809 protein-coding genes, 6 tRNA genes, 3 rRNA genes, 2 pseudogenes and 2 riboswitches (2 of these 822 cut by a window edge) are annotated in these 922,746 nt (G+C 49.0%); of the genes and pseudogenes, 505 read left to right on the top strand and 315 right to left on the bottom strand.

Annotated features, from left to right (window positions below):
- Nucleotides 1-231, bottom strand: partial view of a response regulator gene (locus WJM45_RS00775; RefSeq protein WP_341327105.1) — the 5' portion only. It extends 429 nt beyond the left edge of the window; the window shows 231 of its 660 coding nt (coding positions 1-231); its start codon is at nt 229-231; the stop codon falls past the left edge of the window.
- A 740-nt stretch (nt 232-971) separates the two neighbouring features.
- Between WJM45_RS00775 and hemW the strand changes: the two genes are divergently transcribed.
- The 3 genes from hemW (at nt 972) to WJM45_RS00790 (ending at nt 4,889) form a co-directional block, all read left to right on the top strand.
- Nucleotides 972-2,102 carry a radical SAM family heme chaperone HemW gene (gene hemW, locus WJM45_RS00780; RefSeq protein WP_341327106.1) on the top strand — a complete coding sequence of 377 codons (1,131 nt, stop codon included), beginning with the start codon at nt 972-974 and terminating at the stop codon, nt 2,100-2,102.
- A gap of 60 nt (nt 2,103-2,162) precedes the next feature.
- Complete coding sequence (pyrE, locus tag WJM45_RS00785; RefSeq protein ID WP_341327107.1) at nt 2,163-2,804, top strand: orotate phosphoribosyltransferase; 642 nt, start codon at nt 2,163-2,165, stop codon at nt 2,802-2,804.
- Nucleotides 2,805-2,948: 144 nt separating this feature from the next.
- Nucleotides 2,949-4,889 carry a dynamin family protein gene (locus WJM45_RS00790; RefSeq protein ID WP_341327108.1) on the top strand — a complete coding sequence of 647 codons (1,941 nt, stop codon included), beginning with the start codon at nt 2,949-2,951 and terminating at the stop codon, nt 4,887-4,889.
- Between the two features lie 160 nt (nt 4,890-5,049).
- Here WJM45_RS00790 and trmB read toward each other — a convergent pair whose 3' ends face one another.
- From trmB to WJM45_RS00810, 4 genes are all read right to left on the bottom strand, one after another.
- Complete coding sequence (trmB, locus tag WJM45_RS00795) at nt 5,050-5,739, bottom strand: tRNA (guanosine(46)-N7)-methyltransferase TrmB (RefSeq protein ID WP_341327109.1); 690 nt, start codon at nt 5,737-5,739, stop codon at nt 5,050-5,052.
- Nucleotides 5,740-6,375: 636 nt separating this feature from the next.
- On the bottom strand, nt 6,376-7,353 hold the full coding sequence (gene thiS, locus WJM45_RS00800; RefSeq protein WP_341327110.1) for a sulfur carrier protein ThiS: 978 nt from the start codon (nt 7,351-7,353) through the stop codon (nt 6,376-6,378).
- Between the two features lie 14 nt (nt 7,354-7,367).
- A complete protein-coding gene (gene aroG, locus WJM45_RS00805) occupies nt 7,368-8,438 on the bottom strand; it encodes a 3-deoxy-7-phosphoheptulonate synthase AroG (protein ID WP_341327111.1) in 1,071 nt (356 codons plus the stop codon).
- Between the two features lie 153 nt (nt 8,439-8,591).
- The gene (locus tag WJM45_RS00810) at nt 8,592-10,412 is read right to left on the bottom strand and encodes an ABC transporter ATP-binding protein (RefSeq protein WP_341327112.1); all 1,821 of its coding nucleotides are present in this window, start codon (nt 10,410-10,412) and stop codon (nt 8,592-8,594) included.
- Nucleotides 10,413-10,724: 312 nt separating this feature from the next.
- Here WJM45_RS00810 and WJM45_RS00815 point away from each other — a divergent pair, with 312 nt between their 5' ends.
- From WJM45_RS00815 to WJM45_RS00825, 3 genes are all read left to right on the top strand, one after another.
- Nucleotides 10,725-11,036 (top strand): DUF3301 domain-containing protein, encoded by a 312-nt coding sequence (locus WJM45_RS00815; protein WP_341327113.1) that lies wholly within the window; start codon nt 10,725-10,727, stop codon nt 11,034-11,036.
- Nucleotides 11,037-11,119: 83 nt separating this feature from the next.
- Entirely contained in the window at nt 11,120-11,434 is a 315-nt protein-coding gene (locus WJM45_RS00820; RefSeq protein ID WP_341327114.1) for a YbjQ family protein, read from the top strand.
- Nucleotides 11,431-11,634: a DUF1289 domain-containing protein gene (locus WJM45_RS00825; protein ID WP_341327115.1), complete on the top strand. Its 204-nt coding sequence runs from the start codon at nt 11,431-11,433 to the stop codon at nt 11,632-11,634. The genes WJM45_RS00820 and WJM45_RS00825 overlap by 4 nt, the downstream gene beginning before the upstream one ends.
- Nucleotides 11,635-12,088: 454 nt before the next feature.
- Here the strand turns inward: WJM45_RS00825 and WJM45_RS00830 are convergent, their stop codons facing one another.
- Nucleotides 12,089-12,463, bottom strand: a complete 375-nt coding sequence (locus tag WJM45_RS00830) for a DUF6164 family protein (protein ID WP_341327116.1) — start codon at nt 12,461-12,463, stop codon at nt 12,089-12,091.
- 518 nt (nt 12,464-12,981) lie between these two features.
- On the opposite strand from WJM45_RS00830, the gene WJM45_RS00835 reads away from it, so the two are divergent.
- From WJM45_RS00835 to WJM45_RS00875, 9 genes are all read left to right on the top strand, one after another.
- On the top strand, nt 12,982-13,212 hold the full coding sequence (locus WJM45_RS00835) for a hypothetical protein (RefSeq protein ID WP_341327117.1): 231 nt from the start codon (nt 12,982-12,984) through the stop codon (nt 13,210-13,212).
- 736 nt (nt 13,213-13,948) lie between these two features.
- Nucleotides 13,949-14,119, top strand: coding sequence for a heavy metal translocating P-type ATPase metal-binding domain-containing protein (locus WJM45_RS00840; protein WP_341327118.1), 171 nt, complete (start codon nt 13,949-13,951; stop codon nt 14,117-14,119).
- A 43-nt stretch (nt 14,120-14,162) separates the two neighbouring features.
- Nucleotides 14,163-14,453, top strand: a complete 291-nt coding sequence (locus tag WJM45_RS00845) for a hypothetical protein (RefSeq protein ID WP_014146685.1) — start codon at nt 14,163-14,165, stop codon at nt 14,451-14,453.
- Between the two features lie 269 nt (nt 14,454-14,722).
- Entirely contained in the window at nt 14,723-15,331 is a 609-nt protein-coding gene (locus WJM45_RS00850) for a hypothetical protein (protein ID WP_341327119.1), read from the top strand.
- Nucleotides 15,332-15,589: 258 nt separating this feature from the next.
- Entirely contained in the window at nt 15,590-18,040 is a 2,451-nt protein-coding gene (locus WJM45_RS00855) for a heavy metal translocating P-type ATPase (protein WP_341327120.1), read from the top strand.
- Nucleotides 18,041-18,048: 8 nt separating this feature from the next.
- Nucleotides 18,049-18,876 carry a sulfite exporter TauE/SafE family protein gene (locus tag WJM45_RS00860; RefSeq protein ID WP_341327121.1) on the top strand — a complete coding sequence of 276 codons (828 nt, stop codon included), beginning with the start codon at nt 18,049-18,051 and terminating at the stop codon, nt 18,874-18,876.
- Nucleotides 18,877-19,145: 269 nt separating this feature from the next.
- Nucleotides 19,146-19,982, top strand: a complete 837-nt coding sequence (locus tag WJM45_RS00865; RefSeq protein ID WP_341327122.1) for a lysophospholipid acyltransferase family protein — start codon at nt 19,146-19,148, stop codon at nt 19,980-19,982.
- A gap of 69 nt (nt 19,983-20,051) precedes the next feature.
- A complete protein-coding gene (gene mepA, locus WJM45_RS00870) occupies nt 20,052-20,894 on the top strand; it encodes a penicillin-insensitive murein endopeptidase (RefSeq protein ID WP_341327123.1) in 843 nt (280 codons plus the stop codon).
- A 32-nt stretch (nt 20,895-20,926) separates the two neighbouring features.
- Nucleotides 20,927-21,583 carry a thiopurine S-methyltransferase gene (locus WJM45_RS00875; protein WP_341327124.1) on the top strand — a complete coding sequence of 219 codons (657 nt, stop codon included), beginning with the start codon at nt 20,927-20,929 and terminating at the stop codon, nt 21,581-21,583.
- A gap of 7 nt (nt 21,584-21,590) precedes the next feature.
- Here the strand turns inward: WJM45_RS00875 and WJM45_RS00880 are convergent, their stop codons facing one another.
- Nucleotides 21,591-21,767, bottom strand: coding sequence for a hypothetical protein (locus WJM45_RS00880; protein WP_341327125.1), 177 nt, complete (start codon nt 21,765-21,767; stop codon nt 21,591-21,593).
- A 628-nt stretch (nt 21,768-22,395) separates the two neighbouring features.
- Between WJM45_RS00880 and WJM45_RS00885 the strand changes: the two genes are divergently transcribed.
- The 5 genes from WJM45_RS00885 to WJM45_RS00905 are packed head-to-tail and all read left to right on the top strand — an operon-like array spanning nt 22,396 to nt 28,847.
- Entirely contained in the window at nt 22,396-23,532 is a 1,137-nt protein-coding gene (locus WJM45_RS00885; RefSeq protein WP_341327126.1) for a proton-conducting transporter membrane subunit, read from the top strand.
- Nucleotides 23,526-23,981 (top strand): hypothetical protein, encoded by a 456-nt coding sequence (locus WJM45_RS00890; RefSeq protein WP_341327127.1) that lies wholly within the window; start codon nt 23,526-23,528, stop codon nt 23,979-23,981. Before WJM45_RS00885 ends, WJM45_RS00890 begins: the two co-directional genes overlap by 7 nt.
- Nucleotides 23,982-23,996: 15 nt before the next feature.
- On the top strand, nt 23,997-26,579 hold the full coding sequence (locus WJM45_RS00895; protein WP_341327128.1) for a DUF2309 domain-containing protein: 2,583 nt from the start codon (nt 23,997-23,999) through the stop codon (nt 26,577-26,579).
- Nucleotides 26,572-27,525: a sulfate adenylyltransferase subunit CysD gene (gene cysD / locus WJM45_RS00900; protein ID WP_341327129.1), complete on the top strand. Its 954-nt coding sequence runs from the start codon at nt 26,572-26,574 to the stop codon at nt 27,523-27,525. Before WJM45_RS00895 ends, cysD begins: the two co-directional genes overlap by 8 nt.
- The gene (locus WJM45_RS00905; RefSeq protein WP_341327130.1) at nt 27,525-28,847 is read left to right on the top strand and encodes a GTP-binding protein; all 1,323 of its coding nucleotides are present in this window, start codon (nt 27,525-27,527) and stop codon (nt 28,845-28,847) included. The genes cysD and WJM45_RS00905 overlap by 1 nt, the downstream gene beginning before the upstream one ends.
- 364 nt (nt 28,848-29,211) lie before the next feature.
- On the opposite strand, the gene WJM45_RS00910 is transcribed toward WJM45_RS00905, so the two are convergent.
- On the bottom strand, nt 29,212-30,366 hold the full coding sequence (locus tag WJM45_RS00910; RefSeq protein WP_341327131.1) for a right-handed parallel beta-helix repeat-containing protein: 1,155 nt from the start codon (nt 30,364-30,366) through the stop codon (nt 29,212-29,214).
- 324 nt (nt 30,367-30,690) lie between these two features.
- On the opposite strand from WJM45_RS00910, the gene aqpZ reads away from it, so the two are divergent.
- Nucleotides 30,691-31,431, top strand: a complete 741-nt coding sequence (gene aqpZ / locus WJM45_RS00915) for an aquaporin Z (protein WP_341327132.1) — start codon at nt 30,691-30,693, stop codon at nt 31,429-31,431.
- A gap of 707 nt (nt 31,432-32,138) precedes the next feature.
- Nucleotides 32,139-32,375 carry a DUF1732 domain-containing protein gene (locus WJM45_RS00920; RefSeq protein WP_341327133.1) on the top strand — a complete coding sequence of 79 codons (237 nt, stop codon included), beginning with the start codon at nt 32,139-32,141 and terminating at the stop codon, nt 32,373-32,375.
- A gap of 82 nt (nt 32,376-32,457) precedes the next feature.
- Here the strand turns inward: WJM45_RS00920 and WJM45_RS00925 are convergent, their stop codons facing one another.
- A complete protein-coding gene (locus tag WJM45_RS00925) occupies nt 32,458-32,910 on the bottom strand; it encodes a hypothetical protein (protein WP_341327134.1) in 453 nt (150 codons plus the stop codon).
- Nucleotides 32,911-33,607: 697 nt separating this feature from the next.
- Here WJM45_RS00925 and WJM45_RS00930 point away from each other — a divergent pair.
- A complete protein-coding gene (locus WJM45_RS00930) occupies nt 33,608-35,272 on the top strand; it encodes a toll/interleukin-1 receptor domain-containing protein (RefSeq protein WP_341327135.1) in 1,665 nt (554 codons plus the stop codon).
- A 30-nt stretch (nt 35,273-35,302) separates the two neighbouring features.
- Here WJM45_RS00930 and WJM45_RS00935 read toward each other — a convergent pair whose 3' ends face one another.
- Complete coding sequence (locus WJM45_RS00935; RefSeq protein ID WP_341327136.1) at nt 35,303-35,734, bottom strand: transposase; 432 nt, start codon at nt 35,732-35,734, stop codon at nt 35,303-35,305.
- Between the two features lie 199 nt (nt 35,735-35,933).
- Between WJM45_RS00935 and WJM45_RS00940 the strand changes: the two genes are divergently transcribed.
- Complete coding sequence (locus tag WJM45_RS00940; RefSeq protein ID WP_341327137.1) at nt 35,934-38,462, top strand: DUF2339 domain-containing protein; 2,529 nt, start codon at nt 35,934-35,936, stop codon at nt 38,460-38,462.
- Nucleotides 38,459-39,826 carry a hypothetical protein gene (locus WJM45_RS00945; protein WP_341327138.1) on the top strand — a complete coding sequence of 456 codons (1,368 nt, stop codon included), beginning with the start codon at nt 38,459-38,461 and terminating at the stop codon, nt 39,824-39,826. Before WJM45_RS00940 ends, WJM45_RS00945 begins: the two co-directional genes overlap by 4 nt.
- A gap of 204 nt (nt 39,827-40,030) precedes the next feature.
- On the opposite strand, the gene WJM45_RS00950 is transcribed toward WJM45_RS00945, so the two are convergent.
- From WJM45_RS00950 to WJM45_RS00965, 4 genes are all read right to left on the bottom strand, one after another.
- On the bottom strand, nt 40,031-42,652 hold the full coding sequence (locus WJM45_RS00950; protein ID WP_341327139.1) for a glycosyltransferase: 2,622 nt from the start codon (nt 42,650-42,652) through the stop codon (nt 40,031-40,033).
- A 102-nt stretch (nt 42,653-42,754) separates the two neighbouring features.
- Nucleotides 42,755-42,830 (bottom strand) — tRNA-Thr (locus WJM45_RS00955).
- A gap of 968 nt (nt 42,831-43,798) precedes the next feature.
- Nucleotides 43,799-44,218: a hypothetical protein gene (locus tag WJM45_RS00960; protein ID WP_341327140.1), complete on the bottom strand. Its 420-nt coding sequence runs from the start codon at nt 44,216-44,218 to the stop codon at nt 43,799-43,801.
- A 1-nt stretch (nt 44,219) separates the two neighbouring features.
- On the bottom strand, nt 44,220-44,888 hold the full coding sequence (locus WJM45_RS00965; RefSeq protein ID WP_341327141.1) for a hypothetical protein: 669 nt from the start codon (nt 44,886-44,888) through the stop codon (nt 44,220-44,222).
- A 467-nt stretch (nt 44,889-45,355) separates the two neighbouring features.
- Between WJM45_RS00965 and WJM45_RS00970 the strand changes: the two genes are divergently transcribed.
- The 3 genes from WJM45_RS00970 (at nt 45,356) to WJM45_RS00980 (ending at nt 48,936) form a co-directional block, all read left to right on the top strand.
- The gene (locus tag WJM45_RS00970; RefSeq protein ID WP_341327142.1) at nt 45,356-47,335 is read left to right on the top strand and encodes a DUF1566 domain-containing protein; all 1,980 of its coding nucleotides are present in this window, start codon (nt 45,356-45,358) and stop codon (nt 47,333-47,335) included.
- A gap of 387 nt (nt 47,336-47,722) precedes the next feature.
- Nucleotides 47,723-48,280: a DUF1566 domain-containing protein gene (locus tag WJM45_RS00975; protein WP_341327143.1), complete on the top strand. Its 558-nt coding sequence runs from the start codon at nt 47,723-47,725 to the stop codon at nt 48,278-48,280.
- A gap of 512 nt (nt 48,281-48,792) precedes the next feature.
- Entirely contained in the window at nt 48,793-48,936 is a 144-nt protein-coding gene (locus WJM45_RS00980; RefSeq protein WP_341327144.1) for a hypothetical protein, read from the top strand.
- Nucleotides 48,937-48,987: 51 nt separating this feature from the next.
- Here the strand turns inward: WJM45_RS00980 and WJM45_RS00985 are convergent, their stop codons facing one another.
- From WJM45_RS00985 to WJM45_RS01010, 6 genes are all read right to left on the bottom strand, one after another.
- Nucleotides 48,988-49,296, bottom strand: coding sequence for a type II toxin-antitoxin system RelE/ParE family toxin (locus WJM45_RS00985; protein WP_341327145.1), 309 nt, complete (start codon nt 49,294-49,296; stop codon nt 48,988-48,990).
- A 4-nt stretch (nt 49,297-49,300) separates the two neighbouring features.
- Nucleotides 49,301-49,540 carry an antitoxin gene (locus WJM45_RS00990; protein WP_341327146.1) on the bottom strand — a complete coding sequence of 80 codons (240 nt, stop codon included), beginning with the start codon at nt 49,538-49,540 and terminating at the stop codon, nt 49,301-49,303.
- A gap of 136 nt (nt 49,541-49,676) precedes the next feature.
- Nucleotides 49,677-49,805: a helix-turn-helix domain-containing protein gene (locus tag WJM45_RS00995; protein WP_341327147.1), complete on the bottom strand. Its 129-nt coding sequence runs from the start codon at nt 49,803-49,805 to the stop codon at nt 49,677-49,679.
- A 276-nt stretch (nt 49,806-50,081) separates the two neighbouring features.
- On the bottom strand, nt 50,082-53,000 hold the full coding sequence (locus WJM45_RS01000) for a UvrD-helicase domain-containing protein (protein ID WP_341327148.1): 2,919 nt from the start codon (nt 52,998-53,000) through the stop codon (nt 50,082-50,084).
- A 30-nt stretch (nt 53,001-53,030) separates the two neighbouring features.
- On the bottom strand, nt 53,031-53,273 hold the full coding sequence (locus WJM45_RS01005) for a DUF6868 family protein (protein WP_341327149.1): 243 nt from the start codon (nt 53,271-53,273) through the stop codon (nt 53,031-53,033).
- A gap of 152 nt (nt 53,274-53,425) precedes the next feature.
- Nucleotides 53,426-53,938 (bottom strand): hypothetical protein, encoded by a 513-nt coding sequence (locus WJM45_RS01010; protein WP_341327150.1) that lies wholly within the window; start codon nt 53,936-53,938, stop codon nt 53,426-53,428.
- 740 nt (nt 53,939-54,678) lie between these two features.
- Here WJM45_RS01010 and WJM45_RS01015 point away from each other — a divergent pair.
- On the top strand, nt 54,679-55,485 hold the full coding sequence (locus WJM45_RS01015; protein WP_341327151.1) for an alpha/beta fold hydrolase: 807 nt from the start codon (nt 54,679-54,681) through the stop codon (nt 55,483-55,485).
- 176 nt (nt 55,486-55,661) lie between these two features.
- On the opposite strand, the gene WJM45_RS01020 is transcribed toward WJM45_RS01015, so the two are convergent.
- The gene (locus WJM45_RS01020) at nt 55,662-56,378 is read right to left on the bottom strand and encodes a retropepsin-like aspartic protease (protein WP_341327152.1); all 717 of its coding nucleotides are present in this window, start codon (nt 56,376-56,378) and stop codon (nt 55,662-55,664) included.
- A 218-nt stretch (nt 56,379-56,596) separates the two neighbouring features.
- Here WJM45_RS01020 and WJM45_RS01025 point away from each other — a divergent pair, with 218 nt between their 5' ends.
- The gene (locus WJM45_RS01025) at nt 56,597-58,765 is read left to right on the top strand and encodes a sodium-translocating pyrophosphatase (protein WP_341327153.1); all 2,169 of its coding nucleotides are present in this window, start codon (nt 56,597-56,599) and stop codon (nt 58,763-58,765) included.
- A gap of 866 nt (nt 58,766-59,631) precedes the next feature.
- Here WJM45_RS01025 and WJM45_RS01030 read toward each other — a convergent pair.
- The 5 genes from WJM45_RS01030 to WJM45_RS01050 all read right to left on the bottom strand — a co-directional run bounded on the left by WJM45_RS01030 (nt 59,632) and on the right by WJM45_RS01050 (nt 65,757).
- Entirely contained in the window at nt 59,632-59,844 is a 213-nt protein-coding gene (locus tag WJM45_RS01030) for a formate dehydrogenase subunit delta (protein ID WP_014146724.1), read from the bottom strand.
- A 161-nt stretch (nt 59,845-60,005) separates the two neighbouring features.
- The gene (gene fdhD, locus WJM45_RS01035) at nt 60,006-60,863 is read right to left on the bottom strand and encodes a formate dehydrogenase accessory sulfurtransferase FdhD (RefSeq protein ID WP_341327154.1); all 858 of its coding nucleotides are present in this window, start codon (nt 60,861-60,863) and stop codon (nt 60,006-60,008) included.
- Nucleotides 60,856-63,711, bottom strand: a complete 2,856-nt coding sequence (fdhF, locus tag WJM45_RS01040) for a formate dehydrogenase subunit alpha (protein WP_341327155.1) — start codon at nt 63,709-63,711, stop codon at nt 60,856-60,858. The genes fdhD and fdhF overlap by 8 nt, the downstream gene beginning before the upstream one ends.
- Nucleotides 63,712-63,730: 19 nt before the next feature.
- Nucleotides 63,731-65,284, bottom strand: coding sequence for an NADH-quinone oxidoreductase subunit NuoF (locus WJM45_RS01045; protein ID WP_341327156.1), 1,554 nt, complete (start codon nt 65,282-65,284; stop codon nt 63,731-63,733).
- Nucleotides 65,281-65,757: a formate dehydrogenase subunit gamma gene (locus tag WJM45_RS01050; protein ID WP_341327157.1), complete on the bottom strand. Its 477-nt coding sequence runs from the start codon at nt 65,755-65,757 to the stop codon at nt 65,281-65,283. Before WJM45_RS01050 ends, WJM45_RS01045 begins: the two co-directional genes overlap by 4 nt.
- Before the next feature lie 314 nt (nt 65,758-66,071).
- Between WJM45_RS01050 and WJM45_RS01055 the strand changes: the two genes are divergently transcribed.
- Nucleotides 66,072-66,491 (top strand): hypothetical protein, encoded by a 420-nt coding sequence (locus WJM45_RS01055; RefSeq protein ID WP_341327158.1) that lies wholly within the window; start codon nt 66,072-66,074, stop codon nt 66,489-66,491.
- Nucleotides 66,492-66,709: 218 nt separating this feature from the next.
- Here WJM45_RS01055 and WJM45_RS01060 read toward each other — a convergent pair whose 3' ends face one another.
- Nucleotides 66,710-67,726: an IS110 family transposase gene (locus WJM45_RS01060; protein WP_341326888.1), complete on the bottom strand. Its 1,017-nt coding sequence runs from the start codon at nt 67,724-67,726 to the stop codon at nt 66,710-66,712.
- 221 nt (nt 67,727-67,947) lie between these two features.
- Here WJM45_RS01060 and WJM45_RS01065 point away from each other — a divergent pair, with 221 nt between their 5' ends.
- From WJM45_RS01065 to WJM45_RS01075, 3 genes are all read left to right on the top strand, one after another.
- Nucleotides 67,948-68,121: a hypothetical protein gene (locus WJM45_RS01065; protein ID WP_341327159.1), complete on the top strand. Its 174-nt coding sequence runs from the start codon at nt 67,948-67,950 to the stop codon at nt 68,119-68,121.
- 237 nt (nt 68,122-68,358) lie between these two features.
- Nucleotides 68,359-70,257 carry an IS1634 family transposase gene (locus WJM45_RS01070; RefSeq protein WP_341325412.1) on the top strand — a complete coding sequence of 633 codons (1,899 nt, stop codon included), beginning with the start codon at nt 68,359-68,361 and terminating at the stop codon, nt 70,255-70,257.
- A gap of 172 nt (nt 70,258-70,429) precedes the next feature.
- Entirely contained in the window at nt 70,430-71,188 is a 759-nt protein-coding gene (locus WJM45_RS01075) for a hypothetical protein (RefSeq protein ID WP_341327160.1), read from the top strand.
- 317 nt (nt 71,189-71,505) lie between these two features.
- On the opposite strand, the gene WJM45_RS01080 is transcribed toward WJM45_RS01075, so the two are convergent.
- From WJM45_RS01080 to WJM45_RS01090, 3 genes are read right to left on the bottom strand one after another with little or no spacing between them, the layout of a single operon-like run.
- A complete protein-coding gene (locus WJM45_RS01080) occupies nt 71,506-73,281 on the bottom strand; it encodes a TolC family protein (protein ID WP_341327161.1) in 1,776 nt (591 codons plus the stop codon).
- A 26-nt stretch (nt 73,282-73,307) separates the two neighbouring features.
- The gene (locus WJM45_RS01085) at nt 73,308-74,639 is read right to left on the bottom strand and encodes an HlyD family efflux transporter periplasmic adaptor subunit (protein WP_341327162.1); all 1,332 of its coding nucleotides are present in this window, start codon (nt 74,637-74,639) and stop codon (nt 73,308-73,310) included.
- Between the two features lie 13 nt (nt 74,640-74,652).
- Nucleotides 74,653-76,722 (bottom strand): ATP-binding cassette domain-containing protein, encoded by a 2,070-nt coding sequence (locus WJM45_RS01090; protein ID WP_341327163.1) that lies wholly within the window; start codon nt 76,720-76,722, stop codon nt 74,653-74,655.
- A 393-nt stretch (nt 76,723-77,115) separates the two neighbouring features.
- Between WJM45_RS01090 and WJM45_RS01095 the strand changes: the two genes are divergently transcribed.
- From WJM45_RS01095 to WJM45_RS01110, 4 genes are all read left to right on the top strand, one after another.
- Complete coding sequence (locus tag WJM45_RS01095; protein ID WP_341327164.1) at nt 77,116-78,900, top strand: GspE/PulE family protein; 1,785 nt, start codon at nt 77,116-77,118, stop codon at nt 78,898-78,900.
- Between the two features lie 197 nt (nt 78,901-79,097).
- The gene (locus WJM45_RS01100) at nt 79,098-79,607 is read left to right on the top strand and encodes a hypothetical protein (RefSeq protein WP_341327165.1); all 510 of its coding nucleotides are present in this window, start codon (nt 79,098-79,100) and stop codon (nt 79,605-79,607) included.
- Between the two features lie 9 nt (nt 79,608-79,616).
- Entirely contained in the window at nt 79,617-80,834 is a 1,218-nt protein-coding gene (locus WJM45_RS01105; RefSeq protein ID WP_341328898.1) for a choice-of-anchor I family protein, read from the top strand.
- A gap of 297 nt (nt 80,835-81,131) precedes the next feature.
- Complete coding sequence (locus tag WJM45_RS01110; protein ID WP_341327166.1) at nt 81,132-81,749, top strand: inorganic pyrophosphatase; 618 nt, start codon at nt 81,132-81,134, stop codon at nt 81,747-81,749.
- Nucleotides 81,750-82,661: 912 nt separating this feature from the next.
- Here WJM45_RS01110 and WJM45_RS01115 read toward each other — a convergent pair.
- Nucleotides 82,662-83,330, bottom strand: a complete 669-nt coding sequence (locus tag WJM45_RS01115; RefSeq protein WP_341327167.1) for a TVP38/TMEM64 family protein — start codon at nt 83,328-83,330, stop codon at nt 82,662-82,664.
- Nucleotides 83,331-83,339: 9 nt separating this feature from the next.
- Nucleotides 83,340-83,852 (bottom strand): CDP-diacylglycerol--serine O-phosphatidyltransferase, encoded by a 513-nt coding sequence (pssA, locus tag WJM45_RS01120; protein ID WP_341327168.1) that lies wholly within the window; start codon nt 83,850-83,852, stop codon nt 83,340-83,342.
- Nucleotides 83,853-85,066: 1,214 nt separating this feature from the next.
- Here pssA and WJM45_RS01125 point away from each other — a divergent pair.
- The 3 genes from WJM45_RS01125 (at nt 85,067) to WJM45_RS01135 (ending at nt 87,420) form a co-directional block, all read left to right on the top strand.
- Nucleotides 85,067-85,486, top strand: coding sequence for a hypothetical protein (locus WJM45_RS01125; RefSeq protein ID WP_341327169.1), 420 nt, complete (start codon nt 85,067-85,069; stop codon nt 85,484-85,486).
- A gap of 115 nt (nt 85,487-85,601) precedes the next feature.
- A complete protein-coding gene (locus WJM45_RS01130; RefSeq protein ID WP_341327170.1) occupies nt 85,602-86,618 on the top strand; it encodes a M14 family zinc carboxypeptidase in 1,017 nt (338 codons plus the stop codon).
- Nucleotides 86,611-87,420: an alpha/beta hydrolase gene (locus WJM45_RS01135; RefSeq protein WP_341327171.1), complete on the top strand. Its 810-nt coding sequence runs from the start codon at nt 86,611-86,613 to the stop codon at nt 87,418-87,420. The genes WJM45_RS01130 and WJM45_RS01135 overlap by 8 nt, the downstream gene beginning before the upstream one ends.
- Before the next feature lie 410 nt (nt 87,421-87,830).
- On the opposite strand, the gene WJM45_RS01140 is transcribed toward WJM45_RS01135, so the two are convergent.
- Nucleotides 87,831-88,016: a putative motility protein gene (locus WJM45_RS01140; protein ID WP_341327172.1), complete on the bottom strand. Its 186-nt coding sequence runs from the start codon at nt 88,014-88,016 to the stop codon at nt 87,831-87,833.
- A gap of 246 nt (nt 88,017-88,262) precedes the next feature.
- Complete coding sequence (locus WJM45_RS01145; protein ID WP_341327173.1) at nt 88,263-88,649, bottom strand: hypothetical protein; 387 nt, start codon at nt 88,647-88,649, stop codon at nt 88,263-88,265.
- 849 nt (nt 88,650-89,498) lie between these two features.
- Between WJM45_RS01145 and WJM45_RS01150 the strand changes: the two genes are divergently transcribed.
- From WJM45_RS01150 to WJM45_RS01170, 5 genes are all read left to right on the top strand, one after another.
- Entirely contained in the window at nt 89,499-90,002 is a 504-nt protein-coding gene (locus WJM45_RS01150) for an NfeD family protein (RefSeq protein WP_341327174.1), read from the top strand.
- A gap of 9 nt (nt 90,003-90,011) precedes the next feature.
- Nucleotides 90,012-90,935 carry an SPFH domain-containing protein gene (locus WJM45_RS01155; protein WP_341327175.1) on the top strand — a complete coding sequence of 308 codons (924 nt, stop codon included), beginning with the start codon at nt 90,012-90,014 and terminating at the stop codon, nt 90,933-90,935.
- Nucleotides 90,932-91,879: an SPFH domain-containing protein gene (locus WJM45_RS01160; RefSeq protein ID WP_341327176.1), complete on the top strand. Its 948-nt coding sequence runs from the start codon at nt 90,932-90,934 to the stop codon at nt 91,877-91,879. Before WJM45_RS01155 ends, WJM45_RS01160 begins: the two co-directional genes overlap by 4 nt.
- A gap of 16 nt (nt 91,880-91,895) precedes the next feature.
- Nucleotides 91,896-93,659 (top strand): 5-bromo-4-chloroindolyl phosphate hydrolysis family protein, encoded by a 1,764-nt coding sequence (locus WJM45_RS01165; RefSeq protein ID WP_341327177.1) that lies wholly within the window; start codon nt 91,896-91,898, stop codon nt 93,657-93,659.
- 800 nt (nt 93,660-94,459) lie between these two features.
- Nucleotides 94,460-95,995 (top strand): hypothetical protein, encoded by a 1,536-nt coding sequence (locus WJM45_RS01170; protein WP_341327178.1) that lies wholly within the window; start codon nt 94,460-94,462, stop codon nt 95,993-95,995.
- A gap of 77 nt (nt 95,996-96,072) precedes the next feature.
- Here WJM45_RS01170 and WJM45_RS01175 read toward each other — a convergent pair whose 3' ends face one another.
- Nucleotides 96,073-96,258 (bottom strand): hypothetical protein, encoded by a 186-nt coding sequence (locus WJM45_RS01175; protein ID WP_341325490.1) that lies wholly within the window; start codon nt 96,256-96,258, stop codon nt 96,073-96,075.
- A gap of 185 nt (nt 96,259-96,443) precedes the next feature.
- Here WJM45_RS01175 and WJM45_RS01180 point away from each other — a divergent pair, with 185 nt between their 5' ends.
- Nucleotides 96,444-97,622 (top strand): hypothetical protein, encoded by a 1,179-nt coding sequence (locus tag WJM45_RS01180; protein WP_341327179.1) that lies wholly within the window; start codon nt 96,444-96,446, stop codon nt 97,620-97,622.
- 86 nt (nt 97,623-97,708) lie between these two features.
- Here the strand turns inward: WJM45_RS01180 and WJM45_RS01185 are convergent, their stop codons facing one another.
- Both WJM45_RS01185 and WJM45_RS01190 read right to left on the bottom strand, forming a co-directional pair.
- Complete coding sequence (locus WJM45_RS01185) at nt 97,709-97,897, bottom strand: hypothetical protein (protein WP_341327180.1); 189 nt, start codon at nt 97,895-97,897, stop codon at nt 97,709-97,711.
- Nucleotides 97,898-98,050: 153 nt separating this feature from the next.
- Nucleotides 98,051-98,950: a LysR substrate-binding domain-containing protein gene (locus tag WJM45_RS01190; RefSeq protein WP_341327181.1), complete on the bottom strand. Its 900-nt coding sequence runs from the start codon at nt 98,948-98,950 to the stop codon at nt 98,051-98,053.
- Between the two features lie 260 nt (nt 98,951-99,210).
- On the opposite strand from WJM45_RS01190, the gene WJM45_RS01195 reads away from it, so the two are divergent.
- Nucleotides 99,211-100,080: a hypothetical protein gene (locus tag WJM45_RS01195; RefSeq protein ID WP_341327182.1), complete on the top strand. Its 870-nt coding sequence runs from the start codon at nt 99,211-99,213 to the stop codon at nt 100,078-100,080.
- On the top strand, nt 100,080-100,778 hold the full coding sequence (locus WJM45_RS01200) for an alpha/beta hydrolase (RefSeq protein ID WP_341327183.1): 699 nt from the start codon (nt 100,080-100,082) through the stop codon (nt 100,776-100,778). Before WJM45_RS01195 ends, WJM45_RS01200 begins: the two co-directional genes overlap by 1 nt.
- Before the next feature lie 641 nt (nt 100,779-101,419).
- On the opposite strand, the gene WJM45_RS01205 is transcribed toward WJM45_RS01200, so the two are convergent.
- Entirely contained in the window at nt 101,420-101,884 is a 465-nt protein-coding gene (locus tag WJM45_RS01205; RefSeq protein ID WP_341327184.1) for a MarR family transcriptional regulator, read from the bottom strand.
- An 8-nt stretch (nt 101,885-101,892) separates the two neighbouring features.
- A complete protein-coding gene (locus tag WJM45_RS01210; RefSeq protein ID WP_341327185.1) occupies nt 101,893-102,153 on the bottom strand; it encodes a hypothetical protein in 261 nt (86 codons plus the stop codon).
- 192 nt (nt 102,154-102,345) lie between these two features.
- Here WJM45_RS01210 and WJM45_RS01215 point away from each other — a divergent pair, with 192 nt between their 5' ends.
- Complete coding sequence (locus tag WJM45_RS01215; RefSeq protein ID WP_341327186.1) at nt 102,346-102,723, top strand: hypothetical protein; 378 nt, start codon at nt 102,346-102,348, stop codon at nt 102,721-102,723.
- A gap of 472 nt (nt 102,724-103,195) precedes the next feature.
- Here the strand turns inward: WJM45_RS01215 and WJM45_RS01220 are convergent, their stop codons facing one another.
- From WJM45_RS01220 to WJM45_RS01265, 10 genes are all read right to left on the bottom strand, one after another.
- Nucleotides 103,196-104,242 (bottom strand): sulfate ABC transporter ATP-binding protein, encoded by a 1,047-nt coding sequence (locus WJM45_RS01220; RefSeq protein ID WP_341327187.1) that lies wholly within the window; start codon nt 104,240-104,242, stop codon nt 103,196-103,198.
- Nucleotides 104,243-104,410: 168 nt separating this feature from the next.
- The gene (gene cysW, locus WJM45_RS01225) at nt 104,411-105,277 is read right to left on the bottom strand and encodes a sulfate ABC transporter permease subunit CysW (RefSeq protein ID WP_341327188.1); all 867 of its coding nucleotides are present in this window, start codon (nt 105,275-105,277) and stop codon (nt 104,411-104,413) included.
- Between the two features lie 11 nt (nt 105,278-105,288).
- Nucleotides 105,289-106,116: a sulfate ABC transporter permease subunit CysT gene (gene cysT / locus WJM45_RS01230; RefSeq protein WP_341327189.1), complete on the bottom strand. Its 828-nt coding sequence runs from the start codon at nt 106,114-106,116 to the stop codon at nt 105,289-105,291.
- Between the two features lie 326 nt (nt 106,117-106,442).
- Nucleotides 106,443-107,447 carry a sulfate ABC transporter substrate-binding protein gene (locus WJM45_RS01235; RefSeq protein WP_341327190.1) on the bottom strand — a complete coding sequence of 335 codons (1,005 nt, stop codon included), beginning with the start codon at nt 107,445-107,447 and terminating at the stop codon, nt 106,443-106,445.
- 18 nt (nt 107,448-107,465) lie between these two features.
- Nucleotides 107,466-108,929: an alginate export family protein gene (locus tag WJM45_RS01240; protein ID WP_341327191.1), complete on the bottom strand. Its 1,464-nt coding sequence runs from the start codon at nt 108,927-108,929 to the stop codon at nt 107,466-107,468.
- A 93-nt stretch (nt 108,930-109,022) separates the two neighbouring features.
- Nucleotides 109,023-109,208: a YezD family protein gene (locus tag WJM45_RS01245; RefSeq protein ID WP_341327192.1), complete on the bottom strand. Its 186-nt coding sequence runs from the start codon at nt 109,206-109,208 to the stop codon at nt 109,023-109,025.
- Nucleotides 109,209-110,488: 1,280 nt separating this feature from the next.
- Nucleotides 110,489-111,565, bottom strand: a complete 1,077-nt coding sequence (locus WJM45_RS01250; RefSeq protein WP_341327193.1) for an acyl-CoA dehydrogenase family protein — start codon at nt 111,563-111,565, stop codon at nt 110,489-110,491.
- Nucleotides 111,566-113,014, bottom strand: a complete 1,449-nt coding sequence (locus tag WJM45_RS01255; protein ID WP_341327194.1) for an amino acid adenylation domain-containing protein — start codon at nt 113,012-113,014, stop codon at nt 111,566-111,568. It abuts the gene before it with no gap.
- Nucleotides 113,015-113,217: 203 nt separating this feature from the next.
- Complete coding sequence (locus WJM45_RS01260) at nt 113,218-114,549, bottom strand: hypothetical protein (RefSeq protein ID WP_341327195.1); 1,332 nt, start codon at nt 114,547-114,549, stop codon at nt 113,218-113,220.
- Nucleotides 114,546-114,785 carry an acyl carrier protein gene (locus WJM45_RS01265; protein ID WP_341327196.1) on the bottom strand — a complete coding sequence of 80 codons (240 nt, stop codon included), beginning with the start codon at nt 114,783-114,785 and terminating at the stop codon, nt 114,546-114,548. Before WJM45_RS01265 ends, WJM45_RS01260 begins: the two co-directional genes overlap by 4 nt.
- Before the next feature lie 630 nt (nt 114,786-115,415).
- Between WJM45_RS01265 and WJM45_RS01270 the strand changes: the two genes are divergently transcribed.
- The 9 genes from WJM45_RS01270 (at nt 115,416) to WJM45_RS01310 (ending at nt 122,753) form a co-directional block, all read left to right on the top strand.
- Complete coding sequence (locus WJM45_RS01270; RefSeq protein WP_341327197.1) at nt 115,416-116,651, top strand: NAD(P)/FAD-dependent oxidoreductase; 1,236 nt, start codon at nt 115,416-115,418, stop codon at nt 116,649-116,651.
- 4 nt (nt 116,652-116,655) lie between these two features.
- Complete coding sequence (locus tag WJM45_RS01275; RefSeq protein ID WP_341327198.1) at nt 116,656-117,837, top strand: beta-ketoacyl-ACP synthase; 1,182 nt, start codon at nt 116,656-116,658, stop codon at nt 117,835-117,837.
- Nucleotides 117,834-118,274 (top strand): hotdog family protein, encoded by a 441-nt coding sequence (locus WJM45_RS01280; RefSeq protein WP_341327199.1) that lies wholly within the window; start codon nt 117,834-117,836, stop codon nt 118,272-118,274. Before WJM45_RS01275 ends, WJM45_RS01280 begins: the two co-directional genes overlap by 4 nt.
- Nucleotides 118,275-118,456: 182 nt before the next feature.
- On the top strand, nt 118,457-119,182 hold the full coding sequence (gene fabG, locus WJM45_RS01285) for a 3-oxoacyl-ACP reductase FabG (RefSeq protein WP_341327200.1): 726 nt from the start codon (nt 118,457-118,459) through the stop codon (nt 119,180-119,182).
- Nucleotides 119,176-120,402 carry a beta-ketoacyl-ACP synthase gene (locus WJM45_RS01290; protein ID WP_341327201.1) on the top strand — a complete coding sequence of 409 codons (1,227 nt, stop codon included), beginning with the start codon at nt 119,176-119,178 and terminating at the stop codon, nt 120,400-120,402. The genes fabG and WJM45_RS01290 overlap by 7 nt, the downstream gene beginning before the upstream one ends.
- 10 nt (nt 120,403-120,412) lie before the next feature.
- On the top strand, nt 120,413-121,354 hold the full coding sequence (locus tag WJM45_RS01295) for a 1-phosphofructokinase family hexose kinase (protein WP_341327202.1): 942 nt from the start codon (nt 120,413-120,415) through the stop codon (nt 121,352-121,354).
- 90 nt (nt 121,355-121,444) lie between these two features.
- The gene (locus WJM45_RS01300) at nt 121,445-121,894 is read left to right on the top strand and encodes an antitoxin Xre/MbcA/ParS toxin-binding domain-containing protein (protein ID WP_341327203.1); all 450 of its coding nucleotides are present in this window, start codon (nt 121,445-121,447) and stop codon (nt 121,892-121,894) included.
- Nucleotides 121,891-122,364: an RES family NAD+ phosphorylase gene (locus WJM45_RS01305; protein WP_341327204.1), complete on the top strand. Its 474-nt coding sequence runs from the start codon at nt 121,891-121,893 to the stop codon at nt 122,362-122,364. Before WJM45_RS01300 ends, WJM45_RS01305 begins: the two co-directional genes overlap by 4 nt.
- A gap of 122 nt (nt 122,365-122,486) precedes the next feature.
- Nucleotides 122,487-122,753 carry a hypothetical protein gene (locus WJM45_RS01310; RefSeq protein WP_341327205.1) on the top strand — a complete coding sequence of 89 codons (267 nt, stop codon included), beginning with the start codon at nt 122,487-122,489 and terminating at the stop codon, nt 122,751-122,753.
- 255 nt (nt 122,754-123,008) lie between these two features.
- Here the strand turns inward: WJM45_RS01310 and WJM45_RS01315 are convergent, their stop codons facing one another.
- From WJM45_RS01315 to WJM45_RS01330, 4 genes are all read right to left on the bottom strand, one after another.
- Entirely contained in the window at nt 123,009-124,283 is a 1,275-nt protein-coding gene (locus tag WJM45_RS01315) for a diguanylate cyclase (protein WP_341327206.1), read from the bottom strand.
- A 91-nt stretch (nt 124,284-124,374) separates the two neighbouring features.
- Complete coding sequence (locus WJM45_RS01320; protein ID WP_341327207.1) at nt 124,375-125,115, bottom strand: DUF72 domain-containing protein; 741 nt, start codon at nt 125,113-125,115, stop codon at nt 124,375-124,377.
- A 1-nt stretch (nt 125,116) separates the two neighbouring features.
- Nucleotides 125,117-126,547 carry an RtcB family protein gene (locus WJM45_RS01325; RefSeq protein WP_341327208.1) on the bottom strand — a complete coding sequence of 477 codons (1,431 nt, stop codon included), beginning with the start codon at nt 126,545-126,547 and terminating at the stop codon, nt 125,117-125,119.
- 43 nt (nt 126,548-126,590) lie between these two features.
- Nucleotides 126,591-127,025: an archease gene (locus tag WJM45_RS01330; RefSeq protein WP_341327209.1), complete on the bottom strand. Its 435-nt coding sequence runs from the start codon at nt 127,023-127,025 to the stop codon at nt 126,591-126,593.
- Nucleotides 127,026-127,372: 347 nt separating this feature from the next.
- Between WJM45_RS01330 and WJM45_RS01335 the strand changes: the two genes are divergently transcribed.
- The 10 genes from WJM45_RS01335 to WJM45_RS01380 all read left to right on the top strand — a co-directional run bounded on the left by WJM45_RS01335 (nt 127,373) and on the right by WJM45_RS01380 (nt 136,161).
- Entirely contained in the window at nt 127,373-128,590 is a 1,218-nt protein-coding gene (locus WJM45_RS01335) for an FAD/NAD(P)-binding oxidoreductase (RefSeq protein WP_341327210.1), read from the top strand.
- 9 nt (nt 128,591-128,599) lie between these two features.
- The gene (gene cydP / locus WJM45_RS01340) at nt 128,600-128,782 is read left to right on the top strand and encodes a cytochrome oxidase putative small subunit CydP (protein ID WP_341327211.1); all 183 of its coding nucleotides are present in this window, start codon (nt 128,600-128,602) and stop codon (nt 128,780-128,782) included.
- Between the two features lie 3 nt (nt 128,783-128,785).
- Nucleotides 128,786-130,360, top strand: coding sequence for a cytochrome ubiquinol oxidase subunit I (locus tag WJM45_RS01345; RefSeq protein WP_341327212.1), 1,575 nt, complete (start codon nt 128,786-128,788; stop codon nt 130,358-130,360).
- Nucleotides 130,361-130,370: 10 nt separating this feature from the next.
- On the top strand, nt 130,371-131,510 hold the full coding sequence (gene cydB / locus WJM45_RS01350; RefSeq protein WP_341327213.1) for a cytochrome d ubiquinol oxidase subunit II: 1,140 nt from the start codon (nt 130,371-130,373) through the stop codon (nt 131,508-131,510).
- 318 nt (nt 131,511-131,828) lie between these two features.
- The gene (cydX, locus tag WJM45_RS01355; protein WP_014146785.1) at nt 131,829-131,972 is read left to right on the top strand and encodes a cytochrome bd-I oxidase subunit CydX; all 144 of its coding nucleotides are present in this window, start codon (nt 131,829-131,831) and stop codon (nt 131,970-131,972) included.
- Nucleotides 131,973-132,473: 501 nt separating this feature from the next.
- Nucleotides 132,474-132,758 (top strand): type II toxin-antitoxin system prevent-host-death family antitoxin, encoded by a 285-nt coding sequence (locus WJM45_RS01360; protein WP_341328899.1) that lies wholly within the window; start codon nt 132,474-132,476, stop codon nt 132,756-132,758.
- Between the two features lie 222 nt (nt 132,759-132,980).
- Nucleotides 132,981-133,163 carry a type II toxin-antitoxin system RelE/ParE family toxin gene (locus WJM45_RS01365; protein ID WP_341327214.1) on the top strand — a complete coding sequence of 61 codons (183 nt, stop codon included), beginning with the start codon at nt 132,981-132,983 and terminating at the stop codon, nt 133,161-133,163.
- 143 nt (nt 133,164-133,306) lie between these two features.
- Entirely contained in the window at nt 133,307-133,714 is a 408-nt protein-coding gene (locus WJM45_RS01370; RefSeq protein ID WP_341327215.1) for a very short patch repair endonuclease, read from the top strand.
- Nucleotides 133,715-133,744: 30 nt separating this feature from the next.
- Nucleotides 133,745-135,157 (top strand): ATP-binding protein, encoded by a 1,413-nt coding sequence (locus WJM45_RS01375; RefSeq protein ID WP_341327216.1) that lies wholly within the window; start codon nt 133,745-133,747, stop codon nt 135,155-135,157.
- Complete coding sequence (locus tag WJM45_RS01380; protein ID WP_341327217.1) at nt 135,154-136,161, top strand: O-methyltransferase; 1,008 nt, start codon at nt 135,154-135,156, stop codon at nt 136,159-136,161. Before WJM45_RS01375 ends, WJM45_RS01380 begins: the two co-directional genes overlap by 4 nt.
- Nucleotides 136,162-136,163: 2 nt before the next feature.
- On the opposite strand, the gene WJM45_RS01385 is transcribed toward WJM45_RS01380, so the two are convergent.
- From WJM45_RS01385 to WJM45_RS01395, 3 genes are all read right to left on the bottom strand, one after another.
- A complete protein-coding gene (locus WJM45_RS01385) occupies nt 136,164-137,288 on the bottom strand; it encodes a DNA cytosine methyltransferase (protein WP_341327218.1) in 1,125 nt (374 codons plus the stop codon).
- A gap of 217 nt (nt 137,289-137,505) precedes the next feature.
- Nucleotides 137,506-137,787 (bottom strand): hypothetical protein, encoded by a 282-nt coding sequence (locus tag WJM45_RS01390; protein WP_341327219.1) that lies wholly within the window; start codon nt 137,785-137,787, stop codon nt 137,506-137,508.
- Between the two features lie 375 nt (nt 137,788-138,162).
- Nucleotides 138,163-139,068: an ISNCY family transposase gene (locus WJM45_RS01395; RefSeq protein ID WP_341327220.1), complete on the bottom strand. Its 906-nt coding sequence runs from the start codon at nt 139,066-139,068 to the stop codon at nt 138,163-138,165.
- 656 nt (nt 139,069-139,724) lie between these two features.
- Here WJM45_RS01395 and WJM45_RS01400 point away from each other — a divergent pair.
- The 4 genes from WJM45_RS01400 to WJM45_RS01415 all read left to right on the top strand — a co-directional run bounded on the left by WJM45_RS01400 (nt 139,725) and on the right by WJM45_RS01415 (nt 143,507).
- Nucleotides 139,725-141,035, top strand: a complete 1,311-nt coding sequence (locus tag WJM45_RS01400; protein ID WP_341327221.1) for an ATP-binding protein — start codon at nt 139,725-139,727, stop codon at nt 141,033-141,035.
- Entirely contained in the window at nt 141,019-141,672 is a 654-nt protein-coding gene (locus WJM45_RS01405) for an RloB family protein (RefSeq protein WP_341327222.1), read from the top strand. The genes WJM45_RS01400 and WJM45_RS01405 overlap by 17 nt, the downstream gene beginning before the upstream one ends.
- Nucleotides 141,673-142,074: 402 nt before the next feature.
- Complete coding sequence (locus WJM45_RS01410) at nt 142,075-142,914, top strand: hypothetical protein (protein WP_341327223.1); 840 nt, start codon at nt 142,075-142,077, stop codon at nt 142,912-142,914.
- Entirely contained in the window at nt 142,911-143,507 is a 597-nt protein-coding gene (locus WJM45_RS01415; RefSeq protein ID WP_341327224.1) for a transposase, read from the top strand. Before WJM45_RS01410 ends, WJM45_RS01415 begins: the two co-directional genes overlap by 4 nt.
- A 280-nt stretch (nt 143,508-143,787) precedes the next feature.
- Here WJM45_RS01415 and WJM45_RS01420 read toward each other — a convergent pair whose 3' ends face one another.
- Both WJM45_RS01420 and WJM45_RS01425 read right to left on the bottom strand, forming a co-directional pair.
- Nucleotides 143,788-143,919 (bottom strand): RNA repair domain-containing protein, encoded by a 132-nt coding sequence (locus WJM45_RS01420; protein ID WP_341328900.1) that lies wholly within the window; start codon nt 143,917-143,919, stop codon nt 143,788-143,790.
- 1 nt (nt 143,920) lies between these two features.
- Entirely contained in the window at nt 143,921-144,046 is a 126-nt protein-coding gene (locus WJM45_RS01425; protein ID WP_341327225.1) for an RNA repair domain-containing protein, read from the bottom strand.
- A 75-nt stretch (nt 144,047-144,121) separates the two neighbouring features.
- Between WJM45_RS01425 and WJM45_RS01430 the strand changes: the two genes are divergently transcribed.
- The 3 genes from WJM45_RS01430 to WJM45_RS01440 all read left to right on the top strand — a co-directional run bounded on the left by WJM45_RS01430 (nt 144,122) and on the right by WJM45_RS01440 (nt 149,794).
- A complete protein-coding gene (locus WJM45_RS01430) occupies nt 144,122-144,763 on the top strand; it encodes a SagB/ThcOx family dehydrogenase (protein WP_341327226.1) in 642 nt (213 codons plus the stop codon).
- A gap of 318 nt (nt 144,764-145,081) precedes the next feature.
- Nucleotides 145,082-148,240 carry an HD domain-containing phosphohydrolase gene (locus WJM45_RS01435; RefSeq protein WP_341327227.1) on the top strand — a complete coding sequence of 1,053 codons (3,159 nt, stop codon included), beginning with the start codon at nt 145,082-145,084 and terminating at the stop codon, nt 148,238-148,240.
- A gap of 90 nt (nt 148,241-148,330) precedes the next feature.
- On the top strand, nt 148,331-149,794 hold the full coding sequence (locus WJM45_RS01440; protein WP_341327228.1) for a helicase HerA-like domain-containing protein: 1,464 nt from the start codon (nt 148,331-148,333) through the stop codon (nt 149,792-149,794).
- A gap of 679 nt (nt 149,795-150,473) precedes the next feature.
- Here WJM45_RS01440 and WJM45_RS01445 read toward each other — a convergent pair.
- From WJM45_RS01445 to WJM45_RS01465, 5 genes are all read right to left on the bottom strand, one after another.
- Entirely contained in the window at nt 150,474-151,208 is a 735-nt protein-coding gene (locus tag WJM45_RS01445) for a rubredoxin-like domain-containing protein (RefSeq protein ID WP_341327229.1), read from the bottom strand.
- 39 nt (nt 151,209-151,247) lie between these two features.
- On the bottom strand, nt 151,248-151,682 hold the full coding sequence (locus tag WJM45_RS01450; RefSeq protein ID WP_341327230.1) for a heme-binding protein: 435 nt from the start codon (nt 151,680-151,682) through the stop codon (nt 151,248-151,250).
- A 40-nt stretch (nt 151,683-151,722) separates the two neighbouring features.
- Complete coding sequence (fumC, locus tag WJM45_RS01455) at nt 151,723-153,126, bottom strand: class II fumarate hydratase (protein WP_341327231.1); 1,404 nt, start codon at nt 153,124-153,126, stop codon at nt 151,723-151,725.
- Nucleotides 153,127-153,162: 36 nt separating this feature from the next.
- Nucleotides 153,163-153,606, bottom strand: coding sequence for a ferritin-like domain-containing protein (locus tag WJM45_RS01460; RefSeq protein ID WP_341327232.1), 444 nt, complete (start codon nt 153,604-153,606; stop codon nt 153,163-153,165).
- A gap of 212 nt (nt 153,607-153,818) precedes the next feature.
- Complete coding sequence (locus tag WJM45_RS01465) at nt 153,819-154,712, bottom strand: DNA/RNA non-specific endonuclease (protein WP_341327233.1); 894 nt, start codon at nt 154,710-154,712, stop codon at nt 153,819-153,821.
- A 536-nt stretch (nt 154,713-155,248) separates the two neighbouring features.
- Between WJM45_RS01465 and WJM45_RS01470 the strand changes: the two genes are divergently transcribed.
- Nucleotides 155,249-156,898: an alpha/beta-hydrolase family protein gene (locus WJM45_RS01470; protein ID WP_341327234.1), complete on the top strand. Its 1,650-nt coding sequence runs from the start codon at nt 155,249-155,251 to the stop codon at nt 156,896-156,898.
- 378 nt (nt 156,899-157,276) lie between these two features.
- Here the strand turns inward: WJM45_RS01470 and WJM45_RS01475 are convergent, their stop codons facing one another.
- Together WJM45_RS01475 and WJM45_RS01480 are read right to left on the bottom strand one after the other, a co-directional pair.
- Nucleotides 157,277-158,119: a 2-oxoacid:ferredoxin oxidoreductase subunit beta gene (locus tag WJM45_RS01475; protein ID WP_341327235.1), complete on the bottom strand. Its 843-nt coding sequence runs from the start codon at nt 158,117-158,119 to the stop codon at nt 157,277-157,279.
- Nucleotides 158,116-159,861 (bottom strand): 2-oxoacid:acceptor oxidoreductase subunit alpha, encoded by a 1,746-nt coding sequence (locus WJM45_RS01480; protein WP_341327236.1) that lies wholly within the window; start codon nt 159,859-159,861, stop codon nt 158,116-158,118. The genes WJM45_RS01475 and WJM45_RS01480 overlap by 4 nt, the downstream gene beginning before the upstream one ends.
- A gap of 42 nt (nt 159,862-159,903) precedes the next feature.
- On the opposite strand from WJM45_RS01480, the gene WJM45_RS01485 reads away from it, so the two are divergent.
- Nucleotides 159,904-160,437 (top strand): hypothetical protein, encoded by a 534-nt coding sequence (locus WJM45_RS01485; protein WP_341327237.1) that lies wholly within the window; start codon nt 159,904-159,906, stop codon nt 160,435-160,437.
- 225 nt (nt 160,438-160,662) lie between these two features.
- Nucleotides 160,663-161,766, top strand: a complete 1,104-nt coding sequence (locus WJM45_RS01490) for an IPT/TIG domain-containing protein (protein ID WP_341327238.1) — start codon at nt 160,663-160,665, stop codon at nt 161,764-161,766.
- Between the two features lie 471 nt (nt 161,767-162,237).
- Here WJM45_RS01490 and WJM45_RS01495 read toward each other — a convergent pair whose 3' ends face one another.
- Nucleotides 162,238-162,528 carry a hypothetical protein gene (locus tag WJM45_RS01495; RefSeq protein WP_341327239.1) on the bottom strand — a complete coding sequence of 97 codons (291 nt, stop codon included), beginning with the start codon at nt 162,526-162,528 and terminating at the stop codon, nt 162,238-162,240.
- Between the two features lie 211 nt (nt 162,529-162,739).
- On the bottom strand, nt 162,740-163,192 hold the full coding sequence (locus WJM45_RS01500) for a YaiI/YqxD family protein (RefSeq protein WP_341327240.1): 453 nt from the start codon (nt 163,190-163,192) through the stop codon (nt 162,740-162,742).
- A gap of 293 nt (nt 163,193-163,485) precedes the next feature.
- Here WJM45_RS01500 and WJM45_RS01505 point away from each other — a divergent pair, with 293 nt between their 5' ends.
- Both WJM45_RS01505 and WJM45_RS01510 read left to right on the top strand, forming a co-directional pair.
- The gene (locus tag WJM45_RS01505; protein ID WP_341327241.1) at nt 163,486-163,719 is read left to right on the top strand and encodes an AbrB/MazE/SpoVT family DNA-binding domain-containing protein; all 234 of its coding nucleotides are present in this window, start codon (nt 163,486-163,488) and stop codon (nt 163,717-163,719) included.
- A 20-nt stretch (nt 163,720-163,739) separates the two neighbouring features.
- Nucleotides 163,740-164,057 carry a type II toxin-antitoxin system PemK/MazF family toxin gene (locus tag WJM45_RS01510; protein ID WP_341327242.1) on the top strand — a complete coding sequence of 106 codons (318 nt, stop codon included), beginning with the start codon at nt 163,740-163,742 and terminating at the stop codon, nt 164,055-164,057.
- Nucleotides 164,058-164,310: 253 nt separating this feature from the next.
- On the opposite strand, the gene WJM45_RS01515 is transcribed toward WJM45_RS01510, so the two are convergent.
- Together WJM45_RS01515 and WJM45_RS01520 are read right to left on the bottom strand one after the other, a co-directional pair.
- Nucleotides 164,311-164,607: a type II toxin-antitoxin system RelE/ParE family toxin gene (locus WJM45_RS01515; protein ID WP_341327243.1), complete on the bottom strand. Its 297-nt coding sequence runs from the start codon at nt 164,605-164,607 to the stop codon at nt 164,311-164,313.
- Nucleotides 164,604-164,807 (bottom strand): addiction module protein, encoded by a 204-nt coding sequence (locus tag WJM45_RS01520; protein ID WP_341327244.1) that lies wholly within the window; start codon nt 164,805-164,807, stop codon nt 164,604-164,606. Before WJM45_RS01520 ends, WJM45_RS01515 begins: the two co-directional genes overlap by 4 nt.
- A gap of 390 nt (nt 164,808-165,197) precedes the next feature.
- Here WJM45_RS01520 and WJM45_RS01525 point away from each other — a divergent pair, with 390 nt between their 5' ends.
- The gene (locus WJM45_RS01525; RefSeq protein ID WP_341327245.1) at nt 165,198-165,515 is read left to right on the top strand and encodes a transcriptional regulator; all 318 of its coding nucleotides are present in this window, start codon (nt 165,198-165,200) and stop codon (nt 165,513-165,515) included.
- A 419-nt stretch (nt 165,516-165,934) separates the two neighbouring features.
- Here the strand turns inward: WJM45_RS01525 and WJM45_RS01530 are convergent, their stop codons facing one another.
- From WJM45_RS01530 to WJM45_RS01545, 4 genes are all read right to left on the bottom strand, one after another.
- The gene (locus tag WJM45_RS01530) at nt 165,935-166,441 is read right to left on the bottom strand and encodes a hypothetical protein (protein ID WP_341327246.1); all 507 of its coding nucleotides are present in this window, start codon (nt 166,439-166,441) and stop codon (nt 165,935-165,937) included.
- A 398-nt stretch (nt 166,442-166,839) separates the two neighbouring features.
- Nucleotides 166,840-167,067 carry a type II toxin-antitoxin system MqsA family antitoxin gene (locus tag WJM45_RS01535; RefSeq protein ID WP_341327247.1) on the bottom strand — a complete coding sequence of 76 codons (228 nt, stop codon included), beginning with the start codon at nt 167,065-167,067 and terminating at the stop codon, nt 166,840-166,842.
- Nucleotides 167,064-167,336 carry a DUF4258 domain-containing protein gene (locus tag WJM45_RS01540; protein ID WP_341327248.1) on the bottom strand — a complete coding sequence of 91 codons (273 nt, stop codon included), beginning with the start codon at nt 167,334-167,336 and terminating at the stop codon, nt 167,064-167,066. The genes WJM45_RS01535 and WJM45_RS01540 overlap by 4 nt, the downstream gene beginning before the upstream one ends.
- Before the next feature lie 448 nt (nt 167,337-167,784).
- Entirely contained in the window at nt 167,785-168,207 is a 423-nt protein-coding gene (locus tag WJM45_RS01545; protein WP_341327249.1) for an addiction module protein, read from the bottom strand.
- A 521-nt stretch (nt 168,208-168,728) separates the two neighbouring features.
- Here WJM45_RS01545 and ltrA (WJM45_RS01550) point away from each other — a divergent pair.
- The 3 genes from ltrA (WJM45_RS01550) to WJM45_RS01560 all read left to right on the top strand — a co-directional run bounded on the left by ltrA (WJM45_RS01550) (nt 168,729) and on the right by WJM45_RS01560 (nt 171,122).
- On the top strand, nt 168,729-170,066 hold the full coding sequence (ltrA, locus tag WJM45_RS01550) for a group II intron reverse transcriptase/maturase (protein ID WP_341325821.1): 1,338 nt from the start codon (nt 168,729-168,731) through the stop codon (nt 170,064-170,066).
- 491 nt (nt 170,067-170,557) lie between these two features.
- Nucleotides 170,558-170,800, top strand: coding sequence for a hypothetical protein (locus WJM45_RS01555; protein WP_341327250.1), 243 nt, complete (start codon nt 170,558-170,560; stop codon nt 170,798-170,800).
- The gene (locus WJM45_RS01560) at nt 170,757-171,122 is read left to right on the top strand and encodes a DUF2335 domain-containing protein (RefSeq protein ID WP_341327251.1); all 366 of its coding nucleotides are present in this window, start codon (nt 170,757-170,759) and stop codon (nt 171,120-171,122) included. Before WJM45_RS01555 ends, WJM45_RS01560 begins: the two co-directional genes overlap by 44 nt.
- 479 nt (nt 171,123-171,601) lie before the next feature.
- Here the strand turns inward: WJM45_RS01560 and WJM45_RS01565 are convergent, their stop codons facing one another.
- Together WJM45_RS01565 and WJM45_RS01570 are read right to left on the bottom strand one after the other, a co-directional pair.
- Complete coding sequence (locus WJM45_RS01565) at nt 171,602-173,500, bottom strand: IS1634 family transposase (protein WP_341325412.1); 1,899 nt, start codon at nt 173,498-173,500, stop codon at nt 171,602-171,604.
- A 161-nt stretch (nt 173,501-173,661) separates the two neighbouring features.
- Nucleotides 173,662-174,264 (bottom strand): transposase, encoded by a 603-nt coding sequence (locus WJM45_RS01570; RefSeq protein ID WP_341327252.1) that lies wholly within the window; start codon nt 174,262-174,264, stop codon nt 173,662-173,664.
- A gap of 266 nt (nt 174,265-174,530) precedes the next feature.
- Here WJM45_RS01570 and WJM45_RS01575 point away from each other — a divergent pair, with 266 nt between their 5' ends.
- The 3 genes from WJM45_RS01575 (at nt 174,531) to WJM45_RS01585 (ending at nt 176,190) form a co-directional block, all read left to right on the top strand.
- On the top strand, nt 174,531-174,989 hold the full coding sequence (locus WJM45_RS01575; RefSeq protein ID WP_341327253.1) for a hypothetical protein: 459 nt from the start codon (nt 174,531-174,533) through the stop codon (nt 174,987-174,989).
- Between the two features lie 244 nt (nt 174,990-175,233).
- On the top strand, nt 175,234-175,407 hold the full coding sequence (locus WJM45_RS01580) for a hypothetical protein (RefSeq protein WP_341327254.1): 174 nt from the start codon (nt 175,234-175,236) through the stop codon (nt 175,405-175,407).
- Between the two features lie 9 nt (nt 175,408-175,416).
- Entirely contained in the window at nt 175,417-176,190 is a 774-nt protein-coding gene (locus WJM45_RS01585; RefSeq protein WP_341327255.1) for a hypothetical protein, read from the top strand.
- A 108-nt stretch (nt 176,191-176,298) separates the two neighbouring features.
- Here WJM45_RS01585 and WJM45_RS01590 read toward each other — a convergent pair whose 3' ends face one another.
- The 4 genes from WJM45_RS01590 to WJM45_RS01605 all read right to left on the bottom strand — a co-directional run bounded on the left by WJM45_RS01590 (nt 176,299) and on the right by WJM45_RS01605 (nt 181,607).
- Nucleotides 176,299-176,919, bottom strand: coding sequence for a hypothetical protein (locus WJM45_RS01590; RefSeq protein ID WP_341327256.1), 621 nt, complete (start codon nt 176,917-176,919; stop codon nt 176,299-176,301).
- 233 nt (nt 176,920-177,152) lie between these two features.
- Complete coding sequence (locus WJM45_RS01595; protein WP_341327257.1) at nt 177,153-177,836, bottom strand: NrdJb; 684 nt, start codon at nt 177,834-177,836, stop codon at nt 177,153-177,155.
- A 155-nt stretch (nt 177,837-177,991) separates the two neighbouring features.
- Nucleotides 177,992-178,243 carry a DUF2442 domain-containing protein gene (locus WJM45_RS01600; RefSeq protein ID WP_341327258.1) on the bottom strand — a complete coding sequence of 84 codons (252 nt, stop codon included), beginning with the start codon at nt 178,241-178,243 and terminating at the stop codon, nt 177,992-177,994.
- Nucleotides 178,244-178,334: 91 nt separating this feature from the next.
- Nucleotides 178,335-181,607: an LAGLIDADG family homing endonuclease gene (locus WJM45_RS01605; RefSeq protein ID WP_341327259.1), complete on the bottom strand. Its 3,273-nt coding sequence runs from the start codon at nt 181,605-181,607 to the stop codon at nt 178,335-178,337.
- Between the two features lie 445 nt (nt 181,608-182,052).
- Here WJM45_RS01605 and WJM45_RS01610 point away from each other — a divergent pair, with 445 nt between their 5' ends.
- Nucleotides 182,053-186,282 carry a DEAD/DEAH box helicase gene (locus WJM45_RS01610; RefSeq protein ID WP_341327260.1) on the top strand — a complete coding sequence of 1,410 codons (4,230 nt, stop codon included), beginning with the start codon at nt 182,053-182,055 and terminating at the stop codon, nt 186,280-186,282.
- A 269-nt stretch (nt 186,283-186,551) separates the two neighbouring features.
- Here WJM45_RS01610 and WJM45_RS01615 read toward each other — a convergent pair whose 3' ends face one another.
- Together WJM45_RS01615 and WJM45_RS01620 are read right to left on the bottom strand one after the other, a co-directional pair.
- Entirely contained in the window at nt 186,552-187,940 is a 1,389-nt protein-coding gene (locus tag WJM45_RS01615; protein WP_341327261.1) for an NUDIX hydrolase, read from the bottom strand.
- Entirely contained in the window at nt 187,894-188,187 is a 294-nt protein-coding gene (locus WJM45_RS01620) for a hypothetical protein (RefSeq protein ID WP_341327262.1), read from the bottom strand. The genes WJM45_RS01615 and WJM45_RS01620 overlap by 47 nt, the downstream gene beginning before the upstream one ends.
- 67 nt (nt 188,188-188,254) lie before the next feature.
- On the opposite strand from WJM45_RS01620, the gene WJM45_RS01625 reads away from it, so the two are divergent.
- The gene (locus WJM45_RS01625) at nt 188,255-189,430 is read left to right on the top strand and encodes a transposase (RefSeq protein WP_341325239.1); all 1,176 of its coding nucleotides are present in this window, start codon (nt 188,255-188,257) and stop codon (nt 189,428-189,430) included.
- A gap of 273 nt (nt 189,431-189,703) precedes the next feature.
- Here the strand turns inward: WJM45_RS01625 and WJM45_RS01630 are convergent, their stop codons facing one another.
- The 4 genes from WJM45_RS01630 to WJM45_RS01645 all read right to left on the bottom strand — a co-directional run bounded on the left by WJM45_RS01630 (nt 189,704) and on the right by WJM45_RS01645 (nt 192,212).
- Nucleotides 189,704-190,009, bottom strand: a complete 306-nt coding sequence (locus WJM45_RS01630) for a type II toxin-antitoxin system VapC family toxin (RefSeq protein WP_341327263.1) — start codon at nt 190,007-190,009, stop codon at nt 189,704-189,706.
- On the bottom strand, nt 190,006-190,230 hold the full coding sequence (locus WJM45_RS01635) for a hypothetical protein (RefSeq protein ID WP_341327264.1): 225 nt from the start codon (nt 190,228-190,230) through the stop codon (nt 190,006-190,008). Before WJM45_RS01635 ends, WJM45_RS01630 begins: the two co-directional genes overlap by 4 nt.
- Nucleotides 190,231-190,504: 274 nt before the next feature.
- Nucleotides 190,505-191,071, bottom strand: coding sequence for a hypothetical protein (locus tag WJM45_RS01640; RefSeq protein ID WP_341327265.1), 567 nt, complete (start codon nt 191,069-191,071; stop codon nt 190,505-190,507).
- 460 nt (nt 191,072-191,531) lie between these two features.
- Nucleotides 191,532-192,212 carry a zinc-ribbon domain-containing protein gene (locus WJM45_RS01645; RefSeq protein WP_341328901.1) on the bottom strand — a complete coding sequence of 227 codons (681 nt, stop codon included), beginning with the start codon at nt 192,210-192,212 and terminating at the stop codon, nt 191,532-191,534.
- 468 nt (nt 192,213-192,680) lie between these two features.
- Here WJM45_RS01645 and WJM45_RS01650 point away from each other — a divergent pair, with 468 nt between their 5' ends.
- Nucleotides 192,681-193,049, top strand: a complete 369-nt coding sequence (locus WJM45_RS01650; RefSeq protein WP_341327266.1) for a hypothetical protein — start codon at nt 192,681-192,683, stop codon at nt 193,047-193,049.
- A 482-nt stretch (nt 193,050-193,531) separates the two neighbouring features.
- Here WJM45_RS01650 and WJM45_RS01655 read toward each other — a convergent pair whose 3' ends face one another.
- The 3 genes from WJM45_RS01655 to WJM45_RS01665 form a co-directional block, all read right to left on the bottom strand.
- Nucleotides 193,532-195,043: a YifB family Mg chelatase-like AAA ATPase gene (locus tag WJM45_RS01655; protein WP_341327267.1), complete on the bottom strand. Its 1,512-nt coding sequence runs from the start codon at nt 195,041-195,043 to the stop codon at nt 193,532-193,534.
- 237 nt (nt 195,044-195,280) lie between these two features.
- Nucleotides 195,281-195,553, bottom strand: coding sequence for an accessory factor UbiK family protein (locus WJM45_RS01660; RefSeq protein ID WP_341327268.1), 273 nt, complete (start codon nt 195,551-195,553; stop codon nt 195,281-195,283).
- Between the two features lie 562 nt (nt 195,554-196,115).
- The gene (locus WJM45_RS01665) at nt 196,116-196,691 is read right to left on the bottom strand and encodes a helix-turn-helix domain-containing protein (protein ID WP_341327269.1); all 576 of its coding nucleotides are present in this window, start codon (nt 196,689-196,691) and stop codon (nt 196,116-196,118) included.
- A 428-nt stretch (nt 196,692-197,119) separates the two neighbouring features.
- Between WJM45_RS01665 and WJM45_RS01670 the strand changes: the two genes are divergently transcribed.
- The 3 genes from WJM45_RS01670 (at nt 197,120) to WJM45_RS01680 (ending at nt 202,839) form a co-directional block, all read left to right on the top strand.
- Nucleotides 197,120-197,545: an RNA-binding protein gene (locus tag WJM45_RS01670; RefSeq protein ID WP_341327270.1), complete on the top strand. Its 426-nt coding sequence runs from the start codon at nt 197,120-197,122 to the stop codon at nt 197,543-197,545.
- A gap of 320 nt (nt 197,546-197,865) precedes the next feature.
- On the top strand, nt 197,866-200,565 hold the full coding sequence (gene acnA / locus WJM45_RS01675; protein ID WP_341327271.1) for an aconitate hydratase AcnA: 2,700 nt from the start codon (nt 197,866-197,868) through the stop codon (nt 200,563-200,565).
- A gap of 195 nt (nt 200,566-200,760) precedes the next feature.
- On the top strand, nt 200,761-202,839 hold the full coding sequence (locus tag WJM45_RS01680) for a heavy metal translocating P-type ATPase (protein ID WP_341327272.1): 2,079 nt from the start codon (nt 200,761-200,763) through the stop codon (nt 202,837-202,839).
- A gap of 403 nt (nt 202,840-203,242) precedes the next feature.
- Here WJM45_RS01680 and WJM45_RS01685 read toward each other — a convergent pair whose 3' ends face one another.
- Nucleotides 203,243-203,365, bottom strand: a complete 123-nt coding sequence (locus tag WJM45_RS01685; RefSeq protein ID WP_341327273.1) for a hypothetical protein — start codon at nt 203,363-203,365, stop codon at nt 203,243-203,245.
- Between the two features lie 414 nt (nt 203,366-203,779).
- Between WJM45_RS01685 and WJM45_RS01690 the strand changes: the two genes are divergently transcribed.
- The gene (locus WJM45_RS01690; RefSeq protein ID WP_341327274.1) at nt 203,780-204,070 is read left to right on the top strand and encodes a hypothetical protein; all 291 of its coding nucleotides are present in this window, start codon (nt 203,780-203,782) and stop codon (nt 204,068-204,070) included.
- A 442-nt stretch (nt 204,071-204,512) separates the two neighbouring features.
- Here WJM45_RS01690 and WJM45_RS01695 read toward each other — a convergent pair whose 3' ends face one another.
- The 7 genes from WJM45_RS01695 to WJM45_RS01725 form a co-directional block, all read right to left on the bottom strand.
- On the bottom strand, nt 204,513-204,974 hold the full coding sequence (locus WJM45_RS01695; protein WP_341327275.1) for a CreA family protein: 462 nt from the start codon (nt 204,972-204,974) through the stop codon (nt 204,513-204,515).
- A gap of 124 nt (nt 204,975-205,098) precedes the next feature.
- Complete coding sequence (locus tag WJM45_RS01700; protein ID WP_341327276.1) at nt 205,099-205,494, bottom strand: hypothetical protein; 396 nt, start codon at nt 205,492-205,494, stop codon at nt 205,099-205,101.
- Between the two features lie 322 nt (nt 205,495-205,816).
- The gene (locus WJM45_RS01705; protein WP_341327277.1) at nt 205,817-206,776 is read right to left on the bottom strand and encodes a GNAT family N-acetyltransferase; all 960 of its coding nucleotides are present in this window, start codon (nt 206,774-206,776) and stop codon (nt 205,817-205,819) included.
- Nucleotides 206,777-207,208: 432 nt separating this feature from the next.
- Entirely contained in the window at nt 207,209-207,592 is a 384-nt protein-coding gene (locus tag WJM45_RS01710) for a hypothetical protein (RefSeq protein WP_341327278.1), read from the bottom strand.
- A gap of 147 nt (nt 207,593-207,739) precedes the next feature.
- Nucleotides 207,740-209,701, bottom strand: a complete 1,962-nt coding sequence (locus WJM45_RS01715; RefSeq protein ID WP_341327279.1) for a DUF3488 and transglutaminase-like domain-containing protein — start codon at nt 209,699-209,701, stop codon at nt 207,740-207,742.
- A 3-nt stretch (nt 209,702-209,704) separates the two neighbouring features.
- Entirely contained in the window at nt 209,705-210,649 is a 945-nt protein-coding gene (locus WJM45_RS01720; protein WP_341327280.1) for a DUF58 domain-containing protein, read from the bottom strand.
- Nucleotides 210,646-211,551, bottom strand: a complete 906-nt coding sequence (locus tag WJM45_RS01725; protein ID WP_341327281.1) for a MoxR family ATPase — start codon at nt 211,549-211,551, stop codon at nt 210,646-210,648. The genes WJM45_RS01720 and WJM45_RS01725 overlap by 4 nt, the downstream gene beginning before the upstream one ends.
- Before the next feature lie 197 nt (nt 211,552-211,748).
- Between WJM45_RS01725 and WJM45_RS01730 the strand changes: the two genes are divergently transcribed.
- Nucleotides 211,749-212,090: a TraR/DksA family transcriptional regulator gene (locus WJM45_RS01730; protein WP_341327282.1), complete on the top strand. Its 342-nt coding sequence runs from the start codon at nt 211,749-211,751 to the stop codon at nt 212,088-212,090.
- On the opposite strand, the gene WJM45_RS01735 is transcribed toward WJM45_RS01730, so the two are convergent.
- Nucleotides 212,060-212,281, bottom strand: a complete 222-nt coding sequence (locus WJM45_RS01735) for a hypothetical protein (protein ID WP_341327283.1) — start codon at nt 212,279-212,281, stop codon at nt 212,060-212,062. The two genes, WJM45_RS01730 and WJM45_RS01735, sit on opposite strands and share 31 nt — an antisense overlap.
- A 76-nt stretch (nt 212,282-212,357) precedes the next feature.
- On the opposite strand from WJM45_RS01735, the gene mnmG reads away from it, so the two are divergent.
- The 15 genes from mnmG to glmS all read left to right on the top strand — a co-directional run bounded on the left by mnmG (nt 212,358) and on the right by glmS (nt 227,320).
- Nucleotides 212,358-214,226 carry a tRNA uridine-5-carboxymethylaminomethyl(34) synthesis enzyme MnmG gene (gene mnmG, locus WJM45_RS01740; RefSeq protein WP_341327284.1) on the top strand — a complete coding sequence of 623 codons (1,869 nt, stop codon included), beginning with the start codon at nt 212,358-212,360 and terminating at the stop codon, nt 214,224-214,226.
- Nucleotides 214,226-214,855, top strand: a complete 630-nt coding sequence (gene rsmG / locus WJM45_RS01745; protein ID WP_341327285.1) for a 16S rRNA (guanine(527)-N(7))-methyltransferase RsmG — start codon at nt 214,226-214,228, stop codon at nt 214,853-214,855. Before mnmG ends, rsmG begins: the two co-directional genes overlap by 1 nt.
- Before the next feature lie 4 nt (nt 214,856-214,859).
- Nucleotides 214,860-215,627, top strand: a complete 768-nt coding sequence (locus WJM45_RS01750) for a ParA family protein (RefSeq protein ID WP_341327286.1) — start codon at nt 214,860-214,862, stop codon at nt 215,625-215,627.
- A gap of 7 nt (nt 215,628-215,634) precedes the next feature.
- Nucleotides 215,635-216,507: a ParB/RepB/Spo0J family partition protein gene (locus WJM45_RS01755; RefSeq protein WP_341327287.1), complete on the top strand. Its 873-nt coding sequence runs from the start codon at nt 215,635-215,637 to the stop codon at nt 216,505-216,507.
- Nucleotides 216,508-216,669: 162 nt separating this feature from the next.
- The gene (locus WJM45_RS01760; protein ID WP_341327288.1) at nt 216,670-217,029 is read left to right on the top strand and encodes an ATP synthase subunit I; all 360 of its coding nucleotides are present in this window, start codon (nt 216,670-216,672) and stop codon (nt 217,027-217,029) included.
- Nucleotides 217,030-217,053: 24 nt separating this feature from the next.
- Nucleotides 217,054-217,830, top strand: a complete 777-nt coding sequence (gene atpB / locus WJM45_RS01765; protein WP_014146838.1) for a F0F1 ATP synthase subunit A — start codon at nt 217,054-217,056, stop codon at nt 217,828-217,830.
- A 229-nt stretch (nt 217,831-218,059) separates the two neighbouring features.
- Complete coding sequence (gene atpE, locus WJM45_RS01770; protein ID WP_198482344.1) at nt 218,060-218,329, top strand: F0F1 ATP synthase subunit C; 270 nt, start codon at nt 218,060-218,062, stop codon at nt 218,327-218,329.
- Nucleotides 218,330-218,371: 42 nt separating this feature from the next.
- A complete protein-coding gene (locus WJM45_RS01775; RefSeq protein ID WP_341327289.1) occupies nt 218,372-218,845 on the top strand; it encodes a F0F1 ATP synthase subunit B in 474 nt (157 codons plus the stop codon).
- Between the two features lie 5 nt (nt 218,846-218,850).
- Entirely contained in the window at nt 218,851-219,384 is a 534-nt protein-coding gene (locus tag WJM45_RS01780) for a F0F1 ATP synthase subunit delta (RefSeq protein ID WP_341327290.1), read from the top strand.
- Between the two features lie 16 nt (nt 219,385-219,400).
- Nucleotides 219,401-220,942, top strand: coding sequence for a F0F1 ATP synthase subunit alpha (gene atpA / locus WJM45_RS01785; protein WP_341327291.1), 1,542 nt, complete (start codon nt 219,401-219,403; stop codon nt 220,940-220,942).
- A 12-nt stretch (nt 220,943-220,954) separates the two neighbouring features.
- Nucleotides 220,955-221,821, top strand: coding sequence for a F0F1 ATP synthase subunit gamma (gene atpG / locus WJM45_RS01790; protein WP_341327292.1), 867 nt, complete (start codon nt 220,955-220,957; stop codon nt 221,819-221,821).
- Between the two features lie 45 nt (nt 221,822-221,866).
- Nucleotides 221,867-223,249 (top strand): F0F1 ATP synthase subunit beta, encoded by a 1,383-nt coding sequence (gene atpD, locus WJM45_RS01795; protein ID WP_341327293.1) that lies wholly within the window; start codon nt 221,867-221,869, stop codon nt 223,247-223,249.
- Nucleotides 223,250-223,270: 21 nt separating this feature from the next.
- The gene (locus WJM45_RS01800) at nt 223,271-223,693 is read left to right on the top strand and encodes a F0F1 ATP synthase subunit epsilon (protein ID WP_341327294.1); all 423 of its coding nucleotides are present in this window, start codon (nt 223,271-223,273) and stop codon (nt 223,691-223,693) included.
- Between the two features lie 425 nt (nt 223,694-224,118).
- Entirely contained in the window at nt 224,119-225,489 is a 1,371-nt protein-coding gene (gene glmU, locus WJM45_RS01805) for a bifunctional UDP-N-acetylglucosamine diphosphorylase/glucosamine-1-phosphate N-acetyltransferase GlmU (protein WP_341327295.1), read from the top strand.
- Nucleotide 225,490: 1 nt separating this feature from the next.
- Nucleotides 225,491-227,320: a glutamine--fructose-6-phosphate transaminase (isomerizing) gene (glmS, locus tag WJM45_RS01810; protein ID WP_341327296.1), complete on the top strand. Its 1,830-nt coding sequence runs from the start codon at nt 225,491-225,493 to the stop codon at nt 227,318-227,320.
- 123 nt (nt 227,321-227,443) lie between these two features.
- Here the strand turns inward: glmS and amrS are convergent, their stop codons facing one another.
- The gene (amrS, locus tag WJM45_RS01815) at nt 227,444-228,529 is read right to left on the bottom strand and encodes an AmmeMemoRadiSam system radical SAM enzyme (RefSeq protein ID WP_341327297.1); all 1,086 of its coding nucleotides are present in this window, start codon (nt 228,527-228,529) and stop codon (nt 227,444-227,446) included.
- A 102-nt stretch (nt 228,530-228,631) separates the two neighbouring features.
- Here amrS and amrB point away from each other — a divergent pair, with 102 nt between their 5' ends.
- The 4 genes from amrB to WJM45_RS01835 all read left to right on the top strand — a co-directional run bounded on the left by amrB (nt 228,632) and on the right by WJM45_RS01835 (nt 231,601).
- Nucleotides 228,632-229,411, top strand: coding sequence for an AmmeMemoRadiSam system protein B (gene amrB, locus WJM45_RS01820; protein ID WP_341327298.1), 780 nt, complete (start codon nt 228,632-228,634; stop codon nt 229,409-229,411).
- Complete coding sequence (gene amrA, locus WJM45_RS01825) at nt 229,398-229,955, top strand: AmmeMemoRadiSam system protein A (RefSeq protein WP_341327299.1); 558 nt, start codon at nt 229,398-229,400, stop codon at nt 229,953-229,955. Before amrB ends, amrA begins: the two co-directional genes overlap by 14 nt.
- Before the next feature lie 22 nt (nt 229,956-229,977).
- Nucleotides 229,978-230,421, top strand: coding sequence for a SoxR reducing system RseC family protein (locus WJM45_RS01830; RefSeq protein WP_341327300.1), 444 nt, complete (start codon nt 229,978-229,980; stop codon nt 230,419-230,421).
- Between the two features lie 271 nt (nt 230,422-230,692).
- On the top strand, nt 230,693-231,601 hold the full coding sequence (locus WJM45_RS01835) for a hypothetical protein (RefSeq protein ID WP_341327301.1): 909 nt from the start codon (nt 230,693-230,695) through the stop codon (nt 231,599-231,601).
- Nucleotides 231,602-231,729: 128 nt separating this feature from the next.
- Here WJM45_RS01835 and WJM45_RS01840 read toward each other — a convergent pair whose 3' ends face one another.
- On the bottom strand, nt 231,730-232,077 hold the full coding sequence (locus WJM45_RS01840) for a hypothetical protein (RefSeq protein ID WP_341327302.1): 348 nt from the start codon (nt 232,075-232,077) through the stop codon (nt 231,730-231,732).
- Between the two features lie 401 nt (nt 232,078-232,478).
- On the opposite strand from WJM45_RS01840, the gene umuD reads away from it, so the two are divergent.
- The 3 genes from umuD (at nt 232,479) to WJM45_RS01855 (ending at nt 235,098) form a co-directional block, all read left to right on the top strand.
- Nucleotides 232,479-232,889, top strand: a complete 411-nt coding sequence (gene umuD / locus WJM45_RS01845) for a translesion error-prone DNA polymerase V autoproteolytic subunit (protein ID WP_341328902.1) — start codon at nt 232,479-232,481, stop codon at nt 232,887-232,889.
- Nucleotides 232,889-234,169 (top strand): Y-family DNA polymerase, encoded by a 1,281-nt coding sequence (locus WJM45_RS01850; protein ID WP_341327303.1) that lies wholly within the window; start codon nt 232,889-232,891, stop codon nt 234,167-234,169. The genes umuD and WJM45_RS01850 overlap by 1 nt, the downstream gene beginning before the upstream one ends.
- Before the next feature lie 365 nt (nt 234,170-234,534).
- On the top strand, nt 234,535-235,098 hold the full coding sequence (locus tag WJM45_RS01855; RefSeq protein ID WP_341327304.1) for a DUF2780 domain-containing protein: 564 nt from the start codon (nt 234,535-234,537) through the stop codon (nt 235,096-235,098).
- A 654-nt stretch (nt 235,099-235,752) separates the two neighbouring features.
- Here WJM45_RS01855 and WJM45_RS01860 read toward each other — a convergent pair.
- Together WJM45_RS01860 and WJM45_RS01865 are read right to left on the bottom strand one after the other, a co-directional pair.
- Nucleotides 235,753-235,962, bottom strand: a complete 210-nt coding sequence (locus WJM45_RS01860) for a (2Fe-2S)-binding protein (protein ID WP_341327305.1) — start codon at nt 235,960-235,962, stop codon at nt 235,753-235,755.
- A 66-nt stretch (nt 235,963-236,028) separates the two neighbouring features.
- Complete coding sequence (locus WJM45_RS01865; protein ID WP_341327306.1) at nt 236,029-237,417, bottom strand: sodium:solute symporter family protein; 1,389 nt, start codon at nt 237,415-237,417, stop codon at nt 236,029-236,031.
- A 491-nt stretch (nt 237,418-237,908) separates the two neighbouring features.
- Here WJM45_RS01865 and WJM45_RS01870 point away from each other — a divergent pair, with 491 nt between their 5' ends.
- The 5 genes from WJM45_RS01870 (at nt 237,909) to WJM45_RS01890 (ending at nt 242,054) form a co-directional block, all read left to right on the top strand.
- Nucleotides 237,909-238,442 carry a copper resistance protein NlpE gene (locus tag WJM45_RS01870; protein WP_341327307.1) on the top strand — a complete coding sequence of 178 codons (534 nt, stop codon included), beginning with the start codon at nt 237,909-237,911 and terminating at the stop codon, nt 238,440-238,442.
- 403 nt (nt 238,443-238,845) lie between these two features.
- Entirely contained in the window at nt 238,846-239,532 is a 687-nt protein-coding gene (locus WJM45_RS01875; protein ID WP_341327308.1) for a protein-L-isoaspartate(D-aspartate) O-methyltransferase, read from the top strand.
- Between the two features lie 3 nt (nt 239,533-239,535).
- Nucleotides 239,536-240,135, top strand: a complete 600-nt coding sequence (locus WJM45_RS01880) for an isochorismatase family protein (protein WP_341327309.1) — start codon at nt 239,536-239,538, stop codon at nt 240,133-240,135.
- Nucleotides 240,132-241,469, top strand: a complete 1,338-nt coding sequence (locus WJM45_RS01885; protein WP_341327310.1) for a nicotinate phosphoribosyltransferase — start codon at nt 240,132-240,134, stop codon at nt 241,467-241,469. Before WJM45_RS01880 ends, WJM45_RS01885 begins: the two co-directional genes overlap by 4 nt.
- Before the next feature lie 15 nt (nt 241,470-241,484).
- Nucleotides 241,485-242,054, top strand: coding sequence for a DUF2452 domain-containing protein (locus WJM45_RS01890; protein ID WP_341327311.1), 570 nt, complete (start codon nt 241,485-241,487; stop codon nt 242,052-242,054).
- Here the strand turns inward: WJM45_RS01890 and WJM45_RS01895 are convergent.
- Together WJM45_RS01895 and WJM45_RS01900 are read right to left on the bottom strand one after the other, a co-directional pair.
- Nucleotides 242,051-242,215, bottom strand: a complete 165-nt coding sequence (locus tag WJM45_RS01895) for a hypothetical protein (protein ID WP_341327312.1) — start codon at nt 242,213-242,215, stop codon at nt 242,051-242,053. The genes WJM45_RS01890 and WJM45_RS01895 overlap by 4 nt on opposite strands.
- Nucleotides 242,216-242,241: 26 nt before the next feature.
- Nucleotides 242,242-242,955, bottom strand: a complete 714-nt coding sequence (locus tag WJM45_RS01900; RefSeq protein ID WP_341327313.1) for a hypothetical protein — start codon at nt 242,953-242,955, stop codon at nt 242,242-242,244.
- A 763-nt stretch (nt 242,956-243,718) separates the two neighbouring features.
- Here WJM45_RS01900 and WJM45_RS01905 point away from each other — a divergent pair.
- A complete protein-coding gene (locus tag WJM45_RS01905) occupies nt 243,719-247,960 on the top strand; it encodes a DEAD/DEAH box helicase (protein WP_341327314.1) in 4,242 nt (1,413 codons plus the stop codon).
- 97 nt (nt 247,961-248,057) lie between these two features.
- Nucleotides 248,058-248,636: a DNA endonuclease SmrA gene (gene smrA / locus WJM45_RS01910; protein WP_341327315.1), complete on the top strand. Its 579-nt coding sequence runs from the start codon at nt 248,058-248,060 to the stop codon at nt 248,634-248,636.
- Between the two features lie 550 nt (nt 248,637-249,186).
- Here the strand turns inward: smrA and WJM45_RS01915 are convergent.
- The 3 genes from WJM45_RS01915 to WJM45_RS01925 all read right to left on the bottom strand — a co-directional run bounded on the left by WJM45_RS01915 (nt 249,187) and on the right by WJM45_RS01925 (nt 252,268).
- Nucleotides 249,187-250,977, bottom strand: coding sequence for an AAA family ATPase (locus WJM45_RS01915; protein ID WP_341327316.1), 1,791 nt, complete (start codon nt 250,975-250,977; stop codon nt 249,187-249,189).
- Between the two features lie 699 nt (nt 250,978-251,676).
- Complete coding sequence (locus WJM45_RS01920) at nt 251,677-252,084, bottom strand: type II toxin-antitoxin system PemK/MazF family toxin (RefSeq protein WP_341327317.1); 408 nt, start codon at nt 252,082-252,084, stop codon at nt 251,677-251,679.
- A complete protein-coding gene (locus WJM45_RS01925; RefSeq protein WP_341327318.1) occupies nt 252,068-252,268 on the bottom strand; it encodes a DUF2281 domain-containing protein in 201 nt (66 codons plus the stop codon). Before WJM45_RS01925 ends, WJM45_RS01920 begins: the two co-directional genes overlap by 17 nt.
- 1,265 nt (nt 252,269-253,533) lie before the next feature.
- Between WJM45_RS01925 and WJM45_RS01930 the strand changes: the two genes are divergently transcribed.
- The 3 genes from WJM45_RS01930 to WJM45_RS01940 all read left to right on the top strand — a co-directional run bounded on the left by WJM45_RS01930 (nt 253,534) and on the right by WJM45_RS01940 (nt 255,509).
- On the top strand, nt 253,534-253,728 hold the full coding sequence (locus tag WJM45_RS01930) for a hypothetical protein (RefSeq protein WP_341327319.1): 195 nt from the start codon (nt 253,534-253,536) through the stop codon (nt 253,726-253,728).
- Between the two features lie 544 nt (nt 253,729-254,272).
- Nucleotides 254,273-255,202: a GIY-YIG nuclease family protein gene (locus tag WJM45_RS01935; protein ID WP_341327320.1), complete on the top strand. Its 930-nt coding sequence runs from the start codon at nt 254,273-254,275 to the stop codon at nt 255,200-255,202.
- Entirely contained in the window at nt 255,192-255,509 is a 318-nt protein-coding gene (locus tag WJM45_RS01940; RefSeq protein ID WP_341327321.1) for a hypothetical protein, read from the top strand. The genes WJM45_RS01935 and WJM45_RS01940 overlap by 11 nt, the downstream gene beginning before the upstream one ends.
- A gap of 50 nt (nt 255,510-255,559) precedes the next feature.
- Here WJM45_RS01940 and WJM45_RS01945 read toward each other — a convergent pair whose 3' ends face one another.
- Both WJM45_RS01945 and WJM45_RS01950 read right to left on the bottom strand, forming a co-directional pair.
- Nucleotides 255,560-256,036 (bottom strand): hypothetical protein, encoded by a 477-nt coding sequence (locus WJM45_RS01945; protein WP_341327322.1) that lies wholly within the window; start codon nt 256,034-256,036, stop codon nt 255,560-255,562.
- 412 nt (nt 256,037-256,448) lie between these two features.
- Nucleotides 256,449-257,813 carry a DEAD/DEAH box helicase gene (locus WJM45_RS01950; protein WP_341327323.1) on the bottom strand — a complete coding sequence of 455 codons (1,365 nt, stop codon included), beginning with the start codon at nt 257,811-257,813 and terminating at the stop codon, nt 256,449-256,451.
- A 653-nt stretch (nt 257,814-258,466) separates the two neighbouring features.
- Between WJM45_RS01950 and gmk the strand changes: the two genes are divergently transcribed.
- On the top strand, nt 258,467-259,093 hold the full coding sequence (gene gmk / locus WJM45_RS01955; protein ID WP_341327324.1) for a guanylate kinase: 627 nt from the start codon (nt 258,467-258,469) through the stop codon (nt 259,091-259,093).
- 40 nt (nt 259,094-259,133) lie between these two features.
- On the opposite strand, the gene WJM45_RS01960 is transcribed toward gmk, so the two are convergent.
- The gene (locus tag WJM45_RS01960) at nt 259,134-259,526 is read right to left on the bottom strand and encodes an RNA-binding protein (RefSeq protein WP_341327325.1); all 393 of its coding nucleotides are present in this window, start codon (nt 259,524-259,526) and stop codon (nt 259,134-259,136) included.
- 331 nt (nt 259,527-259,857) lie between these two features.
- On the opposite strand from WJM45_RS01960, the gene WJM45_RS01965 reads away from it, so the two are divergent.
- On the top strand, nt 259,858-261,024 hold the full coding sequence (locus tag WJM45_RS01965) for an aminoglycoside phosphotransferase family protein (protein WP_341327326.1): 1,167 nt from the start codon (nt 259,858-259,860) through the stop codon (nt 261,022-261,024).
- 478 nt (nt 261,025-261,502) lie between these two features.
- A complete protein-coding gene (locus WJM45_RS01970; RefSeq protein ID WP_341327327.1) occupies nt 261,503-263,104 on the top strand; it encodes an NAD(P)/FAD-dependent oxidoreductase in 1,602 nt (533 codons plus the stop codon).
- A gap of 287 nt (nt 263,105-263,391) precedes the next feature.
- On the opposite strand, the gene WJM45_RS01975 is transcribed toward WJM45_RS01970, so the two are convergent.
- Entirely contained in the window at nt 263,392-264,018 is a 627-nt protein-coding gene (locus WJM45_RS01975) for a protein-methionine-sulfoxide reductase heme-binding subunit MsrQ (protein ID WP_341327328.1), read from the bottom strand.
- Between the two features lie 142 nt (nt 264,019-264,160).
- The gene (locus tag WJM45_RS01980; protein ID WP_341327329.1) at nt 264,161-265,336 is read right to left on the bottom strand and encodes an FAD-dependent oxidoreductase; all 1,176 of its coding nucleotides are present in this window, start codon (nt 265,334-265,336) and stop codon (nt 264,161-264,163) included.
- Nucleotides 265,337-265,596: 260 nt separating this feature from the next.
- On the opposite strand from WJM45_RS01980, the gene WJM45_RS01985 reads away from it, so the two are divergent.
- From WJM45_RS01985 to WJM45_RS02015, 7 genes are all read left to right on the top strand, one after another.
- The gene (locus WJM45_RS01985; protein WP_341327330.1) at nt 265,597-266,958 is read left to right on the top strand and encodes a deoxyribodipyrimidine photo-lyase; all 1,362 of its coding nucleotides are present in this window, start codon (nt 265,597-265,599) and stop codon (nt 266,956-266,958) included.
- Nucleotides 266,959-267,393: 435 nt separating this feature from the next.
- Nucleotides 267,394-267,915, top strand: coding sequence for a lipocalin family protein (locus WJM45_RS01990; protein WP_341327331.1), 522 nt, complete (start codon nt 267,394-267,396; stop codon nt 267,913-267,915).
- Nucleotides 267,912-268,376 carry an SRPBCC family protein gene (locus WJM45_RS01995; RefSeq protein ID WP_341327332.1) on the top strand — a complete coding sequence of 155 codons (465 nt, stop codon included), beginning with the start codon at nt 267,912-267,914 and terminating at the stop codon, nt 268,374-268,376. The genes WJM45_RS01990 and WJM45_RS01995 overlap by 4 nt, the downstream gene beginning before the upstream one ends.
- Before the next feature lie 16 nt (nt 268,377-268,392).
- Nucleotides 268,393-268,809, top strand: coding sequence for a DUF1499 domain-containing protein (locus WJM45_RS02000; RefSeq protein ID WP_341327333.1), 417 nt, complete (start codon nt 268,393-268,395; stop codon nt 268,807-268,809).
- A 31-nt stretch (nt 268,810-268,840) separates the two neighbouring features.
- Nucleotides 268,841-269,797: a DUF523 and DUF1722 domain-containing protein gene (locus tag WJM45_RS02005; protein WP_341327334.1), complete on the top strand. Its 957-nt coding sequence runs from the start codon at nt 268,841-268,843 to the stop codon at nt 269,795-269,797.
- 190 nt (nt 269,798-269,987) lie between these two features.
- A complete protein-coding gene (locus WJM45_RS02010) occupies nt 269,988-270,890 on the top strand; it encodes a DMT family transporter (protein WP_341327335.1) in 903 nt (300 codons plus the stop codon).
- Between the two features lie 48 nt (nt 270,891-270,938).
- The gene (locus tag WJM45_RS02015) at nt 270,939-271,442 is read left to right on the top strand and encodes a hypothetical protein (protein WP_341327336.1); all 504 of its coding nucleotides are present in this window, start codon (nt 270,939-270,941) and stop codon (nt 271,440-271,442) included.
- Between the two features lie 444 nt (nt 271,443-271,886).
- Here WJM45_RS02015 and WJM45_RS02020 read toward each other — a convergent pair whose 3' ends face one another.
- Together WJM45_RS02020 and WJM45_RS02025 are read right to left on the bottom strand one after the other, a co-directional pair.
- Complete coding sequence (locus WJM45_RS02020) at nt 271,887-272,150, bottom strand: helix-hairpin-helix domain-containing protein (protein ID WP_341327337.1); 264 nt, start codon at nt 272,148-272,150, stop codon at nt 271,887-271,889.
- Nucleotides 272,151-272,496: 346 nt separating this feature from the next.
- Nucleotides 272,497-273,819 (bottom strand): UDP-glucose/GDP-mannose dehydrogenase family protein, encoded by a 1,323-nt coding sequence (locus WJM45_RS02025; protein WP_341327338.1) that lies wholly within the window; start codon nt 273,817-273,819, stop codon nt 272,497-272,499.
- A 124-nt stretch (nt 273,820-273,943) separates the two neighbouring features.
- Here WJM45_RS02025 and WJM45_RS02030 point away from each other — a divergent pair, with 124 nt between their 5' ends.
- The 4 genes from WJM45_RS02030 to WJM45_RS02045 all read left to right on the top strand — a co-directional run bounded on the left by WJM45_RS02030 (nt 273,944) and on the right by WJM45_RS02045 (nt 281,298).
- The gene (locus WJM45_RS02030; protein ID WP_341327339.1) at nt 273,944-276,064 is read left to right on the top strand and encodes a bifunctional (p)ppGpp synthetase/guanosine-3',5'-bis(diphosphate) 3'-pyrophosphohydrolase; all 2,121 of its coding nucleotides are present in this window, start codon (nt 273,944-273,946) and stop codon (nt 276,062-276,064) included.
- A gap of 257 nt (nt 276,065-276,321) precedes the next feature.
- Nucleotides 276,322-279,045 carry a DNA polymerase I gene (gene polA / locus WJM45_RS02035; RefSeq protein WP_341328903.1) on the top strand — a complete coding sequence of 908 codons (2,724 nt, stop codon included), beginning with the start codon at nt 276,322-276,324 and terminating at the stop codon, nt 279,043-279,045.
- 351 nt (nt 279,046-279,396) lie between these two features.
- Nucleotides 279,397-280,245 carry an HDOD domain-containing protein gene (locus WJM45_RS02040; RefSeq protein ID WP_341327340.1) on the top strand — a complete coding sequence of 283 codons (849 nt, stop codon included), beginning with the start codon at nt 279,397-279,399 and terminating at the stop codon, nt 280,243-280,245.
- Between the two features lie 171 nt (nt 280,246-280,416).
- Nucleotides 280,417-281,298, top strand: coding sequence for an MBL fold metallo-hydrolase (locus WJM45_RS02045; protein WP_341327341.1), 882 nt, complete (start codon nt 280,417-280,419; stop codon nt 281,296-281,298).
- A 750-nt stretch (nt 281,299-282,048) separates the two neighbouring features.
- On the opposite strand, the gene yihA is transcribed toward WJM45_RS02045, so the two are convergent.
- Complete coding sequence (gene yihA, locus WJM45_RS02050; RefSeq protein WP_341327342.1) at nt 282,049-282,654, bottom strand: ribosome biogenesis GTP-binding protein YihA/YsxC; 606 nt, start codon at nt 282,652-282,654, stop codon at nt 282,049-282,051.
- Between the two features lie 410 nt (nt 282,655-283,064).
- Here yihA and WJM45_RS02055 point away from each other — a divergent pair, with 410 nt between their 5' ends.
- From WJM45_RS02055 to thpR, 5 genes are all read left to right on the top strand, one after another.
- Nucleotides 283,065-283,745 (top strand): c-type cytochrome, encoded by a 681-nt coding sequence (locus WJM45_RS02055; protein WP_341327343.1) that lies wholly within the window; start codon nt 283,065-283,067, stop codon nt 283,743-283,745.
- 849 nt (nt 283,746-284,594) lie between these two features.
- A complete protein-coding gene (locus WJM45_RS02060) occupies nt 284,595-285,215 on the top strand; it encodes a thiol:disulfide interchange protein DsbA/DsbL (RefSeq protein ID WP_341327344.1) in 621 nt (206 codons plus the stop codon).
- A 44-nt stretch (nt 285,216-285,259) separates the two neighbouring features.
- Nucleotides 285,260-286,795: a GGDEF domain-containing protein gene (locus tag WJM45_RS02065; protein ID WP_341327345.1), complete on the top strand. Its 1,536-nt coding sequence runs from the start codon at nt 285,260-285,262 to the stop codon at nt 286,793-286,795.
- 606 nt (nt 286,796-287,401) lie between these two features.
- Complete coding sequence (locus tag WJM45_RS02070; RefSeq protein WP_341327346.1) at nt 287,402-287,920, top strand: hypothetical protein; 519 nt, start codon at nt 287,402-287,404, stop codon at nt 287,918-287,920.
- An 11-nt stretch (nt 287,921-287,931) separates the two neighbouring features.
- On the top strand, nt 287,932-288,447 hold the full coding sequence (gene thpR / locus WJM45_RS02075) for an RNA 2',3'-cyclic phosphodiesterase (RefSeq protein WP_341327347.1): 516 nt from the start codon (nt 287,932-287,934) through the stop codon (nt 288,445-288,447).
- 48 nt (nt 288,448-288,495) lie between these two features.
- On the opposite strand, the gene xseA is transcribed toward thpR, so the two are convergent.
- Together xseA and WJM45_RS02085 are read right to left on the bottom strand one after the other, a co-directional pair.
- Nucleotides 288,496-289,845 carry an exodeoxyribonuclease VII large subunit gene (gene xseA, locus WJM45_RS02080; protein ID WP_341327348.1) on the bottom strand — a complete coding sequence of 450 codons (1,350 nt, stop codon included), beginning with the start codon at nt 289,843-289,845 and terminating at the stop codon, nt 288,496-288,498.
- 6 nt (nt 289,846-289,851) lie between these two features.
- Entirely contained in the window at nt 289,852-290,565 is a 714-nt protein-coding gene (locus WJM45_RS02085; RefSeq protein ID WP_341327349.1) for a flagellar brake protein, read from the bottom strand.
- A gap of 240 nt (nt 290,566-290,805) precedes the next feature.
- On the opposite strand from WJM45_RS02085, the gene WJM45_RS02090 reads away from it, so the two are divergent.
- The 3 genes from WJM45_RS02090 to WJM45_RS02100 are packed head-to-tail and all read left to right on the top strand — an operon-like array spanning nt 290,806 to nt 291,746.
- On the top strand, nt 290,806-291,126 hold the full coding sequence (locus WJM45_RS02090; protein WP_341327350.1) for a multidrug efflux SMR transporter: 321 nt from the start codon (nt 290,806-290,808) through the stop codon (nt 291,124-291,126).
- 6 nt (nt 291,127-291,132) lie between these two features.
- Entirely contained in the window at nt 291,133-291,423 is a 291-nt protein-coding gene (locus tag WJM45_RS02095) for a DsrH/TusB family sulfur relay protein (RefSeq protein WP_341327351.1), read from the top strand.
- A complete protein-coding gene (locus WJM45_RS02100) occupies nt 291,414-291,746 on the top strand; it encodes a TusE/DsrC/DsvC family sulfur relay protein (RefSeq protein ID WP_341327352.1) in 333 nt (110 codons plus the stop codon). Before WJM45_RS02095 ends, WJM45_RS02100 begins: the two co-directional genes overlap by 10 nt.
- A 16-nt stretch (nt 291,747-291,762) precedes the next feature.
- Here the strand turns inward: WJM45_RS02100 and WJM45_RS02105 are convergent, their stop codons facing one another.
- Together WJM45_RS02105 and WJM45_RS02110 are read right to left on the bottom strand one after the other, a co-directional pair.
- A complete protein-coding gene (locus WJM45_RS02105; RefSeq protein ID WP_341327353.1) occupies nt 291,763-292,155 on the bottom strand; it encodes a S4 domain-containing protein in 393 nt (130 codons plus the stop codon).
- Nucleotides 292,156-292,515, bottom strand: a complete 360-nt coding sequence (locus tag WJM45_RS02110; RefSeq protein WP_341327354.1) for a rhodanese-like domain-containing protein — start codon at nt 292,513-292,515, stop codon at nt 292,156-292,158. It abuts the gene before it with no gap.
- Nucleotides 292,516-292,668: 153 nt separating this feature from the next.
- Here WJM45_RS02110 and WJM45_RS02115 point away from each other — a divergent pair, with 153 nt between their 5' ends.
- Entirely contained in the window at nt 292,669-293,052 is a 384-nt protein-coding gene (locus tag WJM45_RS02115) for a DUF6394 family protein (RefSeq protein ID WP_341327355.1), read from the top strand.
- Nucleotides 293,053-293,078: 26 nt separating this feature from the next.
- On the top strand, nt 293,079-294,815 hold the full coding sequence (locus WJM45_RS02120) for an NAD-binding protein (protein WP_341327356.1): 1,737 nt from the start codon (nt 293,079-293,081) through the stop codon (nt 294,813-294,815).
- A gap of 254 nt (nt 294,816-295,069) precedes the next feature.
- On the opposite strand, the gene ispH is transcribed toward WJM45_RS02120, so the two are convergent.
- Both ispH and rraA read right to left on the bottom strand, forming a co-directional pair.
- Complete coding sequence (gene ispH / locus WJM45_RS02125; protein ID WP_341327357.1) at nt 295,070-296,014, bottom strand: 4-hydroxy-3-methylbut-2-enyl diphosphate reductase; 945 nt, start codon at nt 296,012-296,014, stop codon at nt 295,070-295,072.
- A gap of 366 nt (nt 296,015-296,380) precedes the next feature.
- A complete protein-coding gene (gene rraA, locus WJM45_RS02130) occupies nt 296,381-296,872 on the bottom strand; it encodes a ribonuclease E activity regulator RraA (RefSeq protein WP_341327358.1) in 492 nt (163 codons plus the stop codon).
- A 234-nt stretch (nt 296,873-297,106) separates the two neighbouring features.
- Here rraA and WJM45_RS02135 point away from each other — a divergent pair, with 234 nt between their 5' ends.
- Nucleotides 297,107-299,131, top strand: a complete 2,025-nt coding sequence (locus WJM45_RS02135; protein WP_341327359.1) for a cache domain-containing protein — start codon at nt 297,107-297,109, stop codon at nt 299,129-299,131.
- A gap of 307 nt (nt 299,132-299,438) precedes the next feature.
- On the opposite strand, the gene yegQ is transcribed toward WJM45_RS02135, so the two are convergent.
- Nucleotides 299,439-300,779 (bottom strand): tRNA 5-hydroxyuridine modification protein YegQ, encoded by a 1,341-nt coding sequence (gene yegQ / locus WJM45_RS02140; protein WP_341327360.1) that lies wholly within the window; start codon nt 300,777-300,779, stop codon nt 299,439-299,441.
- Nucleotides 300,780-301,816: 1,037 nt separating this feature from the next.
- A complete protein-coding gene (gene dtd, locus WJM45_RS02145) occupies nt 301,817-302,263 on the bottom strand; it encodes a D-aminoacyl-tRNA deacylase (RefSeq protein WP_341327361.1) in 447 nt (148 codons plus the stop codon).
- 507 nt (nt 302,264-302,770) lie between these two features.
- On the opposite strand from dtd, the gene WJM45_RS02150 reads away from it, so the two are divergent.
- Nucleotides 302,771-303,592, top strand: coding sequence for a thermonuclease family protein (locus tag WJM45_RS02150; RefSeq protein ID WP_341327362.1), 822 nt, complete (start codon nt 302,771-302,773; stop codon nt 303,590-303,592).
- A gap of 106 nt (nt 303,593-303,698) precedes the next feature.
- On the opposite strand, the gene WJM45_RS02155 is transcribed toward WJM45_RS02150, so the two are convergent.
- The 11 genes from WJM45_RS02155 to WJM45_RS02205 form a co-directional block, all read right to left on the bottom strand.
- Nucleotides 303,699-304,466, bottom strand: a complete 768-nt coding sequence (locus WJM45_RS02155) for a putative DNA-binding domain-containing protein (RefSeq protein ID WP_341327363.1) — start codon at nt 304,464-304,466, stop codon at nt 303,699-303,701.
- Nucleotides 304,447-305,298 carry a DUF692 domain-containing protein gene (locus tag WJM45_RS02160; RefSeq protein ID WP_341327364.1) on the bottom strand — a complete coding sequence of 284 codons (852 nt, stop codon included), beginning with the start codon at nt 305,296-305,298 and terminating at the stop codon, nt 304,447-304,449. The genes WJM45_RS02155 and WJM45_RS02160 overlap by 20 nt, the downstream gene beginning before the upstream one ends.
- Nucleotides 305,299-305,412: 114 nt before the next feature.
- Complete coding sequence (locus WJM45_RS02165) at nt 305,413-305,742, bottom strand: hypothetical protein (protein ID WP_014146925.1); 330 nt, start codon at nt 305,740-305,742, stop codon at nt 305,413-305,415.
- A gap of 972 nt (nt 305,743-306,714) precedes the next feature.
- Complete coding sequence (gene nth, locus WJM45_RS02170; RefSeq protein ID WP_341327365.1) at nt 306,715-307,347, bottom strand: endonuclease III; 633 nt, start codon at nt 307,345-307,347, stop codon at nt 306,715-306,717.
- Nucleotides 307,344-308,033: an electron transport complex subunit E gene (locus tag WJM45_RS02175; RefSeq protein ID WP_341327366.1), complete on the bottom strand. Its 690-nt coding sequence runs from the start codon at nt 308,031-308,033 to the stop codon at nt 307,344-307,346. The genes nth and WJM45_RS02175 overlap by 4 nt, the downstream gene beginning before the upstream one ends.
- Nucleotides 308,033-308,677 carry an electron transport complex subunit RsxG gene (rsxG, locus tag WJM45_RS02180; protein ID WP_341327367.1) on the bottom strand — a complete coding sequence of 215 codons (645 nt, stop codon included), beginning with the start codon at nt 308,675-308,677 and terminating at the stop codon, nt 308,033-308,035. Before rsxG ends, WJM45_RS02175 begins: the two co-directional genes overlap by 1 nt.
- Nucleotides 308,674-309,705: an electron transport complex subunit RsxD gene (gene rsxD / locus WJM45_RS02185; RefSeq protein ID WP_341327368.1), complete on the bottom strand. Its 1,032-nt coding sequence runs from the start codon at nt 309,703-309,705 to the stop codon at nt 308,674-308,676. The genes rsxG and rsxD overlap by 4 nt, the downstream gene beginning before the upstream one ends.
- Entirely contained in the window at nt 309,706-311,190 is a 1,485-nt protein-coding gene (gene rsxC / locus WJM45_RS02190) for an electron transport complex subunit RsxC (RefSeq protein WP_341327369.1), read from the bottom strand.
- A complete protein-coding gene (gene rsxB, locus WJM45_RS02195; RefSeq protein ID WP_341327370.1) occupies nt 311,183-311,716 on the bottom strand; it encodes an electron transport complex subunit RsxB in 534 nt (177 codons plus the stop codon). The genes rsxC and rsxB overlap by 8 nt, the downstream gene beginning before the upstream one ends.
- A gap of 181 nt (nt 311,717-311,897) precedes the next feature.
- Nucleotides 311,898-312,479: an electron transport complex subunit RsxA gene (rsxA, locus tag WJM45_RS02200; RefSeq protein ID WP_014146933.1), complete on the bottom strand. Its 582-nt coding sequence runs from the start codon at nt 312,477-312,479 to the stop codon at nt 311,898-311,900.
- Nucleotides 312,480-312,744: 265 nt separating this feature from the next.
- Nucleotides 312,745-314,958: a carbonic anhydrase family protein gene (locus WJM45_RS02205; RefSeq protein WP_341327371.1), complete on the bottom strand. Its 2,214-nt coding sequence runs from the start codon at nt 314,956-314,958 to the stop codon at nt 312,745-312,747.
- Nucleotides 314,959-315,344: 386 nt separating this feature from the next.
- Here WJM45_RS02205 and gmd point away from each other — a divergent pair, with 386 nt between their 5' ends.
- From gmd to trmL, 5 genes are all read left to right on the top strand, one after another.
- A complete protein-coding gene (gene gmd, locus WJM45_RS02210) occupies nt 315,345-316,466 on the top strand; it encodes a GDP-mannose 4,6-dehydratase (protein ID WP_341327372.1) in 1,122 nt (373 codons plus the stop codon).
- A gap of 2 nt (nt 316,467-316,468) precedes the next feature.
- Nucleotides 316,469-317,446: a GDP-L-fucose synthase gene (locus WJM45_RS02215; protein WP_341327373.1), complete on the top strand. Its 978-nt coding sequence runs from the start codon at nt 316,469-316,471 to the stop codon at nt 317,444-317,446.
- Between the two features lie 171 nt (nt 317,447-317,617).
- A complete protein-coding gene (secA, locus tag WJM45_RS02220; protein ID WP_341327374.1) occupies nt 317,618-320,335 on the top strand; it encodes a preprotein translocase subunit SecA in 2,718 nt (905 codons plus the stop codon).
- Between the two features lie 259 nt (nt 320,336-320,594).
- Nucleotides 320,595-323,099: a glycogen/starch/alpha-glucan phosphorylase gene (locus WJM45_RS02225; protein WP_341328904.1), complete on the top strand. Its 2,505-nt coding sequence runs from the start codon at nt 320,595-320,597 to the stop codon at nt 323,097-323,099.
- A 567-nt stretch (nt 323,100-323,666) separates the two neighbouring features.
- Complete coding sequence (gene trmL, locus WJM45_RS02230) at nt 323,667-324,137, top strand: tRNA (uridine(34)/cytosine(34)/5-carboxymethylaminomethyluridine(34)-2'-O)-methyltransferase TrmL (protein WP_341327375.1); 471 nt, start codon at nt 323,667-323,669, stop codon at nt 324,135-324,137.
- A 360-nt stretch (nt 324,138-324,497) separates the two neighbouring features.
- Here the strand turns inward: trmL and WJM45_RS02235 are convergent, their stop codons facing one another.
- The 4 genes from WJM45_RS02235 to WJM45_RS02250 form a co-directional block, all read right to left on the bottom strand.
- Entirely contained in the window at nt 324,498-325,496 is a 999-nt protein-coding gene (locus WJM45_RS02235; RefSeq protein ID WP_341327376.1) for an NAD(P)H-dependent glycerol-3-phosphate dehydrogenase, read from the bottom strand.
- Nucleotides 325,497-325,502: 6 nt separating this feature from the next.
- Nucleotides 325,503-325,973, bottom strand: a complete 471-nt coding sequence (gene secB / locus WJM45_RS02240; RefSeq protein ID WP_341327377.1) for a protein-export chaperone SecB — start codon at nt 325,971-325,973, stop codon at nt 325,503-325,505.
- A 65-nt stretch (nt 325,974-326,038) separates the two neighbouring features.
- The gene (locus tag WJM45_RS02245) at nt 326,039-326,479 is read right to left on the bottom strand and encodes a rhodanese-like domain-containing protein (protein WP_341327378.1); all 441 of its coding nucleotides are present in this window, start codon (nt 326,477-326,479) and stop codon (nt 326,039-326,041) included.
- A gap of 51 nt (nt 326,480-326,530) precedes the next feature.
- Nucleotides 326,531-326,845, bottom strand: a complete 315-nt coding sequence (locus WJM45_RS02250) for a metalloregulator ArsR/SmtB family transcription factor (RefSeq protein WP_014146945.1) — start codon at nt 326,843-326,845, stop codon at nt 326,531-326,533.
- A 423-nt stretch (nt 326,846-327,268) separates the two neighbouring features.
- On the opposite strand from WJM45_RS02250, the gene WJM45_RS02255 reads away from it, so the two are divergent.
- The 7 genes from WJM45_RS02255 to WJM45_RS02285 all read left to right on the top strand — a co-directional run bounded on the left by WJM45_RS02255 (nt 327,269) and on the right by WJM45_RS02285 (nt 337,180).
- Nucleotides 327,269-328,462, top strand: a complete 1,194-nt coding sequence (locus tag WJM45_RS02255) for a peptidoglycan DD-metalloendopeptidase family protein (RefSeq protein ID WP_341327379.1) — start codon at nt 327,269-327,271, stop codon at nt 328,460-328,462.
- 46 nt (nt 328,463-328,508) lie between these two features.
- The gene (locus tag WJM45_RS02260; protein WP_341327380.1) at nt 328,509-329,825 is read left to right on the top strand and encodes a S41 family peptidase; all 1,317 of its coding nucleotides are present in this window, start codon (nt 328,509-328,511) and stop codon (nt 329,823-329,825) included.
- Between the two features lie 15 nt (nt 329,826-329,840).
- Entirely contained in the window at nt 329,841-330,779 is a 939-nt protein-coding gene (locus tag WJM45_RS02265) for a divergent polysaccharide deacetylase family protein (RefSeq protein WP_341327381.1), read from the top strand.
- Nucleotides 330,780-330,995: 216 nt separating this feature from the next.
- A complete protein-coding gene (locus WJM45_RS02270) occupies nt 330,996-334,442 on the top strand; it encodes a response regulator (protein WP_341327382.1) in 3,447 nt (1,148 codons plus the stop codon).
- Between the two features lie 59 nt (nt 334,443-334,501).
- Nucleotides 334,502-335,446: a diguanylate cyclase gene (locus tag WJM45_RS02275; protein ID WP_341327383.1), complete on the top strand. Its 945-nt coding sequence runs from the start codon at nt 334,502-334,504 to the stop codon at nt 335,444-335,446.
- Nucleotides 335,447-335,566: 120 nt separating this feature from the next.
- Nucleotides 335,567-336,616 carry a glyceraldehyde 3-phosphate dehydrogenase NAD-binding domain-containing protein gene (locus WJM45_RS02280; protein WP_341327384.1) on the top strand — a complete coding sequence of 350 codons (1,050 nt, stop codon included), beginning with the start codon at nt 335,567-335,569 and terminating at the stop codon, nt 336,614-336,616.
- Nucleotides 336,617-336,913: 297 nt separating this feature from the next.
- Complete coding sequence (locus WJM45_RS02285; protein WP_341327385.1) at nt 336,914-337,180, top strand: hypothetical protein; 267 nt, start codon at nt 336,914-336,916, stop codon at nt 337,178-337,180.
- An 87-nt stretch (nt 337,181-337,267) separates the two neighbouring features.
- On the opposite strand, the gene WJM45_RS02290 is transcribed toward WJM45_RS02285, so the two are convergent.
- Entirely contained in the window at nt 337,268-338,122 is an 855-nt protein-coding gene (locus tag WJM45_RS02290; RefSeq protein ID WP_341327386.1) for a dihydrofolate reductase family protein, read from the bottom strand.
- A gap of 205 nt (nt 338,123-338,327) precedes the next feature.
- On the opposite strand from WJM45_RS02290, the gene WJM45_RS02295 reads away from it, so the two are divergent.
- The 3 genes from WJM45_RS02295 to WJM45_RS02305 all read left to right on the top strand — a co-directional run bounded on the left by WJM45_RS02295 (nt 338,328) and on the right by WJM45_RS02305 (nt 342,305).
- Entirely contained in the window at nt 338,328-338,669 is a 342-nt protein-coding gene (locus WJM45_RS02295) for a DUF2956 domain-containing protein (protein WP_341327387.1), read from the top strand.
- Between the two features lie 819 nt (nt 338,670-339,488).
- Entirely contained in the window at nt 339,489-340,448 is a 960-nt protein-coding gene (locus tag WJM45_RS02300) for a multicopper oxidase domain-containing protein (protein WP_341327388.1), read from the top strand.
- A 36-nt stretch (nt 340,449-340,484) separates the two neighbouring features.
- The gene (locus WJM45_RS02305) at nt 340,485-342,305 is read left to right on the top strand and encodes a hypothetical protein (protein WP_341327389.1); all 1,821 of its coding nucleotides are present in this window, start codon (nt 340,485-340,487) and stop codon (nt 342,303-342,305) included.
- A gap of 455 nt (nt 342,306-342,760) precedes the next feature.
- On the opposite strand, the gene WJM45_RS02310 is transcribed toward WJM45_RS02305, so the two are convergent.
- The 4 genes from WJM45_RS02310 to WJM45_RS02325 all read right to left on the bottom strand — a co-directional run bounded on the left by WJM45_RS02310 (nt 342,761) and on the right by WJM45_RS02325 (nt 351,082).
- Entirely contained in the window at nt 342,761-345,064 is a 2,304-nt protein-coding gene (locus WJM45_RS02310; protein ID WP_341327390.1) for an acyl-CoA dehydrogenase, read from the bottom strand.
- 227 nt (nt 345,065-345,291) lie between these two features.
- Nucleotides 345,292-347,607 (bottom strand): 3-hydroxyacyl-CoA dehydrogenase NAD-binding domain-containing protein, encoded by a 2,316-nt coding sequence (locus WJM45_RS02315; RefSeq protein ID WP_341327391.1) that lies wholly within the window; start codon nt 347,605-347,607, stop codon nt 345,292-345,294.
- A complete protein-coding gene (locus WJM45_RS02320) occupies nt 347,604-348,746 on the bottom strand; it encodes a thiolase family protein (protein ID WP_341327392.1) in 1,143 nt (380 codons plus the stop codon). Before WJM45_RS02320 ends, WJM45_RS02315 begins: the two co-directional genes overlap by 4 nt.
- Nucleotides 348,743-351,082: an alpha/beta fold hydrolase gene (locus tag WJM45_RS02325; RefSeq protein WP_341327393.1), complete on the bottom strand. Its 2,340-nt coding sequence runs from the start codon at nt 351,080-351,082 to the stop codon at nt 348,743-348,745. Before WJM45_RS02325 ends, WJM45_RS02320 begins: the two co-directional genes overlap by 4 nt.
- A 462-nt stretch (nt 351,083-351,544) precedes the next feature.
- Here WJM45_RS02325 and WJM45_RS02330 point away from each other — a divergent pair, with 462 nt between their 5' ends.
- Nucleotides 351,545-352,036 carry a hypothetical protein gene (locus tag WJM45_RS02330; protein WP_341327394.1) on the top strand — a complete coding sequence of 164 codons (492 nt, stop codon included), beginning with the start codon at nt 351,545-351,547 and terminating at the stop codon, nt 352,034-352,036.
- A gap of 545 nt (nt 352,037-352,581) precedes the next feature.
- Here WJM45_RS02330 and WJM45_RS02335 read toward each other — a convergent pair.
- Nucleotides 352,582-353,745, bottom strand: a complete 1,164-nt coding sequence (locus tag WJM45_RS02335) for a PilT/PilU family type 4a pilus ATPase (protein ID WP_341327395.1) — start codon at nt 353,743-353,745, stop codon at nt 352,582-352,584.
- Between the two features lie 185 nt (nt 353,746-353,930).
- Here WJM45_RS02335 and WJM45_RS02340 point away from each other — a divergent pair, with 185 nt between their 5' ends.
- The 10 genes from WJM45_RS02340 (at nt 353,931) to WJM45_RS02385 (ending at nt 363,868) form a co-directional block, all read left to right on the top strand.
- Nucleotides 353,931-354,974, top strand: coding sequence for a tRNA (5-methylaminomethyl-2-thiouridylate)-methyltransferase (locus tag WJM45_RS02340; protein WP_341327396.1), 1,044 nt, complete (start codon nt 353,931-353,933; stop codon nt 354,972-354,974).
- On the top strand, nt 354,971-355,198 hold the full coding sequence (locus WJM45_RS02345) for a sulfurtransferase TusA family protein (RefSeq protein WP_341327397.1): 228 nt from the start codon (nt 354,971-354,973) through the stop codon (nt 355,196-355,198). Before WJM45_RS02340 ends, WJM45_RS02345 begins: the two co-directional genes overlap by 4 nt.
- Nucleotides 355,198-356,340, top strand: a complete 1,143-nt coding sequence (locus WJM45_RS02350) for a cation diffusion facilitator family transporter (protein WP_341327398.1) — start codon at nt 355,198-355,200, stop codon at nt 356,338-356,340. Before WJM45_RS02345 ends, WJM45_RS02350 begins: the two co-directional genes overlap by 1 nt.
- A 10-nt stretch (nt 356,341-356,350) precedes the next feature.
- The gene (argJ, locus tag WJM45_RS02355) at nt 356,351-357,565 is read left to right on the top strand and encodes a bifunctional glutamate N-acetyltransferase/amino-acid acetyltransferase ArgJ (protein ID WP_341327399.1); all 1,215 of its coding nucleotides are present in this window, start codon (nt 356,351-356,353) and stop codon (nt 357,563-357,565) included.
- 357 nt (nt 357,566-357,922) lie between these two features.
- Nucleotides 357,923-358,861 (top strand): Nudix family hydrolase, encoded by a 939-nt coding sequence (locus WJM45_RS02360; RefSeq protein ID WP_341327400.1) that lies wholly within the window; start codon nt 357,923-357,925, stop codon nt 358,859-358,861.
- A gap of 353 nt (nt 358,862-359,214) precedes the next feature.
- Nucleotides 359,215-360,402 (top strand): thioredoxin, encoded by a 1,188-nt coding sequence (locus tag WJM45_RS02365; protein ID WP_341327401.1) that lies wholly within the window; start codon nt 359,215-359,217, stop codon nt 360,400-360,402.
- A gap of 569 nt (nt 360,403-360,971) precedes the next feature.
- Nucleotides 360,972-361,394 (top strand): hypothetical protein, encoded by a 423-nt coding sequence (locus WJM45_RS02370; protein ID WP_341327402.1) that lies wholly within the window; start codon nt 360,972-360,974, stop codon nt 361,392-361,394.
- A 299-nt stretch (nt 361,395-361,693) separates the two neighbouring features.
- Nucleotides 361,694-361,975 (top strand): type II toxin-antitoxin system ParD family antitoxin, encoded by a 282-nt coding sequence (locus WJM45_RS02375; RefSeq protein ID WP_341327403.1) that lies wholly within the window; start codon nt 361,694-361,696, stop codon nt 361,973-361,975.
- Nucleotides 361,975-362,301, top strand: a complete 327-nt coding sequence (locus WJM45_RS02380; RefSeq protein WP_341327404.1) for a type II toxin-antitoxin system RelE/ParE family toxin — start codon at nt 361,975-361,977, stop codon at nt 362,299-362,301. The genes WJM45_RS02375 and WJM45_RS02380 overlap by 1 nt, the downstream gene beginning before the upstream one ends.
- Nucleotides 362,302-362,860: 559 nt before the next feature.
- Entirely contained in the window at nt 362,861-363,868 is a 1,008-nt protein-coding gene (locus WJM45_RS02385; protein ID WP_341327405.1) for a hypothetical protein, read from the top strand.
- On the opposite strand, the gene WJM45_RS02390 is transcribed toward WJM45_RS02385, so the two are convergent.
- The gene (locus WJM45_RS02390; RefSeq protein ID WP_341327406.1) at nt 363,865-364,152 is read right to left on the bottom strand and encodes a hypothetical protein; all 288 of its coding nucleotides are present in this window, start codon (nt 364,150-364,152) and stop codon (nt 363,865-363,867) included. The genes WJM45_RS02385 and WJM45_RS02390 overlap by 4 nt on opposite strands.
- Before the next feature lie 988 nt (nt 364,153-365,140).
- Here WJM45_RS02390 and WJM45_RS02395 point away from each other — a divergent pair.
- The 16 genes from WJM45_RS02395 (at nt 365,141) to WJM45_RS02470 (ending at nt 389,787) form a co-directional block, all read left to right on the top strand.
- Nucleotides 365,141-365,536 carry a hypothetical protein gene (locus tag WJM45_RS02395; protein WP_341327407.1) on the top strand — a complete coding sequence of 132 codons (396 nt, stop codon included), beginning with the start codon at nt 365,141-365,143 and terminating at the stop codon, nt 365,534-365,536.
- A gap of 197 nt (nt 365,537-365,733) precedes the next feature.
- On the top strand, nt 365,734-366,312 hold the full coding sequence (locus WJM45_RS02400; RefSeq protein WP_341327408.1) for a DUF2939 domain-containing protein: 579 nt from the start codon (nt 365,734-365,736) through the stop codon (nt 366,310-366,312).
- A gap of 273 nt (nt 366,313-366,585) precedes the next feature.
- Nucleotides 366,586-367,983 carry a hypothetical protein gene (locus WJM45_RS02405; protein WP_341327409.1) on the top strand — a complete coding sequence of 466 codons (1,398 nt, stop codon included), beginning with the start codon at nt 366,586-366,588 and terminating at the stop codon, nt 367,981-367,983.
- Entirely contained in the window at nt 367,980-368,633 is a 654-nt protein-coding gene (locus WJM45_RS02410) for a hypothetical protein (RefSeq protein WP_341327410.1), read from the top strand. The genes WJM45_RS02405 and WJM45_RS02410 overlap by 4 nt, the downstream gene beginning before the upstream one ends.
- Before the next feature lie 221 nt (nt 368,634-368,854).
- Nucleotides 368,855-370,663, top strand: a complete 1,809-nt coding sequence (locus WJM45_RS02415) for an ATPase, T2SS/T4P/T4SS family (RefSeq protein WP_341327411.1) — start codon at nt 368,855-368,857, stop codon at nt 370,661-370,663.
- 204 nt (nt 370,664-370,867) lie between these two features.
- Nucleotides 370,868-372,085, top strand: coding sequence for a type II secretion system F family protein (locus WJM45_RS02420; RefSeq protein ID WP_341327412.1), 1,218 nt, complete (start codon nt 370,868-370,870; stop codon nt 372,083-372,085).
- Entirely contained in the window at nt 372,082-372,537 is a 456-nt protein-coding gene (locus WJM45_RS02425) for a hypothetical protein (RefSeq protein ID WP_341327413.1), read from the top strand. Before WJM45_RS02420 ends, WJM45_RS02425 begins: the two co-directional genes overlap by 4 nt.
- Nucleotides 372,538-372,850: 313 nt before the next feature.
- The gene (locus WJM45_RS02430) at nt 372,851-375,208 is read left to right on the top strand and encodes a DUF3438 family protein (protein ID WP_341327414.1); all 2,358 of its coding nucleotides are present in this window, start codon (nt 372,851-372,853) and stop codon (nt 375,206-375,208) included.
- 250 nt (nt 375,209-375,458) lie between these two features.
- On the top strand, nt 375,459-376,463 hold the full coding sequence (locus WJM45_RS02435; RefSeq protein ID WP_341327415.1) for a hypothetical protein: 1,005 nt from the start codon (nt 375,459-375,461) through the stop codon (nt 376,461-376,463).
- Between the two features lie 1,883 nt (nt 376,464-378,346).
- On the top strand, nt 378,347-381,025 hold the full coding sequence (locus WJM45_RS02440) for a S8 family serine peptidase (protein ID WP_341327416.1): 2,679 nt from the start codon (nt 378,347-378,349) through the stop codon (nt 381,023-381,025).
- On the top strand, nt 381,016-382,500 hold the full coding sequence (locus tag WJM45_RS02445) for a type II secretion system protein (RefSeq protein ID WP_341327417.1): 1,485 nt from the start codon (nt 381,016-381,018) through the stop codon (nt 382,498-382,500). The genes WJM45_RS02440 and WJM45_RS02445 overlap by 10 nt, the downstream gene beginning before the upstream one ends.
- Before the next feature lie 944 nt (nt 382,501-383,444).
- Nucleotides 383,445-383,975, top strand: coding sequence for a transposase (locus WJM45_RS02450; protein ID WP_014146989.1), 531 nt, complete (start codon nt 383,445-383,447; stop codon nt 383,973-383,975).
- A gap of 445 nt (nt 383,976-384,420) precedes the next feature.
- A complete protein-coding gene (locus WJM45_RS02455) occupies nt 384,421-385,101 on the top strand; it encodes a hypothetical protein (protein WP_341327418.1) in 681 nt (226 codons plus the stop codon).
- A 57-nt stretch (nt 385,102-385,158) separates the two neighbouring features.
- The gene (locus tag WJM45_RS02460; protein WP_341327419.1) at nt 385,159-386,064 is read left to right on the top strand and encodes a MoxR family ATPase; all 906 of its coding nucleotides are present in this window, start codon (nt 385,159-385,161) and stop codon (nt 386,062-386,064) included.
- Nucleotides 386,065-386,866: 802 nt separating this feature from the next.
- On the top strand, nt 386,867-387,841 hold the full coding sequence (locus WJM45_RS02465; RefSeq protein ID WP_341327420.1) for a DUF58 domain-containing protein: 975 nt from the start codon (nt 386,867-386,869) through the stop codon (nt 387,839-387,841).
- The gene (locus WJM45_RS02470) at nt 387,838-389,787 is read left to right on the top strand and encodes a DUF3488 and transglutaminase-like domain-containing protein (RefSeq protein WP_341327421.1); all 1,950 of its coding nucleotides are present in this window, start codon (nt 387,838-387,840) and stop codon (nt 389,785-389,787) included. The genes WJM45_RS02465 and WJM45_RS02470 overlap by 4 nt, the downstream gene beginning before the upstream one ends.
- A gap of 441 nt (nt 389,788-390,228) precedes the next feature.
- Here the strand turns inward: WJM45_RS02470 and WJM45_RS02475 are convergent, their stop codons facing one another.
- Together WJM45_RS02475 and WJM45_RS02480 are read right to left on the bottom strand one after the other, a co-directional pair.
- Nucleotides 390,229-392,328, bottom strand: coding sequence for a glycosyl hydrolase family 57 (locus tag WJM45_RS02475; protein ID WP_341327422.1), 2,100 nt, complete (start codon nt 392,326-392,328; stop codon nt 390,229-390,231).
- 132 nt (nt 392,329-392,460) lie between these two features.
- On the bottom strand, nt 392,461-392,862 hold the full coding sequence (locus WJM45_RS02480) for a hypothetical protein (RefSeq protein WP_341327423.1): 402 nt from the start codon (nt 392,860-392,862) through the stop codon (nt 392,461-392,463).
- A gap of 935 nt (nt 392,863-393,797) precedes the next feature.
- Here WJM45_RS02480 and WJM45_RS02485 point away from each other — a divergent pair.
- The 21 genes from WJM45_RS02485 to WJM45_RS02585 all read left to right on the top strand — a co-directional run bounded on the left by WJM45_RS02485 (nt 393,798) and on the right by WJM45_RS02585 (nt 417,507).
- On the top strand, nt 393,798-394,661 hold the full coding sequence (locus WJM45_RS02485; RefSeq protein ID WP_341327424.1) for an aldo/keto reductase: 864 nt from the start codon (nt 393,798-393,800) through the stop codon (nt 394,659-394,661).
- A gap of 158 nt (nt 394,662-394,819) precedes the next feature.
- On the top strand, nt 394,820-395,167 hold the full coding sequence (locus WJM45_RS02490; protein WP_341327425.1) for a phenylpyruvate tautomerase MIF-related protein: 348 nt from the start codon (nt 394,820-394,822) through the stop codon (nt 395,165-395,167).
- 358 nt (nt 395,168-395,525) lie between these two features.
- A complete protein-coding gene (locus tag WJM45_RS02495) occupies nt 395,526-395,873 on the top strand; it encodes a P-II family nitrogen regulator (protein ID WP_341327426.1) in 348 nt (115 codons plus the stop codon).
- A 58-nt stretch (nt 395,874-395,931) separates the two neighbouring features.
- Complete coding sequence (locus tag WJM45_RS02500) at nt 395,932-397,908, top strand: cation:proton antiporter (protein ID WP_341327427.1); 1,977 nt, start codon at nt 395,932-395,934, stop codon at nt 397,906-397,908.
- Nucleotides 397,909-398,036: 128 nt separating this feature from the next.
- A complete protein-coding gene (gene tgt, locus WJM45_RS02505) occupies nt 398,037-399,152 on the top strand; it encodes a tRNA guanosine(34) transglycosylase Tgt (RefSeq protein WP_341327428.1) in 1,116 nt (371 codons plus the stop codon).
- A gap of 42 nt (nt 399,153-399,194) precedes the next feature.
- Entirely contained in the window at nt 399,195-399,542 is a 348-nt protein-coding gene (gene yajC, locus WJM45_RS02510; protein WP_017841974.1) for a preprotein translocase subunit YajC, read from the top strand.
- A gap of 27 nt (nt 399,543-399,569) precedes the next feature.
- A complete protein-coding gene (gene secD, locus WJM45_RS02515) occupies nt 399,570-401,417 on the top strand; it encodes a protein translocase subunit SecD (protein ID WP_341327429.1) in 1,848 nt (615 codons plus the stop codon).
- Between the two features lie 28 nt (nt 401,418-401,445).
- Nucleotides 401,446-402,372: a protein translocase subunit SecF gene (secF, locus tag WJM45_RS02520; RefSeq protein ID WP_341327430.1), complete on the top strand. Its 927-nt coding sequence runs from the start codon at nt 401,446-401,448 to the stop codon at nt 402,370-402,372.
- A gap of 278 nt (nt 402,373-402,650) precedes the next feature.
- Complete coding sequence (gene ndk, locus WJM45_RS02525; RefSeq protein ID WP_014147006.1) at nt 402,651-403,082, top strand: nucleoside-diphosphate kinase; 432 nt, start codon at nt 402,651-402,653, stop codon at nt 403,080-403,082.
- Entirely contained in the window at nt 403,057-404,169 is a 1,113-nt protein-coding gene (gene rlmN / locus WJM45_RS02530) for a 23S rRNA (adenine(2503)-C(2))-methyltransferase RlmN (RefSeq protein ID WP_341327431.1), read from the top strand. Before ndk ends, rlmN begins: the two co-directional genes overlap by 26 nt.
- Entirely contained in the window at nt 404,159-404,941 is a 783-nt protein-coding gene (gene pilW, locus WJM45_RS02535) for a type IV pilus biogenesis/stability protein PilW (RefSeq protein ID WP_341327432.1), read from the top strand. The genes rlmN and pilW overlap by 11 nt, the downstream gene beginning before the upstream one ends.
- Nucleotides 404,931-406,202 carry a histidine--tRNA ligase gene (gene hisS, locus WJM45_RS02540; protein WP_341327433.1) on the top strand — a complete coding sequence of 424 codons (1,272 nt, stop codon included), beginning with the start codon at nt 404,931-404,933 and terminating at the stop codon, nt 406,200-406,202. The genes pilW and hisS overlap by 11 nt, the downstream gene beginning before the upstream one ends.
- Before the next feature lie 439 nt (nt 406,203-406,641).
- Nucleotides 406,642-407,277: a tetratricopeptide repeat protein gene (locus WJM45_RS02545; RefSeq protein ID WP_341327434.1), complete on the top strand. Its 636-nt coding sequence runs from the start codon at nt 406,642-406,644 to the stop codon at nt 407,275-407,277.
- Between the two features lie 3 nt (nt 407,278-407,280).
- Nucleotides 407,281-408,462 (top strand): outer membrane protein assembly factor BamB, encoded by a 1,182-nt coding sequence (bamB, locus tag WJM45_RS02550; RefSeq protein ID WP_341327435.1) that lies wholly within the window; start codon nt 407,281-407,283, stop codon nt 408,460-408,462.
- Nucleotides 408,463-408,464: 2 nt separating this feature from the next.
- Nucleotides 408,465-409,853, top strand: coding sequence for a ribosome biogenesis GTPase Der (der, locus tag WJM45_RS02555; RefSeq protein WP_341327436.1), 1,389 nt, complete (start codon nt 408,465-408,467; stop codon nt 409,851-409,853).
- A 379-nt stretch (nt 409,854-410,232) separates the two neighbouring features.
- Nucleotides 410,233-411,822 (top strand): protoglobin domain-containing protein, encoded by a 1,590-nt coding sequence (locus WJM45_RS02560; protein ID WP_341327437.1) that lies wholly within the window; start codon nt 410,233-410,235, stop codon nt 411,820-411,822.
- Nucleotides 411,822-412,274, top strand: a complete 453-nt coding sequence (locus WJM45_RS02565; protein WP_341327438.1) for a response regulator — start codon at nt 411,822-411,824, stop codon at nt 412,272-412,274. Before WJM45_RS02560 ends, WJM45_RS02565 begins: the two co-directional genes overlap by 1 nt.
- Before the next feature lie 5 nt (nt 412,275-412,279).
- Entirely contained in the window at nt 412,280-414,007 is a 1,728-nt protein-coding gene (locus WJM45_RS02570) for an EAL domain-containing protein (protein WP_341327439.1), read from the top strand.
- Nucleotides 414,008-414,024: 17 nt separating this feature from the next.
- Nucleotides 414,025-416,094 (top strand): EAL domain-containing protein, encoded by a 2,070-nt coding sequence (locus WJM45_RS02575; RefSeq protein ID WP_341327440.1) that lies wholly within the window; start codon nt 414,025-414,027, stop codon nt 416,092-416,094.
- A 33-nt stretch (nt 416,095-416,127) separates the two neighbouring features.
- On the top strand, nt 416,128-416,559 hold the full coding sequence (locus WJM45_RS02580) for a secondary thiamine-phosphate synthase enzyme YjbQ (protein ID WP_341327441.1): 432 nt from the start codon (nt 416,128-416,130) through the stop codon (nt 416,557-416,559).
- Between the two features lie 492 nt (nt 416,560-417,051).
- Nucleotides 417,052-417,507, top strand: a complete 456-nt coding sequence (locus tag WJM45_RS02585; protein WP_341327442.1) for a DUF411 domain-containing protein — start codon at nt 417,052-417,054, stop codon at nt 417,505-417,507.
- Nucleotides 417,508-417,893: 386 nt separating this feature from the next.
- Here WJM45_RS02585 and WJM45_RS02590 read toward each other — a convergent pair whose 3' ends face one another.
- Nucleotides 417,894-418,331, bottom strand: coding sequence for a hypothetical protein (locus WJM45_RS02590; RefSeq protein WP_341327443.1), 438 nt, complete (start codon nt 418,329-418,331; stop codon nt 417,894-417,896).
- A gap of 766 nt (nt 418,332-419,097) precedes the next feature.
- Here WJM45_RS02590 and amoC point away from each other — a divergent pair.
- The 3 genes from amoC to amoB all read left to right on the top strand — a co-directional run bounded on the left by amoC (nt 419,098) and on the right by amoB (nt 422,046).
- Nucleotides 419,098-419,850 carry a bacterial ammonia monooxygenase, subunit AmoC gene (gene amoC / locus WJM45_RS02595; protein ID WP_341327444.1) on the top strand — a complete coding sequence of 251 codons (753 nt, stop codon included), beginning with the start codon at nt 419,098-419,100 and terminating at the stop codon, nt 419,848-419,850.
- A gap of 114 nt (nt 419,851-419,964) precedes the next feature.
- Nucleotides 419,965-420,708, top strand: coding sequence for a bacterial ammonia monooxygenase, subunit AmoA (amoA, locus tag WJM45_RS02600; protein ID WP_341327445.1), 744 nt, complete (start codon nt 419,965-419,967; stop codon nt 420,706-420,708).
- A gap of 93 nt (nt 420,709-420,801) precedes the next feature.
- Nucleotides 420,802-422,046 (top strand): bacterial ammonia monooxygenase, subunit AmoB, encoded by a 1,245-nt coding sequence (amoB, locus tag WJM45_RS02605; protein WP_341327446.1) that lies wholly within the window; start codon nt 420,802-420,804, stop codon nt 422,044-422,046.
- A 964-nt stretch (nt 422,047-423,010) separates the two neighbouring features.
- Here the strand turns inward: amoB and WJM45_RS02610 are convergent.
- The 3 genes from WJM45_RS02610 to WJM45_RS02620 form a co-directional block, all read right to left on the bottom strand.
- Nucleotides 423,011-423,265, bottom strand: coding sequence for a hypothetical protein (locus tag WJM45_RS02610; RefSeq protein ID WP_341327447.1), 255 nt, complete (start codon nt 423,263-423,265; stop codon nt 423,011-423,013).
- A 963-nt stretch (nt 423,266-424,228) separates the two neighbouring features.
- Complete coding sequence (locus tag WJM45_RS02615) at nt 424,229-426,178, bottom strand: DCC1-like thiol-disulfide oxidoreductase family protein (RefSeq protein ID WP_341327448.1); 1,950 nt, start codon at nt 426,176-426,178, stop codon at nt 424,229-424,231.
- A 145-nt stretch (nt 426,179-426,323) separates the two neighbouring features.
- Entirely contained in the window at nt 426,324-426,455 is a 132-nt protein-coding gene (locus tag WJM45_RS02620; RefSeq protein ID WP_017841996.1) for a hypothetical protein, read from the bottom strand.
- A 211-nt stretch (nt 426,456-426,666) separates the two neighbouring features.
- On the opposite strand from WJM45_RS02620, the gene WJM45_RS02625 reads away from it, so the two are divergent.
- On the top strand, nt 426,667-427,056 hold the full coding sequence (locus tag WJM45_RS02625; protein ID WP_341327449.1) for a hypothetical protein: 390 nt from the start codon (nt 426,667-426,669) through the stop codon (nt 427,054-427,056).
- Nucleotides 427,057-427,079: 23 nt separating this feature from the next.
- The gene (locus WJM45_RS02630; protein ID WP_341327450.1) at nt 427,080-427,505 is read left to right on the top strand and encodes a hypothetical protein; all 426 of its coding nucleotides are present in this window, start codon (nt 427,080-427,082) and stop codon (nt 427,503-427,505) included.
- Between the two features lie 53 nt (nt 427,506-427,558).
- Here the strand turns inward: WJM45_RS02630 and WJM45_RS02635 are convergent, their stop codons facing one another.
- Complete coding sequence (locus WJM45_RS02635) at nt 427,559-427,747, bottom strand: DUF2970 domain-containing protein (protein WP_341327451.1); 189 nt, start codon at nt 427,745-427,747, stop codon at nt 427,559-427,561.
- A 105-nt stretch (nt 427,748-427,852) separates the two neighbouring features.
- On the opposite strand from WJM45_RS02635, the gene metH reads away from it, so the two are divergent.
- From metH to WJM45_RS02655, 4 genes are all read left to right on the top strand, one after another.
- Nucleotides 427,853-431,524, top strand: a complete 3,672-nt coding sequence (metH, locus tag WJM45_RS02640; protein ID WP_341327452.1) for a methionine synthase — start codon at nt 427,853-427,855, stop codon at nt 431,522-431,524.
- Nucleotides 431,525-431,537: 13 nt separating this feature from the next.
- Nucleotides 431,538-432,032 carry a TIGR00645 family protein gene (locus WJM45_RS02645; protein WP_341328905.1) on the top strand — a complete coding sequence of 165 codons (495 nt, stop codon included), beginning with the start codon at nt 431,538-431,540 and terminating at the stop codon, nt 432,030-432,032.
- Between the two features lie 168 nt (nt 432,033-432,200).
- The gene (locus WJM45_RS02650) at nt 432,201-432,467 is read left to right on the top strand and encodes a glutaredoxin family protein (RefSeq protein WP_341327453.1); all 267 of its coding nucleotides are present in this window, start codon (nt 432,201-432,203) and stop codon (nt 432,465-432,467) included.
- A 663-nt stretch (nt 432,468-433,130) separates the two neighbouring features.
- Nucleotides 433,131-435,029, top strand: coding sequence for an IS1634 family transposase (locus WJM45_RS02655; protein ID WP_341325412.1), 1,899 nt, complete (start codon nt 433,131-433,133; stop codon nt 435,027-435,029).
- 303 nt (nt 435,030-435,332) lie between these two features.
- On the opposite strand, the gene WJM45_RS02660 is transcribed toward WJM45_RS02655, so the two are convergent.
- From WJM45_RS02660 to WJM45_RS02670, 3 genes are all read right to left on the bottom strand, one after another.
- Complete coding sequence (locus tag WJM45_RS02660; protein WP_341327454.1) at nt 435,333-435,731, bottom strand: cupin domain-containing protein; 399 nt, start codon at nt 435,729-435,731, stop codon at nt 435,333-435,335.
- Nucleotides 435,732-435,918: 187 nt separating this feature from the next.
- Nucleotides 435,919-436,458: a DUF2058 domain-containing protein gene (locus tag WJM45_RS02665; RefSeq protein WP_341327455.1), complete on the bottom strand. Its 540-nt coding sequence runs from the start codon at nt 436,456-436,458 to the stop codon at nt 435,919-435,921.
- 23 nt (nt 436,459-436,481) lie between these two features.
- Nucleotides 436,482-437,453: a calcium/sodium antiporter gene (locus WJM45_RS02670; RefSeq protein ID WP_341327456.1), complete on the bottom strand. Its 972-nt coding sequence runs from the start codon at nt 437,451-437,453 to the stop codon at nt 436,482-436,484.
- A gap of 162 nt (nt 437,454-437,615) precedes the next feature.
- Between WJM45_RS02670 and ald the strand changes: the two genes are divergently transcribed.
- Nucleotides 437,616-438,722, top strand: a complete 1,107-nt coding sequence (gene ald / locus WJM45_RS02675) for an alanine dehydrogenase (RefSeq protein WP_341327457.1) — start codon at nt 437,616-437,618, stop codon at nt 438,720-438,722.
- Between the two features lie 322 nt (nt 438,723-439,044).
- Here the strand turns inward: ald and WJM45_RS02680 are convergent, their stop codons facing one another.
- The 3 genes from WJM45_RS02680 to WJM45_RS02690 all read right to left on the bottom strand — a co-directional run bounded on the left by WJM45_RS02680 (nt 439,045) and on the right by WJM45_RS02690 (nt 442,216).
- Nucleotides 439,045-439,305, bottom strand: a complete 261-nt coding sequence (locus tag WJM45_RS02680; RefSeq protein ID WP_341327458.1) for a hypothetical protein — start codon at nt 439,303-439,305, stop codon at nt 439,045-439,047.
- A 270-nt stretch (nt 439,306-439,575) separates the two neighbouring features.
- Nucleotides 439,576-440,943 (bottom strand): hypothetical protein, encoded by a 1,368-nt coding sequence (locus WJM45_RS02685; RefSeq protein WP_341327459.1) that lies wholly within the window; start codon nt 440,941-440,943, stop codon nt 439,576-439,578.
- Nucleotides 440,930-442,216 carry a hypothetical protein gene (locus tag WJM45_RS02690; RefSeq protein WP_341327460.1) on the bottom strand — a complete coding sequence of 429 codons (1,287 nt, stop codon included), beginning with the start codon at nt 442,214-442,216 and terminating at the stop codon, nt 440,930-440,932. The genes WJM45_RS02685 and WJM45_RS02690 overlap by 14 nt, the downstream gene beginning before the upstream one ends.
- A gap of 333 nt (nt 442,217-442,549) precedes the next feature.
- Between WJM45_RS02690 and WJM45_RS02695 the strand changes: the two genes are divergently transcribed.
- The gene (locus WJM45_RS02695) at nt 442,550-443,461 is read left to right on the top strand and encodes an NAD(P)-binding domain-containing protein (RefSeq protein ID WP_341327461.1); all 912 of its coding nucleotides are present in this window, start codon (nt 442,550-442,552) and stop codon (nt 443,459-443,461) included.
- A 260-nt stretch (nt 443,462-443,721) separates the two neighbouring features.
- Here the strand turns inward: WJM45_RS02695 and WJM45_RS02700 are convergent, their stop codons facing one another.
- From WJM45_RS02700 to WJM45_RS02720, 5 genes are all read right to left on the bottom strand, one after another.
- The gene (locus WJM45_RS02700) at nt 443,722-445,203 is read right to left on the bottom strand and encodes a polysaccharide biosynthesis C-terminal domain-containing protein (RefSeq protein ID WP_341327462.1); all 1,482 of its coding nucleotides are present in this window, start codon (nt 445,201-445,203) and stop codon (nt 443,722-443,724) included.
- 326 nt (nt 445,204-445,529) lie between these two features.
- On the bottom strand, nt 445,530-445,772 hold the full coding sequence (locus WJM45_RS02705) for a hypothetical protein (protein ID WP_341327463.1): 243 nt from the start codon (nt 445,770-445,772) through the stop codon (nt 445,530-445,532).
- A gap of 224 nt (nt 445,773-445,996) precedes the next feature.
- Nucleotides 445,997-446,737 (bottom strand): ATP-binding cassette domain-containing protein, encoded by a 741-nt coding sequence (locus tag WJM45_RS02710; protein WP_341327464.1) that lies wholly within the window; start codon nt 446,735-446,737, stop codon nt 445,997-445,999.
- The gene (locus WJM45_RS02715) at nt 446,734-447,495 is read right to left on the bottom strand and encodes an ABC transporter permease (protein WP_341327465.1); all 762 of its coding nucleotides are present in this window, start codon (nt 447,493-447,495) and stop codon (nt 446,734-446,736) included. The genes WJM45_RS02710 and WJM45_RS02715 overlap by 4 nt, the downstream gene beginning before the upstream one ends.
- A 111-nt stretch (nt 447,496-447,606) precedes the next feature.
- Nucleotides 447,607-448,581: an ABC transporter substrate-binding protein gene (locus WJM45_RS02720; protein WP_341327466.1), complete on the bottom strand. Its 975-nt coding sequence runs from the start codon at nt 448,579-448,581 to the stop codon at nt 447,607-447,609.
- A gap of 425 nt (nt 448,582-449,006) precedes the next feature.
- Between WJM45_RS02720 and moaA the strand changes: the two genes are divergently transcribed.
- Nucleotides 449,007-450,014 carry a GTP 3',8-cyclase MoaA gene (gene moaA, locus WJM45_RS02725; RefSeq protein WP_341327467.1) on the top strand — a complete coding sequence of 336 codons (1,008 nt, stop codon included), beginning with the start codon at nt 449,007-449,009 and terminating at the stop codon, nt 450,012-450,014.
- Between the two features lie 239 nt (nt 450,015-450,253).
- Complete coding sequence (locus tag WJM45_RS02730; RefSeq protein ID WP_341327468.1) at nt 450,254-451,531, top strand: DEAD/DEAH box helicase; 1,278 nt, start codon at nt 450,254-450,256, stop codon at nt 451,529-451,531.
- Nucleotides 451,532-451,550: 19 nt separating this feature from the next.
- Here the strand turns inward: WJM45_RS02730 and WJM45_RS02735 are convergent, their stop codons facing one another.
- Nucleotides 451,551-452,678 carry a sodium ion-translocating decarboxylase subunit beta gene (locus WJM45_RS02735; protein WP_341327469.1) on the bottom strand — a complete coding sequence of 376 codons (1,128 nt, stop codon included), beginning with the start codon at nt 452,676-452,678 and terminating at the stop codon, nt 451,551-451,553.
- A 650-nt stretch (nt 452,679-453,328) separates the two neighbouring features.
- On the bottom strand, nt 453,329-455,113 hold the full coding sequence (oadA, locus tag WJM45_RS02740; protein WP_341327470.1) for a sodium-extruding oxaloacetate decarboxylase subunit alpha: 1,785 nt from the start codon (nt 455,111-455,113) through the stop codon (nt 453,329-453,331).
- A 723-nt stretch (nt 455,114-455,836) separates the two neighbouring features.
- Between oadA and WJM45_RS02745 the strand changes: the two genes are divergently transcribed.
- The 7 genes from WJM45_RS02745 to erpA all read left to right on the top strand — a co-directional run bounded on the left by WJM45_RS02745 (nt 455,837) and on the right by erpA (nt 469,142).
- Nucleotides 455,837-457,039, top strand: a complete 1,203-nt coding sequence (locus WJM45_RS02745; RefSeq protein ID WP_341327471.1) for a porin — start codon at nt 455,837-455,839, stop codon at nt 457,037-457,039.
- A gap of 244 nt (nt 457,040-457,283) precedes the next feature.
- The gene (locus WJM45_RS02750) at nt 457,284-459,572 is read left to right on the top strand and encodes a TonB-dependent receptor (RefSeq protein ID WP_341327472.1); all 2,289 of its coding nucleotides are present in this window, start codon (nt 457,284-457,286) and stop codon (nt 459,570-459,572) included.
- 916 nt (nt 459,573-460,488) lie between these two features.
- Nucleotides 460,489-462,219 carry an oxygenase MpaB family protein gene (locus WJM45_RS02755; protein ID WP_341327473.1) on the top strand — a complete coding sequence of 577 codons (1,731 nt, stop codon included), beginning with the start codon at nt 460,489-460,491 and terminating at the stop codon, nt 462,217-462,219.
- A 764-nt stretch (nt 462,220-462,983) separates the two neighbouring features.
- Nucleotides 462,984-464,216: an LLM class flavin-dependent oxidoreductase gene (locus WJM45_RS02760; protein WP_341327474.1), complete on the top strand. Its 1,233-nt coding sequence runs from the start codon at nt 462,984-462,986 to the stop codon at nt 464,214-464,216.
- 303 nt (nt 464,217-464,519) lie between these two features.
- Nucleotides 464,520-467,138 (top strand): TonB-dependent receptor, encoded by a 2,619-nt coding sequence (locus WJM45_RS02765; protein ID WP_341327475.1) that lies wholly within the window; start codon nt 464,520-464,522, stop codon nt 467,136-467,138.
- Nucleotides 467,139-467,711: 573 nt separating this feature from the next.
- On the top strand, nt 467,712-468,743 hold the full coding sequence (argC, locus tag WJM45_RS02770) for an N-acetyl-gamma-glutamyl-phosphate reductase (RefSeq protein WP_341327476.1): 1,032 nt from the start codon (nt 467,712-467,714) through the stop codon (nt 468,741-468,743).
- A gap of 66 nt (nt 468,744-468,809) precedes the next feature.
- Complete coding sequence (erpA, locus tag WJM45_RS02775; protein WP_341327477.1) at nt 468,810-469,142, top strand: iron-sulfur cluster insertion protein ErpA; 333 nt, start codon at nt 468,810-468,812, stop codon at nt 469,140-469,142.
- Here erpA and WJM45_RS02780 read toward each other — a convergent pair.
- Both WJM45_RS02780 and WJM45_RS02785 read right to left on the bottom strand, forming a co-directional pair.
- On the bottom strand, nt 469,125-470,258 hold the full coding sequence (locus WJM45_RS02780; protein WP_341327478.1) for an anhydro-N-acetylmuramic acid kinase: 1,134 nt from the start codon (nt 470,256-470,258) through the stop codon (nt 469,125-469,127). The two genes, erpA and WJM45_RS02780, sit on opposite strands and share 18 nt — an antisense overlap.
- An 18-nt stretch (nt 470,259-470,276) precedes the next feature.
- Nucleotides 470,277-471,584: a peptidoglycan DD-metalloendopeptidase family protein gene (locus WJM45_RS02785; RefSeq protein ID WP_341327479.1), complete on the bottom strand. Its 1,308-nt coding sequence runs from the start codon at nt 471,582-471,584 to the stop codon at nt 470,277-470,279.
- A 147-nt stretch (nt 471,585-471,731) separates the two neighbouring features.
- On the opposite strand from WJM45_RS02785, the gene tyrS reads away from it, so the two are divergent.
- The 26 genes from tyrS to WJM45_RS02915 all read left to right on the top strand — a co-directional run bounded on the left by tyrS (nt 471,732) and on the right by WJM45_RS02915 (nt 493,988).
- Nucleotides 471,732-472,925 (top strand): tyrosine--tRNA ligase, encoded by a 1,194-nt coding sequence (tyrS, locus tag WJM45_RS02790; RefSeq protein WP_341327480.1) that lies wholly within the window; start codon nt 471,732-471,734, stop codon nt 472,923-472,925.
- A gap of 378 nt (nt 472,926-473,303) precedes the next feature.
- A 16S ribosomal RNA gene (locus WJM45_RS02795) occupies nt 473,304-474,838 on the top strand.
- A 67-nt stretch (nt 474,839-474,905) separates the two neighbouring features.
- Nucleotides 474,906-474,982: transfer RNA gene (locus WJM45_RS02800), tRNA-Ile, on the top strand.
- 71 nt (nt 474,983-475,053) lie between these two features.
- Nucleotides 475,054-475,129: transfer RNA gene (locus WJM45_RS02805), tRNA-Ala, on the top strand.
- Between the two features lie 361 nt (nt 475,130-475,490).
- A 23S ribosomal RNA gene (locus WJM45_RS02810) occupies nt 475,491-478,937 on the top strand.
- Nucleotides 478,938-479,225: 288 nt separating this feature from the next.
- Nucleotides 479,226-479,341 (top strand): 5S ribosomal RNA (rrf, locus tag WJM45_RS02815).
- The 16S, 23S and 5S rRNA genes sit together here with 2 tRNA genes alongside, the layout of an rRNA operon.
- Before the next feature lie 446 nt (nt 479,342-479,787).
- Entirely contained in the window at nt 479,788-480,996 is a 1,209-nt protein-coding gene (locus WJM45_RS02820) for an integrase arm-type DNA-binding domain-containing protein (protein ID WP_341327481.1), read from the top strand.
- Nucleotides 480,997-481,324: 328 nt separating this feature from the next.
- Nucleotides 481,325-481,876: a helix-turn-helix transcriptional regulator gene (locus WJM45_RS02825; protein ID WP_341327482.1), complete on the top strand. Its 552-nt coding sequence runs from the start codon at nt 481,325-481,327 to the stop codon at nt 481,874-481,876.
- A 255-nt stretch (nt 481,877-482,131) separates the two neighbouring features.
- Nucleotides 482,132-482,350: an AlpA family phage regulatory protein gene (locus WJM45_RS02830; RefSeq protein ID WP_341327483.1), complete on the top strand. Its 219-nt coding sequence runs from the start codon at nt 482,132-482,134 to the stop codon at nt 482,348-482,350.
- Between the two features lie 121 nt (nt 482,351-482,471).
- Complete coding sequence (locus WJM45_RS02835; RefSeq protein WP_341327484.1) at nt 482,472-482,816, top strand: hypothetical protein; 345 nt, start codon at nt 482,472-482,474, stop codon at nt 482,814-482,816.
- A gap of 5 nt (nt 482,817-482,821) precedes the next feature.
- A complete protein-coding gene (locus WJM45_RS02840) occupies nt 482,822-484,297 on the top strand; it encodes a DUF3987 domain-containing protein (RefSeq protein WP_341327485.1) in 1,476 nt (491 codons plus the stop codon).
- Nucleotides 484,298-484,306: 9 nt separating this feature from the next.
- Nucleotides 484,307-485,626, top strand: coding sequence for a DEAD/DEAH box helicase (locus tag WJM45_RS02845; RefSeq protein ID WP_341327486.1), 1,320 nt, complete (start codon nt 484,307-484,309; stop codon nt 485,624-485,626).
- A 74-nt stretch (nt 485,627-485,700) separates the two neighbouring features.
- Complete coding sequence (locus WJM45_RS02850) at nt 485,701-485,868, top strand: hypothetical protein (protein WP_341327487.1); 168 nt, start codon at nt 485,701-485,703, stop codon at nt 485,866-485,868.
- A gap of 18 nt (nt 485,869-485,886) precedes the next feature.
- Nucleotides 485,887-486,435 (top strand): hypothetical protein, encoded by a 549-nt coding sequence (locus WJM45_RS02855; protein ID WP_341327488.1) that lies wholly within the window; start codon nt 485,887-485,889, stop codon nt 486,433-486,435.
- A 111-nt stretch (nt 486,436-486,546) separates the two neighbouring features.
- A complete protein-coding gene (locus WJM45_RS02860; RefSeq protein WP_341327489.1) occupies nt 486,547-487,056 on the top strand; it encodes a hypothetical protein in 510 nt (169 codons plus the stop codon).
- An 81-nt stretch (nt 487,057-487,137) separates the two neighbouring features.
- On the top strand, nt 487,138-487,893 hold the full coding sequence (locus WJM45_RS02865) for a hypothetical protein (RefSeq protein ID WP_341327490.1): 756 nt from the start codon (nt 487,138-487,140) through the stop codon (nt 487,891-487,893).
- Between the two features lie 5 nt (nt 487,894-487,898).
- Nucleotides 487,899-489,875: a glycoside hydrolase family 19 protein gene (locus tag WJM45_RS02870; protein WP_341327491.1), complete on the top strand. Its 1,977-nt coding sequence runs from the start codon at nt 487,899-487,901 to the stop codon at nt 489,873-489,875.
- Nucleotides 489,876-489,923: 48 nt separating this feature from the next.
- Nucleotides 489,924-490,463, top strand: coding sequence for a hypothetical protein (locus WJM45_RS02875; RefSeq protein WP_341325928.1), 540 nt, complete (start codon nt 489,924-489,926; stop codon nt 490,461-490,463).
- Nucleotides 490,464-490,874: 411 nt separating this feature from the next.
- Entirely contained in the window at nt 490,875-491,081 is a 207-nt protein-coding gene (locus tag WJM45_RS02880; protein WP_341325929.1) for an AlpA family phage regulatory protein, read from the top strand.
- A complete protein-coding gene (locus tag WJM45_RS02885; RefSeq protein ID WP_341325930.1) occupies nt 491,078-491,761 on the top strand; it encodes a Rha family transcriptional regulator in 684 nt (227 codons plus the stop codon). Before WJM45_RS02880 ends, WJM45_RS02885 begins: the two co-directional genes overlap by 4 nt.
- 47 nt (nt 491,762-491,808) lie before the next feature.
- Nucleotides 491,809-492,057 carry a hypothetical protein gene (locus WJM45_RS02890; protein WP_341325931.1) on the top strand — a complete coding sequence of 83 codons (249 nt, stop codon included), beginning with the start codon at nt 491,809-491,811 and terminating at the stop codon, nt 492,055-492,057.
- 358 nt (nt 492,058-492,415) lie between these two features.
- A complete protein-coding gene (locus WJM45_RS02895) occupies nt 492,416-492,619 on the top strand; it encodes a hypothetical protein (protein WP_341325932.1) in 204 nt (67 codons plus the stop codon).
- Nucleotides 492,616-492,981 (top strand): hypothetical protein, encoded by a 366-nt coding sequence (locus WJM45_RS02900; protein WP_341325933.1) that lies wholly within the window; start codon nt 492,616-492,618, stop codon nt 492,979-492,981. The genes WJM45_RS02895 and WJM45_RS02900 overlap by 4 nt, the downstream gene beginning before the upstream one ends.
- A gap of 4 nt (nt 492,982-492,985) precedes the next feature.
- Complete coding sequence (locus tag WJM45_RS02905) at nt 492,986-493,291, top strand: hypothetical protein (protein ID WP_341325934.1); 306 nt, start codon at nt 492,986-492,988, stop codon at nt 493,289-493,291.
- Entirely contained in the window at nt 493,288-493,860 is a 573-nt protein-coding gene (locus WJM45_RS02910) for a helix-turn-helix domain-containing protein (protein WP_341327492.1), read from the top strand. The genes WJM45_RS02905 and WJM45_RS02910 overlap by 4 nt, the downstream gene beginning before the upstream one ends.
- Entirely contained in the window at nt 493,857-493,988 is a 132-nt protein-coding gene (locus WJM45_RS02915) for a hypothetical protein (RefSeq protein WP_341327493.1), read from the top strand. Before WJM45_RS02910 ends, WJM45_RS02915 begins: the two co-directional genes overlap by 4 nt.
- Nucleotides 493,989-494,754: 766 nt before the next feature.
- Here the strand turns inward: WJM45_RS02915 and WJM45_RS02920 are convergent.
- The 4 genes from WJM45_RS02920 to WJM45_RS02935 form a co-directional block, all read right to left on the bottom strand.
- Nucleotides 494,755-494,842, bottom strand: a tRNA-Ser gene (locus WJM45_RS02920).
- 75 nt (nt 494,843-494,917) lie between these two features.
- Nucleotides 494,918-496,810, bottom strand: coding sequence for an ATP-binding cassette domain-containing protein (locus WJM45_RS02925; protein ID WP_341327494.1), 1,893 nt, complete (start codon nt 496,808-496,810; stop codon nt 494,918-494,920).
- A gap of 4 nt (nt 496,811-496,814) precedes the next feature.
- Nucleotides 496,815-498,041, bottom strand: coding sequence for a molybdopterin-binding protein (locus WJM45_RS02930; RefSeq protein ID WP_341327495.1), 1,227 nt, complete (start codon nt 498,039-498,041; stop codon nt 496,815-496,817).
- A gap of 8 nt (nt 498,042-498,049) precedes the next feature.
- Nucleotides 498,050-498,973 (bottom strand): AEC family transporter, encoded by a 924-nt coding sequence (locus WJM45_RS02935; protein WP_341327496.1) that lies wholly within the window; start codon nt 498,971-498,973, stop codon nt 498,050-498,052.
- Between the two features lie 152 nt (nt 498,974-499,125).
- Between WJM45_RS02935 and pyrF the strand changes: the two genes are divergently transcribed.
- The 3 genes from pyrF to WJM45_RS02950 all read left to right on the top strand — a co-directional run bounded on the left by pyrF (nt 499,126) and on the right by WJM45_RS02950 (nt 501,870).
- Nucleotides 499,126-499,851 (top strand): orotidine-5'-phosphate decarboxylase, encoded by a 726-nt coding sequence (pyrF, locus tag WJM45_RS02940; RefSeq protein ID WP_341327497.1) that lies wholly within the window; start codon nt 499,126-499,128, stop codon nt 499,849-499,851.
- Between the two features lie 310 nt (nt 499,852-500,161).
- The gene (locus tag WJM45_RS02945; protein ID WP_341327498.1) at nt 500,162-500,878 is read left to right on the top strand and encodes a sulfite exporter TauE/SafE family protein; all 717 of its coding nucleotides are present in this window, start codon (nt 500,162-500,164) and stop codon (nt 500,876-500,878) included.
- A gap of 17 nt (nt 500,879-500,895) precedes the next feature.
- Nucleotides 500,896-501,870 carry a sigma-54 dependent transcriptional regulator gene (locus WJM45_RS02950; protein ID WP_341327499.1) on the top strand — a complete coding sequence of 325 codons (975 nt, stop codon included), beginning with the start codon at nt 500,896-500,898 and terminating at the stop codon, nt 501,868-501,870.
- A gap of 262 nt (nt 501,871-502,132) precedes the next feature.
- Here WJM45_RS02950 and WJM45_RS02955 read toward each other — a convergent pair whose 3' ends face one another.
- The 12 genes from WJM45_RS02955 to rpoE all read right to left on the bottom strand — a co-directional run bounded on the left by WJM45_RS02955 (nt 502,133) and on the right by rpoE (nt 512,692).
- Nucleotides 502,133-502,870, bottom strand: a complete 738-nt coding sequence (locus tag WJM45_RS02955) for a protein phosphatase 2C domain-containing protein (RefSeq protein WP_341327500.1) — start codon at nt 502,868-502,870, stop codon at nt 502,133-502,135.
- Nucleotides 502,871-502,873: 3 nt separating this feature from the next.
- Nucleotides 502,874-503,629 carry a pyridoxine 5'-phosphate synthase gene (pdxJ, locus tag WJM45_RS02960; protein ID WP_341327501.1) on the bottom strand — a complete coding sequence of 252 codons (756 nt, stop codon included), beginning with the start codon at nt 503,627-503,629 and terminating at the stop codon, nt 502,874-502,876.
- Nucleotides 503,626-504,336 carry a DNA repair protein RecO gene (recO, locus tag WJM45_RS02965; RefSeq protein WP_341327502.1) on the bottom strand — a complete coding sequence of 237 codons (711 nt, stop codon included), beginning with the start codon at nt 504,334-504,336 and terminating at the stop codon, nt 503,626-503,628. The genes pdxJ and recO overlap by 4 nt, the downstream gene beginning before the upstream one ends.
- The gene (era, locus tag WJM45_RS02970) at nt 504,329-505,210 is read right to left on the bottom strand and encodes a GTPase Era (RefSeq protein WP_341327503.1); all 882 of its coding nucleotides are present in this window, start codon (nt 505,208-505,210) and stop codon (nt 504,329-504,331) included. The genes recO and era overlap by 8 nt, the downstream gene beginning before the upstream one ends.
- Complete coding sequence (gene rnc, locus WJM45_RS02975) at nt 505,207-505,890, bottom strand: ribonuclease III (protein WP_341327504.1); 684 nt, start codon at nt 505,888-505,890, stop codon at nt 505,207-505,209. Before rnc ends, era begins: the two co-directional genes overlap by 4 nt.
- Nucleotides 505,887-506,264, bottom strand: coding sequence for a DUF4845 domain-containing protein (locus WJM45_RS02980; RefSeq protein ID WP_341327505.1), 378 nt, complete (start codon nt 506,262-506,264; stop codon nt 505,887-505,889). Before WJM45_RS02980 ends, rnc begins: the two co-directional genes overlap by 4 nt.
- 31 nt (nt 506,265-506,295) lie before the next feature.
- Nucleotides 506,296-507,072 (bottom strand): signal peptidase I, encoded by a 777-nt coding sequence (gene lepB / locus WJM45_RS02985; RefSeq protein WP_341327506.1) that lies wholly within the window; start codon nt 507,070-507,072, stop codon nt 506,296-506,298.
- A gap of 49 nt (nt 507,073-507,121) precedes the next feature.
- Nucleotides 507,122-508,921, bottom strand: a complete 1,800-nt coding sequence (lepA, locus tag WJM45_RS02990; protein WP_341327507.1) for a translation elongation factor 4 — start codon at nt 508,919-508,921, stop codon at nt 507,122-507,124.
- 2 nt (nt 508,922-508,923) lie between these two features.
- Nucleotides 508,924-510,321: a DegQ family serine endoprotease gene (locus WJM45_RS02995; protein ID WP_341327508.1), complete on the bottom strand. Its 1,398-nt coding sequence runs from the start codon at nt 510,319-510,321 to the stop codon at nt 508,924-508,926.
- A gap of 246 nt (nt 510,322-510,567) precedes the next feature.
- Nucleotides 510,568-511,530 (bottom strand): MucB/RseB C-terminal domain-containing protein, encoded by a 963-nt coding sequence (locus WJM45_RS03000; RefSeq protein ID WP_341327509.1) that lies wholly within the window; start codon nt 511,528-511,530, stop codon nt 510,568-510,570.
- A gap of 4 nt (nt 511,531-511,534) precedes the next feature.
- A complete protein-coding gene (locus tag WJM45_RS03005; RefSeq protein ID WP_341327510.1) occupies nt 511,535-512,089 on the bottom strand; it encodes a sigma-E factor negative regulatory protein in 555 nt (184 codons plus the stop codon).
- A 12-nt stretch (nt 512,090-512,101) separates the two neighbouring features.
- On the bottom strand, nt 512,102-512,692 hold the full coding sequence (gene rpoE / locus WJM45_RS03010; RefSeq protein ID WP_341327511.1) for an RNA polymerase sigma factor RpoE: 591 nt from the start codon (nt 512,690-512,692) through the stop codon (nt 512,102-512,104).
- Between the two features lie 188 nt (nt 512,693-512,880).
- On the opposite strand from rpoE, the gene nadB reads away from it, so the two are divergent.
- Entirely contained in the window at nt 512,881-514,482 is a 1,602-nt protein-coding gene (nadB, locus tag WJM45_RS03015) for an L-aspartate oxidase (protein WP_341327512.1), read from the top strand.
- 17 nt (nt 514,483-514,499) lie between these two features.
- On the opposite strand, the gene WJM45_RS03020 is transcribed toward nadB, so the two are convergent.
- On the bottom strand, nt 514,500-514,865 hold the full coding sequence (locus tag WJM45_RS03020) for a hypothetical protein (RefSeq protein WP_341327513.1): 366 nt from the start codon (nt 514,863-514,865) through the stop codon (nt 514,500-514,502).
- Nucleotides 514,866-515,382: 517 nt separating this feature from the next.
- On the opposite strand from WJM45_RS03020, the gene WJM45_RS03025 reads away from it, so the two are divergent.
- From WJM45_RS03025 to dmeF, 5 genes are all read left to right on the top strand, one after another.
- Nucleotides 515,383-516,774 carry a hypothetical protein gene (locus tag WJM45_RS03025; protein WP_341327514.1) on the top strand — a complete coding sequence of 464 codons (1,392 nt, stop codon included), beginning with the start codon at nt 515,383-515,385 and terminating at the stop codon, nt 516,772-516,774.
- Nucleotides 516,775-516,802: 28 nt separating this feature from the next.
- A complete protein-coding gene (locus WJM45_RS03030) occupies nt 516,803-517,297 on the top strand; it encodes a hypothetical protein (RefSeq protein WP_341327515.1) in 495 nt (164 codons plus the stop codon).
- A gap of 683 nt (nt 517,298-517,980) precedes the next feature.
- Nucleotides 517,981-518,394, top strand: a complete 414-nt coding sequence (locus tag WJM45_RS03035) for an exosortase system-associated protein, TIGR04073 family (protein WP_341327516.1) — start codon at nt 517,981-517,983, stop codon at nt 518,392-518,394.
- Between the two features lie 75 nt (nt 518,395-518,469).
- A complete protein-coding gene (locus WJM45_RS03040) occupies nt 518,470-519,165 on the top strand; it encodes an OmpA family protein (protein ID WP_341327517.1) in 696 nt (231 codons plus the stop codon).
- Nucleotides 519,166-519,574: 409 nt separating this feature from the next.
- Nucleotides 519,575-520,495, top strand: coding sequence for a CDF family Co(II)/Ni(II) efflux transporter DmeF (dmeF, locus tag WJM45_RS03045; RefSeq protein ID WP_341327518.1), 921 nt, complete (start codon nt 519,575-519,577; stop codon nt 520,493-520,495).
- Between the two features lie 488 nt (nt 520,496-520,983).
- Here the strand turns inward: dmeF and WJM45_RS03050 are convergent, their stop codons facing one another.
- Entirely contained in the window at nt 520,984-522,078 is a 1,095-nt protein-coding gene (locus tag WJM45_RS03050) for an FAD-dependent oxidoreductase (protein ID WP_341327519.1), read from the bottom strand.
- Nucleotides 522,079-522,828: 750 nt separating this feature from the next.
- On the opposite strand from WJM45_RS03050, the gene WJM45_RS03055 reads away from it, so the two are divergent.
- The 4 genes from WJM45_RS03055 to WJM45_RS03070 all read left to right on the top strand — a co-directional run bounded on the left by WJM45_RS03055 (nt 522,829) and on the right by WJM45_RS03070 (nt 526,315).
- Nucleotides 522,829-523,704 (top strand): porin family protein, encoded by an 876-nt coding sequence (locus WJM45_RS03055; protein ID WP_341327520.1) that lies wholly within the window; start codon nt 522,829-522,831, stop codon nt 523,702-523,704.
- A 775-nt stretch (nt 523,705-524,479) separates the two neighbouring features.
- On the top strand, nt 524,480-524,710 hold the full coding sequence (locus WJM45_RS03060) for a DUF2442 domain-containing protein (protein ID WP_341327521.1): 231 nt from the start codon (nt 524,480-524,482) through the stop codon (nt 524,708-524,710).
- Between the two features lie 68 nt (nt 524,711-524,778).
- The gene (gene pip / locus WJM45_RS03065) at nt 524,779-525,735 is read left to right on the top strand and encodes a prolyl aminopeptidase (RefSeq protein WP_341327522.1); all 957 of its coding nucleotides are present in this window, start codon (nt 524,779-524,781) and stop codon (nt 525,733-525,735) included.
- A 4-nt stretch (nt 525,736-525,739) separates the two neighbouring features.
- Nucleotides 525,740-526,315 carry a UbiX family flavin prenyltransferase gene (locus tag WJM45_RS03070; RefSeq protein ID WP_341327523.1) on the top strand — a complete coding sequence of 192 codons (576 nt, stop codon included), beginning with the start codon at nt 525,740-525,742 and terminating at the stop codon, nt 526,313-526,315.
- Between the two features lie 117 nt (nt 526,316-526,432).
- On the opposite strand, the gene pqqE is transcribed toward WJM45_RS03070, so the two are convergent.
- The 7 genes from pqqE to pqqA form a co-directional block, all read right to left on the bottom strand.
- Nucleotides 526,433-527,560, bottom strand: a complete 1,128-nt coding sequence (pqqE, locus tag WJM45_RS03075; RefSeq protein WP_341327524.1) for a pyrroloquinoline quinone biosynthesis protein PqqE — start codon at nt 527,558-527,560, stop codon at nt 526,433-526,435.
- Nucleotides 527,538-527,810 carry a pyrroloquinoline quinone biosynthesis peptide chaperone PqqD gene (gene pqqD, locus WJM45_RS03080; protein ID WP_341327525.1) on the bottom strand — a complete coding sequence of 91 codons (273 nt, stop codon included), beginning with the start codon at nt 527,808-527,810 and terminating at the stop codon, nt 527,538-527,540. Before pqqD ends, pqqE begins: the two co-directional genes overlap by 23 nt.
- An 84-nt stretch (nt 527,811-527,894) precedes the next feature.
- Complete coding sequence (locus WJM45_RS03085) at nt 527,895-528,455, bottom strand: Uma2 family endonuclease (protein ID WP_341327526.1); 561 nt, start codon at nt 528,453-528,455, stop codon at nt 527,895-527,897.
- Between the two features lie 9 nt (nt 528,456-528,464).
- Nucleotides 528,465-528,935, bottom strand: coding sequence for a Uma2 family endonuclease (locus WJM45_RS03090; RefSeq protein ID WP_341327527.1), 471 nt, complete (start codon nt 528,933-528,935; stop codon nt 528,465-528,467).
- 13 nt (nt 528,936-528,948) lie between these two features.
- Nucleotides 528,949-529,680, bottom strand: coding sequence for a pyrroloquinoline-quinone synthase PqqC (gene pqqC, locus WJM45_RS03095; protein WP_341327528.1), 732 nt, complete (start codon nt 529,678-529,680; stop codon nt 528,949-528,951).
- 20 nt (nt 529,681-529,700) lie between these two features.
- Nucleotides 529,701-530,615, bottom strand: a complete 915-nt coding sequence (pqqB, locus tag WJM45_RS03100) for a pyrroloquinoline quinone biosynthesis protein PqqB (protein WP_341327529.1) — start codon at nt 530,613-530,615, stop codon at nt 529,701-529,703.
- A 409-nt stretch (nt 530,616-531,024) separates the two neighbouring features.
- Nucleotides 531,025-531,099 carry a pyrroloquinoline quinone precursor peptide PqqA gene (pqqA, locus tag WJM45_RS03105; protein ID WP_006892363.1) on the bottom strand — a complete coding sequence of 25 codons (75 nt, stop codon included), beginning with the start codon at nt 531,097-531,099 and terminating at the stop codon, nt 531,025-531,027.
- A 245-nt stretch (nt 531,100-531,344) separates the two neighbouring features.
- On the opposite strand from pqqA, the gene WJM45_RS03110 reads away from it, so the two are divergent.
- The 3 genes from WJM45_RS03110 to WJM45_RS03120 all read left to right on the top strand — a co-directional run bounded on the left by WJM45_RS03110 (nt 531,345) and on the right by WJM45_RS03120 (nt 533,743).
- Nucleotides 531,345-531,554: a hypothetical protein gene (locus WJM45_RS03110; protein ID WP_341327530.1), complete on the top strand. Its 210-nt coding sequence runs from the start codon at nt 531,345-531,347 to the stop codon at nt 531,552-531,554.
- A 214-nt stretch (nt 531,555-531,768) separates the two neighbouring features.
- Entirely contained in the window at nt 531,769-532,332 is a 564-nt protein-coding gene (locus tag WJM45_RS03115; protein WP_341327531.1) for a cytochrome b, read from the top strand.
- A 397-nt stretch (nt 532,333-532,729) separates the two neighbouring features.
- Nucleotides 532,730-533,743: a quinone-dependent dihydroorotate dehydrogenase gene (locus WJM45_RS03120; RefSeq protein ID WP_341327532.1), complete on the top strand. Its 1,014-nt coding sequence runs from the start codon at nt 532,730-532,732 to the stop codon at nt 533,741-533,743.
- Between the two features lie 136 nt (nt 533,744-533,879).
- Here the strand turns inward: WJM45_RS03120 and WJM45_RS03125 are convergent, their stop codons facing one another.
- Entirely contained in the window at nt 533,880-535,259 is a 1,380-nt protein-coding gene (locus WJM45_RS03125) for a DUF6880 family protein (RefSeq protein WP_341327533.1), read from the bottom strand.
- A gap of 348 nt (nt 535,260-535,607) precedes the next feature.
- On the opposite strand from WJM45_RS03125, the gene WJM45_RS03130 reads away from it, so the two are divergent.
- Nucleotides 535,608-535,763: a hypothetical protein gene (locus WJM45_RS03130; protein ID WP_341327534.1), complete on the top strand. Its 156-nt coding sequence runs from the start codon at nt 535,608-535,610 to the stop codon at nt 535,761-535,763.
- Between the two features lie 901 nt (nt 535,764-536,664).
- Here WJM45_RS03130 and WJM45_RS03135 read toward each other — a convergent pair.
- The 3 genes from WJM45_RS03135 to WJM45_RS03145 form a co-directional block, all read right to left on the bottom strand.
- Complete coding sequence (locus WJM45_RS03135) at nt 536,665-537,072, bottom strand: HIRAN domain-containing protein (protein WP_341327535.1); 408 nt, start codon at nt 537,070-537,072, stop codon at nt 536,665-536,667.
- Nucleotides 537,073-537,081: 9 nt separating this feature from the next.
- Complete coding sequence (locus tag WJM45_RS03140; protein WP_341327536.1) at nt 537,082-538,161, bottom strand: hypothetical protein; 1,080 nt, start codon at nt 538,159-538,161, stop codon at nt 537,082-537,084.
- A 210-nt stretch (nt 538,162-538,371) separates the two neighbouring features.
- Nucleotides 538,372-539,346, bottom strand: a complete 975-nt coding sequence (locus WJM45_RS03145) for a WYL domain-containing protein (RefSeq protein WP_341327537.1) — start codon at nt 539,344-539,346, stop codon at nt 538,372-538,374.
- A gap of 421 nt (nt 539,347-539,767) precedes the next feature.
- On the opposite strand from WJM45_RS03145, the gene WJM45_RS03150 reads away from it, so the two are divergent.
- The gene (locus WJM45_RS03150) at nt 539,768-544,936 is read left to right on the top strand and encodes a RecQ family ATP-dependent DNA helicase (protein WP_341327538.1); all 5,169 of its coding nucleotides are present in this window, start codon (nt 539,768-539,770) and stop codon (nt 544,934-544,936) included.
- 770 nt (nt 544,937-545,706) lie between these two features.
- On the opposite strand, the gene WJM45_RS03155 is transcribed toward WJM45_RS03150, so the two are convergent.
- On the bottom strand, nt 545,707-546,264 hold the full coding sequence (locus tag WJM45_RS03155) for a Uma2 family endonuclease (RefSeq protein WP_341327539.1): 558 nt from the start codon (nt 546,262-546,264) through the stop codon (nt 545,707-545,709).
- A gap of 656 nt (nt 546,265-546,920) precedes the next feature.
- Between WJM45_RS03155 and WJM45_RS03160 the strand changes: the two genes are divergently transcribed.
- The 7 genes from WJM45_RS03160 to WJM45_RS03190 all read left to right on the top strand — a co-directional run bounded on the left by WJM45_RS03160 (nt 546,921) and on the right by WJM45_RS03190 (nt 553,371).
- On the top strand, nt 546,921-547,754 hold the full coding sequence (locus WJM45_RS03160; protein ID WP_341327540.1) for a hypothetical protein: 834 nt from the start codon (nt 546,921-546,923) through the stop codon (nt 547,752-547,754).
- Between the two features lie 99 nt (nt 547,755-547,853).
- Nucleotides 547,854-548,183: a hypothetical protein gene (locus WJM45_RS03165; protein ID WP_341327541.1), complete on the top strand. Its 330-nt coding sequence runs from the start codon at nt 547,854-547,856 to the stop codon at nt 548,181-548,183.
- Nucleotides 548,184-548,369: 186 nt separating this feature from the next.
- Nucleotides 548,370-548,762 (top strand): DUF2442 domain-containing protein, encoded by a 393-nt coding sequence (locus WJM45_RS03170; RefSeq protein ID WP_341327542.1) that lies wholly within the window; start codon nt 548,370-548,372, stop codon nt 548,760-548,762.
- A 135-nt stretch (nt 548,763-548,897) separates the two neighbouring features.
- Nucleotides 548,898-549,173, top strand: a complete 276-nt coding sequence (locus WJM45_RS03175; RefSeq protein WP_341327543.1) for a hypothetical protein — start codon at nt 548,898-548,900, stop codon at nt 549,171-549,173.
- Between the two features lie 349 nt (nt 549,174-549,522).
- Nucleotides 549,523-551,115, top strand: coding sequence for an ABC-F family ATPase (locus tag WJM45_RS03180; RefSeq protein ID WP_341327544.1), 1,593 nt, complete (start codon nt 549,523-549,525; stop codon nt 551,113-551,115).
- Between the two features lie 354 nt (nt 551,116-551,469).
- Nucleotides 551,470-551,724 (top strand): membrane protein insertion efficiency factor YidD, encoded by a 255-nt coding sequence (yidD, locus tag WJM45_RS03185; RefSeq protein WP_341327545.1) that lies wholly within the window; start codon nt 551,470-551,472, stop codon nt 551,722-551,724.
- Nucleotides 551,725-552,090: 366 nt separating this feature from the next.
- A complete protein-coding gene (locus WJM45_RS03190) occupies nt 552,091-553,371 on the top strand; it encodes a DUF3754 domain-containing protein (RefSeq protein WP_341327546.1) in 1,281 nt (426 codons plus the stop codon).
- Between the two features lie 202 nt (nt 553,372-553,573).
- Here WJM45_RS03190 and WJM45_RS03195 read toward each other — a convergent pair whose 3' ends face one another.
- The gene (locus WJM45_RS03195) at nt 553,574-553,963 is read right to left on the bottom strand and encodes a hypothetical protein (protein WP_341327547.1); all 390 of its coding nucleotides are present in this window, start codon (nt 553,961-553,963) and stop codon (nt 553,574-553,576) included.
- Nucleotides 553,964-554,344: 381 nt separating this feature from the next.
- On the opposite strand from WJM45_RS03195, the gene WJM45_RS03200 reads away from it, so the two are divergent.
- The 6 genes from WJM45_RS03200 (at nt 554,345) to fetB (ending at nt 561,974) form a co-directional block, all read left to right on the top strand.
- Nucleotides 554,345-556,477: an HAD-IIB family hydrolase gene (locus tag WJM45_RS03200; RefSeq protein ID WP_341328906.1), complete on the top strand. Its 2,133-nt coding sequence runs from the start codon at nt 554,345-554,347 to the stop codon at nt 556,475-556,477.
- A gap of 18 nt (nt 556,478-556,495) precedes the next feature.
- Nucleotides 556,496-557,344 (top strand): HAD-IIB family hydrolase, encoded by an 849-nt coding sequence (locus WJM45_RS03205; RefSeq protein WP_341327548.1) that lies wholly within the window; start codon nt 556,496-556,498, stop codon nt 557,342-557,344.
- A complete protein-coding gene (locus WJM45_RS03210; RefSeq protein ID WP_341327549.1) occupies nt 557,337-558,245 on the top strand; it encodes a PfkB family carbohydrate kinase in 909 nt (302 codons plus the stop codon). The genes WJM45_RS03205 and WJM45_RS03210 overlap by 8 nt, the downstream gene beginning before the upstream one ends.
- A gap of 233 nt (nt 558,246-558,478) precedes the next feature.
- Nucleotides 558,479-560,434, top strand: coding sequence for an amylosucrase (locus tag WJM45_RS03215; protein ID WP_341327550.1), 1,956 nt, complete (start codon nt 558,479-558,481; stop codon nt 560,432-560,434).
- 99 nt (nt 560,435-560,533) lie between these two features.
- On the top strand, nt 560,534-561,196 hold the full coding sequence (locus WJM45_RS03220; RefSeq protein WP_341327551.1) for an ATP-binding cassette domain-containing protein: 663 nt from the start codon (nt 560,534-560,536) through the stop codon (nt 561,194-561,196).
- On the top strand, nt 561,183-561,974 hold the full coding sequence (fetB, locus tag WJM45_RS03225; RefSeq protein ID WP_341327552.1) for an iron export ABC transporter permease subunit FetB: 792 nt from the start codon (nt 561,183-561,185) through the stop codon (nt 561,972-561,974). The genes WJM45_RS03220 and fetB overlap by 14 nt, the downstream gene beginning before the upstream one ends.
- 770 nt (nt 561,975-562,744) lie before the next feature.
- Here the strand turns inward: fetB and WJM45_RS03230 are convergent.
- Nucleotides 562,745-563,188 carry a YtoQ family protein gene (locus WJM45_RS03230; protein ID WP_341327553.1) on the bottom strand — a complete coding sequence of 148 codons (444 nt, stop codon included), beginning with the start codon at nt 563,186-563,188 and terminating at the stop codon, nt 562,745-562,747.
- Between the two features lie 309 nt (nt 563,189-563,497).
- Here WJM45_RS03230 and WJM45_RS03235 point away from each other — a divergent pair, with 309 nt between their 5' ends.
- On the top strand, nt 563,498-563,827 hold the full coding sequence (locus WJM45_RS03235; protein ID WP_341327554.1) for a DUF1820 family protein: 330 nt from the start codon (nt 563,498-563,500) through the stop codon (nt 563,825-563,827).
- A gap of 942 nt (nt 563,828-564,769) precedes the next feature.
- Here the strand turns inward: WJM45_RS03235 and WJM45_RS03240 are convergent.
- From WJM45_RS03240 to WJM45_RS03300, 13 genes are all read right to left on the bottom strand, one after another.
- The gene (locus WJM45_RS03240; protein ID WP_341327555.1) at nt 564,770-565,147 is read right to left on the bottom strand and encodes a ClpXP protease specificity-enhancing factor; all 378 of its coding nucleotides are present in this window, start codon (nt 565,145-565,147) and stop codon (nt 564,770-564,772) included.
- Nucleotides 565,144-565,749 carry a glutathione S-transferase N-terminal domain-containing protein gene (locus tag WJM45_RS03245; RefSeq protein WP_341327556.1) on the bottom strand — a complete coding sequence of 202 codons (606 nt, stop codon included), beginning with the start codon at nt 565,747-565,749 and terminating at the stop codon, nt 565,144-565,146. Before WJM45_RS03245 ends, WJM45_RS03240 begins: the two co-directional genes overlap by 4 nt.
- A gap of 395 nt (nt 565,750-566,144) precedes the next feature.
- Nucleotides 566,145-566,867, bottom strand: coding sequence for a cytochrome c1 (locus tag WJM45_RS03250; protein ID WP_341327557.1), 723 nt, complete (start codon nt 566,865-566,867; stop codon nt 566,145-566,147).
- Between the two features lie 5 nt (nt 566,868-566,872).
- A complete protein-coding gene (locus WJM45_RS03255; protein WP_341327558.1) occupies nt 566,873-568,261 on the bottom strand; it encodes a cytochrome bc complex cytochrome b subunit in 1,389 nt (462 codons plus the stop codon).
- Complete coding sequence (petA, locus tag WJM45_RS03260) at nt 568,258-568,857, bottom strand: ubiquinol-cytochrome c reductase iron-sulfur subunit (RefSeq protein ID WP_014147135.1); 600 nt, start codon at nt 568,855-568,857, stop codon at nt 568,258-568,260. Before petA ends, WJM45_RS03255 begins: the two co-directional genes overlap by 4 nt.
- Before the next feature lie 727 nt (nt 568,858-569,584).
- Complete coding sequence (gene hisC, locus WJM45_RS03265; protein ID WP_341327559.1) at nt 569,585-570,679, bottom strand: histidinol-phosphate transaminase; 1,095 nt, start codon at nt 570,677-570,679, stop codon at nt 569,585-569,587.
- Nucleotides 570,680-571,215: 536 nt separating this feature from the next.
- Nucleotides 571,216-572,523: a histidinol dehydrogenase gene (hisD, locus tag WJM45_RS03270; protein WP_341327560.1), complete on the bottom strand. Its 1,308-nt coding sequence runs from the start codon at nt 572,521-572,523 to the stop codon at nt 571,216-571,218.
- Between the two features lie 4 nt (nt 572,524-572,527).
- Nucleotides 572,528-573,154 carry an ATP phosphoribosyltransferase gene (gene hisG, locus WJM45_RS03275; protein ID WP_014147138.1) on the bottom strand — a complete coding sequence of 209 codons (627 nt, stop codon included), beginning with the start codon at nt 573,152-573,154 and terminating at the stop codon, nt 572,528-572,530.
- A gap of 9 nt (nt 573,155-573,163) precedes the next feature.
- A complete protein-coding gene (gene murA / locus WJM45_RS03280) occupies nt 573,164-574,429 on the bottom strand; it encodes a UDP-N-acetylglucosamine 1-carboxyvinyltransferase (RefSeq protein WP_341327561.1) in 1,266 nt (421 codons plus the stop codon).
- 33 nt (nt 574,430-574,462) lie between these two features.
- Nucleotides 574,463-574,777 (bottom strand): STAS domain-containing protein, encoded by a 315-nt coding sequence (locus WJM45_RS03285; RefSeq protein WP_341327562.1) that lies wholly within the window; start codon nt 574,775-574,777, stop codon nt 574,463-574,465.
- Between the two features lie 4 nt (nt 574,778-574,781).
- Nucleotides 574,782-575,243: an outer membrane lipid asymmetry maintenance protein MlaD gene (gene mlaD, locus WJM45_RS03290; protein ID WP_341327563.1), complete on the bottom strand. Its 462-nt coding sequence runs from the start codon at nt 575,241-575,243 to the stop codon at nt 574,782-574,784.
- Nucleotide 575,244: 1 nt separating this feature from the next.
- Nucleotides 575,245-576,027 (bottom strand): lipid asymmetry maintenance ABC transporter permease subunit MlaE, encoded by a 783-nt coding sequence (gene mlaE / locus WJM45_RS03295; protein ID WP_341327564.1) that lies wholly within the window; start codon nt 576,025-576,027, stop codon nt 575,245-575,247.
- 1 nt (nt 576,028) lies between these two features.
- Nucleotides 576,029-576,970, bottom strand: coding sequence for an ATP-binding cassette domain-containing protein (locus tag WJM45_RS03300; protein WP_341327565.1), 942 nt, complete (start codon nt 576,968-576,970; stop codon nt 576,029-576,031).
- A 775-nt stretch (nt 576,971-577,745) separates the two neighbouring features.
- Here WJM45_RS03300 and WJM45_RS03305 point away from each other — a divergent pair.
- The 9 genes from WJM45_RS03305 to rapZ all read left to right on the top strand — a co-directional run bounded on the left by WJM45_RS03305 (nt 577,746) and on the right by rapZ (nt 584,959).
- Nucleotides 577,746-578,711 (top strand): calcium/sodium antiporter, encoded by a 966-nt coding sequence (locus tag WJM45_RS03305; protein ID WP_341327566.1) that lies wholly within the window; start codon nt 577,746-577,748, stop codon nt 578,709-578,711.
- A gap of 10 nt (nt 578,712-578,721) precedes the next feature.
- Complete coding sequence (locus WJM45_RS03310) at nt 578,722-579,699, top strand: KpsF/GutQ family sugar-phosphate isomerase (RefSeq protein ID WP_341327567.1); 978 nt, start codon at nt 578,722-578,724, stop codon at nt 579,697-579,699.
- 16 nt (nt 579,700-579,715) lie between these two features.
- Complete coding sequence (gene kdsC / locus WJM45_RS03315; RefSeq protein ID WP_341327568.1) at nt 579,716-580,240, top strand: 3-deoxy-manno-octulosonate-8-phosphatase KdsC; 525 nt, start codon at nt 579,716-579,718, stop codon at nt 580,238-580,240.
- A gap of 3 nt (nt 580,241-580,243) precedes the next feature.
- A complete protein-coding gene (lptC, locus tag WJM45_RS03320; RefSeq protein ID WP_341327569.1) occupies nt 580,244-580,813 on the top strand; it encodes an LPS export ABC transporter periplasmic protein LptC in 570 nt (189 codons plus the stop codon).
- Nucleotides 580,800-581,312 (top strand): lipopolysaccharide transport periplasmic protein LptA, encoded by a 513-nt coding sequence (lptA, locus tag WJM45_RS03325; protein WP_341327570.1) that lies wholly within the window; start codon nt 580,800-580,802, stop codon nt 581,310-581,312. The genes lptC and lptA overlap by 14 nt, the downstream gene beginning before the upstream one ends.
- Nucleotides 581,313-581,319: 7 nt before the next feature.
- Nucleotides 581,320-582,045 (top strand): LPS export ABC transporter ATP-binding protein, encoded by a 726-nt coding sequence (gene lptB, locus WJM45_RS03330; RefSeq protein ID WP_341327571.1) that lies wholly within the window; start codon nt 581,320-581,322, stop codon nt 582,043-582,045.
- 185 nt (nt 582,046-582,230) lie between these two features.
- Nucleotides 582,231-583,676 (top strand): RNA polymerase factor sigma-54, encoded by a 1,446-nt coding sequence (locus tag WJM45_RS03335; RefSeq protein ID WP_341327572.1) that lies wholly within the window; start codon nt 582,231-582,233, stop codon nt 583,674-583,676.
- A 40-nt stretch (nt 583,677-583,716) separates the two neighbouring features.
- Nucleotides 583,717-584,007: a ribosome-associated translation inhibitor RaiA gene (gene raiA, locus WJM45_RS03340; RefSeq protein ID WP_017840886.1), complete on the top strand. Its 291-nt coding sequence runs from the start codon at nt 583,717-583,719 to the stop codon at nt 584,005-584,007.
- 94 nt (nt 584,008-584,101) lie between these two features.
- On the top strand, nt 584,102-584,959 hold the full coding sequence (rapZ, locus tag WJM45_RS03345) for an RNase adapter RapZ (RefSeq protein WP_341327573.1): 858 nt from the start codon (nt 584,102-584,104) through the stop codon (nt 584,957-584,959).
- Between the two features lie 828 nt (nt 584,960-585,787).
- Here rapZ and WJM45_RS03350 read toward each other — a convergent pair.
- From WJM45_RS03350 to WJM45_RS03370, 5 genes are all read right to left on the bottom strand, one after another.
- The gene (locus WJM45_RS03350; protein ID WP_014147153.1) at nt 585,788-585,991 is read right to left on the bottom strand and encodes a winged helix-turn-helix domain-containing protein; all 204 of its coding nucleotides are present in this window, start codon (nt 585,989-585,991) and stop codon (nt 585,788-585,790) included.
- Between the two features lie 19 nt (nt 585,992-586,010).
- Nucleotides 586,011-586,277, bottom strand: coding sequence for a cell division topological specificity factor MinE (minE, locus tag WJM45_RS03355; RefSeq protein WP_125217102.1), 267 nt, complete (start codon nt 586,275-586,277; stop codon nt 586,011-586,013).
- The gene (gene minD / locus WJM45_RS03360; protein ID WP_341327574.1) at nt 586,277-587,089 is read right to left on the bottom strand and encodes a septum site-determining protein MinD; all 813 of its coding nucleotides are present in this window, start codon (nt 587,087-587,089) and stop codon (nt 586,277-586,279) included. Before minD ends, minE begins: the two co-directional genes overlap by 1 nt.
- Nucleotides 587,090-587,116: 27 nt before the next feature.
- Nucleotides 587,117-587,854 carry a septum site-determining protein MinC gene (minC, locus tag WJM45_RS03365; RefSeq protein ID WP_341327575.1) on the bottom strand — a complete coding sequence of 246 codons (738 nt, stop codon included), beginning with the start codon at nt 587,852-587,854 and terminating at the stop codon, nt 587,117-587,119.
- A 621-nt stretch (nt 587,855-588,475) separates the two neighbouring features.
- A complete protein-coding gene (locus WJM45_RS03370; RefSeq protein WP_341327576.1) occupies nt 588,476-590,053 on the bottom strand; it encodes an inorganic phosphate transporter in 1,578 nt (525 codons plus the stop codon).
- Nucleotides 590,054-590,247: 194 nt separating this feature from the next.
- Nucleotides 590,248-590,347, top strand: a riboswitch (TPP riboswitch).
- A gap of 49 nt (nt 590,348-590,396) precedes the next feature.
- Between WJM45_RS03370 and thiC the strand changes: the two genes are divergently transcribed.
- From thiC to WJM45_RS03400, 6 genes are all read left to right on the top strand, one after another.
- Complete coding sequence (gene thiC, locus WJM45_RS03375) at nt 590,397-592,244, top strand: phosphomethylpyrimidine synthase ThiC (RefSeq protein WP_341328907.1); 1,848 nt, start codon at nt 590,397-590,399, stop codon at nt 592,242-592,244.
- A 681-nt stretch (nt 592,245-592,925) separates the two neighbouring features.
- The gene (locus tag WJM45_RS03380; protein ID WP_341327577.1) at nt 592,926-593,240 is read left to right on the top strand and encodes a hypothetical protein; all 315 of its coding nucleotides are present in this window, start codon (nt 592,926-592,928) and stop codon (nt 593,238-593,240) included.
- A gap of 351 nt (nt 593,241-593,591) precedes the next feature.
- Entirely contained in the window at nt 593,592-594,089 is a 498-nt protein-coding gene (locus WJM45_RS03385; RefSeq protein ID WP_341327578.1) for a pilin, read from the top strand.
- 203 nt (nt 594,090-594,292) lie between these two features.
- Nucleotides 594,293-596,161, top strand: a complete 1,869-nt coding sequence (locus WJM45_RS03390; RefSeq protein ID WP_341327579.1) for a hypothetical protein — start codon at nt 594,293-594,295, stop codon at nt 596,159-596,161.
- Between the two features lie 357 nt (nt 596,162-596,518).
- Nucleotides 596,519-596,893, top strand: coding sequence for a type II toxin-antitoxin system RelE/ParE family toxin (locus WJM45_RS03395; protein WP_341327580.1), 375 nt, complete (start codon nt 596,519-596,521; stop codon nt 596,891-596,893).
- Nucleotides 596,886-597,203: a DNA-binding transcriptional regulator gene (locus tag WJM45_RS03400; protein WP_017840684.1), complete on the top strand. Its 318-nt coding sequence runs from the start codon at nt 596,886-596,888 to the stop codon at nt 597,201-597,203. Before WJM45_RS03395 ends, WJM45_RS03400 begins: the two co-directional genes overlap by 8 nt.
- A 593-nt stretch (nt 597,204-597,796) precedes the next feature.
- Here the strand turns inward: WJM45_RS03400 and WJM45_RS03405 are convergent.
- Together WJM45_RS03405 and WJM45_RS03410 are read right to left on the bottom strand one after the other, a co-directional pair.
- The gene (locus WJM45_RS03405) at nt 597,797-598,078 is read right to left on the bottom strand and encodes an addiction module antidote protein (RefSeq protein WP_017840683.1); all 282 of its coding nucleotides are present in this window, start codon (nt 598,076-598,078) and stop codon (nt 597,797-597,799) included.
- A 9-nt stretch (nt 598,079-598,087) separates the two neighbouring features.
- Nucleotides 598,088-598,381 carry a type II toxin-antitoxin system RelE/ParE family toxin gene (locus tag WJM45_RS03410; protein WP_341327581.1) on the bottom strand — a complete coding sequence of 98 codons (294 nt, stop codon included), beginning with the start codon at nt 598,379-598,381 and terminating at the stop codon, nt 598,088-598,090.
- A 337-nt stretch (nt 598,382-598,718) separates the two neighbouring features.
- Between WJM45_RS03410 and WJM45_RS03415 the strand changes: the two genes are divergently transcribed.
- From WJM45_RS03415 to WJM45_RS03570, 32 genes and pseudogenes are all read left to right on the top strand, one after another.
- Entirely contained in the window at nt 598,719-599,273 is a 555-nt protein-coding gene (locus WJM45_RS03415) for a Uma2 family endonuclease (protein ID WP_341327582.1), read from the top strand.
- Between the two features lie 428 nt (nt 599,274-599,701).
- Entirely contained in the window at nt 599,702-600,607 is a 906-nt protein-coding gene (locus WJM45_RS03420) for a glycosyltransferase family 2 protein (protein WP_341327583.1), read from the top strand.
- A 411-nt stretch (nt 600,608-601,018) separates the two neighbouring features.
- On the top strand, nt 601,019-602,221 hold the full coding sequence (locus tag WJM45_RS03425) for a glycosyltransferase (protein WP_341327584.1): 1,203 nt from the start codon (nt 601,019-601,021) through the stop codon (nt 602,219-602,221).
- Nucleotides 602,222-602,230: 9 nt separating this feature from the next.
- Complete coding sequence (locus tag WJM45_RS03430) at nt 602,231-602,497, top strand: class I SAM-dependent methyltransferase (protein ID WP_341327585.1); 267 nt, start codon at nt 602,231-602,233, stop codon at nt 602,495-602,497.
- On the top strand, nt 602,464-602,934 hold the full coding sequence (locus WJM45_RS03435; RefSeq protein ID WP_341327586.1) for a methyltransferase domain-containing protein: 471 nt from the start codon (nt 602,464-602,466) through the stop codon (nt 602,932-602,934). Before WJM45_RS03430 ends, WJM45_RS03435 begins: the two co-directional genes overlap by 34 nt.
- Nucleotides 602,935-603,037: 103 nt before the next feature.
- Nucleotides 603,038-603,886: an ABC transporter permease gene (locus WJM45_RS03440; RefSeq protein ID WP_341327587.1), complete on the top strand. Its 849-nt coding sequence runs from the start codon at nt 603,038-603,040 to the stop codon at nt 603,884-603,886.
- Between the two features lie 263 nt (nt 603,887-604,149).
- A complete protein-coding gene (locus WJM45_RS03445; RefSeq protein WP_341327588.1) occupies nt 604,150-604,620 on the top strand; it encodes a hypothetical protein in 471 nt (156 codons plus the stop codon).
- Entirely contained in the window at nt 604,610-604,834 is a 225-nt protein-coding gene (locus WJM45_RS03450; RefSeq protein WP_341327589.1) for a hypothetical protein, read from the top strand. Before WJM45_RS03445 ends, WJM45_RS03450 begins: the two co-directional genes overlap by 11 nt.
- 172 nt (nt 604,835-605,006) lie before the next feature.
- Entirely contained in the window at nt 605,007-605,195 is a 189-nt protein-coding gene (locus WJM45_RS03455) for a hypothetical protein (RefSeq protein WP_341327590.1), read from the top strand.
- A complete protein-coding gene (locus WJM45_RS03460) occupies nt 605,179-605,436 on the top strand; it encodes a type II toxin-antitoxin system RelE/ParE family toxin (RefSeq protein WP_341327591.1) in 258 nt (85 codons plus the stop codon). The genes WJM45_RS03455 and WJM45_RS03460 overlap by 17 nt, the downstream gene beginning before the upstream one ends.
- 911 nt (nt 605,437-606,347) lie before the next feature.
- Nucleotides 606,348-606,479 carry a hypothetical protein gene (locus WJM45_RS03465; protein ID WP_341327592.1) on the top strand — a complete coding sequence of 44 codons (132 nt, stop codon included), beginning with the start codon at nt 606,348-606,350 and terminating at the stop codon, nt 606,477-606,479.
- A gap of 263 nt (nt 606,480-606,742) precedes the next feature.
- Nucleotides 606,743-607,072, top strand: a complete 330-nt coding sequence (locus WJM45_RS03470) for an ABC transporter permease (RefSeq protein WP_341327593.1) — start codon at nt 606,743-606,745, stop codon at nt 607,070-607,072.
- Nucleotides 607,073-607,155: 83 nt separating this feature from the next.
- On the top strand, nt 607,156-608,103 hold the full coding sequence (locus WJM45_RS03475; protein WP_341327594.1) for a cytosolic protein: 948 nt from the start codon (nt 607,156-607,158) through the stop codon (nt 608,101-608,103).
- A 220-nt stretch (nt 608,104-608,323) separates the two neighbouring features.
- Nucleotides 608,324-608,704, top strand: a complete 381-nt coding sequence (locus WJM45_RS03480; RefSeq protein ID WP_341327595.1) for a hypothetical protein — start codon at nt 608,324-608,326, stop codon at nt 608,702-608,704.
- Nucleotides 608,705-609,595: 891 nt separating this feature from the next.
- A pseudogene (locus WJM45_RS03485) lies at nt 609,596-609,748 on the top strand (ATP-binding cassette domain-containing protein); the annotation flags it as partial.
- An 84-nt stretch (nt 609,749-609,832) separates the two neighbouring features.
- Nucleotides 609,833-610,081: a UPF0175 family protein gene (locus WJM45_RS03490; protein WP_341327596.1), complete on the top strand. Its 249-nt coding sequence runs from the start codon at nt 609,833-609,835 to the stop codon at nt 610,079-610,081.
- Nucleotides 610,074-610,583, top strand: a complete 510-nt coding sequence (locus WJM45_RS03495; RefSeq protein WP_341327597.1) for a DUF3368 domain-containing protein — start codon at nt 610,074-610,076, stop codon at nt 610,581-610,583. Before WJM45_RS03490 ends, WJM45_RS03495 begins: the two co-directional genes overlap by 8 nt.
- Nucleotides 610,584-610,589: 6 nt before the next feature.
- Nucleotides 610,590-611,861 (top strand): ABC transporter ATP-binding protein, encoded by a 1,272-nt coding sequence (locus WJM45_RS03500; protein ID WP_341327598.1) that lies wholly within the window; start codon nt 610,590-610,592, stop codon nt 611,859-611,861.
- Between the two features lie 6 nt (nt 611,862-611,867).
- The gene (locus tag WJM45_RS03505) at nt 611,868-613,046 is read left to right on the top strand and encodes a DegT/DnrJ/EryC1/StrS family aminotransferase (RefSeq protein WP_341327599.1); all 1,179 of its coding nucleotides are present in this window, start codon (nt 611,868-611,870) and stop codon (nt 613,044-613,046) included.
- Entirely contained in the window at nt 613,046-613,735 is a 690-nt protein-coding gene (locus WJM45_RS03510; RefSeq protein ID WP_341327600.1) for a WbqC family protein, read from the top strand. The genes WJM45_RS03505 and WJM45_RS03510 overlap by 1 nt, the downstream gene beginning before the upstream one ends.
- Nucleotides 613,728-614,708 carry a sulfotransferase gene (locus WJM45_RS03515; RefSeq protein ID WP_341327601.1) on the top strand — a complete coding sequence of 327 codons (981 nt, stop codon included), beginning with the start codon at nt 613,728-613,730 and terminating at the stop codon, nt 614,706-614,708. Before WJM45_RS03510 ends, WJM45_RS03515 begins: the two co-directional genes overlap by 8 nt.
- A gap of 146 nt (nt 614,709-614,854) precedes the next feature.
- Complete coding sequence (locus WJM45_RS03520) at nt 614,855-615,808, top strand: glycosyltransferase (RefSeq protein ID WP_341327602.1); 954 nt, start codon at nt 614,855-614,857, stop codon at nt 615,806-615,808.
- A 40-nt stretch (nt 615,809-615,848) separates the two neighbouring features.
- Entirely contained in the window at nt 615,849-616,655 is an 807-nt protein-coding gene (locus WJM45_RS03525; protein ID WP_341327603.1) for a methyltransferase domain-containing protein, read from the top strand.
- Nucleotides 616,652-617,899, top strand: coding sequence for a glycosyltransferase family 4 protein (locus WJM45_RS03530; protein WP_341327604.1), 1,248 nt, complete (start codon nt 616,652-616,654; stop codon nt 617,897-617,899). Before WJM45_RS03525 ends, WJM45_RS03530 begins: the two co-directional genes overlap by 4 nt.
- 32 nt (nt 617,900-617,931) lie before the next feature.
- Nucleotides 617,932-618,897 (top strand): glycosyltransferase family 2 protein, encoded by a 966-nt coding sequence (locus tag WJM45_RS03535; protein ID WP_341327605.1) that lies wholly within the window; start codon nt 617,932-617,934, stop codon nt 618,895-618,897.
- A 103-nt stretch (nt 618,898-619,000) separates the two neighbouring features.
- Nucleotides 619,001-619,642 (top strand): FkbM family methyltransferase, encoded by a 642-nt coding sequence (locus WJM45_RS03540; RefSeq protein ID WP_341327606.1) that lies wholly within the window; start codon nt 619,001-619,003, stop codon nt 619,640-619,642.
- 118 nt (nt 619,643-619,760) lie between these two features.
- Nucleotides 619,761-620,708 (top strand): glycosyltransferase family 2 protein, encoded by a 948-nt coding sequence (locus WJM45_RS03545; RefSeq protein WP_341327607.1) that lies wholly within the window; start codon nt 619,761-619,763, stop codon nt 620,706-620,708.
- 47 nt (nt 620,709-620,755) lie between these two features.
- The gene (locus tag WJM45_RS03550; protein WP_341327608.1) at nt 620,756-622,006 is read left to right on the top strand and encodes a CDP-glycerol glycerophosphotransferase family protein; all 1,251 of its coding nucleotides are present in this window, start codon (nt 620,756-620,758) and stop codon (nt 622,004-622,006) included.
- Nucleotides 622,003-622,398 carry an adenylyltransferase/cytidyltransferase family protein gene (locus tag WJM45_RS03555; protein WP_341327609.1) on the top strand — a complete coding sequence of 132 codons (396 nt, stop codon included), beginning with the start codon at nt 622,003-622,005 and terminating at the stop codon, nt 622,396-622,398. The genes WJM45_RS03550 and WJM45_RS03555 overlap by 4 nt, the downstream gene beginning before the upstream one ends.
- Before the next feature lie 11 nt (nt 622,399-622,409).
- Nucleotides 622,410-623,693 carry a CDP-glycerol glycerophosphotransferase family protein gene (locus WJM45_RS03560; protein ID WP_341327610.1) on the top strand — a complete coding sequence of 428 codons (1,284 nt, stop codon included), beginning with the start codon at nt 622,410-622,412 and terminating at the stop codon, nt 623,691-623,693.
- 194 nt (nt 623,694-623,887) lie between these two features.
- Entirely contained in the window at nt 623,888-624,886 is a 999-nt protein-coding gene (locus tag WJM45_RS03565) for an Rpn family recombination-promoting nuclease/putative transposase (RefSeq protein WP_341327611.1), read from the top strand.
- A 1,195-nt stretch (nt 624,887-626,081) separates the two neighbouring features.
- Nucleotides 626,082-626,984: a hypothetical protein gene (locus WJM45_RS03570; protein WP_341327612.1), complete on the top strand. Its 903-nt coding sequence runs from the start codon at nt 626,082-626,084 to the stop codon at nt 626,982-626,984.
- A 328-nt stretch (nt 626,985-627,312) separates the two neighbouring features.
- Here the strand turns inward: WJM45_RS03570 and WJM45_RS03575 are convergent, their stop codons facing one another.
- On the bottom strand, nt 627,313-627,552 hold the full coding sequence (locus WJM45_RS03575) for a hypothetical protein (RefSeq protein WP_341327613.1): 240 nt from the start codon (nt 627,550-627,552) through the stop codon (nt 627,313-627,315).
- 177 nt (nt 627,553-627,729) lie between these two features.
- Here WJM45_RS03575 and WJM45_RS03580 point away from each other — a divergent pair, with 177 nt between their 5' ends.
- On the top strand, nt 627,730-628,752 hold the full coding sequence (locus tag WJM45_RS03580) for an Rpn family recombination-promoting nuclease/putative transposase (protein WP_341327614.1): 1,023 nt from the start codon (nt 627,730-627,732) through the stop codon (nt 628,750-628,752).
- Between the two features lie 1,004 nt (nt 628,753-629,756).
- Here the strand turns inward: WJM45_RS03580 and WJM45_RS03585 are convergent.
- Together WJM45_RS03585 and WJM45_RS03590 are read right to left on the bottom strand one after the other, a co-directional pair.
- A complete protein-coding gene (locus tag WJM45_RS03585; RefSeq protein ID WP_341327615.1) occupies nt 629,757-630,779 on the bottom strand; it encodes a glycosyltransferase family 4 protein in 1,023 nt (340 codons plus the stop codon).
- Nucleotides 630,780-630,847: 68 nt separating this feature from the next.
- The gene (locus WJM45_RS03590; protein WP_341327616.1) at nt 630,848-631,024 is read right to left on the bottom strand and encodes a hypothetical protein; all 177 of its coding nucleotides are present in this window, start codon (nt 631,022-631,024) and stop codon (nt 630,848-630,850) included.
- A 328-nt stretch (nt 631,025-631,352) separates the two neighbouring features.
- Here WJM45_RS03590 and WJM45_RS03595 point away from each other — a divergent pair, with 328 nt between their 5' ends.
- Nucleotides 631,353-631,691: a hypothetical protein gene (locus tag WJM45_RS03595; RefSeq protein ID WP_341327617.1), complete on the top strand. Its 339-nt coding sequence runs from the start codon at nt 631,353-631,355 to the stop codon at nt 631,689-631,691.
- Between the two features lie 453 nt (nt 631,692-632,144).
- On the opposite strand, the gene WJM45_RS03600 is transcribed toward WJM45_RS03595, so the two are convergent.
- From WJM45_RS03600 to WJM45_RS03610, 3 genes are all read right to left on the bottom strand, one after another.
- Nucleotides 632,145-633,209: a hypothetical protein gene (locus WJM45_RS03600; protein WP_341327618.1), complete on the bottom strand. Its 1,065-nt coding sequence runs from the start codon at nt 633,207-633,209 to the stop codon at nt 632,145-632,147.
- A 34-nt stretch (nt 633,210-633,243) separates the two neighbouring features.
- A complete protein-coding gene (locus WJM45_RS03605) occupies nt 633,244-634,047 on the bottom strand; it encodes a methyltransferase domain-containing protein (protein ID WP_341327619.1) in 804 nt (267 codons plus the stop codon).
- An 890-nt stretch (nt 634,048-634,937) separates the two neighbouring features.
- On the bottom strand, nt 634,938-635,858 hold the full coding sequence (locus tag WJM45_RS03610) for a LysR family transcriptional regulator (protein ID WP_341327620.1): 921 nt from the start codon (nt 635,856-635,858) through the stop codon (nt 634,938-634,940).
- Nucleotides 635,859-636,017: 159 nt separating this feature from the next.
- Between WJM45_RS03610 and WJM45_RS03615 the strand changes: the two genes are divergently transcribed.
- A complete protein-coding gene (locus WJM45_RS03615) occupies nt 636,018-637,616 on the top strand; it encodes a SulP family inorganic anion transporter (RefSeq protein ID WP_341327621.1) in 1,599 nt (532 codons plus the stop codon).
- Nucleotides 637,617-637,919: 303 nt separating this feature from the next.
- Here the strand turns inward: WJM45_RS03615 and WJM45_RS03620 are convergent, their stop codons facing one another.
- Both WJM45_RS03620 and WJM45_RS03625 read right to left on the bottom strand, forming a co-directional pair.
- Complete coding sequence (locus tag WJM45_RS03620; protein WP_341327622.1) at nt 637,920-638,702, bottom strand: methyltransferase domain-containing protein; 783 nt, start codon at nt 638,700-638,702, stop codon at nt 637,920-637,922.
- Complete coding sequence (locus tag WJM45_RS03625; protein WP_341327623.1) at nt 638,692-639,384, bottom strand: CDP-alcohol phosphatidyltransferase family protein; 693 nt, start codon at nt 639,382-639,384, stop codon at nt 638,692-638,694. Before WJM45_RS03625 ends, WJM45_RS03620 begins: the two co-directional genes overlap by 11 nt.
- 27 nt (nt 639,385-639,411) lie before the next feature.
- Between WJM45_RS03625 and WJM45_RS03630 the strand changes: the two genes are divergently transcribed.
- Together WJM45_RS03630 and WJM45_RS03635 are read left to right on the top strand one after the other, a co-directional pair.
- Nucleotides 639,412-640,440, top strand: a complete 1,029-nt coding sequence (locus tag WJM45_RS03630) for a glycosyltransferase family 4 protein (protein ID WP_341327624.1) — start codon at nt 639,412-639,414, stop codon at nt 640,438-640,440.
- A 411-nt stretch (nt 640,441-640,851) separates the two neighbouring features.
- A complete protein-coding gene (locus tag WJM45_RS03635; protein ID WP_341327625.1) occupies nt 640,852-641,742 on the top strand; it encodes a lysylphosphatidylglycerol synthase transmembrane domain-containing protein in 891 nt (296 codons plus the stop codon).
- A gap of 573 nt (nt 641,743-642,315) precedes the next feature.
- Here WJM45_RS03635 and WJM45_RS03640 read toward each other — a convergent pair.
- Nucleotides 642,316-642,858: a MarR family transcriptional regulator gene (locus WJM45_RS03640; RefSeq protein ID WP_341327626.1), complete on the bottom strand. Its 543-nt coding sequence runs from the start codon at nt 642,856-642,858 to the stop codon at nt 642,316-642,318.
- A gap of 316 nt (nt 642,859-643,174) precedes the next feature.
- Here WJM45_RS03640 and ectA point away from each other — a divergent pair, with 316 nt between their 5' ends.
- From ectA to WJM45_RS03690, 10 genes are all read left to right on the top strand, one after another.
- Entirely contained in the window at nt 643,175-643,693 is a 519-nt protein-coding gene (ectA, locus tag WJM45_RS03645; protein WP_341327627.1) for a diaminobutyrate acetyltransferase, read from the top strand.
- A gap of 41 nt (nt 643,694-643,734) precedes the next feature.
- Nucleotides 643,735-645,066, top strand: coding sequence for a diaminobutyrate--2-oxoglutarate transaminase (gene ectB, locus WJM45_RS03650; RefSeq protein WP_341327628.1), 1,332 nt, complete (start codon nt 643,735-643,737; stop codon nt 645,064-645,066).
- Nucleotides 645,067-645,116: 50 nt separating this feature from the next.
- Nucleotides 645,117-645,521, top strand: a complete 405-nt coding sequence (locus tag WJM45_RS03655; RefSeq protein ID WP_341327629.1) for an ectoine synthase — start codon at nt 645,117-645,119, stop codon at nt 645,519-645,521.
- A gap of 58 nt (nt 645,522-645,579) precedes the next feature.
- The gene (locus WJM45_RS03660) at nt 645,580-647,022 is read left to right on the top strand and encodes an aspartate kinase (protein ID WP_341327630.1); all 1,443 of its coding nucleotides are present in this window, start codon (nt 645,580-645,582) and stop codon (nt 647,020-647,022) included.
- 275 nt (nt 647,023-647,297) lie between these two features.
- On the top strand, nt 647,298-648,257 hold the full coding sequence (gene thpD / locus WJM45_RS03665; protein WP_341327631.1) for an ectoine hydroxylase: 960 nt from the start codon (nt 647,298-647,300) through the stop codon (nt 648,255-648,257).
- Nucleotides 648,250-649,134, top strand: a complete 885-nt coding sequence (locus tag WJM45_RS03670; protein ID WP_341327632.1) for a tetratricopeptide repeat protein — start codon at nt 648,250-648,252, stop codon at nt 649,132-649,134. Before thpD ends, WJM45_RS03670 begins: the two co-directional genes overlap by 8 nt.
- 323 nt (nt 649,135-649,457) lie before the next feature.
- Nucleotides 649,458-650,882, top strand: coding sequence for a sodium/proline symporter (locus WJM45_RS03675; protein ID WP_341327633.1), 1,425 nt, complete (start codon nt 649,458-649,460; stop codon nt 650,880-650,882).
- Between the two features lie 404 nt (nt 650,883-651,286).
- Nucleotides 651,287-652,534: a hypothetical protein gene (locus WJM45_RS03680; protein ID WP_341327634.1), complete on the top strand. Its 1,248-nt coding sequence runs from the start codon at nt 651,287-651,289 to the stop codon at nt 652,532-652,534.
- Between the two features lie 344 nt (nt 652,535-652,878).
- On the top strand, nt 652,879-653,541 hold the full coding sequence (locus WJM45_RS03685; protein WP_341327635.1) for a Fe2+-dependent dioxygenase: 663 nt from the start codon (nt 652,879-652,881) through the stop codon (nt 653,539-653,541).
- A gap of 457 nt (nt 653,542-653,998) precedes the next feature.
- On the top strand, nt 653,999-655,495 hold the full coding sequence (locus tag WJM45_RS03690; RefSeq protein ID WP_341327636.1) for a hypothetical protein: 1,497 nt from the start codon (nt 653,999-654,001) through the stop codon (nt 655,493-655,495).
- A 733-nt stretch (nt 655,496-656,228) separates the two neighbouring features.
- Here the strand turns inward: WJM45_RS03690 and WJM45_RS03695 are convergent.
- Nucleotides 656,229-658,601, bottom strand: coding sequence for a penicillin-binding protein 1A (locus WJM45_RS03695; protein ID WP_341327637.1), 2,373 nt, complete (start codon nt 658,599-658,601; stop codon nt 656,229-656,231).
- A gap of 869 nt (nt 658,602-659,470) precedes the next feature.
- On the opposite strand from WJM45_RS03695, the gene WJM45_RS03700 reads away from it, so the two are divergent.
- The 10 genes from WJM45_RS03700 (at nt 659,471) to tpx (ending at nt 670,952) form a co-directional block, all read left to right on the top strand.
- Nucleotides 659,471-660,532 carry a pilus assembly protein PilM gene (locus WJM45_RS03700; protein WP_341327638.1) on the top strand — a complete coding sequence of 354 codons (1,062 nt, stop codon included), beginning with the start codon at nt 659,471-659,473 and terminating at the stop codon, nt 660,530-660,532.
- Nucleotides 660,532-661,095: a PilN domain-containing protein gene (locus tag WJM45_RS03705; protein ID WP_341327639.1), complete on the top strand. Its 564-nt coding sequence runs from the start codon at nt 660,532-660,534 to the stop codon at nt 661,093-661,095. Before WJM45_RS03700 ends, WJM45_RS03705 begins: the two co-directional genes overlap by 1 nt.
- On the top strand, nt 661,095-661,730 hold the full coding sequence (gene pilO, locus WJM45_RS03710) for a type 4a pilus biogenesis protein PilO (RefSeq protein ID WP_341327640.1): 636 nt from the start codon (nt 661,095-661,097) through the stop codon (nt 661,728-661,730). Before WJM45_RS03705 ends, pilO begins: the two co-directional genes overlap by 1 nt.
- Nucleotides 661,727-662,323 (top strand): pilus assembly protein PilP, encoded by a 597-nt coding sequence (locus WJM45_RS03715; RefSeq protein ID WP_341327641.1) that lies wholly within the window; start codon nt 661,727-661,729, stop codon nt 662,321-662,323. Before pilO ends, WJM45_RS03715 begins: the two co-directional genes overlap by 4 nt.
- A 40-nt stretch (nt 662,324-662,363) precedes the next feature.
- On the top strand, nt 662,364-664,643 hold the full coding sequence (gene pilQ, locus WJM45_RS03720; protein WP_341327642.1) for a type IV pilus secretin PilQ: 2,280 nt from the start codon (nt 662,364-662,366) through the stop codon (nt 664,641-664,643).
- A gap of 77 nt (nt 664,644-664,720) precedes the next feature.
- Nucleotides 664,721-665,239 carry a shikimate kinase AroK gene (aroK, locus tag WJM45_RS03725; RefSeq protein ID WP_341327643.1) on the top strand — a complete coding sequence of 173 codons (519 nt, stop codon included), beginning with the start codon at nt 664,721-664,723 and terminating at the stop codon, nt 665,237-665,239.
- A 324-nt stretch (nt 665,240-665,563) separates the two neighbouring features.
- On the top strand, nt 665,564-666,640 hold the full coding sequence (gene aroB, locus WJM45_RS03730; RefSeq protein ID WP_341327644.1) for a 3-dehydroquinate synthase: 1,077 nt from the start codon (nt 665,564-665,566) through the stop codon (nt 666,638-666,640).
- Between the two features lie 180 nt (nt 666,641-666,820).
- Nucleotides 666,821-668,299, top strand: a complete 1,479-nt coding sequence (locus WJM45_RS03735; protein ID WP_341327645.1) for an SPOR domain-containing protein — start codon at nt 666,821-666,823, stop codon at nt 668,297-668,299.
- Nucleotides 668,300-668,952: 653 nt separating this feature from the next.
- A complete protein-coding gene (hemE, locus tag WJM45_RS03740) occupies nt 668,953-670,020 on the top strand; it encodes a uroporphyrinogen decarboxylase (RefSeq protein ID WP_341327646.1) in 1,068 nt (355 codons plus the stop codon).
- A 425-nt stretch (nt 670,021-670,445) separates the two neighbouring features.
- Nucleotides 670,446-670,952: a thiol peroxidase gene (tpx, locus tag WJM45_RS03745; RefSeq protein WP_341327647.1), complete on the top strand. Its 507-nt coding sequence runs from the start codon at nt 670,446-670,448 to the stop codon at nt 670,950-670,952.
- A gap of 228 nt (nt 670,953-671,180) precedes the next feature.
- Here tpx and WJM45_RS03750 read toward each other — a convergent pair whose 3' ends face one another.
- A complete protein-coding gene (locus tag WJM45_RS03750; RefSeq protein WP_341327648.1) occupies nt 671,181-671,954 on the bottom strand; it encodes a hypothetical protein in 774 nt (257 codons plus the stop codon).
- Between the two features lie 401 nt (nt 671,955-672,355).
- Between WJM45_RS03750 and WJM45_RS03755 the strand changes: the two genes are divergently transcribed.
- Nucleotides 672,356-672,664, top strand: coding sequence for a DUF2288 domain-containing protein (locus tag WJM45_RS03755; protein WP_341327649.1), 309 nt, complete (start codon nt 672,356-672,358; stop codon nt 672,662-672,664).
- Between the two features lie 485 nt (nt 672,665-673,149).
- Here the strand turns inward: WJM45_RS03755 and WJM45_RS03760 are convergent, their stop codons facing one another.
- Both WJM45_RS03760 and WJM45_RS03765 read right to left on the bottom strand, forming a co-directional pair.
- Nucleotides 673,150-674,028, bottom strand: a complete 879-nt coding sequence (locus WJM45_RS03760) for a hypothetical protein (RefSeq protein WP_341327650.1) — start codon at nt 674,026-674,028, stop codon at nt 673,150-673,152.
- Nucleotides 674,029-674,163: 135 nt separating this feature from the next.
- Nucleotides 674,164-679,230 (bottom strand): diguanylate cyclase, encoded by a 5,067-nt coding sequence (locus WJM45_RS03765; RefSeq protein WP_341327651.1) that lies wholly within the window; start codon nt 679,228-679,230, stop codon nt 674,164-674,166.
- A gap of 345 nt (nt 679,231-679,575) precedes the next feature.
- Between WJM45_RS03765 and WJM45_RS03770 the strand changes: the two genes are divergently transcribed.
- Together WJM45_RS03770 and glk are read left to right on the top strand one after the other, a co-directional pair.
- Nucleotides 679,576-682,812, top strand: coding sequence for a glycoside hydrolase family 15 protein (locus WJM45_RS03770; protein ID WP_341327652.1), 3,237 nt, complete (start codon nt 679,576-679,578; stop codon nt 682,810-682,812).
- The gene (gene glk, locus WJM45_RS03775; RefSeq protein WP_341327653.1) at nt 682,809-683,792 is read left to right on the top strand and encodes a glucokinase; all 984 of its coding nucleotides are present in this window, start codon (nt 682,809-682,811) and stop codon (nt 683,790-683,792) included. Before WJM45_RS03770 ends, glk begins: the two co-directional genes overlap by 4 nt.
- A gap of 359 nt (nt 683,793-684,151) precedes the next feature.
- Here the strand turns inward: glk and WJM45_RS03780 are convergent, their stop codons facing one another.
- A complete protein-coding gene (locus WJM45_RS03780) occupies nt 684,152-684,634 on the bottom strand; it encodes a cytochrome P460 family protein (protein ID WP_341327654.1) in 483 nt (160 codons plus the stop codon).
- 514 nt (nt 684,635-685,148) lie between these two features.
- Here WJM45_RS03780 and WJM45_RS03785 point away from each other — a divergent pair.
- Nucleotides 685,149-685,421: a late competence development ComFB family protein gene (locus tag WJM45_RS03785; RefSeq protein WP_341327655.1), complete on the top strand. Its 273-nt coding sequence runs from the start codon at nt 685,149-685,151 to the stop codon at nt 685,419-685,421.
- A gap of 255 nt (nt 685,422-685,676) precedes the next feature.
- On the opposite strand, the gene WJM45_RS03790 is transcribed toward WJM45_RS03785, so the two are convergent.
- Nucleotides 685,677-685,886, bottom strand: a complete 210-nt coding sequence (locus WJM45_RS03790; protein WP_017840831.1) for a cold-shock protein — start codon at nt 685,884-685,886, stop codon at nt 685,677-685,679.
- 743 nt (nt 685,887-686,629) lie between these two features.
- Between WJM45_RS03790 and WJM45_RS03795 the strand changes: the two genes are divergently transcribed.
- The 39 genes from WJM45_RS03795 to fliT all read left to right on the top strand — a co-directional run bounded on the left by WJM45_RS03795 (nt 686,630) and on the right by fliT (nt 730,162).
- Complete coding sequence (locus tag WJM45_RS03795) at nt 686,630-687,109, top strand: DciA family protein (protein WP_341327656.1); 480 nt, start codon at nt 686,630-686,632, stop codon at nt 687,107-687,109.
- 961 nt (nt 687,110-688,070) lie between these two features.
- A complete protein-coding gene (gene glyQ, locus WJM45_RS03800) occupies nt 688,071-688,991 on the top strand; it encodes a glycine--tRNA ligase subunit alpha (protein ID WP_341327657.1) in 921 nt (306 codons plus the stop codon).
- Entirely contained in the window at nt 688,988-691,057 is a 2,070-nt protein-coding gene (gene glyS, locus WJM45_RS03805; protein WP_341327658.1) for a glycine--tRNA ligase subunit beta, read from the top strand. The genes glyQ and glyS overlap by 4 nt, the downstream gene beginning before the upstream one ends.
- A 90-nt stretch (nt 691,058-691,147) precedes the next feature.
- A complete protein-coding gene (locus WJM45_RS03810) occupies nt 691,148-691,936 on the top strand; it encodes a lysophospholipid acyltransferase family protein (RefSeq protein WP_341327659.1) in 789 nt (262 codons plus the stop codon).
- The gene (locus tag WJM45_RS03815) at nt 691,933-692,340 is read left to right on the top strand and encodes a hypothetical protein (protein ID WP_341327660.1); all 408 of its coding nucleotides are present in this window, start codon (nt 691,933-691,935) and stop codon (nt 692,338-692,340) included. Before WJM45_RS03810 ends, WJM45_RS03815 begins: the two co-directional genes overlap by 4 nt.
- An 822-nt stretch (nt 692,341-693,162) precedes the next feature.
- Nucleotides 693,163-694,737, top strand: a complete 1,575-nt coding sequence (gene lnt / locus WJM45_RS03820; protein ID WP_341327661.1) for an apolipoprotein N-acyltransferase — start codon at nt 693,163-693,165, stop codon at nt 694,735-694,737.
- Nucleotides 694,738-694,957: 220 nt separating this feature from the next.
- On the top strand, nt 694,958-696,268 hold the full coding sequence (locus tag WJM45_RS03825) for a chloride channel protein (RefSeq protein ID WP_341327662.1): 1,311 nt from the start codon (nt 694,958-694,960) through the stop codon (nt 696,266-696,268).
- A 122-nt stretch (nt 696,269-696,390) separates the two neighbouring features.
- On the top strand, nt 696,391-696,681 hold the full coding sequence (locus tag WJM45_RS03830) for a hypothetical protein (RefSeq protein ID WP_341327663.1): 291 nt from the start codon (nt 696,391-696,393) through the stop codon (nt 696,679-696,681).
- Between the two features lie 566 nt (nt 696,682-697,247).
- Entirely contained in the window at nt 697,248-698,591 is a 1,344-nt protein-coding gene (gene ribA, locus WJM45_RS03835; protein WP_341327664.1) for a GTP cyclohydrolase II, read from the top strand.
- Nucleotides 698,578-699,618 (top strand): zinc-binding alcohol dehydrogenase, encoded by a 1,041-nt coding sequence (locus tag WJM45_RS03840; protein ID WP_341327665.1) that lies wholly within the window; start codon nt 698,578-698,580, stop codon nt 699,616-699,618. The genes ribA and WJM45_RS03840 overlap by 14 nt, the downstream gene beginning before the upstream one ends.
- Nucleotides 699,619-699,625: 7 nt before the next feature.
- Nucleotides 699,626-699,994: a 6-carboxytetrahydropterin synthase gene (locus WJM45_RS03845; protein ID WP_341327666.1), complete on the top strand. Its 369-nt coding sequence runs from the start codon at nt 699,626-699,628 to the stop codon at nt 699,992-699,994.
- Nucleotides 699,995-699,997: 3 nt separating this feature from the next.
- Nucleotides 699,998-700,897 carry a class I SAM-dependent methyltransferase gene (locus tag WJM45_RS03850; RefSeq protein ID WP_341327667.1) on the top strand — a complete coding sequence of 300 codons (900 nt, stop codon included), beginning with the start codon at nt 699,998-700,000 and terminating at the stop codon, nt 700,895-700,897.
- A gap of 576 nt (nt 700,898-701,473) precedes the next feature.
- Nucleotides 701,474-701,764, top strand: a complete 291-nt coding sequence (groES, locus tag WJM45_RS03855; RefSeq protein ID WP_341327668.1) for a co-chaperone GroES — start codon at nt 701,474-701,476, stop codon at nt 701,762-701,764.
- 38 nt (nt 701,765-701,802) lie between these two features.
- Nucleotides 701,803-703,425: a chaperonin GroEL gene (gene groL, locus WJM45_RS03860; RefSeq protein WP_341327669.1), complete on the top strand. Its 1,623-nt coding sequence runs from the start codon at nt 701,803-701,805 to the stop codon at nt 703,423-703,425.
- 686 nt (nt 703,426-704,111) lie between these two features.
- Nucleotides 704,112-704,714 carry a Uma2 family endonuclease gene (locus WJM45_RS03865; protein ID WP_341327670.1) on the top strand — a complete coding sequence of 201 codons (603 nt, stop codon included), beginning with the start codon at nt 704,112-704,114 and terminating at the stop codon, nt 704,712-704,714.
- 250 nt (nt 704,715-704,964) lie between these two features.
- On the top strand, nt 704,965-708,012 hold the full coding sequence (locus tag WJM45_RS03870; protein ID WP_341327671.1) for a DEAD/DEAH box helicase: 3,048 nt from the start codon (nt 704,965-704,967) through the stop codon (nt 708,010-708,012).
- 25 nt (nt 708,013-708,037) lie between these two features.
- Nucleotides 708,038-708,622 carry a Uma2 family endonuclease gene (locus tag WJM45_RS03875; protein WP_341327672.1) on the top strand — a complete coding sequence of 195 codons (585 nt, stop codon included), beginning with the start codon at nt 708,038-708,040 and terminating at the stop codon, nt 708,620-708,622.
- 219 nt (nt 708,623-708,841) lie between these two features.
- On the top strand, nt 708,842-709,438 hold the full coding sequence (locus tag WJM45_RS03880) for a Uma2 family endonuclease (protein WP_341327673.1): 597 nt from the start codon (nt 708,842-708,844) through the stop codon (nt 709,436-709,438).
- Between the two features lie 111 nt (nt 709,439-709,549).
- Nucleotides 709,550-709,780, top strand: coding sequence for a type II toxin-antitoxin system VapB family antitoxin (vapB, locus tag WJM45_RS03885; protein WP_341327674.1), 231 nt, complete (start codon nt 709,550-709,552; stop codon nt 709,778-709,780).
- Nucleotides 709,725-710,189 carry a tRNA(fMet)-specific endonuclease VapC gene (gene vapC, locus WJM45_RS03890; RefSeq protein ID WP_341327675.1) on the top strand — a complete coding sequence of 155 codons (465 nt, stop codon included), beginning with the start codon at nt 709,725-709,727 and terminating at the stop codon, nt 710,187-710,189. Before vapB ends, vapC begins: the two co-directional genes overlap by 56 nt.
- Nucleotides 710,189-711,595: an MBL fold metallo-hydrolase gene (locus WJM45_RS03895; RefSeq protein ID WP_341327676.1), complete on the top strand. Its 1,407-nt coding sequence runs from the start codon at nt 710,189-710,191 to the stop codon at nt 711,593-711,595. Before vapC ends, WJM45_RS03895 begins: the two co-directional genes overlap by 1 nt.
- Before the next feature lie 143 nt (nt 711,596-711,738).
- Nucleotides 711,739-713,343: an ATP-binding protein gene (locus WJM45_RS03900; RefSeq protein ID WP_341327677.1), complete on the top strand. Its 1,605-nt coding sequence runs from the start codon at nt 711,739-711,741 to the stop codon at nt 713,341-713,343.
- A gap of 423 nt (nt 713,344-713,766) precedes the next feature.
- A complete protein-coding gene (gene pseB, locus WJM45_RS03905; protein ID WP_341327678.1) occupies nt 713,767-714,756 on the top strand; it encodes a UDP-N-acetylglucosamine 4,6-dehydratase (inverting) in 990 nt (329 codons plus the stop codon).
- A gap of 11 nt (nt 714,757-714,767) precedes the next feature.
- Nucleotides 714,768-715,925, top strand: coding sequence for a UDP-4-amino-4,6-dideoxy-N-acetyl-beta-L-altrosamine transaminase (gene pseC, locus WJM45_RS03910; RefSeq protein ID WP_341327679.1), 1,158 nt, complete (start codon nt 714,768-714,770; stop codon nt 715,923-715,925).
- A gap of 207 nt (nt 715,926-716,132) precedes the next feature.
- On the top strand, nt 716,133-716,837 hold the full coding sequence (gene pseF / locus WJM45_RS03915; RefSeq protein ID WP_341327680.1) for a pseudaminic acid cytidylyltransferase: 705 nt from the start codon (nt 716,133-716,135) through the stop codon (nt 716,835-716,837).
- A gap of 41 nt (nt 716,838-716,878) precedes the next feature.
- Nucleotides 716,879-718,120, top strand: coding sequence for a class I SAM-dependent methyltransferase (locus WJM45_RS03920; RefSeq protein ID WP_341327681.1), 1,242 nt, complete (start codon nt 716,879-716,881; stop codon nt 718,118-718,120).
- A 113-nt stretch (nt 718,121-718,233) separates the two neighbouring features.
- Entirely contained in the window at nt 718,234-718,914 is a 681-nt protein-coding gene (locus WJM45_RS03925; RefSeq protein ID WP_341327682.1) for a class I SAM-dependent methyltransferase, read from the top strand.
- 17 nt (nt 718,915-718,931) lie between these two features.
- On the top strand, nt 718,932-719,774 hold the full coding sequence (locus tag WJM45_RS03930) for a transketolase (protein WP_341327683.1): 843 nt from the start codon (nt 718,932-718,934) through the stop codon (nt 719,772-719,774).
- Nucleotides 719,775-719,782: 8 nt separating this feature from the next.
- Nucleotides 719,783-720,751, top strand: coding sequence for a transketolase C-terminal domain-containing protein (locus tag WJM45_RS03935; RefSeq protein ID WP_341327684.1), 969 nt, complete (start codon nt 719,783-719,785; stop codon nt 720,749-720,751).
- Nucleotides 720,748-721,494, top strand: a complete 747-nt coding sequence (locus WJM45_RS03940; RefSeq protein WP_341327685.1) for a 3-oxoacyl-ACP reductase family protein — start codon at nt 720,748-720,750, stop codon at nt 721,492-721,494. Before WJM45_RS03935 ends, WJM45_RS03940 begins: the two co-directional genes overlap by 4 nt.
- Entirely contained in the window at nt 721,487-722,713 is a 1,227-nt protein-coding gene (locus WJM45_RS03945; protein WP_341327686.1) for an ATP-grasp domain-containing protein, read from the top strand. Before WJM45_RS03940 ends, WJM45_RS03945 begins: the two co-directional genes overlap by 8 nt.
- The gene (locus tag WJM45_RS03950) at nt 722,706-723,557 is read left to right on the top strand and encodes an N-acetylneuraminate synthase family protein (protein WP_341327687.1); all 852 of its coding nucleotides are present in this window, start codon (nt 722,706-722,708) and stop codon (nt 723,555-723,557) included. The genes WJM45_RS03945 and WJM45_RS03950 overlap by 8 nt, the downstream gene beginning before the upstream one ends.
- A gap of 13 nt (nt 723,558-723,570) precedes the next feature.
- Nucleotides 723,571-724,557: a hypothetical protein gene (locus WJM45_RS03955; RefSeq protein ID WP_341327688.1), complete on the top strand. Its 987-nt coding sequence runs from the start codon at nt 723,571-723,573 to the stop codon at nt 724,555-724,557.
- Nucleotides 724,557-726,515, top strand: coding sequence for a hypothetical protein (locus WJM45_RS03960; RefSeq protein WP_341327689.1), 1,959 nt, complete (start codon nt 724,557-724,559; stop codon nt 726,513-726,515). Before WJM45_RS03955 ends, WJM45_RS03960 begins: the two co-directional genes overlap by 1 nt.
- 114 nt (nt 726,516-726,629) lie before the next feature.
- Entirely contained in the window at nt 726,630-727,511 is an 882-nt protein-coding gene (locus WJM45_RS03965; RefSeq protein WP_341327690.1) for a flagellin, read from the top strand.
- Between the two features lie 63 nt (nt 727,512-727,574).
- Nucleotides 727,575-728,015, top strand: coding sequence for a flagellar protein FlaG (locus tag WJM45_RS03970; protein ID WP_341327691.1), 441 nt, complete (start codon nt 727,575-727,577; stop codon nt 728,013-728,015).
- A gap of 25 nt (nt 728,016-728,040) precedes the next feature.
- Nucleotides 728,041-729,393, top strand: a complete 1,353-nt coding sequence (gene fliD / locus WJM45_RS03975; protein WP_341327692.1) for a flagellar filament capping protein FliD — start codon at nt 728,041-728,043, stop codon at nt 729,391-729,393.
- A gap of 19 nt (nt 729,394-729,412) precedes the next feature.
- Complete coding sequence (gene fliS / locus WJM45_RS03980; RefSeq protein ID WP_341327693.1) at nt 729,413-729,829, top strand: flagellar export chaperone FliS; 417 nt, start codon at nt 729,413-729,415, stop codon at nt 729,827-729,829.
- 3 nt (nt 729,830-729,832) lie between these two features.
- Nucleotides 729,833-730,162 (top strand): flagellar protein FliT, encoded by a 330-nt coding sequence (gene fliT / locus WJM45_RS03985; RefSeq protein WP_341327694.1) that lies wholly within the window; start codon nt 729,833-729,835, stop codon nt 730,160-730,162.
- 294 nt (nt 730,163-730,456) lie between these two features.
- Here the strand turns inward: fliT and WJM45_RS03990 are convergent, their stop codons facing one another.
- From WJM45_RS03990 to ccsA, 3 genes are all read right to left on the bottom strand, one after another.
- Nucleotides 730,457-732,958: a 6-hydroxymethylpterin diphosphokinase MptE-like protein gene (locus WJM45_RS03990; protein WP_341327695.1), complete on the bottom strand. Its 2,502-nt coding sequence runs from the start codon at nt 732,956-732,958 to the stop codon at nt 730,457-730,459.
- Nucleotides 732,959-733,320: 362 nt separating this feature from the next.
- A complete protein-coding gene (locus WJM45_RS03995; protein ID WP_341327696.1) occupies nt 733,321-734,205 on the bottom strand; it encodes a flagellin in 885 nt (294 codons plus the stop codon).
- Nucleotides 734,206-734,389: 184 nt separating this feature from the next.
- Nucleotides 734,390-735,187, bottom strand: coding sequence for a cytochrome c biogenesis protein CcsA (gene ccsA, locus WJM45_RS04000; protein ID WP_341327697.1), 798 nt, complete (start codon nt 735,185-735,187; stop codon nt 734,390-734,392).
- 132 nt (nt 735,188-735,319) lie between these two features.
- On the opposite strand from ccsA, the gene ffh reads away from it, so the two are divergent.
- The 8 genes from ffh to lpxA all read left to right on the top strand — a co-directional run bounded on the left by ffh (nt 735,320) and on the right by lpxA (nt 741,240).
- Nucleotides 735,320-736,675 (top strand): signal recognition particle protein, encoded by a 1,356-nt coding sequence (gene ffh / locus WJM45_RS04005; protein WP_341327698.1) that lies wholly within the window; start codon nt 735,320-735,322, stop codon nt 736,673-736,675.
- 77 nt (nt 736,676-736,752) lie between these two features.
- On the top strand, nt 736,753-737,004 hold the full coding sequence (gene rpsP, locus WJM45_RS04010) for a 30S ribosomal protein S16 (protein WP_014147255.1): 252 nt from the start codon (nt 736,753-736,755) through the stop codon (nt 737,002-737,004).
- A gap of 3 nt (nt 737,005-737,007) precedes the next feature.
- A complete protein-coding gene (gene rimM, locus WJM45_RS04015) occupies nt 737,008-737,514 on the top strand; it encodes a ribosome maturation factor RimM (protein WP_341327699.1) in 507 nt (168 codons plus the stop codon).
- Between the two features lie 10 nt (nt 737,515-737,524).
- Complete coding sequence (trmD, locus tag WJM45_RS04020; RefSeq protein WP_341327700.1) at nt 737,525-738,265, top strand: tRNA (guanosine(37)-N1)-methyltransferase TrmD; 741 nt, start codon at nt 737,525-737,527, stop codon at nt 738,263-738,265.
- 13 nt (nt 738,266-738,278) lie between these two features.
- Nucleotides 738,279-738,623, top strand: coding sequence for a 50S ribosomal protein L19 (gene rplS, locus WJM45_RS04025; RefSeq protein ID WP_014147258.1), 345 nt, complete (start codon nt 738,279-738,281; stop codon nt 738,621-738,623).
- 446 nt (nt 738,624-739,069) lie between these two features.
- Nucleotides 739,070-739,579 (top strand): methylated-DNA--[protein]-cysteine S-methyltransferase, encoded by a 510-nt coding sequence (locus tag WJM45_RS04030; protein ID WP_341327701.1) that lies wholly within the window; start codon nt 739,070-739,072, stop codon nt 739,577-739,579.
- A complete protein-coding gene (gene xerD, locus WJM45_RS04035) occupies nt 739,576-740,460 on the top strand; it encodes a site-specific tyrosine recombinase XerD (protein ID WP_341327702.1) in 885 nt (294 codons plus the stop codon). Before WJM45_RS04030 ends, xerD begins: the two co-directional genes overlap by 4 nt.
- A gap of 6 nt (nt 740,461-740,466) precedes the next feature.
- Nucleotides 740,467-741,240: an acyl-ACP--UDP-N-acetylglucosamine O-acyltransferase gene (gene lpxA, locus WJM45_RS04040; protein WP_341327703.1), complete on the top strand. Its 774-nt coding sequence runs from the start codon at nt 740,467-740,469 to the stop codon at nt 741,238-741,240.
- Nucleotides 741,241-741,521: 281 nt separating this feature from the next.
- On the opposite strand, the gene WJM45_RS04045 is transcribed toward lpxA, so the two are convergent.
- Entirely contained in the window at nt 741,522-741,851 is a 330-nt protein-coding gene (locus WJM45_RS04045; protein ID WP_341327704.1) for a DUF2845 domain-containing protein, read from the bottom strand.
- A gap of 211 nt (nt 741,852-742,062) precedes the next feature.
- Here WJM45_RS04045 and WJM45_RS04050 point away from each other — a divergent pair, with 211 nt between their 5' ends.
- Nucleotides 742,063-742,191 (top strand): hypothetical protein, encoded by a 129-nt coding sequence (locus WJM45_RS04050; protein WP_341327705.1) that lies wholly within the window; start codon nt 742,063-742,065, stop codon nt 742,189-742,191.
- Between the two features lie 858 nt (nt 742,192-743,049).
- On the opposite strand, the gene WJM45_RS04055 is transcribed toward WJM45_RS04050, so the two are convergent.
- The 5 genes from WJM45_RS04055 to WJM45_RS04075 all read right to left on the bottom strand — a co-directional run bounded on the left by WJM45_RS04055 (nt 743,050) and on the right by WJM45_RS04075 (nt 750,428).
- Entirely contained in the window at nt 743,050-744,396 is a 1,347-nt protein-coding gene (locus tag WJM45_RS04055) for an FAD-dependent monooxygenase (protein ID WP_341327706.1), read from the bottom strand.
- Between the two features lie 41 nt (nt 744,397-744,437).
- Nucleotides 744,438-746,672 (bottom strand): terpene cyclase/mutase family protein, encoded by a 2,235-nt coding sequence (locus tag WJM45_RS04060; RefSeq protein WP_341327707.1) that lies wholly within the window; start codon nt 746,670-746,672, stop codon nt 744,438-744,440.
- Between the two features lie 399 nt (nt 746,673-747,071).
- Nucleotides 747,072-747,674 carry a nuclear transport factor 2 family protein gene (locus WJM45_RS04065; protein ID WP_341327708.1) on the bottom strand — a complete coding sequence of 201 codons (603 nt, stop codon included), beginning with the start codon at nt 747,672-747,674 and terminating at the stop codon, nt 747,072-747,074.
- A 9-nt stretch (nt 747,675-747,683) separates the two neighbouring features.
- Nucleotides 747,684-749,315, bottom strand: coding sequence for a cytochrome P450 (locus tag WJM45_RS04070; RefSeq protein WP_341327709.1), 1,632 nt, complete (start codon nt 749,313-749,315; stop codon nt 747,684-747,686).
- 102 nt (nt 749,316-749,417) lie between these two features.
- A complete protein-coding gene (locus tag WJM45_RS04075; protein ID WP_341327710.1) occupies nt 749,418-750,428 on the bottom strand; it encodes an ornithine cyclodeaminase in 1,011 nt (336 codons plus the stop codon).
- A gap of 764 nt (nt 750,429-751,192) precedes the next feature.
- On the opposite strand from WJM45_RS04075, the gene WJM45_RS04080 reads away from it, so the two are divergent.
- Nucleotides 751,193-751,888, top strand: a complete 696-nt coding sequence (locus tag WJM45_RS04080; protein WP_341327711.1) for an SDR family oxidoreductase — start codon at nt 751,193-751,195, stop codon at nt 751,886-751,888.
- A gap of 487 nt (nt 751,889-752,375) precedes the next feature.
- Here the strand turns inward: WJM45_RS04080 and WJM45_RS04085 are convergent, their stop codons facing one another.
- From WJM45_RS04085 to arsC, 4 genes are read right to left on the bottom strand one after another with little or no spacing between them, the layout of a single operon-like run.
- Complete coding sequence (locus WJM45_RS04085; protein WP_341327712.1) at nt 752,376-753,323, bottom strand: 2-dehydropantoate 2-reductase; 948 nt, start codon at nt 753,321-753,323, stop codon at nt 752,376-752,378.
- A complete protein-coding gene (gene hda / locus WJM45_RS04090) occupies nt 753,310-754,014 on the bottom strand; it encodes a DnaA regulatory inactivator Hda (protein WP_341327713.1) in 705 nt (234 codons plus the stop codon). The genes WJM45_RS04085 and hda overlap by 14 nt, the downstream gene beginning before the upstream one ends.
- A gap of 3 nt (nt 754,015-754,017) precedes the next feature.
- Nucleotides 754,018-754,365: a DUF2069 domain-containing protein gene (locus tag WJM45_RS04095; protein WP_341327714.1), complete on the bottom strand. Its 348-nt coding sequence runs from the start codon at nt 754,363-754,365 to the stop codon at nt 754,018-754,020.
- Nucleotides 754,366-754,411: 46 nt separating this feature from the next.
- The gene (gene arsC, locus WJM45_RS04100) at nt 754,412-754,759 is read right to left on the bottom strand and encodes an arsenate reductase (glutaredoxin) (protein WP_341327715.1); all 348 of its coding nucleotides are present in this window, start codon (nt 754,757-754,759) and stop codon (nt 754,412-754,414) included.
- A gap of 181 nt (nt 754,760-754,940) precedes the next feature.
- On the opposite strand from arsC, the gene ubiA reads away from it, so the two are divergent.
- The 3 genes from ubiA to WJM45_RS04115 all read left to right on the top strand — a co-directional run bounded on the left by ubiA (nt 754,941) and on the right by WJM45_RS04115 (nt 757,119).
- Nucleotides 754,941-755,840, top strand: coding sequence for a 4-hydroxybenzoate octaprenyltransferase (gene ubiA / locus WJM45_RS04105; protein ID WP_341327716.1), 900 nt, complete (start codon nt 754,941-754,943; stop codon nt 755,838-755,840).
- 15 nt (nt 755,841-755,855) lie between these two features.
- Complete coding sequence (locus WJM45_RS04110) at nt 755,856-756,671, top strand: YdcF family protein (RefSeq protein WP_341327717.1); 816 nt, start codon at nt 755,856-755,858, stop codon at nt 756,669-756,671.
- 372 nt (nt 756,672-757,043) lie between these two features.
- Nucleotides 757,044-757,119, top strand: a tRNA-Thr gene (locus WJM45_RS04115).
- 384 nt (nt 757,120-757,503) lie between these two features.
- On the opposite strand, the gene WJM45_RS04120 is transcribed toward WJM45_RS04115, so the two are convergent.
- Nucleotides 757,504-758,067 carry a hypothetical protein gene (locus WJM45_RS04120; protein WP_341327718.1) on the bottom strand — a complete coding sequence of 188 codons (564 nt, stop codon included), beginning with the start codon at nt 758,065-758,067 and terminating at the stop codon, nt 757,504-757,506.
- Nucleotides 758,068-758,192: 125 nt separating this feature from the next.
- Between WJM45_RS04120 and WJM45_RS04125 the strand changes: the two genes are divergently transcribed.
- Nucleotides 758,193-758,615: a PEP-CTERM sorting domain-containing protein gene (locus WJM45_RS04125; protein WP_341327719.1), complete on the top strand. Its 423-nt coding sequence runs from the start codon at nt 758,193-758,195 to the stop codon at nt 758,613-758,615.
- 221 nt (nt 758,616-758,836) lie between these two features.
- On the opposite strand, the gene WJM45_RS04130 is transcribed toward WJM45_RS04125, so the two are convergent.
- Nucleotides 758,837-759,139 carry an XRE family transcriptional regulator gene (locus WJM45_RS04130; protein ID WP_341327720.1) on the bottom strand — a complete coding sequence of 101 codons (303 nt, stop codon included), beginning with the start codon at nt 759,137-759,139 and terminating at the stop codon, nt 758,837-758,839.
- Nucleotides 759,136-759,414 carry a type II toxin-antitoxin system RelE/ParE family toxin gene (locus WJM45_RS04135; RefSeq protein ID WP_341327721.1) on the bottom strand — a complete coding sequence of 93 codons (279 nt, stop codon included), beginning with the start codon at nt 759,412-759,414 and terminating at the stop codon, nt 759,136-759,138. The genes WJM45_RS04130 and WJM45_RS04135 overlap by 4 nt, the downstream gene beginning before the upstream one ends.
- A gap of 192 nt (nt 759,415-759,606) precedes the next feature.
- On the opposite strand from WJM45_RS04135, the gene WJM45_RS04140 reads away from it, so the two are divergent.
- Nucleotides 759,607-759,924 (top strand): transposase, encoded by a 318-nt coding sequence (locus tag WJM45_RS04140; RefSeq protein ID WP_341327722.1) that lies wholly within the window; start codon nt 759,607-759,609, stop codon nt 759,922-759,924.
- On the opposite strand, the gene WJM45_RS04145 is transcribed toward WJM45_RS04140, so the two are convergent.
- The 4 genes from WJM45_RS04145 to WJM45_RS04160 form a co-directional block, all read right to left on the bottom strand.
- Nucleotides 759,903-761,297 carry a DEAD/DEAH box helicase family protein gene (locus WJM45_RS04145; RefSeq protein WP_341327723.1) on the bottom strand — a complete coding sequence of 465 codons (1,395 nt, stop codon included), beginning with the start codon at nt 761,295-761,297 and terminating at the stop codon, nt 759,903-759,905. The two genes, WJM45_RS04140 and WJM45_RS04145, sit on opposite strands and share 22 nt — an antisense overlap.
- Nucleotides 761,298-761,534: 237 nt before the next feature.
- Nucleotides 761,535-762,317, bottom strand: coding sequence for a hypothetical protein (locus WJM45_RS04150; RefSeq protein WP_341327724.1), 783 nt, complete (start codon nt 762,315-762,317; stop codon nt 761,535-761,537).
- A 165-nt stretch (nt 762,318-762,482) separates the two neighbouring features.
- Entirely contained in the window at nt 762,483-762,764 is a 282-nt protein-coding gene (locus WJM45_RS04155) for a hypothetical protein (RefSeq protein ID WP_341327725.1), read from the bottom strand.
- A 197-nt stretch (nt 762,765-762,961) separates the two neighbouring features.
- Nucleotides 762,962-763,204 (bottom strand): hypothetical protein, encoded by a 243-nt coding sequence (locus WJM45_RS04160; protein ID WP_341327726.1) that lies wholly within the window; start codon nt 763,202-763,204, stop codon nt 762,962-762,964.
- 248 nt (nt 763,205-763,452) lie between these two features.
- Here WJM45_RS04160 and WJM45_RS04165 point away from each other — a divergent pair, with 248 nt between their 5' ends.
- Both WJM45_RS04165 and WJM45_RS04170 read left to right on the top strand, forming a co-directional pair.
- On the top strand, nt 763,453-763,737 hold the full coding sequence (locus WJM45_RS04165; protein WP_341327727.1) for a type II toxin-antitoxin system Phd/YefM family antitoxin: 285 nt from the start codon (nt 763,453-763,455) through the stop codon (nt 763,735-763,737).
- The gene (locus WJM45_RS04170; RefSeq protein WP_341327728.1) at nt 763,725-764,147 is read left to right on the top strand and encodes a type II toxin-antitoxin system VapC family toxin; all 423 of its coding nucleotides are present in this window, start codon (nt 763,725-763,727) and stop codon (nt 764,145-764,147) included. The genes WJM45_RS04165 and WJM45_RS04170 overlap by 13 nt, the downstream gene beginning before the upstream one ends.
- A gap of 701 nt (nt 764,148-764,848) precedes the next feature.
- On the opposite strand, the gene WJM45_RS04175 is transcribed toward WJM45_RS04170, so the two are convergent.
- Entirely contained in the window at nt 764,849-765,178 is a 330-nt protein-coding gene (locus WJM45_RS04175; protein ID WP_341327729.1) for a hypothetical protein, read from the bottom strand.
- Between the two features lie 426 nt (nt 765,179-765,604).
- Between WJM45_RS04175 and WJM45_RS04180 the strand changes: the two genes are divergently transcribed.
- The 4 genes from WJM45_RS04180 (at nt 765,605) to WJM45_RS04195 (ending at nt 768,935) form a co-directional block, all read left to right on the top strand.
- Complete coding sequence (locus tag WJM45_RS04180; RefSeq protein WP_341327730.1) at nt 765,605-766,606, top strand: replication initiator protein A; 1,002 nt, start codon at nt 765,605-765,607, stop codon at nt 766,604-766,606.
- Between the two features lie 145 nt (nt 766,607-766,751).
- Nucleotides 766,752-767,177, top strand: a complete 426-nt coding sequence (locus tag WJM45_RS04185; protein WP_341327731.1) for a hypothetical protein — start codon at nt 766,752-766,754, stop codon at nt 767,175-767,177.
- A 976-nt stretch (nt 767,178-768,153) separates the two neighbouring features.
- Nucleotides 768,154-768,582 carry a hypothetical protein gene (locus tag WJM45_RS04190; protein WP_341327732.1) on the top strand — a complete coding sequence of 143 codons (429 nt, stop codon included), beginning with the start codon at nt 768,154-768,156 and terminating at the stop codon, nt 768,580-768,582.
- Between the two features lie 116 nt (nt 768,583-768,698).
- Nucleotides 768,699-768,935, top strand: a complete 237-nt coding sequence (locus WJM45_RS04195; protein WP_341327733.1) for a hypothetical protein — start codon at nt 768,699-768,701, stop codon at nt 768,933-768,935.
- A 332-nt stretch (nt 768,936-769,267) separates the two neighbouring features.
- Here the strand turns inward: WJM45_RS04195 and WJM45_RS04200 are convergent, their stop codons facing one another.
- Entirely contained in the window at nt 769,268-769,618 is a 351-nt protein-coding gene (locus WJM45_RS04200; protein ID WP_341327734.1) for a hypothetical protein, read from the bottom strand.
- A 100-nt stretch (nt 769,619-769,718) separates the two neighbouring features.
- Nucleotides 769,719-769,797: riboswitch (cyclic di-GMP riboswitch) on the top strand.
- A gap of 265 nt (nt 769,798-770,062) precedes the next feature.
- Between WJM45_RS04200 and WJM45_RS04205 the strand changes: the two genes are divergently transcribed.
- Nucleotides 770,063-770,629: a PEP-CTERM sorting domain-containing protein gene (locus tag WJM45_RS04205; protein ID WP_341327735.1), complete on the top strand. Its 567-nt coding sequence runs from the start codon at nt 770,063-770,065 to the stop codon at nt 770,627-770,629.
- 419 nt (nt 770,630-771,048) lie between these two features.
- Here the strand turns inward: WJM45_RS04205 and WJM45_RS04210 are convergent, their stop codons facing one another.
- From WJM45_RS04210 to WJM45_RS04225, 4 genes are all read right to left on the bottom strand, one after another.
- A complete protein-coding gene (locus WJM45_RS04210; protein WP_341327736.1) occupies nt 771,049-771,555 on the bottom strand; it encodes a hypothetical protein in 507 nt (168 codons plus the stop codon).
- A complete protein-coding gene (locus WJM45_RS04215) occupies nt 771,552-771,800 on the bottom strand; it encodes a hypothetical protein (protein WP_341327737.1) in 249 nt (82 codons plus the stop codon). Before WJM45_RS04215 ends, WJM45_RS04210 begins: the two co-directional genes overlap by 4 nt.
- Nucleotides 771,801-772,054: 254 nt before the next feature.
- On the bottom strand, nt 772,055-773,638 hold the full coding sequence (locus WJM45_RS04220) for an IS66 family transposase (RefSeq protein WP_341327738.1): 1,584 nt from the start codon (nt 773,636-773,638) through the stop codon (nt 772,055-772,057).
- 209 nt (nt 773,639-773,847) lie between these two features.
- On the bottom strand, nt 773,848-774,075 hold the full coding sequence (locus WJM45_RS04225; RefSeq protein WP_341327739.1) for a hypothetical protein: 228 nt from the start codon (nt 774,073-774,075) through the stop codon (nt 773,848-773,850).
- Nucleotides 774,076-774,148: 73 nt separating this feature from the next.
- Between WJM45_RS04225 and WJM45_RS04230 the strand changes: the two genes are divergently transcribed.
- The 10 genes from WJM45_RS04230 to WJM45_RS04275 all read left to right on the top strand — a co-directional run bounded on the left by WJM45_RS04230 (nt 774,149) and on the right by WJM45_RS04275 (nt 779,697).
- On the top strand, nt 774,149-774,802 hold the full coding sequence (locus WJM45_RS04230; RefSeq protein WP_341327740.1) for a hypothetical protein: 654 nt from the start codon (nt 774,149-774,151) through the stop codon (nt 774,800-774,802).
- Nucleotides 774,795-775,766, top strand: coding sequence for an ATP-binding protein (locus tag WJM45_RS04235; RefSeq protein WP_341327741.1), 972 nt, complete (start codon nt 774,795-774,797; stop codon nt 775,764-775,766). The genes WJM45_RS04230 and WJM45_RS04235 overlap by 8 nt, the downstream gene beginning before the upstream one ends.
- The gene (locus WJM45_RS04240; RefSeq protein WP_341327742.1) at nt 775,760-775,984 is read left to right on the top strand and encodes a DUF6290 family protein; all 225 of its coding nucleotides are present in this window, start codon (nt 775,760-775,762) and stop codon (nt 775,982-775,984) included. The genes WJM45_RS04235 and WJM45_RS04240 overlap by 7 nt, the downstream gene beginning before the upstream one ends.
- The gene (locus WJM45_RS04245; RefSeq protein WP_341327743.1) at nt 775,968-776,243 is read left to right on the top strand and encodes a type II toxin-antitoxin system RelE/ParE family toxin; all 276 of its coding nucleotides are present in this window, start codon (nt 775,968-775,970) and stop codon (nt 776,241-776,243) included. The genes WJM45_RS04240 and WJM45_RS04245 overlap by 17 nt, the downstream gene beginning before the upstream one ends.
- 113 nt (nt 776,244-776,356) lie before the next feature.
- Nucleotides 776,357-777,373, top strand: coding sequence for a metal-dependent hydrolase (locus WJM45_RS04250; protein WP_341327744.1), 1,017 nt, complete (start codon nt 776,357-776,359; stop codon nt 777,371-777,373).
- Between the two features lie 62 nt (nt 777,374-777,435).
- A complete protein-coding gene (locus WJM45_RS04255; protein WP_341327745.1) occupies nt 777,436-777,762 on the top strand; it encodes a hypothetical protein in 327 nt (108 codons plus the stop codon).
- Between the two features lie 116 nt (nt 777,763-777,878).
- Entirely contained in the window at nt 777,879-778,298 is a 420-nt protein-coding gene (locus tag WJM45_RS04260) for a lysozyme inhibitor LprI family protein (RefSeq protein ID WP_341327746.1), read from the top strand.
- A 102-nt stretch (nt 778,299-778,400) separates the two neighbouring features.
- Nucleotides 778,401-778,676, top strand: coding sequence for a hypothetical protein (locus WJM45_RS04265; RefSeq protein ID WP_341327747.1), 276 nt, complete (start codon nt 778,401-778,403; stop codon nt 778,674-778,676).
- Nucleotides 778,677-778,989: 313 nt separating this feature from the next.
- Nucleotides 778,990-779,331 (top strand): hypothetical protein, encoded by a 342-nt coding sequence (locus WJM45_RS04270; protein ID WP_341327748.1) that lies wholly within the window; start codon nt 778,990-778,992, stop codon nt 779,329-779,331.
- A gap of 222 nt (nt 779,332-779,553) precedes the next feature.
- A complete protein-coding gene (locus WJM45_RS04275; protein ID WP_341327749.1) occupies nt 779,554-779,697 on the top strand; it encodes a hypothetical protein in 144 nt (47 codons plus the stop codon).
- A gap of 82 nt (nt 779,698-779,779) precedes the next feature.
- On the opposite strand, the gene WJM45_RS04280 is transcribed toward WJM45_RS04275, so the two are convergent.
- The 3 genes from WJM45_RS04280 to WJM45_RS04290 all read right to left on the bottom strand — a co-directional run bounded on the left by WJM45_RS04280 (nt 779,780) and on the right by WJM45_RS04290 (nt 781,059).
- Nucleotides 779,780-780,079: a type II toxin-antitoxin system RelE/ParE family toxin gene (locus tag WJM45_RS04280; protein WP_341327750.1), complete on the bottom strand. Its 300-nt coding sequence runs from the start codon at nt 780,077-780,079 to the stop codon at nt 779,780-779,782.
- Nucleotides 780,052-780,336 carry a ribbon-helix-helix protein, CopG family gene (locus WJM45_RS04285; RefSeq protein WP_341327751.1) on the bottom strand — a complete coding sequence of 95 codons (285 nt, stop codon included), beginning with the start codon at nt 780,334-780,336 and terminating at the stop codon, nt 780,052-780,054. The genes WJM45_RS04280 and WJM45_RS04285 overlap by 28 nt, the downstream gene beginning before the upstream one ends.
- A 162-nt stretch (nt 780,337-780,498) precedes the next feature.
- Nucleotides 780,499-781,059, bottom strand: coding sequence for a recombinase family protein (locus WJM45_RS04290; RefSeq protein WP_341327752.1), 561 nt, complete (start codon nt 781,057-781,059; stop codon nt 780,499-780,501).
- Nucleotides 781,060-781,428: 369 nt separating this feature from the next.
- Between WJM45_RS04290 and WJM45_RS04295 the strand changes: the two genes are divergently transcribed.
- The 9 genes from WJM45_RS04295 to WJM45_RS04335 all read left to right on the top strand — a co-directional run bounded on the left by WJM45_RS04295 (nt 781,429) and on the right by WJM45_RS04335 (nt 789,586).
- Complete coding sequence (locus WJM45_RS04295; protein WP_341327753.1) at nt 781,429-782,772, top strand: IS66 family transposase; 1,344 nt, start codon at nt 781,429-781,431, stop codon at nt 782,770-782,772.
- Between the two features lie 126 nt (nt 782,773-782,898).
- On the top strand, nt 782,899-783,150 hold the full coding sequence (locus tag WJM45_RS04300) for a UPF0175 family protein (protein WP_341327754.1): 252 nt from the start codon (nt 782,899-782,901) through the stop codon (nt 783,148-783,150).
- Nucleotides 783,147-783,644 carry a DUF3368 domain-containing protein gene (locus WJM45_RS04305; protein ID WP_341327755.1) on the top strand — a complete coding sequence of 166 codons (498 nt, stop codon included), beginning with the start codon at nt 783,147-783,149 and terminating at the stop codon, nt 783,642-783,644. The genes WJM45_RS04300 and WJM45_RS04305 overlap by 4 nt, the downstream gene beginning before the upstream one ends.
- 169 nt (nt 783,645-783,813) lie before the next feature.
- Nucleotides 783,814-785,064 carry an ISL3 family transposase gene (locus WJM45_RS04310; RefSeq protein ID WP_341327756.1) on the top strand — a complete coding sequence of 417 codons (1,251 nt, stop codon included), beginning with the start codon at nt 783,814-783,816 and terminating at the stop codon, nt 785,062-785,064.
- Nucleotides 785,065-785,120: 56 nt separating this feature from the next.
- The gene (locus WJM45_RS04315) at nt 785,121-785,351 is read left to right on the top strand and encodes a hypothetical protein (protein WP_341327757.1); all 231 of its coding nucleotides are present in this window, start codon (nt 785,121-785,123) and stop codon (nt 785,349-785,351) included.
- On the top strand, nt 785,332-785,664 hold the full coding sequence (locus WJM45_RS04320) for a hypothetical protein (RefSeq protein ID WP_341327758.1): 333 nt from the start codon (nt 785,332-785,334) through the stop codon (nt 785,662-785,664). Before WJM45_RS04315 ends, WJM45_RS04320 begins: the two co-directional genes overlap by 20 nt.
- A gap of 194 nt (nt 785,665-785,858) precedes the next feature.
- On the top strand, nt 785,859-787,661 hold the full coding sequence (gene rmuC / locus WJM45_RS04325) for a DNA recombination protein RmuC (protein WP_341327759.1): 1,803 nt from the start codon (nt 785,859-785,861) through the stop codon (nt 787,659-787,661).
- 304 nt (nt 787,662-787,965) lie between these two features.
- Complete coding sequence (locus tag WJM45_RS04330; protein WP_341327760.1) at nt 787,966-788,856, top strand: hypothetical protein; 891 nt, start codon at nt 787,966-787,968, stop codon at nt 788,854-788,856.
- 76 nt (nt 788,857-788,932) lie between these two features.
- Entirely contained in the window at nt 788,933-789,586 is a 654-nt protein-coding gene (locus WJM45_RS04335) for a metallophosphatase domain-containing protein (RefSeq protein ID WP_341327761.1), read from the top strand.
- A 236-nt stretch (nt 789,587-789,822) separates the two neighbouring features.
- On the opposite strand, the gene WJM45_RS04340 is transcribed toward WJM45_RS04335, so the two are convergent.
- The 6 genes from WJM45_RS04340 to WJM45_RS04365 all read right to left on the bottom strand — a co-directional run bounded on the left by WJM45_RS04340 (nt 789,823) and on the right by WJM45_RS04365 (nt 793,042).
- Entirely contained in the window at nt 789,823-790,047 is a 225-nt protein-coding gene (locus WJM45_RS04340) for a hypothetical protein (RefSeq protein ID WP_341327762.1), read from the bottom strand.
- Between the two features lie 13 nt (nt 790,048-790,060).
- A complete protein-coding gene (locus WJM45_RS04345) occupies nt 790,061-790,690 on the bottom strand; it encodes a HipA domain-containing protein (protein WP_341327763.1) in 630 nt (209 codons plus the stop codon).
- A 25-nt stretch (nt 790,691-790,715) separates the two neighbouring features.
- A complete protein-coding gene (locus tag WJM45_RS04350; RefSeq protein ID WP_341327764.1) occupies nt 790,716-791,144 on the bottom strand; it encodes a HipA N-terminal domain-containing protein in 429 nt (142 codons plus the stop codon).
- A gap of 34 nt (nt 791,145-791,178) precedes the next feature.
- Nucleotides 791,179-791,517 (bottom strand): helix-turn-helix transcriptional regulator, encoded by a 339-nt coding sequence (locus WJM45_RS04355; protein ID WP_341327765.1) that lies wholly within the window; start codon nt 791,515-791,517, stop codon nt 791,179-791,181.
- A gap of 325 nt (nt 791,518-791,842) precedes the next feature.
- Entirely contained in the window at nt 791,843-792,292 is a 450-nt protein-coding gene (locus tag WJM45_RS04360) for an inorganic diphosphatase (protein ID WP_341327766.1), read from the bottom strand.
- 57 nt (nt 792,293-792,349) lie between these two features.
- The gene (locus WJM45_RS04365) at nt 792,350-793,042 is read right to left on the bottom strand and encodes an SDR family oxidoreductase (protein ID WP_341327767.1); all 693 of its coding nucleotides are present in this window, start codon (nt 793,040-793,042) and stop codon (nt 792,350-792,352) included.
- 656 nt (nt 793,043-793,698) lie between these two features.
- Between WJM45_RS04365 and WJM45_RS04370 the strand changes: the two genes are divergently transcribed.
- The gene (locus WJM45_RS04370) at nt 793,699-794,250 is read left to right on the top strand and encodes a YkgJ family cysteine cluster protein (protein WP_341327768.1); all 552 of its coding nucleotides are present in this window, start codon (nt 793,699-793,701) and stop codon (nt 794,248-794,250) included.
- A gap of 968 nt (nt 794,251-795,218) precedes the next feature.
- Here the strand turns inward: WJM45_RS04370 and WJM45_RS04375 are convergent.
- Complete coding sequence (locus WJM45_RS04375) at nt 795,219-796,472, bottom strand: glutamate-5-semialdehyde dehydrogenase (protein WP_341327769.1); 1,254 nt, start codon at nt 796,470-796,472, stop codon at nt 795,219-795,221.
- A gap of 215 nt (nt 796,473-796,687) precedes the next feature.
- Complete coding sequence (locus WJM45_RS04380; RefSeq protein WP_341327770.1) at nt 796,688-796,987, bottom strand: DUF5710 domain-containing protein; 300 nt, start codon at nt 796,985-796,987, stop codon at nt 796,688-796,690.
- Between the two features lie 890 nt (nt 796,988-797,877).
- Here WJM45_RS04380 and WJM45_RS04385 point away from each other — a divergent pair.
- The 4 genes from WJM45_RS04385 (at nt 797,878) to WJM45_RS04400 (ending at nt 803,001) form a co-directional block, all read left to right on the top strand.
- The gene (locus tag WJM45_RS04385) at nt 797,878-799,908 is read left to right on the top strand and encodes an HDOD domain-containing protein (RefSeq protein WP_341327771.1); all 2,031 of its coding nucleotides are present in this window, start codon (nt 797,878-797,880) and stop codon (nt 799,906-799,908) included.
- Nucleotides 799,909-799,976: 68 nt separating this feature from the next.
- Complete coding sequence (locus tag WJM45_RS04390) at nt 799,977-800,747, top strand: ceramidase domain-containing protein (protein ID WP_341327772.1); 771 nt, start codon at nt 799,977-799,979, stop codon at nt 800,745-800,747.
- Between the two features lie 273 nt (nt 800,748-801,020).
- The gene (gene mltB / locus WJM45_RS04395; RefSeq protein WP_341327773.1) at nt 801,021-802,154 is read left to right on the top strand and encodes a lytic murein transglycosylase B; all 1,134 of its coding nucleotides are present in this window, start codon (nt 801,021-801,023) and stop codon (nt 802,152-802,154) included.
- Nucleotides 802,155-802,176: 22 nt separating this feature from the next.
- Entirely contained in the window at nt 802,177-803,001 is an 825-nt protein-coding gene (locus tag WJM45_RS04400; RefSeq protein WP_341327774.1) for a DUF3530 family protein, read from the top strand.
- A gap of 1,346 nt (nt 803,002-804,347) precedes the next feature.
- On the opposite strand, the gene WJM45_RS04405 is transcribed toward WJM45_RS04400, so the two are convergent.
- Nucleotides 804,348-805,460: a hypothetical protein gene (locus WJM45_RS04405; RefSeq protein ID WP_341327775.1), complete on the bottom strand. Its 1,113-nt coding sequence runs from the start codon at nt 805,458-805,460 to the stop codon at nt 804,348-804,350.
- Nucleotides 805,461-805,781: 321 nt separating this feature from the next.
- A complete protein-coding gene (locus WJM45_RS04410; RefSeq protein ID WP_341327776.1) occupies nt 805,782-806,531 on the bottom strand; it encodes a hypothetical protein in 750 nt (249 codons plus the stop codon).
- 1,678 nt (nt 806,532-808,209) lie between these two features.
- On the opposite strand from WJM45_RS04410, the gene WJM45_RS04415 reads away from it, so the two are divergent.
- From WJM45_RS04415 to WJM45_RS04430, 4 genes are all read left to right on the top strand, one after another.
- Nucleotides 808,210-808,713, top strand: a complete 504-nt coding sequence (locus tag WJM45_RS04415; RefSeq protein WP_341327777.1) for a TlpA disulfide reductase family protein — start codon at nt 808,210-808,212, stop codon at nt 808,711-808,713.
- A gap of 136 nt (nt 808,714-808,849) precedes the next feature.
- On the top strand, nt 808,850-809,074 hold the full coding sequence (locus WJM45_RS04420) for a DUF4266 domain-containing protein (RefSeq protein ID WP_083877869.1): 225 nt from the start codon (nt 808,850-808,852) through the stop codon (nt 809,072-809,074).
- A complete protein-coding gene (locus WJM45_RS04425) occupies nt 809,061-811,748 on the top strand; it encodes a DUF3570 domain-containing protein (protein WP_341327778.1) in 2,688 nt (895 codons plus the stop codon). The genes WJM45_RS04420 and WJM45_RS04425 overlap by 14 nt, the downstream gene beginning before the upstream one ends.
- 98 nt (nt 811,749-811,846) lie before the next feature.
- Nucleotides 811,847-812,770 (top strand): FAD:protein FMN transferase, encoded by a 924-nt coding sequence (locus tag WJM45_RS04430; protein WP_341327779.1) that lies wholly within the window; start codon nt 811,847-811,849, stop codon nt 812,768-812,770.
- Nucleotides 812,771-813,489: 719 nt separating this feature from the next.
- Here WJM45_RS04430 and mltF read toward each other — a convergent pair.
- From mltF to WJM45_RS04450, 4 genes are read right to left on the bottom strand one after another with little or no spacing between them, the layout of a single operon-like run.
- Nucleotides 813,490-814,854, bottom strand: coding sequence for a membrane-bound lytic murein transglycosylase MltF (gene mltF / locus WJM45_RS04435; RefSeq protein ID WP_341327780.1), 1,365 nt, complete (start codon nt 814,852-814,854; stop codon nt 813,490-813,492).
- A gap of 19 nt (nt 814,855-814,873) precedes the next feature.
- Nucleotides 814,874-818,617, bottom strand: a complete 3,744-nt coding sequence (locus tag WJM45_RS04440) for a translocation/assembly module TamB domain-containing protein (RefSeq protein WP_341327781.1) — start codon at nt 818,615-818,617, stop codon at nt 814,874-814,876.
- Entirely contained in the window at nt 818,614-820,431 is a 1,818-nt protein-coding gene (locus WJM45_RS04445) for an autotransporter assembly complex family protein (protein ID WP_341327782.1), read from the bottom strand. The genes WJM45_RS04440 and WJM45_RS04445 overlap by 4 nt, the downstream gene beginning before the upstream one ends.
- A gap of 44 nt (nt 820,432-820,475) precedes the next feature.
- Nucleotides 820,476-820,877 carry a hypothetical protein gene (locus tag WJM45_RS04450; RefSeq protein WP_341327783.1) on the bottom strand — a complete coding sequence of 134 codons (402 nt, stop codon included), beginning with the start codon at nt 820,875-820,877 and terminating at the stop codon, nt 820,476-820,478.
- Between the two features lie 353 nt (nt 820,878-821,230).
- Here WJM45_RS04450 and WJM45_RS04455 point away from each other — a divergent pair, with 353 nt between their 5' ends.
- The 6 genes from WJM45_RS04455 (at nt 821,231) to folE2 (ending at nt 828,660) form a co-directional block, all read left to right on the top strand.
- Entirely contained in the window at nt 821,231-823,252 is a 2,022-nt protein-coding gene (locus tag WJM45_RS04455; protein WP_341327784.1) for a TonB-dependent receptor, read from the top strand.
- Nucleotides 823,253-823,587: 335 nt separating this feature from the next.
- Nucleotides 823,588-824,193, top strand: a complete 606-nt coding sequence (locus WJM45_RS04460) for a serine protease (RefSeq protein ID WP_341327785.1) — start codon at nt 823,588-823,590, stop codon at nt 824,191-824,193.
- A gap of 574 nt (nt 824,194-824,767) precedes the next feature.
- A complete protein-coding gene (zigA, locus tag WJM45_RS04465; RefSeq protein ID WP_341327786.1) occupies nt 824,768-826,009 on the top strand; it encodes a zinc metallochaperone GTPase ZigA in 1,242 nt (413 codons plus the stop codon).
- 12 nt (nt 826,010-826,021) lie between these two features.
- The gene (locus tag WJM45_RS04470; protein ID WP_341327787.1) at nt 826,022-826,705 is read left to right on the top strand and encodes a DUF1826 domain-containing protein; all 684 of its coding nucleotides are present in this window, start codon (nt 826,022-826,024) and stop codon (nt 826,703-826,705) included.
- A 123-nt stretch (nt 826,706-826,828) separates the two neighbouring features.
- Nucleotides 826,829-827,791 (top strand): GTP-binding protein, encoded by a 963-nt coding sequence (locus WJM45_RS04475; RefSeq protein WP_341327788.1) that lies wholly within the window; start codon nt 826,829-826,831, stop codon nt 827,789-827,791.
- A gap of 56 nt (nt 827,792-827,847) precedes the next feature.
- The gene (gene folE2, locus WJM45_RS04480) at nt 827,848-828,660 is read left to right on the top strand and encodes a GTP cyclohydrolase FolE2 (protein WP_341327789.1); all 813 of its coding nucleotides are present in this window, start codon (nt 827,848-827,850) and stop codon (nt 828,658-828,660) included.
- Between the two features lie 695 nt (nt 828,661-829,355).
- Here the strand turns inward: folE2 and WJM45_RS04485 are convergent.
- The 5 genes from WJM45_RS04485 to WJM45_RS04505 form a co-directional block, all read right to left on the bottom strand.
- The gene (locus tag WJM45_RS04485) at nt 829,356-830,045 is read right to left on the bottom strand and encodes a hypothetical protein (protein WP_341327790.1); all 690 of its coding nucleotides are present in this window, start codon (nt 830,043-830,045) and stop codon (nt 829,356-829,358) included.
- Nucleotides 830,046-830,283: 238 nt separating this feature from the next.
- Nucleotides 830,284-831,003, bottom strand: coding sequence for an arginyltransferase (locus tag WJM45_RS04490; RefSeq protein WP_341327791.1), 720 nt, complete (start codon nt 831,001-831,003; stop codon nt 830,284-830,286).
- Complete coding sequence (gene aat, locus WJM45_RS04495) at nt 830,991-831,683, bottom strand: leucyl/phenylalanyl-tRNA--protein transferase (protein WP_341327792.1); 693 nt, start codon at nt 831,681-831,683, stop codon at nt 830,991-830,993. The genes WJM45_RS04490 and aat overlap by 13 nt, the downstream gene beginning before the upstream one ends.
- Nucleotides 831,684-831,985: 302 nt before the next feature.
- A complete protein-coding gene (trxB, locus tag WJM45_RS04500; protein ID WP_341327793.1) occupies nt 831,986-832,939 on the bottom strand; it encodes a thioredoxin-disulfide reductase in 954 nt (317 codons plus the stop codon).
- 540 nt (nt 832,940-833,479) lie between these two features.
- Nucleotides 833,480-834,127 (bottom strand): DUF2959 domain-containing protein, encoded by a 648-nt coding sequence (locus tag WJM45_RS04505; RefSeq protein ID WP_341327794.1) that lies wholly within the window; start codon nt 834,125-834,127, stop codon nt 833,480-833,482.
- Nucleotides 834,128-834,281: 154 nt separating this feature from the next.
- On the opposite strand from WJM45_RS04505, the gene WJM45_RS04510 reads away from it, so the two are divergent.
- From WJM45_RS04510 to tusC, 4 genes are all read left to right on the top strand, one after another.
- A complete protein-coding gene (locus WJM45_RS04510; RefSeq protein ID WP_341327795.1) occupies nt 834,282-835,862 on the top strand; it encodes a peptide chain release factor 3 in 1,581 nt (526 codons plus the stop codon).
- 431 nt (nt 835,863-836,293) lie between these two features.
- Nucleotides 836,294-837,037 (top strand): hypothetical protein, encoded by a 744-nt coding sequence (locus WJM45_RS04515; RefSeq protein ID WP_341327796.1) that lies wholly within the window; start codon nt 836,294-836,296, stop codon nt 837,035-837,037.
- 697 nt (nt 837,038-837,734) lie between these two features.
- The gene (gene tusD / locus WJM45_RS04520) at nt 837,735-838,124 is read left to right on the top strand and encodes a sulfurtransferase complex subunit TusD (protein WP_341327797.1); all 390 of its coding nucleotides are present in this window, start codon (nt 837,735-837,737) and stop codon (nt 838,122-838,124) included.
- Nucleotides 838,125-838,127: 3 nt separating this feature from the next.
- On the top strand, nt 838,128-838,487 hold the full coding sequence (gene tusC / locus WJM45_RS04525) for a sulfurtransferase complex subunit TusC (RefSeq protein WP_341327798.1): 360 nt from the start codon (nt 838,128-838,130) through the stop codon (nt 838,485-838,487).
- Between the two features lie 139 nt (nt 838,488-838,626).
- On the opposite strand, the gene ettA is transcribed toward tusC, so the two are convergent.
- Both ettA and WJM45_RS04535 read right to left on the bottom strand, forming a co-directional pair.
- Entirely contained in the window at nt 838,627-840,291 is a 1,665-nt protein-coding gene (gene ettA / locus WJM45_RS04530) for an energy-dependent translational throttle protein EttA (protein WP_341327799.1), read from the bottom strand.
- A 219-nt stretch (nt 840,292-840,510) separates the two neighbouring features.
- Complete coding sequence (locus WJM45_RS04535; RefSeq protein ID WP_341327800.1) at nt 840,511-840,984, bottom strand: SRPBCC family protein; 474 nt, start codon at nt 840,982-840,984, stop codon at nt 840,511-840,513.
- 137 nt (nt 840,985-841,121) lie between these two features.
- Between WJM45_RS04535 and WJM45_RS04540 the strand changes: the two genes are divergently transcribed.
- The 5 genes from WJM45_RS04540 to fae all read left to right on the top strand — a co-directional run bounded on the left by WJM45_RS04540 (nt 841,122) and on the right by fae (nt 846,384).
- Nucleotides 841,122-842,441 carry a sensor histidine kinase gene (locus tag WJM45_RS04540; RefSeq protein ID WP_341327801.1) on the top strand — a complete coding sequence of 440 codons (1,320 nt, stop codon included), beginning with the start codon at nt 841,122-841,124 and terminating at the stop codon, nt 842,439-842,441.
- Entirely contained in the window at nt 842,438-843,082 is a 645-nt protein-coding gene (locus tag WJM45_RS04545) for a response regulator transcription factor (RefSeq protein ID WP_341327802.1), read from the top strand. Before WJM45_RS04540 ends, WJM45_RS04545 begins: the two co-directional genes overlap by 4 nt.
- Before the next feature lie 503 nt (nt 843,083-843,585).
- Nucleotides 843,586-844,260, top strand: a complete 675-nt coding sequence (locus WJM45_RS04550; protein WP_341327803.1) for a transaldolase family protein — start codon at nt 843,586-843,588, stop codon at nt 844,258-844,260.
- 417 nt (nt 844,261-844,677) lie between these two features.
- Nucleotides 844,678-845,562 carry a fructosamine kinase family protein gene (locus tag WJM45_RS04555; RefSeq protein ID WP_341327804.1) on the top strand — a complete coding sequence of 295 codons (885 nt, stop codon included), beginning with the start codon at nt 844,678-844,680 and terminating at the stop codon, nt 845,560-845,562.
- Between the two features lie 312 nt (nt 845,563-845,874).
- Nucleotides 845,875-846,384 (top strand): formaldehyde-activating enzyme, encoded by a 510-nt coding sequence (gene fae, locus WJM45_RS04560; protein ID WP_341327805.1) that lies wholly within the window; start codon nt 845,875-845,877, stop codon nt 846,382-846,384.
- A gap of 170 nt (nt 846,385-846,554) precedes the next feature.
- Here the strand turns inward: fae and WJM45_RS04565 are convergent, their stop codons facing one another.
- Nucleotides 846,555-847,109 (bottom strand): hypothetical protein, encoded by a 555-nt coding sequence (locus WJM45_RS04565; RefSeq protein ID WP_341327806.1) that lies wholly within the window; start codon nt 847,107-847,109, stop codon nt 846,555-846,557.
- Nucleotides 847,093-847,719, bottom strand: a complete 627-nt coding sequence (locus WJM45_RS04570) for a hypothetical protein (RefSeq protein ID WP_341327807.1) — start codon at nt 847,717-847,719, stop codon at nt 847,093-847,095. Before WJM45_RS04570 ends, WJM45_RS04565 begins: the two co-directional genes overlap by 17 nt.
- A 109-nt stretch (nt 847,720-847,828) precedes the next feature.
- Between WJM45_RS04570 and WJM45_RS04575 the strand changes: the two genes are divergently transcribed.
- Nucleotides 847,829-847,960, top strand: coding sequence for a hypothetical protein (locus tag WJM45_RS04575; RefSeq protein ID WP_341327808.1), 132 nt, complete (start codon nt 847,829-847,831; stop codon nt 847,958-847,960).
- Between the two features lie 144 nt (nt 847,961-848,104).
- On the opposite strand, the gene WJM45_RS04580 is transcribed toward WJM45_RS04575, so the two are convergent.
- From WJM45_RS04580 to glnK, 5 genes are all read right to left on the bottom strand, one after another.
- A complete protein-coding gene (locus WJM45_RS04580; RefSeq protein WP_341327809.1) occupies nt 848,105-851,605 on the bottom strand; it encodes a DUF748 domain-containing protein in 3,501 nt (1,166 codons plus the stop codon).
- A 615-nt stretch (nt 851,606-852,220) separates the two neighbouring features.
- Nucleotides 852,221-853,513: an ammonium transporter gene (locus tag WJM45_RS04585; RefSeq protein ID WP_341327810.1), complete on the bottom strand. Its 1,293-nt coding sequence runs from the start codon at nt 853,511-853,513 to the stop codon at nt 852,221-852,223.
- Nucleotides 853,514-853,800: 287 nt separating this feature from the next.
- Entirely contained in the window at nt 853,801-854,139 is a 339-nt protein-coding gene (locus tag WJM45_RS04590; RefSeq protein ID WP_014147352.1) for a P-II family nitrogen regulator, read from the bottom strand.
- Between the two features lie 177 nt (nt 854,140-854,316).
- Nucleotides 854,317-855,573 (bottom strand): ammonium transporter, encoded by a 1,257-nt coding sequence (locus tag WJM45_RS04595; protein ID WP_341327811.1) that lies wholly within the window; start codon nt 855,571-855,573, stop codon nt 854,317-854,319.
- A 23-nt stretch (nt 855,574-855,596) separates the two neighbouring features.
- Nucleotides 855,597-855,935, bottom strand: a complete 339-nt coding sequence (gene glnK, locus WJM45_RS04600; protein WP_341327812.1) for a P-II family nitrogen regulator — start codon at nt 855,933-855,935, stop codon at nt 855,597-855,599.
- A gap of 527 nt (nt 855,936-856,462) precedes the next feature.
- On the opposite strand from glnK, the gene glnA reads away from it, so the two are divergent.
- The 3 genes from glnA to ntrC all read left to right on the top strand — a co-directional run bounded on the left by glnA (nt 856,463) and on the right by ntrC (nt 861,036).
- Nucleotides 856,463-857,872, top strand: a complete 1,410-nt coding sequence (gene glnA / locus WJM45_RS04605) for a glutamate--ammonia ligase (protein ID WP_341327813.1) — start codon at nt 856,463-856,465, stop codon at nt 857,870-857,872.
- A gap of 712 nt (nt 857,873-858,584) precedes the next feature.
- Entirely contained in the window at nt 858,585-859,634 is a 1,050-nt protein-coding gene (glnL, locus tag WJM45_RS04610) for a nitrogen regulation protein NR(II) (protein ID WP_341327814.1), read from the top strand.
- Nucleotides 859,627-861,036 (top strand): nitrogen regulation protein NR(I), encoded by a 1,410-nt coding sequence (gene ntrC / locus WJM45_RS04615; protein WP_341327815.1) that lies wholly within the window; start codon nt 859,627-859,629, stop codon nt 861,034-861,036. The genes glnL and ntrC overlap by 8 nt, the downstream gene beginning before the upstream one ends.
- Before the next feature lie 277 nt (nt 861,037-861,313).
- Here ntrC and WJM45_RS04620 read toward each other — a convergent pair whose 3' ends face one another.
- The 8 genes from WJM45_RS04620 to WJM45_RS04655 form a co-directional block, all read right to left on the bottom strand.
- Complete coding sequence (locus WJM45_RS04620; protein WP_341327816.1) at nt 861,314-863,218, bottom strand: transketolase C-terminal domain-containing protein; 1,905 nt, start codon at nt 863,216-863,218, stop codon at nt 861,314-861,316.
- Nucleotides 863,219-863,509: 291 nt separating this feature from the next.
- On the bottom strand, nt 863,510-866,578 hold the full coding sequence (locus WJM45_RS04625) for an efflux RND transporter permease subunit (protein ID WP_341327817.1): 3,069 nt from the start codon (nt 866,576-866,578) through the stop codon (nt 863,510-863,512).
- Nucleotides 866,575-867,669 (bottom strand): efflux RND transporter periplasmic adaptor subunit, encoded by a 1,095-nt coding sequence (locus tag WJM45_RS04630; RefSeq protein WP_341327818.1) that lies wholly within the window; start codon nt 867,667-867,669, stop codon nt 866,575-866,577. Before WJM45_RS04630 ends, WJM45_RS04625 begins: the two co-directional genes overlap by 4 nt.
- Before the next feature lie 600 nt (nt 867,670-868,269).
- On the bottom strand, nt 868,270-868,920 hold the full coding sequence (locus WJM45_RS04635) for a hypothetical protein (RefSeq protein WP_341327819.1): 651 nt from the start codon (nt 868,918-868,920) through the stop codon (nt 868,270-868,272).
- Between the two features lie 373 nt (nt 868,921-869,293).
- Complete coding sequence (locus WJM45_RS04640) at nt 869,294-871,402, bottom strand: EAL domain-containing protein (RefSeq protein ID WP_341327820.1); 2,109 nt, start codon at nt 871,400-871,402, stop codon at nt 869,294-869,296.
- A gap of 2 nt (nt 871,403-871,404) precedes the next feature.
- A complete protein-coding gene (locus WJM45_RS04645) occupies nt 871,405-871,869 on the bottom strand; it encodes a response regulator (RefSeq protein ID WP_341327821.1) in 465 nt (154 codons plus the stop codon).
- 15 nt (nt 871,870-871,884) lie between these two features.
- Nucleotides 871,885-874,089 carry a PAS domain S-box protein gene (locus WJM45_RS04650; RefSeq protein WP_341327822.1) on the bottom strand — a complete coding sequence of 735 codons (2,205 nt, stop codon included), beginning with the start codon at nt 874,087-874,089 and terminating at the stop codon, nt 871,885-871,887.
- Nucleotides 874,086-877,244 carry a GAF domain-containing protein gene (locus tag WJM45_RS04655; protein ID WP_341327823.1) on the bottom strand — a complete coding sequence of 1,053 codons (3,159 nt, stop codon included), beginning with the start codon at nt 877,242-877,244 and terminating at the stop codon, nt 874,086-874,088. The genes WJM45_RS04650 and WJM45_RS04655 overlap by 4 nt, the downstream gene beginning before the upstream one ends.
- 615 nt (nt 877,245-877,859) lie before the next feature.
- On the opposite strand from WJM45_RS04655, the gene WJM45_RS04660 reads away from it, so the two are divergent.
- Entirely contained in the window at nt 877,860-878,906 is a 1,047-nt protein-coding gene (locus tag WJM45_RS04660; protein WP_341327824.1) for a sterol desaturase family protein, read from the top strand.
- A 330-nt stretch (nt 878,907-879,236) separates the two neighbouring features.
- On the opposite strand, the gene WJM45_RS04665 is transcribed toward WJM45_RS04660, so the two are convergent.
- Entirely contained in the window at nt 879,237-880,058 is an 822-nt protein-coding gene (locus tag WJM45_RS04665; protein ID WP_341327825.1) for a hypothetical protein, read from the bottom strand.
- 532 nt (nt 880,059-880,590) lie between these two features.
- Here WJM45_RS04665 and WJM45_RS04670 point away from each other — a divergent pair.
- The 11 genes from WJM45_RS04670 (at nt 880,591) to WJM45_RS04720 (ending at nt 893,408) form a co-directional block, all read left to right on the top strand.
- On the top strand, nt 880,591-883,926 hold the full coding sequence (locus WJM45_RS04670) for an EAL domain-containing protein (RefSeq protein ID WP_341327826.1): 3,336 nt from the start codon (nt 880,591-880,593) through the stop codon (nt 883,924-883,926).
- A 22-nt stretch (nt 883,927-883,948) separates the two neighbouring features.
- Nucleotides 883,949-884,929 carry an NAD(P)H-quinone oxidoreductase gene (locus WJM45_RS04675; RefSeq protein ID WP_341327827.1) on the top strand — a complete coding sequence of 327 codons (981 nt, stop codon included), beginning with the start codon at nt 883,949-883,951 and terminating at the stop codon, nt 884,927-884,929.
- Between the two features lie 6 nt (nt 884,930-884,935).
- Complete coding sequence (locus WJM45_RS04680; RefSeq protein ID WP_341327828.1) at nt 884,936-885,787, top strand: sulfurtransferase; 852 nt, start codon at nt 884,936-884,938, stop codon at nt 885,785-885,787.
- Nucleotides 885,788-885,941: 154 nt separating this feature from the next.
- Nucleotides 885,942-886,130 carry a hypothetical protein gene (locus WJM45_RS04685; RefSeq protein ID WP_341327829.1) on the top strand — a complete coding sequence of 63 codons (189 nt, stop codon included), beginning with the start codon at nt 885,942-885,944 and terminating at the stop codon, nt 886,128-886,130.
- A 154-nt stretch (nt 886,131-886,284) separates the two neighbouring features.
- Nucleotides 886,285-887,904, top strand: a complete 1,620-nt coding sequence (locus WJM45_RS04690; RefSeq protein WP_341327830.1) for an NAD+ synthase — start codon at nt 886,285-886,287, stop codon at nt 887,902-887,904.
- A gap of 18 nt (nt 887,905-887,922) precedes the next feature.
- Nucleotides 887,923-888,456, top strand: a complete 534-nt coding sequence (locus tag WJM45_RS04695) for a CsiV family protein (protein ID WP_341327831.1) — start codon at nt 887,923-887,925, stop codon at nt 888,454-888,456.
- A gap of 409 nt (nt 888,457-888,865) precedes the next feature.
- Nucleotides 888,866-890,221, top strand: a complete 1,356-nt coding sequence (gene miaB / locus WJM45_RS04700) for a tRNA (N6-isopentenyl adenosine(37)-C2)-methylthiotransferase MiaB (protein WP_341327832.1) — start codon at nt 888,866-888,868, stop codon at nt 890,219-890,221.
- Nucleotides 890,222-890,228: 7 nt separating this feature from the next.
- Nucleotides 890,229-891,206, top strand: coding sequence for a PhoH family protein (locus WJM45_RS04705; RefSeq protein ID WP_341328908.1), 978 nt, complete (start codon nt 890,229-890,231; stop codon nt 891,204-891,206).
- Complete coding sequence (ybeY, locus tag WJM45_RS04710) at nt 891,206-891,667, top strand: rRNA maturation RNase YbeY (protein WP_341327833.1); 462 nt, start codon at nt 891,206-891,208, stop codon at nt 891,665-891,667. The genes WJM45_RS04705 and ybeY overlap by 1 nt, the downstream gene beginning before the upstream one ends.
- Nucleotides 891,664-892,521, top strand: coding sequence for a transporter associated domain-containing protein (locus tag WJM45_RS04715; protein ID WP_341327834.1), 858 nt, complete (start codon nt 891,664-891,666; stop codon nt 892,519-892,521). The genes ybeY and WJM45_RS04715 overlap by 4 nt, the downstream gene beginning before the upstream one ends.
- A gap of 209 nt (nt 892,522-892,730) precedes the next feature.
- Nucleotides 892,731-893,408 (top strand): hypothetical protein, encoded by a 678-nt coding sequence (locus WJM45_RS04720; RefSeq protein ID WP_341327835.1) that lies wholly within the window; start codon nt 892,731-892,733, stop codon nt 893,406-893,408.
- 55 nt (nt 893,409-893,463) lie between these two features.
- On the opposite strand, the pseudogene WJM45_RS04725 reads toward WJM45_RS04720, so the two are convergent.
- From WJM45_RS04725 to istA, 5 genes and pseudogenes are all read right to left on the bottom strand, one after another.
- Nucleotides 893,464-893,631: pseudogene (locus tag WJM45_RS04725) on the bottom strand (transposase); the annotation flags it as partial.
- Nucleotides 893,632-893,637: 6 nt separating this feature from the next.
- A complete protein-coding gene (locus WJM45_RS04730) occupies nt 893,638-893,784 on the bottom strand; it encodes a hypothetical protein (RefSeq protein ID WP_341327836.1) in 147 nt (48 codons plus the stop codon).
- A 705-nt stretch (nt 893,785-894,489) separates the two neighbouring features.
- Nucleotides 894,490-895,506 carry an IS110 family transposase gene (locus WJM45_RS04735; RefSeq protein WP_341327837.1) on the bottom strand — a complete coding sequence of 339 codons (1,017 nt, stop codon included), beginning with the start codon at nt 895,504-895,506 and terminating at the stop codon, nt 894,490-894,492.
- 473 nt (nt 895,507-895,979) lie between these two features.
- On the bottom strand, nt 895,980-896,735 hold the full coding sequence (gene istB / locus WJM45_RS04740) for an IS21-like element helper ATPase IstB (RefSeq protein WP_341327838.1): 756 nt from the start codon (nt 896,733-896,735) through the stop codon (nt 895,980-895,982).
- An 81-nt stretch (nt 896,736-896,816) separates the two neighbouring features.
- Nucleotides 896,817-898,361 carry an IS21 family transposase gene (gene istA, locus WJM45_RS04745; RefSeq protein ID WP_341327839.1) on the bottom strand — a complete coding sequence of 515 codons (1,545 nt, stop codon included), beginning with the start codon at nt 898,359-898,361 and terminating at the stop codon, nt 896,817-896,819.
- A 549-nt stretch (nt 898,362-898,910) separates the two neighbouring features.
- On the opposite strand from istA, the gene WJM45_RS04750 reads away from it, so the two are divergent.
- From WJM45_RS04750 to WJM45_RS04770, 5 genes are all read left to right on the top strand, one after another.
- Nucleotides 898,911-899,621, top strand: coding sequence for a reverse transcriptase domain-containing protein (locus tag WJM45_RS04750; protein WP_341327840.1), 711 nt, complete (start codon nt 898,911-898,913; stop codon nt 899,619-899,621).
- Nucleotides 899,591-900,184 carry a reverse transcriptase domain-containing protein gene (locus tag WJM45_RS04755; protein WP_341327841.1) on the top strand — a complete coding sequence of 198 codons (594 nt, stop codon included), beginning with the start codon at nt 899,591-899,593 and terminating at the stop codon, nt 900,182-900,184. The genes WJM45_RS04750 and WJM45_RS04755 overlap by 31 nt, the downstream gene beginning before the upstream one ends.
- 664 nt (nt 900,185-900,848) lie before the next feature.
- Nucleotides 900,849-902,186: a group II intron reverse transcriptase/maturase gene (ltrA, locus tag WJM45_RS04760; protein WP_341325821.1), complete on the top strand. Its 1,338-nt coding sequence runs from the start codon at nt 900,849-900,851 to the stop codon at nt 902,184-902,186.
- Between the two features lie 276 nt (nt 902,187-902,462).
- A complete protein-coding gene (locus WJM45_RS04765) occupies nt 902,463-902,696 on the top strand; it encodes a hypothetical protein (protein WP_014147379.1) in 234 nt (77 codons plus the stop codon).
- Nucleotides 902,683-902,946 carry a type II toxin-antitoxin system RelE/ParE family toxin gene (locus tag WJM45_RS04770; protein WP_014147380.1) on the top strand — a complete coding sequence of 88 codons (264 nt, stop codon included), beginning with the start codon at nt 902,683-902,685 and terminating at the stop codon, nt 902,944-902,946. The genes WJM45_RS04765 and WJM45_RS04770 overlap by 14 nt, the downstream gene beginning before the upstream one ends.
- Before the next feature lie 298 nt (nt 902,947-903,244).
- Here the strand turns inward: WJM45_RS04770 and WJM45_RS04775 are convergent, their stop codons facing one another.
- Complete coding sequence (locus WJM45_RS04775; RefSeq protein ID WP_341327842.1) at nt 903,245-903,661, bottom strand: MliC family protein; 417 nt, start codon at nt 903,659-903,661, stop codon at nt 903,245-903,247.
- Between the two features lie 209 nt (nt 903,662-903,870).
- Here WJM45_RS04775 and WJM45_RS04780 point away from each other — a divergent pair, with 209 nt between their 5' ends.
- Nucleotides 903,871-904,668, top strand: coding sequence for an META domain-containing protein (locus WJM45_RS04780; RefSeq protein ID WP_341327843.1), 798 nt, complete (start codon nt 903,871-903,873; stop codon nt 904,666-904,668).
- Nucleotides 904,669-904,722: 54 nt separating this feature from the next.
- Here the strand turns inward: WJM45_RS04780 and WJM45_RS04785 are convergent, their stop codons facing one another.
- The 3 genes from WJM45_RS04785 to WJM45_RS04795 form a co-directional block, all read right to left on the bottom strand.
- A complete protein-coding gene (locus WJM45_RS04785; protein WP_341327844.1) occupies nt 904,723-904,986 on the bottom strand; it encodes a type II toxin-antitoxin system RelE/ParE family toxin in 264 nt (87 codons plus the stop codon).
- Complete coding sequence (locus WJM45_RS04790) at nt 904,976-905,170, bottom strand: hypothetical protein (protein WP_341327845.1); 195 nt, start codon at nt 905,168-905,170, stop codon at nt 904,976-904,978. Before WJM45_RS04790 ends, WJM45_RS04785 begins: the two co-directional genes overlap by 11 nt.
- Nucleotides 905,171-905,619: 449 nt before the next feature.
- The gene (locus WJM45_RS04795) at nt 905,620-906,801 is read right to left on the bottom strand and encodes a pyridoxal phosphate-dependent aminotransferase (RefSeq protein WP_341327846.1); all 1,182 of its coding nucleotides are present in this window, start codon (nt 906,799-906,801) and stop codon (nt 905,620-905,622) included.
- A gap of 84 nt (nt 906,802-906,885) precedes the next feature.
- Between WJM45_RS04795 and uvrB the strand changes: the two genes are divergently transcribed.
- Entirely contained in the window at nt 906,886-908,895 is a 2,010-nt protein-coding gene (gene uvrB / locus WJM45_RS04800) for an excinuclease ABC subunit UvrB (protein ID WP_341327847.1), read from the top strand.
- Nucleotides 908,896-909,122: 227 nt separating this feature from the next.
- A complete protein-coding gene (locus tag WJM45_RS04805) occupies nt 909,123-909,965 on the top strand; it encodes a transglutaminase family protein (RefSeq protein ID WP_341327848.1) in 843 nt (280 codons plus the stop codon).
- A gap of 46 nt (nt 909,966-910,011) precedes the next feature.
- Here the strand turns inward: WJM45_RS04805 and WJM45_RS04810 are convergent, their stop codons facing one another.
- The 7 genes from WJM45_RS04810 to WJM45_RS04840 form a co-directional block, all read right to left on the bottom strand.
- A complete protein-coding gene (locus WJM45_RS04810) occupies nt 910,012-910,395 on the bottom strand; it encodes a hypothetical protein (protein ID WP_341327849.1) in 384 nt (127 codons plus the stop codon).
- A gap of 372 nt (nt 910,396-910,767) precedes the next feature.
- Entirely contained in the window at nt 910,768-912,402 is a 1,635-nt protein-coding gene (locus WJM45_RS04815) for a bifunctional diguanylate cyclase/phosphodiesterase (RefSeq protein WP_341327850.1), read from the bottom strand.
- A 585-nt stretch (nt 912,403-912,987) separates the two neighbouring features.
- The gene (locus WJM45_RS04820; protein WP_341327851.1) at nt 912,988-914,184 is read right to left on the bottom strand and encodes an HlyD family secretion protein; all 1,197 of its coding nucleotides are present in this window, start codon (nt 914,182-914,184) and stop codon (nt 912,988-912,990) included.
- 24 nt (nt 914,185-914,208) lie between these two features.
- The gene (locus WJM45_RS04825) at nt 914,209-915,867 is read right to left on the bottom strand and encodes an efflux transporter outer membrane subunit (protein ID WP_341327852.1); all 1,659 of its coding nucleotides are present in this window, start codon (nt 915,865-915,867) and stop codon (nt 914,209-914,211) included.
- Nucleotides 915,864-917,465, bottom strand: a complete 1,602-nt coding sequence (locus WJM45_RS04830) for a DHA2 family efflux MFS transporter permease subunit (RefSeq protein WP_341327853.1) — start codon at nt 917,463-917,465, stop codon at nt 915,864-915,866. Before WJM45_RS04830 ends, WJM45_RS04825 begins: the two co-directional genes overlap by 4 nt.
- Nucleotides 917,466-917,647: 182 nt before the next feature.
- Complete coding sequence (locus WJM45_RS04835; RefSeq protein WP_341327854.1) at nt 917,648-918,091, bottom strand: hypothetical protein; 444 nt, start codon at nt 918,089-918,091, stop codon at nt 917,648-917,650.
- A 26-nt stretch (nt 918,092-918,117) separates the two neighbouring features.
- The gene (locus WJM45_RS04840) at nt 918,118-918,540 is read right to left on the bottom strand and encodes a hypothetical protein (RefSeq protein WP_341327855.1); all 423 of its coding nucleotides are present in this window, start codon (nt 918,538-918,540) and stop codon (nt 918,118-918,120) included.
- Between the two features lie 159 nt (nt 918,541-918,699).
- Here WJM45_RS04840 and WJM45_RS04845 point away from each other — a divergent pair, with 159 nt between their 5' ends.
- From WJM45_RS04845 to rplT, 6 genes are all read left to right on the top strand, one after another.
- The gene (locus WJM45_RS04845) at nt 918,700-919,569 is read left to right on the top strand and encodes a LysR family transcriptional regulator (protein ID WP_341327856.1); all 870 of its coding nucleotides are present in this window, start codon (nt 918,700-918,702) and stop codon (nt 919,567-919,569) included.
- Between the two features lie 155 nt (nt 919,570-919,724).
- A tRNA-Val gene (locus tag WJM45_RS04850) sits at nt 919,725-919,801 on the top strand.
- A 63-nt stretch (nt 919,802-919,864) separates the two neighbouring features.
- Complete coding sequence (thrS, locus tag WJM45_RS04855) at nt 919,865-921,772, top strand: threonine--tRNA ligase (protein WP_341327857.1); 1,908 nt, start codon at nt 919,865-919,867, stop codon at nt 921,770-921,772.
- Nucleotides 921,773-921,794: 22 nt separating this feature from the next.
- On the top strand, nt 921,795-922,319 hold the full coding sequence (gene infC, locus WJM45_RS04860; protein WP_083877670.1) for a translation initiation factor IF-3: 525 nt from the start codon (nt 921,795-921,797) through the stop codon (nt 922,317-922,319).
- A 148-nt stretch (nt 922,320-922,467) separates the two neighbouring features.
- On the top strand, nt 922,468-922,662 hold the full coding sequence (gene rpmI / locus WJM45_RS04865; protein WP_083877669.1) for a 50S ribosomal protein L35: 195 nt from the start codon (nt 922,468-922,470) through the stop codon (nt 922,660-922,662).
- Nucleotides 922,663-922,680: 18 nt separating this feature from the next.
- Nucleotides 922,681-922,746: the 5' end (the start) of a 50S ribosomal protein L20 gene (rplT, locus tag WJM45_RS04870; RefSeq protein WP_341327858.1), read on the top strand. Its footprint extends 297 nt past the window's final position; only the first 66 of its 363 coding nucleotides appear in the window; its start codon is at nt 922,681-922,683; the stop codon falls past the right edge of the window.

The following is a 922,746-nucleotide window of genomic DNA, read 5'->3' on the forward strand; positions in this document are numbered from 1 at the left end:
GATCAAGACCGGAGTTTCATCTTTTCGTTTTCTGATCTCGGAAAGCAGGTTTAAGCCGTCCATACCCGGCAGATTAAGATCCATTACAATTAGTTCATAACTGTTGGATTTCAGTGCTTCATCAGCCTGCGCGCCGTTCCTAAGCCAATCGACGGCATAGCCTTCCATCGTTAGGCCGGCTTGTATGCCGTCGCCCAGGATTTCATCGTCTTCGACCAATAATAGGCGCATAGTGTTACCAATAATAATGCGTTGATGTTCAATTAATATTTTTAAAGTAATTATTCACATCCCCCTTTCGTTCATACGCAGAGGGTGGAAACGATAATTGCCGGGGGACTGAATAGTTTACGTTTCAAATACCCGAAAAAACAATTTGTTGCTAGAGCCCGTTTATAAAATTTCTATGTGCTCTGTTGCCCAAAACCTATCGACGCATAGGCCTTTCAGACGACCCCATGTAAGCATTCCCTTTTTTCGTGAGAGTATGGCTCTCTCATGTCTGGCATAAGTATCTACACAAGTTTTATATCATAAATACAATGAGTTACAAGCTGGCCTAGCATCCTCTCCTGTTGAAGAGGGTTGCTGTGGTGAGAGTAAAAACAATCACTTATATTCCCCTCATCCCAACCTTCTCCCGCAAAGAAAAAGGTGCAAGCACTTGTGTAGATACCTATGCATGTCTGGCGGGAAGTACGCTGAACTATGGAAGTTTTATTGGATAATTGAATTCGATGTAGTATTCGTCAACGTTCCAAGCGTTTACCGTATCGCATAACATACTCTTTAAACTTAGCCGCATCAATTCCGAAAGCAGCTTCAGTTAACGGCCGTTTATTGCTTAATTATCGTTGCTGAAACTGGGAATGTTAAACAAGACATGCTTGTCGCCAGGAAAAGGTAAAGCGAGCGTTTACAATAGTTTCGGTGTTAAAATATCTCATCTTCCATATTGTGCAAAAAAAATCTTGCCGCCGATAAGTTTATATATCCACATACCTTGGTGCATCAAAAAATGCCCCTATTGCGATTTCAATTCTCATGCGGTCAAGGCTGAGTTACCCGAAAAACGCTATATCGATGCCTTGTTGCAAGATTTGAGTCTCGATTTGACGCGTTTTATTGTTCGACAGCCCATTGAGACGATATTCATTGGCGGCGGAACGCCCAGTTTGTTTTCGCCCGAAGCGATCGATCGATTGCTTTGCGGTATTAGACGTCAAACGCGATTAGCCGAAAATGCCGAAATAACGCTCGAAGCCAATCCTGGTACCTTTGAAAGTGGTAAATTCGCTGAATTTCGAGCTATCGGGATTAATCGATTATCAATCGGGGTGCAAAGTTTTAATGATGCACAATTAAAAAAATTGGGACGGGTTCATTCGGCGGCGGAGGCGATTCAATCGGCGGAAATTGCGCAACGCGTCGGCTTTTCCAATTTTAATCTAGACTTAATGTTCGGTTTGCCGGAAATTTCCGGATATAGCAGTTTGTCCGATATTCGTACCGCTATAAATATCAATCCGACTCATATCTCCTTTTATCAGTTGACGTTGGAGCCGAATACTTATTTTCATAAGTTTCCGCCGCAACTGCCGGGAGAGGAAAGTATCTTTGCCGGGCAAATGCAATGCCAATCAATGTTAGAAAGCGCGGGCTATTGGCAGTATGAAATTTCCGCTTACAGTAAGCCGGGCGCTCAGTGCCGACATAACCGCAATTATTGGCAATTCGGCGATTATCTAGGGATCGGCGCGGGTGCGCACGGTAAAATGAGTTTGGCGTTGCCTTTCGAGGTTTATCGTAGCGTTAAACCTAAGAGCCCCGAGTTATATATGCAAACCCTTGGCGAGGAAAAGCCAGTTTTGTGCGAAGCCGATAATCTTCCTATTGAATTCGCGATGAATCATTTCCGACTTAAGGAGGGTTTTACCGAAGTACGCTATCGCGCCGCTACAGGATTGAGTCTCGACAGCCTGCAGCCGGGGCTTGAGCAATGTATCGCACAAGGCTTGGTCGATTTTACGGATGGTCATTACCGTTGTTCCGATCACGGTTGGAATTTTCTCGATACCATCCTTGAAAAATTCATTCGCTGAATGATCATCCTTTAGGATAATTTATAACGTATCTTTCAAACTATTACATAAAGAAACGCAATGCTTGATTACCAAAAAGATTTTATTCAGTATGCCCTGGACTGCGGCGTGCTCAAATTCGGTGAATTTCAATTAAAATCGGGGCGTATGAGTCCTTATTTTTTCAATACCGGATTGTTCGATACCGGTGCGAAATTGGGCAAATTAGGCGAGTTTTACGCGCGGGCCTTGCTGGAGTCCAAGCTAAATATCGATATGTTGTTCGGCCCGGCATATAAAGGTATTCCGCTGGTTAGCGCGACTTCGATTGCTTATGCTCGACTAACCGGAAGAGATATGCCGTTTGCATTCAATCGCAAGGAAGCCAAGGATCACGGCGAGGGCGGAGTGATCGTCGGTACGCCTTTGTCCGGGAATGTTCTGATTTTGGATGACGTCATTACGGCCGGGACGTCGGTGCGCGAGTCGGTCGCCATTATTAACGGAGAGGGAGCTTCTCCAGCGGGTGTGCTCATCGCGTTGGATCGGCAGGAAAAAGGCCCGGATGGGCAATCCGCTACCCAGGAAGTCAGGCAAACGTATAATATGCCGGTCCAAAGTATCGTATCACTCGAACAGATTATTGAATATTTGAAGACTGTTCAGGATCTAGGCTATCCAGTTGATACAATTATCGAATACCGAAAACAATACGGTGTTTAAAAATAATCGTGCGTGACTAACAGATTCAACGATATGGTCTACACTTACCCGCATTACATCGTTATACTTCGTTCGCTTCGGTCGTGTGAAAGACTCAAGCGACCTTATTATCTTGCAGACTAATGACCGAAAAAAAGGCCAGCCATGAGGAACCCGGAATTTAAAGAACAGCTGCATGAATACTCGCAGTGGCGCAGTCAGTTGATGCAAGCAATTGAAATGTATCAAGAATGGCGTATTCGTTACGGGATGAACGATGTTCATAGCACCGGGACAATTTTGAATATCCTTAATGGCTTGGAATCGGACCGCGTAACGCTGGCTTTTGTCGCGGAGTTTTCGCGCGGCAAAACGGAGTTGATCAATGCTTTATTTTTTGCCGAAACCGGTGTCCGCTTGTTGCCTTCAACACCTGGCCGGACAACGATGTCGCCAACCGAAGTATTTTATGACGAAGAGGGGGGCAGTTATATTCGTCTGCTGAATATAGAAAGTCGCTTAGAAGATCTTTCGCTGGCCGAATATAAAAACAATCCCGCTCGTTGGACACAAATCGATCTAAATTTCGATTCTCCGACGCAAATGCAAGAAGCATTTAGAGAGTTGATAGCCACCAAGACCGTGCCAAGGGATGTAGCGGATAAACTGGGGTTATGGAACGAGCGTGAAGCTGCCGAGCAAGGGGTTGTTAATCCTGAAACCGTTGAAATTCCATGCTGGCGCCATGCATTAATCAGTTTTCCGCATCCGTTATTGAAGGAAGGGCTTTGTATTCTCGACACGCCGGGCTTAAATGCATTAGGTACCGAACCTGAGCTGACGTTGAATATGCTTCCAAGCGCTCAGGCAATCATATTCGTCTTAGCTGCCGATACCGGAGTGACTAAAAGCGACTTGGAAATGTGGCGTAATCATGTCTGTAGTGCTAGGGGCGGGAGAAAGCATGGGCTGGCTGTCGTCATGAACAAAATCGATTCGATGTGGGACGATCTAGCCGGTGAGACGGGTTATGACGCAGCCATAGAATCGCAAATTAGTACATCGGCCGGAATTTTAAATATCGACGAATCATCAATCTTTCCGGTATCGGCTAAGCAGGCGCTGCTGGCTAAGGTAAAATCCGATAATGTGCTGCTCGAAAAAAGTCGGTTATATTCCTTGGAAAAATATTTGTCCGAAGACATCCTAAAGCAACGGCGGCAAATATTACTCAATACGATTAAAAAAGATATCGGTTTTTTGGTGGGCGAATCGTCTAATCTTACCGACGGTAAGCTGGCCAATGCGGCCAAGCAATTAGAGGAGTTCAAGAAGCTGGACTTTGAAAATCATGAAATGACCGAAAAGCTGATGGCCGAAACCCGCGACAGGCAACAGCATTACATGGTCAATGTCGAAAATTTTCAAGCCAGCCGTAAGGTTTTTAGTGTACAGGCAAAAATCCTGATTGACTCGTTTGCCAAGGAAAAAGTCGACGAGATCATCCGGCAGACTCGGGAAGATATGACCAAGAGTTTAACGACATACGGCATGAAGCAACAAATCCGTAAGTTGTTCGACGATTTACGGGACTTATTGCAGGATGCAGTCGATACGACTAATGAAACGCGCCGTTTGGTTAAAGCAATTCATAAAAAGTTTCAGGACGAATACGGTTTCAAGGAAATCGAACCGCAGCTTTTCTCGATTAAGCAATACCAGTTCGAATTAGAACAGATCTTCGAAGAAGGCGAAGCATTCCGGACCAGCGCAAAAACCACATTGACCGAACAAAGCATTGTAATTAACAAGCTTTATAGTACGTTAATCAGTAAAGCGCGAAACATTATGAAACATGCCCAAAAAGATGCCGCCGCTTGGAGTAACAGTGTGTTGACACCATTGATGCACCAAATCAAGGATCATAAAAAACAGATTGAAGGGCGTTTGCAAATGCTGAGAAAGATTAATGAATCCAAAGGCAGCGTTGCCGAAAATATAGCGATTCTGGAACAAGAGCTAGAGCCGTTAAAAAGACAGCGAAGCGAATTGGCAACGATCATCAAGGCGATGCAATTGGATATGTCTGGTGATAGTGAGCAGTAAACAGTGAGAAGTAAATAGTGAACAGTGAACAGGGCGCATCGGTTGTGAACTCTGTTGTATGATTTTTCGGGTACGCCTACAAAATACTCGAAGCGTTCTCTTCTTGGTGTTGTCGAATAAGGGAGTTGCCTTTCGCGCCTATTTTTCTTTACCCTGGTCCCTAGATTTTTCTAAAAATCAAATCCCAAACGCCGTGGCCGAGGCGTAGGCCACGGTTTTCGAATTTAGTTAGGGGCCGATAGGAGGGGCGCTCGCTATATCCTCCGCCTACATCGGTATTTTTAAGATCCGACGCATTCGATAATACCGCCAGCATATGCTTAGCATAGTTTTCCCAGTCCGTTGCGCAATGAAAATAACCTCCCCGTGTCAACTTTGCCGTGACCAAATCGACGAATGCCGGTTTGACGATACGCCGTTTATGGTGACGCTTTTTCGGCCAAGGGTCGGGAAAAAACAAATGAACGCCCGCTAGGCTTTGATCGGGGATGCATCGTGCCAGAATCTCGACTGCATCATGGCAAAAAATTCGCACATTGCGCAGTTCGCGCGCTTCCAGTTGCATAATCAAATGGCCGACGCCCGGTCTATGCACCTCAATGCCGATGTAATCGCAATCGGGGGTCGCCTCGGCCATGTCTGCTAGGCTATCGCCGTTTCCGAAACCGATTTCGACGATAATCGGCGCTTCGCGTCCGAAAATTTCGCTGAAACGGCATTCGATACCGGGCTCCAGGCCGTACTTATTCCAGAAATCGGCGAGGGCTTGCTGCTGGCCTACGGTGATGCGGCCTTGACGCCGCGAAAAGCTTCGGATTTTGCCTGCGTTGGATAAATCAGGGGAATTCATGCTGACGGAGTGCGGTGTTTGTATTGCAATATTAATGAATACGGCTGAATCGGTTGGGTTAGCGAAGCGTAACCCAATAGTTCAGTGCGAATGCATGTGCTTAGAGTTGAAAAAACAGCCAAGCGAATCCTATTTGGCAGTTTAATCATGAAGCACATGAAGTATTTCAAGAGATTACCTAAAGTTCATGAAAGTCTGGTAATCGCCCCAGTAAATGAAAGTGCTAGGCGTTAGGGAGGGTGCGGTCACTCGCCCGACAGGACGCCGTGAACCCAGCACCTAAATTATCCAAGATAGTTAACCATAGCCAATGGGCTATGGAATTTAGGTGCTGGGTGAATACGTCCATGTAGGCTCGACGGCGGCTTTCCCTGCCGCCGACGCCTGTCGGTCGAGCAACCGCACCCTCTCCGGAACCGGCATTTTCTCTGCCGAGCTTCTTATATCGAAAAATTAGATAAAGAGCCAAAATCTACGAACTTCCACAGTAATATTTCCGCTAATCTTTTGGGTGAACGAAAGCAAGCTCAGCTTTAACATTTTTCGGTATTTGGGTCATGGGTGTTTGATTTGTTAAGGCTGGGCAAGTTATTGAATTAACTTCTTATACTTCATGGTGAAGGTTTTTTTCTAGGTTTAAAGAAACAAACCGTCGATCGGCGACGAAGCCGAAGCGAAACGTTTTCTTGGCATGCGTCCGGCTAAAAATGCCAGGCGACCGGCTTCGATCGCTTTTCTCATCGCTTCAGCCATCATGATCGGATGTTGGGCAGCGGCGATTGCGGTATTCATTAGCACGCCATCGCAGCCGAGCTCCATCGCGATAGCGGCATCGGAAGCCGTGCCGACGCCGGCGTCGACCAGAATCGGTACGTTGGCGTTCTCGACGATGGTCAAAATGTTGTACGGATTACGAATGCCCAATCCCGAGCCGATCGGTGCAGCCAATGGCATCACAGCTACACAGCCGATATCTTCCAGTCTTTTCGCGGCAATCGGGTCATCATTGGTATAAACCATCACATCGAAACCGTCCTTGACCAACAATTCCGCCGCGACATACGTTTCGGCGACATCGGGGAATAAGGTTTTTTGGTCGGCCAAGACTTCCAGTTTGACCAGCTTATGACCGCCTAATAACTCCCTGGCCAAACGGCAGGTCCGCACGGCATCGTCGGCGGTGAAGCAACCGGCGGTATTCGGCAGGATTGTGTACTTATCAGGCGAAATAACATCGAGCAGGTTGGGTTCGCCCGGGTTTTGGCCGATATTGGTCCGTCGGATCGCGACCGTGACGATTTCCGCACCACTGGCTTCGATAGCCAGGCGGGTTTCCTCCAAATCTTTATACTTGCCGGTACCGACCAATAAGCGCGAATGAAAGCGAGTGCCGGCTACGGTGAAGGTATCGTCCTGGCCGCCGCCGATGGCATGAACGATTTCCAGACGGTCATTGTCCTGTAGCGTTTGCTGTTCGTAGCGGTCGAACGGCAGGATTTCTTTATTCAACTCAACCGCGATGCGCTTGCCGCTTAGCCCCATATCGGCCACAATCCGTGCGACCGTTGTCGCTTCCGGATATTCGCGGGGTTCGCCATTTAGCAATATATTCACGTTTACGCTCCGTATCAATTTTCAGTCTTTCTGCGCGCAACTACTGCCGCAGCGAGATCTTTCAACAACTGTGCCGAGTCTTCCCAGCCCAAGCAGGCATCGGTAATACTTTGCCCAAAAGTCAATGGTTTGCCGGGGATTACGTCCTGGCGTCCGGCCTTTAAATGGCTTTCGATCATGACGCCGATGATGCGTTTGTCGCCGCCGGCAATTTGACCACCGACATCCTCGCCGACGATCAACTGGCGTTGATATTGTTTCAAGCTATTCGCATGGCTGAAGTCAATCATAATGCGAGGTCGTAGCCCTGAATTTTCCAGTCCTTCCGCGACTTTTTCAACATTGACCGCATCGTAGTTGGGTTGGCCGTTGCCGCCGCGCAAAATAATGTGAGCATCTTCATTGCCGCGCGTCGAAAAAATCGCCGAACGGCCTTCCTTCGTTAATGAGAGAAAGTGATGGGGGCTCATTGCCGCGCCGATTGCATCGATCGCGATTTTGATCGAACCATCGGTCGCGTTTTTGAAACCGACCGCGCAGGATAGACCGGAAGCCAATTCCCGATGCACCTGACTCTCGGTGGTTCTTGCGCCGATGGCCCCCCACGAAATCAAGTCGGAAACATACTGAGGTGTGATCAAATCGAGATATTCGGTTGCGGCCGGCATACCCAGCGTGTTCAAGTCCAACAATAAGCGTCGGGCAATACGCAGGCCTTTGTTGATATCGAAGCTGGAATCCAGATCGGGGTCGTTAATCAAACCTTTCCAACCGACCGTAGTTCTAGGCTTTTCGAAATATACGCGCATCACGATCAGTAGATCTTGGTTCAATTCGTCTTTGATCGCCTTGAGCTTTTTTCCATACTCGATCGCCGCTTCCGGATTATGAATCGAACACGGGCCGATCACGACTAACAAGCGGTCGTCATCTCCGGTTAATATGTCATGAATTTCGGCGCGCGTTTGCAGCACCGTAGTCGCCGCGAGTTCATTCATCGGCAGTTCTTCGTGTACCGCAACAGGCGCAATGACTTCTTTCGTTTCACTGATTCTTAAGTCATCGGTGTTATATTTGCTTAACATAATAGTTATCCAGCTTGAAAGTGCGCGGAGAGTTAAAAGCCGCTCATTTTAACTTTTTTCGCGACCGCTTTGTTAGTTTTTGCTTAACTATAGTTTGTAAAGCGATCAATCACGAACGAAGCGCAAGCTTAATTGACGAACGACAAAGTCGATTTATACTATTCCGCTAACCGCTTCTTCCGGCAAAAAACCACCTGCCTGCATTGACCAAAGCCGATGATAAAATCCTTTTCGACCCAGTAATTCATTATGGCTGCCGTCCTCGACGATGCGACCGTTATCAAAGACCAAAATGCGGTCGAGATGGGCAATCGTCGATAAACGATGCGCAACGGCGATGACGGTCTTACGACCCATGGCTCGGTCGAGATTTTCTTGAATGGTTTTTTCGGTGACCGAATCTAAACTGGATGTGGCTTCGTCAAGAATTAGAATCGGCGCATCCTTCAGCATGACGCGAGCGATGGCGATACGTTGACGCTGTCCACCGGACAACTTGACGCCGCGTTCTCCCACCAGAGCATCGTAACCTTCTTTCATATCGTTGATAAACTCGTCGGCATGTGCGAGATCGGCGGCGCCAATTATTTCCGCATCCGCCGCCTCCAGTTTGCCGTAACCGATATTTTCTTTGAGGCTGCGATGGAACAAACTCGGATCCTGAGGAATCACGCTGACTTGTTCATGCAAGGAATCTTGAGTTACACCGGCAATGTCGACACCATCGATCAGGATCGCTCCGTCTTGAGGTTCGTAATTGCGTAGCATTAGCGCGACAAAGGTCGATTTTCCGGATCCTGAAAAACCAACTAAACCAACTCGTTGCCCCGGTTCAATGATGACGTTCAAGTTTTCAAAAACCGGCTGTGAGGGATCGTAACCGAAGCGAACATGACGGAACTCGATTCTGCCATGTGTCACGGTTAGAGGTGTAGCTTCAGGTTTGTCGATAATTTCGTGAGGACGAACGATAGTCTCGACACCGTTGGCAACATTGCCGACATATTCGAAAAACTCTAAAAATCGCCGGGTTAGATTACGGGCATCGCTGATAATCAATAACGCCAAGGCAATGCTCATTGTAAAATCGCCAACACTGATTATGCCGCTTTCCCAAAGCGTGAGCGCATAGTAGACCGTGCCGATCTTGAGTGCGGCGGCGGCAATGAATTGAAACCAACGGACTCGTTCCATATACCAAAATGTGCGGCGTCCGGCACGAACTTCGGTTTCCAAATATTCGTTCAAATAACGGCGCTCGTAATTGAGCCTGGCAAACAACTTGGCGTTAAGCATATTGCTGACCGCATCGACGATTTTGCCGTTGACATGGCTGCGAGTCGCTGCGTAACTTTTTGCATATTGCTGACAACGAGTGGCAAGCCAATAAGAAATGACAATATACGATAATACCCAGCTTGCAACGTATTGCCCTAGTCCTTGATTAACCTCAAGCAATAAAAAAATCGAAACGATAAAGGTTACCGTAATTGGCCAAAATTCGCATAAAACCGACCACGTCGTATGATTGACGCTGATCGCGGTTTCGCTAATGCGATGCGCCAGTGCTCCGGCAAAGTGATGACCGAAGTAACTAACCGAGTGATACTGCAAATAAGCAAAAAGTTTTTGTGTTGTTCTTTGCCGCAAACGAGGTCCGATAATAATCAGCAATGCACCGCTGGTTCGACTGAAGATAATTTCGGCCAAAGCCAAGCCTATCAGCAATAGCAATGGTTGTTGCAGTGTTTTCAGTACCGGGCCGGTTTGTTCGGTCAATGAAGCGACGCCATCCATAATGGCCTTGACTGCATAAGGCACCAGAATATTGCATGCCGCCTGTCCTGTCTCGAGAATTAACATTAACATCAATAAAACCGGGAAACTGCTAATACAGTACAGGATAAATTTGATCGTGCCGGTAGGGAGGTCCGGGGCTTCTCGTGCGCGTTGGAAAGAAGAAGGCTTAGGCATGAGTACTGTTATCTACTTTGCTCGTCATCTCTTTGCTTCCTAGGTTGATATCGAAATTTGTGTGATGGGTATAATTTGCATTAATCGGTAAGAAAATGCCGATCTAATAATTGTCAATGAAACTTCAATATTAGCCGGTAAATCAAGGAGCATTTCAAGATCGATTCGAAGTGCTTCCGCAAGCAAATTTGGCCGCGCGAAGTATACCTTGTTTGCTAAGCCAATAAAATTCGGATAGATTGCACCGATTGTTGGGTCGTATTACAGGTATCAATCGATCTTTACACTAATACTCAAATTTAGGGTCGACCAATGCAAGTTGAAGTGCTTCTGATTTTTTTATTGATTGTAGCGCTTTTCTGTTGGTCGGATGCTTTGTCTATTAGAGAATATGCTTATTTGGCCGTAAGAAAACACTGTGCGGATATGGGTGTGCAAATGTTGGACGATTGTGTCGCATTGAGCCGAATGACGTTTAAAAGAGATGAGTTCGGTAGGTTAAGGCTGATGCGTTCTTTCGAATTCGAATTCTCGGCATCGGGCGATGATCGTTATATCGGGGTGATAACGATGACCGGTCGGCGAATTGAATCGATTCAGATGCCGCCTTACCGGATGATATAAAATTTACGGCGGCGTGCTAATCGAGTTTTATGCCCGTTTGTAAGCGGCGGGCCTAGACTTTTATTTAAAAAGGAAAATTAACAATGATTTTTACAACAACACCTGATGTGCCGGGACGAGAGATTACTGAAAACTTGGGCGTGGTAGTGGGTAATATTGTGCAATCCAAGCATGTAGGGCGCGATTTCATGGCGGCTTTAAAAGGATTGGTTGGCGGTGAAATTAAAGGCTATACAGAAATGTTGGCCGATGCCAGGGATCTTGCCATTGAAAGAATGGTGACCGAAGCGCAGCGTCGCGGCGCCGATGCTGTAGTTAATATTCGGTTTACGACCAGTGCGATCATGGCCAATGCGTCCGAAATCATGGCTTACGGAACTGCGGTAAAACTCAAATGATTGAGCGTCAACGCATCGATTCTCCTTGCGTCGGAAATTGCTGTCTCGATGAAGCCGATGTTTGCCTAGGTTGCTACCGTACGCTCGAAGAAATCAAATCTTGGGGGGAGGTAGATGATGAAGCGCGTATCAATATTCTTAACAATGTTTCGCAAAGGGCCAAGCAAAAAGTGTATTCCGATCGTGTAAATTGTTGTTGAATTAGGCGCGGAAATAGGCGTCGAGTAAAAAAGTAGTCGTTTTTGCTAAGCCTGTTCGCGGTTTTGACTGTTGATGATTGAGCGATGGCTTATGCGCAAAGCCATGGAATGCGTTTAATGGAAGGATGCCGGGCAGAATCAAGTCGAAGAATTTATATTTGAACCTTATTAAAACTGTGTTATTTAACACAGTTTTAATAAGGTATCTTGCCATAGCCGCCGCCAGGGATCTGCGAAATCTAGAGAAGGTATGACAAAGCTTAGCTATTCACATTCATGATCGAGGCGAATGCCCAAATGACCGCTTAACCCAGCTTTAACAAGTGTAGTGCCTACCGCCTATGCTATTGAAATATAATAATTAAAAATCATGCCAAATTTAACTTTGTAGTGCCATAAAATTAATTATTGCATATTATTCAATAGCCTATTGACGCGTAATGTTAAGGCTGGGTTAAGGCACTGTAAAGCCGAATTCGAAAATCAGCTTTACAGATGCATAAAGTACCAATGCGATAGCGGCAAGATAAACCAGCAAACGTATAGAGTTATGCTTTAGATTGCCTAAAAGTGTTGGCGCTTTGCCTTCTTTTTTAAGTTGTTCGTACAATGCTCGTTGGGTCAGCGCACGCTGCTTTTGATATTGATGCAGCAGGATTTGTGCCTGTTGGAGTTGGGTTTGATCACTAAGCCATAAAGCCGGCATCGAAATTCCCCAGTTACCCGCCGACGTTTCATAAAAGTCGATCGAATGTTCGCTTAGAAGTTCGCGTACTTCCTCGGCCTCGTCTTCTGGTACCCCTCTGAGTGAAAATAGTAAATGCGGCATAGTTTATGGAAAAAATAATGGGTTTATTTGTATTGTATGCGATAACGGTGCGCTCTTTCATTGCTATGATTCTAAGTTTATATAATTCAATGGCTTAGTTAATAGGCACTACAATTTTTTGGGCTCTGCATACGTTAAAAAATGCAAGCCCCCATCAATACCGGAAACACTTAAAAATTCAAAGTGAATTGTAGGCTTCGCTGAGCGTACCTGATGTTGGCGCAGAGTGCTTCTATATCCGCAATACAAAGCTTGGCTTGCCTCGATCGACACATCCCATACCTTTTATTCTTGAACGTTTTTTAATCAAAAGGGAGTAGGGCGGAAATGAAACAGTCTGTTTCTAAAAATAGGCCAAATGACACAATAAAACAGTGTTATTTAACCTATTTTTTTATTGCTTCCTCTATGATTGTTTTCTTTGTTCTGTAAAATCATGCAGTTATAAGTTGGCATTTATTATGCTTAGATTCATAGTACTGAGTTAATTGCCTAATTGTCTACAGAGGTGAATAAAAATGAGTCAAGATTTAACGCGTGTGGAAACTGAAGTCAATGTTGATAACAATGGCGCTCTGTTAGTGGGTGCGGGTTTAGCTGTAGCATCCATGATAGTGTTGCCGGCTTTGGCAATGCGGTTAGGCTTGGGGGCAAGCTTAACCGGTGCATTAAGAATCGCGTTAATGAAAGCATCAAATCGTGCCGCGAGCGGCGCTTATCGATCATCGACAAAAACGGCCGCTTCGTAATTATTCCCTTTGCTAGTCAAACTTCGGCGCCGGAGCTTTTTTTAACGGGCTTCCGGCGCCGAAGTTTGTTTTATGATTGTAACTATTCAGCCCCCGGCAATTATCGATCCCACGCTCTGCACTCGCCGTTATACACAAGTACCGGTAAAGGTGCTGAACAGAGTTTATCGAATACCTGGGTACGGTACTGTTTGAAAAATCAGTGGATATTGAAAGTCAATGGCTTTCCCTCACCTAGCGTTAGGTGAGGGACGACGAAGGCGTCGCTCCCACAAAGGGCGGATGCTCTGTGGGAGCGATCCCCAGATCGCGATTTCGAAACCTAGTGTGTTAAGCGACAATCAATGGTATCGAGGCCTCATTAGCTAAGATTGTAAAACAGTAATTTTTTTCTGGTTCCCACGGTCCTCCGTGGGAACCCATACCTTGTCAGCCGAGGCAAGATCGGTATGCGTTCCCACGCTGGAGCGGTGGGAACGAGGAAAACGGTAATTTTTGACTTATGTATAACGATGAGCGCTCTGCGTGTGAACGATAGGGGGTATTAATAATTGCTTATGATTAGTTCCCTGCCTTTTTCGGGCCGTTCTATACTTTTCTTATCAAGCAACAACCTTTGTTAAATTAAATTGTTATTAGTTCTCATGAACTTGCTTTAGCCCTTACAGTAAGCGCTTGTTGTGTAAAATTTATTTTGCTAATATCGGCCGATAGGAAATGAAATCAAGAATTCAGAATGAACGATACCAAAAAAGCTTGTGATTTATGTGGTTTAACGGTGGAGACGCCGGGGTTCACGTTGAAAACCAATGAAGGTGATAAAGATTTTTGTTGTGAAGGGTGCAAAGGAATCTATCAAATGCTGCACGAGGATCAAATTCTACCTGAACCCGAAAAGTCCGAGTAAGCCAACTTCTATCATCAATTTAAATAATTAAGGAAAAGATTAAATGAAACATGTGCACGGCAAAACCGCACAACAGGGGATGAATTCCATGTCTAAAGAAATTGTTAAAGGTTCGATGGCCTCCGCCACGGTTCAAGGCGGAAGCAAATTGCTCGGTAAAGCAGCCAAGCATCCGTTATTGGTTTTTGGCTTAGGTGTAGCCGCCGGTTACGTGATCTATAAATACCGTAAGGAAATTATTTCGGGAACCACGAAAGTGGTCGATGCCGGAAAAGATTTTGTTTTGCAACAAAAAGAAAATTTAGAAGATATCGTTGCAGAAACAAAAGAATAATAGCGTATATATACCTTTCGCACTTCAAATTTCGGCAGTGCCCGAGGAGGCGCCGAATTTTTATCTACGATGGGTATACTTCGGCCATATTTTGTTATGGCAAGATTATTTTATTCGACGCTGATAAAGATATAAGCGATAGTGACTGCATTAATCGATAAAAGGGTCGAATAGATCCGCGAATTTGTTTATGCGGAGTATTTAACGGGTGTTCTGTACTGATTTGTCGGAACGCCCGTTTTTGTTTCTACTAAGGCAATGTTTGAATTATGGCTATCCAAAGAAGTTTTGTGATGCGTTATCGGGAGAACGGGCACGTCAGGTTTCAAATCCCCTCGGCAGCCTGCGATTCCGCAGCGGCTAAAGCGTTGACCGAAAAATTGCTTGAACTCGAAGGAGTTTATCGGGTCGTGCTATATCGGCGGCAACAAAAATTATCGATACGTTTTCAAGAAACGATTTGCGAGTTCGAATCACTGGTCAAGCAGTTGTATAAAATCCTGGACGAAATTGAGAAAGCGAGGCTTTTTAATCCGAAGCCAATAGCCAAACCGAGGCTCTGGAAAGAACGGGCTAATCGTAATAAAGCCAAGTCGGAACCCCTCAATTGGTTTAAACAAAAATACACCGATGCCAAAGATACGGTACATGCCGCTCAAGTCGTCGGAAAAATCGGCTTGAAAAAACCCAAAGCTTTTTTAAACGATCCTGAAAAAGCCGTCATCGACTTTTTGAACGATATTTTAGTGCTGTTTCTGATCAAGTTGCATTGGCAGCACATTACCCAGCAATGGATCGTGAAGCCATTCAAATATCGTTATGAATGGATGGCGATCTTCTATATGTTTTATTTATTGATACGGTCACGTAAAAAATAAATTCGTAATTATTCAGTATAAGTCATGTATGAGAAGGTGTCAGGCATTGATTTATAAGGCTGTCTGCAACAGGACGTTGCAGTCAGAGCTTACAGGGATGTATTCACGCGTCCTTAGAAATCAATGCCTGACACCAACCTACCGCATGAGCTGAATAGTTACATAAATTCTTTATTTCTATGCCGCCTTGTGCGACATATTTTTCAAATCGCAGCGTTTGTTGTTATTCACTGGCTTGATATTACTGTCTAAATCGATATGGATTCCCAAAGCGTGACTTTTAAAAACTTTCGGCTTGTTCATCAATTATCCCGGCGCATTCGGATCGAATCTCCAATACTAAAAAAAGACCAAGAGCGGGGTTACATTTTTGAAATCCTGCTAAAAAAGCGACCGGAAATTAAAGCGGTACGTTCAGTTTTTTCGCTGGGTTCGGTTGTGATTGAATTCGACCCGGCCAGTCTACCGAAAAAGAATTTACTGATTTTGATCGATGCGGTCCTGGGCAACATCGCCCATAAACAAAGCATCGACCATCAAGCAAGAAAGAAAGACTTTGACGGTCCCCTGCAAGAAGTCGATCTTGCCGTCGAAGGCATGACTTGCGCGTCGTGCGCTTTGCTAATCGAAATGGTTCTGAAACGCGATCCGGCGATCAAGCAAGCCAGCGTCAATTTCGGTACCGAAACTTTAACCGTCCATGGGCAGCTCGATAAGGATGAAGTCGGTGTAAGAGTGGCGTCGCTTGGTTACAAAACCTATGCGATGGATACCTTGTCGCAACGCAAAATTCTGATTGAAAAAGAACAGCAACGTATTTTGACGGCACGAAGCCGTTTCGTTTGGTCGGGAATATTGAGTCTGCCCGTTGTTGCGGTCGGCATGAGCATGCCGTCGTCGCGCTGGCTGCATTGGCTGCAATTCGGTTTGACGACACCGGTCGTATTTTGGTCCGGCCGGCAGTTTTTCAGCAAGGCTTTTCGTTTGGCGAAACACCGAGCGGCCAACATGGATTCATTGATAGCATTGGGCGTCGGTTCCGCCTACGGTTATAGTTTGCCGGCGTTGTTTCGAAACAGAGGTCACATTTATTTCGAAGCGGCCGCCGCGATCATTACCTTTGTCTTGTTGGGGCGCTATCTCGAAGAAAATGCGAAGGGCAAGGCCGGAGAGGCGATCCGAAAATTAGTCGATTTGCAGCCGCAAACCGCGACGTTGTTGCGCGACGGCGAAGAAGTCACGATCGATGTCGACGATATCGCAATCGACGATATTTTATTGGTGCGTCCAGGTGAAAAAATACCGACCGACGGCCAAGTGATTCATGGCGTTTCGACGGTCGACGAAGCGATGGTGACAGGCGAAAGTTTACCGGTCGTCAAGGAAGTCGGTCAAAAAGTGATAGGAGGCTGCGTCAACGGCAGCGGCGTATTGAAGATACGTGCGACTGCGGTCGGCATGGACACCGTGCTGGCCGGTATCGTACACATGGTCGATCAGGCTCAGGCAGCCAAATTGCCGATTCAGAAACAGGTCGATAGAATCTCGGCGGTGTTCGTGCCCTCGGTCATGGTTTTTTCAGGCTTGACGATGGGCGGGTGGTTGCTGGTTGGTGCGCCGTTCGCGCATGCCTTCGGTAATGCGATTACCGTGTTATTGATCGCTTGCCCTTGTGCATTAGGCTTGGCGACTCCGGCGGCAATCATGGTGGGTACCGGCCGCGCGGCGCGCGAAGGTGTTTATATCCGCAACGGCGAAAGTCTGGAACTGGCGGCCAAGCTCGATGCGATCGTGTTCGATAAGACCGGCACGATTACCGAAGGTAAACCGAAAGTCAGCGAGTGGCTCAATATTTCCGGAATAGACGATGTGGAAGTCTTGTTGTTGGCTGCGTCGGCAGAAAACAATTCGGAGCATTTCCTCGGTAAAGCGATCGTAGACTATGCCAAAGAGCATTCGATGGTCCTACAGGAATGCAGTCATTTCAAGAGCGAAACCGGACGCGGGATTTTAGCCGAAGTTGGGGGAAAAAATTTATTATTGGGCAATAGAGGGTGGTTGATTGACCAAGGTGTTTCGGTTGACGCCTTATCGAAAGAAGCCGGCGAATATGCCGGGCAGGGTAAGACGCCCGTGTTTATGGCGATAAACGGCAAGGAGTCGGCTGTTTTCGGTATTGCCGATAAGCCGCGGCCACAAGCGGGTAAAGCGATCGCAAGATTGAATAAAATGGGTGTGCATACGCTGATGGTGACCGGTGATACCGAAAAAACGGCTAATTATATTGCCGCGAAAGTCGGTATCGAAACGGTTATCGCGAACGCGAAGCCCGAGGATAAATTGGCGATTATTCACGAATTCCAACAACAAGGTCGTCATGTCGGCATGATCGGCGACGGTATCAATGATGCCCCGGCACTGGCGGCGGCCGATGTCGGTTTTGCGATAGGCAGCGGCACCGATATCGCGATCGAATCGGCCGATATGACGCTAGTCAGCGGCGATATTACCAAAGTGACCGATGCAATCGAGCTCAGTACCGATACGATTCGTATCATCAAGGAAAATTTGTTTTGGGCGTTCGGTTATAACACGGTCGCGATTCCGGTCGCGGCCTTGGGTAAGCTTAATCCGATGATCGCCTCGGCGGCGATGGCGCTGAGTTCGGTGTCCGTGATCGTCAATTCGTTGCGCTTGGGTAAAAAATAGGATTTCAAATGGATCATTCGACAATGGATCACGGCATGCATCATATTGCTGCAGCCGGCGGTTTCGACTACAGTCTGGCTTTTATGGCCGGATTGTTGGGCAGCGGACATTGTTTGGGAATGTGCGGCGCATTGGTTTCCGGTTACTTCATGAAATCAGGACCGTCCAGAAGCTATCTCCCATATTTCGCCTATCAACTCGCGCGCATTTTCGTTTATACGATGGTCGGCTTCGCCGCCGCCTCGCTCGGAGTCGTTTTGGTTTCGAGCGGTCTGTTCGGCAAGCTGCAAAGTCTGCTGCAAATGGTGATCGGCGCAGTCGTGATCCTTTTGGCTTTGGGTATTCTCGGTTGGATACCGTTTCAAGGCTCGATTCGATTGATTCCGATGAATGTGTTACGCAAGGGCTATGCATCTGCGAGCACCAAAGGTCCGGTCATCGGCGCGCTGATTGCCGGTTTTTTGAACGGTTTGATGCCGTGCCCGTTGACGTTCGCAATGGCTGTCAAGGCTACCTCCGCGACAACCATTGCCGAGGGCGGATTGTTGATGCTGACTTTCGGTGCCGGAACGCTGCCGATGATGCTGTTCATCAGTGTCGCGTTCGGTAAGATGAGCGCGCATTTCAGAGGCTTGATGTTGAAAACGGCGGCCTTGATCATGATCGTAATGGGTTCGAATACGATCTATATGGGACTGTCTTTCTATGTCGAGGAGCATCATCATCACCGCGATTTCCTGCATGATTTGAAAGATAGAATTGATGAATTGATTGTATTTTTAACCGAATTCGTCGACTATCTCGGCACCATGGTTAATAATGTGCCGGGAACGTAAATATACCCATTACTAGTCGCATTTCGGCGCCTGGGTGAATGTAAGTATTTAGTCTCTCTTTGAAAAAGAGGGGTTAGGGCAGACTATTTTAATAAATCCCCTCAATCCGTATTTTTCAAGTTTTGGCGCGATATCTTAAACATCGTCTCCGATGATTTAAATTATGCCTTGTTTCGAAATACGTCTCAACCGAGCCGGCTCTTAGAAGCAACCTAAACCGCGGGCGCTTCGGCACCGAATTTTCGGACATAAAAATAACCCGTTTGATAATGATTCAAAGCGTCAGCCGAACATTAAACCGAATAACGAAAAGCCATCAGCCTCAGATAAAGCGGCTGAATTATTATTGGCGTTTGTTTGGTACCGGGTTCAGTTTTTTTACCTTCGGCGCCGGCGGATTTTTATTATGGGTTTTGGTTTTTCCGGTGTTGTCGATCATTCCAGGAACTCACGAGAGTAAGATCCGCCGGGGCCAACAAGTCGTTCATTACAGTTTTTACGCGTTCATCGGCCTGATGCATCGAATCGGCGTGATGACCTACGAGATCGAAGGGCTGGAAAAACTCAATAGGCCCGGGCAATTGATCGTCGCCAATCATCCGACATTGGTCGACATCGTCTTTCTAATCAGCCGAATCAGCCAAGCCAGTTGCATCGTCAAGGCCAGTCTTTGGCGCAATCCGTTCATGCGAGGGCCGATCCTCAATGCCGGCTATATCAGCAACGGCGACCCTGAAATCATGATAGACGAATGCGTGCAAAGGCTGCAGTCGGGCGGCACAATGATCATCTTTCCGGAAGGCACCCGCTCGGTGCCCGGCAAGCCTTACCGGTTTCAACGCGGCGCGGCTAGCATCGCAATACAAGCGCATGCGATCGTAACGCCTGTGACGATGTCCTGTTATCCCAGTACGCTGACCAAGGCCGAAAAGTGGTATCAAATACCCCGCCGGCGCTTTCATCTTGCAATGCACGTCGGCGAGGATATCCCGATGCAAGAATTCAACTCGCTGCAGCCACGGTCGATTGCAGTGCGTCGCTTCAACAGTTATTTGCAGGATTATTTCACGCGTCAACGAGTGCTCTACGAGAAACATGGAAAATGATGATTGATGTTGCGGTCATGAAATGATCCCTTTCGCATTTTTCGCCAATCGCTATTCCAATCGATATCCATGAAAAAATTACTGATCATCATCCTTCTATTAACAATTGCGACGCTTGCCGCAGCAAATCCTCCATTACAGAAATGGGCCAAAGTAACAGAACCTGCGCCGGCCCGCGATATTGCGCAAAGCATTGGCAACTATACGGCCGGGTGTATTCGTGGAGCGGTATCGTTGCCGTTCAGAGGCGAGGGTTATCAAGTGATGCGTTTGTCGCGCAAACGCTATTACGGCCATCCCGATTTGATTCAATTCATCGAAAACATGGGTCGTGAAGCGATGGCGCAAGGCTGGGGAACTCTGTTGATCGGTGATTTGGGACAGCCTCGCGGCGGCCCGACTTTGACCGGACACCGCAGCCATCAAACCGGTCTCGATGTCGATATCTGGTATTTAATATCGCATAAGGCTACCTTGCGATCATTGACGATGGAAGAACGGGAAAAATGGAGCGCTCCGTCAGTGGTAAGGACTGCCATCGACCGCATCGATGATTCCCAGTGGACGCAGCGCCATGATCGTATACTCGAAACGGCGGCGCGCATGCCTGAAGTCGAACGGATATTCGTCAATGCCGCGATTAAACGTCATCTGTGCGAAGATTCGGCCGAACGCGATTGGCTCGGAAAGATTCGCCCGTGGTGGGGGCATCACGATCATTTTCATGTGCGCTTGAAATGCCCGCAAAACAATCTCGATTGCCGAAGCCAAGAGCCTATCCCTGAAGGCGACGGCTGCGATGCATCGCTCGATTGGTGGTTTACCGCCGAAGCGAAAACGCCCGCAGCACCGACCGCCCCGGCCAAAGCGCCGGAGTTGCCCGCGTTATGCGAAGCTGTGTTGAATGATTGAAACCAATGAACGGCTAAATAGAACGAGAAACTATGCATCAAGAATTCTGGCTGGAACGCTGGCAACAAAATCAGATCGGTTTTCATAGTGAAAGCATCAATCCGCATTTAGAACAATATTGGCCGGCATTGCATATCGAAGCGGGATGCCGGGTCTTCGTGCCGTTGTGCGGAAAGAGTAACGATATGCTGTGGTTGCTCGCGCAAAACTATCGAGTTATCGGCGTCGAATTGAGTCCCTTGGCGGTCAACGCGTTTTTCACCGAGAACAAGGTACCGGCAACCGCAGGGCGTAAAGACAAATTCGAAGTGTGGGAAAACGATGATCTATGCATTTATTGCGGCGATTTTTTTCACCTGATAGAGGACGATTTAACGGGGATTGATGCCGTTTATGATCGGGCCTCGCTCGTTGCGCTGCCGCCGGAGATGCGCGCGGATTATGCGGCGCATATGAAGCGCTTCCTTAAAACCGGAACGAAAATATTATTGGTGGCATTCGATTATCCGCAGCAAGAAATGGATGGGCCGCCGTTCAGCGTGCAATGCCAAGAAGTAGAAATACTATATCGAGATTGGTGTCGGATCGATTTGCTGCACACCGAGGATATATTGTCTAAAGAGCCTCGTTTTCGGGAAAGAGGCTTAAGTCGTTTGCAAGAACAGGTCTATATCTTGACGGTTTTATAATCCATCGTCAAATGCGTTCTTTCAAAGCGTATGCCTCCCCATTCAAACTTGCCACAGCCGCGTCGGAAAATTCGATATTCTCGACAACGACATTATTACCTTTGATGACCCAAATGGCTTTGCCTTCGGCGGATTTTCCAAAAGCCTGAAGATGCGCCCGCCCGCCGGAGCCGCGTAATGTCAAACGATGCTGCCGCCAAACCGTGACATCGCCCGAATAGATACCGGCATCGATGTTTACTGTATCGCCGTTCTTGGCGATTCTTCGTTGGTTTTGAAAATTGTATTCGCATAAATGAAAGCGATATGGGCTTGAAATGGCTATGTTCGCGGTAACAATTGGCGCCGCCTCGACATGGACTACATCGGGGCCTCGCGGTCGTGGATTCCTCGTTCCTAGGTTCTGGATCCTGGCAATTGCTGTCGGGATGGCGATACTGATTTTTTATCCATTAGCGCACACAAGTAATCGAAAAAACAATCGCTTGTGATCTATTTAAAGTAAGTATTCTCCCAACTCAAATTTAGGATTGCAAAACACTCGTTCGCTCAAGTCCGATTGTGAATATGCATATTTTTAGCGGCACTAGTCAGAGTGTCTTCGTTAGCGATCATCCAAAAATAATAATGCAGAAATCATATATATAAAAGAACGTTTATTTTAATTATATATATTTGATGAAACTGTTATGGGTTGCTAGTATGCCTGCAATTCAATCATTGGGGGTGCTCATGATGCGTTGTATCAGATTTCAAAGTGGTTTATATCCGATCGAAAACTTCCTTTAGATTGCCTACGGAGATTTCTTTAAATGATGACCTTGCTGACTTTTCTTGTAATCGCTGGACCTTTATTGCTGTTTTTACTCGGACTGGCGCCATCAGGGTGGGCCGAACGTAATCCTTTGAAGTTCGTTCGATTAGCCGAGTCGGTCGCTATAGTGGGTTTAGTTTCTGCAGTACTAGCAACATGGGGTTACTCTGAACACGGACTGATCGAACAAGGGTTTGCCGGAATCGATATTTACTTCGATGCACTCTCGGCGACGATGTTGATATTGGTTTCCTTCGTGAGCGTCATCGTCATTCGATATTCGCGTAATTATTTGGCTGGCGATCCCGGACAGGGACGCTTCATGAAGTGGTTGGCGCTGACGATCGGTGCCGTACTAACGCTGATCGTGTCGGGTAACTTGGTGTTATTCACGCTGGCCTGGATGGCGACCAGCCTCAAACTCCATCAATTGCTCACTTTTTACTCAGACCGTCCGACAGCACTGATCGTCGCGCGCAAGAAATTCGTGATCAGTAGGATCGGCGATCTGTGTCTGATTCTGGCGATGGCGTTAATCTATCAGCGCTTCGGCAGCCTTCGTTTCGGAGAAATTTTCGCGGCGGCCGATATCGTATCGACAACTTCTCAGTCTGTCGATGCCGGCAGCGAGTTATCGTGGATCGGCATCTTACTCGTGTTGGGGGCCTTGTTGAAATCCGCACAATTCCCATTCCACAGCTGGCTGCCTGAAGTCATGGAGACGCCGACGCCGGTATCGGCATTGATGCACGCAGGCATCATCAACGCCGGCGGTTTTCTGATCGTCCGCATGAGCCATGTAATGATACTCGCGCCGTCCGCCTTAGATCTACTTGCAGTCTTCGGAGCAATAACAGCCTTGTTTGGCTCTCTGTGTATGCTGACGCAAACCAGTGTCAAAAAGTCGTTGGCCTTCTCGACAGTCGGACAAATGGGCTTCATGATGCTGCAATGCGGTCTGGGAGCCTTCTCATCGGCGATACTGCATATCGTCGCGCATTCCTTATACAAAGCGCATGCCTTCCTTTCCAGCGGCAGCATCGTCGATATCGCAAAGGCGTCGTGGGTTCCCTCGTGCGCAAAAAACGCGATTCATGGCACTTGTTTAGCGGTTTCGTACTCGCACTGGTGTTGACATTTTCAGTGTCCACGTTGTTCGGCTTCACTTTTTCGAATCACCCGGGTGTCTTGATTCTGGGCGCCATTCTGCAGATCGCATTGACTTATCTACTCTGGAACGCGATCGAAATTCATATCGGCAAGCGCCTGTTCATACGCGTCGGCATCATTGCCGGACTCGTATCGGTCGTTTACTTCGCTCTGCAAGCCGCGTTCATCGGGTTATTGCAAAATGCACTGCCGACTGCAGAGCTGGCGAGCGGGCCTTTCGACATCGGGCTGTTATTGTTCATATTGATGTCGTTCATGTCGGTGTTATGGCTGCAAGTACGCTTCTCCAGCGGCGATATTGGTTCAGGTTGGCAATCGGCTTACGTTCATTTTTATAACGGCCTTTATATCAGTAGTTTCGCGAACTTGTTGATTCGCCGCTATTGGCCAGCCAAGTCCCCTCGTCATTCTTGATCGGAGCATGCTGTGATGAAAAATATAAACGTGTTATCCCAAAGTGCCGATTTCGCCCTGAACGAATCCTTTAACGGGAAACAAGCGGCCGTTCGTCCGCAAATTCTATCGGCGGCGGCAACCGCGTGCTCTTATGTGCCGCCCCTCTGGCCTTTGAAGCAATTCGTTGCGGTCAATCCATTCCTCGGCTTGTTGCCGCAACATTTTTCTCAGGCCAATGCCTTCATGAGCCGGGCGGCGCACAAGGATTTACTGATGCCGGCGGATTTTTACGTGAATCAACTCGCCGCCGGGCGTATCGCCGATGCCGATCTGGCTAAAGCGTTGGCCCTATTCGACAAGAACGGTGAATTCGGGTCGGTCGATGACGTCAAGGCCCGCTTATGTTCGATGCCGAACGAGGCGCACGCCGGCAAGCATGCCATACATACGGTTGCCGATTTGATCGATTCGGAACTGGGGACCGACTGGACTGCATTCGTCATCGATGAAATTTCGAAATGGTGTGCGGCCTATTTCGACGAGGGTCAATCGTCCTGGCGCATGCCTTGGTCTTCGCTGCCGTTATTCGAAGCTTGGAAGCAAGCCGCGAGCATTGATCGCAATGCGGAAATTCACGGCATCAAAGGATTTCGCGACTTCGTTCGCACGTTGCCGGACGAGCCATTGCAGGCAATTGATTTCGTATTGCGGAGTATTCACGTTTCCGAAGCGAACCTGACGGATTTTTTTCACCGGCAATTGCTGACGGTCGGCGGCTGGAGCGCCTATATTCAATACCGAGTTCGGGAATCCGGCATGCAAGGTCATGACGACGATACGCTGCTGCATTTGCTTGCGATCAGACTGGTTTGGGACCGGGCTCTCCAAATGAACTACTACGAAAAATTACCGGCCTTGGATAATGTCATCGAGATCGAGCCGACCGAACCGGGCGTTTCGGAAAAATTGAGACTGCTGATGCAACAAGCTTATGAAATCGGTATTCAACGAAAGCTTGTCGACAAATTAACGTCGCCCGACAAGCTTAAAGCGCAACCTCTCCCTAAAGCCATTAAGAACAAAGCGGTTCAAGCCGTTTTCTGTATCGATGTCCGCTCCGAGGTTTACCGCAGAGCTCTGGAGACCGCATCGCCAAGAATCGAAACCTTCGGCTTTGCAGGCTTTTTCGGCTTCCCAATCGAATATATACGCTTAGGCCATCAACACGGTGCCGCGCATTGCCCGGTCTTGTTAACGCCGAAATACCGCATCCGCGAAAGCCTTATCAATGCGACGGTCGAAGAGTTAAGCGATGCTCTTAATAAGCGTTGGTCCATTAAACGCTTCAATAAAATATGGAAATCGTTCAAGACATCGGCCGTATCATGCTATTCCTATGTCGAAATCGCAGGCTTGGCATTCGGCGTCAAACTGCTGACCGACAGTTTCGGTCTGACCCGGACCGTCACGAAGCCGGGCACCGAAGGCTTGAACGCAACTTCGGTGCTCCGTCTCGGCCCTCAAATCACTCGCCAACGCGGACGCCTGGTAGCGACCGGCAAAGTCGTCGAAACCGGTCTACGTTTGACCGATAAGGTCGAATTAGCCAAAAACGCCTTGCGCGGCATGGGTTTGACTTCGGATTTCGCTCGACTGGTTTTGCTGTGCGGACATGGCAGTACGACAGTCAACAATCCCTATGCCGCAGGCCTCGATTGCGGAGCATGCGGCGGTCATAGCGGCGAAGCGAATGCCCGTGTTGCAGCGGCGATACTCAATGATGTATCGGTCAGAGCGGGCTTGGCAAGCCAAGGCATCGACATTCCGCCCGATACTTGGTTTCTGGCAGGGCTTCATGACACGACGACCGACGAACTGCGTCTGTTCGATCTCGATTATCTGCCTTCCGGATACGAAAAAGACATTGCCTGCCTTCAAGAATGGTTGTCCGACGCATCCGAATTGGCGAGAACCGAACGTTCCGTTCTACTGGGCATTGGCGAGACTCATTCCCAAAAGATCGAAAAGCATATTACGGCGCGCAGCCGGGATTGGTCGCAGGTGCGTCCGGAATGGGGCCTGGCCGGTAATGCGGCCTTCATCGCCGCACCCAGGGAAAGAACCCGTCAGGTAAAGCTTAACGGAAGAGTCTTTTTGCATAATTACGATTTCAAACAAGACTCGGATGGTTCTATTTTAGAATTGATCATGACGGCGCCTTTGGTCGTCGCGAGCTGGATCAACCTGCAGTATTACGCATCGACGGTCGATAACCGTCTGTTCGGCAGCGGCAACAAGGTCCTTCATAACGTGGTCGGCACGATCGGCGTACTCGAAGGTAACGGCGGCGATCTACGGGCCGGCTTGCCCTGGCAATCGCTGCATGACGGCTGCAAATTCGTGCACGAACCGGTCCGCTTGAGTGTCTTCATCGAAGCGCCCAGATCGGCAATAGATTCGGTCATAGTCAAACACGAAACCGTCAGACAATTGACCGATAATCAATGGCTTCATTTGTTCAGTATCGAAAACGACGGTGACTGTTACTTCAGATACCTGGGGCAAAACCGTTGGGAACAGGAAAACGAAAGCAGCGAAGAGGTTTGTCATGTTTAAATCGAATCGATATGAAAGAGCAGACGCAGGATGCGTACAAACGACTTCGGATGCACAGCGCCATTTGGACTGGCTCGAATCGGAAGCGATGTTCATTTTGCGGGAGGTCGCGGCCGAATTCAAAAACCCCGTCTTGCTTTTCTCCGGCGGCAAGGATTCGGCGGTACTGTTGCATCTGGCTTACAAAGCTTTTCATCCCGAAAAGATCGGATTCGTATTGCTGCACATCGATACCGGCCATAATTACGGCGAAGTCATCGAATACCGCGACCGCATCGCAGAGCACTACGCCTGTTCGCTGCACGTCCGCAGCGTCGAGGATTCGATCCGGCGCGGTACCGTGCGTTTGCGTGATCCCCTCGAATCGCGTAACGCCCATCAATCGGTGACGCTGCTCGAAGCGATCGAAGAACTGGCGTTCGACGTTTGTTTGGGCGGAGCGAGACGCGACGAGGAAAAAGCCAGGGCCAAAGAGCGCATCTTCAGTCTGCGCGACGAATTCGGTCAATGGGACCCGAAAAATCAACGCCCGGAACTTTGGATGTTGTTCAATACGCGGATTCGCCCCGGCGAGCACATGAGAGTCTTTCCCCTTTCGAATTGGACCGAGCTCGATATCTGGCAATATATCGAGCGTGAAGGCGTCGAATTACCGCCGCTCTATTTCGCTCACGACCGCACCGTGGTCCGGCGCGGCGAGATCTTGGCTCCGGTGACCGAAATCACACCGGCGAAACCGGGTGAGACAACCGAAACGGTACGCTGCCGGTTCAGAACCGTCGGAGACATTTCATGCACCGCGCCGGTCGAATCGACAGCGGTCACGATAGACGAAATCATCGCCGAAATCCGATCGTGCCGAATCACCGAACGCGGCGCGACGCGGCTCGACGATCGGGCCTCGGAGGCTGCGATGGAACAACGTAAAAAAGAAGGGTATTTCTGATGAACGCGCCACTGACTCAAAACCCGACTGCATCGGCAAGCGGCAACACCGCGAAAAACTCACTACGTTTCATTACCGCGGGCAGCGTCGACGACGGCAAGAGCTCGCTGATCGGACGGCTGCTTTACGACACGCAAAGCATTCATAGCGACCAAATAACAGCGATACAACAAACATCCGCTAAGCGCGGTTTGAGCGAACTGGATTTATCGTTGCTGACCGACGGTCTGCAAGCCGAACGCGAACAAGGCATCACGATCGATATCGCTTACCGTTATTTCAACACCGAACAGCGTAAATTCATCATCGGCGATGCGCCTGGACACGAGCAATATACGCGGAACATGGTCACGGCGGCATCGACGGCGGACCTAGCGATATTGTTGGTCGACGCGCGTAAAGGCGTCGTGACGCAAACGCGTCGTCACACATATCTGGCTCATCTGTTGGGCGTCAACGAGATCGTGCTGGCCGTCAATAAAATGGATCTGGTCGACTGGCGTCAAGGCGTCTATGAGGCGATTCGGGACGATTATCTGGCATTCGCCGCCTCCCTTGGCATCGAGCAAATTTGCACACTGCCGATCTGCGCATTGAAAGGCGACAACATCGTGCAGGCTAGCCGATCGATGAATTGGTACGATGGGCCGACATTGATCGACTATTTGAATCGTGTTTCCGCACACCGCGATAGGTCAGAAAATCCGTTGCGTTTTCCGGTGCAGCGGGTCGCACGAGTGAAGCTCGGAAACGGTTCATCAATAGAAAACGATGACTTCAACACAGAGTTTCGCGGTTATCAAGGCACATTGGCATCAGGAATGCTGGTAGTTGGCGATGAAGTACTAGCATTGCCGTCCGGACTCGCGGCAAAAATAAAATCGGTTAAGCTGGCCAACCAATCTCTACCGCACGCGACTCCCGATCTCTCTATTGTCGTTGAATTAGATAGAGAGATCGATATATCGCGAGGAGACATGCTGGTCGCTAAGAACGATCTGCCGGAGACGGTGCGTGAAATTCATGCCGATATTTGCTGGCTTTCCGAAGAACCGCTGAACACTCGGCGCAAATATCTTATCAAGCATACGACGCGCACGGTCCGTTGTCTGTTTTCAGGCTTGCAATATCGAGTGGATGTGAATACGTTGCAAAAACATCTAAAACCGAGCGACATCGTGATGAATGATATCGTCAGAGTCGAACTGAAGCTACAACAACCGCTGTTTGTCGATCATTATGCGGAAAACCGCGTTACCGGCAGTTTCATTATCATCGACGAAGCCACTCATGCTACTGTCGCGGCAGGCGTGATCGCCTAAAGGGACGAGAGTATTTTGGAAGTATTCCGTTCAGTTTTAATTAGCTCATCAATAGTGCTAGTAATCCTGTAGGTAGTTCTATTGTCTCTAGTTGATTATGTTTAGTAATTTTGACGCGAGTGTCTTGCTTTAGTGACCAGCCATCTTTAAGTCGGTTCTTTTAGGAGTTTTATTAGACGATTTGGCCTATACCGCAGGTAGCGACGGTTTTCGCGATCTTCGTGTTAAGGATCGAAACGGCGCCGGGTTGAATTATTAATTAAACCTGAATCCTTTTTGCACCGAGGATATATTGTCTAAAGAGCCTCGTTTTCGGGAAAGAGGCTTAAGTCGTTTGCAAGAACAGGTCTATGTCTTGACGGTTCTATAATCCACCGTCAAATGCAAAAGCGCCGATATCGATCGGGTCTCGTTTCCGCCGCGCTTCTCGATTCAGCGGATGGCGATATTGAAATTCCGGATGAAGCGAAACGCCGCTAGAACTCATGCCCGGAGCGGTGCCTCTTCTTATCGCCGGAGAGCCGGGCAAAAGACGATAATCGAAAGCGTCACGATCGACAAAACCGCCATCCTTAATCGTCAGGTTGTGGCGTTGCCGCCCGGAGCCTTGCAACGGAATAACGTTATCGACCAGTAAATTATTGATCGAGACCACTTCGACGTTTGCGTGATTATGAATGAACACGCCGCGGCTGCGATCGTTGACGAAAGTGTTGTTCACCGCATAGAGATTTTGATCTGAATTGCCCCGGCTGTATTCTCCGGCATAGGCAATGGCCGTCCAATTATCAGAGCGGGGGCTTTGCCGCAGCACATTGCCGATAATGAAAGCATCGCCGCCGTTCGGTAGGTCGATCAAATAACTCGACGCGCCGTGCTCGTCGGAAATGCGGTTGTAAAGCAGATAATTTTCCCGCGCCCGCGATTTAACGTTATGACCGGTTACGGCATCATGGATGTAACAATTACGCAGCGTAAAGCGTCGAATAGCGCCGATATAAATGTTGTGCCCCAACTTGCCGTGACGACGAAAATCGACCGTATTGTCATTGAACTCGGAACCTTCGATCAAAATATCGCTAAGCGGATTCGAGCCGGTCAAAATCCCCATTTGGTTATCATGAAAATGCGCATTGCGAACCGTCAAATGCGTTCCTTCAAAGCGTATGCCTGCCCCATTCAAACTCGCCACAGCCGCGCCGGAAAATTCGATATTCTCGACAACGACATTATTACCTTTGATGACCCAAATGGCTTTGCCTTCGGCGGATTTTCCAAAAGCCTGAAGATGCGCCCGCCCGCCGGAGCTGCGTAATGTCAAACGATGCTGCCGCCAAACCGTGACATCGCCCGAATAGATGCCGGCATCGATGTTTACGGTATCTCCGTTCTTGGCGATTCTTGCCGCATCGCTGGGTTGCTTCAAGATTCGCTCGGGGCCGACCGACAACGTGGCGCTCACGCTTTTGGCTGGGCAACTGAGCAGTAAGGCAGAGATGGCCGGAATAAATATTTTCATAATGTTTTCAATTTGGTAAATGACGGCGCGTCCGTCCGCTGTGATTGAAGTTTAATCCAAGAACTTAAAGAACGTAGTAAACCCACGAACGTGCGAAATCGATCTGTCGATTTATCCGAAGAAGAGTTGAGCATAGGAGCATCATCAATGATATTACTCGGGTATGTTTCAATACAATTTGCTACCTCTCTAACATAAACTTTGCTATATTTCTTCTAACCAGTTCACAGAGGAGAGCATTCCGCGCCCAGTATCTTACATGTAGCATTTGGACTTATAACAATACCAACAATAAGCTTTTAAGCAGTCCGGGGAGATTTAATCATGACACTATCAAAAAAATTAGGCGCCGAATTTATCGGTACATTTTGGCTGGTTCTCGGCGGTTGCGGGAGCGCCGTACTTGCCGCGGCTTTTCCCGAAGTAGGCATCGGTCTTACCGGCGTTTCCTTTGCTTTCGGTTTAACAGTATTGACCATGGCCTATGCCATCGGTCATATTTCAGGCTGTCACCTAAATCCCGCCGTTTCGATCGGCCTGTGGTCCGGCGGACGCTTCTCGGCTGGCGAACTCGGGCCTTATATAGCCGCGCAAGTGTTAGGCGGCATTACCGGAGCGGTCGTGCTTTATATTATCGCGACAGGTAAAGCGGGATTCGATGTAAGCGGCGGATTTGCATCGAACGGGTATGGAGAGCATTCGCCCGGAGGTTATAGTTTGACGTCTGCATTGACTACAGAAGTAGTCATGACTTTCATGTTTTTGATCATCATTCTCGGTGCAACCGATAAACGGGCGCCGGCTGGTTTTGCTCCGATAGCCATCGGGCTGGGTCTCACGCTCATCCATCTAATCAGCATTCCGGTTACGAATACCTCGGTTAATCCGGCTCGTAGTACCGCAGTCGCTATTTTCGTAGGCGACTGGGCGGTCGCACAACTCTGGTTGTTCTGGATTGCTCCTATCGTTGGCGCCAGTCTTGCGGGATTGTTCTACCGCTGGCTCGGGAGCGAAAAAACCGCCGATTCTGAAGATAAGTCGTGGGTTGAATTGCCGGAAGTTTGAATCAATACATAAAACAAAAAGGTTCCGTAAAGGACATGGAGTGCCAAGGATGGCAGAGTTTCTATCACATGTCGATGCCGGCAACGCTGTTCCCTCCTTCTAACAGGCGATCTATTGTCAGTCATCAAGGCGACATTTCCGCCGTTTCGTAAATACTCGAAGTGAGCGAAAAAAGAGCGAAGAAGGTCATGTGCGTGATCAGTCGCACCGTGATTGCCCCGCTTATCGACACCTCAATTTAAAAATGCCGTGCGGGAATTGGCGAGTGAGGTCGTGGTGTTTACCGCAGCTGATCCGGAGATCGCACGCAACGTATTTCGAGAGCTTTTGATGGAAATCGCGCGGGTTCAGTATTACCATCCGAAGAAGCCCAGAAAATGCTATCCTCGTGTATTCCGTAAACCCATCAATAAATGGCAGCAGGGTAAATCAAAACGGATCGCTGATGCTTAAGTCAACAGCAAGGGCGTAGGGCCTCCGCCGTGAGATAGAAACAGGGCTTTGGGTTTTTGTTTGATCATTTCTCCAGAATGAATGGGCATTAAATTATCTCAATACGGCAGTTGGTTTAGTGCATGGAGAGGTAAGGCGGCTCATCCTAACATTTCGACTGTATCAAAAGTGCATTGAAACCTTCGGGGCGGTTTGATTGATCTCCCCCGAATCAGCTGTCGAAGATGATCTGGTTCGCCTTGAAGCATGCATCAATGAAGTATTGCGAATTCTCAACGGTTGACCGGCGTAAGGATTTTTTTATGAAGGAAATAAACCGAGAATCCAACACGTTCGGCTCGCAGTCGGCCGACGAGGAACTGACCGCCACTTCGATCGCGCCCAAAGTACTGATGGAGCAAATGCACGAGCGAGTGCAGAATTATGAAAACTGTTTTTGCCGCACATTTGGATATTCGTACCAATATTTTTTACTCTGGCTTGGGCAATAGTTAAGTGCTTTTAATGCGATATTTTTTCCGTAAGGCGCCCATTCCCGCGAGGCTGAAGCCTAATAATGTTAGCGTTGCCGGCTCATGCACGTCGGTAAAGGTTACCTGCAATGATTGAAGATCCACCGAATATTCGATCCAATAGATAATTTGGACCTGATGTGTAGTCGCCTGTTTCAATACGCCCCGTCATTAAGGTTATTTGAGAAATATCAAAAAAAGCGGGCAGTAGCGTATTTGATAAAAAATCCAATGGCTCAGAGCCGTCTTTGATAGACAGCCAGTGATAAGCCTTGCTGTCTTCGTATGGAAAAGACAAGCCACGCCTAATCTCAAATAAGATTTCATCTACATTTGAGCCGCCGGATTCAGGTCGATCATTCCGAACTTTGATAAAATCAGGCTGTTCATCTCCGGATATCCAAGCCCAGGCGCCAATCTGCGCGGTCAACAAATCAGTGCTGGGGACTTCATAAAGAGTTTCGTAAGGGGGAAAAGCGTCATAGCTCCATACTGCTTGGTTAGGAATATGCACAAAATAACTTCTACAATTAGCAGGCTTTGCGGAGGTTCGGTGACTCGCTTGACAAGACACCGTGAACCCAGCACCTAAATTATTCGAGATAGTTATCATAGCCAAAGGGCTATGGAATTTAGGTGCTGGGTGAATACGTCCGTGTAGGCTTGACGGCGGCTATCCCTGCCTCCGACACCTGCCAATCGAGCCACCGAACCCCCTCAACAGTTGTCTAAATTGTTTCATGCTCGTTCATTAGTATCGCAACGAAATGTTCCCGTAACGCTATTGCCTACATCCAGGTTAAATTCTTCGGTGCGGCTGCTCCACGATGGATTGTAATATACGCCAGTCGCAGTGCAGGTATAAGTCGCTGAAATAATTGCGCGTTTGACTGGCCATTCGGTTGCTAAGGATGCTAAGTCGGGGGAGACGTTCGAGCAGGCGCTGCAGTGGAAGCCGCGTTTGGCTAAGATTAAACGGAAGTTGAAGCAATTGGACTTATATATTATAAATTGTGCAATAAAATAAAATATTTTTTATAGCTAATGAAAATTAGCATTTCATGTCCTCCGGGGTCGGGGTTTGTTCAACATCCGATTGGATGAGCCTCGGCGGCTTTCTTAATTGAAAGCCAAATTTAGGCGGGTTGGTTAGGCCAACTCGCCTTCTTCGCTTTAGCGAGTTTGTTTCCTTACCGAGAGGTAATAATAAAATGTTTATTACGTTGCAGTTGCCTTTCGTTGATTTAAGAAGATTTCTTCAATACCCTCCAGAATTTGTACCTGTTAGATTTCTTGATCAGGAACCGTCTAGAGATGATTTCGAGAAGATAGCAAAGGAAAATTACGTTCGTTGCTTTGGTTCTTTTCAATTGAGAGGTTTTTTTCCAAAATTCAAGCAAGCTAGCAACACAGAATGCGAAAACGAAAAAATATTACCTCCAGACGAAGAGCAATGGGGTTCGCTTTTGAATTTATGGCAGGATGAATATCTTTATGCATCCACCCGCAAAGGTTTACGCTTTGATAGACTTGAAAAACAAGAGCTTCTTGGTGGGAAGTTGCGTTATCCGCGGGCGAAAATAAGGGCTTTACGTTTTTCCCCATTTAAACCATCGCATAGTTTATGGTCTCCATGCATGCGCATTGAAATAGGGATTTTATACTCCGTACCTAGTTCAATAACTGGAGATGAATTGGTTGATGCCCTTAGTGAGTTTGTGAAGTTGAAAGTCAAGGTGCCTACTTATAAAAGGGATGGTGCCGGTCGCAATGCTAAAATTGAAGGTCCAATATTTCAAAATAAGCCGCTGGTTGAGCAACAGGAAGCATTAGCAAGGCTAATAGTTAATGGAACTACTGCACAACATGTGTTGAGAGTCCATGAAAAGATGGTAAGTTCAGGAAGCCCATTGCTTACAGTACATTATTTTCCTGACGAACTTTCAAGCTTGCCTAAAAGCTTTAATTCTTTGCCCAAACGCTTAACGAGAAATGTGGGTATTGGGTATCACTCACTCAAGGAGCCTCGAATTGGTGCTTGGTTGTTTGAGCTTCCGTATGATGGTATGAAGAAAAAAACGGCATCAAAAAAAAGGGAGATTATTCGGAATAATACTATTGCAATTATGCGATATTGGTCTGAATTGCAAGCGGTTATTGCATTGCGAAGTTCCGTTTTAAAAGGTGATTTTAGCTTTAGCTTAAAAGAAAATGATCAGTTAAACAATTACGTCAATAAGGCAACAAAGTTTCTTCTATCGAAGGATTGGCACGGAGGACAATTAGATATTATCCGTAATATTATGAGAGCACACCAATTAGCTCTTCCAGAGGACAAACAAGCTGATATAAACGATTCTCTTAGACATTTCAAAAGACAAATAGCTATAAAGCTTGAAAATATTTCAGCAGCTAGCCCTCCAAAAGTATTTGTCTGCTACAGCCATGTTGATAGCCAGTTTTTGAGTGTTATACAAAGCGCATTTTCTCCATTTTTGAAAGAGGAGATGGTATCTTATTTCGATGATACTTATATAAGTCCTAGTGATGAATGGGAGGCAAGAATAAGATATGCCATCAAGAACGCCTCGGTTGTTGTGCTGATGGTGAGTGAGCATTTTTTTAGTTCTGATTATATTCAGATAATCGAAATGTCCAATATTATTGATCTTCATAAAAGGCAAAAGCTTAAAATTATTCCTGTTTTGGTTAAAGGGGCTGTGCCAGAGAAGGGATACCTTAGTAATATTCAGTTTGTAAATCCAAAACATCCGCTATTTACAGCCTCTCAAGAAGATATTCAAGAAATAATGAAATCTCTCGTAAAAGAAGTGTTCTACGACTCAAATAGGGATAAGTTCAATAATATAGAATAAAATTGGCTCTTCCGTATTTCTTCCCAATATCTAGTGTTCCGGAAAGGAGGTCCGGCGCCCCTGAACATCCAGCCAAATATGCTGGAACAATCGGCCCAGGTTATAGATACCGTAGCAGCGACGCTTTATCACTTTGATCTTATTGTTCAGCCCTTCAACAAAGCCGCTGGTTTCACGCCGGATGAAATAGTTGGTGATGTGATCACGCCAGTTGCTCAAGGTAGTCACAAAGGGCGAGAAACAATCCAGTCCCAATTCCGTAATCCTGTCCAGCCACTGCGTTAACGCCTGTTCGGCCTGTGCTTGGGTCAGGTCCTTTTCAAAAATACCGGTCAGGACTTCCCGTTGTACATAGACTTCTTTCAGTATCGGCGCCTGCCGGAATAACGATAATAAAACGACTTGCTGTTCTTCACCCAGGTTGTTCCAAGGCTTTCGAAAAGCCCACATGGCGCCTTTCAATTGGGAGGAAAAGGGGTCGAAAAAAGGGGAAAAAAGGGGTCAGGTTGAATTATTAATTTATCTTAACCCCATTTACTATTTTTACTGATCCCTTTTAAACCTTCAGGATGTTAACATCATTCTTGTTTGATCCAATGTCGTTAACGGCTATGCTTTAGCGATTAACCCATTTTAATGTCGGTTTATCGGGAGCTTTAGCGTGGACGATTTTTTTGGATTTATCGTACTGGTTTTGATACTGGTGCCGGGAGCTATGCTGCTCATGCTTGTGGTGCTGATGACGCGGCAAAATCGTTACCGGGATGAAATCGGCCGGTCGCTCGATCAATTGGCGGATAAGCTGGACGAGCAGGGCGTTAGGCTCGATAAATTGCTGCAGCGTTTTGCCGAGCCGGTCGGGCGAGTACCGCAAGCCGATCGTATCGAGCCGGAGGTGGCAGCAGTGCCGGCCCCCGAGTCTTTCGGTTCGAGGCTTACCGAAACCGTTCAGGCAACAGATGAACCGGAGGCGGTAATAATCTCCGAGCCGGCTCCGGAAACGGCTTCAATAGATCCTTGGCGGGGTAGCGTTCGGCAAGCTACAGAACCCAGCCGCTTCGAACTGGCCGCGAAGCAAATCCTCCGGGAAATCTGGAATTGGATCATCGTCGGCGAAGGGAATCGGCCGCAGGGCGTGTCGGTCGAGTATGCGGTTGCCAGTAATTGGTTGTTGCGCATCGGCATTATCATTTTGGTAACCGGCATCGGCTTTTTTCTTAAATATTCTATCGATAACGAATTGCTCGGCGAACATGCGCGAGTCGGTCTGGCGGTTTTGGCCGGTGTTGGGATGATCGTTGGGGGCGTGCGTCTGGCCTTCGGTAAGTATCATTTGTTCAGCCAAGGTCTACTCGGCGGTGGAATCGCAGTACTGTATTTCAGCGTGTTCGCCGCGTTCAGTTTTTACCGGTTAGTGGAGATGTATCCGGCATTCGCGTTGATGATCTTGGTGACCTCGTGTGCCGCGACGTTGGCGATTCGCTTGAACTCTGTGCTGGTAGCGATTTTCGCGATCGTCGGCGGTTATTGTACGCCGATTCTGCTGTCTACCGGCGAGGTCAATTTTGTCGGATTGTTTAGTTACATGCTGTTGCTGGGTATCGGTCTGCTTGCGATCAACGGCTATAAGCAGTGGCATTTACTGAACTTTTTGTGCTTTTTCTTCAATTATTTGATGTTCTTCAGTGCATTGAATCAATACGAGACGGCTTATTTTCCGCAAGTCATGCCGTTTCTGATCGCATTTTTCGTTTTGTTTTCGACGATGGTCTTTTTGTTCTGCCTGGTCCGCCGGGTCAAGTCGACGCTATTGGATGTGTTGGCCTTGATCGTCAATGTCGCGATTTTTTTTCTGACCGCGCGTTATCTCATTCTCGATGCCTACGGCAATCTCGAAGTGGCCTGGGTTACGATTGCGCTGGCGGCTTTTTATATCGGCCATGTCTATTACTGCCTGGCGCGCGATGTGCGAGATCGGGAGTTGATGCTCGGTTTTATAGGACTTGCGGCGTTTTTTGTCACGATTACCTTGCCGCTGCTGCTCTCCGATCAATGGATTACCGTCAGTTGGTCGGTGCAGGCCCTGATTATGCTGTGGATGGCGGGCAAGATGCGTACCGCGTTTTTGCGGCAGGTCGCATTTTTGCTGTATTTCATCGTGTTGGGACGCTTTTGTTTCATCGACTTGCCCGGTCAATACGGCGCGCCTATCGGGCGTGAGCAAGTCTTCGGCGATTTCTTGCGCGGCTTGCTGGAGCGGTTAATCAGCTTCGGTATTCCGATCGGCTCGCTGGCTTTGGCCTTCAAGCTGATTGAAAAACCGGCACCGGCACCGGCACCGGCATCGGCGCTGACTTGCCGCGAAGAAAATGATGTGCCGCTGTGGTTAAAGGATAACCGGTCGATGCAAGCCTTCGTGATAATGGCTGTCGCTCTGCTTTTTATCGTGCTGCAATTGGAGTTATACCGCAGTTTCGGCTATTTATATCCGCCGCTGCAATTGCCGGTGCTGACGCTGGTGTGGTTGGCCTTGGGTTTGCTGTTGCTGCTGAGGTATTTATCCGAATCCGGCGCCTGGTTGCTGAATGGCTTGAAGCTATGCTTGGCCGCGGTTTTGGCTAAACTGCTGCTGTTCGATTTGCCGTCGTGGGGATTGGCTCTGGATTATGTCGCCACCGACGACAAGGTATGGACTATGCGTTACGGCGGGGCTTATTCGTTTCAATCGGCGTTGATGCGGTTGTTGGATTTTGCCGCGATCATCGGTTTTTTCGCGTTTGCATTCCGGCGGCTGTCGGCGAACGGAGAAACCGGGGATATTCGGCGATGGTCGGTCGGTGCGGCGCTGGTGCTGTTGTTCGTGTTTCTGAGTCTGGAAATCAATTCGGCGCTGCATCAATACATTCCCGGTTTGCGATCCGGGGGCGTGTCGATTCTCTGGTCGCTGTTTGCACTGACGCTGGTCATTACCGGTATCAAGCGTCGTATTTCGGTGTTCCGGCTGATTGGCTTGGCTTTGTTCGCGCTGGTGGCTTGGAAAGTCTTTTTTATCGATCTGGCCCGGCTGGAGCAGATTTACCGAATCATTGCCTTTATCGTATTGGGCCTGCTGGCCTTGAGCGGCGCGTTTGCCTATATGCGCTATCAGCAAGCTTTCACCGCTAATACTTCGGACGAGAAAACGACATGATCGCAAAAATTTTGTTATTCGCTGGACTATTGAGCGCCACGGCATGGGCATCCGATCTCACGGATTACCGGTTCAGCCGTTCGGTTATTTGGCAGGATGGCGACCAACAAAGCCTGCTCGGCGTGACTTTGGACGAATCGATCTATAACGCAGCCGGCGACGATTATCGAGACCTTCGCATCAAGGATCGAAACGGCGTCGAAATACCTTATTTAGTGCAAAAAATCGCCGGCAGTAAGACAGTCGTCAGTCGGCATGCCATCGACAGTGCAATCGAGTCCTTCAACAAAATCGGCGAAGAGGGTATTATCGTTACGGCTAAATTGGACAAGGGCGCAGTCAACGCCGACGGTTTGACGATCGTGACCCAGCAGCGGGATTTCGAATACGCGCTACAAATTCACGGCTCCGCCGACGGCCTCGAGTGGCACCTGTTGGTCGAGAATGCGCCGATCTACGATTATTCGCGTTATATCGCGGTCGATCAGCGGGACGTCGAATTACCGGCCAATCAGTATCGGCATTTTAAAATTACCGTGGACAAGGCGGCTCAAACTCATCTTGCCAATCTGACGGAACTGACTCGATTGCTGGAAGACGGCGAAGAGCTGCAACGATCTGAACGGCGCGGTCTGCATTATGAAGCGTTGCGTATCGAGCGCATCGATTTTTGGCATAAACAGACCGAAACCGTACCGGAAGACGCAAAATCGTTCGATTATGCGGTCGAGGATTTTACGGTCCGACAAGACGACGAGCTTAAAGCGACAGTGATCGACATCCAAACGCGGCGCCAACCGTTGACCGGTTTTGCGGTTAAAACCGGTACGCTCAATTTCAGCCGTAGCGCGGAAGTGCAAATTTCTCTGCAACACGGCATCGAATGCCGCTGGCAAACGATCGGCAGCGCCATACTGGAAGCGTTGAATTTTCAGGATATCAGCCACGAGCAAAGCCAAATCGGTTTTTCCGAACAGCGTCGGGCGAATTACCGCATCGTGATTCATAATCAAGACAGTCCGCCACTGGGTATTACCGGTGTCAACGGTGTTGGCAACGGTTATCGTTTGCTATTACTTAGCGAGCCCGGTAACCGCTATCGACTCTACTATGGGAATGACAAGGCCGAATCGGCCCGTTATGATACCGCGCCGATTCGGGAGTTGTTGCGCCGAGGTTACCCGGGCATCGCCGCCGAACTGGACGCGGAAGTCGCCTCCGAAGCGATTGATCTGCCGCCGGATATGAGCGAGTTATTGAACAGCCGATGGTTTCTAGTCGGAGCGATAGGCATCATGTTGGCGGTACTAGCCTGGAGCTTGTACCGTGTTGGTAAACGGGTCGGCGAGTTGCCGAAATCATAAGCGCGCTTCCGCTGCCTCTTTCAATCCGTGCCGGAATTTAGAGTTAGCGGAGAGCGTTACTTTGAAAGTTCGTAGATTTGGACTCTTTATCTAGTTTTTCAATATGCTACAAAATGCCGGCACCCTCCGACACTCCTCTCACTTTCATTTGCCGGGGCGATGGCCAGACCATAATGATCGTTAGGTTGAAACTTCGTAGAATCTTTACAACAACTCCTTATCTTGCGGGCTCTCGATGGCTTGTGTTTCCGATCCGGGATAATAATTGGGTGCGATACTGAATAACAAGGTCATAAGTGTCGCTATATAGGGCACCGTTTGCACCGAGAGTACGGCAACCCAGAGCCGTCCGCTCAAATTGTCGAAGTGATCGATTGATGACATCGCATAAATCGCTAAACCGAGTAATGATAGCAATAAGAGCTCTTGCCAGATCGTCGCGAGACCCGCGATGAAAGGGCCTTGTTTTTCGAGTTTCGGCGTGCGCATGAACGGTTTGCCGGAGGTGAATAAGCCCTGAAGCGTGCCTTTAGCGACGGTATGCGTCAGGGATAAGCCGGACAATGCGGCTCCGAGCGATTGTAGAGTTGAACAGTTAACGCGTGCCTTGTACAACCATAACGTACGGAAAATTTTAAAGCAGAATAAGCCGATGGTCGGCAACAGCAATGCATTGACCGGTAATTCGCTTCGTAGTGGGTCGGCGACCAGCAATGTCGTCATGATCAAGCTGGCAATCGTCAAAAGCATCGCCAACGCATCGGAAAACCAAGGCAACCAACCGGCGATGAAATAATAGCGTTGCGCGGTGGTCAGTGTGGATTGTTTGCCGGGCAAAAATTGCCGCCAATGATGTTTGATGATTTGCATCGCTCCGTACACCCAGCGGAATCGCTGTGTCATGTAACCCGAAAACGTATCCGGCATGAGCCCCTGCCCGAACGAGTCCTTGCAATAGACCGAATCGTACCCGGCTTCGTAAAGGCGTAAGCCTAATTCGCTGTCCTCGCAAATGCACCATTCTCCCCAGCGGCCTACTTGGAGCAACGCGGATTTGCGGATCATCGTCATGGTGCCGTGCTGAATGATCGCGTTGTACTCGTTACGTTGTACCATGCCGATATTGAAAAAACCGGCATATTCCCAATAACACATCGATTTGAATGTACTGAGACCGTGATCACGATAATCTTGTGGCGACTGCACGAAACCGACTTTGTCGTCCGCGAAATAAGGCACCATCGATTTCAACCAATTGGGCGAAATGATGTAATCGCTATCGATCACGGCGACAATCTCGGCATCGGGTGCGGTGTGTTCCAGTCCGAAGTTGATCGCGCCTGCCTTGAAGCCGGGCCAGTTTTCCAGGTGGAAAAATCTGAATACATCGCCAAGCCGTTCGCAATCTTTTTGTACCGGTTCCCAAACGGCCGGGTCTTTGGTGTTGTTGTCGAGCACCAATACCTCAAGATTCGGATAATCGACGCGTGCCAATGCCTCAAGCGTTTCACGTACCATTTCCGGCGGTTCGTTATGAATCGGCAGGTGCACCGACACTTTAGGAAATGTGAAGCCGGCCGGCGTTTGTAGCGGTTTAAACGTGCGCTTTCCTTTGCGGTGCCACAAGACCTCGGCGATTTCCATACTTTCGGTCAGTAGTATGACGACGGCCATTGCTTGCATTAGCAACAGCAGTGTCCAGAATACCAACGAGATGCCGGTTTGGTATTGTTGGGCCGCTACTGCCGCGGACCATAGAATGACCGAGGCGGCCAAATTTGCGACGATGCCGAAGAAAATCTTGCCGGGCAACTTCAATCTTCGGTGGCGGCTGAATAGAAACAAAGCCATCAAAAAGATGCTTAAAACAGCGGCGCCGGTCGCCCAGGCTTGCCAATCCGGCATCGGCGTGACATCGCCTTTCATCGGAAATTTTAATTCTCGATCGGCGTTGAATATTCCCCAATAGGCCCCGGCCGAGCCTTCAAGTTCCACTTTCCAGGGTTGGTCGAAGGCTTCAATGATGTAGTAGGTGATTTTTTGCTCGGTCGCGCGGTTGAGAAATTGTCTTAAAAACTGGGCTTGATTCGCCAGCGATGCGGTGGCGTTTTTAAAAGGTTGTCCGTCGGAAGGCCAGCCGACTTCGGTTATGATAATAGGTTTATTCGGAAATGCTTCGCGCATCGCATTGAAGCGGTAGAACACGTAATCGACAGCTGCATCGATCGACAAGCCTTCCCAGTACGGCAATATATGCAGAGCGATGAAATCGACTTCTTCGGCCAGTTCGGGATGCGCCAACCACATGTCCCACGTTTCCGATGTGCTGACCGGACGCCAAGTGCGTGCTTTCACTTCGCGGATATAAGCGATCAATTGATCGGGTGCGATATCTTTACGCAACAACACCTCATTACCGACCAATAAGCGTACGATTGTCGGCGAATTTTGGTTGCTGAGCTCGATCAAGCTTTCAATTTCGCGCCGGTTTTTGTCGAGATCGGCGTCGATCCATGCGCCCATTGTTACGTTCAGGTCGTATTTTTCCGCCAGTTCGGGAACGAATTCCAACCCTTCCAGAGCGCTATAGGTTCTTACCGCATGAACTTTGCCGGCAAACAGCTTTAGGTCGTCCTCGATTTGATCTTGGGTAGGAGGGCTGCTGTTCCCGGGGTCGAAATCCCTCCGCATCGAGCTGTAAGTTATCCCTTTCATGACTTTATCCCAAGATTGCATCTTGAGTGGATAATTCAGATAGTTCCAGATGCTTAAATTGACCCAAACCAATAAAGGTAAAATCAATAAAGTGAGGATTTTAGTTTTCATTCAGTGATAAGCTCCGGGACAAGCAAGAATTGGAAAGTATTGGATGGATACATCGGAATAAAAAAAGGGCCCGGTCAAAGACGACCAAACCCTTTTTTTAATTGGAGCCAATGGCGGGATTCGAACCCGCGACCTACTGATTACGAATCAGTTGCTCTACCAACTGAGCTACATCGGCGATTTCGCGGCGGATTTTAATCAATTTCATGATCTTCTGGCAAGGAACTGAATTTATTTAAAAAATATTCGGTTACATCGACTGAGCATTTGCTTGGAATGCAAACAGATCTTTGAACCTAAAAAGAGCAGTTGAAAGCTTCAAACTACCGTTCGCCCTGAGCCCTGTCGAAGGGTGAACGGTAGTTTGAGGCTTCACCAATCAGACCGTTCATGCTTCGACTTGGCTCAGCACGAACGGTCTACAACACTTATCAACTGCTCTTTTTAGGTTGAAACTAACGGATAAAATTTTCGGCATTGTCGCAGTCATCGAATGCAGATAAGACCTTATCGAGAACCCATTGTTCAGATTTGAAATGCTTCTATCTGATCGAAAAGACGTCTAATAAGGGCCTCGACAGACATACTTCGCACCTAGGCTGCCGAAATTAACCGATTTTCAGGTCAGAAAAAATGACATATACCGAGGTGTGCATCGCGCACCTTTCCACTGTGCCGAATCGACGAGATAAAAAAGGGGTCAGGATGAAGTTATAATTCAACCTGACCCCTTTTTTACCTTTTTTACGCTAATAGCTTTACGCCGTGTCGCGATGCCTTGTATTTTGCCTCCTCCAACGCTATTCGCGCAGACTCCGGCAAAACACCCGGAGCTACGGCTATCGGGGTCTAAAAATCTTCACTTCGCTAACGCTCCGTTTCCACGATTTTCAGCGTTGGCTTAAGGTATTATTTTGGCTTATTGACCACGACAAGCTAATGGGTGATCCCAGGGCAAACGCATTAAAATAAATGCCATATCAATATGTTATGACTATTCAACCTAAGCTTGCAGAATATTTTATTTGTTAGTTTTTTATTTTGTGGAAATAAAGGCTGCCGCTATGAAAATACTACGCATCATAACCATTTATTTTATATGTAGTTTTAATGCGTTTACCCTGGTGATCCTGATATCCCTTTTGATTACTTGCCAAACATGCTTGAGATTATTTTGTTGATTACCACGCCCTCATTTTCTCTTGCCAGGGATGTTTGATAAGAGCTACCGGTCCCCAGCAAGACATTTGTTTCAGGATCACGAAGGTCGATACGCATGTGAATGAGGTAATTTGACATATCCCACTGCCACCTGTCATCGTAGGTAATCAAAATATCAGCGTTAACTGGTCGTTCGCTTTTGTAGCCTGACGAAACGTCATATCCTTTATCCTTCAACTCTGAGGCGATGATTTTCTCTAATTGACGTCTATCTTTACCATGATTTTCTACATAATATTTTAGAGAAAGATTGTTATATTCCGATGCGATAGGATCAACTTTTAAAGCTGTTGAACAAGATGCAATGGATAGTAATGCAAAGGCTATAAAAATAAAACGGAACACGTCATTCTCCTTGAAAATAGTCACTGACACTTTGTGAACTCAAAATTTCATTCGCGGCTTGTTGCAATGCCATCTCACAGGCGGTTTTAAAATTCCAGTTTGTGGCGCTCGTCTGGTAACCGTAAAATTTGCCGTCACCTAACTTTTGGTTATAGTCAATGACACAATGAATCCTCGCTGTGGGCTGTAAAGAAACTCTGCCTACCTGAACTTCAATCACCAAGTCAGAATCAGTAACAACCGAATAGCCTTTATCTTTTAATGCCGACTCTATTTTATCAGCAAGTACTTTTGTAAATTCGTCTTCATTAACAATAATACTGGCACCATGCAAAGGCTGCTCTCTTTTTTTTGTGCCGATGAGATGGGCTTTAACTGCAATGGGTTTAGAAATTTTAATATATGGAGCTACAACCTCATCCATATCAAAATCACTGGGTTCTAGATACGTTGTGCAAGATGTGCAGAAAACCATGATGCACAATATAGTGATTGGTAGTGTTAAATTTTTCATCTTTGTTGTTAATACTAAAGTTTTGGAAAAAAGGATCATCAAGCGCGCCAAGATTTTTCGCGAAAGCTGAAATGGGGTCCGTCCGATTTCAGCAGCGAAAAATGACTTGGCGATTATTGCCTTCGGCGGCCCCGATTCGCCCTGCGTCCGTGCCACTACGCCACATCATCGTATACTCGATGCGGCTCCGTAGCACTCCCACAAATGGCTTTACGCCGTGTCGCGATGCCTTGTATTTTGCCTCCGCCTACGCTATTCGCGCAGACTCCGGCAAAACACCCGGCGCTACGGCTATCGGGGACTAAAAATCTTCACTTCGCTAACGCTCCGTTTCCACGATTTTCAGCGACGGAAAAAGGAGGTGTTGCATTTCTCATTTTGCTATTTTTAGCGTGCAGATCTTTGGAGTATAGCTCACACCAAAATAATGATCGAATATACATTGCTAGGTCGCGAATCAAAAAAAGGTCGATCACCGGATTAGTCTATTGATTGCCAACTCGACAATTGAATTCCGATGGGATACTCTAGGTTCGCCCCTGATTACAGCGCAAGCTATAAAGCCCCGCTTTCAATGCTCGTTGATAGGCTTTAAATACAACGTCATGTGTAAGGAATTATTGATGACTGCATTAGAAAAATCACAACAACAGGCCGGAAACCGAGGCAGCGACTCCTATTTTAGATACAGCCCCCAGTCACAGTTATTGATTAACTTATTGCTTGCCTTTATCACACTGGCACTGCCATTTACTGTTGAAGCCGCCAGGCCCAAGGTTAGAATCGACAAGATTGCACCAGTTGATGAAGGCACGGTTGTCACTTTGAATGGTAGCAATACCTTTGATGTTGATGGTAAAGAATTGACATATATGTGGCGACAAGTTCAAGGCCCGGATGTCGTCATCAATAATCCCAATGCTCCTATCGCCACATTTACTGCGCCGACTATTGAAAAAACCAACAGTCGTACCAAACCGGTTAGTTTACGCTTTGAATTGGAAGCCGATAATGGAAATGACAAACAAGCAACTGCGAGTAGACGCGTACCAGTCAGGGTTCTACCGGTCAATAATCCGCCTATCGCGAATGCCGGACCAAACCGGTCGGTAACTTGGGAAGCGGCTTCATCAGGAATTGATCTCGATGCCTCCGCCAGTACCGATGACGGGCAAATCATTCAATACCGCTGGAAGCTCCTGACTAGAAATAACCAATTGCCGAGAGGCGCAAAAGTCAGCTTGTCAAACCCCAGGGCCGAGCGTGCTGCATTTATATTTACCAGTCCCGAGCAAAATACTCCGGTAACATTGGATTTTGAACTGTTCGTTAGGGATAACGATAGATCCGTAGATAGCGCTACAGTTTCCATAACTGTAACCGAAAACATCACTCCACCTATCGCTAATGCAGGAAGCGATAAAATCGTGATAGCGGGATCACCAGTGACCCTGAGCGGCGAGGCAAGTACAGGTAATCGTAACAGCTATACCTGGGAACAAATTTCTGGACCGCCCGTTACAATATCTAGTCCAAATAGTGCAACAACCGGATTTACCACGCCGACGGTTACCGAAACAACCGTTTTGGTATTCAAACTGATCACGGCAAATAGTGGAGGCTCTTCGGAAGACACAGTAAGCGTCACAGTGAATCCAGTGCCTATAATAACTGAAATTACACCTATCAGCGGTACCTTCGGTGAAACAGTGGAAATTAGCGTGACAGGAGTTCATTTGCCGTTAACCATGGTGCTGGGCATTGATGGTCAAAATCAACCGTGTAGTATAGTCCAGCGCTCGTCGACACAGGCTGAGTTCGATTGTTGGCTAGATACAGTTGGAATATGGGATTTACTGATTCAAAGCAACTCAACCATAAATGGCGGCGTACCGATTATAACCGGCGTTACTCATTTTACGGTTAACAATATCAAACAACTCAACGACACCGGAATCACCAGGTGTTCGAATGCGAATTCCCCCACCAATCTTATCTGTCCCGTCACTGGATTTCCTGGGCAGGATGCCGAGTTCGGTCGCGATGCACAGGCCATGGCCGGGACGCTACAAAAAATCGGTGGCGGTGACGCCGGATTCGACTTTACCAAGCTGGATAATGACGGCAGGCCGTTGCCTGCCAGTGCAACAGAGTGGGATTGCGTTAAGGACAACGTTACTGGTTTGATCTGGGAGGTGAAAACCAAGAGTGGCTTGCGAAGCATGTATAACACTTACACTTGGTACGACGGTTTTTTTGGTTATCAAGGATCGAATAATAGCTGTATAGGATCGAGTTGCAATACTTATAGCTATGTGCAGGTTGTCAATGAACAAGGTTTATGCGGGGCTAACGATTGGCGCATGCCGGATGTGAATGAGTTGTTATGGTTTGCGAATAATGGTAGGGGCTTTCCTTCAGTCGATACTAGCTATTTCCCGAATACGCCGTCCAATGCGTATTTTTGGTCTTCGTCGCAGCATCCTTACCCGCCTAATGTTATTGATTGGGCGATGTACGTTCATTTTGTATATGGGGGGCTAGATGGAGCGACAACGAAGAATAATACAATGCATGTTCGTTTGGTGCGTGGTGTAAAGTGATTTTTAGTATTGCATAACATACCAGTATGGCATCAATAGCAAAGACGAATTACATAACATCGCGCAAAATTGTATCTGTTGATCAAAAGCAAACACCACTAAGATAGCTTGGGTTTATACCCATAAGCGCTACCTTAGTTCCCGCGTTATGATGTATTGCCCTATAACACATATCGGACAATCAAAGATACATGGATGTGGCGCTAAGTAATCCTATCCCTTGTAATTGGATTTCGATAACCCTTACCGAAGCTGCGTGTTTTTCTTAAATTGGCGTTACCCATCTATGAGAAGCTGGTATTGGAATATGTTTATTTTTTTAAGCAGTTATAATCTTAGCTGTTCTCGTAGCCCCAATCATCGATTAATTAACGCGAGGAATACTCCATGTCAATCAGTCCCTACTATCTAATATTTGATAAAACGATCATAGGTTTCCGGTTAATAGCCCTCATGTTCCTCATGTTAGGCTTGAGCACTCATGCGCTGGCGAATTGCAACGACGCGCGTAATCCCAGAACCACACCAAATCAAATGTTTATCATTCATGACGATGGTACAGTAACTCATAACGCAACCACTTTAATGTGGATGCGTTGTCTGCTGGGCCAAGTCTGGGACGGCAATGCTTGTAGCGGTTCTGCACAAATCTATATTTGGCAGGACGCACTCCAAGCGGCGAATGGTTATTCGTTTGCCGGTTATAACGACTGGCGGCTGCCAAATAAAAACGAATTAATCAGTATCGTCGAGCGGGCTTGTATCGGACCAGCTATCAATAGCACTGTGTTTCCGTATACATCAAATTTGTCTACTGTTTGGTCTTCATCCCAGCCGCCCGACCTTTCTAGCTACGCTTTTATCGTGGAATTTGATTCTGGTCATACTAAAATACCCTTTAAGACTAGCTACAGCCACGTTCGTTTGGTTCGCGGAGGATTGTGATTTTTGTTTTAGCGGGCTTCAATTGGCGGAAAAGTATAAAGACATTCAAATATCAGTAACTATACGAACATCGAAAAATGCTTTGTTTGCTATTAGTATCTTACGGCATGAACAAAGCCTTTAACCAAAACACCGGTGATGCTGCCTGGGTGGAGCGTTGTAAATTTCATATCTAACAAACACTCTCTTTCAAAAAGATTTATGAAAACAAAAATCCTAATATATCTCTGCTTATTGGGGGCATTTAAACAAACGACACCATAGTCCCATAGGTTTTTTCAACGCCACAGCTGGCATAGCTTTGAACCGATTTAGAGCTTCCCAATTTTAGTCTAATTCCCAGTCCGGATTTCAATATCGGTGGCACCAATATCATTCTTAAATAACTGGGGTCAGGTACGAGTTAAATGATACTGAATTGACCTGTGTTTAATTTGTACCTGACCCCAGTTATTCCGCAGTTACCGGGCACGGGCACATTAACAACAAACCTTTAAACGTGGAGAGCCGCTATGCAAAGCAAAATTCACATCCAGGATCAGGTCAGAAACCAGGTAGCCGAGATTATGGACGATCGCCGGTCGGATTGCGTGATTGCTTGGGGTATGAAGGTGTTGGTGGTATCGGCGATTATGCTGGTGGGGGTGGTTTGGTGAGTTTTATGCTGGAGCCGAGTGGGGCACAAACAGGCCTCTTCAGAAAGACGCTCAGTTAAGCCGATTTGCGATTCGGCTTAACAGATCCATTCTTTCATGCAAGACCGCGATAATCCGGGGCGGTTTGCTTTCCGGATGAACATAAAAAATGTAGTGATGCTCACAGCGGCTTACTTGAATTTGCGGAAAGCGCTCTGAGAGGGGACGGGAATGGACGGCTCTTTCAGCGATTGCGCAGAATTTCTTTTGCAACGCATTTTTATAGCGAAGGGCTTGCTTTTCGCCATGCCGCTCCACGGTATAACGAATAATGTCGCGGATATCGGATTCCGCCTGTAAGGTAAGCTCGTAAATCGGCATTCCTTTATCGTGTTTCCTGTAAAACTTCTTCGTAAATTTGATCGATCGTTTTATTCGAGAATACCCCGTTTTCTGCTTCCGCGAGACGAGGTTGCAAGAATGCCTCTAGTTGACGCAGCGCTTCGTTATCTTCATCCGGCAATACCCGTTCCAAGACATAATCCTTGATGCTCTGGCCATGCAAAGCGGCGACGGCTTTTAATCGTTGGTGTTGTTCGGGGGTGACTTCAATGGACAAACGCATGACCGTATCCTCAAAGTGATGGCTTCAAAGAAAACATCCTATCATCGAAAACAACATGAGTACAAATGTACATTTGTTGTTTTTTTCCCTCTCAAAAACGACCGTTTTTTGGGAGATCAGGAAAGGACCTGTATATTCAGGCCTTTTTATTGGCCGCTAAAATTCCATAAACACTGGCCTCACCAATGTTAAGCTGCCGGGCAATCTGCGTTTTGGTTACGCCATTGGCCGCGAGTTCAACGACTTCCCGCTGCTTCTCCAACATGATTTCCCGTTCGAACTGAGCGACACCGCCAAGACATCGCCTTCTCGGGTAAACTCCAAGGCAGCTTCTAGCTGAGCCCGAACGGGAACCGAGGAGACTTGCTCCTGAAAGATTTTTTGGCACTGTGCCGCTTCAAGCCCGGCAATTTGTTCAGTCGTCGACGTTCTGGCGTAACCGAATCGCGGTGTCGGTTCGCGAACCTACTTCGGACTTCAATAGACTGAAGCTTATATGTAATCGGGTAGGCTTTTAAGCGGGTTTTTCTCCCCTTTTTTTCTAAGAAGCGAGTAGTTTGGCGCCCGCCAGGTCGATAAATGGCTCGGTATGGTTACAGGAAAATTCAGCGTTCTTGCGGAAATGCGAGCAGCCCCAAAATTGTCCGTATGGGCCTTTACGCAAGCTGAGCTTGCCGCCGCACTTAGGACAAATCGGCTCGACATGATCGCAGCGCTGGTTTTCGCAGATCCGAAACCGGCCTTCTTGGCGTAAACCGCCGCCGCATTCGGGGCAGGCCGGTTCGGTATGCGTGCATAGCGGATATTGGTTGCATCCGAAAAAGCTGCCATGCCGGCTATCTTTCGGCACTAGGTAACCGGTTTCGCATGCGCGGCAGGGAATATCGGCCACTTTCTCTTGAAAACCCTCGCCGGTAAATTCGTCAATGCGAATTTCATAGCGTTGATCAATCAGTTCGCGGATAAAATCGGACGCCTTATCGGCATTGCTGACCAGATAGACATGATGCCGGGCGCGGGTCAGCGCGACATAAAACAAACGTCTTTCCTCGGCATGATCGAATGCTTCGGCTTTCGGCAGTAAGAGCTCCACTAACGGATGGGTCTTTTTTTCCGACGGAAAACCGTTTTTGCCTTTTTCCAACCCAAGTACGATCACATAATCGGCTTCCTTGCCTTTCGATGCGTGTACCGTCATGAATTGAATGGCAAGTTTGGGATACTGCCTCTTAAAGCTCGACAAATCCGGTTTTCTAAAATTGAACCGGGCTAAGATCAACACACTGGCATGCGCCGCGGTCTTGGCATTAATTGCCGATAATGCCGCATTCAGGCCGACCGGATCGAGCCGGGCTCGGATGAGCGAGACGGCCGCTTGTTCGATGACGGCATGGCTTTCGATTCGCTTGGCGATTTGCGTTGGGTTTTGCATGACAAAACGGGACGCCACCGCACCGATTTGATTATTGAAACGAAAGGTTTGATCCAGAATGCTCAAGGCCGTATCGCCGAAATGTTCCTCGAATTCCTGGGTGATCGTGACATCGCTGCCGGTAAAACGGTAAATCGATTGCCAGTCGTCGCCGACGCAAAACAGGCTGTGGTTCTGGTTATGAGTTAGCAAAGCCTTGATCAGTCGGGCGCGGCTGGCCGATATGTCTTGGAATTCATCGACCAGAATATGCGTGTACGGCGACCGGAAGCGTCCGGCTTCGACATAGTCGATCGCACGACCGATCATATCTTCGAAGTCAATCGTATCGGTGTCGCGCAAATACTGTTGATAGGCTTCGTAAATAGGCTCAAACAAAAAAGCCGCCGCGTGCATGCGTTCATGATCTTCATGTTGCTTAGTCAGCGCGACCAGGCTTTTGATATTCAAATAGGCGGCTTTAAACAGCGCCAGCATCTGAGCCAACAATTGACCCAGTTGCGAAATATGGCCGAATTGATGCAATTGCTGAAGCAGTTCATTGTTGGGCAGCGGGTCGAAAACCACACCCGCTTGTTTCAGTTGCAGTTCCAGCGATTGCGTCAAAATACCTTGTTGCTTCTGATAGCTGTAGGTTTCGATCAGGGTGGTCCGATGTTTTCGATGCAAGGCCCGTTTCCATGCCATTGCCTCTAAATAGCTTTGCCGGTCGATAAACGGCGGCGTTTGCTGATGTTCGTTGATGGCGAAATGTTCGATATAAATACCGTAATCGGGCAAGTAAAAATTGGGCTGATAAACGCGATAATCCGGTCCCGAGGTGTTGATCCGATAATTCGCCTCATAGCGGTAAACAATGCGCTGCCGATAGAGAAAGTTGGCGATTTCGCATTCTTCGTAGCTTTTGACCAATTCGCCCTGTATCGTGCGGATGTCGTTTTCGAGAATGTAACGGTTATATTCGCCGAGACTTCTGAACTTGAAGGCGCTTCGATAGGGATGGCTGAAGTGCAAGAAATAAGTCACCAATCGAGACTTGTACTGATCGTCTTGCAGTAATCGTTGGATTTGTTCGTCGACAAACCGGGTGCGAAGATGCTCGTCCTCGGCCATTTTGTCGATGGTCGGCGCAACGCCTTCAACCTGGGCGATGATATGTTTGCCGAGGCTGTGAAAGGTTTTTACGGTCAGCGTATCGATGCGAAGTTTGGCTTGTATTCGCTGTTCCATTTCCTCGGCCGCTTTGCGGGCAAAGGCCAACATCAGGATTTGTTCCGGCTTTGCTAGTCCTGCGTTGATTAAATATCCGGCACGCCCGATCATTGTACTGGTTTTGCCGGTGCCTGCGCCGGCCAATATTAGATTGTGCTGTTCGTCGATCACGCAGGCGCGGCGCTGATTGGCTGTTAACGGATTGCTCTCCACTCCGTCAAAAAAGGGTTTGAAGGTCTCGATTTGGCGTTCGACATAGGTTTCATTCAAACGCTCGACCGCATCATATCCATGGTTTAACAAAGGCCGTATGAATTGCAAGGCTTGTGCCGCATCAGGCGGCAAAAAACGTTGTATATTTTTACGCTGAATGCCTTTGACCAAGTCTCGATGCGTCTTCAGCCATTGCCGGACGGCAATTCGACGCACATAGCGATCTCCGGAAAACCATGAGCGCGCCTGTTGATAAGCGTTTTCTATTTCCGGAACCAGGCGTTGATAAAAATCGTGGAGATATTGGCGGTTGGCTTGCTGCAATTCGGTTTGCAAGCTTTTCGATCGTTTTTTAGCGATGCCGCCCATGCGCACGGTCTCGCTGTTCTCCAGATGAAATGCCAGTACATCCCAGAAGTAGCCTGTTTCCAAGACGATGCCGCTGCCGATCGCCAGATGAGCAATTCGGATATGTGTTTCGTCTTTATGCAAGATTATGCCATCTTCGGCTAAAGACAACTGGTCATGATTGGCATGCGAGGCGAATACTGAGGCCAAGCGGCCGATTCGGTAAAGGAATGATGTTTTCAACGAAGTATTCAAGGACAATCCTTTGCCTGTGCCTTCGTGCTCTTATGCGACGATATGCAAGGCAATATAAGGCACGAGATTAAACAGAATGATGCCGATTTTGTAAAGCGCCATGCCTGCGTAATGTATGGCGTCGAATTGTTCGACCGACAAGCGAAACCAACGCCCGTGCAATCGATACATCCATTCGTGAGCGGAGATAAAGAGCAGTCCCCACAAAAGCAGCACGCTGAAGTTGATTACTGAGCACCATAAAAGGATGTCTCGTATCAGTTCAATGTTCATGGGCGAGTCTCCTGTGATGGTTAAGGGGAAATAATAACAACTCGATAACTCTTTTTGCCGACATTCTTGCCAATCACCAAGCTATTTTTAGACTTTTTCGAACTCAGTAATAATCGAATAAAGCATGAGCGTGCCCGAATCTTGAGATGAAATTAAAGTTCCATAACGAGCATCGGAATACCGTAACTGGCAATAAAGTAGGAAATCGCTGAAATAACGCTTGGCGTTGCAGTGTACAGAAAGACTTGCCGGAAAATATAACTGATAACTGAAATATACCAAATGACTAAAAATACGCCGATCCCTATTGATATTTCTTCTTGATATTCAACATGTTTCATTACCATAACAACATCCAGCACTTCAGCGGCAATCGCCAAGGTGATGATAAAGTTTTCGCAGACAAAGATGGCAGTGAATACTTGTTTAAAATATTGCCATTTCTTCATCGTCAGCAAAAAAACAGTAATAAATGAAAAAGCCATTATGGTCCTCATCAATACTTCCAAAGTACCGCTGACAGGATCGGAAATAAGCCCCTCGACGATCATGCCGGAAACAAGATAGAACCCCAAATTCTTCGCTACAAACGATGGTCCGGGAATTAAATTTATAGGATTATTTCGGAACAAACAAAGCCAAAGATAATTGAGTAATAAGTTCATCGAGAGTTTATTGAGGTTAAAAAAAATAGGGCAGGCCAACTAAAAATAACCGATTTTTTTGTTTTTGACTTTCTGCTTTTGCTATTTGGTTAATTAAAGAAAGATCAAAAAGGCTCATTTTCCCACGGATTACAGTAAATGTAAGTATTCAATCCTCCTCTTTTTCATAGAGGGGAATGAATGCTTAGGATTTGGGCATAAATAACGCCCCTATTTTTGGAGGGTTCGGTAACTCGATTGGCAGGTGTCGGCGGCAGGGCAGATTTTTGCTCCTGCAAAATCTGCATTCACGCCATCCATGGCGTTTGCAGATTTTTGCTCCTCGGCAACTGCTGAGTTACAGGGATGTAATGAATGCAGAAAATGCAGGAGCATTTTTCTGCCCTGCATCGCCAAAGCGCCTATTGTTGGTGCTCTAATACACGCCATCCATGGCGTAATGCAAAATCTGCATTCATGCCATCTTTGGAAATTAGGCACAGCCTTCAAGTCAAGGATGTATTCACCCAGTACCTAAATAAGCCATGGTAGTGAATCATTGCCAATGACCTATAGAATTTAGGTGTTGTGTTCATGGCGTCTTGCCAGGCGAGTTGCCGAACCCCGACAAAGGTCATCACTCCAGGAAGTTATTTTTCGCGAAACCCTTACTTCCTTTCAGAAAACCGAAAATGTGGCCGCGCGAAGGATGTGATAAGTTATGAGCGCCAAAGGGTATTTTTTAACGATGCGACTTGAGTATGGTCATTAAACGAATGCTTTCGATATTGTTACCTTATTTGTTGTTTCTTCTAGCTTTATTTATATGGCAACGAAACCTGATTTATTTTCCCGGGAAGCAGACATTAGCAAGGCAGCAAGAGCTGGCTGAACGTCTAAATCTGGAACTTTGGCCGGCAAAGGAAAGTTATCTTGGCTTGATGTCAAAATCGACCATGAGAAGCAGTAAAGGAACGGTTATCGTTTTTCACGGTAATGCGGGAAGCGCGATCAATCGAGTTTATTACTTCAATGCATTGGAAAGGTTGGGGTACCGGGTTATTGTTGCGGAATATCCGGGTTACGGCGCAAGATCGGATTCACCATCGGAATCGGTATTGATCAGTGACGGCATTGCCATCGCAACAAAAGCGAGGGAAGATTTCGGCGAGCCAATTTTTCTTTGGGGCGAGTCGCTGGGCAGCGGTGTTGTCGGGGGAATCGTGCATTCCAGACAAGTCCCGATTAAAGGCATTGTACTGATGACGCCTTTCGATAGCATGGCTAACGTTGCGCAACACCATTATTGGTTGTTTCTGGCTAAATGGCTGATTCGCGACCGCTTCGATAATCTCAAGTTCTTGAATGACTATAGCGGCAATACGGCCATGGTGATTGCTGAAGACGACCAAATCATTCCGAATCGCTATAGCTTGAATTTATATGACTCGCTTCAATGTCATAAAAGGCTGTGGTTGTTTAAAAATGCAGATCACAACAGCTTGCCGCTGGCTTCGGAACTGCCATGGTGGCAGGAAGTGATGCACTTTATCGACGAACAAAATTAATCCTAAATTCGGCAGTACAACCATGAAGTACATGAAGTTCATAAAGTATTTCAGGAGATTACCTAAACATTCTCGCTAACCTTTTGGGTGAACGAAAGATCTATACAAACTCATAAGAAGTTATTGAATTAACTTCCTATTCTTCATGATCTTCATGGTGAAATGCTTTTTCTAGGTTAATAGGGTTTTAAAATGATTTGATTGCTCGCATCGTCGAACGTCATTTGGAAGCGTCCTAAAAAGCTCATACCCAGCAAGCCGCTCGATTGTAATTTATCGTCTGCAATGAAACTCACATCTACGTTATCGGCTTGAGCTTTGCCGATAACGACCGATTTAAGCTTGCCTTGCATAATTTCGACTCTGCCGTTCGCAGTTTCGCTGTATCCGGGTTGTAAGTTTCTGTCGGTAAAACCTAATGCGGATTGAAGCGAGGCGGGTAACACTAGAGTGGTTGCGCCGGTATCGATCAGCATATTGGCTTTCAGTTTAGTGCCGTAAGGTCCTGATAATTCGGCCTTTACCAAATGATGCGAACCGCTACGGGTGGTTTTTATGGCATAACTGGCGTCGGTCTTAGGCTTTTCAACAACTGCGGGAGGCGGCGTGTTGTCATAGCGCTTGATGCTGGTGATAATGACTTTTTCTATATCTCCTTGCTTGTTGGATAATTGAACAAAGTTATAATCACTTAGCAATCGTTTTAATTGTTGATCCGGTGTGCCGCTAAGACGAAGGGGAGGACCGTCTTGGACTAAGTGTAAATTCTTGATTGATATGCCCTGCGCATGAATGAGATGTTCGAGTTGGGTTTTAAGGCTATCGGCTTGTGCGATGCCGATCGTTAACATCAACGCTAACAGGGTGGCAATGATCGAGTTTTTTCCGGACATAGAGTGCCGCCAGTAAGGTGCTTAAAAAAGTTTGAGCCTAAAAGCCGCGTCCGGGTTTCACAAATAACCAATTTTAATAAGACAAGTGTTGACAGGCGCGGCAAAACAACGTTGGATTGTAAGGGTTCGTCTCAAAAAAATCATTAAGTCGCTTTTTATGCCCTATCAAAAAGCGTCGATGTCATAAACCATTAATAACTAAAATAAGGCAAACATCGATGAATACAGGACAGTTAATTACTTATTTCACCCCGGTTTTCGGGTTATTAGCGCTATTTTTTATTATTAAACGTTCGGCATGGGTTAATAAACAGGATGCCGGTAATGAACGAATGACACGGATCGCAGGCTTCATCGAAGATGGCGCCATGGCCTTTCTCAAGGCGGAATACCGGGTTTTATCTATTTTTGTCGTTCTAGTCGCTATTTTGTTGGGCTGGATGGGCTCTTTGTCTGACGATTCATCTTGGATGATTGCATTGTCATTCATATTAGGCGCGTTTTGTTCCGGATTTGCCGGTTTTTTAGGCATGCGTATTGCCACCAAAGCTAATGTCAGAACGACGCACGCGGCCAGAACGAATATCGGTAGCGCATTGCGGGTGGCCTTTGCCGGCGGTTCGGTGATGGGCATGTGCGTTGTCGGCCTCGGCGTGTTGGGGCTCAGTTTGTTGCTAATCGTGTTTTCTTCGTTGGGATGGGAAATGGGCCGCATTGTCACGGTGATTACCGGCTTTTCGTTCGGTGCGTCTTCGATTGCTTTGTTTGCCAGGGTCGGCGGTGGCATATACACCAAAGCGGCCGATGTCGGCGCGGACTTGGTCGGAAAGGTCGAGGCCGGCATTCCCGAGGATCATCCGCTGAATCCTGCGACGATCGCCGATAATGTCGGCGATAATGTCGGCGATGTTGCCGGAATGGGTGCCGATCTTTTCGAATCCTATGTCGGCTCGATTATCGGCACCATGGTGCTGGGCGCGGTATTGATCGGAACAGCCGGATTCGAGGCAGATAACGAATTCGGCGGATTAAATGCCGTTTTGTTGCCTTTGGTGCTAGCTGCTGTGGGTATCGTGACATCGATCATCGGGACATGGTTCGTGCGCATCAAAGAGGGCGGCAATCCGCAAAAAGCATTGAATCGCGGCGAACTGGTCTCGGCAGTATTCATGCTTTTGGCAACCTATGGCATCACTCAATGGATGTTGCCGGAATCCTGGCAAACCGGCTCGGGTGTTTTCACGTCGATGGGCGTGTTCATCGCGATTATTATCGGCTTGGCCTCAGGGTTGGCGATAGGCGCGATTACCGAATTTTATACCGGAACCGGAACTCGTCCGGTAAAAGGCATCGTCGAGCAATCGCTGACCGGGTCCGCAACCAATATTATTGCCGGGGTCGGAGTCGGCATGCAGTCGACCGCAGTGCCGATTATTATTATTGCCGCCGCTATTATAGGTGCTTATGAATTCGCCGGTTTATATGGCATCGCAATCGCGGCGGTGGGGATGTTGTCCAATACCGGTATTCAATTGGCAGTCGATGCTTATGGGCCCATCTCCGATAATGCCGGCGGTATCGCCGAAATGGCGGCCTTACCGAAAGACGTGCGGGAACGGACCGATAAGCTTGACGCCGTCGGTAATACCACCGCTGCAATCGGGAAGGGGTTTGCGATCGGTTCGGCCGCACTGACCGCGCTCGCATTGTTTGCCGCCTTCATGACCACAGCCAACATTTCCAGTATCGATATTTCCAAGCCGTATGTGATGGGCGGTTTATTTTTGGGCGGCATGCTGCCGTTTCTATTTTCATCGCTGGCGATGGCGGCTGTCGGAAGGGCTGCAATGGATATGATTCAAGAAGTGAGGCGACAATTTGCTTCTATCCCCGAGTTGAAGGCGGCGCTCGAAGTCATGCGTCACAACGAAGGGAAGGAATTGGATCAATGGAGCGAGGCCGATCAACTGGTTTTCAATAATGCGGACGGCAAAGCGGAATACAGTCAATGCGTCGCAATTTCAACACGGGCTTCACTCCGGGAAATGGTGTTTCCCGGGGTGCTGGCCGTCGTTTCTCCTGTTGCGGTCGGTTTTGGCGGTGGCGCTGAAATGTTAGGCGGTTTACTGGCCGGCGTTACGGTAAGCGGGGTGTTGATGGCGATTTTTCAATCCAATGCCGGCGGTGCTTGGGACAATGCCAAGAAAATGATCGAAGCCGGTGTGGAAATTCAAGGGCGTACCCATCATAAAGGTTCGGAGGCTCATAAAGCGGCGGTAGTCGGCGACACGGTCGGCGACCCGTTCAAAGATACTTCGGGGCCTTCGCTGAATATCCTGTTGAAATTAATGTCCGTGGTGGCATTGGTGATTGCGTCGATGTTGTGATGGGCCTAAGACGATTTCGGGCAAAAAATACAGGTCTACATGTTTTGTTGATGTCATAAAGACCGTTCGAGCCTCAATAGATTATGCTGTTACCCAAGCTTCAGCTCTCGCCGTTATACACAAGTATCGGTAAACTTCCTAAACAGAGGTCATCGTATACCTGGAAACGGTGCTGTTTGATAAATCTTGGGGTATTGAACATCAGTGGCTTCGAAATCGCGACGAAGGCGTCGCTCCCACATGGGGCCGGATGCTCTGTGGGAGCGATCCCCAGATCATCCCTCACCTAACGCTAGGTGAGGGAAAGTCGGGAACGTTGGGTGACAAAAAATGGTATCGAGGCCTCATTGGCTAAGATTGCAAAACGGTAATTTTTGACTGATGTATAACGATGAGAGCTCTAGCTTGGGTAATCTGTTCAGGAAGCTCTAGCTTCCCGATAATCAAGGAAGATAGAAGGAGTAAGTCGGGGTTGATTTAGAATGTGCGGAGGTTGTGTCGGTCTCAGGATGCTGGAGCTTCCGGAGGGGCTTTCCCAAGCTGGTGCCTTGGGAAATAGCGTGAAAATATTCCGTTCTAAGTATCTTGTTGATACCGTAAACGACCGTTCAGCTTACAACAGATCTTAGGCGAACGGTCTTTTATACCTATCGGAGATCAAAATTCGGCACCGGGGTGCCTGTCAAAGGACGCCGTGACCCCAGCACCTAAATTCCATAGGTCTTTGGCAATGATTCAAAATCATGGCTTATTTAGGTGCTGGGTGAATACGTCCATGTAGGCTTTGCCTGGCAACCCGGTGCCTTCTTAGGCACTGCCGAAATTTAAAGTGCGAAAGGTATACCAGGCTCAAGTGCCTTTTAGAGTTAGACTTCTAATTTCAGAACGGCCTGCTTGACCGGCTCGGCCAGACCGTTCCCGTCTTTGCGGCAATAATCGATGATTTCGCGGCGCATCCGGGGTTCCCAAGCGCGTAGTAGATGATTTTTGATGCTCTCGACGGCGGCTTCCTTATCAGGGTCCGCATTGAAGAATTCGCCGATCGCGTTGGCCATTTTGATGAGTTTTTCTATCTGCATTATTGTTTGCCTCTGTACGCGACAAAAATTTCTTGAAGGGTAAGTATTTGATTGATAAGATTTATAGACTAGCAGTTACAACGGAGGTATAGCGAAAACCTTTAGCTTTTGCACTCCTTGCCTACGCCCGATTTTTTCGTGAAACCAATTAAAGAGTCATTTCAAGCCAAATCGGTTTCTCGGTGGATTAGCCGATGCGAATGACTGTAGACGACATGTCTGTCTTCCCGGGCGAAGCCTATCAGAGTTAGTCCCGTTTCCTCGGCTAATCGTATCGCAAGTCCGGTCGGTGCGGAAATCGCGGCCAACAAGCCAATGCCGGCCACGGCGGTTTTTTGGACCATTTCGAAACTGGCTCGGCTCGTGACGATCACAAAACCGTCGGCAGGATTTCGGGCCGTCCTTAACAATGCCCCGATCAATTTATCGAGCGCATTATGCCGGCCGACATCCTCGCGAATGGTTTGAATGCCCTGAAACGGCAAGACCCATGCCGCAGCATGGACCGCGCCAGTCAAACGGTTCAATTTTTGATGTTGCTTGATATCGTTCAATGCTGACAACAGCTCGGTTGCTTTCACCTTGAGTTCAGCAGTAACCGGTGCTGGATGGCGCACGGCTTGCTGTAGCGTACTCGAACCGCACAGCCCGCAACCGGTCCGCCCGGTAAGATTGCGGCCTTTGTCCGCCAAGCAAACGAAGCGCTCCTCGGGAATCTTGACACGCACTTCGATGCCGTCCTTGCGGTTGTAAACGCGCGTAGACAGGATCTCGGCTGGATGATTGACAATTCCCTCGGTGATGCTGAAGCCCAGCGCGAAATCCTCGAGATCCGTCGGCGTCGCGAGCATCACGACATGCGGTACGCCGTTATAGACTAAAGATACCGGCACCTCCTCGGCGATGTAATCTTGTTGAATGGTCGGATGCCCGTCTTTCCAGCGTTCCACCGGGCTTTGCCGATAACTCGGCCAGCCCAGCTCCCACGCGGTCGACTCGGAATCCGCCAAATCAAGCATGATGTGTGCCTTGCTCCAACAGTTCCAATTGCTGCTTCGAGAAGTCGCTGTACTGTTTTTGCCACTCCGAAGGCTGCGTGACTTTCGATACTTGCACTGCGGTGACTTTGTATTCCGGACAGTTGGTCGCCCAGTCGGAATTGTCGGTCGTGATCACGTTCGCGCCAGATTCCGGGAAATGGAATGTCGTATAGACGACGCCCGGCTGTACGCGTTCGCTGATCAATGCCCGCAATACCGTCTCGCCGGAACGGCTCTTGATGCCGACCCAATCGCCGTCGACGATGCCGCGATCCTCAGCGTCATGCGGATGAATTTCAAGCCTGTCCTCGGTATGCCACGCGACATTGTCGGTCCTCCGCGTCTGCGCACCGACATTGTACTGCGAAAGGATGCGACCGGTGGTCAGGATCAATGGGAACATCCGCGTCGTGCGTTCCTCGGTCGCTACATATTCGGTCAGCATGAACAGACCTTTGCCGTTCGGGCGCATGAACTCATGTGCATGCATCGTGGGAGTACCCACAGGATTTTCTTCGTTACACGGCCATTGGATACTGCCAAGTTGATCGATTTTTTCGTAGCTGACGCCGGCGAATGTCGGCGTCAGGCGCGCGATTTCGTCCATGATCTCGGACGGATGGCGGTAATTCATCGAATAGCCCATCGCATTCGCGAGCAATTGTGTGACTTCCCAGTCTTCGTATCCGGCCAATGGCTTCATGACCTTGCGTACCGGCGAGATACGGCGTTCGGCGTTCGTGAACGTGCCGTTTTTCTCGAGAAACGACGAGCCCGGCAGGAATACATGCGCGAACTTGGCCGTTTCGTTCAGGAACAGATCCTGCACGATCACGCATTCCATCGATCTCAAGGCATGATGCACATGCTGAATGTCGGGATCCGATTGCGCGATGTCTTCACCTTCGACGTAGAGCCCCATGAAAGTGCCGTCGGATGCGGCGTCGAACATGTTCGGAATGCGCAGGCCAGGTTCGGATTCGAGAATCACGTTCCAGTCTTTCTCGAACAGCTGGCGCGTTTCGTTATCGGAGACATGGCGGTAGCCCGGAAATTCGTGCGGGAACGATCCCATGTCGCACGAACCTTGCACGTTGTTTTGACCACGCAACGGATTGACGCCGACACCTTCGCGTCCGAGATTGCCGGTCGCCATCGCCAGATTCGCGATGCCGATCACGGTCGTCGAGCCTTGACTGTGCTCGGTCACTCCCAATCCGTAGTAGATCGCGCCATTGCCTGCGGAGGCATAGAGACGCGCCGCGGAGCGGATATCGGCGGCCGGGACTCCTGTGATCGTTTCGGTTTGCTCGGGCGCATGACGCGGATCGGCGATGAACGTTTTCCATTTTGCGAACGCGTTGATATCGCAGCGCTCTTCAATGAAGGCTTCGTCGAGCAGGTTTTCGGTCACGACGACATGACCGAGCGCATTGATCAGCGCGACGTTAGTACCCGGGCGCAGCTTCAAATGGTAATCGGCTTTGACATGCGGCGAGTTCTTGACTAGATCGATTTCGCGGGGATCGACGACTATCAATTTCGCGCCTTGACGCAGCCTTTTTTTCATCAACGAGCCGAAAACCGGATGACCGTCGGTCGGATTCGCGCCGATGACCATGATCACGTCGGACTTCATGACCGAATCGAAGTTCTGCGTGCCGGACGATTCGCCGAAGGTCTGCTTGAGTCCGTAACCGGTCGGCGAATGACAGACGCGCGCGCAGGTATCGACATTGTTGTTGCCGAAGCCCGCGCGAACCAGTTTTTGCACCAGATAAGTCTCTTCGTTCGTGCAGCGTGACGACGTGATGCCGCCAATCGAGCCTTTGCCGTATTTGGCTTGAATGCGTTTCAACTCGGAAGCGGCATAGTTAATCGCCTCTTCCCAGCTGACTTTTTGCCACGGGTCGCTGATGCTTTTGCGGATCATTGGCGTCGTGATGCGATCCTTGTGTGTCGCGTAACCGAACGCGAAACGACCTTTTACGCAGGAATGACCGTGATTGGCCTTGCCGTCCTTGTGAGGAACCATGCGAATCAATTGATCGCCTTTCATTTCGGCGCGGAACGAACAGCCGACGCCGCAATACGCGCAGGTCGTCACGGTGGCATGTTCGGGCGTGCCATGGTCGATGACTGATTTTTCCATCAAGGTCGCAGTCGGGCAGGCTTGCACGCAAGCGCCGCACGAAACGCACTCGGAATCCATGAATGCCTCGTTTTGACCGGGAGAGACTTTGGAATCGAAGCCGCGTCCGTCGATCGTCAAGGCGAAAGTGCCTTGCGTTTCTTCGCAGGCTCTGACGCAACGCGAGCATACGATGCACTTGGACGGATCGAAACTGAAGTAAGGATTGCTTTCATCCTTGACCGCTTGCAAGTGGTTTTTGCCTTGCGGATTGTAGCGTACTTCACGCAAGCCGACCGCGCCGGCCATATCCTGCAGTTCGCAGTCGCCGTTCGCCGAACAGGTCAAGCAATCAAGCGGATGGTCGGAAATATAGAGCTCCATGACGCCTCGGCGTACGTCGGCCAGACGCGGGTTCTGCGTAACGACCTTCATGCCTTCGGCGACCGGAGTCGTGCAGGAGGCCGGCATGCCGCGCGCGCCCTCGATCTGCACGACACATAAACGGCAAGAACCGAACGGTTCGATGCTGTCGGTCGCGCACAATTTAGGAATGTCGATGCCGATGCCGGCCGCAGCGCGCATTACCGACGTGCCGGCCGGTGCGGTCACCTGAAATCCGTCGATTTCCAGTGTGACCAGTGTATCTGCCTCCTTGGCGGGGGTTCCAAAGTCTTTTTCTTTATTCAGGGACATATCAGTACCTCCGGTGGGGTCAAGCCGCGCTGGCCTGTTCGGTTATCCCGAAGTCTTCGGGAAAATGATTCAATGCGCTCAGCACGGGATAGGGCGTCATGCCGCCGAGCGCGCACAACGAACCGTTCAACAGGGTGTCGCACAGGTCGCGTAATAATGGTATGTTTTTATGAAGATCGCGGCCCGCGATGATGTCTTTGATGACTTCTTCGCCGCGCGTCGAGCCGATCCGGCACGGCGTGCATTTGCCGCAGGATTCGATCGCGCAAAACTCCATGCTGTAACGCGCCATTTCGGCCATGTCGACGGTGTCGTCGAAAACGACGATGCCGCCGTGGCCGACGACTGCCCAAATCGCCGCAAAGGCTTCATAATCGAGCGGCGTATCGAATTGCGATTCGGGCAGATACGCGCCCAGTGGGCCTCCGACTTGCACCGCCTTGATCGGACGTCCCGATGCCGAACCGCCGCCGTAATCATAGAGCAGTTCGCGCAGGGTCAAGCCGAACGCGAGTTCGACGAGGCCCGGATATTTAATGTTGCCGGCCAATTGAATCGGCAGCGTGCCGCGGGAACGGCCCATGCCGAAATCGCGGTAATAGTCGCCGCCCTTGTCGAGAATAATCGGCACCGAGGCCAGTGAAATCACGTTGTTGACGACAGTCGGTTGGCCGAACAAGCCGCTGATCGCCGGCAGCGGCGGCTTGAAGCGGACCAGTCCTCGCTTGCCTTCGAGACTTTCCATCAATGAAGTTTCTTCGCCGCAAACATAGGCACCGGCGCCCAGGCGAACTTCGAGATCGAATTTTTTACCGCTGCCTTGAATGTTGTCGCCGAGATAGCCGGCCGCATAGGCTTTTTCAATCGCGGTATTCAAAGCCTTGTGCGCATGCGGATATTCGACGCGCAGATAGATGTAACCTTGTGTCGCGCCGACCGCGATTCCGGCGATCGTCATGCCTTCGATCAATACGAAAGGGTCGTCTTCCATGACCATGCGGTCGGAAAATGTGCCCGAGTCGCCTTCGTCGGCATTGCAGATGATGTATTTTTGCTCGCTCGGCGTGTTGAGTACGGTGTTCCATTTGATGCCGGTCGGAAACGCGGCGCCGCCACGACCGCGCAGTCCCGAGTCAGTCACCTGTTTGACGATGTCGGCGCCGCTCATCGCCAGCGCGTTTTTCAGGCCGCGATAACCATCATGCGCGAGATAGTCGTCGAGACTTACCGGGTCGGTGATGCCGATGCGGGCGAAAGTCAGTCGTTGCTGTTTTTTGAAATAAGGAATTTCGTCGATCGGGCCGACTTTTAGCGTATGCGCGCCTCCATTCAAGAAATCGGCATCGAACAGACCGGGGATGTCTTTTAATTGCACCGGCCCATAACCGATGCGGCCTTCGGAGCTCTCTACCTCGACTAACGGCTCCAGCCAGAACATGCCTCGAGATCCATTTCGAACCAGCTTGATGTCCAGCCCGCGTTGCCGCGCTTCCTTCTCGATCGCCGCGGCAATTCGGCCTGCGCCTAATGCCAGCGCGCCGGAATCGTTTGGAACATATACGATCACTGTCATGAGAGGGTCTCCATTTCGTTGATGATGCTGTCGAACGATTCGTTCGATACGCGTCCGTATACTTCAGTACCAATCTGCATACCCGGCGAGCATGAGCACAATCCCAAGCAATATGCCGGCTCCAGCGAAAATCTGCCATCCGCCGTCGTTTCATGATAGTCGATGCCTAGTTTGTCCTTGACATGCTCTTCGAGTTTCTTAGAACCCATCGCCTGACAGGATTCGGCTCGACACAAATGAATCGTCTGTTTGCCCGGCGGCGTTTCGCGGAAATAATGGTAAAAACTGATCACGCCATGAACTTCGGCGCGGGATAGACGCAATTCGGAAGCGATGATGGGAATACTGTCTGCGGGGATATACCCCAAAGCGTTTTGAATATCGTGCAAAATTGGCAGCAGCGCGCCGGGCTTATCTTTAAGTGCGCTGGTGATTTCCTTGACGATGCTGAACATGGAAACGGTCTCGGTCATGGGGCCTCACTTTCCGGTTCGAAAGCCGTTGAGTGGCGCTTCGAAATTGAAGTTGGTAGGTTTCAGAGAATATCATGTAATTTTTATTTATCAAAAAACACATAAAAAAACATATTTATGCATAAATTGTATACTTTGTAATTATAAGCCTAATATCATTATCGTAAAAATCACATTTTTTTGACCTTAAATCAGATTTTCTGATGCAGCTCGGTCCAGTCCTACCAGCCCATACCCTCATTGCGGAACATCGTTAAGCGCGCTATATTGCTGAGCCCTTTAGTTTTCCAGCAAGGCTCTTCCCTTTGTCCGACATGATGACCATGCACTCGCGTGACCGGTCCGATAATGAAGAATGCGACGAATTACAATACCGTCCGCAGCACAAGCTGGCATTCGAGACCGATTATCTGTTCGGTTACGGGTTTTCCGATTATTTTAACGTGATGCATGTCGCCGACGAATATTTCTATTCGCGCAATTTACCGCTGCAAAAAGCGAGGCTTGAGGCATACACTTTATTGAATATGAAATTGAATTACAGTTTTTTTAATGATCAAGCCGCTATCTATACTCATATATGGACTCCTCGTTTATTGCAAGCCAAGTTTTCAAAAAATGATGTCAAAACAGAGATCAAGATTGCTGCCATATATCCGGTCTCTCAACAGAGGCTTTATTGCCTCAGGACTCCTGATGAATCTATCCGCGCGCTTATTCCTCAACCATCGTAACGGTTTCTTAAGAACCTATGGGTATAACGGGTTGTAAAAGCACCGGTCTGACCTGTTGTTGTCATCACTGATTATCTACTTGCCTCCGCAATCTTGTGTACTCGGTTAAATCAATCTCACTCATCAGGGTTATCCACGCTTTGTCCACGGGCTCCGAGCTCTCTTCTCTAGCTGGGAGCCGGTGGGCAAAGGGTGGATAACCCGGCCCAATGCCCGCGTTAGGCAGGCGCCCCTTGATAAGCTTCGTTTTTCATGGTCATCGCCCACAGTATCCGGGCGTTTTTGTTGGCTAGGGCAACCGCAGCCTTGTTAAAGCCGCGCCGCTCGACCAGCGCCTGCAGCCACCGGCTGAGTTGGTCGGTTTTGCCAGCGCAGTTTCTGACCACCGCTCGGGCACCATGAATTAAGTTGGTTCGGATATAACGATTACCCCGCTTACTGATCCCCAGATAGCGGGGTTTATCGCCGCTGCTATGCTGCCCGGGAACCAGGCCCAGACTCGCTGCATAATCTCGGCTACTGGCATAGCCTTTGCCGTCCCCGATATCAGATGCCACAATCGTGGCGGTGATCGGACCCACCCCGGGAACATCCAGCATACGTCGGCTTAATGCATCGGCTTGACTGAGCCGGCCAAGCCGTTTGTCCTGCTCCTTAATCGCCTTATCCAATTCTCTTAACCGTTCGGCTTGCTCAGCAATCAGCTCTCGACACAGCGCCGTCAGTCCGTTCTCGGCATCTTCTAAAATATCAGGCCATTGTTTTCTGACTTGATCGACCCCTTTGTGAATGGCAATGCCGCGCTCCAGCAAGGCTCCACGAATCTGATTCACTACAGCAGTTCGTCGTTTGACCAGATCCTGGCGTAGATTATGAAGCAGTTGCATATCTTGCTGTACTTCGGTTTTGATCGACACCACCCGCTTATTGGGCCGGCCGACCGCATCAAAAATCGCTTGGGCATCGTTAAAATCATTCTTGTTGCCGACCACGAAGCTCTTGACAAACTTCGCGTTCAATAACATCACTTCATGGCCCAGTTTAGTTAATTCTCTAGCCCAATAATGGCTACTGCCGCACGCCTCGATACCAATCGTGCTGACCGGATAATTGGCGAAGAAGGTCAAGACTTGCGCCCGTTTGAGTTTTTTCTTGATGACTTTATTATCCGCATTCAACGTATACAGATGAAAAATGTTCTTTGCGATATCTAAACCAATTACGCTAGTATTCATCTCGGACTCCTCTTGTTTTGTTTTTTACTAAGGTGCTATTTGACACCAACAGAGTGAGAGGAGTCCATATCATCATCGTAGATGAAAATTCGGCCTCGGGGTGCCCGTTAAAGGACGCCGTAAACCCAGCACCTAAATTCCATAGCCTATTGGCCATGATTGATTACATAGATAATTTAGGTGCTGGGTAAATACGTCCATGTAGGCTCTATGCCAGCTCCATGCTGGCAAAGTCTTTATCGAGCACCCCGAGGCCTCCTCCGGCACTGCCGAAATTTGAAGTACGAAAGGTATATGTCGGTGCCGACAACATTCTCGATGCGGACTATCAGGAAACCTATGCGTTACCGCAAGCCGGGCGCTTCGTCTATACCGGCGCGCGGTTGAGTTTTTAAACTTATTCATCGGCAAGCTACCCGTTAACAACTATTATGCAAACTGATAATCGTCCAAAATCTAGCCCACCTTTAACATTTTCTAGTAAATATCTATCATTCGCAAAAATTATTAATTTTTTAACTAATTGATATCATTGGGCTATAAAAATCGACTTCCTCGAAAATGGCTAATGTAGTGCCATAAAATGCCTTAGGCATCTTGCGCCGCCTCGCGGTTTGCGCTAAGTTGACGGCATGTTTATTCGACGCACTCAAACCCGCTGCAGAGCCACCGGCGAACCTCATGAGACTTATCGACTGGTTCATTCCGAACGCATCGGTCAAAAAGTTAAACAGGTCACACTGCTGAATCTAGGCCGGCATTTTTCGATCCAGCCCACTTTTTGGCCGGCCTTATGTCGCCGTGTCCTGGAGTTGTTATCGTTGCAAACGAGTTTATTCGATCCGGACTTACCTCAGACGGTGGCCTTGGCCGCGGAACATATCGCCGCGCGCTTGTTGGCGGAAAGCGCGCCATTGCTCGTGAGGCTTTCGTTGATCCCGACCCCAGCCATGAGTGTCGTCAATGAAGCCGCACAGGCGGCTTCGGAATCGGTCTCGTCGGAGCCACCGGAGTCCCGGACTCCCGCTGAAATATATACCATTGATGCGAACTCGCTGGAATTAGCGAGGCCCCGTTCGATCGGTGTCGAGCAGGTCGGTTTGGCGGCGATGGACTTGGTCAATTTTACCTCGCTGCTGATGGGACTGGGTCTCTCCGGGCCGATACGGGCGGCGGTCGTGGGTTCGATCATCGGGCGCATGGCAGCGCCGGCTTCTGAGGCCGCCACGCACCGTTGGCTAGGTCAGCGCAGCGGTTTGGGCGAGCTGTTGGACGTCGATTTCGAACGCATGAAGCCGATCACGTTGTATCGGGCTTCAGACGCTTTGATGAAGCACCGGGACGTCATCGAACGCACGCTGTTCAACCGGGTGCACGATCTGTTCGGTTTCGAGACCACGGTTACCTTATACGACTTGACCAATACCTACTTCGAAGGCACGGCGGCCGCCAATCCGAAAGCGCAACGGGGCCGCTCCAAAGAAAAGCGCCGCGACTGTCCACTGGTCACGCTGGGCTTGGTGCTCGATGGCAGCGGCTTCGTCCGCCGTTCCCAGACCTTCGACGGCAATGCCTCGGAAGGCAAGACCTTGGCCGAGATGCTCAAAGACCTCGGTGCACCACCCGGCGCCTTGGTGGTCATGGACGCAGGCATCGCCACGGAAGCCAATCTCACCTGGCTGCGCGAACACGGTTACCGCTATCTGGTCGTCAGCCGCGAACGCGCTCGGCAATTCGAAGCCGACACCGCGATCCCGATCGAAACCGCCGCCGGCTCCGCCGTCCACATCCAGCGCATCGACGACAGCGAACACCAAGAAGTGCGCTTGTATTGCTACTCCGAACAGCGCGAACAAAAAGAGCGCGGCATCAATCAACACCTGTGCGAGCGCTTCGAAGCCGGATTACAAAAAATCGCCGACGGCCTCCACAAGCCTCGCGCCGAAAAGCGCCTCGACAAACTGCAACAGCGCATCGGTCGGCTCCAAGAAAAATACCACGGTATCGGCCAGCATTACACGATCGAACTGACCCCGGATGAGACCGGCGAAAAAGTCATCGGCCTGACCTGGTCGAAACAGCCCAAAGCCGGCAGCCGCCTGAGCCATCCCGGCGTCTATTGCCTCCGCAGTAACGAAACGCAATGGGATGCTGAAAAACTGTGGCGCACCTATATCATGCTCACCGACCTGGAAGCGGTGTTTCGTAGCCTTAAATCCGAACTCGGGCTTCGTCCGGTCTACCATCACAAAGAAGTCCGCGTCGACGGCCATTTGTTCATCACCGTCCTGGCCTATCAGTTCGTGCAAATCATCCGCCGGCAACTGAAAGAACACGGCATTCACGACCGCTGGTCCACACTGCGCGACATCTTGTCCGTTCAGCAGCGCGTCACCGCCTCCTTCCGGCGCGCCGACGGCGGTATTCTGCACATCCGCAAAAGCACACAACCGGAAGCGGAATTAGCACGGATTTACCACACATTGGGCCTTGACCCGCTTCCTGGAGGTGTACAAAAAACTCTACTATAGATCGAATTACGCTTAAAAAACGCCTATGTAGTGCCTTACGGTCATTTATGATCCAATAAAATATTGATTCATAAAGAGTTTTAAAGTTAGGTGTCAAACATGGGCTAGGAAAATACTGTTCATCGGCTTGGTCTCTACGCTAGCGGGGATTGGCTTAGCCGTCTTTTTTTCGATGGATCGGAAAGCTGTCGACCCGGAATACGAAGCCGCGACCGAAACGAGTCGCCGCTTTTCGAAGCCGACTCCTTCCTCCGCATTGCAAGAATTATACGGTAGCGAATTCTCCGGCGAATCGATTAAAACCGAATCCGGGGAATTGGCCGGTTTTTGGTTCGAGCAAGGTTTTTCGATCGGCGATCGCGATTATCATGTGATATTCGGCAAGGCTCAGAAAATAGACCTGGTAACGGGAGCTCCGTTGGATAGTCATGTGCAGGGCGTTAAGGTCGGTGCGGCGACTTACCGGTTGGATTCGGACGGCTGGCGCGCAATCGGCATGCAAACCGGAATCGGCGAAATCGGTTCCTGGGGCGAAGCGCCCGATATTAAGCAGGCGGAAATTTTGGCTTTATCGCCCAAGCGGATCGCGTTCATGCTCGACTTCGGCTACGGCATGGGCGGCTATTTCGATGACGGTAAGGTGCTGTTCGGCTTCGACGGCGCGACCTGGGTAGATTTAGGTTTTGTGCAGACCGGAGGCAATAATGCGGGTGCATGCGACGATGAGCCGCTGCCTTCCGGGATTACGATTCCTTGTTGGTCTTATACCGGCGTTATTTCGGTATTAAGCGACATTTATCACGGCTATCCGGATTTATTAGTCGCGCGAACCGGCACCCAAAGCGGCGATGAGCAACATCCGATTAAACCGGCCGAAGACGCCGTATATCGCTTCGACGGCGATAAGTATGCGGATACGGGCAGTGACTGATCCGAGATTGGCCGGGCAATTTTCATAAACACGCATTATTTCGTATGCGTTTAACCTAGAAAAAGCATTCCACCATGAAGATCATGAAGAAGAATAAGAGGTTAATTCAATAACTTGCCCTGCCTTAACAAATGAAGCACCACCCATGACCTGAAGACCGAAAAATGTTAAAGCTGGGCTTGTCATTCGTTTTTGTACAACTTTTGCTCACCCGAAAGATTAGTTGGAATGCTGGGATGTTTAGGTAATCTCTTGAAATACTTCATTAACTTCATGTGCTTCATGGTTGAACTGCCGAATTTGGGTTTCAAGCTCCGTCATTTCGAAATCAATCCCGCCAGATCGACTTTGCTGTAACCGAGCAGGGTGCCGGTTGCATAAGCTAGATCAATCAGGCCGACTTGGTAATCGGCGATTGCCCTGACTTCCTTCATTTGTGCATCGGCGAGTTTGGTGAGCATTTCCAATACTTCGGTCATCGTCCGCAAGCCTTCTTCAAATTGCTTGAGTTCCGCGTCGTAGTTGGCCCCGGCCAGTACGACGTTTTGCCGGGCCGCGATGATACGTTGCCAATTTTGTGAAACAGTGTCCAGGGCATCATAAATTTCCCTGCGTACGGTCAGTTCTTTTAAATCGCGCGTCGTCAGACGTTGCAGCCTTTGTTGCACGGCACGCGACAGGCGAGATTTGCGTAGCTCGTTGGTCAATGGAATTTCCAGTCTCAAGCCGACCGACCAATCGTCGTAGCGTCCGGCAAACGTATCGCCGTAGGCGCCGCCGAAATCGTCGTAATCGCGGCCTTGCGTGCCGTAGCTGTAGTCCAGCATGAACATCGGTAGCGTTTGATTTTCCAAATAGTCGATCTTGGTCGCGTCGGCAGCGAGTTTTAATTCCAATTCCAATAGTTCCAAGCGGCCATCCAATGCTTTTCGGGCCAGCGCTTCGCGGTCGAAATCGAAACTGACCAGCATCGGAGAGGTTTCGGGAATCATAATCGTGGATGTATCGATGCCGTAACGCTTGTCGTTGAGAAACTGCAATAATTGGCGTTGGCTTAGTTTGAGACGGGTATTTGCAATGATCAAAGACTCCATGCGTTCGGCTACGCCGATCTCGGCCCGATTGATTTCGATCGCGGCGGTGAGTCCTTCTTCGACGCGGCGTTTGACCATCGCTAGATTTTGCTGTGCGATTTCGTATTGTTGACGGCGGATGTCCAATTCGCCCCAGGCGGCGTAAAGCGCCCAATAGGCCTTGTCGACCGTGGCCAATACGCGGATCGATTGCAGCCGGGTTTTGAGGTCGACGATTTGTTGTTCGTAGCGTGCGATTCGAATGCCGGCCACATTGGTCGAAATACCGGCATCGCGCAGTAGCGGCTGGCTCATCGAAAAACGCAGAGCGCTTCGGTATTGGTCGGAGGCCACGAAGCGGCTTTTGCTTTTGTTTTCGAGCGGGGTACTGAGTGTTACTGTTCCGCCGGTTCGTAGCGGAATCATGATGCCGGCCTCGATATCCCATTGTTCGGCGCTTTGCGGCATGTAACCTAGCTTGGCGATTTCGTCATTCAACGGCGAGTTTTTGTCGACAGCCTTGAAGTTTACGACATCGCCGTCGAGAAAAGGCGTGTCTTTATTCGAATACTTGGCGCGTGCAAAGATCAGATCGTCAAACCGGGCCTCTTCTTCGCTGACGACCGTGGCGGCGATACTCGGGTCGATCAGAGCGATTTTCAAGTCGAGATTGTTGGTCAGCGCCATAGCCCGCGCATTTGCAATCGTCAGCGCATGGCTTTCTTCCGCGGCTTCGGTTGTATCTTTTTCCTCGAGCGCAACGGGGGGGGCGGTCAAATCCAGCTTTTTCGGGTCGGCTCTGAATTCGGCAATCGCGGTGTCGAGTGTTTTCGGCTCGGCTCTTGATAGATCCGGCAGCGTCAAATCTTCTTCACGTTGCATACGCTCTTCAACTTTTTGCGCCAGCTCCGGTTTCGGCCCGGTATCGAAATAGAAAGAACAACCCGACAATAAAGCGAATGCACCGGAAACCGTCAAGTTTCGGTGAAGGCGTGCAACCGGGAAATGAGTTTTCAACATAAATCGTCTGTTCTCGTTAAATCGCGCTATTTATCGGATTTTCTGTGTGTTTGAATACGATCCAGATCGCGATATGGATGTTCCGGCGTCAACATCGGCGGGAAGCCGTTCAACTGCCGCCATATTTCGAAGCCGATACTGACTTGTTCCAGCAGAATCCAAGCCTTGACAGCGCCGCCTTGGCGTAAAAAACGTTCGGAAGGCCACAAGTGATCGCTTTCGTCGGGTACGATCATTACGCGGAATTTACCTTGGCCATTGTCGCTCGCATCGACGAAGGCGACGGTGCCGCCGAACGTACCGACCGCGACTTCAGGCCAACCGACGAATTGAATCGCGGGCCAGCCTTCAAACATCAATCGAGCATGGTGTCCTGGTAAAATCAGAGGCGCATCGTTGCCGGAAACCCAAACTTCGACCGCGCGCGAGTCGATATCCGGTACCAGAATCAATAGCGGATCGCCTTGTTTGACGATTTGGCCTTGCGGATTTAACAATAAGCGCAAGACGGTGCCGCTTCGAGGTGCGGTAATGCGTTGCGACTTTTGTCGGGCAATGCTGACATCGTTACTGACGAGGCTGTTACGGATATCCTCGATCTCGCCGAGTATTTTGTTCTTCGATGCGGTTGTCGAATCGATCTTGGCTTGTGCATCGGCGCGAATTTGATTGATATCGGCCTCCGCGGCATTTTGTTCGGCCTTTGCCGATTGCAGCGAGGCTTTCGCACTGTTTAGCGAGCGAATTCCGACGATTGCGTCGCGTTCGGCAACTTCGAAATCGCGCCGCGAAACCAGTCCGTCGCCCAACAGGCGTGAAAATCGTTTTTGCTGCAGTTGCGCCGTTTCGTATGACGCCTGTGCCGAAACCAAAGCTTCGGAAGCCGCGGCAACCTTTTGCCGAGCCATGTCCAATTTGTATTGCGCGGCGGTGACTTTCATGTCGCGCACGGTCAACAGGCTGTCGATTTGGACTTCGTAAGCGGCGAGCTCCCGCTGTTTAGCATCCAATTTGGCGATATTGGCTTCACGCTGCCGTTTCAAGCGTTCCGGCAATAACGGGTCGATATCGCTGACTTCGACCAACAAATCGCCTTCATTCACCTTCGATCCTTCCTTGACATGCCATTGCAAGATTCGCCCTGAGACCGTTGAATCGACTGTTTGTTGTCTTTCCAACGGAGCGAATGCCGAGACATATCCGGTACCGTTGACATTTTGTTGCCAGGGCAGAAAAAGTGCGAATATCGGTATCAGAATGAACAGCCAGGCGAATATCGTCACGACCTGTCCTACAAAGCGGGGGGTCTGTGAAGCGCTTAATACCGATAATAATGGATGATGATCTTGTGTCTGCATGAGGCCAATGAATCTATAAATCGATGGTTCGTTGACAAAGTTGTGCAATTGTTTTCGACCCGGTCAACACCAACAAAGTCCATGGCGCATCGTCCGCGAATAATACATCGCGGGCTGTGCTGTCGGCGAAATGTTTCCAGTCGTCGAGCAGTTCATCGAGAATCAATACACGCGGATTTCCGATGATCGAGCGGGCTAGCAACAATTTTTGTGCCTGGCTGGACGATAGCGGAGAACCGGCCGAGTTGAGCACGGTATAAAGACCTTCCGGCAATTGTTTTTGCTCGGGAAAGATTTCTAAACGATTCACTATATCTCGAACTTGGTGCACACTGATGTCGGGTCTGCCTAGGCGAACATTTTCGATGATGGTGTCCTCGATGATTTCAACGCGCCCGGCCACCGCGACCGATTGCCGGAGGCTTTCCAAGCGAATTTCGCGCATATCGATATGATTGATTTCGACATGGCCGTGACTGGGTAAGCGTAGTCCTGTCAACAATTCGGCGAGCGATGATTTGCCCGTTCCTGGGCCTCCGAATAGCGCAACTTTTTCGCCGGGCATGATTTCGAAGGTCATGTTTTTAAACGCGGTATAGCGATTATGATAGGTCAACGTCAAATCATAGACGCCGACATGCGCCGGTTCCGAAAGTTTTAATACGTCTCCGGTTTCCCGTTCGACCGTCAGGTCGAGTAAATGTCCCAGTTTGTCGACTCCCGCCATTAAATCGTAATAACTTTCCAATTTCTTTTTTAATTGAGCAAACGAAGCGAGTACGCCGGAAACGATCAATTCGGCCGCGACCAACTGCCCGAGGCTGAGCTGTCCTTCCATGACTAATAGCCCTCCAACGGCCAATAATGTCGTACTGGCCACGGCATATAGGGCGTAAAGGCTGTATTGTTGATTCAAAAGAATACGGTAATGGCTTTTACGTGTATTTAAGTATTCATAAGCCAATTCATCGGTGCGTTCCCTCGCTAGTTCGGGGCCGCCCGAAAACTTAAAAGTTTGGCCGTTACGCGCTAAAGTTTCCAGCCAGGCGACCACTGCGTATTTGGCATAGGATTCCTCTATCGAGGTATCAACGCCTTTGCGGCCCTGTACAAAGATAACGAAAGCAATCCATAACACCACAAGCAAACCGAACAGTAACAGCAACGGATGATAGGCAGCCAATACCAGTAAGCCGATGATGCCCTGCAGGGCAATGGCGAAGCCGTCCAACAGCAAAAAGGCTCCGGCTTTTTGTACCGTGAGGATATCGAAAAAACGGTTAACCAATTCCTGACCGTTTTTATCGTCGTATTTCGACCAATCAACATTCGGTAGCCGATTGCCAAGATCGGCAGCCATGCGGACAAACACGCGACGTTGAATCAACTCGACCAAATAAGACTGTACTATAGAAATCGCGCCGTAAAATACCAAAAAGATAAACAATAGCGTCGACAGTACCGTCAACGGCTGCATCATGCCGCCCAAGGCCACCGTGTTGACGAGCGACTGTACCGCGGCAGGTGTTGCAAGGCTCAACAATCCGGAAGCGATGGCCAGCACAATGACATGCCACAGGTCTTTTTTCTCGACTTTGATCATTTCAAACAGCCGTTGCAAAGGCGGCATGTGTTCGTGGCCATGTTCATCATGGGACGAAGCATCCATCGACGCCTTTAATTCCACCAAATGCCATTCGAGTAAACGGTCGCAGGGACAATTGAGCAACTCCATGAGTTCGTTGAGTTTGAATACTCGCGCCGTAACTATGTGACCATCGATCAATGTGGCTTTGATCCGGCCTCGGCTAAAGCCGGCTAACACCAGCCAGCGCCCGTCATCAAGGGGTTTGAGTAGTTGCGTTAAATGCCCGGAGGCGATCGCGGCTTGATCGATCGTCAGCATCAGCTCATGGCTAATCAATCCAAGCTTGTTGGCTGTTAAATGAAAGTTATCCGAAACGGCGCTGGACGGAACTTCATGTTGATGCAGGCCTTTATCATGTGCCGAACTGCCCATTTCCGACAGCAGGTAATCAAACAATGTCCTGAGTACGGTTTGACTGAATGCTTTTTGCGTCATTGCGAAGAGAGTTGAATGAGTGAGCTGAAAATGGAAAGTGTAACGCTAAAACTTCAATAGCCTAATAAAATCTGCTTACAAAATGCTTACTTGATTGATCCGGTTAAGATCCGGGTATGAATTGCATGCGCCATTTTAAAGATTCCGGCTGGTCCCCTTAATAAAAGTGAAGCCGAATTTTTACAAGTAAAAAATGGATTAACCCGAGTATTAAAATGCCAATTATTTTTTGTTAAAAATCGACAGTTATACCTTTCGTACTTTGAATTTTGGCATTGCTTAAGGAGGGACCGAACTCCCCGGTGCCGAATTTTTTGATCAATAGAAGTATATGGACCGGACTCTTAAATTTTAGCTAAGCTGTATTGGTATGTTGTTTAATAAATAATGCTTATGCGGGTAGAATTCAATACGGAAGACAAAAAACTAGATATCGACCGGGTTATCGATTGGCTCGATCGAGACGGTATGCTGTCGGCCAAGGATCTTGAAAAATGCAGGCAATACGCCAATGCCTCGATCAACAAGCTCAAACATCCGCTGAAAATACTGACCGAATGCGAAATCGGCGATAAGACCCGGCTCGGCAAATTATTGACTCAGGAAGAACTAACCCAATGGCTGGCCGACAAATTAGGGATGACTTATTACTATTTCGACCCCTTGCGAATCGATGTGCCGAGCGTTACCGCTATCTTTAGTAAGGCTTACGCCACTCATTACAACATACTTCCGATCAAAGTCAGCGATGACGAAGTCGTGATTGCAACGGCCGAACCCGGTATCGGTTCTTGGCAAATAGATCTTGCCAAGATGCATAGCGGCAATATTAGCTTGGTATTCGCTAACCCGGATGAAATCAAGCGTTATACCGAAGAGTTTTATAATTTTTCGCGCTCGCTCAAAGGCGCCGGGGTCCAAGCCAATGGCGATGGCCGTGCCGGAGGCCAAAATTTCGAGCAATTAGTCGAGCTCAGCAAGCAATCCGATTTCGATGTCAATAACCAGCATATCGTCAATTTGGTCAATTGGCTGTTCCAATACGCCTTCGACCAACGCGCCAGCGATATCCACATCGAACCGCGCCGTCTCCAAGGCAACGTCCGTTTTCGCATCGACGGCATTTTGCATCACGTTTATCAGTTGCCGATGCCGATTTTGAATGCGGTTTTGAGTCGACTCAAGATTTTGGGGCGAATGAATATTGCCGAAAAGCGACTTCCTCAAGACGGTAGAGTCAAAACCCAAAATGTCAACGGTAAGGAAATTGAACTCAGATTATCGACGATGCCGACTGCGTTCGGCGAAAAGCTGGTGATGCGTATTTTCGATCCTGAAGTTTTGTTGCGCGATTACCGGCAGTTGGGTTTCAACAAGCAGGAGTTGGCGATTTGGAATCGGATGACCTCGCAAACTCACGGCATTATTTTGGTCACAGGGCCGACGGGTTCCGGAAAGACGACCACGTTGTATTCAACTCTAAAGCGGCTCGCGACGCCGGAAATCAATTTGTGCACAGTCGAAGACCCGATCGAGCAAATCGAGCCGTTATTCAATCAGATGCAAGTTCAACACAATATAGGACTCGATTTTGCGAGCGGCATACGTACGTTGATGCGACAAGACCCGGATATCATCATGGTCGGCGAGATTCGCGATCTGGAAACCGCCGAAATGGCCGTGCAGGCCGCATTGACCGGGCATTTGGTCATTTCGACGTTGCACACGAATAATGCGCCGGCTGCGGTCATTCGTTTGCTTAATTTGGGTGTGCCGGGCTATCTGATTCAACAGACCGTATTGGGTATCATGGCGCAGCGATTAATTCGGGTGTTATGTCGACATTGCAAAGCCGCCTCGCCGGTCGATAGCCGGCAATGGCAAAACCTAGTCGCACCGTTCAAAGTCGCAGTCCCTAAGCAAGTCTATCAGGCCTTAGGTTGTAAGGAATGCCACAATACCGGCTATGCCGGGCGCATCGGAATTTATGAGATTTTCGAAAACAGCCCCGGTATCCAGCCGCTCATTACCGAAGGTTGCGATTTAACCGCATTGCAACATCAAGCGATTAAGGAAGGCATGAAGCCGCTTCGGCTTAGCGGTGCGGAAAAAGTCGCGTCGGGGTTGACGACAATAGAAGAAGTGTTGCGTGTGGCGCCGGAGAGAATCGACTTTTAAACCCAGGTCGAAGGCGGTTGCATAAAACTCATATCGGAAGACGATTAGAAAAAGCGGCTCTTGCTCATTTTAGTCGTTCTACGCAAATTTCAAAGTCATGAAAATGTAATCTTGCTTATTTAGGATTGAAAAGGTCTGGCATCGACTTATTTAACCTTATGCGTATTTCCTTTCAACCCGCCAGGCTAGGAGTAATCGTGAATAAAACCATCCTTGCAAGTAGTTTGATCGGATTGGGTTTTGTCCTCAATGGACAAGCTGAAGCCGCTAAACCGTTTAAACTTGAGTTAAGTCCTATCGGTACTTACGCAACGGGAACTTTTGACAAGTCCTCTGCTGAGATCGTCGCACACGATCCGGAATCGCAACGTCTGTTTGTCGTCAATGCCGAAAGCGGTCAGATCGATGTATTGGATATTAAAGATCCGTCTAAACCGACCTTACTATTTAATATCAATTTATCCGGTTACGGCGCTGTAGTAAATAGTGTTGCCGTTCATAAAGGTTTGGTTGCAGCAGCCGTTGAAGCGGCAGTCAAGACCGATCCGGGCAAGGCCGTTTTCCTCGATATCGAAGGTAATGTTTTGGCTAGTGTGCAAATCGGCGCTTTGCCTGATGCTATAACCTTTACCCCGGACGGCAAGCGTGTATTGGTCGCCAACGAAGGCGAACCGAACGACGATTATACGATCGATCCGGAAGGTTAGGTCAGCATCATCGACTTACCCAAGCAAATCGCTAAATTGACGCAAAGCCATGTTCGTACGGCAGGCTTCGAAAGTTTCAAAGAGAGCGATCTCGATGCCTCCGTTCGAATTTTCGGCCCGGATGTCAATCCTGGCGACGGCAAACGTGTCGCAAGAAACATGGAGCCCGAATGGATAACCGTTTCCAACGATTCGAAAACCGCATGGGTGTCGTTACAAGAAAACAACGCGATCGGCACTTTAGACATCAAAGCAGGCAAGATCACTGCAGTCAATGGCTTGGGATTCAAAGATCACATGCTGTCCGGTAACGAGCTCGACGTCAGCGATCGGGATGGCAAAATCAATATCACGAATTGGCCTATCTGGGGCATCTACATGCCGGACACAATCGCCAATTACGAATATCGTGGAAAATCGTTCATCGTAACGGCCAACGAAGGCGATGCTCGTGAGTGGGAGGGCAATCCGGGTTATGTCGAAGCCTCCCGGTTTCGCGCTTTGTCGGGTGAGATTCCCGTGTGTGAAGACTCGCCGCGTTTTCTGGATTTCTTTGCCAACAATGAAATGGGTGTCACCACTTTCTCTCAATTGCGCGACAATACTAATCTTGGCCGTCTGAATGTGACGACTGCAAACGGTTTAAGTGCGGATGGTTCGTGTTACGAAGACATTTATGCATTCGGTGCCCGCTCGTTTTCGATCTATGCCGCAGACAGCATGAAACAAGCCTATGACAGCGGTTCGGATTTTGAACGCATCACCGCTAAAGGTTACCCCGAAAATTTCAATTCCAATCACCGCGAAAACAGTTTCGAGACTCGCAGCGACGATAAAGGGCCAGAGCCTGAAGGTGTCGTAGTCGCTAAATTGTGGGGTAGCACTTATGCATTTATCGGCTTGGAGCGTATTGGCGGCGTGATGGTTTACGATATCAGCAATCCTTATCGCCCGACGTTCGTGCAATACATCAATAACCGCGATTTTGGCTTCGAGCCAGGAACACCTGACGCCGGTGACCTGGGGGCGGAAGGCTTAATCGTAATTGAAGCATCGAAAAGCCCGATTCCGGGCGTGCCGTTATTGGTCGTCGCAAATGAAGTCAGCGGCACGACCACGGTTTTCCGCATTGATCGGGGGCAGTTGACCGGCTCGAAGGCGCTTAAAGGATTCCAAAAATGGGAGCGTCTGACTGGTCCAAAGGCAATAAAAAGATTCCGTAAATAGTTAAGTTGCCTTCAGTTTAAATATGTTGCAAAAATAACCAAACGATTCCATATACTGTAAATCCATGCTGCCTCTCTTTTGTCTTCCGGCAGGGAGGCAGCTTGCCGATTTGGGCCGAGGCGATTAGCCTAAATATTTTTTATAGTGTTATCGAAATAAACCATTTAAGAAAATTTATAAACAATTCCTCGACGTACTCGACAAGTTCTATTAGATTGGTACATTAATAGCCGTTGAGCATACAAAGCTCTCCCGCAGCGTAACCTTTTCGTTTTTAACTTCAGAACAAATTAGTAAATGAATACCAAGCATAGAGCTCACCCCTGGCACGGCATACACCCGGGCGACGAAGCCCCGAATATCGTTACCGCTTTTATCGAAATCGTCCCGTCGGACACCGTCAAATACGAGATCGATAAGGTAAGCGGCTTTCTTAAAATCGATAGGCCGCAAAAATTTTCCAATATGATTCCCACGCTTTACGGATTCATACCGCAAACCTTTTGCGCGGAAAAGGTGGCCGAATTCGCCGAACAGAAATCGGGTAGATCGGTAACCGGAGGCGACGGGGATCCGTTGGATATTTGTGTGTTGAGTGAGCGCAACGTGTCGCATGGCGACATTCTTTTACAAGCGATACCCATCGGAGGGTTTCGTATGTTAGACGGCGGCGAAGCCGATGATAAAATTATTGCCGTCATGAAAGGAGACACGTTTTACCGGCAATGGAATGACGTGTCCGATTGTCCGATATCCTATATTGACCGCTTGAAACATTATTTTCTGACCTATAAACATCTCCCTAACGAAGCCAGTATTTGCGAAATCACACATGTTTATGGTCGAGAGGAAGCTCACGAAGTGATCAGAAGATCCTTAGCGGATTATCAAAACCATTTCGCTTGCGATTCATAAATTTCCTGATTAGCATGTTTCTTCAGCTAAAGTCCAAAGATCAGCATATCCCTAGCAGGACGGGGTTCGTAAGCCATGCGCGTCAATCTAAAAACGGCCAACCCGCATCACGCTCTTTCCCAAGCTTCAGCTTGGGAAAGACACCCCGGAAGATCTAGCTTCCTGAGACCGGCGCAACATTCGCTCGTTCATAATCAGTCCCTAGTCGCTCGTTCATTCTTTCTTGATTGTCGGGAGGCTAGAGCTTTCTAAACGTAATTATTCACACCCCCTATCGTTCCCACGCTCCGGCGTGGGAATGAAGACCGAGACGCTCTGGCGTCTCGTACCGCTGGAGCGGTACTCAGGCATTCCCACGCAGAGCGTGGGAACGATAATTGCCGGGGGACTGAATAGTTACTTCTAAACAGGCTACCCAAGCTGGAAGCTTGGTTAACAGCATATTGTAGTTTTTGCGACTCCGACTGGCCCCTGCGCGGATACTTGGCTTCGGTAAGCGGAAACATCTTGCTAATCAGGTACATTTTTGCTACCTAATTTGGGCATCGGGGTGCCCCGTTCCTTATTAGCGACTCGTAGAATCTTTGATGAGCCTGCTTTAATTTGGCCAAGGGACCAAAGGTTTCTTACATCGAACCGAGTATCTAAATTTTGGCAAATCGGGAGTTTGAGTGTTTGAATAGGGGCGTCTCCAATTCTGATTATCTATTGAGAAGTACGTTAATCTAAGACGGTAAACGCATCGAGCTCGACGCAAAGCTTTTGTTTCCGGGAGATTCATGGTCCGCCACGCCCGCACTTTCATTTGCCGGGGCGATGATCATACCTTCATGATCGTTAGAATGACCTCACTAATATCATCGCACCAAGGACGATGGGCTTCATTGCATTCATCTTACTCGTTTTTGATTTTTAAGAGCTTTTGTAACTGTATTTCTTAATGATGACCGGGCACAGCGAGATCAATGCCACTACGGCCAATGACAGGATGATGTCGAATCGGAATATTTCCTGTAGTGAAGTGATCTGTTCGAGCATGTTGCCGCCATTCGCATAAATGAATGAAGCCGGCGTAATGCCGGCTAGCGTGCTCGTTGCATATTTCCTGAAGGAAATTCGGGACAGGCCGGCTAAAATATTGATCAGAAAATAGGGCACGACCATGACTAACCGTAACGATAAGAAATAATAGAACCCGTTCGTCTCGATTTCGTTCTCGATCGTCTTTAATCTATCGTAATAACGTTTTTCGAATGGATCCCTGAATGTGTAACGGCTAACACCGAAACCGACTAGGCAGGCCAATAGGGTGGCGCCGATGTTGTAAAGCGTCCCCCAATAGAATCCGAAAAAGTAGCCGCCCAACACTTTCAGCGGGGCGGCCAGCGGAATCGGCGAGTTGATGAAAAGCGAGCAGGCGACAAAAAATAACAGAACCGACAAGCCATAATGTTCTTCGATGAAATCGCGCAGGTTGGCTTCATTGGCCTTGACATTGTCGATCGTCACGATATCGGCCATGTAAAAAGACATCACGATGATCAAGCTTATAATGGCCAGCCATAACTTAACGTTTTTCATAGGCGAGCCTCAAAAGATTCGCGATACTTTTAGTGTCGAAATCATCAGCAAGCCTTGTACGACAATAATGAACGGCCATACATTCAGGCTTTCCGGAAAATTGCTGTAGATCAAAAAAAGAACCGGAAACAGTACGCCATTGACCGTAATCGGTACGCCTTCGAAACTTTGCGCTTCCGAAACGTTGTATCGGGCCAGCCTGAACATGCCGCAGGTGATGAAAAACAACAATAAAATCGATACCCAGGGCGCCGGTTTTTGCAAGGCGTAAAAGAGAAACATCGGCGCGACGCCGAACGATATTAAATCGGACATTGAATCGATTTGTTTGCCGAACGAATTCTTCTGATGCATCAAGCCGGCAACTTTACCGTCCAATATGTCGAAAATCACCGCGATGAATAATAAAGTTGCACTGAGCACGAAATTGCCTTCGATTGACATGATGATCGAAACAATGCCGCAGGACAGATTCGCTACCGTGAAAACGTCCGCTAGTTTCAGATATTTGATTAGATACATGATCACCCCGCTGAAATGAACCTCGATACGTGATCGTAAAAAGATATTGTGACAGGATGATGAAGCGATAAACCTAAAAAGAGCAGTTGAGAGCCTCAAAATAACGTTCGCCCTAAGCCATTCGGCTGCGCTCAGGAGAGCCGTGTCGAAGGGGGAACGTTAGTTTGAGGCTTCACCAAGCCGGTGTAAGTGTTGTAGACCCTTCATACTTCGACTTGGCTCAGCACGAACGGTCTACAACACTTGCCAACTACTCTTTTTAGGATAAATGTTTGCTCATCGCCGTTCCATCCTAGTTAAATCGAGAACATTCATCGATTTGTCATAACAGTCAGTCGGATTTATTTCCTATTACTGAAGCAGGTTTTGCGGTGCCGGGTAACGGCACGGCATTTATCTTTATGCTTTTGCTCGTCGGGCGGTCTTTTGAATGGAAAATGAAATGACGCCTTGGTTCTCATAAGCTGATGCGTTAGTAATTATTCAGCATAAGTCATATATAAGAAGGTGTCGGGCATTGATTTATAAGGCTGTCTGCAACAGGACGTTGCAGTCAGAGCTTACAGGGACGTATTTACGCGTCCTTAGAAATCAATACCCGACGCCAAACCGACCAAATGCGCTGAATAGTTACATGCGTTATTAAGGGTTAATTTAGGTTGCGAGTTTTTATTGGCCCATGCGCCATGCGCGGATAATAGGCTAACTAAAACTAGCATAAGTTGGGTTTGAGGTTTTATTCGGAACATTAAAATCCTCCAAATGAAGAATGAATCGATTAGAGAGAACAGCAATTAGGATTTATCGGTCGAAAACTTGCCCGTATGCATTATTTGGAAAACTTATATAGACGGAGTAACGCCAGGACTAGCATTAAACGGTTTTGATTTAAGGGCGGCGGATATGCCGAATAGATTGAATGGACGATGTGCCCTGAAATCGAGCCGAAAAACTGTTAGAGAATCGACGAAATTTCGATTAATAGCTGTTATCGCCGAAACCGCAACGGTTTTAATGTTCATGATACTTTCCTCGAGAATGCATGTAAGGCGTCCGAAATGCTATAGGGCTCATATGACAAAATCATGAATCAATGGTCATGAAATGCACGTTGCTATGTATAAGGAGGGGGCTTTATTAGATGGGTAAAAATAAAACATGAAAAACAGTATAAACGGTTTATACTGTTAATAAACCTGTCTTAAGGAGGCATCATGAATACAACCAAGCCAAAATCAAAAAATTCGACAATAGAATTAATTGAAACCGAAACCGCACTTCCGGCTAAAAAGGTCTCCGCAAAAAAAGCGCCTAAAAAACAGCCTACGGCTAAAATAGCGGAGCCGGAAATTAACGTTAAAAAAGCTGAAAGCGAAGCTCAAAGGCCGCTTAAAAAGAAAAAAGCCGCCAAGTCCAAAGTAATCCGTGACAGTTTTTCGTTTCCTGAAGAGGATTATCAGAAAATTTCGGCTTTGAAGAAAACCTGCCTATCGGCCGGTGTTCATGTCAAAAAAAGTGAAATTCTTCGCGCCGGACTACATTTACTAACGAAATTGGACATTGAAAGTCTTAAACAGGCTTTGGAGCAAATCGAAAAAGTTAAAACGGGGCGGCCAAGCGCTGCTGAATCTTAGCCGATAAAGTTAGTAAATTATTGAGTATAGAGGAAGTAATGGGTTTTAACTCAATTGTCTTTTTATCATGCTAGTGTGTTGGGATGCTGGGTAAAGAACTATACCGTTGGCTGTCATGACCGGAGTTAAATTCCCTGAACTCGACCAATTAGAACGCATTATCGATCAACTCGGTACACGGGCCCAAACAGAGGTGATTGCGCGGATTAAATGTCGGGAGCTTGAGTTTCCGATACATTGCATCAGCATCGGATCGGCAGGACCCGATGCGCCCGTTCTGGGGTTTTTCGGCGGTGTCCATGGGCTCGAAAAAATCGGTTCCGAGGTGATCTTGTCTTACCTTCAAACCATCACCCAATTGCTGGATTGGGATCGTGAGTTGCTGACCCGCCTCGAGCAATTGCGATTGGTATTCGTTCCCATCGTAAATCCGGTCGGAGTTTATCTCGGTACTCGTTGTAATGGCAACGGCGTCGATTTAATGCGCAACTCACCCACCGAGGGCTCGGGCAAACGCCGATTATATAGCGGGCATCGAATCTCGGCCCGACTGCCTTGGTATCGAGGTAATAAAGTGACAATGGAGCTGGAAGCGCAAGCTTTGTGCGATGTCGTCGAGCGGCATCTTTTTAACGCACCCTTATCGATGGCGCTTGATTTGCACTCGGGGTTCGGTGTTCGGGATCGCTTGTGGTTTCCGTATGCATCAAAAAAAACGCCTTTTACTTTTATTGCAGAAACCGTGTCCTTGAAGGAACGCTATGACCGTTGTTATCCGCATCATATTTACACGATTGAGCCGACTTGCAAGGAATACGTGATTAATGGCGATTTGTGGGATTACTTATTCGATGAGTTCATTGAAAGGTTTGGTACCGAGCGGCTATTTCTTCCGTTTACGTTGGAGATGGGGTCATGGATTTGGTTGCGCAAAAACCCGATGCACCTCTTTCTAAAACACGGCTTATTTCATCCGATCTTACCGCATCGCCGGGAGAGAGTTCTAAGGCGGCATTTCATGTTGTTCGACTTTTTACAACGAAGTTTATTATATCCGGAACATTGGGCAAAGCTTAATCAGCAACAAAAACAACATAATAAAAATAAAGCATTAGGTCTTTGGTATGGATGAGGCGCTAGGAAAACATTGGATTCTGCTTAGGGGCTTGGCTAGGGAGTCCGCGCATTGGGGTGATTTCGTGCCGCTATTGCAAGATGCATTTCCGGCATCCCGTATCAGCTTGATCGATTTGCCGGGCACAGGTTGCTATTATCGAAAGGCCAGTCCGTGTTCGATACGAGCGATAGTAGAAAGTGTTCGTGGTGACGCACTCGCGAAAGGCTTGCTGGAAAAGCCTGTCTCCGTTCTGGGACTTTCGCTCGGCGCGATGGTTGCCTGGGAATGGTTGAGCCGTCATCCTGAAGACATTGTCGGCGAGGTTTTGATGAATACCAGCTTTGCCGATCTAAGTCCCTTTTATATGCGCTTGCGTCGGCAAAGTTATCGTGATTTTGCCGAATTGGCGATGACGCGCGATATTTTTCGGCGAGAATCCCGCATTGTTCGTTTAGTTAGTAATCGAAAAGATCTTTATGAAGCGATCATCGATGAATGGGCGCGGATACAAAAAGCGCGACCGATTTCCATTAGAAATGCTTTACGTCAAATTGTCGCGGCAGCCACTTATAAGCCGAGCAACAGCAATCCTCAGTGTCCGATTTTGTTATTGAACGGGCAGGGCGATCGTCTGGTATCGCCCGCATGCTCTGAGGCTATTCATAAAAAATGGCGTATTGAATTGCGTTCCCATCCCTGGGCCGGTCACGATTTGACTCTAGACGACGGCGGGTGGGTGGCGACGCAAATACAGGATTGGGTGTCTCAAAGAACGTCGTGCATCGACAGAGATACCGAGCAACTATACCCCTCGTAGATCAAAATTCGGCACCGGAGTGTTCGTCAAAGGATGCCATGAACCCAGCACCTAAATTCCATAGGTCATTGGCTATGGTTAACTATCTTGGATAATTCATCCAGCACCTAAATAAACCATGATGTTGAATCATTGCCAAAGACCTATGGAATTTAGGTGCTGGGTGAATTCGTCCATGGCTCTATGCCAGCTCCTTGCTGGCAAAGCCTTCGCCGCACACCCCGGTGCCTCCTCAGGCGCTGCCGAAATTTGAAGTACGAAAGGTATAGTTCAATAACTTGCTATGAGCATGTATAGAGCATTCATTCACCCAAGAGGTTAGCGAGAACGCTTAGGTAATATCTTGAAATTCTTCAGGAACTTCATGTGCTTTATGGTTAAACTGCCAAATTTAGGATTATGAGCAATGACTAGGCATAGACATCGATGCCGCCCTTGGCTGCGGACGTCGATTCGATCAACTTTACTACGGCTTCGCCTTCCGCTTCTTGTTGATCTTGAATTTTATTGAGTACAGCAACATTGGCGTCAAGCGCGGTTTGCTGCACGGACATTCGGGTGGCTAAGGTGGCTAAACCCGAGACGGAATCTACCATGATATGATCCTCTTTTTAGTTAATGGTAAATAGGGTATCGGCAAGAGCGCTCGATAGTTGAGAGGGGGGCGGTTTTACGAGAACATGAATGATGTTTACGGTTCTCATGTATTTCTTAAAAACCGGAATAGTGGTAGCGCCGCATTTTCTATCGCAAGGAGCGTTAAAAGAGGCTCCTATAAAGCGGCGCTGAAAAGGGAGAACGTTGGATTGTTATCCGATATAACGATACTGCTCAGTTAAAAGCTATTTTTTCTGGAAATAATAAATGTCGCCGTATTTCCCTTTGAGCGTCATGCTTTTTTCATCTTTTTCGATTAGGGAAAAAGTATCGAAGCGATCGGAGCGGCCCAATAGGGCAATTTTCAGTTTGCCGTCCTCGATTACGTATTTTACCGGCAATTGGTCATAATGTGAGCCTTCTCGAGGGATATTCGTAATAGTGACTTTTCCGTCATTAAAAGCCCAAGTATCTTCACGTTGTAGCTTTTCTTTGGCATCGATTGACTTTTTAGTGTATTCCAATTTCCACTTGCCTTGAACGTCTTGAATCGATTCGAAAGCGGCTTCAGCCCACGCATGGCCTGTAATTGCCATTAAACTTAATAAAGCTGCAAATTTTATAATTCTCATAGTTTTACCCTTGTGTTATATAAGCGACTTCATTGTACGCGTGCTGAAGTAAAGTATCTCGAAATTTTTTTACAAGTTCGTTGTTTTCGATTGAGTGCGCTATATAGCTTTCGCAGTTCAAATTTGGGCATTAAGGAACGTGCATGAAATAACTTCGACAAAGGCTAAAAGGGGGTTCGGTGGCTCGATTGACAGGCGTCGGCGGCAGGGCAGATTTTTGCTCCTGCAAAATCTGCATTCACGCCATCCATGGCGTTTGCAGATTTTTGCTCCTCGGCAATTGCTGAGTTACAGGGATGTAATGAATGCAGAAAATGCAGGAGAATTTTTCTGCCCTGCATCGCCTAAAGCGCCTACTGTTGGTGCCCTAATACACGCCATCCATGGCGTAATGCAAAATCTGCATTTATGCCATCCTTGGCATTCAGATGCAGCCGTCGAGCCTACATGGATGTATTCACCCAGCACCTAAATAAGCCATCATTTTGAATCATTGCCAAAGACCTATGGAATTTAGGTGCTGGGTTCACGGCGTCCTGTCAAGCGAGTCGCCGAACCTCCACAGTGCCTAAAACTTGTAGAAGTAAATTTGTGCATATTCCTAACATATTGAGGCGGCGGAGCACGCCATCCCCTGCTATCAGAAAGCAACAGCCTTATAGACCTGTCTGGCGAGTAATCGAACCCGCTACAAAACTCATAGTTCCAAGAAGTTATTATTCACGAAATCTTTTTACGCTACTATTTTTAATAAATTTAACTACAATCAATTCCATGTGTTTCCTTCTTTTTCAATAAGAAGGTGCGAAGTATAGATATCGATACAAAACGACATATTTTGGGCTATCCATGCAGGACTATGAAATTGTAAATATCTGGCTGATCGGCGGCATTATTCTCATGCTGCTGGAAGTTTTGTTGCCCGGCGGCATAGTATTTTTTCTAGGGCTCGGCGCCGTGCTGGTTTCCGCTTTGCTTTACGCCGGTTTGATAGAAGGTTGGTTACAAGCTTTCACAGTTTGGTTTATCGGGTCCCTAGCCTTGGTCTTCGGATTGCGTGGGGTCGCCCAAAAATTCATTCCTGCACAAGTCGAACAGGGCAAGACCGATGAAGATTTGGACGCCTACGATGCACTGGCTAAAGTCTGCGAACCAATACCTGCAGGCGGCGAGGGGCGCATTGCGTTTCGCGGAAGCACTTGGAAAGCAAGAAACTATCGTAATGACCAAAATTTGGACGTTGGGGCCGAGGTGCGCATTATTTTTCGCGAAAACCTGGTGTGGGTGGTTGATGCCGTCGAAACCAATAAAAACACGAACGAAACCGACTCGAATAATAACTCAATAAAATAGGAGTACGTTATGCTTACTACCCTTACGATATTCGTCATATTGGCCGGTATCATTTTTTGGAAGCTGTTGATTATCGTTCCTATGCGTCAATCTTGCGTCTTGGAGCGATTAGGCAATTTTCGATGCGTTCTGGAACCCGGTTATCATGTTGTCGTACCCTTTTTAGATAAGGTGGCTTATCGCCATGAGATTCGCGAGCAAGTGCTCGATATTCCGGCGCAAAGCTGCATCACCCGAGATAATATACAGGTTGCGGTCGACGGTATCGTTTATCTGAAAGTCATGGATGCCAAACGGGCCAGTTACGGAATCGGAGATTATCAGATGGCCAGCGTTAATTTGGCGCAAACGACGATGCGTTCCGAAATCGGTAAGCTGACGCTCGGCGATACCTTTTATGAGCGCGATAAATTGAATGAAGCGATTGTACGAGAAATTGACAAAGCTTCGGACCCTTGGGGAATCAAGGTCATGCGATATGAAATCAAAAATATATCGCCTTCTGCGCAAGTGGTGCACACCCTGGAAAAGCAAATGGAGGCCGAACGCGAAAAGCGTGCGGAAATTACCTTGGCCATGGCGGAAAAAGAGTCGAAAATTCTAATATCGGAAGGCTACCGTCAGGAGGCGATCAATATTTCCGAAGGTCAGAAACAAAAGCGCATCAATGAGGCCTTAGGGCGCGCGAGTGAAATTGGGATATTAGCCGAAGCTTCCGCCGAGGGCTTGCAAAAAGTCGCCGCGGCTATTAAGAAGCCGGGCGGCGATATGGCGGTAAAAATGCGTTTGGTCGAGGATTTTATCGGTCGAACAGGCGAGGTCATGAAAGGGGCCAATGTATCGGTGTTGCCTACCGATCTTGCTCACATCAAAGGTCTGCTGTCGGCGCTTAATCAAAACCTGCCTGTCGCTCAAACGGGAGCTAAAAAATGAATAACGAAGTCAGTCCAATCGATTTGTTTAATTTTGCCGTATGGGGCATCATTTTTCTTGTCATCATTACACAGTTATTTCGCTCCATACGCATCGTTTCCACGCGCACAGCTCTGATTGTAGAGCGTTTAGGCAAGTATAAGGCTACATTAGGCCCCGGTTTTCATGTGCTGATCCCGTTTATCGATGTCGTGACTGCGATACAGGATTTACGCGAAGAAACCATCGACGTGCCGCCGCAAGAATGTTTTTCTAAGGACGAGGTGCAGGTCGAAGTCGACGGCGTTATTTATATGTCGGTTTCCGACCCTATCAAAGCGACTTACGGCGTGACTGATTATCGATTTGCCGCGATGCAGTTGGCGCAGACCACGACCCGTTCTGTGATCGGTACGTTGGAGTTGGACAAAACTTTCGAAGAGCGTGACATGATCAGTCAAGCGGTGGTGGATACGCTCAATGCCGCGGGTGAAACCTGGGGCGTGCATGTGCATCGTTACGAAATCAAGAATATCAAGCCGCCGAGCACGGTTCAGAGCGCGATGGAAAAACAAGTGACCGCCGAGCGGGAAAAGCGCGCCATTCTGGCCAGAGCCGAAGGCGACAAGCAAAGCCGAATCAACACATCCGAAGGTACGATGCGCGAACTGATCAATTTGTCGGAAGGCGAACGCCAACGCTTGGTCAATGAGGCCGAAGGTAGGGCGTCCGAAATTTTGGCCTTGGCGACCGCGACGGCCGAATCCATCGAGAAAATCGGTAATGCAGTCGTCCAGCCGGGCGGCGAGGAAGCTATCAAACTCAACTTATCGGAAAAGTTTATCGATAATATCGCGCATTTGGCCGATGCCGAGACTTCGGTGATCTTTCCTGCCGATTTGACTAATTTGAACCAACTGTTGGAAGCGCTCGATTTACATATTGAACGTCAGGCAAGTGTATGATGGGTTGACTTCTTAGATGAACTTATTTCGTCTACTTCCCTCAATCAAGTCGTTGCGAATGTTCGTCGGCGCTTGCCTGTTGTTATCGCTGTTTGTCGGTATAGGCGGCTTGGCACATGGAAAAAAACCGAATGATTTAGCGGCTCCCGTATACCTGGTAAACATAGATGCCGTAATTAATCCGGGCACGTCCGCCCTGCTTGAGCATGCAGTCGAAACAGCGGAAGCCCATTCCGCAGCTGCGTTGATCCTACAAATCAATACCCCGGGCGGCTTACTGAGTAGCACGCGAGACATGGTTCGCGCAATTTCGGAGTCGAAGGTGCCGGTTATCGGTTACGTGGGTCCTGCCGGCGCAAGCGCGACATCGGCCGGTGCGTTTATTTTGCTGTCTACGCATCTTGCGGTGATGAATTCCGGTACGAATGTCGGTGCCGCATCGCCGGTTGCGGGCGATGGCGGCGAGATACAAGGTACCATGGCAAAGAAAATCATGAGCGATACCCGGGCTTTCATGCGAGGTATCGCCAAGCATCACAATCGCAATGCGGATATTGCCGAACGTTTTGTTTCCCAAGCCGAAAGCCTATCCGCCGAAGAAGCCTTGGAAGCCAATGTGGTCGATCTGGTGGTGCCGGGATTTTCTGATCTGATAAAAGCCGTTGACGGACGTGAAATTCAATTTCAGGGCCAATTGCTTATACTGACGCTCTCGGATAAAGGCATTCGCCAGATTTCCCCGAGGTTTATCGATCATATTTTGAGTTTAGTCGCGCATCCGCAGATCGCGCACATGCTAATTTCTGTGGGCCTACTTGCGATTTTTATCGAAATGCTCGCTCCGGGCCTAACCCTTCCCGGTATCCTCGGCACGATCGCGCTGGTTTTGGGCTTGGTCGGCATGCAAGCTTTACCCGTTAATCTTGGTTTTCTAGTGCTTTTATTGTTCGGCATCGCGTTGATGATCGCCGAATATTTCGTTGCCGGCTTCGGCGTACTGGGTATCGGCGGAGCGATCGCCTTCGTGCTGGGTAGTTTGAATCTATTCGACGGCCCCATCCCGGTCGATCAGAGCAATACGATACTGTCGGTGAGTATTGCAGTGAGTGCCGCAATGCTGCTCGCAACTTTGCTTATCACCGGCAGCTTTATTTTCGGTTCGCGCAAAAAGGGCTTGAAAGGCAAAATCGGGGAAGCAATGGTCGATTTCGATAGCAACGGTTATGTGTTGATCGATCAACAACGATTCTCTGCCGATACGCTCGAACCGCTTCGTCACGGCGATCGGATCGAGGTTGTTAAAATTGATCGGAACGACCGCTTACTGGTTAAAAAAGCACGGCAAAATTTGCCCGGCACGATAGACGAATCCAGCGATGAAACCAAGCAGACGGTCGCCGAGTCCCGTAGCATGATTCGGCGAATCGAACAGGCCGGCAATCGAATTCATAATCACGAATTCAAAAGTCGGATAGAGCGTATCTGTAGGGTTGCCGACAGTATTTTGAGCGAAATCGAAGCCGACCCGCGAGATATTCGCAAAGCTCGAAAATTTCTTAATGTTTATCTAGATGGAGCGATGCAAGTCACCGAAGGCTATGCCAAAACGCACAGTCATAGCCAATCCGGTCAATTGACACAGAATTTTCGTAATGTACTCGAAACGATTGAAGCAACATTTCTGGAACAGCAACAAAAATTGTTTGAAGATGACCTATTCGATCTTGATGTCAAAATAGAAGTATTAACCGCGCAACTTAAACGGGAAGGTATTCGTTGATGCCGGAGCCTATCGTTTCCACACTCCAGCGCTCATCGTTATATACCTTTCGCACTTTAAATTTCGGCAGTGCCCGAGGAGGCGTCGGGGTGTGCAATCCCTCACCTAACGCTAGGTGATTCGCGTAGCGTACCCTACAAATTATGTATAACTATGAGCGCTCCAGCGTGGGAAGGATAATTGCCGGGGGACTGAATAGTTACAATTTCGACAGCATTCGTTACCCACTGGTTTTCTCTCTAGCAGAGTCCGTAAAAAGGTTCCTGATTAGCAAGATGCTTCAGCTTACCGAAGCCAAGTGTCCGAGCAGGAGCTAGTCGTAGTCGCAAAACTAAAATATGCTGTTACCCAAGCTCCAGCTTGGGAATGAGCGTGATGTGGGGTGGCCGTTTTTAGCTTGCGCGCATGGCTTGCGAACCCCGTCCTGCTAAGGATATGCTGATCTTTGGGCTTTAGCTGAAGAAACTTGCTAATTAGGAAAAGGTTTTCATCATTACTTCCTCTCTTCGCCATCCAAGAAAAGCATCTTGGTCCTCTTCATCCCAAGCTTGATGGGATAATTGAACGACAACAGGTTTCGGTTTATTCTGAAACCAGTAAGAGACCTTGTCGCTCTATGTCAAGTATAATAATTCCACTGGATACCGCAACGGACGCTCGGCTGGTTATACCTATCGTACTTCAAATTACGACATTAACGTATGGACCTGCCATAGAGCCGACACGGATATCATTGTCTTTTGACTATGATGACAACCCTAATTCGAACCTTAAAAAAAGCACGTAGGAGCAGGCGCACGATGACTGTTGAACTTATGATTAACTTTGCGGTGCAGTTTCTTGGAACCTTGGCAGTACTATTCCTGGCCTATCGTTCCTTTCAAAAACGTCGGATTCAATTAGGCGCAGAACCGACGCTTCCGCAATATTTTATCCGCAGAAGCACCTATTGGTTAGGGGTTGCGTCTTACTGCGCGTTCATGGCGGCGTTATATTTATTACTAACTTTGCAGTGGTTGCCCTTGGAACCGTTGATAACGCTTATCGTTAAAAACCTTCGTTCTCGGGAATTGTTGGATCTTCTGAACGGCTTGGACGGAACCAAGATCGTACCGTTGATTACCGCCGGGCTATTTTTATTTTTTATCGCTTGGGAAAGTAAAATTAACCCCTTGCTAATTTTGAGAGACAACATACATGATGCTTTTGCCATCCCAACTAAAGCGGTAGAGGTCTATAACGCTCTGATTGCCTCAAGATTATCGGCGGTTGACGAGAAACTGAAAGAGCAAATTGCCAATCGATTGTTAGTGTCAAGCATCGACCCCGGCGACTTCGACATGTCCAGTGCCACGGTCGAATATAAGTGGGCTCATAATTGTTTGCTTTTTGATCGGATACAATATTATGCGAATCAGTCGTCTTTTCGTCGATTGTTCAACGAACCGTCTCTGAAATGGGGGGAAATTTGTATTTCCTATAATGCCATGTCGGAAAAAGTGGCGGTTTGGAAGGAAGCGGAGCCGCATTACACCAAGACGGTCAAGTTAATCAAGGAACTGGATCAACTCACCGGTTTGTTGTGCCGCATGCTCGCCTCCTTGATCGTGTTCGGTAGCGCCAGCGAGAACGATATTTGGGCAACCGTGAAACAACTCGGCGGGAATGTTCACGAAGCTCGCTTGAAACACACCTATAAGTATATTTTGATTTTCATGGCGGCCTCCGCTATCGGAGTCATATTGGGTCGAGAAATTTCGGTTTCGTTACACAATGCTTTCCTGTTTCCGGATAAGCCTCTGGCCCACTTTAGCTATACGACGCTTCGTTGGATGGCTTATGTTATGCCGATGTATGTTCTTCCGTTAGCGCTGGTTTTTGTTTCACGTACGCTTGCATTCAGGCGCCAGCGGGAGCAATACGATCGCTATTACGGATTTTACATGACGATGATGATCATGGGGTTTATTGTCAGTACCACGGTATCGACACTCGTACTCGAGTTAACTTTCTATCGCCGAGAATATTTCAACTTTTTGGAAAGCTTTTTAGATCATATGCGTTGGGGAATCCTGCCTGCGCTGATATGCGGTTTTGTGGCCTATCGAATGGACACGCCAGTGACTGAATCGGAAACGCTAGGTAATTGCCTGGTAAACGCGACGTTGCGATTTCTTGGGTGGGGGGCTGTCGCCGTTATTATCATGCTTTATGCGACCGACGACTTAATCATACAAGAGTCGAATCTGCGGTTTACTTTAGTCGGTACGGCTTTCTTCGTGGTTGGTCTGTTAGGAGCCTCTGCCCGTTTTAAAACAGCGCGAGCTGACGATTAGGCGGCTTGCGAGAGTGAAATACGAGGCTGCACAAGATTTTTGTTCAAGTGCTAGGTTCTCTGCGCATTGGCGCCAACTTAAGTAACGTTCATGAAGGCCCGGCAATCGTCAGGCAAATGAAAGTGCAAACTGTGGTGGATGCGGTCACTCGCCCGATAGGACGCCGTGAATACGTCCATGTAGGCTCGGCGGCGGCTATCCCTGCCGCCGACGCCTGTCGGTCGAGCAACCGCACCCTCCTCGGAACCGGTGTTGTTTTTCATAAAGCGGCAAATGCACCATAGAATGAGCGCTAAGTTGGCGCTTATGGGTTCTCTGCGCCCTCACATGCGCTAGGCGAGGGGTAAACACCTCGGCGCCTCCATACGCTAATGCCGGAATTTGAAGAGCGATAGGTACAGGGCATGATTTACAACAGAGTACGTTCCACAGAATAAGGAATAAAACGATGACCGAGACTGTGATCAAAAAGTCGATCTATCAAAGAGAAGAGCCGGAGGGCTTTCTAGAGACGCTCGGCGTTCGGTATTATCGGTTTTTGGCTAAAAAAGCAGGCACGTCCGAATTGCATAATGTCAGTATCGATGACTTACAGCCCGATGCAACGCTGCAGGCATTGTCGACTAATATCACGGCTTTCGCGGCTGTGATCGCCTTTGCCATAGGCGCTCTGACCACATTCGTGACTATCTGGATAGAATGGACATTTCAAGCGTCAATGACAACGGCAGCCTATTATTTGCTGTATGGTTCGGTGTTGATCGTGATGTTGACGGTCGAAATGACAGTGCTGTTTTGGTTAGGGCTTAAAATTGTCTACAGCCTTGCCTGCTTAACCGGGCATAACCAAGCTACCAAAGACTTTTGTCTGCCGGGCGATGATGCCGTGCCCAATATTTTAGCGCGCGCGGCACTGGAAGTCCCTGATCCGATCATTCGTTATTTAGGTATCGATCCGCTAAAGCATTTATCCAAATCCAAATTATTTCTGGTCACGATTTTATATAAAGCCAAAGTCATTCTCAGCAGTCTGGGGGTGAAATTTTTACTGATCCGCTTTTTTGGTAAAGGCGACATACGTGTGACCTTTAGCTGGGTCGCTATTCCGATAACCGGTCTATGGGATGCCTTTACATTGTATAAAGTGGCAAGAGAGGCAAGATTGCGTTTATTCGGCAACAAACTGGCCGAACACATTGCGATGAATGTCATCACCGATGACGTTATCGCGCAATTAAGCCCTAAAGCGCGCGAAGGCTCGGTCAGGGCGGTAGCCGTCATGATGGTATTGGCGCAACATTACCATCCGAATATGTTGGTATTACTGCATAGGCTCTGTTCCACCTTCGAAATCGATGAGACAAAAGAATACGATAACTGGGAAGATTTTTTAGCACTCTTGGATGAAGTCGCCGAACACGAGCGCTATTTTTTGCTTGATTTGCTGTGTGTGTCCGCCGCTTTCGACGGACATTTATCGCGATTGGAGCGATACCATTTGCCGGAGGCATTTAAAGAATTGACCGAAGAATACATGCAGCGTGCGGAAAAATTAAAAAATATGTTGCTCAACGGGCAGTTACATGCAGCTAAAGACTTATGCGAACTGGATTTTAATGCGGGATAATGCCGATTTTGAACTCGTCCCTAACGTTCATGAATGCTAGGCAATCGCCCCGGCAAATGAAATTTCTCTGGTAGCGGAGAGTGCGGTCACTCGCCCGACAGGATGCCGTGAACCCGGCACCTAAATTCCATAACCAACAGATTATGGAATTTAGGTGCCGGGTGAATACGTCCGTGTAGGCTGGCTCGACGGCGGCTGTCCTTGCCGCCGACGCCTGCCGGTCGAGCAACCGCACCCTCTTCGGAACCGGCATTTCCGTTGCTAAGCTTTTGCATATCGAAAAATTAGATAAGGAATGCAAAACTGCGAACTTTCACAGTAACGTTTCGTTGTCCCGAAATATTTCAACTTTACTCGGCAACCGATTTAAAGGTTTAGAACGGGGGGCAAAACCTATCTTGTTTCCTCTTTGTGTCAAATTACATGTCTCAGGCGCTCATTTCTTGGGCAGCATCCAATAGTTCTTCAATAAAATGCCGGCTGTAGGCGGGTAAATAATTCTGCCGCAAGTAGGCGATTTTGGTCATCGAGCTGGGTATGAGTCCGGGCAAATTACGGGCAACTAAATCTGAATCGACAATCGGATCATAGGCCATACCGGCGATCAAGCCGACACCCAATCCCAAACGCACGTAAGTTTTGATGATATCGGTATCGGCTGCCGCCAGCACCACATCTATTGGTAACTCCCTGTCGTTAAAAGCCTTCTCGATATTGGAACGGCCGGTAAAGCCGAGCGAGTAGGTGAGAATCGGAAACGAAGCCAAGCGTTCCAATGTCAAGTCCCCGCTAGCCAGCGGATGTTCCTTCGGGATGACAACGGCATGGTGCCATTCGTAACAGGGGTTGATGATCAAAGTTTCATCTTCGGCGACCTTTTCGGTGCAAATGGCCAGATCGGCTTGGTCCTTATGCAGAAAATCGATCAGGAGGTCGGGCGAGGATTGCACGATATAAACCTTGACGCCGGGATATTTGGCCCGAAAGCGCTGTATCGGCTTCGGCAAAAAATATTTTGCCTGAGTATGCGTCGTCGCGACATGGAGGATTCCGCTGTCGCCATTGCGGTATTCCGAGGCGAGCGATTTGATATTTTTTTTGGCTTGTTGAATGGTCAATGCCTGAGCCAATACTTTTTGTCCCAGCTCGGTCAGACCGGTCAGTTTTTTGCCGTTTCTTGTCAATAAAGGCGAGCCCAGTTCCTCTTCGAATAAATGTAATTGTCGGCTCACCGCCGATTGCACGATATGCATGCTATCGGCTGCCTTCGAGAGGTTGAAACCATTTTCATGCAGGGTGCGAAGTAATTCAATCTGGCTGAGATTCATGAGGTGATGGCCTGAAACGTTTTTAATATCTAATTTTTAGAATTATAAATCGAATTATATCGTTTTAATAATCAATGAAATCCCGCTATTCTGAGCCCAACAAATGGTCAGAGCCGTTTCGTTAGCGTGATTGAATGGATTTCTAGACTGCACCCCTCCTTAAATCATAGGGATATTTATCAGGCGGAAAAACATCTCCGCCTGTTTTTTTTCGCTACCTGAACACAGAGCAAAGCCCAAGCACAACAAGGAGCAGGATAATGCCATTACAACAACTTGTCGAACACTTCAATGACCGTCTGGAATGGGAGCATCATTCCAATTTCCGCCCCTTCTTTTTAAAAGAAGGAGTCGTGCATGGTTTATTCGGTCCCATTCATATCACTACTGAACTGGCGCCCCTGCGCGAAACGCTTAAACCGTTGACGATAGCAGGCTATATTGCCAAGCTTAATGTCAGCACTTCCGAAATTCCGCATCTGCAAAGCCATGAATTGGATTTGATTATATCGCTGCCTGCACGGCAATCAATTTGTCCCGATTCCATAGTCGATTTTGATCGTTTAGCTCGTACCGTTCATATGCTCAATTTTTTGCCGATTTCCCATGAGCCGTTTTTTTTGCAACTAGAGGTCGATCCTAGGCATATTCTCGGCGTCAAGAAAGATCATGGAGCGTATTTTCAAGAAGTTATCGGGAAATGCGGTTTGGAGCCCAATAACATCGTAATTACTTTGAGTGTAGGCAGCGTCTATGCCAATTATTACGAAGCCTTGCTGAAGGGGCTTGAAAACTACCGGCAGCGAGGTTATCGAGTGGCCCTTAAAATTGATTACAACGGTTTGAGTGGTTCGGCTTTAGAGCTGATTACGGCCTTATCGCCAGATAATGTCGCTCTGTCGGCCAAGGATTTTGGCAGGATTCAAGACAATCAATTACCGAACAAACTGCATCGCTTGCACAAACTGACGGATTCGGTCGGTGGGCAAACAGCGTTGCTTGATATCGAGGATGCCAATATCAAGGCTTTGGCTCGTACGATTGGATTCAATTGGGTGCAAGGCACTTATTACGAACAGTCGGTTGCTTCGATCGAAGACACCGCTTTACATCTGTCGAGGGCTGTCTAATGAAAACGAAAATAATCACCGTACCGGGTTTTCACGGCAGTGATGTCAAACATTGGCAAACCTGGCTGGAGCGGCAGCTGCCGGGCAGCGAGCGCGTATCCGGCATCGACTGGGAGCGTCCGCAAATTTTGACTTGGGCCAGAGCTATCGAAAAGCATATCGATGCAAAGCCTGAGCGAGTCATTCTGGTCGCACACAGTTTCGGCTGTCTGGCTAGCGCTTTGGTGGCATCAAGGTATCCTGAAAAAGTGGCTGGCCTGATTTTAGTTGCGCCGGCGTCGCCGCAGCGATTCTCTTTAACGGGACCAATAGGCGTAAATTTCGGATCGGAAAACGATATTTCAAGTTATCTGCCGAAGCAACGGCTCCAAACCTTGGGGTTACTAGTCGCGAGCACAAACGATCCCTGGATGGAATTAGGCCAATCCGAAGAGTTCGGTCGCCAATGGGGTATGTCGCTTTATAACGCGGGCAATGCAGGTCACATCAACAGTGAAGCCGGGTACGGTGAATGGCCATTGATAAAACAATGGGTCACGACAATACAGGATGCGGTTGCCTCCTTCCAAGGTGATGAGCCCCAATTCGCCAAGGGCATAAAACAGAGGGCAGCTGCGCCACAAAATGCACCATGGCAGAGTTTATACCCATCGCAGATCAAAATTCGGCACCGGGGTGCCCGTCAAAGGACGCCGTGAACCCAGCACCTAAATTATCCAAGATAATTAACCATAGCCAATGGGCTATGGAATTTAGGTGCAGGGTGAATACGTCCCTGTAGGCTCTATGCCAGCATTCATGCTGGCAAAGCCTTTGCCGAGCACCCCGGTGCCTCCTTAGGCACTGCCGAATTTTGAAGTACGAAAGGTATATACTCTGCCGTAACGAGTTGAGTACTCTCATCTGAGCGAAAAAACGTCTAATAATCAGAATGTGCGGGAGGGTGAGTGTCACGGTTGCCAAACTCATCAAAACTGCGTCATTGGGCATTAAGTTACTGCTGTCACGTTTAGGATTGAATAAATCCGTTTTAAATCGCTTTAAATTTTTTTTCCGCTTGCAAACCGGCTTGCCAGGCGGCTTTTTAATCGCTCAGAGCCTCTTTCACGTTGGGTAGATTTCTTCAATCACTTTTTTCACATAGAGCGGAATGTTCAGGTTGCAATTGTTTTCTTGAAGCTCTTCGAGCTTAGCGGAGTTGACGACACTAACACATCTTAAAAAGCTGAATACCAGTCATAAATTTGCTTGACGTGCATGGACTCCAGGATGTTTTGAGCTCTGCCGATTCGGATTTGATTCGATGCGTCGATAAACAGGATTTTGTGCTTAAAGCGATTTATTCGTCCGTTTCTTCATTTTCGTCATTTCGTTTCGCCGTGACGGATTGACACAAACGCACTAAATTAGCCTCGAGCGCCGCGATCTCTTCCTGTTCGTAATTTTCGAACAAACGGTTGATGTAGTGCAGATGTTCCGGAAAAGACTGTTCATAGACGGCTTTTCCCGCTTCGGTCAAGCTGATGATCTGGCTTCGGCCATCTTTCGTCGATGCGCTGCGCTGAACGAGCCCCTTATCTTCTAGCCTGCTGACGACGCCGGTTAGCGTTCCTTTCGTGATCAAGGTTTCATCGCCCAGTTTTTTGGGCGTCATGCCGGAGGTGCCGCCTAAGGTGATGATGATGTCGTATTGCGGCAAGGTCAGGTTAAATTTCTGGACATGATTCGCCGCATAAGACAAAAAGGCTTGGTGCGTTCTCAATAACTCGCGTAACACGGTCGGAAATGTTGATGTGATTGTCATGGTATCTGTTAAAAAGTTCTAATAAGAACGAAATGATAGAGCCAATCGGCAGTCTCGACAAGCTTTCTCGATGCAGGGCGATATGGCCGTAACAACACCTGACATTCGGAAACACGACCCGACTCGATGCCGAGTTCGGGCAATTGCTTTCTTTTTCGGCAAGTCTTGCCGTACCGGCGAGCAGAGGCCGCATAGCACAAAACACCCGGCTTGGTTTTGTTAGATGCATTGTAAGCGATTGTTTCGTAGAGAATTCTAATGCTAATCACTCAAGCCAAATATATGTATTCGATAAGACTATGCGGATTATTTAGTTCTGATTAGAACATAAATGGTTCTAATCAGAACTACTTGTGTTAGACTTTTACCAACCTTAGCGATCAACTCCAATCTTTTCATATCCATGAAAGTGTTCATCGTTAGGTAGCATTATTTTATTCATTGACTATGAGGTTTAACCCATGAATACATTCACTAAAGTCCTGTTCTCATTTCTGATAGGCGCACTCTCGACAAGCGCCTTTGCCGTGACCAATCCTTCCTATGCCGACGTCAAAACGGCAATTGAAAACACGCTGGCCAAGGTTGAGGAAACCAAAAGCGCGCTCGACAACGGCGCTGACAAGGCTATTTTGATCGATATGATTACCGATGCCCGTCAGTTACAAAAGGATATTGCCAACAATGTGCTGGACGTGAAACGCAATCGAGCCAGCAACGTGTTGAAGAATGCGCGCACGGCATTGAAAAAAAATGATCTGGAATCGGCCAGAGTGTCTTTAATCGATGCCGTAAACCGGTATAAAGAAATTCAACAACTTTACGCATCGACCCACTAAGCCTGACAGAGTCTAAGCGCTAGCTCGGCCGCAAACAGTAACCTCCTCCTTTTTAGGGGGAGGTTTTAAGGCGAGTTCGCACAATCCCAAATTCGGCCATTTGACTATGAACCTAAACCCGGCAGTTAGTTCGTTAAAATAACGAAATACAACAAAGTAATCAGTGGCTTGCATTAGGCTCTCAGCTCTCTCGGTAACTATTCGATCCACGGTAAATCAGTTCGCCCCCAAAATCAAGGAGAGCATTGTCGTATTGAATTTTCAGTTGCCGGTTCGGATGCGGCATCGATCTTCGCCACACACCTCGTACCTTCAGCAAGCTTGAACAATTCGCAGTCTTCAGGTAGACCATATAATGGTAGTAGACGCATTTTTTCCGCCACCTTGGTGATGATGTAACCGGTTTCCTGTGAAAACTGTAAAATCTAAAGCTGATTCAAGTTCATGTTGTTGATATTGGCAATGAGTTCAATCAGTTAAACCAATGCGCATGCTTGATGTGCAGCGATACCCGGTCGCCTTTTTGCAAAGCCAGTTCGCGAAATTGTTCGTTCGGCATTTCCGCAAAGATCGTCGATGCCTTGCCGTTTACTCCGTCCTTGCTCAATTCCAGCCGAATGATAGCTCCTAGGTGTTGCCAATCTTTTAGATAAACGGGGGCATTGGCGGGATCTTGCGGTTTTTCGACTTGGATGTTGTGCGGACGCACATGAGCGATGATACCTTTATTAGGATCATCGATACTGATTCCGGCGCCGGCGAGCCAAGCGCTGTCGTCCTTTTCCAGCTGAAAAACATTGGTATGGCCGATGAAACGCGACACGAAATCGTTGTTCGGACTGTCGTAAATTTCGTTGGGTGAGCCTTTTTGTTCGATCTTGCCGTGATTGAGCACGACGATCTGGCTGGCGACTTCCATGGCTTCTTCTTGGTCGTGTGTTACGAAAATGCTGGTGACATTCAGCTCATGATGCAAATGCCGCAGCCACAACCGTAAATCCTTCCGAACGCAGGCGTCGAGCGCGCCGAACGGTTCATCCAGCAACAACACAGATGGTTCGACCGCCAACGCGCGGGCCAATGCGATGCGTTGGCGTTGGCCGCCGGACAGTTGATCGGGGAAACGATCGGCCAGCCAGTCCAATTGCACCAAATTGAGCAGTGCATGCACTTTTTCCTGAATCTTGGCTTCGCTGGGACGTTCCTTTCTGGATTTGACTCTGAGGCCGAAGGCGATATTGTCGAATACCGTCATGTGTCGGAATAGCGCGTAATGTTGAAAAACAAAGCCGATTTGCCGGTTTTTGACCGGCTGATCGGTAACATCGCTGCCGTTTAATAACACCTGACCTCGATCCGCCTGTTCCAGTCCGGCGATGATGCGCAGTAAGGTGGTCTTGCCGCAGCCGGACGGTCCCAGTAAGGCGACCAGTTCGCCTTCGGGGATTTCCAGATTGATGTTATCCAGGGCGGCGAAATTGCCGAAGCGTTTGCTGATATTGTTTAAAGTAATGCTCATCGTGGTGCTCTCGTTCAAATTTGTTTTATTGATGCTTGGGTGGACAGCATGAAATCCAACACGTAGCCCGTATGCAGCGTAGCGGAATACGGGAATAACGTGGCGTCGAACTTCCCGGGTTGCGCTGCGCTCCATCCGGGCTACGCTGTTCAACCCACCCGCTTTGTTTTACATCGTCTTCCTATCCTGTTTTTGCCGCCATTCCAAATAGGTTTTCACGACCAGCGTGACCACCGCCAAACCGGCCAATAGCGAGGCGCTGGCGAACGAGCCGACGAAGTCGTATTCGTTGTAGGTGATTTCGACATGCAACGGTAGGGTATTGGTCAGCCCTCGAATATGGCCGGAAACCACCGACACCGCGCCGAACTCGCCCATCGCCCGGGCATTACAGAGTAGTACGCCGTACAGCAGCCCCCATTTGATATTGGGAAGGGTAACTTTAAAAAAAGTTTGCCAACCGCTGGCGCCCAGCGATAAAGCGGCTTCTTCCTCTTCATGCCCCATTTCCTGCATCAATGGGATCAACTCGCGGGCGACGAACGGAAAGGTCACGAACAAAGTCGCCAGAATGATGCCGGGCACCGCGAAGATGACCTTGATATCGTATTCGGACAGCCATGGGCCCAGCCAGCCTTGAGCGCCGAACACCAGTACATAAATCAAACCGGCGATGACCGGCGACACCGAAAACGGCAGGTCGATCAGCGTGATCAATAAATTTTTACCGCGAAAGTCGAAACGTGCGATGGCCCAGGCCGCGGAAATTCCGAAAAAAGTCGTTAGCGGCACCGTCACTGCAGCGGTCAACAGCGTCAGCCGTATCGCCGCCAGAGTATCGGGGTGCGTCAGGCTGTCGCTATATGCCGTCCAGCCTTTGCCGAAGGCTTCGATCAATACGGTCGCCAGCGGCAGGATCAAAAACAGCCCGATAATCGCCAAGGTTGTCCCTATCAGCCCAAAGCGAACCCAGTTAGAATCGTTTAACGCGATCGGTTTAGGTTGGTATGCATGAGTTGCAGTCACTGTATTCATTTGAGCATCTCTCAAAGTTGGCCGCTACGGCGGCGAACCCACCATTGCAGCACGTTGACCAGTAATAACAATAAAAACGAAATGATCAGCATCGTCAGTCCGATCGCGGTCGCGCCGGCATAATCGTATTGCTCCAGCTTCGTGATGATCAGCAGCGGTACGATTTCTGACACATAGGGCATGTTGCCGGCGATGAAAATGACCGAACCGTACTCGCCGACGCCGCGCGCGAAGGCCAACGCGAAACCGGTCAGTGTTGCCGGCAGGATGTTGGGCAGTATGATTCGGATAAACGTTTGTAGACGATTGGCGCCGAGGCTCGCGGCCGCCTCCTCCATCGCCGTGTCGAATTCCTGCAATACCGGCTCGACGGTGCGCACGACAAACGGCAGGCCGATAAAAATCAGCGCAAACACTATACCAAGGGGCTTATAGGCGATTTGCACGCCCAGCGTGTCCATGACGATACGACCGATCCAGCCATTGGGCTCGTAGATTGCCGCCAACACGATGCCGGCAACGGCGGTTGGTAGCGCGAACGGTAGATCGATCAGCGCGTCGAATAGTTTTTTGCCGGGAAACGGATAGCGTACCAGCGTCCAAGCTATGACGAAGCCGAACAGTGCGGCGATACCGGCCGCGATCAACGCTGAAACAAAACTGACCCGGAACGAAGCCTGAACCCGGGGGTTGGTCAGTATGTCCCAGTATTGATCCAGGCTGAGTTGCATGCTTTTGAACACCAGCGCGCTTAACGGAATCAGCACGATCAACGCTAGATAAAATAGCGTAAACCCGAGTGTGGGACGAAAACCCGGCATAATATGACTTTGTGGCATTTCGGTAGCCTTTGTTAGATTGCAAAAAACAGCGGTTTGATATCTCTCATCCGTTTTTTATGACGATAAAGCGGTCGTTTGCTGATTCCCACGGTCCTCCGTGGGAATCCATACCTTGGCGGCCGAGGCAAGATCGGTACGCATTCCCACGCTGGAGCGTGGGAACGAGGAGAAACCATTTCCGCAAGCCCTATCATCGTTCACATGCTCCGAGTCCCAGCGGTCGCTTTCTGGTTCCCACGGTCCTCCGTGGGAACCCATAACTTGCCTGCCGAGGCAAGATTGGTATGCATTTCCACGCTGGCGCGTGGGAACGATATGGGATATTACGGCGCATAAATCTGATCGAAGGTGCCGCCGTCATCGAAGTGCTCGGCCTGCGCCTTGTGCCAACCGCCGAAGACCTCATCCACGGAAAGCCGTTTCACTTGCGGAAAGCGCTCCAAATCTTTCGAATCGGCATGTTCCGGTTGAAACGGACGGTAATAATATTGGGCCGCCAATTTCTGCCCGACCGGCGAATAAAGGTATTCCAGATAAGCCTTAGCCAGATCGACGGTGCCGTGTTTTTCAGCAACTTTATCGAGCACCGTAACCGGCGTTTCAGCCAAAATACTGATCGGCGGCACGACGATTTCGAATTGATCCGGACCGAGTTGATCGATCGACAAAAACGCTTCGTTTTCCCAGGCTAGCAGCACATCGCCGATGCCGCGTTGCACGAAGGTGGTGGTCGAGCCGCGTGCTCCGGAATCCAGCACCGGCACGTTTTTATACAGCTTTTTGACGAAATCTTTGGCAGCCTCCGGGCTGCCGTATTTTTTCTCGGCGAAGGCCCAAGCGGCCAGATAGTTGTAACGGGCGCCGCCGGAGGTTTTCGGGTTCGGCGTAATCACGGCAACGCCATCCTTGATCAAATCATCCCAGTTTTTGATGCCTTTTGGATTGCCTTTGCGCACCAGAAATACGATCGTTGAGGTATAGGGCGCACTGTTGTTCGGCAAACGCTTTTGCCAGTCTTTATCGAGTTTCCCGGAAATTTTGGCAATTTGGTCGATGTCGTAAGACAAAGCCAGCGTCAACACATCGCCTTCCAGTCCGTCGATGACCGCACGCGCCTGTTTGCCGGCGCCGCCGTGCGACTGCTGTATCGTGACGGTTTCGCCGGTTTTGGCTTTCCAATCGGCGATGAATTCTTTATTGAACGCCTGATACAGCTCCCTGGTCGGGTCGTAGGAAATATTCAAAAGTGATCGGTCAGCCTGGGCCGCGCTACCGACCAAAAGACTGAATGCCAATAATCCTGTTTTTAAAGCTGTTTTTTTATTCATTGTTATTTACCTTGCCTGTTATTGAAAAATATCCAATGCATTGAAACTCAGTTCGACATAGACGAAATCCGAGTCATCCGAACTATTGCCATTGGCCGCTTCTTGTCGGTTACGTGTGAAGTCTCCGAAGGTGAAATGGGTGTAACCGACATTGGCTGCCAAATAAGGCGTCAAGTTATAGCGTGCTCGGATGTCAAGCCCGTGTCCTAAAAAATCACCGCTGTTGCCGGTTTGGTCTCGGTTATTGGCGCCGCCTAGTAGGTTTCTGAATCGGTCGGTGTCGCTGTCCAGCCAAAAGGCGCTATAGCCCCCATCGATTTTCAAACCCTTGATCGGTTCGAATTCGATTTTAACTTTCGGAGCAATCAGGTTTTCCGGCACCATGTAATCATCGGACGACCAAGGACGGGCAAATCCGAAGAAGCGTTCGAAACGGTTATTCTTGTTGTCGTTAGGGTCTTTGTCGCCACTGACATGACCGTAAAATGCGCTAATCCGAGGTTTCCATGGATGCTGCTTGAAGGTATAACCGAGTTCGGCGGTGACCATATAGGCGTCGTGTTGTTGTCCGTCGTCACGACCGAATTGATACATGCCGCTCAAGTCGTAATTGACCCCCGTATCGCCCACCCAACCGTACAGGCGAAGTCCCGTTCCGTGAATGTCTCGTTTACGGTTGCCATTACTTGGGTCAGCGTCTTGTCTGAGCGCCATGTAATAGGGCTCGATCGTGACAATGTCGGACCACTGGCGCCAGTGGCCGATCGCCGCCGAAAACCACTGATCCTGGTTCGGCTTGTCGAAATCTGTCATCAGTCGGGTCAACGGCTGCAAAGCCAGTAAATCGAGCGCCCAATCATTGGCGTCTTGTCCTAGGCTGGCGCGAAAGCCTTGAAAGTTGTTGGTGGTGTTGCGCCAGCGATTCAGACCGATCAAACGGCGGTCTAGAAATTCGAAGGCCATGCGCCCCGCACGAATGAAGGCAGGCCGGGCATTGCCGCGATCGTCGTAACCTAGCGCGTCCTTGAAATGCAATTCCGCATAACCTTGAATCAGTTCGAATTCGTTGATGTCGCGGTTATCGCGGTCAAACTGGCTGTTATAGCGGCGCGCATCCTCGAATTCGACAACGGCGCGCAACGGGTCGAGAATATTCTTGATGCCGAGATAGGCGCGGGTTCGCAACAGAAGAGGCTCGTCTAAGCCGCCGCTGGTCGGACGCCGCAAATCGTCGTCGCGGCGCTCGTAACGCATCCGGTAGTCCAGGCCGGCATCTAGCCAAGTGATATCCTCCGTGCTTTTTATACCGGTCTTGCTTAAATTCCGAACATAGGACGGCGGATCGGTTTCTCGCTTGGTGCCGTAACTGCCAGGTTCTATGTAATAACTGGAAGGCTCATCCTCCGATTTAGCGACTGCCTGCTGAGCCGGGTGGATCAAGAAACCGCCGGCAACTATTGCCAGGGCAGTTTTTCTAAGCATGGTCATTTTCGTTTTCCCTAAAGACAGTTACTTCCGGTGATCCGGTCTGGCAACCGCTAAATTTATATATCTATCGCCGATGGTTCGGTGGATTTAATGTTTGTTCTGTACGGCCTTGACTCGAAATTTCTCATGCCGGTCGATTTGCACGATGCGTCCGTCGTGTATCACAATCTCAATCGAGCCGAAACGAATCGCCTGCAAAATCGATACTATGTGTGAGGCGATTTCCTGGTGGTTATCTAGGTTAGATAAATCAACATCTAATGGGTTGTTCATACAATTTCCGTTCTTCACTTAAACTTTGTGTTTATGTTGTGAATTGGTGTTGTGCGAATGTTAGCGAAATAGCAGAAACTAATGAAACGATATAATTAGATTTAAATATCTAATTATTAGATATTCGAATATAGGAGAGCCGCTATTATTCGGCAAGTTGATACAAGGCTAACGAAGGAGGAGAGGGTATTGGATAAGAGTCATCGAGGAATAGATTTCAAAATTCTAGCGTCTGAGCGATTGCTTCTTCCGCGAAGGCTAATAGTCAAACAAGGGGGAAAACAATGATGACAATTTGAGCAGGCAAACTTTCGTGTTATATGACAACGCTATTCCTGATTATACGCATCGTAGATGGAAATTCGGCCTCGGGGTGCCCGTTAAAGGACGCCGTAAACCCAGCACCTAAATCCAGCACCTAAATTCCATAGCCTATTGGTCATGATTGATTACATGGATAATTTAGGTGCTGGGTAAATACGTCCATGTAGGCTCTATGCCAGCTCCATGCTGGCAAAGCCTTTATCGAGCACCCCGAGGCCTCCTCCTGCACTGCCGAAATTTGAAGTGCGAAAGGCATAGCAAGTTTCTTCAGTTAAAGCCCAAAGATCAGCATATCCCTAGCAGGACGTGGTTCGTAAGCCATGCGCGTCAAGCTAAAAACGGCCAACCCAAATCACGCTCTTTCCCAAGCTCCAGCTTGGGAAAAACAGCTCGGAAGCCCCCTTCGACAAGGCTCTCCTGAGCGCAGCCGAAGGGCTCAGGGCAAGAGCTTCCTGTACAGGTTACCCAAGCTGGAGCTCTCATAGTTATACATAAGTCAAAAATTACCGTTTTCCTCGTTCCCATCGCTCCAGCGTGGGAATGCATACCGATCTTGCCTCGGCTGACAAGGTATGGGTTCCCACGGAGGACCGAGGGAACCAGAAAAAAATTACCCTTTTGCAAGCTTAGCCAATGAGACCTCAATACCATTTATTGTCACTTGACACACTCGGCTATCCCTCACCTAGCGCTAGGCGATCCGCGTAGGGTACGCTGTGCGTACCATGGTAACCCCGCAATGTTCATGTACCAACCGAACCGCCAGGGCACGGTTTTGGTACGCGTAGCGTACCAATTTATGTATAACGGCGAAAGCTGGAGCTTAGGTAACAGCATATTTTAGTTTTAGCGACACACTGCTACCGGACAAAAGAATGCGATTTAAAGCCGAAAATGTGGACGTGTGAAGAAAATTGCACCTCTATGCTCCTCGGAGAATATGCGGAATGACTGTTTTATCGATAGCCGTCGCCCGTACCCAATAAAGCCGCGATGATGTTTTTCTGGATTTCGGACGAGCCGGAGAATAGCCGGCTGGCGAGGGCGTCCTGGATTAGTTCGAGTTGTTGACTGCCATCGACCAAGCCGCTAGCGCCAAAAATATGTGCCGCATCCAGGCTCGATTGCAGAAAAGCTTCGGCGGCGAATAATTTGGTCTGTGCGCTGGCCAGCGTGATGCGTTGCTTTCGATCTTTCAGGCGCGCGCACTCATTGACCCAAAGCCGAATCGTATCCAGACGGGTTTTCATATCGGCGATTTTATGACTAATCGCCTGATTTTTGCCAAGATGCGCGTCGTTGACTCTGCGTTCACGGCTGAACCGAATCACGCTTTCCAATTGCCGCTCCATCACGCCGTAGATGCCGGCGAAAATAAAGGCCCGCTCCAATTCCAACGCTTGCTGAATCATCATGTTGCCGGCGCCGGTCTTGCCTAGTTGCCGATCGAGAGGAATCCGGCAATCGTTAAGAAGCACATCGCCCATCGTAGCGTTTTTGCAGCCGGAGACTCGCGGCGTATCGAGAAAACCGGCGCCGGGGTCGTCGGCGTGCACGATGAAGGCGGACAATTGGGTGCCGATACGGGCATAGACGACCAGCAAATCGGCGATCGGCGTATTGGTAATATAGCGTTTATGCCCGTTTAGTATAAATTCGGCGCCGGTTTGTTCTGCGGTCATTGTCAACGCATTAAGATCGGAGCCGGCTTGCGGTTCGGTGATCGCATGGCCGCCGATGCGTTGGCCTTCAATCAGGGGGCTTAAATAAGTAGCCTGCTGTTCGGCATTGCCGTAGTTCAGCAGCGGGAAAACGGCCCCCCACAAGTGGGCGTTGATCGATAATAGCAAGCCGGGATCTTGACTGGCTTTGCCGAGTTGTTCATGGGCCTGCGCTAGGTCGGAAAAATAGTCACCGTGACCGCCGTTGCTTTGCGGCACCGCATGTTTCAATAGGCCTAAGTCGGCACAATAACGAAAACGTAATCGTGCAGCTTGGCTTCCGCCGGCGGCGGGCAGGTTATCGAAATCCATTCAGTGTCGCTCCAGTTGGCGTTGTAAGGTTTGATAATCGGTCTTGCCGTTGTCGAGCAGAGGCAATGCATCCATCACGCTGAACCGGCACGGTTGCATGTAAGCGGGCAGCGTTTGCTTGATAGTCTTGACAATACCGTTCAATTGGCCGCCGGGATGCAGCACCAGCGCGGCGGCAGGGCGTTGTCCGCTAGCGCTGTCCGAAATACCGACCACCGCGCAGTGAGCGACTTCCGGGCATTGCATGAGCAGCGCTTCGATTTCGGCCGGCTCTACCCGGTAACCGGAACATTTAAGCATGCGGTCGAGGCGGCCGTGGTAGCAGTATTCGCCTCGCTCGTTCAACGAGACTTTATCGCCGGTCCGGTAATAGCTGTTATCCGATAGCGCATTGGTTAATCGGCCTTGCTGCCAGTAACCGGACAGATTGTTCGCGCTTTTTACCAGCAATTCGCAGGATTCCGCGTCGATTTTCAATTCCGAAGCGCAAGCGGGATGGCCGATCGGTATTGCTTGATCGACGTCGAGACGAGCCCGGTCGACCGGCCAATAACAACAGACATTGGTTTCGGTCGGGCCGTAGAGATTGTAAAAATCGGTATCGGGCAGCAATTCGCAGAGTTTTTTCAATTGAGGCGTCGGAAACACTTCGCCGGCGAACAGTAGCGTTTTAAGATTCGGCAGAGGCTGTTCGGCCAAGCCGCCCTTTAGCGCGATGAAGCCGAGCAAAGACGGCACCGTGTAAAATACGGTGATGCGCTGTTCACGTAGCCAAGCCGTCAGGCGACTGGGCGACAAGGTCAGAACGGCAGGGACGAAATTGACGCAGGCGCCGGCGCTCAGACTGCTGAATAGGTCGAACACGGATAAGTCGAAATGAAACGGCGCCAACGATGCAATACGATCGTCGGCGTTGAGCTTGAACGTGCGCGCCGCCCAATCGGCGAAATTATGCAGCGCGCGATGACTCAACGCGACACCTTTCGGCGATCCGGTCGATCCTGATGTATATAGAATCGCAACCAAGGTTTCGGGATCGATTGCCGACTGCGGCTTTATAGGCGGCGTGGCGATATCGGGCAGTCGGTCGATATCGAGCCAAAGCGCCGGCGTGTCGAGCCATTCGGGAGGGTTTCCACTGCCGATTATGCAGTGGACGACAGCGTCGTCGATGATGAAGCGCAAGCGTCGAGCCGGATTTTTGATGTCCAGCGGGATGTAGCACGCGCCGCAACGCAGGACCGACAGAATCGCTATGACCGCATCGATACCTCGGTCCAAGGCTAGCGCGACGCGAGCGCCGGGCTCGATCCGTGCGGCCAAATGGGCGGCAAGACGTTCAGAGCTCAGCATGGCTTCGCGGTAACTCAGTCGACGTTCGCCTTCAATCAACGCAGGGCGATCCGGTGCGTTTCGGCATTGTAGGTCGAATGATGTCAGTAAGGGCATGATCGAGAATTAAGGAACGAGCATGAAATAACGTCGACAACTTTGGAAGGGGGTTCGGTGGCTCGATTGACAGGTGTCGGCGGCAGGGAAAGCCGCCGTCAAGCCTACATAGACGTATTCACGGCGCCCTGTCAAGCGAGTCACCGAACCGCCGCAAAGCCTACTACTTGTAGAAGTTATTTTGTGCATATTCCTAAAACGATTCAATCCGTCTCTCCCAGCAGTTCCGTCAACATCAATCGATGCAATTCATCGATGGTTTCGGCATCGGCTATCGGTTCGATATAGTTATAGCTCAAGGTCAAACGATTGCGGAAAATACAGTTCAGAAAAGCCAGCGACGGCGGTGACGTGACTTGGCAGGCATGGAGCACGTCGGTGATTTCGGCGCCGGGGAAACTGTCCGCCGGAAGATCCAGACGGCCGATATCGGAAAACCAGAATGAACTACGCTCCTGGCCGGAACCGTAAGAAAGGCGCAAGACCTTGCCGTATTCGGCCAGCGACAGCCAACTGCCGGCCCACATCAACGGCAGAAAGGCATAGTCTTCTTGTTGACGAATCACCTGGGTGTTTTGTTGTTTCAGATGTTCGAACAGTTTTTGCCGGTCCTTGACGACTTTCCGAGGCGCCTGTGCGAATAGTGCGCTGAGATGATTGCCGCAGACCGGCGATAAGGCGCGCTGTTTGCGCAAATTGAAGGCATAAGGCACGCAATAAGCCTCGCCCGGACTGTCGGGACGCCATTTTTCGAGGGCGCGCATCAGACAGCCGATGTAATAAAGGCTAGTGCCGGTCAAGCCGACCTGTTGCCTGGCCAGCTTGACGATCCGTTCGGTTTGTTCCTCGCTGAGCCTGCGAACCGCGAATTCGAGGCGTTGCGGCGACTGTTCGTGGCGTAGCGGCTGAACGCTGCTGAGTCTATCCAGTCTATCGATATAGCGTTTGCCTTTCAGCAGGAGCGAAATTTTTTGCCACCAGCGGTATTTTCGTAATTGTTCGAATACCAGCGGACCGGTTTCGAGCTGGCCGAAGCGTTGGCGTTGGTCGGCATCGGCGGTGCATAGATATTTGATGATCAGATCCGCGCCGCGCGCGTCGCAAAAAGGATGCAGCCAACGCATCAGAAAAACGTTTTCGGACGGGCCGGTCAACAGATGAAATTCGAGCGGTGCGATACTCTCTCGAGGTAGCTTTTCGTTCATGATACGGTCGAGCATAGCGTGCCGGAATTGCGCCTCATCCGCGTCGGTCGGGCAGTGATGCTGAAAAAACAGCTCGGGCGGATCGGAACGCTTGCACCAATAGAAACGCTTGCCGATTTGCCTTAGGTTGGCACGGGCTACCGGAAAACGTCGGCCGAATTCGTCGATCCGTTGTCGCAATGCGTCGATGTCCGGAATATTGGCGAGTTCCAGTCCGTAACACGCCAAACTGCCGGCCAAACCGTCGCGGCGGATTTCTTCATCCATCGCCAACGTGAAACTGTCGGCCGGATTCAGCCTTTCCAAAATGGCGGACTTCTCGATGCTCATGCGTTTTTATGCCTTAAGATCCAGCGTTCCAATGCATTAAAAGATTGCACATTGTCCGGTTCGATTTCGGTATCGGGCAAGGTTACGCCGTATTCGTTTTCAATGTACATAATCAAGCGCATGATGCCCATGCTGTCCAGGCCCGCTTCGAGTAAATCGTCGTCGTCGCCGAATTGATTCGGCTCGGCGACGAAAACGAGCTCTTGAAAGATAAAGTCGCGCAGTTTCTTTTTCATGACTCAGGTAAGGTATAATTTGTCGTTTAAATGATAGCCGATTAGGGCAGGCATAGTCACGGAAAAGGGCGATACCCTTTGGGATTAGGTAATGAACATCACGCGGGACGAGTTATTTAACTATACGCATCAAGCCAGGGATGTCGCTAAAATTAACTTCCTCATTCGCTTCGAGTTTCGTGTAGAGGAAAATTCATTGAATTCAGGACTTAGGATTTCGAAATAAACAGTGGAAGTTGAGCGTCGGTGGCTTTCCCTCACCTAGCGTTAGGTGAGGGACGACGGAGGCGTCGCTCCCACGGTGGGTGATTGATGCACCGTGGGAGCGATCCCCAGATCGCGATTTCGAGGCCGAAAATGTCAAGCTACAATAAATGGCATCGAGGCCGCATTGACCAAGCAGCGTAGCCCGGATTGCGCTGCGCTCCATCCGGGAAGCTCGGAGCCACGCCATTCCCATATTTCGCTACGCTGCATACGGCTACATGCTTTAATAGCAACTTAGGAAATAGGGGGTGCGAGTCGCCCGTTTTTAGCTTGACGCGTATGAACTACAACCTTCATCCTGTTTAGAAATAAATATATATAAACATCCATATAGGTTTCCAATGGTAATACAGGCGGGTTCGCATGAGGGCTGAAAAAGGCAATATCGTTATTATCGGAGCGGGCCCTGCGGGCAGCATCGCCGCCGCATTGCTCAATAACAAAGGCTATCGGACCGTTATCTTGGAGCGGGATGCTTTTCCGCGCTTCAGCATCGGCGAAAGTCTGCTTCCGCAATGCATGGAATTCATCGAACAGGCCGGCATGCTCGATGCCGTGCGCAATGCCGGCTTTCAATTGAAGGACGGCGCGGCGTTTTTATACCAAGACAAGCACTGCGAATTCTGGTTTGCCGACAAGTTCACATCCGGCTTCGATTCGACCTATCAAGTTCAACGCGACCGTTTCGATGCGCTGCTAGCCGCCGAGGCTCAACGTATGGGCGTGGACATACGCTGGCGTCAGGAAGTCGTCGAGGCCGACTTCAGCGGCGGGCAACCGTTGTTGACGGTCAAGGATAGGAGCAGCGATGAGCGCTACCAAATGACTGCCGATTTCGTGCTCGATGCCAGCGGTTTCGGACGAGTGTTGCCGCGGTTACTGGATTTGGAAAAGCCGTCCGGGTTTCCGGTGCGGCAGGCCGTGTTTACGCATATCGAAGACAGGATCGACGATCCGCGCTACGATCGCAACAAAATTCGCATCATCGTTCATCCCGAATTAACCGATGTCTGGTATTGGCTGATTCCGTTCAGCAACGGGCGCTGTAGTCTCGGCGTGGTCGGCGAAGCGAAGCTAGTGAATGTTTCTGACCGCCAGCCGCAAACCGTACTGCGCCGATTCATCGATGAAGAGCCGGGCTTGTCGGCGCTGTTGCATCATGCGGTGTTCGATACGCCGGTCAATAGCATCGGCGGTTACAGCGCCAACGTCAAACGTCTGCATGGCAAAGGCTACGCGCTATTGGGTAATGCCGGCGAGTTTCTCGATCCGGTCTTTTCCTCGGGCGTCACGATCGCGATGAAATCGGCAAGTCTTGCCGCCGAAGTATTGGACCGGCAGCTCTGCGGCATCGCGGTCGATTGGCAAAAGGAGTTTGCCGAACCCTTGCAAAAAGGTGTCGACACCTTCCGCACCTTCGTCAGCTCATGGTATGACGGCGGCTTGCAGGATGTGGTGCTTTATCAACAGCAACAACCCAATATCAAAGCAATGATTTGTTCGATTCTGGCCGGTTATGTTTGGGATGAAAACAATCCGTATGTCAAAAACTCAGGCCCCCGGTTGAAGACCCTGGTCGAATTGTGCCGCGAGCCTTGAGAAAATGACCCTATATCTCAATGATCTCGGTATCCTATCTGCGGCCGGTAGCAATGGTTCCGAAATGTTGTCGAGATTGCTGGCGGGAGACCGTTCCGGCTTGACCAAGACCGATGAATACTCGCCGGGTAAGCCGCTTTATGTCGGCGAGATTCGTGCCGAACTGCCCGAAATCGAAAAACGATACAGCGTTTACGATTGCAAAAACAATCGCTTGTTACTCGCGGCCTTGAGCCAAATTCAGGCGGGCGTCGAGCGCATCAAACGGAAATACCGCGCGGATCGAATCGGCGTGGTGATCGGCACCAGCACTTCCGGCGTCAGAAATACCGAGCTGGCGATTGCCGCGGTGGCCGGCGGTCTCGAAAAACCGTCCGGATTTCATTACAAGCAACAGCAATTGGCCGGCGGAGCCGATTTTTTGGCGCACCGGCTCGATTTGAAAGGACCGGCCTATTCGGTATCGACGGCCTGCTCTTCCAGCGGCCGGGCTTTCGCTTCGGCTCGAAGATTGATCGAGTTGGATATTTGCGATGCCGTCATCGTCGGCGGCGCGGATAGTCTGTGCCGCTTCACCGTGAACGGTTTCGCGGCCTTGGAGTCGGTATCGGCGGGCTTGTGCAAGCCTTTCGGCAAGCACCGGGACGGCATCAATTTATCGGAAGCCGCAGCCTTGTTCGTCTTGAGCCGGGATGAAGGCCCCGTCAGGCTCGCAGGAATCGGTGCCAGCAGCGACGCCTATCATTTTTCCGCGCCCGACCCCGGCGGCGAGGCCGTGGTTAAGGCGATGCAAACGGCATTGATTGAGGCTGGGATGAGGCCTAAGCAAATAGATTATATTAATCTACATGGAACGGCCACGCCGTTGAACGATGCAATGGAAAGCGCGGCGGTTGCCGAAGTCTTCGGCCGTTCGGTCGCGGCCAGTTCGACCAAAGGCATGACCGGGCACGCCTTGGGCGCGGCCGGCGCACTCGAGCTGGGTCTGTGTTGGTTGCTGCTGAATAGCGATGATGAAGAAGTCTCGTTGCCGCCGAACGTCAACGGCGATGCGTTGGACGACTCGTTGCCGTCCTTGAATTTAGTGCAGGCGGGGCAAGTTTTAGGCCGGCGTATCGAACATTGCCAGAGCAATTCTTTCGCTTTCGGCGGCAATAATATTTCGATTGTCGTGTCGCGTGTATGATCGCTTATTCGATAGAGCAATTATTGCCGCATGCCGGCAAGATGATGTTGTTGGATTGTGTGCTGAGCTACGACGACGAGTCGATGAGTGCGCAAGTAACCGTGCGCGGCGACGGTCTGTTCGGCGACAACACCGGCGTTCCGGCTTGGTTGGGTATCGAATACATGGCGCAAACGGTGGCGGCGCATGGCGGCTTGATGTGCCGCTTGGCGGGCAAACCGCTCAATCCCGGGTTTTTGTTGGGCACGCGGCGTTATTATTGCAATGTGAGCCGGCTTGCCGCCGGGGCAGTGCTGACCGTGACGGTCAAGCGCCTCATACAGGATCAAGGCTTGGGCGTTTTCGATTGCCGCGTGGACGACGACGGCGTGGAAATTTCGGCTAAACTGAGCGTTTATCAACCCGATACGGCAATCAATCGGGTCATCACGAACTAAGTAATTGTTTCAAAATAATTACCCGGTTTTATCGGCCAGTATCAGGTAACGCTTCCAGAAGACGCCGTGAATATATCCCTATAGGCTTGGGCGCGGCGTCCATGCCGCGCACACTTCTTCCGGCGCTACCTGATACTAGCCAAATCGGGAAATAAATTTTGGACACTTACTAAAGAAGCAGCATGAATGAAACAGTATTAGTGACGGGCTCCAGCCGGGGCATCGGCAAGGCGATCGCGTTGTATCTGGCGCGCAAGGGTTACGATCTGGTCGTGCATTGCCGCAGTCGCCGAAGCGAGGCCGAGCAAGTCGTTCGGGAAATCGAGGCAATCGGCCGCGCGGCGCGTATTTTGCAATTCGATCTGGCGGACCGCAAGCAATGCAGTGCGGCTATCGAGCAAGATATCGACGAACACGGCGCTTATTACGGCGTGGTCTGCAATGCCGGCGTGAACGCTGACAACGCTTTTCCTGCCCTGACCGGCGAGGAATGGGACAGTGTCGTGCATACCAATCTGGACGGTTTTTATAATGTCTTGAATCCTGCGATCATGCCGATGATTCGGCGGCGCAAACCGGGCCGTATCGTCACGCTGTCGTCGGTTTCGGGGCTGATCGGCAATCGCGGCCAGGTCAATTACAGCGCCGCGAAGGCCGGTATCATCGGCGCGACCAAGGCGTTGGCGCTTGAACTGGCCAAGCGCAATATCACGGTCAATTGTGTCGCGCCGGGCTTGATCGATACCGAGATGCTCGACGAATTGCCGCTCGATGAAATCAAGAAAATGATTCCGATGCGCCGGGTCGGCTCGGCCGATGAAGTCGCGGCCACGGTCGGGTTTTTATTGTCCGAGGAAGCTGCGTATATCACTCGGCAGGTGATTTCGGTCAACGGAGGGCTATGCTGATGAAACGCGTCGTGGTAACGGGCATGGCGGCGATCACGCCGATCGGCAACGATTGGACGACGGTAGCCGATAATCTGAAAGCGCAAAAGACCGGCATTCGTCGGATGGACGACTGGGATAAATACAACGGCTTGAACACCCGTCTCGGCGGCCCGGTCGATTTCGCGCGGCCCGCGCATTATTCGCGCAAACAAGTGCGGGGCATGGGCCGGGTCGCGATGCTGGCGGCCTATGCCACCGAATTGGCCTTGCAGGATGCCGGATTATTGGATGACCCGGTTTTGAAAAGCGGTCGCACCGGCGTTTCTTACGGCAGTTCGTCCGGCAGTTTCGACGGCTTGATCGACTTTACCAAGATGCTGCTGAATTTCGACAAGGGTGGCTTGAATGCGACATCTTATATCCGCATGATGGGACATACTTGCCCGGTCAATATTAGTCTGCATTTCGGCGTCAACGGTCGCATCATTCCGACCTCGAGCGCCTGCACATCGAGCAGTCAGGGTATCGGTTATGCCTACGAAGCGATTAAATACGGACAGCAAACCGTGATGATTGCCGGTGGCAGCGACGAATTGTCCGCCTCGCAAGCGGCGGTATTCGATACCTTGTTCGCGACCAGTCTGCGCAACGACGAACCGGATAAATCGCCGCGCCCGTTCGACCGCGACCGCGACGGGCTAGTCATCGGCGAAGGCGGCGGCACCTTCATTCTGGAAGAACGCGAGCATGCCTTGAGTCGGGGGGCGACGATTCATGCCGAGATCGTCGGTTTCGGCACCAACTGCGACGGTTTGCATGTCACTCAACCGGACAGCGCCAGCATGCAAGTCGCGATGCAATTGGCACTGCAAGACTCGGGTCTGGATCCTGCGGCAATCGGTTATGTCAGCGCGCACGGCACCGCGACCGAGTTGGGCGACATCGCCGAAAGTCATGCCACGACGGCCGTATTGGGCAACAAGATTCCGATCAGCTCGATGAAAAGTTATACCGGCCATACGCTCGGCGCTTGCGGTTCGATCGAAGCCTGGACGGCGGTCCGGATGATGAAAGAAGGCTGGTTCCATCCAACCGCAAATTTGGACGCTATAGACCCTAAATGCGCGGAGCTCGATTATATTCAAGGGGCTGTGCGCAGGCTCGAATGCGACTATGTGATGAGCAACAATTTTGCGTTCGGAGGCATTAATACCTCATTGATTTTTAAACGGGTTTGAGTGGTCGGCCATGACGAAAATCATGACCGTGACCGCCAATACGGCGATCGATCTCTTGCTCGAAGTCGAAAGTTTTGCGCTTGGCGAAACGCTGTCGGCCGAACGCGCCGAGGAATTCGCCTGCGGCAAAGGCATCAATGTCGCAAAGGCTATCGAGTCGCTGGGGCATGCCGTTTTATGTTTGGGTTTTGCGGGAGCGCGCTCGATCGATACATTTCATGCCTTGCAAACCGAGTGGTTTAAAACCGATTTGACCGAGGTTTTCGGCAAGACGCGCATCAACATTACCTTGCATGATTCGGCGAGCGGCCGGGAAACCCATATCCGAACCGCAGGGTTTCGCGTGACGCAAGACGATTGCCGCCGCTTGTGCGAAACCGTCGAGTCTCATGCCGAGCCCGGCGCTATCGTGATTATTTCCGGCAGTTTGCCGCCTGGTGCGCCGGATGAAGTCTATCGAAATCTCATCGAAGTCTGCCGCGAACGAGGGATGACGACCTTTTTGGATGCCAGCGGCCCCGGCTTGAGTCGCGGCATCGAAGCCAAGCCCGATGCGATCAAGCCGAATCAACAAGAACTCGAAGCCTTGCTCGGCAAGTCCTTGCCGGACGAACGCAGTATCGCCGAGGCTGCGAGGGAACTGGTCGGTCAAGGCATTCAACGGGTTTATGTTTCGCGAGGCGAGCACGGCTGCATAGCCGCCTACGAGAACATGACGATATCGGCTTATTTTAATACAGCACCGGAACAAATCGTCAGTCGCGTCGGCTGCGGCGATGCGCTGGTGGCCGGTTTGGCGGTCGCGGCGTGGCGCGGGTTGGATGCGGAGGCCGCGTTGAAACTGGGCGTGGCTTGCGGTACGGCCAATTTATTCTCTAAGGAGCCGGGACGGTTCGATAGCGGTTTGTTAGTAGACATCGGCGGCCATGTGACATTAGAGCCGATTCATTGAAGAATAGGGTCGATTTGAATAGGACTTGTTTGACGGTTGGAAGACAGGTTGATATATTCCGAGATAATCAATTGATAGTGAGGAGTCGCGATGACGGCTATTTTGAAGGCATACAATCCGGAAATTCAAGACGAATTCGATTTTTGGCGCAGGATCGGGATGCCGGCGCGGGGCGCTAAGCTTCATGATGCCTTGCATAAAGGCCTGTCGTTTAGCGTGTACGGCAAACTCGCCGATCTTACCGGTCTCGAGAAGAAAGAACTCGCTAAATACGCGCTGATTGCACCCGCGACGCTGCAACGGCGCGCAAAGGCCGGGCGTTTCAACCAGCAAGAGAGTGACCGTCTTTATCGATTGGCCGAACTGCTCAAGGCGACCGTCGATTTATTCGAAGGCGATCTGGATGCGGCGCGCGAGTGGCTTAATAAACCTGCGCTCGGTTTGGGCGGGCGGCGGCCGATCGACATGTTGGCCACGACCGCCGAAACCGAGGCGGTTTTGGATTTGATCGGCAGACTCGAGCAGGGCGTATTCGTTTGAGCGGCGTAAAATCTTATCGAATCGTCAAACAAAAATGGGCGGATAGCGCTTTCGACGGCGAAGGCGCGAAACGTTACGGCGGGCGCTGGAACAGCCGAGGCAAGCCTTGCGTCTATCTGGCCGGCTCCGAATCGCTCGCGATACTGGAAATACTGGTTCATCTCGACAAACAGCAATTTTTGACGCATTACGCATTGTTCGAACTGCACTTACCGAAACAAGATGTCGTCTATCTCGATGCCGAAAAATTGCCGGCCTGTTGGCGCGACGAACCGGCGCCGCCGGAAACCGCCGCAATCGGCGACGCCTGGTTGTTCGAAGGCTCCGAATTGGCCTTGGCGGCGCCGAGCGTCATCGTACCCCGTGAATGGAATTTCATCGTCAATCCCAAACACCCGGCTTTCGCAGGTGTCGTTAAACGAGCGCGCCGCCTCGATTTCGAACCCGACAAGCGTCTTTTTTCGTCCTGATTCTTCAAAAAGCGCTCATTCGGACAGCGAGTAGCCCGGATGGAGCTCGCGGAATCCGGGGAGAAAGCGGCTCGAGTTATTCCGAAATCCACTACGTTTCATTCAGGCTGCTCGCTACTCCCTTGTATGAGTTTGTCTATAAAAACGAACTGGTAATAAACGAGACGGTCGTACATCCTTTCGTCGAGGACGGCGATTATTGGGCCGATGATATGACTCTCGGAGAAATGCCGATACACGAAGGCATGACCTTTGTTTTTCATTACGACTTCGGTGACGATTGGCGGTTTCAGTGTCAGGTCGAATCGATTGTCAAGGAAGAAGGAAAATATAAGGAACCGAAAGTCATCGAGAAAAAGGGTAGAGCGCCGAAGCAGTATTACTATTAAAAAATTTGGCTTAATCAGCCAGTTACTCCAGCCAAAGCTTTATACCCGTCAAGATGTAAATATTTAGTCCCTCTCTTTGAAAAAGAGGGGCTATGGGAGATTTTTTAAATAATTCTCCCTCAATCCCTCTTTTTCAAAGGTGAGGAACAGTTTTACGCATGAATTGCGGTAAGTTGCTAACGGGGTGAAAATACTTACGTCGAGATACGAGTTTAAGCGCCATGTAAGGCTAATTATTTTTTCCTGCAATAGAGCCTAGATCCCGCCAGTCGTTGCCTTTTGTGCATCGTCGATCTGTTTCTGATCGAATTGTTCAACGCGATTTCTGCCGTTTTGTTTAGCTAGATATAACGCCTTGTCGGCAAAATCGAGCAAACGGGCAGCGCTTAGCGAATCTTTTGGAATGACCGTGGCAACTCCCAGACTCAATGTCACATAATGAGACACGGGCGAATTCGGGTGCCTTAATCGTCTTTTTTCGACGGCGTCTCTCAGCTTCTCGGCCAACGATTGGCTTTGCTCTGCATTACAAGCCGTAACCACGCAAAACTCTTCACCGCCGTACCGGCAAACGAAATCGTCCGAGCGCTTGGAAAATAGTTTAAGTACTTTGGCTAATTCGATCAGACATTGGTCGCCGGCAGGATGGCCCTCGGCATCGTTGTAATTCTTGAAATAATCGATATCGAGCATGATTATCGATAAGGGATATTGATGACGCAATGCACGTTGCCATTCTTTTTGCACATACTGATCGTAATAACGCCGGTTCGGCAAGCGGGTCAACGAATCGATGTAAGCCAGGTGTAATTTGGATTTTGCTCGAATTAGCTGTTTTTTGGTGAGTCGCTCGGTGTAGTGAAAAACGATTAACAACATAACGCCGAGTGATGCGATTACGGCATGCAGCAAATAGATATGGCTTAACTGGTTTTCGACATAAGGGATAATCTTGGTCTTGGGGATGCTGACGCTAATGCCGCCCCGGATGTCGCCGATTTGATAATTTTGATGGCAACGCAGACAGTCTTCAGTAATTTTCAGGGGTTCCATGTAGCGGTAAAACGGCTCGTCATGCAAGGTTGCGATATCCATAAAAACGGAGTCGCCTTCTTCAAATGCCAATAGCGCATTTGTTTCCCAGTCGTCCGCTTTATTTTCCGGGCGTTTCGGATGAAGGCTGGTTATATGGAATTGAATCCTGGATTTGTCGTGTTCCAGTTCAGCCAATTGACGCGTCATATAAGCCGGGTTGATCAAAGTTAGCCGACGTCCGTCGAGAGTAACGATATCGCGTCCGGGAATATCCAAGTAAGGATTGGGAAGGGTATTTTCGGTAATCGCTACATAGACGCCGCCGTGTTGGGCATTCCAATGCCGCATCGTGACGATATGTTGAAAAAACAGCTTGCCTTGCGAGAAAGCGATTTTTTTGGCGGTATCTTGAGCGTTATAGACTTGAAGCAATAATGAAATGCTGTTGAGTCCTAGCCACAACAACACAAAAAAAATAAAAAACCTCGTTTTCATGCAAAACCAACATCAACAACTATGACGGAATATGATAACCGAGCGAACAGTTTTCGGTTAAAAAAATAGAGCGAGGAGTTATTGAGTTGATTTAAATCCAGGAGCGATGCTGCAATAGAGCTTGCAGAGTCAATGCATTGAACGGCGCGGCGCACTCCGCATCATTGTTGAAATAAACGTGTACGGTTCGGTCTTGTTGCAAATATTCGGCAGTCGTTTTCGCCCATTGCGTCAATTCGTCATGACTATAGCTGGAGACATAGGTTTCGGGGTGGCCGTGTAAACGGATGTAAACGTGATTGCCGACCGCATGTTTCCATAGCGGCCAGGAAGCCGAATCGGAGAGGCAAGAAGCGATATGGGAAGCGGATAAAATCTCAGAGGTTTCGTCGTCGAACCAGGATTCGTGTCTGAATTCAATGACATGATCGACTTCCGGCCATTGTTTCAATGCCTCGATGAAATCGTTCAATCGGTCGAGGTCCTTATTTAACGACTGAGGCAATTGCCAAAGTATGGCCGACAGTTTTTCGGCCAGCGGCAAGGCATGCTGTTTCTCGAGCAAGACAGAATCCTTGGGATCCCTGAGTTTTTTGTTATGCGTCAGATAACGATTTGCTTTCAGTGCGAATCTGAACGAATCCGGTGTTTCGGCATGCCATTTTTCGAATGTCGACGCTTTTTGCAGTCGATAGAAGGTGCCGTTGATTTCGACGGCGTTGAATCGTTCGGCATAAAACCTGAGCCAAGCTTTTTGTTTTGTCTTTTGATAAAAACAGTCGCGCCAATGCCGGTAACTCCAACCGCTGGTGCCGATATAAAGCTTGGCCACGTTAGCCCTTGATGCAAATGACAGGCTCGAGGCGCGCGATTTTTTTTGCAAGACCCGCCTTGTCGGCGGCGTTGACGACCGCACTGACGTCTTTGTAAGCGGCCGGCGCCTCTTCCGCGATGCCTCGTAATGATGGGCTGCGAATCAGAATGCCTTGTTCGGCCAATTGATCGACCAACGCCCGTCCGTGCCACTGTTTAGTGGCCTGGCGGCGGCTCATTGCCCGTCCCGCGCCGTGGCAGGCCGAACTGAACGAGCGTTGCTCGGCCTGTTTCGTGCCGCACAGGATGTAGGAGCTGGTTCCCATCGAACCGCCTATCAAGACCGGTTGGCCGGCATGCCTGTATTCGGTCGGCAAATCGGCATGGCCGGGGCCGAAGGCTCGAGTCGCGCCTTTGCGATGGACGAAGACTGTCTGTGCCACACCTCCGACGATATGGCGTTCCTGCTTGCAGGTGTTGTGCGAGACGTCGTAGAGCAGGTCGATTGAAATGCCCGGAAAAATTTCGTTCATCGCTTGGCGTGTCAAATGCGTGATGATTTGGCGGTTCGCGAGTGCGCAGTTGATGCCGGCGCGCATCGCACCGAGATAGCGCTTGCCCAGCGGCGAATTCAGCGGCGCGCAGGCCAATTCTCGGTCGGGTAGGGTGATATGGTATTGAGACGCCGCAAGCGCCATGTCCTTCAAAAACTCGGTACCGATCTGATGGCCTAGACCCCGCGAACCGCAATGTATGCTGATCACGATCGCATCGATCTCGAGCCGGTAGGCTTTAGCGACTTCTCGATCGAAAATTTCGGCGACGCGCTGCACTTCGAGATAATGATTGCCGGAGCCGAGCGTGCCCATTTCGTCTTTTTGCCGTTCACGGGCGCGCGGCGAGACATCGTTCGGTTCGGCGCCGTCGACGCGGCCGCGTTCCTCGATGAATTCAAGATCGCGCGCTTCGCCGAAACCTTGTTTGACGGCCCATTGCGCGCCGCCGGACAGCATCGCGCGCATTTCGTCGTGATTCAAATGAATGCGTCCGCGGCTGCCGACCCCGGCCGGCACGGTGCGGTAGAGTGCGTCGGCTAGGTCTTTTTTGACGCCTTGCAAGTCGTTCATCGTCAGGCCGGTATGCAGCGTGCGTACGCCGCAGGAAATATCGAAACCGACTCCGCCGGCTGAAATCACGCCGCCTTGGTCCGCGTCGAACGCCGCGACGCCGCCGATCGGAAAACCGTAGCCCCAATGCGCGTCGGGCATCGCATAGGCCGCTTCGACGATACCGGGCAGCGTCGCGACATTGGTGATCTGTTCATAGACCTTTTGATCCATCGCTTCCAGCAATCCGGAGTCGGCATAAATAATCGCCGGTACCCGCATCGGGCCCTTCGCAGGAATCTCCCAGCACGTTTCATCGCGTTGAATGAATTGTTTGATGTCCATCGGTTTTACCTTGTATGCAGAATGTGGTGGCGTATTGTCGAATTCATACATCCACCACGCATTGAGCTAGCCAAATCCCGTCTTCGGTTTGGCGTACGGCAAGTTCGGTCAAGGTCGCGCCCTTGATTTCGACGGCGGGTTGGTGTCTTGCGGGATCGGTTGGTTCGCCGGAAGCCGTCGCGATTAGAGTGTTGCCATTGATCACGACCTGAAAACGCTTGAACAATAAGCCTTTGACAGCCATCAGATAAATCAATTCATTGATCCAATCCAGAAATAAAAACTCGATATCGTCCGCTTGACAGGATGTTTCAATCGATTGATGCTCTTGAATCGAGTCCAGGTCGCAGATAACCGATGTCATCGCCAGTGCGGCTTGCTCGAAAGCTTCTTCGAGCGTTGGCGCAATGCCGCGAATGCCGATATCGGCCTTGTGTTCGAAGTGTTCCCAATGGGGAATCTGAGCGATATCGGTCACGAGAAGTCTCCCGGCTGAGGATTATTTTGTTAACAATGTCGCAAAGTTATGGACATTGCGTCAAGATAGTATTCAAATTAAGTTGCCCGAATACATTTATATGCTTGTCTCGATGCAAAAATGAAGTGTTTTTTTGGGAGGGGGTGAGAAGGATTCAAAATATATTAGACATCTCTAATATACGGACCTATAATCCGAATCAAACAGGACCGAGAAATCGGGATGATGAACGGTCCGTCGGCTAATCATGCATGCTTATCAAAGGCTTGCGATATTTTGCTCGCTGCAGTCATGTCTTGTCGGGAAAGACGCGGACATCTTGCGATTTTTACAGCAGATGAGGGCTTATGAGCACAACAACGCAACATCACCGTATTGTCGTCGCCGGCGGCGGCCCCGGCGGATTGTCGATCGCGGCGCGGCTGGCGGCGCTTGGCCTTGAGGTCGCATTGATCGAACCGTCTTCGCGGCACGTTTATCAACCCTTCTGGACCTTAGCCGGGGCCGGTATCGTCGATCACGAATTATCCATTCGGCCTATGGCGGACATGATTCCATCCGGGGTCAAATGGTTGAAGACCTCTGTCACGGGGTTTCAACCGGAACTTAATCAATTACAAACCGAAGACGGGCAGACGATCGGCTACGATACTCTGGTCGTGGCGCTGGGCTTGCAGATCGATTGGCACAAGATTTCGGGACTGCCCGAGCGTTTGGGTCAACAGGGAATCTGCAGCATCTACGATTTTTCAGGCTCCGAGCAGACTTGGGAATTAATTCGAAATTTCAAGGGCGGACATGCTGTATTTACGTTTCCTCCGCCGCCGATCAAATGCGCCGGCGCGCCGCAAAAGATCCTGTATCTGGCCGAGGAATATTTCCGCAAGGCCAGTGTTCGTGATAAAACCCGAGTCAGTTATTTTTGCGCGACACCGACGATCTTCAGCGTCAAGAAATACGCCGATGCGTTGATTCGTCAATGCGTCGAGCCGCGTGATATCGCAGCGCATTTCAATATGCGCCTGAAATCGGTCGATGCCGAAAATCGCCAGGCACTGTTCGAAAATAGCGAAAACGGCGAGGAACAGCGGGTAGATTACGATTTGTTGCATGTCGTGCCGCCGATGAGCGCACCCGATGTGATCAAGAACAGCGCGTTGGCGAATGCCGAGGGCTGGGTCGACGTCGACAAGGCTTCGTTGCGGCACAAGCGATTCGATAATGTGTTCGCGATCGGCGATTGCGCGGGTCTGCCGACCTCGAAAACCGCCGCGGCGATTCGCGCGCAATCGCCGGTGCTGGCCGCGAACTTGCTGGCCGCCGTCAATGGACAAACGCCGACGGCGACTTACGACGGCTACACGGCTTGTCCGTTGGTGACCGGATACGGCAAGGCAATTCTGGCCGAATTCGATTATGAATTACGACCTCAGGAAACCTTTCCGTTCGATCAAAGCAAGGAAAGCCTACTGTTGTATTTGTTGAAACGCTTCGTTTTGCCGCAGTTATATTGGCGTGCTCTGATCAAGGGACGCAAGTGGCCCTGGTCGAAAGTCGGCACTTAGGAGGTCCTTATGAAAGTCTCGTTGACGCGTCAATTAGCTGGCGTGCTTGCCGTTAAATTTTTACTGCTGTGGGGACTGTGGTTCGCGTTTTTTCGCTCCGAACCGAGGCCGCCGGACCGCTCCGATTTGGCGGCTCGTCTCTATGGCGAGCGCCCATCGTCCGATTTTTCTAGTTCCGTAGGGGAGAAATGAACCATGTTTACCGGTGAAGAGGTTGTCAATCTGTCGCGGCTGCAATTCGGATTGACGGCCATGTATCATTTTTTATTCGTGCCGCTGACGTTGGGCTTGAGCTTCATCATCGCGATCATGGAATCGGTCTATGTGATGACGCACAAGGAAGTCTACAAGGACATGGCGAAATTCTGGGGCAAGTTGTTCGGCATCAATTTCGCGATGGGTGTGACGACTGGACTGACGCTGGAGTTCCAGTTCGGCACCAATTGGGCCTATTATTCGCACTATGTCGGCGACATCTTCGGGGCGATTCTGGCCAGCGAAGGCCTGATGGCGTTTTTTCTCGAATCGACACTGGTCGGCCTGTTCTTCTTCGGCTGGAATCGGTTAACGAAAGTGCAGCATTTGTCCGTGACCTGGCTGATGGCGTTCGGCACCAATCTGTCGGCACTGTGGATCTTGATCGCGAACGGCTGGATGCAATATCCGGTCGGCGCCGAATTCAATTACGAAACCCTGCGCATGGAGCTGACCAGTTTCGCCGACGTGTTCTTCAACCCGGTCGCTCAGGTCAAATTCGTACATACCGTCGCGGCAGGCTATGTGACCGGCTCTATGTTCGTACTCGGCATCAGCGCTTGGTACATGCGCAAACGACAGGATCTGGGCTTCGCGCGGCGCTCGTTCGCGGTCGCGACCTCGTTCGGTTTGGCATCGATTTTGTCGGTGATCGTGCTCGGCGATGAAAGCGGCTACAGCGCCGGCGAGACGCAAAAAGTCAAGCTGGCCGCGATCGAGTCGGAATGGGAAACGCACGAAGCCCCGGCCGGATTCACCGTGATCGGTTTTCCGGATCAGGAAGCGGAAACCACGCATTTCGCGGTCAAAATTCCTTACGTGCTCGGATTGATCGCGACACGTTCGGTCGACGAAGAAGTCAAAGGCTTGACCGAGCTGCGCACCGAAAACATCGACAAGATTCGCAACGGCATGATCGCCTATCGCGAATTGGAAAAAATACGCGGCGGCGATACCAGTCCGGAAACGCGTGCATTGTTTGAAGAGCACAAAAACAATCTCGGTCATGCCTTATTGCTGAAGCGCTATATCGACGATGTTAGTCAGGCCGACGAGGCGATGATTCAACAGGCCGCCAAAGACAGCCTTCCGAAAGTAGCGCCACTGTTTTGGACATTTCGTGTGATGGTCGCCTGCGGCTTTTTGATGTTGTTCATTTTTGCCGCATCCTTTTATTACTGCGCGACGAGACGCGCCGGACAGCAGCAGTGGTTGTTGCGCCTTGCGACTTGGAGCATTCCCTTGCCATGGATCGCCTCGGAAATGGGTTGGTTTGTCGCCGAGAACGGCCGTCAGCCGTGGACGATCAGCGGCGTGTTGCCGACCTTTTTGAGCGTCTCCGAAATCAGCCCAAGCGACGTGTACCTGAGTCTGATCGGGTTCGCGGTGTTCTATACTGCGTTGCTGGTCGTCGAGCTATTTTTGATGTTTAAATTCATTCGCTTAGGACCGAGCAGTCTGCATACCGGCAAATATTATTTCGAATCGGCCGAAACGCCGGCAACCGCACACTGAGGAGATAAGCATGTTCGATTATGAAACATTACGCGTGATTTGGTGGTTGTTCATGGGGGTGCTGATCTCGGGATTCATCCTCAGCAGCGGCTTCGACCTGGGCATAGGCATTCTGCTGCCGTTTTTCGGACGCGACGACATGCAGCGCCGCGTGCTGCTCAATTCGATCGGTCCGACCTGGGAGGGCAATCAAGTTTGGCTGGTGACGCTGGGCGGTGCGATGTTCGCGGTGTGGCCGTTGATCTACGCGACGCTGTTCTCGGGGCTGTATCTGGCAATGATTCTGGTGTTGTTCACGCTGTTTCTGAGACCGCCGGCATTCGATTATCGCGGCAAGTTGGAGTCGCCAAAATGGCGATCGACCTGGGATTGGGTGTTGTTCACCGGCAGCGCGGTGCCGACACTCTTGCTCGGCGTGCTGGTCGGCAATCTGATACGCGGCGTGCCGTTTCATCTGAATCATGAATTGCGTTCTTTTTACGACGGCAGTTTTTTCGATCTGCTCAATCCGTTCTCGCTGCTGTGCGGCGTGATGGCGGTATTGCTGCTGATGCTGCACGGCGCGATTTATCTGCAATGGCGCACCGAGGGCGAGCTGTATTTCCGCGCCCGGGCGTTCGTATCCAAATTCGGCTTGATCATCATGGGCTTGCTGACGCTGTTGGCCGTTTGGGTCTTGCTGGGCATGGACGTGTACCGCCTGCCGAATGACGCGCTCTTCAACGCCGCTTCGAACCCGCTCGCGAAAACGGTCGAAAAACAAAGCGGCGGTTGGCTCGCGCATTTCTTCCTTCATCCGTGGATGCTGTTCGCGCCGATTACCGCCTATGCAGGCTTGTGGGCAGCCTATTTGCTTGCGCGCGAGCATACCTGCAAGGCAGCGTTTATCGCGAGTTGTTTCGGCTTGCTCGGCGTATTGTTCACGGTCGGTTTCGGCCTGTTTCCGTTCCTGCTGATTTCGAGCACCGATCCCGGCAGCAGTCTGACTATCTGGGACGGCAGCGCGAGTCATTTGACGCTCAGCATCACGTTCTGGATTACCGTCGTGTTTTTGCCGATCGTGCTCATGTACACGCGCTGGGCTTACAAGGTGATGTGGGGGCCGGTGACTGAGAAAATGATCAACGAAGACAAGCATGGGTGGTATTAAAAAGGTGAAAGATGAAAGATGAAAGATGAAAGCTTAGTTGGGTACGCTGCGCGTACCATGGCAACCCCATCTATGTTACGTGTAAGTAGGTGCGCTTAGATGCCTACAACTGACAAACTCCCTCAGGCTCAGAGTTATGGGAAGCCCGAGGATCGATAAAATGATCTACGAAGATAAGCGCGATGGGTATTGAAAGATACAAGGTGCAAGATGCAAGATGAAAGCCTTGTAGGGTATGTATTGCGTATCTTTTGCGGGGCGCAATCGGATGTGACAGACAAGCGGTGCTTGCTTTAAAACCGAATCGAGGAATTTATTATGTGGTATTTCAGTTGGATATTGGGCGTTGGCTTTGCCTGCGCGTTCGGCATCATCAACGCAATGTGGCTTGAGGCCGAATGCGATTTCGATCACTGCGATATGGATAAAGCGATGCCGGGCGAAAAGTGTGACGAGAGTTAGGCGTAGGTCGGGGAACAGGCAATAGCTGTAATCCGACTTTTTTTCGGAGATGTTATAGGGCTACGCTATCGCGACGCTTATGTGGAGTCGATTCGCGGAACGGCAGTCGCGGTACTGCTACGAAACCCGTCCATGGGTTTCGCCCTTTGGGCTAGCTGTCGCTGTTCAAAATCGCTCCCGGCGATTTTGTTTTTGATTGTCCAAAGAAAAGTATCCAAAAGGCCAATCCGCCGGGAGCGAATTGGGACGCCAAAGGCGCGAGTCGGCAAACACCTGGAGGCTGCTGTATCTTGCTCACAGGCGATTTTGCAGAGGTTTTTCGGCATAATCGCCAGCTCAACCCCGTCTTAACGCGCACCCTAGGGTTGCTATGAGTTAAATCAAATTGACTGAATATACTAAGAAATCAGGGAACATATTGATATAGTATTTATTTTAGTGCGTTTACCCTGACCGGAATAGTTTTGCATAAGCAGAGGTGATAGTTTAGTATCAATCCCCATAAAAACAGTACTTGTCGCAACTCTCAAACATCAGGCAACCCGGATTATTGCCGAGCGTCATCAATTCAAGGAGCCTGTATTGATTACCGAACATAGTCATCCGTCGGCTAATCTCATCGATGTCGACGATTATCAGCTTATGCAATCCAGGATAGCTATTCTTAAAGAGATAGCGCGGTGCGAAAAAACGGTTTTCGAAAATAGAACTTTCATTCACGCGGTAGCGGTTGAAAAAATGAGCAATGGTTCGAATAATATGGCTCTACCGTACTTGCCGTGGTAATAGCGTATCGATACCGAATTAGAAAAGAAAATATTATTTAAGCAATTGATAAGCAATGTAATTCTTTCATTAAGAATTTGCTTGGTCGCTAATTTGTCGAACTACCACGGGAAATCCGGAAGAGCCAATAATATGGACAGAGCCAGCTCTTTTCGACCTAGACGAAATTACCGAATACATAGCGCTTGATAAAATCGAAGCTGCTCGTCGTTTTAGTCAAAAATGTATGAGATTAAACAGTTTCCGGAATTTGGTCGCAAGCCGCCGGAATTGAATAACTTGACCTATCGGGAAATTATCGTAAACCCTTGCCAAATTTTTTATCGGCTGGATCAAAGCTATGCTGTTTATATCCTCTATGTTATACGAGGCGAACGCCAACTTCGTAAATATTTGATGGAATAACGAACGGAAAAATCTAAGTAACATCCACCGTATATACGATGGCTTTCTATGTGTTCTGATGTCTGTGGCGGACCTTAAGTTTTCATACAACTTTTTAAAGTTTCCGTCATCACTACGCATTTTCATACACAACGGCAGAATAGTTGGTCGATAAAGTCAGCAAAGAAAAACGCAGCGAAATCATGAGCAAGGTCCGAGGAAAGGATACCTCACCGGAACTTGTCGTAAGGAAACTCGTTTTTTCGTTAGGTTATCGGTACCGGCTGCACGCGAAGAATCTTCCCGGAAAGCCGGACTTGGTGTTTCCTGGTAGAAAGAAGGCAATTTTTGTTCACGGATGCTTTTGGCATTACCACGATTGCAAAAAAGGGAAACCCCCGAAATCTAACGAAGCCTATTGGCTTCCGAAATTGGAAAAGAATCGGAAAAGAGATCAGGAAAATGCGGCGCTGCTTGAAAATCTAGGTTGGGAAGTAATGGTGATTTGGCAATGCCAATTAAAAAACCTACTAGACTTGGAAACCGCTATAAAGAGTTTTTTAGATTCGTGAAATCGAATTGTTTGGGCAAAGGAAACCGTCATGACGACTGAAAAAGTTAACGCTCATCCTACTAAGCGTTTTTTCGTATCTATGCTAACGCGCGACATCGAACTCAAAGACGCAATACTCGATTTGCTCGATAATTGCGTTGACGGAATCGAACGGCAATTGCACGGAACCGATAATAACGAAAAACCATATAAAGGCTTCTGGGCGAAAATAACGGCCACGAAAGACAAATTCGAAATTTGGGATAATTGCGGGGGTATTCCGACCGAAATCGCTATAAATAACGCCTTCAGAATGGGTCGAGACGACCCCGATAGAGATTCGGGGATACACACCGTCGGCATGTACGGTATCGGAATGAAACGCGCACTTTTTAAGATGGGTAAACAGAGCTGCGTTACATCCAAACCAAAAGGTGAAAACAAAGAGTTTTTCGTAGAAATTTCTTCCGATTGGCTCGAAATGGATAATTGGGAGCTCGAGCTTCACTACCCCGAAACCGAGGTTTTAACCGAACACGGTACCCGCATTACTATCGAACAATTGCACGATAATATAGCTTTTCAGTTCGACGAAGACAGTTCATCGTTTCTAGACGACCTATCGAAAGATATTTCTCAATTTTACGCTTTAATTATCGACAAAGGCTTTAAAGTAACTCTTAACGGACCGGCCATTGAGGGCGCTCCGTTGACGTTGTTAACGGCTATAACGGATGTCGCAGCCCCGATAAAACCGTATCTATTCAAAGCTAATATCGAGGATGTTGAAGTTCGACTCGCGGTCGGCTTTCGGCGCAAACTTGCCAGCGAAAAAGAGCTGGACGAAGAGGCTCGTCAACCTAGAACCAGCGACGAAGCCGGATGGACGGTCATATGCAACGACCGAGTCGTTTTGTATTGCGACAAAAGTCAAGTGACAGGCTGGGGGCGAGCCACCGTTCCGAGATACCATACGCAATTTATTTCCATCTCTGGCGTCTTGGAGTTTCGCAGCAACAAGCTATTGAATTTGCCGTTGAATACGACCAAAAGAGGGCTTGATACATCTTCTTCGGTTTATTTAACCGTTTTCGACTATATGACCGAAGGTTTAAAAATCTTCACCGACTTTACGAACAAGTGGAAAGGACGAGAAGAAGAAACGAATGATGCATTTGCTAATACGACTTCGAAGAAACCGAGAGAAATTTTAGAGCTTATGGATAATTCCGAATTCTCTAGCGTCAGAAAAATAGATAGCGCCCTAAGATACGCTCCTAAATTACCGCAACCGGAGGACAAGAATCCGTTGAGGCGCATCGTTTTTACTCGCAGAGCGGACGATATAACTACGCTTGCGATCGAATTATTCGAAGACCCGAAAACAAAACCGTCCGAAGTCGGTCAGAGATGCTTCGATCTCGCTTTACAGCGTCTGAAGGAAGAGGAAGTCGATAAATGAGCGGGCGACACGTTCCTTATTATCTGAGACCCAATAAGCATGTAGATCGCCAAATTTTTATAGAAATTCTTTCGTATATAAACCGTTGGATCGACTTATCGAAATATTTGTATATTTCCATGGGCGGAAAATTTTTGGAAGACCATAAGGCGATTCATTCCGCTTTAAGTATAAAAAAGTTAATGTCGATCGAATGCGATCAAACGACGTTCGAACGCCAAAGGTTCAATCGGCCGTTGTCGTTAATCGATTGCCGTAAAATGGACAGCGGCGAACTGATACAGAAAATAGACGACATTTTAGAGGAAAAAGAAGCTCGGAACTATATCGTATGGTTGGATTACGCTTCCGCAAAAAATCGCCAAGGGCAGATCCAAGAAGTCGAGACCGTTGCTAGTAAAATGTCTGCTAACGACGTACTCAAAGTTACGTTGAATGCAAGCATAAAAACGCTAGGCAATAAAGAAGACTTCGATTCGACAGACGATTTTCAAACGCACGCTTTGAAGAAGGCCAAGAATAAACTCGGTCGTTATTTTCCAGGCCATACGCCGCAAACAAGTGAAATGACCGACGAAGGGTTTGCGAGAATTATCTCTCAAGCGGCAAAAACCGCGATTCTTAACGGGCTGAGAGGAAGCCGAGATTTAACATTTCAACCGTTGGGTCAATTCCGATACAACGACGGCTTCCACTCCATGTTTACGTTAACCGGCATAATTCTCAAACGAATCGAGGAGTCCGAATTTATAGAGAAATCAGGAATCGAAGATTTCGAATTAACTGCAAAGGATTGGCATGTCGTTTCGGAAATCGCTTTACCCGATCTTTCTTTAAGGGAAAGAATGGCCATCGACGTAGATATATATTCCTCTCTACCTGACGAAATTCATAAACGGTTGCCGTTTAAATTCGACGAAGACGATGAACGTTCTCTCGATATTCTTAAACGTTATATCAAGCACTATAAACGTTATCCGAACTTCGTCCGGGCCGTTCTATAGCATTAAACTATATTTTTTATTATCGCCGAAAGCAAATGCTCGGCAGCGATCGGGCTGACACTGTTACCGATTTGTCTGAAGCTGTGCCACTTGGTCCGGTGAAAAACGAACCAATCGGGAAAACCTTGCAGTCGTGCGGCTTCCCTGGGAGTAATGACTCTCGGGCGAGCGAAATGAATCGGTCTGACAGCTTGAAAGCTGCCTTTGTCTTTTCCGGTGCCCGCCCTTAAGGTCGGACAAAATCCTTTCGGGTTCAATTTGACGGCTTTCGAAACGGAGTCGCGCTCGCCGTAATTCAACGACTCGAATCGTTCTATAACATGAGGCAAATGCCTTGTGCCCATACAGCCGGAGACCTCTTTATTTCCTAAATATCGCTCTATCGACGATATATCGCCGATTTTATTCGGAATCGCATCGCTAATTCTGGTGTGGAAAAAACCACTTCTTCCGGAAAGGGATACTGGCTGCCAACCGCTTTCCACGTCGATCCAGTCGGGATCAATATCCAAAACGAGACCTTTCAACGCTTCCGCAACGCAAATAGGTTCGATGTCTTTGCGGGGCCTAAAATCGGTTCGTTCCGGCATTCGCGAGCAATTTTTACGGTAGCCTATAAAGAAAATGCGAGTTCGAACAGTCGGCGCCCCGTAATCGCTTGCTTTAACGTTAATCGGCTCCAGAAGCTCGTAATCTCGGGAAACTAATTCGAACGCTTCCTCGCGGATTCTATCGTAACCATTATCTAATATTCCGGGTACGTTTTCGGCTACGAAAAAAACGGGTTGGGTTTCTTCGACCAATCTGAAGAAATGTTTGAATAAATCGTTTCTCGAATCTCCGGTATCCCTCTTACCTATACGACTGAAACCTTGGCAAGGCGGCCCTCCGATCAATCCGTCCAGTCCGCCTCGGGAAATATTCGCCGCTTTTAGCAAATCGGCTCCGGTTAATTCGCTAACGTCGCGTACGATATGAGCGCAGGAGGGAAAGTTTTTGATATGAGTTTCGACGGCTTCCGGATCGTTTTCTACGGCTGCAGCAATATCGAAACCGGCTCTGGCTGCGCCTAAACTTAGGCCGCCGGCGCCGGCGAAAACATCGATTATTTTCGGTTGGTTGGACATGGATCAGCGCTTAATAGACAAATACGAATTTATCATTTTATATCCGACTTAATATTTAGGAATAACCGCGTCTTTATAAAAAATAGAGCAGAAAATTATTTTAAGTATACCATGCCGAATTTTAAAAGAGCTTAATGCAAGTGCTGCTCAGCAATTCCCAATTTAAAACCTTACGTTTTCCTAGGTATTTGATTTTCACCATAGAGCATGAACCGCATCAGATGCTGCAATTATCAAAAGGCATAAATTGAAGCAAGGTTCGGAATTGTTCGAAGAATGTCCGCCTGGAAGGCGCGTCATTGCGGACGGCACGGTAAGCCTCGTCCAGCCATTCAAGAGCGGTATGGGTGAGAAAAGCCAATAAGTTAAGGGTGGCCAAGAAGTTGGACAACTGCTGCTTGCCGTGGGCAAAGTTATGCTCGAAATGATAGCCATGGTTCTTGAGGACATTGTTGTTTTCGTTCTCTATTTTCCAACGGGCGCGGCCCGCGGCGACCATCTCGATTACATTGTGTTCGTCGAGAGTGTGTTACGTTGCCCAGGCATTACGGTAGACCGCTTCTTGTTTGGCATTGAGGGTCGTCACTTCGCACCAACGCTGAAAATCTTGGAAACGGAGCGTTAGCGAAGTGAAGATTTTTAGTCCCCGATAGCCGTAGCGCCGGGTGTTTTGCCGGAGTCTGCGCGAATAGCGCAGGCGGAGGCAAAATACAAGGCATCGCGACACGGCGTAAAGCCATTTGTGGGAGTGCTACGGAGCCGCATCGAGTTTACGATGATGTGGCGTAGTGGCACGGACGCAGGGCGAATCGGGGCCGCCGAAGGCAATAATCGCCAAGTCATTTTTCGCTGCTGAAATCGGACGGACCCCATTTCAGCTTTCGCGAAAAATCTTGGCGCGCTTGTTGACCATTAACGCATCGTCGCTGTTGCGGAGTGGGACTTGGTTGAAATACCGATAGCGTTCGGTCATTCGTTGTTTACCGTTCCAACGGCTTTTCTCGAGCGTTTGAATCTCACCGGTTCGGGTAAAATCGTCGAGCCATTCGAACAATAGCACATGGGAATCAGGCTTGCAGACGAACAGAAAATCCATGTGCTGCGCACGCACGGCCTCACAAAACGGGTGGTGACAATATAAATCGTCACCCAGCACAGTGATGCCGCGCGGCGCGTAATGAGCCCCCCACTTCGTCAGCCAACGCTTGGCCGCCGCCAGTTCGCAATCCTGTTTGTCCACGCCGTCTTGGACGCGAACAAATTCCGGCGGCAAAGGTACTACCTGACTTTGTCCGGGAGCAACAATGACCGGTGTCACCCGCGTGTGACGGTATAAGATCTGACCGTTTTTCAGCGTTTGTTGGGTACAGCATGGACAGGAAATTTTTTCCGAACTGAAGGAATCGGTGCCGTCCAGCGCCACCAATAGGGTAACGCCAACACTCACGAACGGCTTCAGGCAACCTTGTGTGTACAATCTGCCTCCTACTTCGGCCAACACCGGATAGAGTGTTCCCGGTGCAATGGGATCCAGCAAGTTGCCGATTTGGCTGGTCGAAGGAATTTGATGAACACCAAAAATCGATTGTGCGTTATTTCGATTGTGGAATTTGTCCATCCGTCGCTGATAATCCAGAAAAGACGGGCTTTGCGTGAAGAACACCGACAAGGCGCTCAGAACGGCATCTTCTATCCTGTATTTCCGATTGTTGCCGGGTTTACGGGAGTCCGGTAAGTCTTCGAAGGTGCGACGTATCAAGTCAATTATTTCCAAGTCCATTTGTATCTACCAATGGTTTTATTAATGTTGCGATTGATTAGTTTTAAGTGCCCCTTATTTTATCAGGGTTTTAAATTGGGAATTGCTGAGTGCTGCTAAGGGTTCTAACGCTAGGAGGGTTTTGAAAATCTGTTCGCAATGTTTTGCGCTGGTTAGCTTAAATTTGCAACTAAAGTTTTAGAGTTCGTGAGTCGTAAATTATTGATTCTATTAGACGGTAGGGAGAAAACAAATGGTGGCTAAATGTTTGATTATTTAATGAGTTGACAAATTCAAGCTATCAATAATTACAAAGAGTCTTATAATATGCTTATAGATCAATTATCTATGAATCAATTTTTTGACGGAATCAAATTCCGAAACGTTAGTTTGTAAAGTTCGTGTCGGGATTACAAGACTCGGGGGGCGCTTAAGAAATATTCCCAAGACAAATTGCCGTTTTCACAGTAATGGCAACGATTAACGAAAAAATTGACCGTAAAGATCAAACTGCACACTGACCGTAATGCTCCAGTTCGGATAGTCGGGCCGATATTGTCAATGATATGGAATTGATCAACTATCAGCTTGATTCGTTATTATAATTGACGATAATCAAGTAGAATGCTGCTTTTTAATAAGTTTTAAACAAAAATTAGTATTTAAATTTATAAATTATGATTGTCGACTTTACCGTTAGTAATTTTCGTTCGATAAAAGACGAGCAAACATTGAGCCTGCACGCGGAAACGCCAGGCAGTCATTTGTTGGATAATATCGGCTATCCGGCAAAGGATAAAATCAGCGCGTTAAAGTCAGCGGGCATATACGGCGCGAATGCTTCGGGGAAATCGAATCTACTGCTTGCGTTTCATGCGTTGCAATACATCATCATCGGTTCCGGAGATTTGAAAGAAGGGGAAACCATTCCTTGTTACGATCCGTATTTGTTGTCTGAAGAGACTAAATCGTCACCAACCCGTTTTGAAATCGAGTTTTTTGTTCCCGAATCAGGTGCCATTCCCGGCAAGGCTCTGCGTTACCGATATTGCGTGGCATTTTCCGCAGACAGAATATTCGAAGAAAGCCTGGTTTTTTACCCCTCCGCACAACAGGCTTCGGTGTTCGATCGAGGTTCGGAAGACACTTGGCAAACGATCATTTTTGGCAGTTTATACAAGGGCGGCAAAAAACGGCTGCCGTTTTTTGCAAACAACGCCTACTTATCCAAAGCTGGGGATAGTGCGGATGCGCCTAAGATGATTCGTAATGTTTACAATTATTTTAGGAACTTGCTGCATCAGGGCGTCAACGAACGCATGGTAAAACTGAATTGGTTTGAGCAAACCGAGCTGGTCGGTAAGGTAAGCGCTCTTTTATCATTAGTCGATACGGGTATTTCCAATGTTCGATTTCAGGAAATTACGGATAAAGATGAAATCAAGCTGCCTGAAAGCATTCCGGAAAACATCAAAACGCGTCTATTCAAGGATATAAAAAATAAACCTTTTTTTACACACTTGTCGGACGCCGGTAGTAGCGAATTATTTGATGAAGAAAGAGAGTCCTCCGGTACTCAAAAGTTTTTTCATTTAGCGCCCATTATCATTGAAACTTTGTGTGGAGGCGGCGTATTAATCATGGACGAGCTAGATAACAGCATGCATCCGTTTATGGCCGAGCTGATCATTAAGCTTTTCAACGAACCGCGCATCAATAAAGCGAATGCCCAGCTTATTTTTTCGACCCATAATATCAATCTGATGTCGCCGGATCTGTTAAGGCGGGATCAAATCTGGTTTACGGAAAAGCGTCAAGGCGCAACGGTATTTTATTCGCTGGATGATTTTGACAAAAAGAAAGTCAAACCGCAAAGTCCTTTTTACCAGTGGTATGCCGAAGGCCGTTTCGGCGGAATTCCTGCGATCAATTATCAAGGCATTATTGCCCTATTTAATTCCGGTGATGCCAATGCCGAAAAAGAATAATAGACCGAAGCAAGATGTAAAACCGATTTTGCATATTTTTTGCGAAGGCGAAAAAACGGAACCCAACTACATTAACGGTTATCTCGATAAGTTTTTTCCTACCAATCGGCGCTTGAAAGTCATAAAGATTGAGTCTACTAGAAAGAATACGCCGAAACAATTAGTCGACGAGGCTGCCGGCGCACAAATGCAATCTCCAGAATGGGATGCTTTTTGGGTCGTATATGATCGTGAATCGGAACTGAAATATTCCGAGCGGCTTCATGCCGAAGCCTATAACAAAGCTAAGAAAAACGGCATTTCGGTCGCTCTTACCAATGTCTGTTTTGAAGTCTGGTTGCTATTGCATTTTCAGAAAACCTGCGCGCCCTATAGCGATTACGATAATTTGAAGAAGAACAGCGCATTGCGCAACGAATGCCAAAAAAGAGGGATATCCGATTATGACAAAGGCGATCAATCCGTTTTTCGTGTGCTCAAGGAAGACGAAATAAAAGCGGCGAGAGGAAGAGCAGAAATAATGAATAGGCAAACGATGCAAAGCTCCGAATCTTCAAGGGCCCAACCTTATCAATGGAATCCGTATACTGATGTTTATAAGCTGCTTGATGCTATCGATGAGATTGCTCAAATCTAGTAGTCCAATGCGTAACGAAAGTTGGCGGGAAGTCTTAACGCTGCCTGCCTTCAGGGCGTAGACAGTTATTCCTGTTGCCGTTCAACCGATTTTGATATTTTTTCGGCTACGATTTTGACAGTAAGCCTACGTTTTATTTTTTTCGTACATATTCGGCTAACTCCTATAATATTTATATAAATTAATATATTGAAAAGATTCGAAGTAAATGGTGTTAATAAATTTTTGTATGATTTCAATAGCTTGCGCCATGTCAAGGAGGGGTTGACCGCAATGCCACTAAGTTAATATGGCATTTAAATTGCCTATTCAAAATAGCAGAAAAATTAAACGCTTAAAACAATAGCGTTGCTATTTGGTAAGATTGAGTTGACATCAACATCCCTTAAAAATAGGAAAAGAGTGTGCGCAACTCATCCCACAACCCAAGAACAACTCGAACGCTTTAAAAAGCAATTTTTACAACTCGATGCCCAAGGCATTGAATATTTATTGCCGACCGAACCTCTCCAGCGACTCCTAAGAGACGCTGAAGAGGCAGTTCCGCACACGCTCCGGCAGCGAATTTGGACGCCGCTCGTGACTTTGCTGGCGTTCATCCGGCAAGCTTTGAATCATGGCAGTTGCAGCGACGCAGTCAAATCGGTGCAAGCCGAACAAATCGACCGTGGCCAAGCGCGCTGTTCGGGCAATACTTCCGCGTATTGCCAAGCCCGGCAAAAACTCCCGGAAAGTTTACCACGAGAACTCATCCACTATACCGGGGAACGATTGGAAGCGGCGAGTCGAACGCACTGGTCCTGGCGAGGCCATCCCGTTAAACTGGTCGACGGTAGCACACTAACCTTGGCGGATACCCGCGCCAACCAAGCGACTTACCCACAAGAATCCAATCAACAGGCCGGTTTGGGCTTCCCGATTCTGCGTTTTGAAATCGTGGCCTCGCTTAATCACGGCGGCCTGTTGGGCGCGGAAGTCGCGCCGTACTGCGGCAAAGGAACGGGCGAAACCGCCTTGTTCAGACGGTTGGTGGCAACCACTGTGCAAGCCCATGATGTCTGCCTACTGGACCGATATTACGAAAACTATTGGACGATAGCTCAAGTACTTGAACGCCGTGCGATCTATTATGCCCGGTACGAGGCAATCGCAAAATCGATTGGTCGCAAGGCGTGTGCTTGCGCGGTGATTCCACTGATCGTCTATTTGATCTCAGGAGGACGAAGCGCCCGGAATGGATGACGCCGGAAGCGCATGCGGCCTTGCCGAAGCGTATCACCGTGCGGTTCTTTCGTCTCTATGGCAGAACCTACATGACCACATTGTTGGATGCCAGGCGCTATCGCAAAAACGCGCTACGGAAATTTTATCGGCACCGCTGGCAAATTGAAATCGATCTGCTTTTTATCAAAAAGGTCATGCAGATGGAGCCATTGCACTGCAAAACACCGGCAATGGCGCGAAAAGAGCTAACCGTATGCCTGCTGGCTTACAACCTGATTCGCTTGCTCATGCTGCAAGCCGGCATACGTCATCACGTTTGGCCGTGCCGAATCAGTTTTACGGAAGCCCTGGGAAGCCACAAAGAATTCGCTTCGAGGCTCGCTCAAGCGACCGGTGAAGCCCTGTTGAATTGGACTAACAACGTCTTGGGGATCGTGGCATCCAAAACTATCGGCGAACGTGAAGCGAGAATTGAGCCGAGAGCGGTGAAACGGCGACCGACAAACCCGTTTCCTTATTTATCCGCGCCGCGCGCTCAGAACAAAGAACAGCTATTAGCAAAACGTAAGGCAGACCAAATTAAGGGCGATCTAATGTTGAAGCAATTTTAATGCCGGGTTAACTTAGTGGCATTAGGGGTTGACCGAATGTTTACCTTTTTTCTTATGCTCACATGCTAGAAAAATGCATTACACCATGAAGATCTTGAAGAATAAAAAGCTAATTCAATAGGTTGCCGTGCATTCGCAAGACAATATTGCTCTTCGGAAAGAATGCTCAAAATAAATGGATAACCTCTTGAAATATTTTATGAGTTTCATGTGCTTCATGGTTAACCTGCCTCATTAAGGCACATCGGATCCAAGACGTTGTGGCGTTTGATTAATGTCGTTAATGCTCGCGATGCCAAATCAAATCGCCGTTGCGGAAGATCGCCTTGACGCGGTGATAGGGCACCGAATGCAATTCGCCGTCTTGGTCGATTAACTCGAAGGTAAAATGATCGCCCTTCGGGAAACGGATTTCATTGAACGCTACAACGAACGATCAGTCTATTCTCGACCCGGTCGTAATAGCCGATCTTGAATTCGTCGCCTGCCCAATGCTCGTCCCATCGGATGCGGTTCAGTATGTCTTGTACCGGTTGCATGGGTCTAAATCCGCACTGAAAACTTGCCGAAATGCTACACTAAATTGGATCTAGACGACTACTGAGGTGCAAGCCGTGAACTCGATAGGATTGATCCCGATGGTGCTTTTCTCGCAAGCGATCGCTTTTGACGAAACGATACATCTGCCGCAAGCGAAAGTTGTCGGTTCGATGTCGCTGGAACAAAGCATCGCCGCACGACGCTCAATACGGGCGTTTGCGGCAAAAACTTTATCGATCGAGCAGATCGGGCAATTGCTTTGGGCGGCGCAAGGCATTACCGATACAAAGGGCGGCCTGCGTGCGGCGCCTTCGGCCGGTGCATTGTATCCGCTAGAAACCTATGTCGTACTGCCGTCCGGAATTTATCGCTATGACCCTCGGCATCACGAACTCAAGCGCATCGTTGAAGGCGATCGTCGCCTTGAGCTGCAAAAAGCCTCGCTAGACCAAGATGCAGTCGGTTCGGCGCCGGCCGTTTTTGTCTTTACCGCTGTTTTCGAAAGAACCGCCGTTAAATATCGAGAGCGCGCGAATCTTTATGTCCCGATCGAAGTCGGGCATGCGGCACAGAATCTATTGCTGCAAGCAACTACTCAAGGGCTAGCCGGCGTGCCGGTCGGCGCATTCAACGAACGCCGCGTGGCCGAAGTCGTTCGATTGGCTAAAAATGAACGCCCGTTGTATCTGTTGCCGGTGGGTTATCCGGTTCAATAAAGCAGGCGTAAAAGCGGGATTTCGGCGGCGGATATATTTTTTCATGATTGCTCCAAGACAAACTGGCATGTTCCGGACGGATATCTTTTCGATGTGGGGGTCACCGAAGGGACTCATGAACCTAAAGAAATCATTGGAGCGCTTGGAATCCGTTCTTGCCGAGCCCTTCAGATGCGCTCAGGAGAGCCTTGTCGAAACATGAGCCGATTCCAAGCGTCGGCCATTGGATGGGCATTCTAATTCCTGCCCATCCTTCGACAAGGTCGAGGGCGAACGGGATTTAGAATGCTTGGCTGATTTTTTAGGATGAAGGGAACAATGACAATATCGCAGAAGAACAAGCAAATTAAGCTTTCCATCAAGATCACTGTTGTCAGCCTGTTTTTATTGATTACGTCGCTGACTGTGATTGTCGCCATTAGTTTGCAATTTTATTTTACGAGCTCATTGGCGGTCGAATCGACTCTGATTACCTATCGCCAATCCGCTGCGAGTACCAGTGACTATTTGACGGCCATGGATCGAAGCGCGGTTGATGCCACGCGCATTCTGGCCGGTAATCCCGATATTTTGAGCGAAGGCCGAGTGACGGAGCGAACACGCGACATCTTTGCCGAAGTGCTCGATGAAAACCCTTTGTTCTATGCCGCTTATATCGGTTTTGGCGATGGCGACTTTTACGAGCTGATCAATCTGAATACGAGCGAAGCCGTGCGCATGCAATTACGGGCATTGCCGCAGGACAGGTGGGTCGTTATCACGGTCTTGGGCAAAGGCGATCGGCGAATTCGGGCATTTCACTATTACGACGAACAATTTAATCTCCGAACCAGCCGAACAGAGCGGAGCGACTATTTAGCCAGCAAGCGACCGTGGTATATACAAGCCAAATTGGGCAAAGTCCATAAAACCGCTCCCTATCAATTTCAACATCTTCAAGCGCCAGGCCAGACTTATTCGATGCGGATTGCCGGTCAGGATGCGGTTCTGGCGGTCGATATTGCGTTGTCTGCTATGTCCGATAAGCTCAATGAACAAATGTTGAGCAAAGATAGCCGCATTTATCTCTATCAAGGCAGTGGCGAAATCATTGCTTCTAGTGAAAGTCGAATGCCGCCGACTGTGATGCCGAAAGTCGAGCCCCTCGTACTTAACGATGAACAGCGGCAATTGGTAGAGAAAAATCCCATATTGACGGTATCGAACGAGCTCGATTGGCCGCCGTTCGATTTTGTCATCGCCGGCGAACCATTCGGCTATGCTATCGACGTATTATCGATGATCGAGCAAATGACCGGCTTGCAGTTCGACTATGTCAACGGTTATAGCTGGCCTCAGCTGGTCGCGATGTATCGTACCGGTCAGATCGATATTTTGCAGCCGGTGGTCGGTACCGAACAAAACGCCGCTTTAGGTATATTGAGCAAGGCCTTTGCCGAGCCATCGGATGGTATTCTGATGCGCAAGGATCAAACGCCTGTTACATCAATCCGACAATTGCAGGGAAAACGGGTTGCAATACCGGCCGGTTGGTCCATCATCGCCCCTTTCAAGCAAATGTTTCCGGGCATCGACATTGTCGAAGTCGATGGCGTTCGGGGGTTATTCGATGCGGTGCGGCGAGGCGAGGTCGATGCCGGCCTCGATACTGCCGCTATTCTGCATTATACGGCACGGCAGTTTTTCTTCGATGATGTCGCGATCTATGAGGAGTTGGATTGGGGGGAATCAAACATTCCCAACAGCCTGCACTTTGTAGTGCGGCCGCAACTAAAAGAAGTTATCGAGTTGATTAACTTGGCTCTGGATAATTTAGGCGAACAGCAGCAAAGTTGGTTAAATGCGCGCTGGCTGGTTGATGCGGAGAGGGGCATTGCTCAGGATGCTATGGTTCCATACCAAGAGCTCGTCAGTTTGGCTTCGAAGTCGACCGACCTCAATCAACTGCACAAAATGGAGCTCGATGGCGAGCCTCACTTTGTCTATGTGCAGGCCATTGGCGAAAACCATCGGGCGGCCGATTTTTTTGCCGTGATCACGCCGGCATCTGCCGTGCTAGCCCCTGCAGTTGCTCAAGTCAATGCCGTGTTATTGATTACCGGCGGCTGCCTTTTGTTCTTGTTGCCGCTTGCATTTTGGCTGGCCTCGTTGATTGTTAAGCCGATCAAGCATCTCGCTCTGGAAAACGAAAAGATTAAACGGCGCCGATACGGCGAACTCGATCCGATGGAAAGCCATATTATCGAAATCGATGAGCTATCGGGTTCGATGATGACTATGGCGCATTCGATACGGCAGCATGCCAAAGAACGGGAAGAATTGATGGAATCGTTCATCCAGTTGATCGCCCAAGCCATCGATGACAAGTCGGCCTATACGGCGGGGCACTGTGCGAGGGTTCCGGAGCTGGCAATCTTGTTGGCGCAAAAAGCCGAAGAGAGTCGTCGACCGCCATTCGATACATTCGGTTTCGGTAACGAAGATGCCTGGCGCGAATTCCGTATCGGAGCTTGGCTGCACGACTGCGGCAAGATTACGACGCCTGAGCACATCATCGATAAAAGCACCAAGCTTGAGACGATTTATAACCGCATTCACGAAATCCGAATGCGCTTCGAAGTGTTGTGGCGCGATGCCGAAATCGACTATTGGAAGCAGTACTTGACCGCGCCGAGTGATGAGGAACGAAATCGTCATGAATTAGAGCAACGCCAACGACAATTACAAGAGGATTTTGCCTTCGTTGCCAACTGCAATTTGGGCGGTGAAAGCATGAGCGAGGCCGATATCGATAGGCTGAATCAATTGGCTCGCATCACTTGGCGGCGGCATTTCGACGACCGATTAGGTTTATCTCCGATCGAACTTGCACGCTATCCCGAGGAGCAAACACCGCTGCCGGCCACGGAGCCACTGTTGGCGGATAAGTCTTGGCATATCATCAAGCGCCTGCGCAACAACATTCATGATGAGCGCTTGGGCATCAAAATGGCGATACCGGAACATCTTTACAATCTGGGCGAATTGCACAATCTTACGGTGACACGGGGAACCTTGACCGAAGAAGATCGCTTTAAGATTAACGAGCACATGATCAGCACGATCAAAATGCTCGATAAATTGCCGTTGCCCGAAGATCTGCTCCAGGTGCCGCGCTATGCTTCCACCCATCATGAAACGCTGGACGGGCGAGGTTATCCCCGCCGATTGACCGCCAAAGACCTTTCGATTCCGGAACGCATCATGGTGTTGGCCGACATTTTCGAAGCATTGACAGCGGCCGATCGACCGTATAAAGATGCAAAGCCGATCAGCGCCGCGCTCGATATACTACATCGAATGGTGCAAGAACAGCATGTGGACCGTGATGTTTTCGAGCTTTTCTTGCGTAGCGGCGCCTATTTGGAGTACGCAAAACGTTACCTGCGCACTGATCAGATCGATGCAGTGGATATTCGGCGCTATCTCGGCCAATGAGCGAGTTGACATTCCGGCCATTGCCCGCTTATGGCTGATTCAGCGCGTGTGGTAGCATGACCGCAACTTGAGTCGGTTAAGGAGTTTACAATGAAAACAGTGTTGATCGGAGGAACGGCCAACGGCCAGCTCTTGATGGATGCCGCGATGGCGAATCGTCACGGCGTCATTTCCGGGGCAACTGGGACGGGCAAGACCGTAACCCTGCAAGTTTTGGCGGAAGGCTTTTCGAGATTGGGCGTTCCGGTATTCTTGGCCGATATCAAAGGAGACTTGTCGGGAATCGCGACGGCAGGGCAATCGCACGAAAAAATTTCCGAACGCGTGACGGGAATCGGTATCGCCGACTTCCAATTTCGTGGAAATCCTTCGGTCTTTTGGGATTTGTTCGGCCGAAACGGGCATCCGGTGCGCACGACGATGTCCGATTTAGGCCCTTTGCTGCTCAGTAATCTGTTGGAATTGAACGACACGCAAACCGGCGTGATTTATAGCGGCTTTAAAATCGCCGACGACGAAGGGTTGTTATTGCTGGACCTTAAAGATTTGCGCGCGATGTTGAATTGGATGGGCGAAAACTCAGCGGCACTGTCCAAACAATACGGGAACATCACATCGGCAAGCATCGGTGCGATACAGCGACGGCTGTTGGTGCTCGAGGAACAAGGCGCAGAACATTTCTTTGCCGAACCTGCGGTCGAGCTCGATGATTTTCGCAGGACCGATTTTTCCGGCAACGGTGTGATTAGCATTCTCGACGCGACCGAGTTGACGACGAAATCGCCGCGTCTTTACGCGACCTTTCTGCTGTGGATGCTGTCGGAACTGTTCGAAACCCTGCCCGAAGTCGGCGACAGTGATCGCCCGAAACTGGTTTTGTTTTTCGACGAGGCGCATTTGTTGTTCAATCAGGCGCCGAAGGCCTTGCTCGACAAGATCGAGCAGATCGTCCGGTTGATCCGTTCGAAAGGCGTCGGCGTCTATTTCATTAGTCAAAGTCCCTTGGATGTTCCTGCGCCGATACTCGGTCAGATGGGGCTGAAAATCCAGCATGCGCTACGAGCATTTACGCCGGCCGATCGCAAGGTACTGAAAAGTGTCGCGCAAACGTTCAGAGCCAATCCTGGCTTCGATACCGAAACCGTGTTGCAAGAGCTGAAGACCGGCGAAGCGCTGGTTTCGGTGCTGAACAAGGACGGCAGCCCGACCCCGGTCGAGCGTACGTTGATCCGGCCGCCCGAGTCGAAAATAGGACCGCTGTCTCAGGAGCAGCGCGATGAATTGATCGGCCGTTCCCCTTTCAAGGGACGCTATGATCAGATGGTCGACCGCGAATCGGCCTACGAAATGCTGAAGCACAAAGCCGAACAGCAGGCATTTCAGGCGCAGGCCGCGCGCGATCTCAAGGCGTCGACAACGAGACGGACCGGCACATCGAATCGGCAAAGCGTCGGCGAAGCGTTGATCAAGAGCACCGCGAGAACCATCGGCTCGCAGCTCGGCCGCCAGATCGTGCGCGGCATCATGGGCTCGTTGCTCGGTGGGAAGCGCTGAACGCGGACGCACAAGGCGTCGCTCTCACAAGGGAACTGGATGCTCCTTGGGAGCGCGATACCCAGATCCCGATTTCGAAGCCACTGATGTGCAATATTCGCAGATTTATCAAACAGTACCGTTTCCAGGTATACGACGACCTCTGTTTAGCAAGTTTGCCGATATTTGTGGATAACGATGAGCGCAGAGCGTAGGAACGAAGATTCATGGCGGTCCTCGATGGACACATCCCATACCTTTTATTCTTAGACGGTTTTTCGATCAAAAGGGAGTAGAATCTGCGAACTTTCACAGTAACGTCCATGAAGGTCTAGCCATCGCCCCGGCAAATGAAAGTTCTCTGGTGGGGAGGGTACGGTCACTCGCCCGACAGGACGCCGTGAATACATCCATGTAGGCTCGACGGCGGATTTCCCTGCCGCCGACGCCTGTCGGTCGAGCAACCGCACCCTCTCCGGAACCGGCATTTGCTCTGTCGAGCGCCGTATATCGAAAAATTAGATAAAGGGTCTATATCTACGAACTTTCACAGTAATTACGGATTAGTCCATCTCGTCGATCGCTATTTTTAATTTCACGGCATGTATCGGCCGCATTCTTCGTCTGCATCGTGTACCTTTATCAAAAATTACCGGCAACAGATTCGCGCTCTTTCGGGATTCTTTATCAATACTCTCATTTACGAACTGTTAGCAAGCTTTTCGAATCGAGGTAACCATTCGGCAAATTTCATCACAGAGTTATAGCCGCAGACCGTTTCTAACTTTCTGGTTTCGACGACTTCAAAAATGCGGCGCGCGCGCAGTAGAGTTTCCTGCTCGGGCCCGAACGGATTGAAACGCATCCCCGCATCGGTCAAAAAGACATAGTCGCAGATGAACAGTACGTCACGGTAAATATAAAAAGTGAATCCGGGCGTGTGTCCGCCGGTATGGAAGGCTTCGATGCCGTAGGCGATAGAGTCGCCGGTAAAGCGCAGATCGACATCGAACGAGGCCGCCAACGGATGCCGCGCGTCCAAGTCGTGCATGCGCACTTCGGCATTCCAGAGCTTTCGGTATTGATTCGACGCGCCCATGAAATGATGATGCGTGAACAAGATGGCTTGCACCGGCGCCAAGTCCCGATTGAAAGCCGACGGCGAATCGATCCAAATCGCGCCTTGCTCGGTTTCGATTCGATAGGCCGCATGTTCCAGGCCCAATTTCGGCACCGAAAGCATTTGGTCGACGCAGTCGTTGACCGGTCGTGAGGTCACTCGATAAGTTTTTTCGGCCTCGTCCCACGGCAGAAAATGATCATGCCGGGCTCCGCAAAACGGACATACATCAGGCATTTCGCCGATCATGTTGTAACCGCATTCGAGGCAAACCCACTGCGGCGTGTCGTCAAAGAGTTTTGGTTCGTTAGGCATGGAATGCTCTGCTGTAATTTTTTTTACGATCGATGGGTTTCAGGTTCGCCAAGGATGCGACGGTAAATCGGCGAGGCCGATCACATCGACGCCGGCTTTGGCAACCTGATGATCGTTCTCCACCGAACTGCCGCTGACGCCGATCGCGCCGATCAATACACCATCCTCATCGACAATCGGGACGCCGCCGGGAAAGGTGATCAAACCGTCGTTGGAGTGTTCGATTCCGAATAGCGGCCCGCCCGGTTGCGATAGCTGGCCGATTTGTCCGGTGTTCATGCCGAAGAAGCAGGCGGTCTTGGCTTTCTTGATGGCAATGTCGATGCTGCCGACCCAGGCGCCGTTCATTCGGGTGAACGCTTTCAGGTCAGCTCCTGAGTCGACCACGGCGATACACATTTGCGTGCCGATTTTGTTGGCCTCTGCGATGGCAGCGGCAATCGCTTTCTCTGCTTGTTCATGGCTTACGTGCATGGTTTTTCTCCCGCTTGTTATCGTTATTAAACCGGATGGCTCATTTCGGCATGATCATCCGCTCCGGCCGGACGATGGCGTCGAATTGTTCGGCACTCACCAGGCCGCCGGCAATGGCCTCTTCGCGAAGCGTCGTGCCGTTTTGTAAAGCCGTTTTGGCAATTTGGGCGGCCTTATCGTAGCCGATCAGCGGAACCAGTGCGGTGACCAGCATCAGCGATTGTTCCATCAGTTCGGCTATCCGTTTGCTATTCGGGTTGATGCCCGCCACGCAATGTTCGGTAAAACTATGCGTGGCATCGCCGAGGAGGCGTATCGATTGCAGCACGTTATATATGATCACCGGCTTGAAGGTATTGAGCTCTAGCTGGCCTTGCGCGCCGGCCAAGGTTACTGTGGTGTGATTGCCGATGACCTGGGCGCAAGCCATCGTCAATGCCTCGCACTGGGTCGGATTGATTTTGCCAGGCATGATCGACGAGCCGGGCTCGTTAGCCGGCAAAATCAGTTCACCAAGTCCGGAGCGCGGACCGGAACTCAGTAGGCGAATATCGTTAGCAATTTTATTGAGGCTGACCGCGCTGCAATTCAATACGCCGGATAGTTCTACCAGTGCGTCGTGCGCGGCCATCGCTTCGAACTTGTTGGCGGCGGATGTGAATGGATACCCGGTGAATTTAGCAACTTCTTCGGCAAAGCGTTCGGCAAAACCGGGACTCGAGTTCAAGCCCGTGCCGACTGCGGTCCCGCCTTGCGCGAGAGGATATAGGCGTTTGAGACTGTCCTGTAGCCGTTCGATGCTGAGTTGTACCTGTGCCGCGTAACCGGAAAACTCCTGGCCCAATGACAGCGGTGTCGCATCCTGAAGATGCGTGCGTCCAATCTTGATGATATCGCCCCATTCTTCGGATTTCTCATACAGCGTTTGCTGTAAGCCTTGCAATGACGGGATCAGTAAGCAATGGATTTGCTCGACCGCGGCGATATGCATCGCGCTGGGAAACACATCGTTTGAAGACTGGCTGAGGTTGCAGTGATCATTGGGATGCGCCGGCGATTTCGAACCGAGCGCGCCGCCCAGGCGTTCGTTGACCCGATTGGCGATCACTTCATTGGCATTCATATTGGACTGCGTGCCGGATCCGGTTTGCCAGATCACGAGCGGAAAGTGTTCATCCAACGCCCCGTCGATGACTTCCTGCGCCGCATCGACTATCGCTTGGCCGAGTCTTTCATCAAGCTTGCCTTGGGCGATATTGCTTAAGGCCGCACAACGTTTGACGATCCCGAGCGCACGGATGAGCGGGCGGGGCAGGCGTTCGTCGCCGATCGCGAAATATTGCAACGAACGCTGCGTTTGCGCGCCCCAGTATTTATCGGCGGGGACTTCAACGGAACCCAATGCGTCGCTTTCAACACGCCCGGGTAAACTTCCGGTTGCCATACTTACTATGCAAATAAACTAAGAGTAAGGAGTGGACTATTCGGCTGGTTTATTGAGCATTTTTCGCACCTCACCCAAATGGATCTCTTCCTGGGCGATCATTCGGCGCGCATATTCTTCAAGCAGCACACTACGGCCGTCGACCAACTCCAATAAGCGATGGTATTCGGTCAATGCCGATGCTTCATGATCCAACGATTCCCGGAGAATGGCTCCGATATCGTGACGGTGAGTTTCCAGTAACGGACCGATTCCCAAAGAGGGATGGCCGCCTAAATGGGTAATCATTTCGCCGGCTTCGTTGGCATGGAGTAAGGATTCATTCGCTTGACCGCGCATCCAAGAAACGATGGGGATTCGGTTGTAGCCGACAACCATCAAGGCATAATGCGTATAACGAACCACGCCCGCCAGTTCCGCTTCCAGAATGTTATTCAGCACTTTGATCACGGCGTCGTTATCGATTTCTGTGTTTGTCATGAGTGTCTCCTGAAGTCAGAATGGGGAGAGTCTGACTATAGCGCTTTTTTTATCGTTGAGATAGTAAACTTTAAACTTAGAAAAAGTGTTTCACCATGAAGATCATGATGGATAAGGAGTAAATTCAAAAACTTGTTAAGCGCTTGTATAGAGCTTCCGTCCATTTCGGTGCCGAATTTTGATCTACGATGATGATATTGACGACCAAATCCTTAATAGCGTGACGGTAAACGAGCGACCGAATTTAATTTCCAGGGCTTTGGATTGATGGCTGCTTCTAACTTATCTTCCAATGGGTCGTCCAACTCATGAAAAAAGTTCAAGCCGGTAAGTTCTTCGATAGTGTCCACGGAGACGATAAAGTCTGTCAGAGGCTCATTGCCTTTCACCGTTTGCGGGACCAGGAACGCCAACATTTTGATTTTGGAGCCGGTTTCCGCTGCGTAAATTTTATAAAAAGCCTCCGGTACTTCCACTTTCCAGCTGCTCTTCAATCGATTCAGAGGATTCGAAAATACGGGGCCGGTTATTACCCAGACGCGTCGATGCAATTTGGTAAAGTAGTCGACTTCAACGGCTTCCAATCGCTGCCAAACTTTTTGATTTAGATTGGGTCTTTGAGGGGTAATGTTGGTCATTAAAAACGTATCCAATTGCGCTTGTTTGCCATAGAGCCTGCTGATGGCATAGTTAGGCGCCATGTGGCCTCGGTCGAAACCGCTGCGGGTATAGTCTTGATGGCTGATTCGCGTCAGGCTGCGCCAATCGGTGCTGAATGTTTGCGGTCTCTTATGGGACGGCGTATTGTCCTTAATCGCGGTGACTTGATAGATTACCCAAAGTGGATTGCCACGAATGTCCGAATATCCGACCATGAATCCATCATTGCGAAATAATCTCGACCAAGTCAGCGGTTGGTACCACACTTGGCTTTGCGGAACGCCTTCAAATGCCATGTCGGGCCTAGCCAACAAGACTTCATAGCTGTAGCCGCCAATCAGGGGGAGTAGGGTCAGTACGCTAATGCGAGGATATTTTTTACCGATTCTAAAAAACGTGATGAATGTAAAGAGTAAAAAGTGCTTTTTCTTGCGTCTTCTTGCCATGTCGATTAGCTAACCATGTTCAAAAATGCCGCATCAAATAGGGTGCTGCGGATTTTTATTAAGTGATTATTGTAACCGCATGATTATACAGTAACGTTCATGAAGAGCTGTCCATCGCCCCGGCAAATGAAAGTGCGAGGGATGGCTGGGTACGGTCACTCGCCCGACTGGACGCCGTGAACCCGGCACCTAAATTATGCTCGATAGTTACCATAGCCAAAGGGCTATGGAATTTTATCATCGTTCCCATGCTCCGCGTGGGAATGCATCCCGTGACGCTCTGCGTCCCCAGGGATCGATAAAAGAATCTAAAGCAAACGAATGGACTCCCAAAGTCTTTCAATCTGCCTACCCTCCACAGTCGACGCGAAGCGTCTAAAGCAGCGTTCCAACACAGAGCATGGGAACGATAAGCTTGCGCGCTCCTAAAGTTGAAACCAAGATTGAATTGAAGGCCGAGGTGCATGTTTTATAATCGAATCCCGATCATGACGAATTTTTCGAAATGACAATTTTTTCCGTCTCAAGATTTTACTATGCGCAAGATTGACGAATTGATTACGAAATTGAACTTCGGCTTTTCCATACCGGGCTTATTGCTGGCGACGCTTTTTTTCGCATTTTCGCTTACACCAAGTCTAGTGCCTCGTCCTTTTTCGTTTCAAGGGGTGATTTCCGGCTTGTCTTTTACGGCGGGATACGCGCTTGGCGTTTTCGGTCGATGGTTTTGGGATTATGTCGAATTGCCGTTGCCTGGTCGCGAAGCAACCAGGATTTTTAGGCTCGTCGCGTCGGGCGTCTGTTCGATCGTCGCAATCGCCTTTCTTTGGCAGGCTTCGCAATGGCAAGACGATTTGCGGTCTATGATGGGTATGGAGCCGGAAGGTGCAATGCCATCGTATGGCATTGCCTTGATGACTTTGCTCGTTTTTGGCGTATTAATACAGTTTGCTCGATTGTTTCGGCGTACGTTTCAATTTTTGTCTCTAAAGCTGGCGCGATACATATCCGATCATGTCGCGCATGCGATAAGCATATTGGCCGCGGGGATATTGTTTTGGTCGGTTATCGATGGCGTGGTTGTTTCTTTGTTCTTACGCGCGACGAACAATTCTTATCAACAATTAGATGCGCTGATTCAGGATGATTTGGAGCGTCCCGACGATCCGATGAAGACCGGTAGCGAAGCTTCCTTGATTGCTTGGTCGGACTTGGGAAGGCAAGGTCGTATATTTATGTCGTCAGGCCCTACAGAGAAGGCGTTGAACGATTTTTTCGGTGAGCCGGTGCTTGAGCCCGTGCGCATCTATATCGGGCTGAATGCGGCGGATACGCCGGAAGAAAGAGCCGAATTGGCTTTGCAAGAGCTAAAACGCGTCAAGGCCTTCGACCGTTCGGTTTTGTTGTTGGTGACGCCCACGGGTACCGGTTGGATAGACCCGGCGGCACTGGATACCGTCGAATATTTACATCGAGGCGACATCGCGACGGTTGCCGCGCAATATTCGTATTTGCCTAGCGCCTTGTCCTTGATAACCGAGGGGGAATACGGTGCGGAAATGGCTAGGGCCTTGTTCGAAAAGGTTTATGTTTATTGGACGAACTTGCCTCGCGACCATCGACCGAAATTGTATTTACACGGGCTGAGCTTGGGCGCCCTAAATTCCGATCGTTCTTTCGATGTGTACGACATCATTCAAGACCCATTCAACGGAGCATTATGGAGCGGCCCGCCATTTCGTAGCGAAACCTGGCGCAAAGTGACGCAAGAAAGGAAACCCGACTCTCCGGTATGGCTACCTCGTTTTCGCGATGGCGCCGTGGTTAGATTCATGAATCAATATACGGGGTTGAATGACGATAATACGCCGTGGGGGACTTTTAGAATCGCTTATCTGCAATATGCCAGCGACCCGATAACGTTTTTCGATAGCCATGCGTTTTTTCGGGAGCCGGAATGGATGCAAGCTCCCAGAGGGCCGGACGTCTCGCCGCATCTAAGATGGTATCCGGTTGTCACGATGCTGCAATTGGCGGCCGACATGGCTGTCGGGTCTACGCCGCCGGGGTTCGGTCATATATTTGCCGCTAAACATTACATCGATGCGTGGCTGGCCTTGACCGAGCCTAAAGGTTGGAGCGAAGAGCAATTGAGCCGTTTACGGGCTTTGTTCGAAGGACGATAAGGCTTCGAATAATTTTACAAATGTGAAGGACTGTCGATTCGTTCGAGGCCGAAGCAGGCTTAGGCTAAACCGAAACGTTGGGGACGGGTTAAATAAAGCTATGTATGCGGTAATAGTTGAAAATAACCACCACTACCGGAAACACTTATAAATCCAAAGTGAATTGTAGGGTGCGCTGCGCGTACCTAACGTCGGCATAAGGCAACACATGAAGGCACCTTAAAGTCAGGTGGTGTCGCTATGGTACGCGCAGCATACCCTACAGCCTTCAAGTTTCGAGATGGGTGTCGTATTAATTTCAACTATTAACGAGATCATAGCCAATAGAAAGCTAACACTTTGATTGATGATAAATCGGTAAATAACAGGTGATTTTCATCACTCTACTTCGAAGCTAGCCGCGATCGCTTCAAGGCTTTGAGGCACGGAGTTATCGGGCTGAAAGCAGGGCCGTGGAGCACGATAAAGAATCCCGGTGCCGATGCCGTCATCGTCAAGTAATTTAAGATAGGCCTCGCGCTTGTCGGCGGTCGGCGTAAAAGCCTCGTGTACCTGTTTCTTCCAGTTAAGCTGTTCCGGACGGAAAGTAACGCACGGACTCAATATTTGCACAAAAGCGAAACCGGGAAATTCGATGGCCTCGCGGATGATCTGCGCGAGTTCGTTGGGGGCATTAGAGAAGGCCCGCGCGATGAATGGCGCTCCGGCAGCCAGCGCCATTTCCAGCGGCTGAAAGGGCGGTTGATGTGTGCCTTGCGGGGCCAGTTTCGAACCTGTCCAGTCACTCTCAGTGGTCGGCGAAGCCTGTCCCTTCGTCATGCCGTAAACCGCGTTGTCCATCACCAGATAGCTGAAATTGGCGTTGCGCCGGCAAGCATGGATGAAGTGGTTGCCGCCGATCGAGAAACCATCCCCGTCGCCGCCTACGGCGATGACCGTGAGCTCCGGCCGGCTGATGGCTAGCCCTGCGGCCACAGGCAATGCACGACCATGCACGCCGTGGAAACCATAGGCCCGGGTATAGGCCGGAAGCCGAGATGAGCAACCGATACCTGAGATCAAGGCAACCTGCTCAGTGGGAATTTCCAATGCAGCGAGCGACTTCGTGAGCGCGTTGAGCACGCCGAAATCGCCGCAGCCTGCGCACCACACGGGCTTGTAGCTCGACTTGTAGTCCTTGTGCGCGAGGGCACGGGGCTTGACATGATGTTCTTTGCTCACTTGACCTGCTCCATCTCTAGTACGCGAAGCGCAGCTGCGATCCGGCCCGGCCGCAAGGGCAGGGGGCCGGGCTCGGCAAGGCTGCGAGTGTGCGGCGGCAGCTCGCAGACGGCCCGCAGATAGCGAAAAAACTGCGCTCCGTGGCTTTGTTCGACCACCAACAGGCGATCTATTCCTTCCAAAACTCTAGCGATCCTTACAGGATCAAGCGGGGCGATCAGCCTTAGCGACACGAGCCGTACCGCCGATCCATCGGCACAAACCCTCGCAACGGCCTCGCGAGCCGCTTGGGTGGTGGAACCCCAGGTCAGCAACCCAAGAGAGCCGTCGCCCTCGATGTCGGCCCAGTCATCACCATAATCGAATTGCTCGAGCTTGCGGCGGCGCTTGTCCAACTGTAGGCGATGGTCGGCGGGCATGGCCGAGGGGCGCGCCGACGGTTTGTGGCTCAAACCCGTAGCTGTGTATTCGCTGCCCGGCGTGCCGGGAATGCCCATCATCGAGACACCGTCGCTGGAATCCCCGAAACGCTGGAAATCCGCGATGTCTGCCGGCGCTCTGCGCCGCTCGGCGTGCCACTCGCGATCCTTTGGCGGATTAATGGCAGTGCGTGACTGCCCCAGAAACTGGTCGCTCAACACCACAGCCGGGCATTGCAGCGCCTCGGCCAGGAATACGGCCCACTGGGTGGTCGTCACGCAGTCGCTAATACCGTTGGGCGCCAACACCAGCCGTGGCGCATCGCCGTGCGCGCCATAAACGGCAATGGCGAGATCGGCCTGCTCGGACTTGGTGGGAATGCCAGTAGACGGTCCGCCACGCATAACGTCAACCACGACCAGTGGCGTCTCGGTCGCCACCGCAAGCCCCAGCGCTTCGACCATCAGAGATAACCCCGGACCCGAGGTGGCTGTCATGGCCGGCACCCCGCCAAACGAGGCACCTATGCACATATTGATCGAGGCGAGTTCGTCTTCGGCCTGTACCAGGCAGCCGCCTACCTCGGGGAGCCGTCTAGCCAACCATTCCTGAATCTCAGTGGAAGGCGTGATCGGATAGGCGGCACAGAACCGCACCCCGCCGCGCAGCGCACCCATGCCGACGGCTTCGTTACCGGTCAACAGCCAACGCGGTTGAGGTTGGGGCGGTGCGAGCCTGCAGGCACATTGGAGCGATTCGGTCTCGGAAATACTCGCCAGCAGGCCAGTCTGTATAACATTGAGCAACAGGCTCCCTTTTCCGGTTAGCCGGCGTTTAATAGTATTCTTCATGCACTCGAAGTCGAGACCGACAAGCGCCCCGACGATGCCCACGGCAATGATATTGGCGCGTAAGCCGGAATGTTCGCGCGCAAGTTCGCTAAGCCTTACCGCGTAGTGTCGAGCACCTGAATCTGTCACCCAGACGGGCGGCTCGCCTTCGGCAGAGTCAGCAATAACCACACTATCGGCATCCAGCGCCAGCTCGTCGGAAAAGTACTCGGCCTTGCCCCAGTCCAGCGCGACTAAGAGATCAATGCGATCATCCGGGCAGCCGACAGGCGTCACGCCCAACCGAAGCACCGCTGCGGCTTCGCCTCCACGGATCTGTGGACCGGTGGAACGGGTCATCAAGCCGAAATAACCAGCCTCGGCAGCAGCATCCAGCAGGATCTGCCCGGCGGTCATTACGCCGGCCCCGCCGCTGCCGATCAGAGCCAACGAGAAACTGTCATCGGGCGGTTTTTCTTTCGCCTCGTTCATCGCCGACCGGTTCCTTCAGGCTTATTCATTTTTATAATGTTCATGATTCATTCTCTGCTCGGCACGGGATTACATGCCCCGCACTTTTACCTGTTTACTTGCAAGGACCGGCGGCGTTGTGTGGAATTACTCATAAGAAATCCAATTCTTCGCCTAATCGCGCATTCCGACCCGATTATGATCTGGGGAGATAATGCCGTCAAGCGGGAGAAGATGGCTAGAAAAAGGTATTGGATTGAATTACAAAATAAACCCGGCGTCGTTTATTTCTCATTTTCAAAAAAGGCTATGAATCTAGACCCTATAGCCCCTAACGTGCTGGACAAATGGTTTGAAGAAACGGTAAGAAGTCATTGCAGTGGGCGGATTTATCTATGCCGCTATGCGGACGACTTTGTTTGTGCGTTTCAAGATGCGGAGCGCTTTTATCGAGCGCTGATCCAGAGACTCGCGCGTTTTGGTTTGGAGATAGCGGAAGACAAGACCCGGAAAATGGTGTTTAGTCACTTTAAAGCCAAGAGCAAGACGAAATTCGAGTTTCTGGAGCTCAAGTTTTTCTGGGGTGTTAACTACTGAGGAAAACCCGTCCTAAAGCGGCGCACATCGCGGGCGAAACCGATGTAAATCTGTATAATTGGCAGGTTTGGTTTAGGTTCGGTGGCTCGATTACCGAGCGCCTTCGGCAGGAGACGTCGCCGTCAAGCCGACATGAGTGTATTAGCTGTGTTGCCGAGTCGTTTGGTAATGCTCTAAATCAAGTCAATAGATTAACTCTACAATACTTAATATTAGGATGATTTCATGAAAATGTATGAATTTACACAAATATCCGAACCGAACGGGTTCGTCGACGGCATGTTGTCGAGCAATGATAGAAAATACCGGGGCGTGTTGTTCAAGGCATTCGGCGTGGTCTTGATGAGCATCATGCTTTCGCTGTTTGCACGGGAAGCAGGGGCGGAGATCACCGACATCGACCCGTCGATAGCCGTTCATGGTGCGGAAATTGTCATCGAGGGCAACGGATTCGGCAGCAAAAAGCCGAAAGTAACGCTGATAGAGTCCAATCCCGCAGGTAAGCGGGCGAAAAAGGTGGCGCTACGTGTCATCGATAATGATGATACAACGATCACCGCTTCGCTGAAGAACGGAATGGCCGGTGACTATACGCTCGAGGTGAAACCCGCCCGCGGCGCGGTCATGACGGCGGCGCAAGGTTTTACCATTGCCGCTCCGGAAAATATCACGCTATCCGATGAACAAGGCGAAATAGGGGACGAAATTGAAGTATACGGCGATTTCTTCGGAGATCGCCGCCCTCAAGTTTTCATCGGAGGAAAAAAGGTCAAGGTAGTTGACTTCGGAGAGGACTTTGCCGCGGTCCTGGTTCCGAAAATCGCCAACGGCCTACATGAGGTAAGCGTGCGTAACCGAGCGGGGGATGGCGTTTCATCGGTCTTTTTCGAAGTCGTCAACAGCTCGGTCAAGCCGAAAAAACAGCATCAGCTAAAAGTGAAGTTCGACGGAAAAAATTATGCGGTCGGCGGCAAGACGCTCACTGCGGTTTATAGTCCGGTCACCAAGCAAATCACGATCATGGCGCTCAAAGCGTCCGGCATGTCCGTGCGTAATTTGACATTGACGGGCCAAGTGGATCTTGACACGCTTCCCGCCGCGATCGGACCTGGGTTTGGGCCGGGCGACATCATTTATCAATTGCCCGGCGTGGCTGGAAATAGCCAATATCAGTCGGCAAATAATTCCGATGAATGGCGTGTCCTTTTCAATCACTATGAAAATGGATATCTTTACGGTTCTTTCAGCGGCATGCTTCGTAATTCACAGAATAATAACGATACAGTGCGGATGTCGTCAGGTACTTTTGCCGTCAAGGTAATACAATAACGGTTTAGGCGATTGACAAGAATAATCATACCTAAATATATCTTTCGCACTTCAAATTTCGGCAGTGGCAGAGGAGGCGCCTGGGTGAATGCAGATTTTGCATTACGCCATGGATGGCGTGTATTAGGGCACCAACAGTAGGCGCTTTAGGCGATGCAGGGCAGAAAAATGCTCTTGCATTTTCTGCATTCATTACATCCATGTAACTTACGCAATTGCAGAGGAGCAAAAATCTGCCCTGCCGCCGGCACCTGTCAATCGAGCAACCGCTCCCTCTTTTAAAACATTGGCGTTATATTGAAAAAAGAAAGTTATTCAGAGTTGTATCCTTGGGTTTCATGTTGGCTTTCAGTTCAAAAGTATCAACTATACCTTTCGCACTTGAAACTTCGGCATTGCCTAAGGAGGCGCCGGGGTGTGCGGCAAAGGCTTTGCCAGCATGGAGCTGGCATAGAGCCTACATGGACGTATTTACCCAGCACCTAAATTCCATAGCCCTTTAGCTATGTTTAATATTATAGCTAATTTAGGTGCTGGGTTTACGGCGTCCTTTGACGGACACCCCGGCGCCGAATTTTGATCTGCGATGGGTATATTAACGCGAACATAGCCTTTTGTAAGGGGCTCGTTTTTCACATAGGCAAAAGCTTCATATAACACATCAATGCGTTCCGTTAGCAATGGGTTACCATGACGTTCGGCCAAGTTAACGGTGAAAAAGCAAGTCGCTCCAGGATAGTAAAAACGGCGGTATTCGGTCATGGTTTAGCCTTTACCGGTTCTCGAGCGATGCGGTTCCTATAGTCACTGCGTCCTACGGACTGATGTCTATAATCGGAGGAATGAAGGCCACCTACGATCCTTGTACTTTCGACGTAGTTGGTTAAGGAGTGCCTTTGGAATAGACAATCATCGGACAAATGCGGCGTGCATTCGGTCGGAACACCCTGCAACACCTACTCCATAATCGCATCTATGAAGATCCCTGCTTTGCTAAAAAACGATCCAATTGATTGGCAAAGTTTTGAACATCGCGGGAACTCAATGCCGCCGGCCCACCGGTATCTATGCCGCTGGCACGCAAACCATCCATGAAATCGCGCATCGCTAAGCGCTCGCCGATATTTTGCCCGCTATAGGATTCGCCGCGGGTATCGATGACATAGCCGCCTTTGGCGATGGCCTCCGCCGCCAGCGGAATATCGCCGGTGACGATCAAATCGCCCGCCGCCATGCGCTGGACGATCTCGTTATCCGCCACATCGAAACCGCCACTGACCCGCAACATGCGGATATACCGAGAAGGTGGTACCGGCAACGTTTGGTTGGCCACCAGCGTCGTCGTTATTTGGCAGCGCTCCGCCGCCCGAAACAAAATATCTTTGATCGCCTTAGGACAGGCGTCGGCATCGACCCAGATTTGCATGCTTATGGTGTGTTTTATTGAGGTGTCGCTTCAAAACTCTTCGCTTTGGAAAAAAGGAGCAGGTTGAATTATAAAATAAACCCGGCTCTTTTATTTCCTATTTCCAAGAAAGCTATGAATCTAGGTCCCGTTGCCCTTTTTCTGTCGTTGTTTTCAGCCGGCGCGCCAAAGGCTCGCCGCTGGAAGCTTGCCGTTAGCTGCTCAAAAACCATCATTCTCTCAAGTTTATGGAAAATTCGACGTAATTACATTATAGTTACGCTAAATTCGGTAAATTATGGGAGTGCAGTCAAATGACTCAGCTAATACGAATAGGGAATTCTCAAGGCATAAGAATACCTAAGCCTTTGATTGAACAAGCTAATTTGGAAGGGAAAGAGCTTAAGTTACAATTGGTCAAGGGTGGTCTCCTCATAACTCCGGAGAATGGAGTTAGAGAAGGATGGAAAGAAGCTATAGAACAAACAATTTTGGCTCAGGGGCAAGAGTCGCTAGATAATGAATGGTTGGATTTACCTCTCGACTAAGATGATGAGTTGGACTGGTAATGATAAAGCGATTTGAAGTTTGGTTCGTTGACCACAATCCCACAAAAGGAAGAGAGATCAATAAAACACGCCCTTGCGTTGTAATTTCCCCCAATGAAATGTCAGCTTTGTCTACAGTGCTTATGGCTCCAATGACGACTAAGGGTTTTGAGTTTCCTTGTCGTGTTCCATGTAAGTTCAAAGGAAAAAGTGGTCTGATCCTACTGGATCAAATTAGGGCAGTTGATAAATCAAGGCTTGTTAAAAAGCTTGGGGTAGTGAGTCCAAAGACACAAAAAGAACTGTGTTCGTGCTTACAAGAAATGTTCGAGTATTAAATTTCTCTTGCCACCAAGATCTAGCTAGAAGCAATAGGGTCAAAGCAATAAGATCACCCATTGCCTTTAATTTATTTGTATCTGACCCCGATTATTACTGACTCTTTGACGGCTTAATTGTTAATGGCAGTGAAACGCTCCGGGGCAAAATGCCAAGCCGTGCTTGACGGCGGGCATTCCGAAGCTTGAGCTGGAGAACGAGATAGAAGCCAAAGGGTATCAAATGTAAGGCTTGAAACCGCTTAACCGTTAGTTATGCGCGGTTTTTCCAAGACGTAGGATCTTTCTTCGCATGAAGCACAGCCGTGACAATGATATTTTGATTTTGAACTAAATAAAATACACGGAAAGGAAACCGAGTTATTGAAGTGCGCCTTAGTTCTTTGTATATTTTGCGGTAAATGAGCGGATTTTTTTGAAGTTTATCTAAGGCTTCTTCTACGCAAAGTAAAAAATCATGGCCAAGGCCTACCCTTTTCTCTTCGAAAAATTCGAATTGCTCCTCGATATCAAACTCTGCTTCTTTCCGAAGTGTGAGTTTGTATTTCATTTCTTAGATAGTATTCGAGCTTTAACATTAGACCACGAAGACCCTACGTCCTGATCAATTTCGAACGATGCGAGTCGCAAATCTAGTTCCGCTTTCTGTGCTTCTGTGAGCTCTATTTCCGAATCTTCAGCAACAATGCTGTCCCATAGGGCTTCGGCAAGAATAATACGTTCAGAAACAGTAAGAGATTGAATCTCCATAACATTTAACTCGTGTTGGACAGGCAAAAAAGATTTTAACACAACTCTAGGGCAGAACAAGATGGGTAGAGAAGAGAGTAGACAGCCATCACCGAACATCGGCTGGTCTGTTGCCGCTTCTCTCGTATGACGGTGTCTCACTAGCCCGGGAGAAGGAACCTAGGGCAGAAAAGAGGGCCGGTTGAATTATAAAATAAACCTGGGCTTTTTATTTCCCATTTCCCCAAAAAGCTATGAATCTAGACCTGACCCTATCGCCTTCAAGACGGCGAGCGACTTGTGATCCTGCTGGCTGGCGGCACAAAGAAACGGCAGCAACGCGACATTGAGGATGCTCAAACTAGATGGAACGATTACAAGCGGCGAAAAAAAACGTCAGAGAGGTGACAAATGACTTTAACACGCAGTTTTAAAGATACCGTCAAAGCGCGTATCGAGCGGGACACAGAGTTTCGCGATGCTTTGCTACGCGAAGGAATTGAATGTCTTTTATCCGGGGATGTGGACACAGGCAAGGCCGTTTTACGTGACTATATCAACGCAACGATTGGCTTTGAACGACTTGGCGAAGTTACAAATACCCCACCCAAAAGCTTGATGCGCATGTTTAGCCGGAAAGGCAATCCACAAGCTAGAAATCTCTTTGCTGTTATCTCTCAGCTTCAAACCCAAAGTGGCGTTCACCTTGAAGTCAGAGCCGTGCACTAGAGCGCGGTAACTTCCGTCCGCGATTGGTAAAAACCTATGGCGACATACGGCTTGGCCGTTTGACGCCCTACCAATTGCAATTTACGGCCTTCACAAACAAAAAAAATCAGCCAACGTACCTTTTTGTTTCGCTGGTTTCATTTCCGTTGCCCATTCAGTCGGCCAAACTAATTTGAGCAGGTCTAGATTGGTAGTATTGTTTGCTAATCATCTAGGTAGAACAGTCAGTTAGCCGATTGCCCCTCACAAATTTCGGTGAAAGGAATAACCGCGCCGGGCTTTTCAAAACTCCTCGCTTTGGAAAAAAGGACCTAGCTGAAATATAAAATAAAACCGGCCCCTTTACTTCCCATTTCCCAAAAAAGCTATGATTCTAGACCTGACCCTACTGCCCTACCTCTTTTTTCCGAAAGCGTCATTCATCGTTGCAACAAACGAGCACCGGAACCGACTCTTTGCCCTACATATTGATGAATGACCGTCATATATTCTCTTCCTGTCTTCGTTCTTCGTTTCGCAACAAACCGGATAACCCCTAAAACTTTTACAATTTCTTGGGTTGCGACATCTTTCAAGTCTTGTCTTATTGCTTCGTCGACGTAGTTAAATCCATTCACAATTATCTGATTATCCTCATCTATTTTTTGGTCTTGAAAATGGTATTTATCAATAAGTAACTCAATGATTTTAATTGCATTGCCGTCGCTCAATCGGCCTCCATTTTCTATGTCATATGCGCATAAAGCACCTTCTATTGAATTTCCGTAAGACTCAAGCCCCATATTGCGGTCCATATCGGAAACAGAATAAGAAGGAGCTTCATTGTAATTCCGCTTTGGTTTTTGATAGAACACACACTCTGAACATGCCGCTTCTGTTCTGGTATTTCCACAGCACAGGCTACAAATCAAGTCTCCTGTAATCAAGCATTTCCGCTTCCCTTTTCTAGTATTACATATTGGACACTTTGCCATCTTATCTCCTGGTTAATTTTTTGCTCTTCAATTAAATTTCTGGATGCCACTCTCTTTATACCCAAAAATTCAAAAAAAGGGGTCGGGCTAAATTATTAATTAAACCCGACCCCTTTTTCGCTTATTCTCTGCACTGCGCGTCCCATTCCTTAACCTGCCTACTTACGGGGACCGGCGCCGTTGCGTGGTATTACACATAAGAAATCCAATGCGCCTAATCGCGCATTCCGACTGGATTATGATCTGGGGAGATAATGCCGTCAAGCAGGAGAAGAAGGCTTGAAAAAAGGGTCAGGTTTAATTATTAATTTAACCTGACCCCTTTTTTATGTTGGCATCAGCAGGCAGACTCAGGCCGCTCTATATTGCCGTACATCAATCTCCACTCCGGCACGAATAGCTTGCTCAGCTTGTTCGAGAATCGATCGGGTGATGTCGTCATCAATATATTCTTCACCGCAATTATTACAAATCTGTGCAGGTACATTTTTGAAAACCAAGGTTGTTGAACCTCTCTCCAGTGTGGTGCTCGTTGTACCGTTTAGGGTCTCACCATATTTACAAATTGGGCATTTCATGGTCGTTTCTTTTTAAAGTCGTTATTCCAAAGCATTGGATCAGGCTTATATACTGTAATGATCACCATTTCATCATCTTCGGTTTTTGCAGTTAAAACATGAATAGGTTTATGGTCAATCCATCCCAATAACAAATAACTTGGGTAAGGCTTATCCTCGGGGTAGTGAGCGATAATATCATTCTGAATCAACACAGAGCGGATGTCTTGGTCTGTTATGCCTCGTTCAAACATTCGAATGACCGCATGTTTTCTATAAATTAATTTCATTTTGAAAAAACAGACTGTTTCAGCTTATCTAAGTCACTCGATGCGCAGAGCCCGCGTAGCTCCGATTAGCGAACGCGTAATCAGCGGAATGATGGCTACATTCGTGCGATTACGCTATGCTAATCGCACCTACGGCCCTCGAAACCCCATTGCCCGTTTGTTATGTGCGGTTTTTCCAAGACGTAGGATCTTTCTTCGCATGAAGCACAGCCCTGACAATGATATTTTGAACTCAATAGAATACACGGAGAGGAAACCGAGTTATTGAAGTGCGCCTTAGTTCTTTGTAAATTTTGCGGTAAATGAGCGGATTCTTTTGAAGTTTATCTAAGGCTTCTTCTACGCAAAGTAAAAAATCATGGTCAAGGCCTATCCCTTTTCTCTTCGAAAAATTCGAATGGCTCCTCGATATCAAACTCTGCTTCTTTCCGAAGTGTGAGTTTGTATTTCATTTCTTAGATAGTATTCGAGCTTTAACATTAGACCACAAAGCCCCTACGTTCTGATCAATTTCGAACGATGCGAGTCGCCAATCTAGTTCCGCTTTCTGTGCTTCGGTGAGCTCTATTTCCGAATCTTCAGCAACAATGCTGTCCCATAGGGCTTCGGCAAGAATAATACGTTCAGAAACAGTAAGAGATTGAATCTCCATAACATTTACCTCGTGTTGGACAGGCAAAAAAAATTTTAACACAACTCTAGGGCAGAACAAGATGGGTAGAGTAGAGAGCAGACAGCCATCACGGAACATCGGCTTGTCTGTTGCCGCTTCTCTCACCTGACGGTGTTTCACTAGCCCGCACGCAACGCGCAACGGGGTCAGGTCACGCAACGGGGTCAGGTCTTGAATTTTGCAAATACGTCCTTGCATAAGCGAGACTTAACGCAAATTACAAGACCTGACCGTTCGCAGTAACAGCAGTAAATCTAGCGGGTTAAAGTCCCGTCCAAGGAATTGTCCGTACGCCTTGGTAGTATGAGGAAGCGGCATCGTGGTAACACGGTGTCGTAAGTTTCCAAACAGCAAGAGAGCAGGCCGTAACGCAAGTGAACCTACACGTAGCCTCGTAAACGAATTGGAGGAGCCGACCCTGTGGTCAGAAGGGGAAGGCCGTTGGATGGATACTGAAATAACGGAAGTGGTATCCGTCGACTTCCGGGGTAGCAGGGTCGGCATGTTCTTGAAGATTCATTGCCCAGTGCTGGAGACCCGTTGCGGCGGTGGGGAGGCCATCGACTATTGCGTATAAGGAAACGAAGGCGCAATAGGCCGTAACGGGAGTCGGAGGGGTTCATAGTACCGATGGAAGTCTAGGGACAACATAACCCAGACCGAGGGAAGGGACCCTGCTTTGTTCATGTAACCGAAGAGTGGAGGAAAAGGGGATTGCCATGTTGCTAATAACCCCTGATGAAATCAGGACACTACAGAGGAAGCTCTATACCAAGGCCAAGCAAGAACCGGCCTATCGCTTCTATGCGCTCTATGACAAGGTGTGGCGGGCAGACATCCTCATGTTTGCTTACCGCCTTGTCCGTGCTAACAAAGGAAGTCCCGGCGTTGACGGAGTGAACTTCGAGGACATAGAGCAGAAGATAGGGATAGACCAGTTTTTGTCGGAATTAGCTCAAGACCTGAAAGACAAGACTTATCACCCAAGTCCGGTACGGCGCGTCATGATTCCCAAAGCGGACGGCAGTCAGCGCCCGCTGGGCATTCCGACGATCCGCGACCGGGTAGCCCAGATGGCGGTAAAACTCGTCATTGAACCGATATTTGAAGCGGATTTCTGCCCGAACTCCTACGGATTTCGGCCAAAGAAATCGGCCCACGACGCGGTTGATGAAATAGCGGAAGCGCTACATCAGGGCTATACCCAAGTGATTGATGCCGATCTGTCGAAATACTTCGATAGCATCCCTCACGCCAAACTGCTGGCCGTTATTGCCGAGCGCATTGTTGATGGTGCGATATTGCACGTCATCAAGCTATGGCTCAAAGCACCGGTCATCGAAGAGGATAAGGACGGCACCAAGAAGCATATGGGCGGCGGCAAAGCAAACAGCAAGGGCACGCCGCAAGGTGGAGTCATTTCACCGTTGCTATCGAACTGCTACCTGCATTTACTTGACCGGATATGGGAGAAACATCAGCTACGATGGAAGTTAAAGGCGCGCATCGTCCGTTATGCGGATGATTTTGTCGTGCTGTGTGCAGGTGCAGTTGATGCACCATTGGCCGCGGTACGGCATGTGCTGGATCGTCTTGATCTTGAGTTGAATGATACCAAAACCCGCATAGTTGATGCCAGAGAGGAAAGTTTTAACTTCTTGGGTTTTTCAATCAGGGTGAGCAAGGGATTGAAGTCGGGCAAAAGTTATCCGCATGTCTGCCCGGCACCGAAATCGCTTGCGAAAATCAAAGACCGTATAACGCAATTGACCGCACGGGAGCGTACGCCGATACCGTTGGAAGATATTATAGGAAGCATGAACGCCAGCCTTCGCGGCTGGTCGGGTTACTTTCACTATCGCAATTCCAATGGCGTACTGGAAAAGGTGAAGACGCATGCTGAAGAACGTCTGCGAAAGCACCTCATGAAGCGGCACAAGGTCAAAGACCGTGGGATCGGCCTCGGTCGTTTCCCAAGCCAGCAGTTATATGCGAGATACGGGTTATACAAGGTTCCGACAAAGGCGGGCTGGAAAACAGCGCATGCCGTGGTGTGAAGAACATCGGAAAGCCGTGTGCGTTAATAGCGCATGCACGGTTTGATGAGGGAGGACAGGAGAAACTAACTATGATAAAGCTAATGAGGCACCGCCAGACGAAAGGGGCGGAAACAGATAGGCCATGTCTACGGAAAGTGAAATCCTGTTCTCTACTCTACCTATTTATTCTGCGTCGGCTGAAAGGAAGTTGGGAGAATTTATATGGAGAATGGCAAGCGGTAATGTCAAATGTAAGGACTGAGCCTAAGATTTACGGGTGTGGGCACCTCTATTTTCCAAAAAAAGCTATGGATCTAGAACCTGTTGCATGGCTGTGGCCGCATTTACTCGGAATCTATTCAAGTGATAGAATGCGAATCAAAAGCAACCTCGAAAACCTAGAACCTAGTGTTTTCGAGGTTTTTTGTTGCACTCATTTTTTGAAACGAGTATCTATAATGATAATAAGAGCTGTATAAGCAGCCGATTTAATAACCGGCGGAGACATAATGATGAAGCAGCAAGAAGAGTATGCCACAAAAAAAGATGCGTCAGTATTCTGGAAAGCATTTTTTGAAGTCCTATCCGGCACGTCGCTCTATGCCTCTCAAGGACATATAAATTTAGAGCAACGGGGGGACGCTATGAATAAAATGTCTGATCTTGAAAGACTGCGCGGAGATTGGCAAAAAATAGGAGCGGATTTCCGTGTCTCGATCAACAAAGCAAAACAAACAACAGAACGATTCTAATCAAATTGTGTCGGCGCAATGGCAAGGCCCGTTGCCGCCGCCGTCTACCCTTAGGGAATTCGACGACATTATCCAAAATGGCGCCGAACGGATCATGAGAATGGCGGAGATAGAACAACAGCATCGGCATGATTCTGAGAAAAAATTGATAGAAAATGATGTCAGGTCAATTAGGCGAGGTCAGTATTTAGGCTGGTTGGTCGCCGCATTATCGATTACCGGCGCGGTGGTCACCGCCTATTGGGGCGCACATTGGGCTGTTTCTTGTGCGCTGGTCGGCGTTCCTATTTTGGGTACCGTGAAAGCCATTATTGGGAAATAACGGAAAAATTCGCGCTGCTCAACACTGAGCAACAACGGGGTAAAAGCACTAGAAAGCAGCACTAGAAAGCAGGGTCAGCTCTTAGAAAGCAGGGTCAGCTCTAACATTCCAACATCATTCCCTGTGATTCTTTTCAAATTGCCGCACAGCACGACTTACAGTCATATAGTGAACACCGAAATGGTCGCCAATCTCTGACATGCTATAGGCACCAGACAAATAGGCTCGGGCCATCGCTTCATTTCGGTTCCGATAGCGTTGTTGATAATCATTCAGCGGCATCGCGACAGATCGCCGGTGGGCTTTTGAAACTTCCCGGAGTTCTTCAGGCTTATTTTCCAGTCGGTGCCCCTCGACGAACGCATCATCACCTAGCCCATGTTTGACACCTAACTTTAAAACTCTTTATGAATCAATATTTTATTGGATCATAAATGACCGTAAGGCACTACATAGGCGTTTTTTAAGCGTAATTCGATCTATAGTAGAGTTTTTTGTACACCTCCAGGAAGCGGGTCAAGGCCCAATGTGTGGTAAATCCGTGCTAATTCCGCTTCCGGTTGTGTGCTTTTGCGGATGTGCAGAATACCGCCGTCGGCGCGCCGGAAGGAGGCGGTGACGCGCTGCTGAACGGACAAGATGTCGCGCAGTGTGGACCAGCGGTCGTGAATGCCGTGTTCTTTCAGTTGCCGGCGGATGATTTGCACGAACTGATAGGCCAGGACGGTGATGAACAAATGGCCGTCGACGCGGACTTCTTTGTGATGGTAGACCGGACGAAGCCCGAGTTCGGATTTAAGGCTACGAAACACCGCTTCCAGGTCGGTGAGCATGATATAGGTGCGCCACAGTTTTTCAGCATCCCATTGCGTTTCGTTACTGCGGAGGCAATAGACGCCGGGATGGCTCAGGCGGCTGCCGGCTTTGGGCTGTTTCGACCAGGTCAGGCCGATGACTTTTTCGCCGGTCTCATCCGGGGTCAGTTCGATCGTGTAATGCTGGCCGATACCGTGGTATTTTTCTTGGAGCCGACCGATGCGCTGTTGCAGTTTGTCGAGGCGCTTTTCGGCGCGAGGCTTGTGGAGGCCGTCGGCGATTTTTTGTAATCCGGCTTCGAAGCGCTCGCACAGGTGTTGATTGATGCCGCGCTCTTTTTGTTCGCGCTGTTCGGAGTAGCAATACAAGCGCACTTCTTGGTGTTCGCTGTCGTCGATGCGCTGGATGTGGACGGCGGAGCCGGCGGCGGTTTCGATCGGGATCGCGGTGTCGGCTTCGAATTGCCGAGCGCGTTCGCGGCTGACGACCAGATAGCGGTAACCGTGTTCGCGCAGCCAGGTGAGATTGGCTTCCGTGGCGATGCCTGCGTCCATGACCACCAAGGCGCCGGGTGGTGCACCGAGGTCTTTGAGCATCTCGGCCAAGGTCTTGCCTTCCGAGGCATTGCCGTCGAAGGTCTGGGAACGGCGGACGAAGCCGCTGCCATCGAGCACCAAGCCCAGCGTGACCAGTGGACAGTCGCGGCGCTTTTCTTTGGAGCGGCCCCGTTGCGCTTTCGGATTGGCGGCCGCCGTGCCTTCGAAGTAGGTATTGGTCAAGTCGTATAAGGTAACCGTGGTCTCGAAACCGAACAGATCGTGCACCCGGTTGAACAGCGTGCGTTCGATGACGTCCCGGTGCTTCATCAAAGCGTCTGAAGCCCGATACAACGTGATCGGCTTCATGCGTTCGAAATCGACGTCCAACAGCTCGCCCAAACCGCTGCGCTGACCTAGCCAACGGTGCGTGGCGGCCTCAGAAGCCGGCGCTGCCATGCGCCCGATGATCGAACCCACGACCGCCGCCCGTATCGGCCCGGAGAGACCCAGTCCCATCAGCAGCGAGGTAAAATTGACCAAGTCCATCGCCGCCAAACCGACCTGCTCGACACCGATCGAACGGGGCCTCGCTAATTCCAGCGAGTTCGCATCAATGGTATATATTTCAGCGGGAGTCCGGGACTCCGGTGGCTCCGACGAGACCGATTCCGAAGCCGCCTGTGCGGCTTCATTGACGACACTCATGGCTGGGGTCGGGATCAACGAAAGCCTCACGAGCAATGGCGCGCTTTCCGCCAACAAGCGCGCGGCGATATGTTCCGCGGCCAAGGCCACCGTCTGAGGTAAGTCCGGATCGAATAAACTCGTTTGCAACGATAACAACTCCAGGACACGGCGACATAAGGCCGGCCAAAAAGTGGGCTGGATCGAAAAATGCCGGCCTAGATTCAGCAGTGTGACCTGTTTAACTTTTTGACCGATGCGTTCGGAATGAACCAGTCGATAAGTCTCATGAGGTTCGCCGGTGGCTCTGCAGCGGGTTTGAGTGCGTCGAATAAACATGCCGTCAACTTAGCGCAAACCGCGAGGCGGCGCAAGATGCCTAAGGCATTTTATGGCACTACATTAGCCATTTTCGAGGAAGTCGATTTTTATAGCCCAATGATATCAATTAGTTAAAAAATTAATAATTTTTGCGAATGATAGATATTTACTAGAAAATGTTAAAGGTGGGCTAGCAATAATTGATGGCGGGTCTGAGCCAGCGGGCTTGGCAGCCCTTTGCCATCCGACACAAATCGACGGCAGGACTCAATCGCGCTTTTCCGGTCACTACCGAATTGGCTGAGCAGCCAGTCCACATCCAGCCACTTGGGCACCGTCGCCTCTCCGATCATGGACCGGTAGCTGCTCCAAGGCCAATCCTCCGGATTCCCGACCATGCCGGCGCGTAGCGGATTCAACACAATATATCTTATCAGTTCCAGCAAATAGCTTTCCTTCTGGACCAGGATCGCCTTGTAACGGCCTTGATAAAGATGCCCCACCATGCCATGGCGGCGATTAAAGCGTTGCGTATAGACACCATTCAAATGCCGCATCCCTTTCGAAAGATTCCCGTCGACCGTTTCCATCAGTAGATGATAATGATTGCTCATCTGGCAATACGCATGCACGACCCAATTGAAACGACCGCAAACATCGTCCATGACTTCCAGCCATGCTTCTCTATCCTCGTCATCCAGATAGATGTCCTCGCGCCTATCTCCTCTTGAAGTCACATGGTAGAGAGCACCCGCAAATTCCAATCTTAAAGGTCTAGTCATGAGTCAAGTATAGCGCAGAACGCAAAATGTTGGAATGTGAGAACTGACCCTGTTATTCTCTACCGCGCTGGGAGTGCCTGTCCTACTCGAAACCCCGTTGCCCAGTTTTAGTGTTGAGGCTCATTCTTGACAATAAGATAAAATAACAGGTATGTTGAGCGTGTCAAAACGCCATACGGTTTCAAATGTAACGGCATCAATCAGATCAAACAGGCGCTTAGATACTCATTATCTGACCCGTTAAGTATAACGAAAGGAGCAGCACCATGGAAATTTTCACAATCTGGATATTCTCAATGATTATTGGGGTGCTCATCGGCAACGCGAAGGGACGTGCTATCTCAGGCTTTGTATGGAGTTTCCTCTTTGGGCCTTTGGGCGTCCTCGTGGTGTTGTGTCTATCAAATCTCAAAAAGCAGAAGGAGCTGCTAGAGCAGAAGCAAGTCCTTGCGGGACAAATGAAGCTTCAGCAAGCGCAGCTCGAAGCCCAGCTCCAGCATTTACAGCAATTGAAGCAGTCGAACCCGGGAGAAAATCTCCTTAACAAAACTTACCGTATTGCTAAGAACGGCAAGGAAATGGGAGAGATGTCCGTATCCAAGTTAAAGTTGCTTTTGAAGTCCGGGCACCTCACCACAGAGGACTATTTTTTCGATACGCAAGTAAATGACTGGTTGCAGCTTGAGTGTATGGAGGAGCTGCATTTAGAAAAGAGACAGGTCTAGTACTTAGTCATTTTTGTATTGTCGGGTAGAGTTTTTTCAATTTTACCCGAGCATCTTCATTGGTAAATCGCCACTCCATAGGCTGAGCAATAGCATTCCTTTTTTTTGCCACGCTACTCTAATCGGATCTATGGCCCTAACACGACTACTTGTTTTCGTGATCAGCAAAACTTATATTTGATATTTTTTGATAAATATTAGAAACTTTTGGTCAAACCGATGCGCAAGACTAAGGAGTTAAACGATGGAAAAACAAGATAAGAAAAAAAAAGAACATTTCTTGCCACGAATCTACATTCGCGGCGCGGGTGTTCTTCATGTTAATTCTACCGAGCTCATCAAAACCGATTCGGTTAAACAACAAATCGACGCCCTGAGAGAGTTGAAAAAAAAGGGGCTAATTGAAGAAGTCGCTTAACGGCCTATAATGAAGCAATTGTCCCTTTTGATCTTGCCTTTAGTCGGCGGGTACGCTTTTTCCAGTATATGGATCGGCTCGTTATATCACTCGGCAAGAGAAAGCGGTGATAGACTTTATTTTCGAGCTTTATTTTACGCTTTATGGCTTCTCTCAATATCCTACTTATTGCATTTCACGATCTATGTACGTTGTGATGAATACGGTTACCAACTTTTGCTGCTATCGAAGATTATTAACCCGGAGATATCGACGATTGCACCATTCGGCAAAGAATCACAATTTGTCGTTTATATCTATTCATTAGTCTTAGGTCCCTTGCTCGCGTTGTTGCTGAATATTCCAAAATGGCTACCGTCAAACCGGTTTGCTTGCATTTATGATTTCACGGTTAAAAAAACATTGTTGCATGCAATAAAAACCAATGACTTCGAACAATTCATTTTCAACTGCTTCTATCAAAATAAACCCGCTCTTTTCACATTAGCCTCCAATAAATTGTATTTGGGTTTGTTGATAGATGCGCCAAATCCGGTTCAAGACAGACGGTATATAAAATTTTTACCGATTCTGAGCGGTTTTAGAGAGAAGGACACGCAACAAATCAAATTTACAACCGATTACCAATTTATTTTCGAAAATAATTTTAATGTTGAAGACTTTGAAATTGTAATACCGCTGGAGCAAATCGTATCGGCACATCAATTCGATTTGACTATTTACAACGAAAGATTCATACCCAGTAGCGGCTTGAAAGCCTCGTCTCGTTTTAATTTAATGTAACGCTTGCAGCCTACCAAGAATGTTCGATTTGCTTTGACCACGGTCGAAAACATTTAGGACGGAGTTGCTAACTCTGTGACAAGGTGCAGCGCCTTGTTATAGAAACCCTCACTTCTTCTCAGATGAGCTGTTCACAGGCGCAGGAGTTTGTGGTTTAGGTTGCGGCGAAGCAGGTCTCATGCTAGTAATGCCGTCCACACTTAACTTTTCTTGTTGCTGGGGACGCAAATTATTAATTTCATTTAAGGACTTATTACCCGTTCCTGATATGCCTTGGTACTTGTTATCAGTCATGACTATTTCCTTTTCGATATATTTATTGATGGCGGTTGAAACGCCTATTACGGAAGTAAAAATCACTCCGGCCATAAATGACCATGCTGCCGTGTGATCTAATATCTTTAAGAGCTGGTCTTTTTCCTCTTTTTCATTTACTACATCCTCTAGATGCTTTGCATTTCTACGGAAAACCCATAGCACAGAGAAAAGGCATAAAACAAAGCACGCCAGGGCAAGAACATGTAGGATAAGGCTCTCGATTGAGCTTACCCCTATGGTCGATATTAGTGTAATGAGAAGGCCAATTGCAGCAGTACTAAGGGTTAGAAGACTCTTATCATGCTCAAATCTGGTGTTAATCCAAGCATTAAGATTTGCTGCATAGAACTCCACTTCTTTTTGCTCTTGGCTCATAATTACTATTTGTCCAGACCTGACGCTTAATTTCATAAATAAGTAATTTAAAAATCAATCATAACACCATGATTATAAAATGCTTTTATTTTTTCACTGATTAACGCAATTAAGCACTAGATAACTCGCATCATCAACATGGGAATAAGGGTCGAGTTACTTTTATGGATAATGGAAGCCGATAATAAATGTAAGGCCGTAAGGCGGAACGCGCCAGCGGTTCCGCCGAAAGCCGAAAGCTAACCGACACCGGCGACCCACCAGCCTACTTAACCACACTTCGACTCCCCACAATTCAAACAAGTCATGCAGCCGTCCATCAACACCATCGCCTTGGTGCTGCATTTGGTGCAGAGTACGGCTTGTTCCGGGAAGGCGTCGCCGTTGTTTGCCGCGCCGTGATGGGCTTCGAATTCGCGGCGTTTTTCGGCGAGAAATTGCTTTTGGTGATCGCTCATTTCTTCGGGCTGGATCATGCCAATGTGTTTCAGGTGCGATTCGATCGCGTGGCCGATTTCGGCGACCAGCGAGGGCATGAATACGCCGCCTTTTTTGAAATAGCCGCCGCGCGGGTCGAATACCGCTTTCAGCTCTTCGACCAGGAAGCAGGCGTCGCCGCCTTTGCGGAATACCGCCGAGATAACGCGCGTCAGCGCCAGCACCCATTGGAAATGCTCCATGTTTTTCGAGTTGATGAAGACTTCGTAAGGCCGGCGTTCTTCGTGCTCGGAACCTTGGTTTAGGATGATGTCGTTGACCGTGATGTACAGCGCGTGTTCGGACTGCGGCGTTTTGATCTTGTAGGTCGAGCCGACCAGAACCTCCGGCCGTTCGATGTTTTCGTGCATCGATTCCGGGGACGGTTTTTCCGCTTCCGGTTGTGCCGTTTCGGCTCTTTCTTTGGTCAGCACTTTGTAGCTGACGATTTTTTTGTTGATTTTGTGCAAGGTCATATTGATTACCTTAAAAAGTTTGGGATTCCCCGGTTTGGCGAATCGTCGATGTTTAGTACTGTCATGTTTTGGAACACGCCCGACCGATTTAGACGGCTTGAGTGTGGGTGTGACGCTTTTGTCGCGACGTAGGCGTCGCTCCCACAGATCGCACATTAACTACGTGCGTTTTCCAGTTTTACGGAGTCCAGGTACAGCGTATCCGGGCAAATATCTTGTTCGTGAGGCCACACGACCGTGCCGTGTTCGATCGCCGCACGCTTGAAATAGTGTTTATCGCGCAGTTCCTTGAAAACGCCGAAGTCCAATAGCGGCTTGCAGTCGTATACGCCTTGGCTGCCGTCGGTAAATTGCAGTATCAACGAATAATCGTCGGCAACCTGAACTGTTTTGACGCGTGGGTTCATAGTACTGCCTCCGAATTAATTTCGTAGGTTGAGTTTACTCTGAAGGACATAAGAGTAAACTCAACCCAGCCTATGATTACTCTTCCGAAAATCAAAACTTTCCGTAATATCCTTCCTTCAGCGCATCGAACAAATTCGCAGCGGAATGGATTTCGCCGTCGTACTCGACTTCTTCGTTGCCTTTCAATTCGATGACATGGCCGTCTTCGAGCGTGAACTGGTAGGTTGTGTTTTCCAAGTCCTTTTCCTTGACCAGCACGCCCTGGAACACTTCCGGATTAAAGCGGAATGTCGTGCAGCCTTTTAAACCTTGGTCGTAGGCGTATTCATAGATCGACTTGAAGTCTTCGTACGGATAGTCGGTCGGCACGTTCGCGGTTTTCGAGATCGACGAGTCGATCCATTTTTGCGCGGCGGCCTGGATATCGACATGTTGTATCGGCGTGACATCGTCGGCGGCGATGAAATAATCCGGCAATTGCGCGTTCGGGTCGTTGCTATACGGCATCGCGTCCGGGTTGACCAGATGGCGGTAAGCCAAGAGTTCGAACGAGAACACGTCGACTTTTTCCTTGGACTTTTTTCCTTCGCGGATGACGTTGCGCGAATAATGGTGCGCGAAGCTCGGCTCGATACCGTTGCTGGCGTTGTTCGCGAGCGACAGCGAGATCGTGCCGGTTGGCGCGATCGAGCTATGATGCGTGAAGCGGCAACCGGTCTTGGCCAGATCTTCGACCAGTTCGGGTTCTTCTTGCGCCAGTTGCTGCATGTAGCGGCTGTATTTCGCGTGCAACACTTTGCCTGGCACTTTGTCGCCGATTTTATAGCCGTCTTGCTGCATTTCCGGGCGTTTGTACAGCATTTCGCCGGTGACCGTGAACACTTGTTCCATTATCGGTGCCGGACCTTTTTCTTTCGCGAGTTCCAGTCCGACCTTCCAGCCTTCAATAGCCAGCGCTTTGGTGACTTCTTCGGTAAAGGCCAAAGACTCTTCCTCGCCGTATTTCAGGCCTAGCATCGTCAGTGTCGAGCCTAATCCCAGGTAACCCATGCCGTGGCGGCGCTTGCCGAAGATTTCGTCGCGTTGTTGCTGTAGCGGCAAGCCGTTGATTTCGACGACGTTGTCGAGCATGCGGGTGAAAATGCGCACGGTCTTGCGGAAACCTTCCCAATCGAATCCGGCTTCTTTGCTGAACGGTTTTTCGACGAAGCGGGTCAGGTTGATCGAACCGAGCAGACAACTGCCGTAGGGTGGTAATGGTTGTTCGCCGCAATTCCCTGTTACGATCCCGTTGAAGATCAGATTGTTTTTGTCCGGCTGCGTCGTATCGAACACGGCTTCGCGGCCTTCATACTCGATCGATTTAACGGCAGTGAGGAATTTGTCGGCATTGCAGGTCGTTCTTTGTTCGCGCCATTCTGTAAACTTGCGATTCTTGTCGTCGGTGAGGAATCCAATTTCCTCCATGAAGCGATCACGCGATTCCGAACCGATCAGCAATTCGTAATCAGCTTGACAATCATACAAGCGCTTCCCGCCTTTGCCGTCCGGTAATAGCCGTTGCCCTGCTTCACGCCGCTTCAGGATTCTGCAAAAGATCCCAAAGTTCGCAAGCAGCATCTGGACGTCTTTTAGCAGGCTAGGTTGGCTCGAGGCGAGTCGAATCGTGCAATAGGCGTTTTTGTCGTCACGTTGGACGGTGCCGTCTGCTTGGAACAGGCCGCGTAGATAGCCTTTCACGCACTCTTCGTTGCCACGCCAAACGACTTCCGGCACGCGTAGCTTGGTATCGCGTGAAAAGCCATAATGTGCAAGCACCCGCGCCAGCAGCACCGAACGAATCATGACCAAATTGCGTTCCGGAACGGCTACCGGACTCACGCGGTAAGCTCGCGGACGTTCGGCGACTTCGGCGATCAGGGTATTGATGTAGTTAGCCACGCGATCGGCATAGTCGCGATCCAAGCCCCACAGGTTGATCACGGCCGTTTCCTGACCTTCGCCGCGATTCGTAAAATGTCCGTCTCCGGCAATCAAGCCCAAGAGCATGCCAAGCTTTTCATCGCCTTCCTGACCGAATTGCCCTTTTCCGGACTGGATCAGCAGCTCATCGCCCACCTGAAGATCCTTGAGCTTGATTTTGCCTCGTTGAGTGTAGAAGTCGTGCCATTCGGTCGCCTTGATCTCGTAGCCGCTCTCAGTAACGACGCGGTAAACGTCTGCCGAAGCCGAGGTCATAAAGGCCGGTACGGCGGAACGAACCTCGACGCCAAGCTCGCTCTTTCCAAGCGCGCGTCGATCCACACTGACCTCCAACGGCAAGCCGCGTCGGTACAATTCGCCTATTGTGACCAGCCCGTATTGGGTCGCGAGCCGAGTATCGGCGGTCACGCATGGGTTGGTCGCGCGAATGTTTTCGCAGAACCAGTTGTTGTTCATTTCGTTGACTTTGTCGATTAGGATGAAGCCCGGTTCGGCGTAGTCGTAGGTCGACGACATGATGATGTCCCACAGGCGGCGGGCCGGCATGGTTTTCGTGATGCGGCAGGCGACCAGGCCGTCTTCGTTGACGACATAGCCTTTTTTATTCGGCAGATCGCGCCAGACGATTTTGCTCGCGTCGGTCAAGTCGAGTTGGTCGGCCTTGGCTTCGCGCTCGGTGACCGGGAACGACAACGGCCATTGCGCATCGTTTTTGACTGCTTCGACGAATTCGCGGGTGATCAGCAACGACAGATTGAACTGACGCAGGCGGCCGTCTTCGCGTTTGGCGCGGATGAAATCGACGACGTCCGGGTGCGCGACGTCGAAGGTTGCCATTTGCGCGCCGCGGCGACCGCCGGCGGAAGAAACCGTAAAACACATTTTGTCGTAGATGTCCATGAACGACAGCGGTCCGGACGTGTAGGCGCCGGCGCCGGACACATAGGCGTTTTTCGGGCGCAGTGTCGAAAATTCATAGCCGATGCCGCAGCCCGCCTTGAGCGTAAGTCCCGCCTCATGTACTTTCCCTAGAATATCGTCCATAGAGTCTTCGATGATGCCCGAGACGGTGCAGTTGATCGTCGAAGTTGCCGGTTTGTGTTCCAGCGCACCGGCATTCGATGTGATGCGACCGGCCGGAATCGCGCCTTTACGCAATGCCCATAGAAATTCTTTGTGCCAATGCTCCTGCAAAGACTTGTTGGTCTCGACTTCAGCCAAGGCTTTCGCGACTCGTTTGTAGGTGTCGTCGATCGTGCCGTCGACGGCTTTGCCGTCTTTCGTTTTCAGGCGGTATTTGCTGTCCCAGATGTCCAGCGAGGCGCTTTGCAGCGGAATATCGGTCGCGTGTTGCGTAACGACTTGGAGTTTTGCAGTCATTCTTTGATTCCCTTGTCTGGTTGAACGTATTTGGCTTTATCGTATCCGGGAAAAGACCCGGAGCATTGATGTTTCGTGCGCTTGAGCGAGAAAATCCGCAAATGAAGCGAATCCCTCATCTTGTGTTAATGGCGATATTTTAAATCAATATATTGTGTTTTTTGCGATTTTTTTCCGCTGTCAAATCATCATTTGACCGGTAGTTTTTACAGTTCAATGAGTTAGCTTTGAGAAAATTTTTTCTGGGGAGTCGGGCATTGCCGAATGGCCGAAATGGTACAAAATCGTGCCAATCGAATGCATCTGGAAGCTAAAAATTCGTGCGCAGCATCTTGAGCCAGAGCATCACAGCGGTCCTTGACCGGCAAACTGCGCACATCAGAAGTCGATCGATTTTTCGGTGCAAGAAGACGTATAATTTCCAATTTTTCAACGATTTCCGGACATGCTCACTTTGCTTCACAAACAACGCGCCGAATTGCTCGCGAAATATCAAGATCTATCCGCCACTTCGCGGGCGGTTCTACAGTTAATGGCTGTTGCTTATAACTACGAGATGGCAACTCCCATCAGTCAATATCTGAAGGTTTTAAAGATTAACGACGATCGAGGCAGACAATTCACGCCGGCTTCGATCAAACCGATCTTGCAAGCGTTACAAAAAGCAGGCTTGTTGGAACAGCCATCCGGAAAAGCGGAATACCGCAGCAACCGACTGTTGGCCGAACCGGTCGTTCGGCAACTGGTCGATACAGGCGAATTCGAACGTTATGCGGCGCTATTCGAGCAAACGTCGCCGATCGCCAAAAAGACTTTTTATGGCACCGCTGCCGAATGCCTGCGCGATGCGCGCATTTCATTTCATCGCGGCGATTACAAACAAGTCAACGTCACACTCAACACCGGCCGGCGTTATTCTTATCAATCCAGATATCCGGACGATGCCGATGCCTATCTTTCTTGGGTGCTGAATCCCTTCGACGAAGACTGGTTCGAACGCCGGCATCCCGCATTGGTCAAGGAATTGATCGGCCATCTTGGGATGCATCAAGTGGTATTTTTGTACCAAGATCCACAAATATCCGATTATCTGGCGCGCTGGTTGGCACTCTATCCCAGTGCTTCGCCATTGGCTGCACGATCTTATGGCGAGTTGCTGCTGTTGCGCGGCGACTGGGACGCGCTGGCGAAATATATCGAAGCGACTGAAGATCCGGAATTACTGGCGCTTGGCGCGGCATTAACATTTTTGCACGGCGATTTCGCTGGCTCCACAGCGCAATTCGAGTCGGCGCTAAAGGCGTTTAGAAAGCTGACCGGCAAACGTAACCTCTATTTTTACGGCATGGCTGGACTCTTTTATCCGTTGGCCTTGCTGAAAACCGGCGAAGCGCATGACAAAAAGCTGACGGCCTTGTTGACCCAAATCCTCAAGCAAAATAGCTTTTGGTATTACGGCTATCGCTATTTGGAGGCCTTGCAGGGGTTTTTGAAAGGCGACCTGACGCAGCGCGATAATGCGGTTTTTTACAATTCGTTTGTCATGACGGAGGGATACAGTAAGGCAGGGGAACCGCAAACGGTCAACGTTTATCCGCATTTTCTCAAATTTTTCCGATTTCTGGTTCGCTCATGGATGAGCGATGCGCCGTTGAGCGGCCAGCGCGATTTGACGATAGCGACCTTCCAAGACCTATGCCGGCAATTGCACTCTAACGGCCTTCAATGGCTCGCCGCCGAATTGGCAAAGCTATTGCAAGCTGTCGACTCGAAGCAGTCCGATTCCTTGGACACAGGCTTTTTGGAAGGCCGTCCGGTGACCTTGCACGGCTTGTTCGCAAGGCGTCCCGATTGGGAATTTGCCCTGGATGCCTTGCTCGGCCTCGGTAAGTCCGAAGTACAGACCGGTGCTCCCGTCCAAATCGAAAAGCCGACCCGCATGATCTGGCTGGTCGACTTTGACGAAAAGCATGGTGTTCTGACTGTCGAACCGCGCGAACAAAAACAACAAGCCAAAGGCGGTTGGACCAAGGGCCGTGCCGTTGCGTTGAAAAAATTGTACGCCGAGCGCGATACCTTCGACTGCCTGAGCGAGCAGGATTTGAAGATATGCGCGACGATTCGTCAAATTACCGAATACGGTTGGCACGGCGCCTATTTTGAATTCAGGGACAACATGCCGTTGGCTTTGGTTGGCCATCCGCTGCTGTTTTGGGCATCATCTCCCGAGGTACGCGTCGACGTTGCCAAAGGCGAACCGGAATTGCGCGTCAGTACCGTCAAAGGCGGCAAAATCAAAATCACGCTGGAACCGTCGCCGGCATCCACGCAAAAAAACCTGGTCACGAAGGAGACGCCGACACGTTTGAAAGTCATCGAATTCACGCCGGAACATCATAAAATCTCTACGGTACTCGGCGCACAGGGACTGGAAGTGCCGCTGTCGGCGCAAGAGCGCGTATTGCAAACGCTGAGCGGCATTTCAGGTTTACTGACCGTGCACTCGGACATCGGCGGGAGCTCCAGCACGGCCGAACAGGTCGAGGCGGATTCGACGCCGCGCATGCACCTATTGCCGCATGGCGATGGACTCAAAACGGCCTTATTGATTCGCCCGTTCGCGACCGGCGGCGCTTATTATCAGCCCGGCCACGGCGGTGCCAGTGTTTTTACCGAAATCGACGGCAAGCCGCTGCAAGCGCGGCGCGATCTCAAGCTCGAAAAAACGCGTTGCAAGGAAGTCTTGGCGGCTTGTCCGGCGCTGGCCGAAACCGAGCGCGACGACGCCGGCGAATGGCTGCTCGAAGAGCCGGAACACTGTCTCGAACTGCTGTTACAATTGCAATCGCTCCCGGCCGGCCAAGTGCTGCTGGAATGGCCGGAAGGCGTCAAATTCCGTGTATTGGGGCAAAGCAGCGGCAGCGGTTTCCGCATGCAGATCAAACGCGATAACGACTGGTTCGCGTTGCAGGGCGAATTGCAGATCGACAACGATACGGTACTCGAAATGCGCCAATTGCTGGACTTGCTGGATAATCGCCAGGGCCGGTTTTTGCAATTGCAGGACGGCCAATTCATCGCGTTGACCGAAACCTTCCGTAAACGACTGGAGGACTTGAAAGCCTATGTCGATTTGACCGGCAAAAAAGTCCGCATCAACCCTTTGGCCGCATTGACGCTCGAAGACTGGCAGGACGAAGCCGGTTTCAAGGCCGACCAGCATTGGCAAGAGCATATGCGGCGACTGAAGGCGGCGCGCGAATTTCAACCGGTCGTGCCGTCTACGTTTCAGGCGGAACTGCGTGATTACCAAATGGACGGCTATAACTGGCTGGCGCGCTTGGCGCAATGGGGCGTCGGCGCCTGTCTGGCCGACGATATGGGTCTCGGCAAAACCATACAGGCGTTGGCGCTATTGGTCGACAAAGCGCCGAACGGCCCGAGCTTGATCATCGCACCCACTTCGGTCTGCATGAACTGGGAAAGCGAAGCGCTGCGTTTCGCGCCAACGCTCAATCCTATTTTATTCGGTAGCGGAGACCGTCAGCGCCAGCTCGGCAATTTGCAGCCTTTCGACTTATTGATCTGCAGTTACGGTTTGTTGCAGCAGGAGCAAGCCGCCGAACTGCTGGCGAACATTCCGTTTCAAGTCGTGATACTCGACGAGGCGCAGGCGATCAAAAACATCGCGACGCGGCGCTCGCAAGGCGCAATGAATTTGCAGGCCGAATTCAGGATAATCATGACCGGCACGCCGCTGGAAAATCATCTCGGCGAATTGTGGAATCTGTTCCGCTTTATCAATCCGGGGCTGCTCGGTTCTCTGGAGCAATTCAATAAGCGTTTCGCCGGGCCGATCGAGCGCGACCGCAGTCAAGAAGCCCGTCAGCAGTTAAAGAAATTAATTCAACCGTTCATTTTGCGCCGCACTAAAACCCAAGTTCTACAGGAGCTTCCGCCAAAGACCGAAATCCCAGTCTACGTCGAAATGAGCGGTGAGGAAATGGCGTTTTATGAGGCCTTGCGCCGCGAAAGCCTCGAAGTTTTGAACAGCACCGACAATCAGGCCGGCGCCAAGCATTTGCAAATACTCGCAGCGATCACCAAATTGCGCCGCAGTTGTTGCAACACGCGCCTCGCCAATGCGGATATCGCACTGCCCAGTAGCAAATTGGCGGCATTCGGCGAAATCGTCGACGAATTGCTCGACAACAAACACAAAGCCTTGGTGTTCAGCCAATTCGTCGACCATTTGCAATTGATCAAGGACTATATCGAACAGCGAGGCATCGGCTATCAATATCTGGACGGCAGTACGCAAGCCAAAGAGCGAAAAAAACGCGTCGATGCGTTTCAGCGCGGCGAGGGCGAATTGTTTCTGATCAGCCTGAAGGCCGGCGGCGTCGGTTTAAATCTGACCGCGGCCGATTATGTGATTCACATGGACCCCTGGTGGAACCCGGCGGTCGAGGATCAAGCCTCGGACCGCGCGCACCGCATGGGCCAACAGCGGCCGGTGACCATTTACCGGATGATCGCGAAGAACACGATCGAAGAAAAAATCGTCGCGCTGCACAGCCACAAGCGCGACTTGGCCGACAGTCTATTGGAAGGCGCGGACATCAGCGGCAAGATGTCGGCCGACGCGTTGCTGGATTTGATGCGCGGAGAATGAATCGAAACCTAAGGAACGAGCATGAAATAACTTCGACAACTGTTAGAAAGGGGGTTCGGTGGCTCGATTGACAGGTGTCGGTGGCAGGGCAGATTTTTGCTCCTGCAAAATCTGCATTCATGCCATCCATGGCAATCAGATTCCGCCGTCAAGCCTACATGGACGTATTCACAGCGTCCTGTCAAGCGAGTTACCGAACCGCCTCAAAGCCTACAACTTGTATAAGTTATTTTGTGCATATTCCTAAAGTGGTGTTTGCAGATCGGGGATCAGCCAAGATAACGCTCCGCAAACTTCACGATGCCCGCGTCTCGGCGAACCAAATTTCTTAAGCCTAGCGCTTGGAATCTCGGGTCTTTGTGTAGGCCTTTTTTGTACGCGTCCTCGGTTTTTATTGCAAGGTCATTGTCGACAGAGAATTGGTTTTCAGTGAGCGATTTTAATCTATGGGCCAATTCCAGAGAAATCTTGAACGATTCGGATTTTTCGCCGACGTGACCGAACGCGGTATCGAACGATTGTCTTCGGATCGTGACCGGTATTTTGCTCGAAACGCCATTCAAATCGCCGGGTGCCACCACGAACGAAAACAACTCATCGGCAAAAAAGACCGATAACGGTGTCATCGATAATCGAAACAACTTTTCCTTATGCTTCTCGATGAGCCAATCGCTGCCGTTCGATAATGCAGTCAGCTCGATCAGTTCGGCTCGCATCGGCGATGCTTCGGCGATTTCGACCCAGCCATGGGGATGTAAAACCAAGTCTTCCGCTAATTTCGTAAAGTCGAAACCGCGCAAATGCGCGGCCAAGCCCAGAAACAGCGCCAATTGCCGGGCGCTCAGCGTCAAAGCCAACGGCTTTTCCTTGCCCAATAGACCCGCCGCTACCGGTTTGCCGGGATCGATCGGCAACGTGATGCCGAATTTTTCTTTGTTCAATACATATCCGGGAGCGAAACTGTCCGGCAATTCCGACAGGTCGGCCGACAGCGCCGCATGATCGCCTGCATAATCCGCGTACAGCGCTTTGATATACGGAATTTTGCCGTCCACTGCCTCGCCGTCCGCGATATCGGCAATCGAAAACCAAACCAGCCGCGCATCGCTGTCGACTTTGCGCCGCAAAAACAGGTAACCGTCCAGCGTCAATTCGACATAAAAAATAGCCAAATAATATTCGGTCAAGGCGTGATTCGGCGCTGCGCCCTGCACCTGCCGAAAAGGTTTCAGGGTGCGCCAGGGTTTGAAGGTGTAATGCGTTTCAAATTGCAAACCGGCCTCTTCGCGTAACTCGCGTTTCAGGGTTTCCGGTAAGGCTTTTTTTATGATCGGCGAATTCGGCGATTGTAAGGTTTTCAGCAACTCGGTTTTGTTTGTGATGCCGTGAACATCGTTTTGATTGGCACGTCCGCCGATTAGACCGTAATCGCCGGCGGATTTGTCGAAGCGTTTTTGCGTGTCCTCGCGCTGATAAAACAAAATAGCGCCGTCGATCTTGATGAGGCTCCAGGCGACATAACAATAACGAATCGGTTGCGCTTGTCGACGCGCATGGTGTTGGTGGCGGGCCTGCTCGATAGCCCGCAATACCTCGCGCTGCCGATCTTTTTTATCGTCGGCAATGCCTTGGGTATTCCAAAAGTTGTCGGCAAACAAAACGGGAATCGGTATCGCTCATCGCGGTCAAGATCGACATCGCCAGCAATTGCGCCGGAAACGACACAAAGCACCATTCGCCGCGTTGCAAGTTATCCGTTTTCAAGGTCGCCAAGGTATCGAGCAGCGTTTCGCATAGATTGACCGTATTCTCGGCAACCGCCGGGTCTATTTGCCGCTCTCGGCACAACGCGCCGATCAAGTCGCTGCGTTTGAAGATGTCATGATCGCCCTGATTGACTGACAAAACTCAAAAGTCGAAAAGATTAGGAGATAATATCGATATTTGACCGGTTCTAGCAAGGAAGCGAAACATGCAACAGAGCACGCCTTTATACGATAGCATCTTGAAATTATTGCACCATGCGCCATGGCGCGATAGACGACACCTGTATACCGTGGCTTGGATGGTGTTGGGTTTATTATCCAGTGGTTGGATCAGTCTAAGTAAGTGGTCGCCTTATGTCGTGAGTCGTGCGGAGCTGGCGCAAAGCGTCGAGAGACGCTTCAAGCGTTGGCTGACGAATGGGCGTATCGATGTGTTGCGGTTGTATGCGGCGTTATTGCGGGAGGCTCTGAAGGACGTAACGGAAGAGCCGTTGCTGGTCGCTTTAGATACTTCGATGCTCTGGGACACGTTCTGCGTGATCCAGTTGGCGCTGGTTTATCGTGGGAGGTCGATTCCATTAGTTTGGAAAGTGATGAAACATCCCAGTGCGAGCGTGGCGTTCAAAGACTACCGAGGCGTATTGGGGTTTGCGGCGCGACTGTTTCCGGAACGAGAGATCATTTTGCTGGCGGATCGTGGCTTTTTACATGGCGAATTGCTGAATTGGATTCGCAAGACGGCCGGCTGGCACGCGCGTATTCGCTGCAAGCGTTCCGTCGGGTTTTACCAAAAAACGGGCAGCGGCTACCGCAAGTTGGCCTTACGTTTGCTAGCCGGGGAAGTTTGTTATTACCACCATGTCGGGGTGACCGGTGCGCATATCCCTGCGCACTTGGCGGTCGGCTGGGAAAAAGGGGCGAAAGAACCATGGATCATCGTCAGCGACCAACCCACCAATGGCGATACGCTCTATGAATATGGGCGGCGCTTCAACATCGAAGAGGGCTTTTTGGATCACAAATCCAACGGTTTTCAGTGGGAGTCTTCGCAATTGCGCGAAACCGAGGCGCTTCAAAGGCTCTGTTTCATCATGGCGGTCGCCACCTTGGTGTTGGTTTGCCAAGGGGGTGCGGTCGTTGCCTCAGGCAAGCGGCGGCGTGTCGATCCGCATTGGTTTCGCGGTTATAGCTATGCCCGTATCGGCTGGGATTGGATACGGCGTGCTTGCGCTCGCGGTGATGCCATTATTGACAGTCTAGTTCTGCACGCTTTGCACGACCCCGAGCCCGCTCGGGCGAGTAAACGGCAACCCGATCGATCCCGCTGGATGGATGATTTGCCCTGCCGCATTTTTCTTTTTACTATGCAATTAAGGAGTTAAGAGTTTTGTCAGTCAATCAGCATGATCGCCTTCTTCTTCGGCGAAGCGGGGAAGATGAGCAAAGAGCGCCTGAATGAGTTGTGCCGGCATGTGATTACAGTTGATCGTTGTAAAGTCTCATTATGCAAAAAGCCATGTAAGAACAATAAGTAGTTCGTAAATATTCATACGGATCACTGTTTATTGTTGATTACCAAGCAGTAGCAACAGGATAGGCGCTTATCATTTCATCCGGTGTCAGTAGGGTCAAATCGTGCTCTAACGCCTGACAAATCAGCATTCTATCAAAAGGATCAGGGTAATGATTCGGCAAACGACTTGAATGAAAACCGCTTTTTCATCAAGCGCTAAGAATTCAATGAAATGCTTACCGCACTGTTGTTTAATAAAACGATCTGCGGAAACCGGTAAAGGCAGTTTTCCGAGTTGATGTTTGACGATCATTTCCCATACGGAAACACTGCTGAAATAGACTGGATTATTTGTATCTTGAAACAGCATTTTGGCTTTTTCGCTGAGTTCCGGCGCATCTGTTGTCACCCATAAAAAAGCGCAGGTATCCAACAAAATCTTCATCATTTACCCTCAAAATCATCCAGCATGTCATCGGGTAAAGGATCAAAAAAACTTGTCGGAATTTCAACCAAGCCTTTTGCTAAACCTATTGGGCGTTGCCGGACGGTTTCCGCCTGCTTCTCTTGGGCTAGGCCTAATCTGAAAAAATGAACCAAGTCATACACCTCAGCCAATTTTTCATCGGGAAGTTGTTTAATTTCTTCAATTAATTGTTCTTGTAACATCGGCATCTCCACTGGCGCGATATAAACTCTAGGAAGAGGTTGAGCCCTAGGGGTTTCACGGCTGTTCGTCTTGTGGGAAATTTCGAGGTAATTATTCACACCCCTCTATCGTTCCCACGCTCCAGCGTGGGAACGAATACTGAGACGCTCTAGCGTCTCGTACCGCTGGAGCGGTACTCAGGCATTCCCACGCAGAGCATGGGAACGATAAATCATCGTCGATTACCTATGGCTGAGCTATTGTGTCGGGTCCGGCTGCGAATTGTTTGCCGATTCAGCGTTCGAGAAATTCGATTTTGACCGGCATGTTCAGTTCTTTACCGATTTCTTCCAAAACGGTTCTTGCAGACACCTTGTTGACATGCGTTGTGACATACCAGCCGTTGCAACGGCGTTGTTTTTGATAGCCGTTGGCCGGCGCTTTAGCTATCAACGGCACCGATGTGACCACCTTATTCAGCTTCGCCACCCGTTCCAGACCGATGATTCTCAATGTTTTGAGAAAAGTTTCGGCAATGGTGTCTTCCTCGATGACCTTGCCGGCTACCGTAACTCTTAAACGGCCACCGGGCTTGCGGGTACGATATCGGTCTTTTTTGTGAAAACCTGATTTTCCTTCCGGTTTTGCATTATAGTTCGCTGCGAAATGATTCAAGGTGGCTTTGATTTCCGCCTCCAGTGTTTGCATTTTGCGGCAGGAATCATTAATCGAAGCCACCAAGGAAAAGTCGCCTATCAGGCATGCTTCGGCGCCAGCCATTTTTAGATCGTCCGTAGCGTGGTTCAATACGGCAAACAATTCGGTAAATTTTACCGTTACGGCTTCTGGTAGTTTGTTCATTTCGTCGACTCCGGTTTATTTGGTCTAAACAGCGGGCTATGTATCGCTACCGCGGTATTCTGTTTTCACAACTTGATGCGTAGTATCAGACAAAATGGGCGGGATGTAATGGGAGAACTGTGGGAGTTTTTGGAGGAGCGGGTAAAACCAAACGCGTTCAGCTGAATTGGGAACAGCTAAAGCTTCGGCCGAATGCGGCATCACGAAAATGCCTTCCCTATTTCGGACTTTTCTTCGGGCAAAAAAAAGCGGACTCGATGTCCGCTTAAAAAACCCTAGAAACCCTTTAGGAGGTAAGAATGTATACGCAATACATTTAAGAGTTGCGGCGATTCTAAAGGGATTTCCAAACGCTGAAAATGTGGCGAATTGCCGCGCGGCAGGTTGTCGCAGGTAAATCCGCCCATCTTTGCGGCATGTCGACTGAACAACGTCTTACAACATAGCCGACCCAACGCGCTCATGAATGGTCAGGTTCTTTTTGTTCCGTTGGCTCGATAGGGTGTCCGCAGTTATGGCAGAATTTTTGATCTTGCTGTAATTCTTCGCCGCAAGCCGAACATTTGAATTCCTTGTGCTTCGGGTGACCGCAATGACAGCAAAATTTGGCGCTTCGCGAGGACAATTGCCCGCATTCAGGGCACGCGCTGGTGCGCAGACTCGGCAGCGCCGGCAGGGTTTCTTTCACTTCTTCCATCGAGTCGATCAAATAGGGCGCATTCTGAAAGGCAACCCATACCAGCCAAATACCAATCAGTACGATCAATAGAATCGCGATGCCGAAATAGAACGACTTGCCCGATGCGCCGACGAAAAGCCCCAAGACTTGCCAAATGACGCCTTGTCCGACAATGACGATGACCAACAGAGCCGCCGGCACGCTGATCGCCTTGACAAAAAATAGCGCGCCGCCGGTTTTCGGGAGCGCCGCGATCGCATTCACGGCGAAAAGATAAAACAAAATCAGCGCAGTCATTTGCGTGACGAACAACACCAAATCCGTCGCCGCCAAACGGCCGGCAATGACTAAACGGGACATGACCGGTAGCAGGCTCATTAAATAACCGACTAGCAACACGATCAGAATCGTAATCAGATATTGCGCGGCGCGGTAACCGCCGCTGCTTTTGAATGAGGGCATGATTTCCACGGTAAACCTCCCGATCGGTTGAAAACTTAAAGTATTAACCTATAAAAAGCAATTTGTCCACGACAACACACGAAAATCAGGAAAATATTCAATTAGTTATACTCTTCAATTTTGCTCAGCTAAGGGATGGTTCAAAGGAGTTATTTAACCGTATCGATTACTTTCGTGTATTTCGTAATTTTAGTGGACTAACTGCCGAATTTAGGATAAACGGAAATTAACCCACCTGCGCCCGCTTTTCCCGAATTATACTCAACGTAGATGAAAATTCGGCCTCGGGGTGCCCGTCAAAGGACGCCGTGAATACGTCCATGTAGGCTCTATGCCAGCTCCATGCTGGCAAAGCCTTTACCGAGCACCCCGAGGCCTCCTCCGGCACTGCCGAAATTTGAAGTGCGAAAGGTATAACTTAAGAATGTTATATTATTGTTCTCGTATGACTAATCTAGGAGATTTCCTATGAATTTTTTAATTCACTCTTTTTTTCCTATTGCTTTTGCTTCTGCCATTGCCCTTTCGGGTTGCGCTAGCGAACCGACCATTGCCGACTTGATGCGGGAGCATGCCGAAACCACGAAATCTGAAGCCGAATTAAAAACCCGTTTGTCCAGCGAATGGGAAAGAGGATCCAAATTGCTGTCTTCAGGCGAAAACAAAGTATCTGAAGGTAATGAATTGATCGAAGATGCCCAAAAAGACCTGAAAAAAGGGCAAGACATGGTAAGCGAAGGGCAAAAGGAAATCGATGAAGGCCGTTCGCTGATGCGCATGAGCGAACAGCTATTTCGTGAAAAATTCCCTACGCTAAGACTTGAAACGGGCAAGTAATTTTATTCACACATAATCAAGTAGGTGCGCATCGCGCACCTTTTTATGGCTTCAAGTCCGGATCGCTATAGACCGCTTCCGGCGTGTCTAAGCAGCGTAGCCCGGATGGAGCGTAGCGCAATCCGGGACCTTCGAAGCTACGTCATTCCCGTATTCCGCTACTCTGCATACGGGCTACGTATTTTACTCCCTTTTGACCGAAAAAGCGTATAAGAACGAGAAGGTGTGGGGTATGCCTAGCGAGGATGTCGGCGGCAGGGAGCCGCCGTCAAGCCCCCATGGACGGGTTCACGGCGCTCCTCGATAGGCATACCCCATACCCAACAAAGTTGAACGATTCTTCAGTAAGAAGGGAGTAATAGCCAAGTAGGGTGCGCCCCTACATTTGGAGCCGCAAACGGAATCCGAGTGATCAGCCGTATTAAACAGGCTTTTGAAACAAAACAACTTTCCATTCATTAACCTTTTCGAGTAATAAGGCTTCAGTCGGCTTTCCTATCCAATCTGCGGTAGCCGATCGCCTCGCTCAAATGAGAAATTTCTATCGTTTCGGAACCGGCCAAATCGGCTATGGTTCTTGCGACTTTGAGAATACGGTGATAGGCGCGGTGCGATAATCCGAACTTATCCATGGCTTGTTCGAGCAGCTCATGGCCTTGATCGGATAACCGGCAATGCTGTTTGACTTCGCGTGCGCTGAGCGCCGCATTGGTTTTTCCTTGACGCGACATCGCGATATTTCGCGCCGTGACAACCCGTGCTCTAATTTGCACACTGCTTTCTTCACCTTCCTTCGAGCCTTTTCGCAGCACCTCTCGAGACACTCTCGGCACCTCCAAATGCATATCGATGCGATCGAGCAACGGCCCTGAAATACGGGCGCGGTATCGTGCGACTTGTTCTACCGAACAATGACAACGTCCGGACGGATCACCGAGATAACCGCATGGGCATGGATTCATCGCAGCGACCAATTGAAATCGCGCCGGAAATTCTGCTTGCCGGGCAGCACGCGAAATACTGATATGACCGGTTTCGAGCGGTTCACGTAATACTTCCAGCACCCTACGGTCGAATTCGGGCAATTCGTCCAAAAACAAAGTGCCGTTATGAGCTAGAGATATTTCCCCCGGTTTCGGATTACCGCCGCCACCGACCAACGCCGCAGCCGATGCGGTATGATGCGGCGCACGAAACGGCGGCTTCAACCAATTAGCAACATCGAGCCCTTTGTCGCTAATCGATGCAATCGCGGCGGTTTCCTGAGCCTGCTGTTCGGTCAGCGGCGGTAGAATCGTCGGCAAGCGCGCGGCCAGCATCGATTTACCGGTACCGGGCGGTCCGAGCATGATTAAATTATGCGCGCCGGATGCGGCGATTTCGAATGCGCGCTTGACATGAAATTGCCCATGCACATCGGAAAAATCGACCGATTCCGTTTCCGCCGTTAACACATGGGCTTCATTTTCGATGACGATCGATTTCTGTCCGTTTAGGTGGGCGCATACTTCAAGTAAATGATTGGCCGGCAATAGGCCAATATCTTTAACCAAGGCTGCTTCGGCGCAATTATCTTTAGGCAGAATTAATTGTTTTTGGCTATTCCGTGTTTGTATCGCTATCGGTAAAACTCCGCTGACCGGACGCAATTCGCCGCCAAGCGACAGTTCGCCGACACATTCGACTTCGGCTAGGCGGGCTGCCGGAATTTGCCCTGATGCCGCAAGAATACCTAATGCGATTGCCAGATCGAAACGCCCGCCTTCCTTCGGTAAATCGGCCGGAGCTAGATTGATCGTGACGCGCTGCATCGGAAATTCGAAATATGAATTGATTATCGCACCGCGCACACGGTCTCGGCTTTCCTTGACCGCCGTTTCGGGTAAACCGACGATATTGAGCGCGGGTAGTCCGCTCGTAACATGGACTTCCACAGTCACCAAGGGCGCATCGATTCCGGAACGGCCGCGGCTATAGGCTACGGCTAATGTCATAAATAATTTGAGGAAAATAAAGCCGAATTTTTAGCGAAAAACCGACTTGAAAGAGTAGCGATTAATCCTAAATTCGGTTGTTCAACCATGAAGCGCATGAAGCATTTCAAGAGATTACCTAAACATTGCAGCTAACCTCTCGGGTGAGCGAAAAATTGTACACAAACGAATAACAAGTTATTGAATTAGCTTCTTATTCTTCATGATCTTCATGGTGAAATGCTGTTTCTAGGTTAATTATCCATTAGCTTGATCGGATGGGTTTTGATCAAGTTGCTTTTCCAACGCGGCAACGCGAATCTCCAGGTCTTCGAGTTTCGTTCGTGTTTTCGTTAACACGGCTTTTTGTACTTCAAACTCTTCGCGGGTGACCAGGTCCAGTTTGCCGAGAGTGCCTTGTAAAACCGCATGGAAGTTTTTTTCCAGGTCTTCTTTCAAATGGGACAAGCCGGGCGGCATGGCATTCGCCAGGCGGTTAGCGATATCGTCGATGGCTTTGGGGTCGAACATAGTAATACCTCATAAATAAGTGATGACTACTCAGCAAGAGCAATATCATTGATTTGAACACAAATTAAGCAGGATGCAAATTCTTTTGCCGATACTATCGTAAAGAAATGCTAATAAATAACTTATCCCAATGGCAGTCTGAATTCATTATTATGAATAACTAGTATGCTATGCATACCTTTATGCCAATAATTATCACCCTACACGGATAGAATCATTTCGGCTTGTAGTTAAAGTTGCCAGGGCATAAGCATCAGCTAAAAACGGCCAACCCACATCCACTCTTTCTCAAGTTGCTATCAACCATGTAGTCCTTATGCAGCGGAGCGCAATACCGGAATGGCGTGGCTCCAAGCTTCTCAAGCAAAGAGTGGCTGTAAAAATATCGGTGATTACACCATAAAAAATTTATTAACCATCAAAAACATCAATGCGATAAATAAAAAGACTATAAAATCAACAATCTAGTCTTCATGTGACTTCATGCTCTTCATGGTTATTTAGCAATATTGAATACTTTCATAGTCTCCTAGAGCTTAGGAAACAGGGAGCTCTTACTCATTCACCTATCATTACCTTCAAACAGAACATGCTCACGGCAAATCTTCAAGGCTTCCTGCTGATTCAGCGGCTGTTGCATTAAATCGCAGTGATAATGTTGATCAAGCTCTGAAAAATAATAGCATGTGTAACAGACGCCAAAACTTTTTAAATTGTTGCTTTTTTGCAATGCTAAAAGCGTCGACAGCAATGCCTGGTTTAGCGCATTAAATTGTTCCTTAGGAATCGCTTGCTCGGCAGCAGGATAAATGTCATAAGATTGCATTTCCTTTAAAACAGACTCACCGGCTGCTGAAAGACGCAAATGCAAGATACGCCGGTCTTGATCGTTCGGTTTTTTTTCGATATAGCCTTTTCGCTCGAGCACTTGTAACGATTGCGAAACCGTGCCTTTGGTCAGGCCGAAATATTCGGCGACAGAGGCGGGCGTGTCGCTCATGTTATTGCATTGAGCTAAATAATCAATAATTTGTCCCTGTATCGGTTGCAAACCCAGCGAGGTGTATTTTTTTCGTTCTTCCGAACGCACCAGCGTGCTGATTCTGTCGATCAATTTAAACGTGTTTAATTCCTGCATGGTTAGTATTTGGTAAGTTGCCGCGAGAGCGATTTTGTGTGTTTACGTTATTATATACTTCGCGCGGTTACATTTGCTGGTAAGCGGGCGCGCTCTTTTGTCCGATAGCTGTTTTCGAGCCTTGCTACCGAACAAATTAGTGCTGCCATAAAAGCCGCAAACATGACTGAGTGAATTATACCCCTTACAAAGGGGGGGCCGACATACGCTTTACGATGAGGGAAGTAGGGACGGGTTGAAACCAGCTTCTTTGATGTTTTACTCACCTAGCGAGATGTCATTCACATAGCTGAACAATAAGCCTTCCTCGCTCCGTCATTTGAATTATCATGCTCGATAAAGAAACGAAATCACCGGTATGAGATATGCGTGGAGTTCAGAATCCAAAACGACTCATTACTGGGCAAAATACTCTTGGAGAACAGGCTATGCGCCTCATATTAGTCAGAATACCTGCCGATACGAATAAGCAGGATATCAAGCGATTTTTTGAACCTCTACTTAAACGAAGGTTTTTTTTCAAAAAAAAGAGCATCGAAAATATTGAAATATTGAAACTGCATGATTCCAGCACTAATTCCTGCGAATATCACGCACTAGTGACTATAGAGCCCGATTCGTTTGCTAAACGGGCAATATTGAAATTGAATCGAAAACCGATCAACGGTAAGCATATTGCTGTCAGGGAATATCACAATCGCTATTGGCATAACGATCTACGGCAACAAAATAACACTTTAAATCCTAATATGCCCAATAGACGCATTATGGATAGGCGGCGCAAAAATTTACGCGTATTAGAGAGCGATGATATTCGTATTACCGGACATAAAAATTTTCACCGTACTTTTTAATGTAAAAAAATTTCGGCATAAGCCATGTCCCCTTAGAAATCAATGTCTGACACTATACCTTTCGCACTTCAAATTTCGGCAATGTCCGAGGAGGCGTAGGCCGGCTGTTAAAGGGGCCGTGAACACGTCCATTCTGACATAGGCTTTGCTGGATCCCCTCCGGTGCTTCCTTATGCATCGCCGAAATGTGAAATGCGAAATGCATAAATGGCTATGGTTTAAATTGGAGAATCGCTACTAAAACGATAAAGCGGTGTCATATCCGACAGAAGTATGGTATACAAAAATGAAATTCCCGACTCCGAAGGAGGGTATCCGCCATGAATTCAAATGATCTTTTCGGTGCACGGCAATTATTGAATCCTGACCGTGCAAGCCCGTTGTCCTACTATCGTCTTGCGAGTTTAGAGTCTGCCGGCGCCGCCGATCTTGATCGCTTGCCTCATACGATTAAAATCCTGCTCGAAAGCCTGTTGCGCAACTGCGACGGTTATTCGATCACCGAAGACCATGTACTCGGCCTCGCCGGTTGGCAGGCGCAAGGTTCCAGGCGGGAAATTCCCTACAAACCGGCTAGGGTCATCCTCCAGGACTTTACCGGCGTGCCGGCGCTTGTCGATCTGGCCGCGATGCGCGATGCGATGAGCGAATTGGGCGGCGATCCGAAAAAAATCAATCCGTTCATCCCTTGCGATCTGGTGATCGACCATTCGGTACAGGTGGATTATTTCGGCAAAGCCAATGCCTTGCCGATGAATGAAGCGGTCGAGTTTCAACGTAATCAAGAACGCTATGAATTCCTGAAATGGGGACAATCGGCCTTTCAGAATCTACGCGTGGTGCCGCCGTCCACCGGTATCGTTCATCAAGTCAATCTCGAATATCTCGCTCGAGTCGTCTTTCACAACAAAAGCAACAAATTGTGTTATCCCGACAGTTGCGTCGGCACCGATTCGCATACGCCGATGGTGAACGGTCTGGGCGTGCTGGCCTGGGGCGTCGGCGGCATCGAGGCCGAGGCGGTCATTCTAGATCAGCCCATTTACATGCTCGAACCGGATGTGGTCGGCATTAAGTTGACCGGTAAATTACCACCGGGCGTGACCGCGACCGATCTGGTGCTGCGCATCACCGAGTTGTGCCGGCAGTTCGGCGTCGTCGGTCAATTTGTCGAGTTTTACGGTTCCGGTTTGTCCCAACTTAGTATTCCGGACCGTGCGACCATCAGTAACATGGCCCCGGAGCAAGGTTCGACGGTGAGTTTTTTTCCGGTCGATGAGGCGGCTTTGAGTTATATGCGCCTCACCGGGCGCAGCTCCGAACAAATCGAGCTCACCGAACGCTATGCCAAGCTACAAGGGCTGTTTCGCACCGACGATGCGCCGGAGCCCGAATTTACCCGCACGCTGGAAGTCGATCTCGGCGAAATCGAACCGGCACTGGCCGGCCCCAAGCGTCCTCAGGACCGAATTCCGCTGAGCCAAGTCGGGCCGACTTACCGGCAGACGCTGACTGCCCCGGTCGGCATTCGCGGCATGGGCCTTGCCGAAAGCGATCTCGATCGCTGCGGCGTGGTTTCGAGCCAAGGTGCCTGCGAAACGATCACGCACGGCGCCGTCGTGATCGCCGCGATCACGTCCTGTACGAACACCAGTAATCCCTCTGTGATGCTCGGCGCCGGCCTGGTCGCCAAGAAAGCCGTCGAGAAAGGGCTGAAAGTCAAAAATTATGTCAAGACCTCGCTGGCGCCCGGCTCATTGGTTGTGACCGAGTATTTGAAGCAATCCGGGCTGCTGCCCTATCTGGAAGCACTGGGCTTTTATCTGGTCGGCTACGGCTGCACGACCTGCATCGGCAATTCCGGCCCGCTCGATGAAGCGGTGGAAGAGGCCATCTTAGACAATGACTTGGTCGTGTCTGCGGTGTTGTCCGGCAACCGGAATTTCGAAGGCCGCGTGCATCCGCTCACCAAAACCAATTATCTCGCCTCGCCGCCTCTGGTGGTTGCCTATGCGCTGGCGGGATCGATCGCTGTCGATATGACAAATGACGCCATCGGTCAAGGTAACGACGGCAAACCGGTGTTCCTGAAAGATATTTGGCCGACGACCGAGGAAATCGATGAAGTCGTCCGAAAATTTGTGACACCGGAAATGTTCCGTGAGCGTTATGCCGACGTTTTTACCGGCACTCAGGCTTGGCAGGCGATCGAGGTCGCAGGTTCCGAGCGTTATCAATGGAACGAACGGTCGACTTATATCAGAAAACCGCCGTTTTTCGAAGGGCTGGGCGGCGGGCGGGAAACCATCGACCGTCTCGCCGACATGCGGGTGTTGGCGCTGTTCGGCGATTCGGTCACGACCGATCACATTTCGCCGGCCGGTCAAATCGCGCCCGATTCGCCGGCGGCATTATATCTGCTCGAAAAGGGCGTCGAGCGCAAGGACTGGAACAGTTACGGTTCGCGTCGCGGCAACGATCAGGTGATGTGCAGAGGCACATTTGCCAATGTGCGTATCCATAATCTGTTGGTTCCGGGTTCCGAAGGCAATGTCACGATTCATCATCCCAGCGGCGAACGAATGACCTTTTTCGATGCCGCGATGAAGTACAAAGAAGCCGGTATGCCGCTCTGTATCCTGGCGGGCAAGGAATACGGTTCCGGATCGTCCCGCGATTGGGCGGCGAAAGGGCCGTTCATGCAGGGTGTCAAGGTCGTCATTGCGGAAAGTTACGAAAGAATCCATCGCAGCAATTTGATCGGCATGGGGATTTTGCCGTTGCAGTTTATGTCCGGCGAATCGGCGCAAAACCTCGGCCTGAAGGGCGACGAAATCGTTACGGTGGAGATTGCCGACGACACTGTTCCTCAACAAATCATCGACGTGACCGCAAGCGCTCCGAATGGGAGCGTTAAGTCCTTCAAGGCCGTCAGCCGCATCGATACGCCGATCGAAATTCAATATTACCGGGACGGCGGCATCTTGCGCACGGTTCTGAAGAAGCTGAGGGCTGGTTAACGAAAAGAAAAAAAAGAACTCGCGAAGGGCGTAGGACCGCGGAGAAAAGATGCGAAATCGGTATTTTGCTATTCAAGCCGTTTGAGCCGAACACTTCGCTCCCGGTGCATTTGAACATAGACACTTTGCGCCCTAGCGCCTTCGCGCGAGAACGAAATCCATCCATTAAGCAATAACGGAGGAGGGGTCGCAATCATGAAACATCCGCACGAGCATAGTAAACATCAGGCGCCTCATGCAGGGGCTTCGAAATCCGATAAAACCGACGGCCATTCGCATACGGCCCACAAAAACCATGCCGGACACGACAAGCACGCAGGCCATAGCGTGGAGATGTTTCGGGATAAATTCTGGCTGACCTTGGTGTTGGCGGTCCCGACGCTGATTTGGAGCGAGGGATTGCAACGTTGGCTGTCATATTCGGCGCCGGCTTTTCCTGGGTCGGGGTATGTCTCGGCCGTTTTCGGCACATTGGTTTATTTTTACGGCGGTTGGGTTTTTTTGCAAGGCGGTTGGCGCGAATTGCAAAGCCGCCTGCCGGGCATGATGATTTTGATTTCGCTGGCGATCAGTGTCGCTTTTCTGTACAGCTTGGCCGTCACATTCGGTTTCAAGGGGCATGCGCTGTGGTGGGAATTGGCAAGTCTGGTGGCGATCATGCTGCTGGGGCATTGGATAGAGATGCGTTCGATCTTCCAGGCCCAAGGCGCTCTAAAGGAATTGGCGAAATTGCTGCCGGATACGGCGCTAAGGCTGGTCGAAGGAGATAAAATCGAAGAGGTCACGGTCGACCGCTTGCAGGAGGGCGATTTGTTGTTGATTCGCCCGGGCGCGGCGGTTCCGGCCGACGGCATCGTCAAGCGTGGCAAGAGTTCGGTCAATGAGGCATTGATTACCGGCGAATCGAAGCCGGTGCCGAAAGACGAGGGCGATGAAGTGATTGCCGGCACGGTCAACGGCGAAGGCTCCTTGCGCATCGAAGTCACCGGCACCGGAGACAAGACTGCTTTGGCCGGCATCATGCGCTTGGTCGATCAGGCTCAGACTTCGCGCTCCCGGGCTCAGGCCTTGGCGGACCGCGCGGCGTTTTATCTGACGCTGGTAGCGATCGTTTCGGGCGCGTTGACGTTCATTGCCTGGTCGCTGGCCGGCGCGACGATGGATTTCACCGTGACGCGGGTCGTGACGGTTTTGGTCATTGCCTGTCCTCATGCCTTAGGGTTGGCCGTGCCGCTCGTGATCGCGATTTCGACGACATTGGGTGCGCGCGGCGGATTGTTGGTGCGCGATCGCCGTGGCTTGGAGGAGGCGCGTAATCTGGATGTCGTGGTATTCGACAAGACCGGGACGCTGACCTTGGGCGAGCACCGCGTCGTGGAGACGATAACGGGCGAAGGCATCGAGCCCAATGAAGCGCTACGACTCGCGGCGGCAGTCGAACACGATTCTGAGCATCCGATTGCGAGAGCCCTGCTCAAGAGCGCCGAAGAAGTCGAAATTGAATGGCCTTCGGCTCAGGAATTCCAGGCAATCCCCGGCCGAGGCGTGGCGGCCGTCGTCGAAGGGCGCAAACTCCAGGTGGGCGGGCCGGCCTTGCTAAATACGCTCGACAGCGAAATACCGCAAGCCCTGGCGGACGCCGCCGACCGCTTCGGCGAATCCGGCCGGGCGGCGATTTATCTCGTCGAAGGGGATAGGGTCTTGGCGGTTTTTGCGATCGCCGATGCGATTCGTTCCGTTTCCGGTGAGGCGGTGCGCCTGTTGCATGATACCGGCATCGAAGTCGCGATGCTGACCGGAGATTCGCAAGCGGTTGCCGATGCCGTGGCCAAGGAATTGAACATCGACACGGTGTTCGCTCAAGTGTTGCCCGAAGACAAGGTAAAGCGCATCGAAGAACTGCAGGCTCAAGGTAAGTGCGTCGCGATGGTCGGAGACGGCGTCAATGATGCGCCGGCTTTGTTGACCGCCGATGTCGGTATTGCGGTCGGTGCAGGCACCGACGTCGCGGTCGAGGCCGGCGATGTGGTCTTGGTGCGTTCGGACCCGCGCGACGTGTCGAGGATCGTCAATCTGAGTAAGGCGACCTATCGGAAGATGGTACAGAATTTATGGTGGGCCGCGGGCTACAACATCGTCGCGATTCCACTCGCGGCGGGCGTGCTGGCATGGGCCGGAATCCTACTCGCGCCGGCGGTCGGCGCGGTGCTGATGTCGGCCAGCACGGTGATCGTGGCGCTGAATGCCCAATTGTTGCGCCGGGCGGAATTATAAGCAAAGGCGCGATGGTTTTAAAAACTATTCTTTGGGAATAATAAATAATAACCGGGAGCTCAATAATGAATAAATCAACCTCTTTTACAAGACTGATAATCTGTATTGTTTTTTTATTGGTATTGATTGTTTTACACATAATACCGTTGCCGATATTAGAAACTCTGATGCTGTATATTATGGTTTTCCGTCCCCGTTGGTTTAAAGATTTAATCGATAGTATCTATAATGAATAGTCTCGGAAGAGGCTGTGTCTTAACAGCTAGGACTTCGTGATAAATAACGTCCTGGAGCTATGCGCTTTGCTGTGGGTTCGGTAACTCGCTTGATAGGCCCAGCACCTAATAAACTATCCAAGAAAATTATCCATTGTGGATTTTAGGTGTAGGGTGAATACGTCCGCTTAACGGCTGTGACTGATTGCCAAGGATGGCATGAATGCAGATTTTGCAGGAGTTAAAATCTGTCCTGCCGCTGCACTTGTCAATTTAGCAACCGAATCTGCCTGCCCTAAGGATTCGGTCATAAATAACTTTCCTATTTTTAATGTACGGTAAGCAGGTTTGGTAACTCGTTTGACAGGTGTAGGCGGCAGGGAAAGCCGCCGTCAAGCCTACAAGGACGTATTCGCGGCGCCCTGACAAGCGAGTTACCGAACCCGCTACAGAACTCATAGCTCCAGGAAGTTATTTTTCACGAAATCCTAAATCAAAAATAGGGAAGTTATTTATGACCAAATTATAAGAAAGTTTGAGCAATTCGGAAGCGGATGAGCTGCGTATTCAACCAACGATGCCCGTTCGATTCGCTAGCCGGTGAATAAATCACACAAACGGCGTGACTCGATCACCGCTTTTTTATCTGCAAATCGGGATACTGTACCCAAGTTCAACGAAACGCTTGAACGAACCATACCAACAAAAACCAAGGGGAAACCATCATGAAAACAGTATCTTTCGCAGCAGTCGTTTTAATGTCAATCGTCGCCGGCACAGCCATGGCCGAAGGCTCCAGAATCGAAAAATCCACATTGATCAACGCGTCCAAAAATACGTTGACCAATACTCAGGCGATCGGTCGCAACAGCGCCGCCAGCACCGGCTCGATCAGCGTCGTCGGCTCGAAAGTCGAGAAATCGACGCTGATCAACGCATCGAAAAACACATTGACCAACACGCAAGCGATCGGCAGGGATTCTGTGGCGACAACCGGTTCGATCGACATCCGCTAAAAAACGCATAAAAGCACAAGGACGTGCGCTATCGGGACAGGGATAGTAGGGCTTGGAGATCGACGCGGAAAAAGGGGGGGGGCGGGTTTGATTAATCGAAAGAACTATTAACCTAGAAAAAGCATTTCACCATGAAGATCATGAAGAATAGGAAGTTATTTCAATAGCTTATTACGCGTTTGTATAGAACTTTCGCTCACCAAAAAGGTTAGCGAGAAGGATTTGGTAAGTTCTTGGAATCCTTCATGAACTTCATGTGCTTCATGGTTAAACTGCCGAATTCAGGATTAAACACGCCCCCTTTTTTATCTTTTTGCATTTGTCTGGCGGGCAAAGCCGTCTCGTCGTTGCCGGAAGCTTCGTGGTTTTGCTTGCTAATCGTTTTGGGCGTTCTTTGCCGGTCCGGTTGCGAGGGGTCATTCCGATTTGCCGAGTACCGGTATTACTCCCGCCAAGGCATGATCGGCACGGTGGACAGGCTGTTGGCCGGCGCACCGTCGATCAATTTTCGGCTGACGGCGACATACACAAGGGTATTTCGCTTACGATCGAACAACCGCGTAACGCGTGTTTCCTTGAACAAAACCGAGGTATTTTCACTGAATGCGGTTTCCTGGTCCGGCAACTTCCCTTTTATGACGATCGGTCCAACCTGCCGGCAGGCAATCGAGAATTGGGACGGATCTTCGGCCAAGCCAAAAGCGCCGGCCACGCCTCCGGTCTTCGCTTGACTAATGTGGCAGCTGACACCCTGGACTTTGGGGTCATCGAATGCCTGCACGCAGACCTTGTGGTTAGCTCCGATCAGCTTCCAAGCGGTGGTGACGCAGCCGACTTCTTCGGCGGCGACGTTGAGGGTGGATAAAGCGGCAGACAGCACGGCCAGTAATAACGGGAATTTCATAAGATTCTGAACAAATGAGTGAAAAATTTAGATTCTACAGGAGAAGCTTAGCAAAGGAGTCGGGTGAGATTGAAAAAAAAGGTTGAGTTTATTTTATAATTAAACCTGACCCCTTTTTTGGGTTTTATTGCATTCGACCCTGGCCCAGATGCTCACGAAAACTTTCTCTTGCCTCACCCAAGAAAATTTCTAACATTTTTTCTGCTTCTCTTTTTATTTTAATACCATTTGATTTTGCTTCGAGAGTCAGCACGTCAGCCGCCATATGATTAGGTAAAATTATTTCTTTTGGGTATTGTTTTTTATGATCATATCCAATCTTTAATAACTTCTTTGCTTCCTGATGGGACAGTTCTAGCGTATTTGATTTAACGAACCCCATCCCAAGAATGAAGCAACTTGCTGCATCCATTAACGCAATTATATTAAAATCACCATCACGATCCGTGATTATTGGAGCTTCATTTAACTGAAATGCGATCCACGTTTCATTTACATGAAACTGATTTGGATGAAGCATGTATGCGTTCTCCTTTTCAAACCTAACTATTGATTATCAGGCAAATCTGCCTGATAAGTTGATATTACCGGTCATTTTAGGCGCTTTTGCCTCGATAACTGGCTATGGGGGTGCGAATTTAGGCAAATTTGCCTATCTATTTAACAGCCGCTGACTTTAGGTGGTACTGTTTCCGATGTCAAGTTCATGTAAGTGTTACCAGGCCCCGGCCAAGCCTTTTAAAGAATTAAAGCGTATGCAAACCGAACCCCGGCTTCTGTCGGGGAACACGCGCTGTTCAAGATAGATGAAAAAAACCGGAACCTTAGTTGCGGATTTATATTCATATTCCGAGCGCCCGAAATTCGGTGCAGGGGCGGCAGCGTTGCCAGATGCGGTCGAACTCTTCGTAGAGTTGTTTTTTTCGGGCGGGATGATTGGGGCTCCATTCGCCTTGGTAACGTTCTGCACTTAGACGAAATAAGTAACCGTCTCGGTCGTTGATTAGAAAAGCCGATGAGTATTGCTGGTCTTCCCGTTCGACCGGTGTTCGGAATTGAAACGACGAAGGCAGTCTTTGCGACAAGTCGATTAACGCATGGGGTTTGCCGCGCGCGGCAAACGTGTCTTGCACGATGATTTGCACGCTACCGTCGCGACTGTTGATCGCGAATTGTCTGAACGCTTCGACGATGTCGTTGTGTCCGTATAAACCATGCTCCAGGTCGTGGGTATAAATGCAGATTTGGCGCCGCGCTTCGGCGATGAGTCGAGCGGCCGAATCGAGGTGGGCTTCCAGGTTGTCGAGTTTTTCTGCCGGTACCGATGTCTCGCGCGGCTTCGCGGACGGCCGTCTTCTTTCGGCGAGCGGCGTAAGCGTCATGCTCATGTGCTGAAATTCGTTGCCTGCTACGTTAAATGCTTCTCCTTCACAGATAAATCCGAATTTTTCAAAGAACCCGCTAGCGCACGCTGGTGTTTCGAGGGTTAGTTGGTTGAGTCCTTGCTTTTGTGCTCTTTCGATGAGCACTCTTAATAGCGATTGGCCAACGCCTTGGTTACGCCACTGATTTAATACGGCGATTCGGCCGATTTGGCCTTTCGGCGTCAGTCGACCTGTGCCGACCGGGTCATGACGATTGTCGCGGGCAATAACGTGATAACTATGCAGGTCTTTGTCGTCTTGTTCGAGATCGGCGGGAATGTGTTGTTCGATGATGAAAACCGAGTCGCGCACGGCGCGAAGATCCTTGAAATCGGCTTTATAATCGGCGGGTTCGATGCGGTAGTCGGACAGTTTCATAAATCACCGGAGCGTGTTAGGTCATTTAATTGTGGAGTCATTTACAGCAGATGATCTGCTTGAACAGTCTATGCTGCCAAAATCGATAGCGTTGAGCTATCGTTTTTTTATGGCTATGTTCGCGTTAATAGTTGATACCCATTTGAACTCAAAGTCAGCAGAAACCAAAGGATATAGCTCTAAATAACTTGCTTTTTTCAATCTTGAGCGAATTGTTGAAAGGAGGGTTCGGTTGCTCGATTGACAGGTGTCGGCGGCAGGGCAGATTTTTGCTCCTGCAAAATCCGCATTCACCCAGCACCTAAATAAGCCATGCATTTGATCATTGCCAAAGACCTATGGAATTTAGGTGCTGGGTTCACGCCATCCATGGCGATTAGTCGCCGCCGGAATAACGGATTTACGTTAACGTAATGACAGTGGGGTATACGATCATTGCTTTTTTTCAAAGGCCTTGATCGCATCTTGCATTGAATCAAACTGAGGAATTTCGTCCTCTGGAGCAACCTGTTTTTTCGGCTTGGTTTTTTTGGGTTTGACTTCCGATGGGTTCGGCGTTTCGGGCTCTTGGCTCGTTCCTACCATCTTGAATCGTTCAAGCCTTTCTTGCTCCGCACGAATCTTGCGGTTGCCTTCTCCGTACATGGTCAGAACAACCATGATCATGACGGTGGTAATGCCAACTACCAAAAACCGAGTCGGTTCGTTCATAAAAAACAGCGGCCATTTCGGTTTGATCATACCGGCGATAAAAAAAACGAGCGTAAAAATTCCTAAATTAAAGGAATAAAATATCAACATGTCTAGCGTGTCCATCGTGTACTCTTCCCGCTTAACTAACTATTTAATAAAAATGCATTAATATCATCTTCGTGATTTATTGCAATACCGGCGATGCATTTTAATCGTTTCAAAGCTTTATGGAAATTGTCATGTCGGTGACATGACAATTTTATTTTCCGGTTATCTTCGGCGAATCTTAAGCCGGTCTACTCGTTCGCTTAGCTTGCTCAAGTCTTCTTGCGACGATTCTTTTTGATAGCGTAATTTGATGAACAAGCCGGTGATGTCGTCTATCGCCTCGGCTTGATCCGGATACGCTTTCTTGCTCCGTTTAGCAAAATCGAGAGGTCCTTCGCCAGCGTTTCTTTTTAGGCCGGCCTTGCCTAGCCGGGCGCAGAACCGGCGATAGCAGCGCAATACTTTGTCGGCGGTTTTTTCTTTGCGCGATAACAATAGCCAGCTGAGTATCGCGGTGAATAAGGCGCCAAGTCCGACTAGCCAATAGAGCATTTGTTTTAACGATTCTATACCGAGCGAGGCTAAAAATTGGGTCTGATTGGCGGAATGATAATTGATGACCCAGCGCTGCCAGTTGTAATCGACGCTGCTCCATAATTGCCGGGCTTGTTTAAGCCAGTCGAGCTGTCGTGCCAAATCGCTGTCGGCGGAGAAAAAGCTGATGTTTCGGCTGGCAATTTGTTGTTCGATATTGACGTTTTGTTCGATTCTTTCCGGCGCTACCGCGGCAGTAGGGTCGACGCGCACCCAGCCCCGGTTTTCCAGCCAGACTTCGGTCCAGGCATGAGCGTCGGCTTGTCTTATTTCCAGAAAATTGCCGACAGGATTCAAGATCCCGCCGTGATAGCCCGTGACGACGCGTGCAGGAATGTTCGCAACACGCATCAGGTAGGTGAAGGCGGCCGCATAATGGCTGCAAAACCCGCTTCGAGTTTCGAATAAAAACGTTTCGATCGGATTGTCTTCCATTAAGGGCGGTGTCAGCGTGTAACTGAAATTTTCTCGGTTGAAATGTTGTAGAACACGGTCGACGAATTGTTCGGGCCGCGTATCGAAGCCGCCGAGTCGTTTGATTAGCGAGGTGATTTTTTGGGAAGCCGGTCCCGGTAACTGTGTATTGGTGCGTAACTTATGGGCTTCTAGCGTTCCGGTGCGGTAGCTGGGATAAGATGTGATGAGGTATTCGGCGCGCTTGTCGGGGTTGCCGCTTCGCGTCAGCAAATATTCCGAATTCATGCGCAGTTGCGGCGGGTAGTCGCCGGCCATTTCCAGCGCGAAGACCCAATTGTTATTTTGAGGTTCGAGTAATAGCGTATAGCGATAAGCCGGTTCGCTGAAGTCCGGTTCGGCGGCGGCCTTATAGGTGTAGCGTTTTGCTGTGGTCCAGCGTTTGCCGTCGGTGACGGAAAACACCGGGCCGCGCCAATAGCGCAGTCTATTCGGCGGTATCGGGCCTTGAAAGCGGACGCGGAATACCAGTTCGTCCGAAAAGCCGAGGTCGCTGATCGAGCCGGGTTCCATGCTGTCGCTGAGCCCTGTTTTGGCTCGGCTTTTGTCTTCGAACAGCATCCAGCGCGGCGCTTCGACTCTCGGAAAAAAAACGAACAGCACGATCGCGAGAGGCAGGGCTTGAGCCAGGATGACGGCCGCTGTTTTCAGCGCGTTTAAGGTATTTTGCCGGCGGCTGTTGATGGCGACCAGCGTGCCTAGTAGTACGCAGCAAACGAACAAGATATAGCCCGCCATGGCGATGCTCTGCTCATACAAAAATTGCGAAGCGGCGACGATGAAAGCCAGAAAGATAATCAAATACAAATCGCGTTCTTGCCTGATTTCGAGTAGCTTTAATGCCAGTGCGGTCATGAACAGTCGGGTTCCGGCATCGCGGCCGAAGAGTCCTTGATGCTGCGAATAAAGCAGGGCGAGGCCGCCCACGGTCAATAAAAACAGTAAGAATTTGCCGGGTAAAAATCTCGTCTGCCAAATGCCGATGAAGCGCCAGGCCAGCAGCAATGCGAAGAACCCGAAAGTCGAAGCCGGGATGTGGTAGATATGCGGTAGCGCAATCAATCCGACCGAAATCAGTAGAAACAATAAGATATTTTTTTCGATATCGACGGGCATAATCTAAAACAGGGCGAGAGCTTCCAGGCATTGAGTCAGGTGAGCGGGACCGAGGCCGAGGCCGATTTTTTGGCCGGGCAGTTTAAGGCCGTAACGAAGCCCGGCTTTTTCCGCGTCGAGAACCCAGCGGCACAGTCGGCTCAAGCGTTCCTCGTTGCCGTAACCGGTGCAGGCTTCGTAATGGAGCCACAATTCATCGCCTTGCTCGCCGCTGTATTGCTTGCTAAAAAGCCCCTGGCCTTTGGCATAAGCTTTCCAGTGGATGCGTTTGATCGAATCGCCGCGTTGATATTCTTGAAGGCCGTAAAAGTCGTCGGTGCCTTTTTCGGTTTTACCTTGATCCGACGAGTCGCCGCCGGTTTCGGGGAAGGGAATTTCCTGCGGCCAGGGTTTCGGGTAGACCAGTACCGATAGGTTAAACCGCAACGGCGACCAGGCGCGGAACAAGCCGAGCGGATAGCCGCTCGATAGGGTGATCGTGCCGCAGGGCTGATAGCCGCGGCGTTGTGTCGGAGCATAAAGTCTAGCGGTTTTTTTCTCGTAGGGTTCAAGGGTCAATTGAGTTTTGTCATGCAAATCGATTTCGAGACTGAAGCGAGGAGCTGGGGTCGGGTTGTCGATATGAATTTCGAATACGGCGCGTTCTCCGGCGAATACCGGCTTGCATTGTCCTTTTTGAATGATCAGGCCGGCTAAGGCTTTGTAACTATGTAGGATGCCGATAAAAAATACGCTTGCTAGCAAGAAAGTCAGAAAATAGGCGAGGTTGTTGGTATAGACGAACGCGATCAGCAGCAACAGTAGGATCAATACGACAAAGCTCAGGCCACGCTTGGACGGCAAAATAAAGATTCGGCGTTGGTTTAGCCGGATGGCTTCGTCGGACGGTTTTTCGCCGGCAAAAAAACGGCTTAACCGAAAACGGTCCTTGATCGACAAGGTACTCAAAGCACGTTCACTCGTTCGAGTATCGGCGCGACGACCGCGCCGGAATCCTGACTGGTGGAACGCAGGCGATGGCCTGCGACAGCGGGGAGCACCGCTTGTACATCTTCGGGTAATACTGCATCGCGACTGTCCATGAACGCCCAGGCCTTGGCCGCGTTGAGCAGGGATAAGCCCGCGCGCGGCGACAGACCGCAAGGGTAATCGGGGAATTCGCGGGTAAAAGTGATGATGTTCTGCAAATAATCCAGCAATGCGCTTGAAACGTGCACGGTGTTGACGAGTTGTTGGATGTTTTTGAGCTGTTCGGGCGGTAATTCGGTTTGAAGGTTTTCAATTAAATGAAAACGCGACTGTCCGCTCAATAATTCCCGCTCCGCGTTGCGGTTCGGATAACCCAGCTCAATGCGCATCAAAAAACGGTCCAGTTGCGATTCGGGCAAAGGAAATGTGCCGATTTGATGAGCGGGGTTTTGCGTTGCGATCACGAAAAACGGCGAGGGCAAGTGATAGGTTTTGCCTTCGACCGTAACTTGTTGTTCCTCCATCGCTTCCAATAAGGCGCTTTGTGCTTTGGGCGTCGAGCGGTTGATTTCATCGGCCAGAATCATTTGATTGAAGATCGGCCCCGGATGAAATTTGAAACTGCGTTCTTCCGGGTCGAATATCGATGCGCCGATAATATCGGCCGGCAGGATATCGCTGGTAAATTGAATGCGTTGATAATTCAAGCCCAGCAATTTAGCCAGAGTATGCGCAAGCGTGGTTTTGCCGACGCCGGGTATGTCTTCGATCAATAGATGGCCTCGAGCCAAAAGGCAACATAGGGCTAAACGGATTTGATGTTGTTTTCCGAGAATGATTCGATTGGCGGATTCCAGCAAAGGAGCGATTGGGTTTTGCATGAGGAGATGATTTTTGTGCGAAGTGGATTATTAATTTTATCGGCGTTCCTCGATAGACATGCCCTGCTCCCTAAGATCGGCGAAACTGCTCAAGCTGGGAATTGTTGATAAGATAAAGTCTCATGAGAATGAATGCCGAAGTTAATGGTACTATGCTATCTACAACTATAGTTTAAAATTAATGTCAGGGTAGAGCTGTGAGTGAATACGAGGAAGTCCGCGAAAATTTGATCGAAATGCTCGAGGAGCTTGACGAGCGCCTGAGCAAAATTACCGAGGACGTCAAACATGCCGATGAGCCGTTATCGCAAGATTTCGGCGAACAGGCCGTGCAAACCGAGAATGACGAAGTATTGGATTATATAGGCAATACGACCCGGGCGGAGATGGTTAAAGTCAGGCATGCCATTGATCGGATAGACGATGGCGAATACGGTTTTTGCGAAAATTGCGGAGCGAAAATTAACAAGGAGCGGCTGAAGGTTTTACCTTTTGCCAATTTGTGCATTCAGTGCGCGGAAAAAGCGGAAAAGGAATAGGCTATTTCGATCGAGAAGCCTTTACCGATAACGTCCATGGACATCATCGGTAAAGGCTCCCTGCCGGGGTGTTTAGCTTTGCGGCGATATTGGGTTCTGTCGCGGAATATTTGGGCTTTGTTAAACTGATGTGCGTGCTTGGCAACCAAGTTGTTTTGCGCGTTGGGTGCCGGTTTTTTAGGCTTTTTCATAAATAAACTCCTGAATAATTTTGGACAACGCCTCTTTACTATTTAAAATAGCGCTTTATTTGAGCATTAAAAGCCTGTGAAATTCAAAAAAAATTTTGATGTCATCGTGATCGGCGGCGGTCACGCCGGAACCGAGGCAGCATTGGCGGCCGCCCGAAGCGGCGCGCAAACCTTGTTACTCACCCAAAATATCGATACCTTGGGGCAGATGAGCTGCAATCCGGCGATCGGCGGTATCGGTAAAGGGCATCTCGTCAAGGAAATCGACGCGCTCGGCGGCGTCATGGCCGAGGCGATCGATCATGCCGGCATTCAGTTTCGTATTTTAAACGCCAGCAAAGGTCCCGCGGTCAGAGCGACTCGCGCGCAAGCCGATCGTAGTCTTTATAAGCAATACGTGCGTAGCGCATTGGAAAATCAAGCGAATTTGGCCTTGTTTCAGCAAACGGTTGCCGATTTGATCGTCGAAGGCGGTCGGGTTGCCGGCGTTAAAACCCAAATGGGGCTCGAATTTCGAGCGCGCGCCGTTGTCTTGACCGCCGGGACGTTTTTAGCCGGACGTATTCATATCGGACTAGAAAATTATACCGGCGGGCGTGCCGGCGACCCTGCCTCTGTCGAGTTGGCCGAGCGTTTGCGTGAGTTGCCGTTCCGAGTGGACCGATTGAAAACCGGCACGCCGCCGCGCATCGACGGTCGCACGATCGATTACAGTCGATTGGAAAAGCAATTCGGCGACGATCCGGTTCCTGTTTTTTCGTTTTTGGGCAAGCGCGAGCAGCACCCGCGGCAAATTCCTTGCTTCATTACGCGAACCAATAGCCGGACGCATGACATCATTCGGTCCGGTCTGGACCGTTCGCCGATGTACACCGGTGTGATCGAAGGCATCGGGCCGCGCTATTGTCCTTCTATCGAAGATAAGATCGTGCGTTTCGCCGATCGCGATTCGCATCAGATTTTCATCGAGCCGGAAGGCTTGAATACGAACGAAATTTATCCGAACGGTATTTCAACCAGCTTGCCGTTCGATGTGCAATACGAATTCGTAAGATCGATGCTCGGTTTCGAAAATGCCGAAATCATTCGCCCGGGCTATGCGATCGAATACGACTTTTTCGATCCGCGCGATCTTAAGTCGTCATTGGAAACCAAGCATATGCCGGGTTTGTTTTTTGCCGGGCAAATCAACGGCACGACCGGTTATGAAGAAGCAGCCGCACAAGGCTTGATTGCAGGGCTCAATGCCGCGCGCTCGATTCGCGGTCAGGAAAGTTGGTGTCCGGCTCGCGACGAGGCATACATCGGCGTGATGATCGATGATTTGATCACGCGCGGCACGCAAGAGCCTTATCGTATGTTTACGAGCCGTGCCGAATACCGGCTGCTGCTGCGCGAAGATAACGCCGATCTACGCTTGACCGAAACCGGCCGCGAGTTGGGCTTGGTCGGCGATGAGCGTTGGCGCAAGTTCGAACATAAGCGCGAACAAATCGGTGCTTTGCAAGCGGAACTGTCGAAAAAATGGCTTCGGGCCGAAACGGAAGACGCCAAACAAGCCGAAGCGTTTTGGGGCAAGCCGTTGCAGCGCGAAGTCAACTTGATGGATTTGCTGCGCCGTCCCGAAGTGGATATCGAGCGGCTGTTGAGCTTTATCGAGCGGGATGAAATTCCGGGGCAGGTGTCCGAGCAAGTCGCGATACAGGCTAAATATTCGGGGTACATCGACAGGCAGCAGACTGAAATCGACAAGACCAAGCGTTACGATCATTTACGTTTGCCGGAAACGATCGATTACCGGAACGTCTCGGGGCTTTCAAACGAAGTCTGTGAAAAACTCAGAAAACAACAGCCGGAAACGCTGGGACAGGCTTCGCGAATTCCCGGCGTGACGCCGGCGGCGATATCCTTGTTGCTGGTCCATTTAAAGAAGAAAAGCGCCTGATGGATACTTGCCGGAAACGACTCCAGGCCGGTCTCGATGAATTAAACTTAACGCTTGGCGATGAACAAATCGACCGCTTGTTGAGTTTCATTGGGCTGATCGAAAAATGGAATAAAGCCTTCAATCTAACCTCGATCCGTGACCCAGAAGCGATGGTAAGTCTGCATCTGCTCGATAGTCTTGCGGTTTTACCTTATGTTACCGGGCAAACGGTCATCGATATCGGGACCGGCGCCGGATTGCCGGGCATTCCTTTGGCCGTTTGCCGGCCGGACAAAACTTTCACGTTATTGGATAGCAATAGCAAAAAAACCCGTTTCGTGCAGCAGGCCGTTTTAGAGTTGAAATTGGCTAATGTTCAGGTTTGTCATAACCGAGTTGAAGCCTTTAAGTCTGAGCATTTGTTCGATACGGTCATTATGCGAGCGTTTACTAATTTACCGGACATGTTGAAAATGACCGGGCATTTGATCGCGCCGGGCGGCGTGTTGTTGGCGATGAAAGGCCAGTATCCCGAGCAGGAGTTGCAGCAAATCGGGTGTGACGCGACAGTGATACCGATACGGGTTCCGGGAATAGAAGCGCAGCGATGCCTGATTCAAATTAACAAGCCTACGCAGCGGGAGTGAACAAGTGGGAAAGGTGATAGCAGTTACCAATCAAAAAGGCGGGGTCGGTAAAACGACGACCAGTGTTAATCTGTCCGCGGCTTTGGCGGGCGCGAAACGAAAAGTGTTGTTGGTGGATCTCGATCCGCAAGGTAATGCGGCGATGGGTTGCGGCGTCGATAAAGACTCGGTGCAATATTCCAGTTACGATTTGTTATTAGAAGATGTGCCGGCGGCCGAGACTGTTGTAAAGCAAGAGTCGTGCGGGTTTTCGATCATTCCGGCCAATTCCGACTTGACGGCAGCCGAAGTCAATATGCTTCAGATCGATCGCAAGGAGCGGCGTTTGGCCGAAGCCTTGCAGCCGATTAAGGATCAGTACGACTATATACTGATCGATTGCCCTCCTACATTGAATATGTTGACATTAAATGCCATGGTCGCAGCCGATAGCGTATTGATACCGATGCAGTGCGAATATTATGCGCTGGAAGGTTTGTCGGCGCTGATGTCGACATTGAGAAACATTCAAGGTTCGGTGAACCCCGGGTTGCAACTCGAAGGTATTTTAAGAACGATGTTCGATAATAGAAGCCGTTTGACCAAAGACGTATCCGATCAGCTGGCTGAATATTTCGGCGATAAAGTTTTTCGCACCACGATTCCGCGTAATATTCGCTTGGCCGAGGCGCCGAGTCATGGTTTGCCGGTGATTCAATACGATAAGTCGTCGCGCGGTGCCTTGGCTTATATCGCGTTAGCGGGCGAAATGATTAGAAAAGAGAAGAAATAAGGCAATTATGGCGGTACAAAAACGAGGTTTGGGTCGGGGATTGGATGCTTTATTGGGCGATGCGCCACCTGCGACAGAGAAAAAAAACGAACTGCAAAAACTGCCGATCGAATGGTTGCAGCGTGGAAAGTTTCAACCGAGAAAGGATATCGATCCGGAAAGAATCAAGGAGCTAGCCGATTCGATCAAGGCACAAGGTATCATTCAACCGATTGTGTTGCGTAAAATCGGCGATGAACGATATGAAATCGTTGCCGGAGAAAGGCGTTGGCGCGCTGCGCAACTTGCCGGGTTGCAAGAAGTGCCGGTTGTTGTGCGCGATATCGACGATAAGGGGGCGATGGCGATCGCGTTGATCGAAAATATTCAACGCGAAGACTTGAATCCACTGGAAGAGGCCGACGCATTGAGAAGGCTTCTTGAAGAGTTTGGGTTGACGCATCAACAAATCGCCGATGCGATCGGTAAATCCCGCGCGACGGTGACCAACTTATTACGATTGATGGAGTTACAGCCGGAAGTCAAGCAGTTGCTGGTCGATAAGCAAATCGAGATGGGGCATGCCCGGGCTTTGTTGCCGTTGGGTCGCGATCTGCAAATTCAGGCCGCGCAGAAAATCGCTAAGCAAAGTCTTTCGGTCAGGGCGGTGGAAAAACTGATCAGAGATTTGCAGACCGAGCCGCTGAAAAACGAACCGGCGGAGGTCGATCGCGATACCCTTCGATTGCAGGAGGATTTAACGTCGAAACTCGGCGCGAAAGTCTCGATCAATCATAAACAAAACGGTTCCGGCAAACTGGTGGTGGCTTATTCGAGTTTGGAGCAATTGGACGGCATCATCGAGCAGCTCAGTTATTCGGAAAATAGAATTACCGATTGATTTTGTTTGTCCGGGATAGGGTGAAACCGGAAAATCAGGCTGAACGATTGGCTGATTTTTAAATGAATCGTTGCAAAGTAGGAAATGCTCTGTTCCTTATTCTTCCTTGATTAAATGAAGCCTCATCGCTATAATCCACAAGTTGTTGTATCCGGAGTCGGTGTGACGGACGAAAAGATTTCTACAGTCGGAAAAATCTTGATTTTACAAGCGTTCGTTATTATCGCGATATCTTCCGGATTTGCAGTTTTTTCGGGGCTGCAGAGTGCTAAATCGCCGTTTCTAGGCGCGTTAGTCGCATTTATACCGAATCTATACTTTGCTTTGCGCATCCTTAGGGCGAGCGGGCAAGGCGCCAAAAAAATCGTGAATTCGTTTTATGCCGGCGAATCGGGAAAGCTTATATTGACAGCTGTGCTGTTTTTTTTGATTTTTCAAATTCCGAATATCAATATTTTAACGCTGCTATCGGGGTATATAGCAGTATTGTCCGTATTTTGGTTTGCGCTAATTATGCGCTGACGATTTCAATTCGAGAGAGGAAAGATGGCTACTGAAGCCCATGCAGCCGAAGGGGCAACCGGATATATCGTTCATCATTTGACACCATTGAGTGTTGGTGAGGGTTTCTGGACTTTGCATTTGGATACTCTGTTTTTTTCCGCCGTGTTGGGTGGATTGTTCATTTGGTTTTTTAAAATGGCGGCCGAAAGAGCCACTTCCGATGTCCCAGGATTGGTGCAAAATTTTGCCGAAATGATGATAGAGTTCGTCGATTCACAGGTTAAAGACAGCTTTCACGGAAAAAGCGAATTGATCGCGCCATTGGCGTTGACGATTTTCTGCTGGGTCTTCCTGTTTAATTTCATGGATTTGTTCCCGGTCGACTTGTTACCGATGATCGGCTCCATGATGGGTATCGAATATCTCAGAGTCGTGCCTAGTACCGATTTGAATGCGACCTTCGCCATGTCGATTTCGGTATTCTTCCTGATTATTTTTTACAGCATTAAGGTCAAAGGCCCTTGGGGATTCGCCAAGGAATTGATGTTCCAGCCGTTCGGTCCTTGGTTGTTGCCGTTCAATCTTTTGCTTAAATTGGTCGAGGAATTGGCCAAACCGATCTCATTGGCGCTTCGTTTATTCGGTAATCTATATGCCGGCGAACTAATATTTATTCTGATTGCGCTGTTGCCGTGGGCAATACAGCCGGCGCTGAGTTTTCCGTGGGCGATTTTTCATATTCTGATTATTACGCTGCAAGCTTTCATATTCATGGTTTTGACGATCGTCTACCTGAGTATGGCTCACGAAGATCACTAACTATTTTTGTATCTATTCAGCATAAGTTATATATGAGAAGGTGTCAGGCATTGATTTATAAGGCTGTCTGCAACAGGACGTTGCAGTCAGAGCTTACAGGGATGTATTCACGCGTCCTTAGAAATCAATGCCTGACACCAACCTGCCGCATGCGCTGAATAATCACCTATTTTTTTACTTTAATTTTAATCATACGTTTGGAGGTATCATGGAAAATTTAGCGTCTTTAATTGCTGATGTTCAAGGCATGACAGCGATCGCTGTCGGACTGGTTTTGGGAATGGGTGCGCTTGGAACCGCTATCGGTTTCGGTTTGTTGGGCGGTAAATTTTTGGAAGGCGCGGCGCGTCAACCGGAAATGGTGCCTATGTTGCAGGTCAAAATGTTCATTGTTGCAGGCTTGTTGGACGCGGTAACCATGATCGGCGTTGGTTTGGCATTATTCTTCACATTTGCGAATCCGTTTTTATCCGCTGTTCAAGCCGCTGCCGGTAATTAATAGATCCGGTTTTTTAACTAACAGCAACAAGAGGAACGCATCGTGAGTATCAATGCTACTCTGATTGGTCAAATGATTACATTCGCGCTTCTGGTATGGTTTACCATGAAGTTCGTTTGGCCCCCACTTTATCAATCCCTGGAAGAGCGGAAGAAGAGAATAGCCGACGGATTGGCGGCGGCCGAAAAAGGCCAGGAAGAAATGGAATTGGCCGAGAAAAGGGCCATCAATGTCCTCAAAGAAGCCAAAGAGCAGTCTTCGGATATTGTCAATCTGGCGCAAAAACGGGCCAATGAAATTGTCGAGGAGTCGAAAGACGCCGCTAAGAAAGAAGGCGAACGCTTACTTGTCGCCGCTCAAGCACAGATCGATCAAGAATTGCAGCAAGTCAAAGAAAGTTTGCGCAAGGAAGTCTCTTCCTTGGCGCTGAATGCGGCAGAACAAATTTTAAGCGCGGAAATCGATCAAGCCAAACACCAAGAAATCTTGAATAAAGTTTCCAATCAAATAGGTTAAGCACCATGAGCGAACTGGCAACATTGGCGCGGCCTTATGCGGAGGCGGCTTTCAAACGAGCGAAGGAAATCGGCGCGACAGCACAGTGGTCCGATAATTTGGCGTTTTTGTCCGCGGTCTTGAGCGACTCTAATATTGCGATGGCAGCCGATAATCCGAAAATCGCTAAAGAAAGTTTTTTAAACTTGATGTTGGACATCTGCGGCGAACATCTTGATCAAGAAGGCAAAAACTTTTTAAAACTGCTCATCCATAATAATCGGCTGAAATTGGCCGCGCAAATTGCGAAGATTTACGAGCAATTTAGAGCGGACGATGAAGGATACTCCGAAGTTCAGGTCATATCCGCTTATCCTTTGACGGAAGACGAGCAAGGCAACTTAGTGTCCAGATTGGAGCGTTGGCTGAATAAGCAAGTTCGTTTGGATATCTGGAACGACCGGTCGCTGATCGGTGGCGTACTAATCCGTGCCGGAGACAAGGTGATCGACGGAACCGTCAAAGGCCAGCTTCTTCACATGCAGAAAGCTCTACAGTGAGTGAGAGAAAAAGAACATGCAATTAAACCCATCAGAAATCAGTGATCTTATCAAGCAAAAGATCGAAAATTTCGACCTGAGCGTCGAAAGCCATACCGAAGGCACCGTAGTCAGTGTAACCGACGGTATCGTCAGAGTGCATGGACTTTCCGAAGCCATGCAGGGCGAGATGTTGGAGTTTCCTGGAAATACCTATGGCATGGCGCTTAACTTAGAGCGCGATTCGGTCGGGGCTGTGGTTCTGGGTTCTTACGAACACATTACCGAAGGCGACACCGTCAAATGTACCGGTAGAATTTTAGAAGTTCCGGTCGGCGAAGCGTTGCTGGGACGCGTTGTCGACGCATTGGGCAATCCGATCGACGGCAAAGGCGCGATTAACACAAGCGAAACTTCTCCGATCGAAAAAATCGCTCCGGGCGTTATCGCACGCCAATCGGTCGATCAGCCGGTGCAAATCGGCCTGAAATCGATCGACTCGATGATTCCGGTCGGTCGCGGCCAACGCGAATTGATCATCGGCGACCGCCAAACCGGTAAAACCGCCATTGCCGTCGATGCGATCATCAATCAAAAAGGCACTGGCATCAAATGTATTTATGTCGCGATCGGCCAAAAGCGTTCTTCGATCGCTAACGTCGTACGCAAGCTCGAAGAGCACGGCGCGATGGAGCATACCATTGTCGTAGCGGCTTCCGCATCCGAATCCGCAGCTCTGCAGTTCATCGCGCCGTATACCGGTTGCTCGATGGGCGAATATTTTAGAGACCGCGGCGAAGACGCATTAATTATTTACGACGATTTGACCAAACAAGCTTGGGCCTATCGCCAAGTATCGTTATTACTTCGTAGACCGCCGGGTCGTGAAGCTTATCCGGGCGACGTTTTCTATTTGCATTCCCGTTTGCTCGAAAGAGCGGCAAGAATCAATGCCGACGAAGTCGAAAAATTGACCAATGGCCAAGTGAAAGGCAAAACCGGTTCGTTGACAGCACTTCCAATCATCGAAACGCAAGCAGGCGACGTATCGGCTTTCGTTCCGACCAACGTAATTTCGATTACCGACGGACAGATCTTCCTCGAAACCGACCTGTTCAATGCCGGTATTCGTCCTGCGGTTAACGCGGGTCTGTCGGTATCGCGGGTAGGCGGCGCGGCGCAAACCAAAATTATCAAGAAATTGGGTGGCGGTATTCGTTTGGACTTGGCTCAGTATCGTGAATTGGCGGCTTTCGCTCAGTTCGCGTCCGATCTTGACGAAAGCACGCGTAAGCAAATCGAACGCGGTCAACGCGTGACCGAGTTGATGAAACAAAATCAATATTCGCCGATGTCGGTCGCGCAAATGGCGGTGTCGTTGTTCGCTGCGAACGAAGGCTATCTGGATTCGGTCGATGTCAATAAAGTACGCGATTTCGAAGACGCTCTGCAACTATACATGAAATCCGAAAAGTCGGATTTGATGGATCAGATCAATGCAACCGGCGACTTCTCCGATGACATCAAAGAAGGCATTAAATCCGCCATCGAAACGTTCATTAACACGCATAGCTGGTAAAAGGGTCGTCAAATGGCTGTCGGTAAAGAAATACGCACTAAGATCGGAAGTATCAAGAATACTCAAAAGATCACGCGCGCGATGGAAATGGTCGCCGCGAGTAAAATGCGTAAAACGCAAAACAGAATGCAGGCAACGCGGCCTTACTCGAAAAAAATGGGTCAGATCATCAAGCATCTGGCTCATGCCAATGCCGAGTACAAACACCCTTATTTGATTCCGCGAGAAGTCAAAAGGGTTGGTGTGATCGTCGTCAGTTCGGATCGCGGTTTATGCGGCGGTTTGAATTCTAATCTATTCCGTAAAACCCTAGTGCAGTTACGCCAATGGGAAAAAGACGGCATCGATGTCGATATTTGCACCATCGGAACCAAGGCGGCCGGGTTTTTCGGTAACTTACAAAAAATCAATTTGGTTGGGCAAGTCGGCAAGCTTGGCGACACGCCGCATCTAAACGATATCATCGGTATCATAAAAATCATGCTCGACGCTTATGAGGAAGGTCGAGTCGATGAGTTATATGTGATCAGTAATGAGTTTGTTAACACGATGACGCAACGACCGAATGTCGAAAAACTACTGCCGGTCATTGCCGATGAGATCGAGGACGAATTGAAAGGGCATTGGGATTATATTTACGAACCCGATGCGAAGGAAGTTCTGGATAATCTGCTGATTCGCTATATCGAATCGATCGTGTATCAGGGGCTGGTCGAGAACAATGCTTGCGAACAGGCTGCCCGGATGGTTGCGATGAAAAGCGCTTCGGATAATGCCGGCAAGCTTATCGGCGAACTGCAACTGGTTTACAACAAAGCCCGACAAGCCGCGATTACGCAGGAAATTTCCGAAATCGTTGCCGGCGCCGCTGCTGTGTAATGCACAGACGAATTAACAGATTTAAGTATTGAAGAGGACGACAAAATGAGTTTGGGTAAAATCGTTCAGATTATCGGGGCGGTCGTGGATGTCGAATTTCCACGCGAAAGCCTTCCGAAAGTCTATGATGCACTAAATGTTGAAGACAAGAATCTTGTTTTGGAAGTGCAGCAGCAATTAGGCGACGGCGTGGTCAGATCTATTGCAATGGGTTCGACCGACGGATTGAGCAGAGGATTGCAAGTGAGTAATTCCGGTGCGCCTATTGCGGTACCGGTCGGTCAAAAAACGCTGGGCCGTATCATGAATGTACTTGGCGAGCCGATCGACGAGAAAGGCGCTATCGGCGAAGACGAAAGATGGGCGATTCACCGCGAAGCGCCGTCTTACGATGAGCAAGCCGCCAGTAATGAATTGCTCGAAACCGGCATCAAGGTTATCGACTTGGTTTGTCCATTCGCGAAAGGCGGTAAAGTCGGTTTGTTCGGCGGTGCCGGCGTCGGCAAGACCGTCAACATGATGGAATTGATTCGTAACATCGCGATCGAACACAGCGGTTTCTCGGTTTTCGCCGGCGTTGGCGAGCGTACCCGTGAAGGTAACGACTTCTATCACGAGATGACCGACTCGAAAGTTATCGACAAGGTATCGTTAGTTTACGGTCAGATGAACGAGCCGCCAGGCAATAGACTGCGTGTGGCTTTGACCGGGTTGACGATGGCCGAGTTTTTCCGTGAAGAAGGCCGTGACGTATTGTTCTTCGTAGATAACATATACCGTTACACATTGGCGGGTACCGAGGTATCGGCATTGTTGGGCCGTATGCCGTCGGCGGTAGGCTATCAGCCTAACTTGGCGGAAGAAATGGGCGTATTGCAAGAACGTATCACCTCGACCAAAACCGGATCCATTACGTCGATCCAGGCCGTTTATGTTCCTGCCGACGACTTGACCGACCCGTCACCGGCTACGACATTTGCGCATTTGGACGCGACCGTGGTATTGTCCCGTCAAATCGCCGAGCTGGGTATTTATCCGGCGATCGATCCGCTTGACTCGACCAGTCGCCAGTTGGATCCTTTGGTTATCGGCCATGAGCATTACAATGTCGCTCGTGCGGTGCAAGGGACTTTGCAACGGTACAAAGAGTTACGAGACATCATCGCGATTTTAGGCATGGATGAATTGTCGGAAGAAGACAAGTTGATCGTTTCGAGAGCGCGCAAGATTCAAAGGTTCTTGTCGCAACCGTTCTTCGTAGCAGAGGTTTTCACCGGTTCTCCGGGAAAATATGTTTCATTAAAAGACACCATCGCCGGCTTCAAAGGTATTATCGATGGCGAGTACGATCATGTTCCGGAGCAAGCATTCTACATGGTCGGCACGATCGACGAGGCTTTGGAAAAAGCCAAGGGCATGAAAAAGTAACCGGACGATGGGAACCGAGAGATGACAATGACCGTACATGTAGACATCGTCAGCGCGGAGCAAGAAATTTATTCCGGCTTGGCCGAAATGGTTTTCGCGCCCGCAGAGCTAGGCGAAGTCGGTATCTCGCCGCGTCATGCGCCGATGATTACCAAACTCAAACCCGGTGAAGTCAGGGTCAAGGTCAGCGACAGCGAAAGCTATCCATTCTTTGTTTCTGGCGGAATTTTGGAAGTCCAGCCGCATTTGGTGACGATATTGGCCGATAGCGCAATTCGAGCGAAAGACATCGATGAAGCCGCAGCACTGGAGGCCAAAACCAGAGCCGAGGAAGCATTATCCGATAAAACCAGCAAGATCGATTATGCGACCGCTCAGGCGCAGTTGATGGAAGCGGTCATGCAATTGAGAACCTTAGACAGACTCAGAAAGCGCGGCGGATAACGCCGTGGCCTAAGCCATAAAAAAGCCCGATAACGATAAAGCGTTGTCGGGCTTTTTTTGTTTATACCCGGATAAAAGTTGGCATGAAATTTAATGCTTAGGGTTCGGTCATAAATAACTTCCCTATTTTTAATGCATGGTAAGCTGGTTCGGTAACTCGATTGACAGGTGTCGGCGGCAGGGAAAGCCGCCGTCAAGCCTACAAGGACGTATTCACCCAGCACCTAAATTCCATAGCTCATTGGCTATGGTTAACTATCTTGGATAATTTAGGTGCTGGGTTCACGGCGCCCTGACAAGCGAGTTGCCGAACCCTCTACAAAACTCATAGCTCCAGGAAGTTATTTTTCACAAAATCCTTATTATTTTTATATCTTATGCCATAGGTACTATATTTGTTAAAGCTGGGTAACGGAAATGAAAATATGACATTAACGACTATAATTTTAGCAGCAGGCAAAGGGACGCGCATGCGTTCCGAAATGCCGAAGATTTTACATCAAGTGGCCGGAAGACCTTTACTGGAGCATGTCTACGATACCAGTAAACAATTGGCCGATAATCGGGTAAATATCGTTTACGGACACGGCGCGGAACAAGTGCGAAATCGATTAAGCCACCTCGATGCTCAGTGGATAGAGCAAGTTCAGCAATTAGGCACGGGGCATGCCGTGCAGCAAGCCATCGATTATGTCGATGATGACGATACCGTGCTGATTTTATACGGGGATGTGCCTTTATTGAAGTTGTCGACTATCGAAACGTTGATTGCCAACGCAGGTAGCAACGCCTTGGCATTATTAACGGTGGTGTTATCCAATCCTACGGGGTACGGTCGCATCGTCCGTGACGAAGACAATAGAGTTTTGAAAATCGTCGAAGAAAAAGACGCATCTCCCGAAGAAAAAGCGATACAAGAAGGCAATACCGGTATCATGGCATTGAACGGCGAACAATTGAAAAAATGGTTAAGCCGTTTGCAGAATAATAATGCGCAAAACGAGTATTATCTAACCGACATCATCGAAATGGCTGTCAATGACGGAATAGACATCGTAACTTCCCAGGCCGAGACCGAGGACGAGGTGTTGGGTGTTAACAATCGTATGCAGTTGGCGCATCTGGAGCGTGTTTATCAAATGGAGCAGGCGAATAGCTTAATGGAACGCGGAGTTACATTGAGAGATCCCGCGCGTTTCGATATCAGGGGACGCATCGAGCATTTGGGTACCGATATCGAAATCGATGTCAATGTCATTCTCGAAGGCAGCATTAACATAGGCAGCAATGTAACGATCGGTGCAAATTCGCTTATAAAAAACTCGATCATTCACGATAATGTCGAAATATTGCCGAATTGTGTGATCGAAAATGCCGAAGTCGGTAAAGCCAGCCGCATCGGGCCTTTTGCTCGGCTAAGACCCGACGCCAAATTAGCCGATAATGTTCATGTCGGCAATTTCGTCGAAATCAAAAAGTCCACAGTCGCGGTCGGTAGTAAAATCAACCATTTGAGTTATATCGGCGATAGCGTCATCGGTAGCGGCGTCAATGTAGGTGCCGGCACGATTACTTGTAACTACGACGGTGTCAATAAGTTCAAGACCGTGATCGAAGATGGAGCCTTTATTGGCTCGAATTCGCAATTGGTTGCGCCGGTTATAATCGGTAAGAATGCGACGATAGGCGCTGGATCGACGATTACGAAAGACGCCCCCCCTGAAAAATTGACATTGGCGCGGGCCAAACAATCCACTATCCCAACCTGGCAAAGGCCGGTAAAAAAGGAGAAATAGTATGTGCGGAATCGTGGGCGCAATTGCGCAACGTAATGTAGTGCCGATATTGATCGAAGGCCTCAAGCGCCTTGAATATCGCGGTTACGATTCGGCCGGATTGGCCATTGTCGAAGATGGTCGGTTGTATCGCAAGCGCGAGGTCGGCAAGGTTAGAGGCTTAGAAGTCTTGATTGCTCAGGATGCGATACAAGGTAATATCGGTATCGCTCATACGCGGTGGGCGACGCATGGCAAACCGAGTACCGCGAATGCTCATCCGCATATATGCCGCGACAAGGTTGCAGTCGTGCATAACGGCATCATCGAAAATCATGAGCAATTGAGGAATAACCAAAAAGCAGTCGGTTATGAATTTACCTCCGAAACCGATACCGAAGTGATCGTCAACGAAATATATGGCGCACTGGAAAACACTGATAATCTGCTCGGCGCGGTCAAGGAATCGATCAAAAAGCTCGAAGGCGCTTATGCGTTAGGCGTCGTTGCAAAGGATCACCCGAATACCTTGATCGCCTGTAGAAAAGGTAGCCCGCTCGTGATTGGAGTCGGCATCGGCGAATATTTTATCGCCTCCGATGTCGCCGCATTGCTGCCGGTCACGCAACGCTTTATGTTTCTCGAAGACGGCGATGTTGCCGAAATTACGATAGATAAAGTCGTTATTTACGACAAGGACGGCAGCCTAGTCGAGCGGCCGATCAAAGAAAGCCAACTCAAGGCCGATTCGGTCGAAAAAGGCCTCTATCGCCATTACATGCTCAAGGAAATCTATGAGCAACCTTGGGCTATTTCCGAGACGCTCGAAGGGCGTTTTATCGATAATCGTCTTCAGGAAAACGCCTTCGGCCATAATGCCAGCGAGGTTTTCGATCAGATTGAGTCGATACAAATACTCGCTTGCGGGACCAGCTACCATGCCGGATTGGTTGCCCGCTATTGGTTCGAGAAATTAGCCAAGGTGCCTTGTAATATCGAGGTGGCCAGCGAATATCGCTACCGTAAACCGATCGTCCCCCGCGGAACCTTAGTCGTGACCATTTCGCAATCCGGCGAAACCGCCGATACTTTGGCCGCATTGCAAGAGGCCAAAAAGCTCGGTGCAAAATATTCCCTCGCGATCTGTAATGTTCCGGAAAGTTCGCTCGTCAGAGAATCCGACTTAGTGATGATGACTCGTGCAGGCCCGGAAATCGGCGTCGCATCGACGAAAGCCTTCACGACGCAATTGGCGACCTTGTTGCTTTTAGTCATCGCGATAGGGAGGCGCTTCGGACTGACGAAAGAGTTGGAAAACAAAATATCTTCGGAGCTTTTCAGTCTGCCCGGAAAAATAGAAGCGGTTCTGCAATTGGACGACAAAATCAAACAATTGTCCGAGCAGTTCGCCGAAAAACAGCATGCATTATTTTTGGGTCGCGGGACGCATTACCCGATCGCGATGGAAGGGGCATTGAAGCTTAAGGAGATTTCCTATATTCACGCCGAGGCTTATCCAGCGGGCGAATTGAAACACGGACCATTGGCCCTGATCGACGCGGAAATGCCGGTCATCACTGTCGCGCCGAACAATAGCCTGCTTGAAAAACTCAAATCGAACATACAGGAAGTCAGCGCCCGAGGCGGTCAATTGATCGTGTTTATGGACGAAACATTGGCGGCCGAAAACGATGTCAACGTTCAAATTATTAAAATGCCGCCGGTTGAAAACGAAATATCGCCGATTATCTATACCATTCCGTTGCAATTGCTGTCCTATCATGTCGCGGTCCTAAAAGGGACCGATGTCGATCAGCCGAGAAATCTGGCTAAGTCGGTAACGGTCGAATAAATATACCTTTCGCATTTTCAAATTTCGGCATTGCCAGAGGAGGCGCCTGGGTGTCCGATAAAGGCTTTGCCACCCCGGAGCTCCTCACGCGCCACCCAAAATTTGAAGTGCAAAAGGTATAAGTTAATTGATAATTACCGCTCTTCGCTGCGCGCCCCAGTTCCCCGGTTTTTCATTGAAAACGCCGGCGCAACGCGTTCCGCAAAATCTGCAGCAACCTTTTTCGTCGAGATTCCAGTCGGATAATTGATACCAATCGCGACCGATCAAGAGTTTTCCACAGTGATGACAGTAAGTGCTGTCCGCTTCTTTTCGATGCACATTACCGACATAGGCGTAGCGGACGCCGTTTTTGATGGCGATGTCTCGCGCGAGCAGTAGAGAAGAAACCGGCGTATGCGGCTTATCCATCATTTTCCAATCGGGATGAAACGCCGTGAAATGCATCGGCACATCGGGACCTAAGTTTTCGACGACCCATTGAGTCATCGCTTCGAATTCGTTTTCCGAATCGTTTTCGCCGGGAATGACCAGAGTCGTTAATTCAAACCAGACCGAGGTTTCGTGCTTCAAATAAAGCAGGGTATCGAGCACCGCATCCAAATGACTGCCGGTAATTTTATGATAAAAGTTTTCGGTAAACGCCTTGAGATCGACATTGGCGGCATCCATATATCGATAAAACTCGGCTCTAGGCTCAGGACACACATAACCGGCCGTCACCGCGACCGATTTGATCCCGAGTTCTCGACAAGCGATTGCAGTATCGATGGCATATTCATGAAAAATAACCGGGTCGTTGTATGTGTAAGCGACGCTATCGCAGCCGTTTTCCCGCGCCGCTCTGGCAATCGCTTCAGGCGATGCCAAGCTCATTAGCGCATCCATCTCGCGCGATTTACTAATATCCCAATTTTGACAGAATTTACATGCTAGATTGCAACCGGCCGTGCCGAAGGATAGAATTGGCGTGCCGGGTAAAAAATGATTCAACGGTTTCTTTTCGATCGGATCGATCGCAAAGCCGCTAGACCGACCGTAACTGGTCATGACAACTTGACCGTTTTGGTTTTGCCTGACGAAACACAATCCTCGCTGACCCTCATGCAATTTGCAAAATCTAGGACATAGATCGCATTGTACGCGCCCATCCTCTAAGGCATGCCAATAGTGTGTCGTAACGGTGTCTGGGGTAATCAAATTAGGCATTAGCGTTCTCCCGGAACCAATAAATGTTTTAACGGGTCAGTGGATTGTAAGCTTTCCGTTATAAAATCCTCTTCGTCCCACTTCTTATACAGGATATTGTCTATGAACAGAAGACCCGCAGTCGCAGGCTTGTTTTATCCTGACGATCCGACTGAGTTGCGAACAATTGTGGATCATTACTTAAATGATGCTGAAACCGAGGCGAAAGTTCCGAAGGCGATTATCGCCCCCCACGCCGGTTACATTTATTCAGGGCCGGTTGCTGCCAGCGCCTATGCGAGACTAAAACAAGCCCGCGATAACATCACCCGCGTCGTGCTGATCGGGCCTTCGCACCGAGTGGCTTTTCGCGGTTTGGCCGTCACTCGCACCGACTACTACACAACGCCATTGGGCAACGTGCTTATCGACCGGACTGCGGTCGAAGCATTGATGAAGCTACCGTTTGTCGAATATATCGAACAAGCGCATACTCACGAGCACAGCCTGGAGGTGCATTTGCCTTTCTTGCAGGAAACATTGGCCGATTTCAAATTAGTCCCGATTGTCGCCGGAGATGCTTCGGCCGATCAAGTCAGCCGTGCTCTCGATTTGGTTTGGGGCGGTCCCGAAACCTTGATCGTCATAAGCTCCGACCTGAGCCATTATCACGATTATTCGACTGCGAAAAAACTCGATCAACAAACCAGCGCCTTGATCGAGCAAATGCAATACGAGAAGCTATCGCCCGAGGACGCTTGCGGCAAAGTGCCGGTATCCGGATTATTGAAATTGTTGCGGCAAAAATCGATGCGTATTAAAAACGTCGATCTCAGAAATTCCGGCGATACCGCGGGCGATAAAGACCGAGTCGTGGGGTATGGCGCTTATGTCGTTGACTGAACAAGACCGCAGGCGCCTTCTGGATTTAGCCAAGTCATCCATTGCTCACGGTTTAAAAACCGGTAAAGCGCTCAAGATCGATCTAAGCGATTATCCGCCCGAATTGACTGTGCCGCGCGCAACATTCGTGACCTTACAAAAACAAGGGCAACTGCGCGGCTGCATCGGCATGCTCGAAGCGGCTAGGCCCATGGCCGAGGATGTCGCCGAGAATGCTTTCTCCGCAGCATTCAAGGATTACCGGTTCCCACCGCTTAAAGCCGACGAGCTCGATGAATTGGACATTCATATTTCGATACTGAGTCCCTCCGAACCAATTGCATTGACTTCGGAGCAAGACCTCATCGATCAATTGCGCCCTGGTATCGACGGCTTGATTTTGGAAGAAGGCTTCAAACGAGGCACGTTTTTACCTTCGGTATGGGAATCCTTGCCCGATCCTCGGCAGTTCTTACAGCATCTCAAACAAAAAGCCGGGCTTCCCCCGCATTATTGGTCGGATAGCATTAAGATTTCGCGGTATACTGCCGAAATTATCGATTGATCCAAAGTGGCGAGGAACCATCATGATCGAAGAAAATGCAATCGTGGCAAAAATCGAGCATAACCAGGTGTGGGTTGAAAGCAAGCCGAAGCAGGGCTGCGGCGGTTGTCTGCAAAAAAGCTCCTGCTCCACTTCGGTGCTCGATAAGTTTATCAAGAAGCGCTCGATCGCCGTCGATTGCGACATCGAGATAAAAGCCGGCGACGAAGTCGTTATCGGAATCAGCGAAGGGATTTTAATCAAGGCCTCATTATTGCTGTATATGCTGCCGTTGCTTGTGATGGTTCTGTGCGGCGCGGTCGCGGAAGCATTTCTGCCGTCCGGATACGAATATGCCGACCTGGCGATTGCCGGCGCCGCGATTTCGGCATTATTACTGTCCCTTTGGGCAATTTCCAAACTGCAGCAATCTTTTTTCTATACCTTTTTTTCAAGACCTGTCGTCATTAGAAGAGCAGCGGACTGACCTTCGCACCGTTTTAGTACCGTTGCGAACCTGCTTACAGTCCCATTTGCTATGAAATTTCACGATCTAAAAAAAGCGAGGTTGCTCGAAAGAGCCGCAGGAACCGCGTCGCCCACCTTTTTCAGGCTTGGTAACGCCGAAAGTCTTATAGAATGGCGCGAGGCGCGTATTTTGCATGCGTTCAAGCCCCGACATGGACCGCTATTTGCGTCTATTATGTCGATTCCTCCCTTTTTACGAATTCGATTTTTATTTTCCATGGAAACACGCTATGCATCCTTTTAAATCTCATCTCAAAGAGCTCGACCTTCCGATCAAAGTCTTGTTTACCGGCTATTTAGGCACTGTTGCTGTCGGTTATTTGTTTGCGTTGATACAGATTCTATTCACGCACGGCATGGCCGACGGCAAGTTCGGGCTATCGATCGACGACATCGTCTACAGTTATTACGGCAACCGCTCGGGCACCCTACTGGAAACCAAGCTAAACGGCTCGATGAAACCCTATGCGACCGAGCAAGAGCGCTTCACACTGATTCAATGGACTCGAGACGGTGCTGAACAATCGGAATACGCATCCAGCGGCTCTAAAAATATCATCGAAACCAAATGCGTGATGTGTCACAACGCCGATGCGTCGGGAATCCCTAATTACAACGACTTTTCTCAACTAAAAGCCGTGACCGAACAAGACGAAGGCGCTACCTTCGCCTCGTTGATTCGCATATCGCATATTCATTTGTTCGGTATTGCTTTTATTTTTATGTTCGTCGGTCTGATTTTTAGTTTTTCCGAAACCGCCTCGGTCATGATTAAAAGCACCGCAATCGGTATGCCTTATGTATTCTTGATAGCGGACATCATGTCGTGGTGGCTCACTAAGCTGCATCCGATGTTTGCCTGGCTCGTGATTATCGCCGGCATGGGCATGGCCGTATCGTTCGCATTCATGTGGTTTACATCGATCGCAGAGATGTGGGCGTATCGCTACGTCTTTGTCGACGGCTTGGCGGTTCACTATCATAACATCAGAAAAGCCTCGGCCAAGAAGCTGTCGCTCGATGAACAGGCTTCGATGAGCGCCGTGATTTTTAACGCGGCAAAGCAAACCGTCTGTTTTTTCATCGAAAATGGCGTAAAGCCTCTCATCTCGTTCATCAAAAGCAAAATCAATAAATAACCGGACTACATTATTAGGGCAAAAAATGTCTGATTTCCGGGGGTTACGGAATGTCGGCAACAATGAGTTGCCGACATTCCCAGCAACTTAGGATTTCGTGATAAATAAAGTCTTAGAACCATGCGCCATTAGCGCCGACCTCGACCACTCCTAATGCTGCGGCGACCGCCTAGCGAACCTTGCCGGCCCTTCCCTGAAAAACCGCCCCGACTACGCAGATAACTTCTCCCATCATAACCGCTACGCCAACCGAAATTGCCGTAAAATTTACGCCCCTGATAGCCATAGGGCCTATAGTAAGGCGGGTATCTGTAACGATAAGGCCGATAATAAGGCCAGTAACTATAGCCAAACCCGTAAGAGGGGCCATATCCATAGTAAGCCACGGAGCGGCCATAAGGCGAAGTATAAACGGCGCAGCCTTGCAACAGCAGCGTCAACATGAAAACAGCTAGCGGGCGTATCAATCGTTTCATAAAACCTTTCCTCGCAGCAATTAACCCTCTTCGGTCTTTTTGGCTTGGATTGGCGGCAGTATCAATAATTCAATATATAACCATTAAAATTCGGCACTGCCGAAATTTGAAGTGCTAAAGGGATAAAAGCCTTCAAATTATAAAATATTAGCGCATTGCTTTTTGCCAATTGAATACTGTACACTTTTCATTTATTGACCGAAGATCCTCCGATGCCAGACGACTCTCCTTCCAAACGCGGCGGCTTTCGAGCCGGCGCCGGGCGAAAGAAAGGCTCTTCCGCCTATGGCGAAACGACCCGCGCGATTCGCGTACCCGAAAGCCTGATTCCCGAGGTAACAACCATGTTGGCAATACGCAAACGCCAATTTGAAACCGTTAAGTCCTGTTCCGCCGATGTTTTGGTTCCGGCCCCGCGCCTCAACGCCGTCAAAATTCCTTTATTCATCGGCAAAGTCGCGGCCGGCTTTCCGTCGCCTGCCGACGACTACATCGAAAAAACGCTCGACCTGAACGACTTGCTCATCAAGAAACCGGCCGCGACCTTCTTCGTGCGCGCCGAGGGCGAATCGATGCTCGGTGCCGGCATTCATCCGAACGACATTCTGATCGTTGACCGTTCGCTGAAACCGGTGCCCGGTAAAATCGTGATTTGCGCATTGAACGGCGAACTAACCGTCAAACGACTGAAAAAACTCGGCGGCGAAATCGTGCTTGCCGCAGAAAATCCGGTCTACCCCGATATCCATATCCGCGAAAATAGCGAATTGGTCATCTGGGGCGTCGTCACCAATGTCATCCATGCCGTCTAATGTCTTCACAAACCCGCATCGCCCTAGTCGATTGCAATAATTTCTATGTGAGCTGCGAGCGAGTATTTCGGCCCGACCTTTGGCAAAAACCGGTCGCGGTATTGAGTAATAACGACGGCTGCATCGTCGCACGCAGCGAGGAAGTCAAGGCCCTCGGAATCAAGATGGGAACACCCGTCTATCAGGTCGAAAATTTGATCAAACGCCACCGGATACAGCTGTTCTCGTCTAATTATGCACTCTATGCCGATATGTCGGCGCGCGTGATGCAATTGCTGGAAAGTTTTTCGCCACACACCGAAGTCTATTCGATCGACGAGGCTTTTCTGGATCTAACCGGCGCGTGCGACCGGGACCCTATCGCTTATGCCCGGACGATCAAGGAAACGATCTTGCGCGATGCCGGGATTCCTGTCTGTGTCGGCATCGGACCAACCAAAACTCTGGCGAAACTGGCCAATTTCGCAGCCAAAAAATGGCCAGGGACCGGCGGCGTACTCGACCTTTCCTGTCCTGTACGCAGAGAAAAGCTGATGCGTATCGTGCCTGTCGACGAAGTCTGGGGAATTGGTATCAAAACCGCACAATGCCTTAAACGGCTCGGCATTCATATGGCGTATGATTTGGCCGCGCAAAACCCCGACCGCATCCAGGCACGATTCAATATTGTCATCGCCCGGACGGTGCTCGAGCTCAATGGCATCGGCTGTTTGGCGTTGGAGGAAATCGCGCCGGACAAGCAACAAATAGTCTGCTCGCGAAGTTTCAGACAAAAAGTCACGCAATTCGACGAATTAGCCGGCGCGCTGGCGGAGTTTTGCAGCCGCGCAGCCGAAAAGCTGAGGCAACAAAACTCGGCTGCCGGAGCACTAACCGTTTTTCTCCGAACCAACCCGCATAATTCCCAAGAACCGCAATATCGCGCAGCCGTCACGCTAACCTTGGACTTTGCAACTCAAGATACGCGCGTCTTAATCGGCACAGCCAAAAAATTGCTGGGGGAAATCTTCAGGCCCGGTTACCGTTATCAAAAATGCGGCGTGCAATTGGACCGTATTCAATCCGTAAGACATCCCGCTCAATTGGATCTATTTACTGCCGCTGAATCCAACAGTGCCAGACAGCTAATGACAGCGGTCGACACGATTAATCGGCGTTTTCCGAAAGCCATCGCCATTGCTTCGACAGGCATCCGCAAAGACTGGAAGTTTCATGTTGAATACTTATCGAGGCACTATACGACCGACTGGAATCAACTAGCTATCGTGCAATGCCGGTAGCAGTCCGTATGATCCTAAAAATCAATGTAATCATTTAGCATAAGTCATGCATGAGAAGGTGTCAGGTGTTGATTTATAAGGCTATCTGCAACAGAATGTTGCAGTCAGAGCTTACAGGGATGTATTCACCCAGTACCTAAATTAGGCAAGATTGTTACCATAGCTAAAAGGCTATGGAATTTAGGTGCTGGGTTCACGGCGGTCCTCGATAGACACATCCCAAGCCTTTTTATTCTTAGACGGTTTTTCAATTAAAAGGGAGTATTGTAAGATTTGCAATCCGGTCGCTATGAAAGAGACCGAGCATTTGTTGAGACATTGGTAGACTATCTCGAACGTCTCGACGCTATCTTTGAGAGGACACTATGATTAAAAAAGATTACAAATATATTTTGCCTTTATTCATTTCAATTTTGACCGCCGGTTGCGCAGGTACTCCGGAGAGTGGGCAGAGTGTCATTGGTAAGGTCGACAACGGTCTGGCGACGATTGGTCAGGCAACACAAACGGGAAGGAAAACGATCGAGGCCGGAACAGCGGCAGCAAGTAGTGTGCCCGCAACACAAACTGCTTTGACTAATGCACTAGTCGGTCAATTGGGCGTTACTCAGCAGCAAGCACTGGGCGGAGCCGGAGCGATATTTCAAGCCGCCAAAACGAATATGACGCAACAAGCATTCGCAGGCTTGTCGCAATCCGTTCCGGGTATGTCGGAAATGCTGGCTGCAGCACCGCAGACTGGCGGTGCTGCAATGCTGGGAGGCGCCGGTGGAACTATCGGTACCATGCAGTCGCTTTATTCGTCGTTTAGGCAACTGAATTTATCGCCGGGAATGGTTAATCAGTTTATTCCCGTGGTTGTCGACTACGTCAGCAGCACCAGCGGGCAAGCGACATCGAATCTGCTTCGTTCGGCTTTGGTGCCTTAGGCGGATAAACCTACTCCCTTTATACTCAAAAAATGGTTAACTTTATGAAGGTATGGGGTGTGGCTAGCGAGGATGTCGGCAGCAGGGAGCTGCCGCCAAGCCCCCATGGATGGGTTTACGGCGTTCCTCGATAGACACATCCCATACCTTTTTTCTTAGACGGTTTTTCAATCAAAAGGGAGTAAAAAAATTAGTTGGCTTGGCAGGGTGGGTTATTTAAGGCTATGTTCGCGTTAGCAGTTGAAAATACCCACCACTACCGGAAACACTTATAAATCCAAAGTGGATTGTAGGGTACGCCGCGCGTACCTAACGTCGACACAAGGCAGCACATGAGGATACCTTAAACTCAGGTGGTGCCGCTATGGTGCGCGCAGCGTACCCTACAGCCTTCAAGTTTCGAGATGGGGGTCGTATTCATTTCAACTATTAACGCGATCATAGCCTTATTTAACTCGTCCCCAAAATTTTGCTATACCTTAACCCAGCCTTAACATTGCGCGTCAATAGGTTATTGAATAATATGCAATAATTAATTTTATGGCACTACACTTGTTAAGGCTGGGTTAAGTTTTCGGTTTGCTTTGGCCGCGCTCGAAATGTTTAGGACTCGGTTACAAACTCGGTCCAGCCAATGCCTCTGAAAAGAGGATCTCAAACGAGCGGTTCTTTCAAGCTAGCGATGTTTAACAAAGCCATAAGCGTTGGTTCACAAGAACCGCAACCCGAGCAAGCGCCAGTAATTCTTGACAGTTTTTCAGGGTCCGTAATGCCCTCATCGATGAGTCGGCGAATTTGCCGGTCGGTTGTGCCGCTGCAGACGCAGAGTACGTCATTTTTTTTGTCGGGTCTTACTTGATTCATGAATGTTGAGTCGCGTTTATCAATTTGGGTTTGGTCTATGATTTCCGAATCGAGACGATATCGAAATCATAAATGGGTAATTTTATGAAGTTTCGGTTCTAAAATCGCAATCGCCGAATAAACCGCAATTGCGCCGCAGAGTGCGATTAGATAGGGTGTTTGCATATCGAATGCATAGTTTCCGGCATTCCACAGGACGGTTCCGGCTAAAAGCGACCCGGCAGCGCTGTAAGCTCCGCCGAAGCGCGTGAATAAGCCGAATACGACTACGGTCACGATTCCAGCGCTGCCGAATGCCGAGGCTTGCTCGACCAGGCTGTGAACGCGGTCGGTTTGCAAGGCAAGCCAGTAAGCGGCCATGCCGCCGAATAATACGGTTAGTCTTGCAATACGAACTTTGCGGTTTTCGTCGATCGTACCCAGCAACGGCACGATTAGATTATGCGACAGAAGCGCCGAGGCAGCCATAAGTGCGCTGTCGACGGTCGATAAGATCGCCGAAATCAGCGCACCGGCAAAAACAATATATAAAAACGCTGGTAAATAATGTTGCGCCAATTGCGGCAAGATTTGTTCGGGGTGTTCCAGGCCCGGTAACAAGCGATAACCGAGTAAACCGATCAAGACCGGAATCAAGCCGACCGAAAGATACAGCAGACCGCCGGCCAAACAAGCTTGACGCGCGATTTGCGGCGAACGGCAGGCCAGTACCCGAGATATCAGTTCTTGTGCGATCACCGATCCGCCGATTGGAATCATCCATCGTTCCAGAATATCCAACCAGTTTTCGTTCTCGGCGGTTTTGAATAAAGCCAACCGCTCCGTTTCGATTGAAGCAATCGAAGGCTGCCAGCCTCCTCCGGCGGTCAACGCAATCGCCAATAAAATCGAAAGGCCTATGATCAGAGCGACACCTTGCACCGCATCGGTGATGACATCGGCCATCAAACCGCCATACATCGTATAGACAATCACGACCAGCGCCGCGCAGGCGACCGTTAGCTCGACTTCGAAGCCGGACGTAGCCGATAATACCTGTCCGAATGCCCGAATTTGAGCGGCGGCCCACATGACCGTGCCGGGCACCATCATCAATACCGCAAGCTTTTCAACCCGTGGCGAATAGCGTTGCCTGAACAAATCGGCCAACGTGGTCAATTGCCGGCGCCACAATGGAATCGAAAAGACCAGGCCCATCAAAATCAAGCAGAGCGAATAACCGAAAGGATCGAGTGTCGCGCCGGACAGGCCTTCCTCGTAAACAGCTCCAGCCGCGCCGATGCAGGTTTCGGCGCCGAACCAAGTAGCGAACACGCTCAAGGTCGCGAGACCCAAGCCGAGACTGCGTCCGGCCAATAAATAATCGTCTTCCGTTTTGATTTTTTTCGAAACGAAAACACCGATCAAAAGCTGTGCCGATATATAAACCAGAATACCGGTTAAGACTGTGTTCATGGGCGCAAAGAGGCGACGGTAATGCCGAAATAGACCAAGTGAAAATTTTCGAAATATTATACCGTAAGCGTAGTATGGATCCGGTAACTACATTCGCAAAAAATATTAGTTTTAAACTAGCTGATATTATCTAACTATAAAAAGCGACTTTTTCGCAAATGGCTAATATATACCTTTCGCAATGCAAATTTCGGTACCCCGAGGCCGAATTTTCATCTACGATGTGTATAATCCCCTGGCCCTCTTGCGCCGCCTCATAGTTTGTTCTAAGTTGACGGCATGTTTATTTGACGCACTCAAGCCCGTTGCAATGCTACCGCCGATTCTCATGTGATTTGTCGCCTGATTCATTCCGAACGCATCGGCCACAAAGCTAATAGCACAAGGAAGTTATTTTTTACGAAATCCCAAGTACCCGGCTTAAAATTAAAACCGATTGTCCCAATTGATCCTTGTTTTTCTAAGCACAACTCTTTTTTTGGAAATTTGCCATGCGAACAGTAAAAAAACAATTAAAACCCCGTCGCTTCGTTCTGCTAATCGGATGCCTTATTACCGCGATGCCGGTAGTCGCGGCGACAGACTTTGAAGCTCGAGAAAACCTTGCAAAAGCCCGGGTAAAACATTTGCAAAAGGATAACGATCATGCGCTCCACGAAAGCCAAGTCGATGAAAGTCAAATCTTTCGCGGAGTATTTTACGGCTATCTGCCGTGCAATGATTGCAATGGCATCAAGGTCACGTTGTCTCTAAAACAAAAAAATAATTATTTGATGGTAACTCAGCCGGCTAGGGAGTCCTCAAGGGAGTATTATGAAAAAGGGAAATATAGCTGGAATGAGGATAGTCAAACCGTTGAATTAACGCCACGTAAAGGTGCGGGAAGCATACGGCGGTATTTTATAGAAAATGATGGAACGTTAATTCAATTAGATGATGATGGCACAAGGTTGGACAAAAAGTCGGATCGTTATGTTTTGCGAAGAAGTGATAAAGTAAAGTCTCGAGAAGTGCATATACATTAACCTAAATTCGGCAGTTAAACCATGAAGCACATGAAGTTCATGAAGGATTTCAAGAAATTACCTAAATCTTCTCGCTAACCTTTTTGGTGAGCGAAAGCTCGATTCATACGCGTAATAAGTTATTGAATTAACTTCCTATTCTTCATGATCTTCATGGTGAAATGCTTTTTCTAGGATTAACCTAGATTCGGCAGTTTGACCATGAAGCTCATGTAGTCTTTCATCGGCTTACTCTAAAATTTTGAATAACCTTATTAGTGGAGCAAAAATGTTGTGCATAGTCTAATAAGCTATTGAATTGAATTCTTATTCTTCATGATGAAATGATTTTTCTAGGAATAAGGAACGTGCAAAACACTTTTTTACTACTCAAAATTAGGGCGAAATAATTGGAGCGCGTGTTTTGAAAGAAAACATTCAGCAGATGCTCGATGATATTGAAGCCGAAGTTCGCTTGACGCGGCATTATATCGGTAAGAATGCCTTGGATGAGCGGGTTATCGGTGCGATGCGCGAAGTCCCGAGGCATTTGTTCGTGCCCGAGGAGTCTCGGCATTACGCCTATGCCAACGGTCCGGTACCGATCGGTTTGGGGCAGACGATATCGCAGCCGTATATTGTCGCGCTGATGACCGATTTATTGGCTCCCAAGCCGGATGACACGATATTGGAAATCGGTACGGGCTCCGGCTATCAAGCGGCGATTTTATCCCGGCTGGTCAAACAGGTCTATACGGTTGAAATCGTCGAAACCCTGGCCGATAAAGCGAGGGAAAGGCTTGTAGACTACGATTATCACAATATAGAAGTCCGTAACGGCGACGGATATCTCGGGTGGCCGGAACACGCCCCCTATGACGGCATCGTCGTTACCGCAGCCGCGCCGCATATTCCTCAGCCTTTGATCGATCAATTACGGAATGGCTCGCGCTTGGTGATTCCCGTCGGTCTTCCCTTTTGCTATCAGGAATTGCTGGTTATAGAGAAAGACTCGCAAGGCAACCTCGATTCGCGCCCGGTATTGGGGGTCAGTTTTGTACCCTTTACCGGTAAACATATGGAATCGGCTCATCATCAGTCGAGTCCGTGAGCGATGAGTCCAGTCGATTTTTTTCCAATACGACTCATGCAAGGCGATGCGTTGCTAGTGGTCGACATTCAGAACGATTTTTTGCCGGGCGGAGCATTGGCGGTTGCCGGCTGCGATAAAATCGTTCCGGTCGTCAATGCTTATATCGAGCGATTCATGAGCAGTCACTTGCCGATTTTTGCGACACGCGACTGGCATCCTCTTCAGCATCCTTCATTCGCCGATCAAGGCGGTCCTTGGCCGGTTCATTGCGTTGCCGATTCGAAAGGCGCAGAGTTTGCTCCTGGTTTAGTACTCCCGGAGACTGTCCCTATCGTGTCCAAAGGCGATACGATCGAGGCGGAAGGCTATTCGGCCTTTGAAAATCCGGAGCTCGAGCGCCGACTTAATAAAGCATCGATACAGCGTTTGTTTGTGTGTGGCATCGCGACCGATTATTGCGTCTTGCGGACGGTTCGCGATGCACTTAAACTCGGCTATAGGGTGCTTTTGTTACAAGATGCGCTAGCGGCCGCGAATGTTCATCCACAAGACGGTGTAGAGGCCGAACGAATGATGGCGGACGAAGGCGCTCGTCTTATTACATTGGACGAATTAGCATGATTGCTCGCGATGCTTTATTAACCGACCTTTATCAATTGACGATGCTGCAAGGCTATTATCGGCATGCGATGACAGAGACTGCAGTATTCGAGTTTTTTGTGCGTAAGTTACCGGAAAGTCGAAATTTTCTGGTTGCGGCGGGGTTGGAGCAAGTCCTCGATTTTCTCGAAAATCTGCGGTTTAGCCAAGCCGAAATCGATTGGCTTAGCACTACCGGATATTTTAAGACGGATTTTCTGGATTACCTGGCCGAGATGACATTTACCGGGAGTGTCGACGCGATGCTGGAAGGCACCGTGTTTTTTCCGAATGAACCGATTCTGAGAGTTATAGCGCCATTTCCTGAAGCACAATTGGTAGAGAGCCGAGTAATCAACTTGTTGCATTTTCAAACGCTGATTGCGTCGAAGGCCGCGCGTTCGGTTTTGATGGCTGGAGATAAGCTATTAGTCGATTTCGGTTTTCGGCGTGCGCATGGCGCCGAGGCCGGCGTTTTGGCGGCAAGAGCGAGTTATTTGGCCGGTTTTAGCGGGACGGCAACGGTTTGCGCCGGTCGGCAGTTCGGCATACCCCTTTACGGTACGATGGCGCATTCGTTCGTGCAGGCACACGACGATGAAAGCGATGCCTTTCTACGCTTTGCCGAAGCAAACCCCGATAATGTCGTATTATTGATCGACACCTACGATACCGAGGCCGGCGCTAAAAAAGTCGTGGCTCTCGCATCCAAATTACAAGCGGCCGGCATAAGGATCAAAGGCGTGCGCTTAGATAGCGGCGATCTTGCCGAGCATGCGCATAACGTCAGAAAAATACTCGATGAAGGCGGTTTGCGAAATGTCACGATTTTTGCGAGCGGCGGCATCGACGAATATCAACTCGAAGCCTTTCGTTCGCGGCAAGCACCGATCGACGGATACGGCATCGGCACGTATCTGGATACCTCGGCGGATGCCCCTTACCTGGATTGTGCGTATAAATTGCAGGAATATGCCGGCATGCCGAGACGCAAGCGCTCTGAAGGCAAGGCGACTTGGCCGGGACGAAAACAAGTGTATCGCCGCTTCGATCTTGACGGAATCATGATCGGCGATACAATCGCTGTAGAGGATGAAATTTGCGACGGTAAGCCGTTATTGCAGCCAGTGATGAAAGACGGTCGTCAGATTGCAGGAATGCAGCGGTCGCTTGAGCATATTCGCATCGAAACGCAAGATCAACTGCATACGCTGCCCGGCAACTTGAAATTATTGACGCGCGAAGAAAATTATCCGATCGTTATTTCAGGTGCCCTGAAGCATCTTGCGCAGCGTGTCGACGAAGGTTATTCATAAGGGTTGTTTTTAACAATGAGCTCGCATGGTCAATCGCCTAATCCGCAAGGCAAAGGATTGCGTCCTGTGCTTGATGCTTTATATACCGTTACCAGAGGCCTCAATGTCCCGGCCAAGCCTTTAAACCGGATTGCCGATGAGCTATTTACCTCGTTATTCGTGTTGAGTAGCGCCATCAAATTCAAACCGGTGCTCGGTCAATGTTATTGGCTTTATCGTAAGCCTGACGGCTACCGCTTGTCATTGATCGCGCCGGAGCAATGGCCGGAGGCGCAATCAGGCCTATATGTTGGGCAATGCGAATTACAGGATGACCTAACTTGGTCGCTGGAGTTGTCGGAGCGGTGTCTCGGTAATTCGGTGTTGATGGTCGAAATAGCAAGGCAACGTGAAGATTTCGATCGACAATTGCAAGTAGTTGACTGCATCGAGGAGGCCTTGCCCACTTATAGCGAAACCTTGCCCTTTTATGCTCGGGTATTAGCTTCGGGGTTGGCCTGTTCGCTCGGGCAATCGATGTATAAACGTGGTATCAAAGGCTTAAGTTACAGTCAAATACAACGGTGCGAGATAGTAAATCTTTAGTTACTAAAAGGTGTTTCGAGCAGAGGGTGATATTGAATCGATTTCAACAGTTCATTGACTATTTTCGTTGTTTGGAGAGTATTGGAAGGCGGAGAGATTAAAGCCAAGGCCGCGTTAGCTTTTTTTTCGCGGCCTCGGCAAGCAATGGAGTCGAGTTTCATAAGCGATAACCGTTAGGCCGGTTCAATTAACAACGGAAATTAGCACTTAACCTGTCATAGGTTAAGGACGGCAATAAGGCGCTGTCTATTACATCGATTATCTCTTCGCAGCCGATGACTTCATTGTCGTTTTCGAGGATATGATGGGCTAGTCGGTTGATGGCATGCCAATGGCTAGGGTCTTCGACAAAACGGAATGCGGCCAAAAAAAGCTCGTTTAATTTTTTGCTACGTTTATCTTGAGTTGCTATTAAAGCTTCCAAATATTCGTCAACTTTTTCGAGATCGGAAGTGCCGCCATAATATCTCAGAGCTTCGACATTGACTAGGCGAGGATTGAATATTTCATTATCACGTTCCGCGACATATTTTGCTTCAGCCAGTGGGCCGGCCAACAGATTTATGATGTCGGCTTCATAAGCTAGCTGATAGGCGTGGCTTTCGTGATCGGAAAAATAGCCGCTACTTTCGATTACCGACAGGGGCAGGCTGTGTATCAGATTTCCGCCCTCGACGGTAGCAACCCAATTGGAATATGGTTGCTTTTTTAGACGGTCGGCTTCGGGTGTCGAGGCGCACAATCCGCCGAATGTTATTTGGAAGTAAACAGGCGGTAGATTCTTTTGTCGGTTGCACAAGTAAATTGCCGCTGCATGACCGGCTTCATGAAATGCGGTTTGTTGGACAAGTTGTCGGTGTTTTAATGGTATCGGTTCGTCTATTTGGTAGTTTCGTTTCATGGTAATCCCCGAGTAGAAAGAATGTGATAACGCTATCGCATCATTGAGGAGTTTCTTGAATAAGCTGAGGCGTTAAGGAGCGTATTTCAAGAGCCGGAGTCATTGTATTAGTACTAAGGTACTAATTGAATGTGTCATATTGCCGCGCGACAATATGTCGCAGTTTTTGGCAAGGCTTTTGCTGAGTTACATTGGTTTGTCTAGCGTTTAGTATAATCATCGATTTTCGATGTGCAATATTTTATGGTGTTAAGTTATCTACAGGCATTGTAAATAAAGGAAGTTGACTTAGCGAAGGTTTACAACAGCGTTGTTCTAGATCATTTATTAACTAGAATCGATTGGGTGAAGGGGTGTGGCATTTCACGCAAAATGCGGCAAATGCCCTAGTTATTTAACTAGGTGGACTGCTTTTGCAGCACCCCATGCTTTCACAAAATTAGCCATTTTTTGAATAAAAAGGGAATAAGATTAACGTAAAAACTTTCCAAGGGCCTATATATCAAGTGTTTATATCTATCGATGCGGTCAATTCAATTGCAGCAATTCCCAGTTTGAGAAATTTCACTGTGTTCAGGGCGCGAGGCATGCCTGTCGAGGAGCGCCGTAAACCCATCTATGGGGGCTTGGCGGCGGCTCCATGCCGCCGACATCCTCACCAAGCGCACTCCGCACACTTTTTTATTCTCAAGTTGGGAATTGCTGATTCAATTGAGCAGCTTTACATTCCGGGTCTATTTTTGCTAAGCCCTAGTCGATATCAGTGACCGACTCTTTGTCTGCCTTTCATCCGGTCGTGGCCGACTGGTTTATCGAGCGTTTCGGACAGCCGTCGGAAGCCCAAGTTCGTGCTTGGCCGGCGATTCAAAGCGGGGCGTCTACATTAATCGCCGCGCCGACAGGCTCCGGTAAAACCTTGGCCGCTTTTTTGGCCGTGATCGATCAATTGGTTAAGCAGGGTATCGAAGCGCCATTGCCCGATGAAACGCGAATTTTATATATATCGCCGCTCAAGGCCTTATCGAACGACATTCATAAAAATCTGGAAGAACCGTTGACCGGTATCGGCATGGCGCTGCTCGAAGCGGCTTTGCCTGATATCGTGATCCGTGCCCAGGTCCGCACCGGCGATACGCCGCAAGCCGAACGCGCGGCAATGAAACGTTTCCCGCCTCATATCCTGGTCACGACTCCGGAATCGTTATATTTGTTGCTGACTTCGGAATCTGGCCGCGAGATTTTGAAATCGGTGCGTAGCGTCATTGTCGACGAGATACATGCCTTGGCCGGCAACAAACGCGGCGCACATCTCATGCTGTCACTGGAAAGGTTGACGCAGTTGACCGAAACAGAACCGGTCCGCATCGGTTTATCGGCAACGCAAAAACCGCTCGACGGCATCGCCCGTTATTTAATCGGCAACCGGGCCGAGGCTTGTATGATTATCGATACCGGCCATGTTCGTCGCCGCGATCTCCAAATCGAAGTAACCGGCTCGCCGCTCGAAGCGGTCATGGCCGGCGAAGTGTGGACCGAAATCTACGACCGTCTCGAACAATTGATCGCCGAACACAGCACCACGCTGATTTTCGTCAACACGCGGCGCCAAGCGGAACGCGTAGCAGCCGCGCTAGCCGAACGGATCGGCGAAGAAACCGTCACCTCGCATCACGGCAGTCTCGCGAAAGAGCATCGCCTGAATGCCGAACAACGTCTCAAACAAGGCCGGTTGAAAGCACTGGTCGCAACCGCCTCGCTTGAACTCGGTATCGATATCGGCGATGTCGACCTGGTTTGCCAGTTGGGCTCGCCGCATTCGATATCGGCGTTTTTGCAACGGGTCGGCCGTTCCGGTCACCGTTTGGGGGCTACGCCGAAAGGCCGATTGTTTCCGTTGTCGCGGGACGATTTGCTCGAATGCAGTGCGTTACTTTATGCGGTCGGACAGGATTTACTCGATACAATACTTATCCCTAAGCATCCCTTGGATGTGCTGGCCCAACAAATTGTCGCCGAAGTCGCTTGCCGCGAATGGCGCGAAGCCGAACTGTATCAGACTTTTTGCAGGGCCTGGCCGTACCGGGAATTGACCGAAACGGAATTCAAAGCCGTCGTCAAAATGCTCGCCGACGGATTTCATACGCGGCGCGGTCGGCGGGGCGCCTATCTGCACAGGGATGCCGTACATGGCATGCTACGGCCCCGCAAAGGCGCGCGTTTGACCGCGTTGCTGAACGGCGGGGCGATACCGGATCTGTTCGATTACGACGTTATATTGCAGCCGGAAGGCCTTTTCGTCGGAACGCTCAACGAAGACTTTGCGTTCGAAAGCCTCCCAGGCGATATTTTTCAACTCGGCAATAATTCCTACCGATTGCTCAAGGTCGAGCAAGGTAAGGTCCATGTCGAGGACGCACACGGCCAGCCTCCGAATATTCCGTTTTGGTTCGGCGAAGCGCCGGGCCGCAGTAACGAATTATCCGAAGCGGTCTCAAGATTATCCGCAATGATCGACAGCCTGCTTGAACAAGGCGAGGGCGCGGCCTATCGTTATCTGATCGATTTAGCCTTGCCGCATGTCGCCGCCGAGCAGTTATCACAATATTTAGCTGCAGCTAAGGCTGCCTTGACGGTGTTACCGACTCTCGAAACGATCGTGTTCGAACGCTTCTTCGACGAAACGCAAGACATGCATTTCGTGATTCATTCGCCTTACGGCTCCAGGATCAACCGGGCTTGGGGACTAGCTCTTCGCAAACGCTTCTGCCGCAAATTCAATTTCGAATTACAGGCCGCCGCGAGCGAAGACAATATCGTCCTATCGCTCGGGCCGACGCACAGCTTTCCGCTTGCGGAACCAGCCGGCTATTTGAAAGCTTCGACCGTAAAAGACGTATTGATTCAGGCCTTGTTGGCCGCGCCGATGTTTCCGACCCGTTGGCGCTGGGTGACCAATACCGCACTCGCGGTGCCGCGTAATCGGGCCGGCAAAAGAGTTCCTGCGCAATTTCAACGTAACAATGCCGAGGATTTGATCGCGGTGATTTTTCCCGATCAACTGGCCTGTTTCGAAAATATCGCCGGAGACCGCGAAATTCCGGATCACCCCCTCGTCAATCAAGCCTTGTGGGATTGTCTGCACGAATTGATGGACATCGACGGGCTCGAAGCGCTGTTGGACGGCATAGAAAGCGGGCGGATCAAGATTGTAGCGAGGGATTTGAGCGCGCCGTCGCCGATGGCGCAGGAAATTCTGAATGCCCGGCCTTATGCGTTTTTGGACGATGCGCCGGCTGAAGAACGCAGGACCTTGGCGATTCAGCAGCGCCGGTTCGCAAGCCCCGAAGAAGCCGCCGAAATCGGCAGGCTCGATCCGGTCGCGATCGAGCGCGTCCGGCTTGAAGCCTGGCCCGAAGCAAGCACCGCCGACGAATTACACGATGCAATGATCGTGCTCAGTTTTATCGGCGCCGGAGAATGCTCTACGGCTCAGCAGCCTTTGTTTGAACAACTATGTCAAGCCCGCCGTGCGACAGAGTTGGTGCTGCCGCAAGGAAGTCGAATTCGTGTTGCGGCCGAACGTTTGTCTGAATTTCAGTTGATGTTTCCAGGGATAGCGGCGCGACCGCCGATTCAAGCCATGGATGCCGATCCGGAGTTATCGGCGGAAATCGCGCTGCAAAACATCATGCGTAGTCGTCTGGAAGGCTTGGGGCCGGTCACTGTGGATAATTTGGCTGCTTCGCTGGAGTTGTCCACGTCACAAATCGAACAGGCGCTTGCCGCATTGGAACAGCAAGGTTTTGCGATACAAGGCCGGTTTAGTCACGACACCGCGCAGTCCGAATGGTGTGAGCGAGGTCTATTGGCTCGGATTCACCGTTACACGCTCAAACAATTACGCAATGAGATACAGCCGGTCGCGCAAGCCGACTTCATGCGTTTTTTATTTCATTGGCACGGTCTGGACGAACCGCGAGAAGGCGAAGCCGCCTTGGAAAAGGTCTTGCTGCAATTGGAAGGCTGCAATTTGCCCGCCGCGGCATGGGAAGGCGATGTACTGACGAAACGCTTGAAGCCCTACTTTGCATCGCAATTGGATATTTGCTGCAGCACCGGGCGTTTCGTTTGGCTGCGACTGAAATTTAAAAGCGCCGCCAAAACGCCGAGGCCGGCCGGTAAAAGCACATCGATCGCGCTGCTCCCGAGAGCTCATCTTTCCTTTTGGCGCGTCTATGCGCCCTTGCCGGATCATGGCGCGATCGAGCTATCGAGCGGCGCGCAAAAAGTCCACGCGGTTTTGAAAAATTGGGGCGCCAGTTTTTTTCAGGAAATCAGCGATGAAACCGGTTTGTTGAATGCGCAATTATTTGAGGCGCTTGGCGAATTGGTCGCCGCTGGATTGATTACCGCAGACAGCTTTCAAGGCCTTCGAACCTTGATTCAAAGTAGCGCGATTCGGCAGCGCCGCAGCCGACGTTATTCCGCCCACGATACCTCGGCGACAGCCGGCAGGTGGTCTTTATTGCGGCCGGTGCAAGCCGGCGCGGATGCTTACGAGCCGGTCGAGCATATTGCGCGCGTTTTATTGAACCGCTACGGCGTGGTCTTCCGCAAATTACTCGATAACGAAGAAGGCATTCCTTCTTGGCGCGATTTGCTCTATGTCTATCGTCGTCTAGAAGCGCGCGGCGAAGTGCGCGGCGGCCGCTTCGTGCAGGGGTTGGCCGGCGAGCACTTCGCTTTGCCGCAAGCGGTCTCGATGCTCCGAGATAGCCGCAAACAAGTGAAAGCCGGCGAATTGATAGCGATTAGTACCGTCGATCCGCTCAATCTGACTGGCATTATCGGAAGCGGCGACAGGGTCGGTCCGCAGACGGCCAATCGTTTGCTTTACCGAGACGGCGTATTGCTGGCGTCGTCGAAAAAAAACGACGTGGTTTTTGTCGAGACGGTTGAACCGGAGCAAGAATGGCAGTATAAAACAGCCTTACTGCGAAAATAAAAGATAGAACGAAAACTCAGAGTAAGTGTCTCTTTGGCTTCAGGCCCTTTTTTGCCTGTGCCCAGTCGATATTTATCTAACCGTTCAGGAGGTTGCGATGTCCGAGCAAGAAATCGATCTCTTTTTTCAGGAAATGGCCGATGTGGTTCCTCTGAAAGCACCCGTCAAAACCATTGTGAAAACCGCTCAGTCGGCAACGCCCGGTCAGCAATACCGCAGGCAACAAGCGCAATTTTCGAAAGAAGACATCAACGGCCCCCTGTCGCTGGTGCTCAGAAAGCCGCTGCCTGCCGATGCGTGGATTACCTACAAGCGCGATGGCATACAAGACGGCGTCTATAAAAATCTTAGACTCGGCAAATATCCGCTGGAAGCGACCTTGAATCTGTTCCGCAAAACGCCTTCCGAAGCCCGGGACGAATTACTGCAATTCGTGCACGAATGCCAAGACTGCAATATCCGTAGCGTATTGCTCGTTTTCGGACGCGGACGAAACACCGATGCCACATTGAAAAGCTATTTGGCGCAATGGTTGCCGGAAATGGAGCAAGTACAAGCCGGCCATACCGCATTGAAACAACACGGCGGCGTCGCAGCCGTCTATGTGCTGTTGCGCAAGAGCGAACAGCGTCGAATCGAAAACCGCGAGCGCCACGCCGCGCGTTTAGGCAGGTAGTTTCGCAAGTTCAGCCATGAAGCAGCGTAGCCCGGATGGAGCTTAGCGCAATCCGGGAAGGTCGAAGCCACGCATACACGTATTCCGCTACGCTGCATACGTGCTAAGCCGTTATCTAAAATTCGGTAGTCAGTCAACGAAAACACCAAAGTAATCATACGGTTACATAAATATCTTGAATCGTAAGTATTCAGGCCCCGTTGGCAAATTACCGCAATCCAGGCGTATTGTTGGCCTCCCCCTTTGAAAAAGGGGGATTGAGGGGGATTTATTTAAAAAATCTCCCCTAGCCCCTCGGCAACTGCTCCTGCGTCGCCTAAAGCGCCTACTGTTGGTGCCCTACTTCCTGCATCCGTGCAGTCGTCTTTTTCAAAGAGGGGGACTGTATACTTACCTTGAATCACTCATTGGGTGAGCAACTTGGAAGCTATAACCAATAGAAAATGTTCGTGATTTTCGTGGACAAAATACTTTTTATAGGTTTATAAATAACGGCGAACGCTAAAACGGTGGAACCAGATACAAACAGGGTGTCACTGTCGTCTGTCAATTAATTATTGCTGATTTGCGTCGCCGCCACTTTGCGCCACAGCAAGCGCTCAAAGCCGATCGCTACTACGGCGAAACCGTGCAATTGTGCTTCAGGATAGCGTTGCTGCAGGTCGTGCATATATTCCCGTGCCTGGGATTCGGCTTCGGCCAAGCGGTCCGAGACCTTTGACAGGCCGGCGAGTAGTTCAGTAGTCGATGCGCGAACTTGTTCGGCGGTCAGTCCCGTTTCGGCGAGTTTTACGTATTTGAATTCCAAGACCAGGTCCAAGGCCTGAAACCTGCGCATGTCGGGCCGGACGATCAGGCTCAAGTCGGCATAACGCCGCCGAGTCTCGGTTTCCGAGACCATCATGTATAGATGGTCGTTGTAGAGCAAGGTCATGAATGCGACCTTGATCGTCAGTTCGTTACTCCAACGGTAATCGCGGTTGGATAGTATCGTGAAATAGCGCTGTTCGATGAAATCGCAGAGGAGCTGTAAGTCGCCGGCGGAGATGAAACGCTCGACGGCACGATCGATGTCTTCACGCGCATCGAAATCGGGCCGTAATAGGCATTCGCGCAAGCGTTCGATATAAAGCTTACGGGCAACCAAATTGGGGATAGTCAATAATTGTTTACCCAGGCCGCTTATATCGGACGAAAGAGTCAGCATCCCGAAATAGTACAACAGCGAGAGCATGAAGGTTTGATCCTTGACGCCGTGGATCATGTCCTCGACGCCGAAGCGCTCGGATAACTGTTCGACCGCCAACGGCTCGTCTCCGCCCAGGGCCTTGACGATGATATCCTCGCCGTGCGGCAATCCGGCGAGGTATTGTAGCTTGTTGCGGTCCATCGCCAGGTTTTCGTCCAGCAGGTTGTTCGGAAAGCGTCTTTGCCGCTGTAAATGCCGGCAAAAATACAGAGTTAGTGTCGGATTGTAGATACCGGATTCGGCATGTTCGCTAAAGCGGTACCCGTTATAAAAGGTGCGCAGCGTACTCATTGCGTCCTCGAATTCTGCTTCGCAAGCTGATTGCGGCAAGCACTGTACGACCAAACCCTCTACTTCCGGCTCGGTAAAGCCGCACAAATCGTTGAACTCCGGATCGAAATATATATTGATTGCCACATTATAGCCGCTGGTCATATCGCTCATCACAACCGGCGAGACGCCGGTGATAAAGACCCGTTCGAGCCCCAAACCGCCGGCCGCCGACTTGATGTTTTTGAAAACCGTTTTCAACAAACCTTCGCCTTGCAGTAAAGCGCCGTAATGGCTGTTGTTCCTCATCATGACTTCATTGGCGAAGTTGTCGTATTCGTCGATCAAAAGATAAAGAGGCCGTTGCGTTTTATTAACGGCTTGCAGCAGTCGTCCGAATGAATATAAAGCATCGTCCTCGTTCAATTTAACGTCGAGCTGATAGCGTTCGGCACAGTCGGCGATCGCCAAATTGAGATGTCCGTGAATCGCCGACTGGATAGCGTCGAGATCGCCATAGGCGGCAATCCGCGAAAAATCCCATTTCAAAATGAAAAACCGGTTCCGCAATGGCGTCGGATTACGTCCCACCGCCAAATCGCCGAACAGCTCGCCGAATGAATCGGCCTTGTTGACGTCGTAATAATTTTCCAGCATCGACAGCAACAAGCTTTTACCGAAGCGGCGCGGGCGCAAAAACACCAATTGATGCCCGGCCGCCTCGAGTTGCCCGATGCGGTCGGTACGGTCCTGATAGAAAAAGCCTTCGCGCCTGAGTCGTTGAAAGTCGGCAAGGCCGTAAGGTATTTTGAGCGGAGTCATGAGAATCAACCGGTTAACTTTAAACACGGTCATCATAAGGGTGTACGGGGAAAAACCGCAACATGGAAAACGCACAGATACGATAAGGTGAAATTTCTTCGGCGGAAGCTAGCAAAAAAAGCGGGAAATTTGGAGATAAAACTGGATAGGCTATAGATGTAGGGCGGGTTATTTAACAGTCCTCGGATGTTTGAAAGCACCACACAACAGCGTCGAAAAGTTCGGGACGGGATTGCAAATCCCGTCCCGCCTAGAGCATAAGTATCTACACAAGTTTTTATATCATAAATACAATGAGTTACAATCTGTCTTAGCACCCTCGCCTGTTGGAGAGGGTTGCGGTGGTGAGAGTAAAAACAACCACTTATATTCCCCTCATCCCAGCCTTCTCCCGCAAGGAAAAAGGGGCAAGTACTTGTGTAGATACCTATGCACCTAGAGCGGGAAAGGTCGTCATAGTATTCAATTTTCCCAGTCGGCTTAGATACGCCCATTTTGTAGCTTGTAAGGATTTGGCCACGGATCAAGCGTCAGCATTGCCGACCGCCGGAAACAAACTTGTTCCGCAAGGTTGATGTCGGCTTGTTATACTCCTATCCGGCCGACAAAGCTCATAGCTCCCGGAAGTTATTTTTGTGAAATCCTTAGAGGTTTTTTCCTACGTTTAACAAAAGAAAACGCTCATGATTCTCCAAAATATCAATACATTTTCACTAGTGAATATGTCGATTGAGGAGATTCAATTTTATAAATGGGCGTGTCATCCGAGGCGTACAAAGATGCGCAATTCAAGTTTGAACATACCGCTTGCAGGATTCGTTTGGAAGCCGTATCCGAAAGTTTGCCGATACGTTGAATGATCAACGATTGATTCAATGTCACTATTTTATCGGGACGTACATAGCTCGTTTTAGGCAAAGAGCCGAGAACGAAATCCTCGTTGTGCAATGTGATTGCATTGGCATGGCCGGGTTGTGACGTTATTTGAACAGCTAAAAAGTCGGCCTGTGTGTTGGCAGCGGTGAGAATTAAGACAGGACGCTTTTTGTGCGATGAAAGATCGGTAAACGGAAAGGGCAGTAAAACGATTTCAGACGGACGGAACATCGTTCCACACCTCGTCTTCTTCGTTGTCCCAATCGGCGAGTGAGCGCGTCTGAGCGCTCATCAAGTTTTGCCATTCAGCTTGAGCTTCGCGTTGGCGCAAGAACAACGCGAAGTCCAAAATTTCCTGCACGAGGGGTTCCGGCATGGGTTTGATGGTTTGAAAAACTTGTTCGGCAAGGTCCATATTGGCACACACCCGTAATTTAATCGTTAGTTGCCGGGATTTTAGCAAATCGAACTAAACCTAGCCAATATGCCGGTTCGTTTCAATCATACTTGTACTTAGCGGGGCGGGTTATTCAATCCGCTCTAAAAGTTTTAGAGAAGTTTGAGACATGGTCGAAAAATTTATGACGAGGTTATAAATCCCGTCACGCTCAAGTAAACCCAACAGTTGCAACACCGTCCTGCGCAGATAATTTTCCTTTTCTTCCCTGTGATTATAAAAATGGCGCCGGACTGGTCAACGTTATGGCGTTAGACCGAGCATCGGCAATTTGGAAAACGTATTGCAATAATAAAAGGGTGGGTTGAAAAAAACTAAACCCGCCGAACGTCTTGGTTAAGCTGGACAATGGTCAAAACGTTCAGGACGGGGTTACAAACCCCGTCCCGCTGAGGGTAAGCTTCGGCTCTTGCCCAAGCTCTGCTTCCCGAAGCAGGCAAGCAGAGTTTGCGAGTAAACGGACTTTTTGAAGTCAAATCCCCTGCGGGACGGGTTATTTAACCCGTTCCTAACGTTTTGACTTGCTTCGGCCGCGTTTGAAAGGTTTCGGAAGGTGTTATAAACCCCCGTCCTGCCAAGGCGAGTAGTTTCTTTTTAGGTTTAAATGTGTGCTTTCCCTGATCTTTCCGAGGTCTGCCCCTCATCCTTCCTTGGTGTGATCTATGCGATAGTGAGCCGCGCAATGAAATAGGCGGAAAAGAGAAGGGTAAATGACAAATGTAAGGATTGGCCACGATCGTCATGATTAGGCGGAATAATTGACTAAACGGGTCTATTGAATTAAGTTGGCGACTAGGTGCCGGTACTGAGGCAAATTCAAAAATATCAATCTTCCAAGCAGGTATTTCTCCACCATGAGCATAACCGAACTTCATAAATTGCCCGCCATTGAGAAACTGAAGATATACCCATCGCAGATAAAAATTCGGCACCAGGGTGTCCGTCAAAGGACGCCGTTAATACATCCCTGTAGGCTCTATGCCAGCTCCATGCTGGCAAAGCCTTTGCCGCACACCCTGGCGCCTCCTCAGGCACTGCCGAAATTTGAAGTGCGAAAGGTATAATTGAAGAACTTCGGAGCGATTTGGTAAATGACGAAGCTAGTCTTCCAAAGCTGTCTTGGCATGAAATCGAACTCAAAGAAACCGAAAAAAAGTTTCAATCTGATAGAATCGAAATACTGGATTGGCGACAAGCAAGAAAGAATTACGATCCCAATTTAAATGAAAATCCGAATTCTTCGTTCCGCTGTCGAAGACCTTGCGGCGGCTAGTGAGTTTTATGATCGCCAAGAAGCGGGTGTAGGAGACGACTTCTTCGATAGTCTTTTTGCCGAAATAGATTCTTTGACGATATACGGTGGAATTCATTCAGTGCATTTAGGGTTTCATCGATTGTTGGCAACGCGTTTTCCATAGGCTGTTTACTACAAAATTATCGATGACAACGCCATCGTTTTTCGAGTTCTTGATTGCAGACGCGATCCCAAAAAGCTTCATAAAGCCTTTGAAGGCATCGATAAACAATAATCAGAATAATTGATTTATTGGTTTCTTGTTGTTTTGAATTTGTACAAAACGAGTTTTAGTCCGGGGCGATTTTGAATGGCATATCTGCGAGGAAAGCAGTGAGATAATGCAAGGGCGAACGTTTCGGGTCTAGATTAGTAGCATTGTTTGCAAATTATCAAGGTAAAACAGTAGTTACCAGACTGCCCTTGCAAAAAAACTATTAATATAGACCCTATTGTCTCTGAGCAGCGGTGCATGGACTGCGTTGCTCATTTATCTTGCCTTTTTCATCCCTGTGGGCAAAGCAAGCGTATAAACTCGACGCATAACCCGGCAGTCCACACGGACGCTGCGAGATAAAGCCGCGCAGCGCCGGTAACTTCTGCGATAGCTTTCTCGGAGAGAATGGATGTATTCCACGAAATATGGAAAGACAATTAAATTATTTCTGATGGATGCAGATCCTGATGGAAGGATGGTTTGCGAGCTATCGAATTGGAACGGCAAAGCTTATCGAATACCACGAGGAAAGGTTAAAGATTGCTCCGACAGGCAAGATTTAAAAGGGACTTCTGTTTATCTCTTATTTGGTCGTGCTGAATCCTCAACTTCAAAGCCGAAAGCATATATTGGCGAAGCTGAAAACGCCTATTCTCGTCTCGTTCAGCATGTGTCTGAAAAGGAATTTTGGAATGAGTCCGTTGTATTCATAAGCAAAGATGAAAACCTCAATAAGGCTCACATCAAGTATCTGGAATCCCGCCTCTATGAAATTGCCACTTCCGCAGGAAGGTACGATATTCAAAACGGGAATACTCCGACGCGAAGTTCCATTTCTGAGTCAGATCAGGCGGAAATGGAAGAATTTATTGAATATATAAAAATCCTAATTAACACAATGGGGTTTAAAGTCTTTGAGCCTCTGATTAAAGCTGATTCGAATACCCAGGAGCCAGATGAGTTTTTCTTCGTAAAAGGTGCCAGAGGCGCAGATGGTCGCGGAAAAAGGACATCGGATGGATTTGTTGTATTTTCTGGTACCAAAGTAGCTGTTGATACCGTTCCCTCATTCCCAAAGGGCTTCAATGCTCTTAGGGATGAGTTAATTGATAATGAAATTATTGTCAAAGAAGGTGCGGATCTGGTTTTAGTATCTGATTACCTTTTTAGTAGTCCATCGGCGGCAGCCGCCGTAATCATGGGACGGAGTGCAAATGGGTTAATTGAGTGGAAGAACTCCAAGGGCAAGGAATTGAAATCTGTTGAAGAGACAGAAATATCAAAAGCTAACAAGTCAATGCAGCCGACCGCTGACGCGTCGGCTGATTGCGGCGTTGGACACTTACTTGAATCGAACTCAAGGAGAATTTATGACACGTAGTGAAAGAGCAATGCAGGTCATCGCAGCGGCAAATAATCGCCAAACATTAACGTATGGCCATCTCGCTGAGCATCTTGAGTTTGAAGGCGCGGGCGTTTTCGCACAGATTTTGGGTTGCATCATGAATTACTGCGCCGAAAAGGACTTGCCGCCACTAACGTGCTTAGTCGTCAATCAAACTACTGGCCTGCCAAGCCAGGGGTTAACCACTATCGCAAATCTTCCCAGAGATAGAGAGGCGGTATACAACCACAATTGGTTTGCAATGCATCCAGTTCAAATATCTGAATTTGAACCATATGCCTAACGAGGCGTTGCAGTGTAGGTCCCCACTGAACTTGGCTTTATGCTTTTCATTTATGGATTGAAACCTTTTTCCTTGACTCTAACCCAGGCGCCGGATTCCAGATGCAGCAGAAAGAGCTTGCCGATGTAATAGACGAGCAGGCCGGAAACGGCAGGGCGAAGTAACAGCGAGCCGGTCGATACGGAAATGGGGGTGTAGCCTCTGACGTATTTGATTAGGTAATGGCTAATCCAGTCGTAATGGGCGCCGCCAAGTATCGCCGTGACGGTGATTTTGATTTGATGATCGGAAAATGACAGGCCGTAGATTTTGCAGAGGTCGTCCATTAGTTTTGCCAGTAAGCCGCCGACTGCAATTTGGCCGGCTAGGGGGCCGGGAATAAAGCCGATGCCGCTTGCGATCAAGGTATATTTATTGAGTACCCGTTGCGCCTTTGCTTTTTTTGCCGAGCGGTTTTTTCGGCGGGGGAGTTGGTTAGGTTTGTAGAGTGGAATTTTTTCGTTATCGGGAGTATCTGTTACAGCCATTGTTTGTTCCTTTTGGGCCCGTTTTTCAGAGGCTCTTAAGTAGTAAAGAGTCTTTTGAGGTCCTTTTTAACAGTTAACGTTAATGTTCTGCAACTTTGTAGTTCAACGGAATCGGGTTTGCCTGGCAAAAATATGATGGAGTGTTGGAATCTGAATTGTCAGCACCGATTTTCGGTGAATTGTGGGAACGCCTCTATGATACGCGGAGTATACATGTTCGCAGTCAGAGTCGGCACTCCCATTTTTGGTCTCCCTTTTTAAACGGCACAGATTGACTTTTCGTTCAGCGGATTAATCGAGCTGGGTTGAGCGGAGTCGAAGCCAATCGCCTTGTTCGCTTCGACTCCGCTCAGCGAACAAGGCTCAAACCGTCCCGGCTTAAGTGGGTAGCCCCATTTTTTAACGAATGGTGTTAAGCACTGAGACGTCGTTGCCCTGAGCGTCCTTGTTGCGGGCGGCCTGAGCCGGAATTTGCTCCGTTACCGCGGCGTGGTTTACTACGAGCAGGCTTCGCTGCTTGGCGCTCGCTCGGATTGCCGTTATTGCGTTGACCGTTATTTCGGGCATCATTCCCGGAGCGAGGCGAACGCTGCTGGCGTTGCTTAAAGACCGGTTCGGGTTTGATGGTGGGGTCAGGTTGGAAGCCTTCGATTTCGATTTTGTTAATGTCGCGTTTGATCAATCGTTCGATGTCACGCAAGAAGTTGTGTTCGTCGACGCAAACCAGCGATATGGCTTCTCCGGCATTGCCGGCTCGACCGGTACGGCCGATCCGGTGGACATAATCTTCCGGTATATTGGGAAGTTCGTAATTGACGACATGCGGTAATTGGTCGATATCCAACCCGCGCGCAGCGATGTCGGTTGCAACCAAGGCGCGTATCGCTCCGCTTTTAAAGTCGGCCAATGCTTTTGTCCTTGCGGCTTGACTCTTATTTCCGTGAATCGCGGCCGAGCCGATTCCGTCGCGTTCGAGTTTTTCGGCGAGTTTGTTGGCGCCGTGTTTGGTGCGCGTGAAAACCAACACCTGTCGCCAGTCCTGGCTGCCGATTAAATGCGACAAGAGTTCTTGTTTGCGATTACGGTCGACCGGATGAACCGTTTGAGCCACGGTTTCTACGGTCGTATTACGACGCGCGACTTCGATTTGCTCCGGTTTATGCAACAACCCGTTAGCAAGTTGACGGATTTCATCGGAGAACGTTGCCGAAAAGAGTAGGTTTTGTCGGCCGTCGTGACCGTTTGGCGGCAGCAACGCAAGAATTTTACGGATGTCGCGAATAAAGCCCATGTCGAGCATGCGGTCGGCTTCGTCGAGCACCAGTATTTCCAGTTGCGATAAGTCAACGGTTTTTTGTGCGATGTGATCGAGCAGACGGCCCGGAGTCGCGATCAGGATATCCGCGCCACGCCGTAATTGCGCGATTTGCGGGTTGATGCTGAGGCCTCCGAAGATTACCGCAGATTTTAACGGTAAATATTTTCCGTAAGTCTCGACGCTTTCGCCGACTTGAGCGGCGAGTTCGCGCGTAGGCGTTAGGATCAGTGCTCTTACCGCACGTCGATTACTTTTGGATTTTTGGGTGTGCAGCAGGTGCAACAAAGGTAATGTGAAACCCGCGGTTTTGCCGGTACCGGTTTGTGCGCCGGCCAGAACGTCACGCCCATTGAGAATTGCGGGTATCGCTTGACGTTGAACAGGTGTTGGCGTGCTGTAGCCTTGTTCTGAGACAGCACGGACTAATTCGGCCGCTAGGCCGAGTTCGGAAAATAACATATTGGAAAATGCTCCTGGAATGGCCTACCCGGGAATGCCCTGGGTCAGTCTAGGCGGGATTCGCATAAAGTGAAGAAAATCGAAGTGTACCGGGGAGGTGACCGCGAGGTGCGGCGCAGACTGAAGTGCGCCGGAATTAGCGGCATTGTATCAGACCTGCTGTTATTAAGCCGTTTTTTTTAGGGTTATCTTTTGCTTGGGCGCTTTTTGTGTGGTGTTGGTTGAAATTATTGAGTGTACGGTTTATCAGAAACTCTACTTATCGTAGATGAAAATTCGGCCATTCTCGTTTCGACGCTCTACGTTCATCGTTATGCATAAATGGTAGGGTACGCTACGCGTACCTAAGGTCCGAAACCCTAGCCAGGTCAAACTACAAGGGTTTGGATTAATATTGGCGGGGTCGCCATGGTACGCACAGCGTACCCTACAGAATTCCCGTGATTGCGGGATGTTGTCATCGCGCTAAACGGCCAACAGCGTATTTCAAAGAGATGTGTATAACGGCAAGCGCTGGAGCATGGAAAAGATAGGGGTCTGAGCAATTACTCGGCAGGAGTTGCCATGAGTTTTTTCCTAAGTTTCCCTAGAAAGAATGAACAACATATAATGCTCAGCTGAATGCATCACTTTTATTTTATACACTTTGAGTCATGACAACCGGCAATCTCTATATCATTTCCGCACCTTCAGGGGCTGGTAAAACCAGTTTGGTTAAACAGTTAACGGCGGAACTCGACAAGCTGACCGTTTCGATATCCCATACGACGAGGCAGCAACGTCCCGGCGAAACCGACGGGCAGGATTATTTTTTTGTTTCGGTCGACGAGTTTAAGACAATGCTTTCCGAGCAGGCATTTCTTGAACACGCACAGGTGTTCGATAACTATTATGGAACCGCTCGGCGGACCGTTGAGGACAGCCTTAATCAAGGGGTCGATGTGATACTCGAAATCGATTGGCAAGGGGCGCAACAAATTAAAAAAATGCTGCCGGATTGTATTGCTATTTTTATCTTGCCGCCTTCGGTTAGCGTATTGGAGCAGCGCTTGCGTAATCGAGGGCAGGATAGCGAGGAAACAATTGCTCGGCGCATGCGCGATGCGGTGACGGAAATGAGCCATTACGGCGAATACGATTACTTGATTGTCAATGATGTGTTTGAACGCGCACTGAATTCGTTAATAAGTATCGTCGTTTCACATCGTTTCCACATCGATAAACAACGGGAAGCATTGCAGAGTCTGTTACAGGAGCTATTGAGCCGGGACCAAAAATGATAGCTCTCGGCTCAATTGCCGCAAATCTTTCGAAAGTTGGTTACGGTTCAAATGGCATTTCTGCGACTTCCAGTGTTTTGCGGCGCCTATCGCCTTTTCTTCGGTCTGCAAATGTAATATCGGAATGGTTTTTTCTGAGCCGAGGATCGTTTTGCCAACAGCGGTGAAAATATTCACGCACGATAATCATTTTTCCGTTAATTGGTTGTTTGTTGAGCTTTTTTATCACTCTTGCTCCGGCCGAGTCGGGTTCGATTCTGACTAGCCCGTGAAATTCATGGGTGTTACGAGTGCTGTCTGTTATTTGTAATATTTTTATTGTGTTAATGTAGCCTTTCTTGGTAAACAATCCTCCGTTCAGTGCCGGCTCGATGAATGATTTGATTTCAAATTTGTTGGTGTCAGACGGAATTCTTCTCATAAAAATGATCATGTCAGTACCACATGTTGCTTGTTATTTTGAAACGATCCAGTGATTTATCTAGTAGCGTAAGGATTTGAAATAGTTAAGTAAGTTATATTCTCGGCTACTAAGTTTAGCGATTTTAGGGGGCTCGCTGAGCGCTCTTTGTTTCCGGCTTAGGGCGTTAGCTTTAAACCGCAAATTAACACCATTACTATTCACCTGCAACTGTGTTATGTGGCTACGAAAGCAGAAAAAATATCTATCAACCAAGATTGGATATAATCCTTTTTGGTTCGATTTCTTTTATTTTGTTCCACTCAGAGCGTCTAATATTTATCCTTTTTCAGTGTAAAGTCACATGCATGAGATAGCGTCTCGGTTTACGCAATCGGTTATCACCCAAATCAGCGATTTGGGTAACGGTCTAATCAACGATACTTTTTTAATCGATACGGTATCCGGGCGTTTTGTTTTGCAACGGATCAATAGTCGGGTTTTTGCCGAACCTAAGTTGATTATGACCAACTTGACCGAACTGAATACCTATATAACGCAACAAGCTGAATCCGACCTTAAGCTGCGTATTCCTGCTATCGTCAAAACAATTTCCGGTCAATCTTATTATCAAGATGCGCGGGGTGAGATCTGGCGAGCGCTGCAATATCTCGAAAATACGATGAGCTTCGAAACGGTCGAAGACATTAAGCAAGCCGAGCAAGCAGGATTTGCGTTAGGTTATTTTCATCGTTTAGCCGGTGGATTGAGTGTTGATCGTTTGCACGATACCTTGCCCGGATTTCATATCGCGCCGGCTTATTTACGGCAATATCAACAAGTTCGTCAGAAGGCGGCAATTCAAGATTCATCAGAGGTTCGGTATTGCGCTGATTATATCGAGAGACGACAAGCGTTACCGGAAGTGTTGGAAGAGGCAAAAAAAAGAGGAGTATTGGCCGAGCGCGTGATTCATGGCGATCCTAAATTGAATAATTTTTTGTTTGACCGCGATACGCATCGGGTTATCAGTCTGATCGATTTAGATACCGTCAAGCCCGGTCTGGTCCATTACGACATAGGCGATTGCATCCGTTCGTTATGCCATATCGAAAGTTCCGACGATTTCGATACGGCGATTTGCGAAGCGGTGTTAACGCATTACTTGACCGAAACGCGAGCGTTTTTTACCGAGCACGACTATTTCTATCTTTATCCGGCGATACGGCTGATTCCATTTGAATTAGGTTTGCGGTTTTTTACCGACTATTTGTCTGGCAATGTTTATTTTAAAGTTTCCGAACCGGAACAAAATCTAAGGCGGGCTGTAGCTCAATTCCGATTTTGCGAGAGTATTGAGCGGCGGAAGACGGCGATTGAAAAAATCATAAAAAAACTGGCTCCGACCCTGAGGTATCATAAGCGCCAACTTAGCGCTCATTCTATGGTGCATTTGCCGCTTTATGAAAAACAACACCGGTTCCGAGGAGGGTGCGGTTGCTCGACCGACAGGCGTCGGCGGCAGGGATAGCCGCCGCCGAGCCTACATGGACGTATTCACGGCGTCCTATCGGGCGAGTGACCGCATCCACCACAGTTTGCACTTTCATTTGCCTGGCGATTGCCGGGCCTTCATGAACGTTACTTAAGTTGGCGCCAATGCCCTGAGGTATCCCCACGAAATAGCCAAATAAAACAATTTTTTGGCTGTAAACTGGTTGATAGATATATAAATTTTTTTTTATCGTTCCTAAGTTCTGCGTGGGAATGCATCCCGGGACGCTCTGCGTCCCCAGAGGTCGATAATGCCGACAAGAGCTACGCTACACTCACTATGGTTTCTCAATCCAATTGTCCGCCGCAGTCGACGCAGAGCGTCTAAAGCGGCATTCCCACGCAGAGCATGGGAACGAGCGTTTTGAGGGGAGCTCCGACCGCTTCGAAATTTCAAGTGCGAAAATGATATTTATGAAATAATCCGCGGCTTTAAATCATCTTGCCTAAGTAGCATGCTGCGACTGACCGAACTAAAATTGCCGCTCGATCATCAACCGGACCAACTGAAAACCGCGATTATCGAAAAATTAGCCATTAAACCTTCCGAGCTACTGAAATTTACGATATTTAAACGCAGTTATGATGCCCGCAAGCGCGGCGCGATCATGCTGATTTATTCGGTGGATGTCGAAACCACGAAAGAAGCGGAAATTATGCAGCGTTTAGCCAAGGATCCGCAGGTTCGTCCGACGCCGGATATGGCTTATCGCTTTGTTGCGAAGGCGCCCGATGGTCTGACCAAACAGCCGGTTGTTATCGGTACCGGGCCTTGCGGCTTGTTTGCCGGTTTGGTTTTGGCGCAAATGGGATTTCGGCCGATTATTCTGGAGCGAGGTAAGGCGGTGCGTGAGCGGACTGTCGATACTTTCGGGTTGTGGCGTAAGCGAGACTTTAATCCGGAGTCGAATGTGCAGTTCGGCGAAGGCGGTGCCGGTACCTTTTCGGACGGCAAACTCTATAGCCAAATCAAGGATCCGGGCTATCGCGGTCGTAAAGTTTTGACCGAGTTCGTCAAAGCCGGTGCGCCGCCTGAAATACTCTATGTCAATAAACCGCATATCGGTACGTTTAGGCTGGTTTCAATGGTTGAATCGATGCGCGCCGAGATTGAAGCCTTGGGCGGTCAAATTCGTTTTCAAAGCCGGGTCGAGGATGTCGAAATTGACAATGGTCAGGTCAAGGGCGTAGTGCTTGCCGGAGGTGAGCGTATCGATACCGAGCATGTCGTGTTGGCGGTTGGTCACAGTGCGCGGGATACTTTTGGCATGCTGTATCGACGGGGTGTCTATATCGAGGCCAAGCCGTTTTCTATCGGTTTTCGGATCGAACATCCTCAATCGATGATCGATCAATGCCGTTTCGGGTCGCAGGCCGGACATCCGTTATTGGGTGCGGCCGATTACAAATTAGTGCATCATTGCCGTAACGGTCGCGCAGTGTATAGTTTTTGCATGTGCCCGGGCGGTACGGTGGTCGCGGCAACCTCGGAGCCTGGTCATGTCGTGACCAACGGTATGAGCCAATATTCGCGCAACGAACGAAACGCCAATAGCGCGATCGTCGTCGATGTCGCTCCGGCCGATTTTCCCGGCACCCCTTTGGCCGGGATTGAGTTTCAACGCCGATGGGAGCGAAAAGCTTTTGAATTAGGCGGCGGTAATTACGATGCGCCGGGGCAATTGGTCGGCGATTTTTTGGCGGGCCGGCCTTCCACCCGTTTAGGTTCGGTATTGCCGTCCTATACGCCGGGGGTGCATTTATGCGATTTGGCATCGGCGTTGCCGGATTTTGCGATCGAGGCGATCAAAGAAGCGTTACCGGCATTCGACAAACAAATCAAAGGTTTTGCAATGCATGATGCGGTATTGACCGGCGTCGAAACAAGAACGTCTTCGCCGATCCGTATCAAACGGGATGAGAGCTTGCAAAGCCTGAATACTCAGGGTTTATTTCCTGCCGGAGAAGGGGCCGGTTATGCCGGCGGCATTCTGTCTGCGGCCGTCGATGGTATCAAGGTGGCGGAAGCGGTCGCTTTGGCAATCGTTAATCCTTAGGAATATGCACAAAATAACTTATGCAAGTAGTAGGCTTTGCGGCGGTTCGGTGACTCGCTTGACAGGACGCCATGAACCCAGCACCTAAATTATCCAAGTTAATTAACCATAGCCAATGGGCTATGGAGTTTAGGTGCTGGGTGAATACGTCCATCTAGGCTTGACGGCGGCTATCAGATTGCCAGGGATGGCATGAATGCAGATTTTGCAGGAGCAAAAATCTGCCCTGCCGCCGACACCTGTCAATCGAGCCACCAAACCCCCTTCCGACAGTTGTCTAAGTTATTTCATGTTCGTTCCTTAACGGCTTCAGTTTTGCTGGCGGTAGTTTTTTTGTTGTTCCTGACAACGCCTCGGATGACAAGCAATGCTAATAAAATGAAACCGTAAAACAAAGGTCGTGTCAGGTCGGCTTTTACGGTCAAGGCGAAATGCAAAATAGCGAGTAAGCCGATCACATAGACTGCGCTGTGCAGTTTTTTCCAGTTTTTCCCGAGTTTTCTCATCATGTTATTGGTTGATGTAACGGCCAACGGGACGAGCAGGAGATAAGCCAATAAACCCACCATTACAATGGGACTGTTGTAGAGGTCTTCAATAATTAGAGCGAAGCTGAAAGAATGTTCGAAGCCGATGTATATGAGAAAATGCACCGAGCAATAGAAAAAAGTGAACAAAGCGACAATGCGTCTGTATTTTTGCAGGCCGGGTTGTTTAAATAGCATTTTAGCCGGCGTAAATGCCAGCGTAATCAGCAGAAACCTTAACGACCAGATGCCGCTTTCTTGCGCCAGCGCTTCGACCGGGTTAGGACCCAGTGAGTCGGTCAATGCGTTCCATAGCATCAGCAGCAAAGGAAGCAGAGCAATTACAAAAATGATGCATTTTCTTTCGAAGGTCGATAACTTAGTCATCCGACCGCCGATTTCGGATATCCGTGATTATTCATGGGGCAATCACCGGTTGGTTTTTGTTTTATTTTGAAGCCTATCTTAATCGTGGCTTAATAATTAACTTACCACTTTAACGAGATAAGACAACAGTTATCCCGTTCATTTAACCGATATAGCTATCCACGCCGGAAAGCAAAAGGTCGTATTGTATTTCAGTCGTTTCCTTGATCAAGTAGGCCGGCACGCCTTTAACGATGTTGTTGGGGTTACCGACCCAACCGACCGCATCTGAAGGGCCAAGGCTCAATACATAGCCGATATCGCGGTGCATGTAAGGTAAACAAAAACGCGTCAACCCGGCTTCCAACAGAATGTTTTTGGCTGCGGCGCGGCCTTTACGCAGAGCCGATTGAGCCGTCATCGAGTTCGACCCCATCATGTCGTAATGCGAACAATCGCCGGCGGTAAAAATCCGTGTCAGTGTTTCCTTGCCTAAGCGGATTTGTCCTGAACTATTGGCATGCCATAGCGTCTGCGGTTTTTTTCCGGTGAGCAGCAAGGTTAGCTGCGAATCCGAAATATCACGATGTTCGCCCTGTTTATGCACCAGGCACGCCATTTGTTCGGCGCTACTTTCAAAACGCCACTCCGGCATGAACGCAATACGCTTTTCGATCATACGTTGTTCGACATAATCGCCGAATGCATGCGGAAATCGGCCCAGCAATTTTGCATGCGCATCGTACACATTCAGCCGAAAATCGGCATGCATCGCTTTTAAGACATGGTCTATTTCAAAAGCGAACTGTATGCCGGTTGGGCCGCCTCCAATAAGATTGATCGTTTTTTCCGGTCCGCCATTGCTAACAAAGCGTTCAAGAATTTCGGCCCCTGAATTCAGTGTCAATGCGGTCAGATCATAAAAATTAGGCCGGCGAAGCGGCGTACCGGAAGAGGCTCCGGTAGTTATCAGCATAAAATCGAAGGGCAGCATTTCCGTGTCGGTCTTAATAGCCCGTTGATCTTGCCAGTCTTTTAGCCGGTTTTCATCGATATCGAGGGCGTATTGCCGATGGTCGAATTGAAAACGTTCGGCCAATGTCTTATAGGAAATGCGAATGCTTTCTAGAGGCCTATGTATGGTTTCGTGTAGTCTCGTGATGATCAAGTGCCAAGGCTTCGGGTCGATCAACGTGATGCGTGCATCGGGAGTCGCTTTTCTCAGCGTTATCAAGGCCGACAAACCCGCATAGCCACCGCCGACGATGACGACATGTAACGGGTGGCCGCCTTGGGTTTCGGAGCTGTCAATGGTGTCGTGCGTGGCAGTCGTATTCATGGTTTTGCTGGCTTAGGAAGTCCGGGTTGCTGAGTCACTGCTATTAACCCCGTCATTCCGCCATGGATTGGCGGAATCTAGTGCCATGGATGGCAAGCTTTTGAGGCACATTAGAGCCTGAATTCAAGCATTACTTGCTTCGGTGACGGCTTAACTTAACGGTAGCAGTAGGTTACTGAGTTCGAAGTATATATTATCGCCCGAGACTGGCGTTCGAAAAATTTAAGGATAGACTGGCGAGCAGAAAATAATATTGCCAAATGATGACTTGCTATAACAAATCACTTTATGTCGTTCGCCGCGATATGCGTATCGATGACAACACGGCTCTCAATGAGGCATTGCGCTTGTCGGAACAAGTGCAGGCTTGTTTTATCTTCGATCCGTCTCAGATTGATGAGCATCCTTATCAAAGTAGGCCGGCGCTGCAATTCATGCTACAAAGTCTGGACGATTTACGGGAGCAATTTCGAGAGCGCGGCGCATGTTTGACTATTGTGCGCGGCGAACCCGAGAAAATAGTAAAAAATTGGGTGCTTGCTTGCGGTATCGAGGCCGTATTTGTCAACCGTGACTACACGCCGTTCAGTCGGCATCGCGATTATCGTTTGCAGCAAGTTTGTATCGAGCTCGACATCGCATGGCATTCATGCGCGGATGTGCTATTGAACGAGCCGGAACAGTCCCTCAAAAGCGATGGCTCGGCTTATAAAGTATTTACCGCTTTTTACAATAATGCGCGAAGGATTCCTGTCGGCTTGCCGCAAACCTTGGCGGAGGGCAGTTTTTGCGCGCCGCCGGAATGCCCGTTGTACGACTACGAGCCGCTCAAAACGAATGACGGTCCGAACGTGCGGGGCGGGCGTCGACAGGCGTTGGCAATATTCGATGCCCTGGAAAACATTAAAGAGTATCAAAACCGGCGGGATTACCCGGCTTTGGCCTCGACCAGCATGTTATCGGCGCATTTGAAATTCGGCACCGTTTCGATACGCGAAGCTTTCTATGCCGTACAATGCGTGTTGGGTGACGATCATCCCTTGCTGCGTCAATTTTACTGGCGCGATTTTTTTATGCATATCGCTTACCATTTTCCCGAGGTATTCGGGCATGCGTTCGTGCGCAAATACGACGCATTGCCGTGGCGAAATGATCACGCACAGTTTTATGCCTGGGCCGAAGGAAGAACCGGTTTTCCGATCGTCGATGCCGGGATGCGCGAATTGAATCGAACCGGTTATATGCATAACCGTGTGCGGATGATTACCGCGTCTTTTTTAGTCAAGGATTTGCATATTAGCTGGCGCTGGGGCGAGCGTTATTTCGCGCGGCACTTGGTCGATTACGATCCCTGCGTGAATAACGGCAACTGGCAGTGGGCCGCGTCGACCGGTTGCGATGCCCAGCCTTATTTCAGAATTTTCAATCCTTGGTTGCAGCAGCAGAAGTTCGATGCGGATTGTGAGTATATTTACCGGTGGATACCCGAATTACGCCCGTTCGCACCGAGTATAATTCACCGTTGGGATAAAAAGTTTGCGGCCTGCGACTATCCGAAACCGATCGTCGATCACCGGCTAGAGAGCGAAAAGGCCAAGGCGATGTTTCGCGGGATTGAATGAAACGGCAAATTGGCGTTACTGTGAAAGTTCGTAGATTCGGACTCTTTATCTAATTTTTTGATAAACGTAGCTCGGCAGAGCAAATGCGGGCTCCGACGAGGGTGCGGTTGCTCGACCGACAGGCGTCGGCGGCAGGGAGCCGCCGTCGAGCCTACATGGACGTATTCACGGCGTCCTGTCGGGCGAGTGACCGCACCCAGCCGCCCCTCGCACTTTCATTTGCCGGAGCGATTGCTGGGCCTTCATGAACGTTACTGTAAAGATAAGCCTATAAAAAGCATTTTTTCACGAAAATAAAAATTAAGGAAATAGTCAATAAGTCGTAAGGTACGCATCATGTACCTTTTTTAGGCTCTATAACTCGGTAAGGCTTGTGAAACGGTACGCGATGTCCTACACACTATTCAAATTTCAATGTTTGAACACAGGAAAACCATGAAACGTATCATATTAATCGGATTGTTATTTTTAACGGGATGCGTCGATTTGCCGGAAGGTATTACGCCGGTCGGCAATTTCGAAGTCGAGCGCTATCTAGGAAAATGGTATGAGATAGCTCGACTCGATCACCGGTTTGAAAGAGGTTTGACCCATATTTCCGCCGAATACAGTTTGAGAGAAGATGGCGGTCTTAAGGTAATCAACAAGGGTTACAATACCGAATACCAGGAATGGGATAGCGCCGAAGGCAAGGCTTATTTCGTTGGCCGGCCCGATATCGGTCGTCTGAAAGTTTCTTTTTTCGGGCCGTTTTACGGCGGTTACAACATCATTGCATTGGATAAGGAAAACTATAGTTATGCGATGATTACGGGTCCCGATCGCGATTATTTATGGATTTTATCGCGGACGCCGACGCTAGCCCCTGAGATTGTCGAGCGATTGGTTGCTCAAGCGAAGGCGTTGGGTTTTGCGGTCGATCAGTTGATTTATACCGAACAAACACAAACACCGTGAAGCTATATCGCCTTTATCGACGTCAGTCATTGAGGCTTTCTTTGTCGGAAGCGTGGGACTTTTTTTCGTCGCCCCATCATCTGAATGACATTACGCCGGATTTTTTCAACGTGAGGATTACGTCCGACGTTCCGGATCGAATCTATGCCGGCTTATTGATCGCTTATCGCATGAAGGCGGTATTCGGCTTTCCGATGACATGGCTTTCGGAAATTAGCCATTGCGATGAACCGAATTATTTTATTTATCAACAGCGAATCGGGCCTTTCAAATTTTGGAGCCATGAAGTGCGTCTGACAGAACAAGGCCAAGACGTTGTTTTAGAAGATATCATGTTTTACGCGATGCCTTTGGGTTGGCTAGGCGTTATACTCAATCAATTATTGATTGCCGACAGGCTCGACCGGATTTTTGCGGTCCGGCGTGACTATATCAAGGCAAAATGGGGGAGTGATGATTAAACGGGAGATATTGATAATGCTATGTTTTGCGTGGTTCATTAAAAATGCTCAGGCGGAAAGCGCGCCTGGCTTGGTTGACGGTCACTTGAAAAATTGCCCGGGTTCGCCTAACTGTGTGAACAGTGAACAGGACGATATTGAACCGATAGCCTTCGGCGACCTTTCGGCGGACGAGGCCTGGCAAAAGTTGCAGCAGGCAATTAGCGGCGAAGGAGGCGAGTTGAAAAGTGTTTCCGGCGACTATCTCTGGGCGATTTTCAAAACGCCGATGCTGCGTTTTACTGATGACGTTGAAGCCAGACTCGATTCCGGTAACCGGCAAATTCATTTGCGTTCCGCATCGCGTGTCGGTTATTCCGACTTTGGAACCAATCGTAGGCGTCTGGAATCTATTAAAAACCGTTATCAGCGGTTGTCGAAAGCAGCAGATTGATAGCGCTTGGATATGGCACCATGGAGTGACTATGATGAACGAACACGCACATAAAATCAGGGTTGGCATCAGCAGTTGCCTGCTTGGTGAGGAGGTCCGTTTTGACGGCGGTCATAAAAGCAATGCCTATATTCGTAAAACCTTGAGCTATTATTTCGAGTTTGTGCCTTTTTGTCCGGAAGTCGAAAGCGGCATGGGCATTCCTCGCCCGACAATTCAGCTCAGATATACCGATGCAGGTGTTCGCTGCGTCGGCGTCAAGGATCATAGTATCGATGTGACCGATCAATTGCTTAGCTGCTCCGAACAACAGCGGCACTGGCTGGATGGGTTGTGTGGTTATATCCTGAAGAAGGATTCGCCGAGTTGCGGAATGGCGCGAGTCAAAATATATCGAGAGGATCATGCGGATCGAGTCGGTACGGGCATATTCGCGCAATTCGTCAAAGACAATTTTCCGCTGTTGCCGATGGAAGAAGAGGGGCGTTTAGGCGACCCGAGGTTGCGCGAGAATTTTATTCAACGGGTCTATGTGATGTATCGCTGGAAATTGTTGTGCGCTGAGCCGATAACACCGAGCCGGCTAACGGTTTTTCACAGCCAACATAAACTGATTGCGATGAGCCACGATCAGAACGAGGCGAGGGACCTCGGGCGCTTAGCCGCCAGTGCCGTTAAAGGCAACGCCCAGGAAATTGCAGGGCAATACGGTACTGCCTTAATGCGCTGTCTTAAAAAAACGGCAAGCCGGGGTAATCATGTCAATGTGTTGCAGCATATTCAAGGTTATTTGAAAAAATCGCTCGATGCGGACGACAAAGCCGAATTGACCGAAACGATAGAGCGCTATCGCTTGGGACTGTTGCCGTTAATTGTGCCTATCACGCTGCTTCGTCATCATTTTCGCAGGCAACCGGACCCTTTTATCGAGCAATCGTATTATATGTCGCCTTACCCTGAAGAATTGACGATAATGAATGAGATTTAGGATTGGGCTCTAAATTATTTTTCTTTTTCCTCGTTCCCACAGTGGACCTTGGGAACGAGGAAAAAAGTGAAAGATGAAAGATGAAAGATGTGTTCTGTGGGAGTGGTCCCTAGATTCCTTTCTCGGTAAATCTCATAGCTTCAAGGTGTTATTTGTCACTAAATTGCAAGTTTAGCCCGTGTTCTTTTAGATGCGCATTTTTCTGGCTTTTTGCTCAATCATCGTACTGTGGTCGACAACGCCGTTGGCGATAAAATGGAGCGGCGAAGGTCCGGGGTTTTTATTCGGCGTTGCCGCGCGTATGGTCATTGGACTAGCTTGTTTGTTGCCTTTTGTCTTATTTGCCCGGCGCAAATTTCCTGTCGATCGAAAGGCATGGTTGACTTATTTTGCGGTGGCGTTGCAAATTTACGGAGCGATGCTTTCGGTTTACTGGGCCGCGCAGTTTATTCCGTCCGGTTGGATCTCAGTCATTTTCGGGTTGACGCCGATGTTGACTGCGTTCATGTCGGCATTATGGCTCAATGAACGCAGTCTCGGCTTATTGCAATTAATTTCTTATGGCTTGGGGCTTGCCGGCTTATTCGTGATGTTCGGCACTGCTATGGGTATTAGCCGGGATGCAGCAATTGGTATTGGCGGCGTGACGCTTGCGTCATTTTTGCAATCGGCCAGCTCGGTTTTAGTCAAACGCATCGGGGCGGCCTTGCCGTCGGTAACGCAAGTGACCGGCGGTTTATTAGTAGCTGTGCCGTTGTATTTGATTACCTGGTACCGAGGCGACGGCGTTTGGCCCGATATCATTCCGGCGCAGAGCCTTTTATCGATTGTGTATTTGGGAGCCGTTGCCACGACGATTGGATTTGCTCTGTATTATTATGTGCTGATCCATGTTCCCGCGACAAAGGTTGCCTTGATCACCTTAGTGACGCCGGTTATGTCGTTATTGATCGGCAATGCGGTCAACCGCGAACCACTTAATGAAAAGGTTCTAATTGGCGCCGGCTTAATCATGGGCGCCTTGCTGCTGCATCAATACAGCAGTTTATTCAGGCGTAAAGAAAAAAACAAAACAGCGATCAGAAGGACTTGATGAAGGCTATGTTTGCTTTAACAGTTGAAAGCACGAAATACAACGGTAATGCCGATTTTTGATCCACATACTTTTAATCACAGCGATCGTTCCGGAGGGCTAATGCTGGACTTCTTAAAACCGAAAAACGTTAAAATTGCCGAGTCAGTCGCACGACTGTTCCATCCGATTCTTCACGATATAAGGTCTAGTAATGACGGGGCTTTGCCGGTATCGGTATTGCAGGATGATTATTTGATCGGCTATTTAGCAGGGTCGGTAGCTGTGGCCGCGAGTTTTGCGGGCATAACGAATCCCAAGATCAACGGGCTTACCAACCTACACTTTTTTGAACGCTTGTTTCCGAAGCATGGCATGACTATTTGTCGGCAGCACCCGGAAAAAATGTCTTCTTCCGAAAAATATTTATCAGCCTACCAAGAAGGAGTTGAAAGTTTTAATAAAGTAATTGGTAGTTTAGAAGAAAAGGGGTTAAAAAACATAACTGCTAATGAAGTGAATTTAGGATCATTAAGCGAGCATATAGCCCATGTTTACCCTCTAAGAAGCTAGAAAACCAAAATATATATAGCCGGCGGAAGTCTGGGGCTGTTATGAATCAATCCAGAAAAAGCTGTTTACCGTTTACCATGAAGCTCATGAAAAATTATTCTTTAATTCGATAGCTTGTTGTGGGTTTGTGTCGGTTATATAGAGCGATCGTGCCGCAAAATATTCCGAGTGTGGAGCGAGTCGGCGCCTAATTTTGATTAGCGAACACTATAAACCTGAATTCGGCAGTTTAACCATGAAGCACATGAAGTTCATGAAGGATTCCAAGAACTTACCAAATCCTTCTCGCTAACCTTTTTGGTGGGCGAAAGTTCTATACAAACGCGTAATAAGCTATTGAATTAACTTCCTATTCTTTATGATCTTCATGGTGAAATGCTTTTTCTAGGATAAAACAACCGGTTGGTTTAATTGCCAACCGGTTGTTTCGGTTAACGAAGTGGATTATTTTTTAGCGGGATCGCTAAGTAAGATATCGGCCATATTGCTTTCAACTGTTTTTTCTCCGATTCCGGAAACATTGGCCAATTCTTCGACGGATTTAAAGTCACCGTTTTCGGTTCTGTATTGCACGATCGCTTCGGCTTTTTTCAAGCCAATGCCTTTCAATGCTTCGGAAATCGTTTGAGCATCGGCATTGTTGATGTTAACCGGTGTCGCAAACGCGTTAAACGAAAGTAGTGCTAATAATGCTAAGATTTTGTTCATATTTTTCTCTCTTATTAAGTTTAACTTAAAGTGGGATAAAACAATTGAACAGTCTAAGTTTATAGCCAACCACGATCGCCTTAGTCTATTCGCTAGCAATAGTAGTCATTCGTGCTAATAATTCAAGCATATTTAGCGAAAAACAGGAAAAAACCGATGATCCTAGAAAAAGCATTTCACCATGAAGATCATGAAGAATAAGAAGTTAACTCAATAACTTGTCATTCGTTTATGAACAACTTTCGCTCACCTGAAAGGTTAGCTGCAATGTTTAGGTAATCTATTGAAATACTTCATGAACTTCATGTGCTTCATGGTTGAGCTGCCGAATTTAGGATGATGTCTCTTAACGTCCGATCGCGTAATAAGCCAAACCGCTTTGTTTGACAAATGCAGGCTCGAACATATTTCGGCCATCGAAAATAACTTTGTCTCGCAAGGCTTGACTCAAATGATCGAAATCCGGACTGCGGAATTGCTTCCATTCGGTTACGATCGCTAACGCATCGGCATCTTCCAATGCTTCGTTTTGGTCTTCGGCATAAATTAAGCCATTTTTATTGCCGTAAATGCGCTTGGCTTCTTCCAAAGCTTCAGGGTCGTAAGCTCGAACGGTAGCGCCGGCATCGATCAAGGCTTCCAGTAGCACTCGGCTTGGCGCTTCGCGCATGTCGTCGGTATTGGGTTTGAACGACAGTCCCCAGATTGCGAAAACCTTACCTTTCAAGTTGCCGTTGTAATGATGCCGGATTTTTTCGAATAAACGTTTTTTTTGCCGGTCGTTGACATTTTCGACGGCATTTAATAACTCGGCTTGATATCCGACTTGCTTTGCGGTCCGTTCCAATGCTTTGACATCCTTAGGAAAGCATGAGCCTCCGTAGCCGCAGCCCGGATAGATAAAGCTGTAACCGATGCGACTGTCCGAACCGATGCCTTGACGAACATGTTCGATATCGGCGCCCAGTTTTTCGGCCAAGTTAGCCAGTTCGTTCATGAAGCTGATTTTGGTTGCCAGCATTGCGTTTGCGGCATATTTAGTCAATTCGGCAGATCGAATATCCATCGTGATAACCCGTTCGCGACTGCGGTTGAACGGAGCGTAGAGTGCTTTGAGTAATTCGGCGGTTCTTGGATTGTCGGTTCCGACAATGATACGGTCCGGCTTCATGAAATCGTCGAGCGCGGCGCCTTCCTTCAAAAATTCGGGATTCGACACAACGTCGAATTCCAAATCATTCTTGCCTCGTTCTTGAAGTATGTGGGTCATGGCTTCTTTGACTTTGTCGGCAGTGCCGACGGGTACCGTGGATTTATCGATTACGACTCGATAACCTTCCATGTGTTGGGCAATGCTTTTAGCGACCGCAAGAACATATTGCAAATCGGCTGAGCCGTCTTCGTCAGGCGGCGTTCCGACCGCGATGAATTGAAATAAACCATGACCGACCGCTTCTTTGACATCGGCGGTAAACCGCAAACGGCCGGCTTCCTGATTTTCTTTAACCATGGCTTCCAGTCCAGGCTCATAGATAGGGATGATGCCTTGCTTGAGTTTTTCGATCTTGGTTTCGTCGATATCCATGCAGATCACATCATTACCCACTTCCGCTAAGCAAGTTCCTGTCACCAGTCCGACATAACCGCTTCCAAATACAGTGATTTTCATAATCTTTGAGTTACCCTTACAATATAAAAACAGAATATCCGAGTTTCGAGCGAATGAGCCTCAACATTAACGCGCGATAGCCTATCATGATTGCCAACTTTCTCGAATCCTTTACAATCGCCTAATGAAAAAACAACTTCCGTCAATCGAGCAATTATTTTCAGGGTTTTCCGCCGAAGATGCCGCTCAAATTGAAAAGGCCTTGGCTATTGTCGACGAGGCTGACAGTAATTCGCTTAATATTAGACCAAAAGGGATTGCGGTCGCGATGATTTTGGGTAGTGTTTATAGCGATTTGTCCAGCATACTGGCTGCGTTATTAAGCGATTCGCGATTAGCCGGTCGTTTAGCCGCGGTCGAAATTAAGCAACAATTCGGCGAAACGGTTGCGGGTTTAGTCAAGGATGTCAATTGGCTCAATAATTTACGGGTCTACAGCCCGGAATTGACACACGAGCCCAATCAAAATGAAACGCTCAGACGAATGCTATTGGCGATGACGCACGATGTGCGCTCGGTGCTGATCAAGCTGGCCTATCGTATTGAGCGTCTGCGGGGGATATCGGCGGAAGAACCGGGTGTCCGGCGGTTTATCGCGCAAGAGACCCTGGATGTCTATGCGCCGTTGGCGAACCGGCTCGGGGTGAGTCAATTTAAATGGGAGCTTGAGGATCTAGCGTTTCGCTATCTCGAGCCGGATAATTATAAGCGCATTGCCGAATCGCTTGCCGATAAGCGCATTCATCGTGAAGATTGTATTCAAATATTCATAGAAGACCTCCGTCGAATTCTTAAGGAAGAAGGTCTTACGGCAAAAGTTTATGGAAGGCCCAAGCATATTTACAGCATTTGGAACAAAATGCGCCGCAAGCAGTTAGCTATCGACGATCTTTACGATCTGCTTGCGGTGCGCGTGATCGTCGATAGCTTGACGGCTTGTTATAGCGTATTGGGTTTGGCGCATAGCCATTGGAAATACATTCCTAAAGAATTCGATGATTACATCGCCAACCCCAAGGAAAATGGTTATCAATCCTTGCATACCGTGATCGTCGACCGAAAAGGTAATCGTATCGAAATCCAGATTCGTACCCGTTCGATGCATGAATTTGCTGAATTAGGGGTTGCCGCGCATTGGCGTTACAAGGAAGGCAGTAAGCACGATGCCGCAACCGAAAAGAATATCGCTTCGTTGCGTCAATTGCTGGAATATAAGGATAGCGGCGAAAATTTAATCGAAAATTTTCGAACCGAGCTTTTTTCTGACCGGGTCTTTGTGTTGACGCCGGCCGGAAAATTGATCGATCTAATTAAAGGTTCCACGCCTCTCGATTTTGCTTATGCGATACATACCGAAATCGGTCACGGTTGTCGCGGCGCGAAAGTCAACGGACGTATCAAGCCCTTAACTTATAAGCTCAAGTCGGGCGATCAGGTTGAGATCATTACGGTTAAAAACGGCGAGCCGAATCATAACTGGCTCGATCCGAACTTGGGTTATTTAAAAACGCCGCGCGCGGCCTCGAAGGTCAGAAGTTGGTTTAGACAACAGCAGCAAGCCGAAAATGTTGTTTTCGGCAAACAAATTCTGGATAAGGAAAGTAAACGATTAGGCTTGAAGGCGGTTGAGCTGGATGAATTGCTCAGCTATTTCAAATTTAACGATGCAGAGCTTTTTTATGAAGCGATAGGTCGCGGCGATATCACCAATCGGCAGTTGGTAGCCGCGCTGAAAATTCCCGAATTCGCAGAGCCCGCCTATCCTTCCTCCAGAGGAAGCGAGAGCAAGCCGACGGCAAAATCGGTTATCACCGTTGCCGGTATCGATAATGTGGTAACCAGTTTGGCGCAATGCTGTTGTCCGGTCAAAGGCGACGATATCATCGGTTTCATCTCGCATAAGCGTGGTATCACAATCCACCGGCGCGACTGCGAAAATATTTTGACTCTCAGTCCAGAACAACAGCCGCAATTGATCGATGCCGAATGGAGTTCGGAGCAGCCATCGCGCCATAATGTGCCGATTATTATTCATGCCTTCAATGCGCAAAATCTGCTCAGCGACGTGACTCGGATCATGATGTATGCTAAGGCACATATTATCGATGCCTCATTAAAAACGCATCCGGATTTATCGGCGATACTGACGATGACGATCAATATCGAAAGCACCGCCCAGTTGAGTTCGGTGCTCGGCAGAATCAGTCAATTACCGAATATATTGGAAGTTAAGCGTAAAACATAATTTGTAATTATTCAGCATAAGTCATGTTTGAGAAGGTGTCAGGCATTGATTTATAAGGCTGTCTGCAACAGGACGTTGCAGTCAGAGCTTACAGGGATGTATTCACCCAGCACCTAAATACCATAATCCATTTGCTATGATAAACAATTTTGGATTATTTAGGTGCTGGGTTCACGCGTCCTTAGAAATCAATGCCTGACACCAGCCTACCGCATGCGCTGAATAGTTACCTTAATTTAAATCACAAACACATCGGCATGATCCAAAATAAACAAAAATATTTGGTATTAATCGACGGCTCGTCTTTTTTATTTCGCGCCTACCATGCGGTTCCGCCTTTGACCAGTCCGGATGGTGCGCCGACCAATGCGATTTACGGGGTGGCCAATATGCTGCGTAAATTGATGGTCGATCATCCGACCGATTATATCGGCGTTATTTTCGATGCGCCGGGAAAGACCTTTAGACATGATTTATACGATCAATACAAGGCGCACCGACCGCCGATGCCGGACGATTTGCGCGTACAAATCGAACCCTTGCACCGCTTGATTCGTGCGATGGGCCTGCCCTTGATCATGCTGCCCGATGTCGAGGCGGACGATGTTATCGGCGCATTTGCGAAGCAAGCCGAGCGAGACGGATTTCAGGTTGTTATTTCAACCGGCGACAAGGATATGGCTCAATTGGTTACCGAGCATATCACGCTCGAAAACACGATGTCCGGCAGCCGCACCGATCGCCAAGGCGTGATCGAGAAGTTCGGCGTGACACCTGAACAAATCATCGATTATTTGGCCTTGATGGGGGACACGGTCGACAATATTCCCGGCGTGCCGAAGGTCGGGCCGAAAACGGCGGCTAAATGGCTAAACGAATATCAAACGCTGGAAAGATTGATCGAATGCGCCGATCAAATCAAAGGCAAGATCGGCGAGAATCTACGAAATGCGCTCGATCAACTGCCGTTGTCGAAGCAATTGACCACGATTGATTGCGATGTTCCGTTGCCATGCTCGGCGGAGGAATTGAAAATGAATACGGTCGATCAAGGCGAACTCGAGTCGATGCTTGTCGAATTGGGTTTTACGTCTTGGTTGAAAATACTGGAACAGTCCGGCGAAGCCGGCTCCGGCCGGGACGCGAAAGCTGTTGAAAGTCCGCAAGCGATTGAGGCGCGTTATGAAACGATCTTGACCGAACTCGATTTTGCACGGTGGTATGAGCAGCTCGACAAGGCCGAGTTGTTTGCGTTCGATACCGAAACGAGCAGTCTGGATTACAGCCGCGCCGAAATTGTCGGAATATCGTTTGCGGTCGAAGCCGGGCATGCCGCCTATCTGCCGGTCGCGCACGATTATCCGGATGCGCCGGAGCAACTCGATAGAACCGCCGTATTGGAAAAAATGCGTTCCTTGCTGGAAAATCCGAATAAAGCCAAACTGGGACAGAATCTTAAATACGACGCCAACGTGCTGGCTAATCACGGTATAGAACTGCGAGGTATTGCTCACGATACGATGCTCGAATCCTATGTGTTAAACAGTACCGCGACCAAGCACAATATGGATGATTTGGCGAAGAAGTATCTTAACTATACGACGATACATTACGAAGATGTTGCGGGGAAGGGCGCGAAACAGATTCCGTTTCAGGAAGTCGCTATCGAACAGGCGACGCCTTATGCCGCCGAAGATGCCGACATCACCTTGCGTTTACATGAAGTTCTGAGTGAAAAACTCGACCAAAATCCGCCGTTGGTGCAATTGTATCGAGAAATCGAAATTCCTCTGGTCGAGGTGTTGTCGCGTATCGAGAGAAACGGGGTATTGCTCGATACCGAAATGCTGGCGCGGCAGAGCCAGGAGTTGGCCGCCCAGATTGCCTCGATCGAGCAGCATGCGCACGACCTGGCCGGACAGGCATTCAATTTGGGCTCGCCGAAGCAAATTCAAAGCATTATTTACGATAAGCTGAATTTGCCGGTACTGAAAAAAACTCCGACCGGTCAGCCGTCGACCGACGAATCGGTGCTGCAGGAATTGGCCGCCGATTATCCGTTGCCTCGTTTGATTCTCGAGCATCGCACAACCAGCAAGTTGAAATCGACTTATACCGATAAATTGCCGCAACAGGTCAATCCGAAAACCGGGCGCGTGCATACCTCCTATCATCAAGCGGTCGCGGCGACCGGTCGTTTGTCTTCGTCCGATCCCAATCTCCAGAATATTCCGATTCGCACTCCCGAAGGCAGGCGAATACGGCAGGCTTTCATCGCGTCGCCGGGCTATGTGTTGGTTGCGGCCGATTATTCACAGATCGAGCTGCGCATCATGGCGCATTTGTCCGGCGATGCCGGTCTGTTGGCAGCTTTCAAACAAGGGCAGGATATTCATAGCGCGACCGCGGCCGAGGTCTTCGGGGTCGAGCCTGAGCAAGTTACCGCCGATTTGCGGCGTTCGGCCAAGGCGATCAATTTCGGCTTGATTTACGGCATGTCTTCGTTTGGCTTGGCGCAGCAACTAGGCTTGACGAGAGGGCAGGCGCAATCTTATATCGATATGTATTTCGCGCGGTACCCCGGTGTCAAGGCGTTCATGGATAACATCCGGGTGTTGGCGAAAGAACAGGGGTATGTCGAAACTTTATTCGGCCGTAGGCTTTATTTGCCGGAAATCAATTCGCGCAATCCCGCGCGCCGTCAATACGCCGAACGGACCGCAATCAATGCGCCGATGCAAGGTACAGCCGCCGATATCATAAAACGCGCGATGATCGCTTGCGATCGCTGGCTACAAACAGACTCGCCCGATGCCAGAATGATCATGCAGGTGCATGACGAACTGGTTTTCGAAATCGCCGAGTCGGCCGTTTCCGAGTGCGTCGAAAGATTGAGGGGTTTGATGAGTTCGGCGGCAACGCTCGATGTGCCGTTGATCGTCGATATCGGTACCGGTTTGAATTGGGATGAGGCGCATTAGTCATTTTTTAGATGTATTACGTTTTTATAAGGATTGAACTTTTCCAATATTATTAAATCGTAATGTTATACGTCAGTTATGACGTTGGGTCAGTCCATTCCCCTCCCCCCTCTTTAATGGACTGATTCTTTTCCTCAAGCCCCATTGAATGAATTCTTATCTTTGGGGCTCTCTTTCCGATAGCGTTTCTCTGCTATGCTTAGAATATCGTAACTATATACCCTTTGCTGGTCAGGTTTCGGCGTTTCGTGGCCTTGTGATAAGACTTCGGTAGTCTATGCCGGAATGAACGGCCTTAAAAAGTTGTGTCGGTACTCACATCATGACATTTATCTAAAGAGAGCATTCCCAATGGTTGCCGCTGTCGACAACAAGTTATTCATGTTTGTGGAGAGTATGCCTGCTTTTCCGAAAAGCGTGCAAAGCATTTTAAAGTTAGCCGATGACAATCAATCTTCCGCCAAGGATTTTGTACAAATTATCGAATGCGATCCGGTAATGACGGTCAAGATTTTAAAAATCATTAATTCCCCTTATTACGGTTTACCTCATAAAATCAGTTCGATAACACGCGCTGTCGTTCACCTGGGAATCAATACAGTCAAGAACATGGCGTTAGCCATTGCGGCAATTGGTGTTCTTAAGCCCGATAAAAAAACGGGCTTAAATGCGAATAGTTTTTTAATGCATTCCTTGACGACCGCATTGATTATAAAGTTACTCGCCGAGCGACAAGCCTTATCGCCAAATGAATGCAGCGATTATTTCGTTACCGGTTTATTGCATGACTTTGGTAAGTTGGTCTTTGCACAGTGTTTGCCCGAATCCTTTAGTAAGGCGTTGATCGAAAGCCGTAAGCGGAATGTTTCTTTACATTTGATGGAGCGACAGTATTTAGGTATCGATCACGCTCGTTTGGGTAAGTTGCTAATTGATAAGTGGTGCTTTTCTGAAAAAATCGGTGCTGCGATCGAGCATCATCACGATGAGGACGGCGCCGACGTCTTGCGCGATAGTGTTGCCGCCGCTAATCAAATCAGTAAAGTTTTGTGCTTTGGTGACGGGGGTAATCCGGTAATCGATATGTTTTCGGAAGCGCAGTTCTCGTTGTTCGGTTTGTCTTTGGAGGAGTTGATCGTTTCGCTGGGTGATTTGAGCTCGATTAAAACAGAGGCTTTAATGATGATTAGTTGCAAATGATCGTTCAATTGGAAATTTGGTTCGGGAGTGTGAGTATTTTGCAGGAGCGAAAATTCGCATTCATGCCATCTTTGGCAATCAGACTCCGCATTTGACGCCCCCCTGCCTCCTAAGCACTGCCGAAATTTGAAGTGCGAAACGTATATTTACAACGTTGAATCGAGGGATTGCATGCAATTGAAATTCAGAGGTGTCCGTGGCTCCATTCCGACACCGGGGCCTAATACTGTCAAATATGGCGGGAATACTACCTGCATAGAAATTAGTACCGATAGCGGGGAGTTAATAATTCTCGATGCGGGTACCGGCATTTATTCGTTATCGCAACAACTGGATAAAGACAAGCCGGTCGATGCGCATATTTTCATTACCCACACGCACTGGGATCATATTCAGGGGTTGCCCTTTTTTGCGCCCGCTTTTATGCCGGGCAATCGTATCACGATATACGGCGGGTTGGACCCAGTGACTCAGCAAGGCATACAAAGGGCGCTGGCTGTTCAATTACAATACAGTTTTTTTCCGATTCGGGAGGCCGAGTTAAAAGCAACTGTTCGTTATGTGACTTTGATGCCAGGCAAAAGCGTTATGGTGGGCGACGCCCGAATTACACCGTTATTGCTGAATCATCCTGTTCTAAATTTCGGGTATCGCATCGAGTGCGACGGCCGGTCTGTTTTTTTTACCGGGGATTACGAACCGTTGTTTAATATTTACCGGCCCGATGATCAGGAATACGAGCCTTTTCAAACCATGGTCGATGAAAGATTCATCGAAGTGTGCGCCTTTCTACATGGTGTCGATGCATTGATTGTCGATGCGTCCTATACCGAGGAAGAGTATGTGTTTAAGAAGGGATGGGGGCATGGAACCTATCAATCAGGGCTAAACTTGGCGGTCCGTTCCGATGTCAAGCGCTTGTTTTTTACCCATCACGAACCCAATCGCACCGATATGGATTTGGATAAAATCTATCGTCAATTGCTCGAACAGAACCAAAAATTAGGTATAGAGTTAAACATGGCGCGCGAAGGTGTCGAATATGTTATCTGAAGTCGATGTCGTTAGAATTTTTTAGAAAAAGTATACCTATAGCAGATCAAAATTCGGCGCAGGTGTGCCCGTCAAAGGACCCGGCACCTAAATTACTCCCTTTTGACCGAAAAAGCGTATAAGAACGAGAAGGTGTGGGGTATGCCTAGCGAGGATGTCGGTGGCAGGGAGCCGCCGTCAAGCCCCCATGGACGGGTTCACGGCGCTCCTCGATAGGCTACCCCATACCCAACAAAGTTGAACGATTCTTCAGTAAGAAGGGAGTAGTAAGACTATTAACCATGACCGATGGAATTTAGGGGCCACTGCCATTAAGTTAAGCCATCACAGAATTAAGTAATGCTTGTATCCAGGATCTACTTTGCCTCCAAAGCTTGCCATCCATGGCACTGGATTCCGCCAGTCCATGGCGGAATGACGGGCTTCCCTTAACTTAATGGTAGTGAATTTAGGGGCTGGGTGAATATGTCCATGCTTAATGCCATCATCCATGCTGGCGAAGCCTGTCAAACGTGTTGCCGAACCTTCAATATAGCTCGTTCTAGGACGTTATTTATACTCATCGGAGATCAAAATTCGGCGCCGAGGTGCCCGTCAAAGGACGCCGTGAATACGTCCCTGTAGGCTCTATGCCAGCTCCATGCTGGCAAAGCCTTTGCCGAGCACCCCGGCGCCTCCTTAGGTACTGCCGAAATTTGAAGTGCGAAAGGTATATCGCGAAATCCTAAGAGCATCGAAATTATTTCGAGTTTATGACGATTCAAAGTTCAGCCATTGATCGAGTAAGTGATGGGTTTCGTCGACGCCTTGCCTTTTTAAGGCCGAAAATAATTGAACAGTAACGGGGACTTGAGCGCCTGAAATTTCTTTTTGCACGGCTAGTAAGGTGCTTTTTGCCGCGCCGAATTTCAATTTATCGGCTTTAGTTAGCAGGATATGTAACGGCAGCCGGGTTTGTTTGCACCAGTCTACCATTTGGCGGTCGAATTCGGTCAGTGGATGGCGAATATCCATTACCAACACAATGCCGCATAGCGTTTTACGATTATTTAGATAGGTTTCGATCATGCGGTGCCATTGTTTTTTGATTTCCAATGGCACTTTGGCATAACCATAGCCCGGTAAATCGACAAAGCGCGTGGTTTCCGTTATCGAGAAAAAATTCAATAATTGAGTTCTTCCTGGGGTTTTACTGATACGCGCCAACGATTTTTGACCGGTCAGCGTATTGATTGCGCTGGATTTACCCGCGTTGGAGCGGCCCGCAAATGCGACCTCGAGTCCTATATCCTCGGGGGCGTCTTTAACGTGAGGGGCGCTATTTATGAATTTTGCTTGATGATACACTGGATTCATCGTTATCTCGCTTAGCTGGGGTATTTAGAGTAAAATTTCCGGATAGATCCGATAGGCCTGTGCCGCTTGAGGGGGGGGTCGGCCTTTGAGGTTCGCAAATCGTCGCGGTCCAATGAAAAACCGCTAGGGTCGGCTTTTATGATTTATACTTCGAGCGGACATGTTTTTGGCTTTTGTGACGAAGCTATTTTGTTTGACAATAATGCTATTGGCTCTCTTTTTCGTCCCTCAATTGGCTATGTTTAATGATAGGTAATGAGGCTGTGAGTCATTTGCAAGCGTCCCGGTGCCGAATTTTGATTTAACCATGGGTTTAACTGTATTTTTGCAATGCTGCTATCGGACAAAAGAGCCGGTTAGATAATTAAAATGAAATCGCTAGAATTATACTATTCCGGAAGGGGAATCTAATGAAAAATAAACTATTGGCACTTTCAATTGCTCTGTTGTTCATGAGTCAGCCGGTCATTCTACATGCAGAAGGCAATAGTAAGGCAGGAAAAGAAAAAGCGACCGCCTGCGCGGGTTGTCACGGCGAAAACGGCAATAGTGCCGTAACCAATTTTCCGAAGTTAGCTCAACAGCATGCCTCATATCTGATCAAGACGCTAAATGCCTTCAAAAGCGGAGAACGAAACAATCCGATGATGAGTCCGATCGCGATGGGCTTGAGCGATAAAGATATGGCCGATATTGCCGCCTATTATGCCGAGCAAAAGATTTCTACGAATAGTCTGCCGGTCTTGCAAAAAGACGAAGATGACGACGAAGATGACAGCGAGGATTCTGCAGGTGCAAGTGAAGACATCAAAGAGCTATTGGCCTTAGGTAGCGATCTCTACCGGAATGGGGTGTTGGCGAGCGAGGTGTCTGCTTGCATCGCTTGTCACGGTCCTTTTGGAGAAGGGAACAGGCCGGCGGCATTTCCTGCGCTTAAGTCGCAGCATGCCGATTATTTGATCAAGACGCTCATCGATTTCAAAAGCGGAGAGCGGAGTAATAACCCCGAAAATATGATGCATATGATTGCCAAAAAAATGACTGAACGCGAAATCAAAGCAGTGTCTTATCATATTTCGGTCATGAAGTAAGCAATGCCCCACTGCTTTTATAAGGCGACTTAGACCGCTGATTTATACCCATCGTAGATCAAAATTCGGCGCCTGGGTGTCCGCTAAAGGACGCCGTGAATACGTCCATGTAGGCTCTATGCCAGCTCCATGCTGGCAAAGCCTTTATCGGACACCCAGGCACCTCCTCAGGCACTGCCGAAATTTGAAGTGCGAAAGGTATAATCCTCCGATTAAGCGCATTTCTTACGATCCGTGTGCTTGTGTAACGACCGAACGGCAATTCCGTTCGGTCGTTTATTTAGGATTTGGTTATAAATAACCTCCCTATTTTTAATGCAAGGTAAGCAGGTTTGGTAGCTCGATTGGCAGGTGTCGGCGACAGGGCAGATTTTTGCTCCTCGGCAATTGCTGAGTTACAAGGATGTAATGAATGTAGAAAATGCAGGAGCATTTTTCTGCCCGCATTGCCCTAATACATGCCATCCATGGCAATCAGATTCCGACGTCAAGCCTACATGGACGTATTCACCCAGCACCTAAATTCCATAGCTCGTTGGCTATGGTTAACTTCCTTTGATAATTTAGGTGCTGGGCCTGTCAAGCGAGTTAACGAACCTGCTACAAAACTCATAGCTCCAGGTAGTTATTTTTCACGAAATCCTTAGCGGATCGGTAAAATTAAATTTCCCGGTATGTCATTATTGCCCGGCTTTAATATTTTATAACCGGAAGATGTTAAAGCTGGGCAAAGGTTTGAATGGTAATTCGATAGTTTGGTGGGCGATTATCGGTTTTTTGTCACGTTATTTGCCTTTTTTGGCGTCAATATGTTTTTATCGAGCCTGCATTTTAAGGAGAACTTGAATCATGTTAAATAATAAAATTGTTGTTAGTGCTTTTTTTGTGTTATTAGGTTTAGCCGGTCTGGTAAATGCAAAATCTCCGGGTTACGAAGTCTTGTCTACGCCGCAACCGACTCAAAACCCCGATAAGGTCGAAGTGATCGAGTTCTTTTGGTACGGCTGCCCGCATTGCTATCATTTGGAACCTTATTTGAACAAATGGCTAAAAACTAAGCCCGATAATGTTGATTTTATCCGGCAGCCGGCTATCTTTAGTAGTTTATGGGAAAAACACGCCAAGGCGTATTTCACGGCGGAAGCGCTAGGTGTCGTCGATAAGGTGCATGCCGATTTTTTCGATGCGATTCAGAACAAAAAACAAAAAATGGAAAGCGAAGAACAGCTGCTTAAGTTCTTTAGCGAGCATGGCGTTACTGAGGTCGATTTCCGCAATGCCTATAACTCCTTTCCTGTTGATTACAAAGTGCGCCAAGCTAAAACCATGGCGGCTCGTTATGGCGTCAATGGCGTTCCCGCTTTGATTATCAACGGTAAATACCGTACAAGCGGGTCGCTGGCCAAGACTCAGCAAAACATGATTGAAGTCATGAATCGTCTAATAGAAAAGGAAAGTTCCAGTCAATAATATTAACCGCCCGATGGCTATGGGTTAAATCAGAGGTTTGTTCGATGGTTGCTTGGTCTAGGAAAGATTTCGATAGCGAATGGAAAGGTAAGTATTTTAAGTTGCTGCACGAGCAGGAAACTGCCGACAAGCAAACGCAAGAAAACGAAGTACTGTTATGTAAAACAATAGCCCGGCTGACTTTAGCGGCGAAAGGGTTGAATCATCAACTCGACCCTTTTTTGATGCGGATTCATAAAACAGTTAAATCCGGGTTGAAGAGCGCGCAATTAAAAATAGAACTCGAAGGCTTGACCAAGTTTTCATTCAATATCGGTGATTCCGAGATGAGTGCTTTCAATGCCGTGCTTTTGTTCGATTATTTGCTCAAATTGTATACCGATGACAAGACCGTCAAGGTTTTAAAGGTATTGCAGCAAAAATTCGAAAACGGCGAATTTAAAACCAACGATGAGTTGTTTTTGGCCTTGGTCAATGCAACTGAGCCTCAATCTATAGAGTCTTCCGCTGCTCTATCGGGTCACGCCGATAAAATCAAAACCGAGATACTCAGTCAACAGCTTTTATTATTATTGGAAGATATTGAGATTCCGTTCGAGTTCGAGGAGTCGACCGAGCGGTTAAAATCGCGATTGCAAAATCAGTCTTCGGCTTCTTCGTTCAAACAATTATTGAACGATTACGTTTCGCTGTTAGTTAAAATTAAAAATCATATTCAATCCGAACAAAAAGATATTAAGGATTTTTTGTCTGAGTTGACCGAGCAATTAACCGAGTTAGGTTTGCAAGCGATCGGTGCGAATGACGCGAATCGACAAACGCAGATCAACCGTAACGAACTCGATCGCTTTGTTTCGACGCAAATGCAGGAATTACAAGACAGCTCTGCTAAAGCAACAACATTGGAGCCGCTTAAGCAGTTGATCGGTACCCGTATTGCTCTAATCAATAAGGAGATTTTGCACCATCGGGAAAATGAGGAAAGAGCAAGGCAAAAAACCGAGCGACAGCTGAATGAATTGACCGATAAAATTAAACGCATGGAAAGCGAATCGAGCGATTTGAAATTAAAATTATCGATAGCCCTTGATAGGGCATTACGCGATCCTTTGACAGGGCTCGGTAATCGGATGGCTTACGATAATCGTCTCGAGCTCGAGATAACTCGTTGGAATAGGCATAAAAGCCCATTGACGCTGATCATCTGGGATATCGATCATTTTAAAAATATTAACGATACATTGGGTCATAAAGCCGGCGACAAGACATTGAAAATCATTGCTAAATTATTGAGTGAAAATTGTCGGCACTTGGATTTTTTGTCACGCTTCGGGGGGGAGGAGTTTACAATGTTGCTCCCTGAAACCGATCAGGAATCAGCATTGACACTGGCCAATAAGTTACGAAAAATTATCGAAAAAACACGTTTCAACTCAGGTAACGGGTTTCTTACTATCACCTTGTCCTGCGGCATTAGCCAATTCCGAGAAGGCGACACGGCCGAATCGATTTTCGATCGGGCTGACAAGGCGCTTTATCAAGCCAAGCAAATGGGCAGAAATCGTTGCATGGCCGGATGACTCTGGGGCATAAGCGCGAATCGTAGAATGCGCTTCGTGCACCTTTTACTACCTTTATACTCATGCGGGGCGGGTTATTTAACCCATCCCCAACGTTCCGGTTTAGCCTAAGGATTTCGTGAAAAATAACTTCCTGGAGCTATGAGTTTTGTAGCGGGTTCGGTAACTCGCTTGGCAGAGGCTCAGCACCTAAATTCCATAGGTCTTTGGCAATTATTCAAAATCATGGCTTATTTAGGAGCTGGTTGAATACGTACATGTAGGTCCCTCACCTAGCGTTAGATGAGGACCGAACACCCCGGTGCCTCCTTAGGCAATGCCGAAATTTCAAGTGCGAAAGGTATAAAACATGTAGCCTGTATGCAGCGTAGCGGAATACGGGAATGGCGTAGCTCCGAGCTTCCCGGGTTGCGCTACGCTCCATCCGGGCTACGCAGTTTAGAATTGCCGAAAGAGGTCGGTAGCGATTTGGCAGCGGGGTGCTTCGCTTAGCTTGATGCGGATGGATAGCAAACTCCGTCACGCCGAACAATTCGGTCTGCAGCAATATTTATTAAGTCACTTAATTATCGTATAGCCGTCAATTTATTTCGAGGTTGCTTGCTCATGTTCATCAATACTTTAGCGTTGATTATCGCGCAAGGCAGCCTGATCGGGCTTGTCGAGCTGTGTATCGTAGCTGTTTGTCTCTATGCGGTATTGTATATTAGCGCGCCGTTTCCGGAGCAGGACGCGATGGAAACCGCGCTTTCGACAGACGGGCCTTACCAGTATTTGTTGGCAGGGTGGTTAGGCGAATTTCAATTGTGGCGGATTTTTTGGCCTTTTTTTGTGGTCCTGAATGGCGCTTTATATGGTGCGGATTATTGGGTTTGGACCGGGGGCATCAGTGTTTCGAGTTGGTGGAATATTCATTTTATTCTTGCGGCGCCTGTGCTTTGGTGGGCTGTCGGTATATGGCGAAGTTCACCAAAAAGCAGTTCTCGCCTGTTGATCGCCATGTCCAGATTAGCTGTATTCGGTGTTTTATCTGAATTCGTTATGAGGCTTTATATCTATTTTAAATTGCCCAGACAGTTTTTCAATTGCGAAGAATTGATGTTGGATTACTTTAGTTGTTTTTAGGCTGAATAATCGTGAAAAGATTGTTTTTTGCGTTGTGGCCGGATGATGCAATCCGAAGGCAATGCGAAGAGTTGGTGCATCGTTTATTAAAGCCTGGAGATAGGCCGGTTAACCCGGGTAACCTGCATGTAACATTGGTATTTTTAGGGGCTGTTGGCGATGTACTCGAGTCGGCGATGGTTCGGGCCGCCGACGAAATGAAAAAGCTTGAGCCGGTCACGATCCATTTCGATGAGCTTAGTTTTTGGCGAAAGCCGGGCATAATATGCTTAACCAGCAGTAATCCGGATGATAAGGCGATGATTTTGGTCGAGCATTTGTCTGCAATGGTTTCATCGCTCGATCATCCTATTGATGAGCGAGCTTATCGACCGCATGTGACACTGATAAGAAAAGCCAAGCAATCGGTTCAAACGGAATTCGAACCGATTATTTGGCATTCCAATACTTTTTGTTTGGTTGAATCCTGTGCCGCGCCTGGGGGCGTTGATTATCGGGTTATTCGGCAGTGGCCGTTGCTTGGCTAATAAAGTGTCGATGATTCGTTTGCGGATTGATTTTGGTGCGGAGTTTTTTTAATCCTCGGTAATCGTTTCCACGCGACTGGTAAATCGTCCATTGGCTAAACGAGTCAATACAACAGCGTTTTTTTCGATTTGCCGGGTCGAGCGAATTACTGCGCCCGTTTCCGCATCGGTGACGAGGGCATAGCCTCGATTCAGCGTTGCCAAAGGACTGACCGCATGAAGCGTTTGGCCGGCTTGGTTGAGCCGCTGATGTAAGTGTTCGAGTTTGCGTTGCCAGGCGTTATTGAGACGCTGCTGAAGATAATGTTGTTGTAGGGCAAGGCTGTTGATTATGCGCGCAGGCGATTGGTTATGTAGCTTTGCCGATTGAGTGTCTATATTCGAGTGACATTGCAGCAGTTTACGCCGAGTCGCACGGGTGAGCCTTAATTCCAGTTCGTCAAGGCGTTGGGCGTTAGCGGCTAGTTTTTGGCCGGGGTGTTGTTGTTTTAGCCGCTTATCGAGCCAGGCTAAAGTTTGTGTTTTTTGCGTAAGTTGTCTGCCGAGATGTTGCGAAAGTTTGGTTTCCAGCGCAATAAAACGGCTTTGCCATTCTCGCTGATCGGGAACCGCATGCTCGGCGGCGGCGGAAGGTGTTGCGGCGCGAAGATCGGCAACAAAATCGGCGATCGTCACGTCAATCTCATGGCCGACGCCGGCGATAACCGGGATAGCGCTTGCCGAGATTGCGCGCGCGACGATTTCTTCGTTGAAGGCTTGCAAATCTTCCAGAGAGCCGCCGCCGCGGCCGAGGATCAATACGTCGCATTGGTCGAGCGTGTTGGCCAGATTCAATGCCCGGACAATATCGTGTTTGGCGTTATCTCCTTGCACCGAAACCGGATACAAAACGACCGGAATAGCCGGAAAGCGCCGTTTTAGCACGGTCAGAATGTCTCTGATTGCAGCGCCGCTAGGAGAGGTAATGATGCCGATGCGATGAGGCAGTGTCGGTAGAGGCTTTTTGCGCAAGGCGTCGAACAGTCCTTCCTTCGATAATTGATGCTTAAGCGCTTCAAAGGCCATGCGCAGTGCGCCGTCCCCGGTTTCCTCGAGGTTTTCGACGACTAGCTGATAATCGCCGCGAGGCTCGTATAAGGTGACTTGTGCGGTTGCAATCACTTGCAGTCCGTTCGCCGGTTTAAACTTGAGGCGGCGCAGTTGGGTCTTGAACATCGCGCAACGGATTTGCGCGGCACTATCTTTCAAGGAAAAATAAATATGGCCGGAGGAAGGTGTGCTTAAATTGGAGATTTCGCCTTCTACCCGCACCGAGAAAAAATGCTCGTTGAGCACTCGTTTGCTTTCCCGGTTGAGCTGTGAAACCGTATAGATTCTATTGTCGGGTGTTAAGGGCATGTCCGTTTAGGTTTTTTGTTTAAGTTCTCGTTCGATCTGCTGCATATAGCGTTGTATACAGGACTCGAAGGCGGGTGATATTAAGGTGAGTCGGCAGCCTATTTTCATGGTTTTGTCCGGCTTATTCGGGTTTAATGGTATGCGGTAGAGCACTATAAACTCGATCTCGCCTTCTCCAAGGCCGTCCAAGACCAGTCGGCAATTTTTAAAGATTTTACCGGGCGTTAATATTTGGTTAAGCGGCTCTGAATCGTTTAACAAGGAAAAGCCGGGGATGCTAATATCGTAGAGGCGAAGTGGAATGACTTGGTCTTTAACGCTTAGTTTTAGATGGCTGGTTTTCGAAATCGGCGATTTAATTCGATAAAATTGACGGCGTTGCAGCCACAGCATGCTTTCAGGTATTGGCATGGCAAAGACGTCATCGCCTTGGTAGTGGGTTTTGGCGATGTCTTTGCCCTCGAATTTAATTTTGATGCCCGACAATACGGTGCGGAAGACTGCATTTGATGTATCCGGTAATTGTCTGTTTTGGTATTCCTTCGGGCTGAGGTCGAACAGAAGGCTATGTGTGTCCGTATCGATGGCAATTAATGTGGTGATGAAGGATTCGTTATTGCCGATGTTTAGATTGATTAGGGTCTTCTCGTTAATCAGCAGAGCCAGATGATTGATGATCTGACGTTGGTCGCGTACGATGTGATCCGATTGCTTGTTCATAATGGGTGCAAATAATTTATAAAAGTACAGCCTTTAGGCGAAGTGCGGATCTGCGCCGATGGGCTGGTTGAGTCGCTACAAGCATCGAGGGTCTGAGATGGCGGTTTTTTGTCGGAGCAGAAACCCGCAAAACATTCTGAGTATTAATGTGGTAGGCTGAAAATCGATGTGCAGTCGGTCTATCAAACGATTTGATATTGTAGAATATTTAATTAATAAGTCTATGAAGGATTGAAGCGCGTGGCTTGGTTTTTGTTGTTATGTGCCGGTTTGGCGGAAATTGTATTTGCATTGAGCTTAAAGTATAACCAAGGTTTTACACGTCTTTGGCCAAGTTTAATGACAATCGTTTTTGGTGCGGCTAGTTTTTATTTGCTGATGCTGTCAATTAGAACGTTGCCGCTCGGTACTGCATACGCGGTATGGACCGGCATGGGAGCGGTCGGGGTTGCCGTTATCGGTATCGTGCTTTTTAAGGAGTCCGCCGAAGTTTCGCGGTTGTTTTCCATTATCTTGGTCGTTGTCGGATTAGTAGGTCTGAAGTTAACACATATCGAATAATTCAGTATGTTGCATTTGATTTTTCAGTCATCCGAAGTGGATGTTGTTTTGGAGCGTATTGAAGCCGGCGATGCGGTGGTTTTTATAGGTCCATCAATACTTCGTCTAATCGAGAGAGGGAGTATGACGAAGGTTTTAAAGCAATCGGCTAAGAGTTGTTATTTGTGTGCATTGTCCGATGATTTGGCCTTATTCGGTGTTGACCGGGGCGATTTGGTTGACGGAATCAGGGCTATCGAATACGCCGAGTGGGTCGAATTAGCCGTTACGCATAAGCAGTCTTTGTCATGGTGCTGAGTGTCGAAGGAGAGCTTCCCGCTCTGACGGAGCAAGGGTTTTTGGTCGATATGAATGACTGGGACGAGGCGGTGGCGCGCGATCTTGCTAAGGCCGATTCGATTACATTAACCGATGCTCATTGGGAAATCATTTTTTTTATTAGAGACTATTATCTTCAATTTAAACATTTGCCAAACGCCAGGGTTTTTACTAAGGCAGTAGCTAAGCATTTAGGTTCGGAAAAGGGCAATAGCCGTTATTTGCAACGATTGTTTCCGGAGGGGCCGTTGAGGTCTGCTTGTAAACTGGCCGGGTTGCCGAAGCCTCCGACTTGTTTGTGATTGAGGCGCCCAGGGGTCAGCCTCGTTTGAAGCGGTGAATCAACCGACGGTCTTTTTTGTTCGGTTTGGAGGGTCTTTCGAAATGCTCGAAATTAGCCTGTTCTTCGCGTTGGCGAATAATTAATTGTTGCCGTTTTTCTCGGCTTTCCGCGGTTTCTTCGTAAAGTTGAGTCGCTTCGGAAGCGGGTCGGCGTTGGCTGTTTAGGCCCGTGACGGTAATATCCCAGCTATATTGATCCTTATGGATGGACAGCTTGGCGCCAATGCCAATTTCCTTACCCGGTTTGGTTCTTTGATTGTTCAGGTGAACCTTTCCGCCGGATACCGCATCGGCAGCGAGCTTGCGCGTTTTGAAGAAGCGCGCAGCCCATAGCCATTTATCCAATCTTAACGATTCAACAGCGGGCATTTACTCGTCGGTTGCGTCGCTTTTTTGCCAAGCTTGATATCCGCCCTCTAGGCTGACGGCTTTACTATAACCCATTTTATTAAGCACTTCGGTAGCTAGTGCCGAGCGTCCGCCGGTCTGGCAATAAACTAAAATATCGGCATCTTGTTGATTTTCGAAATCCGGGTGGCTAGCAATTTTAAATTCCAAAACACCTCTCGAAATGTTGATGGCTCCGGGAAGAGAACCGGCAACAAATTCACCGGGGGCTCGGACGTCTAGAACTAAATATTTGGAAAAATCTGATTTTGCCGACGCAACATCCACTTCTTTGATGTTTTTCTTAGCGGCGGCAACAAGGTCCATTGCGGTTAATGCCATTGTAATTCTCCGGTTTGTAATTCAAAGCTTACAATTTTAACAATAAATATCAGTCAGCGTTGTGATTTTTTATCGATTGTTAATATCTTTCTAATTCTAATACAGATTAGGATAACATTCACAGTTTGATTTATATTCCGGAGCATTATTTAGATGAATTTTGAGAAAGTCGTTTTCGGTTTTTTTATCGTGTTGTCATTAACCTTGAATTTCGGATTCTTTCTAGGGGAGATGGATAATCCCGAGCATCACAATGTGTTTGAGTTGTTTGCGATTATCGTCGTTAATTTTATTGCGACTGGTTTGAAATTAGGCGATCGTTCGCAAATTGGTGCTGTGTTATTGGCGACTAGCTTGGTTGCCGACCTACACTTGGTGGCGGCAGCCACATATTGGACTGTTGTTATTCATGTGACCGAAACCGGATTGACGTCCGATGTAATGGTAAGCATTATCTCGCTGAGCGGCGGGGCCTTGCTGGCTAATTTTATATCCGTCATTATTTTGGTATCCGATACGCTGATGTCTCGGTTGTAATGAATGATTTAATAAAGGGGTAGGACATGGCGGAAAGTACCGATTTAAGCCGAGTCAGTTTTATTGTCATGCGCGAAATGCGCAGGCCCGTGATGGCTTTGATTACGGTTTATGCGGTGTCAATTTTGGGAATGGTCTTTATTCCCGGTCATGAAGTCGACGGTAAGCCCCAATACTTAAGTGTCTTTCACGCGTTTTATTTTATGACCTATACCGCGACGACGACCGGTTTTGGAGAAATTCCTTTTGAATTTAACGATGCTCAAAGGCTCTGGGCGATGGTTTGTCTGTATGTGAGCGTGATTACCTGGTTTTATGCGATAGGAAGTATCGTAAGACTTTTCCAAAACCCTTTCTTTGTGCGTGCGGTCGAGGAGCGAAAGTTTTCTCGGCAGGTGCTTAGAATTTCCGAGCCTTATTTTATTATCTGCGGTTTCGGCGACACCGGTAGCGTATTGGCTCGCGGTTTAAGCGATTATGGTGTGCCGGCAGTCTTCATCGATGGAGATGAGGATCGGATTAGGGCGTTGACGTTGAGGGATTACCGGGTGCCGATGCCGGGTTTATGCGCAGATGCAAGCGTGCCTAAGCATTTACTCGAAGCAGGCATCAGAAGACGCAATTGCCAAGCGATTGTTGCAATAACCAATAACGAAGAGATTAATCTAAAAATTTCTGCATTGGCGCGATTGTTGAATCCGAGTATCAGAATTATTACGTTATCAAAGGTCGATGTTTTCGAAGAAACGCTCGCGAATTTGGGAGGTGAGGTTCATATCGTCGATCCGTTCAAAATGTTCGCGAAGGTGTTGGTGACGACGATGACGCATCCTAGCTTTTATCCGTTGAATAACTGGCTAGTTAGGGCGCCGCGGGTTCGCCTCAGCGATGCTATTAAGCCGCCGTTCGGAAAATGGATTGTCTGCGGCTACGGACGGATGGGGCATGAAATCAATCATGCCTTGGTCAAGCAAGGTATGAAGACAGTAGTTATCGATCCGCATGATTGTAGTGAAGAAGAGGGGATCGATAGTTACATCGTGGGGCGGACCACGGCTAAAACCTTGGCGCAGGCCGGAATAGAAAATGCCGTAGGAATTTTGGCGGGAACCGATGATGACGGACATAATCTGGGAATATTGCTAAATGCGCGTAAACTGAATGGCGACTTATTTACCTTGGTTCGGCAAAATCGCCATGAAAATCGAATTGCTTTCGAGGCGTCGCAAATCGATATGATTATGCAGCCGACGTTGGTGACCGCGCGGCGTGTTTTATTTTTGCTGGTCGCTCCACTATTGAAGCCTTTTTTTCAGCATTTGTTGAAAGACGAACCGGGTAGAAAGGAGGATATGGCGAAGGTGATTCAGCAGCTCGAGCAAAAAATCGGGCGTAGGCAGCCGCATTTAATCACAGTGGATATTGAGAAAGACCGCTGTAGCGCAGTTGCTGCATGCTTGGAGGAAGGGGAGCAGGTGCTGTTGGGGGATATTTTAAAACATCCCGATAATTTTAATCGAAAACTTGATTTGATTGCCTTTGTCGTTAAGTCCGGAGAGGTGATAAGCGTGCTTCCCCCCGACGACTATCGAATTAAAGTCGGCGATCAAATTTTGTTTTGCGGTACCGGGGCGTCGCGGCGCTTGCTGAATGCAACGCTTAATAATGAATATAATTTATTTTATGTGCGCAACGGTGTGCATTTGCCTAAAGGTTATTTCATGCGTTGGTATGCTCAACGGCAGAACCGGCCGGTTGCATGAATAGATAAGATGAAAGATGAAAGATGAAAGGTGAAAGGTGAAAGGTGAAAGGTGAAAGGTGAAAGGTGAAAGGTGAAAGGTGAAAGGTGAAAGGTGAAAGGTGAAAGGTGAAAGGTGAAAGGTGAAAGGTGAAAGGTGAAAGGTGAAAGGTGAAAGGTGAAAGGTGAAAGGTGAATGGGCGGATTATGGGAGGGGTTAGTGCTTGATTCGCGTTTTCGGGCGTCCTTGCCCGGTTTTTTCTGAAAAGCCAAAGGTTATGCGGTTTTTTTTAGGCCTCTGGGCAGGGAAAAGACGACTTTTTCTTCAATGCCTTTGTTTTCGGTAATCGATTGACCGCCCCAGGCTTTCAGTTGGCTGATGACCTCTTGTACCAGGACTTCCGGTGCCGACGCTCCGGCAGTAACGCCTACGGCATCGATGCCTTCGAACCACTCTCGGTTCATGTCGTTAGCGGTGTCGATTAAATAAGCCGGTTTGCCAAGTTGTTCGGCGATTTCCCGTAAGCGATTGGAGTTGGAGCTATTGGGAGAGCCGACCACCAGAATCAAGTCGGTTTTGTTGGCAAGATCATAAACGGCATCCTGCCGGTTTTGCGTGGCATAACATATATCGTCCTTTTTCTGTTCCTGAATTGAGGAGAAACGTGCTCGGAGAGCGTCGACCATCACTTTGGTGTCGGTCATGGACAGCGTCGTTTGCGTCACGTAGGCTAGATTATCAGGATTATTGACCTTTAGCTTGGCGACATCTTCCGGTGTTTCGACTAAATAAATTCCGCCGTTATCGGTACATTTTTCATACTGACCCATTGTGCCTTCGACCTCCGGGTGGCCGGCGTGACCTATCAGTATGACCTCTCTGTCTTGTTTGGCGTGCTTGGCAACTTGCAAATGGACTTTGGTGACTAGTGGGCAAGTTGCGTCGAAAACGGTTAAATTGCGCTCCTCGGCTTCTTCTTGGACTTTTTTCGAAACGCCGTGCGCGCTGAAAATTAAATAAGAGCCGACAGGGACGTCGCTCACATCTTCGATGAAAATCGCGCCTTTATCTTTAAGGCCGTCGACGACGGTTCTGTTATGGACGACTTCGTGGCGGACATATATCGGGGCGCCGAAAGCTTCGAGAGCTTGATCAACGATTTCAATGGCCCTATCCACTCCGGCGCAAAATCCACGGGGGTTGGCGAGTATTATATGCATATCTTGACTAAACTAGTAGGTTAAGGTGAGGTTATTTTAACCCAGCTTTAATATTTGCCAATCATAAAATATTGAATAATGAATAAAAGCAAATAGTATGGCGCTACATTGTCGCCTGAGCTTTTTGAAAGTAATTATTCACACCCCTATCGTTCCCACGCTCCGGCGTGGGAATGAAGACCGAGACGCTCTAGCGTCTCGTACCGCTGGAGCGGTCCTCAGGCGTTCCCACGCAGGGTGTGGAAACGATAATTGCCGGGGGGACTGAATAGTTACTTTTGAAAAGCTGCGTAAAAGTGGGCATGATGTTTTAATTTGTTCAATTCAATAGATTAGGCGGTATGCGCTACCTTTAGTAAAGCTGTGTTACTTCAACTCTAACTTTGCCTCTGAGACGATAATTCCATCGCTATCGGCATATAAAAAATAATCTTTTCTAAATTGTACGCCTGCGAAAGTCACAATGCTATCCTGTTCTCCGTGGCCTTTTGTCGCGCTTTTAAGCGGATGTGCGTGGAGCGCGCGAATCCCGATCGGAATCGTATCGATTGCGGCCGCATTGCGAATGCAGCCATAGACCACGATTCCTTGCCAGCCGTTATCGTGGGCCAATTGAGCAAGCTCCCGGTCGATCAGGGCGCAGCGGTGCGAGCCTCCGCCGTCGACGACTAAGACGCGTCTCGATACTTTTGTCGATAAGGTTGATTTGACTAATGCATTGTCTTCAAAAGTTTTAATCGTCGTAATTTGCCCGCAAAAAGCCGGCGTTGCTCCGAATATTCTGAAAGTGGGGTCGGCGATTTGAAAGCCGTTAATTCCGGAGTATTCGTCACATAGATCGGCAGTGGTAAACGTCATTGGCATTACCGTGATTAAGGCTGTTGGAAACATATCATAACAGAATTGCGGTAAAAATAGTTTGGTATGGATGTATTTGATGAGTCGAAATAGTGCGCTATTGTGCAATAGTGGTGCATTGCTTAAGAATAGAAAGAGGCGGGTATTTTATTTCTGCTTTAAAATATTTTTTTGGCATGATTAGTGTTTGAATTTAGGAATGGAGATACAAATGACGGATAAATTAAACAATTTATGAACACGATAATTGAAACAAATAAAACTAAGTTGCTGGCTGTCATGCCGGCCGTAAAGAGTTACGAGGCTCGTCTTGCCTCGCTAAACGATTGGTGGGGGAAAATTGCGTTGATCGGTAAGATCAATAGCCATAATGTGGCGTCGACCATTCTTGACGACATGAATTTGACGAAAAGTAAATTCGGCGAGTTGCAACAGAAGCTGACATATAATTTGCTAGTCGAGAATTTGAGAAAATTGGTGCTCGATAATTCATCGAAGGCGCAAGTCGCGATCGATTTACTGATTCGTAATTTGTTTGAAAGGACTGCGGATGTGGGTTTTTTAGCCACAGACGACGATATTCGCTCTTTTCTTATTTCCGGAAACTCAGATCGGGAAGGAGTTGATTTTATCGAAAATCGACTGCGCGAATATGTAAAGAAGTATAGCGTATATGACGAGATCATTATTTTCGATACCGAGGGGCGGGTTAAAGCGCATTTGAACAACGAGAACCCGATCAGTCATTCAGCGGACCCCCTCATTGCCGAAACTCTAAAATCGAATGCGGAATATACCGAAACGTTTCGATATTCGGAATTACAGTCGAATAAACGGCATTCGCTGATTTATTCCTGCAAAATAACCGAAAGTAACCAGCAAGGATCGAAAGCAATAGGCGTTTTATGTTTATGTTTTCGGTTCGACGATGAAATGGCTGGCATTTTCGGCGATCTACTAGCACCGGATGACGATGGCGCGTTGATGATATTGGGTGCCGACGGAAAAGTAATCGCCAGTAGCGATGAGCAATTAATGCCGCTACAAGCGGCTTTTGCGAATGCTAATCCGGTCAATATCGCATCGTATAAGCTGCGCGAATATATTGTTAACACTCGACAAACCAAAGGATATCAAGGTTTTTTAGGATTGGGTTGGACCGGGCGCATGATGACTCCGTTGGAAACGGCTTTTAAACGTAATGAAGCAGTCGATAGAGGAAGCGCTAACACCGATATTATCGATCAAGCCAGTACCTTCCCTCAAGAGTTGAAAGATATTCGCAAAGCCTCCTCCGATATCAATGCCGACCTCGGCTTGTTGGTGCTTAACGGTCAGATTGCATCGGCCCGGAAAAATGCGGCCGAATTTATGCCGGTTTTGGAGGCCATCAAACAAATCGGTTCCGATATTGCGAATATATTCGCCGATTCGGTCAATAGCCTTCAGGAAGTCACGGTCATGTCTTCGCATTTGAACAATGCAGGGTTTTTGGCGTCGTTGGCGGTCGATATTATGGATCGTAATTTATACGAACGAGCTAACGATTGCCGGTGGTGGGCGTTGACATCGACTTTTAGACACTGTTTGGCTCAGCCGGAAATCTCGCCAAAGGATGAGCAGCGGATGACGGACATATTGCAATACATCAACGCTTTGTACACGGTTTATACCAATCTTTATCTTTACGATAAAAACGGCCGTATCTTGGCGGTGTCGAACTCTTACGAGCGCTCGTTATTGGGTATGCAAGTCGACGAGCGAAGCGGGGCGGTAGCTGCGTTGAGGAATAGCGATTCACAGAACTACAGCGTTTCGCCTTTCATCCGGACGCCATTTTACGGTAACCGTCACACCTATATTTATAATGCCTCGATCACGCATTTGGCAAGTCCGGATCAAGTGCTCGGCGGGATCGGCATCGTTTTTGACAGTGAGCCGCAGTTTTCGAGTATGCTCGATGAAGTTTTACCTCGCGACGAAGCGGGAAAATTGCTCGAGGGTTGTTTTGCGTTTTTTACCGACCGCAATAAGATGATCATTGCTTCGGCTAATCACGCATCGCTCGGTGCCGGAGATTCGTTGGCGATAGACGACCGTTTTTTTGCGATGCGGACCGGACAAAAAGGTTCCGAAGTTATTCAGTACAATGGTGTCCAATATGTTTTAGGAATGGCGGTGTCGAAAGGCTACCGCGAATACAAAACCGACGACGGTTATAGCAACGATGTATTCGCATTTGTGTTCATTCCATTTTAGAAGCTTATGGTTGCGTTATATCTTTCGCACTTCAAATTTCGGCAGTGCCAGAGGAGGCGCCTGGGTGTCCGGTCGATTTTCGCTCCTGCAAAATCGACATTCACGCCATCCATGGCGTTCATAAAGGCTTTGCCAGCATGGAGCTGGCATAGAGCCTACATGGACGTATTCACCCAGCACCTAAATTATCCAATATAGTTAACCATAGCCAATGAACTATGGAATTTAGGTGCTGGGTTCACGGCGTCCTTTAGCGGACCCCAGGCGCCGAATTTTGAGCTACGACGGGTATATTTATGACCAAGTCCTAAAAATAACGCGCCAACAATCCGTGTTGCGGATTTATTTCCGGCAGCGGTATTTTTACCTCGTAGCCGCCGCCTAAGGCTTCTTGCATAGGATTTCCGTGCAGGTCTTCCATATGTTCGATGATAATGTCGCGGTTGCCTTCGGGCAAAATCAATTCAATTTTATCGCCGACCGAAAACTTGTTTTTAACATCGATTTCGGCCATGCCGGTCGCCGAATCGAAGTGTCTAATTTCACCGCAGAATTGTTGCTGATGGCTTTTTGAATAACCGGTAATGTAGTTTTGATGCTCATGCGTGTGGTGGCGTTGATAAAAGCCGTCCGTATAACCTCGATTGGCAAGGTTTTCCAAGACGCCGAGCAATTGTGGATTAAACGGACGTTCGGCCAGTGCGTCGTCGATTGCTTGGCGATAGGTTTGCGCGGTTCGTGCCACGTAATAATGCGATTTGGTTCGACCTTCTATTTTAAGGCTGTCGACGCCGATTTCGACCAGGCGTTGAATATGTTCGATCGCGCGCAGGTCTTTCGAATTCATGATGTAGGTGCCGTTTTCATCTTCCATGACCGGCAGCAATTCGCCTTTACGCCCTTCTTCCTCTAAAAAATAAACCTTATCAGCCAAGGGGTGGCGCTCGGCGCCGCCGCAGCTGGCATTACTGATTTCGGACATCGACAAGGCGCCGCCGTCCAAGACATAATCGCCTTCGGCATTTTCATGGGCGGGCAGTGTGTCGTATTTCCAGCGGCAGGAATTGGTGCAAGTGCCTTGGTTAGGGTCGCGGTGGTTAAAATATCCGGATAGCAAGCAGCGGCCCGAATAGGCAATGCAGAGGGCGCCATGCACGAAGACTTCCAGTTCCATGTCCGGGCATTCCTGACGGATTTCGGCAATTTCATCGAGCGATAATTCCCGGGACAGAATAATGCGTTTTACCCCGATGGTTTGCCAAAATTTGACTGTGGCATAGTTGACGGTATTGGCTTGCACGGAGAGATGCACCGGCATTTCCGGCCAATTTTCCCGAACCATCATGATCAAGCCGGGGTCCGCCATGATCAATGCGTCCGGTTTCATCGCGATGATCGGGGCGATATCGGCCAGGAAAGTTTTGATTTTGCTATTATGCGGAATGACATTGGTCGCCAGAAAAAATTTTTTTCCGAGCCGGTGCGCTTCGTCGATGCCTTTGGCTAAGTTGTCGGCAAGAAAGTCGTTATTGCGCACGCGCAGGCTATATCGCGGTTGGCCGGCATAAACAGCGTCCGCGCCGTAAGCGAAAGCGTAACGCATGTTTTTAAGGGTTCCGGCAGGAGAAAGTAATTCAACGGATTTCATTATTAAGTTAGAGTCATATAATCAGTGATTGTAAAGGATTCGGTGCGGAGCGAATTTGAGGAACGGCGCCGTCGAATCATGATTCATAATTGACGATATTTTATCACTTAAGTTCTATCCGTCCGCAAATCGTTGTACTCCCTTTATACTCAAAAATTAGTTAACTTTATGAAGGTATGGGGTGTGGCTAGCGAGGATGTCGGCAGCAGGGAACGCTGCCGTCAAGCCCCCATGGATGGGTTTACGGCGGTCCTCGATAGACACATCCCATACCTTTTATTCTAAGACGATTTTTCAATCAAAAGGGAGTAATTTACTCGTTATGCCTTTCGCACTTCAAATTTCGGCAGTGTCTTAGCCGCCGCCGGGGGCTCGGCTAAGGCTCTATGCCAGCTCCATGCGGCCCCTCACCTAGCGCTAGGTGAGGGGCCTGCCAATCGAGCTACCGAACACTCCCTAAAATAGGGAAGTTGTTTACGATCAAATCCTAAGCACAGACATCCCCACTGCTAAATCGCTACCAATCGCTTTCGGCGAGCCTAAACAGCGTAGCCCGGATGGGAGCGTAGCGCAATCCGGGGAAGCTCGGAGCCACGCCATTCCCGTATTCCGCTTCGCTGCATACGGGCTACGTGCTTTAATAGCAACTTTGGAAAGAGCAGACGTGGTCTGGTGTGGCCGTTTTTAGCTCGATGCGTATGCCTGTCGAAGGGGGGGGGATGGTTAATTCGCCCATGGTTCGACAGGGCTCTCCTGAGCGCAGCCGAAGGGCTCACCACGAACGGATTAACCTTAACCTGTCCCGCGTTAACCCAGCCTTAACATTGCGCGTCAATAGGTTATTGAATAATATGCAATAATTAATTTTATGGCACTACAAAGTTAAATTTGGCATGATTTTTAATTATTATATTTCAATAGCATAGGCGGTAGGCACTACACTTGTTAAAGCTGGGTTAAGTGAGTAGCCGAGAAAGATCGTGCTGAACGGCAAGATGAAGACGGCGATTAGAAATTGCGTTTAGGTGAGCAAATATTCAGCGATGGGAAACTCTTAAACTAAAGGTTACCGGCCCGTCATTAACCAGCGAGACTTGCATGTCGGCGCCGAATTGACCGAACTGAACCAGTGCATGCAAGTCGACGGCTTTTTTTTGCAAATAATTGAAGAGCGCTTGTCCATGCTCGGGGGAAGCACCTCGGCTGAAACTGGGCCGATTGCCGCTGTCGGTGTCCGCTGCGAGCGTAAATTGCGGCACCAATAACAAGCCGCCATTAATGCTGCGCAGACTGAGATTCATCTTGCCCTCGGCGTCGGCGAAAATGCGGTAGTTAAGGATTCGCTCCAGCAAACGGTCCGCTTCCTTTTCCGTGTCGTTTTTTTCGACCGCGACCAGAGCCAGTATGCCGCGTTCGATCAGGCCGATGTCTTGTTGATCGACAGACACTTTTGCGCGGGTCACGCGTTGAATTACGGATATCATGGGCGTTTCTGTAGAATAGCGTTTTGGGGCACGGAATTATAGCGCTCCGGCTCGATAACGGCTATTCGATAAACTTAAATTCGGCAGTTAAACCATGAAGCACATGAAGTTCATGAAGGATTTCAAGAAATTACCTAAATCTTCTCGCTAACCTTTTTGGTGAGCGAAAGCTTGATTCATACGCGTAATATGCCTTCCGCACTTCAAATTTCGGCAGTGCCTGAGGAGGCACCAGGGTGTGCGGCCCCTCACCTAACGCTAGGTGAGGGGCCAGCATGGAGCTGGCATAGAGCCTACAGGGATGTATTCACCCAGCACCTAAATTATCCAATATAGTTAACCATAGTCAATGAACTATGGAATTTAGGTGCTGGGTTCACGGCGTCCTTTGGCGGACACCCTGGTGCCGAATTTTGATCTGCGATGGGTATAAGTTATTGAATTAACTTCCTATTCTTCATGGTCTTCATGTGAAATTCTTTTTCTAGGATAAACATTTTCAAATCCATGCTTCACGCCTTACTTAAATCACTCGTTTTAATGCTGGCTATCTCGACCGCCTGCGCCGATGAAATTTATCGTTGGCAAGATGAAAGCGGCAAATTATATTTTTCGGACAAGCGACGAGAAGGCGCCGAGCGTCTTACGATAACCCCCGGCTATTCTTATCAACGCATTCAGTATGTTTATGACGGCGACACGGTAAAGCTGGCAGACGGCAGAAAAATCCGCTTACTAGGCATCAACGCGCCTGAGGTCGAAGGGCGAAATAAAAACGCGGAGGCTGGAGGTGAAGAAGCTAAACGTTGGTTAACTAACGCACTAAAAGGCAAACGCGTGCGTTTGGTTTTCGATAGCGAACAAAAGGACAAATACGGGCGGACGCTCGCACATTTATTTACCGAGGACGGTCTGCATCTCAATTTAGAGCAGGTTAGATTAGGCTTGGCTGCGCTCAGTATTTTTCCGCCGAATTTGCTTTATAGCGGGGAATTGATTCGTGCTCAGGATGAAGCCGAAAAAAACTCTAGAGGTATCTGGAGACTGCCTGAATATCGAATCAAGCCGGCTTCAAGTCTTCAAGCGGGTAATCATAGAGGCTGGCAGCGAATTTCCGGGCGCGTTAAACAAATTAGAACGACGCGTAAATATGTGTATTTGTCGCTTAGCGAGCGCGTCGATTTTCGCATTGAGCGCGCCAATCTCGACCTCTTTCCAAGCCTTCAAGGATATGTCGGCAAAGAAGTCGAAATTCGCGGTTGGCTCAATCGGTCCAAGAAACATTTTTCGATGCTGATCCGTCATCCTAGTTCGGTTAAGATACTCTGAGGATTTCGTGATAAATAAAGCTATGTTCGCCTTAATAGTTGAAGTTAAACTACACCAATTTTGAAGCTTGAAGGGGCGCTGTGCGTGCACGACCCACTTTGAAGTTTTAAGCGCTATAAATAATCGATTTATCCGCTAATTCGCGTAAGCTTTTTAAGCCTTGGTCGATAACCAGCTGCGTATCGCTTGCCTGGAGTTCGCCGGCGAGCTGCGTTAAGCAAGATTCGGCAGTGATTCCCGGAGTATTCTGCACGATCTCCAAAAGACGATAGGTCGATGGCGTTATTTGCATGAACTTCACGCTATCGTCCGGCGCCCGGTAAACGATCAAAAAACTGGGTTGCTCGGGCGCTTCATACGGAATAAAGTCTGTCGAAATTTGATGAACCGGAAAACGATAGGCTAAAAGCCAAGCCAGCGGCGACAAAAATAACGGCAAAGACCTTAAATTTATCTCAGACGCAATGGTTGCGGGCGCTTCTTCTTTTGCGATTGCCAACGCCATTTCCACCCATTCGTAATGCGCGAGTTCGAGCATGAAGGGCAAGTCGTCCGGACACTGGCGTTCGTTTTGCAAATAATCCAAGAATTCTTCGGGGATTTCGGAAAAATAGGGTGTGCTGCTGCGGTGTTCCGAATAAAAGTCCCGCGCGAGCGCAAGCCAGTTTTCCTGCGAGAGCAGCGATTTCAATACCGGAAAATTGCTCGATAAAAAGCTTTCGACATTATTAAAAAACAACTCGCGGTACATCGACATGCGTTCCGGGGCCACATCGTCCGGAGCCGGGTTTCGGTCGGGATTTCTGATGAAAGCGGCAAATTCTTGCTGTTTGGCTTTGAAATCGATTTTGGTTTTATGCTGTTCTACGCTCATGTTGCTTTTCCCAAGCCTGTTGAATGGCGGCGATCGTTTCGGTTTCCTTGATTAATTCCGGTAGTGGCGGAATGTTGAAGTCCCGCTCCAGCAAGGTTGGGAATATGCCGTAGAGTTCGTAAGCCTTGCCAAGTAGTTTCCAAACCGGGTCGATGACCGGAGCGCCGTGCGTGTCGACTAAAAAGTCCTCGGCTTCGACATAATGGCCGGCAATATGTGCATAGGCGATTCGCTGTGCAGGAATCGCTTTTAAAAATGTTTCGGCATCGTAGCCATGATTGATGCTGTTGACATAGATATTGTTGAGATCGAGCAAGATGTCGCAATCGGTTTCGTTGACCACGGCGTTGAAAAAATCGATTTCATCCATTTCACGGCCCGGCGCCGCATAATAGGAAACATTTTCGATCGCGATTTTTTGTTCGAGAATGTCCTGAACGCGGCGAATGCGCGCAGCGGTATGAGTAATCGCTTCTTCGGTAAAAGGGATCGGCATCAGATCGTACAGGTGGCCGTCTTTGCTGCAATAGCTAAGGTGCTCGCTATACAGTTTTATGCCGTGTTCGGCCATGAATGATTTGACGGCCTTGATAAAGGTTTCGTCAAGCGGGTCGGTGCTACCGATCGATAAGGAGAGTCCGTGACAAACGAAGTCGAAACGCTCGGTCATATTGCGCAGTTGCCGGCCGAATTTGCCGCCGATCGTTATCCAGTTTTCGGGAGCGATTTCGTAAAAATCGACTGATGCGGGCGGCGTGTCGACGATGTTATTTAGAAAAGTTCGGCGTAAACCGAGGCCTACGCCACGGACTAGATGTTGAGTCGTGTTCATCGGAACACCTGCTGTTTTTTGCTGGATAGAGGGTGATTGGATCACCCTCTATTAGGACGCAATTGCTTTGTTTGAAGTAAAGCAAAATTTTAATGAAAGCCGTTTCGCTTCATTTTATTTAGTTTTATCGGCATCGCCTTCCGGTTTTGTCATTCCGCCGCATTTGCCTTCTCCGCAAGTCATTTCCTTACTTGACTTGTCGGCAGCCGGCTTTTCGTCTTTTTTGCCGGCGCATTTGCCTTCTTCCATTTTCGGCGTGCTGGTCATGCCGCCGCATTTGCCTTCGCCGCAGGTCATTTCGGCCTCGGCGACTTGCATGTAACCGGAAGAGAGTTCGGTCATACCGAATGGATTAGCCTCGGCGTGCGCAGTAGATAAAGCGAGAGTAGAAACCATAGCGGTGCCCATTGCGGCAGCGAATGGCGATTTGTTCATCTTTTTCATAATAAATCCCAGTGTGTTTTGGTTGTGAAAAAAATCAGATTGATTAACACCTTGTAAGGTTAGCAAAAAAATCTGAATCGTTTATGAATTGCGTTAAGGATTTCGTGATAAATAACGTCCTGCAACTATGAGCTTTGTTGAGTGTTCGGTAACTCGCTTGGCAGGGCGCCGTGAATACGTCCATGTAGGCTTGACGGCGGCTTTCCCTGCCGCCGACACCTGCCAATCGAGTTACCGAACCCTCCAAAAATAGGGAAGTTATTTGCGATCAAATCCTAAGTACAGTATTGCAACATTGCTGCGACAGCGCAGCAACAAGATCAGTTCCTCTTTTTACAATGTTTTGGCGAGGCATGCAAACAGCGGAAATGTTTATTAATAAGGATACAACGGCTTTTTGCAGGGTCAATAGTTAGCAGTTAGCAGTTAGCAGTTAGCAGTGTTTTACTTTTGTGACTTATTCCCTTCTTACTGAAGAATCGTTCAACTTTGTTGGGTATGGGGTATGCCTATCGAGGAGCGCCGTGAACCCGTCCATGGGGGCTTGACGGCGGCTCCCAGCCGCCGACATCCTCGCTAGGCATACCCCACACCTTCTCGTTCTTATACGCTTTTTCAGTCAAAAGGGAGTAATTGAACCCAATAATTTCATTAAACACTTTCACGCTCTTTCCCAAGCTCCAGCTTGGGAAAAACACCCCGGAAGCTCCAGCTTCCTGAGACCGACACAACCTCCGCTCACTCTCAATCAACCCCGCGACTCGCTCGTTCAATTTTTCTTGATTGTCGGGAAGCTAGAGCTTCCTGAACAGGTTACCCAAGCTGGAGCTTGGGTAACAGCATATTTTAGTTTTTGCGACTACGACTGGCCCCTGCTTGGACACTTGGTTTCGGCAAGCTGAAGCATCTTGCTAATCAGGTAATCTATTGAATTAACTTCTGATTCTTCATGATCTTCATGGTGAAATAGATTTAAACAGTCTTCTCCTTGAATTCGCAGAGCTCGACGATGATACAGTCCGGGCATTTCGGTTTTCTTGCCGTGCAAGTATATCGGCCGTGAAGGATCAGCAGATGATGCGCATCTTTTTTGTGGGCTTTCGGGACGTATTTGTCCAGTTTTCGTTCGACTTCGAGCACGTTTTTTCCTGGGGCGATACGTGTTCTGTTCGCGACTCGGAAGATATGGGTGTCGACTGCAATCGTCGGGTGGCCGAACGCGGTGTTCAAAATGACGTTTGCCGTTTTACGGCCGACGCCGGGTAACGCTTCGAGCTCGTCGCGGGTTTGCGGAATCTGTCCATTGTGTTTTTCGAGCACTTGCCGACACAGTTGAATGATGTTTGCAGCCTTGCTGTTGAACAGCCCGATAGTCTTGATATGTTCCTTTAAACCGGCTTCGCCTAGGTTCAAAATCGATTCGGGCGTATTGGCGATGGGGAATAATTGTGCCGTGGCTTTGTTGACGCCCTTGTCGGTGGCTTGGGCCGACAATACGACAGCGATAAGCAGTTCGAAAGGCGACGAGTATGTTAGTTCGGTAGTCGGTTCCGGTGTCGCTGCCGCCAGTTTGTCGAAAATTGCCTGACGTTTGGTTTGGTTCACTGTTCCTGGGCGGCTTGAATCGGGATCTGAATATGTGCCGGTTTACGCTGTTCGACCTTGGCGTCGATAATATTTTTTAATGCGATCAACAAGCCGAGGCCGATAAACGCGCCGGGCGGTAAAATTGCCAGCAACATACCGGAATAATCGGTTATCACATCGATTTGCCAGGTTTTAGCCGCTTCGCCGAACATCAATTCGGCCTTCGCGAATAAAGTTCCCGAACCGATGATTTCACGCAAACTGCCAAGCGTTACTAGGGCAAAGGTAAAGCCGAGGCCCATCGATAGGCCGTCTAATAAAGCCTTGTCGGCACGTTGCTTTGAAGCATACGCTTCGGCCCGGCCGATGATAGAGCAGTTGGTGACGATCAACGGAATGAAAATGCCGAGGATTTTATAAAGTCCGAAGAACCACGCGTTCATCGCGAGTTCGATCATCGTGACCACGCTGGCAATGACCAGTACGAAAACCGGTAAACGGATTTCGTCGGGAACGAAGTTACGTATCAGTGAGACGATCGTGTTCGACATGACCAATGTCATCGTCGTCGCAAGGCCTAGTCCGAGACCGTTAATGACCGTGTTGCTTACGGCAAGCAGCGGGCACAGTCCGAGTAATGCGACGAAGGCTTGATTATTGAGCCATAAGCCGTCTTTGACGATTTTACTGTATTCGGAGAACATTAATTTCCTCCTTCGGGAGTCGATTTTGTCGTTGAAAAAATCCGGGCCTGGTTATGCTTGAAATAAAGCAATGCGTTTTTAACGGCCCCTACAACCGCTCGCGGCGTGATCGTTGCGCCGGTCAATTGGTCGAAGTGGCCGCCATCGCGCTTAACGTCCCATTGCGATTGGTGAGGCTCGTCGAGCGATTTACCATCGAATGATGAAATCCAGTCGCTACGCTCGATTTCAATGCGGTCGCCAAGGCCTGGTGTTTCGCGATGCGAAAGGGTCCGGACGCCGCTAATAGTGCCATCGGTTTTTACGGCTACCAACAGGCTGATATTGCCGCTATAACCGTTAGGTGTTATCACCGTCATGACCGCGGCGACCGGCTTGCCTTGTTGTCGGGCGCGATAAATGACTGTCGGTTTTGTGGAGCCCTGGTTGAGGTCGGTCACTTCGAGCGTATCGTTGACGATGTCGTTGTCGTAAAGCGACTCGGGGATCACGGCTTTTAAATTGGTCAGTAAGGCCTGCCGTTCATTTTCCTGTATTTTGGCTTCGGTTTTATGAAAAGTGAGTGAGGTTAAGCCCAGGCCCAGCAACGAAAATCCGCCCAATATCGCGGCTGCCGATAAAGTTTTTTTAATAATAGCGTTCATGCTTTTTGACCGAAGACGCGAGGCCGCGTGAAATAATCGATTGCCGGCGCCGTTAAATTACCCAATAAAACCGCGAAAGCCATTGCATCCGGGTAGCCGCCCCAAACACGAATTACATAAACCAACGAACCGATAAGTAGTCCATAAATAAGCCGGCCATTAACCGATGTGGCTGCGGTCACAGGATCGGTTGCGATGAAAAATGCGCCCAGCATCGTCGCGCCGGCGACTAAGTGAAAACTTGGCGCGGCAAACTGATTGTTGTCGATCGCATAACAGATACTCGCGAATAGACCGAGTCCAAGCAGCAATCCGACCGGAATTTGCCAGCCGATGATTTTACGCCACATGAGCCAGAGCCCGCCAAGCAAATAGCCTCCGGCCACCCATTCCCAACCTTTTCCTGCTAAAAGTCCGAAAACGGAATCGGTTTTTATTTCCGGTACCGATCTGCCTAGCCCCAATTGAGTCCTGACGCTATCTAGCGGTGTGGCCATCGTGACTGCATCGAATTCGATGTTTGCCGGTAGTTGCTCGAGAAAAATCAATTTAAGCCAGTCGACTTCGTTCAATGCGGCCGAGCCGAGTTCGATTGGCGCGAGCCAAGCGGTCATTTGCATTGGAAACGAGACCAATAGTAAGACATAGCCAGCCATCGCAGGATTGAACGGGTTGTAACCCAAGCCGCCGTATAAATGTTTGGCGATTACGATCGCGAACAAGACACCTACGACGGTAATCCACCATGGCGCAATAACCGGCAGCGAAATGGCTAGTAGCACCGCGGTCACGATGGCGCTCAAGTCTTTGAGCGTCGAGCCGATCGGTCTGCCGCGTAAGCCCAGAATCGATGCTTCGGCAAGCAGTGCAACGGCAACTGCTAGGGCAATGTTGATTAAGACGCCGATGCCGAAAAACCAAGTCATCGCGGCAATGCCGGGAATCAAGGCCAACAAGACTTGCAGCATGACCCGGTCAACACTGTTGACAGGTTGAAGGTGCGGCGACATGACGGTTGAGAATTTCATTTATTCCGCTCCTTCGGTGGCGGTTTCAGCGGCTTTTAATTTGGCTAGGGCTTCTTTTTTGCGGCGAGAGCGTTCGGCTCTCTCGGCCTGTTCACGAGCCTTGCGTTCAAGAAGGAAGTCGTGCCGGCGTTTCGCGATGGCTGCTTTTTCAGCCTCTTTGGCCTTGGCGATGGTCTTACTTTTCGCGGCTCGGTAATATTGCACCAATGGGATCTGGCTTGGACAAACAACCTCGCAACAGCCGCATTCGATACAATCGAATAGGCTAAATTCTTTGCATTTCTCCAAATTGCCGGCTCGGCTATGCCAGTAAAGCTGTTGCGGCAGCAAGTCTACCGGGCAGGCTTTCGCGCAATCGCCGCAGCGAATACAAGGCCGGGTCTCTTTACTTGTAGCGACTTCGGATCCGGCGGCGGCTAGAATGCAGTTGGTGGCCTTGACGATTGGTATGTCGTCCTCGGGCAACGCGAAACCCATCATGGGGCCGCCCATGATCAAACGCTCCACAGAGTCTTGATAGCCGCCGCATTGGTTGATCAGATCGCTAATCGGCGTGCCGATGCGCGCGCGCATGTTTTGTTGTTGTTTTACGCCTTGGCCGGTGACGGTCACGACTCGCTCGGTTAACGGTAGGCCGCGGCAAATGGCGTTATACACGGCCGCGGCCGTGCCGACGTTTTGACAAATTACGCCCACATCGGCCGGAATGCCGCCTGACGGCGTTTCTTTGCCGGTAACGACGCGGATTAATTGTTTTTCCCCTCCGGTCGGATACAGGGCAGGGATTTTCACTACGGTCAGTCGGCGATCCCTCGATTGTTCGATGGCGGCCGATAATGCCTGAAACGCTTCGGTCATATGATCTTCGACGGCGATAATACCATCGCCGACTTGCAGCGCATGCATCAAAATCAGCGCGCCTTGAACGATAGCATCCGGTTCGGCTTGCATCAGGACATTGTCGCAGGTGATATAGGGTTCGCATTCGGCGCCGTTCAATATCAGCGTGTCGATATGGCGTTGCGGTCCCGGGTTCAGCTTGATCGAGGTAGGGAACGCCGCGCCGCCGAGACCGACAATGCCTGCTTGGCGGATTTTGGCGCGCAACGTAGCAGCGGGCTCTAAGCGGTAATCTTCAACGGGTTCCGGCGGCAATGCTTCATCGCGTCCGTCGGTGTCGATGATGATGCACGGATCCGATAAGCCGGAGGGGTGGGGTATGATGCGATCTTCAATTGATTTAACAGTACCCGAGCTTGCTGCATGAAGCGGGGTTGCCAGGAAATGATCGGAATCTGCGATGATTTGGCCGCGCAGCACAGTATCGCCAGGAGCGACGGTCGCTTTGAGTTGTACGCCGGGCCTTTGTTGCAAAGGATAGATCAGTTGTTTCGGCAGCTCAGCATTAACGATCGGCCGGTGTGCCGAAAGGTTTTTATGGGCGGGCAGGCGCAAGCCGCCATGAAAGCGCCAAGTTTTAAGCATATTTCTTTACCGGTTCCGGCCATTGCCAGTTGTTTAGGTCTTCGGGTATCGGCTCCATAACGATGCAATCGACCGGGCAAGGGTCGACGCAAAGCTCGCAGCCTGTGCATTCGTCGGCTATCACGGTATGCATCATCTTCGCGGAGCCAAGTATCGCATCGACCGGGCAAGCTTGAATGCATTTGGTGCAGCCGATGCACAGGTCCTCGATGATGACCGCGACGCTTTTGGGTTTTTCTTCGCCGAATTCGGCGTTGAGCGGTTTTGCTTCGACGCCCAGTAAGTCGGCCAGCGCTTCGACGCCGTCTTGTCCTCCCGGCGGGCATTGGTTAATATCGGCATCGCCGGCAGCGATCGCTTCGGCATAAGGACGGCAGCCGGGAAAGCTGCATTGCCCGCATTGCGTTTGCGGAAGAATCGCTTCGATTTTATCGACAATCGGATCGCCTTCGACCCTAAAATAGATGGCCGAAAATCCGAGTATTACGCCAAATACGGCAAATGTGATGCAAATGATTAGTATCATCGGATTTATCTGGTCGAATTAGAATAATTGGTATTTGAGTAACAATCCACGTTCATCGTTCCATCGCTTTGCACTGATGGCATGAGGTTTATTGCATTTTACATTCGCCCTGCGTGTGTCGAGGGTAAATGTAAAATTAGAATGGGTTTGCGTGAGCGATTACGTGAAATTGATTGGCTGTCTAGCCTTTAACTAAGCCGCTGAATCCCATGAAGGCCATGGACATTAATCCGGCCGTTACTAGCGCTATCGAGTTGCCTTTGAACGGCAGGGGGACGTCGGCAACGTCGATTCTTTCGCGTAGCGTCGAAAAAAGGGTCAATACCAGCGAAAAACCGACCGCGGCGCCGAAACCGTATAAAGCCGATTCCAAGAAGCCGTGTTGGGTTTGTACGTTCAGCAGGGCAACGCCTAGAACCGCGCAATTAGTGGTAATCAGCGGCAAAAAAATTCCCAATACCTGGTAAAGGAGCGGACTGGTTTTGTGAACGACCATTTCGGTAAATTGCACGACAAAGGCAATCACGACGATAAAGGTGATCGTACGTAAATATTCCAGTTCTAGTGGAATCAACAGATAACGATTCGCCAAATAACTGCAAACGGCGGATAAGGTCAGTACAAAAGTCGTCGCGAACCCCATTCCCAAGGCCGTTTCCAGTTTTCGGGAGACGCCCATAAAAGGGCATAATCCTAAAAATCTTACCAGTACAAAATTATTGACCAGTATCGTGCTTATCAGAATGATTAGATATTCTTTCATCGGCTGAACTAAATCCGGATAGGCCGGAAAAGGGTAATTGGAAATGTTGCATTTTCAAGACAACGTATTTCAAGCGATAATAACCAACTATAACACTAAAGAATTATTCTGCAAACCAAGGCCTGTTGATCTATAACGAACAAGACCGTGCATTATAGCGATATTCGCCAAAAAACAAAAACTCGGCGGATTTGTTGCGGTTGATTTAATAAGCTAGGGTTGTTGCTATGGTTTTGTTGTTCGGCTGCGACAATGTAGACGTATACTATTCAAAAAAACTCACTATACCGTTTTCAATATTATACATGGCGCCGATTATTCCGATTTCGCCGCTATTTGCCATCGCATTCAGAAGAGGGCTCTGCTGTCTGATTTGTTTTACCATGATTTCGACGTTGCGTTCGGCAATTTGTTCAACGAGAGAGTCGTCAGGTTTGCTGATTCGAGCTAGCCGGCCGTTTTTAACCGAGTCGACCGCAGGGCGAATCTTATCGAGCAAGCCGGTTAGGTGATCGAGTTTGGTGTCTGCGCAGGCGCCTTTGATTGCGCCGCAGTGGCTATGGCCGAGCACGACAATCAGCTTGGAACCAGCTAATTTACACGCAAATTCCATGCTGCCTAATATATCGTTATTAATAACATTGCCGGCAATGCGAACGCTGAATATGTCGCCTAAACCTTGGTCGAAAATTAATTCGGCCGAGGTGCGCGAATCGATGCAGCTAAGAATAATCGCAAACGGAAACTGGCCTTCGACGGTTTCATTAATTTGTTCCAACAGGTTACGGTTGGCTTTAAGATTGTAGACGAATCGTTGGTTGCCTGCTTTTAAGATTTCTAAAACATCTGCCGGCGTCAGCGACTGTTGCGATTCTTTGTCGAGCGGATGAACTCTTTGCACCGGCTCGAGAACGCCGTAACCCCTCAGGTTTTCGATAACTAAATGAATATTTTTGCGTTCGGCTTCGGTTTTAAAGTTTTGTATGATTTCATAGACGTCGAAGTCGATGTATTTGGAGCCGGTTGCATCGATAACGACCTCGGAATTTTCGGGAAGTTGGTCAAGTAATTGCAGGATATTGGCTTTATTAAGAAAAGAAACGTGTTCCGATAAAGTAATGAAGTTTTTATTGGCTTTTTGTTCCTGATGCAGATAAAAACCGACTTTTAAATTTTCCAGCAAAATAAAAAACAGTGCGATGCTCATGCCGATCGCAATGCCGGTTAGCATGTCGGTAAAAATAAGCCCAAGCACAGTCGCGGCAAAGGGGGTGAAGTGATATATCCCCGTTCGGTACATCGTTATGAAGCGACGCAAGTCCGCCATCTGGTAACCGATGACTAACAAAACCGCCGCAAGACTAGCCAGCGGAATGGTATTCAAGAGGCCGGGAATCGATATTACCGCTGTTAGTAATAATATGCCATGAATGAAAGCCGAGGCCTTGGTTCTGCCGCCCGATAGGATATTGGCAGAGCTGCGTACGATGACTTGGGCGATCGGGATGCCGCCTAACAAGCCGGAACAAATGTTGCCGATGCCCTGTGCTTTCAGTTCCCTATCATTTGGCGTCACTCTTTTATACGGGTCTAGCTTATCGACGGCTTTGACGCACAATAGAGTTTCAAGACTGGCAACCATGGCTAGGGTGAACCCGGTCGTGTAAACCGATGGGTTGGTGATTTGCGAAAAATCCGGCAGCGTTAGGTAAGCAATCAGTTCGAAGGCTCGATCGACCTCGGGCAATGAAACCAAATGATTGCCGCTCAAAGCCAACTCGGGAAACCATCCGAGGAATAGTTGATTAAACGCTACGCCGGTTAATATGGCCGCCAATGCGCCGTGAATCCATTGCGTAAAACGGTATCGTTTAATGAATGGCGACTCCCAAAGCAGTAGAATAGCCAGCGAGGCCAACGAAATAATGACCGCGCTGGGAGAAATAAAATCGAGCATATGGATCAATTCGGATGTCGTTGTGAATTGGTCGCTTTGTGTAAAGAAGATATCGCCTTCGTAATCTACGTCGTAGCCGAATGCATGCGGTATCTGTTTCAGAAAAATGATAATGCCGATTCCGGTCAACATGCCGGATATGACCGCGGATGGGAAATAATAGCCGACGATGCCGGCTCCGATTCGTCCCATGATCACCTGAATGAAACCTGCGATAACGACGCTTAGCAGAAAGGCTTCAAAGCCAAGACTTTGTATCGCTCCATGGGCGATAATCGCAATACCGGCAGCGGGCCCGCTTATACCCAGAGATGATCCGCTTAAACCGGAAACGACCAGTCCGCCGATGATTCCGGCAATCAGTCCTGAAAACAGCGGTGCGCCGGATGCCAGTGCGATGCCTAGCGATAACGGCACGGCGACCAAAAAAACCACGACGCCGGCGGGAAAATCGCGCCTAAGGCTGGCGGTAAAGCCGAAAATGTGCTTGCGTTCGCTCATCAAAGGCTGATTTTTTAACATGATTTTATCCGGTTAACGCTGGGTTTCTTAAATTAAGGTGCTGAACTATTATAGTCCGCCTAGAAGAATATAACGCACACAACGGGTTTATTACAGCAATTCCCGCTTGACGAGGATGCCGGCGGCATACCTAAGATTCTTTCTTGAGCAATCTTTTGAATATACCTATCGCACATGAAATTTCGGCATTCGACTCCCTCGCCCACAGTGGGAGAGGGCTGGGGTGAGGGTTTTAAAAAACCGAAATTTGATGTGCGAACACTATATTTAGGTGCTTCGATAAGCCTGTGCCGAAATTTGACCGGCAAAGGGTTTGTCTTGGTGTCACAAAATTTATTTCGCAACATTAATATGATTTGCGAATGAGTAACTAAAATGAGCATTTTATGACAAAAAAAGCATTAATTACCGGCATCACCGGGCAGGACGGATCTTATTTGGCCGAGTTTTTACTCGAGAAAGGCTATGAAGTTCACGGCATCAAACGCCGCGCCTCTCTATTCAATACACAACGGGTCGATCATATATACCAAGACCCGCATGTCGAAAATCAAAAGTTCGTATTGCATTACGGCGATTTGACCGATTCTTCCAATCTGACCCGCATTTTGCAAGAAGTACAGCCGGATGAAGTGTATAACCTAGGCGCGCAGTCTCATGTCGCGGTAAGTTTCGAATCGCCGGAGTACACGGCCGATGTTGATGCGATGGGGACGCTTCGTTTATTGGAAGCGATTCGTTTGTTGGGCTTAGAGCAAAAAACCCGCTTTTATCAGGCATCCACTTCGGAATTATACGGCTTGGTACAAGAAACTCCGCAGAAAGAGACTACGCCGTTTTATCCGCGCTCGCCTTATGCGGCGGCCAAGCTTTATGCCTATTGGATTACCGTGAATTACCGAGAAGCCTACGGCATGTATGCCTGCAACGGCATTTTGTTCAATCACGAATCGCCGCGCCGGGGTGAAACCTTCGTGACCCGGAAGATTACCCGAGGCTTGGCCAATATTGCGCAAGGCGTCGAACAGTGTCTTTTCATGGGGAATATGAATGCGCTTCGTGACTGGGGGCACGCCAAGGACTACGTGCGCATGCAGTGGATGATGCTGCAGCAGGACGAACCCGACGACTTCGTCATCGCGGCCGGCGTGCAATTCAGCGTTCGCGAGTTTATCGAATGGTCTGCGTCCGAGCTGGGGATAACGCTCCGTTTCGAAGGCAGCGGGGTTGACGAGGTCGGCGTGGTCGAAGCGATTGACGGCGATTCGGCGCCGGCATTGTCGGCAGGCGATGTCATCGTTCGCGTCGATCCGCGTTATTTTCGTCCGGCAGAGGTCGAAACGCTATTGGGCGATCCCACCAAGGCCAAGGAAAAACTCGGTTGGGTGCCGGAAATTACGGTGCGCGAGATGTGCGCCGAAATGGTGCGCGAAGACCTTAAAGCCGCCAAACGCCATGCCTTATTGAAGTCTCACGGGCTTGATTTACCAGTTTCGGTGGAGAGCTAATAATGAGCCGCGATCTCAATCACACTATTTTCGTGGCCGGTCATCGAGGCATGGTCGGTTCCGCGATCGTTCGCCGCTTACAAAGTTTAGGTTACCGGTCTATTTTAACGGCAGGGCGGGACGAGCTTGATCTATTGGATCAGGCAGCGGTACAGGCCTACTTTTCGGCGCACCGGATCGATCAGGTTTATTTGGCGGCGGCCAAGGTCGGCGGCATTCATGCCAATAACACCTTGCCGGCCGAATTTATCTACCAAAACTTGATGATCGAGGCGAATATCATCCATGCGGCCCATCTTAGAGGCGTTCAACGTTTGTTGTTTTTGGGCTCGTCTTGCATCTACCCAAAACTTGCCGAGCAGCCGATGCAAGAGCAGGCGTTGTTGACGGGGCTGCTCGAGCCGACCAACGAACCGTATGCGATCGCCAAAATTGCCGGGATCAAATTATGCGAGAGCTATAACCGTCAATATGGGCGCGATTACCGCAGCGTGATGCCGACCAATCTCTATGGGCCGAACGATAACTTTCATCCCGAAAACAGCCATGTGATACCGGCCTTGATTCGGCGCTTTCATGAAGCGGTTCAAGCCGGCGATGACGAAGTCGTGATTTGGGGCAGCGGGACGCCAATGCGTGAATTTTTGCATGTCGACGACATGGCCGCCGCCAGCGTGCATGTGATGGAGCTGGATACCGGTATTTACCAAGCGAATACGCAGCCGATGTTGTCACACATCAATGTCGGAACCGGGGTGGATTGTACGATTCGGGAGCTGGCCGAAACGCTCGCGAAGGTGGCCGGGTTCAAAGGCAAGTTGAGCTTCGATGCGACCAAGCCGGACGGGACGCCCCGTAAGCTGATGGATGTATCGCGGCTCAGATCGTTGGGCTGGGAATATCGTATCGGTTTAGAGGAAGGTTTAACCGATGCTTACCGATGGTTTGTCGATCATATCGGGCAGGCTAGGATACAGTGATGAATGCCTCTTCTTGATCGTTAAGGTTTAACAATCCAGCCTTTGATATACGGCAATATCTGAAGTCGATGCGTAGAAGCTATAAGAGCTTTTAACTGTAACTAATGGGGTAGAAGGTATATAATCCGAAACTTTTAAATAGTTATTACTCAATTCTCACCGGAAAAAAGCATGGTTGGTAAGCTGGTTAAATTTATTGTAGGTAGTCGCAATGACCGACTGGTCAAAAAGAAAAGGAAGCTGGTCAAAAAAATTAATGCGCTCGCTTCCGATTATGAAAAATTATCCGATGGCGAATTAAAAGCCAAGACTCAAGAGTTCCGTGATCGTCTCAAGCGGGGCGAAAAGTTGGATGATTTGATCCCGGAAGCCTTTGCAACGGTAAGGGAAGCCTCCGCTCGGGTATTCGGCATGCGTCATTACGATGTGCAGCTTATCGGGGGTATGGTTCTTAATGACGGCAAGATTGCCGAAATGAAGACCGGCGAGGGAAAAACCTTGATGGCGACCTTGGCGGCTTATCTTAATGCTTTGCCGGGGCGCGGAGTGCATGTTGTCACGGTCAACGATTATCTGGCGGCTCGCGACGCGCAATGGATGGGGCGCGTATACGAGTTTTTAGGTTTGACGACCGGCGTTATCGTTAGTCGCATGGATAGCGCGGAGAGACGGACCGCTTACGCCGCCGATATCACCTACGGTACCAACAACGAGTTCGGCTTCGACTATTTGCGCGACAACATGGCTTTCAGCTTGGCGCAAAAAGTTCAAAGGGATTTAGCATTTGCGATCGTCGACGAGGTGGATTCGATTTTAATCGACGAGGCGCGCACGCCATTGATTATTTCCGGACCGACCGAGGAAAGCACTGATATTTATATCAAAGCCAACGAGATCGTGCCCTTTTTGACCAAACAAGAAAAAGAAGATGGTCCGGGCGATTTCTTTGTCGACGAGAAAACCCGGCAGATTTATTTGACCGAGGAAGGTCATGAGCGCGTCGAACAATTGATGACCGAACATGGCTTGATGGTCGATGGCGGTAGTCTTTACGATGCGTCTAATATTCGGCTGATGCATTACCTCAATGCGTCGTTGCGCGCCCATCATTTATTTCAAAAAGACGTCGATTATATTGTCGCGAACAATGAAGTCATGATCGTCGATGAATTTACCGGGCGCATTATGCAGGGGCGGCGTTGGTCTGAAGGTCTGCATCAGGCCATCGAAGCCAAAGAACGCGTGACGATACAAAATGAAAATCAAACGCTGGCCTCGATTACATTCCAAAATTATTTCCGCCTCTATGAAAAGCTGTCCGGGATGACCGGAACAGCCGATACCGAAGCTTTTGAATTGAACAAGATTTACGGTCTTGAAGTAGTCGTCATTCCGACCCATCGCCCGATGATTCGTAAAGACATGGGCGATTTGGTTTATTTGACGGCTCGTGAAAAATACCAGGCCATTGCTCAAGACATCAAAAGTTGCGTCGAACGCGGCCAGCCGGTTTTGGTCGGAACGACATCGATCGAAAACTCCGAGATCATTTCCGCATTACTTACCAAGGAAAATATTAAGCACGAAGTATTGAATGCCAAACAGCATGAACGCGAAGCGCATATTATCGAACAGGCCGGTATGCCGGGCGCGGTAACGATTGCAACCAATATGGCCGGGCGAGGTACCGACATCGTGTTGGGCGGTAATCTTGATGCGGAATTGGCGGCGCTGGGCGAGGAGGCCTCAGAAGAAGATCGGGAAAAAGTTCGCGGAGCATGGCTCGATCGTCATCAACAAGTCATTGCCAGCGGCGGCTTGCATGTAATCGGTTCCGAGCGTCACGAATCGCGGCGTATCGACAATCAGCTACGGGGGCGCTCGGGGCGGCAAGGCGACCCGGGCTCTACAAGATTCTACTTATCGCTCGAAGATCCGTTAATGCGTATTTTTGCCTCCGACCGCGTTGCAGGCTTGATGCAAAAATTGGGCATGGGTGATGGCGAGGCGATCGAGCACCCTTGGGTCACTCGTTCGATTGAAAACGCTCAACGAAAAGTCGAAAGCCGGAATTTCGACATACGTAAACAAATCTTGGCTTACGATGATGTCGCTAACGATCAGCGCAAAGTGATCTATGCGCAACGCAACGAGCTTATGGCTGCGGAAGATATTTCCGATATCATGAGCGAAATCCGCAAGGATGTGGTTAATAATGTCATTACGCAATACATTCCGCCAAAAACAATGGAAGAGCAGTGGGATACCAAAGGTCTGGAAGATCATCTTTTGCAAGAATTTAATGCCGATATACCGGTCAGGCAAATGCTGGAGGATGACAAAAGACTTAATGAAGCCTCGTTGCGTGAGCGGATTGTCGAGTTGGTCGAGCAAAACTATAAGGAAAAAGAACTCAAGATTGAACCTAAAGTATTGCGGCATTTCGAGAAATCGGTGATGTTGCAAGTCTTGGACAATAGTTGGAAGGAACATTTGGCGGCGATGGATCATTTGCGTCAGGGCATTCATTTTAGAGGTTATGCGCAAAAAGATCCGAAGCAAGAATATAAGCGTGAAGCTTTCGAAATGTTTACCAGTTTGCTGGATCACATCAAGTACGAAGTGATTGGTATCCTTGCGAAGGTTCAAGTGACTCAGGAAGAGGATGTTCAGGCGATAGATGAAATGAGACAAGCGCCCAAGGAAATGCATTACGAGCATGCCGAGGCGGAGCCGATAGCGGCCCCGGTCGAGGATGCGCCGCCGATGGAGCCGGAAAAACCTGTCGATCAGCCGTTTGTTAGAAATGAGCGTAAGGTAGGCCGTAACGACCCTTGTCCATGCGGGTCGGGAAAAAAATATAAGCAATGCCATGGGCGTATCAGTTAGATGCTCCCTTCGAGTGTTTCTAGTTGGTGAGCGGCAAGTCAATGCATAGTCGTGCATTTGTGAACTGGTGCTACTGAGGTGTCTTCGGCTTGCCGTCCATGGCATTTGATACCCGTTTGTCTGAATATTGTATTCAAGTAATACTGAACGCCTGTTTCTCAAGCGGATTAAGGCTTAATTTAATCGCCTTAAATCACTTGTTTAATGAAAATAAACCGATATGATTGATATGTACGAACAATCCGAAGAGCCATCAAAAATGCCTAGCACTATTTTCAAAAAAAGTAAGCCGGACCCAACGATAACCAAACTCCCAAGTTTGTCGTTGGATAAGGATCATTTGATTACCGATTTCAAGCGTTATTACGCTTATCGCTTAGGGCGCGACGAAAACTGTCGGTCTCCGTATTATGCATACGAAGCCTTGTCTTTAGTCATCAGCGACAGGCTCATCGAACGTTGGAAAAATACTTACAACGCTTATAGGGATACCGATTGCAGAAAAGCTTATTACCTGTCGATGGAATTTTTGATGGGGCGAACCTTGAGCAATGCGATGCTCAATCTAGGCGTGACTGACGAAGCCACTCGCGCGATGTATGATCTCGGATTGGAAATTGAGGAATTGGTCGATAGCGAACCGGATGCGGGGCTCGGCAATGGCGGTTTGGGGCGATTGGCGGCATGTTTTATCGATAGTTGCGCCACTTTGCAACTTCCGGTCATCGGTTATGGGTTGCGCTACGAATACGGCATGTTTAGTCAAGTCGTGCAGAACGGCGAGCAAGTGGAAAGGCCCGACCATTGGTTGAGAAACGGCAATGTTTGGGAAATTGAAAGGCCGGAGTACGCGCATCGGATCAAATTCGGAGGGCGTACCGAATCGCATAGCGATGAAAACGGCAACAAAAGGGTTTGTTGGGTCGATACGCAAGATATTCTCGCGGTTCCCTACGATACACCGATTCCCGGGTATAACAACGGTACCGTCAATACGTTGAGGTTATGGAAATCGACCGCGACCGAGGAATTCAATCTGCAAGAATTCAATGCCGGTGATTATGCCGAGTCGGTAGCCGCTAAGAATACCGCGGAAAATATCACGATGGTGCTCTATCCGAACGATGCCAATGAGAACGGTAAAGCATTGCGCTTGAAGCAGCAATATTTGTTGGCTTCAGCCAGTTTGCAGGATGTTATCGCTAACTGGGTTGGGCGTCATGGCAACAACTTTACCGAATTTGCCGAGAAAAACTGTTTTCAATTGAACGATACGCATCCTAGTATAGCGGTGGCTGAATTGATGCGCTTATTGATCGATATTCATGGGTTGTCTTGGAATGAGGCATGGAGCATTACGACTAACACCATGGCATATACCAACCATACCTTGTTGCCGGAAGCGTTGGAGCGCTGGTCAGTGAGTTTGTTTGAGCAGCTTTTGCCGAGATTGTTGGAAATTATTTACGACATCAATGCGAAGTTCATGGCCGAAGTCTCGACGCATTGGCCGGGCGATCTCGATAGAATGCGGCGCATGTCGATCATCGAGGAGGGCGCGGAGAAGCAAGTGCGCATGGCTTATTTGGCCATTGTCGGCAGTTATTCGGTTAACGGTGTCGCCGAATTGCATTCGAAATTGTTACAAGAAGGGCTATTCAAGGATTTTTACGAATTATGGCCGTCAAAGTTTAATAACAAGACGAATGGCGTGACTCCGCGCCGTTGGTTGGCCGGTTGTAATCCTGCTTTGGCGGAATTGATCACGGAAACCATAGGCGATGCTTGGATAACCGATTTGTCGGAGTTGCAAAAACTGAAGCCTTATGCCGAGGATGCCGCGTTTCGTGACAAGTGGCTGGCTATTCAACGCCAAAATAAGCAACGCTTAATCGACTATAAGAAGAGCGAGCTCGGCCTCGAGTTGTCTGCCGATGCCCTGTTCGATGTGCAGGTCAAGCGGATTCATGAATATAAACGGCAGTTGCTCAATGTTTTGCATGTCATACATTTGTACGACAAAATCAAGCGCGGCGATACGCAAGATTGGGTTAATCGTTGCGTTTTAATCGGAGGTAAAGCGGCGCCCGGTTATGTGATGGCTAAAAAAATCATTAAATTCATCAATAATGTTTCCGACGTCATTAATTTCGACCCGGAGGTCGGTGATAAATTAAAATTGGTTTTTTTGCCGAATTATCGGGTTTCCGCGATGGAGATCATTTGTACCGGAGCCGATTTGTCCGAACAAATTTCGACGGCCGGCAAGGAGGCTTCCGGAACCGGCAATATGAAGTTCATGATGAACGGAGCGATTACGATCGGTACGTTGGACGGTGCAAATATTGAAATTCTCGAAGAGGTCGGTGAGGATAATTTCTTTTTATTCGGCTTAACAGAGGATCAAGTCGAGGAAATGAAAGGGCATTACGATCCTAACGCAATTATTGAGCAGGATAATGACCTAAAAAGGGTCGTGAATCTGATAGAGTGCGGTCATTTCAGTCTGATGGAGCCCGGTATATTCGACGATCTTGTTAATTCGATTAAAAGTCCTTACGATCCTTGGATGACCGTTGCCGATTTTCGCAGTTATGTCGATGCGCAAAATCGCGCCGAGAAAGCCTTCCTAGATACTGATCGATGGATCAAAATGAGTATTCTCAATTGTGCTTCGAGCGGAAAGTTTTCGACCGATCGAACCATTAGCGATTATAACCGGGATATTTGGAAGTTAACGCCCGTTCGGATAGATGAGTTATGATTCTGTTCTTGGCCTAATAACCATTGAAACTTGTTTAGGCGTGGGATTCGCTTGTCGAGGAGTGATTATTCACACCCACCTATCGTTCCCACGCAGAGCACTCATCGTTATAAATAAGTCATGAATTACCCTTTTGCAATCTTAGCCAATGAGGCCTCGATACCATTTATTGTCGCTTAACACTCTCGGCCTCGATATCGCGATCAGGGGATCGCTCCCACAAAGGGTTACAAGCGCTGTGGGAGCGACGCCTACGTCGCGACTATCGAAGCCGCTAACGCTCAAACACCAATAGCTTTTTCGGATGACCTAGCGCTCGGTCGCTACGTTTTGTGCAATTAGGTATATTTATACTTGTGTATAACGGCGAGCGTAGAGCATGGGTACGAGAATTAAATTAACCATGATGTTGAACCATTGCCAATGACCTATCGAATTTATCCAGCACCTAAATAAACAAAAATATTAAACATTGCTAATGGGCTATGGAATTTAGGTGCTGGATTTAGGTGCCGGCTAAAGAGAAGTTGGCTTAATTGCCGTTTTTGTTGCAAGGAAGTGTCGTTAATGTTTGATATCGTGCTCTATGAGCCTGAGATACCGGCGAATTCCGGTAATATTATTAGGTTGTGCGCCAATACCGGTGCGAGTTTGCATTTAATCGAGCCGTTGGGCTTTGAGATGGATGACAAAAAACTGCGCAGGGCCGGCTTGGACTATCATGAATGGGCAAACGTTTGCGTTTACGGTTCGTTGGCCGATTTTGTCGAGCAACAAAAACCGCCAAGGTTGTTTGCATTATCAACCAAGGGGCAAAAAATCTATAGTGAGGTGGGCTTTGAGCCGAATGATGCGTTTTTGTTCGGACCGGAATCGCGCGGTCTGCCCGCCTCGGTTTTGACATCGATGGAACGGGACAAATTACTGTATTTACCGATGCAGCCCGATAGTCGCAGTTTAAATTTATCCAATACCGTATCGATTGTATTGTATGAAGCCTGGCGGCAACAGTCGTTTGTCGGAGCGTTAATCAAATAAGCTGGTTAGCATTGCGCAGGTGAGACTAAGTCCCAAGCGCCGGCGTAGATCGAAGGATGGGGTTTGAGGTCATACGCATCAAGCTAAAAACGGCCAACCCGCATCACGCTCTTTCCCAAGCTCCAGCTTGGGAAAGACGCACCGGAAGCTCCAGCTTCCTGAAACCGACACAACCTCCGCACATTCTCAATCAACCCCGACTCGCCCGCTTGTTCAATCTTTCTTGATTGTCGGGAAGCTAGAGCTTCCTGAATAGGTTACCCAAGCTGGAGCTTGGGTAACAGCATAAAATCTTTTCACCATTCACCATTCACCATTACAAAATCATAGACCGTAGACAGTGAATTTATAAAAATTTAGCTAGCTTTCGGCTTTTAATTCGCGGTCCAATAGGTTTTGCACGGCTGTCAACGGCGACAAGCTCTCATAGAGCACCTTGTAAGTTTGTTCGGTAATCGGCATGTCGATGCCGTGCGTTTGTGCCAGTAAATAAGTTTCTTTTGCAGCCGATACGCCTTCGATCTCTTGGTCGATTTCTTCTCGGGCTGCGGCGCGATCTTTGTTCTGTCCGAGTGCAAGGCCGAAACGCCGGTTTCTTGATTGGTTGTCGGTACAAGTTAAAATCAAGTCGCCGAGTCCGGCAAGGCCCATGAACGTTTCTTGTCGGCCGCCGAGTTCTAAGCCGAGCCTGATTATTTCATGGAGTCCCCGTGTAATGAGCGCGGCGCGTGTGTTGGCGCCGAAATTCAGACCGTCTGCAATGCCCGAGGCGATAGCCAAAACGTTTTTAACCGCGCCGCCGGTTTGTACGCCGATCATGTCGGTGCTGGTATAAGTGCGAAATCGTGCGCTGTGGAAAATTCGGGTCAATTGTTCGGCAAAGCAGGCATGATTCGATGCGATTGTAATTGCCGTTGGTAAATCGGCCGCGACTTCTCGGGCAAAAGTGGGACCGGATAAAACAGCGGCCGGAGTCTCTTTGGTAAATATGCGTTCGACCGAGTAATGTAACAAATAGCCGTCGTTTGGTGCGAACCCTTTGGTGGCCCAGGCGATTTGCACCTGTTGGCCGGTAAATCGTCGTAGTTTGATCAGCGTATCTTTGAAAGCGCGACTAGGAACGGCAATCAGGATTAGGTCGCTGAATGCGGCGGCTTCTGCAAGATCCGAGCTGGTTTCAAGGGTGCAGGGAAAAACAAAGCCGGGCAAGTAACGCTGATTGGTTCTATTCTGTTGCAGTGTTCGAATGTGGGTTGGATCGTGTCCCCACAACAGCGTACGATAGCCGTTTCTGGCTGCTTGTATCGCTAAAGCAGTGCCCCATGATCCGGCGCCGAGTACGCTGATAGTTGAGGTCATGAGTCTTTAGTTGACCTTATTTGAGCCGGGTGCTTGTTGTTTGGCTTGTTGTATGTGCTGAGCATAGAGCGCATCGAAGTTGACCGGGGCCAGCAGCAGTTGTGGAAAACCGCCTTTGGCAACCAGGTCCGAAACGGCTTCTCGCGCATAAGGGAATAATATATTGGGGCAGAAGCTGCCGACCATCGGTCCCATTTCTTCTTCGCTAAATCCCTTCAAGGCATAAATGCCGGCTTGGCAGACTTCAACCAAATAGGCGGTTGATTCGCCGCATTTGACCGTGACGGTTACGGTCAGGGAGACTTCATACATGTCGTTTTCCAAGGTTTGCACATTAGTACCGAGATTGAAATCGACTTTCGGTTCCCATTTTTCGGTAAAAATCTTCGGCGAATTCGGTGTTTCGAACGAAATGTCCTTGGTATAAATTTTTTGAATCGAGAAATGTTTTTCCGCGGGCTTGTTTTCTTCGGCCATGGGTATTAAGTCCTGTTTTTATGAATAGAAAAATTTTAACTTTATGTCGTAAAAAGCTGGGGAAATCAGTTTTTGTTTTTACTGGCGATTTTAATAGGGAGTTTGTTTTCTTCCCAAGATTGCATGCCGCCGATGATGTTGTAAACATCTGAGAAGCCGGCTTTGGTTAAAGTTTTACAGGCCGGTACGGAGCGCGTTCCCGTTTGACAGACCACGATGACCGGGTGGTCTTTGTGTTGAGCGAGTTCGTCAAGTTGGCTTTCCAGTTTACCGAGCGGCACGTTGACGGCGTTTTCGATTGCGCCCTTGATGAATTCAGGCGGTTCGCGAACATCGATAATGATCGCGTCGCTGGCATTCATTTTAACGACTGCCAATAAAGGGGAGAGTGCTTTGAATTTATTGAACAAGCTCTCAAATAAATCTTGAATCAGCAAGAAGGTGACGACTGCTAGTGCCAGCGACAATATATAATGGTTTAAGATGAACTCTATTAAACGATCCATGGAGTGATTGGTAAGGTAATTAGAAATTAAGGTGAAGGAAAAACAGTTGGTTTAGCAAGTGGTGCAAAAAACGTCACGCATCATTTTTATGAGTTTAAGCATGCGTTCGTCGTCGATGTAATAAAAAACCCGGTTGGCTTCTTTTTTAGAGCCTAAAATGCCTTTTTCTCTTAGAATAGACAGATGCTGAGAGATGTTGCTTTGGCTGGTTCCGACTTGCTCGACTATGTCCTGAACGTTAATCGATTCGCTGCCTAGCACGCAGAGTATTTTTAAACGAAGGGGGTGGGACATAGCTTTCAAGCATCGAGCAGCCCGGTCAATTTCCGCGTCGTTATTGATTAGATGATCTTCGTCATGATCCATGGAGTATCGATTCTTAAAAACCAAGCAGTGTGGGCTCAGGGGTGTCGAGAATTAGACTTCGGTCGGTTGCCGTAAAAACTGCAAATATGACCGCGAAGTATATTTATACACAACATTTGCTAACGTGTATTACTATAATTATAGTGGTAGACCGGACCTGACTATTAAAAATGAATTTTAAATAGCCAGTAAATCTAACAAAATGAGCGGCGCTTTTCAATCATTTTGACTGATTACGACAAACACGCCATTAGAATTGGGCGTGAACCTATGCCCTTGGCACTTCCAATTTCGGCAGCGCCTTAGGAGGGACCGAGTACCCCGGCGCCGAATTTGATCTACGATGGGTATAACGAGTATTGGTATGTAGCAGCCGTTTGAAATGATGGGCATATCCTCATTTGCAGAGGCTTGAAGGGCTTTATGAATAAAATTTTCGTCGGCTTCGCTTGGTTGGCGCTGAGTGGTTTATCTGTTCAGGTTACAGCGGAAGAAAAAAATCAGGACTTGGTTAAAATTCAAGCCGAAATCAATGCCGTCAATCGGAATATAAAGCGGATTGAAAAAGAGCAGGGTGCGTTATTGACGCAGTTGGCTGAAATTGAAAAATATTATGGCAAGACCGTCGCAACCTTAAAACAATTGCAAGGGCAAATCGATAGCAAGCAACGAAAGATTCAGGATTTGCGCAACAAAACTCGATTATTGCAACTTGAAATAGCTGAACAGAATGAAGGGCTAAGTCATCAAGTTAAGGCCGCTTACGCGATGGGCCGCAAGGAAAAATTGAAGCTGATGCTAAACCAAGAAGACCCGGCTCTATCCAGCCGTATTATGGTTTATTACGACTATCTAAATAAAGCGAGGCTGGAGAAGTTGGCCGGAATCAGCCAAACGGTCATAGAACTCACCGAGCTGGAGCGGGAAAACTTCAAGGAAAGTGAATTACTCGAGCAGACTTTACAGTTAAAAAAAACCGAGCAAGAGGCCTTGGACCGAAGTCGGTTGCAAAGAAAGGAATTACTGGCCCGTCTGGAAAAAGATTATTCCTCCAGCAAGCTTCGATTGAGTCAATTGCGGGAAGGCGAGGCTCGATTGCAAAAATTGGTAAATGGCTTACAGCAAGCGGCGATTAAACAACCGTTTGAACCGGAGCCGGGAAAACCGGTCATAAAGCAGCAAGAACCAGTCGATTGGCCTGTTAAGCCTTTTGCATCCTCGCAAGGAGACTTGCCTTGGCCTGTTAATGGTCAATTAGTGAAAAAATTCGGTAGCCCTAGGTTGGGAAGTCGTTGGGATGGTGTTTTGATCGGTGCGGGCGAAGGTACGGAAATAAGAGCGGTTTCCGCAGGTAAGGTAGTATTCGCCGATTGGCTAAGAGGTTATGGTTTGTTGACGATCATCGATCACGGTAATGGTTATATGACGCTCTATGCGTTCAATCAAAGCCTTTATAAAACGGTCGGCGACCGAGTCGCTCCAGGCGATGTGATTGCTTCGGTCGGTAAAAGCGGTGGTAGAAGTAAGGCGGGTCTGTATTTTGGAATACGCAAGAATGGCAAGCCCGTCGATCCGGTTCGGTGGTGCCGAAAAACAGACCAGGATCGCACAGGATAAATGTATTATTTAAATCGGAAATCAGAAGTTTGGAGTTTTTAGGGCTATGCAGAAAAAAAGTTTATGGGGTTTGGTTCTGGGAATGTTCCTGGGCATTTTTATCAGCGTTGGCGGTAATGTCCTGGCTGAACGAGGTAGTCGATCATCGGAGACCGAGGTGTTGCCTTTCGAGGACCTTCGCACCTTTACCGAAATCTTTGGGCGTATAAAACGCGATTATGTCGAGTCGGTAACCGACAAACAGCTGCTCGAACATGCAATTCGCGGCATGTTGATTGGACTCGATCCGCATTCGGATTATCTGACCGGCGATCAATACAAAGAGCTTCAAGAAGGTACAACGGGCCAATTTGGTGGATTGGGCATTGAAGTCACGATGGAAAACGGTTTCGTCAAAGTCGTGTCGCCAATCGACGATACCCCCGCGCAACGGGCTGGCGTGAAAGCAGGCGATTTGGTCGTCCGCTTGGACGATCAACCGGTTAAAGGAATGTCGCTGGGCGATGCGGTCAAGCTGATGCGCGGCGATCCCGGTAGCGCCATCGTTCTGACCATTATGCGGGAGGGCGAAGAAGCGCCTTTGAAAATTGAAATTACCCGGGATATTATCAAGGTCAAAAGCGTTAGAAGTCGACTTCTCGAAAAAGATTATGGTTATTTGAGAATCAGCAGCTTTCAATCTAAAACCGGTGAGGGTTTGCGTAAGGCCATGGCGGAGTTGGAAAAAGAAAACGATGGTCAGCTAAAGGGATTAGTATTGGATTTACGCAACAACCCGGGTGGTGTCTTGAATGCCGCGGTTGACGTTAGCGATGCTTTTCTCGATAAAGGCTTGATTGTTTATACCGAAGGACGAATTGAAAATTCCGAAATGCGTTTCAATGCCTCTCCGGACGATGTGCTCAATGGCGCGCCTATCGTCGTGTTGATCAATGCAGGATCTGCTTCGGCATCTGAAATCGTAGCCGGCGCATTGCAGGATCATCGCCGGGCAGTGATCATGGGCGAGAAATCGTTTGGCAAAGGTTCGGTACAAACTGTTCTGCCGACCAGTGGCGGCGCGGCGGTTAAGCTGACCACGGCGCGTTATTTCACGCCTTCGGGTCGTTCTATTCAAGCTGAAGGCATCGAGCCGGATATTCAATTGGATCGTTATAAGTTGGAATCGGTCGACGGACCTGACTTTAAGCCGGTCAAGGAAGCCGATTTGTCGCGCCATTTAACTAATGGCAACAAATCCAAAAAGAAGCAGGAAAAAAAGGATACAGAGCAAGATCAAGAGAAAAGCAAATTGGAAATTACCGATTATCCGCTTCATGAAGCCTTGATGTTGCTGAAAGGGATCGCAATTTTGCGGAATTAACGTTTCGATCGGCGCATGAAACCCCGGCATTTCATTGGTTTATTAATCTTTGGGATGTCGGGGTTTTTTATTGTCTGGCATCCGGTCGCAGCAGAGTTAAATGAACGTTCGCGCATCGCCATCATAATCGACGACATGGGTAATAGTCTCGGAATCGGTGCTGCCGCAATTGGATTGCCGGGTAATCTCACATATTCGTTTTTGCCGTTTGCTTTGCATTCCAGGCGGTTGGCGTTACTTGCATCGCGTCACGGTAAGGAAATTATGTTACATGCGCCGATGCAGGCGCTAAGCGACAAGCCTATGGGGTCGGGCGGGCTAACCGTCTCGTTGGATCGCAATGAGGTTGTGCGCCGATTTTCTGCGCAATTGGCGGCTGTTCCGGGTATTTCGGGTGTCAATAATCACATGGGCAGCGCCCTGACGCGTGATCCGATAATGATGGGCTGGCTAATGGAGGTCTTAGCGAGGAAGCCCGATGCTTTGTATTTTATCGACAGTGTGACGACCGATCATTCGGTAGCCAAAAAGGTTGCGGATGCGCATCGAGTCCCTGCTTTGAGTCGGGATGTTTTTTTGGATCATGAGGATTCGAAAATTAGGATCCGCGAACAATTCGAGTTGCTTGTTTCGATCGCAAAACGGCGTGGTTATGCCGTGGCGATTGGGCATCCGAGAGTGAATACGTTAAAGGTTTTACGGGAAAAATTGTCGGATTTGGATCGAATCGGAGTCGAATTAGTACCGGTTTCGGCACTATTAGCTCAATACCCCAGTCCTCGGGTATTTCCGGTTAAACAGCGCAAATTGCCTGTTCAAATAGCCGAGCAAAAAGCGATGGAACCCTTGAAAACAAGGCAACATAAGCCGATACGGATTAGAGCAATACCTTTAAAGCCAAGCGTTCAAACAGCAAATGACAAAATACAGGTCCGGGAATTTGATCTATTCTAATAGTCAAGGATTACGATATACCCGCCGTAGATCAAAATTCGGCGCCTGGGTGATACGACCATGGCTCTATGCCAGCTCCATGCTGGTTCCCCACCTAGCGTTAGCTGAGGGATCGGACACCCGGGCGCCTCCTCAGGCACTGCCGAAATTTGAAGTGCGAGAGGTATAACAATAAAGCGCGACTTTTCTTTTTATTCAGCGGAGTGATGGTTGTAAATGTCTTTCCAAAAACCGGTTTGGAGTCAGCTGCCTAAATTGGCCGCTAAATTAGCCGCCTTTGACCAAGCGCCCGTCGCTAATTTATGGGTCGACGCATCAGGTGCTATCGGCTATGCCAATGAACGTTTTTTACAGACTTTCGGTTACGGTGATGACGAATTAAACGGTATATCATTGGATCGTTTAATTCCGTCGCTCGATGTCGATCAATGGCGGGAAGAGTGGTGGCCGCTTATCGGGAAGGATCGCTATCTTCCGGTTTTTCCTTTGTCTTGGCGACACAGCAGAGGGATTCGCATGGAATATACCGCGTCGGTGTCCCAAGTCGAGGTTTCCGGTTTGAGTTTTGCGGCATTTCATTTATGGCCCAAATCCTTACAGCAAAGCAATAGCGCTAAATTAGCTCAAAGCGATGTGTTAAGTGTTTTGCAATGTTTGGGTGAAAGTGTTTGCTTGCTGGATGATTTGGGTGTGATTCGTTTTGCTAATCCGGCGTTATGTAAGTTGGTCGGCGGTTCTGAAGCGGATCTGATTGATGTTCCTCTTCTTGAAATCGTATCGCCGGCAAAGTCGCATTTAACCAGGGTTTGGGATGTGTTACGGAAAAAAAAGTCCGAAACCGAATGCGAATTTGAAAATCTAGTCGGAAATTCGCTGCATGTGCGTATGACATCGGTACCCTTGCAAGCGAATGAGCAAGGTTTAGCTAGTTATTTGGTCAGTTTTGTCGACATTACCGAACAAATTAAAGTAGCTCGTCAGTTGGAGGCTCAAAATGCCAGCTACGAGCGCTTGGCATCCAATGTACCCGGGTTCATTTATAAATTTCGGATGACGCCGGAGGGCGTTTTTTCGTTTCCTTATGCAAGCCGAGGTTGTAAAGAAATATTCGGCGTCGAGCCGGCCGCTGTCGCAAATGACGCCACTCCTATTGTACATACGATACATCCGGACGATCTGCCCGGATTTCAAAGTAGCGTTTTGGATTCCGCGATTCATTTATCCCCTTGGAATTTCGAAGCACGCCAGATGACGGCTAACGGCGAATGGAAATGGTTTCATGCCGCTTCCAGACCGCATTTACAGGATAACGGAGATATTATCTGGGAAGGCTTGGTCATGGATGTGACTGCCCGCAAGCGATCCGAGGAAGAATTGGCCAAGGCAAAACTAGCTGCAGAAGTTTCTGCAAAAGCGAAGGCCGAATTTTTGGCGAATATGAGCCATGAAATCCGGACGCCGCTCAATGCGATCATCGGTCTGAATCGCCTGGTGCTTAAGTCGGAACTGAATGAAGTGCAACGGGATTATTTGCACAAAGTTCAGCTATCTTCGGAAAATCTGCTCGGCATTATCAATAATATTTTGGACTTTTCCAAAATCGAATCGGGTAAGCTCGATGTCGAGCATGTCGAATTCAATTTGGATGCGGTATTGGAAAATATCGGCTCGATGCTAGAGCCGGTCGCGGCTGAGAAACATTTGGATTTATTAATCGATCGCGGCCTGGGCGTGCCATTATGCATGATCGGCGATTCGTTGCGCTTGATTCAAGTGCTGACCAATTTGTGCAGCAATGCCATAAAGTTTACCGAACAAGGCGAAGTCGTCATTTCGGTCAAAACCGAAGGAGACGATCAATTGCGCTTTAGCGTCAAGGATACCGGAATCGGCTTATCCGAAAAGCAAAAAAGCCGGATTTTCGATTCGTTCACACAAGCCGATAGTTCGACAACACGCCATTTCGGCGGAACCGGTTTAGGTCTGACGATCAGTAAACACTTGGTCGAAATGATGGGGGGAGAGCTCGGTGTCGACAGCGCCGAAGGCGCCGGAAGCGAGTTTTATTTTACACTGCCGCTGAATGTCGTTCCCGATAGTAAGCCCGTTGATCATATTCCGGCCGAATTGGAAGGTTGGCATGTATTGTTGATTTGCGAAAATGAAACAGCCTGCGGGATATTCGAAACGATGCTGCGCGATCTGCGTTTTAATGTGACCCTGTGTTCTCTCGGAAAAATGAAATTACAGGACATATTGCGGGAACATCAAGATTCCGAGCAGTCCGCGCTGGAATTGGTTTTGCTGGATTGGAAAATGAGTGACGCCGATAAGGCGGATATTCTTAAAGCTTTGGAAACGAGTGCGTTCGGAAAAAAGACACCGATCATCATCAATGTTTCGTCGCTCGAAGCCGAGAGTATCAAGAAGGTATCGGGACAATTCCCCAATATTACGCTGATGAATAAACCGAGCACGCCGTCTTGTCTGATGGATGCGATCTTAAATGCTTGCGGAAAGGAAGCATTGATTGAAAACCTTAAAAACCGCCATGAGACGGCAAACGCACTATTTTACGAAACAGCGGTACGAGGGATTCGAGTATTGATTGTCGAGGACAACGAAATCAATCAGGAGGTTGTGCGCAAAACGTTGGAAAGTGCCGGTGTTGTCGTTGATATTGTCAACAATGGATTGGAAGCGGTAAACCGACTTCGGCAAACTGCCGACGAGCCGAGTTATAATGCCGTGCTGATGGATTTGCAGATGCCGGAGATGGACGGTTATGAAGCGACGACGATTCTCCGCAAGGATTCGCGTTTCGATAAATTGCCCATTATAGCGATGACGGCGCATACCATCGAATCGGACCGGCAACAATGTTTGGCGACCGGTATGCAAGATCATATCGGTAAGCCGATCGATCCTGAACAGTTATTTTCGAAACTGGCCCGATGGACAGTATTGAGCGGGGATCACGAGTCCCCCGTATTGCCTGAAAACCAGGCCCCGACAATGAAGTCGAGTCAATGCTTGCCTGGGCTGGCATCTCTTGAGACCGTTAATGTCCAATCGGCCTTGCGTTTATTGCAGGACGACGAGTCTCTATTAATCAAACTCTTGCTTAAATTCGCAGACGAACAAGGTAGCGCAGCGGATTCGATCGCGGGCATGTTAGCCGAAGAAAAACCGGAAAATGCAGCCGATAAAGCGCATCTTATTAAAGGCGTTGCCGGCAATCTCCATATTTTGAAGGTCTTCGAGACCGCGGCTCAATTAGAATCCGAGCTGCGGCAGTCGGACGCGTCAATGGTTGCTGAAGCACTCTCTAATTTTGCTTACGAAATGAATCGATTTGTCGAGGAAATGGACGGTTGGCGACAGCTAAGCGATACTCCAGGTCTCGTAGAAGAGTCGCGGAATTGTTCGGAAATGACAACCGGGGGCGTCAATGAAACCGTGGCATTGTGCGAGCGTTTGATCGATTTTCTGGAAGCGAATAATTGGCAGGCCGAAGATTGTCTGGAGGAGCTGGAACGCCGGATGAGCGGCGGATATGCTCAAGAATTGGCAATAATAAAAAATTATTTAATGGATCTTGATTTTGCCGTAGCTGCCGATTGCGTTAAAGAATTGAGGGACCGTTTACGCACGTCGGTTTGAATTTAACGCTAATGACGCATTCACAATCCTGAGCAGCCCAATTCTAAAAAGGTAAAACCATGACCGAGCCCGACGCCATGCAAACGATATTGATCATCGACGATGCCAAGGAAAATATTGTCGTACTTTCAAGGCTATTGAAATCGCAGGCCAATATTATTTTTGCGTTAAGCGGCGAAGAAGGTTTGAAAATAGCAGGCACGAGTTTGCCCGATTTGATTTTGCTGGATATTTCGATGCCAGGGCTCAACGGTTTCGAAGTGTTGGAGCATTTAAGGCAATCTCAAGCCACAGCTGACATTCCGGTTATTTTTATTACCGGTATTCCCGATGCCGAAACCGAGGAAAAAGGTTTGAATCTCGGTGCTGTCGATTACATTACCAAGCCCTTTTCCTCGGCCGTAGTCAAGGCAAGGGTTAGGCATCAATTAAAATTGCAACGATTGACGACGGCATTGAAAGAAGCCAATACCCGCCTGACACAACTAGCGATGAGCGATCCATTAACCGGCGCGTATAATCGGCGTTATTTTCTGGACGCGCTCAAGAAAGAGCTCGAACGCGTGCAAAGATATCGGCATCCCAGTATTTTGATGGTATTCGATATCGATCGATTCAAAAGCATTAACGATAACTATGGGCACGACATCGGCGATAAAGTAATCATAGAAATGGTCAAAGTCAGTACGACGATACTTCGAAAAAACGATACTTTCAGCCGTTTCGGCGGGGAGGAGTTTACGATTTTGTTGCCGGAAACGCCATTGGCCGAAGCCTCGCAAATCGCGAACCGCTTATGCATGCAAATTGCCCGGACAACAATCGAATCCGGCAATCAAGCTCTTTCGTTTACGGTCAGTTGCGGCGTGACTCAATTGCGCTATGACGATCAGTCTCCGGATTCGATAATAAAAAGAGCCGATGTCGCCCTCTATCAAGCCAAACAAAGCGGTCGCAACCAAGTGGTCATTGCCGATGATACAGAGCCTTCGGTATCGAATTGATCGTCTAATGTAATGAAAGAATGGATATGGCTAATTGGAGCGCTGCCTAACGCCTTTTGGGCTATATGTTTATAATCCCAGACCGGTAGACATCATCATAATAATAACAAAGGGGGTAAGATGAGTTTACGAGTTGGTATTGTCGGTCTCGGTCGTATAGGTCGAGGCATGCTGCGTGCAAATTACGCCGAACTGGCCTCCGGGCGTTTCGATATCCAAGTCATGTGCGACGTGATGTCGGTGGATCAGGTTGCTTACCTATTATCGCACGATAGTACTTACGGCAATCCTCCCTTTAGTTTAGACTGCGACGGTAATAACTTGATCGTCTCCGGTAAGACGATACATTACCAACGAGTCGATAGACGCCGTGCTTCGCCGGATGAAGACAGCTTCGGCCATCTGCGTAAGTACGAGCTCGATGTATTGTTCGATGCGACCGGTACCGCCACAATTGAAGATTTGCGATCGATCATCAAACATAAAGTCGCCAAAAAAGTCGTTTGTACCACTAATATACCCGGTTGCGATTTGAGCATGGTATACGGCGTCAACGACAATCAATACGACCCGGAGCGTCATCATGTCATTTCGGCGAGTACTTGTACCGGCAATGCGTTAGTGCCGTTGTTTTCGATTCTGGAAAAACATATAGGCATCGATTACGCGAGAATCATCACCATTCATCCCGCCCTATCCGATCAGCGCGTACTCGACGGTTATCATGCGACTTCTCATCTCGGCAGGTCCAGTGCGGTGTCGATTTTGCCGACCAAGACCAATGTCGCTCATTCGGCTGCGTTGGTGTTGCCTTCTCTTCAGGGTAAGCTCGATTCGCTTTCCTACCGAATTCCCACCGCAATCGTTTCGGTTATCGATCTGACCGCCAATTTATCGAGAGATACGTCGCGCGAAGAGTGCATGGAGTTGTTCGAACATCATGCACGGACCGATATGAAGGGGATAATTCATTGTGACTACGGAGCCTGGGGTCATGAAAAAGCCAGTATCGATTATCTAGGGCTACCGTATTCGGCTGTCGTGGTAATGAACCATTTGACGCTTAGTAGCGGCCGGCACTTGGGGCTTTCGTTGATGCACGATAATGAATTGGCCTATTGTTCGCGCGTGATTGACGTATTAGGCGTGTTGAACCGTGGCGGTCTTTGATATACCCCATCGCAGATCAAAATTCGGCGCCAGGGTGTCCGTCAAAGGACGCCGTGAATACATCCCTGTAGGCTATGCCAGCTCCATGCTGGCCCCTCACCTAGCGTTAGGTGAGGGGCCGAGCACCCTGGCGCCTCCTCAGGCACTGCCGAAATTTGAAGTGCGAAAGGTATAGATCACGACCGAAGAAAGCCATGACTTGAAGCGATAAGATTGGATTGATCTTAAGAGTCGGGGTATAGTCCAATCTTGATCGACTGATGTAATTGATTAACCGAGTAATTTAAAGAGGTTATTATGGGTTTACTACAAGAGTTAAATAAATTTGCCGAGGGTTTGGAGCAATTAAGGGACGAGGTCAAAATTCAACTCCATTTGGCAAGCTTGGAATCCAAGCAGGAATGGGAGCGGGCCGAAAAGCAAAGAGATCATTTTTTAGCCGAGCTGAACAAAATTAGCAAGGAAACCAGCGGGAGTAAGGAAGGATTGATCGAAAAAGCGGAAATAATCGGCGAAGAATTGAAATCTACTTACCAGCGTATTAAAGATAGATTATCCGAGTGATCAATCATAGCCAATGAGCTCTTGAGTTGAGACGCCGGATCGTTGCTTGGCGCGCACTCCGGCGACGGAATTCGGCTAGCAACAAATTTACTTTCCTGAGACATAAGAATAGGGCAGACTGAATTGGGCAAAAAACTGACCTGCGCCGGCGGGAGAGTCCAATTCCAGGAATAGCGATTCGAGTTTTAGATTTCCTACTTGTCCTAATGCGGAACCGGTCAGTAAGGTACGAAAATCATTGCCACCCATCAATTGATGGGTGAGCGTCAGATACAGTCGCGATAATTGTTTGTCCCGAACTACGGTATCAAGCATTTTCGGGCCGGCTATCAAATAAATGCTTTTGAGCCCAAGGCTTGCCAATATATTGAGTAAAGGTGCGCCTTCGACCATCCTGTCAGTGCCGGCAGATAAAACCGGAAATCCTTGTGCTTGCCAAAAGCGAATTCGTTCCGGCGACGCATTCTTTCCGGTGGCGATATAGACCGTTTGTTTTGTTTCCAGCAAACTGCTATGGATGGGGAAGTTCAAGCTGGCGCTAGCAATAACGATTGCAGGCTGCTCGGGTAAACCGTTGATGCGCCGCCATTCGAGCAAATCTTTGTCCGTGACCTGCAAAATATTGCCTAATCGTTTTTCGCCCAATGCGCGCATGTAGCCCCCATGTGTTATCAGGCAGTCGGCTTGTGCATGCAACTCCATGAATAAACTGAAATCGGAAGCCGTCGTTAAATGCTTGGGTATAAAAGAAAGGCCTTTATCAATGTCCTCTAGTGCGATACGCCCGTCTAAGCTGGAAAGAAAGTTAGCATAGACGAAAGGCAACCCCGGACTTCCTAATTCATGGACTCTATGCGTCATATACAAGCCATTAATAGGCTCTTCCAGGGATGGGGCGGGATAAAGACGTAAGAGTTTTTTTGTGGAGTCGGTTCGAGTCATGATTTACCGTAAGGCTTAATAGCAATTAAGGATTTGGTCATATACTTTTCTCACGTCAAATTTCGGCGCTTCAAGATCTTCTCCCTCCGGGAGAGGGTTGGGATGAGGGGGTAAAAAAACGAAATTTGATGCGCGAACACTATAACTTATTATTCCTCATGACCTTCATGGTGAAATGCTTTTTCTAAGATAAAAAATACAGAACATGGCCAAAAACATTAAGCAAAAGCCGTCTCCGGAAACTCAAGCGGAGGCGCTGAAAATCGCCAAGTCAACGCAACGTCCCGCTCAAACCAAAGAACAAACGAAGTTGATTGCGCAAGGAATCGAAAAAGGCATCGATCTTTACAAGAAGCAGCAAAAGCAAAAGGCGAGAGAGTTGAATCGGAAGCTCAAGAAAGTTTCCGGTCAACAATCGGATTCTGCCGAGTCTGAAAATCAGACTATTGTTGAGCGGGTCGTTTACCGGCAACACTGGTTGCCTTGGTTATTATTGGTTCTGAGCTGGTTGGGGTGGGGATTTTATTTTTTTATTTTCCAACAGTAGGCGAGCACTCTTGCCAAATTGTTAATGCCTGTTTTTCAAGCTGCCACGGTCCTCCGCTTGTCATAATACGCAAATCCCACGCCTATTATTCTAAATTCGACAAGCACTCCACGCAAATCACGAAATACACGAAAGTAACCCTGCGGTTACATACTCCCATCTGATCGTAAAAGCGTCTCATTGTCGCCGAACACGAGTTACCGACCCCTCACAAAGCTCATAGCTACAGGGCTTTATTTATACCCTTCGCACTTCAAATTTCGGCAGTGCCTTAGAAGGCACCGGGGTGCTCGGCCCCTCACCTAACGCTAGGTGAGGGGCCAGCATGGAGCTGGCATAGAGCCTACAGGGATGTATTCACGGCGTCCTTTGACGGGCACCCCGGTGCCGAATTTTGATCTCCGATAGGTATATTACGAAATCCTTAGAAACAAGCACTGCCAAAAAGTTTGTCGCCTTACTGCTGCGTATGCGAAACGCATAAAAGTATCGAATCGATAGATAACTTTAACAATATATATATTGTTAAAGTTATATTATTGTGCCATAGTGACCCTGCCTTGCGACTTTCATAAATCGAATATCCGGTTAATAGCCACTTTTTCACTCGATTGCCGGATGCTTCGGTTAATGGAAATCGCAGGCTTCGATATCGGGGATTTCGGAAAGCGAACGTTTGCTTTCCGATTGTGATATCGACCAAGGTGCCGAAGACTGAAAATTAATAAGCGCTAATGCTTAGGCTAAGCGGCTTGTTTCTTATTTATTATGCAAAACAACAAGTCTTCGGTAACGTTTTAACTCAATGAGGCAATCGATATGTATAAAACACTAGCAGTCTCTATGTTTGCCGGGTTGATGGCATTTTCCATGCTGGCTGGAGCCGAGACAGGGTCTGTTCATTCGATCACACTGAAAGCGGTGGCTCTGGACTCCGGTCAATTAGCCTATCAAATGGTCAAGCACAAGATTAAAAGCCCTTCCGGTAAAGTCGAAGACATCACGCAAAGGTACAGCCCGGAGGCATCGATACCGGGGCCGGCTATCGTCATGACCGAAGGCGATAAAGCAGAAGTCACCTTGGAGCACGGCATCAAAGGTTCCAACGATCCGGTCAGTATTCATGTTCATGGCGTACATTACAAAATCGACAGTGACGGAACCATGAAAATACTAAATCACGTCAACGACCAAGCCGCTTTTCCCGGTAAACCTTACACCTATAAATGGACTGCTGCAGTCGGCACGGCGGGTACTTGGCCTTATCACGATCATACTTTCGGCAATCCTAAGTTAGGCGCCGAGGATAAAGGTTTATACGGAACGCTGATTATCAATCCGAAAAGCGGCAAGGTGCCGGCTTTGATCGACGGCAAAGTCCAAAACGTGGCTATAAAGGACATTAAGCGGGATTTTATTTTATGGATGCATGAAACCACGTTCTGGGGCATGGAAGTCAATAATATCGCGAACCGTCAAGTACCGCTTTGGACTAACCCCACGCTAGGCGCGCGTGAGAACGAACTGGTTCGTTTCCACGTCATCGGTATCGGCACCGCGTTTCATACTTTTCATTTACATGCTCATCGCTGGATTCAACCGGGCACGACACATATCGTCGATACCTTCAATATCGGACCGATTCAACGAGAGTCGTTCGTAGTCAAAGCCGGCGAAGGCGTCGGGCCGGGTATGTGGCATTACCACTGTCATGTGTTGCAACACATGCAAAGCGGCATGATGGGCGGATTCAAAGTCTTCGAATCGGCCAAAAATTAATCCTAAAACAAATATAAAAATTGGAAGGTGAATATCATGAAGAGCTACAAGAAAACTTATTTAGCAACAATGATTGCCGGAATTATGTTGAGCTGGAATGCACAGGCGGCTAAAGCCGACTTGGATGACGCTATCCTAAGTACGCCGGGGTTGATGCCTTCGGCAACCTTGGAAATGACCGACGAGCCCGGTTTGTGGTTTAAAGATCCGGTCGACGGTGATGCCTTGGTGGTGTTAAAACCGGGGCAAGCGGTACAAATAAAAATGGGCGACACCCGAACCGAACACACCATAACCAGCTTGCTTTGGCCGGCGGGTGCGAAGGATTTTCCGATCGACCAAGACCAACCGTCTAACGTGAGTATTACTGAAGCTTTGGACACACCAGGGCTTTATGTCTTTACCTGTAAAGTTCATCCGTATATGTTCGGTGCCGTCGTGGTCGACGATCCGGCAACCGAAGGTCTCGATATCGGTTCCGAACTGGCTTTGGTGACCGGCATAAAAGTCCCGGCCGATAGCGATATCGCCAAGCGTTTACTGCGTACCTTTTTCGTGGTTACCACGCCGGACTTATGGCGCGATTATCGGGAGCCGGAATGGAAAGTGAGTCTTCCGGATATTCCATTGAATATCAAAGGCCAAACCATCAGTCTCAGCGCATTGAGTTTGTCCATGCCGAATAAGTTGTTCAATCCCAAAACGCCCGGTGTCGGCGAGGTTTGGGTGAATACCCAATTCGAAATGATCGAAGGAAAAACCAAACCCGGTTCGGCAACCCGTATCGACGCGGCTAACTGGAAATTAGTCAACAAAGTCAAGGGCGTCGAGCAAGATCTAAATCACCCGCATAATATGTGGTCCGATAAGCGCTATCAATATATTTATCAGACGCAATGGTTCGATAAAAGACTGATGACCTTCGAGCGCGAAAGCGGCAAAGTGACCAGTAACGTCGAAGTCGGTGAATCCCCATCGCATGTCTTGACGCGTCCCGGCGATGATAATCTTTATGTTGCGATCAACAATAGCGAGCATGTCGTTAAAATGAAAGGCGGCAGCCGTCCTGCGGCAATCAAAAGTATCAACACCGGAAAAAATAGCGGACCTCACGGGCATTTCATTACCGATGACGGTAAATACATGGTAACCCCGAATGCCTTGGCAAGTAGCGTGTCGGTCGTCGATCTCGACACCGAAAAAAACACCATGATTCCGACCGGAGGCGTCATTCCGATAGCTGTGTGGGGAAAGCCTGACGGTCAACGCGCCTATGCCGCCAATCTGTTGGGCACGCCGCCGCTGTTAAGCAGTTTGACGGTTATCGATATTCCGGGCAAGAAGAAATTGTCCGACATCGATCTCGCCGCCGATTACGACCCGATTTCCGGAAAAATCAGCGGCGAGGCATACGGCTTATTGCCGATACAAACGCCGGTGAGCCCGGACGGTAAGTATGTGGTGACCGCGAATACCTTGAGTATGAGCATCACGATTGTCGATACCGCAACGAATAAAGTCGTTAAAAGCTTGCCTTGCGAGGCGGGTTGTCATGGCGTTCATTTCGGCATGAAAAAAGGCGGCGGTTACTATGCTTATGTCGCCAGCAAATTCGCGAACAACCTGATAGTTGTGGATATGGACAAGCTCGAATTGGCCGGTAGTATTTTGTTGGCCGATGCTAAAGATAGCAGCATAACAGCCCATAACGGCATGGGCGGGCAGGGCGTGCTGCCGTTGCCGTTGGTTGAACACGGCTATTTGGCGCAAACCCTGAAAATAAGCGGAAAAAAAGAGTTGAGTCCGCAAGTGGAGGGCTGGTTAAAGCAATTAACCAAGGAACAAAAAGGGATTTGATATGCTCATTGCAGATTAAAATTCGGCACCGGTGTGTCGTCAAAGGTCGCCGTGAATCTCGATTTTGCATAACGCCATGGATGGCATGAAGTTACCTGATTAGCAAGTTTCTTCAGCTAAAGCCCAAAGATCAGCATATCCTTAGCAGGGCGGGGGTCGCAAGCCATGCGCGTCAAGCTAAAAACGGCCAACCCACATCACGCTCTTTCCCAAGCTCCAGCTTGGGAAAGACACACCGGAAGCTCCAGCTTCCTGAGACCGACACAACCTCCGCGCATTCTCAATCACCCCCGACTCGCTCGCTCTTTCTTGATTATCGGGAAGCTAGAGCTTCCTGAACAGGTTACCCAAGCTGGAGCTTGGGTAACAGCATATTTTAGTTTTTGCGACTACGACTAACCCCAGCTCGGACACTTGGCTTCGGCAAGCTGAAGCATCTTGCTAATCAGGTGAAGTTAAGTACCGCCGGTCAATTGTTCCGGCGCGAAATCGTCGACCGCGATCGCTTTCATTTTGGCTTGCTCGGCTTTTTCGAGCAATGCGAATTCGTCCTTGTCGATCAATTCCGAAGCCAATGTCTGCTCTAGTACGGATGAAGGCATTCCTTTGGGTAACGCCCCTTGTTTTTGCGCGGCGCGGATTTTTGCCTCGGCCGGTGTGGCTTCGAGTACTGCCTTGAAGGCCGTCTCGATGCGGCCGGTAGGATCGTCTGCATCGGTATTGATATAAATGCCGTCGGTCAAACGCTCGCGCGCCGGGTTGTCGGTCAATAGCAATTTTGCGAGAGGACCGGTCAAACTATCGCTCGGTGGCGCGCAGGGTTTGCCGAGCGGAAACAACAAAGCACGCAGCAAGCCGGGCGAAAGTTTTGACGGCAACAGTCGAAGTGCCTCCAATAACGATTGTTGGGCGCGATACAGGCTGTCTTGGCAGGCCCAATGCAACAGCGGCAGGTCGTCCGAGGGCGCGTCTTGATTCTCGAAATGTTTGAGTGCGCAGGAACACAAGTACAAGTGGCTCAGTACGTCGGCCAACCGGCCGGAAATGCGTTCCTTACGTTTGAGTCGGCCGCCCAGCGTCAGCAGCGCGACATCGGCTGCCAGCGCAAAGCCTGTGCTAAGCCGTGTCAATTGCCGGTAATAACGCTTCGTTTCGCGGTCGCCGGGCGCGGAGATCATCCGCGAGCCGCCAAAGCCGAACCAGAGTCCTCTTATCGCATTGTTCAGAAAAAAACGGAGATGTCGCCATAATATCGAGTCGAATTCGCGCAAGGCTTTGGCCGCATCTGTTTGGTTCAGTGCCTGCATTTCTTGTTGTACGAAAGGGTGGCAGCGGACCGAACCTTGGCCGAAAATCATCATCGTGCGGGTCAGAATGTTCGCGCCTTCGACCGTGATACCGACCGGGACGACTTGATACAAACGGCCGATTGCGTTGGAAGGCCCCAGACAAATGCCCGAACCGCCTTGAATATCCATGCCGTCGTTGACGATCCGCCGCATGCCTTCGGTGAGTTGATATTTCAAAATCGCCGATATTACCGCCGGTTTCTCGCCGGCATCGAGCGCCGCGCAGGTAACTTGCCGCGCGGCGTCCATTAAATAGGTGTTGCCGGCCATGCGCGCCAGCACCTCTTCGATGCCTTCGAACGCGCCGATCGGCAGATTGAACTGGTGCCTGATCCGCGCATAGGCGCCGGTATTACGGCAGATGACTTTGGCCGCACCGACGCTCAGCGCCGGCAGCGAAATCGCGCGGCCGGTGGCGAGACTCTGCATCAACATTTTCCAACCTTGACCGGCCTGTGCCGCGCCGCCGATGATCCAATCGAGCGGAATGAAGACGTCCTTGCCCCAGTTAGGGCCGTTCTGGAAGGCCGAATCGAGCGGAAAATGGCGGCGGCCGATCGAAACGCCCGGCGTATCGGTCGGAATCAGCGCGACGGTAATGCCGATGTCTTCTGTTTCGCCCAACAGTCGGTCGGGATCGTAAAGCTTGAATGCCAGTCCGAGCACCGTGGCGACCGGGCCTAGCGTAATATAACGCTTCTCCCAATTGAGCCGTATGCCCAAAACTCGTTCATTCCCTTCGAACGCGCCATAACAGACGATGCCGGTATCGGGCATTGCGCCGGCATCGCTGCCGGCCAGCGGGCCGGTTAGCGCGAATGCCGGTATTTCGAGGCCGTCGGCCAAACGCGGTAGATAATGATTCTTTTGCTGTTCGGTGCCGTAGGCCAGCAATAATTTGGCCGGCCCCAATGAATTCGGGACCATGACCGTGACCGCGGCGGTCGTGCTGCGGCTGGCGAGTTTCATGACGATTTGCGAATGCGCGAAATCGGAAAACGCCAGTCCGCCGTAACGCTTCGGTATGATGATGCCGCAAAATTTATGTTGTTTGATATAGTCCCAGACTTCCGTCGGTAAGTCGCGGCGCTTGAAGGTGATGTCCCAGTCGTCGAGCATCGCGCACAGGGTTTCCACCGGTCCGTCGATAAAGGCGCGCTCCTCGTCGCTGAGGCGCGCCGCGGGCAGCGCCGCGAGTTTGGTCCAGTCCGGACGGCCCGTGAACAGCTCGGCGTCCCACCAAGTATTGCCTGCTTCGAGCGCCTCGCGTTCGGTTTGCGACATCGGCGGCAGGTTACGGCGCATGACCTTGAACAGCGGTCGGGTCAGCAAACTGCGGCGGATAGGAGTAAAGACAACGATCCCGGCTAGGATAAGCCCGCTCGATACCTCGATAATGAATTCAGTCATGGCTTAATTCCTGTTACTGAGAAAGTTTGTAGATTCGGACTCCTTATCTAATTTTTCGATAGATAATTCGAGCGCGTAGCCCGTATGAAGCGTAAGCGGAATACGGGGATTGTGTGGCCTCGAACGCCCCGGATTGCGCTTGCGCTACATCCGGGCTACGTGATTAAACTTTCATTTGCCGGGGCGAGGCCGGGCCTTCATGAACGATACGTTGCACGATTGCCCCGTCAGTTTCTCAACGGCTTGCCGGTTTTCAGCATGTGTTCGAGCCTTGCTACAGTGCCGGGTTGTTTGACCAGGTGCAAAAAGGCTTGCCGCTCCAGATTCAACATGTCTTGTTCGCTGATCGGATCGAGACTGTCGGTGTCGCCGCCGCTCAATACGAAAGCCAGTTGGCCGGCGATTTCCCGGTCGTAAGCGGTCGCCTTGCCCGAGAGCGATAAGTTGCGCACGGCAATCTCAAGCGCCGCGCGGGACGAGGCGCCCGGTAAATAATAAACATAAGGTTCCGGCGGCCGATAATCGACGGTCATCGTCAGGACGCGCGCCTTTGCGTCGGCCAGCAGACGGTCTTTGTTCATCGTGATGCCGTCGTGTTCGGATAAATAGAGTAATTCCTTTGCCAACAAGGCCGATTTGGACATCTTGGCGAGCGCGATGCTCTCGAAGGCTTGCGAAATCGCCGGCATCGGTCCGCCCGGGCGGTTAGGCAAACTAAGCCATCGGCGCAATAACTCCTTACAGCCGCCCCAGCCCGGCACCAAACCGACTCCGGTTTCGACGAGGCCGGTATACAGTTCGGCATGGGCTTGCACCGCATCGCAATGCAGCAGAATTTCGCAACCGCCGCCCAGCGCTAAACCGGATGGTGCGCCGACGACCGGGAAAGGCGCGTATTTCAAGGCCTGATAAGTTTGTTGTCCGAGTTCGACGATTTGGGCAACGGCATCCCAATCTTGCCGCATCAATGCCGGGGCCAGCAGAGTTAGATTGGCCCCGGCCGAAAAATGCTCGGCTTCGTTATGAATGACCATGCCTTCGAAATTGTCACGGACGACGCCGATACTTTGCTGGATCAGGCTCAGGCTGTCCGGGTCCAAGGTATTCATTTTGCTATGGAATTCTAAGCAAACGATGCCGTCGCCGATGTCCCACAGACTGGCCGATGCATTTTCGAGCAAAGGACCGGTGCGCCGTTTGATATCGCCGAGCGACAACATGCCTTCGGGACGGTGGATCGGCCGATAGCGGCGGTCTTCGTCCTTACATTCCAGGACGCCTTGCTTGTCGGTGCGATACAGGCTTTGCCGGTCCGCGAACAGATAGGGAATAGCTTGGTGTTTCTCTTGAAGCCGCTCGACGAACCAATCGGTGCCGAGACGATCGAGTAGTTCGAACGGGCCGTAACGCCAGTTGTAGCCGAGGCGCATCGCGGTATCGATCGCAAGCGGATCGTCGGCGATTTCCGGAATCAAGCTAGCCGCATAGCTTAGCGTGTCCGACCAGACTCGCCAGGCATAGCGATTGAGCGCTTCGCCGCCGGATAAAAATTTTTTTAAATCTTCGGGTCTGTGACTGACGCCGTCGATGCGGTATTTTTCACTGACACGATAGTCGCCGGTTTGGAGATCGACCGCTTCCTTGATTTTGGCGTCGGCATCGGGCTTGAGACGATAAAAGCCGCCGAGGCCCTTACGTCCTGTGTAGCCTTTCTCGATCATGCGGCGCAGCAACGGCGGCACGGCGCCTATTGCCCGCAAGCGGTCCTGGGCCGGCAGGCTTTGCTTGAAGCCGCTCAAAACATGCGGCATCAAGTCCAGGCCGACCAGGTCCAGCAAGCCGAACACGCCGGTTTTCGGAATGCCGAACAGCGCCATCGCGGCATCGCATTGTTCGACGGTCAAGTTATTCGCGATCGCTTCGAGTAATGCCGTTTGTATCCAAAAAGTGCCGATCCTATTCGCGATGAAGCCCGGCGTATCCTTGCAAGTGACGCAGCCTTTACCGAGGCGCAGGTCTGCGAACGTGGCGACCGCATCGAACAAATCGGGTGCGATGTCGGGCGGCGCGACCAGTTCGAGTAGGCGCATGTAGCGCGGCGGGTTGAAAAAGTGCGTGATCATGAAGCGCCGCTTAAAGCTTTCGGATTGTTGCAAGGTCAGCACCTGCAACGACAGTGTCGAGGTGTTCGACGATATCAGCGCATCGGATCGGCAAACCGCTTCCAGCTGTCGATAAAGGTTACGTTTGATGTCCGGATCTTCGAGCACGGCTTCGACGATCCAATCGGCCTCGGCCAGACAGGCTAAATCGTCCTCGACATTACCGGGCGAGATCAGCCGAACGTTGTTCGGGTGCATTAGCGGCGAGGGTTCGGCGGCAAGCATTTTGGCGATCGCTTGCTCGGCAATTTGATTACGGTTCGTTGCGTTATCCGGGACGATGTCCAATAAGGAGACCGGAATGCCGGCATTGGCGATATGCGCGGCGATGCCGGCGCCCATCACGCCGGCGCCGACGACCGCGGCTTTTTCGATATTCATGATGCGGCCTCCAGAATGGTTGCAATGCCTTGGCCGCCGCCGATGCACTGTGTGGCCAGCGCATAACGCTTACGCTCGCGGTGCAGTAGGCTGGCCGCCTTGCCGGTGATGCGCGCGCCGGTCGCGCCGAGAGGATGGCCTAGCGCGATCGCGCCGCCGTCGAGATTGAGTTTTTCGGTAGGAATAGGCAATTCCTGTAATACGGCCAGGGCTTGCGCTGCGAAGGCTTCGTTCAATTCGACCAGGTCGATGTCTTCCAGCCTTAAACCTGCTCTTTGTAAGGCTTTGTGCGTTGCCGAGACCGGGCCGATACCCATGATTTCGGGCTGGCAGGCGGATACCGCGAACGATTTGATGCGGGCCAATTTCGGCAGTTCGTGCGCATCGGCATAGACCTCGCTGCATACCAATACCGCCGCGGCGCCGTCGGTCAGCGGCGACGACGTCGCGGCCGTGACGCTGCCGTTTTGCAGAAATGCCGGTTTGAGCTCGGCTAGGCCTTCCGCAGTCGAATCGGGGCGCGGACAGCCGTCTTGATCGATGCGATCGCCTCGGTGCGTTAGAATCGGCACGATCTCATCGGCAAAGTCGCCGTTTAGTCGTGCGTGCTGCGTTTTGCGTTGGCTGGCCAACGCGAAATTTTCTTGGTCCCGGCGGGCTATGGAATAGCGGCGCGCCAGGTTTTCGGCTGTCTCGCCCATGCTCATGTAGGCTTCCGGGTGATCTTTATACAGCTCCGGATGCGGCAAGGTATTGAATCCGCCCATCGGCACGCGGCTCATCGATTCGACGCCGGCGCAAACGAATACCTCGCCGGCGTTCATTTGAATCGCGCCGGCCGCGATATGAATCGCTTGCATCGACGAGCCGCAGAAACGGTTGACGGTCATGCCCGCGATCGATATCGGTAGTTCCGCCAGCTGCACGACGAGGCGCGCGATATTGAGGCCTTGCTCGCCTTCCGGAAAGGCGCAGCCGAGAATCAAGTCTTCGATAGCGTTCGGGTCGACGCCGCACTTGTCGATCAGCGCCTTGACCACTTGCGCGGCCAGGTCGTCGGGTCTGACGTGGGCTAACTCGCCTTTGCCCGCCGGCGTGAACGGCGATCTGGCATATCCTGCGATGACTACATTATTCATGATGCTGCCTCCTCTTCGGTAATGGCTTGCGGCATGGGGTGTTCGGTGTCTTCTGTTTGTTGCAGCGAGCTTAAAAAATCGTCGATCATAGACCAAGTCTCGCCGATGTTTTCCATCAGAATGCCGTGCCGTTCGGCATCGATCGAATGTAAATATTTTCTTGTCGCGCCTAATCTAGCGAATACGGTTTCGGCGCTTTCCGGCGCGACGATCGGGTCTCGGTTGGCATAAAGTAGTAACGTCGGCGTTTCGATACCTGGCAGTAATTCGTCAAGATGCTGAATCAGTCGGCGTAATTCGAACAATGCCCGGATCGGCGTATTACAGTAATTGATGTCGGGATGTTCCGGCGTGTTGTCGATGAACGGTTTAACGCCCTCGAAAGAAGACAGCCAGCGTACCAGGCTGTTGGTGTTGTGCAGTAAAGACACCAGCATGAATGACGGATTCATGAATTTGACCGGCACCGAAACTGCAACAACACCTGCGACTTCCGGACGGTTTTCCGCTGCAAGCTTGAGCGCCAAGGCGCCGCCTGTTGAAAATCCGATCAAGACGATTTTTCCGCAATGCGCTTTGAGAATCGTGAAGCCTTTGCGCACGCTGTCGAACCATTGCTCATAGCTCAAATCTCTCAAGGCGTTGGGCGAAGTGCCGTGGCCCTTCAAGCGAACCCCAAGCACCGTGAAGCCTTGGTTCGTCAGCTTACGGCCGTAATCGCGCAGTTCCGCGGGACTGGCCAATAGGCCGTGTATCAAAAGAATGCCTGTGCCGTTGGTTCGGGCCGGTTTCATCAAGAATGGAGACGGGTCGGCTATGGCGCTTTCGTGTTGTTTGATCGCGCCGTTTTGCAGCGTGCTGTAAGTCTGCTGTTCGTAGGCCAGAGCTATCAGTTCGTCGTCGAAATGCCAAGCCGCCAGTTGTTCGGGATCGATCTTTGAGTAAGCTCGGTCGGCTGCCGAAAGCGTATCGCGCACGATGCTGAGCGGCGCCGCTTCGTTATGGTAGACCGCGATCGGATTTTCCAGACGAATTTGGTCGAAGTCGTGATCCTCGCACAATTTCGGCAAGAAATGGTAGCATTCGTCTTGTTCGGCAATCAGTCGCGCCTCCTTGGCGACGCAGATGAAGTGATCGAAGCGGTCGTTCATGCAATGGATAAGATCGCTGTAATCGTCCGGATTCAACAGGCTTCTATGTAAATGAATGTCGGGATTCTTTTGCAAATTTTTTATCGCGATATACAACACGGTATAAAATCGGCATTTTTCGATATGCTTGAGTCCTGCGCCGATTTTGCTCATGATCAGTGTCGAGGCCAGATGGCTGAGGTTTATCGTCACGTTGGCATAGATCGCTTTCATGTATTGATTGCGCGAACAGCTTGCATTTTTGACGAATAGATAGCCGAGCAGTCGTTCTTTCCAATTTCTCGGCGCGCTTGTTAAATTAAACGCATCGTCCGGCTCGCGTATGTCCGGCGCCGTCTTGTCCATGACCCAATGCGTGCGCCAATCCCAGACGCAACAAGGATTGACCGGCTCTCCCATGCGGATGTCCATGTCGGTATCCTTGAGCAAGATATTGCCTTCGATCAAGAGCTCTTCTGTTTGCCGAAGACTCATCGTGTCCGAAAACAATTCGACGCTTTTAAACAATAAATTTTCGGAGTTGCGAATCGGATAAAATGTGATGTTGGCAGGGACGATCAAGGTCGGTTTTAGCGAGGTCGCCATCAATTGGTCCAAACTGTCGAGTTCGAGCAAGGATTGCCAATGTAGCAAGCGCTCTTTGTCTTTCGTTTTGAAGGCATGGCGAATCGCCGATTTCAACGCTTCTACCCCTTGGCCTAACACGGCAGGCCCCGTATGATGCTTACGCCGAAGTCCGGTCATGCGCGAATAAATACTGTATTCGCCTTTTTTGTCGATGACTCGCCGGTCCTTGACCATGCCGCCTTCGGGGAAAATAATGACTTTACGCCCGCGCAGGATTTGGCAGGCCAAGATAGCGAACAAACGGGGGTGATCGTGCGGAAATACGCCGACATGCTTCAAATAATTCGATAGCACATTGTCTTCCTTGAAGAATTCGCCCGACGCGATCGAGCAGCTGTAAGCGCCGGTTTGTTCGAAAAATAGAAATTGAGGAATGAAGGTTTCGAAGCGGGAAAAATGGTTGAACAGAAAAATATCGCCTTGCAATACTTGGTTGTCGGCGAACAGCTCGAATTTGACGCTCAATAAGTTTTTGACCGCTCTGAACAACTTGACCGAGCGAATATAGAGCGCGGTATCGATGTCGTACCAGTTTTCGGGATAATCGACAGACTTCATGGTGCTATGACTCCCTGGCGTCTTTCGAGGGGCGCCGTTTGAGGTCTCGCATAAAACCGACCGAATCGAGCGAGTCGAATAATAGCGGATATTATTCAAAGACTTTTTACTTTTGCATCGGTTCCCTAAGATTGAACGTATACTTTTCGCACTTCACATATCGGCAGTGCCTTAGGAGGCGCCGGGGTGCTCGGCAAAGGCTTTTGCCAGCGCCTATGCCGGCAAAGTATTTACTCCCTTCTTACTGAAGAATCGTTCAACTTTGTTGGGTATGGGGTATGCCTATCGAGGAGCGCCGTGAACCCGTCCATGGGGGCTTGACGGCGGCTCCCTGCCGCCGACATCCTCGCTAGGCATACCCCACACCTTCTCGTTCTTATACGCTTTTTCGGTCAAAAGGGAGTAGCAAAATATGCACAAAATAACTTCTATCATTTGTAGTTGTTCTTTATGAACCGGAGCATGCAAGAAAAAATCGAGCTCGAACATGAGGCGGCCAAGCTGTTCATGCGGCTTTACGAACAAAAAACGGGCATTCCGATGCGGCATATTTGGCATAACGAGCCGAAAAAACCGGATGTATCTTGTTACCTAGGCGATCGGCGCTTGGATTTGGAAATTGCGCATTTGTACGGTAGTGAAGAAGAAGCCCAACTGATTTTGGGGCGCAAAGTCAATATCCGGACGCTAGAGGCGCTGCATCGCTTGATTACCGTTCCGGTCGGCGATCGTTTGTTGAATGCGTTGAATGCGATTTTGGTCAGCAAGGCCGAAAAGTCCTATCACAGCGACCGGGTTTGGCTGGTTTTGCGTAACGCCAATCCGCTTTGGAGCCGTGAAGAACTGGAAGATAATTTGCACCGGGTAACGCTACCCGAGTCTCATTCGTTCGAGCAGATTTGGGTCGTCGGAGACATGGAAGGAAAGTCCGGTATTTTGCGGTTGTTTCCTTGAGCTATCCTGGTTCTCACGCTCCTTTCGTCGCGACGCATAAACTGTAGGGTACGCTGCGCGTACTTTCATGCCGTTAAGCACCGAATCCCGCCCTGGATCACACCATTGAGGCTTGAATTAACATTTGTGGGATGCCATGGTACGCGCAGCGTACCCTACTGGCTGATACCCTCGGGGGCCCGGATGCCCTGTGGGAGCGATCCCCTGATCGTCCCTCACCTAGCGTTAGGTGAGGGAAGGTCGAAAGTGTTAAGTAATAATAAATGGTATCGAGGCCGCAAAAACTAAAATATGCTGTTACCCAAGCTCCAGCTTGGGTAACTTGTTTTTTTTCTGGTTCCCACGGTCCTCCGTGGGAACCCATACCTTGTCAGCCGAGGCAAGATCGGTATGCATTCCCACGCTGGAGCGGTGGGAACGAGGAAAACGGTAGTTTTTGACTTAAGTATAACGATGAGAGCTGGAGCTTGGGAAAGAGCGAGGCCTTGGTCATGATCGAAACGTCCGGGACGGGTTGAATAACTCGGCCCGCGCGGAAAAAAGGTTTAGCTTTGTCCTTCTTCCTCCTGATCCTTTTCAATCGCCTCAAGCGAGAATCTTGAAGTCAGTCCGCCAGGCGATTTAGCGACCGCTTCGGTCGCCGAACCCTTGCCTTCGCTGAGGTTGATTTTTAATTTCAGATTGTTCGGCGAATCGGAATTTTGCAAAGCTTCTTCGAGCGAAATTTTGCCTTCCTTGAAAAGTTTGAGCAAATGGCTATCGAAGGTTTGCATGCCGATGTTTTCGGATTTTTCCATCGCTTCCTTGATCGCATGAATTTCGCCTTTATGAATCAAGTCTTTGACCAATTGTGTTCCCAGCAAAATTTCGATCGCCGCGACCCGTTTGCCGTCCACGGTAGGAACCAGTCTTTGCGAAACAAAGGCTTTCAAATTCAGCGATAGATCCAGCAATAATTGGTTACGCCGCTCTTCCGGGAAAAAATTGATGATGCGGTCCAAAGCCTGATTGGCGTTGTTGGCATGCAGCGTCGATAAACAAAGATGTCCGGTTTCGGCGAAGGCGAGCGCGTGTTCCATCGTTTCTTGAGAGCGGATTTCGCCGATCAGAATCACGTCGGGAGCTTGGCGAAGCGTGTTTTTCAGCGCGTCTTCGTAGCTGAGCGTATCGACGCCGACTTCGCGTTGATTGACCAGGCAGCGTTTGTGCGGATGTATGTATTCGATCGGGTCTTCTATCGTGATGATGTGCCCCGACGAGTTACTGTTGCGGTGATCGATCAGTGCGGCCAGGGAGGTCGACTTGCCGGAGCCGGTACCCCCGACGAACAGAATCAAACCGCGCTTTTCCATGATGACTTTTTTCAACACTTCAGGCAGGCCCAATTGATCGGCATTCGGAATATCGACCTTGATGTTGCGGATGACCAAGGCCAAGTTGTTGCGCTGTTTGAAAATATTGACGCGGAAGCGGCCGATGCCGGGTTCGGTGATCGCCAGATTCATTTCCGGGACGTGTTCGAAGTCTTTTTGCTGATCGGCATCCATTAAACTGTAGGCGATAGCCTTGATGCGTTCGCCGGTCAGTTTTTCGCTTTCGAGCGGTTTCAGCGCGCCTTGAAATTTGGCCGCGGCCGGCGCGCCGACCGTCAGGTAAAGATCGGAGCCGTCTTTGCTGACTAGAATTTTTAGATAATCTTTAAAATCCATAATGAATCCATTAGTTTACATGTAGGATGGGTAGAGCGGGGCGAAACCCATCGGGGAGCCGCGGTACCAAAAATTTGATGGCTAGTCATTCTAGGTGATAATCACCGAAGTTGAACCCAGTTTAGTCAAGAAATGCGTATAATGACGCAATTTTTAAACAAGCAATTTAAAACGATAACAGCGTTATGTCCGAACAAAGAAAAGCGGCGGCATTGATTTCCGGAGGATTGGATTCGATGTTGGCCGCTAAAGCGATCATCGAACAAGGGGTGCATGTCGAAGGCATCAATTTTTTCACCGGCTTCTGCGTGGAAGGACACACGCATGCGATTCGCGAACGCGACCGCGCCAAACCCAAGCGCAATAATTCGCTGTGGGTGGCCGAACAACTCGGTATCAAATTGCATATCGTCGATGTCATCGAAGAATACAAGGATGTGCTGATCAATCCGAAGCACGGTTACGGCAGCAATATGAACCCGTGTCTGGATTGCAAGATTTTCATGGTCAACAAGGCCAAGCAATGGATACAAGAGAACGGTTTCGATTTCATTATCACCGGCGAGGTCATCGGTCAACGGCCGATGTCGCAGCGCAAACAAACGATGCCGATCATCGCGCGCGAATCCGGCGCCGACGATTTGCTGCTTAGGCCCTTATGCGCCAGAAATCTTCCGGAGACTCTGCCGGAGCGCGAAGGCTGGGTCGACCGCGCCAAATTGTTCGGCTTTAGCGGACGATCCAGAAAACCGCAAATGGAATTAGCGCAGCAGTTCGGCTTCGTCGATTATGCGCAGCCGGCCGGCGGCTGTTGTTTTTTGACCGACGAGAGTTATTCGGCGAAATTAGTCGATTTATGGCAAAACCGGGGTACGAAAGACTACGAACTCGACGATGTGATGTTGCTGAAAGTCGGGCGGCATATCCGTCCCAAGTCCAATTTCAAAGTCATCGTCGCGCGCGAGGAAGGCGAGAGCCGTTTTCTGGAAGGCTATAAAAAAGAATTTACCAGCTTGATCAGCAGCAGTCATAGCGGACCGTTGGCTTTGATCGACGGCGAACCGACCGATGAGGACTTAGCCTTGGCCGGACGCATCATTGCACGTTACGGACAAGGGCGCGATGCCGAGCAGGTCGATATTTTGGTTAGAAGTCAAAAAGGTCTGGAACAAACGATTCAGGTGGCCCCGTTCGCGCCGGAGCAAATTGCCGAGGAGTGGTTCGTATGAGCCGGGAAACCCTGAATGCGCGGCGTCTGCTTTGCCCGTTACCGGTGATACGAACGCAAGACAGGGTCAAACGCATGGCGGCGGGAGCACAATTGGAAGTCATTTGCACCGATCCCGGCGTAATGCAGGACATCCCCGCCTGGTGCCGCATCAATGGACACGCGGTCCTTGAAACCAAAACTGAGGACGGCGAATATATTATTGTTCTCGAAGTAGGCGAATAATGATCGAAGCGCACCAGTCAGTCGAATCCGATCGTCTAAAAGCGAAGGTCAGTGTCGTTGCCGCATGGACCAACCTGGCCTTGTCGGTCCTGAAAATCGGCTTCGGAATTCTGGGTCAATCGGCGGCCTTGATCGCGGACGGTGTACACTCCTTATCCGATCTAGCCAGCGATTTACTGGTCATTGCCGCGATCAAACTGGGTGCGCGCGAGGCCGACTTCGATCACCCCTACGGGCATCGGCGTTACGAAACGATCGCGACGGTTGCGCTGGGCGTCGGGTTAATTATCGTGGCCGGCGGCATCGCCTATGATGCGCTGGAAAGAGTTCGCCAGCCCGAGCGCTTATTGATTCCGGAATTCGAGGCGATGGCGATAGCCGCCTTATCGGTATTGACTAACGAATGGCTCTATCAATACACCAAGCGCATTGCCAAGCAAACCCGGTCCAAATTATTACTGGCCAATGCCTGGCATCATCGTAGCGATGCGATATCTTCGATCGTCGTGATCATCGGCGTGGCCGGCGTTTGGGTCGGTTATGAATATGCCGATGCGGTTGCTGCCGCGATCGTCGCATTGATGGTCGCTAAAATCGGTTTAAGTCTGGTGATTCAAAGCGTCAAGGAGTTGGTCGATACCTCATTGCCCGAGTCCTTGATCCGCGAGATACGCAGAGTGATCAAAACGACTCCCGGCGTGCGCGGCATTCATCTGCTCAGAACCCGGCAAATGGGCGAAGATGCCTATATCGACGCGCATATCGTCGTCGATGCCAGAATCAGCGTTTCCGAAGGACATATGATCGGCGATGCGGTCCGGCAAAATCTGAAAGCCGAATTCGACGACGTGGTCGACGTATTGGTCCATGTCGATCCGGAAGACGACGAATTCATCGACGAGCCGGTCGATGTGTTGCGGGCGGATGTGCAGGGTTACTTGCGTAACTATCTGGCCGAATTATTCGAAGATATCGAAGATTTCAAGATTCATTATCTGGAAGGGACGATCGAAATCGAAGTGATTTTGCCGCATCTGATGGGGAGTCAGCCGGAACGGATGGAAAAAGTTAAGCAACAATGCGCGCTGATGGAAGGTGCGTTTCCCAACATTAGCAAAATAAGCGTTTTATTGAAAATTTAAAGGAGTCTATATGGCGGTGGGGCAGGTGACGTTTCCGGTAATGCACCGGGTAGCCGGGATCGAATTGGGCACGACGTGCGCGGGCATCAAGCAAACGCAACGCGACGATCTGTTGCTCGTACAAATGCGCGAAGGATCGACTTGCGCGGCGGTGTTTACACAGAATGCGTTTTGCGCGGCTCCGGTAGTTGTCGCGAAGGAACATTTACAACAGGCCCCGCGTTGGCTGCTGATTAATTCCGGTAACGCCAATGCCGGTACCGGCAAGCGTGGGTTTGACGACGCCATGTTAACCTGCGCGGACGTGGCAGGACTTGCCGGCGCGGATGCCCGGCAAGTCCTGCCGTTTTCGACCGGCGTGATCGGCGAACCGTTGGCCGTCGATAAAATCAAGGCGGTTTTACCGAAAGCCTTTGCCAATCTGGCCGAGGATCATTGGGAGCAGGCCGCGCGCGCGATCATGACCACCGACACTTTTCCGAAAGGAGCGTCGATTGTCCTCGAAATCGACGGCGAGACGATCACGTTGACCGGCATATCCAAAGGCGCGGGCATGATTCAGCCGAACATGGCGACGATGCTGTCTTTCATCGCGACCGACGCCAAAATCGAGCGTGAATTGTTGCAAGCGTGTTTGGCGCGCGCCGCCGAATTATCGTTCAACCGCATTACCGTCGACGGCGATACCTCGACCAACGACGCCTGCGTCTTAATGGCCAGCGGCTGTTCGAAAGTGCCCGAATTGACCGAAGGCAGCCCGGCCTACCAAGCCTTTGCCGATGCCGTGTTGAAGATTTGCAAGCAACTTAGCGAAGCGATCGTTCGGGACGGCGAAGGCGCGACCAAGTTGATGCGGATCGTCATAGATCAAGCCTTGGATGATGATGAAGCGGTGCGCGTCGCCAAGACCATAGCCCATTCGCCTTTGGTCAAGACCGCGTTTTTTGCCAGCGATCCGAATTGGGGTCGTATTCTGGCGGCGGTCGGCAGGGCCGGCGTCGACAACATGGACCTGGAGCGAGTCGATATACATCTGGGTGACGTGTGCATCGTGCGCGGCGGCGGCCGCGCCGAAGACTATACCGAAGCGGCCGGCCAGCGCGTTATGAACGAACCGGAAATCACCGTAACCGTAACGCTCGGGCGCGGCAGCGCCTCGCAAGAAGTCTTGACCTGCGATTTTTCCTACGACTATGTGCGGATCAATGCGGAGTATAGGACTTAGGAGGGAAGAGGAAAGAGGAAAGGGGAAAGGGGAAAGGGGAAAGGGGAAAGGGGAAAGAGGTAAGAGGTAAGAGGTAAGAGGTAAGAGGTAAGAGGTAAGCACGGTGCTCTGTGGGAGCGATCCCCAGATCGTCCCTCACCTAACGCTAGGTGAGGGAAAGCCGGGAGCGTTGGGCGACAAAAAATGGTATCGAGGCCTCATTTTCCTCGTTCCCACCGCTCCAGCGTGGGAATGCATACCGATCTTGCCTCGGCTGACAAGGTATGGGTTCCCACGGAGGACCGTGGGAACCAGAAAAACAATACGGAGCCATTCGAATAGTCCCCATAGCGTGGAAACCATTTGAAACAACAACTTATGAAATCGGTTTTAGAAGTCGCCGTCGGCGCGGTTGTCGACCGGAACGGCAAAGTACTGATCGCCAAGCGCCCCGACGATAAACATCAAGGCGGCCTATGGGAATTTCCGGGCGGTAAAATCGAGCCGGGCGAAACGCAGCGACAAGCATTGGACCGCGAGCTCCATGAAGAACTGGCCATCGACGTTAAAACCGCAACGCCGCTGATCACGATTCATCACGACTACCCGGACCTCAGCGTTAAGCTCAAAGTTTGGCGGGTCGACCGGTTCGAAGGCGCTCCGCATGGCCGAGAAGGACAAGCGGTCGAGTGGGTCGCACCGACCTATCTTCAAAACTATTCGTTTCCGGCGGCGAATCGTCCGATCGTCACCGCGCTCCGCCTGCCGCCGTTTTATGCCATCCTGGACGACAGCGCCCCCTCGGCGTTATTCTCTAACTTACAAACCATTCTCGCCAACGGCATCACACTGATTCAATTGCGCTTGAAAAAAGTAACGGCCGGCGAAGCGGCGGAATTTATTGCGCGCATCCTTCCTTTATGCCGCCGTCATGGCGCATCGGTTCTGCTCAACTCGGCCGTATCCGGAATCGAGGCGAGTGCCGTCGACGGCATGCATTTAACCGGCAGAGACTTAATGGCGTTACGCGAACGGCCGGACAGCCAAGGCTGGCTGGCCGCCTCTTGCCATAATGAAGCGGAACTGCGCCATGCCGAAACCGTCGGCGTCGATTTTGCCGTCTTGGCGCCGGTATTGCCGACCGCCACGCATCCGGGAGCCCGAATACTCGGTTGGCAAGGCTTTACAGCGCTCGCCGAAACCGCGAATATTCCGGTTTACGGCTTGGGAGGCTTGGCTACGGGCGATCTGGCGCGAATCCGTGAAGCCGGCGGCCAAGGCGTGGCCGGTATCCGAGCGTTTATCGAAACAGAATAAATGCGATCCCACGGTCCAGCAAGCCGTAGGATGGGTAGCAGCGAAGCGGAAACCCATCATCCTGAATTCGGCAGTTTAACCATGAAGCACATGAAGTTCATGAAGGATTCCAAGAACTTACCAAATCCTTCTCGCTAACCTTTTTGGTGAGCGAAAGTTCTATACAAACGCGTAATAAGCTATTGAATTAACTTCCTATTCTTCATGATCTTCATGGTGAAATGCTTTTTCTAGGATCATGACATTCAAAGGCAAAACCAATGCGATTCGACCCCCCACGATTTTTCCTAATAATTTTCTTGCTGACGCTCCTAAGCCAAACGGTTACGGCAAAGACCGACCCTGAGCTCGTCATGGACGTGTTTTGGGGAAAAAACTGTCCTCATTGCCTGGATCAAAAACCCTTTCTGAGCGAATTGGAAGAACGTTACCCGCAATTGCAAATTCGGCAGCATGAAGTATGGCGCAACCGCTTCAACCGGGAGCTCTTTCAATTGACCGCGCGCGAACATGGCGTAGACGCCGACAGCGTGCCCGCCGTATTTGTCGGCGGGAAAGCCTTTTTCGGCGATGCGCCGTTTATCCGAAAACAAATCGAAGATGCGGTTAGGTCCTTCCTAAACCGAAAGCAGCAGCCGGACGACAGGCCAGCGGAAACCTTGACGCCGGAGTCTCAAATCGACCGAGGATCGCCGGCGAACGCCGCAACCACGATCGACGTTCCCTGGCTCGGCACCATAGATCTGGTCCGGCAACCGCTGATATTCAGCACCCTCTTGATTGCCTTTGTCGACGGCTTTAACCCATGCTCGCTATGGGTATTGACGCTACTGTTAGGCATGGTGATACATTCAGGCTCCAGAAAACGAATATTGCTGGTCGGCCTGGTGTTCTTGTTCACGACGGCAACCCTCTACGGCGCCTTTGTCGCCGGCGTCTTTAAAGTGCTGAGCTATGTCGCCTATCTAATCTGGGTACAATGGCTGGTGGCCTTGTTCGCGCTGCTATTCGGTTTGGTCAATGTCAAAGATTATTTTTGGTTTAAAAAAGGCATTTCGTTCACGATATCGGACAAGCATAAACCGGGTATCTATCAATCGATAAGAGGCTTGTTGAATCCGGAAAGAAAAGGACTTGCGCTCGCGGGCGCTACCTTCGTCATGGCATCGGGCATCGCATTGGTCGAATTGCCTTGTACGGCAGGTTTTCCGGTGATATGGAGTCAATTGGTCAGATCGCAGCAAGTCGGCACGATAGAATTTTTAGGCTTATTGCTGATTTATCTATTGATCTATCTTTCGATCGAAATCGCCATTTTTTTGGCGGCCTTGATAACGCTGAAAAGACAGAATTTCGAAGAAAAGCACGGTCAAACGCTCAAACTTATCGGCGGCATGATCATGATCGCGCTGGGGATCGTCATGATCGTCGCCCCGGATATGATGAACGATCTCACCGGAACCTTAATCGTATTCTCGGCCGCCGTGTTCGCGGCGGCAGTGATCATGCTCGTCCATAAAATGCGAACCGATACGGAATAAGCCGTATAGCGCGGTAGGATGGGTAGCGGCGCAGCGGAAACCCATCATGGGGACCCGCAAATGTTAGGGAAAGGTTGTCATCGTTCCCGTTCTCACTCTCTAGCTAGACGCAGCCCGCACCGCTCCCCGGCTGTGCTCCCACGCTAGAGCGCTCATAGCTACACATAAGTCAAAAATTACCCTTTTGCAACCGTAACCAATGAGACCTCGATACCATTTATTATTACTTAACACTTTCGACCTTCCCTCACCTAACGCTAGGTGAGGGACGATCAGGGGATCGCTCCCACAGAGCGTCCGCCGCTCTCTGTGGGAGCGACGCCTTCGTCGCGACTATCGAAGCCAGTAACGCTCAAACACCAATAGCCTTTCCGGACAACACAACAATTTAGCGCTCGGTCGCTACTTTTTGCACAATTAGATATATTTACTTATGTATACCCATCGCACTTCAAATTTCGGTATTGACGCATGGAGGCGCCGAAATTTGACCAGCAAAGGTTACATAAAGACGAACGCTAGAGCGTGGGAGCCATTGCAAAAGATGCGTCTAAAACAAGATTGTCGTAATGAATACAATGAAGCCATCACTTAAATGCAAACTCATTGCCGCATCGCTGATGGGGTTCATTGCCTTGACTGCCATCACGCCGTTGTGCGGCTTTCTATTTCAATGCGGCTGTGACTGGCCGTGGCTGGGTTTGGATGCCGGGTGTAATTATCACGATTTGCATGCCAAGCATAAATGCCCGTGGTGCGCTTCGCTGGCGACGGGCGTTTTGTCGATGGTCACGGCAACGTTGCTGTCGGTGTTGACCGTAATGATCGCGCCTGTTCCGGGCTTCTTGCGGTTTGTTAATGAATGGGTTTTAAGGATTTCCTTCGGATCGGCAATTTTTGCGGGGACCGCTTTGGTAATGGCCGCAATCGCCGCAGTCCGGCAAGACTACCCTTTAGGCGTGGGAAGATTATTGATAAACGCTACGATCTAATCCTTATCGCGCCCACGCTTCAGCGTGGGAGCCATTTGAAACTTTGATGAAGAATAACAGAAAATGTAACTATTCAGCATAAGTTATGTATGGGAAGGTGTCAGGCATTGATTTATAAGGCTGTCTGCAACAGGACGTTGCAGTCAGAGCTTACAGGGATGTATTCACGCGTCCTTAGAAATCAATGCCTGGCACCAACCTACCGCATGCATTGAATAATTACCAGAAAATAATCGAGCCGATTGTCATTGATCTATTAAATTGGCAGAATATGCCAACACTAATCATCGGAGCTTACTATGCCTACGCGCAATGTTGTTCTTACCGATCCACAAATGCAATTTGTGGAGCAATTGGTCCAATCGGGCCGTTATCAGAATGCCAGCGAAGTGCTGCGAGAAGGATTGCGCTTGATGCAGCAGCGAGAACAAGAGCAAACTGTCCGCTTGCAAGCGTTGCGTGAGGCTGTCGCTGTGGGTATCGACGATATCCAGGCGGGCCAGTATACGACGCTGGAATCGGCCGAGGCCATTCGCATGCATATGGCTGGGTTGGTCAAAAACGCTACGTCACCGCGCTGATGACCTGCTGGACGGTCCGTCTTGCTCGGCAAGCCGAACAAGACATTGCGGATATTTTAACCTGGACAGCCGAGCGATTCGGCCCGCAACAGGCCGAGGTCTATAGGGAAACCCTGACTCAAGCATTGGCAGCCCTCATCGATGGACCCGGTGTTATGGGCGCCAAATGCCGTGATGACATTCAGCAAGGGGTTTTTGTTCTTCCCGTTGCGAGGCACGGGCGGCGCGGCCGCCACATCCTTGACTTTCGGCAAAGCGAAGCAGGCTTTGTCGATGTTCTTCGCGTGCTTCACGACAGCATGGACATGGCTCGTCACATCGAATGATAAATCGCTAAGCCTGTAGGATGGGTAGCAGCGCAGCGGAAACCCATCATGGTCGCCCGCAAACGGCAAAAAAACATTACGCGCCCTGATTGATAAACCCCGTTTGGCCGCGAAAATCAACAGGTCATTTCACACAGTTTAGGCCGTAGGATGGGTAGCAGCGCAGCGGAAACCCATCATGAGCACCCGCAAACGGCAGGAAAACATCACGCGTCCGGATTGATAAGCCCCGTTTGGCCGCGAAAATCAATAGGTCATTTCACACAGTTTAGGTGTGGGATATCACGCAGTTTCAGACTTCATTTTTTCCGTCCGAAAAAAACAACGAAAAAACAATTGGATATAATTTGGCACGCCGTTTGCTTTATAGAAAGGGACTGACAAGTTGAGTTCCGATGAGGGAGACATGCAGCCTACGACGGGCGAATAGATGGAATTTCGGAACATGGGGGAAGGGCTTCCCCCCCGCTGCCGTTACGCTCTGCTACAGCCAAGGGCAGCGACTTCGTTAGCGTAACTTAAAACACTAACTAACGAAAAAATGGGGAGAAACCCAACAATGAAAGATTATAAAGTAAAACACATTGCAAGACAGGCCGGTTTGACCTTGATCGAATTGACCGTCGTGCTGTTGATCCTGATCGGCCTGGCCGGTTTGATGCTGCCTTATGTCGGCGGCTTCGTCGATAAAACCCATGACAGCGCCAACTCGGACAGCTTGGTGGAAGTGAGCAAGGCGATTCAGCGTTATGACGTGCAGTTCATGGGGCAGCCGAGTAATTATGATGCATTGGTGGATAGTACCGGTGCCCTATATAACCATATGATGGGGACTGCTTATCTTACAACGGTTCAGGTTCAACCCCAGGCTTTATATAGTGTAGGTATTAGGAGCTTATTGCCTATGAACCAAGACGCTGTTGATAAAACTTTTGATGCTGTTGATACTACTGTTGCTCCCATTTCAATAGCTAACACTATGATGCCAGCAGTTACTTTGGCGGCTCTTAATGTCGATGCAGGCTGCACAGGCATGGGCTGTATAACAAGTGATGCTGATCTAGCTAAAATCTTGGGTCGCCCAGCGGGAACGATTAATACAACAACGAATGATTATTTAGCATTCGGTGTTGGTCAAGGTTCCGGTATGGTCGGTAAAACCATCTCCGAAGCGCCTGTTCATTTTGCTAAAACCGGCGCGATGAGCGCGGCCAACAAATACAACCGTATTTTGGCGATTTATCAAGTGCCAAAGGCCAATACTTGTATCGCTGCCAATGGACAAGGTTTTGATACATACTGGGATCCTGATACAGCAAATGCCGGAGCAGGTGCTACCAGTGTAAATATTGCCAACGAGGGTGATTGTACAACTGCGGCTTCTGTTGCTGATGCTGAGTTCTATGATAGCGTTGGTGGAGCCGGTACCGGTGTGACTATAGGCGCAACAACATGGTCTGGTAACATGCAAGGCAAAGCCAAATTCCTGACCACCGTCATGCCGATGATGAAACTGGAAGGCTTGGGCGGCGCATTGTCTAACCACTATCAAAACGTGGATGGCTAATCTTTAACCTTGTAGGATGGGTAGTAGCGAAGCGGAAACCCATCATGGGATAACGCAAGCGATGGATTTCGGCTAACGCCGCTACCCGCTACCCGCCACGGACGGCTTTTTCTTAAACCGCCGGAGCGCACGACAGTCATGTCGCCCGCGCTCCGGATTCGATACTCCCCGATAGCAATGCGTTTTTTTCGCGAGAGCGCATCGCTATCGGTCGGAAACAAAATCCATGCGATGCCGAGCGGTAACGATGGGTTTCGGCTATCGCCTCTACCCATCCTACGCAAGAGCCGCCATCCGAAAAGGACTGCGCTGTAGGATGGATAGCAGCGAAGCGGAAACCCATCATGAACACCCCGCAAACGGCAGGAAAACATTGCGGGCGGGTTTATAAAACCCGCCCGGCGGGCTCCGCGGTGTGGGGACGCTGGAGCGTCCCCGGCAGTGCTCCCACGCTGGAGCGTGGGAGCCATTTGAAGTTTCGCCAAGACTTTAGTTGTTGTTTGGTGTTGATGTTGAGGTTGCATCTCTCTTGGGGTGGCAACACCCCTTTTTTTGAATTTATCGTTCCCACGCTCCGGTCATCGTTCCCACGCTCCAGCGTGGGAATGCAGCCCACACCGCTCCGCGGTGCGAGGACGCCGGAGCGTCCTCGGCTGGGCTCCCACGCCGGAGCGTGGGAGCCATTCGAAACCCCTTTGCCGGCGGGGTAAAAAACGATGGGTTTCGGCTATCGCCTCTACCCATCCTAAGCAAGCCCCCCGTTGTAGGATGGGTAGCAGCGAAGCGGAAACCCATCATGGGCGCCCGCAAACGGCAGGAAAACATTGCGGGCGGGTTTATAAAACCCGCCCGGCGGGCTCCGCGGTGTGGGGACGCTGGAGCGTCCCCGGCAGTGCTCCCACGCTCCGGTCATCGTTCCCACGCTCCAGCGTGGGAATGCAGCCCACACCGCTCCGCGGTGCGAGGACGCCGGAGCGTCCTCGGCTGGGCTCCCACGCCGGAGCGTGGGAGCCATTCGAAACCCCTTTGCCGGCGGGGTAAAAAACGATGGGTTTCGGCTTCCGCCTCTACCCATCCTACGCAAGCCCCCCGTTGTAGGATGGGTAGCAGCGTAGCGGAAACCCATCATGGGCGCCCGCAAACGGCAGGGAAACGTTTCATCGTTCTCACGCTTCGGCGTGGGAACGAGATGTGGGAAAAGTTATCCTCATTCCTTCGCGCAGGCTTCGGAATGGGGTTTTTATTTACATATACACTGAGATTTGAAATTTTATGAAAAAGAGCACTTTACTTTTTACCGCACTGCCTTTGTTGCTTGCCGCGAACGTGGCCAACGCCATGCAGCCGCATGCGCCTATCGTCATCAACCCGTTCGGAAACCAAGGCAACGGCGGCTGCAATATCGCCTCGGAAGCGGGCGATAGCGTATATCACGGCCCTGCCAGCGTTAAAGTCACCATCAACAAAAACTTCGCGATCGCTTCTTGTACCGTCACTCCGGATACCGACGGCGACGTGCAACCGGCTTTCGTCGAACGCGACGACGTGCCTTGCCGGATTAAATACGATCATCCAGGGCCTTTCTTTTACAACGGCTTCGGCGGCTTCACCGCCACGCCTAGCGGCAATGTCATTGCCCGTTGCAAGGCCGAATTAACCTCGGAGTAGCGTAGTAGCGTAGGTCGGGTTAGCGCAAGCGTAACCCGACATTTTGTCCATCGACATGTCTGGTTACGGCTCCGCCTAACCCGACCTACCCGGCTACGCAAGCCCCCCGTTGTAGGATGGGTAGGCGCGTAGCGGAAACCCATCATGGAGACCCCCAAACGTCAGGGAAACGTAACTTATAGAGAGAATAGATTTACATGGCGCTACCTTTTCGTTTTTTATCGTTGCTGTTACTCGCGGCATGTACGGCTTTCGCATTGGGCCCTTGGTGGACGATGCGTTCGATTGCCCAGGCCGCGGACGAGCGGGACGAGGCGCAATGGCATGCGCTGGTGAGAGCCGATCATTTGCAAACCTATGCCGGTAAGTTGCTCGAAGCCATGCTGGATTTGCGCATGTACGCCGATATGAAAAACGACACGCGCGAAGCATTGCGCGACAATTCGGACGGCAAGCGGCTGGTCGAAAGCACCGCGCGGCTGTTGGCCGGGCCGCAAGGTTTCAGGCATTTGCTGTGCGGCGAGTTGACCGACGACCCGAACGGCGAAGCGCAGGGCCAAGCCGGCTGTTGGGCGTTGGACGGTTCGGTTCGGTGGGAGTCGCCGATCAAGGCGCGGGTCAGCTTTACCAATCCCGGAACGCTTTGGCAATCCGAGTTGGTTTTGCTGCGCATCGGTTTGTTTCAATGGCAAGCGATCGCGGTCGATTTGCCGGCCGATGCCATTTTGGATCGCTTTTCCCGTTCGGTCGGTTTGGAGCCGAAACCTATGGTTTAGGATCGAGTATGAAACAACGTCGACAACTTTGGAAGGGGGTTCGGTGGCTCGATTGACAGGTGTCGGCGGCAGGGAGCCGCCGTCAAGCCTACATGGACGTATTCACGGCGTCCTGTCAAGCGAGTCACCGAACCGCCGCAAAGCCTACTACTTGTAGAAGTTATTTTGTGCATATTCCTTAGTGAGAAGTCGGGCTCGGCTTCCGCGTTGAAGCCCTATGAGAAGCCCGGTATTTTCGCCTGTTTTTCGGTAGTCGGATAATTATTACTCTAAATGAAACTGCCTCAATTTTTTTCACGTCCATCCCATACGCTGCTGTATATCACCGAAGTCAAAACGTTCCGTATCGATACCGACCGCAAGGGCGAGATCGTAGGCGTTTTGAGCGTGTTCGACATTGACTGCGACAAGGCCGGAAAGCTGCCGGCCGCGCTTGAACAGATTATTTCCCAATCGTCTCCGCTGGGCCGCAAGGTCTGGGTGTTCTATGTTCGTTTGAATACGCACGCGTTGAGTTTGCCTTCGGCGCAGGTTGAAGGCATCGAGGGCGACATGCTGGAGCAGGCCTTGCAATTCGAATACGAGGCGATGACCGGCAGGTCGATCGGCAAAAACCGTCTGGCGTATTGCTTTCTCGGCAGCGATGAAGACATGAGTCATTATTGGTTGAATTTGATCGCCGAGGAAACTTTGGCCGACACCGCGGCCGTTTTGAAAAAAGCCGGTTGCGCGTTGGCCGGTTTGTCTCATCCGGGCGGCTTGCCGGTGCTGCTGTCCGAAGACGGCAAGTCGAGTTGGTGGCGTATCGAGTGTTGGTCGACGACGGTTTTCGCGCTGGCGAAAACGCCGGACCGGGGGATGACCTTGCAAATCATGATCAAGGAGCAACATCCGCAGTGGCATGAAGAGCTCGATCAATGGCTGCTGGAAACCGGCGCGGTCGATAAGACCGAAGTGTTGTTGAACAATCAGATCGAGTTCATTCCCGAGTCCGATGCGAAATTTCATTTTACCGATGAGGCCGCTTTGACGCAGTGGCTGGCGCTTTGGGCGAAGCATCTGATCAAGCAGGATGCGGCCGGCGTGCCGCTGTTGAATCCTAAGGTGCCGATCAATCGGGAGTTGTTTTATATGGTCGGCAGCGGCGTTTCGGCGGCGTTGCTGTGCGTGGGTCACAGCGCCTGGCTGTTGTATCAAACGCAGGATTACGAATACAAGACCGAAGCGTTGACGCAGGCGGAACAAGATCTGAAAGTTTATCGCGAGTCGGTTTATAAAAATCAGCAGGAAATCGGCAAGCTCGAAAAGAAGATAAAGACCTTGCAGGGCAATGTCGATTTGGTTCCGAAGGCGTTGAGCGCGTTTAAGGCGCGTCCGGCCGCGCTATTGAAGCATTTGGCCGTGGCCAGTCCCGATGATGTGTTGATCGAGAGCGTTGAGGTTGTCAATGGCGGTTTGCGGGTGTCGGGCGTCGCGCTCGAGGCCGATTTACCGAACCGGCTGAGCAATCGCTTGGAGCCGGTTTTGTCGACGCTCGGTTGGCGTGTCAATGCGCCGTCCAAGAAGGATATGGCCTTGCTTGAAGGGGGCGGTCCCTGGGAGTTTTCCGTGATGATCGACGATAACGGGTTGAGCGGTTTTATCGAGAATGCGGAGCAGACGCCGATATGACGCCCGAGCAAAAGCGCGAGCGTTTGCTGAAACGGATTTTGCCGGGTATGGCGATTACTGTGATTTATTTTGTGTTCGTTAGCGGTCTGTTATCCGAAAAGATGCAAAAGGCCGAAGAGACTTATCTGGGGCTGTATCGGCAAGGGATTTCGCCGGCGGCGCTGCCGGGCGTGATGAATCAGGTCGATCAAACGCGGCAGCAAATCGATACGCTGCAACGGCAACAGTCCGATCTGGGCAAGAGAATGTTGGAGATTGCCGGTTTTTTGAGCGGCGAGTCGTCGATCAACGAGGCGACGGCGCTGCTTTCCGAGATCATGATGCGGCATAACATTTGGGTGATCGAGGAAAAGCGCGAAAGTTTTCCGGCGGAGCAATTGAGCGTGTCGTTGCGGGAGGTGTTGCAATGGGTCGAGCCGGAGGGCGGTTCGGATAGTTCCGGAGCCGGTAAAGGTCAGGGCAAATCGGCGCGGACGATTCAGGTCGGCCGGTTGTCGTTGCGCGGCGCTTATTTGGATATGTACCGGGCGATGGCTGAGTTGGCCGCGAGCGGTTTTAAGGGGGTGCCGGTGCAATTGACGATGCAGACGCCGGAAGACGGCGCGCTCAGGCAGGGCGAGTTGGAGTGGGAGTTGATTTTGTGGATGTAGTTATCGTTCCCACGCTCCGGCGTGGGAACGCAGCCCGGGACGCTCCAGCGTTCCGGTAGTGCAGTAGGATGGGTAGGAGCGCAGCGGAAACCCATCAAGGTGAGCGGCAAGCGGTAGGGGAAAGGTTGCGGTCGGGTTTATAAAACCCGACCGGCGGGAAGGAGCGTGTGAAGCATAGTTTTAGCAGAAGACGGCACAATAAATTCTAATAAGTTGAAGATATGACGCAATTACCGGGGTTTTCGTTGAAGAATTGGCAAAATCAGGCGCAACAAAGCCATGAGGAATTACGTGCTCAGGCGCGGCAGCCGGTTCAGGATGGCGAGGCGATTTTATTTACCGACGATGTTCTGTCGCTGACTACGGCTGTCGAGGATATCTCTTCGGGCGGGGCCGGTTTGGTGGTGCACGACGAGGTTTGCGCAATCCGGGAAAACGTGACCTTGACCTTGACGATACAGTCGGGGCATCAGCGCATGACGCGTCAGGCGGTCGTGCGGTGGGTCAAGGTGTCGGGTCCGGAAACGCGTTTAGGTATCCAATATATCGATCATGTTTGTTTGTCGCCGGATTCGCATCGGTTGGACATTGAAAGCGTGCGCATCGATCCGTCTTGCGCGCTGCGGATTCCTGCGTCGATCGCGGTGCGCCGGAAGTTGCTGCCGTTTTTGGCGATGGACGGGGTCGTGCATGTCGCGACGGGGAGCCTGATCAATGCCGGCTTGACCAATGCGGTGGAGCGGCTGGTCAAGTCGCCGGTTCGTTTGTGGGATGTCGACAAGCCCGCATTGGATAAGGTCATTCATGAGGTTTACGGTAATGCGTTGACGGTCAAGGCGTTGCCTGCGGCGGGCGCGCCAAGCAACGATGCGGTCGACTTGGGCGATAAGTTGCTGTATGCGGCCTATATTCGCCAAGCTTCGGATATTCATATCGATCCGGGTTTCAACGGGGCGCGCATCCGGTTTCGCGTCGATGGCCAATTGGAAAATTACGATGTGATCAAACACGGTGTCTATACCGAGTTGGCCAGCCGTCTGAAAGTCATGGCGAATTTGGATATCGCCGAAAAACGTTTGCCGCAAGACGGACGATTTTCGCATCAATTCGTCAGCGGCGGGCGGCGCGTCGACATTCGCGTCGCGACGCTGCCGACCAAATACGGCGAGCGTATCACGATGCGGCTGTTGGCCTTGCAAACCGGCGCGTTGACGTTGGACCGGCTGGGTTTTATCGGCGAGCATCAGCGCATTATCGAAAGTTTTCTGCGCCGGACTCAAGGCATGATGATTTTGACCGGGCCGACCGGTAGCGGCAAAACGACGACGCTGTACGCGGCGATTCGGATGCTGCTCGAAAGCCGCGATTTAAACGTTATTACGATAGAAGACCCGATCGAATACGAAATCGAGGGCGTCGCGCAGTGCGAGGTCGATCCGACGTCGAACAAGGTCGATTTCGCGAAGGCCTTGCGCAGTATTTTGCGGCATGATCCCGACGTCGTGATGCTCGGCGAGATTCGCGATCAGGAGACCGCAAATATCGCGATCAAGGCCGCGTTGACCGGGCATATGGTGCTGGGAACCTTGCATACCAATTCGGCGGCGGCGACCGTGACGCGCTTGATCGATATGGGCGTGGAGCCTTATTTGGTCGCGGCGGCGTTGCGTTTGGCGGTGGCCCAGCGTTTGTTGCGGCGTTTGTGCAAGCATTGCCGTATTCCGCGTCCGTTGACGGAACAAGAGGCATTGATTTTAGGGCGCGCGACTTTGACCGGCGCACGAATTTACGATCCGACCGGTTGCGTGTATTGCGGCAATCGGGGTTATGCCGGGCGTATCGGATTGTATGAATTGTTGGAGCTGCGTGCGGATTGGGCGCGCGATGTCGCGCAAGGTCGCGGCGAGGCGCAATTGGTCGAAAACATGCGCGAAGCCGGCATGCACGGTTTGATTGACGATGCGATCGACAAGATGATAACCGGGGAGACGTCGTTTCATGAGGTGTTGCAAGTGGTTTCTTCATGGTAGTGCGCGGCGACATTCCAGCAATTCCCAGTTTGAGCAGTTTCGCCGATTTTAGGGTGTGGGGTATGCCTGTCGAGGAACGCCGTAAACCCATCCATGGGGGCTTGGCGGCAGCTCCCTGCTGCCGACATCCTCGCCAAGCATACCCCACACCCTTTTTGATCCCCAAATTGGGAACTGCTGGCGACATTCATCGGTGATTGCATAATGGCGTTATTTACTTATACCGCCCGCGACCGTGGCGGGCAGCAAGTCGCCGACAGTATCGAGTCGCCGAACCGGGAGCGCGCGATTGCGGCTTTGCGCAAGCAAGGTTTGTTGGTGCTGGGTATCGACGAGCAGAAACCCAAAGGCGAAGGCGGGCAATTTAGTCTGAATCCGCTGGATTATCGGTCGATGCATAACGGCGATATCGAGCATAATTTTCATCAAATCGCGGTGATGTTGCGTAGCGGTATCAGTTTATTGGAAGCACTGGAGTTGACGCTGGTGCATGCGAGGTACGGCACCCGCAAGACTTGGCGCAAGCTGCGCGACCGGATACAAGAAGGCAGTTCGTTTACCGAGGCGTTGACGGAACATTCGATTTTTAGCCAGTTTACGATTCAGTTAGTGCGCGTCGGCGAGCAAACCGGTCATTTGGGGACGGTGCTGGATCAGGCGGCGCATGAGGTAAAAGCGAGCCGCAAGTTGAAAAAGCAGATTATTTCGGCATTGAAATACCCGCTTTTTACGTTGTTGTTTGCGATCGGTTTGGTCGTATTTATGTTGACCAGTCTCGTGCCGGAGATCAAAAAATTGCTGCAGATAACCGGCAAGCCGATGCCGCCGATTACGCAGGCGCTGATCGATGTGTCCGATTGGTTTTTGGCGAACGGTGTGTTTATCGCCATCGGTTTGGTATTGGCGGCGGCCTGTTTTATCGTGTTTTATAGTTGGCCGACGAGCCGTTGGTGGATAGACCGTTACGCGTTGCGGGTGCCGGTGTTCGGCTATGTTTTTCGTTTGTCCGGCACGGTGATGTTTTCGCGGGCGATGGGCTTATTGCTGCGTAGCGGCGTGGTGATCGTCGAAGCTTTGGAAACGATGGAAAAGCTGCATGTCAATCAATATATGGCTAGCTGCGTTGGTCATGCGCGAGACAGTATTTTGCACGGCGTCGCGCTGGGCGATGCGCTATCGCCGCGATCGGGTTATATGCCGTTGATGTTGCAAATGGTGCGTGTCGGCGAAAGCTCGGGCACATTGGATCAGCTCTTGCAAGAAATGGCCGATTATCACGATGAGCTGTTGCAAAGGGCCATCGCGACTTTGACCGGGATGATCGCTCCGGCGATGACGGTGATTGTCGGCGGCGTCGTGGGCTTTGTCTATGCGGCTTTTTTAGTGGCGATGTTTTCGGCCGCCGGGGGCAGTCCGTCATGAGGTTTTATTTATGGGGGGCTGTATTGTTGTCGATGTCTGGCGTGGCTGTTGCTGTCGATGATGTGGCCGTACCAATGGAGGATATGTCGCGTAAGGCATTGACGCGGGGCAATATTGCCGAAGCGACCGAGGTGCTGCGCGACCCGACGCAAATGAGCGGTAATTTTCGTCAAGCGGTGAAAAACATGGCGCCGGCTCAAGCCCCCTCATCAAGCGCCGGAGCCGCCCGGCAAAATTTTCCGACGATAGAATTGGTCGCCAAGGCGATGCGCACCGAAAAGGCGGGCAAGGTTGTGTTGCGTGTCGGCAATAGCTTGCTGCATATGCGGCTGGATAATAGCGTATCGATCATGCACAACGGCGCGTTGTTGACCTTGCGCGTCGATGAAATAACGGCCGAGCATGTTCACGTTCATCTGGTTGAATTCAATCAGTCGTTGATTTTGCAGTGATGCTTGGTGTTTAAAAGTATGCGAAGTAACGCTCATGAAGATATGGCCATCGCCCCGGCAAATGAAAGTGTGCGGCGTGGGGAAGGGTGCGGTCACTCGCCCGACAGGACGCCGTGAATACGTCCCTGTAGGCTCGACGGCGGCTTTCCCTGCCGCCGACGCCTGCCGGTCGAGCAACCGCACCCTCCTCGGAACCGGCATTTCTGTCGTTCCCACGCTCCAGCGTGGGAACGATAAAGTTCATCTGGTTGAATTCAATCAGTCTTTGATTTTGCAGTGATGCCCGGTGTTTAGGTTTTTTTCGGATTTAAAAATGCTCAGGATTTTTCGTTTTTGCGTGTTATTGGCCGGTTTGTGGGCCGGGCTTTGCTTTCCTACTTCGGCGCATGCGCTAAGGAGTCCGGAGCAGAAAATCGCGCAATTGGATTTTCGCGATATCGCCGTCGGCGATGCGCTGAAAGTCCTGTCGGATCAATCCGGCTTGAATATCATCGCCTCGCAGGAAGCGGCGCAGATTCACATCACGATGTATTTGCAAGACATTACGCCGATGGAGGTGATCGACGCGATCTCCAAAACCTACAATTTGTGGTATCAGCACGACGGCAGCGCCAATATCATTCGTATTTACACGATCAAGGAATACCGGATGGAGCAGGTGGAGTTTAAAAGGGAAGAAACCGAAATCTTTACGATGAAGAATGCTAAGAACGCGCTGGACTTGGCCGAAACGATACAGAATTTGTTCATGGAGCGGGTGCGCTTGAGCTACGGGCGTAACCAAAACGAACTGATGATGGATTTGAGTCAGCGTTTTCAACGCTTCAATATGTTGGATAGCCAGACGACGCTGGGCTCCGGCGGGTCGCGCGGCGGCGGTGGTGGCGGTGGCGGCGGTATGGGTGGCGGCATGGGAGGAATGGGCGGCGGCATGGGCGGCAGTATGGGAGGTATGGGCGGCAGTATGGGCGGTATGGGCGGTATGGGCAGCCAACAAAACATGCGCGCCAATCGTCAAGTCGAAATGGACGAGCAAATGCGCCTCCAGACCGAGTTGATGCGCAAATATGCGGACGACCCGCAAGCCTTTCTGGCGGGCGATGCCGAACGCGGTCGTACGCTGCTGAGAGAAAGCGTGCAAATGCAGGCGCCGATCTATGTCGGCGTCATCAAGCACCAGAACCGCGTTTTGGTTCGCACGCGCGATTTCGATGCGATGCAGGAAATACGGCAATTGTACAAAACACTGGATACCGAGAGTTCCATGCTGTTGATGGAAGTCAAGATCCTGTCTCTGGATTTGTCGGACGGTTACGACTCTTTGTTCGATTTCAAGATTCGTCAGGGCGATGCCAATATTTCGACCTTGAATGCGACCAGCGCGCTCAATAGCGCCATCAATACCGCGGCCGCCGTGTTCGATCCGAGTTTGCTGGCGACCGTGATCAGCGAGAAGTTCGAGATGCGTTTGCAGTTATTGGAAAATGAAGGCCGCGTGACCGAGTTGGCGACGCCGATGTTGATGACCACCAATCAGGAGGTTAGCCGGGTGTTCGTCGGCGAGGAACGCCCTATCGTCAGCGGTTATTCGGCTTCCAGCACCTCGAATAATGTTACCGCGCCCGGTTCGTCGACGGTGGTTCAGCCGATTCTGGTGCCGGAAACCGATACCCGCGCGATCGGTACGACTTTATTGTTGACGCCTAATATCAATGCGGACCGGACCGTGACCATTCAATTGTTGGTCGAGCAATCGGCGATCGCCAATGGTCAAGCGACGATTCCTGTACAGGTTGCCGATGCTTTGGTCGAGGCGCGTATCGATTTGGTCCAGGAACGGACTTTCAGCGGCACGGTTGTCGCCAATGACGGTTCGTCCATCGCGGTCGGCGGCTTGATCGAGGAAGGCGCGCGCAGCCGGGAAAACAAGGTGCCTATCTTGGGCGATTTGCCCCTATTGGGTTTTTTCTTTCGCGAAGAGGCGCAGGCGCGCGAGCGGCGCGAATTGGTCATCGTCATCAAGCCGCATATCATCGGCACGCCGGCCGAAGCGCAAGACGTGAGCCGAGCCATGGCCGAGAAAAACAGCGTGCATCCGAGCGCGCCGGAGGCCGGTAATTTGAATGTCTACAGCAATCCGGACAGCACTCATAAAGGCTATGTGCTCGAACAGCCCTATAAGCAATACAGGAAACAAGACGCGACCGATAAGTATCGGGGACGCGGGGATTCCAGAGAGTTTCCCGGAAGATCCGGCGCTTCGCGCTCGGAATCGACTTCGGCGCAGCAAACTTATATGGACTTGACGCGCTATGCGGCCGAATCGATTCGGGTATCGCCGGAACAGCGCCAACCCCATGCCAAAATTCAACCGGCCGCGTTGCAACAGCAAGCGCCGCTGGCATTGTTGCCGAACGAGTCGATTCGGATATTGCCGTTTGAAAGTTGGCGGCAAGGCGGGGTTTATGTCACGGCGCTGGAAGTACGCAATGCATCGCCGCAACCGGTCGCGATCGATCAAAGGCAGCTCAAGGGGCGCTGGCTGGCGGCGACTTTGGAAGGCGATCATCTTGCCGCGCAAGGAGACTTCGGCGATTCGACCTATTTGTATCTGATCTCCGCCGAGCCGTTCGACGATATCATCGCCCATTTGCCGGGAAGCGGAGGTTAGGAATATGCACAAAATAACTTCGCGAAACAGTAAGCTTTGTGGAGGTTCGGTAACTCGCTTGACAGGCCGCCGTGAATACATCCTTGTAGGCTTGACGGCGTCTGTCCCTGCCGCCGACACCTGTCAAGCGAGCCACCGAACCCCCTTCTTGCATTTGAAGAAGTTATTTAATGCTCGCTCTTTAATCGTAACAGGACCGGACGACATTCGACGGAGCCTTTCGGAAAAGCGGTGTCGGTTTCTTGCGCTAATGGGATTGGTTTCCGTTTCGGCTTGGGGGCAAGTGCCCGAGCTTAACATGCATGTCTTCGAGACGCCGCCCGCGCCGATTCCGGTAACGAATATAACGGCCGGACTCGATCAAGATGAAATGACGTCCTTTCAAATGGTCATTTTCGATCCGGAGGCCGAAGCCGAAACCTTGGACGAATATCCCCGGCATCGGCAACGGCGGCAGGTGGTCGACGATTTTAGCGTTCTGGTCGCCGGCGATATCGGTTATCAGCGAGAAAGCCTGGCGTGGAGCGTCGCTTCGGCGGATGGTGCGGTCGACCCGATTACGCGTGTCGAATGGCAAGACCTCGATACCTGGAAACTAAAAGGCCGCATGGATATCGTTTCGCCGAGCGGCATTACGCTGCGCGGCGATGCCGGTTACGCCTGGGTTTTGAACGGCAGCGGGCAGGAAGCCGGCTTCGACGGCGCACCGAATTCCCAGAATGCCGGTGACGGCTACAGTTGGGACGTCTCGGTCGGACTAGGCTACCGCCTACAGGTCGGCGACACCGAATCGGTCGCCATCGCCGCGACGCCTTTGGCGGGTTATGCCTGGCGGCGGCAACGTTATGTAATGCAAGGCGCGGAAGAAAACCGTTATGCCGCGAGTTGGCAAGGGCCTTGGGTCGGTCTGGATACGGCTTTGACCTGGCTCGACTATCACCAGTTGTTTGTTTCCGCGCAGTATCATTGGGCCGATTACGAGGCGTCCGGCGACTGGCGGCAGTTGGCCGATGTGCGTCATCCCGATAGTTTCGAGCATGAAGCCGATGCGACCGGTTATCTGGGGTCGTTGGGTTACCGTTATATGCGTCCCGAGGGCTGGGGCTTGAGTCTGAGTTTCGATTATCAAAAATGGCAGGGCGATCCAGGGCGGGAGCGGTTTAATTTTGCCAACGGCGAGGTCGTGGAGTCGCGATTCAAAGATCTGTCGCGCGAGTCGGTCGGCGTCAATTTAGGCATCAATTTACAATTTTGAACGCGTCTGCTGGGAGCGATCCGGTTCCTTGTGGGAGCGACGCCTTCGTCGCGATTTCGAAGTCGGGAACGTTAAGTAACAGTCAAGGGCATCGAAGCCACATTGGCTAAGATGGCAAGACTTCGCGCGGGGCGAATGTTACAAACCCGCCCGCGCGAAGTCTATCCCTAGCGCTTGCGTAGGATGGGTAGAGGCGGAAGCCGAACCCCATCGTTTCACTTAAATTTTTAATGGTTCCCACGCTCTGCGTGGGAACCCAGGCGGGGACGCTCCAGCGTCCCCGAACCGCAGAGCGGTTCGGGCTGCATTCCCACGCCGGAGCGTGGGAACGATGGAATGCTGGGAGCGATCCGGCTCCTTGTGGGAGCGACGCCTTCGTCGCGATTTCGAAGTCGGGAACGTTAAGTAACAGTCAAGGGCATCGAAGTCACATTGGCTAAGATGGCAAGACTCCGCGCGGGGCGAATGTTACAAACTCGCCCGCGCGAAGTATATCCCTAGCGCTTGCGTAGGATGGGTAGAGGCGGAAGCCGAAACCCATCGTTTCACTTAAATGTTTAATGGTTCCCACGCTCCGCGTGGGAACCCAGGCGGGGACGCTCCAGCGTCCCCGAACCGCAGAGCGGTTCGGGCTGCATTCCCACGCCGGAGCGTGGGAACGATGGAATGCTGGGAGCGATCCGGCACCCTGTGGGAGCGACGCCTTCGTCGCGATTTCGAAGTCGGGAACGTTAAGTAACAGTCAAGGGCATCGAAGTCACATTGGCTAAGATGGCAAGAACCCCGCGGGGCGAATGTTACAAACCCGCCCGCGCGAAGTATATCCCTAGCGCTTGCGTAGGATGGGTAGAGGCGGAAGCCGAACCCCATCGTTTCACTTAAATTTTTAATGGTTCCCACACTCTGCGTGGGAACCCAGGCGGGGACGCTCCAGCGTCCCCGAACCGCAGAGCGGTTCGGGCTGCATTCCCACGCCGGAGCGTGGGAACGATGGAATGCTGGGAGCGATCCGGCTCCTTGTGGGAGCGACGCCTTCGTCGCGATTTCGAAGTCGGGAACGTTAAGTAACAGTCAAGGGCATCGAAGTCACATTGGCTAAGATGGCAAGACTCCGCGCGGGGCGAATGTTACAAACTCGCCCGCGCGAAGTATATCCCTAGCGCTTGCGTAGGATGGGTAGAGGCGGAAGCCGAAACCCATCGTTTCACTTAAATGTTTAATGGTTCCCACGCTCTGCGTGGGAACCCAGGCGGGGACGCTCCAGCGTCCCCGAACCGCAGAGCGGTTCGGGCTGCATTCCCACGCCGGAGCGTGGGAACGATGGAATGCTGGGAGCGATCCGGCTCCTTGTGGGAGCGACGCCTTCGTCGCGATTTCGAAGTCGGGAACGTTAAGTAACAGTCAAGGGCATCGAAGTCACATTGGCTAAGATGGCAAGACTCCGCGCGGGGCGAATGTTACAAACTCGCCCGCGCGAAGTATATCCCTAGCGCTTGCGTAGGATGGGTAGAGGCGGAAGCCGAAACCCATCGTTTCACTTAAATGTTTAATGGTTCCCACGCTCCGCGTGGGAACCCAGGCGGGGACGCTCCAGCGTCCCCGAACCGCAGAGCGGTTCGGGCTGCATTCCCACGCCGGAGCGTGGGAACGATGGAATGCTGGGAGCGATCCGGCACCCTGTGGGAGCGACGCCTTCGTCGCGATTTCGAAGTCGGGAACGTTAAGTAACAGTCAAGGGCATCGAAGTCACATTGGCTAAGATGGCAAGAACCCCGCGGGGCGAATGTTACAAACCCGCCCGCGCGAAGTATATCCCTAGCGCTTGCGTAGGATGGGTAGAGGCGGAAGCCGAAACCCATCGTTTCACTTAAATTTGAATGCTTATGATGAATCGATACCGTTTAGTGTTTCTATTGATGGTCTGCTGCGGCATGTCGGCACAGGCCGCGGACATACGTTTGAGCAGTCATCTGCAACGCTTGCAAGCCGAATTTCGTCAGCACAGCGCCGCCGGCAAACCCGTTCATAGCTTCGTTTCCACCGATCCCACGCTGTCGGTGATCGATCATCGCTATGTCGTGCTCGATATTTCGGCAGCCGATTCGGCACAGGCCGAAACGCTGCTCGAACACTTGCAAGCACTCGGCATGACGCACGCGGTACGCTATAAACACCTCGTTTCCGGCGCGTTTCCGATCGAAAGCTTGCATGAGCTCGAAGGATTGTCCGGCGTCAATTGGGTGCAAGCATCGAGCGCGGCGCGCCATGCGCTGGGTCCGCCCGGCGGCTTGGCCTACAACGCGGCCGATGCGGCGATGTTTACCGATGTCGTGCGCAAACGCTATAACGTCGACGGCAGCGGCGTGACGATCGGCGTCTTGTCCGACAGCTACAACTGTTTGGACGGCGCGGCGGACGACGTGCTCAGCGGCGATCTGCCGGACGATGTCGTCGTGTTGCAGGACTATCCGTTTTGCGAAGAGGGCTTGAGCGACGAAGGCCGGGCGATGATGCAATTGGTTTACGACATCGCTCCGGGGGCGAAGCAGATGTTTTATACCGCATGGATGGGCGCGGCCGGCTTTGCCCAAGGCATTCAGCGTTTGGCCGATGCCGGCGCCGATATCATCGTCGACGACATCGCCTACCTGACCATGCCGATGTTCCAAGACGGCCCGATCGCGCAATCGGTCGACGAAGTCAAGGCGCGCGGCGTCGCTTATTTTTCTTCGGCGGGGAACATGGCTAGGCTGTCTTACGAAAACGATTTCGTGTCGGGCCGCGAGCCTTTGTCGTCCGATACTGCGCACGATTTCGGCAAGGCGGCGGGGCAGGCTTCCGATTTTTATCAGAAAATCACAATACCTCAAAACACGGGCGTGCGCATCGTGTTGCAATGGGACGACCCGGCTGAAATTGCCGGCGGAGCAGGCGCGAAAACCGATCTGGATTTGTTTTTATTGGATCACAGCAAACGGCGCATCCTATCCAGCAGCCAGGACAGCAATATCGGACACAATCCGGTCGAGATTCTTGGCATCGGGCATTCGATGGAAACGACCGAGTTTTATTTATATATCAGCCATCGGGCCGGACCCGCGCCTAAGCATGTCAAATATGTGCTGTTCGGCCCGCCCGCGCCTTGGCCGGATGCGAAAGAAGACGAATTGGTACAGCTTAGCGTGCAATTTAACAACGGCGCTCCGACTTTGGTCATGCCCGATGGGCAGGTGATGCAGCGCGGCAAGGCCGTTGTCGTTTTGGAACGTGAAATTGTCGAAATCAATACGCAAGAGAGACCTTTATTTCTAGGCAGCGACGGCAATGTTCTAATCGAATACAAAGACGAGTTTCATCGCATCGGTACGCCCTATTTGCCTATTTGGTTCATTCCAGAAGGCTTCAAGGCCGCTTTGATCGGCGGCGAACTGATTCTTTACCGCGATATCGAAGATGTCGTGCCCTTGACTATCGACCACTACCCCACCCACAGCGGCACCGTTTACGGTCATGCCAACGCGGCCGGCGCGATGGCGGTCGGCGCGATTCCCTACGAGGAAACGCCGTGGTTCGGCACGCCGATTACAGACAGCAAGATCCAGTATTTTTCATCGGCGGGCGGCACGCCGATTTATTTCAATCGGGACGGGATCAGGCACAGTCAGGCAGAACAGCGCCTTAAACCCGATATCGTCGCGCCCGATAATAGCGACACGACATTTTTCGGCAATGACAACGACGGCAGCGGCTTTCCCAATTTTACCGGCACCTCGGCGGCCGCTCCGAACGCCGCCGCCTTGGCCGGCTTATTGAAGCAGGCGTTTCCGTTTTTAAGCCCCGATCAAGTTCATCTGGCGATGCGTAAAGGCAGCCAGCCGCTGCACGATCCCGCAGGCAATGTTTCACAACCGGCCCCGGCCAATCCGGACTGTGAATTCGCGGACGACTTCAATTGGGGGACCGGTTGCGGTCTGATAAAGGCGGACCGGATTTTTAGCGAAGCCGGTCATGCGGCCGATTCCGTGTATTTAACCCTAAAGGCAATCGAGCCTCTCGTCATTGCCGGCCGCGAATTCGACTATCGCTTCGAAGTGCACAATTTCAGCGGACAAACCTTGACCAATTTACAGGTTAGCGCCAAGCGTTTGCCGAAATTCCTCCGCTATCGCTACGTCGACGGCTGCCCGAACTTCAACAGAAAGAAAGTCGAATGCAAATTCCCCGACTTGCCTTCCGGCGGCACGGCGGCTTTTAGCATCGGCGTGATGCCGAGGAACAATCCGACACGGCGTTTACTGCTCGAAGCGGAAGTATCGACCGACGCGCCGGTCGATTTAAGCGGCGCGCAAGCCGTGCTGGATATCGAACTACTGGCGGTGCCCGGCGATATCAACGGCGACGGCTGCGTGGACAAAGCCGATTGGCGCCGCCTGTTCAGCGCCTATCGACGAGGCGATCATAAACCGGCCTACGACTTGGACGGCGACGGCCTGGTCGGACAAAGCGATTTGCAGATATTGAAAACGCTCTACTCCAGACCGGGAGGTAGACGATGCCGTTGATAGCAACCGACAGAATCGGGCAAACGCCCGCGCCGAAACGCCGCCAGCACGGACTCACCCTAGTCGAACTGACCGTAACGCTACTGATACTAACCGTGCTGGCCACCATCGCCATACGCTCGACCAACGACCTGGCTTTTCAAGCGCGTTACGAACAAACCAAAGAACGCCTGGAGACGATTAGGCACGCGATCCTCGGCAATCCGAGGTTGATTATTAACGGCCAGCAGGCGATTAGCGGGTTTGTGGCGGATATGGGGCGGTTGCCGGATCGGATGCGTGAATTATTTCAATCAGGAATATGCCAAGATTCAGGAGGCGCACTATTACCGGCGATTAAAAGACCGGTTGACTGTGTAAACCCGGATGTGTGGGTGTATTTAAATGTCCCGTGCTCTGACAATTCGTCCAATACAAAAGCATCTTGCGAAGCAGTTCCGGCGGATTGGTTGGGGAAGGATGTAGATAATTCGACAGGCTTAAGTTTTGGCTGGAATGGGCCGTATTTGAATATATCCGGCAATCCGGATGATCCGGACGCGTTTACCGATGGTTGGGGGAAAACCGGTAATGACGGTAACTATGGGTGGAGTTTTAATGCCAACGGATTTCAACTAGAGATACAAAGTGCCGGTAAAAACCATCAATTCGATTCAAACGATACTGAATACGATGCTGATTATCCTGAAAATCAACCGGTGATAAGAGGGGGGGATTGGTTGTTTGATATTTCTTCAGGGATTAGCGTTAATTTCAAAAAAACTGAAGGGGGTGGTTCGGTACCCCCGGTTTCGCGTTGCACTGATCCAGAGATACTAACAAAGGGAACATGCACATTACCAGACACCTGGATCGGTGGCTGTAACAAAGCCGATTATTACAATAAGGATGGATGTGAGGCGAATTCGGGGAATTGGAGCTTATGTTCCGATGATACATTACTCACGAAATCGGACTGCGAAACAGCAAATAAAGAATGGTACGGCGAAGGTTTTGGCTGTTCGGATCATGCGAAAATGTGGAAAAGCTTGTGTATAAGTCCATCGATTTGGCGAAGTTGTACTGATGATGGAACGATTACCACGGAGAGCGCATGCTTGGCTTTAAATGAAATATGGTACGGCGATGATATCTTTAACGCCCCTTCGTTTACTAAGAAAATATGTATGAAAATTTTCTATGTAAAAACGGCTGGAGGAATTGGAACGCTTGTGAGCGATGAGGATATTAACACACTAAGTTTTGATCCAAAAACAATTACCGCTGATGGTACTCTGCAAACAATCAAATTTAGTAATTTCCGTGATTCTGAGAGTACTATTCAAGTAACTGAAATTCCAATTGGGAGTCTTCCTGTTGGTGTCTACGAGCACGACGGTACCGACTGTACAAATACTCATTATCCAGCCGACCGAGAAAACCCGAGTCAAGTGGAATTTAGGGCTCGCACTACTTTGCCGGTAATCAATTGGTAGCGCAGCCCTGTAGGATGGGTAGCAGCGAAGCGGAAACCCATCACGGGTACCCGCAATCGGCAAAAAAACATTACGTCCGGATTGATAACACCTGTCCGGCGGAAGAACCGGCGGCGAGGGGAAAAACGATGGGTTTCGGCTTCCGCCTCTACCCATCCTACGCAAGAGCGGCCTTGTAGGATGGGTAGCAGCGAAGCGGAAACCCATCACGGGTACCCGCAAACGGCAAAAAAACATTGCGACCGGATTGATAACACCCGTTCGGCGGAAGAACCGGCGGCGAGGCGAAAAACGATGGGTTTCGGCTTCCGCCTCTACCCATCCTACGCAAGAGCCACCTTGTAGGATGGGTAGCAGCGAAGCGGAAACCCATCATGGGTTCCCACAAACGGCAAAAAAACATTACGTCCGGATTGATAACACCCGTCCGGCAGGAAAACCGGCGGCAAGGTGAAAAACGATGGGTTTCGGCTTTCGCCTCTACCCATCCTACGCAAGAGCGACCCTGTAGGATGGGTAGCAGCGAAGCGGAAACCCATCACGGGTTCCCGCAAGCGGCAAAAAAACATTGCGACCGGATTGATAACACCCGTCCGGCAGGAAAACCGGCGGCGGCGAAAAACGATGGGTTTCGGCTTCCGCCTCTACCCATCCTACGCAAGAGCGGCCTTGTAGGATGGGTAGCAGCGAAGCGGAAACCCATCATGGGTACCCGCAATCGGCAAAAAAACATTGCGACCGGATTGATAACACCCGTCCGGCGGAAGAACCTGCGGCGAGGCGAAAAACGATGGGTTTCGGCTTCCGCCTCTACCCATCCTATGCAAGAGCGGCCTTGTAGGATGGGTAGAAGCGAAGCGGAAACCCATCATGGGTACCCGCAAACGGTAGGCAAGCCGTCCGGTGGCGGTGTCTCGTTCGATCGATGAGTGTTGGAGATGAATATGGCTAATTATCGGCGTTATCGGGTTAAAGGCGGAACGTATTTTTTTACGGTGGCTATATACAATCGGCGACAGGCGTTATTGGTCGATTATATCGATGCGCTACGGGACGCTTTTGCAGAAGTCAAACGTGCGCATCCGTTCCATATCGATGCCATTGTGATCTTGCCGGAGCATATGCATTGTATTTGGACCTTGCCGGAGGGCGACGATGCTTTTTCGATGCGTTGGCGGCAAATCAAGTCTGCGTTTACCGAGCAGTTGCCGGATGTCGAGCCGCGTTCGGCAAGTCGAAAACGGAAGGGTGAACGGGGTATTTGGCATCGGCGATTTTGGGATCATGTCATTCGGGACGATAACGATTTTGCTCGGCATGTGGATTACATTCATTTTAATCCGGTTAAGCATGGTTGGGTCAAGCAAGTAGCGGATTGGCCTTATTCGACATTTTTTCGTTATGTCGAACGAGGGGTTTATCCCTTGTCTTGGGGGAGCGATTACAGCGATGACCTAGAGGTGGCGGGAGAGTGACGGTAGAAACGATGGGTTTCGGCTTCTGCCTCTACCCATCCTGCAGCGCTTCGAAATCGCGACGAAGGCGTCGCTCCCACAGAGGGCTGCGGACGCTCTGTGGGAGCGATCCCCTGATCGCGATCTCGAGGCCGAGAGTGTTAAGTAGCAATAAATGGCATCGAGATCTCATTGGCTAAGATAGCAAGATGGTAATAAACAACTTATGTATAACGATGAGCGCAGAGCGTGGGAACCATTAAAACGTTTCGGACGGGTTTATGATCTCTATCCGGCAAGATATCCGTCGGCGAGGCGAAAAACGATGGGTTTCGGCTTCCGCCTCTACCCATCCTTCGCAAGAACGACCTTGTAGGATGGGTAGCAGCGAAGCGGAAACCCATCATGGGCTTCCGCAAACGGCAGGAGACCCGTTCGGTAGCATATATTTTGAGGATTTGAGCGAATGAAACGATGTTCTGGTTTTTTGCAACGCGGTTTGACGTTGTTGGAGTTGAGTGTTGTCTTGCTGGTGTTGATTGCGCTGGCCGGGTTGATGGTGCCTTATGTCGTCGGTACCGGGCAAATGGCGATGTGCCAGGCGACCGATGCGACCATGCATGCAGTCAAGGAGGCGATCATGGGCGGTTCGGCGGGACCGGGTTTTTATGCCGATACGCTGGGTTATTATCCGAAGAATTCTAGGAATAGCGATTTGACGGATATTAATTTGACTTATTTATTTAAACCTGGCGAGTTTGAATCATATAACCCTAAAACTGCCGTTGGTTGGCGCGGGCCTTATTTGCAAACCGGCGGAGTCGCGCCTGCAAGTCTTGATGCTAGTTTTACCGATACGAGCGAAGGTAAAGTTCATCAGGTTCTCACCGGAGGTCAGGAGCAGGTTTTAGACGCCTGGGGTAAGCCAATCGTTTTGCAAATTCCTATCGATACCAACGATTCAAACAAACCCAATTTCGATTACGCACGTCTGGTTTCAGCTGGCCGTAATGGTTCGTTGGACACAGCTATCGCTTATAACGGTTCGTCCGTTTATCATCCCGATGCCTCCGACCGCAACGACGACCGTGTGCTTTATCTACGCATGCCCGATCCCGATCATAATGAACCTTGCGATAGCTATTAACACAATTGCCAGCCGGTATGAACCTGGCATTATTTTAGATTGAGAAGGATTGACAGTATGGAACATGACTTAGAAGCGTTAATTAACCAAGCGAACCGAATTATTCTGGGTAAGGATCGGCAAATTCGATTGGCGGTGTGTTGTTTGCTGGCCAAAGGGCATTTGTTGATCGAGGATTTACCCGGCGTGGGGAAGACGACTTTGTCGCATGCGCTGGCTAAATTATTCGGTATGGATTATCAGCGTTTGCAATTTACCAGCGATCTGTTGCCGGCGGATATTATCGGTTCGTCGGTGTTTATGGCGAATGAGCATGCGTTTAAGTTTCATCCCGGCCCGATTTTCAGGCAAATGATCTTGGCCGATGAAATCAATCGGGCTTCGCCGAAGGCGCAAAGCGCTTTGCTCGAGGCGATGGAGGAGCGGCAAGTTACGGTAGACGGGGAAACGTATGCTTTGCCCGAGTTGTTTTTTGTGATCGCCACGCAAAACCCGAATCATCATGTGGGTACGTTTTCTTTGCCCGAGTCGCAATTGGACCGGTTTTTGATGCGGATCGAGTTGGGTTATCCGGATCATCGCGCCGAGTTGTCGTTGTTGTCCGGCGAGGCGCGCTATCGCTTGCTTGAGGATTTGCCGGTGATGATGCCGGCAGAGCGTTTGTTGCAGTTGCAGGATCAAGTGGCGCGCGTGTATGCCTCGCCGGCTTTGTTGAATTATGTGTTGGCGGTCGTGACGTTTACTCGGCAGTCCGATCAGTATCATTGCGGTTTATCGCCTCGGGCCGGTTTGGCTTTGCTGAACGCGGCCAAGGCTTGGGCGTTGTTGGCCAATCGCGACGCGGTGTTGCCCGAAGATGTGCAAGCGGTATTGCCGGCGGTTGCGGGGCACCGGATTCGTTCCGGGCTGGGGAATTCCGAGTCTATCGTAGCGCCGATTTTACAAAACGTGCCGGCGGTTTGAATGTGGTCTTTCCCTGCCGCCGACGCCTGTCGGTCGAGCAACCGCACCCTCTTCGGAACCGGTATCTGAGCAGGACGGGGTTTAAACCCCGTCCTAAACGTTTCGCCCGTGGCCGAAGCAAACCGAAAGTAACTATTCAGTCCCCGGAAATTATCGTTCCCACGCTCTGCGTGGGAATGCCTGAGTACCGCTCCAGCGGTACGAGACGCTAGAGCGTCTCGGTCTTCATTCCCACGCCGGAGCGTGGGAACGATAGGGGCTGTGAATAATTACAACCGAAATGTTTGGAGCAAATCGAAACGTTCGGGGCGGGTTGAATAACCCGCCCCGCGCTCATCGTTATACATAAATTGTAGGGTACGCTGCGCGTACCAAAGCCGTGCCCTGACGGTTCGGCTGGCACATGAACATCGAGGGGTTAGGATTTCGTGATAAATAACGTCCTGGAACTATGAGCCTTGTTGAGGGTTCGGTCACTCGCTTGGCAGGACGCCGTGAATACGTCCGTGTAGGCTTGACGGCGGTGACTGATTGCCATGGATGGCATGAATGCAGATTTTGCAGGAGCAAAAATCTGCCCTGCCGCCGACACCTGCCAATCGAGCAACCGAACCCTCCTAAAATAGGGAAGTTATTTATGGCCAAATCCTTACCAGGGTACGCACAGCGTACCCTACGCGGATCAACGAGCGTTAGGTGTGGGATATCCAAGGGTGTTAAGTGACAATAAATGGTATCGAGGTCTCATTGGTTAAGATTGCGAAAGGTATATTTTGAAACGAATTACGGCTAGAGGTGTGGGATGAACGCAGATCTAGCGTCATTGAAACAAGGTTTCGGGTTCGGGCGTTTTTTCAGGCGGGGCGAGTCTGTCAGCGGTCCGTTGGAGTTGACGCGGCGGCGGGTTTTTATTTTGCCGACGCAGCGCGGGCTGAGCTTGGTTTATACCATTGTGTTATTGTTGTTGATTGCATTGATTTATAACAATAATTTGGTGTACGGCTTGGCGTTTTTTTTGGCTAGTCTGTTTTTCGTGACGATTTTGCATACCTATCGGGCGCTGGCCGGGTTGGTGGTAAAAATCGGTTATGCGGCTCCGGTTTTTGCCGGCGAATCGGCGGGACTATTATTGACGGTGAGTAATCCGACGGACACTCGTCGCCATGCTTTGTCTGCGCATCTGGAAAGCGAGTCGGTCTTCGATTTGGAGGCTCGGCAAAGTAAAACGCTTACCTTGTATATGCGCACTCAACAACGCGGTTGGCATTCGATTGGCGCGATAACGCTGGCCAGTCATTATCCGTTGGGGCTTTTTCGGGCCTGGTCGCCGCTGCGCTTTAGCGATCGGATTTTGGTTTATCCGAAGCCGGCTCGGGATGTCGTACCTTTTCCGGACGCGAGCGGGTCTGACGCGGCCGGGCAGAGCGTTAGCGACCGCGGGGGGCAAGACGATTTTATCGGCACTCGCGAATATCAGGCCGGGGATTTGTTGCGCCAGATTCATTGGAAGGCTTATGCCAAGGGTCAAGGTTTGTTGTCTAAACAATATGCCGGCGAGTCGGTCGGCACCGAGTTGTGGCTGGATTATGGGCAGGCTTTCGGGGAGCGAACCGAAGATCGTTTGAGCCGTTTATGCCGCTGGGTTTTGGATGCCGATACGGCCGGTTTGCGTTATGGCTTGCGTTTGCCGGGTTGCCGTATTCCTCCGGATAACGGTGCTTCGCATCGAGCCCGCTGTTTGAAGGCCTTGGCTCTTTTTGAGGGCGAGCGATCATGAATGCCGGTATCTTACGAGGCTTGTTATTTGCGGTCGCTTTGATCGTGCTGCCGCACGTCGGTCATATTCCGCCGCTTTTATCCGTATTTTTTGGGGTGTTGTGGATTTGGCGTTTTTGCGGTATTCGTTATCCGAATTGTCTGCCTAGGGGCATGGCCGCTTCGGTGTTGATGCTGGTCGGTATCGGTTTGCTGGTCGCTCATCATCGAGGCGAATGGGGGATCGATAGCGGTACGGCCTTGTTTGTGACGGCCTTGGGCTTGAAGTTGTTGGAGTTGAATAAGCCGCGCGATGTTTATTTGATCGCTTATTTGGGCTTTATCGTCATTGCCGCTCAGTTTTTGTATTGGCAAAACATCGTTGCCGCCGTTTATGGTTTGTCGGTCAGTGTGTTGTTGTTGGCATGTTTGGTTGCCGTGAATCAGCATGGCCGTCTGTTTCGCGCCGATGTATTCCGCAGGATTTCGTATTTGTTTTTGCAGGCCCTGCCGATGACGGCAATTTTATTCATGGTGTTCCCTCGGGTGCAGGCGCCTGCCTGGGCATTTTTGAATGACGATAAGCATCGGGCGCAGTCGGGGCTCGGCGATATTTTGGAGCCGGGCGCTTTCGATCAATTGGCTTTGTCGCCCAAACTGGCGTTTCGGGTCAAGTTTGACGGGGCGATGCCGCCTAAGGATCAATTGTATTGGCGCGGCCCGGTGTTTAGTTTTACCGACGGCGTTCGGTGGCGCAAGTCTAATAATGCTCATGCCAAGTATTATCAAGAACCCTTGCAGGTATCCGGTCAATCGTATGCCTATCGCTTGTTGCTGGAGCCGCAAGCTCACTCATGGGTGTATGGGCTGGAGATGCCCGTCGAGTTCGATGATTCGTTGCGGCGCGATGCCAATTATCAGTTGCTTAGTCGGGTTCGGAGCGGGGAGGCCGCCGAATTTAAGCTGGTGTCTTATTCGCACTACAACACCGGCCGCATTACGCGCTCGGAGTATGCGGAGAACCGGCAGTTACCCGGCGAGCCTTCCGCTGAAGTCGAGTCTTTGGTCCGGCAGCTACACGGTTTTGACGAGGCGCCCGAGCGGTATTTGAATAATGTGTTGGCGTGGTTTCGGCGGCAGGGTTTTCAATACAGTCTGACACCGCCTTTGATGCCGGATCGTCCGATTGAAACATTTTTGTTCGAGGCCAAAACGGGTTTTTGCAATCACTATGCGACGGCGTTTGTTTATTTATTGAGGGTCGCCGATATTCCGGCCCGTGTGGTTACGGGTTATCAGGGCGGCGAGTTCAATAAAATCGGCCGGTTTTTAGAAGTCCGGCAATCGGATGCGCATGCCTGGGCTGAGGTTTGGCTGGACGGCAAGGGTTGGGTTCGGGTCGATCCTACGAGTGCCGTTATGCCGGTTCAGACCGCGCAAGATTCGCTTAGGGATGAGCGTCCGGAGTTCGGAGAGGCGGGTGCGGCGCCAACTGACCGGGAAATTCGTGATTCCTGGTCCGATTTGAAGCCGGTCGAGCAGTTTTGGAATAGTTTGGAATATTACTGGCAGCGCTGGATCGTCAGTTATGGCAGCGGGACGCGTAGCGATCTGTTGAATCGCCTTCATCTGAAGCATTGGCAAGAGGTGTTGTTCGGCTTGCTGGCCGTATGGCTTGCGGTGATGTTGATTTTGGCGGGTATGTTGTTGAGGCCTTGGGGCAAGCGTGACGATCCGGTGGTGAAATTGTATCGGAAATTTTGCCGGAAAATGACCCGGCTGGGCGTGGAGAGAGCAAGCGGCGAAGGACCGATCGATTTTGCGCAAAGAGCAAAGGTGCATTGTCCGGAATTGGCGCGCGATATCGATGAGATTACCGAGATATTCGTTAGATTGAAGTATCAACGTGCGGATTCGGACGGCGATTTTAGACGCTTGAGAAGGAAGGTTTCGGGGTTGCGATGTTGAATTCGGAAGGGCCGATGGGTTTCGGCTTCCGCCTCTACCCATCCTACGCAAGAGCGACCCTGTAGGATGGGTAGCAGCGAAGCGGAAACCCGTCATCCTAAATTCGGCAGTTCAACCATGAAGCACATGAAGTTCATGAAGTATTTCAATAGATTACCTAAACATTGCAGCTAACCTTTCGGGTGAGCGAAAGTTGTTCATAAACGAATGACAAGTTATTGAGTTAACTTCTTATTCTTCATGATCTTCATGGTGAAATGCTTTTTCTAGGATCATGGGGACTAGGGCGCCCGCAAATGGCAGGAAAAGATTGCGGACGGGTTGATAAAACCCGTCCGGCGGAAGATAACCGTCGGTGGGGAGAAACGATGGGTTTCGGCTTCCGCCTCTACCCATCCTACGCAAGAGCGACCCTGTAGGATGGGGGTATTGCTACCGACTTCAGGCCAAATAAATCCTCTCCAATGCGCTGCGCGAGACATTGCCGTGTGAGTCTTCGGCTTCAATGTAGTAGCGCACATTGCCCGCTCCGACCGGTAAGGACGCGGTGCAATAATCGGCCGATACCGAGGCGCCGGTGTGGCTTGGATATGGGCCGTGATTGTTGAGATCCAGGCGTTTCTCGCCGGAAGCTGTGCGCAGTACGAGTGTCGTGCGCTTCAGGCCGGATAGATCGTGGATGAAGGTATGCAGCGTGGCTTCTCTCGGCGCGGCTTTAAGGCAACCCTGTCCCCAGCAATCGCCGCCCGGGTTTTCCGGCGTTACCCAGGGGGCGAAAATGGTCGGGCCGGTGCGGTCGCCGACTTGTTTAACGGCGCTGCCGAGTAATTGCCAGCCTTTATTGGCGGCTTCGGTAACTTGTTTATCCCAGACGTCCTGACCGGTCCAATACCAGTAACAGCTGGTTTCGGCCGTGAGCATCAAGCGCGAGGCTTCTTGCAGCGCTGCATGTTCCGGCGCGCTGTCTTCGATCGTATGCACGAGGTTTTGTAGCGCCGTGAGCGCGGCCCACGAGTTGAGGTCGGGCGAATAGGATTGGTCGTAGCGGCTGAACCATTTCATGAATTGCGGGTCGCCGTTGTCGGCGCCGCTCCAGGAGCCGGGTTCGATATGCACGGCCTGAGCCGGGTCGGGCGGGAAACGCCGCAGATAATCCTCGCTGGTGGTCAGTTCGAAGCGCGGGTCTTCTTGCAGCCAGCGCACCAGTTCGCCGGTGTTGTGGTGATAATAGCTGTCCGCGCCGCCGCCGTGGTTGTCGCCGTCGGAATGCAGCAGAAAAAAAGGCGGATGTTTCGGATCGAAACTGCCGGTTTCGACGATTCTGTCGTAAACTTGACCGAGTACGTCGGGATATTGCAAGGCGCCGAAGCCGCCCCGGGCGTCTTCATTACCGATATAGCGCTCGGCCGGAATGCCGATGATTTTATGAATATTGCCGTCCGGGTCTTCGTAGGCGATATATTCGGGCCGCATCAGGCTCGGGGAAATCTTGGAGCCGGCCCAGATATTGTGCAGTTGAAGCCAATCGTCCACCGGCGGGTTGACTTGTTCAGCGGGGTTGGGCGGCAGCATGCCTTCGTTGATGCCGGCGTAGGGGTAATCGCGGCAGGCGCGGTAACGGTGAATGGAATCGTAGATGACCGCTTCGATGCCGGCTTCCTTCAGTGCCGGAATCATGCGCACATGGAAGGCGGTCTCCGGTGGGAACAAGACTTTGGAGGCTTCGACGCCGAAGTGGGCGCGTATGGCGTCTTGATGCCACTGAATGTGGCGCACGATGTTGCGCGCCGGAATCAGCGCCATCAGCGGATGAAAGTAGCCGAACGCGGAAAAAGCCATGCGGGGATTGCCGAGTGCGGTTTTGGCGCCGGCGATGCCGCGCAACTCGTTTTTCCAGTCCGAGAAACGACCGCCGCACAAGCCTTGTGCCTCGCAACGATCGAGTTGTTCGATCAGCGAACCGCTCCAACTGGTCGACAGTCCGGCATGCGGCAAGTTTCCTTCGTCATATTGGCGCACCGCGGCCGGTAGGAAGCCGGTGTAATTGCCGACACGAGAGCCGAAGATCTCGTCTTTTTCACCATCCCAATAATCGGGATCGGCCGCGCGGTAATAGGGCTGGTGCATGTGTTTGTGAATACCGAAGTATACCTTGATGCCGTCGGCAATCTCTATTTTCCGTGCGGCGCGAGGAGGAGCGTCGAGCCGAAGGTCGCGATAGACTTTGATCCAGTCGTCTCCGCCGGCCCGGCTCAAGTCGGCCTGGCGGCAGCCTTCGATCTGTATATTGATGTGGTTTGCGGCAAATAAACCGGCCGGTATCTTTGCGGTATAAATGTAGTCGCCTTTGTCGTCGGCCCGGCTGCCGATCGCATCATCCTTTATGATTTTTTGTCGGCCTTCGCCATGCAATATCACTTGCGGAAACGGGATTATGCCGTCGGCGCGAAAGCTGACCTCGAATGATGGGTTTTTTCCCGAGGCATCGCAAGCAAGCGATTCGGGGCAATTGATATCCGATAGTTTGGAAAAAATACTCATCTTTATGTCCTATGATTTCAACGACTGAGAATGACAAAAGTGTAAGTCTTCCCTCTCAATCTGTCGACTTTCGGGTGCTTTAGGACTCGGTCATAAATAATTTCCGTAATTTTCGTGAACAGAATGCTTTGGCTAATCGTCGTCTTCTAGTAATTCGACACCGATTCTGCTTCGATGTACGCAGTCGGCGTAGACGTCATCGGAGTTCGACATGCCGCGTGCTTCTAAATAACATTGATGCGAAACCGTCAAATAGTCTTCCAAGTCCACTTTAGGGGTTTTGTGCCCGGCAAAACGCATGCAGTTGGTAAAGGCGCCGGCATCGTAGATCACTGGGATTTCGACCACGGTCATACTCCCCCCGGTCGGTACTTTTATGCGCTCCTTGTGCATCGAGATTTTGAAGCAGTTCGAGGCATCGGTGAAATAACCGCGATGATCTTCTCCGGGTTCGGTTTGGGTGAATGTACCCGAACAACTTTGCAAAATAAGTATCGATATCGACAAGGCGGTTTTTTTAAAACTGAGCATCATTATTAATTAGGGCAAAAGGGGCGACAGGCTATTATCGAGCCGAAATGTGACAATTAAATGAATCGGCAATTTAGGATTTCGTGAAAAATAACTTTCCTGGTGCTATGAGTTTTGTAGCGGGTTCGGTAACTCGCTCGACAGGACGCCGTGAACCCAGCACCTAAATCCAGCACCTAAATTCCATAGCCGATTGGCTTTGTTTAATATCATGACTAATTTAGGTGCTGGATGAATTCCATGAGTCTTTGGCAATGATTCAAAATCATGGCTTATTTAGGTGCTGGGTGAATACTTCCGTGTAGGCTTGACGGCGGCTTTCCCTGCCGCCGACACCTGTCAATCGAGCAACCGAACCTGCTTACCTTGCATTAAAAATAGGGAAGTTATTTATGACCGAATCCTTAGTTGGATCGAAACGATTTATGATTGACCATTCGAAGAGTTTTGTTGAGTTCTTGATTATCAAGGTAATCATTTATTTAATAAATGAGAGCTCATTTCCGCGATAGGTAATATAGTGAGTATTCAGTCCCACAGCCATTATCGTTCACATGCTCTGCGCTCGGCGTTATACATAAGTCATTTATTATCCTTTTGCAATTTTTTAGCCAATGAGTCCTCGATACCATTTATTGCTGCTTAGCACTCTCGGCTCCGAAATCGCGATCTGGGGATCGCTCCCACATAGCGTCCGCCACTCTCTCTGTGGGAGCGACGCCTTCGTCGCGACTATCGAAGCCGTTAACGCTCAAACTCCAATAGCCTTTTCGACAACACAGCAATTTAGAACTCGGTCGCTACTTTTTGCACAATAGGTATATTTATACTTGTGTATAACGACGAGTGCTCTGCGTGGGGACGATAGGTGGTGTGAATAATTACGTAATAAATGGTCTGTTGTTAAACGGTTTTTAAAATTTAACGGGGGAGGGGGTATGAGTGAAGATGTTCGAATGGGTCCGGTACGTTTGATTCAAGGCATTGAAGTCCCGAGTTTCTTTTATGGGACGGCCTGGAAGGAAGAGCGGACCGAGGCATTGGTTTTGGCAGCGATCGAAGCCGGCTTCCGGGCCGTCGATACCGCGAATCAGCGGCGGCATTATTACGAAGAGGGCGTCGGACATGCGCTAAGCAAGGTGCTGGGGGAGGGCCGACTTAAACGCGGCGAGCTGTTTCTGCAAAGCAAGTTTACCTTTGCGGCGAGTCAAGATCATCGGCTTCCTTACGATCCCGGTGCGGATTACGCCACGCAGGTTGATCAGTCGTTCAACAGTTCGCTGCAGCACCTCGGTGCCGACTATCTGGATTCCTATATTTTGCATGGACCTTCGTTAGGCCAAGGTTTGGCCGAAGCGGATCGAGAAGTATGGCGAGCGATGGAACGACTCTGCAAAGCCGGTTCGGTTCGATTGATCGGCGTTTCGAATATCGGCGAGGATCAATTAAGGCTCTTGATCGAATTTGCCGAGATAAAGCCGGCATTCGTGCAAAACCGATGTTTTGCGCGGACGCAATGGGATGCCGGCGTTCGCGGGTTGTGTGCTGAGCATGGCATCGTTTACCAGGGGTTTTCGTTGTTGACGGCTAACGCTTCCGAATTGAACCGCCCTGTCATGGATCAGGTTGTAAAGCGCCATGGCTGCACCAAGGCGCAGGCCGTGTTCCGTTTCGCGTTGCAGCTCGGTATGATTCCGTTGACCGGCACGAGCGATCCGGAGCACATGAAACAAGACTTATCGGTATATGACTTCGCGTTCGATGCAGATGAAATAGCTATGATTGAAAATGTTGCGGCTTGAATCGATGATTTTCTCGTTTCATCGCTCCAGCGTGGGAACGCATACCGATCTTATCACGGCAACCAAGGTATGGATTCCCACGGAGGACCGTGGGAACCAGAAAAAATGCTGCTTAATGGATGGTTCGAGCCGATAGTTAATGTTAGGAGGAATTTGTTATGCCTTATTTAAAACTCAACACCAATACGCCTATTGACGATGAAAAATCATCGCCATTATTGGCTGAAATGTCACTGCTTATGGCCAAAGAGACCGGTAAGCCGGAGCGCTATGTCATGGTCGAGCTGGCTTCCGGCAAGCCGATGTTGTTCGGCGGCAGCGATAAGCCGTTGGCTTATCTCGAATGTAAGAGTATCGGCTTGAGCGTCGCTCAGGCGCGTTCGTTGTCGGCGTCGTTGAGCCGCTTGTTGGAAAAGGAGTTGTCGATACCGCCCTATCGCGTCTATATCGAATTCAGTAATTGCCCGGCCGAATTATGGGGATGGAACGGATCGACATTCGGATGAGCGAGTGATAGGAACGCCCTGCGTTCAGCCTTCGAAAATTGTGATCACCTAACTTACATGAAGATGCTATCATTACCCCGGCAAATGGAAGCGCGTGGCGTTAGTGGAGGGCGAGGCCACTCGCCCGACAGGGCGCCGTGAACCCAGCACCTAAGTTCCATAGGTCTTTGGCAATGATCCAAAATCATGGCTTATTTAGGTGCTGGGTGAATACGTCCATGTAGGCTTGACGGCGGCTGTCGATCGAGCAACCGCACCCTCTCCGGAACCGGTATTTTCTCTGCCGAGCTTCTTATATCGAAAAATTAGATAATGAGTCCAAATCTACGAACTTTCACACTAAGGAAAAGGAGGTTTTATGTTATTTAAATTGATTATGGTCTTTGTCGATGAGGACAAGGTTGAAGACGTTATGGACGCGTCGAGAAACGCCGGTGCGACCGGTGCGACGATCATCAGTAAGGCTCGCGGGCAAGGTCTCGAAAAAGTCGTCGGTATTTTGGGTTTCGAAATTTTGAGCCCGCGCGCGGTCGTGCTGATACTGGCCGAGGGGAGGCGGGCCGAATGTATTTTGGAGGCGGTTACCGAAGCCGGCAATCTCGATGAAAGTCTCGGCACCGGCATCGCCATTCAGCTCGATGTCGACAAGGCCTTGGGTCTCAGCGAGCATATCAAGGAGCTGGAAAAAAAGAAGCCGTTCGCATGAGCGACGGCGTTTACTTTGAGATATTTAACATTTTATTCGAAAAAGAGCGTATTCACCGATGATAGAACAAGCCTTTGTGCAGATATTATTGATGCTTGGCACGTCCGTGGCGACCGTCATCCTGTTTCAGAAACTGCACATTCCTTCAAGTCTCGGCTATCTGATGGTCGGCGTGCTGTTCGGCGCGCATACGCCGGGGCCGGTCATCGACGTTCAACAGATTCGGGAAGTCGCCGAATTCGGTATCGTGTTTTTGCTGTTCACGATCGGCCTGAGTTTTTCGTTGCCGCAGATCCATGCCTTGCGCGGTCAAGTGTTGAGTCTCGGCACCGGGCAAGTCGTTTTGACGACAGCGTTGATCGGCACGGGCTGTTGGCTGCTCGGTTTGCCGCCGGCGACTTCGTTCGTAATCGGCGCGGTGTTTGCGCAATCGTCGACGACGATCATCAGCAAACAACTCGCCGAGCAAGGCGAGGAAAATAGTCGGCACGGTCGATTGGGTGTCGCGATGTCGGTGTTTCAAGACGTGACCGCCGTGCCTTTGATTGTTGTCATTCCGGTGCTCGGCGTGCTCGATGGCGATGCCGGCGTGTTGTTCGAATCGCTTGGCTGGGCAATGGCCAAGGCTATTGTCGCGTTTTTGCTGGTTTTCATACTGGGCAGATGGTTGCTTCGCCCATTGTTTCATGGCGTCGCGGCCAGGCGCTCCACCGAGCTGTTCACGCTGACGGTGCTGTTCGTATCGCTGTTGGCTGCGTGGACGACCAGCCAGCTGGGTTTGTCGATGGCGTTCGGTGCGTTTCTGGTCGGCATGATGCTCGGTGAGACCGAGTTCCGCCATCAGGTTGAATCGACGATCAGGCCGTTTCGCGATGTCTTGATCGGTTTGTTCTTCGTAAGCATCGGCATGCTGTTCGATCCTGCCGCGATTCCTCAGAATTGGCAATGGGCGTCGTTAGGCGCCGTCGCGATGCTGGTGTCGAAAACGCTGTTGGTGACGTTGATCGTGCGTTGGTCGGGGCTCGACGGTCTGACCGCATGGCGTACCGGGTTCTTGCTCGCGGTCGGCGGAGAGTTCGGTTTTGCGTTGCTCGCGATCGCGCTCGATGTGAATGCCATTGCCAATGAATATTCACAGATCGTCTTTACTTCGGTGTTGTTTTCGATGATCGCGGCGCCTTTTTTGATTCGATACAACCATGTTCTGGCCGGCTTGTTGGTGCGAAGGTCGATAAGGCGTCAAAATGATCCCGAAACTTTTCCAGTCAGTTCAGAGGCGACGCAACATTTGCACGATCATGCGATCATTTGCGGCTACGGTCGCATCGGACAGAGTGTCGGTCATTTTCTGGAAGAAGAAAAAATACCTTATGTCGCGGTCGATCTCGATTCGACGCGTATCAAAGAGGCTCATGTCGCCGGTGAGCCGGTCTATTACGGCGACTCGTCGGAGCGGGACATTCTGGAGGCCTTGGGCGTCGATAGCGCCAAATTACTCGTGATCAGTTACGACGATGTGTTGTTGGCGAAAAAGATTCTGCATCATGTTCGTACGTTGCGTCCGGATTTGCCTGTCATGGTGCGAACGCGTGACGAGGCTCATGTTGATGAATTGCGGCAGGCCGGCGCGACCGAAGTTGTGCCGGAGGTGCTCGAAGCCGGGTTGATGATCGCGTCTCATGCCTTGTTATTGCTGAATGTGCCGTTTAATCGTGTCGTGCGCCGCATGCAACAGCAGCGGGCCGGCCGCTACCGGCTGCTGCGCGAATTGTATCGCGGCGAGGATGTGTCTTTGGATACTCCGGATGCTCTGACAGCAGACGGTTTACGGTCTATTTTAATCGTAGCGGGGAGCAATGGGGTCGGTAAAAAACTGTCCGAGTTCGTTTTCGACGACGTGACGATTTCGTCGCTGGTCCGGCAAGGCAACAGAGAGGAGAACCCGCTTGATGTGGTCATCGCCGAGGGCGATGTCGTCGTGCTGTTCGGAGCGCCCGGCAACTTGGATAGCGCAGAGCGGCTGTTGCTCGGTTGATGAAGTAAGCGGTGGTGGCCGAACGTTCAGCCGTGGCTAATATCTGACAGAAAATTGGACACTCCGATATAATAGCGCGCTTTTAGGCTGAATCTGCCGGAACTTCGCTCGGCTTTCTCATTTTTGATATGCAATTCGATTTACTCAATACGGACGGCCTTGCGCGGCGCGGCCGCCTGACTTTCGCGCGCGGCATCGTCGAGACGCCGGTTTTCATGCCGGTCGGCACTTACGGTTCGGTCAAGGCGATGACGCCGGAAGAATTGGACGATGTCGGCGCGCAAATCATTCTCGGCAATACCTTTCATTTGATGTTGAGGCCGGGAATCGAGGTCATGAACGCGCACGGCGATTTGCACGATTTCATGCATTGGGAAAAGCCGATTTTGACCGATTCCGGCGGCTTTCAGGTGTTCAGTCTCGGCGCATTGCGCAAGATCACCGAGCAGGGCGTGACCTTCAAATCGCCGATCAACGGCAGCTCGATTTTCATGGGGCCGGAAGAATCAATGGCGGTGCAACGGCATCTAGGTTCCGATATCGTGATGATTTTCGATGAATGCACGCCTTATCCGGCATCGGTCGACCAGGCCGCCGATTCGATGCGCCTGTCTTTGCGCTGGGCCGAGCGCAGCAAGCAGGCGCATGGCGAGAATCCTTCGGCCTTGTTCGGTATCGTGCAGGGCGGTATGTATGAACACTTAAGGCGAGAATCGTTGGCCGGCTTGGTCGATATCGGTTTCGACGGTTATGCGATCGGCGGTTTGTCGGTCGGCGAGCCGAAAGAGGAAATGCTGGCGATGCTCGATGCCGTACAGCCGATGATGCCGTCCGATAAGCCGCGATATTTAATGGGGGTCGGTACGCCCGAAGATTTGGTCGAGGCGGTCCGGCGTGGCGTCGATATGTTCGATTGCGTAATGCCGACCCGTAATGCCCGAAACGGCCATTTGTTTACGCGTAGCGGTGTCATTAAAATCCGCAACAGTCGTTATCAATTCGATACCGGGCCGCTCGATGAAAATTGCGGCTGTTATACCTGTCGGCATTATTCGCGTTCTTACCTGAGGCATTTGGATAAGTGCGGCGAAATGCTCGGTTCGCGGCTCAATACGATTCATAATCTTTATTATTATTTGCAATTGATGCAGGAGCTTCGGCAGGCGATCGAAACTCGGAGGTTGGATGATTATGTCAAGCAGTTTTATCAACAACGAGGTAAAAACGTTCCCGATGTGGTATAATGGCGGCCTTTTGTATAACAACTACTATAAAAGAGGATAACAATGAGTTTCTTAATTTCCGATGCCATGGCGCAAGCCGCGCCGGCGGCTCAACAACCCGGTTTTGAAGGGTTGCTGTTTCCGCTGGGAATTCTGGTGTTTTTCTATTTTTTGTTTCTGCGGCCGCAATCTAAGCGCAGCAAGGAACACAAGCAGATGATCGACTCGTTGACTAAAGGCGTCGAAGTCGTGACGAATGGCGGCATTTTGGGTAAGGTCGCGGATTTAGACGATAACTTTGTCAAGCTTGAAATCAGCGAGAATGTATTCATTCAGGTTCAACGCCATGCCATCGGCAGTTTAATGCCGAAAGGCACCTATAAAGCGATCGCCAAAAAACCGAAAGTTTGATAGCGGGTTAAAAGTCGGAATAATAAAATGCAAAATCGTTTCCCACTCTGGAAAAATCTATTAATCCTGATCGTTTTTTTGATTGGGCTTATTTATGCCTTGCCTAATCTTTTCGGCGACGATCCGTCGGTTCAGGTGTCCTTCTCGAATGTCAGTACGGTCGAGACCGCCCAGGTTCAGCAGATAGAAGAATTGGTCAAGCAAGCCGGAATGACCATTAAAGAAGTTGAAACCGGTAGCGGAAATATCTTGGTTCGTTTCAACGATACCAACGATCAATTGAAAGCGGCGGATTTACTGAGGGATAAACTGGGAAACGATGCTACGGTCGCGCTTAACTTGGCGCCGGCAACACCCGGCTGGTTGCGCGCGTTCGGCGCAAGTCCGATGTATTTGGGTCTCGATTTGCGGGGCGGCGTGCATTTTATGCTTGAAGTCGATATGGATGCCGCGGTCAAGCAAGCCGAGGAGCGTTATAACGATGACGTTCGTTCGGCCTTGCGCGATGCTAAAATCCGTTACCAATCGGTGTCGCAAGAGACCGGCTATATCCGTGTTAAGCTTAGAGACGAGGAAGATACCAATGCCGCAGTTTCGGTATTGGACAAGGATTTTTCGACGCTGAATATCGAACGGCCGAATGTCGAGAACGAGCTTTGGCTCCGAATTACTGATGCCGAGCAAAAAGAAGTCAAAAAATTCGCACTGGCGCAAAATATCACGACCTTGCGTAACCGGGTCAATGAACTCGGGGTCGCCGAGCCGGTCATCCAACAGCAAGGCAACAACCGTATCGTCGTGCAATTGCCCGGTATTCAGGACACGACCCGCGCCAAGGATATTCTAGGCACGACGGCGACATTGGAATATCGCTTGGTCGACGTCGAACATGACGTGCAAAAAGCATTGAAAGGGCGGCCTCCGGTCGGCAGCCATATCTATTACGAGAAAAACGGTAATCCGATTCTATTGGATAGACGCATCATCGTGACCGGCGATCAGATCGTCGACGCTTCGTCCGGTTTGGATCAAAACAGCTCGCCTTCGGTATTCGTGACCTTGAACGGTATCGGCGCGAAGAAAATGGGTAAGGTGACCAGCGAGAATATCGGCCGGCCGATGGCGGTCGTGTTCGTCGAATATAAAGTCAAAACGCGTGAAGTTAACGGCGAAAAAGTTCGGACCAAGGAAAAGGTTGAAAAAGTGATCAGCGTCGCGACGATTCGCGATGCGTTTAGTAAACGTTTCCAAACCACCGGTCTCGATAGTACGACCGAAGCCCGTAATTTGGCTTTATTGCTTAGAGCAGGCGCCTTGGCCGCTCCGGTCGATATTGTCGAAGAGCGCACTGTCGGTCCGAGCCTCGGTCAAGATAATATCGACCAAGGCATGAGATCGGTCATGGTCGGTTTTGTTCTGGTGTTGTTATTCATGGCGGCTTATTACCGCGTGTTCGGTCTGGTCGCGAATCTGGCGCTAGGCTTCAATCTGGTCGTTATCATTGCAATCTTGTCGATGTTGCAGGCGACGCTGACCATGCCGGGCATTGCCGGGATCGTGCTGACCATCGGTATGGCGGTCGATGCGAATGTATTGATTTTCGAGCGCATTCGCGAAGAAATCAAAAACGGCAACACGCCGCAATCGAGTATCTTTGCCGGTTATGAAAAAGCCTTCGGGACGATTTTCGACGCTAATATCACGACGCTTTTGGTGGCCTTGGTCTTATTCGGATTCGGCACGGGGCCGGTCAAAGGCTTCGCCGTGACATTATCGATCGGTATTTTGTCGTCGATGTTCACGGCGATTTTAGGTACCCGAATGGTGATTAACTGGATTTACGGCAGTCGCCGTGTCGAGAAATTGTCGATTTAGGCGCGTTTCGGATTTAAGAAGACTGATTATGAATAATAAAACGATAGATTTTTTGGGAAAGCGTCAGTGGATCTATATTATTTCCGCGTTGCTGCTGCTGGTTTCGATCGGGTCGCTGGCGATTCAAGGTTTAAAGATGGGTATCGACTTTACCGGCGGTACGCTAGTAGAGGTCGCTTATCAAGATGCGGCCGATTTGACGGTGATGCGCGCGGCGCTTGCCGATGAAGGGTTTGGAGACGCAATGGTGCAGCATTTCGGTAGCGCCAGGGATGTCTTGATTCGCTTGAAGCCCGATGAGACTGTGTCTAGTGCCGAGCTCAGCGCGCGGGTCGTTGCTGCGATCAATAAAAAAACGGCGGAACCGGCCGAATTGCGCCGTGTCGAATTCGTCGGGCCGCAAGTCGGCGATGAATTGGCGGAAGACGGCGGTTTGGCGATGCTGTATTCGATGTTCGGGGTGTTGATTTATATCGCGTGGCGTTTCGAATATAAATTTGCGTTGGGCTCGGTTGCGGCCTTGATTCACGATGTCATTATAACGCTTGGCTTTTTTTCGCTGTTCGGGCTTGAATTCGACTTGACGGTATTGGCTGCCGTTTTAGCGGTCATCGGTTATTCGCTAAACGATACGATCGTCGTATTCGATCGAATTCGCGACAATTTTAGGATTTTAAGGCAAGTCGGTTCCGAGGAGGTTATGAATACTTCCTTGAATGAAACCTTGAGCCGTACTCTGATGACCTCGTTCACGACGATTTTAGTGTTGATCGCATTGGCTGTGCTCGGCGGCGAAATTATTCATAATTTTTCAGTGGCTTTGTTGGTCGGTATTTTGATAGGGACTTATTCTTCTATCTATGTTGCGAGTCCAATCGTGCTGGCGTTAGGAATTACGCAAAAAGATTTGATGGTGCCGGTCAAGGAAGGTACCGATGTGGATGATTTGCCTTAGCATTGTTAGCAGTTAACAGTGAATAGTGAATAGGTCCGGGTTTGTCTCGTTCCCAAGCTCCCGCTTGGGAACGCCTACCTTCAAGCTCTGCTTGACGAAGCTCGTAGGATGCGACCTGTTTCTGGTTCCCACGGTCCTCCGTGGGAACCCATACCTTGTCAGCCGAGGCAAGATCGGTATGCATTCACACGCTGGAGCGTGGGAACGATAGAATGATTATCAATCGGATGTAATTCGTTAGTTTAATTTTTTTTAATACAATTTGGAGTTATTTAAGAATGGCAATAGAACGTACTTTTTCAATCATTAAGCCTGATGCGGTCGCGAAAAACGTCATCGGTGAAATTTACAGCCGCTTTGAAAAAAACGGTTTGCAAATCATTGCAGCGAAAATGCTGCACATGACCCGCGAGCAGGCTGAAGGTTTTTATGCCGTTCATAAAGAACGTCCTTTCTTCAAGGATTTGGTCGATTTTATGATTACGGGTCCTGTCATGATGCAGGTTTTGGAAGGCGAAGATGCGATTGCAAAAAACCGCGATTTAATGGGCGCGACCAATCCTAAAGAAGCGGCGCCCGGAACGATTCGTGCCGATTTCGCCGACAGCATCGACGCCAATGCCGTACACGGTTCCGATGCGCCTGAAACCGCTCAGCAAGAAATCGCTTTCTTTTTTACAGAAAATGAACTTTGCCCTCGCACCCGCTAAGCTGAATAGAATCAATTTGCTCGATTTCGATAGAAAGGGCCTAGAAGCCTTTTTTGTCGAGATCGGCGAAAAGCCTTTTCGCGCGACACAGTTGCTCAAATGGGTTTACCAGGAAGGCGTCGAGGATTTTTCGCAAATGAGCAATCTGAGTAAGGCCTTGCGCACGCAATTGGCCGAACAATGCTCGCTCGATACGCCCGAAATCGTGCTCGAACAAATCGCGTCGGACGGCACGCGTAAATGGGTGTTGGAGACTTCTTGCGGAAATCGTATCGAAACGGTTTTTATTCCCGAAGAGGGGCGGGGTACTTTGTGCGTATCGTCGCAAATCGGCTGCGCATTGGCGTGCACCTTTTGTTCGACTGCCCAGCAAGGGTTTAATAGAAACCTGACGACGGGCGAGATTATCGGTCAGTTGTTCGCTGCGCAAAAGCGCTTGGGTTCGGCGCAAAAAATCACCAACGTCGTGATGATGGGCATGGGCGAGCCCTTGCTTAATTTCGACAATGTCGTGGCGGCAATGAATCTGATGATGGATGATTTTGCCTATGGTCTGTCGAAGCGACGCGTCACGATCAGCACTTCCGGGATAGTACCGGCGATGTATCGCTTGACCGAAGTGTGCGACGTCAGCCTTGCTGTTTCCTTGCATGCCGTGACCGACGAACTGCGCGACGAGTTGGTGCCGATCAATAAAAAATATCCGTTGAAAGAATTGCTGGCCGCCTGCCGGGATAATGTCAAGCGGTCTCCGCGTCGAAGAATTACTTTCGAATATGTCATGCTGGAGGGCGTCAACGATTCGGTGCAAGATGCCAAGGCGATGGTCAAACTACTGAAAACCGTACCGTCGAAAATTAATTTAATCCCGTTCAACCCTTTTCCGAATTCACCCTATCGTTGTTCGAGCAGCGCAACCATCGATCGATTTCGCGCCGTTTTGCATGATGCCGGCATGGTCACGACGATTCGAAAAACACGAGGCGACGATATCGATGCCGCTTGCGGTCAATTGGTCGGAAAGGTCCAGGATAAAAGTCGCCGGCATTTAAAGCTTAAAGTAACGGACTCGCAACGTGCCGCATAAGATAGCTGTATTTTGTCGCTCTGTTTCGCTAGCAAGTTTGCTGGTTCTGCTATCGGCTTGTTCTCTCTTCGGTAGTTCCGGTAGCAGCAATGTGGAAGCGGCCGACACCCAGCTTCAATTAGGTGTCCGTTACATGGGCATGAATAAGCTTGCGATTGCCAAGGAGCATTTGGAAAGATCCGTCGATCTCAATTCGAAAAACGTCGAGGCACGAAATGCGCTGGCTTACTTGTACGAAAAACTCAATGATTTCGAGGCGGCAGAGGATAGCTACGAAAAAGCATTGGGATTGAATTCCGAGGACTTCAGCGTGTTGAACAATTACGGCCGCTTTCTTTGCGAACGTGGCGAGTATCAGGAGGGCATGGAGCTCTTGGAGCAGGCCGTTGCAAATCCATTGAACAACAGGCAGTGGTTGGCGGCTACAAATGCCGGTCGTTGCGCATTGATGCAGGATAATTCCGCCATCGCCGAGGCTTACTTGCGGCAGGCTTTGCAAGTTCAGCCGTCTTATGCGCCGGCGTTGCTGGCAATGCAGAAGTTGAGCTATCAAAAAGGTGATTATTGGGCTGCAAAAGGTTTTTACGAGCGCTATGTCAGCGTTTCTAAGCAAACGGCCGAATCGCTTTGGTATGCTTATCAAACCGAGCGGGCGCTCGGTAACCAAAACGCCGCCGAACAATACAAAAAACAATTGTTGGAATCATTTCCGTTAGCGGAAGAGACCAAACGGATTTATTCCGCTCAAGACAAACTGAAACATGGCAAATAACATTCAGGCTATCCGCGGAATGCATGACATTCTGCCGGATCAATCGCCGCTTTGGCAATATGCCGAGTATATCATTGGAGAAGTGCTTGGCGCCTACGGATACAGTGAAATCAGGTTGCCGATCGTCGAGAAAACCGAACTTTTCAAGCGCTCGATTGGCGAAGTCACCGATATCGTAGAAAAAGAAATGTACACCTTCGACGATCGCAACGGCGATTCTTTGACGTTGCGCCCGGAAGGAACTGCGGGTTGTTTGAGGGCTTCGCTCGAGCATGGCCTGTTACACAATCAGGTTCACCGGTTATGGTATTACGGACCGATGTTTCGGCACGAACGTCCGCAGAAAGGCCGTTACCGTCAGTTTTACCAATTGGGCGTCGAAGCTTACGGTATGTCGGGGCCCGATATCGATGTCGAATTAATTCTACTGAGCCATCGTTTTTGGCAGCGCTTAGGGATTGCCGATAAAGTCGAGTTGCAGCTCAATACGCTCGGTACCATCGAAGAAAGGCTGGTTTACCGCGAGAAGTTGGTCGATTATTTCAGCGAGCATCTTGAATTGCTCGACGAAGATAGTCGTCGGCGTTTACACACGAATCCGCTACGGATTCTTGACAGTAAGAATGAAGGGATGCGCGAGTTGATCGCTAATGCGCCTGAACTAAGCGACTTTTTGGGCAGCGATAGTCAAGCGCATTTCAAGTCGTTAACCGAGACTTTGAAGGTATTGGGTATCGAGTTTGTATTAAATACGCGTTTGGTAAGAGGTCTCGATTATTACAGTAAAACCGTTTTTGAATGGGTAACCGCCGAATTAGGTGCGCAAGGCACGATCTGCGCCGGCGGGCGTTATGACGGTTTGATCGAGCAACTGGGCGGAAAAGCCAATCATGCGGTCGGTTTCGCGATGGGCATGGAGCGTATTTTGGCTTTGATGGAAACTTTGCCGAATTTGCCGATCAAGCCGGTAGTCGACGTTTATATGATTCGAGTCGGCGAACAAGCAGAGCGAATTAGTATGGAATGGGCCGAGACTATTCGCAATGAGTTGCCCGGATTAAGACTGCAGCTTAATTGCGGCGGCGGCAGTTTTAAAAGTCAATTCAAGAAAGCCGATAAAAGCGGCGCCGAATATGCTTTGATCGTTGGTGACGATGAAGCGATACGAGGCGAAGTGGGTATTAAAGCGCTGCGTCAGAATCAGGATCAGCAAAATCTGCTGCTGCAGCAAGCTTTGGAATTTTTAAAAAGTCGTTTTTGAGTTGTTGGCAAGGCAAGGCAGGAATTGAAGTCCGAGAACACAAAGTTTACGTATCGGGTCTGTTGTCTCGCTCCCAAGCTCCAGCTCTCGCCGTTATACACAAGTATCGGTAAACTTGCTAAACAGAGAGCATCGTATTCCTGGAAACGGTGCTATTTGATAAATCTGCGGATATTGAACATCAGTGGCTTTCCCTCACCTAGCGTTAGGTGAGGGACGACGAAGGCGTCGCTCCCCCCCACAAGGGAGCGGATGCTCTGTGGGAGCGATCCCCTGATCGCGATCTCGAGGTCGAAAGTGTTAAGTAACAATAAATGGTATCGAAGACTCATTAGCTAAGATTGCAAAACGGTAATTTTTGACTTATGTATAACGATGAGAGATCCAGCTTGGGAGCGAGTGATCACTAAATTTTTAGCAAAAGCACGATAGAGTATTTATGGCAATTTACGAAACAGAAGAAGAACAAGTCGAAGCCCTTAAGCGTTGGTGGAAAGAAAATGGGCGCTCTACGATTACCGGCGTGATTGTCGGTATTGTGATTATCGTCGGCTGGAATATTTGGCAGGATTATAAGCAAAACCAGGCTTTACAAGCATCGGCTTTGTATGCGCAATTATTGAATGCGCAAAACGAAGGTAATTTGGAGTCCGCCCAAAAAATCGCCGAACGGATACAGGACCAATTCGGTGGTACTGCTTACAGCGATTACGCCAATCTATTCGATGCGAAAATCAAGGTGCAGCAGGGTGATTTAGCAGCCGCGAAACAAAGTCTCGAGGCAGTTGCAAAAAGCGGCGGCGACGAAATTGCTCAAGTTGCAAGGCTCGGCTTGATTCGTATTTTGCTGGCAAAAGGCGAGTATGAACAAGGCTTGCAAATGATTGCCGAAGCAAAATACAGTGACGGTTTTTCCGGTGCGTATGACGAATTGAAAGGCGACTTGTATGTTGCGCTCGATCGCTTGGGAGAAGCGCGCACGGCTTATCAAGCCGCATTGCGTAGCGGACATAAATCGCCGTTGTTGCAATTTAAGCTGGATGACATTACCGAAGCTGAAATCATTGTTAAGTAATTAATGAGACTGTTACTTGTTGCTCTGTTTGGTTTTAGCGTAGCGGGGTGTACTGCCCTGGAATCGTTAAGCGGGATTACCGATTATTTTTTAGGCGGTGAGGACAACACCGACCCGCCGAGCGAACTGACCCAGTATGAACCTGAAATTGAATTAGAGTATCTCTGGAAAGAGTCGGTCGGTTCGGGAGCCGGCGAGAAGTTTTTAAAGTTGATTCCGGCTGTTCATGACGGAAAAATTATTGCCGCCGATACTAAAGGACTGGCATTGGCATTGGATTTGAAAACCGGCGAAGAGATTTGGGAAGCCGATACCGAGGCTAAGTTTGCCGGTGGCCCAGGCGTTTCCGATTCGACCGTCGTGCTTGGTACCAGCGATGGCAATGTTGTGGCGCTGAACATGGTTAATGGTTCAGAGCGCTGGAGCGTTCCTGTGTCGAGCGAAGTGATTTCGGTTCCGGTTGTGTCGCAAGGCGTTATTGTCGTCAGAACTACGGACGGCAGAGTAATGGCTTTGAATGAAGCCGATGGCGCCACGCTTTGGGAATACGAGCTGAGCGTCCCGGCATTGAGTATCCGCGGCACCGGTGCGCCAATCGTGCTCAATGAAAATGTCATCTGCGGTTTTGCAAACGGAAAATTATTGTCGTTGAGGCTAAGCGACGGTAAGCATATCTGGGAAACCAGTATTGCAATTCCGGGCGGGCGAACCGAAATTGAAAGGCTGGTCGATTTAGTTGTCGACCCGGTCGCAACCGATGGCGTGATTTTTATTGCCAGTTATCGCGGTGGAACGAGCGGGGTGCTGGAGCAAAATGGCGATGTTATTTGGCGTAATGCCGATGTTTCGTCTTATACCGGTATGAGTCATGATTGGCGTTATCTTTATATAAGCGACGTCAGCAGCGATGTATGGCAACTCGATCAACGTAACGGTGCTTCATTATGGAAGCAAAGCGATCTACATCAACGAAAGTTAACGGCGCCGGTAGCCTACGATAATTATGTCGTGGTCGGCGATTTCGAAGGGTATCTGCATTGGTTGTCTAAAAGCGACGGCAGGCAGATGGGGCGCATTCGGATTACCGATGCGGCGATCGACGCGCAGCCGGTCGTCGTTGACGACGTGCTGTATGTCTATGCAAAAAACGGCGTTCTTGCCGCATTAAAGGCACGGCTATTATAAATATGTTACCTGTGATTGCCCTAGTAGGGCGCCCTAATGTCGGTAAATCGACATTATTCAATTATTTAACACGAAGCCGCGAGGCTTTAGTCGCCGATTACCCCGGGTTGACCCGCGACCGGCAATACGGTCGAGTCAACCGCGGTCAGCGCGATTGCCTGGTCGTCGATACCGGCGGGATTGCCGATGACGCGGACGGTATCGATAGCTTTGCCAAAAAACAAGTGCAAGTCGCGCTCGATGAGGCCGATGTGGTTTTTTTTATCGTCGATGCGCGCGAAGGGCTCAACGCCTCCGATCAAAGCATTGCCGAAAATCTTAGAAAACTCGATAAGCCGGTCGTCTTAGTCGTCAATAAAATCGACGGTGTCGACGCGAATGCGGCTGTCGCCGATTTTTATGCGCTGGCGCTTGGCGAGCCTTATAAGATCGCCGCGACACACGGACGCGGCGTATTCGAGTTATTGGCGCATGTCGATGAATTGTTGCCTATGGCCGAGACGGATGAAGCCGAGATCGATGCCGGAATCGGCATTGCAATCGTCGGGCGGCCAAATGTCGGTAAGTCGACGCTGGTCAATAGGTTATTGGGAGAAGAACGGGTCGTCGTTTTCGATGAGCCGGGTACGACTCGCGATAGCATTTATATTCCGTTTGAACGTAACGGTCAAAAATTTACCTTGATCGATACGGCCGGGATGCGTCGACGGTCCAAGATTGCGCTGACCGTTGAAAAGTTCAGTGTTATTAAATCATTGCAAGCGATCGAAAAAGCCAATGTGGTCATTTATTTGATCGATGCCGCCGAAGGCGTGACCGATCAGGATGCGCATTTGTTGGGGCTAGTCTTGGAAGCCGGGCGGGCATTGATTATCGGCTTGAATAAATGGGACGGCTTGGGCGTCGATCAAAAGGACCTGATCAAACGGCAACTGGACATTAAACTGTCTTTCGTCGATTTTGCGCAAAAGCATCCGATTTCCGCTTTGCACGGAAGTGGAGTCGGTAAATTGTTCGATGTCGTGCATGAGTTATACGATGCGGCGATGATCGACATGTCGACGCCGGTGCTGACCAACTTTTTGAAGGATGCGGTGACTACACACCAACCGCCGCTGGTTCATGGAAGACGCATTAAATTGAAATATGCGCATCAAGGCGGCAGAAACCCGCCGGTCGTGGTGATACACGGTACGCAAACCGATGCCTTGCCGGGATCGTATAAACGGTTTTTGATGAATTATTTCCGCGACCGTTTGGGGCTCAAAGGGACGCCGATTCGTCTCGAATTCAAATCGCCGGTCAATCCGTTCGCCGGAATCAAAAATAAATTGACCGATCGTCAAGTCAAGAAAAAGCAAAGATTGGTCAGGCATGCGAAAAAAAAATAGCTCCGCGTCATGGTTTTGCCAAAAACCTATGTTCAAGGACGCCGTGTACCCAGACCTAAAGTATCCAAGATATACTCATCGTAGATGAAAATTCGGCCTCGGGGTGCCCGTCAAAGGACGCCGTGAACCCAGCACCTAAATCCAGCACCTAAATTCCATAGCCGATTGGCTATGTTTAATATCATGACTAATTTAGGTGCTGCGTGAATACGTCCATGTTGGCTCTATGCCAGCTCCATGCTGGCAACGCTTTTGCCGAATAGTTCGACGCTTCCATGTGCTAATGCCCAAAAATATCAATCATTGCTGGTTTTTTTGTCGTAAAAAATGTACAAAGTGGCATTTCAAATAACCATGAGAATGTTGCTTTAATTTATTTATGGACGATTTACATTCAGTAAGAGCGATAAGCGATCAGGAGCTTTCCGATCGTCTAGCGCTTATCCAATTATCGACTCGCGATATCGAGTTGCTAAAAAACTTGCATGCCCGGTTGAAAGACGTTCGCATGGACTTTCTCGATGACTTTTACGTGCAAATGCTACAGTTTGACGAAACGAGCAAGCTTTTATCGGATCCCGAACAAGTCGAACGCCTAAAAACAAAACAAGCTGCCTACTTCGAACGTTTAATCGAAGGTCGGTACGATCACGATTATGTCAAGGATAGGGTGCAAATCGGCGCAACGCATCATCGTATCGGTTTGAAGCCGCAATGGTATATTGGCGCTTATCATTTTTACTTGGCTTGGCTTTTCGAGCAAATGCAGAGCACTCCTCTTAACGAAAACAAGCAGTGTTTTGAAGCTTTGTTGGCCGTTATCAAAGTTATTTTGTTCGATATTGAATTGGCGATCGATGCGTATTTTCAAGCCGATCACGATATGCTCAGGCTCATGGCTCAAGTGTTCGAAAGCAATGTCGAGGGGGTATTGATCAGCGATACCCGAGGGCGAATTTTGCATGCCAATCGTAAAGTTTCGTCGATAGCAGGTTATTCTCATGAGGAATTATTGCTTTTGCCGGTGACAAGCTTATTGGCGCCGCAAGAGCGGGACGTGTTTGTCGACTACTGGCGGGGCATTAAAGTCGGGTCGCCCTGGCAAGGCGAAACGTATTTGCAAAAACATGACGGAAAATCGTTTCCAGCCTGGGTTAATGTCAGCGCTGTGATGGATGATAATAATCAAGTGACTCATTTTGTCATCGAATTTTCCGATATTAGCGCCTATCGCGAAGCACAAGAAGCATTGCAGCAACGTACCGAGGAGTTGGCAAGATCCAATAAAGAATTGGAGCAGTTTGCCTATGTCGCATCGCATGACTTACAAGAACCGCTGCGCATGGTGGCCAGTTTCACGCAATTATTGGCGCGCCGATATGCAGGTAAGCTGGATGCCGATGCCGACGAGTTTATTCATTATGCGGTCGATGGCGCGACACGAATGCAAACCTTGATCAACGATTTGTTGGCATATTCCAGGGTCGGAACGCGAGTGAAACCGTTCGAGGCGGTGAGTCTCGAAGTCGTGTTGCAAAAAGCCTTGGATAATTTACGGCTTGTTGTCGAGGAAAGCGGCGCGGAAATCTTTCGGCCAACCCTGCCTACCATCATGGGCGATACTGTCCAATTGACTCAATTGTTTCAAAATTTGATCGCCAATGCGATTAAATTCCGTGGCGAAGCGTCACCGAAAATACATATTTCGGCATCATGCTCAGACGATTTTTGGCGAGTCGAATTAAATGATAACGGAATCGGAATAGCGCCTGAATTTTTTGAACGTATTTTTGTGATTTTTCAACGTTTGCATACGAAGGAAGACTATCCCGGAACCGGAATCGGCCTTGCGATCTGCAAAAAGATCGTCGAGCGCCACGGAGGAACGATTAGCGTCGAATCGGAGCCCGGTCAGGGCGCTACTTTTATTGTGATATTACCTAAAATCAAAAGCGAGGAAGTGAACTGATGAGTTTGGAAGAGATTGGCCGTGCCGCGGAGTTTTTGCTGGTAGAGGATAATCCGGGCGATGTGCGCTTGACCAGAGAGGCTTTAACCGAGAGTAAAGTCAAAAACAATTTGAACGTGGTTGGCGATGGGGAGGAAGCAATGGCCTTTTTGAAACGGCAGGGAAAATATGCCGAAGCCCCGCGGCCCGATGTTATTCTGCTCGATCTCAATCTCCCCAAAAAAAACGGCCGCGAAGTCTTGGAAGAAATTAAAGCCGACCCGAGTCTAAAGCGAATTCCGGTTGTCATTATTACTTCCTCCGAAGCCGAGCAGGACGTTTTGAGAACTTATGATCTGCATGTCAATTGTTATGTCAACAAGCCGGTGGATCTGGAGCAATTTATCAAGGTGGTGCAATCCATCGAAACGTTTTGGTTGACTATCGTCAAGTTGCCTTCTGAAATAGCGTAACAATCATGAACCAGGTTGCCGCTAAAGTATTGCTGATCGAGGATAATCCGGGCGATGTTAAATTAGTTCAGGTATTGCTGGAGTCGAGTGATGAGCATCAGCAGCCTTTTGAATTGATTAAAGTCGGGCAGCTAAGCGATGCTTTTCCTCTTTTGGCGAAAGGCGGCATCATGGCAATATTGCTCGACTTAGGGTTGCCCGACGGTAATGGGATCGATACGCTAATTCGAGTGCATGCTGCCGCCCCTATGATTCCGATAGTCGTGCTCAGCGCCGAGGAAGATGAAATGCTGGCGATACGCTCGGTACAATTGGGGGCACAGGACTTTTTGGTCAAACAAGGTATTTCGGGCATGCTGCTCAGGCGGGCGATCTGCTATGCGATCGAGCGAAAGCGCTTGATGGAACAATTGCAGTATTTGGCTCATTACGATGTATTGACCGGGCTTGCGAATCGAAAGTTGTTTTACGATAAGTTGAAACATGATGTGATCGGGGCAAGGCGTTCGAAAAAATCGCTGGCATTGATCTTTCTTGATCTGAACGACTTTAAAAAAATCAATGATTCTTTGGGGCATCATGCCGGCGACGAATTACTCAAAAATGTTGCGAAACGTTTATCCGGTAGTGTAAGGGCCAGCGACTGCGTGGCCAGAATGGGCGGCGATGAGTTTACGATTATCCTCAATGGTTTGAATAACGCAGAGGAAGCCGCTTTGATCGCCGATAAGATTTTAAAGGCTTTGGTCGAGCCGTTTAAGTTTGAGGGTTCCGTGATGACCGTTCGCGCTAGCCTGGGAATCGCAACTTATCCCGATGATAGCGATGAATTGGAAAAGCTAATCGGGGCGGCCGATTCGGCAATGTACAAAGCCAAAGTGTCGGGCAGCGAAAAAATCAGCCGGTATTGTTTTTATTCGGCGGCAATGACTGCAAAGGTTCAGCATGAGATAAAAAAGGTTCGGCAACTTAAACATGCCTTCGAAAACGGTGAGTTCGAGTTGTATTATCAGCCGGAAGTCGACGTTCATAGCGGAAAGATCATTGGCATGGAGGCTTTGTTACGCTGGCGCCATCCTGATCGCGGAGTTTTGACGCCGTCCTCGTTTATGCAGGATTTAGAAGATACCGGCCTGATCGTTCCCGTCGGCGAATGGGTCATACGGAAAGCCTGCGAACAATGCAAAGTTTGGCAAGACCAAAATTTCCCGCCATTGACGGTGTCGATTAATATTTCGGCAAAACAATTTCGCCATAACGGTTTTGTCGATGGTGTATTGGGCGCTATCGATCAGCTACGTGTGAATCCGTCTTTAATTGAATTGGATTTTAACGAAGAGACGCTATGGGAAGAAGAGGCGCGCTCCGTTATCGTGCTGGACCGATTAAGCCGAGTCGGTGTGAAACTGTCGTTGGATCATTTCGGTAGCGGATCGATTTCTTTTAAAACGTTGACTCGCTTTCCGATTCATGCCATCAAAATTGATTATACGCTGATTGCTCAGGCGTCAACCGATTCGGCTGAGACGGCGATAGCCAAGGCCGCTATCGAAATTGCTCACATATTCAGCATCAAAGGCTTGGCGGGAGGTATTGAAACCCAGGCGCAACTCGAGTGGGCACGCCGAATTGCTTGCGATGAGGTGCAAGGATATCTCTATAGCAAGCCTCTTCCGGTTGACGAGGCAACAGCATTAATTGCTAGGCATGATTCTTTGAGTCCGCAAGACTAAAATAGCGATCCGTTGAAATGAAAATATTATTAATTGAGGATCATAAGCCGGATGCGATATTGTTGCGTGAATTGTTGAGCGAAAATAGCGCCGATCAAATTCATTTATTTCATTTGGAGCGACTAGGCGATGCGCTTGAGGCTCTGAAAAGTAGAGAGTTCGATATTGCATTGCTCGACTTGTCGTTGCCGGATGCTTTTGGGCAGGAAACCTTTCGACGTTTGAATCGAGTTGCACCGAGTTTGCCGATCATTGTCTTGACCGGGATCGACGATCAAGAGCTGGCAATGGATCTGGCGCAGGCAGGGGCTCAAGATTATCTAGTCAAGAGCGAATTGAGCGGCGGGCTTTTGCATCGTTCGATGCATTATGCGATAGAACGTAAACGGGCCGAATTAAAACTTCGTTTGGCGGCCACGGTATTCGAAAGCACGCTCGAAGGTATCATGATTACAGATGCCAAAACTAATATCATCAGCGTCAACGAAGCATTTTGCGAAATCACTGGCTATGGCAGCGAGGAAATTATCGGTTGCACGCCTGCGATGTTCGAGTCGGAACGTCATAGTAAGGCTTTTTTTCGGCAATTATGGGATATTCTTAATAAAACCGGTCAATGGCGCGGAGAAATATGGAATCGCCGTAAAAGCGGAGAGGTGTTTCCGGCCTGGGTTAATATCAGCGCAGTACCTAATATAGCGGACGATAGATTCGGACATTATGTCGCGGTATTTACTGAAATTACCGAACTTAAACTATCCGAAGAAAGATTGAATTATCTAGCGCATCACGATCCGTTAACCGGACTGCCTAATCGGCTGTTGTTTCAAGACAGATTGGAGCAAGGCGTTCTGCAAGCGCAGCGTAGAAAAAGCATGATTGCCGTCATGTTTCTGGACTTGGATCGGTTTAAATTAATCAACGATACGCTCGGTCATCCGATTGGCGACGAGCTTTTAGTCGCGGTTGCCGAGCGCCTGCGTCGATGCGCGCGCGAAACCGATACGATTGCCCGTTTGGGCGGCGATGAGTTTGCGGTTATTTTGTCGAGCATGACGCGCGAAGAAGATGTCGAGCATGTGGCGCAAAAGATTATTCAAGCCTTGTCTTCGGTGTTTTGCGTGGGCGGGCATGAGGTCTTTGTCACCACGAGTATCGGAATTACGTTTTATCCGGGGCTCAATAACGATCGAAGTAAACTTCTGGAGCAGGCCGATGTCGCGATGTATCATGCGAAAAAGCACGGCCGCAATAACTATCAATATTATACGGCGGATATGAATGCCGCAGCATATGAGCGGTTGATGCTCGAAACGAATTTACGAAGAGCGTTGGAAAGGGAGGAGTTCAGGCTGTATTATCAACCGCAGATTGATGTCCAAACCGGCGTCGTGACCGGTGTCGAGGCGTTGATTCGTTGGCAAAGTCCGGAGCTTGGTTTGGTTTCTCCAGGAAAATTCATTCCTTTGCTGGAAGAGACAGGTTTGATCGTTCCGGTTGGCGAATGGGTTATAGAAACCGCTTGCCGCCAAATGAAAGAATGGATTGATGCCGGATATCCGGCCATGACGATGGCGGTTAATTTATCCGCAAGACAGTTTCATCAAGTCGATTTAGTGGAAAAAATCGCGCAAATTTTACAAGAGCTTAGTTTACCGCCTGAGTTGTTAGAGTTGGAATTGACTGAAAGCATGGTCATGGAGAGCGTCGATTCGGCAATTGAAATTCTACATAGGTTAAAGCGAATGGGCGTCAAGGTGGCAATCGACGATTTCGGCACGGGGGTTTCATCTCTGGGGTATTTAAAACATTTTCCGATCGATACCCTGAAAATCAGTCATGATTTCGTATTGAATCTGCCTCGCGATTCGGTGGATGCCTCAATCGCTTCGGCAGTTATTAATCTAGCGCGCAACATGCAGTTGAGTAGTGTCGCCGAAGGCGTGGAAAATTCCGAGCAAATGGACTTTTTGAGCGCCCATGATTGCGAGCGTTTACAAGGGTATTTATTCAGTCGACCGGTTCCGGCGGAAAATATAGCTGAGTTGCTGGAAACATGGCAGTCTATGCCGAAAAAATCGCGCTAAGTTGAAAATTAATGCCGAGGGAGTAAACAAGTCATGTGGATCCAAAAGCAAATAAAAATTAGTTCAAAAAAACGCGGCTTTCATTTAATCACCCCTGAAATCTGTCAAGGCTTACCCGAGATAGGTGCGATCAAGTGCGGGTTATTACATCTATTTATCCAGCATACCTCGGCGTCTTTGGGTATTAATGAAAATGCCGATCCCGATGTCAGAATAGATATGGAGGCTTATTTTTCCAAAACGGTCCCGGAAAATGAACCATATTATCAACATACGCTCGAAGGAAGCGATGATATGCCGGCGCATATAAAAAACATTATGATCGGCTGTCAGTTGACAATACCGGTGGGTTCGGGGCGGTTGTTGTTAGGAACATGGCAAGGTGTTTATCTATGTGAGCATCGGGAAAATGCCGGTACGAGAAATATCATTGCGACGATGACGGGCGAGCCGCTGCATCGCTAGCAGTAACGATGCTTTTTGTTATACCTATCGCACATGAAATTTCGGCATTCGCCTCCCTCGCCAACTGTGGGAGAGGGCTGGGGTGAGGGTTTTAAAAAACCGAAATTTGATGTGCGAAAACTATAGTCAAATTACGACACCCATCGGTCGAGCAACCGTCCCCTACTCGGAGCCGGCATCGTGCTTTCACAGTAACGCCCCGATCCACCAGCCTCTCGAGCGGAAAAGAGTTGGATGAGGTTTTTACTATATACTCAGCGTAGATGAAAATTCGGCCTCGGGGTGCCCGTCAAAGGACGCCGTAAACCCAGCGCCTAATGTCCATAGGTCTTTGGCAATGATTCAAAATCATGGCTTATTTAGGTGCTGGGTAAATACGTCCATGTAGGCGCTATGCCAGCTCCATGCGCCCCGAGGCTCACTCCGGCGCTGCCGAAATTTGAAGTGCGAAAGGTATAAAATGATTTCATGTCGATTTCATAGGAGTAATGAATGAAAAAAATATTAGCAATAATGATGATGCTATCTTTTGGTTTTGCCGGGCGCTTAGCCCTGGCCGAGATTGGACAGGTTAAGGATGTTGTGGTTTATCGAAGCCCCTCTTGTGGATGTTGTGGAAAATGGGTTAAGCATCTCAAGGATAATAACTTTAATGTGATTGATAATGTTGTTCACGATGTTGACTCGGTTAAACGCAAATATGGGGTTCCCGGCGAGTTGGCTTCCTGCCATACGGCGATATTGGGCGATTATGTGATCGAAGGTCATGTGCCTGTCGAGGATATCGAAAAGCTCTTGGGTTTAAGTGTCGATGTTTCAGGTATTGCCGTTCCGGGGATGCCTGTCGGGACGCCTGGTATGGAAATGGGCGATCGCAAAGACGCCTATAAAGTCATTGCTTTCGATAAAGAAAATCGCAAGCAGGTCTTTAGTGTGCATGAAGACTAAGATTATCTACTGAGATAACCAAGTCTCGGCGTCGGGAGGCTAAATACCGCCTTCAAAGAAAGTTATGATTTTAGGCGCGAGGCTGAATACTTTGTGAATTGCCCCCGGTGTTGTTTTGCCAATGTCGAAATTTAACGTACGAAAGGCATGACTTAACCCAGCTTTAACAAGTGTAGTGTCTACCTCCTATGCTATTGAAATATAATAATTAAAAATCATGCCAAATTTAACTTTGTAGTGCCATAAAATTAATTATTGCATATTATTCAATAACCTATTGACGCGCAATGTTAAGGCTGGGTTAAAAATCTCCGCAAAAAAAAATGCCCTCTATTTAGAGGGCATTTTTTTTTGCGGAGATTGGGGTCGAGGATGCGCTAATCGGTTTATAACTCGTCAATTCCGGATAATCCGTCAATCGACCAATTATCGGTATTCAAAATTCCTGATAGATCATCGCCTTTTTCGTATTTAATCCGGCAAGCATATCTTCGAGTGATGCTTGCCGTTTCGGGGCCTGCTATTTCAACCTCTGCGTTAATGACGTATTGGTGATTGCCGATACCCCATGCGTTAAGCGGCTGTGCAGAAAAGAAAACCGAATACTTATTATCAAGCTCTTCTTTGATATAGTTGTTACAGAATGTAAATGCCAGATCGGTCATTTCATTGGAAATGCTTTCTAGATCGCCGATATCTTCTGAGTCAACAAGAAAAAGATCGGAGCTGGCTACTTGATGCGCAAGTGGCATGATGGCTTCGCGCTGAAATAATATCAGTCCGATGAAGCCAATGAGAAAAAACAAGAATTTAAAGTTTTTCATTGTTGATTTTTATAGTTTGGGATTGTGAACGCAAACAAGATTCTAACAGAATTTCGGGTGCAGGAAACTCAATTTGTTAAATTGAAAAGTATTGAAATTTTAGGTTGTTAGCATAAAAGAACAGGTGTTGTTGTTAAGACATGGGTAAGTTAGACGGTTGATGCAAATCCATCGCAGAGCAAAATTCGGTGCGATCACTTAAATTATATTCATCGTAGATGAAAATTCGGCCTCGGGGTGCCCGTCAAAGGACGCCGTGAACCCAGCACCTAAATTGTCCAAGACAATTGACCTTAGCCAATGAGCTATGGAATTTAGGTGCTGGGTGAATACGTCCATGTAGGCTCTATGCCAGCTCCATGCTGGCAAGGCCTTTGCGAGCGCCATGGATGGCGTGAATGTCGATTTTGCAGGAGCAAAAATCGACCTAGCACCCCGAGGCCTCCTCCTGCTCTGCCGAAATTTGAAGTGCGAAAGATATATCGGCATCATATGTTGGTAATGGAACCAAAAAAATCGAAAACAGACTTTGGGTGATGGATGATAAATAAAAGCTTAAGGGCCGTGAAGGTAGTAAAAAAAAAGGGCCGCTAGCAATTGCTTAAACAATAGCGTACTAGATTGGTCATAAATTTTGTTGACAAGCCTTTTCGAAATGATAAACTGAGCAGCACCAAATTGGACTGGTAGAGCTTGAATAAAGCGTTAAAGGGATGTTCTAAAGCAACCGCCCTTCGGGGTTTTATAAATTTTTTAGGAGGTAGAAATGGCTGCTACAACTGAGTCAGTTAAAGCTGATGCTGCAGAAGCACCACTTTTGAACAAAAAAAATATGATTGCCGGTGCATCTCTGTACTGTGTTTTCTATGCTTGGGTTCGTTGGTATGAAGGCGTTTATGGTTGGTCCGCCGGCCTGGATTCGTTCGCGCCTGAATTCGAAACTTACTGGATGAACTTCCTGTACATCGAAATGGTGTTGGAAGTATTGACAGCTTCTGTATTGTGGGGTTACCTTTGGAAAACTCGCGATCGTAAAGTGATGTCAATCACTCCGCGTGAAGAGTTGAGAAGACATTTTACTCACTGGACATGGTTGATGATGTACGGTATCGCGATCTACTTCGGTGCTAGCTACTTCACAGAACAAGACGGTACATGGCATCAAACGATCGTTCGTGATACTGACTTCACTCCAAGTCACATCATCGAGTTCTACTTGAGCTACCCAATCTACATCATCACTGGTGGTGCTTCTTTCTTGTATGCTAAAACAAGACTTCCAACTTACCAACAAGGTTTGTCTCTGCAATACCTGGTTGTTGTTGTAGGTCCGTTCATGATCCTGCCTAACGTTGGTTTGAACGAGTGGGGTCATACTTTCTGGTTTATGGAAGAATTGTTTGTTGCTCCTCTGCACTATGGCTTCGTCTTCTTCGGATGGTCTGCCTTGGGTGTATTGGGTGTAATCAACATCGAGCTGGGCGCATTGTCCAAGCTGCTGAAAAAAGACCTGGCTTAATCGCTTAAGTCTTGAAAAAAACTATCTCCTGGTCGCTTCTTCTTTACCGAAGAAGCGATTCAGAAAATAGTAAAAAATAAATAATAATTTTTAAATCCTTTAGGAGGTAAGCTAATGAGCGCATCTCAATCAGCTGTTCGTTCACGCGCAGAAGCTGTCAAAGTTTCTCGTGCGATCGACTACATGATTCTCTTTACGGCGTTTTTTGTTGTTCTCGGTGGTTATCATATCCACTATATGTTGACCGGCGGTGACTGGGATTTCTGGACTGATTGGAAAGATAGACGTCTATGGGTAACTGTGGCGCCAATCGTTTCAATTACTTTCCCTGCCGCTGTTCAAGCTGTACTTTGGTGGCGCTATCGCATCGCTTGGGGTGCAACTTTGTGTGTCTTGGGTCTGTTGCTCGGTGAGTGGATCAACAGATACTTCAACTTCTGGGGATGGACATACTTCCCGGTTAACTTCGTTTTCCCATCTAACCTGATGCCAGGTGCTATCGTATTAGACGTCATCCTGATGCTTTCCAACAGCATGACTCTGACTGCGGTTGTTGGTGGTTTAGCTTGGGGCTTGTTGTTCTATCCAGGTAACTGGCCAATCATTGCTCCATTACATGTTCCTGTTGAATACAACGGCATGATGATGACTCTGGCTGACCTGCAAGGTTACCACTATGTTAGAACCGGTACTCCTGAGTACATTCGTATGGTTGAAAAAGGTACACTGAGAACATTCGGTAAAGACGTTGCTCCAGTATCAGCGTTCTTCTCTGGTTTCGTAAGTATCTTGATTTACTTCTTGTGGCACTTCTTCGGAAGCTGGTTCGGAAGTGAAAAATTTGTACAAGGTTCTTGATACAAACTTAATAATCAAAAAACCGCGGTATATTCATTTTGGATTTACCGGATGCTTATAAAACTATTAATTCTCTGTAATAGAGGAGGATATATGAAAATAATAAAAGACAAAGTTGCTAAATTGTCCTTTGTCGCACTGCTGGTATCAGTAACAGCAGCGATGTTTTACACTCCGACAGCATCTGCTCATGGTGAGAAATCACAGGCGGCATTCATGCGTATGCGGACTATTCACTGGTTCGACTTGAACTGGTCTAAAGACCAAGTTTCTGTCAATGATACTATGTCAATTTCTGGTAAATTCCACGTTTTCGCGGGATGGCCGGAAACTGTCGATAAACCAGAAGTTGCTTTCTTGAACATCGGTATTCCTGGTCCTGTATTTATTCGTGCAGGTTCTTGGATCGGTGGTCAGTTGGTTCCACGTTCGGTAACGTTGGAATTGGGCGAAACTTATGAATTTAAAGTTTTGTTGAAAGCGCGTCGTCCAGGTGACTGGCACGTTCACACTATGATGAACGTTGAAGGCGGTGGTCCAATCATTGGTCCTGGTAAATGGGTAACTATTACTGGTAGCATGGGTGATTTCAGAAATCCAATCACTACATTGACTGGTGAAACCATTGACCTGGAAACATATGCACTGGACGGTGTCTATGGATGGCACTTGTTCTGGTACGCTTTGGGTGTGGCTTGGATGTTATACTGGTGTCGCAAGCCTGTATTCATTCCACGCAGAATAGCTGTTGACGCTGGTAAAGCCGATTCTTTGATCACTCCAACTGATAAAAAAGTTGGTATGGCTTTCGCTGCCGGTACTATGGCTATCGTTGCTATCTCAATGGGTCAAGCCAACGAGAAATATCCTGTTACGACTCCATTGCAAGCAGGTTTGATGCGCGGTATTAAATCTTTGGAACTTCCACAACCTACAGTTTCTGTAAAAGTTGTTGATGCTTCTTACCGTGTTCCAGGTCGTGCAATGCAAATGACTTTGGAAATCACTAACAACGGTGATTCTGCAGTTCGTTTGGCTGAGTTCAACACAGCTTCTGTTCGTTTCTTGGATGCTGATGTATATGAAGACGACACTAACTATCCAGATGATTTGTTAGCTGAAGAAGGTTTGTCTGTTAGCGATAACAGCCCACTTGCTCCAGGCGAAACAAGAACTGTTGACGTTACTGCTTCTGACGCAGCATGGGAAGTTTACCGTTTAGCTGACTTGATCTACGATCCAGACAGCCGTTTCGCGGGTCTGTTGTTCTTCATCGACGAAGACGGCAACCGTCAAATGACAATGGTAGATGCTCCATTGATCCCAACATTCATCTAATGAATAGCTTGGTCTAGTTATATAGACTAAGTAGGGTTAAGAGCCTCCGTGTTGAAAAACGCGGGGGCTTTTTTATGCCTGTTGTTATCGTATTGGGTGGCTGTTTTTAGGTTTGATCATGAATGCAGGAAGTGGGGCTCTAGCAGTTGGCGGTTTAGGCGGCAATGAGTCTGATACTGGGGAACAAAAATTCTCCTGTATTTGCTGTATTCTGACGCTTTTATCACTCAGGGATGTCGATGGGTGGCTAGCGGGGTAAATAAGTCCATGTAGGATCTATGCCGGCTGAGGGGCCGAGTACCCATACGCATCAAGCTAAAAACGCCCCCGATCTTTCTTGTTTGCTATTGAAGCGCGTAGCCCGGATGGAGCGTAGCGAAATACGGGAATGGCGTGGCTCCGAACTTCCCGGATTGCGCTACGCTCCATCCGGGCTACGCTGTTCAGGATCGCCGGAAGAGGTCCGTTGCGATTTAGTTGCGAGGATCTTTGCTTAGCTTGATGCGTATGGGCCGAACACCCCGAGGCCTCCTCCGGCACTGCCGAAAGTTGAAGTGCGAAAGGTATAAATTGACTAAGCCTTCTAAGAAAAGAGAGTAACTATTTGCGAGTATAAGCCTAAAACGAAAGGTTGAGCGCCTCAAGTTGCGGTTCGTCCTGGGGTGGTCGAAAGGACTGAGGTTTAACCAAGCTTATGAAAGTGTTGTGATCCCTTCATGCTTAGGCTTTTTAGCGTGGCACAAACGGTCTGCAACGCATGCCGGGGGGGGGGCTCTTTTTAGGGTTAACCTAGGAGTGTGCATGAGACGGTTATGCAGTCGACAGGTTTTTTGGGTATGTTTTCATCGTTATACCCGTCTTAGATCAAAATTCGGCGTCTGGGTGCCCGCCAACGGACGCCGTGAAGGCTCTATGCCAGCTCCATGCCAGCGTTAGGGGAGGGGGTGAGCACATTGGCGCCAACTTAAGTAACGTTCATGAAGGCCCGGCAATCGCCAGGCAAATGAAAGTGCAAACTGTGGTGGATGCGGTCACTCGCCCGATAGGACGCCGTGAACCCAGCACCTAAATCATCCAAGATAGTTAACCATAGCCAATGGACTATGGAATTTAGGTGCTGGGTGAATACGTCCATGTAGGCTCGGCGGCGGCTATCCCTGCCGCCGACGCCTGTCGGTCGAGCAACCGCACCCTCCTCGGAACCGGTGTTGTTTTTCATAAAGCGGCAAATGCGCCATAGAATGAGCGTTAAGTTGGCGCTTATGGGGGTGAGCACTCATAAGCCTCCTCTGGCCCTGTCGAAGTTTGAAGTGAGAAAGGTATATATTGCGGTAGGCTTTGTGCGAATAGTTATAAAGTCGTGTGTTTTTATGCGGTGTGAATACGAACAAAAGTCGTAGTGTTAGTTGTCTGTCTTATGTGGCACTATAGGATCTATTGTCACAAGCAGAGGTTAAGAAATAGCTGTGTGGGGAATGCAAAAAGAAGAGCGGAAAATATAAGCTAGAAAAAGAAGTTTGATGATTAATCGAGGAGGCTGGAAAAAAATAAATTTTCAGCGAAAAAAGGAACTGATTGATGGGGAATAACGCGCAGGTAATAAAAGAGGTGGATTGGGTTGTTAATATGAACCCGGCTTATTAGAAATTAAGCCGGGTTCATAAATTCAAAACTTACAACCTAATAGTTGTATTTTCAACTTTTTGTTTGGAGCTATCGGGATCGTCCAGGCAGCCTGTTAAGCCAACAATCATTAATGCCATAGCTAAAAGTGATAAAACTTTTTTCATACTATCCTCCAAAAGAATTTATTTTTATATTAATAAAATTACAGTACTAAATGCTTAGCACGGTATTTTTATATCATGGCAAAAAATTCTATGCAACATTTAAATTAAAATGAGCGTAGAAGTTATAAATGAAATGGAGTCGAAGATTGTTAAAAAAATAGACTAGTATGTTATTAAGTGGTTGTTATAAAAAAATAAAAAATTGCTAATTGTGCCGATTGTTGATTAAGCAATGGGTACGGCTATGGAATTTAGGTGCTGGGTGAATACGTCCATGTAGATCCCTCCGCCTAGCGTTGGGTGAGGGATCGAGCAATCTAACTCATCCTTGGGTGCTGCCTAAATTTGAAGTTCGAAAGGTATGGTTCAATCGTAAGGGCAAGGGCTTGTCGTTATTCGGGTGTTGAGGTGGGCCAATAACTTGATTGAGTAGAGATATTATCCAGCAATGTTTGGTTTAAATTGCTATGAAATTGCTGCTGTTTCCACTGGACTGCGCCTAGGTTTGACCATTCTCCGCTGAGGTTTTTATTGAGCAAATCATAAACCCAGTAGGACGGCGCTGAATTTTTCTTAATCTTGATCGTGAACAGGGCGTTATCAAGGTCTAGATGGAGTCTATGTGCCCAGTATGCAGTAATTTTCATGATCAGTTTGTTAAGTCTAGTGGCGTCAATATTCGGTGTGACAGCGATATTGGCCCACATTGAGTGAACGCGTCCCCAGTGAGGGGCTAATATCCGTCCTTCTTGGTTGATGAACGGCAGCCAGGCTTCATCTCCGTTATCGTTGGTGTAGGTGATTGCGAGTAACGTGTCGTACCCCTCAAAATGGTCGTGCAAATAAAGAGCATGGGGTGTTATGCCGATGAATGAGTGGGATAGTAATAAAATGGAATTGCTGGCTTGAGTCATTGCAAGCATTAAGGGGTTGCTGCGTGTGTCGACATTAAGCCGGTATAGTAGTCCGTAGTGAATGGAGCTATTGATTTGTAGTATGCAAATGATTAAGAAGGCTTTGGTCAGTGTTTTTAAGTTTCTTCGTGACTGAGGGTTATTGGTCCCAAAAAAACGGCCATAAAAGCTGTTTAATTTGAATTGGGTTGTGTTTGGAATCGTGCAGTCTTGATTGCATGTTATGCGCTGTCTGTTATCGGCTATGTTGCGATAAATAGCTTTGGCTAGATGATGAATGCCGGGGGTGCGGAGTAGCCAGCCAATTAAAAATGGATAGCGCATTTTCATTAGAATCTGGATGTAGGTGTTGATGCCGTTATAAACCTTACCGTTTTCGTCGACCGAATAAAGATCGGTCAGCAAGGTATCCAATGGCAGGGTAGATAGTGCGGGTTGTTTATTCGAATAAGTTTGAGCGTCCTTAAATTCAATGCATTTAAAAATATCGAAATGATTGACCGTTAATGCAGTGCGATTGCATAAAGGGCAGTCTTTGTCGTAGTAGACCAGTAATAAAGGCTGAGCGGGTCTAAGGGCTTTGGCTAAGCGGCGCCACCATGAAAAAGGAACCAGTAAGCTGTAAAAAATGAGCATGCCAAGGCCAAACGGATAAATATTTAGAGAAATCGTTATGCCAAGGTGTAAGCCAATGCCAATGAATAAGTAGAAGGGGCGTAAGTAGCGGTTTGAGAAAAAGAATATAAAGCTAAATTGGAACACAATAATGATATAGCCAATCGTCTTTTGTAATATTTCCTGATTAAGGAGCCAGGACATATTGATCGCGGATACATAATATGGCTGTGTGGAGGGAAGCCAGGCTCCTAGGCCGTTTCGCCAGTGTTCGGCAAATAATTTATGAATCGCCGAGTCGAAATAAAGAAAGCCTAGGCAGATAAAGACGGGAAGCTGGTAGCTCAGGCATGAAACAGTAGGTTTCGGGTGTTGAGAGTAATGGCGAAAGGGTGTGCTGAGTTTTAGTCTTAATTGGTCGAGCGCAAAGGCTTTGTCGGTCGGCATGAAGAGCAAAAAAAATCCTGATCCAGTCATGAATGCATCAAATCCGCCGTCAAAGTCTCGCTGCATGGGGGTGAACTGTACAAAGATAATCCAAAAAAGGTAGCTTACAATTAATGCGTTTTGGCATTGGTAGCCAACGATTATGAATAAAGCAGAAACCGCCCAGAGACAAAGAAAAAAAGGAATGAGCGGGAACTCAACGTCAATGTAAGGAATTGGGTCGAAAATTAGATGATGGAAATATAATAAGAAGCAGATTTCTTGAAATAATACGATGCCGTAGAGCAGTCGAAATAAGCCGATGCCGGTAGCTGGTGCGGGTTTGTTGTGCAGTTGGTGAAGCTTGTTGAAAATAAAATGATACATTTACTAGAGCATTATGCTGAATAAATGTATAAATTATAAGGTATTTAGCTTGGAGGTGGGTAGAAAAAACAAAGGCCGCCTCTAATACTTATCAGGATTAGCAGGGGCGGCCTTGTGATCTTTTTAAAACTAACGGGGCGTTAGTTTATTTGTCTTCGTCGTTAGGCTCAGCAAAAACCCATTTTACTAAGAAGTAGCCGGCTGCGATAACGACAATCGCACCGATCATGCCAGCTGGTTCTTTTAACATTTCAGTCAAATCTAAGATCGCACCCATGAGTGTCCTACCTGTGTTTTTATATTTTAGAAAATGCTATAGACATAGCAAATGAGCCATCAATGATACTTTAGACACAGCTAATGTCAAGTTTAATGTTGAAATTTTAAAGCGATGCGCAATTAAGTTAGGGGGAATGTAAAACTAGAGTAGCAGTAGGTGTGTGTTATAATCCGAAGGACCTATAAAATCAAAGTAAAAAGGTGGGAAGATGAATATAAAAAAGAGCATACATGCAATATGGCCCGCTGTTTTATTGGCTTTTGCAGCGAATGCGGAAGTCTTATTAAAAGATCAGTCTGAAATTCTGGGGAAATGGAATCTCTATGCGGAAGCCGCCAAATTGGAGGGGGAGAAAAAAGATCTGAGTATCGAATGGGACTTTAAAAGTGACGGGGTATTGAACACAAAGTCGATTGATAACTATGGGCGGACCAAGACATTTGAAGTGGCATTAAAATATTCTGTCGAAGACGGCATGATTAGAAAGCAATCGACTCCCGGACGTGAAAAATACGAATCCTGCAAAGTTATTGAAAAATCGGATTCGGATATGATTTTGAAATGTACCTATCTCTTTTTCTTTTTGACTAAAAAATAATAACTAAAACAGGAGGGTGTGTAATGATTGGTGGTATTGTTATGATTCTGGTGGCCGTTTGGGTCTACCAGTCGGCTTCGCGAGCTAAAGTAGAAAAAATTCTTTTTTGGGTGGTTTTATGCTCTGTCGTTTTTTTAGCGGTTCAATTTACGGCGGTTTATTTCAATGTGTATTTACTCGAGACATTTAAAGACGGTGGCTTCGAAGGCGGCTATGAGCGGGATTTGGCTTCCATCGGCGACCGAAAAACTAAAGGTGGAATATTTCAAGGGTTTACCGGAACCCTGTTGTCCATTGTGTTTGAATTGATGCCGCCGCTTCTGGGTGTCTTAGCCGTTGCCTTTATTAGAACTAAGTTTATGCTCAAAGAGGCATTGACAGTTTCTAATTTATTTAGCGGAATGAAAGAGTTATTCGTCTCGATTAAGAATAGTTTCAAACCGGAATAATATCTCGTTTTACCAGGCAAAAAGCCCAAGTCCTGCTTGGGCTTTTTTGTTGATCAGCCAGTAATTTTTGCAACAAGCGATACCAAAAGAGCGACAAAAAGAACAGTAAAAATAATGCCGACAATGATGTAAGTGGACAAGTTGCCGTGTTCGAAATCCCTTTGCCTATTTTTGTTGCTTTGTATGCCGACTGCGGCGGCGAAAACGCTTTTAATTACATTGAGTATCGTCGGTTTCGACATAATCATCTCCCTAAAAATCCGTTAAGCATAATGCGGCTCGACAGCTTGTCAAGCCAAGCTTTATCCGGGTGTTATGCCCTTATTTAACTTCTAGCATGTAAGTACATGAATAAATTAGAAAACTTTAAAAAAAGACTGTCCCAAAGTATCCTGTTTTTAGATGGCGCTATGGGCACGATGATTCAAAGCTACAAATTGGAAGAAAAAGATTATCGGGGCAAGCGTTTTTCGGATTGGACTGTCGATCTAAAAGGTAACAATGATCTGCTGTCTTTGACTCAGCCGGATATTATTAAAGCGATTCATTGCGCTTATCTTGAGGTCGGCTGCGATATTATCGAGACGAATACCTTTAACGCGACGCAAATTGCGATGGCCGATTATCAAATGGAATCATTGGCCTATGAAATTAATTTGGAATCGGCGCGGATAGCTAGACAAGTTGCTGATGAATATAGTCAAAAAACACCTGAAAAGCCGCGCTTTGTTGCCGGTATTTTAGGACCGACAAACCGGACGGCATCGATGTCGCCCGATGTCAACGACCCCGGTTTTCGTAACATCGATTTCGATACCTTGGTCGATGCTTATACCGAAGCGATACGCGGCTTAATCGACGGCGGTGTCGATATTCTTTTGATCGAAACGGTATTCGATACGCTCAATGCCAAGGCGGCTATTTTCGCGGTCGATCAATATTTCGAGGCGATCGGTTATAAGTTGCCGGTCATGATTTCCGGCACGATTACCGATGCTTCGGGCAGAACGCTGTCGGGCCAAACCGTCGCGGCGTTTTGGAACTCGCTCAGTCATATCGAGCCGATTTCGTTCGGCTTCAACTGTGCCTTGGGTGCCAAAGAGCTTAGACAACATATCGAGGAATTATCATCGATCGCCGACACGCATGTGTCGGCTCATCCGAATGCCGGTTTGCCGAACGAGTTCGGCGAATATGATGAATCTCCGGAAGACATGGCCTTGGAGTTAGCCGATTGGGCCGCGAACGGTTATTTGAACATCATCGGTGGCTGCTGCGGCACGTCGCCCGAGCATATCAAGGCGATCGTCGAGGCGGTCAAGCAATACCCGCCGAGAGTCGTTCCCGTCATTGAACGACAATGCCGCCTGGCCGGTCTTGAGCCGATGAATATCGGGCCGGACTCGTTGTTCGTCAATGTCGGCGAACGGACCAACGTGACCGGCTCGGCGAAATTTAAGCGCTTGATCGTCGAAGGCGATTTTGAAACCGCATTGGAAATTGCCAAGGATCAGGTCGAAAACGGCGCGCAAATCATCGACATCAACATGGACGAAGGCATGTTGGAGTCGAAAGAAGCAATGGTGCGTTTTCTAAGCCTGATCGCTGCCGAACCGGATATCGCCAAGGTGCCGGTCATGCTCGATTCGTCGAAGTGGGACATTCTCGAAGCCGGCTTGAAATGCATTCAAGGCAAGGGCGTCGTTAATTCGATCTCGTTGAAGGAAGGCGAAGAAGCCTTCATACAGCATGCCAAGTTGATACGGCGCTACGGCGCGGCCGCGATCGTGATGGCGTTCGACGAACAGGGCCAGGCCGATACGCGCGATCGAAAAATCGAAATTTGCAGCCGCGCCTATCGCATTTTGACCGAGCAATTGAATTTTCCGGCCGAGGATATTATTTTCGACCCGAACATCTTCGCGATCGCAACCGGTATCGACGAGCACAATAACTACGGCATGGATTTCATCGAAGCAACCCGCGAGATTAAGCGGACCTTGCCGCATGCCCTGGTATCGGGCGGCGTGTCGAACGTGTCCTTTTCGTTCCGGGGCAACAACCCGGTCCGGGAGGCAATACATGCGGTATTTTTATTTCATGCGATCAAGGCCGGCATGGACATGGGTATCGTCAATGCCGGGCAATTGGCGATCTATGAAGACATTCCGCTGGAATTGCGCGATGCGGTTGAGGATGTCGTGCTCAATCGCAACGATCACGCGACCGAACGTTTGCTGGAGTTGGCCGAAAAATATCGCGGCGATGGCAGCACGGCAGCCAAACCTGAAGAGCTGGAATGGCGAAGTTGGCCGGTTACTAAAAGGCTCGAGCATGCCCTGGTTAAAGGTATCGCCGATTTCATCGACGAAGATACCGAGCAGGCCCGGCAAGAAGCCGAAAAACCGTTGCATGTGATCGAAGGCGCGTTGATGGACGGTATGAACGTAGTCGGTGATTTGTTCGGGGCCGGCAAAATGTTCTTGCCGCAAGTCGTTAAGTCGGCGCGGGTCATGAAAAAAGCGGTCGCGTATTTGATGCCGTTCATGGAAGCCGAGCAAAACGGAGAAATGCAGAGCAACGGCAAAATATTGATGGCCACCGTCAAGGGCGACGTGCATGACATCGGCAAAAACATCGTCGGCGTGGTGCTGCAATGCAATAACTTTCAAGTCATCGACTTGGGTGTGATGGTGCCGGCCGAAAAAATCTTGCAGACCGCGCGCGATGAAAACGTCGATATCATCGGGCTGAGCGGATTGATCACGCCATCCCTCGATGAAATGGTGCACATGGCCAAGGAAATGGAGCGTCAAGGCTTCGATATTCCGTTGATGATCGGCGGCGCAACGACTTCAAGAGCCCATACTGCGGTCAAGATCGAGCCTAACTATCACGGTCCGGTTGTTTACGTCGCCGATGCCTCCAGAAGCGTCGGTGTGGCCAGTCATTTGGTCAGCGACGACTCCAAGGAAGCATTTACCCAAAAAATCAAGGAAGAATACAAGGAAGTTCGGGAAAGGCATCAGGGGCGTAAAGCCAAGACCAAGCAGCATAGCATTGAGCAGGCGAGGCGTAATAAATTCAATTGGACCGATTACGAGCCGGTCAAGCCCACCTTTTTAGGTACTAAAGTCATTGATCGCTTTCCTCTCGATACGTTGGTTTGGTATATCGATTGGACGCCGTTCTTCCATACCTGGGAATTGGCCGGTAAATATCCCGATATTTTCGAAGACCGAGTCATCGGCGAAGAAGCTAGAAAACTGTTCGACGACGCGCAAGTGATGTTAAAAAAAATCATCAACGAAGAGTGGCTTCAGGCTCGTGCCGTTATCGGGTTCTACCCGGCCAACAGCGACGGCGACGATATCATTTTATATAAAGACGATTCTCGCCTTGAAAAGCGAGAAATTTTGCATCATTTGCGTCAGCAAAGTGTCAAGGCGCCGGGGCGGCCGAATTATTGTTTGTCCGATTTCATCGCGCCTATCGACAGCGGCAAGACAGATTATCTAGGTGGTTTTGCGGTAACGACCGGCATTGGCATCGAAGCTAAGCTCGAAGAATTCGAAAAAGACCATGACGATTACAGCTCGATCATGCTCAAGGCCTTGGCGGACCGATTGGCCGAAGCCTTTGCCGAGTATATGCATGAAGCGGTCAGGAAGGATTTTTGGGGTTATGCAAAAGACGAACAATGGCGTAACGAGGAGCTGATAGCCGAGTCTTATCAAGGCATAAGGCCGGCTCCGGGGTACCCGGCTTGCCCGGATCATACCGAAAAGAGCAAATTGTTCGAGTTGCTCAATGTGACTGCGACGACCGGAATAGAGTTGACCGAGAGTTACGCGATGTATCCGGCCTCGGCGGTCAGCGGCTGGTATTTTTCGCATCCTGAAGCCCAGTATTTCAATGTCGGCAAGATCGATCACGATCAACTCGAAGACTATGCGCGCCGAAAAGGCATCGCGAAGGAAGTGGCTGAGCGGTGGTTGTCCGCGCATTTGCATCACTGAGGATCTTTTTATGATTGAACGCGCGATCGAGCGCATCATGTATGCGAGCCGTTGGATTTTGGCACCGGTGTATCTAGGAATGAGCGTTGCCTTGTTGGCGATATCGGTAAAATTTTTTCAGGAGATCATTCATTTTGTTCCTCATATCCTTGAGATCGATGAAGCGAACTTGACCTTGAAGTTATTGACCTTGATCGACCTAACGCTGGTCGGTAGTTTGATTATTATCGTGATGTTCAGCGGCTATGAAAATTTCGTTTCGCAAATGGATATCGGTTTGTCGACCGAAAAACTGGGCTGGCTCGGAACACATGATTACGGTTCTCTAAAAATAAAACTGGCATCGTCGATCGTCGCGATCTCGTCGATTCATTTATTGAAGGTCTTCATGAACATACAGGCGACCGACAACGACAAGATTTTATGGTATGTCGTTGTGCATTTAACTCTGGTGATTTCTGCGCTGTTGATGGGTTTTCTCGATAAAATAAGCAAGCATCATGACTAAGGAATATGTGCAAAATATCGTCTATAAGTAGTAGGTTTTGCGGCGGTTCAGTGACTCGCTTGACAGGGCGCCGTGAATACGTACATGTAGGCTTGACGGCGGCTCCCTGCCGCCGACACCTGTCAATCGAGTCACTGAACCCCCTTCAACAATTGTCGAAGTTATTTCATGCTCGTTCCTAAGTTGATGCTGTTCGGCACGCAAGGCTGCCATTTGTGCGAGCAAGCGGAGGAAATGCTGGCTAGTTATCTGACTGATAATAACGATATCGAGATCGAGATCGAGTCGATCGACATTGCCGAATATGAGAAATGGCAGGAACGTTACGCGATACGCATTCCGGTGTTGTTGCATGAGGCGTCCGGTATTGAGCTTTGTTGGCCGTTTGATCAACTCGATGTGGAGAAGCTTGTCGCAATGATTAGCGGAAAGTAGATGATGGTAAGCGGTAAGCGGTAAGCCGTGTATTGCTTGATCCCATACGCGGGGCGGGTATTTATACTCATCGTATATCAAAATTCGGCGCCGGAGTGTCCGTCAAAGGACGCCGTGAATACGTCCCTGTAGGCTCTATGCCAGCTCCATGCTGGTCCCTCACCTAGCGTTAGGTGAGGGATCGAACACCCCGGCGCCTCCTCTGGCATTGCCGAAATTTGAAGTGCGGAAGGTATAACCCGCCCCGAACGTTTTGGTTTGCTTTGACAATGATTGAAACGTTTAGGACGGGGTTACAAACCATACGCATCAAGCTAAAAACGGCCACACCAGACCACGTCTGCTCTTTCCAAAGTTGCTATTAAAGCACGTAGCCCGTATGCAGCGAAGCGGAATACGGGAATGGCGTGGCTCCGAGCTTCCCGGATTGCGCTACGCTCCATCCGGGCTACGCTGGTTAGACTCGCCGAAAGCGATTGGTAGCGATTTAGCCCACCTTTAACATTTTCTAGTAAATATCTATCATTCGCAAAAATTATTAATTTTTTAACTAATTGATATCATTGGGCTATAAAAATCGACTTCCTCGAAAATGGCTAATGTAGTGCCATAAAATGCCTTAGGCATCTTGCGCCGCCTCGCGGTTTGCGCTAAGTTGACGGCATGTTTATTCGACGCACTCAAACCCGCTGCAGAGCCACCGGCGAACCTCATGAGACTTATCGACTGGTTCATTCCGAACGCATCGGTCAAAAAGTTAAACAGGTCACACTGCTGAATCTAGGCCGGCATTTTTCGATCCAGCCCACTTTTTGGCCGGCCTTATGTCGCCGTGTCCTGGAGTTGTTATCGTTGCAAACGAGTTTATTCGATCCGGACTTACCTCAGACGGTGGCCTTGGCCGCGGAACATATCGCCGCGCGCTTGTTGGCGGAAAGCGCGCCATTGCTCGTGAGGCTTTCGTTGATCCCGACCCCAGCCATGAGTGTCGTCAATGAAGCCGCACAGGCGGCTTCGGAATCGGTCTCGTCGGAGCCACCGGAGTCCCGGACTCCCGCTGAAATATATACCATTGATGCGAACTCGCTGGAATTAGCGAGGCCCCGTTCGATCGGTGTCGAGCAGGTCGGTTTGGCGGCGATGGACTTGGTCAATTTTACCTCGCTGCTGATGGGACTGGGTCTCTCCGGGCCGATACGGGCGGCGGTCGTGGGTTCGATCATCGGGCGCATGGCAGCGCCGGCTTCTGAGGCCGCCACGCACCGTTGGCTAGGTCAGCGCAGCGGTTTGGGCGAGCTGTTGGACGTCGATTTCGAACGCATGAAGCCGATCACGTTGTATCGGGCTTCAGACGCTTTGATGAAGCACCGGGACGTCATCGAACGCACGCTGTTCAACCGGGTGCACGATCTGTTCGGTTTCGAGACCACGGTTACCTTATACGACTTGACCAATACCTACTTCGAAGGCACGGCGGCCGCCAATCCGAAAGCGCAACGGGGCCGCTCCAAAGAAAAGCGCCGCGACTGTCCACTGGTCACGCTGGGCTTGGTGCTCGATGGCAGCGGCTTCGTCCGCCGTTCCCAGACCTTCGACGGCAATGCCTCGGAAGGCAAGACCTTGGCCGAGATGCTCAAAGACCTCGGTGCACCACCCGGCGCCTTGGTGGTCATGGACGCAGGCATCGCCACGGAAGCCAATCTCACCTGGCTGCGCGAACACGGTTACCGCTATCTGGTCGTCAGCCGCGAACGCGCTCGGCAATTCGAAGCCGACACCGCGATCCCGATCGAAACCGCCGCCGGCTCCGCCGTCCACATCCAGCGCATCGACGACAGCGAACACCAAGAAGTGCGCTTGTATTGCTACTCCGAACAGCGCGAACAAAAAGAGCGCGGCATCAATCAACACCTGTGCGAGCGCTTCGAAGCCGGATTACAAAAAATCGCCGACGGCCTCCACAAGCCTCGCGCCGAAAAGCGCCTCGACAAACTGCAACAGCGCATCGGTCGGCTCCAAGAAAAATACCACGGTATCGGCCAGCATTACACGATCGAACTGACCCCGGATGAGACCGGCGAAAAAGTCATCGGCCTGACCTGGTCGAAACAGCCCAAAGCCGGCAGCCGCCTGAGCCATCCCGGCGTCTATTGCCTCCGCAGTAACGAAACGCAATGGGATGCTGAAAAACTGTGGCGCACCTATATCATGCTCACCGACCTGGAAGCGGTGTTTCGTAGCCTTAAATCCGAACTCGGGCTTCGTCCGGTCTACCATCACAAAGAAGTCCGCGTCGACGGCCATTTGTTCATCACCGTCCTGGCCTATCAGTTCGTGCAAATCATCCGCCGGCAACTGAAAGAACACGGCATTCACGACCGCTGGTCCACACTGCGCGACATCTTGTCCGTTCAGCAGCGCGTCACCGCCTCCTTCCGGCGCGCCGACGGCGGTATTCTGCACATCCGCAAAAGCACACAACCGGAAGCGGAATTAGCACGGATTTACCACACATTGGGCCTTGACCCGCTTCCTGGAGGTGTACAAAAAACTCTACTATAGATCGAATTACGCTTAAAAAACGCCTATGTAGTGCCTTACGGTCATTTATGATCCAATAAAATATTGATTCATAAAGAGTTTTAAAGTTAGGTGTCAAACATGGGTTAGCAGCGGGGATGTCTGTGCTTAGGGTTTGGTCGTAAACAACTTCCCTATTTTTAGGGAGGGGTCGGTAGCTCGATTGGCAGGTGTCGGCGGCAGGGAAAGCCGCCGTCAAGCCAAGTAAAGACTTCATGTGCTTCATGGTTAAACTGCTGAATTTAAGATGATGGCTGTTTTCGACGGCCAAACCAAGAGTGCCGGTTATTTTTTCTCGGGTTGTTTCGGTTGCGCGAGTTCGAAAATGATCAATTCGGCGGAGCTTTTGCCGACATTTTCGACCGACATGACATCTCCGGACTCCCAGAAAACGTCACCGGCTGAATAAACTCCCGTTTTATCGCCTTCAATGACCTTTAACTTGCCTTTGACGACATAGCGAGGGCCAGGGCCGTCGTGGGTATGGTCCGGTGTTTTGAATCCTGCCGGAATGGTGACTTTGATTGTCTTGGCATTGACGGTATTCGACGGTAATTCGATCTGTTGTTCTAATAATAGCTTTCTATCGAATTTGCCTTGAGTTTGCGCGGTCGCCGTTGAAATGCCCAGCGTTAGCATGGCTAAAGGTAACCCTGCGTATTTTAAATAACAATTATTATTCATTTTCCTTTCTCCCGTATAAATTTATTGTGAGATTGTTTGATTGTTAGTTGGTGATTTTGTTGCATTTACCCAGCTTTAATATTTATGGGTATAAGGTATTGAAAAATTAATTATTATATTCAATGTCATAGTCCATAGTTAGCGCATTTTTTAAGGCTGGGTCAAATCTTGCTATTTCAATAAGAAATTACCAAATCAAATCGTCCGGTATTTGATAATCGGCATAGGGGTCGTCAGCTTCGGGTTGTTTAGGGGGTTCGTTGATTAAAACGATCACGCCTGGTAAGCGTTGTTCGATTTTTTGGGCAATTTCGAGCGGTACGATTTGGTATTGTTTTTCGCAAATGACGATTGCCGCACGGCCATTGACGATTTGATTTCGTACGAACTCCGAAACATATACCGATTTAACTTTGCCGTTATCGTTAAAATTGTATCTTACGCCGTCATTGCTTTGCGCAAACTTATGTTGTTCGACCAATTGTTTGATCTGCGCGGCTAGCTGTTTACGTTCCGTTTCCTCTTTTTTTAGTTGATTAAGCAGGCGGTCTTTCTCTTGTTGTTCCGTTTTCGCTTTTTGTATCTCAAGTCGAGTTTGCTCCGCAGCTGCATGGGCATTCTTTTTGGGTTGTTTGCGTTTTTCGGCTCGGATTTGTTTAGCCTTGGTGTCGCTGGCAAGGCCCGACTTAAGCAGTTGTTCCTGTAGGCTTAATTTTTTTTGACTCATGGTTTTTCGTGACGGCAATAAGTTTAAATAGTAGTGACCGAAAAGATCAGATAACAGGTATAAGCGATGTAGGCCGATAATAATAATCCGCCTTCGATACGGTTGATTCGCCCTCCGCCATTGTAGGAATAACCCAGGACGAAAAGAGAAGCCGTTAACGCAGCCATGACCGGCCAATCTCTGATCAAAATATCTTCAGGGATCGTCATGGGGTGTATGGCTCCCGCGATCCCGACGACCGCAGTCGTATTAAACAGATTGGACCCGATAATATTCCCCAAGGCAATATCGTGCTCACCCTTCTTGGCGGCGATGACCGATGATGCTAGTTCCGGCAGGGATGTGCCGATTGCAACGATGGTTAGGCCAATAATCAAGTCGCTGACGCCTAGGCTTTGCGCAATCGTGACCGCGCCTGAGACCAACATCTGTGAGCTGACGACCAATAATACCAAGCCTACGGCAACCCAAAATAAAGCACGTCCAAGTGTCATCGCGTGGGCTTGCAATTCGGATTCCATTTCTTTTTCGAAACTATCGGAGTCTTTATGCATGCCTTGGATGATGGTCCAGGCCATAATCATGCCAAACACCGCTAATAAAAGCCAGGCATCCAATTGAGTGAATTCGTTGTCATAAATTTGCCAAGCGGCGAATAGCGTGACAGCGCTAAGAATGGGGAGTTCTTTTCGAAGCACTTGTGAGTGAACGGCAATCGGGCTGATAATCGCGGTAATGCCGAGTATTAATGCGATATTGGTGATGTTTGAACCGTAGCCGTTGCCTAATGCAATATTCGGATTGCCATGCCATGCCGATATGGCGGACACAGCCATTTCCGGGGCGGAGGTGCCGAAGCCGACGATGACCATGCCAATCAATAGCGGCGACATGCCTGCAAAATTCGCAACAGCGGCCGCGCCTTCGACAAAGCGATCGGCGCTCCAAACTAACAATGCTAAACCGACAATGATTAGAACAACGGATAACGCCATGGAGACTCCAAAAAAGAAATACAGAATTTTATGATTCCGTATAGGGAAGGGTAAAGGAAATCGATTACAATCGAGCTTTGTAAGAGCCATTGTAGTACCGGTTTTATAACCGAATTATATTCCAATTCGGATGATAGCTTGCCACTAAATCAAGGAGGCGCAATGAGAATAGGTATTCCGAAAGAAATAAAGGATCAAGAAGGAAGGGTGGGCCTGACTCCCTCTGCCGCCGGAATATTGGTCGAGCGAGGCCACGAAGTGTTAGTTGAAATCGGTGCCGGATTAGATTCGGGGTTTACAGATAATCATTACAAGCAGCTTGGTGTTAATTTGGTTTCAGCATCGGAGGCTTGGCAGGCGGACCTAGTGGTTAAGGTCAAGGAGCCGTTGCCTGCCGAGTATCAGTATTTGAAGCAACAAACGGTTTTTACCTTTTTGCATTTGGCCGGCGTCGATCCGGCTTTGACCGACATTTTGCTCACAAATGGTACCACCGCGATTGCCTACGAACTGGTTGAAGATGAGCAAGGCCGGTTGCCGATTCTAGTGCCGATGAGTGCGATAGCCGGCAATGTCGCGGTCTTGATGGGTGCGTATTATCTGGCTAAGTTCAATGGCGGCAAAGGCGTTCAATTAGGCCGCATTGGCAAGAACAGGCATGGTAATGTGTTGGTCGTAGGCGACGGCGTGGTTGGCATGCATGCCGCTCGCGTGGCATCGGCAATGGGAGCCGAGGTTTATGTCGCCGGTATCGACAAATCGCACATGGATTGGTTGAGAAGAAACGAGTTGCCGGAAGTCAATTTCGTATTATCGACGCCGGAAAATATAAGCCGCATTGTTACCGAGGCAGACCTCATTATTGGGGCCGTGTTGTGCAGGGGAGACAAAGCGCCTAAAGTCATCACCGAACAAATGATAGCGACGATGATGCCCGGCTCGGTCGTTGTCGACGTCAGTATCGACCAAGGCGGTTGCATCGAAACTTCGCGGCCGACATCGCATACCGAGCCCGTTTACAGGACGCATGGCGTGATTCATTATTGCGTTAGCAATATGCCCGGCGCCTACCCTCGAACCTCGACACTGGCGCTCAATGAAGCGACTTTGCCTTTTGTTCTAAAGCTGGCCGAAGCAGATAAAGAAGGGCTTGAGCATCTTGACAGTGGATTAAAGAAAGCAGTCATGACTTATCACGGACAGTTGACCAATCATGCTGCAGCTGCAGCGCTTGACAAATTAAAGCATTATCGGGCTTTGGTTGATTAGCGTGGGAAAAATCAGCAATTCCCAGTTTGAGCAGTTTCGCCGATTTTAGGGTGTGGGGTATGCCTGTCGAGGAACGCCGTAAACCCATCCATGGGGGCTTGTCGGCAGCAGGGCAGATTTTGCATTACGTCAAGGATGGCGTGTAGTAGGGCAATGCAGGAGCAATTGCCGAGGAGCAAAAATCTGCCCTGCTGCCGACATCCTCGCCAAGCATACCCCTCACCCTTTTTGATCTCCAAATTGGGAATTGCTGGGGAAAAATAGTTCGGATTTCGATAGTTGGTTTTTTTGATAGTCCTTTAACGAGAAGTTTTTCCAGAGGTTAACGCTGCTGCCGCCAACGGTAATACACTTTCCCGTCATCGCATTGCCAACTCAAGCGTTGACTCCCGCTGTCGTTGATAAACGGTTGGCAATCGTGGTCGATTTTAAATTGTTCCCATTCGCCGTCGTCGATATTGGAACTGATGTAAGCACCGATCAACTTAAAAATGACAATACCGAATAACAGAACAATGATGGTTGTTGCAAGGTTATGTCGTAATAACAATATTATTTTTGCGGCTTTATGGAATAAGTACATGGCAGCCTTCCTGTTCGGTTATTGAATATGATTATCCTAAGAAGAGCAGTTGGCATGTGTTGTAGACCGTTCGTGCTGAGCCAAGTCGAAGCATGAACGGTCTACAACACTTTCACCGGCTTGGTGAAGCCTCAAACTACCCTCACCCTTCGACAAGGCTCTCTTGAGCGCAGACGAAGGGCTCAGAGCGAACGGGTAGTTTGAGTCTCTTAGCTGCTCTTTTTAGGATTATTGTTTGTTCATCGATGCCTATTTGAGTTTTGTGTTGCTTTATTCGGGCTCCGAATTCAACGGCAGTTCCCGAGGAGCTTGGTCGGTGGATTGCTTGGCTTTTCTCGCGGCCTGTATCATTTCGTTGCGCCGTTTCTCGAGTACCAGTAGCTCGATATCCCTGCGTAAATATTCGGAAGTTTCCTGAGTGGCTTCATAGCGTTTTTTCTGCTCTTCGATCTGCATCGCCAGTTCCATTTCCTTCAGGCGGCTTTCGTGTTGCAGCCTTTTCGCATGCAACTTTTCCTGCAATTTCTGAGCTTCTGATTGTTTTTGCGCAGCTAAAGCCCGTTCCGCTTCGGATTCGATTTGTTTTAAGCGCTGTTCCTGTTTGAGCTTTTCTTGTTGCATGCGTTCTTTCGCGGCATTCCATTGAGCTTGTTGTTCTTCGAACAGTTTGAGTTCGGCTGCGAGCTCTTTTTCTTTCAGTAACTGTTGATGCCTCAACTTTTCTTCTTGCAGTCGTTGCTCGTTTTCAAGTTGTTTAGCCAGTTGTTGGCGTTGCAATTCTCGTTGCGTTTCCTGCTCAAGCTCTTGCAGACGGGTTTGATGCCGGACGCGCTCTATGTACAGGCGTTCTTCCAGGTTGAATTGCTCGGTTATTTGTCGCTCTTGCTCCTTTAGTAAGCGCAAATTGGATTCTGCCTCAAGTGCTTGTTCTTTGATTTTTAATTCCGTTTCCCGGTTTCTTTTTTCGATAAGCAGGCGTTCTTGTTCTTCTTGTTGGCGCAGGTTTTCCCTATTTTGACGTTCCTTGAATTCGAAGTTTTTCTTTTGGATTTTTAAATAAATATCTTCTCGAGCAAAACCATTGTTCAGGTTTTGCGATTGCGCAACATCGGCAAAAGACGGTTGTATCGAGCATAACGCACGACACTGGATATGTTGAGTGATTAGTGTTTCGTTGATTTGCGATTGAATTCGCTTTTCGATCGGCGCTAAACCGGATTCTATCCATTCGCCATTGTCGAGTTTTTTAATTTCCTGGTCGATGACATCGCGAACCAGGCTTTCATAAGCTTTTTTGATATGTCGGTTGATCTCGGGCAAGGTCTCAAGATGTGCCATCGCATAGTGAATCGAGGCTTGAAAATGAATCGTCAGATTGATTTCGAGTGAGCAAAAACCGCCGTAGAGTTCGGCGCGACAGATCATCAGCCAGTCTTCGATCGGTAGATGATAAATACGATGGTAAAAACGCGGAGTAAATGTTGTGGGACGTGGAAAGGCCTTCCGATAAGGACCTAGTTTTGCGACGACTAAACGTCGGCTGCCGTCGAAGCCCGGGTCCCAAGTTTCGTCTTGGTCGTTCGCTTCGCTGGCGATATCGGCTAGCCAGAGGTCCAGAGGCGATTTAGTGCTGTTCATGGGTAGCGGGTTCGGTATTCATCGTTACAGGTTCTGCGCGTCCGGATTGCTCCTTGATTTTTTGTAGTTTATCGCCAAGCTTTTCGGCAATTAACGGATAAAGCGTCGGCGCGAATTCCACGGTACGGTCGTCGACTTTACGCAAAAAGCCCCGGCTAAGCAACAGGCCGACCGCAAACATTCTCGGCCAGTCTATATAGCGTTTGGCTTTTTCGATTTCGGTTTTTTCGATAATCATTTCCAGGGCATCGTTTTCGTTGATGCGAAATTGCGTGAATTGTCTAAGGCACTCGAAAACCAACTCTTCCTCTTGTTCAGTTAGTGGACCGGGAGCGGTGAATTCCAGGCGGTAGGAGAGCAGTACGGTAAAAAAATCGACCATGCCCGCGCACACTAAAGCAAAGGTCGAAAAGCCCGTCCACATTGCAAATGACGGTTTGATGCCTTGGATATATTGCGAGTAAGGCATCAATACCGGTGCCGCGGGTAAATGGGTGTTGAATTTGGCGACTTGCCGATTGAATTGCAATTGAACGGTCTGCAAGCCGCTCGATATCTGTTGATATATTTCTCGAATAGCTTCGGAATCTTGGTCAAGTTGATTTAAATTGGCTTGGAGTGCGCCGATTTGGACATCGAGTAACGCAAGCTGTTCTTCAAGCCCCGCCAATTCGGATTTTTTGTTTTGAAAAAGCTCGTTATAGTGCCGCCAGATTCGGCCTTCACCGACTTGGTTTCTTAATGAGGGAGGGATTTCAGGATGCGTGCCGAAATAAGCTTGAGTGACTTGTTGGTTCAATTCCTCGACTTCTAGCCGCTCTTTCGCCAACAATTCTCCTTTAATGGCGATAATTTTGCGTAAATAATCCTCGACTTTATTGCGGACTTCGTTGAGGCGTTGGATATGAATCGTATCTTGTTCGGAGATTTCATAAAACTTGAAATAAGAAAATGACACCGATGCCCCCAATGCGATCAACAGCGAGGCAAGCACGCTAAAATAACGCAATCGATTGGCGCGCCAATGAATTCCGGCGATCTCAAATGAGCAAATCACGATGATCGATTGAATCGCGACCGTGATGATTAGCGCGATCCAGGGTGTGATGAAATGCGACATGCCGTAATATGTCGTAAACCCGGAAGCCAAACTGAGCGCGAGAACGATGGGAATGGTCCATATTCGCATCAGACTTACGAATAGGGTTTGTATGATGTTGATGAGACGTCCTAGGCCGCCGCTTTTCATTTTTATAATTATTCGGTTGTCCATCGTCTGACTTTATGTTGTTATTCGAGCAAGCGTTATTGCGGAAATTTAGTAGGATTAAAAAAATTCTGCTAATAGTATCACATTGAATTTAAATAGTTTCTATTGAAAATATACTTCGCGCGGTCATGTTTGCGGCTTTTATGGCAATGCTATTTTGTTCGAGAGCAAGGCGCGAAAACAGGCGCATAGCAAGCTATGTAACTGTTTTCGCAACGCCGCTCTCGGACAAAAGAGCGCGTCAGCTTACCGAAAATGTGGCCGCGCGAAGTATAATCAATCGGTTGTCTTTATCCCGGCTGTTGCGAGAGCGTTTTAACATAGCGAGTATCAATCATGAAAATAGCCATAATCGGAGCCGGCCATGTCGGTTCTTCTTTAGCCTATGCTTTGGTGTTGAAGGGCTTGGGTAGTCATTTGTTGCTGGTTAACCGGGATGCGACCAAAGCGTTGGGCAATGCCTTGGATTTACAGCATACCCTGGCTTTTTGCGAACGGCCGATGCAAATAGAGGGCGGCCCGCTTGAAGAGGCGGTAGGCTGCGATATCGTCGCGATCACCGCTTCGGCGCCGATGACAAAAGGCATGATTTCTCGTATGGAATTGGGCAAAGCCAATGTCGAGTTGTTCAAGTCGTTGATTCCAATGCTGGCCGAAAATAATCCTGAAGCTGTTTTTATTATCATCACGAACCCGGTCGATGTGATGACTTGTTGGGCTACGCGGATTTCGGAGTTGCCCCCTTCAAAAATCGTCGGCATAGGCACGCTGGTCGATTCGGCACGTTTCAGGACCCTATTATCCAAGGCCGAACAGATTCATCCCGACGATTTAAGAGCCTATATTCTCGGCGAGCACGGACCGAATCAGTTTCCGGTATTCAGCCATGCTTCGGCCGGCGGCGAACCGATAACCGATAGTCCGAGGCATAGAGAGATTTTTGAAGAGGTCAACAAGGCTGGCTTCGAGGTCTATCGATTGAAAGGCTATACCAATTTCGCGATTGCTTCAGCCGCTTGTGAAGTCATCAGAACCATCGTTCACGATGAACACCGAACGATGCCGCTCAGTACTTGCTTCGATGATTGGCAGGGCATCAAAGACAATTGCTTCAGCATTCCGGTCGTGCTAGGTCGTTCCGGTATTATCCGATATTTACAGCCCGACTTGAACGAAATAGAACACGATGCGTTGAAGAATACGGCCAGAACGGTCCGAGCCAATATCGATAGTTTATTGTTTGGGTAGGTGAAAGATGAAAGGTGAAAGGTGAAAGGTGAAAGGTGAAAGGTGAAAGATGAAAGAGGAAAGGGGAAAGGGGAAAGGGGAAAGGGGAAAGAGGAAGGGAGTCTTGTGGGAGCGATCCCCAGATCACGATTTCGAAGCCGGTAAGCTTGGGTGAATAAGAAATGGTATCGAAGTCACATGGGTCAAGGTTCCTCGTTACCGCCGCTCCAGCGTGGGAATGCATGCCAAAGCTGAAAGATGAAGGGGGAAAGGTGGCTGAATCAAATATCGTGTTCGTGGCGCAGTAGCGGTCGAATATCGAACCACGTCGCGGTAACTAGATAAGCCGTAAGGATTGCCGAAGCGCTGAGCCAGGTGTTGATAAGATAGACTTCTGTCGCGAAATGATGCGCAGCATATAATGTCAAGCCGAAGGCGATATAGCCGGTGATCTTGCCTAGCTTATAGGGTACCGGATAGTAGCGGCGCCCCAGTAGCCAGGAGATGACGACCATGAATAGATAGCACGCCAGCGTCGCCCAGGCAGAACCGTGATAGCCCCAAATCGGGATCCACCAAATATTCAGCCAGGCTGTTAACCCTGCGCCCGCCAAAGATACCCAAGCGCCCATGCCGGTGCGGTCGGTCAATTTGTACCAGATCGACAGATTGACATAGATGCCGAGCAGTAGATTTGCGATCAATAAGACCGGCACAATATCGAGGCCTTCACGGAAATCCGAGCCGATAAAATATTGAAAGAAATCGATGAATAACGTCACGACTAGAAAAATAAACACGCCGAAGATTACAAAATAATTCATGATCAATGCATAAGACTTTTGTGCATCCTCACGTCCGGCTATGCTAAAGAAAAACGGTTCGCCAGCATAGCGGAAAGCTTGCACGAACAGGCTCATCAGAATCGATAATTTATAACAGGCGCCATAGATACCGAGCATTTGCAGATTGGTATCCAAATCATAAGGCAGCATATATTTCAATATTGCCCGGTCGAGCATTTCGTTAACCATGCCGGCGAACCCGATAATGACCATCGGCAATGAATAGATCAACATCGGTTTGAGTATAGTCGGGCTTAGCTGCAGGCGTATGCCGCGCAGTTGCGGAATCAGTAACAGGAATTTAAAACAACTGGCCAGCAGGTTGGCTAGGAAAATATATCCGACACCGATTGCCGGGTCGTAAATAAAACGAATCGCCGAATCCGGCCAGGCCGCAGCGATTTTAGGACAAGCAACCAGAAAAAACAGATTGAGGCCGATGGTCAAGAAAATCTCGGTTAATTTGATGCCGGCAAAACGCCATGCCCGGTTTTCCGCGCGTAACCGCGCGAACGGCAGCGCCGTTATCGCGTCCAGAACTAGAATCGATGCAAACCAAAGAATATATTCAGGATGTTCGGCGTAATGTAGATGCTCCGCCAAAGTTTCGTTGAAAAATACGATGAACCCCAGAAAAGTCAGATTGACCAAAACTAGAAAGCTTTGCGCGCCGGCATAGACCGTCTCGTTCGAAAAATTCTGTTTATTGCGAAATCGGAAATAGCCGGTTTCAAGGCCGCCGATCAACAGTACTGCGAAGAAACCGGCATAGGCATAAAATTCCGAGACCACGCCGTATTCGCCGGTACTGAACGTATAGGTGTATAGCGGGACCAGAAGATAATTAAGAAAACGGCCGATGATGCTGCTAAGGCCGTATATTGCGGTCTGTGAAACGAGTTGACGTAATGGATTCAAGGTCGGCGATTCGGGTTGTGACGAGCGGCCTAATATTATGGCCTAAAATTTTTCAGTTAGCAGTTAGCAGTTAGAAGGGTAGTATACCAATCGCACATCAAATTTCGGCACTTCAATACCTCCTCCCTCCGGGAGAAGGCTAGGATGAGGGGGATAAAAAAACCGAAATTTGATGTGCGAACACTATATAGTAGGTGGGCAAAAATGCGGCGCAATAGCGGTTGCCAATTGCGCCATGGCTTGTTTATCGAATTTGGAAAGCGGACGTTTATTTCAGCATATTTCCAGATACGAAGCTTTTGATATCGGCGGTAGGATCGACCGAATCAAGGATAGATTACCTTGGGTTGGAAATAGGCGGCCGGATATTTGGGATCGAATTCGACTTTTGCTGCTGGCTTCGGCGCTGCAGGTTTTGTATCCGACTTTTCGGCTAACTCTTTATCGATATAAACAACTTTCGGTTGAAAATTACTGGCCGGATATTGATCGTCGCTGGCGGCTGAAGTCGTCATTGACGCGAAAGTGAATCCGAATGCGGCCAAGCCTAATAGGATTGTTTTGATCATTATTGTATGGTCCTCCAGGTGGTGGAATATTAGTCCGCCATTATCTTGGATAGCGGGGCATAAAGGGCTACAAGTATCGGGTATTTTTCCCGGTCCTGCAACCGTGCAGCAATTCCCAGTTTGAGCATTCTCACTGGATTAGGGTGTGGGGTATCCCTGTTTGATCCCCAAATTGGGAATTGCTGGCAACCGGAGAGGACGTTTAAAACGACTGCCGGTTAAGCTCATAACAGCGCTCTGATTTCAGGATGATCCTTAAGCAATTTTTGTCTGAACGCCTCAATAGCCGTCTCGTCGTCGCGTATGTCTCTCGGAATGTCCACGCGGATTTCGCTGAGCGACTGCATCGGCGGCGGCGATAGAAATATCAGTCGGTCGGCTAACGCGATCGCTTCGCGCAAATCGTGCGTGACGAACAAGACCGTATGCGGGCGCTGTTGCCAGAGTCCTATCAACAATTCCCTGACCTGACGCGCGGTTGGTGCATCAAGCGATACGAAAGGCTCGTCCATCAATAGCACGTCGGGGTCGACCGCAAAGGCCCTGATAATCGAGACGCGCCGGCTCATGCCTAAAGAGAGTCGCTCAGGGTAGACATGCTGGGCCTGCGTCAATTGCATCGTTTCGAGTAATGCGTCGACCGTTTTCGGATCGTAATCGCTGGACAAGGTCAGCGTGATATTTTCTCTTACCGTTCGCCAGGGCAGCAGACGAGGGTTTTGGAACACGTAACCGATTTTCGGCGCTTTATGCTGTTGCTCCACGCTAATTTCGCCGCTGTAATCCCGATCGAGTCCGGCGATGATGTTTAGCAGCGTAGTTTTGCCGCAGCCGGACGGCCCGACCAGACAAATGAATTCGTTACTCGGCAAGGATAGTTTTAAATCTGCAATCGCTCGGTGTAGACCGGCTTGTCCGGCTGCGGGATAACTTTTGTTGATAATGTCGACAGTAATTGCGGTCATCGGCGCCACCTTCCGGCTTTTCGGTCGAGCGGTTTCAGAATGAGCAGCTCGATCATTTGAATCACTGCAACGAACGCGATTGTATAGGCCAAAATCCCTGCGACGTCGAATAATTGAAAAAACAGGTGAAGTTGGTAGCCCATGCCGTTACTGCGGCCGAGCAGTTCGACGACGAGGATGATTTTCCAGATTAGTGCCAGACCGGAACGCGTCGCGCCCATTACAAACGGATGCAGCTGCGGCCAGATGACATGACGCAACGTCTTGAGCTTGCTGAAACGATAGCAGCGGGCCATTTCCAGTAAATCCTTGTCAAGCGCTCGAGTGCCCTCGCGAATCGTGACGACGACATTCGGTAATTTGTTGATCACGACCGCAAGAATCGCGGCCGACTCGACCAGTCCGAACCAAACGTAGCAGAGAATGATCGTCACCAATGCCGGAATATTCAAAAAAATTACCAGCCAGTTGTCGAAGAAAACATCCAGTTTTTGGTTTCTGCCCAGTAAGATGCCTATTGCGCAACCGAGCAACATAGCGACCATAAAACTCGATATTAGTCTGAGCAGTGTCATGCCCAGATGATATGGCAGTTGGCCGGATAAGGTTTCTTGCCAGAATACCTCGGCCACCGTTGCCGGCGTCGGTAGGCTATTGTCGCTGAGATAAAGAGCAAGGCCCTGCCATAGTCCTATAAAGAGCAGAATCGACAACAGATTGAGTGTTCTGGAATGGCTTAAGAATTTAGTTATGGTCATGTTTGGATTGAGTACAGCAGCATTTCGTTGATTATGCTGCTATTGACGAAAGAGCTTCCTTTTATTAGTTCGAGTTTTTTGGTATTCCTTCAACTCATTGACATCCTGGTATTATTCTTGGTCGGCGACCCAAAAGGTGCCCGGCTGCAGGTTGTCTTCTTTTCCGGTCAGTTTGTTGCGGCTCACCGTTTTCAAAATACGGTAGATGCGGTTAGCCGCATTTTTTTCATGGCTCCCCCATCGTTTTACGGTGCCTTCGCAGTAACGCTTACGTAGTACGCTTTGAGTGTGCGTATCATCGGTTTGCGTTAACGGTAAGATTTTTTGCCAGGCTTTATCCGATTCGCATAGCAATGCGCGGGCTTGTCGGGTGGCTTGCAAAAAACCGGTCAGTGCTTGTTTATGTCGCTCGGCCCAGCTTTGTTTGAAGACATAGCCAAGAGTCGGAACCTCCTCTTCTATACCTAGTGTTTTGATCAACGCTTGACCATTGATAATTTGGCGATATCCTTGGGCTTCAAGTTTGGCGGCAAAATGCCAATATGTCATGACGGCATCAAGGCGGTTGCTGAGCATTTGCTGATTGAGTAAAGGTGGAGCGCCGTAGACCTTTTCGATAGATGAAGCGATTTCGCTATTGCCTTGTTTTTGGAAAACGGCTTGCATCAGCAACCCGTTTTTGTCGAGTTCTCCGCCGGCGATGCCTAAGCGCTTATCTTTAAGGTCGTTTAGCGTTTTGATGGGGCTGTTTTCGGTAACGACGAGCCCGCCCGAGACATTTGAGTAAGGATAAAATGAATAATCGGCGCCCATCGAGCGCAATTTCGATACCCATATCCAGTCGGAGACGATGATATCGACCGCGCCTGATTGAAGTGCGATTTTGCCGGCTTCAGGGTTGGCCAGTGGATGAATGGCCAATTTAAATTTGCCGGATTCGTCGAGTTTAGCGCTTTGTAAGGTTTGGACTTCCCAAGCTGCCGTGCCGAACTCCAAAATGCCCAGGCGGATGGTAACGGGTTCTGTGGCGAAGCTGTTAAGCGAAAACAACAAGCCAAGCCATAAAAAGTGTAATTGTTTTTTCATTGGAGTCATCCTTTCTATTCGATAGTCAATAACCGAAACATTTTAACTCGTTTTGGTTCTGAAATGGGGCGGCTATGCTTCGCGCGGTTATGTTTGCGCTCTGCATGGCTCTGTTGTTCGACGCTTATAGGGAAGTAAGGAATATGCACAAAATAACTTCTACAAGTAGTAGGCTTTGCGGAGGTTCGGTGACTCGCTTGACAGGACGCCGTGAATACGTCCATGTAGGCTTGACGACGGCTATCCCTGCCGCCGACACCTGTCAATCGAGCCACCGAATCCCCTTCCAACAGTTGTCTAGGTTATTTCATGCTCGTTCCTAAGCGGTAGACTGCGTCTGGAACCGGCAGTCGAGAGCAAAGCACTAAAACAGACTGTGAGCCGTATTGTGATAATATTGCCACATTAGTCAATCGATATTACTTATGAGTTCATTATCCAACACGACGCAATTGATCGACCGCTTCGGCAGAATTGTCGATTATGTAAGAATTTCAATTACCGACCGCTGCGATTTTCGGTGTCAATATTGTATGGCCGAAGACATGGTGTTTTTGCCGCGTGCGCAAATTTTAACGCTCGAAGAAATCTATACGATAGCCCGGGCATTTACTGAATTGGGCGTCAAAAAAATCCGTGTGACCGGGGGCGAGCCGTTGGTGCGCAAAGGCGCATTGCAATTACTCGAAAATCTGGGTCGTTTGTCGGGACTGAATGAGCTGGTACTGACCACCAACGGTTCTCAATTGGCGGCGATGGCGCAAGCGATTAAATCGGTCGGCGTAAAGAGGCTCAATATCAGTTTGGATACGCTCGATGCAAAAAAATTTAAGGCTATTACCCGAACCGGCGACTTGCATCAGGTGTTGCGAGGTATCGAGGCGGCGAGAATAGCGCGGTTCAATCGCATCAAAATCAATGCGGTCGTTTTGAAAAATCGTAATCATGAAGAAACGACCGATTTGGTTCAGTTTGCGATCGACCGTGACTTGGATATCAGTTTCATCGAAGAAATGCCGCTCGGCGTCATCGGCAGTCACGATCGCGCCGAAGCTTATTATTCCAGCGATGACATTAAAGCCGATTTGGAACGGCATTTTAATTTGATTGCGAGTACCGAAAAAACCGGCGGACCTTCGAAATATTTCCAGGTTGCAGGAACTTCGACCAAGGTCGGGTTTATCTCGCCGCATAGCCACAATTTTTGTAGCACCTGCAACCGTGTTCGATTGACCGTTGAGGGTCGATTGCTTTTGTGTCTCGGCAACGAGCACTCGGTCGATCTAAAAAAAGTCATTCGAGCGAATCCGGGGAACCTCGATGCGCTTAAAAATGCGATCGTCGAGGCGATGAAAATCAAACCGGAAAAGCATGAATTCAATCTCAACGAGCAACCGGTTATTTTCAGGCATATGAATGTGACGGGGGGGTGAAAGGTGAAAGATGAAAGGTGAAAGGTGGGGGCTTATGTTCTCGCTCAATGTATCTTTAGCGACCAACAATGAGCGTCGTATCGTTTAGTTAGATTTTGGAGTAAAACGAAGGTAATCCATCAAGAGCAATAATTAAGCCTTATAGATAACAAGCATTTTCTTTATCCCATCAGTCGGAATCTTGTATTTCGCATTCTATTTTTATCAACCCGCAACTATATTCTCCCCATCTGAAAATTATGACATTCGAATCTCTTGGGCTTATTGCCCAACTCCAAACAGCCGTTGCGGAACAAGGTTATGAAACGCCTACACCGATACAGCAAAAAGCCATTCCGCTTATTCTTGACGGACGCGATGTCATGGCAGGCGCGCAAACCGGAACCGGAAAAACGGCCGGTTTCGCGTTACCGATCCTGCAGCGGTTGAGCGAGACGATTAACAAAAAACCTCGGCCTGTTCGTGCATTGGTATTAGTGCCGACTCGCGAACTGGCAGTACAAGTGCATCAAAGTTTCAAAGATTACGGCAAGCATGTCGCGTTGTTTAGCGAGGTGGTTTTCGGCGGCGTGAGCATGAACGGTCAAGCTCAACAATTGAGGCGCGGTTGCGATATTATTGTCGCGACTCCGGGGCGATTGTTAGATCATGCTCGTCAAGGCAATGTCGATTTGGGGCGAGTCGAAATATTGGTTCTTGATGAAGCCGACCGAATGTTGGATATGGGGTTCAAGCGTGAGGTCGATGCAATACTGGCATTGCTGCCTAATCAGCGCCAAAATTTGTTATTTTCGGCGACGTTTTCTAATGAGATAAAAGCTCTGGCAGGGCGGTTACTGCATGATCCGGTCGCAATTGAAGCACCGCGGCAAACGATCGATGCCGATACCGTCGAACAACGTATTTATCCGATTAAGCGCGAATACAAGCGGGAATTATTATCTTACCTGATCGGCAGCGGTAATTGGCGACAAGTCTTGGTGTTTGTTAGAACCCGGCATGGAGCAGACCGTTTGGCCGAACAATTAATCAAGGATGGTATTCGGACTGGGGTATTGCACGGTGATAAATCTCAAGGCGCGAGGATGCGTGCTTTGGCGGGATTCAAAGCCGGGAAGATAGCGGTTTTAGTCGCGACCGATATTGCCGCGCGTGGTCTCGATATCGATCAATTGCCGCACGTAGTTAATTTCGATTTGCCATCCGTGGCCGAGGATTATGTGCATCGTATTGGCAGAACCGGTCGCGCAGGATGGGTCGGCGAGGCTATTTCGCTGGTTTGTCCGGAGGAAGCGCCGATGCTCTTGGCGATTGAGAAATTATTAAAACGGTCGATACCGCGCGTTGCCGATACCGGTTACGAAGCCGTTTCATTAGAGGTTCGGTCGGGGGCGGAAAAAAAGGCTAAAAAACGCACTACGCGTAGCGTGCCGCCGGTTAAGAAAAGAGTACATAGAGCGGCTTCCGTTACTAAAAAACGAGGAAACCGGCAAGGCAAGCGCCTGGGGGCGACTTGAATCTACATCATGCCCATTTCTAATCAACCAAGCTCAACAAAATCCCGGCCGCGACGGCGGAGCCGATCACCCCGGCAACGTTCGGTCCCATTGCATGCATCAGTAGGAAGTTATGAGGGTTGCTTTCAAGACCTAGCTTATTGGCTACCCTGGCCGCCATTGGGACTGCCGAAACACCGGCCGCGCCTATGAGCGGGTTGACCGGTGTTTTGCTGAATTTATTCATGATTTTTGCCATGATGACTCCGGCGGCGGTGCCGATGCAAAAAGCGATCGCGCCCAAGCCTAAAATACCGAGTGTTTCGAATTTCAGAAATGCTTCGGCGCTCAACTTAGAGCCGACCGAAAGGCCTAAGAAAATCGTGACGATGTTGATTAATTCGTTTTGCGCGGTCTTGCTCAGACGGTCGACCGCCCCGCAAGTATTCATTAGGTTGCCTAAACAAAACATGCCTACCAAGGGGGCGGCGGAAGGCAAAAGCAAGGCGGTTAACAGCAATAGCAGTAGTGGGAACAAGATTTTTTCGGATTTGCTGACGGCTCTGAGCTGCTCCATTTCTATCATGCGCTCTTTTTCCGTAGTCAATGCACGCATGATCGGCGGCTGAATGAGCGGCACCAGCGCCATATAGGAATAAGCGGCAACTGCGATCGCTCCGAGCAAGTCGGGGGCTAGTTTCGAAGCAACATAGATAGCCGTAGGCCCGTCGGCGCCGCCGATAATGGCAATCGCTGCGGCATCCTTAAGCGAAAACTCGAGGCCGGGAACCATGTTTAAGGCCAATGCGCCTAATAATGTTGAAAAAATACCGAATTGAGCCGCAGCGCCTAATAATAAGGTCTTCGGGTTGGCCAGCATCGGTCCGAAGTCGGTCATCGCGCCGACCCCCATGAATATTAATAATGGAAATATACCGGTTTTAATACCGAAATATAAATAGTATAAGAGACCGCCTTCTTCGGCCATGTCTGCAATCGGTATGTTGCTGAGTATTGCGCCGAAACCGATCGGTAGAAGTAATAGAGGCTCAAAGCCTTTCTTGATGGCCAAAAACAGAAGTAAAAAACCTACCATCATCATAAAAGCCTGGCCGGTTTCGATGTTGTAGATCCCGGTGCTTTGCCAGAGCAAGTTTAATTTTTCCATAAATGATCTCGATTAAAGTTGATTTTTATTCTGAATAATTGTTGAGTGCATCGCGCATTAGCAGTAATTATTTTTCATACTCCATCGTTCCCACCGCTCCAGCGTGGGAATGCATACCGATCTTGCCTCGGCTGACAAAATGTGGGTTCCCTCGGAGGACCGTGGGAACCAGAAAAAAATTACTGTTTTGCAATCTTAGTCAATGAGGCCTCGATGCCATTTTTTGTCGCCTAACGTTCCCGACTTTCACTCACCTAACGCTAGGTGAGGGAAAGCCACTGATGTTCAATATCCGCAGATTTATCAAACAGCACCGTTTCCAGTTATACGATGACCTCTGTTTAGCAAGTTTACCGATACTTGTGTATAACGGCGAGCGCAGAGCGTGGGAACGATAATTGTCGGGGGGACTGAATAGTTACCATTACCAGAGACAAAGCCTGGAATTAGGAAACGCTAATGGACTGAATTCATTAACCTGAGGCTTTTTATTATAAATTGAAGAGTGCTTCTATTTATCCTCATCCGGCGCGTCTTGATCCTTATTTATTTAAAGTAGGTGTTGGATTTAGGGAAAGTGCCGGCGCGATGTTAAGGCTAGGACCGTTCATGCTTTGGTAGTGCTAAGCACGAACGGTGTTTTATCTCACTTACAAGGTAATCAGTGCGTCGCCGACCGTTACCGAAGAGCCTTCCTTTATATGGACGATAGATACCGTGCCGCTGGTTTTTGAGCGAACTTCGGTTTCCATTTTCATCGCCTCCATGATCACGACCACGTCGCCGGCTTTTACCGGGCTGCCTATTCCGACATTGATCTTCAAGATATTACCCGCCATTGGCGCTTGAACGACCGCGCCTCCGGAACTGATTGGCTGAGCAGTTTCCGATGGCGCCGTTGCCGACTTAATGTCGAATGTTGTTCCGCCCGGCGCAACCGAGACATTAAAGATTTTGCCGTCAACGTTGACGCTGTAGGTTTCGGCTTGACCGGCGGTTTTTTGCGGTGCGGTCGGAACAGGGACTGCGGGTTCGTTCGAAGGCGGGGCCTCGAAGGCTTCGGTCTGGCCGCGATGGCTAATGAATTTCCAGCCGATTTGGGCGAATAAGCCATAAATCAGTACGTCTTCCTCGAGACTGTCGGCTAATGTTACGCCTTCTTCCTTGGCTTTGGCGCGGACTTCCTCGATTAATTTGTCCATTTCGGGTTCCAGCAAATCGGCTGGACGGCAGGTGATCGGTTTGGCGCCGTTAAGCACCTTGGCTTGAAGTTCGGCATTGACCGGAGCCGGCGTGGCGCCGTATTCGCCTTTCAATACACCGGCGGATTCCTTGGTGACGGTTTTATAGCGTTCGCCGGTCAATACATTGATGACCGCTTGTGTGCCTACGATTTGCGATGTTGGCGTCACAAGCGGAATGAAGCCTAGGTCTTCTCGGACTCGCGGTATTTCTTCCAGCACCTCATCGAAGCGGTCGGCGGCATTTTGCTCCTTCAATTGGCTTTCCATGTTGGTCAGCATTCCGCCGGGTACTTGGCTGGTCAGAATGCGGCTGTCGACGCCTTTTAAATTGCCTTCGAAACGCGCGTATTTTTTACGGATGTCGCGGAAGTAGGCGGCAATGTCTTCCAGTTTTTTGATGTTGAGCCCGGTATCTCGTGGTTGGCCGGCAAATGCGGCAACCATGGTTTCGGTGGGGCTGTGTCCGTAAGTCATGCTAAGCGAGGATATTGCTGTATCGATATTGTCAATACCGGCTTCGGCGGCTTTGATCAGTGTTCCGACGCTCAGTCCGGTTGTGGCGTGGCAATGTAAATGCACCGGAATCGATAAGCTTTGTTTGAGGCGGTCGACTAACTCATAAGCGGCATAGGGTGTTAATAAGCCGGCCATATCCTTGATGCAAAGCGAATGCGCGCCCATGTCTTCAATCTGCTTGCCTTGATTAACCCACATGTCGAGCGTATGTACGGGGCTGACTGTGTACGAGATCGTGCCTTGGGCATGTTTGTCCGTTGCCAGAACCGCTTTTACCGCGCGTTCGATATTGCGCATATCGTTCATTGCGTCAAAAATTCGAAACACATCGATGCCGTTGACTGCACAGCGCTCGACGAATTTATCGACGACATCGTCGGCGTAATGCCGATAACCGAGTATGTTTTGGCCGCGAAACAACATTTGTTGCGGGGTGTTGGGCATTGCCGCTTTCAATTGACGAAGGCGTTCCCATGGATCCTCGCCTAGATAACGGATGCAGGCGTCAAAAGTGGCGCCGCCCCAGGTTTCCAATGACCAATAGCCGACTTTATCAAGTTTTTCACAGATCGGCAGCATGTCTTCGATGCGAAGCCGTGTCGCCAGAATCGACTGGTGCGCGTCGCGTAATACGACTTCCGTGATTCCTAAAGGTTTGGTATTGGCTGCTGTCATAGCTTGGGTTCTCCGTGGACCTTATGGGAGGTCAAATCATTAAAAGTTGATGCGGCTTTAAGCTTTTAACCAGGGCGTTTAATTAGCTCCGGTTACGATTAAAAGGGCGCTTGGCTACGAGTATGGCTAGTATCCGGAATCCTAGGGCATATGCAAATGGGCTCAAATTAAAGTCGTTTAACTTGCCATTATATTGAAAAAACAAGGTAACATCATCTTGAATTGCTTTACGAGAAATAAGCGGGCCTTGGTTATGAGAATATTCGAGGCTTCGGTGTTGCGGTTTTATGTCGTTTTCGCATTGGTTTTATAGCATAGGTTTATTTCATTATTATAGGGTTGAGACATGGTTGTGATGCTTGAGAGAAGTATCTCAAAGGTGCAAGGTCTTATCGCGCAATCATTGGCGCACCTAAATTGTGCTTTTGTTGATTAATGCGCCCTATAAAAGGGCGGTTGCATTCATGCCGCTAGAGGTTTTATTTTATTATGCGTTGTTTGTTAAGTGTATTTTAATATTGGCATATTGTCTGCTTTATAAAAAACGGGTTGTATCTTTAATGCTACATTTTGCGTAAAACGCAACAAAGGCTACGCTTAAAATCATGGCGAATCATTGAGGTCAGAAGCTTTAGTTAACAAACAAGATTAATCTAAGGTAGTCGAATTACTGATTCACAAGAATATTTTCCGATAGCTACTCTACTTAAATAGGCGACACTTATGTACATAAATAAAAAGCAACATGGTTGGCGATTGACTCTTGTAAGCGCGATACTGATGTCTTCGGCAGTGCAGGCTGATGATGAAGGTCTAATTGAGAGTTTAACGGGTTCCGATATCAATAAAACCGCGCCGATGCGCGATCTCGGAATCGAGTTTGGCGGTTGGGTTTCCGCCGGTATAGCCGGCAACCCGGATGATCCGCGAGACAAAACGAATGGGCCGGTAACATTCAATAACCGTTCGAACGAATTCCATATGCATCAATTATATGGCTATATAGAAAAAGCGGTCGATACCGAGAGCAATAAGTGGGATTTGGGTTTTCGTGCCGATGTTGTTTATGGTGTGGATGCGGGTTTTACTACGCAAGGTAACTTCGACGATAATCTCGTCGTCGACTCTTCATCGCGATTCTATAAGCTGGCATTTCCGCAAGTCTATGCCGAATTGTTCGCGCCGATCGGAAACGGTTTGACGACTAAAGTCGGTCATTTTTATACCATTATCGGCAATGAAGTGGTTACCGCACCGGATAATTTTTTCTTTTCACATGCTTATACTATGCAGTATGGCGAACCGTTTACGCATACCGGTGTATTAATGTCCTATCCTTTGACAAGTAACATCGAGTTGACGGGTGGTGTGGTTTCAGGTTGGGACTCGTTCTTTCAACAGCCGGCTAATTTTCTCGGTGGCGTGAGTTATACGACCGATGACGAAAAAACCTCGTTGGCAGTCTCTTTCATTACAGGTGATACTATCGTGGCCGATAGGGGCGATACCGTAGACGGTTCTAAAATCGAGCGTCACCGATCGATGTATAGTGTTGTTTTATCACATGATTTTCTCGATAATTTGCACTATACCTTGCAGCACGATTTTGGTGTGCAAGACAATGTTTATCAATTGGGTGGCGATTCCAAATGGTATGGCCTCAACCAATATTTAACTTATGATGTTAACGATGAATTGGCTACCGGTCTTCGTTTTGAATGGTTCCGCGATCAAGACGGTACTCAAGTTACCGGGGATGCCAACCATTTCTTCGCGATTACGGCCGGTGTAAATTATTCTCCGCTATCCTGGCTGATGTTAAGACCTGAAATCAGATACGATTGGGTAACCGGTGCGAACGCTTACGATGCTGGTGCTTCGGATGATCAGGTTCTTATTTCTGCCGACGCAATCATACGTTTCTAATTACACACAAATTTGAAGTTGAAGATTACGGCGCCTTTAAGGCGCCGTTTTTGTTTGGAGAGGGCTGTATTAAATTGTAATTTTCAGGAGATTTAAAAAAGGGAGCAGCCTTTAAATCTCTATACGAATGATATTGATTATTAATAACGCTTGCTGTATTGTATGCGTTTACTTTTTTTGATCCACAAAAAACCATTCCGGTTTGCGTCCGGTTGTAAAACAATCAATATCATTTGGGGGAGTTATGTTTCATTCGAAACGGGTGATCGGGCCGCTATCGCTGGCCTGTCTTTTAGTCGGTGTATCGACGGCGGCACAGGCTGTCGACAAAGATGCGCCGCCGACCATACTCGATACGGTCAAGATCATCGGCGACCCGAGTAAGGCTCGGGATATGCCAGCTTCGGCGCAATATCTCGATACCGGCGATATTCGCGATCAGACGTATAGCGATATCAACCGTATTTTGCGTAAAGTACCCGGAGTCAATATTCGCGAGGAAGATGGTTTCGGTCTGTTTCCGAATATCAGTTTCCGCGGCGTCGATACGACGCGTAGCGCCAAGATTACTGTAATGGAAGACGGCGTTTTGACAGCTCCTGCGCCTTATTCGTCTCCTGCCGCTTATTTTAATCCTGCCGGCGGCCGTATGAGCGGCGTCGAGGTCATGAAAGGCGGTAGTCAGGTCAAATACGGTCCGCATATCACCGGCGGCGTGTTGAACTATTTGTCGACGCCGATTCCGGAGGACGGCAAGGCATATCTGAAGACCATTTACGGCAGTTACGATGAAGTCCGTTCTCATGGTTATGTTGGTAAGACGCACGACACCGAATTCGGCCGCTTCGGTTATCTGGTCGAAGGTTTTTACCGGCGTTCCGACGGTTTCAAAACGATCGATTCGACCGCAGGTTATGAAGGCAGCGACAGAACTGGTTTTTCACAGGTCGAGCCGATGGTGCGCTTAATGTGGGAGCCGAATACCGAAATGTACCAAAGACTCGAGGTCAAATTCGGCTATTCGAACATGGATGCCGATGAGACTTATCTCGGATTGAGTGATGCCGATTTTAGACGCGATCCCTACCGCCGTTATGCCGCGTCTCGTTTCGACAATATCGAAACCGAGCATTTCAGAGGCTTCGCACGTTATTTCATTTCGCCGACCGAAGATCTGGATATCGTTACGACGGCTTATTACAGCGAGTTCGCTAGGAATTGGAGCAAGCTACAGGATATTCGCGGCGGGACGCCGGGGAATATGGGCTTGGCTTCCGCGTTGGCGGGTGCGAACGGCGGCCTGGGTTTGGAGTGTCTGAAGGGCCGTCTGGACTGTGGGTTGCGGGTCAGAGACAATAACCGTGAATATTATCTGGGCGGTGTCGAGTCGGTCGCGAACTACCGTTTCGATTTAGGCGCTACGCATCACGAACTGAGTGGCGGTTTCCGCTATCATGAGGACGGCGAAAAACGTTTCCAACATCAGATTACCTATAACCAGGACGTAAACGGTGCGATAACCGGCAATAACTTTGGTGCGCCTGACACATTGCCGGGAGGGCAGGATAACAGAAGGCAAGATACGCGTGCCTATGCATTTTTCCTTAAGGACCGGATCGAATTCGGTAATTGGGGGTTCACACCGGGTATTCGTTACGAACATCTGAATCAGGTAAATAAAGACTATGATCGGCCAGTCAGAGATGGTGTTAATCAAAACGGCTCAAGCTCGTTGGATATGTATGCCGGCGGTGCAAGCTTGGATTACAAATTTAATGAGGATCTAATGGTCTTCGGCAGCGTGCATAAGGGCTTTTCTCCGCCGGGAGCTAAGGATGCTGTCGTCGATGGCATGACCGAGGAATCCAGTAATGCTTATGAGTTGGGTGCGCGTTATTCTCGTGGCGCATTTTCAGCCGAAGTCATCGGATTCTATACGCAATTTGAAAATTTGTTGGTTATCGATAGCATCGGTGGCACAGGTAGCGATAATAACCAGAATTTCGGCGAAGTCGATTCGCGCGGTGTTGAGGTGGCTCTGAATTTCGATGCGGGCCAGGCTTTCGGCTGGGGTTTCCGTAATCCTTACTTCGTTTCCTTTACCTACACCGATACCGTCCAATTAAGCGATGCAGCTTCAGAAGATGCAGAGTCGATCTTCAGTTTTGGTAAAAAAGGCAATCGAGTGCCATATATCCCCGAGTATGCGGTTAGTTTCGGCAGCGGTATTCATTTCGAAAACTGGGGGGTCGACGTGACCGGCAACTATGTCGGTGAAACTTATACCAGCGCGAGCAATACCTCTCTGCAAATAGACGGCAACGGCAATCCCGATTCGCGTTTCGGTAAAACAGACGACTATGTCATCGTCGATGTTTCGGCCTATTACCAGGTGACAAAAGGTATCAAATTACTCGGCGGCGTACAAAATGCCAATGATGAAGAATATATTGTATCGAGACAGCCTTATGGCCCTCGTCCCGGAATGCCGATTTTCGCCTACGGCGGCTTCGAGCTAGACTTCGATATTTAACCTAGAAAAAGCATTTCACCATGAAGATCATGAAGAATAGGAAGTTAACTCAATAACTTGTCATTCGTTTATGAACAACTTTCGGTCACCCGAAAGGTTAGCTGCAATGTTTAGGTAATCTATTGAAATACTTCATGAGCTTCATGAACTTCATGTGCTTCATGGTTGAACTGCCGAATGTAGGATAAATGGTATCGAGGCCGCAAAAACTAAAATATGCGGTTACCCAAGCTCCAGCTTGGGTAACCTGTTCAGGAAGCTCTAGCTTCCCGAAAATCAAGAAAGATTGAACGAGCGAGTCGGGGTTGATTGAGAGTCTGCGGAGGTTGTGTCGGTCTCAGGAAGCTCTTGCCCTGAGCATGTCGAAGGGGGAGCTTCCGGGGTGTCTTTACCAAGCTGGAGCTTGGGAAAGATCGACATTGGTGGGATGCCATGGTACGCGCAGCGTACCCTACTGGCTGGTCGTCCCTCACCTAGCGTTAGGTTAGGTGAGGGAAGGTCGAGACGGTTGGATAACAATAAACCTAGAAAAAGCATTTCACCATGAAGATCATGAAGAATAGAAAGTTAATTCAATAACTTATTACGCGTATGAATCAAGCTTTCGCTCACCAAAAAGGTTAGCGAGAAGATTTAGGTAATTTCTTGAAATCCTTCATGAACTTCATGTGCTTCATGGTTTAACTGCCGAATTTAAGTTTATTTCTTCATCGCGCTATCGTTTCATTAAAAAGCCTTTCGCCAAATCCCCTATGGGTTAAGTCCAGTTCTCGCTAGGTACATTCCATACCTTTTTTCGTAGACGGTTTTTCGATCAAAAAGAAGTAAGCTGCGAGAATATATTCAAACGGGTAATTTCTGTCCTATTATTAACAAAAACAATAAATTCGATATTTACGGGGGGGAAATGATGCTTATGCAGAAATGGCAGTCGATCGATTTGAATGCCTATCGTCAAATCGGCGATCCGGAGATTGATCGTTTGGTCGCCGAAGTGTTGCAGGACCAGCAGGGCGAACCGTCCGGTCGGTTCAATTATAACGCGCTGTTGTTGCTTGCCGACAAATTGATAGAGGCGCCGGAATTGGCGGTTATCAATGATTCGAGGTTGAGCCGCCAGTTGAAATCGATGCCGGAACTATTGATCGAGTACTATGATCCGATGGAGGCGCCTGATTGGGTCGACGCGGCTAAACTGGCTCTGGGCACCAAACTATGGCAGGAAAATACGTTAATCACGCTTATTACATTGTATGCCGCCAGTTTGCCGGCGTGTTATTTGATGAAAAACGGTATCCCCGCGCTCTATCAAACCGAAAAGTTGCGCGAGAAAAAATACATATTTCAACGCATCTATGAAACGGGGTTGATGCTGGCCGCGACGATGGATCAGGGCGGTATCAAAATTGTCGAGGATGCCGAATTCGAGGACGACCGATTGCTCCTTGAGGTATTACAAAAACTGGATAAAGAAGGACGGTGGCAGCGACAGGGGCGCGGCTGTTGTCGGATGGCCGGAAATCCGGATATTCAGCTCGATCCCGCTTTAATTCGGGCGGAAATCGAAACATTACGAGGTAAACCTAAGCGTTATTTATGGGGTAAAGGCTATATTGCCGCTAAAAAAGTCCGGTTTTTACATGCATCGATGCGTTTCATGCTGACTCAGCCAGGAAACTGCCGTCCTTGGGGCAATAAAGAGAATCCCCAGTCGCTGGCTGAAACCATGAGCCACAGAAAGTCGCCATGGGACACCGAGCGTTTCGGCGTTCCGGTCAATCAAGAGGATTTAGCCTACACCTTGCTGACTTTCGGATTGGTCATCCCGAGGGGGCTTGAAACCTGGGGGTTGCCGCTTAGCCTTGAGCAAAAAGAGGCCTTTCTGCATTTATGGCGTTTGATCGGCTATATCATGGGCGTCGATCAGACGTTATTGACCGATAATTGGGATGAGGCGCTGGCTCTTTACGAGGCGATACAGCAGAGGCAAGCAGGGCCCTCCGATGAGGGAGTCGTTCTGACTGAAGCGCTGATGGGGTTTCTTGGCGATTACATGCCTCATCTACCGGGATTAGCCCACCGGCTCTCGGCAGCGATGATCATTAATCAACTAGGGATGGAGCATGCATCCTTCATTTTAGATGAAACGCTAATTAAGGAAACCCGTAAGTTTTGGCGGTGGCCGATATATAAAGTCGCTGCAAAATCTTTTCGCGGCTATTTGATCATGCGCGAGAAGGTATTCAAACGATTCAAACATCTCGGCGGTTTGACCGCTAACCGTATTCATGAGGCTAGCGAGTTATTGATCGACAGTTGGCGGGACGGTTATAGTCGAAAGCCGTTTTTCGTGCCGGCCGATGCTTCGACATGGGTTCGCGCTTCGGGAATCGATGAAGACTTTTTAAGTTTATTACGGCAATGGAGACGTAAATTATTCGCGAATATCGGTATTGGTTTAATGTTCTTGATCATTGCAGTGTTTGGACTGACGGCTGCGGTGCCGATTGGTTTGATTTCAGGATGGACGGCGTTTAAAGCGACCTTGATCGGTGCGTTATCGTCATGGAGTATTTCGCTAGCCTGGATGCAGTTCAGACTGCCGGTCGTATTCAAGATGAGGCCCGGCAGAGAGGATTGTTTTTAAGATTTAATCATAATGAATTCCCTAATTTAATGAAGGGTTCGGTTGCTCGATTGACAGAAATCCGTGAATACGTCTCTGCGGGCTCTTTATGCCTGCATCTAGGCTGGCAAAGCTTTTATTTTGACCTTTCCCTGCGCCTCCCTAGGTACTCTCGAAACGCGATATGTGAAAATTATCTTTGGTAATCAAAATATGGCATTTGGCACAAAATTGGGGCATATAACATGTGGCTAAAGCGGCGATATTAGATGGCATAAAGCCAAAACGCGCTGTTATTGCTAAGGAATATACACAAAATAACCTCTGTAAGCATTAAGCTTTGTAGCGATTCGATGACGCGCTTGACAGGACGCCGCTAACCCAGCACCTGTCAATCGAGTCATCGCCCCCCCTTCCAACATTTGTCGGCGTTATACCTTTCGCATTTCAAATTTCGGCAGTGCCGGAGGAGGCCTCGGGGTGCCCGGTAAAGGCTTTGCCAGCATGGAGCTGGCATAGAGCCTACATGGACGTATTTACGGCGTCCTTTGACGGGCACCCCGAGGCCGAATTTTCATCTGCGATGAGTATATTTCATGCTGACTCCTAACTTCCTTGAAGATGTCATCAACTGGTAAAAAAATACTGGCATTATCCTTGCTTTCTCTACTGGATGGTAACTATTGTCGTCGATTGCTATCGGTGATTTGCGAAGAACCGGTTTAAATTCTAATGAAAGGGTTAGGGGAAGTGATAAAGATGAGGCTTGGGCATTCATGAGGCAAATGAAACTGGGCGTTTTTTTACCGACGAGCAATAGTCATTTGTCGAATAGGCGGCGACAACAGGGGCGAGGTGTCTCCGGTTGGGATCTTTCCGATTGTCAGCGTGTTGCGATAAAGGCCGAGCAGGCTAAATTTGATGCAGTCTTTATGAGTTCCGATGCGTCATTGTTCTGTCATTCTCAAGATGATGAATCGGTAAAGTTATTGATTGCGTTGACGCGTGTTACCGATCGGATCGGTTTAGTGGCGCCGGCATGCTGCGACTACTCCGATCCTTATGGTCTGGCAGGTTCTTTTTCCGCCCTAGCTCATATCAGTCGAGGGCGGGCCGGTTGGAATCCCGGAACGGAAAATAATAATGATCGAAATATTCTTACGGAGCGAACTCGCGATTATATCGACTTAGTAACTTCTTTGTGGGCAATGTGGGAAGTTGAAGATGGGAGTAATGATCTACCTGGGATCGTCGATAAAAGCAACAAGTCGGATGCGGCTGACATGGAACGAACCGCTTATGATCACCCGGTACTGGTTCAAAATATCTTATCCGATAGGGATATTGAATTGGCGGCGAGGAGTGCTGAAGTGGTTTTGGTTCGACAGAAGAATGAACAACAGGCAAGGCTGTTTTATTCCGAGCTAAAAGAAAAAGCGTTCAATTTCGGTAAGTGTCCTTCTCAGCTAAAAATTATGTCGTGCGTGGTACCTGTTGTTGCAGAGACAACCGAGGCGGCTCATGAAAAATATCATTTACTCAAGAAATCGCTAAACGCTGTGAAAAGATTAGAGTTGTTTAATTTTGATTTCGACAATGAAAGTACTACAGAGTCTAGTCTGCAACAAGCATTACCGGAATGGTTCGATCATAACTGTTTCAAGAATGCCTCGATAGAATCGATAAGCGGGCTGATGGACGTCGAGTCTGTGTCATTGCTAAGGCTTAATGACAGCGGACATCGAGCCGTTATCGGCACACCAAAGCAAGTTGCCGATCAGCTGGAGGAGTGGTTTATAGGCGAAGCCGCTGACGGGTTTGCTATCATGCCGCCATATTTCCCCGGAGGATTTGACGATTTTGTAGATCTAGTCGTTCCGGAATTGAAATTTAGAAACTTATTCCGTGCCGAATATGAGGGAGTGACGCTACGCGATCATTTAGGTTTGATGCGACCGGTCAATGAGTTAGCAAAACGAATGATTCAATTTTCGTTATCTTACTCCTTTTCATACTGAAAAAATCGTTAGGCTTTGTCGATGGTGCCGTATTTATCAGTCGAGGACCGTCGATCGCCTGTTGCCGAAATTTGACTAGCAAGGGATAAACCTAGAAAAAGCATTTCACCATGAAGATCATGAAGAATAGGAAGTTAATTCAATAGCTTATTACGCGTTTGTATAGAACTTTCGCTCACCAAAAAGGTTAGCGAGAAGGATTTGGTAAGTTCTTGGAATCCTTCTGAACTTCATGTGCTTCATGGTTAAACTGCCGAATTCAGGATAAAGCTTTCGAAAAGGGTTTAATAACCGAGGTATAGAATGAATTATTTTTCTAAAAAGTCCGTTTGGGCCATGTGGTCGTTATGTTGGTCGTTGATATTATTTCCGCTGTGTGCCCAAGCGCATACCGAGGACATCGACAGCAGCGGTTGGCTTAGTGGTTTCAGTCATCCGCTCGAGGGTTGGGATCATCTATTGACGATGCTGGCTGTCGGCATTTGGGCTGCGCAGCTCAAAAGACACTCTGTATGGCAATTGCCGTTGGCCTTTGTCGGTGTGATGTGTCTTGGCGGTCTAATCGGCGTTGCTGGGCTGCCGGTTTGGGGTGTCGAGCCGATGATTCTTTTGTCGGTTGGGGTGTTCGGGGTGTTGGCCTTGCGCAGAATTCGAGTGTCGGCGCTTGCGAGCCTTTCGGTCGTGATGTTTTTTGCTTTTTTTCACGGCTACGCTCACGGACAGGAAATGCCTGCTTCTGCCGGTTTGTTGTCGTTTGCTTTGGGATTCGTAACCGCGACACTATTATTGCACGGTACCGGCATCATAATGGTGCGCTTGGCAGTTTTGGCGTTCGCCACAGTGTTCGGAACTTCGGTTCATGCACAGACGGTTGAGGATGATGGCGATAGCGGTTCGGATATCGAATCCGAAACGATGCGTTTGGAGTTACTTCCCAAGATGGTTGTGACCGAGCGAGGTGATTCTTTGGTCGGCATCGCCGACAGCGCATCGCAAGGCAACGTAGGGCAAGAGCAGCTGCAGTTCAGGCCTATCATTCGGCCCGGCGAGATACTCGAAACGGTGCCCGGCCTGATCGCATCGCAGCATAGCGGCGAAGGAAAATCGAATCAGTTTTTTTTAAGAGGCTTCAATCTCGATCACGGCACCGATTTTTTAACTAAGATTGACGACGTGCCGGTGAATTTAGTTTCGCACGCACACGGTCAGGGATGGACCGATACCAACTTTCTGATTCCCGAATTGATAGCAACGATCCATTATCAAAAAGGCAATTACTACGCCGAAAACGGTGACTTTTCCAGTGCCGGCGCCGCTGATATACGATATGCCAATACCTTGCCCGGACATATCGCTCGATTTACCGGCGGTAATTTCGATTATTACCGGGGGCTGTCGGCCGGTTCGCACAGGCTCGGTGACGGCAATTTGCTTTATGGCGGCGAAATCGTTCATAACGGGGGACCCTGGACGGTTAGCAACGATTATTTGAAATTCAACGGCGTGCTTCGCTACAGCGAGGATTACGAAAGCTCGGGCTGGAGTGTAACCGCGATGGCCTATAAAGCCGACTGGAACGCGACCGACCAAATCCCCCTGCGCGCGGTCGACTCCGGAACGATCGGGCGTTTCGGCACGCTCGATCCGACCGACGGTGGGAGCAGTCGGCGTTACAGCATCACCGGCGAATGGCATCGTCAAGACGACGTGTCGGCATCCAAGCTGACGGTCTACGGGATTTATCATGAACTCGACCTGTACTCGAACTTTACCTATTTTCTTGAAGATCCGGACCGTGGCGATCAATTCGCTCAGCCTGATCGGCGCTGGACATCCGGTCTGAACGCAAGCCACACCTTTTTTCATAAAATCGGGTCGTTCGACTCCGACAGCACCATCGGTTTGCAGGTGCGGAACGACTCGATCCGTAACGGTTTGCTGTTGACCGAGGCGCGGCAGAGTTGGGATACCGTTCGTAGCGACGATGTGCGCGTGACCAACGTCAGCCCGTATTTCGAAAATAAGACCCGTTGGACGTCCTGGCTTAGAACTCAAGTGGGCGTTCGGTTCGACGGCTTTCAATTCGACGTTTCCGACAGTAACCGGTCCGAAAACAACGGTACGCGCACCGACGGCATTGTTAGTCCGAAAGCCGGTATCGTATTCGGGCCGTGGGCCGATACCGAGTTTTACCTGAACGGCGGTCTCGGTTTTCATAGTAACGATGCGCGCGGAGTCAATCAGCGCGTCGATCCTGTGAGCGGCGATACCACCGACGAAGACGGTAATCCGGTGAGCCGCGCGGTGCCCTTGGTTCGTACTTACGGGGCCGAAGGCGGGCTGCGCACGACCTGGTTTAAAGGATTGCAAAGCACGCTGTCGGTTTGGTGGCTCGATATCGATTCCGAATTGTTATTCGTCGGCGATGCGGGAACGACTGAAGCCAGCCGTCCTAGTCGTCGTTTCGGCGTCGAATGGGCGAATTATTATTCGCCGACCGATTGGCTGACCTTCGATGCCGATTTCAGTTTTTCGAAAGCGCGTTTTCGAGGTAACGATCCGGCCGGCGATCGTATTCCCGGTGCGATTGAAAGCGTGATCGCAACCGGTGCGACGGTTCATGATATTTATGGCGGTTTCTTCGGGGGGCCAAGGTTGCGTTATTTCGGGCCGAGACCGTTGATTGAAGACAACAGTGTTCGTTCGGATTCGACGATTTTGTTATCGGCGATGCTTGGGTATCGTTTCGACAAGACTTGGACCTTGCAGGCCGAAGTATTCAATATCCTAAACCGCAAAGACAGCGCAATCGACTATTACTATGAGTCGCAATTGCGAGGTGAGGCTGATCCTGTCGAGGACATTCACTTTCATCCCGTCGAGCCGGTCAGTTTCAGAATGAGCGTAACCGCGAATTTTTGACTCGGATTTTAACGCGCTAAATAAGGCTTTCGTGAAAAATAACTTCCTGGAGCCATGAGGTCTTGTAGCGGGTTCGGTAACTCGCTTGACAGGACGCCCCGAGGCCGAATTTTCATCTGCGATGAGTATAGACGAGCACAGTCACATAGAATTTGATCGTAAATAACGTCCCCATTTTATGGAGAGTTCGGTTGCTCGATTGGCAATTGTTGAGGAGCAAAATCCTCCCACGTTGCCGACATCCTCACGACGCACGCTCCACACCCTTGTTGATTTCCGAATTGGGCATTACTGCAATCGTAAATCATGGCGAAATGGCCAGTTCATTGATACCCTTTCTTCATGAAAAATAAATTCGGCTGAACCGAAGTAGATATCCTGTAAAATGTCAGGCATTAACAAGGCGATTTCGTTATTAGATGTACTCTTTCCGGTCAATTTTCGGCGCCGAGTGAATCTGCCTAACGCCCTGGCACTTCCATACGGCAATGCCTAAATGTGAAGCGTGAAAGGTATATATGATGAAATCGGCACAATGATTTAATTTTCAGACCAATCGGATGAGGTAAGTTGATGGTACGTGTAGGTATTGTAGGAGGCACCGGTTATACGGGTGTGGAGTTGCTTCGGCTCTTGGCCTTACATAAGAAAGTCGATGTCTCGGTCGTGACATCGAGAAATGATGCGGGTAAAAGAGTCGATGAAGTGTATCCGAGCTTGCGCGGCTTTATCGATACGGTTTTTACTGCTCCGGAAGTTGATAGCTTATCTGATTGCGATGCGGTATTTTTTGCGACGCCGAACGGCACAGCCATGTTGATGGCTGAACAATTGGTGGCGCGAGGTATCAAAGTCATTGATCTATCTGCCGATTTTCGCCTGAAAGATCCGAAACAATGGGAAAAATGGTACGGCATGGAGCATGCCTGCCCTGATTTGATCGAACAAGCCGTTTACGGTTTGCCGGAGTTTAACCGCGAAGCGATCAAAAATGCTAATTTGATCGCTTGCCCCGGTTGTTATCCGACTGCAGTGCAATTAGGTTTTTTGCCGTTGATTGAGAAAGGCTTGGTAGAGGTTGATCGTTTGGTTGCCGATGTGAAGTCCGGGGTTAGCGGCGCCGGGCGAAAAGCGCAATTAACGACCTTGATGGGAGAGACGGGCGAGAGTTTTAAAGCTTATGCGGCAAGTGGCCATCGTCATTTACCCGAGGTGATCCAAGGTTTGGAGGTGATCGCTAAAAGATCTGTAGACTTGACCTTTGTTCCTCATCTAATACCGATGATACGAGGTATTCATGCCACCTTGTATGCGCCCTTGCTAGAAGGAGGAGAAGCCGTTCAAGCACTTTATGAACAACGCTATATTAACGAGCCGTTTGTCGATGTGTTGCCTTATGGATCGCACCCGGATACTCGTAATGTTCGGGGCGGTAACCTTTGTCAAATTGCCGTTCATCAGCCCCAAGGGGGGAGAATGTTGGTGGTATTGTCGGTGATTGATAACCTGGTTAAAGGAGCCTCCGGTCAAGCGTTGCAAAACATGAATTTAATGTTCGGTTTTGATGAGTCTGAAGGGCTAAAAATGCCAGCGCTTTATCCTTGAATCTTGACTAAAAAACTAGGTATTGTCATACTTTGATAACTTTTTAATTTCGATAGTAGAAACTTTATGGCTGAACCAATTATATTTACCGATAGCGCCGCTGCGAAAGTTGGCGATTTAATTGCCGAAGAAGGCAACGATAACCTCAAGTTGAGAGTTTATGTGTCGGGTGGAGGCTGTTCGGGCTTTCAGTACGGCTTTACGTTCGACGAGGAGGTAAACGAAGATGATACGCAAGTCGAAAACGGCGGCGTGACGGTTTTGATTGATTCGATGAGTATTCAATACTTAACGGGTGCCGAAATCGATTACAAGGAAGATCTTTCCGGCGCGCAGTTTGTGATACGCAACCCTAACGCAACGACGACCTGCGGTTGCGGATCATCGTTTTCCGCTTAATGCGGCGTGCCCGGGATAGATTCCGCCCAGAATTACCGGCTGTTTTGCGCCGGTAACCGACATAAGGTTGCCGGGCAGGCTATTCATGGTCTGTCTGGCTAACCAAGCAAAAGCGATTGCCTCCACATGATCGGGATGTAAATGGTATTCTTCGGTCGAGAATACGGCACAATTTAAATTCTCCTGAATTTTTTCCAATAAATAGCTATTGCGCGCGCCGCCGCCGCAAACGAATACCTTGTCGGTACTAGGAGCATAATCGCGGATCGCGTCGCAAATGGTTTCTGCTGTTAATAGGCATAAGCATGCCTGGACATCCTCCGGTTTTTGTTCCGAGAACTCGCGAAGGTGTTTAGTTAGCCAACCCAGTGAAAAATATTCTTTTCCGGTGCTTTTAGGTGCGGCGCTCTTAAAATACGTGTCGGCTTTTAGTATCGATAGCAGATGCTTATTGACTTGACCTGTTCTGGCCCAGTCTCCGTTATGGTCGAAATGACTTCCTCGATGTTTTTTTATCCATGTATCCATTAATGTATTGCCGGGTCCGGTATCGAAACCTATGACTGGTTTCGACGAATCTTTGGGCAAAATCGTTATATTGGCAATGCCGCCGATATTGGCGATCACACGGTTTTCATCTGGACAGTAGAATAAAGCTTGATGGAAAGCCGGAACGAGTGGCGCGCCTTGTCCTCCGGTGGCTATATCACGACGGCGAAAATCGGCTACGGTAGTAATCCCTGTGAGTTGTGCGATGATGTTGGGATCGCCGATTTGTAAACAAAAAGGGTTGGGTAGCTCTGGCGCATGGAAAAGGGTGTGACCGTGACTGCCGATTGCAGTAATATCCGAAGCAGAAAAGCCCGCTTTAGCGATTAGGCTCTGTGCGCTTTGTGCGAATAAATTGCCCAGTTGTGTATCAAGTTTGCCGATATTTTTTAGTAGAACAGGGTGGCCGGAAGAAGTAATTTCAGTCAGTTCGGTTCTGATCCGGTCAGGAAAAGGATGGTATTCGAAGGCGATGAACTCAGGATGGCCGCTACTAAAATCGACAAGACCAGCATCGATACCGTCGATGCTGGTCCCGGACATTAAGCCAATATAGAGTTCGGTCATTGACGTTATGATGCCCTGTTACTTCTGGGCAAGTAAGCTGTCTCTTGCTTGGTCCAGTTGTGCGATAAGGGGCTTCGTATCGGCTTTGAATTTCCCTTGTAGAGAAGGGGGGATTGGCATCGAATTTGGCAAAGCAACCGATAAGGGATCTCGATGCATACCGTTTACTCTGAATTCGTAGTGCAAATGAGGACCGCTAGCCAAGCCGGATTGACCGACATAGCCGATAATATCACCTTGCTTGACGGTGCTGCCTTGCTTGAAGCGATTATTGAATGCCGAGAGGTGAGCATAGAGAGTGCTGTAACGTTTGTCGTCATGTTGAACAATGATGACGCGCCCGTAGCCGTTTTGTCTGCCTAAAAATTGAACTTTCCCATCGCCGGTCACTTTAACCGGAGTTCCGGTCTTAGCTGCATAATCAACTCCTTTGTGGGCGCGGATTCTATTTAAGATGGGGTGTTTGCGCTTTAAATTAAAAGGCGAGCTGATACGGATGAAGTCGACCGGCGTTCTTATAAAGGCTTTACGTAAGCCTTCGCCATTAGGTCGGTAATAATGCGCGGATCCGGAATTGTCTTGAAAACGGACGGCGCGATAAACCTTGCCATGATTATTGAATTCGGCGGCAAGAATATTGCCGGAACCGACTTCTTCGCCTTCCGCAATATGTTTTTCATAAACGACCGAAAAGGTATCGTTTTCTTTGATATCTAATGCAAAGTCGATATCGAAAGCAAAGATGTCGGCGAGTTGCAGTATCAATTTGTCGCTCAGTCCTGCGCGCTTTCCATCGTAAAACAAAGAGTTGTGAATGGTGCCGACGGTGCTGACAGTTGTTGTTTCGATGGTTTTACTCGAAATCTCGACATTGAATGTGTCGTTTTCGCGTACCGCTTTGACGGTTTCAATTGGGCTTTTCTGGTACGAAATTTCGGTTAGTTCACCGCTCTGTGTCGTTTTGACTTGAAGTGTCTTGCCGGACGAAATCATTGCAAACTCACGGCCCGCTTCGTTGGCATGAATAATCTGATGAAGATCGGATTTATTTAGGTGAAGCTTGGAAAAGATCGTCGAAAGATTTTCACCTCTCTCGATAATATGTTCGATTGACCTGAAATCGGATGGTTCGCCGAGATCGTCGAATTTAAACGCGAGCTGATCGTTAAAGGGATTATTCGTTCCGATTAAAAAAGCATTATTGGTAAAGGCGTTGATGTCGGCAGATCTGACTTTGCTTTCAGGAGTGATAAGTGCATAACTAGCGCTTGCAACAACGGCGGAGCTGAGTCCTAAAAACAGGGATTTATAAATTCTATTTTTCACGGGTTTTTATGCGATAGTGGAATTGTTCAGTAAACTGGGTTTAGAAGTAATATTAACTGTGATTATAGCTGATATACTGAGAATCTTTTGCCACGTCAGTGCAACAGTATAACAGTTAGATTAATGTTTTCTTAAAAGGAGGCTAAATTGCAAGATCAATTGAAGTATCTTTCCAGAGGAACCGAGGAAATTCTGGTTGAATCTGAATTGAAGAAAAAACTGGAGGAAGGGCGTCCGCTCAGAATCAAGGCTGGTTTTGATCCGACCGCTCCCGATTTGCATCTTGGGCATACCGTGCTGATCAACAAGTTAAGACAGTTTCAAGACTGCGGGCATGAAGTCTTGTTCTTGATTGGCGATTTTACAGGCATGATCGGGGATCCGACCGGAAAGAACGTGACTCGCAAACCGCTGACGCGTGATGAGGTCATTGAAAATGCCAAGACTTACGAGGAGCAAGTTTTCAAGATACTCGATCCGGCCAAGACTTTGGTTTTGTTCAATTCGAGTTGGATGAATGCGATGACCCCGGCTGAATTGATTCAATTGGCCGCAAAGCATACCGTGGCAAGAATGCTCGAAAGAGATGATTTCAGTAAGCGCTATAAAGGCGGGCAGCCGATCGCGATACATGAATTTTTATATCCATTGATACAGGGATATGACTCGGTTGCGATGAAGGCCGATGTCGAATTGGGCGGTACCGATCAAAAATTCAATCTGCTGGTCGGAAGGCAGTTGCAGGAAATATATGGGCAAAAACCTCAGGTCGTCATGACTATGCCGATCTTGGAGGGGTTGGATGGTGTCCAAAAAATGTCTAAATCACTCAATAACTATATAGGTGTCGCGGATGCGCCGGATGATATGTTCGGAAAGATCATGTCAATTTCCGATGAATTGATGTGGCGCTATTTCGAGTTATTGAGCTTCAGGCCGATTGATGAAATCAATCGTTGGCGGGAGCAATGTCGGGAAGGCGCGAATCCGAGAGATTATAAAGTCAGCTTGGCCCAAGAAATCATTGAAAGATTTCATAGTTCATCGGCTGCGCAAAAGGCCTTGGAAAATTTCGAAGCTAGATTTCAAAAAGGACAGATGCCGGAAGAAATGGACGAATTGACTCTTGCTTCGGTCGAACAAGAATATCCGATTGCCAATCTATTAAAGGACGCAGGCTTGACTGGGAGTACATCGGAGTCTTTGCGTATGATTAAGCAGGGTGCAGTTAAGATAGATGGTGAAAAGGTGTCGGATAACAAATTGCATCTCGCAAAAGGGTCTGAGCATGTTTATCAGGTAGGTAAAAGGAAGTTTGCGAGAGTCAAAATCTCTAGTTAAATAAATGATTTAAAGTAGATTAAAGGCGGGGGTGATATCTTTGTTTGTAAAAGATGAAAATAAATTCTTGACGAGCCTGGGTGCTGCTGTATAATGCTCAGCTTTCCCGCCGCGAAACAGCGGAACGACGGGAAAAGAGATTGAAAATAAAGTTTGACATTGAGTTTTGCTTCTGTATAATAGGCGGGCTCAACGGGAGAGAAAGTCTTCCAGCTCTTTAACAAGCAGATCAAAATAATTTGTGTGGGTGTTTGTGGCGAATAGCTTAGCGGTTAAAGCTATTCGACGCAAGAACAACACGTTAATTCAAGCAGTTTACGTTTAATTCTTAGTCGAGCCAAGATTGGTGACTGATCTTATTTAGTCACACACCATATTAAACTGAAGAGTTTGATCATGGCTCAGATTGAACGCTGGCGGTATGCTTAACACATGCAAGTCGAACGGTAGCGGACCTTCGGGTGCCGACGAGTGGCGGACGGGTGAGTAACGCGTAGGAATCTGCCTGGTAGTGGGGGACAACTCGGAGAAATCCGAGCTAATACCGCATACGCCCTACGGGGGAAAGCGGGGGATCTTCGGACCTCGCGCTATCAGATGAGCCTGCGTTGGATTAGCTAGTTGGTGGGGTAAAGGCCTACCAAGGCGACGATCCATAGCTGGTCTGAGAGGACGATCAGCCACACTGGGACTGAGACACGGCCCAGACTCCTACGGGAGGCAGCAGTGGGGAATATTGGACAATGGGCGCAAGCCTGATCCAGCAATACCGCGTGTGTGAAGAAGGCCTGAGGGTTGTAAAGCACTTTCAATAGGGAGGAAAAAGCGTTGGTTAAGAGCTGATGCCTTGACATTACCTATAGAAGAAGCACCGGCTAACTCCGTGCCAGCAGCCGCGGTAATACGGAGGGTGCGAGCGTTAATCGGAATTACTGGGCGTAAAGCGTGCGTAGGTGGTTAATTAAGTCAGATGTGAAAGCCCCGGGCTTAACCTGGGAACGGCATTTGATACTGGTTAACTTGAGTTTAGGAGAGGAGAGTGGAATTTCCGGTGTAGCGGTGAAATGCGTAGAGATCGGAAGGAACACCAGTGGCGAAGGCGGCTCTCTGGCCTAAAACTGACGCTGAGGTACGAAAGCGTGGGTAGCAAACAGGATTAGATACCCTGGTAGTCCACGCCGTAAACGATGTCAACTAGCCGTTGGGTCTTTATTAAGACTTAGTGGTGCAGCTAACGCATTAAGTTGACCGCCTGGGGAGTACGGCCGCAAGGTTAAAACTCAAATGAATTGACGGGGGCCCGCACAAGCGGTGGAGCATGTGGTTTAATTCGATGCAACGCGAAGAACCTTACCTACCCTTGACATCCAGAGAATCTGTGAGAGATCGTAGAGTGCCTTCGGGAACTCTGAGACAGGTGCTGCATGGCTGTCGTCAGCTCGTGTCGTGAGATGTTGGGTTAAGTCCCGTAACGAGCGCAACCCTTATCCTTAGTTGCCAACACGTCATGGTGGGAACTCTAGGGAGACTGCCGGTGATAAACCGGAGGAAGGTGGGGACGACGTCAAGTCATCATGGCCCTTATGGGTAGGGCTACACACGTGCTACAATGGCCGGTACAGAGGGCAGCGAACTCGCGAGAGTCAGCAAATCCCAGAAAGCCGGTCCTAGTCCGGATTGCAGTCTGCAACTCGACTGCATGAAGTCGGAATCGCTAGTAATCGCGAATCAGAATGTCGCGGTGAATACGTTCCCGGGCCTTGTACACACCGCCCGTCACACCATGGGAGTGGGTTGCAAAAGAAGTAGGTAGTTTAACCTTCGGGAGGGCGCTTACCACTTTGTGATTCATGACTGGGGTGAAGTCGTAACAAGGTAGCCCTAGGGGAACCTGGGGCTGGATCACCTCCTTACAAAGACAGCAAGCGTTCGTCATGAGTGCCCACAACAAATTATTTTGATCGAAGACGTCACGAGCCTGGGCCTGTAGCTCAGTTGGTTAGAGCGCACCCCTGATAAGGGTGAGGTCGGAGGTTCAAATCCTCCCAGGCCCACCAACGCGGCGCAAGCCTGGAAGCGGAAGGACCGCCCGTCAAGCTAGCCGAGATTAGTTTGCACGAACCCCAAAGGGGCCATAGCTCAGCTGGGAGAGCGCCTGCCTTGCACGCAGGAGGTCGGGAGTTCGATCCTCCCTGGCTCCACCAATGCTATACCGTTTGAACGGCGAAAAGCCTCACAGACGGTATAGCATTGGTGACGGAAACAACGTCAGTAATAGCTCTTTAACAACTTGGAAATCTGTACACTGTAACTTCAGCGTTTAAAGCAATTTAAACCGAGAAGATACACAAAACAAGTTCACCGAAACAGACGGTAAAGCAAGGCTTGTCACTGTCCACGCCGCAAGGCGAAGACAGCGGACAACCCAGACGAACCGGAAGCGACGTGAATGAGTTCTCAAGCAGAAAGCGAAAATGTCAGCTGACAAATAACGCCGCAGTCCTGAACCGAATCAAACACTACCGAAAAGTAGCGCGAGACCGGTCAGACTGATTGGGGTTATATGGTCAAGTGAATAAGCGCATACGGTGGATGCCTAGGCGATAAGAGGCGACGAAGGACGTAGTAGCATGCGATAAGCCGCGGGGAGTTTGCAAACTAACTTTGATCCGCGGATTTCCGAATGGGGCAACCCGGCCAGGATAACCTGGTCATCCTGCATTGAATACATAGGTGTAGGAAGCGAACCCGGGGAACTGAAACATCTAAGTACCCGGAGGAAAAGAAATCAACCGAGATTCCCTTAGTAGCGGCGAGCGAACGGGGAGCAGCCCTTAAGCATTGAGCAAATTAGTAGAACAGTCTGGAAAGTCTGGCGATACAGCGTGATAGCCGCGTATACGAAAATTTGCTGGGTGTGAAAACGAGTAGGACGGGGCACGTGAAACCTTGTCTGAATATGGGGGGACCATCCTCCAAGGCTAAATACTCCTTATCGACCGATAGTGAACCAGTACCGTGAGGGAAAGGCGAAAAGAACCGAGGAGATCGGAGTGAAATAGAACCTGAAACCGTATGCGTACAAGCAGTAGGAGCCCAGCACCTAAATTGTTTTAGGCGTTGAGAGTGGCGGAATAGAAAGAATTTTGATGGGAAATTGAATTCAGTAGCTAAGTTGAAGAATTTAGGTTCTGGGTAAACCCCGCAAAATTGACAAAAAGGCCATCGAACAATGTCAATATTTTGGGAAAGCCAAAATAAAACAACTAAGGGGCCTGCCCAGCACCTAAATTCCAATTAGGGGCAATCAGGCAGGTATAATCACAACGTTTTAATCAACATTGTGGACTTAGTACATAGAGCAATTTAGGTGCTGGGTGACTGCGTACCTTTTGTATAATGGGTCAGCGACTTAATCTCAGTGGCAAGCTTAACCGGATAGGGGAGGCGTAGCGAAAGCGAGTCTGAATAGGGCGTCATAGTCGCTGGGATTAGACCCGAAACCGGGCGATCTATCCATGACCAGGTTGAAGGTTGGGTAATACCAACTGGAGGACCGAACCGGGATCCGTTGAAAAGGATTCGGATGAGTTGTGGATCGGAGTGAAAGGCTAATCAAGCCCGGAGATAGCTGGTTCTCCTCGAAAGCTATTTAGGTAGCGCCTCGTGTATCACTGTTGGGGGTAGAGCACTGTTTCGGCTAGGGGGTCATCTCGACTTACCAACCCGATGCAAACTCCGAATACCAACAAGTGCGAGCACGGGAGACACACGGCGGGTGATAAGGTCCGTCGTGAAAAGGGAAACAGCCCAGACCGTCAGCTAAGGTCCCCAAATCTATGCTCAGTGGGAAACGATGTGAGAAGGCCCAGACAGCCAGGAGGTTGGCTTAGAAGCAGCCATCCTTTAAAGAAAGCGTAATAGCTCACTGGTCGAGTCGGCTTGCGCGGAAGATTCACCGGGGCTAAGCATAGTACCGAAGCTACGGATCTTACGTAAGTAAGGTGGTAGAGGAGCGTTCTGTACGCCTGCGAAGGTCGATTGAGAAGTCGGCTGGAGGTATCAGAAGTGCGAATGCTGACATGAGTAACGATAATGGGGGTGAAAAACCCCCACGCCGAAAACCCAAGGTTTCCTGCGCAACGCTAATCGACGCAGGGTTAGTCGGCACCTAAGGCGAGGCCGAAAGGCGTAGTCGATGGAAAACAGGTTAATATTCCTGTACCGGAGGTAACTGCGATGGGGTGACGGAGAAGGCTAGGTCAGCTGTCGGTTGGAAGTGACAGTTTAAGCGCGTAGGGAGATCCTTTAGGCAAATCCGGAGGATCAATCCTGAGACGTAACGACGAGTTTCCCTATAGGGAGACGAAGTGATTGATGCCCTGCTTCCAAGAAAAACCTCTAAGCATCAGGTTATCTGCGGCCGTACCCTAAACCGACACAGGTGGGTGGGATGAGAATTCTAAGGCGCTTGAGAGAACTCGGGTGAAGGAACTAGGCAAAATGGTACCGTAACTTCGGGAGAAGGTACGCCCTTGTTAGGTGAAGTCCCTTGCGGATGGAGCTGAAGAGGGTAGCATTAAACTGGTGGCTGCGACTGTTTAGCAAAAACATAGCACTCTGCAAACTCGAAAGAGGACGTATAGGGTGTGACGCCTGCCCGGTGCCGGAAGGTTAATTGATGGGGTTACCCCTCACCTAGATTATTTAGAACCATGTATTACGTTTATGTACTGTACAGTCGGACGGAAGATGAATTTTATCTGGGTTCGACAGAAGATTTAAAAATGCGTCTGTGGCAACATCAGCAAGGCGAAAACAAATCGACTAAAAAAGCACAAGACTGGATAGTTTCTTATTATGAAGCCTACTTGACAGAGCAGGCGGCGAAGAGGCGAGAAGGTCGACTAAAGCGTAGTGGTAAAGCGTATCATAGCTTAAAAGAGCGGATACGAGACAGCATAGATAATCTAGGTGAGGGGGAAGCTCTTGATCGAAGCCCCGGTAAACGGCGGCCGTAACTATAACGGTCCTAAGGTAGCGAAATTCCTTGTCGGGTAAGTTCCGACCTGCACGAATGGCGTAACGATGGCCACACTGTCTCCACCCGAGACTCAGTGAAATTGAAATCGCTGTGAAGATGCAGTGTACCCGCGGCTAGACGGAAAGACCCCGTGAACCTTTACTATAGCTTGACACTGGACTTTGAACCTATTTGTGTAGGATAGGTGGGAGGCTGTGAAGCATCAACGCCAGTTGGTGTGGAGCCGACCTTGAAATACCACCCTGGTATGTTTGAAGTTCTAACCTAGGTCCGTAATCCGGATTGGGGACAGTGTCTGGTGGGTAGTTTGACTGGGGCGGTCTCCTCCCAAAGAGTAACGGAGGAGCACGAAGGTGTGCTCAGCATGGTCGGAAATCATGCGATGAGTGTAAAGGCAAAAGCACGCTTGACTGCGAGACGGACAAGTCGAGCAGGTACGAAAGTAGGTCTTAGTGATCCGGTGGTTCTGAATGGAAGGGCCATCGCTCAACGGATAAAAGGTACTCCGGGGATAACAGGCTGATACCGCCCAAGAGTTCATATCGACGGCGGTGTTTGGCACCTCGATGTCGGCTCATCACATCCTAGGGCTGAAGCAGGTCCTAAGGGTATGGCTGTTCGCCATTTAAAGTGGTACGCGAGCTGGGTTCAGAACGTCGTGAGACAGTTCGGTCCCTATCTGCCGTGGGCGTTTGAGATTTGAGGGAAGCTGCTCCTAGTACGAGAGGACCGGAGTGGACGATCCTCTGGTGTTCCGGTTGTCACGCCAGTGGCATTGCCGGGTAGCTATGATCGGACGGGATAACCGCTGAAAGCATCTAAGCGGGAAGCCTCTCCCAAGATGAGATCTCACTGGGACCGTGAGTCCCCTGAAGGGCCCTGAGAGACGATCAGGTTGATAGGTCAGGTGTGGAAGTGCAGTAATGTATGAAGCTAACTGATACTAATTGCCCGTGAGGCTTGACCATATAACACCCAATCGGTTTGCACCGACGGTGTTATCCAACAGCCGACAATCGCTAAAGCGAGAGAACGAAAAGCGTGTACAGATTTCCAAAAAAACAGGTGAAAGAAACAAGGGTAAAGGTGACAGAAGCAAGGCCGAAGGCTGGGCTACCAGAGCTGAAAACCCGATAAGACCGAAAACACCTGAAGTAAAGAGTTTTGAGTAGGCTCGATAGCTAAGCCGGATTAGGGTTAAAGAAAATAGCCTTTAACCTGGCCGCTGAAACCTTGAACCTGCTGTAACCGGTTTGCCTGGTGACCATAGCGAGCGTGTCCCACCCGATCCCATCCCGAACTCGGAAGTGAAACCGCTTAGCGCCGATGATAGTGTGGCACTTTGCCATGTGAAAGTAGGGAATTGCCAGGCGCTTATCCCAAAAGCCCGTGTTGATCATTCAACACGGGCTTTTTTTTGCCTTAAGGTTTTAAAAATATTTGGTTTGCAATAAAGCCTAATCATCCTCTCTTGACGCCACTCGATTTGCCGGTATTTACAAAGAATTCTTTGATTTAAACATAAAAAAACCCGAAAACTATAGTGTGTAGTTTTCGGGTTTTAAGGAATTTGTATCGATCAGATGGCGGAGAGAGAGTCCGCCGTAGTGTTATATTATAACGTCTTTTAACGTCCAAAATTGTTTATAAATCATAATGGTTTGCGCTCTTATTGTATATTAACGTCCAATGATGTACTCTTAAATCCAATGCCAGGGGTACGGTACAAAGTACGGTAGAAAAAGCGGGGCTTCGGATACGGTACGAAAACGGCCCTTTTTGGGGGTTATAAATAACGTGGGTACGGTAGGGTTTCGTATGTCATTGTCAGTAAAGAAAATTAATGCGCTCAATTTGCCGGGGTATTATTCAGACGGCGGTAATCTCTATTTGCAAGTCTCGAAGGCACTAACCAAGTCTTGGCTGTTCATTTATAAGCGATCAGGCAAAAAGCGCGAAGTAGGGTTAGGCAGTTATCCCTTGGTGTCTTTGGCAGAGGCCCGGGAAAAGGCGCTTGAGTATAGAAAATTGCTTGTTGATGGCAAAGACCCATTACATGAGCGGCGAACACTGGACAAGCCAAAGATAATCACTTTTGAGGAATGCGGACGGGCTTATGTTGAGGCTCACCGCGCTGGATGGAAGAACGAAAAACATGCCAATCAATGGACTAACACGCTAACGACATACGCGTACACCCACATAGGCGCGATGCCGGTAGGGTCGATAGAGACAAAACATATTGTGCGCGTATTGGAACCGATTTGGTTGACCAAGAATGAAACGGCTTCGCGGCTTCGCGGCAGAATCGAGAATATATTAGGATTTGCGACCGTTCACGGCTATCGGACTGGCGATAATCCCGCGCGATGGCGTGGGCACTTGGATAAACTGCTATCAAGTCCGGCGAAAACTAAAAAGGTCGAGCATTTTAAGGCACTGATGTATCGTGATGCCTTTGGGCTGGTTAAGGCATTAAGGGCGAACGGCAGCATTTCGGCGTTGGCACTTGAGTTTTTAATATTGACCGCCGCAAGGACGAATGAGGTTATCGGCGCAACATGGGACGAGATGCATATTGATGGTCGATTATGGATTATTCCGGGCTCACGGATGAAAAAAGAGAAAGAGCATCGAGTACCTTTGTCGGAACGGGCGTTTCAGATTTTGATGTTTATGTACGAGACACGGCAGAACAATTTTATCTTTCCGGGGCGCTCAAGATCGGGCGGCTTATCAAACGCAGCGATGGATAAACTTTTACAGGTCACTCTCGGCTATGATTGCACGGTTCACGGAATGCGGTCTATGTTTCGGGACTGGGCGGCAGAGACAACGAACTTTCCGCAGGAGCTTTGTGAAATGGCGTTGTCGCATGCAATTAAAAATCAGGCGGAGGCGGCTTATCGTCGTGGCGACATGATTGAGAAGCGGCGCGTTTTGATGCAGGCCTGGGAGGATTTTATTTCGAGAGAGCCAAGCACCGGGGATATCGTTGATTTTAGGAAAGTTGCCGAGCGCGGTTAGGTGGGCGAACACGACCCCCTTACAACAATTACAACACTACAACAAAACACTGTTTAATTAGCTACAGGCCGCGCCATTCGTGGCTTTGGCTTGTTGTAGGTGCTTTACAACACGGCTACAACAAGCATATTGAATACAGGTGATCGAATGGAATTGTTGAATTGGAAATGTTCATATACACGACCCCCCTACAACACCTACAACACCTACAACAAAACACTGTTCAATTAGCTACAGGCCGCGCCGTTACTGGTCTGAGCCATGTTGTAGGTATCTACAACAAAGCTACAACAAAGCTACAACACGACGGTTAAGACAAGGTTAAGAAATGACAAATTATTCAGAACGTGCCAGGACAGCCGGGAAAATTTCAGCGATCAAAAGGCGCGCGGCAAACGAGAAACGAAACGATGCCATTTATTTTGCGTATCAGCTTTTGCACGGCGAAAAGTTAATAAAGAAGGATCGTCGTATTGCGTTTGATTTTTTGGAGGGTAATAACTTTGAGGATATTCCTGTTATTCAGACCGAGCGGGAGTGCTTGGAATTAATAGCAGTGCGCGCTGGAGTGTCGCCGCGAATGATTAGGAATATATTGGAGAGCGTGTCAGAAAAGCACCAGCATGACAAGGTTGATAAAAAAGAACGAGCGCATCTTATTTTATTTGGCGAGCGATTGAAGGAGGCGCGGTTGGCTTCTGGTTATTCGGCAAAGAGCTTGGCTACTATTTTGGAGGTAACGCCTTCTGAGCTTGGTGATATTGAGCTTGGGCGAATGGAGTCGATACCGCTATCGTTTATAGTGCGCGCTTGTAATATTTTGAAGGTCGAGCCGGGATATCTGCTGGGTACTTTAGACGGTCCTAGTGAACTTGATTAGCAGGGCGGGCGAAATAGGCTGTTTGGGCGAATTGATTTAAAAACAATGACTTGTCGGGGCGAATCCGGGGCGATTTTCGCCCTTTTTTTTTGGCTTCTGGTTTAGTTGATTTCAAAAAGTGAAATTAACCAAAGTTTTGTTTATGAACAATATCAACCATTTATGTTTAAAGGTGTTCAAAAAAGGAAAACTGAAAAATAGGCGGATTTTTTTGCGGTTAATCTGTTTTGGACGTTTTTAAACAACCAGACAGATATGAACCAGTTAAAAAATACACCCGCTTCACTTATCGTCCGCATTAAAGACTTGCGCGTACTGTGCGGTTTGAGCCGCTCAACGGTTTACAACAAACTTGATCCAAAATCAAAATATTACGATCCAAATTTCCCGCGACCCGTTAGCTTGGGCGCTCGATCGGTGGGCTTTCGCCGCGATGAGGTGGAACAGTACATTGATTCACTAGGGCACAAATGAAAAAACCCGACCAATAATTTTAATTTATTAGCCGGGTTTTTAATAACGCAATCACTCACTTAGCAAGTGCGATTATATCACACCGTGAGGATGCGTACACCCCGGCAAAAGGAAATTTGCTATGAACACTAAATTCAAAAAACCGCCTTATTCGCGGGATATTGCTCGTTTTAAACACAGCGATGAAATCATTGTATGCACCGGATCGAACGCATGGCAGGCGGCAAGGCGTGAGACTTGGCAGCCGCGCACATCAAAAATTGTACTGCCTTTTGGTGACGATCCGGCGGCCTACCGCTGGCCGGTTTCGGGCCGGTATGTTCAGTGCTGGACGTGCGGAACGCCAGAGGATGACGAAACTATTTTAAGGCTTACCCGAGTATTGCTCGAATCTGGAGCCATAAAGGTTTTACTGCTGGACCCGGAAAAGCCGCTGGTCGTTGTTGAGCCAGTAACAATGAGGTAGGCAGCATGAGTATCTTAAACGAGTTCGAAGTTGTCGAGCCGGGGTTATTGCGGATGCAGCTTAACGTTGCGCCACAAAATGACGGATTTAATCAGCACCTAGATTCTGGTTCGAATTATTCGACCGGCGTTGACTTGCTCAAGCATATTGATGACGCGCACCCGCTAAAAAGGATGACTGCTCAGGTTGCGGCAATGTGCAATATCCCCCAAAGCTCCACGTTTTTAATTTTAATCAGTGCATTCAGTTCGGTAACCTGTCGAAAATGGCTTGTTGATTACCAGTTCGGACGAGGCCTCCCAATAGGTCTTTATGCCTGTGTAGAAGGTCCGTCGGGGATAGCAAAATCAAGGGCCTTAGAGTCAATGACAGATTTTTTTATTGATGTAAAAAACGATGTAATCAACAAATATCAGACCGAATTGTTGAGATTGGGATCAAAACAGGATCGGGACGATGCCGACGAAGGGCGGCTTGACGAACTCAAGGCGATGAAGCGGACTATCTACTCTCGATTGTTTGTGAATAACGCAACACCGGAGGGGCTTGAGGCTACGCTAGGCGGCACATGCGGATACTTTAGTGCAGTCAGTTCTGAACAAGGACTATTTAATAGCCTTCTTGGGTTGAGTTACGCAAACGGCGCGGCGAATAACAACGACCTTTTGCTAAACGGTTTTGATGGTGGATTTGTTTCAAGTTGTCGAGTGAGTCGTGAAGGTTATCACGGGCGCGTTATCGGCGGCGTTACGCTGTTTGCACAACAAGGATCGGTTGAAAAAATACTATCGGCCTCGAATGGAACCGGACTAAGCGAACGGTTTTTAATGCTGGCTGAACCGCACTTTTTAGGTAAGCGCGATCATTTGAAAAAGATTTTTTTCGACCGCTCGATACCCGAAGCTATTAAAGAAAAATGTCAATTTGCGCGGGAAGTATTTGAAAATCCAATTAAGCCGGGCGAGTTGTATCACCTAAAAATAAGCGATACAGGACATAGGCTAATCGCAGAATATCGTAATCAGATAGAGCCACACTTGGCCGATGGCGCGAAATTTAGCCACATATCCCTTCGCGGCGCGGCGGCAAAGGTCGATATGCAGATCATGAAGCTGGCCGCCAATTTATGGCTATTAGCGCGTAATGATGAGTATGACGCCAACATACCAGACGACCATGTAAAGGCGGCTATCGGCATTTCAAACGACTTGCTTGAGGCCAATTTAGCATTGTGCAAAGCAAAAGGATTGATCGGCGTGGCGGCAGAATTTAGCGCAGTGTTGCGATTGTTTGAGGGCAATCATAAGCCGATGACCGAGCGGCAGATTATTCAATCGCGGTCGAGGGTAGAGCCTTTTAAAGATTTCACCGGAAACAAGAGCGATCTAATCAGACAAACTCTCTGTGAGATGGTTTCGACCGGAGTTCTAGATATTGTTGTTTATGACGATGGCGTTAAACGCTATTCACTCAATCAATAGGTGGGCGTTATGAAAGCAATTATATCCGACAAAACCTATCTAACCGGACTAGGCGACGATCAAATCAAGTTTATTCAAAAAAGCCTGATCATACCAAATCCCAAATATACAGATGCGATACGCCAAGGACGGCGGCCTTTCGGTATAGACCGAACTATCGAACTATACGAATCGACCGATGACGGCCTGGTGATTCCGCGCGGTATTCACCTAGATGGATTGATCGATATTGACGACCGGCGGCACTCGCACCCGGTTGAAATCGAAACGAGCATCGAGCCAAGGGCATATCAAGAGCGGGCGTTAAGCGCGATGCTTGAAACTGGAGGCGGCGTTCTGGTTGCACCGACCGGCAGCGGCAAGACCACTATCGGCATTGAGTTAGCGGCTAGATTGAGACAGCGTTGTTTGGTGCTGGTCAAATCGCTTGATTTGGCGCGGCAATGGCAAGGCGCGATTAAAAAGTTTACCGGATTGGATGCTGGTTTGATTGGCGGCGGCGAATGGCGGGAAGGCGATCAATTTACGATTGCCACCGTCCAGACGCTAATCAAGCACCAAGGTAGTTTGGATTATGGACTTCTCATTTGTGATGAGTGCCATAACGCGCCCGCTAACCAAGTCTATGCAGTAATCAATCGGCAAGCGGCAAAGTACCGCTTCGGTTTGAGCGCGACACCACAAAGACGCGATAACCTTGAGGCGTTGATGTTTGCATCATTAGGGCCGGTTTGCGCCGAAATCGAGCAGCACGAAGTCGAAGGCGCGGTATTGCCTGTCGTGGTCAAAACGGTGGAATGCGACTTTACCGGCGATCCGCAAAGCTGGTCCGAGTTTTTACAAATGCTGTCCGACGACCCCGAGCGCAATAAGCTTATCGTCAATTCTGCAATCAAAGCAAGTCGGAAAACGGGCGTTGCTATCCTGACCGCGACCGTTGACCACGCAGAACGACTAACCGCGATGATCGAGCAACAAGGCCTTGATGCGGTCTTACTTCACGGAAAATTACCGGCGAAACAAAAGGCCGAGGCCATGCAGCGGGCCGAAACCGCTAATCTGATTATCGGCACATTATCTTTATTGTCCGAAGGTATCGACTGGCCGCATGTTGGCGCGGTTATATTCGGCGCTCCGGTATCAGCAGTCATTGATAAAAATATTCCGGCAGCGACCCGGCTTATTCAATCCATTGGCCGAGCAAGACGGCCTTATCCGGGCAAGCAAAGAGCGTTCGTGCTGGATATCGTCGATCAATGCGGCTTCGGTGTCGGTGCGTGGCGCAAGCGCAATCATGTCTACCGGATGCATGGCTTCGATGTTATCTAAAACCGGAAAAACGCCCGTTAGACCCCCATTTCGGGCGATTAGAATACCATTTCAAATTTTAGGAGTTACAAAAAATGACCTCAAAACCCACACCCCGCAGGACCAAAATATTGCGAAACCGGGCGGAAAAAATCCTAACGGATGCGCTGAAAGATCAAGGCGCACCGGCAGAATTACGCCTTAGTGCCGCAATCGCAATCTTGCAGCACGTTATCCCGCAACAAAAAACCACAAACTCTTAATTTAAAAGGAAATCCAAAATGAAAATCACACAAGCAATCTTCAATAACGCAGAACATGCACACAACCGCGCCGAGGCCGTGCTGGACGGTCTTTCCAAAATGTCCGAGGCCGACAAGACCGGAATCGAGGAAAGCATCATTATCGTTCAAAACAAATTTCTTTTAATCAAGGCCGAAGCGCAAAAAATTATCAACGAAGCGCACATCCGGCACAATGCTAGACCCGAAAAGCTGATTTCCATGGCGCTCAGAGTCCACCACGGAATTCCGCTCGAAATTTCGCGAAAAATGGGAGAAATGCAGGCCAAAATCCGAACTTTTCAGCAAAAAAAGGAAGATTTGATCGCGAAAGGTTTCAGTTTGGACGAAATTTCGAAGATCATCGTAGGCCCGAGCGATGAAGCAATCGAGGCGGTTGACGCAGAGTGCCGCGCATTGTCGGTAGAGTCGGCGGCGCTATTAAAATTCGCGAGCGATCCATTTTACGACTACTCGCTCCTTGTGGGCACCCGCCTGGAGTGCGAAATTCCGCAGACCGAAACCGAGGAAGAAAACCAAGCCGCTTAATTCCAACCGAGCCGGGCGTAAAACCCCGGCACCTTCGAGGTGCCGATGCTAGATCTTTCAACAAATCAGCGATTAAAAATTATTGGGCAAAAGTTCGTGGAGGCGCGTGGCTTGTGTGGATTAAGCCAACATGCAGCCGCAAAACTTTTAGGAATTTCGACCGAAAGCCTAAAAGCGGTCGAAACCGCGCTCGATATCGAATCTATTTCGCCATTTTTAATCGTCCGAGCGGCGCAGGGCTATGAAGTTACGACAGATTTTTTGTTAGGCGTTGCGGTCGAGGATGATTGGGAGCGCGATCCGGCTACGCAACTGATGCGCGAATGGAGTGTTCAAAGTAATCAGCGTCAATTCGAAATGCTAACCAGCATGATTTCCTGCGTAGAGTCCCATTGTCGCAAGGTACACAAGGCGGAGGCTGCGATATCCGAAATGGTGAACGAGTACGAGGAGCTGGTTGCCGCAGTCGAAAGGTTCATCGAAATCACCGACGGTTTCAATAACATACCAGGAAGCGCTCGTCTACTGCTTCACACCAAGAAATTTGGCGAAGTGTGCCGGGAAGCGAAGCACCAACTAATCCGCTGCAAAATTTTACCCAAAAAAAAACCCGACGATTAAGTCGGGCTTGATAGCAGTATCATCAAAACGAAAAAATAACTGATTTGGACCTACATTATCACACAACCGGACAAAAACAAAATGACTGAAAAAATACTATCGTCAACATGGGGCGATTCCCCGGACACCGGACTGAGCAAGCACTTGATCGCTACATTTTACGAGGTAGACCGTAAGGGCAATCGATTAACCGGCGATGACGATATTGTGGTTAAAGCTCCGCTTATCGACTCGAATATCGAGGCGGCGTTTAACTGGAACTCTCCTTTTGAGCAAGTTGGTCAAAACTCATTAGCCAATTTCCAGCAATTAGCGCAATCCGGCGAGGCGCTTGACGTTGCGCGTGTCGTCAATACGTTATCTAAAACGATGGGCGGATTTTTTGAAGAAATAGCCGAATCCGCAACTGGCAAAACATCGATAACAAAACTCAATTCGACTCAAATCTTTAACGGTTCGCCTCCGCTAAAAATCACGGCAACCCTACTGTTACGGGCATGGTCCGACCCCGTAACCGAAGTCGAAGAACCGATGAACCAGTTGCTCAAGTGGGCATTGCCAAAGGAGTTATCCCCCGATGGATCATTGCTATTGCGCCTTGCTAAAGATGGTTTTCAGGAGTCGTCTTTTTTGCCAAGTTCAACCCCGACTACAATCGCGATGAACTATAAAAACCGAACCTACAAGCCACTGGTCATTGAATCAATCAGCATTCCGTCCAACAGCCCAATTGATAAAAACGGCCATTTCACCGAACTCAGTATTCCGGTAACGCTTGCCACGCTTACAAGCATCGACCGAATCGATTGGGATAATTTTTCAACAAAACCGAGGTAAAAACTATGCTACCACACGACTCCGAAGGCTTTTTAGTCGGTGAAACAATCACGGACATTCGACGCGCTTCGAGAGCAATTGATGATATTCGAGACGATGTTTCCGCGATAAAAGCAGCGGTTGTTTCGCCATCAAGCAAAGCCAAAGTTGCCGCCGTTGCGGTCAGGCAGATTGAGAGAACGCGGATGCAAAAGGATATTGCATCTAGTGTTGGTCGTAGTGTATCGAAAGCGATTGATTCGACAGACAAGCAGAAGGCGGAAAAGACTGCTAATAGCAGACAATCATCGATAGAGCGATCATCAAACCAGTCAAGCGCGATTGAGACAAGAAGACGTGATGCCAATGGGCGTTTTATTTCATCTTCTGTTGCCGATATTGTTGAGCCTGGACAGGAAGCAAACAGAAACAAAAAAGGACAGTTCACCTCGTCAAGCTCAACCGGCAAGGATGAACGAAACTCAAACCGACTGTTTGGAAGCTTTGCCGACCGCATAGCAAAATCCTTTGCAGAAGCCGAAACCGGGCTTGCGGATGTAGACCCCAATGTTAAAGCCGCTCAGGAGATTGCACAGCCGCTATCAAAAGGCTACCAAGCTATTTTCGGCGGCGAGTCGGACAAAAAGAAATTCCATTGGTTTTCACGGATATTCAGGGAACTGAAACTAAGCCGCGAAGAAAGCACGGTACACGCTAAAGCACAGAAGAAAGTCCTCGATGATATCGAAGAAAAGACCGGGGGCAGTGCGGCAAGTGGTGGCGGCGGTGGTGGATTTTTTCCAATATTTAGTGGTGCGTCATTAGGTACAATCTTACCCGGACTTCTAAAAAAAATGTTCACGGGTATAGGCGTTGGTGTAGCGGCAATATTTAGCCCAGGCATGATAAAAAAGGTGTTGCTTGGTGCAACCAGACTTGCTTTTACCCCTATTACTATTGCAGCGGTTGCCGCGTGGGGCATTTTTACCGAAGACGGTCGTCAGTTTTTTTCAGATATGTACAAAGGATGGAATAATCTGATAAGCGATTTAAGAAAAAAATTCCCTCTTTTTGACAAACTAATTGATACTGTTTCCCGTAATGTTATTGAGCCTGTTGCGGATGGTATTGAGCAGATCAAAAAAGATTCGCCCAAAACGATGGAGTTCTTGGATAAGGCTAAAAGCTGGGTTGGTAACAAATTCGATCAGTTCAAAAAATCCAGTCCTAAGACATTCGGGACCGACAAAAAGAACAAAGATATACTGCTCAATGAATTGGACAAGCAAGGCATAACTGGCAAAGAGCGTGCTATGTTCCTAGCGCAAAGCCATCATGAAACCGGCGGTTTTGCTCGTATGGAAGAAGGGTTTAACTATTCAGCCAGAAGACTAAGAGAAGTAAATAAAAAGGCGCGTTCACTATCGCCAAGCGAGTTAAATAACATCGTTGGCGGCGGTCAGGAATCGATTGCCGAATTCATGTACGGCGGTAGAGCGGACCTAGGCAACACACAACCGGGCGATGGTTATAAGTATCGCGGTCGTGGATTCGCGCAATTGACCGGTCGGGCGAACTACGAGCGCATTGGTAAAATCATTGGCGAAGACTTGGTAAATAATCCTGACCTGTTACTCTCTGACCCTGAGATATCCGCAAGAGCAGCGGCAGCGTTTCACAAATCCAATTCCAGATTACAAAAAGCCTCAAAATCAGGCGATGTAGTTGCGGCAAGAAGGGCGTTAAACGGCGGATTAAACGGTATTGATGACGTTCGACGCCTTAACGATTATTACTCAACAATCCAAAATTCAGCGATACCGGAGGTTAAAGTTCCGTCCATGCCTGCCTTGCCTGTAATACAGGATAGCCCCGGCGTACTGCACCCGTCTAAGTCTAAGGACGACAGACAGCCTTTTGTTTCGTTGCCGATTGACGTAGGCCAGGACCTAAGTGACCGTAAAATCGGACTGATTGCGACAGGTGGGCTTAATGCGTTATGACCCTTTTGATACACCTATAAGCATTTTCTAATATAAGGATTTACTAATATGGCTAAAAAACGACCAGAATACACGAAGGAATGGGATGCTCAGGCGTTCAGGTTATCGTTGCTTGGCTTGGATAATACCCAACTAGCAGCATACTTTGAAATATCGAGAGCAACACTACAGAGGTATTGCAAGGCGCATCCCACGTTTGGCGAAGCGATTGAAAGCGGCAAGCTCCGTGCGGATAGCAAGGTTGCGGAGGGCTTGTTTAAACGCGCAACAGGTTTTGAGACCCGCGAAGTCAAGACCAAGATGGTACTCGATGAAAGCGGAAACGAGATGATATCCGAGATCATTGAAACGGTCAGCGAAATCCCGCCTGATAGCAAGGCCGCGATGCAGTGGCTCAATAACAGACAATCGAAATATTGGAGGCCGCGCGTAAATCCTCCGCAAGAGATAAATATCAGCGCAATTCCGTGGGCTGAATTACGCCAAATCACCGAGCAGGCAGTTAAAAAAGCTCAAGAGCAGTATGAAACGGTTATCCAGGGCCGATACGAGCGGCTTGGAATCAAGCGCGAATACAGCGGCGATTAGTTGTCATAAATTTGATAAAGCAAATTCGCTTTATCCATTAATTCAATGGCTTACGGTAAACGTAAGTAACTTGATATGCAGCGAATACCCAGCTTGAGATTAATTTGATTTAGCTGGCCTTATTCTCAAAAGGATTTAAATCCTCTTGAGACCAAAACGGAAGCGCGCTTCCGATTTGAGTTGACTGGCTAGTTTTGCGAATGGGTATCTCGTTGGAACACCCATTTGCGGTTTGGAATCGGGATATCCCGATTCGGGATTGAGGCAAAAGCGAACTCCGAGTTCGTTTTTGGATGGACTTTGCGCGGGGATTATCACTTCGAGACTTTTCAAAACCGGAAAATAGCGCAATTTAGCCTTTTTTTCAGGATTTATCATTTATGCACCGTAACAATTAACAGGTGCAATTCCATGAAAAAGACCATCATCAAACGAAGTGTTCTTGCCGCAAAACTCGGTGTAAGCGAGGTGCGAATAAAAACATTAATCAAAGAGGACAATTTACCCCGCCCCATCAAAATCGGCAAAATCTCAGGTTGGGTCGAAAGCGAAATTGATAATTGGATCGATTCCAAAATCTCCGAGCGGGATGCTCAATCCGTGGAGGTGTCCGTATGAATAATTTAATCGGCAATACAGCATCGATGAACAGCCGCGAGATTGCGGAGCTGGTTGAAAAGCGTCATGATTCGGTAAAGCGTACTATTGATCGTTTAGCAGATAAAGGGATAATTCAGCTTCCACCAACGGTGAATTCCGAGAATATCAACAACTTAGGTTTGCCTCAGAAAAGTACACTCTACTGCTTCACCGGCGAACAAGGCAAGCGCGACTCTATTATCGTCGTTGCACAATTATCGCCTGAATTTACCGCGCGTCTGGTTGATCGCTGGCAAGAACTCGAAAACAAAGTACGGACACCGCAATCATTCGCTGAGGCGTTACGCCTTGCCGCCGACCTTCAAGACCGCCTTGAAGAAACCGAACGGCAGCGCATCATTGCAGTAAAAACAAAGGCTGAAATAGGCAGCCGGCGCGAAGCAACCGCAATGAACAAAGCCAGTCAGGCCGCTAAAAAAGCAAAGGCGCTTGAGGTGCAGCTAGATAAATCTACGGAATACTGCACTATAAAACGCGCTGAAATGCTCTTTCACGGTCAAAAGTTTAATTGGCGATTACTCAAGAGTGCGAGCATTGAAATAGGCGTTCCGGCTATTGATGTTTTTGATGCCAACTACGGCACAGTCAAAGCGTATCACCGCGACGCATGGCAAGAGAGCTATGCTATATCAATATAATTGCAATGGGGTGGTGAAACGCCACCCCCCTTTTTAAAGGCAACCACATGAACGCATCCACACACAACAAAGCCAGAGCAATCAAGTCACCGAGCGGCGAACTCCTGTTTTTCGCGGTCGATGCAATGGCGCAAATAGGCTTTCATAACTTCGATAATGTAAAGGCGGTCATTCAATGCGTTCCGGCTGAATGGCGCGGTACGGCGCAAGTCAGTAGCGACCATGGGCCCAAAGAGGTGGACGTGCTTACCCATGAGGGACTGCTTTACTTCCTTGGTGCGGCGCTTGATGGTTAAAATGTTATAGGTGTAATACTCAACGAAACTCAACAAAAACAATCAATTAAGCACTGAAAATGCTTTCAGTGTTATATGCCTACATAAACGAAAACCAATTCGAGTTGACACGATTGCATAATATGCTAATCTTAATGCGTCGATACAAATCGACACGGGATTGGTCTCCCGGAAACGAACGGCGCAGGCCGCCTCAGAGCGGTTTTTTTACGCGCAAAATCTCATTCCATTATGTCGGACTGAGTAGGCCGCCGAAAGGTGGGCCGGTTCCGTTTGTACCGGTAGACCAACCTATTCAGTCCGGCTCCCTGATTGGTCTCATGGTAGCCGGTTTGCAAAACAAACGGAGTACCGCATCATGAACAAAAGCCTCACCCCCCGCGAAACCAGCGACCTGAAAAGCCGCATTCACTGGCTCAAGCAAACCATAACCCGAGCCGAGCAAGCCTTATCACAAAACGAAATCGATCCGCGAACGCTAGTGTCAATCCGAGTTGACTGCGAAAGACTAACAACCGTCTGCAACTCAACATACCGCATGATCGGGGAGGTTCAGTTATGAACCGCAATCACCAACACGCACCAAAAGAAGAAGCCGTTAATAGCTTCCTTCAAAAAATCCAAGCCCAAGAACTCGAACGCGAAACCGTTTTAGCCGCTGGCCTACCGGCATTGCAACGTCTAGCCAACATTGCCAAAGGCGACACCGGGCAAGCGGGAACAGTGCGCCGTTTCTTATTGGGCCTTTACAATGGTCACCGATGGCCGTTCGACCTGACCACTTTTCGCGGCTTGGACCGTGATTTGTTCGACGATTGCATGGCGTTGTTGCGAATGGATGCCCGGGCGACCGTTAAAGAGATACACCAGTATTTCAAAAATGGCGGCGAATTGTTCGCAGCCTTCGCGCAGATGGAGGGCTAATCTCATGAAAGAACCAACATTTTCAAACGTACTGACCGAGCTATTCAGTCATACAAAAAATACGTTGAGCAACGAGCAGTTGCAATGGCTCACTGGCTTGGACGACGAAGCCGATTGTCAGCTTTCAAACATAAGTGAAACCTTGGGCCGCCTAGCCAATACGCTATCCAGCGACGATTGCCAATACTCAAGCCAGTCAGAACTTGCAGGCGCGTTGTGGATGCTTCAAAGCCATATCGAAAACGCCCGCACGGCGTATTATGTTTCGGCAGAGGCGCAGATTATCCTCAAGAACAGGGGGCGGTCGTGAGCTACAAACTACGCGAACTGGCCTATAACTCAGGCTTAAAAGGCTCAAGGTTGGCCGTTTTGGTAGCACTTTGCGATCGGACAACCGAGAACTCTATGCTTTGTAACCCTGGCGTTCCTGATATAGCCAAGCGATCCGGTATCACCGAACGGCACGCCAGAAAAGTGATAAACGAACTTGAGGCGCTAGAGTTTTTCAAAAGAATTTCGGAGTTAGGCAAGCGAAATCGATATGTTTTAAACCTGGAAAAGCTACAAGAGTTATCCACAACCCAGGGCATTACTTCACCCCTGGCCGAAAACAAGACCCCTGATATTGAAGCACAACCCCCTGTCATTGAGGGTCAAAACCCCTGTCGTGAGGACACCCAAACAGAAATAACAAAAATAACAAAACGCGCACGCGCGAGAAAACACCCTGTCACAAGTTCAGGGGGGAATTCTGGACAGTGGAACGACAGCGCAAGCTTTCGACCGTACAAACCGGCACCGATGCCAACAGCAGACCCAAAGCAAGCGCAAACAGAATTGCGTTCAATCAAATCCATTTTGGGAGCAATTCGCGTATGATCGGCTATCAATTCAATCTTTACAAGAACGGCAAGGCGATTGCACATGTCGAAATCAGCATGCTATGTATCGATGACGTTCAGTTCCTTCAACGGAACGGCTATCAGATTGTTTTGTCCATAGCCTAGCAATCCATTCACCCACCAAGAGCCGGGCCTATCCCCCCGGCTTTTTTTTGCCTGACGGTCCGACCGTACCCATCGACACTACGCGCCAGATGGATAAATCAAACCGCCAAATAGGCGGATTGGGTCCAAACAAGGGGTATATCAAACATCTACCCCTTGAGTTAAAAAGGCGCAAATGTCATAGGTGTAATTCTTAACGAAAACAATCAGTTAAGTGCTGAAAGCGCATTTAATGTTATAGGGCATTACGCCGCAAGCCGCGCCCGATGCGTAACATGGTGCAAATTTGCACCATCTAAATAAGGTGGTTAACTCAAGGGGCTCGAGCAAACATTACCCCCTTTCAAAAACCGCAAGAGCTTTTGATTAAGAAATAGGCGGTCAATGTCGATCAATGCCGAACCAGTGCTGATACCAGTGCAGCCGTAAGCCGCTAAAGTGCTGATGGTGTCGGTATTTTCGCCAAGCCAGTAAAACCGGGCGTGTTGTAGCTGTTGTAGCGTGTTGTAAATGGTCTACAACACGTCTGAGGCTAGATAAATAAAGGGATAGAAGATATATATATTATTATTGTTGTAATGTTGTATATACCACTTACCTTTTTTTCTTTCTTTCTTTTAAAGCCGACCATGCACCTATGAAATCCACCGGCAGCTATTGCGGATGGTTTTTTTATACTTTTCCAAGCCAGGGGTACGGTACAAAGTACGGTAGAGAATAGAGCTTACTAAAAGTCCCTTGTATATCAAGGAATTAAAAAAGCAGATGGCGGAGAGAGAGGGATTCGAACCCTCGATACGTTGCCGTATACACACTTTCCAGGCGTGCGCCTTCGACCACTCGGCCATCTCTCCGGTATTTGATCCATCGGCAGATGGAAACCGACAATGATAAGACAGTATTGCTTATGATGCAATGAATTTTAATTTTTAATGAGTCATGGCTTCGAGATCATGCCAGCGTTGAAAGGCATGTTCCATTTCTTTGTCGATGGTTTTTAGTCTCTCAAGCGTCTCGGCGATCAAGCTAGGGTCGTTTTTATAAAAATCGGGTGCATTGATTTTATCGTTAATGACCATTTGTTCGGATTCAAGACGGTCGATCAAGTCCGGAAGGTCATCTAATTCCTTTTGTTCTTTATAAGAGAGTTTTTTCTTTTTCGGCGTGTCATTGCTGATTCTTTTTTCGGCGCTTACAGTTTTTTTAGCAGGAATATCGGATGCTTTGGCGCTTCGATAATTTGCTAGCCAGTCGCTATAGCCGCCGATGTGCTCGCTTATGACGCCGCCGCCTTCGAAAACCAGTACGCTGGTAACGACATTATCCAGGAAGCTCCGGTCATGGCTGACTAATAATAAAGTACCGTCATAATCGACTAGTTTTTCTTCCAATAGCTCAAGGGTTTCCAGATCTAGGTCATTGGTGGGTTCGTCCATGATGATCAGGTTGGCCGGTTTCGTGAACAATCGAGCAAGGAGTAAGCGATTCTTTTCCCCGCCGGACAGGCTTTTGACCGGCGAGCGTGCTCGCGCCGGCGCGAACAGAAAGTCGCCGAGGTATGACATGACATGGCGTTTGTTACCGGCAATTTCGACATAATCATTGCTGTCGGCAATCGAATCGGCGACAGTCATTTCCGGATCGAGTTGTTCTCTCAGTTGGTCGAAGTAGGCGACTTGCAGGCGAGTGCCTTGTTCGACGGTGCCGCTGTCCGGTTCTAATTGCTTGAGTAAAAGTTTCAACAGTGTCGATTTTCCTGCGCCATTAGGGCCGATCAAACCGATTTTGTCGCCGCGTTGAATGAGTGTTGAAAAATCTTTTACCACCGGTTTCCCGTCGAAAGACTTGCAAAGATAGGTTGCTTCGATAACTTTTTTGCCGGATGTGTCGCCGCGATCCAAAGATAGTTTGGTCGTGCCTTGAACATTGCGGCGTTGCGCGCGTTCGTCGCGTAATTTCTTGAGTGCTCGAACCCGTCCTTCGTTACGGGTGCGCCGCGCTTTTACGCCTTGGCGAATCCAAACCTCCTCTTGAGCCAGTTTTTTGTCGAATTCGGCATTTTGATTAGCTTCATCTTCCAGCGAGGATGCCTTTCGGCGAAGGTAGTCGTCATAGGTGCCTTGCCAGGATGTTAAATTGCCGCGATCGAGATCGACAATACGGGTAGCCAATTTTTGTAGAAAGAATCTATCATGAGTCACGAATAAAACGGCCCCTTGAAAATTTAATAATTGCTCTTCCAGCCATGTGATGCTCTCCAAATCCAGATGGTTGGTCGGTTCGTCTAAAAGCAGCAATTCAGGTTCGAGGACTAAAGCCCTCGCCAAGGCGACTCGACGTTTCCAGCCGCCCGATAAGCTTTTCACCGGGAGTTCTCCCGGCAGATTGAGTCGGCTTAACGTAGATTCGACTTGTTGTTGAAAATGCCAGCCGTTTTTGGATTCCAGTTTATGCTGTAGATCGCCAAGTTCCTGCAGGGTTTTGTCGTCGGCATTATTTAGCTGGGTGGATAGAGCATGGTAGCGGGTTATCCATTGGCCTAATTCGCCCAGTCCGGCGGCTACGGCATCGTAAATGGTAGATTCGCCAACCAATTCCGGAGCCTGTTCTAACCAGGCGAGTTTCAATTCGGGTTGAAGCCAGATTTCGCCGTGATCGGGTTGGATGTTTCCTGCGATAATTTTCATTAACGTGGATTTTCCCTCGCCGTTTCTGCCAAGAAGTCCGACGCGCTCCCCCGGGTCCAGTTGAAAATCGGCATTATTCAGCAATGCATGGGTTCCGTAGGCGATTGAAACATTGGTTAGTCGAATTAAAGGCATGATGTTAATTTGTGTTTTGTAAATAGCGTCGTAATAAATCCAATGCCAGCAACGCGGCTTGGTTTTGTTTTCGTTTAACGGAGCCGCCGATCGTATGAGTCGAATGTCGCAAGCCTTCGGGGCTTAACAAAGCGTTGTAAATCGTAATGGCGCGGTTGTCCGGGGTGTCGGTTGCATTGTTTTCGCGGTAGATCTGTATGAGCGCAAGATCCGCGCCGCTTTGATCTTTTGCCGCATTCGCGATGATTTTCGCTTGGCTTGGCAAGTCCATGTCGTCAAGAGCGACGGAAAATCGGTTGGCGAAATGTGCGGGGTTTCTTTGGTAATGGGTTTCTAAAAGCCAGTCATTGGCAATCGCGCATTTCGCTGCCATGAGTCCTTGGCTTAGGGTTTCAATGAAGATCGCCGTTCGTTGTTGGTTTCGCATCATTCTATCGATCGCGCTAGGTAGATCATCGCAATGGTTGCGATGGTCATCGATTCCGAAAATAAAATCACCTAGCCGGCTTTTTATTGTATCAATATAAACGTCGAGTTTCTGTCGAGGATATTGGGCGGGGGCGAGAAGTTTTGTTTCGATATGATCCGGTCCGGCCCGAAAGCCGAGTTGAATTTCCGGAGGTATTGTAATATCTGCGATGGCTGTCTGTATGTCGGATTCGCCGATACCGATAGTTTTTAGAGTGATCAATTGATTGGGGCTAAGAGTGTAATGACGTTCAAAAAAACATTTAACAAATTCATTGAATAGATGTCGCATTTCGAACGGGACGCCCGGTAAAAAGACGAATCGACAACGGTTGTATTGTAAAGTAAACCCGGGTGCGGTTCCCCATTGATTATCGATGCGTAAGGCTCCGCTAGGCAGATAGGCTTGCTTTCGATTGCTTTCAGGCATGGTTCTGCCTCTGTTTTTAAAAAAGCCGGCAATTTGATCGAAAGCTATCGTGTCGAATTGCAAGGGCATAGAGAAAGCCAAGGAGGCGGCTTGAGCGGTTAAATCATCGGATGTAGGGCCCAATCCCCCTGTGCAGATACAGCAATCGGCGCGAGACGAGATTTCTTTTAAGAGCGCTATGAGCTCATCGAGTCGGTCGCCGACGGCGGTATGTCTGGAAACTGTAAAACCCATATTTACGCAGGCTTGGGAAAGCCAGGCTGCATTGGTGTCGACAGTTTGTCCGGTGACGATTTCTTCGCCTTGCGAGAAAATTTCTAGGGTCGGATTCATGAATGAACTTAAGTTGTGGTAATGATGCGGTACCAAAAAGGTAGAGTAACCATGCTCAAGACGGTGGTGAGCGTTACCGCCATGGCATAGAGAGCGCTGTCTAGCCGGTAGCGGTCGCAAAAAACAATGCCCAATACCATGCTGGGCATGGCCATTTCCAAGATCGCTGCGGCCTTATGCGCCTCATCCAACGTTGAAAATACCGATACTTGCAAGGCAAACCACGGCATTAAAAATAGTTTAATCAAAATAATCGGCAGAGCATAAGGTAGATTACGCAAAGTGATACTTTGCCAGCTCAATGCCAAACCCAATGAAAAAAGCATGATCGGTACGACGCCGGCCGAAAGTTTCTGTAGAATCCCCAATAACCACTCGGGAGCTGCAATCTGATTCAAATTAAAAATCACCGCCAGTAAGGCAGCCCAAAAAGGCGGAGCGTTGAGGTTGAGCCAAATCGGTTTGTGTTTTTGGCTGTGGTCTTCGCCAAAATGCCGGGCAGTCATGATGCCGACAGTAAATAAAAAAGGCGCGGTAGCAAACAAGTCGATTTGTATGGCGACCGAACGGGCCCAATGCCCGAAGGTTTCTTCTAAAACGGGCAAGCCAAGATAGGTGACATTGGGGAATGCGGTGACCAGAATAATCGCGCCAAGTTTTTTATCTTGAATATTAAGGGCTCGCCCAATTAACCAGATACAAAGCATTGCAAAAGCGATACTTAAAGTACCAAGGAAAGTATATTGTAGAGATTGCACGCCTATGTTCGAACGCCACAGGACTTCCAATACCATTGCAGGTAAAAACAAATAATAGACCACCGATGTTAAAACCGGTCGGACTTGTTCGGAGCTAAGTCCGCCTGGACGAAGCCGGCGCCAACCGATACCGCAGGCGATTAATCCGGCCATTTGCAGCAGAGTGAAGATCATAAATGCGTTAAATGCTTGGTTGTAATGCAGTAAAGGCGCATTTGATATGCGCTTTTGGCAGGGTGGAGTAGTTGAGCGCTATTTTAACATTCACTGTTGAATTAAGTTTCGGTAATATAGGGGCTTTTCTTATTGCATATCGATACTTGCTCATGACCGAAACTTTTATTTCTGAAAAATCCATTCCTGTCCGCGAGCGCTTAATCATGGCGTTGGATGTGCCGAGTATTCCTGAAGCTCAAGCCTTGGTTGAAGAATTAGGTGATTCGGTGATTTTCTATAAAGTCGGCATGGAGCTGTTCATGTCCGGGGATTATTTTGGCTTTATCGAATGGTTGAAACGACAGAACAAAAAAGTTTTCGTCGATTTAAAATTTTTTGACGTGCCGGCAACGGTGGGGCGTGCAATTCGCGCGCTAAGTAGCAAAGGTGTCGACCTGGCGACTATTCACGGTAACGATGCCATTATGGAGGCGGCCGCGAAGGAAAAAGGACAATTAAAAGTGCTGGCGGTGACCGCTTTAACTAGCTTGGATAGGGGGGATCTCGATGATTTGGGGTTTCAATGCGATATACGCGATTTGGTTTTATCGCGCGCCAAGCGGGCTTTGCAAATCGGCTGTGACGGTATCGTTTCGTCAGGGTTGGAAGCGTCTATGTTAAGGGAGGAGTTAGATCATCGTTTGTTGGTTGTCACGCCAGGTATTAGGCCGGTAGACAATAGGGAAGAGGACGATCAGAAGCGCGTGGTCAGTGTCGAGCAAGCTTTCCTTAACGGGGCCGACTATATTGTGGTCGGTCGTCCGATTCGAGATGCCGAAGATCGTAAATCGATGGCGGAAAAAATCCAGATGCAAATTCAGTCGGTTTTTAAATGAGTTTTTATCTACTCCCTTTATACTCAAAAAACAGCTAACTTTATGAAGGTATGGGGTGTGGCTAGCGAGGATGTCGGCAGCAGGGATTGCTGCCGTCAAGCCCCCATGGATGGGTTCACGGCGGTCCTCGATAGACACACCCCATACCATTTATTCTTGTACGGTTTTTCAATCAAAAGGGAGTATTTATTCATTTATGCGGCATAAGTAATTGATCTGTGTTATTTAACGCAAAAAGATGAGTCAAAACCCTCAATTTTTCAAAACTAAATATTGTTTAAGTTCATAAATATGCTAATGTTCTCCCCCTATGGAACATACTATCGCCTTTAATGCCTCCTATTTTGTCGCTTTTGCGATGGGGTTGTTTAGCAGCATGCATTGCATCGGCATGTGCGGGTCGATTATCGGGACGCTTACGCTAAGTCTTAAACCGGAGGTCCGTACTTCTAAGGCCAAGCTTTTTCCTTATGTGGTGAACTATAATCTGGGCCGAATTAGCAGTTATGCATTGGCCGGTATGTTGGTAGGTGTTGTTGAAGCGATATTAACGATGCCTTTTGGCGAAGGTCACGGTCATAGGGTGTTGCAGGTGCTTTCGGCAGCGGTCATGACCAGCGCCGGACTTTATATCGCTGGGTGGTTTCCGCGTTTTGCTTATATCGAAAAAGCCGGCGCCCGTTTTTGGAAATTAATTGAGCCTTATGGCCGCCGCCTTATTCCGGTGAAAACGTGCAAGCAAGCTTTTTTATTCGGCATGATTTGGGGTTGGTTGCCCTGTGGCCTTGTCTATGCGGCATTGGCGCTGGCCGCGACGACCGGTGATATAATTCGTAGTGGGTTGACGATGTTGGCTTTTGGTTTTGGGACTTTACCCGCCGTGATAAGTGTCGGTATAATTACCAGCACACTAACAAGGTTATCTAGAATGCAATACTTTAAGCAGACGGTCGGCTTATTGATGATTGCGCTCGCATTATTGGCCGCTCTGCCATGGCTTAATCCCATGAGATTACAACACTTATAATTTTAGGAGAGGCTCCTGTGGATCATTTTAATTCGATAATTGGGAAATCTCCCGCACTCGATTCTCTACTTCGTAGCGCTAGAATGGTTGCTTGTACCGATGTAACTGTCTTCATCAAAGGAGAAACCGGTACCGGTAAGGAAGTGCTGGCTTCCGCCATTCAAAAAGAAAGCGCTCGTGCTAATAAGCCGTTTATCAAGCTGAATTGCGCCGCCTTGCCCGAGAGCTTAGTGGAGTCTGAGTTATTCGGGCATAAAAAAGGTGCATTCACCGGAGCTAACGTTAACAAGCAAGGCATCTTTCAAGCCGCTGATGGCGGAACTTTATTCTTGGATGAAATTAATTCGTTACCTCTGTCGATTCAAGCAAAATTATTGCGTTTTTTGGAATTGGGCGAATGCCTGGCCGTTGGAGAAACCAAGCCTTACCGTGTCGATGTGAGAATCATCGCGGCCAGTAACCAAGACTTGGTCAAGCAAATCGGCGCAGGACATTTTAGGCAGGATTTGTACTTTCGTTTAAATGTCGTGCCGCTAGAGTTGCCGCCACTATCGAAAAGAACCGAAGATATCGAACCGCTGATTACTCATTTTGTTCGGCATTTTGCGCAGACCCATTCGCTCGAAGCCCCAAAATTCAGTAAACAGTCGATTCGAGTTTTAACTCGCTATCGTTGGCCCGGTAATATAAGAGAACTTCGAAATTTATGCGAAAGACTGTCGATTTTGTTGGCTGGAAAAGTTATCGAGCCCGATAATTTACCGCATGAGTTTGCTGAATATATTGATGAAAAGGTCCTTGCAGCAGATGCAGGCGGTATTCCGAGTTTTAAACTGCCTGATTTCGGAATCCAATTGGACTCTCTAGAGGCGGACTTGATCAATCAAGCGCTTACTAGAACCAACGGCAATCGCAGCAAGTCAGCACGCTTATTAGGCATTACCCGAGACACCTTGCTATATCGTATACAAAAACACGGCTTGGCCGCCTAGTTTTAATTCAGAGCAAATCTGCTCTAAGTACTGATATATTCCCTTTCGCGCATCATATATCTTTCGCACTTCAAATTTCGACGGTACCGAAATTTGAAGTGCGATGAGTATATTCGGTGCCGGGCTTTATGTATTTCGAGATTTGAGCGATAGGGGCTATTGTTAAATCAATAGACCCCTTTTGATGTGGTGTGTCGTTTTGATACAGGATATGCGCGCCAAAGATCAGTCTTGATGTTCGTAGCGTCGCTATTTATGCGTCTTATCCAAGACATCTTACCCATTGCACCGTCACATTGTCGCTGTGGCCTCTTGCTCTGAGAACCGTCAATCGGGCAAATTTCCCCAGTTCGATTTTACCGCTATCGGGTTGTGCTAAATCGAGTAATTCGGCGGGCTTAACGTACTCCCAGAAGCCGTCTGTACATAAGAGAAATGTTTCGCCCAGTTTTATTGGGGGGTAAACATGGATTTCGGGGAGATGAGTTTGCAGGATATTTACACTACGCGTCAATTGGTTTTGCTCAGGGTGCAAGCCCATTTCTTGTTCGGTTATTGATCCTTCGTCCAACAGTTGCTGCGTGATTGAATGATCTTTCGTACGCCATAGAACTTTATTCGCATTCATCCGGTAAATTCGGGAGTCTCCGCAATGCGCTGTGATTGTTTGATTCGGGTCGATATAGAGTAATGCGCAGGTGGTATGCGCTTCCGATGCGGATGGATCGTTGCCGAAAAGCTTTTTCATTTCTTCGACTGCCGATTTAAACCATGCCGTCATGGTTTCACCGGGAGCTTGAGCAAGATGACTCCGGTACTGATTGACTAATTTTAATAAGCCTTGGCAAAAATATCGGGAAGCCTTTTCACCCGACTGATGGCCTCCGAGTCCGTCGGCAACAATAAACAAGGCATAATCGTCTTGTATAATGCGCCCCATCGAATCTTGATTAACTTCTCGGTCGCCGGCCGAGGTTAATTGAAAGCATTGTAATTTCATCGGTTATTTGGAGATCAAGCTTTGTAATCGAGCTTGTCGCATCAATTGTTTGAGGTCCCCGATAGTTTTGGCTAAACCGGAGAAAACCGCTTGGGCGATAATGGCGTGGCCGATATTTAATTCGACAATTTCAGGGATTTTGCAAATCGCTTCGACATTGTGAAAATTGAGTCCGTGTCCGGCATTGGCCTGTAATCCTGCGCTGTTTGCGTATTGCGCGGCCGATTGAATGCGCTTTAGCTCGTCGGAGCGACTGCTTGATGTTTCCGCATCGGCATAACGCCCGGTATGCAATTCTACGACTGGCGCGCCCGCTTTCACAGCAGCGTCGATTTGACGCCGATCCGGGTCGATGAATAAGGAGACTTCGATTCCCGCCTCGCCGAGCCGAAGGCAGACATCGTTCATGCGTGCTTGATTTTCGGCCACGTTAAGACCGCCCTCGGTCGTCAGTTCTTCGCGCTTTTCCGGAACGAGGCAGCAAGCGTAAGGTTTGACTTCGAGTGCTATCGCAATCATTTCGTCGGTGACGGCCATTTCCAAGTTCAGGCGGCTATGGATAATGTCGCGCAGTAGATAAATATCCCGATCCTGAATATGTCTACGATCCTCGCGCAAATGAGCGGTAATCCCGTCCGCGCCGGCTTGTTCGGCGATCAATGCAGCTTGGATCGGGTCAGGGTACTGAGTGCCTCTAGCTTGCCTTAACGTGGCAATATGGTCGATGTTGACGCCAAGTAGAATATCGTTGTGGTTCATGAATGCGAGTGTTTGAGGATTTTGGAAATAACCTCTCGGCTTTTGAGCGGCTTCCCATTCAAATGAAAATTTATTGCCGAGCGCATGATTTTTTTAGCCTCGGTCAGCGTGGCGCTGTCCGGGAATGAACGTGCTTCCAGTGCGAGGAAAGTACTTCCCGCAAAATTTCCTTGCTCCGATTCGACCGGCCCCGACTCGGCATTGAAACGGTATTTCTTACTGGGCGAAACCGGATGCTGAAGGTTGTCTACATCGAACTGCAAGCCATAACCGGCTTGTGTCAGTAGGTTAAGTTCAAAAACCCGGAGTACGGGTTCCAGCTCTAAGGTATTCGATAGCTCGCTTAAGGCGTTTTGATAAAGTAGAAACACTTCAGGGTGTGGATCGAAAGGATGCAGAAAATAAGTGACCAGTTCATTGATATAAAATCCGCTGTACAGTGCGAGATCATGCAGTTTCGGTGCCGTTTGCCAGGGTTCGATGTGCGTCAGAGTTTTTAAGTCCGATTTGCCGGCAAATGACAATAGTACAGGAACAAACGGACGAATAAAGGGACCTAGTTTAGATTTCGGTGTTCTGACGCCTTTCGCTAGAACCGAGAGCCGACCGAAGTCTCGAGTCAATACCTCGGCGATCAGGCTGCTTTCTCGGAAGTTCCTGTGGTGCAGGATAAAAGCCGGTTGCAATGAAACAACAGTCTCAATCATTAAAGCCCAAGCTTCGCAACGCTCGATCGTTGTCGGACCAGCCTTGTTTGATTTTTACCCATAACTGTAAATAAACTTTTTGATCGATTAGTTTTTCGATATCGAGCCGGGCATCGGAACCGATTTTCTTGAGCATTTCGCCTTGTTTGCCGATCACGATACTTTTTTGCGAGCTACGCTCGACCCAAATCACGGCATAGATTTTGGTGATTTCGGGATTTTCTTCATAGCGTTCGATTTCGACAGTCAACGAATAAGGCAGCTCGTCGCCGAGTCGGCGGGTCAATTTTTCTCGAATGATTTCAGCGGTCAAAAAACGTTCCGGACGGTCGGTAATCTGATCCTCGGGATAAATGAGGTCGCGTTCCGGCAGCAACTCCATGACGAGTGTTTCCAGTTGTTGCAGGTTGGTCTTTTTTAGTGCTGAAATCGGGATGATATGTTCGAAAGCAAAGCGCTTTTGGGCTTCGGCAAAAAATGCCAACAGAGTGTCTCTGTCTTTGATTTTATCGACTTTATTAACCGCTAGAATGACCGGTAAGCCGGCTTGCTCCAGTTTTTTGAAAATCAAATCGTCATAAGGTTGCCAGGAAAGTCCATCGATTAACCAAACGATGACCTCGACGCCGACCAAAGTGGTTTCCGCTGTTCGGTTGAGATAACGATTGAGTGCGCGTTTTTCGTTATCGTGCATTCCGGGAGTATCGACATAGATTGCTTGGCCGGTTTCGGTTGTATTGATGCCAAGAATGCGGTGCCTGGTCGTTTGCGGCTTTCTCGATGTAATGCTGATTTTTTGGCCTAGCAAATGATTCATCAGCGTGGATTTGCCGACATTGGGCCGGCCGATTAACGCAACATAGCCGCATTTCATGATTGTTCTCGCTTCAATAGTGCCAGCATTTGTTCAGCAGCGTCTTGCTCGGCTTTTTTTCTTGATACGCCGGAACCGATACACGATTTGTCCGATAATGGAATCGTGCATTTCACTTTAAACGTTTGTTCATGCGGTAGACCGGACATCGTTATTAAGGTGTAATCGGGTAAGTCCAGTTTTTTAGATTGCATCAATTCCTGTAATTGTGTTTTTGGATCTTTTTGCCAATTATCGAGCGATAAGCTGTCGAGTCTGTCCTGAAGCATATCCAGAACCCATTGACGACAAGTTTCAATGCCTTGGTCCTTAAACAAGGCGCCGATAATCGCCTCGACAGCGTCGGATAGGATCGAGTCGCGTCGATAGCCGCCGCTTTTCAGTTCTCCCGAGCCAAGAATTAAATAATCGCCTACATGAAGCTTTCTTGCCAAGTCGGCGAGCGCACCCTGATTGACAAGGCTGGCTCTGAGTCTACTTAAGACTCCTTCGCTGGCTTCCGGAAACATTTCGTGCAGTTTCTCGGCGACCACGAAGCCGAGTATCGAGTCGCCTAGAAATTCCAGTCGCTCGTTATTGTGCGCGCCCATACTGCGATGGGTCAGCGCCATTTTAAACAACTGCATGTTATTGAAGTGCAAACCCAGTTTTTTACAAAGTATCTCAGGGTCTCTCGTCACTCTACACCCACCTCGATGACTTCATTAAACTCGACGAGCACACTCAAGTTACCGGCAATCTTTTCGACGACTTCATAATCGATTTCAACTTTCAAATAATTGCCTTGTTTGGTTATTTTGACATCATCCTTTGTGACGTTATAAACGTAATTGAGGTTAAAGCGCTTGTCTAAGGCATTCCAGACTTCGTTTTTATTCTTCGTCTGAATGTCGACAGTCTGTTTTAGACCCGCCAGTGAATTGACCACTTTACTATGGTCTATATAGATCGGCGCGATTTTCAAGATCAATAGCGTAAAAAAACCGATCAAGCCCAGAAGCAATACAGTCGAAATGAGCGTTAGTCCGGTTTGGCGTTGCAAGGAAGCTTTCATGCTCGTCCCCTATAAGATAAAGAATGGGATTTTATTGAATGATTGTGCCGATACGGTCGAAGCCGACGCCTTTATGTTGCCAATCCCAATTCATCCATATAAAAAATGCTTTTCCTACTAGGTTTTGCTCGGGTACGGTACCCCAATAGCGACTGTCGTTGCTATTGTCGCGGTTGTCGCCCATTACAAAAAATTGGCCTTCGGGTACAACATAAACGCCGTCAATCGAGGGCGCGCCGGGACTGATTAAAATGCTATGTTCGATACCGTTTAAATTCTCTAGAAAATGTTCGGTGCCGGTCATGCTTTCTCCTTGGCCGACGCCTTCATAAATACCGAGTGAAACGCGTTTAACCGGATGGCCATTAATATAGAGGTTTTTTTTATCGTAAGCGACACGATCGCCCGGTAAGCCAATGATGCGCTTGATGTAATCGACCGATGGTTGTTTAGGGTAGCGGAATACCACGATATCCCCTCGTTGGGGTTGGTTTATTTCGACAATTTTTTTGTTAATGACCGGTAATCGTATGCCATAGGTGAATTTGTTCACCAAAATAAAATCTCCAATCAGCAAGGTCGGCATCATTGACCCGGAAGGGATTCTAAACGGCTCAACCAAAAACGATCTGAGCAGCAAAACGATCAACACGATCGGAAAAAACGAACGAGCATACTCGACTATAATCGGCTCGTTTTCCGGTGGCGGGTCGATGCTGGCGAATTTAAGGTAGGTTAAATAACCGCCCCAAATCGCTCCGGTCAATAAAGTGGCGATCGCTAAAAAAAATGAAAAATCGAAATTCATGGTCAAAGGTGCAAAAAGTGAAAAATTGGTCGGCGTATAAGAATACAGGTTAGTCTTTGTTGACCTGAAGTACTGCAAGAAAAGCGTCTTGCGGAATTTCTATCTTGCCGACTTGTTTCATGCGTTTTTTACCGGCCTTTTGTTTTTCCAGGAGTTTTTTCTTACGAGTGATGTCTCCCCCGTAACATTTAGCAGTCACGTTTTTACGCATCGCTTTAACTGTCGATCGGGCAATGATTTTTGAACCGATCGCGGCTTGAATAGCAACTTCATACATCTGACGAGGAATCAGGTCCTTCATTTTTTCAACCAAATCGCGTCCGCGGTTTTGGCTGATGTCTCGATGAACGATGATCGACAGAGCGTCGACTTTTTCGCCGTTGATCAGGATATCCAGTTTGATCAGCGAAGCCTCTTGAAAACGCAGGAACTCGTAATCGAATGAAGCAAAGCCGCGACTGGCCGACTTCAAACGGTCGAAAAAATCCAGCACGACTTCGCTCAACGGCAATTCATAATTCAATGAGACTTGTCGTCCGGCGTATTGCATGTCTTTTTGAATGCCGCGTTTTTCGATACATAGATTGATAACGTTACCCAAATAATCTTGAGGAACTAAAATATTGGCGCGGATAATCGGTTCCTTAATCGATGAGATCGTGCCGATATCGGGCAATTTAGCCGGGTTGTCCACCATTAAGACTTCCCCGTTGTGGGTGGTCACTTCGTAGACAACGGTTGGTGCCGTGGTGATCAGGTCAATATCGTATTCGCGCTCGAGTCGTTCTTGAATGATTTCCATGTGCAGCATGCCGAGAAAGCCGCAGCGGAAACCGAAGCCCAGGGCTTGCGAAGTTTCAGGTTCGAATTGCAGCGATGCGTCGTTTAATTGTAATTTGTTCAGCGCTTCTCGCAGGTCTTCATAGTCGTCCGAAGATACCGGGTATAAGCCGGCGAATACGCGCGGCTGGACTTTTTGGAATCCGGCTAATGGCTCATCGGCCGGGTTGTCGGTCGAAGTGATCGTATCGCCGACCGGCGCGCCGAAAATATCTTTGATCGAAGCGACCATATAGCCGACTTCGCCGGTATTAAGGGTGTCTTTTTCCAGTCGCTTCGGTGTAAACACGCCGACTTTGTCGACAAGAAACGACTTGCCGGTCGACATGATGGTGATTTTTTGTTTGCGTCGGATGCTGCCGTTGACGATCCGAATCAGCGACACTACGCCCAGATAGCTATCGAACCAAGAGTCGATGATCAGTGCTTGCAACGGTCCTTTTTCGTCGCCGGAAGGCGGCGGGACTAATTGAACTAATTGCTCCAGCACGTCCTCGACGCCGACGCCGGTTTTAGCGCTAATTTTGAGGGCGTTATCGGCGGGAATACCGATAACGTCTTCGATTTCGGCCATTACTCGTTCGGGTTCGGCGGACGGAAGATCGATTTTATTCAATACTGGGACAACTTCCAGACCTTGTTCGATCGCGGTATAGCAATTCGCGACACTTTGCGCTTCGACGCCTTGAGCAGCGTCAACGACCAATAATGCACCTTCGCAGGCGGCTAGGGACCTTGAGACCTCGTAAGAAAAGTCGACATGTCCCGGAGTGTCGATGAAGTTCAGTTGATAGGTAATGCCGTCCTTGGCTTGGTAATTCAAGGTGACGCTTTGCGCCTTAATCGTAATACCGCGTTCCCTCTCGATATCCATCGAATCGAGGACTTGAGCCGCCATTTCCCGGTTGCTCAAGCCGCCGCATAGTTGAATGAAGCGGTCGGCCAGTGTCGATTTGCCATGGTCAATATGCGCGATGATGGAAAAGTTTCTTATGTTTTTTAAATCCACGTTTATTTATCTAGTTTAATGGCCAAAAAGACCGGGCTGCCCCGCCGCTGTATTAATACAGCAATCGATTGGCCGGCCGGAAGATTTTTGACTATTCTATCAAAATCAGCCACATCTCGAATGACATTATTAGCGATCCTTAAAATTACGTCGCCGCGTTGGATCCCGACTTGTGCTGCCGGTCCCTTGCCGACATTCTGAACTAACACGCCGTTTTTCAAGACTTGGGTTTGTTCGCGTTGTTCTTCATTCAGGTTACTGACGCTGATGCCGAGGCGATTGTCCGGTTTCGGTGCGGCTTTCGTGGTGGCTTGCTGAACATCCTCTTCCGGTAGTAGTCCGATTTTAACCTTAACTACTTTTTTATCGCCCTGGCGAATAACGGTGAGTTTGGATTTTTCATTGATCGGGCTCATGCCTACTAGTGGCGGCAGGTCTCCGGATGTTTCTATTTTTTGACCATTGAACTCGACAATGATATCGCCTATTTGAAGATCGGCAGCTTCCGCCGGACTTTGGGCGATAATCTTGGCTATCAAGGCGCCGACAGGACGTTTCATGCCGAACGATTCGGCCAATTCTCGGGTGACATCCTGAATTTGCACGCCTAGCCAGCCGCGCGATACGCTGCCTTTCGTTTTGAGCTGGTCGACGACGTTCATGACGACATCCATTGGAATCGCGAACGAAAGTCCCATGAAGCCGCCGGTCCGGCTGTAAATCTGAGAGTTGATGCCGACCACTTTGCCTTCCATGTTGAATAATGGTCCGCCCGAATTGCCCGGATTAATAGCGACATCGGTTTGAATGAACGGAATATAATTTCCGCCGGGCAGGCTGCGGCCTTTTGCGCTGACGATGCCGGCGGTGACCGACTGTTCGAAGCCGAATGGCGAACCGATCGCAAGTACCCATTCGCCGACCTGCAATTTTTCAGGGGAGCCGATGGCAACCGAAGGTAAATTTTCAGCATCGATTTTTAACAGTGCGACATCGGTTCGTGAGTCCGACCCGATCAGTTTAGCGACTAATTCGCGTCTGTCGGTTAGTTTAACGATGATTTCATCGGCGTCCTTGACGACATGATGGTTAGTCAGCACATAACCGTCGCCGGAAATGATAAATCCCGATCCTAACGAATTGGTTTCCCTGGGAATCATGCCGCCTCCCGGCCCTTGGAAGAAATGTTTAAACAACTCTTCCAGTTCCGGAGGTATGCCTTCCGGTAGTTGAGGCTCTCCGGGAAAGCCCGTTACTTCATTCTCCGGGGCTTTTTGGGAGGTGCTGATATTGACCACGGCTTTGCCGTTATCCCGGACCATCCCGGTAAAGTCGGGCAGTTGCGCTGCAGCGTTTTGAATGAACAACAAGCTTAATAATAAGAGTCCATAAATTTTCATAGAGTGATAGCCTCCGGGTAAACTCATGATGGATCGTCGGGAATTATAGGTCATTTAGATAGCGTATTTTGTACAGGGCAGGGTGATCTTACCGTTAGCTTTCGTAAAAGCGCATTGGGCCGATTAATTGGCCTTGCGATATAGACGTCGGGAAATCGCTTACTTGGTAAATGAGTTGAGTGGTGTGGTGAAATTATTTCAATGCACGCCGGCTTACTATATAGATACGTTGAGCAATGGCAAAATTTATTGGATATCCGTGCGAAGCTCAACGCCTTCCGCGATATACCTGACGGTTTCTTCGGGTACTTCGCCCATTACGGTGACCACATGATCGTCGATGATTCGGCTATATGCATTGACAGAGTCGGTCGAGCGAGCGCCAAGCTCAATATTAGCACCTTTATTTTCAAGATAAACCGATACTGACGAAAATCCATCCGATAAGAGCAAGTGCTCCACTGGGCGATTACTGCCCTGCATCGTCATTTGCACGAAAAATTGCTGACGGAAGCCGCCGGGGACTTGTTTCAAAACAAATCCCGCGGTTTCAAAAGACATGGGTTGCCGGTTATGAATGCGTTCTACCTCTTTATCCAAGAGAGCGGAGTCGACATCGATAAAAGGCAAGCTAGGCTTGACTTCAAGTTCGGTAAATACAACCTGCTCGATGGTGTTGCCCGAGCGGTCGTAAACTTCAACCTTTAATGGTAAATATTGTCCGATGTCTATCCAGATTCGGCGTGCATAACGATACCGGTCCTTCGGAGAAATATCTAGGATTCTTGCCGGCAGCATGGCCACTTGCTCTTCGCCGGAAAACGTAAATTGATAATACGCCTCCAAGCCATTTAATTGCTCGGGTAAATCGATTAAAAAAGACCGAGCGGCAGGTCTGTGATCGACGATGACTTTAGAGGTTTCCGGGAAGAAGCAACTGACTTTATCGGCATCCCTAATGGTTTCTCGTAAGGGAGAGTTTAGCGAAACTAAGCGTTCTTGTCCTGCGCCATTGGTCGAGGCATGCGAATATTTTAAGACATTAAGCTTGCCGTTTCTTAAAAAAGCCACTGTACCTTGGTAATTAAGGTGTTTCATTGCTTGCTGCATTTTCAAAAGCGAATGCTCAGGCGACTGCTTGGCATCGATTTCGGCGGCAAACGCGTATGCGGTCGTCAGCGACAAAACAAAACTTAAAACTTTCAACACGCGATTATTCCTGCTGATACTGAACGGTCCGCGCATAAGGCTGAAAATTGACTGCCCCATCAATGTAGCGGCTGCTGTTATGAGCTTGAAGGTATTTAATAAATCGGTTTCTCGTCAATTCCTTTTCGGATGGATAGTCAAGGGTCGGTTGAGGGTCCTGTAGTTCGGCATTCGCCGCCATGGTTACCGATTGCGATTGAGATAAGGGCGTCATGTGCGGTTGCGAGAATTGATTAATCCCTTGAGAGACAAGTACCGCGACAGCAGCTACGGAGGCGGCTAAAGCCGATATCGAGGCATAAGATTTTTTAAAGGGTTTGCGTCGCGTTGCCAGATAAACGGGCTCGGTTTGCAAGCTTCGACTAATCCGTTGGGCAAAATCCGCATCGACCGGTACGAAGCTGTCGGATTTGAGCACATGGCTGATTGCCTCATAGCGGTGCAACTGTTGCTGTAAACCCGGTTGGTCTCGCATTTTTTTGAGTAAACTCAAGGATTCTTGATAATTAAGATCATCATCAAGGAGTTGAGAAATTTTTTGATTTAGTTCATCGACCATCAAAAGTTACCGTCATTTAAGCAAAGGGGTTAATTTATTATCGATCGCTTCTCGCGCTCTAAAAATGCGCGACCGAACAGTGCCAACCGGACATTCCATCGCATCGGCAATTTCTTCATAACTCATTCCTTCGAACTCCCGCAAGGTAATGGCTATGCGCATTTCCTCAGGTAATTTTTCGATTGCGGCTTTGATCGTTTCAAGGATTTCTTCGTTCAGCAAATGCTGTTCCGGCGTATCCATACCTTTTAGTTCCGGAGCATTTTGTATTTGTTCCGCATCGTCGATATCGATTTCATAATCGCTACTTCGCCGTGAGCGGGCAACCAGATAGTTTTTTGCGGTATTGATGGCAATGCGGTAGAGCCAGGTATAAAAAGCGCTGTCGCCTCTAAAATTACCAATTGCCCGGTAAGCCTTGATAAAAGATTCCTGAGCCACATCCTGCGCTTCACTGGGATCCTTGACATAGCGGTTTACCAGTTGAACTATTTTATACTGATATTTGATGACCAATAGATCAAAGGCAGACTTGTCGCCTTGCTGCACGCGCGATACCAAGTCTTTATCCAGTTGTTCGCTGGTCCCTGTTTTAACTTTCACAAGTTTTCCAATGTGTTTTGATAGACAGAATTAAACCGCACAAGTTCTTAAGCTTCAAAAAAAATTGCTAACGTATAAAAAAACGTTATTATCCACAAACAAGGCTTATGAAGCCATATTATAGTATTGCTGTGTTAATACCCAAGAAATAACAAAAACAAATAAATACCGACAACTCCAACCACTACATGAATCAATTTGAAACTTATGATGTTCTTATCGTCGGCAGTGGCGCGGCTGGTTTGAGCTTGGCTCTCAAGCTTGCGGATCGAGTCCGTGTTGCCGTCTTGTCAAAATGCGTGATTTTCGAAGGCAGTACTTATTATGCGCAAGGCGGAATATCCGCGGTTTTGGATGCACAAGATTCGCTCGAATCGCATATTGCCGATACGCTGGATGCCGGCGCCGGATTGTGTGATCCCGATATAGTCGAATTGACGGTCAAGCATGGCAAAGAGTCGATCGATTGGCTTAGGAATCAAGGAGTTGTATTCACAGAAGAGCAAACCGAAACCGGCGAAACGCAATTGCATCTGAATCGCGAAGGCGGTCATTCGCACCGCCGCATTGTGCATACGGCCGACGCCACCGGTAAGGCCGTTTCGGAAATATTAATCGAAAGGGCCAGGGCACATCCTAACATTAAGATATACGAGCATCATAATGTCATCGATTTAATTTTAAGCAAAGAAACCAGTGACAGGGTCACGGGGGCTTATGTGCTCGATATCCACTCGCACCGTGTTAAGTCTATCGCGGCTAGAGCAGTCGCGCTTGCGACAGGCGGCGCCAGTAAAGTGTATTTGTACAGCACTAATCCCCAAATTGCGACCGGCGATGGTATCGCTTTGGCTTGGCGTGCCGGTTGTCGAGTTGCCAATATGGAATTCATGCAGTTTCATCCCACTTGTCTTTATCATCCGCATGGGCATTCGTTTTTGATTAGCGAGGCGGTTCGGGGAGAGGGGGGGCGTCTTATTTTGCCGGACGGGACTGCATTCATGCATCGCTATGATCCTCGCGAGGAACTGGCTCCGCGCGATATCGTTGCCAGAGCTATCGATCATGAAATGAAAAAACGCGGGATCGATTGCGTTTATCTGGATATCAGCCATAAACCGGAAGCCTTTGTGCGAGAGCATTTTCCGAACATTTATGAGCGTTGTTTAAAACTGGATATCGATATTACTAAACAACCTATCCCGGTTGTACCGGCCGCTCATTACACTTGCGGCGGTATTTTAACCGATCGCAATGCCCGGACCGATTTGTCGAATCTCTATGCGGTCGGCGAAGTTGCCTGTACCGGTTTGCATGGCGCGAACCGCATGGCCAGCAACTCGCTGCTCGAATGTTTGGTTTTCGCTGAGCGGGCTTGCCGGGATATTCTTCAAATACTGCCCGATATACCGGAGCCTTCCGAGGTTCCCGAATGGGATGAGTCGAAGGTCAGCGATTCCGACGAAGAGGTGGTCGTTTCTCACAATTGGAGCGAGCTCAGGCATTTTATGTGGGATTATGTCGGTATTGTTCGAACCGATAAACGCTTGAGCCGCGCGATGCGCCGAATCGAATTACTGAAAAGCGAAATCGCTGAATATTACAGCCACTTTAGAGTGACCAGCGATTTATTGGAGCTTCGTAATTTGGTGATAGTTGCCGAATTGATCGTGCGTTGTGCGCAGCTACGTAAGGAAAGCAGAGGCTTGCATTACACGCTCGATTATCCGGAAATCGATAAAAGTAAACCGGCTGTCAATACGGTTTTAACACCTTTAAAGAAAATTTGAGCTTACCATAGAATAGTCTAATGCAAGTGCTGAAGCAGCAAGTCGACATAGTGGGCGGCTTGTTCGCAAGGCACGACCGACCTTTCCACGCGTCGCATTAGCAGCAGGCCGGCGTTTTGGCCATCCATGCTCTTGGCCGCATATTCATTTAAAGGGCTGCAGATTTCATGCATTTTATGCTCGGCCAAGAATATATCGTTGTATTGATTGATGTCTTCGCTCCTTAGAGACAAGAGCATCACTTCGTTGGTTAGCCGGTTCTGAAATCGGAAGACTTGTTCGACATAGACCTCAAACGCATCCCGACTTAGGCCAGTGTCCCCATAACCGCCCCAAAAAGGTTTTGCGCATCCCGATAAAACGAAAAAAAGTGTCACGGTCATTAAGGCTCCAGCGCCCGGAAGGATAGTATTTGGTTTTTCCATCTAGCGACCCGTTTTACAGCCTCATATAAAGGTAATGATAAGCTAACTAATATACTGGCAGTTAATGACAAAGGCAAAAACTTGGAGACCGATTGTTTTTTCTTGATCAGCGGCTTGAGTCAGTTGATGCGGCATTACTGCCGGGTAAGCTGATTTTAACGATAGTGCCGATAAGATCATTTTTTGATTGCGTTTTAACTGGGTGTATACTTTAAATCCTACTCAATAATCATGGAATTCAGCAAAGTTGTGCGGTCTATTGTCGTGCCGGTTGGTGTGGCAGGTAGCGGCAGTATCGATATATCGAAGGAGTGGTCGAACTCTGGGCGTTACGTCCATCCAGTTAAGATGCAACTCCGCCAACCTTGACGATTAGATTCCGGCAATCTATGCGGGAGATGTGTTTTCGTTAACGCAATGACTGTGACCCATGAAGTCCGACTCAGGCGAATTAATAAAAATAAAGGTCAAACTGATGACAAAAAAAACACCCGGTAAACAATTGCTCAATATTGAAAAGCATTTTGTCGATAATAATCCGGTCTTGCTCGATGCGGCCAAGGTTTTTCACGAACTTGATCAGCTCGAATTTGATTTGGGTCTTATCGGCGCGGACGAAACTACGGCCAGCCAACATTCCTGGTGGCCTATTATCAGCGTGATCGGCGGGTCTTCGCAGGCGAGTTCTCGGTTTATCAATCAATATTTGAATGCGAATCAGAGTTTAGCGGGAATACAATCATCCAATCATAAATTCACGGTTCTGCAGCACAATAGTCAAAACCATGCAGTCACCTTACCCGGAGCGGCGTTGGATTTGGATCACCGCTTGCCTTTTTACCGGATAAGCCGAAAATTAGAACGAGAAATACAGGGCGAAGGCAAAAATGTTAACGCGTATTTAGAGCTGAAAACCGTCAATAACGAGCGCTTGAAAGGTAAGTTGATAATCGAGTCGCCTAACTTTGGAATAGAAGCCCCGGTTAATCCGATTACAAAGCTGCTAACCCGGCATATTGTCGAGATTTCAGACTTGGTGCTCGTGTTTTGCGATGTTTTCGATAGCGAGCTGCATTCGTTGACGGGGCTAAGTCAAAGTATTGCCGAGCAGCAGGACTCCAATAAGTTTGTCTATGTCATCGATCATGCGACTGCAAATGCGGAAGTTATCAAATCATGGCAAAAAAGATTGGCTGAGTTGGGTATCAAGACCGGACAATTCGTCGTACTATCTAGTCAGGCAAACTTAGCCGATCCGCAGAATAAAGAGTCGATGGGGATTATCGATGAGCGTATCGAAAACTTAAATCACTACCGGTCCTACCGAATTCTGCAAGCGCTCGAACAGAATATCCGCGATGTCGGCGAGGTCGTTATGCCCGAAGTCAAGCAAGCGATCGAGCTTTGGAAAGAGCGAGCGCATTTTTCCAGCCTTTTGATTTTAGGCTCCATCGTCATGTTGATGTTGTTTGCCGAAATTCAAATGGGCTTCTTTGCGATATTATTCGATCCCATTGTGGGGCCATTGGCATTGGTAGGACTGATAGCATTTATGGCGCCGCTGCATATCACGATTAGTAAATTGCAGGCGAAGTTAATTGTCGGAAGATTAGAGGAGCGGCAAAAGGAGCTTCATTTGCTGGAAAATCTAGCGGAATGGTTCGAAAAAAGCCTGACAAACACTCACATGCTATTGCCGATCAATACGCCGGTAGGATGGAATAAGAAAACTAAGCTTCGCCTAGCTAAATTAAGCGAAAAAGCCAAAGAATTGGTCATCGCATTGAATGACGGGTTCAATGTTTATGAAGATCGATTAGATAACACCAGCAAAATTTTGGAATCCGAAAGTCCGGACGCAGAATAATTTTGGATAACAACAATTGGGGGGAGGAATGGAGCTTATAAAAGCCTACGTTCCGTTGTGCTGGTTCAGGCATTGTCCGCTAGAGTTGCCGCGTTCGGTTAGTTTTTTTCAAAAAAATTTGTACTATTATTTACTAATCGAGTTATTTATTCTAGCTAATATTACCGATCCTTTAGATGCGCTGATCGAGGCTATTCTGGAAACCGGGTTAACCTTGTTGTATGTTGAAATACTCTTGATTTTTAAAAATGCGAGCGCGGGGTTTATTTCGGCAGCGACCAGTTTTTTGATTTGTGAGAACATCATTGCCACGGCGGGTCTTCCTGTTATCGTGTGGCTAACAACTACCGACGACTTGTTGAGCTACTATATTTTATTCGGCTTGATGGTCTGGGGTTTTGCGGTCATTACCTATTTGATCATGCGTATTTTATTAATTAAGGCCGCTTGGGCGTTTGTTTTGTCGATCGTTTATTTTAGCGTGACGCATGGCGGGGCATTTATGTTGATGCTATTGATATAGTTTATGCACAGGAAAGCGGCTGAGCACAGGTCTTTGTTATGACGCTAACACTTATTAATTGTAATTATTCACATCCCCCCCCTATCGTTCCCACGCTCCAGCGTGGGAATGCAGCCCGAGACGCTCTGGCGTCTCGTACCGCTGGAGCGGTACTCAGGCATTCCCACGCAGAGCGTGGGAACGAGAGTGGCCGGGGAACTGAATACTCACTATTAATTCAAGTTGGCCGTTTTTAGCTTGATGCGTATGGGGCAAATCCCAAGTGTGGAAAGGCGCTTTCGGCGGTCGGTTTTCAAAAAAAGATGCCCGTTGGTGCGCATAGGGGAAGATCGCATTGGCTGACTTGCGTCAAATTACGCTTTTGATTGTTATAAACTGTAGGCAATAATGAAAATTACTACGAATTCAGGCAGGGTGCCGGTTTGACAACATTCAACCTTTAGGCTATTGTCGTTATCAAGGGATAAAGGAGCGCGCGTCCCTTCGATTTAAATATCAATTTTGCATTAAGCCGATGCAATAGGGGAGTTGTTTGATGCTCAAGTAAGGAGGCTTTGGCCAGTATGGCAGTCGAATAAACCTACTGTTTCGGTCATGTGAAAACTCTTTGGGTCGGAGTTATAACAACTGAATGATTGTTATAGTGGACCTGATACCTTTAAACGTTTCGGGAGGAATCTACAATGAATAAAAATAAATTAATCACCGCCGGCCTGTTAGTCGGCACACTCGTAACAGCAAGTCCGGGATATGCCGATGATCATGATGAAGGCTATTTGTCCGGTTTTACTAAGAAGGTGAGTCAGGGGTTCTTTAACACGACGACCGGATTCATTGAAATACCAAAAAATATCGTCAATATCAGCAGCGATTCAAATATTTTTGTCGGCATGAGTTGGGGGCTATTGCGTGGCGTTGGACACGGTGTGAGTCGAACCGTCATTGGTGTAGCAGAATTGATTACCTCGCCGATTCCTACAAAAGACTATATCACTCCACCTTATGTGTGGGACCGCTTCAGTGAAGATACACGTTATTTCGGCGCCCATTATCCGGGGTTTTGGACGACTTACGGTCCATTGGATGACGGCGAATAACCCATTTATCTTGGGTTAACAACTCTCCACTGATCTCCCGGTAGGGATCGCTTTTGATTTAAGAGGATAAAAATCATGAACAGAAAACTTGTATACCTGTCGCTTGCTATATTGGCTCCGGCATTAACGGCTTGTACCCCCCCCGCAAAAGACATTCCCGCTTTAAAATCGGAAATGGACGCAGCGGTAGCCGGAAACTTCGGGCAAGCGCTGTACCATTGGGAAGCCGCGGAAGAAAGATTCGAAGAGGCCAATCACATACTGGGTCATTGGCAAAACGACCATTATTGGAATATCGATCAGCGGCAAAAAGCGATGAACGCGGCTCGCGATGCGGCCAGTCATCGTCTGGAATCGGAAAAAGCCATGTGCGATTGGCTGACCGAAGTTCATAGCGATAATCACGATAAGGCGGGTAAAGTCCAAAGAGCCGGCGCATTTTTTAGCACCGGTAGCGCAACGCCTTACAATACCAATCATCATGATATCAATTTGATCGGTCAATATCTGCAAACTCACCCGAGTGCAACTGCAGATGTTGTGGCTTACACCGATACAGTCGGCAGCGCGGCTAGCAACAAAAGGCTGGCGGAACGCCGGGCGGCAGCTGTCGCAAATATGCTGAGACAAGCAGGCGCGAGCCCGAATCAATTGCGGATATCGGCGGTTGGCGAAGCGGATGGACCTAACAACAGTCCTAATCAGAAACACCGCGTCGTCAAAATCAGCACAGTACATGCTGAATATGTCGATTGCCCTAAACTGAAATAAAATCGCGGCGTTCAATTCCGTTTTCAATTGATCGGAAACCAGGCTACGAACCCAAGTAGCCTGGTTTTCCGTTATTATTACCCTTAGTTTCTCCCCGCCTCTTTATAATCTAATTGACTTCCAGCAAACACGATTTCAAAGTGTCTTCTCAACTGTCACGAAAATAGGACCGTTCAACCTAAATTCGACAATTTAACTATGAAGCAAATGAGGTTGAAGTATTTCCAGAGATTACCTAAACATTATTGCTAACCTCTTGAGTGAACGAAAGTTCTATGCAAATAAACAACAAGTTATTGAATTGACTTCTTATTCTTCATGATCTTCATGGTGAAATGCTTTTTTTAGGTTTAAAAAGGATAGCGGTCGTTATTGCCAATTTCAACGTTTTAATGCCGGAAAGGATCGTATGCGCGACGCGGATTCAAAACTGAGTTGCAATTTGCACCGGGATATCGAACAGCATAAAAAAGCCGAGAAAAAGACAAGTTTCGTCCTTTTTTTAACCGCCGTGACAATGGTGGCCGAAATAACGGCCGGAATCTTTTATGGTTCGATGGCCTTGTTGGCCGACGGTTGGCACATGGGTACCCATGTCGCGGCGTTCATGATCACGGTATTTGCCTATCGTTATGCGAGAAAAAACGCCCGTAATCCTAGGTTTTCATTCGGCACCGGGAAAGTCGGCGTGTTGGGCGGTTTTGCCAGTGCCGTTACCTTGGCTGTCGTTGCCGCGGTCATGGCGATGGAATCGATCAAATATCTTTTCGATCCGCAAACCATTCGTTTCGACGAAGCGATCGTGGTGGCCGGGATTGGCTTGTTCATTAATTTGCTGTGCGCGCTAATACTGATTGACCGCCACGATCACGGACACGGCGACGAGCACGAACATCATCACGATCATAATCTCGAGGCGGCGTTTTTTCATGTGCTGGCCGATGCGTTGACCTCGGTTTTAGCGATTGCCGCATTGCTGAGCGGAAAATATTACGGATTGAATTGGCTGGATCCCGCGATGGGCATATTGGGTGCATTGATTATTCTGCGTTGGTCGATGACCTTGTTGAAGAAAACCGGACCAATATTGCTGGACGGCAGTATCGAGGAAAATTACACAGCCGCGATCAAGATGACGTTGGAAAACGACTCGGATAATCGAGTGGCCGATCTCCATGTCTGGCAAATCGGCCCTAACCAATATGCCGCGATCGTTGCCGTGACGACTCGTTTTCCAAAGCCGCCGGACTATTATAAAGCCTTGCTCGGCGACTTTCGCCGAATCAAACACATCACGGTCGAAGTGCAAGCCTTGGCATCATCGCAATGAAGCTTCGCGCTCAATTCTTCTGCAGGACGGGTTATATAACCCGTCCTGCCAAGGAATAATAATCCTAAATTCCTCTGCAAATGGCATCGAGGTCACAAAGACTAAGATATGCTGTTACCCAAGCTCCAGCTCTCGCCGTTATACACAAGTATCGGTAAACTTGCTAAACAGAGGTTATCGTATACCTGGAAACGGTGCTGTTTGATAAATCTGCGGATATTGAACATCAGTGGCTTTCCCTCACCTAGCGTTAGGTGAGGGAAAGTCGGGAACGTTGGGCGACAAAAATGGTATCGAGGCCTCATTGGCTAAGATTGCAAAACGGTATTTTTTGACTTATGTATAACGATGAGAGCTCCAGCTTGGGTAACCTATTCAGGAAGCTCTAGCTTCTTCTGCGGGATGGGTTATTTAACCCGTCCTGCCAAGATCCGAGGCATTCGGGGCTACGCGCTTGTTTAGGTCGCGGCCGGAATAGCATTTTCGGATTAATGAGGGGCAAGTAGGTTATAAGGTTCCGGGTCGAGCATCGGTGTTTTACCGAGAATCAAATCCGCCATCAAGCTCGTCGATGCCGGCGCCATGACCAAGCCGTTACGGAAATGACCGGCGTTGACGCTCAGATTTTCAAGGTCGGGATGCCGAAAAATATAAGGAACGCCATGCGCGGTGCCGGGGCGTAAACCGGCCCAGTGGCTAATGATCGACGCCCTTTTCAATGCGGGACATAACTGTTCGGCGAAAGACTTGATCTTGTGGTATGTCGCTTCCGAGGTCGATTTATCGAAGCCGCACTGTTCCACGCTGCTGCCGGCCAGTATTTTACCGTCGAGGCGCGGAATCAAATAGTGATCGTTCTCGAGAATCATGCCCGGCAAAAGATCGGGCGGCGCGTCGTAAAGCAGCATTTGGCCTTTGATCGGCTTGATGTCAGGTGCCGCGAGTCCGGGAAAAAAGCGCTCGAATAAAATGTTCGTCCAGGCGCCGGCGCTGACAATCAGATGGCCGACCGAACGCTCGCCTCTGTCGGTGGTTAGTGAAACGATTCTGCCGTTATTAACGGTGACGTTTTGCACATCGCAATGTTCGAGCAACTCGACGTTTCGGTTTTCCGCATCCCGGCGGGCCGACTTCAACAAGCGAGGATTGCGGGTATGAGCGATATCGGGTAGCCAGAGCGGATTGAGTGGGTCGCAATTTAAATTATCCAAACTAGGCGTTTGTGCGGTCCGATAATCGATACTATAACGTTCGCACCAATCGATAGCCCGTTCGATATCGGGGTTGCGGCTGATAAACAGTCCGCACGGACTCCATTCAGGGTCGATGCCGGTCGATTCTCTGAGCTCCGTCGCCAGCGTGGGGTAAATATCCAAGCTGTGCCGGACCAATTCGGAAATCGCGCTAGGTTGTCGCCACGGATAAATCGGCAATAAGATGCCGCCGCCGGCCCAGGAAGACTCTCGTCCGATAGCGTTTTTTTCCAGAATGCTCACGCGGGCGCCGGCCATGGTGAGTTCGCGGGCGGTCAAGAGGCCGATAATGCCGCCGCCGATAATCGTTATGTCAGGAATGGTAGTCATTTTGGTTTAATTTGGTTTAGACGTTTCCGCGCGGGGCCTGTCGTATTGAGGCTCGATAAATCATCGGATGTCTGTTCGTGTATGGTTTGATTAAAGCGCTATTTTACGCGGCTTTAACCGGTGCGACCATTAGATGAAGCAAAAAACGAAAGTCAATGATGTTTGAAGAGAGGGTGTCTAACGTTCATGAAGGCCCGGCAAATGAAAGTGCGAGGGATGGCTGGGTACGGTCACTCGCCCGACAAGACGCCGTGAACCCAGCACCTAAATTCTATAGGTCTTTGGCAATGATTCAAAATCATGGCTTATTTAGGTGCTGGGTGAATACGTCCATGTAGGCTCGACGGCGGCTGTCCCTGCCGCCGACGCCTGTCGATCGAGCAACCGCACCCGCTTCAGAAACGGAATTGCCAGAACGGAGATTTGCAGATCAAAAGATTAGATAAAGAACCCAAATCTACGAACTTTCACAGTAAAAACTGCAAAAGAGCGTTACTAAATACCGCATGGTCAGAGCTCGGCCAAATTTTAATAGATTGTTGTTTTTAGCATACAGATCGAACCTTTGTTGATGTTGTTTTCATTAGTGTTTGATTAATAATGATTATCCAATAAAAAATAAAAATCCTTAATTACTGTAAGGATCTTGTAAGGATCGGCTTTAGCTGCTATTATCTTTTTCGTGAAAAAGTCTTGTTGTTTTAAGGCAAAAAAAAACATAAACAAAAAATCTCTTACGAGGGGGAAACGATGAAACTGAACAAAACTCAAACGGCTCTGGGAGTGGCTGCGGTATTGGCGGCAGGCGCGCTGGCCGCACCGACCGCATCGGCCGATGCCAGAGTGGAAGCGCTGGAAGCGCAAGTCAATCAAATGTCGCAAATGCTGCAGGAAATGCAAGGCGAATTGAACCGCGTGCGCGATGCGGCGAGCCGTTCTGCCTCCGAAAACACCGCGAAAGTTCAGGAATTGGATCAATGGGTGGCCTCGGTCAAATCGGCTCCGGCAGCAGAGCAAGCGAAGGACCATACCTTCTCGGTTCGTGGTGGATGGTATCGGTTCAATCAAAATCGAGGAGATAGCGTACAAACTCTCGGTACCGGTTATGGTGAAGATTTGCTGACCAGCGAAACCGACCAAGACGCTTTCTACTATGGCGGCGCGATCGACTTCAATGTCAACAACGATCTGTTCGGCCTGATGGATCATACCTCTTTTGCACTTGAGTTAGGCGTCGAATACACCGAGATTAAGGATGAGAGACGTAATGGTTTAAACCCTGCGTTAACACTTTTAAGTGGTGGAGCTGTACCAGCAAACACACAAGAGACTGTTACTGTCAACATGATAAGACTCAGCGCCGCGCCGAAGATCAAATTCATGCACGGCAGCAAATTCCGTCCTTGGTTGATCCCGGTTGGTCTGGACATGAACATCATCAGCCCGCCGTCCGATGCGATTACCGTATTGAACACCGGCATGCAGTTCGGTATCGGTGCCGAATATGAAATCTGGAACGGCATCGTGCTCGGCGCGGACAGCCGTTATCACCACACATTCGACGATATTGACGGCGTCGATACCGACGGCTTCACGTTGGGTGGTTCTTTGGGTTTCAAGTTTTAACTCTAAATACATAAGCCAAGCAAAAAGGAGGGCTTCATGCCCTCCTTTTTTTATGTCTTCGTAGGGTGCGCATCGCGCACCTTTTGGTTTTGGCCGCTTGTCAAATGATGACAAGACTGTAAAATTCAGCTTGTGAACATTTTATCCGACACCAGTATATTTTTAGCGGTGGTTTTTGATGAGCCGGAAAGAGAGAGCATCATCCAACATACTTCGGGCGCCAGTATCTATGCTCCTGAAATATTACCATATGAAATCGGTAATGCTTTATCCGCGATGATCAAGCCTTGTAGGTCGGGTTAGGCGTAAGCCGTAACCCGACTTATTCGATTGTCATGTCGGGTTACGCTCTCGCTAACCCGACCTACAGGCTCCCACAAGGGGCTTATGCTCTGTGGGAGCGATCCCCAGATCGCGATTTCGAAGTCGGGAACGTGGGGCGACAAAAAATGGTATCGAAGCCTCATTAGCTAAGATTGCAAAACAGTAATTTTTGACTTATGTATAACGATGAGCGGTCCGCCGTGGGAATGCATACCGAGCTTGTTTCGTCAGCCAACGTATGGGTTCCCACGGAAGACCTTGGGAACCAGAAAATTCTTCTTTTATGCCAATGAACATGAACCAAAACATGTTCATGTTGTAAAAGGGGATGCGTATGCGAAAATTGAATTGTATGATCTTCGCGTCGTCAAGAATTACATGAAACCGAAAGATTTGAAGGCGGCTATAAGCCTGCTTGAAATCCATAAAGATGAATTTGAAAGGCAATGGGATGACTATTTCAGTGAAAGGTAAATCGGTGCATTTCGACGATCGGTATTTACATGTCGAGCTAGAAGACAGCCGATTAATATCGACGCCGATGGCATGGTATAAAGAATTACAAGAAGCGTCGTTCAAAGAATTGTCGAATTATCGTTTTATTTGTCGCGGGACGGGAATCGAATGGCCCGGATTGGATTATCATTTGAGCATAGAAAGCATGCTTCGAATCGACGTTTAGCAAAAAGCCGCCTAAAACTAAACATAAGGTTTTAATATGGCTGGAATTTCCGTCAGCCCTATAATTTGATGAAAACCCTCTATCCCGAAATATCCCCATTCGATACGTTCTTTTTGAACGCCGGCAAGCACTCGGTCTATGTCGAGCAATGCGGCAATCCGGACGGTCTGCCCGTGGTGTTTTTGCACGGCGGGCCGTGTTCCGGTATCAAGCCCGATCATCGGCGTTTTTTCGACCCCGAAAGATTTCGAATCGTTCTATTCGACCAGCGCGGCTGCGGTCAGTCCCTGCCGTTCGGCGAATTGGCAGACAATAATACTCAAGCCCTGATCGACGACATGGAACGGATTCGCATTCGATTGAACATCGAGCAATGGCTCGTGTTCGGCGGTTCGTGGGGTGGTGCGCTTGCCTTGTTGTATGCTCAGCGGCATACCGGCAAGGTGCTGGGCTTGATCATTCGCGGCGTTTTCCTGGCTCGGCAACAGGACTTGGACTGGTTCGTCAAAAGCGGAGCGGGGCGCATCTATCCCGAACAATGGGCGCGTTTGGCCGATTGCATTCCCTCCGAATTTGAGCAGGACCCGGTGCAAGGTTTGTGCGATGCCTTGTGGGGTGAGGACGAGTTGGCGCGGCTGCGCGCGGCGAAGGAATGGACCGCCTGGGGCGGGCAAGTCGCTTTGGGTTCCGATTTCAAGTCGGCGCCGCACGAGAAACATGCGACGTATACGATGCTCGAACAAGTTCGCATGGAGCTGCATTATGCGAAACATCGTTATTTTATCGACGAAAATCAGATTCTCGACAATTGCGCGTGTTTAGAGGCTATTCCGACGATCATCATTCACGGCCGCAACGACCTGGTTTGTCCGATCGAGGCCGGTTGGCGATTGCATAAAGCCATGCCGCATGCCGAATTCATCGTATTGCCGAATGCCGGGCATATCGCGCAGGGCAAGGACATGATCGACGCCTTGGTGTCGGCGACCGATGCAATGGCCGATAAGCTTCCGTGGAATCAATAAAGTCATGAATACAAAAAAACGACTCGTCATAGGCATCACCGGCGCGACCGGCGCGATTTACGGGCTCCGATTCCTGCAAGTGTTGCGCGATCAGTCCGATTGGGAAACGCATTTGGTCATTTCATCGGCCGGTTTGGTCAACCTGAAACATGAGATGGCTATGTCGCGCAAACAGCTCTATGAGTGGGCCGATGTAGCGCACGATATCAACGACGTCGCCGCGACGATCGCGAGCGGCGGTTTCAAGACCGAAGGCATGATCATAGCGCCGTGTTCGATGAAAACCTTGGCGGCGGTCGCGCACGGTTTCGGCGATAACTTGATTTCGCGCGCGGCCGATGTCGTGCTGAAGGAGCGCCGGCGTTTGGTGATCATGCCGCGCGAAACGCCGTTGAATCTCGCGCACATCCGCAACATGGCGGCGGTGACTGAAATGGGCGGCATCATCTATCCGCCGATGCCGGCTTTTTACAACAAGTCGAACTCGATCGAAGCGATGGTCGACGACGGAGTAGGGCGTATTCTGGCGATGTTCGGCGTCGAAACCGAAGGCTTATTTACTCCGTGGGAAGGTTTGTAAAATAGTCGATGTAGTGTAAGTATCGCATGCCTTACGACGAGTAGCCCGGATGGAGCCTGGCTCCTCCTAGAAGTTCGAAAACACGCCATTCCCGTATTCCGCTACGCTGCATACGGGCTACATGACTTGCCGCGAATTTTTGCTGTTGCGGAAAATCAACGGCTTTTCGCCTGGCGCCAATGATGCGGACTTCGCCGAGTCAATGGCTTCTCGTACGACATGCCGGTTCGGCGATTTGCTGCAGACCGGGTCGGTGTTGTACATATCGCCGGTCAACAAATAGGCTTGGCAGCGGCAGCCGCCGAAGTCTTTTTCCTTTTCGTCGCAACTGCGGCAGGGTTCCTTCATCCAATCGAAGCCTCGAAAGAAATTGAAGGCTTTCGACTCATTCCAAATTTCCTCGATGCTGTAATCGTTGACATTCGGGCAATCCAGGCCCGGCAGTTCGCGGGCCGAATGGCAAGGCAGCGCGACGCCGTCCGGCGCGATCGTCAGAAAAGTCGTGCCCCAGCCGTTCATGCAGGCTTTCGGGCGGTCTTCGTAATAATCGGGCACGACATAATAGATTTTCATCTTGCCGGCGACTCTTTCTTTATAAGCCTGAGCGATCGCTTCGGCCTGTTCGAATTGTTCCCGGGTCGGTAGCAACAGGTCGCGGTTGGCATGGGCCCAGCCGTAATATTGCGTGTTCGCGAGCTCCAGATAATCGGCGCCGAGTTCTTCGGCCATTTCAAGTATCTGTTGCATTTGATGAATGTTTTCGCGGTGAATCACGACGCATAAGACCATCGGATAGCCGTGTTTCTTGACCAAATGCGCGACTTCTCTCTTATGTTCGTAAGACGTGGTGCCGGCAATATGGTCGTTCAATTCCTGCGTGCTGGCCTGAATGCTGACTTGAATATGGTCGAGCCCGGCTTGTTTCAGTTCGACGATGCGCTCTTCGGTCAGGCCATAGCCTGATGTGATCAAGTTCGAATAATAACCCAATTCGCGCGCGTGCTTGACCAGTTCGGACAAATCGCGGCGCACCAGCGGCTCGCCGCCGGACAAGCCTAGTTGTACCGCGCCCATCTTGCGCGCTTGAGACAAGATTCGTTTCCAGTCATCGGTTGAAAGCTCCGACGGGTATTTTGCATAATCGAGCGGATTCGAGCAATAAGGACACTGCAGCGGGCAAGCATAAGTTAGCTCGGCCAGCAGCCAGCGGGGAGGGGTAATATTAATCTTGTCTGATCCAGCCATTTTGTAGTGCTACGTCCAGAAATGCGATGATGTCGTTACGAAGACCTGTGGTTTCGAACTTTCGTTCCAATTCGTCGACGATTTGCTGCGGTTTACGCTTGCCGTCGCAAAGCTTTAGGATTTCGGCGGAGCTTTGGTTGAGCTCGACCATGCCTTCGGGATAGAGAATAACGTCTTTTTGTTGGGCTTCTTCCCATTGCAGCCGGTGCGTCGGCGAGAAGCGGATGTTTTTTTCCGGGTCGATGGTCATAGTGTTTTGATTCGAATAATGGCTAATGGTAATACCGAAAAATTTTCAAGTAGCAGGTTGCGGTGAGGTTCCGGTTTTGCCTTTTCAATCAAGCAGGCTGCCTAAGTTGATTGAAAGGCAATCGAATTGAATCGATTGTCCGGATTCCTCGGCATGGTAAATGTGCTGCATTTTATAGCTGTTTTCAAGCGGTTCGGTAAAACGGGTCACTGTTTTTTTGTCGATATCGATCAGCCAGCACTCGGGAATCGCATATTTGGCATAGAGCGGTATTTTGGTGTTCAAGTCGTAACTGGCGGTCGAGTCGGACACCTCGATCAGCAACAGAATTTCGTTCGCTTCCGGATGCCGTGTTCGATAAAAATCGGTTTTAGGTTCGACGACCGCCAAGTCGGGTTGCGGCACGGAAAAATCGCCGAGTCGAACCGGGTCCTGAATGCGCACGATTGCGCGGTCGCTCAGTTTTTTAATCAAGGCACTTGCCAAAAAGCTGACGATGCTTGCATGCTTGCTGCCAATCGGTGCCATATCGAAAAACTCTCCTTCAATCAATTCGATGCGGGACTCTTCATTGAACAGGCCTCGTTCCGCCATGCGATCGAAATCTGAAATGCTGAACAAATGTTTTTGTATCGCCGTTTGCATTACGTTATTTCAACTCGGTAGATGGATTTCGACATTCATCTTGGATTTTTCGATTTTGCCGGAGGCGTCGTAATAATCGATAAGTCCGTTTTCCCAAACGATCCAGACTTCACCGGCACCAGCTTCCAAATAGCATTGGGTTTTTTTCAGCATCTCCTCTCTCGAGTTGGAAGGCGATACGATTTCGACGCAAACTTCCGGTGCCTGACTGTACGGCGTTTCGTAACCGTGGCGATCGATAAAATCTTTTGAGCACCAGGCAACATCGGCAACCTTGACGCCTTCCGTGGTTTGAATGGAGCATTCGGTGATTGTCTCTCCGTTTTTAAGATTTTGCTCGAGCCGGTTGCCGAGGAAGAGTTGCAATCGACCGTGTTTGTTCGAGGCCGGCGTCATTTCGATTTTGCCATAGCGATTCAGCTCTATCTTGAAGGGAAGGTTTTGTAAACTTGGGTCATTGATGACATCGGACCATTGCATCGTGATTACCGGATCAGGCTTTGATGTTGAAATAAGGCGGCATTTCGTTAATATAAGCCATATACATCGCATCGGCCATCGTCCAGAGCACGTTCAGCTTAAACTGTAGGATTTCGACCATGCGTTCCTGCTGTTCGCGGGTCTTGAACCAGTCCAGCGTCAATTCCAGTCCGTGTTCGACATCGCGGCGCGCTTCGGTGAGGCGCTTGCGAAAATAAATGTAACCTTCCTTTTCAACCCACGGATAATGTGTCGGCCAGTTGTCGAGGCGTTGCTGATGAATTTTCGGCGCGAACAGTTCGGTCAACGACGAACTGGCGGCCTCATGCCAATCGGCGCGGCGCGCGAAGTTGACATAGGCATCGACCGCGAAACGCACGCCGGGTAGTACATATTGAAGTGACGTAATTTCATCGCGAGTCAGGCCGACCGCGATACCGAGCCTAATCCAGGCTTCGATGCCGCCGGGATCGTTCGGATGGCCGTCATGATCCAATATCCGTTGAATCCAGATCGCGCGGGTCTTGCGGTCCGGACAATTGGCTAGGATGTTAGCATCCTTGATCGGAATCATGACCTGGTAATAATAGCGGTTCGCGACCCAGCCTTGGATTTGTTCCTTGGTCAGTTTGCCCTCGTTCATCAGCGTGTGATACGGATGGTGGATATGGTAATACTTTTCCATCCCGCGAAGCTGGGCTTCGAATTCTTCACGGGTCCAGGGTTTTGATTCGCTGTTGCTCATAGGATTTACCGGGGTTTCTTTTATAAAACGATTTCCATGCCGTCGTAGGATACTTCGATGCCGGCGGCATCGAGTGTTTTACGCTGCTCGGAGTCTTCGTCCAAAATCGGATTGGTGTTATTGATATGGATCAGTATTTTACGGGTGTTCGGCACGCCGTTCAGCACTTCGATCATGCCGCCTGGGCCAGATTGCGGTAAATGACCGATTTCGCGGGCGCGTTTGTGACTGATGTTTTGCGAGACCATTTCGTCGTCGGTCCAAAATGTGCCGTCGACCATTACGCAATCGGCCAGTTGCATGGCGTCCATGACATGCGGTTCGATTTCGCCGAGCCCCGGTGCGTAGAAGGCTTTTTTTCCGGTCGAAATCTGTTCGATGATCACGCCGATATTGTCGCCGTCATGCGGGTCGTGGCGATGCGGCGAATAGGGCGGCGCCTTGCTTTTCAGCGACTGGGTATAAAATTTCAAATCTTCGATACCGGCAATCGTAAAGCTGCTGCCGTCTAGCGGAACCGGATGATGATTGACGGTGCAGTAATCTTCGAGCATTTTGAAGGTCGGGAAGCCGGTGCTGAGGTCTTGTTTGACCATGTCGCTGCAATAAATATCGAGCGGCTGCCGGCTTTCGCGCAGCATCAATAAACCGGTCGTATGATCGATTTGGCTGTCGATCAGCAGGATTGCCTTGATGCCGGTGTCGCGGACGCCTTCGCGCGGTTGAATCGCCGGAAATGCATGGAGCTGTGTCAGGATGTCCGGAGATGTGTTGAACAGCAGCCAATTTCGGTCATCGGTGCTGACCGCGATCGACGACTGGGTGCGAGGGACGCCGTTCATTTCATTGCGGCGAATACGATGACAATTGTGGCAGTTGCAGTTCCATTGCGGAAAACCGCCGCCGGCTGCCGAGCCGAGAACTCTGATTTTCATGGCATTGTTTCGAATGATTAAAAGAGCTGAATCATACGTCAATTAAAGGTTGTCCGCAAACGGCCGGGGCTTTGTTGCGTGCAAGGAAAGACTTTTAAGTCAAGCCGGGAAAATTTCTTATTCGAAACAGGAATTCGACGCAAAAAAGGCTATGTTTGCGTTAATAATTGAAATTAATAATATGCGAATGCCGAAAAGACTGTAGGGTACGCTGTGCGTACCGCAGGAGACCCGCCCGTAGCTTAACGTGCGCTCATGGGTTCCGTTGTGCCGACATTTAGGTACGCGTAGCGTACCCTACAATTCGTTTTGAGTTTTCAAGTGTTTCCGGTAGCGGAGGCAGCTATTACCGTATAAATAGCCAAAAAAAGGGGCTTTTACAAGCCCCTTTTCTATTCGACCGTAATGATTAACGGTTGTAGATATACATCGTTACTTCAAAACCGAAACGCAGGTCTGTGTAGCTAGGTGTTTCCCATTTCATAATCAATACCTCCAGAAGTATGTTTATAAGTGTTATGCCAGCTTGATCAAGTAAGCTAGGTCGGAAGTATACGACGATAATTTAGGCAAAGCAACCGATTGGTTTAGCGAATAGGCTTGGTTTGGAGCGGTGAAAAACCGAGATTCATATCGGAAATTGCATTTTTCGCTTGAGCCATCGTAATGACGGCGTTATATTCCTGATTCCAATAAAAAAAATAATGTTATAAAAACGAGGAGGAAATCATGTCCGGTGATCTTATTCAATTGGTTGTGGCGATGTTAGTCATTGCCTTGGTAGCTTTTGCACCGCTGGGTTATTTTATTTTGAAGTTCACACAGGAAAACGGCAAGCCGTTCGGCGAAGTCGAGCCTCATGGCGATAGTCCGTCTTTGGTCAACGATCTGGCGGAAAAGGCGATCGCGTTCGCGAAAGGACTGATGTCTAAGCAATAATAATTTAATTCTAGAGGGTTCCCTCGCTCTGCGTGGGAACCCGGCTTAAGTCAAGCGTGCCGAATTTTAAATCGGTGATTTCATCATAAAAAAATTCACCATGAAGAGCATGAAGACAATGAAGAAAAAGACTATAAAATTAACAGTCTAATTCTTCATGGTTATTCCGTAGTCATGAAAACCTTCACAGTCTCTGGAACGAGGAAACAAAGAAATGAATTGGAAAAACACGCCTCGACGTTACGGTTCGCTGGCGATAAGCCTGCACTGGCTGATGTTTTTATTGATGGCGGGCCTTTATGCATGCATCGAATTGCGCGTACTATACCCGAAAGGCAGCGATCCGCGCGAAGCGTTGAAAATGTGGCATTTTATGTTGGGGTTGTCGGTCGGCTTATTGGTGTGGCTGCGTCTGACTGTACGCCTGAGTAACGTCAAGCCGATGATCGAACCCGCCATTGCCGCATGGCAAAAATATTTGGCTTCCGCCGTTCACTGGAGTCTTTATTTGTTGATGATCGGCATGCCTTTGGCCGGATGGTTCATGCTAAGCGCAGCCGGTAAACCGATACCCTTTTTCGGCTTGGAACTTCCGCCTTTGATCGGCAAGAATCCGGAGCTCGCCAAAACGATCAAGGAAGTCCATGCGACGGTCGGCACGGTCGGTTATTACGTAATTGGCTTGCATGTCTTGGCCGCGCTGTATCATCATTATCTCGCGAAGGATGATGCACTGGTTCGAATGTTGCCGTTCAAAAAATATACTCATCGCACATGAAAATTCGGCATTATAATCCCTCGCCCACAATGGGAGAGGGCTCTGGGGCATAAGCGCCAACTTAAGGAAAAACGCGTCATTCCGCCAGGGATTGGCGGAATCCAGGGCTAGGGATGGCAATGCTTAGCTTCACACCCATGTAACATGGATATCGGCAATCCATGTTGATATGACGAATCAAGCCACAAATGCACTATAGAATAAACATTAAGTTGGCGCCTATGGAGGGCTGGGGTGAGGGGTTTAAAAAACCGAAATTTGAAGTGCGATAGGTATAACACACAGCGCTCTTGATGTTATGAGTCAAGATTCCCAAGCTTTCCATGAAACCCGCCGGAGACCCTTTAATACCACGATTTTCCGGCGAAAACGATCAATTCTTTCACTCCTTGTTCAAATGAACCTTTATCCATTAATTCGCCCGATATTATTTTCCCTCGATCCCGAAGTCAGTCACAACCTAACCTTGAAGGCGCTGCAAGCCGCGCATCGTTCGGGATTGTCATCGGTGCTGTATCCTAAACTGCCTGCCAAGCCGGTCAAGATCATGGGGCTCGAATTCAAGAATCCGGTTGGCTTGGCCGCCGGGCTCGACAAAAACGGGGATTATATCGATGCGATGGCTGCCTTAGGTTTCGGCTTCATCGAAATCGGTACGGTCACGCCGCGCCCGCAACCGGGTAATCCGAAACCGCGCTTGTTCCGTCTGCCCGAGCATCAGGCGATCATCAATCGCATGGGCTTCAACAATAAAGGCATCGATCATCTGTTGAACCGCGTCGAACACTGTCGATATAAAGGCGTGCTCGGCATCAACATCGGCAAGAATTTCGACACGCCGATCGAAAAGGCCGCCGACGATTATTTGATCGGCTTGCGCAAGGCCTACCGTGCGGCAAGCTACATCACGATCAATATTTCCTCGCCGAATACGAAAAATCTTCGGCAATTGCAGCAGGGCGACGAAATCAAGGGTCTGATTGCGGCATTGAAGGAAGAACAAGTGAAATTGCAACGAGAACACGGCAAATACACGCCGTTGGCGCTCAAGATCGCGCCCGACTTGACGCCGGATGAGGTCCGCCATATCGCAGCGCTATTGCTCGAGTTTGAAATCGACGCGGTTATTGCAACCAACACGACGATCGCAAGGGATGCAATCGCGGGCCATAAATTGGCCGAAGAGGCCGGCGGCTTGAGCGGAGCGCCGGTCAAGAAAAAATCGACCGAAGTCGTCGCTGCCTTGGCAACGGAATTGAACGGTAAGCTACCGATTATCGCGGCCGGCGGAATACTGAGCGGAGACGATGCATTGGAAAAGCTACAAGCCGGCGCGAGTCTAGTTCAGGTCTATAGCGGCCTGATTTACAAAGGTCCGGAATTGATCGCCGATATTTTGCGGAAAATTTGAGCGTTGTAGCCCATCTTTTATCGAGAAGCAGAGAGTTTCTCGAGCTGAACTCCCAAGCAAAGAGCTTGGGAATGCGCGGTGAGCGGAATCGTGTCATAGCAGGTCTTCTGTGAGGTAACGCTTCCGCCGTCCCTTGCTATTTCGTATCGACCAAAGGCCAAAAACTTCGTTTCCGTCCGTGTTGCGCGCGCAATTGCTGCTCATAGACAGTATGGTTGATCATCGGGCCGTATTCCGGTTTTTGCTGATCCAGTTTGCGCAGTTCTTTGAGATAATCGGCGGCATAATGGTAGGCTTGGGATTTGCCTCTATTCAGAATGTCGTCGAGCAGACAACGTTGCAGGATGATACGAATCAAAACGGCGCCGGCCGGCACCAGTCCAAGCAAATGGGTCAATGTCAGGTAATGACATTTAGCCAGTTCGCCCGACTCTGCAAACAACACCTGACGAGAGCGGTCGAACTCGCCCAATTGGAACAACAATTCTAGCTTTGCCGAGACAGAACTTTTAAGCATGGCCTGCTCGATCGTTCGTTGGCGCAGATCCTCGGCCTCATCTTTCTCGGCCAGTGGCAAAAGCGCTTGAAGATTTTCAAAGGTTGGGCTGATGTCGAGGCGGGCTTTAAGTGCCTCCTTTTGCTGGTGCGGCAGATCAAGCGCACGGTAACATTCGGCCAATAGAGATAATCGTTCGGCATTGTTGTTTTGCCAACCGGTAGCCGGCCACGGTTCAGTTAGCCATTTGAGCGCGCCTTGATAATCTTCGCAGCGCAAATAAAAACGCGCCAGATTGCCGATCTGTAACGAATTCGGTTCCGGACTGACCAATAGCATCGAGCGTTCATACAGAGCCGGATCTTTCAAGGCTTCGGCAATGCCTTGCAAATTCGCTAGCTCGCTAAAATAACCGGTACCGTTGGGGTTTTGGTTCAGCGCATTGCGCACGCCTGTTTCATAAAACAACGCCAAGTGTCTCAATTCTTCTTCGGGTAACAGTTGATGCGCATTCGGCAGCAAGACGTCGTATATACCATAGTCATTTTCATTGACCAGGTTTTTGACTCGATCCTGCCATCCTTCCGGCGGGGCGGGGCTCAATCGGGCGGCTTGCAGCCATAATATGCAAGCATCCTGATAAACACCGCCGATAGCACCATTGGAATCATCACTGCGTTCCAGGCTATTGACGGAAGTGGCCAGCAAGGCATCTAGCAGCTTAAATGCCTGTTCCGGCGCTGAGGGCATTATATGGTGTTCGATTTCCGCCAAAAGTTCTTGTATCTCATCCGCCAAGGACTCGGCTTCGTAGTAATCGACAAAGTTTTTTTGATGTTTCAGTGTCGAGATTTGCTGTCTCAACGATCTCGTCAAGGCATTGCTGTCTTCGCTTATCAGTAAGCGCTCTATACGTCGGTCGAGTCTTTCATCTTCGCCGTACAGGCTGCAGATAAAATCGGCAAGTACTTCTTGCGGTAGTTCGTTTAAGCGTGTTCGCAACGTGTTTTCTTCATTCATTTAAAACAATCTCATCGAATTTCTTTTTTTTCTGTTCGCTGTTATTTTTCTGTTTCTCAAGCTCTGTTTGGGAAGCTAAGCAGGGAAGCTCCGGCTTCCAGAAAACTCACCAGTCACGAACGACATCGATCAAGCCCGCCTGCCCCGGATAGTTCCGAACGCTCGGATAGCGCCAATATTCGGGCAGATCCACGTAACCGTGTTTCACGGTATTGTGATGAATATAGTTCAGTTTCTACCGCATGACCGCATCGGATTAGATCAATTTTGCAGTTTCCAAAGCTCCGCTTGTCGGCCTCGGGAAGCAGGAACTTCCGGGGACTGCATTCCCAAGCAAAGAGCTAGGGAATGGGTGCTGGTACAAACAAGATACCCGATTCCACCCAAAGTTCCACCGATAAACTCAAATTCAGCCGCGTGAACGCCACCGGTTCGGTGCTTCAAAAAGCCGGCCTGGTTCGCGACGCCGAAAATCGTACGCTGTTGCAAAAAGCCGATGATTAATGAATTGAATGATTTAACCCGCGGGCTTGCGTTATGAGGAGGCATATTGTTTGGCTTTACAGAGCCAAAGATAGAAATACTTGGATGCTAGTCGGGCCTAAAGAAGACCCAGGTGCGCGCACGGCAGGGAGAGCTACACATGCGCCTACGCAACCCGACGCTTCGCTTACCCGCGGCGGATTGGGAGCTGGAGTCGTGGCCCCCGATGCCGAAGCTACGCACCGGGACACTTCGAAGAGTGGCCGCCCAGTGGGAGCGGGAAGCAAGATTAAGATTGCCCGATTCCCCCAAAAGTTTCACCGATAATCTTAAATTCAGCCACGCCTAGAGCGGCGCCGGCAACGATATCCGCGCTTCGGCGCTCAGGAAAACCGGCCTGGTCAATGAATTAGATAATTCGGCCCGTGTCGGCTTGCACCCGTATTGCATGGCTTTCCGGAGCCAAAGGCAGAAATACCAGGATGGTAACGAGCTGTGAATTCAAACCAAGTGGCGCAAGCTCAGCTTCTGATGCACTTGCGCCTACGCGTCTTGAACTCTGCTGCAAATAACCGATGATTTGCGCAAGGACTTCAAGCGCCAATGGGGAACCCTTCTCGAAAACTATGTATACCGAACTCTGAAAGCTAGAGAGCTTGTCGTGCTGCATTTCCAAGTAAGGAGCTTGGGGATGCACGGAAGGTATCGATTTCCATGAAGAACCGCAAAAACCATAAAATGCTATTGGTTTGATATATTTTTCAGTTGCTAAATAAAATGGATAAGAACAAACCAGTTATCAACCATTTCAAGAAGCTATCCTGTCGGTGATCGATGTCGAAAAGCCAGCACGACAAACGCCATATCGAATACAGAAAGCCTAGAAACGCCAGTAACAACCCGATTAAGACGCCCATATCCGTTATCGTTCGGTCAGATGAACCGCGAACTGGATGCGCTTCCATGGATTATGCGACTTGTTCAACGCAACGATACGCGCGCTCAAGCGCCTGCCGTTATCCAACAAATGGCAGCAGGCGGCATTGTCGATGCGCGGCACGTAGCCGAGCTTGTAACCCCGCCATTCGACGCGAACCGCACGCGGGTCGTAGCGGTTTTCAGGCTCGCGAATCAAGTGAAGATCATCGTTTACGGACAATCGATCCCACACCGCTTCGCCTTCGTGATACTGGAAACCGGCGATCGGCGAGCGTTGTAATTCGATGTCCGGCTGGTTATCCGTTTGCCGCCTGAAAGAACGTGTTTCCGCCGATACGCTGCCCGCGCCGAGTAGCGCTGTCAATGCCGTGATAAAAGATCGTCTTTTCATGTGCTTACCTCAATGATGCACCAGCCATAAATAGCCTTGCAGCCATAACCTTCCTTCGATGTCCTGGCCGATTTGCGGCGGTTCCGAACCGGACCAGACTTTGCGTGAAATATAGATGTCCAAGTCGGCATCTTCGTCAAATCGCATGACCGTCGCGCGAACCCGCCAACCCTCTTGACCGAGCCAATCCTTGAATTCGCATACCGACTTGATAGGAGCATGAAAACTGTAATCGTCGCGGTCCCAGTCGGTTATCGGCAAAAAGATTGCCGAACCGTCAAAAGAAATCGTCAACTCGGTCGATACAGGCGTTTCTTCGGCGGATAAATGCCGGTTGAGCCAGGCCGCTTCGTCGGGATGTCGCTTGATTGGCATTTCCAAATGCTCGGCAGGCCGAGCGTCGTAGGCGATTCCCGCTAAAATGAAGTCGTATGTTCGCCCTGACTCATACCAATGACGGTTGATCAAAAAACGGGTGTCGAAAAACTCGATTTCGGCAATGCCCCAGCTTGCTTTTATTGTGGCTTCGACGCCGCTTTCCCATACCGAAACCCTGTCGAGTGTCAGCGTTTGTTGCATGCCGGCATCGGAAAATGGGAAGATTCCGACAACCCCATTGCCCTCCGGTTTTTTGTCGATGACGATTGCCAAACCTTGTTGCCGTTCCGGCCAGGCTAATTGAAAGCCTTCTCGCCAAGTTTCCGGTTTAATACGAGGCGGCGGATAAAAGTCGCCGTAACCTGATTGCACCGATGCTTGCGGCAGAATTTCCGGCAATTGCTCCAACAGATCCTGTGCGTCGGCAAAGAACGCCAGCCAATGCGATCCTGGAAAATGCTCGGCTTCGGCGGTTTCATAAACAAACGTCGAATCGGGCCAAGATGCCGGAATATCCGATTTGTCAGCATTTTCCTCCGGGAGCAATGGTTTGGCGAAGAGTTCCTGCTCAAGTAATTCTTTCTTGATCAGTACTTCTTTACGATTTTCCAGCTCGAGACCGACATACTGCTCGCCAACGAAGCAAACACGGCAGTGACCATGTTTTGGATGTTGAATGATGCTGTTCAATGTCAAATCGTTTGCATGCATGGCGTTACTCAAAGGTCGGTAATGGGATGTTGATTTGCGTTAGGCGATTTGCTGTTTCCCAAACTCCGGTTTGGGAAACCCTTGCCGGCATCGGGAAGCAGAGCTTCCAGTCCTGCATTCCCAAGCAAGAGCTTAGGAATGAGCGGAATTTTAAAATCCCTAACGCGAGGCCAGCATAAACTCTCAGTGGCTCAAAAACTGAGGCAGCGCTCAATCCCGGTAAATTTTTGCGATGCGGTTTGCTTCTTCGGCGACAGTATCGCGCAAGGATGGCGGCGATTCGACTTCGACATGATGGCCGTGGCGAAGAATGTCCATTAACAATTCGCGTGTGTCGGCGAACGGCAATGTGAGACGGTAGCTGCCGTCCGGCAAATCCTCGCCGACTTGATCGGGATGCCAGCTTTCGTAACGGACCCAGCGGGAACGCTCCGCCGAAAATTTCAAAACCGCCCAATCGACGGGTTGGCCCGAGAAGATGCCGTAAGCGCGGGCCAAATGTTCGTCGAGTCGCTCGGGCGGTATGTCGCGCGCGGCATCGGGCGAAATCGTCATTCGCTTCAGGCAGTCCACCGAAAACGTTCGCAAGGACTGCCGCCAGTGACACCAGGCGTCCAGATACCAGTTGTCGCGGTAGTGAATCAACCGTTGCGGGGAGACGATACGCCGGTTGATTTCATCACGTCCGCGGTTCCAAGCGTCGATTTCGAGTCGCTTGCGATTCAACAAGGCTGAAGCGATTTCACTGAAAAAATGCGGCTCGACGTGGCGTTTCGCGATCGATAGCAGCCTAACTCGCTCGGCGATTTCGCCGGCCTGATGACCGCCGGCTTCCAGCAAACCGGTCAGGCGCGTCTGCAATGGAGCGATATGTCTAGCCAGGATGCCGGGTTCGAGGTCCGACAGCAATTTTTGTGCGGCCAACAATGCATACAATTCTCCGGCACTGAACCACAATCCGGGAAGCTCGTGAGCTGGTCCTTCACAAGGCGGATCGTCGAAGCGATAACCGCCTTCCTCACGGTCCCAAACGATCGGCGCATGCAAGCGGTCGCGTAGATATTCGATGTCGCGCGTGAACGTGGAGCGGGAGATGCAGAGTCGTTCGAGAAAAACGGCGATCGGCACGACGCGCTGCTGGCGTAGCAGGTGTTCAATCGCGTAAAAGCGTTCGGTTCGGTTCATTGGCGGATTCGGTGTATTGTTATCGCTGTTTCCCAAGCTCCGTTCTCATCGTTATACATAAGTCAAAAATTATGGTTTTGCAATCTTAGCTAATGAGGCTTCGATACCATTTTTTGTCGCCCAACGTTCCCGACTTTCCCTCACCTAGCGTTAGGTGAGGGACGACGAAGGCGTCGCTCCCACAAGGGGCTGAATGCTCTGTGGGAGCAATCCCCTGATCGCGATTTCGGAGCCACTGATATCCAATATCCGCAGATTTATCAAACAGCACCGTTTCCATTTATACGATGACCTCTGTTTAGGAAGTTTACCGATACTTGTGTATAAAGGCGAGAGCAGAGCTTGGGAATGAGCGGAACGTAAGAATGGTTTACAATCAATCAACAATAACTCCGCGCCTCAGTGCGAGAAATAGATAACTATGACAACGGACTGGCAAGCCTTTCAAAACGACTGTTGCAGCCTCGATCTCGAAACTAACGAAAACGGCGAGATTTTTGCGCTCGGCGGGCGCTTTCGCGGGCAGGAGTTTATTCGCAAGGCGCCTTTCGATATTCGAAGAGTCTTAGGCGAATTCGACCGCTTTGCCTCCGAGGCTGAATGTATCCTAGGTCATAACCTGCTCGGCCACGACTTGCCGGTTTGCCGTGCGATAGCTCCGAATCATGGCTTTTTGAACAAACCGGTCGTCGATACGCTGTATCTGTCGCCGCTGGCTTTTCCCGAAAATCCGTATCATCGCCTCGTCAAGAATTACGAGTTGGTGCGCGACGGCCTGAGCGATCCTTTGCTCGACGCCAAGTTGGCCGAGTCGCTGTTTCAGGATCAATGGAATGCCTTGCGCGAACAGCAACAAGCCTTCGGCATCGTATCGTTTTATCACTACGCCTTTTCCGGCGATCCTGATTTCAGCGGAATCTGCCGCATGATGGAGTCCGTTGGGGCCGAATTACCGGGCGCCTCGCAAGCCTTCGATATATTCAAGCAAACCTCGTCCGGTAAAGTCTGCGAGACCGCGTTCAACAAGGTCGTGTTGTCCTATCTGCCCGATCCACGTTTGCGTCAAGCGTTGGCTTATTGCCTAGCCTGGCTGCGGGTCGCGGGCGGCAATTCGGTGCTGCCGCCGTGGGTTCGGCAACGCTTTCACGATGTCGCGCCGGTGTTAAGTCAACTGCGCGATATTCCATGCGGCAATCCGGCATGCGCTTATTGCGCCGGCGTGCACGATCCGGTGAGTCAATTGACGCGCTATTTCGGATTTCCGGCTTTTCGCGAGGAACCGGCAAGCGATGACGGCGGCAGCTTACAGCAAGCGATCGTGCAGGCCGCGATGAGCGACCGGCCGTTGTTTGCGGTATTGCCGACCGGCGGCGGTAAGTCGTTGTGTTTTCAATTGCCGGCATTGGTGCGCTATCAGCGGCGCGGCGTGTTGACGGTCGTGATTTCGCCGCTGCAGGCCTTGATGAAGGATCAGGTCGATAATTTGCGCAACAAGACCGGCGCGCCGAATGTCGCCGCGCTCTACGGTCTGTTGACCGCACCCGAGCGAGGCGAAGTGCTCAGAGCGATACAGTTGGGCGACATCGCGATACTCTATGTCTCTCCCGAACAACTGCGCAATACCGGTTTTCAAAATGCGATCGCGCAACGAGAAATCGGCTGCTGGGTGTTCGACGAAGCGCATTGTTTATCGAAATGGGGACACGATTTTCGGCCCGATTATCTCTATGCCGCGCGCTTCATCAAGGAATTCGCCGCGAAGCACCACGCGCCGCTGCCGCCGGTGCAATGCTTCACCGCGACCGCGAAGCAAGACGTCAAGGATGAAATCATCGATTATTTCCGCGCTCATTTGGGTCAGGAGCTGGCGGTTTTCGAGGGCGGCGTCGAACGCAGCAATTTGCATTTCGAAGTGCAGACCGTCAATGCCGCCGACAAGTATCCGCGCATCCACTCCCTATTGACCGAGCGCTTGACCGGCAAGACCGGCAGCGCGATCGTTTATTGTTCGACCCAAAAAAACACCGAAGCGGTGGCCGAGTTTCTGCAACAAGCAGGATGGCAAGCCGAGGCCTTTCACGCCGGCAAGGATGCGGCCGAGAAAAAGCATATCCAGGAAAACTTCGTCGGCGGCATCACCCGCGTGATTAGCGCGACCAATGCGTTCGGCATGGGTATCGACAAGGAAGACGTACGCTTGGTGATTCATGCCGACATTCCGGGCTCGCTCGAAAACTATTTGCAGGAAGCGGGGCGCGCCGGGCGCGACCGTCAGGATGCCGAATGCGTGCTGTTGTTCGATGAGAACGATATCGACACGCAATTCAAACTATCGGCGCACTCGCAAATCACGCAGCGCGATATCGCACAGTTGCTACGCGGAATCAGGCGATGCAAAAAAGACAAGTCCGGCAATGTCGTCTTGACGGCCGGCGAGCTATTGCAGAACGATGCGGTCGACACGTCGTTCGGTAGCGACGATTATAATGCCGCAACTAAAGTCGTCACGGCGGTTTCTTGGCTGGAGCGGGCCGGTTTCGTGGAGCGCAACGAAAACCGTACGCAAGTTTTCCAGGGTCGACCGAAGGTCAAAAGTCTCGACGAAGCCGAAGCCAAGATCGATAAATTACCGCTGTCGCAACGCCAGAAAAAGCGCTGGCTGGCGATTCTCGAAGAATTGTTCAATGCCGACAGTGACGAAGGCTTCAGCGCCGACCAACTGGCGATGCTCGGCGCGTTTGCCGAAAATGACGAAGACAAACCCGGCGAAACAGCCAGTCAACGCGTGATCAGAACTTTGTACGACATGGCCGAGCAGGGGCTGATTCAAAAAAGTCTGCTACTGACCGCATTCATCCGCTACAAGGTGACCCAATCATCTCAGGCACGGTTAACCAAGGTCTGCGATCTGGAGAGGGCGATGATCGCCGCGATGCGTGAATTAGCGCCCGATGCCGCAGGCGACGATTGGCAGGTCTTGTCGCTTCGGCATCTGAACCAACATTTGCTGGATCAAGGTTTCGAACAAAGCCATTTGGAAGCGCTGCGCCTGTTGTTGAACAGTTTGAGTCGGGACGGCTTGGGCCTTGCCGGCAACAAAGGCAGTTTGTTCGTGCGCCATCGGGGGCTCGATCAATATGCGGTCAAATTAAACCGCGGCTGGCCCGCGCTGATTGCGACTGCCGAAAAACGGCAAGGCATCGCCAAGATCGTGTTGGATTGCATCGTCCGAAGGGTACCGGAAGGCACGCCGCCGGCCGCCGATGTGCTGGTCGAATTTGCCGCCGAAGACTTGCTCTCGGCCTTGCAGCAAGATGCGGTCGCATTGGCGGAAGTGAAAGATCCGCTCGCAGCGGTCGAGCGGGCGCTGAATTTTTTGCATGAACAAAAAATCATTACCTTGCAAAAAGGCCTGGCGGTTTTTCGTCAGGCGATGACCATCAATGTTTTGCCGGAAGCAAAATCGCGGCGCTACCGCAAGGGCGATTACGAACCGCTGTCGCAGCATTACGGCGAACGGGTGTTTCAGGTGCATGTGATGAACGAATATGCGCGGCGCGGACTCGAAAAAATCGGTCAGGCGCTGGCCTTCGTCGTCGCCTATTTTTCGCTCGATAAGGCCGAATTCGTGCAGCGCTATTTTGCCGGGCGCAAGGAAATACTCGAACGCGCGGCCAGCCAACAAGCCTTTCAGCGCATCGCCTCCGATCTCAATAACCCCGAGCAAATCGCGCTGGTCTCGGCGCCGGAAGACGACAATGCGCTGATTCTGGCGGGGCCGGGTTCCGGAAAGACGCGTGTCGTCGTGCACCGCTGCGCGTATTTGTTACGCGTCAAGCAAGTACCGGCGCGGGCGATTTTGGTACTGTGTTTCAACCGTTCCGCCGCGAATGAAATTCGGCGCCGGTTGATCGAGCTGGCCGGCGATGAAGCACGCTACGTAACCGTGCAAACCTATCATGGTTTCAGTTTGCGCTTGACCGGTCATGCCGTAAGCGGTCTGTACAGCGACGGTGAAGCCTCGAGCGAACCGTTCGCCGAAATGATCGGCGAGGCGATTGCTCTGTTGAAGGGCGAAAAAAATTTGCTCGGCGTCGAACCGGACGCAGCCCGAGATAGATTGCTGGCCGGTTACCGTTTCATCCTGGTTGACGAATACCAGGATATCGACGAGGCACAATACCGGCTCATTTCAGCGATTGCCGGACGCAGTCTCGACGACGACAGCCGATTGACGATTCTCGCGGTCGGCGACGACGACCAGAATATTTACCAATTTCGCGGCGCGAATGTCGAGTTCATCCGGCAATTTCAGCAAGACTATCAAGCGCAGGTGCATTACCTAGTCGAAAATTACCGCTCGAGCGCGCATATCATTGCCGCCTCGAACGCCTTGATCGGACATAACCGGGATAGGATGAAACAACAGCATCCGATACGGATCAACAAACAGCGAGGCAATCTCGAGCCCGGCGGGCGATGGCAAGCGCTCGATACCCTAACGCGCGGCAGAGTTAGGCAAATCGATACCCTAGGCGAGTCGATGCAAGCCTTGCAGGTTGCCGAAGAACTCAAGCGGCTGCGGCAATTAGACGTTCGCCTGCAATGGCCGAACTGCGCGGTGCTTGCACGCGAATGGCAGTTTTTGAGTCCGGTTCGGGCCGTTTTCGAGGCGCAAGGCATTCCTGTCAGCATCGTGCTGCCGGCCGATCGCAGGCCGCCGCCGTTTCGCATTCGCGAAAACGCGGGTTTACTCGATGCGTTGAAACATCATGAGGAACCGCTGACGCGTCCGTCTTATTGGCTCGATTGGTTGGACGAACATTATGGCGAGCAACCGGGTAACCCATGGCTATTGCAGCTCAAAGGACTTCTCGGCGACTGGCGGAATGTAACCGGAGACGGCGAGACGGCCAATAGTCAGACTCTCGATTTCATCGCCGAAACGCTCGTCGAACAACGCCTCGACCGAACCTTCGGACAGGGCGTCTTGCTCGGCACCGTGCATTCGGTCAAAGGTCTCGAATTCGATCATGTCGTGGTAATCGACGGCGGTTGGAATTCGCGAGCCGGAGAAGAAGAGCAGCGCCGTCTACTCTATGTTGCAATGACCCGCGCGCGAGAAACGCTTTGCCTGATGCATCGTAAGGATCTTCGCAATCCGTATCTGTCCGAGCTACGGGGCGATCATTTGCTGATTACCGAAGCGCCGGAGCTCGACGCGCAAGATCGGCCAATCATTCTTCGCGATTACGAAATCCTGGGCTTAAAAGACTTCAACATCGGTTATGCCGGTTTATTTCCCGAACAACATTCGATACACCGACGTCTCGCGGAATTGAATCCGGGCTGCGAACTGAATTTCGCCCGTATCAACAGTAAATTGGTTTTGCAATCCGGCGGCGAGACCGTAGCCGCGCTGTCGCAAAAAGCCCAACATGAATGGGCGGACAAATACGTCAATGCAGAAAAAGTGACCGTGCTTGCAATGATCCGCCGCCATGCCGAAGACGGCGAGGAGCAATATCGCAAGCGCTCTCAATGCCCGGTATGGGAGATTCCGTTCGTCGAAGTCGTGTGTCGGGGCTAGAAAAAACATTGGCTCTAAAATGTAACCCGACCCTGAGATATCCCCACAAAACGCTCGTTCCCATGCTCTGCGCTCCGTTATACATAAGTCAAAATCGACCGTTTTACTCGTTCCCACCGCTTCAGCGTGGGAATGCATACCGATCTTGCCTCGGCTGACAAGGTATGGGTTCCCACGGAGGACCGTGGGAACCAGAAAAAATTACTGTTTTGCAATCTTAGCTAATGAGGCCTCGATACCATTTTTTGTCGCTCAACGTTCCCGACTTTCCCTCATCTAGCGTTAGGTGAGGGACGATCTGGGGATCGCTCCCACAGAGCATCCGGCCCCCTTGTGGGAGCGACGCCTTCGTCGCGATTTCGAAGCCACCGATGTTCAATATCCGCAGATTTATCAAACAGCACCGTTTCCAGGTGTACGATGACCTTTGTTTAGCAAGTTTACCGATACTTGTGTATAACGGCGAGTGCTCTGCGTGGGAATGCCGCTTTAGACGCTCTGCGTCGACTGCGGCGGGCAATTGGATTAAGAAACAGTCGAGCATGTATCGTTGCTCTTTTCGGGATTATCGACCCCTGGGGACGCAGAGCGTCCCGGGATGCATTCCCACGCAGAGCGTAGGAACGATGAAAAAATCAATATATCTATCAATTTTCAGCCATAGCAAATCGTTTTATTTGGCTATTTTGTGGGGATACCTCAGAATCTGACCCCTTTTTTATGGGTCTTTTGCGGAACGTTTGGAGGCTTTTTGTCGCTATCGACTCTTCTCAATCCCAAGCCGATTCATAAATCCGCTCGATGGGAATCTCCTGCTCCACCGAGTGTAAGGGGATCGTCGCCCCGTCTGTGTAAATTGACATTTCCCAGCCACTGGCGGCACGGCGGAACACGCGCACGTCCATAAAGCTTTGCGCAACCAGCACGTATTCCTGCAAGCTTTCGATTGACTGGTACATCAGGCGCTTATCTTCTTTATCGTATTTGGCCGTGGAATCGGACAAAACCTCGATCACCAGCTTCGGTTTTTCCCGGAAATGACTGTTCGGGGCGGTTTCGCAGGTAACCATCAGATCAGGATACAAAAAGGCGTCTGCTGTGCCGACTTTTAATTTCAGGTCGGACATGAACACTCGGCAGGGTGTGCCGCGTAAGTGCTCGCGCAATATAAAAGCAAGGTTCAGGGAAATAATGTTATGACTATCGCTTGTGCCGGTCATCGCGAAAATTTCACCGGCCACGAATTCATGTTTAATTGGACTGCTTAGCTCCATCTCCAGGTACTCCTCGGCACTGAGGCGGGTTAATTTGGGATGAGGTACAGACATACAGTCTCCTGAAAAAGCTGGCAATTAACTAACCCTATTCTTCATGGGTTTTTGTGCATTTGCAACTTGAACTTGTATGTGAATCGGCGTTTCTCTCCCAAGCCCCGGCTCTCACTGTTACACGCAAGTATAAATATAACTGTCTTGCAAAAAGCAATTCCAGAACGCGAGATTGCCGAGCCTTACGGAAACGCTTTTGGTGTTAAAGCACTAGCGGAGTTTCCTTGCCCGCCGTTAGGTGAGGGACAACGTAGACGTTGTTCCCGCAAGGGTTCGGTTTCTCTGTGGGAGCGATCCCCAGATCGCGATTTCGAAGTCCGGAGCGTTAGGTAATAATAAATGTCATCGAGGTCACATTATAAAAGAGCAAGACGGTATCTACGACTTTGTATAACGAAGAGAACCCCTGCTTGGGAGCGAGATAAAAACTGCTTTACCTCGCTAGCGGCCAAGTCACGCGGATGGCGTTTGCCAAAATGCAAAATATAGCGTTTAATCCACTCCTATAGGCTTGTTCAGTACGGATGCTATAGTGCTTCAAACGAATCTTGGCCTGAACTTGATCCAATAATGTCGGTGAATTTTCCGAAGCCGACAATGACGTTTTTTGTATTTTTATTAGGAAAGGTTGTTTTTTACAACTCACTGAAAGTTTTATGATTTTAATTTTAAAAACCGAATTAGGCAGCTGTTTGACGCAATATTTTGCGTCATTTAGTATGTCTAATTATAGTTATGCGTTAAAGATAGGTCGGCAACACAATATGGCTAAACATCCGTTACAGCAAATAAGCATTATTCAAGAACTTGAGTTGTCGATTGAAACCATTAAATCAGCCTTGTCGATCATTCAAAAGATAGAACACCAAAAAACGCCTTCATTTTTGATATTTCTATTACTTTCTACTGGCATTGAAAGATTGTTCAAGATAATTATAGGTATGCGTCTTCTATCTGACGGTAAGCAATTTCCTACGGAAGAAGAGTTAAAGCGAAAATACGGACATGATCTATCCAAATTAAAAAGAAAGTTATTGGCTCTTTGCGTTGCTAAACCACCATCCGTTCCAGTATCTAAGGAAGATAAGGATTTTCTTGAAAATGATGTTGTGCTTAATGAACTGCTAGCACATTTAAGTGAGTTCGCATTAAAAGATCGATATGTGTATATGAATAGAATTGCAAACGAGGAGTCTACCGGGAAATGGCTTTCTCATCGCTGGGACGAAATTGAATCTAAAATTGTTCCTCAAAAACAAGCAATAGAAATGATATTAAATAACAAGCAAAATGAATATAAGAGCATAATAGCACTTCAACTTGTTATTACGGTTGAGCGTTTATTAGGTGCTGTATGCCGGATGGTTACGCTCGGCAAAATGGATGGTGACTCTAATAGCGCAGCCACATTACTTTACGATTTTTTATTCCTTAAAGAGTCTGATTTAGGAAAGCGTAATTATGACCTTTTTGGCTATTCACCGATATAAATATCGCATAACAAGGCCAATCCAGCCGACCCAAAAAGCGACGCGCCTCCTACGTGGCGCTTCGCTTTTTGGGTCGGCTGATTGGCAGCGTTAACAGTCATGAACATAACCGATGCAACACCACAGCGCCGGAAGTTGGGAATAGAGCTGTTTGTCGATGGCACAGAGAGCCTTGTCTACGAGGGCGTCGTTTTTCATCGGCACGAGGGGCACCTCGTTGTGGCCTCTTACTCGGACTTCATACATAGCGAGAACAGTTCGCTCCGTGAAGCGATAGAAAAGATAGAGCGCTCAAAGGCAGTTTTGGCTGCCTTCAGCGCGGTTTCGGCTTCGTTGCCCCACAAATATGAGTTCTGTTACGACTATGGCATGGGTACGGTAAAGCTCGCGGAACTACAAGGAAGCGAAGTCGTTTGGTGCGCGAAATGACTGCTAACAATGCGCTCCAGCCAACTCCAGGCCGCGATGCGGCCTTCCGCGGCTGAGCGCAACGTTAAGCGCTGTTCCCATAGGAAAAAGTTACGTGTATCATTTGGTCTATGAGTCCAACAGTTTTCCGCGAAGCCGGTTTCCGATTTTTCTTTTTTTCGCGGGAAGAACCGAGAATGCATGTTCATGTGCAAGGCCAAAACGGCGAAGCCAAATATTGGCTTGATCCAAAAATTGAACTTGCTCAATCTGTCGGTTTTTCTCGACGTGAAATCCACGAAGCACTTCGCCTTGTACAGGAGCATGAATGTGAAATCCGCAGCGCTTGGCATAAGCACTTCCCCTGTTGAAGTAACCAATATCTCTAAATACGGCTTCTGGCTGCTGTTGGGAGATGAAGAACTTTTCTTGCCATTTTCCGAATTCCCGTGGTTTCGAGATGCCAATATTGCAAAGATTTTGCATGTCGAGCTTCCTTCTTCGAATCATCTGTACTGGCCCGAGTTAGATATTGACTTAGCCGTTGAATCAATCCGTCATCCCGAACAGTTTCCGCTGGTCAGCCATGTCAGCGCCTAACGAATAAGGTTAGATTTTGTGAGAAACGCGAACCAAAATCTGAACCGTTTGTTGAAATAACTGGGGTCAGAGTATAGAGTTTTCGAGGCCTTGCAAAAAGGCTTGTCTGGCTCGGTAACGGGTGCGGCGAACCCGTTGCCCGAGTTGTTAATCGCGATGCAATCGGACTATCGATTGTTCGGCAATAAGGCGCAATCGGTGCAGCACTGTCTCGATGTCTGGAATCGCTTCCGGGATGCTAGCGGTTATTGTGAAATTTCCTTGGTTAAAGCCGCCATGGGGGATCGAATCGATGGTTTTCCAATTCATGTGCGTGCACCGTTGATGTCGGTCCCAACCGAAGCTATCGATCCGATTCGAAAGGTCATCTGTCAATGTAGGGAGAATTTTCGACAGTTGCTTGCGGCTTAGCGGAGATAAGGCGTTTAATCGTAACCGAACAGCGGAAAAAAGGGGTAGGGTTAAATTCAAGCATAATGGTGGGTAATAAACAAGTAACCCGCCCCCCTTCCCTGCGTGTCAAGGAGGGATATTCCAATCAAGCCTTTATAAATACAGACGCCGCGTCGTTAGATGCAAACCGAAATACAGTTTCTGCAGGGTGGATAAAAAAGGTGGCGTTTTATGTTGCTCCACCACTTTTGAACATTAGACGATTTTTTCGATTGGATGTGCGTAGTTTTTAATTAACTCTCTTTTACCCTGCTAAACGGGTTAAAATGGGCGGTTTTTTACCACACTTATATATCCGGACAAAATCTTGATTTCAACAGCTAATATCACCATGCAATTTGGGGCAAAACCCCTGTTTGAAAATATTTCCGTCAAATTCGGCGAGGGTAACCGTTACGGCCTGATCGGCGCTAACGGTTGCGGTAAATCGACTCTCATGAAAATTTTAAGCGGCGAATTGGAACCTTCCGCCGGTAACGTCAGTATCGGTCCGAATGAGCGTTTGGGTAATTTGCGGCAGGATCAATTTGCGTTCGAGACATTTACGGTGCTGGATACCGTCATCATGGGTCATGAAGAGCTATGGCGCGTTAAACAGGAGCGCGACCGCATTTATTCGCTGCCGGAAATGAGCGAAGAAGAGGGGATGCAAGTTGCCGAGCTGGAAGTGGAATTCGCGGAACTGGACGGGTATACCGCCGAATCTCGCGCAGGCGAATTGCTGCTAGGCTTGGATATTCCTCAGGAACAGCATGCCGGCTTGATGAGTGCCGTTGCGCCCGGCTGGAAATTGCGCGTCTTGTTGGCGCAAGCCTTATTTGCCGATCCCGACATTCTGCTGTTGGATGAGCCGACTAACAACCTCGATATCAACACGATTCGCTGGCTGGAAAATATCTTGAACGAGCGCGACTCGACGATGATTATCATCTCGCATGACCGCCACTTTTTAAATAGCGTTTGTACGCACATGGCGGATTTAGACTATGGTGAACTGCGTATTTATCCGGGGAATTACGACGAATACATGACCGCGGTCACCGAAGTGCGCGAGCGTCTGCTGGCCGGCAATGCCAAAAAGAAAGCCCAAATTGCCGAATTACAAACCTTCGTCAGCCGGTTTTCGGCCAATGCCTCTAAAGCCAAGCAAGCGACTTCACGCGCCAGACAATTGGAAAAAATTAAGTTGGACGAAGTGAAGCCTTCTAGTCGAGTCAATCCCTTCATTCGTTTCGATCAAGATAAAAAGCTGCATCGCTTGGCGTTGGAAGTGGAAGGTTTGAGCAAAGGCTACGGCGCCGAGCCCTTGTTCAAAGATCTCAAGCTCATGGTTTCGGTCGGCGAACGCGTCGCTGTAATCGGTCCTAACGGCATCGGTAAAACCACCTTGCTCCGTACTCTGGTGCGCGATTTGATTGCCGATGACGGGGTGATCAAGTGGTCCGAAAATTCCAGCGTCGGCTATTACGCGCAGGACCATGCCGGCGACTTTGCCGAAGACATTACGTTGACGGAATGGATGGGCCAATGGCGGCAGCCCGGCGATGACGATCAAACTATTCGCGGTACTTTAGGGCGCTTGTTGTTTTCGCAGGATGATATTCACAAATCGGTCAAAGTGCTGTCCGGCGGCGAAAAAGGCCGGATGCTGTTCGGCAAATTGATTTTGCAAAAAAACAATATCATGGTCATGGACGAACCGACCAATCACTTAGATATGGAATCGATAGAATCGTTGAATACCGCGCTGGAAAACTACCCCGGAACGCTGATTTTCGTCAGCCATGACCGCGAATTCGTGTCCTCGTTGGCAACTCGGGTCATTGAATTGACTCCGCAGGGCATCGTCGATTTTAACGGCAATTATGAAGATTATTTAGCCAGCCAAAGTTTGAATTGAGGCTAAGGTTACGGTAAACAATAAATTCCCTAAAGTTACTCATGCGGAGCGTTGTCAAATATCAATAAATCGAGGGTGCTCTTTTTCAGTAACGTTCATGAAGGCCTAGCCATCGCCCCGGCAAATGAAAGTTTAACCGCGTAGCCCGGATGGAGCGCAAGCGCAATCCGGGACGTTCGAGGCCACGCAATCCCCGTATTCCGCTTACGCTGCATACGGGCTACGCGCTCAAATTATCTATCGAAAAATTAGATAATGAGTCTTAATCTACGAGCTTTCACAGTAAGAAAGAAGTATGTTTGGCGCTGGGTTATGCTTAAGCGTAATTTGGTTTGATTTTTGGAGAATTTGACGATGTTGACTAAAGGGTTGCAATCTTTGTTGCTTGGAATAGTCCGTTTTTACCGGCTTGTCATTTCTCCTCTTTTGCCGCCTTCGTGCCGGTATCAGCCTACCTGTTCCGAATATGCGATAGAAGCGATCACTCGACATGGTCCATTTAAAGGCTTGTGGCTGACGTTAAAACGACTTGGTCGATGTCAGCCATGGGGCGGTCACGGCTATGACCCGGTTCCGCCCAAAGAGCCGGACACGACCAATAAGTCCTGAATATGCGTTATTTCCGGCGAATCGTTAATCAAACACTTTTTCATGTGGGGCGGCAGACCCTGCTGTGTCGGTATGCTCGTCAAATCACAGCTCGAATTTCTTAAAAACTAGAAGTTTTTTTGTTCAAAAAAGAGTAGTGCCGGAAGCGAGCGCTATACAATCTGCTAACATTAATCCTGATTAGCAAGATGCTTCAACTTGCCGAAGCCGAGTGTCCGGGCAGGGGGGGGGGCAGTCGTATTCGCAGCCACTCCTTCATGACAGTCCCTGAAAAAATTCAGGGGGCTCTGTCAGATTTATACCTTTCGCACTTCAAATTTCGGCAGTGCCCGAGGCCGAATTTTCATCAACGATGAGTATAACGAGATGAGCTTTGATCAAGAGAGTATGCTAGAGCATTTCATTCCGGTGGATATAAGTGATTTAATCTCCGGATTGTTGGCCGAGTTGGATTTGCCGGAGGAAGAAAAGCGACTGTTCAAACAGTTTTGTAAAATTTTTCTTGCGCTTTATCACGCCCATTTTTTTACCAAATTGCAAAGTCTGAAACACAATTATTTACCGTTCAGTCCCGATCGTACGACATTGTTGTTGCAAACGCATTCAAATGAGGCATTGCAAGTCATGCAAAACACTTTGATCGAGGAGATCAAGGGCATCATCACCAAGGCCAATTACAGGCCAATTGGTCAAGAAGAACTAAATCAAGCACTATCTGAAACTTCGCCTTACGGTTTGGATTTATCCATCGATTTCGACGATTTCGATGAAATACATTTGTACTATCGGGGATGGGCTAGCCGGACCGAGCAAAAACGCTCTTGGCGGACATTTTTTTTAACGCCCGAAACAATCGAAATTCCAATTTATCGCCGGTTGTTTTTGGTTCTGAAACTGAAGCCAACCAAGAAAAAAGCGGTTAGTGCTTCGTTTTTCTCTGATCCCAAAGCCTTTGTGCTCGATAAATGGCGTCAGCTATTTCAGATGCAAATGTCTCAAGAGGGAGATAATTCGGTTATCTATCTCAAGTTGTTCAAAGATATTCCACGGGCCGATTTGGAAATGTTGTTTCCGAATACCCGCGTGGAAATGCGACGGCTCGATAAGGTTAAGATAGGAGTCGGTGGTGGGGGAGGCGTCATAGGTGGAATTTTTACTGTCGTGTCGAAATTGGCGCGAGCCGCGCATCCGGCTGCAATCGTGTTGGCGGTTGCCAGCTTCATGGGGTTGATGTGGCGGCAAGCCGGAAAAGTGTTGTCAAGCCGTAACCGCTATCTTTCCGCGCTAGCCAAAAGCCTGTATTTTCATAATCTCGACAACAATTTGGGTGTTTTGTCCAATTTGATCGAAATGGCGGAGGAAGAGGAATGCAAAGAAGCGATACTCGCTTATGGATTCTTATTGCACAAAAAGCATCAGGGTTGTTCGGCGCATCAGTTGGATAGGCTGATCGAAGATCATTTACAGAAGCTCTATGGCGTCGAAGTTGATTTCGAGATGAGTGATGGCATACGCAAATTGAGCGAAGCGGGCTTGATCGAAGAGACTCCCGATCATTTGATAAAGCCCTGTTCTCTTAACGATGCACTGCTTCGACTGGACCAGGAGTGGGATGGTTTGTTTTCTTTTGAAAAGTGTTCCGCATGACTTTCTTAACCGATATCGTTTTAAATTTAACAAAGTAAATCATTGCGCGTATCGCGTATGTATACCCTTTACCAGTCTAATTTCGGAACTGGGTGAATGTCGATTTTGCAGGAGCGAAAATCGACTGAACACCCCGAAGCTCCATACGCTAAAACCGAAATTTGATGAGATAGGTAGAGAACCAGTCTTGATTGTCCGCGTGTTATTTTTTGGTCATGAAAAAATAATTCGATGGGCATTTAAGAATCATTTTGTCGTTTTCTTTTTCAATCGCGGTGCAAGTTTCCATTCTAGAGCGGCCCGGCGCGGCTTGTTTGACCAATTTGCCGTCTTCGACCGAATAGTTCAATACTGCGCGAAGTGTATCGATCCGGGCGTGAACGTCCGATTCTTGAGACTTTCCTTCCATAGTGCCGTCTTCCCTGAACGTCCAGGTAGTATTCAAGCTTCTGGATTTGGTGCCTTCGCGGTCGACCGATTCCTTATCGATTTGCCAGGTGCCGAGCAGATCGGCTTGGGTCAACTGAACATCGGCATTCACGGAAAAAGCAAAAAATAGGAGCGAGAAAGTTGAAAGTTTAGTTAATTGCATAATAAAACCTTTTAGTTTGTTTTTAGGAGTCTAGGATTGTAGCACAGAAAAGCCTTTAGATAAGTATGGTATTTGATAATAACATAGTATTTTCATAGGTTTATACTTGCTTCGCTGCTCCCTTCATGCTCAAAAAATGGTTGTGCTCATCGTAGATTAAAATTCGGCGACGGGGCGTCTTGTCGGGCGAGTGACCGTAACCTCAGCCACCCTCGCACTTTCATTGGCCGGGACGATGCCAAGCCCTCACAACCGTTATGGTGAAATGCTTTTTCTAGGATAATGGGCTGAGGTTTCAAGGTGATCCGGTGGATGCCGCAAGTTAGTGTTACTTGAGATAGTTGTTCGTGAATGAGAGAATACAATTTATCTCCAGCTGAAATGAGTTCGATCATGACGAGCAAGAAGGTTTCGCATTATATTCTTTTAATCAGTGTTCACGGCCTGATACGCGGACGAGATTTAGAACTGGGACGCGATGCCGATACCGGAGGTCAGACCAAGTATGTCGTGGATTTAGCGAGGGCGTTAGCGTACCAACCTTCGGTAGGTCGGGTTGATTTAGCAACGCGATTGATTGACGATCCCGAGGTTGGTGCCGATTATCGCAAAGCGCTTGAGCCGCTGGATAAAAACGCGCAAATCGTCCGGATTCCGGCCGGTCCCGAAGGCTATATCAAGAAAGAGGAGCTTTGGGATTATCTCGATATTTTCGCCGACAATTTGTTGGAGTGGCTCCGGCAACAGACGCGTATGCCGGACGTGATTCATAGTCATTATGCCGACGCCGGCTATGTGGGCGTGCGGCTGTCGCTTTTGACCGGTATCCCATTGGTGCATACCGGGCATTCACTGGGCAGAGACAAGCTCGGTCGTTTGCTGGCAATGGGCTTACCGAATGATTTGATCGAACAGCGATATCATATTTCCAAAAGAATCAGCGCCGAAGAGGACGTGCTGGCCAATGCCGAATTGGTCGTGACTAGTACTCGCAACGAGATTGCCGAACAATACGAGCTCTACGACTATTATCAGCCGGAACGCATGGTCGTGATTCCGCCGGGAACCGATCTGGAGCAGTTTCATCCTCCTGAAAACAAGGTAAAAATAGCCTTCGGCAAATCGCTGGAGCCTTTTTTGAATAATCCTAAAAAACCGATGATTCTGGCGTTGTCGCGTCCTGACGAACGCAAGAACATAGTCTCGCTAGTTCATGCTTACGGCGAGTCTCCCGAATTACAGAAATTAGCGAATTTAGTGATCGTAGCCGGCAATCGCGACGATATCCGGGAAATGGACGAAGGCGCGCAAGCGGTGCTGACCGAAATTCTATTACTGGTCGATTACTACGACTTATACGGCCATATTGCGATCCCTAAGCACCACAAACAGGAGGATGTTCCGGATATTTACCGCTTGGCCGCGCAATCGAAAGGCGTGTTCGTCAATCCGGCATTGACCGAGCCGTTCGGCTTAACTTTACTGGAGGCGGCAGCATGCGGATTGCCGCTGGTCGCGACCGAAAACGGCGGCCCGGTCGATATTATCGGTGCTTGCCATAACGGTATTCTCGTCGATCCGCTGGATAGCAGCGCGATAGCGAATGCGTTGCTGGACATTTTAAGCAGTCCGAAAAAATGGGAAAAATTTTCCGAAAAAGGCCTTAAAAATGTTCGGAAACGCTATTCCTGGGATGCGCATGCACAAAAGTATCTTGAGACGATACAGCCATTATTGGAGCATCATCCGGAGTTTCCGAAAGTGGCGCGCGTGCGAGGCGATTTGAGCTATCGCGATCGAGCCGTTTTTTCCGATATCGATCAAAGTTTATTGGGCAGCGCCGAAGGTTTGAAAGCGTTTGCCGCTTATTTGGCCGAGAATCGAAAAAAAGTTTTTTTCGGTGTCGCGACCGGCCGCAGACTCGATTCGGCGATGACAATTTTAAAGAGAAACGGCCTGCCGGTACCGGATGTTTTAATCACCAGCTTGGGAACCGAAATTGTTTATTCGCCCCAAATGACGCCGGACAGCGCTTGGGCAAGACATATCGATTACCACTGGAATAGCAAGGCCATACGCCGCATTATCGGGGAATTGCCCGGTTTGACTTTACAGTCCAAAAGCGAGCAAAGCCGATTCAAGATTTCCTATCATTACGATGCCGAGCAGGCGCCGACGGTAGAAGAGATTCAAACGTTGTTACGTCAGGAGGAGCAGGCGGTCAATGTGTATTTATCATTCGGGCAATTTTTCGACATCGTTCCGGTGCGGGCTTCGAAAGGTTTGGCCTTGCGTTATTTTGCCCAGCAGTGGAATCTGCCGTTGGAGCGTATTTTAGTCGCCGGCGGCTCCGGCGCCGATGAAGACATGATGCAGGGCAATACCTTGGCGGTTGTCGTCGCTAATCGGCATCGCGAGGAATTATCGGGTTTACGCGAGCCCGAGCGGATTTATTTTGCGGCGCAACCTTTTGCGCTCGGTATCATCGAGGCGATAGAACATTATGATTTTTAAACGACTGAGAGCAGAACTATGACCGACCGGCTTTTGCTTTGCACCGACCTTGATCGAACCTTATTGCCGAACGGCAATGAGCCGGAGTCGTCGATGGCGAGGGTTTATTTCAAGGCCTTGGCGCGCCATCCCGGGGCCACGCTGGCATATGTGACCGGCAGGCATCAGGCCTTAGTGCAGCAAGCAATAGCCGAATACGATTTGCCGTTGCCGGATTATGTGATCGGCGATGTCGGTACTACGATTTATCAAATCGTCGATCATGAATGGCAAGAGTGGCCGCAATGGAGTCATGAAATCGAACCGGATTGGGCCGGACGCGAACATGCCGAGATGCATCGTTTGTTCAGTGAATTGTCCGAATTGACGCTACAGGAAGACGCGAAGCAGAATCGTTTCAAGCTCAGTTATTATGTATCGGCAGCAATCGATCCGAAGCCTTTGTTGACTGAAATGAGAAAACGCTTGGCGTCGAATTCGATTCGAGCAGAGCTCATTTACAGTGTCGACGAAACCACGCATACTGGGCTGCTGGATGTTTTACCGGCTTGCGCGACTAAGTTTCATGCGGTCGAGTTTTTAATGAAGCAGCTCGGTTTTGGTTTGGATAACACGGTTTTCGCCGGCGATAGCGGTAATGATCTACCCGTGCTGACTAGCCCGATTAACTCGGTGTTGGTCGCCAATGCGACCGGCGAGGTACGCAAGCAGGCGCTGCAATTGGCTCGGGAGCAATCGACCGAGCAATCCTTGTATTTGGCTGAAGGCGGTTTTCTCGGAATGAACGGTAATTACAGTGCCGGTATTTTAGAAGGCGTTGTGCATTATTTACCCGAAATCAAACACTGGATTATTGGCGATGAATAAAAATCCGATCACTATTTTCGGCGAGGTTTTGTTCGATCATTTTCCCGACGGCAGCCGGGTGCTCGGCGGCGCGCCGTTCAATGTCGCATGGCATTTGCAGGCCTTCCGGCAAGAACCGCATTTCATCAGTCGTGTCGGTCAGGATGCGACCGGAGACTCGGTCATTGCCGCGATGCATAAGTGGGGCATGGATATGTCGGGTTTGCAAAGGGATAGCCGGCATCCTACCGGTGTCGTCGATATCGTCATCGAGCAGGGCGAACCCGCCTATACGATCGTACCGGAACAGGCCTACGATTATATTGATGAAGACGAGCTTCAAGATACGGATCGTCCCGGATTGCTTTATCACGGCACGCTGTCCTTGCGTCAGCCGGTTTCAAGGGCGGCTTTGGACGTTCTTAAAGACGGACACAAGGGGCGTATATTCATGGATGTCAATTTGCGCGAACCTTGGTGGCAAAAAGACCAAGTGCTTGAATGGCTCGGTCAAGCCGATTGGGTCAAGCTGAATCATCATGAGTTGGCGGCGCTTTATCAGGTTTCGGGCGATCTTAAGTCCGATATGCGGCGCTTTGTCGAGCTTTACCGATTACAAGGATTGATCGTTACGAGCGGCAAGCAAGGCGCGTTTGCGACCGATCGCCACGGTGAATCGTGCCGGGTTATGCCGGGCGAAATCGCCCAAGTGATCGATACGGTCGGTGCCGGCGATGCGTTCGCTTCGGTGATGCTACTCGGGCTCAATCTCGATTGGCCGCTGCAAATCACGATGGAGCGCGCGCAAGCATTTGCTTCGGCCATGGTCGGCCAAAGAGGTGCGACGGTCAGCGATCCTGTATTTTATGAAACGTTCATAGCTGATTGGGATCTACTCCCATTTGATCGAAAAACCGTCTAAGAATAAAAGGTATGGGATGTGTCTATCGAGGACCGCCGTGAACCCATCCATGGGGGCTTGGCGGCAGCTCCCTGCTGCCGACATCCTCGCTAGCCACACCCCATACCTTCATAAAGTTAGCTAATTTTTGAGTATAAAGGGAGTAGACTAAGCTATCCATTCTTTAGTCGTGACCGGGTCGAGCCTTAGCGCTACCGGGTTACGAAATTTTACATTTTTCCCACATCCTAACCATGTACGAACAGATTTCGCATTCCTTATTAAATGAAATTTTAGATGATCTTAAGCCGGAAATCCGCAGGCAGGATTTACGGCATTTTTACACGCGTCTCGGCGCGAATTTTTATGCGATTCATAATCTGTTTCATCATCTATACGGCCGCCGCGACGATTTCAAGGAGCAAATGCTCAAGTTGGTCGAAACCTTGGCCCGGCAATATATTCAGCGGCCGGAAGAGTTGGAAAGACTCGATATCGCGCGGGAAAATGATCACAACTGGTTTTTGAATCAAAAATGGGTCGGTATGGCTTTGTACAGTGCAGGGTTTGCCGACGACTTGGCCGGCGTGGCGGATAATACCTCTTATTTTCAAGAGCTCGGCGTCAATTTGGTGCACATCATGCCGATTCTCGAGTGTCCTACCGGCAAAAGCGACGGCGGTTATGCGGTCAGTAATTTCAGGCAGATCGATAGCCGTGTCGGCAAACTAGAAGATTTACAGCGGGTTTCAAGCGAGTTCAGAAAGCGCGATATTCTGTTGACTTTGGACGTTGTGTTGAATCATACCTCGGACGAGCATGAATGGGCTCAGCGGGCGAAGGCAGGAGAACAAAAATATCAAGATTATTATTACATCTTCGATAATCGTGAAATTCCCGATATGTTCGAACAAAGCATGCCCGAAATTTTTCCGGAAACCGCACCGGGTAATTTTACCTGGGACGAAACCCTGCAGAAATGGGTGATGACGGTCTTTAACGATTATCAATGGGATCTCAACTACAGCAACCCTTCGGTATTCATCGAAATGCTCGACGTGATTCTCTTTTGGATCAATCAAGGCGCCGATATTATCCGGCTCGATGCCGTGGCTTTTTTATGGAAGAAAATGGGTACGACCTGTCAAAACGAACGCGAAGCGCATCTGTTGCTGCAGTTGATGAAAGACTGTTGCCAAGTAACCGCGCCGGGATCCTTGTTTATTGCCGAGGCGATTGTCGCGCCGGTCGAGATTACTAAATATTTCGGCGAGGACGCGATTATCGCGAAAGAGTGTGAAATCGCCTATAACGCGACGCTGATGGCCTTGCTTTGGGATGCCTTGGCGACGCGCAATAGCAAATTACTGTATCAAGGCTTGAAAAGCCTGCCCGATAAATTGGAGCGAGCGACTTGGTTGAATTATGTGCGTTGCCATGACGATATCGGCCTAGGATTCGATGATAACGATGTGCGGCATGTCGGTTATGATCCGGTCGCGCATCGTCGCTTTCTGGTCGATTTCTATACAGGGGTTTATGAGGACTCAATCGCGAGCGGCGTGCCGTTCATGCGTAACGACAAAACCGGCGATGCGCGGATTGCCGGGTCGCTGGCTTCGCTGGCCGGTCTTGAGACGGCGATTCAGTCCGATGACGAGCATGCGATCGATATCGCGCTAAACAAAATCATATTAATGCATAGCGTGATATTTTCATTCGGCGGCCTTCCGCTTCTGTATTACGGCGATGAGATCGCGACCTTCAATGATCACAGTTATCTCGATCAACCCGATAAGGCCAACGATAGCCGCTGGATTCACCGGCCCAAGATCGATTGGGAACGGGCCGAGCAACGTAAAAAACAAGGTACGGTCGAGCATGCCGTATTTAGCGCATTGAAAAAAATGATCGCGATTCGCAAGGAAACCACGGCTTTTGCCGACTTCAATAATCGGCAGTTGATCGATTGCGAAAACCCGCATATTTTTTCGTTTATCCGTTACGATCATAACCGGCCTTCGGAGCAAGTGCTGGTGATTTGTAATTTCAGCGAGCAAGCGCAGCGTATCAAGATGGAAAAATTTAATACAGCAGGGTTTGGCATTTACGGACAAATCAGCGATTTATACACCGGCAAGCGTCCGACTGAATTCGACCAGCAACTGGTCATTCAGCCGTGCCAATTTTATTGGTTGACTGAGTATTGAGTAGAGAATAGTTAGCAGTGAGCAGTGAGCAGTGAATAGTGAATAGTGAATAAGGCAAGTAGTGAGTTCGGGCTTATGTTCTTTTAAATCATTAAATCAATGAATCCAATCATTCGATTCGATCGAGTATCGGTAGCGGTTCGTGAAAAAACCATCCTATCCAATATTAGTTTTGCCCTGTTCCCCGGCGAAAAAGCAGTTTTATGCGGTAAGTCGGGTTCCGGCAAGAGTAGCGTGTTGAGAGCCTTTATCGGACTTCATGCCGTCGCCGCCGGCGGCGTCTATTTTCAGCAAATGCAATTGACTCCCGCATCGGTCCATACGATTCGAAGTGCGACGGCTTATATCGGCCAAGAACCCATACTTGGCGCCGAGACCGTACGCGAAGCTTTGTTGTTGCCTTTTCAGTTTAAAACCCATCGGAACCAAAGGCCTCCGGATGCTCGGCTGGTTGAAGTATTGAATCGTTTGCATCTGTCGCTCGATATTTTAAAGCGGAAATGTAGCCGAATATCCGGTGGCGAAAAACAACGGATTGCATTGGCGCGAGGACTACTATTAGGTAAAAGCTTGTATTTGTTGGATGAGATTACCAGCGCATTGGATGCGGAAAGCAAACAAGCGGTATTCGATGTGTTTTCCGACCCTCAATTAACGGTGCTTTCAGTCGCTCACGATACGGAGTGGTTGGCGCGCTGCGATCGTATTTTAGAACTGGAAGCGGGCCGCTTGGTTCGGGAAAGAACATATGGAAACGCTTGATATCGAACTGCCGCGAATGGCGCTGCTCTATGGCCTTTGTTTACTGCCTTGGTTGTTGCTGCGAATGCTTGGCTTGCTGCTTAGCCGGGATATCGGCATTAGCGTTTTACGGATGAGCGTGCAGTTGGCCTTGGTCGGGTTTTATCTGAAGTGGCTGTTCGAACTCAACAATCCTTGGTTCAATGGCTTATGGATACTGGTGATGCTTTTGGTCGCCGATTTCAGCATTTTACGTCGAGCAGGCCTTAAAGTGCGTTATTTTGCCTTGGTCACATTTATAGCCATTGCTTTCAGTATTTTGTTCTCGTCTGCATTTTTGGTGTTTTGGGTAATACGACCGACGCTTTTTTACGATGCTCGGTATGTTGTCCCGTTGGCCGGCATGATTCTAGGCAACTGTCTGCAAGGCAACGTGATCGCATTGGAACGATTCTATTCGGCATTACGCAAGAACGAGAACGAGTACGCGACTTTTCTGATGCTAGGGGCAACACGCATGGAGGCAGTTCGGCCATATTTTCGAGATGCGATAAAAGCTGCAATCAATCCGACGATTGCCGGCATGGCGACGATGGGATTGGTTTCTTTGCCCGGCATGATGACCGGACAGATTCTCGGCGGCAGCGAGCCCTGGGTGGCGGTAAAATATCAAATCGCGATCATGATTTGTATTTTTACCAGCACCACGCTCGCGACGATTATAAATTTACGGCTCACCCTGAATAGTGCGTTCAATGAATTTGATGTGTTGCGCGACGAAGCGATCAAGTCGTCTTGAATCAATGGTTAAGTAACTGTCCATCATTTACTTAGGATTTGGCCGTAAATATACCCATCGGAGATCAAAATTCGGCGCCGGGGCACCCGTCAAAGGACGCCGTGAATACCTCCCTGTAGGCTCTATGCCAGCTCCATGCTGGCAAAGCCTTTGCCGAGCACCCCGGCGCCTCCTAAGTTACTGCCGAAATTTGATGTGCGAACACTATATTTATCACGAAATCCTTGCCGAAGTTTAACGTAACGCACCCAATAAAATCGGGGAGCTGCTTTTAAACAGTTACTTACTCCCTTTATACTCAAAAATTAGCTAACTTTGTGAAGGTATGGGGTGTGGCTAGCGAGGATGTCGGCAGCAGGGATCGCTGCCGTCAAGCCCCCATGGACGGGTTCACGGCGGTCCTCGATAGACATATCCCATGCCTTTTTATTCTTAGACGGTTTTTCAATCAAAAGGGAGTAGCCAATAAGTCCTCGACATCAATTATTGTCGTTTGACGCTCTCGGCCTTGAAATCGCGACGAAGGCGTCGCTCCCACAACGCGTCGGGAGCTCTGTGGGAGCGATCCCCGGATCGTCCCTCACCTAGCGTTAGGTGAGGGAGAGCAAGGTGCGCTAAGTAACAACAAACGGTATCGATGTCGCATTCGCTAAGATTCATCATTTTTTACCGAAGTTTAGCGTAACGGATCCGATAAAATCGGGAGATAGTTCTTAGACAGTTACTAAACTGCCGAATTCAGGGTAAAGCGCGCAATCCAACGAGCGCTCTCATTGCCGGGTAACGTATTTGAGAATTTCGATCACTTGCAGCGAATCTTGTGTGACAGCAAGGGCGGTCGCGTCGATTTCTTTCAGGGCGTGGGTAAGTTCGGGATCATGCATCACGACGATAGGAATGCCCATGCCTATCGCAAGGCCGGCATCGAATGCCGCTTCCCATTGTTTGTATTTTTCTCCGAAACGGACGACGACCAGGTCGGCTTGACCGAGATAATGATTATTGCGCAGTGCGTTGATCTTAGCGCTTTTATGATCGCGCCAGAAATTGTTTTCTTCCGGACCCAAGATTTCAGATCCGATGTTTTCACTGATGTTAAGGTCGGTAATCGGCCCGAGTACCTCGATGTCCAGATCGTTGTTTTCGATGCCCTGAATGATTTGGTCGCGCCAATCGGTATGCGTTTCACCGGATAAATATATTGTATAAGCCATAGGGGTACCTGCTTTGTGTGGTGGGTTTTCGCAAGGGTTTAAGCTTCACGCGTCGGTTTTTACAATGTGGGCCATAAGCGATTTATTTTTTTATACCTTTCGCACTTTAACCCAGCTTTAACAAGTGTAGTGCCATAAAATTAATTATTGCATATTATTCAATAACCTATTGACGCGCAATGTTAAGGCTGGGTTAAGTTTCGTCAGTTTCTAAGGAGGCGCCAGGGATGCAGCAATATCTTAAATCTACGGATTCGCGTTAGAATGGTAAACCATAAACGTTTATTTTAATGTAGGCAAGTATATTCAATGTCGGAAAAACTTATTTATAAGGTCGTGTTTGTTAACCAGGATCAAGTTTACGAGATTTATGCTAAAAACGTATACCAAGGAGATCTTTACGGTTTTATTGTGGTTGAGGATTTTGTGTTCGGCGAAAAAAGCGCGATTGTGATTGATCCTTCAGAGGAGAGGCTCAGAATGGAATTCGAGGGTGTCAATCGTTCATTCATTCCGATGCACGAAATTATCAGAATCGATCAAGTCAAAAAACGGGGGGTGGCTAAGATCATTGCACAGACGGACTCCGGAAAGTCTTCGGGAAAAGTTTCGACGCTGTATTCCCCAGATAAAAAATAACAGTACGAATTTGGTGGGTGGTTAAGTTTTCTGTGCGATGCTCAGAAGGAAGAGAGTGGAGGGCTTTTCTTAGGCTATGTTTGCATTATTAGCAGTTTAAGAGGCTCTCTTATCTGCTATACCCATCGCGTCCTTTCATCTGATTAGCAAGATGCTTCAGCATGCCGAAGCCAAGTTCCGAGTAGACGGCAGTTATAGTCGCAAAAACTAAAATATGCTGTTACCCAAGCCGGGGCTTGGCAAAGAGCCTACAGGGACGTATCCACGGCGTCCTTTGACGAGCACCCCGGTGCCGAATTTTGATCTACGAGGGTATACTATGAAGGAGGCGATGTCTTGTTCTTTACTGTGAAAGTTCGTAGATTTAGGCTCATTATCTAATTTTTCGATATACAACTCTCCGTTCTGGCTATTCCGGTTCCGAAGAGGGTGCGGTTGCTCGACCGACAGGCGTTGGGGGCAGGGCAGATTTTTGCTCCTGCAAAATCTGCATTCATGCCATCCATGGCAATCAGTCGCCGCCGTCGAGCCTACAGGGATGTATTCATCCAGCACCTAAATTCCATAGCCCATTGGCTATGGAATTTAGGTGCTGGGTTCACGGCGACCTGTCGGGCGAGTGACCGCGCCCCATAAGCGCCAACTTAAGGAAGGAACTCGTCATTCCGCCAGGGATTGGCGGAATCCAGGGCCACGGATGGCAATGCGTAGCACCACATCCTATCGACAACTCATACCGATATGACGAATAAAGCCATAAACGCACCATAGAATAGGCACTAAGTTGGCGCTTATGTGACCGCACCATCCGCCGCCAGAGAACTTTCATTTGTCGGCGTGATGGCCAGGCCTTCATGAACGTTACGTTCTTCATGGTTGTTGACCGGCTATCTCGACTACTTTTATCGCTATCCGTTAAACTTTGAGTATTGAGTGGTTGCTCTATTTAACGACGCGCAATTGCGGGCGAGTCGGTTTTTTTTCCGGTGGCGGCTCATCATCGCCCGAGTCTTCTTCACGATCGAAAATCATCCCTTTGCCGTTTTCCTTGGCGTAAATGGCCATCACTGCTGGCATAGGCACGAGGATGTGCATGGGTTTGCCGCTGAAGCGGGCGTTGAACTCTATGTCTTCATTTCCCAGAGTAAGTCCTTGTATTGCCGGCGGATTAATGTTGAGTACGATTCTACCGTCCTCGACAAAATTACCAGGCAAAACCGTGCCTTCGTATTCGGCGTCGACTAATAGATGCGGCGTAAGTTCGTTGTCTAAGATCCATTCGTAGATCGAACGGATTAAATAGGGTTTTAAAGATGTCATTTCGGGATTTCGTTCATTTCTTTTTCGGAGCTGCTTAAACTGAGTGCGAAAGCCGGTCTGCGGAATAAGCGATTGGCGTAGTTTTTTAATCCTTCGCCGGTCGTTGCGGTTTCAATGCCGAGAATAGGTAGGCGCCATAAGAGCGGAGCCATCACACAATCGATTAATGAAAATTCGTCGCTCATGAAAAAAGGACGCGCTTCGAATACCGGGGCCGCGGAAAGCAGGCTTTCCTTGAGCAGTTTTTTGGCTCGAGCCGATTTTTTTTCGCCGGAATGAATGATTTCATTCATCAGTTCGTACCAGTCTTGATCGATACGTTTGATGATCATTCGGGCGTTGGCCCTGGAAACAGGGTCCATTTGATGGAGAGGGGGGTGCGGGAACCGCTCATCCAAATACTCCATGATTATGCGCGCATCGTACAGGACTAGCCCGCGTTCCAGCAAGGTTGGCGAAGTTCCTGTTGGATTGAACTCCAGTAAGTCCTCAGGCGGTTGGTTGATGTCATAATATTCAATGTCCGCCGCAATGGCTTTCTCATGAAGAACCAATCGGGCGCCGTGGCTCATCGCGCATGTCGGAGATGAAAAAAGAGTCATAGCGGATTTACGAGTAGTTGGTTGTGCCACGAATCATAACCTCATTAGGATACACGGAGTCTAAAATGGCAATTATATCATGAAAAATTCGACATTTTATTTGCTTGTATCCGTTTGCAGTTTTTCCCTGCTTAAGAAAATTCGCTGTGTTCAAGGAGTGGAGTATGTTTGCCGAGGGTCGATGTGAAACCAGCGATTAAGGTAGGAATGGCTCATAAATATACCTTTCGCACTTCAAATTTCGGCAGTACCGGGGAGGAGGTTTCGGGGTACTAGGTCGATTTTGCTCCTGCAAAATCGACATTCACGCCATGGATGGTCAACCCCGAGGCCGAGTTTTCATTTACGATTGAGTATAATACGGGTAAAACGTCCCTGTTTTACGAATGGGGGGATTAATGAATGTCCTTCCAATACTCGCGTTTCAATAGATAGGCAAGTATGAAAATCATGAAAATGAAAAACAAAACATATTTGCCCATGCTTCGCCGCTCGAGCTGTCCAGGCTCTCCAACGTAAACAAGGAAATTGACTAGGTCGTTAATCATGCGATCAAAATCTTTTTCCGGAAGTTGTCCGGGAATTTCGGTAACCAGTTTGTCGATGACTTGTTGGTCGCCGTCTTTTTTGAAAACCGGTTTTTGTTCGCCTTGTAATTGCCATAAAACGTTCGGCATGCCAACATCCGGAAAAACGACATTATTGACGCCGAGAGGCTTGGAGGAGTCGGAATAAAAGCCTTTCAAGTAACTGTAAAGCCAATCCGGTCCGCGTGACCGTGAAATCAGTGATAAGTCGGGCGGCATGATACCGAACCATTTTTCGGCGTCATGGGCGTTCATCGCCGAATTCATTTTGTCGTAGATATTGGCGCCTTCGGGGGCGATATCTTTGAGCACTTTATCTTTTTCGATATCGAAGTCGAGCGCTATCCTGAGGTATCGAATGTGTTTTGCAGAATGGCACCCTAAACAATAAGTCACAAAATGTTTCGCGCCGCGCTGCAAGGAGCTTTTATCGCTGAGGTCGAAATCCGCGCTCTGGAGTTCGACGCCGCCACCGGCGAAAACGCCGAAAGGCAGCGACAACAGTATCAAGGTATTGAGTAGTCTTTTCATAATTATTAATCCAAGCTGCCTTTAATTCTTTTTAAAAAACGGATGCTAACGGCGGATAACCCTTGGTAATTGAGTTTTCTGCTGAACAGGCCGGATTTGCCCTCGGTTTTCACCGTGACTTCATTGAAAGTGTCAACAAGATCCGGTATTCGATCCTCGAGGCTAGGTTGTTCGGTTAGACGGTCCGGTACAGGCTTGGTTTTTTCCCAGCGAGTATAGATTGGCATCAATAGGAAAAAGCCGAAATAAATCGCCGTCAAAACGCGGGCGACGGCGGTAGCGCCGGGCGTTGCAGGCTGAGTGCCCAGATAGCCTAAACCGATAAAGCTAATTACGAAAAGTAGAAGCGCTTTTTTATAGATGCCGCCGCGATAACGGATGGATCTGACTTCGCTGCGGTCCAGCCATGGCAATAGAAACAGCACAACAATGGCTCCGCCCATCGCAATGACGCCGGCAAACTTATCCGGAACCGCGCGCAGAATCGCGTAGAAGGGGGTGAAATACCAGACCGGAGCGATGTGTTCCGGCGTTTTCAATGGGTCGGCAGGTATGAAGTTGGCGTGTTCGAGGAAGAATCCTCCCATCTCCGGCATATAAAAAATAACGACTGCAAAAAAGAACATGAAGACCGCGAAGCCGACCAAGTCCTTGACAGTGTAGTAAGGGTGGAATGGAATGCCGTCCAATGGTATGCCGTTGGCGTCCTTATTTTTTTTGATGTCGACGCCGTCCGGGTTATTCGAGCCGACTTCGTGTAACGCGATGATATGCAGTAATACCAGCAATACCAGAACCAAAGGTACTGCGATGACGTGAAATGCAAAGAATCGGTTCAATGTTGCATCGGATACGACATAGTCGCCCCTGATCCATAATGAGAGCTCTTCTCCGACGACAGGGATCGCGCTGAATAGCGAAATGATGACCTGGGCTCCCCAATAAGACATTTGCCCCCAAGGAAGCAAGTAGCCCATGAACGCTTCGGCCATCAAAGCGACAAACAGCAGCATGCCGAATATCCAGATCAGTTCGCGAGGCTGTTTAAAAGAGCCGTATAGTAAGCCCCTAAACATATGCAGATAGATCACGATGAAAAATGCCGAAGCACCGGTCGAGTGCATGTAGCGGATTAACCAGCCCCAATTGACTTCGCGCATGATGTATTCGACCGAATCGAACGCTAATTTGGCGTCCGGTTTATAGTTCATCGTCAGCAAGATGCCGGTGACGAATTGATTGACTAACACCAGCAAGGCGAGCGAGCCGAAAAAATACCAAAAGTTAAAATTCTTGGGCGCATAATAATGCGCCATATGTTCGTTCCAGAACTTAGTTAGCGGAAAACGATCTAGTATCCAGTTGCCACAATCAGTCCAGCGGTTCGTTTTCATGCGCTTGTCTCCACGGTGTCTTCGCCAATAATGATCTGTGTTTCGCTAATATAGCGATAGGGTGGAATTTCAAGGTTGGTCGGAGCCGGAACGCCACGAAAAACCCGGCCGGCCAGATCGAACCAAGAGCCGTGGCAAGGGCAGAAAAAACCGCCTTTCCAGTCGGGTCCCAGGTCGGCCGGTGCGATTTCGGGCCGGAAGGTGGGCGAACAGCCCAGATGCGTGCATAAGCCGACGGCAACAAAAATTTCCGGTTTCAATGCGCGAGTAGGGTTTTTGGTGTACACCGGTTGTATGGATTCTGAAGACTGAGGGTCTCTGAGTTGGTCGTCTAATGTTTTCAGTGTTTCCAGCACTTCCGGCGTGCGGTTAAGCAGCCAAACCGGTTTGCCGCGCCAAGCAACACGGATTAGCTGTCCCGGTTCCATTTTACTAATATCGACGGTGACCGGCGCGCCTGCGGCCATGGCTTTTGTGCTGGGTTGCATTTGCGCGAGAAAGGGAACCGCAATATAGCCGGTACCGACAGCTCCGACCACGGTCAGCGCCGAGGTTAGAAACTGGCGCTTGGATTTATCGACGCCTTCAATATTCATTTATTGCACTCCTGGTAAAGGCTGAGCCTCGTATACTTGATTTTTATAGTTTTCGACATGGCAATATACCATTATAGTTAGCCGAATTTGAAGCAGTTATAACGGTTGATGAACTCGTTTTTCAAGTTTTTCAACCGCTTTCTTTGTATGAGCAGTGTTTATGCGTCTTAGGATTTCGTGATAAATAACCTCCTGGAGCTATGAGCTTTGTTGAGGGTTCGGTAACTCGCTTGACAGGACGCCGTGAACCCAGCACCTAAATTCCTTAGTCCATTGGCTATGTTTAATATAATGGCTAATTTAGGTGCTGGGTGAATACGTCCGTGTAGGCTTGACGGCGGCTTTCCCTGCCGCCGACACCTGCCAATCGAGCTACCGAACCCCCCCATAAAACAGGGAAGTTATTTACGACCAAATCCTTAGCTTTCTTGATGCGTGTCTCAAAAGTCCTACGGTTACGCCTTGCGCCCGTCAAGCCTGTTTAACATTAACGTTCATGAAGGTCCGGTCATCGCCCCGGTAAATGAAAGTTTAACCGCGTAGCCCGGGTGGAGCGCAAGCGCAATCCGGGATGTTCGAGGTCACGCAATCCCCGTATTCCGCTTACGCTGCATAAGGGTTACGCACCCCTGCGTGACGGGTTATTTAACCCGTCCCCAACGTTTCTGTTTTGCCAAGAAATACGAAAAGTATATGAAAGCACACGTTATGATAGGAGTTTTTCTCGCTAACCATTTAGTTGTTCAAAACTTGACGATAACGCTTGTAAAAAGGCGTCATTTTCATCGGGCGTGCCGATCGTGACGCGTAGGCAATCCAGTAAGAGGCCGCCTTGAGGCGACAGGTTTTTGATTAAGATGCCTTTTGTCTTAAGCATTTCGAAGAGCGACGCGGCTTTATCGGGCGGCGTTCTAAATAAAATGAAATTAGCTTCGCTCGGGTAGGTAGTGATGCCTTCGATCGAACGTATTTCGCGCAATACTCGACTTCTTTCGCTTCGAATTTGTGAGGTTTGTTGCTTGAATAAGTCGCTGTTGTTCAGCGCGAATTCGGCCGTTATTTGAGTCAGCGTATTGATGTTGTAAGGCAGTCTAATTTTGTTCAATTCGCCGATAATAGAGGATTCTCCCACGATGTAGCCAAGACGAAGTCCGGCCAAACCGAGTTTCGAGAGAGTGCGCATCACTAGCAAGTTACTATATTCGCCGAGTACGTCGATAAAGCTTTGGTCGGTGAATGGCGCATAGGCTTCGTCGACAACGACCAGTCCGGGAGCGGCTTCGAAAATTTTTTTAATAGAAGTTTCGCTGAACAGGTTGCCGGTAGGGTTGTTCGGGTAGGCCAGAAAAATAAGCGAAGGCTGGTGTTTGTCGATCGCCTCGAGCATGGCCGGCAAATCCAGGTCGAAATCGCCGGATTGTAGCGGAATGTCGATATAATCGAGCCCGAGGCATCGGCTCAATTGTCGATACATCACGAAGCCCGGCGATGGCGAGAGTACCTTTGCGTGTGTCGGCAAGGCCATCAGTAGTAACTGTATGATTTCGTCCGAGCCATTGCCGAGCAGCATCTCTAAGTTCCCGGAAATACCATCGATCTTTTTCAGGGTAGCGCTTAGCCTACGTGCTTCAGGGTCCGGATAGCGATTGATTTCGGCTTCTTTGATAACGTCGAGCCATTCTTTTATGACCGGTTCCGGCCAACGATAAGGATTTTCCATTGCGTCGAGTTTGATCAGTCCGCCGGCATCGGCGACTTTATAGGCCGATAAGTCCAGCACTTCTTTACGGAAAATAGAGCTAATAAAATGGGGTTGTGGCATGAGTCGAGTCAATGGTATTCAGAGTGATGGCTGGGTTTGTCGCAGGTTAATCGATAAACCTAAATTCGGCAGTTTAACCATGAAGCACATGAAGTTCATGAAGGATTTCAAGAAATTACCTAAGCATTCTCTTTAACCTTGTTGGTGAATGAAAATTCTCTACAAACGTGTAATAAGTTATTGAATTAACTTTCTATCCTTCATGGTGAAATGCTTTTTATAGGATAAAGGAATCAATGCCTGTCGATCTAACGGATTGCTCCGGATTCTTATATACCTTTCGTACTTCAAATTTCGGCAGTGCCTTAGGAGGCGCCGGGGTGCTCGGCAAAGGCTTTGCCAGCATGGAGCTGGCATAGAGCCTACATGGACGTATTCACCCAGCACCTAAATTCCATGGCCCATTGGCTATGCTTAACCATCTGGGATAATTTAGGTGCTGGGTTCACGGCGTCCTTTGACGGGCACCCCGGTGCCGAATTTTGATCTCCGATAAGTATATAAATCCGGGGGATCTATGTGACAATTCCGAGCCGTTACGATTTGATTCTATATTCCGCCGATCGAGCATGCGCGGTTAAACTTTCTCCGCGAGCCAAAATCGAGGCGGTTTTGCCTAGCGTATCGGCGCCGGTTTCCGAACAATTGATTAGACTCGAACGTTTTTGGAAGTCGTAAACGCCGAGCGGCGATGAAAACTTTGCCGTGCCGGATGTCGGTAACACATGATTAGGTCCCGCACAATAATCGCCTAAAGCTTCTGCGGTATAGCGGCCCATGAAAATCGCGCCGGCATTGCGGATTTTCGCACACAGCGAGTCCGGGTCGGCGACCGACAATTCGAGATGTTCCGGTGCGATACGGTTGGCGATTTCGGCGGCTTCATCGAGGCCGGCAGTCTTGATGAGTGCGCCACGGCCGGACAGCGAAGCTTTAATGACTTCGGCGCGTTCCATTTCAGGCAATAATTTTAAGATGCTGCGCTCAACGGCGTCCAAATATTCGGCGCTATCGGATAACAAGATCGATTGCGCATTTTCATCGTGCTCGGCTTGTGAAAACAAATCCATCGCAATCCAGTCCGGGTTAGTATGGCCGTCGCAAATGATTAATATCTCGGACGGTCCCGCGATCATGTCGATGCCGACTTGACCGAATACCAATTTCTTCGCGGTAGCAACATAGATATTGCCCGGGCCGACGATTTTGCAGACGGCCGGAACGGTTTCGGTGCCGTATGCGAGAGCCGCGACCGCTTGCGCGCCGCCTATTGAAAAAGCCCGGTCGACGCCGGCCAGATAAGCTGCCGCCAATACCAGCTGATTGGATTCGCCTTGAGGGGTCGGCACGACCATGATTAATTCCGGAACGCCGGCAACCTTTGCCGGTATTGCATTCATCAATACCGAGGATGGATAAGCGGCTTTGCCGCCCGGAACATAAAGGCCGACTCGGTCCAACGGGGTGATTTTTTGGCCGAGTAGCGTGCCGTCTTCCTCGCTGAATTGCCAGGATGCCACGGTTTGTTTTTCGGCATAAGCGCGAATTCGCCGAGCGGCGGTATCGAGAGCTTCGGCTTGCATGCTGGGGAGAGAGTCCCAGGCGGCTTTTAGGGTTTCCTTGTTGATTTCCAGTTCGTTTGCCGCCTGAATGCTGCGTCGGTCGAAGCGATTCGTATAATCGATGACGGCTTGGTCGCCCGACTTTTTGACGGCGGCAATGATATCCAAGACTTGCTTTTGAATCTCGAAGTCGTCTTGTTCGTTCCAATCCAGCAAGGATTTCAGGCGGCGTTCGAAATCCAAGTCGACGGTATCGAGTCGGTTTATTGAAAAATCGGTCATGGAGTTACCTCTTGGCCAGGGTTTTTTCGAATTGATCGAGCAGGGATTGGATGGCTTGGTGTTTCATCTTCATTGCGGCTTTATTGACGACCAGTCTCGAGCTGATGTTCATGATCAAGTCGCGCGGCTCGAGTCCGTTGGCTTTTAGGGTGTTGCCGGTATCGACCAGGTCGACGATGCAGTCGGCGAGACCGACCAATGGCGCAAGCTCCATCGATCCGTAAAGTTTGATGATGTCGGCTTGTATGCCCAATTCCGCGAAATATTTCTTGGCGGTTTTGACATACTTAGTCGCAACTCGCACGCGGCGTGAAATATCCGGCGCGTCCTTATGTGCCGCAGTCATCAGCCGGCAGGTTGCAATATTCAAATCCAATGGCTCGTAAAGGCTTTCGGCTCCGTGTTCGAGCAGAACGTCTTTGCCGGCGATCCCCATGTCGGCCGCGCCGTATTCGACGAAAGTCGGTACATCGGTGGCGCGGATGATCACCAATTGCACATCGTCACGGGTGGTTTGCAAAATCAATTTACGGCTGGTTTTCGGATCGTCGACCGGACGGATGCCGGCCTCTTCCAGTAAAGGCAGTGCTTCTTCGTAGATTCGGCCTTTCGATACGGCGATAGTTAACATGTTAAAACCTTAGTTTGGAACACGGCGAATAATTGCGCCGAGTTGTGACAGTTTTTCTTCGATGTGGTCGTAGCCACGGTCGATATGATAGATTCGGTCGACCAGCGTTTCGCCTTCGGCGGCCAGTGCGGCCAAGACCAATCCGGCCGAGGCGCGCAGGTCGGTTGCCATGACCGGAGCTCCGGTTAGTTTGTCGACCCCGGAGCATATCGCAGTGTTGGATTCCAGTCTGATATTGGCGCCCATGCGCTGCATTTCCTGGATATGCATGTAACGGTTTTCGAAGATCGTTTCGGTCACGATGCCGACACCTTCGGCAATTGTATTCATTGCGGTGAATTGCGCCTGCATATCGGTTGGAAATGCCGGATAAGGCGCCGTTCGCACCGAGACGGCTTTCGGCCTTTTGCCGTGCATGTCCAATGCAATCCAGTCGGGACCTGTGGTGATTTCGGCACCCGCTTCCGTTAGCTTCGAGAGAACGGCGTCAAGAATATCGGTACGGGTGCTTTTTAGTTTAACTTTGCCGCGGGTAATGGCGGCGGCGATCAGATAAGTGCCGGTTTCGATACGGTCCGGCATGATGGTGTAGTGAAGGTCTTTTTTACCTAGTCTATCGACGCCTTCGATTTCAAGGATATCGGTACCGATGCCTTTGATGCGTGCGCCCAGCGCATTCAAAAAGTGCGCAAGGTCGGAAACTTCAGGTTCTCTCGCCGCATTTTCGATAATCGTCGTTCCCTCGGCTAACGTTGCCGCCATCAATAAGTTTTCAGTGCCGGTCACGGTGACTTGTTCGAGCACCAATCGGCAGCCTTTTAGACGATCGACTTTGGCATGGATAAAGCCGCCTTCGACTTTTATGTCGGCGCCCATTTTGGCAAGACCGTCCAGGTGTATATCGACCGGACGCGTACCAATCGCACACCCGCCGGGAAGCGAGACATGTGCTTCGCCGAATCTTGACAACAGGGGGCCGAGTACCAGAATCGATGCCCGCATCGTTCTAACCAGTTCGTAGGGCGCCTCGAAATTGGTAATCGAACGGCTGTCGATTTCGATATTCATTTTTTCATCGACCATCAATTGAACGCCCATGCGGCCGAGCAATTCCATCGTGGTGGTGATGTCATGCAAATGAGGGATGTTGCCAAGGTTGACCGGTTGGTCCGAAAGCAGTGTGGCGGCCATGATCGGCAGGGCTGCGTTTTTAGCGCCGGAAATGCGCAGTTCTCCGGAGAGTTGAACGCCGCCTTTGATCAGTAATTTATCCATGGACTGTGTGTTCTCATATAACAGGTTAAGCGCCTATTCGGGCAGGGCGGCGGCAAAGTATTCGGTGGTTTCCAGGCCGCTTAATTTTGCCAGTGTCAAAAGTTGTTCGGGGATGTTTCGGAATTTAAGTTCAATCCGGTTGTCGCGGGCGAATTTAATCCACTCGATCAATAATGCCAAGCCGCCGCTGTCAGTGTTCGTTACCTGCGCAAGATCGATGGTTACCGATGGTGCCGACTTTAAAAATGCTAACGATTCGACGGTTTTTTTATCGATGCTGACGAAGGTTAGATCGCCTGCTACAGAAAATATGCCGGGGCTTTGTTGGGTGATATTAATCGCGCTCACCGTTTTATTCTTCCGCTTTTTGGAACAAGAATCGGCCTATCACTTCCTCGAGTACGATTGCGGATTGCGTGATTTCGATTCGGTCGCCGTTTTTTAGATAATCGAAAGAGCCGCCTGGATCGAGGTTGATGTATTGTTCGCCTAAAAGTCCCGCAGTGTAGATCGTAGCCGAGGAATCCTCCGGCAAGGTATCGTATTTCGATTCGATGCTCATTTCCACGACCGATTCGTAAGTCTCTTTATCGATATAAATGTTGCTAACGCGACCGATTCGAACGCCCGCGACCGAGACCGGAGATTTTACTTTAAGGCCGCCTGAATTGCTAAAACGCGCGGTGATGACATAGGTATCAGCGGGCATGAAGGATCGAATATTACTGACTTGCAAAGACAGAAAAAATAGGGCGACGATACCGGCCGCGACGAACAGTCCGACCAATGTATCCTGGGTGCGGGTATGCTGCATGCTAAATGTCTCCAAACATCATGGCGGTTAAAATAAAGTCCAGGCCGAGTATGGCGAATGCGGAATTGACCACGGTGCGGGTTGTCGCGCGGCTAACGCCTTCCGCGGTCGGGACGGCATCGTAACCTTCGAATAATGCGATCCAAGTGGCGGCAAAACCGAAGACTATGCTTTTAATGACGCCGTTGACAATATCGTCATAAAAATCCAGGTTTGCTTGCATTTGCGACCAATAAGAGCCGTCATCGACTCCGAGTAGCCCGACGCCAACCATATGCCCGCCAAGAATGCCGACCATGCTGAATAATGCCGCCAACAGGGGCATCGACAGGAAACCCGCGAAAAAGCGTGGCGAAATGATGCGGTTGACCGGGTCGACCGCCATCATTTCCATGCCGGATAATTGTTCGGTCGCTTTCATCAGGCCGATTTCGGCAGTCAGGGCCGATCCTGCGCGTCCGGCGAACAGCAAAGCGGTAACCACAGGGCCAAGTTCTCTAACCAGTGATGCCGCTACCATGATGCCAAGTGCTTCCTCCGAACCAAAATCCGACAGTATGTTGTAACCCTGAAGCCCTAAGACCATGCCGACGAACAGACCGGATATCGTTATGATCAAGAAGGTCAGTACGCCGACCGAATGAAGTTGGTTAAGCAGTAACCTGGGTCTTAGTGCGACATCCACAATGCCGGTCAACGTGTGGCCGAGAAAGAACGTGGCTCGACCGAGTTTGGCGAAATTGGTGCGGGTCGATGAGCCCAATTGTTGTAAAAAATGCAGCATGTTAATCCTCGCGGTGATAGCGCGAACGTCCGCGTTTACGGGAAGGCATTTTTTTCAATCCCTTAGCGTTCAAGGATTCGTCTGTTTTTTTAGTTTCTTGTTTGACAGCGATTCGAGACGGCGATCGGGCGGAAGTCAGCAGGTCTTCGATGTAATTCGGTGCGGGATAATGGAAATGCACGGGACCGTCCGGATCGCCTTTCATAAACTGCTGAACCCATGCCGATTCCGATGCGTCGATTTCCTTTGGGGTGCCTTGACCTGCGATTTTGCCGTCGGAAATAACGTAAATATAGTCCGCGATTGCCGAGGTTTCCGCGACGTCGTGGGATACGATAATGCTGGTAAGTCCTAATGTGGTATTGAGTGATTTGATCAAATGAACGAGTGCGCCCATCGAAATCGGATCTTGCCCGGTAAACGGTTCGTCGTAGAGGATCATCATCGGGTCTAGCGCGATTGCACGGGCGAGCGCCACGCGTCTGGCCATGCCGCCGGAAAGTTCGTTCGGCATTAGATTTCGGGCGCCGCGCAGACCGACGGCTTGGAGTTTCATAAATACCAAGGTCCGGATCATCGACTCTGTCAAATGCGTGTGTTCGCGAAGCGGAAACGCGACATTGTCATAGACATTGATATCGGTTAATAATGCGCCACTTTGAAACAGCATGCCTATGCGTTTGCGTAAATTAAATAATTCTTTGCGCCGCAATTGATGAACGTCGAGTCCATCGACGACGATAGAGCCTTGTTCCGGGATAAGTTGTCCGCCAATCAATTTGAGCAGCGTGGTTTTGCCCGTGCCGCTAGGGCCCATGATCGCGGTAATTTTGCCGCGCGCGATATCGAGAGAAATATCGTCGAATATTTTTCTGTTGCCGCGCGAAAATGAAAGGTTACGGACGGATATTAAACTGTCGGCCGAGATATCGCTGTTATCCATGCCTGATGATAACCCTGTCGGAAAATCTAAACCGAGTATTTTGGCCGACAAGCGAAGGTTAAGTCAACTAATTGCAGGATTTATTAGTGAGTGGTTAGTGGTAAGCAGTAAACAGTGAATAGTGAATAGTGAATAGGGAATAGGGAATAGGGAATAGGGAATAGGGAATAGGGAATAGGGAATAGGGAATAGGGAATAGGGAATGGAGCGGAAAGTGCGATCTCGGGGTGATTTTTCACACCCCCTATCGTTCCCACGCTCCAGCGTGGGAATGCAGCCCGAGACGCTCTAGCGTCTCGTACCGCTGGAGCTGTACTCAGGCATTCCCACGCAGAGCACTCATCGTTATACATAATTCAAAAATTACTGTTTTTCTGGTTCCCACGGTCCTCCGTGGGAACCCGTACCTTGGCTGTCGAAACCAGATCGGTATGCGTTCCCACACTGGAGCGATGGGAGCGAGGAAAACTCTCCCCCAGCCACTCTTTTTCAAAGAGGGGAGTAAAACTCCAAGAACCTTAACTTAATGGCATTGACGCAGAGCATGAGAACGAGAATGGCTGTGGGATTGAATACTCACTTCTCGGGAGGTTATTCGGTCGAGATGCCTCTGTAAACGATTCTCTGCTGCCGGCTTACCGCTTACTTAATAAACGACGAACCGCCTTATAGATCGGTAAATATTTTAGGTTTTATCCTTACAGAGTTAAGCGTGCTAGGGACAGCGGCGTCTTAATCGTGTCATAATGCGCCAATTTTGCCCTCTTTAAATCTTATGTGGTGCGATTCTATCGTTTTGATTGCAAGCTTGGCGTTAATGGTGTATTCGGCGGATACATTTGTCGATGGCGCGGCAGCGATTGCACAAAATTGGGGCGTTTCGACCTTGTTAATCGGTTTGACTGTGGTTGGTTTCGGGACTTCGATTCCCGAGGTGTTGGTTTCAGGTTTAGCATCATGGCAAGGTAGTTCAGGCCTTGCCGTCGGCAACGCCTTGGGGTCGAATATCGCGAATATCGGGCTAATATTAGGTTGTTGCGCACTAATCATGCCGTTGACTTTTCGGACAAAACTGTTATGCAGGGAGTTGCAGCTCTTATTAATAACAAGTTTATTGTGCTTCGGTCTTGCTTTTGACGGGTTGTCGCGGAGCGACGGCATTATTTTATTGGTCGCACTGGTATGTTTTATTGCTTGGTTGGTTCGAAATGGGCTTGATCAATCAAAAAACGGCGATTTTAACGATACATCGGCAATGCCATTACCGATGTGTTCTATGCGATTAGCCTGGTTTATTACGATTATCGGTTTGTTGGGACTGTTAATCAGTTCGAGACTCCTGGTGTTGGCTTCGGTCAATATTGCGAATGCATTAGGTGTCAGCGATTTGGTTATCGGCTTGACGCTAGTCGCAATGGGAACGAGTTTGCCGGAGCTGGCGGCATCGGCGGCGAGCGTATTAAAGCGGCAGACCGATTTAGCGGTCGGCAATGTGATCGGTTCGAATATGTATAATTTGCTGGCTGTTTATTCGTTGCCGGGATTGATTGCACCAGGACCGGTGGATGAGAGTGTTTTGTCTCGGGATTTTCCGATGATGTTGGCATTGACATTGGCGTTTTTTGTATTCGCATTCGGTTTTTTCAAATCGGGGAGAATCAATCGATGGGAGGGGTTGTTTTTGCTATCAAGCTACGGCGCTTATCAATGGCTGGTATTTAAAAGTACAATCACAGGTTAGAGCGCATAATATGATGATTCATGAACCCGAATTGCGAAAGCTGGCCTTGGCGGTTATTCAGGTCGAGGGCGATGCTGTTACTGCTTTGGCGGAACGGATCGATGACGATTTTATTTTGGCTTGTCGTTTAATGTTTAATTGCAAAGGGCGAGTTGTTGTGACCGGAATGGGTAAATCCGGCCATATTGCCGGTAAAATTGCCGCTACTTTAGCGAGTACCGGGACGCCGGCTTTTTTTGTGCATCCCGGTGAGGCCAGTCATGGCGACCTAGGCATGATAACTGCTCAGGATGTAGTCCTGGCCCTCTCTAACTCGGGAGAAACCGGCGAAGTCATTACCATTTTACCGATCATCAAACGCATCGGCGTGCCTTTGATAGCGATGACCGGCAATCGCGAATCGACATTGGCGAAATTCGCCACGGCGCATATCGATGTTAGCGTTCGTCAAGAGGCCTGTCCTTTAGGGTTGGCGCCGACTTCCAGTACGACCGCGGCGTTGGTGATGGGCGATGCTCTTGCGGTTTCGCTGCTGGAGGCAAGAGGATTTACTCGAGATGATTTTGCATTGTCGCATCCAGGGGGGAGTTTAGGGCGGCGTTTGTTGTTGATGGTCAGCGATATCATGCATATCGGCGATGAAATTCCGATTGTTCCGGAAACGGCTCTGATTACCGAAGCCTTGTTGGAAATGACCGAGAAAAAAATGGGCATGACCGTGATTGTCGATCGCTTCGGCAAGAGCGCCGGCATCTTTACCGATGGCGATTTGAGACGATTCTTGGAAAAAAGTCACGATGTGCACGGAACGCGTATCGGTGAAGCGATGACTCGAAACTTTACCGCGATCGACGCCGATATTCTAGCTGCCGAAGCGATGCAGATCATGCAGCAAAAAAAAATCAATGCCTTGATCGTTAATGATGAATCTCACAAACCGGTCGGTGCATTAAGTATGCATGACTTGATTCATGCCGGAATTGTCTAATATCAGGAGCCGAAAAATGCAAAACATATTGGCCAAAGCCGCCCGGCTGAAATTATTGATTCTCGATGTTGACGGCGTACTGACCGATGGCCGCTTGTTTTTCGATAACCAAGGCATTGAATATAAATGTTTTCATGCCCGGGATGGTCACGGAATAAAATTACTGCGTCAAACCGGTGTCGAAGTGGCGGTGATTTCCGGGCGAAAGTCGAATTCGGTGGCTTTGCGGATGAAAAACCTCGGGATAGCGCATGTTTACCAAGGGTATGAAAATAAAATTACGGCCTTTGAGGAGCTTGTTCAAACATTGGCTATCGATCCGGCCGAAGCGGCACATGTTGGCGACGACTTGCTGGATTTGCCGATCATGTCGCGGGTCGGTTTGGCGATTGCGGTCGAGGACGCGAACTTTGCCGTCAAGCAACGCGCGCACTGGTGTACGACGCTGCCGGGCGGTCAAGGTGCGGTCAGGGAGGTGTGCGATTTGATTATGCAGGCGCAGGGGACTTTTGCTGCCGTTCTTGAAGAGTATTTGTCTTAAGTTATGCCGGAAAGCAATATTCGACTCTACATTTATGGTGTATTGCTGGCGATTGTAAGTTGGTGGTTGTTACAGTTGACGGCAGTTGATGAAGAAGTCATAGCGCTCGAGAAATCTCCTCATACCGTGGATTATTTTAGTACCGGCTATGCTAAATGGGAGATGGATGTTACCGGTCGGCTCAAGAGCAAATTGGTTGCCGATACCTTGACGCACTATAATGACGACGGAACCACGCACCTGCAGAAGCCGGTTATGACAATTATGAATCCGGACGTCCCGCCTTGGGTGATCCAGTCGGAAACCGGAATTGTTTCGAGCGATAAGAAACTTATTCTGATGAATGGAAAAGCTGTTGTGGCTAGAGAGGCTGGGCCCGGTTCCAGGGCGATGAAAATCAATAGTTCGAATTTGCGGGTTCAGCCGGAGATTAATTACGCGGAAACCGATGAATGGGCTGAGTTGCTTAGTCCTCCGAACAGGACGGAAGGTATAGGGATGAAACTCTATTACAGCGCGCCTATCCGGATAGAGTTGTTTTCCAAGGTTAGAGGGAAATATGAGACAAAATAACCATAAAAAAACCTGTTACGGGATCATTTTTTCGATTTTAATCGCTTATAGTTCGTCCGGTTTGGCGTTGAAAAGCGATTCCGACCAACCGATTTATATCGATTCTAACGCGGCAACCTACGACGATAATGCCGGGGTTAGTATTTACACGGGAAATGTTGTTTCGACCCAAGGTAGTCTTAAGGTTTGGTCCGATAAATTAGTTGTATATTTTAAAGACGGCGATGTCGATAAGTTGGTTGCGACCGGAAAACCGGCCCGTTTTCAGCAAACCCCCGATAACGGAGGCGATATCACCGGTAAGGCGTTGACCGGCGAATATTATCCCAAGCAGAATTTATTGATATTGATCAAGGAAGCCGTGGTTTGGCAAGAGGGCAATACCTATGCGAGCGACATCATTCGTTACGACAGTCGAAACGCGATTGTCAAAGCGGGCGATCAGGAATCCGATGCCAAGCGGGTTCGCGTTATATTAAAGCCTAAATCGGAAAAATGATAAAAATATGACAAAGCTGTCGGCTCAAGGATTGATTAAACACTACAATAAACGTAATGTCGTCAACGGTGTTTCGTTGAACGTCAATACCGGGGAAATTGTGGGGTTGCTGGGACCTAACGGTGCCGGTAAAACCACGAGCTTTTATATGCTGGTCGGTTTAATTAAAGCCGATGCCGGCGAAATAACGTTGGACGATCTTTCGATCACGCATTATCCGATGCATGTGCGTGCGCAAATGGGGCTTGGTTATTTGCCTCAGGAGCCTTCGGTATTCCGAAAGTTAAGCGTTGCCGATAATTTGCGTGCGGTGCTGCAGATTCGCGCCGATTTGACCAAAGGGCAGGTCGAATTGATGATCGAGGAGTTGCTGGCGGAGTTTCATGTCGAGCATCTACGTAATCAAATTGCCGTCGGCTTGTCGGGCGGCGAGCGCCGACGCGTCGAAATTGCTAGGGCTTTGGCCAGCGAGCCGAAATTTATCTTACTGGACGAGCCGTTTGCCGGCGTCGATCCGATATCGGTGGAGGATATCAAGCAGATTATTATTCATCTGAAGGATAGAGGGATCGGTGTTGTCATTACCGAACATAATGTCAGGGAAACTCTAGGGATTTGCGACCGTGCTTATATTCTCAACGAAGGTAAGGTTATTGCCGAAGGCGACGCGGAGGCTATAGTCCGTAATCAAGAAGTAAGGAAGGTTTATTTGGGTGAGAACTTCAGTCTTTAGCGCTATACTTCAAGCAAGTGCAAAGTTGATTGCAGATATATTTTGAGAGTCGGTCACGACGATGCTCTCATGGGAGCCCCGGAAACGGAAATATTCCACTTTGTAATTCGAGAATAGTATCCTTGACCTAAAATAGCCGAAAGAAACCTGCTGATGCATGGATTAATAATGTTCAAACTTATACGATGAAACAGTCACTTCAACTCCGTCTCGGTCAGCAGCTTACGATGACCCCCCAGTTGCAGCAAGCGATAAAGCTGCTGCAATTGTCGACGCTCGATTTGCAGCAAGAAATCCAAAACGCGCTGGAATCGAATATGATGTTGGAAGTCGCCGATGAGGAGGCTACAGGCATTGTCGATCGCGAGTCCTTGGACAAAAAGACCGATTATTCCGACCAGGCAACGAGTGAAGGTTCGCAAACCGACATACCCGAGGATTTGCCTATCGATACATCGTGGGAAGATGTTTTTGACAATGCCCAGGCCGCGATTAGCGGGGCGGGCGAATCAGTGGAGTTCGAAAGCCAACGCAGTAAGTCGGAAACATTATTGGATCATTTGTTGTGGCAATTGGACGTGGCGCATTTTTCCGACCGAGATCGCGAGATTGCGGAGACGATCATAGATTCGATCAATGAAGACGGTTACTTAGTCAGTTCCTTGGAAGATATTTTCCAAGGGTTATTGGAGCAAGTGGACGATCTCGAGTTTGATGAGGTTGAGGCAGTGTTGCATCAAGTGCAAAATTTCGATCCTCCCGGTGTTGCCGCCAGGGATTTGAGCGATTGCCTCTTGTTACAATTACAGCAATTATCCGACGATACCCCTTATAAGAAAGAAGCGGTAGATCTGGTAAGTCGCTATCTAGGTTTATTGGCGTCTCAAGATCAGGCTAAATTGATGCGCAAGTTGGGGTTAACCGAGTACCAACTGAATAGAGTTATTGCGTTAATTAGGACACTGGATCCAAAGCCAGGGACGAGAATTGAAAATACCGACTCTGAATATGTGATTCCCGATGTTTATGTGGTCAAGGTAAATGGTCAGTGGCAAGTCGAACTCAATCCCGATATCGCGCCGAAGCTCAGAATCAATCCGTTTTATTCGAGCATGATCAAGCGCGCGGATAGCAGCAAGGATAATTCCTGCATGAAGGATCATCTACAGGAAGCTCGTTGGTTTATCAAGAGTTTGCATAGTCGAAACGAAACTTTGTTACGGGTGGCGCGCTGTATTGTTGGAAAGCAGCAGGATTTTTTGGAGCACGGTTCCATTTCGATGAAACCGATGGTCCTTCGCGATGTCGCAGAAGAGTTGCAATTGCATGAGTCGACGATATCGCGCGTGACCACGCAAAAATACATGCATACGCCGAACGGCATCGTCGAATTTAAATATTTTTTCTCCAGTCATGTATCGACTGCGACGGGCGGCGAGTGTTCTTCTACGGCTATTCGGGCGCTGATTAAGGAGTTGGTCGAGAACGAAAATCAAACAAAACCGCTCAGTGATAGTAAAATAGCCGATCTGTTAAAAGAAAAAGGCATCAATGTCGCAAGAAGAACGATTGCCAAATATCGTGAGGCGATGAATATTGCTTCATCCAGTCAACGTAAGCGTCTTTTATAACGTAGAATTTATACCACACCAACAATAAGGAGTTTATTCCATGCAAATCAGTGTATCCGGCCACCACATCGAAGTAACGGAATCGTTAAAAACGTTTGTCGAGTCGAAGTTTGAAAAACTCGAGCGTCATTTTGATCATGTTACCGATGTGCACGTCGTTTTGACGGTCGAAAAACTGAATCAAAAAGCGGAGGCGACAGTTCAAATCAGCGGTGCCAAATTATTCGCCGAGGATACTCAGGAAGATATGTATGTTGCTATCGATAAATTAGTTGATAAATTAGATCGTCAAATCATTAAGCATAAAGAGAAAACCGGCAGTCATCGCTAGTTGAAAGATTGCCTTCAACGATTTAACGACGAGGGCGCGGGAAGATATTCCGGTGCCTTCGCGACCAACAAAACAGTTCGTTAGAACTTTTATCATGAAATTGCTTATCGTCAGCGGGCTTTCCGGGTCCGGCAAAAGTATTGCTTTAACCACGCTGGAGGATTGCGGGTTTTATTGTATCGATAACTTGCCGGTGACCTTGCTTGAGGACTTTATCAATGATGTCATGTTGGCCGATCGGAAAACCTATGAAAAAACGGCGATCGGCATCGATGCTCGTAATCAAAGCGATAGTCTGTTGAATTTTGCCAGCATCATTAAGTTGATCCGATCAAAGAAGATCGAATGCGAGGTGATGTTCATGCAGGCCGAAGAGGCGGTATTGTTAAAACGGTACAGTGAAACTCGCCGCAGGCACCCTTTGACAGACTATAATTTGCCGCTAAAAGAGGCCTTGGTTATCGAAAAAGAAATTCTCAAGCCGATAGAGCGGCTCGCGGATTTTGTGATCGATACCAGTCGCACGCATTATCATCAGTTGCGCGATCTAATCAGGGATCAGGTCGGCGAGCGCAATGCTCGTCATATTTCCATTCAATTTCAGTCTTTCGGTTTCAAGCATGGGGTTCCGCTCGATGCCGATTTTATTTTCGACGTTAGATGTCTGCCCAATCCTTATTGGGTGCCGGAATTGAGGGGGCTGACCGGTAAGGATCAAGCGATAATCGAATTTCTTGGCCGAGAACCTAATGTGTTGGAATATTTACAAGACATTAGCACTTTTCTCGAGCGTTGGATTCCTCGCTTCGAAGAAGAGGGGCGCAGTTATCTTACTATCGCTATCGGATGTACCGGAGGGCAGCATCGTTCGGTATATTTGGCCGATTTATTGGCCAAACAATACAAATCTCAGTCGCTCAATATCATTATTCGGCATAGGGAACTGCATTGAAAATAACCGACAGGGGAGACTGCCGGTTATTTGTGCAATCTCCGATAATCGACAATTAATTTTTCATCGTTCCTACGCTCTGCGTGGGAATGCATCCCGGGACGCTCTGCGTCCCCAGAGGTCGATAATCCCGACAAGAGCAACGATACATTCTCTACAGTTTCTTAATCCGATTGCCCACAGCAGTCGACGCAGAGCGTCTAAAGCGGCATTCCCACGCAGAGCATCAATGTCATTAAGTTAAGGTCCTTGGAGTTTTACTCCCCTCTTTGAAAAAGAGTGGCTGGGGGAGATTTTTTCTCGTTCCCATCGCTCCAGCGTGGGAACGCATACCGATCTGGTTTCAACAGCCAAGGTATGGATTCCCACGGAGGACCGTGGGAACCAGAAACAGTTTCTTAATCCGATTGCCCACAGCAGTCGACGCAGAGCGTCTAAAGCGGCATTCCCACGCAGAGCATCAATGTCATTAAGTTAAGGTCCTTGGAGTTTTACTCCCCTCTTTGAAAAAGAGTGGCTGGGGGAGATTTTTCCTCGTTCCCATCGCTCCAGCGTGGGAACGCATACCGATCTGGTTTCAACAGCCAAGGTATGGATTCCCACGGAGGACCGTGGGAACCAGAAAATCCAATTGCCCGCGGCGGTCGACGCAGAGCGTCTAAAGCGGCATTCCCACGCAGAGCATGGGAACGAGCGTCTTGTGGGGATACATTAGCACCTAGCCCCTCGGCAATTGCTCCTGTATTGCCCTGCATCCTTGCAGTCGTCTTTTTCAAAGAGTGGGCTGAATATTTACGATGCAGTTGCCGATATTCGGTAATTAAAATTTTATTCAATGAGTGAAATGCTTTCGGTGCGCCCGTTTTTAAGTTCTATGCTGATTTTATCTTCTCTGGCAAGCCAGCCGAGCGCGCGCTGAACATCATTCTTATTCAGCCCGGTTTCGGTCGAGATTTTGCTGACGCTGGTCGCGCCGTTATCATTCAAGAATTGCCAGATTTTTCCAGCGGATTGTCCAATCGTATCAGTCATTTTTTTCACCTCATTTAGTTTAAGAAACCTTGTCGTGTTCGTCGGGCAGCACAATATTGAGTTCGAGAATTTCCTGATCGTCGTCTTGTTCGAAATTAACCGATATTGCATCTTGCTCGACGTTGACATACTTTCGAATCACTTCGAGAAGTTCCTTTTGTAACTGTGGGAGATAAGAGGGTTGCGTTTTTGAGGAGCGTTCGTGCGCCACCAAAATTTGCAATCTTTCCTTGGCAATGGATGCCGAGCTTGGCTTAGTCGTTCTAAAGTAATCCAGTAAACTCATTATTTACTCCTGAACAGCTTTCCAAAAAGGCCCTTTTTTTCTTCATCGATAAAGCGGTGCGGCCTGTCTTCACCTAAGTAACGGGCAACTACATCCTCATAGGCTTGGCCGGCATCGCTTTTTTCGTCCAAAATGACTGGAATGCCCGAGTTTGATGCATTGAGTACCGACTTGGATTCCGGTATGACGCCTAATAAATGCAGGGACAGGATTTCTTGTACGTCTTCGACGCTGAGCATTTCGCCTAATTTTACGCGATCGGGAGAATAACGTGTCAGTAATAAATATTCTTTGATAGGCTCTTCGTTGTTTTCGGCGCGTTTCGATTTGCTGGCCAAAATGCCGAGCATGCGGTCTGAGTCGCGGACCGATGAAACTTCCGGGTTTGTTACGACGAAGGCATCATCGGCGAAGTACATCGCAAGGGTGGCGCCTTTTTCGATGCCGGCTGGCGAGTCGCAAACGACATATTTGAAATCCTTGGCGAGTTCTTCGAGAACCTTGCCGACGCCTTCGATGGTTAAGGCGTCTTTGTCGCGAGTTTGGGAAGCCGGTAATATATAGAGTTGATTGCAACGCTTGTCGCGAATCAATGCCTGATTCAGCGTTGCCTCGCCATTGATGACATTGACTAAATCATAGACGACGCGGCGCTCGCAGCCCATCACTAAGTCGAGGTTTCTTAAGCCTACGTCGAAATCGATAACCGCAGTTTTATGTCCTTTTTTAGCGAGTCCCATAGCGATGGCCGCACTGGTTGTTGTCTTTCCAACTCCGCCTTTTCCGGATGTTACGACGATGATTCTAGCCAACTGATTGTCCTCCAACGAGACGTGAAATTATAAATCCTGAATGATTAACGCCAAATCATTGAGATAGATTTGGACCGGTTTGTTGCGTACCGACTCATCCAAATCCTCGCTTATTTTATAATTACCGGCAATGGAAATGAGTTCGGCTTGTAAATCAGAGCAAAAAATTCTGGCCTCGGTATTGCCTTGAATGCCCGCCAATGCTCTTCCTCGTAAGGTTCCATAAACGTGAATATTACCTTCGGCCATGATCTCGGAGCCCGCGCTCACTTGGGACAGCACGATCAAGTCGCCGTGCGCGTAGACTCGTTGGCCGGAGCGGACCGGATTCGTAACAATCCGGGTAGTGGGCTGTTCCTGTGTCTCAGGTTCCGGTTCCGGTATTATTTTTTCGAGTTTTTGAGCGGTATCTTGATGGCTAATGTTTTGCTGGGCTGAAAGTTTTGGAATGTTTAATGCCAACGCGGCTTCATTATGGTCATGTAGGCCGCCGCGGATGCCTATCGGAAGAAGCGCTAATCGCCTTAATAATTCAATGCATTCGGCTACATTCAAGCTAATCGATTGCTTATTCAGATCCTGTAGGTCGATGAGTATCGGGGAGTTTCTAAAAAACTCGGGCGCTTGATTGATTTTTTGCTGTAGTTGATGCTCGATAACAGTCAGGTCATTCGTATAAGGAATTAGGACAGGCACTGAGAATGTACTGCTCTTAAACTCCAAAGCAGGCTTTTGATAAGGTGTGTGCTGAGGCTCAGTCGACATCCGTACTCTCTGCTGTTAAATCGCGGGTTTCGAAAGGGATTTTAACATTGCTTTCACAAAAATGCATTTTTCCAAGAATTTTAATTTTTTCTCGTTCCCACGCTACGCGCCACTGCCATTAAGTTAAGCCTTTTCTGGTTCCCACGGTCCTCCGTGGGAATCCGTACCTTGGCTGTCGAAACCAGATCGGTATGCGTTCCCACGCTGGAGCGATGGGAACGAGGAAAAATCTCCCCCAGCCACTCTTTTTCAAAGAGGCGAGTAAAACTTCCAAGGACCTTAACTTAATGGCCTTGGCGCTACGCGCTCGCCGTTATACACAAGTATCGGTAAACTTGCTAAACAGAGGTCATCGTATACCTGGAAACGGTGCTGTACGATAAATCCGCGGATATTGAACATCAGTGGCTTTCCCTCGCCTAGCGCTAGGTGAGGGAAAGTCGGGAACGTTGGGCGACAAAAATGGTATCGAGGCCTCATTGGCTAAGATTGCAAAACGGTATTTTTTGACTTATGTATAACGATGAGCGCTCGGTGTGGGAACGCATTCCGGGACGTTCTACGTCACCAGGGAGCTGCGAACTTTCACAGTAAAATAAGGAAGTTATTTATGCCCGAATCCTAAGGAAGCATGATGCCTCTGATCGTAAAAAACAATAAACCACCGAGTATTCCCGATAGAGGAACGGTAACCAACCATGCGGCGGCGATTTTATAGAGATGGGAGCGCTTGACAAGCTCTTGACGATAGACTTTTTTCAGCGATTTACGTTCTTTTTTAGTGAGTAAGCTGGTGTCGGTGTGGAGTTTGGCTTGTCGTTTAAGCTCCTTGAGCATTTTTCCTTTTTTTGCGATGGATGCTTTTTTAAAGGCATTCAAAAATTCGGCGATTTTTTCAGGATCGTTATGCTCGTGGTGAGCACGGATTTCTTCCATTCTTTTGGCATTGCTATGCTTTAAATATTCCCGTAAAAAACCGACGCCGAATACAGCGCCGACCGCAGTATGGGTGGAACTGATGGGAAGCCCCATTTGACTAGCGAATATCACGGTAATGGCAGCCGACATCGCTATGCAAAAGGCGCGCATTTTATCGAGCTCGGTAATTTCGCTGCCTACGGTTCTAATTAATTTAGGGCCGTATAAGGCAAGCCCCATTGCTAAGCCGGCGGCGCCAAGTATCATAATCCAAAGCGGAATAGAAGCTTTATCGCTGACGCCGTGCTGAAATATCGCATCGTTGATGGCCGCGAGAGGGCCGACAGCGTTGGCGACATCATTCGCGCCGTGCGCGAAACTCAATAGTGCGGCGGAAAATATCAAGGGATAAGTGAATAAGTTATTCACGCTGGCTTTGCTAGGCTCTAGGTTTGCGGAGGCCTTAACAATGCGAGGTTTAACGATAAGAAAAATGACAATGGCGAAAATGAGACTGATTGAGACGGCGATCGGGAAATCGACTTTAATGATTTGTTTTAGGCCCTTCATAATCAAATAGGTTGAAAAAGCCCAGGTCATCAAAGCGATCAATATCGGGACAACCTTTTGCGCCGCTATCAGCATATTCGGTTGATAAGTGATTTTTCGCTTGATCACATATAAAAAAACGGCCGAGAACAGGCCGCCCAAAACCGGAGAAATGACCCAACTGGCCGCGATTTTTCCCATGATCGGCCAATTAGCGATTTCAAATCCGCCGGCGGCGATTCCAGCGCCTAAGACGCCCCCGACGATGGAATGAGTTGTCGAAACCGGAGCGTTGAGCGAGGTCGCTATATTCAACCAAATCGCGGCGGCCAATAGTGCCGCCATCATCAGCCAAATAAAAGTATCGGAGTCGCGAATCAGTTGTGGGTTAATGATGCCGTCCTTGATGGTTGTAACCACATCCCCGCCGGCTATTAGCGTGCCGGAAGCCTCGAAAATTGCAGCAATGGCAATGGCGCCGGTCATCGTCAGCGCTTTCGATCCGACCGCGGGGCCGACATTATTGGCCACATCGTTAGCGCCGATGTTCAAGGCCATGTAACTACCGAAAACAGCGGCGATAACCAGCATTAAGTGCCCTTCGACATGTTCCTTATTGATTAAATAGAGAACCACCAAAAGTATAAATGCGAGACCTAGGCTAAGACGAATCAAGTCTTTACGAGCCGACGAACTGGCTTTGTTGATCTGATTGAGGTCGTTAAGATCCATGTAATTTTTTTGTAACTAAAGAAAGCGCGCATTTTATCCTATTGATTGAGTCATTGCTGCTTTTCCAGGTGGATTTAATCGCCGTAGTTAGGAAAGGGGGCGTTCGGACCTCATAAAACATAGGGAGTTTCTTTTCTGGCGTGACTGTTTTCAGACTTGCAATCTTGATAATTATCCTTTAGTTTAGACCCATACCGTAAGGCTAGGGGTGCTCCGATGCGAATCGGGGCTGAGAAAAACCCTTTGAACCTGACTCCGGCTAATACCGGCGTAGGGAAGCCAACTTCCCTGCGCCTCGTTGATAATATTCCAGGAGAAAAGCGTGAGCGCAGTCCGCCAAGAAATTCCTTCGACTACTGTCAGTAGTGTCAAAATCGATCCTTATCCCGCATCGGAAAAAGTCTATGTACAAGGCAGTCGGCCTGATATCAAAGTGCCGATGCGCAAGATAACGCTATCCGATACTCCCGCGCATTTCGGTGCTGAAAAAAATACCCCTCTTTACGTTTACGATACCTCGGGTGTTTATACCGACCCTAACGTCTCGGTCGATTTAAGAAAAGGCCTGCCGGTGGTGCGTTCCGCTTGGATTGAAGAGCGTGGCGATACCGAGTTGTTGTCCGGCCCGACATCAAAATTCGGCCATGAAAGATTGCATGATCCCGAAACCGCGCATTTGCGTTTCGAGCTCATTCGCCAGCCAAGACGCGCCAAGGCCGGCGCGAATGTTTCGCAAATGCATTATGCGAGAAAAGGCATCATAACGCCGGAGATGGAGTACATCGCGATCCGCGAAAACCAAAAAATGGAAGAAATGCGCGATCTATGGAAAGATCAGCATCCAGGTCAATCTTTCGGCGCATCGATTCCCGATGTGATTACGCCTGAATTCGTACGCGACGAAGTGGCGCGCGGGCGGGCGATCATACCTGCCAATATCAACCACCCCGAATTGGAGCCGATGATTATCGGACGCAACTTCTTGGTTAAGATCAACGGCAACCTCGGTAATTCGGCGGTGACTTCGTCCATAGAAGAAGAGGTCGAAAAAATGCTTTGGGGCATTCGCTGGGGCGGCGACACGATCATGGACTTATCGACCGGTAAAAACATCCATGAGACCCGCGAATGGATATTGCGTAACTCGCCTGTGCCGATCGGTACCGTGCCGATTTACCAGGCGTTGGAAAAAGTCGACGGCAAGGCCGAGGAGTTGACTTGGGAAATATACCGCGACACGTTGATCGAGCAAGCCGAGCAGGGCGTCGATTATTTCACGATACATGCCGGCGTGCGTTTGCAGCATGTGCCGATGACCGCCAAGCGTATGACCGGGATTGTGTCTCGCGGCGGCTCGATCATGGCCAAATGGTGCTTGGCGCATCATACCGAAAGCTTCCTCTATACCAATTTCGAGGAAATCTGCGAAATCATGAAAGCCTACGATGTTTCCTTTTCATTAGGCGACGGTTTACGCCCCGGGTCGATTTACGACGCCAACGACGAAGCGCAGTTCGCCGAATTGGAAACCTTGGGCGAATTGACCAAGATCGCATGGAAGCATGACGTGCAGACGATGATCGAAGGGCCGGGCCATGTGCCGTTGCACATGGTCAAGATCAACATGGAAAAACAGCTTGAAGACTGTCATGAAGCGCCATTCTATACTTTAGGTCCGCTAACGACCGATATCGCGCCCGGCTACGACCATATAACCTCGGCGATCGGTGCCGCGAACATCGGTTGGTACGGTTGCGCGATGCTATGTTACGTTACGCAAAAAGAACATTTGGGTTTGCCTAACAAACAGGATGTCCGCGAAGGCATCGTGACTTACAAAATTGCCGCGCACGCCGCCGATTTAGCTAAGGGCCATCCGGGCGCTCAAGCGCGCGACAATGCAATGTCGAAAGCCCGCTTCGAATTCCGCTGGGAAGACCAATTCAACATCGGCCTCGATCCCGAGCGCGCACGCGAGTTTCATGACGAAACGCTGCCGAAACAATCGGCCAAGATTGCCCATTTCTGTTCGATGTGCGGACCGCATTTTTGTTCGATGAAAATCAGCCAGGATGTGCGCGACTACGCGGCTCAAAAAGGGGTGAAAGAAGAAGAAGCCCTGTTGATGGGAATGGAAGAAAAATCCAAGGAATTTCTTGAAGAAGGCGCGGCTATCTATCACGAAGTTTAAGCGCCGAAAACACATAAAAAACGCCAAGGATGGCGCCCGGAATAAGTTTTCTCGTTCCCCGTTCTACCGCTCGCCGTTATACGCAAGTATCGGTAAACTTCCTAAACAGAGGTCATTGTATACCTGGAAACGGGCTGTTTGATAAAGCTTGGGATATTGAACATCAGTGGCTTTCCCTCACCTAACGCTAGGTGAGGGACGACGAAGGCGTTGCTCCCACAATGGGCCGGATGCTCTGTGGGAGCGATCCCCAGATCGCGATTTCGAAGTCGGGAACGTTGGGCGACAAAAAATGGTATCGAGGCCTGATTGGCTAAGATTGCAAAACGGTAATTTTTGACTTATGTATAACGATGAGCGTTCTTCCGTGGGAATGCATACCGAGCTTTTGTCGGCAGTATAGTTATGAAATCCCATCTCATCCCATCCATGGGGGAGGCGACAGCGTTGGGTGACAATAAACGATATCGAAGTCACATTGGCTAAGATGGCATGTAGCCCGTATGCAGCGTAGCGGAATACGGGGATGGCGTGGCTCCGAGCTTCCCGGATTGCGCTATGCTCCATCCGGGCTACGCTGTTTTGACTTGCCGGAAGAGGTAGGTAGCGATTTAGCGGTGGAGGTCTCTGTGTTCTCAGTTGCTCTTTTTAGGTTTATGTATAACGATGAGCGCTGGAGCCATGAAAGTTGATGCTAAACATTACGCCATTCGGGGCGGGTTATTCAACCATACGCATCAAGCTAAAAACGGCCACACCACCCCATGTCTGCTCTTTCCAAAGTTGCTATTAAAGCATGTAGCCCGTATGCAGCGTAGCGGAATACGGGAATGGCGTGGCTCCGAGCTTCCCGGATTGCGCTATGCTCCATCCGGGCTACGCTGTTTTGACTCGCCGGAAGAGGTCGGTAGCGATTTAGCGGCGGAGGTCTCTGTGTTCTCAGTTGCTCTTTTTAGGTTTATGTATAACGATGAGCGCTGGAGCCATGAAAGCTGATGCTAAAACGTTACGCCATTCGGGGCGGGTTATTCAACCCGCCCCGAATGTTTTGATCTGCCTTGGCCTCGATCGAAACGTTTAGGGCGAGGTTATAAGCCCCGTCTTGCCAAAGACCGGCGACAGAGTGAAAAGAGCTGACAAAAATTGTCACAAAACGCCGTATTCAGAAAGTCTTGCCGAACGGAATTTCAGGTCAGAGCGAATGAATAGCGCCGCTCGCCGAAAAGAGATTCGCCTAATGCATTGAAATACAAAGTCCCCGACTCTTATTTTCAAGGTTGGCATGGCGAATGCATTATCTTGACTGAATTCAATTCGAACTTTTCTACCAACACAGGGGTGGTTACCATGCAAAACTTTAAAACACAAACACAACAAGGTTTTACCTTGATCGAACTGATGATCGTGGTCGCGATCATCGGTATCTTGGCGGCGGTCGCGCTGCCGGCTTATCAGGATTACACGGTTCGGGCTAAGATGTCTGAAGTTATTTTAGCTGGTTCTACCTGCCGCACTGCAATAACTGAAGTTGTGCAAACTTCTTCTGTTCTTCCGGCAGCCGCTGATACTTGGGGGTGTGAAGGAACGAATACTTCTAAATACGTTGCTTCCGTCAGTACTGCCGCGACTACAGGCCTGGTCACAATTACGACAAGGGGATTCGGTGATGCTGATATTGATGATAAGACGGTGCGTATGAAACCATGTGCCAATAATAATGCAACGACATTTGCTACCTGCGATGATGTAAGTGCGAATAGTGTAGTTCAAACTTGGGTGTGTGGCCCAGGTTCCGCAGACCCGGTTCCGGCGAAATACCTCCCAGGTTCATGTAGATCGCTGTAATAAATTAAACATAAGTTATCGAAGGATTGATATTAAGACCCCTGGCCGGAAACTCCGGACAGGGGTTTTTTATATAAAGATGTTTGGAAAATAACAAATGTCGCGTTTCCCAGTGTGAAATGCAGCTTGTTGATACCAATATTTTTTAGTTTCGTTATACTAGCCAAACTCTTGATCTTTCTAGCTACCTTTAAAAAGTTGACATGCAAAAAAACTTAAACTACTGCTCGCCTTTTGTTCGAGACAACGTAATGTTGCTCTTAACGCTATGCACAGTCTATTTTTTTTACACTTTCGGGTTTGACGGCATTTTCTTTTTTGACGATCCGGCAACTTTAGATGGTTTGTTTCATGTCAAAGATTGGAGTAGCGCGCTGTTTTATATCGCTAATGGAGGCGCCGGTCCGCTGGGTCGTCCGGTAGCCTTGGCCAGCTTCTTGATGAATGCTTCCGCCTATCCCGATTCCGCCGGCCCTTTTTTAATCACGAATACTTGGATTCATTTGATCAATGTCCTCTTGTTGGCGTCGATTATCCGCCGCTTGCAAAAGCTATGTCCTGATTTGTTCTCTGGCGGCTATGGCTTTGCCCCATTGGCGGCGGGACTTTGGGGGATATTGCCGATATTGGCGTCGACCTCCATGATGGTCGTGCAGCGCATGACATCGCTCAGCGCGACTTTTGTGCTAATCGGGGTTTGGGTGTATCTATGGGGGCGCGCACGGCAAACGCAAACTTGGTCTGTTTGGCTGACAATTTTTGGCGTAGGCTTATGTACTGTCCTCGCGATGTTGACCAAGGAAAACGGTGTGTTGTTGCCGGTGTTTCTGGTTATCATCGAATGGACCTTATTGACCGCCAAGGAACGGAATACGCCGATGTGGCCTCGGAATTATTTGCAAATGGCTATTGTGTTGCCGAGTGTCGTACTGGGCTTGTATATGCTGTGGATTTTGCCGGGTTCTGTCCATGCCTATGGTAACCGGGCTTTTAGTTTAAGCGAGCGTTTATTCACGCAGCCGGTCATCTTGTGGGATTATTTGCGACTGGCTTTTTTGCCTAGACCTTTCGCGCTAGGCCCTTTTCATGACGATTACCGGATTTATCAAGCTTCCGATTGGGAAGCTTGGTTGGCTGGATTGGCATGGCTGGCGGTCTTCGTCGGCGCCCTGATTTGGCGGCGGCGCTATCCTGTCGTGGCGTTTGCCGTGTTGTGGTATTTGGCGGGGCACTTCATCGAGTCTTCGTGGATTGCGTTGGAGCTGTATTTCGAGCATCGTAATTATTTACCGCTGATAGGCCCGGTGTTGGCATTGTCCTGGGGCTTTAGTCGCATGCCGCTTTCTAAGGCTTTGAAATACGGTTTAGGCGGATTGTATTTTTGCTTTCTCGCATTTGTGCTTTGGCAGGTGACATCGATTTGGGGTAACCGCGAACTGGAGCTATGGGCGCGGCAACATCCCGCTTCCCCGCGCGCCGTGCAAACTATGGCGCATTCTTATGTTTCCGCGGGCCGCTTGAATGAAGCCCAAATGATTTTGGACCAGGCGTTATCGTTAAATCCGGCGTTAAGTAGTGTCGCCATGCAAGGTTTAAGATTGCGATGTATGCGCGGCGATGCCGAAGGGGTGGCGTCGCATTTGGCGATGATGCGGACGGCATTGGCAAACAGTCATTTTAGTTATTTGGCTTTATTTTCATTGGATGCCATTCGCAAGCTTCATGAACAGGGCGCTTGCCCTTTTTTACGAACAGAAGATTTGCAACAAATCAGCGAGCAGTTGTTAGCGAATCCCAAATTTTCCAGAGCCCGCACTCAAGCAGCATTATGGTTACTTCAAGCGCGTTTATTTTTGTATGATCAACAAAATGATTTGGCTATTGAGCGGTTACAAAAGGCCTTTCATAGATCCCCCGATCAAGAAGTGTTGATATTGTTATATACGCAACTGCTTCAGCAAGGACGGAACGCCGACGCTCGTGAATTATTGCATCTAGCCATCGACAAGGCCCCTAAAAATCCAATACTCAGACAGCAATGGATTGCTGTTGTTGAGCAATTAAAATCTTAGGATTTCGTGGCAAATAATTTTCTGTGGCTAGTAGCTAGTAGCCCGTATGCAGCGTAGCGGAATACGGGAATGGCGTGGCTCCGAACTTCCCGGATTGCGCTGCGCTCCATCCGGGCTACGCTGCTAAATAACAGGGGTCAGGTACACATAATTTATGATTCCCATAATTGCCTTTTATGTTAAATCAGCCAAGAGGCTAGAAGTATTTAATGGCGGCACTCGGAGCAGAGTAAGAGCGTTCCGATAGCTATGGTCGGCACAAGCGCAGCAAGCAGACGATGGAGTTAGGCGAGTATTTTGTCTTAATATGTAATGCTTAGTGTGATACTATGAGCTCGCTAAATGGAGTGCTTTGGTTTGAGAGTTTTTAAAAATACCTGGTTTGAGCGGTTTGCCCGCAAAGAAAAAATCTCAGCCGAAGCACTTTGGGGTGCGGTGGAGCGTGCCGAACAAGGTCAGATCGATGCCGATCTGGGTGGTGGCGTAATCAAGCAGCAGATTGCACGTCCAGGTGGCGGCAAGTCTAAGGGATACCGCAGCATTGTGTTGTACCGCAAGGAGGACAAAGCTTTCTTCGTTTTTGGATTCCCGAAGGGCGAGCTGGGTAACATCCGCGAGGATGAAGAAATCCAGTTCAAGAAGATGGCTAAGCAGGTTCTTGCACTCACCGATGAGCATTTGCAACGGCTCATCGAAAACGGTCAGTTTGAGGAGGTCGTGAAAGATGCCTAAGAAATACCGCAGCGATGCCTTTGCCGCCATCCATGAGACGATGGAGGCTTTGCACGAAATTGGCGCCGTCGATAAGCAGACGATGCGTGAATTTGATGAGGCGTGTCTGACGCCGATTCATGTACTGACACCGGAAGAGATCAAGGAGATCCGTTTGCGTGAGCACATCTCGCAGCCGGTGTTTGCACGCTACCTCAATGTTTCCAAGAATCTTGTTTCTGACTGGGAGCGTGGTGTAAAAAAGCCTGGTGGACCGGCTTTGCGGCTGCTCACCGTTATCCAGAAAAAAGGGCTGATGGCGATTGCGTGATCACGTTAACCGCGTACCGCGTAGAGCGATATTGGGGTCAGTCCTTGAGGTATCCCCGCGAAATAGCGAAGTGAAACAATTTGCTATGGCTGAAAATTGATAGATATATTGATTTTTTCATCGTTCCTACGCTCTGCGTGGGAATGCATCCCGGGACGCTCTGCGTCCCCAGAGGTCGATAATCCCGACAAGAGCAACGATACATTCTCTACAGTTTCTTAATCCGATTGCCCACAGCAGTCGACGCAGAGCGTCTAAAGCGGCATTCCCACGCAGAGCATGGGAACGAGCGTTTTGTGGGGATACATCAGGGTCAGGCCTTGAATTTGACACTAAAATGTAGAGAAGGGGGGGTAGATCTTAGTAATTAAACATTTTTCAGAGAAGAAAAAGAGCTTTTAGGTCTTTTAATAGGTACTGGTTTCGTTTTATGTATAAGGGAGCGCAGACCTGGGTGCGATAAGCGCGGCCGGAAGCGCTTATCTATCTGCCTCGTTCGCGACGAGGTAGTCGCACCTACAAACTGCCCATCCCGCTGATGAATAACTTGGCTGTTTTGCTTTAGCTGAAGCAGTTCCGCTAATCAGGATAGATTAAGTTACCGCTTGAATCCTAATATTCAGTGCCTTGATAATTCGGTTAATGGTGCTCCATTTCGGTTGCGTTTTCCCGGATAGCGTTTTATATAAACTTTCCCGATTCAGCCCTGTTTTTTCAGCCAAATCCGCTATGCCGCGCGCTTTAGCCAAATACCCTAACGCAATCCCCAAAACGCGCGGATCGTCATCCATAAGTGCTTGAGTTAAATACTCGGTAATCTCCTCGTCACTTTGCAAATAATCAAACGGATTATAAAGCTGGATTTCAGTTTTCATTACAAACTCCTAAAGCTGGTTACGAAGATTTTTTGCCTTTTCAATATCCCGTTGTTGCGACGACTTATTGCCACCGCATAACAGCAAAATAATTTCGGCGTCACGAATCGTAAAATACACGCGATAGCCTTTCCCCGCAAAAACACGCATCTCGATCACGCCGTCACCAACTGCCTTAACGTCGCCAAACAACCCAATTTTAGCGCGGTTAATGCGCTGCAAAATAGCTAAAGCGGCCTTACGATCAGTGAGATTTTTAAGCCACTTGTCAAAGTTGGAGGTAGTCTGTATTTCGTAATTCATAGGCTTACAGTAGCCTATAGACTACAATATGACAAGCCGCAGATTCCGGGGTCAGATTCCGGGGTCAGGCCTTACATTTGACATATCTTGTTCCCAATCCCTAGCTTCAGCAAGGCGCGGTTTGTAACCCCGTCATAATCGCTTCGACCGCGGCCAAAGCAAGCCGATATGTTTGATGCAAACCGAAACGTTGGGGACGGGTTAAATAACCCGTCCCGCTGGGAAGCCCGCAAGTGACCCAGCCCAATGCCGAGTCATGCCGTTATGCTATACTGCCAACGATCGATCAGTTAGACGCCAATTGATTGAGTCGATTGGAAATGTGAGGCATACATACATGGCAAATCCCGCGCTTAAATTACCCAGTTATGACGATATTCTGGCTTTGCCCGAAAATGTGATCGGCGAGATCATCAATGGACGTCTGGAGGTGCAGCCGAGGCCCGCGCCGAAGCATGCTTTGACCAGTTCGGCGTTGGGTGGTGAATTGTTTAGACCTTTTCAAAGAGGGGGTAGTCCGGGCGGCTGGTGGATTCTAGACGAGCCGGAGTTGCATGTCGGGGGCCATGTTTTGGTGCCGGATCTCGCGGGATGGCGTAAACAACGAATGCCGCAACTGCCTGAGACGGCTTGGTTTGAAATCGTGCCCGATTGGGTCTGCGAGGTTTTAGCGCCAGCAACCGCCAAAATCGATCGCAGCGAGAAAATGCCGATTTATGCCAGTCTGGGCGTATTTTATTGTTGGTTGATCGATCCGATATTGCATACGCTCGAAACGTATCGCTTACAAGAAGGCCATTGGTTGTTGCAGCAGAGTTTAAAGGATGACGATCAAGTCAGCGCCGATCCATTTGCCGAGCATTCATTTAGTTTGAGTCATTTGTGGGAATAAGTAAAAAATCGGTAATACCGGTGAATTTCTTGACAGGACGGGGGTGTGAGCTTGCCCTAAACGTTTCGCCCGTGGTCAAAGCAAGCCGATTTGTTTGAGCCAAGCCGAAACGTTGGGGACGGGTTAAATAACCCGTCCCGCAAAGGCTAAATTGTTGTGTTGTCCGGAATGGCTATTGGTGTTTGAGCGTTACTGGCTTCGAAAGTCGCGACGAAGGCGTCGCTCCCACAGAGAGCGGCGGACGCTCTGTGGGAGCGATCCCCTGATCGTCCCTCGCCTAGCGTTAGGTGAGGGAAGGCCGAGAGTGTTAAGTGACAATAAATGATATCGAGGTCTCATTGGCTAAGATTGCAAAAGGGTAATTTTTGACTTATGTATAACGATGAGCGCTGGAGCGTGAGAACGATTAATACTAACGGTGATTTGGTATGGATAAGTTGAGCATAAATGCCCAGGCAGGAAGGGAAGGGCGGGCCAATTTTCTCAGTGTCGTTTTACCGGCCAAGAACGAAGCGCAAAATATTGCAGTGGTATTAAGGCGATTGAAGCACTTATTGCCCGATGCCGAGATTATCGTTGTCAACGACGGTTCTACCGATAATACCGCTAAGTTGGCGGCCAAAGCCGGCGCCAAGGTAATCAGCCATCCTTACAGTCAAGGCAATGGCGCGTCGATTAAAACCGGAGCCAGAAACGCCGGCGGCGATATCTTGGTATTCATGGATGCGGACGGTCAGCATGATCCGGAAGATATCCCCGCTTTACTGGCTAAGCTCGATGCCGGTTACGACATGGCGGTCGGTGCGCGACATGCAAGAACGCATGCGTCGTGGCTGCGGCGTTTCGCGAACGGGTTTTATAACAAGTTGGCGTCGATCATGACAGGGTATCGGATTGAAGATTTGACCTCGGGCTTTCGTGCGGTCAAAGCCGATAAGTTTCGCCGGTTTCTCTATTTGCTTCCGAACGGCTTTTCCTATCCGACCACCAGCACGATGGCTTTTTTCCGATCCGGTTTTCCGGTGGCCTATGTGCCGATTCATGCCGGCAAGCGCGAAGGCAGAAGTCATATCAAATTATTGCGGGACGGCATTCGGTTTTTTGTCATTATCATGAAAATCGGCGCGCTGTTTTCGCCGATGCGTTTGTTTTTGCCGTTAAGTTTCTTGGTGTTTATGACGGGAGCGTCCTATTACGCTTACACATTTATAACCAGCGGTCGGTTTACCAATATGAGCGCGGTATTGTTTTTGGCTTCGTTGTTCATTTTTTTGATTGGAATTTTGTCCGAGCAGGTCTCTTCGTTGCATTACCGCCATGCGGAAAAGGATTGAGGCACAAATTGCATGCAAGCCGTGTACTTCAATTCGCTATCCAGCACCTCCTCGTTCCCACGTTCCAGCACTCATCGTTATACATAAATTGTAGGGTACGCTGCGCGTACCAAAGCCGTGCCCTGGCGGTTCGGTTGGTGCATGAACATCTCGGGGTTACCACGGTACGCACAGCGTACCCTACGCGGATCGCCTAGCGCTAGACTCTCACCTAGCGTTAGGTGAGGGATAGCCGAGTGTATTAAGTGACAATAAATGGTATCGAGGTCTCATTGGCTAAAATTGCAAAAGGGTAATTTTTGACTTATGTATAACGATGAGCGTTCCAGCGTGGGAATGCATATTGATCTTGTTTCGGCAACCAAGGTACGAGATCCCTCGGAGGACTGTGGGAATCGGAATAAACTGAAGGTGTTGTGGTTAACGTCGAGTTATCCGCGTTTTGCCGACGACAGTGCGTCGATATTCCTGCGCGGCCTGGCGCAAGCGATTACCCGGCAAGGTTTCGAGCTGCACATTGTTTCGCCCGATGACGCGAATGTCGATTCCAAGTTTGACGAACCTAAGATAACGCATTATCGGTTTCGCTATTTCTTTCCTAAATTCGGGCAGCAATTGGCCTATGGAGCCGGCATCTTGCCTAATTTGCGCGCTCGGCCTTATTTGTTGTTACAAGTCCCTTTCTTTGTCGCCTCGGCATTTTTTAAGACCTGGCGCGTGATAAGGCATAACAAACCGGATTTACTACACGCACATTGGCTGATTCCGCAAGGCTTTATTGCCGTGGCGCTGGGCCGGTTTTGCCGCATACCGGTAATCGTTACCGCTCATGGCGGCGATGCGTTTGCCTTGCAAGGCTCGGCTTTGAGCCAACTGAAGCGATGGACCGTCAAACATTGCTCGGCCTGGACCAGCAATACCCGGGCCACGGCTAATACGCTCGGCAAGGATGGCAAAGCGCCGGTGATCATTCCGATGGGTATCGATTACCCGGCTTTCAATTCCGGAAATTCTTGGCTGCATCGAGCGGCGTTAAATTCCGATACCTTGGTGTTGCTGTTCGTGGGCCGGTTGGTTGAAAAAAAAGGTGTGGCCGATTTAATTCGCGCAGTGCACTTGTTGCCGGACGATTTAAAACATAAAACTGAGCTTTGGATAATCGGCGACGGTACGCAAAGAAATTCGCTGGAATCTCTAGTACGCCGTTTAGGTCTTTTCGAGCGGGTAAAGTTTTATGGCCGTATCCCAAATCAACACTTGGCGGATTATTACGCTGCCGCCGATATATTCATCGCGCCGTCTGTCGTCGACAGCAAAGGAGACACAGAAGGGCAGGGCGTGATTTTATTGGAGGCGATGGCGAGTGGAACGGCAGTAATCAGCACCAAAACCGGCGGTATCGGCGAGGTGGTAAGGCATCGCGAAACCGGGTTGTTGGCCTCGCCCGGTAAGCCGGCAGAACTTAAAGAAGCAATCGAGCTATTACTTATGAATCCCGAGTTGCGTCAGACTTTGGCAGAAGCTGGGCAAAGCCGGGCGCAACAGTACGATTGGTCCGTTATTGGCGCACGTTTTTCCGCGCTGTATCGGCAATTGACCGGCAGTCTCCGATAAATGTCAGGAATGAACTCAAAGCAGTCAATCAATAAAGGCTTCGCCGCCGATCATGCCCGGCAGGCGAAAGCCCTAAAAATACTCAAAGTTATCGAGGATGTGGGCAAGGGCGGCAACAATACGCTCAAGCTGCTTGATATTGGCACCGGTAACGGTTCAATTGCTTTTTATCTTGCAAGGCATTTCGATGTAACGAGTGTGGATGTCGTCGATCAACGCAGCGAACGCGAAGGTTATTCGTTTTGCCGTTTGACGCGCAGAGCTTCGATATCGTGATTAGCAACCATGTCATTGAACATGTAGCGGACGCAGATGTTCATTTAGCTGAAATCGCGCGCGTCTTAAAGCCGGACGGATTGGTTTATTTGGCGACACCGAACCGCCTTTGGCCCTGGGAAGTGCATTATCGTGTTCTGTTGTTACATTATCTGCCGCAACCTTTGTTCATGCGCGTATTGAAGTTTTTAAACCGTTATTATGAAGATTTGAGGCTTTTGAGCTGGTTTTCTTTAAAGGCCAAAGCGGGTAGACATTTTACGATACGGCCGGTTAGCGATGCCGTTTGTAAATGGCCGAAGCGTTATTATCTGAATGTTAACGACAGGAACGCGCGTATTCTGGCTTGGGTTCCGTTGGCGGTATTTCGAGGGCTTGTATGGATTCATCCGACATTGATCGCGGTGTTGAGACCCAAGTCGGGTAGGTCGGGTTAGCGCGAGCTTAACTTGCCTTGCTGTATATCCCATCGCAGATCAAAATTCGGCACCAGGGTGTCCGTTAAAGGACGCCGTGAACACATCCCTTAAATCATTACGCATGAAAATACAAAGCAATAACACCAAAATCTATATGGCTCGCCGAAACGGGCATAAAACCCGAATCTGGCAGGAGATGTTCTCAGACCTGATTGCCAGTCGAGAATTGATCTGGCGATTGATCATTAGGGACTTTTCGGTCCGCTATCGTCAATCGATGCTGGGTTATGTTTGGGCGGTTCTGCCGCAAATCGTCACAGTCGCCATTTTTACTTTTTTATCACGACACCGGGTATTCGACATGGGGCCGACCGACATGCCTTACGTCGTTCATGCTTTATGGAGCATATCCGTCTGGCAACTATTCGCCGGTTGCCTGATCGGTTGCACCAACAGTTTGGTGAATGCCGGGTCTTTGGTCACGAAAATCAACTTTCCCAAGGAAGCGCTGGTCTTTGCGGCCATAGGTCAAGCGTCGCTGGATTTCATGATACGTTTGATTCCGGTAACGGTGGTATTCATCTGGTATGGTTTTGTACCTGCCTGGCACAGCGTCTTTATTCCCTTGATATTGATCGCCGTGTTACTGATGGCCTTGGGGGCGGGCTTTATCATGGCGATCATCAACCTGGTTTTACGCGACATGGGCAACATGCTGAGCATGGTACTGACCTTCGGCATGTTTTTGGCCCCCATTCTGTATCCGCCCCCAGTCCGAGAACCTTTCACCATCGTCAATGTCGCCAATCCGTTTAGCCCGCTATTGATTGCAACGCAAAACCTGTTATCGGGGCAGCCCTTAATGCAACCGGAACTGCTGGTTTACATGATAGTCTTCAGCATTGGTGTATTTTTTCTAGGCTGGAGAGCTTTTCATATCACCATGCCGAGAATTGCGGAACGAGCTTAAAATCAGTCGGATGAAGTTTTAATCAAGGTCGAAAACGTCAGCAAACATTTTGGCCGCTCGCTGAAACGGTCTATGCCTTTTGCGGGACGGGTTATTTAACCCGTCCCCAACGATTCGGTTTGCCCTAAACATTTCGGCTGACTTCGGCCAAAGTCGAAATGTTTAGGACGGGGTTGCAAACCTATGCGCATCAAGCTAAGCAAAGATCCTCGCGGCTAAATCGCAACGGACCTCTTCCGGCAATCCTAAACAGCGTAGCCCGGATGGAGCGTAGCGCAATCCGGGAAGTTCGGAGCCACGTCATTCCCGTATTTCGCTACGCTGCATACGGGCTACGCGCTCAGTCACGTATTCGAATCGAAACGGAAGCCAAAATTGTCATTCAACAAAAGATCAAAGATGGTGAGCATGAACTTCTGTGGTCTTCAATTCTTGATTTTGAATGTTCAAAAAACCCGTTCCAAGAACATCGAATCGTCATACTCAATTGGCGAATCCTAGCATCTACCGTGATTATGATCGATGACAGCATCATTGCACGAGCCACAAACCTAATGACATTGGGCGTAAGCAAATACGATGCCTTACATGTGGCTTGTTCCATTGCAGGCGGCGCAGAAATCTTCGTGACATCAGATGATCGATTACTCAAATATTTGCGCGTGGTCGATGATACATTGGCGCTGTTACCGCAAAATGCCTTGGCTTATATGGAGAAATGGTATGAAAACTGAAACTGAAATACGCATGGCCGGTATGAACGCATTGATACAAGCATTGGGCTTAGTCGAAGCCGAACGTTTTTTAATGGCAATATCCCGCGAACGCTTTAATTACACCGAATGGCGGCGCACCGGATTACCGGATTTACCGATAGAAGAACTCACCCGATTAGCGAACCTCGAAGCGGAAAAAAACGACAACGATTCAGTGAAAAATAGTCTGTGATGGCTAAAAAATAAACATATCACCTAAACCATGCCAAAACTATACGAGAGCTTATAAGATGCGGTAAGGCACGCACGAACCGCACTTGTGCCATGTGGGTATCGTTCGTGATTTATGTGGTCCAGGCTATTCACCGCATCTTTGCTATAATCCATTGCAACAAGAGGAGACTATGACCATGCAACTACAATTCATTACTGACACCAACGGCAACAAAATCAGCGTCATATTGTCATTGGAGGATTATGAAGAGCTGTTGGAGGATTTAGAAGATTTAGCCGCAGTGGCAGAGCGAAAGGACGAAGAAGCCATACCTTTTGAAGAGGCGGTGAAAGAGATAGAGCATGAGTTACGCGCTTAAAATAAAGCCAAACGCGCAAAAAGAATTGGCCCGACTCTCAAAATCCGTAGCCAATGCCGCTATCAAGAAAATCCGCGCACTTGCCGACGATCCCTACCCGACAGGCTGCAAAAAGCTGGTCGGCTCAGACCATACTTACCGAATCAGGACTGGCGACTACCGCATCATTTACACCGTGTTAAATGCCGTGCTGACAGTCGAAGTAATAAAAATAGGTCGCCGGAAAAATGTTTACCGATAGCTTAGGATTTGGCCGTAAATAACTTCCCTATTTTAAGGAGGGTTCGGTTGCTCGATTGGCAGGTGTCGGCGGCAGGGAAAGCCGCCGTCAAGCCTACACGGACGTATTCACGGCGTCCTGTCAAGCGAGTGACCGAACCCTCAACAAGGCTCATAGTTCCAGGACGTTATTTATCACGAAATCCTTAGTCCGAATCCTGCTTGCTGAAGGCATGCAAAACGGGCAATTGATTAATGGCCGTTTGCGCATACTCAATCCATTTTTTTTCTTAGCCCATAGGCAGTGAGGAACAAACCGCATCGTTCGCGATTGATGAGGTTCACGCTGTCATTATCCTACTTGCTTAACCATGCAAAAACTATACGAGTATTTCGGATTAATCGTGATGTTTTATGCAAACGAACATGAACCTATCCCATGTTCACGGAAAATGTCAGGGACGCGAATCAAGAGCGGAAATCGTATTGATCAATGGCATTGTTCACGAAATCAGCTATACCGCTGTTACTGGACTCGCACCACTTGAACCTAATGAATTGCATTTTTTTCAGGAGCATTTCCTCGTTCCCAACGCTCCAACGTGGGAATGCATACCGATCTTGCCTCGGCAGCCAAGGTATGGGTTCCCACGGAAGACCGTGGGAACCAGAATAATCAAAGTCGAAAACGTCAGCAAAAAATTCTGCCGCTCGCTGAAAAGGTCTATGCTGTACGGCGTCGAATGTGTAGGATGCGGTGTACCCAAAGGGGCATAAAAGGCACGAACCGCATCGATTGCGATTCCACTTGCCCAGCACCTCCGATAAACTGCGCAAGGGCGAATTCTGGGCGGTCGATAACGTTTCGTTTGAAGTCAACGCGGCGAATGTTTAGACATCATCGGCCGCAACGGCGCCGGCAAAAGCACGCTGTTGAAAATGCTCAACGGCATCATCCTGCCGGACAAAGGTAAAATCACCATCAAAGGCAAGGTCGGCGCGTTGATCGATGGGAAAACAATTCTTGCAACATGCAAACAAATACACAACGAGAAATCATCATAACCCCACATAAAACGCTAGGCGATTCTGGTCGTGAACTGTGGGAATATCGCGACCTATTCTATTTTCTGGCTTGGCGGGGCTTTTAAGTTCGCTACAAACAAACCGTTATCGGCGCCGCTTGGGCGGTTATACGCCCGTTGCTGACCATGATTATTTTTACGCTCGTGTTCGGCAAATTCGCTAAACTGCCGACCGAAGGCCAAGCGCCTTATGCGATCATGGTCTTTACCGCCATGTTGCCCTTGTTTTTGTTGTAAGCTGGATTGACCTCGCTCGGATTGGGTTATTGGATTGCCGCGCTCAATGTCAAATACCGCGATTTTCGCTATATTGTCCCGTTTATCGTGCAAATGGGGCTGTATATTTCGCCGGTGGGTTTCAGCAGTCACATTATTCCCGACGAATGGCGCTTGCTCTATTCGCTCAACCCCATGGTCGGCGTCATCGACGGCTTTCGCTGGATGGTCGTCGGCGAACAAAGCGCGTTGTATTTACAAGGGTTATATGTATCGATTGGCGTTTCGCTACTCCTGTTTTTGCTAGGACTAAACTACTATTCGAAAACTGAAAAACAGTTTGCCGACACCATTTAATGCGGAACAACCAGACAAAACAATGATAGATTTGAGTTCATCGATGCTGACCGTCTTACTTTTTACGATTTAGAAAAAATGTCATGGATAACACGAACAGCACCACTGACTACGACTCGCCGTGGAAAGAAGCCTTAGAACAGTATTTTCCACAATTTATGGCGTTACTGTTTCCGCAAGTGAGTCCACAAATAGACTGGCAACAACCCCATGAATTTCTCGACAAAGAGCTGCAACAAGTTGTCAGAGATGCCGAATCGGGACGCGGCTACACCGACAAACTAGTCAAAGTCTATACCCTGAATCACAACACCCTATGGGTATTGATTCATATCGAAATTCAAGGCAAAGCCGACCCACAATTCAACCGTCGGATGTTTCGCTACTACTATCGCCTGGTCGATAGTTATCCAGAACAAGCCATTGCCAGCTTTGCGGTACTGACAAATCAGCGCCAAACCGAAAAGCTTGGCCATTATCAACAGCATTTCTGGCAAACGGAATTAGACTTTCGCTTTCCGACGGTCTATTTACAGCAATGGAGCAATAAACTGGACGAACTGGAAAAAAATCCCAATCCCTTTGCCATCGTGATTATGGCGCAATTGATCGCCCATGCCACGGCCAAAGATGATCTGACCCGAAAAGACAGTAAATTCCGTTTAATCCGCATGCTGTATCAACGCCGTTACGAACGCCAAGATATTTTAGAGCTATTTCGCTATATCGACTGGATGCTACAATTACCTAAAGTACTCGAAGAACAGTTATATCAAGCCATCGAAGCGATGGAACAGGAGGAACACATGCCTTATGTCACTGCTATAGAACGCTACGCTGAAGCCCGAGGTGAGACCCGAGGTGAGACCCGAGGCGAAGCCCAAACTTTGCGCAGGCAAATTCAACTCAAATACAAAGAAATCCCTGATTGGGTTACAGATAAAATTAATCAAGCCGATAAGTCGCAGTTAGATCGATGGGTTGAGCGAATTTTGTTTGAGGATAATCTGGAAAATTTATTTAAACCTTAAGACTAGCCATTAACCTTTCACAAAACCCGAACAGCGAAAAGAATTTAAATGCCCAACTCCGACAAAGTACGCATCAAAATTGAACACGTCAGCAAAAATTCTGCCGCTCACTGAAACGGCCCATGCTGTAAGGCATCGCGTTTGTAGGATGCGGTGAGGGACGAACCGCATCGTTCGCGACCGATGCGCATCGCTATCGCTCAGTACATCCTACCCAGTTATGACCACCGTTATTAAAGTCGAAAACCTTGGTAAAAAATACCTGATCGGCCACGAAAAACAGGCGCGCTACAGATACAGCACCTTGCGCGATAGCATTGGGCATGGCGTTAAATCCGTCGCCAGACGCCTGATGCATCCATTACAAGCCAATACCGAAGACACTGAATTAGAGGAATTTTGGGCCTTAAAAGATCTCAACTTCGAAATTCAACAAGGTGACAAAGTCGGCATCATTGACCGCAACGGCGCCGGATTTCACCCCATGTTAACCGGTCGAGAGAATCTCTACGTCAACGGCGCCATTCTCGGAATGAGCAATATGGCTAAAATAAACATTTCAACTAAACCATGCCAAAACTATACAAGTATTTCGGATTAATCGTGATGTTTTATGCAAACGAACATGAACCTATCCCATATTCACGGAAAATGTCAGGGACGCGAATCAAGAGCTGAAATCGTATTGATCAATGGCGTTGTTCACGAAATCAGCTATACCGCTGTTACTGGACGCGCACCACTTGGACCTAATGAAATGCGATTTTTTCAGGAGCTTTTCCTCGTTCCCAACGCTCCAGCGTGGGATTGCATACCTATCTTGCCTCGGCAGCCAAGGTATGGGTTCCCACGGAGGACCGTGGGAACCAGAATATACCTCTGAACGTATCACTCGGAGACTCAAATGAAAGACACCCCCATTAATATAATCTCCGCAACGCAAACCGGAGAATATCGATTCGGCTCATTTTTGACGATAACACCAGTCAAGAAATCGATTTCAAATCATTTCTTGCCCGCTCGCATCACCCCGGCATTCGCGCCTATTTGGAACCGAGCCATTTTGCAGATTTTAGAGTGGAATACGGTGAATTAATTTGGGGAGATTATGATCTGTGTTTTCCAGTTATCGACCTTTATCGGAATACGATCGAGCACTATCCTCCAACCACAACGGCTGCGGCATGATGCTTTACACTATGCGACCTCCATTTTCGATCGTTGACCTAATCCGAGGTCAAGATAAACAAAACATGCGAGTAAGCAAAAGTCGTTTCCGAAGCACCAACTTTTTTATTTCTTAAACCTGCTTTGTAATGTCAAATTCAGACGACGTATTAATCAAAGTCGAAAACGTCAGCAAAAAATCTGCCGCTCGCTGAAACGGTCTATGCTTTACGGCATCGAAGACATCAGCCGCGACTTGCTACACTTGCCCGAAAAATCCGAACACTTACGCTAAGACGAATTCCGGGCGGACAACGATGCCTCGTTCGAAGTCAAACGCGGCGAACGCTTAGGGATAATAGGCCGCAACGGCGCAGGAAAAAGTATGCTATTAAAAATGCTCAACGGCATCATCCTGCCGGACAAAGGTAAAATCAGCATCAAAGGCAAGGTCGGTGCTAGATTTCATGTCATGTGAGTCGGTCGAGAGAGTATCGTTGTCAACGGCGATATTTAAATTAATAGCAACTAAAAACGTTAAATCTAAGAACGGAGAAAAGCCATGCAAATCCACGTCAATGTGCCACCCAATCTGCCTGATGCGATTCAATGTTCACCCGAACAATTTGCCCGTGAAGCCAAAATTGCCATGGCCGTAAAATTATTCGAAATGAAACGACTATCATCGGGCATGGCGGCTGCACTCGCGGACATGGAGCGTGTACCTTTTTTGGCGGAACTGCACCGCTACAACGTCGCCATAATTGATCTCGATACCGATGAACTACAAAGCGATATAAACAATGCATGAAAATGCCAAAACGATAGTCACCAATACGACACCACTGATTGCTTTGACGGCCGCGACCGGCAGTCTCGAGATGCTCCGGCATCTCTATTCGCGCGTGGTTATTCCTTACGAAGTAGCTACCGAAATCAGATCCGGAGGACAAACCTGTTTCGGCGTCGACGTTTTCGAACGTTCGACATGGCTAGAGATTAAAACTACCCCAACTGTGATAACGCCTTATCTGAATAATACACTTGACCGCGGCGAAGCATCAGTTATTCAAACCGCCTTGCAAGAATCTATCGATCTCGTCGTAATCGACGAAACGGCAGGAAGAAGAGTCGCTCGCTTGTGCGGCCTGACTCTAACAGGATCTATTGGGATTTTACTCAAAGCATCCGCATCGGGTTTTCCGATATCCATACCCGAAGCTATAAGTAAAATGCAGTCCCATGGTGTATGGTTGAGCCGACGTGTAATCGATTATGCACTGCAAACAAATAACAGCAATAAGCTAATCTGATCAACTATGCCAAACTCCGACGACGTACTCATCAAAGTCGAAAACGTCAGCAAAAAATTCTGCCGCTCGCTGAAACGGTCTATGCTGTACGGCATCGAAGACATCAGCCGCGACTTGCTGCATTTGCCCGATACATCCGAACACTTACGCAAAGACGAATTCTGGGCGGTGGACGATGTTTCATTTGAAGTCAAACGAGGCGAATGCTTAGGTATTATCGGCCGCAACGGCGCCGGCAAAAGTACATTATTGAAAATGCTCAACGGCATCTTCATGCCCGATAAAGGCAAAATAACGATCAAAGGCAAAGTCGGCGCGTTGATCGAAGTCGGCGCGGGATTTCACCCTATGTTAACCGGTCGAGAGAATGTTTATGTGAACGGCGCTATTCTTGGCATGAGTAAACGTGAGATTGACAAGAAATTCGACGAAATTATCACGTTTGCGGAACTGGAAGAATTCATCGACATGCCCGTTAAGCATTATTCGAGCGGGATGTATGTCAGGTTGGGATTTGCGATTGCGGTGCAGATGGAACCGGATGTTTTATTGATCGATGAAGTATTGGCGGTTGGTGATATCAGCTTTGTTCTCAAATGCTTCAATCGTATTGATCGATTGCTAGAGAATACGGCATTGATATTCATCTCTCATAACATGTCTCAAGTATCCAGAATTTGTAATCAGATTCTTTTCATAAAACAAGGGAAAGAGATATTTTTGGGTAATGATGTTATGCAGGGAGTTAACGCTTATTACGCGAGTTTGAAAAATGAAACCGGCAACTTTATTGGATCGTGCCAAGCTAAACTGTGTTCTATCAAACTCGCATCTGGAAAGCAGCAAAGTACTGTAAATGAAGTGTTAGCGATATGTTACGGAGCGGAATTAAAAATCATATTGGAAATAAACGTTGACAATTCGATTAAAAACCCACACTTATATTTCGCTTTCCATGATAAAGAACAACGTAATTTTGCGGAAATTTACAGTTCAAATAGTCATTTCAGAATAGAAAATCATTCCGGAAAAATCACGCTTGAGATCGTCATTCCATCTATTAATTTTTCGCAGGGCATTTATTCGATAACAGTAACACTTTCCGAAAGTAAAAACGGGCAAGTATTATTTCGTCATCAATCGGCGATTTATTTTCAAGTCATTGATGGCGTACATGGATGGGCGCCTATTCAAATCCGTCCGCAATGGCAACAGAAAAACCTTCCTCATTTCCAAAAACCCAGCAATAGAAACAACCAACACAAAATTGCCTTGTAACGCCCTGTGGATAAAATACAACTTAAGAAATCTAAATCCGATTTAGCCATCAATGGCGGTGCGCCAGCCTTTCAGCAACCGTTACATGTCGGTCGTCCCAACATGGGAGATAAAGCCGCATTCATGCGTTATGTCGATCAGATTTTTGACAATCGCTGGTTGAGTAACAACGGCCCGTTAGTACAAGAACTCGAACAACGCATTGCCAATTATCACCAGGTCAAACATTGCGTCGCGATGTGTAACGGCACGATAGCGCTGGAAATTGCAATACGTGCGCTAGAACTCACCGGTGAAGTGATCTTACCATCCTATACCTTCATCGCAACTGCCCACGCCTTACACTGGCAGGAAATCACGCCGGTATTCGCTGACATCGACCCGGTAACGCATTGTCTCGATCCCGAAGCGGTTCGCAAAATGATCACCCCGAAAACCACCGGTATTATCGGTGTGCATCTTTGGGGGCACGCCGCGCCGGTGAATGACTTGCAAGCCGTAGCCGATGAATACGGCTTGCAATTGCTGTTTGACGCCGCCCACGCCTTTGGGTGTTCTTACCAAGGACAAATGATCGGCAACTTTGGCCGCTGCGAAGTATTGAGTTTTCACGCAACCAAGTTTTTCAATACCTTTGAAGGCGGCGCGGTATTGACCAATGATGATGAATTGGCGGAAAAAATGCGGTTGATGCGCAACTTCGGATTTGCCGGTATGGATAATGTCATTCATCCGGGAACCAACGGTAAAATGACCGAAATTTGCGCAGCGATGGGCTTGGTGAATCTTGATAATCTGGGCGTTGTGTTAGAAGCTAATCGCCGGAATTATTTAGCTTATCAACAGGAGTTTGCTGATCTACCGGTGCGCCTGTTTGCATTCGATGAAAGGGAACGTAAAAATTATCAGTATGTTGTTATGGAAGTCGGTGAAGTATGTCCAGTTAGCCGTGATGAAATTGTTAAGGCGTTACATGCCGAAAATGTCCTGGCGCGGCGGTATTTTTGGCCGGGCTGTCATAATATGAAGCCGTTTAAAGAGTTGTTTCCGCATGCGGGTTTGTTATTGCAGAATACTCAGCTTGTGGCGGATAGGGTGATTGTGTTGCCGACGGGTAATGCAATGACAGTTGAATCAGTAAGGTTAGTCTGCAACATTATTAGTCTCAATCTTGAATCAGCCTGATGAAATTAGCAATCATGCAGCCTTACTTTTTCCCCTACCTGGGCTATTTCCAGCTTATCCATGCCGTCGATGCCTTTGTGGTGTATGACGATGTAAATTTCATCAAAGGCGGCTGGATCAATCGCAACTATATTCTGACTCAAGGTGAAAAAACGCGCATCACGCTACAATTGCTGGGGGCCAGCCCAAACCTGCCGATTAACCAGATACCCGTGGGCGAAAACCGTGGAAAGCTATTGAAAACTCTGCAGCAGAGTTATGCCCGTGCACCGTTTTATCCTGAAGTGTTTCCCCTACTCGAAGAAATCCTGGGCTTTGAAGAACCCAATCTGGCTGTATTTCTGGATTTCGGTCTTCGCCGCATTTGCGACTACCTGAATCTACGTCCACGCTGGCATCTGTCATCCGATTTACAAAAGGATAATTCGTTGCGCGGTCAGGACAAGGTATTGGCGATCTGCAAGGAATTGGGAGCCGAGCGCTATGTCAATGTACCAGGCGGCAGGGATTTGTATGATCGTGCCAGCTTCGAGGCGGCAGGCATCCGGCTTTCGTTCATCGAGCCGGGAGCGATTAAATACAGACAATCCGGCGATGAATTCATGCCGTATCTGTCGGCCATTGACGTCTTGATGCACAACAACCAGGAGCAATGTCAAAGCCTGCTTGAGGAGTATCGGCTTGTCTGAGAAGCGCGAACAAAATTTCCGCCGAAATGGGGCTCTGGAAGCCCTGTTGTCACAAATCAATACCGATCTGCAACCCTCCGAGTATCGGCTGGTATCGCAGTACCAGGAAAAAGCGATGCAGCGCCCCTTGATTCTGGTAATGGGGCCGCTACGTAGCGGCACAACTCTTTTCATGCAATGGCTTGCCAATACTGGTATTTCATCCTACCCGACTAATCTACTATCGCGATTCTATCAAGCGCCTATTATCGGCGCAAAAATCCAACTATTACTGACTGACCCACGTTTTAATTTTCGTGACGAATTAGAAGAATTCACTAAACTGTCTGAGTACAAATCAGAAAACGGAAAAACTCAGGGCGTACTTGCTCCCAATGAATTCTGGTATTTCTGGCGGCGCTTTCTTTCCGACCCGAGCCGAGATGTTTGGACGAATGAGGAATTACGGCAAAGTTTAGATGTGACGGCCATGAAAGCCGAACTAAACGGCATAATGGATGTTTTCCAGAAGCCATTTGCTGCAAAGGGGATGCTATTCAATTACAACATTCCATTTCTGGACAGCATTTTTGAAAAAGTGCTCTTTGTTCAGATCAAGCGTGATCCCATTGCAAATGTCGCCTCTGTTTTGGAAGCTCGCAAGAGACAACTCGGCAGCGAGGCGGCTTGGTACTCATTCAAAATACCTGAATATAAACAGTTAAAATATTTAGACCCCATCACACAAGCGAGCGGCCAGGTTCATTACATCAATAAAGCTGTCGACAAGGGAGCAGATTCCGTTGATGAAAGTAGAAAGATAATTGTTCAGTATGAAGCATTCTGCGCCGATCCTGAATATTACTATAATCAATTGATACAAAAATTAGGAATATTAGGTACAGCATATCCAGGGACTAAAGAGTTTACTTTGAGTCGAACAGATATAAAAAATGCCAGGAAAATAGAAAAAGCATTGCAAAGATATTTATAAAAATAAATACATGGTTTTCAACCCGAATAAGTTTTTTATCAATGTTTGATAGCACTATTGACTTAAAATTAGAGATTATGCCTCTTTTTATGCTGTCGCTATGAGAGCATAATTTAAAGATATAAATTTAGAAGGAAAAACAATCAATGAAAAATCTTCGAAGCCAGGATGAAATCATGGCTACATGGAAAGGAGAGCCGGATAAACCGGTTGTGAGTATTTGTTGCATCACTTATAACCATGAGATTTATATCGAAGATGCGCTCGAAGGTTTCTTAATTCAAGAAACTGACTTTCCCTTTGAGATCTTGATTCATGACGATGCCTCGACTGACCGAACGGCAGATATTATTCGAGAATATGAAGCGAAATATCCAAAATTGATTAAACCGATTTATCAAACTGAGAATCAGTATTCCAAGGGAAATAGACCGAACCCGACTTATAATTTTCCTAGAGCTAGAGGAGAATATATTGCTTTATGTGAAGGAGATGATTATTGGATTGAAGCACAAAAACTTCAAATACAACTAAAAGCATTGCAAGCCAATGATAACGCTAGCCTTTGTTTTCATAGGGCAACCTTTTTAGAAGTTAAAAATTTACAAGAAAATCAGTATGTTTATCCGGATTTCGAATTTAAGGATGCTTACTCAATCGAAGATTTGATGGGTATCAATTTTATACCTACTGCTTCTGTACTAATTTATCGTAGCGTAATTACACCTACACCAGACTGGTTTAAATTAATGCCAATAGGTGATTGGCCAAACTGGATATTAGCATGTGAAAATGGTTTAGCTATTGGTTTGGATAACGTTATGAGCGTTTATCGAATCCATGACAAAGGTGTGTGGAATTCAAAAGACAATAAATTTAAAAAAATAGCTAATCTTGAGTTTTACTTTACTATGGAGATTTTTGGTCCAAAAGAAATTCGAAATATTGCCAGACAAAAAAGAATTGATTTATTATTAGAGATAACAAAATATAGTAATGACGAGCATAATAGATTAACTAATCATATTTTTTTTGGTCCTCTACTAAGGTTTTGGAAAAGAGTTATAAATTACAATTTCCCGGATTTTTCCAAAGAGTAATAGTAAAAATACTAAATGTAATTATTAATCAATTATGATAATGTGCAATATTGCGTGCGGAGAAAATTATATTAAGGATTGGATAAATTTCGATTATTCGCCTAATTCAAAATATGTTAGAAAAGCCGATCTATTAAAACCATTACCTGTCGCTGACAGTTTTGCTGATTTAGTATATTCATCTAATTTTATCGAACACATTCCAAGGAATTTAGTGCGCAGTTTTTTAAACGAATGTTTTCGGATTATTAAATCTGGCGGGTATTTGCGTCTGGTACTACCTGATTGGGAAGAGCTATGCAGTACTTATCTAACCTTACGCCGCTCTGATGAGCAGCAACAGAAGCGAGCGGACTTTCTGATGCTGGAAATGTTAGATCAGTGTGTTCGAACAATCTCTGGCGGTGAACTTGGAGCTTATTATCAGAGGCTACAAGCAAAACCATCTGAATATGACGAATTGATTGAGTTCGTTCAACATCTCACCGGTCATAAACTTCGTACTGTAGATGATACCGTCCCCCCCAAGGCTCTTCATCGGTCACCATTTAAAAGAATCCTCAGCAAGCTTGAGCAGCAATATATTAGAGCCGTCATTTCGTTACTTCCATCTGCTTTTAGACATCAAAACATAAGTTGGACTCAAATCGGGGAGAAACATGCATGGATGTACGACTTTTACACAATAGGTTGCTTACTGTCGAAAGCTGGCTTTGTCGACGTTCAACGCATGTCTGCCACAACATCTAATATTTCTGACTTCCCTTTTATGCCGCTAGATGTTAATCCCGATGGTTCGCCCCGAAAAGGAGCGGAGTCTATGTACATTGAGGCTGTTAAACCTTGAAAATCATCCATCTGAATCATTCAGACAGCCAGGGAGGAGCAGCCCGTGCGGCCTATCGCATTCATCAAGCTTTAAGATCAATAGGCATTGACTCCGTGATGTGGGTAAATCGCTCGCAGACTAGAAATAATAGCGTCTACTTATCTCAATCGAGGTGGCATGGCACCTTTATTCGCCTGCGTCTAGCCCTGAGTAAGCAACTGACTAAATCGCTCATTACCGGCAACCCAATTCTGCATTCACCAGCGTTATTCCCTTCGAAATGGCCTGAACTAATCAATGCAACCGATGCCAACTTCGTCAATCTGCACTGGATCAATTTCGAGATGTTGTCTATCGAAGATGTCTCTCGTATCAATAAACCCATCGTTTGGACGTTGCACGACATGTGGGCATTTTGTGGTGCCGAACATTACACTGAAGACGTTCGTTTTCAGGAAGGTTATTCCAGGGGAAATAGACCAACTCATGAATCTGGATTCGACCTCAATCGTTGGACTTGGAGCAGGAAATTAAGAGCGTGGAAACGCCCTTTACACATTATCGCGCCAAGCCAATGGATAGCCGACTGCGTCAAGCAAAGTGTTTTAATGCACGACTGGCCGGTTAGCGTAATACCCAATGCTTTAAACACAAATATTTGGCGGCCTATTGAACGAAATATTGCTCTTGATCTGTTAGGATTACCCGAAGTAGGCCCTGTACTTATTTTTGGAGCAATCGGGGGAGGGAGTGATTTTCGTAAAGGAGCGGACTTATTATTCGACGCCTTAAGGCATTTAAGGGGTGAAATACCGGGTTTGCAATTATTGGTATTTGGCGAAAATCGACCAAAAGAAACGCCAGACGTCGGTTTTCCGATTCATTATCTAGGCCATCTTCATGACGATCTAATCTTAAGAATTGTATATAGTGCGGCTGACGCCTTGGTTGTCCCCTCAAGACAAGATAATCTACCAACAACTGCTATTGAAGCAAATGCTTGCGGAACGCCTGTTGTTTGTTTTGATACTTGCGGTTTACCCGATATCGTAAATCACCAAAAAAATGGTTGGCTGGCTAAAGCTTTTGACACCGAAGATCTGGCAAACGGTATACGCTGGGTTTTAAAAGACACTGATCGCAGAAAAACATTATCAACACAGGCACGCTCTGATGCCGTTAAGCGATTTTCATATCCCGTTATAGCTAAGGCTTATCAAGCCGTATATGAGCAGGTATTAAATAAAAGTGCGAAGATCTAATTGTTTATTAAAAGCAAGTCTGAATAATCAATATGAATAAAATGTCGACCACCACCACGACCACGATTACCCGCGATGATCTTGACAAAGGCCATCCGAAAATCAGCATCGTTACGCCTTCGTTTAATCAAGGAAAATATATTGAAGAAACCATTGAATCAGTGATAAACCAAAATTACGATAACCTAGAATATATTATTATTGATGGTAACAGTTCGGACGGCACTCAGGATATTATCAAAAAATACGATAAATATTTAAGCTATTGGATCAGTGAACCGGATAACGGACAATACCATGCCATAAACAAAGGCTTTAGCAAAAGTAGCGGCGAAATCATGGCGTGGATAAATAGCGACGATAAATATACACCTTGGGCCTTATCTGTTGTAGCGGAAATATTTTCAACATTTCCGGAAATAGAATGGCTTACCACGGGGTATGGCCTCCTTTGGGATCAATCGGGCCGGGCGGTCTTTTGCAGGCACCGTAATGGCTATAATCGCCAAGCATTTTTCAAAGGCGCATACCTAGCCGGTACCAATCGATACAATCGAGGCTTTATCCAACAGGAATCAACGTTTTGGCGAAGGTCGCTTTGGGAAAAGGCTGGAAGCCAAATAGACTCTAATTTGAGAATGGCAGGAGACTTTGAACTGTGGTCGAAATTTTTTCAACACAGTGAGTTATACGTCGTCAATACCCCTCTTGCCGGTTTCCGCTCACACGACGAGCAGAAAACCGCGAATCAGATGAAGACTTATATAAAAGAGGCCGAGGACATATTAAAGCGTAGCGGTAAAACATATCCTTATTCGAATCTTGAGAATTCTGTACGGACAATGCTATTCCAAATTCTCGGCAATAGATCAATCTCAAAAAACGCTCTACCTTCTTGGTTTGCTTACGCAATACAGATTCTTCATGTTTTTTATTCCGTAAAGCAATGCGTTTGGTCGTCAACCGGTTGGAAAATCCACGAAGCATACATTGCATAAAATCATGAATATAAAGCGGCTAGCAGGCAAACATATCAATAACGTTCTAAGGCATCTTGGCTATGAGATCCGCACCGTAAGTAAAAACAAACTCGATACATCCATGAAAGCAGCATTGTCTCGCAGAGTTATGCAAGGTTTATCTGTTCAGACAGTAATAGATGTTGGAGCATCGACCGGCAGCTGGTCAAAAATGGCTCAAGAATTCATTTCAGATGCTATTTATCTATTAATAGAAGCGAATAGCTTTCATGAAAGCAAGCTGGTTGAATTTAAAAAACAAAATCCCAAGGTAGAGTATCTTCTTGCTGCCGCAGGTGACTATGTTGGCGAATTATATTTTGATGCACAAGACCCTTTTGGTGGGACAGCTTCACATGAGGTTATTCATACAAGCGATATTACTGTACAGGTCACAACTATCGATGCCCAAGTTAAAGAAAAAGGACTAAAACCTCCTTTCTTAATGAAACTAGATACTCACGGCTTTGAAATACCCATTTTAAGGGGTGCGGAAGAAACACTAAAAAACACAAAACTTGTCATTATCGAGGCCTACAACTTTAAGCTCACACAAGATTGTTTACAATTTTGGGAGTTATGTGACCACATGAAGAAAAAAGGGTTTCAGCCAATAGATATCTGCGACCCGATGCATCGCCCAAAAGACCAATCATTTTGGCAGATGGATATTTTCTTTATCCCTAATTCAAGCAGAGAATTCAAATCAAATAAATATAATTAAATCAATTATTCATACATTTAATTTTAATCCTTAAAATACTGTTAAATTATTTTCTTTTAAAAGTCTATTTTTATAATTTAGAAAACGCGAACTTCCGTACTCAAAATTGGAATGCCAAATGAGCTTATTAAAAGAACTCCCTACCAGTACACAAGGAAAAAAGGGTTGGCCATGGACGGAAGAAACGCCGACAATGCCGCCTTTGATGCCGAACGGCAAGCCGTGGCCCAAAATCAGCATCGTGACACCTTCTTTTAATCAGGGGGAATTCATTGAGGAAACCATACGCTCGGTATTGTTACAAAACTATCCAAATCTTGAATATGTCATCATCGACGGCGGCAGTACCGATGATTCCGTTGAAATCATAAAAAAATACGAACCTTGGTTGACTTACTGGGTTAGTGAAAAAGATAGAGGGCAAAGCCATGCGATAAACAAAGGCTTTGAACGTTGCAACGGCGATATTTTCAACTGGTTTTGCTCAGACGATATACTTTTGCCCAATGCTCTACACAGAATTTCGGCACATTTGGAACTTGATAACATTTGTTGGTTAGTTAGCGGCGCATTACGTCTTGATGAACATTCAAAAAAAATCACCAAAAGCGAAATTCCAAAATCAGTTGATGTGCACACCTTCCTGTTTTGGCGCTCTAAAGGCATCGCGCAACCATCGATCTTCTGGAATAAAAAATTGCAAGACATCACTCAAAAAGTCAGGGAAGACCTTCATTATTGTATGGACATTGATTTATGGTTTAATTTTTATAAAGTCACTCCACCGGAAATCTTAGAGGAATATCTTTCTTGCCGCCGCATCCATACGACTGCCAAAACAACACCTTATAGCGGAACTTACGACAAATTCAATCAAGAGCTAGCAAATTGGTTGCTAGACAACCTATATCATTCCCAAAATGATCAAATAAAAATCGAGGTAATTAACGGAATTATCCTGATGCAAAACCAGCTAAACGATTTAAAAAGAATCAAAAAACACATTGTCTTTGGAAAATTACTGACATTATGGAAAACCATAATCAACAGAAACTTCGAAATATAGCGTTTCTAAAATGGAATATTAAATAAAAAAATTATTACAACACACAGATGTCGTCTGTAAAAACTAATAGACACTTTAAATTTGGCGATCTACTAAGACTCGTACGACGCTTCATAAATAAGTCCGCAATACCGTTTATCGCTCCTTTCGTTTGGAAAGCCGTTGAACTTGATCGAGTAATCTCAAAAAATCTGATTAAGAATAAAAAGTTCAAAATCTTATTTATCGCACAAAACGGTATTGCCGCGAACCATATAAAAAAATTTTGGCCACTATTAAAAGATGATCCCGCATTAGAGTTTTCCATCGCCGACGATAGACTTGTAAATAAGAAGATATCGAAAAGCGAACTAAGGCGTGTCGGGAACATTCCTGTCGTAAACATCATCTACGCACTCTTCAGAAACTGGGATCTGGTTATTTTTGTGAATCATCCCTGGGGCTTCGGAATTTGGCTTGCACCCTTCTTAAAGAAAGTCTATATAAATCATGGAATTTGGATAGGAAAAATCAACAATGACAATCTTGAAGACGGGGTGTATGGTTCCGGTAGAGTATTGCGGCCATACGGTAAGCCTTTCTATGACACGATGTTCGCGACAAGTTATTTTGAAAAAGAACAAGCAATAAGTTTTACTCCAGAGCTACTTGATAGAGTCACTGTGACCGGCTACCTTCGAGCCGATGAGATTCTTAAGTTACAGAAAGAAAAACGAATGGAAATTCGAAATAAATTCGGCTACGGGGAAGACGATATAGTCGTGCATATCATGTCTACATGGGGAGCTTCATCTTTGTATCAAACAATGGGAGAAGAACTGCTTGGACAAGCGGTAAAGTTATCAAATAGCTATAAATTTATTTTTTCACTCCATCCACGTCATGACGAATTTGGCGATATAAAAGAACGAAAGCGAAAAGATATATTAAAAAAGTACCAAGATCATGGAATTATGATTGCGGACACCCTCGATTGGGACGAATTTATAGTTGCCAGCGACATAGCTGTTTCCGACCATACTTCACTTTGCCTTTATTACGTCTTATTAGAGAAACCAGTGATATTGGTTCCTGTGTCTTTCGGCTCATTCGTCAAGGGGTCGTCATTTGATCAATTACAACAAATTGCTGTTCAACTAACGCATCCCGATCAATTAGAACACGCGATAATTTCCTCGACAAAAGCCAATACTTCCGGACAGTATGAAAACTTCATCAACAAAATTTGGAACCATAGGGGTAACGCCCATCTACGCTATAAAGACGAAATTTATAAGATATTGAAAGGATCACAATGAGAGTTATCACCTTCGGCACCTTCGATGTCTTCCATGTCGGCCATTTACGAATTTTGGAACGAGCACGCGAGTATGGCGATTTCTTGGTAGCTGGCGTTTCAACCGATTCCATGAATTATTCCAAAAAAGGACGCTATCCCGTTTACGATCAAAATGAGCGTTTACAAATCATCCAGGCGCTGCGTTGCGTCGATAAGGTATTTTTTGAGGAATCGATGGAGTTGAAGCGCCATTATATTGAATCTCACCTAGCCGATATTTTGGTGATGGGAGATGATTGGGCCGGTAAATTCGATGAGTTTTCCGACATTTGCAGGGTCGTTTATTTGCCTAGAACACCTTCGGTGTCGACGACGGCGATTATCGAGAAGATTCGGATTCCCAAATCCTGAGGGCAGTTCCTGTGATAAATTCATTGCCAAACAAGCGAGTGATTCGGGAAGTCTTCCTTGCATTACGACAATTGTTAACGGCTATTTTGGCATGGTTATTCGCTTATCCATTGACGTGTTTATTCAAACGCGACCCGAACTTGACTCTTGTCATCGGTCGCCAAGGGCCTGTATTTGCCGATAATTCCAAATATTTTTTTATTGCCGCTACGCAATTTGCTAAACCAAACGAGCGCATTGTTTTTTTGACCGATCATCGCTCGATTCAACAGGCGATTGTTGAGGCTGGCGGGAAAGCTGTCATGCATCCGTCTTGGCGGTCTTTATATCTTGTTTTACGATGTACTACGTTAGCTGCCGACATGTCGGACTGGTTTGATTATGGCGCTTATCCTTTGTCGAGCGGCGCAAGGCGGGTGCAAGTCTGGCATGGCGCACCGTTAAAACGGATCGAGTTGGATCTTTATCGTGAGCGTTTAGTGATCATGCCGGCTTGGGCCGGTTTTTTGTTGCAAATGCAAAAAAAGCTGCTGGGTCGCTACCCGAAATACGATGTCGTCGTTTCGACATCTCAAGATTTTACCGATCGCGCTTTTAGCCGGTGTTTCAATACAAAGGAATTTATTGCTTGCGGTTATCCCCGCAACGATGTGTTATTAGGTTGGCCGGAGCCGGACAAAGTTACGGCGGCCTTATTGGATGTCAATGTTGATTTATCTGCTTTGGCTACGGTACGCAAGGCTAAATCGCAAGGTACCCGAATCGGTTTATATGTACCGACTTTTCGCCGGGATTTAGCCAATCCTTTTGCCGAAGATATGGATTTGGCGCGCTTGTCGGCGTTTGCTGTCCGCCATAATTGTTTTTTTGTGTTGAAGCTGCATCCTTTTATGCAGGGGCGATATGCTGTCGATCGTTATCCGAATCTACTGGAATACGCGCCTTTGGGTGATGTTTATCCATTAATGCCCCTTTGCGATTTTTTAATCACCGATTATTCGTCGATTTTTTTCGACTTTTTGTTGCTGGATAAGGCTATTGTATTTTTCGCGCCGGATTTAGCGCATTATTTGGCGCAAGATCGGAAGATGTACTTCGATTATGACGAGATGACTCCGGGCGCTAAATGCGCTTGCTATGAGGAGCTTGAGCAACAATTAAGACTTATTGTTGATCATGCCGGCGAAGACGGTTTTGCGCGAAGACGCGCTGAAGTGAGAGCGTTTACGCATGATTTTGTCGATAATCGGGCGGGTTGGCGTTTGTATCATGCGCTCGCCTCAAAAAAAAATTAGCCTACAGTTTATGTATAACAGCGAGCGCAGGAGTGTGGAAACGAGGCCTAAACCATGCACGATCAAAACTTGAAAAAACCTGATTTTCGATTACCCCGTGCAAGCCTGATTGGCGGTGCTAGTTTTCTCAGTTCCCATTTATGTTTTTGGGTTATCAGCAATATATGTTACAGGTGAAGGCCTATGCGAAAACCATGAACACTAAAAAATCAATGAAGCACGACACCGGCTATAAATTGCTATTCAGTCACCCGCGCCTGGTCGAAGACTTAATCACCGGCTTCGTTCATCCCGACTGGCTGGAGGCTATCGACTTTAAAACTCTGGAACCGTATAAAGCCAGTTTTGTCACCGATGACTTACGCCAGCGTCACGATGACAGCATCTGGCGGCTGAAATTTAAAGACACCTGGCTGTATCTCTATTTGCTGCTGGAATTTCAATCCAGCGACGACTATTTTATGGCCAATCGCGTGATGACCTATATGGGCCTGCTCTATCAAGACATCATTCGCTCCCAGTCCCTGAAAAAAGGCGACAAACTGCCGCCGGTGATGCCCATCGTCATTTATAACGGTTCGTCGGACTGGACAGGCCCGGTAGCCATAGACGGCTTGATTGATTCGGTGCATCCCGCGTTAAGCGCTTACACGCCGCGCCTGAGTTATTTTTTATTGCAAGAAAAAGACACCCCGAAAGACTACAGCCAAAAGCATCCTAACAATCTGGTCGGGCATCTGATTGCCATGGAACATTGCCGGACGCCGGATGACATGCGGGCCTGTATTCAGCGCTTGCACCAACAACTGAAAACGCCGCAATATCAAGACATTCGTCGAAGCTTTGCCATTTGGTTAAGTCGCCTATTGCGCGTAAAATTAAAACAAGACAGCATCCCTGAGTATCAAGAACTGAATGAGGTAGACGCCATGTTAGCTGAACAAATGACCGATTGGACCCTGCAATGGAAAAATGAAGGCATGAAGGAAGGTGAAAAAATAGGCGAGAAACGCGGCGAGAAACGCGGCGTTCGAAAAGAAGCCGCTCACTTGTTGAGCATGCAAATTCGTTTGAAATACGGTGATTTGCCTGCGTGGGCCGAACAGCGCATACAACAAGCCGACACTCGACAACTCGAAAAGTGGGCCGGGCGCATTTTTGCCGCCGATACTTTGGATGCATTGCTGCAATAATGCCGATTTTGTTTTTTAACGGGTGTCAAGATAGTCGGCTTTTCCTCGTTCCCTTCGCGCCAGTGTGGGAATGCATGCCGGTCTTGCCTTAGACCGTAGGATGCGGTTCACGCTGTTCACCGCATCCTACATTCTCAAACAAGCGTTTCTGTACTGATTCACACCCCCTATCGTTCCCACGCTCCGGCGCTCATCGTTATACACAAGTATCGGTAAACTTGCTAAACAGATGTCATCGTACACCTGGAAACGGTGCTGTTTGATAAATCTGCGGATATTTTCTGGTTCCCACGGTCCTCCGTGGGAACCCATACCATGTCAGCCGAGGCAAGATCGGTATGCATTCCCACGCTGGAACGGTGGGAACGAGGAAAGTTATCATCCCCATGCAGAGCGTCACTGCCATTAAGTAAGCCATCACAGAAATGAATAATGCTTGTATTCAGGCTCTAATGCACCTCAAAAGCTTGCCATCCATGGCACTGGATTCCCGCCAGTCCATAGCGGAATGACGAGTTTCCGTTTTTTCTGGTTCCCTCGGTCCTCCGTGGGAACCCATACCTTGTCAGTCGAGGCAAGATCGGTATGCATTCCCACGCTGGAGCGGTGGGAACGAGGAAATCAGCAGGATTTGTTTCAAAAAAATTGCGTTTTTTAGCCCGCGTAGGATGTATTCGCGCTAGCGTTGCGTCGAATGGTTAAAGACCAACATACGTCGCAATATGGCTATCGCCTATTGACGGCCTACGGATTGCGAGTTATCGCGTTGTGGTACATCTGTTGTTGGGTTTAAAACAGGTGGGCTACCAGAAATAGTCGATCATGGCGTTAATGGGTAGTTAGTAGAGCCAAAAGATGTGATAGGGTTGATTGCTGCGATCAATAGGTTGATGTTAGATACTGTATTATACCTTTCGCACTTCAAATTTCGGCAGTTCCTGGATAGTCGGGTTACGGCTACGCCTAACCCGACCTACACGCTATCCATTATCGATTAGTTTATGCGCGTGATTACCTTCGGTACTTTCGACGTTTTTCATGTCGGCGAAGACGCGCTGAAGTGAGAGCGTTTACGCATGATTTAGTCGATAATCGGGCGGGTTGGCGTTTGTATCATGCGCTCGTCTCAAAAAAAAATTAGCCTACAGTTTATGTATAACAGCGAGCGCCGGAGTGTGGAAACGAGGCCTAAACCATGCACGATCAAAACTTTAAAAACCTGATTCTCGACTACCCCGTGCAAGCCTTGCAGTTTTTTGCCGCCGAAGAAGCGCCCGACGACTTGCCGCAAGCGCGCATTATCCCGTTTCGTCAGGAACAACTAAAGGAACGGCTCGGCGACCGCTTTCACGAACTGGACACGCCGTTGCTGGTCGAATGGCTCGATGGACGGCGCGAAGTGATTTTGTTTTTTCTAGAAGAAGAAACCGAAGCCAGGCGCTTTTCGATTTATCGCCTGGCGCATTACTGCTTGGATTTAGCTGAATTGGCGCAAACCGACCGGGTAGTTCCCATTGTGATTTTTCTGGATCGAGGGCGTCATTCTTACGAATTGCATTTAGGCGGTGAGCGGCATAATTATCTGAGTTTTCGCTATATCGCTTGTGAGCTGAAGAACCTTTCGGCGGATGCTTACCGCGACAGCGATAATATCGTCGCTCGTTTGAACTTACCGAATATGCGCTATGCCAAAGGTCAAAAATTGGACATCTACCACGATGCGCAATTGGGCTTGGCGCTACTGGAACAAGACCCGAATAAGCAACTAAAATACGTCGACTTTGTCGATTATTACGCGGATTTGACCGACGCAGAAATTGAAACCTATCGTAATGACTATTTACCTGAAGCGGAGGATCGTATGGGATTGGCACAGATATTAAGAGAAGAAGGCCGAAAAGAAGGAGAAATCAAGGGGGGAATCAAAGGGGAAATCAGGGGAGAAGCTCAAACGCTGACCAAACAAATACAACTGAAGTTCGGTGAACTTCCCATCTGGGTGGAAGAAAAAATCAATCAGGCCGATAAGTCTCAGTTGGATCAATGGGTAGAGCGTATTTTATTTGTCGATACGTTGGAGCAGTTATTCAAACCGTAGCTCGTGGGATAAGGTGGGGATCGAGCTGTATTGATCGCGAGCGATGCGGTTCATGTTGCGCAAGGCATTACTCCTAGGATTTCGCTAATTTCTGGCGGAATGAGAGGGTGTATTCTCTTAAGTTTGGCGCCAATTATCTTCAGGTTCTCTGCGCAGTTTCCAAGGCTCCGTTGGGAAACCTTTTACGTCAGATCTTGCTTACCGGTTTCGGGAAGCTGGAGCCTCTCGAACTGCATTCCCAAGAAAAGGGCTTGGGAACGAGCGAATGGGCTATTAGAAATAACGGTGATTTTAACGATCATGCACGAAACTTTCGGTGTTTTGAACACTATGCCGGTAACGATAGTGTTTTATAGATTTCGATATAGCGGTTTACCGCCGCATTTTCACTGAAAAGCTCCGCGTTATTGCGAGAAGCTTCTTTCATATTTCGCCAAAGTTTTTGATTGTCCCGCATCTCTCCGGCCGCTTCGGCTAAGGCTTCGATATCATCTATCTGGCAGAGCGCGTAGAATGCGGTGAGGCACGAACCGCATCGTTCGCGATTGATGCGGTTCACGTTGTTCATCACATCCTACATTCCGCGCAACTTAATCGAAAAAACTTATGCACGATCAAAACTTTAAAAACCTGATTCTCGACTACCCCGTACAAGCCTGATTGGCGGTGCTAGTTTTCTCAGTTCTCATTTATGTTTTTGGGTTCTCAGCAATATATGTTACAGGTGAAATCCTATGCGAAAACCATGAACACTAAAAAATCAATGAAGCACGACACCGGCTATAAATTGCTATTCAGTCACCCGCGCCTGGTCGAAGACTTAATCACCGGCTTCGTTCATCCCGACTGGCTGGACGCTATCGACTTTAAAACTCTGGAACCGTATAAAGCCAGTTTTGTTACCGATGACTTACGCCAGCGTCACGATGACAGCATCTGGCGGCTGAAATTTAAAGACACCTGGCTGTATCTCTATTTGCTGCTGGAATTTCAATCCAGCGACGACTATTTTATGGCCAATCGCGTGATGACCTATATGGGCCTGCTCTATCAAGACATCATCCGCTCCCAGTCCCTGAAAAAAGGCGACAAACTGCCGCCGGTGATGCCCATCGTCATTTATAATGGTTCACCGGACTGGACAGGCCCGGTAGCCATAGACGGCTTGATTGATTCGGTGCATCCCGCCTTAAGTGCTTACACGCCGCGCCTGAGTTATTTTTTATTGCAAGAGAAAGACGCCCCGAAAGACTACAGCCAAAAGCATCCTAACAATCTGGTCGGGCATCTGATTGCCATGGAACATTGCCGCACGCCGGATGACATGCGGGCCTGTATTCAGCGCTTGCACCAACAACTGAAAACGCCGCAATATCAAGACATTCGTCGAAGCTTTGCCATTTGGTTAAGTCGCCTATTGCGCGTAAAATTAAAACAAGACAGCATCCCTGAGTATCAAGAACTGAATGAGGTAGACGCCATGTTAGCAGAACAAATGACCGATTGGACCCTGCAATGGAAAAATGAAGGCATGAAGGAAGGTGAAAAAATAGGTGAGAAACGCGGCGAGAAACGCGGCGAGAAACGCGGCGAGAAACGCGGCGTTCGAAAAGAAGCCGCTCACTTGTTGAGCATGCAAATTCGTTTGAAATACGGTGATTTGCCAGCGTGGGCCGAACAGCGCATACAACAAGCCGACACTCGACAACTCGAAAAGTGGGCCGGGCGCATTTTTGCTGCCGATACTTTGGATGCATTGCTGCAATAATGCCGATTTTGTTTTTTAACGGGTGTCAAGATAGTCGGCTTTTCCTCGTTCCCTTCGCGCCAGTGTGGGAATGCATGCCGGTCTTGCCTTAGCCCGTAGGATGCGGTTCACGCTGTTCACCGCATCCTACATTCTCAAACAAGCGTTTCTGTACTGATTCACACCCCCCCTATCGTTCCCACGCTCCGGCGCTCATCGTTATACACAAGTATCGGTAAACTTGCTAAACAGATGTCATCGTACACCTGGAAACGGTGCTGTTTGATAAATCTGCGGATATTTTCTGGTTCCCACGGTCCTCCGTGGGAACCCATACCATGTCAGCCGAGGCAAGATCGGTATGCATTCCCACGCTGGAACGGTGGGAACGAGGAAAGTTATCATCTCCATGCAGAGCGTCACTGCCATTAAGTAAGCCATCACAGAAATGAATAATGCTTGTATTCAGGCTCTAATGCACCTCAAAAGCTTGCCATCCATGGCGCTGGATTCCCGCCAGTCCATAGCGGAATGACGAGTTTCCGTTTTTTCTGGTTCCCACGGTCCTCCGTGGGAACCCATACCTTGTCAGTCGAGGCAAGATCGGTATGCATTCCCACGCTGGAGCGGTGGGAACGAGGAAAAATTACCCTTTTGCAATCTTAACCAATGAGACCTCGATACCCTCCTTTATTGCCTACATCCTAGCACCTCCCTCACCTAACGCTAGGTGATCCGCGTAGGGTACGCTGTGCGTACCATGGTAGCCCCGCGATGTTCATGTGCCAACCGAGTCGCCAGGGGCACGGCTGTGGTACGCGCAGCGTACCCTACAATTTATGTATAACGATGAGAGCTCCGTTGGGAAACCTTTCACGTCGGATTTTGCTTACCGGTTTCGAGAAGCTGCAGCTTCTCGGGCTGCATTCCCAAGCAAAGAGCTTGGGAGCGAGCGAAAAGTGCCGAAATTTGATGTGCGATAGGTATATAACGATCATGGACGAAACTATTCGGTGTTTTGAACGCTATGTGGGTAACGATAGTGTTTTATAGGTTTCTGTATAACGGTTTACCGCCACATTTTCACTGAAAAGCTCCGCGTTATTGCGAGAAGCTTCTTTCATCTTTCGCCAAAGTTTTTGATTATCCCGCATCTCTCCGGCCGCTTCGGCAAAGGCTTCGGTATCATCTATCGGGCAGAGTCTGCCGGTTAGGCGGTCTTTTACGATTTCAGGCATCGAAGTTGCGTTGCTACTGATGATTGGCAAACCGCAAGCTTGCGCTTCTAAGGCGCTGAGACTGAGTCCCTCCAGTCGTGTCGGAAACAGCAAGGCATCGCACTGTTGATAGTTTTTGATCAATTCTGCTGGTGAAGTCAGGCGTCCCAAGGGAATTAAATTGTGCGACGACTGGTCTTGCGCGCCGAGTTCTTGTGCTGTGCCGGTGTAATGCAGTTCAAAATTCGGGCCCAGTCGCTGCATGATGACCGGCAATAAATCGGCTCCTTTACGGCGGCTGAGATTGCCGACAAACAACAGCCGAAACGGTGTGTTGGGTGTTTCTCTAGGGTCGGGTTGAAAGCTGTCTATGTCGATCCAGTTGTATAGCGGAATGATGCCTTGTCGTCCGAATACTTTAGCGGCTTGTTGTGCGGTATAGTGGCTGACTGCGGTGACAGCGGCGGCTTTTTCGATCGCATTGGCTTCCAGTCTTTTGATCCAAAAGCGATGATACTGTTTTTGCAAAAAACTTTTATACGGTTCGAATGCCGGGTCATGCACACAGCTATGTAATGTGACGACTAAGGGTAAATGGTTAGGAATAAACCTGTCATGCAGCCAGGAATTGATGTGCACGACGGTAGCCCATGAGGGTGGTTTGGGTATCGGGACGGTATAAGGCGCATATTCGGCTCTATGCGGCAGCCAGGTGATTTCGGCGCGAATGCTACGCCGGTTTAATGCGTCCACCAAGCGAAGGGTGAACATATCGGATCCGGTGCCAGCTTTGATGGTCGGAAACCAAACGGCTGGAATTTGTTTCGGCATGGCTTACCTCGGTTTTGTAAATATTCAGTCCATCTCTTTAAAAAAGACGACTTGCCTAATGTCGATAGTTAACGATAATTGAAGCGTTGACTCAAGCTATTGGACTCATGCACGATCAAAACTTTAAAAATCTGATTCTCGACTACCCCGTGCAAGCCTTGCAGTTTTTTGCCGCCGAGGAAGCGCCCGACGACTTGCCGCAAGCGCGCATTTTCTGGTTCCCACGGTCCTCCGTGGGAACCCATACCTTGTCAGCCGAGGCAAGATCGGTACGCATTCCCACGCTGGAGCGGTGGGAACGAGGAAAGAAACTTTAGGAATGCGGGTTGCGCTTGTCGGGATTTTCGACCTCTGGGGACGCAGAGCGTCCCGGGATGCATTCCCACACAGAGCGTAGGAACGATGAAAAAATCAATATATCTATCAATTTTCAGCCATAGCAAATTGTTTTATTTGGCTATTTCGTAGGGATACCTCAGAACCGGCCCCTTTTCCGACTTTTGATTTTTGTTAATCAATCAGGGCTGAGCTGTTAAAATTGAAACCCTTGGGCCTAAGAAATTAAGGAATGAAATGAGTAAAAATAAATCAGTTATCATGGCTGTTTGGGTGGTCGCTTTGTCGGCGTGCGGTGGCGGCGGTGAGGATAGCGGTATGTCTCAGGTAAAATCGGCTTTTCTTGATAGTTGTATACAAAAGGAAGGGCGTGCGCGCCCTGTCGAGCAGGCTAGGTCGTATTGTGATTGTGTGGCCGATTCTGTTTTCGGCAATAGGGATATTTCCAATGAAACCAAAAGGCTCATGTTTTCGATGAGCGATAAAGATAGTCAACTGTATAAAAAAGATGATGCCGCGATGGTTAGAGGCGCACTGATGGCTTGCTATACTTCTAATTTTTATAAGAAAAAATAGGCTTTGTGCGAGACAATACTCCCTTTTGATTGAAAAGCCGCGTAAGAATAAAAGGTATGGGATGCGCCTATCGAGGACCGCCGTTTACCCGGCATCTAAATCCAGCACCTAAATTCCCTAGGTATTTGGCAATGATGCAAAAATCATGGCTCATTTAGGTGCTGGGTTCATGTCAGCCCTGGCAATCAATCGCCGCCGTCAAGTCTACAGGGGCCTATTTACCTAGCGGCCTGTTTTGGGTAGGAAGGCTTTAACCTAGAAAAAGCATTTCACCATGAAGATCATGAAGAATAAGAAGTTAACTCAATAACTTGTCATTCGTTTATGAACAACTTTCGCTCACCCGAAAGGTTAGCTGCAATGTTTAGGTAATCTATTGAAATACTTCATGAACTTCATGTGCTTCATGGTTGAGCTGCCGAATTTAGGTTTAATGGTCAATAGAACGAGTATTTAATCAGTTTTGGCGGCTTTTGCTTTGTTTTTGGCTAGTAAGTTGGGCGGCGGGCCGATCGGGTCGAAGTTTTTGAGTAACGGTACGTCGTCTTTGTTGACCCACATGACATTCATATCATAGGATCCTTGCGGGCCCCAGCCGCCGAAGAATTTTTTGCCATCCGGCGTGAAGGCCCAGCACATGTCCTCGCCCGCCGTATTGATGGTGTCGCCCAGGTTCAAAGGCTCTTGCCATTCGCCTTGGGGATTTTGATAGGAAATCCATTCGTCGTGCCCGCCACGCGAGCCCATGTCGGGGCGCGTGCTGGTGATGATCAGGCTTTTGCCGTCCTTCGAGAGGCCGGTCCAATGTAAATGATCCCGGTATGGGGAGTTGATCCTCGGTCCTAGGCTTTCGGGGTTCTGCCAAACGCCGTTTTTCTTTTCGACCTTCCAGATGTCGCTGTCCTGAGTGACTCCGGGTTGTTGGTAGCTGAAGTAAATCAGGCTGTCCGATACGATGATCGGGCAATGTTCTTCGCCGGTCGGCGTGTTGAGGTTAGGCAGTTCAGGCACATCATTCCAATTTTTGGCCGGCTGCCAGACGCCATCGATTTTCTGCGCTACGTAGAGATCGCCGGTCGACAGATTGCCCGGTTCGTAGCGGGTAAAATAAAGGGCGTTGCCGTCATCCGAGAGGCTTGGTTCCAACTCCCAGGCAGAGGTATTGATGTTCGGCCCCACGGTTGGGTCGACGCTTGGTCCCAGATGAATCGGGGTTTGCCAAACGCCATTCACGTTGTGAGACATCCAGATGTCGAAGCTGTAGGGATTGCCTTGTGATTCGATGACACCGGGTCGAGTCGAAACGAAAACGACCGTTTTGCCATCTGCGCTGTAGGTCAGTTCAAATTCCGAAGCCGAGGAGTTGATCGGCTCGCCGATGCTTTGCGCTAACGGGTGCGGCTTTGCGTTTTCGCCGGCAGGGATGTCCATGCCAGGCATCGCATAAGACACGTTCTGCGTCAAAAGAAGCGTCAGCGCTGCCAAATAGGACTTGGAGATAAAAGATTTTGTTTTCATAGTGTGCATAATGTTATTCGGGTTGAGATCAAGGTTATCGGGCATCAGGCTTTTCCGTCTCGAACAGAATCGCTTGCATCGGATAGCACATCGGGCTTGAGCCAAACTCTTTTTTGAAGGCCTCGGCCAATTCCGTCACGATATCCTCTGGATCGACGCCGCCCTTATCTCTGATTTCGAAGATCACCGGTGTGTACACCAAGGCACGCGCGAACGCCGTCACATCGAGAATATTGTATTCATGGCGTTGCACGGAAATGACCACAGGGTCGAAGCCGATCTGAATCAACTGTTCTTTGAGAGGGTCGATTTGGTGGCAGGACACCGGATCGAATAAAAACTGCGGGGTTTCCGAGGGAAAGTATCGTTTAAGAACTTCGAAGCTTAAACTGGCGAACGGGTTGTAGCGTTCGGAGTCCCAAACGCGGAATAAATAACGACCGCCCGGTTTCAAGGTGCGGTAAACCTCCCGAAACCCTTTGTTCCGGTCGAAAAACATGATGCCGAATTGACAGACGACGGCATCGAAGGCTTCGTCATCGAACGGCAGTGTGGTGGCGTCGGCGTTTCGGAAGGTGACTTGTTCACCCGAATGAAACTTTTGCCGAGCTACATCCATCATCGAATCGCTGATGTCGACTGCGGTCAAGCGAGCTTCTGTCGCCAATAAGTTGCGCAAGTGGCGCGTCACGATGCCGGTGCCGGCGGCGATTTCCAGTACGTCCATCGGTGCTTGTTCGGCGACGCGTCTTGCGGTATCGGCGCCGTAATGCTCGAATAGGACCGGTCCAAGGTCGCGATCATACGGAATGACAACTTCATCAACATAGCCGGACATCGTCTTTCTCCTCTGCATGGGTTTGATTGCCAATACGCCAAAAGCCAACAAAGGATTGAATTGCGCGCGGCAAGAATTGGTATCATTCGGATACCGTTGAATAAAGATAGATATTGTAAGGGAATCTTCTAATTATTAAAACGCATAGCTAATACCCGCAAAAAGGGATTCTGATGTATCCCCACAAAACGCTCGTTCCCATGCTCTGTGCTCATCGTTATACACAAATATCGGTAAACTTGCTAAACAGAGGTCATCGTATAACTGGAAACGGTGCTGTTTGATAAATCTGCGGATATTGGATATCAGTGGCTCCGAGATCGCGATCTAGGGATTCCTCGTTCCCACCGCTCCAGCGTGGGAATGCATACCGATCTTGCCTAGGCTGACAAGGTATGGGTTCCCACGGAGGACCGTGGAAACCAGAAATAAGTCAAAAATTACCCTTTTGCAATCTTAACCAATTAGACCTCGATACTTTTTATTTGCATTTAATACCCTCGGATCTCCCTCACCTAACGCTAGGAGCCTGTCCGAGAACTCGACAATTGAAATTTATAGCACAATATATAGTGCAATGTTTTATAAAAAATAACTATATATAGTGTGTATTTATTTGGATCTTGTATTCTCGGACAGGCTCCTAGGTGATCCGCGTAGGGTGCGCTGTGCGTACCATGGCAACCCCTCGATGTTCATTTCATGTGCCAACCGAACCGCTAGGGCACGGCTTTGGTGCGCGCAGCGTACCCTACAATTTATGTATAACGATGAGCGCAGAGCGTAGGAACGATGAAAAAAATCAATATATCTATCAATTTTCAGCCATAGCAAATTGTTTTATTTGGCTATTTCGTGGGGATACCTCAGGGTCAGGTTGAATTAATAATTCAACCTGACCCCTTTTTTTGTTCCGATCTCTCTTGATTGGAAGGTGTAAAATTCTGAAATAGGGTTTTCAATAGCGGATTGGGAAAGTGTCGTTCAGGGGTGATCGCATAAAAGCGTTCCTTGACTTCCATGATCTGCACGCATTCGACTAAATGACCGCTCAGCAATTCGTCACGCACCACCACGGGCGGCACCAGTGTTAATGTTCCGGACTCACGCGCCAATAGCCTTAGCATAGCCATGTCGTCCACTTCCGCAATGATTTTGGGGCGAACGCCGGCCTGGTTGAGCAAAAAATCGAAAGCAGTGCGAATTTCGCTTTCCATGCTGGGCACGAATAATCCAGCATGGTGTAAATCTTCCGGAAAATGAAAGTTAGCCGGGGCCGTCCGCGCTTGACAGACTAGGCTGGCTGGCTGTTCATCGAGCAAATGACATTGCCAGTTTCGATCCAGGGCGTCGGGAGCCGGACGATTGGACAAGAGCAAGTCTAGGGTATGTTCCTGCATTTGCTGCATCAAGGCGTTAAGGCTGCCGGAGTGCAGCACCAGCTCAATATTTTCCAAAGCCAGCAATGGTTTAATCAAGTCCGACTGAAAGTTGCGCGATAGGGTGGAAACTGCGCCGACACGTAATAAAAGCCGGCTTCCAGCTTCGCGGCGCTGCATGACACTCAATAGCTCATCACCGGCGCGGAAAATTGCTTGCGCATAATCTAAGGCAATGTGGCCGGCTTCGGTCAAGATCAACTGCCGGCCTTCGCGTTCAAATAATTTTTGCCCTAAGCTTTCTTCGAGCTTGCGCAACTGGATACTCAGTGCGGATTGTGAGATGTGCAGTTTTTCTGCTGCACGGGTCAAGTTGTTTTCATTGGCGATGACCCAAAAATAACGAAGGTGGTGATAGTTCAAGATGGCCATGATTGTTCAATTGCGCAGCATAGGAGAGAAAGGGACAGTATTATCGGTATCGATATATAAAATATAACAAAAATACAGAAATAATATATTAGATTAAAGTGGTCTGAAAAGATAATCTATTGGGCAGTTATCGTAACCCTATCATTGCCCATAACATTCATGACTCAAACACTTTTCTATAACGATCTTCGTTCCGGCTTTTTTGTCTCTCTGATCGCCTTGCCGCTATGTTTAGGTATCGCGATGGCCTCGGGTTTTCCTCCGATGAGCGGCCTGATTACCGCGATCATCGGTGGGCTCTTGGTGTCTCGTGTGAGTGGGACACAGCTTACGATCAACGGGCCGGCGGCCGGTTTAATCGTTGTGGTGTTGGATTCCGTGCAGACTTTGGGCGGAGGCAATGCTGCCGCCGGCGTTACCTATACGTTGGCGGCCATCATGATATCCGGCTTGATCCAAATTGCCCTGGGCGCATTGCGCGCGGGTAAACTCAGTGCCTTTTTTCCTTCCTCGGTAGTACACGGGATGCTGGCTGCCATCGGCATTATTATTCTGGTTAAACAAAGTTATGTTTTGCTTGGGGTTCCGGCGGAGGCAGGCTCCATTGTGCAACAAGCGATGGCTTTGCCGAGGGCAGTGATCAATATGAATGTTCCTATCGCGATGATTGGCTTGATCGGCTTAGCCGTCATGATCTTTTGGCCTCGTCTCCCTTTTAAATTCAGTCGTATGTTACCGGCGCCGCTTTGGGTTTTATTTTCCGGTTTGCTGTTGACGTATTACTTCAATTTAGATCATGTACACCGCTATCATTCTGTAGTGACGCAGTTTTTAAGTCAGGGCGAGTTTTTAATCGGTCCTTCTTTTTTGCTCAATCTTCCAAGCAATCCGATGGATGCGCTGTATTTGCCGGACTTTGCGATGATCGGCACGGCTAAATTTTGGTTCTGCGTTTTTAACATCACTCTTATCGGCAGTTTGGAAACCTTATTGAGCGCCGCGGCGGTGGACAAGTTAGACCCCAAACATCGTTGTTCCGATTTGAACCGCGATTTGATGGCCATCGGCATGGGTAATACCCTCTGCGGCCTAGTCGGCGGGTTGCCGATGATTGCGGAAATTGTGCGCAGCTCGTCAAACATCAGTTATGGCGCGCAAAGCAGTTGGTCGAACTTTTTTCATGGCGTATTCCTGCTGCTATTTATCAGCTTAGGCGCCAATCTGATACAAGAGATTCCGCTGGCATCATTAGCGGCACTATTGGTTTATACGGGATTCAGACTCGCCTCGCCGATGGAGTTTGCCAAAACCTTGAGTATTGGTTTCGGCCATTTTCTGGTGTTTGTCGTGACCTTGATCAGTATTTTGCTGACGGATCTTTTGTTAGGGGTGTTGATCGGTATTGTCACTGAGCTGGCGCTGCATGGCTTGCGTGGCTTGAAGCCGGTCCAGATTTTTCAGGCCGCCTATCGTATTGATGAACAGGAACCCGGCAATTTTCATGTACAGGTCCACGGGGCGGCCGTGTTTTCAAACTTTCTGGCGTTAAAAAGCATGACCGGCACCTTGCCTAAAGGTAAGCAGGTGATTTTCGATTTAAGTGAAGCCAATTTGATCGATAGCACGGTATTGGAATTCATCTATTATTTTCGCGCCGAGTATCAAAGATCGGGCGGTACCTGTGAAATAACCGGTTTGCACAAACACTATGCCGTCGCCAAGCATCCACTGTCCGTTCGGCGCGCGCTGAGGGGTTAGTGAGAGACTGATTTAGTTCAATCATGGAGCACGTAGCCCGTATGCAGCGGAGCGGAATACGGGTCTGGCGTGGCGCCGAACTTCCCGGATTGCGCTATGCTCCATCCGGGCTACGCTGCTAGACGAACCGCGTAGGGTACGCTGTGCGTCCCATGGTAACCCCGCGATATTCATGTGCCAACCGAACCGCCAGGGCTCGGCTTTGGTACGCGCAGCGTACCCTACAATTTATGTAAAACGATGAGAGCTGGAGCTTGGGTAACAGCACATCCATTATATTATGCTACTTCACGTCATTATGAATTATTCAGCCTTGTAGGCATCCTTGCTTTGCCCATGCTTAAAAACGGCTTTCAGATATATTCCGCCGCGCAATGCCGGTATTTTTAGCCTTTCACCGATAATATTCAAACCGGACAACAGCCAATAAATGGGCGAAGGCATGTCGCCTTTTGGGATGAAAGTCCAATAGCCTATCGTTTCCGGCGCCAGTCCCGCATCGTTTAGTAACCCGCACAGCTCTTGTCTAGTCATGAAGCGGTCGCTGCTCAAGTGCCGGGTGTCCCAGCGAAATTTGCGGGCGATCGCCGTGTACCAGCAATAAGCGCCGTTCGGGGTTAGGCAAATGAATTCGCCGCCGGGTTTCAAGACACGCGCGATTTGTCGAAGCACTCGCGGCTTGTCCGGCATGTGTTCGAATGCGCCGACGCAAAGTACGGTATCGATTCGCCCGGATTCGATAGTCTTTAATTGTTCGGCGGGGTCGATCGCAAATCGGATGGTTTCACGATTCGAATGCTGTTCGCGTAATGTTTCGGCTTCCGAAATCATATTCGGTGAAAGATCTGTGCCGATAGCCTGTTCATAAAGGCCGGCTAATTCGAATAAATGCATGCCGGTGCCGCAGCCGATTTCGAGCAATGTGCCGCGTCGTTTGCCGAGCAATGGCCGGATGATTGAAAGGCGGTAAGCTAAAAGGCGGTCGGGGCGACCGTGCGTTTCTCTGTAACTGCCGGCGATGCGGTCGAAAAACGCGCGAATATCGGCGGAACCTTCGACTTGTCGGGTTTTAAGCTTATTCATCATTGCGGGCGGAGCGGTAAATCAAGCGGATCGAGGCGATAAACGAATAGCAGAGTAGCAGCGTGATGGCGAGCGCCAAAGGCTGATAGATCGCTGGATAGTCGGTAAAGCAGGCGATTAAAACCAACATCGTGACGACGAAAACGACTTTGCCTGTGGTCGTTTGTTGTTCTTTGTAAGCTGGCGGCTTCGCGAGCATTAAAAAGCACACGAATACGTAGCGCATCAATCCCGGTATGAGTATCCACAACCCCAGTCGCTGATCGAGTACGATCAGCCAGCACAGCATCAACATGAAAAAAGCGTCGGTTTCCTTATCGAAATATTCGCCGAATTCCGATACGCAATTAAATTTACGCGCTAACCAACCGTCAACGCCGTCAAGGCATAGAACCAGTAATGCCAGGAGAATTATCAAGTCCGGCTGGTGGGCGAAAGTTACCAAGCTAAAGATCAGCAGCAAGCGAAACAAGGTCACGGCATTGGCGGGGCCGAATTGACCTATTGATGTCCAATTGCCTGGGCCGCGAACAATGAACCAGGCAAACGACAACGCCGCAGAGCCTAGCAGTAGTTCGATAGGCCATGAGAACAGAAGCATTGCAGTGCTGGCCGCTAACAAGACCGCCGAATGCAGGTTGCTCCAACGAATCAATTTAGTTTGTATCAAGGGTTCCGTTATCATGGTGCCGAATTCATTCGGAGTGTTGCGATGAAGATAGCATTGTTACATCCGCCTCTTAGCGAAATTTCGGGAGGCAATCTCTATAACCGGAATATACTACATCAAGCACGCCTGTGCCGTTTTCCGTTGCATTCGGTCACTGTCTCGGCTATCGATCGCGAACGACTGGCCGAATGGCAGAAAAATTACGAGTTGTTGATTTGGGATAGTCTATTTTGGCGAGAGTTGGCAGGCATGGCTGAAACGCTAAAAGGCAGTCCCAGTTGTCTTTTATGTCATTATTTGCCGTCTCTGAACCCGTTGGCGGCGGCGCGCGGTCGGGCCGTTTGGCACGAGATTGAGTGCCGAGCGATCGAGTCGATGCGTTTTGTCATTGCGACCGGGCAAGCGGTTTTCGACGAGATTCAAGAACGGTTTCCAAGCAAATCGGTCGGCTTGTGCGAGCCGGGAATAGACGAAGCATTCAAACCGGAATTACTGCCTATAAAAGCTAATGATTCAATTGTTCGCATGCTAAGCGTCGCTAATTTATTGCCGGAAAAAGGCTATCTCGATATTCTTGAGGCACTGGCCGTTTTGACTGAATATCCGTGGCAATGGCATTTCTGCGGCAGCGATAGGGTTAATGCGGAATTTACGCAACGTATTTGGCGTACTGCCGGTGAATTGAATCTACTCGATCGCATTCGTTACGAAGGTGTTCTGACTTCGGAGCAGGTCGCGGAATTGATGTACGGTTCGGATATTTTTGTCTCCGCTAGCCATTTCGAATCCTATGGCATCGCGCTGGCCGAGGCGGCGGCGATGCGTCTGCCGATCGTTTGTTCCGAGACCGGAGCAGCCGGGCAAATTGTTCAACATGGAGTCAACGGTTTTTTGTTTGTCGCCGGCGATGTTGATGCGCTGCGTGTTCATTTAGCAAGGTTGATTAGCGAGTCGGCGTTACGGCACAGATTTCGGGAGCAACAATGTTTTGAAGGTCGGTCGTGGGGGCAATGCTTCACGATTTTTGAACGTTTATGTAGGGAAGCGTTTTGCTTGTCGAGTCTAAGTTAGTCAGTTACTCCCTTTCCCGGCAATCAAGAAAGATTGAACGAGCGAGTCGTGGTTGATTGAGAATGTGCGGAGGTTGTGTCGGTCTCAAGAAGCTAGAGCTTCCGGGATGTCTTTCCCAAGCTGGAGCTTGGGAAAGAGCGTGAAAATAAGGTATGGGATGTGTATATCGAGGACCGCCGTAAAGAATTGGGTGCGCTGCTCTGGTACGCATAGCGTACCCTACTGTCTTCAAGTTTCGAGATTGTTGTAAACGCTTCAACTATTAACGCGAACAGAGTCAAATTTTAAGGATGTAATGCATTTTCGGGTTGATGAGCGTATCTTCAAGATAGTTAGATAGGCTGGGCTAAACAGCTTACAGTCCATTGATCGCTGAAGATAAACGCTGTTCCTTCAATATAGTGGGTGGATATGATGCATAAATCAAAACAGTGGCTAACGGTAATTTTTCGATGGTTTATCGCTATCGGCTTGTTGGTGATTATCCTGAATAAAACCGATAACGATTTGCTCTGGCAGACTTTGCGTGGTTTTAATCCGGCGTTTGGGTTGCTCTTGGTGGTTTGTCATGTTGCCGTGCTGATGTTGATGGCTTACCGATGGCGGCTCATTGCTCAACAATTGAGTGTTGAGGCTGATTATGCGGATTATTTGAAAGCAATATGGATTGGCGCGTTAAGCGGCCAAATCGGGCCGCCGTTGATTTTTTCCGAAGTGGCTCGGTTCAAAGTGCTTCAAGATTATGGGGACAATCAATCGTTGATCGGTAGCCAAGTGCTTGACCGTTTGTCGGGATTGGTTGCTTTAGTGTTTATATTGCTACTGACCTTGCCGTTGAATTGGCCATTATTTGCCGAAATGATTCCGGCTGCGACGTTGCTGCAAAGTCTGGCGATCTTAGCGATTTCCGGTGTTGTTCTGTATAGGGTCGTGTTATCTACGAAAACTCGAACCCTGATGGATCGTAATAAAATCAGTGAAGTCATGAGTCTCGGACAGTCGCATTATGAGTTATCGTCGTTGATTCAATTGTTGTTGATGCTTGGCTTTTTATTGGCGGCTTACGGTTTGGGCGCCCCGAAGCTGCCGTTTACACTGTTTACATTATTACCGCTGATTTTCGCCGGGTTGACATTGTTGCCTATTTCTATCTCGGATTGGGGGACGAGAGAAATGTTTGCCGTATATGTTTTATCGTTTGCCGGTTTACCGGCAGAGGAGAGTGCGGCGATATCGATCATCTACGGCTTCAGCTACTCGTTGACGACACTCTTTGGCTTGTTTTTTTTGTTGAAAAAGTAACGTTCATGAAGGCCTAGTCATCGCCCCGGCAAATGAAAGTTCTCTGGTGATGGAGGGTGCGGTCACTCGCCCGACAGGACGCCGTGAATACGTCCATGTAGGCTCGACGGCGGCTGTCCCTGCCGCCGACGCCTGCCGGTCGAGCAACCGCACCCTCTCCGGAACCGGAATTACCAGAGCGGAGATTTCGCTCCTTCCCAAGCTCGGCTTGGGAAGGCAGTCTCGGAAGCTCTGCTTCCCGTGACGGCAAGCGGAGCTTGCGAAATCGTTTCCCAAGCAGAGCTTAGGAAACAGCGAAGGTTCGTTTTGGCGAACTTTCACAGTAAAGAACATCAATAAGTAAGTTTATTGATGTTAAGTTTATTGATGTTCGGGGGCAGCTAGGCTAAATATACCTTTATGCTGTTACCCAAGCTCCAGCTTGGGTAACCTGTTCAGGAAGCTCTAGCTTCCCGGCAATCAAAAAAGATTGAACAAGCGAGTTGGGGGTGATTGAGAATGTGCGGAGGTTATGTCGGTCTCTGCTCTGGAAGTTGGAGCTTCCGGGTTGCAACTGAGCTGAATCATTAGAGCTTAAACCGGAAAATCAAACGCTTCTTTAGTAACAGGGATGTCTTGCGCGTCCATCATCTGAGCAACACGCTGCAGTGATGCAATAATCATCAGCTGTTCCCATTCCTGTAATTTGCTGAATTCCCGTGTAAAGCGATCCTGCAAGGGGATAGGAGCATTTATTAGCATTTCCGTGGCAGCTTCAGTCATATAGACATGGACTTTTCGCTTATCAGTCTGGGAGCGCTGCCGGAACACTAGTTGACGTTTTTCCAGGCGATCCAGAATTGTTGTCACAGTCGCTTGGCTGAGACTCATGTCCTGAGCTAGCTCGCCAATGGTCAGTTGACCTTTGGCGCGTAGTGTCTGTAATAAAAGAATCTGAGGTGCGGTCAGGCTAGTGGTCTTTGCCAGATATTTTGAGTGCAGGTCGGTGGCGCGAATCACTCTGCGTAATGCGACCAGCACTTCTTCAATTTGATTCAGCAAATGTTCCTTTTCAACCGGATTTAAGTCGAGCGTATCCAGCGAATGAGGAGCGTGCGGTTGTGGGTTTTGCATCATTAATCACCGATCATTGAAATAGAGTCAGTCGCGTTACAAAGCCATTATTGTATACCCATCGAAGATCAAAATTCGGCGCCTCCGCGGGTGCTACCGAAATTTGAAGTACGAAAGGCATAATTTGATATGACATCTAATTAAAATTAAGCAAAAGTACGCGGCCTGGACATTTAAATTATTTAGTGTACTATATATTATGTTTTCCAGTGAAGCCAGAATATTTGTGCTGATGGCTAATAAAATCATGATTTAAGCTCGGCTTATCCAATTAAAGCCGAGTTAATTGCACAGAAATCTAAATAATAGAGTTGTTTATATGTTGTCTGATAAAACTCCCTCGCCCATCATTACACTTAGCCAGCCTACTGCCGAAGTTGGGGCGCAGGTGCATCGGCTGATTAGCGAGTGTCCGCCCCTGGATCCCAATTCGATGTACTGCAATTTGCTGCAGAGCAGCCATTTTTCTGAAACGGCGGTGGCGGCCAAAATTGGCGATGAGTTGGTTGGTTTTGTCTCGGGTTATCGTATTCCGCAACGTCCGGATACATTGTTTGTCTGGCAGGTGGCTGTCGGCGAAAAAGCCCGAGGTCAAGGGCTTGCCACGCGGATGCTCTTAGCCATTCTGGCGCGGCCGGCCAATCAGGATATCAACCGAATCGAAACGACCATCACCCCGAACAATAAGGCCTCATGGGCCCTGTTTGAGGGGTTGGCAAAAAAATTGGATACCCAAATTGGCAGTGCTGTGATGTTTGACAAGACACGCCATTTTGCAGATCAACATGAAACCGAAATGCTGGTGAAGGTCGGGCCGTTCAAAGCGGTTCAGGCTTAATCGCTACACTATTATCCCATCTTGCTCAGGAGAGAATTAGAATGAAAATCTTTGAAGAAATTGAATCGGAAGTTCGTTCGTATGCCCGCGCTTTTCCACGGGTGTTTGATCGCGCCCAAGGCGCAAAAATCTATGACCATGAAGGTAATGAATACCTGGACTTTCTCGCCGGTGCAGGTTCCTTGAATTACGGTCACAATCACCCGGTATTCAAGGAAAAGCTGCTTGAGTATATCCAGAATGATGGCATCACGCAGGGCTTGGACTTGCATACCCGTGCCAAAGGAGAGTTTTTGGAAAGTTTTAATGAGCACATCCTCAAGCCGCGGAATTTGGACTACATAGTGATGTTTACCGGTCCCACCGGCACCAACGCGGTTGAAGCGGCACTGAAGATTGCCCGTAAAAAAACCGGTCGTGAAAATATTATTTCGTTTACCAATGGCTGGCATGGCCAGACGCTGGGGTCGCTGTCGGTTACCGGCAATTCCACTCACCGTGGCGGCGCCGGCATTGCTTTGCATGGCTCAACCCGTATTCCCTATGACGGCTATCTGGGTGATGATTTCGATACCACCAATTTGCTCGACAAAATGCTGTCGGATTCCAGCAGTGGCGTCGATAAACCGGCTGCCGTCATCGTTGAAACGGTCCAGGGCGAAGGCGGTATCAACGCCGCGTCAATGACGTGGTTAAAAAGCCTGTCGGAAATCTGCAAACGCCATGATGTGTTGCTGATTATTGATGATATCCAGGCCGGTTGCGGTCGCACCGGCACTTTCTTTAGCTTTGAAGAAGCCGGAATTTATCCTGATATTGTGACCTTGTCGAAATCGCTCAGCGGGTATGGTTTGCCGTTAGCCATCGTTCTGATGAAACCCGAAATCGATCAATGGTCACCAGGCGAGCACAATGGCACCTTCCGAGGTAACAATCATGCCTTTGTCACCGCCAAGGCGGCGATTGATCACTTCTGGAAAGACGACGGCTTTGCCAAAGAGGTCCAGCGCAAAGGCCGGTACATTGCCGATCGTGTAGATGTTATTGTCGCCAAGTATGGCGAGGGTAACTTCAACTCGCATGGGCGAGGTATGTTCCGAGGCATTAACTGTGTCAGCGGTGATTTGGCCGGTCAGATTACCCGCAGATGTTTTCAGAAAGGTTTGATTATTGAAACCAGTGGCGCAGACGATCATGTCGTGAAGTTCCTGTGTCCGCTGATTATTACAGATGAGGAGCTGGAAAAAGGCATCGACATTCTTGAGCAAGCCATTAAAGAGGTCTGTGATAAAGCAGACACAATCCCAGAAGGAAAGGACTTTTTTGAAGGCGACTACTCTGTCAGTGAAGAAGTCAGCAAAGCCGGGTACTGAAGCCTGCTGACCCAATCAGCCTATTCGAGAATCTACTGAAGAGAACCAAAATGATCGTAAGACAGTTACAAGACGCACAGCAGACTAGCAGACGCATCGTTTCACCTGACGGCAACTGGGAAAGCACCCGCATGTTGTTGAAGGATGACGGTATGGGCTATTCCTTTCATATCACCACCATTTTCGCCGGCGCCGATTTTCGCATGCATTACCAGAATCACCTTGAGTCGGTGTATTGCATCAGTGGTGAAGGCGAAGTTGAAACGCTGGACGATGGCAAAAAGTATCCTATTACACCGGGCACGCTCTATAACCTGAATCAACATGATCGGCATATTCTGCGCGCCTTCAAGGAGTTACAGCTGGCTTGCGTCTTTAACCCGCCTCTGAACGGTAAGGAAGTGCACAACGCAGAAGGTGCCTATGAACTGGAAGCCGAAACAGTCAGTGACTGATTTTCACTCATGGCAGGGCGGTGAAGCCCTCGGCATCCACGAAGTAAGAGAGGACGTTATGACTTTTCACACCGTTGAAAAAATCGGCGGCACATCCATGAGCGATTATGTTGCCGTGCGCGACAATATCATTCTCAAACCGGTTCATCGCGAGGATCTTTATCAGCGTATTTTTGTGGTCTCCGCCTATGGAGGTATCACCGATATGTTGCTGGAGCACAAAAAAAACGGTCATGCCGGAATTTATGGTCAGTTTGCCAACAGTCTAAACGATGCCGGTTGGCAAGCTTCGTTGGTAACACTTAAGCAAGAAATGTTTGCAATCAATGCCAACATTTTTGACACTGCTGAAGCCATCAAAAAAGCCGACGCGTTCATTGGCGAACGGCTTGATGACACGGAACGCTGTCTGGCCGATTTGCAGCGTCTTTGCCAGCATGGTCATTTTTCACTGGATGCGCATCTTTCTACAGTCCGGGAAATGCTGGCCAGCATCGGCGAGGCGCACAGTGCGTGGAACACTGTCCAGTTACTGCAACAAGACGGCATTAACGCTGTCTTTGTGGATCTAACCGGTTGGCGGACCGATAAGCACATGACGCTCGACGAACGCATTAAAAAAGCCTTTGCCGAGATCGATCTGAGCCGGCAGCTACCAATCGCCACGGGCTATGCGCACAGTATTGACGGCCTGATGTCAACGTTTGACCGGGGCTACAGTGAAATGACTTTCAGCCGGATTGCGGTGTTGACCGAGGCGGATGAAGCCATTATTCATAAGGAGTTTCATCTGAGCAGTGCCGATCCGCGTCTGGTGGGTGAAGACAAGGCCGTGCCGATTGGCCGCACCAATTACGATGTGGCCGACCAACTTGCGAATCTGGGTATGGAGGCGATTCATCCCAAGGCGGCAAAAGGCTTGCGTCAGAACGAGATAGCGCTACGCGTCAGAAACACCTTTGAACCGGATCATGCCGGGACGCTGATCACCGGCGATTATGTCAGCAGCAAGCCTTGCGTAGAGATTATCGCCGGATGTAAAGGTGTTTATGCGTTCGAAGTATTCGATCAAAACATGGCGGGCGAGATTCACAATTACGACCGGGAAATCCTGGCGCTGATCCGCCGCTTCAGAGCGCATATTGTTTCCAAAGACATTAATGCCAATACCATTACCCATTACTTATCTGCGAGTCTGAAAAAAATCCGGCGCATCCGCGATGCCCTGCAAGAGATCTATCCGGATGCCGAAATCAATCAGCAAAAAGTTTCGATTGTTTCCGCCATCGGCAGCGACATGAAAATCCCGGGTATTCTGGCTAAAACTGTCTCGGCACTGGCAGAGAAACAGATCAGCGTGTTGGCGATGCACCAGTCTATGCGTCAAGTCGATATGCAGTTTGTAATAGATGAAGATGCCTACACTGACGCGATCAAAAGTTTGCATAGTCATCTGGTGGAGGTTCATGATCACGGCATTGCAATATGCCTCGCGTCATGATTGTACTGATGCCTCTTTTCAATAAACTTAACCCAGCCTTAACATTGCGCGTCAATAGGTTATTGAATAATATGCAATAATTAATTTTATGGCACTACAAAGTTAAATTTGGCATGATTTTTAATTATTATATTTCAATAGCATAGGCGGTAGGCGCTACACTTGTTAAAGCTGGGTTAAGATGTACGGGTAAGCCCTGCGTAAGTTGGGAATGACCGATGACCAGGGGCTATCTGTTGTCGTGAAGTCTTTAATCAATATGGGTTAAATGTTCAATGATTACCGAGAAAGCCGAACAGTCCGAACAAAGCGAAGATGTTTATCAGTCTCGCAACGGTGATAAACCGAAAATAATTCAACGCGTAGATCCAGTGGTTTATGCGCAAGCAGCTAATCCAAGTCTCATTGCCGAGGACTTGCAAGCCCGATATGAACGACAGGGTTTTCTTGTTCTTGATAATGTTTTTAATAAGCGGGAAGTCGATTCTTTCAGGCAAGAACTCAATCGTTTAAATGACGATAAAGAGATAAAAGCCTCGGCGGAAGCGATAACTGAATTATCCAGCGACGAAATCCGTTCACTCTTTAAAATTCATGAAATCAGTCCGGTGTTTAAAAGTTTAGCTGCCGATAATCGCTTAGCGGGATTGGCCCAGCATCTATTAAATGACCGGGTTTACATTCATCAGTCGCGCTTAAACTATAAGCCGGGTTTTCGAGGCAAGGAATTTTACTGGCATTCGGACTTTGAAACTTGGCATGTAGAAGACGGCATGCCCAGAATGCGTGCGCTCAGCATGTCCATTATTCTGACTGAAAACGACCAGCGTAACGGGGCTTTAATGTTGATTCCCGGATCGCATAAAAAATTTGTCGTTTGCGAAGAAGAAACGCCGGAGAATCATTATTCGGTCTCGTTGAAAAAGCAGGAGTACGGGATACCCAGCGATGAATGTTTGGCTAGTTTGGTTGCCGATGGCGGCATTGTATCGGCTATCGGAAAACCCGGCAGTGTCTTAATTTTCGACAGTAATATGATGCATGGTTCGAACAGTAATATCACCCCGTGGCCTCGCTCCAATGTCTTTTTCGTCTATAACGCGATCAGTAATCGAGTGACATGGCCGTTTTGCGGTTTATCGCCTCGTCCCGAATATCTTTGCAGTCGCAAGGCTATACGTGCTATCGAACCGCGGCCTTTTAACGTTGCTGTCGGTCAATCGATTTATGCTTAGAATTTTAATAATGTTGATCGTGCTGACGCCTTGTTCCGTGTTAGGCGAGAACATCAACGATGAAGCAGAGGTTCAAGATCGCTTAGATGCGATTGAGTCTTTGGATAAGCCCTTATATAGTCCTTTCATCGAGCGCTATATGCTGGATGAACTCAAGCAGTTGCGTATGGACATGGCGGCGCAGAGGAATGAGCTGATTCAGCAAATTGTGGATAGAGAGCTCAGTTCGGTCGATAGAGGCGTCACTTACGCCACTAATACCGTTACTTATTTTTTCTACTTGATTGCCGGCGCCAGTACTATTTTGGTGCTGCTGGGTTGGACCTCGCTCAGAGATATCAAAGAGCGTGTGCAGTCCATGGCGGATAAGAAAGTCTCGAAACTTGTCCATGAATATGAAGAGCGCTTGGCAATTGTCGAGCAACAACTCAACAAAGAAGCGCAATTGATAGAGAAAATCGGCGAGGATATCGAGCGGACGCAAGATGTGCAATCGTTGTGGCTCAGGGCAGGCCAAGCAAGCAGTTTGGCCAATAAAATCGCCATCTACGATCAAATTTTAAAATTGCGTCCCGAGGATTGCGAAGCATTGACTTATAAGGCCGATGCGGTACTCGATATGGGTGAGCCGCAGTGGGCTGTCAATCTATGTCAGCAAGCGTTGAAAATCGATCCTGAAAACGGCCATGCTTTTTACCAATTGGCTTGTGCGTATACCGCATTGAATCAATATGAAGAGGCCGTTAACTGTTTATCCGAGGCGCTGCAACGCACTGAGGATTATCGCGATAAGTTTGCCGATGACCCTGCGTTGCAGGCCTTAAAAGACTTTGAGCCGTTTATCGAGCTGTTGCCCAGTGAAGATAATACTCATTAACTTCTGTCTTCTGTTGATAAACACAAGTCTGATGGTGTTCGTAACAGGCCATAGCTATTACTCTACGGGACTAATCCATTCACCCTAATAAGAGCAGTTGAGTGCCTCAAACTGCCGTTTGTCTTGAGTTCTTCATTATTCGATTTGGCCCAGCAAGAACGATCTACAACAAATACCGGCAGCTCTTTTAGGTACATGCTGAAAAAGCGTTCAAATTTGGTGACGATGCGAGGTATGTCTGTTCAGCAGCACTCTCCTGCACCTTTTCCGAATACCCTACACATCCTGAAAATTAGAGATTTTCGACCAGATTAGGAGTATTAATGGTTCTCTCGTTTAGTTTTTTTTTACTGCTGTTTACGCTGATTGGCTTGGCATCTTATTGGCAAAGCCGTGGTACCAAGCAGGATTATTACTTGGCCAGCGGCAATGTCAAACCTTGGCTGGTTGGTTTATCGGCGGTGGCTACGAATAACAGTGGCTATATGTTCATCGGCGTTATCGGTTATACCTATGTCACCGGACTCGCCGCCATTTGGTTGATGATAGGATGGATTGCCGGAGATTTTTTAGCATCGCTATTGGTGCATAAACGACTTAAGGCGGCGGCAACAATCACCGGTGAAGTCAGTTACGCCGGCGTGCTTAGCGTCTGGAGCACGGGAGGAGGGCAGCCGGCGCTGCAACGGGTTATCGGCGTGATTTCGTTGGTTTTTCTATTGGCTTACGCCAGCGCGCAACTGGTCGCCGGTAGTAAGGCACTGCATGTGCTTTTCGGATGGCCGTCATGGGCAGGGGCGGTTATGGGTGGCATATTAGTTACCTTGTATTGTTTCGCGGGCGGTATCCGAGCTTCTATCTGGACGGATGCCGCGCAATCGATAGTGATGATCGTTGCAATGAGTGTGTTATTGATGACGGCCACTCAGGCGTTGGGTGGGGTCGAATCGACCCTAATGCAAATGCAAGCGATTGACGGTTTTTTAGACTGGTTCCCCAAGTCTTTGGCCTTGCCGGGTATTGCCGGCGGTTTATTATTCGCAATCAGTTGGCTTTTTGCCGGATTGTCGGTTATCGGCCAGCCCCATATCATGGTGCGTTTCATGACGCTTGACGATACCGCCAGTATGAACAAAGCACGTTTGTGGTATTACCTTTGGTATATTGCGTTTTACTTGGCGGCCACCGGCGTAGGGCTACTTTCCCGCATTTATCTGGTCGATACGGAGGCTTTCGATGCCGAGTTGGCGTTGCCGACGATGGCTATGGAGTTGTTGTCTCCGGCCCTGGTCGGCTTGATTTTAGCGGGCTTATTCGCAGCCACGATGTCCACTGCCGATTCGGTGGTGTTAAGCTGTTCGGCGGCGTTGACTCACGACATCTTGCCGCATCAAATCGAAAACCAGTATTTGATCAAAGGGGTAACCATTGTCGTGACATTCTTGGCTTTACTCGGTGCCTTGGCAAATAATCATAGTGTGTTCAGCTTGGTAATCATGGCATGGTCCGGATTGGCAAGCGCCTTTGCGCCTTTGCTGTTGGTGTTATGTGTGGGAATGCGGCCCACTCAATTCGCAAGTCTTGCTGCTGTCGCGAGCGGCTTGGCGGTCGCCATATTATGGCGTTATCTGGATTTGCACGAGAAGGCTTACGAAGGATTGGCCGGGATAGTTACGGGATTGATCATTCTTTGTTTAGCCGAGTTATTCCGGCATTTATGGAATAAACATAAGGTGAACGTTTCTTAGTGCAAATATCTTCATGTACCTTGCATTAAAAATAGGGAAGTTATTTACTCCCTTTATACTCAAAAAATGGTTAACTTTATGAAGGTATGGGGTGTGGCTAGCGAGGATGTCGGCAGCAGGGAGCTGCCGCCAAGCCCCCATGGATGGGTTTACGGCGTTCCTCGATAGACACATCCCATACCTTTTATTCTTAGACGGTTTTTTAATCAAAAGGGAGTATGACTAAATCCTAATGCACAATCTTGACGCATAAACAAATCGTTAGTTTCAGAGGATATTTTTATACGTAATTGATATTGAATAAAAATAGGCGTTTTCGCGATATGGTATGTCTTGTGCTTAAAAAATTTGTTTAATGGGCCGGTAACGGCCTGATGCAAGAACAAATTTCAGGAAGACATACCATGAAATCACTTTCTTTCCCACGCCACGGTGACAAAGAGAATTCCGATTTTTTCGAACATTATCTACGCGAGCTTTTGACCGAACGGGATCGTGTCGGTTTGACCGACATGATAGGGCAGATCGACGCGCTAATGATCACTGTGGATCCTGGTCACTCTATTCGCTATGTCGGCGAACTTTGCTTAATGACGCCTTATCATTATCTCGTGACGCTGGAAAGCGAATCCCATTGGACGCATATTTTGCGTATCGATATGAATTCGCCCGACCTGCTGATTAGAGAGGTGAAAGACCCATCGACTATGGGTATTTTTCGAAGCTTGAATGAAGTCTATCCAATTGGCGCAAGTAAGCCGAACAGTCGTTATATGGGTGAAATTCTACGAGTGGAAAACATGAGCGAGGTGACGCGTTTGCAACAAGAGCGTGAATTTCGTTTTTTTTCGCAAGATGAGAACCGTCGATTGGAGCTGCCGGGTAATTTGGCGATCAGTAAGCCTTCACCCTATAGCCATAATATTGTCGCTTATATGGAGCGACCGGAAAACCAGATCAGGGTGTATTCATTAGGGCTTTCCCGGATTCGAGACGATGTACAAACGGCTTATCGGCAAGCCAAAGAGCTGCAGGAAGAGCTAGGAATCGACAAGTTATTGAATCCCATCGATCACTTGGCAACGCGTATTTATAGCCAGAATCGCGAAACCGCGATTCTGGAATGGCTATCGCTGTCGAGTTATTTTTATTGGGGTTCATACGATATTAAAGATCAAAATTCCTCAACCAATGTGACTAAAAGCGTGCATTTTGCGGATGAGATCCATAGCCCCGCAAAAGTGTTTACGGCTAACAACACGCCATATTTTGTCAATCATTTGGAAAAGTTACCGTCGCCGACCGAAACCTTCGTCCGTAATTACGGGCCTCGCCTGCATCATTTAGCGATCGGCGTTAATGACGGCGAATATAAAGGCATGGAAAATATCGACTACGTGGTGAGTGAGATTTCTCGTCAGGGAAAAAAGTTTTTGTTGGACGTTATCGGTTCGAGAGAAGAAGGTATTAAGCAGATATTTTCAAGTGCTTCGGAGCATTCGTCGTTAATCATTGAATATGTGCAGCGATTTGGCGATTTCGACGGTTTTTTCACGAAACAAAATGTCGCGGAATTGACGCACGCGGCCGGTGTTGAAGAAGAATTACTTAATATTCAATCATCCGCGTCTGTAAAGCTTAGGGTTTCGTGAAAAATAACTTCCTGGAGTTATGTGCTTTGCCGAGGGTTCGACATCTTCGCTAGTCACACCCCATGCCTTCATAAAGTTAGCCGTTTTTTGAGTACAACGGGAGTAAAAGCGCTAAATCCGTGCACGGGCGGGTCTTGCCGGTATGATGAAATCGTGTGGTTGTTCAAGGTGCGTATAACGACGGGGCGCGCGAACTTCGGTTGAGACTGAAGAAAATGGTATTTTGAGGGGTTCTCGATAACTGGCTTTGTTGCGATAATGGGCACTTATCAGCTCTCGCTTGAGTCGTGCAATAGAGTCAGGGCTGTCTTTCATGTTTGTATAACAAAGACGTTGAGATTTCCATGGATTCAGTATTTGTAATTAAAGATGTATTAACCGCTGAGCAGGTGGCTTCGATATGCAACAGCCTTGAGCAAGTTGAATTTGATGATGGTAAAGTTACCGCAGCCGGTATGGCTAAGTCGGTTAAAAATAATCAACAAGTAATGGTGGATAAAGTCCCGGATTTGATGCCGTTGTTGTCTCAAGCGATTATGGCTAATCCATTATTCAATGCGTTGACCATGCCGCGTGCGGTTGTCAATGTCATGTTAAGTCGCTATCAGGTTGGTATGGAATATGGGACTCATACCGACGCGGCCATCATGCCGGGAGGTAATCGAGCCGATATTTCGTTTACTTTGTTTTTATCCAGTCCAGAAGCTTATGATGGCGGTGATTTAGTGCTAGAAACCGCTTTGGGAGAGCAGCGTATACGGCTAAATGCCGGCTCGTTGATTCTTTATCCGACGGGCGAGCTGCATCGTGTTAGCCCGGTTACACGAGGAGAGCGTATTGTCATTGTCGGTTGGATTCAGTCGCGTATTCGAGATTCCCGTAAACGACAGATTCTATTGGACCTTGAAAATGTTCGTAAGCAATATCTCGAAAAAGTCGGACACGACCGCACAGCTGAGTTAATGTTAAAAACTAGTATGAATCTACGCAGGATGTGGGATGAGTAGGGTATTCATGAGTTTTGTGCCCATCGTAGATCAAAAATCGGCACCGGGAGGCGTTCGAAGGATGCCGTAAACCCAGTACCCTAAATCCAGCATCTAAACTCCATAGGTATTTGGCAATGATACAAAATTCATGGCTCGTTTAGGTGCTGGGTGAATACGTTCATGTAGGCTCCTTGCCTGCTTCATGCTGTCAAAGCCTTTGCCGACACCCCTGACGCTTCCATACATTAATGCCGAAATTTGATGTGCGATAGGCATATAATAGGGAGTAAAAAAAGCAGTTGAGAGCCTCAAACTCCCGTTTTCCCTGAATCTTTCGACCGCGCTCAAGAGAGTCTTGTCGAAGGTATCCATATATGGGGATAGGTATAGTTGATTTTAGTTTGGCAGCTTTCTTTCAATTTCATTCAAAAGCGCTAGAATTAACGCATTTTTCACAAAAGTATCATTATTCGTCATGACTCTGCCTTTTGAATTAAATCGTTCGTCCGTAAAACAGTGGTTCAGTCAATTGAACTCGCCTGATGCGGTGGCGGTCGGCAGCGAGGTTTTAAAGGCGTTGAATCTTTTGGTCAAGCAAATCGAGAAACTCGATAGCGAGGAGTTGGCTCAAGTCATCGATTTGTTCGATCCGGTGGTGGTTAAAATTGTTGAATTTTTAGAGCGGTTTATTAAACAAAAACCGGACCTCTATAAGTTGGCCCGGATGTCTTCTCAGTTGATGGTGTATCTGGCCCAGTTGCATAATCATTTAGCGCAAACCGATGCGGCCAATAAGGCCTTGCATGCTAACTATGCGTTGCAAATGCTTGGCTGGAGCAGTTTTCATCGTGCTTTGAGCTATGAACGATTACCCGGTTCGTTTTGGCATGATATGGGGATCGCCTATCAGCATGCTCAAGAGGCGGGACTGGATACGCTGATCACGTCGGCCTTGCCGGCATTTCAACCGTTGAATACCTGTGCCAAGGCTTTGCGACGAAATTTACTGTTTGTTATTTGTAATCCGTATCGTTTCAACCGTGATGAGATTCAAGGCTTATTTGCTTTTTGTGAGCAAAAGCAAGCTTTATTGACGCTATTTGAGCATCAGGCGGGTTTTTATTGGGACTATCAACACGGTAAGCCCCCCGAACCTTTGGTGTTAAAGCCGGAAGGCTTAAAAGTGCTGACTTTCCATGCCGAAGCGTTGACTAAAGCCGTGCTGAATACGCAGGTGAGTTTACCGGTTACCTATAGCTCTGTTTTGTTTAATACATTGTCTAATTTTCAGCAAATAGTTCGAAGTACGGAACGCGTTTTACCCAAGTATTATGCTTTCGTTTCGGGTTATGAACAGGTTGCTATCTTTTTGAATAAGCATATTCGCGGTGGCCTGGTTTCGTTAATCAATACGCCGAAGCCTGAAAAAATATTGGAGTATTTCGAATTGGCGGCCGACCCCGAGCCTGAAGAACAAGTATTTCATCGGGTCAGCAATGATGAAATTTGGGGTAGACAAAAAAAGCAGGAAAAAGTCGAACTACAATACGGTGCTATTAAAACGTTTAAAACCGGCTTACCCGGGATTTATCTTGCGGAATATTTGAAATTGCCTGTAGAAGGCAATAACTTACTGATTCTTTATGGGCAAAGCTTGCGGCCTTTGTTGGCGGTTGCAAGACCTATTGTGTCGGCTAAAAAATCGCTATATCAGAGTGCTTTGTTGGAACTGGTTTCCGAAAGTCCATTTGCGGTTACCACCGCCGATTCATCGCCGACCGAGACTTTTATCATGGAGAGTTACGAGGGGCATTATCAATGCTATCTTCCCGGACATAAGAAGTTTAATTTGGGCGCCGAGATTGCGCTGAAGGAGGGGCGTTTGGTGCTGTTGCGATTGTTGGAAGAAACGGCGCAGTATATGCGCTATCAGGTCAGGTTTGACGCTAAGGGTGTCGAGATGGGTAGTTGATTCTTTGAGTCTAGAGAAAGTATTTTGCCATGAAGGTCATGAGGTTAATTCAATAGCAGCGTAATTCGGGTTACGCTTCTCGTTCCTACCGCTCCAGCGTGGGAATGCATACCGATGCCAGGGTATGGGTTCATCAGCGCCAACTTAAGCATCTAAGTGATTGATTAAGCAGTAGGATGGGTAGGAGCGAAGCGGAAACCCATCATGGGTGCCCGCAAACGGTAAAAAACGTTACGGAAGGGTTTATAAACCCCGTCCTGCGATAGAAACTGCGTCCGGTTGAAAAACGATGGGTTTCGGCTTCCGCCTCTACCCATCCTACGCAAAATCGGCCATGCAGGAAGGTCTGTGCAGAGCAGTAGCCTGGGTAGCAGCGAAACGGAAATCCATCATTTTGTGGTTATACCTTTCGCACTTCAAATTTCGGCATTATCGCAGGAGGCCTTGGGGTGCTCGGTAAAGGCTTTGCCAGCATGGAGCTGGCATAGAGCCTACATGGACGTATTTACGGCGTCCTTTGGCGGGCACCCCAAGGCCGAATTTTCATCTACGATGGGTATACACTCTTATTTTTCAACTATGAATCAATGTATTGCGCCTTAAGTTGGTGCTTATGGGGTATGGGTTCCCAGAAATCGTTCGACCTGAGCCCTGCGGCTTAACCTTAAACAGTCCCGTCTTAAATTAATAGCCGAAATACTGAAACATATTCATGTGCTTCGTGGTTAATTGTCTAAAACAGCGTTTCAATCGGATGTCTTTCGCTGAAATGAGCTTCTCCGGGGTCCGTGAGTTCAAAATTCGTGCGCGAATGCATGTGTGCTTGCTGCGTAGTGTCGAAAAACTCCCAAATGCCTCCCGGTATTGCTGCCGACACCATCATGCCGCTTTCGGCGTCGACATACATTTTTGCAACGCCTTCCGGTGGCGTTAAAGGGATTTCCGGCTTGTCGCGTAAAGCGGTCTGCATGAATTCCATCCACATCGGCAAGGCCGCGGCGCCCCCGGTTTCTTTGTAGCCCAGGCTGTTGAAATTGTCGAATCCTACCCATGCCGTAGCGGATACGGTGGTGCTATAGCCGTTGAACCATGCGTCGCGGTGATCGTTGGTCGTGCCGGTTTTTCCGGCAAGGTCGGTGCGTCCGAGTCGTTTTGCTTTGACTGCGGTCCCTCTTTGCACGACGTCGCGCAGCAGAGAGTTCATTAAAAAATTAATTTGCGGCGTGATGATGCGTGGTGCTTGATTAATGAATGCCGGTGATTCGCTGGTGCAGTCCAGGCAGGCGACTTGAGGGTTGGCCTGGTACAGTAATTTGCCGTCGCCGGATTCAATCCGGTCGATCAAATAGGGTTCGATCAAAAAACCGCCGTTCGCGAAGACCGCATAAGCGCGCGCCATTTGCAGTGGAGTGGCTTGGCCGCTGCCTAGCGCAAGCGTATAGCTATTGGGAAGCTGATTTTTTTCAAACCCGAAGCGCATGGCGGTCTCAATGACAGGTTTGATACCTAAATTCAGCAGCAAGCGAACCGAAATCAGGTTTTTGGATTGTCGAAGCGCGACTCTTAGGCTAGTCGGGCCGGAAAATCTTCGATTGTAATTTTCAGGGCGCCATTCATGGCCGGGTCTTGAGCCCTCCAGTACGATCGGTGCATCGTTGATTAGCGATGCGGCTGTGTAACCGTTTTCCAGGGCTGTTGTATAGATAATCGGTTTAAATCCCGATCCCGGTTGACGGTTCGACTGTGTTACTCGATTGAATTTGTTGTGGTTGAAGTCGTAACCGCCGGCTAGTGCCAATATGGCTCCGTCGATCGTGTCGATGGCGACAAAGGCGCCTTCGGCTTCCGGTATTTGTGCTAAAGCCCAGGTTTTATCGTTGAGTTGTCTAACAAAAATGGCGTCGCCGGTTTTGAATAGATCGTGGATCGATTGCGGTGTGTTGCCGCGTGCGTTTCGCGAGATAAACTTGCGCGCCCATTTCATATTGCTCCAGGGTACTTCAACGATTTTTCCGCCGCGTAATTGGACGATAGCTTTGTCGTTATCGATTCGTTTGATCGATGCTGGATAGCTGTCGCCGATGATTGGCAGTTTATTGATGTCGGTTTTTTGAGCGGGGGCATTGGACAATTTGAATCGGTAGCCGTGGCGTTCGTCATAGCTATGCAAGGCGTTTCTCAAAGCCCGGGTGGCCGCGTTTTGCAGGGGGCGGGTAATTGTCGTGTAGACCTTCATTCCCGACCCGTATGCTTGCGGTCCGTAAAGCTCAAGGACTTTTTGCCGCGCCATTTCGGCGATAAAAGGCGCAGATAGTTCGATGCCGCGATGAATCACTCTGGCCGTATTGGCTTCGGCAAGAGCGGTTTGATAAGTTTGTTGGTCGATATAGCCGATTTTATGCATTCGGTATAATACATAGTCGCGTCTTTCCATTGCCCGAGCAGGGTTGACGATAGGGTTGTAGGCCGAAGGCGCTTTAGGTAGGCCGGCTATCATTGCGGATTCCGCCAGCGTGAGCTCGTTTAAGGATTTGCCGTAGTAGGTTTGGGCGGCGGCTGCAACGCCGTAGGAACGTTGACCTAGATAGATTTTATTCAAATAAAGTTCGAGAATTGTATCTTTTGAAAAAGTCTCTTCTATCTTGAGCGATAGAAGAATTTCTTTTAATTTACGGGTGTAGGTTTTTTCGCGGCTCAGTAAAAAATTTCGTGTGACTTGCATCGTGATCGTGCTGCCGCCTTGTTCCTTTTTACCTGTGGCGGCGAGCTTCAACGCTGCACGAAATAAGCCTACGAAATCGACGCCGTGGTGTTCGTAAAAGTGTTTGTCCTCAGCCGCTAGGAATGCATGAATCAGCTCTTTGGGAGCTTGGTCGATTGTAATGGGGCTGCGTTTTTTTTCTCCGAATTCAGCGATGAGGAGTTTATCCTTGCTATAAATTTGCAGTGGAATTTGATAATGAACATCCTTTAATTGGTTAATATCAGGTAGTTCTTCTGAGAGGCGCTCTAATAATAGATAACCGTAGATCGCCGCTGATATTAGGCCGATTAGGAAAAGCACACTTAACCATTTAAAAAAGGTGATCAGTAATTTAATTATCACGAAGTATTCCGGTTTGTACCACTAAAGTAATTGTGCCGATGTTATTGCCGAGCTAACAAGTTGGTGACATGGTTTTTTCCCTTTTCAGAGGGACTTACTCCCTTTTGATCGAAAAACCGTCTAAGAATAAAAGGCATGTGGTGTGTCTATCGAGGACCGCCGTTCACCCAGCACCTAAATTATCCCAGATAGTTAAGCATAGCCAATGGGCTATGGAATTTAGGTGCTGGGTAAACCCATCCATGGGGCTTGGCGGCAGCTCCCTGCTGCCGACATCCTCGCTAGCCACACCCCATACCTTCATAAAGTTAGCTAATTTTTGAGTATAAAGGGAGTAATACTACCTTGGTTATGATTATATCGTCAGGTTCGATTGATTCTTAACGGATTGAATAAAAAGAAATCTGACGCTGACTGTTGCTAAAAATATACTTGATTTGACTTTTGAGCAACACAAACTTTAATGAATGCTCTAAAATCATGCTATTTCGTTGTTGCCGCAAAATAGTTGCCGCTTTGTTGAGTTCGTGCTCCTGTGCGAAATAAGTTTGCCTAAATCTTTGATTTTCGATGCTGATAATTCGTTGTCGCCGGCTATGAGATAATGTGACTGGGTTTGAAAAAGCGATCGAAATCAAAGCGGAATGAATATTTTTTTATGTAATTTAAAAACATTACTATACTGATGTCTGTGCAGTTTAGTCGGACGTATTGATGTTAGTGCCTGCGTGATTGTTACTCTAACCTGACACAAGGATGTGCTCCCGTTTTAATGACTTATGTGCTTCTTAACGATGCATCATCGATAACTAGATAGGCAACAGTGTATTCGATGCAACAACAATTCAATGTTTTACAAGGGTTCCACGATGAACTGGTTTAGTCGCAAAAATGTGCCTGTAGTCGGTATCGACATTAGCACGGCAGCCGTTAAATTATTGGAATTATCGAAAAACGGTCCTCGTTATCGAGTCGAAAGTTATGCCGTCGCGCCATTACCTCAGGATGCCGTTATCGATAAAAATTTCGCGAATGTCGATGTTATCTCTGACGCCATCAAACAAGCCATCAAACAATCCGGAACGAAAGTTAAGCATGCCTGCGTCGCGGTTGCGGGTTCGGCGGTTATGACCAAAATCATAACGATGCCTGCTAATTATTCGGACGAAGAAGTTTACGAACAAATCATGGTCGAGGCAGATCAATATGTGCCTTATGCACTAGATGAGGTCAACCTGGACTTTGAAGTTCAGGGAAAAAACGCTAAAAACTCCGAAATGGTTGATGTGCTCTTGGTCGCCTCCCGTCGTGAAAATGTCGAGGACCGCATCGAAGCCTTGGATAAGGCGGGTTTAAAAGCCAAAATCATCGATGTCGAAGCGTTTGCGATGGAAAACGCCTTTGCTCTTATCGCCGATCAATTACCCGGTTCTAGCGAAGGTCAGACTATTGCTATCTCGGATATCGGTTCGACGATGGCGACTTTGAACGTCATTGCGGACGGTAGAACCATTTATACGCGTGAACAAGGCTTCGGCGGAAGGCAGTTGACCGATGAAATTCAACGCCGCTACGGCTTGTCCTACGAAGAAGCCGGTCTTGCCAAGCGGCATGGCGGTCTTCCCGATAATTATATCAATGACGTATTAGAGCCGTTTAAGAAGGCTATGGTTCAGCAAATCGCGCGATCACTCCAATTTTTTGTTTCATCGAGCGCCAATAGAACGATCGATTCGATTATTTTGGCGGGCGGCTGCTCATCGATACCCGGTGTCGACAAGTTGGTCGAGCAGAACTTGAGTATTCCCTGTTTTATTGCCAACCCGTTTATTAATATGGCTTTATCGAATCGAGTGAAACCGCAAAGTTTAAGTAGCGATGCGCCGGCGATGATGATCGCCTGCGGTCTTGCGCTAAGGAGTTTCGATTAATGGCCCGAATTAACCTGCTCCCTTGGCGAGCCGAGCTTAAAAAACAACAGCAACAGCAGTTTTTGACTGTTGCACTGTTGTCTATTGCCTTAACCCTGGTGTTGATTTTTGCGGTTCACATGCATTACGACGACGTAATGTCGCATCAGGAAAGCCGGAACCAAATGCTCAGGAATGAGATCGCTGCGGTCGACAAGAAAATCGCCGAAATAAAAAACATTGAAGAAAAGAAAACCGAATTACTGACTAAGATCGATGTGATTCAAAAGCTACAGGAAAGTAGACCCTTGATTGTGCGCCTTTTCGATGAAGTCGCCAGAAGGACGCCTGACGGCGTTTTTCTAACAAGCTTTGTTCAATCCGATACGGTATTGACGTTTAATGGGAAAACCGAATCGAATGCGCGGGTATCGGCGTTCATGCGGGCGATAGAGGCTTCCGAGTGGCTGAATAGCCCTAAGTTGAACATCATACAGTCACAACAAAAAACCAAGGTCGATCAGCTCAGCGATTTTATTCTTATCGCGAAACTTGGCGCGATTTCCGAAGATGAGAAAAACTGATGAATCTGTCTGAAATTAATTGGGATTTTAATGAGGCCGGGACTTGGCCGACACCGGTTAAAGCCGTAGTCATTGCAATAGCGTGCGTACTCGTTGCTGTCGGCGGTTATTATTACGATACCGCCGATCAATTGGAAGCGTTGGAACGATTGGAACAGACTGAGCGCGATTTGAAGAGCAGCTTCGAGGCTAAACAAAAGAAAGCGATCAATCTACCGGACTACAAGGCGCAGTTAGAACAGATTGAGGATTCGCTAACTGAAATCATCAAACAAATGCCGACTCGCTCCGAAGTGGCGAATTTATTGGTGGATATTTCACAGACCGGCTTGGCGAGCGGTTTGGAATTCAGACTATTTAGGCCGATAGACCCAGTGCGCCGCGACTTTTATTGGGAGCTCCCGATCAATATACAAGTTATTGGGCGTTATGAAGAATTGGCTTTATTTGTTAGCGGTTTGGCTTCATTGCCGAGGATCGTGACAGTGCATAACGTTAAGATATCCCCGGTTTCGCAACAAGCTAAAGGCGAATCGTCCGATAAAATGGTCATGGACGCCACGATCAAGACCTATAACGAGGGGGAGCAAGGTCCCGCGCCGGCAAAGCCTCAGCAAAGAAGAGGTAGAAGATGAAGCCGAGTATTTTATCGCTAACCGATTCAGGGTCACGGCAAAGTCGGCTTGTCGATGGAATTTTGAAACATGGTGCATTTGCGGCCTTAAGTTTGTTGAGCCTATTCTTACTGAGTGCTTGCTCGAGCGACGATAAGTCCGATTTGATTCAATATATCAATCAAGTCAAGGCGCGGCCGAAAACGCAAATAGAGCCGCTGCCTGAAATCAAAGTGATCGAACCGTTCATCTTTAAGCCGAGCGGTTTACGCGATCCGTTCCGGCCCATAGAAAAAGCTGCGGAAACCGAGCTTGTGGATGTCGGGACAGGGAGAGGGATTAGGCCCGACCCTACCCGACGAAAAGAGCAATTGGAAACCTATTCTTTGGACAGCCTGAGAATGGCGGGAACCATCATTAAGGATGCGGTGCTATGGGGATTGATCAAGGCCGGAGACGGCACTATCCACCGGGTGCGAGAAGGTAATTACATGGGCAAGAATCACGGTAAGATTATTCGTATCAACGAGGATAAAATCGAATTGATGGAAATCGTTCCCGATAAGCCGGGAACATGGCGAGAACAGCAAACTTCATTGGCATTGTCCGAATGATGTTGGGGATTAAACAATGAGTATTCAAGGCAGCAATAACATGAGCAGAGTGACCGAGCCTCTTTGGAAAACAATCTTCGCGGGAATATTCCTGTGCGTTTTTCAGTTTGCCGTTCAAGCAAGTGAAGTACAAATTCAAAACCTGGATTTTACCCGATTATCGGGAGGCCGGTTGCAGTTGCAATTGGAAATGGACGGGCCTGCGCCGGCGCTTCGGGTTTTTCATACCGACAACCCCGCCAGAATTGCATTGGACTTTAGCGGTGTTAAAAGCGGTTTGTCCAAGAAAAAATTTCCGATTAATTTAGATGCCGCCGATAGCGTGTATGTCGCCGAATCCGGTGGTAGGCTGCGAGTCGTCATTAATTTGATTTCTTCGGTGCCTTATGAAACAAGCACAGAGGGTAATAAAGTATTCGTCACGTTAGCTGGGGCGGCGCAGGCTGAGGCACCGGTCGTTCGCCAGGAAACATCGATCGTGGCTACGGCTGCACAACAAGCGAGAAGCGATGTGATAGCGCAGTTTTTGCCCGAGCAAGGCATCAAAGGCTTGGATTTCAGACGCGGGCCGCGTGGCGAAGGGCGTATTCTGATTTCGTTGAGCGAGCCGAATACGATGGTCAATACCCGTGAGGTCGGCGGTAAGGTTGAGATTTATTTTGTCAATACCCGTCTACCGGAGCGGCTTTCGAAGCGTTACGACGTATCCGAGTTCGCGACGCCGGTCAGATCTTTCGATGCGGTCAGTAGCCGTCAAGAAACCAAAATTACCGTCGATTTACAGAGTCCGCTTTACGAATATTCTCAATTCCAATCGGAAGGCATGCTGACTGTCGAATTTCGCCCGTTGACGCAAGCGGAAAAAGACGTAATAGACAGTCAGAAAGACCGCTATACCGGCGATCGTTTGTCGCTAAACTTTCAAGACATCGAAATTCGCAGCGTGATTACCTTGCTGTCCGAGTTTACCGGACAGAACGTTGTCGCTGGCGACGAAGTAACCGGGCGGATAACCTTGAAACTCGACGACGTACCTTGGGACGAAGCGCTGGATTTTATTATGATGACCAAAGGTTTGGAAAAATACCAAACCGGCAATGTCACATTGATCGCTCCGGTCGGCAAGATCAAGGAATATAAAAAGAAGCAGCGTGAAACCGAAGTTGTAGTAGCGCAAATGGAACCTCTACGGACAGAGTATATAGAAATAAATTACGCAAGAGCTGAAAGCTTTCGAAACTTATTAAATGGCCTCGATACAGGACTATTTGGAACATGTGGAATTGGTCAACAAGGGACAAATGTTGGGGCTATGCAAAGTGGTGCAGGCCAAGCAAATGTACAAAGTGGGGCTGGAAATATAAATTTAAGGGCTGCCGGTAGTCGAAAATCTGTATTATCTGATGAATTTCTCACATCAAAAGACGATGAGTTTGCTCTATTATCTCCCAGGGGCACTGCAGTTGTGGATAGCCGAACTAATACATTAATTGTTCGAGAAACTGCTAGTCGTATGGAAGAAATCAGAAAATTAATCGCCAAGCTGGATGTCCCAGTGCGCCAGGTGATGATCGAGTCCAGGATTGTGATTGCCAGTAATACGTTTGCACGCGATTTGGGCGTTAGATTTGGCGTGGCAAAAGCCGCACAGGTTGGCTCAGGAAAAACATTTGCCGTTGGTGGTCGAGGGACTGAAGGTGACATTAGCGGTGCCGCACAGGTAAGTGATTTGCTAGTAGATCTTAGTGCAACTAATCCTTATGGTGCATTAGCGATGACTTTGGCCAGAGGAGCAGATTATGTATTGAATCTCGAAATATCTGCTTTACAGGATGAGGGGCGAGCTGAGTTGCTGTCTAATCCTCGGGTCATGACTTCCGATCGTTGTCAAGCTAAAATCAGACAAGGTTTTGAAGTGCCATTTCAAGCGTTTAGTGCTAACCAGGGCGCTAATATTCAATTTAAACAAGCTGAATTGGAATTGGATGTCACTCCTCAGATTACACCTTCGGGAACGATTCAAATGGCGCTGTTGATAACCAAGAATGAGCCTGATTTTGCCCGAGCAATACAAGGAACTCCTCCGATCGTTACTCGGGAACTTGAAACCAATGTTCAAGTCATGGATGGGGAAACAGTAGTGCTAGGTGGGGTATTTGAAAGCGCCCAAACTAACTTAGACAATAAAATTCCATTTTTCTCAGATATACCAGGAATCGGCTTTTTGTTTAGGCGAAACGAGCAGAGCGATGAAAAAACAGAGTTGTTAATTTTCGTGACCCCAAAAATTGTTCACGAGAATTTGTCGGGGGCTAACTAATTACCCGCTTCTACTTCGGCCAAAAAGGGGGCATAATGCCCCCTTTTTTATGCGCGCGAAAAATTACTAGAAATCGCATGGCTAAATCGGAGAATATTTATCTCATCGGTCTAATGGGGGCCGGCAAAACGACAATCGGCAGGCTGTTGGCTAAATCGTTAAAAATGCCGTTTTACGATAGCGACAAGATTATCGAAGACTTGACTGGCGTCGATATACCGACGATTTTCGAATTCGAGGGTGAGGCGGGATTCCGGGATCGTGAACAAAAAGCGTTAGCAGGTTTGACAAAATTGACTCATGTCGTGTTGGCGACCGGCGGCGGTGCGGTTATCCGCGAAGAAAATCGGGAATGTCTCAAGGAAAACGGTTTTGTGGTTTATTTGCAATGTTCGGTGGACAGGATTTTGGAAAGAACCAAGCGCGATACGCAGCGCCCGTTATTGCAAACCGACAACCCTAGAGAGAAGTTGGAACAGTTGCTAATCGAGCGCGAGCCGTTATATTTGTCATGCGCGGACTATGTCGTCGATAGCGGCACATTACAGAGTAAGGCCGCGGTTAAAAATATATTGCAGCGATATAGGGATTTATGAGGTTGAAGAGGAAAGGTGAAAGGGGTCCTTTGTGGGAGCGATCCCTAGATCGTCCCTCACCTAGCGATAGGTGAGAGAAATCCGGTAAGCTTGGGTGACAATAAATGGTATCGAAGTCACATGGGTCAAGATTCCTCGTTCCCAACGCTCCAGCGTGGGAATGCATACCGAAGCTGAAGTGAAAGTGCTGTAGGGTGCGCATCGCGCACCTTTCCACGGTACCGAACCAAATGCAAGTTCCCCCGACCCAGGTGCGCGATGCGCACCCTACGGATTGAAAAGCGCTTTAGCGACACAGAAAATTAGAGCTATAACAAAAAACAAATGAAAACATTACAAGTCGATTTAGGGCAACGTAGTTATCCGATTTATATAGGCTCTCGTTTGCTGGAACAAGCCGATTTATTGACTCGGCATATTCGTTCAAAACAAGTTTTGGTCGTGACAAACGAAACGGTGGCGCCTTTATATTTGCAACAGGTGCTCGATAACCTGTCGGATTTTGTCGTCGAAACCGTTATTTTGCCGGATGGCGAACACTATAAGACGCTCGACTATGTGAACCGGATTTTCGATTCATTGTTAGCTCATAAATTCAGTCGAAACGCCAGTTTGATTGCCTTGGGTGGGGGCGTCATCGGAGATATGGGCGGTTTTGCCGCCGCTTGTTACCAACGCGGAATTCCATTTATACAAATCCCGACCACACTCTTGGCGCAAGTCGATTCGTCGGTCGGCGGCAAGACCGGCGTCAATCATCCGCTCGGCAAGAACATGATTGGCGCGTTTTATCAACCGCAATGTGTGATTGCCGATATGTCGGTCTTGTCGACATTGGACGACAGGCAATTGTCTGCCGGTATCGCCGAAGTGATCAAATACGGCTTGATCCGCGATCCCGATTTTTTTACATGGCTCGAGGACAATCTCGAATCCTTGCTCGATAGGGATGCCGAAGCGCTCGCGTATGCGGTCGAGCGTTCGTGCCGCAATAAAGCCGAAGTCGTTGCCGCGGATGAAAAAGAAGCCGATGTTAGGGCCACCTTGAATTTAGGTCATACCTTCGGTCATGCGATTGAAACCGGTATGGGCTACGGAAGCTATTTGCACGGCGAGGCGGTCGCGATCGGTACTTGCCAGGCGGCCGATTTATCAAGACGCAAAGGCTGGCTGACCGATGCCGACGTCGAACGTATTATTAGATTGTTTAAGCGGGCTAGGTTACCGGTCGAGCCTCCGGCAGCGCTCGATGCCAACCGTTTTATCGAATTGATGTCAGTGGATAAAAAAAATGTCGACGGCAATATTCGTTTGATTTTGTTGAAGAGCATCGGCGAGGCAACCTTGCCGGTCGGTGTGGAAAAAGCATTATTGGTAGCGACGCTAAACGGATATGGTTGAAAAGGCTAAGGAATATGCACAAAATAACTTATATAAGTAGTAGGCTCTGGGGTGGTTCGGTGACTCGCTTGACAGGACGCCGTGAATACGTCCATGTAGGCTTGACGGCGGCAATCCCTGCCGCCGACACCTGTCAATCGAGCCACCGAACCACCTTCTAACCGTTGTCGAAGTTATTTCATGCACGTTCCTAATCAAGCTGCGAATAGGCCGTATGGCTTGGCAAAACCGGCGATTAAATCGTTAATTACTGCCGAGCGCGCTCAAAAGTTCGAGTTATTGATTCATCTGATAATCAATTTTAATCGTCCGTTGATCGTTAACGGCCCAACCGGTATCGGTAAGTCGACATTGTTGACGGTCTTGCGCGAGCAACGTCCGGTCGAAGGGCATTATTGTTTCATGGCCGGCGATCATCAGTTAAATTTTGCGGAGATTCAAGAACGGTTGCGCCGTTTCTTGGAGATCGAACAACCGGCTTGTAAAGGCTTTTCCCTGGATGATGCGATCGCATTGCTTGAGCAGAAAAAACTCAAGTTAATCTTAATGATCGATAATGCCGGCGAATTGATACCTGGCTTGATTGATGCTTTATCGGAATATGCTTTGGCTAACCCGACATTAAGAGTTATTTTTTCGCTAACTCAAGACGAACTATATATCAAAAGTCGTTCTGACCGATCTGTCGAGGATTGTCATTTTATCGAGCTATTGCCGCTGTCGGAAAAACAATGCCGAGATTTTTTGCAAAATCTTTCCGGGAAGCCGGACGCGCCGATTTCGTTCAATGCGGTCAGCGATAACATGGTGGAGTATGTCTACCGCGAAACGCATGGCATTCCGGGTAAAATTATTGCTGAATTACCTCGCTTGTCCGATTTCGAGCGGTTGGGCGCGCCCGTCCGGTTTTCGATTGGGCTGTTCGCGCTTTTTGCGATCGCAGGTATCGCCTTGGTCGGTTGGGAGGCCTTGGTTCCTGAATCCGATCATCATTTAACGGAGTCTTTGCCGAGGCCGCAGCAACAGGCCTTGTCGGTTCCGTTGCCGGTTGAAAAGTTTGCCGGTAAGCAGGCGGTAAATAACAGCATCGTTACCGATGTCGCCGAGCAACAGCCTAAGCCTAAGATGACAAACGTCGTTACGGCCCCGGTAGCGGCTCTACCAGACCGGAAAATCGAGACCACTGTGAAAAATAAGAAGATAAATGATCTCGAGGTGGTTTCTGACTCTGCCGAAAACGACAAGCTTGAGAATCCGATCGCCGATCCGAGTATAGTTAAAGCCGAACCTTTAGTGTCGGCAGTCGCAGATGAAAAGATTGAGACAAAGCCGCAGGAGACGATAGATTCCAATCGCTCGGAAGATGATGACCGGTCTTGGTTATTTAAGCAATCCTCGGATCATTTTACTTTGCAATTAATGGTATTATCGAGCCGACAGTCGATTGTCAATGTGCTGAACAAATATCGGCACCTCAAGCAGGACTTGAAGTATCTTGAAACTCGCATCGGCGGTAAAGAGAAATTTATTTTGCTGTACGGCTCGTTTAGCAGTCATGCCGATGCCAAAAGGGCTGCCGGAAAATTGCCGGCGGAATTCAAAGGGGCTTGGGTTAGGCGTTTCGCGGTTTTACAAAACGATACCAAAAATGCAAACTAAGTAACGCGCATGAAATAACTTGATCAACGTGAGTATTCAGTCCCTCAGTCATTCTCGTTCCCATGCTCTGCGTGGGAATGCCTGAGTACCGCTCCAGCGGTACGAGACGCTAGAGCGTCTCGGGCTGCATTCCCACGCTGGAGCGTGGGAACGATAGGGGGGAATAATTACTGATAAACAGCGACCCATCTCGTTTCCGCGCCAGTGCGGGAATGCATGCCGGTCTTGCCTCGGTAGCCAAGGTACGGGCTCCCACGGAGGACCGAGGGAGCCAGAAAAATAAGTATTTTGCTGTTTCCCAAGCTCCTGCTTGGGAAACAAATATGTGAAGCTCTAGCTTCGCGATACCATTGAAAAAGAAGTGAAAGTGGCTCTTTCCGTTAAATGGCAGTAACGCAGGGTCATGTGAGCCTGTAGCGTAGCCCGGATGGAGCGTAGCGGAATACGGGCTACATGAGCGGATGTGGGTTGGCCGTTTTTAGCTTGATGCGTATGGGTTTGCAACCCCGTCCAGCAGGAAATTGAATACTATAGGATCTCCAGCGTGTGAACGCATACGGTTATTTTTGGCGATATCCTTAGGTTTTGGATGGGATCAATAGTAAATTCAAGTCGATTCGCGCTTATTCCTTTAAACAAGAAAATTAAACATAATGACGATATTACAAAACGATACTTTCCTCAGAGCCATATTAAAACAACCGGTCGACAGGACGCCGATCTGGATGATGCGTCAGGCAGGGCGCTATTTGCCGGAGTATCGTAAAGTCCGCGAGCAAGCCGGCAGTTTCATGAATCTATGCACGAATCCGGAACTGGCTTGCGAAGTTACGCTGCAGCCGTTGGATCGATATGCTTTCGACGCGGCTATTTTGTTTTCCGATATTCTGACGATACCCGATGCGATGGGCTTGGGGCTAAGTTTTGCCGAAGGCGAAGGCCCTAGATTCAGTAATCCGATTCGCTCGGCTGCCGATGTCGATAAATTGCCGATACCCGACCCCGAGCAGGAACTGCGTTATGTGATCGATGCGGTTCGTTTGATTAGAACTTCGTTGCAAGGCCGCGTGCCGTTGATCGGTTTTTCCGGAAGTCCTTGGACCTTGGCGACTTACATGGTTGAGGGCGGCAGCAGTAAAAGTTTTCAGAAGATCAAGTCGATGATGTATGAGCAGCCCGGTGTTGTGCATCGTATGCTGGAGAAACTGGCAAAATCGGTGGCCTTGTATTTAAACGCGCAAATCGCGGCCGGCGCTCAGGCGGTGATGCTGTTCGATACTTGGGGCGGGATGTTGACTTCCGAGGATTATCTGGAATTCTCGTTACACTATGCCAAATTGGTGCGCGAAGAATTGCAAACCGAAGCGGACGGACGCAAGGTTCCGACAATTTTGTTTACGAAAGGCGGCGGGCTTTGGCTCGAAGCAATGGCCGATACCGGCTACGATGCCTTGGGTTTGGATTGGCAAACCGATATCGGGGTAGCCAGAGCGCGCGTCGGCGACAAGGTGGCTTTGCAGGGCAACATGGATCCCATAAGTCTATATGCCAATCCGGATGTCATTCGCGCGAAAGTCCAAAAAGTACTGGAGCGTTACGGTCGCGGTTCCGGACATGTCTTCAATCTCGGTCACGGTATTTTGCCGGATATTAATCCGGAGCATGTCAAAGCGATGGTCGACGCGGTGCATGAGTTCAGCCCGGCTTATCATGCTCTTTGAGCCGAAGTTATAATCAAGTAACGATCATGAAGAAGCTGTCATCGCCCCGGCAAATGAAAGTGCGAGGGATGGCTGGGTACCTAGCAGGACGGGGTTTGCAACCCCGTCCTAAACATTTCGACTTTGGCCGAAGTAAGCCGAAATGTTTAGGGCAAATCGAAACGTTGGGGACGGGTTAAATAACCCGTCCCGCAAAACCCCCTCTTCGGAACCGGCATTGTGTTGAATATCGAAAAACTAGATTAAGATTTCAAATCCGCGAACTTTCACAGTAACGTTCATGAAAGCCCAGCAGTCGCCCCGGCAAATGAAAGTCAGCGGTATCTTGTCGTCTGCTCCTTCCCAAGCAGAGCTTGGGAAACAGCAACAGTACCCGCTTCGGTTCGCGTACTTTCACAGTAAATTTTAAAATCAGGACTTATAGAATGGCTACGATTAAATTTCAAGGTACACCGGTCAGCACTTGCGGCGAGCTTCCGGCGGTCGGATCCAAGGCGCCGGACTTTACTCTGGTCAATGGAAAACTCGCGGAAGTGACCTTAGCTAGCTATTCGGGCAAGAAGAAATGCCTGAATATCGTGCCCAGTTTGGATACGCCGACTTGTGCCGCGTCCGCAAGAAAATTCAATCAAAAAGCGGCGAGTTTGGAAAACGGTGTCGTGTTGGTCGTTTCGGCCGATTTGCCGTTTGCTCAAGCGCGTTTTTGTCAGGTGGAAGGCGCCAGGGACATTGTGCCGTTATCGACGTTTCGTTCGAGTTTTGCACGCGATTACGGCGTGGAGTTAGTCGACAGTGTGTTGGCCGGTTTGACAGCCAGAGCGATCGTGGTCATCGACGAGCAGGATCGGGTCGTTTATACCGAGCTTGTGCCGGAATTGGCCGACGAGCCCGATTATGAGTCGGCGCTAGCGTCGATGCATGAAATTGACTGAAATATACCCATTAGATCAAAATTCGGCACCGGGGTGTCGTCAAAGGCCAGCACCTAAATTTCAAGTCCATTAGAGTTCGGTGGCTCAATTGTCAGGTGTCGGCGGAAGGAAATCCTTATGCCGGGTACTCCGGCGCCTTCCCTAGGCGCTGCCGAAATTTGAAGTGAACGATTCAGGGCGATTTGTGCGTGTTGTCCCCGAACCATTCACAAGATTTGTCGATTGTGGTTACTTTTTGTCTTTTTCCTCAGCCGGGGTCTCGATGATAGTACTCTCTTCTTGAGCTGGAGCCGTTTTTTCCGGCTCGGCGATCGGTTCTTTTGTTTCGGCTGCGGGCTGCTGCGAAGATGCTTCGACTTCCGGTTCGGATGTCTTTTCCTCGGGAGTTGGTTCCGGTTCTTCCGGAATTTTTAACGACTCGACAAAATCGATAAACCAATGGTGCGATTTCATGTTATCGAGATCGGAATCGCCGAGAATGTCGTCGACCGACGGCAAACTGCCATGGTCGCGTGAATTTTCCAGTGCGCTCAAGCACCCTTCTTGATCGTTGCGTAACGCGTAAATGCAAGCCAGATTATAGGATGCCGAGCCCGATTGTATTCGGTTCGCCTCCTGAAACAACGTTAATGCATTGTCGTACAGGGAGTCTTTCGGCGCAGCCCCTTTTAGACGCGCCAAGTCCATATAGACGACGCCGCCGTCGATTGCCGCGCCCAAGGAATCGGCATTGACCATGCGGCAAAATGAAAATTTTTCGATAGCCTCCTGGTAAAGTTTGACAGCTTCGTCGCCGGTTTTCGTTTTGGCTTGATGCAACAATGCAAAGCCCCAGTTGTATAAGGTTTCGGTAAACAGTAGATCCTTATCGATCACTTCGCTAAACCCTTTATAAGCGCTGTCGAAATGATGATCCGCCTCAGCGCCTTCTCTTTTTCGGGCTTTATTGACATGACTGATAGCCGCTTTTAATTTGGATTTACGAAAAAAAGATCCGATCATATAAAATATCCTCGCTATGTTTGTGCGTTCGCAATCTAAAAACCGATAGGTTAAGCGGGCGACGCTTCGTTATAAATGATATAGAATAACAGCTTGATTTTTCGACTATATCATTAATTTATCGCGATTGGTAATTATTCAGCATAAGTCATATATGAGAAGGTGTCAGGTATTGATTTATAAGGCTGTCTGCAACAAAACGTTGCAGTCAGAGCATATAGGGATGTGTTCACCCAGCACCAAAATAAGCCATGATTTTGAATCATTGCCAAAGACCTATGGAATTTAGGTGCTTGGGTTCACGCGTCCTTACAAATCAATGCCTGACACCAACCTACCGCATGCCCTGAATAGTTACCGCGATTGCGATTAATTCAATTCTATCTCGAATATTCGTTCTTATGACTGCCATGTTAACAACATCCGAACACGAGCTTGCCAAAGCTAAACTTAATCTCGAGACCTCGCAAATCCCTTGGCGGGAGCTGCAGCGTTTTTTCGCATCGGGTTTGGCGATTCACGTCTCAGAAGGTTTGGACTTGGTCGAGGCGGCCTATCAAATAGCCTCAGACAATAAAGACCAGGTCGAGCAGTGGTTAAATTCACGACAAGTCGGACAGGTCTCCGATCAACAAGCCTTAACGTGGTACCAAGCAAACACTGAAGTATGGGCCGTCGTCGTCAAGCCCTGGATATTGGTTCAAGAGTAATTCGTAATGCGCCTCGCCTTGATCGGGTCTCAGGTACAGTTTTATCCTAACGTTCATGAAGGCCTGGTCATCGCCCCGGCAAATGAAAGTTCTCTGGTGGGGAGGGTGCGGTCACTCGCCCGACAGGACGCCGTGAATACGTCCATGTAGGCTCGACGGCGGCTGTCCCTGCCGCCGACGCCTGTCGATCGAGCAACCGCACCCTCTCCGGAACCGGCATTGCCAGAGCGGAGTTTTGCATATCGAAAAATTAGATAATGAATCAAAATTTACGATCTTTCACAGTAAAAAAAGCATTTCACCATGAAGATAATGAAGAATAATAGTTTTAATTCAATAACTTGTCATTCGTTTGTGTGCTACTTTCGCTCACCCGAAAAGTTAGCTGGAATGTTTCGGTAATCTGTTGAAATACTTCGTTAACTTCATGTGCTTCATGGTTAAACTGCCGAATTTAGGTTTATCTTTGCCGTCTGTATTCTTCATTAACCAACGGGTTTTGGGTGCTTATTCCTGCTTAACAAGACCGAGTTATAAAGATTCTGAAAAACCAGATAGCAAACCGGGCCTAAGACTGCAAGCGGGGAAACGTATTCCAGAGCGATCCAGGTCATGAACATCGTATTCTTTTGGCCTAACGATTGGCTGCCTTCCACGGCATAATTTACGCCGCCTACATAATGGCCTATCAAAAAATTGAATCCGCATGCAAGCAGCGAAATAATAGCAATTTTTCCGAGCGTCAGAGATGGAACGTGATGGCTGTACAAATAATCGGAAGCCTTTGCCGTGGCAAGGTAGATAACCAGTAGCCAAATCAAAAACGGCAGCTTGTTAATCTTTGTGAGTTTATTCGCCAACTGAATGCGATATGCTCTAATGAGTTGAGCTAAAACCAACGGTATGCCGACGACCGTCATTGTCGCCAGCAACATGTTGCCGGTGTTAATGTTACGCTCTTCGGGATGAATAAAATCCAAGATAAACGGTAACGACAGTGCGGCTAATAAATTTGTCGTGACCACGGCGGTAATGACATAAGTCACATTTTTGTTGAGCAATCTAATTACCATGGGCGCTGCCGTCGCGGTCGGCGTGGCGATCAACAAAAAAGCGATCGTTGCCAGTTCCTTGTCCAAGTTCTTTAATAGCCAATAGGCGGCAACACTCGTAGCGGCCATGACTAAGCACAGTTTTATCGCATGGCTATATACGGTCGTATCCTTTGGAATAGCCGCTTTCAGCAATGGAAAGAACAACATGATCATCAAAAGATACTTGATTAAAAATGAGAACTCATGCCCTCGGTTAAAGAAAAAACCGGCGGCAATCGCTCCAACTAGATAAAGTGAATTTTTATTCATCGATTATGACATTTCAGACTGGGCCATTGCCGCTCGATAAACGGTAAATATCCTGCCGCTTTTATCCTCGACGCCGACTGAATCGAAGCGCGTATTTTACCAGAAGGGGCGCAATGAATTGAAAAAACGGCCCGCTCATGCAACAGATTGCAGGTCGATGCCGTTGCGGCCGTTTTCCTTGACTTGATAGAGGGCGGCGTCGGCCGTCTTGATCAGCGACTTGGGTGGGCATTTATGAAATGGATTCGCGGTTGCGATACCGATGCTGACCGTGACGAACCCGGTAGCCTCGGAGTTTAGATGCGGAATTTGCAACTCGGCTACCGCCTGCTGTATCAGTTTGCCGACTTGCAGCGCGCCCGGCGCGCCGGTACGGGGCATGACCACGGCAAATTCTTCGCCGCCGTAGCGCGCAGCTAGATCGGTCGGTCTGCGCAATGCGCCGGCAATCGCCTGAGCGACTTTAATTAAACATTCGTCTCCGGCCTGATGACCATAACGGTCGTTGAAAAGCTTGAAATGATCGATGTCGCATAAAATCAGCGCCAGCGGCGCATTATCGCGTTCCAGACGCAGGCATTCCAGCGCCAGATAGTCGTCGAAACAGCGCCGGTTGGCGATTTGGGTCAGGCCGTCCACGGTCGCCAGGCGCTGCAATTCCTCGTTGGCTTTCTGTAAATCGGCTTCGGCAAGTCTGCGTTCGCGGTTTTCATTCAGCAGCCGGTTGTTGAGCGCTTCGATCGTGGCGTTGCGCGCTTCCAATTCGGTGTTTTTTTCTTTCAGCGCCGCTTTCTGCTTTTCGATATGCTCGGTGCGTTCGGCCACCTTGTCTTCGAGCAAGCGATAACCCTGAGCGTTATCGATCGAAATCGCGATTTGACCGCTCAAATGCCGTAATAAAAAAACACGCTCTTCGGTAAAAACGGCATCCGCCGCATTGTTTTCCAGATAGAGTACGCCTTGCAGTTCGCCGCTCCGCAGCAATGGCGTGCATAGCAAAGAACGTAACTTGCGCTCGGCGATCACCTTGTCCCGCCCGTAGACCGGACTTTGGCCGGCGTTATCCAAGATGACCGTTTCCCGGCTGCGCGAGACGTAGTTGATCACCATCTGCGGCAAGTCGCTTGCGAATGCCTGCGGCAAGCGTTGCATCATTTCAATAACTTCGGAATCGATTCGCGCCTCGGCCTGAACGAATAGGCCGCCGCTTTCCTGCAGTAACAACACACCGCGCTGCGCACCGGCATTTTCGATTACAATGTTCATCAAGGTTTGCAGCAAATCCGGCAGGCGCCGTTCAGCCGCGATTGTTTCGGCGGCCTTGAGCAAAGTTTCGAGATCCCAACGATGACCGGCGCTATGCGGCGACGGCCCGGCTCGGTTTGACAGGGTCAAACCATGGCGCTCGTTGAAGTGCTGCAAATAATCGGTCGCCCCCCAGCGCCGGTAGCAATAAGCCGCTTCTTCGAAATGAAACCGGGCCAGACGTTCCTGACCCTGTTCTCGATAAAGACGCCCGGCCAGTTCGTTCGCCAGACCTTCCAAATGTAATTGACCGTTGAGCTCGGCGTCGGAGGCCGCCTGTTGATAGGCCAATGCCGCCGGGGCCGGTTTCCGTTGCAGGCGGTAAATTTCAGCCTGCAGCAAAAAAAGGCGGCTCTGGAAATTTTGCGGACAGCGCCGTGCCCAGTGTCCGAAGTTTTTCTCGGTGCGCCGGATGATTCGAAAGCTACGGAGGCGTTCGATGCGGGACATCGCTGGATAACGCTTGGCGAGAATCAATGCCGTATAGAAATGATGTTCCGCGGCATGCAGCATGCCGGCCGAATCCTTAAGATAGGCCGATGATTCGCGGCTCGTGTCGATGGCGCGCTCGTCATCGCCCCACAGATACAAGCTCTGCATTTTGTTGACGTAATAATAATGCGCAAAATGCCGCGAACCGTAATCGGCCAACGCTTCGACGAAGGCCGTTTCGTCGAAATCGGCAGAACCGAACGATGTCGGCGCATCGGTATCGCCGCGCAAGTTTCGTATCGCTTGGCGTATGCCTTCAATGACGCCCGAATGCTCGCGGCCGTCGATGCGTTTCAGTATCGCCAGAAGCCGTTCGCTTTCCTGCCAAATTACATCGAGCGGCACGCCTCGCATCAGTTGGCTTTGTATCAATCCGCAACAGGCGCAGCCGCTGTGAAACCAATCGCCGCTTTCCAGACCTGCGTCGAGTGCGGTGTGCCAATAGGTTTCGGTGTCGACGGCGGGGTGAGTCCATGAATTCGCGAAATAACCGTATACGAAATTGACTTCGGCCTTCTGCCGCTGATTGGCATATTTATCCAGCAAGCTCAACGACAGACGTCCATAATCGTAACCTGCTTGATGATTGCCTAACACGCCGCCCAGAAAAATCACGCCGAATACCATGTAGCCGATCACGGCCTCGGCATTGTTGCCGTGCTTCAGGCATCGACGGACCTGTTTCACCGAAATCGCGGCGCATAATTCCGGCCTTATTTGATAGGCGACCTTCAATGTAGCCGACAGCAGGCGTATCGCGATGTCCATTCTCGCATCGCCGACTGCCGGCAAATCGAGCAAATCGTCGGTCGTGAACTTTCGTAAACGGAACTTCAAAGCCAGGAGTTCAGCCAGGAAATTCAGGCGATTGAAGCGCTTGGGCAGATCGATCCCGAACAATGCGGCGGCTTGTCTGCCGACTCGATAAGCGAGGTCGAATCGCGCCTGGTCGGCATAGAATTGAATCATCGATTCGAAAATGCGCGCTTTTTCGAGTTCGGAGCGAGACAGTGTGACGGCCTGTTCGAAAAGCCGTTCGGCCTGCTTGTGATGACCGCATAGATGTTCGCATTCGGCGAGTTGCCAAAGCACCGACGCTAAACCGCCGAAACTCGGTAGTCGATCGGCAAGCAATTCCGAGGCATGGCGCAGATAGGGTAAGGCTTGTTCGAATGCGCCGCGATGCTTGGTCCACAGTCCCAATTTAAAATTATCGGCACCGAGCCGGCTTCTTTCGCCGGCGTCGTCGATCAACGGTAGAGTCGCATTGAGATGGTCGACCGCCTGAGACAGTAAAGACCTGTCATGCCCCATTCTGGCTTGATCGACCCAAAAACGGCCGATTTTCAATCGATTGCCGAGCAGTTCGTGTTCCGAGCATAACGAATGGACGGCTTGCTGCACTCGATCATGCGAAAAAAAATAGCGCGCCTTGTTTTTTTCTGCCATGCCGGATTGCTTGAGCAGCAAGCCCAACGTTTCGGCGGCGGCCAAATTTTTATACGGCAAGGTGTTTTCGCCGAACACGGTTACAATCGTGTCGGGGTCTACCGCACAGCCGATGCAGGCGACGATTTTCAACAATTCACGCACCGGCTCGTCGAGTTTGCCGACCCGCTTCGTCATGAAGTCGACGACATTGTCGCTGATGGCGGCCGCGCAAAGCCTTTCGCGGTCGAAGCGCCATTGGCCGGTTCCGGCATCATACTGCAAGACGTTGTTTCGCTGAAGCTCGCGCAGATATTGTAGGAAAAAGAAGGGATTGCCCTGCGTCTTGACATGGATCGAAGCGCATAACTCGTCCGCCGTCTTCTTTTCGAGCCTGATTGAATCTATCATCATCGCGGTTAGGGCCGGCATCGGCAAGGCATTCAACTCGATCGTTTCGACCCGGCCGCCTTCGTCGCGAAATTTGTTTTCAAGCGCAATCACTCCATCGCCCGGATTGACTTCATCGCCGCGGTACGCCGCTATCAACAACAGGTGCTCCAGGCCCGACAACATCGCCGCCAACCACTCGAACAACGCCGGATCGGCCCACTGCAGGTCATCGAGAAATACGCACAGAGGCCGGTTCGGCCGGCAAAAGATCTGTACGAAGCGTAACCACAGCCGCAATGAACGAACCTTGTTTTCGGCTGCCGGCAATTCGGCAAGCGCCGGTTGCGTCCCCAATAATAGCTCGAGTTCGGGAATCAATTCGATGACGGCTGCCGCTTCGTCTCCCAATTGCTCGAATAAGCGATGCCGCCAGATCGCCAACGCTTCGTCTTTTTCGCCCAATATTTGCTTAAGTAAAAGACTAAATGCGTCATGAAACAAGCGCGCCGGCGGATTATTTTGAAATTGGTCGCATTTGGCGGAGATGAAATAGCAATCGGCCGGTAGGCTTTGTTGGTTGAATGACTCGATCAAGCGCGATTTACCGACGCCCGAGGGGCCCGTCACCAGGCAGAGAACGGCCTTGTCATGCCGTGCCTGAGTCAAGGCGGCTTCCAATTGCCCCAACTCGGCTTCGCGTCCATAGAGTTGCCGCGGGTTCCGAAAAACGGAAGGCATGGTTCTTTCCATGCTCTGGCCTTTGCACAACGCTTGTCGGCAGAGCGAAAGATCCGACAACAACTCGTCCGCTCTTTGATAACGCTCTTCAGGGTCTTTAGCGAGCATTCCGATGACGATACGCGCCAGGTCATCAGGCAAGTCAGGACAAAATTCCCTAGGATCGGGGACCTCATGGGCGATATGGCGGTGAATCGCGCCGATCGAGTCCGGCGACATAAACGGTTTGCGGCCGGTAAACAATTCAAATACGATCGTTCCGAGCCCATAGATGTCGGCTCTAAAGTCGATGCCGCGATTCATCCGACCGCTTTGTTCGGGGGCCAAATAATCGATCTCACGCTCGCTCGGATAGGGCGCCTCCGGTTCAGCACGGGTTTGTAAGGCGCATGCGGCTCGACCGAAGCCGAGCAATTTCAACTGCATTTGTTTCGGGTCGACCAAAATATTGGTGGGGTTTAAATTGCCGTGAACGACTCCGTGCCGATGTATTGCGGCGATCGACTCAATGAGTTCGAAAATCAAGCCAAATGCTTCCTGAACCGGTAATGCCAGGCCGGCCGCATATTCCCGTAATGTGCACCCATTAAAGTATTCGCGCACCAAAATCAAGCGCCGGCCGTGATTCAACAAGTCCAGACCCTCGATAACGGCCGGCATCGCCACGCGCTTCAGCATGTCGAATTCACTGCGAAAGCATGCCAGCATCGTGTCGCTCGGATGACTCTCCTCCAGATATTTAAGCGTCACTTCCTTGCGATCTTGCACGCGCACGGCGCGATACAGCCGATACCAGCCTCTATCGGATAGACATTCTTTTATTAGATACTCGTCTATTTGCAACAAAGTTTTACACCGAAACTTGAAATAGAAGAACAGATTAGCAGAATCCGGTTGGTGATAAGAAGACTTTCGAGTCGTAAGGAATATAATTTGCTTGATTCATCCCAAAAATAAAATCGTCTGATTGCATGGCTTTAAGTTAAAGTAAAAAGCAGGTCCCAAGTAATTATTCACACCCCCCTATCGTTCCCACGCTCCGGCGTGGGAATGAAGACCGAGACGCTCTGGCGTCTTGTGTCACTGCAGAGGTACTCAGGCGTTCCAACGCAGAGCGTGAGAACGTTAATTGCCGGGGGGGGGTAAATAGTTACGATCCAAAAGATTGTGTTCGTTACACGGAAAAAATTCATGAAGAACAAATTGCAAATTGAAAAATTGGATGCCTATTTCGACGAAGTGCGAGATATCATTTTAAATAGACAAGACTGGATCAGCGGCTTACTGCCGGCTAGTACCGCAAACAACGTTCACGGTAATTACAACGACGCCTGGGTTCGCGATAACGTTTATAGCATCCTTGCTCCTTGGGGTTTGGCTTTAGCTTATCGAAAATCCGGCGAACCGAACGGTAAGGCATATTTGCTTGAACAAAGCGTGGTTAAGTTAATGCGCGGGCTGTTAGTAGCAATGATGCGCCAAGCGCATAAAGTCGAAATGTTTAAACAAACGCAAGATCCGCTCGATGCGCTGCATGCCAAGTACGATCTAAAAACCGGCGAAGTGGTGGTCGGCGACAGCGAATGGGGGCATTTGCAGTTGGATGCCACGTCGTTATTTTTGTTGATGCTGGCGCAAATGACTGCATCGGGACTGCGCATCGTATTTACGATCGACGAAGTCAATTTCGTGCAGAATTTGGTGCACTACATCAGCCGGGCTTACCGGACTCCCGATTATGGTATTTGGGAACGCGGCAACAAAATTAATCGGGGCATCGCCGAGTTGAACGCTAGCTCGATCGGCATGGCCAAGGCCGCGCTTGAGGCGATGTCCGGCTTCAATTTGTTTGGGCCCATGGGCGGGCAAAACTCGGTCATTCATGTGATTAGCGATGATATCGCCCGCACCCGTAACGCGCTGGAATCTCTGTTGCCCAGGGAGTCCTTATCCAAGGAAGTCGATTCGGCGGTATTGAGCATTACCGGATTTCCGGCTTTCGCTGTCGATAATCAGGAATTGAAAAGCCGCACCGAGGCCTTGATCCGTGAAAAACTCGAGGGCCGTTACGGCTGCAAGCGTTTTTTGCTGGACGGTCACCAAACCGAATTGGAAGACCCGAGTCGGCTGCATTACGAACCGTATGAATTAAAGCAATTTATGGACATCGAATGCGAGTGGCCGTTGTTTTTTTGTTATCTGCTGCTGAATAATTTGTACGCGGGCAATAATAACGAGGCGGCGCAATACAGGGTTAAGCTGGAAGCGCTCCTAGTTGAACAAAACGGGCGGCAATTATTGCCCGAACTGTATATCGTACCAAAGGAGGCGATAGAGACCGAAAAAGCTAATCCACATAGTCAAGATAGGATTCCGAACGAAAATATTCCATTGGTTTGGGCGCAAGGTTTGTTCATTCTAGGAAACCTGATAGAAGACGGGTTATTAGCGATCGACGACATCGATCCGCTCGGACGGCATAAAATCCGCGAGAAAACCTGCGATTGCACCTTGCAGGTTGCGGTGATTGCCGAGGATGATACGATTCAAGCCGATTTGAAAGCATGGGGGGTCGACACCCAAACGTTGGCTGAAATTTCGCCTATCCAAATTCGCGACGCGAGCGAATTGGCTGCGGCCTATACGAATATCGGGCGCAATGATAATCATGGTTTAACCGGAAGGCCGCTTCGGCAATTAAGAACTTTGGCGACCTCCAGAATTTATTTGATGGCCAACGAACGTTTGGTGTTTTTACCCCAATTGTTGAATCAAAAAGGCTTTTATCTAGCGATGGACAACCGTTTGCTGATTCAGCGCTTACGCTCGGAGTTGTCTTACATTCATAAGAATTGGGACGGTGCAACAGGTGATCCGTTATTCGTATTGGTTGTTAAATATAATATGCTCAGCGATGACGATCGTGATGTGTTGATCGAATTTATTCAAGAGCTGCAAAGCGGGCAAATCAACAGCACGCCTATTAAATTTGGCGAGCTATCGAAATTGGCCGAAAGCTCAAGTTATGAAAAAATTGATTATTTGCATGATTTCAAGTTTTCCGAGGCATCTTGGGACAAGCCTCAGCGGCCTTGTTTTCTGGTCTTGCCGATCGATACCGAACCGCCGGAACCGCTGAATATTTTTGTTACGATCACCTGGGAAATCAGTGACGATCAAGCGTTGATCGAACAATTGACCGCAAGCGCCAATCTCTATGCGCAACTGGAAGCGCTTGTGTTACTGGCTGGGCGACATGGTTTGGATTATGATACCGGGCTTAAGGATGCCGACGGCAATCCATGTCGGATTCGCGGCTTGCTCGAGGAGGTTTATATTCGTGCGGGCGATCTTGCGGTTTGGGATATCATTCGTCGTAGCGCGGGCTTGCTCGGTAAATACGATATCGATCTCGAACAGGCGGCTACCGAAATTTTGGTGCATCAGCATCAATTGACGGTGGGTCGAGCTTACAGCGGTAAGGCGACTTTGAAGCGCCCGGTCGACTCGTCGGAGATTTTGGAGATTATCCGCACTTACAATGATACTCACGACGCTAGTGAGCATATCATCATTCAGGAGCTGATACTGTATCTCGGCATGCTGATCAAGTACCACCCGGAACTATTTGCCGATATGCATACGATTCGTGTCGGGCATATTTTGCAATTGATTTTGGTACGCCAAAAGAAGGACTCGAACTGTACCTTGGATCAGGCTTATAACGAAGTCTTGACCTTGCCGCCCTATCAGTTGATGCAAAAAGTCCGAGAGACCTTCGAGGATTTCACCAATACGCAATATCAATTCGAGCGAGTCGAAACGTTAAATTATGTCGGTCAATGCCAGGAATTGACTTGCGCGCGCTTTTCGCCAAAGATGGATCCTGAAAATTTCGGCGAAGCCGAAGACTGGTATAACTGGCGCGAACGCCAGGGCAGCTTGGGCCGGGAAAGCGAAAGTTTTTTTACGGGCGTTTGGGATATTTTGCATCACTGTCAAGGCTTGATGATCGGTGATAAACTCAGTAGCAAGAGACGATTGGATAGCGAAACCACGTTAGCGCAAATGACGTCGGGCGAACAAAGCTTCAAATTGCATGTCAATCATTTGCTGAATAAGATTCAGGCGCCCGTCTATCGGCAGTTGACCGTCGAAGCCTTAAACGCAATAGCTTTCGTGTTTCGCGACAATCCGTCGATTAGAATCGAAGATACCTTGGTGACCGATATCATCATCGGTCACGCGGTCAGGCTTTGTTGGCTTAAGCTCCACCCGGAAGCTCAGGATAATTACAAAGAGTTCGTTTCGCTCGCTTGGCAGGCGTTTTATCAGCTGCCTCCGCATCAAGTCGCCAACGGCATGCTCGATGCGTTGATTTATCTACTTGAAAATAATAATCAAACAAAACAAGGAGATTCACAATGATTCTGGCAGGCGATATCGGAGGGACCAAAACGACCTTGGCATTATTGAGCAAGAATGAACACGGTTTGATTTCGTTGCAACAAGAACAAACCTTCAGCAGCGTTGAATTTCCAGAGTTCGATGAGGTATTAGATAAATTCTTACCGGCGGGCGTCAAGGTCGATTCGGCCTGTTTCGGCGTCGCAGGGCCGGTTATCGAGCAGCGCTGTGAGCCGACCAATCTGCCTTGGCAACTCGATGCGGAAGCGCTGAAAAAAACTTTACGCACCGATCGAGTCCGCTTATTAAACGATTTGGAAGCCATGGCGCTCGGCATGTTGTGTTTGGAACCAAAAGACTGGGTGGAGTTAAATCCTAACGCCAAATTACAAGTCGGAAATATGGCTGTGATCGCAGCGGGAACCGGTCTCGGCGAAGCCATATTGTATTGGGACGGTGCGCGCCATCATCCAATAGCGACCGAAGGCGGTCATTGCGACTTTGCGGCGCAAACCGTTCAGCAGGATCAGCTATCGAACTTTCTGAGAAAAAAATATAACGGGCATGTGAGTTTCGAACGGCTCGTTTCAGGCATGGGGTTCGGCAATATTTATGACTTTTTGGCAGAAAACCGTTTCGCTCCTCCTTGTCCCGCGGTTCCTGACTGTGCTTATCCGAGTGTCTACGGCTGCGATCGTAATGCGATTATTTCAAGATTGGGTATCAACGGCGAAGATCCCTTATGTACCGAAACTATCCGGATTTTTGTGGAGCTTTACGGTGCCGAAGCCGGTAATTTGGCCTTAAAGTCATTCGCTACCGGCGGTGTATTTATCGGGGGAGGCATTGGTCCTAAAATTCGGTCGGCATTGGAGTCTGGCAAGTTTATCGAAGCATTTAAAGCCAAGGGCCGTTTCAGCGGTTTTCTAGATACCGTGTCGGTAAAATTATCGCTGAATCCTCGTACGCCGCTGATGGGGGCGATCAGTTACTTCGACTGAACGATTTCCGGGAAATATGGGCAAGACAACGGATCGCTAAATGGACGACGCGAATTGATGGTTGTTGCTCGCAAGGGTTCGTGAATCGCCGATTCCGCGTCGTCCGTGGTTTATATACCCATCGCAAGTCAAAATTCGGCGCCTGGGTGTCTGCTAAAGGACGCCGTGAACCCCGCACCTAAATTCTATAGGTCTTTGGCAATGATTCAAAATCATGGCTTATTTAGGTGCTGGGTGAATACGTCCATGTAGGCTCTATGCCAGCTCCATGCTGGCAAAGCCTTTATCAGACACCCAGGCGCCTCCCCAGGCACTGCCGAAATTTGAAGTGCGAAAGGTATATTGTCAAAAGCGCTGATTTATTTACGAAACTCCGAATACACGTAATCGGTTTTTTTCTGAGGGGCGTGGCAGCCGAAACAGGATTTACCTCCATCGCTAACCAGTCTTTTGGTTTTGCTGTCGCCGGCAAAGCCTTCGAAGCCCCAGCCGCCGGTATCGGCAAACTTCTTGGCATCCTTGAGCATCACACCGATCAGTTTTCTATCGCCTTCCTGTATCGTTTTATCTTTTTCGACATAGTTGAGCAGGTCGAAAACCAATACCGCTCCATCCTTGTATTTACCGGTTTTCAAGCCGTCTTCGGCTAATTTGTTGGCATAGATATGATGAATCCCCTGAAAAGGGTCTTCTAATGCGTGTCCCGGTTGAATCAACATGCTCTTGGCGTGAAGCCAATTACGGTAGCCTTCGGGGAACGGGACTGCTTGTTCCGTTGCGAAACTGGCGGCGGCGAAAGAGCAAAGTACACCGGATAATACAATCGATAGACGTTTTTTCATGTGTTGACCTCCTATAAATTAGACAGGATCTTAGGATATGGCTGTAAATAACCTTCCGATTCTCCATCAGTCTTATGCACAAACGTCACGGTCATTAAATTAAGTCGTCATGTTGGCTAAAGATAGCCGACATTCAGGTTTTCCAAGTTCCCAACGCCCCAGACTGGTTTTGCTTTGGTAGCCAAGGCAGCGGGCCCTCGAAGGGGCCTACGAACCGTAAGAGCCGGTCATCCATGCCGGAATGACAGTTTTCCGTTAACATAAGGGCGGTGACGCAGAGACATAAGAGCCATTGGGGAAGGTGTTTTTGCCATGTCCTCAATGATTTCAGTTCGAAACCATTAGGTTCTTTTTAAGCTCATTTGAGGGTTTTGTCAAATGGTATTGAATCGCTATCATATCGGGCTGATTTTTGGAATGAAAGCTTTAGTTTGAGATTTATACTATTATTTAACGCGTAAAACAGCTAACGCAGATAATTAGCCGTTAATAAATTGAGTAGGTAGGGAAGGGTATGCCAAACATTAATAATTATTATGAAAGATTGGTCGTTGACCAGCTTTGGAGTATGGCTCAAAAGAGCAAGGAGTCGTTGACTCAGGATTTTATTGATGATGTTGCCTGTCTTGCATTGAATCGCTTGCCTGCCTGTTATGTGCGGAGCATGGTCGATAAAAGCTCTTATATTACCGATCAAATATATCAAGAAATGGAAAATGAGGTCACCGAAGCAATCAAACAGGCCATTGAACAGGTCCGGTTGAATCCCCGTGGTCAGCGTAATTAGCCTCATATTGTTCAAATGTCAATGGGAGGATCGTCAGCCCTTTTTCTGTCTTTTTACGCTACAATTTATGTATACCTATCGCACTTCAAATTTCGGCAATAAGGTATGGAGGCGTCGGGGTGTTTGGCAAAGGGTATATAACGATGAGTGCAAAGTGTGGCAACGAGAATCGCCGGGGATTGAAAGTTACAAACTGGAAAGGGATGTCTTCGTCGACACGTCCGTGTGTCGGATAATTAGCCGTTGGCTATGTTATTAGATAACGGTAACTTCTTCGGCTTGTGGGCCTTTTTGACCTTGAGTCACGATAAACTGAACTTTTTGGCCTTCAGTCAGGGACTTGAAACCGGAACCCGCAATGTTGCGGAAATGAACGAAAACGTCAGGACCTTGGCCTTGCTCGATGAAGCCGAAGCCTTTGTCTGCGTTGAACCATTTAACTGTGCCTGTTGTAGTAGTAGACATACTCAAAACCTTAAAAATAAAAATTAAATCAATTTAGTCCAAAATCGGACCGTCTAGCTAAGAAATAGTGAAATCTCTTAATGGCAGAACGTAACGAGGATCTACAGAAACAGAGCACTACAGAAAAAACGCCGTAACTAAAACATCAAAGACATATCGAATTTCAAGCTAAGATTATTCTATGCCTTATTTCCTCAAAGTCAACTGACAAAACAGCTACCGTCTAGAATCAATCGCCCTATCAGAGTTGGTGTTTTTTAATAGTCACTGAATTAACAAGAAAATTTCGTAACTATTCAGCGCATGTGGTTGGTTTGGCGTCGGGTATTGATTTCTAAGGACGCGTGAACCCAGCACCTACTCCTTTTATACTCAAAAATTAGCTAACTTTGTGAAGGTATGGGGTGTGGCTAGCGAGGATGTCGGCAGCAGGGATTGCTGCCGTCAAGCCCCCATGGATAGGTTCACGGCGGTCCTCGATAGACACATCCCATACCTTTTATTCTTAGTCGGTTGTTCAATCAAAAGGGAGTAAATAACCCAAAATTGTTTATCATAGCAAATAGATTATGGTATTTAGGTGCTGGGTGAATACGTCCCTGTAAGCTCTGACTGCAACGTCCTGTTGCAGACAGCCTTATAAATCAATGCCCGACACCTTCTTATATATGACTTATGCTGAATAATTAAAAAATTTCTTTATAATCGTGTGGACCTTACTGTAGATTAAAATTTTCAAGCATATGCCGAACCCCACCGCTTTTAGAAAATTGCTTGCGCATCCCAACCGTTCGCTCGCTACTTTATATAGTCAAGTTGAACAACAAAAAAAACTATTGAAAATCGTTAGGGAGGCCTTGCCCGATCATTTGAAAGAGCGAGCCGTGCATTGCGTAATCGATCGAAATAAGCTGATGGTGTATGCCGATTCGGCTAATTGGGCTTCACAACTACGTTTTTATCGCAATGCCATCCTGGGAGCTATCGATAAAATACCTAATCACCGGGTAGACATTTTACAATTTAAAATCACCGAAGCGCTTCACCTCCAAGTTGAGCAACGGGAGCGCCATGTAAATGTCCCGGGGGCAGCTAGTATTGCCGAAATTCGGCATAACGCCGAAGCTCGCGAAGACGACTCTTTAGCTTGTGCATTGTTAAAGCTAAGTTCGACATTAGAACGCTTGTCAAAGGCGAGTCCGAAAAACGAGCCATCGAAATAATATCTATCCTAAAAAGAGCAGTGCATGAAGGGGCTACAACACTTTTACCGGCTTGGTGAAGCCTTCAAGCTACCCTTCACCCTTCGACGGGGCTCTCCTGAGCGCGGCCGAAGGGCCTAGGGCGAGCCGTAGTTTGAGACTCTCAACTGTTCTTTTTAGGTTTATCCTGAATTCGGCAGTTTAACCATGAAGCACATGAAGTTCATGAAGGATTCCAAGAACTTACCAAATCCTTCTCGCTAACCTTTTTGGTGAGCGAAAGTTCTATACAAACGCGTAATAAGCTATTGAATTAACTTCCTATTCTTCATGATCTTCATGGTGAAATGCTTTTTCTAGGTTTATACCTTTCGCACTTCAAATCTTGGTAGTGCCCGAGGAGGTAGTACCCCAAACGCATCGAGCTAAAAACGGTCACACCATATCTGCTCTTTTCCAAATTGCTATTAAAGCACGTAGCCCGTATGCAGCGTAGCGGAATACGGGAATGGCGTGGCTCCGAACTTCCCGGATTGCGCTACGCTCCATCCGGGCTACGCTGTTTAGACTCGCCGAAAGCAGTCGGTAGCGATTTAGCAACGGGGATATCTATGCTTAGGATTTGGTCGTAAATAACCCTCAACAAAGCCCATAGTTCCAGGTCGTTATTTATCAAGAAATCCTTAGCTTGATTCGTATGGGCCGTACCCCCGGTGCCGAATTTTGATATCCGGTGGGTATATACTTCGATAACTTCAACTATTAACGTGAACATAGCCAAAATCGTGGCGTCGATTGCGCAACTTTTTTCATGCCCGTTCTTTATTGATTTCAGTTATAATCGCTCATTTTTTATATCGTCGATCTTAGCAATCGGCGCTTTTGTTTAGACAAAGTGTAAGTGGCTTTAGAGTCAAGGCCTTAAATACGGACAAAACGATTAAGGAGACGAATCGTTTTTTAATTATTCCCTGGAGCAACCGTGTCAAGCACAAATAACGACTTATTAACTTTTCAAGGGCTAATTCTAGCCTTGCAGGAATATTGGGCCCGCCAGGGCTGCGTATTATTGCAGCCGCTTGACCAAGAAGTCGGAGCGGGTACTTTTCATCCGGCGACCTTTCTTCGCTCGATCGGCCCGGAACCTTGGAATACCGCTTATGTTCAACCTTCGCGCAGACCTACCGACGGTCGTTTCGGGGAAAATCCGAATCGCTTGCAGCATTATTATCAGTTTCAAGTCATCTTGAAACCGTCGCCGGATAATTTTCAGGAACTGTATCTGGGTTCATTGCGTTATTTGGGCTTGGATTTGCTTGAGCATGACATCCGCTTCGTGGAGGACAACTGGGAATCGCCGACACTCGGCGCCTGGGGCTTGGGCTGGGAAGTCTGGCTGAACGGCATGGAGGTCACGCAATTTACCTATTTCCAACAAGTCGGCGGTCTCGAATGCAAACCGGTCACCGGTGAAATCACTTACGGCTTGGAGCGCATCGCCATGTATTTGCAAGGCGTCGAAAGCGTTTACGATTTGGTTTGGACCAAAGGGCCTTTCGGAACGGTCACTTACGGCGACGTCTTTCATCAAAATGAAGTTGAAATGTCCGCCTATAACTTCGAACATGCCAATGTCGAATTCTTATTCAATTGTTTCGATACTTACGAACAGGAGTGCGAAAAATTGTTGGCGCAAGATTTGCCGTTACCGGCCTATGAAATGGTACTCAAAGCTTCTCACACCTTTAATTTGCTTGACGCCCGCCGCGCAATTTCGGTTACCGAGCGGCAGCGCTATATCCTGCGCGTCAGAAACCTGGCTAAATCGGTCGCCGAATGTTATTACCAACGCCGCGAGTCGCTGGGCTTTCCGATGTTGGCCGCAAAGGAGGAGCAAGCATGAGCGACGCCAAGCATTTATTGTTTGAACTGGGTTCCGAAGAATTACCGCCGAAAACGCTGATAACGCTCAGCCGATCCTTGCTCAACAATGTCAGGCAAGGGCTGGATAATGCCGATTTAAGCTATTCCGGCATTAAAGGCTATGCCACTCCCAGACGTCTGGCGGTTTGGGTCGAAAACCTCGCGGTCGCGCAACCCGATAAAATCGTCGAAAAACGCGGGCCGGCAGTGCAGGCTGCATTCGCCGCCGACGGTTCGCCAAGCAAAGCCGCTCAGGGCTTTGCCGCCAGTTGCGGCACAACGGTTGAGGGCCTGGAACGCTTGACTACGGACAAAGGCGAATGGTTGGTTTATCGTCAACAGGTCGAAGGTCAGACCACAGAAAAGTTGATTCCCGAAATATTGCGTGCCAGCATTCATGCTTTGCCGATAGCCAAACGCATGCGCTGGGGCAACTATGCGACCGAATTCGTTCGGCCCGTGCACTGGGCGGTGCTGTTGTTCGGTGATCAGGTCATTGAGACCGATATTCTCGGCCTGACTACAGGTAAGCAAACTTTCGGCCATCGTTTTCATGCGCCTGTCGCTTTGACTGTCGAGAGCGCGGACCGCTACCGGGATATTTTGTTCGATTCCGGTAAAGTCATTGCCGACTTTGACGAGCGCAAGCAAAAAATCCGGCTTGCGGCGCAGCAGGCCGCGCAATCGGTCGGCGGTACCGCACATATCGAGGAAGACCTGCTCGAGGAAATCGCCGCGCTGAACGAATGGCCGGTCCCAGTCATCGGGCATTTCGATCCGCGCTATTTGGAGTTGCCGGCCGAAGTGTTGATCACGACGATGCAGACCAATCAAAAATATTTTCCGGTCAAGCAGGCCGACGGTAGTTTGTCGGCGCATTTCATCACGTTCAGCAATATCGAAAGCACTCGTCCGGAATCGATACGCGAAGGCAACGAGCGCGTGATCACTCCGCGTTTGTCCGATGCCGAATTTTTCTGGAAACAGGACCGCAAGCTGCGTCTTGAAGACCGGGTCGACGCGCTGAAAAACATCGTTTTCCAAAAAACCTTGGGCACCTTGGCCGATAAAACGCACCGGGTCAAACAACTGGCCGATTACATCGCTACGCAACTCGATGCCGATGCGAACCTGGCCAAACGCGCCGCCGTTCTTGCCAAAACCGACTTATTGACCGAAATGGTCGGAGAATTCCCAAACTTGCAAGGCGTCATGGGCCGCTATTACGCACTGGCCGACAATGAGCCGGCCGAAGTCGCCGAGGCGCTCGAAGAGCAATATTTTCCTAAGCAATCCGGAAGCGTCACGGCCGCTAGCAAGACCGGACAAATTTTGTCGTTGGCCGAAAAGATCGACACGCTGACCGGTATCTTCAGCGCCGGCTTGATTCCGACCGGCGATAAGGACCCCTATGCACTGCGCCGCGCCGCGCTCGGCGTACTTCGCACCGCGATCGAACGCGAACTTCCGTTAAATTTGACAGCGTGCGTGGATTTTGCAATTGAACAAGTCGAGCACGACTTCGACCGGGCTAAAACGCATCGAATGGTGCTGGAATTTATCTACGACCGGCTTAAAGGGTATTGTTCGGACAAGGGTTTTAGCCCCGACGAATTCGACGCGGTGCTGGTCGTATTGCCGGAGCAACCGTTGGATTTCATGCGCCGCTTGGAAGCCGTCAAAACGTTCCGGCAACGCCCTGAAGCCGAGAGCCTGGCCGGCGCCAACAAAAGAATTCGCAATATTTTGAAAAAAACCGAGGCGCCTCAAGACTTCGATAGTCATGTACTCGCAGAACCGGCGGAAATCCAATTGTTGCAAGCCGCGCAGGCATCCGCCGAGGCGATCGGACCGCTATTGCAACAACAGGATTATTCAGCCGCGATGAATCGCCTGGCGCAACTGAAGGATACCGTGGATGCATTTTTCGACAACGTCATGGTCATGACCGACGATATCGAGCTGCGTAATAGCCGCCTCGGCTTGCTGAACATGCTGTCCGAGCAGTTTTTACAAATCGCCGATATTTCAAGGCTGCAATCGTAAATCGGAGCGATTGCCACTCGAGCCGGTTTGCTCATTATACCGGTTCGAGCGGTTTTTTAATTCTGCGTGATTTCTTGAACATTTTCATCCATGACTCAGTCGACTTCAATCAATTATCAACCGTCCTTTCGCGTCTATCTCGGGTCCACCTTATTATTACTGGGTATCATCATATCGACGCTGTTGTTCGGACCGATCATCTTGGCCTGCGCGGTCCTGCCGTTTTCGGTCCGCTATAAAATCGCAGGCATTTGGATAAATTTGCTGCTATGGATGGTCGAAAAATCCTGCGGAATCCGTTATGAAGTGGAAGGTTTAGAGCATATTAAAGGCATTGATGCCGCGGTAGTGCTCAGCAAGCATCAATCGGCATGGGAAACCGTGGCGCTGAGAAAAATCTTGCCTCCGCAAACGGCGGTACTCAAGGAATCCTTACTATGGCTGCCGGTTTGGGGGTGGGCATTGGCTACTCTCAAACCGATTGCGATCAATCGCAACAATCAACGCGAAGCGCTAAAGACATTGATCGATAAAGGCACGGAATGCTTAAAGGAAGGATTATGGGTCGTGGTTTTTCCGGAAGGAACACGCGCCGCTCCCGGAGAAAGAAAGAAATTCAATGCCGGCGGTGCGATACTCGCGCAAAAATCAGGTTACCCGGTAATTCCTGTCGCTCATAATGCCGGGGAATGTTGGCCGCGTTACAGTTTTTTGAAATATCCGGGCGTCGTTCAGGTCAGAATAGGTCCGCCTATCGAGACCCAAAATCGAAAAGCCGGCGATATCAATGCCGAAGCGGAAGCATGGATCGAACAAGCCATGACAGATATCACCCACTTGCCTCAATTTCCGGCAACTCATCATCAGGTAATCGAATGAAAAAAATAGTAGTTATTGCATTGGGCGCGTTAGTACTCGTTGCGTGCAGCGAAAAAACGGAATATGAACAAGCTGTTCTCGAAGACATGCAAGGAGAGAAAGATGTGAAAGATTATAACTTGTCGCCGGAGACGATGGCGCGCTGTGTCGTGGATCTAAGCTCGCATAACATGCCCGGCGTTTTAGCGTTCGACCCGAAACGACGCTCGGCCTATCGCAGTTACACGAAAATGCTGACATTGAGCAAAGCGGAAAACCCGGAGGAGGTGCTCAATGAGCTCAGAGCTGAATTCGGCTCACCCAAGGAGCTTGCCGACGCGCATGCCAACTATACCGAGAGCATGATGAATTGTTTTGCGTCGTTGATCATGACCACCGAGGAAGAAGCGAAAGAGGCCGAATAAGCGGTCTAAGTATTCCGTTCAACCTATAAGCATTTTGTCCACGAAACGCACGAAAATATTCAAATGGTTACCTGATTAGCAAGATGCTTCAGCTTACCGAAGCCAAGTGTCCGAGCAGAGGCTAGTCGTAGTCGCAAAAACTAAAATATGCTGTTACCCAAGCTCCAGCTTGGGTAACCTGTTCGGGAAGCTCTAGCTTCCCGACAATCAAGAAAGATTTAACGAGCGAGCGAATCGGGATTGATTGAGAATGTGCGGAGGTTGTGTCGGTCACAGGAAGCTCTTGCCCTGAGCGCAGCCGAAGGGGGAGCTTCCGGGGTGTCTTTCCCAAGCTGGAGCTTGGGAAAGAGCGTAAGTTGCTCTCCAATGAATGATTTAAGAGGTTTTTGTAACCGAATGGTTACTACAAAGGCTCTGTATGCGGTAAAAGTTGAAAACTCCCACCGCGACCGGAAACACTTAAAAATTTTCTGCGGGACGGGTTATTTAACCCGTCCCCAACGTTTCGGTTTGGCCTAAATATTTCGGCTGACTTCGGCCAAAGTCAAAACGTTTAGGACGGGGTTGCAAACCCCGTCCTGCTAGGGGGCATGGCGGAATGACGAGGTTCCCTATAACTTAATGGCAGCAAGATGTAGGGCGCGCATCGCGCACCTGGGTCGGGCTTATGTCGGTTAGGCACCGTCGAAAGGTGCGCGATGCGCACCCTACGACGCTCAAACTATCTTGAAAATTATTTTTGACCATATCTTAAGTGAAAATAGGCTTTATCAAACGGCTGGCGACTAGTCATTCGACAATCAATCAAAGCATTCATACATAATGAAAACAGCCGCATCGCTTCTCAAACATCCATGGCTGTTGCCTATTGCCTCAGGCGTCTTTATCGGAACGAGTTATATTCCTTTTCCTCCCTGGGCGTCGTTGTTCTGTTTCGTACCGCTTTGGCTGTTCTGGAGCCGTCAGAATAGTTTGAAAAACGTCTTGCTCGGCGGTTTTATGACGACCTTCATTTACACCCTGATCGGCTTCAATTGGGTGACCTATACGTTGCATGAATTTGCTCAGGTCAACTGGTTTGTAGCCGGTATCGGTATGCTCTTGTTCGCATTATTCGGTCATTTGTTCGTCCCGGCCGCCGGCTTACTGTGGTATACCGGCGTAAAGTTATTCCGCTGGCCGCATTGGTTGTCATTCGCGCACATGGCCGTGTTGACTGCATTGTGCGAATTCGGCTTGCCGATGCTGTTCAAATGGAATTTTGGTTATACCTGGTACGGATTCGGCTTGCCGTTTTATCAATGGGCCGAGTTTGTCGGGTTCACCGGTTTGAGCATGATCACGATATTACTGAACTGGCCATTGTTGGTAGCGTGGCAAAAACGCCGAGAGCGCAGCGGGTTGACGATTTTAGCTGGTGTTATCATCGTTTTTGCCGGTTTGAATATGGCCGGTTTGGTATTGAAAAATCGTTTGCCGGAACCTGAAGCCTCTTTCAATACGCTTTTGGTGCAAGCCAATATCGGCAATACGGAAAAACATGCGGCCGCGCACGGCAAGGGCTTTCAGACTGAAATTCTAAAAAAATATCTGACCGTGACCGAAAACGGTTTGGAGTCGAATCCCGATGTTGCAGTCGACTTTGTGTTGTGGTCGGAAACCTCGTTTCCGTCTTTGCTTGGCGGACAATACAACGAGTCTTATTATGCCCGAGTACTTAGCGAATACTTGCGCGAACGTCAAATCGGAATGATAACCGGCGCCTATGCTAAGGACGAGCGTTCCGGTTTGATTACCAATTCGCTTTTTGCATTAGATAGGCAAGGAACCGTTATCGAACCGCATTACAGCAAAACAATCTTATTGGCTTTGGGCGAATATATCCCCGGTGAAAAAAAATTCCCATGGCTGCGCGATTGGTTTCCGATGGTCGGTAATTTCGCCGAAGGGCCGGGACCGACCGTGTTATTGCAATTAAATGATTATAAAGTCGGGCCGCAGGTGTGTTATGAAAGTTTGTTTCCGGATTTTTCGAAAGGCCTATCCGACATCGGCGCGCAATTTATTGTCAATGCGACCAACGACTCATGGTACGGAACCTGGCAGGAGCCTTATCAACATCTGTATATGACGTTGGCGCGAGCCGTCGAATTTCGAAGGCCTGTCGTCAGAGTAACCAACACCGGTATATCGACCGTAGCGTTGGCTTCCGGCAAAGTGCTGCATCGATCGCCGCTCAATCAAGAATGGTCCGGTTTATATACCGTCCCTTACCAAAAAGAACCGGCGTCCACTTTTTATCAGCGTCATTTCGAATTGATGCCTAGCTTGTTGACGGCAATCTTTGTCGGGTTGTTAATTGTGGGATTTTTTTCAAGAAGGGAGCCGATTGAATAACAAGCGATTTCGTTAAAAACGCCACGCCCGAAGGGAAACGCAGGGCAAAAAAAATGCGGCTGAAAAAGCCGCATACAAGAGGAAGGATATGTGAGCACAAACGCATCAGCGATTGAGTTGTGCATATCTTAGCCGGCTTCTCTTTATTCCGGAATGTGACCGATTGCCGCGCGACAGATTGTCGCAGTTTCATAACCGAAAAAGGTGGAAAAATCTCGTCATGCTCGAATTTAACAAAGTCTTTTTATCCGCTAATCCATGGAAGCATCGTCTGGTTTTTTGGTTAGGGGCTATCGTCATCGGCGTATCGATCGCATCGATGACATTGTTGAGCGAATGGGTCGTAACGATTTTTCGCACGACTTCAGCCGATTATCGCTGGTTTAAATTCGTCGCCCCTCCATTCGGTATTGCCTTCACAGCCTGGTTGACCTTTCGATTTTTTCCAGGCAGCCAAGGAAGCGGGATTCCTCAGGTAAAAACGGCATTAGAAATTCCTTATACCTTAAGCGAACGCACCAAGTTGGTTTCTTTACGTATTGCCGTCGGTAAAACTTTCTTGCCGATTCTGGGTTTGTTATCGGGGGCTTCAGTCGGATTTGGCGGTCCGGCTACGCATGTTGGTGCATCGATCATGGCATCTTTAGGCAAAGTAGCTAATTTCCCTACACTTTACATGAGTAAAGGGTTGCTTTTGGCGGGGAGCGCGGCCGGATTTGCCGCGATGTTCAGTGCCCCTTTGGCCGGAATTATGTTTGCTATTGAAGAAATGGGAAGAGCGCTGGAAGAACGGATTAGCACCTTGGTATTAACCGCGATTATTTTTTCCGGTATGACTGCTTATTCGATACTGCACTACAGCATTTATTTTACCGATAATCCCTTAGATTTACCTTGGGGCGATGAATGGCTCGCTATTCCATTCTGCGGCATTGTCGGCGGTTTATTAGGCGGTCTATTCAGCCGGATCATTGTTTCCGGTCATCATTTTATGCGTCGATTACAACTACCTTACATTCCGTCTGCCTTTGTTTGCGGTTGTATCATTGCATTGATCGGTTTTGTCTCGGAAGGCCAGACTTTCGGAACCGGATATCAAATGGCCAAAAACATAATGTACGGTAGTGCGCCAATGGACCCGCTATTACCCGTTTATAAAATGTTGGCCACTTGTGCAACGTTTTTCAGTGGCATTCCGGGTGGACTTTTTGTCCCCTCTATCGCTACCGGCGCCGGATTCGGCGCTAATTTGGCCAATTGGTTTCCGATCGCGCCGGCTTCGGTGATGATCATGTTGACTATCACGGCCTATTTCTCCGGAATGCTACAATCGCCACTGACTTCATTTACGCTTATCTTGGAAATAACCCACAATCATGATATTTCCATTCCGATTATGGCCGCCGCATTTATCGCTTCAGGGGTATCTAAGTTGATGAATCCTCAGCCTCTCTATAGAGCGCTGTGCGATGCCTTTCAGCAATATCTGCCGGAACAGACCGATGAGGATGACGATGGCAGAACACAGTAAATAAATCACACAATCGTTGTTACTCAGTCACCGCAATTCTTCCTCGAAATCGAGATACTGTACCCAAGTTCAACGGCGGGTTGAACCCAATACACTAATTACAGTAACCAGAGGAAACTATCATGAAAAACGTAACATTTGCAGCAGTCGCTCTACTAGCCGTATTTAGCAGCAACGCAATGGCCGAAGGCTCTAAAATCGAAAAATCCACCTTGATCAACGCATCGAAAAACACATTGACCAATACACAAGCCATCGGCCGCAACAGCGCCGCCAGCACCGGTTCGATCAATGTGGTTGGTTCGAAAGTCGAAAAATCCACTGTGATCAATGCCTCCAAAAATACGCTGACCAATACGCAAGCCATCGGTCGCGACTCGGTGGCTAACACCGGGTCGATCGACATCCGATAACCGTTTTGTTGGAATGCCGTGGAGAACAAGGGAAGGATTTAGCACAGGCATGTGCCGACCAAGGAATAAAAAAGACTACGGCCTGATCGATTGAAAAAACAATCGACCAGGCCGTACGTTTTTACGGCGCAAAAAAAATGCGGTTGCTAAACCGCATTGAGAGAAGGATATATGCCTTAGTCGGAGAACAATTAAGTATTCATGATTCTATCTCCGACTTCGTGTCGCGCAAGTGTGACTAATTGTCGCATTTCAAATATCGTCAAACCGCCCAAAACTTTTCCATGAAATTAAAATCGAAATGGGTACAATGAAACTTACTCCCTTTTGACCGAAAAAGCGTATAAGAACGAGAAGGTGTGGGGTATGCCTAGCGAGGATGTCGGCGGCAGGGAGCCGCCGTCAAGCCCCCATGGACGGGTTCACGGCGCTCCTCGATAGGCATACCCCATACCCAACAAAGTTGAACGATTCTTCAGTAAGAAGGGAGTAGTTGTATGAAGTTTCGAAACCAGCCGGTCTGATCAAGGCCTGTCCATTATAAAAACAAAACAACCGGCAAAATTATGAATGTTAAGGCGACATCGACGATTGAAACGCTTGTTAGAACTCGTTTACCGACGGCTCACGGCGAGTTTCAATTGCATTATTTCAGCAATCCTGTCGACGACAAGGAGCATGTCGCCTTGGTAAAGGCCGATGTGGCGGGAAAGACAAACGTGCCGGTGCGTGTGCATTCGGAATGTTTGACCGGCGACGTATTCGGCTCGCGGCGCTGTGATTGCGGAAAGCAATTAGACTTATCACTACAATTGATCGAGCAAGCCGGTTTCGGCATATTGATTTACTTACGCCAGGAAGGGCGAGGCATCGGTTTGCTGAAAAAACTACAAGCCTACAATCTTCAGGATCAGGGGCTCGATACCGTCGAAGCCAATATCCGGCTCGGTCATTTGCCCGACGAGCGAGACTATACGCAGGCGGCGCTGATATTGCACGAATTGGGCGTGTCGTCGATCGAATTAATTACCAACAATCCAGATAAAATCAGCGGGTTGGAGGCGATGGGCATCAAGGTTGAAAAGCGCGTGCCGATCGAGTCGGTCTATCATCACGAAAACGTGGGTTATTTGAAGTCCAAAGCCGAGAAATTACGGCATTTGTTGCGTTTTGACCAACCGAATACAGCCGGGCCTATTCCCGAAGAGTTGCAATTCATGCAGCCGTTCATCGAAAAGCTTGACGACCTCAATCATGGCAGAGACCGCGTCCCTTTTTTTACGCTGAGTTATGCGCAAAGCATCGACGGCAGCATTTCGCTGAATGCCGAATCATCGCTGCCGTTGAGCGGCAGCGCCTCGTTGAAGCTGACCCATCTGCTCCGCGCCCATCACGATGCCTTGCTGATCGGCATCAATACGACCCTGGTCGACAATCCGCGCCTGAACGTGCGCCATGTCGAAGGCGACGACCCGCAACCAGTCATCTTGGATTGCCTGCTTCGGTTTCCCGAAGACGCGAAGATGCTCGATGCTTCGAGCAAACTGCCGATCGTGGTCGCGACCGATCAGGCGCCCGCCGACAAGCAGCGCCGGCTCGAAGCAAAAGGTATCCGGGTGTACCGGGTCGAACAAAGTTCGCACGGTCATATCGACCTGGCGGCACTGCGCAAATTATTGACTGAACTCGACATCAAGACCGTGATGGTCGAAGGCGGGGCCGAGGTGATCAATGCCTTTTTGCTGGAAGGCATGATCGATTATTGCGTGATCACGATCGCGCCGAAAATCATCGGAGGACTCAGGGCAATCGAAAAACCGTGTCGTCCGATGCTCGAAATAAAAAATTGCTACTATCACCCGCTCGGCGGCGATCTGATTTTATGTGGGGCCTTGCATGATGACGATTGAAGCGAAGGCCGTCTTCCATACCGCTCCGCGGGAAGTCGCGCTGCAGACGATCGAACTGCCGCCGCCCGGAGAAGATCAGGTGCTGATCAAGGCTCATCATTCGGCGATCAGTCCCGGTACCGAAGGGATGATTTTCGACGGGCGCTTTCCGCAGGAGTTGGCGCAAGACGCGACGATACCGAGTCTAGCCGGCAGTTTCGCTTATCCGTTTCGATACGGTTACGCATTGGTAGGCGAAATTATTGAGGTCGGCGCGAATGTCGATAAAACTTGGCTTAAGCGCAAGGTGTTTACGTTTCACCCCCATCAGGATTATGCCGTCGTTGCTATCGGAGAATGCCTGCCGATTCCGGACGGTTTATCGCCGCTCGACGCGTTGTTTCTGCCGAACATGGAATCGGCGGTCAATTTCGTGATGGATGCCGCACCGCTCTTGGGTGAAAGGGTGTTGGTCTTCGGGCAGGGCGTCGTCGGACTGTTGACCTGCGAACTGTTAGCGCGTTTTCCGCTGGCCAGCTTGGTCACGGCCGACCCGGTCGCATCGCGGCGCGAGCTGTCGAAATGCATCGGCGCGTCGAATTGCATCGACCCGAACGACGAAAATGCTTGGCGCGATCTGCAAGACCGTTTGCAAGAGGACGGTTCGGGTGGCTTCGACCTGGTGATCGAGTTGTCCGGTAACAGCGGGGCATTGAACCGGGCCATCGAGATGACCGGCTTTTCGGGCCGCATTCTCGTTGGTTCCTGGTACGGCAACAAGAGGGCCGATATCGATTTAGGGGGGCATTTTCACCGGCGGCGCATTCAATTGCTGTCGAGCCAGGTCAGCACGATGAATCCGCTGCTGTCCGGTCGCTGGGACAAGAGTCGGCGCATCGCTTTAGCTTGGCATTGGCTCGATGTCATCAAACCGGGGCGCTGGATCACGCATCGTTTTGGGCTCGATCGGTGCATGCAAGCTTTCGACACGAATGCCGGGCAAAAAGAAGCGGCATTTCAGATTATTTTCGATTATCAAGACGACTGAGGTGTTCATGTACCAACTCGCCATTTGTAGAGATTTCATCGCACAGCATTATCTGGTCGGGGGCGACTGGGGCGCCGAGAATCAGCGGCACAGCCATCATTACCGCATCGAAATCCGAATCGAGCACGAACGCTTGGACAAGCACGGTTACCTGGTCGATATTGTCGATCTGGAAAACGCGCTATCTGTCTTAATAGAGCGGTTCAAGGACGTCACATTGAACGATCTTTCCGAGTTCGATGGACTCAATCCGTCGCTCGAGCATTTCGCGCGCATCATTTACGAAGGGTTACAGTCGAGACTAGATTTCGGCGAGCAAAAACTGACCGTCAAATTATGGGAAAACGAGCGAGATTGGGCGGCCTATCGGGAATAAGCCTTGGACGCCTTCGCCCAATTCCTGCAAGCCAAATACGCCTTGGATCAACGCAGCCTGAATCCTGTCGTTTGGCGGTTCTTTCTAAACGAACTTTCCGGCAGAAATCCGCTCGAATGGCTCGATGTCGGTACCGGCACCGGTGCTATGCTTCGGCGCATCCTTCAGTATTACGATCACGGCGCGATGCATCTAACCGGGCTCGATATTGAATTCGACCTGCTCGATATCGCCGAAACGGAGATCGCCTCACTTTTGCAGGCCAAAGGTTTTGCGGTCGAAAATGCAGCCGGCCGTCTTCAAGCGGAACGCGGCGCGGATTGTATCGTTTTCCAACCCGTCTGTACACCGCTGAGCGAATTTCAGCTTCCACCGAACCACTACGACGTTATCACCGCGCATGCCTTCATGGATCTAGTTCCGCTGCGTCAAACGCTGGCCGGTTTTCATGACGGGTTGAAACCAGGCGGCTTGTTCTACTCTACGATCAACTACGACGGAGAAACGGTCGTGTTCCCGCCGTATCCTGACAGCGAATTCGAAGACGCGTTATTGCAGACCTATGATGCGTCGATGGAAGCGCGCCGCCTGAACGGCTCGGAGACGGGCGGGGCAAAGTGCGGGCGGCGTCTGTACGGCGAATTGCTGAACGTCGGATTCGAAATCGTCAGCTACAGCAGCTCCGACTGGAACATCACGCCCTGCAACGGCGTTTATCTCGATGATGATCAAGTTGTCCTGGATCGCTTGTTGGAGTGGGTATGTTCGGAAGGCCGAAACGATCCGTCGCTGGAACGGGAAAAACTCGACCGATGGTTGGAATGCCGGCGGCGGCAAAGGCAAGAACGCACGCTCGGCATCATCGTTCATCAAATCGATATTTTGGCGAGGAAGCGTGCTTGAGTCGTTACAATATGAAATTGAGCGGCCCGGTGTTGCATTTATTATATGAATTTAAGAGAGTTGAAGTCTTCTTCATAAGCTTTTATGCACATTGTTCTATTTGGTTTTAATTTGATTGGTAAGACGGGTTTTAAATACTGATACGTCTTCAATTGCGCATGTAAGTTATTGATATAAAAAATTGACCGCGTTTTGTATAAAAATTAGACGATTTAACAAAGTTGTAATAAACATGCGGTTTTATCGCGTCTGTCTTCAAGATATACACAAAGTTATCCACAGGTTTTGTGGTTAACGGTCGCCTACTTTATATTTTCAAGATACAGAGCCTAAAAATTTTTAAAAAGCGGCCTTGAAATTCAAAAAACCACCCCTAAATTTGCGTCGAAGCTAGCACAGCGCCATTTTTACAATGACGATTTCGAATAGGACGGTTGTTTAATGAATCAGAAGTTTTTTAACCTCTAGTTCGTCATAGCAAAATGGTCGCTGCCCTAGTCAATAGCGATATGAAACTTTATTCAACATTCATTTTATTTATTTATTGATTCATTCATTCATGAGGTGCACATTCTTATGAGTATTCGTCCTTTACATGACCGTGTCGTCGTCAAACGCCTGGAAAGTGAGAAAACCACGCCGGGAGGCATTGTGATCCCTGATAATGCGAAGGAAAAACCGATCACCGCCGAAGTTATTGCCGTCGGCAACGGAAAATTGCTCTCTAATGGCGATAAACATGCATTGACGGTCAAAGTCGGCGACAAGGTCTTGATCGGAAAATATTCCGGCACCGATGTCAAAATCGACGGCGATGAGCTCGTCATGCTGCGCGAAGACGATATTTTGGGTGTTTTAGAATCTTGATGTAATCGATTTGAAGAATAGTTGGAGGAAAACCGAATATGGCAGCTAAAGAAGTTCTTTTTTCGGACAATGCGCGTCACCGTATGTTAGCCGGCGTCAACATTTTGGCCGATGCGGTCAAGCAAACGCTCGGACCGAAAGGGCGCAACGTCGTGCTTGCAAAGAGTTTCGGCGCACCGACCGTGACCAAAGACGGCGTATCGGTCGCGAAAGAAATCGAATTGCAAGGCAAATTCGAAAACATGGGCGCGCAAATGGTCAAGGAAGTCGCTTCGAAGACTTCTGACATTGCCGGCGACGGTACAACGACCGCAACCGTCTTGGCTCAAGCGATCTTGCGCGAGGGTTTGAAATCGGTCGCGGCCGGCGCCAATCCGATGGACATCAAACGCGGTATCGATCAAGCGGTTAGCGCCGCGGTCGAGGAATTGAAAAAAATCTCCAAACCTTGCTCGGACAGTAAGTCTATCGCACAAGTCGGCACGGTTTCGGCCAATGCGGATGACTCGATCGGCAAGATTATTGCCGATGCAATGGACAAGGTCGGCAAGGAAGGCGTCATTACCGTCGAGGACGGTTCGGGCATGGACAACGAGCTCGAAGTCGTCGAAGGCATGCAATTCGACCGCGGCTACATTTCGCCGTATTTCGCGAATCAAAAAGAAACGATGACGGCCGAATTGGATGAGCCTTACATTCTCCTGCACGACAAAAAAATTTCGAACATCCGCGACATGCTGCCGTTGCTCGAAAAAGTGTCCAAATCCGGCAAGCCTTTATTGATTGTCGCCGAGGATGTCGAAGGCGAAGCGCTCGCGACGCTGGTCGTCAATACATTGAGAGGGATTTTGAATGTTTGCGCGGTTAAAGCACCGGGCTTCGGCGACCGGCGTAAAGCGATGCTCGAAGACATGGCGATTCTGACCGGCGGCAAGGTCATTACCGAAGAAGTCGGCTTAAGCCTTGAAAAAACCGAGCTCGAGGATCTCGGTACCGCGAAGAAAGTTCAAGTCAACAAAGACAATACCATCATCGTCGATGGCAGCGGTAAACACGAAGACATCACGGCGCGCGTTGAGCAGTTGCGCAAACAAGTTGAAGACACCAGTTCGAACTACGACAAGGAAAAACTGCAGGAACGCATCGCCAAATTGTCCGGCGGTGTCGCGGTGATCAAAGTCGGCGCGGCGACCGAGATCGAAATGAAGGAGAAGAAAGCGCGCGTCGAAGACGCCTTGCATGCGACTCGCGCAGCGGTCGAAGAAGGCATCGTGCCGGGCGGCGGCGTCGCATTGGTTCGTGCGCAAGCAGCCTTGCAAGACCTGAAAACCGACAATGCCGACCGTAACGTCGGGATCAAGATTTTGCGCCGCGCGATCGAAGAGCCGTTGCGCCAAATCGCAACCAATGCCGGCGTCGAGGCTTCGGTCATCCTGGCCAAGGTTCAAGAAGGCAGCGGCAGTTATGGTTACAACGCGGCTAGCGGCGAATACGGCGACATGCTCGAAATGGGTATTCTCGACCCGACCAAGGTGACTCGGTCGGCCTTGCAAAACGCGGCTTCGATCGCAGGGCTCATGCTGACGACCGAAGCGATGGTCGCCGAGTTGCCGAAAGAAGACAAGCCGATGATTCCGGCCGGCGGCATGGACGATTATTGATCCGGCTATTATACCTTTCGCACTTCAAATTTCGGCAGCTTCTAAGGAGGCGTCGGGGTGTTCGGCCTCACCTAACGCTAGCTGAGGGGCTGGCATAGAGCCTACAGGGACGTATTCACCCAGCACCTAAATAAGCCATGATATTGAATCATTTTCAATGATCTATGGAATTTAGGTGCTGAGTTCACGGCATCCTGTCGGGCGAGTGACCGCACCCTCCAGCACCAAGAGCTTTCATCCTGAATTCGGCAGTTTAACCATGAAGCACATGAAGTTCATGAAGGATTCCAAGAACTTACCAAATTCTTCTCGCTAACCTTTTTGGTGAGCGAAAGTTCTATACAAACGCGTAATAAGCTATTGAATTAACTTCCTATTCTTCATGATCTTCATGGTGAAATGCTTTTTCTAGGTTCATTTGCCTAGGCGAAGCTAGGCCTTCATGAACGTTACGATGGAGGAGAAAGCCTTGAAGACGGATTAATTGGAAAAAAGGTGATCCGTGATAATATCTCTGTACCCGATTCAAGGTATTACGTTTAATGTAGAAGAAACTTTATAAAACTTCGACACCGTGCTTTTCACATCTCTTATATCCCCATCAAAAGGTTCTGAGCACTTCGATTTAACCTAACTTTCTGATGCTTTATCATTGGTAGGGCTGTATAAAAAATTCGGAGCGGCCAATGGCTAAAATCAATCGATTATCACAGTTAGATCTTAATCGACACTACAGTTATGCCGATTATATGACTTGGCAGCTTGACGACATGATCGAGTTGATCAAAGGCAAAATCATGCTGATGTCGCCCGCGCCGAATGTTAAACACCAAGGCATCTCGGTTAATTTTACGCGGTTATTGGCTAATCATTTTCTTCATAAATCTTGCAAGGTGTTTGCCGCGCCTTTCGATGTCCGGCTGTATGACCGAAAAAAATCGGTATTAACTAGCCAAGACATTCACACGGTAGTGCAACCTGATTTATGTGTGATTTGCAATCCCGAGCTATTAGATTCGCAGGGCTGTAACGGTGCGCCTGACTGGATTATCGAGATATTATCGAAAGGTAATGCCAAACGAGAAATGAAATTAAAATACGAAATCTATCAAGAAAGCGGCGTAACAGAATATTGGCTCGTTTATCCGGAAGAGCAAGCCATTTATCAATTTGTCCTAAACGATGAAAGGCAATACCGCCTTAAGCACATGTATGCCAATGACGATGTTGCCGTCCCGCATTTGTTCCCTGAGCTGCAACTTGATGTGAATGAAATATTTGAGCTGTAAGGCGAAAATACCCGAAGCGACAAGCCGTTAAATTACGTTACTCCCTTTTGATTGAAAAACCGTCTAAGAATAAAAGGTATGGGATGTGTCTATCGAGGAACGCCGTAAACCCATCCATGGGGGCTTGGCGGCAGCTCCCTGCTGCCGACATCCTCGCTAGCCACACCCCATACCTTCATTAAAGTTAACCATTTATTGAGTATAAAGGGAGTAGAATACCCTAACTTCCGACTTCTTAACGGCAAACGCTATGGACAACGACTTTTTCCTTTTCGATACCGAACGACTGCATGCCGTCGCGGCCGATGACCGCGTAAAGCAAGGTCTGGCCTATTTTTCCGAGAACCGTGTGTTCGATCTCGATCTTCATGACGGCATTTTGTCGGCGCAGGTCGAAGATGAGGATGCCGATTTGCCGTATTATTTGGAATTGTCCGAAGGCGGGGATATGCAGCTTTATGTCGATTGCCGCTGCGGCGATCATCAGCCGGTTTGCAAGCATGCTGTCGCGGTCTTGTACGCTTACGCCGATCAGTTCGGTGGCGATGAAGAGACTCTGCTCGGTAGCGCGGTCGAGGAAGCGATCGCCGAACGCGCCAAAAAAGGCCGCAACGAAGTCCGTGTTAAATTGATCAGCGGCAATCTCGGTTTCGGTATTTGGCAGGCGTCGTCGATCCAATCGGCGACGCATTGGCAGCAAACCTATCAGGTGCAGATTCGTTCGCTCGACCAACGAATGAATTATTGCACCTGTCCCGATTTGGCAAGTAACCGCCTCGGCACTTGTAAACATATCGAAGCGGTCTTGCATTATGCGAGCAAGCAGCCCGAGTACAAAAAACTCAAACATGCCGGTTGTCCGGTGTCGTTCGTTTACCTGGCCTGGGAATCGGCGACGCATCCGGTGTTGCGCTTATACCGCAGTCCGCATATCGAAACGGACTTAGCAGAATTGCTCGCGCATTATTTCAATGTCGACGGCAGTTTCAACGGGCGCGTGCCGGAGGATTTTTTCAGATTCTCGGAACAAGTCTTCGGGCGCGAGGATTTACAATTGGGCGACGATGCGGTGCGCTATGCCCGGCAATGTGCCGAGGATGCCGTGCAAGCTGAGCGGGGTCGGCAGATTGCTCAGGAAATTCTGCGCGCAAACGGCGTGTTGTCTGGCATCAAGGCGCGTTTGTTTCCTTATCAAACAGAAGGCGTGGCGTTTTTGGCGTCGCGGGGGCGGGCGCTGCTTGCCGACGACATGGGGCTGGGTAAAACCTTACAGGCAATTACCGCGGCATCCTGGATGGCCGACAATCTCGGTATTCGGCGCGTCCTGATCGTTTGCCCGGCCTCGTTGAAATCGCAATGGGCGAGGGAAATCGAAAAATTTACTTCGCATACCGCGCGCATCGTGCAAGGCCCGGCCGAAAGCCGTTCGGTACATTACCGTGCCGATGCCTTGTTTTTCATTGTCAATTACGAATTGATCTTGCGCGATCTCAGCGTCATCACCGAAACGCTGAAACCGGATCTGGTGATTCTCGACGAAGCGCAGCGAATCAAGAACTGGCGTACCAAAATTGCTTCTTCCGTTAAATTGATTCCGTCGCGTTATGTGTTCGTGCTAAGCGGTACGCCGCTAGAAAATCGATTGGAAGACCTCTACAGTTTGTTGCAGGTGATCGACGCGCGCGTGCTCGGTCCGCTGTGGCGCTGTTTGCTCGATTTCCATGTGACCGACGAGCGAGGCAAGGTGATCGGTTATCGCAATTTGTCCGAATTGCGGCGGCGCATTGCGCCGGTCATGCTCCGTCGTAATCGCAGTCTGGTCAGCGATCAATTGCCGGACCGGACCGAAGTGCGCCTGGATATTCCGATGACGTCCCAGCAAATCGAACTGCACGGATCCGCGCTGTCCGCGGCCGGTTATATCGCACAAATCGCGAAACGCCGGCCGTTGACGCCGAGCGAACAAAACCGCTTCATGGCCGCGTTGCAACAAGCACGTATGGCTTGTAATGCCGCCGGTCTGGTCGATAAGGAAACCGAGGGTTCGCCGAAACTCGATGAAATGGCCGGCATACTCGAAGAGATTTGCCTCGAAAGCAGCCGCAAGGCGGTTATCTTCTCGCAATGGGCGCTGATGACTGAAATGGTCGAAGCTAAGGTTCGTGCGATGGGACTTGGCTGCGTGCGATTGCATGGCGGCGTGCCGAGCGAGAAGCGCGGCGAATTGATGGAGCGCTTCGAAAAGGACGATGCGGTGCAGGTGTTCATTTCGACCGATGCCGGCGGAACAGGCTTGAATCTGCAATCGGCGACCGTGTTGATTAATTTGGACATGCCGTGGAATCCTGCCATTTTGGATCAACGCATCGCGCGTATTCATCGTTTGGGGCAGAAGGAGAATGTGCTAATTTTTTTGTTGTTGTCCGAGGATTCCTACGAACAGCAAGTCGCGAAACTGGTGCAAAACAAGCGCGATCTGTTCGACAATGTCATCGATCCCGAGGCTTCCGAGGATGTCGTCGGCGTGTCGAAAAAAATGCTGCAGACATTGATCGATGAGCTGGCAGCAACGGAGCCCTCGGCAGACACGGAAAATAAGCCGCCGTTGCTGGAGCTGGAAGAAAGCCTCGAAACGGAATCCGCCGATCAGTCCGAAAAACCGCTTAAACATACGGAGCCTGCCGTCAGCGAGGACGAATCCGATAGCGCGATTCGGCAATTAATCGTGAATATACAGAACTGTTTCGGCACACGTATCGAACGCATACTTGGCGCAGGCGGCGGGTTGCTGGTCGTTTTGAATGCGGTTGACTATGCCGACGAAGATAACGCGCGCAACCTGTCCGAGCCCGATGTCCCGGTGGCGCTTATCGACCGGCGAACCTTGGCCGGTTTACAGCGTCTCGGAGCCGCTTCGCCGGTCGCGCAAACCGAAGTACTGTTCGAGTCGGGAGAGAGCGAAGCCGAACCGGTCAGCCCGTTGCATCGAACGGCCGAAGACAAATTGAAATCGGCTGAATTGCTGTGGTCGCAGCATGCGAATGCCGGCGTGATGGACTTATTGACTGCGGCTTTATTGGCGAAAGCCGCGGCGATCAGCGGTAAGACTCAGTCGCTACCGGCTGAACAGGCAACCGTTTGGCTGTACGGCGAATTATTGCCTCAACAGCGCGTCACGCAAGAACAAGCTGCCGCATTTGCACGGGTGTTTTCGTTAGGCCAAGTGCCGTCAGTTCCGGATGCATTGATCGAACAATGCCTGACCGACGTACGCTGGCTATTGTCGGTGCTGGCTTGATAGATAACATCGGAGGGTGATTATCATGCGCGTCAACTATGCCGAAAACCGCTTGAGCGAAGCAGACTATCTGGAAGGCGAACGAGACGGTCGAATCCGGCATGAATTGATTGACGGCCATGCCTATGCGATGACCGGCGCGAGCGATAAGCACAATAAAATAGCCGTAAATTTGACCTTTCAATTGATGGCGGCATTGAGAGAAAAAGGCTCCGGTTGTTTTCCTTATTCGATGGACATGAAAGTCAAAGTACAAAACGACTTTTATTATCCCGATGTGATGGTGGTCTGCGACCGGCAGGACCTCGAAAGCGACTATTACAAAACCCATCCGGTCGTCATTATCGAAGTGCTGTCGCCGGCGACACGGCGCATCGACAAAACTTTAAAGCGCCAAGCTTATTTGTCTTTGGAATCGTTACAGGAATACGTGCTGATCGAGCAAGATAAGGCAGAAATCGAAGTGTTTACGCGGCAAAACGGTTGGCAGGCGGCTTATTATTATCTCGGCGATACGATTCATTTTGAATCGATCGATACGAGTATTTCGGTCGAGGATATTTATTACCAGGTTGATAACGGCGATGTCTTGGCATTTTACGAAGCTTGACTCATTGAGTATTCTACTCCCTTTATACTCAAAAATTAGTTAACTTTATGAAGGTATGGGGTGTGGCTAGCGAGGATGTCGGCAGCAGGGAACGCTGCCGTCAAGCCCCCATGGATGGGTTTACGGCGGTCCTCGATAGACACATCCCATACCTTTTATTCTAAGACGATTTTTCAATCAAAAGGGAGTAGATTGCTTTATTATCACAGAGGTGCGGTCATGAGACTCAACTATGCCGAACACCGCTTGAGAGAAGCGGATTATCTGGAAGGCGAGCGAGACGGTCAAATCCGGCATGAATTGATCGACGGGGTTGCCTATGCGATGACCGGCGCGAGCGACAAGCATAATAAGATTAGCGGCAATATTTTTGCCGAGTTTAGAAATGTGTTGAAACAAAGAAAATCGCCATGCACTGCCTATATCAACGACATGAAAGTCAAAGCACAAAACGACTTTTATTATCCCGATGTAATGGTCGTTTGCGACCGGCAGGATCTCGAAAGCGACTATTACAAAACCCATCCGGTCGTCATTGTCGAAGCGCTGTCGCCGGCGACGCGGCGCATCGATAAAACCTTGAAACGCCAAGCCTACCAATCCTTGGAGTCGCTGCAGGAATATGTGCTGGTCGAACAAGATAAGGCAGAAATCGAAGTGTTTACGCGGCAAAACGGTTGGCAGGCGGCTTATTATTATCTCGGCGATACGATTCATTTTGAATCGATCGATGCGACTATTTCGGTTGAGGATATTTATTATCAAGTCGAAAACGAGGATGTCTTGGCATTCATTCAGGAAAAACAGCAATCTTGAATCTATCAAGCCGCTTATTTCAATGCCGAAAACGCTTATCGATTGACAGGTGGACATTTTTTGCTAGCATGGATATACAGTTTGTATATCTCGGTAAAGAGGAGGGCTAGTATGGTTCAAACGACGGTGTTCAAGAATAACCGAAGCCAAGCGGTTCGGTTGCCCAAGGAAGTCGCATTGCCGGACGGCATAAAATCGGTCGACGTCATTGCGGTCGGTAATAGACGCATTATTTCGCCGGCCGGCACGGCATGGGACGATTGGTTCGAAGGGGCGGGCGTCTCCGATGACTTTATGGGCGAAAGAAATCAGCCCGAGGTGCAACGAAGAGAGGCGTTCTGAGTTGCTGAAATACATGCTCGATACCGATACCTGCATTTTCACGATCAAAAGAAGACCGGTTCATCTCAAACGCTTATTCAATGCGCACATCGGCCAACTCTGCATTTCTTCGGTAACGTGGGGTGAATTGGTCTATAGCGCTGAAAATTCAGAACAGGTTGAGCGTAATTTATTGGACATCGAAGGTTTTGCCGCGCGTCTTGAAGTTCTTTCTTTCGACGCGCATGCTGCAAGACAATTCGGTCAGATCAAGGCCGAGTTGTCACGCGCAGGCATGACGATTGGCGCTTACGATATGATGATTGCTGGGCATGCGAGAAGTCAAGGCTTGATTGTCGTTTCCAATAATGTCAGAGAATTTAGCCGCGTAAGCGGGATTCGTTTGGAAAACTGGCTCGAAAACAACTAATGTATCCAACAATCGAACATCACGGCGCAGTCGAAGGCGTTACCGGCTCCTGCCACGAACTGAAGATCGACGCCGACGATTCCGTGTTGATCGATTGCGGTCTGTTTCAAGGCGCGGAGGTCTCGAATGACGGCGCGGCCTTCGACAAACTGCAGATCGAATTTCCGGTCGAATCTGTCCGCGCGTTGATCGTCACGCATTGCCATATCGATCATGTCGGCCGCATACCTTATTTGCTGGCCGCCGGTTTTGACGGGCCAATTTATTGTTCGCAGCCGACGGCAGAATTGTTGCCGCTGGTGCTCGAAGATGCGGTGCAGGTCGGATTCACGCGCGACAAGGCGCTGGTCGAGCGTTTCATCGGCTTGATTCGGTCCAAGATAATCGCCGTGCCTTACGGACAATGGCAGTCGGTGCCGCTGAGCGCTAAAACCGGCAATCAATTGAAAATCAAGTTCAAACCGGCCGGGCATATCCTTGGCTCGGCCTATGTCGAATGCGATGTCGGGATCGGCGGGCAACATAAACGCATCGTGTTTTCCGGCGATTTGGGCGGCCCCTATACGCCGCTTTTGCCATCGCCGAAATCGCCTTATCGGGCCGACGTGCTGGTGCTCGAAAGCACCTACGGCGACCGTTTGCATGAAAACCGGCGGAAACGTAAAGCCATGCTGAAGCAATTGATCAGCCATTGCCTGCAAAATCGCGGCGCGATTCTGATCCCGGCGTTCAGTATTGGACGCACGCAGGAGCTCCTGTACGAACTTGAAGAACTGATTTATCGATACCGGGAAGAAACCGTAGCGAAAGGCTTGGCATGGGAAGACCTCGAAGTTATCGTCGACTCGCCGCTCGCGAATCGCTTCACCGAAGTTTACCGTAAGCTCAAACCGCATTGGGACGCCGAAGCCAAGCGGAAGCTGCGCGCCGGGCGGCATCCGCTGGCCTTCGAGCAGATCACGACGATAGACTCGCATCAAGATCATTTGAACACGGTCGAATATTTACAGAAAACCGCGCGACCCTGCATTGTGATAGCCGCGAGCGGCATGTGCGCGGGCGGGCGCATAGTCAATTATTTAAAAGCGCTAATCCAAGACGAGCGCACCGACATTCTGCTGGCCGGCTATCAAGCCGAAGGCACGCCGGGCCGGGCCATTCAGACTTACGGACCGAAAAAAGGTTATGTCGAATTGGACGGGCGGCGCTATACGATCAATGCCGGCGTGTATCAGTTGAACGGCTATTCCGCGCACGCCGACAGAGATTCGTTGATTCGTTTCGTCAAAGGCATGCGGGTCAAACCCTCGGAAATTCGTTTGATTCATGGCGACCGGAAAGCTAAGGCGGCATTACAGCATGCTTTGCTTGAAATCGTGCCCGATTCGAACGTGCTGATTCCTTGATTCGATTACCAAATTCCGGAAATACAGAATTAACGCGGAAAGGATTGAATCATGTCATTGCAAGCACTTCCAATCGGTCTCAATACATTGTCGGTGATACGCGAACAAGACTTGGCCTATATCGGCAAAACACCCGTTATTTGGTGCAACTAACTGAATTGGAATCGGCGATGAGCGACTTGAAAAAACTGCCTCTGGCGATACAAACTTTCGCCGAAATCCGCGAGAATCCTTATTGCTATGTCGACAAAACCGAGCATATTCGGAGAATGATCGACAGCAGTAAAGCCTATTTCTTATCACGCCCACGGCGCTTCGGCAAAAGCTTGCTGGTCGACACGCTAAAAGAACTGTTCGAAGGCAATCAAGTTTTGTTCGAAGGCTTATTTATTTATGATAAATGGAATTGGAACTTAACCTATCCTGTCATCAAAATCGATTTCGCCTCGGGCATCTTGCAAAGCCGAAAGCAACTCGACGAGCGCATTGAAATCATCTTGGCGGAAAATCAACAAAGGTTAAGCGTCGAGTCCCGCAACGAGCGAGCGGATATTCCGGGAAAGTTTACGGATTTAATCTTAAAAGCGCACGAACAATACGGTCAAAAAGTCGTCGTCTTGGTCGATGAATACGACAAGCCGATCTTGGACAATATCGATGATTCGGAACGCGCCGCCGAACTGCGCGAAGGGTTGAAGAATTTGTACTCGGTACTCAAAGGCCAGGACGCGCATCTGCAATTCATATTCATGACCGGCGTGAGCAAGTTTTCGAAGGTCAGTTTATTCAGCGGCCTTAATCAGTTGCACGACATTACCCTGCATGAGGACTATGCGACAATTTGCGGTTACACGCAGCATGATCTGGAAACCACTTTTGCCGGCCACCTGGAAGGCGTGGACTGGCAGCAACTGAAAACCTGGTATAACGGCTATCAATTTCTCGGTGAGGCGGTCTATAACCCTTATGATATATTGCTGTTTATCAGCGGCAACCGCCGTTACCGCAATTATTGGTTCGAAACCGGCAATCCGAGCTTCTTGATCAAACTGTTTCAGCAAAAAGCTTACTTTCTGCCGGACTTGGAACAACTGGAGGTTTCCGAAGAAATACTGGACTCGTTCGATGTCGAAGCGATAGACCCGGTCACCTTGCTGTTTCAAGCAGGCTATTTGACGATTGAAAAAGCGTATACGGGATTTGACGGTCAATTTACGTTTCAACTCAAAGTGCCCAACCGCGAAGTCCGGCAAGCGCTAAATTCGCATCTGATCAATGGCTATACCCAAACACTGGCTAGCGAAAAACTCAAAATTCAGCATCAGGTATTCGACTGCTTGAATCAAGGCGATCTGCCGCAATTGCAAACCGTCTTACAACGTTTATTCGCAGCCATACCGTGGCGCAACTTTACCAACAATGACTTACCCGATTCCGAAGGCTACTACGCCAGCGTGCTCTATGCGTTTTTTGCTAGTTTGAATGCTACGATCATTCCGGAGGATACCACGAACCGAGGCCAAGTCGACTTGGCCGTAGAGCTGGGCGATTTCATCTACGTCATGGAAATCAAGCTGGACAAAAGTGCCGACTACCAAGTGCAAACGCCGAATCCGGCTTTGCAGCAAATTCAAGGCAAAGGTTATGCGAAAAAATATCGGAATCAGGGAAAAACGCTTTTTGAAGTTGGGTTAATTTTCAACCGGTCCCAACGTAATTTGGTACAGCTCGATTGGCTGCCGACTTAAGAAAGGTCGTTCGCGATTGATGATGTTGCATAATGATGCGCGAAAACACAAACCATCGTTTTAGGCTAAACTATCCAAATGCTATTTCAATCGTCTAATGATCTGAATTCAAATTCAAGGAAAATTCCGAAGTTATAGTTATCACGGGTAAAATGCTATCCTGGATAGCAAGTCGATTTAGTTAGAACGTCATATTCGCGAAGAAGCAGGGATCCAGTGTTATGCGCGGCATGCTTTTTCATCCATAGGGCTTGGTTTACAATTCAAAATCTTATGCAGCTACCCTATAGCGAGTCGGGCAGGATAGGTTGCCTAGGAATAATTCCCTGCCGGAATAACGTTATCAACAATTTGCGAACAATTGGCTGAACGATCTTACAAATCAGGGCATGCTTTCAAAGCAAAAAAATAAAGAACAGAATCATGCTACAAGGAAAAAATATATTGATAACCGGCGGTACCGGGTCCTTCGGAAAGCAATGCGCAAAAGTATTGTTGGAGCGTTACGATCCAAATAAACTGGTTATTTTTTCTAGGGATGAGCTCAAGCAATATGAAATGCGGCAGGTTTTTAATCAAAAATGCATGCGCTATTTTATTGGCGATATCAGGGATCAAAGTCGTTTGAAGAGAGCGCTGGAAGATATCGATATCGTGATACATGCGGCCGCACTCAAACAGGTGCCGGCTGCCGAATACAATCCTTTTGAGTGCATCAAGACCAATGTATTGGGCGCGCAAAACCTGATCGAAGCCTGTTTAGATACCGGGGTGCAACGGGTGGTGGCACTCTCGACTGACAAAGCCGCCGCGCCAATCAATCTCTATGGCGCTACCAAGCTATGTTCCGATAAGCTGTTTGTGGCCGCCAATAATATTAAAGGCTCTAGAGATATACGCTTTAGTGTCGTGCGTTATGGTAATGTTATGGGTAGCCGAGGCTCGGTAGTCCCGTTTTTTTTGCAACAACGTAAAACCGGTATTTTGCCGATTACCGACCCGGAGATGACGCGCTTTAATATCAGTCTTCAAGAGGGCGTGGATATGGTGCTCTGGGCGATCGAGAACGCCTGGGGGGGGGAAGTGCTGGTGCCGAAGATTCCCTCGTATCGGATTACCGATTTAGCGATGGCTATTGGTCCGGAATGCGAACACCGGATAGTCGGGATTCGTGCCGGCGAAAAAATCCATGAGGAAATGATCACCGTCAGCGATAGTTTCAACACGGTCGATTTAGAATCCTATTATGCGATTTTGCCGGCGGGAGCCGCATACAACATGAAAAATTATTGCGCCCGCACCGGCTCGCAAAAAGTTCCTCCCGGATTTCGATATGATAGCGGTAGCAATGAGCGTTTTTTATCGATCGATGAATTACGTTTGTTGGTCGATAGCTTTAGGAATCATGAATAAGGTTGTTTGGAATGATACCCTATAGCCGGCAAAGTATTTCAGAGGACGATATTCAAGCTGTGGTCGAGGTGCTAAAGTCCGATTTTTTGACGCAAGGACCTGTTGTTCCTCGGTTTGAGCAATCCGTGGCCGATTATTGCCGGGCTAGTCATGCCGTGGCGGTCAACAGCGCTACGTCAGCCCTGCATCTTGCCTGTCTGGCGCTGGATGTCAAGTCGGGCGATATGGTTTGGACCAGTCCGATCACTTTTGTCGCCAGTGCCAATTGCGCGCTGTATTGTGGCGCCGGTGTCGATTTTGTCGACATCGACCCCGATACCTATAATCTAAGCGTAGAATGCTTGACGAAAAAATTAGCCGAGGCCGAGTGCCAAGGTCGCTTGCCCAAGGTTGTGATTCCAGTGCATTTCGGCGGGTTGTCTTGCGATATGGTAGCGATCCGCGAATTAAGCCGGCGCTACGGTTTCAAAATTATCGAAGATGCCTCGCATGCGATTGGTGGACGATATCGTGACGAACCGGTCGGAAATTGTCGTTATTCCGACATCACCGTATTCAGTTTTCACCCTGTGAAAATTATGACTACCGGCGAAGGCGGCATTGCTGTGACGAACGATATCGAACTTGCCCGAAGAATGGCTTTGCTGCGCAGTCACGGTATCACCCGCGATGCAAATCAAATGACGCATGAACCGGACGGGCCCTGGTATTATCAGCAAATCGAGCTGGGTTTCAATTACCGGATGACCGACTTGCAAGCAGCGTTGGGGCTGAGTCAGCTTAAACGGTTGGATATATTTGTCGAGCGCCGGCATCAGTTAGCCGGCCTTTATAGGCAAAGGCTGATAGATTTTCCGGTAAATTGGCAACTGCAACCGAATGACTGTCGTTCTGCTCTTCATTTGTTCGTTATAAGGTTGCAGAATTCGCGAATAGGCAAATCCCATTTGGAAGTATTTCGTCTGTTGCGTAATTCGGGCATAGGCATCAACATGCACTATATTCCTGTTCATTTACAACCATATTATAAAAACAAAGGTTTTCAGCTAGGCGACTATCCGGAAGCCGAAAAGTATTACGGCGAAGCAATCTCATTACCTCTTTATCCCGACTTGACTGAATGGCAACTTTGCGAGGTAGCTAAGGTTTTGGGGGCAAGTTTAAATTAGGTTCGGTTGAATCAATGACTGCAAATCAAATCAGAGCCTCCAACTTTTATTAGGCTCTATATCTAACGGAATAAAGACAATCAACTGGGTTGTTTAATATTTGAATGGCGAAGTGTAATAAAATGATAGTCCTTGATTATTTTGGTTAATAAGGGGTGTGAATAATTGAGGCTTTTTTGTCTCGGTTGTGAATTTAATGGAGCACGAGTGAAAATAGCTGTAATACCCGCACGGGGCGGAAGTAAACGTATTCCACGTAAGAACATCAAGGATTTTTGTGGCAAGCCGATAATTGCTTGGTCTATCGAAGCGGCCAAAGTTAGCGACCTGTTCGATCATATCATCGTGTCTACCGATGATGAGGAAATCGCAGAGGTTGCCAGGAACTGGGGCGCAGAAGTACCATTCATGCGGCCTGCAGAATTGTCCAATGATTTTACTGGTACGGGCGCTGTAACCCGGCATGCTTTGAAATGGTCGCTAGAACATTACGGAGATATCGAGTGCGTATGTACTCTGTATGCTACCGCTCCTTTCATTCGTGCTGCGGATTTACGCGCCGGTTATCAAGCCTTAGTTGATCAAGCTAAGGCGGCTGCTTTTACCGTGACCAGTTTTCCATATCCAATTCAACGGGCATTGAGGATTACCTCCTCTGGAGGGGTTGAAATGATGCAACCCGACTATAGAATGACGCGTTCCCAAGATTTGGAGCCTGCTTATCATGATGCCGGTCAGTTTTATTGGGAGCGCACTCCAGCATTATTGCAGGATACTTTATTGCCGGCGGATTTAGTGTTACCTATCGTGTTGCCGCGCCATCAAGTACAAGACATCGATACCGAGGAAGATTGGATACGAGCGGAATTGATGTTCAAAGTTTGGTTTCAAATTCAAAAAAACGCAGTCTAAAACGTATCGGGCTTCAAACACAATTACAAAAGGATAAAAACATGAGCAACGAAACCAAGCTGCCCTGGGTTAGCATAGATAGCTTCGTCGGTAATCAAACCGATCCCTCTCTGACTTGCCATCGGCCTTGCCCTGTTTGCGATAGTTTGCGGTATCGGGTGTTGTTGGAATTCAAAGATTTTCAATTTTTTAGCGATGCGGTCGAATCGCCTAAACGGACGACAGTTCGTAACGTGCAATGCTTAGATTGCCAAGCGATTTACCTGAATCCTTGCTATAGCTCGGTTGGGTTTGATTATTTATTTGCGGAGGCGGGCTGTAGTTACGGGGCCAGTGAGGGACGTCCGCTGGAACAACAGAGTTGGCTGGTCGCAAGAAGTTTGCTGAATACTGGAGTAAACTTGTTGGACATTGGTTGCTACGACGGTCGGTTTTTAAGTCAGTTGCCAACAAATATACGCCGTATAGGGGTCGACATCGATGCCATTGCCATTGCTAACGGTTTGGCCCAATACGGGGAGGCGGACTTAGAATTGGTGCATGGAGCTTTCGAATCATTTACATGCCCGATACAACCCGATGTCATCACCATGTTTCATGTATTGGAACATTTGTCCAATCCGCTGGCGGTACTACGGCATTTGCACAACTTATCCCATGCCGATACTAAGTTAGTAATTGAAGTGCCAGTGATCGAGTTCGGCAACACCAACGATATTAACGGTTTTTTGTCCGTGCAGCACATGACTCATTTCAGTCTTAATAGTTTGCGGCAACTATTGCAACGTGCGGGATGGCTGTTGTTGGAAAGCCAAAAAATAGAGGGTTACAATGGTTACCGGGTGTTGGTGCAGCCCGGCGAGGTAAGGGACGCCGTGCTCTCCAATTCTGGTGATTTGGGGTTGGCGCATGCGTATTTGGCGCATTGGTTTACCAATTTAGCGACGGTCGAAAAACGGATTGCCAGTTGTGCCGATGTGCCACGCATGGTGATATGGGGCGGTGGGATGCATAGCGAGTTTGTGTATCAGATAACTTCTTTATTTAGGCAAAATCGTAAACGCCAATATATCGTGGTTGACAGCGACCCATTGAAACAAGGTAAAAGTTGGCGAGGCTTACCGATTTTTTCATCCAAGATTCTGTCTGAGATGGATTGGACGGAATGTCGCTTGTTGGTTTCCAGCTACGGCAGTCAGGAGCGGATGGTTACCTCGGCCTTGGAGTTGGGCGTGCCGGCTGAAGCGTTAGTATGTTTGTACGATATGATTCATGTCTATTAGATATTAGGACAAGCTTATTCGTTATCGATTACCTGACGGTTTTTAATGTGCCTTTAAAGCCTCTTAGGAATTAAATAACCATTTTTGAATGAAAGAAATTTTAGAGATAAATCATGAGCCTCAAGTTTATACGCCCTCACGTTGTTTTCAATTTGATCGACCAAGCCGAAGACTGTTTCAACGAAATGCGCTTGGTCGTCCCTAATCGCCATACCTATACCGGCGGTAGCCCGACGTTGTTGGAAAAAGCGTTGATTTACGCCTTAATGAAATACGCTAATCCCAAACGGATATTTGAGTTCGGCACCTATGTGGGTGCTACCACACGGCTTTTTCATGATAATAGCCAGGCCCAAATCTACACCATTGACATAGGCAATTTGACTCAGGAAATCTTGGATAAAGAGGTCAATCACGCAGATATCGAATTGATCAAGAAAACCCAGGCGGCTGGGTCGAATCATATTAAAGGTTTGGATAGAATTACCAAAATTCTTTGCGATTCGACGCAGTATGATTATTCACAATTGCCTACTTTCGATTTTATCTGGATAGACGGCGGCCACGATCTTTTTGTCGCTAAACCCGATACCGAACATGCTTACCAAATACTCGATAAAACTAATCCGAATGCCTGTGTCGCTTGGCACGACTATAACAGTGATTTATATCCCGAGTTGACGCAATATATCAATGAGATAGCCAACGATAGGGATATATTTTATATTGAGGGTACGATGCTTTGTTTCGCATTACCTAACCAAGCCGTCGATTTGCCTTCCTCGCTGTATTAATTAATTTATATCCCACCATGAACGAATTATCGATTAAAGCCAATCAGATTCGACGCGATGCCTTATTCTCGATTTACCATGCCGGTTCCGGTCATCCCGGCGGTGCGTTGTCCTGTGCCGATTTGTTGGCCTACTTGTTTTTTGCGGAGGGCGGCAAAACCAAACAAGACCGTTTTATACTATCCAAGGGTCATTCTTGCCCGATATTGTATGCTGTGCTGGCGGAAGCCGGTTGGATTCCAAAATCGTCTCTGATATCTTTGCGTAAACTAGGTTCGCCGTTGCAAGGTCATCCGCATGTGTCTGTCATGCCTGCGGTTGAAGCAAGCACTGGTTCCTTGGGACAAGGATTTTCGATTGCGATCGGAATGGCAATGGGCTTGCGTCAACAAAACGACCCATCGCGAGTTTACGTCATGTTGGGCGACGGCGAACTTCAAGAGGGAGAGGTTTGGGAAGGTGCGATGTGCGCTGCGCAATTCGAACTGGATAAACTTTGCGCGATTGTTGATTACAATAAAATTCAGAGTGATGACTTCAATGATAATATCATCGGCTTGGAGCCATTGCGGGCCAAGTGGGAAGCCTTCGGTTGGCTTGTCGTTGAAATCGATGGTCACGACTTCGAGCAGATTGATGCCGCCTTTATTACTGCCAAAAGTTCGAGCTGCAAACCGGTGGTTATAATCGCGCATACAGTTAAAGGTCAGGGCGTGTCCTACATGGCTGGCGTGCCGGCCTGGCACGGCAGCGTTAAGTTACGTGCCGAAGAACTCCAACAGGCTTTGCGCGATCTCGGCACCGAAGAAGACCGGATACCCGCCTATCTTGACGGCAGTATTTGGAGTGAACGATCATGAGCGAGCAGATGCAAACTATCTCAGCGCCGGTGTTGATTGGTACCAGCGGCGATTCCCTTCGTGAGGCCTTCGGCAGAACCCTGGTCAAACTGGCAGCCAGTCACGCCGATTTTGTCGTGTTCGATGCCGATGTGGCCGGCGGCACCGGCGTTCACCATTTCCGCAAGGCATATCCCCAACGCTTCTTCCAATTCGGTATCGCCGAGCAAAACATGACTGCGGCGGCCGGAGGATTTGCCGCCACTGGCGCGCCGGTATTTGTGACCACTTTTGCCGTGTTTACTTTGCGGGCGTTGGAGCAGGCAAGGCTAGCGGTTGCTTATCCCAAGCGCAATGTCAAAATTGTCGCCAGTCATCCCGGTCTCGATGTCGGCCCGGATGGTGCGTCGGCACAATGCCTTGAGGACTTGGCCGTATTCCGATCCATGCCCAATATGGTGGTAGTGTCGCCGGCCGATGCCTTAGAAGTTGAGCAAGCCACGTTTGAAATCTTGAATTATCAAGGTCCTGTTTATATGCGTACTGGACGCAGTCCCGCGCAACGTATCTTGCCAGCCGATTATCGTTTTGAATTGGGTAAGGGCAAGATTTTGCGCAACGGCAGCGACGTTACAATAGTGGCCTGCGGTGTTGAAGTAGCAAGGGCCCTTGATGCAGCAGACGCGCTGGCAGATCGAGGTATTTACGCACGCGTGGTCAACATGGCTACGCTCAAACCCTTAGATAGCAATTTATTGAAAATTTGCGCCGAAGAGACAGGCTGTTTTGTAACTGCGGAAGACCACAATATCGTCGGCGGTTTGGGTGGTGCGGTGGCGGAGTCCTTGGCGAGAATTCATCCCTGCCCGATCGAATTCATTGGCATTCGCGATAGCTTCGGCGAGTCGGGAGAGCCTGACGAATTGGCGGAGAAATACCAATTGACTAGCGAGTATATCGCTAACGCGGCGATCAAGGTCATCGGGAGAAAAGTATGACGCAAGATAAAGTTGCATTGGTTACCGGATCCAGTCGCGGTATCGGGTTGATGATTGCCAGAGCGTTGAGTGATGCCGGTCATGCCGTGGCATTGGGTTATGCTAGAAATGCTTCGCTGGCTAGCGCTGAAGCCGAGAAGATCGTTCGCGCCGGCGGTAAAGCGATAGCTGTCGAAATCATGATTGAGGACCGGGGTAACGTGCGACGAGCTATTGCACGAGTCACCAGTGAGTTTGGCGACATCGGCATATTGGTCAACAATGCTGCGATTGCTCAAGAAAAGCCCTTCGAAACCATTACCGACGAAGATTGGAACCGGATGATGGATGTCAATCTGAGAGGCGCCTTTGTATGTTCGCAAGAAGTCATCAACGGCATGCAGAAGAGATCATGGGGGCGCATCATCAATATCACATCGATCGGTGGGCAGTGGGGAGGCGTTAACCAGGTCCATTATGCCGTCGCCAAAGCTGGACTGATCGGTTTGACGCGGTCCTTGGCCAAGGTGTATTCGAAATTTGGGATAACCACAAACGCCATCGCTCCTGGGTTAGTGCAGACCGATATGTCGACCAATGAATTAAATACGGAAGCAGGCCGGGAGAAAGTCAAAAACATACCGGTCGGTCGGATAGCAACAGTGAATGAGGTGGCATCGGTCGCGGCTTTTCTGGCCAGCGACGATGCAGCCTATATCACCGGCCAGACTATCAACGTCAACGGAGGCATGTATTTTGGTTAAGACGCTGCTGATCGTCGGCGCTGGGGTGGAGCAGGTACCGGCTTACGAATTGGCCAAAAGGCGAGGTTTTTTTGTGGTCGGTAGCGATATGGACCCCGGCGCGCCAGGCTTTGCATTAGCCGATCATGCTATTCTGGTTTCTACTCGAGATGCTGAAGGGACGCTGGCGGCAGCACAATCGTTTCACCAAAGGCATCCGATCAACGGTGTCATGACTATTGCCAATGACGTACCTTATACGGTAGCTAGAGTGGCGGACGCGCTAGGCTTGCCTTCAATAGATTTGGATGCGGCACGCGCGGTAATTGACAAATTAGTCATGAAGCGGCGCTTTTTAGATTATGGCGTTGCTTGCCCTTGGTTTACTCAGGTTGATACCGCCGATGAATTACAGCATGTCTTAGCTACTGAACCGAGACATCGCTTCGTATTAAAACCGGTAGACGGTCGCGGTGCACGCGGAGTTTTATTGATTGATAACTCCGTGGATGTCGACTGGGCTATTTCGGAGTCTCGGTCTTGGGGCGATTGCGGTAGGCTGATTTTGGAGCGATTCATTCCCGGAATGCAGCTATCAACTGAATCGTTTTTATTGAACGGCAAATGTTATACGCCGGCGATCGCAGAAAGAAATTACGCGCGCCTCGAGCAGTTTAAACCCAACATCATCGAAGATGGAGGAACAATTCCGGCACTGCTAGATCAAAGTCAATTAGCTTCAATCGACGATTTGTTGTTACGAGGTGCGGCGGCGCTTGGGATTACAGAAGGTATTGTCAAAGGGGATTTGGTAATAGATGAACAAGGCCGTCCTATGATCATCGAATTGGCTGCACGTTTGTCGGGTGGATGGTTTGCCACCAAACAAATTCCGGAGGCTTCTGGGGTTAATCTGGTGGAAGCAGTGATGGATCATGCTTTGGGCAATCCAGTACAAATCGATGACTTGGTGCCTAAACAGCAGCGAGCCACGGCTATTCGATATTTCTTTCCTCCAGCAGGCAAAATTTTAGCCATTCATGGTGAAGCGGAGCTGAAAACTGTTCCAGGACTACTTAGTTACAGTTTTTACCGAAATGTCGGCGAAATGCAGCCGACAGTCAAGGCGCACCATGACCGTTTCGGTTATGTATTGGTGTCAGCCGATACTCGGGACGAGGTTCTTCAACGAGTCGAGCAGGCCATTAATAGTATAGAAGTTGAGGTTATTAGTGGTTAAATTTATTGCCGAAGTATCCAGCAACCACCGCTGTGATTTGGAGCGTAGCTTGGCCTTTATTGATACAGCCGCCAAAGCCGGTTGCCAGGCAATCAAGTTTCAGTTATTTAAGATTGATCGGTTGTTTGTCCCGGAAGTGTTAGCCAATTCCGAAAAGCATCGCAAGCGCAGAGAGTGGGAGTTGCCGGTGGAATTCTTACCTGCTTTGGCTAAGCGATGTCAAGATAAGGGTGTTGAGTTCTCTTGCACGCCATTTTATCTTGAGGCAGTCGCTGAACTCGAGACCTATGTCGATTTTTATAAAATTGCATCGTACGAGCTTTTGTGGGGGGACTTGCTCATTGCATGCGCTCTTACCGGCAAACCGGTAGTGCTGTCAACAGGCATGGCTACTATGGAGGAGATTCAACATGCAGTCGATGTGTTGAAAAATAACGGATGCCCTGCACCGGTTTTGTTACATTGCACTTCCTCTTACCCGACGCCTTACGCCGAGGCCAATCTTGCTGCGATCGATACCCTAAGACGAGAGACGGGTTGCGAGGTTGGTTGGTCGGATCATACCGTTGAACCGGCAGTCATCCATAGGGCCATTCACAAATGGGGGGCTAAGGTGGTCGAATTTCATCTCGATCTGGATGGCAAGGGTGAGGAATTTGCGGCCGGGCATTGCTGGCTACCCGATCAGATCGCTGCCGTAATAAAGGATGTGAATAAGGGCATCGAAGCGGATGGTGATGGCGTCAAGGAGCCTGTTCCGTCGGAATTGCCCGATCGTATGTGGCGGGCAGATCCTATTGATGGTTTGCGGCCCTTGAAAGAAACTCGAGACCGATTGAAATAACGTCAGCCTACCAATGAATGTTCTCATTGTATGCCATGCAGGAAGTAAGGTCGGGCTTGGGCATTTAACCCGGTCTCTAGCCGTTGCGCGTATCGTGCGGCAGGCATTTGACGTAAGCATTCGCTTTTTGATTCAAGGCGATCCGATCGCAAATCCTGAATTGCAGCAATATGAACACTGTTTTTTGTCGATTGGCGAGGATTTGACGAAAATGATCGAGAGGCAACTTGATACGTCAGTTTCTCAATTGATTATTTTCGATCTATTTCCAGAGTGGTTGCCGATCGATTTAGCGAAACTCTTGAAAAATTTGCGAGCCAAGGCTTGCAAAATCATTGCCGTTGACGGTTTACTCAGTTATCAAGATCATTTGGATCTGATTGTCATGCCGTCTTTCCGTTGCCCGCCGGAGGTAGTGGAGAGTCAAGGGACTCCAGTGATATATGGTTGGGATTGTTTTTTGCTGAATCCCAAGGCTTATCCTAGGCTTTGGTGTCGTGGCAATCATGTATTGGTTCTGAGCGGCGGTGCGGATGTTACGGGCTTGGGGCAGAGGCTACCAAGGCTTTTGTTAGATACTTTGCCGCATAATACGCAAGTCAATTGGGTGATCGGCCCCTATGCAAGGCAACCCGACTTTCCCGAATCATCAACAGTAATGTTCAACAATCATCAGGCGCCCTCCAGTCTCGATGAACTGATGCTTGATGCTCACTATGCCGTTACGGTGTATGGCGTCAGTTTTTTTGAACTGCTCTATTACGGCATACCCACAGTGGTGTTTTCGCCCTATGGCAATAAGGATGATGACGAGCTAGGTCTGATCGCGAAGGAGAATGTTGCTTTGGTGGCCCGTGATGAATTGGATGCGCTGGAAAAACTGCGGAACTTGATGGCGGATGATGAAATGGCCTCCGCGTTTTCTATCGCCGCTCAAGAAAAAATGGCTGCGGCTAATGGCGGGCGCCTTGTGCAAGCGCTGAACGAGTTATTGGTTTAATGTCGCACGCCTATCTTATTTTTCATTTGAACTTGGCTTTCTCGTCGATTCCTACTGAGGCTCGCCCCGAGGTTATTCGCAAGTGTTATTGGCCTTTACTGGAATTAATCCGTAAAACGAAGGTTCCTGTTGGAATCGAGTTAACCGGGTGGACGCTCAATCAAATAGTTGAGATCGAACCTGAGTGGGTTGATTGTTTTCGGAGCATGTTGCGAAGCGGGCAGTGCGAGTTGATCGGTAGCGGTTGGTCGCAAATTATCGGACCCTTGGTGCCCTACCAGGTTAATGTCCGGAATCAAGCATTGGGCCTGGATGCATATCGGCAGTTATTGGATGTCGTGCCAAACATTGCATTAGTCAACGAAATGGCTTATTCGACGGGTTTGGTCGACGTTTATGCCGAAGCGGGTTATCGAGGCATTATCATGGATAGGGATAATGTAAGGCTCGCATTAGGGTTGGAACACAGCCCGCTATCTACGATGCCTACGCATGCGCAAGGGTGCGGTGAAATTTCTTTGCCTGTTTTATGGTCCGATTCGATTTTATTTCAGCGTTTGCAGCGGGTGGTGCATGGGGATATCCTCGTATCGGAATATACATCTTATATCAAGCGACGTATCGAACAGGGCGAGAGAATGTTGCCTATCTATTGTAACGATGCGGAGATTTTTGATTACCGCCCCGGTCGATTTGCGACCGAGTCCAGGTTGCACTCGGAAGGCGAGTGGTTGCGGTTCGAAAGAGTTTTGAAACAATTACAAAGCGAATGCGAATTGAACTGGCTTAGTCCGAGCCAGGCGTTGTCAAGGCAGGTTGGCGATACGGAAAAAAAAATATCCAGGCTCACTTCGATAATCCAACCCGTCCCAGTTAAGAAGCAGGCCAAATATAATATTAATCGTTGGGCGGTGTCGGGGAGAGATGATTTATGGCTCAATACAGTTTGCCATCAATTATGGCAAGCGATGCAGAAAAGCGGCGAGGATTCTTCCGAATGTTGGCGGGAAGTTTGTGAGTTATGGGCTAGCGATCTACGTACTCACATCACCGACTTGCGGTGGCAAGAAACGCTTGATCGGATTGTCCGATTAAAATTGAAGTGGGCGCTTGCCGATTCTGTTCCGCGAGAACACCGAAAGCCTCAAAAGATATCGGAATCCGTGCTTATCGAAAATGATGAGGAAGGGATTTTTCTTACAATAAACACGCCGGCATTGAAATTAGTGCTGAATAAGCGGCGTGGTATGACAATCCATACTTTGGCGTTCAAATCGCAGGGTTTCGCTGCACTGATCGGCACATTATCTCAAGGATATTTTCAGACTATTGAATTAGGTGCGGATTTTTATTCCGGCGGGGTTTTGATAGAAATTCCAAGTCAGCATGCCCGGTTGACTGATTTGGAATGGGTAAGCCCTCAGGTTCAGCAGTTTGGTAGCGAATTGTCTATTTCTGCGGTAATCGCTTTTGATCAGGGTAAGTTGCGAAAAACTATTCTGGTGGATACCGTTGCCGAGAAAGTACGGTTACGTTATGAATTCGACGATTATGAGAGACCATTGGGATCGGTGCGTGTGGGCAAGGTGACTTTGTTGCCTGAAGTATTTACGGGAGATTTGACAATTGAAAGTGTCAATGGGGGGGCTGGAAAGGAGTTGTTTTGTTTGAATCGAAATGTCGATTACGGTAAGGCAGCATCGGTGCTGGTGTCCAGTTCGTCGGCCTTAGCTTGTACTGATGGCAGAGTTTGTATTCGTGACGATTTGGGCAATGGGGTCGAGTTGGAATGGCATCCTGCTGTTTCAGCGGCAATCGTAATGTTGCAGCATGTTCACACTTATGGTGCTCATTTGACTCGATTATGGTTTTCATTGTCAGAACTGGACGATACTTCTCGCCGAGGCGGACGTTTATTACCCTTTGAGTTTGAAATAAAACCATTAAAAAAAGATTAAAGTAATTTTGTTGATTGACGATAACTCTAGTGAGTTTAGAAACTTCTTTTCAACAATCAAAATAGCATTGTTTCGGATTGAAATTACATCTGAGGCGAGGTGGAGGATAACATCATGGCAATGGTCATCAACACAAACATCGGTTCGCTGAACAGTCAACGGATGCTGAATAGTACCAATAATTCGCTGAAAACCTCTATGGAGCGGTTGTCTTCGGGGTTGCGCGTCAACTCCGCAAAAGACGATGCGGCCGGATTAGCGATCGGGAATAAAATGACTTCGCAGATCCGAGGTATGACAGTGGCTATTAGAAACGCCAACGACGGCATTTCGATGGCGCAGACGGCTGAAGCCGCAATGGGCTCTATTACGGAAACCTTGCAAAGGATGCGGGATTTGGCTGTGCAATCGTCAAACACGGGTGCAGTGAATGCCGCCGACCAATCAAAGTTACAAACAGAATTTGAGCAGCTTCAAAAAGAAATAGGCCGAATTATTACCAATACCGAATTTAACGGTAAGAAAATTTTAAATGGCGGATTGTCCGGGCAGGTCTTTCAAGTAGGCGCCAACACGACTTCAGATAACCGGATTTCGCTAACTGTAAATAATCTATCGGCAGCAGCTTCAACCGGGTTGGGATCCATACTATTATCGGCTGTAGTGATTGGCGGCTCGGCCGGGACGAGTGCAGGCGCCACAGCAGTGACCGCAGGTTCTGTCGGAGCGGTCATCGATGGTTTGGATAGAGCGTTAAGCAGAATCGATACGTTTCGTTCTACTTTGGGCGCGATGCAAAACCGCTTTACGACTACGATTAGCAACCTGCAGTCTTCGATTGAAAATCAAAGCGCTGCGCGGTCGCGGATCATGGATGCCGATTTTGCCGCCGAAACCGCTGCTCTAAGTCGAAACCAAATTCTGCAGCAAGCCGGAGTCGCGATGCTGTCGCAAGCAAACCAAGCCCCGCAAACAGTGCTTAGTTTGTTGAGATAAAGTGGTAAGATGTCGGATGCCCTTTATCGGGCATCCGAAACAAGGGTGAGTTAGAGGTGGGTTATGAATAATGATATTTCAAATGTCACCAGGCTAGGTTTTACATCTTCACCACAAGGCGACGGCAATGCCGCTAAATTTCAGGCTGTTAAAAACAAGCATACAGAGCAAGTAGTTCCGCCGGATAATGTTCAACGAGTTAATAATAAGGATTCATTGGGCCAAGAGAGAGAATCTGACGGTAAACAAACTGATAATTTGATTTCGTTGGAGGATGTCAAGCAGTTGGCGGAGCAAGGGAATAAAGTATTGGCGGAGGCTCAACGGAATCTGCAATTTAAAGTGGATGAGACTACCAATCAAGTGGTGGTTAGCGTGGTCGACCAAAAAAGCGGCGAGGTTTTGCGGCAAATACCCAGCGATGAGGTTTTGGCGCTAGCGAAGCGTTTGAAGGAATTGGATGGCGAGCAATTGCAGGGCGTGTTTTTGAAGGAGCAGGCATAGTTTTTATTTAAATTGGGAGTGGGTTATGGCAATCACATCTGCATTAGGTATAGGTAGTGGGATAGATATCAATGGCTTGGTAAGCCAATTGGTTAGAGCCGAAGGTCAGCCGGCTTTTAATGCTATTAATCGCCAAGAATCGTCTGTTAAATCTCGGCTAAGCGCCTTGGGAACTCTCAACAGTGCTTTGTCGAGCTTTCAAACCGCGGCGAATAAACTCAAGACAGATGGCTTGTTCAGTAAGCATCAAGCATTTTCATCGAATGAAAATATAGCGACAGCAACGGCGGGAACCCTTGCCATTGCCGGTAGCTATAGTCTGAAAGTCAACCAGCTTGCGACTTCGCATAAATTAATTACAGGCGACGGGGCCGGTTATTCGGGTTATAACGCCGAAGTGGGTACCGGCGAATTGACGTTGTCTGTGGGCGGTAACGAATTTTCACTTAACATCGGCGCTACCAATAATACATTGAGCGGTATTCGCGACGCGATTAATAATGCGCAGGATAATACCGGAGTGACTGCAAGTATTATTAGTGTCGACGACGGCTTTAAACTAGTGCTGACCAGCAAAGAAACCGGTAGCGAAAATGCGATAGCAATTTCTTCATCGGCTCCGGGTTTGACAGAGCTGGCCGTCAACATGCAAGAGCAGCGTGCGGCTAAAGATGCAATCATTGAAGTGGATGGCCAAATTGCCACGCGCAGTAGTAATTCCATTTCCGATGTTATATCGGGCGTAACCTTGGATTTAAAGGTTGAAGATCCGGACACCGTATTCGCTTTAGACGTATCGATTGATAGTGCAGCCATTACCGATGCGGCGAATGATTTTGTCAAGGCATATAACGGTCTAATGACTGTGGTCAAGGATTTGGGAAAATACGATGCTGGATCGAACGTGGCCGGCGCGTTAATCGGCGACTCGACTCTGAGAAGTATTCAAAGCCAGATACGCACTGATGTATCGAGGCCTGTCGAGTCCGCTTCTAATGAATCGAACTCTTTGGCGCTAATCGGAATAACCGTTGATCGGAACGGTGTTATGTCGTTGAATAACTCAGTATTCAGTGAGAAATTGAATGGCGATCTAAAGTCGATCAGCGATATTTTTTCATCGACCGACGGTATTGCCAATCGCTTAAGCGAACGTTTGACACAATATTTGCAACCTGGCGGCACCTTGGATTCAAGAACCAAGTCGCTAAATAATCAGCTCAGAGGATTTGAAACACGCAGGGAAAATGTGCAGATTAGGCTGGATAATCTGGAAAATGCCTTAATGAAGCAATTCATTGCGATGGATACCGCAGTTGGGCAGTTTCAGTCGACTGGTGCTTTCGTTTCTCAGCAATTGGCGCTGCTCAATAAATAATCAATTAGGATTATAGATAATGAAAGAGGCTAACATGAGACCGAGTATGTACAGGAATAATGCCAGTAAATATGCCGCTGTACAGAACGAGGCGGTTTTAGATGATGCGTCCCCTCATAAGTTGATTCAAATGCTGATGAGCGGTTTTTTAATGCGTGTCAACGCGGCTAAAGGCGCGATCGATCGCGGCGATTTTGAGGAAAAAAGCATTCAGATTTCTAAAGCTATCGCTATTGTCGGCGGATTGATCGATGGTCTAGATGCCGAGCGAGGTGGAGAGATTGCCGAAAACTTGAGTAGTTTATATGACTACATGAATAAACGGCTTTTTCAGGCGAGTTCTGAAAACAACATTCAAATTCTGGATGAGGTGAGTGGGTTGATGCGTGAGTTAAAAGAAGCATGGGATGCAATTCCGGAAGCCTATCAGCAGTAAAAAATGGATTCCGTGGATGACTTGCTTGATATTTTGAGTGGTTTTTCAGATAAAATCGCGCAAGCGATTGATTGCGAAGATTGGGATACTCTCAATCATATTTTAACACATCGTCAAGAATGTCTCGAAGAGCTATTTAGCGCTCCGATTAAGCCAACACGGCGTGCTGCCGTGAGCGCTTTGTTGCTTAAGATTCAGCAGGAAGACAGTTTGTATCTAGCTGGCGTGAAAGATCGAAAACAAATCTTGCAAAAGCGTGCGTCTTTGTTAAGTCAGGGACGCAAGAACGTCAAAGCCTATCAAAGTGAACAAGATGAATCGAAGCCGGATTAACTCCGGTTTTTATTTTTTCAGTATATCCCTTCTTTCATCATGTTTTTTATGATGAATGCGTTCCTCAGATTGTTTTTATTTTCCTGGGCAATGCAAACCGCATTGTGATCGTTGTTAATCCTAGAAAAAGCATTTCACCATGAAGATCATGAAGAATAACAAGTTAATTCATTAACTTGTTATACGTTTGTATAGAAAGTTTGTTTACCAAAAAGGTTAGCGAGAATGTTTATGTGATTTCTTGAAATCCTTCATGAACTTCATGTGCTTCATGGTTAAACTGCCAAATTTAGGTTAATGATTCTGGTCTTTGAGGTCGGCAATTTTCTTTTTCAATAAAATGGCTGCCTCTAAGTCCGGGGTTCGATCTAGAATATGATTGAGCATCATTTCAGCGGCATCGGGGATGTGGTTTTCAAGATAAAGATCGGTTAGTTTTAATTGGCATTGAAGGTCTTCCGGAAATTGAGATAAATAGTTGTTATAACTATCGATTGCAATCATCAGTCTACCCAGAATCCTGGCGGATTCAGCGTACAGAGGCAGGTAGATCGGGTTAATTTGAGCAAGGCACTCAAGAGCCATGAATGCATTTTCATCGTTAAGTTGTTTAAGGCTGATCGATGTAATTCTCAGTAATGCTTCTTCGATCAGCGGAGAGGTTTCCAAATTTATAATGGCATCATAATAATTGAGCGCTTGATTGTCGTTCTCTTCCAATTCGGCTATAAATGCTGAAATCAATAAAAGGTAAGGTTCTTTGTCGGGTTCTTTGCTGTCGAGTTTCAAAGCGTTGTATAGGTCTTTTAATTCGTCCGTTTTTTTGTGATTGAATAAAAGAAGGGCTCTTGTTTTTACTTCCGGTAATCGTGAAGAAGTTCTCGCTTGAGAGTTTAGCGTTGTTACGCCATTCGTTAAAAATTCGTCGAACATTTTCGACAAAGATGCTATTTCATTTTCGGTTTCCGTGGATAAATAGGCGGTTGGGTGATGATCGAGCCATAATCTAGCTCGATTGTAACTTTTGTCTTTGCTCCATTGATCGAATAGCAGTGAAAAATCCGGTTTATCTACGAGCTCTTCTTGTCTGGATCGTGTACGGGAAAGAGCGTCTTCTACTTGTTTGATTAGGCGGGTCGAGCCAATTTGGAATGCTTCATAATAGATGCGTCCGATTTTTTTGGTGTACTCAGCATCCCAGTTATCTTTATTCGGTGCGGCGATTTTAAGAAAATTTCGTATCCCAAATCGTTTTACCAATGCGCTGTAATCGCGGTATTTTTGATTTAATCTCTTTTCGATAGTGTCCAGATTGCGTTTGTCGCGATAATTTGAGATTTGCCCTTCCTGGTTATACATTTCTTCATTGATTTTTAGGGCTTTTTTGGCAAGTGTTTTAATGCCCTTAAGATGATGCAATGCTTTTTCCAATTCCATTGAAATGGCAGCATAGTGCTTGCTGAGTTCCGGCTCCGATAAGCATGGAATCAGATGGGCAGCATACTCGTCTGGTGGAATGTCTAATTCGTCGAGTGTTATTTTTTCAGGGGGAATATGATCGATGAATGCGACTTTAGCGGCTGTCTCTGCAAGATTAATGATTTTTCGGTTATCGGTCGTTATCGACTGGGCTTGTCGAGAAAGAATAGATAGCGCTGCATAATAATCCTGACCTGTGGGTCTTTTTTCTCCGCAATAAGTTTCGACTTGCAATGAAGTTAGGTCGTATTTCGGGCCTGCTAGTTGCTCGTTACTGCCTTTCGCGTGTGTGATGCCTTCTTTGGTAAAGCATAAATCGAAGCCGGCCAGTAAAATTCGGCTAAAGCCAAAGCGGTAAGCTGTATTAAGCGCTGTATTGGTAACGGTTGGCCCGACACTATTAATATTTTTTATGTTCAGTTTCGTTTCCCATGGGAATCGTTCACCTAGGTAAAGGCTTTTGCCGTGCCACTGATTGATCAAGGTCGGGCAAGCGTGATGCGAATGAACAAAAATGGTGTTGTCGCCAAATTTAAACATTTCTTTGCTGACTTCAGCGCTAACTTCATACGGGTCCACGGAAAAAACGAAATCAGGCTCTATGTTTGCCGAGATTAATTGTCTGGATACGCGTGAAACTGAAAAAACCGTCAGTTTGTTTCGGTGTTGTTTTATCCAAGGCAATAGATCAGTTAAGGAAGGGCCACCAGCCAATATGATAACGGTTTGGCCGCGATACGCGTCTTGTAAGAGGCTTGCAGGCAATATATTGTCGGCGAGATTTTCCAATTGGCGGACCATAAATGCCTCGCAGCCGATGGCGACATTGTATTGCCAGTGCAACGATTGCAGTATTTCATTTAATTGCCAACTTAGCTCGGGATAATCTTGAAGTGTCGCTTGTTGTGCGCCAATTGAATTGTGCAGTTTGACCGAATCAATGTAGAAGTAATCGTTGATTTTGAAATCATCGCTTAGTTTTTGCCAGTTTTCGAGGGTTGTGCAGGCGATTTCGGGGGGCAAATTGTCAAGCAAGCCTTGCTGTTCAAGCAGGTTCAAAATTTCTTCAGGTTCAATAAATATATATCGAGTTCCAGAGGGTATTCCTTGTTGTTGAATGAACTTTGGTAATAAGCCTGAGTCGGTCCCGACAATGATATAAAGCGAGTCTTCATTAAACAGCGCTTTACTGAAAGAGGCCTCGAAAACGACTTTTGCGCTGACTTTGTTGAAAGTAGCGCCATTGATGAAATAAAAATACTTGTCGCCGAAAGTATTAACGGCAAGTGTGGCATGTGCTGTGTTTGACAATATCATCGTGGGTTGTTCATGTTGTTTTCGATTTCGTCAGCAATTATAGGCTTGTTTTATTACGCCCTAAGTACAGAACAGTCGTTCGACTTTGTTGGAGGTGCAGTGTTTGTCGAGAACCGCCGTGAGCCCAGTACCTAAATCCAGCACCTAAATTCCATAGGTCTTTGGCAATGAATCAAAATCATGGCTTATTTAGGTGCTGGATGAATTATCCAAGAGAACTAACTTATAGCCAATCGATTATGGAATTTAGGTGCTGGGTGAACCCGTCTATGGTAGCGCCGACATTCTCGCTAGCCACTCCCTATATCTTCATAAAATTAGCTATTTTTTAGTATAAAGGGAGTAGCTCAATGATAAGGAGTCTATTGTAGTAATTGGAGAACCGATTGCTTCGATTGGTTGGCTTGGGCTAGCATCGCTGTTCCGGCTTGCTGCAGTATTTGATTTCTGCTTAATGCGGCGGTTTCAGCCGCGAAATCGGCATCCATGATCCGTGACCGCGCGGCGCTTTGATTTTCGATTGAAGACTGTAGGTTGCTGATCGTCGTGGTAAAACGGTTCTGCATGGCACCTAGGGTAGAGCGAAACGTATCGATTGTAGTTAGCGCCTTATCTAAGCCATCAATGACTGCTCCAATCGCGCTAGCGGTCTTTGGTGTAACACCTGCGCTCGTTCCGGCTGAGCCGCCGATCACTACGGAGGTCATTAGTATAGAGCCCAAACCGGTTGAGGTTGCTGAGGCTAGGTTATTGACGGTAATCGAAATTCGATTGTCCGAAGTCGTGTTAGCACCCACTTGAAAGACCATTCCCGAGAGGCCTCCATTCAAAATTTTCTTACCGTTAAATTCGGTATTGGTAATGATTCGGCTAATCTCGCTCTGTAATTGTTCAAATTCTGTTTGTAACTTGGCTTGGTCGGCGGCATTCACCGATCCTGTGTTCGACGATTGCACAGCCAGGTCACGCATGCGTTGTATGGTTTCCGTAATCGATCCCATTGCGGCCTCAGCCGTTTGCGCCATCGAAATCCCGTCGTTTGCATTTCTGATTGCGACTGTCATGCCTCGGATTTGCGAAGTCATTTTATTACCAATCGCTAATCCGGCGGCGTCGTCTTTTGCGCTGTTAACGCGAAGCCCTGACGAGAGGCGCTCCATTGAAGTTTTGAGGTTATTGTTGGTTTGAGTCAGCATGCGCTGACTATTGATAGAAGCGATGTTCGTATTGATTACCATGCCTGACATAGCGATTCTCCAAAATGAAAACGAAATTTAAGAAGTCATTTCGGGATAAGCGATTGTTATGCCATGTTGATAAATAATTTATCTATCAGTTATTTATGGTTGTAATTGAGTGGGTTTGCCGGGCGGGCGGCAAAATATTGACGCCCGACAAATGGGGTGTTCGGTTTTTCGCCGGTTCTGAGCGTTAGCGCTTTTGCAGAAAAATCTCTAAAACCAACTTACTGCCGAAATAAGCCAACAGCAGCAGTACAAATCCCGCCAATGTCCAGCGGATAGCAATTTGTCCGCGCCACCCGTATCGGATTCTGCCCAACAATAAGCCGGAAAAAATGATCCATGCGACGATCGATAACACGGTTTTATGTACTAAATGTTGAGCAAATAAATCGTCGATAAACAAGGCGCCGCTGACCAGCGAGATCGTTAGAAAAAAAAGGCCGGCTCCGATCATTTGAAACAATAACGATTCCATCGCCTGCAGCGGCGGCAGAGAGCGAATGAGGCGTTTAGGCTGGTGACTGCGAAGTTGTCGGTCTTGAATGGCCAAAAGCATGGCTTGTAAAGCCGCGACGTTCAATAGGCTAAAGGCGGCGATCGAGGTTAGGATGTGTACGCTCATCGGCCAGTTGTAGCGCAAGCTTGTCTGGGCTTTGAAGGGGAAGATCATATCCAAGCCGAGCAGTATCGCAGCCGTTGGAAATACCGCAATGCCAAGTTTTTCCACCGGTTTATCGAATGTGGCAAAAAGAATTAACAAGGCGACCAGCATGGAGACTAGCGATGCCGTATCAAAAAAACCGAAATTCAGTCCGCTTTGTCGTTCGATGATGACTAAGGTGTAGGCTCCATGGGCGGATGCACCGAGCCAACCTAAGTAAATCGAAGGTTTTTGTGTATTCTCGGTAACGGTTTCTCGAATCAAAAAGCCGGTTGCGGCTAAATAGCTCAGAATGGAAAAGATACCTATGGCTGTTATGTTCATGGTCGCGTTGGCGAGAGATAAGGAATAATCGAAAGGCGATCTTAAAGGGTTATGTTAAACTATCCGACTGAATAGTTCTAACCGATTTGCGTTAGCGAACATCCGTTTGAATCATAAATAAAAGATGCCGATATGTTTGATAATTTAACCGACCGCCTAAGCAGTACGCTTAAAACGATTAAAGGTCAGGGTCGTCTGACTGAAACCAATATCAAAGACACATTGCGCGAAGTCCGCATGGCTTTGCTTGAAGCCGATGTCGCGTTACCTGTGGTAACCGAGTTCATCGAGCGTGTTAGGGAGGGGGCGCTCGGGCAGCAAGTGCAAACCAGTTTGACGCCGGGACAAGCGATGATCAAGCTGGTTCAGTCGGAGCTGATCAAGGTTATGGGCGAGGAGAATGAAGGGCTTAATCTAAAAGCCAATCCTCCCGCTGTTATTTTAATGGCCGGTCTGCAAGGTGCCGGTAAGACGACCACGGCGGCAAAATTAGGCCGCTTTCTGAAGGAAAAGCATAAGAAAAAAGTCGGCGTGGTCAGTGCCGATATTTATCGCCCGGCCGCGATTAAACAATTGCAAACGCTGGCTGACGATTTGTCGTTGGATTTTTTTGCCAGCGACGCTTCGCAAAAGCCGATCGATATCGTCAATAATGCTTTGGATGCGGCGAAAAAGAAATTTCTCGATGTGCTGATCGTCGATACCGCGGGTCGACTGCATATCGATGATGAAATGATGGGTGAAATCAAAGCGTTGCATGCCGCGATCGATCCAATCGAAACCTTGTTTGTCGTCGATAGCATGACCGGCCAAGATGCCGCCAATACGGCAAAAGCATTCCATGATGCCTTGCCGCTGACCGGCGTTATTTTGACCAAGGCCGACGGCGATGCGCGCGGCGGTGCGGCCTTGTCGATTCGCCATATCACCGGTAAGCCGATCAAATTCATCGGTGTCGGCGAAAAAACCGATGCATTGGAGCCGTTTTATCCCGATCGTGTCGCGTCACGTATTCTGGGTATGGGCGATGTGCTCGGTTTGATCGAAGAGATCGAACAAAAGATCGATAAGAAAAAAGCCGAGAAGCTGGCGAAAAAAATTCAGAAAGGCAAGACCTTCGATCTAGAGGATTTACGTGAGCAGTTGCTGCAAATGCAAAGCATGGGCGGCGTCGGTTCATTGATGGAAAAGCTGCCCGGTATGAATCAAGTGCCGCAGGGAATGAAAGATAAGGTCAACGATAAAGAGTTGGCGCGTCAAATTGCCGTCATTAATTCAATGACGATGCAGGAGCGCAGGTATCCGGACTTGATTAAAGGTAATCGTAAAAAGCGTATCGCGACCGGTTGCGGCCAAGAATTGCAAGACGTCAATCGTGTTTTAAAGCAACACAAAATGATGGAAAAAATGATGAAGCGATTCAAAAAAGGCAACATGGCGAATATGATGCGAGGTATGCAAAGTAATATGCGCGGCATGAGAATGTAAATTATCCTTCACTTATGCAGAAAAATGCGTAAAATAGGCCGATTAAATTTTTGATTAATGTTTTTTGAGGATTTTAGATGGTAACCATTCGTCTTTCCAGAGGCGGCGCGAAAAATCGCCCTTTTTATCAAGTCGTTGTCGCTGATAGCAGATGTGGTCGTGACGGACGCTATATCGAACGCGTCGGTTTTTTTAACCCATTAGCGCGTGGTAATGAGCAAAAGCTACAATTAGACATTGAGCGTGTTGCTTATTGGCAAGGTCAAGGTGCTCAGCCATCGGATCGTGTTGCCAGTTTGATTAAAACCGCTAAAAAAGCAGTAGCTTAAAATTTGACCGATCGACAGTATATCCTTGTCGGAGAAATTTCCGGCGTTTTCGGCTTAAAAGGCTGGGTCAAAATTTTTTCTTACACCGAACCGCGGGAAAATGTTTTGTCCTATTCGGCGTGGCAGCTAAGAAAAAACGGGGAGATCAAGTCTGTTAAAGTTAAAGAGGGGCAGCGACAAGGTAAAAATGTAGTCGCCCATCTTGAAGCTGTCGACGATCGAGATGTTGCGGAAAGTTTGATTGGTTGGGAAATTTATATCGAACGCGATCAGTTGCCTACACTTGCACAAGATGAATACTATTGGGCTGACCTTGTCGGTCTCAATGTCATCACGAAATCGGGTGTGGAATTGGGGGTGATCGATCACTTGTTTGAAACCGGCGCCAATGATGTTTTGGTGGTGAGCGGAGATCGGGAACGTTTGATTCCGTTTTTAATGGGGCAGACAGTCCTGGAGGTCGATTTGGACGGCAAATGCTTGACGGTCGATTGGGATCCTGACTTTTAGTCGACGGTCGATGCGTTTCGATGTAATTACGCTGTTTCCCGAGATGGTTAAGGCCGCGTCGAGATACGGCGTTACCGGTAAGGCGATAGACAACGGTGTGGTCCGTTTGGAGACTTGGAATCCTCGGGATTATACTTACGACAAGCATCGGACAGTCGATGATCGACCTTATGGCGGCGGCCCCGGCATGGTCATGAAGTATCAACCGCTTTTTGACGCGGTTAGCGAAGCGAAACAGAATGGCTTTGGCGACCGTGCAAAAGTCGTTTATTTAAGCCCGCAAGGCAGACCCATTACGCAAAGCTTGTTGAATGAATCGGTCCATTGCGAGCAATTAATATTAGTTGCCGGGCGTTACGAAGGTATCGACGAGCGTTTTATCGAAACGGTTTGCGATGAAGAATGGTCCCTGGGCGATTATGTTATCAGCGGCGGCGAGTTAGCTGCATTGATCGTTGTCGATGGAGTCTCGCGTTTATTGCCTGGCGTGCTCGGTGATGAGAACTCGGCCCTTCAAGATTCGCATATGGATGGCTTACTGGATTATCCGCATTTTACACGGCCGGAAAATATCGAAGGTCGAGTCGTCCCGGAAGTTCTGCTTAGCGGTAATCATGCGGATATCGAGCGCTGGCGGCTGAAGCAAGCGTTGGGGCGAACTTGGCAGAGACGTCCTGAATTATTAAAAAACAAGCAGTTGAGTGATGTGGAATACGAACTGCTGCAAGAGTTTATTGTGGAATTGGTTTAATTAAGGTGTGGTGATGAGCAATATTATTGATGTATTGGAAAAAGAACAATTAAGAAATGATATTCCTGAATTTGGCGCGGGCGATACTGTAGTCGTCAATGTTAAGGTAAAGGAAGGCGATCGCGAAAGAATTCAGGCTTTTGAGGGCATCGTGATTGCAAAACGCAATCGTGGACTGAACTCTGCGTTTACTGTTAGAAAAATTTCTCACGGCGAAGGCGTCGAGCGGGTTTTTCAAACGCACAGCCCTATTATCAGCGATATCAAAGTTAAACGCCGCGGTGATGTACGTCGCGCCAAGCTTTATTATCTGCGGAACTTGACCGGTAAAGCCGCTCGTATTAAAGAAAAAATTTAAGTCGAGATTTTGCTTCGTTCCGGCAATAAAAAAGGCAGCCTTGGCTGCCTTTTTTATTGCCGGAAAAACCTGGATTTCCTTGCTTCCACGCGCCAACATACCGATCTTGCCTAGGCAGCTAAGGTATCACTGCCATTAAGTTAAGCCGTTCGTGGTGAGCCTGTCGAACCATGGACGGCTTAACTTATCGACCCAGGATTTTTCCATTCACCCTTCGACAGGTTCAGGGCGAACGGAAAAATCCTTAACTTAATGGCAGTGAGCTAAGGTATGGGTTCCCACGGAGGACCGCTCATCGCTATTCATAAATTGTAGGGTACGCTGTGCGTACCATGGTAACTATAAACTGGTGAAAATTTTCGTGACTTTCGAGTATTTCGTGGTTCAATCACTTTTTACAGACAGTTAATCGATACGACAATTCTTTTTAAGAATGGGAGCGCGATATGCCTTTCATCGTTCACTGGGTCAGCGAGTGCCAGGGGGCCAAAAATATTCGAATACTCCAAACGCCTGCCGGAAAACTGTCGGTACAGCGGTGCGGCGAGGTAATTTGCGGCATCGATTGGTTGCCCGGTGGGCCAGCCATGGTCTCCAGCCTCGATAACGACGATAAACAAAGCTTCGATCCGGTTGAAAATTATTGGCGAGAGCCTAATGCTATCGTGGAACTCAAACTGTTACGGCGCGGCAGCCCATTCGTGCAAACCGTTCAAGACGCATTACTCAGGATTCCGTTCGGGACGACGTTGACTTATAAGGATTTGGCTAAAGTCTTAGATTCCGCGCCGAGAGCGGTCGGCGGCGCATGTCGGAGAAACGATTATCCGTTGATTGTGCCGTGCCATCGGGTTGTTTCAGTAACCGGCCCCGGCGGTTACTCGGGACAAACACAAGGCGAGTCGATGGCTGTTAAACTCCAATTATTGGCTTTCGAGGCTTCGTTTAATCAATGAACCCCAGCGATTTGATCGACCAGTTCCTTGATGCGTTGTGGGCCGAGCAAGGCGTTAGCAACAATACCTTGTCTGCCTATGGTAGCGATTTAACTATTTTCGCGCAGTGGCTCAAGAACATCTCGCTGTTGGAAGTGGGAGGAGGCGATATTTCTCGATTTCTGGCCTTCAGATATAATCAAGGCATCGGTAGCCGTTCAAGTGCTCGGTTACTGTCGACATTGCGGCGTTTTTATGCTTATCAGCTTCGGGAAAACCGGATCAGCGTCGATCCGACCGCATTGATCGACATGCCTTATATCGGCAGAAAATTGCCGTCTTCATTATCGGAAAACGATGTCGAAGCCTTGCTTAAGGCGCCCGAAACGTCGAACCCTTTAGGCTACCGCGACAGAACGATGTTCGAAATGCTCTATGCGACGGGACTTAGGGTTTCCGAGTTGGTCGGTTTGCGTTTGGAGCAGGTCAGCCTTCGGCAAGGCGTCGTCAAGATTACCGGAAAAGGCAATAAAGAGCGCTTGGTGCCGTTCGGCGAAGAGGCGATGGAATGGCTTGAAGGCTATTTGCAAACGATACGTCCGTCGATTCTCGGCGAGCGGCAAAGCGCTTTTTTATTCGTGACGAATCGAGGCGACGGCATGACAAGGCAGGCGTTTTGGCATATTATCAAACGCCGCGCGAAAGAAGCCGGCATCGTCAAGGAGCTGTCGCCCCATACGCTACGGCATGCCTTTGCGACGCATTTGCTGAATCATGGCGCAGATTTGCGCGTCGTGCAATTGTTGTTGGGCCATTCCGATTTATCGACGACGCAAATTTACACGCATATCGCGCGCGAACGACTGAAAGATCTCCACGCAAAATTTCACCCGAGAGGATAAGCCAAGATGGCGCAAAACATTCATCCGACAGCCTGCATTGCAGAAAACGTAAAATTAGGCGAAGACGTCACGATAGGGCCCTTCGCGGTCATTGAAAGCGATGTCGACATCGGTGCGCACTGCCAAATCGGCCCGCATGCAGTCGTGCAACGTTATGTCAAGATGGGCGAAGGCAATATAGTGCATCCGCATGCCGTGCTCGGCGGCCTGCCGCAAGACTTAGGGTTCAATCCCGAAACCGTAACGTGGCTCGAAATCGGTAATGGCAATCAATTTAGGGAGGGCTTTACCGCGCATCGGGCGACCAAGGAAAACGGCGCGACGCGCATCGGTTCGGGCTGTTATTTCATGAACAACAGCCATGTCGCGCACGATTGCTCGATCGGGGATAACACGATATTCGCCAACAATGTCGCGATCGGCGGCCATGTTGAAATCGGGCGCAAAGTATTCATGGGCGGTGCCGTAGTTGTGCATCAATTTTGCCGAGTGGGCTCTTATGCCATCGTACAAGGTACGACCGGGCTCAACATGGATGTGATTCCGTTCATGTTGATCGGCGGACGTCCGGCCAGGCATTACCGTTTGAATACGATCGGTCTCAGGCGCGCCGGGATTACCGGAGAACGTTACAAGGTGCTCGAAACGGCGTTTCGCCGGCTTCGCAGTAAAAAGAGCTTCGACGATTTGGAAGAAACCGAAGAGCTCAAAGAATTAAAAGAATGGTTGGCGGTCAAATCGAAACGCGGTTTGCACGGCTTCGTCGATCTGTCGGATTGAGCTGAAATGTAGGCTTTCGAAAAATGCCATTTTTAGCTAGTTGCTGTGTTCCCGTATTATTAAACTGAGATATATTTGAAATTGTTGGTGTTCATAGGCTATTAAGCGCCAGGTGTAGGGTGCGCGATGCGCACTCCACGGCGCTCAAACTATCTTGAAAATTGTTGATTATCACAGGGTTATAAAGCGCTAGTTATTTTCTCAAAAGCCATAAAACAGTCATTTGTTCTGACATGAAAATCGGAAAATTTCGACAGCCTAGCTGAAATGTCGCCTGCCGATCAATTGCCGTAACCGATGCTACGAATTTCCATTAATATACCGTTTTCGAAAATCAGCTGTTGCTTGAGCCTTCTCGGGCCGAAGTTGTAGACCCATTCGTCGATCGTGATTTGCTGATATTCGGATATGTCGAGCGTACCTTGCGGAAAACGAAAACGACTACCCGAAACGCCAAAGCGTTTATCGGCATAGTCGGGTTCGCCGCATTTCATTCGAACATCGCTGATATGATCGCCGGTTTGGACGATCCTTTGTCCGCAGCGGAATGCGAAGGCTTCGGGGGCTGCGGCGAACAAAAAGAATCCCAGCAACAAATAAATTTTTTTCATAAATAAATCGAAATGGAAGTATAAAGTTAACTTAACCCAGCCTTAATATTGCGCGTCAATAGGTTATTGAATAATATGTAATAATTAATTTTATGGTACTACAAAGTTAAATTTGGCATGATTTTTAATTATTATATTTCAATAGCATAGGCGGTAGGCACTACACTTGTTAAAGCTGGGTTAATACAAGCCGGAAGCACCCTATTCGCGCATGGCCTTACCGTATTATTTGATCGGACTGGTCGGCGAAAACAGCATGTACTTAAGAAAATCGCCGGATCATTTCGAACGATTGGCTATCGAAATTGGCGAACACATTATAAAAAATTATTCACCATGAAGAACATGAAGGAAATGAAGAAAAATGTTATAAAATCAAAAGTTTTATTATTTATGTTACCCTGCGGAACGGGTTAATAAACCCGTTCCCAACGTTTCGGCTTGCTTCGGCCACGGTTGAACCTGAATTCGGCAGTTTAACCATGAAGCACATGAAGTTCATGAAGGATTCCAAGAACTTACCAAATCCTTCTCGCTAACCTTTTTGGTGAGCGAAAGTTCTATACAAACGCGTAATAAGCTATTGAATTAACTTCCTATTCTTCATGATCTTCATGGTGAAATGTTTTTTCTAGGTTGAAACATTCCGGACGGGCCCGCATCCGCTCTTTCCCTGGCTGAAGCTTGGGTGGCTTCAAACCTCCCGGATTGCGCTGCACTCCATCCGGGCTACGCAACTACCCATCTTACATTAACTGCCTACCAAGCTTCCGGTGCCGTAGGATGGGTAGTAGCGAAGCGGAAACCCATCGCTTTGTTTGAGCGTAGGTACGGTTGTGATAACGCTGCTATTTACCAAGCCCGCGACTCGCTTGTTCCCAAGCTCTTTGCTTGGGAATGCAGTACGAGAAGCTCTAGCTTCTCGAAACCGGTAAGCAAGAGCTTAAGTGAAGAGTTTCCCAAGCCATAGAGGCTGTCAAAGTATTGACGAACACATCATAAAAAATGTATTCACCATGAAGAACATGAAGAACATGAAGAACATGAAGGCAATGAAGAAAAAGGCTATAAAATTAAAAGTTTAATTCTTCATGTTACTTCATGATCTTCATGGCGTAATGCGTTATCTAGATTTATCGTTTGGTAGGCAACATTTTACCAAAGTACGAAAGCAATTTACGCTATGGATCCGGCGGAGTTAACGCTTGAAATAATCGCTAAAAATCCCCACTAGTGACAGCTCGTTTTTTGCTAGAGGCTTAATAATGGTCAACGCATCCGATAATATTTTAGTGGCCTTGGGCAGGTTGCTAATGTTTTCTCGCACTAAGGTATAAGCGCCGAAAAGCGCGACAAAAAAGAATTGCTTCATCAATGAAAAATGATTTTTATTTAGGCCGGCCAATATCGCAATCGATTCTTTCGCGTTTACCCCACCACGTTGCAGGTATTTGAATACCGCATTTTTGAGTAAATCGTTGGACATGACCCCATATAGCGCGTTAGCAAGAATATTAAGGTTGGCGTTGGCATATTGCCGGTCGCGGTAGTAAGCTTCGATTTTTTGATAGATTAAATCGGTGTTGTTGAAATCGGGCATGGCCAGTAAATGCGCGCTCAATATTTCTATGTCCGAAAATACCGCTGTCAAGCCGCCGCCGGTTAAAGGGTGACGCATGTTCAATGCATCGCCGAGCATGACCGCGCCTTTACGTATTTTCGGTTTGGCCGCCATGTAGTGATTGGGCATGACCTTAAGCCGGTCTTCTTGTAGGGCGTGTCGGTAGCTAGTCTGCATGCCTTCGGGAATGTAAGGCGTTACATTTGTTTCTAAATGCGCCTGCAGGAATGCCTTTCTGGGAAATTGGTCACCAGGAAAGTCGATTAAAAGCCTGACTTCATTACTGGAAATCGGATAACAAATGAACGGTGTCGGCCCCGATAAAAACACATGGCCATGCTTGGGTACGGGGGTTTCGCAGTCTTTTAAAATCAAACCAATAAAGTAAGAGGTAACGGTTTTTTCGTTGTTGCTGAGAAGCTCTCTAAAATTAGAAAAAAAACCGTCGCTGGTAATGGTTAACGGTGCATAAATAGATTTGATTTCGTTCGAAACCGAATCGCGGTAATTTACACCGATGATTTCGTTTTGGTCGTTCTCCAATAAACTCAAGGCTTTACCTTGAATTTTTGTAACCGAAGAGTTTTGTAAGGCTGCGGCTCTAATTTGTTGTAGAAAGCGACCGTTATGCAAGCCCATGCCATGATTGGGCGTTGGATAAGGTATGGTCGTTTGCTCATTGCCTTGCAGCAGCGCATAGCCTTCGACCGGTTGTGCGTCGATACCGTGTAATAAATGCCCGAGACCTAATTGCTCCAGCGATAATACGGCCCCTGGCTGTAACAGCTCGCCGACAATTCGTTTTTTCTCTTTGTAGCAGTGATCGATCAACGCGATGTTGATACCTTTGGGCGCTAGATAAGCGGCGATTGTCGCGCCTGCCATGCCCGCGCCAATAATGCAAATGTCGAAATTTGGTTCCATTTTTAGTTACTTGATACGCATCATCATTGTTCTAACATCCTTTAATTATAGATCCTACAGTATCGGTTCAGCGCCCAAATAGGAAAAATATTCCTATAATTCGCATAAGTGATCATGCAATTATAGTTAAATACGCCGGAAATATTTTCTTGAGGCCAGTCGCCTAGCTCGGTTTGTTTATTCAATAAAACGCGGATTCCTTTGTCGATAATCGATTTATCTTGAAAATTTCCTGACAGTAAAGCCAATACTGCCCAGGCGGTATTGACCGATTGTGAAGTCTCGGCTTCGGTATAAACCAATTCGGAACATGATTTAAAACTTTCCCCCCAACCGCCGTCGGCTTTTTGTTTGCCAACTAAAAAAGCGCAAGCTTTGTTGATGCTGTTGATTAAAATCGCGTCATCGAAATAGCCTTTATTTAAAGCCTTGCTCAATGTCTCCACGGCAAACCAAGTCGCATAGGTAAAACAGACGGCCCAGCCGCCATACCAGGAACCATCGGCTTTTTGTTGCTTAATGATAAAACCGAGCCCGGCGTTTATCGCCTTGCGTATTTCATTATTTTTATAGTCGGGATAGTCTTCTTGACTCTCCATCAGCGAAATTAGGCAAGCGGCGCTGCATTCCGTCCAGGAATAGTCGATCATTATATCGGCAAATACTTCAGAAGGGTTGAGTTTTTCCAGCCACTGAGACGCGCGTGTCGGTTCATAAGTCGACCAGCCGCCATTCGTATTTTGGTAAGACAGAATGATGTCGATAGCTCGTTTCAACCGCTGCTCGTCGATAACCGCTTCAACCAGGCCGGAACGGTGTACGGCCAAAGCCGCGCTTAAGCCTTCCGCGGTGCAATCCGATACCGGCCAGCCGTTGTCTGCTGTCGAAAACGGCCAACTGCCGATCATCGGGTGACGGAAAAACTCGGCATGCGTTGGGTGTTCGGACTTGATTTGCGAGCGTTCGATGAAACGATAGCTTTTGACAATCGTTTCCGGAAATTGTTTGCCCAAGTCGCTTTCCAAAATAGCACGGGTCGCTAACGCCGTATCCCAAAGTTGCGAACCGTTGTAGCCGTTCATTTTCATGCCGTCCTCGGCAACCCATAAATAATCGTACCAGCGTTCCACATGGCGTTGAAATCGGTCGGAGTCCTTACCGTAGGCATGCCAGATACATATCGAATTGATTGCCTTGCTGACCGGGCCGATATCGATGTATTGAGTTTGTTGATCTTCGGCGTCGAGGTATTTGAGGATGTAATCGGTCGTCTTTTTTCTAAGCCGGGAGCTGGCGAATTTTTCGTAAGCGTTCGTGAACAAATTCATCCATTTGAGTACGCCCGACGGCTTATAGTAGCGGTCTTTATCGCATACGGCATCGCGTTGTTTCGGCCAGTCTATCGAGTCGAAGTTTTCATAGAGTTCTTCTCTCAAGCTTAGTATCAGTTCGTCTTCGGGGGCTTGAATCCGGTGAGCCTGGCAATAGGCCATCGGCAGGTACACCATTCGGCAATGGCACCAGTAGCGCGACGGATGCATCGGCAGCCATTTCGGCAGCAACCACATTTCCGGAAACAGGCTGTTGAAGCCTCGCCAATCGTAAAGATTCATCACCGCCAGGTAAAACTTGCCCCAGGAAGGAACGCCGGTTGCCCCGCCGTTGTTTTCGATCCAGTTTCGGGCCTTGAGGATGGCCGGATTCTCTTTATCGACGCCGAGTATGCGTAGCGAAACATATTGCATGACCGTGCCGAACATTGTCGACTCGCCTTCGATATGCATGCCCCAGCCGGCGTCGGGATTCTGATGATTGAAAATATAAAGTTTCATCATTTCGCGGTGTGCCTTAGGGAATGGCGTCCCGCTGATATAGGAAGCAATCAATAAGCCGGGTAACAGAAACAGCGGGCCGCCGTAATCGCCCGGCCAATGCCCGTCCTCGCATTGTAAGTATGAAAAATAGTTAATGCCCTTGACGATAGAGTCGATAACGACTTGATCTTCGGCGCTTTTTGCTTGCGGAACGAGACCGTCGAAAGGCTGAAATTGATTGTTGATTGCGCAATGCCGATAGACCTGGTCGGCGGAATTCGGATTGAACGACGAATCGAAGCGGAAATCTTCGGCAAATTGTGCGATTTCTTCGTCCGAGACCGTTTCGGCATTGTGCAGATGTTGATCGATTTGATCGGAGACGGGCTTGAATGCCCAGATATGCCGTCCATTGTCATTCAAAAGACGCCATTTTTTCCAAGCGGGTTTTACAGTCAACATGGTTTTTTATTGTTATTACAAAATTGGAAATGAACCTATAAAAAGCATTTTGTCCAAAAAATATACGAAAATCGCGAAGCTATTTAATTGATTTCGTGGAGCGCTCTATTTTCGGTATCGTTGGTTCATTGGCTCGCGCAATTATAGGCTTCAAGTGTGAATATTACCTGAAGTGTCGAGTTTATAGTTGCGTAGGTCGGGTTAGCGTATGCGCAACCCGACAGATAGCCAACGTCAAGTCGGGTTACCCCTGCGGGACGGGTTATTTAACCCGTCCCCAACGTTTCGGTTTGGCCTAAGCCTTTCGGCTTGTTTCGGACGGGGTTGAAAACCCCGGCCTGCCAAAGGAAAGAGCGAAAATCTCCGTGCTATGGCGCCTTCGCGCGAGTCTCTAGGATTTCATCGATTAAACAACGCGATCCGCACCATCGCAAAAAAACCTTTCAGTTTTTTTCCGAAGCTGGGCGGTTTACGCAGGCGCTCATGACCCGGCAACAACTGGCCTTTGGCCAACTTGCCGATTTTTCGTTTGACGGCGGGGTCGAGCTTGCCGTCGGCGGCCAGTTCGAAAAATAAGGCTTTCACATTGCCCAGATCGAAAAAGTCGCGTTGCCATTCCCATTGATAATTGCCGCCGTAACGGAACCACGAGCCGCCGATGCCTTCGACTTGATAAGGTGTGCCGTCATCGCGCAAAGCAGGAGAGACTTGGGTCCATAAGCCTATCGCTTCACCGATTTTTTCGTCGATCAGGATGCGGTGATAAGGATAACGCCATTCTTCGAAGCCTTCCATTTGTACGCCTAATGCCCATTCTTCGATTTCTTTACGGCTGCGCGCGACGAATTCTTCATTCGGGCCGATATTCCAACGGTACTCGGCGTCGTCGGTATACATCGGGCCGAGGTGTTTGGGCCAATTGCCTTCTTTTTCGGCGTCCCGGTTGGCCTGAAGCCAGCGTTCGACCATTTCTTCCAGTTCTTCTCTTGGGTATGCGGGCATTTTCGCTCTCTATTTTAATTGAATTTTAATGGCTTGGGTCGGGCAATATTTTTCGGCTTGCTTGGCTTTGTTCAACAAATCCAGCGCCGGGTTTTCTTGTAACACGGTCAAGTTGCCGTCGTCGTCGACCTGGAACAGTTCAGGCGCCTCGCTCATGCAGGTAGCATGGCCTTGGCAAAGTTCGCGGTCGATGATGATCCGAAAGGATTCTCCGGTCGGGGTTTTTTCGGCCGTGTCGACTTCCGATGCTTGGGTGGCGGTGTCGCTCATGGCTTGACGTTTGCGGTAACGTACCCGGCACGGCGATACCGGTTGCACCACCATTTGCGTAAAGTCATCTTGATAGTGGTCTTTGGCGTCTGTCAACTCGAAGGTATAGCGGCGCAGCAATACGGCAATGATTGCTTTGAGTTGCAGCATCGCGAACGCATTGCCGGTGCATTTATGTTTGCCGCCGCCAAACGCGATCCAGCTGAACGGCTTGGCGTCTTCTTGGCGCGCTTCGGTATAGCGCTCGGGATCGAATTTTTCAGGTTCCGGAAAAATTTCCTCGATGCGATGCGATACGCGCGGCGACGTGCAGACATATTTCCCGGCCTTGATCGTGTAATCCTTGAAATGAAAATCCTGCATGACCTTGCGAATCAAGAATATCAGCGGCGGGTGCAGGCGCAAGACTTCTTTGATGACATTTTCCAGCAACGGCATTTCGCGCAGGGATTGAAAAGTGACTTCGCCGTCCGCGCCGAATAATCGATCCAGTTCTCTCAATACGGCTTGCATGTGCTCGGGCCGGCGTGCCAGTTCTAGTAGCGTCCATGCGGCGGTGCCTGCTGTGGTATGGTGTCCGGCGAAGATCGTACCGATCAGCATGCCGGTGATTTCATGAGGCGACAGGCGGCTGCCGTCGTCATATCGGGCGTCGATCAAGAGTTGAAAGGCGTCTTCGCTCTTCTCGGTTTTTTGTGCGCGCTTGGCAATGATGCCGGTGACCAGTTCCTGAAGCCTGGTGCGCGCCTTGTCGCGGCGGCGGAAGACCGGCAGCGGCAAATAGGGAAACACGAAGGCGAGGGGATTTACGCCTTTTTCGAGATCGTGATAGATTTGAGCGAATTCTTCATTCAATTCATAGCGGAATTCGTTGCCGAGCAGGCAGTGGCTGGATGTGTAAATCGTCAATTCCTTCATGAATTCCAATAAATCGATCTCGCCGCTGTCGCCCCAGTCGGCAACCATTTGCTCGACTTCGGCGACGATGATTTGCGCATAGCCGCGCATCGGTTTATCGCGCAACACTGGCATCAGCATCTTCAGTTGTTGATCTTTTTTATTCGGCGGTGCATCGAAGACCACGCCCTTGCCGAAAATAGGCGTCATGATTTTATAAGCTTGGCTTTGGTCGAGTTGCGTGTCGGGCGCGCGAAAAAACGCCTCGTTCGCCTCGGGTCCGGTCATCAGCACCATGCGTTGATGAAACATGCGGAATTCGCCGATCTCTCCGAGCGTATTTCTAAGCTTCATCATATAGTTGAAGGGATTCTTGCCGAAGTCGAGCATGTGCCCGATCAACGGCAATGCGCCGGGCATTTTAGGCGGTGCTTTGTCGGAAGAAACGGGTTTTTCGGAATTGATTGTATTCATGTCTTGGGTGATTAAAAAATTAACCGTATTGATGGCGGATGAGCCGGGATTATTTGAGCTGAGGCTGAAGCCATGTATCGGCGAATAGTACGTGAAGTCTTTTCAGGAAGCCAAAAAACCGAATAGATCTTTAGGGTCTTCCACTTCGGGTAGCATGGCTATTTCGGTTCCGAACTTAAATTCTGTCACGAGTTTGTAGACGATGCGAAGTATCGAAAAGTCTTCCAGTGCGAAACCTACCGAATCGAATAGCGTGATTTCTCGATTATTGTCACGACCGATTTTCGTTCCGCAAACCAACTCCGCTAATTCGGCATGGATCAATCCGGCATCGCCTTGTTGAATTTCGCCTTCGATCAAGCTTTGCGGCGTATATTCGACGACGAGTTTGACTTGTCTTAGCAGTTGCGCCGGTAATTCGGTTTTGCCGGGGCAGTCGCCGCCGATTGCATTGATATGCGTGCCTGGCGCGATCTCTTGAAGGCCGAAAAGCATTTGTCGATGTTTGGCGGCTGTTGCGGTAGTGACGATATCGGCACCATGCACGGCTTCGAGGATACTGCCGCATGGAATTAAATCTAAGGACAGACCTGCCAAGTTTCGGGCATATTTAACCATGGCGCCGCTATCGATATCGAAATAAAAAATTTTTTCCAGCGCATAATTGCCGGCGAAGCCGACCGTCTGGAATTCCGCTTGTGCGCCGGTGCCGATGACAGCCAATGATTTGGCAGTGCTGCGTGCGAGATAACTTGCCGCTAGCATGCTGGTCGCTGCAGTTCTTATCGCGGTCAGCAAGGTCATATCGCAAAGCATTAAAGGGTAGCCGTTGCCGGCATCGCTGATTTGGCCAATCGCGGCAACGCTGAGCTTACCGTTTAAAACATTACCGGGATGGCCGTTGACGTATTTGAAGGTATAAAATTCGTTATCGCTACAAGGCATCAGTTCTATGACCCCTTGCGGAAAATATGTAGCATAGCGAGGCGATAGGCAGTACGAATCCCAGCGGCCGAAGTCTTGTTTCAACGAGGCAGTCGCTCGGTTAATAAATTGCTCAAGACCAATATGGCGGGTTATGTCTCGGATGTCGCTTGCGGTTAGAATGAGCATATCGAATCTTGAAAGTGAATGACTGAAACACCTTGATATGTGTTAGTTTAGCGCTCATGAAGATCACTGTTAAATTATTTGTCGGTTTTATTGCCCGACGGCTATTCGGTCGATGCCCAAACATGGCTGTTAAAAGAATCAGGGAGGTTGCTGAAGATCCGTATGCGCAGCACCTCCGATCGTGTGTTGGGCAAGCCTCGCTTGCCGCAGTTACGCGTTGAATTCGAGTTTGACGCGTATCTGAACAGGATGTCGACATTTTTATGTCGCCGTCTTTCACGGGTATATCATCGAGGCGGCGGTTAGCGGAAAGCAAAACTTGCTGAACAGAAGATATTAAATACCGGAGAACAGTGCTGTTTGAAAAATCTGCCGATATTGAGCATCAGTGGCTTCGACAATCGCGACGAAGGCGTCGCTCCCACAAGGAGGCCGGAAGCTCTGTGGGAGCGATCCCCAGATCGTCTCTCACCTAACGCTAGGTGAGGGAAAGCCACCAAACGTCGGGTGGCAATATATGGTATCGAGGTCGCCTTGGCTAAGGAACAATCATAAACCTGAATTCGGCAGTTTAACCATGAAGCACATGAAGTTCATGAAGGATTCCAAGAGCTTACCAAATCCTTCTCGCTAACCTTTTTGGTGAGCGAAAGTTCTATACAAACGCGTAATAAGCTATTGAATTAACTTCCTATTCTTCATGATCTTCATGGTGAAATGCTTTTTCTAGGATAAAAATTTGTCATCGATAAGGAGTCAGTACCATGCAAACTATTTTAGTTACCGGAGCCAATCGCGGCTTAGGTTTGGAATTTTGCCGCCAATATGCCGAGGCGGGTGACAGGGTTATCGCGGCGTGCCGGCATCCCGATAGCGCCGATCAATTACAGGCATTGGCTGAGAATTATGCCACGATTCAAATCGAAGCCTTGGATGTTGCCGATTTCGCGCAAATCGATGCCTTGTCGGTTCGATTGGCCGATGACGCCATCGACGTGTTGATCAATAATGCCGGCGTTTACGGCGATAAGTCGGGAGGCCGTTTCGGCAGTTTGAATTATCAGGCGTGGTCGCATACCCTGCTGGTCAATACGCAGGCGCCGGTTAAAATGAGCGAGGCTTTTTTGCCGCAGCTTCAGCGTAGCGATAAAAAATTGATCGTGGCTTTGAGCAGTCAAATGGGCAGTATTGCCGATAATTCCAGCGGCGGCAGTATTTTGTATCGTTCCAGCAAGGCCGCGTTGAATGCCGCGATGAAAAGTGTGTCGATCGATTTAATGGGTCGCGGAGTAGGCGTGCTGATTTTTCATCCGGGTTGGGTCAGAACCGATATGGGCGGACCAAACGGTTTGATCGATGCCGATGAGAGCGTCACCGGCATGCGTAAGATGATCGATGCTTTTTTGCTTCGGCAAAGCGGTAGTTTCATCAAATACGAAGGGTCGGTGATGCCTTGGTGATTCGTTCTCCGAGGGGTGCTGTTACGGGTTAGAGCTCGTGTTTGCGTTAATCCTAAATCCAGCTGTCAGTCCACGAAGATCACGAAAGTAATCAGGTAAATCTTTTGGATTACTCATTGGGAAAGTGATTCGAAAGTATAACTAATTGAATATTTTAGTGATTTTTATGGTCAAAATGTTTTTTATAGGCGCGGATTCAACTATACCTTTCGCACTTCAAATTTCGGCAGTGCCGGAGGAGGCCTCGGGGTGCTCGGTAAAGGCTTTGCCGGCATGGAGCTGGCATGGAGCCTACATGGACGTATTTACCCAGCACCTAAATTATCCAAGATAGTTAACCATAGCTAATGGACTATGGAATTTAGGTGCTGGGTTCACGGCGTCCTTTGACGGGCACCCCGAGGCCGAATTTTCATCTACGATGAGTATAACAAGTGCAATTATCTTTCCTTCATTATCTTCGTGCCCTTCATGGTGAAATGCTTTTTTAGGTTAATGGGGGATTCGGACTCTGAGCAATTTTCAGCTCTCGCAATTTCATCAAGGCATAGAGCGTTTCCAGGTGCGGGCAATCTATGTTTTCTCGCCTCGCGGCATGAACCGCATTGCGGAGTATCGCTTCGGTCTCCATCGGGCGGCCTTGTTCGTAATCGAGTAGCATGCTGGTCTTGTAGGGCGGCATCGTGTGCGTGTTTGCGATATTTCGATCGATGATGTCTTCGGGCAATGGGTGTCCGCAGGCCGAGGCGATCGCGGCGATTTCTTGCATGATGCCTCGCACCAAGGGTTCCTGCGTGTTCAATATGTCCTGAGTCGCCAATCCTCCGGATAACACCGACAGTGGATTGAATGGTGCGTTCCAAATGCATTTTTGCCAGCGCGCGCCGATGATGTCGTCGGTAATTCGGCATTCGATGCCGGCCGAATTGAAAAAGGTGCCAAGCTGTTCGGCTTTGGGGCTAATAGTGTTGGTTAAGCTGCCCAAGGTCAATCGGCCGTAGGCCAAATGAGCTATTTGTCCGGGTCCGGTTCTGTTGCAACAGATGAAAGCCAAGCCGCTGATAATTTCGTTGCCCGGAAAGGCATCGATGAAAGCTTGTTCGGTTTCGACGCCGTTTTGTATAAAGACGATCGCGGTGTTATTCGAAACTGCGGGACGGATGAGCTCGAGGTTTTCCGAAACATCGATCGCCTTGGTGCATAGCACGACATAATCGGCTTGTTCCGGATAGTCTTCGGCATGTCGCAAGACATGTTGTGGCTTGAAGCGCCAGCCGCCCAGGTCGCGGCTTTCGATAGAATAGCCGGATTGTTCGATCAGGTTGAATTCGGACCGGCATACGACCGATACCGTGGCGCCGGCTTTCGCCAATAATGCGCCGTAAAAACCGCCGATCGCACCGGCACCGAGGATTAGTATGTTAATCGGTTTCATCTTGACTGAGAAATTGTTTCAAAAAAGGCAGAGTCAATTTACGTTTGGCGGCCAGCGTCGCATGATCCAGCCGATCGAGCAAGCGCCACAATGAAGCTAAGTCTCGGGCGTGATGATTCAGCAAAAAACGGCCGACCGTGGGATTGATTTCAAAGCCCATTTGTTTAGCTTTAAAGGCCAGAGCCTCAATGCTTTCTTGATCCGACAGTTCCTGCAGTTTTAGTGTCAATCCCCAGTTGAGCCGGGTTTTCAGATCGGGCAGTCGGATGGTCAGCCAATTGGGCGGACAATTCGAAGACAGTATTAACTTAAAACCACGATCCCGGTGGCGATTATAGAAATTGAAAAACGCGAGCTCCCAGTTCGAGGTTTCGGCAATCGCATCGATGTTGTCGAAGCAGACGACTTCGTAATCTTCGAGTCCGCTTAGAATTTCGGTGCTAGGCAAAGCGTCCGCTGCGAAAGAATAGTAAAACGTGGTTTTTTTCAGTTCCTGGGCCAAATGACAGCAGGCTTGCAATAAATGGCTCTTGCCCAGGCCAAGATTGCCCCAAAGATAAATCTGTTGCTCTCCGGTACCGGAAACGCAATCTTTGAGGTGGCCGATAATTTCCCGGTTTTTGCCCGGATAGAAATTGGCAAAGGTCAGATTAAATTTGTGTTCGAAAAGTAACGGTAATTGCTCGGCCATGCATCAAGGCTTTTTTTTATGATAACGAACATAAAGGCTTGCGCCGACAAACAGCGTTAAACTGAAGGTAACTTCCAGTAACGCATAAGGCCTTTGTAATGGGTTGGCATAAGCTTCGACCGATCCATGGATAAAATACATCAGGCTGATATAGGCCATCCAGGCGCAGCTTCTGGTTTTGCCGGCGAGTAAACCTCGCATCGGCAATAATAACGGCGAAACGCTCAGCAGCAATACCAATGCGGTAGGCAGTTGATCCGGCGGCGTCAATACGGTAGGCCAGGCCATCAACAAACCAAACAGCCCGAAAAAACCGGCTAAGGCGATGCGGTGATAATGTTTTGCAGTCATTGGCCGGTCTTAGTTATTGGTGTGAGCCATGTCGAACCGGAACAAGTTATAAAATTTCCAGAACGTGTTCGGGAGGACGTCCGATAGCCGCTTTGCCGTTGGCTAGCACGATCGGTCGCTCGATCAATTTAGGCGTTGCGACCATGCCGGCTATCAAGGCTTGCCGGTCCAGCGAAGGATCGTTCATACCGGTTTCCTTATACTCGCTTTCGTTCTTTCGCATCAAATCGCGCGGCTCGATGCCAAGCAGATTGAGGATTTCGTTTAACTCATCTGCGGTAGGCGGGGTTTTTAAGTATTCGATGATTTCGATATCGAGATTTTTGTCTTGCAGAAGTTGCAAGGTTTGACGCGATTTGCTGCAACGGGGATTATGATAAATTTTTACGTTCATCGTGATTTAGCTATGATCAAATATTAAAACGTTATAATAACATCATTTATGCGGACGGCAGATTGGAAACGAAGTCTGTAATATTTTATTTTCCTTATTTCTAAATGTAGGGAGCCTGCTGACTCCCTGGTTTCGTGTGACGCTAAATTGCCGAAGCTTATTCGCCGTTCCGATATTGTTAATGTATCCAGGAATTAAAGGAAAGTCATTGAATACTCAAGCTATCGTCAATAGAGCAACACTATACTGGCGCCTGGCCCGATTCGATCGCCCGATCGGTATATTGATACTCTTATGGCCTACACTGTGGGCGCTTTGGTTAGCCTCGAGCGGTTCGCCGGATTTGAAAATTTTGACCGTTTTCGTGTTAGGCGTCATATTGATGCGGGCGGCTGGTTGCGTGATCAATGACTATGCCGATCGCGAATTCGATCCGCATGTCGAGCGCACCAAGCAGCGCCCGATCGCTACCGGAAAGGTACGACCGAAGGAGGCATTGGCGCTCTTCGTCGTGTTGAGCCTAATCGCGTTCGGTTTGGTTTTATTGCTCAATACGATGACTATTCTATTGTCTATCGGCGGCGCCATTCTCGCTGCCGGCTATCCGTTTATGAAGCGCTATACCTATTTACCGCAAGCCTTTTTGGGCATGGCTTTCGGTTGGGCCGTGCCGATGGCTTATGCAGCCGAAACACAAAGCTTGCCCTTGGTTTCATGGTTACTGTATTTGGCGGTAATTTTGTGGGCTTTGGTTTACGACACAATGTATGCGATGGTCGATAAGGACGACGACTTAAAAATCGGCGTCAAATCGACCGCGATATTATTCGGCGATAAGGACAGGGAGATTATTGCCGGCTTGCAGATCGTTATTTTGATGCTGTTGGTTATTGTCGGTCGATTTGAACAAATGGGCTGGATTTATTATGTGGGGCTAACCGCTGCCGCCGGATTTTCTGTTTATCAACAGAAGCTGATTGTTCATCGCGAAAAAGCCGATTGCTTTAAAGCGTTTCTCAATAATAACTGGTTCGGTTTGGCTGTGTTTACAGGTATCGTTGTCGATTATTTAATGGGCTAGTCGGTGTTTAAGACGATGGACTCAGTCTTTTATTGGGTGTCGAAACTGGTTTGGAGCTTATTGGCTCCGGATCATTTGTTGTTGATTTTATTGACTTTGGTTTGCGGCTTGTTTTGGTCGGGCTACCAACAAATAGCGCTTTATGGGTTCAGTGCCTTGGTTTTCTTATGCTGGTTGATTGCTTTATTGCCTGTCGGTAGTTGGTTGCTGCTTCCTTTGGAAACGAAATTTCCGGCGAACCCGTCGTTGCCGGAGCATTTGGACGGCATCATCATGCTCGCCGGAGCCGAAAAAATCGACGCCAGCTATGCTTGGCAACAGGTCGAGCTAAAAGCCTATTCGGAACGTGCGTTGACCTTCATGCAGATGGCTAGAAAATATCCTAACGCAAGATTAGTCTTTACCGGGGGATTGGGTAGTAAGCTGGATAAGCATTTTCAGGAGGCCGACGTAGCATCGCAACTTTTCGAGCAGCAAGGTCTCGATATCGGGGCAATTCAATTCGAACGGCGCTCGAGAAACACTTACGAAAATGCCTTGCTGGGCAAAGAATTGGTTAAGCCCAAAAAAGGTGAAAAATGGTTATTAATCACTAGCGCTTCACATATGCCAAGAGCAGTAGGCGTATTTTGTCGGGTCGGTTGGCCGGTTATTCCGTATCCGGTCGATCACTGGACGGTGCCGGGCGAGTTGACAAGTCTCGGTTTTGCATTCGGCGAAAATTTAGAACAATTGACTTATGGTGTCCGGGAATGGTTAGGATTGGCTGCCTATCATATCACCGGTAAAACAAGTGCTTGGGTGCCGGATACGTGTTCAAATGAGCCATAAACAGTAACGTTCATGAAGGTCTAGCCATCGCCCCGACAAATGAAAGTGCGAGGGATGGCTGGGTACGGTCACTCGCCCGACAGGACGCCGTGAACCCAGCACCTAAATCCAGCACCTAAATTCTATAGGTCTTTGGCAATGATTCAAAATCATGGCTTATTTAGGTGCTGGGTGAATACGTTCATGTAGACTCGACGGCGGCTGTCCTTGCCGCCGACGCCTGCCGGTCGAGCAACCGCACCCGCTTCGGAACCGACATTGATTTTTATATCGAAAAATTAGATAAGGAATGCAAAACTGCGAACTTTCACAGTAAGAAAAATAAAAAAAACTTGCAGCGAAAAAAATGTTCTGTATAATTTCGATTTCTTCGCTGGTGTAGCTCAGTTGGTAGAGCAGCTGATTTGTAATCAGCCGGTCGCGGGTTCGAGTCCCATCACCAGCTCCAACAAATTCAAAGGCTTGCAGAAATGCAGGCCTTTTTTGTTTGTGCCTGGGTTAGGTATGGGTTAGGATTCAGAGAGAACTTCGTGGAATAGGCGAGGCGCATTTTCTCTTATACCTTGATACCGTCCAGAATTTTTTTCTTCCCGAATTCTCCAGTTGTATTATGGCTTTTAATTACGCTTAATGCAATTTCATTTCAAATCGTTCTCACCTTTCGCTCTCTGAACCCTGCGCGCTGTTAACTGAATGTGTCGGACAAAATGAACAAAATCGCCTTTTTCAATAAATATATCGGGCTTTGAGCAGTTTTTATGTCGGAGATACCGAACAAACGAGTTGTTTTGCGAAGGACGTCATTTCGTAGGGATTTTTGGTCCAGAGAAATTTATCGCTCGACCGGCTTAGCGTCTCCAGTTGTCTCATCCACTCGTTGTGCATAACGCATGACCATATCGATTTGGCCCTTTACCCATTCATGGTCGCCGGTATAGTCGATCAGTAAATCGCCTTCGGTCGATTCGATTCGTTCGAAATGGATCGTTTGTCCCTGTTGACACAGGCGCGGGCCATGATCGGCCAGCGATTCAAATAAAGCTTCCAAAAGAGGCACCCAACCGCAATCGATCCAATATTTCTCCGGCAGTTCCAGAATGTCGCCGGTTCTATCGTTTATATTTTGATCGGCGCCATGGGGCGAATGCCAAGGCATCATGCCTTGAATCAGGCCATGTCGTTCGCATAGCGTTTTGACGCCGATGCGTTTGTGCAGCGTCCCTAAATTGCCGCAAATTTTGCAGGTTCGATACGACAAAGATTCGGCCATGACGCGAATGCCGTTGACATAATGACTTTTCTCGGGACCGCTGAGATACACTCGAAGCCCGCCCATTTTCTGTTTAACCTCGACGATTTCGGCTCTCAAGTCATGGGCCTCGATCAATTCAGACATCACGTCGATCAGATGAAACCATTGGGATTGCTGCTCATTTTAATATTCAGCCAGCCCACGCTATATCTCTCACGCTGATCCCGTCTTCGTCTACTGTTACAAGTGGCGATTCAGTTGATGTCAATGTGATTATATCTGATTTAGGTAGTGGAACTTATCCTTCAGTGGGCGCCTTTGACTTGGATGTGGCTTTTGATCAGTCGATCTTCGCTCCCACGTCCGTTACCTTTGGACTCTTTTTAGGCGATCCATCGGCGTTTGAAGCATTTACGGATTTTAACTTCCTTTCCGGTGTGGTGGACTTCGCTGAAGTTTCCCTCCTCTCTTCGGCGGAACTAGATATTTTACAGCCTTCCAGCTTTTCGCTGGCAACTTTATCATTTAATGCAATTGGGGACGGAACGAGTCAGTTTGGCTTTGTAGGAAACCAAACGGTAGACGATGCATTTGGCGAAAAACTTTCGGTTCCTGAGCCAGGTACAATTCTTCTTGTGGCTTCTGGTCTTCTAGGTCTTGGCTTGAGAAAACGCATAGTTCAAATTAAATAAAGGTTAACATAAACCTGCAAACTTTCACGGATGAGGTGATGCCTAAATTTTGATCGTTATATTAAGACGGGGGAGTCCGCATAGAAGGGCATGTAGAAACTGATAAGTAGGCTTCTTTGATTGACCGCTTTTATAAGACTGACCTGACATTCATTAAAAACACATGAATGACAGTTGATGGCCGTTTTAAACCTACAACTGAAACTATGTCCGCACAAATTTTACACCGACTCCAACTCTATTTTTACCTTTTTACCGAGAGCTGCGGCGGCGCTCACCAAGGTGGTCAAGGTTAAACTGGTATCTTCTTCATCTAGCAGCCGGTTCAGCGAAGCTCTGCTGGTGTGCATTTTTTTTGCCATTGCCGTTTTACTGAGCTTAAGCGCAGACATGCCTTCAGATATTTGCCAGGCAATGACCCGCTTGGTCGCTACCGCTGTGACTTCATCAAGAATGGCTTCCTCGCCTAGGAAGTCATCGAAGTCACTGCCAATATGAGGATTATCTTTGTGCTGACTGTTCATTGCTTACCTCGTAATGCTTTCAATCTTTGTTTTGCCAAATCGATTTCTGACTTCGGTGTTTTTTGACTTTTCTTGATAAAGCCATGCAGCAAAATCATCGTATGTTTGCCGATTACACACAGAACGCGGGCTATCCGTTTGTCCAGCTTGATTCTGACTTCCCAAATGTCGCCTTCGAGATGATCGACTAATGGCATACCGAGAGGCCAACCGAATTGCACCGTTTTAATATCTTCGCCAATCGTTTTTCTGTCTTGGGCGGATAGTCCTTTCAACCATTCTCTAACGGGCTAGCTGCCGGCGTCAGTTGCAAAAAATTTAACAGAAAGGATTGGATTCATTGATGCAGCGTATCAAAATTGATACGTAACAACAAGCACTCTTTGGTTCGAAAAAGCGATCATTGAGTTGATCGTCGACAAGCAATGTCATTTTCCACATGACAGGACTGGTCAGCAGTACCCCACTTGGCGTTGCTCGGCATTGACGAAATCGCCTTGAAGAAAGGCCATAAGGATTTTGTCGTCATCGTATCGGGACTGACGGCGCAGCGTGAAAAGCATATCTTAGCGGTGCTCCCGGATCGCAAAAAAGAGACTGTCAAGGCGTTTTTAAAGACGCTGCCGTCTCAGCAATGCCAAAGCATTCGTCATGTCTGCATCGACATGAACGAAGGTTATTGCAATGCGGTTTTAGAAACCCTGCCGAAGGCTCAGGTGGTGGTCGATCGCTTCCACGTTGCCAAACACTATCGTGACTGCTATCAGTTACCGGTAAGAACGTAGCCCAAGCCTTTATAACCCGCCAACCGCTTATCGCACATTCTGGTCAACATCGGCATATCGTCTACATAGTCGTAAATGAGCACTTTGGTTTTGGCATGATGGTGCCGGTGCAAGCGACCCACATATTGCGCCAATGTACCTTTCCAAGATACCGGTAACACCAACAACAAAGTATCCAGTCGTGCGTCATCAAAACCTTCACCCAAATAGCGGCCGGTAGCGATCAACACTCGCTCTTCGTTTTCCGGAATGTTTTGCAAGGTAGCCAGTGTTTGCTTGCGTTGTTTTTGACTACCTCCGCCTTGCAAAACGACGACATGTCTCGCAAATGTTTTGATTTGTTCTGACAAGACTGTGACATGGTGTTTACGTTCAGTCAGAATCAACGGTGATCTTCCGTCTTTCAACAATTGCTTCAGATCGTCGATAATCAGCTTGTTCCGGCTGTCATCGTCCATCAAGGCCGCATAGATTTTGTGAATGGCCGGTGAGTTGTCCTGGTTTTCAGCTACCGGCATTTGAAAGCCGGTATGTCTCAGTACTAACCGGTGCTCGAAGGGGCGGGCGATGGCTTGTTTTTTGGCATCGGCCTTATAACGTACCGGTCCGCACTGCATCGTCACAATAGGATGATGTCCATCTTTGCGGGTTAAGGTCGCCGACAAACCCAAAACATATTTGGCTTTACAGGCTTTGGCAACCGCTTCAAAACTGAAAGCGGACAGATGATGGTATTCGTCAAAGATGATTTGACTATAGTTGACGACCAGATCATCCACCTGATGTTGCCGGGACAAACTTTGCATGACGGCAACATCGATTATGCCGGTCGGTTTGCGTTTACCGGCGCCGATTCTGCCAACCTGATTTTTATCGATCGTTAAAAACTGTGCAATCCGTTCAAGCCATTGATCTAGAAGTTGCCGGCAATGAACCACAATTAAGGTATTCACTTGTCTTTGCGCCAAAATGTTCAACGCCACCACGGTTTTACCGAAGGCGGTCGTGGCCGATAAGGTGCCGGTATCCTGTTGCAACAAACAGTCAACAACAGTTTGTTGCTCCGGTAATAATTGTCCTTGGAATTGCACCGATTCAATGGTGTTACCGGTAAAACGCTCATCCCGAATCTCCACTTTGATGTTCAATTCCTTTGACAGTGCCAGTAAGTCTTCCAGACATCCGCGAGGTATAGCGATATGTTGAGAATAATTTTCTGCACAGGCAATGATTCTGGGTTTACCGAATGTCGGCAGTCTCATCGCTTGCGCTTTATAAAACTCCGGGTTTTGGAATGCCGCCAAGCGGATGATTTTGTTTTGTAAAGGTGCCGGTAAGTTGGCTTTTTCGATATACAGTTGGTTGGCCTGCACCAGTTGAATGGTTGCCGGTAACTTACCAAGGTCAATAGGTTTATAGTCTTTACGAGATGGAGATAACCGTCAGGGTTGACATCCTCTTCTTCAATGGGCATGCGCACATCAAGGAGACCATCCTGGCTTTCGGACTGTTCAACCAACTGCCTGAGTTCAAACAGGGTTAAGCGCTTCAGAGTGGATAAAAATGCCCATTGATCGGCATAAGGCACGAAGTTTTGATCGACAAAAACGCTATATCCCTGTTCGCGTGCATTTTTTTTGTAACGGCAAGGCAATCAGATTACCGAATCCGCCTTTGGGCAAGGTATCCTGATTGGGAAAAAAACGGTCGTAAGACTCGAAGCCCATTTCCGGATGATCATTCATGGCCTGCGTTAATAGCAATGTCCCCAGTTTACGCGCTTCGACGGCAAAAACCGGTCGGTCGAAGAATATCCAGAGGTGCGCCCCTTGTCCGGAACGGGAGATTTCGATGGCACGAGGCACTTGCTGTTGTGTGCATTGTTTAGAAAAAGCTTTTGCATCGTCTTGCCAGTTGGCTTTATCAAAATCCACTGCGATAAACCAACAGTGTTCATCGGTCAGCATCGGATAAACACCGATGACAAAATCTGCAGCATGATTTTTGTTCGGATCGTTACCGGAAAGATGGTTTTGAATAACTTGGTCTGTTACCGGTAAAAAAGATCGATGTGAACACTCGCCGCATTTTATCCTAGGCTTTTCGCACAATCCGCTTTTCCACTCGTTGCCGCAGACAGGCGAGTAGCCTGACTTCCCGGTTTTGCTGTTCTCCCAGCGCTTCGGATAAACATCTTCTCGACCTCGGAACAAATTCCGGAACAGTCGAATTTTTTCTGCGTTGGAAGAGTATTGCGTGACAGGGGAGGGTGTACTATGAGTTTTGAGGGCTTTAAGTTGATTTAGCTGCTGTAGCAGAGTGGCTCGTTCAGCTTCCAACGACTGGATTTTTTGCTCTAATGCAACAATCTTTTGGTTAATTACATCATTCATGATTCCTTATATCAGAAATTCAGGATAAATAACAAAGACATGAATTGCAGCGAATAGACTGTTTTTATAGGCGTTTAAGCCGGAGTCATTAGTCGCATGGATTGATCAGGTTAATGACGGTAAACCCCGGAAAGACAGTTTCAATTAGTATCCGATCCTTGAGATTTACTGGATGCCAAGAAATTGTACGCGCAATTGATTTAGAAGTTTCGGCGACAGATCCATATTGTGTTGTTCAGTCAACTGTCTTAACTTTTGCCAAGCTTGATCTGCGCTCAACGAGCCTCGTTTTTCTAGGAACAGCAATAGGCCAATCGTGCCAATGACTTTTAGTCCTAATCGTTGCGCTTTACGGCGAGCCAACAAATCATCCAAAATCACATAATCGATATTCAGTTCTTGCGACAAAATCATCGCTTCGAGTTCACCTTGATGCAATCGTCCCAAGGCGGCGCCACGAACATAAGCCGCTCCGACCTCTGACAGTGCGGCTGAATAAATGCCGGCAACTTATATTCATTTAATTCCTCTACAACCCCTTGCGGAACATAGAGATCTTCAACACAGTCGGCTAACAAATGAAGACAGTCAATTTTACTCAGAAAAATTACTGGGTTGGTATTCAGCGCGATTTTCAAGGTGTTTTATAGCTCTTGTATCGTTTGGATATCTTCCAAAACGCACTCGTCAGCGACTATATAGCCTTGATTGAAGAGCTCGGCTAAGCGCGTTTTAAAACTGTCAAAGTCCAAACCGGCCATGTGAGCTGCGCTCGCAAAGCTGATCTTTCGGGCATGATAGAGGCCTGCCGCTAAAAAGAATTGCGCCGCGTCATGACCTAGTGGTTGTAATATGTCATCGAACTCGGGTTGCAGTTGTATTTGCATGTGTCGTGCCTGCCAGTTCAGGATGCTTATGATTTAATAGCAATTTTCAATTATCCTCGTTATCTTGAGTGAATGAAAGCAGTTCTCTAGCTGAATGAAGGAGATATCTAAGCGGACAGCCGGCAATTCCGTGCCATATATCGACTGATCAATGGAAATAAATCTTTAGCTCACAACATCACAAAAATAATTTTAGAGCACAACAATCATGGCTATAATGTTGGCCATCAACTATTGGAGTTTGCGGTATGAAAACAACAACCATTGCAGATGCAAAAAATCATTTATCCCACTTAATCCATCAACTGGAGAATGATGAACCTATACATCTGACACGTTATGGAAAACCTGTAGCCGTTATGATGTCCGAAGCGCAATATAACAAGCTGATTGCGCCTAAAAAAGGCTTACATTCGGCTATACAAAATTGGCGCAACAGCTTAAGCGGCAGTGAAGAAATTGGATTGAGTGACGACGAACTCAAGGACCTACGTAAAGACAGTATGGGTCGAGAGTTTTCATGGGACGAATAAATTACCTGCTGGATACGAATATTCTTTCGGAGCCAGCCAAGCTAAAACCCAACGGCAAAGTCATGCAGAACTTTGCAAAATATGATGGTCAATATGCTACCTCTTCGATAGTTTGGCATGAACTGAATTATGGTTGTCAGTTGCTAGCCGATTCTAGAAGAAAATCTCAGCTAGAATCTTATTTATCCATGCTCATTGACAATGGTTTGGTTATTCTTCCTTATGATCAACGTGCCGCAGAATGGTTCGCTATGCAACGAGCTCAATTAAAAAATCAGGGGAGAACGCCCGCTTATGCTGATGGTGAAATCGCAGCTATTGCGGCTGTGAATGAACTGACCCTGGTTACTCGGAATACTCAGGATTTTAGCTGCTACCCCACTTTAAACCCAGCAAATTGGTTTGAATGACCTCACCGACCTAAACAATGCGTACGGGAAATTTACGTGATTGAGTTGTGATTTGTTATGCTTTGTACGGACTTTTTGCAACGGATTCCCAATATAAACTACATAAAAATCAATAGATTGGTTATTAAAGCTCTGTTTTGTAATCAGCCGGTCGCAGGTTCGAGTCCCATCATCAGCTCCAACAAATTCAAAGGCTTGCAGAAATGCAGGCCTTTTTTGTTTGTGCCTAGGTTAGGATTTCAAGAGAACTTCGCGGAATAGGCGAGGCGCATTTTCTCTTATAACCGGATACCGTCCAGAATTTTTTCTTCTCGAATTCTCCAATTGCGTTATGGCTTTTAAATACGCTTAATGCAATTTCATTTCAAACTGTTCTCGCCAAAAAACGAATGATTGTAACTGTATTGTTGTCAATTAAGGGAAATACTCAAAAGAATGTGATGACATTTATCCTTTTCGGCACCAAAACTACTGCCTTTCCGGTAAAATAGCTAAAAAATTTTGGATATCAGTTGCTTGAGGGCGACTGGCTCGGATATCAGGAAGTCCTGATAAAAAAATCACCTCCGAACGGGAATTCGAATAGGCTTCAAATATATATTCGTGCCAATACAAGGGCGATAGCCCGTATTTCATTAATTGATTTAAGTTGGTAGCCGTTGTTTTTGTCTTTTTACCTATCACCGTACGAGACAGATAGTCTAGCCAGGCATTTTTAGCGGGAGAAGATAATACATAAGGGGTTGTGTACACCACGCTATAATCGAAGCAATCCAATACAGGCGGCAAAAAATCCTGACAAACCATAACTCACCGGGTCGCTTGCCTTGGTAACCTGCCGGACAAATGCACTCGATGATAGAGTCCTTGGTAAGCTCCTTTAATAAAATACGCCCGTTTTGCCGTCCTATAAATTCATAGATGCCCATGCGTGAATTTTGCATAGCCACTATGATCTCAATCATGTGCTCATCTAAACCAAGCTGATGGGCGAGATCGAGAATAATCGTTGTCAAAGTTTCTTTGTCCAAGCCAATGGTCAAGTCAAACAGCAACCAGCTATTAGTAACTTTTTGTCAAAGGGCTAAAAGGTGGTCCTTCGGGCATATAATCGCGATCGGCTTCTTCAATCACTTTGAAAAACGGTCCAGTGCCGGTTCAGGAATTTCTTGTCGACACTCCACTAAAACGGACAAAAGATTTTGGACTTGAATATAAACGGCATGTATTATAGTGATTCAAATGGCTCTAGCAGGGAACGCTCCGGCTATAGGGCGCGAGTAGTTACGTTAAAGTTATTGTTAGATATGCTACAGACCTGAAAAAACGATATAAGTTATTGAAATTTTAGAATAAAAAACACGGCCGGTTAGGCTTTTCCAACATGGAATGACGGGTGCAAGGATACCTTGTTTTTTCGTTAATTGGTTTTTGATATACCAATACCAAGAATAATAATGACCGACCCACTTCTTCCGAATAGGCATAGCCAGGACTTTTTTACTTGCGATGTCTTCGACTCTTTCAAGGATGATATTGCATCGATGGAGCATCCTGTTTTTTCTTTGTCCAAGACGCCGGATCATCGGATGCTTTTGTACGAGCGGGATGGCGTCACGATTAGAGTAAAACCCAGCTACACCGGCTTAGCGACCATCTTCGACAAGGATATTCTTCTGTATTTGGCCGGCTCTCTTATGAACGCGAAAAACAACGGGCAAACGATATCGAAAACCGTCAGGTTTACCACCTACGATTACATAGTTGCCACGAACAAGGCCTTAGGCGGCGTGCAATACAAACAGCTTCAGGAGGGCTTGGAACGGTTGAACGGAACGTTGATCCAGACCAACGTCAAAACGAACGGTAAGGAAATTACCAAGGAATTTGGCTTGATCGAAAGCTGGGAAGTCATCAAGGAAGACGGCAAGCTAACCTCGATCGAAGTTACTCTGTCGGATTGGTTTTACAATTCGATTCTGGGTGACGCTGTTCTTACCATAGACAAAGACTACTTTCGACTGAGAAAACCGACGGAACGCCGGCTTTATGAACTGGCTCGTAAACACTGCGGTAGCCAGGCGGTTTGGAAAATAAAGCTGGGGAACTTAAAAGATAAACTGGGCGTGACCTCTCAAATGAAGATGTTTCGTTTCAATATCAAAAAGATCACCGAAACCAACCATCTGCCCGAATACAACATTGTTTTGGAAGACGACGTTGTCATGTTCACTCGGAAGGAACCGCCGAAGGAGATCAGCCCGCCGGAACAGTTGCCGAAGCATGTCACGAAATCCGAAGTGGCAGCCAATGCAAGGCCGGGTGAAACCTATCAGCAAGCAGAAGAGCGTTTGAAGCAAGTAAAAAAGCCAAAGGCAACTGAGGCTAAGAACAAGGTACTAGCGGCGACAAAGCCAAGCAAAAAGCATTTGTCAGAGCTCAGGAAGGCGCTGAAGTGATCGATGATCGCGCGTTTGACCGGCAATACGATGGCCAACGACGCCAAGCCGGGGGAAACCTTCGAGCAGGTGTTGCAGCGGAAGCGGGAGTTGGCTGAGGTTAAGCGGAAGTTGAGGTAAAACATAATATTATATCGGGGGATATATGAATTGCATTGCTTACCGTGGTGGTTACAAATACCAGATCAAACAAGACTATAATTTGCCCAATTCGGGCATTATTCCTAATCAACCGGTTGATATTCAATTCATTAGACTAGATGTCGATGGTCATTTATTGATCCGATCGGGTTATGCTTGGGATGGTCCGTCTGGACCGACTATAGACACCAAAAATTTTATGCGCGGCTCATTGGTACATGATGCGCTTTATCAACTAATGCGTGAGGGTCTTTTGGACATGACCGCTCATAGAGACCCTGCAGACAGATTATTACAGAGCATTTGCATTCAAGATGGCATGAGCAAGTTACGCGCACGATGGGTTTATGAAGCAGTGAAGCGGTTTGGCAAGCCGGCTGCCGATCCTTCAAAAGATCATCCTTTAATTTGGGCGCCGAAGAAATGTTGATGTTGAAACAGTTGCTGACAGCAAGACATGACAAACGGCCTTTTGCCTGGTAATTCGGTGGCCAAGGACGTCAGGCCGGGGGAGACGTTCGAGCAGGCGTTGCAGCGGAAGCGGGAGTTGGCGGATGTTAAAAGAAAACTGAGGTGAAAATATGAAAATTGGATTCCGCAAACCGTCATTGAAAAAACGTTTAGCCGCGCGAACATCGGTTAAGTGCCATGTTCGCCATTCCCTAGGCGTTAAAGCGCCCCGTGGGTACGGTTGGCTGACCAACCCCAAAAAAGCCGCGTACAATCGGGTTTATTTGAGAACGACATTTGGTTTAGCCGCTCTTTTGAAATGGCTCTTTGGCGGGAAACGGTGATTGTTTTAATTCAGTAGGCTAGTGCCAAGAATGGCGGGACGTTTGAGCAGATGTTAGATCGGAAGCGGGGTCTGGCGGAGGTTAAGCGGAAGTTGAGGTAGGGCTGGTTACGTCTCCAAGCTGCCGTTCAAAGTGTTTTATTGGTCGTCAGATCGTTGCCAGACAGCGGACGGTCATAAGATAAAAAGAAACTGTATATGACCCGACACAGAAAGATATAGAGTAGTATTCTGAGAAATTATGCGGAGTTTATTGTCTAGCGTGTGCCAATCTTGGATAATAAACAGAAACTATATAATTACTCGTTGGGCGATGCGACAACGCCTTTTTTGTCGCAATAGAGGAAGGGTTCTCAATGTTTATGAAAGCATCCCTAGCCACCTGAGTTACCACATTTGCATTGTCGATTTCTTTGCCCGTCCATGCAGAAAAACAAATGGAAGATCGGTGTATTCGAGATGGCGAGTGCGCATCTGGTGAATGCAAGAAATTTCAATGCACCATCAGACTAAAACCCAAGGGACAAATTGGGGACAGATGCGTATTCGGCAGCACCGGTGACTTCTACGTTAGGCATGTAGTAGAACCCACAAACAATACGGAGGTAGTTATATGAAAAGGCTAGTTCTTGCAGCGGCCATAATTTTTGCACCAAGTCTTTCTTGGGCAGTAGGTGAGGTTCTCAAGCTAAATACGAAAGGAACGGAATATTGTTATGGCAGCAAGCCCCTTTCATTCGGCCCAAGGAATAGCATGGGTTTTTGGGTCAGAATTGATGATTTATATTCCGCTACCGTCTATTTGGATCAATCGCTTACGAAAGAGGTCGGAGTTTTAGATATAGAAAGCTCAATGATCTCTTCAAAGAGGGCATCCTTTAGTGCCTTTTATGGTGACACATATGACCATTTTGCTGCGGTTGGGACTTTTAACTTTGACGCCACAGGAAGCATAAAATCATTAAAAGCCACTCTTATAAGGAGAGGTATTTTAAATGGGTGTTATTCGAGAGCTACCGTAAAAGGAAAGCGAATTAATTAGCTATATGCCCAACACATTACTCAAGCGCTCAGATCCAAACGGCGCTGTTGCCCAGCCTATCGCCGTTTGGGTACGCTGCGTGCTCCACTTTGCCGCTTAGCTCCACGTTGGCAGCCATGACAGATGAGCAATCTCCCTTGGAACGCTTGGAGCGCATGGGCTTTTGCAAGGTTGGAGAGTGGCGCCTTGAATCAGGCCAGGCCAAGTGCGCCCTGATTGCGGAAGCAAATTCTCAAAATATTCTTTATGCGTTTGTCGTTGCTGGCTTAGTCATGTACATCGGAAAGACAGCACAGCCTTTGAAGAAGCGCCTTTACGGCTACCAGAATCCCGGCCCAACGCAATCCCACTAACATCAAGGGAAAAAAGCTCATAGAAGAAACCTTGGCGTCCTCAACGGCGGTGGAAATTCACGCACTTCCAGACAACGGACTGCTCTACTATGGCGGCTTTCATGTCAATTTGGCCGCAGGACTAGAAGACAGTCTCGTGGCCACCATCAGGCCCGTCTGGAACAAAACAGGCGTATGTCTGCCAACAGACGCTCCTGCTGACATGCCGGTCGCCGCGCTCGCGGCTGAGCTTGAGAGTTCAAAGGCTGCTTTTTGTTTTGCAGTAGCCATACGCTAAAATCACTAAATGTCCCTTCCTGGTCAAAACCGCCATAAAAAACTCTCTACCCCAACTAACCATCATTCGCCGCTTCCGGCAGCACCACCAGAAACGGCCCAACCCGAAGGTTCCCTTCGCCATAACCCCGCACCGGCACCGACGGCCAGCGGTTGAACACCGGTTCCGCGAGGATTCTTTCGGCCGCGTCCAAACATTCCGCAATCAAATCCGCATCGATGCCATGATCGAGCAGGGCGGTTTGAATACTCGGGTATTCGCCTTCCAGGTCGTAATCGGCCATCGCCGCCCCGAAGCCTTTGACCCATTCGATCAACTCCGGATCGTCTTCGGCCGGCACAAAGCCCTTGCCGCCGGATTTATAAAACGCCCAGCCTTGCGCCCAGAGGTTCGGGATGTCGGTCATTGTGTTGTCTATGTATGCCTTAATCTAAAACGTAATACAATTCAATAACTCACTAAAATACTCAGTTGAAAATTGAATCATTTTGTGATTCACTGCAAAAAAATAATAAAGCCAAACCTATCGTAAGATAGGGACAGAAAATCGCGGATCCTCTGATCCAGGAAAGCCGGATTGCCGAATGTGACTAGCGTTATAGTCACATAGGTGGTCTGGCTTTTTTTGTTTTAATCGCCAGACGGAGTGGCATGTATTTTTTTGGTTCGCAGATTACCTCTTAACTACCGGTTGATTTCGAAGATGTTCTGTCATGTCCTAAAAAATAATGCGCAGCTTAACAAATCTGCTTGCCATCAAAAAAATTTGCAATCAACCCCTTGGGAAAGCTTTGGCTCCCACAGGTATGCCACCATTAACGCAGGTATAGCTTAAGGCTTGGAGAAAATCATGAAACGACCAAAAGTAGTTTTAAATATGGCATTTATATTTTTGACTTTTGCGGGATTGTATACGAATGACGCAAATTCAGCCTTGGTGGGAGCAGAAGTCGGAGCATACCTAGACATTTCCGGGCATTCGGGCTTTCCATTCTCTAGTACAGAAATCGGTGATCTTGTCGAATTTTCCTTTCTCGAAACCGACGATATCAAAGCTGGATCTGCTAATTTTTTTGATAATGGATTGATTTTGGACTACACCAATCTGTCTTCAACCGGTTCTGTTGATTTCACGAGTAGGCAATGGACTTTTCTCTTTAACAGTTGGCCAGCGATTCAGCAGATAATTGAGAGTATCACTCCAAATGTTGGCAATCCTTCGGGGGCCAGTGTCGGTTTAGTTAGTACGGATATCTTTGCGATCGATTTGCCCGCTTTGAAAGTCGATCCCGAACAAAGAATCGAATGGCGATTCGAAATAGCAACACGAGCAATTGATGTCCCGGAACCTACTGTGCTTTCCTTGCTCGGTCTTGGCACCATCGTTATGGGATTCAGGAGGTACAAACCACGATAGCCATACATACCCATAGCCGTGTTTAGAGCGATAAGCCTTGACACTCAGATGCATACATCGCCGCCCCGAAGCCTTTGACCCATTCGATCAGCTTGGGATATTTATCGGTTTTAAATATAGGTTTTCGAATTTACTTATTGTTTGTTGGTAAGTTTTCGATCGGTGATTCTTTATTTAGGCATTTGGGCTTCTCAAAACGGAGCCTTTTTTTGTAACCCGGTCAAAGCTAAAAATGTGTTCTCTTGGGCTGTCGGCACAGCGACCAACTAAGCGTCTGGGAAAGTCGGGCTCACCGTTATCGAGGTGGACTGTTGCTCCGCAGACCGGACAGGGCGCGGTATAGCTTACAAGGCGAATAATCCTTAAGTCGCCGTTTCTGAACAACTCCAGTTGCGCCGATTTTTGTTCTATAGCGGTTATTAACTCGGAAGCGACGACAATGCGATCTTCGAATAAACGAAGCCAAGGCCTGATGAAAAGATCCAAACTCCACATGGAAGAGCAAAGATGCTTATAAATATCGTCAACTCTCTGGTTGTTACTGGTTTTGGAATGGTTAAGCCTAGCCAGGCGAGGTAAGAGAGTGCAATTACACTGCCGCCAAGGGTGATTAACCAACCGGCGATAAACCAGATATGCCAGCTCGATAGGCGTATCTGACCATCGTGGAATAGCCATTTTGCCCACCAAGTTGTTTTTACTTCGCCGTTTTCAGCTAATTCATACTGGAAACTAATTCGGGATTGATTTTTCGTTTTATCCGGCTCAATTGCTGAATTTTTTTCGTCATCATTGTTGCCGGTTTCAGGGAGCGGTTCGGCTTTAATCCAATATAGGGATTCGTTACCACGTCCGGCCTTTTCCGGGATATAGGAATCAAGTTCCGGATAGCAATTAAGGTTCCTTTTTTCGGCAAGCGCTATCACATCTTTTTTTCTAGAATTCCAATAGGGCAAAACCGATTTATTCCAATTGACCCATTTATTGGGAGGATCATTGGTAATTGCATGTGCAGCGGCCAGGTATCTTTATTGGTGAAACGCCTTTTTTTCTCTTCCAAATCGGCTTTTTTGAGCGATTCTTCCGCTAGTGCTCGAAGGACTTGGTGCGGTTTTTCATCGCTTGGGATGCTGCCTACCCAATCCATAAGACATTGAATTATCTCACGCATAAATCACCCTAAACCGGTTTAGGGTGGTTAAAGCCTTTTTCGCTGGGAAAAAATACATAAAACTGAACTCTCCTTTTTTAAAGCTTCGGTGTTCATAATTATGGCAGAGATTAAGTTATATAAAGCAGACCGGTATTCCGATAAATACCGATCTGTTTTTCGCTCTAAGCCTCAGTATTGCGAAGATTGTAAAGGTGATTTAGTTGGTATGAAGTCTTTTGAAAATGGTACGGCAATGTACTTTTTGGAAGTAACTATTCAGACCCCCAGTCCACTGGAGGCAATTTTGGAATCGGCCGACCGGTTCGCTGATGATCAATGACTACTGCCAAATAAAGCCAAGGGGATTGCTGTCTTTTACGACAGGTTTCGATCACGCTGATTAAAATGGCGAATACCCGCGAGCCTTGTTCGGTGCGAGTGCCATAGCTGATGCGTCTCAAAATCACCCAGTGCCGCAGTGCCCGCTCGGCTTCGTTGTTGGTCAACGGCAAATGATAGGATGCAACGCCCTGAAAGATCGCCTCCCAATCATTGAGCATTTCACCGGCCAGCTCACGCGTCTTTTTATGCGTTGCTTCGCGCAGGCTTTCGCATAGCGCTCGATAGAGCGCCAGTGATTCTTGAAAGGTTTCCGTCAACAGTTTGTCGGGTGGGTCGACACGGGCCTCTCGAATCGCGTTCATCAGTGTATTCAGCAACGCTAGTGTTTGTTTGCCGAACTGGCGTGCCACAGGGTCGAAACTCTCTTCCAGCCCTTGGGCTTTGCGCAGCAGATGCGCCCAGCAACGCACGCGATTCGGGTATCTGCGATAGGCTTGGTAGCCATCGCTCATGAGCCAGCCCAAGTAATCCGAGCCCAAGAGGTTCTCGAGCAATTCGGCACTGCGGTAGGCAATCCAGTAAGCAGTCACGGTATCCGTACTGAACACCCACAGCCATAAGAAGGTCGTCAGTTCCATCCAAGACGTTTCATCGACATGCAGTAATTGACTATTGACCACGGCGTCAATGAGTTCGTCTTCGATCGGCAGCGCCGCCGCGCCGCTTTCATGCAGGGTGTTGTTGATGGTGCCGACACTGAGACTTAACCCTAACCAATCCTGCAAGAATTCGCGGATGCGCTCACGGGATAGCCGCATGCGATAGGCCAGACACACAATCAAGGCGGCTAAACCCGGCCCGACCAGGCGCCATTCGCTGCACACGACGTTCGGCAAACTGCCGTGGGGCACATGACGATACGGTTCGCCTCGCGTCACATGGCCGCAGTGACACGTCGCTTCATAATAGGTATGCCGCGTCGTGATCAATCTCAAGCCCGGATCGTTCGCGTCAGCCCAGGTGAGGTCAACGGTATCAAAAGCGGTATACGCTTTTTGCTGACTTGTCGTGAACACAGTACCGCAACACGCGCAAAGCTCGGGACGATGGTCTTGATAGTCGGTCACCGGCAGGACTTGCTGTCTACCGAAGCCTTGCGCACCAGGCTGCTTACCGGGGTTACGCACATCATCCGAAGCTTGAGACGAGTCGGTTTGAGAATCTTGTTTGGATTCTTTAGCAGGTGGGGCGGAAGATGTGTTATCTGCCTCCTGGTCCGGCGTGTCTTCGCCAGCGTCTATCGCATCGGTATCACTGGCTGTATCGTTCGCCTTATCCCACGGTGCTTCACTACTGGGTGGCCGGGAGCTATTGCGCGAGTTTTGCTTCAAGCGCTCGCGTGCTTCCTTGAGATCGTTGAGCAAGCGAATCGAAAGGCGACGCAAATCCTCTTCCGGTAAGTCCAGAAGCCTGTCTTCATCCAGTTGGTTTAGGTCATGATCGCTCAGTTGCATGGTGCACAGGATACGTCTTGGCGGCTTGAAAATACAGTTTTTTAGTGACTGATTGGATGATTTTTGTAATGGGGGGGCTGAATAGTTACTTTTGGAATGCGAAAATTGCCATAAAAGAATTAAGATAAATAACTGATGTAAAAACTGTTGAAGTTGAAAATTATGGCTAGAGTCGTTGGCTTTTGATTCGGTACATGGTTAATCTCTGTTTACCGAACAATCGTTATCTCACTAAACCCCACCTCAAACAACACCCCCACCGCCGCGTCCAGGCGCTTGAACACTCGCACCTGACCGCGCGCGGTCTCCAGCATCGGATTTAGGTTGTGCTTACCGGCCAGCGTGACGGTCCAGCCGTCTCCGGAGGCGTGTTTTTGGATGACCGGCGTCTTCAGTGCGCCGGCCTGAAATAAAATTTCGGCTTCTTTAATATTCATATTCACTTTTGCGGCTACAAAAGCTAGACTAAGTTAAAACAAAATTACACTTTTATGTATTAAAAGTGCGCCTATGATTGTGCGAATCGTCTTTATTGTAGCCTTATTCTTGCCGTTCCGGGTAGTCGCCTGGGACGACGATGCCGTTTTGACGTTCATCGCTCGGCATAATCCGATTCTGTTGGCTCAGCAAAACGTCACCAAGGCTTACGCCAAGCCGGACGCCTTGACCTGGGCGCTGCAAAACACCTCGCTGGCCGGTCGGGTCGGTGTCGGCGGCACCGAGTTCCGGGACGATCCGTATACCGTGTTCGGCGGCCTGCAGATCAACATCCCGTTGTCGTCGGTCAAGGAGGAGCGGGAGGCGGCCTTGAAGCAAGTCGCCGAAGCCAAGGCGTTTGACGATATGCTGTCGCGCGTGGTGGCCGATATCGTGCAATTGCGGCAATTGGAGGCGGACCTGGAGGCCTCGGAAGTGAAGCGCAAGTTTTTGAAGGAGAAGGCCGCCTGGGTCAAGGACCGCATCGACCAAGGCTACGCCTCGGACATGAACGAGCTGTGGCAAATCGGCAGCAAGGTCAACGCCGAAGACGCCCTGGTGGCGAAAGATACGCTGCTGATCAAGACCCAGCGTTACAAGCTGGCCCGCTATGCCGGTCCGGAATGGCGGACGCTGTTGGCCTATCTGGAAGGCAAGACCGAAACGTTGGAGGGCGTCGATGGATGAGATTGTGGGTTTGACCGGTCGCGAGGAAGTGGTCGAAGAGTTGGTGACCGAGATCAAGAAGGGCAAGCACGTCATTCTGACCGGGCCGGTCGGTATCGGCAAATCGGCGGTGCTGAGGGCGGCGCTCGATCGGCTGGGCGGCAAGATCGAGCTAGTGATCCGGCTGCACGATCATCAGGCGAAGGGGCAGTTCGTCGAAATGGCCCGGCAGATGCTGGCGCTGGAGCTGATCACGGCGCAGCAACTGGAATTGCCGGCCAAGTTTCATGGCGTGCCCGGTTCCGAAATCGATTGGAAGGAGATCAAAAGCCAGGTCAACCGGATGAGCATGCGCGATCTGACCCAGGCCTTGATTCCGGCCTTGGCCAAGGACGAAGCCAAGCCGGTCATCGCGGTCGACGATCTGACCTCGCTGACGCCTACGCAAATGGCGTTCTGGCTGGCCATCTTCGACCATGCCCAGGTGATCGGCTGCGCCTCCGAGAAAAAGGCTCGTGTCCGGAAACTGTGGTGGAAGATGCGCGAAATCGCGGTTAAGCCGCTGTCGCCGGAGACGGTGCGCGCGATCGTCAAGAAGTATATCGAGACCCAGGGCGTGTTGATCGAATCGCCGGAGCTGTACATCAGTCACGTCGTCAAGCAGTCGGGCGGGGTGCCGCAGGCGATCTACGACATGCTAGACGAGTCGGGCAAGGAGCGGATCATCGACAAGCGCAAGGTGCGGGAAATGCGCCACGAGGCCGGCGTCCAGTATCTCGATTTCACGCCGATGGTGATGGTCCTGGGGGCGCTGATCGTGTCGATGCGCTATGTCGGCATGGGTACCGGCGACAAGATGCTGTACATTCTCGGCGGCATGGGGTGCGGCGCTGTTTTTGACCTTCCGCTATTTCATCTTCAAGGGGGTAGGGCGGTAGTGCTATACTTGTATAGCATTTATTCATTGAGGGTAAACCCATGTTAGCGATACGACTGCCGGACGAGCTGGAAAAACGCTTGGATAATTTAGCCAAACTCACGGGGCGCACGAAAACCTTTTATGCCAGACAAGCCATCGAGCGGCATCTGGACGACTTGGAAGACTTGTATCTGGCTGAACAGCGCCTGACCGAGATTTGCGCCGGACGGTCGCAACCCATTCCGCTCGAGGACGTGCTGAAACGCTATGATTTGGAAGATTGAATTCGATCCGGCCGCCGAACGCGAATTGGCAAAGCTGGACAAGGTTGTTGCCCGCCGGATTTTAAAGTTTTTGACCGAGCGGCTGGCGCCATCGGACAATCCGCGTAGTCTAGGTGCACCGCTGGCCGGTTCTAAACTCGGCGAGTTCTGGAAATACCGCATTGGCAAATACCGTGTCATCGCCAGCATCGAGGATCGGATCGTGACGGTTCTGGTGTTGAAAGTGGATAAGCGCAGCGATGTGTACAAACAAAAATAAACAACGCCGCCGGTTGGCAAGCCACGGCATCAGGTGTAGGGCGGTGAGAATCTATCCGGCAATACCGTATGAAATGATGTCATATCATACCATTTCATATCATACCGTTTGATATGTTAGCCGCCACCCACGCCGCCTTCTCGACCGCGCTGTATCTCGGCGGGGCGGCGGTGTTCGAATACCCGACCGATCCCGTGACCTGGGCCGTGGCGGTGCTGTTCTCGTTCATGCCCTATATCGACATCCCGACCTCAAAGGTCGGTCGGCCGCTGTTCTTTATCTCGGTACCGCTGGAAAAGCGTTTCGGTCACCGGACGATTACCCATTCGATCCTTGGCGTCGGCGTCCTCGCGGCGTTGGCCTCGCCGTTGTGCTTTTGGGCGGTGCTCGGCGGCTATTGGTCGCACATCCAGATCGACATGGCCAACATCCGGGGCGTGGATTTGTTCTGGCCGTCGCCGATCCGCGTGGTCATGCCGGGCAAGGTCAGGTTCCGGCTGGAAGTCGGCAGCAAGGCGGAAATAATCGTCTTATGTTCGCTGCTGGTGTTTTGCGTCGGCCTGCATCAGATATTGCGGGATTTTGATATTGCTTATGACGAATTCGTTAAAGTTCAGGGTCAAAATTGGCACACGCTGGAACTCAAAGCTATCGACAACCTGACGCTGGAGCATATCGAATGCACCTGCCCGGTGCTCGGCGCCTGGCAAAGCGGCCTGATCGTCGAATACCACGGCCAGGCCCGCTCGGTCGGCAAGAGCCAATTGCACCACAATTTATATCCGGTCGACGCGGTGCTGATCGAGGGCGAGCCGCTGCGCGTGATCTCTCAGCGCGTCGACATGAAAGGCCGGTCGTTGCGCTGGCTGGTCGAGAATTTGAAGGCGAACCACGGTTATTATTTGCTCGGCGAATTGCACATCGACGCCGACAAAGTCGTCGATGTCACGCAACTGGAGGCGTACTATCCGGTGAGCTGGAGCGGGGCGAAGGTCAGGCTGCATTATGCGAAGGCGGAGGATTTGCGGGATTATTTGAATCTGACCGCGATTCGGGGGGAAGTGGTGGTTCAGTTTTGGTTGCGGCCGGGGGATGAAATGGTGGAGATGCGCTTGGATGGCGGGGCATGATGCGCTGCCGAAGGGTTTGGAGGGAATGTTTTAATAATGTTAACTTGTTTATTGAGGTGACTATGTTACAAAATCATGGCGATACATCGTTTACACAAACAGAAATCAATCAATATAATCGAAATCGTATTAAACAACGCCAGCAAGACAACTATAAAGAAAAACTTCATGCAGCGGTTTGTGAGTTGGAAGATTCCGTAGGCGGCGGTGTTTTTTTAAATAGCGATAACAAAATCGTCAAAAGAATTGCCCACCAACATGATCTTAACCCCAAGAAATTAGTGAAAGCCTATATGAGCTTATGTCACTCAGATGTTTTACTTCGGAATACCGAAGAAGACATGGGTTTACCTTATGGAACTTTGGATGTTTGTATGGGAAGCGATTGATGTTATGAGCAAGTAGGCTGCATACACCCATAAGGCGCAATACGGCTATCGCCTATTGCGCCTTATGGATCGCGGCTTATTGTGCTGCGACAATATAAAAAAGAAGGATCAACTCGATGAAACTGCAAATGATAAGTCAAACGTACCGTGCCTGTGCCTTTTGGTTGTTGATATTGAGCCATTCAGCTTTTGCCGCCGATGCCGAACTAAACCCCGAGTTTTCTAGCTGCATGGATCAATCGGGTGGCGTGACGGTGAACATGATTGACTGCATCGGCCAGGAACACGAGCGGCAGGACGCTCGGCTTAACCGGGCCTATAAAACCTTGATGGACACGCTTCCGGCCGCGCGCAAAACCGCTTTGCGAGACGCGCAACGAGCCTGGCTGAAATACCGGGAAGCGCATTGCCATTTTTACAACGATCCCGATGGCGGCTCGATAGCCCGCGTTCAGGCCAATGATTGTTTCATGACCGAAACGGCTAAACGGGCGAAGGAACTTGAAGCTATTCGATCGATGACAGAACCTCTCTGATTTTGTCTTTCGGGTTTTCACATTAACAAACCAGAACAACAAGAACGCCTCTCCGGCTCCATCGAGCGCGTCACCTTCCACAGCGAAGCCAGCGGCTTTTGCGTGCTGCGCGTCAAGGTCAAAGGCCAGCGGGAGCTGCAAACCGTGGTCGGCAGCGCCGCGAGCGTGACCGCCGGCGAATTCATCGAATGCACCGGCCACTGGAACAACGACCGGCAGCACGGCCTGCAATTCAAGGCCGCCGAATTGCAAATTGTCCCGCCGACCACGCTGGAAGGCATCGAAAAGTATCTCGGTTCCGGTACGCCAAGCCGGGGGAGACGTTCGAGCAGGCGCTGCAGCGTAAGCGGGTTTTGGCGAATATTAAAAGAAAACTGAGGTGAAAATATGAAAATTGGATTCCGTAAACCGTCATTGAAAAAACGTTTAGCCTCGCGAACATCGGTTAAGCGGCATATTCGCCATTCCCTCGGCGTTAAAGCGCCTCGTGGGTACGGTTGTGGCTAACCAACCCCAAAAAAGCCGCGTACAATCGGGTTTATTCGAGAACGACATTTGGTTTAGCTGCTCTTTTGAAATGGCTCTTTGGCGGGAAACGGTGATTGGTTTAATTCAGTAGGCTAGTGCCAAGAATGGCGGGACGATTGCGCAGGAAAATACGTGTGTTAGCCCCGTCTGGATAATAACTTAAATGCACGCAAGAATTAAGTTGAGCACTGAGTTCGAAGTTACAGGTCTTTTTTACGAAGCCAGCGATTATAGGTTTAGGAAGTATCTCGACATCAAGCGATTAGGCACCTTGAAAAGAGAACCAGACCTTATGGTGGTCATGATGAATCCTGGTTCTTCTTATCCACTAGGTGGCATTGAAAACAATTCGATGCCGTCTAAAGCTAAACCAGACGATACGCAATACCAGATCATGAAAGTTATGAATGAAGCTTCATTTGATGATGCAAGAATTTTAAACCTTTCAGACCTTCGTTCACCTAACTCAGGTGTTCTCTATAAGTTTATTAAATCTGACAAGTAAAAATCAGTGGCGCACTCCATTTTCGCTGAAAGTCGAAAAGAAGATCTAAATAAGCTATTTGTTAAGAATGTGCCGGTCATTTTTGGTTGGGGTGTTAATGCGGCTTCGATCAGAATGACTGTTCAGATTGAATCAGAATCGGTGTTCAGGTTGGGCCAGAATATGCAGAAAATGTGAAATCAGCTTAAAGGCGAAAAAACCCTTAAATGAGGAGAGCCCCCCATGCAACGAAAAATTCACATGCAGGATCAGGTTAGGAATCGGGTGGCCGAGATTATGGACGATCGTAGATGTGATTATGCGGCCGCTTTAGGGATGAAGGTGCTTGTGGTTTCGGCGTTTTTGTTGGTGGGGGCGGTTTGGTGACGGGTAGATTGGTTGAATAACCGTCGTTCAGATAGCCTCTCAAAAACGTTCGCTGTTGAGTAAATACGAAGAAAGGTCTTGGCTACTCTCTTTCCTCAAGGCTGTGCCAGATTTTTAAGATAACTATGGCGGTACCATCAATTCGATAACGAATAACATAGCCGCGCTTACCGAACGGAACAAAGAGCTCGCGATCCTGTCGCCCTTCTAAGCGCGTTCCAATGCCGGGATGCTGGATAATGAGGTTTGCTGCATTTTTTAGGCTTTTTGCCGCATTTTTCGCGGCTTCCGGATTATGAGGCGCTATAAATTCCCGTAGCCTTATTAAATCCGCACGGGCTGTTAAAGACCAAATTAATGGTGAGGTTTTGGATTGGGGCATTCTATTTCCTTATCTGTTCCCCAGCTATCCAGCCAAGTCATCATAGAGTCATTATCCACACCAATCCCTGATTGCTTGTATTCAAGCCAAGCCTCGTCGGCTTCTTGATTGCGGCGCTCTTCTCTCTCTTCTCTTTCGACATAGTCCTGTATCGCCTGACGCATAAGCCAATGCACAGAGCGTTGTTTCATTTCCCCTAAACTTTTCAGACGCTCCCGTGTTTCATCGTCGAGCTTTACACCCACTGTCGTCGTCATGGCTTTACCCCGTTATCTGGTTGCAACATATGCAACCAATATATACTTCATGCAACTCATTTTCCATGAAAATCGATCGCCTAATAACGGTCGTTTTTAGGAGATTCGACAAGGGCCGACCCAAAGACCCTATTTTGCCTCTGAAACTATTCTCCAAAGGAACTACCCAGCGCTTTTCAAATATTGATACAGGGTTTCCCGGCTAATGCCATACTCGCGGGCTAATGTGGCTTTTTGCTCGCCCGCTCCGACACGCTGTTGCAGCTCTCGGGCTTGCTCTGGCGATAGCGCTTTCTTGCGCCCCCGGTAGGCGCCGCGTTGTTTGGCCAACGCAATGCCTTCGCGCTGCCGTTCTCGGATCAAAGCCCGCTCGAACTCGGCAAACGCCCCCATGACCGAGAGCAATAAATTGGCCATCGGCGAATCTTCGCCGGTGAACGTCAGGCCTTCCTTGACGAATTCGATGCGCACGCCGCGTTGGGTTAATTGCTGAACCAAGCGCCGCAGGTCATCCAGATTTCTCGCCAAGCGGTCCATGCTATGCACCACGATCGTATCGCCCTCCCGGACAAACGCCAGCAATTCTTCCAAGGCGGGGCGTTCGGTATCTTTGCCGGAGGCCTTATCGGTAAAAACTTTACTGACCTCGACCTGTTCGAGTTGGCGTTCCGGATTTTGGTCGAAGGAACTGACGCGGATGTAACCAATACGATGCCCTTGCAAAATAACCGCCCTCAAAAACCCCAAAGTGTCAGGGTGAAATCTATAATCTTTGAAGGCATGCGTCAATTTATTTAAAAAAGGTAACTACTCGCCCCATAAAATAAATCAAAAAAAGCTTGACAGGTTTTTAGCGTCTAAAAATAGAAATTGTGCAGCCCTGATTTTAATTGTGGTCTTTTGGGCAGCTCAGTGCGCGTAGTGTGGATTTCTCGTAGTGTAAGGGATCTAGCCTCAAAAATTCGGGTTACAGCGCTCATACGCGGCCAGCTGAGGCCGAAAAAACCCATGATATGATGAGTCTGTCGCTTAAAAGCGGACTTCGAGAAGCTGTGTGCCGAAGGCAGAATCACCTGTGAAAGCCAGGCTATCATGACTAGTTTATTCATGGTGGTTGAGTTGATACTGGCCATTTTTCTGGAACGCACCACGAAGAAGGATACGACCAATTCCAGCAAGCCTTCGTCGCAAACCGGCAAAGATGAATCGGCTTTAGGGCGGGCTGGCAGTCACGGTAAAGGCAAAGTCGATAACAAGGCTGCTGCGCACAACAGGCGGACCGTGGAAACCGTGACGCTGTCCAAGGCTCTGGCCTGTGATGTCTGCGGCGAAGATTTGACCGACGTTCCGTGTGTTCACGTTGAAAGGCGCACCAAGATCGATATCGTGTTCGAGAAAGTGGTTGAACACGTCGATGCCGAGATTAAACAATGCCCGACCTGTGAAGCCACGGTTAAAGGCCGGTTTCCAGCCGATCTACACGGGCCTTTGCAATATGGCGATGATTTAAAAGCCTTTGTGATCAATCTTCTGGTGTGCCAAATGGTGGCGCTGAATCGCGTTCAGAAGCTGGTCACCTCCATGCTGGAGGTGGTCATTGCCGAGGCAACTTTGCTGAAATTCGTACTGCGCTTGCATCAGGCCTTGGAAACCTGGGAAGCGCAAGCGGTAGAACAACTACTGAACGAGCCTGCACTCCATGTGGATGAAACCTCGCTGCGAGTGGATCGGAAAAACCATTGGATACACGTTTATTCGGCCGGCGATATCACACTCAAATTTTTACATCGAAAGCGAGGCAAGGAAGCCATCGAGTCGATTAATCTCATTCCGCGCTATGGAGGCGCTATCATCCATGATTGTTGGTCATCGTACTTCGCCTATCAACACTGCGGGCATGGTCTGTGCGGTTCACACTTGCTGCGCGAACTGACTTTTATCGTGGATGCCCATGACTATCGTTGGGCCAAACAGATGAAACGCTTGTTGCAGCAAACCTGCATCGCCGTCTCTAAAAGCGCCGACAAGAAACTGACTGAAACGGAGCGAGCCAATCTGCAAAAGCGTTACCGGGCCATCCTGACACGCGGCGAAAAAGAATTGCCCGTTATTCCGCCGAAACCCAGTGGCAAACGCGGCAAGCTGGCCAAATCCGATGCGCACAACTTGTGGGAGCGCTTCAAGCTTCATGAAGCCGCCATACTGCTATTCGCCAAAGAGCCGCATGTGGCGTTTACCAATAATCGTGCTGAGCAGGATCTACGCATGGCCAAGGCCAAACAAAAGGTCTCCGGCTGCTTTCGTGCCGAAGAGTATGCCCATGCTTATTGTCGAATATCCAGCTATCTGCAAACCATGGCTAATCGAGGCTATAATCCGCTTATAGCGATTCAAATGGCTCTAGCAGGGAACGCTACAGCTATAGGGCGCGAGTAGTTACCTTTTCCGTTTTGTTAATCTTAAGGAAAACACAAGAAGCAGAGCTTTTAAGGTATGTGTTCCCAACGAAGACGTTGGGAACGCGATATGATCAACAGTTACATCAAACTTAAGGACTAACACATGCAAATTGCTATAAACCTCCCTAATGATTTTGTCGTCTTACAACCGATAAATGAAATAGAACATGATATGCGGCTCAGTTACGCCTTATGGCTATTTAAGAATGCAAAAGTGACACTATCCAAGGCCGCAGAATTAGCGGCACTAGATATTTACGATTTCCTGGCTGAATGCAAAAAAAATGAAGTGCCTGTTATCAACGTGTCAAAAGAAGAGTTACTCGGCGAATTAGCGAGTATGAATGCGTTATGATTTTAGTTGCCGATTGTTCCGCTCTAATTGCCCTATCAACCTGTGACCGTTTAGCGCTTCTAGATCAAATTTTTGGCCAGGTCGTTGTGCCGGAAGGCGTTTATAACGAAGCCACTGAACCCAATAAAAAGCAAGCAAGCCAACTCACCACTTATTTAAAAGACAAAATTCGCAAAGTGGATATGCAAAATTACGTCTTTTTAGATGGCTTTGCTGACGCGGGTGAAACGGAAGCAATGATTTTGTATAAACAAATCAGCGCAGACAAATTATTGATTGATGACCGACGTGGACGCAACATCGCAACACTGAATCAAATTGAAACAATCGGCTCTTTAGGCGTGTTACTCGTCGCCAAGCAACGAGGTTTAATCGACCAAATCGCGTCGCTATTACGTCAGCTCGATCAATCGGATATTTATTTAAGCAAACAATTGATTTCGACTGTTTTGGAATTGGCAAACGAAACACACTGGATGGATACAAATGCTTAAACCTTTGGAATGGCAAAACCGCCCCGCGCTGATCGAACACCTGTTCCCGGTACAAAAATTATGGCTCTTCCGTATTTCCCGTGGTAGCCACAACATATAGTATGCCAGAGGACCGAAATCGGAGCCTGATATAAAATGCCGGAAAAACACCACTTTTCTCTGACTACCGATGAATCAACCGCAAATCCAAATACCACTCGATTTACCCAATGTCCGAGTAGAAAGCTACGAACAAACCGATAAAGGCTTGGTGATCACCGTCGTCAGCACGAGTGATACGGCGGTGTGTCGTCAATGCGGACGAACCATCGACAAGTTTCACGGCTATGACAAAACGATTACCTTAAGGCATCTGCCTATTTTTGATCGTCCGGTCTGGATTCGCATCCGGCCGAAGCGCTTTCAATGCCCCTACTGTGACAAAGGACCGACGACGACTCAACGTTGCGAGTGGTATGAACCCAAAAGTCCGCATACTAAAGCCTATGAGAATTGGATTTTACGCGAGTTAATCAATAGTACGCTCAGTGACGTCAGCCTGAAACGGGATTTGGGTGTCGAGTGTATTGAAGGCATCCTGGATCGTCATATTCAGCGAGAAGTGGACTGGTCAGCGGTACCCCACTTGGCGTTGCTCGGCATTGACGAAATCGCCTTGAAGAAAGGCCATAAGGATTTTGTCGTCATCGTATCGGGACTGACGGCGCAGCGTGAAAAGCATATCTTAGCGGTGCTCCCGGATCGCAAAAAAGAGACCGTCAAGGCGTTTTTAAAGACGCTGCCGTCTCAGCAATGCCAAAGCATTCGTCATGTCTGCATCGACATGAACGAAGGTTATTGCAATGCGGTTTTAGAAACCCTGCCGAAGGCTCAGGTGGTGGTCGATCGCTTCCACGTTGCCAAACACTATCGTGACTGCGCCGATAAAGCGCGTAAAGCCGAAATGAAGCGATTGAAGCAGACCCTACCGGAATCCGAGCACCGCGAACTGAAAGGCGCCATGTGGGCTTTTCGAAAGCCTTGGAACAACTTGGGTGAAGAACAGCAAGTCGTTTTATTATCGTTATTCCGGCAGGCGCCGATACTGAAAGAGGTCTATGTACAACGGGAAGTCCTGACCGGTATTTTTGAAAAGGACCTGACCAAAGCACAGGCCGAACAGGCGTTAACGCAGTGGTTGGACAGGATTACGGAATTGGGACTGGATTGTTTCTCGCCCTTTGTGACTACCTTGAGCAACTGGCGTGATCACATCACCAACTATTTCATCCGGCGTGAAACCAGCGGCTTTGTTGAAGGGCTGAACAATAAGATCAAAGTGATCAAGCGCCGCTGCTACGGTATCTATAACCTGGGCCGATTGTTCCAGCATATTTGGCTGGATGTTCAGGGGCGCCGGACCTTCTTTCCGGAACACTAGATATTGGGGAGAACTACGGGAAATACGGAAGAGCCAAATCAACCAAAGGATAAAGCATGCAAGCCTACTATGAAATAGAAACCGAAATACCTCTAAATCATCAATTACATTTGAAACTGCCGGACGATATTCCAGCCGGTCATGCCAAGATTGCCGTTATTTACGATATGCCGGATAAACTCACTGATAAGGCTGAGCAAATGGCCGCATTTTTACGGGCACTGCCGGATGAGCCGAAAGAAGCCGGATTAAGCCGCGAAGCAATCGATGATTATCGGCTTGATTGAAGGCGATTCCGAGCATCGTAAAGCGCTCAAACGTTATCTGTTGGGAAAGCAAGTATTTAGTTCCGAGTTGGCAAGAATGGAATCTCGTTTGCTGGCGGTTCGCCAACAGAAGATTGATATATTGCAGCTATATGACGCATTATTTTCAAGTTGCGAGTTTGTTCAATTGACGCGAGCTGTGTTTGACCAAGCTACTTCATTACGGGTTGAAAGTAACGTAAAACGCCTGATGCTTTGCATTTGGCCGCGGCGCTTACCAGTGGTTGTGGAACATTTTGCACGAATGACAAACAATTATTCAAAGTCGCTTTAAATCATATACAGGTGATTGACTGGAATATTCTGCTGAACGCTTGATGCCTGGATTCATAAGGCCCAAAGACTCAAGCTTTAATGGGAATCGGGTAAAAGTTTGATAAAGCCACAGAGGAAACAGGGGAACACAGAGTTTGAATCAAAAACTCTGTGTTCTCTGTGGTTAAAAAACAATAACAATAAGGAAAAAACATGCTTGATCCCCTTCTACTGAGCGGCGCGGCTGCCGTATTTTTGTCGTTAATCACGTTGCTGTTGATCTTGGTGCTGCGCAAGGTCAGTGTCTTATCGCGTTCGAACGCCGAACAAATCCGGCTCGAATTGATACAGCTTCTGCAAAGGAACGAGGAATCGCTGAAACACGGTTTGGGCGAATCACGCAAGGAACTGCGTGAAGTCAGCGCCGAAAACCGGCGCGAAATGAGCGAATCGTTCAAGGATTTTCAGGACACCTTGCTGAAAAGAGTCGTCGAAAACGGCAGTGAACAAAATCGGCAGTTGGCTGGTTTCAAGGATGCCTTGAATGCCTTGTCGGAAAAACTGATCACCAACTCCAATGATTTCAAGCAAAGCGTCAGTGCGTCGTTTCTGGCTTCCAGCGACTCGTTGAACAAAAAACAAGATGAATTTAGGGAAAAAACGCTGGAAAAATTGGACGCTTTTGAAGAAAGCATCAAGACCGATGCGAAAGAGAACCGTCAAGAACTCAATGCCGGTTTGAAGTCGTTCGAGGAAAAGTCCGCACACTCGATCCAACGGTTAAGCGAACAACTACAGACGCGGTTTTCCGAGTTTAATAAACAACAGGATGCCTTCGGAGAGAAAACCATCGGACGATTGAACGGATTTCAAGAAGGCATTCAAAACGACGCAAAGGAAAATCGTAAAGAGCTCAAAGAGGCTTTGAAATCGTTCGAAGACAAGTTCGGCGAAGGCCTCAAGGATTTCAACGATCAGCTTCGTTTACGCTTTTCCGACCTGCATAAACAACAACAGGAATCCACGCAACAAGCCAAAACCAGCATCGCCGAAATTAGAGAGACGATCGAAAAGCAATTGAAATCGATCCGGGACGACAACACGACGCAGTTGAACGAGATGCGTAGAACCGTCGATGAGAAATTGCATGAAACGCTGGAAAAACGCCTGGGCGAATCCTTCAAGCATGTCAGCGACCGTTTGGAGCAAGTTCATAAGGGGCTGGGCGAAATGCAGAATCTGGCCGTCGGCGTCGGCGATCTGAAAAAAGTGCTGTCGAACGTCAAAACGCGCGGCATTTTGGGCGAATATCAATTGGGCAACATACTCGAACAGATTTTGTCGCCGGATCAATACGACATCAATGTCGCGACCAAAAAAGGCAGTCAAGCCAACGTCGAATTTGCCGTCAAGTTGCCCGGCAAGGCCGACGACAAGACGGTCTGGTTGCCGATCGACTCCAAGTTTCCGTTGGAAAGCTATCAATCTTTGTTACTCGCTTTCGAGGAAGGCGATACGGTCAAGATTAACTTGGCGCAAAAGCAACTACTGAACGCGGTCGAGAGTTTCGCCAAGGATATCAGCGGAAAATATATAGACCCGCCGAATACCACCGATTTTGCGATCATGTTCCTGCCGGTGGAAAGCCTCTATGCCGAAATCCTTCGGCACCCTGAACTATTCGAAAAACTGCAACGGACCTATCGGATCACGATTACCGGGCCGACCACGCTATCGGCCTTATTGAATAGTCTGCACATGGGCTTTAGAACCCTGGCGGTACAAAAACGCAGCAGTGAAGTGTGGAAGGTGTTGGCCGAGGTGAAAACCGAATTTTTAAAATATGCCGATCAGTTGGAAAAAGTGAAGAAGCATTTGCATACCGCGTCCAATTCATTGGAAACCTTGCAAACCACGCGGGCCAACGCGATGGAAAGAAAACTGCGGAATGTCGAAACTTTGGAAATTGAAGTTGATGGCGAGCCGCTAGTAATGATTGAAAGCGATTCGGAATAAACAGGACATACGGAAAATGAATATAACCCTCGTAGATCAAAATTCGGCACCGGGGTGCCCGTCAAAGAACGTACTCGCCCAGCATCGAGCGTTAGGTGAGGGGCCGAGCACCCCGGCGTCACCTCAGGCACTGCCGAAATTTGAAGTACGAAAGGTATAAAATTACTTTTGATTTATCGAGTTTGCTGTCTAAAGTTTTATTGATATTTTAGTTAGTCACGCCGGATGAGATGTTCAGTGTTTTTCAATAATCATTATTCAATCGTCCATGATCTCGTAATGTTCATGCATTTACTGGCGTTTTATGTCTAAGCTCCGCAATTTCAACTGGCGTCAAGAAGCCCAATATCTGATTGATATCCAGGACAAGCAAGTTTGGCGAGAACACAAGGCCAAGAGTTTTAGTGATTGGCTGAAGACCCGTGCCGAGAATGAGGGCGTGCGGATTTCAGTACTTTGGCGCTATCTGAGGGTTGGGCGTTTTGCCGTCGAATTGCAAACGGGCGGATGGGCAAACGTAAAGTCACCGCTGGATATTCCGGAAGGCATTAACGCCGACTCTCTCGAATTGTTGGAAAAAATCAATCGAGTTGCGATCGAGAGCGATTTCAACGGTTTGGCTGAGGCGCTGTACCATAAAAAAATCAAACGGCCGCAACTCCTCAAGACTTGGCAAATTTACCGGGAAGCGATGCCGGAAGGTCAAACCGCGAGAGGGCGGGGTACCCAGCGTCCCGTCGTAGACGAAAAGAATCTGTATAAGCAACAGTTATCATTCAAACACAATGTTATTCGTCGTCTTGAAGCTACCGATCCTGATAGCTTGGGTTATGAAAGTGGCGCTGCTTTGCGGATTTTTAATCCACTCAGCGAAGGTCAAAAGAGCTATGGTTACGATGCCATCATGGTCGTATTCAATGAGCATCGAGTCATCGATGTGGCTTTTATTGTAATTCAGGTAGAAGAGGCGGTTGATCGCGAAATGGAAGACCATTTTTCGAAGGAAAGGACTTGGCTGATCGCTCAAGAGTCAATCTTGGCCAAAGCTGCCAACGGTTCTCGAAAAAGATACCCGGATCAGTGGGGCGTCATGGTTGCGACGACGAATGAATTGCGCATCGAACGGAAACCTCCTCAGAACCCAGCGCCAATCGCGTTTTCTGTCAGTGAATTGCTGCTAGATTTCATGAGATGACGAAACCCTTTCATAAATGTTTGCGGAAGATCGGTTTTAGGTTAATAGGTCTAGCAACAAGACATAAGGAGCGCCAATGACGCCGATCGACAATCAAAATAGACCCGCTTTACGCCTGGTTTGCCTATCAGACCTACACGATGCACAGCAAACAGTGTCGGTGCCGGACGGCGATGTATTGATCGTCGCCGGCGATATCTGTTTAGAGGGACGCCTAGCCGAGGTCAAGCGTTTCGACGATTGGTTAGGTACGCTGCCGCACCGGTGCAAACTCGTGATTGCCGGAAATCATGACTGGCCGTTTGCAATAGCGGGGAAGGGCGCGGCAATTAATCTGCTCAAAAACGCCATTTACCTTGAAGACGCAGGCATTGAAATCAATGGCGTGAACTTTTGGGGATCGCCATGGCAGCCGGAGTTTTGCGATTGGGCGTTCAATCTACCGCGCGGTCCTCGGTTAGCCGAGATATGGGATGGCATTCCGAGTCATACCGACGTATTGATAACGCATACGCCGCCCCATGGCATTTTGGATAAGGTGTACGGCGAGCATGTCGGCTGCGAAGCGTTGGCCGATGCCGTTCAACGCGTCCGGCCGAAAATTCACGTCTTTGGCCACATACATGAGTGTCATGGCGTGTTAAAGCACGGTGAAACGACCTATGTCAACGCCAGCTTGCATGATGAAAGATTTTGTCTCAGGCATCAACCGATCGTCCTCGACTTGTAGGACCAATGATTCAATCAATCAAGCGTTTTGTGCTCTCAGGCCGGCTTGCCGCAACTGGAACAGTTAGGGTTATGGTTTTGATGCTTACAGATTCAATACAACAAGACTTGTGGCTCATGTATTTAAAAATATGAGCCACAAAATGATCGGTTCGTTTGGCGAGCAATATTTCCAAGTGTCGCTACCCAGGCGGTTGTCAAAGGATTTAGCATCAACAACCGACGAATGAATGAGCATTACTCTTCAAACACCGTAGGGTTCAGAAACTGCCGTTTCCAAAATAGTTTTCGATCAATCTCACTAAGCTCGGCCTCATCGCACACGTTGTCCCAATTCGCTTCAATGGCTTCGCGTTGCCTATCGAAAATGTCTTTCGCTTCATTCTCCGAGAGTTGGAAGTGAGGCGCTGGCGCAAGGCACGACTTGAGTTTACTCAGATTGTTGTTCCCGGAAATGAGCATGGCTTGTGAGGCTTCATTGCCGGTACGATTTTGCGGGCAAATATCGTAGCGGGTGTAAGACTGAGTTTTTGCCGTTCCAAAAGACCGCGTGATTGCGTGCGTGGTCATCGGTATTGCCGCACAAGATGTTAAAGACGAGACGTGAAAACAGCTCTTCGAGCGTTTTTTTGGGGTTGTCGAAGCGGTGCCGTATGATTTCTGCGAACGTTTCATAGCTTGCGTAACGCGCCATCATGTCATTTAGGCCAGACATTGTTAAAGCGGAAACCATGGCTTTGCGCGTCCAGCCATGGGCGGTTTTTACGCGATCAAACCGTTCGATCAGAAGGATGTCCTTATTGGTCGCTTGAACAAGCTTTACGGTGGCGGCTTTCACCCCGGCTGCGACCGCCAGCCGCATGGCGATGAATTCAGCCTTTACGACACTGTAGAGGTCGGAACTCGATGAAAACTTTGCGATGAATTTTGTGCCTTGGTCTTCGATCAAGGCCTTGGGGCGTGCACCACCGATAGAGCTTCCATGGAATAGCGCTTGATCCAGCTCCGGCGTGAGCGGAATACCTTGCTCGACTCGTTCCGCGGATTTAAGCAATTCCTCCAGCGGGGCATTACTTGCGGAGCGGGGGATGTATAGTGTTCGCACATCAAATTTCGGTTTTTTTATCCCCTCATCCTAACCTTCTCCCGGAGGGAGAAGATATTGAAGCGCCGAAATTTGATGTGCGATAGGTATATTCACTTGGAGAGCGCTGGAAATCCAGATCGCCGATACGATCAGAGCCCGATTCCAGTAAATAGGTCAGTTCGCCAAGCGCGTCGGTATCCGTATCTTTGCCTTTCCGTCCAAGCTTTTTATTGATGATGACGCGCCGTCCCCATGCGTCCGGCGCGGCATCACGGATACAGCCGGGCATGCTCAGCCCATCCGGTAGTGGCAATACTCCCTTCTTGAGCGGTAGCTCCGGCAGGTAGATGGGAATAGCCGGAGGCGTATCCTTGACGCGCTCCAGATAGCTTTTGCCGTAATTGAAATGAATATTGCCCTGATCGTCGGCTTCAAGCTTGCCCGCGACGACCGGCTCGGTTGCCTCAGGCAATCATATCCAGACATAGGCTTCTTTATCGGCTTTGTTAGAAGTCATCATCAACGACTTTTACTTTTTTCCGGACAGACTTCGGGAGAAGCGAGAGCTTGTCTTCGGTTTGGCGAATATGCCCATTGAGCGTCGCCGCTTCGGTATCAAAAAGTTTGACGCCGACAAGGGCGGCAACTTCAAAAGTTGCCCCGAGTTCGCACTTGGGATCCCCTTTTTCGATGCGCTGCAAAAGTCCGCGCGAGATACCGGCGCGTTCGGCAACCTCTTGTGCGGTCATCTTGCGCTCTATTCTTGCAGCACGAATGAGCTTGCCCAGAAGCGTCATCGCCTCACGGCTATAGCGGGAATAGGAGCGTGCCGATACTTTGGCCATGGTTTAGCTGTTGGTTTATAAATGGATCACAGGGTTGTCTCGTGATTTATATGCGAACCAAATTAGCAGTTCCAAAGCGCTTCGGCAAGCAAAAAATGGTTTATATATGATTCATAATAATTCTTTATGTTTTATATACTAAAGTTTCGGAGTTCATTTTAACTTCATAATCGGAGCCGAGGGAAGTGCTGAAAAAAAGAAACATAAAAATGTCGGTGCATCTGTGTGATAACACTTCAAACACACCGACGTTTTACTATCTCCGCAACTACGACTCGCGATGAAGGCCAGAGTTCCTTCAAGAATTAGCAGACAGCCGGTCCAACTAAAGTGCATCCTTGACCTGATGAATAGAGGAGGGTATTGCTCTGGCCAGTGCGCTTGCTGCATCGAGCCACCCTTCACAGCTGTTGCGTCCCTTGCGCCCCTTGATTAAATTCAGCAGATATTTGGCCTTGGCATAAATCATGAAGAACAGAAGAATCAGCCGTTGCTGTTTCACGGAGATGGGTTTTTGAGCGCATATCAATTTGTCTTCATAAACGCCCCCATCGATCATTCCAACGGCTCCCCAGGCATAAACTGAAATCGATGCGCCTAAAGGAAGCCGCGGGCCAAGCACGACTGCATCCAAAAAATCGCCGTCCGAACCGATATAAGCCGGAATTGAGCCATAGTTGAATGGACAGGGCAGCGGAGAGATGAAGTCCGGTTTTCCAGTGGAACCCCGCTTTAAAAAACTGCCGCGAGGCGTTTCAATGGTGACATTAACCAAAGGGGCTTGTTCGGGAATGTTTAAAGAATGCATCTGAAATAAAAACCAATTTAAAGCCTAATAACCAGGCACGGATAGCGGTGTACCGTTATCGCGGGCACTCAACTCAAGCAGAAACGGTACGGCCGTTTCGGACCAGCGTTCTGCAGACGGATAATGCTGGGCCTCATCACCAAAACAGAGTTTCAGCATATCGGTATCGATAATGCCGGGATTCAAAGGAATCGCAGCCATGGTTTTCGGGAGTTCCTGCGCCAATGATCTTGTCAGTCCTTCGATGGCCCATTTCGACGCGCAATAGGGCGCAACGCCGGCATCCGTGCTTCGACCCCAGCCCGAGCTGAAATTGACGATAACGCCCGATTGCTGTTCGATCATGAAGGGCACAAAATGGCGAATCACATTGGTCACGCCTTTGATATTAACGTCGATAAGCGCATCGAAATCTTGTGCTGAAATTTGCCAAAGGGGTGTGACCTCGTTGATCAACGCAGCATTATTGAGCAGCAGATCAGGCGGCCCGAAGTCCTTGATGACCGATTCCGCCCAGGTTGCCACATCGGCATCTTGCGTGACGTCAAGCGCATCAAACCGATGCGGCGCGCCCAGCTCGGTATTGAGGGTATCTATCGCCGCTCGAGACCGTCCGCAGCCAATCACGGTGTGCCCCAAGCCGGCAAACTTGATCGCCATGGCTCGCCCTAAGCCGCGTGTTACGCCTGTGACGACAATGCTTCTGGATTTAGACATCCTGACTCCTTATTCAACAAATGCAATCACTATAACGTTTATCGCGTGATCATGAAAAAAACAGTTATACCTTTCGCACTTCAAATGTCGGCAGTGCCTGAGGAGGCGCCGGGGTGTGCGGCAAAGGCTTTGCCAGCATGGAGCTGGCATAGAGCCTATAGGGTCGTATTTACCCAGCACCTAAATTATCTATGTAATCAATCATGGCCAATAGGCTATGGAATTTAGGTGCTGGGTTTACGGCGTCCTTTGACGGACACCCTGGTGCCGAATTTTGATCTGCGATGGGTATACCAAAAGACTTCCTCGCAGACGCAAGAAGAGGCATTAAGAATCGCTAACAGCATTCAGCGTTCCGCTCAAACCAAACTGATTGCTTGGAGTATCCAATAAGGTATCGATCTTTACAGACGACGGCCGAAAGACAAAGCCCAAGGCTTGATCAGGCAACGGAAAAAGTTGGCGAGAAAGCGCAGCCCGGCGGCAGGATAACGTTGAAACATCAGAAATCATCGTATAGCGACAGCACGGCTGCCCTGGACATTACGGATAGCGGCAGGCTTGGGTATCTGCATCTATGCGGCGATTGTCCATTCGTTATGACTCGATGCGTGTATATAATACGCGCCAATCTGACTTGCAAAAAACTATCCCCCATGATGACACTCACTGAATTGCATGCCGATATCGATAAACGCGTCGAACTGATTCGTGCCGATCATCCGGATTGGTTGTGCCGCTCGGGGTGCGACGGTTGCTGTCATCGACTGGCGGAAATCCCACAGTTGACGGAAGCCGAATGGACGTTACTTCGAGACGGACTTTCGTTATTGCCTCAAGACGCGCTTCAGACGATTTGTCGAGAGGTTGCGACGCTGGTCGAACAAGCCTCTCGACCCATCGTCTGTCCGCTGTTAGATCAATCGACCGGTACTTGTCGCGTCTATTTCCACCGGCCTATCGCTTGCCGTACTTACGGGTTCTTCGTTCAACGCGATAAAGGGCTTTACTGCAAAGACATCGAAGCCCAAGTGGAAAATGGTGTATTAAATGATGTTGTCTGGGGTAATCACGATGCGATAGATCAGCAACTGAAATGCATGGGGGAAGCGCGCGAACTGACTTTGTGGCTTGCCGATTGGCAAGGTTGTCAGTCGTCTGTCGACCCACAAGAGCCACTCAATCCCTATTTCCGAATGGCTAAATAGAACCCTTAGCAATCAGTCGATAAACTCCTTCTAAAAGGAGTAACATGAAAATCACCGGCTCATCCGATGATTTATTGATTAAACTTCAGGGTTCATGTGATTTTTATCCATGAATACATTTTGTCAACTTGCTCCGATCCTGAGGTATCCCCACGAAATAGCCAAATAAAACAATTTTTTGGCTGTAAATTGGTTGATAGATATATAAATTTTTTTCATTCCCACGCAGAGCACTCGCCGTTATACACAGGTATCGGTAAACTTGCTAAACAGAGGTTATCGTATACTTGAAAACGGTGCTGTTTGATAAATCTACGGATATTGAACATCAGTGGCTTTCCCTCACCTAACCCTAGGTGAGGGAAAATCGGGAACGTTGGGCGACAAAAAAATGGTATCAAGGACTCATTAGCTAAGATTGCAAAACGGAAATTTTTGACTTATACCTTTCGCACTTCAAATTTCGGCAGTGCTTAAGGAGGCGCCGGGGTGCTCGGCAAAGGCTTTGCCAGCATAGAGCTGGCATAGAGCCTATAGGGACGTATTTACCCAGCACCTAAATTCCATAGCCTATTTGCCATGATTGATTACATAGATAATTTAGGTGCTGGGTAAATACCTCCATGTAGGTTTGACGGCGGCTTTCCCTGCCGCCGACACCTGCCAATCGAGCAACCGAACCCTCCGTAAAATAATGAAGTTATTTGCGACTAAATCCTAAGGCGCCCTGATGATTTTTGCTTGAGTTAATACCGACTATCGGCATGAAGTCTGGCGAGATGAAATTCTCAGTGTGATTTCCAATCAAGAGGGACGCGCCCACTATTTCTTCTTCCTGTGGATGTCGGATCCAGTTGACAAATCAGTCGTTCGAAATGACAGATGATCGACTGGTTTGGGTCGATACCGACCATACGACGGGTATAGTTGTTCAGTTTTTGGGGTCCATTATACAGTGTAAGTATAAGTTAATTCCTCAAATGACCATTTCCATAGGCCACCCACTTATAGGTTGTTAGTTCGTCCGGCCCGACCGGCCCGCGGGCGTGTAGTTTGTCGGTGCTGATGCCGACTACCGATCCCAAGCCGTAATCGCCGCCTCCCGATAATCTTGTGGAAGCATTGATCAATACCGAGGCCGAGTCAACCTGATGCTCGAATTTTTGAGCCATGTTAAGGCTTTGCGTAACTATGACATCGGTATGCCCCGACCCATAGTGATTGATATGATCAATCGCTTCATCGATGCCGTTGACGATTTTTATTGAAAGTATCGGCGCCAGATATTCGCTATGCCAATCTTCTTCTGTCGCTGGGGCAATGCCTGGTAAGAGCTTTTGTGTCTTTTCGCAGCCGCGTAGCTCGATATTGTTTGTGTCAAATGCCGCCTGAAGCAGCGGTAGCATTTGTTCCGCGCATTTTTGGTCGATCAATAAGGTTTCAAGTGCGTTACAGACTTGAACGCTTTGGCATTTCGAATTGATCGTTAGATCGACCGCTTGAGCAGGGGCCGCGTCTGCCGCGATATAGAGATGACAGATGCCGTCGTAATGTTTGATGACAGGAATTCGGGTACCTTCGGCGATGCGTTTGATCAAGTCCTTGCCGCCGCGCGGAATCAACACGTCCACATAGTCGTCCATCATGAGCAGTTCTCCAACAGCTTCATGGCCTGGCATGCGGATAATCTGTATCGCATGTTCCGGAAGTCCGGCAGCTACAGCGCCTTTAGTCATTGCATCTGCCAGGAGCATGTTAGTTTGCAGTGCTTCCGACCCGCCTCGCAAGATGACGGCATTACCGCTTTTGATGCAGACCCCGGCGGCATCGGTGGTGACATTAGGCCGTGATTCGTAAATGATGCCGATGACGCCAAGCGGTACCGATTTTTTAAATACCTGAAGCCCGGCGGGATTGGTATGGCCTTCGAGTACGCGATTCAAAGGGTCCGGTCTCCGAGCGACTTCATTTAGCCTGGATATCATGTATTGAAAAACTTTATCGTCGATCGTCAAGCGTTTGACCAATGCATTGGAATGCCCGGCTTGCCGAGCTTTTTCGACTTCTTCGGCATTGACTTCCAAAACTCGGCGTTTAGCTGATTGAAGCGAGTCGACCATTTTTGAAAGCGCAAGATTACGCAGTGACTCGGATGTCGATGATAATTGACGTGCCGCAAGACGGCTTTGTTTGGCAATGGCTTGAACGGAACTGCTATTCACAATGGATCCATGGTTACTTTTTAAAGCCTGAAGATTAGCAGTAAATCGATAGAGGCACAAAATCGATCAATTTGATTACGCGCTTCGAGTGGCTTTATTCGTTGTTGTATAGTGTTCGCACATCAAATTTCGGTTTTTTAAAACCCTCACCCCTGCCCTCTCCCAATGTGGGCGAGGGAGTATAATGCCGAATTTCATGTGCGATGAGTATAAGTTTATTCCCATGGCGGCTCATCACCGCTATAGGCTACAAAGTCTTTATCCGTTGCATAGGTCATAACGCCCGAGCCGGCGTTATTAATTGTGTGGCTTCTTTTGGATGAAGCAGATCCAGCATCGGAAGCCAAAGTCGACTTGGGTGCTGCGTCTTGTGATAGCCATTGCGCAAAAAGTGATATGTCTTTATTTCCTGGGACATACCATTTCTTTTGGGCAGGATCCCATCTTGCGCCGAGCGCTTTAGCCGCATCTTTTTGCGCATACGGCACATTCAGGTATGTTTTCGGTTCAGCCATTTTTCGGTAAGTACCCAATGCGCTGTTTTATGCGAAGCTAGCCGGTTTAAAGTTGATTAAACTAAAGAAACGATCGCGTAGACTTGCATACGATTCTTGTATAGGCGGCCAAATGCTTGGTAAGACACGAAGGCAAAATGCTGTGATGTTTTCCCCTTCGGCCTCTTTAACCACAAAAATAAAATAAATAACGGTTAACACATAAATAAACTCTGACATATTTTCGTCCTGATAGCATTGATTGTTCTTGTAATTTTCCGTCTAAAATGATGATTCGGAATGTGCTTTCATTTCTTGTTGGCGAGTGAATATAGCAGAAGTTACTCAAAATAGGTAAGCGAATGTAATTCAGCAGCAATTCCCAATTTGGGAATCCAAAAGGGTGTGGGGTATGCTTGGCGAGGATGTCGGCAGCAGGGAGCTGCCGCCAAGCCCCCAGGGATGGGTTTACGGCGTTCCTCGACAGGCATGCCCCACACCCTAAAATCGGCGAAACTGCTCAAACTGGGAATTGCTGGTAATTTAGTTCATCAGGAAAATCAGAGCGGAGGGCAAAATATCACTGGACAATTGCTTGATACGTTTCATAGTTCTCAAATATCTACTTGAAAATCATATAACCTTTATCCTAATTCTGTCGGTTAGACCCTGGGTAGGCGCTTCCGAGTCGCTCAAGAGATCGCGCCCTCCCGACAGAGAACTTTCATTTGCCGGCGCGATAGCTAGGTTTTCACGAACGTTAGAATGAAAAGAAGGTGTTAAAACTATTGAAGCTTTATGTTCTAGTGTAGAGGATGTGGGTAATTGCGCATTGCCGGCTTGTCATTTTTCACATAATCTACCTGTGCATTCTGCAATTTTTAACGATAATCGATATAAGCAGCCACATTATGGATAACAATACCGCTTCAGCAAACGAAGATTTGCTTGGCTATCCCGCCGGGATTGCTAAGGCGGCGCGCGCGGTTTTAAAAAAGGAAGTTAGGCATTTGCAGTTAATTCCGGCTGCGGCGATCAAATTGCTTAAACTTACCAACGATGAAAACACCCGGGTAAAAGATCTATCGAAGGTAATCGAGACGGAGCCGGCGTTGGCGGCTAAAGTACTAAGGATTGTTAATTCGGCGGCATTTTGTTTGCCTAAAAAAATCACTTCGATCAAGCATGCGGTCAATATGCTCGGGTTTTCAGCCGTTAGGCAGGCCGCCTTGGATCAGTTATTTTATAATCGGCTAATCCGGCATAAATCGAAGCAATCGTTCAATCAGATGTTTTTTTGGCAGCATTGTTTATTCGTCGCATCGATGAGTAAGGCGATTGCCGTAACCTTGAAACATCCCGATCCGGACATGATCTACACAGGCGGTTTGTTGCACGATGTCGGCAAAGTCGTATTAGAAAGTTATGGACGTGTGTCGTATAGCGATTATTTAACGGCATACGATAAAAGCGATCGGTCGCTGATGGAAAGCGAGAAAACTTTTTTCGGCTTAACGCATACCGAAATCGGTTTGGTTTTCTGCGCGACTTGGAACTTACCGCCTGCGATTACCGCAATGATCGGCTTTCATCACGAAATGCCGCCCGTCGACTCCCCGTATGCTCAATTTAAAACCGAGACCGCGATTATTTCATTCGCTAATTATATTGCATGGGTTCAAGGTGTGGGGTCCAGCGAAAAAATTTGTAGTCCGGATTTACAAGCAGAAGTCTTAAAGATCATCGATATCGATAAGTTGAATTTGGAGCAGTTACTTGAACATGTCGACCGGGAAATGGCCAATACCCGAGAGTTTTACGGTATTTCATTTCCTAATATTCATAAACTTAGAGCGACACTGGTCCAGGCAACGATTAAACTCAGCGTTATCGGCAACAAAACCCGGCATGAAAAATCGAATGGAGGCAATGCCGGAGTCGCCTCGAACGGTTCAATATTAACGATCCCTCACCGGAGTCTCGATCCGGAAGAATTTTTACCTTGGACTTTAGAGGCGATTCAAAGCGATTTCGGTTTCGATCGAGTCATAATGTTAAATATCGACCCGAAACGTCGGGGCTTGATTGCTGCGCATTGGTGGCCGGAGTCGATTCTTGAAGATGAATTGCAACCGTTTGAAATTCCAATCGGTGAAGTCACCGGTAAGCTATTGGATTGTCTGCGTAACAAAAAACCGGTCTTGATAAGAAAGGAAGATAATCTCGATCGACAGATGCTTCATAGGATCAAAGTCGATGAGTTTATCGCACTGCCTGTCTTGCGACATAACAAGTTGGTCGGTGTGCTCTATGCCGATAATTCGTTAAGCGGACGAGGAATGGATGAAAAGGTTCTCGGTGAAATGTTGCCGATCGTTAATGAGCTGGGTATCGCGTTGATGAATGCCAAGCAGTATACCCTGGCAAGAAAGGAGTCTCAGATCGACCCGTTGACGCAATTATTTAACAAGCGTGTAATAAATGAGTTTTTGGCGCGTCTTTTCGAAAGCGAACCGCAGGTATTAACCAAAATCGCGGTAGGATTTATCGATGTCGATCGGTTTAAGCATTTTAATGATGTGTGCGGTCATCAGGCGGGTGACGATGTTTTGAAGATCGTCGCGGATATCTTACGGAGCATGACGCGCCCGGGCGATTTGATCGGCCGCTACGGTGGCGAAGAATTTTTATTTGTGTTGCGTAATACCGATCAAGCCGGCGCATTGGGTTACGCCGAGAGAATACGAGGTGAAATCGAACGGCGCGGCAAGGTGATGAGCGAGCGGTTTCATGATCATGAACTGACTGTCAGTGTCGGATTGGCCGTATATTCTCCGGAGTATAAAAGTTATCCTGCGATGATCGAAGCGGCCGATAAGGCGATGTATCGAGCCAAGCATAGTGGACGAAATAGGGTGGTTGTTTATCAGGAGTCTCCATAGCTTCTTGATATAGCGTTCAATAATGAACGGCTATGATTATTCTTTTTGCAATTCTTGAAGGATGCTGGATGATGAAAAATAATCTCGACTATCGAGCTTCTATGCTAATAGCCATCGCTTTGGTCGCTGTGATCGTGATGTTTTTTTTTCCGGCAATTCCCCAAGATCGGTTTTATCATGAGTTTGCCGATCAAAGAGAAGAGCTTGGCATTAAACATTTTTTCAATGTCGTGTCCAACTTGCCTTTTATCTTGGTAGGGGTGCTCGGCGTTAAGACACTTTTGTCCGTCGATCGCTCTAAAATCGTCGATGTCATCTTGCCGTCTTATATGCTGTTTTTTAGCGGCGTGGCTTTAGTGGGAATCGGTTCGATTTATTATCATCTGGACCCGAATAATCGCACGTTGATTTGGGATAGATTGCCGATGACCTTGTCTTTTATGTCATTTTTTTCGGTGATTGTCGGCGAATATATATCTGAAGAAGTCGCGTCGAAGTTACTGTATCCGCTACTATTGACCGGGTTGGCTTCCGTTTTTTACTGGGACTATAGCGAGTTGCAAGGCCGTGGCGATTTACGTTTATACGGTCTAGTTCAATTCTTGCCGTTACTGTTGCTGCCGTTGATACTGATGCTGTATAAACCCCGTTTTACCCATGGATGGGCCTATTGGATTTTTTTTGGTTTATATGGTGTCGCGAAGGCTTTTGAGGTCGCGGATAGTCCTGTCTACCATTGGTCATATGGTATTAGTGGGCATACTCTTAAGCATTTACTAGCGGCCTTAGGATGTTATGTTTTTCTTCGGCAAATCGCAGAAAGGCATCGGTTGTTTTAATGTAGCGTAGGCTAAGCGCTCTATTGTGGATTGGAATAAATTTTTAACTCTTAATTTGGATTTAAGGACCCTATAATATACCTTTCGCACTTCAAATTTCGGCAGTGCCAGAGGAGGCGCCGGGGTGTGCGGCAAAGGCTTTGCCAGCATGGAGCTGGCATAGAGCCTACAGGGATGTATTCACGGCGTCCTTTGACGGACACCCCGGCGCCGAATTTTGATCTGCGATGGGTATAGATCTTCGAATCGAGTTTTTCCGCCAGGTAACCTAAGATGTATAAAAAAATAGCCGTCGTTATTTTCATGCTAACCGGATGTTCCTCAACGGCTCAGCAGCACCCGCCGTTTCAAAAATCTGCCGATCAGGCGTCCGTTCCGGTTGTCGCCAAACCGGTTGCTAAACCCTTGCGGCCAAAACAAATCGGTCTCTATCGCGCCGCGTCGGTTTCCGGAGACTATGCGGGATATAGCGATTTGCACCGTTTCATCGATGGCATGGTTCAAAAGCATGGTTTCAGCCGGGATTATTTAAACGGCTTATTTTCACAGGCTAAACGAAAACAATGGACCTTGGATTATTTGCATAAATCGGATCAAGCCGCAAAAACGAGTACGAAGCCGGCGCCAGGCGGTTGGACGCGTTATCGCGCGCAGTTTTTGGACGAACGCCATATCAACAGTGGTGTTTCGTTTTGGATGAAACATGGCGAGACTTTGCGACGCGCGGAGGATAAATACGGCGTTCCGGCGGAATATATTTTAGGAATTCTCGGCGTTGAAACCTCCTATGGCGGTTATATCGGCAATCACCGTATCATCGATGCGTTGACGACATTAGCATTCGACTATAAGCGGCGCGGCGACTATTTTCGCGGCGAACTCGAAAATTTTCTGATCATGGCCGGCAAGGAAGGTTTCGATCCGTCCAAGCCGGTCGGTTCGTTTGCCGGCGCGATGGGCTTGGGACAGTTTATGCCGACCAGTTTTCTAAAATGGGCTGTCGATTTTAACGGGAATGGGCGCAAGGATTTATGGAATCCTGAAGATGCTATCGGCAGCGTGGCCAATTATTTCGCGCAACACGGTTGGCAATCGGGGCAACCGGTTGTGACGCCCGCTAAACTGAACGGTGCGCAAGCTCATACGCTTGAAACCGGTGTCAATCATCAATATACGCTGCCTCAATTCAAGCAAGCAGGAGTGATTCCGGCGCGCTATTGCCAATGCGAGGGGCCGCTGCATTTAATATTACTGAGAAAATCTATTGGCGATGATTACTGGATTGGTCATCCCAACTTCTATGTCATAACTCGCTATAACCAAAGTTCTTACTATGCGATGGCGGTTCACGATTTGGCGATGGCGATCAAATCGCGTTACCGAAAAACGCAAATGGTTTCCCGATGATTGGCAAATGAGTCATTAAGCGGTGAATAGGCTGAAATACTGGTTGGTATTGATTGGTGGATTCGGGAGCTTTGTTTGTGGTGCAACCGATGTCGTCCGCGAGGCCGATTACGCCGAACGAATCGCCGCAACTTTGAATATCGGTGAAATCGTTTGGCTACAAGCGAATGACCGAAAGTTTTTAAGTATCTATACCGAGACCGAATATCCGGATATCAAAGAAGCGGCAATTATATTGCACGATAAAGGTGCGCATCCGGATAGAAAGCCATTGATTCATGGGCTTAGAACCGAATTGCCGAAACATCGTTGGTCGACGTTAGCGCTTCAGATGCCGTTAAGAGAGCCGTGGGCCGAGGCGGAAGATTATTTTGCTTTGTTTGCCGAGGCGACGGACCGTTTGCGAGCTGCGGTAAATTTTTTGGAGAAAAAGGAATATGAAAATATCGTGATCGTCGGTCATGGAATGGGGGCATTAATGGCTTTGCAGGCTCAAAATGCTTTGCAAGACGATATTAAAGCATTAGCGATAATCGATGTTCCGGTGACTCGTAATATATCCGCTAGAACTATGGAATGGATTAGGGAGGCCGAACTCCCGTTACTCGATCTATTGGTTAGTCGTGAGATGCCGAATATGGACGTTAGCGCTGCGAAAAGACGTTTGGCGGCAAAAGACAATACGCATTATCGGCAAGTTAGCATTAGCGCTGATGAATCCATGATGGTCAAGCGGGTATATAGTTGGTTAAGGCGCGCAATTGAAACCTTTGCATCAGCCGAGAATGACGAAGAAACTGCCGAAAAAGAATCTGCTAAAAATGAAGCTGATGCTCAAACCGATTGAACCGCTTGGCAGGCCGTCCATGGCCGTGGATACCTGGTTTCACAGGCATGTGGGAAGGGTTTGAAAGTTTAAAGTTAAGCGCTTCGAACCGGTCGATTAGCCAAAAAACCGATGTTTTCGGTAAAGGCCGGCTTGTTGCGCCATAGGCCAAACAAAAAGCTACATTAATTGAATGGCGACCAATACAGTGACGGAAACAAGCTGTAACACTACCATCTTGATCGAACCGCTTCGGTCTTCACTTTTTGTCATTTGTCGAACGGCAACTTTTTTCATGATAATCCCCTTGAATAAGAGTAAATCGAAAATAACATGACCCTTTGAAAAGGAATCCAGAACAGATTACCTCGTAATCCCACAATTCCAAATTCAATTTAAATTAAGCAATATTGCTGCCAGTTTTATAAAGGAAGCGTTGAGGCGAGCGCCAAAGCACTATATTCGGCGTTATGCCGGGAATGAGGGGGGCTATTGTAACGGCCTAATTGCAAATTGATTGGGAATGCCGAGTATATGAGTCGGTCCAACGGGCTATTTTTGCACTATTATAGTGCGTTACACCCGTCGTGAATCAAAATTTGGATAATTATACCCATCGCAGATCAAAATTCGGCGCCGGGGTGTCCGTCAAAGGACGCCGTAAACCCAGCACCTAAATCCAGCACCTAAATTCCATAGCCTATTGGCCATGATTGATTACATAGATAATTTAGGTGCTGGGTAAATACATCCCTGTAGGCTCTATGCCAGCATGGAGCTGGCGCCTCCTCAGGCACTGCCGAAATTTGAAGTGCGAAAGGTATATTCACGCATCTATCATTCCCATGCTCATCCGACGGGGTGGAAACCCACATGCATCAAGCTAAAAACGGCCACACCACGTCTGCTCTTTCTAAAGTTGCTATTAAAGCGCGTAGCCCGTATGCAGCGAAGCGGAATACGGGAATGACGTGGCTCCGAGCTTCCCGGATTGCGCTATGCTCCATCCGGGCTACGCTGTTTAGACTCCCTCAACAAAGCTCATAGTTCCAGGACGTTATTTATCACGAAATCCTTAGCTTGATGCGTATGGGTGGAAACCCATCATGGCTGAAAATGTTGCAGACGCCGTTTAGAAACCTCGTTCGGCGAGGAGGGGGGATACGCCAATTTAACCCTCGATTGCCGCGTAAGATATATAAGGGCTGGTTGAGTTTTCCAAGCGACTCATCCAACAAGAACGAGGCAGGGAGGGTTGCCGTCCATGGCGTTGCGTCCGTGATAATCGTTATCAGGCGCCTAAGCTACATCAGTTCAAATCGGTTGATGTGTTGGGCTTCGGCGTCGATGTATCGGTATTTGAAGCATTAATTCCAAAATCTTGGAATCGGCAGGTTATTGTCAATGTCTTGCGATGAAGGCTCAATCAGTACGTCATAACCTTGATCGCATGCTTCTGGTAATGGGTTGGCTGTTAAATTACGCTGGACGGTCAGTGTTGGTGCCTCTCCGAGGCCGTGAACGGTGTTGTCATTAAAGCGTGCTGTCGTGTTCGGAATCCAAAGATTAGCCGTTCCCGGTTGTGGCGGGAATGCGTTGCGTTTGCAGATCTCGGCCACGGCCAACCGAATGAGGAGATTTTTAGCGCACGATTCCGGTTTAAACTGAATGCGTCCCAGACGAAAAGGGATCACGCCTTCCAAGCCTGGAGCGATTCGGGTTCTGATATGATTGAAGCCGATGACATTGTCATTGGCATCCGTTTTTTCGCTTTGTCTGGCCAAGAGGCTGTTGCTTTGAATGAGTTGCGGTAAATTTGCCAGGCTGTTAACGGTCAATTCATTGCCTAACGTTAGGTTTTCCTCCGTATCGATGCGAGTCACGATAGAGTTTGGTTCTTGCGTCGGAAATAAGACGCTATGCCCCATGACGCGGGTGTTGCCGGTTCCGCCTTGACAGCTGTCGTGTACCGCAATGCCGCCGTAGAAGTTTTCGCCTTCGTTCACAATGGACTCGGTCAATAATCCAAGAGAGAGGCTCAGATCGGGAGTTGTGTCTCCTCCATTTAAAGGGCTGTTGGTTTTTACGGTCGAGCGTGAAGTCTCCGTATGATCGGTTTCATTTTGGCAATGGTATTCAAGCGCGAAGAGGGAAGTGCCGGCGTCGAATTTTCTAATGCTTACCGTATAAGCGCCGCCGCCGCCCGGAATGGCAATCATCGGGCTAAAGCCGCTTGCAGGGGTGCTTGTTTCGTTCGAAAGACCGTCTTTTTCTATGTGTAGGGCCAAGGTTGGTCCGAATACCGCGCGTAGCCGCGCCTCCATGCGGGTGGAGTTGTTTGCGCAGGTGACGGTATAGACGTTCTCTATTCCGGCTGGGTTTTCAAGGTTGTCGGTAAGGTCATGAGCCCATGTCATATTGCCGACTAAGTAGGCGGTCAAAATAGCGGTTTTGACAAAAAAAACAGATTTTACATACATGATAATCAATACCTCTGTTTGTTTGATGAATAAATGAGTGAAGGTTGGAGTGAAAAATCCGTCATTTTAGTGCTTGCGAGAATGATTCGGTAGTGCCGCGCGGATTTTTTACCGAGCAGAAAGTAAGGGGCTGAGTGTCCGCAAAAACTCAAGGTCGATGGTCTTGGTTCGGTTTATGCTTTGTTCATTGTTTATTCGTGATGATAAAGTGCGATTCTCGATGAAATGTCTTAGGTTTTTGAGAAAAAAGTAAGCCACAAACACTCTAAGGGTGTTTGTGGCTGTGCTATTTCTAGGCCCAGCTTATGCGTATGTTACTGGTTATCTGCCCCATCTTCTTTGTATAGGCAAATTGGCGTCGACGTCTTGATCTGACGGCCACATAACCACGGTTTCGCCTTCCGCGCAATTAGGGTTGTTAATCGTTAGTGTCGCAGGCGCGCCGCTCCGAGGAGTCGGTGTGGCATTATTCATTTCTGTAGTGAATTTAGGGGTTGTATTCGGTATCCATGTGTTTGCCGTTCCTTCGACAGGAGGGAATTTGTTTCTGCAAATATCGGCGATCGCGACTTTTATTTGCAGTCTTTGTATACAAGCTGGTCCGACTATGCCCGTGGTGTCTTCTTTGAAGCTAATGCCGCCTGTGCGGAAGGGTACTAAACCATGTAAACTAGGGTCGAGTTTGCCGTTGATGCTTTCGAATCCGATCACGTCTCCATTGGCGTTTGTTTTTTCGCTTTGACGCTTGAATATATTGTTATTCTGAATCAGCTGCGGCCAGTTGGTCAAGGTCGATATGTTCGTGAAATCTTCCAAGTTGATATCGACTGGTGCGTCGTCAACGGTAAAATAGGGGGTGACTGTAGGAAACACCACGCTTTGTGCGGTGACTGGTATTTTCCTTCCGTTGGCGAGTGTGCAGGTGTGACCGATGACGATATTGTTATAAGTGGTGCCCGTGTCGTTGATCTGGTTTTGGATTCCGGTGTGAGCGTATGCGGTTGTGGTCAATCCGCAAAACGCTAGGCTTAGGCCGGCAAAGAGTGCTTTTCTTATGGTGATGTTTGGCATTTCTTTCCTCTAGTTGATTAATTGAGAGATATTATTTTCATTTCAGCTTTCTCGACGAGAAAGATGGGTTTGAATTAGAGTATAAGCAACAATCATGCCAAAAATAAATAATAATTGAATATTCTACTGATAGGCTCAGTTTTTTTATTGAGAAAATGCCTGCTTTTTAATTAAACTATGTTATATGACATAAAATTAACACGCATTTACTTACGGTATTAAGTCGTCAACCTAAATTCGGTTGTCAATTCACAAGATCACGAAAGTAATCATGGGTCTACCTGAATTTTTTGAATCACACATTAGGTAAGTCACTTGGATAATATAACTAATTGAATATTAATGTAAATCTCGTGTCTGTCGTGCGCAAATGTTTTTTATAGGGTCAAGGTGACTCGGTTGTAACCGAACTGCACCGGCTAGCGCCAAGTCTCCATGTTGATCGTAGAACGTTTATCCTAGAAAAAGCATTTCACCATGAAGATCATGAAGAATAGAAAGTTAATTCAATAACTTATTACGCGTATGAATCAAGCTTTCGCTCACCAAAAAGGTTAGCGAGAAGATTTAGGTAATTTCTTGAAATCCTTCATGAACTTCATGTTCTTCATGGTTTAACTGCCGAATTTAAGTTTATGGTTAATTGTAGATAAAGCAACAAAATCATGGTATTAGTTTTCATGGTGAGTTGATGGTGGGCTATTTTTGCGATTATTTGTTAGATTTATCGGTATCTTTTGAGCCGGCCGGAGGAAGGCGGCGGGTTTTAGGAGGGAGTTCGGTTGTTTTTTGTTGTCTTGGATTATCGGTAATGTCGCGTGGTGCTTAGGGTACTCGCTAGCGGGCCTCGTTTTCGATGTTGCGCGGAGAGTGGGTGCGTGCAATTAAACTGTGTTATTTAACTCATGCTGTGTGTGATATCCCGCATTTTTTAAAGATTGCTCATGCTGCGAAGGTAAGAATGTCGGCAGTCACCCTCCATGGCCTTTATTAAGGCCAGCTACTCCCTTTATACTCAAAAAATGGTTAACTTTATGAAGGTATGGGGTGTGGCTAGCGAGGATGTCGGCAGCAGGGAGCTGCCGCCAAGCCCCCATGGATGGGTTTACGGCGTTTCTCGATAGACACATCCCATACCTTTTATTCTTAGACGGTTTTTTAATCAAAAGGGAGTAGTTTTTAAGTATATAAGGGAGTAATCAAGCCGAGTTCAGTGTAGAGTTTAAATATAACAAACAAATGACAATGGTGCGGGTAAAATGGTCCTGTTATTGCATGTTTCATTGTTTGGTATTGACTCAAAAATGGACTATACCTTTCGCACTTCAAATTTCGGCAGTGCCAGAGGAGGCGCCTGGGTGTCCGGTCCCTCACCTAAAGCTAGCCCAGCCTTAACATTGCGCGTCAATAGGTTATTGAATAAGATGTGATAATTAATTTTATGGTACTACAAAGTTAAATTTGGCATGATTTTTAATTATTATATTTCAATAGCATAGGCGGTAGGTACTACACTTGTTAAAGCTGGGCTAGGTGAGGGACCGGACACCCTGGCGCCGAATTTTAGCTACGGCGGGTATACATCCATACATAAATTTTAAAACTTGAAATGCGATGACTATAGTTCAGTATAAAAACACAAAACTGAAAACTTGTTCCCATAACTAACGAATAAATAATGTCTCGTAAAAAATTGATAGCATTGGCAGCCGGTTTTTCTTCGCTGGTTTTTTTTAATTCTGCTAATGCCGACTTAACTGGCCAACCGGCCCCGCAATGTCAATTGGCGGCAATGCAAGGTAACCCGCCAATTTCCTGGCAGGAGCTTGAAGGAAAAGTCGTATATCTCGATTTTTGGGCTTCTTGGTGTGTTCCTTGTCGGCAATCGTTTCCTTTCATGTCGCAAATGCAACGCGAACTCAAAGATCAAGGCCTTGAGGTGGTTGCTGTCAATCTCGACGAGGATTTGCAAGATGCCAAGGATTTTTTGGCGCAAAATCCTGCGCAATTTTCAGTTGTCGACGACGTTAATCAGCAGTGTGCTCAACAGTATGCTGTCAAAGCTATGCCGTCTTCTTATCTAATCGACCGGAACGGTATCGTTAGAAAAGTGCATCTTGGATTTCGCTCCGGTGAGGCTTTAGAGTTTAGAAAGGCGGTCGAACAGGTTTTGATGGAATAAGCGCTTAGGATTGGAGCATATATCCTCCGTAGATCAAGATTTGGCACCGGGGTCCTCAGCAAAGGCTCTGCTCCTCTGTAGGTCAATGCCGGAGTTTGAGTGCGATGGGTATAAAAAATAATAAGAACACTAAATCATGAATGTATTGACTAAATTAATACCTTGGTATTTTTTCATATGGGGTTTCGCATTGCAGGGCTGTGCGACGGTCGAGCCGTGGGAGCGAGGCACTCTGGCCAAGCCGCAAATGGCATTGGATCGCCATCCGTTGCTAAACGATTTGCGCGGACACAATTACGGTAGCCGCGAAGCGGCAGGAGCGGGTAGTTCTGCAACTGGAGGCGGTTGTGGCTGTTATTGACGAATCCAAATCTGTCAAGGACGATGACAAGCCGGCGCGAACCAGTTTACAAGCATTGACGGCCGCGGCATTGATTTTGCCTGGACTGGCTCCGGCGGCGCAAGACAATGAGTTTACTTTTCAGTACGGTCGTTATGAAGAAAGCCGACGCGATTTGGGCGAAGTGACCAATTTGGATGGTGAGGTTGTTCTCAATAGAAGCCAATTCAAACCGATAACTGTCGATAGCCTGCAAACGACCGCAAATATTAGACTGGCCGACCGTATCAAATTCGCTTTCAAGTATGTACAAGATACCTGGTCCGGCGCCACGCCGGTGAGTACCGCACCGGCTACCCGTCAAGGCAATGTCGCGTTTGGTTCCGGCGCGACGATGGCAGGGGCTTCGCCGTTTTTAAATACGGGCGGGTCGGCTGCGGGTAGAGTCTTTTTTGACTCTCAGTTGAGGCCGATACGCACTAAGCTGGATAGGGACACTTTTCAAGTGCGTAGTCTCGGTGTCGATGAAAGAAATGTTCATACGATGTCGGTTGCCTCTCCGGAAGTTCGCAAGGAAGGCAGTTTCAACCTGACTTATGAATGGGATGAGGCCACGGTCAGCGCGGGCGGCGGATTATCGATCGAAAACGATTATGAGTCGCGCTTTGCCAATTTGGGCATGACGCTCGATTTCAATCAAAAAACGACTACGGTCAGCGGAGGCTTGAGCTATGCGAACAGCTCGACCTCGGCGCTGCTTAACCATGACGCGCAAAATTATATCAATACCAGCGCCTATGATGGCGCGTTGCCTGGGTTACAGCCCCGATACGCAAAGCTCGAAGCCGTTCCGTTCGGTCAAAATGTGCTGCGCGGCAAACGCGAGGATTGGACGGTCAATTTAGGCTTGACGCAAATTGTCACCAAAAGCGCGTTGGCTAAATTCGGTGCTAGCTACACCCGCAGTACCGGTTATTTGAGCAACCCATATAAAGCCGTCACGGCGATTTTTATCGACTCCAATGTGTCGGGACAATGCGATTTTGGCTTGGATTGCCCCGCCGATGTACGATATGTGGGTCAATCGAAGGCCTTTTTGGAGCAGCGGCCGGAATTACGCAATCAATGGAGTTTCGATACAGGCTGGGTGCAATATATCAATCCGCTCGATGCGGCGCTGCATTTCGATTACCGGTTTTATTTCGACGATTGGGGTATCAATGCGCATACCTTCGATGCCGATTGGGTGCAGCCTTTGGGCTTGGGCTGGTCGGTCACGCCTCGGGTGCGTTACTATTCCCAAAGCGAAGCCGATTTCTATACGCCTTTCTTGATAGCCGGTCCGTCTGATGATCCTGGCAACGCAAGGGATTCCCGCGATAACAGCAAGCTACCGACACAAACCTTTTCCAGCGATCACAGGCTTTCCGGCTTTGGCGCGCTGAGTGGCGGTGTGACGGTCAGTAAGCAATTCACTAAGGGTGTCAGACTCGATGCTTCCGTGGAATATTACATGCATCGCGGCGATTGGAAAATCGGCGGTGGAGGCGAGCCGGCTTATGCCGATTTTAACTTTCTCGTCGCGAATGCCGAGCTCAATGTTAATTTTTCCGATTTGGGACGCAGTTTGACCGATGATCATAGTCATCATCACCATAATATGACCGAGCACGAACCTCTCATGCCGGCCGGCTTGATGTGTACCGGGGGGCACATGCTTAATCAGGAAGGCGACTTCATGGTGGGGTATGTGTATCAGTATTTACGGGAAACCGGCAATATGCTGAATCGAACCGGTAAAGCTGGCGATACGTCAATGGTCGCCAACGGTTATCGAACGGTGCCGACCTTTCATGACATGCATATGCATATGATCGATCTAATGTATGCGCCGACCGATTGGTTTAATATCATGGTGATGCCGATGTTTATGGATATGAGTATGAATCAACGGCCATTGACCGGTATTAATCCGCCGGTTAACGTAGGGGCAGACCACTTGCATGGCGGACATGAGGCCGGGGGTATTGGCGATACCTTGATGTTCGGTATGTTTAAGCTGTTTAAGCATCGCGGTCACCATGTGAATTTAGGGATTGGATTTAGCGCGCCGACCGGCGATACCGACATTAAGCTCAATCGTCAACATACGCAAGACGGCGGTTTTATTCATTACCAAATGCAACTCGGTAGCGGGACTTGGGATTTTTTACCGAGTTTGACTTATCTCGGCCAGTACGACAAGTTATCGTGGGGCGCGCAAGCCAGCGGAACTGTCCGTATGCAGAATCAAAACTCATCCGGATATGCGCTGGGTAATATGTTTCAAGCTAGCGCTTGGGGTAGCTATAGTATTTTCAATTGGCTGTCCGGTTCCGTGCGTGGTGTTTATACGACCGAAGGGTCGATCAGCGGTCGATTCAATCCGATAGCGGGTAATTGCTCGGTAAACTATTCTAATGCTTCCGAGCCTTGCGATAACGTCAATCCGACAGGGTCCACATTGGATGACCCGCGAAACTATGGCGGTCGCTTTTGGGATGTCGGCTTCGGTTTGAATGTCGTAGTGCCGGGCGGTGAATTTTCCGGTAATCATTTAAGTGTTGAATGGCTGCAGCCCGTCCATGAAGATGTCAACGGTTTTCAATTAGAACGTAAGGGCTCTCTGTTTGCAACGTGGAGTTATATGTTTTAATTCTGCCCATCGTAGATCAAAATGGGGCCGAATTTTGATCTGCGATGGGTATACGGCAATTAAGTCCTGCTCTATTGCCACGCCCACTGAACTTCGATTTGAAAAAAACATCTCTACAATATTTTCGTTTCAACTTCAAAGCCATGGGGACGCCCTGCGAGATACAGTTGTTTGCTCGCTCGCGGCAGTCCGCCCAACAGGCAGCGAATATTGTCATCGCCGATGTGCAGCGTTTGGAGCGTTTATATTCGCGTTACCGTTCGGATAGTTTCTTATCCGAAATAAACCGTGCCGCCGCTCGGGCGGGATCGATAAGTGTCGATGACGAAACGGCCGGCTTGTTGAATTACGCACAAACCTGCTACGAACAAAGTGACGGCTTGTTTGATATCAGTTCCGGTATCTTGCGCAAGGCTTGGCGTTTCGACCGGAATATCTTGCCGGATGAGGGGCAAATTCAATCGCTATTGGATAAAGTCGGTTGGCATAAGATCGGCTGGCAGCCGCCGAAATTAAGTTTTTCTGTGTTCGGTATGGAGCTTGATTTCGGCGGAATCGTCAAAGAGTATGCAGTGGATCGCGCCGCCGGGTTATGCCAGCAGGCCGGCATCGAGCATGGTCTGGTCAATCTTGGCGGCGATATTAAAATCGTCGGACCCCGTCCGGACGGTTCGCCTTGGCAAATCGGCATCGCGCATCCTCGGCGTAAAGGCGAGGTCATGCAATTATTGGGTTTGACAGGCGGCGCCTTGGCGAGCAGCGGCGATTACGAGCGTTGTTTAGAAATCGCAGGTGAGCGTTATGGCCATGTTCTAAATCCTATAACAGGGTGGCCGGTGCGTTTTTTGGCCTCGGTCAGTGTCGTCGGCGACTTTTGCGTGGTTTCGGGCAGTGCTTCGACCATTGCGATGCTGAGAGAAGAGCAAGGCCCTGCCTGGCTAGAGACTTTGGGGTTGCCTTATCTTTGGGTCGATGTCAATGGTAACTCGGGCGGGCCGCTTATTGAAAAGTCTTCAGCCTAATGTTCATGAGGGCATGGCCATCGTCCCGGCAAATGAAAGTGCGAGGGGCGGCTGGGTGCGGTCACTCGCCCGACAGGACGCCGTAAACCCAGCACCTAAATTCCATAGCCTATTGGCCATGATTGATTACATAGATAAAGATAATTTAGGTGCTGGGTAAATACGTCCATGTAGGCTCGATGGCGGCAATCCCTGCCACCGACGCCTGCCGGTCGAGCAACCGCACCCGCTTCGGATCCGATATTGTTTTTCATATCGAAAAATTAGATAAGGGGTTCGTTTTGGCGAACTTTCTCAGTAACGTTCATGAATGTCCGGCCATCGCCCCGGCAAATGAAAGTTTAACCGCGTAGTTCGGATGGAGCGCAAGCGCAATCCTGGAGGTTCGAGGCCACGCAATCCGCGTACTCCGCCACGTTGGCCACACCTCATACCTTCATAAAGGTAGTCGTTTTTTAGTATTCATCGTTCCTACGCTCTGCGTGGGAATGCATCCCGGGACGCTCTGCGTCCCCAGAGGTCGATAATCCCGACAAGAGCAACCAGCATTCCTAAAGTTTCTTTCCTCGTTCCCACCGCTCCAGCGTGGGAATGCATACCGATCTTGCCTCGGCTGACAAGGTATGGGTTCCCACGGAGGACCGTGGGAACCAGACCCCCCCCATATCTTCATAAAGGTAGTCGTTTTTTAGTATAAAATGAGTTGGTTTATCATGAGCTTAAACCGATTTCGATGATTCCGTTTTACGCAGCAGATCGTGATATAGCCGGATGCGGTCTATGTATTTAACCGAATCCTTGCCGGCCGCATAACCGTATTTTAGGTTTTTGAAATGCCGCCTTTCCGACAGCAGCGGCAATACTTGTTTGATATCGGCCCAGACATTCGGGTTTTTGCCCATTTTTCTGGCCAGTTCGCGTGCATCGTACAGGTGGGCGATGCCGATATTGTAGGCGGCCATCGCGAACCAGATGCGGTCTTCTTCGGCAACTTCTTGAGGAATTCTTTTCAGCAATTGCTGCATGTATTTCGCACCGCCCCGGATGCTTTGTCTGGGATTGAGCCGGTCATTTACGCCCAGCGATTTTGCGGTATTGTTGGTTAGCATCATCAAACCGCGAACGCCGGTCGGGCTTTTCGCGTCAGGGTTCCATTCCGATTCGCCGTAAGCCTGAGTTGCCAGTAATGTCCATGGAATGTTGTAGTCGGCCGCGACTTGTTTGAAATAAGATTTGTATTTGGGCAGGCGTTTTTTGACGCGTTGCAAAAAAACCGCCGCATCATGGTAGTCGAACAATTCGGCGTAGCCGTAATAGCGTTCGTTAATCGCTTTTAGCGTCGAGTCGCTTTGTATGCGCGCGAGCCAATTTCCTATGTATTGCCTGAGAGTTGAGGAATTGTTCGGCAATGCCCAGGCCAGTTTTTCTTCGGATAGCGTATAGGCGTTGATTAGATTAGGAAAATGCAGGCGGTTAACTGTAACGATATTCGATTCGACGACCGTGCAATCGACTGCGCCGTTGGCGACTTGTTCGAGAACTTGCTCGGTCGATAACGTCGTGGTGCTTTGCCATGATAGTTCAGGGTATTGCTGTCTGATTTCGGACAGTTTTTCATCGCTACGGCTGTCGGCAATGACCAGCAGTGAATGATTCAGCAGGTCTTCGTTGGTTTTCGGCAGTTTGCCGCGTTTATTGCAGACGACTTGTTGTTCGACGGTTTTGTAACTCGGCCCGTACTGGAAATGTTTCGCGCCGTATTCGCTAGGGGTCAATCCGGCCGCGGCGATATGGCCTTCGCCGGCGGCCAGCGCCGCCATGATGTCGAAAGTGTTGTCGTAGACCTTGTATTCGACGTCGATATTCAACGACCGCGCCAATTGTTGCGTCAGTTCGTATTCGAAACCTTGTTGCGTGGCGTCGTCGTGGTAATACGTCGTCGGCGCTTGGCGAGTCAAAACGATTAGCTTGCCTTTTTCGCGAATGTCTTCCCAGATACTAACCGGTTTTCGACTCATGTCGGTGTCGTGAACCGGCAATTGGACGAATAGCGGGATGAACAACGCCTGTAGCTTCTTTTTCATAACAGTACCTTTAGAGTAATCAGTCCTTTTCCAACCGGTACTTCAAATCGATCCTTTGCGATTCTCCGGCACGGGTCTGCAGACTAAAATTTTGATTCAATTTTTGTTCCAAAATGATGGCATAGGTATTGGAAAATAGGCCTAATGAAAAACCTAGATATAAATCGGGATTAATGTATTTGCCGAGGCGCACGGCGGTGTCTTCGAGGCGCTGTGCTTCCTCGACCTCGAATTGGTCGAATCCTAACTGGTTGCTGAGCCACGAAAGTTCGCCGGCTCCATAGTTAATCGCGGCCTTAGCCAGCATGTTGGCTTGCGATTCGCCGGTACGTTGTAACGACCGGCCGGTCAGCAGATAGGCGAGTGCATCGGATTCCGGCATCGGCGGTCGGCTCGATACTTTGGTTTGCGGCGATTTGGCCGGCCCGGTCACAGTCAATACCGCAGTCACATCTTCGCCGGTGGCTTTGCGTGTCGCTTCGAAGTTTAGCCACGGATTGTCCACCGGTCCGTTGAATAAAAATTCGCCTTTCGCGATTGTCAAATCCTGGCCGTAAGCCTTGTATCTCGCATCTTTCATCGCGACCCGTCCGAGCATGCGTTGCGTACCGGGCGAGGAAGTATAACGCAGATTGCCGGTCAGTCGGGTATCCATGCCGTAGCCGGAGAAGCGCGCCTGTTCGCAGAGCAAGATGCCGATATCGGTTTGCAGATTTAAAGCGGTTTTTTCTTCCTCGATAATTTCCCGGTTGATAATGATTTCATCGGCACTGGGCGCGATCGCGGTTTCCGGTAATTCGACCAGTTTCAACTCGGCGTTGTCGACGGTGACGTCGCCGGCGACTCGGATTACCGCTTCGCTTTGCTTGACCGTCAGGCGCGGTGAGATGCTGATTTCGGCTTCGGGAATTCGGGCTATTTCGAATTCGCTACCGGTGATTGATAGCTCCGCCGGAAAGCCGGTTTCCGGATTCAGCTCGAAGGCGCCGTCGAGATAGAGGGAGCCTTTACCGGAGTCGATGCGTCCGGACAAGGCCAACTGTTCGGGCTGTCCCGGCTGCCCCGACAATCTGAGGTTGATGTTGTGCGGATGAATGCCGATTTCAGGTACATCGAGTTCGGTATTGCTGAGTTGCAGCAGACCGCTGATTTCCGGACGTTCGGTGTCGCCGGCAAGGGTCAGGTCGGCCGTGATCCGGCCTTTGAGGTTTTCGATATCCTGCACTAGCTGATCGACCAGGTTTAAGTCGGCAATCGACGCTTGCAGGTTGCCTGTCAAAGACTGTGCTTTTGTTGCGGCGAGCGGTGCGGTTTTGATTTGCGCACTGATGAAGTCATGGCCGGTCAATCCGATGCGCAACTCGGCATCGAGTCGTTCGTCGCCGTATTGCGCTTTCATCCGAGTTTCGGACAAAGCAAAAATAAGGGGTTTCTTACCGTCTCGGGAAAGTTGTAGAGATGCATTTGCGACCGTGGCGTCGGCATCGGCCGTCAGGCGCGCGCCTCGTTTTAGTAATTTGGCGTTGGCATTGAGCGCACCGTCTAGGCTCATGTTTTCGGGCAACCACGGTTTAGCCGTGGCCAAATCGATACTGCGTAATTCGGCAGTGGCGTTCAGACGACGCTCGATCGAGCCGTCGGCGCTTAGGCAGATCGCCGCATCGGCTTGAATGAGGCAGTTTTCTGGCAGGTTGACACCGATATCGTCGCCGGCGAAATCCAGCCGAATCGGCCAAGACCGTTCGAGTTGCCATTGCTTGAGTTGCGCTGGGTCGATGTCGAGTCTTTCCAGTGTGGCAAGCCAGCGTTGCTTGCTAAAGTTGCCCGTCAGCTCGGTTTGAAGCTGTACGATGTCCGATATCAGCTTCGCGTCGAACCGGTGAGCGCTCAACGATCCCGAGCCTTGCAGCTTCAATTCATCGATCGCTTGCCCATCCAACTCTAAGCCTTGCAGAACTAGGTCGAGTTTTGAGCGTTGGCCCAAGGCTTCGGCATAGTCGAGATTCAGCGTTAGCTGGCTGAATCTAAAATCTTGGTAATTGAGTTTATTGGCATTTAATTGAGCTTTGACGGCAGGGTCCAGGTAATTGCCACGAACGGTGCCTTTGCCCTTGATCGAGCCGGAAAGTCCCGGCCAAACCGCCGCGAGATTGGGCGCATCGATCGAAAAATCGAGATTGGAACGGGTTTCGGCCAGAATGCCGTCGGCCGTCAGGCGATTAGCGGACGATTGCAGCTGTAGTTGGTCGATTGTCAGGTGCTGTTCGGCGAAAGCGAGTTTGCCTCGACCTTGAATCGGGCTATCGAAAAGCGTGCCATGCAGTTTTTCGATCGTGAGCATGCCTGTCAATTGTTCTTCGGCAAAGCGTCCTGATGCCGCGGCTTGAAGATTGAGCGAGCCGCTGATGTCGGGCGTAAAATCGCCCGGATCGAGCCTTTGGGCATTCAGGTCCAGCGCGAAATCTATCGCGTCGCGCCACGAAACTTGGCCTTTCAGGTCCAACCGTCCTTGTTTCGGACGTAGAGACAATTGATGTATATCGATCGCTTCGGTACTGCCTTGTCCGTTGAAAATTAGGTCGAACGGCGGCAATTGTTCCATTGCCAGCTTGGTATTCAATTCGATCCGGTAATCGTCCAAGGTTCCGCTCAAGTCGAAACGGCCTTGTTCGGTTTCGACCTGGGGCGGGCCGGATAGCGGCCATTGCAGCTTTTTCCAATCGCCGGTTAAATCGACGCTGATCGGTTCGTCTGACCACACAACACGGCCGGCAACGGTAAAATGGCCTTGTTTGGGCGCCATTTCCAGCCGTTCGAGCGTCAACGAATCGCTATCGCCATAGCCTGCCAATTGCAATTCGAACGATTCCTGCTCGGCCGACAGTTGTGCGGCCAGATCGATGCGGTAATCATCCACGTTGCCGTCGATCGTAAACTCACCCTTAGGGCTTGCGATATCGGCTTTGCCGTCCAGCGGCCATTGCAATCGTTGCCAACGGCCGGAGACCGAAAAGGCCGGAACGCTGTCGGCCAAATTGAGCCGGGCTTCGTGATCTAACCGAAAAGGGCCTTCGGCGTGGCCCGTCAGCATGAGTTCGTTGAGCGTGCCCAGTGCGGTCATTTCACCGTCAATCGACGGCGTTTCCGGAAGTTTCAATTGCCAGGCCAATTGCGCCGATAACGGAAAATCTGCTTGCAGTTCGACTTCCGCGCGTCCGTAAATGGCTGCCTCCGGCATTTCCAGCGCGAGGCCTTTCAGGCGCAACGTATTATCGATCAAGGCGGCGCGCAGACGAAAGCGGTCGATCATGATGTCTTGCTCGCCGCTTCGGTAACGTGTCGCCTGTAAGTCGATATCATCGATTAGGATAGCCAAAGGGATGTTCGGCATCGAAAAAGGCTCGTCATCTACGGGCTCGGGAGCCTCGCCCGTTATCTCGATTGATAAGCCGTTCGTTGCAAGCCTGCCGATATTCAGTGTGCCGCTCAACAAGGCCGATGGCTTCCAGCCGAAAACGAATGTGTCCAGCGTGATCTGTTCGGTTTCGCTACGGTAGACGAGTTTGTTTAGGGTTAGCTCGCCAAGCAGCGTACCGTCGATGCGCTCCACTTCGGCATCGAGTTCGGCGACGCTTAACCCAGTTTGTATTAGCCAGCGGCTGCCCGGTTCAGTGCCGAGTATCGCCAACAGTGCGATCGGTAGACTAAACAGCACACCGATCAGTGTCAGCACGAGCGCCTTGAAAAAAGCTTTTGCGGTCACAGCTGCGATCCCGCCGAGAAATGCACCTGAAACGACGAACCCGATTCATGAAAAGGCACTGCGAAATCGATCCGCACCGGACCGACCGGCGATATCCAGCGGATGCCGAGTCCCGCGCCGATTTTTACATCGATATCGCCGAAATCGTTATGCGCGTTGCCGCCGTCGACAAAGGCCGCAACGCCCCATTGATCGCCTATGAATTGTTCGTATTCGAGGCTCAACACGGACAGCATCTTGCCGCCGATCACTTGGCCGGCCGCATTGGTCGGACCGAGTTCTTTGTATTCGTAGCCTCGTATCGATTGCGCGCCGCCGGCATAATAACGATATGTCGTTGGCAAATCCTCGAAATTACTGACTAAGCTTGCGCCGACGTCACCACGCATGATGAAGCGCCCGGACCAAGGCACGCCGGTAATCAATCGCGCGCCGGCGCCGGCTTGCACGAAACTCAGCGACGAGACGGCCGATTCGTGCGCGCCGGCCAAAGAAAAATTCAAGTGATAACCTTCGGTGGGTCGGATCGGCGAGTTACTGCGCGTGTATTGCAGGCGAACGCCGGGTATCAATAACAAGGCGCTGCTATCGACATCGGCCGATTGGAACGACTCGTAAACGAGATCCAGAAAGCCGATTTGCTGCCAGCCGCTCGGTGCTATGCGTTGCCGTTGTGCCGATAGTTTGAACATATTCGAAGTGAATGCATCAGGATCTTCCCGTTTGAAGCCCGCGCCGAGACTGAAAAAGTCGCTGGTCGGTTGTTGTAGCGGAATGTTATAGCGGCTTTCCGCGGTCGACAGCACCGGCGACAGGTCCAAGGCCGCGTTGAAAGTGTGTCCGCGCCTATTTAGCCGCCGATTGGTATAACCTAAGCTGAACAGCGGGCCGAAATTCGTGTCGTAACCGACGCCGACTTCGTAGCTGTGTTTCTTTTGAGGATAGAGCGCGATGTCGACCGGCACTTTTAAAGCGACCGCGTCGTCGATACGAGGCCGGATTTCTATGGTCCTGAAATAACCGCCTGCGGTTAGATTGTTGTAGGTGTCGGCCAGTTTTCGGCTTGAATAAGACTCGTCTTCTTCAAGCGGGATAAAGCGTTGAACGAAGTCCGGATTCAGAATGTCTTGATCAATATTGACTTCGCCGAAGAAATAGCGCTGTCCGGATGCGAAATCGAGAACGATTTTGGCGCTGTTGCGTTCGGTATCGACTTTGATCGCGCTTTTCAGAAATCTGGCGTCGAAATAGCCGCGTTCCTGGGCGAGAGATTGAAAACTGCTCTTGAACGATTCGTAGCGTCCATGGTGTAGAATTTTGCCGGTTTTGATGGGGTTTTTGGTAAGCAATTGCTTATACGCCGTATCGAACTCCGCCTCTCCCGTGATACTTATGGCAAGTTCTTCGATGCGCACCGGCGGGCCGCGGGTAATTTTGAATTCGGCGTGCCAGCAGTCTTCGTTGAAGTCCAGTTTTTTTTCGACGCGGGTGTGATAGTAGCCAAGCGCCCGCATCGCTTTGTCGATTTCGGTTTCGGCTTGCGCGAATAGACGATTGAGCCGCCATTGCGGCGCGTCGCAAGCTTCCTTGGCCAAACTCAAGAAGGCGCGCACATTGGCTTTTTGTCCGCTGCTGACGCCTGAAATGACAATCTCCGGGGTATCGGGCTCGAAAACGTCGAACGGCAGCAAACGGCGCAGCATGGCTTGAAAACCGCTTTCGCTTTCAAGTGTCGTAGCGGCGATGCCGTTGCAAGAAACAAGCAACAATGCCGGGAGACAGAGGCTTTTTCGGCACTTGAAGATGCTTAACATAAAAATGAAGGCCGAAAATTTCGGCCCATGCTGTCAGGGATTTATTAATCGGATAACGGAAAGACTTCGATCGACTCGGCGGGTTGAGGCGCCGGGTAAGATGGATAAGCGCTTTCTTGAGGTCGACCGGTTTGGTAAAGCCTTTCGCCTTCTTCGAGTAGTTTTTTGCCTTGTTCGATCATGTTTTGGCCATCTTTGACTTGAAGCTCGCCTTGCGCGACCAGTTTCTTGCCTTCGTTGATCGTATCGCGGCCTTCGGCAATTCTTTTATTGCCGTCCTTGACCAGGCGGCTGCCTTCATTCCATTTAATGCCGGCTTCGATGAATGGACCGCCTTGTTTAATCATCAGATCGCCTTTGCTGGGTGCGGGCGTGTTGCAACCGGTCAATTGAGTAGCGAATACCGAAAGTACCGGCAATAGGATCGATAATTTGGTTTTTGACATGACTGGGCCTTTTGATTTGGAAAAAACGAGCCGGTATTATAACGTAATTAAGGAATTAGCGGGCTCCAGAGGGAGGATTCATTCGAAGAGGGGAGGGGTGGTGAAATCCTTCGAAAGCGATTTTGGGTTTGAGCTCGGATAGCGAGAAAAAAATCCGCTTGCCGATTGTTACAGTATAACGTATCTTATTATTTTTTTATGGATCTCTTTGCTGCTTTGCAGAAAAATTTAAGAAATAGTCGCGATAAATTGCCGGTTAGTCTGAATTCATGCACAAATTATTTATATTATTGTTAGTTCCCTTCGCTTCGGTGGGTCATGCTGCCGATGTAAACAAAGCTTCGAAATCCATTATGTTGGATAAAATCGTCGTCAGTTCGCCATTGCCGCAATCGGCTTCCGATACCGCTTTGCCCGTGACTATTTTGAGCGGCGAAGAATTGCGTTTGAAAGCGGGTAGCACGATCGGCGACACCTTGAAGTACGAGCCGGGCATTCATAGTCAATCCTTCGGTCCCGGTGTCGGACAACCGGTCATTCGGGGTCAAACCGGATCGCGAGCGCAAGTTCTGCAAAACGGCTTGGGCAGTCTCGATGCGGCCTCGATCAGTCCGGATCATGCGAACAGCACCGAGGGCTTTTGGGCCGAACGGATCGAGGTATTGAAAGGCCCGGCCACGCTACTTTACGGCGGCGGCGCGATCGGCGGCGTGGTCAATGTCATCGACAACCGCATTCCGGATCGTGTTCCGGACAAATTGATCGAAGGCGCGGCCGAACAGCGCTATAACTTCGTCAACGAAGGTAAGACCACGGCTTTCAAATTGGAAGGCGGCAAGGATTTCTTCGCGTGGCATCTGGACGGCATGTTCCGCGAAAGCATCGACATGCAGATTCCCGGATTGGCGGTCGACGAATCCGCCGAGGCCGAAAGCCATGACGATCATGACGATGAAGATACTTTCAATAGTCGGGGACGTTTGCTGAATTCGAACACTCGGGCGCGCACCGGAACCGTAGGCTTTTCCTTTGTCGGCGATCCGGGGTTTATCGGATTTTCCATCAACCATCTCGACAACAATTACGGGGTGCCGCTCGGAGCACATGCGCATCATGACGAAGAAGGAGAGGACGAACATCATGATGCGGAGATACCCGAACGGGTGCGCATCGACCTGAAGCAAACCCGCTATGACATGAAGGGCGAGATTCTCGAGCCGCTGCCGTTTGCAGAAAAATTAAAGGTGAGGCTGGGTTACAACGACTATAAACACACCGAAATCGAAAACGGGGAAAAGGGCACGGTCTATACCAACACCGGATTGGATAGTCGGCTTGAGTTGATTCAAAAGCCTTGGCTATTGTTCGATCACGGTGTGGTCGGCGTGCAAACCAAAAACAGTGAATTCGAAGCAAAGGGTGATGAAGCGGTCGTGCCGCGTTCCGATATCGATTCGTTCGGATTTTTTACGATCCAGGACATTCATGCAGGACCGATGACTTATGAATTCGGCGCGCGCGTCGAGCAGCAATTCATCGATCCGGACGGCCAAAAGCAAAGCTCGCATACGCCGGTGAGCGGTTCGGCATCGGCGCTCTGGCATTTTACCGATCAGGATTCGGTCCGCTTGTCGTTTACCCATGCCCAGCGCGCGCCGGACGTACAGGAATTGTTTTCCAACGGTCCGCATTTAGCGACCAACAGTTTCGATATCGGAAATGCGGGATTGGAAGTCGAGGCTGCGAACAATCTGGAATTGGGGCTGCATTTCGAGCGCGACTGGGTTCATGCCGACTTCAATCTTTATCATAACTGGGTCAACAATTACATCGCGCAAATCAGAACAGGCGAGGTTTTCGACGAAGATCATGGCGAGATCGAGGATGAATGCGATCATGATCACGAGTGTTTGCCGGTTTTCCGAGCGCAACAACGAGATGCGATTTTGAAGGGTTTCGAAACGCAAGTGACCTTTCCGTTGCTGAAAACGCGTTACGGACAGTTGGACAGTCAGTTTTTCGGCGATTACGTGCGCGGACAATTTACCGACGGCAGCGATATTCCCCGAATGCCGCCTTTACGGTACGGCATGCAGCTTTCTTGGGAGCATTCGGCATGGGCCGCGAATGTGCGCATTACACGAGCCGAAAGGCAGGAAAACCCGGGTGACAACGAGACCGAAACCCCCGGTTATTGGCTTTTGAATAGTACCGCGAATTATCGGATTAATGCCGGCGATACCGCCGATTTGTTGCTCTTCGTCAAAGCCAGTAACCTGCTGAATCAGGATATCCGTAATTCGGTGTCTTATCTACGCAATATCGCACCCGAAGCCGGGCGTGCCGTGGAGTTAGGTGTTCGCGTCGCATTTTAGACGTTAAGGCTGTGTATGCTTCGAATCTAGGATCTAAACAAACTGCGCACTTCTTTCTCGTTCCCACCGCTCCAGCGTGGGAATGCATACCGATCCTGTTTCGGCAGCCAAAGTATGGATTCTCACGGAGGACCGAGGGAATCAGAAATAACCTTATCTAATTGACTTTAAACATTCTTGCGGTAAAAACTCCAGGATAGGTCGAAAAAGTTGACCCGAGTTCTATTCGTTTACGCTAGCTGGGAGGAAAAATGAGCCGTATTCGAAGTTTCGGATTATTTTGGTGTTCAATTGGGCTTTTTTGCTCGTCTCAGGCTTGTGCCATAGAGCCCGACATGGAACTGTCGCTCAGCGTCGTCAAAGTGATCGCCCGAGATGCAGCCGGAAAAACTTATATGGGATCCGGCGTCATTATAGCGCCAGGCAAGGTCGCGACCAATTGTCATGTCACGCGAAATGCGGAGCAAATCGTCTTATTTAAATCGGGCCATGCTTATCCGGTATTGAAACAGGCCGCCCTGACGGAATTGGATGCCTGTATTCTCGAAACCGATTCCATCCCTTTACCTGCTGCGAAGCTGGCTTTATCCGCAGACTTCTCGGTTGGAACGCCGGTTTACATGTATGGCTATCCTTTCGCCTTAGGGATGCGCTCCAGGCCGGCCTCGATTGTTGCCTTTCATCCTTATCATACCGGTCATGTATTCGAAATCGATGCCGGTTTCATGCAGGGAGCCAGCGGCGGCGGTATTTTTAACGAAGCGGGCGAATTGGTCGGCTTAATGACCTTTATCGGAAAGGAAGGCAATGATTTTCATTTTTATGCGATTCCTGCCGAGTGGCTGGTTAAGGCGGCGCAAGCGCCTTTTGTCGCGATCCATGCTTTCAAAGGACTTAGCTTTTGGGAGAGCGGCTCTTTCAAGCCTGAAACCAAATATTGAGATAAGGTATCGATTCGGTATCCCAATACGTTATCCTAGAAAAAGCATTTCACCATGAAGGGCATGAAGATAATGAAGGGAAGAGTCGTAGGGGGGTAGCAGCGAAGAGGAACTCCATCGTTTTGTTTGAGTTTACTCCCTTTTGATCGAAAAACTATCTAAGAAAAAAGGTATGGGATGTGTCTATCGAGGACCGCCGTAAACCCGTCCATGGGGGCTTGACGGCAGCAATCCCTGCTGCCGACATCCTCGCTAGCCACACCCCATACCTACATAAAGTTAACTATTTTTTGAGTATAAAGGGAGTAGGGCGGAAAAGGGGTTAATCGATGCATAAAAAGTAACCTGCCCCCTTTTTTCCTTTTTTTAATGGTTAGTAACACATTGAGATTGAAAATGCTGTATCTTCAAGTCCTTCATGCTCTTCATGGTAAAAAAGTAAATGACATTTTTTTGAAATCCTTTATGAGTTTCATGGTTAAACTGCCGAATTTAGGGCAAAGGAACAGCGAAATTGCGATATCTTAAAGATATTTTATATTGTAACAATTGATTCAACACAAAGACTCTCCCAATGTTTATCGAAGATACACCATCCAAGTTGCCAGTAACGGTTTTGTCCGGGTTTTTAGGGGCCGGTAAAACGACTCTGCTCAATCACATTTTGACCAATCGGGACAATCTCAAGATCGCCGTGATCGTCAACGATATGAGCGAAGTCAATATCGATGCCGCGACGGTCAAGAACGAGATCGAACTCAACCGTTCCGAGGAAAAGCTGGTCGAAATGAGCAACGGCTGCATCTGCTGCACGCTGCGCGAGGATTTGCTCGTCGAAGTCGGGCAAATGGCTCGCGAAGGCCGCTTCGATTATTTATTGATCGAATCGACCGGTATTGCCGAACCGATGCCGATCGCCGAAACCTTTACGTTCCGAGATGAAGAAGGGCGCAGCCTATCCGATGTCGCAAAGCTCGATACCTTGGTGACCGTCGTCGATGCGGTCAATTTCATGCGTGATTACATGGAAGCCCAATCGTTGAAGGAAATCGACGCCGAATTGGGCGAGGACGACGAACGCAATATCGCCGATCTCTTGGTCGATCAAATCGAGTTCAGCAATGTCATTCTGATTTCCAAGGTCGACCTAATCAGCCGCGACGAGCTCGCCAATTTGACCGGAATACTAACCCACTTGAATCCCGATGCGGAAATTATCCCGATGATCATGGGACAAGCCCCGCTCGTCAAAATTTTGAATACCGGTCGTTTCGACTTCGACAAAGCGTCGCAGGCACCCGGTTGGCTCCAAGAGATGCGAGGGGCGCATACGCCCGAAACCGAAGAATACGACATCGCCAGTTTCGTCTATCATGCCCGCCGTCCGTTTCATCCTGAACGGTTTTACGACTATTTGCATCACGGCGATTGGAATAACGGGACATTATTGCGCTCGAAAGGCTTTTTTTGGCTCGCGTCGCGGCCCGAATGGGTCGGCACATGGTCGCAAGCCGGCGGCATCATGCAGCACGGCTGCGCGGGGCGCTGGTGGGCGTCTGTGACTAAAAGCGAATGGCCCGAAGCCTATAAAGACGATATCGAAGCTCAGTGGCGGGAGCCGTTCGGCGATTGCCGCCAGGAATTGGTGTTCATCGGACAGAATGTCGATGCCGAACAAACCCGGAACGAGCTCGATGCCTGTTTATTGACCGATGAAGAGCTCGCGGCGGGCGCCGAAGCCTGGCAATACTATCAAGACGATTTTCCGCCTTGGCTGGAAACGGCCGAAACCGAAGCCGAAGACATCATGAATTGAACGAGGTAAATCATGTCCGCCTTAGCCCAAGACCTATTTCGCGCGCCTTATTCGGAAGCGGTACTGTCCGACGATTTGGCCGATTTGAGCCGAATCTATCAGGATGAAGTCAATCTGTGCGTGATTGAGCGCAGCATCGATCCGCGTATCGAGTCGTTCATCGATTCATTGCTCGCAAGTCCTCAAGAAATTAGCGAGATTCATAATCTTTCGATCGCCGATTTCGATTTCAGCGGCTTGATTCCTCATGCATCGAATATCGATGGTTATCTTGAGTTTTATCGCGACGCGGCGATGCTGACGACATTGTTTTGCGATTTATTCGAGCTCGAGCGCGTCGGCTTGCGTTTACGAACCCTCGACCGGCCGATGTGCCCGAAATTCCATGTCGATCATGTGCCGTGCCGCATGGTCTCGACTTACGGTGGCATCGGTACCGAATGGCTCGAAGACCGAGCGGTCGACCGCGCCAAATTGGGCATCCATACGCATGGCTTGAATGACAGGCAAGCCGGCGTGATTTTGGACGAATCCTCGATTCATCGAATGCCCGCTTTTTCGGTCGGTCTGCTGAAAGGCAGCAATTGGGCCGGGAACGAACGGCACGGCGCGGTGCATCGTTCGCCGAAACCGAGCGAGGATTGCCCTCGGCGCTTGTTATTGACATTGGATTTTACCAACGAAATTCCAGATTAGTAGTCCGGATGTCGCTAAGTGCCGCCCGGCTCAGTAGAATCTACGAAATTATCGTATTCTGCTACGCTGCGATTAATGCCAACGCTGAACCCTAACCTTCGATAATTTTATCAATTAAGTGTCATGGCCTCATCGAAAACGATCGAACGGATACCGGTGATCGTGCTAAGCGGTTTTCTCGGCAGCGGCAAAACGACGCTATTGAATCGCTTGCTCCGCGCCGAACCGCATTCGGCCGTGATCATCAACGAATTCGGCTCGACGCCGATCGATCAAGAACTGCTCGCGGAGCATAAGATCCCGTTGACAACGCTGTCGGGCGGTTGTTTATGCTGCCAAGTGCGCGGCTCGTTAGCGCCGATGTTAAAAAATCTGCGCATGGCATACGATGCCAAACCGGATAAACCGTTCAGCCGTATTTTTATCGAAACCAGCGGCGTGGCCAGTCCCGAGCCGATTCTCGATACGCTGTTGAACGAGCGTTGGTTGGCGCCGCGCTATCATTATCAAGGCATGATTACGACCGTCTCGGCGCTAGCCGCCGAAACGTATCTGGCGCGTTTTCCCGAATCCCAAGCGCAGATCGCTTGGGCCGATAAGCTCGTACTGACCCAAACCGATTTGGCCGAGGCCGCGCAAGTCGAGCGGGTGCAAAACCGCCTGAACGAATTGGCGCCGTCGATTGCGCATCTCGAATCGGGGCAAGATGCAGGTTTGGCGGAGGCTCTGCTCGATTTCGGTAGCCTATTTCGCCCGATCGCTCAGCCTCGGTCCGGCGATTTGCCCGAGCACGGTTTCAATAGCGTGTCGTTGCAACTGGAACAGCCGGTCGCTTGGACGCGCTTGCAAGTGGTGCTCGAAGAACTTTTGGGTAACCCGCAAAGTACTATCGTCAGAGTGAAGGGCGTGATCTTTACCGAGGAACACGACAGCCCGATGGCGGTCCATGGCATTGCCGGTAAATTGTTTCCGCCGTCGCCGATGCCGCTGCGGGAGAATGTCGATAACCGAGGGCGCCTGGTCTTTATTGCCGGCGGCGATATCAAGACTTTGGCCGAAACCGTAATGAACGCGTTGCGGCAATGAGGTGTCGAAAGTTCAACCGATCCGGGCTATCAATATTTATTTCAAGGTATTCATCGATGAACAATCAATCAAGCATCCCCTCTTCGGAAAACGCTATCGTCGACGTGCAAGGCATTGCCGATTCGCGGCGTATCGCGATCGACAAGGTCGGCATCAAGGCGATTCGCCATCCGATACGGGTCAAGGACCGGTCGGTCGGCGAACAGCACACGATCGGTCTATTCGATATGTATGTCAATTTGCCTCACGACTTCAAAGGCACGCATATGTCGCGCTTCGTCGAGATTTTGAATCAACACGACCGCGAAATCAGCGTCGAATCGTTCGGCTCGATGCTCGAAGAAATGGTGCAGCGCCTGGATGCGCAGTCGGGCTATATCGAAATGCAGTTTCCTTTTTTTATCGACAAGGTCGCGCCGGTCAGCGGCGTGCGCAGCCTGCTCGATTATCAAGTAAGCTTGATCGGCGAAATTGCCGGCGGTGAAGTGCAAACGCGCATCAAAGTCGTCGTCCCGGTCACCAGTCTATGCCCGTGTTCCAAGACCATTTCGGACCGGGGCGCGCATAATCAACGTTCTCATGTGACGTTGACGGTACTGATCAATGATTTCATCTGGATCGAAGAATTGATCGATCTGGTCGAACAAGAAGCTTCATGCCAAATTTACGGATTGCTGAAACGGCCCGACGAAAAATATGTCACCGAATATGCTTACGACAATCCCAAATTCGTCGAGGACATGGTGCGCGATGTCGCTGCCCGGTTGGAAGCGGAATCGAGGATCAGCGCCTATATTGTCGAATCGGAAAACTTCGAATCGATTCATAATCATTCGGCGTATGCCTTGATCGAGCGGGGTAAGAGGTAGTGTCTGTTTGGCGACTCGCTTGACAGGACGCCATTCAGTACCTAAATCCAGCACCTAAATTCCATAAACCATTGGTAATGATTCAACCTGAATTCGGCAGTTTAACCATGAAGCACATGAAGTTCATGAAGGATTCCAAGAAGTTACCAAATCCTTCTCGCTAACCTTTTTGGTGAGCGAAAGTTCTATACAAACGCGTAATAAGCTATTGAATTAACTTCCTATTCTTCATGATCTTCATGGTGAAATGCTTTTTCTAGGTTCAAAATCATGGCTTATTTAGTGCTGGATTTAGGGGCTGGGTGAATACGTCAATGCAGGATCTATCCTTCCTCATTTAACGCTAGGTAGGGATCGAACGCCTCGACAATTTTTCAGGCGTTGCCGAAGCTTAAAGAGCGAAAGGTATATACCCGTCGTAGATCAAAATTCGGCGCCTGGGTGTCCGCTAAAGGACGCCGCGAATACGTCCATGTAGGCTCTATGCCAGCTCCATGCTGGCAAAGCCTTTATCGGACACCCAGGCGTCTCCTCTGGCACTGCCGAAACTTGAAGTGCGAAAGGTATAAATTCTTGCAGAGGGACTGTAAGCGCCATAGCTGCGCTCTAACGGTACTTAAAAAATCGTTGGGTTGCCGTGGCGCGCTGTCAGGCTGCCGGTTGTTGTTCCGGCAGCCGACTGTAAGGTATAGGGGCTACTTAGCCATTGTTTGTGCTTGATTCAGCATTTTAATAAATATTTGACCGAATGTTGAGGCTTTGGCGTTTTTAGGGTCTTTTTGATCATCTTGTATAGCGGCGCTAGCCGAAACAGGTTGGGGGCAAGGCTCTAGCGATTGTCTTTCACCTGTGAATCGGCCTCCTATCCTGACTTGTGCTCTGCCGGGCATTCCTAAGTCCTGCATTGGAACGGTAAGTCCCAGTAAAAAATTGCCTTTAATTACATTGCCGTCGTTGGAGACGGTGCCGTTGAATCTTTTTGTCAGATTGTACGTCAATCCAAATTCGTCAAGCATTCCAGCCAATTCGTCCATATCTTGGACGTCGACACTAAATCTACGACCTCTTGTCATTTCCCATGTGCCGTTAAATCCGGCGGGGACCTCCAGATCATCTCCTCCGAAATCTTGCAATAAGTCTAAAAGCGGTAGAGGCATGAAATAATCGCCACCCCAAGTAAAACTATGCTCCATTCCAAAAAGACCCACTCCCGGTAAGCTCACATTGACTCTCGCCAGGCGAGGGATATTGACTACTATCGACAAATTACCTGTATCCCAGCTATAACATCCTTCGGGATAAGGTTGCTCCGTTGCCGACGCTGCATTGCTTAGCCCTAAGATGATTGCGAATAGGGCTGCTTCGATTACGCTTTTAAGTTTCATAACAGATCTCCTTTGCTGCTTCATGTAAATACCATTACTACATCTATGGTTTAGTATCTTCTTTACTCCTTTTTTATAGTAAAGTCAACTTATAAGTTATGGCTTACGTATTCATGGTGCGCACAGCGGAACCCTCCGGGTTGTATACCTTTCGCACTTCAAATTTCGTCAGTGCCCTAGGTGAGATCGAGCACTCCTGTGCCGACTTTTCATCTACGATGGTTATATCGCAAAATCCTCAGCGTCTTAAATCGAACGCCTGCCAAACATTATCGATCAACAATTCTATCGGTTGGTATTCGATCTTATAGGCCATTTTTTGGCAATCTTTGATCCAAAAACCCAGATAAAGCCAATCTAGCTTCAATTGCTTGGCCCATTTAATCTGCCAGAGCACGGCATACATGCCGGGGCTTAAATGCGAGAAGTCCGGGTCGAAAAAGGTATAGACCGCCGATAGCGCGTTATCAAGCCGGTCGACGGTTGCGACCGCGATCAATTGTTCGTCAATCAAAAATTCCACGAAAAAAGTATGGCACCAGTGGCTGGCCAAAAAATTTAAATATTCCTCCGGGCTGGATTTAGCCATGCTGCCGTCGCTATGGCGGCTGTTTTGATAGCGTAAATACAAATCGTAATGCGCTTGCTCGAATTGTGCCGGTTTAATGACGGTTTGCGTGTTTTGGTTTTTCTTTAAGCAGCGCTGTTGATTGCGTTTGGGTTTAAATTGGGCTATAGGAAGCCGGGCAGGGGTGCAGGCTTGACATTGCGGACAGCGTGGGGCGTATACATAATCGCCGCTACGGCGGAAGCCTCGCTCGAGCAAACGCGAATAGAATGCGTTGTTGAGTTCGAAAGAAGGATGCACGAATGCCGAGCAGGCAATCCTGTCGTCCAGATAACTGCACGAATGTTTCTCGGAAAGAAATAATGGTATCGTGGTCGTCAGTTTTGCCATGCGTCTGTCGAAGGTTTTGCCGGGCAATAGCGTTTAAGCAATTCGGAAAAGTCGGTACGGGCGATTTCCTCAGCGCCCAGGCTCAGCAAATGCTGAGTTTGAACTTGGCAGTCGACGAGTCGATAGCCCCATTGTTTTAATTGTCTGGCCAAGGTCACGAAGGCGACTTTGGATGCATCGGTTCGTTTGTGAAACATCGATTCGCCGAAAAAAACTTGACCGATCGCGACACCGTAAAGCCCGCCGACTAGTTCGCCATCGAACCAAGTTTCTACCGAATGAGCCAAGCCTTGATGATGTAAGTCTTGATAGGCTTGCATCATTTCATCGGTGATCCAGGTTCCTGAAGAAGCTTGGCGCGGCTCGGCGCAGCAGGCCATGATTTGGTCGAAGGCGCGGTCGAATGTAACGGTAAACAGTCCTTTACGTAAGGTTTTGGCAAGGCTTCGGGAAATATTAACCCGGTCCGGAAATAAAACCAATCTGGGATCGGGCGACCACCAAAGGATAGGCTCACCGGGGTTGTACCACGGAAATATTCCGTTTCGATAAGCATTAATCAGGCGTTCGGTAGATAAGCACCCGCCTAGCGCCAGTAAGCCGTTAGGTTCTTCGAGGGCTTTGTATAGCGGGGGGAACGGCTGATTCGGACGAAAGGGGTCGAGTACGGTCAATTGCATGGTTTTATGGCTTTATCGAATGATTGTCCTTAGGGTTCCGCCGGTTTTGCATTGTTCCCATGTTCTGCGTTCATCCTTATACATAAGTTGTAGGGTACGCTGCGCGTACCTTTTTGCCGTTAAGCGTCGAACCCTAAACCATAAGGTTTTGCGGTTAGCATTGGTGGGTTGCCATGGTACGCATAGCGTACCCTACGTAGCTCTAATGTGCCTCAAAAGCTTGCCATCCATGGCACTGGATTCCGACAGTTCATGGCGGAATGACGGGGCTCATTAATCGAAAGAAATTCAAGTGCGACGTATCACTCCATTTCATCCAAGTATTTCTCGGCATCCAACGCTGCCATGCAGCCTGCTCCGGCCGAAGTAATGGCTTGTTTGTAAACGGCATCCATTACATCGCCGGCCGCGAATACGCCCGGTACGCTGGTCGCCGTCGCGTTGCCTTGCAGGCCGGTTTTAACCTTGATGTAGCCGTGGTCCATCTCGAGCTGGCCTTGAAAAATGTCGGTATTGGGCGTGTGGCCGATCGCGATGAATACGCCATGCACATCCAATTCCTTGGTTTCTTCGCTCTTGGTACTTTTGATTCGGATACCGGTCACGCCCATATCGTCGCCGAGCACTTCGTCGAGCGTATGATCCCATTCGATCACGACATTGCCGTTTTTCGATTTTTCGATCAGTTTGTCGGATAGAATCTTTTCCGAACGGAATTTGTCGCGGCGATGCACGATCGTCACTTGCGAGGCGATGTTGGACAAGTATAACGCCTCTTCGACCGCAGTATTGCCGCCGCCGATCACTGCAACGGGTTTGTTTTTATAGAAGAAGCCGTCGCAGGTTGCACAGGCTGACACGCCTTTGCCTTTGAAGGCTTCTTCGGATTCCATGCCTAAATATTTCGCCGATGCGCCGGTGGCGATGATCAATGCGTCGCAGGTATAAACGCCGGAATCGCCGGTCAGTTTATAAGGACGCGCCGATAAGTCGGCAGTGTGGATATGGTCGAAAACGATTTCGGTGTTGAAGCGTTCGGCATGCCGGCGCATTCTTTCCATCAGGTCGGGACCTTGCAATCCTTCGACATCGCCGGGCCAGTTATCGACGTCGGTCGTCGTCGTCAATTGACCGCCTTGCTGCATCCCGGTGATCATGACCGGGTTGAGATTGGCGCGTGCCGCATAGACGGCTGCGGTATAACCGGCGGGGCCGGAACCCAAAATCAAAAGGCGGCAATGTTTGGTGTCGGTCATTAAAATGTCTCCTGCAATTGAGCTGTATCGAAAATAGTCCGATTATAACTGTCCGAATAACTTCTGTCTTTAATGCTAATCAAGAGCGTATTTGGTGAGATGAAGTTCAATGACTTATCATTTGGTTAGCAGTTAGCAGTTAGCAGTGAATAGTTAATAGTTAATAGTTAATAGTTAATGGTTAATGGTGAATGGTGAATGGTGAATGGGCGCTCATTCCCAAGCTCTTGCTTGGGAATGCAGTACGAGAAGCTCCAGCTTCTCGAAGCCGGTAAGCAAGAGCTTACGTGATCCTAGAAAAAGCTTTCACCATGAAGATCATGAATAATAGGAAGTTAATTCAATAGCTTATTAAGCGTTTGTATAGAACTTTCGCTCACCAAAAAGGTTAGCGAGAAGGATTTGGTAAGTTCTTGGAATCCTTCATGAACTTCATGTGCTTCATGGTTAAACTGCCGAATTCAGGGTGATGGGTTTTTCAAACCGGAGTTTGGGAAACAGCGGAGAGGATCTGAATACTTACCCGTGATGTATCGCCGGCTATTTACTTTCCATTGTCCTGATGAAGGCGTTCGCTTCGTTGATCGATTTTTCCATTGCGGTAATTAGCGCCGAGACGTCCGATTGTATCGACCCCAATTCGCCTTTGAGGGATGCGATGGCCTGCGCGTTAAGATTATGCTTTAAGTACAGCACTTGGTCCTTGAACACCGACAAGACAGGTTCGATTCGGGACTCGGCTTGTTTCATCGCATTGATAAGTTGCTGATAATGCACTTTCGTCGCATCGAGTTTTTGCTGGCTGTTTCGTTTCAGCGCGGCGCTGCTGTATTCTCCGATTTCCTGTTCCCACTCGCGGAATAGCGCAGCGGATACGTCCTCGATGTCGCTGATACGTTTGTTGACTTCTTGGGCTTTTTTTACGCTGGCTTCGTATTCGCCGTTAAGCTTTTTATAAGTGGATTCGAGATTGCCGCCTTTAAAGTCGGTCAATGCGGTAAATTGCTCCAGAGCAGATTTAAATTGTTCCTTGGTTTCCTCTTGCGTGTCACGGGCTTTCTCGACGCGGTGTACCATAACATCCCGCTTCGGAATGCCGATTTTTTCGAGGCCGCTGTAATACAGGCTCGAGCAGGCCGACAGACTCATGAATACCATAGCGGCGATCAAACGATGTAAAACTGTCATAACTATCTCCTTTAATGAGTTCTTTTTCGGTGTTTCATTTAAGGCTACCTCTACCGGCCAAGCCAACTTGGCGCCATTATATTGAAAATACAAAGGAATTGATAATACGGTATAATTTGTCGTTTTTATCCCATCTTTCATTTATTGAACATCCATGTCAGAGTTACTTTCAGAACTAAGCCGCAGACGTACTTTCGCGATTATTTCCCATCCCGACGCCGGTAAAACCACGATCACCGAAAAGCTATTGTTGTTCGGGGGTGCGATTCAGTTGGCCGGCTCCGTCAAGGGGCGCAAAGCGGCGCGTCATGCGACTTCGGACTGGATGGAAATGGAAAAAGAGCGGGGAATCTCGGTTACGACCTCGGTGATGCAGTTCGAACATAAAAACAGCATCATCAACTTACTCGATACGCCAGGGCACGAAGACTTTTCCGAGGATACCTATCGCACCTTGACTGCTGTCGATTCGGCGTTGATGGTAATCGACGTCGCGAAAGGCGTCGAGGACAGAACGATCAAGTTGATGGAGGTCTGTCGTCTCCGTACGACGCCGATTTTGACCTTCATTAACAAGCTGGACAGGGAAGGGCGTGAGCCGATCGAATTACTCGACGAAGTCGAAAGCGTCTTGCAAATCGAATGCGCGCCGATGACTTGGCCTATCGGCATGGGCAAACGCTTCAAAGGAGTTTACCATTTGTACAAGGACGAAATTCATTTGTTCAGTCCGCAGCACGCCGGCAAGATCGCTCAGGCCGAAGTGATTAAAGGACTCAATAATTACCACTTGGATGAACTACTGAAGGATCAGGCCGACGAATTACGCGAGGAAATCGAGCTGGTCAAAGGCGCGAGTCACGAGTTCGATATGGACAAATATCTGAAGGGCGAACAGACGCCGGTTTTTTTCGGCTCGGCGATCAACAACTTCGGTATTCTCGAATTGCTCGATGCGTTCGCCGAGTATGCGCCGGCACCTTTGCCGCGAGAGACCGAGCAGCGGGAAGTTCGTCCCGACGAAGATAAATTCACCGGTTTCGTTTTCAAGGTTCAAGCCAACATGGACCCTGCGCACCGCGACCGCATAGCGTTTTTACGCGTTTGTTCCGGCAAGTTCGACAAAGGCATGAAGATCTACCACGTTCGCACCGGCAAAAACGTTCAAGTCGCCAATGCGCTGACTTTCCAGGCCGACAGTCGTAAAAACGTCGAGGAAGCCTATCCGGGCGATATCATCGGCCTTCACAATCACGGCACGATACAGGTCGGCGACACGTTCACGCAGGGTGAAACGCTCAAATACGGCGGCATACCGTATTTCGCGCCGGAGCTTTTCAGGCGCGTCGTGCTGAAAGACCCGCTGCGTGCTAAGGCGCTGCAAAAAGGCCTGGTGCAATTGACCGAAGAAGGTGCGACGCAATTGTTCAAGCCGCTCAAGAACAACGATTTGATACTCGGTGCGGTCGGTGTGCTACAGTTCGATGTGACCGCGCACCGTCTGAAGACCGAATATAATGTCGAATGCGTCTACGACAATGCGCCGATTTCGACGGTGCGCTGGGTCAGTTCCGACAAGCCGGCCAAACTCGAGGAATTCAAGAAAAAAGCCTTCGAGAACCTCGCCGAAGACGGCGGCGGTTTCTTGGTTTACGTTGCCAGTAGCCGCGTCAATCTGCAATTGACCGAGGAACGTTGGCCGGATATTAAGTTTAGTGCGACGCGGGAGCTATGAATGCGATTTCAATTAATCATTTATACTTTCCGCACTTCAAATTTCGGTAGTGTCCGAGGAAGCGCCGGGGTGTTCGAGCCCTCCCTAACGCTAGCTGAGGGGCCAGCATGAAGCAGGTATAGAGCCTACATGGCCGTATTACGGCGTCCTTTGACGAGCACCCCAGCGCCGAATTTAGATCTACGATGGTTATTATAACTTGTTCTTTTTAACTCCATGTTTTGCCTTTTATTATGAAACGCCTTACATCAATTATTGGGATGCTTTTCGCTTTGGTAGGCTTCACCACGCCTGTTTATGCATGGGGGCCCGCCATACATGCCTACATAGGCGGAAGGTTGGGCGAAAAGGGTATTCTGGGGGTCAATGTGGTGTATGGTCAGATGGCGGGTGATGTCTTCAATTTAATGTATGACACACCCATAGAGCACATGCGACATCTTTATCACGTCACTCATGGATTGACCGAACAGGGTCTTGACACGGTTTTGCCGGTGCTCGACCTAGCCGAAACCAAACGAGAAAAAGCTGTTGCATTGGGTTTTGTGACTCATAACAACGTTAATGGCGCAGATGTTTTTGCTCATGGCAATCCTTATAACGATCCGGAGCGCTATGTTATCGCTAAAGCGCTTCAGTTGAATGAAGTCTTGGCGCCTAGGTTAGCGCTTTTGGGGGGTGGGATTGCCGATGAAGTGTTGCTTGAGGTTTCGCATGTTTTTGTGGAATTCGGCGCCGATTTATTGATTCGTCAATACGACCGTGCGATCGGGGGGCGGATGATTATAGCCGCTATTAGCCGGCATAGAGGGTTTCCGGATTTGTTGGTCAAGGCATATGCCGAAAATTTTGCCGATATGTTTGGCATTACGCATAATGAAGCGGCTTCGATTATTATTACCGAGGAAGCTAAATTTCGAAAATTGGCAATTAGGTACGGCATGATAATGCAGTACAGCAATCGTCGTAAGGCTCAAACGGAATTAGCAGGGTTGTTGGCTGAAATTGCTCCGCGCTTGATGGAAGGTTACGGATTAGACGTTCCTTCTGCCATGTTGTTGCCGATTATACAGTTTGGCATTGGGGAGGCTATTGAATTGTGTAAGGATGATTTGTTCCCTGAGGTCGAAAATACCATCGAGGCGATCAAGGCGATCGATTGGCATAACAGGTAATGGACATCAGGCAGCGTTTTACTCGCTTTCGCAAAAAAGACAGCGTTATCGGCAAAACTTAGGGCGGGGCAGGTTAGTTACTCCCTTTTGATCAAAAAACCGTCTAAGAATAAAAGGCATGTGGTGTGTCTATCGAGGACCGCCGTAAACCCATCCATGGGGGCTTGACGGCAGCTCCCTGCTGCCGACATCCTCGCTAGCCACACCCCATACCTTTATAAAGTTAGCTAATTTTTGAGTATAAAGGGAGTAATCCGTCCCGAACGTTTTGACTAGCTTTGGCCGCTGTCGAAACGTTTAGGACTGGGTTGCAAGCGACATCCTGCTAAGGATTTCGCTAAAAATAACTTTCTGGAGTGATGAGCTTTGTTGAGGATTCGGTAACTCGCCTGGCAGGACGCCGTGAACCCAGCACCTAAATCCAGCACCTAAATTCTATAGGTGTTTGGCAATGATTCAAAATCATGGCTTATTTAGGTGCTGGATGAATTATGCAAGATAGTTACCATAGCCAAAAAGCTATGGAATTTAGGTGCTGGGTGAATACGTCCTTGTAGGCTTGACGGCGGCTTTCCCTGCCGCCGACACCTGCCAATCGAGTTACCGAACCAACTAAAATAGGGAAGTTATTTATGCCCAAATTCTAAGCTCATTGCTCTCGGACGTTATTTTTCGCGAAATCCTTAGGACAAAATATATGAAATTCGCCATTCAAATCAATAGTGGCCCCACTGAATCAAGCGGCGCCTATTATGCTTACCGATTCGTTTGCTCAGTATTGGCCGAAGGGCACTCGGTATTTCGCATATTCTTTTATCAGGAAGGAATTTATCATGCCTTCAATTATGCAATGCCTCCAGCTGATGAGCTTAATTTTCCGAAACTGTGGAGTGCGTTGGCAAAACAATATGCAATCGATCTGGTAGTTTGCATTTCCGCTGCGCAAAGGCGTGGATTGCTTCATTCCGACGAAGCTAGTCAAGTCGGTAAACAGGATGATGATTTAGCTGGCGGTTTTCGGATTTCCGGTTTAGGGCAATGGGTCGAAGCTACCCTCGAAGCCGACCGTTGCATCGTATTCGGGTAGTTTATGCATAAGAAATTTCTGTTTGTCTTGCGTAAACCTCCTTTCACTGGTGTTTCGATGCAGGAGACATTGGATAGCGTATTGACGATCGCGGCATTCGATCAGTCGGTTAGTCTGTTGTTGCTGGACGACGGTGTATTTCAACTGAAGAAAAATCAGCAGCCGGAGCGTTTCGGCATGAAGGATACCGCGGCAGTATTTGGTGCGTTGGAGATTTACGATATTCACGACATCCGTACCGAAGTCGAGTCGTTGCAGGAGCGCGGCTTGAAGCCGGGGGATTTAAGTTTGCCGGTGCGGGAGATTTATCGCAAAGAAGTTGCCGCGTATATGAAGGAATTCGATGTGGTTTTTGCCGGCTAATTTTAGTATTCCAATGCAGGCAGAAATGCTCCAGCCGGATAGGTCGGGTTAGGCTAGGCCGTAACCCGACAATCGACGGACAAAATGTCGGGTTACGCTAGCACTAACCCGACCTACGCTACTATTTTCATCGGGTCGATTAAGTCAATTTTTTGTATTTGATCCTGTGCGGATTGTCGGCATCGGTGCCTAAACGGCGATGGCGGTCGGCTTCGTAGTCGGCGTAATTGCCTTCGAACCAGACCACTTGGCTGTCGCCTTCGAAGGCCAGCATGTGCGTCGCGATCCGGTCTAGGAACCACCTGTCATGCGAAATGACCACCGCGCAACCGGGGAAGGCCAGCAGCGCTTCTTCAAGTGCGCGCAGGGTTTCGACGTCGAGATCGTTAGTCGGTTCGTCGAGCAGCAAGACGTTGCCGCCGCTTTTCAATAGCTTGGCCAGATGTACGCGGTTGCGTTCGCCGCCGGACAAATCGCCGATGCGTTTTTGCTGGTCGCCGCCTTTGAAGTTGAAGCGACCGACATAGGCGCGTGATGGCGTTTCGTATTTACCTACCGTGATGATGTCGAGACCGTCAGAAATTTCTTCCCAAACCGTTTTGTTCGGGTCTAGGTTGTCGCGCATTTGATCGACATAGGCCAGTTGTACGGTTTGACCGATTGTCACGGTTCCGGAGTCGGGCTTTTCAAATCCGGCCATCATACGGAACAATGTTGTCTTACCTGCGCCGTTCGGTCCGATGATTCCGACAATCCCGCCCGGCGGAAGTTTGAAGCTCAAGTCGTTGATCAGTAATCTATCGTCGAAACCCTTGTTGATGTTATCGGCGTGAATCACGATATCGCCGAGGCGAGGGCCGGGTGGAATATAAATTTCTTGGGTTTCGTTACGTTTTTGCGCTTCTTGCGAAGACAGTTCTTCAAAGCGCGCCAAGCGAGCCTTGCTTTTCGCATGGCGGCCTTTCGGGTTGGAACGTACCCATTCCAATTCGGCCTTCATCGATTTCATTCGGGAAGATTCTTGGCGCTCTTCCAATTCCAGGCGTTTTTCTTTTTGTTCGAGCCAGCTCGAATAATTGCCTTCCCATGGAATGCCTTGTCCGCGATCCAGTTCCAGAATCCAACCGGCGACGTTGTCGAGGAAGTAACGGTCATGCGTGACCGCGACGACGGTTCCGGAGTAATCGTGTAGAAAGCGTTCCAGCCATGCGACCGATTCGGCATCTAAGTGGTTGGTCGGTTCGTCGAGCAGCAGCATGTCGGGGTTGGATAGCAACAGTCGGCATAATGCGACGCGGCGTTTTTCACCGCCCGATAGTTTCGTGACATCGGCATCCCAATCCGGCAGGCGAAGCGCATCGGCAGCGATTTCCAGCTTACGGTCCAATTCCCAAGCACCGGCTGCTTCGATTTTGTCTTGGAGTTCGGCTTGTTCGGCGAGTAGCGCGTCGAAGTCGGCGTCGGGATCGGCGAAAGCGTTGCTGACTTCGTCGAATCGGGTCAGTATCGCTTTGATTTCCGCTACGGCTTCCTCGACGTTTCCGCGCACGGTTTTGTTAGGGTCGAGTTGCGGTTCTTGCGGTAAGTAACCGATATGAATGCCTTTTTGCGGGATCGCTTCGCCTTCGATATCCTTGTCGATTCCGGCCATGATGCGTAATAGCGTCGATTTGCCCGAGCCGTTCAAGCCCAGCACCCCGATTTTGGCGCCCGGGAAGAAGGATAGCGAAATATCCTTTAGGATATATTTTTTGGGCGGGACAATTTTGCCTACCCGGTTCATTGAATATATGTATTGAGCCATTTTGTGATGGATTTCCGGTATGTGAGTGGAATGTAAGTATTCAGCCCCGCTGGCAAATTACTGCAATTCAGGTGTAATTGTTAGCCTCCCCCTTGAAAAAGGGGGATTGAAGGGATTTATTTAAATAATCTCCCCTAGCCCCTCTTTTTCAAAGAGGGTGGACTGAATACTTACGAAGGGACTGAACAATTACAATGGAATTGGTCGTTCCTTATTATTTCACGTTATCGATGAATTTTTAAGTGTCGTTAAATAGACTAATCCACGTTCGCCTTCCTTCATGACTTGTGCATGGTTCCATTCGAATATCGGCCGGCAAAGAAAGGCAAAGCGGTTCATCCACGGTTTGCAGGTTGCGACGTGCCAATCGAATTCGAGCCGAGTCGACTCGGCATTGCCCGAAACTCGGCAATGTCCCGATCCGACCAAGTCGCCTTGAACCTTCACCGCGAGGTAGCGATGCTCAATGGCGCGCGTAACGGTCAATTCAATGACTAATCGGTAGGGCAGACGTGTTTTCCAATAAATGCGCCGTTTATTATTGGGAATCTTCGATGCGCCGGACGAGATGTTTTCGACCGAATCAACATATCTCCACCAGTCCGGCCAAGTTTCGGGGCGAATCAAGTAGAGCCAGACCGTTTCGATCGGCGACGGAATAAGCCAGGTGGTGTTTAATGAAAAGTCGGTCATAATAACGCGCTCCACGCAATTGGAGTTAATGTCTGATGCAAGATGAATTCAGAATATACTGAAAAAATGAATTTTTCCTATAGTGTGGCGGGTTATACGTCTTGATAATGATATGTTTTAACCCAATTTCGGCCAAGATGAGCTTACGTTTCCAACTAATTATCAGAATTTTGTTTTTATTCGTCTGTATATTGATACTAGGCGGTTCGATCGCGATTTGGCGGGCTCGGGAGGCGGTCACTGAAGAAGTCGGCTCTTCTCTAAACCTGGCATTGCAATTGGTTAAATTCGGATTTTCGAAACCGGCCTCTGCAACCATGAAGGAGTCGGATTGGATTTATTGGCTTAGCGCTTTACGAGAAACACGCCATTTGGATATCCGCGTCCAGCAACCGACCGGTGAAACGATTCAAGTGACCCGTTCGCTGCACAGTGAAGACCGGCCCGACATGCCTCCGGGTTGGTTTGTAAGTTTGGTTACCGCCGATTATGCCGAAACGCACTATCCAATCGTGATGGCCGACGGCAAGGCATTGATGCTGATTATTCAGCCGAATCCGATGGATGAGACTGTCGAGGTTTGGCATGAAACGGTCGCTTTTTTTATTACCCTGTGCTTATTGATTATATTGATCTTTTTGGCGGTACACCAAACCTTGCATAAAACCCTGCGATTTATCGATACGATCGTCGACGGTCTCAGGCGTATCGAAACCGGACAGTATCGGGAAGTGTTGCCGAGGTTTTCGATTCAGGAATACGATAGTATCGCCGGGGCGATTAATCATATGGCCGGCGTACTCGATAAGACTCGTGAGGAAAATCGTGCCTTAACCAAGCATTCGTTAAAAATTCAGGAAGAGGAGCGCCGGCGTTTATCGCAGGAATTACATGACGAATTGGGTCAATCGTTGACGGCAATCAAGGTCATGGCGGTCACTGCTGCGCATGAAAAAGCCGATACCCGTCAAATTACAGAGTCGATCAGCCATATCTGCGATCATTTGATGGCTATCGTACGCTCGATGATGCATCAATTGCATCCTTTGATTTTGACCGAGTTAGGCTTGAAAGCCACGCTCGAAGATATGGTCAACCATTGGTCGGAAAGGAACCCTTGGCTGAATTTGACCATTGAGTGTCCGGACGAGTTGGATTCGCTTGATCAAAATGTTGCGATACAGATATTTCGTGTCATTCAGGAATGTTTGACCAACACAATCCGTCACGCCGAGGCTAAACACGTTAAAATAGTACTGGAAATTTTAGGCGAAAATCGTGATTGTTTGCATTTGGAGGTGGCCGATGACGGGCGCGGTTGCGATATCAATCGGATATCGTCAGGATTCGGGCTCAGAGGCATTCAAGAAAGGATTAAGTCGCTCGATGGCGAGCTGAGCGTCCGCTCGCAACCCGGTCAGGGCATGGCAGTTAGCGCAACGATACCTATTCTATGAAAAGTAAAATCAAAATTATTTTAGTCGACGATCATGCGGTTGTGCGCGCGGGGTTTCGAATGTTGCTCGGGACGCGAGATACGATCGAAATCGTTGCCGAGGCCGATCGAGGGGAGCAGGCGATTCAATTGATGCAGGAACATGCAGTCGATGTCGCCGTGATGGATCTATCGATGCCCGGCCTAGGCGGACTGGAGACGATACGGCGTATTTGTCAACGCGATAGTAAGGCTAAGATTTTGGTGTTTAGCGTGCATGATGAACAGGTCTATGTTAATCGAGCCATTGCGGCCGGAGCCAAAGGCTATATCAGTAAAAACAGTGCGGCGGCCAATCTTGCGATGGCAATAGAGCATATCGCAAATGGCGAAATTTACATCGAAGATGGTCTACTCAAGGATCAAACCGGAAAGTCGGATGTGATGGATTACCATGCAATTATCGAGGCGTTTTCGGCCCGGGAATTCGATGTATTCCGCTTACTTGCGAAAGGCATGACGGTACACAAAGTTTCCGAAGAGCTTTGTTTGGGCTACAAAACGGTCGCCAATTACGGCACGCAAATTAGAAATAAGCTCAAAGTTTCGACGCTGGCGGAACTAGCGCACATCGCGGTGATTTTGGGCTTGATGAAAAATTGAATGGCTTGAGTTTTCCCGTTCCCACCGCTCCAGCTAGGGGCAGGATGTTCTGTGGGAGCGATCCCCTGATCGCGATTTCGAAGTCGGGGCGTTAGATAACAATAAATGCTATCGAAGTCACATTAGCTAAGAAGACAAGACGCTATTTACGATTTTCTCGTTCCCACCGCTTCAGCGTTGGAATGCATACTGATCTTGCCTCGACAGCCAAGGCGTAGGTTTTCGTTCCTTTCCAAGCAAGAGAGGCTGTGCAAGTATTCAATATAACGAACTAACCATGAAGTGACATAAAGAATTAGGTCGTTGCTTTTTTCTTCATTGCCTTCATGTTCTTCATGGTGAATATGTTTTTATGGTATTCGCCAATACTTTCACAGTCTCCAGAGCTTGGGAAACAGCAGGGGAACAATGAATCAACCCCAATCCGCAAAGCTGAGCTATTTGTGTGCAATTTAATTTAACGACTGCCGAGCAGTCATTTTTTCAACCCGATTTTTTAATTTATGTTCGAACTTTATCTCGATAGCGCCGATACCGCGCAAATAGCCCGTTTCCATGACTGCTTGCCAGTCAAGGGCGTGACGACTAATCCATCGATCCTTGCCACGTCCGGGGTCGGTTTAAATCAATTATTATTGAATTTGGCCGAATTGATCGGTCCCGAAGCTCGTTATCATGTTCAGGTCGTTAGTTCGACTGTCAACGGCATGGTCGAGGAAGCGAAACGCTTACAGGATTTACCTTACGACATTGTAGTGAAAGTGCCGGCCAATGAAACCGGATTAGCCGCAATCAAAAAAATCAAAGCCGATGAGATAGCGGTTCTGGCCACGGCTATCTATAGCGTTCAGCAAGGCTTTTTAGCGGCCCTGTGCGGAGCGGATTATCTGGCGCCCTATGTCAATAGAATCGATGCGATGGGCGAGAATGGGCCGCAAGTGGTTGCCGATTTACAAAATTTGCTCGATCGCCAAAAATTGTCGTGTAAATTGTTGCCGGCTAGTTTCAAGAACACTCGGCAAGTACTCGATGTGTTAACTGCGGGGGTGAGCGCTATTACTCTGCCGATCGAGATTGCCGAACAAATGCTGGGGCATCCGGCGGTGAATCCCGCAGTCGCGCAATTCGATTTGGATTGGTGCAATGTGTTTGGTAATCAGTTGTCGTTTGAAAGTTGACGCATGAATCCGGCGTTATGCGCGCGCTTCTCTATTTTCTTTTTCATGGGCGTACGGGGGGGGGTACAAATCATAGGCATCAAGCAAAGAACCGCTAAACCGTTTCCGCTCCTCCCTACATTAACGATCAAACTTTTGGCGCTGTAGTGCCGTAGGGTGGGTAGCAGCGAAGCGGAGACTCATCGCTTTGTTTGAGCGCAGGTACGGTTTTAATAACGCAGCCATTAACCAACCCGCGATTTGTTACAATGGCTGTCATGACTTTCCATGATGGGTTTCGCTCCGCTCTACCCATCCTACCTTAGCAGCCTATCAAACTTTCAGCGCCTTAGGATGGGTTAAATAACCCGTTCCGCAGAGGCGTTGCGATCGGTAACATCTTTGGTTCTGCAATTCAATCAAATCGGAGAGACGACAATGACGATGAATTGGCAAGCAATCGCCGAGCAAATCGAACAGGCGACCGGGCGGCCTTTTTCGGTAACGGAAGCCCGACCGGTCGGCGGCGGCGATATCAATGAAGCTTACCGTTTGAGGAGTGAAGAACGAACTTATTTTGTAAAATTGAATCGTCCGGCTTCGTTCGATATGTTCGAGGCCGAAGCCGAAGGCTTAAGAGAAATAGCCGGCACGCGGACGATAAGGGTGCCCGAACCGGTCGTGTGCGGGCAAACCGAGCACCGGTCGTTTTTGGTTTTAGAACATATCAAGTTCGCTTCTTCGAATTCTCGTTCCGAGCGCCAATTAGGGCGGCAATTAGCGTTACTGCATGGTGCGGAGCGGCCTTATTTCGGATGGCATCGAGACAATACGATCGGGAGTACGCTACAACCGAACGGCCGTTATGACGATTGGCCGGGTTTTTGGCGCGAGCAGCGTTTAGGCTTTCAGTTACGATTGGCGGAGCAAAACGGTTATCGAGGCCGTTTGCAAAGCCAAGGAGAGCGGTTATTGGCGGATATGGATGCCTTGTTCGACGATTACCAACCGAAACCGTCTTTGTTGCATGGCGACTTATGGGGCGGCAATGCCGCTGTCGAAACCGGCGGGGCGCCGGTAATTTTCGATCCGGCCTGTTATTACGGGGACAGCGAAGCAGACTTGGCGATGACCGAGCTTTTCGGCGGGTTTAGCCGGGATTTTTATGCGGCTTATCATGAGGTTTTGCCGGAAGATCCGGGTTATAGGGTTCGAAAGACTTTTTATAATCTTTATCATATTTTGAATCATCTTAATTTGTTCGGTTCAGGTTACCTGAGCCGTGCCGAAGCGATGATCGAGCAAATGTTGGCTGAAGTTTAAGGCAAAGCAGGCCGAAGTCTTTGTGGTGTGTTGAATACCCTGCCTCGCTCGGAAATACCGGCAATCGATGCCGGTTTGATAACGATTAGGGCGAAGCCCGTATGCAACGCCAGCGGAATACGGGGAATTCGTGGCCTCGCCCATCCCGGATTGCGCTGCGCTCCCTCCGGGCTACGGTGCTAAAAATTCCATGAAAGGTGTCTGAAAGGAATCGGAATTACAATGCCTCACGACTTAAGCGGAATGTGCCGCATTAGGTTTCAGTTTAATTTTCAAACTCTGTTCATCTTTATTTTTAAGGAGTCAACAAGCATGGCAAAAATCAGTAATTTACGCGTAGGCGAATCATTAGTTGGCGACGGCAACGAAGTCGCACACATCGATCTGATTATCGGCCCACGCGGTTCGGCTGCCGAAACCGCTTTCGCAAACTGCCTGACAAACAACAAAGACGGTTTCTCCAGCTTGCTTGCTGTTGTTGCCCCTAACTTGATGGTAAAACCTGCGACCGTAATGTTCAATAAGGTCACGATCAAAGGTTCCAAGCAAGCCGTCCAAATGTTCGGACCCGCTCAGCGCGGCGTGGCGATGGCGGTTGCTGATTCGGTCGAAAGCGGCATTATTCCTGCCGACGAAGCCGACAATCTGTTTATTTCGGTAGGTGTTTTTATCCACTGGATGGCTGAAGACGACGCCAAAATTCAACAATACAACTACGAAGCGACTAAAGAAGCAATCGAGCGTGCCGTTGCCGGTTCTCCAACCGCTCAGGAAGTCGTGGCCGGCAAAGCGACTGCAACGCATCCATTTGCGGCGAATTAAGGAATAAGTTGACCGTTTCCGGTCGGGATGACTGGACAAATCGGCAGGATAGCCGGTTTGCATTGACTCGAAGGATAATGCATAAGGAAGGGCATAGTAAGTTCGACGCCATGGACGGCCCCCCTCTCCCATTCAAACAATAAAAAACGAGAACTATTCGATATTCAGTTTTAGTGTTTCGGTAATGTAATCCCGCCTTCCTCGACGATTAGCGCTTTTTTCAACATGTCGCTGGCCGACGGGTATTTTTCGTAAATGTCTCCGATCGTTTTGTAGTAAGCAATCGTATCGAATGGCTGCTTGGCTTGCTGTTCGGTGATGTCTGCCAGTATGGCGCCGAATTCCGGCGTTGTGGTAACGACGCGCAAGCCTTTGACGATGCTTGTAGCCGAATCGACCAATACCAGATTGAATGGCAGATAGCCGGGGCCGGTTGCGACAGTTTCATCGCCGGCTAAGTGAATTGTGAAAGCTAGGTCCGACCATTCCAGAAAATTATCGATCTTAAACAAAAAAAACAGCGCATCGTTCTCGGTAAAAAGTCCGAACGAACACGAGCCATTCAAAAAGGCATCGATTTGTTGTCGATTCAGCGAAAAATTAAAGGTCAGCACCGGGGTGCCGTTGACCAGAATTACGCTCATGCCTTCGTCAGGCAAATTGTGATCGAATCGTTCGCCGACCGTTAATTTCATAATATCCGACATATCAGGATTGCCGAGCATGCGTGTAGAGGTTATTGAATAGGCGGATTGCAACCAGAATCAGCGCTTGCGTGATTTGTGTGGCAGGTACCCGGCTTGGGTTTTCCGAGGCATAATCATCGACTGCTGCGTTCATAAATGCAATGAGCCCGGATTGCGGAGTTTCATCGTGTGTTCTTGAAATCATTCTTTGTTGCAACGAGTTCCGGATTTTTTCGTCCATGTCTTGATTTTTCTTCACGGCTTGCAATTCGGTATCGAGTAGCATCGCTTGTTTTTGAAGCCAATCGATATCGAGTTCGTTTTGCGCGGGCAGTGGGCCGAAGGCTTTTTGAAATACGCAGAGCAAGTCGAAGCACAAATCCATGAATAAATGCGCCATGTCTTGATTCTGCTCGGCAATGATGCCGGGAAAAATACCGAACAGCATCTGCGCGAGCATCGTCTGGTCGGTTTGGAAGTCGGCCATGATTTTTCTGCCGGTTGTCTCGTCGATGCTTTTGGCGTATTCGAGGGCTTTATAAAGCTCTCGGTCTGTCAGTGCTTGCATGATTTTTTCCGATAATGAAGTTAGTTGTGGAATGATATCATTTTGATGCAAGGCAATAAAAATGCGCAGAGTTCTAGGCATTTATTCGGCGCTAAATCTTACTGTGAAAGTTCATAGATTTAGACCAATTATCTAATTTTTCGATATACAAATCTCCGTTCTGGCAATTCCGGTTCTGAAGAGGGTGCGGTTGCTCGATCGACAGGCGTCGGCGGCAGGGCAGATTTTTGCTCCTGCAAAATCTGCATTCACGCCGTCCTTGGCTTTCGAGCCGCCGTCGAGCCTACATGGACGTATTCACGGCGTCCTGTCGGGCGAGTGACCGCACCCTCCCCACCAGAGAACTTTCATTTGCCAGGGCGATGGCTAGGCCTTCATGAACGTTACTTAGGATTTCTGACAAATAAACCTAAAAAGAGCAGTTGACGCGTTTTTTCCTTTGTAGGGCGGACTATTTCTCGTTCGCTTACCGCGTACCCAAACTCAGCGTCGCAGTGATGCCTGGCTCTTTCCTAACCGGATTCAGTTCTGTCGCGAGTAGGAATATCCGGTTTCCGGGGATACCGCCTTCGGCAATCAGGTAGTTTTGTATTGCTCCGGCTCGGCGTACTGCTAAGTCGTTTAGTCGTTGTTGATCGGGTTCCAAGGTCGCCTCGAGCGTTTTCCGAGCGATCTCATAAAAGTCGCCTTGTTCGGGATTTTTCAATCTTGGTCTGCCGAAGAGCGTGTAGTCGGCCAGCATCGGAAATTTCTCGATGAAGAGTTGTGCCAGCAAACGCTGTTCTTCGTCTTCGGATAGCGTGACATATTCCGCGCGGATTCTTCTACCTTCCGCTCTGAGTTCTTTCGCTCTCATCGATTTCAGTTGATCGTTAAGCGCTTCCGAGCGCAACGCCGGCCAGTCCAGAGCCTCGAAAGCGGCGCCTTTGATTTCCAATCTGAGAGCCAGTCTGTCTTTCAATGCCTTAGCCAATGCGTCGAGCTTGGCTTTTTCGGCCTCTGCGATTTTGGTGCTGCCCGGTTCGAAAGTGATAGCGCTTAAATCCTGTTCCGCGTCGAACATTGATGCGATGGCTCTGAATGGTGATGTGGCGATGTTTCTTATCAGGTTGCCGAGCGCTCTCATCACTAACGAGCCGACGCTGAATTCCGGATCGTCGAGACTTCCGGTAATAGGTAAGTCGATATTGATTTGCCCTTTGGAGTCTTTCAGTAATGCAATCGCTAAATTTAACGGTAGCGATACCGCATCGGGGTTTTCGACTCTCTCGCCGAGCGTGAATTGATCGATGAACAGATTGTTCTGTGCGTTGAGTTTGCCTTGGTCGATCGTGTATTTGAGATCCAGCGACATTTGACCTCTTTCGATTTTATAACCGGCAAATTGAGCCATGTAGGGCGTGACCAGCGGCAACGGCATGTCCTTGAAATTAAGTTCGATCGCTGAATCGCCGCTGTCCATTTGATAATTGCCGGCAATGCCGACACTGGCCAAATTATAAACCTTGCCTTGCAGCGACAGATCGGCGGTAGCGCCGGGCTGGGACGAAATGCCGGACAAGACGCCTTCAAGATTATTCATTTGCGTGACGAAAGGCAGTATCAGCGAGTAGTCGGCAAAATCGGACAAGCCTCTTTTGACTTCGATTCGGCCGATATGGTAATGGATTGGGCTATCGGATTCGGTTTCGGGCTGTTCGGTCTCCGGTGTTTCGGTCGCTAAGACGATATCGTTGAAGTTCGTCGTTCCGTCTTTTTTGATCAATACGCGAATGTAAGGCCGGTCGAAGCGGATGTCTTCAAAAATGAACCGGTTAGCCGCTAGGTCAATCGAAATACTGCCGAGATCAAGCTTACGCCATTTGACGAAATCCCGGCGTTGAACTTGATCGCGAGTTAACAGCCTGTCTATATGAGCATCACCTTGAAATTTCAAGTCCAGCTCGTCCTGTTCATTGATTGCCAATAAAGCCTGACCTTGAGCGGAAAAATCGCCTTCTATGAGGTCCAAACGAACATGACTTTCCAAGTAGGGTTGGAAAGTTTTTAGCGCGATCGCATCGACTTTGAGTTCGAGGTCGGCCCATAGCGGGGTAGGGGCTAATCGACCTTCGATGTTGATCGAGCCGGTTTCATTGACTTTCGTGTGTAAACGAACCGGTGATTTTTGATCGGTTTGATCCGTTAAGTGCTCGATGCCGACGGTCAGATCGGACAAGGTGATCGGAGCCGGTGTTTTTTGAGTTTTGTCGGTAAACGCTATTTGATAGCCGTCGATAGTGAACGAGTCGAGCACGAATTGCCAGGGTTTACTATCGGATGTCGGTAGCGAATCGTTTTTTTCGGTGCTTTCGTCACCGAATAGAGCTAGATAGTTGAATTGACCGTCCGGGTTGAGCCAGGCTTTCAGCTTCGCGCCTTTCGATGTCAGCGACGCGATATGGATGCGCTGTTTAGCGGTATCGGTCTTGATGCCGCTAGCTGCTAGTGCCGGAATGTTGATGAGTTCGCTATCTTGCCCGTTAGCCCCGAATTGGAGTTCGCTCAGATCTATTTTGCCTTTTTCGATTTGGATGGCCATGTCAGGGGTCACTGTCACATCGGCTGCAATCGTTAAACGACTCAATTCGGCTTCGAGCAGTTCGGTATGCGGCTTGAAGGCCATTTTTAGTTTGTTGAGATCGAATCGGCTTTGATCTATGCTCAGTTTGAGACCTTGTTCATTGCTTTCGGCTGTATAGACGGCATCGAAAGCCATTTTATGCGCCGATAGTTCAGGGATGTCGGCGGAAGGCTTGGAAGGTTTCAGGATGAATGTGTCGAGTGCCAGTTTAGCGGTATCGGTGTTGACTTTTAATTCGCCATTGGCTGTTGCCAGACTGAAGTTGGCGCCTAATCCGACGGATTTAACGCTAATATCGGTTCTTTGTCCCTGTTCCGTGGGGATATTTAGGCTGAGGTTGCCCACATTGAGTTGGTTTGGCGTCGTAGTCTTGAGCGTTATCTCGTCATTGGACATCGTCAGTTCGTAATTGGCATCGAACTTGAGTGATTTAGCCTCGATATCGGAGTCTTGGCCGGGTTCTGCGGCGATTTTGAGTTTGAGATTATCGGCGCCGAACCGGATGGGTTTGATTGCTGCGGTTATGCCGTCCTCTTCGGTATTCAACGTATAGTCGACCGAAAGATTCAGTTCGCCGTCGTCGACTTTGATATCGCCGATTTCCTGTAAAAAAAGCTGTCCGATTCGAGTTAATCCGACTTTTTCCAGTTTAATCGAGCCTTGCGATTGTAGGGGCTTAAGTGTGATCGAGCCTTGCCAATCGAGCGTGGTACTCGAGTCCGAAATAAAAGAAAATTGCAGCGGGGCAGGTTCGGAATCGACCGAATTGAGTTCGCTCAACGATAGGTTAATCGAGCCGAAAGTTTCTTTTTGCGGTTCGGCCAGTTGAAGATCGTCCCAAAGGACAGATCCTTCCAAAACGGCTAGGCCGCGGAGTCGGAACGCAAATATTCCGGTATCTTCTTCGATAGGTTGTGCTTCCGGGTCCGCTTCGGTCAAATCGGCGAAATTGAATATGCCTTCAGAGTCTTTGGCGATTCTGACGAAGGGTTCGGTCAAGGAAACTTTCTCGATGATAGGCTTAAAATGCGTAATTGAATCGAAGCCAGCGATATCGATATAAAGGTCTTTGAATGACGCGAATGTTTGTCCGTCGGTTTCTTTTAATTCGAAGCCGTTGACAGCCATTTCCAGCGTGAATGGATTGATCGATAGTTTTTCGACAACAGCCTCGCGTCCGATTTCCTGGTGGATGACTTTAGGGAGTTGCTTTTTCAGAACGGCCGGCACGATCCAAAAGCCGGCGAGGGCATACAATGCAAACAAGATCGAAAGGACTGCAATAGTTTTGGTTCGGTTTCGTAATCCATTTTGTATCCGTTCTAATAAAACAGCGGTATTCATTCGGCCTCCGCGTCGCCATGAAAAATTTAGTGGTTATCGTTATTTTATACTCCAAAAGAGGATTGGGGGGAGAATTGTGGCGGCTAGTTTGCAGCGAGCGGTGAGTAGGCAAAGGTGAAAGGTGAAAGGTGAAAGGTGAAAGGTGAAAGGTGAAAGGTGAAAGGTGAAAGGTGAAAGGTGAAAGGTGAAAGGTGAAAGGTGAAAGGTGAAAGGTGAAAGGTGAAAGGTGAAAGGTGAAAGGTGAAAGGTGAAAGGTGAAAGGTGAAAGGTGAAAGGTGAAAGGTGAAAGGTGAAAGGTGAAAGGTGAAAGGTGAAAGGTGAAAGGTGAAAGGTGAAAGGTGAAAGGTGAAAGGTGAAAGGTGAAAGGTGAAAGGTGAAAGGTGAAAGGTGAAAGGTGAAAGGTGAAAGGTGAAAGGTGAAATCGGCGCTTGACAAGCACTAAAAAACATGAATTATTTCACTATTCACTATTCACTATTCACTATTCACTATTCACTATTCACTATTCACTATTCACTATTCACTATTCACTATTCACTATTCACTATTCACTATTCACTATTCACCGCCATAATGTGGATGGACGAAACCGTCCATCCTTTCCGGTAGGGAAGATTAGGTTAGATTGTGGTAACCGGTTTCTTCGTGGGTTGCGATATCCAGGCCTTGTTGTTCTTGGTCTTTGGTGACTCTTAAACCGATCAGTAGATCCAGGACTTTCAAGATCAAATAACTAAAAAAACCGCTCCAGAGAATCGTGACGCCGACCGCCAGCGCTTGTACGCCGACTTGATCCATGATCGAAACGCCTTCGTCCAAACCCAATCCGCCTAAACTGGTGGCAGCGAAAACGCCGGTCAAAAGCGATCCGACGATGCCGCCGACGCCATGAACAGGAAATACGTCGAGCGAGTCGTCGATTTTCAGCTTTCGCTTCATGAATTGAGTGGCGACAAAGCAGAGCGCACCTGCAGTAACGCCTATCACCAATGCGCCTGCGGGACCGACGAAGCCGGAAGCCGGCGTTATGGTGCCGAGGCCTGCGACCATGCCGGTCACGATGCCCAATGCGCTGGGTTTGCCGAATTTGATCCATTCGATGAACATCCATGTTAAAGAGCCGGCTGCCGCACCGGTGTGCGTTACCAGGATCGCCATGCCGGCTGAACCGTCGGCGGTCAACGCGCTGCCGCCATTGAAGCCGAACCAGCCGACCCAGAGCATGCCTGCGCCGGTTAACACCATCGTCATGTTATGAGGCGGCATCGCAGTAGTCGGGAAACCTCTTCGATTACCGAGAACTAAGGCCGATACCAGGGCAGCAACGCCGGCATTGACATGAATCACGATGCCGCCGGCGAAATCCATGACGCCCAAGTCGGCGAGCCAGCCACCGCCCCAGATCCAATGACATATCGGTACATAAACCAGCAGCAACCACAAGGCGCTGAACCAGAGAATGGCGGAAAACTTCATGCGCTCTGCGAAACCGCCGACGATCAAAGCCGGCGTAATGATTGCAAAAGTCATTTGAAACATAAAGAAGACGGTTTCCGGTATGTCGCCGATTAGAGAATCCGTGACCAAGCTGGGCACGAAAAATTTATGGGTGCCGCCCATAACTTGTTGCAAATCTCCTCCGTCGTCGAAAATCAGGCTATATACGCCTGCAAGCCATAGCAGCGAAACGATGCAGGTGATTGCGAAACATTGCGTTAGCACCGATAGCACGTTTTTGCTTCTGACGAGTCCGCCATAGAACAGGGAAAGCCCGGGCAGAGTCATGAAGAGCACTAATGCGGTAGAGGTTAATACCCATGCGGTATTGCTTTGATTGAGTTCGCCTGCCGCGGCAAGTTGCGGTAGGCCGAACAGTAAAATGAAACTGTTCAGTTTGTTAAGGGTCATGCTGTCCTCGTTAATTATTATAAATTTTTAGTGGACGCGCGCGGAATTGTCGGTACCGGGAATAAATCATATCCAGGTACCGAATAGTTTTAGGCTTGTTCGTGAGCTTAACCCAGCCTTAGCCAATGTATAGTGCCTATGGTTTAAAATATTGAGTGATATAAGCTAAAAAATCATGCCGAATTTTATCCAGCTTTTACAATGAAGGCTGGGTCGATATTGTCGTGCATAATGTTTATTTTTAGTTAACTTTCAATGTTTTATGATAGGCATCGCTTAAGGCAGGGTTAAATGGCGTCGCTGCCGGTTTCACCGGTTCGGATGCGAATCACTTGCTCCAGACTTGTCACAAAAATCTTGCCGTCGCCTATCTTCCCGGTATTAGCGGCCTTGACAATGGTTTCAATGGCCTGATCCAGGATTTCATCGGAAACGGCAATTTCCAATTTCACTTTGGGCAAAAAGTCCACGACATATTCCGCGCCGCGATAAAGTTCGGTATGCCCTTTTTGGCGCCCGAATCCTTTGACTTCGGTGGCAGTAACTCCCGCAACGCCGATTTCCGATAAGGCTTCTCTGACGTCATCCATTTTGAATGGTTTGATAATCGCTGTAATTAATTTCATATTGATCTTCCAGAGTGGTTAAGTTGCTATCGTATCCCTTTCGGGGTTCGGTTTAAGCCGCAATCATAGTTAAATATCCTAATAGTTACAATTTCATAAGGCTTAATCCGATGCGGGGCGTTACTTTTTCCGAAAAAAACGGGCGCACGACGCGCCCGTTGTTGGTAGTTCAACGCGTTAGCGTTTGCTGCCTTCGGTCGTAAACTCGGGGTAAGCTTCCATGCCGCATTCGGAGAAATCGACGCCTTTGTATTCTTCTTCTTCGCTGACGCGGATGCCCATCGCTAGCTTGATTATGTACCAAGTCAGTAGGCTGCTGAAGAAGACGAAGCCGAATATCGTTAATGCGCCGATCATTTGTGCCGCGAAACTTGCTTCGTCATTAGAGAGACAAACCGCAATAAGTCCCCAAAGACCGACGACGCCATGGACCGAAATCGCGCCGACCGGGTCGTCGATTTTGAGTTTGTCCCAGGTGATGATTGAAAACACGACCAGTACGCCGCCAACGATGCCGATACCTGTGGCCAGCAGTGGTGTAGGTGTTAACGGTTCTGCGGTGATAGCGACCAAACCTGCCAAGGCGCCGTTCAGCGTCATCGAAAGATCGGCCTTGCCGAACATGAAATGATGAGTTAGCAAAGCGGCTACAAGTCCGCCGGCTGCGGCCATGTTGGTGTTGACGAAGACCAGGGCAACCGAGTTAGCTTCGCCGATGTCCGAAATTTTCAGTTCCGAGCCGCCGTTGAATCCGAACCAACCCATCCAAAGAATGAAAGTTCCAAGGGTTGCCAGCGGCATATTACAGCCTGGGATTGGGTTGATTGAGCCGTCTGCTCCATATTTTCCCTTACGTGCACCGAGTAATACTACTCCCGCCAATGCCGCGCTCGCGCCACACATGTGAACTACGCCGGAACCGGCAAAATCGAGAAAGCCAAGGCCATCGAGAAAGCCTGTGCCCCATTTCCAATAACCTTGCAGCGGGTAGATAAAACCGGTCATTATGATTGCAAATACCAAGAACGACCAGAGCTTCATGCGTTCGGCAACGGCGCCGGACACGATTGACATCGCTGTCGCAACGAACACGACTTGAAAGAAAAAGTCGGCCATTTTCGAGTAATAGGTTTCTCCTTCGCTGCCCATTACGGCCTCGGTCGTATGGTCATCACCGAGCAGGAAGCTGATGCCGGGCCATACACTGTTGACCGCTTCATCAGGGTACATGATGTTGTAACCGACCAGCATGTACATGATGCAGGCGATCGCAAACAAGGCGATGTTTTTGGTTAAAATTTCGGTGGTGTTTTTGGCTCTGACCAAACCGGCCTCAAGCATCGCGAATCCGGCCGCCATCCACATGACTAGCGCGCCGCTCATTAAAAAATAAAATGTATCGAGCGCGTAACTTAATTCAACTAATTTATCCACTTTCGATCTCCTCGTTAACGATGTTATAAAGCTTCTTCGCCGGTTTCACCGGTTCGGATGCGGACGACTTGCTCGAGATTGCTGACAAAAATTTTGCCGTCGCCAATCTTGCCGGTATTGGCTGCTTTGGAAATGGCTTCCACAGCCGCTTCGAGCTGTTCGTCGCCGATGGCTACCTCGACCTTGGCCTTTGGTAGAAAATCCACGACATATTCCGCGCCGCGATACAATTCCGTATGGCCTTTTTGGCGGCCAAAACCTTTAACTTCCGTTACGGTGACTCCTGAAACCCCTATTTCCGATAACGCTTCGCGTACATCGTCCAGCTTAAAGGGCTTAACAATTGCTGTTATTAATTTCATCTCTATGCCTCTTGTTAAGTTACGAACTCGAATTTGTTTAAAGCACGGAGCGTGCCATAAAAGTCAAGGATGTTATTGACCCAAAATTTGGGCGCTTGCCTTAACAGGAGATATTGTTTTGTGTCAATGTGGTGCAACTTGTTTTAAACTGCGCACCATAATGATGCTAAGAAGGGTGGGCTGTCGATGAGCGACGTTGCTTTTGTAATTGAGATCAATTAGTTGCTTATATGGCATGTGACGTGCTTAAAAATAGTATGTAGTGATTTCGAAAGCCGGTACCATTCATTTGCAGCAATCGTTTTGAGGTCTAGCGAACCTCCGGCCGCTATTTGAAGAAGTTATTTCATGCTCGTTACATGGAGCATACGGTTCTTTTTGATTTGCTCGCCGATCAATGACTGGTTAATGGAGAAGGGTTATAAAACTTTTCCGGGCGGCTATATTGCAACTCAAAAAAATGATATCGTTATCGCGAAATATTCTTAAAAATTTACATATAACAATCAACCTAGGAGACAACTTACATGTCTGTAGAAAATGTACTTAAAATGATTCAGGAGCACGATGTTAAATTTGTCGACTTTCGCTTTTGCGATACGCGCGGCAAAGAGCAGCATGTGACTTTTCCTGCTCATGATGTGGATGAAGATCTTTTTGAAGAAGGCAAGATGTTCGATGGCTCCTCGGTTGCGGGCTGGAAAGGTATTAACGAGTCGGATATGATTCTAATGCCGGATCCAAGTACGGCGGTGATGGATCCGTTTTATGACGATAACACGCTGATTCTGCGTTGCGATATCATCGAGCCGAACGACATGCAAGGCTACGAACGCGATCCGCGCTCTATAGCGAAACGCGCAGAAGCTTATTTGGCTAGCACCGGAATTGCCGATGCGGCTTTCTTCGGTCCTGAAAACGAGTTTTTCGTATTTGACGATGTACGTTGGTCGGCCAATATTTCAGGCGCTTCATACAAGATCGATTCTTCCGAGGCCGGCTGGAACTCCGAAAAAGCCTATGAAGACGGAAACATGGGGCATCGTCCAAGCGTGAAAGGCGGTTATTTTCCTGTGCCTCCGGTCGATTCGTTGCAGGATATGCGTTCCGCGATGTGTTTGATTCTCGAAGAAATGGGCATGGTTACCGAAGTGCATCACCATGAGGTTGCAACTGCCGGCCAATGCGAGATCGGTGTTAAATTCGGTACGTTGGTTAAAAAAGCCGACGAAGTGCTGGGTTTGAAATATGTCGTGACCAATATTGCGCATGCTTACGGTAAAACCGCGACATTCATGCCGAAACCTCTCGTAGGGGATAACGGTAGCGGTATGCATGTTCATCAGTCCTTGGCTAAAAATGGCGTCAATCTATTTTCCGGCGACTTATATGGGGGTTTGTCGGAAACAGCGTTGTACTATATCGGTGGTATTATCAAGCACGCCAAAGCGCTGAATGCATTTACCAATGCCTCGACAAACAGCTATAAGCGCTTAGTTCCAGGCTTCGAGGCGCCGGTAATGTTGGCTTATTCGTCACGTAACCGTTCGGCATCGATTCGTATACCTTTCATTAACAATCCGAAAGGACGTCGTATCGAGGTGCGCTTCCCCGACTCGACCGCTAACCCTTATTTAGCGTTCTCGGCAATGCTAATGGCGGGTTTGGATGGCATTCAAAACAAAATTCATCCAGGCGATGCGATGGATAAAGATTTGTACGATTTACCGCCGGAAGAAGAAAAAGCGATTCCGCAAGTTTGCCATGCTTTCGATCAAGCTTTGCAGGCATTGGATAGTGATCGCGAATTCTTGAAACAAGGCGGCGTGTTTACCGATGACGCCATCGACGGTTATATTGCGTTGAAAATGGAAGAAGTGACCCGTCTGCGGATGAGCACGCACCCGGTTGAATTCGATATGTATTACAGTCTGTAATAACGAATCGAAAATACAATAACAAAACGCCCCATAATGGGGCGTTTTTTATTTGGGCGCACCAAAAGTGCCGGTCAATAGTTTTCTCTATTCTCGTTTTGCACCGGAAATGATGGGGAAGGGAGAAAGGAGAAAGAGGAAAGAGGAAAGAGGAAAGGGGCAAGGGCTTCTGGTTTCCACGGTCCTCTGTGGGAACCCATGCCGGAGTTGCCGAGGCGAGATCGGTATGCGTTCCCACGCTGGAGCGTGGGAACGAGGAAGGAGTTGTAGGGAGTAGGGTGATATCATCGAGAGTATCGTTCCCACGCTCTGCGTGGGAATGCAGTCCGAACCGCTCTGCGGTTCGAGGACGCTGAATCTCCGTAGGGTACGTTTCGTGTTCCATGGCAACCCCTCCAATATTACATAAAACATTTCTGGTTCCTACGGTCCTCCGTGGGAACCTATGCCGTAGCTGCCGAGGCAAGATTGGTATGCATTCCCACGCTGGAGCGTGGGAACAAGAAAAAAACCGTCATCCCGGCAGTGATTATCGGGACTCAGGTCACAAGGACGTGAGGGCCTGTGGCAAGACATGGCCCCCCCGGAGGTCTTCGGTAAATACCTAAATATTTTGGTCCAATATTTGCTTTTTATATTAGTAAGACGATCGTTTTCTCTGTATGAATATTTCTTTCTCGATTAACCGATAAGCTCATGACTTTAAAAAACCGTGTATAAAAAGATTCTCGAACACTTAAATGAAGCGGTTTTGCTATTCGATCGGCAGCTTAAACTGACTTACATCAACACCGCCGGTGAGATTCTCTTCGCCGATAGTGCTCGACACTTGTTGGGCAATAGCGCCATTGAGTTATTCAAGACGGTCGATTCGGAGCAGCGGTTGGATCTGGAGCAATGCCTACGTATGGATGAGCCCTTAGTCGATCGCGAATTAACCCTGGATATTATGAATCAGAGCATTACGGTTAATTTTAGTGCAACGCCCGTTATCAATGATGATCAGGTTACTGAGATAATTGTTGAGTTGCAGCAACTGGATAGGCATTTACGCATTTCTAAGGAAGAGCAATTATTATCTCAGCAATCAACCGTTCGAATGTTGGTCAGAGGTCTGGCTCATGAAATCAAAAATCCCCTTGGAGGGTTAAGAGGCGCGGCACAGTTGCTGGATCTAGAATTGGATGATCCTGAACTGAAGGAATACACTCAAATTATTATTGCCGAGTCCGATCGACTGCAAGGTTTAATGGATAAAATGCTCGGCCCTAATAAGCTACCGAATAAAGCGCTATTAAATATTCATGAAGTTGTCGAACGAGTTAGGCAATTAGTGCTTATCGAAGCGAACGGAAAACTGAGCGTTATTCAGGATTACGATCCTAGTATTCCGGATGTTTTTGCCGATAAAAATCAATTGATTCAAGCGGTATTGAATATTGTAAGAAATGCCGTTCAGGCGATGGAAGGCAGCGGAGTACTGACTTTAAAAACCAGAGTTTGCCGGCAGATGACGATAGGTCGCAAAAGAAATAAATTGACCGCGAGAATCGATATTATCGATACCGGTCCCGGAATCGATAAAGAGATGATGAGCAAGGTTTTTTATCCGATGATTACCGGACGGGCCAGCGGAACAGGGCTGGGTTTGTCCATCGCACAGTCTTTGATCAATCAACATGACGGCATGATCGAATGCGATAGTCAGCCTGGTCGTACCGTTTTTTCAATTTATTTACCCCTGGAGAATCACCATGAGTAATTCGGGCATGGTTTGGATCGTCGACGACGATAAATCCATCCGCTGGGTATTAGAGAAAGCCCTGCAAAAAGCCGCGATCGAAACCCGTTCATTCGCTAACGGTAACGTGTTGCTCGAAGCGTTGAAATCCGAAGAACCGGACGCGTTGATCACCGATATTCGCATGCCCGGCATCGATGGCTTGCAGTTGTTGAAGAGCGTGCAAAGCAGTCATCCGGATTTACCGGTGATCGTGATGACCGCACATTCCGATTTGGAAAGCGCGGTATCGGCATTTCACGGCGGGGCCTTCGAATATTTGCCCAAGCCGTTTGATATAAAAGAAGTCGTTGAGGTTGTTCGACGCGCGTGTGAGCATTCCAAGCAAAGGCAGGAATCGATACATAATAACCATGTCGCTGAAGCAACACCCGAAATTATCGGCGCCGCTCCGGCGATGCAAGAAGTATTTAGGGCGATAGGTCGATTGGCTCGCTCCCACATTACCGTGATGATCAATGGCGAGTCCGGAACCGGCAAGGAATTGGTGGCCAAGGCTTTACATCGTCATAGTCCAAGAGCGAGTAATCCGTTCATTGCATTGAACATGGCCGCGATCCCTAAGGATTTGATGGAATCCGAATTATTCGGGCATGAAAAAGGTGCGTTTACCGGAGCACAAGCGCGACGGTCGGGGCGATTCGAGCAAGCCAATCACGGAACGCTGTTCCTCGACGAAATCGGCGATATGCCCGCCGAACTGCAAACGCGATTGTTGAGAGTGCTGGCGGACGGCGAATTTTATCCGGTCGGTGCGCATTCATCGGTCAAGGTCGATGTTCGGATCATTGCCGCGACACACCAGAATCTTGAAGCCTTGGTCGCTCAAGGGCGGTTTCGCGAGGATTTATTTCATCGCTTGAATGTTATTCGCATTCATATTCCACCACTTCGAGATCGCCGAGAAGATATTCCGTTGCTAATGCAGTATTTTTTAAGTAAAGCCGCGGCCGAATTGAATACCGAATTAAAGGTGCTTAAGCCTGATGCCGAACAATTCTTGAAGGCCCTGGAATGGCCGGGAAATGTACGCCAGCTCGAGAATCTGTGTCGTTGGCTGACCGTAATGGCTTCAGGTAGGGAAATTCACAAGAATGAATTGCCGCCGGAATTGCTGCATAGTCGAGAGGAGTCGGGCGGGGCTGATGAGAATTGGCAAGGGGTATTGAAGAAAAATATAGAGTACCAATTGCATAAGGGCGATCAGGAGATCGCCAAACATACGATACCGGTAGTCGAAGCCATTTTGATTAAGTCGGCATTGGATTTTACCGGCGGAAAACGTCACGAAGCGGCTAAGCTTCTGGGTTACGGTAGGAATACGCTGACACGTAAAATCAAAGAGTTGGATATCGAAGAATAATCGGTAATCTGATTATGTAGAATAGGCCCGTTAACCCACGCGTTCCAGCTTGGGAATACCGAAACCGGAAGCTTTATATCTGGTAAGGACGTAGCCCGTATGCAGAGCTAGCGGAATACGGGAAATTCGTGGCCTCGCCCATCCCGGATTGCGCTGCGCTCCATCCGGGCTACGGTGCTACGAAGTATATACACATGGCCGTCACGAAATCCTTATGGCTCGAGAAGAGGGCTTTCAAGGATGAAAGCCCTCAATCCGGTGTGATTGCCTATAAGGTTTAGCCTTTGAGCAAATCCTTGACTTTAGCCATGATGCCGTTCGGATCGATGCCTTGGTGCGGGAATTGCTCCCACAAGCCGCCGCAGCCTTCTTTATGCGTGGCGATGTGAGCAAATTTAGGCGTGTAACCGCGTTCCAGTAACCATGAGCCATATCGGCTGCCCAGACCGGTTTTGCGGTTGAACGATTCGACGACCAACACCATCGGCGATTTTCCGACTTTGGCCAGCATGTCTTCGTCGATGACGTTTAATGTCGGTTTGTTGATCAAGCCGACATCGATGCCTTCTTGTTTCAAACGTTCAACCGCATCCAGCGCGCGGTATAAGGATTCGCCGAAGCTGACGACATAGCCTTGCGTCCCTTCGCGGATGACTTCGTCCTTGCCGGAAACGAATTGGTAATTGCCGCCGAAGAAATCGTTCCCGTCGCTATCAAGGATCATAGGGACTTTCGAGCGGGTAGAGAAGACGAAACGCAGACCCGGGTTGAAGAAAATAGTTTCCAAGCAGGCTTTCATTTGGTTCGGGTCGGCCGGGAAGTACAGATTGGTGTCGTAACCGTCGCTCAAACCGTTGTCGGCGAACATGTTGTTTAAACCGAAATGGCAGGTGTTGTCGGCCATATCGTCGATACCGGAATGCGAGAAATGACACAACACGTTGGAATTGTTCAAACGCGCCATTGTAATTTCGGAAATACACATTTCCAGGAAAGCGCTGAATGTGCCGAAAATACCTTGCTTACCGGCTTCCATACCGAAACCTGCCGCCGCGGAAAAGTTGCCGCGCTCCATGATGCCGGAAGAGATGAAAATCTCGGGGTAAGCATCATGAATTTTCTTTAATCCGCAAGAGCCCTCGAGGTCGCTGTCGATCACGCGGACTTTTTCCAGACGTTCCGCTTCGGACAATCGGCCCAAAATCGCGACAGACGCATCGCCGAAGACGTTTCGGTTGGCATCCCATTTGTCGCTGGAGCCGAGGAAGGTGTAGTCTTGTTTCGGTGCTTGGATAGACTTTAGGTGTTCGACAGCGGCTTGCTGACCGTTGGCTTCCAAGTATTCGAGCGCCAATTTAACCGAGATGACATCGTGACCGTGGGTCGAGCCTTCCAAGCCTTTGATGCCGGGGCACATCGGGCGGTGATTGATGACCGCGACAGGACCTTGCGTGTTGATCGCGGTGACGATGCGGTGGTACAAGTCGTCGAGGTCTTCGCCGTCGCCTTCCAGTACTTTAACGCCATGGCCTTCCAGCGTTTTAGCGGTGCTGCATCCGCCCAAGTAATGGGAAGGGTGACCGGCGATCGTGACATCGTTATCGTCGATAATGAGTTTCACGTTGAGATTTTGAGCAACGGCAAGGCGTGCCGCTTCGGCATCATTACCTTCTTGTTGCGAGCCGTCGGAGCCCAGGCAGAATAATGTCTTGCTAGGGTTTGCCATCGCCACGCCATTGACGTAAGGCCACATGTGACCTAAGCGACCGGAGCTGAATTTTACGCCAGGCGTAAAGCCCAGTTCAGGATGGCCCGGTAGATGAGAATGCGCTTCGCGGTAATGCATCAGCTTTTCGGCCGGTAAATCGCCGTTTAGCGTGGACATCAAGTATTGTGTGGCAACGCGGTGTCCTGCTTCATCGAAAAAGACAGGAACGAATTTATCGTCATTGCCGCGAAACAGGGCGTCCAGAATCATGACTTCCGGAACCGTATCGAACGGGCCGCCGGTGTGTCCGCCAACGCCTCTGGCGGCGCCGGTTGCTGTGAAAAATACGATCGCATCGCGGCATAATTGAATGTTGGCCTGCAGCGCCGATTTTTGTTCGGCGGTCAGTTTATTGCTGCTTGGATCGAGTGAAATGCGCTGATAAGCGCCGAGATCGATTGGAAATTTAGACATAGTTATTTTTTTTTTTTTCCGGTTGGGTTAATAAACGTGCTTTGAAAGGTCACGGTATCGTCTTTTCAAATGCGATTATAGGGTGGTTAATGGCGGCAGAGACCTCGTCGGAAAGAAGCGATGCCCTAGGCACCGTATTCCTATGTGGATGTTTTTGAGATGCCTGAAGAACCGACGTCGCTGTTTTCGACCGCCATCCGTGGTTGCGATCAATGAAAAGCCGAAAATATGACTGCGAGAAGTATAACTCGTAGGCAAGCTCAACAAAACACTTTCGCAAAAAATGTCGGCTCAATCGTTTCGAACCCAAGTTTGATTTTCACGCTCGGTGTAGCGGTCTCTTGCCAGTAACAGATAAAAGGAAGGGACGACGAAGAGCGTAAATAGCGTTCCAACGCCGAGACCGCTAGCGATTACCAAGCCGATATCGAAACGGCTGGCAGCGCCAGGGCCCGAGGCGATCAGTAAAGGGACCATCGCGACGATCATCGATACTGTGGTCATTAAAATCGGCCGGAGCCGAATTTTCGCTGCTTGCTCTACCGCTTCGCGTTTGGTTAAGCCTTCGTGGATCTGCAATTGATTGGCGAATTCGACGATCAAAATACCATTCTTTGCAATTAAACCGATCAACGTGATCAAGCCGACTTGCGTATAAATATTGATCGAGGCGAAGCCGAGCATGATGAAAGCTAGGGCGCTGGCGATCGAGAGCGGGACCGAAATTAGAATGATCAAAGGGTCGCGCCAGCTTTCGAATTGCGCAGCCAGCATTAAGTAAATGATCAACAGCGACATGAAAAAAGTCACGACCAGAGCGCTGCCTTGTTGGGCATATTGTCGGGAACTGCCGGTATAGTCGTAACTATAACCGCGCGGAAACAATTCATCGGCTTGCTGTTCCAAATAGTCCATGGCATCGCCGAGTGTTACGCCGGGCGCCATCATGCCCGATACAGTCAGACTGTTAAGTTGTTGAAATTGCGTCCGTTTACTGGGTTCGACCGATTGTTCGATATGCACCAGCGATGACAGGGGTACTTGGCCGCCCGATGCGGTACGCAAATAATAATGCTCGAACTTACTGGTATCGAGGCGCGATAAATCGTCGACTTGCGGTATCACTTTATAACTTCGCCCCTGCAGGCTAAAGTGGTTGATATATTGCCCTCCGAGTAAAGATGCTAGGTTGCTGCCGATGTCTTGCATCGTCAGTCCCAAATCAGCTGCTCGATCGCGGTCGATGACTAGAGTCGCTTTGGGGCGGTTGAAATTGACTTCCTTCATCAAGAAATTGAAGCGCCCGCTTTGTGTCGCACGATCGACCAGAAGATCCGCTACTTGGTCAAGCGATGCGTAATCGGCATCGGTGACGATTACGAATTGCAGCGGAAGGCCGCCTCCCGATCCCGGTAAGCTTGGCCGAGGAATGACTGCGGTTTGAAAGCCGGCGATGGTATTGACCTTGGTCTGCAATTCCGGCTGTATCGCCATTTGCGAACGTTTGCGCAATGCGGTCGAAGGCATTTTAAAGCCGCCGAATACAGTGTTGTTGCTGCCGCCGAAGCCCAGCAACATAAAGCTTTCGTTGTATTCCGGTATCGATTCGAACTGGTTGATCAGTTCTTCGGCATAGGCTTCGTTGTAGTTTAAGGTTGCAGTTTGCGGGCCGGTCGCCATGACGAACAGTATGCTTTGATCTTCGGTCGGTGCCAGTTCTTTTTGCGATAGACTGAACATGAAATAAATGCTGATCAAGACCATCAGCGCGAAAGCTATGATTATCGACGGCGTTTCCAGAAGCGGGTGTAACAATTTTCGGTAACGTTCGGACCAATCGTTAAAGATTGCTTCGACCGCATGTTCGAAACGGCCGGCCTTGCCTTGGTCTTTCAATATTTTGGAGCTCAGCATCGGTGCGAGGGTGAGTGCGATAATGCTCGAAATGACTACCGCGCCGGCCAAGGTAAAAGCGAATTCGGTAAATAACGTACCGACGAGTCCGCCCATGAAACCGACCGGCAAATAGACCGCAACCAGCGCCACCGTTGTCGCGATTACCGGAAGAACCAATTCGCGCGTGCCTTCGATGGCCGCTTCGAATTTGGATTTGCCCAATTCGATATGACGATGCACGTTTTCGACGACAATGATCGCGTCGTCGACGACTAGTCCGATGCCCAGAACCATTGCCAGCATGGTGAGCAGGTTTACCGAAAACCCCATGAGTAGCATCAAAAAAGTGCCTCCGATCAACGATAAGGGGACTGTGATCGATGGAACCAGTGCGGCGCGAATCGAGCCCAATGATAAATAAATGATCAATAAGACGATGATCAATGCTTCGGCCAGCGTGCGAAAGACTTCGTTGATCGAATCCTGGATAAAACGGCTCGCATCGTAAGGTAGCAGGATATGCATGGCTTCAGGCAAGTCTTTTTCAATTTCGTCCAGCATATCGCGGACGGCATAGGCAACCGTCAGCGGGTTGGCTCCGGGTGCTTGTTCGATACCCATGAAAATCGCGGTCTTGCCTTTATACCAGTTGACCATGTCGTAATCTTCGCTGCCCAATTCGGTATCGGCAACATCGGATAGCCTGATTAGCGTACCGCCGCGATTGCCGACGACTAGATTTCGAAAATCCTGTTCGCTGACGACATCGGTTGTCGCGCTCAAATCGACCGTAACGAAATTCCCCTTGGTTTGACCGGCTCCCGACAAGTAATTGTTCGAGCGCAACACATTCGCAACATCCTCGGCAGTTACGCCGAGCGACGACATGCGCTTGGGGTCGAGCCAGATACGCATTGCAAAGGTTTTATTACCGAGTACATTGGCTTTGCCGACACCCGGTATCGATTGGATTTTCGGTTTAACGACGCGAAGCATGTAATCGCTGATTTGCGAAGGTTTCATCGTATCGCTATATAACGCGACATACATCAATGCAGTCGTATCTCCGATTTGCGATGTAATGACCGGGTCTTCCGATTCGGCGGGTAAGACATTGCGTTGACTAGCTACTTTCGCTTGAATTTCGGCGACCGCGGCATTCGGGTCGTAGTTAAGGCGCATGTGCGCTTCAATCGTCGAAACGCCTTGGCGACTGTTCGAGGACAAATAATCGATGCCGTCGGCCTCGGCGATGGCCTGCTGTAGGGGCGTGGTAATGAAGCCTTGCACTAAATCGCTGCTGGCGCCGGGATAGGACGTGGTAACCGTGACGACGGTATTTTCGGTTTCCGGGTATTGTCTGAGCTCCAGCGCCGTGATGGCTCTCAAGCCGAGTACTAAGATCAATAGACTGACAACGCTGGCGAGGACCGGTCTCTCGATGAAAAGGTCGGTGAACTTCACTGTGAAATCCTCCGTTCGCCAGGGGCGGGTTTATCATCCAACTTAACCGGCATGCCGTTACGTAGTTTGACTTGGCCGGCGCTGACGACGCGTTCCCCGAGACTCAAACCGTTAATAATTTCGATGCGTCCCGCTCGAGTTTGTCCCGTTTCGACTTGCCGGCTTTGAACGATCAGGCCTTTCTCGGCCGGTTCGATCACGAATACCGAATTGCCGTACGGGTTATAGGTGATCGCGGTATCGGGTAGTGTCAGTACCTTGAGTGCTTGGTCCGATAAAATGTTGATTTGTGCGAACATGCCCGGATGCAGCAGTTTTTCGCTGTTGTTTAACATGGCGCGAACTTGCGCGGACCGCGTGCCTTGATCGATCAGCGGACTTACGGCGCTGATTTTGCCGTTGAATTCTCGGTCCGGGTAAGCTTGTACGGTCGCAATAACTTGGCGGTCTTTAACGAGTCGATGCAGATAGCGTTCGGGGACGGTAAAGTCCAAATAAATCGGGTCCAGTTGTTGCAAAGACACGATTGCCGAACCTTCCGTTAAGTATTGGCCGAGGTTGACTAGACGAATGCCGAGTTTTCCTGTGAAAGGTGCGCGAATACGTTTTTTGTCAATCAGTGTGCGTTTAGCATGAACGGCCGCGGCGGTTTCGTCGAGTAGGGCATGGTTCTGATCGTAATCGGATTGGGAAATGAAATTTTTATCTATTAGCTTTTCGCTCCGCTCGAAGCGGACCTTGGCGAGCCGCATTTCGGCTTCGAGTCCTTGTAATTCTGCGCGATCGGTCGACGCATCCAGTTCCAACAGCAATTGCCCCTTTTTAACCGATTGGCCGGAATCGAAATGAATCGCTTCGACTTTGCCGGCGATTTCGTTGCTGACGTCGACGCCGGCTATTGCGGTCAAGCTTCCCACCGCGGACAAAGTGGAAGGCCAGATTTCCTGGGTGACTTCGGTGGCTGCAACGACGGCAGGCGGCGGAGGTTGAAAACGACCGGCTTCTTGATGAAGTTGGTAAAACTTCAGACCGAAAATACCGCCAAAAATCAACACAGAAAATAGTATGAGAATAAGAAAACGTTTGAGCATGTGAGGTTTAATACCGAATCGATGGGAATGTGGAGGCAAAACCAGTACCTAAATTATCCAAGATAGTCAATTATAACCAATGGGTTATGGAATTTAGGTGCTGGGTGGATGTGGATTTTTCAGGAGCAATAATCGACCGAGCACCCCGGCGCCGAAATTTTCCTCGTTCCCACCGCTCCAGCGTGGGAATGCATACCGATTTTGCCTTGGCTGCCACGGTATGGGGTTCTACGGAGGACCTCTCATCGTTATACATAAATCGTGTATTATTATGATCTTGCCATCTTAGCTAATGCGACCTCGATGCCATTTATTGTCACCTAACGTTCATGAAGGCCCGGCAATCGCCCTGGCAAAGAAAGTGCGAGGTGTGGGAGAGAGTGCGGTCACTCGCCCGACAGGACGCCGTGAACCCAGCACCTAAATTATCCAAGAAAGCTAACCATAGCCGATAGGCTATGGAATTTAGGTGCTGGGTGAATACGTCCATGTAGGCTCTATCCCAGCGCCGCGGTGCCTCCTTAGAGCCTGCCGAAATTTGAAGTGCGAAAGGTAAATAACGACGAGCCGAGGTTCGTGGGAACCGGAAAACCATGATGGCTAGCGGTCATCAAGTTCCTTTATCATTTGTCGGATCCGATTCAGCAATTGTCGTTGCTGCGTCGTCGGCAATCGCTTTAGGTCGTGTTCGAATTCAATCAGGCCATAATCCTCTGTTTCATTGCTCGAGTCGGATTGTTGTATGCCGCAATCGGCGAGAACGCGAGTGATGGGTTCTTGCGCGTCATCTAGCGGCATAGCCCCCGACAATATCTTTTTGAGCATGGTATGTATGCGCACGAAAACCGATTTTCCGTTGAGTAACGCCTCGGCAAATGCTTGTGCATGCTCGTCGTTATAGGCTCTTCGTCTCGAATCCGAAAAAGTGCGCATTTCAATGGTAACGAACGCTTGATTATCGATTCGATAATCGAAGTCGAACGGTTGATTTTGAGATGTAATCAGACTGTTGGAATCGACTATGAGTTGCAATTGATTCGCCTTGCAAACGATTTCAAGTCTGATCAAGTCATATAGTCCCCGTTTCGGTAACGGCGATCGTGCTAAAGTGTATTCGAGGTTAGCTAAGCGGTCCCAGTTACGATGGTAACTCCATGTGTGGAAGTCCTGAGCTACTGCGGTTTGTAAAGACAAGGCGACAATGCAAAGAACCTGTAAAAAATGCCTAAATAATCGAGTTTTAAGTTTCATTGAGCAATAGGCCCTAAAGCTTTGATAAAGAATCTTAGGATACACTAAAACTCGAATCGAAAGCTAAACCGAGTAAAGCCAATTCAATGCTCGGCAGGACGGCGGTTGACACCCCGTTCTAAACATTTCGAATGTGATCAAAGCAGCCCGAAATATTTACTGTGAAAGTTTGTGAGTTAAGGATTTCGTAATAAATAACCTCCTGGAACTATGAGCTTTGTTGAGGGTTCGGTAACTCGCTTGACAGGACGCCGTGAATACGTCCGTGTAGGCTTGACGGCGGCTTTCCCTGCCGCCGACACCTGCCAATCGAGCAACCGAACCCTCCCTAAAATAGGGAAGTTATTTACGACCAAATCCTAAGGTTCTTTATCTAATTCGCTTTCCCGCCGGAGCATCGATATCGATCGCTTTGTCGGATCAATTCATCCGCCGGCATGGGCCGCGCGAATAAATAACCTTGAGCGATATTACAACCTTCGCGTTCAAGAAATCGGGCTTGCTCTTCGGACTCGACGCCTTCCGCGACGGCTTCCAATTCTAAGTTTCGAGCCAGCGCGATGATAACTCGAACGATGGCCTCGCCGTGTTCATCGCGGCCGATGTCCTGCACGAAGGATTGATCGATTTTTAACCGGTCCAGCGGGAGGTTTTTTAAATAAGCCAGACTGGAATAACCGGTGCCGAAATCGTCAATCGATAGCAAGATACCTTGTTGACGCAAATTCTCCAAAATGCGCATGGCTTGATCCGGTTGGCGCATGATCATCGATTCGGTCACTTCCAATTCCAGATGTTTGGCAGGGATACTCATTCTTTCCAAGGCGGCGGATACTTGTCCTGCGAGATCCTCCCGGTCGATTTGTTGCATCGATAAATTGACCGAAACGCGAGGGATGTCGAAGCCTTGTGCTTGCCATTCGGCCATTTGTCTGACGGCTTCGTTTAAAACCCATTCGCCGATTTCACCGATAATACCCATGTCCTCGGCTAACGGAATGAATTTCCCAGGCGAGATCATGCCTAATTCTTCGTGCTGCCAACGCACTAGCGCCTCGACTCCCGCAAGCGTACGGTCGATCAAGTTAACTTGAGGTTGATAATAAAGCAAAAGCTCGTTTCGAGCGACCGCGCCGCGCAGAGCGTTTTCCATGATCAAGCGCTCGAAAGCGCCGGTAGTTAGGCCTGACGAAAAGAACTGATAGGTATTACGGCCTTGTTGTTTGGCTTGATACATGGCCAGGTCGGCGTGTTTCAATAGCGTGTCGACATCTTTGCCGTCGTGCGGAAACAGTGCGATGCCGATGCTGGCGGTCACGGTTAACGTGTGGTCGTCGATGAACATCGGCCGGTTAAAGATTTGCAATAATTTATGTGCGACGACGACCGCGTGATGCGCGGTGGAATCGTCTTCCAAAAGCAGAACGAATTCGTCGCCGCCTAGTCGAGCCAGCGTATCGTCGGCTCGAATCGCTTGCTGCATACGTTCAGCGGCTTGTTTCAATAGGTCGTCGCCGACCGAGTGTCCCAGTGTATCGTTAATTGTTTTGAACCGGTCCAGATCAAGAAATAATACGGCCAGATTGTTGTTTTCCCGTTGCGCATGGATCAGGGCATGCCCGAGACGGTCTCTGAATAAAGTGCGATTGGGTAGGCGTGTTAATGCATCGTGATGAGCCAGAAAGTCGAGTTGCGCCTGAGCTTCCTTGACCGAGCTGATATCGTTGAATACGCCGACAAAATGCGTGGTGGCGCCTTCGCTGTTTTTGACCGCGCTGATAGTCAACCATTCCGGATAAACTTCGCCGTTTTTACGTCGATTCCAGACTTCGCCGCGCCAATGGCCTGTGCCTAATAATGTATTCCACATCTCGAAAAAAAACGACCTGTCTTGGTGGTTGGACTTCAGGATGCGGGGGTTTTTACCTAGCACTTCGATCTTGGTATAGCCGGTGATTTGTTCGAAGGCCGGATTAACGGCTACGATATTGGCGTCGATGTCGGTAACGATGACGCCTTCGCCGGTCGATTCAAAGACCTGGTCGGCGAGACGCAGTTTTTCGAGATAGCGTTTGCGTTCATCGCGAAGCTCTTTTTCCTCAAGCGCATGCCGGATCGCGGCGCCCAAGCGAGCAGGGCGATCTTTTAGTACATAATCGAATGCGCCTTTTTGCAAGGCGTCGATCGCGATTTCCTCGCCGATACTGCCGGAAACAACGACGACAGGAATATCGTTATCGCGGTTATGAAGCAGTTCCAAGACTTTGAGGCCGCTAAATTGCGGCAGACACCAGTCGGTTAAAATCAAATCAGGTCGGTTATCGAGCGCTTGCAGAAAGTCCTGTTCGCATTGCACCCGTTGCCAATCGAAATTTAACCCGTCTTCCTTCAGTTGCAATACCATCAGTTCGGCATCGACCGGCACATCCTCGACGATCAGAATGCGCAATAATTCGTTACGTTCCGTGAATGATTTGATCATCTTCATACCTCAGATTTCGAGGTAACTCCGAGCGGCGGCCCGATATTTAGACTTAACCAATAGTTTTCGATTTGCTTGATGACTTCGATAAAGCCGGAAAACGAGACGGGTTTGACAAGATAGGAATTAGCGCCGATATCGTAAGATAAAGCCCGATCGCCTTCTTCGCGTGATGAGGTCAAAATAACGACCGGTATGCGTTTGATCAATGGTGCGGTTTTGATTTGCTTGAGTACATCGAAGCCGTCGATACCCGGCATTTTAAGATCAAGCAGAATCAGATTTGGTAGCGGATAACGTTTTCGGTCGTCGTAGTCGCCGCGTCCGAATAAATAATCGAGTGCTTCGCGACCGCTTGAGGCCGTTTCGATTCGGTTGATCAATCGGGCTTCATGAAAGGCGTCCAGTGCTAATTCGATATCCATGCGATTATCGTCCACTAACAATATAATGGCTTCATTATTCATAACGATTCTCATGCTTTAATTGGCGGCGGGAAGCCGAATACTAAACGAGCTGCCGTTGCCGGGAGTGGATTCGACTTTTACCGAACCGCCCATCATGCGTGCCGATTTTGCCACGATGGCTAGACCTATCCCCGTTCCCGGGTATTCGTCCTCATTGTGCAGGCGCTGAAAAACCTGGAAAATTTTATCATAATACTCGGGTTCGATACCTATGCCGTTATCGGTCACTTGAATAATTACTTGACTGTTATTATTGCACGACGTGATTGTGATTTTGGGCGGTATATCCGGTTTACGGTAAATCAACGCATTATCGAGTAAGTTGGATAATATTTGCCCAATTAACGTTACGTCGCCGATCGGCGATGCCAGCGGTTCGATGATTTCAAGCGTGGCTTGAGTGGCCGTTATACGTTCGGCAAATGTTGCCGATAGCTGTTTCAGCAACGGTGATAGCGCTATCGGGCTCATTTGTACGGCGCGCCGCCCGGTGCGAGAATATTCCAGTAGGTCCTCGATCAATTGGCTCATACGGTTTCCGGCTTCGATGACATTATCGAGGTAATGGCGGCCCTCGTCATTGAGCGTATCGCTATGCCTGCGTGCCAGAATTTGCGCAAAACCGTTAATGGCGCGAAGCGGTGCGCGTAGATCGTGCGAAACCGAATAAGAAAATGATTCAAGTTCTTTATTGGCTTGCTCCAGCTCGGCCGTGCGCTCGCTAACCCGTCGTTCCAAATAGGCATTCAGTCTGAGTACTTCCTGTTCGGCTTCGATTCGTTCGGTGATGTCCAAACAATAGCCCAGATAGCCGACAAAATCGCCTTTGTGATCGTAACGAGGTACGCCGTCGTCGATAATCCATCGGTATTCCCCATCATGACGCCGCAAGCGGTAAACCATTGAGAATTTTTCGCGCTTGTCGAAAGCCTCATTATAGACTTGCACGCAACGATCGTAGTCATCGGTATGCACGCCTTCGGCCCAGCCTAAACCCCATTCTTGTTCCATCGTCCGTCCGGTGAATTGAAGCCAGGGTTCGTTGAAATAGTCGCACATCTTATCGAGGCGCGCCGACCAAATGAGCACGCGCCCATTATTGGCAAGTGAACGATAACGCGTTTCGCTTTCCTTCAATGCAATTTCGGCGGCCTTTTGATCTTCGATCAAGCTTAATAAAACCAAGCGCTGCCGGTCCGATTCCTTTAACAATTGTTCGGTTTCGGTTCGTGCCGCATGAGTGGCTTGTTCGGCTTGTTTTCGTTTGGTGATATCGATCACGATCGCGACCGTCCAGTTCGGCGACTGACCTTCTTCCCATAACGGCGAAACCGTTAAGTTGACCCAAACGCTGTCGCCGTTTTTATGGATATAGCGTTTTTCCATCGAAAATTCGCGAATTGCTCCGGCCAGGAGCCGCTGCGTTTTTGCGTTGTCGGCCGCCACATCTTCGGGATGCGTGATGCTTTGATAGGTCAGTTGTTCCATTTCATCGCGGGTATATCCGACGATATCGCAAAATCGCCGATTGATTCGCATGAAGCGGCCGGTGCGTATGTCAACCTGTGCAACGCCTGCCGCCGCTTGCTCGAATAAGGTGCGAAATCGCGTCTCGCTTTCTCGAAGCATCGCGGTGTCGCGGTCGCGCCGAAGCCTTATTGTCATTAGCGATCCGAGCATTACAACCGCTAAAGGGTAGATCGTCAAAACCGGTAAGGCGATATCAGACAGGACCTGTATTGCGGTGGAATAAGGAAGAACCAGCATCAAGGCTAGCATCAAAACATGCACGATAAGCCCGAATAGCCAAAGTTCGCGCCACGATATTTCGACGAGCGGCGATGGCCGAAAATGCCGCCAGAGTATGCCCGCGAGTCCCGATACGATAATGACCGAAACTCCGGTCCATGTCGCAATGCCGCCTTGATAGAGTCGTAATGCCGCTGTGCCGGCCATGGCAACGGCGGTCGGGATGGCGCCGAAAAACAAGCCGGAAATACTTAACAGCACCGACCGAGTATCGAAGATGATGCCGGGTTGATAATACCAAGGCGTCAGCATGATGACCATGCCGATCAAGGCAATCCCCAAGCCGATTGCAATTTGTCCGGCTAACTTAGGTTTGAATAACAAGCGCCCGGCCGTCATGTCGAAGGCTAGCGCGATCGTCAGTAATAATGCGGCATTTTGGAGTATTGCTAGCGCTCCGGAGGCAATCATGGCTTGAGTTCCGGTACTGAAGCGGAGTAACGCGTCGGTTCGCCGAGCCGGGTTAGTAGGGCGTTGACTTCTTGTTTCAAGTCCATGATCCTCGACTCTCTATCTAAGGTGACCGTGTGCCAGCGGCGCAGTTCGTCTAATTGCCGGTTAAGTTTTTGAGTATCCTGTTCTCTTTCGATCGCAATCGCGGCTAAATGCGCAAAGGCATTGATCAGCTGTCGCTCGCTTTCGGTTGCGTGGCGCGGCGTTCGGTAATAAGCCGCGAAAGTGCCGAGTACCTTGCCGGTTCCGGAAAGAATCGGCGTCGACCAGCAGGCGCGTAAATCATGGTCGAGAGCGAGGTGTTTATAATTTTTCCATAGCGGGCTTTCGGCGATATCGTCGACGAATACCGGTTGCTTAGTAAAAGCCGCGGTGCCGCAGGAACCGACGGAAGGCCCGATTTCAATGCCGTCCACGGCTTGGTTGTATGCAGCAGGCAGGCTCGGTGCCGACCCATGTCTAAGATGTAAGCCGTCCGCATCCATCAGCAAGATCGAGCACAGCATGTCGGGGCTGTGCTGTTCTATGTTGCGCGCGATATGTTTCAGTATTGTCGTTAGCGGTCGCCCTTCGGCGATTTGCTCCAAGGCGTTGTTAGCTGCGGCGAGCAGAGCTTGCTGTTGTTTGAGTTCGCTGATGTCTCGGGCGATGCCTAGAACGCCGATGAGTTTTCCGTTGGCATCGTACATCGGGGTTTTCGTGGTTTGCACCCGAATATTGCGCCCGTCTCCCGAAAAAGTCAGCGCTTCTTCGTTCGTGACCGGCTTTCCAGCGGCTGCCGCGGCCAGGTCGTTCGCGCGGAAAGCGTCCGCTGTTTCCGGGCTGACAAAGTCGTAATCGGTTTTGCCGATAATTTCGGATGCCGGGACTCCGAATAATTCTTCGATAGCCGGATTGCAGGCCAGGAAGGTCCCGCTATGATCTTTTAGCCATACAAAATCGGGTATTGTCTCGAAGAGTGTTTTTAATCTATATTCGGCTTGTTTGCGCGCGGTTTCGCGTTCGAAATTATCCAGTGCGAAAGAAATATCCTGAGCCATTTCTTCCAACAAAGTGCGCATTTGACGGTCGAAAATATGCGTTTCGGCGGCATAAAGGTTGAATACCGCGACCAATCGGTTGCCGCAACGCAAGGGCAGTGCAACCGATGCGCCGATGCCGTATTGCCGGGCCAGGCCATGCCATGGCGCTGTTATCGCGTCATTGAGAAAGTCCTCGCAATAATAAGGGCGTCCTTTGCGCATGACGTTAGCGGTCGGTCCCCGTCCTTTCGATGAATCGGGGGTGATCGCGATTTCGGTTTGGCGGATGTATTCGTCGAGAGCCCCGAAACTGGCTGCCGGTTCGATTCGACCGGATATCTCGTCGATGCGGCCGATCCAAGCGCCAAGGTAACCGCCGTATTCGACCGCGATGCGGCAGAGGCGTTGAAAAAGCTTGTTCGGATCGCGAGTTCTTACGATTGCCTGGTTGGTTTCGCTGAGTGTTGCATAGGCTTTGTTGAGGCGCTGTATTTGCTCTTCGGCGGCTTGTCGAGCGCTTATGTCACGAATAAAGCTTTGCCGGTAATGATTGCCGTCGATCTCTAAAGGGCTGCAACTGATTTCGACCGGAAAGATATCGCCGTTTTTGCGTAATTGTAGTGTTTCGAACAACGCTCCGTCCTTCGTGTCGGCGGATGGCCAGATGTTTTGGATGGCGGCCTGAAGATGCGACGGCGTTAAGTCGCGGATAGTCATCGAGCGCAATTCGTCGATCTCGTAACCGTATGCCGATGAGGCGGCTTCGTTGGCTTCGACGATGCGTCCTTCGAGATCGGTTAGTAAAAAAATATCGCGCGCCAGTTTAACTAATCTGTCGTAATGTCCGACAATTGCCGCTCGATCTTCCAGTTGCCGTTGCCGGAACAAGGCAAAGCGCATTTGTTGACTGCGCCAGAGCAGCAAAACGGCAAGACCTCCGGCGCCAACTGCGAATATTACCACTAGAAAAATTAATTTTGCTCGTAGTTTCAACGGTTTCAATATTGTATCGGCGTTATTTTCTAATAAGACATGCCAAGGCATGTCGGAAATCGGTTGGAATGCCGCCAATACTTCCAGATCACGGTCATTGATACATCTGCAAAAACCGGCTCCGTCGAGCACCGCTCGGGCAGCGGACAAGTTGGTTTGGCTTAACGGTTTGCGGATTGCGAGCGGAGAGCTGGCTATCCCTTCGGTTTTGTTGAGATAGACCACTTCATCGCCTTCTCGGCGTACTAAAAATAATTCCGAATCGGCGGAAATGGCCGACCATTCATTGAGGGATTTGTAAAGCTGTATAGTCGGATCGGCGCTCAATACCATCATGACAAAGGTTTTTTGCGGCTCGTTGACGATTATCGGTGTGATGAATTCGAGGCGATATTGGTCGGGATTGGATCTGAGGCGATGAATGTCGTTGATCGTCAATCGCTGGGATTGTGACGAGTCGATAATGGCTTGTCGCAGTGCGTCTGAAGTTTCGATGGCTTCGCCGGTTGCGAATAAAGGATGTCCTTCCTTGGTATAGAGCTTTACGCCGACCCATTCTTTGGTTTCGAGCAGGGCGTCGAAATAGCTTTGCAGTTTTGCTTCAAGTGTTTTATCTAATTGACTGGAAACGTGTGCATCGATGGCTAGAGGTGCCGGGTGGGATTGTATCAGTTTGACGTCCTGGCGGCGTTCGGTTAACCAGTTTTCGATATGACGGGCTTTGGATTTTACGATGGTCGACTCTACGGAAAATTGCTGGGCGGTGAACTCTTCAGCCTGTTGGCGGTATACCAAATAGCCGAAGCCGCCAATCGAGAGGGCTATTGAAATGTAAGCGGCTATTAGTAAACCGGCTCGAAAGTTGAAGACACCGGAGTCTACTTCATCCTGGGTTGGAAGTTTTAATCTCAACAATGCATAAAGGATGAGCGCGGTCATCAACACGAAGGCAGCGCCTTTCCAAGCTTGAATGCGCACCAGCAGAGTTCGGTCGGTGATGAGTAAGCCGACTAGCCAATCCGAAGCCAATATCCAAAAGCCTGCGAAAGCCAAATACAAGAGTGTGATGATCGCTGCTTTTGAAAGTCGTTGGCGCACTGTTATGTTCCTATAGTGAGCTCATAAAATGGGCGTTGACTCGGGTTGTTATTGACGCTGATGGTAGTTATACGAGTTTGTTTTTATCGATTAGCGCTTAGGATACAGGTTAGTCGTAAAAAAACAAATTTTGGTTATAGGGGCCTAAGAGTCACTGCTATTAAGTTAAGAGAAGTTCGTCATTTCGCCATGCATGGCAGGATTTTGAAGCGCATTCGGGCCTGAATGCCAGGTTAACTTAATGACGTTAGCGGGTTGGTGCGACACGATAATTTGATCGCTTCTGTGAATAATGCTGCTTAAAGTGCGACTTTGGTGCGCAAATAAGAAACAATTGCACCTGGTTGATACAATTAGTTGTTTTATTGCAACAGGAATTATTGTTTGCCTAGCGGCAACGGGTTTTATAAAAGCCTGGGAAACGTTTTTAATATGATGAAATCTAAGGATTAAATAACTTGTTGTTAATGGATGGATTAAGTGTTTACCAAAATATATGGAGTTTGGCAAGTGCTTTGCTTCGAACAAAGTGACCATGAAAAAAAGTGGCGGGGCGATGGTTGCAGCTCTAGCCGGTTTTTGACTATTTTTTGATGCTTCTGTGAGGATAATTCCATGACTTTAACAATGAATACTTCCATGAGTTTTTTTGAGGCGGTAGCTGGTTGGCCGATGATCGCTTCATTCGACCTAGCTGGATTTACATTATTGATGTTTTTTATCATTTTGTCCGCCATTGAGGCGCATCGTCCTCGAAAGAAATTGCCGAAAAGTAATTTAAAAAACTCTTATCGGGTTAATATTACTTTATTGTTGTTCAACAGTTTGGTGTTGTCGTTGTTGTCGGTTTCATCGTTGCTGATTGTGGCCGAGAATTTTTCCGGTGCGGGTATTTTGAGCGGGATGTCGGATTCATTGATGAAGGCCGCGTTGTCGTTACTTTTGCTGGATTTGGTATTTTATCTTTGGCACAAGGCTTGTCATGACTTCGATGTTTTATGGCTATTTCATAAAGTCCACCATAGTGAGCCGTATTTGAATGCCTCGACCGCCTATCGTGTGCATATTTTGGAGATATTGGCCGCTACATTCATTAAAGCATTCAGTATCGTCATTTTCGGTTTCGATAAGGCCAGTGTATTGGCTTACGAATTGTTGATGATGCTGTTTGTTATGTTTCATCACGCAAATATTGCATTTTCTCGAGAAAAAGACCTAGGGTACTTATTCATTACTCCCTATCTGCATCGGGTTCATCACTCGACGGTTCGAACCGAGCATGACAGAAATTACGGCGCGGTGTTTTCGATTTGGGATCGTTTGTTTGGAACTTTGATCGAGTTGGATCCCAAACAAATTGGACTGAATGGTCAAGCGCCGCTGACTTTTTTCAAATTGTTAAAGTTCGGTGTGACGCCGGAACCCAAGGCGAATCCAGTCGATGAGATGCCCGAGGCCATGCCGATGATTGCCGAAGCGGCATATTTCAAAGCCGAAAAGCGCGGTTTTGAACCGGGTAATGAAATGCTTGATTGGTTGGAGGCGGAACGCGAAGTCGTTCGGAATGCTTATTCCGGTAATGCCATCAAAAAACGCTTCCGGTTTGATATAGGGACCTTGTTGAAGCTAAGCCTCAAAAACAATGGTGCCATGCAGAGTTAATTGACTCAATAATGGAACGGGCATGATTCATGCCCGTTCTTTTCTCGTTCCCATGCTCCTGCGTGGGAATGCATACCGATTTTTCTTCGGCAACCAAGGTACGGGTTCCCACGGAGGACCGTGGGAACCAGAATAATGCATAACTAAAGGTGCTGTTTGATCACTCTGTGTATATCGAACTTTAGTAGCTTCGATAGTCGCGACGAAGGCGTCGCTCCCACAGTACTTTCCGCGTTCGCACGTTCCTGCGTGGGAATGCATACCGATCTTCCTTCGGCAACCAAGATACGGGTTCCCACGGAGGACCGCGGCAACCAGAATAATCAATGATTAGGCATAGCTTCCGGTCATGTCCCGACCGATACTCCCTTCGTTACTTTTTTCTTTAACGCCATTGATTTTGTCGGTAATCAAGGTTTGCATGTCGTTGAATAATTGTTTTAGGTAGCGTGCGAACCGAGAGAGCAAAACTTGAGCCTCCATCTGTAATTTGTGAATTTCGATAAAAGTGGAGCCGGCTCTTTGTTGGATTGAGCTAACAATTTTTCCTCGCCAAAAAAACTTGATCTCTCCAGGGGCTGCTTGCCAAACCTCCTTGAAGTCGTCGCGAGCGTTTTTAATCGGCCACAACACTTTTTGGTCGAGCATATGAAGAATTTCGTCGGTCAAGTGGCGATAATTGCCGTTAAATTGGTCGAGCATATCGCTATGGCGGCTTGCCAGTGCGTTCAAGATGTTTTGATAATATTTCAACACATCGACTTTGGCGTCGTTCAGCTTGCGTGTGCCGGTTTCCAGTATATTCATAGCGAAATAGTTTTTAGTGGTTACGGGCAATGAACGGGCGACTTCGATAAGGTCTTTGATTTGTGCGAGTTTGGCTACCGTCGATGCGCCGAGTTTGCCGCCTTGTAGAAGGCGGCGGTATTCGGCGATTTTCATCCATATTAAACTGAGCAAGGAATGCTGGGCGATATTAAGAGCCGCTTCCAGTTCGGTTAAGCGGCTATGGCTTTCCGATAAGGATTTTTCCAACGACTCCACTGTTTCGGATTTCATTTGTAGAGCCTGTGTTAAAATTGAAACTTGCTGTTCAAGGTGCGCTAACTGGCCGAGCAATTCGCTATGCTCGTTATTCGGATTCAATGACATTGTTTTCCCCTCTTGGAATGAATGGCCTATTTTTATTAATTAAGTGGTTTTTTCGGCCAGCGGAACTTATTAACAGTTATATGATATAAAGTCAATTATCGATATCCGCCCTTATCGGTGTTAATGGATTTGTTCCATGGATGTGAGTAGTCACTGCAATTTGACAGTATTGATGGATTCAACGTACTTTTGTTAATCTTTTTCTTTGTGTGGGATGTGCGGCATTTAATGATCTGACTTGTAAAGGCACTTCGAATTAAACTTAGGTATTACTCCCTTTTGATCGAAAAACCGCCTAGGAATTAAAGGTATGGGATGTGTCTATCGAGGACCGCCGTGAACCCATCCATGGGGGCTTGACGGCAGCAATCCCTGCTGCCGACATCCTCGCTAGCCACACCCCATACCTTCATAAAGTTAACCATTTTTTGAGTATAAAGGGAGTAGCTGTATCATTCCCAAAATAAATCAATAGTCTATGTTTAAGTCAGCAGATATGTGCCGAATGGTTACTAAATTGTAGAGCAACACAGTGAGTAATTACGATTGTAATGAATCGATACGACTAGGGCTCATGCCCCCGTTGACAGGATTAGTCGGGATCTACGGTGACGAAATCGTTCGTGCCGCAACGATTGCTTGCGGCGAAATCAACGAGCGGGGCGGAGTGCTTGGGCGGCCTTTGCAATTGATCGTCGAGGATGATGGCAGCTTGCCGGAAACAGCGGTGCAAGCAGCTATCAAGCTTGTCGACGAGCATCGTTGTTCGGCGATCATCGGTAATCTGCTGTCGAACTCCCGGATTCTGGTCGCGACTCAAGTCGCCGAACCGAGAAGAATACCTTATCTCAACTTCTCGTTTTACGAAGGCAGTATATCCGGTAGGTATTTCTTTCATTTTGCGGCTTTGCCTAATCAGCAAATCGATAAAATGATTGCTTGCATGGCCAAATATTACGGTCAGAAAATGTTTTTCGCGGGTAATAATTATGAATGGCCTAGGGGGTCTATCGATGCCGCGAAACGCGCTTTGACGGAACTGGGCGGAGCGGTGGTCGGAGAGGAATATTTATCGATCGGCGTTTCGTACCGCGAAATCGACGATTTGTTAAAACAAGTTGCTCACTCGGGGGCCGATGTTTTTGCGCCATTTTTTGCCGGCATCGATCAAGTCAAGTTATTAAGCCGCTTTTCGGAATTAGGTTTAAAAAACCGTATGACGGTCGTCATGGGGCATTTCGACGAGATAATGGCTTCAAGGTTGCCGGCCTCGGTGCGCGAGGGCTTTTATTCTTCGAACACCTATTTCATGAGCGTGGATACGCCGGAAAACCGTAACTATTTGGCGAGGCTTGAGCAACTGCCGGGCATCGACGGTCTTTGGCCATACGGAAACGGTATGTTGACGAATTTCGGCGAGGCAACTTATTTATGCGTGCAGGCCTTCGCCAAAGCTGCAGAGGTTGCCGGATCGGTGTATCCCGAAGCCTTGGTTGCGGCACTGGAAAACGTGTCTATCAAAGGTCCGCAAGGACGCGTGCAAATGGATGCGAATACTCATCATGCCTATGTCAATACCTATCTATCACGGTGTACCGCTGAGGGTTCGTTTAGAATTATCGAAAGCTTCGGCCTCATACCTCCAGTAATCCCTGATCGTTATCGAATGCAGACACGACAACCGGTCGAAGCGGGTAAGGTCGATTCGGTCTCGCAATTAATTACCGACGATGCCAAGCAATTAATGCAAAAATTGAGTACCGCTTGGGATATCCTGTCAATCGCCGATATGGCGATTTTGGCGACCGACGAATTCGGTATCATCGTCGAAGCCAACACGAATGCTTGCCAGGTATTCGGGTATTCCAGCAAAGAATTAATTGGGCTTTCGGTTCATTTGTTGCTGCCGCCGCATTTGCGCGAACGGCATGTCGAGTTATTTCGCTTATTCGTCGAAGGCGAAGAAACCGAGAGGCGCATGAGTGGGCGTAGCCCGGTAACAGGCTATCGTAAGGACGGCACTTTTTTTCCTTTGGAAGCCTCGATCGCTAAATTTCGTCAGGACGGGCATTGGCTGTTAGTCGTCACGATGCGCGATATTACCGAAAACAAACGAGTTGAAGACGAAATTTTATGGTCCGCAACGCACGACGCACTAACCGAATTACCGAACCGAAGACTTCTACGCGAAAGGCTGACGGATGCTTTACAACGATCGCGCAGGCAAGGCACCAACGTTGCCTTGTTATTTGTCGATCTCGATAATTTTAGTCTAGTCAATAATATACATGATCACAAGGTTGGCGATCAGGTGTTGCAAACGACCGCAAGGCGCTTGATGGAAATCGTTAGGCCAGGCGATAGCGTGGCGCATTTGTCTGCCGATGAATTTGTCGTGCTTTGCGAGCAATTAGAGAACCCGACAATGATTTCAACGCTCGCCGAACGGATCAATGAAGCCTTGAGGCAGCCAATAGATATCAATGGCAATCAGGTATCGGTAACGGCCAGTGTCGGTATCGCGGTAGGACAAGGCAGCACGCATTCGGCCGATGACTTGTTGCGCTCCGCTGATACGGCGATGTCTGAAGTTAAAATGCTGGGTAAGGATAGCTGGTATTTTTTTAACGACAGCTTACAGGAAAAAGTGCGCTTGAGGTTGTCGATTACGCAAGGTTTGCGGATGGCGATCGAGCGCGATGATTTTTCCCCCCGATTTCAACCGATTGTCTGCGCCGCAACCGGCCGTATCATAGCGGCTGAATTACTGCTGCGCTGGTTTCCATCAACCGGTGAAGTTTCTCCGGCTATTTTCATCCCGATTGCCGAGATGACCGGCCCTATCCTCGCGATCGGCAACTGGGTGTTTCGGGAGGCCTGCCGGGCTGAAGCCGAATGGCGTCGATTATGGGGTGATAATGCACCCGCTTATATTTCGGTTAATGTTTCGGCAAGGCAGTTGGATGAGGAATCGCTTTCCGATCAATTTGCCGAAATCATTCGTGAAACCGGTGCCGAACCTTCGAGGATATTGCTTGAAATCACCGAAACGTCTTTGATGGCCGATGTCGAAACGAATCTACGCATGTTACGTCGTCTTGCCGATCAAGGCTTGCGCGTGGCGGTCGACGATTTCGGAACCGGTTATTCCTCGTTGGCGCAATTAATCAGGTTGCCGGTTAGCGTACTAAAAATCGATAGGGCCTTCATCGACGGTTTGGAGAATCAGCAAGAAAACCGTTTAGTGACACAGGCTATCATCGGCTTGGGGCGGGGTTTGGGTCTGAAAATGGTTGCCGAAGGTGTTGAGAATGAATTGCAGTTGAGAGAGCTGCGCGCACTCGGTTGTGATTATATTCAAGGCTATTATTTTTATCGACCGTTGGATTGGAATACCTTTGTCGAAAGCGTCGAGCGCGAAATCGAAACCGAAACGCCCGATGCGCCGTCGCCGCTATTTTTTGTGCTGTATGTCAGCCAAGCTGTTCGACCGATGCCGGATAATGAAATCGAAGCTTTATTGGAGCAGACCCGGCAATTTAATAAATTAAACGGTATTACCGGTTGCTTGCTGCATCGGGATGGTTGGTTCATGCAGCTGATAGAGGGCTCGCCTGAAAAGGTGATGGCTTTGACCGAAAAGATTAAATTGGATCCGAGACACAAGGATATGCAGGTGGTTATTCAAGGCCCGGAGCGGAGACGTCTTTTTCCTGAATGGAGTATGGGCTATCGCGAAGTAGATCAAGCGAATGATGAACCAGACTTTAGCTCTTGGCGAAAGCGAGTTATCGGTTTCGAGGAACTCGCCGAGGACGCCAAGATTTGTTACGAATTCATTACCTCGTTCAAAACACGCACGGTTTAGGCAAATTTGAGGGTTATTGAAAATGCCGCAAGACATGCAAGCGATTGAAATCGTCGCTCCGGGTAAGTTAGTAGCGACGCACCGGCCACTGCCGATGCCTTTAGCCGATGAAGTGTTGATACGCGTCGAGGCGGCCGGCGTCAATCGCCCCGATATCATGCAGCGCCAAGGTTTATATCCGCCGCCCCCCGGCGCGTCCGATATTCCCGGGCTGGAAGTAGCAGGAACTATCGCGGCTTTGGGTGATGAAGTGCGGCATTTGCAATTAGGCGATCGCGTCTGCGCCTTGGTGACCGGCGGCGGTTATGCGCAGTATTGCACTGCCGCAGCCGAGTTATGCTTGCCCCTTCCGAAAGGTATGACGGCGATTCAGGCGGCCGGACTGCCGGAAACTTTTTTTACGGTTTGGAGTAATTTATTCGATCGCGCCGGACTTGAGCCCGGCGAAACTTTGTTGGTGCATGGCGGCGGCAGCGGAATCGGCGTCACCGCGATACAAATGGCCAAGGCCTTCGGCGCTCATGTGTTCGTGACTGCGGGGTCGGCGCATAAGTGCGCTTTTTGCCGGGAATTAGGCGCGGATGCCGCTATCAATTACCGCGAGCAGGACTTCGTTGAAGAGGTCTTGGCGTTGACCGGCGGTAAAGGCGTCGATGTGATTTTGGACATGATCGGCGGCGATTATTTTCCGCGCAATCTCAAATGCATGGCATTCGATGCCAGGCTGGTTCAAATCGCGGTTCAAGGCGGACCGAAAGCCGAAATCAATCTATTGCAAGTATTTTTGAAAAGATTGACGATTACCGGTTCGACCTTGAGAGCCCGCGACAGTGCCTTTAAGGCGGCGATCGCCGGAAAGCTACGCGAGCATGTTTGGCCGCTTTTGGAGTCGGGTGACATTCATCCGGTTATCGATACGGTGTTACCTTTGGCCGAAGCGGCGGGGGCGCACGCATTGATGGAAAGTAGTCGACATATTGGAAAAATCATTCTTACGGTATAAACAATAATGACTTATGCAAATTTAATTTCCGTCGATCAATTAGCCGAGCATATCGGGGCTCCCGGCTGGGTCGTTTTCGATTGTCGGTTTTCGTTGGCCGATACCGAAGCCGGTGGCAAAGCTTATCGGCAAGGCCATATTCCATGCGCCCGTTATGTTCATCTCGATCGGGATCTATCTTCCGGAATCACGGATTTAACCGGTCGCCATCCATTGCCGGATTTTAACTCGTTATGTAAAAAGCTGGGGGACTGGGGCGTATCAAACGCCAGTCAGGTCGTGGTTTACGATGATGCCGGCGGCGCCTTTGCCGGCCGCTTGTGGTGGTTGTTGCATTGTTTAGGGCACGATAGGGTCGCGGTGCTCGATGGCGGGATTCAACAGTGGAGAAAAGGCGCTTATCCGATCACGACGGCATTGCCTTCGATGCAACCCGCATTGTTTAGGCCTTACCTAAACGATTCGAATTGGCTCGGTGCGGAACAAGTGCAAAACGGGTTGGCGCGAAAATCGATCAAATTGATCGATGCCAGGACGCCGGAACGTTTTTCGGGGCGTCAAGAGCCTATCGATCCGGTTGCGGGGCATGTGTCAGGCGCGCTGAATCGGCCGTTTCAATGTAATTTGCAAACGGATGGTTGCTTTAAATCGGCGCAAGACTTGCGCGATGAATGGTCAGCATTGATCGGTGCCACACCGGCTGAAAAAGTCGTACATATGTGCGGTTCCGGCGTGACCGCCTGTCATAATTTATTGGCGATGGACATAGCGGGTTTCGCCGGCTCCAAGCTTTATGCCGGTTCTTGGAGCGAATGGATACGCAATAAAAATCGCCCGGTTGCGATAAATTATACTTAATCCTAGAAAGAGCAGTTGAGAGCCTCAAACTACCGTTCGCCCTGAGCCCTTCGGCTGCACTCAGGAGAGCCCTGTCGAAGGGTGAAGGGTAATTTGGGGCTTCACCAAGCCGGAGGAAGTTCGTAGATTTGGACTCTTTATCTAATTTTTCGATATGCAAAATCTCAGCAACGAAAATGCCGGTTCCGAAGAGGGTGCGGTTGCTCGACCGACAGGCGTCGGCGGCAGGGACAGCCGCCGTCGAGCCTACAAGGACGTATTCACGGCGTCCTGTCGGGCGAGTGACCGCATCCTCTCCCCGCCTCGAACTTTCTTTGCGGGGGCGATGACCGGGTCTTCATGAGCGTTAGGTTAATACCAATCGCGAACTATTTTTCCGGTTCCTGTAAAATCACTCCGAATAATGACAGGACAGTGACCAGGACACTCGGATGTCTTTTTGCCTTCGATCCAGCCTAGCCGCGATACAGGAATTTAAGAGAGGAAAATTATATTTTATGAGCGCTACGACTCTCAGGATAGCCATTGCACAAAGCAATTTTCGGGTTGGCGATATCAAAGCCAATACCGAAAAGATCATCGCGCAGGCACTAGATAGCCGCGACCGGCTAAAAGCCGATATTGTCATTTTTCCGGAACTCTCGGTAACCGGTTACCCGCCGGAAGATTTGTTACTGAGGCCGGATTTTATTGCCCGGGCGCAGCAAGCCGTGGCAGCCATAGTCGAACAGACGCAAGGCATCGATGTGGTTTTCGGCTACCCCGAACAGTCCGGCGGCAAGTTGTTTAACTCGGCGGTAGTGTGCAGGTCGGGAGAAATTATTGCGCGCTATCATAAGAATGTTTTGCCGAATTACGGTGTATTCGACGAACAGCGTTATTTCACGGCCGGCTCTGAAAACGTGTTATTCAACCTGAAAGGTTTGACTCTGGCATTGACGGTTTGCGAGGATGTTTGGCAGTCGGGCTTGATCGCCAAAAACCGCCAGGCCGGTGCGGATATCGTGTTGACCCTAAACGCGTCGCCCTTCCATGCGGGTAAGATTCATCAGCGCGAGCAGGTCGTTTGCGATCAAGTCAAAGCTGCCGGAGTTCCTTTGGTTTATGTCAATTTAATCGGCGGACAAGACGAATTGGTTTTCGATGGCGCGTCATTTGTAGTCGATAGCGACGGCGCAGTCGCGTTTCGCGCCGAGGAATTCCGGGAGCAGCTCAGTGTCGTCGAGTTTGCCGGCAAGCAACCGATTAAATCGATATGCGCTCCGATTTATCGACCGGTGTCGAGCGAATATCAGGCTTTGGTCTTGGGGATTCGCGATTATGTCAGCAAAAACGGCTTTAACGGCGCCTTATTGGGTTTATCCGGGGGTATCGATTCTGCGCTGGTACTGGCATTGGCAGTCGATGCGCTCGGTGCCGATAAGGTTGAAGCGGTGTTGATGCCTTCGCGCTATACGCAAACGATGAGCAACGAAGATGCCGAATCGGAAGCCAAGGCGTTGGGTGTGAACTATCACATGATTCCAATCGAACCGGCGGTTACGGCATTCAGCGAGATGTTGGCTCCGGTATTTGCCGGCAGCGCCAAGGATACGACCGAGGAAAATATTCAGGCTCGTTGTCGCGGCGTCTTGCTGATGGCTTTGTCGAATAAGCAAGGTAAATTGTTGCTGACGACCGGCAATAAAAGCGAGATGAGTGTCGGCTATGCGACGCTTTATGGCGACATGGCCGGCGGATTTGCGCCGATCAAGGATGTGCCGAAGCTTTTGGTTTACGCATTGGCGCGTTATCGTAATTCGATTTCGAAAGTCATTCCGGAGCGAGTGATAACGCGGCCGCCATCGGCGGAATTGGCGCCGGATCAGGTCGATCAGGATTCATTGCCGCCTTATGAAATTCTGGACCCGATTCTGGAGCGTTATGTCGAGTTCGACCAATCGGCGGGCGAAATTATTGCTGCAGGATTTGCCGAGGAGCATGTTGTTAGGGCGATTACGCTGGTCGATCGCAACGAATATAAGCGTCGGCAATCGCCGCCCGGTATCCGAATAACCCCTCGAGCCTTCGGCCGCGATCGGCGTTATCCGATTACGTCCGGTTACAAAGGTGTTTGAAATTGCGAAGAGATGATAATGACCAATAATAAAAGTGCATTTCGCATGATCTTGTTTGTGTTGTTGATCATGCGAGTCTCATGTGTTTCGGCGCAGGATCGTTTTCAAATTGAATTGCTTATATTCGGGCAAGACATGCCGACGACCGAATTGTTCGATCAAACCCGCAGCGGGATACAATGGCCGAGTCGGGTCGTCGAAGTTTCGGCATTGGCTCAGGCCGCCACGGAACAAAAATCGTTATCCCATGTCTACGCTACGCTTTCGCGTTATTCAACGTATCAGCCGATCGCCCACTATGCATGGGTTCAAGCCATCGATGTAGACAGTGCCGGCGATGCGGTTCGAATTCAGGATGCCGCTAATGTGTTGGACGGTTTTTTTCAGCTCGAACGAGGCGATTTTTTGACCGTGACCTTAGATCTTGAGTATCAGCCCGATCCCGAGCGATTTTTTAGATTGTCCGAATCAAGGCGAATTAAGTTTGATGAAGAGCATTATTTCGATCATCCGAAATTCGGAGTGATATTGAAGGTGAAAGGTGAAAGGTGAAAGGTGAAAGGTGAAAGGGGAAAGGGGAAAGGGGAAAGGGGAAAGGGGAAAGGGGAAAGGGGAAAGGGGAAAGGGGAAAGGGGAAAGGGGAAAGGGGAAAGGGGAAAGGGGAAGTTTGTGCTTGACAAATGGTGGGAAATTCACATCTTTTCACTATTCACCGCTTGTGTTTGGGCTTGAAGAATAAAAAATAATCTCCATAATACAGATTAAGTTTTGGAATCGAGCCGCCGTTCGCTATGAATAAACCGGATTTTGCATGCCTATAGGGAATAGGCGAAGGGTAATACGCGACCTTTGCAAGCTCTCGTCAGTCGATTGAGGGCTTTTTTTGTTTTCGATTTGGTGATTAAATAGCCGCCACTTTTCTCCGTTGTAATGATGGGGTGTTTTTTTAGATGTACATACAATGACGCAAAAATTATATATTCAGACCAACGGTTGTCAGATGAACGAGTACGATTCCGACAAAATGCGGGATGTACTGAAAGCATCTCACGGTCTGGAGTTGACCGACAAACCCGATGAGGCCGATGTTTTATTACTCAACACTTGCTCGGTGCGCGAAAAAGCTCAAGAAAAAGTCTTTTCGGCTTTGGGCGTATGGCGACCGTTTAAGGAGCTGAAACCCGATGTCATCATCGGCGTTGGCGGTTGCGTGGCGAGTCAAGAAGGCGAGGCGATACAAAAGCGCGCACCGTTCGTCGATATTGTCTTTGGTCCGCAAACCTTGCACCGATTGCCGCAATTGCTTGACGAAGCTCGCAACAAACATAAGCGTGTCATCGACATCAGCTTTCCCGAAATCGAAAAATTCGACGCCTTGCCGGAACCGCGTGCCGAAGGGCCTAAAGCTTTCGTATCGGTGATGGAAGGCTGCAGCAAATATTGCACGTTTTGCGTCGTTCCTTATACACGGGGCGAGGAAATCAGCCGTCCGCTCGACGATGTGATTGCCGAGATCACGGTCTTGGCGAAGCAGGGCGTTCGCGAAGTCAATCTGCTTGGGCAGAACGTCAATGCTTATCGGGGGTTAATGGCGGACGGCGATATCGCCGATTTCGCGCTTTTACTCCACCATGTGGCGGCGATCGACGGCATCGACCGGATTCGTTTTACGACGTCGAATCCGGTCGAATTCAGCGACAGCCTGATTGAGGCCTATGCCGAAATTCCGCAATTGGTCGATCATCTGCATCTACCGGTTCAGAGCGGCAGCGATGCGATTTTGAAAAAAATGAAGCGAGGTCATGTGCGCGACGACTATTTCGAGATTATTCGCAAATTGCGCGAGGTTCGCCCGAATATTTCTCTATCTTCCGATTTCATCATTGGTTTTCCGGGCGAAACCGATCGGGACTTCGACGATACGATGGATTTGATCGAGACGATCGGCTTCGATCTTTCCTACAGTTTTATATACAGTCAAAGGCCCGGTACGCCCGCTGCCGATTTGCCGGACGATGTGCCTCTCGAAGTCAAAAAGCAGCGTTTGCAACGTTTGCAAAACCGCATCAATGAAATGGCGGCCCAAATTTCGGCAAGCATGGTCGATACCGTGCAAACGGTCTTGGTTGAAGGTCCGTCAAAAAAGAATCCGTTACAAATGCAGGGTCGAACCGAAAATAATCGCGTCGTCAATTTCATTGGCCATCCCCGATTAGCGGGGCAATTCGTCGACGTGTACATAGCCGAGGCCTTGCCTAATTCTCTACGCGGGCGTATGGTCGAATCTTCGACCGCAAAAATAACTGCGGTGGCTTAAGCAATTGATGTCATCTCAAGAAATTACGCTGTTGCCGGCCGATAACAGCAGACTCTCCAATTTTTGCGGCCAATTCGATTGCCATCTGCGTCAGATCGAACAGCGTATGCTGGTGGAAATCGCCAATCGAGGCAATCATTTCAAAGTCAGCGGTGAAGAACAGGCGGTCAAAGCAGCCTGCGCGGTGATGCATAAGCTATTTGCCGGCACCGAACAGGAATTATTGACTCCCGAGCAAGTGCATCTATCGATGCAGGATGCCAGTATCGACGAAGCCCTTGAAGCGGTCAAGGCCGAAACGGCGGCTCAACATCAAGTGACGGTCAAAACCAAGCGCGGCGTGATCAAAGGCAGAGGCGCCAATCAACAAAATTATTTAAAAAAAATCACGACTCACGATATCAATTTCGGTGTCGGTCCCGCGGGAACCGGGAAGACCTATCTTGCGGTCGCTTGCGCGGTAGAAGCCTTGCAAAACGAAAAGGTACGCCGAATCATATTGGTGCGTCCAGCCGTGGAAGCCGGCGAGAAGCTCGGCTTTTTACCCGGCGACATGGCACAAAAAGTCGATCCTTACTTACGTCCTCTATACGACGCTTTGTATGAAATGCTCGGCTTCGAGCGCGTCGAAAAATTGATAGACCGCGATGTCATTGAGGTTGCGCCGTTAGCTTTCATGCGCGGCAGAACCTTGAACGACTCCTTCATTATTCTCGATGAAGCGCAAAATACGACCGTCGAACAAATCAAAATGTTTTTGACGCGGGTTGGCTTCGGTTCGACCGCCGTCATTACCGGTGATATCACGCAAATCGATTTGCCGTCCGAAAAAATGTCGGGATTGCGCCATGTGCTGAAAGTATTGGAAAATGTCGACGGCATCAGTTTTACGTTTTTCGGCGCCAAAGACGTCGTTAGGCATCCGTTGGTACAGCGAATTGTCCTAGCCTATGAGGCTTATGAGAAAAAACACCCGAACCCTTGATGAACAGCATTGAAATTCAACAAGAGACCACCTCGGACGATGTGCCGGATAGTGGTCAATTGCAAACCTGGGTCAACGCCGCGCTAAAAGATTATCCCGACGATACCGAGTTGGTGATCCGTATCGTTGATAAACCCGAAATTAGTCAACTCAACGAACACTATAGAGCTAAGTCGGGCCCAACTAATATTTTGAGTTTTCCTTTCGACGCTCCGGATTATATCGAATCCAAGCTCCTTGGCGATTTAGTCGTATGCGCGCCGGTCTTGGCCGAGGAGGCACTGGAACAACATAAGACCTTGGATCATCATTGGGCGCATATCATCGTGCATGGAGTCCTGCATTTGCTGGGCTACGATCACGTCGAAGATAACGAAGCCGAATTAATGGAAGCGAAAGAAATCGAAATATTGGCACAATTGAACATCGATAATCCGTATAACGAGGCAAACGAGGTATGAACGACGAACCCTATCCGAGTCAGACGCCGCAAAAAAGTTGGATCGGCAGACTAGGACAACTTTTGAGCGGCGAACCGCAAGATCAGGAAGATCTTCTTGAGATTTTACGGGAAGCTCGGGAAAAACATTTACTAGGCCCTGATGCGCTGGCAATGATTGAAGGCGTGCTTCAGGTTTCGGAAATGCGGGCACGGGATATCATGATTCCGAAAGTGCAAATGGTCGTCGTGCCGAGGGATGCCGACTTGAAAACCATTTTTCCGTTGGTGCTCGAACATGGTCATTCGCGTTTTCCGGTGATCGAAGAGGACCGCAGTAAAGTGGTCGGCGTTTTGTTAGCAAAAGATTTGCTGCCTTATGCTCTAACCGAGACCGATCATGACATCAAAGTCGAGGAATTGATGCGTCCGGTCAGCATCGTGCCGGAAAGCAAGCGCTTGAATGTGTTGTTGAAGGAGTTTCGAACCAATCGCAATCACCTAGCCATCGTCGTCGACGAGTACGGTACCGCGGCAGGCTTGGTGACGATAGAGGATATACTCGAAGAAATCGTCGGCGATATCGAGGACGAGCATGACCAGGAGCCCGATGAGGGTTATATCGTGCAGCGCAACGAAAACGAATATATGGTCAAGGCGTTGACGCCGATGGAAGATTTCGACGAATATTTCTTATGTGATCTATCCAGCGAAGAATACGATACGGTCGGCGGCTTTATCGTGACCAAGCTCGGACACCTACCGCAAAAAGGCGAAAAAGTGATCGAAGGCAAGCTCAGGTTCGAAGTGGTTCGAGCGGACAGCCGCCGAATTCATTGGCTAAAATTGAAATTGCTCGAAGAAGAGGAAGAGTAGGCGGGTTATTTAACCCGCTCCGAACGTTTTAGTTTGCTTTGGATATGGTTGAAAAGCTTCCGCTCCTGAACACCCCTTACCTACATCCATGTAGATAACGTAAGGACGGGTCGGCAAGCCTAGATCTGCATAGTAGTTCCTACGAAAAATTGCCAAAGAAACTTGGAAATAAATTAATCTTACTTTTAAATTTGTAGAATATTAATGTTATGGTTAAGATCAGAAATCAATTGATCCTATTGATTTTTATTATTATTTTAGGGTGTGCGTCAGTTTATGAGAAGCCGTTAGTAAGCTACAGGGCAATATCTATACCAGAGCTAAATAAGCAAACTACAGTATCTCTTGGAGATCGATTAATTAGTCAGGCTCATGGTATTAGTGGCTATAGCATCGAATTAGGTTCTGCAAGGGGGGCTTATTCCAGAATTAAAGCTGGAACATATTGCCAGGTAACTTCTAGCTCAAATGTTTTTATTACTCCTACTGCCAACGCTGTCGAGCTTACAAGTCCGAATGGTCAAATTCATGGCGTTGCTGATTTTGTTTATTACAACAAAAGAGATAAGACTATTTGCCCTCCTGGTTCAGGTAAACCATGTTATAGCTCTTCTGAAATTTCAATATCAGAGAATCCAAATGGTTTTTGCGCTGCTCCAAACTCCTTTCAGCAGATTATTGAATATAATGGAAAAAATGGAGGAATCTTGAACTTCACATATCGTGAATTTCAAGACAATCTAGCAAGAAATGCATTTACAACAAATTTTACTATGGACTTGTCGGAAGGTGATACTATTGCCTATAAGGGAGCTATAATGAAAATAAAAAATGCTACTAACAATTATATTACATATATAGTGTTAAAAAACTTCAATACACAGTAATCCACTCGACTCCATTTCTGATTATAGTCAGATGCATAAGTCACTGTAATATTAATTATTTCGCAAACAAGATTTGGCGTCCCTGGACATCTAGCCAAATATGCTGGAATAATCGACCCAGGTTATAAATGCCATAGCAGCGGCGCTTGATCACTGTGATTTTATTGTTCAGCCCTTCGACAAAGCCGCTGGTTTCGCGTCCAATAAAATAGTTGGTGATCTTATCTCGTCAGTTATCCAACGTGGTGATAAAAGGCGCAAAACAGTCTAGGCCTAATGCTTTGATTCGCTCCAGCCATTGCGTTAAGGCTTGTTCGGCCTCCGTTTTACTCTGCCGCCGCTCAAAACGGAGCAACAGGGTCAGGTCTATATTCATAGCCTTTTCTGAGAGAGAAAGAGCTGGGGTCACCCATTAGCCTGTCGTAGTCAATAAGCCAAACCAATCCCTCAAGCAAATTTTGGTTTTTTTCGAATTCACTGTCTTTTAAGACCAATCTCTTCAACCTGTTATTGAACCGGTGGGTTTCGTGGTCGCGAGGTCCGAGAGTGTGGGTAAGTTGTGGGCAGCAGGGACGCTGTCCATGACTTATCCACACGGCTCTGCTCGGACCGGTCCGCAGGACGCGTCCACAAATCCACCGGTTACCGGTTTACTCGTTGTTCCGACAGTCTTTTCTCATGCCGCTTTGCCTGTGTTTCATGATCGTTACTCCGTTCAGTTCGCTGTCTACGCGCCCGATTTCTCGCTTGTGTGATTCGCTCATCGAACTGATGCGCGTCAGTCACCCATCAGGATCAAGACGATGCCGCTGACGCGAGCTCAGCGGTTCGTCCCTGGCTCAACGTTGAGCCCCAGAAAAATGATCGGTGCCAAGCCTTATCCAATTGTGCACAGCACAACAGGTTTTGTGGTTTTCCGTGGTCACGGTCCAGTCCCCGAGTGGCTCAAGGCTTGGGCGTATCAGCACCCCCTTTGGGAGATAACGATTATTGGGTCGGTTGAGCAGCCTGCCAATCAGGTCTGGTGGTTATGAGCCAACCCCTTGTACGGTTCAGCTACTCAACCTATTCGCTTATTCGGTCATACAAAACATTTCGTGTCGTCAAAGGGGACGTGGTCCCGCATTACGAAGTAACTCGCCCTGGCCAGTTTATGCGCGACCGCTTTGAGTGCGACGACACGGTTGCACTTGGCGGCCTTGCGTTGATAAAAGCGTTTCGCTCGATCGTTGTAGCGTATCGCGAAGTTGGCCGCCTCGATAAAGGCCCAGGCCAAGTATTTATTGCCGTTTTTGGTATTGCCCCGGCCTTTCTTTTTGCCGTTGCTGAGTTTTTCACTGCCCACACAGCGGCAATACGAGGCGAAGTTGCCGACCTGCCGAAAACGCTCGATCGCGCCGGTTTCCAGCATGATCGTCAAGGCCAATACTTGACCGATGCCGCTGATACTGAGCAAATAGCGGTAGCGCGGATCCAGTTTGGCTTGTGCCAGGATGGCACTTTCCAACACCTCGATTTGTTCCGATAACGCCATCAGGATCACCCGATTACTTTCGACCGCCAACGCCAGGTTCGGATCGGCGAAGTGCTGTTGAACCTGTTCCTGCGTCAGGCGTTTGACGGCATTGCTGTTCATCCGAGTGCCGGTATTGCGCGCATACAGGTTTTCAATGCTGACTATATGCGCGGTACGCTGCCGGACTAATTGGCTGCGTTTGCGCAATAAGTCCCGCACGGCCCGGCTTTCCTTCGGGCAAATCGTGCCAGTCGGCAAGACGCCCAGCCGCAGCAAATGCGCCAACCAAAACGCATCCGTGTCGTCGTCGGTGTATTTCAGGCCCTCATACTGCTGTACCGCTGCCGTGTTGACCAAATGCACCCGGTATCCCGCCTCCATCAGGCCGTCGATCAGCCAATACCAATTGTACGTCGATTCCACCGCCAAGCCTTCGATGCTGTCTTGAAAGGGTTCCAAGCCTTGCAAGATATCGACCAAATCGCAATCTTGTTTGTTCCGATACACGACTCGGTCATGTTCGTCGATCAGCTGCGTCACCACATTCGTTGAATGCAAATCCATTCCACCGTATAGTTTCATGTCTGTCTCCTCGGTTGTTTCGATCATCACCCTTATTAGACCACTGAGGGTTCCGATCGGGGAGACAGGCTAGATGATTATCAGGTCTTGTGCGACAAGCGAAGCTTGTCATTTCTTGCAGGGTGAAAGTCCCTGTCTGGAAAATTCAAAGGACTGAGTTTGTAAGGCCTAACCAGCCACCAGTATCGAGTGTTGCGTCTCCGGCGGAGCGTTGTCAACGGTTACGACTGTGGCAAACGTGAACAAAGGTCAGGCGAAGCGTACACAGAGAACTATGTAGGTCACAGGGGAGCTGCACCTTCCTGAGGCTGATTTAGCATCGTTAGACCGAGAAAGCAAATGGCGACGTTTTAAGACTGACGGAAGCCTACACAAAGGAATCGCTAAGGTGAGTGCGTATTCTGATTTATTTGAACACCGATTCTGGTCAATTTGAACAGTGCAAAATCTAACGCATCGGTGGAAGTGAATTTTTATCCCAAGTGTTCAACTTGAGTCAATGAATTCAATTTTTTTCGCATCGATTCGCCTTTCAAATTGAGCCGATGCGAGTTGTGCATCAAGCGGTCTAATATGGCGTCAGCCAGGGTATTGTCGCCGATCGATTGATACCATTGGTCGGTCGGCAATTGACTGAGGATGGCGGTGGCCGATTGGTCATGGCGGTCATCCATGATTTCCATCAGATCGTTGCGGGTAGCGGCTTTGAGCGGCTCCAGCCCCCAGTCGTCGATGATCAATAAATCGAAGTTGGCCAGGGTTTTGAGCAGTTTGCTGTAACTGCCGTCGGCCTTGGCTTGGGTCAGCGTCAGGATCAGGCGAGAGAGTCGATAATAGCGGACGCTATAGCCTTTGAGACAAGCCTGATGGCCCAGCGCACAGGCAATGTAAGTCTTACCGCAACCGCAGGGACCGGTGAGCAACAGATTCTGTGCTTTCTCGATCCAGTCGCACTGCAGCAAGGCGGCCATTTGGCTTTGCTGAAGGCCTCGGGGATGGTGGTAATCGATGCCTTGGACATGGGCTTTCAGTTTGAATTGGGCGGCGCGGACCAGGCGTTCCTGCTTGCGTTGCTGGCGTTCCTGGGTTTCCTGGTCGACCAACAGTTGTAGGCGTTCGGCAAACGACAGACCGTCATAGGTGCCGGGTTGCTCGCGTTGGGTTTGCAGGGCGTAGGCCATGCCGGTCAATTTCAATTGCCGCAGCTGACTGAGAGTGTTTTCTATCATGGTTGATCTCCTCTTGGTTAGGGTAAGGGTTGGTTGAGTTGTGATGGATTGAAGGTTAGCTTGGATCAGCCGAGACCGGCTTTAGTGAAAACTGTCCGGCCCGCGGATATTTTCATGGTCCTGGGGCAATAAGGCCGTTTGTAGCGGAGAGGTGTCGGCTAACCGATCCCGGTTACTGAGTAGAATGGCTTTGATGTTTTTCAGTCGATACAGACCTTCTCGATTGGCGATCGCACAGGCTCGGTTCAAGCGTTCGGCCGGAAAGCTGCGCTGCAGATTCAATAAGCCCAGGCAGACGCGATAAGCCTGTTCCGGATGCTGCTTGCGGCCCAGCTGCGTCTTCACCCACAACAGCACCTCGGGGCCCAATGACTGAGCCCAGTTCATCAGCCGTCCCGGCGTCCATTGTTGGTGCTTGGCGTGTTTCTCCGGCATATGCGCCGGTTCAGTTGTGGTGCCGGGGTGGTGCTTGCGGACGTGGCTGGCGATGCGTTGATGCTGAAAATAGACTTCGATCAGGCGTTCGCCGGCCTGGATTTCGACGTGCTCTCCGACGCAATGATGCGGCACCGAATACAGATGCTGATCGTACTGGACGTGGTAATCGATAGCGACTTTGGCCGTTTTGATCGCGACATACTGGTAGGCGTGTTTTGGCAGCGGCGACAAGGCCGGCCGATCCAGCCGTTCGAACCACTCCCGGCGGTTGCCCGGCCACTGCTTGAACGGCTTCTCGTTCAGCTCGGTCAACAGGGCCCGAATACAGTGATTCAGTTCGGCTAGCGAGAAAAACGTCTGATGGCGCAGTTTGGCCAGAATCCAGCGTTCGACCAATTGCACGCCGACTTCGGCTTTGGCCTTGTCTTTCGGTTTGTAAGGCCGTGCCGGCAACACCGCCACGTCGTAATGAGCCGCCAGTTGCTGATAAGCCGGATTGAGCTCCGGTTCATAGCGGCAGGCTTTATTGACCCCGCTTTTCAGATTATCCGGCACCAGTAGCGCCGGACAGCCGCCGAAAAACTCGAAGGCGCGGACATGACTGCCCAACCAATCCGGCAGCCCCTGGCTCCAGGTCGCTTCGGCGAACGTGTAATTGGAAGCGCCCAGCACCGCGACGAAGATGCTGGCCTGGCGAATCTCGCCGCTGGACGCGCAGACGATCGGCACGGTCGGCCCGGCATAGTCGATGAACAGCTTCTCGCCGGCCCGATGACTTTGCCGCATGGAGCGCTTCTGCCGCTTCAGCCAGTCGGCATAGCGGGCGCAGAACTGCGAGTAGCTGTAACAGCGGTTCGGATATTGCTGGGTATATTCCTCCCACAGCAACTGCTTGGTGACGCCTTTCCGTTTCAGCTCCTGATGAATCTCGGGCCACACCGGTTGCTGAAATTTTGCCGAAGGCCGGGCATCGGAACTCGGATACAACGTCAACGCCAAGGCCTGATCGTCCAGGTCATCCGGCAAAGGCCAGGAGAGTCCCTGTTGCTCGGCCAATTTAAGGATGTTTTGAATACTGCCGGCACTGATCTTGGTGCTGGCACTGATTTGCCGAATACTCAATCCGGCGTTGAAACGCAGTCGTAAAACTTCTCTGATTTTTCGCATTGCAATTCGTTTGGCTGCCATATCCCGATTCCAAAATCGAAACAGGATACTCAGAATTAAAAAACAATGCGTTAGGAAGGATTCTGGCAATCTGAACACCGATTCCGGCATCTTGAACACCCATTCTGGAAATTATCCAAAAAGTGTTCAGCTTGAATCAGAATCAGTGTTCAACTTCGATCAGAATGACTGTTCAGATTGAATCAGAATCGGTGTTCAGGTTGGGCCAGAATATGCAGTGAGATTCTGGAGGATTTGCCGGTGTTCGAAAGCGTGACATGCATAGAGAGAAATGATTGAGAACTTGTGAGGCCCAATAAGCTCCTGGTCTGATGGCTAGGTAAGCCTACCCAACCGAAAGAAGGATGGCTGAAGGCGTATTGGGAGTCAGATCCGCTCATAGTACTCCGAGCGTGGGACAATTCTGCCCGGAGCAGAATTGGACGCAAATAGCGCCCGCAGGGTGAGCCACAGGGATGTGGCGAATCATTGCCACGTACATGGGAAAGGGGCTGACAAAATTGCGTAGCCTGCAAAGGAAACTTTAACCGGGCATGAAGGACTGGAGAAATGAAGCAAACCTCCCTGCAGGGGATAGCGAATAAAGCGCGACAAGATAAAACGTACCGATTTAGAAATCTGTTTGGCCTGTTGACGGCTGGATTTTTGTTCTGGTGTTGGGAGAGTCTCAACCGGAAAGCCAGTGCGGGTGTCGATAAAATCGATGCGATGGCGTACGAGGAGAATTTACTCGGCAATATCCAAGCGTTAGCGGAACAAGTTAAGCAGGGAACCTATCGGGCCAAGTTAATCCTAAGCAGATACATACCGAAGGCAGATGGAAAACAACGCCCGCTGGGCATACCAGCCATAGCGGACAAGCTATTACAGCGGGCCGTAGCAAGGCTGCTGGAAGCCATATACGAGGCGGACTTTCTGCCGTGCAGTTATGGCTACCGGCGGGGCAAGAGTGCACACCAAGCCATCCAGGCATTAACGGGAGAACTCAACAGCAGGGCATATCATACGGTAGTGGAAGTGGATATCAAAGCCTTCTTTAACGCCATCCAACATGAGGCACTGCTGGACATGCTACGGCAGCGGATAGATGACCGACCGTTATTGAAGCTGATCAAAAAATGGCTGAAAGCGGGGATATTGGAAACCGATGGGCAAGTGATACATCCCGCGACGGGGACGCCGCAGGGTGGGATCATCTCCCCGATATTGGCGAACATCTATCTGCTAACGTGCTGGACAAATGGTTTGAAGAAACGGTAAGAAGTCATTGCAGAGGGCGGATTTATCTATGCCGCTATGCGGACGACTTTGTTTGTGCGTTTCAAGATGCGAAAGATGCGGAGCGCTTTTATCGAGCGCTGATCCAAAGACTCGCGCGTTTTGGTTTGGAGATAGCGGAAGACAAGACCCGGAAAATGGTGTTTAGTCACGTTAAAGCCAAGAGCAAGACGAAATTCGAGTTTCTGGGGTTCGAGTTTTTCTGGGGTGTGAACTACTGGGGCAAACCCGTCCTAAAGCGGCGCACATCGCGGGCGAAACTGAATGCATCACTCGCGAAAGTCAAACTATGGCTTCGGAATCAGAGTGGATTACCGAAGAAAATTCTATTTGCAAAATTAAATAGAAAGCTCATCGGCTATTACAACTACTATGGTGTCACGGGCAATGCGGAAAGTCTTAATCGGTTTGTGTATTACGTGACTCAACTCCTATTTAGGGCGCTCAATCGGCGTAGTCAACGCAAGAGCTACAACTGGATAGGATTTAAGGAACTGATCACGTATTTTGGACTCGCCAAACCGCGCATATGCCATGCTCTCTAGGAATCAAGGAAACATCGCGTCAGTGCAAAGCGAGCAATTTTGAAAAGCCCGGTGCGGTAATTCCGCACGCCGGGATTTGTGAGGGGGCAGTCGGGTAACTGGCTGTTCTACCTTGATGAATTTTGCAAATATGTGCTTGCATAAACGAGACTTGATACCAAATTAAAAGACTTGACCGTTCGCAGTAACAGCAGTAAATCTAGCGGGTTAAAGTCCCGTCCAAGGAATTGTCCGTACGCCTTGGTAGTATGAGGAAGCGGCATCGTGGTAACACGGTGTCGTAAGTTTCCAAACAGCAAGAGAGCAGGCCGTAACGCAAGTGAACCTACACGTAGCCTCGTAAACGAATTGGAGGAGCCGACCCTGTGGTCAGAAGGGGAAGGCCGTTGGATGGATACTGAAATAACGGAAGTGGTATCCGTCGACTTCCGGGGTAGCAGGGTCGGCATGTTCTTGAAGATTCATTGCCCAGTGCTGGAGACCCGTTGCGGCGGTGGGGAGGCCATCGACTATTGCGTATAAGGAAACGAAGGCGCAATAGGCCGTAACGGGAGTCGGAGGGGTTCATAGTACCGATGGAAGTCTAGGGACAACATAACCCAGACCGAGGGAAGGGACCCTGCTTTGTTCATGTAACCGAAGAGTGGAGGAAAAGGGGATTGCCATGTTGCTAATAACCCCTGATGAAATCAGGACACTACAGAGGAAGCTCTATACCAAGGCCAAGCAAGAACCGGCCTATCGCTTCTATGCGCTCTATGACAAGGTGTGGCGGGCAGACATCCTCATGTTTGCTTACCGCCTTGTCCGTGCTAACAAAGGAAGTCCCGGCGTTGACGGAGTGAACTTCGAGGACATAGAGCAGAAGATAGGGATAGACCAGTTTTTGTCGGAATTAGCTCAAGACCTGAAAGACAAGACTTATCACCCAAGTCCGGTACGGCGCGTCATGATTCCCAAAGCGGACGGCAGTCAGCGCCCGCTGGGCATTCCGACGATCCGCGACCGGGTAGCCCAGATGGCGGTAAAACTCGTCATTGAACCGATATTTGAAGCGGATTTCTGCCCGAACTCCTACGGATTTCGGCCAAAGAAATCGGCCCACGACGCGGTTGATGAAATAGCGGAAGCGCTACATCAGGGCTATACCCAAGTGATTGATGCCGATCTGTCGAAATACTTCGATAGCATCCCTCACGCCAAACTGCTGGCCGTTATTGCCGAGCGCATTGTTGATGGTGCGATATTGCACGTCATCAAGCTATGGCTCAAAGCACCGGTCATCGAAGAGGATAAGGACGGCACCAAGAAGCATATGGGCGGCGGCAAAGCAAACAGCAAGGGCACGCCGCAAGGTGGAGTCATTTCACCGTTGCTATCGAACTGCTACCTGCATTTACTTGACCGGATATGGGAGAAACATCAGCTACGATGGAAGTTAAAGGCGCGCATCGTCCGTTATGCGGATGATTTTGTCGTGCTGTGTGCAGGTGCAGTTGATGCACCATTGGCCGCGGTACGGCATGTGCTGGATCGTCTTGATCTTGAGTTGAATGATACCAAAACCCGCATAGTTGATGCCAGAGAGGAAAGTTTTAACTTCTTGGGTTTTTCAATCAGGGTGAGCAAGGGATTGAAGTCGGGCAAAAGTTATCCGCATGTCTGCCCGGCACCGAAATCGCTTGCGAAAATCAAAGACCGTATAACGCAATTGACCGCACGGGAGCGTACGCCGATACCGTTGGAAGATATTATAGGAAGCATGAACGCCAGCCTTCGCGGCTGGTCGGGTTACTTTCACTATCGCAATTCCAATGGCGTACTGGAAAAGGTGAAGACGCATGCTGAAGAACGTCTGCGAAAGCACCTCATGAAGCGGCACAAGGTCAAAGACCGTGGGATCGGCCTCGGTCGTTTCCCAAGCCAGCAGTTATATGCGAGATACGGGTTATACAAGGTTCCGACAAAGGCGGGCTGGAAAACAGCGCATGCCGTGGTGTGAAGAACATCGGAAAGCCGTGTGCGTTAATAGCGCATGCACGGTTTGATGAGGGAGGACAGGAGAAACTAACTATGATAAAGCTAATGAGGCACCGCCAGACGAAAGGGGCGGAAACAGATAGGCCATGTCTACGGAAAGTGAAATCCTGTTCTCTACTCTACCCATGCGCACTGCTTCGCTCTGGGTTAATTAGCGAGTGATGAGCGACGTTAGGTGTGAAGCGTTATGGCGCTATAGCGCTAAAGTGCTATAATCGGAAAAAAAGAGGTGCCTTTTATGAGTGAGTTATCAAAAAGATCCACGGTTTACTTCGAACCAGAGATTCACCATGCCCTTCGGGTTATGGCTGCAAACACGCATCAATCTGTCTCCGAATTCGTCAATGAGGCGGTTCGTATGGCTCTACGCGAAGATCAAGAAGATCTGAGTGCGTTTGAAGAACGGGCGGCAGAGCCAACACTGAGCTATGAGGAATTGCTGGAAGATTTAAAGTTACATGGCAAATTATGAAATTCAGTTCAAGAAGTCAATTACCAAAGATCTTCGCGCTATTCCAAAAAAGGATGTCAAGAAAATACTGGAGCGAATAGATGCCTTGGCGGTAAACCCAAGGAGCGAAGGCTGTATCAAATTGTCCGGTCAGGAGCGTTACCGCACTCGGCAAGGCGTTTATCGGATAATTTATGAGGTCAAGGATGCCGAAATTGTCGTCGTTGTGGTCAAAATTGGGCGTCGTTCCCAAGTCTACAAAGACAGCTAACAAGGCAAACTCACTCGGACGGCAAAAAGGGAGCTATGGGGCAGGTCTTGAATTTTGCAAATACGTGCCTGCATAAACGAGACTTGATGTAAATTTAAAACTTGACCCCGTGCGAGCAGAAGAGAGGCCATTCGGCGTTAATCAAGTGGGCAGAGTTGTTGAAGCCTGAATACCTTCGCCAATTAGGCTAAGTAATGCATTAGCTCTATTAGTTAAAGCTGAAGAGGTAAAGATCGACAACTCTGACCTTTTGATTTCTTAACACTTGTTAAACCTCAAAAAACCGTTCTTCTTCCGGCTATACAGCCTTGCAATCGCTTAGCAAAACTTGTTCTGTCGCGGTATGGTCGGCGGCAAGAAATATCAGAATGCCGGAATCGCCTTTCGTATGCCAACGTAGGCTTTTTTGCTCGTCCAATGCAATATACAGCGCGCCGGAAGCTGCTTTCCGAATCTGCATTAAACTTAGCAAGCCCTGGTAATAAAGGGCGGCGAACGATTCCCCGGATTGTAAGTTTAAATAAGCGACCTGCAGTTCGGTGTCGGGATGGCAGCGATAAACGACTATCTTGCTTCGCCAGCCGGTACCTTCGATGATACTGGTTGTAACCGGTGTGCCGTCAAAATGCAAGGGATCTAAGGAATCGCGCTTATCTTGTTGTGCGCAGGCCGTGAGTAATACGGTAAAACTGATCACGAAAAGAATTTTACTCATAATGAATCTCTAGATGTGAATGGATGGGGCGGGGCGACAGTCATCCCAATAGAAACGAATACCCCGCAGTCTCTATACGCACATGCCGAAATTTTTAGTACGATAGCTATATATGATATTTTAATTGCCCTTCTAGCGGGTATACATGCAAAATACCGGTTCCGGTGGGTAAAGCCTTCAATAAATCCTAGTAAACTTGAGAGAAAAGTATGATGAGACGATGGATTACTTTTGCGTTATGCAGTGTGCTGATAGGGTGCGCGACTGATGCTAGCCGAGAGGAAAACGACGACGAGCAACAATTCAAGTGGGACAATATTGCCTGGCAATTAGAACACTTTATCGGGCCGAATGGCGAAACGACAAGTGTCAAAGATGGTACGATTATCGATGCCTTGTTTACGAAAGGTCAATTATCCGGAAGTGGCGGATGTAATCGTTATTTTGGGAAATTTGAGATATCGGAAGAATCTAAATTAATGGTCAGCCCAGTCGGCTCAACGATGATGGCTTGTTCGGAGATTATCAACGAACAAGAGCGCCGTTATTTCGATTCGCTCGCTAAAGTTGGCGGCTATCGCTACGATGAAGAAGCTCGATTACTGACGCTTTCGGACCAAGAAGGAAATTCATTATTGGTGTTCAAAACAAAAACCCAGCCGACTTTGGAAAAAAACCAATGGCAGGTATCCGGCATCAACAATGGCAAGGGTGGTATCGTGTCGGATAAAAATACCGCTTTAGCGAATGCGTATTTTGCCGATGGCACTGTTCAAGGCAAAGCGGGTTGTAATCGGTATTCGGCGGCTTATACAAAGCAAGATGAAGAACTCAGAATCGATTCCGCGCAGACGACTCGAATGTTTTGCGCAGAGGATGGCGTCATGGAGCTCGAAGCGAATTTTTTGAATGTCATGGCTCGGGTCGTCCGTTATGAAATCGATGGCGATCGACTAAAACTACTCGATAAGGATGGGGCGTTGTTGATTGGCTTTGTCAGAAAATAAAGTTTGAACATCGGATTCTAAGTCAGTATTTTAGAGGGAAGCGGTGCTTAATATTTATCTCTTGTTGTAAACGTCTTTGCGATGACCAATTTTTACAATGGTAATCGTCAGGATGTTATCGTTGATTGTATAGAGAATTCGATAATCTCCAACTCTAATTCGATATAAATCAAGTTTTGATTTGAGTTTTTTTACGCCGATTGGTCTTGGTTCAATTGTTAATTGTTCAATTGAAGCAAAAATTTTGATTTGTCGGTCTTTTGGAAGTTTTGCAAAGAATTTTTCTGCTGTTGGTTTGATAATGATTTCATAAGCCATATTTGGTCTTAAGCTCTGATAATGAAATGCCTCCCGGCTCTTGTAAGGCTTGTTCGGCTTCTTTAATTTCCAATTCGTCTTGATAATTTTCCAATAAGGTTTCGATGAATTCATCGAGCGATTGGTTGGCAGCCGCAGCAAGAGCCGTTAGCCGCGATTCGTTTTCTTTGCTGACATTTAGCACGCTCAACTCCTGAATTTATATGAAGGGCTTAACCCAGCCTTAACATTGCGCGTCAATAGGTTATTGAATAATATGCAATAATTAATTTTATGGCGCTACAAAGTTAAATTTGGCATGATTTTTAATTATTATATTTCAATAGCATAGGCGGTAGGCACTATACTTGTTAAAGCTGGGTTAAGTGTCGGAGCATTCGCCAAATTTGAATATGATCTAGTTTGGCGAAGCGTCCGACAGCATTTTTTCTTATACCTTTCGCACTTCAAATTTCGGCAGTGCCGGAGGAGGCCTCGGGGTGCTCGGTAAAGGCTTTGCCAGCATGGAGCTGGCATAGAGCCTACAGGGACGTATTCACGGCGTCCTTTGACGGGCACCCCGAGGCCGAATTTTCATCTACGATGAGTATAATTCGTTCGATTCCTAGAGTAATGACCGGTCCGGTCCGCTTTTCAAACCGCCTTTTTAATTCTCTCCAGCGCGTTCTCCAAGTTTTTCATGCTGGTCGCAATCGAGATTCTGACGTGGCCTGGGCAGCCGAAGGCAGAGCCAGGCACCAGCGCGACACCGGCATTTTCGATCAGGTATTCTGAAAAATCCAGGTCATCTTTGATGTTGTCCATTTTGGCGATTGCTTGTTCGACGTTCGGGAATACGTAGAACGTGCCGTCGGTTTCAAGGCAATCGATGCCGTCGAGTTTGTTCAGTTCCGAGACGACGAAATCATGGCGTTTCTTGAATTCGGTCATCATCATATCGATGAAGCCTTGATCGCCGGTTAGCGCGGCTTCTGCGGCATATTGCGAAATCGAAGTCGGATTCGAGGTGCTTTGCGATTGAATGGTGCCCATCGCTTCGATTAGGTCGGCAGGCCCTGCCGCATAGCCGATGCGCCATCCGGTCATCGAATAGGCTTTAGATACGCCGTTCATCACGAGGGTGCGGTCGTAAAGTTCCGGGCAAGCGTTTAGAATATTGACGAAGCTGCCTTTTTGCCAAAGGATATGTTCATACATATCGTCGGTTGCGATGACAATTTCGGGATAATTTTTCAATACGTCGCCGAGCGCTTTTAGCTCGTCGAGTGAATAGGCGACGCCGGTCGGATTCGACGGGCTGTTGAGGAAAATCAGCCGGGTCTTGTCGGTAATCGCCGCGCGCAGTTGTTCCGGCGATATTTTAAAGTGCCGCGTCTGTGTCGTTTCGATGACGACCGGTACGCCGCCGGCCAGCAGCACCATGTCGGGATAAGAGACCCAGTACGGCGCAGGAATGATCACCTCGTCGCCTTCGTTCAACAGTGCTTGCGTCAGGTTGTAAGAGCTCTGCTTGCCCCCGCACGAAACTAGAATTTGCTTGGCTTGGTAATCGAGGCCGTTGTCTTTTTTGAATTTGTCAATGATTGCTTGTTTCAGGCTTGGCGTGCCGCCGACCGGAGTGTATTTCGTAAAGCCTTTGTTCATCGCCTCGATCGCGGCGGCCTTGATATGATCCGGTGTGTCGAAGTCCGGTTCGCCCGCGCCGAGGCCGATAATGTCCTTGCCGGCGGCGCGCATGGCGGCGGCTCTTGCTGTGATCGCCAGTGTCGGTGATGGTTTAACGGATTGAACTCTGCCGGAAAGTTTTATGCTCATAAGTACCTGTCAAATCAATGTAAAAGTAGACATGATTATACTCTATGTATAATAGCTGTTGAAATTCCATTAGAGAGTGAGTGTGTGAAAAAGGCATTTAATATTCAAGGCCGATTTCAACCGGCAGGCGACCAACCGGTGGCAATTAACCAATTGGTCGAAGGATTGCACGACGGCGAAGTGCATCAAACCTTGCTCGGCGTGACCGGCTCGGGCAAGACTTTTACGATTGCCAATGTTATTAACCAAGTGCAGCGTCCGGCGATGATTCTGGCGCCGAATAAGACATTGGCCGCGCAATTGTACGGCGAGATGAAGGAGTTTTTTCCGGAAAATAGCGTCGAGTATTTCGTGTCGTATTACGACTACTATCAACCGGAAGCCTATGTGCCGGCTTCGGATACCTTCATCGATAAAGATGCTTCGCTGAATGAGCATATCGAACAAATGCGTTTATCGGCGACCAAGGCGCTGATCGAACGCGAGGATACGATCGTCGTCGCGACCGTGTCGGCGATTTACGGCTTGGGTGAACCGGAATCGTATTTTCAAATGGTCTTGCATTTGGTGCGCGGCGATTTGATCGATCAACGCGCGATCGTCCGCCGTTTGGCTGAAATGCAATATACGCGCAACGAAACCGAATTGCGCCGCGCGACTTACCGCGTTCGCGGCGAAGTCATAGATATATTTCCGGCGGAATCCGAGCAGGAGGCGCTTCGTATCGAGTTGTTCGATGATGAAATCGAGCGACTGTCGCTGTTTGACCCGTTGACCGGCGAAATTAAGCAGCGTATTGCGCGTTACACGGTCTACCCGAAGAATCATTACGTCACGCCAAGGGATCAATTGTTGGCAGCAGTTGACGCGATTAAAATCGAATTGAAAGCGCGTCTCGAGCATTTGTATTCGCTGAATAAATTGGTAGAAGCGCAGCGCTTGGAGCAACGGACCTTGTTCGATCTCGAAATGATTTTGGAGGTCGGCTATTGTTCCGGTATCGAAAATTATTCACGTTATCTGTCCGGTCGCGGCCCGGGTGAGCCGCCGCCGACGATGTTCGATTATTTGCCGGATAATGCCTTGGTCATTATCGATGAAAGTCATGTGACGATTCCGCAGATAGGCGCGATGTATAAAGGAGATCGCTCGCGTAAAGAAACCTTGGTCGAATACGGGTTCAGATTGCCTTCGGCGCTTGATAACCGCCCGTTGACCTTCGAAGAGTTCGAAGCAAAATCCAGGCAGCGAATTTATGTTTCGGCAACGCCAGGACCTTATGAAAAAGCGCATTCCGGGGTCTTTGTGGAGCAGGTTGTCAGGCCGACCGGCTTGCTCGATCCGGAAATCGAAGTCCGTCCCGCAACGACTCAGGTCGATGATTTGTTGTCGGAAATCACTAAGCGGGTTAAGGTCAACGAGCGCGTCTTGGTCACAACGTTGACCAAGCGCATGTCCGAAGACTTGACCGAATATTTGGCCGACCATGACGTGCGCGTGCGTTACTTGCATTCGGACATCGATACCGTCGAGCGCGTCGAGATCATTCGCGATTTGCGGCTCGGCAAATTCGATGTGTTGGTCGGTATCAATTTACTGCGGGAAGGTTTGGACATTCCCGAGGTTTCGTTGATTGCGATTTTGGACGCCGACAAGGAAGGTTTCTTGCGTTCGACCGTGTCGTTGGTGCAAACGATAGGCCGTGCGGCGCGTAATGCACACGGTAAGGCGATTTTGTACGGCGATAAGATCACGCGCTCGATGCAACAGGCAATCGATGAAACCGTGAGACGCCGCGAAAAACAGAGCCGTTTCAACGAAATGAATAATATTACGCCGGCAACGGTATTCAAGTCGGTTAAGGATATTTTGGAAATCGCGATTCCGGGCGCCGGCTTTCAACCGGTTGCGAAGGCCGTAGCCGTGACCGAGCCCGATGCGGACTATAAAGCGATGACGCCCAAACAAAAAAGCAAAAAGCTCAAGCAAATGGAAGAGCAAATGTATAAGCATGCTCGGAATCTGGAGTTTGAAGAAGCGGCGCGTCTTAGGGATGAGATTAAATTGTTGCAGGAGATTTATGTTAAAGGTTAAAGGTGAAAGGGGAAAGGGGAAAGAGGAAAGAGGAAAGAGGAAAGAGGAAAGAGGAAAGAGTGTTGGTGGGTTTAGGGGGCACCCTTAAGTTAAGGGAAACTTGTCGTTCGGCAGGCTTTTGAGGCGCATTCGATCCTGAGCCAGCATTAATTATTCTGTGAAGGTGCTTAAAGGTATTGGGTTTAGTGGGTGATGGTTTATTTGTTGTGGTTTTGGGAGGATAGGCAATGAAATATAAATTAGGTTGCGATCTCGAATATCAGGTTGATTCCTTTAGTACGTTTATTTTTAATTTTCGAATCGCGCAGATCGACTGCCAAAAGATCATTAACGAGCATCTGCAACTGAATCCTGCTATTCCTGTTGATGAGTTTGCGGCGCCCGTTTTAGAAAATCGATATTTCAGAGTCAATGTGTCGGCGGGAACGAATCTGCATGTTTCGTATCGTGCGGAAGTCGAAATGTCGCATTTTTACGGGGATCCGAATAAGATCATGGAAATTCAGCCGGCGGATTTGCCGAAAGAGACCTTGCCTTACCTTTATCCCAGTCGCTTCTGTCAATCGGACCGGTTAGTTAACCTTGCGCTTTCGGAGTTTGGTGGAGAGCAGATGGGTTACTCCAGAGTTACGGCCATATGTAATTGGATTTTTGATAAGGTTTATTATCAATACGGAACCAGTAGCTCGCATACTTCCGCATTCGATACCGCTACCGAGCGAATCGGGGTCTGCCGGGATTTCGCGCATTTGGGAATCGCGTTTTGCAGGGCCTTGAATATTCCGGCGCGGTTTGTCTCCAGTTATGCCTATGGGTTGACGACGCCCGATTTTCACGCCTGTTTCGAAGCCTATTTGGGTAATCGTTGGTATTTATTCGATGCTACTCGCCAGGCGCCGCAGAACGGTATCGTGCGTATCGGCACGGGACGCGATGCCGCCGATGTTTCAATAGCCACAATCTTCGGAAATGTTTCGATGAACGAAATGCGTATTTTTATCGAGCATGTTCCGGATCCGGATTGCCCAGGAATTCCGGAGCCGACGACAGAGGCCATTGCGATTTTATGAGTGTTGAGTTTTGCCGGGTTCTTCAAAATGAGCGGGCTGTTTGGTTTTATTGCTCGCCATAAACCCTTTTCATCAGCGTCAGGAACCATTGCGGGCGGAAGATGACGATGAATAGCGCGATTAGACTGACGGTCGGTATGGGGCCGATATCGAGCAGCATGAATACTATCATCGCCAATAAGAGTTGAAGCCGGGCGGCGGCTGACGCATGGTTTTTGCGCCTCGGATTGCCGACGGATGCGCCAGAGCTATCCGGCGAGGTGGGGTTTTGCCGCGAATTCCGATAGATATTATCGACGAGGGTTTTAAACCAGCGAGGGCGGAATAGCGCGACGAACGCGCCAAGCGTTGAGGCTATCGGAATCGGCCCGATGCTAGCGATTCCGATCAGAATCAATGCAAAAACGCACTTCAAGCGTATCATTGTCATTCTATATATCCTGCTATCACGATTTTGTTCGATGGTTCGGAAATGGCTAAAACGTTAAACATCAGCGTAACGCGACGCATCGGTGCCGTCAATTCGCGGTTTAGCTAGGAGCTTGTCCGAGGCATCATTTTCGCCCACAGACGCGTCACCGCCTCCTTTCGGCGCGCTGACGGCGGCACCCTGCACATCCGCAAAACCAACGCCCGGAAACCGAGTTGGCGAAAATCTACCGCAACTTGAATCTTGATCCGCCTAGTATTTTAAATTTAAGTGTCAGGCACGGGTTAAGAGTCCCGACAGTAGCTCGTTAGAGCAGCTGTATATTTCCGTTGTTTATTAAACTTTTTCCGTTCGGCGGCGGTCTTCGCTGCATTAGATGCCTATGACGGAGCCGAAATTTGAAGCCGGAACGGGGGCGGAAAACAAAGAACCTTGTCCATAATCGCAGCCGGCAGCGGTCAATATGTCGCATTGATCGATTGTTTCCACTCCTTCGGCAATGACTTTCATGCCAAGCCTATGGGCCATGGAAATAATGGCTTCGCAAATGGCGTTATCTTGAGTTTTTTGAGTTAAATTGCACACGAAAGATTGATCGATCTTGATGTAATTGATATCAAATCTTTTAAGATAAGGTAGAGATAAAAAACCGGTTCCGAAATCGTCAAGAGATAACCGGATATTTGCGTTTCTGAATTCAAGTAATCGATCGAAAATGATTTTGTCGTTTTTCAAGAATTCTTTTTCTACGATTTCGAGCACGATGCTCTCGGCAGGCAACTTTATCTCCCGCAAATAATCGATCCACCCTGAATTCGCGGTGCTCTTGTTTTTTAACTGTAGAGGAGAAACATTGAGGCTTACTTGGAATTTTTCATGGAAGGCGGTGTGCCATCGCAATACTTGATTTGCCGCCGTTCGGAATACCCAATCACTAATATCGTCAATCATCCCGATTTCTTCCGCTATGTCCATGAATTCGGAAGGGTTAAGGAGTCCGCGTACCGGGTGTTGCCAACGAATCAGGGCTTCCGCTTTGTGGATAGAGCCCGTAACCAATTCAACGATAGGTTGATAGTACAATTTAAACTGTTGATCGGGCAGAGCCTTGCTCAGATCATTACTCAGCAGCATCCTGGTTTGCAAGGCATCTTGCAGAGAACGGGAAAAATAACAGAAACGGTTCCCGCCCTGGTGTTTTGAGAAATACAAAGCCTGCTTCGCACCGTTCAAGAGCTCCGATATTTCCGTCGAGTTATTTGGATAGATAGAGATTCCAATCCTGGCGGAGGTATAAACGATTTCACTTCCGAACTTAAAAGGATTGGCTAATGCATCAATGATGGCTTGAGCGACTCTATCGATACATAGGCAATCATTGAAGCCACTGATAATGATCGCAATCTCATGCTCGCCGTAACGAACTACCGGATCGTATTCCCGAACGCAGCGGTTTATGCGCTTTTCGATTTCAATCAATAGTCTTTCACTTACTATTGGCCCAAAGGAACCCTTGATATGATTGAAATCATCGACATCAATTAATAACACTGCCAGCGGCCGATTAGCGCGCTGCGTCTTGTTAATTTCATTTTGTAAGCGATCATGGATTATTTGATATGAGTGTTCGGTCAGACTGCTCGCCGTCTTGTCGACCGATCGAATAAAAGAGGAGTCGACATCGAAGATGCGGTTATTGTTACCGGTATTCGTTGAGGTATTCCTATTACTCGTGAATGCATGTTCAAAAGCCGGTTTTTCGTTATCCGGCTCACATTCGTTTCGTTCGATTAGATCCCAAACGAAGGAGCGGGGATCGTGCGAGTCGAGATTGTTTAACGATCTTGAAAATTCTAAAGGTGAATTAAGATGGTTTCCAGATACAGCCGCATTGGTAAATAAACGCAAATCCCCGCTGTGAAGCCAATATTTTTTACGCCTATCACTGCGCTCGACGCAATACGAATGACATAAGGCGGTTTTTAGCATTTTTTGCGCATCGCTCATCGAATTTTTAACCGGATTTCCTTTCTTGATGCCAATGTGGGAGCCCACAAGAAGCAGCGGTTTTCCGCTCTTTGTCCTGCTTATAACACGACCGTTGTCGCGAAACCATCGATAGCTACCGTCTACGTTTCGCATGCGATGTTCGCATGTAAACAGAGGGATTTCGCCATTAACGTGCCGTTTAAAATTGGTGTAATATCCAAATAAATCATCCGGGTGAACGAGAGATTTCCATTCTTGAAAAGAGTCGCCTATTTCATTTTTGTGGTAGCCCAGTGATTTCTTCCATTGGCTTGAGCAAAACACTTTATTTTCATGGATGCACCATATCCAAATATCATCATCAAGAGCATCGAGAGTAAACATCCAAAATTCGTCATTTTTATTTATTGCATTGTTGTGAGAGATTATCATTTGAACCTTCCAGTCTGTCTCACCGGTGGTATTGAGCTCTTTAGTCGATCGAGTTGGTTCGGTTTCCATTGCTTTTACCCCAAGTTGGTTAATTGTTGAGTATCCTTGCTCTCCGGATCTCGGCAATTCCCGCCGAAATTTGATCTGCAAAAGGTATATGATTTTCAATGGTTAGTTATTGATAGCGCTGCAATCGAGTTTTAACGGTTCATTTGGCGTCACCAGATTTAATGCAATGATTTCCTGAGCTTTTGACTCCGCCTCAAGCAGTTCTTCAGAGAAAATATCCGTCTCATATTCCTGGCTTGACACTTTCGTTATCGAACTGATAGGAGATTTTCCGGTGTCTTGCAAATGAATCGAAGTTATCGTCGAAAGACCGGGGCGAATAGGGTGCTTCAATATCTCGTCTTCCGGCAGCGCAATGCGTACAGGCACTCGCTCTACGATATGAATGAAATTTCCAGTCGCGTTGTCGGGAGGCAACAAGGCAAAAACACTACCTGTACCAGGAACTAGCCCTTCCACAGTCCCATGAAAGGTATGACTTCCCTGATGCATATCGACGGCGACATCCGCCGATTGGCCGGGTCGTATACCTTGCACCTCGGTTTCCCGTAAGTTTGCCTCCACCCATAGATGATCTAACGGGATCAGCGTCAGCAAAGAGTCGCCCGGTTGAACCCGATTGCCGACTTGAACTTTCCGCATCGCGACATAACCAGATACCGGAGCGTAAATACGTTGCCGGCTATATTCGATGTAGGCGGTGATAAAGTGTTGCTTGGCCGTTTCAATATCGGGATGATCCGTTCTGCTCGTACCGCCAATTCTGGCTTGAACCGCTATGAGTTCGGATTTGGCCTCAATCATTTCCGCGTCCAAAGCCGACATCTGGTCTTCGGCATTCTGCAAAGCTTGCTTCGAAACTGATCCGCTAGGAACCCCTTGCCGAAATCGAAAAACGTCGTGACGTACGCGGGCAAGTCTAAAGGAGCGAGCAATCAGCTTTTGACAGATTTGCTGATGAGTAGCGAATAGCGCACCGATTTCTCGTACCGCTTGTCCAAGTTCTCCCGCGGTTTTGCTCAAGGCAGTTTTCGCCCGGTGTTCATCAAGGCGAACGAGGAGATCGCCTTTATTGACGGACTGAGTTTCCTCCGCTAAAACCTGGGTGACAATGCCGGTCGTATCCGCTTCGACCGGGATCAGGTTGCCGGTGACAAATGCATTGTGGCTAACAATCCAGTCGCGATAATAAATCCACCAATAGCAGGCGTAGATCGAAGCCGCTATCAGCAACATAAAGGCAACCCACTGCAAACTGCGATTTCGGCGGGCGCGTAAGTTGTTACACTGCACTTTCATAAGTTTTGCTCTGTAAAACGTCGTTCAATTTTCGTCGAATATTGTTGGCATGGCAGTCAACCATTTGAGGAAGCTGAAACTTTCAGAGTCGTCCGTTCGTTGGTCGCTGAAAATTCCTGACCAGGAAAACAACCACTTGAATAAATTAAAACCTTCCGGGTGATCGGGCGGGTGTATGATTTTCTGTTGAACGATTTGAAGATCGTTCGTGTACCCGCCGCCGAGTGCTTCGATCAAATCCACTCTGGCGATCCAATGGTCCGCTTCGACCGATTTCAAGGCATATTCCTGATCGAATACGGTGTGCAGACGACTCAACAGCGGCTGGCGATCGTCCAATCCGATGCGGAAACGATCCTCCGCGAGTCTCTGGTTCCTGCGCGATGAAGTGAGTAAGCGAGCTTGCGCTTTCAGTATTAAATGGGATTCTTTCCAACTGCTGAGGCTGTCGGCGACTTCCTGTACTGCATGCAGCAAGGTGTCATTATAAAGCTCCACAGCTCCGTCATATTCTGCTCGCTGGACCGACAGCTCACCTCGCAGCCGCCCTCCTTCAAACAAAGGAAGGCGCAGGCCGGGCGCTACACCGTACGAAAAACTGGAGCCCGAAAATAGAATGTTGGCTAAACTGCTTGCCCCCTTCGTCATTCTAAGAGCGTTTATGCCGGCGAAAGCAGTTAAATCGACCGTTGGCAAGAAGCTGGCTTTGGCCATTTTTATCCGTTCTGCGGCCGCTTCGGCACGGCGTAAAGCGGAGGCGAGATCCGGCCGATGGGCAAGCAATTCCAGCGGAAGCCTGTTGGGCAACTGCAATTGCTTTGAAATATTGACCTTGCCCGCAAATAAGTTTTGTATCGAGTCCGGTCCGGTCCCAACCAGCCGAGCCAGTAGATTTTTTTGGATGTCCAGTTGATCACGTACACCCGCTACTCGCTTGTTAGCGACTTCTAAATCGATTTCTGCTTGCTCCACAGGATCTTCGGAGTCAAGACCCAGCTCTAGCCGCGTTTTGACCAGGAGAAGAAGTTCGCGCTGCAGCTTAACTACTTTCTTTGACAAATTTAGCTGTTGCCGTAATGCCACGCCACGGATATAGGCTCTTGCAATAGCGCTCGTCAGCTGCAATCGGGTTTCGGCCAGCTCCGCTTCCTCTGCCGCCGCTTCGCCAATGGCCGCTTCAAGCGCCGCACGATGTTTCCCCCAGAAGTCAAACTCGTATCGGAAGCTCAATGGGTTTATTTGCCCGAAGACAATATTGGTTCCCGCCGCTTCTTCACGATTCAGTGCGGCATAAATCCCATTTTCCGAAATGCGTTCATTGACGAACTCCATGTCCGCATCGAGGAACGGCAGCAGACGGGCGCCTTCCACGCGAACCAGCGCTTGCGTTTGACGCAACCTAGCCGTAGACGCTTTGAGTCCCGGGTTATCCATTAAAGCCGTTGTCATAAGATGATTGAGTTCATCGCTACCGAATTCTTGCCACCAATCCTGTTTCGGCCATTGCTTCAACAAATTCGGTGATTCCGTGGACTCATCAGATGATAAATGTGCGATGGGCGGCATCTCGATAAACTCCGCCGGTTTTCCACCTTTCGGTATCCAGGCGCACCCCGAGATTGCGAGCATCACCAGGCACGCCAGGAAAGACACCCTTCGAAGCAACCTCAACCGGCTGATCATGGCTCTTCCATCAATTGTTCCGCCCGAACAGCTTCTATCTCTTTGCTGTCTTTTCGGTACGGATGAAGATAGACTGGGCGGGCGAACCAAATGAGTCCGGCCAAACCGACAAAAAAATAGCTGGTTAACAAAAAAGCATCACTCATTGCCAATATCGCCGCTTGTTGTTTGATGATTAGCGCAAGCTGGTCGTTGACTACCTCCGGAGCAAGTCCGTCGGCTTTCAGCCGAGTTGAAAACTCATTCAGCAGGTCTAGAGACGCGAACCGTCTTCCACCAAAATTATCCGCCAAATGCAATTGATGAAACGGCGCTCTGCGAAACAATAAAACGCCTTGCAAAGTAATGCCAAAAGCCCCTGCGACAATGCGCAATAATCCGGCTTCCTCGGCCGAGCGTTGCTCTTTTGTGGCTGAAAATCCATGTACGGTCAAACGGGTTAATGGCACAAAAAAAGAACCCAGGAAAAATCCGAGAAGCAACATGGGCCAGAAAATCTGATCGAAAGAACCGGGGTCATCGAATAACCCAATCCAATACCAAATGCCTGCGAATCCCAAAAAATTAAGACTGGCCAGCAGCCGGACATCCACACGAACGGATAAGCTATGCAATGCTATTGTTACGGGCACCGCCAGCAGAACCGTCGGAAAAAAAACCATGCTGGCTAAATAGGACGAATAGCCGAGTAACACTTGTAATTGAACGATGAGCAGCGAAAGTATCCCTTGAATCAACAGGAATCCGACGGACGAACAAATCACGCCGATGGCGAAATTACGGTTGGTAAAAAGGCTTATATCTAGGGCCGGATGACGCTCTCCAAGCTCCCAGACAACAAACAAGGACAACGCGATAATCACCAGGGCCGTTACCACGCTCAGAAAAGTCGAATCCAGCCAATCAAAGTCGTTTCCTTGGTTCAAAATAGTTTGGATGCCGCCTAAAATAATCGCCAATAACACAAAGCCGATAAAATCGAAACGGCTGTCACTACGATCGTATCTTCTGCCCGCAAGCAACGAACCGATAATGGCGGCAACGATAATCGCAATCGGTATATTCAGATAAAACAGGTAACGCCAACCCATCTCATCGGCGATCAATCCACCGATAGAAAAGCTGACCGTGAATGGCATGATGCCAATTAGCCCCCAAAATCCCAGTCCCAGCAACTTTAGGTGTTCTGGATATTCATCGAGCAACAAGTTTTGGCCGACTGGGAGCGTAATTCCCCCTACAAAACCGAGCAGGATACGCGCGGGAAGAAACAGCAGCAGAGTTTTGCTGATCGCGCATAGATAAGACGCAAAAGCGTAGAGAATGAATGCCGCTACCCATACGCGGTAAGCTCCGTATTTTCCCGAAAGCCAGCGGCTCAATGGAAAACCCAGCGCCAGGGCGATCATGAAGTCGGTTTGGGCCCAGGTTCCAAAACTGGGCTTTACACCACCTAAATCCCCAGCAACATGAGGCATCAATGAAATATAAGCGCCCGCGTTAAACAATACCGTCATGTGTCCGACTGCCAATACGATATTCAATAGACCAAAGCGCCAACCATGTAACCTTTCAGCAAAAAATATCGCCATGGGCATCAATTGACTCCAGCCTATCTGCTAGTTACAGATCTTTTGTACCGATTCGATAGTCTCATCGGTTGTCGCTTTTCGGATATTTTTTTAGCGAATTTCAGCAACGAATACACGCCCCGGTAGTTTTCATTTATGTTTCTATTCGACATAGTAATATCCTCGCTTTAAAACAAGATACTCACCGATCAGCTCAATAATCCCAACATCAACAGCAACAAACCGGAGCAGGCCGCCAAAATCGAACACCATTTGATTTGATTGATTACCGTCATCGTTCGCCAATTACTCAAGAATTCGTCTATCAGTTGATGGTAGCAATCAAGCAGATCGCGTTTGGTTGTGTGATACCAGGTCGGTATTGAACGGGCCAACATATATAAAAGGAGTGCCGCGATCAGCAGCATCAGGTAAAACGTGATGACCTGCGTAGTGTGGAGATCGGTATGAAAAATATGCTCGATCAGTTGATCGAGAGCAAATTCGAACATCTCGAACGAAATATGAAGAAATTCAATCGACAGGTGAATCAAAAGATCGAATTGGGCATAGACGGCGATCATCAAGACTATCCAAATTCCAGCTTTGTATTTTGCGGAAAGATTAACGCCGCCTAAAATTTTCAAATTCATCGGAGCTTCCCCTCTCTAGCTATCCCCTAAATAATTTCTCGGCTTGGCCAGGTGAGCGCGCCGGAACGGAAAATGAATGGTTTGGTTTTTGAAATTGGGTCTAGGACTTCATCAGACGTTCGGCCCCGCTCGATTAAATTATCTCTATGGCAAAGTGCGCCAGCGACCAAAACACTCTCCGTTTTTCGGTAAATCATGAAATCTGGACACTGAGGTAAAACCAGTTTGAGATAATGCGGATGACCGGGTGTCCCGCTTTCGCCCGAGATCGGTGCGATTTCGGACAGCACTGATTTCATCTCAGCACTACGTGAAGCCCTTATCTTCGGGCAGCTATCTTTTGATAATAGAACGGTATCGAATAGGCTCATTGCCACGAGCATAAGTATTGGAATACCAATCGTTCTGGTTATTGTCGAAATCCAAATGATACGTTTATCGAACATCATGAAATTCTCCAGTTTGTTTGGGGTGCGGAAATGCCGACCTACCGGGCGGGATCTAAAACCCACTCTCATTGATTTGAAGACTACTATAGAACCGGCATATTACATTTGACAAACGATATTTAATTGCATTTAATATCGAAAACTTGAATATTAAATTTTATGGATATTGAGCAGATAAGAACTTTTTTAAGCGTCGCGGCAAATGGCAGTTTTCAAGAAGCGGCTAATAGGCTGTATCTCACACAATCGACGGTGAGTAATCGAATACAGCGTTTGGAAGCCTATTTGAGAGTTCCTTTGTTCGTACGCAACCGGTCGGGAGCTCATTTGACGCAGCAAGGACGTCGATTTTTAGGGCACGCTAAATCGCTGTTATTGACACTCGAGCAAGCTCAACACGATATCGGTTTGCCAAGTCGATTCCGTGCCAGTATTACCGTAGGAGCTCGAATTGCTTTGTGGGAGGAAATACTGCCGTATTGGATAGGGGAGGTTCGCAAACAGTCGCCGGACGTCTCGATCCGCTGCAATATCGGGTTCGAAGAAGATTTGATGCGAGGACTTATCGAAGGCAATATCGATATCGGTCTTATGTATACGCCGCAACACAGTCCCGGCCTGGTGGTAGAGCATTTGTTCGACGAAACCCTTGTGCTACTGGCTACCGATTGCGACAAAACCTGGCCGGGCGACGATTATGTATACGTGGACTGGGGACCGGATTTTTACGCTCAGCACAGTAATTACTATCCGGACTTGGAGAGTCCCGCTCAAGTGGTTAATATCGGCTGGCTGGGCATACAATTAATAATCAGCAATGGCGGTTCGTGTTACCTGCCTATTCGGATGTCCAAGTCGTTTATTCAGGCGAAAAAGCTGCACCTCGTTCCCGGCAGTCCGCAATTCAAATTGCCCGCTTATGTGGTTTTTTCTCGAGACAGCGATTCCGAGGTGCAGCGACAAGTGCTCGGCAATTTGCGCGACTTGGTGAAAAAAGGGTTGCAGCAAGATTGGAATCCGGAAGTCTGAGCGACTTTGGAGTAAGCCTGCTATGCATTGGAACGCAATAGCCACCGATTCTGTTTCAACAGAAACCGTATGCAATCAGTTAAATAAATTTCATTTTTAATCGTTGCAAAAAATTAAAGGATAGTTATAATAGGCGGCCTGAACACACAGACCTTAGGCGCGTAGCTCAGTTGGTTAGAGCACCACCTTGACATGGTGGGGGTCGTTGGTTCGAATCCAATCGCGCCTACCAAATTTCAAAGCACCGTATATCGGTGCTTTTTTGTTAGTGAACCTTGATCAGTCTTAAATTAACATGCCGGTAATCACACTCCCCGATGGATCACAGCGTGAATTCGACCATTCCGTCACAGTTATGGATGTGGCCCGGTCTATCGGTTCCGGATTGGCAAAAGCTACATTGGCCGGTCGTATTGACGATAAGTTGGTCGATGCCGAAACGGTCATCGAACAAGATGCCCATTTGCAGATTGTAACTGCTAAAGATGAAGAAGGCGTCGACGTAATTCGTCATTCGGCTGCGCATTTGCTGGCGCAAGCGGTTAAGCGCTTGTTTCCCGATGCGCAAGTAACGATCGGTCCGGTCGTAGAAAACGGATTTTATTACGACTTTTCCTATAAGAGACCCTTTACGCCGGACGATCTTGCAGCGATCGAAAAAATGATGCAGCAAATCGTCGCCGAAGATGTCGCAATCAAGCGCTTTCTGTTGTCGCGCGACGATGCGGTTAAGTTTTTTAAGGATCAAGGCGAAGCTTATAAGGCCGAGATCATCGAATCAATTCCGGCCAATGAAGATTTGTCTTTGTATGCCCAAGGCGAATTTACCGATTTATGCCGCGGACCTCATGTGCCGAGCACAGGTAAACTAAAGGCCTTCAAATTAATGAAGATTGCAGGCGCTTATTGGCGCGGCGATTCCAACAACGAAATGCTGCAGCGTATTTACGGTACTGCCTGGGGCGATAGCAAAGACCTGAAGGCCTATTTGCATCGTCTGGAAGAAGCCGAGAAGCGCGATCACCGTAAGTTAGCCAAATCTCTCGATTTGTTTCATGCTCAAGAAGAAGCGCCGGGTATGGTTTTCTGGCATAGCAAGGGCTGGACGCTTTATCAGCAGGTCGAACAATACATCCGCAATAAACTGCGTCTGAACGGCTACCAGGAAGTCAAAACGCCGCAAGTCGTCGATCGATCGTTATGGGAGAAATCCGGGCATTGGGATAAGTTCGGCGACATGATTTTCACGACGCATTCGGAAAATCGCGATTATGCGATCAAGCCGATGAACTGTCCTTGCCATGTGCAGATTTACAATCACGGGTTGAAAAGTTACCGCGATCTGCCGATTCGCATGGCCGAATTCGGTTCCTGCCATCGTAACGAGCCCTCAGGAACCTTGCATGGCTTGATGCGGGTTAGAAACTTTGTGCAGGATGATGCGCATATTTTCTGTACCGAGGATCAAATTCAACAGGAAGTCTCGATATTTATCGACTTATTGTTTGAAGTTTACAAAGATTTCGGCTTCCGCGAAGTCATTATCAAATTATCGACCCGGCCGGAAAATAGGGTAGGTGACGATTCGGTCTGGGATAAGGCCGAGGAAGCGCTGGAAGTCGCATTGAACAATAAAGATTTGGATTGGCAGTTGCAGCCCGGTGAGGGCGCTTTCTACGGACCTAAAATCGAGTTCTCGTTAAAGGATTGTATCGGCAGGGTCTGGCAGTGCGGTACGATACAGGTCGATTTTTCAATGCCTGGCCGGCTTGGCGCGAGTTATATCTCCGAAGACGGTTCTAAACAAGTACCTGTTATGTTGCATAGAGCAATTCTCGGTTCGCTCGAACGCTTCATCGGTATCCTGATCGAACAACATGCCGGCACATTCCCTCTCTGGCTCTCTCCGGTGCAAATTGCCGTGTTGAATATTGCCGACAGACAAGCCGAATATGCCGAACAAGTCGTAGGTAAGCTTGAAAAACAAGGCTTCAGAACGATAATTGACTTGAGAAATGAGAAGATAGGCTTTAAAATTCGCGAACACTCGATGCAGCGGGTGCCGTATCTTTTGATTATCGGAGATAAAGAAATGGACAATCAGGTAGTTACGGTTAGAACGCAAAAGGGTGAAGATTTAGGCAGTCTTTCAATCGATCAATTGACCGAACGGCTTGGTAGCGAGATTGAAGACAAAAAATAATCATAGTTTGGAGGATTAGGGTATCTCAGCGAAAAAAGACGAAGTGCGCATAAATGACACGATCACCTGTAGAAGGGTGAGAGTCGTTGGTGCGGATGGCGAAGCGCTCGGCATAATATCGATCGATGAAGCAAAGCAGCTGGCTTATGATAACAACCTGGATCTGGTGGAGATTTCACCGAATGCGGATCCGCCGGTTTGTAAAGTCATGGATTACGGCAAGTTTCAGTTCGAACAAAACAAGAAACAGCAGGCCGCCAAGAAAAAGCAAAAACAGATACAGGTTAAGGAAATCAAGTTTCGTCCGGGCACCGAAGAAGGAGACTATCAGGTTAAATTGAAAAACCTGACTAAGTTTCTCGAAGAAGGCAATAAAACCAAAATCACGCTCCGTTTTCGCGGTCGCGAAATGGCTCATAAAGAGTTGGGCATGGATTTATTGAAGCGTATCGAAAAGGATTTGGAAGAGCTGGCCTTAGTTGAGCAGTTCCCTAAAATGGAAGGCCGTCAAATGGTTATGGTTATGGGGCCGAAAAAGAAAAAATAAAAGGGCGTGGTTTGTACGTCCTTGTTGCTAGGAATGCAACAGAAAGCATTGCTTAGAGTAATGCGACACAAATTCTTCAGGGCCTTGCATTTTGCCTTGTCGGGTTTAAATCTCAAGGAAACTTACTATTTTTAATCGGAGCAAACAAATGCCAAAAATTAAAACTAATCGCGGTGCGGCAAAGCGTTTTAAGAAAACCGCAGGCGGATTTAAGTGCGGACAATCGCATCGGCGTCATATTTTGACAAAAAAGTCCACCAAAAGAAAAAGACAGTTGCGTAAAGCGGCCCATCTTCACCCGTCCGACGTGCGCATGGCGACACGTATGATGCCTTACAGTTAAAACGACAGGAGAAGAACAGTGGCAAGAGTTAAACGTGGCGTAACTGCCAGAGCAAGACATAAAAAGATTTTAAAGCAAGCGAAA

It is taken from the genome of Methylotuvimicrobium sp. KM2 (genome assembly GCF_038051925.1).
GTDB lineage: Bacteria > Pseudomonadota > Gammaproteobacteria > Methylococcales > Methylomonadaceae > Methylotuvimicrobium.

Excerpts from the sequence above, each read along its gene's own strand:
- WJM45_RS02160 (WP_341327364.1), bottom strand. The coding sequence starts at position 305,298 with ATGAACACGACTCAACATCTAGTCCGTGGCGTAGGCCTCGGTTTACGC.
- WJM45_RS01190 (WP_341327181.1), bottom strand. The coding sequence starts at position 98,950 with ATGAATCTCAGCCAGATTGAATTACTTCGCACCCTGCATGAAAATGGT.
- WJM45_RS04825 (WP_341327852.1), bottom strand. The coding sequence starts at position 915,867 with ATGATCAGCCGGTTGAGGTTGCTTCGAAGGGTGTCTTTCCTGGCGTGC.
- WJM45_RS02690 (WP_341327460.1), bottom strand. The coding sequence starts at position 442,216 with ATGGACAACCGAATAATTATAAAAATGAAAAGCGGCGGCCTAGGACGT.
- WJM45_RS03420 (WP_341327583.1), top strand. The coding sequence starts at position 599,702 with ATGGATAAGTTGAGCATAAATGCCCAGGCAGGAAGGGAAGGGCGGGCC.
- trmB (WP_341327109.1), bottom strand. The coding sequence starts at position 5,739 with ATGAATTCCCCTGATTTATCCAACGCAGGCAAAATCCGAAGCTTTTCG.
- WJM45_RS01780 (WP_341327290.1), top strand. The coding sequence starts at position 218,851 with ATGAGCGAACTGGCAACATTGGCGCGGCCTTATGCGGAGGCGGCTTTC.
- WJM45_RS00920 (WP_341327133.1), top strand. The coding sequence starts at position 32,139 with ATGAAGTATTGCGAATTCTCAACGGTTGACCGGCGTAAGGATTTTTTT.
- fumC (WP_341327231.1), bottom strand. The coding sequence starts at position 153,126 with ATGGCAACCGGAAGTTTACCCGGGCGTGTTGAAAGCGACGCATTGGGT.
- ectB (WP_341327628.1), top strand. The coding sequence starts at position 643,735 with ATGAAAATCTTTGAAGAAATTGAATCGGAAGTTCGTTCGTATGCCCGC.
- WJM45_RS04250 (WP_341327744.1), top strand. The coding sequence starts at position 776,357 with ATGTTAGCCGCCACCCACGCCGCCTTCTCGACCGCGCTGTATCTCGGC.
- WJM45_RS04300 (WP_341327754.1), top strand. The coding sequence starts at position 782,899 with ATGCAAATTGCTATAAACCTCCCTAATGATTTTGTCGTCTTACAACCG.
- WJM45_RS04730 (WP_341327836.1), bottom strand. The coding sequence starts at position 893,784 with ATGAATATAGACCTGACCCTGTTGCTCCGTTTTGAGCGGCGGCAGAGT.
- WJM45_RS04470 (WP_341327787.1), top strand. The coding sequence starts at position 826,022 with ATGTCCGCCTTAGCCCAAGACCTATTTCGCGCGCCTTATTCGGAAGCG.
- WJM45_RS04450 (WP_341327783.1), bottom strand. The coding sequence starts at position 820,877 with ATGTCAAAAACCAAATTATCGATCCTATTGCCGGTACTTTCGGTATTC.
- WJM45_RS03770 (WP_341327652.1), top strand. The coding sequence starts at position 679,576 with ATGAAGAACAAATTGCAAATTGAAAAATTGGATGCCTATTTCGACGAA.
- WJM45_RS04315 (WP_341327757.1), top strand. The coding sequence starts at position 785,121 with ATGCAAGCCTACTATGAAATAGAAACCGAAATACCTCTAAATCATCAA.
- WJM45_RS01015 (WP_341327151.1), top strand. The coding sequence starts at position 54,679 with ATGGTCATTAAACGAATGCTTTCGATATTGTTACCTTATTTGTTGTTT.
- WJM45_RS03760 (WP_341327650.1), bottom strand. The coding sequence starts at position 674,028 with ATGAATAAAAATTCACTTTATCTAGTTGGAGCGATTGCCGCCGGTTTT.
- WJM45_RS03490 (WP_341327596.1), top strand. The coding sequence starts at position 609,833 with ATGCAAATCCACGTCAATGTGCCACCCAATCTGCCTGATGCGATTCAA.
- istB (WP_341327838.1), bottom strand. The coding sequence starts at position 896,735 with ATGATAGAAAACACTCTCAGTCAGCTGCGGCAATTGAAATTGACCGGC.
- WJM45_RS04580 (WP_341327809.1), bottom strand. The coding sequence starts at position 851,605 with ATGAATACCGCTGTTTTATTAGAACGGATACAAAATGGATTACGAAAC.
- WJM45_RS02360 (WP_341327400.1), top strand. The coding sequence starts at position 357,923 with ATGAAATCGGTTTTAGAAGTCGCCGTCGGCGCGGTTGTCGACCGGAAC.
- cysD (WP_341327129.1), top strand. The coding sequence starts at position 26,572 with ATGTTTAAATCGAATCGATATGAAAGAGCAGACGCAGGATGCGTACAA.
- amoB (WP_341327446.1), top strand. The coding sequence starts at position 420,802 with ATGAAAATAATAAAAGACAAAGTTGCTAAATTGTCCTTTGTCGCACTG.
- WJM45_RS00945 (WP_341327138.1), top strand. The coding sequence starts at position 38,459 with ATGATCGCAAAAATTTTGTTATTCGCTGGACTATTGAGCGCCACGGCA.
- WJM45_RS00860 (WP_341327121.1), top strand. The coding sequence starts at position 18,049 with ATGGATCATTCGACAATGGATCACGGCATGCATCATATTGCTGCAGCC.
- WJM45_RS04545 (WP_341327802.1), top strand. The coding sequence starts at position 842,438 with ATGAAAAGTAAAATCAAAATTATTTTAGTCGACGATCATGCGGTTGTG.
- lnt (WP_341327661.1), top strand. The coding sequence starts at position 693,163 with ATGAAAACAGCCGCATCGCTTCTCAAACATCCATGGCTGTTGCCTATT.
- WJM45_RS03690 (WP_341327636.1), top strand. The coding sequence starts at position 653,999 with ATGACTCTGCCTTTTGAATTAAATCGTTCGTCCGTAAAACAGTGGTTC.
- WJM45_RS01055 (WP_341327158.1), top strand. The coding sequence starts at position 66,072 with ATGATGACCATGCACTCGCGTGACCGGTCCGATAATGAAGAATGCGAC.
- WJM45_RS02010 (WP_341327335.1), top strand. The coding sequence starts at position 269,988 with ATGCGCATTTTTCTGGCTTTTTGCTCAATCATCGTACTGTGGTCGACA.
- WJM45_RS02875 (WP_341325928.1), top strand. The coding sequence starts at position 489,924 with ATGGCTAAAAAACGACCAGAATACACGAAGGAATGGGATGCTCAGGCG.
- WJM45_RS02155 (WP_341327363.1), bottom strand. The coding sequence starts at position 304,466 with ATGAGCGTAGAACAGCATAAAACCAAAATCGATTTCAAAGCCAAACAG.
- WJM45_RS02065 (WP_341327345.1), top strand. The coding sequence starts at position 285,260 with ATGGTTGCTTGGTCTAGGAAAGATTTCGATAGCGAATGGAAAGGTAAG.
- WJM45_RS03640 (WP_341327626.1), bottom strand. The coding sequence starts at position 642,858 with ATGATGCAAAACCCACAACCGCACGCTCCTCATTCGCTGGATACGCTC.
- rpsP (WP_014147255.1), top strand. The coding sequence starts at position 736,753 with ATGGTAACCATTCGTCTTTCCAGAGGCGGCGCGAAAAATCGCCCTTTT.
- WJM45_RS01525 (WP_341327245.1), top strand. The coding sequence starts at position 165,198 with ATGACTTTAACACGCAGTTTTAAAGATACCGTCAAAGCGCGTATCGAG.
- WJM45_RS01245 (WP_341327192.1), bottom strand. The coding sequence starts at position 109,208 with ATGAACAACCCATTAGATGTTGATTTATCTAACCTAGATAACCACCAG.
- WJM45_RS04690 (WP_341327830.1), top strand. The coding sequence starts at position 886,285 with ATGAGCGCTACGACTCTCAGGATAGCCATTGCACAAAGCAATTTTCGG.
- WJM45_RS03555 (WP_341327609.1), top strand. The coding sequence starts at position 622,003 with ATGAGAGTTATCACCTTCGGCACCTTCGATGTCTTCCATGTCGGCCAT.
- WJM45_RS03055 (WP_341327520.1), top strand. The coding sequence starts at position 522,829 with ATGAAACTGAACAAAACTCAAACGGCTCTGGGAGTGGCTGCGGTATTG.
- WJM45_RS00875 (WP_341327124.1), top strand. The coding sequence starts at position 20,927 with ATGCATCAAGAATTCTGGCTGGAACGCTGGCAACAAAATCAGATCGGT.
- WJM45_RS03870 (WP_341327671.1), top strand. The coding sequence starts at position 704,965 with ATGGACAACGACTTTTTCCTTTTCGATACCGAACGACTGCATGCCGTC.
- WJM45_RS01160 (WP_341327176.1), top strand. The coding sequence starts at position 90,932 with ATGAATAACGAAGTCAGTCCAATCGATTTGTTTAATTTTGCCGTATGG.
- WJM45_RS03350 (WP_014147153.1), bottom strand. The coding sequence starts at position 585,991 with ATGACTGATACGATTGGACAATCCGCTGGAAAAATCTGGCAATTCTTG.
- WJM45_RS03995 (WP_341327696.1), bottom strand. The coding sequence starts at position 734,205 with ATGTCAGGCATGGTAATCAATACGAACATCGCTTCTATCAATAGTCAG.
- WJM45_RS02285 (WP_341327385.1), top strand. The coding sequence starts at position 336,914 with ATGGGTTTACTACAAGAGTTAAATAAATTTGCCGAGGGTTTGGAGCAA.
- rplS (WP_014147258.1), top strand. The coding sequence starts at position 738,279 with ATGAGCAATATTATTGATGTATTGGAAAAAGAACAATTAAGAAATGAT.
- vapC (WP_341327675.1), top strand. The coding sequence starts at position 709,725 with ATGACTTTATGGGCGAAAGAAATCAGCCCGAGGTGCAACGAAGAGAGG.
- mepA (WP_341327123.1), top strand. The coding sequence starts at position 20,052 with ATGAAAAAATTACTGATCATCATCCTTCTATTAACAATTGCGACGCTT.
- ybeY (WP_341327833.1), top strand. The coding sequence starts at position 891,206 with ATGAACAGCATTGAAATTCAACAAGAGACCACCTCGGACGATGTGCCG.
- rsmG (WP_341327285.1), top strand. The coding sequence starts at position 214,226 with ATGGATACTTGCCGGAAACGACTCCAGGCCGGTCTCGATGAATTAAAC.
- WJM45_RS04330 (WP_341327760.1), top strand. The coding sequence starts at position 787,966 with ATGTCTAAGCTCCGCAATTTCAACTGGCGTCAAGAAGCCCAATATCTG.
- WJM45_RS01095 (WP_341327164.1), top strand. The coding sequence starts at position 77,116 with ATGCGGGTAGAATTCAATACGGAAGACAAAAAACTAGATATCGACCGG.
- WJM45_RS03440 (WP_341327587.1), top strand. The coding sequence starts at position 603,038 with ATGAAAATACAAAGCAATAACACCAAAATCTATATGGCTCGCCGAAAC.
- WJM45_RS01375 (WP_341327216.1), top strand. The coding sequence starts at position 133,745 with ATGACGACTGAAAAAGTTAACGCTCATCCTACTAAGCGTTTTTTCGTA.
- raiA (WP_017840886.1), top strand. The coding sequence starts at position 583,717 with ATGCAAATCAGTGTATCCGGCCACCACATCGAAGTAACGGAATCGTTA.
- WJM45_RS01535 (WP_341327247.1), bottom strand. The coding sequence starts at position 167,067 with ATGAAATGCCCAATTTGTAAATATGGTGAGACCCTAAACGGTACAACG.
- WJM45_RS02475 (WP_341327422.1), bottom strand. The coding sequence starts at position 392,328 with ATGAGTATTTTTTCCAAACTATCGGATATCAATTGCCCCGAATCGCTT.
- WJM45_RS04765 (WP_014147379.1), top strand. The coding sequence starts at position 902,463 with ATGAGTGAGTTATCAAAAAGATCCACGGTTTACTTCGAACCAGAGATT.
- trmD (WP_341327700.1), top strand. The coding sequence starts at position 737,525 with ATGCGTTTCGATGTAATTACGCTGTTTCCCGAGATGGTTAAGGCCGCG.
- WJM45_RS02660 (WP_341327454.1), bottom strand. The coding sequence starts at position 435,731 with ATGAATAATAATTGTTATTTAAAATACGCAGGGTTACCTTTAGCCATG.
- WJM45_RS04355 (WP_341327765.1), bottom strand. The coding sequence starts at position 791,517 with ATGGCCAAAGTATCGGCACGCTCCTATTCCCGCTATAGCCGTGAGGCG.
- WJM45_RS04165 (WP_341327727.1), top strand. The coding sequence starts at position 763,453 with ATGAAAACAACAACCATTGCAGATGCAAAAAATCATTTATCCCACTTA.
- WJM45_RS02905 (WP_341325934.1), top strand. The coding sequence starts at position 492,986 with ATGAAAGAACCAACATTTTCAAACGTACTGACCGAGCTATTCAGTCAT.
- WJM45_RS02400 (WP_341327408.1), top strand. The coding sequence starts at position 365,734 with ATGGCGCTACCTTTTCGTTTTTTATCGTTGCTGTTACTCGCGGCATGT.
- WJM45_RS01385 (WP_341327218.1), bottom strand. The coding sequence starts at position 137,288 with ATGTCCAACCAACCGAAAATAATCGATGTTTTCGCCGGCGCCGGCGGC.
- WJM45_RS01110 (WP_341327166.1), top strand. The coding sequence starts at position 81,132 with ATGAATACCAAGCATAGAGCTCACCCCTGGCACGGCATACACCCGGGC.
- WJM45_RS02455 (WP_341327418.1), top strand. The coding sequence starts at position 384,421 with ATGAAACGATGTTCTGGTTTTTTGCAACGCGGTTTGACGTTGTTGGAG.
- WJM45_RS04650 (WP_341327822.1), bottom strand. The coding sequence starts at position 874,089 with ATGATTGCCTCCGGAGCGCTAGCAATACTCCAAAATGCCGCATTATTA.
- WJM45_RS02735 (WP_341327469.1), bottom strand. The coding sequence starts at position 452,678 with ATGGAAAAATTAAACTTGCTCTGGCAAAGCACCGGGATCTACAACATC.
- miaB (WP_341327832.1), top strand. The coding sequence starts at position 888,866 with ATGACGCAAAAATTATATATTCAGACCAACGGTTGTCAGATGAACGAG.
- WJM45_RS04255 (WP_341327745.1), top strand. The coding sequence starts at position 777,436 with ATGTTACAAAATCATGGCGATACATCGTTTACACAAACAGAAATCAAT.
- WJM45_RS04810 (WP_341327849.1), bottom strand. The coding sequence starts at position 910,395 with ATGACAATGATACGCTTGAAGTGCGTTTTTGCATTGATTCTGATCGGA.
- WJM45_RS01180 (WP_341327179.1), top strand. The coding sequence starts at position 96,444 with ATGACCGAGACTGTGATCAAAAAGTCGATCTATCAAAGAGAAGAGCCG.
- WJM45_RS01030 (WP_014146724.1), bottom strand. The coding sequence starts at position 59,844 with ATGCAGATAGAAAAACTCATCAAAATGGCCAACGCGATCGGCGAATTC.
- der (WP_341327436.1), top strand. The coding sequence starts at position 408,465 with ATGTTACCTGTGATTGCCCTAGTAGGGCGCCCTAATGTCGGTAAATCG.
- groES (WP_341327668.1), top strand. The coding sequence starts at position 701,474 with ATGAGTATTCGTCCTTTACATGACCGTGTCGTCGTCAAACGCCTGGAA.
- WJM45_RS02945 (WP_341327498.1), top strand. The coding sequence starts at position 500,162 with ATGGAACATACTATCGCCTTTAATGCCTCCTATTTTGTCGCTTTTGCG.
- WJM45_RS01665 (WP_341327269.1), bottom strand. The coding sequence starts at position 196,691 with ATGCAGGAATTAAACACGTTTAAATTGATCGACAGAATCAGCACGCTG.
- WJM45_RS02730 (WP_341327468.1), top strand. The coding sequence starts at position 450,254 with ATGACATTCGAATCTCTTGGGCTTATTGCCCAACTCCAAACAGCCGTT.
- WJM45_RS02000 (WP_341327333.1), top strand. The coding sequence starts at position 268,393 with ATGCTATGTTTTGCGTGGTTCATTAAAAATGCTCAGGCGGAAAGCGCG.
- WJM45_RS02420 (WP_341327412.1), top strand. The coding sequence starts at position 370,868 with ATGGCGTTATTTACTTATACCGCCCGCGACCGTGGCGGGCAGCAAGTC.
- atpG (WP_341327292.1), top strand. The coding sequence starts at position 220,955 with ATGGCTGTCGGTAAAGAAATACGCACTAAGATCGGAAGTATCAAGAAT.
- yidD (WP_341327545.1), top strand. The coding sequence starts at position 551,470 with ATGTTGACTAAAGGGTTGCAATCTTTGTTGCTTGGAATAGTCCGTTTT.
- WJM45_RS01450 (WP_341327230.1), bottom strand. The coding sequence starts at position 151,682 with ATGCACGTAAGCCATGAACAAGCAGAGAAAGCGATTGCCGCTGCCATC.
- WJM45_RS02345 (WP_341327397.1), top strand. The coding sequence starts at position 354,971 with ATGAGCCGGGAAACCCTGAATGCGCGGCGTCTGCTTTGCCCGTTACCG.
- WJM45_RS02380 (WP_341327404.1), top strand. The coding sequence starts at position 361,975 with ATGACCTGCTGGACGGTCCGTCTTGCTCGGCAAGCCGAACAAGACATT.
- WJM45_RS03115 (WP_341327531.1), top strand. The coding sequence starts at position 531,769 with ATGAATTGGAAAAACACGCCTCGACGTTACGGTTCGCTGGCGATAAGC.
- WJM45_RS01280 (WP_341327199.1), top strand. The coding sequence starts at position 117,834 with ATGATCGCTTATTCGATAGAGCAATTATTGCCGCATGCCGGCAAGATG.
- WJM45_RS01705 (WP_341327277.1), bottom strand. The coding sequence starts at position 206,776 with ATGAAACTGTCCGACTACCGCATCGAACCCGCCGATTATAAAGCCGAT.
- gmk (WP_341327324.1), top strand. The coding sequence starts at position 258,467 with ATGACAACCGGCAATCTCTATATCATTTCCGCACCTTCAGGGGCTGGT.
- WJM45_RS03920 (WP_341327681.1), top strand. The coding sequence starts at position 716,879 with ATGAGCAACGAAACCAAGCTGCCCTGGGTTAGCATAGATAGCTTCGTC.
- atpD (WP_341327293.1), top strand. The coding sequence starts at position 221,867 with ATGAGTTTGGGTAAAATCGTTCAGATTATCGGGGCGGTCGTGGATGTC.
- WJM45_RS01655 (WP_341327267.1), bottom strand. The coding sequence starts at position 195,043 with ATGACATTAGCCGTAGCCTATAGCCGCGGCCGTTCCGGAATCGATGCG.
- fliD (WP_341327692.1), top strand. The coding sequence starts at position 728,041 with ATGGCAATCACATCTGCATTAGGTATAGGTAGTGGGATAGATATCAAT.
- WJM45_RS04365 (WP_341327767.1), bottom strand. The coding sequence starts at position 793,042 with ATGTCTAAATCCAGAAGCATTGTCGTCACAGGCGTAACACGCGGCTTA.
- WJM45_RS01125 (WP_341327169.1), top strand. The coding sequence starts at position 85,067 with ATGAATACAACCAAGCCAAAATCAAAAAATTCGACAATAGAATTAATT.
- nadB (WP_341327512.1), top strand. The coding sequence starts at position 512,881 with ATGAATCAATTTGAAACTTATGATGTTCTTATCGTCGGCAGTGGCGCG.
- WJM45_RS03520 (WP_341327602.1), top strand. The coding sequence starts at position 614,855 with ATGAAAAATCTTCGAAGCCAGGATGAAATCATGGCTACATGGAAAGGA.
- ntrC (WP_341327815.1), top strand. The coding sequence starts at position 859,627 with ATGAGTAATTCGGGCATGGTTTGGATCGTCGACGACGATAAATCCATC.
- fliS (WP_341327693.1), top strand. The coding sequence starts at position 729,413 with ATGAAAGAGGCTAACATGAGACCGAGTATGTACAGGAATAATGCCAGT.
- WJM45_RS01060 (WP_341326888.1), bottom strand. The coding sequence starts at position 67,726 with ATGAATACTAGCGTAATTGGTTTAGATATCGCAAAGAACATTTTTCAT.
- WJM45_RS04310 (WP_341327756.1), top strand. The coding sequence starts at position 783,814 with ATGAATCAACCGCAAATCCAAATACCACTCGATTTACCCAATGTCCGA.
- WJM45_RS03685 (WP_341327635.1), top strand. The coding sequence starts at position 652,879 with ATGGATTCAGTATTTGTAATTAAAGATGTATTAACCGCTGAGCAGGTG.
- WJM45_RS02480 (WP_341327423.1), bottom strand. The coding sequence starts at position 392,862 with ATGATGCTCAGTTTTAAAAAAACCGCCTTGTCGATATCGATACTTATT.
- WJM45_RS04065 (WP_341327708.1), bottom strand. The coding sequence starts at position 747,674 with ATGCCCGCATACCCAAGAGAAGAACTGGAAGAAATGGTCGAACGCTGG.
- WJM45_RS01990 (WP_341327331.1), top strand. The coding sequence starts at position 267,394 with ATGAAACGTATCATATTAATCGGATTGTTATTTTTAACGGGATGCGTC.
- WJM45_RS02070 (WP_341327346.1), top strand. The coding sequence starts at position 287,402 with ATGTTCATCAATACTTTAGCGTTGATTATCGCGCAAGGCAGCCTGATC.
- WJM45_RS01490 (WP_341327238.1), top strand. The coding sequence starts at position 160,663 with ATGAAAATGTATGAATTTACACAAATATCCGAACCGAACGGGTTCGTC.
- acnA (WP_341327271.1), top strand. The coding sequence starts at position 197,866 with ATGAATTCAAATGATCTTTTCGGTGCACGGCAATTATTGAATCCTGAC.
- WJM45_RS01405 (WP_341327222.1), top strand. The coding sequence starts at position 141,019 with ATGCCGAAAAAGAATAATAGACCGAAGCAAGATGTAAAACCGATTTTG.
- WJM45_RS01485 (WP_341327237.1), top strand. The coding sequence starts at position 159,904 with ATGATTCATTCTCTGCTCGGCACGGGATTACATGCCCCGCACTTTTAC.
- WJM45_RS00790 (WP_341327108.1), top strand. The coding sequence starts at position 2,949 with ATGAGGAACCCGGAATTTAAAGAACAGCTGCATGAATACTCGCAGTGG.
- WJM45_RS00980 (WP_341327144.1), top strand. The coding sequence starts at position 48,793 with ATGCAAAGCAAAATTCACATCCAGGATCAGGTCAGAAACCAGGTAGCC.
- WJM45_RS01050 (WP_341327157.1), bottom strand. The coding sequence starts at position 65,757 with ATGACCGAGACCGTTTCCATGTTCAGCATCGTCAAGGAAATCACCAGC.
- WJM45_RS03210 (WP_341327549.1), top strand. The coding sequence starts at position 557,337 with ATGAATAAAAATCCGATCACTATTTTCGGCGAGGTTTTGTTCGATCAT.
- fabG (WP_341327200.1), top strand. The coding sequence starts at position 118,457 with ATGAATGAAACAGTATTAGTGACGGGCTCCAGCCGGGGCATCGGCAAG.
- WJM45_RS01315 (WP_341327206.1), bottom strand. The coding sequence starts at position 124,283 with ATGAAAACGAGGTTTTTTATTTTTTTTGTGTTGTTGTGGCTAGGACTC.
- WJM45_RS02165 (WP_014146925.1), bottom strand. The coding sequence starts at position 305,742 with ATGAAAAAGATGAACAAATCGCCATTCGCTGCCGCAATGGGCACCGCT.
- minC (WP_341327575.1), bottom strand. The coding sequence starts at position 587,854 with ATGTCGACTGAGCCTCAGCACACACCTTATCAAAAGCCTGCTTTGGAG.
- WJM45_RS01070 (WP_341325412.1), top strand. The coding sequence starts at position 68,359 with ATGTTTATTCGACGCACTCAAACCCGCTGCAGAGCCACCGGCGAACCT.
- rsxB (WP_341327370.1), bottom strand. The coding sequence starts at position 311,716 with ATGATACTAATCATTTGCATCACATTTGCCGTATTTGGCGTAATACTC.
- WJM45_RS03475 (WP_341327594.1), top strand. The coding sequence starts at position 607,156 with ATGGATAACACGAACAGCACCACTGACTACGACTCGCCGTGGAAAGAA.
- WJM45_RS00855 (WP_341327120.1), top strand. The coding sequence starts at position 15,590 with ATGGATTCCCAAAGCGTGACTTTTAAAAACTTTCGGCTTGTTCATCAA.
- pyrF (WP_341327497.1), top strand. The coding sequence starts at position 499,126 with ATGACCGAAACTTTTATTTCTGAAAAATCCATTCCTGTCCGCGAGCGC.
- WJM45_RS04335 (WP_341327761.1), top strand. The coding sequence starts at position 788,933 with ATGACGCCGATCGACAATCAAAATAGACCCGCTTTACGCCTGGTTTGC.
- WJM45_RS02915 (WP_341327493.1), top strand. The coding sequence starts at position 493,857 with ATGATCGGCTATCAATTCAATCTTTACAAGAACGGCAAGGCGATTGCA.
- kdsC (WP_341327568.1), top strand. The coding sequence starts at position 579,716 with ATGCAAAACATATTGGCCAAAGCCGCCCGGCTGAAATTATTGATTCTC.
- WJM45_RS04230 (WP_341327740.1), top strand. The coding sequence starts at position 774,149 with ATGATTGTGCGAATCGTCTTTATTGTAGCCTTATTCTTGCCGTTCCGG.
- WJM45_RS01390 (WP_341327219.1), bottom strand. The coding sequence starts at position 137,787 with ATGGTCGCCGCGGGCCGCGCCCGTTGGAAAATAGAGAACGAAAACAAC.
- WJM45_RS04070 (WP_341327709.1), bottom strand. The coding sequence starts at position 749,315 with ATGAATACAATCAATTCCGAAAAACCCGTTTCTTCCGACAAAGCACCG.
- WJM45_RS01595 (WP_341327257.1), bottom strand. The coding sequence starts at position 177,836 with ATGACCTTGCACAAAATCAACAAAAAAATCGTCAGCTACAAAGTGCTG.
- WJM45_RS04055 (WP_341327706.1), bottom strand. The coding sequence starts at position 744,396 with ATGGAACCAAATTTCGACATTTGCATTATTGGCGCGGGCATGGCAGGC.
- WJM45_RS00985 (WP_341327145.1), bottom strand. The coding sequence starts at position 49,296 with ATGCCGATTTACGAGCTTACCTTACAGGCGGAATCCGATATCCGCGAC.
- WJM45_RS01980 (WP_341327329.1), bottom strand. The coding sequence starts at position 265,336 with ATGAATACGACTGCCACGCACGACACCATTGACAGCTCCGAAACCCAA.
- WJM45_RS01505 (WP_341327241.1), top strand. The coding sequence starts at position 163,486 with ATGACTCAGCTAATACGAATAGGGAATTCTCAAGGCATAAGAATACCT.
- WJM45_RS03790 (WP_017840831.1), bottom strand. The coding sequence starts at position 685,886 with ATGTCTACTACTACAACAGGCACAGTTAAATGGTTCAACGCAGACAAA.
- WJM45_RS00895 (WP_341327128.1), top strand. The coding sequence starts at position 23,997 with ATGAAAAATATAAACGTGTTATCCCAAAGTGCCGATTTCGCCCTGAAC.
- WJM45_RS03230 (WP_341327553.1), bottom strand. The coding sequence starts at position 563,188 with ATGGCTTATACAATATATTTATCCGGTGAAACGCATACCGATTGGCGC.
- WJM45_RS01755 (WP_341327287.1), top strand. The coding sequence starts at position 215,635 with ATGGCGGTACAAAAACGAGGTTTGGGTCGGGGATTGGATGCTTTATTG.
- WJM45_RS02680 (WP_341327458.1), bottom strand. The coding sequence starts at position 439,305 with ATGTACTTATTCCATAAAGCCGCAAAAATAATATTGTTATTACGACAT.
- WJM45_RS02435 (WP_341327415.1), top strand. The coding sequence starts at position 375,459 with ATGGGATTGGTTTCCGTTTCGGCTTGGGGGCAAGTGCCCGAGCTTAAC.
- WJM45_RS02060 (WP_341327344.1), top strand. The coding sequence starts at position 284,595 with ATGTTAAATAATAAAATTGTTGTTAGTGCTTTTTTTGTGTTATTAGGT.
- WJM45_RS03380 (WP_341327577.1), top strand. The coding sequence starts at position 592,926 with ATGAAAGTTGATGCTAAACATTACGCCATTCGGGGCGGGTTATTCAAC.
- WJM45_RS01130 (WP_341327170.1), top strand. The coding sequence starts at position 85,602 with ATGACCGGAGTTAAATTCCCTGAACTCGACCAATTAGAACGCATTATC.
- WJM45_RS04665 (WP_341327825.1), bottom strand. The coding sequence starts at position 880,058 with ATGTCATTGAATCCGAATAACGAGCATAGCGAATTGCTCGGCCAGTTA.
- WJM45_RS04680 (WP_341327828.1), top strand. The coding sequence starts at position 884,936 with ATGACTTATGCAAATTTAATTTCCGTCGATCAATTAGCCGAGCATATC.
- WJM45_RS01470 (WP_341327234.1), top strand. The coding sequence starts at position 155,249 with ATGCGCAAGATTGACGAATTGATTACGAAATTGAACTTCGGCTTTTCC.
- WJM45_RS02615 (WP_341327448.1), bottom strand. The coding sequence starts at position 426,178 with ATGTATCATTTTATTTTCAACAAGCTTCACCAACTGCACAACAAACCC.
- WJM45_RS01425 (WP_341327225.1), bottom strand. The coding sequence starts at position 144,046 with ATGCAACCGGTACAAGACATACTGAACCGCATCCGATGGGACGAGCAT.
- secA (WP_341327374.1), top strand. The coding sequence starts at position 317,618 with ATGGTTGGTAAGCTGGTTAAATTTATTGTAGGTAGTCGCAATGACCGA.
- lepB (WP_341327506.1), bottom strand. The coding sequence starts at position 507,072 with ATGAATTTCGATTTTTCATTTTTTTTAGCGATCGCCACTTTATTGACC.
- WJM45_RS03625 (WP_341327623.1), bottom strand. The coding sequence starts at position 639,384 with ATGATAACGGAACCCTTGATACAAACTAAATTGATTCGTTGGAGCAAC.
- WJM45_RS03150 (WP_341327538.1), top strand. The coding sequence starts at position 539,768 with ATGACAACGGACTGGCAAGCCTTTCAAAACGACTGTTGCAGCCTCGAT.
- WJM45_RS04130 (WP_341327720.1), bottom strand. The coding sequence starts at position 759,139 with ATGAACAGTCAGCACAAAGATAATCCTCATATTGGCAGTGACTTCGAT.
- hisG (WP_014147138.1), bottom strand. The coding sequence starts at position 573,154 with ATGTTAACTATCGCCGTATCGAAAGGCCGAATCTACGAAGAAGCACTG.
- aroB (WP_341327644.1), top strand. The coding sequence starts at position 665,564 with ATGAAAACATTACAAGTCGATTTAGGGCAACGTAGTTATCCGATTTAT.
- WJM45_RS00830 (WP_341327116.1), bottom strand. The coding sequence starts at position 12,463 with ATGCCGCATTTACTATTTTCACTCAGAGGGGTACCAGAAGACGAGGCC.
- WJM45_RS01930 (WP_341327319.1), top strand. The coding sequence starts at position 253,534 with ATGAAAATCCGAATTCTTCGTTCCGCTGTCGAAGACCTTGCGGCGGCT.
- WJM45_RS02290 (WP_341327386.1), bottom strand. The coding sequence starts at position 338,122 with ATGACTCGAACCGACTCCACAAAAAAACTCTTACGTCTTTATCCCGCC.
- minE (WP_125217102.1), bottom strand. The coding sequence starts at position 586,277 with ATGAGTTTACTGGATTACTTTAGAACGACTAAGCCAAGCTCGGCATCC.
- WJM45_RS03575 (WP_341327613.1), bottom strand. The coding sequence starts at position 627,552 with ATGAACAACGTGAACCGCATCAATCGCGAACGATGCGGTTCGTGCCTC.
- WJM45_RS02340 (WP_341327396.1), top strand. The coding sequence starts at position 353,931 with ATGTCCGAACAAAGAAAAGCGGCGGCATTGATTTCCGGAGGATTGGAT.
- WJM45_RS01985 (WP_341327330.1), top strand. The coding sequence starts at position 265,597 with ATGATGACTTGCTATAACAAATCACTTTATGTCGTTCGCCGCGATATG.
- WJM45_RS01500 (WP_341327240.1), bottom strand. The coding sequence starts at position 163,192 with ATGCAAATCTGGGTCGATGCCGACGCCTGTCCTAAGGCGATCAAAGAT.
- WJM45_RS01115 (WP_341327167.1), bottom strand. The coding sequence starts at position 83,330 with ATGAAAAACGTTAAGTTATGGCTGGCCATTATAAGCTTGATCATCGTG.
- ubiA (WP_341327716.1), top strand. The coding sequence starts at position 754,941 with ATGTATCCAGGAATTAAAGGAAAGTCATTGAATACTCAAGCTATCGTC.
- arsC (WP_341327715.1), bottom strand. The coding sequence starts at position 754,759 with ATGAACGTAAAAATTTATCATAATCCCCGTTGCAGCAAATCGCGTCAA.
- WJM45_RS02820 (WP_341327481.1), top strand. The coding sequence starts at position 479,788 with ATGTCATTGTCAGTAAAGAAAATTAATGCGCTCAATTTGCCGGGGTAT.
- WJM45_RS02710 (WP_341327464.1), bottom strand. The coding sequence starts at position 446,737 with ATGACCGCAATTACTGTCGACATTATCAACAAAAGTTATCCCGCAGCC.
- WJM45_RS04170 (WP_341327728.1), top strand. The coding sequence starts at position 763,725 with ATGGGACGAATAAATTACCTGCTGGATACGAATATTCTTTCGGAGCCA.
- WJM45_RS04225 (WP_341327739.1), bottom strand. The coding sequence starts at position 774,075 with ATGAATATTAAAGAAGCCGAAATTTTATTTCAGGCCGGCGCACTGAAG.
- WJM45_RS02580 (WP_341327441.1), top strand. The coding sequence starts at position 416,128 with ATGTGGATCCAAAAGCAAATAAAAATTAGTTCAAAAAAACGCGGCTTT.
- WJM45_RS01415 (WP_341327224.1), top strand. The coding sequence starts at position 142,911 with ATGACGCCGGAAGCGCATGCGGCCTTGCCGAAGCGTATCACCGTGCGG.
- WJM45_RS04215 (WP_341327737.1), bottom strand. The coding sequence starts at position 771,800 with ATGCGTGAGATAATTCAATGTCTTATGGATTGGGTAGGCAGCATCCCA.
- WJM45_RS04050 (WP_341327705.1), top strand. The coding sequence starts at position 742,063 with ATGGCCTTACCGTATTATTTGATCGGACTGGTCGGCGAAAACAGCATG.
- WJM45_RS02095 (WP_341327351.1), top strand. The coding sequence starts at position 291,133 with ATGTTGCATTTGATTTTTCAGTCATCCGAAGTGGATGTTGTTTTGGAG.
- WJM45_RS04475 (WP_341327788.1), top strand. The coding sequence starts at position 826,829 with ATGGCCTCATCGAAAACGATCGAACGGATACCGGTGATCGTGCTAAGC.
- WJM45_RS04815 (WP_341327850.1), bottom strand. The coding sequence starts at position 912,402 with ATGAGCGATGCGCAAAAAATGCTAAAAACCGCCTTATGTCATTCGTAT.
- WJM45_RS02465 (WP_341327420.1), top strand. The coding sequence starts at position 386,867 with ATGAACGCAGATCTAGCGTCATTGAAACAAGGTTTCGGGTTCGGGCGT.
- WJM45_RS01645 (WP_341328901.1), bottom strand. The coding sequence starts at position 192,212 with ATGCCCTCATTCAAAAGCAGCGGCGGTTACCGCGCCGCGCAATATCTG.
- WJM45_RS02585 (WP_341327442.1), top strand. The coding sequence starts at position 417,052 with ATGAAAAAAATATTAGCAATAATGATGATGCTATCTTTTGGTTTTGCC.
- yegQ (WP_341327360.1), bottom strand. The coding sequence starts at position 300,779 with ATGAAATCCGTTGAATTACTTTCTCCTGCCGGAACCCTTAAAAACATG.
- WJM45_RS03605 (WP_341327619.1), bottom strand. The coding sequence starts at position 634,047 with ATGTCCGGCTATGTTGATGAAGTTGTCATTCCGTATGATCGCGACCTT.
- pilQ (WP_341327642.1), top strand. The coding sequence starts at position 662,364 with ATGAGCAGAGTGACCGAGCCTCTTTGGAAAACAATCTTCGCGGGAATA.
- WJM45_RS02430 (WP_341327414.1), top strand. The coding sequence starts at position 372,851 with ATGCTCAGGATTTTTCGTTTTTGCGTGTTATTGGCCGGTTTGTGGGCC.
- WJM45_RS01460 (WP_341327232.1), bottom strand. The coding sequence starts at position 153,606 with ATGACAAACACAGAAATCGATAACGACGCCGTGATCAAAGTGCTGAAT.
- WJM45_RS04555 (WP_341327804.1), top strand. The coding sequence starts at position 844,678 with ATGACGATGAATTGGCAAGCAATCGCCGAGCAAATCGAACAGGCGACC.
- WJM45_RS04030 (WP_341327701.1), top strand. The coding sequence starts at position 739,070 with ATGCCTTTCATCGTTCACTGGGTCAGCGAGTGCCAGGGGGCCAAAAAT.
- WJM45_RS02445 (WP_341327417.1), top strand. The coding sequence starts at position 381,016 with ATGCCGTTGATAGCAACCGACAGAATCGGGCAAACGCCCGCGCCGAAA.
- WJM45_RS03495 (WP_341327597.1), top strand. The coding sequence starts at position 610,074 with ATGCATGAAAATGCCAAAACGATAGTCACCAATACGACACCACTGATT.
- fdhD (WP_341327154.1), bottom strand. The coding sequence starts at position 60,863 with ATGCTTGATTTGGCGGATTCCGAGTCGACCGCGTGGGAGCTGGGCTGG.
- WJM45_RS04535 (WP_341327800.1), bottom strand. The coding sequence starts at position 840,984 with ATGACCGACTTTTCATTAAACACCACCTGGCTTATTCCGTCGCCGATC.
- WJM45_RS02325 (WP_341327393.1), bottom strand. The coding sequence starts at position 351,082 with ATGAAGTCTGTCGATTATCCCGAAAACTGGTACGACATCGATACCGCG.
- WJM45_RS01830 (WP_341327300.1), top strand. The coding sequence starts at position 229,978 with ATGATCGAAGAAAATGCAATCGTGGCAAAAATCGAGCATAACCAGGTG.
- WJM45_RS02305 (WP_341327389.1), top strand. The coding sequence starts at position 340,485 with ATGAAGAGCTACAAGAAAACTTATTTAGCAACAATGATTGCCGGAATT.
- WJM45_RS02385 (WP_341327405.1), top strand. The coding sequence starts at position 362,861 with ATGAAAGATTATAAAGTAAAACACATTGCAAGACAGGCCGGTTTGACC.
- WJM45_RS02295 (WP_341327387.1), top strand. The coding sequence starts at position 338,328 with ATGGCCAAAAACATTAAGCAAAAGCCGTCTCCGGAAACTCAAGCGGAG.
- WJM45_RS03630 (WP_341327624.1), top strand. The coding sequence starts at position 639,412 with ATGAAGATAGCATTGTTACATCCGCCTCTTAGCGAAATTTCGGGAGGC.
- WJM45_RS01865 (WP_341327306.1), bottom strand. The coding sequence starts at position 237,417 with ATGAACACAGTCTTAACCGGTATTCTGGTTTATATATCGGCACAGCTT.
- WJM45_RS01325 (WP_341327208.1), bottom strand. The coding sequence starts at position 126,547 with ATGGACATCAAACAATTCATTCAACGCGATGAAACGTGCTGGGAGATT.
- WJM45_RS04570 (WP_341327807.1), bottom strand. The coding sequence starts at position 847,719 with ATGCCTAGAACTCTGCGCATTTTTATTGCCTTGCATCAAAATGATATC.
- WJM45_RS03845 (WP_341327666.1), top strand. The coding sequence starts at position 699,626 with ATGTACCAACTCGCCATTTGTAGAGATTTCATCGCACAGCATTATCTG.
- WJM45_RS02440 (WP_341327416.1), top strand. The coding sequence starts at position 378,347 with ATGATGAATCGATACCGTTTAGTGTTTCTATTGATGGTCTGCTGCGGC.
- WJM45_RS02650 (WP_341327453.1), top strand. The coding sequence starts at position 432,201 with ATGCTCGTTCCTAAGTTGATGCTGTTCGGCACGCAAGGCTGCCATTTG.
- WJM45_RS03545 (WP_341327607.1), top strand. The coding sequence starts at position 619,761 with ATGAGCTTATTAAAAGAACTCCCTACCAGTACACAAGGAAAAAAGGGT.
- WJM45_RS04045 (WP_341327704.1), bottom strand. The coding sequence starts at position 741,851 with ATGAAAAAAATTTATTTGTTGCTGGGATTCTTTTTGTTCGCCGCAGCC.
- WJM45_RS04160 (WP_341327726.1), bottom strand. The coding sequence starts at position 763,204 with ATGCAAATACAACTGCAACCCGAGTTCGATGACATATTACAACCACTA.
- WJM45_RS00970 (WP_341327142.1), top strand. The coding sequence starts at position 45,356 with ATGACTGCATTAGAAAAATCACAACAACAGGCCGGAAACCGAGGCAGC.
- WJM45_RS03120 (WP_341327532.1), top strand. The coding sequence starts at position 532,730 with ATGAACCTTTATCCATTAATTCGCCCGATATTATTTTCCCTCGATCCC.
- WJM45_RS01715 (WP_341327279.1), bottom strand. The coding sequence starts at position 209,701 with ATGCCCGTCGATATCGAAAAAAATATCTTATTGTTTCTACTGATTTCG.
- WJM45_RS01695 (WP_341327275.1), bottom strand. The coding sequence starts at position 204,974 with ATGAAATTCCCGTTATTACTGGCCGTGCTGTCTGCCGCTTTATCCACC.
- WJM45_RS02115 (WP_341327355.1), top strand. The coding sequence starts at position 292,669 with ATGAATTTTGAGAAAGTCGTTTTCGGTTTTTTTATCGTGTTGTCATTA.
- WJM45_RS04285 (WP_341327751.1), bottom strand. The coding sequence starts at position 780,336 with ATGACGACGACAGTGGGTGTAAAGCTCGACGATGAAACACGGGAGCGT.
- WJM45_RS01680 (WP_341327272.1), top strand. The coding sequence starts at position 200,761 with ATGAAACATCCGCACGAGCATAGTAAACATCAGGCGCCTCATGCAGGG.
- WJM45_RS02150 (WP_341327362.1), top strand. The coding sequence starts at position 302,771 with ATGCTTCACGCCTTACTTAAATCACTCGTTTTAATGCTGGCTATCTCG.
- xseA (WP_341327348.1), bottom strand. The coding sequence starts at position 289,845 with ATGCCCTTAACACCCGACAATAGAATCTATACGGTTTCACAGCTCAAC.
- WJM45_RS03170 (WP_341327542.1), top strand. The coding sequence starts at position 548,370 with ATGTGCAAGGCCAAAACGGCGAAGCCAAATATTGGCTTGATCCAAAAA.
- WJM45_RS01610 (WP_341327260.1), top strand. The coding sequence starts at position 182,053 with ATGCTCACTTTGCTTCACAAACAACGCGCCGAATTGCTCGCGAAATAT.
- WJM45_RS01220 (WP_341327187.1), bottom strand. The coding sequence starts at position 104,242 with ATGAGCATTACTTTAAACAATATCAGCAAACGCTTCGGCAATTTCGCC.
- ccsA (WP_341327697.1), bottom strand. The coding sequence starts at position 735,187 with ATGAACATAACAGCCATAGGTATCTTTTCCATTCTGAGCTATTTAGCC.
- rsxA (WP_014146933.1), bottom strand. The coding sequence starts at position 312,479 with ATGAAAGAATATCTAATCATTCTGATAAGCACGATACTGGTCAATAAT.
- yajC (WP_017841974.1), top strand. The coding sequence starts at position 399,195 with ATGAGTTTCTTAATTTCCGATGCCATGGCGCAAGCCGCGCCGGCGGCT.
- WJM45_RS03965 (WP_341327690.1), top strand. The coding sequence starts at position 726,630 with ATGGCAATGGTCATCAACACAAACATCGGTTCGCTGAACAGTCAACGG.
- smrA (WP_341327315.1), top strand. The coding sequence starts at position 248,058 with ATGTCCGAGCAAGAAATCGATCTCTTTTTTCAGGAAATGGCCGATGTG.
- WJM45_RS04695 (WP_341327831.1), top strand. The coding sequence starts at position 887,923 with ATGACCAATAATAAAAGTGCATTTCGCATGATCTTGTTTGTGTTGTTG.
- WJM45_RS03580 (WP_341327614.1), top strand. The coding sequence starts at position 627,730 with ATGAACACTAAAAAATCAATGAAGCACGACACCGGCTATAAATTGCTA.
- amoA (WP_341327445.1), top strand. The coding sequence starts at position 419,965 with ATGAGCGCATCTCAATCAGCTGTTCGTTCACGCGCAGAAGCTGTCAAA.
- WJM45_RS01880 (WP_341327309.1), top strand. The coding sequence starts at position 239,536 with ATGAGTCCAGTCGATTTTTTTCCAATACGACTCATGCAAGGCGATGCG.
- WJM45_RS02175 (WP_341327366.1), bottom strand. The coding sequence starts at position 308,033 with ATGTTCTCCGAATACAGTAAAATCGTCAAAGACGGCTTATGGCTCAAT.
- WJM45_RS03680 (WP_341327634.1), top strand. The coding sequence starts at position 651,287 with ATGAAATCACTTTCTTTCCCACGCCACGGTGACAAAGAGAATTCCGAT.
- WJM45_RS01140 (WP_341327172.1), bottom strand. The coding sequence starts at position 88,016 with ATGGTAGATTCCGTCTCGGGTTTAGCCACCTTAGCCACCCGAATGTCC.
- WJM45_RS03090 (WP_341327527.1), bottom strand. The coding sequence starts at position 528,935 with ATGCAATGGTCCGATGTCATCAATGACCCAAGTTTACAAAACCTTCCC.
- WJM45_RS03005 (WP_341327510.1), bottom strand. The coding sequence starts at position 512,089 with ATGGTCGATGAACTAAATCAAAAAATTTCTCAACTCCTTGATGATGAT.
- WJM45_RS02880 (WP_341325929.1), top strand. The coding sequence starts at position 490,875 with ATGAAAAAGACCATCATCAAACGAAGTGTTCTTGCCGCAAAACTCGGT.
- WJM45_RS01945 (WP_341327322.1), bottom strand. The coding sequence starts at position 256,036 with ATGGCTGTAACAGATACTCCCGATAACGAAAAAATTCCACTCTACAAA.
- WJM45_RS03140 (WP_341327536.1), bottom strand. The coding sequence starts at position 538,161 with ATGCATGCAAACGATTTGACATTGAACAGCATCATTCAACATCCAAAA.
- WJM45_RS03050 (WP_341327519.1), bottom strand. The coding sequence starts at position 522,078 with ATGACTACCATTCCTGACATAACGATTATCGGCGGCGGCATTATCGGC.
- WJM45_RS03570 (WP_341327612.1), top strand. The coding sequence starts at position 626,082 with ATGCACGATCAAAACTTTAAAAACCTGATTCTCGACTACCCCGTGCAA.
- WJM45_RS04405 (WP_341327775.1), bottom strand. The coding sequence starts at position 805,460 with ATGTATGTAAAATCTGTTTTTTTTGTCAAAACCGCTATTTTGACCGCC.
- istA (WP_341327839.1), bottom strand. The coding sequence starts at position 898,361 with ATGGCAGCCAAACGAATTGCAATGCGAAAAATCAGAGAAGTTTTACGA.
- mltF (WP_341327780.1), bottom strand. The coding sequence starts at position 814,854 with ATGAAAAAGAAGCTACAGGCGTTGTTCATCCCGCTATTCGTCCAATTG.
- WJM45_RS00930 (WP_341327135.1), top strand. The coding sequence starts at position 33,608 with ATGTTTATTACGTTGCAGTTGCCTTTCGTTGATTTAAGAAGATTTCTT.
- WJM45_RS00835 (WP_341327117.1), top strand. The coding sequence starts at position 12,982 with ATGAGTCAAGATTTAACGCGTGTGGAAACTGAAGTCAATGTTGATAAC.
- erpA (WP_341327477.1), top strand. The coding sequence starts at position 468,810 with ATGGCTGAACCAATTATATTTACCGATAGCGCCGCTGCGAAAGTTGGC.
- fliT (WP_341327694.1), top strand. The coding sequence starts at position 729,833 with ATGGATTCCGTGGATGACTTGCTTGATATTTTGAGTGGTTTTTCAGAT.
- WJM45_RS04220 (WP_341327738.1), bottom strand. The coding sequence starts at position 773,638 with ATGCAACTGAGCGATCATGACCTAAACCAACTGGATGAAGACAGGCTT.
- WJM45_RS03135 (WP_341327535.1), bottom strand. The coding sequence starts at position 537,072 with ATGAAAAGACGATCTTTTATCACGGCATTGACAGCGCTACTCGGCGCG.
- lptB (WP_341327571.1), top strand. The coding sequence starts at position 581,320 with ATGACAAAGCTGTCGGCTCAAGGATTGATTAAACACTACAATAAACGT.
- rmuC (WP_341327759.1), top strand. The coding sequence starts at position 785,859 with ATGCTTGATCCCCTTCTACTGAGCGGCGCGGCTGCCGTATTTTTGTCG.
- WJM45_RS02470 (WP_341327421.1), top strand. The coding sequence starts at position 387,838 with ATGAATGCCGGTATCTTACGAGGCTTGTTATTTGCGGTCGCTTTGATC.
- hda (WP_341327713.1), bottom strand. The coding sequence starts at position 754,014 with ATGGCCGAGCAATTACCGTTACTTTTCGAACACAAATTTAATCTGACC.
- WJM45_RS04305 (WP_341327755.1), top strand. The coding sequence starts at position 783,147 with ATGATTTTAGTTGCCGATTGTTCCGCTCTAATTGCCCTATCAACCTGT.
- cysW (WP_341327188.1), bottom strand. The coding sequence starts at position 105,277 with ATGAATACAGTGACTGCAACTCATGCATACCAACCTAAACCGATCGCG.
- ettA (WP_341327799.1), bottom strand. The coding sequence starts at position 840,291 with ATGGCTCAATACATATATTCAATGAACCGGGTAGGCAAAATTGTCCCG.
- WJM45_RS01445 (WP_341327229.1), bottom strand. The coding sequence starts at position 151,208 with ATGCCTAACGAACCAAAACTCTTTGACGACACGCCGCAGTGGGTTTGC.
- WJM45_RS02020 (WP_341327337.1), bottom strand. The coding sequence starts at position 272,150 with ATGAACAAAATCTTAGCATTATTAGCACTACTTTCGTTTAACGCGTTT.
- glmS (WP_341327296.1), top strand. The coding sequence starts at position 225,491 with ATGTGCGGAATCGTGGGCGCAATTGCGCAACGTAATGTAGTGCCGATA.
- rlmN (WP_341327431.1), top strand. The coding sequence starts at position 403,057 with ATGAACTTTGCCCTCGCACCCGCTAAGCTGAATAGAATCAATTTGCTC.
- WJM45_RS03635 (WP_341327625.1), top strand. The coding sequence starts at position 640,852 with ATGATGCATAAATCAAAACAGTGGCTAACGGTAATTTTTCGATGGTTT.
- WJM45_RS01960 (WP_341327325.1), bottom strand. The coding sequence starts at position 259,526 with ATGATCATTTTTATGAGAAGAATTCCGTCTGACACCAACAAATTTGAA.
- WJM45_RS03155 (WP_341327539.1), bottom strand. The coding sequence starts at position 546,264 with ATGTCTGTACCTCATCCCAAATTAACCCGCCTCAGTGCCGAGGAGTAC.
- WJM45_RS03310 (WP_341327567.1), top strand. The coding sequence starts at position 578,722 with ATGATGATTCATGAACCCGAATTGCGAAAGCTGGCCTTGGCGGTTATT.
- WJM45_RS01345 (WP_341327212.1), top strand. The coding sequence starts at position 128,786 with ATGTTTACCGGTGAAGAGGTTGTCAATCTGTCGCGGCTGCAATTCGGA.
- WJM45_RS02315 (WP_341327391.1), bottom strand. The coding sequence starts at position 347,607 with ATGAATATCGAAAAAGCCGCGGTCGTCGGCGCCGGCGTGATGGGCGCC.
- WJM45_RS03035 (WP_341327516.1), top strand. The coding sequence starts at position 517,981 with ATGAATAAAAATAAATTAATCACCGCCGGCCTGTTAGTCGGCACACTC.
- WJM45_RS03755 (WP_341327649.1), top strand. The coding sequence starts at position 672,356 with ATGACTGCCATGTTAACAACATCCGAACACGAGCTTGCCAAAGCTAAA.
- WJM45_RS02395 (WP_341327407.1), top strand. The coding sequence starts at position 365,141 with ATGAAAAAGAGCACTTTACTTTTTACCGCACTGCCTTTGTTGCTTGCC.
- vapB (WP_341327674.1), top strand. The coding sequence starts at position 709,550 with ATGGTTCAAACGACGGTGTTCAAGAATAACCGAAGCCAAGCGGTTCGG.
- WJM45_RS03405 (WP_017840683.1), bottom strand. The coding sequence starts at position 598,078 with ATGAAAACTGAAATCCAGCTTTATAATCCGTTTGATTATTTGCAAAGT.
- pdxJ (WP_341327501.1), bottom strand. The coding sequence starts at position 503,629 with ATGAACCACAACGATATTCTACTTGGCGTCAACATCGACCATATTGCC.
- WJM45_RS03535 (WP_341327605.1), top strand. The coding sequence starts at position 617,932 with ATGAATAAAATGTCGACCACCACCACGACCACGATTACCCGCGATGAT.
- WJM45_RS02755 (WP_341327473.1), top strand. The coding sequence starts at position 460,489 with ATGCAGAAATGGCAGTCGATCGATTTGAATGCCTATCGTCAAATCGGC.
- WJM45_RS03500 (WP_341327598.1), top strand. The coding sequence starts at position 610,590 with ATGCCAAACTCCGACGACGTACTCATCAAAGTCGAAAACGTCAGCAAA.
- WJM45_RS03715 (WP_341327641.1), top strand. The coding sequence starts at position 661,727 with ATGAAGCCGAGTATTTTATCGCTAACCGATTCAGGGTCACGGCAAAGT.
- aat (WP_341327792.1), bottom strand. The coding sequence starts at position 831,683 with ATGCAATTGACCGTACTCGACCCCTTTCGTCCGAATCAGCCGTTCCCC.
- WJM45_RS03930 (WP_341327683.1), top strand. The coding sequence starts at position 718,932 with ATGAACGAATTATCGATTAAAGCCAATCAGATTCGACGCGATGCCTTA.
- WJM45_RS03780 (WP_341327654.1), bottom strand. The coding sequence starts at position 684,634 with ATGAAAAAACGTCTATCGATTGTATTATCCGGTGTACTTTGCTCTTTC.
- WJM45_RS03030 (WP_341327515.1), top strand. The coding sequence starts at position 516,803 with ATGGAGCTTATAAAAGCCTACGTTCCGTTGTGCTGGTTCAGGCATTGT.
- WJM45_RS04660 (WP_341327824.1), top strand. The coding sequence starts at position 877,860 with ATGACTTTAACAATGAATACTTCCATGAGTTTTTTTGAGGCGGTAGCT.
- moaA (WP_341327467.1), top strand. The coding sequence starts at position 449,007 with ATGAGTTCATTATCCAACACGACGCAATTGATCGACCGCTTCGGCAGA.
- WJM45_RS03160 (WP_341327540.1), top strand. The coding sequence starts at position 546,921 with ATGATTTTAATTTTAAAAACCGAATTAGGCAGCTGTTTGACGCAATAT.
- zigA (WP_341327786.1), top strand. The coding sequence starts at position 824,768 with ATGTTTATCGAAGATACACCATCCAAGTTGCCAGTAACGGTTTTGTCC.
- WJM45_RS01135 (WP_341327171.1), top strand. The coding sequence starts at position 86,611 with ATGGATGAGGCGCTAGGAAAACATTGGATTCTGCTTAGGGGCTTGGCT.
- WJM45_RS03165 (WP_341327541.1), top strand. The coding sequence starts at position 547,854 with ATGAACATAACCGATGCAACACCACAGCGCCGGAAGTTGGGAATAGAG.
- pip (WP_341327522.1), top strand. The coding sequence starts at position 524,779 with ATGAAAACCCTCTATCCCGAAATATCCCCATTCGATACGTTCTTTTTG.
- WJM45_RS03700 (WP_341327638.1), top strand. The coding sequence starts at position 659,471 with ATGAACTGGTTTAGTCGCAAAAATGTGCCTGTAGTCGGTATCGACATT.
- WJM45_RS01630 (WP_341327263.1), bottom strand. The coding sequence starts at position 190,009 with ATGATGAAGATTTTGTTGGATACCTGCGCTTTTTTATGGGTGACAACA.
- WJM45_RS02720 (WP_341327466.1), bottom strand. The coding sequence starts at position 448,581 with ATGAAAAAACAATTACACTTTTTATGGCTTGGCTTGTTGTTTTCGCTT.
- WJM45_RS02370 (WP_341327402.1), top strand. The coding sequence starts at position 360,972 with ATGAATACAATGAAGCCATCACTTAAATGCAAACTCATTGCCGCATCG.
- WJM45_RS01090 (WP_341327163.1), bottom strand. The coding sequence starts at position 76,722 with ATGACGCAAAAAGCATTCAGTCAAACCGTACTCAGGACATTGTTTGAT.
- argC (WP_341327476.1), top strand. The coding sequence starts at position 467,712 with ATGGTACGTGTAGGTATTGTAGGAGGCACCGGTTATACGGGTGTGGAG.
- tusC (WP_341327798.1), top strand. The coding sequence starts at position 838,128 with ATGCATAAGAAATTTCTGTTTGTCTTGCGTAAACCTCCTTTCACTGGT.
- glnA (WP_341327813.1), top strand. The coding sequence starts at position 856,463 with ATGTCTGTAGAAAATGTACTTAAAATGATTCAGGAGCACGATGTTAAA.
- WJM45_RS01710 (WP_341327278.1), bottom strand. The coding sequence starts at position 207,592 with ATGGACACGCTAGACATGTTGATATTTTATTCCTTTAATTTAGGAATT.
- WJM45_RS02275 (WP_341327383.1), top strand. The coding sequence starts at position 334,502 with ATGACCGAGCCCGACGCCATGCAAACGATATTGATCATCGACGATGCC.
- WJM45_RS01600 (WP_341327258.1), bottom strand. The coding sequence starts at position 178,243 with ATGAACCCACGCGTCAAAACAGTTCAGGTTGCCGACGATTATTCGTTG.
- WJM45_RS04835 (WP_341327854.1), bottom strand. The coding sequence starts at position 918,091 with ATGAATTTGAAAATTTTAGGCGGCGTTAATCTTTCCGCAAAATACAAA.
- WJM45_RS01885 (WP_341327310.1), top strand. The coding sequence starts at position 240,132 with ATGATTGCTCGCGATGCTTTATTAACCGACCTTTATCAATTGACGATG.
- WJM45_RS01010 (WP_341327150.1), bottom strand. The coding sequence starts at position 53,938 with ATGAACTTATTACTCAATTATCTTTGGCTTTGTTTGTTCCGAAATAAT.
- era (WP_341327503.1), bottom strand. The coding sequence starts at position 505,210 with ATGAAATGCGGCTATGTTGCGTTAATCGGCCGGCCCAATGTCGGCAAA.
- WJM45_RS04485 (WP_341327790.1), bottom strand. The coding sequence starts at position 830,045 with ATGAAACTTAAAAGCGTAATCGAAGCAGCCCTATTCGCAATCATCTTA.
- WJM45_RS04735 (WP_341327837.1), bottom strand. The coding sequence starts at position 895,506 with ATGAAACTATACGGTGGAATGGATTTGCATTCAACGAATGTGGTGACG.
- WJM45_RS02255 (WP_341327379.1), top strand. The coding sequence starts at position 327,269 with ATGAATAAAATTTTCGTCGGCTTCGCTTGGTTGGCGCTGAGTGGTTTA.
- pqqC (WP_341327528.1), bottom strand. The coding sequence starts at position 529,680 with ATGAGCAACAGCGAATCAAAACCCTGGACCCGTGAAGAATTCGAAGCC.
- WJM45_RS01165 (WP_341327177.1), top strand. The coding sequence starts at position 91,896 with ATGAACTTATTTCGTCTACTTCCCTCAATCAAGTCGTTGCGAATGTTC.
- WJM45_RS01440 (WP_341327228.1), top strand. The coding sequence starts at position 148,331 with ATGAAAACAGTGTTGATCGGAGGAACGGCCAACGGCCAGCTCTTGATG.
- WJM45_RS02425 (WP_341327413.1), top strand. The coding sequence starts at position 372,082 with ATGAGGTTTTATTTATGGGGGGCTGTATTGTTGTCGATGTCTGGCGTG.
- dmeF (WP_341327518.1), top strand. The coding sequence starts at position 519,575 with ATGCGCGACGCGGATTCAAAACTGAGTTGCAATTTGCACCGGGATATC.
- WJM45_RS02765 (WP_341327475.1), top strand. The coding sequence starts at position 464,520 with ATGAATTATTTTTCTAAAAAGTCCGTTTGGGCCATGTGGTCGTTATGT.
- WJM45_RS03525 (WP_341327603.1), top strand. The coding sequence starts at position 615,849 with ATGTGCAATATTGCGTGCGGAGAAAATTATATTAAGGATTGGATAAAT.
- WJM45_RS04120 (WP_341327718.1), bottom strand. The coding sequence starts at position 758,067 with ATGTCTGAATTGATCGAGGCCCATGACTTGAGAGCCGAAATCGTCGAG.
- WJM45_RS02300 (WP_341327388.1), top strand. The coding sequence starts at position 339,489 with ATGTATAAAACACTAGCAGTCTCTATGTTTGCCGGGTTGATGGCATTT.
- aqpZ (WP_341327132.1), top strand. The coding sequence starts at position 30,691 with ATGACACTATCAAAAAAATTAGGCGCCGAATTTATCGGTACATTTTGG.
- WJM45_RS02850 (WP_341327487.1), top strand. The coding sequence starts at position 485,701 with ATGACCTCAAAACCCACACCCCGCAGGACCAAAATATTGCGAAACCGG.
- WJM45_RS04840 (WP_341327855.1), bottom strand. The coding sequence starts at position 918,540 with ATGATGTTCGATAAACGTATCATTTGGATTTCGACAATAACCAGAACG.
- WJM45_RS04590 (WP_014147352.1), bottom strand. The coding sequence starts at position 854,139 with ATGAAATTAATTACAGCGATTATCAAACCATTCAAAATGGATGACGTC.
- glyS (WP_341327658.1), top strand. The coding sequence starts at position 688,988 with ATGAGCGACGCCAAGCATTTATTGTTTGAACTGGGTTCCGAAGAATTA.
- WJM45_RS04235 (WP_341327741.1), top strand. The coding sequence starts at position 774,795 with ATGGATGAGATTGTGGGTTTGACCGGTCGCGAGGAAGTGGTCGAAGAG.
- murA (WP_341327561.1), bottom strand. The coding sequence starts at position 574,429 with ATGGATAAATTACTGATCAAAGGCGGCGTTCAACTCTCCGGAGAACTG.
- WJM45_RS03595 (WP_341327617.1), top strand. The coding sequence starts at position 631,353 with ATGAGTAAAAATAAATCAGTTATCATGGCTGTTTGGGTGGTCGCTTTG.
- WJM45_RS03510 (WP_341327600.1), top strand. The coding sequence starts at position 613,046 with ATGAAATTAGCAATCATGCAGCCTTACTTTTTCCCCTACCTGGGCTAT.
- secD (WP_341327429.1), top strand. The coding sequence starts at position 399,570 with ATGCAAAATCGTTTCCCACTCTGGAAAAATCTATTAATCCTGATCGTT.
- WJM45_RS04805 (WP_341327848.1), top strand. The coding sequence starts at position 909,123 with ATGAAATATAAATTAGGTTGCGATCTCGAATATCAGGTTGATTCCTTT.
- WJM45_RS02840 (WP_341327485.1), top strand. The coding sequence starts at position 482,822 with ATGAGTATCTTAAACGAGTTCGAAGTTGTCGAGCCGGGGTTATTGCGG.
- WJM45_RS01085 (WP_341327162.1), bottom strand. The coding sequence starts at position 74,639 with ATGCAGACACAAGATCATCATCCATTATTATCGGTATTAAGCGCTTCA.
- WJM45_RS03880 (WP_341327673.1), top strand. The coding sequence starts at position 708,842 with ATGAGACTCAACTATGCCGAACACCGCTTGAGAGAAGCGGATTATCTG.
- WJM45_RS03060 (WP_341327521.1), top strand. The coding sequence starts at position 524,480 with ATGACTATTTCAGTGAAAGGTAAATCGGTGCATTTCGACGATCGGTAT.
- WJM45_RS01255 (WP_341327194.1), bottom strand. The coding sequence starts at position 113,014 with ATGCCCTTACTGACATCATTCGACCTACAATGCCGAAACGCACCGGAT.
- lptA (WP_341327570.1), top strand. The coding sequence starts at position 580,800 with ATGAGACAAAATAACCATAAAAAAACCTGTTACGGGATCATTTTTTCG.
- WJM45_RS01075 (WP_341327160.1), top strand. The coding sequence starts at position 70,430 with ATGGATCGGAAAGCTGTCGACCCGGAATACGAAGCCGCGACCGAAACG.
- trmL (WP_341327375.1), top strand. The coding sequence starts at position 323,667 with ATGTTTGATATCGTGCTCTATGAGCCTGAGATACCGGCGAATTCCGGT.
- pqqD (WP_341327525.1), bottom strand. The coding sequence starts at position 527,810 with ATGACCATCGACCCGGAAAAAAACATCCGCTTCTCGCCGACGCACCGG.
- WJM45_RS02205 (WP_341327371.1), bottom strand. The coding sequence starts at position 314,958 with ATGTTAAAAAATCAGCCTTTGATGAGCGAACGCAAGCACATTTTCGGC.
- WJM45_RS02560 (WP_341327437.1), top strand. The coding sequence starts at position 410,233 with ATGGACGATTTACATTCAGTAAGAGCGATAAGCGATCAGGAGCTTTCC.
- fetB (WP_341327552.1), top strand. The coding sequence starts at position 561,183 with ATGGAAACGCTTGATATCGAACTGCCGCGAATGGCGCTGCTCTATGGC.
- WJM45_RS03130 (WP_341327534.1), top strand. The coding sequence starts at position 535,608 with ATGGGTGCTGGTACAAACAAGATACCCGATTCCACCCAAAGTTCCACC.
- WJM45_RS02750 (WP_341327472.1), top strand. The coding sequence starts at position 457,284 with ATGTTTCATTCGAAACGGGTGATCGGGCCGCTATCGCTGGCCTGTCTT.
- WJM45_RS01925 (WP_341327318.1), bottom strand. The coding sequence starts at position 252,268 with ATGGACCTTGCCGAACAAGTTTTTCAAACCATCAAACCCATGCCGGAA.
- gmd (WP_341327372.1), top strand. The coding sequence starts at position 315,345 with ATGACAAAAAAAGCATTAATTACCGGCATCACCGGGCAGGACGGATCT.
- WJM45_RS04640 (WP_341327820.1), bottom strand. The coding sequence starts at position 871,402 with ATGATCAAATCATTCACGGAACGTAACGAATTATTGCGCATTCTGATC.
- WJM45_RS01250 (WP_341327193.1), bottom strand. The coding sequence starts at position 111,565 with ATGGATTTCGATAACCTGCCCGCCGCCGGCGGAAGCCAAGCTGCACGA.
- WJM45_RS04505 (WP_341327794.1), bottom strand. The coding sequence starts at position 834,127 with ATGACAGTTTTACATCGTTTGATCGCCGCTATGGTATTCATGAGTCTG.
- WJM45_RS02745 (WP_341327471.1), top strand. The coding sequence starts at position 455,837 with ATGTACATAAATAAAAAGCAACATGGTTGGCGATTGACTCTTGTAAGC.
- pqqE (WP_341327524.1), bottom strand. The coding sequence starts at position 527,560 with ATGGCTGGATCAGACAAGATTAATATTACCCCTCCCCGCTGGCTGCTG.
- WJM45_RS02225 (WP_341328904.1), top strand. The coding sequence starts at position 320,595 with ATGCCTAGCACTATTTTCAAAAAAAGTAAGCCGGACCCAACGATAACC.
- WJM45_RS01975 (WP_341327328.1), bottom strand. The coding sequence starts at position 264,018 with ATGACTAAGTTATCGACCTTCGAAAGAAAATGCATCATTTTTGTAATT.
- hisS (WP_341327433.1), top strand. The coding sequence starts at position 404,931 with ATGGCAAATAACATTCAGGCTATCCGCGGAATGCATGACATTCTGCCG.
- WJM45_RS03865 (WP_341327670.1), top strand. The coding sequence starts at position 704,112 with ATGGCTAAAATCAATCGATTATCACAGTTAGATCTTAATCGACACTAC.
- WJM45_RS04245 (WP_341327743.1), top strand. The coding sequence starts at position 775,968 with ATGATTTGGAAGATTGAATTCGATCCGGCCGCCGAACGCGAATTGGCA.
- WJM45_RS03145 (WP_341327537.1), bottom strand. The coding sequence starts at position 539,346 with ATGAACCGAACCGAACGCTTTTACGCGATTGAACACCTGCTACGCCAG.
- WJM45_RS02685 (WP_341327459.1), bottom strand. The coding sequence starts at position 440,943 with ATGAACAGCACTAAATCGCCTCTGGACCTCTGGCTAGCCGATATCGCC.
- WJM45_RS02330 (WP_341327394.1), top strand. The coding sequence starts at position 351,545 with ATGCAAGAAAAAATCGAGCTCGAACATGAGGCGGCCAAGCTGTTCATG.
- rraA (WP_341327358.1), bottom strand. The coding sequence starts at position 296,872 with ATGACGTTTACCACTGCCGATCTATGTGACGAATACTCCGGAATTAAC.
- WJM45_RS03220 (WP_341327551.1), top strand. The coding sequence starts at position 560,534 with ATGAATCCAATCATTCGATTCGATCGAGTATCGGTAGCGGTTCGTGAA.
- WJM45_RS03655 (WP_341327629.1), top strand. The coding sequence starts at position 645,117 with ATGATCGTAAGACAGTTACAAGACGCACAGCAGACTAGCAGACGCATC.
- WJM45_RS04270 (WP_341327748.1), top strand. The coding sequence starts at position 778,990 with ATGCACGCAAGAATTAAGTTGAGCACTGAGTTCGAAGTTACAGGTCTT.
- WJM45_RS01025 (WP_341327153.1), top strand. The coding sequence starts at position 56,597 with ATGAATACAGGACAGTTAATTACTTATTTCACCCCGGTTTTCGGGTTA.
- WJM45_RS01575 (WP_341327253.1), top strand. The coding sequence starts at position 174,531 with ATGGAAATTTTCACAATCTGGATATTCTCAATGATTATTGGGGTGCTC.
- WJM45_RS00910 (WP_341327131.1), bottom strand. The coding sequence starts at position 30,366 with ATGAAAATATTTATTCCGGCCATCTCTGCCTTACTGCTCAGTTGCCCA.
- WJM45_RS04620 (WP_341327816.1), bottom strand. The coding sequence starts at position 863,218 with ATGTCTAAATTTCCAATCGATCTCGGCGCTTATCAGCGCATTTCACTC.
- WJM45_RS01850 (WP_341327303.1), top strand. The coding sequence starts at position 232,889 with ATGTCTTCACAAACCCGCATCGCCCTAGTCGATTGCAATAATTTCTAT.
- WJM45_RS01150 (WP_341327174.1), top strand. The coding sequence starts at position 89,499 with ATGCAGGACTATGAAATTGTAAATATCTGGCTGATCGGCGGCATTATT.
- WJM45_RS04190 (WP_341327732.1), top strand. The coding sequence starts at position 768,154 with ATGAAAAGGCTAGTTCTTGCAGCGGCCATAATTTTTGCACCAAGTCTT.
- ltrA (WP_341325821.1), top strand. The coding sequence starts at position 900,849 with ATGTTGCTAATAACCCCTGATGAAATCAGGACACTACAGAGGAAGCTC.
- WJM45_RS03955 (WP_341327688.1), top strand. The coding sequence starts at position 723,571 with ATGAATGTTCTCATTGTATGCCATGCAGGAAGTAAGGTCGGGCTTGGG.
- WJM45_RS03190 (WP_341327546.1), top strand. The coding sequence starts at position 552,091 with ATGAGCTTTGATCAAGAGAGTATGCTAGAGCATTTCATTCCGGTGGAT.
- WJM45_RS03785 (WP_341327655.1), top strand. The coding sequence starts at position 685,149 with ATGCCAAACATTAATAATTATTATGAAAGATTGGTCGTTGACCAGCTT.
- xerD (WP_341327702.1), top strand. The coding sequence starts at position 739,576 with ATGAACCCCAGCGATTTGATCGACCAGTTCCTTGATGCGTTGTGGGCC.
- glmU (WP_341327295.1), top strand. The coding sequence starts at position 224,119 with ATGACATTAACGACTATAATTTTAGCAGCAGGCAAAGGGACGCGCATG.
- WJM45_RS02575 (WP_341327440.1), top strand. The coding sequence starts at position 414,025 with ATGAAAATATTATTAATTGAGGATCATAAGCCGGATGCGATATTGTTG.
- ribA (WP_341327664.1), top strand. The coding sequence starts at position 697,248 with ATGAATGTTAAGGCGACATCGACGATTGAAACGCTTGTTAGAACTCGT.
- pilO (WP_341327640.1), top strand. The coding sequence starts at position 661,095 with ATGAATCTGTCTGAAATTAATTGGGATTTTAATGAGGCCGGGACTTGG.
- WJM45_RS02410 (WP_341327410.1), top strand. The coding sequence starts at position 367,980 with ATGACGCCCGAGCAAAAGCGCGAGCGTTTGCTGAAACGGATTTTGCCG.
- WJM45_RS02085 (WP_341327349.1), bottom strand. The coding sequence starts at position 290,565 with ATGAACAAGCAATCGGATCACATCGTACGCGACCAACGTCAGATCATC.
- WJM45_RS04420 (WP_083877869.1), top strand. The coding sequence starts at position 808,850 with ATGAATGTATTGACTAAATTAATACCTTGGTATTTTTTCATATGGGGT.
- WJM45_RS03940 (WP_341327685.1), top strand. The coding sequence starts at position 720,748 with ATGACGCAAGATAAAGTTGCATTGGTTACCGGATCCAGTCGCGGTATC.
- WJM45_RS03960 (WP_341327689.1), top strand. The coding sequence starts at position 724,557 with ATGTCGCACGCCTATCTTATTTTTCATTTGAACTTGGCTTTCTCGTCG.
- rsxC (WP_341327369.1), bottom strand. The coding sequence starts at position 311,190 with ATGCTTAAAACTTGGCGCTTTCATGGCGGCTTGCGCCTGCCCGCCCAT.
- WJM45_RS00905 (WP_341327130.1), top strand. The coding sequence starts at position 27,525 with ATGAACGCGCCACTGACTCAAAACCCGACTGCATCGGCAAGCGGCAAC.
- WJM45_RS04720 (WP_341327835.1), top strand. The coding sequence starts at position 892,731 with ATGGTTAAGATCAGAAATCAATTGATCCTATTGATTTTTATTATTATT.
- WJM45_RS04705 (WP_341328908.1), top strand. The coding sequence starts at position 890,229 with ATGTCATCTCAAGAAATTACGCTGTTGCCGGCCGATAACAGCAGACTC.
- WJM45_RS04845 (WP_341327856.1), top strand. The coding sequence starts at position 918,700 with ATGGATATTGAGCAGATAAGAACTTTTTTAAGCGTCGCGGCAAATGGC.
- thpD (WP_341327631.1), top strand. The coding sequence starts at position 647,298 with ATGATTACCGAGAAAGCCGAACAGTCCGAACAAAGCGAAGATGTTTAT.
- WJM45_RS03415 (WP_341327582.1), top strand. The coding sequence starts at position 598,719 with ATGGCAAATCCCGCGCTTAAATTACCCAGTTATGACGATATTCTGGCT.
- atpB (WP_014146838.1), top strand. The coding sequence starts at position 217,054 with ATGGCTACTGAAGCCCATGCAGCCGAAGGGGCAACCGGATATATCGTT.
- WJM45_RS01145 (WP_341327173.1), bottom strand. The coding sequence starts at position 88,649 with ATGAGAATTATAAAATTTGCAGCTTTATTAAGTTTAATGGCAATTACA.
- folE2 (WP_341327789.1), top strand. The coding sequence starts at position 827,848 with ATGAACAATCAATCAAGCATCCCCTCTTCGGAAAACGCTATCGTCGAC.
- WJM45_RS01480 (WP_341327236.1), bottom strand. The coding sequence starts at position 159,861 with ATGAACGAGGCGAAAGAAAAACCGCCCGATGACAGTTTCTCGTTGGCT.
- WJM45_RS04770 (WP_014147380.1), top strand. The coding sequence starts at position 902,683 with ATGGCAAATTATGAAATTCAGTTCAAGAAGTCAATTACCAAAGATCTT.
- WJM45_RS03810 (WP_341327659.1), top strand. The coding sequence starts at position 691,148 with ATGACTCAGTCGACTTCAATCAATTATCAACCGTCCTTTCGCGTCTAT.
- WJM45_RS01275 (WP_341327198.1), top strand. The coding sequence starts at position 116,656 with ATGACCCTATATCTCAATGATCTCGGTATCCTATCTGCGGCCGGTAGC.
- yihA (WP_341327342.1), bottom strand. The coding sequence starts at position 282,654 with ATGAATCCAGTGTATCATCAAGCAAAATTCATAAATAGCGCCCCTCAC.
- metH (WP_341327452.1), top strand. The coding sequence starts at position 427,853 with ATGAATAAATTAGAAAACTTTAAAAAAAGACTGTCCCAAAGTATCCTG.
- WJM45_RS02590 (WP_341327443.1), bottom strand. The coding sequence starts at position 418,331 with ATGAAAAACTTTAAATTCTTGTTTTTTCTCATTGGCTTCATCGGACTG.
- WJM45_RS01520 (WP_341327244.1), bottom strand. The coding sequence starts at position 164,807 with ATGGAGATTCAATCTCTTACTGTTTCTGAACGTATTATTCTTGCCGAA.
- WJM45_RS01940 (WP_341327321.1), top strand. The coding sequence starts at position 255,192 with ATGACACGTAGTGAAAGAGCAATGCAGGTCATCGCAGCGGCAAATAAT.
- WJM45_RS03085 (WP_341327526.1), bottom strand. The coding sequence starts at position 528,455 with ATGCAAACGGCGATACAAAAACATTTGTTCAGCATTTCAGATTTCGAT.
- WJM45_RS01185 (WP_341327180.1), bottom strand. The coding sequence starts at position 97,897 with ATGCAAAAGCTTAGCAACGGAAATGCCGGTTCCGAAGAGGGTGCGGTT.
- WJM45_RS02460 (WP_341327419.1), top strand. The coding sequence starts at position 385,159 with ATGGAACATGACTTAGAAGCGTTAATTAACCAAGCGAACCGAATTATT.
- WJM45_RS03460 (WP_341327591.1), top strand. The coding sequence starts at position 605,179 with ATGAGTTACGCGCTTAAAATAAAGCCAAACGCGCAAAAAGAATTGGCC.
- WJM45_RS02620 (WP_017841996.1), bottom strand. The coding sequence starts at position 426,455 with ATGGGTGCGATCTTAGATTTGACTGAAATGTTAAAAGAACCAGCTGGC.
- WJM45_RS04775 (WP_341327842.1), bottom strand. The coding sequence starts at position 903,661 with ATGAGTAAAATTCTTTTCGTGATCAGTTTTACCGTATTACTCACGGCC.
- WJM45_RS02365 (WP_341327401.1), top strand. The coding sequence starts at position 359,215 with ATGGACGTGTTTTGGGGAAAAAACTGTCCTCATTGCCTGGATCAAAAA.
- WJM45_RS01735 (WP_341327283.1), bottom strand. The coding sequence starts at position 212,281 with ATGAAAAAGCCTAAAAAACCGGCACCCAACGCGCAAAACAACTTGGTT.
- WJM45_RS01900 (WP_341327313.1), bottom strand. The coding sequence starts at position 242,955 with ATGAAACGAAACTACCAAATAGACGAACCGATACCATTAAAACACCGA.
- WJM45_RS02780 (WP_341327478.1), bottom strand. The coding sequence starts at position 470,258 with ATGACCGAACTCTATATTGGCTTAATGTCCGGGACCAGCATCGACGGT.
- WJM45_RS04080 (WP_341327711.1), top strand. The coding sequence starts at position 751,193 with ATGCAAACTATTTTAGTTACCGGAGCCAATCGCGGCTTAGGTTTGGAA.
- WJM45_RS02015 (WP_341327336.1), top strand. The coding sequence starts at position 270,939 with ATGCCGATTTTTGATCCACATACTTTTAATCACAGCGATCGTTCCGGA.
- WJM45_RS04205 (WP_341327735.1), top strand. The coding sequence starts at position 770,063 with ATGAAACGACCAAAAGTAGTTTTAAATATGGCATTTATATTTTTGACT.
- rapZ (WP_341327573.1), top strand. The coding sequence starts at position 584,102 with ATGAAATTGCTTATCGTCAGCGGGCTTTCCGGGTCCGGCAAAAGTATT.
- WJM45_RS02855 (WP_341327488.1), top strand. The coding sequence starts at position 485,887 with ATGAAAATCACACAAGCAATCTTCAATAACGCAGAACATGCACACAAC.
- secB (WP_341327377.1), bottom strand. The coding sequence starts at position 325,973 with ATGGCCGAAGAAAACAAGCCCGCGGAAAAACATTTCTCGATTCAAAAA.
- WJM45_RS02105 (WP_341327353.1), bottom strand. The coding sequence starts at position 292,155 with ATGCCCGCTGTTGAATCGTTAAGATTGGATAAATGGCTATGGGCTGCG.
- WJM45_RS02110 (WP_341327354.1), bottom strand. The coding sequence starts at position 292,515 with ATGGCATTAACCGCAATGGACCTTGTTGCCGCCGCTAAGAAAAACATC.
- WJM45_RS01080 (WP_341327161.1), bottom strand. The coding sequence starts at position 73,281 with ATGTTGAAAACTCATTTCCCGGTTGCACGCCTTCACCGAAACTTGACG.
- WJM45_RS01235 (WP_341327190.1), bottom strand. The coding sequence starts at position 107,447 with ATGAATAAAAAAACAGCTTTAAAAACAGGATTATTGGCATTCAGTCTT.
- WJM45_RS04750 (WP_341327840.1), top strand. The coding sequence starts at position 898,911 with ATGAAGCAAACCTCCCTGCAGGGGATAGCGAATAAAGCGCGACAAGAT.
- WJM45_RS04385 (WP_341327771.1), top strand. The coding sequence starts at position 797,878 with ATGGATAACAATACCGCTTCAGCAAACGAAGATTTGCTTGGCTATCCC.
- WJM45_RS03020 (WP_341327513.1), bottom strand. The coding sequence starts at position 514,865 with ATGACCGTGACACTTTTTTTCGTTTTATCGGGATGCGCAAAACCTTTT.
- WJM45_RS03875 (WP_341327672.1), top strand. The coding sequence starts at position 708,038 with ATGCGCGTCAACTATGCCGAAAACCGCTTGAGCGAAGCAGACTATCTG.
- WJM45_RS02930 (WP_341327495.1), bottom strand. The coding sequence starts at position 498,041 with ATGAATCCGACCCTAGAAATTTTCTCGCAAGGCGAAGAAATCGTCACC.
- WJM45_RS01950 (WP_341327323.1), bottom strand. The coding sequence starts at position 257,813 with ATGTTATTTTCCGAACTCGGCCTAGCGGCCGAATTAGTCCGTGCTGTC.
- WJM45_RS01870 (WP_341327307.1), top strand. The coding sequence starts at position 237,909 with ATGCGAACAGTAAAAAAACAATTAAAACCCCGTCGCTTCGTTCTGCTA.
- WJM45_RS04320 (WP_341327758.1), top strand. The coding sequence starts at position 785,332 with ATGATTATCGGCTTGATTGAAGGCGATTCCGAGCATCGTAAAGCGCTC.
- hemE (WP_341327646.1), top strand. The coding sequence starts at position 668,953 with ATGACGATATTACAAAACGATACTTTCCTCAGAGCCATATTAAAACAA.
- WJM45_RS01380 (WP_341327217.1), top strand. The coding sequence starts at position 135,154 with ATGAGCGGGCGACACGTTCCTTATTATCTGAGACCCAATAAGCATGTA.
- WJM45_RS03675 (WP_341327633.1), top strand. The coding sequence starts at position 649,458 with ATGGTTCTCTCGTTTAGTTTTTTTTTACTGCTGTTTACGCTGATTGGC.
- WJM45_RS01565 (WP_341325412.1), bottom strand. The coding sequence starts at position 173,500 with ATGTTTATTCGACGCACTCAAACCCGCTGCAGAGCCACCGGCGAACCT.
- WJM45_RS00845 (WP_014146685.1), top strand. The coding sequence starts at position 14,163 with ATGAAACATGTGCACGGCAAAACCGCACAACAGGGGATGAATTCCATG.
- fae (WP_341327805.1), top strand. The coding sequence starts at position 845,875 with ATGGCAAAAATCAGTAATTTACGCGTAGGCGAATCATTAGTTGGCGAC.
- groL (WP_341327669.1), top strand. The coding sequence starts at position 701,803 with ATGGCAGCTAAAGAAGTTCTTTTTTCGGACAATGCGCGTCACCGTATG.
- WJM45_RS01365 (WP_341327214.1), top strand. The coding sequence starts at position 132,981 with ATGTATGAGATTAAACAGTTTCCGGAATTTGGTCGCAAGCCGCCGGAA.
- WJM45_RS04630 (WP_341327818.1), bottom strand. The coding sequence starts at position 867,669 with ATGCTCAAACGTTTTCTTATTCTCATACTATTTTCTGTGTTGATTTTT.
- tgt (WP_341327428.1), top strand. The coding sequence starts at position 398,037 with ATGCAATTCGATTTACTCAATACGGACGGCCTTGCGCGGCGCGGCCGC.
- WJM45_RS01260 (WP_341327195.1), bottom strand. The coding sequence starts at position 114,549 with ATGAGCATCGAGAAGTCCGCCATTTTGGAAAGGCTGAATCCGGCCGAC.
- WJM45_RS04370 (WP_341327768.1), top strand. The coding sequence starts at position 793,699 with ATGATGACACTCACTGAATTGCATGCCGATATCGATAAACGCGTCGAA.
- WJM45_RS02270 (WP_341327382.1), top strand. The coding sequence starts at position 330,996 with ATGTCTTTCCAAAAACCGGTTTGGAGTCAGCTGCCTAAATTGGCCGCT.
- WJM45_RS02610 (WP_341327447.1), bottom strand. The coding sequence starts at position 423,265 with ATGAAAAACAACACCGGTTCCGAGGAGGGTGCGGTTGCTCGACCGACA.
- WJM45_RS03825 (WP_341327662.1), top strand. The coding sequence starts at position 694,958 with ATGCTCGAATTTAACAAAGTCTTTTTATCCGCTAATCCATGGAAGCAT.
- amrS (WP_341327297.1), bottom strand. The coding sequence starts at position 228,529 with ATGCCTAATTTGATTACCCCAGACACCGTTACGACACACTATTGGCAT.
- WJM45_RS03125 (WP_341327533.1), bottom strand. The coding sequence starts at position 535,259 with ATGAATGAAGAAAACACGTTGCGAACACGCTTAAACGAACTACCGCAA.
- WJM45_RS00995 (WP_341327147.1), bottom strand. The coding sequence starts at position 49,805 with ATGTTGGAGAAGCAGCGGGAAGTCGTTGAACTCGCGGCCAATGGCGTA.
- recO (WP_341327502.1), bottom strand. The coding sequence starts at position 504,336 with ATGATTGAGACTGTTGTTTCATTGCAACCGGCTTTTATCCTGCACCAC.
- amrB (WP_341327298.1), top strand. The coding sequence starts at position 228,632 with ATGAACAGAAGACCCGCAGTCGCAGGCTTGTTTTATCCTGACGATCCG.
- WJM45_RS04340 (WP_341327762.1), bottom strand. The coding sequence starts at position 790,047 with ATGCTCATTTCCGGGAACAACAATCTGAGTAAACTCAAGTCGTGCCTT.
- WJM45_RS01895 (WP_341327312.1), bottom strand. The coding sequence starts at position 242,215 with ATGAAACTCGACTCCATTGCTTGCCGAGGCCGCGAAAAAAAAGCTAAC.
- rsxG (WP_341327367.1), bottom strand. The coding sequence starts at position 308,677 with ATGAACGCTATTATTAAAAAAACTTTATCGGCAGCCGCGATATTGGGC.
- WJM45_RS02500 (WP_341327427.1), top strand. The coding sequence starts at position 395,932 with ATGATAGAACAAGCCTTTGTGCAGATATTATTGATGCTTGGCACGTCC.
- WJM45_RS03205 (WP_341327548.1), top strand. The coding sequence starts at position 556,496 with ATGACCGACCGGCTTTTGCTTTGCACCGACCTTGATCGAACCTTATTG.
- WJM45_RS04410 (WP_341327776.1), bottom strand. The coding sequence starts at position 806,531 with ATGCCAAACATCACCATAAGAAAAGCACTCTTTGCCGGCCTAAGCCTA.
- WJM45_RS03195 (WP_341327547.1), bottom strand. The coding sequence starts at position 553,963 with ATGCAATTAACTAAACTTTCAACTTTCTCGCTCCTATTTTTTGCTTTT.
- pqqB (WP_341327529.1), bottom strand. The coding sequence starts at position 530,615 with ATGAAAATCAGAGTTCTCGGCTCGGCAGCCGGCGGCGGTTTTCCGCAA.
- WJM45_RS02655 (WP_341325412.1), top strand. The coding sequence starts at position 433,131 with ATGTTTATTCGACGCACTCAAACCCGCTGCAGAGCCACCGGCGAACCT.
- WJM45_RS01840 (WP_341327302.1), bottom strand. The coding sequence starts at position 232,077 with ATGAAACGATTGATACGCCCGCTAGCTGTTTTCATGTTGACGCTGCTG.
- WJM45_RS03735 (WP_341327645.1), top strand. The coding sequence starts at position 666,821 with ATGCACGTTCCTAATCAAGCTGCGAATAGGCCGTATGGCTTGGCAAAA.
- ffh (WP_341327698.1), top strand. The coding sequence starts at position 735,320 with ATGTTTGATAATTTAACCGACCGCCTAAGCAGTACGCTTAAAACGATT.
- WJM45_RS04060 (WP_341327707.1), bottom strand. The coding sequence starts at position 746,672 with ATGTTGACTGTAAAACCCGCTTGGAAAAAATGGCGTCTTTTGAATGAC.
- ltrA (WP_341325821.1), top strand. The coding sequence starts at position 168,729 with ATGTTGCTAATAACCCCTGATGAAATCAGGACACTACAGAGGAAGCTC.
- WJM45_RS02565 (WP_341327438.1), top strand. The coding sequence starts at position 411,822 with ATGAGTTTGGAAGAGATTGGCCGTGCCGCGGAGTTTTTGCTGGTAGAG.
- WJM45_RS04675 (WP_341327827.1), top strand. The coding sequence starts at position 883,949 with ATGCCGCAAGACATGCAAGCGATTGAAATCGTCGCTCCGGGTAAGTTA.
- WJM45_RS04110 (WP_341327717.1), top strand. The coding sequence starts at position 755,856 with ATGGACTCAGTCTTTTATTGGGTGTCGAAACTGGTTTGGAGCTTATTG.
- polA (WP_341328903.1), top strand. The coding sequence starts at position 276,322 with ATGATCCAAAATAAACAAAAATATTTGGTATTAATCGACGGCTCGTCT.
- ndk (WP_014147006.1), top strand. The coding sequence starts at position 402,651 with ATGGCAATAGAACGTACTTTTTCAATCATTAAGCCTGATGCGGTCGCG.
- WJM45_RS01690 (WP_341327274.1), top strand. The coding sequence starts at position 203,780 with ATGAAAACAGTATCTTTCGCAGCAGTCGTTTTAATGTCAATCGTCGCC.
- WJM45_RS02895 (WP_341325932.1), top strand. The coding sequence starts at position 492,416 with ATGAACAAAAGCCTCACCCCCCGCGAAACCAGCGACCTGAAAAGCCGC.
- WJM45_RS03370 (WP_341327576.1), bottom strand. The coding sequence starts at position 590,053 with ATGGATCTTAACGACCTCAATCAGATCAACAAAGCCAGTTCGTCGGCT.
- WJM45_RS03480 (WP_341327595.1), top strand. The coding sequence starts at position 608,324 with ATGACCACCGTTATTAAAGTCGAAAACCTTGGTAAAAAATACCTGATC.
- oadA (WP_341327470.1), bottom strand. The coding sequence starts at position 455,113 with ATGACAGCAGCCAATACCAAACCTTTAGGAATCACGGAAGTCGTATTA.
- WJM45_RS02760 (WP_341327474.1), top strand. The coding sequence starts at position 462,984 with ATGAAACTGGGCGTTTTTTTACCGACGAGCAATAGTCATTTGTCGAAT.
- WJM45_RS02025 (WP_341327338.1), bottom strand. The coding sequence starts at position 273,819 with ATGAAAATCACTGTATTTGGAAGCGGTTATGTCGGACTGGTGACAGGA.
- WJM45_RS02405 (WP_341327409.1), top strand. The coding sequence starts at position 366,586 with ATGAAACTGCCTCAATTTTTTTCACGTCCATCCCATACGCTGCTGTAT.
- WJM45_RS01685 (WP_341327273.1), bottom strand. The coding sequence starts at position 203,365 with ATGACCGAATCCTTAGGGCAGGCAGATTCGGTTGCTAAATTGACAAGT.
- WJM45_RS01215 (WP_341327186.1), top strand. The coding sequence starts at position 102,346 with ATGAATACATTCACTAAAGTCCTGTTCTCATTTCTGATAGGCGCACTC.
- fdhF (WP_341327155.1), bottom strand. The coding sequence starts at position 63,711 with ATGTCCCTGAATAAAGAAAAAGACTTTGGAACCCCCGCCAAGGAGGCA.
- WJM45_RS01400 (WP_341327221.1), top strand. The coding sequence starts at position 139,725 with ATGATTGTCGACTTTACCGTTAGTAATTTTCGTTCGATAAAAGACGAG.
- WJM45_RS02265 (WP_341327381.1), top strand. The coding sequence starts at position 329,841 with ATGAAACCCCGGCATTTCATTGGTTTATTAATCTTTGGGATGTCGGGG.
- WJM45_RS01045 (WP_341327156.1), bottom strand. The coding sequence starts at position 65,284 with ATGACAGTGATCGTATATGTTCCAAACGATTCCGGCGCGCTGGCATTA.
- WJM45_RS02490 (WP_341327425.1), top strand. The coding sequence starts at position 394,820 with ATGCCTTATTTAAAACTCAACACCAATACGCCTATTGACGATGAAAAA.
- tpx (WP_341327647.1), top strand. The coding sequence starts at position 670,446 with ATGGCTACGATTAAATTTCAAGGTACACCGGTCAGCACTTGCGGCGAG.
- WJM45_RS03235 (WP_341327554.1), top strand. The coding sequence starts at position 563,498 with ATGTCGGAAAAACTTATTTATAAGGTCGTGTTTGTTAACCAGGATCAA.
- WJM45_RS02900 (WP_341325933.1), top strand. The coding sequence starts at position 492,616 with ATGAACCGCAATCACCAACACGCACCAAAAGAAGAAGCCGTTAATAGC.
- tusD (WP_341327797.1), top strand. The coding sequence starts at position 837,735 with ATGAAATTCGCCATTCAAATCAATAGTGGCCCCACTGAATCAAGCGGC.
- WJM45_RS02715 (WP_341327465.1), bottom strand. The coding sequence starts at position 447,495 with ATGACCATAACTAAATTCTTAAGCCATTCCAGAACACTCAATCTGTTG.
- cydP (WP_341327211.1), top strand. The coding sequence starts at position 128,600 with ATGAAAGTCTCGTTGACGCGTCAATTAGCTGGCGTGCTTGCCGTTAAA.
- hisD (WP_341327560.1), bottom strand. The coding sequence starts at position 572,523 with ATGACCGATTTTTCAATAAACCGACTCGATACCGTCGACTTGGATTTC.
- WJM45_RS02705 (WP_341327463.1), bottom strand. The coding sequence starts at position 445,772 with ATGATCAAAACAATCCTATTAGGCTTGGCCGCATTCGGATTCACTTTC.
- WJM45_RS01700 (WP_341327276.1), bottom strand. The coding sequence starts at position 205,494 with ATGCTTCATCCAAATCAGTTTCATGTAAATGAAACGTGGATCGCATTT.
- WJM45_RS04785 (WP_341327844.1), bottom strand. The coding sequence starts at position 904,986 with ATGGCTTATGAAATCATTATCAAACCAACAGCAGAAAAATTCTTTGCA.
- WJM45_RS02695 (WP_341327461.1), top strand. The coding sequence starts at position 442,550 with ATGAAAATAGCCATAATCGGAGCCGGCCATGTCGGTTCTTCTTTAGCC.
- WJM45_RS00865 (WP_341327122.1), top strand. The coding sequence starts at position 19,146 with ATGATTCAAAGCGTCAGCCGAACATTAAACCGAATAACGAAAAGCCAT.
- WJM45_RS01435 (WP_341327227.1), top strand. The coding sequence starts at position 145,082 with ATGACAATATCGCAGAAGAACAAGCAAATTAAGCTTTCCATCAAGATC.
- WJM45_RS04415 (WP_341327777.1), top strand. The coding sequence starts at position 808,210 with ATGTCTCGTAAAAAATTGATAGCATTGGCAGCCGGTTTTTCTTCGCTG.
- WJM45_RS03200 (WP_341328906.1), top strand. The coding sequence starts at position 554,345 with ATGAGTTCGATCATGACGAGCAAGAAGGTTTCGCATTATATTCTTTTA.
- WJM45_RS04795 (WP_341327846.1), bottom strand. The coding sequence starts at position 906,801 with ATGAGCATAAAACTTTCCGGCAGAGTTCAATCCGTTAAACCATCACCG.
- argJ (WP_341327399.1), top strand. The coding sequence starts at position 356,351 with ATGGCGGTGGGGCAGGTGACGTTTCCGGTAATGCACCGGGTAGCCGGG.
- WJM45_RS04180 (WP_341327730.1), top strand. The coding sequence starts at position 765,605 with ATGACCGACCCACTTCTTCCGAATAGGCATAGCCAGGACTTTTTTACT.
- WJM45_RS03455 (WP_341327590.1), top strand. The coding sequence starts at position 605,007 with ATGACCATGCAACTACAATTCATTACTGACACCAACGGCAACAAAATC.
- WJM45_RS01545 (WP_341327249.1), bottom strand. The coding sequence starts at position 168,207 with ATGCAAGGACGTATTTGCAAAATTCAAGACCTGACCCCGTTGCGTGAC.
- WJM45_RS02885 (WP_341325930.1), top strand. The coding sequence starts at position 491,078 with ATGAATAATTTAATCGGCAATACAGCATCGATGAACAGCCGCGAGATT.
- WJM45_RS00815 (WP_341327113.1), top strand. The coding sequence starts at position 10,725 with ATGCAAGTTGAAGTGCTTCTGATTTTTTTATTGATTGTAGCGCTTTTC.
- WJM45_RS03450 (WP_341327589.1), top strand. The coding sequence starts at position 604,610 with ATGAAAACTGAAACTGAAATACGCATGGCCGGTATGAACGCATTGATA.
- WJM45_RS04550 (WP_341327803.1), top strand. The coding sequence starts at position 843,586 with ATGTTCGAACTTTATCTCGATAGCGCCGATACCGCGCAAATAGCCCGT.
- WJM45_RS01860 (WP_341327305.1), bottom strand. The coding sequence starts at position 235,962 with ATGAATCAAGTAAGACCCGACAAAAAAAATGACGTACTCTGCGTCTGC.
- WJM45_RS04095 (WP_341327714.1), bottom strand. The coding sequence starts at position 754,365 with ATGACTGCAAAACATTATCACCGCATCGCCTTAGCCGGTTTTTTCGGG.
- mlaE (WP_341327564.1), bottom strand. The coding sequence starts at position 576,027 with ATGCTGCATTTTTTACAACAATTGGGCTCATCGACCCGCACCAATTTC.
- mltB (WP_341327773.1), top strand. The coding sequence starts at position 801,021 with ATGTATAAAAAAATAGCCGTCGTTATTTTCATGCTAACCGGATGTTCC.
- WJM45_RS03400 (WP_017840684.1), top strand. The coding sequence starts at position 596,886 with ATGCCTAAGAAATACCGCAGCGATGCCTTTGCCGCCATCCATGAGACG.
- WJM45_RS02135 (WP_341327359.1), top strand. The coding sequence starts at position 297,107 with ATGAACACGATAATTGAAACAAATAAAACTAAGTTGCTGGCTGTCATG.
- WJM45_RS03410 (WP_341327581.1), bottom strand. The coding sequence starts at position 598,381 with ATGAATTACGAAATACAGACTACCTCCAACTTTGACAAGTGGCTTAAA.
- WJM45_RS02630 (WP_341327450.1), top strand. The coding sequence starts at position 427,080 with ATGATTGGTGGTATTGTTATGATTCTGGTGGCCGTTTGGGTCTACCAG.
- WJM45_RS03550 (WP_341327608.1), top strand. The coding sequence starts at position 620,756 with ATGTCGTCTGTAAAAACTAATAGACACTTTAAATTTGGCGATCTACTA.
- WJM45_RS01935 (WP_341327320.1), top strand. The coding sequence starts at position 254,273 with ATGGATGCAGATCCTGATGGAAGGATGGTTTGCGAGCTATCGAATTGG.
- WJM45_RS02635 (WP_341327451.1), bottom strand. The coding sequence starts at position 427,747 with ATGTCGAAACCGACGATACTCAATGTAATTAAAAGCGTTTTCGCCGCC.
- WJM45_RS02625 (WP_341327449.1), top strand. The coding sequence starts at position 426,667 with ATGAATATAAAAAAGAGCATACATGCAATATGGCCCGCTGTTTTATTG.
- WJM45_RS01195 (WP_341327182.1), top strand. The coding sequence starts at position 99,211 with ATGCCATTACAACAACTTGTCGAACACTTCAATGACCGTCTGGAATGG.
- WJM45_RS01585 (WP_341327255.1), top strand. The coding sequence starts at position 175,417 with ATGAAGCAATTGTCCCTTTTGATCTTGCCTTTAGTCGGCGGGTACGCT.
- WJM45_RS01065 (WP_341327159.1), top strand. The coding sequence starts at position 67,948 with ATGCTGGCAAAGTCTTTATCGAGCACCCCGAGGCCTCCTCCGGCACTG.
- WJM45_RS03990 (WP_341327695.1), bottom strand. The coding sequence starts at position 732,958 with ATGATATTGTCAAACACAGCACATGCCACACTTGCCGTTAATACTTTC.
- WJM45_RS02665 (WP_341327455.1), bottom strand. The coding sequence starts at position 436,458 with ATGAGTCAAAAAAAATTAAGCCTACAGGAACAACTGCTTAAGTCGGGC.
- WJM45_RS04585 (WP_341327810.1), bottom strand. The coding sequence starts at position 853,513 with ATGACCCTTAACAAACTGAACAGTTTCATTTTACTGTTCGGCCTACCG.
- WJM45_RS03750 (WP_341327648.1), bottom strand. The coding sequence starts at position 671,954 with ATGATCGGATCTTTTTTTCGTAAATCCAAATTAAAAGCGGCTATCAGT.
- WJM45_RS04515 (WP_341327796.1), top strand. The coding sequence starts at position 836,294 with ATGCGACATCTTTATCACGTCACTCATGGATTGACCGAACAGGGTCTT.
- thrS (WP_341327857.1), top strand. The coding sequence starts at position 919,865 with ATGCCGGTAATCACACTCCCCGATGGATCACAGCGTGAATTCGACCAT.
- WJM45_RS01175 (WP_341325490.1), bottom strand. The coding sequence starts at position 96,258 with ATGAAAAACAACACCGGTTCCGAGGAGGGTGCGGTTGCTCGACCGACA.
- WJM45_RS01395 (WP_341327220.1), bottom strand. The coding sequence starts at position 139,068 with ATGGACTTGGAAATAATTGACTTGATACGTCGCACCTTCGAAGACTTA.
- ispH (WP_341327357.1), bottom strand. The coding sequence starts at position 296,014 with ATGCATATAATACTCGCCAACCCCCGTGGATTTTGCGCCGGAGTGGAT.
- WJM45_RS01890 (WP_341327311.1), top strand. The coding sequence starts at position 241,485 with ATGAGCTCGCATGGTCAATCGCCTAATCCGCAAGGCAAAGGATTGCGT.
- WJM45_RS04150 (WP_341327724.1), bottom strand. The coding sequence starts at position 762,317 with ATGAATGATGTAATTAACCAAAAGATTGTTGCATTAGAGCAAAAAATC.
- WJM45_RS01200 (WP_341327183.1), top strand. The coding sequence starts at position 100,080 with ATGAAAACGAAAATAATCACCGTACCGGGTTTTCACGGCAGTGATGTC.
- WJM45_RS03620 (WP_341327622.1), bottom strand. The coding sequence starts at position 638,702 with ATGATGAATAAGCTTAAAACCCGACAAGTCGAAGGTTCCGCCGATATT.
- WJM45_RS03590 (WP_341327616.1), bottom strand. The coding sequence starts at position 631,024 with ATGGGTTCCCACGGAGGACCGTGGGAACCAGAAAATGCGCGCTTGCGG.
- WJM45_RS01540 (WP_341327248.1), bottom strand. The coding sequence starts at position 167,336 with ATGAAATTAATTTATAGAAAACATGCGGTCATTCGAATGTTTGAACGA.
- WJM45_RS03110 (WP_341327530.1), top strand. The coding sequence starts at position 531,345 with ATGTCCGGTGATCTTATTCAATTGGTTGTGGCGATGTTAGTCATTGCC.
- WJM45_RS01580 (WP_341327254.1), top strand. The coding sequence starts at position 175,234 with ATGGAAAAACAAGATAAGAAAAAAAAAGAACATTTCTTGCCACGAATC.
- lptC (WP_341327569.1), top strand. The coding sequence starts at position 580,244 with ATGCCGGAAAGCAATATTCGACTCTACATTTATGGTGTATTGCTGGCG.
- pyrE (WP_341327107.1), top strand. The coding sequence starts at position 2,163 with ATGCTTGATTACCAAAAAGATTTTATTCAGTATGCCCTGGACTGCGGC.
- WJM45_RS03250 (WP_341327557.1), bottom strand. The coding sequence starts at position 566,867 with ATGAAAAGACTACTCAATACCTTGATACTGTTGTCGCTGCCTTTCGGC.
- WJM45_RS01635 (WP_341327264.1), bottom strand. The coding sequence starts at position 190,230 with ATGTTACAAGAACAATTAATTGAAGAAATTAAACAACTTCCCGATGAA.
- WJM45_RS02280 (WP_341327384.1), top strand. The coding sequence starts at position 335,567 with ATGAGTTTACGAGTTGGTATTGTCGGTCTCGGTCGTATAGGTCGAGGC.
- WJM45_RS04460 (WP_341327785.1), top strand. The coding sequence starts at position 823,588 with ATGGAACTGTCGCTCAGCGTCGTCAAAGTGATCGCCCGAGATGCAGCC.
- WJM45_RS01515 (WP_341327243.1), bottom strand. The coding sequence starts at position 164,607 with ATGAAATACAAACTCACACTTCGGAAAGAAGCAGAGTTTGATATCGAG.
- WJM45_RS03540 (WP_341327606.1), top strand. The coding sequence starts at position 619,001 with ATGAAAGCAGCATTGTCTCGCAGAGTTATGCAAGGTTTATCTGTTCAG.
- WJM45_RS01265 (WP_341327196.1), bottom strand. The coding sequence starts at position 114,785 with ATGAAAAAGAAACTGCGCGACTTTATCTTTCAAGAGCTCGTTTTCGTC.
- WJM45_RS04085 (WP_341327712.1), bottom strand. The coding sequence starts at position 753,323 with ATGAAACCGATTAACATACTAATCCTCGGTGCCGGTGCGATCGGCGGT.
- glk (WP_341327653.1), top strand. The coding sequence starts at position 682,809 with ATGATTCTGGCAGGCGATATCGGAGGGACCAAAACGACCTTGGCATTA.
- aroG (WP_341327111.1), bottom strand. The coding sequence starts at position 8,438 with ATGTTAAGCAAATATAACACCGATGACTTAAGAATCAGTGAAACGAAA.
- WJM45_RS03445 (WP_341327588.1), top strand. The coding sequence starts at position 604,150 with ATGGAGCGTAGCGCAATCCGGGAAGTTCGGAGCCACGTCATTCCCGTA.
- WJM45_RS02870 (WP_341327491.1), top strand. The coding sequence starts at position 487,899 with ATGCTACCACACGACTCCGAAGGCTTTTTAGTCGGTGAAACAATCACG.
- pssA (WP_341327168.1), bottom strand. The coding sequence starts at position 83,852 with ATGTATCTAATCAAATATCTGAAACTAGCGGACGTTTTCACGGTAGCG.
- WJM45_RS03895 (WP_341327676.1), top strand. The coding sequence starts at position 710,189 with ATGTATCCAACAATCGAACATCACGGCGCAGTCGAAGGCGTTACCGGC.
- WJM45_RS04280 (WP_341327750.1), bottom strand. The coding sequence starts at position 780,079 with ATGCCCCAATCCAAAACCTCACCATTAATTTGGTCTTTAACAGCCCGT.
- WJM45_RS04295 (WP_341327753.1), top strand. The coding sequence starts at position 781,429 with ATGACTAGTTTATTCATGGTGGTTGAGTTGATACTGGCCATTTTTCTG.
- WJM45_RS02415 (WP_341327411.1), top strand. The coding sequence starts at position 368,855 with ATGACGCAATTACCGGGGTTTTCGTTGAAGAATTGGCAAAATCAGGCG.
- WJM45_RS02235 (WP_341327376.1), bottom strand. The coding sequence starts at position 325,496 with ATGACCTCAACTATCAGCGTACTCGGCGCCGGATCATGGGGCACTGCT.
- WJM45_RS03705 (WP_341327639.1), top strand. The coding sequence starts at position 660,532 with ATGGCCCGAATTAACCTGCTCCCTTGGCGAGCCGAGCTTAAAAAACAA.
- WJM45_RS01625 (WP_341325239.1), top strand. The coding sequence starts at position 188,255 with ATGCAACAGAGCACGCCTTTATACGATAGCATCTTGAAATTATTGCAC.
- WJM45_RS01725 (WP_341327281.1), bottom strand. The coding sequence starts at position 211,551 with ATGCAAAACCCAATCGCTCCTTTGCTGGAATCCGCCAATCGAATCATT.
- WJM45_RS01205 (WP_341327184.1), bottom strand. The coding sequence starts at position 101,884 with ATGACAATCACATCAACATTTCCGACCGTGTTACGCGAGTTATTGAGA.
- WJM45_RS03300 (WP_341327565.1), bottom strand. The coding sequence starts at position 576,970 with ATGGATAACAGCGATATCTCGGCCGACAGTTTAATATCCGTCCGTAAC.
- WJM45_RS02045 (WP_341327341.1), top strand. The coding sequence starts at position 280,417 with ATGCAATTGAAATTCAGAGGTGTCCGTGGCTCCATTCCGACACCGGGG.
- WJM45_RS03025 (WP_341327514.1), top strand. The coding sequence starts at position 515,383 with ATGACAAAAAAAACACCCGGTAAACAATTGCTCAATATTGAAAAGCAT.
- WJM45_RS02980 (WP_341327505.1), bottom strand. The coding sequence starts at position 506,264 with ATGAAAGCTTCCTTGCAACGCCAAACCGGACTAACGCTCATTTCGACT.
- pseC (WP_341327679.1), top strand. The coding sequence starts at position 714,768 with ATGATACCCTATAGCCGGCAAAGTATTTCAGAGGACGATATTCAAGCT.
- WJM45_RS02320 (WP_341327392.1), bottom strand. The coding sequence starts at position 348,746 with ATGAATAATGTAGTCATCGCAGGATATGCCAGATCGCCGTTCACGCCG.
- WJM45_RS02250 (WP_014146945.1), bottom strand. The coding sequence starts at position 326,845 with ATGGATCATGACGAAGATCATCTAATCAATAACGACGCGGAAATTGAC.
- WJM45_RS02935 (WP_341327496.1), bottom strand. The coding sequence starts at position 498,973 with ATGATCTTCACTCTGCTGCAAATGGCCGGATTAATCGCCTGCGGTATC.
- WJM45_RS01670 (WP_341327270.1), top strand. The coding sequence starts at position 197,120 with ATGCGCCTCATATTAGTCAGAATACCTGCCGATACGAATAAGCAGGAT.
- WJM45_RS04200 (WP_341327734.1), bottom strand. The coding sequence starts at position 769,618 with ATGACCGACATCCCGAACCTCTGGGCGCAAGGCTGGGCGTTTTATAAA.
- WJM45_RS02450 (WP_014146989.1), top strand. The coding sequence starts at position 383,445 with ATGGCTAATTATCGGCGTTATCGGGTTAAAGGCGGAACGTATTTTTTT.
- WJM45_RS02350 (WP_341327398.1), top strand. The coding sequence starts at position 355,198 with ATGATCGAAGCGCACCAGTCAGTCGAATCCGATCGTCTAAAAGCGAAG.
- WJM45_RS04275 (WP_341327749.1), top strand. The coding sequence starts at position 779,554 with ATGCAACGAAAAATTCACATGCAGGATCAGGTTAGGAATCGGGTGGCC.
- amoC (WP_341327444.1), top strand. The coding sequence starts at position 419,098 with ATGGCTGCTACAACTGAGTCAGTTAAAGCTGATGCTGCAGAAGCACCA.
- WJM45_RS01605 (WP_341327259.1), bottom strand. The coding sequence starts at position 181,607 with ATGACTGCAAAACTCCAAGTCGTTACGCAACACGCGACCGATATTCCG.
- WJM45_RS02245 (WP_341327378.1), bottom strand. The coding sequence starts at position 326,479 with ATGGATCGTTTAATAGAGTTCATCTTAAACCATTATATATTGTCGCTG.
- cysT (WP_341327189.1), bottom strand. The coding sequence starts at position 106,116 with ATGCCACAAAGTCATATTATGCCGGGTTTTCGTCCCACACTCGGGTTT.
- WJM45_RS04780 (WP_341327843.1), top strand. The coding sequence starts at position 903,871 with ATGATGAGACGATGGATTACTTTTGCGTTATGCAGTGTGCTGATAGGG.
- WJM45_RS00810 (WP_341327112.1), bottom strand. The coding sequence starts at position 10,412 with ATGCCTAAGCCTTCTTCTTTCCAACGCGCACGAGAAGCCCCGGACCTC.
- hisC (WP_341327559.1), bottom strand. The coding sequence starts at position 570,679 with ATGCCACAACCCCATTTTATTAGCTCTATTTTCCGTAAAGAAGTGCTG.
- WJM45_RS01465 (WP_341327233.1), bottom strand. The coding sequence starts at position 154,712 with ATGGCAAGAAGACGCAAGAAAAAGCACTTTTTACTCTTTACATTCATC.
- WJM45_RS03660 (WP_341327630.1), top strand. The coding sequence starts at position 645,580 with ATGACTTTTCACACCGTTGAAAAAATCGGCGGCACATCCATGAGCGAT.
- WJM45_RS01290 (WP_341327201.1), top strand. The coding sequence starts at position 119,176 with ATGCTGATGAAACGCGTCGTGGTAACGGGCATGGCGGCGATCACGCCG.
- WJM45_RS02100 (WP_341327352.1), top strand. The coding sequence starts at position 291,414 with ATGGTGCTGAGTGTCGAAGGAGAGCTTCCCGCTCTGACGGAGCAAGGG.
- WJM45_RS03585 (WP_341327615.1), bottom strand. The coding sequence starts at position 630,779 with ATGCCGAAACAAATTCCAGCCGTTTGGTTTCCGACCATCAAAGCTGGC.
- glnK (WP_341327812.1), bottom strand. The coding sequence starts at position 855,935 with ATGAAATTAATAACAGCAATTGTTAAGCCCTTTAAGCTGGACGATGTA.
- cydX (WP_014146785.1), top strand. The coding sequence starts at position 131,829 with ATGTGGTATTTCAGTTGGATATTGGGCGTTGGCTTTGCCTGCGCGTTC.
- WJM45_RS00820 (WP_341327114.1), top strand. The coding sequence starts at position 11,120 with ATGATTTTTACAACAACACCTGATGTGCCGGGACGAGAGATTACTGAA.
- WJM45_RS02890 (WP_341325931.1), top strand. The coding sequence starts at position 491,809 with ATGAACGCATCCACACACAACAAAGCCAGAGCAATCAAGTCACCGAGC.
- WJM45_RS04240 (WP_341327742.1), top strand. The coding sequence starts at position 775,760 with ATGTTAGCGATACGACTGCCGGACGAGCTGGAAAAACGCTTGGATAAT.
- amrA (WP_341327299.1), top strand. The coding sequence starts at position 229,398 with ATGTCGTTGACTGAACAAGACCGCAGGCGCCTTCTGGATTTAGCCAAG.
- WJM45_RS02835 (WP_341327484.1), top strand. The coding sequence starts at position 482,472 with ATGAACACTAAATTCAAAAAACCGCCTTATTCGCGGGATATTGCTCGT.
- WJM45_RS02670 (WP_341327456.1), bottom strand. The coding sequence starts at position 437,453 with ATGGCGTTATCCGTTGTTCTAATCATTGTCGGTTTAGCATTGTTAGTT.
- WJM45_RS01300 (WP_341327203.1), top strand. The coding sequence starts at position 121,445 with ATGACGGCTATTTTGAAGGCATACAATCCGGAAATTCAAGACGAATTC.
- WJM45_RS02120 (WP_341327356.1), top strand. The coding sequence starts at position 293,079 with ATGGCGGAAAGTACCGATTTAAGCCGAGTCAGTTTTATTGTCATGCGC.
- WJM45_RS00825 (WP_341327115.1), top strand. The coding sequence starts at position 11,431 with ATGATTGAGCGTCAACGCATCGATTCTCCTTGCGTCGGAAATTGCTGT.
- WJM45_RS01660 (WP_341327268.1), bottom strand. The coding sequence starts at position 195,553 with ATGTTCGACCCCAAAGCCATCGACGATATCGCTAACCGCCTGGCGAAT.
- WJM45_RS02485 (WP_341327424.1), top strand. The coding sequence starts at position 393,798 with ATGAGTGAAGATGTTCGAATGGGTCCGGTACGTTTGATTCAAGGCATT.
- WJM45_RS03615 (WP_341327621.1), top strand. The coding sequence starts at position 636,018 with ATGACTCAAACACTTTTCTATAACGATCTTCGTTCCGGCTTTTTTGTC.
- WJM45_RS02995 (WP_341327508.1), bottom strand. The coding sequence starts at position 510,321 with ATGAAAATTTATGGACTCTTATTATTAAGCTTGTTGTTCATTCAAAAC.
- dtd (WP_341327361.1), bottom strand. The coding sequence starts at position 302,263 with ATGATATCCGTAATTCAACGCGTGACCCGCGCAAAAGTGTCTGTCGAT.
- WJM45_RS04715 (WP_341327834.1), top strand. The coding sequence starts at position 891,664 with ATGAACGACGAACCCTATCCGAGTCAGACGCCGCAAAAAAGTTGGATC.
- WJM45_RS04645 (WP_341327821.1), bottom strand. The coding sequence starts at position 871,869 with ATGAATAATGAAGCCATTATATTGTTAGTGGACGATAATCGCATGGAT.
- WJM45_RS01640 (WP_341327265.1), bottom strand. The coding sequence starts at position 191,071 with ATGAACAAACTACCAGAAGCCGTAACGGTAAAATTTACCGAATTGTTT.
- WJM45_RS04195 (WP_341327733.1), top strand. The coding sequence starts at position 768,699 with ATGACAGATGAGCAATCTCCCTTGGAACGCTTGGAGCGCATGGGCTTT.
- WJM45_RS03970 (WP_341327691.1), top strand. The coding sequence starts at position 727,575 with ATGAATAATGATATTTCAAATGTCACCAGGCTAGGTTTTACATCTTCA.
- WJM45_RS01295 (WP_341327202.1), top strand. The coding sequence starts at position 120,413 with ATGACGAAAATCATGACCGTGACCGCCAATACGGCGATCGATCTCTTG.
- WJM45_RS03925 (WP_341327682.1), top strand. The coding sequence starts at position 718,234 with ATGAGCCTCAAGTTTATACGCCCTCACGTTGTTTTCAATTTGATCGAC.
- WJM45_RS03430 (WP_341327585.1), top strand. The coding sequence starts at position 602,231 with ATGAACTCAAAGCAGTCAATCAATAAAGGCTTCGCCGCCGATCATGCC.
- WJM45_RS01495 (WP_341327239.1), bottom strand. The coding sequence starts at position 162,528 with ATGACCGAATACCGCCGTTTTTACTATCCTGGAGCGACTTGCTTTTTC.
- WJM45_RS04540 (WP_341327801.1), top strand. The coding sequence starts at position 841,122 with ATGAGCTTACGTTTCCAACTAATTATCAGAATTTTGTTTTTATTCGTC.
- WJM45_RS01020 (WP_341327152.1), bottom strand. The coding sequence starts at position 56,378 with ATGTCCGGAAAAAACTCGATCATTGCCACCCTGTTAGCGTTGATGTTA.
- WJM45_RS02865 (WP_341327490.1), top strand. The coding sequence starts at position 487,138 with ATGACTGAAAAAATACTATCGTCAACATGGGGCGATTCCCCGGACACC.
- WJM45_RS01555 (WP_341327250.1), top strand. The coding sequence starts at position 170,558 with ATGATGAAGCAGCAAGAAGAGTATGCCACAAAAAAAGATGCGTCAGTA.
- WJM45_RS03840 (WP_341327665.1), top strand. The coding sequence starts at position 698,578 with ATGATGACGATTGAAGCGAAGGCCGTCTTCCATACCGCTCCGCGGGAA.
- WJM45_RS01155 (WP_341327175.1), top strand. The coding sequence starts at position 90,012 with ATGCTTACTACCCTTACGATATTCGTCATATTGGCCGGTATCATTTTT.
- WJM45_RS02845 (WP_341327486.1), top strand. The coding sequence starts at position 484,307 with ATGAAAGCAATTATATCCGACAAAACCTATCTAACCGGACTAGGCGAC.
- WJM45_RS04820 (WP_341327851.1), bottom strand. The coding sequence starts at position 914,184 with ATGAAAGTGCAGTGTAACAACTTACGCGCCCGCCGAAATCGCAGTTTG.
- mlaD (WP_341327563.1), bottom strand. The coding sequence starts at position 575,243 with ATGCAGCATACCCGCACCCAGGATACATTGGTCGGACTGTTCGTCGCG.
- WJM45_RS03335 (WP_341327572.1), top strand. The coding sequence starts at position 582,231 with ATGAAACAGTCACTTCAACTCCGTCTCGGTCAGCAGCTTACGATGACC.
- WJM45_RS04075 (WP_341327710.1), bottom strand. The coding sequence starts at position 750,428 with ATGCTCATTCTAACCGCAAGCGACATCCGAGACATAACCCGCCATATT.
- WJM45_RS02040 (WP_341327340.1), top strand. The coding sequence starts at position 279,397 with ATGGTTGCCGCTGTCGACAACAAGTTATTCATGTTTGTGGAGAGTATG.
- ectA (WP_341327627.1), top strand. The coding sequence starts at position 643,175 with ATGTTGTCTGATAAAACTCCCTCGCCCATCATTACACTTAGCCAGCCT.
- rpmI (WP_083877669.1), top strand. The coding sequence starts at position 922,468 with ATGCCAAAAATTAAAACTAATCGCGGTGCGGCAAAGCGTTTTAAGAAA.
- trxB (WP_341327793.1), bottom strand. The coding sequence starts at position 832,939 with ATGACCGACACCAAACATTGCCGCCTTTTGATTTTGGGTTCCGGCCCC.
- WJM45_RS01240 (WP_341327191.1), bottom strand. The coding sequence starts at position 108,929 with ATGCTTAGAAAAACTGCCCTGGCAATAGTTGCCGGCGGTTTCTTGATC.
- WJM45_RS03935 (WP_341327684.1), top strand. The coding sequence starts at position 719,783 with ATGCAAACTATCTCAGCGCCGGTGTTGATTGGTACCAGCGGCGATTCC.
- WJM45_RS01005 (WP_341327149.1), bottom strand. The coding sequence starts at position 53,273 with ATGAACATTGAACTGATACGAGACATCCTTTTATGGTGCTCAGTAATC.
- WJM45_RS03305 (WP_341327566.1), top strand. The coding sequence starts at position 577,746 with ATGTGGTGCGATTCTATCGTTTTGATTGCAAGCTTGGCGTTAATGGTG.
- WJM45_RS03565 (WP_341327611.1), top strand. The coding sequence starts at position 623,888 with ATGAACACTAAAAAATCAATGAAGCACGACACCGGCTATAAATTGCTA.
- WJM45_RS01920 (WP_341327317.1), bottom strand. The coding sequence starts at position 252,084 with ATGTTCCGTCCGTCTGAAATCGTTTTACTGCCCTTTCCGTTTACCGAT.
- WJM45_RS03600 (WP_341327618.1), bottom strand. The coding sequence starts at position 633,209 with ATGAAAACAAAATCTTTTATCTCCAAGTCCTATTTGGCAGCGCTGACG.
- WJM45_RS04510 (WP_341327795.1), top strand. The coding sequence starts at position 834,282 with ATGTCAGAGTTACTTTCAGAACTAAGCCGCAGACGTACTTTCGCGATT.
- WJM45_RS02545 (WP_341327434.1), top strand. The coding sequence starts at position 406,642 with ATGGCAATTTACGAAACAGAAGAAGAACAAGTCGAAGCCCTTAAGCGT.
- WJM45_RS02570 (WP_341327439.1), top strand. The coding sequence starts at position 412,280 with ATGAACCAGGTTGCCGCTAAAGTATTGCTGATCGAGGATAATCCGGGC.
- lpxA (WP_341327703.1), top strand. The coding sequence starts at position 740,467 with ATGGCGCAAAACATTCATCCGACAGCCTGCATTGCAGAAAACGTAAAA.
- WJM45_RS00950 (WP_341327139.1), bottom strand. The coding sequence starts at position 42,652 with ATGAAAACTAAAATCCTCACTTTATTGATTTTACCTTTATTGGTTTGG.
- WJM45_RS00975 (WP_341327143.1), top strand. The coding sequence starts at position 47,723 with ATGTCAATCAGTCCCTACTATCTAATATTTGATAAAACGATCATAGGT.
- WJM45_RS01335 (WP_341327210.1), top strand. The coding sequence starts at position 127,373 with ATGAGCACAACAACGCAACATCACCGTATTGTCGTCGCCGGCGGCGGC.
- petA (WP_014147135.1), bottom strand. The coding sequence starts at position 568,857 with ATGAATATTGAAGGCGTCGATAAATCCAAGCGCCAGTTTCTAACCTCG.
- secF (WP_341327430.1), top strand. The coding sequence starts at position 401,446 with ATGAATAATAAAACGATAGATTTTTTGGGAAAGCGTCAGTGGATCTAT.
- WJM45_RS02825 (WP_341327482.1), top strand. The coding sequence starts at position 481,325 with ATGACAAATTATTCAGAACGTGCCAGGACAGCCGGGAAAATTTCAGCG.
- WJM45_RS00840 (WP_341327118.1), top strand. The coding sequence starts at position 13,949 with ATGAACGATACCAAAAAAGCTTGTGATTTATGTGGTTTAACGGTGGAG.
- ald (WP_341327457.1), top strand. The coding sequence starts at position 437,616 with ATGAGAATAGGTATTCCGAAAGAAATAAAGGATCAAGAAGGAAGGGTG.
- WJM45_RS01170 (WP_341327178.1), top strand. The coding sequence starts at position 94,460 with ATGACTGTTGAACTTATGATTAACTTTGCGGTGCAGTTTCTTGGAACC.
- WJM45_RS03795 (WP_341327656.1), top strand. The coding sequence starts at position 686,630 with ATGCCGAACCCCACCGCTTTTAGAAAATTGCTTGCGCATCCCAACCGT.
- WJM45_RS00885 (WP_341327126.1), top strand. The coding sequence starts at position 22,396 with ATGATGACCTTGCTGACTTTTCTTGTAATCGCTGGACCTTTATTGCTG.
- pseB (WP_341327678.1), top strand. The coding sequence starts at position 713,767 with ATGCTACAAGGAAAAAATATATTGATAACCGGCGGTACCGGGTCCTTC.
- WJM45_RS03830 (WP_341327663.1), top strand. The coding sequence starts at position 696,391 with ATGAAAAACGTAACATTTGCAGCAGTCGCTCTACTAGCCGTATTTAGC.
- WJM45_RS04185 (WP_341327731.1), top strand. The coding sequence starts at position 766,752 with ATGAATTGCATTGCTTACCGTGGTGGTTACAAATACCAGATCAAACAA.
- WJM45_RS03390 (WP_341327579.1), top strand. The coding sequence starts at position 594,293 with ATGCAAAAAAACTTAAACTACTGCTCGCCTTTTGTTCGAGACAACGTA.
- WJM45_RS01835 (WP_341327301.1), top strand. The coding sequence starts at position 230,693 with ATGCATCCTTTTAAATCTCATCTCAAAGAGCTCGACCTTCCGATCAAA.
- WJM45_RS03215 (WP_341327550.1), top strand. The coding sequence starts at position 558,479 with ATGTACGAACAGATTTCGCATTCCTTATTAAATGAAATTTTAGATGAT.
- WJM45_RS02495 (WP_341327426.1), top strand. The coding sequence starts at position 395,526 with ATGTTATTTAAATTGATTATGGTCTTTGTCGATGAGGACAAGGTTGAA.
- WJM45_RS03040 (WP_341327517.1), top strand. The coding sequence starts at position 518,470 with ATGAACAGAAAACTTGTATACCTGTCGCTTGCTATATTGGCTCCGGCA.
- WJM45_RS02215 (WP_341327373.1), top strand. The coding sequence starts at position 316,469 with ATGAGCCGCGATCTCAATCACACTATTTTCGTGGCCGGTCATCGAGGC.
- WJM45_RS02310 (WP_341327390.1), bottom strand. The coding sequence starts at position 345,064 with ATGACTGAATTCATTATCGAGGTATCGAGCGGGCTTATCCTAGCCGGG.
- WJM45_RS03670 (WP_341327632.1), top strand. The coding sequence starts at position 648,250 with ATGCTTAGAATTTTAATAATGTTGATCGTGCTGACGCCTTGTTCCGTG.
- WJM45_RS03385 (WP_341327578.1), top strand. The coding sequence starts at position 593,592 with ATGCAAAACTTTAAAACACAAACACAACAAGGTTTTACCTTGATCGAA.
- WJM45_RS01800 (WP_341327294.1), top strand. The coding sequence starts at position 223,271 with ATGACAATGACCGTACATGTAGACATCGTCAGCGCGGAGCAAGAAATT.
- WJM45_RS03240 (WP_341327555.1), bottom strand. The coding sequence starts at position 565,147 with ATGACATCTTTAAAACCCTATTTAATCCGTTCGATCTACGAATGGATC.
- WJM45_RS03070 (WP_341327523.1), top strand. The coding sequence starts at position 525,740 with ATGAATACAAAAAAACGACTCGTCATAGGCATCACCGGCGCGACCGGC.
- WJM45_RS03245 (WP_341327556.1), bottom strand. The coding sequence starts at position 565,749 with ATGACTCTTTTTTCATCTCCGACATGCGCGATGAGCCACGGCGCCCGA.
- aroK (WP_341327643.1), top strand. The coding sequence starts at position 664,721 with ATGGCTAAATCGGAGAATATTTATCTCATCGGTCTAATGGGGGCCGGC.
- WJM45_RS01915 (WP_341327316.1), bottom strand. The coding sequence starts at position 250,977 with ATGACTCCGCTCAAAATACCTTACGGCCTTGCCGACTTTCAACGACTC.
- WJM45_RS03815 (WP_341327660.1), top strand. The coding sequence starts at position 691,933 with ATGAAAAAAATAGTAGTTATTGCATTGGGCGCGTTAGTACTCGTTGCG.
- WJM45_RS02055 (WP_341327343.1), top strand. The coding sequence starts at position 283,065 with ATGAAAAATAAACTATTGGCACTTTCAATTGCTCTGTTGTTCATGAGT.
- WJM45_RS04635 (WP_341327819.1), bottom strand. The coding sequence starts at position 868,920 with ATGAAACTTAAAACTCGATTATTTAGGCATTTTTTACAGGTTCTTTGC.
- WJM45_RS04260 (WP_341327746.1), top strand. The coding sequence starts at position 777,879 with ATGAAACTGCAAATGATAAGTCAAACGTACCGTGCCTGTGCCTTTTGG.
- WJM45_RS04565 (WP_341327806.1), bottom strand. The coding sequence starts at position 847,109 with ATGCTCGGCAATCCTGATATGTCGGATATTATGAAATTAACGGTCGGC.
- WJM45_RS00990 (WP_341327146.1), bottom strand. The coding sequence starts at position 49,540 with ATGCGTTTGTCCATTGAAGTCACCCCCGAACAACACCAACGATTAAAA.
- WJM45_RS03255 (WP_341327558.1), bottom strand. The coding sequence starts at position 568,261 with ATGAAAACGAACCGCTGGACTGATTGTGGCAACTGGATACTAGATCGT.
- WJM45_RS02005 (WP_341327334.1), top strand. The coding sequence starts at position 268,841 with ATGATGAACGAACACGCACATAAAATCAGGGTTGGCATCAGCAGTTGC.
- WJM45_RS01570 (WP_341327252.1), bottom strand. The coding sequence starts at position 174,264 with ATGACTAGACCTTTAAGATTGGAATTTGCGGGTGCTCTCTACCATGTG.
- WJM45_RS02375 (WP_341327403.1), top strand. The coding sequence starts at position 361,694 with ATGCCTACGCGCAATGTTGTTCTTACCGATCCACAAATGCAATTTGTG.
- WJM45_RS01965 (WP_341327326.1), top strand. The coding sequence starts at position 259,858 with ATGCATGAGATAGCGTCTCGGTTTACGCAATCGGTTATCACCCAAATC.
- WJM45_RS01970 (WP_341327327.1), top strand. The coding sequence starts at position 261,503 with ATGCTGCGACTGACCGAACTAAAATTGCCGCTCGATCATCAACCGGAC.
- bamB (WP_341327435.1), top strand. The coding sequence starts at position 407,281 with ATGAGACTGTTACTTGTTGCTCTGTTTGGTTTTAGCGTAGCGGGGTGT.
- WJM45_RS02030 (WP_341327339.1), top strand. The coding sequence starts at position 273,944 with ATGAAAAAACAACTTCCGTCAATCGAGCAATTATTTTCAGGGTTTTCC.
- WJM45_RS01650 (WP_341327266.1), top strand. The coding sequence starts at position 192,681 with ATGAATTTTTTAATTCACTCTTTTTTTCCTATTGCTTTTGCTTCTGCC.
- WJM45_RS04390 (WP_341327772.1), top strand. The coding sequence starts at position 799,977 with ATGATGAAAAATAATCTCGACTATCGAGCTTCTATGCTAATAGCCATC.
- WJM45_RS01510 (WP_341327242.1), top strand. The coding sequence starts at position 163,740 with ATGATAAAGCGATTTGAAGTTTGGTTCGTTGACCACAATCCCACAAAA.
- cydB (WP_341327213.1), top strand. The coding sequence starts at position 130,371 with ATGTTCGATTATGAAACATTACGCGTGATTTGGTGGTTGTTCATGGGG.
- WJM45_RS02830 (WP_341327483.1), top strand. The coding sequence starts at position 482,132 with ATGAACCAGTTAAAAAATACACCCGCTTCACTTATCGTCCGCATTAAA.
- WJM45_RS04380 (WP_341327770.1), bottom strand. The coding sequence starts at position 796,987 with ATGGCTGAACCGAAAACATACCTGAATGTGCCGTATGCGCAAAAAGAT.
- WJM45_RS04685 (WP_341327829.1), top strand. The coding sequence starts at position 885,942 with ATGCAAAATCTCAGCAACGAAAATGCCGGTTCCGAAGAGGGTGCGGTT.
- WJM45_RS01590 (WP_341327256.1), bottom strand. The coding sequence starts at position 176,919 with ATGAAATTAAGCGTCAGGTCTGGACAAATAGTAATTATGAGCCAAGAG.
- WJM45_RS00850 (WP_341327119.1), top strand. The coding sequence starts at position 14,723 with ATGGCTATCCAAAGAAGTTTTGTGATGCGTTATCGGGAGAACGGGCAC.
- WJM45_RS04455 (WP_341327784.1), top strand. The coding sequence starts at position 821,231 with ATGTTGGATAAAATCGTCGTCAGTTCGCCATTGCCGCAATCGGCTTCC.
- WJM45_RS04490 (WP_341327791.1), bottom strand. The coding sequence starts at position 831,003 with ATGGCAAAACTGACGACCACGATACCATTATTTCTTTCCGAGAAACAT.
- WJM45_RS02955 (WP_341327500.1), bottom strand. The coding sequence starts at position 502,870 with ATGAAATTACAATGCTTTCAATTAACCTCGGCCGGCGACCGAGAAGTT.
- WJM45_RS02925 (WP_341327494.1), bottom strand. The coding sequence starts at position 496,810 with ATGCCTTTAATTCGACTAACCAATGTTTCAATCGCCTACGGAACCCAT.
- WJM45_RS02260 (WP_341327380.1), top strand. The coding sequence starts at position 328,509 with ATGCAGAAAAAAAGTTTATGGGGTTTGGTTCTGGGAATGTTCCTGGGC.
- WJM45_RS02335 (WP_341327395.1), bottom strand. The coding sequence starts at position 353,745 with ATGGATTTTAAAGATTATCTAAAAATTCTAGTCAGCAAAGACGGCTCC.
- WJM45_RS04830 (WP_341327853.1), bottom strand. The coding sequence starts at position 917,465 with ATGCCCATGGCGATATTTTTTGCTGAAAGGTTACATGGTTGGCGCTTT.
- WJM45_RS03610 (WP_341327620.1), bottom strand. The coding sequence starts at position 635,858 with ATGGCCATCTTGAACTATCACCACCTTCGTTATTTTTGGGTCATCGCC.
- WJM45_RS04445 (WP_341327782.1), bottom strand. The coding sequence starts at position 820,431 with ATGTTAAGCATCTTCAAGTGCCGAAAAAGCCTCTGTCTCCCGGCATTG.
- rsxD (WP_341327368.1), bottom strand. The coding sequence starts at position 309,705 with ATGAAATTCTCAACCGTCATGTCGCCGCACCTTCAACCTGTCAACAGT.
- WJM45_RS01855 (WP_341327304.1), top strand. The coding sequence starts at position 234,535 with ATGATTAAAAAAGATTACAAATATATTTTGCCTTTATTCATTTCAATT.
- atpA (WP_341327291.1), top strand. The coding sequence starts at position 219,401 with ATGCAATTAAACCCATCAGAAATCAGTGATCTTATCAAGCAAAAGATC.
- WJM45_RS01270 (WP_341327197.1), top strand. The coding sequence starts at position 115,416 with ATGAGGGCTGAAAAAGGCAATATCGTTATTATCGGAGCGGGCCCTGCG.